This is a genomic window from Enterococcus sp. DIV1368b (assembly GCF_050529595.1).
Taxonomy (GTDB): Bacteria; Bacillota; Bacilli; order Lactobacillales; family Enterococcaceae; genus Enterococcus_B; species Enterococcus_B mundtii.
In genome coordinates, this window is record NZ_CP172883.1 from 1,334,215 (window position 1) to 2,256,960 (window position 922,746).

800 protein-coding genes, 4 tRNA genes, 2 other RNA genes, 7 pseudogenes, 5 riboswitches and 1 other annotated feature (1 of these 819 only partly in view) are annotated in these 922,746 nt (G+C 38.6%); of the genes and pseudogenes, 211 read left to right on the forward strand and 602 right to left on the reverse strand.

The window, feature by feature from the left end; all coding sequences use genetic code 11:
• The 28 genes from tkt to IGJ19_RS06480 all read left to right on the forward strand — a co-directional run.
• A protein-coding gene (gene tkt, locus IGJ19_RS06345; protein WP_142433487.1) for a transketolase crosses the window boundary here: on the forward strand, positions 1 to 735 show its final stretch. It extends 1,260 nt beyond the left edge of the window; the window shows 735 of its 1,995 coding nt (coding positions 1,261-1,995); its start codon lies off the left edge, out of view; it ends in the stop codon at positions 733 to 735.
• Positions 736 to 992: 257 nt separating this feature from the next.
• A complete protein-coding gene (locus tag IGJ19_RS06350) occupies positions 993 to 1,862 on the forward strand; it encodes a glucosaminidase domain-containing protein (protein ID WP_430604498.1) in 870 nt (289 codons plus the stop codon).
• 132 nt (positions 1,863 to 1,994) lie between these two features.
• Positions 1,995 to 2,921, forward strand: coding sequence for a cysteine synthase A (gene cysK, locus IGJ19_RS06355; protein WP_071867954.1), 927 nt, complete (start codon positions 1,995 to 1,997; stop codon positions 2,919 to 2,921).
• 182 nt (positions 2,922 to 3,103) lie between these two features.
• A complete protein-coding gene (locus IGJ19_RS06360) occupies positions 3,104 to 3,529 on the forward strand; it encodes a Fur family transcriptional regulator (protein WP_019724202.1) in 426 nt (141 codons plus the stop codon).
• 374 nt (positions 3,530 to 3,903) lie between these two features.
• Positions 3,904 to 5,256 carry an NADH oxidase gene (locus tag IGJ19_RS06365; RefSeq protein ID WP_010735565.1) on the forward strand — a complete coding sequence of 451 codons (1,353 nt, stop codon included), beginning with the start codon at positions 3,904 to 3,906 and terminating at the stop codon, positions 5,254 to 5,256.
• 259 nt (positions 5,257 to 5,515) lie between these two features.
• A complete protein-coding gene (locus IGJ19_RS06370; protein WP_071867953.1) occupies positions 5,516 to 5,806 on the forward strand; it encodes a DUF5960 family protein in 291 nt (96 codons plus the stop codon).
• 233 nt (positions 5,807 to 6,039) lie between these two features.
• The gene (locus IGJ19_RS06375) at positions 6,040 to 6,744 is read left to right on the forward strand and encodes a DnaD domain-containing protein (protein WP_010735563.1); all 705 of its coding nucleotides are present in this window, start codon (positions 6,040 to 6,042) and stop codon (positions 6,742 to 6,744) included.
• A gap of 1 nt (position 6,745) precedes the next feature.
• Positions 6,746 to 7,411, forward strand: a complete 666-nt coding sequence (gene nth, locus IGJ19_RS06380) for an endonuclease III (RefSeq protein WP_071867952.1) — start codon at positions 6,746 to 6,748, stop codon at positions 7,409 to 7,411.
• A 470-nt stretch (positions 7,412 to 7,881) separates the two neighbouring features.
• Positions 7,882 to 8,457, forward strand: a complete 576-nt coding sequence (locus IGJ19_RS06385) for a hypothetical protein (RefSeq protein ID WP_161641842.1) — start codon at positions 7,882 to 7,884, stop codon at positions 8,455 to 8,457.
• Between the two features lie 540 nt (positions 8,458 to 8,997).
• On the forward strand, positions 8,998 to 10,494 hold the full coding sequence (locus tag IGJ19_RS06390) for a helix-turn-helix domain-containing protein (RefSeq protein WP_142433486.1): 1,497 nt from the start codon (positions 8,998 to 9,000) through the stop codon (positions 10,492 to 10,494).
• A 261-nt stretch (positions 10,495 to 10,755) separates the two neighbouring features.
• Positions 10,756 to 12,108 carry a lytic polysaccharide monooxygenase gene (locus tag IGJ19_RS06395; RefSeq protein ID WP_074801870.1) on the forward strand — a complete coding sequence of 451 codons (1,353 nt, stop codon included), beginning with the start codon at positions 10,756 to 10,758 and terminating at the stop codon, positions 12,106 to 12,108.
• Between the two features lie 325 nt (positions 12,109 to 12,433).
• Positions 12,434 to 13,894 carry an HTH domain-containing protein gene (locus IGJ19_RS06400; RefSeq protein WP_081367473.1) on the forward strand — a complete coding sequence of 487 codons (1,461 nt, stop codon included), beginning with the start codon at positions 12,434 to 12,436 and terminating at the stop codon, positions 13,892 to 13,894.
• A 35-nt stretch (positions 13,895 to 13,929) separates the two neighbouring features.
• Positions 13,930 to 15,669, forward strand: coding sequence for a VirD4-like conjugal transfer protein, CD1115 family (locus tag IGJ19_RS06405; RefSeq protein WP_071867948.1), 1,740 nt, complete (start codon positions 13,930 to 13,932; stop codon positions 15,667 to 15,669).
• 2 nt (positions 15,670 to 15,671) lie between these two features.
• Positions 15,672 to 15,908: a hypothetical protein gene (locus IGJ19_RS06410; RefSeq protein ID WP_010735554.1), complete on the forward strand. Its 237-nt coding sequence runs from the start codon at positions 15,672 to 15,674 to the stop codon at positions 15,906 to 15,908.
• A 29-nt stretch (positions 15,909 to 15,937) separates the two neighbouring features.
• Positions 15,938 to 16,762: a hypothetical protein gene (locus IGJ19_RS06415; RefSeq protein ID WP_071867947.1), complete on the forward strand. Its 825-nt coding sequence runs from the start codon at positions 15,938 to 15,940 to the stop codon at positions 16,760 to 16,762.
• Between the two features lie 15 nt (positions 16,763 to 16,777).
• On the forward strand, positions 16,778 to 17,128 hold the full coding sequence (locus IGJ19_RS06420; RefSeq protein ID WP_071867946.1) for a PrgI family protein: 351 nt from the start codon (positions 16,778 to 16,780) through the stop codon (positions 17,126 to 17,128).
• Complete coding sequence (locus IGJ19_RS06425) at positions 17,070 to 19,379, forward strand: VirB4-like conjugal transfer ATPase, CD1110 family (protein ID WP_071867945.1); 2,310 nt, start codon at positions 17,070 to 17,072, stop codon at positions 19,377 to 19,379. The genes IGJ19_RS06420 and IGJ19_RS06425 overlap by 59 nt, the downstream gene beginning before the upstream one ends.
• The gene (locus IGJ19_RS06430) at positions 19,372 to 22,614 is read left to right on the forward strand and encodes a lysozyme family protein (protein ID WP_430604499.1); all 3,243 of its coding nucleotides are present in this window, start codon (positions 19,372 to 19,374) and stop codon (positions 22,612 to 22,614) included. Before IGJ19_RS06425 ends, IGJ19_RS06430 begins: the two co-directional genes overlap by 8 nt.
• A 19-nt stretch (positions 22,615 to 22,633) precedes the next feature.
• Positions 22,634 to 23,563, forward strand: a complete 930-nt coding sequence (locus IGJ19_RS06435; protein ID WP_086334625.1) for a hypothetical protein — start codon at positions 22,634 to 22,636, stop codon at positions 23,561 to 23,563.
• A gap of 38 nt (positions 23,564 to 23,601) precedes the next feature.
• Positions 23,602 to 28,062, forward strand: coding sequence for a hypothetical protein (locus IGJ19_RS06440; protein WP_430604500.1), 4,461 nt, complete (start codon positions 23,602 to 23,604; stop codon positions 28,060 to 28,062).
• A gap of 20 nt (positions 28,063 to 28,082) precedes the next feature.
• A complete protein-coding gene (locus IGJ19_RS06445) occupies positions 28,083 to 30,659 on the forward strand; it encodes a MucBP domain-containing protein (protein ID WP_430604501.1) in 2,577 nt (858 codons plus the stop codon).
• Positions 30,660 to 30,690: 31 nt separating this feature from the next.
• Entirely contained in the window at positions 30,691 to 31,251 is a 561-nt protein-coding gene (locus tag IGJ19_RS06450) for a hypothetical protein (protein WP_071867232.1), read from the forward strand.
• A 46-nt stretch (positions 31,252 to 31,297) separates the two neighbouring features.
• Positions 31,298 to 31,477: a hypothetical protein gene (locus tag IGJ19_RS06455; protein WP_071867233.1), complete on the forward strand. Its 180-nt coding sequence runs from the start codon at positions 31,298 to 31,300 to the stop codon at positions 31,475 to 31,477.
• A gap of 67 nt (positions 31,478 to 31,544) precedes the next feature.
• Positions 31,545 to 32,735, forward strand: coding sequence for a hypothetical protein (locus tag IGJ19_RS06460; protein WP_195513190.1), 1,191 nt, complete (start codon positions 31,545 to 31,547; stop codon positions 32,733 to 32,735).
• Positions 32,736 to 32,889: 154 nt separating this feature from the next.
• Positions 32,890 to 35,844, forward strand: coding sequence for an InlB B-repeat-containing protein (locus tag IGJ19_RS06465; protein ID WP_195513191.1), 2,955 nt, complete (start codon positions 32,890 to 32,892; stop codon positions 35,842 to 35,844).
• 54 nt (positions 35,845 to 35,898) lie between these two features.
• Positions 35,899 to 36,423 carry a hypothetical protein gene (locus IGJ19_RS06470; RefSeq protein ID WP_086334630.1) on the forward strand — a complete coding sequence of 175 codons (525 nt, stop codon included), beginning with the start codon at positions 35,899 to 35,901 and terminating at the stop codon, positions 36,421 to 36,423.
• A gap of 24 nt (positions 36,424 to 36,447) precedes the next feature.
• Positions 36,448 to 37,011, forward strand: a complete 564-nt coding sequence (locus IGJ19_RS06475) for a hypothetical protein (protein ID WP_071867237.1) — start codon at positions 36,448 to 36,450, stop codon at positions 37,009 to 37,011.
• 5 nt (positions 37,012 to 37,016) lie between these two features.
• On the forward strand, positions 37,017 to 37,388 hold the full coding sequence (locus tag IGJ19_RS06480; RefSeq protein WP_086334632.1) for an LPXTG cell wall anchor domain-containing protein: 372 nt from the start codon (positions 37,017 to 37,019) through the stop codon (positions 37,386 to 37,388).
• Positions 37,389 to 37,475: 87 nt separating this feature from the next.
• On the opposite strand, the gene IGJ19_RS06485 is transcribed toward IGJ19_RS06480, so the two are convergent.
• The gene (locus tag IGJ19_RS06485) at positions 37,476 to 39,866 is read right to left on the reverse strand and encodes a PBP1A family penicillin-binding protein (protein WP_071867239.1); all 2,391 of its coding nucleotides are present in this window, start codon (positions 39,864 to 39,866) and stop codon (positions 37,476 to 37,478) included.
• On the reverse strand, positions 39,856 to 40,497 hold the full coding sequence (gene recU, locus IGJ19_RS06490; protein ID WP_071867240.1) for a Holliday junction resolvase RecU: 642 nt from the start codon (positions 40,495 to 40,497) through the stop codon (positions 39,856 to 39,858). The genes IGJ19_RS06485 and recU overlap by 11 nt, the downstream gene beginning before the upstream one ends.
• 64 nt (positions 40,498 to 40,561) lie before the next feature.
• Here recU and IGJ19_RS06495 point away from each other — a divergent pair, with 64 nt between their 5' ends.
• The 7 genes from IGJ19_RS06495 to IGJ19_RS06525 all read left to right on the forward strand — a co-directional run bounded on the left by IGJ19_RS06495 (position 40,562) and on the right by IGJ19_RS06525 (position 46,278).
• The gene (locus tag IGJ19_RS06495; RefSeq protein ID WP_010735546.1) at positions 40,562 to 41,101 is read left to right on the forward strand and encodes a DUF1273 domain-containing protein; all 540 of its coding nucleotides are present in this window, start codon (positions 40,562 to 40,564) and stop codon (positions 41,099 to 41,101) included.
• A gap of 89 nt (positions 41,102 to 41,190) precedes the next feature.
• Entirely contained in the window at positions 41,191 to 41,604 is a 414-nt protein-coding gene (gene gpsB, locus IGJ19_RS06500; protein WP_071867241.1) for a cell division regulator GpsB, read from the forward strand.
• Between the two features lie 18 nt (positions 41,605 to 41,622).
• Positions 41,623 to 41,993: RNase P RNA component class B (rnpB, locus tag IGJ19_RS06505), an RNA gene on the forward strand.
• 298 nt (positions 41,994 to 42,291) lie between these two features.
• Positions 42,292 to 43,461 (forward strand): THUMP domain-containing class I SAM-dependent RNA methyltransferase, encoded by a 1,170-nt coding sequence (locus tag IGJ19_RS06510; protein ID WP_115357591.1) that lies wholly within the window; start codon positions 42,292 to 42,294, stop codon positions 43,459 to 43,461.
• A gap of 81 nt (positions 43,462 to 43,542) precedes the next feature.
• Positions 43,543 to 44,007 carry an ASCH domain-containing protein gene (locus IGJ19_RS06515; RefSeq protein WP_071867242.1) on the forward strand — a complete coding sequence of 155 codons (465 nt, stop codon included), beginning with the start codon at positions 43,543 to 43,545 and terminating at the stop codon, positions 44,005 to 44,007.
• A gap of 63 nt (positions 44,008 to 44,070) precedes the next feature.
• Entirely contained in the window at positions 44,071 to 45,573 is a 1,503-nt protein-coding gene (locus tag IGJ19_RS06520; RefSeq protein ID WP_115357593.1) for a carboxypeptidase M32, read from the forward strand.
• 30 nt (positions 45,574 to 45,603) lie between these two features.
• A complete protein-coding gene (locus IGJ19_RS06525) occupies positions 45,604 to 46,278 on the forward strand; it encodes an HD domain-containing protein (protein WP_430604502.1) in 675 nt (224 codons plus the stop codon).
• Between the two features lie 181 nt (positions 46,279 to 46,459).
• On the opposite strand, the gene IGJ19_RS06530 is transcribed toward IGJ19_RS06525, so the two are convergent.
• A complete protein-coding gene (locus IGJ19_RS06530; RefSeq protein WP_019723502.1) occupies positions 46,460 to 46,786 on the reverse strand; it encodes a hypothetical protein in 327 nt (108 codons plus the stop codon).
• Between the two features lie 127 nt (positions 46,787 to 46,913).
• On the opposite strand from IGJ19_RS06530, the gene IGJ19_RS06535 reads away from it, so the two are divergent.
• Both IGJ19_RS06535 and IGJ19_RS06540 read left to right on the forward strand, forming a co-directional pair.
• The gene (locus IGJ19_RS06535; RefSeq protein ID WP_430604503.1) at positions 46,914 to 48,059 is read left to right on the forward strand and encodes a VanZ family protein; all 1,146 of its coding nucleotides are present in this window, start codon (positions 46,914 to 46,916) and stop codon (positions 48,057 to 48,059) included.
• Between the two features lie 75 nt (positions 48,060 to 48,134).
• Positions 48,135 to 49,484: a DEAD/DEAH box helicase gene (locus tag IGJ19_RS06540; protein ID WP_071867247.1), complete on the forward strand. Its 1,350-nt coding sequence runs from the start codon at positions 48,135 to 48,137 to the stop codon at positions 49,482 to 49,484.
• Positions 49,485 to 49,593: 109 nt separating this feature from the next.
• On the opposite strand, the gene IGJ19_RS06545 is transcribed toward IGJ19_RS06540, so the two are convergent.
• Positions 49,594 to 50,022, reverse strand: a complete 429-nt coding sequence (locus IGJ19_RS06545) for a GNAT family N-acetyltransferase (RefSeq protein ID WP_071867248.1) — start codon at positions 50,020 to 50,022, stop codon at positions 49,594 to 49,596.
• 360 nt (positions 50,023 to 50,382) lie between these two features.
• Between IGJ19_RS06545 and alaS the strand changes: the two genes are divergently transcribed.
• The 4 genes from alaS to IGJ19_RS06565 all read left to right on the forward strand — a co-directional run bounded on the left by alaS (position 50,383) and on the right by IGJ19_RS06565 (position 63,104).
• A complete protein-coding gene (alaS, locus tag IGJ19_RS06550) occupies positions 50,383 to 53,025 on the forward strand; it encodes an alanine--tRNA ligase (RefSeq protein WP_071867249.1) in 2,643 nt (880 codons plus the stop codon).
• Positions 53,026 to 53,192: 167 nt separating this feature from the next.
• On the forward strand, positions 53,193 to 53,789 hold the full coding sequence (locus IGJ19_RS06555; RefSeq protein WP_071867250.1) for an ECF transporter S component: 597 nt from the start codon (positions 53,193 to 53,195) through the stop codon (positions 53,787 to 53,789).
• Positions 53,790 to 53,827: 38 nt separating this feature from the next.
• A complete protein-coding gene (locus IGJ19_RS06560) occupies positions 53,828 to 54,967 on the forward strand; it encodes a cation diffusion facilitator family transporter (protein WP_071867251.1) in 1,140 nt (379 codons plus the stop codon).
• 643 nt (positions 54,968 to 55,610) lie between these two features.
• The gene (locus IGJ19_RS06565) at positions 55,611 to 63,104 is read left to right on the forward strand and encodes a QWxxN domain (protein ID WP_430604504.1); all 7,494 of its coding nucleotides are present in this window, start codon (positions 55,611 to 55,613) and stop codon (positions 63,102 to 63,104) included.
• Between the two features lie 216 nt (positions 63,105 to 63,320).
• Here the strand turns inward: IGJ19_RS06565 and IGJ19_RS06570 are convergent, their stop codons facing one another.
• Complete coding sequence (locus IGJ19_RS06570; RefSeq protein ID WP_161641817.1) at positions 63,321 to 63,716, reverse strand: ribonuclease HI family protein; 396 nt, start codon at positions 63,714 to 63,716, stop codon at positions 63,321 to 63,323.
• 75 nt (positions 63,717 to 63,791) lie between these two features.
• Between IGJ19_RS06570 and IGJ19_RS06575 the strand changes: the two genes are divergently transcribed.
• Complete coding sequence (locus tag IGJ19_RS06575) at positions 63,792 to 64,229, forward strand: EbsA family protein (protein ID WP_086334637.1); 438 nt, start codon at positions 63,792 to 63,794, stop codon at positions 64,227 to 64,229.
• A 193-nt stretch (positions 64,230 to 64,422) separates the two neighbouring features.
• Here IGJ19_RS06575 and IGJ19_RS06580 read toward each other — a convergent pair whose 3' ends face one another.
• Positions 64,423 to 64,629, reverse strand: a complete 207-nt coding sequence (locus IGJ19_RS06580; protein WP_071867280.1) for a cold-shock protein — start codon at positions 64,627 to 64,629, stop codon at positions 64,423 to 64,425.
• Between the two features lie 180 nt (positions 64,630 to 64,809).
• Here IGJ19_RS06580 and IGJ19_RS06585 point away from each other — a divergent pair, with 180 nt between their 5' ends.
• The 23 genes from IGJ19_RS06585 (at position 64,810) to IGJ19_RS06695 (ending at position 100,211) form a co-directional block, all read left to right on the forward strand.
• Positions 64,810 to 66,480 (forward strand): formate--tetrahydrofolate ligase, encoded by a 1,671-nt coding sequence (locus IGJ19_RS06585; RefSeq protein WP_086334638.1) that lies wholly within the window; start codon positions 64,810 to 64,812, stop codon positions 66,478 to 66,480.
• A gap of 250 nt (positions 66,481 to 66,730) precedes the next feature.
• On the forward strand, positions 66,731 to 73,951 hold the full coding sequence (locus IGJ19_RS06590; RefSeq protein WP_430604505.1) for a QWxxN domain: 7,221 nt from the start codon (positions 66,731 to 66,733) through the stop codon (positions 73,949 to 73,951).
• 262 nt (positions 73,952 to 74,213) lie between these two features.
• Complete coding sequence (locus IGJ19_RS06595; protein ID WP_430604506.1) at positions 74,214 to 81,329, forward strand: QWxxN domain; 7,116 nt, start codon at positions 74,214 to 74,216, stop codon at positions 81,327 to 81,329.
• A 295-nt stretch (positions 81,330 to 81,624) separates the two neighbouring features.
• On the forward strand, positions 81,625 to 81,819 hold the full coding sequence (locus tag IGJ19_RS06600) for a helix-turn-helix transcriptional regulator (protein WP_196768995.1): 195 nt from the start codon (positions 81,625 to 81,627) through the stop codon (positions 81,817 to 81,819).
• Positions 81,806 to 82,297: a DUF6773 family protein gene (locus IGJ19_RS06605; protein ID WP_430604507.1), complete on the forward strand. Its 492-nt coding sequence runs from the start codon at positions 81,806 to 81,808 to the stop codon at positions 82,295 to 82,297. The genes IGJ19_RS06600 and IGJ19_RS06605 overlap by 14 nt, the downstream gene beginning before the upstream one ends.
• 96 nt (positions 82,298 to 82,393) lie before the next feature.
• On the forward strand, positions 82,394 to 82,777 hold the full coding sequence (locus tag IGJ19_RS06610; protein WP_195273441.1) for a hypothetical protein: 384 nt from the start codon (positions 82,394 to 82,396) through the stop codon (positions 82,775 to 82,777).
• Positions 82,764 to 83,462, forward strand: a complete 699-nt coding sequence (locus IGJ19_RS06615) for a CBS domain-containing protein (RefSeq protein ID WP_071867261.1) — start codon at positions 82,764 to 82,766, stop codon at positions 83,460 to 83,462. Before IGJ19_RS06610 ends, IGJ19_RS06615 begins: the two co-directional genes overlap by 14 nt.
• Before the next feature lie 4 nt (positions 83,463 to 83,466).
• Complete coding sequence (gene lspA, locus IGJ19_RS06620) at positions 83,467 to 83,931, forward strand: signal peptidase II (protein ID WP_062805267.1); 465 nt, start codon at positions 83,467 to 83,469, stop codon at positions 83,929 to 83,931.
• Positions 83,928 to 84,839, forward strand: a complete 912-nt coding sequence (locus tag IGJ19_RS06625; protein ID WP_071867263.1) for an RluA family pseudouridine synthase — start codon at positions 83,928 to 83,930, stop codon at positions 84,837 to 84,839. The genes lspA and IGJ19_RS06625 overlap by 4 nt, the downstream gene beginning before the upstream one ends.
• Before the next feature lie 240 nt (positions 84,840 to 85,079).
• Positions 85,080 to 85,619, forward strand: a complete 540-nt coding sequence (gene pyrR, locus IGJ19_RS06630) for a bifunctional pyr operon transcriptional regulator/uracil phosphoribosyltransferase PyrR (RefSeq protein ID WP_430604508.1) — start codon at positions 85,080 to 85,082, stop codon at positions 85,617 to 85,619.
• 14 nt (positions 85,620 to 85,633) lie between these two features.
• Positions 85,634 to 86,917 (forward strand): solute carrier family 23 protein, encoded by a 1,284-nt coding sequence (locus IGJ19_RS06635; protein ID WP_010735517.1) that lies wholly within the window; start codon positions 85,634 to 85,636, stop codon positions 86,915 to 86,917.
• Positions 86,918 to 86,929: 12 nt separating this feature from the next.
• Complete coding sequence (locus IGJ19_RS06640; RefSeq protein WP_023519624.1) at positions 86,930 to 87,856, forward strand: aspartate carbamoyltransferase catalytic subunit; 927 nt, start codon at positions 86,930 to 86,932, stop codon at positions 87,854 to 87,856.
• Between the two features lie 20 nt (positions 87,857 to 87,876).
• Positions 87,877 to 89,157 carry a dihydroorotase gene (locus IGJ19_RS06645; RefSeq protein ID WP_272018018.1) on the forward strand — a complete coding sequence of 427 codons (1,281 nt, stop codon included), beginning with the start codon at positions 87,877 to 87,879 and terminating at the stop codon, positions 89,155 to 89,157.
• Between the two features lie 4 nt (positions 89,158 to 89,161).
• On the forward strand, positions 89,162 to 90,241 hold the full coding sequence (locus IGJ19_RS06650) for a carbamoyl phosphate synthase small subunit (protein WP_071867265.1): 1,080 nt from the start codon (positions 89,162 to 89,164) through the stop codon (positions 90,239 to 90,241).
• Positions 90,241 to 93,426, forward strand: coding sequence for a carbamoyl-phosphate synthase large subunit (gene carB, locus IGJ19_RS06655; RefSeq protein WP_430604509.1), 3,186 nt, complete (start codon positions 90,241 to 90,243; stop codon positions 93,424 to 93,426). The genes IGJ19_RS06650 and carB overlap by 1 nt, the downstream gene beginning before the upstream one ends.
• Before the next feature lie 86 nt (positions 93,427 to 93,512).
• Positions 93,513 to 94,289 carry a dihydroorotate dehydrogenase electron transfer subunit gene (locus IGJ19_RS06660; RefSeq protein WP_430604510.1) on the forward strand — a complete coding sequence of 259 codons (777 nt, stop codon included), beginning with the start codon at positions 93,513 to 93,515 and terminating at the stop codon, positions 94,287 to 94,289.
• Complete coding sequence (locus IGJ19_RS06665) at positions 94,286 to 95,215, forward strand: dihydroorotate dehydrogenase (RefSeq protein WP_065095779.1); 930 nt, start codon at positions 94,286 to 94,288, stop codon at positions 95,213 to 95,215. The genes IGJ19_RS06660 and IGJ19_RS06665 overlap by 4 nt, the downstream gene beginning before the upstream one ends.
• The gene (gene pyrF / locus IGJ19_RS06670) at positions 95,212 to 95,922 is read left to right on the forward strand and encodes an orotidine-5'-phosphate decarboxylase (RefSeq protein ID WP_071867267.1); all 711 of its coding nucleotides are present in this window, start codon (positions 95,212 to 95,214) and stop codon (positions 95,920 to 95,922) included. Before IGJ19_RS06665 ends, pyrF begins: the two co-directional genes overlap by 4 nt.
• 3 nt (positions 95,923 to 95,925) lie before the next feature.
• Entirely contained in the window at positions 95,926 to 96,558 is a 633-nt protein-coding gene (gene pyrE / locus IGJ19_RS06675) for an orotate phosphoribosyltransferase (protein ID WP_010735509.1), read from the forward strand.
• 197 nt (positions 96,559 to 96,755) lie between these two features.
• Complete coding sequence (locus IGJ19_RS06680; RefSeq protein WP_019722833.1) at positions 96,756 to 97,397, forward strand: YfbR-like 5'-deoxynucleotidase; 642 nt, start codon at positions 96,756 to 96,758, stop codon at positions 97,395 to 97,397.
• Between the two features lie 41 nt (positions 97,398 to 97,438).
• The gene (locus IGJ19_RS06685) at positions 97,439 to 98,140 is read left to right on the forward strand and encodes a carbonic anhydrase family protein (protein WP_071867268.1); all 702 of its coding nucleotides are present in this window, start codon (positions 97,439 to 97,441) and stop codon (positions 98,138 to 98,140) included.
• On the forward strand, positions 98,137 to 99,039 hold the full coding sequence (locus tag IGJ19_RS06690) for a LysR family transcriptional regulator (RefSeq protein ID WP_071867269.1): 903 nt from the start codon (positions 98,137 to 98,139) through the stop codon (positions 99,037 to 99,039). The genes IGJ19_RS06685 and IGJ19_RS06690 overlap by 4 nt, the downstream gene beginning before the upstream one ends.
• A gap of 236 nt (positions 99,040 to 99,275) precedes the next feature.
• Positions 99,276 to 100,211 carry an ETX/MTX2 family pore-forming toxin gene (locus tag IGJ19_RS06695; RefSeq protein ID WP_430604511.1) on the forward strand — a complete coding sequence of 312 codons (936 nt, stop codon included), beginning with the start codon at positions 99,276 to 99,278 and terminating at the stop codon, positions 100,209 to 100,211.
• Between the two features lie 80 nt (positions 100,212 to 100,291).
• On the opposite strand, the gene efbA is transcribed toward IGJ19_RS06695, so the two are convergent.
• Entirely contained in the window at positions 100,292 to 101,992 is a 1,701-nt protein-coding gene (efbA, locus tag IGJ19_RS06700; RefSeq protein WP_071867271.1) for a fibronectin-binding protein EfbA, read from the reverse strand.
• Positions 101,993 to 102,184: 192 nt separating this feature from the next.
• Between efbA and IGJ19_RS06705 the strand changes: the two genes are divergently transcribed.
• The 8 genes and pseudogenes from IGJ19_RS06705 (at position 102,185) to IGJ19_RS06740 (ending at position 108,909) form a co-directional block, all read left to right on the forward strand.
• Positions 102,185 to 102,811, forward strand: coding sequence for a hypothetical protein (locus IGJ19_RS06705; protein WP_430604512.1), 627 nt, complete (start codon positions 102,185 to 102,187; stop codon positions 102,809 to 102,811).
• A gap of 423 nt (positions 102,812 to 103,234) precedes the next feature.
• Positions 103,235 to 104,260, forward strand: a complete 1,026-nt coding sequence (gene trpX / locus IGJ19_RS06710; RefSeq protein WP_071867273.1) for a tryptophan ABC transporter substrate-binding protein — start codon at positions 103,235 to 103,237, stop codon at positions 104,258 to 104,260.
• Positions 104,257 to 105,138 (forward strand): ABC transporter permease, encoded by an 882-nt coding sequence (locus tag IGJ19_RS06715; RefSeq protein WP_019722826.1) that lies wholly within the window; start codon positions 104,257 to 104,259, stop codon positions 105,136 to 105,138. The genes trpX and IGJ19_RS06715 overlap by 4 nt, the downstream gene beginning before the upstream one ends.
• A 2-nt stretch (positions 105,139 to 105,140) precedes the next feature.
• Complete coding sequence (locus tag IGJ19_RS06720) at positions 105,141 to 105,911, forward strand: ABC transporter ATP-binding protein (RefSeq protein WP_065095787.1); 771 nt, start codon at positions 105,141 to 105,143, stop codon at positions 105,909 to 105,911.
• A gap of 181 nt (positions 105,912 to 106,092) precedes the next feature.
• Positions 106,093 to 106,953 carry a shikimate dehydrogenase gene (locus tag IGJ19_RS06725; protein WP_086334650.1) on the forward strand — a complete coding sequence of 287 codons (861 nt, stop codon included), beginning with the start codon at positions 106,093 to 106,095 and terminating at the stop codon, positions 106,951 to 106,953.
• Between the two features lie 114 nt (positions 106,954 to 107,067).
• Positions 107,068 to 108,216 (forward strand): LCP family protein, encoded by a 1,149-nt coding sequence (locus tag IGJ19_RS06730; protein ID WP_260697481.1) that lies wholly within the window; start codon positions 107,068 to 107,070, stop codon positions 108,214 to 108,216.
• Between the two features lie 161 nt (positions 108,217 to 108,377).
• Entirely contained in the window at positions 108,378 to 108,641 is a 264-nt protein-coding gene (locus IGJ19_RS06735; RefSeq protein ID WP_071867277.1) for a type II toxin-antitoxin system Phd/YefM family antitoxin, read from the forward strand.
• Positions 108,641 to 108,909 (forward strand): annotated as a pseudogene (locus tag IGJ19_RS06740) (Txe/YoeB family addiction module toxin). Before IGJ19_RS06735 ends, IGJ19_RS06740 begins: the two are co-directional and overlap by 1 nt.
• A 332-nt stretch (positions 108,910 to 109,241) precedes the next feature.
• On the opposite strand, the gene IGJ19_RS06745 reads toward IGJ19_RS06740, so the two are convergent.
• Positions 109,242 to 109,622 carry a hypothetical protein gene (locus IGJ19_RS06745; RefSeq protein ID WP_233433770.1) on the reverse strand — a complete coding sequence of 127 codons (381 nt, stop codon included), beginning with the start codon at positions 109,620 to 109,622 and terminating at the stop codon, positions 109,242 to 109,244.
• 411 nt (positions 109,623 to 110,033) lie between these two features.
• Between IGJ19_RS06745 and IGJ19_RS06750 the strand changes: the two genes are divergently transcribed.
• The 7 genes from IGJ19_RS06750 (at position 110,034) to IGJ19_RS06780 (ending at position 114,775) form a co-directional block, all read left to right on the forward strand.
• The gene (locus tag IGJ19_RS06750; RefSeq protein WP_071867278.1) at positions 110,034 to 110,657 is read left to right on the forward strand and encodes a hypothetical protein; all 624 of its coding nucleotides are present in this window, start codon (positions 110,034 to 110,036) and stop codon (positions 110,655 to 110,657) included.
• A 66-nt stretch (positions 110,658 to 110,723) separates the two neighbouring features.
• Positions 110,724 to 111,305 carry a hypothetical protein gene (locus IGJ19_RS06755; RefSeq protein WP_430604513.1) on the forward strand — a complete coding sequence of 194 codons (582 nt, stop codon included), beginning with the start codon at positions 110,724 to 110,726 and terminating at the stop codon, positions 111,303 to 111,305.
• 142 nt (positions 111,306 to 111,447) lie between these two features.
• Complete coding sequence (locus IGJ19_RS06760; RefSeq protein WP_430604514.1) at positions 111,448 to 112,068, forward strand: hypothetical protein; 621 nt, start codon at positions 111,448 to 111,450, stop codon at positions 112,066 to 112,068.
• Between the two features lie 342 nt (positions 112,069 to 112,410).
• On the forward strand, positions 112,411 to 112,968 hold the full coding sequence (locus IGJ19_RS06765) for a hypothetical protein (RefSeq protein WP_430604515.1): 558 nt from the start codon (positions 112,411 to 112,413) through the stop codon (positions 112,966 to 112,968).
• A 20-nt stretch (positions 112,969 to 112,988) separates the two neighbouring features.
• Positions 112,989 to 113,567, forward strand: coding sequence for a hypothetical protein (locus IGJ19_RS06770; protein ID WP_430604516.1), 579 nt, complete (start codon positions 112,989 to 112,991; stop codon positions 113,565 to 113,567).
• Positions 113,568 to 113,621: 54 nt separating this feature from the next.
• The gene (locus IGJ19_RS06775; RefSeq protein ID WP_430604517.1) at positions 113,622 to 114,176 is read left to right on the forward strand and encodes a hypothetical protein; all 555 of its coding nucleotides are present in this window, start codon (positions 113,622 to 113,624) and stop codon (positions 114,174 to 114,176) included.
• A gap of 194 nt (positions 114,177 to 114,370) precedes the next feature.
• Positions 114,371 to 114,775 carry a hypothetical protein gene (locus IGJ19_RS06780; RefSeq protein ID WP_430604518.1) on the forward strand — a complete coding sequence of 135 codons (405 nt, stop codon included), beginning with the start codon at positions 114,371 to 114,373 and terminating at the stop codon, positions 114,773 to 114,775.
• Between the two features lie 110 nt (positions 114,776 to 114,885).
• Here IGJ19_RS06780 and IGJ19_RS06785 read toward each other — a convergent pair whose 3' ends face one another.
• Positions 114,886 to 115,503 carry a hypothetical protein gene (locus tag IGJ19_RS06785; RefSeq protein ID WP_430604519.1) on the reverse strand — a complete coding sequence of 206 codons (618 nt, stop codon included), beginning with the start codon at positions 115,501 to 115,503 and terminating at the stop codon, positions 114,886 to 114,888.
• Positions 115,504 to 115,520: 17 nt separating this feature from the next.
• Positions 115,521 to 115,886, reverse strand: coding sequence for a hypothetical protein (locus IGJ19_RS06790; RefSeq protein WP_430604520.1), 366 nt, complete (start codon positions 115,884 to 115,886; stop codon positions 115,521 to 115,523).
• An 826-nt stretch (positions 115,887 to 116,712) separates the two neighbouring features.
• Between IGJ19_RS06790 and IGJ19_RS06795 the strand changes: the two genes are divergently transcribed.
• Both IGJ19_RS06795 and IGJ19_RS06800 read left to right on the forward strand, forming a co-directional pair.
• A complete protein-coding gene (locus IGJ19_RS06795; RefSeq protein WP_142433047.1) occupies positions 116,713 to 117,327 on the forward strand; it encodes a hypothetical protein in 615 nt (204 codons plus the stop codon).
• Positions 117,328 to 117,415: 88 nt separating this feature from the next.
• The gene (locus tag IGJ19_RS06800; protein ID WP_142433046.1) at positions 117,416 to 118,039 is read left to right on the forward strand and encodes a hypothetical protein; all 624 of its coding nucleotides are present in this window, start codon (positions 117,416 to 117,418) and stop codon (positions 118,037 to 118,039) included.
• A gap of 110 nt (positions 118,040 to 118,149) precedes the next feature.
• On the opposite strand, the gene IGJ19_RS06805 is transcribed toward IGJ19_RS06800, so the two are convergent.
• Complete coding sequence (locus tag IGJ19_RS06805) at positions 118,150 to 120,060, reverse strand: RNase A-like domain-containing protein (RefSeq protein ID WP_375148163.1); 1,911 nt, start codon at positions 120,058 to 120,060, stop codon at positions 118,150 to 118,152.
• Between the two features lie 418 nt (positions 120,061 to 120,478).
• On the opposite strand from IGJ19_RS06805, the gene IGJ19_RS06810 reads away from it, so the two are divergent.
• Complete coding sequence (locus tag IGJ19_RS06810) at positions 120,479 to 122,650, forward strand: type IA DNA topoisomerase (RefSeq protein WP_142433045.1); 2,172 nt, start codon at positions 120,479 to 120,481, stop codon at positions 122,648 to 122,650.
• Between the two features lie 76 nt (positions 122,651 to 122,726).
• On the forward strand, positions 122,727 to 123,041 hold the full coding sequence (locus tag IGJ19_RS06815) for a hypothetical protein (RefSeq protein ID WP_010735484.1): 315 nt from the start codon (positions 122,727 to 122,729) through the stop codon (positions 123,039 to 123,041).
• A gap of 37 nt (positions 123,042 to 123,078) precedes the next feature.
• On the opposite strand, the gene IGJ19_RS06820 is transcribed toward IGJ19_RS06815, so the two are convergent.
• Complete coding sequence (locus IGJ19_RS06820; RefSeq protein ID WP_430604521.1) at positions 123,079 to 123,567, reverse strand: GNAT family N-acetyltransferase; 489 nt, start codon at positions 123,565 to 123,567, stop codon at positions 123,079 to 123,081.
• A 261-nt stretch (positions 123,568 to 123,828) separates the two neighbouring features.
• Between IGJ19_RS06820 and IGJ19_RS06825 the strand changes: the two genes are divergently transcribed.
• Together IGJ19_RS06825 and IGJ19_RS06830 are read left to right on the forward strand one after the other, a co-directional pair.
• The gene (locus IGJ19_RS06825; protein WP_430604522.1) at positions 123,829 to 126,369 is read left to right on the forward strand and encodes a cation-translocating P-type ATPase; all 2,541 of its coding nucleotides are present in this window, start codon (positions 123,829 to 123,831) and stop codon (positions 126,367 to 126,369) included.
• A 753-nt stretch (positions 126,370 to 127,122) separates the two neighbouring features.
• Positions 127,123 to 127,296 (forward strand): hypothetical protein, encoded by a 174-nt coding sequence (locus tag IGJ19_RS06830; RefSeq protein ID WP_010735481.1) that lies wholly within the window; start codon positions 127,123 to 127,125, stop codon positions 127,294 to 127,296.
• Positions 127,297 to 127,371: 75 nt separating this feature from the next.
• On the opposite strand, the gene IGJ19_RS06835 is transcribed toward IGJ19_RS06830, so the two are convergent.
• From IGJ19_RS06835 to IGJ19_RS06890, 12 genes are all read right to left on the reverse strand, one after another.
• Positions 127,372 to 127,611, reverse strand: a complete 240-nt coding sequence (locus tag IGJ19_RS06835) for a hypothetical protein (RefSeq protein ID WP_237558895.1) — start codon at positions 127,609 to 127,611, stop codon at positions 127,372 to 127,374.
• Positions 127,612 to 127,726: 115 nt separating this feature from the next.
• Positions 127,727 to 128,671 (reverse strand): L-lactate dehydrogenase, encoded by a 945-nt coding sequence (locus IGJ19_RS06840; RefSeq protein ID WP_019724600.1) that lies wholly within the window; start codon positions 128,669 to 128,671, stop codon positions 127,727 to 127,729.
• A 114-nt stretch (positions 128,672 to 128,785) separates the two neighbouring features.
• A complete protein-coding gene (locus tag IGJ19_RS06845) occupies positions 128,786 to 129,310 on the reverse strand; it encodes a hypothetical protein (RefSeq protein WP_071867034.1) in 525 nt (174 codons plus the stop codon).
• The gene (locus tag IGJ19_RS06850) at positions 129,307 to 129,651 is read right to left on the reverse strand and encodes a hypothetical protein (protein WP_065095801.1); all 345 of its coding nucleotides are present in this window, start codon (positions 129,649 to 129,651) and stop codon (positions 129,307 to 129,309) included. The genes IGJ19_RS06845 and IGJ19_RS06850 overlap by 4 nt, the downstream gene beginning before the upstream one ends.
• Positions 129,652 to 129,683: 32 nt before the next feature.
• A complete protein-coding gene (locus IGJ19_RS06855) occupies positions 129,684 to 129,875 on the reverse strand; it encodes a hypothetical protein (RefSeq protein ID WP_074798987.1) in 192 nt (63 codons plus the stop codon).
• A gap of 158 nt (positions 129,876 to 130,033) precedes the next feature.
• Positions 130,034 to 130,327 (reverse strand): rRNA processing protein, encoded by a 294-nt coding sequence (locus tag IGJ19_RS06860; RefSeq protein WP_071867036.1) that lies wholly within the window; start codon positions 130,325 to 130,327, stop codon positions 130,034 to 130,036.
• Positions 130,328 to 130,411: 84 nt separating this feature from the next.
• Positions 130,412 to 132,460 carry a beta-galactosidase gene (locus IGJ19_RS06865; RefSeq protein WP_430604523.1) on the reverse strand — a complete coding sequence of 683 codons (2,049 nt, stop codon included), beginning with the start codon at positions 132,458 to 132,460 and terminating at the stop codon, positions 130,412 to 130,414.
• A 1-nt stretch (position 132,461) separates the two neighbouring features.
• On the reverse strand, positions 132,462 to 134,702 hold the full coding sequence (locus tag IGJ19_RS06870; RefSeq protein ID WP_430604524.1) for an alpha-galactosidase: 2,241 nt from the start codon (positions 134,700 to 134,702) through the stop codon (positions 132,462 to 132,464).
• 92 nt (positions 134,703 to 134,794) lie between these two features.
• Positions 134,795 to 135,232, reverse strand: a complete 438-nt coding sequence (locus IGJ19_RS06875; protein ID WP_430604525.1) for a DUF3284 domain-containing protein — start codon at positions 135,230 to 135,232, stop codon at positions 134,795 to 134,797.
• A 12-nt stretch (positions 135,233 to 135,244) separates the two neighbouring features.
• On the reverse strand, positions 135,245 to 136,579 hold the full coding sequence (locus IGJ19_RS06880) for a PTS sugar transporter subunit IIC (protein ID WP_142433036.1): 1,335 nt from the start codon (positions 136,577 to 136,579) through the stop codon (positions 135,245 to 135,247).
• A gap of 147 nt (positions 136,580 to 136,726) precedes the next feature.
• Positions 136,727 to 137,770: a LacI family DNA-binding transcriptional regulator gene (locus IGJ19_RS06885; RefSeq protein ID WP_430604526.1), complete on the reverse strand. Its 1,044-nt coding sequence runs from the start codon at positions 137,768 to 137,770 to the stop codon at positions 136,727 to 136,729.
• Between the two features lie 216 nt (positions 137,771 to 137,986).
• On the reverse strand, positions 137,987 to 139,024 hold the full coding sequence (locus IGJ19_RS06890) for a Gfo/Idh/MocA family oxidoreductase (protein WP_430604527.1): 1,038 nt from the start codon (positions 139,022 to 139,024) through the stop codon (positions 137,987 to 137,989).
• 212 nt (positions 139,025 to 139,236) lie between these two features.
• Between IGJ19_RS06890 and IGJ19_RS06895 the strand changes: the two genes are divergently transcribed.
• On the forward strand, positions 139,237 to 140,109 hold the full coding sequence (locus IGJ19_RS06895; RefSeq protein WP_430604528.1) for a MurR/RpiR family transcriptional regulator: 873 nt from the start codon (positions 139,237 to 139,239) through the stop codon (positions 140,107 to 140,109).
• A gap of 97 nt (positions 140,110 to 140,206) precedes the next feature.
• Here the strand turns inward: IGJ19_RS06895 and IGJ19_RS06900 are convergent, their stop codons facing one another.
• The 7 genes from IGJ19_RS06900 to IGJ19_RS06930 all read right to left on the reverse strand — a co-directional run bounded on the left by IGJ19_RS06900 (position 140,207) and on the right by IGJ19_RS06930 (position 146,969).
• Positions 140,207 to 140,785: a histidine phosphatase family protein gene (locus IGJ19_RS06900; RefSeq protein ID WP_430604529.1), complete on the reverse strand. Its 579-nt coding sequence runs from the start codon at positions 140,783 to 140,785 to the stop codon at positions 140,207 to 140,209.
• A gap of 262 nt (positions 140,786 to 141,047) precedes the next feature.
• Positions 141,048 to 141,659, reverse strand: a complete 612-nt coding sequence (locus IGJ19_RS06905) for a TetR family transcriptional regulator (protein WP_074798995.1) — start codon at positions 141,657 to 141,659, stop codon at positions 141,048 to 141,050.
• An 18-nt stretch (positions 141,660 to 141,677) separates the two neighbouring features.
• Positions 141,678 to 142,358, reverse strand: coding sequence for an ABC transporter ATP-binding protein (locus IGJ19_RS06910; protein ID WP_430604530.1), 681 nt, complete (start codon positions 142,356 to 142,358; stop codon positions 141,678 to 141,680).
• Between the two features lie 7 nt (positions 142,359 to 142,365).
• Complete coding sequence (locus IGJ19_RS06915) at positions 142,366 to 143,439, reverse strand: ABC transporter permease (RefSeq protein WP_071867047.1); 1,074 nt, start codon at positions 143,437 to 143,439, stop codon at positions 142,366 to 142,368.
• Positions 143,440 to 143,721: 282 nt separating this feature from the next.
• Entirely contained in the window at positions 143,722 to 145,566 is a 1,845-nt protein-coding gene (locus IGJ19_RS06920) for a carbohydrate-binding domain-containing protein (RefSeq protein ID WP_430604531.1), read from the reverse strand.
• Positions 145,567 to 145,579: 13 nt separating this feature from the next.
• On the reverse strand, positions 145,580 to 146,254 hold the full coding sequence (locus IGJ19_RS06925; RefSeq protein WP_430604532.1) for a DUF4956 domain-containing protein: 675 nt from the start codon (positions 146,252 to 146,254) through the stop codon (positions 145,580 to 145,582).
• Positions 146,244 to 146,969, reverse strand: coding sequence for a polyphosphate polymerase domain-containing protein (locus tag IGJ19_RS06930; RefSeq protein WP_430604533.1), 726 nt, complete (start codon positions 146,967 to 146,969; stop codon positions 146,244 to 146,246). Before IGJ19_RS06930 ends, IGJ19_RS06925 begins: the two co-directional genes overlap by 11 nt.
• Positions 146,970 to 147,110: 141 nt before the next feature.
• Here IGJ19_RS06930 and IGJ19_RS06935 point away from each other — a divergent pair, with 141 nt between their 5' ends.
• The 3 genes from IGJ19_RS06935 (at position 147,111) to IGJ19_RS06945 (ending at position 150,348) form a co-directional block, all read left to right on the forward strand.
• Complete coding sequence (locus IGJ19_RS06935; RefSeq protein ID WP_074798999.1) at positions 147,111 to 147,785, forward strand: response regulator transcription factor; 675 nt, start codon at positions 147,111 to 147,113, stop codon at positions 147,783 to 147,785.
• 4 nt (positions 147,786 to 147,789) lie between these two features.
• Positions 147,790 to 149,100 carry a sensor histidine kinase gene (locus IGJ19_RS06940; RefSeq protein WP_260697495.1) on the forward strand — a complete coding sequence of 437 codons (1,311 nt, stop codon included), beginning with the start codon at positions 147,790 to 147,792 and terminating at the stop codon, positions 149,098 to 149,100.
• Between the two features lie 249 nt (positions 149,101 to 149,349).
• The gene (locus tag IGJ19_RS06945; RefSeq protein WP_071867053.1) at positions 149,350 to 150,348 is read left to right on the forward strand and encodes a tyrosine-type recombinase/integrase; all 999 of its coding nucleotides are present in this window, start codon (positions 149,350 to 149,352) and stop codon (positions 150,346 to 150,348) included.
• Between the two features lie 252 nt (positions 150,349 to 150,600).
• Here the strand turns inward: IGJ19_RS06945 and IGJ19_RS06950 are convergent, their stop codons facing one another.
• Complete coding sequence (locus IGJ19_RS06950) at positions 150,601 to 159,876, reverse strand: QWxxN domain (RefSeq protein WP_430604534.1); 9,276 nt, start codon at positions 159,874 to 159,876, stop codon at positions 150,601 to 150,603.
• A gap of 327 nt (positions 159,877 to 160,203) precedes the next feature.
• Between IGJ19_RS06950 and IGJ19_RS06955 the strand changes: the two are divergent.
• Positions 160,204 to 160,430: pseudogene (locus IGJ19_RS06955) on the forward strand (hypothetical protein); the annotation flags it as partial.
• Between the two features lie 365 nt (positions 160,431 to 160,795).
• On the opposite strand, the gene IGJ19_RS06960 reads toward IGJ19_RS06955, so the two are convergent.
• Positions 160,796 to 170,014, reverse strand: a complete 9,219-nt coding sequence (locus IGJ19_RS06960; protein WP_430604535.1) for a QWxxN domain — start codon at positions 170,012 to 170,014, stop codon at positions 160,796 to 160,798.
• 502 nt (positions 170,015 to 170,516) lie between these two features.
• Here IGJ19_RS06960 and IGJ19_RS06965 point away from each other — a divergent pair.
• From IGJ19_RS06965 to IGJ19_RS06980, 4 genes are all read left to right on the forward strand, one after another.
• Positions 170,517 to 172,046, forward strand: a complete 1,530-nt coding sequence (locus tag IGJ19_RS06965) for an acyl-CoA synthetase (protein ID WP_260697500.1) — start codon at positions 170,517 to 170,519, stop codon at positions 172,044 to 172,046.
• 175 nt (positions 172,047 to 172,221) lie between these two features.
• Positions 172,222 to 173,028, forward strand: a complete 807-nt coding sequence (locus IGJ19_RS06970; RefSeq protein ID WP_071867057.1) for a bifunctional hydroxymethylpyrimidine kinase/phosphomethylpyrimidine kinase — start codon at positions 172,222 to 172,224, stop codon at positions 173,026 to 173,028.
• Entirely contained in the window at positions 173,018 to 173,515 is a 498-nt protein-coding gene (locus IGJ19_RS06975; RefSeq protein WP_430604536.1) for an ECF transporter S component, read from the forward strand. Before IGJ19_RS06970 ends, IGJ19_RS06975 begins: the two co-directional genes overlap by 11 nt.
• Positions 173,516 to 173,531: 16 nt before the next feature.
• Positions 173,532 to 174,080, forward strand: coding sequence for a TIGR01440 family protein (locus IGJ19_RS06980; protein WP_430604537.1), 549 nt, complete (start codon positions 173,532 to 173,534; stop codon positions 174,078 to 174,080).
• Between the two features lie 65 nt (positions 174,081 to 174,145).
• Here IGJ19_RS06980 and IGJ19_RS06985 read toward each other — a convergent pair whose 3' ends face one another.
• The 12 genes from IGJ19_RS06985 to IGJ19_RS07040 form a co-directional block, all read right to left on the reverse strand.
• Positions 174,146 to 175,786, reverse strand: a complete 1,641-nt coding sequence (locus tag IGJ19_RS06985; RefSeq protein ID WP_430604538.1) for a glycoside hydrolase family 13 protein — start codon at positions 175,784 to 175,786, stop codon at positions 174,146 to 174,148.
• A 179-nt stretch (positions 175,787 to 175,965) separates the two neighbouring features.
• The gene (locus tag IGJ19_RS06990) at positions 175,966 to 178,206 is read right to left on the reverse strand and encodes an AAA family ATPase (protein ID WP_430604539.1); all 2,241 of its coding nucleotides are present in this window, start codon (positions 178,204 to 178,206) and stop codon (positions 175,966 to 175,968) included.
• A 22-nt stretch (positions 178,207 to 178,228) separates the two neighbouring features.
• Positions 178,229 to 178,708 (reverse strand): DUF6530 family protein, encoded by a 480-nt coding sequence (locus IGJ19_RS06995; protein ID WP_074799009.1) that lies wholly within the window; start codon positions 178,706 to 178,708, stop codon positions 178,229 to 178,231.
• A gap of 157 nt (positions 178,709 to 178,865) precedes the next feature.
• Positions 178,866 to 179,714, reverse strand: coding sequence for a DegV family protein (locus IGJ19_RS07000; protein ID WP_019723210.1), 849 nt, complete (start codon positions 179,712 to 179,714; stop codon positions 178,866 to 178,868).
• A gap of 265 nt (positions 179,715 to 179,979) precedes the next feature.
• Positions 179,980 to 181,572, reverse strand: coding sequence for a polysaccharide biosynthesis protein (locus IGJ19_RS07005; RefSeq protein WP_071867062.1), 1,593 nt, complete (start codon positions 181,570 to 181,572; stop codon positions 179,980 to 179,982).
• 128 nt (positions 181,573 to 181,700) lie between these two features.
• Positions 181,701 to 182,018 carry an AzlD domain-containing protein gene (locus IGJ19_RS07010; RefSeq protein WP_019723212.1) on the reverse strand — a complete coding sequence of 106 codons (318 nt, stop codon included), beginning with the start codon at positions 182,016 to 182,018 and terminating at the stop codon, positions 181,701 to 181,703.
• Positions 182,011 to 182,790, reverse strand: a complete 780-nt coding sequence (locus tag IGJ19_RS07015) for an AzlC family ABC transporter permease (RefSeq protein WP_074799011.1) — start codon at positions 182,788 to 182,790, stop codon at positions 182,011 to 182,013. The genes IGJ19_RS07010 and IGJ19_RS07015 overlap by 8 nt, the downstream gene beginning before the upstream one ends.
• A 266-nt stretch (positions 182,791 to 183,056) precedes the next feature.
• Complete coding sequence (locus IGJ19_RS07020; RefSeq protein ID WP_071867065.1) at positions 183,057 to 184,031, reverse strand: cation diffusion facilitator family transporter; 975 nt, start codon at positions 184,029 to 184,031, stop codon at positions 183,057 to 183,059.
• Between the two features lie 30 nt (positions 184,032 to 184,061).
• The gene (locus tag IGJ19_RS07025; protein WP_071867066.1) at positions 184,062 to 184,454 is read right to left on the reverse strand and encodes a DUF4430 domain-containing protein; all 393 of its coding nucleotides are present in this window, start codon (positions 184,452 to 184,454) and stop codon (positions 184,062 to 184,064) included.
• A gap of 116 nt (positions 184,455 to 184,570) precedes the next feature.
• Positions 184,571 to 185,647 (reverse strand): hypothetical protein, encoded by a 1,077-nt coding sequence (locus IGJ19_RS07030; RefSeq protein ID WP_071867067.1) that lies wholly within the window; start codon positions 185,645 to 185,647, stop codon positions 184,571 to 184,573.
• Positions 185,647 to 186,525, reverse strand: coding sequence for a viral A-type inclusion protein (locus IGJ19_RS07035; protein WP_074799012.1), 879 nt, complete (start codon positions 186,523 to 186,525; stop codon positions 185,647 to 185,649). The genes IGJ19_RS07030 and IGJ19_RS07035 overlap by 1 nt, the downstream gene beginning before the upstream one ends.
• A 191-nt stretch (positions 186,526 to 186,716) precedes the next feature.
• On the reverse strand, positions 186,717 to 186,908 hold the full coding sequence (locus tag IGJ19_RS07040; RefSeq protein WP_010735437.1) for a hypothetical protein: 192 nt from the start codon (positions 186,906 to 186,908) through the stop codon (positions 186,717 to 186,719).
• A gap of 159 nt (positions 186,909 to 187,067) precedes the next feature.
• On the opposite strand from IGJ19_RS07040, the gene IGJ19_RS07045 reads away from it, so the two are divergent.
• From IGJ19_RS07045 to IGJ19_RS07055, 3 genes are all read left to right on the forward strand, one after another.
• Positions 187,068 to 188,570, forward strand: coding sequence for a DUF1846 domain-containing protein (locus tag IGJ19_RS07045; protein WP_074799013.1), 1,503 nt, complete (start codon positions 187,068 to 187,070; stop codon positions 188,568 to 188,570).
• Positions 188,571 to 188,982: 412 nt separating this feature from the next.
• Positions 188,983 to 190,164: a NupC/NupG family nucleoside CNT transporter gene (locus IGJ19_RS07050; RefSeq protein ID WP_065095829.1), complete on the forward strand. Its 1,182-nt coding sequence runs from the start codon at positions 188,983 to 188,985 to the stop codon at positions 190,162 to 190,164.
• A 169-nt stretch (positions 190,165 to 190,333) separates the two neighbouring features.
• A complete protein-coding gene (locus tag IGJ19_RS07055; RefSeq protein ID WP_071867071.1) occupies positions 190,334 to 190,894 on the forward strand; it encodes a guanylate kinase in 561 nt (186 codons plus the stop codon).
• Between the two features lie 30 nt (positions 190,895 to 190,924).
• Here the strand turns inward: IGJ19_RS07055 and IGJ19_RS07060 are convergent, their stop codons facing one another.
• The 18 genes from IGJ19_RS07060 to menB form a co-directional block, all read right to left on the reverse strand.
• Positions 190,925 to 191,431: a GNAT family N-acetyltransferase gene (locus IGJ19_RS07060; protein ID WP_071867072.1), complete on the reverse strand. Its 507-nt coding sequence runs from the start codon at positions 191,429 to 191,431 to the stop codon at positions 190,925 to 190,927.
• A 13-nt stretch (positions 191,432 to 191,444) separates the two neighbouring features.
• Positions 191,445 to 192,407, reverse strand: coding sequence for a sce7725 family protein (locus tag IGJ19_RS07065; protein WP_272018175.1), 963 nt, complete (start codon positions 192,405 to 192,407; stop codon positions 191,445 to 191,447).
• A gap of 9 nt (positions 192,408 to 192,416) precedes the next feature.
• Positions 192,417 to 193,106 (reverse strand): hypothetical protein, encoded by a 690-nt coding sequence (locus tag IGJ19_RS07070; RefSeq protein ID WP_074799015.1) that lies wholly within the window; start codon positions 193,104 to 193,106, stop codon positions 192,417 to 192,419.
• 265 nt (positions 193,107 to 193,371) lie between these two features.
• The gene (locus tag IGJ19_RS07075; protein WP_430604540.1) at positions 193,372 to 194,829 is read right to left on the reverse strand and encodes an amidase; all 1,458 of its coding nucleotides are present in this window, start codon (positions 194,827 to 194,829) and stop codon (positions 193,372 to 193,374) included.
• A 146-nt stretch (positions 194,830 to 194,975) separates the two neighbouring features.
• Positions 194,976 to 195,917 carry a dihydroorotate oxidase gene (locus tag IGJ19_RS07080; RefSeq protein WP_071867076.1) on the reverse strand — a complete coding sequence of 314 codons (942 nt, stop codon included), beginning with the start codon at positions 195,915 to 195,917 and terminating at the stop codon, positions 194,976 to 194,978.
• 83 nt (positions 195,918 to 196,000) lie between these two features.
• Positions 196,001 to 196,651 (reverse strand): PepSY domain-containing protein, encoded by a 651-nt coding sequence (locus IGJ19_RS07085; protein WP_074799018.1) that lies wholly within the window; start codon positions 196,649 to 196,651, stop codon positions 196,001 to 196,003.
• A gap of 180 nt (positions 196,652 to 196,831) precedes the next feature.
• On the reverse strand, positions 196,832 to 197,998 hold the full coding sequence (locus tag IGJ19_RS07090; protein ID WP_071867078.1) for an SAM-dependent methyltransferase: 1,167 nt from the start codon (positions 197,996 to 197,998) through the stop codon (positions 196,832 to 196,834).
• Positions 197,999 to 198,174: 176 nt separating this feature from the next.
• A complete protein-coding gene (locus IGJ19_RS07095; protein ID WP_115357641.1) occupies positions 198,175 to 198,996 on the reverse strand; it encodes a maltodextrose utilization protein MalA in 822 nt (273 codons plus the stop codon).
• Between the two features lie 12 nt (positions 198,997 to 199,008).
• A complete protein-coding gene (locus tag IGJ19_RS07100) occupies positions 199,009 to 199,860 on the reverse strand; it encodes a sugar ABC transporter permease (RefSeq protein ID WP_086334685.1) in 852 nt (283 codons plus the stop codon).
• A gap of 2 nt (positions 199,861 to 199,862) precedes the next feature.
• Complete coding sequence (locus tag IGJ19_RS07105; protein ID WP_010735424.1) at positions 199,863 to 201,161, reverse strand: carbohydrate ABC transporter permease; 1,299 nt, start codon at positions 201,159 to 201,161, stop codon at positions 199,863 to 199,865.
• A gap of 144 nt (positions 201,162 to 201,305) precedes the next feature.
• On the reverse strand, positions 201,306 to 202,565 hold the full coding sequence (locus tag IGJ19_RS07110; RefSeq protein ID WP_115357642.1) for an extracellular solute-binding protein: 1,260 nt from the start codon (positions 202,563 to 202,565) through the stop codon (positions 201,306 to 201,308).
• Positions 202,566 to 202,663: 98 nt separating this feature from the next.
• Positions 202,664 to 204,430, reverse strand: coding sequence for a glycoside hydrolase family 13 protein (locus tag IGJ19_RS07115; RefSeq protein ID WP_142433015.1), 1,767 nt, complete (start codon positions 204,428 to 204,430; stop codon positions 202,664 to 202,666).
• 160 nt (positions 204,431 to 204,590) lie between these two features.
• Positions 204,591 to 205,703, reverse strand: coding sequence for an o-succinylbenzoate synthase (gene menC, locus IGJ19_RS07120; protein ID WP_430604562.1), 1,113 nt, complete (start codon positions 205,701 to 205,703; stop codon positions 204,591 to 204,593).
• Positions 205,694 to 206,530 carry a 2-succinyl-6-hydroxy-2,4-cyclohexadiene-1-carboxylate synthase gene (gene menH, locus IGJ19_RS07125; protein ID WP_430604541.1) on the reverse strand — a complete coding sequence of 279 codons (837 nt, stop codon included), beginning with the start codon at positions 206,528 to 206,530 and terminating at the stop codon, positions 205,694 to 205,696. Before menH ends, menC begins: the two co-directional genes overlap by 10 nt.
• Positions 206,530 to 208,242, reverse strand: a complete 1,713-nt coding sequence (gene menD / locus IGJ19_RS07130; RefSeq protein WP_430604542.1) for a 2-succinyl-5-enolpyruvyl-6-hydroxy-3-cyclohexene-1-carboxylic-acid synthase — start codon at positions 208,240 to 208,242, stop codon at positions 206,530 to 206,532. The genes menH and menD overlap by 1 nt, the downstream gene beginning before the upstream one ends.
• Entirely contained in the window at positions 208,239 to 209,597 is a 1,359-nt protein-coding gene (locus IGJ19_RS07135) for an isochorismate synthase (RefSeq protein ID WP_430604543.1), read from the reverse strand. The genes menD and IGJ19_RS07135 overlap by 4 nt, the downstream gene beginning before the upstream one ends.
• Entirely contained in the window at positions 209,578 to 211,062 is a 1,485-nt protein-coding gene (gene menE / locus IGJ19_RS07140) for an o-succinylbenzoate--CoA ligase (RefSeq protein ID WP_430604544.1), read from the reverse strand. Before menE ends, IGJ19_RS07135 begins: the two co-directional genes overlap by 20 nt.
• Complete coding sequence (gene menB / locus IGJ19_RS07145) at positions 211,037 to 211,852, reverse strand: 1,4-dihydroxy-2-naphthoyl-CoA synthase (RefSeq protein WP_019723922.1); 816 nt, start codon at positions 211,850 to 211,852, stop codon at positions 211,037 to 211,039. Before menB ends, menE begins: the two co-directional genes overlap by 26 nt.
• 121 nt (positions 211,853 to 211,973) lie before the next feature.
• Here menB and IGJ19_RS07150 point away from each other — a divergent pair, with 121 nt between their 5' ends.
• The 5 genes from IGJ19_RS07150 (at position 211,974) to bsh (ending at position 215,574) form a co-directional block, all read left to right on the forward strand.
• The gene (locus IGJ19_RS07150; RefSeq protein WP_430604545.1) at positions 211,974 to 212,333 is read left to right on the forward strand and encodes a PaaI family thioesterase; all 360 of its coding nucleotides are present in this window, start codon (positions 211,974 to 211,976) and stop codon (positions 212,331 to 212,333) included.
• Between the two features lie 232 nt (positions 212,334 to 212,565).
• Positions 212,566 to 213,414 (forward strand): YitT family protein, encoded by an 849-nt coding sequence (locus tag IGJ19_RS07155; RefSeq protein ID WP_023519705.1) that lies wholly within the window; start codon positions 212,566 to 212,568, stop codon positions 213,412 to 213,414.
• Positions 213,415 to 213,576: 162 nt separating this feature from the next.
• Complete coding sequence (locus IGJ19_RS07160; protein ID WP_010735406.1) at positions 213,577 to 213,987, forward strand: organic hydroperoxide resistance protein; 411 nt, start codon at positions 213,577 to 213,579, stop codon at positions 213,985 to 213,987.
• Between the two features lie 55 nt (positions 213,988 to 214,042).
• The gene (locus tag IGJ19_RS07165) at positions 214,043 to 214,483 is read left to right on the forward strand and encodes a MarR family winged helix-turn-helix transcriptional regulator (protein WP_071867090.1); all 441 of its coding nucleotides are present in this window, start codon (positions 214,043 to 214,045) and stop codon (positions 214,481 to 214,483) included.
• A 116-nt stretch (positions 214,484 to 214,599) separates the two neighbouring features.
• Positions 214,600 to 215,574 carry a choloylglycine hydrolase gene (bsh, locus tag IGJ19_RS07170; RefSeq protein ID WP_071867091.1) on the forward strand — a complete coding sequence of 325 codons (975 nt, stop codon included), beginning with the start codon at positions 214,600 to 214,602 and terminating at the stop codon, positions 215,572 to 215,574.
• Positions 215,575 to 215,646: 72 nt separating this feature from the next.
• On the opposite strand, the gene IGJ19_RS07175 is transcribed toward bsh, so the two are convergent.
• Complete coding sequence (locus tag IGJ19_RS07175) at positions 215,647 to 217,053, reverse strand: LPXTG cell wall anchor domain-containing protein (RefSeq protein ID WP_430604546.1); 1,407 nt, start codon at positions 217,051 to 217,053, stop codon at positions 215,647 to 215,649.
• A 129-nt stretch (positions 217,054 to 217,182) separates the two neighbouring features.
• Here IGJ19_RS07175 and IGJ19_RS07180 point away from each other — a divergent pair, with 129 nt between their 5' ends.
• From IGJ19_RS07180 to IGJ19_RS07195, 4 genes are all read left to right on the forward strand, one after another.
• On the forward strand, positions 217,183 to 218,715 hold the full coding sequence (locus IGJ19_RS07180; RefSeq protein WP_086334699.1) for a helix-turn-helix domain-containing protein: 1,533 nt from the start codon (positions 217,183 to 217,185) through the stop codon (positions 218,713 to 218,715).
• Between the two features lie 136 nt (positions 218,716 to 218,851).
• Entirely contained in the window at positions 218,852 to 219,202 is a 351-nt protein-coding gene (locus IGJ19_RS07185; RefSeq protein ID WP_071867413.1) for a DUF2200 domain-containing protein, read from the forward strand.
• Between the two features lie 69 nt (positions 219,203 to 219,271).
• Positions 219,272 to 219,799: a DUF308 domain-containing protein gene (locus tag IGJ19_RS07190; RefSeq protein WP_074799062.1), complete on the forward strand. Its 528-nt coding sequence runs from the start codon at positions 219,272 to 219,274 to the stop codon at positions 219,797 to 219,799.
• Positions 219,800 to 219,974: 175 nt separating this feature from the next.
• Positions 219,975 to 221,126 carry a cation:proton antiporter gene (locus tag IGJ19_RS07195; RefSeq protein WP_010735399.1) on the forward strand — a complete coding sequence of 384 codons (1,152 nt, stop codon included), beginning with the start codon at positions 219,975 to 219,977 and terminating at the stop codon, positions 221,124 to 221,126.
• 68 nt (positions 221,127 to 221,194) lie between these two features.
• On the opposite strand, the gene IGJ19_RS07200 is transcribed toward IGJ19_RS07195, so the two are convergent.
• The 5 genes from IGJ19_RS07200 to IGJ19_RS07220 all read right to left on the reverse strand — a co-directional run bounded on the left by IGJ19_RS07200 (position 221,195) and on the right by IGJ19_RS07220 (position 227,564).
• Positions 221,195 to 221,479: a hypothetical protein gene (locus tag IGJ19_RS07200; RefSeq protein WP_086334700.1), complete on the reverse strand. Its 285-nt coding sequence runs from the start codon at positions 221,477 to 221,479 to the stop codon at positions 221,195 to 221,197.
• A 102-nt stretch (positions 221,480 to 221,581) separates the two neighbouring features.
• Positions 221,582 to 223,615 (reverse strand): penicillin-binding transpeptidase domain-containing protein, encoded by a 2,034-nt coding sequence (locus IGJ19_RS07205; protein ID WP_430604547.1) that lies wholly within the window; start codon positions 223,613 to 223,615, stop codon positions 221,582 to 221,584.
• Positions 223,616 to 223,926: 311 nt separating this feature from the next.
• Entirely contained in the window at positions 223,927 to 224,808 is an 882-nt protein-coding gene (locus tag IGJ19_RS07210) for an LCP family protein (RefSeq protein ID WP_071867417.1), read from the reverse strand.
• 319 nt (positions 224,809 to 225,127) lie between these two features.
• A riboswitch (M-box (ykoK) riboswitch) is annotated at positions 225,128 to 225,294 on the reverse strand.
• A gap of 162 nt (positions 225,295 to 225,456) precedes the next feature.
• A complete protein-coding gene (locus IGJ19_RS07215) occupies positions 225,457 to 226,071 on the reverse strand; it encodes a flavin reductase family protein (protein ID WP_272018293.1) in 615 nt (204 codons plus the stop codon).
• A gap of 149 nt (positions 226,072 to 226,220) precedes the next feature.
• Positions 226,221 to 227,564: a lytic polysaccharide monooxygenase gene (locus tag IGJ19_RS07220; RefSeq protein WP_071867419.1), complete on the reverse strand. Its 1,344-nt coding sequence runs from the start codon at positions 227,562 to 227,564 to the stop codon at positions 226,221 to 226,223.
• A 438-nt stretch (positions 227,565 to 228,002) separates the two neighbouring features.
• Here IGJ19_RS07220 and IGJ19_RS07225 point away from each other — a divergent pair, with 438 nt between their 5' ends.
• The gene (locus IGJ19_RS07225) at positions 228,003 to 228,770 is read left to right on the forward strand and encodes an ankyrin repeat domain-containing protein (protein ID WP_430604548.1); all 768 of its coding nucleotides are present in this window, start codon (positions 228,003 to 228,005) and stop codon (positions 228,768 to 228,770) included.
• Between the two features lie 76 nt (positions 228,771 to 228,846).
• On the opposite strand, the gene IGJ19_RS07230 is transcribed toward IGJ19_RS07225, so the two are convergent.
• From IGJ19_RS07230 to IGJ19_RS07295, 14 genes are all read right to left on the reverse strand, one after another.
• On the reverse strand, positions 228,847 to 230,400 hold the full coding sequence (locus tag IGJ19_RS07230) for a bifunctional metallophosphatase/5'-nucleotidase (protein ID WP_430604549.1): 1,554 nt from the start codon (positions 230,398 to 230,400) through the stop codon (positions 228,847 to 228,849).
• 22 nt (positions 230,401 to 230,422) lie between these two features.
• Positions 230,423 to 231,706 carry an extracellular solute-binding protein gene (locus IGJ19_RS07235; protein ID WP_086334703.1) on the reverse strand — a complete coding sequence of 428 codons (1,284 nt, stop codon included), beginning with the start codon at positions 231,704 to 231,706 and terminating at the stop codon, positions 230,423 to 230,425.
• 17 nt (positions 231,707 to 231,723) lie between these two features.
• A complete protein-coding gene (locus IGJ19_RS07240) occupies positions 231,724 to 233,004 on the reverse strand; it encodes an MBL fold metallo-hydrolase (RefSeq protein WP_430604550.1) in 1,281 nt (426 codons plus the stop codon).
• Positions 232,988 to 233,806 (reverse strand): carbohydrate ABC transporter permease, encoded by an 819-nt coding sequence (locus IGJ19_RS07245; protein WP_430604551.1) that lies wholly within the window; start codon positions 233,804 to 233,806, stop codon positions 232,988 to 232,990. Before IGJ19_RS07245 ends, IGJ19_RS07240 begins: the two co-directional genes overlap by 17 nt.
• On the reverse strand, positions 233,803 to 234,690 hold the full coding sequence (locus IGJ19_RS07250) for a carbohydrate ABC transporter permease (protein WP_430604552.1): 888 nt from the start codon (positions 234,688 to 234,690) through the stop codon (positions 233,803 to 233,805). Before IGJ19_RS07250 ends, IGJ19_RS07245 begins: the two co-directional genes overlap by 4 nt.
• A complete protein-coding gene (locus IGJ19_RS07255; protein WP_074799084.1) occupies positions 234,690 to 235,760 on the reverse strand; it encodes an ABC transporter ATP-binding protein in 1,071 nt (356 codons plus the stop codon). Before IGJ19_RS07255 ends, IGJ19_RS07250 begins: the two co-directional genes overlap by 1 nt.
• A 553-nt stretch (positions 235,761 to 236,313) precedes the next feature.
• Entirely contained in the window at positions 236,314 to 236,556 is a 243-nt protein-coding gene (locus IGJ19_RS07260; protein ID WP_010735387.1) for a GlsB/YeaQ/YmgE family stress response membrane protein, read from the reverse strand.
• A gap of 34 nt (positions 236,557 to 236,590) precedes the next feature.
• A complete protein-coding gene (locus IGJ19_RS07265) occupies positions 236,591 to 237,145 on the reverse strand; it encodes an Asp23/Gls24 family envelope stress response protein (protein ID WP_019724584.1) in 555 nt (184 codons plus the stop codon).
• A 12-nt stretch (positions 237,146 to 237,157) separates the two neighbouring features.
• Complete coding sequence (locus tag IGJ19_RS07270; RefSeq protein ID WP_065096371.1) at positions 237,158 to 237,346, reverse strand: DUF2273 domain-containing protein; 189 nt, start codon at positions 237,344 to 237,346, stop codon at positions 237,158 to 237,160.
• Positions 237,347 to 237,358: 12 nt separating this feature from the next.
• Positions 237,359 to 237,925, reverse strand: coding sequence for an alkaline shock response membrane anchor protein AmaP (amaP, locus tag IGJ19_RS07275; RefSeq protein ID WP_071867427.1), 567 nt, complete (start codon positions 237,923 to 237,925; stop codon positions 237,359 to 237,361).
• Positions 237,926 to 238,614: 689 nt separating this feature from the next.
• On the reverse strand, positions 238,615 to 238,779 hold the full coding sequence (locus tag IGJ19_RS07280) for a cyclic lactone autoinducer peptide (RefSeq protein ID WP_010735382.1): 165 nt from the start codon (positions 238,777 to 238,779) through the stop codon (positions 238,615 to 238,617).
• A gap of 2 nt (positions 238,780 to 238,781) precedes the next feature.
• A complete protein-coding gene (locus tag IGJ19_RS07285; protein WP_071867428.1) occupies positions 238,782 to 239,348 on the reverse strand; it encodes an accessory gene regulator B family protein in 567 nt (188 codons plus the stop codon).
• 102 nt (positions 239,349 to 239,450) lie between these two features.
• Positions 239,451 to 240,203, reverse strand: a complete 753-nt coding sequence (locus IGJ19_RS07290) for a LytR/AlgR family response regulator transcription factor (RefSeq protein ID WP_071867429.1) — start codon at positions 240,201 to 240,203, stop codon at positions 239,451 to 239,453.
• A 2-nt stretch (positions 240,204 to 240,205) separates the two neighbouring features.
• The gene (locus IGJ19_RS07295; RefSeq protein WP_071867430.1) at positions 240,206 to 241,489 is read right to left on the reverse strand and encodes a GHKL domain-containing protein; all 1,284 of its coding nucleotides are present in this window, start codon (positions 241,487 to 241,489) and stop codon (positions 240,206 to 240,208) included.
• A 585-nt stretch (positions 241,490 to 242,074) separates the two neighbouring features.
• Here IGJ19_RS07295 and IGJ19_RS07300 point away from each other — a divergent pair.
• A complete protein-coding gene (locus tag IGJ19_RS07300) occupies positions 242,075 to 242,548 on the forward strand; it encodes a DUF2975 domain-containing protein (RefSeq protein WP_195513249.1) in 474 nt (157 codons plus the stop codon).
• An 8-nt stretch (positions 242,549 to 242,556) separates the two neighbouring features.
• Positions 242,557 to 242,772 (forward strand): helix-turn-helix domain-containing protein, encoded by a 216-nt coding sequence (locus tag IGJ19_RS07305; RefSeq protein WP_019723937.1) that lies wholly within the window; start codon positions 242,557 to 242,559, stop codon positions 242,770 to 242,772.
• A 73-nt stretch (positions 242,773 to 242,845) separates the two neighbouring features.
• Here IGJ19_RS07305 and IGJ19_RS07310 read toward each other — a convergent pair whose 3' ends face one another.
• The 11 genes from IGJ19_RS07310 to IGJ19_RS07360 form a co-directional block, all read right to left on the reverse strand.
• Entirely contained in the window at positions 242,846 to 244,282 is a 1,437-nt protein-coding gene (locus tag IGJ19_RS07310; protein ID WP_071867432.1) for a helix-turn-helix domain-containing protein, read from the reverse strand.
• 146 nt (positions 244,283 to 244,428) lie between these two features.
• Positions 244,429 to 249,615, reverse strand: a complete 5,187-nt coding sequence (locus tag IGJ19_RS07315; RefSeq protein ID WP_430604553.1) for a putative mucin/carbohydrate-binding domain-containing protein — start codon at positions 249,613 to 249,615, stop codon at positions 244,429 to 244,431.
• 481 nt (positions 249,616 to 250,096) lie between these two features.
• Positions 250,097 to 250,339, reverse strand: a complete 243-nt coding sequence (locus IGJ19_RS07320) for a GlsB/YeaQ/YmgE family stress response membrane protein (RefSeq protein WP_071867434.1) — start codon at positions 250,337 to 250,339, stop codon at positions 250,097 to 250,099.
• A 90-nt stretch (positions 250,340 to 250,429) separates the two neighbouring features.
• Complete coding sequence (locus IGJ19_RS07325; protein WP_071867435.1) at positions 250,430 to 251,200, reverse strand: Asp23/Gls24 family envelope stress response protein; 771 nt, start codon at positions 251,198 to 251,200, stop codon at positions 250,430 to 250,432.
• A gap of 11 nt (positions 251,201 to 251,211) precedes the next feature.
• Positions 251,212 to 251,400, reverse strand: coding sequence for a DUF2273 domain-containing protein (locus IGJ19_RS07330; protein ID WP_010735369.1), 189 nt, complete (start codon positions 251,398 to 251,400; stop codon positions 251,212 to 251,214).
• Positions 251,401 to 251,412: 12 nt separating this feature from the next.
• On the reverse strand, positions 251,413 to 251,976 hold the full coding sequence (gene amaP, locus IGJ19_RS07335; RefSeq protein WP_071867436.1) for an alkaline shock response membrane anchor protein AmaP: 564 nt from the start codon (positions 251,974 to 251,976) through the stop codon (positions 251,413 to 251,415).
• Between the two features lie 30 nt (positions 251,977 to 252,006).
• Positions 252,007 to 252,900 carry an SDR family oxidoreductase gene (locus tag IGJ19_RS07340; protein ID WP_023519734.1) on the reverse strand — a complete coding sequence of 298 codons (894 nt, stop codon included), beginning with the start codon at positions 252,898 to 252,900 and terminating at the stop codon, positions 252,007 to 252,009.
• Positions 252,901 to 252,964: 64 nt separating this feature from the next.
• Positions 252,965 to 253,906 carry a magnesium transporter CorA family protein gene (locus IGJ19_RS07345; protein WP_071867437.1) on the reverse strand — a complete coding sequence of 314 codons (942 nt, stop codon included), beginning with the start codon at positions 253,904 to 253,906 and terminating at the stop codon, positions 252,965 to 252,967.
• A 26-nt stretch (positions 253,907 to 253,932) separates the two neighbouring features.
• Positions 253,933 to 254,283: an iron-sulfur cluster biosynthesis family protein gene (locus tag IGJ19_RS07350; RefSeq protein ID WP_071867438.1), complete on the reverse strand. Its 351-nt coding sequence runs from the start codon at positions 254,281 to 254,283 to the stop codon at positions 253,933 to 253,935.
• A gap of 44 nt (positions 254,284 to 254,327) precedes the next feature.
• Positions 254,328 to 255,230: a glycosyltransferase family 8 protein gene (locus IGJ19_RS07355; protein WP_071867439.1), complete on the reverse strand. Its 903-nt coding sequence runs from the start codon at positions 255,228 to 255,230 to the stop codon at positions 254,328 to 254,330.
• Positions 255,223 to 256,080 carry a glycosyltransferase family 8 protein gene (locus IGJ19_RS07360; RefSeq protein ID WP_071867440.1) on the reverse strand — a complete coding sequence of 286 codons (858 nt, stop codon included), beginning with the start codon at positions 256,078 to 256,080 and terminating at the stop codon, positions 255,223 to 255,225. The genes IGJ19_RS07355 and IGJ19_RS07360 overlap by 8 nt, the downstream gene beginning before the upstream one ends.
• Positions 256,081 to 256,405: 325 nt before the next feature.
• On the opposite strand from IGJ19_RS07360, the gene IGJ19_RS07365 reads away from it, so the two are divergent.
• From IGJ19_RS07365 to IGJ19_RS07390, 6 genes and pseudogenes are all read left to right on the forward strand, one after another.
• Positions 256,406 to 257,218, forward strand: coding sequence for a Cof-type HAD-IIB family hydrolase (locus tag IGJ19_RS07365; protein ID WP_071867441.1), 813 nt, complete (start codon positions 256,406 to 256,408; stop codon positions 257,216 to 257,218).
• Between the two features lie 13 nt (positions 257,219 to 257,231).
• A complete protein-coding gene (locus IGJ19_RS07370; protein ID WP_071867442.1) occupies positions 257,232 to 257,723 on the forward strand; it encodes an isochorismatase family cysteine hydrolase in 492 nt (163 codons plus the stop codon).
• Between the two features lie 138 nt (positions 257,724 to 257,861).
• A pseudogene (locus IGJ19_RS07375) lies at positions 257,862 to 259,434 on the forward strand (IS1182 family transposase).
• Between the two features lie 88 nt (positions 259,435 to 259,522).
• On the forward strand, positions 259,523 to 259,783 hold the full coding sequence (locus IGJ19_RS07380; RefSeq protein ID WP_071867443.1) for a hypothetical protein: 261 nt from the start codon (positions 259,523 to 259,525) through the stop codon (positions 259,781 to 259,783).
• A 37-nt stretch (positions 259,784 to 259,820) separates the two neighbouring features.
• Positions 259,821 to 260,054, forward strand: a complete 234-nt coding sequence (locus IGJ19_RS07385) for a helix-turn-helix domain-containing protein (protein ID WP_071867444.1) — start codon at positions 259,821 to 259,823, stop codon at positions 260,052 to 260,054.
• 38 nt (positions 260,055 to 260,092) lie between these two features.
• Positions 260,093 to 260,455 (forward strand): TIGR02328 family protein, encoded by a 363-nt coding sequence (locus IGJ19_RS07390; RefSeq protein ID WP_071867445.1) that lies wholly within the window; start codon positions 260,093 to 260,095, stop codon positions 260,453 to 260,455.
• A gap of 122 nt (positions 260,456 to 260,577) precedes the next feature.
• Here IGJ19_RS07390 and IGJ19_RS07395 read toward each other — a convergent pair whose 3' ends face one another.
• Both IGJ19_RS07395 and IGJ19_RS07400 read right to left on the reverse strand, forming a co-directional pair.
• Complete coding sequence (locus IGJ19_RS07395) at positions 260,578 to 260,778, reverse strand: cold-shock protein (protein WP_010735357.1); 201 nt, start codon at positions 260,776 to 260,778, stop codon at positions 260,578 to 260,580.
• Positions 260,779 to 260,962: 184 nt separating this feature from the next.
• Positions 260,963 to 261,439 (reverse strand): flavodoxin family protein, encoded by a 477-nt coding sequence (locus IGJ19_RS07400; RefSeq protein WP_074799090.1) that lies wholly within the window; start codon positions 261,437 to 261,439, stop codon positions 260,963 to 260,965.
• 419 nt (positions 261,440 to 261,858) lie between these two features.
• Between IGJ19_RS07400 and IGJ19_RS07405 the strand changes: the two genes are divergently transcribed.
• Both IGJ19_RS07405 and IGJ19_RS07410 read left to right on the forward strand, forming a co-directional pair.
• A complete protein-coding gene (locus tag IGJ19_RS07405; protein WP_430603528.1) occupies positions 261,859 to 262,617 on the forward strand; it encodes a hypothetical protein in 759 nt (252 codons plus the stop codon).
• A gap of 269 nt (positions 262,618 to 262,886) precedes the next feature.
• Complete coding sequence (locus tag IGJ19_RS07410; protein WP_010735353.1) at positions 262,887 to 263,036, forward strand: hypothetical protein; 150 nt, start codon at positions 262,887 to 262,889, stop codon at positions 263,034 to 263,036.
• Positions 263,037 to 263,777: 741 nt separating this feature from the next.
• On the opposite strand, the gene IGJ19_RS07415 is transcribed toward IGJ19_RS07410, so the two are convergent.
• Entirely contained in the window at positions 263,778 to 266,621 is a 2,844-nt protein-coding gene (locus IGJ19_RS07415; RefSeq protein WP_430603529.1) for an endo-beta-N-acetylglucosaminidase, read from the reverse strand.
• Between the two features lie 301 nt (positions 266,622 to 266,922).
• Complete coding sequence (locus IGJ19_RS07420; RefSeq protein ID WP_074799093.1) at positions 266,923 to 267,729, reverse strand: MerR family transcriptional regulator; 807 nt, start codon at positions 267,727 to 267,729, stop codon at positions 266,923 to 266,925.
• A 419-nt stretch (positions 267,730 to 268,148) separates the two neighbouring features.
• On the opposite strand from IGJ19_RS07420, the gene IGJ19_RS07425 reads away from it, so the two are divergent.
• A complete protein-coding gene (locus tag IGJ19_RS07425; RefSeq protein ID WP_071867449.1) occupies positions 268,149 to 269,165 on the forward strand; it encodes a hypothetical protein in 1,017 nt (338 codons plus the stop codon).
• 347 nt (positions 269,166 to 269,512) lie between these two features.
• Here the strand turns inward: IGJ19_RS07425 and IGJ19_RS07430 are convergent, their stop codons facing one another.
• Genes IGJ19_RS07430 through IGJ19_RS07515 form a run of 18 tightly spaced genes read right to left on the reverse strand, consistent with a single transcriptional unit; the run spans position 269,513 to position 284,231 of the window.
• Positions 269,513 to 270,703: an acetate/propionate family kinase gene (locus IGJ19_RS07430; RefSeq protein WP_430603532.1), complete on the reverse strand. Its 1,191-nt coding sequence runs from the start codon at positions 270,701 to 270,703 to the stop codon at positions 269,513 to 269,515.
• A gap of 24 nt (positions 270,704 to 270,727) precedes the next feature.
• The gene (locus IGJ19_RS07435) at positions 270,728 to 271,447 is read right to left on the reverse strand and encodes an MIP/aquaporin family protein (RefSeq protein WP_430603534.1); all 720 of its coding nucleotides are present in this window, start codon (positions 271,445 to 271,447) and stop codon (positions 270,728 to 270,730) included.
• Positions 271,448 to 271,461: 14 nt separating this feature from the next.
• Entirely contained in the window at positions 271,462 to 272,577 is a 1,116-nt protein-coding gene (locus IGJ19_RS07440) for a 1-propanol dehydrogenase PduQ (RefSeq protein WP_260697531.1), read from the reverse strand.
• Between the two features lie 12 nt (positions 272,578 to 272,589).
• Positions 272,590 to 273,990 carry an aldehyde dehydrogenase family protein gene (locus IGJ19_RS07445; RefSeq protein ID WP_430603536.1) on the reverse strand — a complete coding sequence of 467 codons (1,401 nt, stop codon included), beginning with the start codon at positions 273,988 to 273,990 and terminating at the stop codon, positions 272,590 to 272,592.
• Positions 273,990 to 274,976, reverse strand: coding sequence for a cob(I)yrinic acid a,c-diamide adenosyltransferase (locus IGJ19_RS07450; protein WP_430603538.1), 987 nt, complete (start codon positions 274,974 to 274,976; stop codon positions 273,990 to 273,992). The genes IGJ19_RS07445 and IGJ19_RS07450 overlap by 1 nt, the downstream gene beginning before the upstream one ends.
• Before the next feature lie 13 nt (positions 274,977 to 274,989).
• Positions 274,990 to 275,253 (reverse strand): EutN/CcmL family microcompartment protein, encoded by a 264-nt coding sequence (locus IGJ19_RS07455; protein WP_071867455.1) that lies wholly within the window; start codon positions 275,251 to 275,253, stop codon positions 274,990 to 274,992.
• Positions 275,247 to 275,732, reverse strand: coding sequence for a PduM family microcompartment protein (pduM, locus tag IGJ19_RS07460; protein ID WP_071867456.1), 486 nt, complete (start codon positions 275,730 to 275,732; stop codon positions 275,247 to 275,249). The genes IGJ19_RS07455 and pduM overlap by 7 nt, the downstream gene beginning before the upstream one ends.
• 9 nt (positions 275,733 to 275,741) lie before the next feature.
• Positions 275,742 to 276,581 carry an ethanolamine utilization protein EutJ gene (eutJ, locus tag IGJ19_RS07465; protein ID WP_115357683.1) on the reverse strand — a complete coding sequence of 280 codons (840 nt, stop codon included), beginning with the start codon at positions 276,579 to 276,581 and terminating at the stop codon, positions 275,742 to 275,744.
• A 16-nt stretch (positions 276,582 to 276,597) separates the two neighbouring features.
• Positions 276,598 to 277,224: a phosphate propanoyltransferase gene (gene pduL, locus IGJ19_RS07470; protein ID WP_074799108.1), complete on the reverse strand. Its 627-nt coding sequence runs from the start codon at positions 277,222 to 277,224 to the stop codon at positions 276,598 to 276,600.
• Positions 277,217 to 277,498 carry a BMC domain-containing protein gene (locus tag IGJ19_RS07475; protein WP_074799110.1) on the reverse strand — a complete coding sequence of 94 codons (282 nt, stop codon included), beginning with the start codon at positions 277,496 to 277,498 and terminating at the stop codon, positions 277,217 to 277,219. The genes pduL and IGJ19_RS07475 overlap by 8 nt, the downstream gene beginning before the upstream one ends.
• A gap of 13 nt (positions 277,499 to 277,511) precedes the next feature.
• Positions 277,512 to 278,030, reverse strand: a complete 519-nt coding sequence (locus IGJ19_RS07480) for a BMC domain-containing protein (RefSeq protein ID WP_115357685.1) — start codon at positions 278,028 to 278,030, stop codon at positions 277,512 to 277,514.
• Positions 278,027 to 278,386: a glycerol dehydratase reactivase beta/small subunit family protein gene (locus IGJ19_RS07485; protein ID WP_071867461.1), complete on the reverse strand. Its 360-nt coding sequence runs from the start codon at positions 278,384 to 278,386 to the stop codon at positions 278,027 to 278,029. The genes IGJ19_RS07480 and IGJ19_RS07485 overlap by 4 nt, the downstream gene beginning before the upstream one ends.
• Entirely contained in the window at positions 278,379 to 280,208 is a 1,830-nt protein-coding gene (locus IGJ19_RS07490; protein ID WP_430603542.1) for a diol dehydratase reactivase subunit alpha, read from the reverse strand. Before IGJ19_RS07490 ends, IGJ19_RS07485 begins: the two co-directional genes overlap by 8 nt.
• Before the next feature lie 29 nt (positions 280,209 to 280,237).
• Positions 280,238 to 280,744, reverse strand: coding sequence for a diol dehydratase small subunit (locus IGJ19_RS07495; RefSeq protein ID WP_071867463.1), 507 nt, complete (start codon positions 280,742 to 280,744; stop codon positions 280,238 to 280,240).
• 13 nt (positions 280,745 to 280,757) lie between these two features.
• Positions 280,758 to 281,435, reverse strand: a complete 678-nt coding sequence (locus tag IGJ19_RS07500) for a propanediol/glycerol family dehydratase medium subunit (protein ID WP_195513261.1) — start codon at positions 281,433 to 281,435, stop codon at positions 280,758 to 280,760.
• Between the two features lie 12 nt (positions 281,436 to 281,447).
• Positions 281,448 to 283,109, reverse strand: a complete 1,662-nt coding sequence (locus tag IGJ19_RS07505) for a propanediol/glycerol family dehydratase large subunit (protein WP_071867465.1) — start codon at positions 283,107 to 283,109, stop codon at positions 281,448 to 281,450.
• 20 nt (positions 283,110 to 283,129) lie between these two features.
• Positions 283,130 to 283,939: a propanediol utilization microcompartment protein PduB gene (pduB, locus tag IGJ19_RS07510; protein WP_430603545.1), complete on the reverse strand. Its 810-nt coding sequence runs from the start codon at positions 283,937 to 283,939 to the stop codon at positions 283,130 to 283,132.
• Positions 283,940 to 283,949: 10 nt separating this feature from the next.
• Positions 283,950 to 284,231, reverse strand: a complete 282-nt coding sequence (locus IGJ19_RS07515) for a BMC domain-containing protein (RefSeq protein WP_260697540.1) — start codon at positions 284,229 to 284,231, stop codon at positions 283,950 to 283,952.
• A gap of 280 nt (positions 284,232 to 284,511) precedes the next feature.
• On the opposite strand from IGJ19_RS07515, the gene IGJ19_RS07520 reads away from it, so the two are divergent.
• Positions 284,512 to 285,420, forward strand: coding sequence for a PocR ligand-binding domain-containing protein (locus IGJ19_RS07520; RefSeq protein WP_430603547.1), 909 nt, complete (start codon positions 284,512 to 284,514; stop codon positions 285,418 to 285,420).
• A 129-nt stretch (positions 285,421 to 285,549) separates the two neighbouring features.
• A riboswitch (cobalamin riboswitch) is annotated at positions 285,550 to 285,717 on the reverse strand.
• A gap of 70 nt (positions 285,718 to 285,787) precedes the next feature.
• On the opposite strand, the gene IGJ19_RS07525 is transcribed toward IGJ19_RS07520, so the two are convergent.
• The 13 genes from IGJ19_RS07525 to lepA all read right to left on the reverse strand — a co-directional run bounded on the left by IGJ19_RS07525 (position 285,788) and on the right by lepA (position 296,118).
• A complete protein-coding gene (locus tag IGJ19_RS07525) occupies positions 285,788 to 286,222 on the reverse strand; it encodes a EutP/PduV family microcompartment system protein (protein WP_430603549.1) in 435 nt (144 codons plus the stop codon).
• Positions 286,223 to 286,265: 43 nt separating this feature from the next.
• On the reverse strand, positions 286,266 to 286,619 hold the full coding sequence (locus IGJ19_RS07530; RefSeq protein ID WP_071867470.1) for a BMC domain-containing protein: 354 nt from the start codon (positions 286,617 to 286,619) through the stop codon (positions 286,266 to 286,268).
• A 264-nt stretch (positions 286,620 to 286,883) separates the two neighbouring features.
• Positions 286,884 to 287,318, reverse strand: coding sequence for a type II toxin-antitoxin system HicB family antitoxin (locus tag IGJ19_RS07535; protein WP_086334731.1), 435 nt, complete (start codon positions 287,316 to 287,318; stop codon positions 286,884 to 286,886).
• Positions 287,319 to 287,352: 34 nt separating this feature from the next.
• Positions 287,353 to 287,538, reverse strand: coding sequence for a type II toxin-antitoxin system HicA family toxin (locus IGJ19_RS07540; protein ID WP_086334732.1), 186 nt, complete (start codon positions 287,536 to 287,538; stop codon positions 287,353 to 287,355).
• Between the two features lie 262 nt (positions 287,539 to 287,800).
• A complete protein-coding gene (locus tag IGJ19_RS07545; RefSeq protein WP_430603552.1) occupies positions 287,801 to 288,208 on the reverse strand; it encodes a NusG domain II-containing protein in 408 nt (135 codons plus the stop codon).
• Between the two features lie 36 nt (positions 288,209 to 288,244).
• Positions 288,245 to 288,622 carry a hypothetical protein gene (locus IGJ19_RS07550; protein ID WP_430603554.1) on the reverse strand — a complete coding sequence of 126 codons (378 nt, stop codon included), beginning with the start codon at positions 288,620 to 288,622 and terminating at the stop codon, positions 288,245 to 288,247.
• 31 nt (positions 288,623 to 288,653) lie between these two features.
• Entirely contained in the window at positions 288,654 to 288,821 is a 168-nt protein-coding gene (gene rpmF / locus IGJ19_RS07555; protein ID WP_074799136.1) for a 50S ribosomal protein L32, read from the reverse strand.
• A 17-nt stretch (positions 288,822 to 288,838) separates the two neighbouring features.
• On the reverse strand, positions 288,839 to 289,108 hold the full coding sequence (rpsN, locus tag IGJ19_RS07560; protein WP_074799138.1) for a 30S ribosomal protein S14: 270 nt from the start codon (positions 289,106 to 289,108) through the stop codon (positions 288,839 to 288,841).
• A 251-nt stretch (positions 289,109 to 289,359) separates the two neighbouring features.
• Entirely contained in the window at positions 289,360 to 289,719 is a 360-nt protein-coding gene (locus IGJ19_RS07565) for a YxeA family protein (RefSeq protein ID WP_115357691.1), read from the reverse strand.
• 246 nt (positions 289,720 to 289,965) lie between these two features.
• Positions 289,966 to 291,354, reverse strand: a complete 1,389-nt coding sequence (locus tag IGJ19_RS07570; RefSeq protein WP_430603558.1) for a C39 family peptidase — start codon at positions 291,352 to 291,354, stop codon at positions 289,966 to 289,968.
• A gap of 226 nt (positions 291,355 to 291,580) precedes the next feature.
• Complete coding sequence (locus tag IGJ19_RS07575; RefSeq protein WP_074799141.1) at positions 291,581 to 292,288, reverse strand: ABC transporter ATP-binding protein; 708 nt, start codon at positions 292,286 to 292,288, stop codon at positions 291,581 to 291,583.
• Between the two features lie 229 nt (positions 292,289 to 292,517).
• Positions 292,518 to 293,894: a hypothetical protein gene (locus IGJ19_RS07580; protein ID WP_430603560.1), complete on the reverse strand. Its 1,377-nt coding sequence runs from the start codon at positions 293,892 to 293,894 to the stop codon at positions 292,518 to 292,520.
• A gap of 388 nt (positions 293,895 to 294,282) precedes the next feature.
• Positions 294,283 to 296,118 carry a translation elongation factor 4 gene (gene lepA, locus IGJ19_RS07585; RefSeq protein WP_065095933.1) on the reverse strand — a complete coding sequence of 612 codons (1,836 nt, stop codon included), beginning with the start codon at positions 296,116 to 296,118 and terminating at the stop codon, positions 294,283 to 294,285.
• Between the two features lie 148 nt (positions 296,119 to 296,266).
• On the opposite strand from lepA, the gene IGJ19_RS07590 reads away from it, so the two are divergent.
• Genes IGJ19_RS07590 through IGJ19_RS07600 form a run of 3 tightly spaced genes read left to right on the forward strand, consistent with a single transcriptional unit; the run spans position 296,267 to position 298,660 of the window.
• Positions 296,267 to 297,484: a GNAT family N-acetyltransferase gene (locus tag IGJ19_RS07590; RefSeq protein WP_430603562.1), complete on the forward strand. Its 1,218-nt coding sequence runs from the start codon at positions 296,267 to 296,269 to the stop codon at positions 297,482 to 297,484.
• Between the two features lie 20 nt (positions 297,485 to 297,504).
• The gene (locus IGJ19_RS07595; protein ID WP_071867692.1) at positions 297,505 to 297,999 is read left to right on the forward strand and encodes a nucleoside 2-deoxyribosyltransferase; all 495 of its coding nucleotides are present in this window, start codon (positions 297,505 to 297,507) and stop codon (positions 297,997 to 297,999) included.
• Complete coding sequence (locus tag IGJ19_RS07600; protein ID WP_430603564.1) at positions 297,992 to 298,660, forward strand: hypothetical protein; 669 nt, start codon at positions 297,992 to 297,994, stop codon at positions 298,658 to 298,660. Before IGJ19_RS07595 ends, IGJ19_RS07600 begins: the two co-directional genes overlap by 8 nt.
• A gap of 81 nt (positions 298,661 to 298,741) precedes the next feature.
• On the opposite strand, the gene IGJ19_RS07605 is transcribed toward IGJ19_RS07600, so the two are convergent.
• The 53 genes and pseudogenes from IGJ19_RS07605 to IGJ19_RS07865 all read right to left on the reverse strand — a co-directional run bounded on the left by IGJ19_RS07605 (position 298,742) and on the right by IGJ19_RS07865 (position 360,230).
• Complete coding sequence (locus IGJ19_RS07605; RefSeq protein ID WP_430603566.1) at positions 298,742 to 299,596, reverse strand: GRP family sugar transporter; 855 nt, start codon at positions 299,594 to 299,596, stop codon at positions 298,742 to 298,744.
• A gap of 126 nt (positions 299,597 to 299,722) precedes the next feature.
• Complete coding sequence (locus tag IGJ19_RS07610; protein WP_430603568.1) at positions 299,723 to 302,305, reverse strand: alpha-mannosidase; 2,583 nt, start codon at positions 302,303 to 302,305, stop codon at positions 299,723 to 299,725.
• Positions 302,306 to 302,307: 2 nt separating this feature from the next.
• Positions 302,308 to 303,417 carry a PTS fructose transporter subunit IIC gene (locus IGJ19_RS07615; protein WP_019723575.1) on the reverse strand — a complete coding sequence of 370 codons (1,110 nt, stop codon included), beginning with the start codon at positions 303,415 to 303,417 and terminating at the stop codon, positions 302,308 to 302,310.
• Between the two features lie 27 nt (positions 303,418 to 303,444).
• On the reverse strand, positions 303,445 to 303,759 hold the full coding sequence (locus tag IGJ19_RS07620) for a PTS fructose transporter subunit IIB (protein ID WP_071867688.1): 315 nt from the start codon (positions 303,757 to 303,759) through the stop codon (positions 303,445 to 303,447).
• Between the two features lie 23 nt (positions 303,760 to 303,782).
• On the reverse strand, positions 303,783 to 304,232 hold the full coding sequence (locus IGJ19_RS07625; RefSeq protein WP_071867687.1) for a PTS sugar transporter subunit IIA: 450 nt from the start codon (positions 304,230 to 304,232) through the stop codon (positions 303,783 to 303,785).
• Position 304,233: 1 nt separating this feature from the next.
• Entirely contained in the window at positions 304,234 to 306,141 is a 1,908-nt protein-coding gene (locus IGJ19_RS07630) for a BglG family transcription antiterminator (RefSeq protein WP_430603571.1), read from the reverse strand.
• A gap of 284 nt (positions 306,142 to 306,425) precedes the next feature.
• Positions 306,426 to 309,035, reverse strand: a complete 2,610-nt coding sequence (gene clpB, locus IGJ19_RS07635; RefSeq protein ID WP_108146291.1) for an ATP-dependent chaperone ClpB — start codon at positions 309,033 to 309,035, stop codon at positions 306,426 to 306,428.
• A 380-nt stretch (positions 309,036 to 309,415) separates the two neighbouring features.
• On the reverse strand, positions 309,416 to 309,910 hold the full coding sequence (locus IGJ19_RS07640) for a GrdB-related putative oxidoreductase (protein WP_108146292.1): 495 nt from the start codon (positions 309,908 to 309,910) through the stop codon (positions 309,416 to 309,418).
• 17 nt (positions 309,911 to 309,927) lie between these two features.
• Positions 309,928 to 311,280 carry a PTS cellobiose transporter subunit IIC gene (gene celB / locus IGJ19_RS07645; protein ID WP_430603574.1) on the reverse strand — a complete coding sequence of 451 codons (1,353 nt, stop codon included), beginning with the start codon at positions 311,278 to 311,280 and terminating at the stop codon, positions 309,928 to 309,930.
• A 75-nt stretch (positions 311,281 to 311,355) separates the two neighbouring features.
• Positions 311,356 to 311,691 (reverse strand): PTS sugar transporter subunit IIB, encoded by a 336-nt coding sequence (locus tag IGJ19_RS07650; protein WP_071867682.1) that lies wholly within the window; start codon positions 311,689 to 311,691, stop codon positions 311,356 to 311,358.
• A 47-nt stretch (positions 311,692 to 311,738) separates the two neighbouring features.
• Positions 311,739 to 312,686 carry a N(4)-(beta-N-acetylglucosaminyl)-L-asparaginase gene (locus IGJ19_RS07655; protein WP_071867681.1) on the reverse strand — a complete coding sequence of 316 codons (948 nt, stop codon included), beginning with the start codon at positions 312,684 to 312,686 and terminating at the stop codon, positions 311,739 to 311,741.
• Between the two features lie 168 nt (positions 312,687 to 312,854).
• A complete protein-coding gene (locus IGJ19_RS07660) occupies positions 312,855 to 314,156 on the reverse strand; it encodes a Sapep family Mn(2+)-dependent dipeptidase (RefSeq protein WP_430603576.1) in 1,302 nt (433 codons plus the stop codon).
• A gap of 10 nt (positions 314,157 to 314,166) precedes the next feature.
• Positions 314,167 to 314,895, reverse strand: coding sequence for a GntR family transcriptional regulator, LSA1692 subfamily (locus IGJ19_RS07665; protein WP_065095944.1), 729 nt, complete (start codon positions 314,893 to 314,895; stop codon positions 314,167 to 314,169).
• A gap of 445 nt (positions 314,896 to 315,340) precedes the next feature.
• Positions 315,341 to 316,393 carry a lysylphosphatidylglycerol synthase transmembrane domain-containing protein gene (locus tag IGJ19_RS07670; RefSeq protein ID WP_430603579.1) on the reverse strand — a complete coding sequence of 351 codons (1,053 nt, stop codon included), beginning with the start codon at positions 316,391 to 316,393 and terminating at the stop codon, positions 315,341 to 315,343.
• A gap of 10 nt (positions 316,394 to 316,403) precedes the next feature.
• A complete protein-coding gene (locus tag IGJ19_RS07675; protein ID WP_010735321.1) occupies positions 316,404 to 316,676 on the reverse strand; it encodes a DUF1294 domain-containing protein in 273 nt (90 codons plus the stop codon).
• A gap of 13 nt (positions 316,677 to 316,689) precedes the next feature.
• Entirely contained in the window at positions 316,690 to 317,592 is a 903-nt protein-coding gene (locus IGJ19_RS07680; protein WP_115357704.1) for a diacylglycerol/lipid kinase family protein, read from the reverse strand.
• A gap of 200 nt (positions 317,593 to 317,792) precedes the next feature.
• On the reverse strand, positions 317,793 to 319,025 hold the full coding sequence (gene pepT, locus IGJ19_RS07685) for a peptidase T (RefSeq protein ID WP_430603581.1): 1,233 nt from the start codon (positions 319,023 to 319,025) through the stop codon (positions 317,793 to 317,795).
• A gap of 15 nt (positions 319,026 to 319,040) precedes the next feature.
• Entirely contained in the window at positions 319,041 to 320,165 is a 1,125-nt protein-coding gene (locus tag IGJ19_RS07690) for a Nif3-like dinuclear metal center hexameric protein (RefSeq protein ID WP_430603583.1), read from the reverse strand.
• Between the two features lies 1 nt (position 320,166).
• Entirely contained in the window at positions 320,167 to 320,859 is a 693-nt protein-coding gene (locus IGJ19_RS07695; protein WP_071867675.1) for a tRNA (adenine(22)-N(1))-methyltransferase, read from the reverse strand.
• Positions 320,860 to 321,080: 221 nt separating this feature from the next.
• A complete protein-coding gene (locus tag IGJ19_RS07700) occupies positions 321,081 to 321,512 on the reverse strand; it encodes a hypothetical protein (RefSeq protein WP_430603586.1) in 432 nt (143 codons plus the stop codon).
• Positions 321,513 to 321,695: 183 nt separating this feature from the next.
• Positions 321,696 to 322,622 (reverse strand): primosomal protein DnaI, encoded by a 927-nt coding sequence (gene dnaI / locus IGJ19_RS07705; RefSeq protein ID WP_071867673.1) that lies wholly within the window; start codon positions 322,620 to 322,622, stop codon positions 321,696 to 321,698.
• Positions 322,622 to 324,004 carry a replication initiation and membrane attachment family protein gene (locus IGJ19_RS07710; RefSeq protein WP_071867672.1) on the reverse strand — a complete coding sequence of 461 codons (1,383 nt, stop codon included), beginning with the start codon at positions 324,002 to 324,004 and terminating at the stop codon, positions 322,622 to 322,624. The genes dnaI and IGJ19_RS07710 overlap by 1 nt, the downstream gene beginning before the upstream one ends.
• 22 nt (positions 324,005 to 324,026) lie before the next feature.
• A complete protein-coding gene (gene nrdR, locus IGJ19_RS07715) occupies positions 324,027 to 324,512 on the reverse strand; it encodes a transcriptional regulator NrdR (RefSeq protein WP_071867671.1) in 486 nt (161 codons plus the stop codon).
• Between the two features lie 458 nt (positions 324,513 to 324,970).
• Complete coding sequence (locus IGJ19_RS07720; protein ID WP_430603588.1) at positions 324,971 to 325,303, reverse strand: CsbD family protein; 333 nt, start codon at positions 325,301 to 325,303, stop codon at positions 324,971 to 324,973.
• A gap of 57 nt (positions 325,304 to 325,360) precedes the next feature.
• Positions 325,361 to 325,981 carry a dephospho-CoA kinase gene (gene coaE, locus IGJ19_RS07725; RefSeq protein WP_071867669.1) on the reverse strand — a complete coding sequence of 207 codons (621 nt, stop codon included), beginning with the start codon at positions 325,979 to 325,981 and terminating at the stop codon, positions 325,361 to 325,363.
• Positions 325,954 to 326,790, reverse strand: a complete 837-nt coding sequence (gene mutM / locus IGJ19_RS07730) for a DNA-formamidopyrimidine glycosylase (RefSeq protein ID WP_071867668.1) — start codon at positions 326,788 to 326,790, stop codon at positions 325,954 to 325,956. The genes coaE and mutM overlap by 28 nt, the downstream gene beginning before the upstream one ends.
• Positions 326,791 to 327,190: 400 nt before the next feature.
• Complete coding sequence (gene polA / locus IGJ19_RS07735; protein ID WP_071867667.1) at positions 327,191 to 329,836, reverse strand: DNA polymerase I; 2,646 nt, start codon at positions 329,834 to 329,836, stop codon at positions 327,191 to 327,193.
• A 308-nt stretch (positions 329,837 to 330,144) separates the two neighbouring features.
• Positions 330,145 to 330,825, reverse strand: a complete 681-nt coding sequence (locus IGJ19_RS07740) for a Bax inhibitor-1/YccA family protein (RefSeq protein ID WP_034688779.1) — start codon at positions 330,823 to 330,825, stop codon at positions 330,145 to 330,147.
• Between the two features lies 1 nt (position 330,826).
• Positions 330,827 to 331,300 carry a MaoC/PaaZ C-terminal domain-containing protein gene (locus IGJ19_RS07745; RefSeq protein ID WP_430603591.1) on the reverse strand — a complete coding sequence of 158 codons (474 nt, stop codon included), beginning with the start codon at positions 331,298 to 331,300 and terminating at the stop codon, positions 330,827 to 330,829.
• 336 nt (positions 331,301 to 331,636) lie between these two features.
• Complete coding sequence (gene murC, locus IGJ19_RS07750) at positions 331,637 to 332,971, reverse strand: UDP-N-acetylmuramate--L-alanine ligase (RefSeq protein WP_010735306.1); 1,335 nt, start codon at positions 332,969 to 332,971, stop codon at positions 331,637 to 331,639.
• 137 nt (positions 332,972 to 333,108) lie between these two features.
• The gene (locus IGJ19_RS07755) at positions 333,109 to 333,867 is read right to left on the reverse strand and encodes a YdcF family protein (protein WP_086334750.1); all 759 of its coding nucleotides are present in this window, start codon (positions 333,865 to 333,867) and stop codon (positions 333,109 to 333,111) included.
• A gap of 21 nt (positions 333,868 to 333,888) precedes the next feature.
• Complete coding sequence (locus IGJ19_RS07760) at positions 333,889 to 334,356, reverse strand: SprT family protein (RefSeq protein ID WP_071867665.1); 468 nt, start codon at positions 334,354 to 334,356, stop codon at positions 333,889 to 333,891.
• Positions 334,353 to 336,533 (reverse strand): Tex family protein, encoded by a 2,181-nt coding sequence (locus IGJ19_RS07765; RefSeq protein ID WP_071867664.1) that lies wholly within the window; start codon positions 336,531 to 336,533, stop codon positions 334,353 to 334,355. The genes IGJ19_RS07760 and IGJ19_RS07765 overlap by 4 nt, the downstream gene beginning before the upstream one ends.
• Positions 336,534 to 336,832: 299 nt before the next feature.
• Positions 336,833 to 337,570 carry a metallophosphoesterase family protein gene (locus IGJ19_RS07770; protein WP_071867663.1) on the reverse strand — a complete coding sequence of 246 codons (738 nt, stop codon included), beginning with the start codon at positions 337,568 to 337,570 and terminating at the stop codon, positions 336,833 to 336,835.
• Positions 337,571 to 337,761: 191 nt separating this feature from the next.
• A complete protein-coding gene (locus IGJ19_RS07775) occupies positions 337,762 to 338,700 on the reverse strand; it encodes a rhodanese-related sulfurtransferase (RefSeq protein ID WP_071867662.1) in 939 nt (312 codons plus the stop codon).
• 194 nt (positions 338,701 to 338,894) lie between these two features.
• On the reverse strand, positions 338,895 to 339,266 hold the full coding sequence (locus tag IGJ19_RS07780) for a VOC family protein (RefSeq protein ID WP_019724568.1): 372 nt from the start codon (positions 339,264 to 339,266) through the stop codon (positions 338,895 to 338,897).
• Between the two features lie 182 nt (positions 339,267 to 339,448).
• Positions 339,449 to 339,838, reverse strand: coding sequence for a hypothetical protein (locus IGJ19_RS07785; protein ID WP_071867661.1), 390 nt, complete (start codon positions 339,836 to 339,838; stop codon positions 339,449 to 339,451).
• Positions 339,839 to 339,945: 107 nt separating this feature from the next.
• Entirely contained in the window at positions 339,946 to 340,344 is a 399-nt protein-coding gene (locus tag IGJ19_RS07790; protein ID WP_233433774.1) for a hypothetical protein, read from the reverse strand.
• A 15-nt stretch (positions 340,345 to 340,359) separates the two neighbouring features.
• Positions 340,360 to 341,760 carry a transposase gene (locus tag IGJ19_RS07795; RefSeq protein WP_430603596.1) on the reverse strand — a complete coding sequence of 467 codons (1,401 nt, stop codon included), beginning with the start codon at positions 341,758 to 341,760 and terminating at the stop codon, positions 340,360 to 340,362.
• Positions 341,757 to 342,104: a DUF3958 family protein gene (locus IGJ19_RS07800; protein ID WP_086334752.1), complete on the reverse strand. Its 348-nt coding sequence runs from the start codon at positions 342,102 to 342,104 to the stop codon at positions 341,757 to 341,759. The genes IGJ19_RS07795 and IGJ19_RS07800 overlap by 4 nt, the downstream gene beginning before the upstream one ends.
• The gene (locus IGJ19_RS07805) at positions 342,104 to 342,385 is read right to left on the reverse strand and encodes a TIGR04197 family type VII secretion effector (protein WP_074799267.1); all 282 of its coding nucleotides are present in this window, start codon (positions 342,383 to 342,385) and stop codon (positions 342,104 to 342,106) included. The genes IGJ19_RS07800 and IGJ19_RS07805 overlap by 1 nt, the downstream gene beginning before the upstream one ends.
• 214 nt (positions 342,386 to 342,599) lie before the next feature.
• Positions 342,600 to 343,991 carry an L-cystine transporter gene (locus tag IGJ19_RS07810; protein ID WP_019724480.1) on the reverse strand — a complete coding sequence of 464 codons (1,392 nt, stop codon included), beginning with the start codon at positions 343,989 to 343,991 and terminating at the stop codon, positions 342,600 to 342,602.
• A gap of 209 nt (positions 343,992 to 344,200) precedes the next feature.
• Positions 344,201 to 344,605, reverse strand: coding sequence for a DUF1149 family protein (locus IGJ19_RS07815; protein ID WP_019724590.1), 405 nt, complete (start codon positions 344,603 to 344,605; stop codon positions 344,201 to 344,203).
• Positions 344,606 to 344,657: 52 nt separating this feature from the next.
• Positions 344,658 to 345,278: an HAD-IA family hydrolase gene (locus IGJ19_RS07820; RefSeq protein ID WP_430604563.1), complete on the reverse strand. Its 621-nt coding sequence runs from the start codon at positions 345,276 to 345,278 to the stop codon at positions 344,658 to 344,660.
• A 54-nt stretch (positions 345,279 to 345,332) separates the two neighbouring features.
• Entirely contained in the window at positions 345,333 to 345,755 is a 423-nt protein-coding gene (locus IGJ19_RS07825) for a hypothetical protein (RefSeq protein ID WP_260653646.1), read from the reverse strand.
• Between the two features lie 66 nt (positions 345,756 to 345,821).
• Positions 345,822 to 346,493: a hypothetical protein gene (locus IGJ19_RS07830; protein ID WP_071866306.1), complete on the reverse strand. Its 672-nt coding sequence runs from the start codon at positions 346,491 to 346,493 to the stop codon at positions 345,822 to 345,824.
• Between the two features lie 209 nt (positions 346,494 to 346,702).
• The gene (locus IGJ19_RS07835; RefSeq protein ID WP_430603601.1) at positions 346,703 to 354,181 is read right to left on the reverse strand and encodes a QWxxN domain; all 7,479 of its coding nucleotides are present in this window, start codon (positions 354,179 to 354,181) and stop codon (positions 346,703 to 346,705) included.
• Positions 354,182 to 354,654: 473 nt separating this feature from the next.
• Positions 354,655 to 355,029, reverse strand: a complete 375-nt coding sequence (locus tag IGJ19_RS07840; RefSeq protein ID WP_019723997.1) for a P-II family nitrogen regulator — start codon at positions 355,027 to 355,029, stop codon at positions 354,655 to 354,657.
• Complete coding sequence (locus IGJ19_RS07845; protein ID WP_074799273.1) at positions 355,026 to 355,799, reverse strand: DUF1538 domain-containing protein; 774 nt, start codon at positions 355,797 to 355,799, stop codon at positions 355,026 to 355,028. The genes IGJ19_RS07840 and IGJ19_RS07845 overlap by 4 nt, the downstream gene beginning before the upstream one ends.
• Positions 355,796 to 356,479 carry a DUF1538 domain-containing protein gene (locus IGJ19_RS07850; RefSeq protein WP_142433393.1) on the reverse strand — a complete coding sequence of 228 codons (684 nt, stop codon included), beginning with the start codon at positions 356,477 to 356,479 and terminating at the stop codon, positions 355,796 to 355,798. The genes IGJ19_RS07845 and IGJ19_RS07850 overlap by 4 nt, the downstream gene beginning before the upstream one ends.
• Before the next feature lie 357 nt (positions 356,480 to 356,836).
• A pseudogene (locus IGJ19_RS07855) lies at positions 356,837 to 357,643 on the reverse strand (carbohydrate ABC transporter permease); the annotation flags it as partial.
• A gap of 68 nt (positions 357,644 to 357,711) precedes the next feature.
• Positions 357,712 to 358,581 carry a carbohydrate ABC transporter permease gene (locus tag IGJ19_RS07860; RefSeq protein ID WP_071866301.1) on the reverse strand — a complete coding sequence of 290 codons (870 nt, stop codon included), beginning with the start codon at positions 358,579 to 358,581 and terminating at the stop codon, positions 357,712 to 357,714.
• Positions 358,582 to 358,940: 359 nt separating this feature from the next.
• Entirely contained in the window at positions 358,941 to 360,230 is a 1,290-nt protein-coding gene (locus IGJ19_RS07865) for an ABC transporter substrate-binding protein (RefSeq protein WP_074799275.1), read from the reverse strand.
• Positions 360,231 to 360,453: 223 nt separating this feature from the next.
• On the opposite strand from IGJ19_RS07865, the gene IGJ19_RS07870 reads away from it, so the two are divergent.
• Positions 360,454 to 361,953, forward strand: coding sequence for a response regulator transcription factor (locus IGJ19_RS07870; protein ID WP_074799277.1), 1,500 nt, complete (start codon positions 360,454 to 360,456; stop codon positions 361,951 to 361,953).
• A complete protein-coding gene (locus IGJ19_RS07875) occupies positions 361,950 to 363,677 on the forward strand; it encodes a cache domain-containing sensor histidine kinase (RefSeq protein ID WP_086334759.1) in 1,728 nt (575 codons plus the stop codon). Before IGJ19_RS07870 ends, IGJ19_RS07875 begins: the two co-directional genes overlap by 4 nt.
• Before the next feature lie 146 nt (positions 363,678 to 363,823).
• Here the strand turns inward: IGJ19_RS07875 and IGJ19_RS07880 are convergent, their stop codons facing one another.
• From IGJ19_RS07880 to IGJ19_RS07890, 3 genes are read right to left on the reverse strand one after another with little or no spacing between them, the layout of a single operon-like run.
• Complete coding sequence (locus IGJ19_RS07880) at positions 363,824 to 364,777, reverse strand: beta-galactosidase small subunit (protein WP_115357726.1); 954 nt, start codon at positions 364,775 to 364,777, stop codon at positions 363,824 to 363,826.
• A complete protein-coding gene (locus tag IGJ19_RS07885) occupies positions 364,758 to 366,635 on the reverse strand; it encodes a glycoside hydrolase family 2 TIM barrel-domain containing protein (protein WP_142433390.1) in 1,878 nt (625 codons plus the stop codon). Before IGJ19_RS07885 ends, IGJ19_RS07880 begins: the two co-directional genes overlap by 20 nt.
• On the reverse strand, positions 366,619 to 368,853 hold the full coding sequence (locus tag IGJ19_RS07890; protein ID WP_142433389.1) for an alpha-galactosidase: 2,235 nt from the start codon (positions 368,851 to 368,853) through the stop codon (positions 366,619 to 366,621). The genes IGJ19_RS07885 and IGJ19_RS07890 overlap by 17 nt, the downstream gene beginning before the upstream one ends.
• A gap of 113 nt (positions 368,854 to 368,966) precedes the next feature.
• Here IGJ19_RS07890 and IGJ19_RS07895 point away from each other — a divergent pair, with 113 nt between their 5' ends.
• A complete protein-coding gene (locus IGJ19_RS07895) occupies positions 368,967 to 369,995 on the forward strand; it encodes a LacI family DNA-binding transcriptional regulator (protein ID WP_142433388.1) in 1,029 nt (342 codons plus the stop codon).
• 598 nt (positions 369,996 to 370,593) lie between these two features.
• On the opposite strand, the gene IGJ19_RS07900 is transcribed toward IGJ19_RS07895, so the two are convergent.
• Together IGJ19_RS07900 and IGJ19_RS07905 are read right to left on the reverse strand one after the other, a co-directional pair.
• The gene (locus tag IGJ19_RS07900) at positions 370,594 to 371,724 is read right to left on the reverse strand and encodes a 5-methyltetrahydropteroyltriglutamate--homocysteine S-methyltransferase (protein ID WP_074799287.1); all 1,131 of its coding nucleotides are present in this window, start codon (positions 371,722 to 371,724) and stop codon (positions 370,594 to 370,596) included.
• 360 nt (positions 371,725 to 372,084) lie between these two features.
• Positions 372,085 to 372,849: a MerR family transcriptional regulator gene (locus tag IGJ19_RS07905; RefSeq protein WP_074799289.1), complete on the reverse strand. Its 765-nt coding sequence runs from the start codon at positions 372,847 to 372,849 to the stop codon at positions 372,085 to 372,087.
• A 97-nt stretch (positions 372,850 to 372,946) separates the two neighbouring features.
• Here IGJ19_RS07905 and IGJ19_RS07910 point away from each other — a divergent pair, with 97 nt between their 5' ends.
• Positions 372,947 to 374,695 (forward strand): ABC transporter ATP-binding protein, encoded by a 1,749-nt coding sequence (locus IGJ19_RS07910; protein WP_430603606.1) that lies wholly within the window; start codon positions 372,947 to 372,949, stop codon positions 374,693 to 374,695.
• The gene (locus tag IGJ19_RS07915) at positions 374,682 to 376,469 is read left to right on the forward strand and encodes an ABC transporter ATP-binding protein (protein ID WP_185953870.1); all 1,788 of its coding nucleotides are present in this window, start codon (positions 374,682 to 374,684) and stop codon (positions 376,467 to 376,469) included. Before IGJ19_RS07910 ends, IGJ19_RS07915 begins: the two co-directional genes overlap by 14 nt.
• Before the next feature lie 66 nt (positions 376,470 to 376,535).
• Here the strand turns inward: IGJ19_RS07915 and IGJ19_RS07920 are convergent, their stop codons facing one another.
• Positions 376,536 to 379,553, reverse strand: coding sequence for a bacterial Ig-like domain-containing protein (locus tag IGJ19_RS07920; RefSeq protein WP_430603609.1), 3,018 nt, complete (start codon positions 379,551 to 379,553; stop codon positions 376,536 to 376,538).
• Positions 379,554 to 379,742: 189 nt separating this feature from the next.
• Here IGJ19_RS07920 and IGJ19_RS07925 point away from each other — a divergent pair, with 189 nt between their 5' ends.
• Positions 379,743 to 381,227 carry a helix-turn-helix domain-containing protein gene (locus IGJ19_RS07925; RefSeq protein ID WP_430603611.1) on the forward strand — a complete coding sequence of 495 codons (1,485 nt, stop codon included), beginning with the start codon at positions 379,743 to 379,745 and terminating at the stop codon, positions 381,225 to 381,227.
• Positions 381,228 to 381,555: 328 nt separating this feature from the next.
• Here the strand turns inward: IGJ19_RS07925 and IGJ19_RS07930 are convergent, their stop codons facing one another.
• The 11 genes from IGJ19_RS07930 to IGJ19_RS07980 all read right to left on the reverse strand — a co-directional run bounded on the left by IGJ19_RS07930 (position 381,556) and on the right by IGJ19_RS07980 (position 391,232).
• A complete protein-coding gene (locus IGJ19_RS07930; RefSeq protein WP_430603613.1) occupies positions 381,556 to 381,846 on the reverse strand; it encodes a DUF3114 domain-containing protein in 291 nt (96 codons plus the stop codon).
• A gap of 204 nt (positions 381,847 to 382,050) precedes the next feature.
• Positions 382,051 to 382,410, reverse strand: coding sequence for a hypothetical protein (locus tag IGJ19_RS07935; protein ID WP_071866286.1), 360 nt, complete (start codon positions 382,408 to 382,410; stop codon positions 382,051 to 382,053).
• Positions 382,411 to 382,427: 17 nt separating this feature from the next.
• Complete coding sequence (locus IGJ19_RS07940; RefSeq protein WP_161643083.1) at positions 382,428 to 382,871, reverse strand: hypothetical protein; 444 nt, start codon at positions 382,869 to 382,871, stop codon at positions 382,428 to 382,430.
• 1,205 nt (positions 382,872 to 384,076) lie between these two features.
• A complete protein-coding gene (locus IGJ19_RS07945; RefSeq protein WP_010735268.1) occupies positions 384,077 to 384,205 on the reverse strand; it encodes a hypothetical protein in 129 nt (42 codons plus the stop codon).
• A 551-nt stretch (positions 384,206 to 384,756) separates the two neighbouring features.
• Entirely contained in the window at positions 384,757 to 385,974 is a 1,218-nt protein-coding gene (locus IGJ19_RS07950; protein ID WP_071866284.1) for a PTS sugar transporter subunit IIC, read from the reverse strand.
• Complete coding sequence (locus IGJ19_RS07955) at positions 385,967 to 386,728, reverse strand: HAD-IIB family hydrolase (RefSeq protein ID WP_115357738.1); 762 nt, start codon at positions 386,726 to 386,728, stop codon at positions 385,967 to 385,969. The genes IGJ19_RS07950 and IGJ19_RS07955 overlap by 8 nt, the downstream gene beginning before the upstream one ends.
• The gene (locus IGJ19_RS07960) at positions 386,700 to 387,848 is read right to left on the reverse strand and encodes a glycosyltransferase (RefSeq protein WP_115357739.1); all 1,149 of its coding nucleotides are present in this window, start codon (positions 387,846 to 387,848) and stop codon (positions 386,700 to 386,702) included. The genes IGJ19_RS07955 and IGJ19_RS07960 overlap by 29 nt, the downstream gene beginning before the upstream one ends.
• Positions 387,849 to 387,860: 12 nt before the next feature.
• Positions 387,861 to 389,135, reverse strand: coding sequence for a glycosyltransferase family 2 protein (locus IGJ19_RS07965; protein WP_430603617.1), 1,275 nt, complete (start codon positions 389,133 to 389,135; stop codon positions 387,861 to 387,863).
• The gene (locus tag IGJ19_RS07970) at positions 389,110 to 389,415 is read right to left on the reverse strand and encodes a nucleoside triphosphate pyrophosphohydrolase (protein WP_081355902.1); all 306 of its coding nucleotides are present in this window, start codon (positions 389,413 to 389,415) and stop codon (positions 389,110 to 389,112) included. Before IGJ19_RS07970 ends, IGJ19_RS07965 begins: the two co-directional genes overlap by 26 nt.
• Positions 389,408 to 390,031: a hypothetical protein gene (locus tag IGJ19_RS07975; RefSeq protein ID WP_430603619.1), complete on the reverse strand. Its 624-nt coding sequence runs from the start codon at positions 390,029 to 390,031 to the stop codon at positions 389,408 to 389,410. The genes IGJ19_RS07970 and IGJ19_RS07975 overlap by 8 nt, the downstream gene beginning before the upstream one ends.
• The gene (locus IGJ19_RS07980) at positions 390,021 to 391,232 is read right to left on the reverse strand and encodes an aminotransferase class V-fold PLP-dependent enzyme (RefSeq protein WP_142433382.1); all 1,212 of its coding nucleotides are present in this window, start codon (positions 391,230 to 391,232) and stop codon (positions 390,021 to 390,023) included. Before IGJ19_RS07980 ends, IGJ19_RS07975 begins: the two co-directional genes overlap by 11 nt.
• A 225-nt stretch (positions 391,233 to 391,457) precedes the next feature.
• Here IGJ19_RS07980 and IGJ19_RS07985 point away from each other — a divergent pair, with 225 nt between their 5' ends.
• Positions 391,458 to 392,339 (forward strand): Rgg/GadR/MutR family transcriptional regulator, encoded by an 882-nt coding sequence (locus IGJ19_RS07985; RefSeq protein ID WP_071866277.1) that lies wholly within the window; start codon positions 391,458 to 391,460, stop codon positions 392,337 to 392,339.
• Between the two features lie 562 nt (positions 392,340 to 392,901).
• Here IGJ19_RS07985 and rlmD read toward each other — a convergent pair.
• The 18 genes from rlmD to IGJ19_RS08075 all read right to left on the reverse strand — a co-directional run bounded on the left by rlmD (position 392,902) and on the right by IGJ19_RS08075 (position 418,687).
• The gene (rlmD, locus tag IGJ19_RS07990) at positions 392,902 to 394,266 is read right to left on the reverse strand and encodes a 23S rRNA (uracil(1939)-C(5))-methyltransferase RlmD (protein WP_086334765.1); all 1,365 of its coding nucleotides are present in this window, start codon (positions 394,264 to 394,266) and stop codon (positions 392,902 to 392,904) included.
• 164 nt (positions 394,267 to 394,430) lie between these two features.
• Positions 394,431 to 395,477 carry a diacylglycerol kinase gene (locus IGJ19_RS07995; RefSeq protein WP_023519798.1) on the reverse strand — a complete coding sequence of 349 codons (1,047 nt, stop codon included), beginning with the start codon at positions 395,475 to 395,477 and terminating at the stop codon, positions 394,431 to 394,433.
• 9 nt (positions 395,478 to 395,486) lie between these two features.
• On the reverse strand, positions 395,487 to 396,917 hold the full coding sequence (gene gatB / locus IGJ19_RS08000) for an Asp-tRNA(Asn)/Glu-tRNA(Gln) amidotransferase subunit GatB (protein ID WP_071866275.1): 1,431 nt from the start codon (positions 396,915 to 396,917) through the stop codon (positions 395,487 to 395,489).
• A complete protein-coding gene (gatA, locus tag IGJ19_RS08005; RefSeq protein ID WP_071866274.1) occupies positions 396,914 to 398,386 on the reverse strand; it encodes an Asp-tRNA(Asn)/Glu-tRNA(Gln) amidotransferase subunit GatA in 1,473 nt (490 codons plus the stop codon). The genes gatB and gatA overlap by 4 nt, the downstream gene beginning before the upstream one ends.
• Positions 398,386 to 398,691 carry an Asp-tRNA(Asn)/Glu-tRNA(Gln) amidotransferase subunit GatC gene (gatC, locus tag IGJ19_RS08010; protein WP_010735262.1) on the reverse strand — a complete coding sequence of 102 codons (306 nt, stop codon included), beginning with the start codon at positions 398,689 to 398,691 and terminating at the stop codon, positions 398,386 to 398,388. The genes gatA and gatC overlap by 1 nt, the downstream gene beginning before the upstream one ends.
• Positions 398,692 to 398,784: 93 nt before the next feature.
• On the reverse strand, positions 398,785 to 400,827 hold the full coding sequence (gene ligA, locus IGJ19_RS08015) for an NAD-dependent DNA ligase LigA (RefSeq protein ID WP_071866273.1): 2,043 nt from the start codon (positions 400,825 to 400,827) through the stop codon (positions 398,785 to 398,787).
• Between the two features lie 20 nt (positions 400,828 to 400,847).
• Positions 400,848 to 403,091: a DNA helicase PcrA gene (gene pcrA, locus IGJ19_RS08020; RefSeq protein ID WP_430603624.1), complete on the reverse strand. Its 2,244-nt coding sequence runs from the start codon at positions 403,089 to 403,091 to the stop codon at positions 400,848 to 400,850.
• Between the two features lie 434 nt (positions 403,092 to 403,525).
• A complete protein-coding gene (locus IGJ19_RS08025; RefSeq protein WP_430603626.1) occupies positions 403,526 to 405,688 on the reverse strand; it encodes a hypothetical protein in 2,163 nt (720 codons plus the stop codon).
• A gap of 205 nt (positions 405,689 to 405,893) precedes the next feature.
• Complete coding sequence (locus tag IGJ19_RS08030) at positions 405,894 to 406,265, reverse strand: hypothetical protein (RefSeq protein WP_071866270.1); 372 nt, start codon at positions 406,263 to 406,265, stop codon at positions 405,894 to 405,896.
• 105 nt (positions 406,266 to 406,370) lie between these two features.
• Positions 406,371 to 408,575 (reverse strand): hypothetical protein, encoded by a 2,205-nt coding sequence (locus tag IGJ19_RS08035; RefSeq protein ID WP_430603627.1) that lies wholly within the window; start codon positions 408,573 to 408,575, stop codon positions 406,371 to 406,373.
• A 1,106-nt stretch (positions 408,576 to 409,681) separates the two neighbouring features.
• Complete coding sequence (locus tag IGJ19_RS08040) at positions 409,682 to 409,924, reverse strand: LPXTG cell wall anchor domain-containing protein (protein ID WP_071866268.1); 243 nt, start codon at positions 409,922 to 409,924, stop codon at positions 409,682 to 409,684.
• Between the two features lie 21 nt (positions 409,925 to 409,945).
• The gene (locus IGJ19_RS08045) at positions 409,946 to 410,548 is read right to left on the reverse strand and encodes a hypothetical protein (protein WP_071866267.1); all 603 of its coding nucleotides are present in this window, start codon (positions 410,546 to 410,548) and stop codon (positions 409,946 to 409,948) included.
• Positions 410,549 to 410,576: 28 nt separating this feature from the next.
• On the reverse strand, positions 410,577 to 411,101 hold the full coding sequence (locus IGJ19_RS08050; RefSeq protein ID WP_081355904.1) for a hypothetical protein: 525 nt from the start codon (positions 411,099 to 411,101) through the stop codon (positions 410,577 to 410,579).
• A complete protein-coding gene (locus tag IGJ19_RS08055; RefSeq protein ID WP_430603630.1) occupies positions 411,101 to 413,308 on the reverse strand; it encodes a hypothetical protein in 2,208 nt (735 codons plus the stop codon). Before IGJ19_RS08055 ends, IGJ19_RS08050 begins: the two co-directional genes overlap by 1 nt.
• 190 nt (positions 413,309 to 413,498) lie before the next feature.
• Positions 413,499 to 415,427 (reverse strand): PTS fructose transporter subunit IIABC, encoded by a 1,929-nt coding sequence (locus IGJ19_RS08060; protein WP_430603632.1) that lies wholly within the window; start codon positions 415,425 to 415,427, stop codon positions 413,499 to 413,501.
• An 18-nt stretch (positions 415,428 to 415,445) separates the two neighbouring features.
• Complete coding sequence (gene pfkB, locus IGJ19_RS08065; protein ID WP_074799320.1) at positions 415,446 to 416,360, reverse strand: 1-phosphofructokinase; 915 nt, start codon at positions 416,358 to 416,360, stop codon at positions 415,446 to 415,448.
• Positions 416,357 to 417,109: a DeoR/GlpR family DNA-binding transcription regulator gene (locus IGJ19_RS08070; protein WP_272017931.1), complete on the reverse strand. Its 753-nt coding sequence runs from the start codon at positions 417,107 to 417,109 to the stop codon at positions 416,357 to 416,359. The genes pfkB and IGJ19_RS08070 overlap by 4 nt, the downstream gene beginning before the upstream one ends.
• Positions 417,110 to 417,361: 252 nt before the next feature.
• A complete protein-coding gene (locus IGJ19_RS08075; protein ID WP_430603635.1) occupies positions 417,362 to 418,687 on the reverse strand; it encodes a hypothetical protein in 1,326 nt (441 codons plus the stop codon).
• Positions 418,688 to 418,813: 126 nt separating this feature from the next.
• Between IGJ19_RS08075 and IGJ19_RS08080 the strand changes: the two genes are divergently transcribed.
• Positions 418,814 to 418,963 (forward strand): SPJ_0845 family protein, encoded by a 150-nt coding sequence (locus tag IGJ19_RS08080; protein WP_181055308.1) that lies wholly within the window; start codon positions 418,814 to 418,816, stop codon positions 418,961 to 418,963.
• A 69-nt stretch (positions 418,964 to 419,032) separates the two neighbouring features.
• Here IGJ19_RS08080 and yihA read toward each other — a convergent pair whose 3' ends face one another.
• The 7 genes from yihA to IGJ19_RS08115 form a co-directional block, all read right to left on the reverse strand.
• Complete coding sequence (gene yihA / locus IGJ19_RS08085; RefSeq protein ID WP_029594239.1) at positions 419,033 to 419,620, reverse strand: ribosome biogenesis GTP-binding protein YihA/YsxC; 588 nt, start codon at positions 419,618 to 419,620, stop codon at positions 419,033 to 419,035.
• A 115-nt stretch (positions 419,621 to 419,735) separates the two neighbouring features.
• Positions 419,736 to 420,983 carry an ATP-dependent Clp protease ATP-binding subunit ClpX gene (clpX, locus tag IGJ19_RS08090; protein ID WP_071866262.1) on the reverse strand — a complete coding sequence of 416 codons (1,248 nt, stop codon included), beginning with the start codon at positions 420,981 to 420,983 and terminating at the stop codon, positions 419,736 to 419,738.
• A 187-nt stretch (positions 420,984 to 421,170) separates the two neighbouring features.
• Complete coding sequence (gene tig / locus IGJ19_RS08095) at positions 421,171 to 422,457, reverse strand: trigger factor (RefSeq protein ID WP_071866261.1); 1,287 nt, start codon at positions 422,455 to 422,457, stop codon at positions 421,171 to 421,173.
• 151 nt (positions 422,458 to 422,608) lie between these two features.
• Positions 422,609 to 423,544 (reverse strand): hypothetical protein, encoded by a 936-nt coding sequence (locus tag IGJ19_RS08100; protein WP_086334772.1) that lies wholly within the window; start codon positions 423,542 to 423,544, stop codon positions 422,609 to 422,611.
• 89 nt (positions 423,545 to 423,633) lie between these two features.
• On the reverse strand, positions 423,634 to 424,311 hold the full coding sequence (locus IGJ19_RS08105) for an RDD family protein (RefSeq protein WP_081367407.1): 678 nt from the start codon (positions 424,309 to 424,311) through the stop codon (positions 423,634 to 423,636).
• Between the two features lie 188 nt (positions 424,312 to 424,499).
• The gene (sppA, locus tag IGJ19_RS08110; RefSeq protein WP_071866259.1) at positions 424,500 to 425,525 is read right to left on the reverse strand and encodes a signal peptide peptidase SppA; all 1,026 of its coding nucleotides are present in this window, start codon (positions 425,523 to 425,525) and stop codon (positions 424,500 to 424,502) included.
• An 11-nt stretch (positions 425,526 to 425,536) separates the two neighbouring features.
• Positions 425,537 to 425,827 (reverse strand): hypothetical protein, encoded by a 291-nt coding sequence (locus IGJ19_RS08115; protein ID WP_071866258.1) that lies wholly within the window; start codon positions 425,825 to 425,827, stop codon positions 425,537 to 425,539.
• A 391-nt stretch (positions 425,828 to 426,218) separates the two neighbouring features.
• Here IGJ19_RS08115 and glmS point away from each other — a divergent pair, with 391 nt between their 5' ends.
• A complete protein-coding gene (gene glmS / locus IGJ19_RS08120; protein ID WP_071866257.1) occupies positions 426,219 to 428,027 on the forward strand; it encodes a glutamine--fructose-6-phosphate transaminase (isomerizing) in 1,809 nt (602 codons plus the stop codon).
• A 243-nt stretch (positions 428,028 to 428,270) separates the two neighbouring features.
• On the opposite strand, the gene glmM is transcribed toward glmS, so the two are convergent.
• The 4 genes from glmM to nifJ form a co-directional block, all read right to left on the reverse strand.
• Positions 428,271 to 429,626, reverse strand: a complete 1,356-nt coding sequence (gene glmM, locus IGJ19_RS08125) for a phosphoglucosamine mutase (RefSeq protein ID WP_430603638.1) — start codon at positions 429,624 to 429,626, stop codon at positions 428,271 to 428,273.
• A gap of 23 nt (positions 429,627 to 429,649) precedes the next feature.
• Entirely contained in the window at positions 429,650 to 430,816 is a 1,167-nt protein-coding gene (locus tag IGJ19_RS08130; protein ID WP_074799326.1) for a CdaR family protein, read from the reverse strand.
• Entirely contained in the window at positions 430,813 to 431,697 is an 885-nt protein-coding gene (gene cdaA, locus IGJ19_RS08135; protein ID WP_010735241.1) for a diadenylate cyclase CdaA, read from the reverse strand. The genes IGJ19_RS08130 and cdaA overlap by 4 nt, the downstream gene beginning before the upstream one ends.
• Before the next feature lie 170 nt (positions 431,698 to 431,867).
• The gene (gene nifJ / locus IGJ19_RS08140) at positions 431,868 to 435,545 is read right to left on the reverse strand and encodes a pyruvate:ferredoxin (flavodoxin) oxidoreductase (RefSeq protein ID WP_071866254.1); all 3,678 of its coding nucleotides are present in this window, start codon (positions 435,543 to 435,545) and stop codon (positions 431,868 to 431,870) included.
• A 286-nt stretch (positions 435,546 to 435,831) separates the two neighbouring features.
• Between nifJ and IGJ19_RS08145 the strand changes: the two genes are divergently transcribed.
• The 4 genes from IGJ19_RS08145 (at position 435,832) to IGJ19_RS08160 (ending at position 439,285) form a co-directional block, all read left to right on the forward strand.
• The gene (locus tag IGJ19_RS08145; RefSeq protein WP_071866253.1) at positions 435,832 to 436,347 is read left to right on the forward strand and encodes a DsbA family protein; all 516 of its coding nucleotides are present in this window, start codon (positions 435,832 to 435,834) and stop codon (positions 436,345 to 436,347) included.
• 153 nt (positions 436,348 to 436,500) lie between these two features.
• A protein-coding gene (locus IGJ19_RS08150; RefSeq protein ID WP_185953894.1) for an IS3 family transposase occupies positions 436,501 to 437,660 on the forward strand; the annotation gives its coding sequence in 2 pieces (ribosomal slippage) (positions 436,501 to 436,747 and positions 436,747 to 437,660; 1,161 coding nt in all).
• 57 nt (positions 437,661 to 437,717) lie between these two features.
• Entirely contained in the window at positions 437,718 to 438,413 is a 696-nt protein-coding gene (locus IGJ19_RS08155; RefSeq protein ID WP_115357196.1) for a helix-turn-helix domain-containing protein, read from the forward strand.
• On the forward strand, positions 438,413 to 439,285 hold the full coding sequence (locus IGJ19_RS08160) for an IS3 family transposase (RefSeq protein ID WP_115357195.1): 873 nt from the start codon (positions 438,413 to 438,415) through the stop codon (positions 439,283 to 439,285). Before IGJ19_RS08155 ends, IGJ19_RS08160 begins: the two co-directional genes overlap by 1 nt.
• 423 nt (positions 439,286 to 439,708) lie before the next feature.
• On the opposite strand, the gene whiA is transcribed toward IGJ19_RS08160, so the two are convergent.
• From whiA to uvrB, 7 genes are all read right to left on the reverse strand, one after another.
• Complete coding sequence (gene whiA / locus IGJ19_RS08165; RefSeq protein WP_010735234.1) at positions 439,709 to 440,644, reverse strand: DNA-binding protein WhiA; 936 nt, start codon at positions 440,642 to 440,644, stop codon at positions 439,709 to 439,711.
• Between the two features lie 36 nt (positions 440,645 to 440,680).
• On the reverse strand, positions 440,681 to 441,676 hold the full coding sequence (locus IGJ19_RS08170; protein WP_065096810.1) for a gluconeogenesis factor YvcK family protein: 996 nt from the start codon (positions 441,674 to 441,676) through the stop codon (positions 440,681 to 440,683).
• Complete coding sequence (gene rapZ / locus IGJ19_RS08175; protein WP_010735232.1) at positions 441,673 to 442,557, reverse strand: RNase adapter RapZ; 885 nt, start codon at positions 442,555 to 442,557, stop codon at positions 441,673 to 441,675. Before rapZ ends, IGJ19_RS08170 begins: the two co-directional genes overlap by 4 nt.
• Positions 442,558 to 442,932: 375 nt before the next feature.
• Positions 442,933 to 443,637: an amino acid racemase gene (locus tag IGJ19_RS08180; protein ID WP_074801527.1), complete on the reverse strand. Its 705-nt coding sequence runs from the start codon at positions 443,635 to 443,637 to the stop codon at positions 442,933 to 442,935.
• A gap of 3 nt (positions 443,638 to 443,640) precedes the next feature.
• Complete coding sequence (locus IGJ19_RS08185) at positions 443,641 to 444,906, reverse strand: D-aspartate ligase (RefSeq protein ID WP_430603642.1); 1,266 nt, start codon at positions 444,904 to 444,906, stop codon at positions 443,641 to 443,643.
• A 262-nt stretch (positions 444,907 to 445,168) separates the two neighbouring features.
• On the reverse strand, positions 445,169 to 447,988 hold the full coding sequence (uvrA, locus tag IGJ19_RS08190; RefSeq protein WP_430603644.1) for an excinuclease ABC subunit UvrA: 2,820 nt from the start codon (positions 447,986 to 447,988) through the stop codon (positions 445,169 to 445,171).
• A 9-nt stretch (positions 447,989 to 447,997) separates the two neighbouring features.
• Positions 447,998 to 449,992, reverse strand: a complete 1,995-nt coding sequence (gene uvrB / locus IGJ19_RS08195) for an excinuclease ABC subunit UvrB (protein WP_071866251.1) — start codon at positions 449,990 to 449,992, stop codon at positions 447,998 to 448,000.
• A gap of 294 nt (positions 449,993 to 450,286) precedes the next feature.
• Here uvrB and IGJ19_RS08200 point away from each other — a divergent pair, with 294 nt between their 5' ends.
• Both IGJ19_RS08200 and IGJ19_RS08205 read left to right on the forward strand, forming a co-directional pair.
• A complete protein-coding gene (locus IGJ19_RS08200; protein ID WP_074801522.1) occupies positions 450,287 to 451,780 on the forward strand; it encodes an amino acid ABC transporter substrate-binding protein/permease in 1,494 nt (497 codons plus the stop codon).
• A gap of 1 nt (position 451,781) precedes the next feature.
• Positions 451,782 to 452,519: an amino acid ABC transporter ATP-binding protein gene (locus IGJ19_RS08205; RefSeq protein ID WP_071866250.1), complete on the forward strand. Its 738-nt coding sequence runs from the start codon at positions 451,782 to 451,784 to the stop codon at positions 452,517 to 452,519.
• Positions 452,520 to 452,579: 60 nt separating this feature from the next.
• Here IGJ19_RS08205 and IGJ19_RS08210 read toward each other — a convergent pair whose 3' ends face one another.
• The 5 genes and pseudogenes from IGJ19_RS08210 to lacG form a co-directional block, all read right to left on the reverse strand.
• On the reverse strand, positions 452,580 to 454,211 hold the full coding sequence (locus tag IGJ19_RS08210) for a glycoside hydrolase family 53 protein (protein WP_086334784.1): 1,632 nt from the start codon (positions 454,209 to 454,211) through the stop codon (positions 452,580 to 452,582).
• A gap of 20 nt (positions 454,212 to 454,231) precedes the next feature.
• Positions 454,232 to 454,630, reverse strand: coding sequence for a lactose/cellobiose PTS transporter subunit IIB (locus IGJ19_RS08215; protein ID WP_374955056.1), 399 nt, complete (start codon positions 454,628 to 454,630; stop codon positions 454,232 to 454,234).
• Positions 454,630 to 455,914, reverse strand: a pseudogene (locus IGJ19_RS08220) (PTS transporter subunit EIIC); the annotation flags it as partial. The gene IGJ19_RS08215 and the pseudogene IGJ19_RS08220, both read right to left, overlap by 1 nt.
• A gap of 18 nt (positions 455,915 to 455,932) precedes the next feature.
• Positions 455,933 to 456,244 carry a PTS lactose/cellobiose transporter subunit IIA gene (locus tag IGJ19_RS08225; protein ID WP_010735223.1) on the reverse strand — a complete coding sequence of 104 codons (312 nt, stop codon included), beginning with the start codon at positions 456,242 to 456,244 and terminating at the stop codon, positions 455,933 to 455,935.
• A gap of 16 nt (positions 456,245 to 456,260) precedes the next feature.
• Entirely contained in the window at positions 456,261 to 457,661 is a 1,401-nt protein-coding gene (gene lacG / locus IGJ19_RS08230; RefSeq protein ID WP_071866247.1) for a 6-phospho-beta-galactosidase, read from the reverse strand.
• 226 nt (positions 457,662 to 457,887) lie between these two features.
• Here lacG and IGJ19_RS08235 point away from each other — a divergent pair, with 226 nt between their 5' ends.
• A complete protein-coding gene (locus tag IGJ19_RS08235) occupies positions 457,888 to 458,664 on the forward strand; it encodes a DeoR/GlpR family DNA-binding transcription regulator (protein WP_071866246.1) in 777 nt (258 codons plus the stop codon).
• A 10-nt stretch (positions 458,665 to 458,674) separates the two neighbouring features.
• Positions 458,675 to 459,373, forward strand: a complete 699-nt coding sequence (locus IGJ19_RS08240) for an HAD family hydrolase (protein ID WP_430603648.1) — start codon at positions 458,675 to 458,677, stop codon at positions 459,371 to 459,373.
• A 27-nt stretch (positions 459,374 to 459,400) separates the two neighbouring features.
• Here the strand turns inward: IGJ19_RS08240 and dnaJ are convergent, their stop codons facing one another.
• The 8 genes from dnaJ to IGJ19_RS08280 all read right to left on the reverse strand — a co-directional run bounded on the left by dnaJ (position 459,401) and on the right by IGJ19_RS08280 (position 474,658).
• Positions 459,401 to 460,567: a molecular chaperone DnaJ gene (dnaJ, locus tag IGJ19_RS08245; protein WP_010735219.1), complete on the reverse strand. Its 1,167-nt coding sequence runs from the start codon at positions 460,565 to 460,567 to the stop codon at positions 459,401 to 459,403.
• Positions 460,568 to 460,922: 355 nt separating this feature from the next.
• On the reverse strand, positions 460,923 to 462,752 hold the full coding sequence (dnaK, locus tag IGJ19_RS08250) for a molecular chaperone DnaK (RefSeq protein ID WP_010735218.1): 1,830 nt from the start codon (positions 462,750 to 462,752) through the stop codon (positions 460,923 to 460,925).
• A gap of 54 nt (positions 462,753 to 462,806) precedes the next feature.
• Positions 462,807 to 463,355: a nucleotide exchange factor GrpE gene (gene grpE, locus IGJ19_RS08255; protein WP_010735217.1), complete on the reverse strand. Its 549-nt coding sequence runs from the start codon at positions 463,353 to 463,355 to the stop codon at positions 462,807 to 462,809.
• Between the two features lie 79 nt (positions 463,356 to 463,434).
• On the reverse strand, positions 463,435 to 464,478 hold the full coding sequence (hrcA, locus tag IGJ19_RS08260) for a heat-inducible transcriptional repressor HrcA (RefSeq protein WP_071866244.1): 1,044 nt from the start codon (positions 464,476 to 464,478) through the stop codon (positions 463,435 to 463,437).
• Positions 464,479 to 464,711: 233 nt separating this feature from the next.
• Positions 464,712 to 465,893 (reverse strand): radical SAM family heme chaperone HemW, encoded by a 1,182-nt coding sequence (hemW, locus tag IGJ19_RS08265; protein WP_142433620.1) that lies wholly within the window; start codon positions 465,891 to 465,893, stop codon positions 464,712 to 464,714.
• A 90-nt stretch (positions 465,894 to 465,983) separates the two neighbouring features.
• Positions 465,984 to 466,127, reverse strand: coding sequence for a hypothetical protein (locus IGJ19_RS08270; protein WP_260653864.1), 144 nt, complete (start codon positions 466,125 to 466,127; stop codon positions 465,984 to 465,986).
• Positions 466,128 to 466,363: 236 nt separating this feature from the next.
• Entirely contained in the window at positions 466,364 to 466,525 is a 162-nt protein-coding gene (locus IGJ19_RS08275; protein ID WP_169823214.1) for a hypothetical protein, read from the reverse strand.
• 207 nt (positions 466,526 to 466,732) lie between these two features.
• Complete coding sequence (locus IGJ19_RS08280; protein ID WP_430603651.1) at positions 466,733 to 474,658, reverse strand: QWxxN domain; 7,926 nt, start codon at positions 474,656 to 474,658, stop codon at positions 466,733 to 466,735.
• Positions 474,659 to 475,180: 522 nt separating this feature from the next.
• On the opposite strand from IGJ19_RS08280, the gene IGJ19_RS08285 reads away from it, so the two are divergent.
• Complete coding sequence (locus tag IGJ19_RS08285; RefSeq protein WP_185953878.1) at positions 475,181 to 475,330, forward strand: hypothetical protein; 150 nt, start codon at positions 475,181 to 475,183, stop codon at positions 475,328 to 475,330.
• Positions 475,331 to 475,752: 422 nt separating this feature from the next.
• On the opposite strand, the gene IGJ19_RS08290 is transcribed toward IGJ19_RS08285, so the two are convergent.
• From IGJ19_RS08290 to IGJ19_RS08330, 9 genes are all read right to left on the reverse strand, one after another.
• The gene (locus IGJ19_RS08290; protein ID WP_185953879.1) at positions 475,753 to 475,914 is read right to left on the reverse strand and encodes a hypothetical protein; all 162 of its coding nucleotides are present in this window, start codon (positions 475,912 to 475,914) and stop codon (positions 475,753 to 475,755) included.
• Between the two features lie 58 nt (positions 475,915 to 475,972).
• Entirely contained in the window at positions 475,973 to 476,521 is a 549-nt protein-coding gene (locus tag IGJ19_RS08295; protein WP_430604564.1) for a zeta toxin family protein, read from the reverse strand.
• Positions 476,522 to 476,690: 169 nt separating this feature from the next.
• Positions 476,691 to 476,945 (reverse strand): hypothetical protein, encoded by a 255-nt coding sequence (locus tag IGJ19_RS08300; RefSeq protein WP_430603653.1) that lies wholly within the window; start codon positions 476,943 to 476,945, stop codon positions 476,691 to 476,693.
• Between the two features lie 1,277 nt (positions 476,946 to 478,222).
• Positions 478,223 to 478,726, reverse strand: a complete 504-nt coding sequence (locus IGJ19_RS08305) for an AAA family ATPase (protein ID WP_430603655.1) — start codon at positions 478,724 to 478,726, stop codon at positions 478,223 to 478,225.
• 1,621 nt (positions 478,727 to 480,347) lie between these two features.
• Positions 480,348 to 482,084 carry a glycoside hydrolase family 55 protein gene (locus tag IGJ19_RS08310; protein WP_260697590.1) on the reverse strand — a complete coding sequence of 579 codons (1,737 nt, stop codon included), beginning with the start codon at positions 482,082 to 482,084 and terminating at the stop codon, positions 480,348 to 480,350.
• A 281-nt stretch (positions 482,085 to 482,365) separates the two neighbouring features.
• The gene (locus IGJ19_RS08315) at positions 482,366 to 483,379 is read right to left on the reverse strand and encodes an RnfABCDGE type electron transport complex subunit D (protein ID WP_260697591.1); all 1,014 of its coding nucleotides are present in this window, start codon (positions 483,377 to 483,379) and stop codon (positions 482,366 to 482,368) included.
• Positions 483,376 to 484,665: an electron transport complex subunit RsxC gene (gene rsxC, locus IGJ19_RS08320; RefSeq protein WP_142433627.1), complete on the reverse strand. Its 1,290-nt coding sequence runs from the start codon at positions 484,663 to 484,665 to the stop codon at positions 483,376 to 483,378. Before rsxC ends, IGJ19_RS08315 begins: the two co-directional genes overlap by 4 nt.
• A 529-nt stretch (positions 484,666 to 485,194) precedes the next feature.
• Positions 485,195 to 486,085 carry a 6-phosphofructokinase gene (locus tag IGJ19_RS08325; protein WP_195514372.1) on the reverse strand — a complete coding sequence of 297 codons (891 nt, stop codon included), beginning with the start codon at positions 486,083 to 486,085 and terminating at the stop codon, positions 485,195 to 485,197.
• A 596-nt stretch (positions 486,086 to 486,681) separates the two neighbouring features.
• The gene (locus IGJ19_RS08330; protein WP_071866235.1) at positions 486,682 to 486,939 is read right to left on the reverse strand and encodes a hypothetical protein; all 258 of its coding nucleotides are present in this window, start codon (positions 486,937 to 486,939) and stop codon (positions 486,682 to 486,684) included.
• Between the two features lie 1,105 nt (positions 486,940 to 488,044).
• On the opposite strand from IGJ19_RS08330, the gene IGJ19_RS08335 reads away from it, so the two are divergent.
• Positions 488,045 to 488,503: a helix-turn-helix domain-containing protein gene (locus tag IGJ19_RS08335; RefSeq protein ID WP_071866234.1), complete on the forward strand. Its 459-nt coding sequence runs from the start codon at positions 488,045 to 488,047 to the stop codon at positions 488,501 to 488,503.
• A 50-nt stretch (positions 488,504 to 488,553) separates the two neighbouring features.
• Here the strand turns inward: IGJ19_RS08335 and IGJ19_RS08340 are convergent, their stop codons facing one another.
• The 20 genes and pseudogenes from IGJ19_RS08340 to rpsB form a co-directional block, all read right to left on the reverse strand.
• Positions 488,554 to 489,405, reverse strand: coding sequence for a GRP family sugar transporter (locus tag IGJ19_RS08340; RefSeq protein WP_071866233.1), 852 nt, complete (start codon positions 489,403 to 489,405; stop codon positions 488,554 to 488,556).
• A gap of 10 nt (positions 489,406 to 489,415) precedes the next feature.
• Positions 489,416 to 490,201: a glucose-1-dehydrogenase gene (locus tag IGJ19_RS08345; RefSeq protein ID WP_430603659.1), complete on the reverse strand. Its 786-nt coding sequence runs from the start codon at positions 490,199 to 490,201 to the stop codon at positions 489,416 to 489,418.
• Positions 490,202 to 490,392: 191 nt separating this feature from the next.
• Entirely contained in the window at positions 490,393 to 491,337 is a 945-nt protein-coding gene (gene ribF, locus IGJ19_RS08350) for a riboflavin biosynthesis protein RibF (protein WP_065097010.1), read from the reverse strand.
• 7 nt (positions 491,338 to 491,344) lie between these two features.
• Positions 491,345 to 492,268, reverse strand: coding sequence for a tRNA pseudouridine(55) synthase TruB (gene truB, locus IGJ19_RS08355; RefSeq protein WP_430603661.1), 924 nt, complete (start codon positions 492,266 to 492,268; stop codon positions 491,345 to 491,347).
• Between the two features lie 503 nt (positions 492,269 to 492,771).
• A complete protein-coding gene (rbfA, locus tag IGJ19_RS08360) occupies positions 492,772 to 493,119 on the reverse strand; it encodes a 30S ribosome-binding factor RbfA (protein ID WP_010735198.1) in 348 nt (115 codons plus the stop codon).
• Between the two features lie 24 nt (positions 493,120 to 493,143).
• Positions 493,144 to 495,534: a translation initiation factor IF-2 gene (infB, locus tag IGJ19_RS08365; RefSeq protein WP_416379332.1), complete on the reverse strand. Its 2,391-nt coding sequence runs from the start codon at positions 495,532 to 495,534 to the stop codon at positions 493,144 to 493,146.
• A gap of 9 nt (positions 495,535 to 495,543) precedes the next feature.
• Positions 495,544 to 495,636 (reverse strand): annotated as a pseudogene (locus tag IGJ19_RS08370) (translation initiation factor IF-2 N-terminal domain-containing protein); the annotation flags it as partial.
• Positions 495,637 to 495,648: 12 nt separating this feature from the next.
• Complete coding sequence (locus tag IGJ19_RS08375; protein WP_010735196.1) at positions 495,649 to 495,960, reverse strand: YlxQ-related RNA-binding protein; 312 nt, start codon at positions 495,958 to 495,960, stop codon at positions 495,649 to 495,651.
• Complete coding sequence (gene rnpM / locus IGJ19_RS08380; RefSeq protein WP_010735195.1) at positions 495,957 to 496,250, reverse strand: RNase P modulator RnpM; 294 nt, start codon at positions 496,248 to 496,250, stop codon at positions 495,957 to 495,959. The genes IGJ19_RS08375 and rnpM overlap by 4 nt, the downstream gene beginning before the upstream one ends.
• A gap of 23 nt (positions 496,251 to 496,273) precedes the next feature.
• The gene (gene nusA, locus IGJ19_RS08385) at positions 496,274 to 497,461 is read right to left on the reverse strand and encodes a transcription termination factor NusA (protein WP_019723218.1); all 1,188 of its coding nucleotides are present in this window, start codon (positions 497,459 to 497,461) and stop codon (positions 496,274 to 496,276) included.
• Positions 497,462 to 497,482: 21 nt separating this feature from the next.
• Complete coding sequence (rimP, locus tag IGJ19_RS08390; protein WP_010735193.1) at positions 497,483 to 497,956, reverse strand: ribosome maturation factor RimP; 474 nt, start codon at positions 497,954 to 497,956, stop codon at positions 497,483 to 497,485.
• Between the two features lie 205 nt (positions 497,957 to 498,161).
• A complete protein-coding gene (locus IGJ19_RS08395; protein WP_065096790.1) occupies positions 498,162 to 502,514 on the reverse strand; it encodes a PolC-type DNA polymerase III in 4,353 nt (1,450 codons plus the stop codon).
• Between the two features lie 521 nt (positions 502,515 to 503,035).
• Positions 503,036 to 504,745, reverse strand: coding sequence for a proline--tRNA ligase (locus IGJ19_RS08400; RefSeq protein ID WP_010735191.1), 1,710 nt, complete (start codon positions 504,743 to 504,745; stop codon positions 503,036 to 503,038).
• A gap of 58 nt (positions 504,746 to 504,803) precedes the next feature.
• Complete coding sequence (gene rseP, locus IGJ19_RS08405) at positions 504,804 to 506,072, reverse strand: RIP metalloprotease RseP (protein ID WP_260697594.1); 1,269 nt, start codon at positions 506,070 to 506,072, stop codon at positions 504,804 to 504,806.
• A 199-nt stretch (positions 506,073 to 506,271) separates the two neighbouring features.
• On the reverse strand, positions 506,272 to 507,072 hold the full coding sequence (locus IGJ19_RS08410; protein WP_023519848.1) for a phosphatidate cytidylyltransferase: 801 nt from the start codon (positions 507,070 to 507,072) through the stop codon (positions 506,272 to 506,274).
• On the reverse strand, positions 507,069 to 507,875 hold the full coding sequence (locus IGJ19_RS08415) for an isoprenyl transferase (RefSeq protein ID WP_115357776.1): 807 nt from the start codon (positions 507,873 to 507,875) through the stop codon (positions 507,069 to 507,071). The genes IGJ19_RS08410 and IGJ19_RS08415 overlap by 4 nt, the downstream gene beginning before the upstream one ends.
• A 180-nt stretch (positions 507,876 to 508,055) precedes the next feature.
• On the reverse strand, positions 508,056 to 508,613 hold the full coding sequence (gene frr / locus IGJ19_RS08420; protein ID WP_065095887.1) for a ribosome recycling factor: 558 nt from the start codon (positions 508,611 to 508,613) through the stop codon (positions 508,056 to 508,058).
• 3 nt (positions 508,614 to 508,616) lie between these two features.
• Positions 508,617 to 509,339 (reverse strand): UMP kinase, encoded by a 723-nt coding sequence (gene pyrH / locus IGJ19_RS08425; RefSeq protein ID WP_010735186.1) that lies wholly within the window; start codon positions 509,337 to 509,339, stop codon positions 508,617 to 508,619.
• 234 nt (positions 509,340 to 509,573) lie between these two features.
• Positions 509,574 to 510,455 (reverse strand): translation elongation factor Ts, encoded by an 882-nt coding sequence (gene tsf / locus IGJ19_RS08430; protein WP_010735185.1) that lies wholly within the window; start codon positions 510,453 to 510,455, stop codon positions 509,574 to 509,576.
• A gap of 102 nt (positions 510,456 to 510,557) precedes the next feature.
• Complete coding sequence (gene rpsB, locus IGJ19_RS08435) at positions 510,558 to 511,340, reverse strand: 30S ribosomal protein S2 (RefSeq protein WP_010735184.1); 783 nt, start codon at positions 511,338 to 511,340, stop codon at positions 510,558 to 510,560.
• A 374-nt stretch (positions 511,341 to 511,714) separates the two neighbouring features.
• Between rpsB and IGJ19_RS08440 the strand changes: the two genes are divergently transcribed.
• The 6 genes from IGJ19_RS08440 (at position 511,715) to IGJ19_RS08465 (ending at position 517,802) form a co-directional block, all read left to right on the forward strand.
• A complete protein-coding gene (locus IGJ19_RS08440; protein WP_010735183.1) occupies positions 511,715 to 512,194 on the forward strand; it encodes an arginine repressor in 480 nt (159 codons plus the stop codon).
• Between the two features lie 403 nt (positions 512,195 to 512,597).
• Positions 512,598 to 513,578: a hypothetical protein gene (locus tag IGJ19_RS08445; protein ID WP_430603669.1), complete on the forward strand. Its 981-nt coding sequence runs from the start codon at positions 512,598 to 512,600 to the stop codon at positions 513,576 to 513,578.
• Between the two features lie 45 nt (positions 513,579 to 513,623).
• Positions 513,624 to 514,622 carry a hypothetical protein gene (locus IGJ19_RS08450; protein ID WP_430603672.1) on the forward strand — a complete coding sequence of 333 codons (999 nt, stop codon included), beginning with the start codon at positions 513,624 to 513,626 and terminating at the stop codon, positions 514,620 to 514,622.
• Between the two features lie 130 nt (positions 514,623 to 514,752).
• Positions 514,753 to 515,736 (forward strand): hypothetical protein, encoded by a 984-nt coding sequence (locus IGJ19_RS08455; protein WP_430603673.1) that lies wholly within the window; start codon positions 514,753 to 514,755, stop codon positions 515,734 to 515,736.
• 53 nt (positions 515,737 to 515,789) lie between these two features.
• Positions 515,790 to 516,773: a hypothetical protein gene (locus IGJ19_RS08460; RefSeq protein WP_430603675.1), complete on the forward strand. Its 984-nt coding sequence runs from the start codon at positions 515,790 to 515,792 to the stop codon at positions 516,771 to 516,773.
• A 45-nt stretch (positions 516,774 to 516,818) separates the two neighbouring features.
• Positions 516,819 to 517,802 carry a hypothetical protein gene (locus tag IGJ19_RS08465; protein ID WP_430603678.1) on the forward strand — a complete coding sequence of 328 codons (984 nt, stop codon included), beginning with the start codon at positions 516,819 to 516,821 and terminating at the stop codon, positions 517,800 to 517,802.
• Between the two features lie 35 nt (positions 517,803 to 517,837).
• Here IGJ19_RS08465 and IGJ19_RS08470 read toward each other — a convergent pair whose 3' ends face one another.
• From IGJ19_RS08470 to IGJ19_RS08480, 3 genes are all read right to left on the reverse strand, one after another.
• Positions 517,838 to 519,274, reverse strand: a complete 1,437-nt coding sequence (locus IGJ19_RS08470; protein WP_430603680.1) for an IS1182 family transposase — start codon at positions 519,272 to 519,274, stop codon at positions 517,838 to 517,840.
• Positions 519,275 to 519,506: 232 nt separating this feature from the next.
• The gene (gene tnpA / locus IGJ19_RS08475) at positions 519,507 to 519,962 is read right to left on the reverse strand and encodes an IS200/IS605 family transposase (RefSeq protein WP_100917284.1); all 456 of its coding nucleotides are present in this window, start codon (positions 519,960 to 519,962) and stop codon (positions 519,507 to 519,509) included.
• Between the two features lie 202 nt (positions 519,963 to 520,164).
• Positions 520,165 to 520,533: an EndoU domain-containing protein gene (locus tag IGJ19_RS08480; RefSeq protein WP_254905418.1), complete on the reverse strand. Its 369-nt coding sequence runs from the start codon at positions 520,531 to 520,533 to the stop codon at positions 520,165 to 520,167.
• Between the two features lie 245 nt (positions 520,534 to 520,778).
• Between IGJ19_RS08480 and IGJ19_RS08485 the strand changes: the two genes are divergently transcribed.
• On the forward strand, positions 520,779 to 521,762 hold the full coding sequence (locus IGJ19_RS08485; RefSeq protein ID WP_074801798.1) for a hypothetical protein: 984 nt from the start codon (positions 520,779 to 520,781) through the stop codon (positions 521,760 to 521,762).
• A 19-nt stretch (positions 521,763 to 521,781) separates the two neighbouring features.
• On the opposite strand, the gene IGJ19_RS08490 is transcribed toward IGJ19_RS08485, so the two are convergent.
• From IGJ19_RS08490 to arcA, 5 genes are all read right to left on the reverse strand, one after another.
• Positions 521,782 to 523,815: an EndoU domain-containing protein gene (locus IGJ19_RS08490; RefSeq protein ID WP_430603683.1), complete on the reverse strand. Its 2,034-nt coding sequence runs from the start codon at positions 523,813 to 523,815 to the stop codon at positions 521,782 to 521,784.
• A 355-nt stretch (positions 523,816 to 524,170) separates the two neighbouring features.
• Positions 524,171 to 525,862, reverse strand: a complete 1,692-nt coding sequence (argS, locus tag IGJ19_RS08495) for an arginine--tRNA ligase (RefSeq protein WP_195514519.1) — start codon at positions 525,860 to 525,862, stop codon at positions 524,171 to 524,173.
• A 536-nt stretch (positions 525,863 to 526,398) separates the two neighbouring features.
• On the reverse strand, positions 526,399 to 527,352 hold the full coding sequence (gene arcC / locus IGJ19_RS08500; RefSeq protein WP_010735176.1) for a carbamate kinase: 954 nt from the start codon (positions 527,350 to 527,352) through the stop codon (positions 526,399 to 526,401).
• Between the two features lie 113 nt (positions 527,353 to 527,465).
• The gene (gene argF / locus IGJ19_RS08505; RefSeq protein ID WP_430603685.1) at positions 527,466 to 528,485 is read right to left on the reverse strand and encodes an ornithine carbamoyltransferase; all 1,020 of its coding nucleotides are present in this window, start codon (positions 528,483 to 528,485) and stop codon (positions 527,466 to 527,468) included.
• A gap of 105 nt (positions 528,486 to 528,590) precedes the next feature.
• Entirely contained in the window at positions 528,591 to 529,820 is a 1,230-nt protein-coding gene (gene arcA, locus IGJ19_RS08510; protein WP_062805084.1) for an arginine deiminase, read from the reverse strand.
• Positions 529,821 to 530,279: 459 nt separating this feature from the next.
• Between arcA and IGJ19_RS08515 the strand changes: the two genes are divergently transcribed.
• Positions 530,280 to 530,981: a Crp/Fnr family transcriptional regulator gene (locus tag IGJ19_RS08515; RefSeq protein WP_430603687.1), complete on the forward strand. Its 702-nt coding sequence runs from the start codon at positions 530,280 to 530,282 to the stop codon at positions 530,979 to 530,981.
• Between the two features lie 114 nt (positions 530,982 to 531,095).
• Here the strand turns inward: IGJ19_RS08515 and IGJ19_RS08520 are convergent, their stop codons facing one another.
• The 22 genes from IGJ19_RS08520 to galE all read right to left on the reverse strand — a co-directional run bounded on the left by IGJ19_RS08520 (position 531,096) and on the right by galE (position 552,008).
• A complete protein-coding gene (locus tag IGJ19_RS08520; RefSeq protein ID WP_161642521.1) occupies positions 531,096 to 532,520 on the reverse strand; it encodes a lipopolysaccharide biosynthesis protein in 1,425 nt (474 codons plus the stop codon).
• The gene (locus IGJ19_RS08525) at positions 532,492 to 533,472 is read right to left on the reverse strand and encodes a polysaccharide pyruvyl transferase family protein (RefSeq protein WP_074800728.1); all 981 of its coding nucleotides are present in this window, start codon (positions 533,470 to 533,472) and stop codon (positions 532,492 to 532,494) included. The genes IGJ19_RS08520 and IGJ19_RS08525 overlap by 29 nt, the downstream gene beginning before the upstream one ends.
• Positions 533,450 to 534,589, reverse strand: coding sequence for a glycosyltransferase (locus tag IGJ19_RS08530; RefSeq protein WP_074800731.1), 1,140 nt, complete (start codon positions 534,587 to 534,589; stop codon positions 533,450 to 533,452). The genes IGJ19_RS08525 and IGJ19_RS08530 overlap by 23 nt, the downstream gene beginning before the upstream one ends.
• Positions 534,590 to 534,618: 29 nt before the next feature.
• On the reverse strand, positions 534,619 to 535,677 hold the full coding sequence (locus tag IGJ19_RS08535; protein ID WP_074800734.1) for an EpsG family protein: 1,059 nt from the start codon (positions 535,675 to 535,677) through the stop codon (positions 534,619 to 534,621).
• A 21-nt stretch (positions 535,678 to 535,698) separates the two neighbouring features.
• The gene (locus tag IGJ19_RS08540) at positions 535,699 to 536,802 is read right to left on the reverse strand and encodes a polysaccharide pyruvyl transferase family protein (RefSeq protein WP_074800737.1); all 1,104 of its coding nucleotides are present in this window, start codon (positions 536,800 to 536,802) and stop codon (positions 535,699 to 535,701) included.
• A complete protein-coding gene (locus tag IGJ19_RS08545) occupies positions 536,795 to 537,634 on the reverse strand; it encodes a glycosyltransferase (RefSeq protein ID WP_074800740.1) in 840 nt (279 codons plus the stop codon). Before IGJ19_RS08545 ends, IGJ19_RS08540 begins: the two co-directional genes overlap by 8 nt.
• Position 537,635: 1 nt before the next feature.
• The gene (locus IGJ19_RS08550) at positions 537,636 to 538,475 is read right to left on the reverse strand and encodes an NAD-dependent epimerase/dehydratase family protein (protein WP_074800742.1); all 840 of its coding nucleotides are present in this window, start codon (positions 538,473 to 538,475) and stop codon (positions 537,636 to 537,638) included.
• The gene (locus IGJ19_RS08555; RefSeq protein WP_074800745.1) at positions 538,472 to 539,086 is read right to left on the reverse strand and encodes a sugar transferase; all 615 of its coding nucleotides are present in this window, start codon (positions 539,084 to 539,086) and stop codon (positions 538,472 to 538,474) included. Before IGJ19_RS08555 ends, IGJ19_RS08550 begins: the two co-directional genes overlap by 4 nt.
• A 12-nt stretch (positions 539,087 to 539,098) precedes the next feature.
• Entirely contained in the window at positions 539,099 to 540,916 is a 1,818-nt protein-coding gene (locus IGJ19_RS08560; RefSeq protein ID WP_074800749.1) for a polysaccharide biosynthesis protein, read from the reverse strand.
• A 21-nt stretch (positions 540,917 to 540,937) separates the two neighbouring features.
• Positions 540,938 to 541,678, reverse strand: coding sequence for a tyrosine-protein phosphatase (locus IGJ19_RS08565; RefSeq protein WP_074800752.1), 741 nt, complete (start codon positions 541,676 to 541,678; stop codon positions 540,938 to 540,940).
• A gap of 17 nt (positions 541,679 to 541,695) precedes the next feature.
• Entirely contained in the window at positions 541,696 to 542,373 is a 678-nt protein-coding gene (locus IGJ19_RS08570; protein WP_062805073.1) for a CpsD/CapB family tyrosine-protein kinase, read from the reverse strand.
• 12 nt (positions 542,374 to 542,385) lie between these two features.
• Positions 542,386 to 543,162 (reverse strand): YveK family protein, encoded by a 777-nt coding sequence (locus IGJ19_RS08575; RefSeq protein WP_010735161.1) that lies wholly within the window; start codon positions 543,160 to 543,162, stop codon positions 542,386 to 542,388.
• Between the two features lie 20 nt (positions 543,163 to 543,182).
• Positions 543,183 to 544,037, reverse strand: coding sequence for a hypothetical protein (locus IGJ19_RS08580; RefSeq protein WP_010735160.1), 855 nt, complete (start codon positions 544,035 to 544,037; stop codon positions 543,183 to 543,185).
• A gap of 9 nt (positions 544,038 to 544,046) precedes the next feature.
• Entirely contained in the window at positions 544,047 to 544,694 is a 648-nt protein-coding gene (locus IGJ19_RS08585; protein WP_023519871.1) for a class D sortase, read from the reverse strand.
• Positions 544,695 to 544,725: 31 nt separating this feature from the next.
• Complete coding sequence (locus IGJ19_RS08590) at positions 544,726 to 545,307, reverse strand: hypothetical protein (protein WP_430603694.1); 582 nt, start codon at positions 545,305 to 545,307, stop codon at positions 544,726 to 544,728.
• 291 nt (positions 545,308 to 545,598) lie between these two features.
• Positions 545,599 to 546,642 (reverse strand): tRNA (adenosine(37)-N6)-threonylcarbamoyltransferase complex transferase subunit TsaD, encoded by a 1,044-nt coding sequence (tsaD, locus tag IGJ19_RS08595; RefSeq protein ID WP_430603696.1) that lies wholly within the window; start codon positions 546,640 to 546,642, stop codon positions 545,599 to 545,601.
• Entirely contained in the window at positions 546,639 to 547,109 is a 471-nt protein-coding gene (gene rimI / locus IGJ19_RS08600) for a ribosomal protein S18-alanine N-acetyltransferase (RefSeq protein ID WP_430603697.1), read from the reverse strand. The genes tsaD and rimI (IGJ19_RS08600) overlap by 4 nt, the downstream gene beginning before the upstream one ends.
• Before the next feature lie 6 nt (positions 547,110 to 547,115).
• A complete protein-coding gene (gene rimI, locus IGJ19_RS08605; RefSeq protein ID WP_074800770.1) occupies positions 547,116 to 547,658 on the reverse strand; it encodes a ribosomal protein S18-alanine N-acetyltransferase in 543 nt (180 codons plus the stop codon).
• Positions 547,642 to 548,364 (reverse strand): tRNA (adenosine(37)-N6)-threonylcarbamoyltransferase complex dimerization subunit type 1 TsaB, encoded by a 723-nt coding sequence (gene tsaB, locus IGJ19_RS08610; RefSeq protein ID WP_142433767.1) that lies wholly within the window; start codon positions 548,362 to 548,364, stop codon positions 547,642 to 547,644. The genes rimI (IGJ19_RS08605) and tsaB overlap by 17 nt, the downstream gene beginning before the upstream one ends.
• Before the next feature lie 134 nt (positions 548,365 to 548,498).
• Positions 548,499 to 549,494 carry a LacI family DNA-binding transcriptional regulator gene (locus IGJ19_RS08615; protein WP_086334824.1) on the reverse strand — a complete coding sequence of 332 codons (996 nt, stop codon included), beginning with the start codon at positions 549,492 to 549,494 and terminating at the stop codon, positions 548,499 to 548,501.
• A gap of 29 nt (positions 549,495 to 549,523) precedes the next feature.
• Positions 549,524 to 551,008: a UDP-glucose--hexose-1-phosphate uridylyltransferase gene (gene galT, locus IGJ19_RS08620; RefSeq protein ID WP_430603700.1), complete on the reverse strand. Its 1,485-nt coding sequence runs from the start codon at positions 551,006 to 551,008 to the stop codon at positions 549,524 to 549,526.
• A 10-nt stretch (positions 551,009 to 551,018) separates the two neighbouring features.
• The gene (gene galE / locus IGJ19_RS08625) at positions 551,019 to 552,008 is read right to left on the reverse strand and encodes a UDP-glucose 4-epimerase GalE (protein ID WP_065096439.1); all 990 of its coding nucleotides are present in this window, start codon (positions 552,006 to 552,008) and stop codon (positions 551,019 to 551,021) included.
• 245 nt (positions 552,009 to 552,253) lie between these two features.
• Here galE and IGJ19_RS08630 point away from each other — a divergent pair, with 245 nt between their 5' ends.
• The gene (locus IGJ19_RS08630) at positions 552,254 to 552,421 is read left to right on the forward strand and encodes a DUF3042 family protein (RefSeq protein WP_010735150.1); all 168 of its coding nucleotides are present in this window, start codon (positions 552,254 to 552,256) and stop codon (positions 552,419 to 552,421) included.
• 372 nt (positions 552,422 to 552,793) lie between these two features.
• Here IGJ19_RS08630 and IGJ19_RS08635 read toward each other — a convergent pair whose 3' ends face one another.
• The 14 genes from IGJ19_RS08635 to IGJ19_RS08700 all read right to left on the reverse strand — a co-directional run bounded on the left by IGJ19_RS08635 (position 552,794) and on the right by IGJ19_RS08700 (position 563,686).
• A complete protein-coding gene (locus tag IGJ19_RS08635; protein ID WP_086334826.1) occupies positions 552,794 to 554,596 on the reverse strand; it encodes an FAD/NAD(P)-binding protein in 1,803 nt (600 codons plus the stop codon).
• Positions 554,597 to 554,772: 176 nt separating this feature from the next.
• Entirely contained in the window at positions 554,773 to 554,967 is a 195-nt protein-coding gene (locus tag IGJ19_RS08640; protein ID WP_130029277.1) for a hypothetical protein, read from the reverse strand.
• Positions 554,930 to 555,325: a rhodanese-like domain-containing protein gene (locus tag IGJ19_RS08645; protein WP_010735146.1), complete on the reverse strand. Its 396-nt coding sequence runs from the start codon at positions 555,323 to 555,325 to the stop codon at positions 554,930 to 554,932. Before IGJ19_RS08645 ends, IGJ19_RS08640 begins: the two co-directional genes overlap by 38 nt.
• A 14-nt stretch (positions 555,326 to 555,339) precedes the next feature.
• Positions 555,340 to 556,305, reverse strand: coding sequence for an ROK family glucokinase (locus IGJ19_RS08650; RefSeq protein WP_019723942.1), 966 nt, complete (start codon positions 556,303 to 556,305; stop codon positions 555,340 to 555,342).
• 2 nt (positions 556,306 to 556,307) lie between these two features.
• Positions 556,308 to 556,517 (reverse strand): YqgQ family protein, encoded by a 210-nt coding sequence (locus tag IGJ19_RS08655; protein ID WP_065096497.1) that lies wholly within the window; start codon positions 556,515 to 556,517, stop codon positions 556,308 to 556,310.
• A 19-nt stretch (positions 556,518 to 556,536) separates the two neighbouring features.
• Positions 556,537 to 557,241, reverse strand: coding sequence for a rhomboid family intramembrane serine protease (locus IGJ19_RS08660; RefSeq protein ID WP_065096498.1), 705 nt, complete (start codon positions 557,239 to 557,241; stop codon positions 556,537 to 556,539).
• A gap of 18 nt (positions 557,242 to 557,259) precedes the next feature.
• Complete coding sequence (locus tag IGJ19_RS08665) at positions 557,260 to 557,811, reverse strand: 5-formyltetrahydrofolate cyclo-ligase (RefSeq protein WP_065096499.1); 552 nt, start codon at positions 557,809 to 557,811, stop codon at positions 557,260 to 557,262.
• A 360-nt stretch (positions 557,812 to 558,171) separates the two neighbouring features.
• Entirely contained in the window at positions 558,172 to 558,528 is a 357-nt protein-coding gene (locus IGJ19_RS08670) for a hypothetical protein (protein ID WP_065096500.1), read from the reverse strand.
• Between the two features lie 5 nt (positions 558,529 to 558,533).
• A complete protein-coding gene (locus IGJ19_RS08675; protein WP_161642531.1) occupies positions 558,534 to 560,063 on the reverse strand; it encodes a transposase in 1,530 nt (509 codons plus the stop codon).
• Positions 560,060 to 560,407 (reverse strand): DUF3958 family protein, encoded by a 348-nt coding sequence (locus IGJ19_RS08680; protein WP_086334752.1) that lies wholly within the window; start codon positions 560,405 to 560,407, stop codon positions 560,060 to 560,062. The genes IGJ19_RS08675 and IGJ19_RS08680 overlap by 4 nt, the downstream gene beginning before the upstream one ends.
• On the reverse strand, positions 560,407 to 560,688 hold the full coding sequence (locus IGJ19_RS08685; RefSeq protein ID WP_086334828.1) for a TIGR04197 family type VII secretion effector: 282 nt from the start codon (positions 560,686 to 560,688) through the stop codon (positions 560,407 to 560,409). Before IGJ19_RS08685 ends, IGJ19_RS08680 begins: the two co-directional genes overlap by 1 nt.
• 207 nt (positions 560,689 to 560,895) lie before the next feature.
• The gene (locus tag IGJ19_RS08690; protein ID WP_074800798.1) at positions 560,896 to 561,900 is read right to left on the reverse strand and encodes a FecCD family ABC transporter permease; all 1,005 of its coding nucleotides are present in this window, start codon (positions 561,898 to 561,900) and stop codon (positions 560,896 to 560,898) included.
• On the reverse strand, positions 561,897 to 562,886 hold the full coding sequence (locus IGJ19_RS08695; RefSeq protein WP_074800801.1) for a FecCD family ABC transporter permease: 990 nt from the start codon (positions 562,884 to 562,886) through the stop codon (positions 561,897 to 561,899). The genes IGJ19_RS08690 and IGJ19_RS08695 overlap by 4 nt, the downstream gene beginning before the upstream one ends.
• Complete coding sequence (locus tag IGJ19_RS08700; RefSeq protein WP_260697611.1) at positions 562,886 to 563,686, reverse strand: ABC transporter ATP-binding protein; 801 nt, start codon at positions 563,684 to 563,686, stop codon at positions 562,886 to 562,888. Before IGJ19_RS08700 ends, IGJ19_RS08695 begins: the two co-directional genes overlap by 1 nt.
• Positions 563,687 to 563,851: 165 nt before the next feature.
• Here IGJ19_RS08700 and IGJ19_RS08705 point away from each other — a divergent pair, with 165 nt between their 5' ends.
• Entirely contained in the window at positions 563,852 to 564,808 is a 957-nt protein-coding gene (locus IGJ19_RS08705) for an iron-hydroxamate ABC transporter substrate-binding protein (protein ID WP_142433470.1), read from the forward strand.
• Positions 564,809 to 564,961: 153 nt separating this feature from the next.
• Here IGJ19_RS08705 and IGJ19_RS08710 read toward each other — a convergent pair whose 3' ends face one another.
• From IGJ19_RS08710 to rpmG (IGJ19_RS08740), 7 genes are all read right to left on the reverse strand, one after another.
• Positions 564,962 to 565,645, reverse strand: coding sequence for a response regulator transcription factor (locus IGJ19_RS08710; RefSeq protein WP_074800804.1), 684 nt, complete (start codon positions 565,643 to 565,645; stop codon positions 564,962 to 564,964).
• The gene (locus IGJ19_RS08715; RefSeq protein ID WP_430603705.1) at positions 565,623 to 568,247 is read right to left on the reverse strand and encodes a DUF4118 domain-containing protein; all 2,625 of its coding nucleotides are present in this window, start codon (positions 568,245 to 568,247) and stop codon (positions 565,623 to 565,625) included. Before IGJ19_RS08715 ends, IGJ19_RS08710 begins: the two co-directional genes overlap by 23 nt.
• Before the next feature lie 27 nt (positions 568,248 to 568,274).
• Positions 568,275 to 568,796, reverse strand: a complete 522-nt coding sequence (locus IGJ19_RS08720) for a potassium-transporting ATPase subunit C (protein WP_430603707.1) — start codon at positions 568,794 to 568,796, stop codon at positions 568,275 to 568,277.
• A gap of 36 nt (positions 568,797 to 568,832) precedes the next feature.
• A complete protein-coding gene (gene kdpB, locus IGJ19_RS08725) occupies positions 568,833 to 570,863 on the reverse strand; it encodes a potassium-transporting ATPase subunit KdpB (RefSeq protein ID WP_086334832.1) in 2,031 nt (676 codons plus the stop codon).
• Positions 570,864 to 570,878: 15 nt separating this feature from the next.
• Positions 570,879 to 572,555 carry a potassium-transporting ATPase subunit KdpA gene (gene kdpA, locus IGJ19_RS08730; protein ID WP_086334833.1) on the reverse strand — a complete coding sequence of 559 codons (1,677 nt, stop codon included), beginning with the start codon at positions 572,553 to 572,555 and terminating at the stop codon, positions 570,879 to 570,881.
• A 315-nt stretch (positions 572,556 to 572,870) separates the two neighbouring features.
• Entirely contained in the window at positions 572,871 to 573,362 is a 492-nt protein-coding gene (locus IGJ19_RS08735; RefSeq protein WP_086334834.1) for a dihydrofolate reductase, read from the reverse strand.
• Between the two features lie 82 nt (positions 573,363 to 573,444).
• On the reverse strand, positions 573,445 to 573,609 hold the full coding sequence (gene rpmG / locus IGJ19_RS08740) for a 50S ribosomal protein L33 (RefSeq protein WP_373865805.1): 165 nt from the start codon (positions 573,607 to 573,609) through the stop codon (positions 573,445 to 573,447).
• A gap of 217 nt (positions 573,610 to 573,826) precedes the next feature.
• Here rpmG (IGJ19_RS08740) and IGJ19_RS08745 point away from each other — a divergent pair, with 217 nt between their 5' ends.
• Entirely contained in the window at positions 573,827 to 574,273 is a 447-nt protein-coding gene (locus tag IGJ19_RS08745) for a DUF2188 domain-containing protein (protein ID WP_010735127.1), read from the forward strand.
• Between the two features lie 130 nt (positions 574,274 to 574,403).
• Here the strand turns inward: IGJ19_RS08745 and asnB are convergent, their stop codons facing one another.
• Entirely contained in the window at positions 574,404 to 576,299 is a 1,896-nt protein-coding gene (gene asnB, locus IGJ19_RS08750; RefSeq protein WP_071868009.1) for an asparagine synthase (glutamine-hydrolyzing), read from the reverse strand.
• A gap of 653 nt (positions 576,300 to 576,952) precedes the next feature.
• Here asnB and IGJ19_RS08755 point away from each other — a divergent pair.
• Positions 576,953 to 577,516 (forward strand): hypothetical protein, encoded by a 564-nt coding sequence (locus IGJ19_RS08755; protein WP_086334835.1) that lies wholly within the window; start codon positions 576,953 to 576,955, stop codon positions 577,514 to 577,516.
• Positions 577,517 to 578,330: 814 nt separating this feature from the next.
• Here IGJ19_RS08755 and IGJ19_RS08760 read toward each other — a convergent pair.
• Positions 578,331 to 578,418, reverse strand: a tRNA-Ser gene (locus IGJ19_RS08760).
• A 319-nt stretch (positions 578,419 to 578,737) separates the two neighbouring features.
• Positions 578,738 to 579,304 (reverse strand): TetR/AcrR family transcriptional regulator, encoded by a 567-nt coding sequence (locus IGJ19_RS08765; RefSeq protein ID WP_023519894.1) that lies wholly within the window; start codon positions 579,302 to 579,304, stop codon positions 578,738 to 578,740.
• A gap of 253 nt (positions 579,305 to 579,557) precedes the next feature.
• On the opposite strand from IGJ19_RS08765, the gene IGJ19_RS08770 reads away from it, so the two are divergent.
• The 4 genes from IGJ19_RS08770 to IGJ19_RS08785 all read left to right on the forward strand — a co-directional run bounded on the left by IGJ19_RS08770 (position 579,558) and on the right by IGJ19_RS08785 (position 583,898).
• Positions 579,558 to 580,892, forward strand: a complete 1,335-nt coding sequence (locus IGJ19_RS08770) for a DUF1576 domain-containing protein (RefSeq protein ID WP_086334836.1) — start codon at positions 579,558 to 579,560, stop codon at positions 580,890 to 580,892.
• On the forward strand, positions 580,861 to 581,196 hold the full coding sequence (locus tag IGJ19_RS08775) for a hypothetical protein (protein ID WP_176285314.1): 336 nt from the start codon (positions 580,861 to 580,863) through the stop codon (positions 581,194 to 581,196). The genes IGJ19_RS08770 and IGJ19_RS08775 overlap by 32 nt, the downstream gene beginning before the upstream one ends.
• Before the next feature lie 204 nt (positions 581,197 to 581,400).
• Positions 581,401 to 581,997 (forward strand): TVP38/TMEM64 family protein, encoded by a 597-nt coding sequence (locus IGJ19_RS08780; protein ID WP_010735121.1) that lies wholly within the window; start codon positions 581,401 to 581,403, stop codon positions 581,995 to 581,997.
• Positions 581,998 to 582,098: 101 nt separating this feature from the next.
• On the forward strand, positions 582,099 to 583,898 hold the full coding sequence (locus IGJ19_RS08785) for a glycerophosphoryl diester phosphodiesterase membrane domain-containing protein (RefSeq protein ID WP_177187683.1): 1,800 nt from the start codon (positions 582,099 to 582,101) through the stop codon (positions 583,896 to 583,898).
• 58 nt (positions 583,899 to 583,956) lie between these two features.
• Here the strand turns inward: IGJ19_RS08785 and IGJ19_RS08790 are convergent, their stop codons facing one another.
• Positions 583,957 to 584,151, reverse strand: coding sequence for a hypothetical protein (locus tag IGJ19_RS08790; RefSeq protein ID WP_034687708.1), 195 nt, complete (start codon positions 584,149 to 584,151; stop codon positions 583,957 to 583,959).
• Positions 584,152 to 584,496: 345 nt separating this feature from the next.
• On the opposite strand from IGJ19_RS08790, the gene IGJ19_RS08795 reads away from it, so the two are divergent.
• Entirely contained in the window at positions 584,497 to 584,646 is a 150-nt protein-coding gene (locus IGJ19_RS08795; RefSeq protein ID WP_010735118.1) for a hypothetical protein, read from the forward strand.
• Positions 584,647 to 584,789: 143 nt separating this feature from the next.
• Here the strand turns inward: IGJ19_RS08795 and IGJ19_RS08800 are convergent, their stop codons facing one another.
• Positions 584,790 to 585,179 (reverse strand): phage holin family protein, encoded by a 390-nt coding sequence (locus IGJ19_RS08800; RefSeq protein ID WP_430603713.1) that lies wholly within the window; start codon positions 585,177 to 585,179, stop codon positions 584,790 to 584,792.
• A 318-nt stretch (positions 585,180 to 585,497) separates the two neighbouring features.
• Here IGJ19_RS08800 and IGJ19_RS08805 point away from each other — a divergent pair, with 318 nt between their 5' ends.
• The 3 genes from IGJ19_RS08805 to IGJ19_RS08815 all read left to right on the forward strand — a co-directional run bounded on the left by IGJ19_RS08805 (position 585,498) and on the right by IGJ19_RS08815 (position 586,991).
• Complete coding sequence (locus tag IGJ19_RS08805; RefSeq protein WP_071866811.1) at positions 585,498 to 585,860, forward strand: helix-turn-helix domain-containing protein; 363 nt, start codon at positions 585,498 to 585,500, stop codon at positions 585,858 to 585,860.
• Positions 585,861 to 585,866: 6 nt separating this feature from the next.
• Positions 585,867 to 586,295 (forward strand): ImmA/IrrE family metallo-endopeptidase, encoded by a 429-nt coding sequence (locus IGJ19_RS08810; RefSeq protein ID WP_019722947.1) that lies wholly within the window; start codon positions 585,867 to 585,869, stop codon positions 586,293 to 586,295.
• Positions 586,296 to 586,550: 255 nt separating this feature from the next.
• Positions 586,551 to 586,991 carry a nucleoside deaminase gene (locus IGJ19_RS08815; protein ID WP_430603716.1) on the forward strand — a complete coding sequence of 147 codons (441 nt, stop codon included), beginning with the start codon at positions 586,551 to 586,553 and terminating at the stop codon, positions 586,989 to 586,991.
• Between the two features lie 293 nt (positions 586,992 to 587,284).
• On the opposite strand, the gene IGJ19_RS08820 is transcribed toward IGJ19_RS08815, so the two are convergent.
• The 4 genes from IGJ19_RS08820 to IGJ19_RS08835 all read right to left on the reverse strand — a co-directional run bounded on the left by IGJ19_RS08820 (position 587,285) and on the right by IGJ19_RS08835 (position 589,302).
• Entirely contained in the window at positions 587,285 to 587,482 is a 198-nt protein-coding gene (locus IGJ19_RS08820) for a cold-shock protein (protein ID WP_019722950.1), read from the reverse strand.
• Positions 587,483 to 587,695: 213 nt separating this feature from the next.
• Positions 587,696 to 588,088 (reverse strand): hypothetical protein, encoded by a 393-nt coding sequence (locus tag IGJ19_RS08825; RefSeq protein ID WP_071868102.1) that lies wholly within the window; start codon positions 588,086 to 588,088, stop codon positions 587,696 to 587,698.
• 205 nt (positions 588,089 to 588,293) lie between these two features.
• Complete coding sequence (locus tag IGJ19_RS08830; protein WP_065096898.1) at positions 588,294 to 588,752, reverse strand: GNAT family N-acetyltransferase; 459 nt, start codon at positions 588,750 to 588,752, stop codon at positions 588,294 to 588,296.
• A 352-nt stretch (positions 588,753 to 589,104) separates the two neighbouring features.
• The gene (locus IGJ19_RS08835; RefSeq protein WP_019722950.1) at positions 589,105 to 589,302 is read right to left on the reverse strand and encodes a cold-shock protein; all 198 of its coding nucleotides are present in this window, start codon (positions 589,300 to 589,302) and stop codon (positions 589,105 to 589,107) included.
• A 428-nt stretch (positions 589,303 to 589,730) separates the two neighbouring features.
• Between IGJ19_RS08835 and IGJ19_RS08840 the strand changes: the two genes are divergently transcribed.
• Complete coding sequence (locus tag IGJ19_RS08840) at positions 589,731 to 590,225, forward strand: hypothetical protein (RefSeq protein WP_430603718.1); 495 nt, start codon at positions 589,731 to 589,733, stop codon at positions 590,223 to 590,225.
• 358 nt (positions 590,226 to 590,583) lie between these two features.
• Here the strand turns inward: IGJ19_RS08840 and IGJ19_RS08845 are convergent, their stop codons facing one another.
• Both IGJ19_RS08845 and gdhA read right to left on the reverse strand, forming a co-directional pair.
• Entirely contained in the window at positions 590,584 to 591,930 is a 1,347-nt protein-coding gene (locus IGJ19_RS08845; protein WP_074800827.1) for a glucose-6-phosphate isomerase, read from the reverse strand.
• 111 nt (positions 591,931 to 592,041) lie between these two features.
• The gene (gene gdhA / locus IGJ19_RS08850) at positions 592,042 to 593,391 is read right to left on the reverse strand and encodes an NADP-specific glutamate dehydrogenase (RefSeq protein WP_430603720.1); all 1,350 of its coding nucleotides are present in this window, start codon (positions 593,389 to 593,391) and stop codon (positions 592,042 to 592,044) included.
• 112 nt (positions 593,392 to 593,503) lie between these two features.
• On the opposite strand from gdhA, the gene IGJ19_RS08855 reads away from it, so the two are divergent.
• The gene (locus IGJ19_RS08855) at positions 593,504 to 594,763 is read left to right on the forward strand and encodes an NAD(P)/FAD-dependent oxidoreductase (protein ID WP_071866814.1); all 1,260 of its coding nucleotides are present in this window, start codon (positions 593,504 to 593,506) and stop codon (positions 594,761 to 594,763) included.
• Positions 594,764 to 594,875: 112 nt separating this feature from the next.
• On the opposite strand, the gene ybaK is transcribed toward IGJ19_RS08855, so the two are convergent.
• The 3 genes from ybaK to IGJ19_RS08870 are packed head-to-tail and all read right to left on the reverse strand — an operon-like array spanning position 594,876 to position 597,323.
• Positions 594,876 to 595,361 carry a Cys-tRNA(Pro) deacylase gene (gene ybaK / locus IGJ19_RS08860; RefSeq protein ID WP_010735105.1) on the reverse strand — a complete coding sequence of 162 codons (486 nt, stop codon included), beginning with the start codon at positions 595,359 to 595,361 and terminating at the stop codon, positions 594,876 to 594,878.
• A 20-nt stretch (positions 595,362 to 595,381) separates the two neighbouring features.
• Positions 595,382 to 596,137 carry a type I 3-dehydroquinate dehydratase gene (aroD, locus tag IGJ19_RS08865; RefSeq protein WP_071866815.1) on the reverse strand — a complete coding sequence of 252 codons (756 nt, stop codon included), beginning with the start codon at positions 596,135 to 596,137 and terminating at the stop codon, positions 595,382 to 595,384.
• Between the two features lie 16 nt (positions 596,138 to 596,153).
• The gene (locus IGJ19_RS08870) at positions 596,154 to 597,323 is read right to left on the reverse strand and encodes a class I SAM-dependent rRNA methyltransferase (protein ID WP_430603722.1); all 1,170 of its coding nucleotides are present in this window, start codon (positions 597,321 to 597,323) and stop codon (positions 596,154 to 596,156) included.
• A 385-nt stretch (positions 597,324 to 597,708) separates the two neighbouring features.
• Here IGJ19_RS08870 and IGJ19_RS08875 point away from each other — a divergent pair, with 385 nt between their 5' ends.
• The 3 genes from IGJ19_RS08875 to IGJ19_RS08885 all read left to right on the forward strand — a co-directional run bounded on the left by IGJ19_RS08875 (position 597,709) and on the right by IGJ19_RS08885 (position 601,618).
• Positions 597,709 to 599,907 (forward strand): LTA synthase family protein, encoded by a 2,199-nt coding sequence (locus IGJ19_RS08875; RefSeq protein ID WP_373865792.1) that lies wholly within the window; start codon positions 597,709 to 597,711, stop codon positions 599,905 to 599,907.
• A gap of 483 nt (positions 599,908 to 600,390) precedes the next feature.
• Positions 600,391 to 601,119 carry a hypothetical protein gene (locus IGJ19_RS08880; RefSeq protein ID WP_019722957.1) on the forward strand — a complete coding sequence of 243 codons (729 nt, stop codon included), beginning with the start codon at positions 600,391 to 600,393 and terminating at the stop codon, positions 601,117 to 601,119.
• Positions 601,106 to 601,618, forward strand: coding sequence for a hypothetical protein (locus IGJ19_RS08885; RefSeq protein WP_074800839.1), 513 nt, complete (start codon positions 601,106 to 601,108; stop codon positions 601,616 to 601,618). The genes IGJ19_RS08880 and IGJ19_RS08885 overlap by 14 nt, the downstream gene beginning before the upstream one ends.
• A gap of 78 nt (positions 601,619 to 601,696) precedes the next feature.
• Here IGJ19_RS08885 and IGJ19_RS08890 read toward each other — a convergent pair whose 3' ends face one another.
• Genes IGJ19_RS08890 through IGJ19_RS08900 form a run of 3 tightly spaced genes read right to left on the reverse strand, consistent with a single transcriptional unit; the run spans position 601,697 to position 604,186 of the window.
• Positions 601,697 to 603,139 (reverse strand): sensor histidine kinase, encoded by a 1,443-nt coding sequence (locus IGJ19_RS08890; protein WP_019722958.1) that lies wholly within the window; start codon positions 603,137 to 603,139, stop codon positions 601,697 to 601,699.
• The gene (locus tag IGJ19_RS08895) at positions 603,139 to 603,855 is read right to left on the reverse strand and encodes a response regulator transcription factor (protein WP_010735098.1); all 717 of its coding nucleotides are present in this window, start codon (positions 603,853 to 603,855) and stop codon (positions 603,139 to 603,141) included. The genes IGJ19_RS08890 and IGJ19_RS08895 overlap by 1 nt, the downstream gene beginning before the upstream one ends.
• The gene (locus IGJ19_RS08900) at positions 603,836 to 604,186 is read right to left on the reverse strand and encodes an SdpI family protein (RefSeq protein ID WP_034687740.1); all 351 of its coding nucleotides are present in this window, start codon (positions 604,184 to 604,186) and stop codon (positions 603,836 to 603,838) included. Before IGJ19_RS08900 ends, IGJ19_RS08895 begins: the two co-directional genes overlap by 20 nt.
• Before the next feature lie 142 nt (positions 604,187 to 604,328).
• On the opposite strand from IGJ19_RS08900, the gene IGJ19_RS08905 reads away from it, so the two are divergent.
• On the forward strand, positions 604,329 to 605,102 hold the full coding sequence (locus IGJ19_RS08905) for a Cof-type HAD-IIB family hydrolase (RefSeq protein ID WP_430603726.1): 774 nt from the start codon (positions 604,329 to 604,331) through the stop codon (positions 605,100 to 605,102).
• 293 nt (positions 605,103 to 605,395) lie between these two features.
• Here the strand turns inward: IGJ19_RS08905 and IGJ19_RS08910 are convergent, their stop codons facing one another.
• The 10 genes from IGJ19_RS08910 to IGJ19_RS08955 form a co-directional block, all read right to left on the reverse strand.
• Positions 605,396 to 606,790, reverse strand: a complete 1,395-nt coding sequence (locus IGJ19_RS08910; protein WP_430603728.1) for an oxaloacetate decarboxylase subunit alpha — start codon at positions 606,788 to 606,790, stop codon at positions 605,396 to 605,398.
• On the reverse strand, positions 606,791 to 607,330 hold the full coding sequence (gene citX / locus IGJ19_RS08915) for a citrate lyase holo-[acyl-carrier protein] synthase (protein ID WP_430603730.1): 540 nt from the start codon (positions 607,328 to 607,330) through the stop codon (positions 606,791 to 606,793). It lies immediately after the preceding gene.
• Positions 607,323 to 608,855: a citrate lyase subunit alpha gene (citF, locus tag IGJ19_RS08920; RefSeq protein ID WP_071866822.1), complete on the reverse strand. Its 1,533-nt coding sequence runs from the start codon at positions 608,853 to 608,855 to the stop codon at positions 607,323 to 607,325. Before citF ends, citX begins: the two co-directional genes overlap by 8 nt.
• 2 nt (positions 608,856 to 608,857) lie before the next feature.
• A complete protein-coding gene (gene citE / locus IGJ19_RS08925) occupies positions 608,858 to 609,745 on the reverse strand; it encodes a citrate (pro-3S)-lyase subunit beta (RefSeq protein ID WP_071866823.1) in 888 nt (295 codons plus the stop codon).
• The gene (citD, locus tag IGJ19_RS08930) at positions 609,733 to 610,041 is read right to left on the reverse strand and encodes a citrate lyase acyl carrier protein (protein ID WP_071866824.1); all 309 of its coding nucleotides are present in this window, start codon (positions 610,039 to 610,041) and stop codon (positions 609,733 to 609,735) included. Before citD ends, citE begins: the two co-directional genes overlap by 13 nt.
• Positions 610,038 to 611,048, reverse strand: a complete 1,011-nt coding sequence (citC, locus tag IGJ19_RS08935; RefSeq protein ID WP_086334845.1) for a [citrate (pro-3S)-lyase] ligase — start codon at positions 611,046 to 611,048, stop codon at positions 610,038 to 610,040. The genes citD and citC overlap by 4 nt, the downstream gene beginning before the upstream one ends.
• Positions 611,049 to 611,064: 16 nt before the next feature.
• Entirely contained in the window at positions 611,065 to 611,190 is a 126-nt protein-coding gene (locus tag IGJ19_RS08940; protein WP_086334846.1) for an OadG-related small transporter subunit, read from the reverse strand.
• Positions 611,191 to 611,206: 16 nt separating this feature from the next.
• Positions 611,207 to 612,322 carry a sodium ion-translocating decarboxylase subunit beta gene (locus IGJ19_RS08945; RefSeq protein WP_034691433.1) on the reverse strand — a complete coding sequence of 372 codons (1,116 nt, stop codon included), beginning with the start codon at positions 612,320 to 612,322 and terminating at the stop codon, positions 611,207 to 611,209.
• Positions 612,323 to 612,395: 73 nt separating this feature from the next.
• Positions 612,396 to 612,791, reverse strand: a complete 396-nt coding sequence (locus tag IGJ19_RS08950) for an acetyl-CoA carboxylase biotin carboxyl carrier protein subunit (RefSeq protein ID WP_071866826.1) — start codon at positions 612,789 to 612,791, stop codon at positions 612,396 to 612,398.
• Positions 612,792 to 612,810: 19 nt separating this feature from the next.
• Positions 612,811 to 613,131, reverse strand: coding sequence for a hypothetical protein (locus IGJ19_RS08955; protein WP_071866827.1), 321 nt, complete (start codon positions 613,129 to 613,131; stop codon positions 612,811 to 612,813).
• A gap of 400 nt (positions 613,132 to 613,531) precedes the next feature.
• On the opposite strand from IGJ19_RS08955, the gene IGJ19_RS08960 reads away from it, so the two are divergent.
• The 3 genes from IGJ19_RS08960 (at position 613,532) to citG (ending at position 616,662) form a co-directional block, all read left to right on the forward strand.
• Positions 613,532 to 614,878 carry a CitMHS family transporter gene (locus IGJ19_RS08960; protein ID WP_071866828.1) on the forward strand — a complete coding sequence of 449 codons (1,347 nt, stop codon included), beginning with the start codon at positions 613,532 to 613,534 and terminating at the stop codon, positions 614,876 to 614,878.
• A gap of 199 nt (positions 614,879 to 615,077) precedes the next feature.
• A complete protein-coding gene (locus tag IGJ19_RS08965; protein ID WP_430603735.1) occupies positions 615,078 to 615,773 on the forward strand; it encodes a GntR family transcriptional regulator in 696 nt (231 codons plus the stop codon).
• Positions 615,766 to 616,662: a triphosphoribosyl-dephospho-CoA synthase CitG gene (gene citG / locus IGJ19_RS08970; protein WP_430603738.1), complete on the forward strand. Its 897-nt coding sequence runs from the start codon at positions 615,766 to 615,768 to the stop codon at positions 616,660 to 616,662. The genes IGJ19_RS08965 and citG overlap by 8 nt, the downstream gene beginning before the upstream one ends.
• Here citG and IGJ19_RS08975 read toward each other — a convergent pair.
• The 26 genes from IGJ19_RS08975 to IGJ19_RS09100 form a co-directional block, all read right to left on the reverse strand.
• Positions 616,617 to 617,345: a response regulator transcription factor gene (locus tag IGJ19_RS08975; RefSeq protein WP_071866830.1), complete on the reverse strand. Its 729-nt coding sequence runs from the start codon at positions 617,343 to 617,345 to the stop codon at positions 616,617 to 616,619. The two genes, citG and IGJ19_RS08975, sit on opposite strands and share 46 nt — an antisense overlap.
• Before the next feature lie 580 nt (positions 617,346 to 617,925).
• Positions 617,926 to 618,939: an Abi family protein gene (locus tag IGJ19_RS08980; RefSeq protein ID WP_430603740.1), complete on the reverse strand. Its 1,014-nt coding sequence runs from the start codon at positions 618,937 to 618,939 to the stop codon at positions 617,926 to 617,928.
• A 471-nt stretch (positions 618,940 to 619,410) separates the two neighbouring features.
• Positions 619,411 to 619,778, reverse strand: a transfer-messenger RNA (tmRNA) gene (gene ssrA / locus IGJ19_RS08985).
• Positions 619,779 to 620,005: 227 nt separating this feature from the next.
• On the reverse strand, positions 620,006 to 620,293 hold the full coding sequence (locus tag IGJ19_RS08990) for a putative quinol monooxygenase (protein WP_023519920.1): 288 nt from the start codon (positions 620,291 to 620,293) through the stop codon (positions 620,006 to 620,008).
• Between the two features lie 21 nt (positions 620,294 to 620,314).
• Positions 620,315 to 620,953: a nitroreductase family protein gene (locus IGJ19_RS08995; protein ID WP_010735080.1), complete on the reverse strand. Its 639-nt coding sequence runs from the start codon at positions 620,951 to 620,953 to the stop codon at positions 620,315 to 620,317.
• A 31-nt stretch (positions 620,954 to 620,984) separates the two neighbouring features.
• Complete coding sequence (locus tag IGJ19_RS09000) at positions 620,985 to 621,389, reverse strand: MarR family winged helix-turn-helix transcriptional regulator (protein ID WP_019724433.1); 405 nt, start codon at positions 621,387 to 621,389, stop codon at positions 620,985 to 620,987.
• A 285-nt stretch (positions 621,390 to 621,674) separates the two neighbouring features.
• On the reverse strand, positions 621,675 to 621,938 hold the full coding sequence (locus IGJ19_RS09005; RefSeq protein WP_066025247.1) for a hypothetical protein: 264 nt from the start codon (positions 621,936 to 621,938) through the stop codon (positions 621,675 to 621,677).
• Positions 621,939 to 622,079: 141 nt separating this feature from the next.
• The gene (locus IGJ19_RS09010; RefSeq protein ID WP_065095991.1) at positions 622,080 to 622,568 is read right to left on the reverse strand and encodes a GAF domain-containing protein; all 489 of its coding nucleotides are present in this window, start codon (positions 622,566 to 622,568) and stop codon (positions 622,080 to 622,082) included.
• 84 nt (positions 622,569 to 622,652) lie between these two features.
• Entirely contained in the window at positions 622,653 to 623,360 is a 708-nt protein-coding gene (gene budA / locus IGJ19_RS09015; RefSeq protein ID WP_430603745.1) for an acetolactate decarboxylase, read from the reverse strand.
• A 12-nt stretch (positions 623,361 to 623,372) separates the two neighbouring features.
• Positions 623,373 to 625,079 carry an acetolactate synthase AlsS gene (alsS, locus tag IGJ19_RS09020; protein WP_074800874.1) on the reverse strand — a complete coding sequence of 569 codons (1,707 nt, stop codon included), beginning with the start codon at positions 625,077 to 625,079 and terminating at the stop codon, positions 623,373 to 623,375.
• Between the two features lie 187 nt (positions 625,080 to 625,266).
• A complete protein-coding gene (locus IGJ19_RS09025; protein WP_071866873.1) occupies positions 625,267 to 625,809 on the reverse strand; it encodes a GNAT family N-acetyltransferase in 543 nt (180 codons plus the stop codon).
• Between the two features lie 52 nt (positions 625,810 to 625,861).
• Positions 625,862 to 625,978 carry a putative metal homeostasis protein gene (locus IGJ19_RS09030; RefSeq protein ID WP_086334907.1) on the reverse strand — a complete coding sequence of 39 codons (117 nt, stop codon included), beginning with the start codon at positions 625,976 to 625,978 and terminating at the stop codon, positions 625,862 to 625,864.
• 34 nt (positions 625,979 to 626,012) lie between these two features.
• Complete coding sequence (gene rpmG, locus IGJ19_RS09035) at positions 626,013 to 626,162, reverse strand: 50S ribosomal protein L33 (protein WP_071866836.1); 150 nt, start codon at positions 626,160 to 626,162, stop codon at positions 626,013 to 626,015.
• A 267-nt stretch (positions 626,163 to 626,429) separates the two neighbouring features.
• On the reverse strand, positions 626,430 to 627,443 hold the full coding sequence (locus IGJ19_RS09040) for a family 20 glycosylhydrolase (protein ID WP_430603748.1): 1,014 nt from the start codon (positions 627,441 to 627,443) through the stop codon (positions 626,430 to 626,432).
• 133 nt (positions 627,444 to 627,576) lie between these two features.
• Positions 627,577 to 628,974: a M24 family metallopeptidase gene (locus IGJ19_RS09045; protein ID WP_430603750.1), complete on the reverse strand. Its 1,398-nt coding sequence runs from the start codon at positions 628,972 to 628,974 to the stop codon at positions 627,577 to 627,579.
• Complete coding sequence (locus tag IGJ19_RS09050) at positions 628,971 to 629,738, reverse strand: DeoR/GlpR family DNA-binding transcription regulator (RefSeq protein ID WP_065095996.1); 768 nt, start codon at positions 629,736 to 629,738, stop codon at positions 628,971 to 628,973. Before IGJ19_RS09050 ends, IGJ19_RS09045 begins: the two co-directional genes overlap by 4 nt.
• A gap of 247 nt (positions 629,739 to 629,985) precedes the next feature.
• Positions 629,986 to 630,780, reverse strand: a complete 795-nt coding sequence (gene phnX / locus IGJ19_RS09055; RefSeq protein ID WP_430603752.1) for a phosphonoacetaldehyde hydrolase — start codon at positions 630,778 to 630,780, stop codon at positions 629,986 to 629,988.
• Positions 630,773 to 631,924 (reverse strand): 2-aminoethylphosphonate--pyruvate transaminase, encoded by a 1,152-nt coding sequence (gene phnW, locus IGJ19_RS09060; protein WP_430603754.1) that lies wholly within the window; start codon positions 631,922 to 631,924, stop codon positions 630,773 to 630,775. Before phnW ends, phnX begins: the two co-directional genes overlap by 8 nt.
• Before the next feature lie 10 nt (positions 631,925 to 631,934).
• Entirely contained in the window at positions 631,935 to 632,933 is a 999-nt protein-coding gene (locus IGJ19_RS09065; RefSeq protein ID WP_071866840.1) for an extracellular solute-binding protein, read from the reverse strand.
• A complete protein-coding gene (locus tag IGJ19_RS09070) occupies positions 632,860 to 634,545 on the reverse strand; it encodes an ABC transporter permease (protein WP_430603756.1) in 1,686 nt (561 codons plus the stop codon). Before IGJ19_RS09070 ends, IGJ19_RS09065 begins: the two co-directional genes overlap by 74 nt.
• Positions 634,542 to 635,324 (reverse strand): ABC transporter ATP-binding protein, encoded by a 783-nt coding sequence (locus IGJ19_RS09075; RefSeq protein ID WP_430603758.1) that lies wholly within the window; start codon positions 635,322 to 635,324, stop codon positions 634,542 to 634,544. Before IGJ19_RS09075 ends, IGJ19_RS09070 begins: the two co-directional genes overlap by 4 nt.
• Before the next feature lie 310 nt (positions 635,325 to 635,634).
• Positions 635,635 to 637,398 (reverse strand): 1-deoxy-D-xylulose-5-phosphate synthase, encoded by a 1,764-nt coding sequence (locus tag IGJ19_RS09080; RefSeq protein ID WP_142433407.1) that lies wholly within the window; start codon positions 637,396 to 637,398, stop codon positions 635,635 to 635,637.
• A gap of 164 nt (positions 637,399 to 637,562) precedes the next feature.
• Entirely contained in the window at positions 637,563 to 637,940 is a 378-nt protein-coding gene (locus IGJ19_RS09085) for a hypothetical protein (protein WP_115357917.1), read from the reverse strand.
• Between the two features lie 21 nt (positions 637,941 to 637,961).
• The gene (locus IGJ19_RS09090) at positions 637,962 to 638,618 is read right to left on the reverse strand and encodes a hypothetical protein (RefSeq protein ID WP_071866845.1); all 657 of its coding nucleotides are present in this window, start codon (positions 638,616 to 638,618) and stop codon (positions 637,962 to 637,964) included.
• A 59-nt stretch (positions 638,619 to 638,677) separates the two neighbouring features.
• Positions 638,678 to 639,217 carry a hypothetical protein gene (locus tag IGJ19_RS09095; protein WP_071866846.1) on the reverse strand — a complete coding sequence of 180 codons (540 nt, stop codon included), beginning with the start codon at positions 639,215 to 639,217 and terminating at the stop codon, positions 638,678 to 638,680.
• A 20-nt stretch (positions 639,218 to 639,237) separates the two neighbouring features.
• Positions 639,238 to 646,980: an InlB B-repeat-containing protein gene (locus IGJ19_RS09100; RefSeq protein WP_430603761.1), complete on the reverse strand. Its 7,743-nt coding sequence runs from the start codon at positions 646,978 to 646,980 to the stop codon at positions 639,238 to 639,240.
• 777 nt (positions 646,981 to 647,757) lie between these two features.
• Between IGJ19_RS09100 and IGJ19_RS09105 the strand changes: the two genes are divergently transcribed.
• Positions 647,758 to 649,260 (forward strand): helix-turn-helix domain-containing protein, encoded by a 1,503-nt coding sequence (locus IGJ19_RS09105; RefSeq protein ID WP_195513538.1) that lies wholly within the window; start codon positions 647,758 to 647,760, stop codon positions 649,258 to 649,260.
• An 82-nt stretch (positions 649,261 to 649,342) separates the two neighbouring features.
• Here the strand turns inward: IGJ19_RS09105 and IGJ19_RS09110 are convergent, their stop codons facing one another.
• Together IGJ19_RS09110 and IGJ19_RS09115 are read right to left on the reverse strand one after the other, a co-directional pair.
• Positions 649,343 to 650,335 carry a zinc-dependent alcohol dehydrogenase family protein gene (locus tag IGJ19_RS09110; RefSeq protein WP_272018401.1) on the reverse strand — a complete coding sequence of 331 codons (993 nt, stop codon included), beginning with the start codon at positions 650,333 to 650,335 and terminating at the stop codon, positions 649,343 to 649,345.
• Between the two features lie 284 nt (positions 650,336 to 650,619).
• Entirely contained in the window at positions 650,620 to 653,043 is a 2,424-nt protein-coding gene (locus IGJ19_RS09115; RefSeq protein WP_430603764.1) for a hypothetical protein, read from the reverse strand.
• A 420-nt stretch (positions 653,044 to 653,463) separates the two neighbouring features.
• Between IGJ19_RS09115 and IGJ19_RS09120 the strand changes: the two genes are divergently transcribed.
• Positions 653,464 to 654,345, forward strand: a complete 882-nt coding sequence (locus tag IGJ19_RS09120) for a hypothetical protein (RefSeq protein ID WP_430603765.1) — start codon at positions 653,464 to 653,466, stop codon at positions 654,343 to 654,345.
• Positions 654,346 to 654,909: 564 nt separating this feature from the next.
• Here IGJ19_RS09120 and IGJ19_RS09125 read toward each other — a convergent pair.
• The 14 genes from IGJ19_RS09125 to chvE all read right to left on the reverse strand — a co-directional run bounded on the left by IGJ19_RS09125 (position 654,910) and on the right by chvE (position 673,361).
• Positions 654,910 to 655,917: a DUF916 and DUF3324 domain-containing protein gene (locus IGJ19_RS09125; protein ID WP_430603767.1), complete on the reverse strand. Its 1,008-nt coding sequence runs from the start codon at positions 655,915 to 655,917 to the stop codon at positions 654,910 to 654,912.
• Between the two features lie 127 nt (positions 655,918 to 656,044).
• Positions 656,045 to 656,620, reverse strand: coding sequence for a hypothetical protein (locus IGJ19_RS09130; protein WP_071866853.1), 576 nt, complete (start codon positions 656,618 to 656,620; stop codon positions 656,045 to 656,047).
• A gap of 23 nt (positions 656,621 to 656,643) precedes the next feature.
• Positions 656,644 to 657,204: a WxL domain-containing protein gene (locus IGJ19_RS09135; protein ID WP_086334920.1), complete on the reverse strand. Its 561-nt coding sequence runs from the start codon at positions 657,202 to 657,204 to the stop codon at positions 656,644 to 656,646.
• Positions 657,201 to 657,506 carry an LPXTG cell wall anchor domain-containing protein gene (locus IGJ19_RS09140; RefSeq protein WP_086334921.1) on the reverse strand — a complete coding sequence of 102 codons (306 nt, stop codon included), beginning with the start codon at positions 657,504 to 657,506 and terminating at the stop codon, positions 657,201 to 657,203. Before IGJ19_RS09140 ends, IGJ19_RS09135 begins: the two co-directional genes overlap by 4 nt.
• Positions 657,507 to 657,518: 12 nt before the next feature.
• Positions 657,519 to 660,407, reverse strand: coding sequence for a lectin-like domain-containing protein (locus IGJ19_RS09145; RefSeq protein ID WP_430603770.1), 2,889 nt, complete (start codon positions 660,405 to 660,407; stop codon positions 657,519 to 657,521).
• Positions 660,408 to 660,994: 587 nt separating this feature from the next.
• Entirely contained in the window at positions 660,995 to 663,361 is a 2,367-nt protein-coding gene (locus tag IGJ19_RS09150) for a phosphoketolase family protein (protein ID WP_161641951.1), read from the reverse strand.
• 257 nt (positions 663,362 to 663,618) lie between these two features.
• Positions 663,619 to 665,043: an L-arabinose isomerase gene (gene araA / locus IGJ19_RS09155; protein ID WP_066025225.1), complete on the reverse strand. Its 1,425-nt coding sequence runs from the start codon at positions 665,041 to 665,043 to the stop codon at positions 663,619 to 663,621.
• Between the two features lie 21 nt (positions 665,044 to 665,064).
• Positions 665,065 to 665,763: an L-ribulose-5-phosphate 4-epimerase gene (locus tag IGJ19_RS09160; RefSeq protein ID WP_071866859.1), complete on the reverse strand. Its 699-nt coding sequence runs from the start codon at positions 665,761 to 665,763 to the stop codon at positions 665,065 to 665,067.
• Positions 665,757 to 667,382: a xylulokinase gene (locus IGJ19_RS09165; protein WP_420026304.1), complete on the reverse strand. Its 1,626-nt coding sequence runs from the start codon at positions 667,380 to 667,382 to the stop codon at positions 665,757 to 665,759. The genes IGJ19_RS09160 and IGJ19_RS09165 overlap by 7 nt, the downstream gene beginning before the upstream one ends.
• Before the next feature lie 261 nt (positions 667,383 to 667,643).
• Entirely contained in the window at positions 667,644 to 668,732 is a 1,089-nt protein-coding gene (locus IGJ19_RS09170; RefSeq protein WP_074799500.1) for a GntR family transcriptional regulator, read from the reverse strand.
• Between the two features lie 172 nt (positions 668,733 to 668,904).
• The gene (locus tag IGJ19_RS09175; RefSeq protein WP_071866862.1) at positions 668,905 to 669,228 is read right to left on the reverse strand and encodes a PTS sugar transporter subunit IIB; all 324 of its coding nucleotides are present in this window, start codon (positions 669,226 to 669,228) and stop codon (positions 668,905 to 668,907) included.
• A 12-nt stretch (positions 669,229 to 669,240) separates the two neighbouring features.
• Positions 669,241 to 670,443, reverse strand: coding sequence for a multiple monosaccharide ABC transporter permease (gene mmsB / locus IGJ19_RS09180; protein WP_023519955.1), 1,203 nt, complete (start codon positions 670,441 to 670,443; stop codon positions 669,241 to 669,243).
• Positions 670,443 to 671,975 carry a multiple monosaccharide ABC transporter ATP-binding protein gene (gene mmsA / locus IGJ19_RS09185; RefSeq protein WP_071866863.1) on the reverse strand — a complete coding sequence of 511 codons (1,533 nt, stop codon included), beginning with the start codon at positions 671,973 to 671,975 and terminating at the stop codon, positions 670,443 to 670,445. Before mmsA ends, mmsB begins: the two co-directional genes overlap by 1 nt.
• Positions 671,976 to 672,269: 294 nt before the next feature.
• Positions 672,270 to 673,361 (reverse strand): multiple monosaccharide ABC transporter substrate-binding protein, encoded by a 1,092-nt coding sequence (chvE, locus tag IGJ19_RS09190; RefSeq protein ID WP_161641947.1) that lies wholly within the window; start codon positions 673,359 to 673,361, stop codon positions 672,270 to 672,272.
• 226 nt (positions 673,362 to 673,587) lie between these two features.
• On the opposite strand from chvE, the gene IGJ19_RS09195 reads away from it, so the two are divergent.
• From IGJ19_RS09195 to IGJ19_RS09210, 4 genes are all read left to right on the forward strand, one after another.
• A complete protein-coding gene (locus IGJ19_RS09195; protein ID WP_115357946.1) occupies positions 673,588 to 674,553 on the forward strand; it encodes an ABC transporter substrate-binding protein in 966 nt (321 codons plus the stop codon).
• A gap of 8 nt (positions 674,554 to 674,561) precedes the next feature.
• A complete protein-coding gene (locus IGJ19_RS09200) occupies positions 674,562 to 676,010 on the forward strand; it encodes a sensor histidine kinase (RefSeq protein WP_071866866.1) in 1,449 nt (482 codons plus the stop codon).
• Positions 676,003 to 677,589: a response regulator gene (locus IGJ19_RS09205; protein ID WP_071866867.1), complete on the forward strand. Its 1,587-nt coding sequence runs from the start codon at positions 676,003 to 676,005 to the stop codon at positions 677,587 to 677,589. Before IGJ19_RS09200 ends, IGJ19_RS09205 begins: the two co-directional genes overlap by 8 nt.
• Before the next feature lie 112 nt (positions 677,590 to 677,701).
• A complete protein-coding gene (locus IGJ19_RS09210) occupies positions 677,702 to 678,358 on the forward strand; it encodes a YitT family protein (RefSeq protein WP_071866868.1) in 657 nt (218 codons plus the stop codon).
• Between the two features lie 338 nt (positions 678,359 to 678,696).
• Here IGJ19_RS09210 and IGJ19_RS09215 read toward each other — a convergent pair whose 3' ends face one another.
• From IGJ19_RS09215 to IGJ19_RS09265, 11 genes are all read right to left on the reverse strand, one after another.
• On the reverse strand, positions 678,697 to 683,325 hold the full coding sequence (locus tag IGJ19_RS09215; protein ID WP_430603776.1) for an LPXTG cell wall anchor domain-containing protein: 4,629 nt from the start codon (positions 683,323 to 683,325) through the stop codon (positions 678,697 to 678,699).
• A complete protein-coding gene (locus tag IGJ19_RS09220; protein ID WP_071867520.1) occupies positions 683,291 to 684,742 on the reverse strand; it encodes an FAD-dependent oxidoreductase in 1,452 nt (483 codons plus the stop codon). Before IGJ19_RS09220 ends, IGJ19_RS09215 begins: the two co-directional genes overlap by 35 nt.
• Before the next feature lie 469 nt (positions 684,743 to 685,211).
• Positions 685,212 to 685,901, reverse strand: a complete 690-nt coding sequence (locus IGJ19_RS09225; protein WP_074799504.1) for a fructose-6-phosphate aldolase — start codon at positions 685,899 to 685,901, stop codon at positions 685,212 to 685,214.
• Positions 685,902 to 685,938: 37 nt separating this feature from the next.
• Entirely contained in the window at positions 685,939 to 686,295 is a 357-nt protein-coding gene (locus tag IGJ19_RS09230) for a PTS glucitol/sorbitol transporter subunit IIA (protein ID WP_074799505.1), read from the reverse strand.
• A 16-nt stretch (positions 686,296 to 686,311) separates the two neighbouring features.
• Positions 686,312 to 687,319 carry a PTS glucitol/sorbitol transporter subunit IIB gene (gene srlE, locus IGJ19_RS09235; protein WP_071867517.1) on the reverse strand — a complete coding sequence of 336 codons (1,008 nt, stop codon included), beginning with the start codon at positions 687,317 to 687,319 and terminating at the stop codon, positions 686,312 to 686,314.
• A gap of 15 nt (positions 687,320 to 687,334) precedes the next feature.
• The gene (gene srlA / locus IGJ19_RS09240) at positions 687,335 to 687,889 is read right to left on the reverse strand and encodes a PTS glucitol/sorbitol transporter subunit IIC (RefSeq protein WP_071867516.1); all 555 of its coding nucleotides are present in this window, start codon (positions 687,887 to 687,889) and stop codon (positions 687,335 to 687,337) included.
• Positions 687,889 to 688,371 carry a transcriptional regulator GutM gene (locus IGJ19_RS09245; protein ID WP_074799506.1) on the reverse strand — a complete coding sequence of 161 codons (483 nt, stop codon included), beginning with the start codon at positions 688,369 to 688,371 and terminating at the stop codon, positions 687,889 to 687,891. The genes srlA and IGJ19_RS09245 overlap by 1 nt, the downstream gene beginning before the upstream one ends.
• Positions 688,368 to 690,230, reverse strand: a complete 1,863-nt coding sequence (locus tag IGJ19_RS09250; RefSeq protein ID WP_430603779.1) for a BglG family transcription antiterminator — start codon at positions 690,228 to 690,230, stop codon at positions 688,368 to 688,370. Before IGJ19_RS09250 ends, IGJ19_RS09245 begins: the two co-directional genes overlap by 4 nt.
• Positions 690,231 to 690,246: 16 nt before the next feature.
• Positions 690,247 to 691,047: an SDR family oxidoreductase gene (locus tag IGJ19_RS09255; protein ID WP_430603781.1), complete on the reverse strand. Its 801-nt coding sequence runs from the start codon at positions 691,045 to 691,047 to the stop codon at positions 690,247 to 690,249.
• Positions 691,048 to 691,230: 183 nt separating this feature from the next.
• Positions 691,231 to 692,703 carry an InlB B-repeat-containing protein gene (locus IGJ19_RS09260; RefSeq protein WP_430603783.1) on the reverse strand — a complete coding sequence of 491 codons (1,473 nt, stop codon included), beginning with the start codon at positions 692,701 to 692,703 and terminating at the stop codon, positions 691,231 to 691,233.
• 699 nt (positions 692,704 to 693,402) lie between these two features.
• On the reverse strand, positions 693,403 to 693,660 hold the full coding sequence (locus IGJ19_RS09265) for a TfoX/Sxy family protein (RefSeq protein WP_074799509.1): 258 nt from the start codon (positions 693,658 to 693,660) through the stop codon (positions 693,403 to 693,405).
• Positions 693,661 to 693,886: 226 nt separating this feature from the next.
• A riboswitch (TPP riboswitch) is annotated at positions 693,887 to 693,984 on the forward strand.
• Positions 693,985 to 694,060: 76 nt separating this feature from the next.
• Here IGJ19_RS09265 and thiD point away from each other — a divergent pair.
• From thiD to thiE, 3 genes are read left to right on the forward strand one after another with little or no spacing between them, the layout of a single operon-like run.
• Positions 694,061 to 694,873, forward strand: a complete 813-nt coding sequence (thiD, locus tag IGJ19_RS09270) for a bifunctional hydroxymethylpyrimidine kinase/phosphomethylpyrimidine kinase (protein ID WP_260697655.1) — start codon at positions 694,061 to 694,063, stop codon at positions 694,871 to 694,873.
• Positions 694,870 to 695,682, forward strand: coding sequence for a hydroxyethylthiazole kinase (gene thiM / locus IGJ19_RS09275; RefSeq protein ID WP_142433356.1), 813 nt, complete (start codon positions 694,870 to 694,872; stop codon positions 695,680 to 695,682). Before thiD ends, thiM begins: the two co-directional genes overlap by 4 nt.
• Positions 695,672 to 696,310 (forward strand): thiamine phosphate synthase, encoded by a 639-nt coding sequence (gene thiE, locus IGJ19_RS09280; RefSeq protein ID WP_142433372.1) that lies wholly within the window; start codon positions 695,672 to 695,674, stop codon positions 696,308 to 696,310. The genes thiM and thiE overlap by 11 nt, the downstream gene beginning before the upstream one ends.
• Before the next feature lie 66 nt (positions 696,311 to 696,376).
• On the opposite strand, the gene IGJ19_RS09285 is transcribed toward thiE, so the two are convergent.
• Together IGJ19_RS09285 and IGJ19_RS09290 are read right to left on the reverse strand one after the other, a co-directional pair.
• On the reverse strand, positions 696,377 to 697,189 hold the full coding sequence (locus tag IGJ19_RS09285) for a pyruvate, water dikinase regulatory protein (RefSeq protein WP_074799513.1): 813 nt from the start codon (positions 697,187 to 697,189) through the stop codon (positions 696,377 to 696,379).
• A gap of 13 nt (positions 697,190 to 697,202) precedes the next feature.
• Positions 697,203 to 697,832 (reverse strand): CBS domain-containing protein, encoded by a 630-nt coding sequence (locus IGJ19_RS09290; protein ID WP_074799514.1) that lies wholly within the window; start codon positions 697,830 to 697,832, stop codon positions 697,203 to 697,205.
• Positions 697,833 to 698,001: 169 nt separating this feature from the next.
• Between IGJ19_RS09290 and ppdK the strand changes: the two genes are divergently transcribed.
• Positions 698,002 to 700,620 carry a pyruvate, phosphate dikinase gene (ppdK, locus tag IGJ19_RS09295; RefSeq protein ID WP_430603787.1) on the forward strand — a complete coding sequence of 873 codons (2,619 nt, stop codon included), beginning with the start codon at positions 698,002 to 698,004 and terminating at the stop codon, positions 700,618 to 700,620.
• A gap of 313 nt (positions 700,621 to 700,933) precedes the next feature.
• On the opposite strand, the gene IGJ19_RS09300 is transcribed toward ppdK, so the two are convergent.
• The 7 genes from IGJ19_RS09300 to IGJ19_RS09330 form a co-directional block, all read right to left on the reverse strand.
• Positions 700,934 to 702,097, reverse strand: coding sequence for an ABC transporter permease subunit (locus IGJ19_RS09300; RefSeq protein WP_430603789.1), 1,164 nt, complete (start codon positions 702,095 to 702,097; stop codon positions 700,934 to 700,936).
• The gene (locus tag IGJ19_RS09305; protein ID WP_071867504.1) at positions 702,084 to 702,968 is read right to left on the reverse strand and encodes an ABC transporter ATP-binding protein; all 885 of its coding nucleotides are present in this window, start codon (positions 702,966 to 702,968) and stop codon (positions 702,084 to 702,086) included. The genes IGJ19_RS09300 and IGJ19_RS09305 overlap by 14 nt, the downstream gene beginning before the upstream one ends.
• A complete protein-coding gene (locus tag IGJ19_RS09310; protein ID WP_108173432.1) occupies positions 702,965 to 703,690 on the reverse strand; it encodes a hypothetical protein in 726 nt (241 codons plus the stop codon). The genes IGJ19_RS09305 and IGJ19_RS09310 overlap by 4 nt, the downstream gene beginning before the upstream one ends.
• Positions 703,683 to 704,237: an RNA polymerase sigma factor gene (locus IGJ19_RS09315; protein WP_430603791.1), complete on the reverse strand. Its 555-nt coding sequence runs from the start codon at positions 704,235 to 704,237 to the stop codon at positions 703,683 to 703,685. The genes IGJ19_RS09310 and IGJ19_RS09315 overlap by 8 nt, the downstream gene beginning before the upstream one ends.
• Positions 704,238 to 704,281: 44 nt before the next feature.
• Complete coding sequence (locus IGJ19_RS09320; RefSeq protein WP_071867501.1) at positions 704,282 to 705,292, reverse strand: acyltransferase family protein; 1,011 nt, start codon at positions 705,290 to 705,292, stop codon at positions 704,282 to 704,284.
• Between the two features lie 457 nt (positions 705,293 to 705,749).
• Entirely contained in the window at positions 705,750 to 706,928 is a 1,179-nt protein-coding gene (locus IGJ19_RS09325) for a site-specific integrase (protein ID WP_010723143.1), read from the reverse strand.
• A 103-nt stretch (positions 706,929 to 707,031) separates the two neighbouring features.
• Positions 707,032 to 707,346 carry a helix-turn-helix domain-containing protein gene (locus IGJ19_RS09330; protein ID WP_025481207.1) on the reverse strand — a complete coding sequence of 105 codons (315 nt, stop codon included), beginning with the start codon at positions 707,344 to 707,346 and terminating at the stop codon, positions 707,032 to 707,034.
• Positions 707,347 to 707,453: 107 nt separating this feature from the next.
• On the opposite strand from IGJ19_RS09330, the gene IGJ19_RS09335 reads away from it, so the two are divergent.
• Complete coding sequence (locus IGJ19_RS09335) at positions 707,454 to 707,669, forward strand: hypothetical protein (RefSeq protein WP_010723145.1); 216 nt, start codon at positions 707,454 to 707,456, stop codon at positions 707,667 to 707,669.
• 300 nt (positions 707,670 to 707,969) lie between these two features.
• On the opposite strand, the gene IGJ19_RS09340 is transcribed toward IGJ19_RS09335, so the two are convergent.
• The 6 genes from IGJ19_RS09340 to IGJ19_RS09365 all read right to left on the reverse strand — a co-directional run bounded on the left by IGJ19_RS09340 (position 707,970) and on the right by IGJ19_RS09365 (position 713,386).
• The gene (locus IGJ19_RS09340) at positions 707,970 to 708,212 is read right to left on the reverse strand and encodes a helix-turn-helix domain-containing protein (RefSeq protein ID WP_010723146.1); all 243 of its coding nucleotides are present in this window, start codon (positions 708,210 to 708,212) and stop codon (positions 707,970 to 707,972) included.
• On the reverse strand, positions 708,199 to 708,627 hold the full coding sequence (locus tag IGJ19_RS09345; RefSeq protein WP_010723147.1) for an RNA polymerase sigma factor: 429 nt from the start codon (positions 708,625 to 708,627) through the stop codon (positions 708,199 to 708,201). Before IGJ19_RS09345 ends, IGJ19_RS09340 begins: the two co-directional genes overlap by 14 nt.
• 556 nt (positions 708,628 to 709,183) lie before the next feature.
• Complete coding sequence (locus IGJ19_RS09350) at positions 709,184 to 710,482, reverse strand: MFS transporter (protein ID WP_010723148.1); 1,299 nt, start codon at positions 710,480 to 710,482, stop codon at positions 709,184 to 709,186.
• An 821-nt stretch (positions 710,483 to 711,303) separates the two neighbouring features.
• Positions 711,304 to 712,170, reverse strand: coding sequence for an aldo/keto reductase (locus IGJ19_RS09355; RefSeq protein WP_010723149.1), 867 nt, complete (start codon positions 712,168 to 712,170; stop codon positions 711,304 to 711,306).
• A 91-nt stretch (positions 712,171 to 712,261) separates the two neighbouring features.
• Complete coding sequence (locus IGJ19_RS09360) at positions 712,262 to 712,669, reverse strand: cupin domain-containing protein (protein WP_010723150.1); 408 nt, start codon at positions 712,667 to 712,669, stop codon at positions 712,262 to 712,264.
• A 291-nt stretch (positions 712,670 to 712,960) separates the two neighbouring features.
• Entirely contained in the window at positions 712,961 to 713,386 is a 426-nt protein-coding gene (locus tag IGJ19_RS09365) for a MerR family transcriptional regulator (protein ID WP_002335890.1), read from the reverse strand.
• A 457-nt stretch (positions 713,387 to 713,843) separates the two neighbouring features.
• Between IGJ19_RS09365 and IGJ19_RS09370 the strand changes: the two genes are divergently transcribed.
• Positions 713,844 to 714,887, forward strand: coding sequence for a zinc-dependent alcohol dehydrogenase family protein (locus IGJ19_RS09370; RefSeq protein ID WP_010723151.1), 1,044 nt, complete (start codon positions 713,844 to 713,846; stop codon positions 714,885 to 714,887).
• Positions 714,888 to 715,048: 161 nt separating this feature from the next.
• Here the strand turns inward: IGJ19_RS09370 and IGJ19_RS09375 are convergent, their stop codons facing one another.
• The 38 genes from IGJ19_RS09375 to rpsP all read right to left on the reverse strand — a co-directional run bounded on the left by IGJ19_RS09375 (position 715,049) and on the right by rpsP (position 751,001).
• Positions 715,049 to 715,462: a flavodoxin gene (locus IGJ19_RS09375; protein WP_010723152.1), complete on the reverse strand. Its 414-nt coding sequence runs from the start codon at positions 715,460 to 715,462 to the stop codon at positions 715,049 to 715,051.
• A gap of 35 nt (positions 715,463 to 715,497) precedes the next feature.
• A complete protein-coding gene (locus tag IGJ19_RS09380; RefSeq protein ID WP_010723153.1) occupies positions 715,498 to 716,151 on the reverse strand; it encodes an NAD(P)H-binding protein in 654 nt (217 codons plus the stop codon).
• A gap of 272 nt (positions 716,152 to 716,423) precedes the next feature.
• Complete coding sequence (locus IGJ19_RS09385; RefSeq protein WP_430603796.1) at positions 716,424 to 717,863, reverse strand: glycoside hydrolase family 1 protein; 1,440 nt, start codon at positions 717,861 to 717,863, stop codon at positions 716,424 to 716,426.
• 10 nt (positions 717,864 to 717,873) lie between these two features.
• Positions 717,874 to 719,790, reverse strand: coding sequence for a beta-glucoside-specific PTS transporter subunit IIABC (locus tag IGJ19_RS09390; protein WP_430603798.1), 1,917 nt, complete (start codon positions 719,788 to 719,790; stop codon positions 717,874 to 717,876).
• A gap of 144 nt (positions 719,791 to 719,934) precedes the next feature.
• The gene (licT, locus tag IGJ19_RS09395) at positions 719,935 to 720,771 is read right to left on the reverse strand and encodes a BglG family transcription antiterminator LicT (RefSeq protein ID WP_142433351.1); all 837 of its coding nucleotides are present in this window, start codon (positions 720,769 to 720,771) and stop codon (positions 719,935 to 719,937) included.
• Between the two features lie 375 nt (positions 720,772 to 721,146).
• Entirely contained in the window at positions 721,147 to 721,731 is a 585-nt protein-coding gene (locus IGJ19_RS09400) for a TMEM175 family protein (RefSeq protein WP_142433350.1), read from the reverse strand.
• Between the two features lie 131 nt (positions 721,732 to 721,862).
• Positions 721,863 to 722,837, reverse strand: a complete 975-nt coding sequence (locus tag IGJ19_RS09405) for an alpha/beta hydrolase-fold protein (protein ID WP_185953867.1) — start codon at positions 722,835 to 722,837, stop codon at positions 721,863 to 721,865.
• 23 nt (positions 722,838 to 722,860) lie between these two features.
• Positions 722,861 to 723,541: a flavodoxin gene (locus IGJ19_RS09410; protein WP_430603802.1), complete on the reverse strand. Its 681-nt coding sequence runs from the start codon at positions 723,539 to 723,541 to the stop codon at positions 722,861 to 722,863.
• Positions 723,542 to 723,595: 54 nt separating this feature from the next.
• Positions 723,596 to 723,916: a carboxymuconolactone decarboxylase family protein gene (locus IGJ19_RS09415; RefSeq protein ID WP_141442099.1), complete on the reverse strand. Its 321-nt coding sequence runs from the start codon at positions 723,914 to 723,916 to the stop codon at positions 723,596 to 723,598.
• 20 nt (positions 723,917 to 723,936) lie between these two features.
• Complete coding sequence (locus tag IGJ19_RS09420; protein WP_430603806.1) at positions 723,937 to 724,515, reverse strand: histidine phosphatase family protein; 579 nt, start codon at positions 724,513 to 724,515, stop codon at positions 723,937 to 723,939.
• A gap of 11 nt (positions 724,516 to 724,526) precedes the next feature.
• On the reverse strand, positions 724,527 to 725,243 hold the full coding sequence (locus IGJ19_RS09425; RefSeq protein WP_430603808.1) for a flavodoxin: 717 nt from the start codon (positions 725,241 to 725,243) through the stop codon (positions 724,527 to 724,529).
• 9 nt (positions 725,244 to 725,252) lie between these two features.
• Positions 725,253 to 726,008, reverse strand: coding sequence for a flavodoxin (locus tag IGJ19_RS09430; protein ID WP_430603810.1), 756 nt, complete (start codon positions 726,006 to 726,008; stop codon positions 725,253 to 725,255).
• Positions 726,009 to 726,188: 180 nt separating this feature from the next.
• Entirely contained in the window at positions 726,189 to 727,169 is a 981-nt protein-coding gene (locus tag IGJ19_RS09435; protein ID WP_430603812.1) for an aldo/keto reductase, read from the reverse strand.
• 170 nt (positions 727,170 to 727,339) lie between these two features.
• A complete protein-coding gene (locus tag IGJ19_RS09440) occupies positions 727,340 to 728,404 on the reverse strand; it encodes an alpha/beta hydrolase (RefSeq protein WP_010723166.1) in 1,065 nt (354 codons plus the stop codon).
• 16 nt (positions 728,405 to 728,420) lie between these two features.
• A complete protein-coding gene (locus IGJ19_RS09445) occupies positions 728,421 to 729,341 on the reverse strand; it encodes an alpha/beta hydrolase (protein WP_229220283.1) in 921 nt (306 codons plus the stop codon).
• A gap of 656 nt (positions 729,342 to 729,997) precedes the next feature.
• Complete coding sequence (locus IGJ19_RS09450) at positions 729,998 to 730,909, reverse strand: conjugal transfer protein (protein WP_142433347.1); 912 nt, start codon at positions 730,907 to 730,909, stop codon at positions 729,998 to 730,000.
• Positions 730,910 to 730,927: 18 nt separating this feature from the next.
• Positions 730,928 to 731,932 (reverse strand): bifunctional lysozyme/C40 family peptidase, encoded by a 1,005-nt coding sequence (locus IGJ19_RS09455; protein WP_325065915.1) that lies wholly within the window; start codon positions 731,930 to 731,932, stop codon positions 730,928 to 730,930.
• On the reverse strand, positions 731,929 to 734,049 hold the full coding sequence (locus IGJ19_RS09460; protein WP_142433345.1) for a CD3337/EF1877 family mobilome membrane protein: 2,121 nt from the start codon (positions 734,047 to 734,049) through the stop codon (positions 731,929 to 731,931). Before IGJ19_RS09460 ends, IGJ19_RS09455 begins: the two co-directional genes overlap by 4 nt.
• Before the next feature lie 4 nt (positions 734,050 to 734,053).
• Positions 734,054 to 736,501, reverse strand: a complete 2,448-nt coding sequence (locus tag IGJ19_RS09465) for an ATP-binding protein (protein WP_142433344.1) — start codon at positions 736,499 to 736,501, stop codon at positions 734,054 to 734,056.
• The gene (locus tag IGJ19_RS09470) at positions 736,488 to 736,877 is read right to left on the reverse strand and encodes a conjugal transfer protein (RefSeq protein WP_010723172.1); all 390 of its coding nucleotides are present in this window, start codon (positions 736,875 to 736,877) and stop codon (positions 736,488 to 736,490) included. Before IGJ19_RS09470 ends, IGJ19_RS09465 begins: the two co-directional genes overlap by 14 nt.
• A gap of 59 nt (positions 736,878 to 736,936) precedes the next feature.
• Complete coding sequence (locus IGJ19_RS09475) at positions 736,937 to 737,440, reverse strand: antirestriction protein ArdA (RefSeq protein ID WP_142433343.1); 504 nt, start codon at positions 737,438 to 737,440, stop codon at positions 736,937 to 736,939.
• A 12-nt stretch (positions 737,441 to 737,452) separates the two neighbouring features.
• On the reverse strand, positions 737,453 to 737,674 hold the full coding sequence (locus IGJ19_RS09480; RefSeq protein WP_002298822.1) for a hypothetical protein: 222 nt from the start codon (positions 737,672 to 737,674) through the stop codon (positions 737,453 to 737,455).
• A gap of 4 nt (positions 737,675 to 737,678) precedes the next feature.
• A complete protein-coding gene (locus IGJ19_RS09485; RefSeq protein ID WP_142433342.1) occupies positions 737,679 to 737,816 on the reverse strand; it encodes a DUF3789 domain-containing protein in 138 nt (45 codons plus the stop codon).
• Positions 737,813 to 738,997, reverse strand: coding sequence for a MobT family relaxase (mobT, locus tag IGJ19_RS09490; RefSeq protein ID WP_142433341.1), 1,185 nt, complete (start codon positions 738,995 to 738,997; stop codon positions 737,813 to 737,815). The genes IGJ19_RS09485 and mobT overlap by 4 nt, the downstream gene beginning before the upstream one ends.
• Before the next feature lie 255 nt (positions 738,998 to 739,252).
• Positions 739,253 to 739,543: a hypothetical protein gene (locus IGJ19_RS09495; RefSeq protein WP_010723177.1), complete on the reverse strand. Its 291-nt coding sequence runs from the start codon at positions 739,541 to 739,543 to the stop codon at positions 739,253 to 739,255.
• Complete coding sequence (locus IGJ19_RS09500; RefSeq protein ID WP_325065910.1) at positions 739,533 to 740,675, reverse strand: DNA cytosine methyltransferase; 1,143 nt, start codon at positions 740,673 to 740,675, stop codon at positions 739,533 to 739,535. Before IGJ19_RS09500 ends, IGJ19_RS09495 begins: the two co-directional genes overlap by 11 nt.
• Before the next feature lie 44 nt (positions 740,676 to 740,719).
• Complete coding sequence (locus IGJ19_RS09505) at positions 740,720 to 742,087, reverse strand: FtsK/SpoIIIE domain-containing protein (RefSeq protein ID WP_010723179.1); 1,368 nt, start codon at positions 742,085 to 742,087, stop codon at positions 740,720 to 740,722.
• 69 nt (positions 742,088 to 742,156) lie between these two features.
• Positions 742,157 to 742,510 (reverse strand): damage-inducible protein J, encoded by a 354-nt coding sequence (locus tag IGJ19_RS09510; protein ID WP_142433338.1) that lies wholly within the window; start codon positions 742,508 to 742,510, stop codon positions 742,157 to 742,159.
• Positions 742,511 to 742,885 (reverse strand): YdcP family protein, encoded by a 375-nt coding sequence (locus IGJ19_RS09515; RefSeq protein WP_010723182.1) that lies wholly within the window; start codon positions 742,883 to 742,885, stop codon positions 742,511 to 742,513. It lies immediately after the preceding gene.
• A gap of 12 nt (positions 742,886 to 742,897) precedes the next feature.
• A complete protein-coding gene (locus IGJ19_RS09520) occupies positions 742,898 to 743,212 on the reverse strand; it encodes a YdcP family protein (protein WP_010723183.1) in 315 nt (104 codons plus the stop codon).
• Positions 743,213 to 743,324: 112 nt separating this feature from the next.
• Entirely contained in the window at positions 743,325 to 746,552 is a 3,228-nt protein-coding gene (gene fss3 / locus IGJ19_RS09525) for a fibrinogen-binding MSCRAMM adhesin Fss3 (RefSeq protein ID WP_430603817.1), read from the reverse strand.
• An 84-nt stretch (positions 746,553 to 746,636) separates the two neighbouring features.
• On the reverse strand, positions 746,637 to 747,293 hold the full coding sequence (locus IGJ19_RS09530; RefSeq protein ID WP_010723185.1) for a hypothetical protein: 657 nt from the start codon (positions 747,291 to 747,293) through the stop codon (positions 746,637 to 746,639).
• A gap of 369 nt (positions 747,294 to 747,662) precedes the next feature.
• On the reverse strand, positions 747,663 to 748,010 hold the full coding sequence (gene rplS, locus IGJ19_RS09535) for a 50S ribosomal protein L19 (RefSeq protein WP_002286913.1): 348 nt from the start codon (positions 748,008 to 748,010) through the stop codon (positions 747,663 to 747,665).
• A 145-nt stretch (positions 748,011 to 748,155) separates the two neighbouring features.
• On the reverse strand, positions 748,156 to 748,893 hold the full coding sequence (gene trmD, locus IGJ19_RS09540; protein WP_169823226.1) for a tRNA (guanosine(37)-N1)-methyltransferase TrmD: 738 nt from the start codon (positions 748,891 to 748,893) through the stop codon (positions 748,156 to 748,158).
• Positions 748,883 to 749,407 carry a ribosome maturation factor RimM gene (gene rimM / locus IGJ19_RS09545; RefSeq protein ID WP_010735009.1) on the reverse strand — a complete coding sequence of 175 codons (525 nt, stop codon included), beginning with the start codon at positions 749,405 to 749,407 and terminating at the stop codon, positions 748,883 to 748,885. Before rimM ends, trmD begins: the two co-directional genes overlap by 11 nt.
• A gap of 125 nt (positions 749,408 to 749,532) precedes the next feature.
• Positions 749,533 to 750,360, reverse strand: coding sequence for a hypothetical protein (locus IGJ19_RS09550; protein ID WP_142433336.1), 828 nt, complete (start codon positions 750,358 to 750,360; stop codon positions 749,533 to 749,535).
• A gap of 105 nt (positions 750,361 to 750,465) precedes the next feature.
• The gene (locus IGJ19_RS09555; RefSeq protein ID WP_019722767.1) at positions 750,466 to 750,714 is read right to left on the reverse strand and encodes a KH domain-containing protein; all 249 of its coding nucleotides are present in this window, start codon (positions 750,712 to 750,714) and stop codon (positions 750,466 to 750,468) included.
• 11 nt (positions 750,715 to 750,725) lie between these two features.
• Positions 750,726 to 751,001 carry a 30S ribosomal protein S16 gene (gene rpsP / locus IGJ19_RS09560; protein WP_010735006.1) on the reverse strand — a complete coding sequence of 92 codons (276 nt, stop codon included), beginning with the start codon at positions 750,999 to 751,001 and terminating at the stop codon, positions 750,726 to 750,728.
• A 317-nt stretch (positions 751,002 to 751,318) separates the two neighbouring features.
• Here rpsP and IGJ19_RS09565 point away from each other — a divergent pair, with 317 nt between their 5' ends.
• On the forward strand, positions 751,319 to 751,873 hold the full coding sequence (locus IGJ19_RS09565; protein ID WP_066025729.1) for an NADPH-dependent FMN reductase: 555 nt from the start codon (positions 751,319 to 751,321) through the stop codon (positions 751,871 to 751,873).
• A 65-nt stretch (positions 751,874 to 751,938) separates the two neighbouring features.
• Here the strand turns inward: IGJ19_RS09565 and IGJ19_RS09570 are convergent, their stop codons facing one another.
• From IGJ19_RS09570 to IGJ19_RS09590, 5 genes are all read right to left on the reverse strand, one after another.
• Entirely contained in the window at positions 751,939 to 752,472 is a 534-nt protein-coding gene (locus IGJ19_RS09570) for a dihydrofolate reductase family protein (RefSeq protein ID WP_071867497.1), read from the reverse strand.
• Between the two features lie 14 nt (positions 752,473 to 752,486).
• Complete coding sequence (locus IGJ19_RS09575) at positions 752,487 to 753,050, reverse strand: DNA-3-methyladenine glycosylase I (RefSeq protein WP_260697657.1); 564 nt, start codon at positions 753,048 to 753,050, stop codon at positions 752,487 to 752,489.
• 96 nt (positions 753,051 to 753,146) lie between these two features.
• A complete protein-coding gene (gene ffh, locus IGJ19_RS09580) occupies positions 753,147 to 754,565 on the reverse strand; it encodes a signal recognition particle protein (RefSeq protein ID WP_010735002.1) in 1,419 nt (472 codons plus the stop codon).
• A 20-nt stretch (positions 754,566 to 754,585) separates the two neighbouring features.
• Positions 754,586 to 754,924, reverse strand: coding sequence for a putative DNA-binding protein (locus IGJ19_RS09585; protein ID WP_010735001.1), 339 nt, complete (start codon positions 754,922 to 754,924; stop codon positions 754,586 to 754,588).
• Positions 754,914 to 755,387, reverse strand: a complete 474-nt coding sequence (locus tag IGJ19_RS09590; RefSeq protein WP_071867494.1) for a DUF523 domain-containing protein — start codon at positions 755,385 to 755,387, stop codon at positions 754,914 to 754,916. The genes IGJ19_RS09585 and IGJ19_RS09590 overlap by 11 nt, the downstream gene beginning before the upstream one ends.
• A 127-nt stretch (positions 755,388 to 755,514) precedes the next feature.
• On the opposite strand from IGJ19_RS09590, the gene IGJ19_RS09595 reads away from it, so the two are divergent.
• Positions 755,515 to 756,219, forward strand: a complete 705-nt coding sequence (locus tag IGJ19_RS09595; RefSeq protein ID WP_010734999.1) for a response regulator transcription factor — start codon at positions 755,515 to 755,517, stop codon at positions 756,217 to 756,219.
• Complete coding sequence (locus IGJ19_RS09600) at positions 756,216 to 757,958, forward strand: ATP-binding protein (RefSeq protein ID WP_430603823.1); 1,743 nt, start codon at positions 756,216 to 756,218, stop codon at positions 757,956 to 757,958. Before IGJ19_RS09595 ends, IGJ19_RS09600 begins: the two co-directional genes overlap by 4 nt.
• 100 nt (positions 757,959 to 758,058) lie before the next feature.
• On the opposite strand, the gene IGJ19_RS09605 is transcribed toward IGJ19_RS09600, so the two are convergent.
• The 3 genes from IGJ19_RS09605 to IGJ19_RS09615 form a co-directional block, all read right to left on the reverse strand.
• On the reverse strand, positions 758,059 to 760,512 hold the full coding sequence (locus tag IGJ19_RS09605) for a cation-translocating P-type ATPase (protein ID WP_430603825.1): 2,454 nt from the start codon (positions 760,510 to 760,512) through the stop codon (positions 758,059 to 758,061).
• A gap of 225 nt (positions 760,513 to 760,737) precedes the next feature.
• On the reverse strand, positions 760,738 to 761,622 hold the full coding sequence (locus tag IGJ19_RS09610) for a phosphate ABC transporter substrate-binding protein PstS family protein (protein WP_086334935.1): 885 nt from the start codon (positions 761,620 to 761,622) through the stop codon (positions 760,738 to 760,740).
• A gap of 141 nt (positions 761,623 to 761,763) precedes the next feature.
• Positions 761,764 to 762,234 carry a hypothetical protein gene (locus IGJ19_RS09615; protein WP_010734995.1) on the reverse strand — a complete coding sequence of 157 codons (471 nt, stop codon included), beginning with the start codon at positions 762,232 to 762,234 and terminating at the stop codon, positions 761,764 to 761,766.
• A 199-nt stretch (positions 762,235 to 762,433) separates the two neighbouring features.
• Between IGJ19_RS09615 and IGJ19_RS09620 the strand changes: the two genes are divergently transcribed.
• The gene (locus IGJ19_RS09620; RefSeq protein WP_233433729.1) at positions 762,434 to 762,802 is read left to right on the forward strand and encodes a hypothetical protein; all 369 of its coding nucleotides are present in this window, start codon (positions 762,434 to 762,436) and stop codon (positions 762,800 to 762,802) included.
• Between the two features lie 128 nt (positions 762,803 to 762,930).
• Here IGJ19_RS09620 and IGJ19_RS09625 read toward each other — a convergent pair whose 3' ends face one another.
• From IGJ19_RS09625 to IGJ19_RS09665, 9 genes are all read right to left on the reverse strand, one after another.
• Complete coding sequence (locus tag IGJ19_RS09625; protein ID WP_074799523.1) at positions 762,931 to 763,512, reverse strand: prevent-host-death protein; 582 nt, start codon at positions 763,510 to 763,512, stop codon at positions 762,931 to 762,933.
• 42 nt (positions 763,513 to 763,554) lie between these two features.
• Complete coding sequence (locus IGJ19_RS09630) at positions 763,555 to 764,877, reverse strand: hypothetical protein (protein WP_071867488.1); 1,323 nt, start codon at positions 764,875 to 764,877, stop codon at positions 763,555 to 763,557.
• A 391-nt stretch (positions 764,878 to 765,268) separates the two neighbouring features.
• Positions 765,269 to 767,428, reverse strand: coding sequence for a copper/silver-translocating P-type ATPase CopB (copB, locus tag IGJ19_RS09635; protein WP_430603827.1), 2,160 nt, complete (start codon positions 767,426 to 767,428; stop codon positions 765,269 to 765,271).
• 31 nt (positions 767,429 to 767,459) lie between these two features.
• Positions 767,460 to 769,643 (reverse strand): heavy metal translocating P-type ATPase, encoded by a 2,184-nt coding sequence (locus IGJ19_RS09640; protein ID WP_430603829.1) that lies wholly within the window; start codon positions 769,641 to 769,643, stop codon positions 767,460 to 767,462.
• The gene (copZ, locus tag IGJ19_RS09645; protein ID WP_071867486.1) at positions 769,644 to 769,853 is read right to left on the reverse strand and encodes a copper chaperone CopZ; all 210 of its coding nucleotides are present in this window, start codon (positions 769,851 to 769,853) and stop codon (positions 769,644 to 769,646) included.
• Positions 769,854 to 769,866: 13 nt separating this feature from the next.
• A complete protein-coding gene (locus IGJ19_RS09650; RefSeq protein ID WP_071867485.1) occupies positions 769,867 to 770,307 on the reverse strand; it encodes a CopY/TcrY family copper transport repressor in 441 nt (146 codons plus the stop codon).
• A gap of 75 nt (positions 770,308 to 770,382) precedes the next feature.
• Positions 770,383 to 770,916: a topology modulation protein gene (locus tag IGJ19_RS09655; RefSeq protein ID WP_430603831.1), complete on the reverse strand. Its 534-nt coding sequence runs from the start codon at positions 770,914 to 770,916 to the stop codon at positions 770,383 to 770,385.
• 102 nt (positions 770,917 to 771,018) lie between these two features.
• Positions 771,019 to 772,482 carry an APC family permease gene (locus tag IGJ19_RS09660; protein WP_430603833.1) on the reverse strand — a complete coding sequence of 488 codons (1,464 nt, stop codon included), beginning with the start codon at positions 772,480 to 772,482 and terminating at the stop codon, positions 771,019 to 771,021.
• Positions 772,483 to 772,780: 298 nt separating this feature from the next.
• Entirely contained in the window at positions 772,781 to 774,862 is a 2,082-nt protein-coding gene (locus IGJ19_RS09665) for a heavy metal translocating P-type ATPase (protein ID WP_430603835.1), read from the reverse strand.
• A 238-nt stretch (positions 774,863 to 775,100) separates the two neighbouring features.
• Between IGJ19_RS09665 and IGJ19_RS09670 the strand changes: the two genes are divergently transcribed.
• Positions 775,101 to 776,393, forward strand: a complete 1,293-nt coding sequence (locus IGJ19_RS09670; RefSeq protein ID WP_115358020.1) for a hypothetical protein — start codon at positions 775,101 to 775,103, stop codon at positions 776,391 to 776,393.
• 71 nt (positions 776,394 to 776,464) lie between these two features.
• Here IGJ19_RS09670 and IGJ19_RS09675 read toward each other — a convergent pair whose 3' ends face one another.
• The 9 genes from IGJ19_RS09675 to IGJ19_RS09715 all read right to left on the reverse strand — a co-directional run bounded on the left by IGJ19_RS09675 (position 776,465) and on the right by IGJ19_RS09715 (position 785,865).
• The gene (locus IGJ19_RS09675) at positions 776,465 to 776,824 is read right to left on the reverse strand and encodes a YccF domain-containing protein (protein WP_071867480.1); all 360 of its coding nucleotides are present in this window, start codon (positions 776,822 to 776,824) and stop codon (positions 776,465 to 776,467) included.
• Positions 776,825 to 776,857: 33 nt separating this feature from the next.
• Positions 776,858 to 777,202 carry a hypothetical protein gene (locus IGJ19_RS09680; protein WP_430603838.1) on the reverse strand — a complete coding sequence of 115 codons (345 nt, stop codon included), beginning with the start codon at positions 777,200 to 777,202 and terminating at the stop codon, positions 776,858 to 776,860.
• The gene (locus IGJ19_RS09685) at positions 777,199 to 777,834 is read right to left on the reverse strand and encodes an SGNH/GDSL hydrolase family protein (RefSeq protein WP_115358021.1); all 636 of its coding nucleotides are present in this window, start codon (positions 777,832 to 777,834) and stop codon (positions 777,199 to 777,201) included. Before IGJ19_RS09685 ends, IGJ19_RS09680 begins: the two co-directional genes overlap by 4 nt.
• A 159-nt stretch (positions 777,835 to 777,993) precedes the next feature.
• Positions 777,994 to 779,292 carry an asparagine--tRNA ligase gene (gene asnS / locus IGJ19_RS09690; RefSeq protein ID WP_010734979.1) on the reverse strand — a complete coding sequence of 433 codons (1,299 nt, stop codon included), beginning with the start codon at positions 779,290 to 779,292 and terminating at the stop codon, positions 777,994 to 777,996.
• Between the two features lie 30 nt (positions 779,293 to 779,322).
• Positions 779,323 to 780,516 (reverse strand): pyridoxal phosphate-dependent aminotransferase, encoded by a 1,194-nt coding sequence (locus IGJ19_RS09695; protein ID WP_430603840.1) that lies wholly within the window; start codon positions 780,514 to 780,516, stop codon positions 779,323 to 779,325.
• A 26-nt stretch (positions 780,517 to 780,542) separates the two neighbouring features.
• Complete coding sequence (locus IGJ19_RS09700) at positions 780,543 to 781,046, reverse strand: DUF5590 domain-containing protein (protein WP_071867476.1); 504 nt, start codon at positions 781,044 to 781,046, stop codon at positions 780,543 to 780,545.
• Between the two features lie 68 nt (positions 781,047 to 781,114).
• The gene (locus IGJ19_RS09705) at positions 781,115 to 783,904 is read right to left on the reverse strand and encodes a helicase C-terminal domain-containing protein (RefSeq protein WP_430604565.1); all 2,790 of its coding nucleotides are present in this window, start codon (positions 783,902 to 783,904) and stop codon (positions 781,115 to 781,117) included.
• A gap of 279 nt (positions 783,905 to 784,183) precedes the next feature.
• Positions 784,184 to 784,384 carry a cold-shock protein gene (locus IGJ19_RS09710; RefSeq protein ID WP_005875554.1) on the reverse strand — a complete coding sequence of 67 codons (201 nt, stop codon included), beginning with the start codon at positions 784,382 to 784,384 and terminating at the stop codon, positions 784,184 to 784,186.
• A gap of 374 nt (positions 784,385 to 784,758) precedes the next feature.
• Complete coding sequence (locus IGJ19_RS09715) at positions 784,759 to 785,865, reverse strand: hypothetical protein (RefSeq protein WP_071867474.1); 1,107 nt, start codon at positions 785,863 to 785,865, stop codon at positions 784,759 to 784,761.
• 476 nt (positions 785,866 to 786,341) lie between these two features.
• Here IGJ19_RS09715 and IGJ19_RS09720 point away from each other — a divergent pair, with 476 nt between their 5' ends.
• Together IGJ19_RS09720 and IGJ19_RS09725 are read left to right on the forward strand one after the other, a co-directional pair.
• Positions 786,342 to 787,649 (forward strand): serine hydrolase, encoded by a 1,308-nt coding sequence (locus tag IGJ19_RS09720; RefSeq protein ID WP_430603843.1) that lies wholly within the window; start codon positions 786,342 to 786,344, stop codon positions 787,647 to 787,649.
• 336 nt (positions 787,650 to 787,985) lie between these two features.
• Complete coding sequence (locus IGJ19_RS09725; protein ID WP_071867472.1) at positions 787,986 to 789,188, forward strand: YdcF family protein; 1,203 nt, start codon at positions 787,986 to 787,988, stop codon at positions 789,186 to 789,188.
• A 51-nt stretch (positions 789,189 to 789,239) separates the two neighbouring features.
• On the opposite strand, the gene IGJ19_RS09730 is transcribed toward IGJ19_RS09725, so the two are convergent.
• The 4 genes from IGJ19_RS09730 to IGJ19_RS09745 all read right to left on the reverse strand — a co-directional run bounded on the left by IGJ19_RS09730 (position 789,240) and on the right by IGJ19_RS09745 (position 792,982).
• Complete coding sequence (locus IGJ19_RS09730) at positions 789,240 to 790,496, reverse strand: voltage-gated chloride channel family protein (RefSeq protein WP_086334943.1); 1,257 nt, start codon at positions 790,494 to 790,496, stop codon at positions 789,240 to 789,242.
• A gap of 51 nt (positions 790,497 to 790,547) precedes the next feature.
• Positions 790,548 to 790,615, reverse strand: a riboswitch (Fluoride riboswitch).
• A gap of 40 nt (positions 790,616 to 790,655) precedes the next feature.
• Positions 790,656 to 791,312 (reverse strand): FusB/FusC family EF-G-binding protein, encoded by a 657-nt coding sequence (locus tag IGJ19_RS09735; RefSeq protein WP_195513498.1) that lies wholly within the window; start codon positions 791,310 to 791,312, stop codon positions 790,656 to 790,658.
• 281 nt (positions 791,313 to 791,593) lie between these two features.
• On the reverse strand, positions 791,594 to 792,097 hold the full coding sequence (locus IGJ19_RS09740) for an HD domain-containing protein (protein ID WP_071866780.1): 504 nt from the start codon (positions 792,095 to 792,097) through the stop codon (positions 791,594 to 791,596).
• Between the two features lie 123 nt (positions 792,098 to 792,220).
• Positions 792,221 to 792,982 (reverse strand): TrmH family RNA methyltransferase, encoded by a 762-nt coding sequence (locus tag IGJ19_RS09745; protein ID WP_071866779.1) that lies wholly within the window; start codon positions 792,980 to 792,982, stop codon positions 792,221 to 792,223.
• Between the two features lie 108 nt (positions 792,983 to 793,090).
• Between IGJ19_RS09745 and IGJ19_RS09750 the strand changes: the two genes are divergently transcribed.
• Positions 793,091 to 793,366 carry an acylphosphatase gene (locus IGJ19_RS09750; protein ID WP_034687338.1) on the forward strand — a complete coding sequence of 92 codons (276 nt, stop codon included), beginning with the start codon at positions 793,091 to 793,093 and terminating at the stop codon, positions 793,364 to 793,366.
• A 218-nt stretch (positions 793,367 to 793,584) separates the two neighbouring features.
• A complete protein-coding gene (gene yidC, locus IGJ19_RS09755) occupies positions 793,585 to 794,523 on the forward strand; it encodes a membrane protein insertase YidC (RefSeq protein WP_019723692.1) in 939 nt (312 codons plus the stop codon).
• Between the two features lie 60 nt (positions 794,524 to 794,583).
• Here yidC and glyS read toward each other — a convergent pair whose 3' ends face one another.
• From glyS to IGJ19_RS09810, 11 genes are all read right to left on the reverse strand, one after another.
• A complete protein-coding gene (gene glyS / locus IGJ19_RS09760) occupies positions 794,584 to 796,653 on the reverse strand; it encodes a glycine--tRNA ligase subunit beta (RefSeq protein ID WP_071866778.1) in 2,070 nt (689 codons plus the stop codon).
• Between the two features lies 1 nt (position 796,654).
• Positions 796,655 to 797,572 (reverse strand): glycine--tRNA ligase subunit alpha, encoded by a 918-nt coding sequence (gene glyQ, locus IGJ19_RS09765; protein ID WP_010734964.1) that lies wholly within the window; start codon positions 797,570 to 797,572, stop codon positions 796,655 to 796,657.
• A gap of 375 nt (positions 797,573 to 797,947) precedes the next feature.
• The gene (recO, locus tag IGJ19_RS09770; protein WP_430603847.1) at positions 797,948 to 798,751 is read right to left on the reverse strand and encodes a DNA repair protein RecO; all 804 of its coding nucleotides are present in this window, start codon (positions 798,749 to 798,751) and stop codon (positions 797,948 to 797,950) included.
• Between the two features lie 402 nt (positions 798,752 to 799,153).
• Positions 799,154 to 800,053 (reverse strand): GTPase Era, encoded by a 900-nt coding sequence (gene era, locus IGJ19_RS09775; RefSeq protein ID WP_430603849.1) that lies wholly within the window; start codon positions 800,051 to 800,053, stop codon positions 799,154 to 799,156.
• Between the two features lie 13 nt (positions 800,054 to 800,066).
• On the reverse strand, positions 800,067 to 800,474 hold the full coding sequence (locus IGJ19_RS09780) for a diacylglycerol kinase family protein (protein WP_029594236.1): 408 nt from the start codon (positions 800,472 to 800,474) through the stop codon (positions 800,067 to 800,069).
• Positions 800,458 to 800,934, reverse strand: a complete 477-nt coding sequence (ybeY, locus tag IGJ19_RS09785; protein ID WP_010734960.1) for an rRNA maturation RNase YbeY — start codon at positions 800,932 to 800,934, stop codon at positions 800,458 to 800,460. Before ybeY ends, IGJ19_RS09780 begins: the two co-directional genes overlap by 17 nt.
• A gap of 20 nt (positions 800,935 to 800,954) precedes the next feature.
• A complete protein-coding gene (locus IGJ19_RS09790; protein ID WP_430603851.1) occupies positions 800,955 to 803,144 on the reverse strand; it encodes an HD family phosphohydrolase in 2,190 nt (729 codons plus the stop codon).
• A 21-nt stretch (positions 803,145 to 803,165) separates the two neighbouring features.
• Entirely contained in the window at positions 803,166 to 804,137 is a 972-nt protein-coding gene (locus tag IGJ19_RS09795) for a PhoH family protein (RefSeq protein WP_010734958.1), read from the reverse strand.
• 333 nt (positions 804,138 to 804,470) lie between these two features.
• Complete coding sequence (locus IGJ19_RS09800; RefSeq protein ID WP_010734957.1) at positions 804,471 to 804,917, reverse strand: GatB/YqeY domain-containing protein; 447 nt, start codon at positions 804,915 to 804,917, stop codon at positions 804,471 to 804,473.
• Positions 804,918 to 804,943: 26 nt separating this feature from the next.
• On the reverse strand, positions 804,944 to 805,120 hold the full coding sequence (gene rpsU / locus IGJ19_RS09805; RefSeq protein ID WP_002356740.1) for a 30S ribosomal protein S21: 177 nt from the start codon (positions 805,118 to 805,120) through the stop codon (positions 804,944 to 804,946).
• A 164-nt stretch (positions 805,121 to 805,284) separates the two neighbouring features.
• On the reverse strand, positions 805,285 to 805,713 hold the full coding sequence (locus IGJ19_RS09810; protein ID WP_010734956.1) for a Fur family transcriptional regulator: 429 nt from the start codon (positions 805,711 to 805,713) through the stop codon (positions 805,285 to 805,287).
• 91 nt (positions 805,714 to 805,804) lie between these two features.
• On the opposite strand from IGJ19_RS09810, the gene IGJ19_RS09815 reads away from it, so the two are divergent.
• A complete protein-coding gene (locus IGJ19_RS09815) occupies positions 805,805 to 806,662 on the forward strand; it encodes a pyruvate, water dikinase regulatory protein (RefSeq protein ID WP_010734955.1) in 858 nt (285 codons plus the stop codon).
• A gap of 83 nt (positions 806,663 to 806,745) precedes the next feature.
• On the opposite strand, the gene IGJ19_RS09820 is transcribed toward IGJ19_RS09815, so the two are convergent.
• The 5 genes from IGJ19_RS09820 to IGJ19_RS09840 form a co-directional block, all read right to left on the reverse strand.
• Complete coding sequence (locus IGJ19_RS09820) at positions 806,746 to 807,045, reverse strand: ArsR/SmtB family transcription factor (RefSeq protein WP_065095735.1); 300 nt, start codon at positions 807,043 to 807,045, stop codon at positions 806,746 to 806,748.
• A gap of 65 nt (positions 807,046 to 807,110) precedes the next feature.
• Positions 807,111 to 808,838 (reverse strand): phospho-sugar mutase, encoded by a 1,728-nt coding sequence (locus IGJ19_RS09825; protein ID WP_430603855.1) that lies wholly within the window; start codon positions 808,836 to 808,838, stop codon positions 807,111 to 807,113.
• 415 nt (positions 808,839 to 809,253) lie between these two features.
• Positions 809,254 to 810,183 (reverse strand): thioredoxin-disulfide reductase, encoded by a 930-nt coding sequence (gene trxB, locus IGJ19_RS09830; protein ID WP_430603857.1) that lies wholly within the window; start codon positions 810,181 to 810,183, stop codon positions 809,254 to 809,256.
• Between the two features lie 143 nt (positions 810,184 to 810,326).
• Positions 810,327 to 811,760 carry a 6-phospho-beta-glucosidase gene (locus IGJ19_RS09835; protein WP_019724140.1) on the reverse strand — a complete coding sequence of 478 codons (1,434 nt, stop codon included), beginning with the start codon at positions 811,758 to 811,760 and terminating at the stop codon, positions 810,327 to 810,329.
• Between the two features lie 5 nt (positions 811,761 to 811,765).
• Positions 811,766 to 813,166, reverse strand: a complete 1,401-nt coding sequence (locus IGJ19_RS09840; RefSeq protein WP_074799540.1) for a 6-phospho-beta-glucosidase — start codon at positions 813,164 to 813,166, stop codon at positions 811,766 to 811,768.
• Between the two features lie 305 nt (positions 813,167 to 813,471).
• Here IGJ19_RS09840 and IGJ19_RS09845 point away from each other — a divergent pair, with 305 nt between their 5' ends.
• Positions 813,472 to 814,377 (forward strand): MurR/RpiR family transcriptional regulator, encoded by a 906-nt coding sequence (locus IGJ19_RS09845; protein WP_430603859.1) that lies wholly within the window; start codon positions 813,472 to 813,474, stop codon positions 814,375 to 814,377.
• A gap of 246 nt (positions 814,378 to 814,623) precedes the next feature.
• Here IGJ19_RS09845 and IGJ19_RS09850 read toward each other — a convergent pair whose 3' ends face one another.
• The 5 genes from IGJ19_RS09850 to IGJ19_RS09870 all read right to left on the reverse strand — a co-directional run bounded on the left by IGJ19_RS09850 (position 814,624) and on the right by IGJ19_RS09870 (position 821,873).
• Entirely contained in the window at positions 814,624 to 816,510 is a 1,887-nt protein-coding gene (locus tag IGJ19_RS09850; RefSeq protein ID WP_074799542.1) for a beta-glucoside-specific PTS transporter subunit IIABC, read from the reverse strand.
• Between the two features lie 90 nt (positions 816,511 to 816,600).
• The gene (licT, locus tag IGJ19_RS09855; RefSeq protein WP_019723114.1) at positions 816,601 to 817,458 is read right to left on the reverse strand and encodes a BglG family transcription antiterminator LicT; all 858 of its coding nucleotides are present in this window, start codon (positions 817,456 to 817,458) and stop codon (positions 816,601 to 816,603) included.
• Between the two features lie 446 nt (positions 817,459 to 817,904).
• On the reverse strand, positions 817,905 to 819,683 hold the full coding sequence (locus IGJ19_RS09860; protein ID WP_071866771.1) for an ABC transporter ATP-binding protein: 1,779 nt from the start codon (positions 819,681 to 819,683) through the stop codon (positions 817,905 to 817,907).
• Complete coding sequence (locus IGJ19_RS09865; RefSeq protein ID WP_086334950.1) at positions 819,683 to 821,434, reverse strand: ABC transporter ATP-binding protein; 1,752 nt, start codon at positions 821,432 to 821,434, stop codon at positions 819,683 to 819,685. Before IGJ19_RS09865 ends, IGJ19_RS09860 begins: the two co-directional genes overlap by 1 nt.
• Before the next feature lie 214 nt (positions 821,435 to 821,648).
• Positions 821,649 to 821,873 (reverse strand): YneF family protein, encoded by a 225-nt coding sequence (locus IGJ19_RS09870; RefSeq protein ID WP_010734944.1) that lies wholly within the window; start codon positions 821,871 to 821,873, stop codon positions 821,649 to 821,651.
• A gap of 244 nt (positions 821,874 to 822,117) precedes the next feature.
• Between IGJ19_RS09870 and IGJ19_RS09875 the strand changes: the two genes are divergently transcribed.
• Positions 822,118 to 823,680, forward strand: coding sequence for an Nramp family divalent metal transporter (locus IGJ19_RS09875; RefSeq protein ID WP_023520012.1), 1,563 nt, complete (start codon positions 822,118 to 822,120; stop codon positions 823,678 to 823,680).
• Between the two features lie 106 nt (positions 823,681 to 823,786).
• Here IGJ19_RS09875 and IGJ19_RS09880 read toward each other — a convergent pair whose 3' ends face one another.
• Complete coding sequence (locus IGJ19_RS09880) at positions 823,787 to 824,686, reverse strand: deoxyribonuclease IV (protein WP_019723118.1); 900 nt, start codon at positions 824,684 to 824,686, stop codon at positions 823,787 to 823,789.
• 261 nt (positions 824,687 to 824,947) lie between these two features.
• Here IGJ19_RS09880 and IGJ19_RS09885 point away from each other — a divergent pair, with 261 nt between their 5' ends.
• Positions 824,948 to 827,293 (forward strand): transglycosylase domain-containing protein, encoded by a 2,346-nt coding sequence (locus tag IGJ19_RS09885; RefSeq protein ID WP_074799543.1) that lies wholly within the window; start codon positions 824,948 to 824,950, stop codon positions 827,291 to 827,293.
• A 223-nt stretch (positions 827,294 to 827,516) separates the two neighbouring features.
• Here IGJ19_RS09885 and ccpA read toward each other — a convergent pair whose 3' ends face one another.
• Entirely contained in the window at positions 827,517 to 828,518 is a 1,002-nt protein-coding gene (ccpA, locus tag IGJ19_RS09890; protein WP_023520019.1) for a catabolite control protein A, read from the reverse strand.
• 213 nt (positions 828,519 to 828,731) lie between these two features.
• On the opposite strand from ccpA, the gene IGJ19_RS09895 reads away from it, so the two are divergent.
• Positions 828,732 to 829,835 (forward strand): aminopeptidase P family protein, encoded by a 1,104-nt coding sequence (locus IGJ19_RS09895; RefSeq protein WP_104776165.1) that lies wholly within the window; start codon positions 828,732 to 828,734, stop codon positions 829,833 to 829,835.
• A 355-nt stretch (positions 829,836 to 830,190) separates the two neighbouring features.
• Here IGJ19_RS09895 and IGJ19_RS09900 read toward each other — a convergent pair whose 3' ends face one another.
• The 27 genes from IGJ19_RS09900 to IGJ19_RS10030 form a co-directional block, all read right to left on the reverse strand.
• Entirely contained in the window at positions 830,191 to 830,619 is a 429-nt protein-coding gene (locus IGJ19_RS09900) for a GNAT family N-acetyltransferase (protein ID WP_260697667.1), read from the reverse strand.
• Between the two features lie 94 nt (positions 830,620 to 830,713).
• Positions 830,714 to 831,277 carry a YtxH domain-containing protein gene (locus IGJ19_RS09905; RefSeq protein WP_019724317.1) on the reverse strand — a complete coding sequence of 188 codons (564 nt, stop codon included), beginning with the start codon at positions 831,275 to 831,277 and terminating at the stop codon, positions 830,714 to 830,716.
• Between the two features lie 2 nt (positions 831,278 to 831,279).
• Complete coding sequence (locus tag IGJ19_RS09910) at positions 831,280 to 831,723, reverse strand: DUF948 domain-containing protein (RefSeq protein ID WP_010734932.1); 444 nt, start codon at positions 831,721 to 831,723, stop codon at positions 831,280 to 831,282.
• Between the two features lie 124 nt (positions 831,724 to 831,847).
• A complete protein-coding gene (gene galU, locus IGJ19_RS09915; RefSeq protein WP_010734931.1) occupies positions 831,848 to 832,780 on the reverse strand; it encodes a UTP--glucose-1-phosphate uridylyltransferase GalU in 933 nt (310 codons plus the stop codon).
• Positions 832,781 to 832,802: 22 nt separating this feature from the next.
• Positions 832,803 to 833,816 carry an NAD(P)H-dependent glycerol-3-phosphate dehydrogenase gene (locus tag IGJ19_RS09920; protein ID WP_071866767.1) on the reverse strand — a complete coding sequence of 338 codons (1,014 nt, stop codon included), beginning with the start codon at positions 833,814 to 833,816 and terminating at the stop codon, positions 832,803 to 832,805.
• Positions 833,817 to 833,859: 43 nt separating this feature from the next.
• The gene (gene lgt / locus IGJ19_RS09925) at positions 833,860 to 834,690 is read right to left on the reverse strand and encodes a prolipoprotein diacylglyceryl transferase (protein ID WP_086334954.1); all 831 of its coding nucleotides are present in this window, start codon (positions 834,688 to 834,690) and stop codon (positions 833,860 to 833,862) included.
• A gap of 14 nt (positions 834,691 to 834,704) precedes the next feature.
• Positions 834,705 to 835,643 (reverse strand): HPr(Ser) kinase/phosphatase, encoded by a 939-nt coding sequence (hprK, locus tag IGJ19_RS09930; protein ID WP_010734928.1) that lies wholly within the window; start codon positions 835,641 to 835,643, stop codon positions 834,705 to 834,707.
• Positions 835,644 to 835,872: 229 nt separating this feature from the next.
• Positions 835,873 to 836,229 (reverse strand): phage holin family protein, encoded by a 357-nt coding sequence (locus tag IGJ19_RS09935; protein WP_010734927.1) that lies wholly within the window; start codon positions 836,227 to 836,229, stop codon positions 835,873 to 835,875.
• Positions 836,229 to 836,534 carry a PspC domain-containing protein gene (locus IGJ19_RS09940; RefSeq protein ID WP_010734926.1) on the reverse strand — a complete coding sequence of 102 codons (306 nt, stop codon included), beginning with the start codon at positions 836,532 to 836,534 and terminating at the stop codon, positions 836,229 to 836,231. Before IGJ19_RS09940 ends, IGJ19_RS09935 begins: the two co-directional genes overlap by 1 nt.
• Before the next feature lie 153 nt (positions 836,535 to 836,687).
• Complete coding sequence (gene liaX / locus IGJ19_RS09945; protein ID WP_430603868.1) at positions 836,688 to 838,259, reverse strand: daptomycin-sensing surface protein LiaX; 1,572 nt, start codon at positions 838,257 to 838,259, stop codon at positions 836,688 to 836,690.
• Positions 838,260 to 838,370: 111 nt separating this feature from the next.
• Positions 838,371 to 839,129: a YibE/F family protein gene (locus IGJ19_RS09950; RefSeq protein WP_074799550.1), complete on the reverse strand. Its 759-nt coding sequence runs from the start codon at positions 839,127 to 839,129 to the stop codon at positions 838,371 to 838,373.
• A complete protein-coding gene (locus tag IGJ19_RS09955; protein WP_430603870.1) occupies positions 839,129 to 840,175 on the reverse strand; it encodes a YibE/F family protein in 1,047 nt (348 codons plus the stop codon). The genes IGJ19_RS09950 and IGJ19_RS09955 overlap by 1 nt, the downstream gene beginning before the upstream one ends.
• 344 nt (positions 840,176 to 840,519) lie before the next feature.
• On the reverse strand, positions 840,520 to 841,206 hold the full coding sequence (gene phoU, locus IGJ19_RS09960) for a phosphate signaling complex protein PhoU (RefSeq protein WP_074799552.1): 687 nt from the start codon (positions 841,204 to 841,206) through the stop codon (positions 840,520 to 840,522).
• A 12-nt stretch (positions 841,207 to 841,218) separates the two neighbouring features.
• Positions 841,219 to 841,977 (reverse strand): phosphate ABC transporter ATP-binding protein PstB, encoded by a 759-nt coding sequence (gene pstB / locus IGJ19_RS09965; RefSeq protein ID WP_010734920.1) that lies wholly within the window; start codon positions 841,975 to 841,977, stop codon positions 841,219 to 841,221.
• Positions 841,978 to 841,992: 15 nt separating this feature from the next.
• The gene (gene pstB, locus IGJ19_RS09970) at positions 841,993 to 842,799 is read right to left on the reverse strand and encodes a phosphate ABC transporter ATP-binding protein PstB (protein WP_074799553.1); all 807 of its coding nucleotides are present in this window, start codon (positions 842,797 to 842,799) and stop codon (positions 841,993 to 841,995) included.
• Positions 842,800 to 842,813: 14 nt separating this feature from the next.
• Positions 842,814 to 843,698: a phosphate ABC transporter permease PstA gene (gene pstA, locus IGJ19_RS09975; protein WP_071866761.1), complete on the reverse strand. Its 885-nt coding sequence runs from the start codon at positions 843,696 to 843,698 to the stop codon at positions 842,814 to 842,816.
• Complete coding sequence (gene pstC / locus IGJ19_RS09980; RefSeq protein WP_034687410.1) at positions 843,698 to 844,618, reverse strand: phosphate ABC transporter permease subunit PstC; 921 nt, start codon at positions 844,616 to 844,618, stop codon at positions 843,698 to 843,700. Before pstC ends, pstA begins: the two co-directional genes overlap by 1 nt.
• Positions 844,619 to 844,733: 115 nt before the next feature.
• A complete protein-coding gene (locus tag IGJ19_RS09985; protein ID WP_071866760.1) occupies positions 844,734 to 845,588 on the reverse strand; it encodes a phosphate ABC transporter substrate-binding protein PstS in 855 nt (284 codons plus the stop codon).
• 347 nt (positions 845,589 to 845,935) lie between these two features.
• On the reverse strand, positions 845,936 to 847,384 hold the full coding sequence (cls, locus tag IGJ19_RS09990) for a cardiolipin synthase (protein WP_071866759.1): 1,449 nt from the start codon (positions 847,382 to 847,384) through the stop codon (positions 845,936 to 845,938).
• A 224-nt stretch (positions 847,385 to 847,608) separates the two neighbouring features.
• Positions 847,609 to 848,493 carry a permease-like cell division protein FtsX gene (gene ftsX / locus IGJ19_RS09995; protein WP_307725285.1) on the reverse strand — a complete coding sequence of 295 codons (885 nt, stop codon included), beginning with the start codon at positions 848,491 to 848,493 and terminating at the stop codon, positions 847,609 to 847,611.
• The gene (gene ftsE / locus IGJ19_RS10000; protein WP_071866757.1) at positions 848,486 to 849,172 is read right to left on the reverse strand and encodes a cell division ATP-binding protein FtsE; all 687 of its coding nucleotides are present in this window, start codon (positions 849,170 to 849,172) and stop codon (positions 848,486 to 848,488) included. The genes ftsX and ftsE overlap by 8 nt, the downstream gene beginning before the upstream one ends.
• A 110-nt stretch (positions 849,173 to 849,282) precedes the next feature.
• A protein-coding gene (prfB, locus tag IGJ19_RS10005) for a peptide chain release factor 2 (RefSeq protein WP_181880069.1) occupies positions 849,283 to 850,381 on the reverse strand; the annotation gives its coding sequence in 2 pieces (ribosomal slippage) (positions 849,283 to 850,308 and positions 850,310 to 850,381; 1,098 coding nt in all).
• Between the two features lie 382 nt (positions 850,382 to 850,763).
• Positions 850,764 to 853,298, reverse strand: coding sequence for a preprotein translocase subunit SecA (gene secA / locus IGJ19_RS10010; RefSeq protein WP_086334961.1), 2,535 nt, complete (start codon positions 853,296 to 853,298; stop codon positions 850,764 to 850,766).
• A 216-nt stretch (positions 853,299 to 853,514) separates the two neighbouring features.
• Positions 853,515 to 854,066 carry a ribosome hibernation-promoting factor, HPF/YfiA family gene (gene hpf / locus IGJ19_RS10015; protein ID WP_010734910.1) on the reverse strand — a complete coding sequence of 184 codons (552 nt, stop codon included), beginning with the start codon at positions 854,064 to 854,066 and terminating at the stop codon, positions 853,515 to 853,517.
• A gap of 136 nt (positions 854,067 to 854,202) precedes the next feature.
• Positions 854,203 to 854,745 carry a ComF family protein gene (locus IGJ19_RS10020; RefSeq protein WP_240145263.1) on the reverse strand — a complete coding sequence of 181 codons (543 nt, stop codon included), beginning with the start codon at positions 854,743 to 854,745 and terminating at the stop codon, positions 854,203 to 854,205.
• Positions 854,746 to 854,884: 139 nt separating this feature from the next.
• Complete coding sequence (locus tag IGJ19_RS10025; RefSeq protein WP_142433284.1) at positions 854,885 to 856,210, reverse strand: DEAD/DEAH box helicase; 1,326 nt, start codon at positions 856,208 to 856,210, stop codon at positions 854,885 to 854,887.
• Positions 856,211 to 856,473: 263 nt separating this feature from the next.
• Positions 856,474 to 856,764, reverse strand: coding sequence for a DUF7662 domain-containing protein (locus tag IGJ19_RS10030; protein WP_010734907.1), 291 nt, complete (start codon positions 856,762 to 856,764; stop codon positions 856,474 to 856,476).
• Positions 856,765 to 856,895: 131 nt separating this feature from the next.
• On the opposite strand from IGJ19_RS10030, the gene IGJ19_RS10035 reads away from it, so the two are divergent.
• Positions 856,896 to 857,540, forward strand: coding sequence for a YigZ family protein (locus tag IGJ19_RS10035; protein WP_071866783.1), 645 nt, complete (start codon positions 856,896 to 856,898; stop codon positions 857,538 to 857,540).
• A gap of 83 nt (positions 857,541 to 857,623) precedes the next feature.
• Here IGJ19_RS10035 and IGJ19_RS10040 read toward each other — a convergent pair whose 3' ends face one another.
• The gene (locus IGJ19_RS10040; protein ID WP_010734905.1) at positions 857,624 to 858,331 is read right to left on the reverse strand and encodes a GntR family transcriptional regulator; all 708 of its coding nucleotides are present in this window, start codon (positions 858,329 to 858,331) and stop codon (positions 857,624 to 857,626) included.
• A gap of 238 nt (positions 858,332 to 858,569) precedes the next feature.
• Positions 858,570 to 862,799: an acyl-CoA dehydratase activase-related protein gene (locus tag IGJ19_RS10045; protein WP_430603877.1), complete on the reverse strand. Its 4,230-nt coding sequence runs from the start codon at positions 862,797 to 862,799 to the stop codon at positions 858,570 to 858,572.
• 173 nt (positions 862,800 to 862,972) lie between these two features.
• Here IGJ19_RS10045 and IGJ19_RS10050 point away from each other — a divergent pair, with 173 nt between their 5' ends.
• A complete protein-coding gene (locus IGJ19_RS10050) occupies positions 862,973 to 863,581 on the forward strand; it encodes a TetR/AcrR family transcriptional regulator (RefSeq protein WP_081355916.1) in 609 nt (202 codons plus the stop codon).
• 52 nt (positions 863,582 to 863,633) lie between these two features.
• Here the strand turns inward: IGJ19_RS10050 and IGJ19_RS10055 are convergent, their stop codons facing one another.
• From IGJ19_RS10055 to IGJ19_RS10175, 25 genes are all read right to left on the reverse strand, one after another.
• Positions 863,634 to 863,804: a hypothetical protein gene (locus IGJ19_RS10055; protein WP_010734900.1), complete on the reverse strand. Its 171-nt coding sequence runs from the start codon at positions 863,802 to 863,804 to the stop codon at positions 863,634 to 863,636.
• A 117-nt stretch (positions 863,805 to 863,921) separates the two neighbouring features.
• Positions 863,922 to 863,993 (reverse strand) — tRNA-Gln (locus tag IGJ19_RS10060).
• A 6-nt stretch (positions 863,994 to 863,999) separates the two neighbouring features.
• A tRNA-Tyr gene (locus IGJ19_RS10065) sits at positions 864,000 to 864,080 on the reverse strand.
• An 87-nt stretch (positions 864,081 to 864,167) separates the two neighbouring features.
• The gene (locus IGJ19_RS10070; RefSeq protein WP_071866749.1) at positions 864,168 to 864,401 is read right to left on the reverse strand and encodes a DUF2969 domain-containing protein; all 234 of its coding nucleotides are present in this window, start codon (positions 864,399 to 864,401) and stop codon (positions 864,168 to 864,170) included.
• 74 nt (positions 864,402 to 864,475) lie between these two features.
• Positions 864,476 to 865,360, reverse strand: coding sequence for an ROK family protein (locus tag IGJ19_RS10075; RefSeq protein ID WP_430603880.1), 885 nt, complete (start codon positions 865,358 to 865,360; stop codon positions 864,476 to 864,478).
• 65 nt (positions 865,361 to 865,425) lie between these two features.
• Entirely contained in the window at positions 865,426 to 865,875 is a 450-nt protein-coding gene (locus IGJ19_RS10080; RefSeq protein WP_071866747.1) for a GNAT family N-acetyltransferase, read from the reverse strand.
• 32 nt (positions 865,876 to 865,907) lie between these two features.
• Positions 865,908 to 866,183 carry a membrane protein insertion efficiency factor YidD gene (yidD, locus tag IGJ19_RS10085; RefSeq protein ID WP_071866746.1) on the reverse strand — a complete coding sequence of 92 codons (276 nt, stop codon included), beginning with the start codon at positions 866,181 to 866,183 and terminating at the stop codon, positions 865,908 to 865,910.
• Positions 866,184 to 866,396: 213 nt separating this feature from the next.
• Positions 866,397 to 866,573, reverse strand: coding sequence for a DNA-directed RNA polymerase subunit beta (locus IGJ19_RS10090; protein WP_010734895.1), 177 nt, complete (start codon positions 866,571 to 866,573; stop codon positions 866,397 to 866,399).
• Between the two features lie 14 nt (positions 866,574 to 866,587).
• Entirely contained in the window at positions 866,588 to 867,889 is a 1,302-nt protein-coding gene (murA, locus tag IGJ19_RS10095) for a UDP-N-acetylglucosamine 1-carboxyvinyltransferase (RefSeq protein ID WP_010734894.1), read from the reverse strand.
• A 95-nt stretch (positions 867,890 to 867,984) separates the two neighbouring features.
• On the reverse strand, positions 867,985 to 868,215 hold the full coding sequence (locus IGJ19_RS10100) for a DUF1146 family protein (protein WP_029594144.1): 231 nt from the start codon (positions 868,213 to 868,215) through the stop codon (positions 867,985 to 867,987).
• Positions 868,216 to 868,751: 536 nt separating this feature from the next.
• Positions 868,752 to 869,174: a F0F1 ATP synthase subunit epsilon gene (locus IGJ19_RS10105; RefSeq protein WP_010734892.1), complete on the reverse strand. Its 423-nt coding sequence runs from the start codon at positions 869,172 to 869,174 to the stop codon at positions 868,752 to 868,754.
• Between the two features lie 13 nt (positions 869,175 to 869,187).
• The gene (atpD, locus tag IGJ19_RS10110) at positions 869,188 to 870,594 is read right to left on the reverse strand and encodes a F0F1 ATP synthase subunit beta (protein WP_010734891.1); all 1,407 of its coding nucleotides are present in this window, start codon (positions 870,592 to 870,594) and stop codon (positions 869,188 to 869,190) included.
• 22 nt (positions 870,595 to 870,616) lie between these two features.
• A complete protein-coding gene (locus tag IGJ19_RS10115; protein WP_010734890.1) occupies positions 870,617 to 871,519 on the reverse strand; it encodes a F0F1 ATP synthase subunit gamma in 903 nt (300 codons plus the stop codon).
• Between the two features lie 13 nt (positions 871,520 to 871,532).
• A complete protein-coding gene (gene atpA, locus IGJ19_RS10120; RefSeq protein WP_010734889.1) occupies positions 871,533 to 873,089 on the reverse strand; it encodes a F0F1 ATP synthase subunit alpha in 1,557 nt (518 codons plus the stop codon).
• Positions 873,090 to 873,111: 22 nt separating this feature from the next.
• Complete coding sequence (gene atpH, locus IGJ19_RS10125; RefSeq protein ID WP_086334967.1) at positions 873,112 to 873,654, reverse strand: ATP synthase F1 subunit delta; 543 nt, start codon at positions 873,652 to 873,654, stop codon at positions 873,112 to 873,114.
• Positions 873,641 to 874,165, reverse strand: coding sequence for a F0F1 ATP synthase subunit B (gene atpF, locus IGJ19_RS10130; RefSeq protein WP_010734887.1), 525 nt, complete (start codon positions 874,163 to 874,165; stop codon positions 873,641 to 873,643). The genes atpH and atpF overlap by 14 nt, the downstream gene beginning before the upstream one ends.
• A gap of 91 nt (positions 874,166 to 874,256) precedes the next feature.
• The gene (gene atpE, locus IGJ19_RS10135) at positions 874,257 to 874,472 is read right to left on the reverse strand and encodes an ATP synthase F0 subunit C (RefSeq protein WP_010734886.1); all 216 of its coding nucleotides are present in this window, start codon (positions 874,470 to 874,472) and stop codon (positions 874,257 to 874,259) included.
• A 49-nt stretch (positions 874,473 to 874,521) separates the two neighbouring features.
• Positions 874,522 to 875,241, reverse strand: a complete 720-nt coding sequence (gene atpB, locus IGJ19_RS10140) for a F0F1 ATP synthase subunit A (protein WP_010734885.1) — start codon at positions 875,239 to 875,241, stop codon at positions 874,522 to 874,524.
• Positions 875,242 to 875,542: 301 nt separating this feature from the next.
• Positions 875,543 to 876,007, reverse strand: coding sequence for an SsrA-binding protein SmpB (gene smpB / locus IGJ19_RS10145; RefSeq protein ID WP_071866745.1), 465 nt, complete (start codon positions 876,005 to 876,007; stop codon positions 875,543 to 875,545).
• Positions 876,008 to 876,040: 33 nt separating this feature from the next.
• The gene (gene rnr, locus IGJ19_RS10150) at positions 876,041 to 878,404 is read right to left on the reverse strand and encodes a ribonuclease R (RefSeq protein ID WP_071866744.1); all 2,364 of its coding nucleotides are present in this window, start codon (positions 878,402 to 878,404) and stop codon (positions 876,041 to 876,043) included.
• Positions 878,405 to 878,406: 2 nt separating this feature from the next.
• Positions 878,407 to 879,153 (reverse strand): alpha/beta hydrolase, encoded by a 747-nt coding sequence (locus IGJ19_RS10155; RefSeq protein ID WP_430603886.1) that lies wholly within the window; start codon positions 879,151 to 879,153, stop codon positions 878,407 to 878,409.
• Between the two features lie 228 nt (positions 879,154 to 879,381).
• On the reverse strand, positions 879,382 to 879,837 hold the full coding sequence (tnpA, locus tag IGJ19_RS10160; protein ID WP_100917284.1) for an IS200/IS605 family transposase: 456 nt from the start codon (positions 879,835 to 879,837) through the stop codon (positions 879,382 to 879,384).
• Between the two features lie 284 nt (positions 879,838 to 880,121).
• A complete protein-coding gene (gene secG / locus IGJ19_RS10165; protein ID WP_010734881.1) occupies positions 880,122 to 880,358 on the reverse strand; it encodes a preprotein translocase subunit SecG in 237 nt (78 codons plus the stop codon).
• Positions 880,359 to 880,558: 200 nt separating this feature from the next.
• Positions 880,559 to 880,834, reverse strand: a complete 276-nt coding sequence (locus IGJ19_RS10170; protein WP_019724263.1) for a GNAT family N-acetyltransferase — start codon at positions 880,832 to 880,834, stop codon at positions 880,559 to 880,561.
• Positions 880,835 to 880,924: 90 nt separating this feature from the next.
• Positions 880,925 to 881,890 (reverse strand): alpha/beta hydrolase, encoded by a 966-nt coding sequence (locus IGJ19_RS10175; RefSeq protein WP_430604566.1) that lies wholly within the window; start codon positions 881,888 to 881,890, stop codon positions 880,925 to 880,927.
• A gap of 291 nt (positions 881,891 to 882,181) precedes the next feature.
• Positions 882,182 to 882,226: riboswitch (PreQ1 riboswitch) on the forward strand.
• A gap of 23 nt (positions 882,227 to 882,249) precedes the next feature.
• Here IGJ19_RS10175 and IGJ19_RS10180 point away from each other — a divergent pair.
• Both IGJ19_RS10180 and IGJ19_RS10185 read left to right on the forward strand, forming a co-directional pair.
• Positions 882,250 to 883,224 (forward strand): nucleoside hydrolase, encoded by a 975-nt coding sequence (locus IGJ19_RS10180; RefSeq protein ID WP_430603888.1) that lies wholly within the window; start codon positions 882,250 to 882,252, stop codon positions 883,222 to 883,224.
• A 6-nt stretch (positions 883,225 to 883,230) separates the two neighbouring features.
• A complete protein-coding gene (locus IGJ19_RS10185; RefSeq protein WP_074799566.1) occupies positions 883,231 to 883,809 on the forward strand; it encodes an ECF transporter S component in 579 nt (192 codons plus the stop codon).
• Positions 883,810 to 883,973: 164 nt separating this feature from the next.
• Here the strand turns inward: IGJ19_RS10185 and IGJ19_RS10190 are convergent, their stop codons facing one another.
• From IGJ19_RS10190 to IGJ19_RS10235, 10 genes are all read right to left on the reverse strand, one after another.
• On the reverse strand, positions 883,974 to 884,594 hold the full coding sequence (locus IGJ19_RS10190; RefSeq protein WP_010734876.1) for a sugar O-acetyltransferase: 621 nt from the start codon (positions 884,592 to 884,594) through the stop codon (positions 883,974 to 883,976).
• 100 nt (positions 884,595 to 884,694) lie between these two features.
• Positions 884,695 to 885,021, reverse strand: coding sequence for a hypothetical protein (locus IGJ19_RS10195; RefSeq protein WP_430603890.1), 327 nt, complete (start codon positions 885,019 to 885,021; stop codon positions 884,695 to 884,697).
• Positions 885,022 to 885,024: 3 nt separating this feature from the next.
• Entirely contained in the window at positions 885,025 to 885,318 is a 294-nt protein-coding gene (locus tag IGJ19_RS10200) for a hypothetical protein (RefSeq protein WP_430603892.1), read from the reverse strand.
• Positions 885,319 to 885,331: 13 nt separating this feature from the next.
• On the reverse strand, positions 885,332 to 886,906 hold the full coding sequence (locus IGJ19_RS10205) for a cutinase family protein (RefSeq protein ID WP_430603894.1): 1,575 nt from the start codon (positions 886,904 to 886,906) through the stop codon (positions 885,332 to 885,334).
• Positions 886,899 to 887,297 (reverse strand): hypothetical protein, encoded by a 399-nt coding sequence (locus IGJ19_RS10210; RefSeq protein ID WP_430603895.1) that lies wholly within the window; start codon positions 887,295 to 887,297, stop codon positions 886,899 to 886,901. Before IGJ19_RS10210 ends, IGJ19_RS10205 begins: the two co-directional genes overlap by 8 nt.
• 401 nt (positions 887,298 to 887,698) lie before the next feature.
• The gene (locus IGJ19_RS10215; protein WP_071866735.1) at positions 887,699 to 888,091 is read right to left on the reverse strand and encodes a hypothetical protein; all 393 of its coding nucleotides are present in this window, start codon (positions 888,089 to 888,091) and stop codon (positions 887,699 to 887,701) included.
• Between the two features lie 139 nt (positions 888,092 to 888,230).
• Positions 888,231 to 888,605, reverse strand: coding sequence for a hypothetical protein (locus IGJ19_RS10220; RefSeq protein WP_019723974.1), 375 nt, complete (start codon positions 888,603 to 888,605; stop codon positions 888,231 to 888,233).
• Between the two features lie 250 nt (positions 888,606 to 888,855).
• Positions 888,856 to 889,260: a hypothetical protein gene (locus IGJ19_RS10225; RefSeq protein ID WP_071866734.1), complete on the reverse strand. Its 405-nt coding sequence runs from the start codon at positions 889,258 to 889,260 to the stop codon at positions 888,856 to 888,858.
• Positions 889,261 to 889,398: 138 nt separating this feature from the next.
• Entirely contained in the window at positions 889,399 to 889,782 is a 384-nt protein-coding gene (locus IGJ19_RS10230) for a hypothetical protein (protein ID WP_071866733.1), read from the reverse strand.
• Positions 889,779 to 890,144 (reverse strand): hypothetical protein, encoded by a 366-nt coding sequence (locus IGJ19_RS10235; protein WP_373865793.1) that lies wholly within the window; start codon positions 890,142 to 890,144, stop codon positions 889,779 to 889,781. The genes IGJ19_RS10230 and IGJ19_RS10235 overlap by 4 nt, the downstream gene beginning before the upstream one ends.
• 322 nt (positions 890,145 to 890,466) lie before the next feature.
• Between IGJ19_RS10235 and IGJ19_RS10240 the strand changes: the two genes are divergently transcribed.
• The gene (locus tag IGJ19_RS10240; protein WP_169823217.1) at positions 890,467 to 890,643 is read left to right on the forward strand and encodes a hypothetical protein; all 177 of its coding nucleotides are present in this window, start codon (positions 890,467 to 890,469) and stop codon (positions 890,641 to 890,643) included.
• A gap of 209 nt (positions 890,644 to 890,852) precedes the next feature.
• The gene (locus tag IGJ19_RS10245) at positions 890,853 to 891,260 is read left to right on the forward strand and encodes a hypothetical protein (protein ID WP_071866731.1); all 408 of its coding nucleotides are present in this window, start codon (positions 890,853 to 890,855) and stop codon (positions 891,258 to 891,260) included.
• Between the two features lie 46 nt (positions 891,261 to 891,306).
• Here IGJ19_RS10245 and IGJ19_RS10250 read toward each other — a convergent pair whose 3' ends face one another.
• From IGJ19_RS10250 to rpoN, 9 genes are all read right to left on the reverse strand, one after another.
• Positions 891,307 to 892,374: a WxL protein peptidoglycan domain-containing protein gene (locus tag IGJ19_RS10250; RefSeq protein WP_430603898.1), complete on the reverse strand. Its 1,068-nt coding sequence runs from the start codon at positions 892,372 to 892,374 to the stop codon at positions 891,307 to 891,309.
• A 206-nt stretch (positions 892,375 to 892,580) separates the two neighbouring features.
• Positions 892,581 to 894,044, reverse strand: a complete 1,464-nt coding sequence (locus tag IGJ19_RS10255; protein WP_086334980.1) for a helix-turn-helix domain-containing protein — start codon at positions 894,042 to 894,044, stop codon at positions 892,581 to 892,583.
• A gap of 542 nt (positions 894,045 to 894,586) precedes the next feature.
• Complete coding sequence (locus tag IGJ19_RS10260) at positions 894,587 to 895,081, reverse strand: hypothetical protein (protein WP_074799575.1); 495 nt, start codon at positions 895,079 to 895,081, stop codon at positions 894,587 to 894,589.
• An 802-nt stretch (positions 895,082 to 895,883) separates the two neighbouring features.
• The gene (eno, locus tag IGJ19_RS10265) at positions 895,884 to 897,182 is read right to left on the reverse strand and encodes a phosphopyruvate hydratase (RefSeq protein ID WP_010734865.1); all 1,299 of its coding nucleotides are present in this window, start codon (positions 897,180 to 897,182) and stop codon (positions 895,884 to 895,886) included.
• A 116-nt stretch (positions 897,183 to 897,298) separates the two neighbouring features.
• The gene (tpiA, locus tag IGJ19_RS10270) at positions 897,299 to 898,054 is read right to left on the reverse strand and encodes a triose-phosphate isomerase (protein ID WP_019723102.1); all 756 of its coding nucleotides are present in this window, start codon (positions 898,052 to 898,054) and stop codon (positions 897,299 to 897,301) included.
• 94 nt (positions 898,055 to 898,148) lie between these two features.
• The gene (locus tag IGJ19_RS10275) at positions 898,149 to 899,339 is read right to left on the reverse strand and encodes a phosphoglycerate kinase (protein WP_086334982.1); all 1,191 of its coding nucleotides are present in this window, start codon (positions 899,337 to 899,339) and stop codon (positions 898,149 to 898,151) included.
• Between the two features lie 105 nt (positions 899,340 to 899,444).
• Positions 899,445 to 900,446, reverse strand: coding sequence for a type I glyceraldehyde-3-phosphate dehydrogenase (gene gap / locus IGJ19_RS10280; RefSeq protein WP_010734862.1), 1,002 nt, complete (start codon positions 900,444 to 900,446; stop codon positions 899,445 to 899,447).
• Between the two features lie 40 nt (positions 900,447 to 900,486).
• Complete coding sequence (locus tag IGJ19_RS10285; RefSeq protein ID WP_171844984.1) at positions 900,487 to 901,578, reverse strand: sugar-binding transcriptional regulator; 1,092 nt, start codon at positions 901,576 to 901,578, stop codon at positions 900,487 to 900,489.
• Positions 901,579 to 901,730: 152 nt separating this feature from the next.
• Entirely contained in the window at positions 901,731 to 903,059 is a 1,329-nt protein-coding gene (gene rpoN / locus IGJ19_RS10290; RefSeq protein ID WP_142433277.1) for an RNA polymerase factor sigma-54, read from the reverse strand.
• A 59-nt stretch (positions 903,060 to 903,118) separates the two neighbouring features.
• Between rpoN and IGJ19_RS10295 the strand changes: the two genes are divergently transcribed.
• A tRNA-Arg gene (locus tag IGJ19_RS10295) sits at positions 903,119 to 903,190 on the forward strand.
• Positions 903,191 to 903,298: 108 nt separating this feature from the next.
• Here the strand turns inward: IGJ19_RS10295 and IGJ19_RS10300 are convergent.
• The 4 genes from IGJ19_RS10300 to IGJ19_RS10315 form a co-directional block, all read right to left on the reverse strand.
• Entirely contained in the window at positions 903,299 to 903,928 is a 630-nt protein-coding gene (locus IGJ19_RS10300) for a hypothetical protein (protein ID WP_071866727.1), read from the reverse strand.
• Positions 903,929 to 904,232: 304 nt separating this feature from the next.
• On the reverse strand, positions 904,233 to 904,631 hold the full coding sequence (locus IGJ19_RS10305) for a hypothetical protein (protein WP_081367424.1): 399 nt from the start codon (positions 904,629 to 904,631) through the stop codon (positions 904,233 to 904,235).
• A 283-nt stretch (positions 904,632 to 904,914) separates the two neighbouring features.
• Complete coding sequence (gene rpoE, locus IGJ19_RS10310; RefSeq protein ID WP_430603902.1) at positions 904,915 to 905,529, reverse strand: DNA-directed RNA polymerase subunit delta; 615 nt, start codon at positions 905,527 to 905,529, stop codon at positions 904,915 to 904,917.
• A gap of 75 nt (positions 905,530 to 905,604) precedes the next feature.
• Entirely contained in the window at positions 905,605 to 906,036 is a 432-nt protein-coding gene (locus tag IGJ19_RS10315; RefSeq protein WP_071866725.1) for a DUF1934 domain-containing protein, read from the reverse strand.
• Positions 906,037 to 906,243: 207 nt separating this feature from the next.
• Here IGJ19_RS10315 and IGJ19_RS10320 point away from each other — a divergent pair, with 207 nt between their 5' ends.
• From IGJ19_RS10320 to yidA, 6 genes and pseudogenes are all read left to right on the forward strand, one after another.
• Positions 906,244 to 907,056 carry a lipoate--protein ligase family protein gene (locus IGJ19_RS10320; RefSeq protein WP_430603906.1) on the forward strand — a complete coding sequence of 271 codons (813 nt, stop codon included), beginning with the start codon at positions 906,244 to 906,246 and terminating at the stop codon, positions 907,054 to 907,056.
• A gap of 364 nt (positions 907,057 to 907,420) precedes the next feature.
• A pseudogene (locus tag IGJ19_RS10325) lies at positions 907,421 to 907,583 on the forward strand (IS607 family transposase); the annotation flags it as partial.
• Positions 907,519 to 907,872: a helix-turn-helix domain-containing protein gene (locus IGJ19_RS10330; RefSeq protein ID WP_430604567.1), complete on the forward strand. Its 354-nt coding sequence runs from the start codon at positions 907,519 to 907,521 to the stop codon at positions 907,870 to 907,872. The pseudogene IGJ19_RS10325 and the gene IGJ19_RS10330, both read left to right, overlap by 65 nt.
• A gap of 61 nt (positions 907,873 to 907,933) precedes the next feature.
• Positions 907,934 to 908,716 carry an RNA-guided endonuclease InsQ/TnpB family protein gene (locus tag IGJ19_RS10335; protein WP_430603908.1) on the forward strand — a complete coding sequence of 261 codons (783 nt, stop codon included), beginning with the start codon at positions 907,934 to 907,936 and terminating at the stop codon, positions 908,714 to 908,716.
• A gap of 184 nt (positions 908,717 to 908,900) precedes the next feature.
• Positions 908,901 to 910,271 (forward strand): HD domain-containing protein, encoded by a 1,371-nt coding sequence (locus IGJ19_RS10340; RefSeq protein WP_115358062.1) that lies wholly within the window; start codon positions 908,901 to 908,903, stop codon positions 910,269 to 910,271.
• A gap of 14 nt (positions 910,272 to 910,285) precedes the next feature.
• On the forward strand, positions 910,286 to 911,095 hold the full coding sequence (yidA, locus tag IGJ19_RS10345; protein ID WP_071867335.1) for a sugar-phosphatase: 810 nt from the start codon (positions 910,286 to 910,288) through the stop codon (positions 911,093 to 911,095).
• A 73-nt stretch (positions 911,096 to 911,168) separates the two neighbouring features.
• Here the strand turns inward: yidA and IGJ19_RS10350 are convergent, their stop codons facing one another.
• On the reverse strand, positions 911,169 to 911,612 hold the full coding sequence (locus IGJ19_RS10350; RefSeq protein WP_071867334.1) for an NUDIX hydrolase: 444 nt from the start codon (positions 911,610 to 911,612) through the stop codon (positions 911,169 to 911,171).
• Between the two features lie 133 nt (positions 911,613 to 911,745).
• On the opposite strand from IGJ19_RS10350, the gene gloA reads away from it, so the two are divergent.
• Positions 911,746 to 912,120, forward strand: coding sequence for a lactoylglutathione lyase (gene gloA / locus IGJ19_RS10355; protein WP_071867333.1), 375 nt, complete (start codon positions 911,746 to 911,748; stop codon positions 912,118 to 912,120).
• Between the two features lie 83 nt (positions 912,121 to 912,203).
• Here the strand turns inward: gloA and IGJ19_RS10360 are convergent, their stop codons facing one another.
• The 10 genes from IGJ19_RS10360 to IGJ19_RS10405 form a co-directional block, all read right to left on the reverse strand.
• Entirely contained in the window at positions 912,204 to 913,550 is a 1,347-nt protein-coding gene (locus IGJ19_RS10360; protein WP_019723165.1) for a TrkH family potassium uptake protein, read from the reverse strand.
• A 374-nt stretch (positions 913,551 to 913,924) separates the two neighbouring features.
• A complete protein-coding gene (locus IGJ19_RS10365) occupies positions 913,925 to 914,560 on the reverse strand; it encodes a V-type ATP synthase subunit D (RefSeq protein ID WP_010734849.1) in 636 nt (211 codons plus the stop codon).
• Positions 914,561 to 914,567: 7 nt separating this feature from the next.
• On the reverse strand, positions 914,568 to 915,944 hold the full coding sequence (locus tag IGJ19_RS10370) for a V-type ATP synthase subunit B (protein ID WP_010734848.1): 1,377 nt from the start codon (positions 915,942 to 915,944) through the stop codon (positions 914,568 to 914,570).
• Entirely contained in the window at positions 915,937 to 917,718 is a 1,782-nt protein-coding gene (locus tag IGJ19_RS10375; protein WP_086334988.1) for a V-type ATP synthase subunit A, read from the reverse strand. The genes IGJ19_RS10370 and IGJ19_RS10375 overlap by 8 nt, the downstream gene beginning before the upstream one ends.
• Positions 917,719 to 917,738: 20 nt before the next feature.
• A complete protein-coding gene (locus IGJ19_RS10380) occupies positions 917,739 to 918,050 on the reverse strand; it encodes a V-type ATP synthase subunit F (protein ID WP_019723168.1) in 312 nt (103 codons plus the stop codon).
• Positions 918,040 to 919,026 (reverse strand): V-type ATPase subunit, encoded by a 987-nt coding sequence (locus IGJ19_RS10385; protein ID WP_086334989.1) that lies wholly within the window; start codon positions 919,024 to 919,026, stop codon positions 918,040 to 918,042. The genes IGJ19_RS10380 and IGJ19_RS10385 overlap by 11 nt, the downstream gene beginning before the upstream one ends.
• A gap of 14 nt (positions 919,027 to 919,040) precedes the next feature.
• Positions 919,041 to 919,625, reverse strand: a complete 585-nt coding sequence (locus IGJ19_RS10390; RefSeq protein WP_086334990.1) for a V-type ATP synthase subunit E — start codon at positions 919,623 to 919,625, stop codon at positions 919,041 to 919,043.
• Between the two features lie 16 nt (positions 919,626 to 919,641).
• On the reverse strand, positions 919,642 to 920,112 hold the full coding sequence (locus tag IGJ19_RS10395) for a V-type ATP synthase subunit K (RefSeq protein WP_010734843.1): 471 nt from the start codon (positions 920,110 to 920,112) through the stop codon (positions 919,642 to 919,644).
• Between the two features lie 23 nt (positions 920,113 to 920,135).
• Positions 920,136 to 922,130: a V-type ATP synthase subunit I gene (locus IGJ19_RS10400; protein WP_430603912.1), complete on the reverse strand. Its 1,995-nt coding sequence runs from the start codon at positions 922,128 to 922,130 to the stop codon at positions 920,136 to 920,138.
• Complete coding sequence (locus tag IGJ19_RS10405) at positions 922,117 to 922,440, reverse strand: hypothetical protein (protein ID WP_071867326.1); 324 nt, start codon at positions 922,438 to 922,440, stop codon at positions 922,117 to 922,119. The genes IGJ19_RS10400 and IGJ19_RS10405 overlap by 14 nt, the downstream gene beginning before the upstream one ends.
• Before the next feature lie 109 nt (positions 922,441 to 922,549).
• Positions 922,550 to 922,597, reverse strand: a sequence feature (sodium ion sensor (DUF1646 type); this cis-regulatory element may regulate processes involved in with the transportation of sodium ions).
• Positions 922,598 to 922,746: the final 149 nt, after the last annotated feature.

The window sequence follows — 922,746 nt, forward strand, 5'->3', positions numbered from 1 at the left end:
ATCCAATTGCATGGCGGTACCCGGATCTATGGGGGAACATTCTTTGTCTTTGTGGATTACTTGCGACCAGCTGTGCGTTTAGCAGCGATCCAAAACACGCCAGTCATTTATGTCTTGACCCATGACTCTGTGGCAGTTGGTGAAGATGGCCCGACGCATGAGCCAGTGGAACAATTGGCTTCGGTTAGAAGTATGCCAGGTGTCCATGTCTTACGTCCGGCGGACGGGAACGAAACTCGTGCGGCATGGAAAGTAGCGATGGAATCTACAGATACACCAACGATCTTAGTCTTGAGTCGTCAAAATCTACCAGTTCTTCCAACAACGAAAGAAGTGGCGGATGATATGGTTAAAAAAGGTGCCTATGTCTTGTCTCCAGCTAAAGGGGAACAACCAGAAGGAATCTTGATCGCGACAGGTTCAGAAGTGGATCTAGCTGTTAAAGCGCAAAAAGTATTGGCGGAACAAGGAAAAGATGTTTCAGTGGTTTCTATGCCAAGTTTTGATTTATTTGAACAACAATCCGCGGAATATCAAGAAAGCGTCTTGCCAAAAGCAGTGACGAAGCGTGTTGCGATTGAAGCAGCTTCACCATTCGGTTGGGAACGTTATGTGGGTATCGAAGGTCAAACGATCACAATTGATCACTTTGGCGCATCTGCTCCTGGAAACAAAATACTTGAAGAATTTGGTTTTACAGTAGATAATGTAGTCAACGTCTTCAATCAATTATAGACAAATACTGAAAGCAGTTCGATTGGAGTGCTTGGAGATTTTTTCCAAGCCTCCAATTTTCTATTTTTTTAGGTACAAATTAGTAAAAAGGGATAATTGTCGTTACTTTTGTGTTACTTTTTGATTACGTGAAGATTACAAAAAGTAAATGATTGAAGATTCGTTTGAGTTTCAATAAAATAAAACGTATAATTTAAATGATTAAGTTTCGTTTAAGAGGAAGTTTTATTTACTGTTTCATTTGAGGAGGAATTTGAATGCAAGAGCTGAGAACCCGTAGCGCTCGACACCATAGGCCCAAAAGGAAAATGACCATCAAAAAAAAAGCCATTGCACCTTTAGTGGGGACAAGCCTATTAGTTGGGCCAATGTTGGTCACAGCAACACCACAAACTGTACGTGCGGATGAGTTAGATGTCGCATCTTCTGCCGATCCGCAAGCATTTATCAATCAAATCGGATGGGCTGCTTCTGAAGTTGCAGCAAGCAATGATTTATATGCGTCTGTCATGATTGCACAAGCATTACTTGAAAGTGCGTATGGTACATCTGGATTATCAAGTGCACCATATTACAACTTATTTGGAGTCAAAGGTAGCGCAGGTCAATCTGTGGTATATATGAATACGCAAGAATATTTGAATGGTCAATGGGTAACGATGAACGAACCTTTCCGTCGCTATTCATCTTATTGGGAGTCATTCCAAGATCATGCGAATGTTTTACGTTCTACTAGTTTTTCGACAGGCGATTATCATTATTCAGGTGTATGGAAAAGTAATACTACCAGCTACTATGATGCAACAGCTTATTTAACTGGACGTTATGCAACAGATCCTAATTACGCATACAAATTAAATGAATTGATCAGCACATATAATCTGACTCGCTTTGATACACCATCAACTGGTTCAACAACAACTAGTACGACAAGTACCACAACGACTAGTACGACAACCTCTACAACGACTACGACAAGTAGTAACCAAACTTATACTGTCGTCTCTGGCGATACACTTTGGGATATTGCTCAAAAATTCGGTATGTCCGTCGATGATCTGATGGCAAAAAATGGCATGACGATGTCAAATTATTCATTATTGGTTGGACAAGAAATCAATGTCTAACTTTATATCAACTTAAAAAAGAGGCATATCAAAAGATGTGTCTCTTTTTTTTACTTCTCCAGTAAGAATCACTCGCAGAAGTACCTTTTTTGTATTATGATTAATAGAGAAGCAAATGAAGGGGGAAAAAACATGACACAGATTTATCAATCGATCACAGAATTGATCGGTAAAACACCTATCGTTCGATTAAATAAAATGGTTCCAGAAGGAGCTGCGGATGTTTTTGTTAAGTTGGAATTCTTCAATCCAGGTGGAAGCGTGAAAGACCGTATTGCCTTGAATATGATTGAAAAAGCAGAACATGATGGGCTATTGAAACCGGGTGATACAATCATTGAACCTACTTCAGGAAACACTGGTATTGGTTTAGCGATGGTCGGTGTAGCAAAAGGATATCATGTGAAACTTGTCATGCCTGAAACGATGAGTATCGAGCGTCGCTTATTGATGAAGGGTTACGGAGCAGAACTAATTTTGACTCCAGGGACAGAAGGCATCAGTGGTTCAATCAAAGAAGCAAAACGTCTAGCGGAAGAAAATGGCTATTTCTTACCTCTGCAATTTGAAAACCCTGCTAATCCATTAGTTCATGAAAAAACGACTGGGCCAGAAATCCAAGCGGCGTTTGGTGTGAATGGGTTGGATGCGTTTGTCGCAGGAATCGGTACTGGTGGAACAATCACCGGTGCGGGACACGAATTAAAACGGATCAATCCAGCGCTTAAGATCGTTGGAGTTGAACCAGCCGAATCTGCCGTTTTAGAAGGCAAAGAACCTGGGCCACACAAAATCCAAGGTATCGGAACAGGTTTTGTCCCGGATACGTTAGATACGAATGTCTATGATCAAGTCTTATCAGTATCTAGTGAGCAAGCAATGATCACAGCTCGCCGTATGGGGCAAGAAGAAGGAATCTTAGTTGGTGTTTCAGGAGGAGCCGCAGTTGAAGCTGCGCTTAATGTAGCTAAAGAACTAGGGGCTGGAAAAAAAGTTCTTGCGATTATTCCTGATAATGGAGAACGTTATTTGTCTACTCCTTTGTATCAGGATATGTAAGTCTACGTGAAAATCTGAATAAAAAGTGTGAAATAATGGTGAAACATCCGTTATTTTACACTTTTTTTGTATAAAATAGGCAAAATTATAAAATTCTTTTCTTTTTCTTTCCATAATATGTAGATTTAAAAAAATAAAAATAGTATGATAATAAAAGAACAATAAGGTGGGGTTTTGTTTATATGGAAAATAAAAAAGTAGAAGCGGCGATCGAGCAGCTGAAAAAAGAAAATATTCGGATTACGCCGCAAAGATACGCAGTTTTAGAGTATCTGATTGAGCATCGTTCACATCCAACGGCAGATGAAATCTACAAGGCGCTTGAGCATCGCTTTCCTAATATGAGTGTTGCTACAGTTTACAATAATTTACGATTGTTCACATCGATCGGGTTTGTTCAAGAAATGAAATATGGTGATGCATCAAGCCGATTTGATTTTAGTTCACAAAGACATTATCATGTGATTTGCCAAAATTGCGAGACGATCGTCGATTTTCATTATCCTGGGCTAGAAGATATTGAAATGGCGGCGGGGCGCTTAACTGATTTTGAAATCCATGATCATCGTTTAGAATTATATGGGCTATGTCCGAATTGCAAAAAATAAATCGTGCGAACATCTGAAACATCGATAAGGTCAAATGACTTTGTTGATGTTTTTTTTGTCTTTCATTTGTGACGTGTAGAAAAACATGGAATACCTACTCCTGTGAAACTAAGAGGAAAACACACTAACAATTTTAAGAAAGGTGAAAATATTTATGCAATTTTTTATGCGATTTCGTATTCATTCACAAGCGTAGAGGTGTTAGTTTAAAAATTCACAAAAAGAACGTTTATTTATCAGTGTTTCAAATCGAAAATGCGCAAAATATGATAAGTAAGACCTTGTGAATTCACAAGCATAAAACTGTTGGATACGTTTTAATTTTGCTATAGTAAAAATTGTCAAAGGACAAATCGTTTATCGGAGGGACACACATGAAAGTAGTAGTAATCGGCTGTACCCATGCAGGAACAGCAGCAGTAAAAAGCATCTTAAAAAACAACCCAGAAGCAGATGTTACAGTTTATGAACGTAACGACAATGTTTCATTTTTATCTTGTGGGATCGCATTGTATGTTGGAGGCGTCGTGAAAGACCCAGCAGGCTTGTTCTATTCAAACCCTGAAGAGTTAGCTTCGTTAGGTGCGAAAGTGAAAATGGAACATGATGTCACTGATGTTGACACAGAAAACAAACAAGTCACAGCGAAAGATTTAAAAACTGGCGAAACTGAAACAGTTTCTTATGACAAATTAGTAATGACTACTGGTTCATGGCCAATCATCCCGCCAATCAAAGGGATCGAATCTGAAAATATTCTTTTATGTAAAAACTATAACCAAGCAAACGAAATCATTGCTAAAGCAGAAGAAGCGAAGAAAGTAGTGATCGTTGGTGGTGGTTATATTGGGATCGAATTAGTCGAAGCGTTTGTCGAGTCTGGCAAAGAAGTGACATTGATCGATGGTTTAGATCGTATCTTGAACAAATATCTTGATAAACCATTTACGGATGTGTTAGAAAAAGAATTGGTTGATCGTGGAGTTACTTTAGCTTTAGGTGAAAACGTTTCTGAGTTCATTCCAGATGAGAATGGTAAAGTAAAACAAGTAACTACAGCTAGCCAAACATTTGATGCGGATATGGTTATTTTGTGTGTTGGTTTCAGACCAAATACAAAATTAGTAGAAGGTAAAGTAGAAACATTGCCAAATGGCGCAATCAAAGTAAATGAGTACATGCAAACAAGCAATCCAGATATTTTTGCAGCGGGCGATTCAGCAGTTGTCAATTATAACCCAAGTGGTACGCAAAACTACATTCCTTTAGCAACAAATGCGGTCCGTCAAGGATTGTTAGTAGGAAACAATTTAACAGAGCAAAAAATGGCTTACCGTGGAACACAAGGAACTTCTGGTTTGTACTTATTCGGTTGGACAATCGGTTCAACAGGTGTGACAACAGAAAGTGCCCCAATGAATAACTTGGATGTCCAAGCAACACTATTCGAAGATAACTATCGTCCAGAATTCATGCCAACGACTGAAAAAGTCATGATGGAACTAGTATATGAAAAAGGAACAAATCGTATCGTAGGTGCACAATTCATGTCTAAATACGACATCACTCAATCTGCTAATACGATGTCATTAGCGGTTCAAAATAAAATGACTGTAGAAGACTTAGCTCTTTCTGACTTCTTCTTCCAACCTCATTTTGACCGTCCTTGGAACTACTTGAATCTTCTTGCACAAGCAGCTCTAGGAGAAATCGAGACAGCTCAATAATTTGTCAAAGTGTCATAGAAGAACCATCTGGAAGCAATATTGTTTCCAGACGGTTCTTTTTTTGGAACTCAACCGGCTATTTAAAGGTCAAAATTGTTTATTGACACTTTTTGTTTTATTTCTCACGAGACAGGAATGGTTTGTTGCAGACTTCACCAGTTGCAATTAGTTGTTTTCCTTTGTTTTTTTTGTCAAAATAATAGATGTAATTAATTTCCAACAAAGCAGATGTAGTGAGTTGGACTAGAGGAGGATCATTATGGAAAAAGAATATTTTGTACAGCAGGATAATTTTATTGAAGATTACAAAAAGGTGACAGGCAGTGAAACGATCGATATTGATTCTTTAGCAGAAGAAGTGATCAATCAATTAAACGAAACCCAAGCAGAAGAATTCGTTTTATCTGGTGATGAAACAAAAGATGGTGAGGATCATCAATTCCCATTTAGTCGACGGATCTATACCGATGAAAATGATGGAACATTGAATACAGAGTATACGTATGAAGGACAACCATACGAGCTACGAACGGATGACGAGGTACAATAATAAACGTTCTATCGATCGTGCGCGTCATTCTCTAAGCTGCTTGTAAAGATATGAGACCTTTTTATAGAGGAGAGCATATCCTAGTACAAGCAGCATTTTCTTCTGATGTACATATATTCCGAAAAGTGAAAAGCAATATAAAAATCACTAAAACATTTTAAAAAAATTCAAATAATCCTTTCTTGCTTCAAATCTTGTTTTTACGTATACTAATTTTAAAGAGAGGGATAATAATGTTGAATTTAGAAAACTATTTAAAAGCTGGTCAAACGATCGTTTCCAATCTTTTGCTTAAAAATTATCATCGTATCGGCCTACAAGCAGATGAATTTTTATTTATATTACAGTTGCATATGGCACAATCAGAAGGTGATTCATTCCCGGATCTGATGAATATTTCCCAGAATATGGGTGTCAAGCAAGAAAAAGTTTTTCAAATTTTGAATCGATTGGTCAGTGGTCATTTCATAGCGATCGAAACGACACTTATTGATGGACGTAAAGCGGATCGCTATGATTTGACACCAACGTATGTGCATTTAGAAAGATTATTAGAAAAAGACTCTCTAAAGCAAGAAGAAGAAGTCCAAGAAAAAACGACACGTTCAGTCTATCAATTATTTGAACAAGAGTTTGGACGTCCCTTATCCTCTATTGAATTCCAACGGATCGGACAGTGGTTGGAAGAGGATCATTATCATCCTGAGATTTTGAAACTAGCTTTACGGGAGGCTGTATTGAACCAAGCGTATAGTTTCAATTATATCGACCGTATCTTATTATCTTGGGAACGGAAAAATTTAAAAACCAAACAGCAAGTAGAAGAAGATCAAAAACGCAGAAAGCAGCAACTGCTTCAAAAAGAAATCGATCAGCCAGCCCAACAAGAAGAGCTGCCAAAAGTATCATTAAAGAATTGGCTGGAAGAATGGGAGTAATATGTTAGGTAAACAACGTACAATGGAAGCTTTTGAGAAAATGTATGAGATGTTTCCAGAAGCGCATGGAGAATTACAACATAAAAATCCTTATGAATTATTGATTGCAGTCATTTTAAGCGCACAAGCGACAGATGTTTCGGTCAACAAGGCAACACCTGCTCTATTTGAAGCTTTTCCAACTCCTGAGGCGTTAGCTAAAGCCCCACTAGAAGAGATTATTCCTAAGATAAAAACAATTGGATTGTATCGAAATAAAGCCAAAAACATCAAAGCATGTGCGCAACAGCTGCTTGATCAGTTTGGAGGACAGGTTCCTCAAACAAGAGAAGAGCTTGTTTCACTACCTGGTGTAGGTAGAAAAACAGCGAATGTCGTGCTTGGAGATGCGTTTGGAGTACCAGCTATAGCAGTCGATACTCACGTAGAACGTGTGACAAAACGATTGAGGATCTGCAAATTGGATGCTTCAGTACAAGAGGTTGAACAAACATTGATGAAAAAGGTACCAGAAGATCTATGGGTAAAAACGCATCATACATTGATTTTCTTTGGACGGTATCACTGTACTGCTAGAAGTCCCCGCTGTGAAGTATGTCCTTTACTGGATATGTGCCAGGATGGCAAAATGCGAATGAAAAATCCTGCAAACAAACACTTAAAATAAGAAAGAAGAGGTCATGACAGAAGTGTTTAGCCTCGATCAATAAGGCACCATCCACGAAAATTGTTCGTCCAATTTTTGTGGATGGTGCCTTATTTCTGAATTAGTTACTTTTATTCTTGCCATTTATTCGATTTTTGAATATGTGAGCGGAGGAAAATCCCACTTTTTTTGTAAAAAACAAATATTGAGAAAAACAAATGAGAGTAAAAGAATAAATAATTGTTTATAACATTACAAGCAAATTTGCTGAATGATACAAACGAGAATTATTTCGACGAAATAAATAATAAAACATTATTAGGATGATAAAATAAATCAGTTATTTTATTATGATGTTTTTATAAAATAAGTATATTAGAATCAGGAAATTATAACACGTTTAATTTATTTATTTTATTTTAAGTATGTTATATTTTTAGTTTTAAATAAAAGAGTTTTCTGTTAGAATTTAATTATAGAGGAGGAATTATATGATTAAAAAAACATTACTTTTATCAACTTTAGTTTTAACAATGGCTGGATGCGCTACATCTGCCCAAGGAGAAGATACAACTAGTACAACAAATGAGTCACAGAAGGAAACACCGGTCATTACCCTTTCGGATGTAGAAGAAGCACAACAAGAATGGGCAGAGAATATTATTGCGATTGGTGAAGCTAGCTTGGAAAGTGACGAAAAAGCCGAAGAAAAAGCGCTTGAGACACTGGAAACCCTGTATGCTTACGATGATGGTCAAGTACTCTTCAAACCAACGAAAGCTGCGGAAGTGCCATTTCGTGGTACAAAAGATGAAGCACTATCTTATTTTGTTGGTGGGGACATCGCAGAAGATGGTGGATTTGCCTTAGAGCCTTGGACAGATATCCGCTTTGATAATCATGATACGATCTTGAACGGTGATACAGCGATTTCTTCAGGTGTCTATTATTTTACTTCTGGGGAAACCAACGAAGAAGTCAAAGTTGAATACACATTTGGTTATATCATGGATGAGGATGGCGACTTAAAAATTCAGTTACATCACTCAAGTGTGCCATTCGGATAAGAGAAAGATGTATGGCTAAATCAACGAAATAACTGACTATCCTGCTTGATCTTTTAACACTTCCACCATGTATGATTGATACATAATGTAGGATAGTCAAACGAATCATCGCAATAAATCATAGGCACCAACTGAAATGATTTTAAGCAATATTTGTCAAGCAACTGGAGGATCAAACGAGGCAACTCGTTGGTTCTTCAGTTTTTTTGCTAGGTATCGCATGCAAATAAATCAATAAATTTCTCTTAAATTTATTGGAATAAAATAAATTCAAGAATATAATTATTGGAATTTTATGCAGAAATATTCTAATATTAAATTGTACTTGTTTTTTTATAATAGTTATTTTAGGTTATCGCTTAAAAGCGAACGAAGGTTTACACCGTTCTCATGTCAAATAATTACTATAAATCAACAAGTATCTTTTATTTTCTGAATAGTAAGAATATTTTTGCTATTTAAAAATGACAAGGAAAGATTGAGGTGATGTTATACTATTTGAATTTTACATTTCAACTATAGATTGAGGAGAAAATAAATATGCTGCCAGATAAATTAATATTATTATTCATTACAAAAACACAATTTTTACAAATGAAGGTATTAAAAGAAATGAAACATGGAGCAGTCTCAATAAAAAAGCTGGAAGATGAAATGGATCTAACAAAAAGACAAGCAAGAAAGATACTTCAAAATTTGATGAGAGAATATGAAGAAATCGGATTCTCAAAAAAAACGCACACCTCTTTGATTCTAGATAAAGATGAATTGCGTTGTATGCCACAACTAACCGATACGGAATATCTCGAATTGATCAATATTTTTCAAGAAAGATATTTTGCAGAATCAAATTTATATCAGACATTGTTATATGTGTTGGAAAAAAGGAAATTCAGTGTTTCAGATATTGCAAAATATCTAATCTATAGTGAGTCACATGTATACAAACTTTTAGGAAAGTTGAAAGAATTGTTTCAATTATTAAAAATCGATATTCGATTGATGAAGATCAATGAAACATTGATTGAATTAACAGGTAGTGAATCTACTATACGTATGTTGCATTATCTGGGGATTGCTGTCATTTCAAAAGGAAACTATTGGCTGTTCAAAACGATTACTCAAGAAGAAGTGATCGATTTCCGGTTGTCAATCAACTTTGATCATTACGAAAATTTATCTCCGCTTGGGAAAAAGCGTATCAACTATTTATTAGCGGTCTGTTTGATATCATTGAAAAACGGGTACCAAATCCATGATCTACCCTCAGAACTCGTAGAGCTAGGAGAAACAGTCTATAAGGAGGAGATGGATGCGTGTTTAGAAAAGCTGACTGTCAAAAAGATGATAGATGGAACAAATTCACGAAATGAATGTATCCATTTCGCCTTTCTATCCAACTATTTTGCACAAGATTTAAATAAGAAAGAAGAAAAAGAAGAACTGGGGAGAAAGCTAGGGGAGCTAAAGAAGAATTCGATCGTCACTAAATGTAAAAAATTACTTATGTGCATGATTGATTACTTTCATATACCAGAAACGATTTTTTATCAATTACTCTATTATTTAACAAACAAATTAGTCACTATCCATCATTTGGAATTATATAAATTTATGCCTATATACCATGATGCACTACCAACAAATCGTTATGGGTCCTATATAGAGCGTTGCATCGATAAAAACTTAAAATCTTACCAAAATGAGCCTTCTTACAATCACATCAAAAATAGTTTTGTGCAAGTCATCTTAGGAAGCTTGGCCTCCAACAGTCTTAAATCTGAACATAAAGTTTATGTGGAATTTTTTAACCTTCCAGAATCTAAAAATATAGTCGAAAATGTTATTACACATTACTACAATAATAAACGAATAAAAATCGTAGAATCGTATCATCATGCTGATATCGTTATTTCGGATACCCATGGATACGAAGATAAAGATTTATTTTATTTTAAGCATATCTCAGATAAGGATTCATGGACGAGGTTGGGATCGTATTTTAATAAAGTCATCGTAAATACGTACAAATTTTGACAACCGATTGACTAAATAACATAATCAGATACAATGAATCGAAGTTATTTGCCAAATCTGTTTATCATCTCTTGGTTTAAATGAACAATAACTGAATAATAGTTTTGTTTTTCACAAGATATAAATATTTATATATAAGTGTTTATTTGTATATAATACACTATATTGTGATTAATTGAACAATATAAGGTCGCTATTTTTAAATAAGTTATTATGTTATAAAAATAATGTAACAAAAAAATATTGGAAGGAAGGTATGATATGAAAAAAAGATTATTGGGTAGTGTGGTATTGGTTTTAAGTCTAGGAGGAATAATTTTTGGTGCTACAAAAGATGTTTCTGCACATGGGTATGTAAGGGAGCCAATTAGTCGAGGATACCAAGGGTCATTAGATGCTCGCACCAACTGGACTGCAGCATTTCAGAAGTATGGGGCAGTGATCAATGAGCCACAATCTTTAGAAGCATTGAAAGGCTTCCCAGCAGCAGGACCAGCGGATGGACGAATTGCTTCTGCAAATGGCGCATTAGGTTTTCAGTTAGATCAACAAACAGCAACTTTATGGACAAAGCAAGATATCAGTACTGGTCCTAATAATTTCACTTGGCATTTTACGGCAAATCACCGGACTGCGAAATATCATTACTACATCACGAAAAATGGTTGGGATCAAAACAAACCACTTGCGAGAGAAGATCTAGAACTATTATCGGAAATCGATGGTGGCGGACAATCTTCTGCGAATATTAGCGCAACGCACACAGTCAATATTCCAGAAGACCGAATGGGGTATCACGTTATTTTAGCAATTTGGGATATTAGTGATACTGCGAATGCCTTTTACAATGTGATTGATGCGAATATCAAGAGTAATGGAGCAATACCAGTCGTACCAAATAAACCAACAAATGTCAGAGCAGTGAATACGACAAAACAGTCAGTCTCACTTTCTTGGGATGCACAAGCTGCTGCTGAAAAATACAATGTGTATCGTGATGGTCAACTGATTACTACAACTTCTGCGAACAACTATCAAGATAATCAATTAACAGCAAATACCACGTACAAGTACGAAATCGAAGCAGTATCGTTTACCGGACAAGTATCTGAAAAAAGTGATGCGCTTCAGGTAACAACGTTAGCAGATAACGAAGTAGAAGTGCCAACAAGACCAGGTAACTTACATTCAATGGGAGAAACAGTGAACTCAATCTCATTGATGTGGAATCCTTCTAGCCACTCTGCAGGAATCAAAACATATGAAATCTATAGAGATGGCCAATTAGTTGGTCAAACTGCAAATACAACTTATCTAGATACTGGATTGAATGCTGGGACTCAGTATACGTATACAATCAGAGCAGTGAGTAATGATTCTATTCGATCAGAGGACAGCAACCGTTTAGTGATTTCAACAAAAACAAATGAAATTGCGCCACCAAGTGAACATCGTCAATTTGAATTAGGAAGTTTAACTAATCCTGTGTTGTACACAAAAGATGAAATCATCTTCCATGAGGGGAAACTGTATACAACATTAGTGACTCATTTTAATTATGGTGATCCATCTTGGGCGCCAGATAGTGCAGCTAGTTTATTTAGAATTAAATAACTTTTAAAAGTCTTTTAGCCTTTTGGATTATTTTAGGATTCTAATAGAATAACTTTTTTGTAGAAAGCTTAAAAACATCAGAGGGCCATTTATTGTAGATAAATAAAAACAGTGGTATATCGTTATTAATTACGCCTTAGAGAGGCTATACAATTTGTATAGCCTCTTTTTTCTTGTTATCTCTCAAATCTAAGATCTATAAAAAAACTTTAAAAAAACTTCGTCTTCTAAAGAAATTTTTTTCTCTAAGTCGGGAAATACAATACCTCGAAATAAAAAAACATATTGTTTATAGTGAAGTTGTTATGTGAAAGGGGGAAGGTAAGTGGAAGAGATTCTTGAACGATTAATATCGAATGATTACAAAAAACGTGTCGTATTTATCTTGAATACTTTAGAGAGAAGAAAAAATGTGACCGTTCAATATCTTGCAAAAAGTCTCAAAGTAACTAGAAGAACGATTACCAATGATTTAAAAACGATTCAAGATGAATTTTCCGACACAATTGAAATATTGACTTCCTATAAAGGGGTCAGCATGTTTGTATTGAACCATTTTAAGTTATTCGAGAAAAAAAAATCTTATTACATGAATGAAGACTTAGTAAAAGTGACAACAAGTATCCTTACAGGTGAACTGAAGCAGGTGATCGATTGGAGCTGGGAATTACACTACTGTGAGAAAACAGTGATCCAAAAAATGCGAAAGCTAAAGAAAATCTGCCATCAATATGGTTTGAATTTAAAACTTTCACCGGTTGAATTTATAGGGAAAGAAATCAGAATCAGAAAACTGTTTATTGATCTTTACATTAAATCAGCATATCTAGAAATCGAAGATTATTGCCCCTATAAAAATGAAATGGAAGAAATAACCAAAATCGTTTTGGCGTTATGTTCGGATGTTTCCCAATCAATCACAAAGAAAATACTTGCTTTAACTTTTATCCGGTTTGGAAAAGACAAATTATATATCCAGTCGCGATTGTTAGATTGGTTTAGAAACAATCCCTTAACGAATCAATTATTCGTTGAATTTATTCAATTAGATTGTTTCAAGACCTACTCTAAAGAAGTCATTTTTGAAGAATGTTGTTTTATAGCTTGTATGATCCATTTACATGAATGTTATTACACAGAGATTGAAAAACACAATAAAGGATTTGCAGAATACTTTGGTTTTTCTGAGACAGTCAAACATTTGGTTTTAGATCTCAAGAGTGTTCTGGGGAATCGGATCCAAGTTGATAATGAGCAACTGTATTCAATTGTCAATTGCTTTTTATTTCAAGAGAAAATCAAACAGGAACTTGAAATTGATTTTTCATATAACGATGAAGAATCGGCGATACTGATTGATTCAATCAACCGGCGACTATATAAAGAAATGAATACAGTCATCAAAAGAAATAAAGCGATCCAAAAGAATTTCCTGCAAAAAAGGTGTGCTTCATCATTTACTTCTGACTTATTACTTTTCTTATATACGAACAAGGCATGTGAAGTTTTAAGTACAGTTGTTGTTGCATTGAAACGAGGATTTTTAACGGATTTTGCTTTAAATGAAATTATTGAAAGATATCTACACACCAGAGCAAGCATCATGTACCAGGAACAATTGGAAACCATTGAAAATCCACTTGACGTAGATATATTAGTGACAAATATACTACCATTTCCGTATCAAGTTGGTGATAAAACCAAAATGTTTTATCTACCAGAAAAAGCAGATATTGACCGAACGATGGACATCGTTTCAGACTTGCTCGTTACGGATTTTAGATAATAACAAAGATCACTTATGTCGTTTAGGAGGGCAAGTTGAAAAACTCAAAGACTTGGTATTATAAATTACTTTTACTATTTTTATTTCTTGTATTCGCGTATACGGCAAATCGGACCATCCTGATTTACGAGAATTTCCGACAACAGACAGAAGATATCGCACAAGTCTTGGTTCGCACAATCGATCAATTTGGACTAGAAGTCAGTCGCTTTGAGTTTGACTTTAGTTATAGTTTAGCAAGTATCATTGGTACATTGACAATCGTGGGGGGGCTTGCTCTTGGTATCTTGTATCACTCAGGTATGCCGAAACATACAGAGTTTGAATATGGAAGTGCCAGATGGGGCAACAAAAAAGACATCAAGCCGATGATGGATAAAAAAAAAGACAACAATATCATTCTCACAAAAAGTGAATCGCTGTCTATGTCTGGTCGTATGAAGATCACTAAATCTAATAACTTTAATCGGAATAAGAATGTGATCGTAGTAGGAGGAGCCGGGTCAGGTAAAACAAGATTCTATGTGAAACCTAATTTGATGCAACTGCATTCCTCTTATGTCGTCAGTGATTCTAAAGGACTCTTGTTAAGTGAAACAGCAACGATGTTTAAAGAAGCAGGTTATGAAATCAAGGTTTTTGACTTGATCACGCGGGAAAATACAGATTATTATAATCCTTTTACTTACATCCGGACCGAAGACGATATTTTAAAAGTCGTCAACAACTTGATCAAGAATACTTCAGATCCTGAAAAAAAGGGTGGCGATGATTTTTGGGAAAAAGCTGAAACGGCCTTATTGATGGCCACATTCAGTTATCTTTTGCAAGAAGTTGATGAGGAAGATCAAACATTGACGAATGTCGTTGAAATGGTCCGCTTAGCAAACTGTCCAGAGGATGTGCCAGATTATGTTTCCCCACTGGATGTGATTTTCAATGAACTTGAAGAAAAAGATCCTGCAAACTTTGCAGTCGCGCAATATAAAATTTTCAAATTAGCAGGGGATCGCACCGCAAAAAGTATTTTAGTCAGCTTGGGAGTACGATTATCGCCTTTTGATATTCCGAATATCAAAAAAATCGTGAGTAAAGATACTTTAGCATTAGACACTGTTGGGGACAAGAAAACGATCATCTATATTTTGTTATCAGATACAGATACAAGTTTCAATTTCTTAGCAAGTATGTTGTACCAACAATTATTCGATAGTTTAGTGTACAAAGCAGACAATGTCTACAAAGGTCGTCTACCACATCATGTGCGATGTGTCTTAGATGAATTTGCCAATATTGGACAGATTCCAGACTTTGAAAAAGTGATTTCAGTGATTCGAAGTCGCGAGATATCGGTCAATGTGATCTTACAAAACATCAGTCAGCTTAAAAATTTATATAAAGATACTTGGGAAACAATCATCGGGACCAGTGACGTTTTTCTGTATTTAGGTGGAATGGAGTTAAGTACGCATGAGTATATCTCCAAATTACTAGGGAAGAAAACGATCCAGCACAAGAACATCAGTATCACCAAAGGTAGTAATGGGAACTACAGTGAGAACTATCAAAAAATGGGTCGAAATTTATTGGATGTAGATGAAGTGGCGAACCTAAGTGGAACAAAAGCGATTTTGAAGATTCGTGGAATAGTTCCGTTTATATCAGAAAAATATGATATTACCAAACATAAAAATTATAAAAAACTCGGAGATGTGACTCCAGAGAATTGGTACGAACGAAATCAATCACCGAAAAACGAAGAGGAGAATGGATAGAAATGAACAATAATCAACAATTATTACAGGATGTATTTAATTTGATTTCAAGATTTACGATGGTTGGCGGAGGATTATGGATCATTTGGGGAACCGTGATCTTAGCTGGTGCGTTAAAAGATAAAAATGGCCCGCAACTACAACAAGGGATCTGGCAAGTCGTCGGCGGTGCATTGATTTTAGTTGCCGCAGTTTGGTTCGTGACCGCATTTGATGTCGGCTCACTTTTAAGTAGGTAGAAAATTTTTTATAGAAAGAAGGTTAATCAGTGCGCTCAGCGATAATGATGCTATTTGATCGAATGATGGAATATTTGAATGGGGACAATATTGCAGAAACCTTAAGCCGTGGTTTGCAAGATTATATGGCAGATGCCTATCGAGTAGCAGGAATCATCCAACAAACGATCATAGCTCCAGTTGCATTTTCAATACTAGCGATATTCATCTTATTTGAATTTCAAAAAATTTCTTTAAAAGTAGAGAATGCAGGTGGTGCTCCAACTTTGGGATTTGAAATGATCATGAAAGCATTTGTAAAATTTATTATTTGTTATATTGTCATCTTAAGAATCCAAGTGATTCTCGATGCCATTGTCGCATTAGGGGCAATGTTAGCAGGGCAAATAATGGCCCTAAATAGAGATGATTTTTTAAGTTCTTATCGCAATGTAGTCAATTCAGCAGTAAGCAATCTTTCGTGGTGGGAAGTAATGGTCGTATTAATGATTTTTGTTGTTCTATTTTTAGTTTCTTTAGTGGTAGGAGTTTTTATCAATGTCATCGTCTATATAAGATTTTTTGAATTATATATATTCAGTGCGATTGCTCCTATTTCGATGGCGGCATTACCCCATCAAGAGTTTTCATCGATGGCAAAAGGATTTTTCAAGAATTTTGCAGCTTCCTCCTTACATGCTGTAATGATCGCATTAGTATTGACCATTTATCCTTTGATTTTTGTGAATTTCTTAAATAGTCATAGGAGTGGCATGTGGTCGCTGATTTTTGGTTTGACGATTTACATGATTGCTTTGATGTTTGCAATAAATAAGACAAAAGGATGGGCGAAAATGATTGTATCCGCCTCATAGAAAGGAATAAAAGCAATGGCAATTGAAGTCAAAGTCCATAAAGATGTACGTGAATATAAAGAACGGATCGTAGCAGGTATGAGCGTACGACAATTAGGCTTTCTGTCTGTGGCGGTGTTGACTAACATCGTGATCAGTTTTGTGTTTGTGCGCTTTTTTGGTTACTCCATGGACGTGATCAGTTGGCTGATGATTCTCGTTTCAATGCCAATCGTCGCTTTTGGGTGGCTAAAAAAAGAGGGACTGCCTTTTGAACGCTATTTGAAATACTATTTTATTTACCATTTTGATCAAGGAGTAGTTGTTTATGAAGAATCTGATACGTCCCAATTTCATGAAGGTGAACTTCAGGCAAAACAAGAATAAAAAAAATATGCAAGAAGAAAAAAAATCTTTTTTACTTTATGAAGAAATCTATGATAACGGTATTTGTTTAATTACTGAGAATGAATACTCAATAACGATCCATATTGACGATATCAGTTATCAACTTTGTTCCGAAGAACAACGTATGCAGATATTCATTAAATATTGTGAGTTCCTAAATTCTTTGGAAGCTTCCATTGATTACAAAGTCACGTTAGTAAAAAAGAAAAAAACAGTCGAAGAATTGACTCATGTGCTGTTTAAAGAAAAAAATGAACAATATGATGATAAGTACCGCCAAGAAATGAATGACTATCTAACAGCGAAAATCAACGAAAAGAAGAATGCGTTTGAAAAGAAAATTTTTATTACGTTTACTCAAAAACATGAGAATCAGGAATTTGCGGAAAGAGAGTTATTCTTGATTGCCGATCAATTGGATCTATTCGCTCGAAAAATTGGTTCGACCATCCATATTTTAAAAGGGGAAGAACGTAAAGAATTGATCGGTCAAATCATAAATAATGAGAATCATACATTACTACCGAAACAAGTCGATCTCAAATTAGATAAGCGCCTGATCAAGATCGATGACAAACTAAATCAGACCCTCTATTTGAATGGTTACCCTGCCGAACTATCTGATGAATGCTTAACAGGTCTTATGGAGATCGATGAAGAAATCACTCTTACGGTTAGTTGCAGGCCGATACCGATGGCAAGCAGTTTCGACTTAGTAAAGACTAAAATGGCTTACATGGATCAGCAAAAAGTGGATGAACAGCGAAAAGCCTTAAATAGTGGGTACGATTATGACATGCTACCCTATGACCTGACTTATTCCCTGGATGAAGCAAAAGAGCTTTTAGATTCATTACAAAGTAAAAGCCAGAAACTATTTGAAGTAACTGTGTTGATCAATTTCTCCGCAGAGAATCAGGATAACTTAAATAAAATCGCGAGTAAAATCAAGTCGGTAGGGCGAAGATTTGGTTGCACGATCATTGAACTAGCGTATTTACAAAAATTTGCTTTAAATACAATATTACCAATAGGAAAGAATCATGTTCCTTTAAATCGCTTATTGGCAACTTCTGCGGTTTCGGCGTTGATGCCATTTTCGATTTCTGAAATGCTTCATGAGAATGGCAATTATTATGGGATCAATTCTGTGACAAAAAATCTGACGATTCTTGATCGGAAAAAACTAATGGCGCCCAATGGGTTTGTCTTGGGCACACCAGGATCAGGTAAGAGTTTCTCTGTCAAACGGGAAATCGTCAATGTTTTACTGAGAAACGCCAAAGACGAAGTGATCGTCATTGATCCTGAATCAGAATATCAGCATATTTGCTCGCAATTTGATGGTCAAATGGTTCGATTGGCTGGTAATTCAAACACCTGCATCAATCCGATGGATATCAATAGTAACTATGGCGATGATGCAGACCCGATCGCTTTAAAAACACAGTTTTTGATTTCACTTTGTGAGTTGATCACGGGGGGGATTTTAGGGCTATCTTCCCAACAAAAGACGATCATCGACCGAGTATGCCGAAAAATTTACCAAGAACAGACACAGTTGCCGACATTAAAAGATTTTTATACGGCGCTAAATGCACAGCCAGAAGAAGAGGCAAAGCAATTGGCGATTGAATTGGAGCTTTATACAGAAGGTAGTCTAGCGCTATTTTCCAAACAAACGAACGTGGATTTAAATAAACGTTTGGTCATTTTCGACATCAAAGATTTAGGGAAACAACTCAAACCATTCGGAATGTTGGTCGTTTTAGATCAAATTTGGAATCGAATCACATTAAATCGAGAATCAGGAATCCGTACATGGTTATATATAGATGAATTACAGTTGCTCTTTACAAATGAATATTCAGAAAATTATTTCTTTGAATTGTGGAGTAGAGCAAGAAAATGGGGGGCTATACCGACAGGGATCACCCAAAATGTCGAGACGCTATTATTGTCGGATCTAGCCAGAAGAATGCTTTCTAATAGCGATTTCGTTGTCATGTTCAATCAAGCAAAATCTGATCGCTCAGAGTTGACTCGTTTATTCGATATATCGGAAGAGCAGGAAAAGTATGTTTTAAATGGGAGTGAAGGTACTGGTTTGATGGTGTTTGGGGACACGATCATTCCATTTGAAGACCGACTGCCTAAAGAGACGAAACTCTATCAAATCATGACAACTAAACCTGGTGAAGAGGTAAAAACAAAGCAAGATTATGAATGAAACATACGAGGGGAATAAACAAGAAAACAACAAGCAGCAAGATCTGTTATCGATCAAATTGAAACGTGTCAGTACGAAAGAGCAAAAAAAGAAAGCACTGAAAAAACGACTCCGATTCAAAAAACGTCAACAAAAATTAGCGAGAAAAAAAAGAGATAGCTTACAGCTGAAAAATAGAAATATCGTTGATTTCAAACAACATATGGTGAATAGCCAGTCAAGAAAAGAGCCATTAAGTAAAGGCGCAACAAGCAAAAAACCATATGCTAGTCATTTTAAAAAGCGTCATCTTATAACAAATAAAAAAAAGTTAAACAAGATCAATAGTAACAAACAACATAGTACCACAAGAGAAAAGGCCTATTTCATAAAGAATAAACATCGCTCTCCTAAAGAAATCAATCATGCGCTTTTAGGAATAAAAAAAAGACAAACTTCACCCAATCATAGTGGGACGAATCAGCGAAGTCAGCTCTCTACTGAAAAAATCAATAAACAAAAATTAGGATCAAAAAAATTCTATCATAAGAAACAAGAAAAACTAGGTAAAAATGTTCTCAATCTATCTGGCATAAAGAATACACTTACTACGAATAAGCAGACCAGAGCAAAGAAGCTTGAAGAGAAACTATTCGGCATCAAAGACAAACTTGAACGTAAACATCAAGTGTTAAGTAACTCCAACAAAGTTAAACGATTAAAAAAGCAAACAAAAATGCCATCGAAAAAAAAATTCAAACCCAAACTGAAAAAAAATCTGGCACAAACGGCCATAGACACAGTTGGCAGGAACAAAGATGGCGAATTGAATATTCTTGGAGTTCTTTTAGTCTTATTTATTATTCTCAAACTGATCCTCATGTTGTTGTCCGTCAAAGTAATGATGATCTTGGCGGTCGTCATCGTCGTTATCGTCGTGATTATCGCCATCTTTAATTTTATCGCTAGTATATTTACTATAAAAACGGAAGATATGGCATTAGCAGAGGCGTATGAGCATGTCACACTTTTGGATGCCAGAAAGAACAAAGAAGTGCAACAAGTTTTTGAAGATTTTTCAGAAAATTCTGAAATTGAAGAAGTTTATTTTGTTGTAAATGGTGTTGCAAGACCAGATAACAATTTTATCTATAGCTCTGATGCAGATACGTATCTCTATTACCTGAATGCAAAATATGAAGATTATAACATCAGTAAACGTATCTCAGCGAGTAGCAATATCTTTGGTGCAACAAGAGTTCGTGGAGAAGTAGAAGGAATCCATGGGTATACCTTTAGTTACACAACGAAAATCGAAACAAGAGAAGTACCAATTATTTATCCTGATGAGACTGATCCAGAAGAGGATGGATCGGAAGACTCTGAAGACGATGATGAATCAGAAGAAGCTGATGGTTCGGAAGACGACGAGGACTCAGAAGAAGAAGCGGATGATTCAGAAGAAGATGAGGACTCGGAAGAAGAAGCAGATGATTCAGAAGATGATGAGGATCCAGAAGAAGATGAGGACTCAGAAGAAGAAGCGGATGATTCAGAAGAAGATGAGGACTCAGAAGAAGCGGATGATTCGGAAGAAGATGAGGACTCAGAAGAAGAAGCGGATGATTCAGAAGAAGATGAGGACTCAGAAGCAGAACCGAATGATTCCGAAGAAAATCAAACGAATGACACTCTAAATGGGGACCAACCCGCTACCCCTCGTAATGAAGAAGATCGTCCAACGCATCGTACGATAAAAGTGGCGTTGATCAATATTGAGATCAAAACAATCAGTCAGTTTATTGATGAAAATTCAGATACGCTGACAGAGGAAGAACTAGATAAGTTTGGACCGATCCAAGAATTGGACCGATTTGAGAATAAAGTATTTTTGCAAAGTCCTTTTGGCATGAACCAAGACGCCATCGTTGTTCAAAAATATGGCTATCGAGGATCAAATGACAGAAATAGACATGATCATATCGAGCTGTTGGCTGAGCCTGGCACGCCTGTCTATGGCATCGATAATTCTGGATCAGGAAGAGTACATGCTGCTGGCAACGATTATGTCACTATCAATACTTCTTTGAGCAAAAGAGTTGTGTTGTCTCCATTAAAAAATGTCCGAGTGAGAAATGGTGAGTGGATAGATGCCGATACAATCGTAGGAGAAACCACAGGGAATTTAAAGGTTGAAGTCATTGAACGTCGAACATTCTGGCCAAACAGACATATTTATCCATCTGCTTATATTTTTGATCTGGAATTTCAATATCCTTCTGAGATAGAAGGATTTACACATCATTCTTCAAGAACGATCTCAGGAAGTCTTAAAAATCCTGGACAAATGATTTTACAATGGGAACATCTTGTTCGAGAAGCTTGTGAAAAGTATGGGATTCCAGAGTATGTCAACATGATTTTGGCAATCATCCAAGTAGAATCCGGTGGTGATGCAGAAAGATTCCCTGATATTATGCAGGCTAGTGAGTCACAAGGTTTGTCTCCTAATACGATTGATGATCCAGAACTATCAATTGATCGAGGCACCCACTATTTTGCCCAATTATTAAGCAAAGCGAGAGACTTACATCTTGATGATCGTGCGGCTCTTCAAGCCTATAACTACGGAGAAGACTTTTTAAACTGGTTAGCAACTACCAATAACCAATATAGCTTCTTTCAGGCAGAGTTATATGCAAGGGAAAAAAGCAACAGACAGACTGTTACTTATACCCATCCAGTAGCGTTAGCATATGGATTTTCATGGCGATATGCTTACGGAAATATGTTCTATGTTCCTATAGTAACTAACTATCTATGGCTCGAAAACTCAGATTTCCTTGAGGCTGCAATCAATGAGATTGGCACGATCCAAGGAGAGAAGTACTGGCGATGGTATGGATTTGAAGGAAGAGTAGAGTGGTGTGCGATCTTTGTGAGTTGGGTAGCAGATCAAGTAGGGTATCTCAACCAAGAAAAAATAATCAAGTCTGCTAACTGTTTACAAATGATCAACTGGTTAACTGAAAAAGGGAACTATAAGAAAGCTTCAGAGAACTATCATCCACAACCAGGTGATTTGATTTTCTTTGATTGGAATGGAGGTGGTACTGGAAAAGATCACGTTGGGATCGTAGAGTTTACAGATGGTAATATCATCCAGACCGTCGAAGGTAATACTGCTGATAAAGTAGCTAGAAGGACCTATTTTATCAATGATCCAAGCATTTCAGGTTACGGTATTCTTCAATAAAGAGAGAAAGAGATAAACAATGAAACAAATAAAAAATATAGTTGAGTCAAAAGAAGGAAAAAGAATCGTGTTTATAGCTATCGGCATTTTCATCACCATGTTCAGTTTTATTTTTTACTCGCTATTTTTTCATAGCGGTAAGAATGAAAACTCGGAAGGTACCGCTAGTAGTAAGCCTTTGTCTGCAAGCGAGCAAAGAAAAGAGGACCTAAATTTAGTAGAAAGAAATGAAGCCTTAGTTTATAGAGGTATTTGGTATTCTGATCGAGCGGATGGCATGGTTTTGGAATTAAAAAATGACGGAACTTATCAAAGTACCAGTTGGCTCACAACGGGTCAGTATCGCTTAGTAGATACAAAGCTTGTTCTGACGGACAAAGAGAAAGAGGAAGTTTCTTTTGAGCTGATGACAAGGTTAGGCGAAACGATTTTCTTTTATGAAGACAATGAAGGGAACACGACCTATTTCTATCCTAGTGTTGCATTGATGGAAAGGGCCAAAGAAATTATTGATTCCAGTGGGGAAGAAATCGATGAGATAATCAGTCAAAAATGGAATGACGTGTTACTTCAAGGTAGTTGGACGGGAACGACGATGAATAGTCAAGTGTTGATTGATTTTACAGAAGACACATTTGTCCAAAGAAAAGTGGAAGACGGAAACGAAATAAGTCGAATTTTTTACTATCGCGTCATTTCTGAAGATATTTCTGAGACGCTATGTGTACTTGAACTATCAGTCACAGATGAAAATTCAGCAGTGATGACATTTGAGGTCACCTTAGAAGAGACACAATTTGGTTATCGCATGCATTCCCTCCCAGGGATGTTTTTATGGGTAAATGATTACGAAAAACCACATCAAGCTGTGCGATTAACTCAAACAGGTATTTTTAGAGAAGAAAATTCATCTTTAGAACAATTACTTGAACATCGCTTGAATGGTTAATCGACTCTAAAAAATTCTTCATTGAATGGAGGAGACCGATGTTTTATAAAAAATTTGAAAACTATCTTAAAGAATATATAAACAAAGATATTTCAGTAAAATCAGTAAAACCTTATGAAGAAAAAGTATTCAATGAGTTTCAAGCAAAAGCAATATTAGATAGCAACCCTGAAACTTTGAGAGAAGAATTCCACTTCGTTCTAGACTTGATTTCTTCAAGAAAAGAAGTGAAGGAAGAAAAGACCAATGATTTAAAACAATCATTTGAAAGAATGCTCCAAGACATTGATCCATCAGAATACAATGCCTTGAGATTCTCGATTTATAAATCGCGGATGATCGTCTTAAAACAAGATATACGTGAGCAAGAAACAAGGACAAAAGATGCGGCACCCACTTTTACGTCAAACACACAGTTACAAGCATCTGACGAATTAGTAAGTCCTAAATTAGTGGCTGAACAAGAAAGAAGATTTGCAGAACAAGCCTCACTCAATAAGAGAGACAACGTAAAGCAAGAAGTTTTATCTAATGAGCAGATTAAAGAGAATGTCTCGATGCACGTAAATTCTGTCCACACGACGAATCAATATACAAAAGAAGAACACCATGAAAGGCTTAAAGTGAGTGATTTAAAAGAACAATTTGAAAAAGAACGTTCTTTTAATAAAGAACCGCATTCAGCTGGAGTACCATCAGGAACAGTCAACAGATTGCGACAATACTATGAAGGTCTGAATCATTCATCAAATGATCATTCACCAGTAGAAAGTCGAAAGTCATCTAGATGGAGAACCCCGCAAACGAACGATTCGCTGAACGTTCAAAATAGGCAAAATCAACCGACAGATCGACGGAGCCAAAGAGATGAAGGAACATCGTCCTATCAAAAGGCTCCTCCATTAAAAGGTACTAGCGAATTTGTGCGTAGAGGAAATGAAAGCACAGTCTATACGAATGAATCATCACCCACAAATAAAGCAGAGCCGGATCAAACCGGCATGACGAACGAAGAATTTCAAAGACGGCGAGATCGATTTGGCAATCTGCCTGGACCAAGTAACGAACCACCAGTCATCGAAAGAACAACTCAAAGAGAACCTGCTAACTACCAGACAGCTACTTATCAAAATCCACCTAGGCAGCAACGAAGTAGTGAGCTAGTGCAAGAAAGTCAAGCTAGTAGGATAGATAACAATGAGTCATTAAGGACAAACAATGCAGAATTGAGTCAAACTGGTAGGGCCGACGAAGAAAATCAAAGCTATCGAGACCGATTTGGCAATCTGCCTGGACCAAGTAACGAACCACCAGTCATCGAAAGAACAACTCAAAGAGAACCGGATAACTACCAGACAGCTGCTTATCAAAATCCACCTAGGCAGCAACGAAGTAGTGAGCTAGTGCAAGAAGCTCAAGCTAGTAGGGTAGATAACAATGACTCGTTAAGGACAAACAATGCAGAATGGAATCAAACTGGTAGGGCGAACGAAGAATTTCAAAGATATCGAGACCGATTTGGTAATCTGCCTGGACCAAGTAACGAACCACCAGTCATCGAGAGAACAACCCAAAGCGAACCGGATAATTATCAGACAGCTACTTATCAAAATCCACCTAGGCAGCAACGAAGTAGTGAGCTAGTGCAAGAAAGTCAAGCTAGTAGGATAGATAACAATGACTCATTAAGGACAAACAATGCAGAATTGAGTCAAACTGGTAGGGCTGACGAAGAATTTCAAAATCTTCGTGCTCGATTTGAAAACCTGACTGGTACAAGCAGTGAACCATCACTTTCAAAGAAAAAGAGTCGTGGAGAGAGTGAACATCAAGGAACTTCTTATCATAGAGCTATCACCAGGCATGACAGTAGTGAAAGCGTACGTAAAGTAAACGAAAGCGCAGTTGATACGAATGATTCATCATCTGCAAATAAAATAAAATCGAATCAAACCGGCTTGACGAATGAAGAATTCCAAAACCGTCGCGCTCGATTTGAAAATCCTAGTGTAAAAAGTGATAACCGCCTTGCAACAGAAGCAACGGGTCAAGTGAGGGCAGCGAGAGACCAGTTTGAAAAAGCGAGCAATCTTCCTGACGACCGACCAGCTCCAGAATCCACGGGACGAGTGAGAGCAACGAGGGACCAGTTTGAAAAAGCAAATGCCCATCCAAATGAGCGACCAGTTCCAGAATCCACGGGACGAGTGAGAGCAACGAGGGACCAGTTTGAAAAAGCGAATGCCCATCCAAATGAGCGACCAGTTCCCGAATCAACGGGTCGAGTGAGAGCAGCGAGAGATCAGTTTGAAAAAGCGAGTGACCTTCCTGACGACCGACCAGCTCCAGAATCCACGGGACGAGTGAGAGCAGCGAGGGACCAGTTTGAAAAAGCGAATGCCCATCCAAATGAGCGACCAGTTCCCGAATCAACGGGTCGAGTGAGGGCAGCGAGAGACCAGTTTGAAAAAGCGAGTAATCTTCCTAATGACCGACCAGCTCCAGAATCCACGGGACGAGTGAGAGCAGCGAGGGACCAGTTTGAAAAAGCGAGTAATCTTCCCAATGACCGACCAGTTTCCGAATCAACGGGTCGAGTTGAAGAGATGCGAAGACAGTACGAGTCCAGAAATGGGAGAGAAACTGAAGCTAGTGTCTCTAACGAAACATTCCAACAACAAAATGGCTTGGCTAATGAAAGATTTCGTCAACGCCGAGACCAATTTGAAAATCCTGTTGTAACAAGTAGTGATGGATCAAAATCAGAAGAAACTGCTATAGCCGATCAGCTAGATCGTAGAAAAGAAACAAGCAACCAACCTACTGCTAACTCTGCTGATCAAACAGGTATCGCTGCTGGTAATACGAAAAAAATCCGTGAATTGTTAGCTGATAAACTCAAATTTAATCCAGTAGAGAAAGTACCACCTGAAACAAATACCCAAACAGCTACTCAAATAGATAGTTCCCATCCACCAGTAGAGGAATCTGTCTCTGACACTCAAAACAGCCAAATGAGAAATCAGATGCGTGAAGGTGGTGAACTGAGATCAACGAAACTGGATGGAACGAGTACAGCAACTGGAGGAATGGATAAAAAGCAGTCGCAAAGCACAGTTGATTCTTTAGATAAACTTGGAATAGACGTGAGTAGTGATACTTTTGGTTTAAATGAGAATGCTTCAGATAAAACGGATAAATCTACTGAGACCGATTCTATGAACGACGATGTAGAATTGCCAGGATCAGTACCGCTTACAGAAAAAAAGAAAATCCATACAAAAAAAAGCCGAGCGATTCAAATCGGAAGACTTTTGTTGAACTTACTACCATTAGCATCTTGGCCGTTGTTCAGTATGTGGGTAACTGGCATTTTAGGTATCGTTCCAGCCTACCTTGCTATGTATGGACTACCACTAACTCTGTTTATTTACGGGACTATTTTGGCTGCCGTTTATGGGCCAAAACTCATCAACTATATTCGTAAACTTCATTCTAGAATACAAAACTATCGCCAGGCAGAACGAAGTCGACAGAGAAACTTAGAGGATCGAGTGATTGATCCAAAAGAAAAATCGATTCAAAGAGAAACTGCTGCTCATGAGAAAGAAACAGCAAAAACAAAACAACAGAATCACTCATCAGAAAAAGACAGTCCTGAAAATGCAGAAAAAGACAAATCTGTAAAGGGTTATCTTAAAAGAAATTGGAAATCTCTCGCCATCATCTTTGGTGTTGGGATGGTTGTAGCAGGAATTGGTATCGCACTGACACCAGTAGTTGCACCATATATATTTGCGATAGCCACTTCAACTCCTTTATTTATGTACAAAGTAACTTCAGTTATTGCAATGGCACTTGCGGTTTCCTTTGGTGTGACCGCCTTGAGTAAAGGACTGCATGCACTACAAAGAAAGTTTTATAAAAAAGAAGATCAAACATTAGAAACGACAACACAAAAAGAAACAATCGAAAAAAATTCTTTAGAGGTAGATAAGAATTTTGATAAAGCCTATGAAAAAGTGGATAAGGATGATCGTGCATCTGCCCATGATAATTCGTCAATAAAAAGTGCTGGATCAAAAGAAGATGGCATAAAACTCGCTAGTAATGAAACGAAGTCAATGGAAAAAAGTCCATATGCATGGGTCTATGGTCAAGAGACAGAAAACAAAACCCCAAATGAATCGAATCGTTCAAGTCGGTCGAATTCGTTTAATACCCATGAAACACTTCATGTGAAAGCGGATATTCATGAGCCACCGTCACAGTCATCACGTGAAAACCGTGCGACGAATCAATTAGGTGAAGCCGCAAGACATCGGTTGGATAATACAAAATCTGAAAGAAATCCACAGATTACTGAACAGAATAAGGGAATCAATCGTCAGCCGGCCGTCAAAGAGGCATTTGATTCAATCAAACAAAAAGCAATTTCGAAGAGTAATAATGTCAGTGGCAAGCCCCTACTGAAAGGTCAAATATCTTTTGAAAAATAAAGAATACGGAGAGAGATTCAATGAATAAAATCAAACTAATGAGCATATTTAGCGTCATCTTGTTGCTCTTGCATTTTCCAGTGAGTGTTTATGCTACTTTTAATGATTATATGCTCAATGAGATCCATCAAGGAAAGAGCTTACGTGCATGGTTGTATGACGAAGGAGAAAACGCAATCTCTCAACAAATCAATGCTACACCACAAGTAGATGGTTCTTTGGGGGTTGATGTGGGGGATAGTGTGAGTTTTTCGGTTAATATTCCTACCTACGCCCTGGTGGCAGACCGAGGTGGTTGGATTCCAGCACTGACGGGAGGTAAGAGTGGAAATACGCCTGTCCCCAATTACTTTTATACTCAGATGCGTTATGGAAAGTCACCAAATCTGCCAGGTAATTTTAGCATAGGTGAGGTGACCGCGACAAATCTTCCTTCGGGAGTGACCATTAGCAGGGTAGTTGGCCCGACTACGGGAAATCTTACAAGAGTTGATGTGACAGTTACTAGGTCACAGGTGAGTGCGGAAAATGGCCATACTAACTCAATCAATCTTAACTTGAGTTCGCTTTATTTAGATACATGGGCAATTGATCCAACAACTGCTGATTTTTTTGGAAACAACCCGATTAATGTAGGGGGTATTACACTTACTAATCTTAATTTGGGCACATTGTCACTGCGAACAAAAAATTCAATCAGAGTGAGATATATCGATGAGGCAGGGAATGAACTCCGAGATCCACTGGTAGAACAAATGGAGGTTGGTCAAAACTATGCGTATACACCTCCAGCCATTCCGGGATATACCTACAACAGATTATCATCTGGAAGCGCAAGTGCTTCTGGTCAGATGGCAGCTGGTCCGGAAAGACTTGTTGAATTTGTCTATACAAAGAATCCAACGGTGGGCGGAGCGATCACGGTGAACCACGAATTTATCGGTGCTTCAAGTATGAATAGCAGTGAACGATTCACAAACGTGGGGAATGTGGGCGATCGATTTGAATTGACACCTAGAACAGAAGCTGGCTGGCAAGTAAAAGGTGAATTGCCAGAAGTGATAGTGACAGAACAAGCACAAACGGTGACGATTCAATACGAGCGAAAACCTGGAGGTGCCATCACCGTCAATCATGAATTCATTGGCGATTCTTCTATGAATACGAACGAAGTGATTACAGATGTCGGGAATGTCGGTGATCGTTTTGAAATGACGCCACGAACAGAAGCGGGTTGGCAAGTAAAAGGTGAGTTGCCAGAAGTGATAGTGACAGAACAAGCACAAACGGTGACGATCCAATACGAGCGAAAACCTGGAGGTGCCATCACCGTCAATCATGAATTCATTGGCGATTCTTCTATGAATACGAACGAAGTGATTACAGATGTCGGGAATGTCGGTGATCGTTTTGAATTGATGCCACGAAAAGAAGCGGGTTGGCAAGTAAAAGGTGAGTTGCCAGAAGTGATAGTGACAGAACAAGCACAAACGGTGACGATCCAATACGAGCGAAAACCTGGAGGTGACATCACCGTCAATCATGAATTCATTGGCGATTCTTCTATGAATACGAACGAAGTGATTACAGATGTCGGGAATGTTGGTGATCGTTTTGAATTGACGCCACGAAAAGAAGCGGGTTGGCAAGTAAAAGGTGAGTTGCCAGAAGTGATAGTGACAGAACAAGCACAAACGGTGACGATCCAATACGAGCGAAAACCTGGAGGTGCCATCACCGTCAATCATGAATTCATTGGCGATTCTTCTATGAATACGAACGAAGTGATTACAGATGTCGGGAATGTCGGTGATCGTTTTGAATTGACGCCACGAACAGAAGCGGGTTGGCAAGTAAAGGGTGAGTTGCCAGAAGTGATAGTGACAGAACAAGCACAAACGGTGACGATTCAATACGAGCGAAAACCTGGAGGTGCCATCACCGTCAATCATGAATTCATTGGCGATTCTTCTATGAATACGAACGAAGTGATTACAGATGTCGGGAATGTCGGTGATCGTTTTGAATTGATGCCACGAACAGAAGCGGGTTGGCAAGTAAAAGGTGAGTTGCCAGAAGTGATAGTGACAGAACAAGCACAAACGTTAACGATCCAATACGAGCGTAAAGTTGGCGGTCAAGTAGTCGTCAACCACATTTTTGAGGAAGCACCTGAAAAAAATCGAATGGACATTCTACTTGGACGTTGGGGAGAAGCTTTTAAGGCGGAGCCAATGCAAATAGCTGGTTGGGAAGTAAAAGAAACCATCGGCCAACCTACAGGTGTATTTACAGATGAGGAGCAAGAGATAAATTTCATCTATGTTAGGAATGAGGAGCAGCCGATACCAGAGGAAGACAAACCTAATGATAATAAGGATAAGCACCCTGAGACCAAACCGGTGGACCAAACAACTGACAAAAAAACTTCAACTAAAAAGAATGATGGGGTCGCAATCAGAAGAAAAGAAGAGAAGCGTTCGCTACCAAGATTGAATAGTCAAGCAGGTATTTCCTTAACTGTAGTAGGGACGTCAATGGTTGCATTTGTCTTTTGGAAACAACTAAAAAAGCGAACTAAATGTAAAAATAAATGATACCAAACGTTTGATTTAAAGGAGGAGTTCGATGATCACCAATGAACAGCCAGATCCAGAGGTAAAAATGCTACAAAAAACATCGTTGAAAACACCTAAATTTGGTTTTATGGGACTGAAATATTTAGGAAGATTTGTCGTCAAAGTGACGAAGATGATCAAAAATAGAATCACAAAAAAGAAAGAAAAAGAGCAATCACCTTTAGAAGCATCTGCTAATACGACGAAGGCAACTAAAAAACAACCTGTCAAGTTGGAAGCTGCGAAAGAAAAAGCGCCTGTTGTAAAAAATATCGCAACAAAAACCAATCGGAACCTTTTTCAGTTTTTATACAAATTAGGAGCGAACTTCATGAAGTTTGATCTATTAAAGAGTATAAAGACCCTCGGTATTGGTGCTACCTCTTCACAACGAAGAATTAAATCAGCCGAAGTCAAAACAGTGAAAGCGGCAAAACAACAATCTGTTGCTAAAATCAAAAAATTGAGCTTTTCCACAGTAAAAAAAGAGGCAATCAGTAAAAGTAATAAAATCAATCAATTATCAAAAAATAATCAGTTAACTAGAAGACCGTCATTGCAAAGATCATAAAGAATTCTCATGATCAATTGGAGGCATCCTGATTGGAGGAGAAAGAATGGAATATGAGCGTATGAGTGATGAACAACGAAGAAACGGTCGCGAAACTAAGCGAATCCAAACAACGAAAAGGATAGAAGAAAACAAGAGAGAGCAAGAACGCGTTTATTTGGAGAGTGTTCGATCGTCAGAGGGATTCAAACGTTCGTTACAAAAGAAAAATAAAAATAAGAAATAAGTCATTTTGTTCATAAATAATATCGCGAAGACAGATAAAGGATTTCTTTAAGAAAGTGGGAATGATAATGGATGAACAACTCATAAAATTAAACCAAAGAATTGCACGCATAAAAGATATCAATGATCCTGAATACGATCGCTTAGTAGCAGAGAGAAATAAGGTGCGACAACAAATCGCTGCGCGGAATGAAAGACAGCCGACTGCTTCATCCAGTACCTCGAGAGTAACTGAAGTAAAAACTGATTCTAAAAAGATTCACCAATTAACGGAAAAAATTTCAGAGAAACAAGCGCAAATAAACCGTATCAAAGATATGAGTGATCCCCGCTATGAAAAATTAGAAGCGGAGAAAACACAGTTGATCAGAGAAAGAGAAAGTGAACGTCTCAAATCAGCTAAGAGTCATGAACTTACAGATAAAACAGGCATAGCTGGGCAAGCAAATGGGGTCTCAACGATCGACAAAGAAGATTTAAAAAATGCTCAAAAAATGATCCACCACGATCTGGACCAACAATTTAAAAAACTATCTAATTTTTTTGAGGAGTATAAATTTAAGTATGATTCATCAAAGGATGAAAAAAACATCAAGGAATTAGGTGAGAATATCGACATGCATAAAAAAAGATATGACCTGAAGATGAAAAATAGTTTTAATGACGGGGGGTTCTATGGCAGGTTTAAGAAAAATGAAAAACAAAGTGAACTAGCACTCGGAATTTTTATCGAAAAATGGAAAGAAGACCAAGGCTACCATCGAGATACTCATTCCGCTATTGAAAAAATCCATGAATTAAAAGATACAATTGTAAAAAATCATAATTTAGAGAAATACAGTATGAAAGTCAACACGAAACAAAATGAATTAGCCGAATTACAAAGTAAAAAACAGCGAATCAATTTTTTTAGTAAGTATATTTTTAATCGCGAAAAATATCGTCAATTAAAAAATCAGATCCATGAATTAAAAAACGAATTGAATATTATAAGAGAAGCTCGATCACTAGCTATGAAAGGCGATTTCACAAAAGCAGAGGCTTTATTCAATGTGAGTGAACGCACAGGGACTTCTCATGAAGTGAAGCAGCGAAGACTTACTCAAAAAACGTTATCGCCTTCCTTGGCTACAAGTATTCCTGGTCCTAGTAAACTGCAAAACAAAATGGAAGCAAGCATAAGCAAATCAGCAGAAATCATGCAACAAAAGAATACGGACAAATTACGTAGTTCTTCACATAAGGAATTACGAGCATAAAAACGGGTCTCCTATTGATATCAATTTTATCAATAGGAGATATCACTGATCAGTGTGTAAAATAATGACAGATGTTTTTTATTCGGAACCATTCATTAAAAGAAAAAGATCGATATGTTTATTTATTCCAACAGTTAATCATTAAGGAGCACCAATGAAAAGTAGAATTAATCATAATAAAACTATCATTTTATTGACCGTATTCGTTGTTCTATTGTCTCATCTACCTTTTCATTTTGTTTATGGATCAGAAACCAGTGAACCCGCTAATGAAATCCAGAATGAGGCAAGGGTAGACTTAGCTAGAGATGTAACGATTACATTTGAAACAAGTCCGTCAGAAGGTGGAAATCCTTACCGTACAAGTAGTAATCAGATGCCACCACTTGGAACGGTGTATACCATACATGCGAATCCGAATCCAGGATTTCGTTTTGTTCAATGGGAATTAGTATCCAGTGATGGCGTTTCTATACAAAACCCAAATGCAGAGGTAACAAATCTCAATACAGGTGGCGGACCTACAGGACCGATAAGTGCGACAGCAAGGATTCGAGCGGTTTATGAGCGAGTGTACAACTTAACCTTTCAATCTTCTCCAAATGCTGGAGGAAATCCAAGAGCGGATCAAACAATACTGGCACAAGGTGAAACGACCACGATCCATGCCAACGTTTCGAATGGATATCGCTTTGTTCAATGGGAGCCTGTTTCTGGAAACGCGACTATTGCAAACCGAACGAGTCAAAGTACATCCATTACGATGGGGGCAGGAGATTCGTCCATTCGAGCAGTCTACGAACAAATCACCCATAGTGTGAGTGTGCAGGCAAATCCAACGATTGGTGGCAATCCTACGGTTTCAGCTTCATCCGCTGCCCAAGGAGCAACCATCAATTTGAATGCAAATCCAGCTACCGGTTATCGTTTTGTCAATTGGCAGTTTCGAACCCAAAATGGTGCAACCATAACGAATAGTAATCTGGCGAATACCAGTTTACGAATGGGTACGGGACCTGTGAGCGTTCAAGCTAATTTTGAACGCTTGGAACAAGGCAGTGTCGTCGTAAGGTATGTGGACGAAGAGGGTAATGAGTTAGCGCAAAGTGATATTTTAACGGGATTTAGCGGAGAAGCATATCGTACAGAAGCAAAAGAAATCGAAGGGTGGGAATTGCTTGTTACACCGGAAAATGCAACAGGGGTTTTCACGAATATTGAGCAGATAGTCACCTATATCTATCGGAAGAATCAGGAGTTATGGGGAACTGTCCCTTGGGAATACGACGAGGCAACGAAAACGATCCATTTGTATGGTGGAATCGCTGGATCGGTCCCAGAAGCGCCATGGAAAGTTCACTCAGAAGTTGAAACTATTCGTGTCATCAATGAAGTATTTTTACCAGAAAATAGCGCATCTTTATTTTACGAGTTAAATCAGTTGAAAAGTATTGAAGATGCAGGAAAGTTCAATACATCCGGAGTTACGAATATGAGCAGAATGTTTGCAAGTACAACAGCACTAAAAGAGCTCAATATTAGTCAATGGGATGTGTCTAATGTAACTAGCATGAGTCACACATTTGCATGGATGAGCAATTTAAGAAAGTTAGATGTCAGTCAATGGAATGTGTCTAATGTGACGAATATGAGCCACGCATTTGCTTGGACATATAGCTTGTCGGACCTTGATGTCAGTCAATGGAATGTTGAGAATGTGACCAGTATGACGAATTTATTTATGTCTTCCTCTTCACTAACTGAATTAGATTTGAGTAATTGGGACACAAGAAATAAAGATATTAGGGGCATGTTCCATCTTGCATCAAGACTTTCATCCCTTAAATTAGGAGAAGAATCAGTTATCGGAAATACCAGCTTACGAACTATCGTTCCGACAGCGGAATATACAGGGCGATGGGTGCTTGAAGAAAGTTTGGATAGTTCAGTTCGAACAATCGCGTTTGAGAATTCAAACGAATTTATGGCAAATTATGACGGAAATCATCCAGGAACTTATGTATGGGAACGTTCTCGTCCGGAAGAATTAGTGGCAGCATTAGAGCCATTAAGTGACCAATCAACAGCAATCACTGGCTGGATGACAGAAGTAACGGATAGTCGAACAATCACTTACCAAAATACAGCGGGACAAACAGTCAGTGTAACTAAAGAATCACCGAGGATCAAGTGGGGAGATTACCAAGATGCAGATCAACGGATTCGACAGTTTGAGATACCCTTAGCAGAAAATGAGCGTTTAGCAACAGACACACAGGTAAAGCTCGCTATTGCTAAACCATCCGTCGAAACAACTGGTGATTTGACGATTGACGAAAAGGTAATCAAAGGGATCGACTACACTGCAAATCACTTCACATTAAAACGTAAGAAGTTAGAGGGCTTAACCAGTGAAGCAGAACTCCATGAATTGATTCTGAAGGAAAGTCAGGCAACAGCACACGATGTTTTGACACAGGACGATCGCAGTCAGGAAATTAAAATCGTAGCTACGGATTTAACCAAGGATGAAGTGGACGATGGCACGTATTTTGCTACATTTCAAGTAGGGAACAAAGCCTATCAGTTTACAATAGGCATTGATGTTAGCTCGAAGATCCATCATCTAAAAGTTTCCATACCGACGAAAATGGTGTTCGAATCCCTCTACCAAGGCGAGGAAACTAATCGTGAATTTGTTAGTCCAGATTACGAGATCCGTAATCATTCAGATCTTTCTGTTGATACGTATGTGAATCAGTTCATTGTTGAAGATGATGCAGGGGTCACCTTGTTAAGAGAGGATGAAAATCCTTTAGATCACGCGCCATTGCAAGAAGGACAACCGAAAAACTTCTCTGATATCAAACAACCATTATTGGAATTACAGTTGATGTCTAATGAAACCAAAATTTCTTTATATGAACGAAGAAGTGAACAACGCCTGGCACAAGTTGCACCATATTCAAGTGTCCCTTTCCATTTGACCGGTCGATTTTATGGGCCATATCCTAAGTGGATCTCGGAAAGTGACAATGAACAAGGGGGCTATTATCAAGATTCATTCGTTCCCACCTATCGTATGATTTTACGATTTGTTCCCAGATAGCGGGCATAGATGTACGAGATAAAAGAATGATAATGACTAGGAGACGTTCAACCAATGAGTAAAACAAAACGAAGGAATCAACAAAAGAAACGACGGAAGAACGGTGTCTTATTATTGTTTGTTTCTTTAATGGTGATGGCTGTTGCTAGTTGGTATTGGTTTGGTCACAAAGAACCCACTCCAGTTATCAGCGCGGATTTGTTACCTGAAATCAGTGATGCGAGTGATCAACGGATTTCTGAGCGTGCGCAAGAACTAGCAGATGCAAATTATTTCACCTTGCAGATCAACCCAGAAGCAGTTTTCGAAAATGGCAGAAGTCGTGGATCGATCGAAATCGTCAATCCTGGCACGAATGTTTATCCGATTGCGGTCGATATTACGATCAATGATACGAAAGAAGTGATTTATTCTTCTGGCGCGATTTATCCCAATCAATTGATTGAAGCGGTGTATTTGAAGCGACCTTTAGAAAAAGGAGAATATCCAGCAACAGCGACAGTCAATATCTATGATCCAGAAACCAAAGAAAAACAAGGCGTAACCGAAGCAGAAATCAGCATATTGATAAAAAATTAATCCAATTTAAGTGAGGCTACCTAAATGAAAAAAGCAACAAAATTAGTGTTAAGTATTCTAACAATTACAGGAGTATGTATTAGTGGAATTACCGCTTTTGCTAGTCCAGTCCAAACCATCGATGGGCGAGAAGGTGCAACTTCTGGAGATATCACTATAAAGGGGATCATCGGTGAATTTGATAATACAAAGCCTGGTCCAAATCCAGAAAATCTCGATCAATGGATCAATGTGACCCTACCGACGACAGCTATTTTCCGGACAACAGAAGAATCTGAGCATAAAAAGATTACTTCTCCGGCTTATCACGTGACGAACCATTCTGCGCTAAGTGTGCGGGCTTCCGTCTCAAATGTGACAGAAGTCAAAGAAATGAGCGAAGTGGATCGACTAACGATCAACACGATCGAATTATTCAACAAAGGAGTTTCGACAGTTACAGCTACGCCTTTATTCACCTTATCTGGTAATGAGGGGAATCATACAGTCGGTAACTTCCAATTTAGTGGGGATGCGACACCGAGAAATGCTTCCGTAGAAAGTAATCCGAGCTTTAAACTAGTATTGAATTTTGCAGTAGAGGAATAAAGCGAATGGAAAATCTACTATCAGATAGTACGATGAGGAAGTCTAGAAGTAAAAAATGGCAAGTTTTATCGGTACTACAAATACTTTTTATTATCAGCTTATCCTGTTCAACCATAGTCAAGGCAGAAGAGGTGCACTCCACTCACAATATCAGAGTATCTGGTACGATTGGATCAACTGTTGAAGAAACAAAAGAAGCAAATAAGCACCAGACACTAGTCGCTGATCTTTCTGCGATCACAAAACAAAATCTACCCGAAACAGGAACAGTAGTAAATCAACGAATTGTTTTCTTAGGTTATCTGTTGATTGGTATTTCTGGGGGAGTAGTTTTGTTTTCTAGAAAACGAAACTATCCTATTGAATACTTAAAATGATCGATCTAGTAGGGAAATGAGCGTTGAAAAATGACAGAAAACGAGTAAACAAAAAAGCCATCCGCAGAGGATGGCTTTTTTCTATGGTCAATCACTACTGTTTCTAGACGAAGATCGAGTAGAAGGTGCAGTTCGTGTCCCGCTGTCACCACCAGCAGCATTTGTATCTTCGGAACTTGGCGGCGTAGCAGAGGATTCAGGTGGTGCTTCCTCGCTAGAAGATGCTGGTGGTTCTGTAGAAGGCTCACTACTTGGTTCAGTTGGTTCACTACTTGGTGGCGTCGACTGTTCAGAGCTACTAGGTTCAGTCGTTGAGCTTGTAGAAGTCTCAGGAACAGTTTCGCTCGTTGAAGAATCTGGAACAGGAGTTACAGGGACGACCGCAGATGAAGAAGGAATCGTCGTTGACGGCACCGTAGCGTTTGAATTGCCAGATGATGATGCATTTCTAAAGAATAATTCACCACCAGAACGGTACAGTCCGTTAGGCATCGTCCAATCCGTATTTGTCACATTTGCGGAGACAAATTTCATCAATTCGCGATAAACATCTGAAGCTACATCTGTTCCAGTGGAAGTGATCGGAGTCATTTTATCATTGTATCCCGTCCACACAGAAATGGCATAATTCGGTGTGTAACCAGCAAATAAAATATCTGGATAAACGCCCGTTGAGGTACCTAACTTAGCATATTCCTCGTCCGTATAATTAGATGTTCCTGTTTTACCTGCTTGGATCAACCCTGGGATTGCGGCATTCGTACCGGTTCCGCGAGTAATCGTATCTTTCAAGATGTCAGTAACCATATACGCTGTTTCTTCAGACATCGCTCTTGTTCCTTCTGGTTCAAACGTTTCTTCAGTGCCATCTTGGAAAACGATCCGATTAACGTATTGTGGTTTATAGTAAGTGCCACCGTTTGCTAAGGCAGCGTATGCTGCGGCCATTTTTTCAGAAGAAGCACCGTATTTCGTCCCATCTTGTTGTTCAGTATTACTTGAAATCGCATTTGACTGATGGATCGTGCTATATTCGATCCCTAAGCTACTCAAGAATTCAGCGACTTTATCTGCGCCAACTTCATTGAAGAGCTTGACTGCCGGGACGTTTCTTGAAAGGTATAACGCTTGGCGCAAGGTGACCATTCCCATGTAACGGTTGTCCCAGTTCGAAACAGGAATAGAAGTTCCTTCATAATTGTAAGGTGCATCGGCGATCAATTTGCCAGTAGAATAGTTCAATTCTTCAAATGCTGGCGCGTAGTCAGTGATCGGTTTCATGGTTGAACCAAAGTCACGAGAGGTATTAACAGCTAAATTATTACCTAAAGCGACATCATCCGGAATATTTCTTCCACCGATCTGCGCGGTGACTTGTCCAGTATTGACATCGATCAACGTTGTGGCAACTTGCATTTGATCATCTGGATATGCAACGTATTGATCTGTATTCACCACATCATATAAGTGTTTTTGGGCATTCAAGTCTAAGTTCGTATAAATATCTAAACCATCGGTATAGACATTCTTGTCTGTTTTAGCATGGACTTCATTGATGACCTCTTTGACATAATTGTCGACGATCCGTGTATTAGTGTCTTCTTGGGTTAATTCTTGCAACCCATCCGTAATCGGTGTATTGATCGCTGTATCGTACTCTGTTTGAGAGATTTTTTCGTTTTGGAGCATCGTGTACAAGACAGTGTCACGACGTTTTTTTGCTTGCTCTGGAAACTGGTAAGGATCATAAGCTGACGGTGCTTGAGGCATTCCTGCTAAAAGCGCGGTTTGCGGTAAATTCAATTCGCTTAATGTTTTTCCAAAGTAAGATTGAGCCGCTGTTTCCATGCCATAAAGACCGTTAGACATATAGACTTTGTTGACATAGTAGGTCAATATCTCTTGTTTTGATTTCGTTTGTTCCAGTCTGACAGCCATCCAGGCTTCTTGGGCTTTACGTCTGATTGTTTGGTCTTCGGTACTAGTTGAGAAGAAAGAGAGCTTGATCAGCTGCTGAGTCAACGTACTACCACCTTGTAAGCCGCCAGATGTAAAGTTGGATAATGCGGCACCGATGATCCGAACAGGGTCGACACCGATATGTTTGTAGAATCTTCGGTCTTCGACTGAAACGATCGCATCTTCAAGTGTCTTTGGCAGTTCATTGGCAGAAATTTTTTCTCTTTTTTCTGCTCCTAGATCCTCAAATAACTCGCCATCTTTCGTATAAAGTTTTGACGAAACTGTTGCATCCAGTTTTTCGTCTGTCAGAGCGGGAGCATCTTTGGCATAAAACCAAAAAAGCCCGACCCCTGCGAGAAAAGCGACACAGATCAAGGAAAGACCAATTAAAAGAATACGTGTGATCAATCCTTTTCGATCTTTTCCAGTGCCTTTTTTCGTTGATTGTTTTCCTCTTTTCTTTGGAGAAGAAGAGGAGGTGCTTCTTTTAGAAGATCTCGTTTGATTAGTTGGCATTCTTTGGTTCTCCTTCATTAGATTCTAAGTACTGGTCGATTGCTTGCAAGTATGGAACACGAGGGGCAAAGCCACTTGGAATCTCGATTCCTAATTCTTCAATCAATGAAAGCGGCAAGGATTTCCTTCCTTGTGTCTGTTGTTCGTGCCAATAGTGGACTAAATGTGTACTATCTAAATAAAAACAACGCTGTAAGGCAGAAAACCATAAAAGGACAAAACAGATTCCTCCTTGTTTTTGACAAGCTTCCATATGTGAGATTTGATGGGGATGAAAATTTTTAAATGGAAATGAAGTTTTGTTTTTTGTCTCTTTTGCTTCAAAATCCAAATAGAAACCTCGATAGACACCGTTATAATCAGTTGTGGAAGCTTGTGTAAAATAAGCTTCTTTAATGACAGCGGCACTACGTCGAGGGTAGTCAACTTTTACGATTTGAACCGGTGTTGGCTTTTTATGGATAACGGCCATTTGATGTGCCAGATAATACTCGTTGCTTTCATTGATGGCTTCTTCAAATCGCATCCCGCGATTGCCAAACTCCGTATTTGGGTTCCTTTTTACTTGTTTTTTTTCTTTGGACGAGGCATCCTTGATATAAGGACGGCCATTTGGATAGCGTAAAACCATGATCGAATCACTCTCCTAGGCCACATTATAGCAAAAAAGCACAGAGAAAGAAAAGGAAACTGGAATGGATACAATAAAAGTAATGTATATCTCTGGTTATCGCAGTTTTGAATTAGGTATATTCAAAGATAATGACCCTAAAATGACAGTTATTAAAAAAGTTTTAAAAAATGAATTGACCCAATTGGTGGAAGAAGGATTGGAATGGGTGATCATCAGCGGTAACTTGGGCGTCGAATTATGGGCAGGTGAAGTCGTCGCTGAAATGAAGACGGATTATCCAGAATTGAAGCTTGGGATCATTTATCCGTTTGCAGAGTTTGGCAATGGTTGGAATGAGAACAATCAGGAAAAGAAAAGGCTGGTAGAACAGCTTTCTGACTATCGTGAGTCGGTGAGTCACCAACCCTATCAATCACCAAGTCAACTAAGAAATCATACCCAATTTATTCTACAACATACAGACGGAACACTATTGATTTATGATCCAGAATATCCTGGAAAAACAGACTATTTTTTTAAGGATGCACAAAAATATCAAGGGAGTCATCCTTATGAGATTCGAACCGTCAGCATGGATGATTTGCAAAATTTTAGTGAATAAAATAATATAGTGTTTGATTTATCAAGTCTTTTCCGATACAATAAAAAAGTAGAAACGTTAATACGTAAATGAGAACTAGAGGTGTAAATATGGCGAATTTGATTTATAGTCCTAAAGACATTTTACAACAAGAATTCAAAACAAAAATGCGCGGATATGATCCGATCGAAGTGGACGAATTCTTAGACAATATTATCAAAGATTATGAGAATTACAGCAAACAACTCCTTGCTTTACAAGAAGAAAACGATAAATTAAGTGCAAAAGTCGCTCAATTGTCGAAAAACCAAGGAGCAGCTCCAAGTCGTGCACAACAAACAGAAACTCCTAAAAGTGCGGCAGTAACGAATTTTGATATTTTAAAACGTCTATCAAATCTTGAACGTGAAGTATTTGGTAAAAAATTAGATGCACAAGCAGGAAATGTACCACCAGTAACACCTAATCCAAACAACTATACATCAACAAATGAACATGACAACGAAGCAACACGTCAGTTTTAAGCAATGAATCGATTTGTGGTTTTCGGGTAATCGCGGTCTGGCTTTGACCAGACTGAGGAAAGTCCATGCTCGCACAGGCTGTGATGCCTGTAGTGTTCGTGCTTAGCGAAAAAATAAGCTAAGGTACTCTTTTAGAGTAACGGCAGGAAAACAAGCTAAGGTTTCGGCTATGCTTCAGTATCCTTGAAAGTGCCACAGTGACGAAGCGAATGAGGAAACTTGTTCGGTGGAACGCGGTAAACCCCTCGAGCGAGCAACCCAAACAACGGTAGGGGCGCTTTTTGTCGGGGAATCAGAACGAGACAAAAGGGCAGTTGATCTGCAGATAGATGGTTACCGCTTTGTTTTTTCTCCCTGGAAAAACAAAGTACAGAACATGGCTTATAGAAAACCACATCTTCAGGGAATAAATCGATAGGCGAATAACAGCCTAAAAAGTCAGTACTAAGAATAGCTTTTTTTCTACGTCAGGCCTTTTCACATTGAAAAGATCGGATGTAGGGAATTTAGAAGAGGGTGTGACGGAAGCGCACAGCTCCAAGAAATAAGCAGCAACATACGAAAATAACTTATCGTATTTTTGGGTGTTATTGCTTATTTTCTAAGGGCTGCTTCTGCCACACCATTTGTTTGATTATAGAGGACGAAGGTCATCATGCCTCTTTTTTGATTGATAAGGAGAATACAATGGATAAAAATAGAGAATTCAATTTAATAGCGACAGCGGCAAGCGGGCTAGAAGCATTAGTAGGAAAAGAACTTAGAGATCTTGGCATTGAGTGCCAAGTCGAAAATGGTCGTGCGCGTTTCAAAGGAACGATGGAAACGATTGCTACAACAAATCTGTGGTTACGTACAGCAGATCGTATCAAGATCATCGTGGGTGAATTTGATGCCCGTACGTTTGATGAATTATTCGAGCAAGTCAAAGCGTTACCATGGGAAGACTACCTTCCGTTAGACGCCTCTTTCCCTGTTGCAGGAAAATCGATCAAATCGACGCTTTATAGTACACCAGACTGTCAAGCCATCACTAAGAAAGCAATTGTTGAAAGACTACGTACGTATTATCATCGTCCGTCTACTGTGCCGTTGACAGAAACCGGCGCACATTTCCAACTAGAAGTTGCTTTACTGAAAGATCATGTGTTAGTGACCCTTGATACGACTGGTCCAAGTTTATTCAAACGCGGTTATCGTTTAGAAAAAGGTGGTGCCCCATTAAAAGAAAATATGGCAGCAGCTTTAGTGATGTTGACGAACTGGCGAAAAGATCGTCCGTTTTATGATCCAGTTTGTGGTTCAGGAACACTGTGTATCGAAGCTGCACTGATCGGTCATAATATCGCCCCTGGTTTCAATCGTGAATTTGTGTGTGAGACGTGGGATTGGTTCGATCCGGCTATCATGGAAAAAGTTCGTGCAGCAGCAGAAGAACAGGCAGATTATGATATCGAATTAGATATCACTGGGTCTGATATCAATGGTCAATTGATCGGTATCGCCAGAGCCAATGCGGAAGAGATCGGTTTAGGCGATTCCATCACCTTCCAACAACGGGCAGTGAAGGACTTCAAAACGGAAAAAGAATACGGCGTGATCGTTGCTAATCCCCCTTATGGTGAACGCTTAGGCGAAGAAGAATCCGTTCGTCGTCTCTACAAAGAAATGGGTGAGGTTTTCCGGCCATTGAAAACGTGGAGTAAGTACATCTTGACAAGTGATTTGGCATTTGAAGAATTTTACGGACAAAAAGCAACAAAAAAACGTAAATTATACAATGGTGCATTGCGCACAGATCTGTTCCAATATTGGGGAACTCGTCCACCAAGAAAAGAACGGACTGAAAACGAATAACTAGGATATAAGTATGGACACCTAAAAAACATGGTTGGGACTTTAAGACCTTTGACCCTATGATTTTTGGAGGAATTGAAAATGAATGAACAAGCAAAAAAGTATTGGAAAGAATTTTGGCAAGGTGAACTCCCTCCAACAAATGTTACTGCAGAGCAGTGGGGTTGGGAAGGAACACCGATGGCAGATGAGTTGGCAGACTTGATTTTAAAGGGGATCAAAACGGCGTCATGTTCATCATACGATGAATGCCTGTATTACGATGAAGACCCTTTGTCTAAAATTGGAAGTTATACCATTGTTTTAAATAGTAAAGACGAACCTGTAGGCATCATAAAATATACAGATATGACGATAATGCCGATGAATGAAGTAACAGAAGAAATTGCCCGTGCTGAGGGTGAGGGTGATTTGAGCTATGATTACTGGTATAAAGTTCATAAAAAATTTTTTAGGGAATTAATGCCCCAAATTGGAAAAGAATTTTATGAAGAGATGCCCCTTGCTGTTGAACGGTTTGAATTAATCAACGCAAAGGAAATGTAGTAAATGTAAGTGAGCGATAACTATTGGATAAATGATAACTAGGATAAGTTGGAGGATTTTTGGATGAATGAAAAGGAATTTTTGAAAGAAGTCAAAGAAATCGATTTAATGAGTCAAGCGTTAACAGTATTGGACTGGGATATCCAAACAGGTATGCCAGAAAAATCAAGTGAAGAACGCAGTGAAGTCAACAGTTATTTATATGGGCTATATTTCTCAAAAAAAGTCGGACCGAAAATCGCAGAAGCAATCGAATACTTCTCTGCGCACCCTGACGAGTTGTCTGAAGTCGGAAAAACGGTTTTTGAGAAAGTCAAAGAAGACTATGAATTAGAGCATAAAGTACCGGAAGAATTGATGATTGCATTAACTTCTGCGACTTCTAAAGCCCACACAAAATGGCAAGAATCGCGTGAATCAAACCAATTTGCTGATTTTGAATCCGCGTTATCTGAGAACATCAAGATCACAAAACAGTTGATCCCATATTGGCGTAAAGAGGAGAAAACAGACTATGATGTGCTGTTGAATCAATATGAGCCAGGAATGACTGTAGAGATCTTAGACCAAGTATTTGACCAAGTCAAAGAAGGTATTATGTCCATCCGTCAAGCCTTAGTCGAAAAAGGAACAGCACCCGAAACGGATTTTCTTTCACGTAAAATGACGAAGGAACAACAAAAACGCTTTGTAGTCGGTGTGATCAAACAGTTAGGCTATGATTTTTCTAGAGGTCGCTTAGATGACACGATCCATCCATTTATGATCGGGATCAACCGTAATGATGTCCGCATCACGACACGTTGGAATGAAGAGGACTTCAAAATGGCAACGTTTGGAGTAATCCATGAAGCCGGACACGGGATGTATGAACAAAATATTGATGAAAAATATACGTATACACCAGTAGGCGAAGGCACATCAATGGGCATCCATGAGTCGCAATCACTTTTCAATGAAATCATTGTCGGCAGCAACCGCAGTTTCTGGGAAAAGCAGTACCCATTCTTCCAAGAGTGTGCTGAAGGAACCTTTGATGATATTTCTTTTGATGATTTCTATCGTTCATTACAGTATACAAAAGCAAGCTTGATTCGGATCGAAGCAGACAGTTTGACGTATCCATTACACATCATTATACGTTATGAGATCGAAAAAATGATGTTCAATGAAGGGTTAGAAGTTGAGAAATTACCAGAAGTATGGAACCAAAAATATGAAGAGTATTTAGGTATCCGTCCAACAAACGATTTAGAAGGGATCTTGCAAGATGTCCATTGGTCAGGTGCAAGTTTTGGTTACTTCCCATCTTATGCGTTAGGATTCATGTATGCTGCACAATTATTACATGCAATGAAAAAAGATATCGCTGTTGATGAGATTTTAGCTTCTGATGATTACTCACCGATCAAAGAGTGGATGACAGAAAAAATCCATCAGTACGGCGCATCAAGAAAACCAAATCAATTGATCCAAGATGCGACAGGAGAAGCATTGAATCCGCAGTACTTGATCGATTTTATGCGAAAACTTTACTTTAGCGTTTATGGTGTTGAAGAAGTCTAAAAAATTCTCTAATAGAAGGTGAAAGCGGCAGTGGATAAATTAAGTGAAATTGCTAACTACAGCATGGCACAATTGTCTTTGGATCGTTCAGGACATGGTGTGGACCATACGAATCGAGTAGTCGAACTTTCTCGACAAGTCCTTGAGACACTACCGCAAGCCGATTCTTTTATCACGCTGGCAGCGGCATATCTACACGATACGATCGATGATAAAGTGGTCGAAGATGAAGAGCAAGCGAAAGAAAGACTCAGAGTCTTTTTGGCAAACATCGGAGTGGCAGAATCAGAGATTCATCAAATCTTTCATATCATCGAAAATATGTCTTTTTCAAAAAGTTTGTCTGATAACGTCGAATTGTCCTTAGAAGGCAAGATCGTACAGGATGCAGATCGTTTAGAGGCGTTAGGTGCGATGGGTATCTTACGTACAGCATATTATGGAGGACATAAGGGGCATCCGATTTTTGACCCAGTTATCCAGCCAATCAATTATACGAACAAACAAGAGTATCGTAAAGGTTCGACAGTCATCAATCATTTTTATGAAAAATTGTTGTTACTGCCAGATCAAATGAATACGGAATTTGCGAAGCAAGAAGCAAAACGACGTGAAGCGTTCATGCGTGAATTTCTAGAGGAGTTCTACAAAGAATGGTTTGTGGGCGATGATTCACTTGATGCACAAACTTGGCGTAACCGATAATTAAATCAAAAGACATGTCTTGACCATTCGTCCTCTTGCGTCATCTAAAATCAAATAGACGGCGGGAACAGAAGGAAGTTCTTCGTAAAATAAGGCGTCATCCACAAAAAGTTGAAAAACAATTTTCGTGGATGACGCCTTATTTTTTGAGGTTAAACACTTCTGGCTTGACCTCGTCTTTCTATTTGTTTTTTTTTCGAATTTGCTTGATCCTCAACAAAGCTCGGAAGATATTCAACAAAAATAATAAAGTAGCAATTCCAATCGGCACCCAGATCAAATAGACAGAATAGCCAAGTTCTGCAGAAAGTTCTGCACTTGAAGTATGTGAAAGCTCAGAGACTGCTTGTTGCCATGTCTGTAAGTTGAAAACAAGCATAAAGCCTGCGATGATCAATAGAATAAAGCCTAAGTAATGGATCGATGTCCGCTTACGAATCAATGCAAAGACTAAATACAGAATAAGTAAAAATGCTGGAACACCAAATACAAAATAAATATTAAGCAAAATGAATCGCCTCCTCATAATAATCATACTTCAATTGATAGGAATTTAAAAATAATTTAGTCATTACTTGCATTCTTTTCACCAATATTGCTAAGATAACTGTATTCAAAGGAGGTCTTTTTGTTTTATGGCAAGTTATATCGAGCCGATTCGTTTTGCGTTGATTGTCTTTCCTTTTCTCGCATTGGCGATTTCTGCTATCTTTTTTATTTATGAATACCGAAAGTATGGAACGTTTCTCCTAACTAGAGCGGTCATTTTATATTCATTTGTCTTTTATCTATTATGTGCTTACTTTTTAGTGATTTTACCTTTACCTACTAAGGAAGCTGTTGCGCAAATGACAGGTCCAAAAATGGAATTACACCTATTTGCGTCTTGGGAGAACTTCAGATCGAATACAGTCCTCGTCTTGTCCGATCCGAGTACCTATTTACCTGCGATGCGACAAAGTGTTTTTTTAGAGCCATTATTCAATGTCTTTTTACTCTTACCGTTTGGCATCTATTTAAGGTATTATTTCCGACTGTCCTTTGTCAAAACGGTCTTTGCAAGTTTCTGCCTCTCTCTATTTTTTGAGTTGACACAATTAACAGGTCTTTACTTTATCTATCCACGTCCGTATCGATTATTCGATGTCAATGATTTACTAACGAATACATTTGGCGGAATGCTTGGCTATCTTGTGACGCCAATCTTTACGTTTATGTTGCCAACAAGAGCGAGAATGGATGAAGTATCGTATGAAAAAGGCAAGACAGTCTCTTTGACACGCCGTCTGGTTGCCTATTTGATCGATTGGTTTTTCTTATCTATTTGTTCGTCGATCATCGGATTGGTAGCCGGATTATCGTTTGGAAGTAGCGAGTTCACTTCCTACAGTTGGTGGTTGTTCGTGCAAGTCTTTCTCTATTTCATGATCCTTCCTTTCTTAACGAATGGCAGAACACTTGGAAAAAAAATCGTCCGGATCAAGCTAGTTGAAGATGGCAGAGAACGAATCAGATTTCGTGCGTTGTTCATTCGCTATGCGTATCTCTATTTCTTGTTTTATGGGCTAGGCTGGTTGAGTCAATTAGTTGGTCCAGTCATCAATCAAGCGACTGGTGTCACACAGATGAGTGCAGTGTTCATTTTCTTATGTACCTTGGTCGCACAGTTCATTTTCGGTCTGAATCTATTCTTATCTTTTATCCGCAAAAAGAGAGTTTTATTCTATGAGAAAGCGAGTCATACTTACACGATCAGTACGATCAAAGATAGAAAAGCCTGACCTTTTCAAGCAAAATAAGCAAATTTATGGTATAATTCCAAAGTCGTGAAAAATACAAAGAGAAGAGGTGTCGAAATGAGTCATTTTAAACAATTCAATTTTCATCCGTTTATCAACGAAGCGTTAGCAGAAAAAGGGTTCCAACAACCAACAGAAGTGCAAGAACGATTGATTCCTTTGATTTTAAAAGGGAAAAATATCATCGGACAATCACAAACTGGTTCAGGAAAAACGCATACGTTTCTTTTGCCTCTATTTCAAAAAATCAATGCCAATAAAGAAGAAGTCCAAGTGGTGATCACAGCACCAAGTCGTGAACTGGCGACACAGATCTATGAAGCTGCTGTTCAAATCGCTAAGTTTTCCGATCCAGAGATTCGCGTATCGAATTTTGTCGGCGGAACAGACAAACAACGTCAATTAAATCGCTTGAATCACCAACAACCGCAAATCGTTGTCGGTACACCAGGGCGTATCCTTGACATGATGAATGAGCAAGCTTTAAAGATCCATACAGCCTTTGCTTTCATCGTGGATGAAGCAGATATGACCTTAGATATGGGATTCCTGAATGAAGTTGATCAAATCGCTAGCCGCTTGCCAGAAAAATTACAATTTTTAGTTTTCTCAGCAACGATTCCAGAAAAATTACGCCCATTCTTGCGTAAATATATGGAAAATCCAATCATCGAAGAAATCAAGCCAAAAGCAGTGATCTCAGAAGATATCGAGAATTGGTTAGTTTCAACAAAAGGAAAAGATAAGAATCAAACGATCTATCAATTACTGACGATCGGGCATCCTTATTTAGCAATCGTCTTTGCAAACACGAAACAACATGTAGATGAAATCGCTGATTACTTGAAAAACCAAGGACTGAAAATAGCGAAGATCCATGGAGATATCACTCCTCGTGAACGTAAGCGTGTGATGCGCCAAGTGCAAAACTTAGAGTATCAATATGTAGTTGCGACAGACTTAGCTGCTCGTGGTATTGATATCGAAGGTGTTTCTCATGTCATCAATGCGGAGGTTCCAGAAGATCTAGATTTCTTTATCCACCGTGTCGGTCGTACTGGTAGAAATGGCTTAAAAGGAACAGCGATCACTTTATATGCACCAAGTGATGAGCCATTGATCGAAGGCATCGAAAAAATCGGGGTTGTCTTTGAGCCAATGGAAATCAAAAATGGTGAAATCGTTAAAACCTATGACCGTAACCGTCGGACGAAACGAGAAAAATCAAAAGATAGTCTTGACCCAACACTGATTGGTTTAGTCAAAAAGAAAAAGAAAAAGATCAAACCTGGTTACAAGAAAAAAATCGACTGGGCAATTGCGGAGAAAAATAAAAAAGACCGTAAGATCGAAAAACGTCAACAAACGCGTACAGCCAGAAAAAATAAAAAGAATTCCAACAAATAAAAGCAGTCATGAGCGAATCACGCTGCCCTTGACTATCAGCCCCAAAAACCTAAATAGTAAATCTATTTTTGGTTTTGGGGCTGATTTTTTTATGAATAAACAGTTCATATTAGGAGAACTGTTTTCGCATCTGTTGACAAAGGATACCGTCTTCGATCAGTGGGTCTGAGAAACTCTGATAGCCTTGCTTTTCGTAGAAAGGAACGGCGGGGAGCTCTGCAATCAAATAGATTTCTTTGAATGCTTCATTTATTGCTCGTTTTTCTGCCAATTGAAGCATTTCTCTGCCAATCCCACGTTTGCGCCAGTCTTTTGCGACACAAAAACGATCAAATTGGATTTGCTCATCGCTTTGTTTTTGGTAACGCAAGGTAGCAATTGGCTGTTCGTTATGGATCATGACAAGGTTCGGGTAATAGGCATCCTTACCGTCAAATTCTAAATGAGCAGGTATTTCTTGCTCTAACACGAATACGTCATAACGTAAAACGTAACTGCTGGCTTTTATCCATTCTTCGGTTCCAAAATACGTTTCCATTATTTTGCCTCCTTTTGGATTCTTTCTTGATTATAGCAAGGAAAACGTAGACCGCAAACAATGAAAAATCAAAAAGTAGGATTGACAGCATCGCTAAGAATACGTATACTGATAAAGTACAAAAAGGACATAGTTTGTTTTAGACTGACTCACAGAAAATTCTTTCTCGGCTGAAAAAAGAATAGTCACTGTTCAAACTGCTCCCTTTTTCAATTTGATAGAAATATCAACGCGACTCAGCGTTAACGAGTTTAAGAGGTAATGAGTAAACATCATTGCAATCAAGGTGGTACCGCGAGTTTTCGTCCTTGGCTGTAATGGTGTTTTTTGTCGTTTATTATGTAGAAAGAAGGTAAAACAATGAAAAAATTAAGCAGTGCAGAAGTACGTCAAATGTTTTTAGACTTTTTCCAAGAAAAAGGACATACGATCGAACCTAGTGCTTCACTAGTACCGGTCAATGATCCAACCTTATTATGGATCAACTCAGGAGTGGCGACACTAAAGAAATATTTTGATGGATCTGTTGTACCAGACAATCCAAGAATCACGAATGCGCAAAAATCGATTCGGACGAATGATATCGAAAATGTTGGGAAAACAGCTCGTCATCATACGATGTTTGAAATGTTAGGGAACTTCTCGATCGGCGATTATTTCAAAGAAGAGGCAATCCACTGGGCATGGGAATTTTTAACAAGTCCAAAATGGATGGCGTTTGATCCTGAGAAATTATATGTCACTGTTTATCCAAAAGATACAGAAGCAAAACGTATCTGGCACGAAGAAGTTGGGTTATCTCTTGACCATATCGTGGATGTAGAAGATAACTTTTGGGATATCGGTGCTGGACCATGTGGACCAGATACAGAGATTTTTTATGATCGTGGCGAAGCCTATAATGACTTGGAAGAAGATGATCCTGAAAACTATCCTGGTGGCGAAAATGAACGTTATCTTGAAATCTGGAACTTAGTATTCTCAGAGTTCAACCACAAACCAGATAATACGTTTGAACCTCTTCCACATAAAAACATTGATACGGGCATGGGCTTAGAACGAATGGTTTCCATCGTTCAAGATGCACCAACCAACTTTGAAACAGATTTATTTATGCCGATCATCCATGCAGTTGAGCAATTGAGCAACAAAGTAAAATACGGTGAGGATGCCTTAACTGATATTTCATATAAAGTAATCGCAGACCATATCCGAGCATTATCTTTTGCGATCGGTGACGGGGCATTGCCTTCAAATGAAGGACGCGGCTATGTGTTGCGCCGTTTGTTGCGTCGAGCAGTCATGCACGGGAAAAAATTAGGGATCGAGCAAGCTTTCTTATACCGTTTAGTGCCTGTTGTTGGCGAAATCATGGAGAGCTATTACCCTGAAGTGTTGGAGCAAAAAGAATTTATCGAAAAAGTCGTTCGTACGGAAGAAGAACGTTTCAATGAAACGATCAACGAAGGTCTTGAGATCTTGAATCAAGTGATCAAAGAGGTAAAACAAGCAAACGGAACAACGCTTGCTGGAAAAGATATCTTTAAACTTTACGATACGTATGGATTCCCAGTTGAATTGACAGAAGAAGTGGCGGAAGATGAAGGATTGAATGTCGATCACGCAGGCTTTGAAACAGAAATGCAGGCGCAACGTGAGCGCGCGCGTGCGGCTCGTAATACAGAAACATCGATGGGTGTTCAATCTGCTTTATTGACAGATATCAAAGTAGACAGCAAATTCATCGGTTATGACCATATTGAATCTGACAGTGAATTACTAGTGATCGTCCAAGACGAAACAATCGTCAGTGAACTATCGGATGGGGAAGCTCAATTGATCTTTGATCAAACACCATTTTATGCTGAAATGGGTGGACAAGTAGCCGATCAAGGTTGGATCATTGATGCAGCTGGTGAAACAGTAGCTAATGTGACCGATGTTCGTAAAGCACCAAATGGACAATTCTTGCATAAAGTAGAAGTCCTTTCTGAAATCAAAGAAGGAAACACCTATCATTTATTGATCGATGAACCAAGACGTAACCGAATCGTCAAAAACCATACGGCTACTCACTTATTGCACAAAGCATTAAAAGAAGTATTAGGCGATCATGCCAACCAAGCAGGTTCATTGGTTGCACCAGGCCATTTACGTTTTGACTTCACACATTTTGGGCAGATCACAAGTGAAGAATTGGCGAAAATGGAACAAATCGTGAACGAAAAAATCTGGGAAGCGATTCCTGTCGAAACCATCGAAACAGATATCGACACAGCGAAAAACATGGGCGCAATGGCATTGTTTGGCGAAAAATATGGCAATGAAGTCCGCGTGGTCAATATCGGCGGTTGGTCGATCGAATTATGTGGTGGTACGCATGTCGGTAATACCGAAAACATCGGAATCTTTAAAATCGTTTCTGAATCAGGGATCGGTGCAGGGGTTCGTCGGATCGAAGCGGTGACAAGTAAAGAAGCTTATGAATTGTTGGAAAGCGAAGAACAACAACTAAAAGAAGTTGCGGCAATCGTGAAATCACCACAATTGAAAGAAGTCGTAGCTAAAGCAGAACAATTGCAACAACAAGTAAGAGAACTACAAAAAGAAAATGAACAATTGGCAAGTAAGTTAGCCAACCAACAAGCAGGGGATATTTTCAAAAATCCAGAGACGATCAATGGCAAAACGATCATCACTGCGCAAGTTAAAGTAAAAGATATGAATCAATTGCGTCAATTAGCTGATCAATGGAAACAAAAAGCAGTTTCAGATATTCTTGTCTTGGCAAACGAACAAGAAGGTAAAGTCAGCTTGTTAGCAGCAATGACACCTGAAGCAAATGAAGCAGGCTTAAAAGCCGGCGATTTGATCAAAGCAATCGCACCGAAAGTCGGCGGTGGTGGCGGTGGTCGTCCAGATATGGCGCAAGCAGGTGGAAAAAACCCAGCGGGTATCTCAGACGCATTGACAGAAGCAAAAACATGGTTAGAAAATAAATAGAAGCAAGCGTAGGTTTTTACTACAAATAAATGGCAAGCGAGTTTGGGCTGATTTCCCAAACTCGTTGCTTTATTTTCATTGGCTCAACGGTTATTGCTATGTACACATTTATTGACAAATCAACAAAACGCTATAGGATTAGAGTAAAGCAAACAGGGGGAGATTCAATGAATAGCAAAAACAAAACATTTCGGTTAGTACTTCGTGCCATTTTGTTAGCCATCATTATCGTTCAATCAATGATTCCATGGTTAGGCTTTATTCCATTAGGTTTTATTAGCTTGACGATCATCCATATCACAGTGATCGTAGCGGCCGTAGTATTAGGACCGAAAGATGGCATGTTGATCGGCTTGTTCTGGGGAATTGCGACGATCATCCGTGCCTACGCGATGCCAACTACACCCTTCGATACATTGGTTTTCACCAATCCAATCATCTCAGTTGTACCCAGAGTTTTAGTGGGACTCGTTGCTGGCTTTGTATTCCATTGGTTGTATAAGCGTTCATCGACGATCGTCGTACCGGCTGTTGTAGCTGGAATACTAGGCTCTTTAGTCAATACGGTCCTTGTTTTAGGATTGATGGGCTTATTTTATACGAATGCCACAGCTCAAGCTTATGGTGTCGATGCTTCGGTCTTGTTCAAGACACTTGCTGGAATTGCAGCAATCAATGGGATTCCAGAAGCTATCGGCGCAGGGATCATCACACCATTACTCGCCAAAGCATTATTTGCAGCAACACCTTTAAAACCTGAATGATATAAGATCAGCAATCACAGATAAAAGGAGTCACAAATTTGGCAAAGAAACAAGAAACACTGACAGCAAAAGAACGAACAAAAAAAGCATTGATGGCAGGAGTATGGGGTCTGTTAACTAATGTGATCCTATTCGTTGCGAAATTGATGATCGGACTACTCTCTGGAAGTGTGTCGATCATGGCGGATGCCATCAACAGTTTGTCGGATACCGCTTCTTCTGTTTTGACTTTGATTGGCTTCAAAATCGCGGCAAAACCAGCAGATCCGGAACATCCTTATGGACACGAACGTTTTGAATATATTAGTGGACTATTCGTGTCTCTCATCATCACGTACGTCGGATTCCAGTTCTTACACTCCTCAATTGAAAAAATCATCGATCCGGAAAATATTGCCCTATCACCGATCATCTTTTTAGTTTTAGTCTTTTCGATTGCTTTAAAAGTTATTCAGGGGCGTATGTACAAGAGAACTGCAAAAATGATCGATTCGGAAACCTTACATGCAACTGCCAAAGACAGTTATAATGATGTATATACGACATTTGCTGTTTTACTCTCAGCTTCTGTCGAATGGTTGACAGGTTGGCGCGTGGATGGCTATATTGGCTTCTTGTTAGCACTTTACATCTTGTACAGCGGCGTAATGATGTTAAGAGAATTCGTGTATGAATTATTAGGTAGCCGTCCCACTGTCGAACAGATCCAGGCGATGGAGGAGCAGCTGAATGGCTATACGAAAATCCTCGGTTATCATGACTTGTTAGTGCATAATTACGGACCAAATCAGCGCTTTGCTTCTGTTCATGTGGAAGTGGATGATCGGCTAGATTTAAATGAAGCGCACAAGATCATGGACATCATCGAAAAAGACTTCAAAAAATCTTTGGGTGTAGAATTAGTCTGTCATCTAGATCCGGTACCAGTTGATAATGAGAATTATCAAGAGATTCTCAATGAGTTGAAAAAAATCATCAATGAGACAGCAGAAGGCTTGAAAATCCATGATTTTCGCATGATCCATAAAGGCCAGATCCTACAATTTGATGTCGTTGTTCCTGAAGGTACACGTTTGTCAGATGAGGAATTAGAGCGCATGATGCGTATCCAAATAGAAAAGAGAGTTGGTGAGTATCATTTGGATATCACCTTTGACCATAACTATTTGCTTTTTTAACACTTTGCTTAAAAAAAGATATGGGCTGTTCTGTCATTCATGTGGACATCTGGCGCCATAAGATTTTAATAAAAGAGTTTGACTTAAATAAAATAAGCAAAAAGCCTGAAAATATTTTTGTATTTTTGGGTTTTTTGCTTATTTTTGCAAGAAGGAATCTGGAATATCGTCACTTTATAGTTGGGAAAGGATAAAGGAGGATTAGACTAGATTTTCAGGTTATTTTTTTCTTGAACGAGGGGTTCCTTTTTGATTACATAAAATGAACATAGCTGGTGGCATCGTAGACGTGCAATAGAAAGTATCTTTTAACAGATGTGTATTTTTAAAATTTATATTTCTTTACCAAATAATTTTGAATTCTATGAATAAAAACCAGATTTTTTTTTCTGGATCAAGAAATAATAGTAGTTGTTGTATAAATACTATCAAGTAATATAAAAATAAATATTTTGTTCCATCAATGATTTTTGAATTTTCAGTATTGACAATAGGAATAATAATGGATGTAGGTTGTGTATTTTAAGAAATAATGAGTTTCAATGATTCTTATCATTCACAAGGTAAAAATTCTTGTTGCAACGTTCAGCTGTTGCTGAAGTCTTGGAAGTCTGTCAATCGAATGAATTGAGGAGTGAATAAGATGCCAATAGAAGATCATCGTAAACCAATAGGAACATTCAATAATAAAAGATATAAAAATTTCAACACAAAAGCCGAACAACGAATGGTCAACTATATTTCTAATCATTCTGGGAAACAACCAACAAGAGAGGGTCTTAAGACGGCGGTTGGAATGCTCTACGCATTCAGTCTGTTTCAAAATTTCAAATTAGAAGAAGAGATGCCGAACAAGCAAAGGGCTGTTCAAGAAGAGCGTGCTATGTTTGAGATGGATACTTTTGTCGTAACAGATGATTGGATCAATCATAAAGACGAAGTAGTCCACTCGTTAACCTCAAGTTCAACGTTCGATGGCGGAAAGACTTCCGATGTATTGAATAAAAACAGTACATATGATGGATTTGAACCCAAGATAAATACGTCAACTCCTTTGGCCGAAGCAGCACAGTTATGGAGTTTAGAGGTTCATAAATTCGTACATGGTCTAGTTGAACTAGAAAATTGCACGACGACAAAAAAAGAAATAATCGGTCGGAAATGGGGATTATGGGAACAACCTCGAAAAGTACAAACTCACTTTAAAACCATATGTAAAGTAGCAACTGCTAAATCTCAAAAGATAAATGAAAAGGACAAAGAGCATTCACCCCTCCTTCAACAATTCTATTTCAAAAAAATCCCCCCAACAAATGCCAGAGACTACTTTGAATTAAAAGATATCGCGGATAAACTTAAAAATGTGTTTGAAGGATTCGCTGATGAATCTCACAACGATAATATTACTAAAAAAAATGGGACAGACAACACAAACGATAACTATTTTCACGGTGTGACTGAAGATTATTGGTTCTATGTAGCTGATAGTTTTCGCTCATTTGTTCGCAACACTCTATCGAATCCTAGTGCTGAGGAATCAGAAGGGGAACCTTCTCGTCCATTTGATGAATGGATAAAAGGCAAATCTGAGGGGATACCAAGAGGACACGAAGAGATTGGTAAAGAGCGAAGAAATAATCATCTGATCGAACATTCTTTTTTTACGCATCCCTTACCTGTCAAGCTGCCATTATCAAATGAAGAAGCCGAACAATTAACAACGACTATCTGGCAATTAACGAGTAGATTTGCCGAAAGCGTTAGCACATTTTTTGATCAGAAAACAAACTTATTTGGTGTCGGTGCCACGTCACTTCCTTCTAATCGCATGACACCTGAACCTCTTTCGGAACAGATTCCCAAAATAGGCTTTACTTCTTATGAAGATATCCCTGAGAAAACGGTGGATAAAATCAATCGTATTATCGATACATACTTGAAGAGACAACCTTTTCCAGATGTTGACTTGGAGCCTATGATGCCTTTTTGGTACGATCACGATGTGTATCAACAGCGTGCTAAAACAGATGAGGTCAATGAAGCGGTCAAAGATTTTATGGGGGATCTTTCTATTCAAGACTTGTTTATTCTAATCGATAACTGGGAACAAGATAGATTTGCCTTTCACCTTGTCTTAGAGAAAAGAATCTCTCTTGCGCATCTTATTCTAAAAAAATATGGGGTACCAGATCGTGCATTAACTTATAGAGAAGCCATAGAAATTGTACTTCAGTGGCGAACAAACAATATTTTTAAAGGATTTACATTTATTGAAGTGAGTAGTGTGATGGTTCATTTGACGGCTCCTAAAGTAAAGATGAGCAATCTCACGACAACGGCACCACCAGTCTCTGATTTAGATCAAGTAAACAATATCAAAGAAATCCTGAAAAATAATCAGATACCTGAAGGAGTAGTATTTCAAAATTTACCGATCTTTTATTATGAATATGATCTTTTTTTAAATCGAAACAAAACGATTAAGGTAAAAGAACTTCTTCATGAGTTCTTCGAAAAAAATAAAATTGCGAGCAAGGAAGAAGCTACAGCTAAAGAAATAATAGATGGTCTCAACGATTTTGTGGAGTCGGGTGGAACTTCTGATTTTTTGGAACAAGAATCAAGAGAACAATTCATCACTTATTATATTATGAAAGCCTATGGGGTAAAAAATATTCGGTTAGGAGATCCCTATTTGCTAACTAAAAAAACAGCTGTGCAACAACAATTGCAAACGAATTTACTATTAGAAGGGTGTACCTACAAAGAAAATACAGAACAAACAGTTCATTATCAATTGTCTGCACCAGAACTCCCCTATACTGAACAGCTTCAAGAACAAAAAAACATTAGTGGGATCATTTATAATGACTTCATAAATGATCAGGCAGCGACTATATCGAATGTTGAACCCATCAAGCCATATTGTTATGATTATCAGATTTTCAATCAACGTGAAAAAACACTAATGGTAAACAGAGAAGTCAGGATTTTTCTTATTGCAAAACAGTTATCACTTGGGTATGTGTCAAACAGTGAATTAGTGAGGAAAATGCAAAGTTGGGTGCTTAGCGCAGGAAACTACGAGGAAACTGTCCAAAGACAAAAAGAGGTAGCAGAACTACTCCTAAAGCATTATGGGATTGATTGGCGATTATTGACTGTCCAGGATGCACGTGTTTGTATTCTTCAATGGGAAGACAATAATGCTCAGTTAAATTACCTTATCAATGAGAGTCAAGAGAGTGAGCTTAGTAATAAAAAAGAGAAGATCAATACATTTCTTAAAGAAAATAACCTACAAAAAAAAGCAGATGATTCCCAAAGTGTTCAGGCAACAAAGCATGTTGAAGATATACATAACCAAAAAGAGGAGACCAAGCGAAGAGTTGCTGATTTTCTCAAAGGACAAGGTAGGAGTTGGAACATGTCTGATTCCAGTGCGTTTGCACAAACAATTACTCATTGGGTGTTGTTAGAGGGGGCGACGATCGAGGTGATTGATCCAGTCAAAATCAAACAATTGGCACAAGTGATTTTGAACGAAAAAAATGATGGAGTCATCTCAGGCGCACATGCCGAGTTAACCTATACAAAATGGTTATTTGAAACATTTGACTTCGACGATCCGTCACTTGAATTGTCAACGCCAACTGATGAAGATGTAATACCTGTCCACATTGATTTAACTGAAAATGAACAAACCGCGGGGGAACCACTAAATCTCAGTGTAGGCAAGGAACAATGGCAGAATAAAAATATACGTGTCCAGTTGAATCAGTTTTTTATTCAACAAGGGGTTGTTCCTTATGATCAATCATCGGAACGAATACTTATATCTATGGGAAAGTGGTTGACACAAGATGGTGTTGGCATGGTATTTATGCCAGATAAATTTCAGGCCATCGCCAAAATCATTCTAAAAGAACTGAAGATGTATGGCGGATCATCAGAAGATAAAATTTCTGCAAAAATTGCTGAAGCTACTGTCATGAGATGGGCGATTGAAAATATATTAAGTGGCTCGGTCGAAGAATACATGATAAGAAAAATTCTCGACTCACCCGATCCATCAAGCTTTACGATTGGACAAGTCAGAAAATTTTTAGAGGTCGATTCGTTAAGAAAAGAGGGTGTTATCAATATCCATAGCCTTGTCGGAAGAGATAGCAGAGAAGAACAAATGTTAAGAAAAGATCAGGTGGTTTTTGAAAAACTATGGATAAAATTTATCGAAAAAATATTACCTAATTATTTTCTTGAGTCTAGCAAATTAGCCGATGATCTATCGATATCTGATTTTGGCTCATTGATGCAACTAGCAGGAGCAAAACTGTTGGCAGATGCTGGTTATTTGTCAGAATTCAGCAATAAAGATGAGATTACACTTGGTAAATTTTTTTGCGATTCTCTTAAAATACAATCCATAAAGCAAATTGAAGGGTTACAATACCTCCTAACCCCAGCTTTACTAGCTACTGCTCAATTAGATCCTGAAGGATTAAGAGAGGCTTTAGAGAATGGTAATCATAAAGTTTATGCCTTACAAAAGTTTATCACTTTCTGGCAAGAAATGACGGAGACAATCGTTGAGAATGAAAAAATACTCTATCATGAGGTGGGGGAATATGAGGACGCAGTTACCAACTGGCGCCGAAAAAAAGCACTGGCAGAAAGTGTGAATAAAGAATGCAACAAACGTTCAGGAAAAAACAGATTATTATTAGACCAAGCATATTTATTAGGCTTACCACCTTGTCCCGATATTTACCAACCACCAGATCTAGAGGAATGGTACACACAGCTAACGAAAGACGTAGCCGACGCTTTTTTCAAAGTAAATCAGCGATTTATCGGCACCGCTTTAAATGGTTTAGATCAGTCAGAGAAAAATTTTCTATTTTCAAACGAAACACAGATTTATAGTGCAACGGCTGAACTTAGGCATCAGCAACATTACTATGCACCACCAGCTATTGGAGGAATTCCAGTAGTCAATTTCGGTGAGCGTGAGAAATGGTTGGATACTAACTTGAATCTAGAAAAAACAGATCTTTTTGCAGCGATCCGTGGAGGGGAAGAACGTTTGTATGCTGTGAAGAGATTGGAACAATATGGGGGATATATTTTTTATCGAGTAGATAAAGATCCGCTATTATATCTTAAATATGGATTGTTTGATCAAAAAGACCTTTGGCGCAATGGTTATAAGCAAAACAGAGAAAAAATCCGAATTGGTAAGAAAGACTTCACATTTTCTACAAAAATCATTCGGGAGCATGAACTAGGACAAGGCTTGGATCAAGCAAGACTGAGTATCGCCATCAGTCAAATACAGCGAGATCATTTCTATCGCCAGCTATATGAGTTTGGAAATGACAAGTCCGTACCTGAACAAATTGGGGATGTGGTCAAACATATTATCCCTTTTTATGATTGTATCGTCGGAATCATTGATGAAAATGTCTCTGATGCGGTCATTTCGTGTACAATTGATGTGGTTTTCTTGATCCCTGTCGTTGGTCAAGTGATGGGACTAAGTACAAATTTTGCCTTGGGGATGGCAAAAGCCGCTGCAGAAAGTGGAGTCAGACACGCTATCCGTAATGGGATGCGATTTACACCAACTCGTTTAGAACTAAAAGCGATTCTTAAAAGTACAGCACACTATGCAGATCCTGGATTTGAGTTAGTCACTGATGGAGCAAAGTTGATACTTAAAGGATTTTCTGAATTGAGAAGTCAATGGTTCATTCCTGCTCATTTGAAACCTTTATTAACGAAGCTAGAAACTTTAACAAAAAAAATACCTCCGTTGCCTGATGATCATATACGGGCACAGCTGCCTGGAAAAGGCCCCTACAGCATCGTGAGACGTGTGAAAGACTCGTTGTACATGCAGGTGATGAATCTAAAAGATGGTGATATTTTTGGGGGATATTTCACATTACATGGCAGTCAGCTCAGATCTTTTGAAGGGGACTTGTTTTATAATGAGGAGGAGATTCAGCGTATAAACAGGCTCGCACATCAAGTGGATACTTCACAAATATTTGTAGTAGAAAAAAATTTGAACCCCAAAGGATATGGTGAAGGGAAGGTATATAAGGTAGAGAATAATGGAGAAGTCATTGGTTCCTTTGTTCAAATGAATCAACGAATAGTTCCTGTTCAAATCCATTCGATTGAAGGACATGGGGTAAGATATGACGTATATGAAGGAGATACTTTATTCCCTATCCGATTTAACGGTATTGGCTGGTATTTCGAAACTGAGACTTCGCCAAGATTGGCAAAAGATGTAAGTGACTATGTTGCTAGTCAACCGGAACAATTTGAAAGTATCAGTAGTCCCGTCTCACTTACACCACCTGATGAGTTTGGCTTGATGCGTACCTCTTCAGGAAGGACGCATATCAAGGTGAATAACTGCTATGTTCCATTGATTTTAATCGATCAAGAAAATCAACGATATCATCTTGTTAAGAAAAAGGTAACTAGACCGTTGATCATCTTGAGATTTGATGAGATACACAATCATTTCCGTGTGGAGACCCCATTAGAAAGATTGATCGCTGATCCACACCATGCCATCTTAGCAGGTGGGAAGAAAAGTGTTCCCAAGAAACCAAAGAACAAGGCAGATAAGGGGAAAAAAGAAAAACAACCAATTCCGCAAGTTGGAGAAGCGGGAACATCACATGAGGCAGACCGTTTAGCAGAGATAGCTAAAATTTTGGAATACCCACCATATTACAAATTACCTGAGTCACTTGGTGTAGCGGTAACATTTGATGAGTTCAGAAAAGCCACGATACTTTCTGATCATCCAAAGAAGTTCAGGTATGAGGATGACCGAGTGAAGCTTCCAACATTGACTTCTTTTGTGTCAGAGTATACGAATCCAACTGCCAGTACTGATGGGATGGCAAAATCAGGGATGAAGCATGAAATCGCAAGAATACTAGCGAACAAGCCCGAGATCCCTTACCGAATATTTCCTGGCTTTACCTCTGATAAAGTACCAGAGTATATTGATGCATTTCAACAAGAAGTCGCTTCGGGAGTTGATGAGGCAGTGACCTATCTCAAAACATTCAAGAAAAAAGCAGAGGAGTGGTTAACACTTGAAACACTTGCAGAAAGAAAGCCAGGTCAATATTTGAATCACATGTTCAAGCTAGAAACCAGCGGAAATAAAGAACAAATAATGAAAGAAGTCATCAAAAGATTATTGATTATAGCGGATAAATGCGAACAATTCCTCAACTTATCAAAAGATCTAGGCTATAAAAATATCTGGATCGTCTCTTCCGATTTAGTCTACGATAAAAAGACGAAAAACTATTATACATCCAAAGTGAAACCTCCGACTACTGTGGCGTTTGTTGTAAATGCTGACCCAGAATGCCGAATACTGATCATGGCGGATAAATTTCATGTCAAGCCGTCAGCTAAGCCAACGATTCAAACTACACCTACTTTATCCGGAACGGTTATCCACGAAACCACGCATATTGTATCAAGCACAGTTGATTATGCTAAATTTGAAGATCCTCCGATAGGATTTCAAAGTAGTGGTGAAGATATCAGAAAACGCTATGACCTTGAATATGCGAAAATAACGTATTCTGAGGATTTTGATTTGTTTGTTAGACATTTGGCGCAAGAATTCGATTTGCCTAAATTAGCTCGTAGTGAGGTGGCAAAGCAACTTTTAAATGATCCAATGTTAGCAGCAAATTTTTTGATTTTAGATGCGGAAGTGGTGATGACGATTATAAGAGATCTTGCATTAGACAATGATTTCTTCAATCGTCTGCGTGTGGAAAGAGGGTTGAGGGATGGACCTTTAATCGATCCTAAAATATTCATGTTTTTTGCGCTGATGCATACGGGGAATTTTTTCATCTTAGAAAAAGAATATGAAATAGAAAAAAACCAAACAAAAGCAGGGAATTCAAGCGAGGATCATAATCACCCAACGCTTCCAACTACTACGAATGTTCGTGAAAAAAGAAGCTTTGCTACTATCGTCCAACAAGCATCAACAAATAGCAAGGAAGTAAATAGGACGTTAACTTTTTCATTTCCGAATGTAAATAAAAAAGAATTGAATGTGAAAAGTCTTAACTAAAAAGGATACATTCAGAGATCGATAAAAAAGAGGAAAGTCAAACCTAAGAAGAGATCAGAACTGAAGTGTCTAGCCTAGAGAAATAAGACGTCATCCACAAAAATTTGAAGAACAATTTTCGTGGATGGCGCCTTATTTCCGAAGAGGTTACTTCTGTTCCCGTCGTTTATTCGGGTTTAGAATACGCGAGAGGAGTCATGTTCCACGCACAATATTTTATAATGATTTTTGTAAAGCTTGTCTAGCTAGATTATCTGCGCCTTTATTTTTACTTTCAGGTATCCACTGAAGAATCAACATTGAAAAATCTTTTAATAGACTTTGTATTTTTTCTAAATAGGGTAAAAAATCTTTGTTGTTCGTATGATTTTTATCGATGGTTGATACAAGCACTTTACTATCGGAATAGCAGAGAATGATTTCTTCGGTCATCTGTCTATTCTTTAGAATTTCTAAAGTTTTTAAAAAGACTTCAAACTCGGCTTGATGGTTTGAACCAAAGGATAAAGGGATAGACAACTGTTCTTGCTGATGATCAGCGACTAGTAATATTCCTCCACCGCTAGGTCCAGGGTTGCCTTTTGTTGATGCATCAATGTATACTTTTAACATAAGGAAAAACACGCCCTTCAAAAATTGTCGGTTCGACTTATTATACCATTACAGATAAAGACACGAGGTTGAAGAATGAAAAAAAATATTCGCTGGCAGCCCGAAACGGCACAGTCGATCATTTATTGGTCATCAACATTTATTATTTTATTTTTGAGTTTGATCTTATCGTTAGAAAATACAAGACCTTATTGGAAAAGTAATATTTTAATGGGGGTATTCTTTATTTTCCTTTTGCTAGGGTTACGACGCTCACTAGTTTTAAAAAAAGAGGCAATAAAAATAAAATATGCTGCTTTTTGGAGAGATCGTGAAATACCAATTGATCAAATCAAGGACGTCCATGTACAAAAACGCAAATTATCTTTAACAATTGAAAAAAATAAAGAGCCATTTGTGATTTTTGTAAAAAGAAAGGCGCAAGTAGAATTACTGGACCACTTGAAATATCCTATGAAAAAAACGGTAACGATGCCATCAATACTTAAGAATACGAAAGATCTAGTTGAATAAGATAAAGATTCTGTACGAGTTTAGAGGCACCAGTAAGAATCGAAACAAGAATACTAGGTAGTAGCAGAGAATAGTAACAGAGAGTAGTAACCTGACTAATCTAGTAGTCAGGCAGAAATAATGAAAAGGAATAAAAAATAAAAAAGCTATTCCAATCAATTGGAATAGCTTTTTTTATTTGCTTTGGCTGTGTTTATTCATTGATCTTTTTGACATGGGCCGCCTGAACGCCTCGATTCCCTTCAATAACGGTAAATTCTACCACTTGGTTTTCTTCAAGTGTTTTGAATCCTTCTTCTTCGATTGCAGTAAAATGTACGAAGATCTCTTCTGTTTCATCATAACTAATAAAGCCATATCCTTTTTTGTTATCGAACCATTTCACCATTCCTGTGGTCAAAACACTCACGACCTTTCTATGTCTGATCATAGCCTATATTATAAAGAGAATTAATAGGTACGTCAAATAAATCAAAAATCAGTTTTTTTTGTTTTTTTTTACAATGAAAACAGGTATAATAAGTATAACTTAACAAAAAATAAATATTCGTATAGATAGTTCGTGAAAAGGGGCGTTTTGATGAAAAGTGATTTAGAGATTTCACAAGAAACACAGCTAAAACCGATAATTAGAGTTGCGGATAGCATCGGAATCAATGAAGATGATCTAGAATTATATGGGAAATACAAAGCAAAAATAAATTTTACCACAATGAAGAATTTTTCGAAAAAAGAGGATGGTCGCCTCGTTCTGGTAACTTCTATCAATCCAACACCAGCTGGTGAAGGAAAATCAACAGTTACAGTCGGATTAGGTGATGCCTTGAATCAATTAGACAAAAAAGCTGTGATTGCATTACGTGAGCCATCCTTAGGTCCAGTTATGGGAATCAAGGGTGGTGCTACTGGAGGAGGCTACGCGCAAGTATTACCAATGGAAGATATCAATTTGCATTTTACTGGAGATATGCATGCAATCACCTCTGCAAATAATGCACTGTCTGCCTTATTAGATAACCACATCCACCAAGGAAATGAGCTAGGGATCGATCCGCGACGTGTCATTTGGAAGCGTGTCGTGGATTTGAATGATCGCGCATTGCGAAATGTGATCGTTGGATTGGGTGGACCGATTCAGGGGGTTCCAAGAGAAGACGGATTTGATATCACTGTAGCGAGTGAAATCATGGCGATATTGTGTTTAGCTGCTGATTTAGATGATTTAAAAGCTCGATTAGCACGAATCGTTATTGGATATACTTACGATCGTCGTCCTGTAACAGCTGGTGATTTAAAAGCAGAGGGTTCCCTTGCTTTGTTGTTAAAAGATGCGATTAAACCGAATCTCGTGCAAACGATCTATGGTACACCCGCATTTATCCATGGTGGACCGTTTGCAAACATTGCTCATGGTTGTAATAGTGTATTGGCAACTAAAACTGCATTGAAAATTGCTGATTATGTTGTTACTGAAGCTGGTTTTGGTGCAGATTTAGGCGGAGAAAAATTCCTAGATATCAAAGTTCCTAATTTGCAGAAAGCGCCAGATACGATTGTGATCGTAGCGACTGTTCGTGCGTTGAAAATGCACGGGGGACTGGATAAGGCAGAACTACAAACTGAAAATCTTGAGGCTTTACACAAAGGATTTGCTAACTTGAAGCGGCATATTCGTAATATGAGAAGTTACAAGATCCCAGTGATCGTTGCAATCAATGAATTTGTGACTGATACAGAGGCTGAATTAGAGTTACTGAAGGAATTGTGCGAAAAAGAAGGAGTTATAGCAAAACGGGCAAGTGTTTGGGAAAATGGTGCCGAAGGGGGAGTTGAATTAGCAAAAGCAGTTGTAGAATTGATCGATACAAAAGACGCGAATTACGTTCCATTGTATCAATCTAGTGATTCAATCAAATCAAAAGTAAATGCAGTCGTTCAAAAAATCTACGGTGGTAAAGAAGTTTCTTTTAGCAAAAAAGCAGAGAATCAAATCCTTGAGTTTGAGAAAAATGGTTGGTCTGACCTACCGATTTGCATGGCGAAAACCCAGTACTCTTTTTCTGACGATCCAACATTACTAGGTGCACCGGAAGATTTTACGATCACGATCCGTGAATTTGTACCCAAATTGGGTGCAGGATTTTTAGTAGCTTTGACAGGTGATGTGATGACAATGCCAGGATTGCCAAAGAAACCAGCCGCATTGAATATGAATGTGACGAATCAGGGAGAGGTAGTCGGTTTATTCTAATCGAAAAATTTTGAAGTAGTCCTAACTAAACTTTTCAATACGAAGGTGTAAAAGCTAAAAAATAGCTGATCTATTTTTAGCTTTTACGCTTTTTTTATACTTATTGATGTATATTTAAATGACAAAAAAGTTCAAGTTTTTATTATTAAAAAAAAACTAGTCACGAGGCTGAACAGACTACCATGTATAATTGTGGCATAAAATCTACCTTTAGGTTTGTATCTCATCAACAAAATAAGGAGAGAGAGCTATGCCAATCGATAATCAAAGTAATCGAAAACGAAATGGTCAATTCAACAATGAAAAGAATAATAAAGAAGATAAGCAGGCTTTTGAAGATGCAGTAAAAGCAATTTCTTCTGGTGTCGGTCATGCCCCTACACCAGAGATTCTTCATTCACCATTGTTATTGTCATTATACGTCTCGAGCATTTTAGGAAATGTGGTCGTGCGAGGTGAGGGACCTAATCAACGACAACCAATACATAATAGTGGCGCTGTTTTTGAAGCAGATACTATTGTCGAAGTGAAGCAACATGCGAATCAAACAGAAGTGCTACATGCGCTTACTTCGCATTCGACAGTGAACAGTACGTTGATCACCCCAGCTTTGACAGAGAATACAACTGCAATTGCTTCTTTGCCTTCACGAGCTTTTCATGATAATACTGCTTATAATTTAACAGATTTTGCTCATCACTGGAGTTTGAACGTACATAAAATAGCACATGGCATTGCAGAAACATATGGTTGCACAACAAATAAGACTATCACAGACCTCACAAAATCATGGGAAGAGGCAACTAATTCTAATCACACACAAATCAAGCATACAAAAGTCCACTTTAAAACCGTTTGTCAGAGTGCGATTGCTGAATCTCATAAGATGAATCAACAACAAATAGATAAACCCACCAATCTACATCATTTTTCCTTCAAGAAAGGTGTAAGTGATCGTTCAGAACAACAATTTTTATTTGAAGATGCGGCGGAAAAATTGAAAAAAATTTTTCAACAATCATTTAACAAAACAACCAATCAGACAAAGCAACAGACAACAGAAAATGTGAAAAATGATGTTCCTGAGTCAGCTAGTTTCTTTGAGGGTTTAACAGAGGCATTCATTACATTTTTTCATGATTTTGATCAACCAATCTATACAGAAAAACTTGAAAGTTTAAAAGGAGATTCGCTGATCACTCGCTTTTTATCCATGATGGCTCAAAGTATTTCCTATCAAGAAAAAATTCCTGATACAGCTAAACCTTCAAATGGTATGAATGTTCCTCATTCTTTTCGAGCGTATGCCTTTTCAAGTGAAGTTCCAACTTTGAATAAGGAAGAGGAAGGATTTGCGACACAATTTTGGATGTTGTTTAGCAAAATGGATGAAACACTAACCAATTTTATAAAAAAGTGGGATCTATTCGTTGTTCGAGGAGCTGAGGGAAGGCCGATCAATGATCCGCGCTTCAATACTAGAGAGGAAAGTGAAGTCGAGACAGTTAAAGATAATCAGCGGGGACAGGGAACAATGAAGAATCCTGGATCTACTAAGATTGAAATCGTGAAAGGAATCATAGAGGATATTGAGCATGATCGAGTCCCAACTAGTCGATACAAAGAGCCTTTACCCAACTTTTTTTACGATAAATATTTATTTCGGAGTAAGAGCGAGACAAAGAATGTAGTAAGAAAGTTGAAAGTCTTTTTGATCAAACAAAAAGCTGTGACTAAAAATGCTAATGATGTGGAAGTGATCAAAGCGCTTGAAAATTGGGTTAGAATCCGTCGTATTAATGATATTTCACAAGACGCTTCCAAAGTCCAATTTGCCGCCTCTCTCATTCGAAAAAACTATGGTTTGAAGAATGTCAGAATAGGTGATGCTTTGACGACAACACAACTACAAGCAATCTTTATGCAATTGAAAGTCAATGTGTACTTGGCAAACTATACCTACCAAGAAAAATCGAAACCAATCCAACTGTCACCAGTGGAAAAAACGATTGAGGCTTATTATCGAACAGAAATAAATGTGTGCAATCAAATTTTTTCGGACTTCATCAATGATGCTCCTGCTACTGTACCAAAAAAACAGACGATTACTGCAGTTATCTACAATCGCGATCTCTTTAACAATCGAGAGAAAACAGAATCAGTGAATAAAGAATTGATTGATTTTGCACAAAAGCAAGGCTTCATTTTAAAGAATCCTACTGCAAGTGAATTGGTCCGATGGACGCGGATGTGGCTATTGAGATTAGGAAAATATGAAGAGATCGTGAGTCGAGAAGAACTAGTAGCGAAAGAGTTATTGAGAGCATATGGATCAAATATGACACTTGCGGGAACAAACGAGTCACGAGCGGTCATACTCCAATGGGAAAATAATAATGCGCAAGCGGGTTATCGGTATAAAAAAAATCGTATAAATGCGATTGCGCCGGATGCTCGCAAGGATAAGTCAGATCAGACCGAGGAACAACAAGTTCAATCTTTCCTTAAAGAAAATCATATCATACCTATGAATGCAACCACTCATGTCAACGAAGAAAATAAACAACAAAAATTCCCTGATGAACCATCAGAAGTCATCGACAAACGAATCTGTCATTTTTTAAAAACAAAGGGTATTGTCTGTGATATATCAAATCCTCAGTTGTTAGCTGACAAGGTATCAAATTGGCTAATGCTTGAGGGTGCTGTTCAAAAAGTGATCGATCCTGTTAAACTAAAGGAACTCGCTCAAACGATACTTAATCAAGAAGATAATGGTCTTATTTCAAATAAGGAAGCAGAATTGACATTTTCAAATTGGTTAGAGAAAAAAATGGCAAAGAAAGAATCTCCTAGTTTGCCTGAAAATCAACCCAAAACTGTTAAACCGGTGTCAATAAATGAAGATAACAAATGGAGAAGTCAGCAAGTGATTGATAAAGTGGGACAATATTTACGTCAAAATAATTTGATCACAGGGATGGCAACAAAAGAGGAAGTTCTGAGTGGAATTGGGAAATTGTTTGCACAAAATAATAATAATGGGGAGATAAACCCTGAAAAGGTACAAGCTATAGCAACAGTCATATTGAAAGAGTTGAACTTATATGGTGGAGCAGAGGATGAGTTGATTTCTGACAATGATGCACAAAAAACAGTCATGAAATGGGTCATGGAAAATGTGCTAGGTAGCTCAGTTGAAGAATATGCGACAAAAAAAATCCTTGATCATCCTAATCCTGCTACCTTTACGATTGGTGAGCTTAGAGATTCATTTAAACTGAATGAATTGATTAAGGACAAACGGATCATGCTTAATAAAAAAAGCGATCCTAAAAAGTATAAAGAATTAGAAGCTAATATAAGATCTTTGTGGATTGGTTGTCTGAACTATCTACTCCCTAATTACTTTCTCACATCAAGTGCGTTGTCAGATAATCTGCTGATTTCCGACTATGGTTCATTGTTACAGATTGCAGGCTCAAGAATACTAGTAGCTTCAGGTATTCTTAATAAATTTGAAAAAGAGGAAATTCGTACGTTGGGTGCACTTTTCTTTGAGTCAGTAAGTGAAAAAGGAGTACAGGATATCGAAGAATTAGATCATCTGTTGATACCGGCATTATTCACGACGGCTCAGTTAGATGCGCCGCGATTAAGAATAGCAATGGAGGCGGGTGACTATCGGGAAGTCGCTATTAGTACATTCATAAGCTACTATCAAAGAGGCTACTTTACGGTTATGGTTCACGAAGAAGAATTTAACCGCTTTTACCGAAACTATAAAACAGCTGTCATCAACTTTAGGCGAAAACAAGCATTAGTGGATGAAGTCCTCAAAGAGTGTGAAAGACTTGGGATAAGAGTGCCTCCCTCTGCAGGAGAAGTATATTTAGCTGGAGGTAATCCTTGTCCAGGACCATGGATTCCGCGTAGTATCGAACCTTGGTATAGAGAGTTAACAAGTGATGTGGCAGAGTCGTATCATCTATTGAACCGAAAATTGATTGGGCTATCTGTCGATTCATTCAATCAGACAGAGTTAGATTTTATGTTTTCTCCTGAAACTCGTGTCTATGAAGGGACGGCTGAGTTTAGAGATGAGGCTGCTCTTGCTTCGAACCCGATTGGATCGATTCCGTCTTTGATGATTGCTAGCAGAAAAGAAAATAGGGATGATTTGATCCTCCCCCTTAAACAGACTGATCTGTTAGTGGCTATTCGGGACAATGAAGTACGCACATATGCATTGAAGCGGTTAGAAAAAGAGGGGGGGTATCGTGTTTATCGTGTTGACCAAGATCCTCTTTTGTTTTTAGAGCATGATTTAATGGACCTAAAATCACTTTGGTGGAAGAAATATAAAAAAGAAGGGGATAAGATTCGGATCGGCGATTATTCTTATTCTTTTATGACACAGATCCACATGGATAAACAATTATCTCATGGGGATGATAGAGAATCGTTATTCAATAATATCAGCACGAAACATAAAGATTTACTGTATCAACAACTATATGACTCAGGAAATGACCAAACGTTAGCTAGTAAAGTGTGGGATACTGTTAGTCATTTCATTCCTTTTTACGATTGCGTAATTGGCATTGTCAATAAGGATGCTGCAAGTGCAGTGCCAAATTGTATCATTGATGCGCTTCTTGTCATTCCTGTATTAGGACAAGTCACTACTATCAATATCCGTTTTGCATTGGGAGCAGCAAGAGTTATTGCAAACAATGGGGTAACGGGATTAATAAAATATAGCGCAAAAGTGCTTCCAAAACTTTCCGATCTGAGAAGTCTTTTGGCAAGTGTCGTGCGGTATATCGACCCAGGTATAGAAGCAGCAATTAATGGCGGACGATTTGTGATCAAGAACTTATTGAAACTTAAAGACCAACCAATTCTTGCGAGAAATATTCATTTTGGACCTGTATTGATAAAACTAGAAAAATTTGAAAAAGAGATACCAGAACCAGTTATATCAAAAATGGGTATCAACGCCCGTTTACCTAGAAATGGTCCGCAAGTTCTTGTGAAAAAAATGAAGAACAGTTTATATGTCAAAGTTTCAGATTTTAAAAAGGGTGAAGTTTATGGGAAATATTTTACTTTAAGAGGAGAACAATTGAGAGAATTTGAAGGTCCAGCAATTTTTTCTCAAAAACAAAAGGAAATCATCAACTCTTTAAAAATAAATATCCAGCCTGATGAGATGTTTATCGAAAAGCAAAATTTTTATCCTAAGGGTTATGGTGAAGGAACGGTCATGGACATATTGAAAAACGGCGAAAGAAAAATGACTGTGATTGAAATGGACGATCAACTTGTTCCTGTTAGAATCCAAACAATCAAAAAATACGGTGTGCGTTATGACGTGTTAGATGGCGATAAGGTATTGCCAGTGAACTTTAATGGTATTGAATGGTATTTCGAACCAGATACATCCCCAATAATTTCGAGACCAGTAAAAATCGAAGTGACGAATCGTATCAATCAGTTTGAGGCCATATGGGATCCAAGCACCCTTTCGGCACCAGATGAAAATGGGCTGATGTGGAGTGCAGAAGGTCGATCCTATATTAAAATCCAGGAACGCTATATTCCTTTAGCGTTATTAGATAAGGAAAACAACCGATATCATTTAGTGAAAAAAGATATACTTGAGCCAATGACTGTCTTGCGTTTGGATCCTGGAATCGATCAGTTCCGTTTTGAAACTCAATTGGAGAAAAGGGTAGTTGAACATCTGGACGATCTATTACTGGCTGGTGGCTTTGATCAAGGCGCAAGCACTTCCAAAGGTGGAAATGTCCCTGTCAGAGGCCAGCTATCCACTTTAACGCTTCACAATCCTAAATATCCACCATATATGGGGCTGCCTAAAATACCTGAAAAGTGGCCGGAATGGAAGACGCATATGAACGCAATTGAGATAGCTGGTCCCAGTACTGTATCTATAGTGGAAGATAGCCGAGTGGTACTTCCACCACTAACTAAGTTCATACCAGAACCACAAAAACAGATAAGGACAAATGAAGCGCTGACCCTAAAAAAAATCGCGATGGGAATCCAAAGTTGTTTACCCGATGAGTTGAAAAAAAATTTTCGCGTGTATGCTGGTTTAGATGCCGCTAAGATGCCTGAACATCTAAAAGCATTTCGGGACGTAGTTGCAAAAGAATATAATGAAGCACTGACTATCTTAGATCAAGTTATCGAAGAATGTACATATATGCTTAAACTAGAAAAAATAAGTTCCACAAAGAGAGGAATCTATTTATCTAATATGTTTAATGTATATGGCAAACCCGAAGAACAGGCGGTATTAAAAGAAGGAGTCAAAAGGCTTAAGTCAATCGCAGAAAAAAGCAAAGCGTTTCTTAAACAGTCAGCAGATTGGGGATTTAAGAATATTTGGATTGCTTCGACCGATTTACAAAAAGATGCGACTACCAAGGCATTCTATTCATTAAGCAAACAACGTATTTCGCCGTATGGATTTGTGATTAGAAATGATGCTGAAAATCGAATCGTGCTTATCGCTGATTCTTTCAATAAGGACCCTAAGATTTGGCCAGAAGCTGAAATAGCACCACCTGTTTCAGAAACGTTGCTCCATGAAACGACTCATCTTGTTTCAATGACTAATGATATCGTCACGTACGGACCGTCTTACCGTGGATTATTAAAACGTGGGAAAGATGCACAAATAGACTTCATTTCAAAGTATCATACTAATTTCGGAACGGCTAGTTTTATCCAGTTTGTTCAACTGATCGCTGATTATTTAGGATTAGATGGTTTATCAAGGATGGCTGTTTTTCAAAATTTTGGCAAAGATTCTATGTTGTTTGCTAATTATATGCTGACTGATGCGGAAATGGTGGGGACTCTACTAAGAGATGTTGCCTATGGGTATAAGTATGATCAACCGCTATTGCGACCGAAACGCTCTGTGGATGAACCAAGTCAAGAACCCATTCAGGAGCTTGGAAGTGGGAATATACTTATAAGTCTGTCCTTGATGTCAATCGGTGAATTTGGAACTGCAGAAAAAAATATTGGATTGGAAGTGACGAAAGAACCTTCTTTAGGAAGTACTCTTAGTGGAGTAGCTACCACAACAGAATTTTCTGCCATAGTAGGTTCGAAACAGGCAAGTTCTGCTTCAGCGATAGACGCAAAAATGCCCAATAGTCAATCGCAAAATAGAGAGAGTCCTTCACAACGATCAAGAGTGAAACGAAGTGATTTGAATTTATCGGAAGGGGAGATCAATCAGGGAACATTTCAACCGATACCTGCCCAACAAACAAACTCAGCTCACCCGGTGAGTACCAATCCTGCGGTTTATGATAATTTCTTCGCAAGAATAAATAGAGGAATCAGAAGAAGCCAGACGCTAAATAGAACTTCAACAATTAGACAGAATAAAAGGAAACAGTTTGGAATAAATTTACAAAATTAAGATACTACAATCACGATGTATGAATGCTATTGAAGAGTAAAACGTGCGTTGATAATTTCGATGTGGACGATGGTTATTTAATGATTATTGGCATATATTTAGGTAGAAGTAGTATATTTTTATTCCTAAAATCCGTTCAAATAAATTTAGTTTTACTCAGTCAAGTATTGATTTAATGATGCAAATTTTTGGTTTAGTTGTGCATACAATCTATCTCTTATTGAAATGTGTGCAAAGTTCTAATAAATAAAGGAGTTAGAGGATGCCTATCGAACAACATCGAGAAAGAATCGGTCAATTCACCAACAAGTCTCAGAGATATATAACTGACAATGAGCAACGAAGAAACTTGAATTTACTTGCTCAAAGTTTTGGGCATTATCCTGTCGGTAGAGGCGTTTGGTCGTCGACAGGGATACTTTACTTATTAAGTATTGGTCAAAATCTTCGAATATCGGACACAAATTTACCTAATCGACAGCGTGCAGTGCAAGAAACTACTGCAGCGTTTGAAGTGGATACTTTTGTAGGAGCACGACAACAAGGCGCGGAGATCACTTTAGATTCTTTATTGTCAAGTTCTACCGCGAATCCCCAGCGATTTATTCCAATTATGGTGAATAATGCACCTATCCCTACGAGCTCGTTCATTGACGCGGCCCTGCCTTCGAATCCGCTCATCTATTTAGTCGAAAAGGCCCATCAATGGAGCATTGGGATGCACAAAATGGCGCATCGAATGGCGCAAGTAGAAAATTGTACGACTACGAGTGAGATTTTTCATCAAAACCCTCTTGGCTTGTGGAATAGTGCCAATCATACACAAGCTCATTTTAAAACGATTTGTCAGACAGCCATTACAAAATCACAAACAACAAATGAAGAACGGAAAGATATGCCTGCGAACATTCAAAAGTTTTCTTTTAAGAAGCAAGCAATAGAGAAGGAGACACGCACGTTCACTGCCGAAGAAGCAGCTGAAAAAATGAAAACGGTATTCGAATCAACTGTGGAAGAATTCTATCAAACAAATAATGGAAGAACGACAGAAAAGATGAAAAAGCAGAGTATTCCTATTCAAGAGACGCTAGTCATTGATGCTTTTTGGGGAGAACTAACCGAGCTCTTTACGACCTTTTTCGGCAAAGCAGAGAATGCTACTTATACAGAGAAACCACTAGATGATGCTAATGGCTACTCGGCGATGGCTTATTTTGTTGAATGGATGAGCCAAACATTCTCGGTCAATTATTCGACCTATGATACAGTTGATAGCCAAATAAATCAGAATGCGCATATTCCTCTAGCGTCAGTTTTATCTGATCAAACGCAAACTCAAGCTTCAATGAAAGAACCGGCCGTAAAGGAAGTTGAGGCGGGAATCATGGCTCCTTTAAGGGAACTCACCAACAAATTGACAGAAAAACTTGATTACTTTGTAAAAAAATATGATTTTTTAGTCACAAGAGGCGCTGAAGCAGCGCCTACCATTGGTCGAGCAACGTCCGACCAATCTACAACTCTTCATTCTGTGGGAATAAGTCTAGAGGATCAACCATTGTTTCCTTCTAAGGACTCTGAATATGAACAAGTCATTCAAATCACTGAAGCTATTTCTAAAAATAAAAAACCTCCAGGCGCTTTGTCCCCATTACCGAATTTTCATTATGACGTGTTGCTTTCTCAAAGAAGGAATCAAACAGCCCAAGTAAATACTCATTTAAAAGAATTTTTTGTTGATCAGAGTTTACTTGGATCACAGGCAACTGATCTAGAGTTGATTGAAGTTGTTCAAAGATGGGCCGGAATGAATTGGAAAAATGAAGATTCGCTGTACTCCGCTAGAGCACAGTATCTTGCTTATCGAATACTTGAAGGATATGGGATAGAAGATGTACGATTAGGTGACTTCTTATCGGACATAAGATTACAGTCGATCTATAAGCAATGGAAAACGAATACTTTGTTGATTGATTATCTTTTTTTAGAAATCAATCAACAAACGAAGCAGTATCACTTATCACCTGTAGAGACAGCTACAGTGAATCAATTCCAAAATCAAAAAAAAATAAACAATCAAATCTATGCGGATTTTATACATCAGCGGCCACGAAGTGTTTCTAAGGATACAAAAATTCCAGCGATCTATTATCATAAAAATACTTTCAACCTGCGAACAAAAACAGTCGAAGTAAACGATATCGTTCAAAAATTTCTTTATAAGCAACGAATTTATTTGAACAAGCCAACGCCTGCAGGATTAGTTTCTGGGATGCAAAAATGGATTTTAAATGGGAAACTGTACGATGAAATCCTGCAAAGAGAACGAACAGCAGCCACCTTACTTTTGCAAGCCTATGGCATGACAGAGAAAAATTTAATGGTCAATCAGGCAAGAGCGATTTTGCTGCAATGGGAAGACAACAATGCGCAGACCGGTTATACATATAAGAAAATTAAGAAAAAAATTCTGGGCATTGATATCAATAACATCAAAAAGGATCAGGAAAAAGAACGTAAAGAACAAGTGAAACAAAAAACCGAATTGTTTCTTCGTGAAAATAATATAGATACATCCATAAATAATCTGCAACAACCAGAAAAATCACCGGATATGCATTCAACAAATGAGGACGATATGGTACGTCAAAGAGTTGCGATATTTTTATCTGAACAGGGTGTTGTGTGTCATGCATCAAATCAAAATGTACTTGCTGAGACAGTATCACATTGGATTTTACTTGAGGGAGCTACTCAAGACATTATCGATATGGTAAAAGTCAAGCAAATCGCCCAAGTGATCCTCAATGAAAAGGTAGATGGGGTTATTTCAAATGAACATGCTGAAATCACTTTTACGAAATGGTTGTGGGATCTGATTAAAGCGAATGACTCATTATTGACTGTAGTGCCACGATCAGTGAGCAATGAATCGGTAGTTGAAAATAGTACAGTCTCATCTTCTACAGACTTGAACGGGATTACTCTGACGGAATCAACGAATAAAGAAGACAAGGAATCGAAAGAAACAGTAAATAAAGAACAGTGGCGTAGTCCAAAAGTAATGAAACAAGTCGAAGATTTTTTCCGTAACAAAGGACTACTCATTGGCATGGCAAAAAAAGAGGATGTATTGAGTGCGATGGGAAGATGGTTCATCGAAGCTGAGAAGGAAACGATTATCATGCCTGAGAAAGTTCAGGCAGTTGCTTCAGTTATCTTAAAAGAACTGAAATTGTATGGTGGTAGTCCAGATGAAATGATCTCTGATTCCAGTGCCGAAAGAACGGTGATGAAGTGGACGTTTGAGAATGTCTTAGGTAGTTCGATTGAAGCCTACATCGCAAAGCAAATCGTTGAAGCCACTGATCCATCAGCCTTTACGATTGGTCAACTAAGAAGCTTGTTTATGTTTGAAGAATTAAAAAAAGCAGGATTGATCAACCTCTCTCAGACACAAGTAGCTTTACAACATGGCATTCGAGCTGAGGATGCAGAGATGTATCTAAAGAAACTTTGGATTTCTTTATCCAATCGAGCATTGCCCCATTACTTACTGAAATCAAGCAATCTTCCAGACAAGTTATTGATTTCTGATTATCATTCGTTGACTCAACTAACAGGTGCGAGCTTAATGGCCGATTTAGGTTTTTCGAAACAGTTCAATCAGACTGAAACACGATTGCTAGGTGAATTTTTCTTAGAAACACTTAGTTTTGAGGGAATCCATCACTTCGAAGAGTTGTCCTTCCTTTTGACACCAGCCTTGCTTACTGTGGCGCAACTAGAACCTGATAAAATGCAAGAAGCGCTAGTGAAGGGAGACTATATCGAAGTAGCACTTACTACATTTATTGGTTATTCGCACAAAGGGTATCTCCAAATGATGAAAACGCAAGCGATTGCTGATGATCTTGTCTTGACGTACCGACAAGCTGTGGTCAACTGGCGACGAAAAGTAGTGTTAGTAGATGAAGTATTAGCAGAGTGCAATCGACTTGGAATAAAGCTTGATTTGGCAGCGAGTCAAGTGTATCTAGCTGGCGGAAACCCGTGTCCCGGTCCATGGATACCACCAGATCTTGAAAGATGGTATACTCGACTGACCAAAGATGTCTCAGACTCTTTTCACTTGCTCAATGAGTTCCTTATCCAACTGTCCATTCAATCGATCGGGGAACAAGAGTTGGATTTTTTATTTTCTCCAGATAGCCGAATTTATCCAGCTTCGGCTCAATTTAAAAGTGAAGTCCGGCAATATCAGTTTCCAATAAATCTACGTTCAGTTCCTCCGCTTTTATTTTATAAACAGGAGGAATTATTGAACTCGACGCTCCATTTGAATCAAACGGATTTGATTGTCGTCATCAAGGGAAATGAAGAGCGCTGGTATGCATTGAAACAAGTAGAAAAAGGGGGATACAATTTTTATCGTGTTGACAAAGATCCATTTCTATTCCTTACCTATGGTCTGATGGATCAAAATGATCTCTGGGATGGGCAATTTCGAAAAAATGGAGATAAGATCCGGATTGGAAAGGAAGATTATTCATTTACCACGAAAGTGTATACTGATAAGGAATTTTCTCTTGGGGATGCGAAACAAACATTAGCCAATCAAATCAGTTTGAAACATAGAGATGCGCTTTATCAACAATTATATGATTCAGGAAATGAACAAACGACCGCTACAAAAGTCTGGAACGTCTTAAAACACGTGATTCCTTTTTATGATTGTGTTGTCGGCATTTCCGAGCAAAATGTCGAAGAAGCGGTACCTAATTGTCTGATTGATGCTGTCTCATTGATTCCTATTCTAGGTCAAGTAACTACTTTCAACATGAGGTTTGCCCTAGGAGTTGCAAAATCCGTCGTTAAAAGTGGGCTGAGTGTGACGCTAAAAACGAGCACGCGCTTTCTTCCGACTCTAACCGAGCTTAGAGGGCTGTTAGTAAATGCTATACGCTATTTAGATCCAGGAGTAGAGTTGCTCTCAGGTGGTGGACGTTTCATTTTGAAACGTTTAGTGGATTTTAGCAATGAACAATTTATAGGGAAAGAATTGAAAGCAGCGTTGACAAAATTAGATGATTTAGGAAGTAAACAGACCGATTGGACAAAAAGTTATGTGACTGCACGCTTGGCCAAGGATGGCCCAGAAGTTCGAGTGAAGCGCATGCCAAATAACTTATATTTAAGGGTAAGTGATCTTAGAAATGGGGATGTTTCTGGGAAGTACTTTACTTTAAGAGGTGATCAGTTGAGAGAATTCGAAGGACCTGCTACCTTTACACCAAGACAAAAGGTAGTGATCCAACGACTTTCAAGAACATTGGATGTTGATCAAGTATTCGTAGAAGAACCTAATTTAAATCCTAAAGCTTATGGAGAAGGGAACGTCTTTACATTCAAAAAAAGAGATGGTCAACGAGTTTCTGTGCTTCAAATGGATGGGCATATGATTCCTGTCGAAATAACTGTGCTCAAAAAGCATGGCGTACGCTACGATGTTTCTGATGGAGAACAGCTGTTACCCGTCAATTTCAATGGGATTGAATGGTATTTTGAACCTCCTACATCGCCAATTGTTATGAAATCTGTAGAAATAGACGTAACGAACCGAATCAATCAATTTGAAGCATTATGGGATCCAAGTATTCTTTCGCCCCCAGATGAACGAGGTTTGATGTGGAACATGGATGGCAGGTCCTACATCAAGATCAATGACCGGTATCTCCCGTTGATCTTATTGGATAAGGAAGTAGATCGGTATCATTTAGTAAAAAAAGATTTCCTTGAAACGATGACTGTTTTAAGGTTTGATCCAATCAATCACTCTTTTAGATTTGAATCTGAGCTAGAAAAACAAACGATTGATATTCAAAATCAAATAAGAAGGACCGGAGCAGCTGATAAGTCGCTACCTGGTACTTCAAGCGATGTTGCTGGTTCGTCACAAGAGGGAACTGCTCCCTCCCAGCTGTTACCAAACACGCCAGGAAGATGGAAAGAATGGAATGAAATTAGACAAGCAGTGGTAGTGGGCACTGATCCGCTGCCAAGGGTGACTGATAAAAATGTAGAATGTAAAAAATTAACTGCTTTTATCCCAGAACCACAGATCGAGGTTATTTTGGATGAAAAAAGTACGCAAATAGCAATTTCTAAAGGAATTGAAATGATGTATCATTCACAACCTGTAGATTACCAAGTTTTTTCAGGTTTGGATATTAGCAAGGTGCCAGATTATCTTAAACCCTACTTTAAAGAAATGTCAGATGGATTTTTTGAAGCAATCAATTATTTCAAAACTACAAAAGAAAGATGTATCGAGTTGTTGAAGCTAAATAACATTGCGGAAACACCGGAAGGTAAGTATGCAGCAGAGATGTTTGACATGTATCTGATTGAAAACCGTGAACCTTATTTAAAAGAAATTTTTAAAAGATTGTTAACTGTAGCGGAAAAAGGCGAGCGCTTTCTACGACAATCAGCAGATTGGGGATTTAAAAATATTTGGATCGTTTCTACTGAATTAGCAAAAAGTGAAACAACGCAGGCATTCTATTCAAAGGTCGAGGCAATTCCGAAAGCATATGCGTTCATATTGAGTCATGATCCGGAATGTCGAATCATATTTATTGCTGATACCAATCATATTGATCCAGATTATATGCCAAAAATGCAGATATCTGTAGATCCAAAAGAAACCCTTATCCATGAAACAACTCATATCGTGGCTATGGCATATGATGTTATTCCAAGTTATCCGTATATGGTGTCGGGGTATTCAAAATCTGGAGTAGATGTTCGCAACCAATATTTTAAAAAATATACAGGTTTTTTCAAAACAAACCAGTTCACTCGCTATGTTGATCAGTTAGCAGATTATCAGCAGTCCCCGACATTATCAGAGGAGGCGGTTATTCTTGCAGAAAAATCTGATGCGATGATGAGTATGAATATTCAAATCCTTGATGCAGAAACTCTAATGATAATGATCAGAGATGTTGCATTAGGAAATCCTTTCAATAAGCGTCCAGTCAATCAACGACCAAAACTTTTGAAACGAGACCTCAGTAATAATCAAAACAAACCAAAAATCAATGGGGAAATGCTTGTCACTCTTGCATTGATGAATTCTGGACAGTTTCATACAGCAGAAAGAAATTCGGAGTTGACAATTACACAAAAACAGTCGGTGAAGACAACTACAAGTCCCTTACCAATTAGCAAGACGAATCAGAACAAGCCCCTACAGAAAAAAACGCGAATAAATAAACTGGTTGGATTTAGCACAAAAATCAGTGGATTTGTGAATGGTGGGCAAGTAAACACCCCTGCAAAAAAAAAGAGCGACTTAAATCTTCAAAAGTAATGGAAACTAGTCAAAGTTAAACACTTTTTGTTGAGCCTCAAAAAACAAGGCTCCATCCACGAAAATTGTTCCTCAAATTTTTATGGATGGCGCCTTGTTTTCCGAAGCGGTGACTTCTGTTCCTGTCGTTTATTCAGAGTTCGGGCGAGAGGGCTAACCAACCAGTCTTTTTGCTATTCCTATTTTACGTTTACGCTTATTTTAGCAATATATATTTTACATTTAGTAATGTATAGTTTACAATATGAGTAAGAGATAAGAATGGAGGTTAGTCATCAAGTTGAAGAACATCCGAATGAAACTCGCACGTTTAGCAAATGATTTAAGCCAAGAAGAATTAGCACAACGTGTTGGGGTGACAAGGCAAACGATTGGATTGATTGAAGCAGGGAAATATAATCCGACACTTAAATTGTGTCAAGCCATCTGCCATGAATTAAATCAAACACTAGATGATCTATTTTGGGAGGATAAAGATGAAAAAGAATAAGCCTAAAGACGAACGTATTGTACAGATCAATAATCAAATACAAAGCGAAGCTTTTTTATTATTATTGGTATTATTAACGACTTCTATCTTTGTAAAGAGCTATCTTTTGGAGCAACCTGTTTCTGAATTGTTGACTGAGTTATTATTGTTAGGAATAGCGTTCATCTATCTATTGATTCGAGGTTCGCTGATTGGTCATGAGCTCATTGATCCATCCAAACATGCAAAGAAATTGCGTGTGTCAGCAGTCATTGTTGGGAGTGTGTTCGTTTCTGCAGTTACTGGGGTGAGAAATTATAGCTTATATCATGAGTTATACACTGGTTATTTCGATCCTCATTTTTTAGCGATTTTAGGGATTACATTTATATCTTCGGCTTTATTTATGTCTGCCTTAGTGTTTTTGGTTTCTTCTGTCAATCGATTTGGGCAGAAAAGACTGGAAAGTAAATTAGAGGATGAAAATGAGGAAAAATGACTGCTGAAAAAGATGATATAAGGATCGATCCATTAGGGATAACAGAGATTCCGCTTGTGTTTTGATAGAGACTAACGCATAATAGGAGGAGCGAAAATGGAAGTGAATGTTACTAGAGATACGGGATTTTACGGAATGGGTAGTCCAATCACATTACGGGTGGATGATCGGAAAATCAGTTTGGGGCAAAACCAATCTGTTACTCTAGATGTAGACGCCCCGTTTCAGATGCAAGTCACCTTTTTTTGGCTCAAAAGTCCAGTCTATACGATAGCAGAACCAACTAAAAACTATCGGATCACGATGAATTTATTGCTATTACAGTTATATCCCGTACTTTTCTTGTTTACAGGGATCAGTGCTGTTGCTATTCAAAGTATCCTTTATAGTTTACTGATCGTCGTCGTAATGATTGGTTTCTTTCTATTTATAAAAAATAAAGCATATGTCATCAAGGAGGCTAGTGATGAAGAATTCTGATCTTTTTTTGAGTAGCTTTAATCGGATCGAAAAATGGATGCAAGAAGAGATGGGAAATCCACGAAATATGGGGTTTACTGAACTCGTTCGTCGTTTAGCACAAAAGCAACACCAAAGTATCAAAAAATATGAGGATGACTTACTACAGTTGGCTCAATTACGTAATGCGATCGTGCATGATCGGATCGCCGTCGATTTTATTATCGCTGAGCCTAATGAATGGGCGACGAAGCGTATCCAAAGAATCGAGCAAGAACTGATTCGCCCAGAAACAGTGTTACCGCGTTTCGCAAAGCATGTGACTGGGTTTGAATGGGACATCCCATTACCTAGTTTATTGGAGACTGTTGCTAAAAAGCGTTATTCTCAGTTCCCGCTTTATCATAAAGGAACATTCAAAGGATTAGTGACGTTGCGTATGTTAGGTTTTTGGTTGGCCAAAGAAAGTCACCATGGTGTGATCGATCTTCAAGGAAAAATAGCTGCCGATCTGATCACACAAGATGGCAAGTACACCAATTATCATTTTGTTTCAGCTCAGACAACGATTGCTGAAGTAGAAAAAATGTTTGGTGAGCAGGGTACGCTTGAAGCTGTGTTGATCACCAAAAACGGCGACCCTAACGGAAATTTATTAGGGATCATCAGACCAAGAGATATTTATCATGAAGTAGAAAAGGAATGATTGTTTGTTAGCGATATATTGGATTATAAGTGCGTTGATCATCGGATTAGATCAATGGGTAAAATGGTTGATCGTCGATAACTTTGCTTTAGGAGAAACGAAATCAGTGATTCCAGGGATCTTGTCCTTGAATCATATCCGTAATTTCGGAGCAGCTTGGAGTTTACTAGAAGGAAAAATGTGGTTTTTTACTGTCGTGACGATCATCGCAGTTGTAGTGATCTTGACGTTGATGATCAAAAATCGCAGCAACGGAAATCGTTGGTTCATGATCGGTCTGACATTGATTCTAGCAGGAGCAATCGGTAACTTTATCGATCGTGTTCGTTTAGGTTATGTGATCGATATGTTCCAAACTGATTTCATGAATTTCCCGATTTTTAATGTGGCAGACATTTCTCTAGTAATCGGTGTGATCTGCGTATTGATTTATATTATTTTAGATGAAAAGGAACAACGAAAAAAATGACACAATTAAAAGCAACTATCAAAGAAGAAAAAGGCCGGATCGATAAAGTTCTGACAGCATTATTTGCGGATCATAGTCGTTCACAAGTCCAACAATGGTTAAAAGATGGTGCCGTTTCCGTAAATGGTGAACCAGTAAAAGCGAATTACAAAGTAAAATCGGCGGATGCGATCATCGTGGAAGTACCAGAGCCTGAAGAACTTGAGATCGTAGCAGAAGACTTACCAATAGAAATCGTCTATGAAGATGACGACGTAGCTGTGGTCAATAAACCACAAGGCATGGTCGTTCATCCTTCTGCTGGTCATGCCCAAGGAACACTAGTCAATGCGTTGATGTACCATATGAAAAATCTTTCATCGATCAATGGCGTGATCCGTCCAGGGATCGTCCATCGAATCGATAAAGACACGTCTGGATTATTGATGATCGCCAAAAATGATCAAGCCCATGAAGCGTTGGCACAGCAATTGAAAGATAAAACTTCCCTAAGAAAATACATTGCTTTAGTCCATGGCGTCATTCCACATGAAAAAGGGACGATCAATGCACCTATCGGCCGCTCAAAAGTCGATCGAAAAATACAAGCCATCCGTGAAGATGGAAAACCAGCTGTGACGCATTTTACTGTACTAGAACGTTTTGAGAATTTTACTTTAGTAGAATTACAATTAGAGACAGGGCGCACGCACCAGATCCGTGTGCATATGAAGTATATCGGTTATCCTTTAGCAGGTGATCCCGTATATGGACCAAAGAAAACTCTCAAAGGCAATGGCCAATTTTTACATGCGAAATTATTAGGTTTCACTCATCCTCAAACAAATGAACGAATGACCTTTGAGGCACCATTGCCAGAAGTTTTTGAAAAAACTTTAGAGAAGTTGAGAAAAGATATTGCTTTTTAAAGTACTTAACGGTATAGTATTAAACAATAAAAGAAAAACTTAATAGAAGTCCTTTAAGTTTAGTCCCGTGAGGCTAAGAAGGGTGTGAGTAAGAATTCCTGTGGTGCGCCATAGCGAGACTTGCTCAATGACGTCGCATACACAAAGCGACCAGTGTAGTAGTATACACTCAGTCTAAACATTCCTCCTGTCCTCTTAGGGCAGGAGTTTTTTTGTGTAAAAAATAGAGGGGGAAAAATGATGCAAGCCAAAGAAGTAGTGGATCAAGTAACGATGAAACGAGCGCTAACACGTATCACTTACGAAATCATCGAAAGAAATCAAAGTATCGAAGAGATCGTTTTAATCGGAATCAAAACGAGAGGAATCTATATCGCTGCTCGAATTGCCGAACGTCTGAAACAACTCGAAAATATTGAAGTACCTGTAGGAGAACTTGATATCACATTGTATCGTGACGATAAAAAAGAAATCGCTCAAGAACCAGAATTGCATTCTTCAGATATTCCAGTCAGTTTAGAAGGAAAAGAAGTTATCTTGATCGATGATGTGTTATACACAGGACGGACGATCCGCGCTGCAATGGATGCGGTCATGGACTTTGGTCGTCCAAGAAAAATCTCACTAGCGGTTCTAGTTGATCGCGGACACCGAGAATTACCGATCCGCGCAGATTACGTAGGAAAAAATATCCCTACAGCAAAAAAAGAAGAAATCTTAGTAGAGATGCAAGAATTAGATGGACAAGATCGCATCATGATCTTAAACGAGGAAAAGTAGAGGAGTAAGGCAAGATGGCAGAAGAAAAAAAGTTCCACAACGATAGTGTGGTATTAGACATCCATGATCGACCAACCATTGGACACTGGGTGGGATTAAGTTTACAGCATTTATTCACGATGTTCGGTGCAACTGTCTTAGTACCGATCTTAGTCGGAATCGACCCAGGGATTGCCTTGGTCAGTTCAGGATTAGGAACAATCGTTTACTTGATTACAACGAAAGGGAAGATCCCAGCTTATCTAGGCAGTAGTTTCGCGTTCATCGCAGCCATGCAGATGTTGATGAAAACCGACGGCTTCCCGGCGATCGCCCAAGGTGCGATGACGACAGCACTCGTCTATCTGATCGTTGCGTTGATCATCAAGAAAATCGGTTCCGCCTGGTTAGATAAAATCTTGCCACCGATCGTGGTTGGCCCAGTCATCATGGTCATCGGTTTAGGTTTAGCTGCCAATGCAGCAAACAACGCGATGTTCAATCAAGACCATTATGATTTCAAATATCTATCAGTTGCGTTGATCACTTTAGGATTGACGATTTTCTTCAATATGTTTCTACGCGGATTCCTAGGATTGTTACCGATCTTGCTTGGCATCATCTCTGGCTACATCGTCGCTTTACTTTTCGGGATCGTTGACACACAACCAATCATTGACGCACCATGGTTCGCACTACCTAACTTCGAGATTCCATTTGTCCAATATCAACCGAAGTTATATATAGGAGCAATCACCACAATGGCACCGATCGCCTTTGTCACAATGACCGAACACATCGGCCATTTGATGGTCTTGAACAAATTGACGAAACGTAATTTCTTTGAAGATCCAGGCTTACACCGTACATTGACAGGAGATGGATTGGCTCAGTTAGTGGCAGCTTTCGTTGGTGGACCTCCAGTGACAAGTTATGGTGAAAACATCGGAGTCTTGGCAATCACTCGTGTACACAGCGTGTTCGTGATCGGAGGCGCAGCGGTCTTCGCAGTGATCCTTGGCTTTATTGGCAAACTAAGTGCTTTGATATTAAGTATTCCTGGCCCAGTCATTTCAGGTATCAGTTTCATCCTATTCGGAGTGATTGCGGCAAGCGGGATGAAAATCTTAGTCGAAAACAAAATCGATTTTGATAAAAAGAAAAATCTATTGATTGCTTCAGTCATCTTAGTCGTAGGTATCGGGGGATTAGTCCTTGAAGTAGGAACATTCACTTTATCTGCCATGGCACTAGCAACTGTTTTAGGAATCATTTTGAATCTTATCTTACCAGAAACTTCACGCAGCGAAGAAAATTAAGGAGGACATCGCATGATCATCAAATCAGAACGCATCAGTTTAAAACACTTATTAACGGTAGAGGCATTGACAGACCAAGAAGTAATGGGGTTGATCCGACGAGGACAAGAGTTCAAGCAAGGCGCAACTTGGTCACCACAAAAATCCCAATATTTTGCAACAAACTTGTTCTTTGAAAACAGTACACGAACTCATAAAAGTTTTGATGTAGCAGAAAAGAAACTTGGTCTTGAAGTGATCGAATTTGAAGCAAGTACAAGTTCAGTTACAAAAGGTGAAACATTATACGATACCGTTCTAACGATGTCTGCACTTGGGGTGGATGTAGCTGTTATCCGTCATGGAGATGAAAACTACTATGACGAATTGATCCAAAGTAAAACGATCCAATGCTCGATCATCAATGGCGGTGACGGTAGTGGGCAACATCCAACGCAGTGCTTACTTGATTTGATGACGATCTATGAAGAATTTGGCTATTTCGAAGGCTTGAAAGTGGCGATCGTCGGAGATATCACACATTCTCGTGTCGCAAAATCGAATATGCAGATGTTGAAACGTCTTGGCGCGCAGGTTTTCTTCTCAGGTCCAAGAGAATGGTATGACGATGAATTTGAAGTTTACGGTCATTACTTACCACTAGATGACTTGCTGGATCAAGTCGATGTCATGATGATGTTGCGGGTGCAACATGAACGCCATGATGGAAAAGAAAGCTTTTCAAAAGAAGGCTATCACCAAGAGTACGGCTTGACGGTCGAACGCGCTAAAAAAATGCAAAAACATGCAATCATCATGCACCCAGCACCAGTCAATCGAGATGTCGAGTTGGCGGATTCACTGGTTGAAGGGTTACAGTCACGGATCATTCAACAAATGAGCAATGGCGTGTTTGTCAGAATGGCAATCTTAGAAGCTGTATTAAGTGGAAAAGCATAAACATAAGAGGAGGAAGAAACATGAAAACACTCATTAAAAACGGTCAAATCATTACAAAAAGAAATGAAACAACACCAGCAGAAATTTGGATCGAAGAAGGAAAGATCAAAGCAATCGGTACAGGCTTTCCTGAGGCTGAATTTGATGAAGTGTTTGATGCACAAGGGCAGTTGATCACACCTGGATTAGTGGATGTCCATGTCCATTTGAGAGAGCCGGGCTTTACTTACAAGGAAACGATCGAAGCTGGCACGAAAGCAGCTGCTCGAGGGGGATTCACCACTGTTTGTGCAATGCCAAATCTTGACCCAGTACCTGATACAGCAGAAAAATTAAAACAAGTCTATGACATCATCAAACGTGATGCGGTCGTCAAAGTATTACAGTATGCACCGATCACTGAGAATCTTCGAAGTGAAGAACTGGTCGATCAAGAAGCATTGATCAATGAAGGCGCATTTGCTTTTACCAATGACGGTGTCGGCGTGCAAACAGCAGGCACGATGTACTTAGCGATGAAAGAAGCCGCAAAAAACAATAAAGCACTCGTTGCTCACACAGAAGATGAATCATTATTATTTGGCGGTGTGATGCACGCAGGGGAAAAAGCAGAAGAGCTAGGGTTGCCAGGTATTTTGAGTGTGACTGAGTCTTCTCAAATTGCTCGTGATCTCCTATTAGCGGAAGCAACAGGCGTTCACTATCATGTCTGCCATGTTTCAACAAAAGAAAGTGTGCGAGTGATCCGCGATGCGAAAAAGGCCGGGATCCACGTGACTGCAGAGGTTTCACCACATCATCTGATCTTGATCGATGAAGATATCCCAGAAGATTTTGGTTTTTGGAAAATGAATCCACCATTGAGAGGCAAAGCCGATCGCGAGGCATTGATCGAAGGCTTGCTTGATGGCACGATCGATTGTATTGCCACCGACCATGCCCCTCACGGATTAGAAGAAAAAAGTCAAAGTTTCTTGCAATCACCTTTCGGTATCGTTGGAAGTGAAACTGCCTTCCAACTCGTGTATACACATTTTGTTGAAACCGGAAAATTCACACTAGAGCAAGTGATTGACTGGATGGCAGTCAAACCAGCAGCTATCTTTGGTTTGGAAGCTGGTACATTGACGATCGGCGCGCCAGCAGACGTGGCAGTTTACGATATTGCGCATGCTGCAGTAATCGATAAAAAAGATTTCTTATCAAAAGGCGAGAACACACCTTTTGTCGGTTGGGAAATCAAAGGGGAAACATTGATGACATTTGTCAACGGAAAACTTGTTTGGCATAAGGGGGAATAATTGGATGGAACGGTTGCTGATTTTAGAAGATGGCACAGTATTTAAAGGGAAATCATTTGGCGCGACAGCCAATGTGTTTGGAGAAATCGTCTTTACGACAAGTATGACAGGATATCAAGAAACGATCACAGACCAAAGTTTTAATGGACAGATCATTACATTTACGTACCCGATGGTAGGGAATTATGGCGTCAACCGTGATGATTATGAATCGATTGCACCAACGTGTAAAGGTGTAGTGGTCAAAGAGCATGCACGTGTTGCGTCAAATTGGCGTAACCAAATGACATTAGACGAGTTCTTGAAACAAAAGGGAATCCCTGGTATCTCTGGCATCGATACACGGGCGTTGACACGAAAGATCCGTGAAGTTGGGACGATGAAAGCCAGTATCGTGGATGCAGGCGACACATTTGAACATGCGTTTGACCAACTAAAAGCAACCGTTTTGGCAACGAACCAAGTCCAACAAGTTTCAACCAATAAACCTTATCCTAGCCCAGGAACAGGAAGAAATGTGGCAGTCATTGATTTTGGATTGAAACATAGCATCTTACGTGAATTGAGTAAGCGTGACTGTAATTTAACCGTCTTACCGTACAATACGGATGCGGAAACGATCCTTTCCTTATCGCCAGACGGCGTGATGTTGACGAATGGACCAGGGGATCCGAAAGATGTACCGGAAGCGATCGAGATGATCAAACAAATCCAAGGTAAGATCCCGATTTTCGGCATCTGCTTGGGGCATCAACTTTTTGCACTAGCAAATGGTGCAGATACGTACAAGATGAAATTTGGTCACCGTGGACTGAATCATCCTGTTCGTGAAGTTGCAACAGGAAGAATCGATTTTACGTCACAAAACCATGGCTATGCGGTAGATGAACAAACGATCGATCCGGAACAATTACTTGTCACTCATGTGGAAGTCAATGATGGCACAGTCGAAGGTGTCCGTCACCGTCGCTATCCTGCCTTCAGTGTGCAATTCCATCCGGATGCAGCACCTGGCCCACATGATGCACTACATTTATTTGATGAATTTATGGAAATGATGGACGCTGGAAAGGAGCAATTCTAATGCCAAAACGCACAGATATCAATAAAATCATGGTGATCGGTTCTGGTCCGATCATCATTGGTCAAGCCGCTGAGTTTGACTATGCAGGCACACAGGCTTGTCTTGCTTTAAAAGAAGAAGGCTACGAAGTCGTCTTAGTCAACTCCAATCCAGCAACGATCATGACCGATAAAGAAATCGCCGATCAAGTCTACCTAGAACCAATCACATTAGAATTTGTCTCACGAATTTTGCGAAAAGAACGTCCTGATGCGATCTTACCGACATTAGGTGGGCAAACAGGTCTGAATATGGCGATGGAATTAGCTGAATCAGGAATCTTGGACGAATTAGGCATCGAATTATTAGGGACAAAATTAAGTGCGATCGACCAAGCAGAAGATCGTGACTTGTTCAAAAAGTTGATGGAAGAATTAAATCAACCGATCCCAGAATCAGAAATCGTGACAACGGTGGAAGAAGCAGTTGCCTTTGCCAATAAAATCGGTTACCCGATCATCGTTCGACCAGCCTTCACATTAGGGGGTACTGGTGGTGGTATGTGTGAGAATGAAGCCGAACTACGCCAAATCGCGGAAAATGGCTTGAGCTTGTCGCCTGTCACACAATGTTTGATTGAACGTAGTATTGCAGGCTTCAAAGAAATCGAATATGAAGTGATGCGCGACTCTGCCGATAATGCCATCGTCGTCTGCAACATGGAAAATTTCGATCCAGTCGGTATCCATACAGGGGATTCGATCGTCTTTGCACCAAGCCAAACATTAGCAGACCATGAATATCAAATGTTAAGAGATGCATCACTATCGATTATCCGTGCATTGAAAATCGAAGGTGGCTGTAACGTTCAATTAGCATTAGACCCTCATAGTTTCAACTACTATGTCATCGAAGTGAACCCTCGTGTTTCACGCTCCTCTGCTTTAGCAAGTAAAGCGACCGGTTATCCGATCGCAAAATTAGCAGCTAAAATCGCGTTAGGCTTGACCTTGGATGAAATGAAAAATCCAGTAACAGGAACGACTTATGCTGAATTTGAACCCGCATTGGACTATGTAGTAGCAAAAATCCCACGTTGGCCCTTCGACAAATTCGAAAACGGTGAACGTGTCTTAGGCACGCAAATGAAAGCAACCGGCGAAGTGATGGCGATCGGTCGTAACATCGAAGAATCTTTATTAAAAGCCGTTCGTTCATTAGAAATCGGGGCGCACCACCTTGAATTGCCAGAACTGAAGACAGTCAGTGAAGAACGTTTGATGGAGAAAATCGTCCGGGCACAAGATGATCGTTTATTCTACTTAGCCGAAGCAATCCGTCGTGGCTATCCGATCCAAGAATTGGCAGACTTGACGAAAATCGATTTATTCTTCTTGGATAAATTGTTGCACATCGTTGAATTAGAAGACGAGCTTTCGGAACAACCGAATCAGTTGGATCTACTTCTTACTGTGAAACAAAATGGCTTCACGGATCGAAAAATTGCGGAATTGTGGAAAACGACGACGGAAGCGATTCGCCAATTACGTACAGAAAAGAACATTCAGCCTGTTTACAAAATGGTCGATACGTGTGCTGCCGAATTTGAATCCCACACACCTTACTTCTATAGTACGTATGAAATCGAAAATGAAAGCCATCGTTCAGAAAAACCGTCTGTTCTAGTACTTGGTTCTGGACCGATCCGTATCGGACAAGGGGTCGAATTTGACTATGCGACAGTTCATTCAGTGAATGCCATTCAACAAGCAGGCTATGAAGCAATCATCATGAATAGTAATCCTGAAACCGTTTCGACAGATTTCTCGATTTCTGATAAACTTTACTTTGAGCCTTTGACTTTTGAAGATGTGATGAATGTCATCGAGTTGGAACAACCAATCGGTGTCATCGTCCAATTTGGAGGACAAACAGCGATCAATCTAGCTGAACCATTAGCAAAGGCAGGTGTAAAAATCCTAGGAACAACGATCGAAGACCTTGATCGTGCGGAGAACCGTGATCTATTCGAACAAGCGTTACAAGAATTAGGGGTGCCTCAGCCGCTAGGAGATACTGCGACAAGTAAAGAAGAAGCTGTGGCAGTCGCAAACAAAATCGGTTATCCAGTGCTCGTTCGTCCAAGCTACGTCTTGGGAGGTCGGGCAATGGAGATCGTCGAGAATCAACGTGACTTAGAAGATTATATGGAACATGCGGTGAAAGCTTCACCAGAACATCCAGTCTTAGTCGACCGTTACTTGATCGGTAGTGAGTGCGAAGTCGATGCGATCTGTGATGGTGAAACCGTCTTGATCCCAGGAATCATGGAACACATTGAACGTGCAGGTGTCCATTCAGGCGATTCGATGGCGGTTTATCCACCACAAGCGCTGTCAGAGGAAATCAAGCAAACAATCGAAGATTACACGATCCGTTTAGCACGAGGGTTGAATTGTATCGGGATGATGAACATCCAATTCGTGATCCACGACAACCAAGTATATGTTATCGAAGTGAACCCACGTGCGAGTCGAACGGTTCCTTTCTTGAGCAAAGTGACGAATATCCCGATGGCACAGATCGCGACAAAAGCCATCTTAGGAGAAAAATTGAAAGACTTAGGCTATGAAGATGGCTTGTACCCTGAAACTGCCAACGTCCATGTCAAAGCGCCAGTCTTCTCATTTACGAAGTTGCATAAAGTGGACACTTATTTAGGACCAGAGATGAAATCGACAGGTGAAGTCATGGGTTCGGATCAAAACTTAGACAAAGCGCTGTATAAAGCGTTCGAAGCATCTGGTTTACGCTTGCCTGATTATGGGGCTGTCTTGTTTACGATCGCCGATGAAACGAAAGAAGAAGCCTTAGGTCTAGCAAAACGCTTTGCAGAAATCGGCTATAGCTTATTGGCAACGAAAAATACTGCAGCGTTCTTTGAACAACACGGACTTGTGGTGACCCCAGTGGCTAAAATCTCTGAAGAAACAAAAGAGAAAAATGTCGTTGACCTGATTCGTGCTGGCAAAGCACAAGTGGTCGTCAATACCATTGATAAAGATCGTGGGAATGCGTCAAAAGATGGTTTTATCATTCGACGTGAAGCAGTAGAGCATGGCACGCCATTGTTTACCTCCCTTGATACCGCGGATGCGATCGTCCGCGTGATGGAATCCCGAGCATTTTCAACACAAGCAATCTAATCATGGAGGGCAATTGCCCTCCTATTTAAAAAATGAAAAAAGCAAAGCAGTCTAGCGAAAAAGTCCCAAAACATAGGAGTGTAGAGATGAAACAAGAAGTAATGAAAATCGTTCACCAACGGCAACTAGCACCACGAATCTATGAAATGACACTGACTGGGGAATTAGTCCAAGAAATAACACGCCCTGGACAATTCCTTCATATTCGCGTACCCCGAGCAGATTTGTTGTTGCGCCGACCAATCAGTATCAACCAGATCGATCAATCACAAAAAACTTGTCGTATCATCTACCGTGTAGAAGGAGACGGAACAAAGCATTTCGCAGAATTGACTGCTGGTGATTCTTTAGACGTCTTAGGACCTTTAGGGAATGGCTTCGATCTTTCAGGATTAACGAAAGAAGATGAGGTCTTCATTGTCGGTGGAGGGATTGGTGTTCCTCCTTTATACGAACTATCGAAACAGCTGAAGGAACGAGGCGTCAAAGCGATTCACTTTCTAGGCTTTGCTTCACAAGAAGTAATGTATTATGAAGAAGAATTTCTAAAACTAGGTGATACAAGGATCGCAACCGATGACGGCACTTATGGACTGCATGGGAATGTCGGTAATCTATTGCTTGCGGCAAAAGATAAGCCTGCTGCTGTTTTTGCATGCGGTTCAAATGGATTACTAAAGACAGTGGAACAGCTTTTCGCCGGTCATCCTAACGTCCAACTGTCATTAGAGTCTCGCATGGCCTGTGGTGTCGGTGCATGTTACGCATGTGTCTGTCATGTCCCAGACGATGAAACAGGAACGAAAAGCTTGAAAGTCTGTGATGAAGGACCGATTTTCCAAGCAGGAGAGGTGATTTTATGAGTAACCCTTTAGCAGTTAAACTTCCAGGCCTAAACTTGAAGAATCCGATCATGCCAGCAAGTGGTTGCTTTGGATTTGGCAAAGAATATGGCAAATACTACGATTTGAACCAACTTGGCGCGATTATGGTAAAGGCGACGACACCTAAAGCGCGCTTTGGTAATCCCACGCCGCGAGTAGCAGAAACACCTTCTGGTATGCTCAACGCGATCGGGTTGCAAAATCCTGGAATGGAAGTGGTCATGGAAAAATCGCTACCTGAATTAGCCACCTATAAAGATTTGCCGATCATAGCAAATGTCGCTGGCGCGTGTGAAGAAGACTATGTTGAAGTCTGTGGCAAGATCGGTGATGCACCGAATGTCCATGCCATCGAACTTAATATCTCGTGTCCAAATGTCAAACACGGCGGAATTGCTTTTGGTACTGACCCAGATGTGGCGTTCCAACTGACACAAGCGGTGAAAAAAGTGGCGAATGTCCCTGTCTATGTCAAATTATCTCCTAATGTTACGGATATCGTTCCAGTGGCACAGGCTATTGAAGCTGGCGGCGCCGATGGGTTTACGATGATCAATACCTTGCTGGGGATGCGTATCGATCTGAAAACTAGAAAACCGATTCTTGCCAATCAAACAGGCGGTCTCTCAGGGCCAGCGATCAAACCGGTGGCTATTCGTTTGATCCATCAAGTGGCAGGTGTCTCTAACTTGCCGATCATTGGGATGGGCGGTGTGCAAACCGTTGATGATGTACTGGAGATGTATATGGCAGGTGCAAGTGCAGTTGCTGTTGGGACAGCCAACTTTACCGACCCTTATATCTGTCCAAAACTGATTGCAGACCTACCAGCGAGAATGAGCGAGTTAGGCATTGAGTCTTTAGAGCAATTGATCAAAGAAGTGAAAGAAGGTAGAAATCAATGAATCAACGACCAATTATTGCTTTAGATTTTTCATCTTGGCAAGAAGTAGAAACCTTTATGCAACGTTTCCCAGAAGACGAAAAGTTATTCGTTAAAATCGGTATGGAGCTCTTTTATCAAGAAGGACCAATCATCGTTCGTTGGTTAAAAGACGCGGGACATGATGTTTTCTTAGATTTGAAATTACATGATATCCCGAATACCGTGGAAAAAGCGATGCGTGGCTTAGCAAAATTAGGCGTAGACATCACTTGTGTCCATGCTGCCGGCGGTATCCGTATGATGGAAGCGGCGATGCGTGGTTTGACAGATGGCACACCCGAAGGTAAGAAACGACCTTTACTTTTAGCAATCACGCAACTGACTTCAACGAGCGAAGAAGAGATGCACCATGATCAACTGATCGAAGTGCCCTTAGAAGAAAGTGTGATCCACTACGCAGCTTGTGCAAAAGAAGCAGGTTTAGATGGGGTCGTATCTTCAGCACTTGAAGTAGCATCGATCAAAGCAAAAACAGGTGACACATTTACGTGTCTAACCCCTGGCATCCGACCAGAAGGAACAGTTGCTGGTGACCAAACCAGAATCGTGACACCAGCCCGCGCAAAAGAAATCGGCTCAACCTTTATCGTTGTCGGACGACCGATCACACAAGCAGAAGATCCTTATCAAGCCTATCAAACAATCAAAGCAGAATGGAGTCGTTGATCTATGAATATCGAACAAACTATTGCGAAAGACCTTTTAGAAATCGAAGCTGTTTTCTTAAGCCCCAATCAACCATTTACTTGGGCAAGTGGCATCAAAAGCCCCATCTATTGTGACAATCGCATCACGATGAGTTACCCAAAAGTCAGAAAAGAAATCGCTCAAGGATTAGCTGAAAAAATCAAGCAAGAATTTCCAGAAGTCGAAGTGATTGCTGGAACAGCAACTGCAGGAATCCCTCATGCAGCTTGGGTAGCTGAGATCTTAGACTTACCAATGGTCTATATTCGCAGCAAAGCGAAAGCTCATGGCAAAGGGAACCAAATCGAAGGACGGATCTTCGAAGGACAAAAAATGGTGGTCATTGAAGATTTGATCTCAACAGGTGGAAGTGTGCTAGAAGCCGCTGAAGCAGCAAAACGAGAAGGGGCGGATGTTTTAGGTGTTGCAGCTATCTTTACCTACGAGTTGCCAAAAGGAAAAGCTAACTTTGAAGCAGCGGGTCTGCCATTGGTTACTTTGACGAATTATTCTGTGCTGATCGAATTTGCTTTAGAAAACAAAACCATTGACGAAACAGAATTAGCTTTACTAAAAGAATGGAAAAAAGATCCTGAGAATTGGGTAACGGATTAAGTTGAAAAAAGGGCGGGAAAACATTTGTTGTTTCAGCCCTTTTTCTATTTGTGAACTAGCCAAATCCTGACGGTACATAGTAAAAACTAATCTTTTATAAATGAAAACCTCTAAAGATAATAAGCTGAAAATTTGCGAATTCAAGTTATTTAATGATAAGATTATCGGAAAAGTCATCTCAAGGAGGAGGAATCTTTATGGGATTGAATGAATTTATTTTAGGGCTAAATAACTTAGAAAGAATCACACGGGCGCCAGGTTTCTTTAAACATACTGAACATACTGTTGCTGCTCATTCCTATCGTGTGGCTTCAATTGCGCAAGTCTTAGGTGATATTGAAGAACTCCATGGGCAACCAATCGATTGGAAACTCTTGTATGAAAAAGCTTTGAACCATGATTACACGGAACGTTTTATCGGCGACATCAAAACTCCAGTAAAATATGCAAGTAAAGAATTGCGAGGGATGCTACAGACCGTCGAAGAAAAAATGACGGATGAGTTCATCAATCAAGAAATTCCCGAAGCATTACAAGACGTCTATCGTCGCCGCTTGTTCGAAGGAAAAGACGATACGGTCGAAGGCGAATTGCTAGCTGTATCAGATAAAATCGATTTGTTGTATGAATCATTTGATGAGATCAGTAAAAATAATCCGGAAAAAGTCTATAAAGAGATGTTTATTGAGGCGGTTACAACGATCAAAGGCTTTGACCATCGACCGTCCGTCCAATATTTTTTCAAGGAGATCTTTCCGGAGTTGCTCAATCAAGAATTCTATGGAAAAGAGGATTTCTTAGCAGCTGTTTCAAATATTGTCAAAAAAGAAAAAGAATAGTCGAAGTGCCTTGTAGGTAACTGATTCAGGAGGAATTTTAGTTGAAGAAGAATATGGATGTTGAGTGGGGTTATTCTGGTGAAAGAGGACCGGAACATTGGGCAGAGTTGTGCGATTGGTTTGCAAAAGGAGCCGAATTTGAGTTGCAATCGCCCATTCCTCTAGTTACATGTGAAAAAAGCAGTGACACGAAAGAAACACTGTCTTTTCACTATCAGAAGCAACGCTTCACGGATAAGGAGTTCAAGAACACGATCCATCTTGTGCCATACGATCAAATTAGTTACGTTCTTTTCAATGAAGAGACATACTATTTGACCGACATCCATTTTCATATGCCGTCAGAACACGTCATCAATGGGAAACAAGAAGATATCGAGTTTCACTTTGTCCATACGAACGAACGACAAGAAAACTTAGTGGTTGGTGCGATGTACCATCTATCAAATGATAAGGGTTGGTTATATGATCGCCAAAATGGCGACAAATGGGACCTTGATGCACATGAACATTGGACCGATGCCTCTGTCTTTTTCCCTGAGCAGAAAAGTCATTATCATTACGTTGGTTCATTGACCACTCCCCCAACGAGTGGACCGATCCAATGGTTCGTCATGGATCAAGTCGGTCAATTGAATCGTGATTTTCTGATCCCATTCAAAGGACAATATGCGCAGCCAAATAATCGTCCATTACAACCAGTAAAGGAACGAAAAATTTATTATTACAAGGGGACGAAATGAACATCCAACAATTGAAATATGTCACTGCGGTAGCGAATAATGGAAGTTTTCGAGAAGCAGCAAAAAAATTGTTTGTTTCTCAACCAAGCCTTTCTGCAGCGATCAAAGAATTGGAAAACGAATTAAGTATCACTTTATTTACCCGCACGAATCGAGGTGCCTATCTAACAGAAGAAGGTCAAGCCTTTTTAAAACGGGCGGAACGGATTTTAGTACAATTAGATTCTTTGGAAAACTATTACCAGAAAAGTGAAAAGCGAGAAAGCTTTTCGATTGCTTCACAACACTATGATTTTTTAGGGCCATTGACTGCGCAACTGATCGAGACCTTTAAAGCAGAAGTGAAGCAGTTTCGGATCATGGAAACGACGACAGCAAACGTGATCGAAGAAGTCCAACAGCAGCAAAGCGAGTTAGGTATCCTTTATATGAATGACCATAATCGCACAGGAATCAAGCGTTACTTAGAACAAGGGGAATTGATCGCGCAGTCTTTAGGAACATTTAAGACCCATATCTTTCTTAGACAGCGCCATCCACTTGCCCAGCAAGAAGAAATAAAGGTAGAAGAGCTAGCAGCATTTCCGCAAGTTCGGTTTACACAAGATGGCAATAATTTCCCTTACTTTTATGAAGATCTAATTGAGATCCCTGAACAAGAATCGGTGATCTATACGAGTGATCGTGGCACATTGATGAACATTGTGTTAGAAACAGATGCCTACGCTTCAGGCTCTGGCATCGTGATCGGGGAGATCAAAGAATATTTACGCTTGATTCCATTAGCTGATAGTCCGATGAATGAGTTATATGTCATTTATTCTGGAAAGCAGCCATTAAGTGATATCGCCAAGAAGTTTATCACAAGTATCCAACAGGTGATGAAACAGATGAAGTGAACGTTTAAAATCGAATCAATCCTTTCATTGGAAAAGAAGATGAAGCAAAAGATAAGTCGTGAAATCAGCGAATGTTGATTTCAGGCTTATTTTTTGTTCGTTCAAGTCTGACTGTATTGTTGCAGTAAAGTACATAATGTTACATAGTTAAAAAAATGATTCATACTGTCATTAATAAATCGATTGGGAACGATTTCACTATTGGTTTATCAATAATGATAAAGGGGATCAACAAAATGAAAAAAGTAATAAAATTAATGTTAGGGGTAGTTGGAGCGACGAGTGTAGGACTATTTAAAGGGGAGTCTGTTGCTTGTGCGGATGATTCGCTTCCACAAATCGGAGAAGGGTATTTGAAATCGGTCAATCAAAGCACGATCGATCGCATGAGTACGATGGCCTATGCTTTGTCTTACCAAATGTATCAATGGGGAGATATTGGTGTGAATGAAAGACTCACTGGCAATGAATACAATCCAAAAAATGTGTCCAGTCAATCCTATTCAGTAGGAGTCAATAGTGATATGGGAACGAAACAAACGTCAAAAACTGTGAATACAAGTGTTTTTCATAATCAAACAAATCAAGATCAAACGTTTACCACACCTTCTTATACCGAAACTTATATAGATTCGCTTACGACATCAACCACACATTCTGCAGGTATTTCTACATCAGCGAGTACTGAAATCAGTGTACCAATGTTTGGTTCGGCAAGTATGGGTCTTGAATTAAGTTACAATTTTAGTACAACCACTTCACATACACGGGAGACACAAAAAGGCTGGACTGTTCCTGGTCAAGCCATCAATGTTCGACCGGGACATACAGTCGAAGTCAATTGGGTATTTTATACGGGTGAAGCAACAGGAACGGTTGATTTACAAGAACGCATCCGAGCAGATATTCCGTATAAAAAAGATTCTGCTGGGCGTATCCATACATACGGACTTGGAACGGTAGTTGGCGACCGCCAAGTGCTGTCAGATAGTTATTGGGATCGCTACATCACAGAAAGTCGTAATAACTGGAAGAAAGTCGATGCAAATGTGGCAGGACATAAAATTGGTGCTGGTACCTATCGTGTCGATTATGGTTCAGGATTTGTCTTAGAAGCCTTCGATCGAACGACTGGCACAAAAGAAATCATTGCGACAGGCTATCGAAATTAATATGTCATTCGTATTTTGAACCACAAAAAAACCGATCGTCAGAAGTCATGACTTCTTGACGTCGGTTTTTTTCAGCAAAATCAATCTTTTGTCATTGCTTGGATTTTTTCTTCTTCTGGCGTTACAATAATCGTTTTTTGGTTTTCGTAAATCACATATCCAGGTTTTGCGCCATTCGGTTTGCGGATATGTTTGACTTGCACTAGATCCACAGGCACCTGTGCAGAGTGGCGATATTTGGAATAATACGCAGCTAGTTCCGCAGCTTCCGTAATGGTTTCATCAGAAGGTTGATCACTCTTGATGATCACATGAGACCCTGGAATGTTTTGCGCGTGCAACCAGTGATCCGTTTTTCTTGCAGTTTTCATGGTTAATTGATCATTTTGCAGATTGTTTTTACCAACTAAGATCTCGGTGCCGTCAGAAGAGAAGTAGCGATCAGGTTGAGAAGGTTTTGCTTTCTTTTGTTTTTTGTTTGTTTTCTTTTTCAAGTAGCCCTCTGCTAATAGCTCTTCTTTGATCACTTCGATATCCATCGGTCCAGCAATCTCCAATTGCGAAAGGACAGATTCAAGGTACTGGATCTCGCTTTTCGCTTCTTCGATTTGTTTCCCGATCAATTTGACCGCATTTTTAAGTTTTTGGTAGCGATGAAAGTACTTTTGCGCATTCTGATTAGGTGTTAAGGCGGGATCAAGAGCAATCCGGATTGGTTGATTCTCTTCATAATAATTCGCTAAGGTCACTTCAGTCGCACCACGAGGAACTTGAGTCATAAAAGTCGTCAATAGTTCGCCATCACGACGAAACTCTTCCGCATTTTCTGAATCAAGCAAGGTCTGCTCGCGCTTTTTCAATTTATTGCGATTACGTTTCAGTTCATTTTCGATTTTACGGATCAGTTCGCCGCCTTGTTGCTTCGCTCGATCTTTTTCCGCTTTTTCTTGGTAAAACGCATCTAATAACGCGCTTAAAGTTGCGTATTCTTGCACTGAATCGGCTTGTTTCGCCAATTCTTGATAAGCAATCGGCGTAAAGTATTCTTTTGTGCCCACTTCATAGTGTGTGGGTGTAGGTTGATCGATTGCAGTAAAGAATTCTTCCCAGACAGCCATTTTTTCATTCGGTCGCTGATTGATCCGTTCGACTAATTCTAACGCAGTGTCGTGGCCTAATCCTTGAAAGGCTTGTTGTAGTGCTTTGGCATTTGGCTCGATTTTTGATAGACGTTCAAATACTTGTTCTTTTGTTGCTTCAAAAGGATCAAGTACCGCTTGTTCAGGTGGTGCGACATATTCGACACCAGGGAGTAACGAACGATACGTGTTTTGTGAGCTGCCGATATGTTTGATGGCGTCTAAAATCTTTTGTGTTTGTTGGTTCACTAAAACGATGGTACTGTGTCGTCCCATCAATTCAACGATCAAAACAATATTTTGTAAGTCACCTAGTTCATCCCGTTTTGAAAAATGGAAGTGGATGACTCGGTCATTTTTGATTTGCTTGATATTTTCTAAAATCGCACCATCTAAATGTTTGCGCAACATCATCACGAAGTTCGGCGGATTTTCTGGATTTTGATAATCGATCTCTGTGATCTGGACACGGGCATAGCTTGGATGAGCAGATAACAACAATCGGTGGTTCTTTCCACGAGAACGAATCACCAAAATGATTTCATTTTCATACGGTTGGTGGATCTTTGAGACCCGACCAGATAATAGTGTTTCGCGCAATTCATGGATCATTGCATGGGTAAATACACCATCAAAGGACATGATTCATTCCTCATTTCTATTCATAAGTACACTTATTATAACGAAAAAAGAAAGGAAAGACCAATGGACCGGATGATTTCTTCTGTAAAAGAGAGAATAACGAAAGAATTTACATGAAAAACTAGTGTTTTATTTCGTTCTTTCGCTTGATTTTAGGTATAATTAGAGAAAGGACAGGTGGGGGAAAAGAAGATGCAGCGATTGATGGTAGAAATAAAGGAAAAAATCATAATGAGCTACACGAATTTATCAGAGGATTTTGAACAACATCCTCAAAAATACTTCAGACGGATCGGTCTTCTTCTGAGCTGTTCATTTTTGTTGACGGCTGCAATGTTTTTTTTGCCAAGTAAAATTAAAGAAGCACAGGTGGATTCATTGATTTATTCCTCGATCCATTCCGAAAAGTTACAGCCTTTGCCATTTTCTTCCGCGCATCAAGAGATTACTGATAGTCGAGCCATCTCAGTCATGTTTAGTCTGCCAAAGGGTGAGCTTTACAAACAAGTGATGGATATATTTGAAGATCCGCAACAAAGTAGTGAGTTGAATCGAACGATTTTCTTCTATCCACTCGTTTATGATACCCAAGAATTAGAACAACGGTATGGGATTGAAAAAGAAAAAATCACTATTATTTTCTTTGATGGCGGAAAAGAGAGAAATCGCTTAGTCCTTTCTGACCAAAATAAAGAAGAACTTGAGAAAACCTTGGTTCCTGCATTGAATCGATTACCATTGATCAACATCAAACAACTTGAAAAAGAATTAGCAAACGGCGAACAAGCGGAAGCAACAACAGTGAGTACCTTGGAGTAAGTGTAGCGGAATACTTAGTGATAAATAACAAAAAGTCAAAAAAATAAAAAATTAGTTGACGGATAAATAAAATTCGATTAGACTTAGGATAACACTTAAAGGAAAGGATGGTCCAAGATGAACTTATCAATTCAATTTTTATCAGAACATAAAAATAATTGGCGTAACTGGCGTAGATAAGTTGTATCAAGGGCGAACTTTTTCGTAGATACAACTTTTTAGAGTACAACAATGTACGATTCTAAAGTTTGTATCTATGCTGGACAAGAATTTGACGACCGCATAGATGGCTCTATGCGGTTTTTTGTTGGTAAAAGACAATGACCGTACCAGCGGTGATTGTCTTTTTTTGTTCATTCGCTCGAAGTTACACACGTAGCCGATTTATTTTAAAAAAATACATAACAAAAAGGGGAAATAAAAATGAAAAATAAACGATTGATCGCAGTAATCGCACTGATACTTATCTATTTGACCGGTACATTTATCTACGAAACGATCAAGGATCAGCCACCTGTTGAAGGAAATCGAACAGATGATAAGAAAGTTGTTGGGGTCTTACAGTTCGTTAGTCACCCTGCGTTAGATGAAATCTATCGGGGGATTAAAGATGGATTAAAAGAGTCAGGTTTGGAAGAAGGACGAAACCTAGAAATCAATTTCCAAAATGGTCAAGCCGACCAAAGTAAGTTAGCTACTATGAGTCAACAATTGGTTCAAAATAATCCAGACGTTCTCGTAGGTATTGCGACACCAGCAGCACAAGCCATCGCAAACACTACAAAGGATATCCCACTTGTCTTGGGCGCAGTAACTGATCCTGTAGGGGCAGGACTAGTACAAAGTTTAGAAGCACCAGGAGGCAACATCACAGGAGTGTCGGATCAACCGCCTGTGGAAGCGCAGATCCAATTAGCGACAGAACTATTACCAAAAGCAAAAACGGTCGGGATTCTTTATGCATCATCAGAAGACAATTCACGTTATCAAGTCAGTCAAGCAGAAGAAGCGGCAAAAGCCAAAGGACTAACACCAGTGAAGTATGCCGTCCCTTCAACGAATGAAATTGCGCAAACCGTCCAAGTCATGAGCCAATCAGTTGATTTTATCTATGTTCCTTTAGATAACACGATTGCTAACGCGATGCAAACGGTCATCAAAGAAGCAAATAAAGCAGATATCCCAGTAATTCCTTCTGTCGATACGATGGTCGAACAAGGTGGGTTAGCGACAATTGGAATCAATCAATACGAATTAGGTGTACAAACAGGTAAAATGGCAGCCGCTTTAGCAAATGGGAAAGAACCAGCCACAACCCCTGTCTATGTCTTTGATAAAGGCGATATCATCGTCAATGAAAAGCAAGCAGAACTATTAGGAATCACGATTCCTGAATCTATCAAACAAGATGCAAAAGTATTGACAGAGATCAAGGAGGAAGAACAATGATCGTATCCGCAATATCACAAGGTATGTTATGGGCCATATTAGGTTTAGGGATTTTTATGACTTACCGCATTTTAGATTTCCCTGATATGACAACAGAAGGTTCATTCCCTCTTGGTGGGGCTGTCTGTGTAACAGCAATCACGCATGGCGTTAGTCCATTATTGGCAACGATTCTAGGTGTTTTGGCCGGAATGGCGGCTGGCCTTGTCACAGGCTTACTTTATACAAAAGGAAAGATTCCAGTCATCTTAGCCGGTATCTTAGTAATGTCAGGTTTAAACTCAGTCATCTTGTTCGTGATGCGCACACCCAACCTTTCATTGTTGAATCATCCAGTCTTACAAGATGTGTTCCACGCACTACATTTACCGAATTATTTTGACACTGTCTTATTAGGATTATTATCGCTGGGCTTATTGATCAGCGTGTTGATTTTCTTCTTCAATACAGACTTAGGGCAAGGCTATATTGCCACTGGAGATAATGAGACAATGGCACGTTCATTAGGAATCAAAACCGACCGTATGAAAATCTTAGGTTTGACTTTATCTAACGGAGTGATTGCTTTATCAGGCGCATTGATCGCTCAAAACGATGGCTATGCGGATGTCAACAAAGGAATCGGCGTGATCGTGATCGGACTAGCTTCGATCATCATCGGGGAAGTCATTTTCCAGGAGTTGACACTGATCGAGCGTTTATTAGCAATCGTTGTCGGAAGCATCATCTATCAATTATTGATTTTAGCTGTTATCAAATTAGGTTTTGATACAACTTATCTGAAATTATTCTCAGCGATCATCTTAGCGGCTTGCCTGATGATCCCACAAGTAAAACAAGCATTGAAATTAAAAACTGGCTTTGAAAAGGAGGTCTAACGATGACAGCTATCTTAACGATCAAAAATGGTAGAAAAGTAGTCAACAATGGGATGCACGAAGAAAAAGTATTATTGGATGATATCCAATTGACCATCAATGAAGGAGATTTTATCACTGTTCTTGGCGGTAATGGGGCGGGCAAAAGTACTTTGTTCAATACGATTGCCGGAACATTGCAATTAAGTCAAGGCGGGGTTTATTTTAAAGACCAGCCAATCACTAAGTTGTCAGAAGAAGCACGAGCTTTATTTCTATCACGAGTATTCCAAGACCCGAAAATGGGGACTGCACCACGGATGACCGTTGCAGAAAATCTATTGTTAGCTCAAAAACGTGGCGAGAAACGGACGCTTCGTTTACGTCAATTGAAAACCCAAAAAGAAGCGTTCTATAAAATATGCCAAGAAGTAGGGAATGGATTAGAGCAACATTTGGATACACCTGCTGGCGAATTGTCAGGGGGGCAACGACAAGCCTTAAGTTTATTGATGGCAACGATCAAAGCGCCAGAATTACTTTTATTAGATGAGCATACCGCAGCACTAGATCCTAAGACAGCCAAGCTGCTGATGGAATTGACCAACCAACGCATCACAGAGCAAAAGTTAACATGCTTGATGATCACGCACCGTATGGAAGATGCTTTGAAATATGGGAATCGCTTGATCGTCTTACAAAAAGGCCGTATCGTCAAAGACTTAGCGAAAGAAGAAAAACAAGCATTATCCATGAACGATCTCTTACACTTCTTCGAGGAAGTCATCGATTAGTCATTCGAGAACGCTATCTCCGTTTGACAAGTTTGTTTCCTTCAATTTATACTTGTGATAGCAGGTATAATAACAATCAAAATCAACACGATTCATATCAGAAAAATGATTGATGCCGCTTGTTCCTTCGTAGGTTCTACGAATGGACGCGGCATTTTTAGCGTATTATAGGAGGCGTTCCATGATTTCAGGAAAAACAAGATTAGCAGGGATTTTTGCATCTCCCGTTACCCATAGTTTATCTCCATTGATGCATAATACAGCCTTTCAAGCGCGTTCGATCGATGCTGTTTACTTGGCATTCACAGTCGATCAGACGAATCTTATGCAGGCGGTTGAAAGCATTCGTACATTCAATATGTTAGGAGTCAATCTTTCCATGCCTAACAAAACAGCAGTTATTCCTTATTTAGATGAATTAAGTCAAGAAGCGCAGTTGATAGGCGCTGTTAATACCATCGTTCATCGAGACAACCGCTTGATCGGCTATAATACGGATGGCATGGGCTTCCTGCGTTCAGTACACGAAGCGGGTGTCTCAATCAAAAACAAAAAAATAATCATGCTAGGTGCAGGTGGCGCAGCGAAAGCAATCGTTGTTCAAGCGGCATTAGATCAAGCAAAAGCAATCGTCATCTATAAACGGAAGAATGCTACTTTTGCGAGTGTCGTTGCGGATTTTGAGAGAGTAGCGGAACAAACCAATTGTCCTATCATCGTCAAAGATTATGCAGATACTGAACAGTTGAAAAAAGATCTAGAAGATGCGGACCTTTTGATCAATGGTACCGATATGGGCATGGGCACAAAAAAAGAGTTGATGCCAATTGATCCTCAATTTCTCCATAAGAAAATCGCAGTTTTTGATTTGATTTATTCCCCTAAAGAAACACGCTTTCTAAAAGAAGCCAAAGCAGTCGGCTGTCTCACACGAAATGGGCTAGGGATGCTGATGTACCAAGGAGCAATTGCCTTTGAGCTTTGGACAGGCGAGACCATGCCGATTGAGGAAATCCAACCTTTACTCGTTTCAAAGGAATGAAACGCGTGATATCAAAGGATTCGTTAGCTTTTAGTTAAATTTACAACGATCTTACTGTTTTTCATTGAGAAGTATCGTATGATTTTACTGAGTTGAACAAAGGGAGGAAATCAAATGAGTCGGATGGATCGCTATCAGAACATCCATAAAAAAGCAAAACCAATCAAAGAAAAGTCATCGCCGCTATCTTGGCGACGCGCAAGTAAGAAACAAGCGGAGCCTGAAGAGGAAGCAATCCCTTCTTACGAACAAACTTATGAAGAACGTCCAAGTGATTCTCGATACTCAACGCCTTACGAAGAACACGTTCATTCAGAACAACAACCCCATAAAAAAGGACTCTTTAAAAAGAAACAGCCCAAAGGTCCACGTAAGAAGCGGTCTTGGTGGAAAATCATAGTAGGGATCTTATTATTTTTATTTGTCTTTTCACTGATTTCATTTTTCGTCGGCAAGTTCGTGGCTGAAAATGATCAGTCACTGGAACCAGCGACTTCAGAAACATTCAACGGCACCCAATCAACAAGTGGCGCACACAACATTTTGATTTTAGGCAGTGATACAAGGGGTGAAGATGCGGGACGAGCAGATACGATCATGGTTCTACAATTAGATGGGCCAGCTCGTAAACCCAAATTGATCTCATTCATGCGGGATAGCTTCGTGACGATCCCTGGGGTCGGAGACAATAAAATCAATGCAGCTTATGCTTATGGTGGCGCTGAATTAGTTCGACAGACCTTGTTAGAGAACTTTGGCTTGAACTGTCAATACTATATGAAAGTCGATTTCAAATCATTTGAAAAAGTGATCGATGCCATGTTCATGAACGGCGTGTCGCTCGATGCTGAAAAAGACTTGAATCTAGACGGTGTTGATATCGCTAAAGGCAAACAACGTATGGACGGTCATGTGCTGTTGCAATATGCACGTTTCCGTATGGATGAAGAAGGCGACTTCGGTCGTGTCCGCAGACAGCAACAAGTAATGGATGCGATTTTTGGACAACTAAAAAATCCATTGAACTTGATCCGCGCGCCATATGCTGCCGGAAAAGCAATCGGTTATACATCCACCGATGTACCGATGACTTTTTTAGTCAGAAACAGTTTTTCTATCTTACGTGGTGCTGGCGGAATCGACCGTTTAAGCGTCCCAGCTGATAATACTTGGAGCTATGGTCAAAGTGATTATGCGGGTAGTATCCTCGTATTAGATAAACAAATGAACCGTGAAAAGATTGAACAATTTTTGAGTAAATGATCGTTGATGTTTTTTTAAAAGGCTTTTCTAGAAGTATTTAGTTCTAGAAGAGTCTTTTTGTGATGTGAATTTATTTTGCTTGCTATAAGAATAGTTTTATAATTGATTTACTTAATTGAGTACGTCAAAATATAGGTAATAAATGCAAAAAGGAGAAAAAAATGTCTAATACTACTTTAAATCCGAGTACTGCACGAAAAAAATTTTATCAATTGTTAAAAGAAGTGAATGAAAATCATACAGAAATCGAGATTATTAGTGAGCGTAATGAGAATAACGCGGTCTTGATTGGTTTAGAAGATTGGCGAGCAATCAAAGAAACGCTATTTTTGGAACAAATTGGTACACTTGACATCGTAAAGAAAAGAGAACAAGACGATACGAGATTTATAAATGTAGACGATATTGATTGGGATGACCTTTGATGGGGAGTTATAAGGTAGTGGTTAAAAACTCAGCTGAAACAGATTTTAAAAAAGCTAAAGAGCTCTAATTTAAAAAAATCAATTTCTTGCTATTATCGAAACGTTAAAAACTGATCCTTATTGCCCTAAACAAGCATTTGAAAAGCTAAAGCCAACTCATGAAGGAAGGTATTCAAGAAGATTGAATCGCCAACATGGAGTGGTGTATAAAATAAATGAGAAAGAAAAAATTGTTGAGATATACTCTGCATGGACTCACTATGAATAATCGATCAAACTATACAATAATATGCCACTGAAAGTCATCATATGACATTCAGTGGCATATATAAATAAATGAAGAAAAAGCATTTTTTCAAATTCGGGTTCATCACTAAGGATTCAAAAATACACTGATTACTGTAAATCGTTTTTTTTTTCATCGTAAATACTCCATAAATAGGCACCGTAACAATCACGCGCACGATTAAAGCGATTGGAGAAGGATGCATCCCACTCGTAGATTTTTAAATGCTCTCTTTCAGGAAAGAATCGTTGATTAAGCACTAAAAATTGTTCTTTACTCACATTAGTTGTTTGAGTTTCATGGAAAAAGGTTTTTTAAAAGATTCCTCTATTTTTAAATAGACTATCGGGTTTGACTTCTTCTGCTTTCATCATTTCTTTATTGACGTAATTTGGGTTTGTTTTCCAACCTAAGTAATTAGGGTCTCGCTTGATATAGATAAGTGGGTTAGCTTTTATTGAACAGAAATACTCGTTGAATTGTTCTATACTTGCAGGGTTCCCAGTTTTTCCTCTGAGGTCTGATGCCCAGCGGTTACATTGCACGATTCGATTTAGAAATTCTAGATATTCTAGTACGGCTTGTTGGTGACTATGAATTCCTTGATCATTATTTTCAATAAAGAAGGCATAATTAACATAAATTGGAATATTTTCTCCACTCCTATCCCGGCATGCTAGTGTTTCTTTTTCCAATAGCTCCAGTTTATCCTCCTCGCAAAAATCCACTTATTATTCAGATTGAATTTTTTTACAATTTTACATTTTTTATGAGCTTATTTTTTTACTTTTATTTCTTAAAAAATAAATCTTTGTTTCGCAGATATGACTTGATAAAAAAACAAGATAAATCAATCGAGGAAACTTGTCGATTTCTTTATCATGCGATAATATAAACTTATTAAGATGGTTATTCTACTCAAATATATATAAAATAACTATTTAAAAACAATTTTTGGGTTTTCTGTTTAATTTTTTAGAGGTTCGGAGGATGATTATGAAATTTAAGTATACGTTTGGTGATCCAAAGATAAATAGGTCTTTTTGTAAAGTATAGGAATTATACTTATTGAGTACATACAACATTATTTAGAGGAGAAAAAAGCCATGGAATTATTGGTAAAAGAAACATTAGCATTAGAAGAAAAAAGGGATATACTTTTTCCGTATTACGTTGGTTATACGTTCTTTAAGGAAAATAATTACCAAGGAAAGAGCACCCATAAAGAGGCAATCATAGCCTACCTAAATTATTTAAGTCGTTTAGCAAAAACAAATCTTTGGTCATCAAAAAAACGCAAAGAAACTGGAAAAACTGTTACCCGTGAAATGTATGTAGCGAAATTTCGTGAACTAAATTCTGATTCAATTACTTACACAGAAATTGATCCTACTACGTTAAACTTAGATGGCTACCCCATTGAAGTCAACGAAGAGATGATGGAAGGTACAGAACTGACTGCGGAAGAATTGTTTATGGATGGTGGGGTATATGAGGAAGCTTTTTTTAATGAATTTCATGGTACAAAGTTATCTAAGAAAGAATTTAATCTGGTAAATGAACGTTTCTTTCCTTTAAAAGATAAATTGATCATCTATTCATGGAATTCAGAGTTTACAAATTATTTCAATTATGCGCGTGTGGGCTGGGGCGCCTATCTTTGGAGTGTTTATGATCCTAGAACCCAAATCTTTACGATCATCGAAATTTATTTAGCGGAACAGGGGTAAAATGATAACAAACCTATATTTAGGTTAAACAATTGAATCATTAATCATGTGAATGAGGAGGACAGAATGAAGTTATTAAAAGAAGATACGTATCAATTTAAACAAAAACTTTATTTAAGAAAATTTCCAATCAATGGACTTTTACTCGATTATGTATTTTTTGAAGAAACAGGTTATCGTGGATATTCCAGTCATCGTAAAGCCGCCCTTGAATTTATCAAAGTAATGAATGAAAAAAGAAATATTCCAGGTCTTCTATATACAGATTTGCATTATTTTGATCACTTACCCATACGATGTAGCCCAATTAAGTTGAGTTATGCCGTAAATCCAGAGTTAATGTATGGAAAACAGATGAAGAAAGATGTTTTCTTTTCTGTTGAAAAAACAGCTTCTGGAAGCTATTTAAATTGGTATGCACAAACATTCCTTTTCCCACCATATTCATATAGTGGGGACGATGAAGATTTTATTACCTTGAATAAATTATTATTCCCTAAGAAAAGTGCGTTGATCATTTATGCTTGGAATAACAATTGGTCGAATTACTTTTCTCCTGGGAGAGAATGGATGGATGCCTTTCTTTGGACGATTTACGATACTGCATCGAATAAACTGACTGTCATAGGATCTTCTATGACAGATTGAGTTTAATTAAGATTTTTAAATTTTTATCCTACTTAGTAGGCAAATCCAGTCACAACCATTGTTGATTAACATGTTCAAGAAAAACAATAACTATGACGAAATAGGTATCATGTAATACATAAAACTTCGAGGAGTCAAAGACATGGAATTATTGGTAAAAGAAACATTAGCATTAGGGGAAAAAAGGGATATACTTTTTCCGTATTACGTTGGTTATACGTTCTTTAAGGAAAGTGATTACCAAGGAAAGGTCACCCATAAAGAGGCGATTTTGGCTTACTTAAATTATACAAGTCGCTTAATAAGAACAAATCTTTGGTCATCAAAAAAACGCAAAGAAACTGGAAAATCTGTTACCCGTGAAATGTATGTAGCGAAATTTCGTGAACTAAATTCTGATTCAATTAGTTACACAGCAATTGATCCTACTACGTTAAACTTAGATGGCTACCCCATCGAAGTCAACGAAGAGATGATGGAAGGCACTGAACTTACTGAGGAAGCTTTTTTTATGGAAGGCGGGGTATATGAGGAAGCTTTTTTTAATGAATTTCATGGTACAAAGTTATCTAAGACAGACTTTAATCTGGTAAATGAACGTTTCTTTCCTTTAAAAGACAAATTAATCATCTATTCATGGAATACAGAGTTTACCAATTACTTCAACTATCCTAGAGCATGCATCGGTGCTTATTTATGGAGTATTTACGATACGAACACAAAGAGATTTACAGTCATTGATATTTGTTTAGGATATGAATAAATTTTAGAACTTAAAAATTATTTCAATTATGCGCGTGTGGGCTGGGGCACCTATCTTTAAAGTGTTTATGATCCTAGAATCCAAATCTTTACGATCATCGACATTTATTTAGCAGAACAGGGGTAAGAGGATAACAAACCTATAAGTAGGTTAAACAATTGAATCATTTAGTAAAAGTAAATAATTGGGTAATAAAAACATAGGGAAACCGAAAACTGATTATTATGAAATGTATGCAGAGAAATTTCATTCATCGGATTTTGACTCAATTTTCAGTGCTTGGTGCTTTATTGACTACATAATAGAAAAGAAATCATCACATAAAAGAAAGGAAAGATCAATTTGAAATTATTAGATGAAGAGACGTATCGATTCCCTTTGACTATGATGGAGAATAATATCCCAATGAAAAATATCCCGATTCTTTTTCTATTCTTTCATGAGAAAGATTACGAGGAAGATAGCAGTCATCAACAAGTAGCAATTCAGCTTGTTAAGTTTGCGAACCAGAAAAAAAGATATCCTATGATTACTTGGAATAAGCAGGAACATTTAGATAACCGAATACAAGAATATACAATAAATCCTACGCGCATGACCGCTCGACGTTTAAGTCACGAGGTTTTTTTCTCAATTTATCGGGAACCTAAAAGACCGTTTATTTCAAATTATGCTTATGCATTCTTCCAGATGTCTTCAAACTATCTCGGAAAAGTAGACCATTTTATTCAAATGAACGATATTCTTTTTCCAGATAAGGAACAACTGATTATTTATGAGTGGAATAATACTTGGTCAGATTATTTTCATTATGGCAGACAGCATAGAGGGGCTTTTATATGGACGATCTATGATCCTAAAAGAAATAAGTTTACGGTGATCAATGCAAGCATTTTATGAGATTAGGAGAAAAATATAATATGGAGTTTTTACTACAGGAAACAGAAGTATTGAGCCAAAAATTAGAGGAGAAAGCATTATTTATAAGACGTTTAAATTTAGACTTTGTCTACTTTAAAGAGAAGAATTATCGAAATGTGGAGAGTCATAAACAAGCAGCGATTGAATTTATAAAGGTGATGAACAAAAAAAGTCTAGGGTACTCATGTGTTCATTCAACAGAATTACATTGTTTTGATGATTTACCTATTTTTATTAAGTCATTGGCTTATCCCTATGCAGTGAACCCAGAGTTGATGTATGCGAAATCAGTATTGCCCCCTGCCTTTTTCTCTACTAAATGTGAGAATGGTAAATATGAATCTTCCTATGCTTATTCCATACTCTCACAGATATATAAACCTCAGCGAGAAGAGATTTTTTTAAAAGCCAATGAGTATCTATTTCCTATGCAAGAGAACCTAATAATCTACCAATGGAACAATGATTGGTCAAATTATTTTTCAATAGGTAGAGAGGAATATGGTGCGTATTTATGGACGATCTATGAGAGGGAAACTGAAAAATTTACGGTGATAGGTGCTTCGATGAGGTACTGAATACTACGTGAAAAATACTATCGAGTACATACAACATTTCTAGAGGAGGGAAAGATGAAATTTTTGGAAAAGGAAACAGATCGATTTGTACTGACTATGGTTGAAAAAAATATCTGGATGAAAGAGCTCGTACTCACTTACGGCTTCTTCCATGAAGAAAATTACAAAGGAGAAGAAAGTCACCAAGAAGCAGCACTTGCCTTTGTGACAGCAATCAATCAAAAGAGAGGACATACAAAAATTGAGTATACGGATAGAGTAAATTTCCCTGTCAATCTGAGAAAAACTTATTCCATCAATCAACTACTGATGCAAGGGTTTATAATCGAAGGAAATGTTTTCTTTTCTACAGCCTATGATTCGGACAAGAAATATACTTCCGATTATGCCACTGCTTTCTTTAAATTATCTTCATCTTATAAAGGAGAGGAGAAAGATTTTATTCAATTGAACAATCATATCTTTGGAAATAGAGCCAAACTGATTATTTATCAATGGAACAATACTTGGTCAGATTATTTTTCTTACATAAAGAAGATGAGTGGAGCTGCTTACTTATGGACAGTTTACGATGAAGAAAGTAAGAAGTTCACAGTTTTAGGAACTTGAGAAAGAAGGAGGTCAATCATGAGATTATTGAGAAAAGAAACATTTGAGTTTAAACAAAATGCCCACAAGAGAAACATTCCAGTGCAGGGGCTTTTGATAGATTATGTTTTTTTGAAGAGACTGAGTATAAAGGACGCTCTAGTCATCGAAAAGTAGCACTTGAATTTATTAAAGTGATGAATGGAAAAAGGAATGTGCCGGGAATTTACTATACTGAATTACTTTATTTTGATTGTTTACCTAGATATGGCAATCAACTCCAGTATAGATATGCAGTGAATCCAGCCTTAATGTATGGAAAACTCTCAACGATCGAGGAGTTAATATCAATAGACAACAAAAGTGCAGGTGGTTATCAATCTATGTATACCTTTCTTTTTCTTCATCCTCCGTATAGTTATGGTGGTAAAAAAAACCACTTTATACAACTTAATGATTGGTTATTTCCTGATAAAAAAATGCTAACGGTGTATGAATGGAACAGCGAATGGTCAAATTACTTTTCTTTTGGAAGAGAATTATATGATGGATTTTTATGGACGATTTATGACAAAGCGCAACATAAATTTACTGTGATCGGAATTTCAATAGCTGATTGAATGACACAATGGATCAAGTATAATAATATGCCACAGGAAGTCACGTGATGACTTTCAGTGGCATATGTAAATAAATGAAGGAAAAGCATTTTTCTAATTCGGGCTCATCGCTAAGGATTTAAAAAAACACTGATTACTGTAATTCGCTTTCTTTTTTTATCGTAAATACTCCACAAATAGGCACCGTAACAATCACGCGCACGATTAAAGCGATTGGAGAAGGATGCATCCCACTCGTAGATTTTTAAATGCTCTCTTTCAGGAAAGAATCGTTGATTAAGCACTAAAAATTGTTCTTTACTCACTGTAGTTGTTTGAGTTTCATGGAAAAAGGCTTTTTCATAGATTCCTCTATTTTTAAATAGGATTTCAGGATTAATTTTTTCTGCTTTCATCATTTCTTTATTGACGTAAATCGGGTTTGTTTTCCAACCTAAGTAATCAGGATCTCTTTTGATATAGATGAGCGGATTAGCTTTTATTGAACAGAAATACTCGTTGAATTGTTCTATACTAGCAGGGTTCCCAGTTTTTCCTCTGAGGACTGATGCCCAGTGGTTACATTGGGCGATTCGATGTAAAAACTCTAGATATCCTAGTATAGCTTGCTGGTGACTGTGAATTCCTTGATAATAAGGTTCATTAAAGAAGCTATAATTAACATAATTTGGTATATTTTCACCATTCCTATCCCGGCATGCTAGTGTTTCTTTTTCTAATAGTTCCATCTATTTGTCTCCTTTTACTAAGGTTCCAAAAGTATACTGATAACTGTAAAACGGTGCTTTTTCTCATCATAAATACTCCATAAATATGCACCGAAACAATCACGTGCACGATTATAATGATTGGAAAAGGATGTATCCCACTCGTACACTTTTAATTGGGCTCTTTCAGGAAAGAATTGTTGATTGAGAGCTAAAAATTGCTCTTTAGTCACTTTGATTGTTTGAGTTTCATGGAAAAAAGTTTTTTCATAGATTCCTCTATTTTTAAATAGAATATCGGGATTGACTTCTTCTGCCTTCATCATTTTTTTATTGACATAAATTGGGATAGTTGCTCTTGCTCGAGTCCATAAAGTTATCGTATCTTTTTCTAGTAGTTCCATCTATTTAACTCCTCAAAGAAACTAGCTTAGAATTCATATTCAACTCATTAACTATTATCTTCTTTCTTAATTGGTTTTTTATACTTTTATTTCTAAAAAAATAAATTATTGTTTCATAAGAATGATCATAATAAATCGAAACATCTTGTTGTTTGAATTAACATGACATAATATAAATTTATAATTATATTTCTATATTTTCCTTAATTTTAAATAACGATTAAAAAATACTGACATAGAATTGCTGCTAATTTTTAAAGAGGTTTGGAGGTATAGAATGAAACTATCCTAAAGAGAAAATTTTGGCTACATTAGAAAGACAATGTATATGATGTACGTTTTCAATAGCAATTATTAAGTGCAATTACAAATTTGGATAAACATTAAACATTACCATGGCCTTTCTTTAGTCAGGACTGGTAATAAAAAACTTTCAGAATAAAAGCAAACAACACTTTTGAAGGATAGTTATTGATATAGATTTACTATTGACGTATCTAAATGAGTACGTAAAAACGATCATACTGAAATAGGAAGTAATAGTTCTTCTAATAGATGTAATTAAATCATGGGTATTTTGGGAGATGGATGTGCAAACAAGAACAGGTATAGTTATCACTATTAAAATATAGAAAACGATGATCAGAAGACAAAGTGATTCAATACATAATAATATTTATAAAAAAGTAAAGATGAACAATATAGAAATACCGGTATTTACTGATATTTTTTACGAATAGACAATCGAAAAATAAGCTACATACAACTGTCATTTTAATTTATAGAATATATTAATTATGGGTAACTATGACTGGGAGGTAAGAGATTGAAATTATTGGAAAAAGAAAGCTTGCAGCTACAATGGAGGGAGGATATCGTCCCTTATTATGTAGATTATGCATTTATTGAAGAGAAAAGTTACAAAGGAAAAAAAAGCCATCAGGAGGCGGTTCTAGAGTTTTTAAATTTTACCAATCGCATTTGGAAATGCGATATTTGGGCAATAAAACATCGTAATAATACACATGAAGTTATCACTGTTAACATGTTGGAACAGCAATTCTTTTCTAGCTTAGATGAGACAATCATTTATTCAGATCAAAGTTCGCTTATAAATAATGGATATCCAACGCTTGTGAATAAAGAAATGATGGAATCAACTGAAATAAGTCCAAAACAATTCTTTATGGACGGAGGAGTTTACGAACAGGCTTTTTTTGATAATTCTCAAGAAACAGAATTATCAAAACTAGACTGTGAAGCACTAAATCAACTTTTCTTTCCATTGCAAGATAAGTTGATCATCTATTCCTGGAATACAGATTTTACCAACTACTATAATTTTGCCCGTGAAGGACATGGTGCATATTTGTGGAGCATCTATGATAGCGAAAGAAATAAATTTACAGTGATAAGTATAGCTCTGGTAATTCAGGGTTAGGGAAGGACAATTTTTGGTTACATCTATTGTTTAAGCATGTGAAAAATAGCTATTAAGTACATACACTATTTTTATAGGAGGCAAAGACATGGAATTATTGGTAAAAGAAACATTAGAATTAAGAAAAAAAAGGGATATACTTTTTCCGTATTACGTTGGTTATACGTTCTTTAAGGAAAATAATTACCAAGGAAAGAGCACCCATAAAGAGGCAATCATAGCCTACCTAAATTATTTAAGTCGTTTAGCAAAAACAAATCTTTGGTCATCAAAAAAACGCAAAGAAACTGGAAAATCTGTTACCCGTGAAATGTATGTAGCGAAATTTCGTGAACTGAATTCTGATTCAATTACATACACAGAAATTGATCCTACTACGTTAAATTTAGATGGCTACCCCATTGAAGTCAACGAAGAGATGATGGAAGGCACTGAACTTACTGCGGAAGATTTTTTTATGGAAGGCGGGGTATATGAGGAAGCTTTTTTTAATGAATTTCATGGTACAAAGTTATCTAAGAAAGACTTTAATCTGGTAAATCAACGGTTCTTTCCTTCAAAAGACAAATTAATCATCTATTCATGGAATACAGAGTTTACAAATTATTTCAATTATGCGCGTGTGGGCTGGGGCGCCTATCTTTGGAGTGTTTATGATTATAGAACCCAAATCTTTACGATCATCAGTATTTATTTAGCAGAACCGGCGTAATATAAGGTATCATGAGATAATATAGGTTCATATTTACAGATTATTGAATTAAAAATTTTAAATAATTGGCGTTAATCTACAGAAAATGACTATGCAGATTAGTATTTTTTTTAAATAGAACCCGCTAATAGCGGGTTCATTTCTATCATTTTTTTTAGATCTGGATAGGCAGTGAGAATATAATACTTTCTTTTTTTTCGTATCACATTACGAGTACGCTGGATTACTACGCAAGAGTAGGTAATATTGCTAACAGGTAAATAATCATTTTTTCCTTCAACTATTCTCCAAAGTCCCCAGCCATTCGGGACTATTCCAGAAATATAGGCATGAGACTGATAGATAACACGATTATTTGATGTTTTTAAACGACATTCTCCTAAAGGAAGCTTGATTTTTCCGTCTAAGTAATTTTGATTCGCAGTAAAAATAGCGATATTAATATATACCAACGCTTGAATGGGATCATTAAAAGTCGATGTATAGTTTAAATCATGCGATATATCTAAACGTCCTTTTAATTCTCCATGATTTTTCCCTATATGACTAGCAATCGTATGCCCCTTCCCTCCATCTGCAAAATGTTCATCGTAATATAAATCAACAGGAGTGTACCACTCAATTTCTTCATCTTCAACATCAACATCTGCTAATTCCTTAATCTTTTGATAAATTTTCTCTAAACTTTCAGAGAGCCAACTAGCTCCCATTGCGCCTAGGATTAAAATTTCTTTTGTCTTATCATCTATAATATTTCCAGTCTCTTCATCCAACACCCCACGTTTTCCATCAATAGTGATCGAATCATCATTTGGTAGTGCCTCATCACTATAAGAAAACTCAATCGCTCCAACTAAATGCGCTGGAACGGCTTCTTGCGTTTGTGCATAGATAAAGTTCCCAGCGTGATCCAATACAACTGCGGCACCATATAATGTAGCGATCATTCCTGAGGGGTCAAAGTCTAATCCATTGTTGTTTGGAGCTAAGGCTTCGCTTAAACTTTGGCTGATTTGGCTGGTTCGTTCATCATATGCGACAGCCATTTCTTGGGCAGTTTCAATAGCTAAGGTTTTAGAAGGTTCATTGACGACCCCGAATTCAAATGGTGTGGTTGCTTGGACGTAGTCGAGCAATTGTTCTTTTGTTGTGATCTCTGTTAAGAGCGTAGAGATGCTCGTATCAAGCTTGACTTGATAGTTAAAAGGTTCTGGGAAATCATAGCCGTAGTAAGAAGAACCGGTGATGTTCAAGATGGCATCATCTGCACCACGAACGGATTCGCCATACTGGATGCTTTCTAAAACGAAAAACTCATTCTGGGAGAGAGAATCGGCTAGTGACGTGTTACGTCCGACCACCGCTGCTTGCTCTCGTAGTGTCCAAGGGATGGTGTAGTTGATGTAGCGACGATAGAGTTCAACACGGTCACTGACGCTGAAAGTAAAGATTCCGTGGTCGCTCTCGCCAGTCAAGTACTCACGCATCAACGCATTGCTTGTTACATCTTGTGCGTAGCGGTTTTGTAAGGCTGCGGAGAAATTGTAGGTATTTGTTGTCGAATCGATTCCAGACATTGCAAAAGCGTTCAGTTCATTTTGAGTGGAGGCACTGCTACCGATCGATTCAAATAGGCCGCTGTTTGTTTTCGCTAAATCAGCTGTGGCGACGCCTAAAGAGGCACCGAGTTGATAAAAACCGACACCTAGCCCAATTCCTAGTAATGCAGGGGCAAGGACGGCAGATGCTGCGGTCGAGAGTAAACCGGCGCTAAGTGTACTACCTGATAAACCAGATGCATAAGCAGACATGCTGATTCCATTAAAAACGTTTAAGGCAACTGCTGCATTTTGTGGTTCTGTGGACGAAGGAATCGCTGAGGTGGTATCGATCGGAACGATGGTTTCGTCAGGTTGGGTGATTTCGCCAGCGATCGCTTCTTGGGCGTGGACATCAAGTGGCAAAGTGGCAAAAGGTGCGAGCAACAGACCAACAAGTAATAGGCGATAAAATTTTTTCATTTTTTACTCCTTTTTATCAAATGGCTTGAGTGACTACCAACAGTTCAACTACCAAAAACCTCCTTATTTGTGTCGTAGGTTGCTTAATTATATTTTCCAAAATATAACAACAAACTTCAAGTTTATTTAAAATTATAATTATAAAAAAACTCATTTTTTTATATAGTTATTTTCTCTGCAAATACTAATTATATGTTAAGCCTTGCTGTTCTTTTATCAATGTTTATACCCTTATTTAAAAATAACATCATGATAATAATAAAAAGATAAATGTTCTTCTTTAGGTGATTATAGTTATTTTTTTGTAACGCTTTTTTCCATTCAACAAAAACATCTTCAATTTTTTCGCTATTCTTTTTGAAAGCCATTTGGTAAACTGTTAAAGAATTCTTATTTTATCAAGAAGAGGAGGGAAAACATGAAAACAGTGATACTTGCTGAAAAGCCTTCTCAAGCAAAAGCGTATGCGGAAACGTTCAAAAAAAGGAAAAAGCAGGAAGGTTATTTTGAAGTCAGTGATCCACTATTCACAGGTGAAGTAACGATCACTTATGGATTTGGTCATTTAGTGGAAATGGTTCCTCCTGGAGAATATGAAGAACGCTGGGCTAAGTGGTCATTGCCCAACTTGCCGATATTTCCTGACCAATTCAAATATACGGTGCCTCCAGAGAAACGGAGCCAATTCGCCATTGTCAAACGACAATTGCAAGCGGCGGATACGATCATTATCGCAACAGATAGTGACCGTGAAGGTGAAGCGATTGCTTGGTCGATCATCCAGCAAGCGAAAGCCTTTACGAAGCAAAAGCAGTACTTACGTTTATGGATCAATTCATTGGAAAAAGAAGCAATCTACCAAGGGTTCAAACAACTGAAACCGGCGGAGCAATTTTATCCAAAATACAAAGAAGCACAAGCACGTCAACATGCGGATTGGCTGATCGGGATGAATGGCAGTCCACTGTATAGTTTGCTGCTGCAACAAAAAGGAATCTCAGGGAGCTTCTCCTTAGGGCGTGTGCAAACACCAACGCTTTATATGATCTACCAGTTACAAGAAGAAATCAGGAAGTTTAAAAAAGAGCCTTATTTCGAAGGAGAAGCGCAGATCAAAAGTCAACATGGGCAGTTTGTCGGTAAAATCGAGCCGAAACAAACCTTTAAGACTGCGGACGAATTAGTTGCTGCGATAGAGGCAAAAGGTGCACATTTAGGAAAACAACAAGGAACGATCTTACAAGTAACGAAAAAAGAAAAACAACAAAGTAGTCCTCGTTTATTTTCTTTGTCAAGTTTGCAATCGAAAATGAATCAACTGATGAAAGTCAGTGCGAAAGCCACACTTGATGCAGTTCAAGGTTTGTACGAAAGTAAGTTTTTGAGTTATCCTCGAACAGATTCTTTTTACATTACAGAAAGCGAACACCAGTATCTTGTCCAAAATCTTGATCGCTATAAAGCGTTTTTAGGGATCACAGAGGTAGCGACACCAGAAACATTTCCTAAAAAACGATATGTGGATGCAAAAAAAGTCCAAGAGCATCATGCGATCATTCCAACCAAAACGATACCGACGAAGGAACGTTTTGCGAAGCTTTCCCGACTAGAGCAAGCGATCTATTTGCAGGTGATGCGTACGACTTTAGCAATGTTTGCAGAAAATTATCGCTATGAAGAAACCGTGATCCTTACAGGAGTGGAACGATTGCGTTTAAAAAGTGTTGGGAAACGTCCAATTGCAGAAGGCTGGCAACAAATCTTGACCGTAAAAAGCAAGAAAAAATCAGATGGTCAGCTTTTGCCTAAAGTTAGTGAACAAGAGGTAGTGACTGTTGATCTGAGAAGCCTTGAGAAAGAGACGCAACCGCCTAAGCCCTACAATGAGGGAACACTGATCACTGCGATGAAAACCGCAGGAAAGACCTTAGACGATGAAGAAGCGCAAGAGATTCTGAAAGAAGTGGAAGGGATCGGGACGGAAGCTACCCGCGCGAGCATTATTGAAAACTTGAAACAACGGCACTATATCGAAGTCAATAAAAATGATATTCAAGTGACTGCCAAAGGTATCACTTTGTGTAAAGCAGTAGCAGGAGAATCTTTACTGACAAGTGCTGAGATGACGGCGCGGTGGGAAAGTTATTTGAAAAAAATCGGTGAACGACAAGGAACGCCGGAAGTCTTTTTAGAAAATATCAAAAAATTTATTCTGCATTTATTAGAAGTCGTCCCAGAACAAGTAAAAACAGTCGATTTGTCTGAAGAGCAAAGCGACTTGATGCAAATCGAAGCAATGGAGAAGAAGAATGACCAAGTCGGGCGTTGTCCGAAATGTAAAAAAGGCATTGTGATGTTGTATCCAAAAATCGCGACATGTACGAACAAGGAATGTGATTTTAAATTATGGCCTACGATTGCTAAGAAGAAATTGACCAAAACAAATCTTAGAGAGTTACTCTCAAAAGGAAAGACTAGTAAAGTGGTCAAAGGATTCACTGGTAAAAAAGGAAAGTTTGATGCTGTCCTAATTTTGAAAGAAGATTTAACGATCGGCTTTTCATTTCCTTGGATGGAAAAACAAGAGTAGGTATATATATTCCGAAAAGTCAAAATACCTAAACCAAAAAATACTAAAGTAATCATTATTAGAGGAGTACTTGTACGTGAAAAAAATCAATTCGCTTTTGAATTATGCAATGGGGTTGTTAACGTTGGTTGCGCTATATCAAGCGGTCATCGCATATCCAGAATACGGAACCAAATTATTAGCTATTACAAAACATCCGACTGGCTACTCACCGACGGTCATTTTGACAACTTTGACCGCAGCAGCTAAGAGCGGCACTTACTTGTTGCATACAACGAGTAGTCTACTGAAAAGAAAGAAACAACGGAAACAGTTGCTTTTCGTATTAGCTGCGGCGGGTGTTGTTTATTTCTTACCAGTGATTACTCAATTTATTCAACAGTTCATATAAATAGATAAAAAAAGACGACGATAAGAGAAAAATTTCCTTATTCGCCGTCTTTTTTTAACTCTTTAATATACCAAGCGTCCATCGTCGAGTGTTCAGAACCTGCTAGTGGATCAGCTATCAAGTGAAAGCCGAACTTTTCATACAGTTTACAAGCAGGCTTTAATAAATGCATCGTTTCTAAATAGCATTGACGGTAATGTTGAGTGGCATAAGACAATGCTGTTTCCATCAATTGGTTGGCAATTCCTAAACCTTTTGCTTCTGGGGCTAAGTACAATTTTTGTAATTCACATATCTGCTTTTGCGCGTCAAAAGGGGCAATACCGATTCCGCCAACTACTTTATTTTCTAATTCCACCACCCAATAAGCAGCACAGGGGAGAGCATGGTAGTAGTCTGTTAAATGGTCTAATTGTGGGTCGAAATAGGCAGTTCCTTCAATCGCTAAATCGAGTGATTCTAGGGAAGTTTGAATAATTTCTTTGATGATTGGATCATCTTGTGGTTTGATTTCTCGGATCAGCATCGGATAAGGCTCCTTTTCTATCGTGTTTATTTATCGTAATACAAATGAACGGAAGGGTCAATTTACTTTGTACTCAGAGGGACATTCTTTTATCAACTTCTCCCTTGACCCATTGCTTGAACTGTGAAATAATAACTTCATAAAAAATTTATGACTTAAGAGCGTTCGCCGGAACGATCTTGTAGGAGTCAGACAAACGAACCGTAGGCTTTAATGGTTCGTTTGCCTGGCTCCTTTTTGTTTTGGGAGGGAATAGGCAGAATGAAAATAGAAAACTTACAGACAGATAGACAAAAAGGATTAACGGAACAAGAAGCAAACGATCGATTAGAATACTACGGTGTAAACTCGATTGACACTCAGTCAACTAAATCTTTTATTGTTTATTTCAAAGAAGCAATGAAAGATATCACGATTTTGATTTTACTTGTTGCCACAGGACTATCTACGTTTATTGCTTATCAAACACATCCGGACGATTTTACAGAACCAATTGTCATCTTTTCAATTGTCCTATTAAATCTTTATTTATCGATACGGCAACAAAAAAGTGCGGAAAAATCAATGGATCAACTGAAAAAAATGAGTACGCCAACTAGCTGTGTCTTGAGAGAAAGTTCCGTTAAAGAAATCAACAGCTCTGAGATCGTTCCTGGTGATATCGTACAACTTAAATTGGGTGATCGTGTCCCTGCCGATGCGAAAGTAATTACAAGTACTAATTTCTTTGTTGACGAATCATTTTTGACTGGAGAAAGTGAACCGAGTGAAAAAGACGCTTCTTATCAACCTACTGATAATGAAGGATTGAGTGATCGTAAAGATCTAGTATTTTCTGGTGCATTAGTCGTGACAGGTAAAGCGACAGTCTTAGTTGAAAAAACTGGCAATGCTACAGAAATCGGAAAAATCTCTCATTTGATCACGAATGAAGGAACGCTTGTCGCACCACTGCAAATCAAAATGCAAAGACTGGGTAAAGTGCTAGGGCTAGTCGCAATCACTGCTGGTTTCTTGGCAATTGTAATTGGTTTAGTAAAAGGTTTGAGCCTAGAATCAAGTATCATGAATGCAATTTCAATGGCAGTTGCAGCAATACCAGAAGTATTACCTGTTGTCGTAACCATTTCTCTAGCTGTAGGTATGGGGAATATGGCAGTTAAGAAAACCATTGTTCGGACACCATCAACGGTTGAAACAGTAGGTGGCGTTTCTGTGATTTGCTCAGATAAAACCGGTACGATCACTGAAAACAAAATGTCTGTGAAAAAAATCGCTCCATTAATAGAAATACCTACTCTTTTAGACTTCACTAAAGACAAGGAAAAAAATCTACTTTTGCTGTTTTATCTTGCGAGTGCGTTTTCTGAGAACGAAGGAGGGAGCAACCCCACGGAGTTAGCGATTCAAAAAGCTGTAAATAATCGCTTTTCAGAGAAGGAATTACAGGAATCTCTTTCTGATTTGAAAAAAATCAAAGAATTGCCCTTTGATTCAAAAAGAAAACGTATGACTGTGGTCTATCGTATTGGAAAAGAATATCTATCAGTCACAAAAGGAGCATTCGATCGACTACACTTGGTGAATCTAAGCGAAGATTATCAAGCAGAACATGATCAACTTGCTGATCAAGCGTACCGTGTATTAGGGGTAGCTTACAAGGTATTCCAACAATCAATCGAAGAACTACCAGAGGAAGAATTAGAGGAGGAGCTGATATTTGCCGGCTTTATCGGCATCATCGATCCAGCGAGAAAAGAAGCAGCAAAAGCGGTGGAAGTAGCCAAAAAAGCAGGAATTAAAACCGTTATGATCACTGGCGATCATTTATTAACAGCTTCACGTATTGCTAAAGAAGTAGGGATAATGGGAGAAGGAGACCGGGCAATGACAGGGGCAGAACTGAAAAGAATGAGTGATAAACAGTTAGCCGAAACGATCGATAGGTATCGAGTGTTTGCTCGAACGTCACCTGAGGACAAGATACGAATCGTTAAAGCTTTTCAACAAAATGACGAAATCGTCGCCATGACGGGGGACGGAGTGAACGACGCTCCGGCATTAAAAGCAGCGGACGTCGGCATTGCTATGGGGAGTGGAACGGAAGTGGCGAAGGAAGCTTCTGACATGGTTTTAGTAGATGATCATTTTGCAACGATCGTCCAAGCGATAGAAGAGGGGCGAAGAGTGTATCAAAATATCCGTAAATCTCTATATGCCATGTTAGGTTGTAATATTTCAGCTTTAACGATCGTATTGATTTCTCTGATCTTAGGTTGGGGCGCGCCAGTCACAGCAATCCAATTGTTGATCATCAAAGTAGTCGCAGATGGCATCCCTGGTTTTAGTTTAAGTGTCGAACCTGCAGAGGAAAAAAATATGGAAAAACAACCGATCCATAAATACGACAGTATTTTTTCACAAGGATTGACCTTTAAGATCCTTGAAATCTCTGTTGTGTTTACCGTCGTAACATTATTGGCTATAGTTATTGGTCGTACACAATCAGTAGCGATTGCTGAAACAATGACATTTATTGTCCTAGGGTTATCCACGATCAGCCATATGTATAATTGTCGCAGTGAAGTATCTATTTTACGATTAAAATTTTTTGGCAATCCATTGTTAGTCTTAACTACAGCAATTGGTGCATTGATTATTGTCTTATTAGTGACAATCCCTCTGACACAACATATATTTGGATTTGTTACGATTGGACTTTCCAACTGGCTATGGGTTCTTGGTTTATCTTTTATTCCAGTAGCCTATATCGAAGTGAAAAAATGGACACATCTGTTTTAAAGAATTAACTGAATGATTTTCTCTTAGTTAAGTTTAATTTTGTTCGTCTGTAGTTTATTTTTCCCGAAGCTACGGACGAACTTTTCTTAAAATGACTTAAAAAAGCGCAAATGATAAAAATAAATACAGATAACAAAAAAACTAGAGAATTATGGGAATTTATGACTAGTATAAGAGGTTAGAACGAGGAATTATAAAGGTAATCATTTTTCATTTATTCTAGTTTACATAATATATATTATACAAAGTAGATTCAAATGAAGTATGAACCATTATCAACCTGAATTAATCTGATTTTTACCATTAAAACCAATTTTGACTCTTCTGCAAAATTTTAAAATTATTTTGCACTTGATTTGTTTTCTCTAGCTAGTTATTCATTATCCATTTACTAGAAACCAATGATTTTAAATCTATATTCCTACAATCTACAAAATATCAGATTGACTTCTGTCATCAGATTTAAGTTGGTTTCAAGAATTTTTTATGACTTCTTTAATTTATGTATTTATCATCAACTAATTTATATCAGTCGTTCTAATAGTATGTTTTGCTAATTCCATATGTTTATTCATGAATCGTATCTTAACGATCAATTTAACGATCAATTTAACGATCTTTTTCTATTATTATTACTTTAAATAACTTAGCTATTTAAGTTCCTTATTTTCCTCGAAAATCACTTTTTTGGTTCTCTTAGGCCAAGTTTAATGTGATATGTTATCTATAGAATAATAACTGAGGTGATAAAAAATGAAAATTGTTAAACTAGAGAAAGAAAAAATCAAACAGTACATATTAAATGAAGCCAATGAACAAGATATGATTGAAATGATCGAGCTGATGCGTGCAAAGAAAGCGATTTTAGACTTAGAAAAAATCGCAATGGAGAAGAAAAAAATCGTTGATAAATTCAACAAATTGTAAGAGTCTAAGCTCTATAGACTCTTTTTTCTCTATCTACGACTGCCCTCTTCTCCATTCAAATGTTCCTATAATTCACTAAAAACGGATCACAGAAATATGATAAAAAATAATCCCGATAAATACGCCAAATAGAATATGTAAAACAACCGCAAGAACTAACGGAACGACCTTGGCTCCTTTTTTATCCCAGCTGTACGTTGCTTTCTTATTCTTCCATAGTAAAGATACAAGCAATAAACTGAGAATCATAAACCATAATAATAGTGCAATACCAACCAAAGGCATTATTTTTTCATTAACAATAGCTATACCCATAAATTCTCCTTTCTTTTCTATATACTCTTCTATCATCAAAAAAAACGGGAATAATCGGAAATGATAGTTTGCTATTTCCCGATTTTCCCGTTTTTTGTTTATTTCATTGCTGATGTTAGCGTACAGTATCAAGTACGGCTTTTAATTCACTGACTGATTGATGGAACATTGCTTTTTCTTGAGGTGTGATCGATAGGTCAATGATTTCTCTTACCCCATTTTCATCAACGATCGATGGCACACCAGTAAAGATATCTTCTTCACCATACTCGCCATTTAAGTAAGCTGAAACTGGTAGTACAGCTTGTTCATTATTTAGGATGGCTTTGACGATTCGAGTCGTACTCATACCGATACCGTAATAAGTTGCTTTTTTACGGTCAATGATTTCATAAGCTGCATTTTTTACTTTGTCAGCAAGTACTGTTAAATCATTTTCTTCTAAACGATGATCTTTCTCAACGTATTCCATGATTGGTTTACCACCGACTGTAGTATGTGACCAAGCAGCTACTTCTGAATCCCCATGCTCACCTAAGATATAACCGTGTACACTACGTGGATCAACTGCAAGTTTCAAAGCAATTTCTTTTCTGAAACGAGTTGTATCTAAAGTTGTTCCAGTTCCTACCACTCTTGAAGCTGGTAAGCCGGATTCTTGCCATGTTAAGTAAGTTAAAATATCGACTGGGTTTGAAGCAACAACGAAGATACCATCAAAACCTGAAGCCATGACTTCTTTAACGATTTGACGAGTGATCGCTGCATTTGTTTTCACTAGATCTAAGCGAGTTTGACCAGGTTTTTGGTTCACGCCAGCAGTTAAGATCACTAGATTTGCATCTTTACATTCTTCATACGTGCCAGACCACACGGAAACGTTCTTTTCGCCCCATGCCATTCCATCTAGTAAGTCTAAAGCTTCTCCTTCTGCTTTTTCTTGGTTGACATCGATTAAGACAAGTTCATTGGCAACACCTTGATTGATCATCGCATAAGCAATACTTGTACCGACAAATCCTGTACCTACGATTACAACTTTACGACTTGTTTTTTTCATGTCTAACACACCTTTCATCCGTTCTTTGTTATTTTCATGAAAATTATAAATCGATTACTACCATTTTTCAATAATATAGAAATTATATATACTATAATAATTTTTTATAGAAAATCAATAACGTCCATGATCGGATTGGGTTCTTCTCACTCTTGGTATTTCTTTACGAGAAGTGGACAAGTCATTAATTGATGGATTCTTTGTTTTTGCGGAAGCGCTCATTTGCGGTGAAAGGTTTGTAACTTTTGATTGTAAAGGCATAGGTTCAGGTTTTGCTGTTTGATAAGCTTGGTGTTCCTTAGGTAAGGAACTGGTACTGAATTGTCGTGAGATATGACTAAGATTAGGAACTCCTTCCAAACGAATAGGAGAAATTTTTAGTTGTAGATCTTCGACATAAATTCTTGAAGAAGGTTTTTTATAGAGTGGATCACCAAGTTTAGGGAACCAGTTTTTTCTTCTTTCACTGCGCTTGAGTTTGTTAGCTAACCGTTCCATTTCATTTTCACCAGTATACTTGGGATAGTTTGTAGCATGATAAGTCGAATAGATGGCTTCGTTGATTCGTTGGAATAGCATTTCCCGATATGTATTTGTATTGAATAATCGATGCAACTGATACAAAATAAAATCCCTCAATCTTCTTGCTCCTCATTCTGATGCCATGGCTCAAAGACATCTCTTTGTCTACTCGCTCTGGCCTTTTCTTTTTCTATATTGCTCTTAACTCTTTCTTCTTGGACTTTGTAAGAAGCCGCAACTTCTTTTTTGAAGTGTCTGCGGTCTTTACGAGTCACCCTTTTTATATATTTGAATATTTGCCAAATAATCACGACAAGTAAGTAAACCGTGAAAAAGCCAGAAAAGCCAAACTGAATAATAAATGACATAAGAAAGGCAGCAAGCTTACCTGCTTGACTAGCTGATGGAAAATTTTCCTGTTGTTGCGCAATAAATGTTAAAACCCAGTACATTCCCATTTTTTTCCCCCTACTCTTCTTTGCTCCAGTACTTACTTAGTCTTTTTATACCGACTTTTGGCAAGTGCTTGTTTAGATGGTTTCCCCATTTTTGGTTGTGCGACCATTTTTACAGAAATAAAAACACATAAAACAATAACAAAACTTGTGATACCAATGATCATAGATGTGTTATTGACAAAATATTTTGTGATTAATTGAATCATGTCTGTTTGACCAATCACTATTTTTCACCTCCTTTAGACATACAATAAGCAATCATAGTTTATAATGAAAGGATGATTTTAAAAAAACTTTTTTTTGCTTATTTTGAAAAAATAGAAAAGAACTTGCATCTGTAAGCCTTCAACATGGCTCACGCGGATACAAGTTCTTTTTTTACTTATTCTTTGTGTTTCGTTTTAAAAGCGTCAAATTTTTCTTTCGCTTCTTCTACCACTTCTTCTAGTTCATCCTTCAAATGATGTTTTTTTGTTGGATGCTCGGACTCTTCTTCCACTGCGTTTGAACCAGACATCGCGACTTCTTTTTCTTCACCGGAGTTGGTTCCAGCTAACGCCTCTTCTTTATCTGTTGTTTCACCTGAATTAGTTCCAGCTAACGCAACTTCATCATCTGTTTTAGGCGCCATGGAACCTCTTAAACGTTTTTCTTTTTCTCCATCATAATTTGTCATGTTTCTCGTCCTCCTTGTTGCTCTGTCTCTATCCTACAACAAGAATAAAATAACTGTCAAAACATAAAGGCGGGAACATTCGTATTAATTTTCTTTCCTTAGAATTTTCACTTCGTAAGGTGCAAACGTTTGGATACCAGTAAGCGTTTGATTTGTTTCGATAGCCAAGTAAGGATCAAGCAACTCAAGCTGTTGCCTCTCCTCAGAAAAATTCATTAGAAAGTAATAGCAGTGTGTCCCATCGGTTCGCGATTGAATCGAAATTTTTGGATTTGAACTCTTAACGATTCCTTGCTGCAACTGTAATTTTTCGATGATTGGCTGGTAAAACACTTCTAGAAAATCGAGATCGGTACGAGCTGCTAAGTAATAAGCAGTTCCCTCGCCTAATTGATTTTCAACTAGAGCTGGCGTTTCAGCATAAAAATCTTGTTTGTAAGTAGCTCTCACCTTCCCTGTCGTTTCGTTGACGATGCCACAGTAGTCTTTTGTTTGATATGTTTGTTCCTTGTAAAGGATTTGATTGTGTTCTCCTGGATAAAGCGTATCAAGCTCTTTTGGCAAGACACCAAAAAGTGTTTGCAAAACTTGTGGCCATTCTCCAAGATGTAACCGATCATGTTCATTGACCATTCCGGTAAAATAGCTACCAATCAAGGTGCCACCTTTTGTCACATATTCTGAGAGTTTGACCATCGTTTCTTCACGCATCAAATAGAGCATTGGTGCAACGACTAAGGCATAATTAGAGAAGTCTTGATTTGGCGTCAAAATATCAACAGCTATATCTCTTTCCCAAAAGAATCGGTAATGTTCTTGTAGTGTTTGGATATAACGACGAGTTGGACGACCAAAACCACCGCCTCTTTTTAATGCCCAATTGCTTTCCCAGTCAAATAAAATAGCGACTTTTGCCTCTGTTTGTGTACCTTTGATCGAAGACAAAGTGTCTAATCGTTTTCCGTAAGCCGCTACTTCTTGGAAGACTCGATTGTTTTCTGAATTGTCATGTTCAACTACTGCCCCGTGGAATTTTTCGGAATTTCCTAGTGATTGCCGCCATTGAAAATAGAGTGTGCTATCTGACCCATGTGCCAGTTGTTGCATCCCACTTAGCAGGTGCATTCCTGGCTTCTTCGCCTTGTTGAATGCGTGCCAATTCACGTAACTAGGCGTCGATTCCATCACGAGAAACGGTTGTTTCTTCAATGAACGATATTGATCGTGGACGTAAGCTGATTTCATGGCGGTCACATGTAAAGGTTCGTACGGGTTATGCCAGTCGGGGTAGCTATCCCAACTGACGATATCAACAACTTCTGCAAATCGAGAATAATCAAGTCCTTCCAGGGGAATAAAGTCATGCTGGTCATGGCCTTCTGCCATAAAATTAGTCGTTACTGGAATAGCTGGTGTGATTTCTCTAATCGGTTCGATTTCATGTAAAAAGAAATCGATCGTTCGATCTGTCACAAATCGTTTCCAGTCTAGATCCATGCCATGCACTTTATGTTCTCCAAGAGGTGAAGGTGGCACAACTTGTGACCAACTGGAATAATCATTACTCCAAAATGTCATCCACCAAGCGTCATTCACTGCTTCTAAGGTTTGATATTTCGTTTTGACCCACTCACGCCATTTGGCTGCACAAAGTGGACAGTAGCATTCTCCGGAGTATTCATTACTGATATGCCACAGCAATAATGCCGGATGGTCACCATATCGTTCAGCTAAACGGCGATTGATTTGCTGGACTTTTTCCCGATAAACAGTTGATGTGTAACAATGGTTATGGCGAAAGCCATGATGATGCTTTTGTCCTTGTGCATTCGTTCGATTCACTTCTGGATATTTTTCACTCAACCATTGAGGGCGTCCACCACTTGGTGTGGCTAAAATCACACGTCCTTGACGTTTGTGCATCTCTTCAAATACTTTATCTAACCACTCAAAGTGATAAACCCCTTCTTCTGGTTCTAATGTACTCCATGAAAAGATCCCTACAGTTACGGTATTGACATGTGCTTTATCCATCAACTCAAAATCTTTTTTCAAGATTTCAGGGTGATTCAACCATTGTTCCGGATTATAATCCCCACCATGGAGTAAACGTGTGTCATTATAAGTCTTCACTTCATTTCCTCCTTTCTACAAGATGATAGATGAATGATTGACAGTCTCCTGCAAGTTGGTAAGTGGTATGATTCACTCCATTGAACAAACGTGGTTTTTTCAGACCGACATTCATCAGGAAATGACCGCTAATCGTTTCTTTTTGATTGATTTGATAATAACTATCCTTATTCAGGCATTCTGGAAGTGGTAAATATGCCTTTGCGGCTGGATTGGCACGTGCCGATTTTTGATAATAACCAATGATTGCCTCTGACCGATCGTGACTAAAAACACCCCAGCAAATTTCATTATCAGCAGGATGATTTGGCAAAATCTGGAGAAATTCCCCATGAGTCAGCAAATGACGATGGGCTTTGTAAAAAGTGATCCGGTCACTGATCTGTTGTATTTCATCTTCTGTCAAAGCCAATAGGTCTAATTCGTAGCCTAAAGGGCCAAACATCGCCACATCTTGGCGGAATGCTAAGGAAGTGTCACGTAACACTTGGTGGTTCGGAGAAGCAGAGACATGATTACTAAAGCTAGAAAGGGGATATCCTGCTAATGTTCCGCTAAGAATACTTAATCGTTCCAACCCATCACTAGTATCACTAGGCCAGATTTGCGGACTATAAAATAATATACCTAAATCATATCTCCCTCCCCCGCCAGCACAACCTTCAATCAAAAGATCAGGATAGCTGGTCAATAATTTACCGTAAAGCGTGTAGACGCCTTGGACATAGCGATGGAAAAACTCCTGTTGATGCATCCCTTGTTTTTCTAAATAAGCGGAATAGGCTTCAGTGATATTGCGGTTCATATCCCACTTGATATAAGTTAAATTTGTTTCTTCAATGATCTTTGCCATTTGCTCATAGATCCCTTCAACAATCGCCGGATTCGCAAAATCAAGCACATATTGCCCACGTCCCACCGAGATACGTGAATAGGGATGTCTCACTACCCAATCAGGATGTTTTTCCAATAAATGACTATCAGGAGAGATCATTTCAGGTTCGAACCACATGCCGAATTGAAGGCCCATATTTTTGAGCTTTGTTGCAAAGGCAGCCAATCCGTGTGGGAATTTTTGCTTATCAGGCGTCCAGTCACCTAACGAGGACCGATCGTTGTTTCGTTTGCCAAACCAGCCATCGTCTAAGACAAAACATTCCATTCCTAATTTTTTTCCAATGGTCGCAAGCGACAAGAGTTTTTCTTCGGTAAAATCAAAATACGTTGCTTCCCAGTTATTGAACACGATTGGTCTTGGCGTGTTTTTCCATTGACGATCAATCAAATAGTTTTCGATAAAATGCGTAAATTGTGTTGCAAGACCATTCGTACCTGCAGCGCTATACATCAAGACTGCTTCGGGTGTCGTAAAGCTTCCCTTAGGCGCTAATGTCCAAGTAAATTGTGTCGGATGGATACCGATCATCACTCGCGTTTTATCCCATTCATCCACTTCTGCTTGAGCGAGAAAATTGCCGGAATAAACGAGATTCATCCCATAGACCTCTCCTTGATCAAGCGTTGAATTTTGATGTTCCAGCCGGATAAAGGGATTATGCTGATGGCTACTTGCACCTTTTAGTGACCCAATCGCTACGACTCCTTGTTCAAGCGGCCGCTTCTTTTCATGTCGTTCTTTTAACCAAGCACCTGAAAAATGAGTGAAATCATACGCTTTGGTAGAAAGATTCAAGACGCCTGAAAGCATGCGATGGATCTGTAAATCTGCCTCAGATTGATTGATCAGCGTCTGACTTTGAACGATGGCGGTGGAATCGCAAAATAATGTGTAATGAAGTATCAGCTCCAACTGACGTTCCTGATCCACTAATCGCAAAGAGAGTGTTTCCGTTTCTTCCTCTTTCCCATAAGCAGCCGGACACTTTAAGTTTCGTTTCTTGCCTTTTTTAGTCGTTGCTTCGACAAAGCGAAAATCGGTGTAGTAAGGCGTTTGGTTACTTGAAAGTTCGATCGCTCCTTCTTTGAAATCAGAAGAACCATACACAGGATATGCTTGTGGATGATCGGTCAAGGTAAAGTTAGGGTCATCTTCAAAAAACTTGACTGTTCCAGCAGATTTATTTTGATCTGTGACCAAGTAGTCGATTTCTTCGACAGATAAACCATGTAAAGATTTTCCGTAATAGATTTGCTCGATCTGTCCATTTTGCATGATATGGAGAATAAAGCTAACTTGCGAATTATTCATGTGAAATATGCGATTGTTTAATTGTTCAATCATGGAAGGCAACACCTCTTAATTTTTAGTTAGTAAAACAAACAAGGAATGAAGAGAACGACGTTTTGTTCCTCCATTCCTTGTTTGTGGAGAAATCAGAGCTTTTGTATCAAATAATTGACTCTTTTAGCTAACTGCCGATTGTAAAAGAATTTATAAAATGGCAAGACAAAAAGCAAACTCAGCTGCGTTTTGGCATCAATCAGTTCATTTCTTTCAGAATAATGCAACGTGAACTCCTGCTCATCTTGACGTTTCAGTTGGTAGGTTTGAATGATTTTTCCACCGGAGTAATCAGTAGTCATTTCAAGTAGTTCATCTTTGACTAAACGTTGGATCGTCATCGTGCTTTCGACAGTCGCTTGCCCGAGTTTTGTTCGAAGCGCAGTCGTGACGGCTGCTCCTTCTGTCAGCTCGGTAATCGAAGAGTCCTTGCTGTGAAAATAGCTTAATTGTTCTTCCAGTAGTATTTGGTAAAAATGTGCGGGGTGTGTCGGTATTTTCTTTCGGTAGTTCAATGTATCGATCCGCATGGGGTTCACTCCCTACTGTTCTTCTATGGTGATTTTTCCATCCATCAGTTGGTTTTCTTTTTCTTGTTTCACTTGTTGGCGTTCTTCCTTCAAATATTCACGGTCCATTGCAACTAAGAAAGGCACCCAGATCAGTGTCATCACAACTACAGTCACGATTTGTAAAAGTGCGCCGGTGATCGAACCAGTTCCTAACCAACCTGACAGTAAAATCGGCGTCGTCCAGACTACCGTTGCCCCGATTGGACGAGGAACTAAGCCAAAGTAAATCGCAAAGTATGAAATCGTGGTAGAAGCTAGTGGCGCTAAAATCCAAGGAATGAATGCCACTGGGTTCAACACGACGGGCAGGCCAAAAGTCATTGGTTCTGATACATTAAAAATCGCTGGCGCAATGATCGTTTTCATCGTCTTCTTCATACGGATTGAGCGAGCGATAAAGAATGCCATTGTGATCGAAATACCAAGTTGCATTCCTTGATTGACGAAAACGCCCATAAAGGTCGTGTTGATGATATGTGGCAACTGTTCTGCGCCATTTTTATATGCTTCAAAGTTTTCAATTGCTAAAGCACCCATGATTGGATCAATCACTGCATTGACGACTAACGTGCCGTGGATACCGAACCACCAGAAAAGTTGCGTAAAGAAAACAGCGATCAATACAGCGGGTAAAGTTCCACCAAGTCCCATCAAAGGTTGTTGCAACATCTGATAAACGAAATCGACCGCATTGCCCCATGTGGTAAAAGTAAATAAATAGCGGATGATGTTGAATAAAAACAAAGGAGCAGCTCCAGGAATGATGGCCACGAAAGATTCAGCAATCATCGGCGGTACAGATTCTGGCATCTTGATCGTAAACCCTGAGCGACTGATCCGACTATAGATTTCTGTAGCGACGATCGCTGTCAAGATACCCACGAACATCCCTTCAGCACCTAGTTTCGATAAAGGAATAAACGTTCCCATTGTTTCATCGCTCCCAAACGGTAACAGCATGATGAAACAAGAAAGTGAAATGGCACCAGCAAAGATTTGTGGTTGTTTGTAGTGCCCTGCCAATTGATAACCGATCCCAAATACAATAAAAAGTGCTGAAATACTCATTGTCGCATTGCCTACCGGACCAAAAAACTCATTTAAAAAGGTATTGAATGTTTCCGGTAGAAAAGTAGCGAAGCCAAACGTTGTTGGCAAATTTTGGATAATGATCATGATGGAAGCAAACATTGTTGCAGGAAAAGCCATCATAAAACCATCTCGGAGACTGAGTAGATATTTGTTATTTGCGATCAGCGTTGCAGCGGGCACCATTTTTTCAGCTAATTTATCGACAAATTTCATGTGTGATAACTCCTTTTATTTAATATGTGCAAACGTTTACTTGGTGAGTATAATTGTTTACTTAATGTTTACACAAGTAAGAAAACAAAAAAAGTTCGAGAAAGAGAGATTCTCGAACTTTTTCAAGGGATAAATGGGTAAAATGAGTTAATCTAAAAGCGCGCTGTCCTGTCCGATGGAATCGCGTAACACAAGTTCACTGCGACAGATCACACGAATCGGCATCGTTCGTTCTTTTAACATGCGTTCCTTCGCTAAGCGTACAGCTAAACGCCCCATTTCTTCTGGGTTTGCCTTGATACTAGCTAAGCTTGGGGTCATGAATTGAGCCATTTCGATATCATCAAAACTCACGACAGCAATATCATCAGGGATTTTTTTATTTGCTTCACTGATTGCTTTATAAACACCTACTGCCATCGGATCACTGGCGACGATAACTGCTGTGGGCGGTGAGGATTGCGCCAATAACTCTTTGCCTAACCGAAGGCCATCTTCAGGTTTCCATTTTCCCTGATAGGTGTTGGCATAGTGTTGCAGGCCATTTAATTTCATCCATTTCAGGTAAGATTCCGCCCGGATCTCCTCTTTGTTTTTATGAACTTCACCGTTTTCAGCTACTTGACTGCTGTAGCCACCGATAAATGCGATGTTTCGATGGCCTTTCTTGTAGAGGACCTCTAAAACTTCAACGGTTTTTTGTTGGAAATCGGTTTGGATACAGTCAAATTCTTCAGAGTTAGAGTAATTATCGACCAAGATCAAGTTGGGATTGATCGTAGCGATTTTTTTCGTTGCTTCAATCGTCATTTCACTGATCATGATCACTGCCCCATATTTTGCTAACTCTTTCCACTCTTTATGGGCATCTCTCATATGAAAAGCACGTATTGTACGAAAGCGCCACTTTGCCGCTTCTTTTTCGATGCCACCACGGATTTTGCGAAAATAGGGATCATCTAATTCTGCCTCTTCTTGATGTCGAACGATCAAGGCGATCGTCATTTCATCTCCTAGACTTCGACTGCCACGTTTATTTTTGTCGACTGAATAGTTTAATTGATTGGCAATTTCAATCACACGTATCCTTGTTTGTTCGTTGATGCTAAATGTGGGGTCTTCATTCAGGATACGGGAAACACTCGCTGCTGAAACCCCAGCGATTTTGGCAATATCACGTATAGATGCCATTTACTCACCTCTTGTTTACTGTTTACTAAATAGTAACAGATGATTAAACAAAAGGCGAATGAAAAATTTAGCATTCATTCTCTGAGGATTTGTTGTTGTTCTGTGTGAATCAGTGGGTAGAATAAACGAAAAAACCGTAAATCATCCTTTGGATTTACGGCTCGATTCTTTCATTACTTGGAAAAAGTGTCTCCCCTTCTGAATGTAACAACATGTTTAATCTTCGAAGGCACTTTTTGCTTCTTCGATCTGTTGGATACCTGTTTCTAATATTTTCATTTGTAATAACGTTTCTTCATCTTTTACGATTTTTTCTGCGCCATTGATCAACGTTTCGTAGATTCCTTCGTACACGCGGCGATAATCTCCGACTTCAGAAACAACTTTCTCTTCATGATAACTTCCTTCTTCATCAATGTAGGTCAATACACCATAGTGTTCCGGTTGATCAATCCCAAAGTCAGCATTTTCAGGCATATAGAACATTTTCAAGTGTTCTTCTTGTCGGTCTTTTGTTTGTTTGACAAACATCCCTTTTTTGCCATAGACAACAAAACTAGGACGTTCTTTGATACGGAAGTAACTTGATTTGATCGAAACTTTCATTCGACCGTAGTAAAAGTCTAAGTCAAAGTAATCATTCATTCGGCCGGTACCTAGTAATTGACGGACATCGTAATGGATATCATCTGGTTCACCAAAATAAGAAAGGACCTGATCCACTGTATGACAAGCATGGCCATATAAGTAGCTATTGGCAACTGAAAATTCCTTTGTACCCTCTGGGATTTCTGGGCGGAAGTAGTCATAGTGCATTTCCACTTCTAAAATATCACTAAGTTTGCCACTTTCGATCACTTTTTGAACGGTCAAAAAGTCCGAATCAAAGCGGCGATTTTGATAACATTGGATAAATAGTCCTTTTTCCGCTGCTAAGTCGAATAATTCTTTTGCTTCTTTTGAAGTTTCTGCAAAAGGTTTTTCGACTAATACGTTCTTGCCATTTTCCAAAGCAAGTTTTGCGTATTCTGCATGAAATTGGCTAGGTGTCGTGATGACCACTAATTGGATCTCAGGATCATTCCACAGATCAGACAACTGATCGGTATAGTCGATTTCATCAAAAGTCTCCCAAATAGGTGCTGATGGAGAGTAGATTTTTTTGACGTTGATCTTATCTGGTAGTCTTCTTGAGAACGGTAAATGATAGCGATTGGTGCTTTTGCCATTGCCTAAATATGCGATTGTTAACATGTCGTTTCCTCCTACTTTCGAATGATTTCTTTTCTTGAGTATAGCGCACAATAGATAAAAGAAAGCCGATTCTAGTTTTTTTGGTAGAAATGTTCAAAGAAATTGAAAGAATGACGATATTTTTGAAAAAGATGTTCAATCTTAGACTAATCTAAAAAGAAGTGGTTATTTTTCTAGTTATTCAGTAAGATAGATTTGGAGGTGTGTGATGGATGCTTATCGAAGAAAAATTAACCCAACAAGAAACATTTACTACAAATGAAAAACGGATCGCCGATTATCTACGCATGAACTTGGAAGCAGCAGTTTATATGACGATTGAAGAGCTGGCAAAGGAGACCTATACCTCCCATTCCGCAATTATCCGCTTCTGTAAAAAAATCGGCTATAGCGGATTTAAAGAATTTCGCTTTGAATTAGGGCGAGAAGTCCACCAACTGGTTGCTCAGTTCAATCAAGTCATTGATCCTAATTTTCCTTTTACCGTTGATGATGATGCGAAGATGATTGCCAAAAAAATGGCGGATCTATCCATTCAAGCCATCAAAAAAGCGCAATTCCAAATGGAAGATCAATCGTTAGAAACCATCGCGACTGTTTTAAACAAAGCAGAGCGCATTTTCTTATTTGCAAAAGGTGATTCGCAAACAACCGCTCGGAAATTCCAAAACAAATTAGTCAAACTAAATAAGTTCTTGATCTTAGCCGAAGAATATAGCGATTCGTCCTGGAATGCAGCTAATTTGACGGAAAATGACTGCGCAATTTTTATTAGCTATAGTGGACGCATCCATCATTACGAACGTATTCTTACCTATCTGGCACATATTGGTGCACCTAGTTTATTGATCACAGGAAATGAACAGACTGAAATGGCAAAGAAAGCAGCCATGCGGTTGGTCGTGTCCCAAGAAGAGTATGATTTTGCGAAAGTTGCTACATTCTCTTCTCAAATTGCCTTCGACTATGTCTTGAATACCTTGTACTCCTTGATGTATAAGCAAAACTACCAAGAAAATTTATTGAATTTGAAAGAAAAACAAGAACTGATCCAAAAAGGCTTGTTAAAGGAATACAAGAAGTAAGCGTTGTAGGAACAAAGAAATAGCCCAAAGACTGAATCCTTCGTTTAGTCTTTGGGCTATTAGTATGGGCGTATAGCGCTTCATTTATCAAAATAACTTAAAATTCATGATTGATTGCTTGGATAAATGTAAATTGACGATCGCTATACTCGAATTCTAAAATACAACAATTTGAAAATTTTATCTTGGCTACTTGCTCATAAGGTAACCATTTTTGAATAAATAAATACATGGCACCACCATGGCTAACTGCTAACACGCTTTGGTGCTCTTTTTCCATGATGTCGATCAAGGTCGTGTTCATTCTTTGTTGGAGTTCTTTTGAAGACTCCCCGCCATAAGGAACAAATGAATCACCATAAGAAGTTTCGCCAACTGGTCGTTTAGGATTCAACGCTTCACTTTCTCCTTCAAATCGGCCAAAGTTCCATTCTTTTAATCCTTTACTTCGCTGATATTCTTTTTGTCCGATAATGATTTCTAGCGTATCGGAAGCTCGTTCTTGTGTGGATGAATAATACGCATCAAAGGTGATTTGATTGGTTTCAAAATAGTCTCTTGCCACCTCTGCTTGTCTGATCCCAGCTTCTGTCAAGGGAGAGTCACAAGCCCCTTGGATTTTCCCTAATTGATTGAACAAGGTTTGACCATGGCGCATGAGATAAAGTTTTTTCATTTAAAGACCTCCTGTCGATTTGAATATGTATCTTCATTATTTAGTATAGTCTCTGGAGTAAACTCCAAGTCAATAGAAAACCTATTTTTTTTCGATGTGGTTGGTATACAAGTTGTCTTGACTTGAAATGAACAATGCTCCAGATGTTTACCATCAAGCTTTAATAATGGTTATTCAGCGACTGTATAAAAAAGAAGCGCCTACTCCCAACATCGGAAAATTCTGGGGAAGTAGTCGCTTCTTTTTTATTTGTAGATTTTATCTAGCTATCAGTCTTGCTTTTTATTCCTATCTCTAGCCATTTGACTTTATAGCGGAAATCCTCCACCAGTTCTTCCGCTGTCCATTGGTTGATCATATAATCTGTCAAAGAATTCATGACAAGAGCCATCACGAAATATAAAAAGCTAATGGCTTCTTCCGTTGTAGCCATGACAATCTGGTTGATTTTCAACAAATCAAGCCATTGTTCAACCATTGATGTGTCACCTTGCTCATTTGAACGCTTCGCTGAACCAAGATCGTTTGCTCGTGTGAGTAATTTGATGGATCGCCAGTAAGAACTCTCTTTACTTAGCTCTCCACACCAAGCGAGATATTCTTCGATTCCTAAGAAAAAATGGTCTCGATTTCGATTGATTGAAGCAATGATATCTCCATGGACTTGGTTGGAGTAGTTTCGGACAGTGAACGTATACGCATCTTCTAAATCCTGAAAATATTTATAGAATGCCCCACGAGACATGCCCATTGCTTCAACGATTTCTGAAACTTTGACTTGGCTGATGTGCTGATCATAAAATTTATCTAATAAAATCTCTAAGATCCATTGCTGTTTTTCTTTGGAAATATTGAAAAATGTTTCTTTTGGCATAAGCACTCTCCTTACTGCTTAAGCTTTAGCTTGTTCTGTTAGGTAACCATCTTCCATACGATAGACACGGTCGCTCCATTGGATCATCCGAGAATCATGCGTGACCATGACGGTCGCTTTTTGCTTCTCATGGGCTTCCTTGACTAACAATTTGACAACTTCATAGGCATGATCGGTATCTAAGCTTGCTGTGGGTTCATCCGCTAAAATCAAGCTTGGATCATTGAATAAAGCCCTCGCAATCGCTACTCGTTGTCTTTCTCCACCGGATAAATCTTTTGGATAACTGTCTTTTAATTCATAGATATCCAATGACTTCAGCAATTCGTCGATTCGCTCATCCCTTGCTTTTTTCTTAGCGACACGATCGACTAAGTAAAACTGTTCTTTGACCTTTAGGAAAGGGATCAAATTTGAACTTTGTAAAATGAAGCCAATTTCTTTAAAGCGTAAGTCTGCTCGTTTTTTTTCATTTAATTCAGAAAACGAATGACCGTTAATGTGGATTTCACCTGAACTAGGTGTTTGGAGTCCACCAGAGATAGTTAAAAATGTACTTTTCCCTGAACCTGAAGGGCCGATGATGCTGACAAATTCTCCTTGTTTCACTGAAAAATTGATTTCTTTTAGTGCAGTCACTTCTGTTCGGCCGTTGCCGAATTTTTTGACGATATTTTTCATTGTCAAGATTTCTTTCATTTTTCTATTACCCTCCTATCGCAATAACTGGATCAACTTTAGCGACTGTCCGAATGGAGAATAGCCCACCGATCATTGCTACGAGTATCAATACCCCACTATATAAAAGCCACTGAGGCCACATGATCGCGAAAGGCATGGCAGCCGGTAAGATCAAACTAGTCAAGAACGCAAGCCCTACTGCGAATGCTACCCCAACCACTCCTACGATGAATGCTTGTGCTAGTAAGGAACGCGCGATAAATGAATTTCTGATCCCTTGTGCTTTCATCACACCGAAAATCGCTGTTTTTTGTAAGGTGATCACATACATAAAGATGCCTACAACTGCTGCAACAACGACGAACAAGAAATAAATCATCGCATTCAATGTCATGTTTTGTGCAGAATAACCTGGTAGACTTTGAATAAAGTCTTCAATCGATAATTTTTGTAATGTTTTTGATGCCCCATCTGATTGAATAGTGGCAGCTTGTTTCGTGACGATGGCATTGATCGGCTTCTTCTCATCAGAAGCAAAAGGCTGATCGCCAAATTTCAACTGTGTCCATGTATCAAGATCTGTATAAACGACCGGACCAACCGTGTAATAAGTTTCAGGGAAGATCCCAACGATCGTTAGTTCTTCATCATAGCTACCGATTTTGATTTTTTCACCAATCGAAAAACCTAGATCTGCCATATTTTTGGAAATAATGATTTCATTTTTTTGTTCGAACATCTCACCGTCTAATAAATCAGGCAATAAAAACGCATCTCTTGTCGTACCGAATACAGTGATATTTTCCTTTTCTTCTGCTTTGACTGCTCCGCTGAATAAGCCAATAGGCGCTTTGTCTTTTGCGTCTACTTGATCTAGATCTTCTCTCGTCAATTGAGAGGCAGCAAAGACTTTATTGGCATCTTCTGACAACACGATTTCTTGTGCTTGCCAGTCAACAATTGCTTTTTTGAACTCTTCGGAGAGTCCACTTGCTAAACCAGTTAACATAAACACGACATAAGCGATCAAGAACATGATCCCAATAATCAGCCCATAACGTAGTTTGGCATAGCGCATTTCCTTTATCGCTAAAAACATTTTTTTGATTCCTCCGTTTCGATTTCTTTATGAGTGACAAAGTGTCACTGGAGAAAAGTATAGCGCTTGTGTATACAATAAGTCAATTGCTGCGTTTGATGAATTCATTCATAATAATCGTATTTTTAAGAAAAAAGAACACTAGATAGCCATTTTCTAAGTACCACAAGCGTTTGCTAACTTTTACGAAAGTAGGAATGAACAAAATAATGATCCCCACAATAGCGTTTGTTCGCCCGCTATTGTGGGGATCATTATCCTTCGTTATCTTCTATGATGGAACTAAAAACCTCCTGGCCCCATTTGACCAAAGGAAACTGCTTCCCCAGATTGAGAAATCGTCATTGAAGTATCTGTGAAGCTGAACGTGCCTAAATCTTCTGCGTCACTGATTGATAGTTGTTCACTAAAACCATTAGTCAGTTCAGCCTGAGTCGTGCCACCGGTAGCAATCGTATAGTTTTCCCCTACTGTAAGCTGTGGTGATGAGATAACGATTGTTTGATAATTTTTAGCAGGTTGATACGCAATCACTGCTTCACTTTCGGTTGTTTGAAGGCTCATAAGTGTACCTGCTTGTTGGACAGTGTCATAGCTGATCGCTACTGTTGCTTGAGTAGAACTATCACTAACTGTTTGCGCCATCCCATTTGAACCAGCAGCGACAAATGTCCCACCTGTTAGAGTAAATGTCCCACCATAATCCAATGCACCATTACCACCATTTACGGGGCCGTCGATCAGCATTGTACCACCGGACATTTGAATGTTTCCATTGCTGTCTAAACCGTCTCCTTCTGAATTAACGTAGATTGTGCCACCGTTGATCGTGACTTCTTTGCTCTCATCTGCCTCATCCGGTGGGCCACCAAAGCTGTCAGCGCCAAACTGTCCAGTAGTTGTTTCTGTGTCACTGCCACCACCGGCATTGATCCCATCATCAGTGGCAGTGACTGTTATTTCTCCGTCATTGAAGGTGATAACTGCGGATTCAATTCCTTCATAGGATTGCTGGATGTCAATTGTGCCACCGTTAAAGGTCAACTCATTGTCTGTATGGATACCGTCATCTCCAGAGTTTAATGTAAGTGTGCCGCCTGTTATTTCAGCACTATTATTGGTATGGATACTGTCATCGGCACTATTGATGCTATACGTTCCGCTACTGATCAGTACGTTATTCCCAGCTTTTATCCCTTTGTAACTTTCATTTGTATCTAAGTTCGTGCTATCGGCTCCGTCTGCCGTCTGGATCGTGATATCTGCTCCTTGGCTACGGATGGATGTTTCTGCTTGGATGCCGTCTCTTCCACTGGTTATATTGAAAGTCCCACCGTCTATTGCCACCGCACCTTTTGTTTCATCCTCTGTCCCATTTGCTTGGATACCATCCCCTTCTTCAGTAGTGATCTGATAGCTCCCGCCTTTGATGGATACCGCATCCTTTCCTTTCAATCCGTTGTTCTTCGCATTGATCGTATAGGTTCCGGATATCAAAACTAAGTCATCTTTGCTACGAATCCCGTTGCTATAATTGCCATCGACAGTCAATGCGCCAGTGCCATTGATCGTCAAATCTTCTTTGCTGTACAATGTGGCATCTGGCTCAGTTTCGTTTTCAGCTAGAGTATATGTCTCTCCATCAGCTAAGTGATTATCGGTGTTGTCTGCCAAAGTCACTATCGCCTTTTCTGTTTGTTGGATATCCACTGCGGGTCCGTTAGAATTGGTGATCGATACACCGTTGAAGATTAGATGGACTTTTTCTTCTTTCGGCACGTTCACGATCAATTGCCCCTCAGTCAATGTTCCGCTGATGACATATGTCCCTCCTTGTGTGATCGTTACTTGTGAAGCCGCTACTTCGACACCTTCTCCTGTCACTTCTGTCTCCTCCCCTAATTGGATGTCGACAGCGGAACTTTCCTCATAGCTAGTTGTTAAGTCTTCTGTCTCATAATTACCGAACGTCGTTTCTGATTCCGTAGATGTCGTATCTGTCGAGAGATTTGTCACTGTACTTGTATCTGTTTCCTCTGTGCTAGTCTTACCCGAAGAAGCGGAGTTTGCTGAGGAACAGGCTGTTAATAAGAGGCTGGTAGCGATCAATGAATACATTTTTTTCATGCGAGTTCCTCCTTTATAATTCTTCACGATTCGTGCCTACTTTACCAAGCACGACTGGTAAATTACCATTGCGAACACGTATTTGATCAATGATTTCTTTTTCCTGCTGTTGATTTTTCAAGAGAAGAATATAGCGTAACTCGTACAAGCTTCCCATTGTTGTTGTTCGAACAGAGCTGAGATGATGCGTATACGTATACTCTTCAAAAATATCGGTAAATAATTCAGGGTAGTCCAAATCTTCTGGAATCGTTACCTTCAATTCTCGCTCGGCTACATTATTCTGATTGCCAAAAGGTGAAAGATAAAGCAGTAGTAAAAAGAGCGCGACGATGACTGAGAATAGCACCACGTATGCAACATAGCCCATCCCTGTAGCAATCCCGATACCCATCGACCAAAAAATACTAGTGATCTCTCTTGAACCGCCCGCAACCGAACGAAAGCGAATCAAACTGAAAGCGCCGACGACCGCCAAGCCTGTTCCAAGATTGCCGTTGACCAACATGATGACTGATTGAACCAGTATCGGTAAGACTGCAACAGTCACAATAAAGCTTTTCGTATAGACGTTACGTTGCATATGGATAGTTGCAACTAATAACCCTAAAACTAATGAAGTGGCAATACAAATCAATAATTCTTTAGGTTGAATGGTTGTCCCTGATTCGATCAAGCTAGATAGCATAGTTATTTCCCTCCTTTGTACGAACGAATAAATGTCGCTGATACGTTTCTGCGTATTTTGAAAAACTCCCTTTTCTTAGCTGATAATCGTTCAATAGCTCCACAAACCACAAGGGATACGCCCTTAGCGCTTTCACTTCCATCAATACGCCAATATCAGGAGCAACCAAAGTTTCTTCCCCTGTGATTGATAGATCCAAATTGGTACTGCGAAAACGGATATTCTGGTCAAACGTCACACGAAAATCTGGATCTGACGTGCCAAATAGCGACATTCGTTCATAGATGATCATTGTCTTAGGCGACAAATCTGGATTTCTTTTGAACAACCAGTTCACTTCCTGTGGGATTTGTTCGTCTTCATTTTTAGGGAAATGTTTTTGATCAAGCCATTGCAGATACTCAGCATAAGTGAGTGGCATTCTTCTTTTATAGACGATGCCGTTGACCTTCTTTTTGATTTCTAGAAAGACCATCGATGTCTCCTTTGGAATACCATAGCTTCTTACTCTGAATTTTTCTTTGTATTTTGGTTTCGTCATAGAATTGGTAATGAAACGATCGTCTGGTGTATCAAAGTACAACGATAAAATGGTATGCAGCCCGTATTCGTCGATCTGCATCTGTTTTTTCAAGTCTTTTAAAAAAGAATGGAACTGTGTCATTGGGATCAGATATTTTGTTTCTTTGCGTTGGAATACATTTTTTAATTTCATTTTCTTCCTCCTGTCTTATCAAGTGATGTCACCTAGCATACAAAGGTTAGCTTAAATGGAACTTAATCCGAAATTTAAGTTTTGTTTATGCTAATCATGGTAAAATCAAACTATATGGTGAAAACAATAGAGGTGGAATGTATGATTAAGTTATTAGTGGTCGAAGATGATCACGTATTGTCGGATAATATCAAAGAGATCATTTCTGAAATTGGTGAAGTAACTCAAGTCTATGATGGCAGCGAAGGCTTATATGAATTGGAATCTGGTGTTTATGATCTAGCGGTTCTTGATTTGATGATCCCAGAAATGAATGGGTATGAAGTATTAGCGCATCTTCGAAAAAAGAACATCTTGACCCCTGTCCTGATCTTGACAGCTAAAGATGGCTTAGAAGATAAAATTGAAGGATTCGAGCGTGGTGCGGATGACTATTTGACCAAACCATTTTATCGTGAAGAATTACTGATGCGGATCAAAGCATTGTTGAAACGTTCATTAGGTCTTTTCAGTGATCACACGTTGGAATACCAAGGAATCGTCTGTGACCTGCAACAAAATACCGTCGAATACAAGAAACAACTACTTCAGATCCAAGGGAAAGAATTTGAGTTGCTTGTTTATTTCTTGCAAAATAAAGGGATCATTTTGACGAAAGAACAGATTTTCGACCGTATCTGGGGATTTGATTCTGATACTACGATCACTGTCGTAGAAGTCTATATGAGTAATCTTAGAAAGCATCTTCGCGAGACCGGTTTGGATAAAGAAATCAAAACGTTACGTAATGTCGGTTATATTCTACAAGGAGAGTGATGCGATGACAGACAGTATTTTCAACAAACAACGTACGAAACTTTTCGCAGCCAATGTGACAGCTTTTGCTTTGATATTTCTCTTGCTTGGGGGGATCATTCTACAATTATTGAATCAATCTGCCTATCGAGAAACGGATCTAATGTTGAAGAATATCTCGATAAACTCACATATGGTGCAACTAGAGATCGAACGCTACCAACAAGGAGATCCTTTTTTCAACTCTCAGATCCCCCCACGACAAGCGGATTCGTTACCTGAAGGAGATCGTTTCAATACTCAGGTTATTTTATGGTCTGCATCGGGGGAAGTATTGAATAAAGAAACCATTGGTGGGCGTTTTAACCAAATCGAAGAAATCAAATTGGATACTACCCATTTAGATACGATCCAAAATATTGATCTGGCACAAGCTGATCAAGGAACGTCCCTTTATTTTCGTTCAATTACCAAAAAAGCAACAAACCAAGGAGAAGTTGCCTATGTCCAAGTTTTGCAAAATACCAATCAAATCAACTCCTCTCTCGGGACATTCCAAACGATTTTGATCCTTTGTATGATCGTCTTTTGGTTAGGCTCCATTGGCGTCAGCTACTATTTGTCTAAATTAAACATGCGTCCAATCTTAGCATCATGGCGTCGACAAAGAGAATTTGTGGAAAATGCTTCCCATGAATTGCGAACACCATTAACAATCATCCAAAATAGTTTGGAACACCTATTCACTAAACCAAATCATACGATCATCGAAGAATCTGAAAGTATTGCGCAAGCATTGTCTGAAACGAGACGTCTGACTGGTTTAACTTCTGACTTGTTGACCTTAGCTAGAAGCGATTCGAGTCAAGATACGCTTGCAAAACAAGCGTTACAAACAAAAGGTTTTATCGCTGAGCTGACTAAACCGTTCCAAGAGATGGCAACGATCGATCAAAAAGAATTTCTAATAGATAACCATGCTGATATGAGCGTTTTAGTCGATCCGAAAAAACTCCATCAAGTATTAGTTATTTTGCTTGATAACGCACTCAAATACACGAGTAAACACGACCAAATCATTGTGACCTCAATTAGTACGAATAAAGAATGGGTGATCCATGTCAAAAATACTGGTCCTTCGATCAGTGATGAAGACAAAAAACGCATTTTTGATCGGTTTTACCGTGAAGACCAAGCAAGATCGAAAGAAACTGGCGGCTATGGGCTAGGATTAGCGATTGCGAAACAATTGATCGAGCAACATAAGGGGCAATTGACTGTGTCTGATCACCTTCCTATGGGTGTTGATTTTAAGATTCAGTTGCCTATCAAATAAATTTTTGTGATATATGACTAAGACACTTTGAAAAATAGCTGCTGCTACATCGAAGTGTCTTTTTTGTTGATTTAGTTTTTAGTATTAAGTGAATGATTGTAGTAAAATGAGGCTAGGATAACCAGCAACAGTTGTCCTTCATTGCTCACCCTAAAAGGCTAATACATTTTGGGAAGCAGACGTAATCTTTGCAGTAAAAACACTAGTTACTGTTACCTTGACCTTGGATAAGAAATGGAGGTTTTTTGCATGGATGTCAAAACAAGAAAACAGATACAAGAAAAGTTGAAACAACGGATGCTCCAGTTACCACCGATCTTCAATGATTTTTTGCAGGCAAACGCAAAAAAATTATCATTAGCTAGTCGCTACGAATATGCAAAAGATTTCCATTTATTTACAGATTACTTACGAAAAACCCATAAGCAGGAAATCAATGATCAGTTGATTATCCAATTGGAAAAACAAGTCTATCTTAATTTTTTGAGTGAAGTTTATCTTCACACGCGAGCTTTCCATACAGCTGCTGCCCAAGAAACGCAACAGCAATTCAAAAATGGTTACTACGGGATCTCCCGTAAGCAATATGCTTTGAATCATTTTCTACGCTTTTTGTATGAAAAAGGCCTTGTTGAAAAAGAGATTTCCTTGTTAGGGGATAGTTTACCAGAAACTACCTCTTCCGCTCCTCGTTATATCGACGCTTCTTTATTAAGTAATTTCGATTCACTTTTCATTCCGGAAAAAGGATTTAATTCCCCACGTGAAGCACTTTTTGAACAAAAAAATCGTGCAAGAAATCTGGCAATCGTAGCTGTTCTTCTCTATTGTGGGTTGAAAATCCATGAAGTCGTTGAATTAAAGTGGAAAAACATTGATTTTAAGAAACAGATTTTAGTCGTTGATCGCAAAGCGAATCGTTTGGAGCGAGTACCTATTCCAAATGAAGCACTCCCGGTACTAGCGAATTATGCCAACCAACATAAAAATGGCGCATCTGGTGAATCCTATGTTTTCCGCTCTTCACACGATGAACAAATCTCACCGCGCACGATTCGCCAAATCCTTGATCGAATCACGGTGTACAAAAATGTATCACCGGAATTGTGTCGGAAAACGTTCCGCTACTATACTGAATTATACTTAGGCGACAAAGATGCAGTGAATTATCTCTGTGGCAATCGCTACGTACGTCCTCACTCATTTGAAGAAATCTACGAGAAGATGCGTGACTTCTCCTATCGCTAAATCGTTCAACGATCTATGGAATGAAAACATCGCATAGAAAGTTAGTTTGTTTCTTCACTTTCTATGCGAACTATTTCTTGTCGATGATTTTTATTAACGGGTAGTTAACCTCACTTCAAGTTTTTTTAAAACGATCAATTTGATGTTTTATTTTTTTGAAATGAGGAAAGTATGTCGTAACTGTTCATCCTACTGAGATCTTAAACAGTTGCACTTGACTGATTAAGAAGCGGTTCAATCATAGTGACTAACTTATCTTTGTGATACATTCAAATCACTTCGTTTCATTTTTTTATCGTTGTTCCCTCCTTGTCCAAAGAGATTAAAAGGACTTTGCTTTCGGACTGTTCTTTGTTTTTTCTTCATCTTTTGTTTCCTGATCAATCCAAACGGATCCAAGACATTCCGTTTATTTTCCGTGTTTCCAGTCAAGCCGAATACATTAACGATTTCACTATTCTCTTTTCCTTCGTCTATGATGGTTTCGATTCCTCTTTTTTCTCTATGACCAGTGTCTCTTTCCGGAGTGGCAGTGACAGTTTTATTATTTAGGAGCGTATGGACATTGTCCAATGGAATTTCTATCTCATTCGCCTTATAGTCCCATATTTTTGATAAGGCAATCGCCATCATAAGATATCCATTCCCTAGATCCATGCTTTTTGTTTCTCTTTTTTGTACTTTAGCCCGCGCAAAAGGTAGTCCTTTAACAAGACTGATGATAAGGTTCATTACAGTTTCTGCATCAGTCAATTTAATATTTGCACTTAAAAAAGGATCTGTACCTATGGACACCAAGACACTTTCTGGTGATAGTTCTGGTAAACCAAAACACATCGCTGCCTGCTTGACGAATTCTTGAAATGATGGGGATAGTAAAAGCTTATTTTGATTTTTATTAAATGAATCTCGTATCTCTTCCAGACTGTTCATGAATACTCCTCGAGGGGGTAAGGTGTAACATATCCAATCTTCTGTTCCGGCCATAGTGTGTGTGATTTCATGAATAAAGGTTTCCTTTATACCCGGACGTACTTGTCGATTCAAATCTATTTTTGAATCCATATGGAAAGTATCAGCAAAAATAAGGATGCGACAATTCGGATCATTGCTTAAAACAAATGCATCTGCAAGTGGGCGTGTTGTATATTGAGAAAAATAACTATTGGTGCTTTTTTGAAAAACCAAATCAGTAGAAACTATCCAAATATTTTCAAATTCAAAAGCAGCAGATTGTTCAACGAACTGAAGACCTTTTTTAGCGATATATAATAACCTTTTAACTGCTGCTCGCATGACCTCTTCCTTATTTTCAACGTTCTGTAGTTCAAATAACGGGATAAAAAGTTTGGCTGCATCTGTAGTCTCTATTTTGTCATGACTTAGCCAGAAATCCGCTAATTTTATATAATTTTCGAAGATAGATGCCGTTTCCTGAACTTCCTCTATGAATTTTTTTGCAAACGGTCTGAGAGAAGGCGGAAGCTTACTCTGTTCAAGACCAGAAAAAACTTTGTAGGGAAGCTCGGGCGTTTTAGGTAAATATAGTTGGATGACCTCTGCTAGATCACTTAACAAATTTTTTTCTGCGTCTATTCTGACTCGGTTTCTAGGTAGTGGAATAAACCCTTCTAAAGGAGGAAGTTTTACGCTATGATCCACAAATCTGAGTGCATCAATATTAATGTAAGGGATAGCATCTCGAATCATATTCCACTCTTTTTCTCTTCCAGGATTTTTCGGAAAAACAGAGTAGTCTGGTTCTTTGTTTGTACCTGTAGTTTGTGAACTCGATGCGCCAGCTGACGTCCCTGCTTGCGAACTACTTGGTAACTCTTGCGAAGGGATGTCTTTTGCTCCAGATCTTCGGATCGTTTTTTCCAGCTCAAACAGTCGTTTTTCTTCGGAGGTTTCCAAGCGGAAATAATTATTTTCTAAATCAAAGCGTAAAATCCTCAGCAGATCACTCCCGTTTTTCTTCAATAAACCGTAGCGATTTATTTCTGGATTGAGTAATACGGTTGTAACATACTGATCATTGATTTTGAGATAGGATTTTCCTTGAGCGTTCCACATCAAACCATTTTCATCTGGTGGTGAAAGCGTACTTGGATCTTTTATCGTTTCTGTTTGTCCCAACTGTTTTGTGATTGTTTCGATTACTTCTTTTGTAACCATCGGTGATGTTAGTGGCTCGAATCCCCACTCGATTCCATTATATTTTACCGGAAATATTTTGTCTCCGTTACATACGTCATAACGGATTCCTTGACCTTCGATAATTGTCGCTCTGACTGGGACTATATGACCGTTTAACTTGATATAATACTCTGTTGGTAGATCTGTTTTTTTGATTGCTAAGATTGGACCATCTCCGTACCCTCTTGGGTTTAAATTCTTTTCCTCAGAAAAAGATTTATATACAGCAACTGTACTTGTTAAGTGTTTGATTAATTCCTTTTGTTCTGAAGTGAAGGAAATAGGCCCTTCAAAGCGTTTTAACTGATCGCCGTGCAACGTATAATATTGGCCAAAGACATCACCAGTTTCAATATCGGTCACCTGTAAAAACAAATTACCTTTTGTACGCTTGACAAAGATATGTGGTCCATCTTTTGCTAGCTTAGCAAGTAATATCTCTTCTTCTATAAATTTCGCTTTAGATGCACTATCAAATCGTTCTAATTTGCTTAATAGTATTTTCATTTCTGTCGTAACCAGTGAACTGTATTTAAAACTGATCAACCGTTTGATGATCAAATGTCCTCCTCCGACTAACAACTCAAATCCTGGATCGACAGATCGCGCAACGCTTTTCATCAATGCTTTTATGTCAGATATACTAGGAAGAAAATAAGTAGTATTTTTGATTACTAATTTTATTCCCCCTTTCGCTAGCGCTCTAGATGCACCTAGCGCAAATTTCCAATTGAGTGCTGTGACTTGACCAAAAATAGGAATCATCATAACCGCATCAATCGTACAGGATGTCACCGCTTCATTAACATCTTGATCAATGATACTCACAACACAATCATAAAATGGGATAAAATGTTTGACTATATTCCAGACTTTTTCAGTGACTGTTTTATCATTGCCAAATTCATACATGATATTATAGAGAAAATCACTGTGTTGACGTGCAAGTTGATCAATAAAGGGTTTTGTATCGTATCCCTGACATAGCTTTTTATCTTTTTTGATGTCAATGGTAAAGGTAAATAATTTCTTGCCTATTTTAATCCGATCGCCTTCCTTTGTATAGCCTTGTTTCAAAAGATGTTTGTTATTAAACAAACCATACTCAAGGAATAGTAAGGGGTCTCTATCGACGCGATGGATAATATACCCACCTTCATCTGCCAGTTTTTTTAACGCGTATATTCGTTCTTCCTTTCCGTTATTTGCCACAAATAGATCCGTCTGTTCAAGTTCAAGTATGGTGTCTAACCATGGATCATGTTTGAAAAAGATCATAGGCATTGAACCAGGGGCAGAAGGAGCATAGTAATGTACCTTGTTGTATAATTTGGCAGATGCTAAAAAAACAGTAGTATTCGGAGAAAAGATAAAATGCTGATCTTCCGTATTTAGTGAATATAATGAAAGTTCAATTATTTTTTGATCCAAGTCAAAATAACTATCAGAAATAGCTCTTGTCAAGCTTTTATAGGCGACCTCAATATTGACGGGCGTAAATAGGTGAGGACATGGATTTCCACCACCTAGATAGATTTCGCTCATTCCAATAGAAAAGGTAGCACCAAGTCGCTCACACTCTTGAACGACATCATTTGTTATCGCTTGTTTTCTGCGCCAATGGATGGTTGCTTGTTGATAGGGTATAAATCTTTTTTCTATTTCTTTTTGAATATCAAGACGTATTTTATCTCGTTTGTTCCAATAACCAATAAAGGTTTGCAGCGCATATTCTTTATAGCTTCCTTCTTTCCCTGCTTTGCGTAGTCCTTCTGGATCGAGCTGCGCCGTCGTGATCAATGCGGGGATCAATAGATGATTTAGTTCATCAATTGTTGTGATTCCTTGGGTACTGATCGTTTCACAGAACAGAGCGCCCAACTTGCGAATTTCAGTTTGATCAAATTTCGTACGATAGCCTACGTTTTCAAGTAATTTCGATCCGATCAGCTGTATCACCGATCCAAAATCCGATATCAGTAAATCGTCGGAAATTTCACTCGTCTCAAGGAAATAATTTGGTAGGGTCTTTTGAACAAATAGAATCCAGATTTTTTTTAAAATGCTTAGGGAGTCCTCTGATATTTTCGCATCTGTTTTTGACAAATTGAGCACACCTGCTTTTGCTAATTCATCCACCTCAAATAAGTTTCGTAGTTGCCCAATAGTAAATATCGATGGATCTTGTGCGTCGAGAATATTTTTTGTGACATAAGCTTCGACTGAGTTTTCTAATATCGTTTCAAATATCCATTTGGTCACCGTTAATTCTGCATTTTTTTCACTGATTTTTTCGTCTGCTTCCCCACCATATCGATTCATTTCTTTCAGAATGATTTTTGCTATAGGTTGCGTTTTATCATTCATGAGGACGAACCCTGCGCTATCTTGAGAAAACCATTTGCCGAAAGCGACCAACAATTCTTCTTTACTTGGGTTTCTAGGCAGCAGTTGTTTCTGTTGAAAGAATATTTCGATTTGATTTCTAATATTTTTATCTCGCCAGCGACCATCTTCAGAGATGACGAATGATGGATCGCTTGGAGGAGGTTCCGGTATTCCCTCTATCGGTGGAGCAGCTGTTTCTAGTGTATCCATCGCCCATTTAAGAAATGCTTGATGCGCCTCTTCATCTGAGAGTTCTCGAACTTTAAAGATTCCGACAAAAAGAACTAATAAGTTTCTGACTTTGTTCATATCCACTTTTTCTGTGGATGATCCCTCTTGGAGCGTCCAGTGGGTGGCCACTTTTACTAAGTTATTTTTATCATCGGGACTGCAAGGATGGCCATAGCCAGTTAAAAAATCAGCTACTTTTTGTAATGTTTGTTCAGCCTGTATTGCAGAACTTCCGAATTTATCAATCTCTACATCACTGATTTGTCTCCCACTTTTATTGATGCCATTCTCAGAAATAAATGCTTTGACTTTTTCCTTCATTTCTTGCTTTTTGCTATCCTCATCATTTCCATAGGCAAAATTCAATTGTTTCATATCAAAAGTGAACCCATACTGCGTATTATTATTTGTCCATTGGAGTATCACTGCATAAGCTTTTTCAAGAGTCAAATCTTCCTCATTAATATTGTATGCAGTAAGAATGATGTTGGCTACTTTATACACCCTTCCAACCATAAAATGATATCTTTGCTCAGAGAGTATCCAGTCTTCCACTGCTTTGGTTAAAAAGCGGGATTCTACACGCCTCAATGTGACATTTTTTGTAAGCATGTATTTCCTAACTACCTCATTAACAGACAATGTTTTCCCTCTATTAACAGAGAATGTTCTCTCCATTTTATTAAAAATATTGAGATAATACACATATGGAATGAGTGGTTTTTCATTAGAAATATTGGGCGTCACGCCCTTACTATATAGCCTAAAGATGTGGTCGCTTTCCTGCTTCTGTTGGAATTTACTTAAAACGTATGGTGATTCATCTGGAGATATTTTATAATAGGTTGTTTTTTCATTTATCGTTCGGTAGGTCGCTCCTTCTACTAAAGTATTCAGTTTCCATTGCATATAAATTGCCTGCAATTTTCTTGTTGATAACCGTTCACCTAATCTTATCAGTGGTACATCGTATTCTTTCAAGATCATGTATGCAAAAAAATGCATTTTTTCTGAATCAACACTATTTTCAGTTTGCCAGTTTTTACCTATCCATTTTTCGACTTGCTCAATTAGAATCTCGGGGGTGTCTAGCTTTTCCACGATTCTTTGCTGGATAAGGTAATTTCTTACTTTCTGATTTACATTAGCGGTCCTATTTCGATTTCGATAAATAGAACCAACAAAATAAAAATTTGGCAGATCATGTATTTCGGCTTCTAAAGGTTGCTTGTTATTGATGACTTCTTGCACCACTTTTTTGATTTTTATCAAATCATTTTCCTGATCTGAAGGAATCACTTTCTCCGTCTGATTTGTCGTTGCTGTTTCAGTATACTCAGGAGATTCAAAAAAAGGGATTGTTTTTATGTCTTGAAATTTGGCATCTTGGTAGACATTATTCGCTCGCCATTGTAGGAAAATTGCATTTACTTCTGCATCAGATAATCTTGTCACTGGGCGACTAAGTGTATGAAGTATGACATGGGCAATCTTTCTCCTTCTAATCAGTGATAGAGTCGGACTTTCTTCACTTTCTAATTTAGCCAATTCAATAAAGATATAGCGTATGAGTGATCCTCTCAGTTTGCTAAAACGATTTTCTTCAAGGGATAAAAACTCTTTTACGGATTCATTAATTGTTTCTGTATGATATCGATCTCTAAAAATCTCATATTGAAACCAGAAGGGTGTTAACACGGCATCCATTTTCAAGTTCGTGTACAAGTGCTTTATATCAAGATAGGATATGAGCCGTAATTTTAACTCATGTTCAACGTCCATATTTAGCTCTTCATATGACAATAATGGCGCTTGTAAGCTTTTATCACTTTCATACAAATCGGTACCTGGGATATGTTCGCCTGACCGTTTCTGAATCAAATGATCGGGTTCTTTTTTGAATGTGTAGCCACTAAACGCGTTGTTATAGCGCCACTGTAAAAAAATAGCGATACTTCGTTCCTCTGATAAATTATGTGCAGGTAGTCCATGTTCTTTTAGAATCGTTTTAGCAATTTGTAATCTCCGATCGATAATCGCCGCATTTGAGCCTCCGTTATTGGCAAAATTTTGCAAAACAAGTGAAAAATCATTTGACGCTAGTCTTGATGATCCTTTTAATTCTTCATACTGATCGACAAGTTCCTCGATGATTTGATCATTGACTTTCGCCGTCTCTGCTCTTCGATCAAATAATTCTCGATCAAACCATATCGGGGGCAAAGTCACACCTGATTCCTCAGGTAGAGTCTGATTTTTCAAATAAGCCATGACTATTTTATTTACGACAGCGTGTTCTTCTTGCGAAAGGTCTTTAGAGGAGTTCAAAGATACTTGCGAGCTGATGTCATAAGGCAATAGTTTTTTTTGTGTTGGAGAAGATGATTTTAAGTGTTGTATGTCTGTTAGGCTCAGTTCATTGAACTGGATGTCGCTAAACACATCGTTGTAAATCCACTGAAAGAAAATGGCTATGGCTCGCTTGTCTGAAATGGTGTCATCATTTATGTCGTAGCATTGAAGTATAACTTTAGCGACCTGGCGTCTTTTTTCCAGGATGGCAACACTTGATATGTCTTTATCCACCCACTTTAGTAGAGCGAGGAAAAAGTCTTTGGTAGACAAATCATCGATCAAACAGAAACCAAGGTATTCACACACACGCTCTTTGATCCGATTGGTTGCGACTTCACTTTTCATGCGCTGTTGAAAGACATCTAAGTCGAGCCAAAATGCGTCAATCGATTCGGTTTTTGGTATAGGCAAAGGTTGCCCTTTTGTATACATATCCACTCTTTGGTTAATAAAGGATCGAGTCGTCTGTGTGATTTCTTTCACTGAATTCAGTGGTATTTTACTCGCATCGTATGGGGGCACATCCGCTGAGGCGGAAGGCGTATCGATTCGTTGTGTCACTTGTTCCAATGTGTCTGGAAGTTGAAATTTATAGTTCATGAAGGCATGATTGTTACGTGCTTGTAGAAATATTTTTATTGCTTGGACATCTGTAATTGGCTCATCTTTTACGCCATAAGCCTCTAAAATGACCTGCGCAATTTGTCGTCTTCTTTCTAATACTAGCTCCTGATCACTTGGATTCTTTGAAGTCCCCCAATTATAAAGACCTTGAAACAGTTCTTTTGTGGAGACGCTATTAGAGAAGCAAACGTCATCAGACAAATCGCAAAGTGATTTTCTAATCGTTTCCATTGCCATGCCTACTTTATGTCTCTTTTGAAATAACACTAAATGAAACCAAAAGGGCGTTAATGTTTTCGTAGTGACTGATGGTGAAGGTTCAATATTCACATAGGATTTCAGTACCTTACTGACTGTTTTTTGGATTTCAAGAGAAGGTTCGTCTTCCAGATAATTCATTGAAACACTCATACTGGAGGCATAAGGTAAGATAGGAACATTCAGATTATTTTGAGGTGTCGGTAGCGCTTCCGCTCCGGGGAATATCTGAAAGTTGCTCTTTTCAAAGAATTGATCGATCCGTTCATTGAATTTTTTTGCTAAGTCTATCAGCGGGGCTGCGAGATATTCTTCCTCTTCTTCCAATATCGGTGTTTCAGTTGCTTGGCTACTCTTGGGTGTCTGAATTTGGTTGCTTTTAGATGTCTGAGGAAGGTAAGGCACCTCACGGATCTTTCTCTCCTCTTTTGATATCTGCTCAGTTGCGAGATGTTCCGCTGAGAATGTCCTTGCCAAGACTGTGAAAAATTTTGATAAGATACTCTCAGTCGGCACGTCATTTGAACTTGCTGTGTGACTACTATTCTGATATTCGTAAAAAAAAGCAGTAAAGGTATCTGTCAAATTGTCCCAAAAAGATGTTGGCAGAGTCGAATGAGTTTGATTATTTTCACTGTGATTACTTGGTGATCCTGCTAGATTCTTATAATATGAATCTATAACCAGACGAGCGATATTTTTGGCTTTTTTTTGAATTTCCCCTAAAGCGACTCTATTTTTTGCCTCTTTATTTTTAAAGGAAAAATGGTGGATTTCTTGTACATCATCTTTTGGTTCTTGTCTTAGTTTTAAGGATTTTGACACCGCCTCTTGGCAGATCGTATTAAAATGATAAAGTGTGTGATTTTCCTTTTCCCACATTCCTCCCTCAAGTACTGATTGAGTTGTAACTGTCGTATTGCATTGATCGATTTTTTCCAAATTATGAATAGTTTTGTGTATCTGCAGTGTCCAATGATGGGTGAATTCAGCTAAAGAAATCGGTTCTTGTAAGGTTGCGTTTTTTATTGAATTAGAAAAGTATTCCGTCGCATGGATCGGTTGTGCTGGTTCAACGAGGGCCGGATTTACACTTGAACGAAAAGAAAGAGAATGGATCGTCGGCTGGTATGTCTTGGTCTGATTCGTTGCGGTCTGATTTACTGGGGGGTGATCCAGCATAATATGATTCTCGTCAGTTTTTACTGGACCAATATCCACATAGGTGTCAGCTTCAAAGGCAGGTCTATTTGTTCGGAGGGCTCTTAGAGGGGTCCCTCTCACAGCCAGAGAATCAGTGATGACTAATAGCTGAAGAAAGAGCATTGGGGACCACCTGATCCGTTCATTTATCTTGGTATTCGCTTGGTTAGAGATAAAATTCGCGGCTTCTTGTCTATCTTTTGGATTCGATCCTTTGTTCAGCTTATTATAATGCATTCCGACAGGTTTACGATATTCTTCGATTGGCATGTTTCCACTCCTTTTTAATTCTATTTATCATTGATATTGGTATACCTACTATTTAAATTAATCATATATAGAAACTAACTCGTACCAAGTCCTATTTTTTATATAAGAATAAATAATGTTGAATGAACATCTTATTCAACGATCATTTTATATCCGATCCATTAGAAGCACATCATTTAGTCATACAGTTTTTCGTTTTTTTTTACTTGAAAAGTATAGTGGTACAGAACCCATCCTGTGTATCGGCTACCTGTTCCAAATGACGGGATTTCCGATACTAACAAATTATTCTATCCAACATAAAAAGGCGGACTTGGAGACTCCTTTTTTCTCTCTTCTCACGATGAACAAATCTCCCCCAACACGATTCGCCAGATTCTTGAGTGAATCACGTATACAACAATATTTCACCGAAATTGCATCGGACAACCTTCCACTACTAAACTAAATTATACTTAGGAGATAAAGATGCAGTGAATTATCTCTGCAGCAATCGTTACATTCATTCCCACTCATTCCCACTCATTTGCTGCTGTCGGTGCAAAGAAGTGTGATTTCTCCGACACTGAAATAAACAAATAATCAAATTAATCGCCTAGCAAGTTGCTTGTGTTATCTGGTTCTATCAACTTGCTAGGTTGATTTTTTATCGACATAAATGGATCTTAGGTCTTCTTTCTTATTATTTTCAGCCTGTGAGGTAGGTACGTTAGCGACATGGGGGGTGTCCCAGATTCTTGCCTACTTACTACTCGGAGCTGTGTATTTCCGTTATAACCTATTTAAAATGGCATTTTTTGGTTTAGACAATCAAGAAAATCTACCTGTTCTTGCTTCCATCATTCTTTTACAACTAGGGTTACTGACCATCTTCTGAGAAAATCATGGTTATTGCCGGATTAACACATTTATTGGAACTTCATCGTTGAGATAGATTCAAATCGCTGCGCTTCATTGATTTATTCTTGCCAGACTTGGACGGATCATAAGGATATTGTTCCTTTTGATTCTTTTTGTACAATCTGAATGGGTTGTAGAAATTTTTTTCCATTTTTTGTTTTGTGATCGCTCCCTGTGTATTGGTAATAGTGCTAGCTGTTTTCCCATAAGTGATTATGGTGTTGATCCCTCTTTTTTCTCTAGGATGTTCTTCACTCACTGGAGCAGAAGTTGTAGTCTTATTATTTTCAATCGTCTGGGTTTGTTCCAGCTGGATTTCTTTCTTATGTGCGGTATAATTCAGGATACTTGATAAGGCAATAGCAAGCATAAGATAACCAGACCCTAGTTGACTATTCGCTATGTCTCTTTTGTTTAGTTTTGCTTTTTCGAACGGTAATCCCTCAGCAAGACTTATAAGTAGGATTGTCACTGTTTCTGCATCAGTCATTTTGATATTTGCTTGTAGAAAAGGATCTGTTTTTAGTGCCTCTCTGACGCTTTCGGGTGATAGACCTGGTAAGTTGAGCTGTTTGGAAATTTGATCAACGAAGTCGTTAAATGGCTTTGATACTATTAGATTAGCCGCATCCTCCTTATATTCATCTAATACTTGTTTGAGACTAAGCATATCCTCACCTATGTCTGGTAAATCAAAGGCTAGCCAATCATCTGTGAGAGATACAAGGTGTGTTATTTCATGGATAAGGGTTTGCTTTACCATAGATTCTGTATCCTTGCCTTCCGCTAGAGCTGGATTTACATGAAAAGAATCTGCTAGAATAATAATTCGAGCCTCTGGATCGTAGCGCAAAACAAAGGCATTTGCTTGTGGCGGGGTGCTATACCGAGAGAGGTATTTTTTTGTTTTTTTTTGGTAAACTAAATTAGTCGATACTGTCAAAATATTATTAAAGCCAAAAGCAGACGATTGTTGAATAAATTGGTTCCCTTTTTCACACACTGATTTGAGTCTGTTGAGCGTTGCTCTCATGATTGCTTCCCTGTTTGCAACACCCTGCAATTCAAAGAATGGAATTAAGAGTTTGGCAGCCTCTGTATCCGCGATATTATCATGACTTAACCACTCGTCCGCTTTTTCTATAAACGTTTGAAAAACTGCTGAAGATTTTTCTACTTCTTCATTAAATTTATTGATAAATGGTTGGAGAAAATTTGGAAATGTAGTTGGATCAAGCCCTGTAAATACGCGATAAAGAAGCGCAGGTTTTTTTGGTAAAAGTAAGTTGATTCCGCCAGTGAGTTCATTTACTAGGCGCTCTTCTTGGTTTGTTAAGACTCGGTTGGGTAGTTCTGGGATAAAAGCAGTCAAAGGTTCAAGTTTGATGCTAAGATCGATCGTTCTAGCGATACTGTCTGCATATGGGACAGTATCTCGTAGTGCATTCCATTCTTTTTCCATTCCAGCTTTTGGTGGAAGAGTGTTATATTCAATATACTGAGGCGTTTTTTTGGGTGGTCCTTCAGCTTGTGAACTTGAAGAAGCGTCTTTTGACGTGCTAGGAATGACTTTTTCTTCGTATTTCTTCCTCTTTCCAGCCGTTAGTATCGCGTTTTTTAGGTCAATCATTTTTTTTTCTTCTGGTGTTTCAAAGCGAAATTGATTCATCTCAGGTTCAAAACGTAAAACTGTCATTGGGGCATTCGCATTTTTCTTTACTATAGAATAGCGACTTTCTTCTGCATCAAGTAATTGAATTGGGACATACTGATCCTTGATCTTGATGTAGGCGTTCTTTTGAGCATTCCACATCAATCCGTTTTCATCAGGTGGTGAAAGCGTGGTTGGGTCTTTCAATGTTTCAGACTGATCCAGCTGTTTTTCCAGCGACTCGATGAGTTCTTTTGTCACCGTTTGGGATGAGGGTGGCTCAAACCCCCATTCGATCCCATTATACATTACAGGAAATACTTTATTTCCTTCACACACGTCATAGCGAGTACCTTGACCATCAATCGTCGTCACTCGGACTGGAACGGTCTGTGCATTGATCTTGATATAATACTCAATTGGTTGATCTACTTTTGTGATCGTTAAAATGGTACCCTCACCATACCCTTTTGGATTTAAATTTTTTTCCTCTCCAAACGATTTATAAACAACTACTGAGCTTGTTAACCGTTTAACCAATTCAATTTGTTCAGGGGTTGAAGGAATAGGCCCTTCAAATACTTTCAATTGATCACCATTCAATGTATAGTAGCGACCAAAGACATCACCTGTTTCTATATTTGTCACCTGCAGATACAAGTGACCTTTTTTACGTTTAACAAAGATGTACGGACCATCTTTTGTCAATTTAGCTAAAACCATGTCTTTTTCCATTGATTTAGCCATCTTTGCCCCTTGATATTTTTCTAGTTTTTTTAGTAACAATTTCATTTCTTCTGTAATTAAATGTGTATATTGCAAATTGATCAATCGCTTGATAGCTATTTTTCCGCCGCCCATTAATAACTCAAATCCCGGATCTACGTAACGAGCACTGCTTTTCAATAAGAACTTTACATCAGTTATGGTAGGAAGAAAATGAGGAGCATTTTTTATGACTGATTTCATACCACCCGTTGCCATTGCTTTTGCTGTCCCTAAAGCAAATTTTGAAGTCACAGAGGTCACTTGGCCAAGGAAAGGGATCAAGAAAATAGCATCAATGGCACAAGACGTGGCTGCTTCACCTACATTTTGATCAATAATGCCGACGACACAATCATAAAACGGAATAAAGTGTTTAACGATATTCCATACTTTCTCCTTGATGGTTTTATCGTTTCCAAAATCATACAAAAGCTTGTATAGTATATCTTTGTGTAGATGAGCAAAATAATCGATTAACGGTTGATTATCGATTCCTTGACTGAGCTTCTTCTCTTTATTGATCTCAACAGTAAAGGTAAAAAGTTTATCTCCAATGCGAATCTTATCCCCTTCTGCTTGATAACCCTGGCCCCAAACTTTTTTGTTGTTGAATAAACCAAAGTTAAGGTAGAGTAATGGTTTTTTATCCACACGATAGATAATGTAGCCACCTTCATCTGGTAGCTTTTTCAACGCATATAATCGTTCTTCTGTCCCATTTATCGCCACAAATAAATCGGTTTGATCGAGAGAAAGAGTGGTGTCTAACCATGTTTCACGTCGAGCAAAAAAGACGGGAGGCATCACTCCAGGACCAGAGGGAGCGTAATAGTGCACTTTATTTTTTAATTGAGCAGTTGCGCCGTAAATTTGAGTAGTAGGAGAAAATATAAAATCGTATTCTACTAGATTCATCGTATTAAATGAAAATTCAATGATCTTTTGATCAAAGCTGAAATAAGTTTCTGACACCTGTTTTGTCAAGCTTGTATAAGCAACTTCAATATTTACAGGAGTGTATAGACTTGGGCATGGGCTACCTCCGCCTAGGTAGGTTTCCCCTATGCCAAAGGTTGACTGTGCACCAAGCCGTACGCATTCCTGGACGACCTCTTCTGTGATCACTTGTTTTCGTCGCCAGTTGATCATCGCTGCTTGAAAAATCAAAAATCGCTTTTGGACTTCTTCTTGAAGTTGTAAACTCAGTTCATGCCGCTTTTGCCAATACCCTAGAAAGACTTTTAACGCATAGCCTTTATAATCTCCGGTCTTACCTGCTTCTCGTAATCCTTCTGGATCGAATTGCGCTGTAGCAATCAACGCTGCTATTAAGACATGATTCAATTCGTCCAGAGTTGAAATGCCTTGTACACTAATCGTCTCGCAGAACGCGGCACCTAATTTACGAATCTCAGTTTGATTGAACTGGCTGATGTAGCCTTCATTATCAAGTAATTTCGATCCGACCAGCTGAACCAATGAGCCAAATTCAGAAATCAGTAACTCGTCTGCTAACTGACTCGTCTCAAGAAAATAATTCGGTAATGTTTTTTGAACCAAAAGAATCCACATTTTTTTTAAAAGTATCAAAGATTCTTCTGTTGCATTAGCCGTGCGTAGTTGACCAAATGAGATAGTGCCTGTTTTAAGCATCTCGTCGATCTCAAACAATTTCCTTAGCTGACCGATGGTAAAGACGGATGGATTTGACGAAGCAAGGATATTCTTAGCGACATAGGCTTCGATTGAACAGCCTAATATATTTTCAAAAATCCATTTTGTTACCGTTAATTCTGCATTTTTGTGACTGATTACTTCGCTTGTTTCACCACCATATCGGTTCATGGCTCTTAGAATGACTTTTGCAATCTCTTGGGTTTTGTCAGGCATTAGTGTGATTCCCGCCCCATCTTGTGAAAACCATTTGGCAAAAGCAATCAATATATCCTCTTTTGCTGCTTTATCAGGAAGTAACTTTTTGTCTTGAAAGAAACTTTCGATTTGCTTTCTGATGCTTAGATCACGCCATTCACGGTCTTCTCTAGTACCAAAGGATTGATCGATAGGAGCAGGCGCGGGAGTGATTACTGGTACAGAAGTTATCGTTGGTGGAGCAGCCATTTCTAAGGTTTCCACGGCCCATTTGACGAATGCTTGTTGCAGCTCATTGTTTGAAAGTCTTTGTGCTTGTCTTGCGCCTAGAATCATTACGACTAATTTTTTGATTTTACCGAAATCAAGTATTTCTTCTGCCGTTCCCTCTTTAAGTGTCCAATAAGATGCCACTCTTACTAAGTTATCTGTATCGTCAGTATCACAAGGATATCCCTCAGAAGTTAAAAAATCAGCTATTTTTTTAAATGTTGCTTCCACTTGTATCGCAGATCTTCCGAATGTATCAATTTCTGCTTGCCCGATTATTTCCGTACTTTGTTCGATGTTGTTTTCAGAAATAAATGCTTTCGCTTTTTCAAGTATTTCTTGATTTTTGCTAGCTTCTTCTGTTCCATAGGCAAAACATATTTTCTGCATATCAAAAGTGAAATCAAACTGCGCATTATTGTTAACCCACTGAAGGATTACCGCATACGCCTTGTTAAGGGTTAAATCCTCTTCATTAACGTTGTATTCTTGCAGAATGATTTTTGCCGCTTTTTTTACACGTTCAACCATGTGATAATAGTTTGGTTCGGAAAGTATCCAGTCTTCCAATGCTTTTGTCAAACCTTCGGTTTCTTGAGGTATGGTCGGGACTTTTTGTGTAAGAAGATAGTTTCTAACCCCTGGATTGACGGAATACGTTTCTTCCTGTTTATCGAAAATATTTTTATAATAGACATATGGAATGATTGGTTTTTCAGTAGAAAGTTCGGAATTATACCCCCTACTAAAGGCTCTATAGATTTGATCACTGTCCTGTTTATGTTGAAAGTTACTGATAACATATGGAGATTCTGGAGGAGATAATTTGTAATAAATCGTTTGTTCATCCGTGTCTTTATATGTGCCACCTTCAAGTAATGTATTCATTTTCCATTGCATATAAATTGCCTGCATTTTTCTTGTTGAAAGGACCTCTCCAAATCTCATAAACTCCACACGATATTCTTCCAAGATCATGTACGTGAGAAATTGCATCTTTCCCGCATCGACACTATTTTCAACTTCCCATTCTTCCCCTACCCATTTGTCCACTTCGTTAATCAATTTCTCAGACGTATCGAGTTCGCCAACAATATTTTGCTGGCGTAGGTATTTCCTAATTTTTTCTTTGACTACATGCGTTCTATAGATATTTTGATAAATTGAAAAAACAAAATAGCAATTCGGGATATTCTGTCTATCTGCCTCCGAGGGTTGCCTATTATTGCTAATTTCTTGCACGATTCTCTTGATTTGTATCAAATCCTTCTCTTGAGATGAAAGAGAAGGATTCACCGTTTGATCCGTAGTTGCTATCTCATCAACTTGTGGGGATTCAAGTAAAGGAATCGTTTTTATATTTTTAAAGTTGGCAGCAATAAACACGTTGTTCGTTCGCCATTGTAAGAAAATCGCATTTACTTCTGCATCCGTCAATTTTGTCGCTGGACGTCTGAGTGTATCAAGTATGACATGTGCGATTTTTCTCCTTCGAATCAATGACTGATCAGGACTTTCTTCACTTTCCAGTGAGGCCAGCTCAATGAAGGTATAGCGTATGACTGAGTCGTTTAATTGACGGAAATCCCCCTCTTCATGAGCCAGATAATCTTTCACAGCCCCATTGATTGTTTCAGTTTGGCTTCGCTCTTCAAAAATGATCGAATGATACCAGAATGGCATTAGTATGACATGTGGTATCAATGTATTGTACAAGTATCTCGTGTCAAGATAGGAGATAGTCCATAATTTTAATTTGTGTTCTACATCTATGTGCAGTTCCTCATATGAAAATAATGGCGCTTGTAAACTTTGAGCAGTTTCATACAATGAAGTTCCTGGGTAAGGATTATCTGATCTTCCCCCTGTACGTTTTTGGATGAAGTGTTTCTCGCTTTCTTCTTTGAAATTGTAGCCCCTAAAAGCATTGTTATAGCGCCATTGCATAAAAATAGCGATTGCGCGTTCTTCCGATAAGTTATGGGCAGGTAACCCATGCTTATCAAGAATCGTTTTGGCAATTTGAAGTCTCCGCGCAATGATCACCGCATCTGATCGTCCTCTACTAGCAAAATTCTGCAAAACTAGCGAAAAATCATTTGGTGCTAGTTCCGATAATTGGTTTAATTCAACATACTGGCTACTAAGTTCTCTAATAATGAGGCCGTTGACTTTTTCAGTTTCTTCCCTTTTATCAAATAACTCTGAATCAAACCATATCGGAGGTAAAGGCACAGAGGAATTGTCTGGTAAAGGCTGATTCTTCAAATGAGCCATGACTATTTTATTGACGACTGATTGTTCTTCTTCTGAAAGCTCTCTCGTTGATTTTAACGATACTTGCGCGCTGATGTCATAAGGTAAAAGTTTCTTATGCTCTAAATGAACTGATTGGATAGGATGTAGGTCTATTAGATGCTGTTCGGTAAATGGAACATGTTTTAGGGCGTCGTTATGAAGCCATTGGATGAAAATCGCAATCGCACGTTCGTCGGAAATCACCTCATCCTTCAAACCGTAACTTTGAAGGATGAGGTGAGCGATTTGAAGTCTCTTCTCCAGTATGCTAGTACTTGACATCCCTTTACTTCCCCATTTTTGTAAGGTAAGGAAAAAATCTTTGGTCGACAGATCATCAATCAAACATAATCCGAGATATGCACAAACATTCTCTTTCATTCTATTTGTAGCGATTTCAGTTTTGGTACGCTGCTGATAGACATCTAAGTCAAACCACATGGCGTTTATTGGTTCTTTTGGTGGAATAGGTAAAGGCTGATCTTTCATATAGGCATCCATTGTTTGGTCAAAGAAGGCTCGAGTTAGTGCTGATATTGCTACGGCTGAGTTCAGTGGCGTTTGACTAGCATCATAAGGGCGGACATCAGGTAAGGAGGATGAACTAATTGTTTGTTGATTGGCTGGATCCAATGATTTAGGTTCATGAAATGTATAGTACTTAAAGGCATGATTATTTCGCGCTTGTAGAAAGATTTTGACTGCTTCGATATCAGTAATCCCATCTACTTTTACGTCATAAGCTTCTAAAATGAGTTTGGCTATCTTTTGTCTTCTTTCCAGGACTTGTTCGTAATCACTTGGGTCCTTTGAAGTTCCCCATTCCTGAAGCCCACGAAACAATTCTTTTGTGGAAATACTATTCGAGAAACAAACGGCATCGGACAACTCGCAAAGCGATTTTCTGAGGGTATTCATTACTGCATCCACTTTATATCGCTTCTGAAAGAGCACTAGATGAAACCAAAAGGGTGTCAATTGTTTACCAGTTATTGAAAGTGAAGGTTCAATATTCACGTAACGCTTTAGTACCTCATTGACTGTTGCTTTTAGTTCCACAGAAGGTTCTTCTTCCATATAATTCATTAAAACACTCGTACTAGAGGCATAAGGTAAAAAGTGATCAGTCGGATTTTTTTTAGGTATTGGTAACGCTTCTGCTCCAGGAAATATCTGAAAGTTGCTCTTTTCAAAGAATTGATCGATTCGTTCGTTGAATTTTTTTGCTAATTCTAATAATGGCGCTGCGAGATATTCTTCTTCTTCTTCCAAAATCGGTGCCTCAGTTGCTTGGTCGTTCTTGGGTGCCTGATCTTGGTGGCGCATAGATGACTGAGGTTGTTCACTCATGAGTAGAGGAAAATATGTTGCCCCAGCGTCCCTTCTACTTTCTTTTTGAGCATGTTCAGTTGCAAGGTTTTCCGCTGAGAATGTCCGTGCTAATACTGTAAAAAACGTTGATAATACGCTCTCAACTGGTGGTTCACCTGAACCAGTCGTGTGACTACTATTCTGGTATTCATGAAAAAAAGAAGTAAAGGTATCCGTTAAGTTGTCCCAAAAAGAGGTTGGCAGGAACGGTCTTGTATGATTGTTTTCGCTGTGACTACTTGAAGATTCTGCGTCATGATCATAGTAAGATGATAGGACCATCCGAGCAATATTTTTTGACTCACGTTGGATTCTACCTAAGTCTACTTTATTCTTTGAATCTTTATTTTTAAAAGAAAAATGGTGGATTTCTTGCTGATCGTCTTTTGCTTGCTCTCTTAATTTTAGTGATTTTGATTTCGCCTCTTCACAGATCGTATTAAAATGATAGAGCGTATGGTTTTTCTTCTCCCATAACCCATAGTCGAGTACGGACATGGGCGTGACAGTGGTATTACACTTATCGATTTCTTCCAGATTATGAATGGTTTTATGTACATGCAGTGTCCAATGGTGTGTAAATGCAGCTAAAGAAACTGGTTCTTGTAAGGTCGTTTTTCTTACTGGATCAGAAAGGTATTTAGAAGCATTGATCGGTTGTGCTGGTTGAACGAGGGTCGTATTGACACTCGAACGAAAAAAGAGTGAATGGATCGTGGTTTGATTCACATTTGTTTCTAATGGACCAATCTCAACTGTGGTATCGGCTTCAAAAGCAGGCCTACTTGTACGAAGTGCTCTTGGGGGGACCCCTCTCATAGCAAAAGAATCAGCAATGACTAATAGTTGAAGGAAAAGTAATGGAGACCATCTAATTTGTTCTGTTAGCTGAGTATTTGCAGTGCTAGAGATGAAATTGACTGATTCTTGCCTTGCATTTTGATCAGAATTTTTATTGCGTTTATTCTCAAATGTACCGACTGCTTTACGATGTTCTTCGATTGGCATTTTTTTCGCTCCTTTTCAATACAGCTGATTAATTAAAATGGTATATCTATTATTTTAGATTATCTTGTAGGAAAAATAACTGATTTTAAGTACTATTTTTTTGAAAAAAATAAAAAAATGTCGAAAAAACCCTTTGTTATAAGCTTTTTTATTTATATGTAATAGAAAATTGTTATGTATAAACAAAGCTTCCATTTAATTATCTGAGTGATAAAATATGAAAGGTATAGAAGTCTATGGTATATTTTTGTTCATAAAAATTCATTAGTAGGAGTTTCCCCTCTTAGTAGTTTAAAAAATTGAAAAAGCGATGGGGCAAGTATTTTCTCAAAAGATCCCCTCTTTAAGTCATATCAAGTGGATGTGTAGTTTTTTCCCGGTCTTTCTCTCGATTCGATAGATAACTTTACATCCAGGTTTTTCTGTTATTTAGTTTGAGGATATGCTATCATAAATTAGACTTTGTACATTTATTAACAAATTTATTTATGGAGCGTGAAAGATGGAAACAATCGACTATACCCCACTTAATCTTTATACGAATTTTCAAGAAGCTGCTGAACGCACACCTGATGTCCCAATGATTTTTGATCAGGCATTAGTGGCTTATCCGGAGCTTGGTTTTAAAAGCACTTACAAGCAATGTCATGAATTAGTAGTAACGCGTGCCTATCAACTCGCTAGTTTAGGTGTGACACTTGGTGATAAAATCATGATTTACAAAAGCTCTGCTTTTGATACCTACTTGATGGCCGTTGCTGCGTCTTATCTAGGTGCAGTTCCTGTCATGCCTTCCTATCATTTGCCAACAAGTACCTTAGAAGTATTTGTTGATCGTTTGGAAGATCCTTTTATCTTATTCGACGAAGTGACAAGTGAACGTGTTGCAGGAATCACTAATGGTACAAAGAGCAAACAATTAGCTGTAGCTGATTTGCTCAAACAACCCGCAACTCCTGTGGAACAAAAGAAATTAGATAATGATGAAATCTCTTATATGACTCACACTTCTGGCACGACCGGCATCCCTAAATTGATTTGCCACTCTGCACATTCAATGGGTTGGCGGACAAAGTGGCAAAAAACGGTATTTACTAAGATCGCCGAGAAGAAATTAGTCGCTTTTCATATTTCGCCGGTTCATTCACGATTCAACATCGGCATCTCTTCTCTTATGGCGATGGGCTTTCCGATGATGCCAATCGCAGATCCTCAAGGTGAACATGTAGTGAAACTGTTAGTAGAAAATTCACCAATTGCTTTAGAGACACATCCAAATAACTTTGTTCAGTGGAGTTTCACTGCAAGAGAGCATCCAGAAGCTTTTTCAGGTATTCGCTACTATCACTCTACATTTGATGCCATCAACAATCAAACAATGGAAGTATTCCTTCAAACGTCAGCAACAAAAGAAGCAATCTTTTTGCAAGTCTACGGACAAAGTGAATGTGGACCGATGATTTTGAAAGCTCATACGTTGGAGAGCTTAAAAACAAGTGATGCACGTGATATGGGGGTCGGTCTAGGTGACTTGACCAAAGCAAGAATCGCTGATGAAGAAGGTAATGAATTACCTGCGAACACAGATGGTCATATCCACTTGTTATCAAAAGGTCGCGCATTGACTTATTATAAAGAAGATGCTCGTTTCCAAGAAAATGTGTATGGTGTTTGGTGGGATAGTGGCGACTATGGTTGTATCGACGAAAATGGCCATCTGCATTTGAAAGATCGTCAAGTTGACTTGATCGATACGATCAACAGTACTTTAGCGATCGAAGATTATTTGTTGGATTCATTGGAATTTTTAGCTGAAGTCGTCATCGTTCGCGATAAAGACAATTCACCACAACCAATCATTGCTTTAGCGCCGAATCAAGAGATGGATTGGGATCGTTGGTGGAACCAAGTCCATGAATTGCCACGTTTGAATACACCGATCATTCGTGCTTACGAAGATATTCCAAGAACAGCAACCATGAAAGTCCAACGGTTACAAATTGAAAAGGAATTTAAAGAAGCCAATAAATAATTACTGATCCAGTGGTTCAGGCAAGTACTTTTCCTCTAGTGAGGAAAGTGCTTGTTTTTTTTGTATATAGTTTTCTTTTCCCTCTCCGACTTAAAGTGGCTGACCTGATAATCTGCCAATTGGCTGTTTTTCTTTTTAATGGAACAAGGTATACTCTTTTTGTGGAGGGATGAAAGTGAAGAAAATAGTAACGATTGGCGGCTCTGATCCGTTTGCTGGTGGCGGCATACAGTCCGATCTAAAAACATTTGAAAACCATCATATTTTTGGGATGAGTGCATTGACCTGTATCGGAATGCTTGACTCAGATGGTTCATTTATATTAGAGACGATCCCGCCTGAATGGTTAGCCAAGCAGTTAGATTCGATTCAACGTATGACAGATTTAGATGGGATAAAAATTGGCTTATTGCATTCATTGGAAGCCATTGACGTTGTGAAGGATTTCCTTACATATTTTGAGGATATTCCCATTGTGATCGATCCTGTGTTTGCCTTTAAGGAAACATCAAATACCTTGAATCAAGCCTATATGCAAAAAATGATACAGGAGTTATTTCCTTTTGCGGATATATTGACCCCAAATTTGAAAGAAGCCTCCCTGCTCTATGGTCAACCAGTTCAGACATTTCTCCAAATGATCGATTGTGCAAAATATATTCATTCACTTGGTGCTAAGAACGTAGTGATCAAAGGTGGCACTAGGATTATTGGTAATGAAGCACTGGATGTTTTATTCAATGGAAAGGAAACAATTTCCTTTAGGCGAGAAAAGTTAGAAGAACAGACTGTCAACGGTGCAGGATGTACGTTTGCTTCCGCGATTGCTGCAAATCTGGCCTTAGATTATCCTTTGGCAGATGCGGTTGCCCGGAGTAAGGCTTTTGTTTATGACTGTATCTTGAATGGTGTCATGATGAATGACCAAACAGGAAGTGTTTGGTCAAAAGGAAAAGGAGTGGAAATAACGAATGAATACTAAAAAAATTGCGATTTATGCCATGCTGACGGCTTTAACTGTGGGGATCTCTTTGGTCATCTTGATCCCCATACCTGGAACCAACGGATTTGTCACCTTATGTGAAGTCGGCATTTATACCGCAGCTGCCCTTTTTGGTCCGATGGGTGGATTGATCGTTGGTGCAGGAAGTGGCTTGTTTATTGATTTATTATCCGGCTATCCCCAATGGGCGATCTTCTCTTTATTGATCCACGGCTTACAAGGACTGGTTGCTGGCTCTTTTGCAGGTAAAGGTTCTGTACGTTGGGGCATTGGGCTATCACTTGGTACGATCATCATGGTGGCAGGCTACTTCTTTGCTAGTTGGTTGCTTTATGACTGGCCCGTCGGTGTCACATCTTTACCAAGTAATTTGGTCCAAAATATCGTCGGTATCGTGGTGGCGATTCCACTTATAAAGGCATTGATGCGTTTACCTCTGCAACAATCAACGGTAAAAAACAAATAAAAGGAATGAATTGAAAATGGAAGTATCAAAAGACAGTTTCAAACAACAATTATCTGAAATAGTTTCTGACGTCCTCGATGAAGCCAATCTTAAAGCTGGCGATCTATTCGTTCTAGGATGCAGTACCAGTGAAATTGTAGGTGGACATATTGGTAAAAACTCAAATGCAGAAATCGGACAATGGGTCATCGAAATATTGAAAGAACAATTAGACCCTCTTGACATTTCGTTAGCAGTCCAAGGCTGTGAACACCTTAATCGAGCATTAGTCGTCGAACGTCCAGTAGCGGAAAAGAAACAATTTGAGATCGTCTCTGTCATTCCGGCACTCCATGCAGGAGGTGCCTGCTCAGTTGCAGCATTTGAACAATTCAGCGATCCTGTCGAAGTGGAACATGTCGTTGCTCAAGCAGGAATCGACATCGGTGATACTGCGATCGGGATGCACATCAAGCACGTTCAAGTGCCTGTACGTCCTCGTTCTAACACATTAGGTCATGCGCATGTCACTGCTTTACGGTCTCGTCCTAAATACATTGGCGGACCTCGCGCGCAATACGAATAAGAAAAAACTACGAACAAATAAGAGGGTGTTCCCTTTCTTATGTTCGTAGTTTTTTTTCATGTCAGCTAAATTTTTCGATAAAGACGCGCTTCATAGGGGGCGAAAGTACCACTTGATTGAAATTCTTGACCAGATTGATTTTCCAATAATACTTCCCAAGTTGTTTCAATTTCCGTTGGTAATGTATAAGTCGCTGCTTCATCAGTCAAGTTGACGATGATCAGATAACGTTCTTCTTCTAGGACTCGTTCGTAGACAAAGAGCTGTTCATTTTCAGGTAGATATTCGTTGAAACTACCATAAACCAACCCTTTGTTTTCTCGACGTAGGGCAATCATTTTTTTGTAAAAAGATAAAATCGATTCGGGGTCATTGGTTTGATCAGCAACGTTGATCATTTGATGATTCGGATTGACGAGCAACCAAGGGGCAACCTCAGAAAAACCAGCATACAAATGATCATTCCATTGCATCGGTGTCCGACTATTATCTCTTGTCGTATTGGCAACGATATCCAATGCTTCTTCTTCAGAACATCCTTCATCAAGCAATTGTTGATAAAGTCTTCTCGAATCTACTGCATCAATCTCATCAATAGAAGAAAATGGCAGATTCGTCATACCGATTTCTTGTCCTTGATAAATAAACGGTGTACCTTGCAAAAAGAAATACATCATGGCAATTGCTTTTGCAGAAACTTGCCAATATGCAGGAGACGTATCTCCAAAGACAGACACACATCTTGGTACATCATGGTTTTCCATATAAAGAGCGTTCCAACCTTTGCCATCCAGTGCTCGTTGCCAAGCGCTCAATGATTGTTTCAAACTCAATACATCTAGATCCCCGTCTTTTTCATGTTTCCAGATCGAAATATGGTCAAACTCAAAAATCATATCAAAATAGCCGTTTTCGCCTACCCACTCAGGACCTTCGCTTGCGGATACACCACTCGCTTCTCCTACCGTCATAATATCATATTCATCAAAGACATTTTTTAATTCTGTCAAATGATCTTCGATGCCGGAGACATTTTGAAAAGGAGAAAATGGGTTCTCAGTTGCCTTGACAGAGTATTCATCTTTTTTCACATGAGAAATGGCATCTAAGCGGAATCCGTCGATCCCTTTATCTAACCACCAGCGAATCATCGTGAAGAGTTCATTTTTTAGCTTGTCGCTTTCCCAGTTCAAATCAGGCTGCTCTTTCGCAAAAATGTGTAAATAGTATTGACCAGTTTGCTCATCGTATTGCCATGCTGAACCACCAAAGATCGACTGCCATTCATTCGGGGCTTGATCAGGTGTACCATCGACCCAAATGTAGTAATCACGGTAAGGGTTATCGACCGACTGACGAGATTCAATAAACCATTCATGCTGATCGGAACTATGATTGATGACTAGATCCATGATGATCTTTATCCCCATCTGATGGGCTTCAGCTAATAAAGCATCAAACTCATCCATTGTACCAAACTTCTTGAGAATTGCTTGATAATCGCTGATATCATAGCCGTTATCGACAAATGGGGACTGATAAATAGGATTGATCCAAATAAAGTCGATCCCTAACTCTTTCAAATAGCTAAGTTTTTGGCGAATCCCGTTGATATCACCAATACCGTCGTTGTTGCTATCTTTGAAGCTCGCTGGATAGATTTGATAACCAACTGCTTCTTTCCACCACTTTTCTGTCTGCTTCATGCTTATCCCCCTTTTTTCTTTATTATAGCTCAATTTCAAGCGGTTACATATCTGTTAACGTTAACTTTTTTATGCTAACATCAGGCGGATTAGTGCTTATCATAAATGAAAAAACTCAAAAAAGCGAATGACAAAGACCATGAGTCACTCATCATCTTTGAGATTCGCTTACTATTCATTTATAAATAACGAGAAATCAATTGGATCAATTGTTTGGGAAATGTCGATAAATCGGTAATATCGACAAAGCGACTTGCCCCATAGATTTCTTTGATTTCTTCCTTATCTTGTCCAATTGCCGCAGAAATAAAAACGATACCTTGGCGTTCATATTCAGTCAACACTTCTTGGATATCTTTTTTTGCTTTAGCGCCTGTATAATCAGGTAAAGCTTTAGGTTGGCCATCACTGATGTTGACGATCAGTTTGGTTGTCGCAGGTTGTTCTGTCAGCTTTCCAGCAATCAGACGCAAGACTGCGCCATCACGATTATTTTGTCTTGGCTTCATAGTCACTAATTTCTGTTCCAACCACTCAAATGAATCCGAAAATTCTTTGTACGAAAAGACAGATGTTTTTTCTCTTGTCGAAACATCTGCTGTATCTCCATAGATCAACAAAGGAATACGTACTTTTTTAGCAAATGCGGCGATGGCAAATGCGGCTTTTTTTGCAGCTGTCATGCGGTCTTCACGAACCATCGAACCAGATTCATCGATTCGTAGAGCCACTGCCAAAGAAGGTTGTTCATGAGGGGGATTTTTTTTATCAAATTGCCGTAAATCACCATAAGCTACTCGACTAGCATTAAAACGTTGTCCCTCGTACTTTCCTTTTTGGTAAGTTTCACTTTGTTCATTTTCCAAAAGATCAAGGATTTGCCGACTCAATGAATCCACGATCGGATCGATTTCTTGTCGGATAGTCGCTACTTCAGGATTTATGACAGCAAACTTAGGGCGATGAACGATCATTCCTTCTTTTTCATGGATCGTACCTTTCATCAGCTGCCGCGCTTCTTTATTAAGTTCACGCTTGAGCTGTTTGTCCAAGGTTTCCATATCTGAAGCTGACATCTCTTGGGATTCGTCATCTGATTGCTGTTGCTGTTGACTACGCCCTTCGACTTCTTGGCTGCGCTCTTCCGATAAAGGCAACGTGTCAGTCGGAGTTTCTTCTTTCGCCGTTGCTTCTTTTGTCTGTTCTTCTTCTTGCAACACTTCCTCTTTTTCTGAGGGTTGTTCAGCAAGCGATGTTGTTTCTTCTGCCAACTGATCGATTTGACGTTCTATCGCTTCTTCTGCACCTATGGTCCGTCCTTTGATTCGTGGGGATTCGTCTGATAAGTCCCCCCATTTCTTTTGACGAAGTAAGTCTCTCAGTTCATCTAAAAGCCCACTATCAGTTAGTGCAGTCGTCAAAATGTGTAATTCATCTGGATCAGTCGTCAGTTTATATAAGACTTTGGGATAGAGCGATACGAAAATGTCTTGATTTTGTTTCATTGTATTGACCCAATAAAAGTAAGAACGCATACCTGCCACACCTTTGATGGCATTTGCTTTGGCAGTTTCATCTAACAAACGAATCACTTCTGCCATTTTCAATAAAAGTGTCGGCTCGTTAATTTGTGTCTTGCTAATAGCACGTTCCACCATGACTGAAAGCTCTGGCAGATCCATTTTCTCAGCATGTTGCATACGATCTCGAAGCGATTCATTCAATGGTCGGTTCCCTTGATAGTTACGATTTGTTGTAATGATAATGATACAGTCTGGGTGTCGTTTGATCACACCAGTAGGTAAGTTCAACAAACCGTTCGTTTCTAAGGCAGAGTTCAAGGCAACAAGAACCGAAGCATCACGTATCACCGTTGGTTCTTGGATTTCTAAAAGATAACCCTTTTCGATCGCACGAACGATTTCTGACGGATAGTATTTGTAGTGGATCGTACTTTCTTGGTTGTTTTCGATTCGTTGCACGAGATCGGCTAATTTCTGTTTGGCTGTTTGTTGATCGACGGAGTAATATTGTTCGATCAACGTCAATACCGCAGCTAATGTATCCGTTTGATAAATAGCGGTCAATAACTCTTGATCCTCTTCTTGGTCTGAATCAATGACAGGTAGTAACGCACCAAAGACATCTGATTTATCCATATCAGCAAAGCATGTTACTTTCGTATAAGGTAACTGCAGATCAAAGGATAATGCTTTGGCTAATTGCGTTTTCCCAGAACCTGCATCTCCTTCCAATAGCACATTGCTGATTTTCATTTCCGGATCTAGCCAGTTTGCTTTGATTTCAGTTGCAATACGCAGCTCTTCAGCACTTGTTTGATGACTTGTCGGTTTTTTCCAGATCATTTGTTTTTCGATCGGCGTAAACGTTCGCTGGTCGGTGAGTGAAAAGTTTTCCATGATTAAACACTTCCTTATAACATTAATACCCTAGATCATTTAATAGACGTTTCAAGATACGAAAACGTTCACCAAGTAATTCGCCATCTTTTTGTAAAGCATCGTAGTATAACATGATATCTTCATCGATTTTAGGATTTTTTGTGTCCACTTCCACCGTCATCCGGTTTCCTTGCAAACCGATGATATCAACGACAGGATTTTCAGGGTCGTAAAATTTTTCATGGCGGTAGGCATCCTGGAAGTAAACACTTCCTTGCGCCACTAAGATCGCTAAGTCAAGAATACGAGTGATCGGTAATTCTTCTGATTGACGTGACCACTTTTCTCCTGTATGACGCCACACTTTTCCTGAGATATCGACTTTGCCTCGATCATTCCACTGAGCTAATCCTAAAGATAGTCCTTTTGCATCTGTATGCAAGGCATTTCTGCCATCAACTTTATCATAATCTTCGACGACGATCACTGGTTTATGTTTCAAATTTGTTGGTATTTCCATCCTTCTCTACTCCTTTTTAGTAATTTAGTGATTTAGTAAATTACTAGATAATTAAAGATAGTATAAGATAATAAAGTGAGAAATGCAAAAAGAACAGTCCAAGCAAATCATTGCTCAAACTGTTCTTTTTTTTTATATTTTTTGCTTTCTGGCATTTTTATTGTGCAGAGATCGCAATACCGATTGCTTTTTCACCCAAGTGACTACCGATCACTGGTCCAAAGTGGCCGATCTCGATTTCTGCTTGTGGGTATTGTTTTTGAAGTTTTGCTTTTTCTTCTTCAGCAACTTCTAAATTGTTTGCATGGATCACATACAATTTTACTGGTGGCTTGATTTCTTCATTTCGTTTGCCAATGATTTGTTCTGCACGGGCAAAAGCTTTTTTGCTTGAACGGATCTTCTCGAATAAAATGATCTTCCCTTCCGAAAAAGTCAGGATCGGTTTGATTTTCAATAGCCCTCCGATCAGCGCAGCACCATTAGTCAAGCGACCTCCACGGACTAAGTTGTTCAAGTCGTCAACGATCAAATAGGCGTATGTATTGTCTCTGATTCGATCGATGTGAGCTAAAATGGCTTCAAGTGAATAACCTTTATCATTCAAGTCTAAAGCAGATTCAACCATATGCCCCATTGGCATACTGGTGATTTTTGAATCATAAGGAACAATCGTCATCTCTTTGACGTCGTCTTTCATCGCAAATAATGTATTGACGAATCCAGAGATCCCACTTGATAAGTGTATGCTTAAGATCGTATCATAGCCTTTGGCTTTCAGTTCTTCATATAGTGCCAAAACTTCACCTACAGCAGGTTGGGAAGTTGTTGGAAAATCTTTACTGTTTTTCAATAGTCCGTAATATTCGTCTGCTTCGATGTCAATGCCTTCGTTATAAATTTTTCCATCCAAGATTACAGGGATAGGAATCACATATAAATCAGGATGGTTCTTGATACGTGTTGGCAGGAAAGCTGTACTGTCAGTTACGATTGCTAATTTCATTTATTTAAGTTCCTCGTTTCAAAGAATTTTACCAGTCCTTAATACTATATCATAAGTAAGAAAAGATTTGAACCTTTGTCCGGATTATAGAAAAAGCAACCCATGTTTTTTATTAAAATCTAAGGTTTTTATCACTTTCATCCTTTATAAAAACGAATAAAAGCCAGGACTTGAAAGAATTTTTCTAAAGTCCTGACTTATTATTTGAAATTAGCTTGCACTCTTAGTTACCTATAGAATCAGTGGTGTTTGCCACTGCATCCCTTTATCGTCTGAAATTCTTGACCATTTGCATGGCGTTTCTGCCAAATTGGGCAAAGGCAAACGTCAAGCCGCCGACACCACCGATCACCACACAATAAATGACTGCATGCGTTTTTGATGTCATGGATAAGGAAAGACTCAACACGAAGAAAAGAATGCAGCATAGAAGCAACATGGCCATTGTCGAACGAAACGTCTTCAAGAAGAAATGACTGATCTTTGCGAATGGCGAGATGCGGTATTCTTTTGATAAATAAAGATACCCACGAACAAACACAAAAGCAAAAGCCACTGTATTAGATAAACTCATTCCGTATCCGCCAAATAAAGCTAACCCAATCGCTTGGAATACGACTTTTAAAATAATAGCTTCTGTTGTCAGTTTGATCGCAACCAAATGATGATTCAATGATTGGAGCATCGTCGATAAAATCGTAAACAACGAGAAGAACAAGGAAGCTAAAAGTGCCATCTGGAAGTAGCCGACACTCTCTGGATCATAGCCAAAAAACAAGGTGTATAACGGTCCTGCTAATAAGGACATCCCTGCTAGCGAAGGCAAAAGGATCAATAAAGCAATCGAGAAGCTGTCCCCGACTGTTTTTTCAATCTGTAGTCGGTCTTTTTTTCCTAATGTACTTAGGATCGGCAGACTACTGATTGCGACCGTTCCGACCATTGAAATCAAGATCAGTGTCAATTTGTTCGGATTGACTGATGCACGACTAAACAAAAATTCGAGTTGTTGGTCGGCAATTTCCGGTCTGAATAAATGTAAGAATGGTTTCATCGTCACCTGATCGATCATTTGCACGATCGTGATCACCGAACCAACATAGATGAATGGTAAGGTTTCTCGAATGATCGAAACAGACGCAGAACGATTGTCTTTTTGGAAATAGCGACTTGAGATCCAGAAATCTTTTAAACGGAAATAATCGTTTTGCCGTCCGACAACAAACATATGACCAATAGCCGCAAGTCCACCGAAGAAAGAAGCAACAGTACTGATCAATACCGCTTGCACAATCGTGCCATCTGTCAACACACGCAAATAATACGTACCAGCTAAGATCACGATTACACGGATCACCTGTTCAATGATCAAGGAAGTACCGTAAGGGCGAAGATGATTTTTCCCTTGGAAGTAACCGCGCATCGCACTTAATACTGGGATCGCTACTAAGGAAGGACAGAGACTACGAATCGCCAAAATACCGTTATCGACATTCGAGATCGGACTGATTTTCGCCAAAGCGGGAGCAAACAAATACATCAATACGGCAGATATGATCCCGATAACGAACATGATATTGATCGTACTGCGAAAAATGACCCGACAAGCTTGTTCATCTCCATTTTTTGTCGCCACCGCGACTTTTTTTGCTATCGCATTTGGAAACCCAACAGTACCTAACATCAGGAAAAGGCCATATGGTAAATAGCCCACATTATAAAGGGTAGTTGCTAACATGCCATCTTGATTGTTTCCCATCATACTTAACCAAGGAATCAAATAAACGACACCTAAAACTTTACAGAGTAGATTGGCAAAGGTAAGCCAAAATGTCCCTTGCATCAATTTCTTATTCATATGTCAACCTCAACTATCTCTATTAGAATAAACATCTTCCCTATTATAACAAAAAAAACATGGAGGACAACTCGTTGAGGAAAACAAAAAAATAAGCTTCCCAATTTTTTGGAGAAGCTTAAGAAATTCTATAACATTGATAATAAAAACACAGACGCAAGTCCTGTAATGACAGACAACGCCATTGAGCGAGTCTTATAAGCAACACCTGCTACAAATAGCATTGCAACGATTTTGATGTTCCACGCAATATCTAAATGTTCATGCGTGATAAAAACATCTTTGAAGGCTAACGCTGCAAACAAAGCAACTGGTACATATTTCATCCATTCGCTAAACCATTTAGGCACTTTTCGATGTGTAAAATAAAGCATAGGAAAAACTCGTGGAATGTAGGCAACGACAAATAAGCTGATCACCAATAACAACAAGTACCACTCAGTCATGATGTTGCACCTCCTGTTCTGGGAAATGGAACAATGGCTCATTCAAAGGTTGGGTCTCTTTGCTGGATTTCTTTTCTTTTTCCTTCTTGAAGGCTCTTTCTAATACAAAACCCGCCGAAGAAGCAATCAGCGTTGCAACGATCAAACCGAAAGTGTTTTGGAAAAGTACCATGAATAAGACACTGAGTATCCCAGAAAAGATCCCTGTGAAGATGAGTAAAGCATTTTTCATTTGCATGATGAACATAAAAATAAACATAGCAGTTAAGGCAAAATGCACCAAATCCGTATCCACTCGGATCACTGATCCAAAAATATTTCCGACCATGTTACTGATCGCCCAAGCCCCCATTGAAAACCAATTGACATATAAAGCTTTTCGCTTGTCCCAAGTGGGATCAGTGGAATACTTCAAATAATTTACTGCATAATTTTCGTCATTCAATGATTGAGAGAACACAGCTAAAAAGAATCGCTTTTCTTTCTTCATAAAGCCTGAAAGACTCGACCCTAGCAAAATATACCGTAGTTCTAAGAAAAAAACCATCAAAAGTGTAGTTGAAAATGGCGCTTGTGTGGCTAACATAGAGGCAACTAAGAATTGTGCGCCACCAGAAAATACTAAGATAGATAATAGACCAGCTAAGAGTGGATCAAAGCCAACTTGCTGCAGTAAGACTCCACAAGCTAACCCAACTGGGATATAACTAAGGCAAAGTGGCAACGAAGCATGTAGCGAATCCTGCCAAGGCGCCCGTTTCTGTTTATTCATTAACGATATCTCCTTCAATTTACAACAAATAAATAGCGGACTAATTGTAACATAAATAAATAAAAATGTAGCCGTTTTATCGTTAAACAACATGATATTTTTCTCATTTTCAAAGCACAACTATTAAAAAAAATAAAAATCATCGAAAAATATAAGAGGAAATTCATTTTCCTCCTACTTTTCCGATGATTTTATTCTATATATAAACGAGTTTTTTTTTGCTATCAAACTTTTTTATAAGTAAAAAAATAACACTAGTTTCTAAATTATTTCTCGACGTTCTCTATCGTCGTTTCTTGTGTTTTCTTTATTTGCGAATAATTTGGATCATATTTATCTGTTTCAATGTAAATATAGATTTTTTTATCCTTTAATTGTTCACGGATCGTCCGCTCAATATCATTGATGATCATGTGTACTTGGTATTCTTTGTTTTCATCTAGATCGATTTTTGCCGCAACTAAAATCTCTGTCGGACTTAAGTGCACAGTTTTGATATCAATAACGCGATTCACTTCATTTCGCTCAAAAGCAAATTTGATCTTTTTCAAATCTGTTGTAGTCACGCTCTCGCCAATAATCAAACTATAAAATTCTTTTGCCAGAAAGATAGCAGCACCCATCAATAAAAAGCCGATCAATAGTCCACTGATGGCATCAAAAGCCGCGATCCCTGTCACCATGGTCAACCCAGTGCCGACTAAGGCAAGAACGAGACCAATTACAGCACAGAGATCTTCGGTGAAGATCACGAGGATCTCACTGTGGCGACTTTCACGTAAAAAGCGCATGGTTGAAAGGTTCTCAGTATTCAATTCGTGGATTTCCTTCATTGCGATTCGTAATGAACTACCTTCTATAGCGAGACCAAATAATAGAATCAGGATGACGATCCAAGGATTACCAACTTCGTGGGCGGGATGGGTAAGTTTTTCAAAAGCTTCCATTACACCTAGCGCGCCCCCGCCAAAAAACAACATCATGGCAACAATCGTACTGAAAAAATACTTTGCTCGTCCTTCGCCAAATTGGTGTAATTCACTTTGACCACGATTCGCACGTTTGTCACCGACTAGTAGTAATACTTGATTGCTACAGTCAACGATACTATGAATACTTTCATTCAACATAGCGGCACTGCCACTGATGGCATAACCGACAAATTTACTAAACGCAACTAAGAGATTAGCACCTAACGCTGCCAAAACAGAAAACATTCCGCTCTTCTTCAAATTCTCCATTGCTTTTTCTTCCCTTCATTCTTAACAACATCAAAGAGTATCTAAATTAAAGATGACGGTTTGATTATTTTTTAAAATCGTTTCTTTTGCGCCCATTTTTGTATTTTTACCATCCACACTGAACATCCAATATTTTTTTTCTTCAGTATTTTGGCTCTGACCATTGATCGAGGTAATAAATCCTTTGTCTTCTTCCACACTAAAGTTTTGTTCCAGCACATCCAGTAGGTTTTCTCCTGTATGGAAAGTCACTTTTTTTACTAAGGTATCGACCCCATCTTCTTGCAAGGTGATAGTTGCTGTTTCATTCGACACCATGGATGACGGTTTTGGGTCCGCTTTTTTTGTCTCTTGATCTGTACAACCGGTAAAGAAAAGCAACATCGAACAGACAATGAGCAAACTGGTTCCTATTCTTTTCATTTTACTCCTCCTAAGTATAAAAAAGCCAAGGAGAAACCCGATTCCTTGGCTCTTTTTTCATCGATCATCTGAGTCGGTCATTCTGAAACATATATCGCACGATTGCTCTTTTTCCATCAATCTTTGCGAACCATCAAAGGTACTAAAAATTCATAATTGATAAAGAAATCGATCACTGAACGATGATAGTCACCAGAAGAAATCGCTAGATCTGTCCGTGTTGTGTCTTTAAGAGAAATTTGGAGCGACTGTCCTTTATCAAGCAACACCTTATAAGTCGTGTCGTCTAATTTCTCCATATCATACTGTGGATTTTTCATTGTGACAATAAAAATATCATCTAACACTTCTTGCGTGGCTGGAAACTTACTTGCAATATCTAATCTTAGTGGCTTCGTGTTGTCTAACAAGGTTTGATCGACCGTAAAGCCTAATTTACGTGCATAAGCAAATAATTGATTCAATTTGTGATTGAAAATCGTGATCTGACTAGCCGAAAACACTCGTTCAACAGACCAATGACGAATCAATGCTAACACTCGGTCATCATCGATCTCGATCGTCATTTGTTCTGGGGATACTCGCATCAAATTAATGGATTCTACTTGGTATCGTTGGTCGATCGTCGGTAACACAAATGAGAACATCAATTCTTTTTGTGGGGTCAAACTATAATTGATTGAAAAATATCTTGTTTCCCATACATCATATGCTTGTTTGGATAATTCCAAGCCGATATCATTCAATGGTTTTAATATCTCGTAAGCGAAGTATTCGATCAAACTTGTCTTAGCAATGGCAGAAATCGGTGTATCTTCTAACACATAGCGATGATATGCGACCAATAACTCATTGAAATCCGCTTCGATCAAATATTTGCGTAATCGTAAATCAGCTAACTCTTCTTCTGCGGCTGCAATCAAGTCAACTATGTCTTCGTGATCATGTTGTTTACCAGAAAGATATGCTTGATTTTCATTGACCGCTTGCTCGATCGTTGAACGCGCATTATCTGTTTGATTCGTCGAGTTTGGGACGACTTTTTCTTTTTCATGGATTTTGGCTTCTTCGCGAATTTCTTCTACTTCATTCGCCATCTCTTTGTCGGTGCTTGATGCTTCTTCTACTGGCTCGGTCGTTCCATGATTTTCAGCTGTTACTTCTTGTAGGTCTAAATCTTCTTGTTTTGTCATCACTCGTCCCCTCCCTCTTCTACTATTTCAGGGTTTTCACTGCCAAGGTACGACATCAAGAAACGATGGATCGACTGTCTGAAACCTTCCATGTCACCAAAATACTTTTTGATTTGACGTTGTTCTTTTTCAACGATCGCAGCGCGTAACTGGTCCGCTTTTTCTTCATGTAATAAGGTTTGCTTTTGTTTTTGGATTTTTTCTGGTTCTTCGATATAAGGCAACCAACCTAATTTTTCATTTTCGAGTGCTTGTTTCTTTTGTTCTAACGCTTGGATTTCTTCGTCTATTTTTTTACGATTTAAGAATCCTTTCGTATCATCTAACTCAGTGATTTGTCGATCGATCTCTTTGATGGCCTCTTCTAAACGCTCGATCTCTGTTTTTGCAGTGATCACTTTTGCCTCTAACTCATTGATTTTTTTATCAAAATCATGGGTTTGTTGCGTCGCGTAGTTTTCCCATTCTTCATCGATTTGCGGCAATACAAAGATTTCAGGTAAGCTAGCATCGATCCCAATCGTTGCTCGCTCATGAAAATAGGTGCCGATCTGGTAATAACTCATCGTCGGAGAGATGGTCTCTGTGTGTTTCATGAAGGGAAATTCTTGCAAGAAACGGTCATGGATCTTACGCATCAACAGCTGATCGATCTCATGGTTTTCATTTGAGCTTTTTTTAAGCTCATCGTTCAAGCGTCCATTATATAACTGATAGATCGCGGGAATATTCTCCTCGCGGACAGCTTGTTCAAAAGCTTGCAGATCTTCTAATAATTGTGAAAGATTCATACTTGCTTTTTCTTTGATATCGTAAAACGAAGATGCTTCCTCTTGTTCGTTTTCATCATAATGTTCGTTCGTCTGTGGGTCTATCATCTTACTGGCCTCCTCTTGCTTTTGAACGCATCAATTTTCCATCAATTATTCTATGTAATCCAATAGTATCATTTTCTAAGAAAAAAGTGTTACTAAGTATGCGCTGACTTAGAACAAAAATTACTTTTACTCGTATTAATTGAAAGTTAGAAAACATAAAAGAGCGGGTCAGCGATTCCCCGCTCTTAGCTTTATTTTTTGGGTAAATCTCTTGTTGTAAAATGGATGCGTTGATTTTCATCTCGTGTAAGTAATGTTTCTTCATTTAAGTAAGAGAACTTTAATTCATTTAGTTCACTATCTTCTAGCATATGCTCATATCCTGTAAAAATTGAGCGTATATACTGTTTGTACGCGTTTTTCTTTTTTTGTCTTTTTTTCATAGGACACCTTCCTTATCAAACCTATCATACCAATGAATGCCTTCTGAGACAAGCATGTTTCTTTTGTTTTTTCTTTGAAATTTCTTTATATACTTAATTGATAGTTGACGAAACCTTCAAAAAATGAAAAAATGCGAGAGTAGCTAAGGAGGGAAACAAGTGAAAAAAATTGGTTTTGACTCAGAAAAGTATATCGAAGAGCAATCTGCGTATATTCTTGAACGCGTTCATCATTATGATAAGTTGTATCTAGAATTTGGTGGAAAATTAGTCGATGATAAGCATGCCAAACGTGTCTTACCAGGATTTGAAGAAGATGCTAAAATCAAATTATTGCAAAAGTTGCGTGACCAAGCGGAGATTTTGATTTGTGTGTATGCTGGTGACATCGAGCGGAATAAGATTCGTGGTGATTATGGGATCACATATGATATGGATATCTTGCGCTTGATCGATGAATTGCGAGGATATGGATTATCGATCAATAGTGTAGTGATCACCCGGTATAACGGACAGCCAGCAACTAAAGTATTTATCAATAAATTGGAGCGTCGGAATATCAAAGTCTATAAACACGCTGAAATCGAGGATTATCCGATCAATGTTGAAAAAATCGTTTCAGAGGAGGGTTTCGGCAAGAACGAATACATCGAAACAACGAAACCAATCGTTGTCGTGACAGCTCCTGGTCCAGGTAGTGGGAAATTAGCTACTTGCTTGAACCAACTGTATCACGAAAGCCAAAAAGGCAATGCAGCAGGTTACTCTAAATTTGAGACTTTCCCTGTTTGGAATGTTCCATTGAAACATCCCTTGAACATTGCCTATGAAGCAGCAACAGTCGATTTGAAAGATGTCAATATGATCGATTCTTTTCATTTTGATGCCTATAATAAGGTGGCAGTCAACTACAATCGTGATGTAGAGACTTTCCCAGTCATTAAACGGATCATCGAAAAAATCACTGGTAAGGAATCGGTCTACCAGTCTCCTACTGATATGGGCGTCAACCGCGTAGGCTTCGGTATCACGGATGATGAAGTCGTACAGGAAGCCTCGAAACAAGAGATCATCAGACGCTATTTCCAAACGGCTTGTGACTTTAAAAAAGGTTTGACAGATGAAGATGCCGTCAATCGTATCAAATTGATCATGGAGGAAGTCGGTTTACGTCCCGAAGACCGTAAAGTCGTGACCCCTGCTCATGAGTATGCAAAAACTAGTCAAGCGACTAGTACTGAACCGATGGCAGTGATTGCGATCGAACTTCCTGACCAAGTGATCCTTACCGGTCGGACAAGTCAATTAATGGATGCTTCGGCTGCTGTTGTCTTGAATGCGATCAAATATCTCGCCCACATCTCTGATGACATTCCGTTGTTATCGCCTCTCGTCTTGGAAACGATCCAAGGACTTAAAAGCAAGGCATTGCACTCTTCGATCGATACACTTAATCTCAATGAAGTGTTGATTGCTTTATCAATCAGTGCAGTAACTAATCCAATCGCACAAGTTGCTTATGAAAAATTAGCAGAACTTGAAGGTGCGCAAGCACATTCAACTGTGATGATCAATAAGAATGATGAACAAAACCTGAAACAATTAGGTATCGACATCACTAGTGCGCCTGTTTACCCTTCAGAAAACTTGTATTATCAATAAATAATTCTTCGAAGATGGCTAAGATAGAAAAATAGAAGTTACCTCGAAAAATAAGGTGGTATCCATGAAAATTGCTCAAATTTTTGTGGGTACTCTTTTTTTAGAAGCTGCTTCCATTTCTGACTTTTACAGGTTTCAAAGGAAAATAATAAAGTAAAGGTGTTATTTATCTAACAGGTTCAGGTCATAGTTAGCTAATAAATATAAGTAGATATATATGCCACCACCGTTAAAGTAAATCAATAATTTAGGATTTCCTGATCCACTCCTCCCCATTAAAAGACACCTGTCTTTCCCCTCTCTTCCATGTATACGCTTTAGTCTAAAAATCTCATGAAATTTCTCTCAAAAGATTCGTATTCTTTAAAAATAACATGTAGAATTAAACGGAATTTGGTAAGGAGTGATTTTTTTGAGTCAGTTTATTGGAATAATAGGTTTACTTTTAATTTTTGGGTTAGCGGTTTTGATCAGTAGCGATCGAAAAGCCATCAAACGCAAGCCATTGATCATCATGCTCGTGTTGCAATTTGCGTTTGGATTTGTTTTATTACGTACGACTTTTGGTACAGCGGTTGTTGCGATGCTAGCCAAGCTATTTGATCACTTATTGGCATTTGCCGGTGAAGGTGTCAATTTCGTCTTTGGAGGTGTAGCAAACGTTGGAAGTGCCCCATTCTTCTTGAATGTGTTGATGCCAATCGTCTTTATCTCTGCAATTATTGGGATTTTGCGTTACATCAAGATTCTTCCTTTATTTATGAAAGCAGTCGGTTTAGGATTGAGTAAAATCAACGGAATGGGTAAATTAGAATCTTATAATGGTGTTGCTTCAGCAATTTTAGGCCAATCAGAAGTTTTTATTTCCATCAAAAAGGAACTACCTTTCTTGACAGAAAAGCGTCTGTTCTCGATGAGTGTTTCTGCAATGTCAACTGTTTCGATGTCCATCGTGGGTTCCTATATGGCATTGATTGATTCAAAATACGTGATCACTGCTTTAGTGTTGAATCTTTTTGGTGGGTATATTCTTGCTTCGATCGTCAATCCTTATGAGTTAGACGAAAAAGAAGATGAATTAGTGATTGAAGAAGACAAAGAACAAACATTTTTCCAAATGTTAGGCGAATATATTTTAGATGGTTTCCATGTAGCGATCACGGTGGCTGCAATGTTGATCGGTTTTGTTGCTTTGATTGCTATGATCAATGCCTTGTTCAACGGGATTTTTGGGATTACCTTCCAACAGATTTTAGGGTATATTTTTGCGCCATTTGCATTTATCAGTGGGATTCCTTGGAAAGAAGCGGTTGATGCCGGTAGTATCATGGCAACAAAACTTGTGACAAATGAGTTTGTAGCAATGACTGAATTATCGACTGGGACTTTTGAATTTACAGAACGTACCACCGCTATCTTATCAGTCTTCTTAGTATCATTTGCGAACTTCTCTTCAATTGGGATCATTTCAGGGGCAATGAAAGGGTTGAATGAAGAAAAAGGTAATCTTGTAGCAAAACATGGATTGAAAATTTTGTTCACCGCTTCATTAGTCAGCTTTTTAAGCGCAATTGTTACTGGAATACTGGTATAAAGCTATCTTTTATTTTAACATTTAAGTATACTGAACTTGGCTGGTTTGAACAGATGACCTGTTTAAATTGGTTAAGTTTTTTTATTTTAAATGACAGATTTCCACTTTTCGGTATATATTAGTTATGTACATGTCTTTGATCATGTAACTATAGAAAGGAATATTTCCTATGAATAAATGTTATGTATTTATTGGGCCTTCTGGTTCCGGAAAGACGACACTAGCTCATGCAATTTTTTCTCCACAACAAAAGATCATTACGTATACGACCCGCCCCCCACGAAAAAATGAAAAAAATCACCTTGATTACCATTTTGTTTCTCAAGAGACCTTTGAAGAAATGATCGCCCATCAGGAATTTGCCGAATGGGATCGGTACGCCGATCACTATTATGGCTCAAGTAAACAAGAGATCTCAACGAAGCTTGCACAGGGTGACTGCTTCACGGTCCTTACAGCCCCAGGTTTTTGGCACTTGTATGAACAATTTGGTCGTTGTATCGTACCTGTCTTCATCACAGTAGCAAAAGAAAAGTTGTATGAACGATTTGTACTTCGCGGAGACTCACCAGATAAAATCAGGCAAAGGCTCGCTCTCTTTGAAAAAGATCAAAAAGAACTTGAAAAATTAACACTTATTCCTACCTTGATCTCATTTGAAAATAATCAGACGTTAGAAATCGAAACAAAAAATTTAAAGCAAGCCATCCATGCAGCGGATCATCGCTGAACAGTTGGCTTGCTTTTGGTTTTGAGCAATTCACAATAATTTTTGATAGGCTTTTCTTTCTCCGTGTGTGAATGGAAATTCAATCATGCCACAATAATGAAAACCTGCCGAGTAAATCGTTTTTTCCATTGGATGATTGGTGGGGAAAGTATCGATCCGAACGTCCTTGATTCCTTGACATGCGGCAACGGTCAATAAATGTTCTAATAATTGTTTGCCAAGTCTTTTTCCTCTTACATTTTGATCAAGAGCAACTCGATGGATGGAAAGATACGGCTCTCTCCCCTCCCAATTTCCTGCAATTGCTGTATAGACCGGATCAATGCCTGCAACAAGCGCCGCAGTGCCAACGATGTCTTCTTCGTCAATCAAGACGAAGCTTTCCTGCCTTTCAATGTCTTCGATGATTCGTTCTTTTGATGGTTTTTGCTCTCCCTGCCATTGAGGCAATCCTTGCTCAGCAAGGTATGCTGCAGCTTGATCAATGATTTGTAGCACTCTCGGCACATCATCTAATGTAGTTTTTCTAAGGTACATATCTCTGCTCCTTTTATTGATCTGTGATCAACTTGTATAGCTTGTCTATTCTTGAACCACTGCGTAACCAGTCTGTCGGATGATCTAAAAGCTGACTAACTAATTCAAGATGATGTAACAATGTCCATTTCTTCAAAACTCCCAGACCCGGGAATTTTTGTTGGCGATACAAGCTGACAAGCTCAAGTAATCCTTCCGTGATATAAATTTGTTGATGGTTCCTCATCAACCAACCGTACATTTTATTGGCTGCTTCCATAAATTTCAATGCTTGATCTTTTGCGGAATCATTGGTATCTGAAATGAAGTGTTTGATTCGCATATTCCCATAAGCATCGACGTATGTAATATGCAAGGCCAACGCTCGACTGGGAAATCCTTTATCGAAGTAACGACTGCCTTCGATCGTAAAATCGGAAAACCCATGATAGCCATCCATTTGAAAGAAAAGATGATCATCGCTAAAAAAATCATCATTTTTTTCTGCATAATTTTCCACATGCCGTCTCGTTTGAAATTGATCACGGACAATGATTTTATTCTTAGGCAATTGCATGCGTAAGCGACTAGAATCAGGAATGAAAAATGTCGCATTAGTTTTGATCAAAGCTTGCCAAATTGCATTTTCTCTAGGTTGATGTTGTCCATCAAAAATAATGAATGGCGGTGGTGATTCAACCATTCTTTCATAATTGCTCGGCGCAATGATCTCTGCCTCTGCTAACGAGCTATCTTCACTGGTCACCCATGTGTGGATCGGTTGATCGAACAGTTTGAACTGACCCACTTGCGGATTCTTTATAATAATCAGCGGATGATTCTTTTTTTGAAACAACTCGACAACATTTTTGAGCGTCGCCGAATCACGTACTGGCTCGATGATTGGCTGAATCTTAGTGGATAAAAGTCCACGATTCAAGCTTTCTTTTAATGCAAGTAAATCAAATTGTTTGCCACGTAAATAAGGATAATACATATACTGTTTTCACTCCAATGGTTCAGTTGGCAGACGACGAATATGACGTTGCTGGCGCAACCAGTCCTGTTCTTTTCGCAAGGCACGATTTTCTTCTTGCAGATCATGGATTGCTTGACTTTCGATTTCTTCGATAAAGCGTTCATAGTAGCGTTCTTTTGAGAAAGGATCTTGCGTTTCTGAGCGTTTTTTTAATTCTTTATACAGCTGGTCTGAAGGGAAATATTTTACTCCCCGTTCCATTTGTTTGGCTTTTCTGACTTCTCTAAACAAAGAAGCCATAAAACGATTTGTCAATGCCTCTTCTGCTACACCTAACTCACGGCGCATTGCTTTTTTTGCAATAATAAAAGTTCCAGGAACAGGCATTTCCTCTTCTAGTGCATACGAACGATAAACTAATACACCAATCTCTGGTGGGATCTCACTTTTGACTTCTTCATATAAATTTTTTGGTAAAACAAAATAATTATAGTGACCGACAAAGGACAATTTAGCAGTTGAGCGAAAATCAGCTTTTGTGACTTTCAATTCATAACAGCGCCATTCTCTTGTTCCGTCAAATTTCATCAGACAACTTAAAGTATCCACGATTCCATGATCCTCAGGCATTGTCACTTCCTCGACCACGATCCCTCCCTGTTCGATACAATAATGATACAACGATGATTCCAGCTCGATCGTTAAAGGAGTTTTCATACACTTCACCTCCGAACATACTTTCGCTTTTTATTCTACCTGAAAAGCCAAGATAATCCAACTACCATTTTATTTTTTTGTATGCTACTTGTCTAACAATAAAAAAAGCAACATAGAAAAGACGAAAAATGCAGCTCAAACATCACATTTTTCGTCTTTTCAATTGCACTCGTGTTTTATTGATCGATCGACTTAACGGTAAATTCTTCTACCTGTTTGCTATTCCGTATTAAAAATCGCACGATTCATTTGTTCTGTTGCTCTCTTACGCTTGCTCGATTCCTGGCGGAAGATAAAACAAACCATGTTTTTCAAATAATTCACCAATCTGAAACAGTAAGTCTTCTCTTCCTCTGGCAGCCATAAACTGAATCCCTAGTGGCAATCCTTCTTCACTAACATGTGTAGGTAGACTGATTGCAGGTTGCCCAGTTAAGTTCGCTAGTTGTGTATAAGGAGTGATCGTCAAGCTCTCTTCAAACATCGCTGACACGACTGCCAACCCTTCATCTGCAGATAAATGGGGTATATCAGCCATCTGCTGGCGAATCGAGTCACTTTGTAAGTCAGCTGCGATTTTAGGCGCAGTATCCGCAGTGGTCGGTGAAAGAAACAAATCAAAGGACTCAAATAAGCTTTCCATCGTGACAGCCGCATGATCCCATACGTGCAATGAATGCACATAGTCTGCTGCAGAAAGTTTTTTACCATATTGCCATAATGTCCATGAGATTGGCTCCAGCTCGTTGCTTTCTATCCCTCGCTGCAACCCATTTTCGATCGACTCGATCATTGCTGCCGTTTCAGCACCATTCATTTGATAATACGAGTTGATCAATGTACGTCCATCTAAAGGATATGGAATCTCAACGATTTCATGTCCTGATTGTTCTAGAAAATGCAGTGCATTTTGAATAGCAATTTGAGCATCTACACTTACTTTCGAGCCGATTGGTGAATCAACACAGACAGCGATTTTCAAACGTTCCTTTACTGGATGCTGTTGCCAAAATGCTGGTGTCACTTGATAAGGTGCCCCACTATTGATTCCTTGTAAAGCGTGGAACAACGCTTTCGTATCTCTCATGGAAACCGTTAATCCGAAGTCGATGGACGCTCCTTGCCAGCCTCGCCAAGCATTTGGACCGACTGGCATTGTTCCTCTTGATGGCTTCAAGCCGATCAAGCCAGAAAATGAGGCTGGAATACGGATCGAACCCCCCCCGTCACTGGCACCTGCCATCGGAACGATTCCTGCCGCAACTGCCGCTGCAGCTCCGCCACTTGATCCTCCTGGAGAGTATGCCAAGTTCCATGGGTTTCGTGCTGGGCCATATAATTGTGGATCGGTAATATTCTTAAAGCCAAATTCAGGCGCATTCGTTTGTCCAAATGGAATGAAACCAGCTTTTTCAACTGCTTGGACATAATTCGAATTTTTAGACGCTCGGTGTTGTTCAAAAATCCGTGAACCAGAAGTTGCCAACCAGCCTTTTTTTTCTTGTCCTAGCATTTTTAAAGGAAATGGGATTCCTGCTAGTAGCGAATCACTCTCCAATTGTGGTTGTTTTCCATTTGATTGGAAATCAAGTGATTCAAGTGTGACAAATGCGTTGATTTCTGGATTGAGCTTTTCGATTTTTCGCTTTGTTTCTGTAAAAAGTTCTTCCGAGCTGAATTGCTTTGTTTTTAAACCATTCGCAAGATATGTTGCATCTTTCATGCTCTCCCTCCTCAGTTACGGTTATTTTCTCATATGACAGAAAAAGCAACAATGTTTACGCCTAGTCTCTTATTCTAAATAGAAAAACACTTAAAGCAGCTGAATGCTTCAAGTGTTCTACTCTAGTTATAAGAATGAAAGAGGTATTACGACATCGAGCGTAATTTCCCTCTAAATTCGTCGATTGAATGGTAGCCTTTTTCCGCCATGATCGTCTCCAATTCTTTACTGATACGATCAAAAATAGCTACTCCCTCTTTGTGAAGTTCCGTGCCGATCTGTAACATACTTGCGCCACATAATAAATGTTCAAAAGCATCTTGTCCATTGCGGATACCGCCAGTACCGATGATTTTGATCTCTGGTTTCAAGCGGGTATAAAATGCCCGGACATTCGCTAACGCAGTAGGTTTGATATATTCGCCTCCAAGTCCACCAAAACCGTCTTTTGGTTTGATGACGACTGTTTCACTCTCAGTATCGATATAAAGGCCATTTCCTACACTGTTGATCGAGTTCACATAGGCGATCGGGTACTGATTCAAGATTTCCGCCATTTGATCAAAGTGGGCGAAATCAAAATAAGGAGGAAGTTTGATTCCCAACGGTTTTGAGAACACTTGAAAGACTTCTTTCAATAAAGCTGCTGTTGCCTCGAAATCGTAAGCTAGCTGCGGTTTTCCTGGAACGTTCGGGCATGAAAGATTCAGCTCAGTGATCCCTTGGTAATCACTTTCTTCGATCAACTTCAACATTTCCAGATTTTCCTCTGCACTCATACCAGCAATCGAGAAAAACAATGGTTGTTCTTGTCCATGCTCTTTCTCGTAGGCCAATGCATAATCCAGATAATAGGAAAAACCTAAGTTTGGTAAGCCCATCGAATTGATACTTCCCAGTGGCACATCATAATAACGAGGTTCAGGGTTTCCTGCTCGCTCATTGATGGTACAGCTTTTTGTAATGAACGCCCCCGCATTCGAATGTGCAAGTTCATCTAATTCCGCTGTAGTCATGCAATGGACACCAGAAGCGTTCATCAAGGGATTTTCAAAAGAATGATTTAAGAAAGTAGTCGTTAAGCTCAAGTTATTCTCTCCTTTTAATAAAGCGTTTTTTCTAGTGTATCATTTAAGCGAACAAAATCAACAAAAATTTATCGAATGTTCGATCAATCATCGATTTCTGAAGACAATACTTCTCCTGTTTGACTATTGATTTTTACATTTGTCGTTTGGTTGCCATTTTTCACTTTGACATCCCAATAAGTAGTTCCTAATTCTTTATCAAGGTCCCAATCTGTAGCAGTTCCAGCGCCAACTTTTTCAACCGCGATTTTCCCAGCTTCTTCGATCGAGATCAGATTGCTGACATCTAAGCCGTCTTCTGATTTTTTCTGGCCGTTTTGTTCGTCACGATCTAATTGCTCTGGATTCTCTGCCTCAAGTTTTTCGTCCATCGCATTGATTTTCACTGAATATTCGTTTTGATCATCGACACCTTCAATTTTGTAGAAGTAGCTTCCCCAATCACTATCGAGTTCTAAGCTAGTGATTGCTGCATCTGGGTATTTGTTTTGGAATAATTCAATCGCGCGATCCGCAGAAACTTGAATATTAGGGTTTGCTGTTTGTGAAGAGGATGAATCACTAGAAGCAGCAGAACCAGCAGTTGTGCTAGATTCTTCTGTCTTATTCGTAGAAGTTACTGTCGTTTCTGACGACTGGTTGGTCGTACTTGAAGGGGTATTTGTTTGGTTTGGCTGGCACCCCGCCAAAAGTAGTAAAGAAAATAAGCCTGTAAAAATAACTTTTGATTTCATAACAATTCTCCTTTTTATTAGGTATCTATTCTCAGTATAACGAAAAGAGTGAATACTGTCAGCCGATACCATGAAAAATCAGTCTATAGTCTGATTTTACAACTAAAAAAGAACCTGTTTTTACGTAAAAAAGTAAAAACAGGTTCTTTTCATTTAAATAAAAAAACAAAACTCAATAAATTATTTCCGATGCATTGGGATCGAATTGTTCCCTGGATGGACTAACAAGTACTGGATCACATCGATATTGCTCGATTCAAAGGATGCGGCACAGGCTTGTAAATAAAGATCCCACATACGATAGAACCGATCACCCATCTCCTGAGTCACCTGTTCTTGCACCGCATGGAAACGTTGCGTCCAATGTTGTAATGTCCATTGGTAATCACGACGTAAACTTTCTAGGTCGATCACTTGTAGATCGTTTTCCGTGATATCCTTAATCAGTTCCGTCACACCTGGTACATAACCGCCAGGGAAAATATATTTATTGATCCACGCATTCGTTGCGCCACCTTGTTGTCGGCTGATTCCATGAATCAAAGCAGTTCCTTTAGGTTTCAACAAATCTTTGACTACTTTGAAATATTCAGGTAGATTCTCTGACCCTACGTGTTCGAACATCCCCACACTGGTGATATGATCGAAAGTCTCCCCTTTCAACTCGCGGTAATCCATTAGAAACACACGACATTGGTCTTCTAGATGCTCTTCTTTGATTTTATTGGTGATGAAGTTGTATTGTTCTTCACTGAGAGTAATACCAGTCGCTTTGACATGATATTCTTTTGCAGCAGTAAATAGTAACGTTCCCCAGCCACAACCAATATCCAAGAGGGATTCCCCTTCTTTGATAAATAGCTTATCTAAAATATGATGGACTTTATTGATCTGTGCTTGCTCCAGACTATCTTCTGGGGTTTTGAAATAAGCACAAGAGTACGTCAATGTTGAATCAAGCCATAAGCGATAAAAATCATTTCCTAGGTCATAATGAGCATGGATATCCGCTTTATTTTGTTGCTTTGTGTGTTTCTCTTTTTTTGGTAACCACTTCAGATAATCTTTGCTACGCAAGAAACTATCGGTATGACTGTAAGCATCATTGATCAATGATTGGATGTTTCCTTCGATTTCAATGCGATGATCCATATAAGCTTCCCCTAAAGAAAGAGAAGCATTTCTCGTCAACTCTTTGATTGGGATCTCTTCATTGAACGTGATCTTGATTTGCGGAGGGTTATCGGTATCCCCATACTGCTTCGTCGTTCCATCCCAATATGTGACTTCTACTGGAAGTGAAAAAGAGTGCGAAAATAGTTGATGATAAATTGTTTTTTCTAACATAATGATCCTCCTAAAACAAAAATTACACTATTACGTTATACCTATTTCGCCAAAGAATCAACAGATTACAGGTAATAAATAAAAGCTTTTTGAAAATTTCAGAAACACAAAAATAAAGAATGCAAGGACGGAGACATTTCTGCTTCCCCTCTTACATTCTTCATTTTTTGATTCGATCAGACTTGGATCGCTTTTGAATCTTTGAAGCCAGTTTTAGCAAAAATCCATAGTAACAATAAAACGGCTATGGTCGACTGGATTCCCATCATCAAGACAAAATCAAAATGGATGAAACCGACAAAACCAGCAATTATCGAACTCACACCTAGAACATTCAACATCAAATTTGCGCTCTCTTTAAAGTTTTTTATAGAAGAAAATTTGCTTTTTCTTGTTAGCCATAAAAAGAAGGCAGCGCCGAACAAAATCAAGCCAGTCATGATAAACAATAAAATACCTAACGTCAAACTGTAAGATAGAATGATCATCGGTCGATTACTCGCATAAAATTCATTCTCTAAAAACTGTTCAAACTCTTTAGGACTTGTCATTCTCATAAAATCAAATGAGGAGGGATACGACATATTGTATTCTCGTGTTTGTCCATCCTCTTCTTGACGGATCGTCCAGCTGGTCTCTTCAAAATTGATTGCGGCTCCTCTTTCTGCCATTTCTTCTGTCGTCAGTGCTGTTCCGATGATGACATCGTTTGTTACACTGATGATCTCAGAGTCAGCTGTTAAGCGACCGTTGGTAAGTTGTAGTTCACGTAAGCGTGCCACCCCTTCCTGATCGATCAACGTATTCACCGATAAGAATTGTTCCATCGGGATCGCCGAGACTTGATTCGTATAAAATAAAGTAATGGGCATGACCATAAAAGAAATCAGAAACAGAAAGATCACGATAAATTTTGGCCAAGTGAGTTGTTTTCTACCTAGAAACAAGTGTTTTGGACTTCTTAAGCTTGAAAAGTAATTGAGTGGGAATTTATCCATAGCAAACGACTCCTAACCTTTGGTACCGCCTGATGTCAGTCCGGTCACAAAGTTTTTTTGTAAAAAGAAGAACAATAAACATATTGGTACAGCAATCAAGATCGCTCCCGCCGCAAAGAGAGAAACGCGTTGGTTAGTTACATCAGAAATAAAGGTCTGTAATCCAACTGCGACTGTTTGATTCTCAGGCGTACGAAGTAGGAAACGAGCCAACATGAAGTCACCAAATGGCCCCATAAATGCCCAAAGTGCTTGGACTGCGATCATTGGTTTGACTAACGGCAAGACAATCTGTAAGAAAATTCTAAAGTGTCCTGCGCCATCCAATTTAGCTGATTCATCTAAATCGATTGGGACTGTATCGAAGTACCCTTTCATCAGCCAAGTGTTCATTGGGATTCCGCCACCGATATAAATCATTGTCAGGAACCAATAACGATCCAATGCACCTAATAGAAAGGCCATCACATAAAAAGCGGTCAATGCTGCCATCGTTGGTACCATTTGGATCACTAGAAAGAACATCAAACTTGATTTTCTTCCGATGAAACGATAACGACTATACGTATAACCGGCAAGTGTCACAACAGTTACTTGAATGACCATCGTTAAAACAGAAATGATCAACGTATTTTTATACCACGTGCCATACAAGGTTTCATTGAATAAGCGAGAAAAATTATTTAAGGTCCAATCACCGGTGAAATCCAAACTAAAAGCAGCAATATTGCCTGGTTTGAAAGCAGTACTAGCTGTGATCAATAACGGATAGATGATAATGATCGACAATAGGATCAAAAACACATAAGTAAAGAAATGCGAAAGTCTCCGTTGGAACTTAGCACTTGTACTAAAATTTTTCATGATTAGTCCTCCATTTTGAACGCATTAGTTTTCTTGAATACCAACAGAGAAACGGCAATGACGATCATCGAAATGATCAGCGTGATCGCAGAAGCCATCGAATACTGTGGCGAGGTCCCAGTGGTCAATTTATAGATCCACGAAATCAAGATATCCGTTGATCCTGCACCACCACCGACACTTCCCGGTCCCCCATTATTGAAGAGGTAGATCATGGAGAAGTTATTGAAGTTCCCTGTATACTGTGTGATGAACGTTGGTGCTGCTACAAGAAAGATTGCTGGAAGCGTGATACTTGAGAAGCGCTGCCAAGCATTCGCACCATCGATTTTCGCTGCTTCGTAAAGATCTTCAGAAATCGATTGTAGGATACCTGTGACCATCACATAGATGTAAGGAAAACCTAACCAACCTTGTATCAAGATGATCGCGACTTTTGTCCAGTTCGGATCAGTTTTCCAAGGAACGGAGGCAATATCTACAAAAGGGATATTATTCAAGAATGGAATGACTTGCGTGTTGATTGCTCCCACACTATCGTTAAAGATGTTCGAAAAACTCATGATCGTGATAAATGCTGGGACTGCCCATGGTAAAAGGAAAATAATTCCAAAAACACGTTTAAATTTGATAAATTTCTGATGCGCAATTACTGCTGTAAATACACCTAACGTGATTTGTAAGGTAGTTGCACAAAGCGTCCAGATGACGGTCCAAGAGAATACGGCAACAAACGTGTTTCGATAAGAACTTAAAAAGAAAATACTGAAGAAGTTTTCTGCTCCCACCCAATCGATCAAACTTGCTGGTGGGATGTGTTGGAAATCATAGTTTGTAAATGCTGTAAATAATGTCACTAAAACCGGAAAGATGATCGTGAAAATCATCAATAGATACGCTGGAAGCGTCAAGAGATAAGGAAAGCCTTCATCACCCACATTATGTATGACTTCCTTCATTGTTCGATTGATCTTTTTCCCTTCTTTTCTCATGACTGCGACACGTTTTGCATCTACTAGATTGATGAAATAAAAAAATAAAAACAAGGCAGTCACAATCAATTGCAAAGTTCCTTGGATCAACATAAATAATGAGTGATCTTCCATTGGTACACTACCTAAAGTAACTAAACCAATTAAGGATTGAAAACCACCTAAAACCATTTGGATGATAAATCCGATAAATAGTGCTAAAAATACTACCCCTTTAAATACTTGACCATTTGCAAATTGACCCAATCCTGGAATGATCGAACGTAACATCGTGCCTTTGACATTGACCGCTGTATCTTCTTGTTGCATGGTGTTGTTCCCCCCTCTTGATACTAAAAACAGGTGCTATATGTTGAAGCGCCTTTTCTATAAAATCATCTCACGTTCATCAAAGGTAAAACATGGAGCTGAGAAGCAATTTCCTTCACAGCTCCAACCTTTTTGATGATCTAATTAATATTTTTGCTCAATTGCTTCGCTGATCGTCTTCACCGCGTCGTCAGCCGATTCTTTTGGTGTTTTTCTGCCTGAACCAGCATCAAACATCAAGTTTTCTGCGCCTGTCCAAACTTCTGCCATCTCTGGAATATTTGGCATTGCTTGTGCTGTTTCATATTGTTCAATAACTGCAGTCGTCAATTCATCATTTGTGCCTTTTGCTGTTTCACGAGCCGCTTGATTGGCTGGTACTTCGTTGACCATTTCAAAGAATTTTTCTTGGTTTTCTGTATTGGTTACATAATCTAACCATTTTTGAGCCACTTCTTTATTCTTAGAGTAGTTACTTACGACCCAACCTTTTCCTCCACCAAATGGTTGATAAGATTCACCATTATTCAATGTTGGGATTTTTGATACGCCATAATTGATGTCGTTTTCTTGATAAGTTTGTGCTTGCCATGGACCATCAATGATCGCTGCTGTCTTGTTTGACATGAACTGTTGGTTGACAAAGTCGCCAGCACTCTTGATATCTTGCATTCCTTTAGGCCAAACATTTTGGAACCAATCTGTGGCATAGCTAATACCTTCTACTGCTCCTGCATTGTTTAAACCAATTTCAGATGGGTCTGTTCCATCTTCACCAAATACATACCCACCGTAACCAGAAATCAAGCCATATGAATAATAAAAATCAGTCCATTTTGCTAAAAATCCTGTATTCGTTCCTTCTTCAGATTCAAAATTGAAACGTTCATCTTTTGCTAACGCTTCCAAATCTTTGAAAGTTGTCGGTGCAGTGTCAACTAGATCTTTGTTATAGTATAAAACTAGTGTCTCGATAACTGCCGGTGCTCCATAGATTTTATCCTCGTACGTTACTTGAGCTTTATCCGTATCATTGTAATCTGCTTCGTTCCCCAATTTCACTTCTGCCAAATGTCCTTGTTGCCCTAATGCTCCGATCCGGTCATAAGCTGCCATCATGACATCTGGTGCTTTTCCTGCAGGACCATCTAACGCAAGCGATTCTAATTGTTCGAACATGTCTTTTTCGACTAACTTGATTTTTACGTCGTTATCTTCTTCAAATTTTGTTTTGATCTCATTGACATAATCTTTGTAGCCAGAATCGACAGAAATCGTCAATGTTTTTCCATCTTCTTCATTTGCTGCAGTTGAAGAACCGCCATTACCACAGGCAGCAAGTCCCCCGATAAACCCTAAAGATAATGCACCTAACCCGAATTTTTTTAGCAACTGTTTACTCATTTTTTTTCCTCCGATTCTATTCTATTCCTCTTACAATTTGATTATATGTTTACAAAAGCTTGATTTGCAAACGCTTTCTCTATGTTACCGATAACAACTTAACAAAGGATCAAAAATCCATTCGTTTGGACTTCAGCTTTGCCGTCTTTTAAGATGTCACAATTTTGGCTGAATAAAACATCATTTTCTAAATCGACCAAGTACGGTTCTGTTCCTTGATTGAAATAAGCATGAATGGTTTGCTGATCGAAATGACGAGTCAAATGAATTTGTTCGTTTTTATCGTCGACCGATCGCCAAGTCAGATCCCCTTCAATCAACACTTGTTGCACTTGTTTACGCACACAGATCAATTCTTTGACGAACCCCTTCAATTCAAGATCTTGCTGGTCCTTTTCCCAGACCATACATTTTCGACAGTCAGGATCATCATGACCTGTCATGCCGATTTCTGTTCCGTAGTAGATGCAAGGCGCCCCTTTTTGTAAGAACATGAAAGCTAACACTGATTTCATCAGTTCCTTGTCCTCTTTACACAAAGTCAATATTCTTGCTGTATCATGAGAATCCAATAGATTGAATGTTCCTTCATTGACTTGATCACGATATAGCATTTGCTGATGATTCATGCCACTGACCATTTGAGTGGGTGTGATTTTTTTATGGACGAAATAGTCTTTGATCGAATCCATAAAGGCGTAGTTCATCACCGCATGGAATTCATCGCCCTGTAACCAAGCTTGAGAAGAATGCCAGATTTCACCTAAAATATAAATATCAGGTTTGATCGTAGTGACCGCTTCTCTGAATTTCTTCCAAAAATGATGATCCACTTCATTTGCTACATCTAACCGCCATCCATCGATATCAAATTCCTTGACCCAATACGTGGCAATATCTAATAAATAATCTTGTACTTCTTGATTTGCTGTATTGAGCTTAGGCATAAATGGCGTAAATGCAAACGTATCATATGCCAGATTTTCGGCTGTTTCAGGAACATCTGTCATTTGATAGGCATCCACTGGAAATGAATGGATGTGGAACCAGTCTTTGTAGCGGGATTTCTCGCCATTTTCGATCACATCTTGCCATTGTGGTGCATGACTACCCATATGATTGAACACGGCATCCAGCATGATTCGGATTCCTTTATCATGCGCTTTTGTGATTAACTCTTTCAATAACTCTTTATCACCAAATTGTGGATCGACCGCATAATAATCGATCGTGTCATATTTGTGATTCGAGGTTGCTTCAAAAACAGGACAGAAATAAATCCCTGTGATCCCTAAATCAGCTAGGTAATCGAGATGATCGATCACCCCTTGAAGATCTCCGCCAAAGAAATCTTCTCGATCCGGGTCTTTACTTCCCCAAGGCAACGTCCCTTTAGGATCATTTGTTGGATCACCATTCGCAAAGCGTTCAGGAAATATTTGATACCAAATCGTTTGTTTTGCCCATTCAGGTACTTTGAAGCGATCAATTTGTTGAAAATATGGCATACGGAAATAATAGTTTGCATTCGCCAATGTTTCTTCTTGATAAGGGAATATTCCTTGGTCTCCGTAAAAACAATCCATCCCATCAATTCCCACGATGTGAAACCCGTATTGCAATCGTCTAGTATCACTCGTCAACTCGATTTCCCAGTAATCATGAAGAAGTGTACTTAACCCTTTTTTCATTGGTTGTTCTTTTAAATACCAATTTTCTGAGAAAATCGTATATGGATCTCCGCTGATCACAGAAACGTGTTTGACATCATCTTTACTTGTACGTAAGCGAATCCGCATTGTTGTCTCACTGTATAAATAAGCAAATTCACTTTCGGGTCGATGATAAATTGCTGCAGTATTCATTTCAGTCCTCCCTTGTCTTTCAGTTAACAAAAACAACTATAAAAGATAAATAACCGAAAGACAACGCTTACATTCCTGTTATCGGTAACAAGATTTTTATCAAAAAAAAAGATGAATGACACACTGTTTACAAAACACGCGTGATTCATCTTCTTAAATACTATTTAATACTATATGTTTTTTTATCGTACGCATACTTCAACAACTGCTTTTCTTGCCATGTGACACCAATCCCTGATTGACCAGGAATCATCAAAAGTCCATTTGTGATTCTAGCTTTTGGTTCGACGATATCATCATGGAAATAGCGATCAAAAGCAGACAAGTCTCCTGGAAAAGTAAAGCAATCTTGACTTGCAAAATGCAGATTCATCGCTCGACCGACTCCGGATTCAAACATGCCACCTAACCAAACGAGCAAGTCATTTTCCTGACAAAAATCAACGATCCTTAAAGCCTCAGTGATCCCTCCCACTCTGGGAATCTTTAAATTGATTGCCCGACAACTTCCCAATGCATGAGCTGTTTTTACGTCTTCCAGTGTTCGTATATTCTCATCAAGACAAACAGCTGTTTTGATTTCCTTTTGAAGTATGGCATGGTCAACATAGTCACGAGGGTGAAAAGGTTGTTCGATCATCGCAAGCTTCAAGGCGTCCATTTTCTTGAATAACGGCAGATCGTTGATCGTATAAGCAGAATTTGCATCTGCCATCAATTGGATCTCTGGATATTGCTCACGCAACGCTTGCAGTGGCACTAAGTCATTGCCAGGAGTGATTTTCAACTTGATTCGTTGGTACCCTTGATCAACATAAGTTTTTGCAGTCGCAAGTAAATCTATCGGGTTGTCATGGACACCAATACTGACACCTACGGGAATCGCTGATCGTTCGGCAGAAAACAACTTTTGTAATGGGCGTCCTATTCGACGAGCATAAAGATCCCAAACAGCTGTTTCAACTGCTGATTTTGCCATAAAATTCCCTTGCGTATGCTTGAAAGCTGACCAAATTTCTGAGGGATGCGAGAAGTCAAGTTCGAATAAACAAGGAATCAGCTCTTTTTGTAATACCGATCGACTCATATCAATCGTTTCTTCAATGTAATCTGCTCGTTCAAAAGCGACCAGCTCGCCTATGCCTTGATTCCCTAACTCGTCTTCCACGATCAACAAATCAAAAGCTTTTGTTTCCAATCGACCATAGCTCGTTCTAAAAGGTGTCACTAAGGGTAGTCGCAAACAGTACTGTTGGATGTTGACTATTTTGATGGTGTCCACTCCCTTTCCATTTCATTGATCCAAGTAGTAACAGTTGTTTCAAATAGCCTAGGTTGCTCGATGTGACAACAGTGCCCGCAATCCGCAAGGACCTGGCAACAAAAAATCTCTTTAACATCTGTCATTTGTTTACCGATCTTTTGAAACTTCTCATCCTTTTGACCAACAAGATACAATAGTGGGCATTCGATACTCGCTAAATCTGGCCAATAATTTTTTTGCGCGCCAGTTCCCATATAGTAAAGACTTAATGCTAAACCTAGCTTATTTTGAGCAAGTCGCTCGTTTCTTACTCTGCTTTTTTGTTCCAAGGGTAACGCCTGTTGTGAAGCAAATAGTGGTAACTTCTCCCAATCATCAACAAAATCAATCAGAGGCTCTCTCATTAAACGTAAAGAAAGTTTTCGATCAGCTTTTTTACGACTGTTTCGTTGCTGTTCATCCGCAATCCCGGCAGTTCCACCTTCTAAAATGAGCCCTTTGATTCCTTGTGGTTGTTCGATTGCCCAAGCAAGTGCCACTCGTGCACCCATCGAGTAGCCTAATACATAAAAAGAGGAAATTTCTAATAATGAGACAAAACTCGCCAAATCAGCTACTAATGACGTAAGTTGGTAACGATAAGGATGAAGGTAAACCGCTGTTTTTCCATGACCGATCAAATCAATGGCTAAGTAATTAAACTGAGGATTCTCAAACATGAATGTTTGTGTACTACCGGTAAAGCCATGCAAACAAACAACCGTTGGTTGCTTTGGATCAGTATGCTGTAACCAACGGTAATGGTAAGTAGCACCTCGAATAGTCTTAACTGGCATCAGCCTATTTCCTCCTGATAACGACGCTTCATCTGTTCCCATAACTGGACAGGTTCTAGTTGTTGCCCTCTGATTTCAATCAATGTCCAATCCCTTTGATTCCGGCTTTTTTCAATCGCTTGCTCAAACTCTTTACTTGAAGTTGGTTGTATATAATGACCATTATATAAATCTGCTACTTTCTCTAATTCTAAATCAAGTGGTGTACCAAACAATGGTTCAAAATCAGTTTCTGGGAGCTGGTTCTGAGGAAGAAAAGAAAAGATTCCCCCACCATTGTTGTTCAATACGACTAAAGTAACAGGTAAATGATAACGTCGAATTAGCGCCAACGCGTTCATGTCATGAAACAGCGCAAGATCGCCGATCAAGACAAACATCCGCTTGTTCCTTACCAAAGCGATTCCTGCTGCTGTAGAAATCAACCCGTCGATCCCGTTGACCCCTCGATTTCCGTAGATTGGAAATGATTCTCCAGTAGGCGAAGAAAAACGATCAACAAAGCGGATCGCGTTACTATTTGCCAAAAATAAAGCTTCCTCTGATTTTATCGCTTGCAATAACTGGCAACTAGCATTGCTTTCGCTCCATTCATCGATAGACAATTCTTTAGTGATGACTTCTCTCGCTTTTTTATAAGCTCTTTTCCATTGCGCCAACCATTCGTCAGAGGTTGGCGAATTAGGTAGTGCATCCAAAGTTTCCGATACTAGTTTACAGAAATCAAGTACACCGATTTTGATAAAACTTGTTCCTAAATGCAATGGATCACGCCATTCTTCCTCATCGATCAAGACATAGTCAGAAATAGCTTCGTGATGTTTTTTTAAATAAAGCATCACATTTTTAGCTACAGGAAGATTACCAAATTGCCAAATGACTTCAGGAGTTTCAGGAACCGGTCCAGAAAAAATCAAATCTGCATGCGGAAGATATCCATCGCTCATTTGTTGACAAGCACCTAGATTTGCCAAGGGATCACCAATGATTGGCCATTGTAAAGATGTTGCTAAAGTAAGTAACGCTTTTGCCTCATCAGGTGTCAATTCTTTACCGACGATCATCATCCCTTTTTTTGATAACCAAGGAACAAGCTCTGGCATTTGCTTCGACACAATTTGAGTAACCAGTTTTTTGGGATGAAAAGATCCATCAAGAGAAAAAGTTAAATCAGGCAATAAAGGCTCTCTAAAAGGCAAGTTGATCTGAATTGGCCCTGCCGGTACACGCATTGCTTCATAGGCACAATTGGCGCCATGCCAGTAGCTATACCGTATCATTTCCGGAGTGGATTCAGGAAGTGCTAATTCGATAAACTTTTTGATATGCGAACCAAATAACTTTTGTTGGTCCATCGTTTGTGGCGACCCAACGCCACGTGCTTCTGGTGGACGGTCTGCTGTAAGCACTAGCAAAGGAATGTTTGTTGCTTTTGCTTCACAAACTGCTGGAAAGAAGTTCGCTGCGGCAGTTCCCGACGTACAAAGAACTCCAACTGGTTGCTTTAATGCTTTCGCCATACCTAATGCACAAAATGCCGCAGATCGCTCGTCTACAATCACCGTTGTTTTGATTTCCGGATCTCTATGAAGTAACAAGGCAAGTGGGGTCGATCGTGAACCAGGACTGATGACGACATTTTTAAGCCCGCCTTCTTTCATTCCCTTGATGAAAGCCAATAAATACGCAGTCATTTCTTGTTGTTTAGTCATCCCTTCACTCCTCTAAGCATTGGTTGGAATTTTAGCAATGTTTCTTGGCGCTCTGCCTCGGGGTCAGAATCCGCAACAATGCCACAACCTGCATATAATATTCCTTCGGTTTCAGTCAAGATGCCTGATCGGATGCCTACAGCAAACTCACCGACATCCTCGATCGGGTCCAACCACCCGATTGGTGCCCCGTATAACCCTCTACCGAAAGGTTCATGATCTTTGATCCATTGCAACGCCAGTTCTTTCGGTTCACCACCTAAAGCAGGAGAAGGATGGATCAATTTTACTGCATCGATCAATGAGACTCCCTGCTTACGTTCTCCAGAGAAAGTCATCGCTAAATGCTGAATATCGCGGTTTTTCAATAAACGGCGGGAAGAGACAGCGACATCGCCAGCGACAATATTCGCTAATTGATTCTCTAATCGTTGAGCAACAATTCCGTGTTCTTGCGTATTTTTAAAGTCTTTTAAAAGTTCTTTGCCTATTTCATCATCTTCCTGCACAGTCGATCCTCTAGGTGCAGACCCAGCAATCCCTGCAGTCATAAATTGGCTTTTCGTTCCTTGGACCAATCGTTCTGGTGTAGCACCAATGAAAGCATGTTGATCGGAGGCTAAAAGAAATAGATAAGTTTGTGGTTGTTGTTCAGCTAAACGCTGAAGAATTTGAGTTGTCGACTGGAATGATCCGTGTATTGCCATTTGTCTCGCTAAGACGACCTTTTTAAGCGAAGTTGCTTCGAGTACGATTTCTTTCCTCGCATCCTCTACATTGCATAGAAAAGCTGGAACTGCCAGCTCTTCTGACGACACAAAGATATTTGCAGATTGTTCTTGTTCTTTGCCTTTTAACAATTCACTCACAAGACTATCTAAATACGAAAAACCTTTTAAAAGACTTCTGATTGTTGTAGCTTCTTTTCTGATTGTCAGAATAACTTGAGTCTTTGAACCTACTCGTTTGAAAAGAATACTTGGTAAAATGAAAAAGCCAGATTCAAGCTTACTCCAAATTTTTTCTTTTAGGTTGTTTGGATCAAATGGAAAACCTCCAAAAAGCAAAGGTCCATCTTTCTGTCTCGATACGTTTAAAAAACTTTTAGAAAACTCGAGAGAAAATTCTTTGATAGCGCTGGGCATGTCATCATATTCCCTATCAAATAAATTTTCTCCTATTCCTAATAGCTCACAATCCTCATCAGGAGGACACCAATAAAAGCGATCTCCTTTAGATGGGACAAGAGGTAAGAGTTTTTTTACCGTTTGTTCACCAAGCTCGTAGCTATAAGTAAAATAAAGATGATTTCCCAAAAGCTGATCATCGATTGAGCTATCTAATTTGATATTCAATGTAATTCACTCTTTCTTCTGTCATTAAAAGACGTTTGATTGGTTTTCCAGTCGCAGTTTTTGGAATTTCAGAGACACAGTAGATTTTAGTTGGATGCTTGTAACGTGCTAATGGCGCTAGTAGCTCAGTGATTTCTCTATCAGTAAGGGGTTCATCTAATCGCACATAAGCAACAGGTGTTTGCCCCCATGTTACATCCCAAGCCCCTACGACAGCGACCTCTGCAATTTTATTACAAGCTATAAGTACACGCTCGATTTCAACTGGGAAAATATTCTCTCCCCCCGAAATAATACGTTCACTCATGCGACTGACAATATAAAGATAATCCTCTTCATCAAGATACCCCCAATCGCCAGTGTGGAACCAGCCATCCTCTGTCCAAGAATGCGGGTTGACGCGATTCAAGTAATGGTTGATGATCGATGGTCCCTTGACTAAAATCTCTCCCATTTGGTCTGACTTCGTATCTTTTTGGATACGGATCGATACCCCAGACAAAGCTTTACCAGAAGAACCGTTTTTGGCTTCGAATGACTCCGGAGAAAGGGCGACGATCTGTGAACAAGTTTCTGTCATGCCATAAGAAAGCATCACAGGCACCTGTTTTTCCATACATGCTTGCATGACTCGTCCTTCTCCCGGCCCTCCCCCTAATAATACTTTTTTGAATGAGGGAGCATAACCACTTTCTGGGATCAATGGTTCAAGGTCTTTCAACATTTTGCTGACCAAAGAAATATAGTTGCCACTTCCATTTGCTAAAAGTTGATGGACTTGTTGAGGAGAGAATCCCTGCAACAGAATCACTTGGATGCCTAAAGCAAGTGAGCGTAATAAAATAGATAAGCCACTAATGTGATAGAGTGGCACACAGCAGATCCAGCTATCTGAACGATCTACTTCTAAACTTAGCGCAGTCGCTTGGCTACTCGCATAGTGATTGGCGAATGTTTGCGGTACGCCTTTCGGTTTACCTGTCGTTCCAGAAGTATACATGATTGATGCGATTGCCTCTTCTTGATACCCCTCATCAAACCAATCCTGCGGCTGTACCGCGCGTAATTCCGCAGGATCGGGAAATGAATACCAAGTGATTTGATCGTTGACCGCCAATTTTTTGGCAGAAATAAGAATAGATGTCCCTGCATCTACCATTTGTTCACTGATCTCTTTCGTCGTCAAGCGTGTGTTGACAAACTGGATCTCTTTTCCTAATTCCCATAATGCTAAGATCGATAAATAGCCATCTAGATCATTTTCACAATACAAGGCAACTCGTTTACTCGCTTTGGGTAATAGTCGATGATAATACTCTGCAAAACTCTGAACGTGCGATGCCAACTCGCGAAAAGACAAACATTGGTCGTTCCACTGACAGGCTGGTGCATCTGGATGAAGCATTGTTTGTTTTTGCAACCAGCTATTAGGTTGAAGTTTAAGGGAACTTAGGAAATTGGTCAAAATCAGGTTCTCTTTTTTCTTTAAATGCGTCGCGCCCTTCTTGTGCTTCATCCATCGTGTAATATAGAAGCGTCGCATCTCCGGCCAATTGTTGGATACCTGCTAAGCCATCCGTATCTGCGTTCATTGCCGCTTTGATCATTCGTAGAGCTAGCGGGCTTTTCTTCAACATCTCTTCTGCCCATTCAACCGTCACGTCTTCTACTTGTTCGATCGGTACGACCGTATTGATCCAATTCATTGCCAATGCTTCTTCGGCACTATATTGCTTTGTCATGAACCAAACTTCTTTCGCTTTTTTATGTCCAACGACCCTAGCCAAATAACCCGAGCCATATCCACCATCGAAACTACCAACGTTAGGCCCTGTTTGACCAAATTTCGCATTTTCCGCTGCGATTGTGATATCACACACAAGTTGTAAGACATTGCCCCCACCGATCGACCAACCTTTGACCATCGCGATCACTGGTTTAGGAATCACTCGGATCAACCGTTGCAAATCCAGTACATTCAGACGCGGAATTTGGTCTTCACCAACATACCCACCATTTCCTCGAACTTTCTGATCACCACCTGAACAGAATGCTTTGTCACCAGCTCCTGTCAAAATGATAACACCGATATCTTGACGATCACGACTGATTGTAAAAGCTTCAATCATCTCAAAGACTGTTTTTGGTGTAAAAGCATTATGGACCTCTGGGCGATTGATTGTTATCTTAGCAATCTTCCCATATTGTTCAAATAGGATCTCATCGTATTCCTTGATTGTTTTCCATTCTCTCATTTCTATCTCCTCCTAAAATTCATTAGATTTATTATACACAAGAAAAAAGAAAACGTTTGAGTATCTTAAAATAAATTTAGAATTTCTGTTATACTAAAAAAAACAAGATTGGAGCATACCTATGGATCTATTACAATATCTTGGAATCGGAATATTATCCGTCAGTTCAAAAGAAGTCCAATTGACTTTAGCAATTGAAGAAAAGCATCATCAACCTTATGGCTATTTGCATGGAGGAATCAATGCTGTATTGATCGAAACGGCTTGTAGCATTGGGGCTAACGAATATTTACAAGCCCCCAACTTTGCTGTAGGTATCGATCTGCAAGTCCAACATTTAAATAAAGCCTCTACAGGTACCTTGAAAGTGGTCGCACATCCTGAGAAAGTCGGGAAAACTATTCACTTTTGGCAGGCAACGGTTTATTTAGATAATGATTTGAAAATCGCCACTGGCCAATGCACTTTGCTGGTCAATTAACTCTTATAAGGAAGATAAAAAAAAGATTGAGCCAGCTCTAAAAATCTCATTCTTTGTTCCATTTCATATTTTTTTATATAATGGTATTCACCATTTCGACCTATTATATCTTTTAACTATTCTTTATAAATTTAGGTTTATCTAACTTTCTTTTTCAACTTTGTTAACTTTTATACAAAATTAATGTATAATGAGAATAGTTGGAAATAAATGTATAGTAGGAAGTGGATAAATGAAACACGGTAGAAATATAATTTGGACATACATTAAAATAGTATTTGCTTTAACTATTTTAGCTATCAGTATCAACATGTTTTTAGGTCCGCATCATATTGCAGCTGGTGGTGTAAGTGGACTTGGTATTTTACTTGAGTCAGCTTTAGGTTTGAACCGAGCAACAGTTATACTAGTTTTGAATATCATCATGTTGATCTTGGCCTTGATTTTTTTAGGCAAGAAACCTTTCTTTAAAGTATTATTTGGTAGTTTAGTCTTCCCAGCGATCATTGAGATCGTCCCAGAGTATATGATCACGCCTGATCGTCTCTTATCAGTCATTTTCGGTAGTGCGATCTTTGCTTTGGGTGTAGCTATCTTATACAAAAATAATTCATCTAGTGGCGGTACCACGATTCCTCCCCTTATCTTCAAAAAATACTTCAATTTAAGTACTTCCATTGGACTTTTGATGACCGATGCTGTCGTTGTTTCCTTAACCTTATTTGTTTTTGGATTTGATGAATTTCTCTATGCGATTCTGTCGATCGTAATTACATCCATCGTGATGAATTACATTGAAACAGGAACAAATCGTCAAAAATCGATCATGGTTCTAAGCGAGAATCATCTTTTAGAAATCCATACACGTTTAAGTCAGGAGATTGGACGTGGGTTCACGATCCTAGAAGCTAGAGGCGGTTATAGTAATCTATCAAAAGAAGTGTTGTTGATGGTTGTAACTGACCAAGAATTTTCTAAAGTCAAACCGATAATTGAAGAAATCGATCCGAATGCTTTTGTCATCGTCAATAGTGTAGCAGAAGTCATGGGTAGCGGATTTACGTACCATCCAATCGAATGATGTCACAATTAAAATGAACGGCCTATTCCTATAAAAAAGTCTACTCTTGGTTTATGAATAAAAAACAAGAGTAGACTTTTTTTCAAAGCAAGTTAGTTGCTCTACCTAATTAAATTGTGTACAATCTAATTGTATCAAATATAAAAAGAGGAGTGATTTTTAATGAAAAAAATGTATTCAACAAAAATGATCAATACTGGCGGACGTTCTGGGGAAGTACACAGTCCAGATCACTCATTCGAGCTTAACATTGCAGCTCCAGGTAAACGTGTAGAAGATGCAACAAATCCGGAACAATTGTTTGCCGCTGGCTTTAGTGCATGTTTCAATAGCGCATTAGACTTGATCAAAACACAAAAAAATATTGACGGTGCATCAACAATCAGCGCTCAAGTGTCTCTATATGCAGAAAGTGAAATGAGTTTTGTGTTAGGCGTTGAGATCGAAGGTTCAGTTGAAGGTTTATCAATCGAAGAAACACAAGAATTACTAGAAGCTGCACATAAAGTTTGTCCTTATTCAAAAGCAACAGCTGGCAATATTGAAGTTACTTTGACAGCCGTAGAGAACTAGATTTTTTTAGAAAAAACAAGTATGCTATAAAGTAGCACATTAGGAGGTGGTCTATTTGGAGGAGTTATTACTAAAAAATCAATTATGCTTTCCTTTATATGCCACCTCTAAAGAAATTACTCGTTACTATACGCCCTTGTTGAAGCCACTGGATCTTACTTATACGCAGTATCTTGTTTTACTTGTTTTATGGGAGAGAAAACAAATCACCATGAAGGAATTAGGAAAGATCTTGTGTTTGGATTCAGGAACTTTGACTCCCGTAATAAAGAAATTAACTAGTAAGCAGTATATCACTCGTAAAAGAGATGATTCAGATGAACGAGTATCTATCCTATCTCTAACTGAACAAGGACTTTTGTTGCAAGAACAAGCAAAAGACATTCCAGAAAAGATCCTTGATTTTTTACCTTTAGATGAAGAAGAATTATCTATGCTACTTTACTTGACTAAAAAAATGCTTAAAAATTTTAATAAAGAACAACACGCTCGGTAATCACATTACCGAGTTTTTTTCGCTTGATTGACCAGTTTATAAGAAAAGAGAATCATTTTATTAGTAATTTTTCCTTTATCGTCTTAATATAGAATTAAACAAAGGAGGTTATTATAATGTGTACATCTATTACTTACACAACAAACGATCATTATTTTGGACGGAATTTGGATTTAGAGATTTCTTATAATGAACAGGTGACGATCACTCCAAGAAATTTTCCTTTTGTTTATCGGAAAGCACCAAAACAAGAGTCTCACTATGCGATCATCGGTATGGCAGCAGTTGTAGATAACTACCCCCTCTATTATGATGCAACAAATGAAAAAGGTTTGAGTATGGCTGGTTTGAATTTCCCTGGAAATGCCCATTTTTTTGACGAAGATGCCGAAAAGACCAATATCACACCATTTGAATTTATTCCTTGGATATTGAGTCAATGTAAAAACGTGGAAGAAGCTCGTACGTTATTAGCGGATATCAATTTAGTCAACATCAATTTCAGTGAAGAACTACCGTTATCTCCTCTTCATTGGATATTAGCAGATCAAAAAACATCGATTGTTATTGAATCAGTTGCCGAAGGATTAAAAATTTATGATAATCCAATCGGTGTACTAACAAATAATCCAACCTTTGACTATCAATTATTTAATTTGAACAACTATCGGTCAGTCTCACCGACTACCCTTAAAAATCATTTCTCCGATGAACTTGATTTATCGGTCTATTCTCGCGGTATGGGCGGATTAGGTTTACCTGGAGATTTATCATCTGCTTCTCGTTTTGTCAAAGTTGCATTTACAAAATTAAATTCTGTCAAAGCAACGACTGAACAGGAAAGCGTTAGTCAATTCTTCCATATCCTAAAATCGGTCGAACAACAAAAAGGACTATGTGACGTTGGGAATGGTCAATTTGAGTATACGATCTATTCTTCTTGTTGCAATGTGGATAAAGGAATCTATTACTACACGACTTACACAAATAGCCAAATTAATGCAGTCGATATGACGAAAGAAGATTTAGATAGTACAGAATTACTTACCTATCCATTGATTGAAGAAGAACAAGTCCACTATGTTAACTGATTATTAATCATTTTCTACGCAAAAATGCCTTGAAACATTCCGTTTCAAGGCGTTTTTTACCTATTACAATCATTAGTTGATTTTTCTAAAAGTAACCATACTCATTCCTGTGATCAGCAGACCAAACATCCATGTAAAGAAGCGATTGTGCTCGCCCGTTTTAGGTAATTGCTTCGTTGCTTCCTCTGTTGCTGTTGAAGAATTTTTATCATTAGCTGCTTGATTTGAAGAGTGAGCTATTTTTGTCATTGGTAGAATTTCTTTCGCATTTTCAGACGATTTTTTATTTACCAGTACATCTGTCGTACCAACAGATGGAATTGATTGTTTTCGAATTTGAGACAATGGTTTTACTTGCTCAGGTATTGTGATCGTTGGATTGCTGCCTTCAGGGTGGATTTGTGGTTTAATCACTTCTTCACCACCATGTCCACCATTTCCATCTTCCTCGTTATCTCCTTCATAGTTTCCATTGTTCCCCTCTGGTTTATCCGGTTTTGCATCTGGATTCTCATCTGGATTATCCGGTGTCACATCGGGATTTCCATCCGGATTATCTGGCGTCACATCGGGATTTTCATCCGGATTATCTGGCGTCACAACTGGGTTCTCGTCCGGATTATCTGGTGTCACATCAGGATTTCCATCCGGATTATCTGGCGTCACATCGGGATTTTCATCCGGATTATCCGGTGTCTCATCTGGATTTTCATCTGGATTATCCGGTGTCACATTGGGATTTTCATCCGGATTATCTGGCGTCACATCTGGGTTCTCGTCCGGATTGTCCGGTGTCACATCTGGATTTTCATCTGGATTATCCGGTGTCTCGTCTGGGTTTTCATCTGGATTATCCGGTTTAGGATTAGGATCTGGATTAGGATCTGGATTAGGATCTGGATTAGGATCTGGATTAGGATCTGGATTAGGATTTGGATTAGGATCTGGATTAGGATCTGGATTAGGATCTGGCTCAGTCACGCCCCCTGTTCCTCCAGCTTTTTGTTCAACGGTTTGACGTTGACTATATGGTGTCAAATGATGACTGTCCTCAGGTTGACCATCTGCTACTTTTACGGTAAACAAAGCAGGTCTATTGATTGGTTGTGTCAGTGTAATATTAAACGTAAAAGTTGCTAGTTTGTTGTGGAATACAAGTGAAGCTGGATCGTGTTCGATCTTCAAGGCTGGATCAACGTTTTCAAATCGGACAACAGACTGTAAAATCGGTTGGATATCCCCTGAATAAGTCACCAGTGCCTTCACCGTGATCGTCTCTCCTAGTTTAAGTCTCATAATACCAGAGTTTGCTGAAACATGTTCTTCTAAAAATTTGATTTGATTCACATTTGCCCAGACGGAATGAGAAGCTAGTTGAGCAACATCATTGCTAGGTTGTTCATCTGTCTGTGCAGCTTCGACTGGTACAGAAACACTACTCAGTAAAACTGAAGCAAAGAGAAGACTTAAATATTTCATGAGAATTCCTCCTATTTAATATCATTATCATGTTAAACATAAGATAATATAGATTGATACGGAAGATTTACTGTTTTTTTGTTGAAAATAAAGAAATTTTCAGTAAAATTTTCAACCGGAGGAATTTCAATGCAAACACAAGAAGCAATCAAAAAGTTTTTATTAAAGAAGAAAAATGTAACAAAGCTTGAGATTTTTCTTTTTTTAACAGAGCATCAGTTCTTTATCACCACGCACTATCTAGCGGACCATTTTAAGATGTCTGATTCAAATTTTCTTTTATATCTTCATGAAATCGAACAGGACTTCCATGCTTTGGGCATAAATAATCTTGAAGTAGTGAAAAACAAAAAGTTTGTCAAAATTTCTTTGAACGATGCTGACGTTGCGAAGTGTTATTATGAATTATTTGGTAAATATTGTTTTGAATCAACTAATTTTCAAATCATCGCTGCCTTACTTCGACAAAAAGTCAACTCAATGGTCACGATCAGCCAAATGACAAATTACAGTCCTTCATATCTCTATTCTAAAATGAAAGCAATCAACCAATTTTTAGCTTTATATGGAATCTCCTTCAAGTTTTCAAGTAAAGGAAAAAAAATAATCACTGGTAGTGAAGTTCAAATCCAATATTGTTTTCTAGATGTTTATTGGACTATTTTTGCTAATACGTCCCTTCCCTATCACAAGGAAGAGCCAAAAAAAATCGATTACACACTCCATGTCTTCTTCAAGAAAGAGTTATTGGATGGGATGAATGGTGGCGTCTTGGATAAGTTGTATCTTCTCTTAAAACTTTGCCAGGACAATTTTCCTATGACTTCTTTAGAAAATGTTCAAAAAGAATTAAGTCAGTTTAAGTATATTGATCTTTTGATTGAACCTGATGTGGATATTTTAAATCCTGATTTACCGATTTGTCGGGAACAAAGAATCATACTCAATTTATTAGCACGCCTAACGATTTCTCAATTGGATAGTGAAGAGCAAAGTTTGACGCACTATCAAAGACTGTTAGCGATCGATTTTCCTTATTTGATTTATTCCAAGAAATTAGTTGAAGCATTCAGTCAGCGTTTCGCTTTAGAGCTACCTGAAAAACAAAAAAAGTTATATGCACTGTCCTTTACGATCAATAAACTTCACAATACCTTTTTGGATAGCGAACAGCCAAATACGCCTTTACCGACTTTCTTACTTTATAAAGATCAGAAAAACTATGAACACTTAAAAACAGTCGTAGCTGAATTTTATGAGAATTTCCGGCAAGAAAATTGGCATTACTTACCAGATTTTCTAGAAAAAGAAAATATTTCATGGGTAATCGAAGAATTACTCCATTTCTACGACCGTTTCAAAAAGCAACCACCGATCATCATCGGTGTGAATCATACGAAAGACTTTTATATCAGTAAAGATTTAATTGTTAAAATCGAACAAATTTTTTCAAAAGAGGCAATCGTCATCCAACGTTACTATATGGAACAATGCGATATCGTCATTAGTGATTGCCCGCTAAACCAGCTACCTGAGAGTATCAAAAAGATTTATTTGTTAAACGGCATCGTTCGTCCAGATGATTGGAAAAAGATGATTGCTCAGTTAGCTACCTTTATTTTTGAGATCAAACAAGAACGTGACTACGCTGATTTTGATTGATCTTCACAGATACAATTAGTATCATGTAGCATTCTTACTATCTATCCCCTTGTTCACTGAACTTTCATGAGACTTGACACTATAGCTATTCTTTTTGAACAGTTCATTATATAATAATGAAAAAAGGAGCTTCTTTATGACTGAACATCGAATTTTTACTATGCCTTTTTCTTCTGTCTATCCTCTTTATCTAAAAAAAGCAGAACGAAAAAATCGTACAAAAGAGGAAGTTAACCAAATCATTTATTGGTTGACCGGCTATGAACAAACTAAATTAGAAGAACAGATCAAACTGGAAAAGGACTTCAAAACTTTCTTTGCTGAGGCACCGAGATTGAATCCTGACCGAAAATTGATCACTGGCGTCATTTGTGGTGTTAGAGTAGAAAATATTGAAGAGCCATTGATGCAAGAAATTCGTTATTTGGATAAGTTGATCGATGAGTTAGCCAAAGGAAAGAAAATGGAAAAAATCCTTAGAAAATAATGGGATTACTAGTTATTAGTTGGTTTATACATCAATAACCGTTAAAATAAAAAAAAGGAGGTTATAATAATGTATGAACTTATTCGAAGTAATTTTCAAAGACATGCTATTTTACGAGCAGCTATTTATATCATTGCTGGTATCGCCATAGTCATCAACCCAACTGCCGTATTTAATTTTGTCGGCTATCTTATCACAGCTTATTTTGTTTTATTAGGACTGATCAATTTATTTGAAGCCTATAAAAACAAGCAAAAAACAGGTGTTTGGGGATTTGGACTTTTCAGTGCAATTGCTTTTCTGATTTTCGGACTGATCGTGTTCTTATTTGCTTCAGCAATCGTTTCGATCTTGCCAATTCTTTTAGGCTTGATGATTTTAGCAAATGGCGCATTTCAATTGTTCATCAGTTTGAATACAAAATCAAAAGGATGGTCATTATACAGCGTGATTTTGCTGATTGGCGGATTGATTTTACTATTTAATCCATTCCAAAGCTTAATGGTGCTTTTCCAAATCTTTGGCGGTATCTTGATCTTTATGGGGATTTCTGAAATCATCAACTACTTTAAAGTAAGAAATATGTATGTTAATTGATTAGTTATTTAAATTCGAGGTTGGGCTTAATTGCCTGGCCTTTTTTGTTGTACGTTTTCATAAATCCACACAATGGACGATACTACATAAATAACGTTATTTATGTTATCCTGTTTAGGAGGTCATTTGACACGAATAAAATAAATTCTTTTTTGAGAAAGGAAGGATGAAAAGAATGGAATTTATAGGTATTCTCTGTTTGATCTTGCTAGCGACAACCATTGGCTCTCACCTTTCAAGGAGGTTTGGTGTACCTGCGGTGATCGGTCAACTACTCGTTGGCGTCTTGCTTGGTGGTGCCGGCCTGGGATGGGTGCATCCTAATATTCTCGTCCACGATTTTTCAGAAATTGGTGTCATTTTATTGATGTTTTTAGCTGGACTGGAAAGCGATCTTTCTCTTTTGAAAAAATACTTTCGTCCAGGAATGTTCGTTGCTTTATTAGGGATCATACTCCCCGTATTATTTGGTTGGTTGACAGGTGAAATTTTCCAAGTGACTAGGAATGAAGCTATCTTCTTTGGAATCATCCTCGCAGCAACTTCTGTAAGTATCTCTGTTGAGGTATTGAAAGAACTTCATGTAGTCAATACAAAAGAAGGTTCGACTATCTTAGGCGCTTCAGTAGTTGATGACATTCTTGTCGTGTTGGTGCTAAGTTTCAGCTTATCATTTTTGACGGGAGAATCTGGCAGCAGCCTCCCTTTACCGCTTCTTTTATTGGAGCAAGTGATTTACTTTATTTTTATATTTTTATTAGTCAAATGGATTGCCCCATTTTTGATGTCACTAGCTGGAAAAATCTATGCTAACTCTGCGATTATCATTGTTTCCTTGGTTTTATGTCTAGGTATGTCCTACATTGCTGATTTGATTGGACTAAGTTCAGTCATTGGTGCATTTTTTGCAGGGATCGCGGTAAGTCAAACATCGGTCAAAGAAGAAGTGTATCATAATGTCGAGGCATTAGGTTATGCCGTATTTATCCCAGTCTTTTTTGTCAGTGTTGGACTAGAAGTCGATTTCTCTAACTTTGGAGAACAATTGATTTTTATCTTGATCCTAACAACTGTTGCAGTCTTGACTAAACTTGGTGGTGGTTATCTAGGTGCAAAAGTAGCCGGCTTTTCAACGAATAGTGCCTTTATGGTAGGAGCTGGTATGATCTCACGTGGTGAAATGGCGTTGATCATCTTGCAAATTGGACAACAAAGCCAATTGATTGAAGCAAAATATTATTCTCCACTTGTGATCGTGATCTTATTAAGTACCTTGATCTCTCCATTGATTCTTAAATACTTTACTAGAAAAGTGTATCATGGGTGATTCGTTCTCAGATAAATAGAGCCTTTCTATTAGATTTCTCGAATCTAATAGAAAGGCTCTATTTTTGATCAAATAATATGCTCTTTGCTCTCGTTCCATAACTCTTCTGGCGAGTAATAATCATTTTCATTCAGAACAAGAGTGCCATCTGGTTGAATTTCAATAGTCGATCCTACCCAGGTTGTTTGTGAAGCCAATAAACTATTCTTTCTTTTGCCATTTTTCATCGAAAAAGCTTCTGCATGTTCTTTTGCTAAATGTGATTTTAAATATCTCGTTTCCCCATTATCAAATTTAATCTTCAACATGCTTGCAGCCATTTCCGCTTTTACTGCTTTTGGAACATCAGTCATCTTATCTCCTCCTCTTGTTATTTACACTCGTTTCTATAGACTAGTGTATCACTGCAAGAGAGAAAAAACTAATTATTTTGTATCCGATTTCAAACTCTGTATTTATTGGTAAGTTTGATTCAAATACTGCAATAAAGCAGGCGCTCGATTAGTAGCAGAATCGCCTTCTTCTCTGTTTTCTAACATGCTGATCACTAAGTAGCCATTTGTTTCAGGATTGATTGCATACAGGAAACTGTTTTCTTGTCCTTTTTCATCCTGCTTTTCTTTGATTTCAGCTGTTCCTGTTTTTGCGGCAAGCGGAATGCCTAGAGCAGCTAAAGAGTGTGCAGTTCCATTAGGGTCTTGGACGACATCGATTAGATCTGGCAAAATCGTTTGAACACTCGATTCACTAATCACATTTTTCTTATCTTTTGTTTCCTGATCCATGACTAATCGTGGATAAACTAAACTGCCATTATTTGCAAAAACACTATACATCGCAGCTTGTTGGATCGGGTTGATCAACAATTGTCCCTGACCATAGCCAGTATCTGCCAACAGAATCTCCGAATTGAATGAGTCTTCATTTGAGATTTGCGCAGGATCCATTTGGATCGGTAAATCTAGCTCTTCACCGAAAATGAATTGATTCAGTCCTTTTCTAAAGGCTTCTTCCCCCATTTTCAATGTTTCTTGTGCCATATAGATATTATCAGAATAAACTAAAGCATTTTTCAAGTTCACTTGTGGTACATCACTGACACGTGTCACTTGGTAAGAACCCCAAGAGCTATCTTTTTGCCACTTCAATCCATTGATCGTTAATATTTCATCTGGATTCAATGTCCCATTATCTAAGCCGATGGCTGCGGTGATCATTTTAAATGTTGAACCCGGCGCATAACCTGTCGCAAAACGACTGATAAATGGACGATTGGGGTCTTCTTCATATGCTTTGTAATCATCTTGGGAAATACCGTTCGTCATCTTATTTGGGTCGTAACTAGGTGAACTGACAAGGGCCAACAAATCTCCAGTTTTAGGGGCTGTCGCCAAAGTAGAACCTGGTTTTCCATCTAAGCTATCGAATGCCGTTTTTTGCGCATTAGCATCGATCGTCAACTGGATATCCTGTCCATTTTTTACTTCATGTTGGAGCAAGACCGCTTTTTCATTTCCTTCTTCATCTGTGACACTTAATTTCCCGCCGTTCGTACCTCTTAATTCTTTGTCGTAAGCCATTTCTAAGCCTGAACGCCCGATTTTTCCTGTGCTACTCAACTCAGGATTTTTCTCAATGTCTTCTGCGGTGATATCTCCTACGTAGCCAATCAATTGGGCAGCGGCTTCCCCTAGTGGATAATAACGACCGTCAACTTCTTGGATCGTTGCTCCACTTGGAAGTTCTGGTGTTTCTCCTTCAATGATTTTTAAAGGAACAAAGTAATCCGGTTGGACCCAACCTTGAGAAATCGCCTGTTCAATACTAGCTTCAGTCAAATCGAAGGCTTCAGCGATTGCTTTGATATTTGTTGTTTTTTCCTCACCCTCACCTAATTTTGCAGGTACGACACCTAATTGTTTTAATTTTCCGGTCGTGGCTAAGGGCTGTTTATTGCGGTCCAAGATTTCACCGCGAGCCGCTATGTCTGTGCTTAAGCTGACTTTATCTTGCCCTTCCATTTGCGGAAAAATCAAATTTGGTTGCCAATTGATTTTGGTTTGATCTCCTTCTTGCGACAAAGTTCCTTCGTATGCTAAGTCTTTCAATTCACCTAGCGTTGTATTCATTTTAGCTTTATACGTAAATTCATACGTATCATTCTCTTTTTTCGTCACGGATAAGTTTGAGAGTTTGATCCCTCTGATTTCTGCTGCACCATAAATATTTTGATATTTCTCTAAAATATCTTGTTCAGTAAGATCACTACCGTTTTCTACTTGAAGTGATTTTACCGCTTCTTCATAATTTTCCTGATTCAGGGAGTCAATAAATCCTTCAATCGTTTGTTTTCCAGCTTTTACTGCTTGTTGTTCCTGAACGTGTTGATAATAAAAGAAGCCACCACCAGCTGCTGCAAGCAAGACGACGATTCCCGCTCCAGTATAGATGCCAGTCGATTTTTTCTTTTGTCTGTCACTCCTCTTCATGTTTTGAATACCTCTCTTTATTAAAAGTACGAATCAAAGATATTCTAACACATGGAAGGGGAAATAGAATAGCAGCCCAAATGATTCTTAATCAGTACTGTTCTTATATTAACTTTATTTTAATCAAAAATAGTGAGTGTGACATTTGCCCTCTCGCATTTGCAAAAATCGAATAAACGGTGGGGACAGATGTAACTTCATAGGAAATAAGGCACCATCCATAAAAATTTGAGGAACAATTTTCGTGGATGGTGCCTTATTTATTGAGGCTAAACACTTATGCCTCGATCTCTATCAATATAGTCATTTAGTTATTTATCTAAAAACTCGTGTATCGCTTGTTGATTTTTAGTTAAGTCGATTTCCAAGACACTACCAGCTGGTGTATTATCATTGAAGTCCCAACTTTTATCAACGGGCACGGATAGTGTATCGATTTTCTTCTCGTCATTTAGGAAATCTAACCCACAATCTAACAGAACACTTTCCGGTAGATTTGTTTGGATACTACCTAAAAGTTTACCAATCGCCTTAGGTAATTTGATGATCGATGTGACATCTTTCAATTGACTGGCTACCGCTTCAACAACTTGTTGTTGTCTACGGATACGTCCAAAATCACCTTCTTCATCTTCACGAAAACGAGCATATTGTAGCAAGGTATTTCCGTCCATCGTTTGCTTTCCTTTTTTGATAGCTACCCCATCTAAATCTAAATCTTTTTCTGCATCGATCGTTACGCCATCTGGAAATAATTCATCGATACAATCAATAAAATCTTGAAACGTAATACTTGCATAATAAGGGGTCTCCAACTTGAAATTTTCTTGTAAGGTTTGGTTCAATAAGTCGATACCACCATAAGAATAGGCAGCGTTGATCTTATTCATTCCATAACCAGGAATAGAGACGTAAGAATCTCTCATGATAGAAATCAATTTGGCTTGTTTGGTCTTTTGATCATATTGGGCGACCATCAAAGAATCTGAACGGCCATTTTCTTCTTTTGATCGTGCATCAGAACCGATCAATGCCACATTGATGATCGATGGGACATCTTGTGCATTGACTTTCTCAACTGTTGCAGATTGTTTCACTGATGAGAACCCTTGAATAAATTCAAAAGAAAAAAAGCCAATGACCATTGCAAGTACTAACAAGATACTTAATACGATTTTTTGAAATGGTTTCATTCAGTTGACCCTTCCTTTCAAACTCTTCTACTTGAAACGAGTAGCTTTGTCTATTATGATGAGTCAAGTAAAGAGTTTATTCTCTTTCATGTCTTTAGGTCGATTGAGCTGCAACTCGTCGACCTTTTTTGTTTGTCTATCTGGTTTATTTCGTGCAGCATTCTTTGTAGTGATATGAATACCTCTGTTGATAAAATCAAATAGCTTGTTCCAGCGCATCCCCTTTCTTCTCCAGACACAAGTTAGGCAAGGCGAGCAAAAAAGGGAAAGAAAGCATAAGAAAAGGTCAGAAACCTTTTCGAACAAGATTTCTGACCTAGCATCATCTCATCGTCCGAGTTTTAGCACTATACAACGTAAAGAACGTATTCTTAGCTATTGGAAAAAGCCTTAATCCGACAATTCCTGTTTGACCCATTGGCGTCTTTCGACGTTTCTGGGCAATAGCCTATGTTTGTATAGGAGCCTCACCTAACAAGGTTAGTACTTATTTGATTTTCACAAAATTTATCATATTCCTCTTCGCATCGATAATCAATAAAATAAAGAATAAAATAACTAAATTAAACTTTATTTAATAAATATGAGGATATCATTTGATCCATAAATCATTTTTACGTTAGAAAAAACTGCGTTATCGACGTACATTTATTCCGGACGTAACAAGCGAATGATCTCACCTAACTTGCCGTAGTCGTTTCCTGCTAAGCGGCTGATTGGTTGTAACTGTTTCGGATCAATATAGCCTGTTTGTTCATCATAAACAGCTTCACTTATTTGATAAGTAGAAATTTGCAGTAAAAATAAATCAGCGGTCGTTTCTTGTTTTTTTTTGATCGGCACGTGTTGGTATAGTGTCGTTTCAAAGGCAATACTTGCTTCATTGATCCTTGGGACGCTGATAGTATCTGATTCGGAAGTAGTGAAAGAAGTCAACGTCAATTCACTTTCTTCGCTCGATAAGCTAGCAGCTGTCTGATTAGCATCTACCAGAATTCTTTCGTCTAGAACATGGATCACTGCTTCTTTTGTATCGATAAGATGTTTTGCCGTATCTTTCCACTCCCCATTTTTTCTTTGGATAGCTAAAGAAAGAATCGGTGGATTTGAACTAACAATATTGAAGTAACTAAATGGTGCTACATTGGTCACTCCTTGTGAAGATCTTGTTGCAACCACTGCCACCGGACGGGGGATAACTGAACCGATCAATAGTTTATAATTTTCTCTTTCTGTTAAGTCTGAAGGTACTCGTTTGAACATTTCTTTTCCTACTTTCTGGTTGAATGACCATTTCTGATGATAATCATGGTATCGAACAATCTAAAGCATTGTCAACTAAACGTTCTTACTACTATCTTTTTTGATACAAAAACACCCAGTGCAGTTAGATGCACTGAGTGTGAGTTTGATTATTTCAAGCGGAATAATGTCGGCGCTTGATTTGGAGACCATGTTACATCACCAAAGTTAAAATGTGTTACAAGGGTTGTGTATACTCGTCCTTGGAAGCTTACTTCTTCGTTTGCAGTATAAAGTTCCGGTGAAGACATAGAACCTAATCTCCATTCACGGACACCTTCGATTGTTTCATCTTGTTTCGTTGTCACTAATAGAGTGTTACTTGCGTCTGAAACTTCGTCTGTAGTACTGATTGCACGTACCACGTATGAATAGGTTGTACCAGATGCTAAGTTCTCATCTGTGTAACTCGTAGATGGTGTTGAAGCCACTAACTGACCATTACGATAAATATCATATTGTTTGATTCCTTGTGTATGTGTTGAAGCTCCCCACATCAATGATACGCTTGAAGTCGTTTCACCCATTGAATGTAAGTTTTTAGGAGCAGTTGGTTTTTCTTCCGCAGTTGTCGCTCTAGTTGTTACTGAAATCGTTGTTTTGTCAGATGTCAATCCAGTTTGGCTAACTGCTTCGATCTCATAGTTGTAGGTTGTTTCTTCATTTAGTCCTGCATCTTTAAATTCTGGATCATTTGTATTGCCAACTAATTCACCGTCACGGTAAACGTTATATGATACAGTATTTGCTTGTCCATTCCATGCTAATTCTACAGAAGAAGCAGTCACATTTTCAGCACGTACATTTTGAGGAGCTTGAGGTTTCACAGGAATAGCTGAATCACCTTTTACATCCACGTCAATCACGTTATAGAATGCATTAGCTGTGTCCGCTACATCCCAAACAGCTAAAATCACATGGTAACCTAAACGATCACTTGGGACGTTGATTGCGTGTGGTGTCGTTGATGCTGGTGTTCCATTATGGTTGATTGTACCGATCAATTCAAAATCAGAACGTTCCAATTTATCATTTGGGTTCCAGTCAGCTTTCGTCATATAATAATGCCATTTTGTCGTCGCATGTCCGACAGTATAGCGCCATGTAAATAAATTCGCACCTTGGTTGATTCCTTGTTTTGTCCATAAAGTTGAGGTTTGTTGATCAAGATTGAAATCACCAAGCGAACCACCTGCTGATGCAATTTGTCCATCGGCTGGTCCAGCTTGTGGGTATCCTTTTAATGCTTCTAAAGATTGAGGTTCGTTGATAACAGCCCCATATTTTTGAAAAGCAGCAGTCCAGTTTGAATTTCTGTCTAAATGTCCTTGATACCCACGACTGATAGGAGACTGTACATATCCATGTGCAGATGCTTCATTCCCACCAATTGCTAAGCTTGCTCCAAATAAAATACTTGAGCATAAAATGGTTCCTAAAATTTGTTTTTTCATGTTTCCCTCCATAATTAACGATTAATATAGATAACTCCAGATTTTTCAAAAAAATTCTATTATGTATTTGCTTTTGTTATCTTAAATTAAGAATAACAGACAAATATGATTAAATCTAACCGGTTATTACCGCAAGCAAGGTAATAATAAATTACAAAAAAATTGTTAAAAACCGTACAAAATGTTGTATAAACAAGATTTTATGGACGTATTTTAGTAATAGATATTCCAAAAAAATATTACTTGTTTCTATTATTAATTTTTTTATTATAAATTAGCAAAGTTTGAATGATTCAATTTTCGTTATTTCTTATTTGTGAAAAAAACTATAACTCTAGCTATAATAACATCTATCCCCTTCCTCTTTTGCTGGTGTAAGTTCATTCATTTGCGGTATCAATTGCTTCATCATATGATTATACAAAGGGGGGTGTATGTATGAGCACTTGGCTGATCTTACCCTTTGCAGTTTTATTGTTTTCATTAACGGGTTGTGAAGAGCCACAGCCGATGACCGTTCCTGATCAAACGAAAAGGACCACTTCTACTATCGAGCAAACAACCACTGAACAAACCGATCATTTAATTGAAGAAACGGAGGAATCGCTTATGAGTTACCCATCTGGCAGTTTATTAGCCGCAGTTGAAGACAACGATCGAAAGAAAGTTGAGGATATTCTAAAAACAGAGTATTCAATCGATGAACAAAATGACAAAGGTGAGACACCTTTACTGATTGCCACCCATCATGATTTTGTTGAAATCGCCAAACTTCTGATCGATCATGGTGCGTCGATCGACATCCAGGATACGATCCAAGACAGCCCTTACCTTTACGCTGGCGCACAAGGAAAAACAGAGATTCTATCTTATATGTTGGAACATCGTGAACCAAATCAAGCAATTGTCAATCGTTTTGGCGGTAATTCCTTGATTCCAGCAGCTGAAAAAGGCCATTTAGATAATGTGAAACTTCTATTAACCGACGCACGTGTGGACATCGACCATCAAAATAATTATGGTTATACCGCGTTGATTGAAGCAGTTGCTTTACGAGATGGGTCTGAAATCTATCAACAAATCGTTAAAGAACTGTTGAATCATGGCGCAAACAAAACATTACGTGACAATCAAGGAAAAACTGCGGAAGATTATGCTAGAGAACTTGGATATACTAAGATATTGGCACAACTGACTCAATCATAAAATAAATATAAGCACTGAAAAATCTCCCTCAAATGCGATGTGCACACATTCGAGGGAGATTTTCATACTAATATTTTTATTTGCCGATCACGTTGAAATTATGATTCACCTTTGCATCAATCACTTTTTTTCGTTTGAGATAGTCGGCAATCAATTCGGTCATATCGATTGGATATTCTTTTACGATCTTCTCCGCTGAAAACATCTTATAATTCCCACCACCAACTGCCCGATATTGATTGATCACCACTTCTAGTGGTTTATCTAAGGGAATTGGCTCTCCTGCTTTTTCAAAGCGTGTCACACGATGACCTATTGGTTGATTTAAATCAATCGTGTAATTTATACCTTCATACATATCATAGTTATAATATTGAGGCTTGGGCTGGATATACTTTGGGTCAAACGTAATTCCTTCATCGGTTGCCATTAAGTAACCAGCTGTTTGTTCGAGCGCTGCTTTCAGTTCTTGTCCAGTCACACGTACAACAGCCAGAGTATTCGGGTAAATATAATTCGTAAGAATATGACGCATGCTGACAGATTGTGGGAATCCCGTCACTTCATTATTGAATAAGGCTGTACCTGAAATCTCTGCTCCAGTTGCATCCATCTGTATTCGATTGATCAGTTCAATATACGGATGCTCATTGACTCTTGCTGCCATAGGATCAACAATCCGTAGATTGCCCAGCACTTCTCCCACTGGTTGGTCTAGCCACATATCTAATGCTTTAGAAACCGGTTCAATTTGTTTAAGGATTGTAGGATCTGGAGAACCTTCTTTCGTTGGATAAAGTTTACACGAGTGATCCAAGACGACAAACTTGTTGTCTTGTTTTTTGACAGTTAGTTGGATTGCTCCTACAAAAGCCCCACGATACCCTGGCTGGATCACAGGTACCCCATTGACGATTTCAGCAAGCTCACGATGTTGATGCCCTGTGACTAACGCATCGATCCCAGGCACTTCTTGTAACAACCGACTGGCTTCATTTTCACCGGTCAATGCTTCAGTCGGCTCGTTTGTTGTTAAATCTTTTTCAAAACCGCCATGGTATGCGACGACGACTAAGTCTGCTAACTCACGTAATAAAGGCACGTATTTTTTGGCGGTTTCAACAGCCGACATAAAATGAAGATCCTTGATTGTTTCAGGGTTTTCCCAGTTGGGGATATACTGAGTCACGAGTCCCAAAACAGCCACTTTGATCCCTTGTTTCTCAATGATCTGATACGGAGGTAAAACTGATTCCTGTTGATTCTTCCTCAACATATTGGCCACGACTATTGGGAAATCATAGGATTGGATTGCTTCATTCAAATAGGACCAGCCATAATTGAATTCATGATTGCCTAACACACCAACATCATAGTTCATGCCGTTTAGAAGCTTCGTTAACGTCGAGACAGAATACTCCGATTGTTTTGCAACAAAATAACTAAGTGGCGACCCTTGGATAAAGTCACCGTTCTCAATCATGAATACCGGACCGCTTACTGCCTGTCTTAATTCCTTCAGTTTTCCGGCTACTTTCGCCACGCCAAATGGTTGTTCTAAGTCACTGGCATAATTCGTCGGCAGAATGTAACCGTGCATGTCACTTGTTGCAAGGATTGTCACTTCCATTATCTCATCCTCTCAGTCGTTTTTATTGATTCCAAGCGTCTTCTAACTGGGGTACTGAATCTGAGATCAATTGATCTGTATCTTGATTCGTATTAGCTAATATATTTTCCATGATCGTACGCATTTCATTGAACGCATTGTCACTATTCTCCACAACTGGAATCGAGAACAATTCTTTAGTTGCACCCTCTAACTGTCGTGGTACTTTTGTTTCAGATGAATTTTTGTAGTCATCACTTTCTAATACTGATTCGATCGTTGGCATATAGCCAGTCATGGTTGCCCAATACAACTGGTTTTCTGGCTCTGATAAGAATTTCATATATAAAAATGCTGCTGTCCGTTCTTCTGGTGTGGCACTACTGAACATATAAAGATCCGTTCCTTGTTGTAAATTGATTTTTTCAGGACGTGGAGCAACATCATACGTAAATACACCTTCCGTATCTTTCTTTACATAGCCTTCCCCTGCAATCGAACCAATAAACATCGCTACCTTTTGATTGGCAAACGGACCAGATAAATAGTTGTCCGATCCTGCGATCCGGAAGTACCCATCTTTGACACCCTCCGCGTAGTAGTTGATCAATTCTTTGGATTCGTCACTAGTCAAATCTGTCTCTTTGTCAAATTCGACTCCTTTGTTTTCCATACCGATCGTATAATAGTTGTTCAAAGAATCGAATCCGGCTCCTACCACTTCGCCATTCGTTGCTTCATAAATCGTTTTTGATGCTTCTTTTAGTTCATCTAATGTCGTGGGCACAGGGACATCATATTTTTCTAACATATCTTTATTATAAAAGAGCATTTCAGTCGATTTATTAAAAGGAATACCATACTGGACATCATCGATCTTGGCGCCATCCATCAAAGAGGTGCGAATCTCTTCTTGGTCTTGCCATCCAATCGTGTCATTATCGATCAAAGGTTGTAGATCGACGAGCATCTCATCTTGAGCCGCGTTATATAACCAACCAGGATATGCCTGAGTGATTGTTGGAAGATCTCCTGCTGATGGAAGAGTAGCATTGATCTTTGCTTGTAGATCAGAATATTGGGCTTGATTTTGTAATTCGACTTTGATAGTTGGGTTTGCTTTGACAAAATCATCGGTCATTTTTTGTAACGCTGTTTCTTGCGCACCATTCATTGCGTGCCAAAAAGTGATCGTCGTCTCTTCTGTTAGCTCAGTGACGATTTCTTCACTAGATGAAGAGGCATTCGAGCCAGTGTTCCCGCAAGCGCCTAAAGTCATTACAGCTGCTGATGCTACCAAAAACTTACTAATAGTTGTCCATTTCATTTTTCATTTTCCTCCGATTATAGTTGAATGGTTTCGCCTCTTTTTACTAATACTCTGCTTCCATATGGATTGTGCATACTCTCAGGTTTTAAAGTATGGATGGGAACCAACATAGCTGGTTTTATCCGATCGATGATTTCAGCTAGATCCGCTGGTTTTGCATGACCTGATAATGATAACTGCTTAAACTCCACTTGTTGCTTTTCAAATGCTCCTCTAAAAATCGCGTACTGGGGATCAAACTCGCCTAATGGTTGGGCATCACTGTGTATATACAGACCTCCTTTTTGTAATGAATCAACCTCACCAACAAATTGCCAGAAATAATCCGTCGAATCTGCTAATAAAGTTTCGTAAGAATACTCAAGTCGGGGGTCTAATGTACCGATCCGCTCTTTCTTCTCAGCGTAGTAATAAGGGACTTCTCGTTTTGCGACTTTTTGTAAGAGTAAAGCCATTTCTGCTTCGACAACTACTCGTCGTGGGGAAGCATCAATCAAAGCTTCCCAGCGTTTGATATTGGCTGGATAAAAATTGAAAGTCAATTGACGATTCTCGTTTTCTTGGATCATCTTCACTAGTTGCTCCGTCAACGCTCGTTCACTGTCTGGTGATGCCTCATTTTTCTTCTCTTTTTCCGGGAAACTAATGCTGACTCCTTCAAGCATCAATACATCGACCTTCTGTGCCACTTCACAGAAGTTCTCTGTCAAATGTCGATCAAATCCATGAAGTCGAAGGTCACCAGAATAAGCAATCAAAGCAGTTGGTGTCTCGATAAGAAAGGCTGCCGCACCATACGCATCATGATCTACAGGAAACAAACGAATCATCAATTCGCCGATGTGAAGATCCTGACAAGGCGCAATCGTTTTGATCGTTCGTGTATTTCCTTCTATATAAGGTGAAGACAGCAAGAATGTTCCGTTACGATTTAAGCTTTCCAATAAAACTTTGGTTGGTTCTAATGTATACAATGGGATTTCTGGATCAAGATAATTGATCATTTTTGTGTGATCCAAGTGAACATGCGATAAAAATACGGCGGTATTTACAAACTTAGAATCCCTCTTGCGTGTGGTCAATCGCGGATCATAAATATCAATTGCTGGAATAAATCCCACATCTAGTAAAGTCGATAGCTCTTCATTTGGTAAGTTGATTTCAGGGTGATATTCTGTTCCAAAGTCAAAAAAGATTCTATCGTCGCCGTAAGCAACTTCAATGACTGTCCCACCAATCGTCAAGAGCCCACTGTGAAAGGTAATGCTGGTTTTTTGATTAGCCTTTGATCCCATTTTTTGCCACTCCTCGGATGATTTCTTTTCTAAAAATAAAGTAAATAAGCACGATTGGTAATATGGTTAAAGTAGCTGCTGCTAATTGTAAGTGAACGTCACTGCCACTTTCGCTCGTAAATGCAGATAAGCCATTGTTCAATAATCGAAATTTTTTGTCATTTGTGACCAATAACGGCCATAGAAAGGAGTTCCAACTCGAAATGAAAGTCAAAATCCCTACTGTGACCAGTGCTGGCTTGGACATCGGAATAAGGATCTTTTTGATATATTCCATATCAGAAGCTCCATCGATCTTAGCTGCTTGATAAAAGGAACGCGAAATACTTTTCAAGTAATTAGTCAAATAATAAATATAAAAAATACTCGTCAAAAACGGCAAGATCAAAGCTGTATAAGAGTTCAATAAGCCTAAACGTGCGATTGTATTATAATTCGTAAATATGATCGACTCGTATGGAATCATCAACAAAGAAATCAATCCTACCATCACTACTTTCTTGTAACGAAATTCCAAAGTTGCTAAGGCAAATGCTGCAAACAGTGAAGTGAGAACGGTTGCCAATGTGGTCACTAACGATACAAATAAAGTGTTGATGAAGTATTGGATAAATGGCGCTTTTTCGAATACTGTCAAATAATTCACCCATTGAAAGGAATCAGGTATAACAGTTGGTGGAATACTTGTCGCTTCCCGATATGTCATCAATCCACCAAGTATCATATAGATAAATGGAAACACCGTAATGATTCCTAGGAGTGTCAAAAATAAGAGTGAGAGCAATGTAACGATTTTTTTCATCCTTTTCTCCCCACCTTCTTCAAAATCAACTGTTGGAAAAAAGTAATACTTAGAATAAGCAAGAATAAAACAAGTGTTGCTGCCATAGCTAGACCTGGTCTACCTGCAACATGGAACTTATCATAAATGTAAAATACTGCGGTCATCGCACTTTTAGCAATCCCAGCTTGACCACCAAATAGTGCGTAAACTTGCGTATAGATTTTAAACGCACCAATCAAATTGACTGTTAAGAGGAACGTGAGTGTAGGAAGTAATTGTGGCAAAGTGATCTTCACAAAAATCTCCCATTCATTTGCGCCAAACATCTTCGCGATTTTGTAATGCTCTTTCTCGATGTTACGGAATCCCGCTAATAATATGATAATATTGAAAGCTAAACTCGTCCAAATGCCAAAGAGGATCAAAGTCGGCATACTCATTGATACACTATCTAACCAATTCACTCGTGGGAGCCCAAAAAATTCAAGTAAGTAATTGATGAGCCCGTATGATCCGTTGAAAAAATAGCGAAAAACAATACCGATCGCAATTGTACTCGTGATATAAGGCATAAAAAAAATCGCTTCAAAAAATGACTTGTACTTTACTTTTTCAAAAATCACCCACGCAATCGCCAGTGAAAGAATCAAAGCAATTGGTACGACGGTAAAACTGTAGAACGCAGTATTTTTCAACGCGCGGAAAAATACTGGATCACTAAGCAAACGTTGATAATTCTCAACTCCTGCAAATCGAGGATTGATCAATGTCCCTTTTTGAAAGCTCATAAAAAAAGCCCGAAAAAGCGGATAAATATTGAATACAAAAATTGCAAGTAATGCTGGAAGTAAAAAATACCAAGCTTTTAATTGATTTTCAGAATTATAATTTTTCTTTCCCATCAATAGATCCTCTCTCCATCAAAGCTAAATAGGAACACTTTGTGATAAGCTAAGTCAAACGTAACCGTAGTTCCTTCAGTGATCTCATTTTCCACCCCTACGATTGACTTTACTCGCTCTCCTGCGAGTTCAAAGTGTAAAATTCGTTCACGACCAATCAACTCAACACTTTGAATCTTCCCTTTTAAAGGACCACTATCGCTTGGTAAAATATCTTCAGGACGCATGCCTAAGTAATATTTCCCATTTGTGATCGATTTTTTGAAACGTTTTTCGATAAAATGAGTGAGTGGTAAATCAAATGACGCATGTTTGATCCCATCATCGACAACTTCAATTGGTAAAAAATTAATGATTGGATTACCGATGAACTTTGCAACGAATAAATTTTCTGGCTCTAAATAGAGATTTTGAGGATCATCTTCTTGCTGTATCTTGCCATCTTCTAACAAGATGATTTTGTCACTGATCGATAAAGCTTCTTCTTGGTCATGGGTGACAAAAATCGTTGTGATCCCCACTTCTTTCACTAACCTGCGAATCTCTTCACGGATCTTCAAGCGTAATCGAGCATCCAGATTACTTAAAGGTTCATCCAATAATAGGACTTCTGGTTCTTGTACTAACGCTCTCGTGATAGCTACTCGTTGTTGTTGCCCACCAGATAAAGTTCCAGGTTTCTTATTCTGTAACTCTTTGATATTGGTTAATTCCATATATTTTTCAGCAATCGCTTTAGCATCACCTTTTTTCTTTTTATTATCCCCAACTAATAATGGAAACATGATGTTCTCTAAAACAGTCATATGTGGATACAATGCGTAATTTTGAAATACGAATCCGATATTTCGATCTTTGGGCTCCGTTTTTATGACTGACTCCCCCTTAAAACGAATATCACCATCTGTCGGTTGTAACAGTCCTGCGATGAGGTTCAACATTGTCGATTTACCACAACCACTAGGACCTAAAAGACAAACAAGTTCCCCTTTTTCTATCGTAAAATCCACTTGCTTCAATGCTTCAAAGCCATTATCAAAAGTTTTTTGTAATCCGATCACCTCAATCATAAGTGACCCTCCACTCTTCCATATATTTTTATGACAGCTGTTTTCTTTCTATATCTTCATCTTAACGTTCGAATATTTAGATTACATATATTATATGTAAATATCTTGAAAATATTCTCAACTCCTTGTTTTTATGGTTGTTTTTTGGTAAAAATTGAAATCAATGTTATAAAATGATACTTATGAAAACTATTCATATAATATTTCAATAAAAGGATAACAAAGAAAAAATGCTTTATCTATAGCAACATTTAACGTTAAGACAAGAAATAACAGTTGTCTAACAGTTAAACCTCAAAGATTGCTATGGATAAAACATTTTGTTATTTTTTTAATATCAAAAAAATATAGTTTACATATTATTTTTATGGGCAACACAGCGATTCAAATTAATCAATCGATTGAAACACACAAACAATGGATGTTCGAAAATATGTACAAATAAACCGACCACAAAGAGTAAGTACAAAAACTACTCTTTGTGGTCGGTTAGAATGTTTAGTCGATCTATTACTTAATCTCAAATCATTCAATCTGAGTAAGCGCCCTTTGCTTAAAGTTTACGTGCAAAGAATGAAACGATCAATACTAAAATGATTGCTCCGATAAGTGATGGTACGATTGCCATTCCACCGATCACTGGACCCCAAGTACCTAAAAGTGCTTGACCAATAGCTGATCCAACTAGACCTGCGATTACATTCGCAATGATGCCCATTGAAGAACCTTTATTTGTGATTGCTCCTGCAATTGCTCCGATAATACCACCAACGATTAATGACCAAATAAATCCCATAATTGTTTCCTCCTAAAATTCTAAAAAATTAAGTTTATTGTACGCGTGGTTCATTGTTTTCTTTTACTTTTTGCGCACCTTTGCCAACAGCTGATTTTGCTTTGTCAGTTTGTTTTGAAGCAAATTGACCAGTTGATTTTGCTGCATCAGTTACTTTATCTTGAACTGTTTCTTGATCTTTTTCGTATTCTGCTTGTGTTTTGATGTCAACAACATTTACATTGACTTCGATCACATCAAGATGAGTCATTTCATTCACTTCTGTACTGATCAATTCTTTGATTTGATCATAAATGTTTTCGATATCTTTGCCATATTCAACAACTACATCTAAATCAACAGCCACTTGTTTTTTACCAACTTCTGCATTGATTCCAGCAGTCACGTTGTCTGTATTGACTAATTTTTCAGCAATGTTTGAGAAAAATCCACCATCAAGAGTCAACAAACCGTCAACATCTTTCAATGCGTAACCAATGATTTTTTGAATGACTTTGTCTTCATAAGTCAATTCACCTTTTGCTGCAGTGTCAGCAACTGGATTTGTACCTGTAGTAGTGTTCACGTTTTTGAAATCTTTGTTTTCCATATTAAATTCCTCCTATGATTTGAAATATTCATCTAATAATCTTGTTTCTTTTAAATAAAAACCAATACCCACACCAATAGCGGTCATGATCAATATTAAAAGAGTTTTGAAAAATCCAACTGTTAACCATAAAACGGCTAATAGTAAGCCAAGACCCCCAAAGATAATAGGGAGCTTATATAGTGAAAAGAATTCTTTCATTTGTGTGCCCTCCTATTCTACTCGTGAGTGCTGGTTGTCTTCATGTTCTTTTTCATCTTGATAACTACTATAATTGACAGCTACTTTGATCTCTTGTTCTGAACCAAGGACATTGGCAACTTGCTCTCTCACTTCTTGCATCAACATTTCTGTTTTACCAATAAGAGAAGAAGTACGTTTTAGATCGCCTTTTACATGAATATTGATTTTCTGTTTTGTTGATCGTACTTTGACTTTTGGTGATTGAATGAATTCTTCTTCGTGTAGATACGAACGAGTCAGTCCTTCAATGGCTTTTTTATCCAACGTCAATTTTCCATCTTTGTGCTTTAATACGAAGGTTCCTTTCGATTTTGGATAGAAAAGAACAAATAATAAGATGAGAACGACAACAATTGCAAATACGACTGCAGCCCAGAAAATATATTGTTGCATATAATAATTTGTTATCGTAAAAAAGCGAAAACGTTCCAATTGTTCAGGTAAGACATATGGTGCATTAACTAGAGCGATGATCAAAAGTACTGAAAGTAAAATTATGCTTACAATTACACCGATGATCTTTACCCCCTTATTCATTTTCCACCTCCTAAGTATCTTATTTTTTATTTTCAACACATGACCAACAAGTATATCGCTTGAGGAACCTATAGGAATACCTACTTTAAGTAAGCGCTACCAAAAAGTGCAGGCTCAAAATAACTTTGGTACTCTCCCCTGTATAGAAATCTTAAATAACAGTAACAATTATTATATAACTTCTATTGTTTCTTGCTGGCTATACTACAAGAATAGTATTCAAGATTAAAAATTGCAAAGATAATGCTCATTTATATTACAAAATAAAAAATAAAAATGACAAAATACAGCGAGAACCGATAATTTCCCGCTTTCAAACCAAATGTTTTAATCTTTTATTATAAAGGATGATACCCTTTTCAAAAATCATTGAAATATTTTATAATAAGTTGAAGAAAAATGTTAGAATAATAGTAATTTGATTTAGTTAAGCTATTATTCTTAGAAAGAGGTGTCACATGTTAAAAAAATCCATATACGCATTTATAATAACGATTATTTATTTGATTGTTTCCAATGCTGGCAATCTATTTTTTGGGGTGTCAAAAGAATTTAGCTGGACAACTACGTTGTGGGAATCATTATTTTTCTTTTTATTCGTTCTCTTACTACAAAATTATCGAAAGAAATGAATTGACATTTACAAAAAAAAAAGCAATTTAGATTTTTTCTAAATTGCTTTTTTATTTTTATTTATTCATTTCATTTTTTAATGCTTCTGGCATTTTTGGTTCGTAGATAACGAATGTGCAATCCGCACCGATCGTTCCCATTGCATAAGTTGCGATAGCAATCGCCATTGTTGAGATAACCTGCATCATTTGTAATTTCTTTGTTTTTAGACTTGTTAACATATTTACTCTACCCCTTTATTTTTAATAAACATCAACAATGTAGCAATTGCTAGACCTAACAAGAGATATGTACGAATACTGTCACTAGGTAAAAGCACGCCGATCGTTGTGATGAACAGAATGATAAAGACCGTTTTTCTTAATCGGAAAGGTCCTTTTGTTTGATTGATCGTTCGCTCTTTTACGAGTATTCCTAAGCCAACGAATAGAATTCCGAGAACAAACAAAGGACGAGTCAATTCAAAACCAATCGAAGCGGTGATCCAAGGCAAAACAACCAAGAACAGCACACTAAGTATTGTACAAACTGCACTATTACTTGCATGAAATCCTTTCGTTGTCAAACGAACTGAGATGAATACAAGGTGTGTGATGAACACTGCTCCCACAATGTGTAAGAGAAACGCAATCCCATACATCACGATCATCTTGAACAGATCAACAAATAGGATCGATAACCCATATTCCATCTTTGCTTGTTCAATCGGTGAAAGGCCTAATTGTGAAGCGAAATGTCCACTTATTTTCTTTGATAATTTTTCCTCTATTGAAATGTACTCTTCAGTCATCTTTCACGCTCCTTCGCAGTTTATTATACCTATTTTACTAATCTATAGATTATTTTATCAAAAGTGTTTCTAATTTTGTCAAAAGTGCAAAAATCGATGCATTTATGCTTTGGGTGAAAACTCATTTTCAAAGCGAGTGACTAATTTTTTTAAATACCTGGTAGAGACTAAACATTCTTCCCCATTCGTCATGATCACTTTTCGCTCTTTCTTATTGATTTCTGCTATGTTTGCCAAATTGACGACAAACGATTGGTGACAACGACACAAAGAATCACTTAATTTTTCGATTTCTTTGATTTTCCCCGCATACTCAATCATGCGATTGTCCAAGTGTACGATCAGTTTATGTGGTGTTGGACTTGAACTAAAAAAGAGAATTTCATCAACATATAATTTTACATCGACGGCACCGCTTTTTAGCCAGATCTGTTCTCTAGTAGACAACGCAGTATTCATATATCGTTCAATCGCAATATCAATACAACTGATGATTTTTTGTTGCAATTGTTCTTCATTATCTTTGATTATATAATCCAACGCCTCTACCTTATAAAGAAAAGTAAGATAGACAAAATCGGTGTACGTCGTAACAAAAATGATTTTGGCTGTTGGATCATACAGTCGGATCTGCTTCCCTAGTTCTACGCCATTGATATCTGAATTTAAATCGATATCTAAAAAATAGATACCCTCTGTTTTGTTAGTTGATACATAAGATAAAATATCATACGGGTTATCTGCAGCTAGTTGGAACTCAACATCATAATCCATCATCATTACGTAATTTTTAATAATGTTGGTGATGCGGTTACGATGGATCTCTTCATCATCACAAATAAAAATTTTTAACATACTTACCCCTCTACCTCACATATAGTTATGATTTGTATAAACTTATCATCTTGGATCTTTGTATCTAAAAACACATTTGCATTCAACTGGACTAGCTCATCCAGATTTGTCAAACCTATCCCAGAATTACCGGGTTTTGTTGTAAAACTTGCTTTCTTTAAATCATGTAATTTAGGCAAATCACTTGGACAGTTATTGATCAACATAAAGGTACAGTCTTTATGGTCTGCCACGATTGCTAGTTCGATCTCTGGATGTTCAAGTTCTTCTGAGGCTTCAATTGCATTATCCAAAATGATCCCCAGCATCCTTACGAGTACCATCGTAGACACTTCCACATGATTGACCACCTCAGGCACAGAAATGCTCACATGTATCCCTTTCTGGTGTGCCATATATAACTTGCTCATGATCACACTTTTGATTTCTCGGATTTTTATATTCGAAATCGAAGACATCCTGAAAATTTCTTGATCAAAAATCGAACCTGTCGCCTTGATACTATTTCTAAAATAATCCTTTAGTCCTGCTAGATCTTCAGTTTCGATATACTCTTCTAATGAAATAAGAATGTTTTTGTAATCGTGTTTAAATTTTAGAATCTCTAGATAATTTTTTTCAGCTTGTTCACTGTATTCGATCAAGTAACTCATTTGGCGTTTTTGTTCTCTATTTTCATATTCCGTTCTTTTTATGAAAATAAAAGAAAAACAAATGATTGCTGACAACAGCCCATACAATATCATGAATAGCTCATGTGCATCGATCAAATAAATGCGCAAATTAGGAAATCTTTCTATGACCACTAGACTAAAATAGACACAAATCGTCGCTGTCGCAATGACTCCGCTGATTTTCATCGTCAAGAGATCTTTGTAGCACTTTTCTAATAACCGTGTTTTGAAAATATATGCAAAGAAGAAAAAAAGAAGGGTTCCTAAAATCACAGTTAATCTTATATTTAGAACCAAGTGAAGAATCGTATAACTGAAATTGATGATATAATCGGAAAAAATATACAAACAGAATGTGACAGAAGGGATAAATAGCGCAATATAAATATTTCGCCGGAAGTAATAAGTTACGGCACATAAACTAGCCCATAAAACTGCAGTTGCAAAAACATTGATCACAAAATAAAGTGCCATATAGCAAATGATTCCAATGATCGACAAAATGACGTAATACCGATTTTTTAAATGCGTATCCAAATAGCTAGTCACCCAAAAGATGCAAGCCGTTTGAACGATGACAATCAACAAGCTTTCCAGCGTGTCTAAATTCACAAAATGTCCCCCTAATTTAAGTAAGTCCTCACGTACACAACAAACCAAAAACAACAAAGAATTGCTTCATTAAACTATTTTTTTAAAACAAAGCCTAAGTTCTTCATTTTATGTATCTTTCGATAACAAAAACGTTTTAATCCTTTTCAACAAAAAAGATTGTAGCACATTTCACTAGTCTTTTGGATTACATGTTGATTAATAAACTGCGTAGAACTTTTCATTTTTTCGGTACAGCCAATGTTTTTTTCTGAAAGTTATAGTCTATTTACATCTATAGCATGTTGTGCTATAATAGAGTTATTACGGATCATATGTTATACGACATCTTAATTTGTTTTTATGAAATTTAATCCCACTGGCGTAACTAAAGGGTTACAAGGATGTATTAGTGGTTAGGGAATACATTGTTTAAATGAGAAAGAGTTAATATAGAGTAATCGCCTCTTTAGAGGTTTTAAGTAACACAAATGCTTCGTTAGATTGCCTTTTCTTCGGGAAAGGCAATCGTTCAGCTATTTGTTTATCGAAAAACGATAAATAATAATTGAATATCAATATATATTTATTTAAGGAGTTAAACAAATGAAAATACATTCATTATTTTTAAAAACAACTACTATCGGAGTATGTGTCGTTTTCGGTCTATTTGGTCTATTATTTGGTACTCAGTTATTAACCAATGAATCAAACACCCTCTTAGATTGGCAAACCATTCTTATGATTTTAGTCATTTTCACTACTCTGCTATCAGGTATCATCATTGGTGGCATCATTTTTAAATTATTAACAATCGTATCTAAAGACCAGACATTTTCAAAGCATTCCCATCGTTTAGTTAGCTATATCCGGAAAGTAATGATTTTCTTATCACTCAGTGCTTTTGGTATTTTACCAAAATTCTACCAAATGGCAGATGCGGATGACGCTCCTGGATTGATGCTATTAGGCCTTGCACTGGTTTTCTTACCTTTTGCAGGGTTAGTATTAATGAATGTCTTGATCAAAATATTGGAAGAAGCAATTCGTTTGAAGAAAAATGACGAATTGACAGTGTGAGGTGCGAGATGGCGATCATTGTTAATTTAGACGTGATGTTAGCAAAACGGAAAATGTCAGTAACTGAACTAAGTGAGAAAGTTGGCATAACCATGGCTAATCTTTCAATATTGAAAACTGGAAAAGCAAAGGCGATTCGCTTCACTACGTTAGATAAAATCTGTGAAGTTTTAAATTGTCAACCAGGTGACCTTCTTGTCTTTGAAAAAGATAAAGAAATCTAACTATTTCAGCTATTATAAAAATGCAAGCCCCATAATCTCAAGATTTGGAGGACTTGCATTTTTTTATTCGTTATCAAGCAAGCAATTCTTGATAAAAGTTTATCAGATTATGTATCTCCCTTGTTTTAGGGAAAACGGAGATACCGAATATAGGGATATTATATGTTTTATCAATCGTAATATTTGAAATAATACAATCAAAATTCTCATAATTAATTAGATCCTGAGATAATACTTTATTGTTTTTCACGACAAATTCATATTGATTGCCCAACTGGTGTTCTAGCTTGCTGAGCAAATAGTCGTCATATTTAAGGGTAGAATTGGTTATGACTAATGCACGAACATGTTTATTATCTTCGAATTTTTTTATTAGATCTGGCCAGTACAATAATATTTCTGTAAATACAGTTGTCGCAAATTCTTCGAAATCATTTAGTAGAATATTATGCGTATGGACGTAATGTTTTAACTTATTCCATAATCGAAGTTGGATTTTATTCATTTCTGAGTGAGTGTTTTTTAAAAAAAGTGAGTGCTTTTGGTAATTTATGGAAAATGGCACCGTATTTTGTTGTAATAAAATAGTGATCTTGTGGAAGATCTTTGTTTTGTCTTCGCATACAATTCCATATTTCTCTTCCACCTCTTTGATGAAGCTATCTAATGCAAGTATAATGGGATTTTTTTGATTCAAAGTATCTATATCGAATAATTGGAAAATAAACGGTTGATCGAATATAAACCGTGCCAAGTGCTCATTAATCAATTCGTTCTTCTTAGGTAGGTGCAATTGCTTAGTTGTTAATATTTCGTACTTGAATTTCTTTGTTTTTTTACTGTTTGAAACTAGCGCACTATCATTTTGGAGCAATAGTATACGGCTCGCAATCCAAAAATGAAATATTTTTTTCTCTTGTGGCTCCAAACTAATCAGCGTTTGTTGCAAGTTATTTTCTTCAACAAACTCCTGTGCTAGTTGAGTAACAATCAACCGAAAAGTCGCAGGGAAAGCATCCTCAAAATAATGATATTTTTCCATTAAGAACTGTACAGTCATTTCAGTAATGATTTGGTCGTTACCAACAAGCTTAATCAATGCTTGTACTTTCAGATCAAAACTTTGTAACATCGGATTGATTTTATCGACAATTCGTCGCAAGGTACTTTCAGAAATAAATAAATAGTCTGCTAATTCTAGATAATTCTTAAACTTATGTAATAATATAGCTTCTAAGTAACGATATTCGATCGACTCTTGCTTGATCACTTGATAAATATAATCTTCTGTTACATGAGGTAGAATTGTTGCTTTAACCCCTTCTTCTCGTGTCATTTGAATGGTAATATCACTGGCATAAGAGTTAAGATCAAGTAAGTCATTCCTCAAAGTTTTTGCTGAACAACCAAGTAAATTTTCTAAGTCGTTAAAACGATAGGTATTGCCTTCAAATAAGTACTCTAGTAATTTCAATTGTCTTTTTAATTTTTTTGACAAAATTTTCAACATTTCTATTCACCTCACTAACAAATAAAAAACACTCAAATTTGGGTCTCCCCTCCTTTGAGTGTTTCCCTTATTTAATTTTAGTGGTCTTTTTTCTTCTCTAAAAACTATTTTTTCTCCAATGGATAAAAAGTGGATAAAAAGTTGTTTTATTCATTTGACTCTTCTTCCACCTCGTCAGTAGATCGTTTTTTCCAAAAGAAGATGCCGCCAACCAATGTCAGTAATATGGTACCCAATACAGAGAGAAGCGTGTTTCTAGTGGCATTTGTTTGTGGTAAGTTGCCTGTTGCTTCTTGATCACTTCCGTCATTAGGTCCACTTTCTCCGTTCTCGCCGGTATCACTTCCAGTCCCCTCTTCACCAGCAGCACCTGGAGTATCTTCTGCACCTTGTTCAACCACTGAGTATCTTCCTTCAGCACTTGTTGTAAAACCACCATGTGCTTCATTGACTTGGATGTCTAAACCAACGACATTGTTACTTCCAAGTGCAGATGTATCGATTTGTGAATCTTCTTGTAACTGAACCGTATAAGAATTGGCTGGAATTTCGCGACCATTTACTCTTACTGTTTCAACCATAGATTTCGGATCGACTCTTTCTGTGCCAATCGCAATAGAAGCTACTCGTGTTCGAACATCTAACTCCCCTGTTGGCTCAAAGCCATATTCTGTCACATTATAAACAGCAAACTGTCCTCCATAAGTGAAGTTTCTTTCTTGTTCTTCATGCATCAAGATATTGTTGTTCGCATCTTGGTGGAAGACCTTGACAACATCTCCTTCAACTACTGGAAAGGCACTTCCACTATTGAACCGTGAAATAGCTTGTTGGATCGTTTGTGTTCCACGAACTTCATATTGATATTTCGACCGTCCATCTTGGCCGATGATTTCGATTCCATAATACACATTATTGTCGTCCACTTGCGTTACTCGATTATTTAAAATCGTACGATCCGAACCTTGAATGGATTGAATCTCGATTTGGCGACCACTTTTCACTAAACCAAATGAACCTACTGTCTCATTTTGACGATTCTTTAAATGGATCGTGCTACCCCATTTGACTTCATAAGGCACTTCAATATCTGTTGCGGTTACACCATCTGCTGTGGATACACGAACGGTCACTGATTTTTGACCAGCTGTTTGTGTATCGAACGCATCAATTTGTTCCACATTATATAACGAACTAGATAATTGGTGTCCGTTAAAGCGGACTTCATTGATCAGCTTTGTTGCATCCAATTCACTTGCATCTTCACCTAAAACCAAGCTTTGATTTTGTTTTTCTGCATGGATCATAGTGATTGGTTCAAACTCACCGTTTTGGATTCGGTAATGGGCATAATTAGATCCCGCCGTAAAGTTTCTGACCAAGTTATCACGCATCAACAAGTTACGATTTTCTGTTTCCGCATGATAAACTTTGAAAATATCCCCTTCATTTACTTCTAACGGTTGCCCATTATTAAAGCCTTGGATTGCTTGTCTGATCGTCATATGTCCTGTCACTTCATAGCTGTATTTGATATTATCAGGAAACAGGCGACTTTCTGGCTGCTCTGGATCAGCTAAAATTTCGATTCGATAATACGTATCACGACCAAAAACATTATTCACCGCATTGTTTAAAATCGTTCCTTCCTCGCCTTGAGTGGCGTGGATTTTTGATAGCCCATCTTGCTCGACGATACTGAATGCCCCAACTGTTGCATTTTCTAAGCCCTTCAATAAGAACGTACTACCCCACTTCACTTCATAAGGAATCTCCAGCTCCACGGAGGCTAGACCGTCCTTCATAGCCATTCTCAAACGAACTTCTCGTTTACCAATGGTTGAAGTATCGAAATCAGATAAGCGCTCGATCGTATAGGTATCTTCTGCCACAGGTTCTCCATTGATCGTCACGCTATCTAATAATTCTTCCAATTCAAAGTTGGTTGTATCTTGCGCTAAAACAAGTTCCTTATTTGCTGTATGAGCATCCATTACTGCCATTGGTTCAAATCCGTATGCGGTTACCTCATAGTAGGCATAAGAAGAATTGTGAGTAAAGTCTTTTTCTTCCTCATTAACGAATAACACTGAACTTCCTTCTGAACGTTGCGGATGATAAATTTTGATGATATCTCCAAATTGAACGGTTACCGCGCGATTGGTTCCAAAATTATCCATCACTTGTTGTAGCGTTGCTCGTCCTGGCATATCTTGAGAATAAATTGTACGATCGCCACGAATGATCTCCATTGAGTAATACAAGGAAGAGTTTGGACTCAACTGCTCATTTAACGGTGAATCAATCCCCGGGAACATCGTTAACTGACGCACCGAATTATTACTTCCTGGTCTTAAAGAGAAAGCTCCTGCCGCACCGCCATTGGCTGAACGCATCACAATCGTATTCCCCCACTTGACTTCATAAGGGACAGTGATTTCTTTTGAAACTAATCCATCTCTTGTTTCAAATTGGATGCGTAAATCTTTCTTACCAGCAGTGGATGTATCAAATTCTTCTAATTGAGTCACTGTATATAGACTCGGTGCTAATTCGACCCCATTGACTGTGATATGATCGATCAGATTTGCTCCATTGATGCCTGCTGTACTATCGCCTAAAGTAAATTCTTGTGGTGAAGATTCTGCAGCCACGGTAATAATTGGTTCTAACCCATTATCTGTCACTTCGTAATAAGCATAATTTGAACCAATCGTGTAATCACGAACTAATTCGTCTTGCATGAGCAAGTTTCGCCCTTGCGAAGCACCTTGAGGATCTGCATGGTAAACTTTGATCACATTGCCTTTTTCCACTGATAAAGGCTGTCCATTATTGAAGCCATTGATCGCATCTCGGATCGAGGAGTTACCTGCTACTTCATATGTAAAATTCGAGCTAGTTCCTCCCATGATCTCGATCGAATAATACGTATCGCGACCAAAGTGATTGTTGACTGGATTGGCAAGGTTCGTACCACTTACGCCTTGAGATGCATGGAGTGCCAATTGTCCGTCTTCTTTAAGCAAACTAAACGCACCAACCGTTGCTTCATTCAATCCTCTTAACACAAAAGTATGGCCCCAATTCACACCGTATTCTACTTCCATTTCATTCGAGGCAAGACCATCATTCATATTTAGTCTTAGACGCATATTACGTGTGCCGATCGTACTCGTGTCAAAATCAATCAGTGATTCTACTGTATATTGGCTATTATCAATTCTTCGACCATTGATCGTCACATTATCGATCAATGAGCTAGGATCAATGTTGGAGGTGTTTTCACCTAAAGCAAAGTTTTTTTGTGAAGCTTGCGCTTCCATGACCGGAGCAGGTCTAAAACCAGAAGAGGTGACTTCGTAGTATGCATATTCTGTGTCATAGGTAAAATCATGCTCTTCTTCATTCATCATCAAAACTGAGCTGTTGGCTGTTCGTTCCGGATGATGGATACGAATTACATCGCCCAATTGGACATTGAAAATATTGTCTGTGTTACCAAATTGATCCATGATTTGTTGTAGAGTCGTACGATTCGACATCTCTTGATTGTAGATTACATTGTTATTACGCATAATTTGGATCGAATAGTATGTAGAAAAAGGAGAAGTTAATCGTCCTACAGAAGCGTCCATGTCTGTTGCTAAGCCATTAGTAATTCTTAGGGGAATATTATTAGAATCTGAATTACTTAATAATAATGAAAATGCCCCAGCTGATTGACCGTTGATCGATCTCATCAAAATTGTGTTATCCCAACGCACGTTAACAGTAGTTTCAATTGTTCCTGTGGTTCTCACGTTTACGTCTGGTCGTTGTCCTTCAACAGTTAATCTTAATTGATGTTCACCAACTGTTTGATAATCTGGCTCAAATGATTCTGAAGCAACCAATCTAAGAGAATCGATATCTAGTGGTGTTCCTCTAAAAGATGCAGATTTGATTAAATCTCTGAATGCATTACTATTCAATAAAGATCTTGTATTACCTAGCTGTTGAGCTCTGATTGGATGTAACTCAATCATTATTCCTTGGTCTGGTATTACTTCAGCATTCACAGAAGCGGTTGCTTCTCTGCCATCTTGTGTACGAACTCGCGCTTGCCATACGAAGGAACCTGGGGTCGCTGTACTCGTCGGAGTAATCCATGACAATTGATAGGAACCTTGATAATTGACGTCAAAAAGTTCATCCAAAGCTGGTACTGGATCATTTTGATAAACTTGTATTTGATCTTCTTTTGTAGTAATCAATGGTAGGACTTCCATATCAAAAGTCACGATTACTGGAGGTCTGCCAGTTTGATCCCTGACTTCTATGCGTACTTGTTGCTTACCTATTCTGTTCGTATCTGGTTCCGTTAACCATCGGTAACTGACATCTCCACGAGAATTCACTACGTTTACATAGCTTTCAGGATCGGGAACTGTCTCCCCATGGCTAAGTGTATGTGTACCTGGCTTGACATTCGCACGTAGATCACCAATATTCGTAGTTGAAAAATCAAATTTAAACTCCGTCGCAATTCTTACCGTACTCCAAGCTTCATTCCAGGGTTCAATATACCAATAATAAGAATACGGAAATCTCTCTACATCAAATATTTCTTCTTGAGGTGGAGCTACTCTTAGACGAGTGAATACAACATTTATTTCTCCAATATTCAAATTTTGAGCTGTAGAACTTTCTGTAGGGGTGATTTCCATTCGCCAATTTCCACTACGTGAAATGGCGTTGATCCTGAAAACTCTTCTTGGTGCAGAATCCCCATTCGCCCTTAATGGGCTCAGATTATTGATTGTTACTCCTGGTGTACTCACACTAGAGGAATAATAAAAAATAGGTGTCACGTTTCTAAATATCATTGTGTCATTAACACTTAAATTATCATTGTCTGTATTGAATTGTTCATTGATCCCTTTTTGCATCTCATTAACTAAAAACTCACCTAAACGAATTGAATTGGTACTAGGAGCAACTAGGATACTATCTGGAACGTCTATCGCATATCTAGGATTTAATAATCGTTCCAAAATTCGTTCTTGTTCTTCTTTTGATTCTTTCTCTGATACCGTGCGAGAATTTGTTTCTTCTTTATTTGATGTACTATCTGTTGTTCTACTGGCGTTTTTATTTACCTTTTTATTATCTTCAGTGTTTTCTATCGCCTTGTCAGAGTCATCATTTTTTTGCCTATTACTAACTTGTCTATTTTGACTCATTCCTAAATTATTGAATGCAGTCACTGCCTGAACAACTGTGCCATTAAGATTACCTAAAGTCAATCCTAGGATCAAAGCACTGTTCAACAGTTTTTTTCTTGTTCTCAAATCATTACCTCCCTATTCTCAAACAACAAGAGAAAAAACATTTCGTCTGTTTCATTCTCTGTTGGTAGTCATTTATTTTACCTTCAAAGGATGTTCGTAGTATCTCAAATGACTCTTTTATTAAAAACGTTATGTATTTTCCGTTTCTTAATCGTCTTTTTACTATTCACTCCTTTTTCAAATCATTTAGAAAAGCATCGAAAAGCTTTACTTATTCAAGCTTATCGGTCATCCTCATCTTGTGTAACGCCATTTTTTCCCTTTCGATTGGGAGTAATTGAAAGGAGGTTTTTTGTGAGAAAATAATCTTTTGCTTATCTACTTGCTAAAACGCCGAAATGACAACAAAAAAGAAGGATCTTTACTTCGTTGAACAAGTCAACTTGTAAAGATCCTTCAATCAAATAACTGTTAATTGAATGTTACCGATTATTTCAAAGTAGAAGAATTTTTGCATTCATCGCAAATTTCTTCTTTATTCTTATAATTTACGTGCAAAGAATGACACGATCAATACTAAGACGATCGCACCGATCAATGAAGGAACGATTGCCATACCACCAATTACTGGTCCCCATGATCCTAGCACTGCTTGCCCGATTGCTGAACCAACAAGTCCTGCAATGACGTTTGCAATGATCCCCATTGAAGAACCCTTATTTGTGATTGCTCCTGCAATTGCTCCGATAACTCCACCTACGATTAATGACCAAATAAAACCCATCTGTATTTCCTCCTATAGTGTCTAGCCGATTTTTTCAATGCGACATCTTATTTATTTTAATTAAAAGTTTTTTTGACTCACCAAGATACTTTATTGTACTCTTGGTTCGTTATTTTCTTTTACTTTTTCCGTTCCTTTGTTTGCTGCATGTTTTGCTTTGTCTGTTTGTTCTGACGCAAATTCTCCAGTTGCTTTTGCAGCATCTGTCACTTTATCTTGAACAGTGACTTGGTCTTGTTCAAATTCTTCTTTTGATTTGATATCTGTGACATTGACATTCACTTCGATGACATCTAAATGTGTCATATTCGCTACTTCTTCACTGATGATCTCTTTCATTTGTTTAAAGATATCTTCAATGTCCTTGCCATATTCAACGACAATCGACATATCAACAGCCACTTGTTTTTTTCCAACTTCTGTTTCGATTCCTGCTGTTTCATTGTCCGTATTGACTAATTTACCAGCAACATTTGAGAAAAAGCCTCCATCTACTGTTAATAGTCCGTCGATACGTTCTAATGCGATCGCAATAATTTTTTGAATGACTTTGTCATCATAAGTTACTTCACCATTCATTGATTCTTCACTGCCCTTCACTTCGTTTGTCTGTTTACTTGCCTCATGAGTTGGAGTATGCACACCTGGATTTTTTGCTTCATGATGTGGATGATCATGGTGTTCTTTTTGATCATGCGCTACTTTTTCTTCTACATGTGGCACCACTGGATCTGGATGTGCAGATACCGGTGCTGTTTTATTTTTTTCATCCTTGATCCCTTGCGCTTGATTTGGCGTTGTTGGATCTGGATGTGCTGATTTCGGTGTATTTCCGTTTGTATTTGTATGATTGTTTTCCATGGTAAAGCCTCCTAAGATTTAAAGTAATGTTCTAAAATTCCGGTTCTTTTTAAATACATGCCGATGGCTACGCCAAGTGCAACCATAATCACGATCAGCAATGTTTTAAAAAATCCGACAGCTACTAGCAAAATAGCTAATATCAATCCAAGCGCGCCACAAATAATTGGGAGCTTGTATGTCGAAAAGATCTCGTTCATTTTCTCTCCCCCTTACTGTACTCGTGAGTGTTCAACTCTTTTTGATTGTGGTGAATCAAAACCGGTATAATTGATCAGGACATTCACTGGTTCATCTGTGCCGATGATTTGTTTTACATCGCGCTCAATGTCTGTCATTAGTGCTCCTGTTTTACCGATTAATGATGACGTACGTTTCAACTCGCCTTTTACTTTTACGTCAATTTTATTTTTTGTTGCTTTGATCGTTACTTTTGGGGAAGAAACAAAGTCTTCTTTCGTCAATCGTGAACGAACCATTCCTTCGATTGCTTTTTTATCTAATGTTAACTCTCCATCACCTTTTTTTAATAAGAATGACCGGTAAGTTTTTGGGTAGAATAATAAGACTAGAATCAATATCAACGTCAACACAGCAAACGCTGCGGTTACCCAAAAGACATATTGTTGTACGTAAAAGTTAGTTAATGATAAAAAGCGAAATTCTTCTAACTTAAACGGCAATGGATACACTGAGCTTAGCAACATTGCAAATATTAAAACAGACAGCAGAAGGATCAGTAAGATCGCTCCTATCGTTTTGGCTCCTTTGTTCATTTTCTCGCCCTCCTAGCTTCTAGTCACTGATTATAGATTGATAGCTTCTCCACCAGTGATACCGTAAATCTGTGCTGTGACATAGCTTGCTTTGTTGGATGCAAGAAAGACATAAACAGGTGCTAACTCAGCTGGTTGACCTGCACGTTCCAACAATGCTTGTTGACCAAACTCAGGTAGATCTTCTTTTGGTTGACCTGCATCTAGTTGTAATGGTGTCCAAATTGGTCCTGGTGCTACGCCGTTGACACGAATTCCTTTTGGCGCTAATTGTTTTGCTAAACCAATGGTGAAGTTTGCAATCGAAGCTTTAGTTGCTGCATAATCTAACAAGTGTTCACTTGGATTGAATGCTTGGACAGAAGTCGTTGTAAGGATTGCTCCTCCTGCTGGAATATGTGGAATTGCTTCTTTCACAAGTGCAAACATTGCGATGATATTTACAGCGAAAGTATCTTTTACTTGTTCTAATGGGATTTCTGCAATTGAAGGAGACGAAATTTGTTGCGCCGCATTCAGAACAAGTGTGTCTAATCCACCAAATGCATCCACTGTTTTTTGGATGATTTCTTTTGGTGCAGCTTCATCTCGCAAATCATAAGGTAATAGTAATGCTTTACGTCCAGCTTCCTCGATATAATGGGCTACTTGTTGCGCGTCTTCTTCCTCACCTGGGAAAAATTGAATGGCTACATCTGCGCCTTCTCGTGCAAAGGCAATGGCAGCGGCACGTCCAATACCAGAGTCTGCACCTGTGATCAAGACACGTCGATTTGCTAATTGCTCCGTACCTTTATAACTTTCTTCACCGCAATCAGGCACTGGTTTCATATCCTTTTGCAAAGCCGGAGTTTCTTGATCCTGTTTTGGAAATTCTTCTGTGTGGTATAGTTTTCTTGGGTCGATTAAATTTGGTTCTGTCATGTTGATCCTCCTAATTTTTAGTCATAACTGACGTTATAAATTTGGGCATAAAAGCCCATATTAATTATTTTGTGTAATCTTTTCTAAATAAATGATACCCTAGCGCAGCCGCCGCAAGGATTGATCCTCCTAATACTAAGAGAAAACCAGTTGCTGAATCTTCTCCTGGTAATCCACCGGTATTCATTCCCCAAATACCAGCGATCATCGCAGGTACAGAGATGATCAATGCGGTAGAATCCAGATATTTCATCAGATGATTCAAATTGTTGTCCATCATTCCATTGAACAGATCGCCGATACTTTCTAACAGATCGCGATAAATCAGAATCATCTTCTCTGTTTGGCGTTGCCTTAAACGAACGTCATAAAGAAGCTGTTCGTCATTGACACGTTCTTTGAATTCAGGTGTTTCCCACAATAGTTCCATTGTCTCTTTTTGATCCCGCAACGTATGATCGATGTAAACAATGTCTCTTTCTAAATCAGCTTGCTTGTACAGCTCTTCATTTTCTGTCGTTTTTCGAGCTTCTTGATCTAACGCATCAATACGCGTTTTCATTTCACGAAGTTCTTTGACAAAATGGGTATAGATATCTAATGCCGCATAAACAATCACTTTTTCGAAAGAATCGATTTTATTACCATGATGTTCAATCAGCCGATCGATAAAATTGGTTTTTTCGTCCCGACAAGTAATCAATAAGTCATTTGATATGACGAACGACAATGGCGTCAGGCGACGTTCGATTTTTTCTTTTTCACTTGAAAGGTTGAGCAGTACTAAGGAAATCGGGTTGTTCAAACTTGTTCCTGATAGATGTTCAAGCCGTGAGACCTCTTCTGGATAAGTCATACCGACAAAAATATCTTCAGGAAGCTGGTAGGTTCGAGTAACCTGTTCGATTTCCTCAGTATCGCTCGTATCAATAACAAGCCAATTAAAATGTTCTTCATCTGCGGCTATTACTTTCTTGTTTTCATCAATCAAGTAATATTCCAGCATGGTGAATCGTCCTTTCCAGTATGCACTCAACTAAAGAAACAATTAGTTAGTTTGATATTATGATCTAGTACAGCAATCTCATTTTCTAATGAGAAACTGTTCAATACATGATCATAATCCATCGTCAAATATTTGCCTAAATAGCATTGTTCACTCTGTGATGTATAGATTTCTAGCGAAGGATGATTGATTTTTGTGACATATAGTCCAAATTCAGTAACAAAAGGGATAATTTGGAAAAAGCTACCTTTCGCACAAGCTCCTTTGTCTCTAAGAAAAGGATCTTTACTATTGATCAATGCAAGTGCTAATTTTGATTGTTCGCCTGCTTTTTCCTTCAAGATGTCCATCGCATTTCTTGTCAGCGTGATTTCCATATCGATCATCTCCTCTATATAATAGTAAGTTTTTCTATTATCGATCAATGACTCAATTCTGTATTTCGTTTAACACGAGCGTACATTGGATATTTAGGGAATGATTTAACACAACGAAAAGCGGTCATATTTGCATACTTTTCATAGTATTTTTTACTAGCACCTTTAAAATCTTCACTCCATGGTTTGATGTGTCCAGAGTAATGGATGATATAAGGCTTACGACGTGCTTCTTCGTACTCTTTTTCTCCTTCAGCTGTTGGATGTTGTTTTGCTTTCGCCATGATGTAACCTTGTGCATTCCATTTTGGATGCAAAGCAATCCAACGATCGTGTAAGATAGCATTCAATGCATCTTGGTCATGGAATCGAAGTTTTTCTGGATTTTCTTCAATGAAGTTAAGAACTTTTTTCGTGATATTTTGTTCTAACCATTTTTCAACATTGATCAGCATCAAGCCTGAGTTAAAGTAACGCATTGAGTCTGCTTCGATCTCCATTTTTTCAAGACGTTGGTGGAAACCAGCATCTTCAACTGCTGCCATGACTGCGCCGTTAAACTCTAAATCCCATAGTTTGCTGACATCGTTCAACGCGATCATGTCACAATCCATATAAAGGACACGTTCCACATTTTTCCCTCTAAACAACTCAGGGATTGCAATACGATAGTATGCTGTTTCAGGAATACGATCACTTGTTACTAAGTTTTTGAAGAATTTTTTATTGATTTTCAAAAATTCTACATCTGTATTCATTCGTGAATTCTTCACTGAATAACGTAAAAGATTTTTACTTTCTAATTCAATATCATCATCAACCACATAGAATCGTACAAACACTTTTGGGTCACTATTTTCTAAAATCGACACGAACAGTGCTGCTAGATGAGGCACAAATTTTGTATTACAACTAGAGACAACTGCTACTTCTTTTCTTCTATTCATTTACCTCGCCTACTTTCATTAATACGCTATGCGCTAGATTTTTTAGATAGATTTGTGTATAAGGATGATCCTCCAATGTATTCCAAGGTTTATCATGCCCTGTGAAATGAACGATTGAAGGAGCTTCATTCCCACTCTTATATAACTCTTCATATTTTTTATCTGGAGCTGGGTGGCGTTCAAAAATCAACGAACATTGCATGTTCCATTTTGGATGAAGTTGTTCCCAATCTCCATATAAGACACCATTCAATGCGTCTTGGTCATGATAGATAATCTGATCACCATTTTCTTTTAGGAATTGGATCGTTTTATCTGTAATGTCTTTTTCAATCCATTGATCAATATCGATCACCATAACACCTGAGTTAAAATAATATTCTTCTGAATCGATCCCTAGGCGCTTCAACGCTTTCGTTTGTCCTGGATCAATTACTGCCCCAATTGTTTTACCGTTCAATGATTCATCATATAATGCAACGATATCATCTAATACTAAAACATCTGCATCTAGATACAACACTTTTTTATAATTGTATTTTGCTAAGATCTTAGGTAGAGAAATTCGTAAATACGCAGTTGTTGTAATGTGGTCACTGACTAAGAAATCTTCATATACATCTTTCTCCACTGTCAAGAATTGGATGCTTGCATGTTCTGAGTGTTGTGCAACTGTCTGACGCAATCCTTCTTTACTATATTCTGATAGGCCATCATCAATCACATAAAAATATATATGTCTCATCTTATTCGCATTTTCCAGTGCCGTTGCAATCATTACGCTTAGATAAGGAGCATAATTTTCATCTGAAGCAGTCACAACCGGTACAGTCCCATACTTAATCTCCATCAAAATCACTCCTTTTTTTAATCTTTTTCTAACCTGTTCTACATCTACAATATGCCTACTTTTTCCTGAAAGCAAAAGATATGCTTTGTTTTTTATGAATATTACCCTAAATTTGACCTTTTTTATGAAAATGAAAACGAAAACATTAAGATTGTTATGCTTTTTTATACAGCGGTCTTAACCATTTACTTACTAATATTCTTTTCATCCTTTATGAAAAATCTTTTTTGAAAAAATTCAAAGAGTTAAAGCATTTTATTTTTATTTTAGAAGTTTCTCATTTAAGCTATTGGTGAAAGAAAAAAGACTAAGGGAGCGTAAAAAGATGAAATTAGCAGCAATCGATCTAGACGGGACCTTGCTTGATTCCCAAGGAGTTGTCCCACAAGAAAATATTCGAGCATTAAAAGCATTCTCCTCTAATGGAGGAATCGTAACGATCGCTACAGGAAGAAATAGTATATCTGCAAAGGATGTCTTTGCACAATTAGGAGTTAGTGGCTATTTGATTTCTTCTAACGGTGCATTAATTTCGGAAATGAAAGACGGCAAGATCGATCATGTATTAAGACGCTCAAAAATTGAAGTACCTATACTAAAAAAGGCCTTTTATTTAGCAAAAGAAGCAAAAATATCGATCATCGCAAGCCGAGAAACACAAGATGACCAAATCACTTTTAACGAAAATGCCTTAGTAAAAGACGACCCTTATTATCAACACTTTAACTTGCAAAATCATTCTTTCGATGAGATCACAGCACAGTTGGACGATCCTTCATTGAGCTATTTGAAACTGGCACTGACGGATAAAAATGAGGAAAAACTAAAAAAAATCCAAGTAGAGTTGGAGAAAGAAGGAATTGATTCTGTCTTTTCAGACCCACATTTCCTGGAAATCACTCCTAGAAATATTACAAAGGCACACTCTCTCTTATTCCTAACTGAGTACTTAGGTTTATCTTCAGAAGACGTCATGGCGTTTGGTGATCAAGAAAATGATTTGGCAATGCTTGAGTTCAGTGGATTAAGCGTGGCTATGGGCAATGCGCAAGAACATGTGAAGGATTTAGCAGATGAAGTGACAGAAACTAATGACGAAGCCGGTGTCGCAAACTTTTTGAATGATCACTTTTTATAAGGAGAGATGATAGATGTTAGTGGTTATCGATATGCAAAATCATATTTTAGATCCAACTAGTGAATTTTATTTAGAAGATGGTGAAGCATTAGTTGAACGTGTAAACACACGCTTAAACCAAGCACGTGCAGCGAATGAATACGTACTATTCACTCGAGATATCCCTATCGAACGGAAAGATGAGGCAGAGAGTGAAGATCTTAAAATCATTCCCGCTCTCTCCCCTCTATCAGATGAGCGTGAAATCAAAAAATACTACTTCACTCTGCCTCCAGAAATATTAACAGAGATCAAACATTCACTTTTTGAACGTAAAGAAGAACAAAAAACAATTGAAGTAGTTGGGATCGAAACTAATTTGTGTGTCTTATCCAACACGATTGCTTTACAAAGCGCCTTTCCAGAAGCTGACTTTATCATTGATTCGTCACTAGTCAGCAGTCGTAATCATGAGCCACAAGCACTTAAACTTCTAAAAGACTTTAATGTTTATGTTAAAGAGTAAATGGTCGAAACCAATCGAAAAGCATAAAAAAGGTGGAATGAAGGTTCCACCTTTCAGATTGTAGACAAAGTACTTATTTATAGTGCTTTGTCTTTTTTTATACGTTAAAATAAAACTATGAATTGGAGGTGTAACCCGATGCTCTCAAAACAAGATATGAGTAAGCGTGCACAGATGGGCTTTTTTGCTCTTGAAGACTTAGTTCCCCAAGACCATTTATTACGACAAATGGATCAGTTTATTGATTTTTCTTTTATTTACGATTTGGTAAAAGATAAATATGATGAAACCCAAGGACGGCCAAGCTTAGATCCCGTTCTTCTAATTAAATTACCGATGATTCAATATTTTTTTGGTATTAAAAGCATGAGACAAACCATCAAAGAAATTGAAGTGAACAACGCTTATCGATGGTTTTTGGGGTTAGGTTTAGAAGATGCAGTTCCTCATTTTTCTACATTTGGTAAAAACTATACGAGACGGTTCAAAGGAACCACTACATTTGAACAAATCTTTTATGAGATTTTAGCACAATGTATGATGGAAGGAATCGTTGATACCTCTGAAGTTTTTATTGATGGGACGCATATTAAAGCACATGCGAATCGAAACAAGAAAGAATCCGTCGAAGTGATGGATCAAGCCTTCTTTTATACGGAAAAATTGACAAAAGAAATTGAAAAAGATCGAGAAAAACGCCTAAAAAAGCCCTTAAAAGAAACAAACGCAGAAACTAAAATAGCTATGAAAAAAACAAGTACGACTGATCCCGAAAGTGGTTGGTTTCATAAAGGTGAGCATAAAGAAGTTTTTGCTTATAGCGCACAAGTAGCATGTGATAAAAACGGCTGGATACTAGGCTATACGACCCACCCAGGAAACTTACATGATAGTCGTACGTTTATTACTTTATTTAGAAAGCTCAAAGGAGCTTTTACTCTAGATAAATTGATTATGGATGCTGGGTATAAAACGCCAGCAATCGCTCAATTACTTCTCGAAGAGAAGCTGACGCCTGTTTTCCCTTATAAGCGACCCATGACGAAAGCGGGTTATTTCAAGAAGAACGACTATGCCTACGATGAATATTATGATTGTTATATCTGTCCTAATGATAAGATCCTCACTTATTCGACAACGAATCGAAAAGGATATTTAGAATACAAAAGTAATCCAGAAGAATGTAAAAATTGTCCTGTTCTATCTACTTGTACAAATTCAAAAAATCATACAAAAGTAATCACCAGACATATTTGGGCGAAAGCAATCGAACGATGTGAGGAAATACGTCACCAAAGAAATTTTAAAGACCTATACAGAAAAAGAAAAGAAACAATTGAACGAATTTTTGGTACAGCAAAAGAATTTCACGGATTACGTTATACGAATCAAATAGGAATTGAAAAAATGCACATGAAAATTGGGCTTACTTTTGCCTGCCTAAATATGAAAAAATTAGTAAAAATCAAAAAGGGCAGAGCAAGAAAGGAGTGTTTTTCTTTAGAAAAACAAAGCTATTTCTCTTTAATTATTGAAAACATACATATAAAAAAGACAAACCTCATTTTTACATAAGGTTTGTCTACAATCTGAAAGGTGGAATGAAGGTTCCACCTTTTTTTATTTTTTTCAAATGATACGTCTACAGAAAAATCATGTTTTTTATCGAAATATTTGTTCAGAATCGTATAACATGCTATCTTTTATTTAGTGAATATAAATCTAGTATATTCTCAAATAGAATAACTCAAAACACAATTTATGCACGAATAAAATATAGCTATGGGAGTTTATTTATTATGCTGGAATTGAGCCGACTTGCTTTTATTTTTCCTGTTTTTATCTTTGTACCGATCGTTTTTTCATTTATCAAATGGACAAAAGAACGAAAAAAAATCGCTTTGGCTAGTTTTCCTGCGATCTATTTTATGTACAAAGTATTAAATTATCAGTTTTTCGAACCCTTCCAGATCTTCACGTTTAATTTAGTTGGGTTCATTTTCTCCATACTCTTTGTCATTGGGTATTTATTTTATCTAAACAGAAAAAATAAACGTTAACTCTCATAGATAATTATTTAGAGAAAGGTGAGGTAAAATGACCATTGAAGAAGCGATTTTACTGGATACACTGCATTGCCGTTTAAACTTCCTCAAAGATAAAAAGCATTTAACTACACCACAGGTTGCTGAAAAAGTGAACTTACCGATTGAGACATATAAAAGCTATGAAGATGGAAAAAATATACCTAGTATTATCGAATTAATCTTTATCGCAGATTTTTACGACACGACCATCGATTATTTGATTGGTCGAACGGAAGCATCCTAAACACTCAATTCACTGTTTTAGAAAGAAGGAAATCTTATATGCGCTTATGGCATCAAAGCCTCTTGCAATCACTTCCACGCCAACAATTATTAGGACAACATCGCGAATGTTGTGCTCTGAGAGGCAATGGTTGGGGACGAAAACATGCAACTGTCGATTACGTTTTTACACATTCGCCTTATAAATTATTTCAATATCATTTGTTAGTAATGGAAGAAATGAAGAAACAGAATTATAAACCTGGTGAAGAATGGTTTGATCCCTTGTATCGTGGGAAGATCTGCGAACCTTATCCTACCCTTTCCCCTATCGAATGGACCTCACCCCTTTATCCAGAACATGATCAGATCTACTTAGCCGAATGCGTGGCAAACTTAGAACAGAAAGGGATCATCTTATAAACAAGTAATAACTCATGGCTCTATCAAACCTCTCGATTACTGAATCGAGAGGCTTTTATTGAAATTAGACACAAAAAAACTGCTCTTTCATAAGAAAGAGCAGTAAGATATCAATCGTTTGATTATGCTTTAACGATGTTGATTGCTTGAGGGCCACGTTGTCCATCTTCAACATCAAAAGTCACAGCTTGACCTTCGTCTAATGTTTTGAAACCGTCACCTTGGATAGCTGAAAAATGAGCGAATACGTCATTTCCATCTTCACCAGTGATAAATCCAAAACCTTTGTCTGCGTTAAACCATTTTACTGTACCGTTATTCATGTATATTTCCTCCTGATACGTATCAACGTACGTTTATAGTGCAATAAATATTTGATAGGCAAAAGGAGTCTTATAATGTTTAACTTATAGCTCAAATTACGTTTCAAAATAGATTACTTTTATACTATAGCATGCCCTTTCATAAAACACAACTATAAACCCTCGGTACTTTCAATTTCTCTATTTATCTCATTTGTTTGATTCGTTCATTAGATGAAGTAATGTCTTTCTTTTGATAAATCATCCCTAACTCCTGCATCAAAAAACGCTCACTCACATTTGACAACATTTGTCTAATTCCGCTGATAGCTTCTTCTGCAGCAGATCCTTGAACAAACCAGAAAACAGATTTTTGATACAAAGGAGCCTCTGGTGTGTCTAACCCATACTCAAATAGATCCGTCCAGCGATCAATAAATGTTTTTAACAGACCGGTCACATCCCACCAGTAGATAGGTGTACCAATCACCAAGACGTCAGCTTGTTTGATTACTCCCATGACTTTGTCAAATTCATCCTCTTCGGTCATCTGCCCTAACTGATTGATCGAATAATCAACTAAATGCAGGACCGTATAGTCGATATCTTTTAAGATTTTTTCTCCCCATTTAACGGTCATCCCCTCTTTGTTCGGGCTTGCATTAATAAACAAAATGCGCATATTATCTCCTCCTCTACCCAGTTTTTCATCCTCACTCTTTTTTTCATATGAACTCTTGGTTAATTTTTATATTCAAACGATTATGATATCAAAACGATACTTTTCTTCATCAAATATAACATTTTTTACATTAAAAAAACAAATATTAAAAAAATCATCATCCATTAAAACTCTCTGTTATTATGTTCATCTTAATGATAAAATAAAGTTTGTTTGTTATTATTTCTTTATATAATTATAACGTTGCGCTTTCTTGTACTACTATTCTTTTTTGATTTATCTACACTCTCTAACTGGCTTTCGTCGGTTCGATTCCGACATAGAGAATACGGTCAAGCGCCGTAAATAAAACCAATCGCTTTTATTAGGGGGAGCTTTGTATGAAAGCGATCTATTTTTTGTAGAAACAGGAGGAAAAAATGAATTTATTGTTGTTATTGTTAGGATTAATCAGTTTGATACTTGGTCTCCATCTATTTAGCCGATCAAGTAAAAGAAATGGAAAAACTTGGCAGCGCCATCTCATTTTATTTAGTGCTTTATTCGGTTTACTACTAATCAGTAGCGCTTGCGGATCTGGTACCAATCAAGCGTCAAAAGTAGATACTGCTACTTCGGAAACCACTTCAACATCCAGTGAAGATAAAGCCCAACGAGAAGCGGCTGAAAAAAAAGAATTAGAAGAGAAAAAGAAAGAAGAAAAATTAGCAGCTGAGAAAAAAGCACAAGAAGAACAAGCGAAACTTGAAGCAGAAAAGAAAGCACAAGAAGAACAAGCACGACTAGCAGCGGAAAAGAAAGCGCAAGAAGAACAAGCAAAACTTGAAGCAGAAAAGAAAGCACAAGAAGAACAAGCTCGTCTTGAAGCAGAAAAGAAAGCACAGGAAGAACAAGCTCGTCTTGAAGCAGAACAGGCAGCACAAGCACAGGCAGCGGAACAAGCGCGTATCGCTGAAGAAGCTCGTGTAGCCGCTGAACAAGCAGAAGCCCAACGCGTGGCACAAGAACAAGCAGCCGCAGCTCAAGCGCAACAAGCACAAGCGAATGAAGCACAAGTCTTAGTTACCAGAACTGGAGCAAAGTACCATACGCATAAGTGTGGTAACGGTGACTACTATCCTGCGACAATGAGTGAAGCATTGGCACGCGGATTGACCCCTTGCGAAAAATGTTACTAAAATAATTTATGCAGTATACGAGATCGCTATCGATCTCGTATACTGCTTTTTTCTTATCAACTTTATAATTTAGTGTACATCTTCTTATCCTTTCTTTTCACTTAAATAATCCAATTTTTTTGTGTCAATGATCTCCTTTAAATAATAATCATTATTATTTAATAAAAATACAGTTGATTCAATTCAACTATCTGTGCTATAATAGTTATGGAATTTCGTTATCAACGTATCGTTGCCTTTCAACAGAACAATAAGAAAGGAGAATGACTATGACATTCTATAACAAAGAATTACAATATCGTGTCACTCTTAATACCGATTTAAATCTTTTCGTCGTGTTCGACAAAGAAGATAGCAATCGTGTAGCGACTGGTGTAACGATCGAACAAGCAGTGCAAGAACTTAAAAAATCCGCATAGGAGTGAAAACCTCGAATGGACGATTGCAACTCTAGTTCACAATAAGACACCTACTTGAAAGATCAAAGTAGGTGTCTTAAATTTTATATGCGTGACGAAACTCTTCTCTTATTTTACATATGATGATCGGATGATCCTAGCTTATTCTTAAGAATATTCTTTTTTAAATTATTCGATCCTATTTTCAGCAACTGGAATAATGACCCTATTGGCACTAATCTTCAACTAATCCTTACAATCTTTTTTGCTTTATGCTAAAATTTCTTTTTCAAGATAAAAAAATATTTTTGTCTTTAGAAGCCGTTTACAAGGAGGTTTAGAAATGAAAACAGCGACAGTTCACTCTTCACGTGATAGAAAAAATGGCTGTCTCCATGTTTTCAATTTGATATGGAAAAGAATCTAACCGTATGGACTTTACTATTATGTTTGATCATTGGATTAGCTTTATTACTTTTTAATGTGATTAGTTGGACAACATACTTTGTTGTAGTATTGATTATTGCTGGATTGACGTTCTATGAAAAAAAACGACGTTCCAACCTTAATAAATAAAACTCGTTTGATTATGTAAAGGCAACGAAAACTGCATTAGAAATATAGTTAAAAATAAGCGCCACCTCTCGAAAATCATTTTTATGGTTTCGAAAAGGGTGACGCTTATTTTATAATGAAGTGGATCTCAATTATATTAAATGATAGAACTGATGGGATGACAAATACGCTTTTTATACCACCAAGCTATTGTAATAATTCTGGCAATCCAAATACTTCAAATCCATAGATTCTTGCTGCAGTGTCTGATCCTTGTGTTGGTTTGTCAATACGTAATCGGACATATCGTGCAGATTGTACCGCAAAAGTCTCGACCGAGCTACTCGCCGTATTATTGGTAGTTTTGGCGACTTCTTTATATATCTCTCCATCTTCACTTAGTTCGATCACATATGCTTTTGTATTCATATCAGGACTTTCTCCACCTGCTTGCGCATGGTCTATACGAACTTCACTAATGGTTTGAACATGCCCTAAATCAAGTGTCAATTCGTGTGGCGGCGTACCCGTTGCACACCACTTAGTCGTCAAGTCGCCATCTATTGCAAAATGAGGTGCTTCCGCTTCATTGGTGTAAGAAGAAGCGGTCGCTTTCGCGTCTCGTGATAACAGCGGCAACTCAGTTGGTACTTTATCAGAAATTGTGATCAAACCGACTTTTTCGACAGGTGTCTCCCCTGCTTGATTGCTTGCCGTTAATTTGACTTTATAAACACCTTCTTTGTGGTAAGTGACAACTGGCGAATTTTCATGACTTGTCGTAATATCCCCACCTTCAAATTCCCAAGTAACTGTTTCGGTATTTAAAGATGATGTGTTTGTAAAAGTAATCGCTGACCCTGGAGCGGCTAACGTTCTTGAAGCAGTAAAATCAGCTCTCGGCACTTTATTATCCGGCCAATCAAAAGAAACGACCTCTGAAGGTTCACCTTGATTACCCAGCACATCAACAGGCACGACAATCAATTTTGTTTGCGTGGTGTCTAAGGTTCGCTCAAGGGCATTGATATAATGATTCGCAGCTGGTGTTGCTCCTAAGAAAGATTTTGAGTTATCAGGATTCAACCGGTAGATCTCATAATAGCTTGCTTGACTCTTCGTCTCATCCCAAGCAAGTCGTATGCCAGCGTATCGCCCTTCTTCTTCATCAAATGCAACATCTTCAAGCGTCAGTCCCGAAACTTTTGTGGTTGGAAGTTCCTTTCCCTCTGTCAGTGCTAATTGACCCAAGTGTAGCGCGTAATCGGACTGAGTCTCTGAAGAAGCAAGCTGATAAGAGAGTGTGTTGATTTTTTCTCCTGCCAACTGACTGACATCATAGCTGACAGTCGTCCAATCCCGACCGATTGGTTCACTTGCCGAGATGATTTCTTTTCGTCCGTCAGCCATTTCTAAAACTAAGTCAAGTTGGCTCATGCTCGTTGCTTTTGCCGTTGTTGTGATAGAAGTTTTATCGGAAATGATTCCATCCATTCGATACAGTTTGATTGTGCTTGTTGCCTCGTTCACCATACTCCCTTTAAGAAGCAAAGAATTTCCGCCACGAAACGCCTCATCATAATCCATCTCAACTGCTAATTGATTTTCTCCTTGATGTTCAAAGATCCAACGATACGTTGGCATCACGTCTTGCATACTGCGATTATTCCACTGTAGATTAGATACTTTTTTTCCATTAATGAAGTAACTATACCCATTTCCCACACTAAAATTCGTTACAAAAGGTATGCTGGTAATAGCGCTCTGCTCTACTGCATACGTAGAGATCCCAGGCCATTCTTTTTCTATCGGTGCCTTCCCTTTCGTTGGATCACCTTGTTCATTGACCCAAAAACGCATTTCACGACGTTGAAAATCAGCAGGATCACTTGCTGATGTGTAGGTCCAACTCGGGACATACAGTCCTAATGAAGTATAAGGAGTGCCAGTTTCATCTGTGAATAGCCGCCAGTTCACTGGGGTATCATACCCATTTTGCTGGACATCGATTCCCGCATATAATTGATAAGGATCGATCCCTAATTCATTGGCTTTCTTCTTTGAAGCTTTCAATAATTCTTGACTCGCTAAACGATCGGTATTCCACCAAAAATTCAAAAACATGCTATCAGCTACAGGATTCATTTCCGCATCGACTAAAAACGCTTGGTTTTTATCTGTCAACGCATTTTGCCAATCCATCTTCCCTTCCGAAGTCATCGAATCGTACCACATGATTTCTAAAGCTGCTGCTTTTTGCTTGAATTGTTTGATGAATTCTTGCATCAAATCCGCATGTTCTTTACTCAATCCTCCTGCTGTATTTGCCCCTTCTACCTTTTTTTGATTGTTTGCATCATCAAAACTTGTGACTAGTGTGTCCGTTTCCTGATTGATAAACCAGCCATCAAACCCATATCGAGTAGCTACTTCGATCAATTGATCAACTAAAGGAAAGGTACCGTCCTCATCTTTTTGCAAGAATGTATCCAACCATTCGATTTTACCGCCATGAGCGGACTGCGGAAAGAAAACTGTCCCTAATACTGGCACACCATTTTTATGGGCCGCATCAATGACATCAGGACTTGGCGGTACAATGATCCCTTCACCAGACGAACCACCCCAATACACAAGTTGGTCGATATATTGCCAATTGGAAAATACATTGGCATCAAAAGTATTGATACCTCTAGGCGCATTCCCACTTGTACTGCTATTCATGATCGACAAAGCGACCACTTTCATTTCTGGTGTTTGCGTGTCATTTGAAGTTGTCAGTGCCTTTTTATCGATCCGTTTTGCTAAAGGCACTTTACTGACGTTATAAGGTGCATCCAGATCTTTAGAAAATTCCCATTCTAACAATTCTTTAGGAAACCAGTAAGACGATTCCGGCTGATTATCCATTCCTCGTTGATAAGTTGCTGCTTCTGTTTCTTTGTAATCAAACGTTTTAGTCTCTGCGTGATACGTTGTCCCACTACCAATTGCACTTGATATTACTACTGCACAAAAGAGTCCGACTGCTATTTTTTTCTTATTCTTCATCTCCGCTCCCCCTAAATTTAATTGATACACAAAAATGATAACGCTTTCTTAAACATGGGTATATGAACAAAGCATAGAACTTTCACAACAAATTATAGGTAACATGAATAAAAAACTGATTTTGATCGTCGATCGAAATCAGTTTTTGTATTGTTGATTCGCTATTATGCCGTTTTACGATAGATTTTATTTGAAACCCTCACGAAACCAATCAACTATAATAAAACTTGTATTGTAGGTCAGCATGATTAGTTACTTCAACATTTGACTTTTCGTCGTTTGTTCAGTGATGACGGATTTTTCAATCATTCATTCCATCACTGAAAACGCGAATCTCATAAACGATTTCTTCTAATGTTCCAGTGGAAGCTTCTGCTTCAATCGCAAGAACTGCCGCTTTTTTTTCAAAGATTTCTGGAAACAACTCTGGAAGGCGCTCACCGTAACTTTTAGGACTAAATCGGCATACGTATTCTCCACTAGGTAAAATCTTGATATTGTTACCGACATTTTTTGTAGGCTTGATCTCTATATACATATACTGCTGCACGTCTTTATCAATAAATTCATAGAGAATGCCAAAATCATATAAAGGCTCATACCCCGCTTCCATTGAGCGATCAAACAAATGGGCTGCTTCTGTATAAAGAGTCTTTTTGTTATCAGTCGGTTGGTAAGGAAAAACATATAAGTACTTTTCTGACAATTGACGAATATGTTGCTTTTTAGAATGTCTGTATTTTTTTAATAATTTGATTTCCTCTTTGACCTCTTGCATCCCTTTTAAGTTTTGTTGAAGTAACTCGATTTTTTGCTTCATCAATTCTTCACTATATGATAAAAAAGATAGATAATCGATGGAATTATTTGGATCACTAAAGCGATGCAGTTCTTTTAATGGTAAACCAATCTCTACACATGCTTGAATCAGCTCGACCGCGCTCACTTGGGCTAAGGAATAATAGCGATAGCCAGAATCTGGATTGATGTATACCGGCAACAACACTCCGACTTGTTCATAATATCTTAACGATTTAATATTGACACCGGTTATTTTCGCCATTTCCCCGATACTCAACAATTCACTTCTTTTGTCCTTTTCTCTCATTGCAATTCTCCTACATACTAAATATTGCTCCAGTATCAAGTGCTTAGATATTGATTATACCATAGGTAATCTTTTAACTTTACATTTCATTGTTATTTTTTAATGTAAACTTATTTAACAAGCTTCTATTTTTCAAATATATTTAACATCAAAAAATCCTAAACAACAATAATTTCACACTACTTTACATATTCTCCATTTTTTTAAAGTATAAAAAACCAACGTAATATTATCACGTCTTGTATTATTCATTAGATAAAGATATAATATTAGTGTGTTTTCGATGAAGCGACAAAAAATTAGATACAAAAGCTCGTTCATCACAAATTGAATACGTTTTCTAACCGCACCTTGTGTTAACCATTTTTGGTAACTACTACATTTACATAGTAGTGAAAATAATTTTTTGGGGGAAAAAAATGAAAAAAATCGTTAGTCGTTCCGTGTTATTGTTCGTTCTACTATTTCTAGCTGCCTGTGGAAAGCAAGTCAGTGTTGATGACCTGAAAGCCAATGATTGGCTGATTGAAGAATTGGAGGAAGTAGACATGATTGCCTCTTTCTCAAATCATGTGGTATCGTTTCGCATTGATCCTTCTTCTTACCAATCGACCGCTACCAATGAATGGGAAGCCTTGGGTGAAGAATTTGCGAAAAGCATGCTTGAAGAATTTCAACATAAGTTTGAATACACATTAGAAGGAAATATCATGACCTGGGAAAACGACGGGGAAACAGGCAAGTATACAGTAACAAAAGAAGATAAAAATATTATTCTCACACCTACCAAAGATAACGAGGAAGATAAAAAAATTGTTCTGAAGCCATATGATAAAAGTAAAACAGCAACATCTTCTACTTCTTCAGACAGCTCCACAACTGATAAAGACGCAACAGATGATTCATCTCTCGTAGATATCACTGATAACTCAACTGAACTAAGCGGCTCGGATGACGCGTCAGGTGATTCTGCTTTTGGCAAACGCTCAAACCCTGTGCCCCTCGACAACCCGATCACGTTCGACACTGTTTATTATGATGACGAATATGAAGAAATCGATACAAATATTTCCTTAACCATCAGTAACGTTGTCCGTGGTGAAGAAGCGTATAATTATATGATCAGCATGGATGAGTACAATGAACCAGCACCAGAAGGAAAAGAATGGGTAGTTTTTGATGCAGAGCTAACTGTCAATAAAGGGAGCCAAGATGAGCCATATCGCGCTTTTTCTAGATTCGTACCAGTTAGTTCAACTGGAGAAGAAGTCAACCAAGAAAGTTATAGCTACTTAGGCAACGAAGAATTTGGGAACAAAGATTTATACGAAGGTGGTACGGACAAAGGCAAAGTCGCATTGCTCGTTCCGATTGGTGACGATACGCTTATTGAATTTAATGATTTTACAAATAGGATTTTTTTCAAATTACAGTAGCCTTTGAAAAGCAGCAAGAAAACGTACTAGCGAGCATTAAAAATCATCGCCAGCTGACAGTAGCAGACTAGTCAAGATATGCTTATAAGGGCTACACTCCTAGAAATAACTATAGCCCGATCCGACTAGTTTTTACTTGACATCAGAGAAAAAGGACCCATCTAAATCAATACGTAGAATGGGTCCTTTTGTCTCACTATTGGTTGTCATCTGCTGAAAACTTTTAATGGTCTTTTCCACTGCTTGTAAAACAAATGTATCAGCTTTAAAACGCATTCTAAAAGCTTTTTAAAGTCTTTTAGAATGCGTTTTACATCGTGTATTCATAAGGAGGTTGATCGACTATTTTATTTCGAAATCAATTGATTCGTCTCACGGACAATCATACGTTCTTCATTCGTCGGTACAATCATGACAGCCACTCGACCATTTTCTTGACTGACAATTGCTTGTCTTGTATTGTTTCTTTCTTCGTCAACAGTTATGCCAAACAATGACAATCCTTCACAAGATAGTTGACGAATGATTGGCGAGTTCTCTCCGATGCCAGCCGTGAAAATCAACACATCAAGTCCGCCTAGTTCAGCAGCGTAAGCACCGATCATCTGTTTTACGCGACCACAAAACATGTTCATTGCTAAAACCGCTTTTGGATCGCCCTGCTCAAAAGCTTCTTCGATGTCACGAGCATCACTACTGATGCCAGAAACTCCTTTGAATCCTGAGTCTTGGTTCATCATCTGCTCGATTTCTGCGAAGCTCATCTGTTTTTCTCTGCCTAGATAGGTCACGATGGAAGGATCGATATCGCCACAGCGAGTACCCATCATAATACCTGCTAAAGGAGTGAATCCCATACTAGTGATAACAGACCGGCCATTCTTGATCCCGCAAATACTCCCCCCATTCCCTAAATGACAGGAAATGATTTTTAAATCCTCAAGCTTTTTACCTAAAGACTTGGCAGCTTCCGTCGCCACAAATTGATGACTTGTCCCATGAAATCCGAAACGGCGAATTCCCGCTTCCTCATATAATTTATAAGGAATTGGATAAAGATAGTTTTCTTCTGGCATTGTTTGGTGGAATGACGTATCGAAAACAGCCACTTGCGGACAAGCTGGCAAATTATTTTTGAACGCTTCGATCCCCATGATGTTGATTGGGTTGTGCAACGGTGCTAAATGAGAAAGCGATTTGATTTTTTTCAATGATTCATCCTCAACGATACAGGACCCTTTGAAGAATTCTCCACCATGAGCGACACGATGGCCGACACCAGTGATTTCTGACAAATCAGCAACGATTTTTTCTTCCAATAAAAAATCTAGTAAATACTTGACTGCATCTTCATGTGTTTCACCTTTAACTGAGCGACTGCTTTTACCACCGTCTAAAGAATACGTCAAATCCATGGAGCTTGCTAACCCGATTCGTTCGAACAATCCCTTGGCGATCATTTTTTCTTCAGGAAACTCATAGACTTGAAACTTTAACGAAGAACTTCCTGAATTGATTGCAATAATTAATTCTTTCAATGCTTTACCCCTCAATCTAATCTTTTACAGAACGTTTACTAAAAGCACAGCAATCGTTGCACCAACGATCGGACCTACTAATGGTACCCATGCGTACTTCCAGTTATAGTCAGTATTTTTATTTGGTAACGGCATCAATGTATACATCAAACGCGGACCAAGGTCACGCGCTGGATTGATCGCGTAGCCTGTTGTCGAACCAAATGAAAATGAAATCCCTACTAGCAAGAACAATGCAACAACTGGTTGGAATCCTCCTGGGAAGTCTCCCGCTGGAAGTAACAATAAGGTGAAGATAAATGCAAATGTTGCAATGATCTCACTGATGACATTCGCAATAGATGCGTCGATTGCTGGACCTGTAGCAAAGATGCCTACGGAGTTTCCTTCATCTGGTCCGGTTTCTTTAAAGTGAGCCATAAATGAGATTGCAGCGATCAATGCACCTAAAAAAGCACCTGCAAATTGCGCTAAAACAAATGGTACAACCATATTCCATTCAAAAAGTCCGCCAATCGCAAAAGCAATCGAAACCGCAGGATTCAAATGACCTGGCGATCCAAAGTAACCCGCAGAATAAATCCCTAACATTACGGCAACACCCCAGCCAAACGCAACTAATACCCAATTGGCACCAACTGCTTTGGCCAAAGTCTTCTTCAAGTTGATGCTACAACCAACACCACAACCGAAAAGTGTTAAGACTAACGTTCCAATAAATTCACCTAATACTGTATTATCCATTTTTGTACCCCTTTTCAAACGATTTTATGATAGATTTCTTTTAGTTTTGTACGATCAAACGAGATTGGATTCGATTGGAAAGTAAAATCGTTCATCGCATTGTCAGCTACTTGTTCCGCTGCTCTGATCGCTGTTGATTCTTCGATGTTCCATTCGGCCAATGTTGCTGGCACCACAGAATCTTTACTCAATCGCTTGATGGCATCTACTAATTTGATCACAGCCACTTCGTCTGAAAGACCGTTCGTACATAATTTAAGTTTTCTTGACACATCAGCGTATAAAGACTTTGCCGTCCAATCTTTGGCATTCGCTAAAACGACATGTGGTAACAACATCGCATTTGCTAAACCATGAGGAACTTTGAAAAGCGCGCCGACTTGATGTGCTAAAGCATGGCAAACACCTAAACCAGCATTGTCAAAAGCCACTCCAGCAAGTGTTGCTGCTTCGTGCATTTGGATGCGTGCATCTTCATTTTGGCCATTTTTAACACACTCAACTAAATTCGAAAAGACAAGCGTGATTGCTTTTTCTGCAAGCGCAGAAGAATAATTTGTTCGACCTTTTGCGACCAATGCTTCTAAGGCATGAGTCAAGACATCCAAACCACTGTATGCCGTGATCGAAGGTGGGCTTGTCATCACAAAATCAATGGACAAGATTGCTTCGTCAGGAATCAACTCTTCAGCAAATATCGGATATTTGATTTTGTTTGCCGTATCGGTGATCACAGCTGCACTGGTCACTTCAGATCCAGTGCCACTCGTTGTTGGGATCGCAACAAAATAATTGATTGATTGCTTTGCTACCTTCTGATAGAAATAGATGATCCCTTTTGCCGTGTCTAACGCTGAACCACCACCAATTGCGATCACAACAGTTGGTTCAGTTTGCAAAGCCATTTGCATGCCTGTTACCACTTTTTCAATCGGCGGATCTGGCACGATCTCCGTAAAAGTGATCACGCGATTTTTTTGTTCTAGATATGCAATCATTTCACGTACTTTTTGATTGCTTTTCAAAAAAGGATCAAAAACGAACAAGACAGTTTCGTCTGAAAAACGTTCGAACCTTTTAACGATGTCCGTTGTTACAGCTACTTTTGTTTTCATTGACCATTGATTCAAAACTGTTTCCTCCTAACGAATCGAAAATCCGTCCGTTAATACACAACGACGTTTTCTAGCAAAATTTCTAGCAGTCGTCGTACACTCGCCGGTTGGTGTTGCAATCGTGAATGTGGTTGGACCTTCGCCACCAAATCCTAATCCTGCAAATGAAGAGCCATTTTTTACAAAAATCGAGGTTTGGAATTTTTTCGCTGCAAGGTTCAATCGTTGAATATTTTGGGAGTGCATCGTTGCTGTATGGTGGCATTTATTTTCGATTCCTAATGCTGTCGGTAATGCTTCATCAAAATCTTTTACAGTCACGATCGGTAAGATCGGCATCAACATTTCTTTGACAACAAATGGATGATCTTTCTCTGTTTTCATGATGATCACTCGAATGTCCGCTGATACATGGACACCTACGGCGGCTAAGATCTCGCTCGCGTTTTTACCGACAAACTGTCGGTTTGGCGCACCATTTTCCGCAATCATCTGATCGATCAATCGTTGAATGATTTGTTCATCACCTACATAATAAGCCCCTTGTTTTTCCATTTGTAAAATCAAGTAGTCAACGACTTGTTCGACAGCAACGACACTTTTCTCTGCCGTACATAAAATATTATTATCAAAAGATGCACCCAAGACAATATCTGCCGCTGCCTTATCAAGATCGGCGGTTTCATCAACAAGTGAAGGTGGATTGCCTTCTCCAGCAGCAATCGTTTTCTTACCACTCTTCATTGCTTGTCTCACCACACCAGGACCGCCTGTGATCACTAATAGTGAAATGTCTGGATGGGACATCATCTCTTGAGCAGCTTCAATCGAAGGTTTTTCGATCGTTACAACCAAGTTATGGATGCCACAGCTTTGATAAATCAATTCATTCAATTTTGAAACGACCCAGCCAGAAATGCGCTTCGCGCCTGGATGAACACTGAAATAAATAGCATTGCCTGCTGCAATCATTCCGATTGCGTTACAGATCAACGTTTCTGCCGGATTAGTACTTGGTGTCACCGCACCGATCACGCCATACGGAGATAACTCATAAAGGGTCATTCCGTTGTCACCAGTGACCGCTTCAGTAATAAGATCTTCGACACCTGGTGTTTTGTTGATCGCAAGAGTCAATTTTTGGATCTTATCTTCATATCTTCCCATTTTCGTTTCTTCCACTGTTTCACGAGCAATTGTTTCGATATGAGGTGTCATTCCAGTACGAATCGCAGCAATGATTGCTCTTCGTTGTTCCAATGACAAGTCATCTAAACGATCTTGTGCTACTTTTGCTGCGGCAACTGCTGCATCAACCCTTGGAAAAATCCCGACGGAAGAAGTTGCAACTGTTGCGGTAGAAGGTTCTTCTAAAAGGATTCCTTGAATCACTTTCATGATTTGTTCTTTTAATTGTTCTTCGCCCATCATGCTCGCTCCTTAAACTTTTCAATTCCTTTTGTTGCAATTGCCCTATCTTGATCTGGACTACCACCGCTCACACCAATACCACCAACAATGTTTCCTTGCCCATCTTTGAGAAGGAATCCACCACCAAAGGTCACAAGCTTTCCATCACTTAATGTTTCTAATTGGAAAAGCGGCTGGTTTGGTTGTACCAACTCCGTTAGTTCGTGGGTGTCAGCTTTCATTGAGACCGCTGTATAAGCCTTTTTGATTGCCATGCTTTCACTCACAATCAGTGCATCGTCCATTCGATAGAATTGTTTCAAAGCCCCGTTTTTATCAACGATTGCAATAGAAACCGGTACGCTCAAACAATTCGCATGATCGATACACGCGTGAACGATCTCTTCAAAATCAAGTTTGATCTTTGGTTGTTGCACCCGTTCTTGATAACGACGGATGATTTGATTAAGCAGCACTTCTTGTTCCTGTTCATGATCTGCTTCACGGGCAAAAGAGTACAGACAATCAGATAAACGGTTGGCAAACTTGCTGAGTTCTGAACGGACTTCTTCGTTTTCCATAAAGCGATCAAGAACACGTTCCCCACGACGGCAAACCGTCCGAGCAACATGCAACTGCGCCCCTGCTAGACTTTTTCCAGGCAAAATAAATTCATGGATTTCTGGTAGTTTTGCTGTTTTTTCATCGATCCAGATTTCCAATTGATGAATATCTTCCGCAGAGATCAAGTCGCTTTTATGCGCTAATTTATCCTTTTTCGTTGCTGTCGCTAATTCTGCGTTCATCTGAAAAAGTTTATTTTGCACCCAGTCAAGCGCTTGTTGGCTTTCTGGATTTTTCAACATTTTTTGTGCCAAGCTGATTTGCGCACAGCACTCGTCAAACGTTCCATAGACTTCTACTCGTAAACTTGCTTTTTTTACTCGTGTTCCGTCAAAAAGGCTCGTCATTCCTTGATCACCAGTTTTTGTATAGATCGGCATTCTTTTCACTTCCTTACATATCAAACGTATCGATGATGCCAACAATCGCACAATCCACCGCTTCTGATGGCTCCGAGAATAAATGTCTCGCTGAACTACCGCTATTTAACAGAACATAATCACCAATTCCAGCACCTACCGTATCAGCTGCCACTTGTTGAAAACGTACTGCCTCTTTTTGAGCATTTATCGGTTGCACGATCATTAATTTTTTGCCTACAAGAGAGGAATCTTTTTGAGTAGAAACAACGCTACCAATAATTTTTCCCATTAACATTGCGATCCGCTCCTTTTACAGATAGTCATCTGTTTTTCCTGAATTTTTTCTTGCGCCAATAATGTAAAGTTTTGATTCGTTGAAAGTATCAACGCTGCTTGATTCGGTAAAACAGCCACTTGTTTGTAAGTGATATACCGATTTGAAAAGGCATAACATGGTTTTTCAGCAACTGTAAAAACTTCGACGTTATAATGGAAGATTTCTACAGGTATCAAAGTCAGATCCGAAAAAGAGCATTGAAATCTAAGCTCACAACCGTAGTCCAAGCTACGAAATAGCCATCGTACGAATGGGTCGTTCTCATTTTTTGTTGCAAATTTCGTTAAAAAGAAGCAGTCGCAATTTTTGACATAGATATATTTATTCGACAAAAAAGGGCTGATCGAATCCGTTTGAACGGAATCAGTTGATACGAACAATGTACTTTTTTCTCTTTTTATTAGCCAACCCACTACTTTTTGAACAATATCTTCCATACGAAACTCCTATTCCACAATGACTTTTGAGGCCATCGCTATGCCGATCGGTGTAACGAATTGCGGATGAACAGGTTTCAATACTTTCTTACCAATGACGCTACTCATTTCTTCTTCAAACTGTGAAAAATAGGCAGCCCCGCCGACAACAAAAATCGGCTCGATTGGATGTTCATCTAGCATTTTTTTGGCGATGGTCGCCATTTTTTGGATCACTGGACGACAAATCGTAAAATTTTCTGCTTCATTTTTGGGATTTCTCTTTATTTTTTCTGCGTCATCTATATCTACGCTATGATAACCGGCGATCACTAGAGTCATATGTGTACCACCAGTTGGTTCATCATCAACGAAGGCAACTTCTCCATTTTTAAGGACACTGATCCCCGTCGTACCGCCCCCGATATCAATGACCGCCCCATCTGTAATATCAAGTGTCAAGGCAGCCGCTGATGGTTCATCCACTAACTGGTCGATTTCCATGCCGGCACTTTCAATGACGTTTGCCACGACTTTTTTGTTGTTGCCGATCGTTCCTGGGGGGATAGCCCCGGAAGCTGCTTTAAGTGCAAACCCTAAAGCGGCTTCCGCTTCTTCCCTTAATACTTCAACGATCTTTACTGCTTTTTGATAATCAACGACCAAGCCATCACGTATCACTTTGGCTTCTTTGAACGAACCGAACAATGGTTGATTGTCAGCATCTAAGACAACTAAGACGATCGAAGCTGTGCCCAGATCAACACCAACCTTATAGCCATCGGCCGCTTTGTGACCAGTTGGCACAAAAGAATGGACGATTTGATTGAAAGATTCTAGTAACTCATTGCCTTTCTCAATTCCTTGCATCTTTTGCTCCTTCTGATCAACGAATGATCCTTGCTCTAGTTTCGGTAGTGACATTGGCCGCATTGGCTTCATCTGTATCGATGTGCATTTCCATGATAAATTTTTCGTGCGGGCGTAGCGCAACCTCATGATAGACAGTTCCTCGTTCGCCAGATAAAATTTCGACTGAAACGCTCTCATCCTTATGCAGATCCAAACGTTTCATATCTTCATGATTCAAATGGATGTGACGTTGTGCGATGATTGTAGCTGGGATCGTAATTGAAGCAGCTTCGGTCATCAAAGTGATTTCTACTGCTTCATCAAGATCACCAGAAAGTTTGATTGGTGGATTGATCCCTAATAGACGTGCATCTGTTTTTGATACTTCTACTTGTGAGCGATTGCGGAACGGACCCAGAATCCGCACTCTTTCGATCTTTCCTTTTGGACCGATCAACGTCACCGTTTGTTTTGCCGCAAATTCACCTGGTTGCTTTAAATCACGCAATTTTTCGATGGATTGTCCTGGGAAAAGTTGTTCAAAGTGAGCAGGTGTCAAATGGATATGACGATTAGAGATACCAATCGGAAAGGTTTGATCAAGATCTGCGATCACCTTCCGAACGATTTCTTTCAACTCAGCTTTTGAAAAATCAAGCATTGTTTTGACCTGCTAATAGTTTGTTCACATCATGATGAGGGCGAGGAATCACGTGTACAGAAACCACTTCACCTACACGCTCAGCTGCGGCAGAACCTGCATCTGTCGCTGCTTTGACCGCACCAACATCTCCACGAACCATGATCGTTACTAAACCAGAACCGATTTTCTCCGTTCCGATCAATTGTACGTTTGCGGCTTTCACCATTGCATCAGCTGCCTCGACAGCCCCTACTAAACCTTTTGTTTCGATCATTCCTAATGCGTCATTCATTTATGTGTTCCTCCTAGTTTTTCTTATTTTTTTTGGTTGCAGTTTTATTTCCTTTTTTTGAAGAATCTTTTGACTTTTTTTCTTTGCTTGCCACTTCATCAGTGCTAAGTGAAGTAGGTTCTTTCTTATCTTCCTTGATAACAGGTACATTTTCACTCTTCACTGGTGTGGTTTTGTCTAATGAGGATTCTTGCTTCGTTGCTGTTTCCTCGATATCAATGACACGTTGCTCTGCTTGTAGGGAATCATGTTGCGCTTCTTTTGAAGAAAAGACATCAAGGATATTGTCTCCTGGTCTTGGTATAACTAGAGAAGAGACGTAAGCATCCAGACCAATGGCAGCTGACTTCGCTGCATCGATCGCTGCTTTGACCGCCCCGACATCCCCTTGGATCATCACGGTCATCCAGCCAAAACCTTTTGTTTTTTCTATACTCAAAAGTTCAATATTTGCGGATTTCACCATGATATCAGAAAGGTTGATGGCACTGGCTAATCCTGTTGATTCGATCATTCCGATTGCTTGATTCATTGTTTCACCTCCAATAATTCCAAGGATTTTAATGGAATACCTTTGACGATTCGAGCAGCATTACTTCCTAGATTTCTCAAGATCGCAGAAGGGACAATTGAAACATGCTCCAACACTTGATAAGGTTTCTCTTTTTTCAAGCTTTTATGATGTATGCAAAGAGTGTCCCTGCTCCCACCAATACCTACTTGTAAAGGAGAAGCTAAAGCCGCTTCATACGCTGCTTGTGCTGCATCCTCAAACACTTTTGCTTCTAGCTTATACGGAATGCTTTCTTCTTCTATCCCATAGAGTAAGGAAGTCAAGATTTCTTCGTCTATTCCATCTACGTAGATGATGATCGACGGTCTATCCATGTTCATTCCTCCTCAAATGTGAAAGGATCAACCCAGTGGCAACCGCATTTCTAGGACCTTCACACGCACGGACATTTCCTTGTCCAGCAACTAACCCATAGTGAGATAACGCATCTGTCACGATTTGGGGAATCTCAAAATCAAGTGCTGATCCTCCAACGATCACAACAAAAGGAATATCACGGATGTTGCCAGTTGGACTTACTCGTTTCAATGCTCGAATCGTGTTTGTTACAAATACTCGTTTTTTCGCTGTCTGTCTAACTAATTTGATTTTTTCGATTGAAAGATCAAGTGGAATTGGAATGAGACCCTCTGGTTTGACAACGACAACTTTCACAAATAAATGAGGATCTAACGGTTCCTCAAAGAATTGCACACTACCGTCTTCATGTCGGATATAAAAGATGTTCTCTACTTTTGCCAAAGGATACTTTTTGATATCTTCTGCCAAGTAAATATCGTCGATCCCTAACTCCGACTTGATCAATAATGTCACCATATCTCCTGCACCAGCCAAATGTGTAGCAGAAATCGCTTGTTCCCCAATGATCGACGCATCAGTCGAACCAGCACCTAAGTCCAAAATAGCTAAAGGTGTGCTTGTACCAGGTGTCGTCAAGGCGCCCAAAATAGCCGCTTCTGCTTCTGCCCCGCCAATTTCAACAGGTGTTTTCAAATCTTCTTCAATGGATTGTGCGATTTTCGACATTTGCAAATGATCCGATTTGACCATCGAAGCAATACCTACTGCTTGCTCCATCGAGAACTCACCGGCAACACCACCTTTGACCTCTATCGGAACAAAAGTATCGACTGCCAGTAAGTCTTGGATGAAAATTTCTGCGAGGGGGCGTTCCGTTAAATTCGCCATCGTTAGTCGAACTTTTTCGAGCATCCCACCGACATTGGTTCCTGACTCACCAGTCACATTGTCGATTTCTGCAAACGAACTCACCGCAGTCATGATATCTTCTGCACCAGCAGAGATTTCAACGATCTTGCGACGATTGCCACCTGTAATCTCAATACTTCCTGCCGGGATCACTCGTGCTTGTACATCCCCTTGAGGTGTCTTGATCACAACGGCAGAACGATTACCAATCAACGCACGAGCCATAGGAACGATACTTTTCGTTGCTTCTGAATCCAGTTCAAAAACTGTCGCAATACCATATGGATTTGATAATTGAGCAACCCCTTGACCGGCAGGCGCTACTTCGACCGCAGCTAACATGCCTAGTGGAATTTTTTCAATATAAGCCACTTCGTCTATGATCGGGATCTTATGAGTCAAACGATTATTGACTAAAACCCCATCATCACTTTGAAGAATCGCACCTGTGACCCGAATATTCGTTTCAACGATTTGGTTGATCCATTTCGCCGCCTGATCAAATTCGATTTCTTTTTCAACGACGACGACATAGTCATCATCGCTGAATGTTTTTTGGACTAATTCTGATAATTTGATCGTTTTTCCTACGCCTAAGCCATGACCGCCAGGCGTTTTTGGGTTGTGACCGATCATCGTCGATTCGGTGATGATCGTTTCAGTGATCATCTCCATCGCCACGTCACCAATGACAGGCGTTGCCTCGTTGATGCGGATCAAATCGATATCGGAGATCGTAAGATCATTTTTAGCGCAAGCTTCATTGATTGCTTTATAGATCCCAAAGAGATTTTTCTTTGTTCCTTTGATCCCCGTTGTTTCAGTAATAGCCGATTGTAGAAAATGAACCTGATCATTCGTATCGATCTCTGCAAGTGCGATCTCCGTTGAGGAATTTCCAATATCAATACCTATAATACGTTTCATGCACATTCCTCCCGATAACTGGCGATCCTTTAATTATCCCCTTTAAGCTTCTTACGTGTTTCATAATGTTCACTTGCTTCACGGAAATAAGCAGCAGAGATTTTCGCATGGTATTTCGTTTCTAATTCGTCGGCAATATCTAACAATTCTTGTTTACTTGAGCGATACGGGCGTAACGCATTGTACATTGCTAAGACACGCTCATCAGGAACCGCCGTCAATTCTGCGGCACGATCGAAGTTAGAAGAAATCGTCTTGCGTCCTGCACTATGAGCAATTTCACCTTGCGCTTTTAAGATCGATGGTGTGATCTTCAAGTCTTCTGGCGTTAAAGAACCGTTCAATACATTAGCTAATGTGATATCTTCTAACGTTTTGCCTGTTTTTGTTTTCACCCAGTCTGGATGTTTGACAGCAATTGGGTAGTCAGCAGTCGTCGCTTGGGCGCCATTCGCAACTTCAGTTGTCCCAGTCGGTTTATTATTCATATCTTGTAAGATATTTCTTACCAAGCTTTCTAATGTCTGTTCGTTCATCTGTTTCACCTCGTTATAATGTTACAGCAATTTCTTCTGCTGGTTTCCCAATGACAACATGCTTTGTTTCTTTGATGTGAAGTAAAGCAGATTGTGCTTGGTATTTCGGACGTGCCATTTGGTCATTCATCATCGGCACTGGATTTGGTGATTCGCCTTTTGCATATTTCGCAGCGTTCTTACCGATTGCACGATACGTTTCCAGCGTGATCAGTGGCGCTTGCGGGAATAATTCAAGATTTGACAATGGTTGTAGATCTTTTTGGTGAATGATCGCCGTTCCTTTTGATTGGATCGACACGCAAATTCCTGAACCTGAAAGCTTATCTCCCTCAACTGCGACAAATGCCACATCAGATGAACGGAAAACTTTAATTACACGGGCTTTCAACCCTTCTTCTTCGATTCCTGCAATCACTTGTTTCAAGATATCTTTATGGCTCACACCAATGATATTCGTTGTTTGAGATGTTGCGAATGCAGGTCCAACTGCAATAACCACTTCGTCTTGTGCATTGCCAGGTTGTGCGACACCGATTGAACGGAACCAAGATTCAGAATTGTTGTCTGTCGCTACAGCCGTCGACGGTGTACTTTTGAACGCAACTGTTTGTTCACTTTTCGTTGTATCCATTTCAGTCAAGACTTCTTGAATGATCGATCTTAGTAAATTTTCGTTGATTTCTGCCATTTCATACTCCTCCTATATATCCTGCGGGTTGATTGCGTTAGGAATTGCTTTCACTTTTTCCCACTCTGAGCCATCTAAACGGTGTCCAGTTCCTGGTCCAGCATAGTCATTTTTATCATTGACAGCAGAAATGACATTCCAATCTTTATCAAAGATAGAAGAAGTTTGTAAAAAGTCTCCGGCAACGCGTTGTTTCAATAGATTCAATACACTGACAGCCACATCTTCAAAGCCTGTTTTAGATAATGCTTTGACTAGATCTAAACCAGTTGCTCCACTAGCCAACAACTCTTCTGCACCTTTGATATCTTGAACCATATCACGAGCAGGCATGTCATCAGAACCACGAGCATAAGTCGCCGCTTCTACTTCTTCGTCTGTGATCGTTGGCAACCCTAACTCTGCAAATAGTGCTTGCATCGCTTTCGCTGCTTTATTACGAACTTTGATCACTTCTGCTTCTTTGACTGGTCGTAAACCACCATCAACACGAAGGTCACGTTGTAAAATGTTGTAATCGTCGAAATCATCTGCATCAAAGTTTGAACCCGCAAACATATTGTCGTAATTCGGAGTTGCAGAGTAGCCAGAAGAGATATAGTCAGTCCCTGGTAAGAATTGCATCAATAAACGAGCTGTTCGACGGATATCTGAGTGAGAGAATGTTTGGTCATTTCCAGAGGCCACTTCAAGGTCAAGCAACATAGCGATCAAGTTTTCCGCTAAGACCGCACGAATCCCTGATGGCACCGCACCTGGAATACCGATACAACTGATCGAACCATTTTGTAACCCTTGAACCCCCGCTGCTTTTGTCAGATAAATACATCTAGTTTCCAAGTACAACATCGATTTGCCTTCTGCATAACCCATTTGTACTTCTGAACCAGTCCCTGAGGTGAAACGCATCTTCAAGCCGCGAGACGCATAACATGAAGCAAGGAATCCTTTCGACCAAGGCGTATCATCGCCATCGGTAAATACTTTCTCTGTTCCATAAACTGAGATCGTTTCAGCATAAGCTGTGAATCCTCTCATACCAAGGTCAAGTTCAGTTGCTTCTTCCAATGAACACTGTGTCAACACCCCTGGACGTCCAACTTGTGAACCAATCATAATCGAGATGGCATTAAATGGTGCATAACGTGCAACCGCAACTGTTGTTTCTTGCTCATCAAAGCCACGTAAAGCGCCTTCAGCGGCATCCGCAGCAATCTGCACTGGGTTGTCGCGTAAGTTTGTTACGTGAGATTGGGTGGTAGGACGACGGCGAGCACGCATTTTTTGCACAGCCATCATCATTTCAACCACGTTCATGTAGCCAACCACTTCATTGATTTTTGCCGGTGTAGCAGAAGTCGTCAATTGGATGATTTCTTCACGACAAATGTTCGGATCAACGATTTTATTCGCTAATTCTTTCGATGACATTTGCATGACTTCTTCCGCACGAGTGATGTCGATGCCATACTGTGCGATATAAGCATCGATCAAATCAAAGTCTTCTTTTGCTTTCCCATCTAATTCAACGACCTCACCCGCAACGATCTTGATGCTTGGTTTTGGATCATTAGGACTTTGCATGGCAATCAGACCTTCGTCTATCCACTCATCAACAAATCCATCCTGGTTCACTGGTCTTTTTGATAATTCTTCAAATCGTTTCGATTTCATCTATTTACTCACTCTCCAATTTAAATATATGATGGCTGATCATTTGTTGGCTCACTACCTAATGTCGCTAATAGTTTGATACCGATTTCGCGAGCAGAAATAACAGCCTGACGGACAGCCCCTGAATCACCACTAAATGTCATCGTGACTTCATTTGAGAAATTCTGTCCATTTTGTGGAGTCGCATAGCTGACCACTTCAATATTCGCCGCCTTCATGGCTGTATCTGCCATCACTACACCGATTGCAGCTGGTGCACCAACGATCAAACCAAATGATTTGCCGATTGGAGTTCCAAATACTTTGTTACACGCATAACTTGCTCTGGCAGTGTATTGACATTCAATGTGGCCTGCTTCATTCGCATACACATCTCCGAACGTGCGAGTATCCACTTCTTTTAACGTCACTTCTACCGCTCGTTTAACATCCGAAACATCATCCCCACCAAAAATGATAAGCGAACCATGTCCAGCGCCACCTTTAGTATCTCTTGGCATTTCGATCGAGATGACTTCTGTGTTTGTTGCTTTGACTGCTTCATCTGCCGCTAAAATATGCGGTCCAGCACCGGTACGAGCACCTACGATACCAATCGATCGATATTTTTTCTCTAATTTCATCGTATCCAATAAGGCTGAATCAACATTTGCGATCACTAAACCAATAGTATCCCCAAATGCTGATGCACCGACAAATTCTGTTAATCCACAATATTTTTCAATCATTTTGCTTGTTCCTCCCGATGTAGTTTCCTTTGTTTCATTCGATTCGATTTTATTCAAAACTTTTTTCAAGATTTCTTCTACTGCTGCATCGCTTTCAACCATTTAAATCACCTCAGTCAGTTAAATTTGGGAGTACTCTCTCAACCTCAGAGTGAGGGCGTGGAATCACATAATTTGAAACAACTTCTCCCACAGAACTAGCTGCTGTCACGCCAGCGTCAACTGCGGCTTTTACTGCACCTACATCTCCTCTGACCATTACAGTGACTAAACCTGAACCGATTTTTTCAGTACCGATCAGCGTTACATTTGCCGCCTTCACCATCGCATCTGCTGCTTCGATCGATCCAATCAAACCGCGAGTTTCAATCATGCCTAAAGCTTCTTGACTCATTGTCATACCTCCTAATTTTAGTAGCGCTTACAAAAACTATCATAATAAAAAAAGATGGGAAATAATTGCCCCATCTTTTTTGTACCTATTGAGATAATAATAATAATTTGCTGTGAATAAAAAAAGAAAACACGACAAATAGGCTTAAATTTAAATAATTCAAGCCAAATAATCTATCAAATTCTTGTCATTTGATAGTCAAAATTGTGGTATTTGTGATGTTTTATACAATAACCATTGTTTTTCTGTTAAAATAAGTGCCATGAAAGGGGGCTGTTGCATGATTCAAGGTCATCCAAAAGGAATTCATTCAGATAGACTAACAAAGATATTGGAAGAATTTGCATTAGCAGTCGATTATGGCGCTGTTTTAGTTGATATTCACGGCAAAGAAACGTCAAATCTATTTAATTTTTCTCCTTTTTGCCAAAATATGCGAGCAAATCCACAATTCAAACATCTCTGTCAAAAGTGTGATGCTTACGGTGGTTTAGAAGCATCAAAGACTGGAAAACCACACATTTATCAATGCCATGCTGGATTGACGGATATTTCATTGCCTTTGATCCATGATCGACAACTGCACGGTTTTGCACTTTTTGGGCAAGTAAAAGTTTCAGATATTGAAGATCATCAAATCGACCGCATTCATCCATCCATCACGAATTGGAAAGAGCATGCGGAGTTGAGGCATGCACGTAATAAGGTACGCGTAGTGAACAGAAAACAGGTCACGGCTGCCGCCTCACTTTTCGAAACGATTGCTCAACATTATGAGAAAGAAGAAAACTATCCTAGAGATCGAATCAAATTCAATATCAAAACAGCTGAACATAAACCGATTAAGTCTAAAAACAAACGAATCGACTCCGACCATGGAGAAATCAATAAAGCAATCGAATATATCAATAAAAATCTCTCTCGTAATATTACCTTAGATGAAGTGGCAAATCATGTCTATTTGAGTCATTATTATTTCAGTAGACTCTTCAAAAAAGAATTAGGCATCAGTTTTGTCAACTACCTTAATAAACAGAGAATCGAACAAGCAAAAGAATTATTACGCCAAACCAATTTAAGCGTTCAAAAAATTGCTTATCGCATCGGTTATACCCAACCGAGCTATTTCTGTAAGTTATTCAAAAAAGAGACCGGAACAACTCCTGCTTCCTTTCGAAGAACGAGCTGATCCACTGAAAGACAGTTGTCCGACTGTCTTTTTGTTTAATAAAAAAATGAAGTGTCTTCGAAAAAACACTTCACTAAACAAACCGTTCATTAGGAATCGGTTCGGCTCGCAAAGTAATTTTCCCAATAAAATCACTTTCACATCATGTAAGGTATCCTGACTTTGCTTCATCCTACTACCTCGCCTTCCCGTAAGTGGCTAAATTGAGGGGTCGTCTGCATATACAGTAAAAAGGGTCTGTCAAGGATTCGCACCTTGTTCCCTTCACATCATGTGCTCATATTTTATTATTTTCAATTATACATTAATTCACAATCGCGGTCAATAGATAACGGAAACGATTTATTTTAAAAAATGTTTTTGGCTTTTATCCATTCGTAGACAAGTGTTTCTCTAACTCATCTAAACCAAAACTTGTTATCGTAGAAACTTCAAATATCTTAGAAGCACCGGCTAACTCCAATAATTCACGGGCTTTTGCTAGCGTCTGCTGATCTGCTAAATCGACTTTGGAAATCACACCAATCACTTCTTTGTTGAATCTCGATGAAAAATAAGGTGGAAAATAGTTTTGTGCACTTGTAATATCTTGAACGAATGCCACTACCTCCGCCTCGATTGAAGCACTGACCAACGCATTATAATAAAACTGATTTTCCATGAACTCACCCGGTGTATCAATTGACTCATCCAGATAATACACTTGTTGAGTCTTGTGATAAGAAATGTCTTTCTTTTGTAGCCACTGTGACAATGTAGTCTTACCGCTACCTGTTTGTCCGATAAAAATCACTCGACGCATCTCTTCACCTATCGTCTCTCATAAATAAATAACTACCAACCATTTAGGTTTTTGTAATATTAGGCGTATCAAACCCCAAAACCGTACTCATTGTTTGGATGACTTGTTGCAAAGCATATTCAACTGAAGATACCTCACCAGTAAAAACGACTGATCCACTAAAGCGATCCATGAAACCAATCGCCACATCTCCAGATTTTTTTGCGATATCTGCACCAATAATCGACGCCTCACTCGGTGTGATCGTCAAAATACCGATAGCATTACTTGCTTCACTTAATCCAAGTTTTGTAAAAACTTCACGATCTGCATTTGGGATAATATGCGCAAGTGTGACCTGTTTTCCAGGGACGTACTCTTGGATCGTTCGTTCGATTTGTCTTTCATTTGCTACCATTTGCCACCTCCTACAATCTGATAATAACTATATTCTAGCATAGATGAATAAAAGGATTTTGCTTTGAATCCAGTGGAGTAACAAATATTTGCGGCTTGGTATAATTTATTATGCGATCAAAAAACTGCTATTCTCAACTTTATCAGAGCTGACAATAGTAGTTTTCTTTTACTTAATAGATGTGATAATCAGACTTTTCTTCTTGTTCAATGGTTATCACTAGTCGATGAGGCAAACAGATACTAGTCTGTCCAGGTTCTTTTCTTATCTATTATTTTTCCCTGAATGAAGAATATCATCCGCTTTATCTGCAATGGATTCTGTTAAAAGGACTGAAAAATTTATCCCCGCACGTTTGCCTAATGTATCGGCCCATCGTGGAATCGTTAAAGTCTTTTTGACAAGTTCTGTATCCTTTAAATATTTAGCAACATCTACACGAATCAATGTCGTAAAGGAATCTTTTTCAGCAAAGACTTCTTTGATCGGCGTCGGCTCTGGTATTTGCTCTTCGTGCTCAATATAGTCCGCTAGAACCATACCTAATACCTCTTGTGCCATAGCAATTCCATAAGAGATATCATCTTCATTGATTCCTGTATAAGCACCCTGAATATCAGGAAATTCAATGAAGTAACCGCCACCTTCTTCAGGTTTAAAAATAGCAGGATATGTTTTTGCTAAAGGTTCGCTTAACATTTCAGTCAATCCCTTCTTGTAATCAAATGCGAGATTATTTCGATCCCGCATCCTTCAAAATTTTTTGCTCAAGTCCTCGGCCTAGATCTTGATTGGCATGAACAGGGACAGTAATTCTAACGCCATCTTTATAAAGGTGATGATGAGAGCCTTCCTGCCTTCGCTCAATCCAGCCATTCTTCTTCAATAACCGAAGCATTTCTTTTCCTGTAAGCGGCATTCTGCACGATACCTCCTTACAAAAACAACTATAGCACGTGCCAGCACGTATGTAAAGGTGAGGCTATATTTTTAACGAGCGATTTTTCTTGGTTGATAAATTCTAAATTTTGAAATCATTTAAATAGCTCATGCCATCTTCTTTAATTTTTAAATACATATTTTTTAATGTATGATCATATCCGATTGTACCCTGTTACTCTGGAGAAAAAAAACTACCACCATCAACTTTCTACAAGCTGACAATAGCAGTTTTCTTTTACTTAATAGATGTGATAATCAGACTTTCCTTCTTGTTCAATGGTTATCACTAGTCGATGAGGCAAACAGATACTAGTCTGTCCAGGTTCCGAGATCCAACCTGTTCTTACAGCGATTTGATCGGGGCTATTATCTTCTTTGACTCTGATCTTACCTTCTTGGATTTCGACAATATTGTATTGGGTATCAGATGGATGGTAAGTCACCATCTTGCTACTGATTTCATCTAAATCAAAACGTTCGACTTCTTTTCCGTCGATTTTGACTATCGCATACTTCACGCTATTTTCAGTTTCTGCATTATCAAATGACAAAGCAAAAACAATTGTCGGAGCGAAAGAAGCAACTACCAGAACAAAAATAATGATGATATCCCAAGGTTTTATACCTGATTTACGAAAGTTGTGCATATAGATTGTCCTTTTGGCTTTTCTTATTCTATCCTTTTACCGATCTTCTAAATAGATGTTGATTTGTTGTTTGTCATCATAATCCAGTTGATCCGTTTCAAGCATTTCCATTAATTCTATTTTCAAGTCTACAGGAATCTCCCAGAAGCCGTCAATAGATTTGAACAAATCGGCATCATACTTTTGAAAAATAGGATAAATGTCCAAAAATTCTTCAAAGGATAAGTTTTGTTTTTCGTAATAGTCTTTGACAAAGCCTTGCTCTATCGCATGTTCTGTAGGAAGACCAGTTTCTGTAATCAGTTTCTTATCGACCATCGCACGATAGAATTCTCCTTTGTCTACAGGTTCGTTTTCCGTTTCCGAATAATATTTGATTCCTTGTTCGACCAATGGCGGATAAATAATTTCCATTTCTTGCAGCCTCCTTGCATCGTCCAATCGATTATTCTGTCACTTTCCGTCCTTTATAATAACCTTTTAAGGAGACGTGATGACTTCGACGATAATCACCAGTCACCTCGTCAAAAGAAATCTCTGGTTTCGTCAAACGTTGGTGTGTTCGTCGCAAACGTTTTTTAGCTTTCGATGTTTTTCTTGCTGGTACTGCCATGACTTTTTCCTCCTATTTTACCAACTTGCTTTTTTAACTCCTGGGATCATTCCTTGATGCGCCAGTTCTCTAAATGTGATTCGAGACATACCAAATTTTCTCATGTAGCCACGAGGACGTCCGTCTGTCTGATCTCTCAGTTTCAAACGATTAGGATTAGACTCTTTTGGTAGCTTAGCTAGTCCTTCATAATCTTTTGCTGCTTTTAACTCTTGACGTTGTTCACTATATTTATTGATCAAAGCTACTTGCTTATTCATTTTTGCAATTTTTGATTTTTTTGCCACTAATAATCTGCTCCTTTATTCCACTTTATATTTATTAAATCGTAATAATTACGTTTTGGGTAGAACTACAATACCACTTCTTTATTTGTTTGTCAAAAAAGAAATACGAATAAAGTCAATTTATTAACGACTTCAGACTGAGCTCATCTTTCGAGTACATTGAAAAAGCTCCAATGATATTTATCCTTAACATCACTGTGAGCTTTTTCTACTATTAATAAATGGACACTAAGAATTCAACATCCTAGCCATTACGAATTGATTTTTTCCAACGCCTTCGTAGGCACTTCGTTTTCTGGTACTTCACTCCATCCTTTTCCTTGCATTCCTTTTGCATAGATTTTTAAGTATTTACCTTGTTTTAACTCGTGATCCACTAATTTTTTTACTGTTTGTTGATTGCCATCTTCATCGTATCCTTCAAACGTGTAGAGATAATCCTTCCCTTTTTTATCCCCACTACTTGTTTTGACATAGTATTCCTTCACTTCTTTATCAGATAAAAAATTTTCCGTTAATGCTTGAAAGCCTTCTGTCTTTGATTCAATAAAAAATGCACCAATTCCTAAAATAAGCACAATTGCTAATAATCCTTTTACTAGTTTTCCCATTATCATTCCCACTTCCCTATTCTTTTTCACTTCCTGTCTAAATCATACTAAATAGGCATGTGGGTTGGAATCTATTCTACTAGTGATTTGCTTACATTAACGTAACAAATTTTTTTTGCAATTGCTTTTGATCTAGCTAGAATTATGCAATAAAAAAACCGTAAAACCCAAGAAGATAATTCATTCTCGGATTTTACAGGCTATTGAAAAGTATTACTACAACAATTGGTTTTATTATGCTTTAGTCTATCTTACAACTACCGCGTATTTACGTGCATTATAAATATTCTCAAATGTTGTCCGATTCATCCAATAAGAACCACTGATCGGATCTGATACATGGACTTGATTACTTCCTTTATTATATCCATCAAGAGTGACCGCATGATTATTATTCGCTGCGACACCAAAATTCCAATTCCCCCAACGGATTGGTTGGAAATTGATCGTCACCCAAGCAACAACCGGATGGCCATTTTTGACTTCGTTTAGCAACGTATTCATCGAGCTACCTGAAATATTTTGGGCATTTCCGTACTTCTTGCCCCACGTCGTCAAAGGTGCAGGATAAATTGCAGAATAAGTCCATGAATTTTCGACGAATGGGCTGCCAACAAAACCGCTGTTTGGATTACCATTCGGTGATTTAGGGATCGTATTCAAGAATTGAGTCAAACTCCAATTGGTGATCTTCCCTTTATATTGAAGTGCTTGCAATAAAGAAGCCCCTTCACATCCACTTGGCGCACCTAACGCATATTGGTTGTAATTTTTCACACCCAATAGTTTATAGTCCTCTTGATTTTGTTGACCACTACCAACTGCGTACCAACCAACACCTTCATAGACCCAGCCTTGTTTCGTGATTACTTTTTTCTCATTTTCATCTAACGTGTAATGGTGCCAGTTCACTCGTTTACTATATAAACGACTGACAGGAATGGCATTCGCTCCTTTATAGGAATACCAACCGATTCCTTCATACTTCCAGCCTTGTTTCGTGATACTATCTCTTTCTTTTGCGTTCAACGTATAAAAATGTTCCCCATTATAGCGATTGTACAAACGATAGACAGGATCACCACTTGTCGGTGCCTGCCAACCAACACCTTCGTAATTCCAACCAATCCTTCTTAAATTATCTCGTTCACCAGTATCTCTCGTGTAAAAATGCTCACCACTATGTGGATTGAATAAACGATACATTGGAATCGTTTGCACAGCCGCTCGGAATAATCTTGGGGAGCCTTCGACCAATTCCTCTTTTGGCGCTTGTGTGATATCCGCTTCGTTTTTACCAGCTTTTTCTGGCGCTTCCAAAGCGACTTCTACTCCATCGACGATTGCAGTTTGTGGTTGCTCTGGTTGAACTTCTGTTTCTTCACTCGCTTGTACTGATGGTGTTTGTTGTGACTCTTGCGTTGGTACCTCTGTTTCTGTCGTTTCTGTCTGCTGACTGACTTCATTTGTTTCTGTATTTTTTATCTGTGGAGCTGCTGACGTTTGAGTCGATTCAGTCGAGGTAGCCATTGTAGACGAATCCTCTGCAAAAACTTGACTCACACCAAACGAACTCGCTAAAATCGCAAGTATCGTGAACCCACAAATCCCCTTAGTAATAAATCCCCTTTTCATCTTTTTCCTCCTCATAAATGAATAAAAAATAGCAATAAATTTAACATAAAATATTCTCTGAAAATATTATAACGACAGTAATATATACTATTGTTTAAATTATACATGAATCTATTTTTTTGTCCGAATGATTTGTTTAATTTATTTGAGAACCAAAGAAAGCATACGCTAATTTCATTGAGTAAAACTAGATGGAGCTAAGGTAGAAATGAATGAATCTTATCTTTTAGAATATGAGGTTTTCCAATGCTGGCGAACATATATTATTATGAATGCGCCCATCCTTTAAAACAATTGCTCTGGAAGATTGACTGGCAAGCTCTAGGTCATGAGTCACCATAACGATTGTCTTTCCTTTGCTTACTAATTCTTTCAGTACTTCCATAATAAGGACACGTGAGTGAGTATCTAATGCGCTAGTAGGTTCATCTAAAAATAATATTTCTGGATCTGCTAATATTGTGCGACCAATTGCCACTTTTTGTTGTTCACCACCCGAAAGAGCATCAATGGGTTGGTGTAAATCCGCTTTTAATTCCAATCGTTCTGCCAGAGAATAAACATTTTCCCTTTTTATTTTGTGACCATTCAATGTTCCTGGGAGTACCATATTATCGTAGGCTGACAATGAAGGTATGAGTTGGAAATCTTGAAAAATAAAGCCGATTTTTTTACGGCGAAACTTTGCTAATTTCGCTGCACTCCATCCATATGGTGATTCGCCATCGATCATCACCTCTCCCTCTGTAGGAGGTAATAAGCTAGAGATACAATGAAGCAACGTTGTTTTCCCTGAACCAGAAGGTCCTACGATTGATACAAACTCTTGTTGTTTTACATCAAAAGAAATATCAGTAAGCACTTGTAAAAGATTTCCTTTCGCAAGCTCTATTTCTTTTTTTAATTCAGTTATTGAAATCACTATCTCTCTCATCGGTCTTAACCTCCAAAAATTTAATAATACTAATAGTACTATCCTTACCACAAAATCATTCTAGTTTATAAATCGAATTCTCATATAGAACTGTAGGGCGCAAACTACTCACTGATAGTAGAAGGATCTCCCCTTTCAGCTATTCCCCTACTTCTTTCAATCTGAATTTATTACTCTCTTATGATTGGTTCAACTAAAACAGATGGATTCTTTTAGTATACTAATAAATCTACTCCACATACTTCTTTGATGTATGACGCTCAAACCAATAAATGGAAATAAAACACAAACCGAAGACAACAAAATTTCCTAACGATAATAGAATATTAATCGACCAATTCGCCTTAAAAATATTGCCCCCACCCAGATAGGTCACTCTTAATAATGGAATCGCAAACATTATTATTCCAATGAAAGTAACTATTATTGAGATGAGTGAAACTATACTGATTTCAATGATTCTCATTTTAAAAATCCAATTTGGTGTACATCCAGTATAAAAGTATTCTTTAGATTCAACTTTTGTTTTAATTCTAAAAAGAAAAATTGACACAAATACATTGGCCAAGCTGATGAGTATTGGAGCACCAAATACAAAAATAAGGTTGATGACCAAATCTGAAATATAAGAGTTATCATTTGTACCATCAATCAGTAGTTTAGTGTTGAGAAACAAAGCTATAAAATTCCCAACTAGCAAAGTAATGATGCTGACAGGACGAATTAATTTTATTAATTCTTCTATATTGTATTGCATATTGTAAAATGCAGTGCGGACCATTGGATTCTTTGTCATTTTGGGTAATCCAACAATTATATGTACGATCCCTCGAAATATGGGACGAATCAAAAAATTCATAGTCATAAGTATAGAAAGCCACAGAAGGAGCAATAAATTCATTGAGTTACTCATACTTTGAGTATATTCTTTTATTAAAGTTGGATCAGGAATATTTTTGAAATATAAATATACTGTCGCACCTACGCTTATGAGTAACGCAATTATTCCCAAAAATCTACCACTGTTCTTCGTTTTATTAGATGCTCTATGAGAGGAAAGGCTTCCCTTTCTTTTCTTATAGTTTTTAAGACAATAGCGCATACATGTATATAGAATAATTGCTAGTTGAATCATTATCACAGCAAAAATGATATTCCATGAGAACTGAAGAGGGATATGTACAAGAGATTCTTTAGCAGCACTCGAAGGTAATGTGGATAAAAAAAGCTGTGAAGATTTTAAGGAGAAGCAGCCTCCAAAAAAGGCTCCAATCATACCGATTAATGACATTTGACCAGTCATTACCAAACTAATTTGAGCTGGAGAAGCCCCTAAAAGAAGCAATATGTCATTTGTTTCATCAAAAAAATCTATACACTGTTTCATTGCATTGGTAGTCAATAAAAACAACACTACTATCCCTATAACGATTGGTAACTGCATAAAAACACCATAATCAACCGAACTGTTAAGATCAGCCCTACTTAACGCATTTAATATCACGAAAGCAGTGCTAAATATTAAACCAGAAACAATAAAAATAGGTAGTATTGATAGCCAAATATTCCAATGCTGTAAAAATTGCTTAATAATTAACTTAAACATTTACCAGCAGCCTCCTTATTTAGTATTTCTAAATTTAAGGTAGCATAAGAAAATTGTAGAAACAATTAGACTTTAGCCTTATTATGTCTAAAGATTAAGTAATCAATCTAAAAAATACGCATCAAGAACCTACTATGTTTTAGCTATTCTATATAGAATGCTTGGATAGCTAACAATTATCTTAAGATATTAAAGCGAAACCTTTAAAGTGATAGAAGTCATTGCATTTTCAAATGAAGGATCTTGTTTCAACATGGAAAAACATTGTTTTCCAGAAAAAAAGACAGAAAGAAATTCTCCACTTCTTTCTGTCATAATTATTCTAATATTCCTCTTCACCAACATCATTTGACAAAGAGCTAAGTTTTTTTTGCAATAGCCTATTAGGCTATTTCTTCGGCTCATCCTCATCCATTTTCAGAACAGCCATGAAGGCTTCTTGAGGGACTTCGACGTTACCAATTTGTTTCATTCGTTTCTTACCTTCTTTTTGTTTTTCAAGAAGTTTACGTTTACGGGAAACGTCACCACCGTAACATTTAGCCAGCACATTTTTACGTAAGGCTTTGATGTCTGAACGGGCAACGATTTTTTGACCGATCGCTGCTTGGATCGGAACCTCGAATTGTTGACGAGGGATCAGTTTTTTCAGTTTTTCAACGATGGCTTTTCCGCGTTCATAGGCAAAATCACGGTGAACGATGAAGCTTAATGCGTCGACTTTTTCAGCATTCAGCAAGATATCCATTTTCACTAGCTTGCTCTTTTGATAACCTGACATTTCGTAGTCAAGTGAAGCGTAGCCTTTCGTGCTTGATTTTAGTTTGTCAAAGAAATCAAAGACGATCTCTGACAAAGGCAAGTTATAAACGACATTGACACGATAATCATCTAAATAATCCATTGTAATAAAATCGCCACGTTTACGTTGCGAAAGTTCCATGACTGCACCAACGTACTCATTAGGTACCATGATCTGTGCTTTCACAAAAGGTTCTTCGACATCTTGGATCGTGACTGGTTCAGGAAAATCAGCAGGATTATCAACAACGACCATCGAACCGTCTGTCTTGTTGACATGATAGATTACAGAAGGCGCTGTCGTGATCAATTCAAGATTGAACTCACGCTCTAAACGTTCTTGGACGACATCCATGTGAAGCAATCCTAAGAAGCCACAACGGAAACCAAAGCCGAGTGCTTGTGATGTTTCTGGTTCAAACTGCAAAGCAGCATCATTTAGTTGAAGTTTTTCCAATGCTTCACGTAGATCATTGTAACGTGATGTGTCGATCGGGTATAAACCACAATAGACCATTGGGTTCATTTTACGATAACCTGGTAATGCTTCTGTAGCTGGATTATCCGCAAGTGTCACTGTATCCCCGACACTTGTATCTTGGACTGTTTTGATGCTTGCAGTGATATAACCGACATCACCGACCATCAAAAAGTCACGCGCAATGGTTTTTGGTGAGAATACACCAACTTCGGTCACATCAAAGGTCTTGCCATTACTCATCAATTTGATTTTATCTCCTGCTTTGACAACACCATCTGTGATACGCACATTTAAAATAACTCCGCGGTAGCTGTCATAGATCGAATCAAAAATCAATGCTTTCAAAGGAGCTTCGATATCGCCAGAAGGTGCTGGGACATATTCCACTACTTGTTCTAGTATTTCTTCGATACCGATCCCAGACTTCGCACTTGCTAACACCGCTTCACTGGCATCGATGCCGATCACTTCTTCGATTTCATTACGCACACGCTCTGGATCTGCGGCTGGTAGATCGATCTTATTGATGACTGGTAAAATCTCTAGGTCATTATCTAATGCCAAATAAACATTGGCTAATGTCTGTGCTTCAATCCCTTGAGCGGCATCCACGACTAAGACTGCTCCTTCACAGGCAGCTAAACTTCGGGATACTTCATAGGTAAAATCGACGTGCCCTGGGGTATCGATCAAATGGAAGATATATGTCTCTCCATTTTTAGCTGTATAGTTCAATTCTACGGCATTTAGTTTGATCGTGATCCCACGTTCACGTTCTAGATCCATGGAGTCTAATAACTGATCTTGCATTTCGCGAGACGTCACAGTGTTCGTCTTTTCCAAAATCCGATCGGCCAAAGTTGATTTCCCATGGTCGATATGAGCAATGATCGAAAAATTTCGAATTTGCTCTTGGCGTTGTTTCATTTTCTTTATATCCATAGCGTCTCCTCTTTTCATATAATCAGCACTTTTCATTATACCAACGAAAAGGAGGAATTTAAAGACTTTTTCCTTCTAAGGACTTTAGAAGTTTTTTTTAGAAACTTTTGTTATACTGTGAACAAGTAACTAAATTGGAGTTGAAAAAATGGACCAAACAGATTTTAGAGAAAATTTTGAGTTGAAGCCTGTCACGGAGGAACATGTTGACCAGTTCAATGAGTTACTTTCCTATGTTTTTCAAGTCACTGACTCTGATATTGAAGAAAGTGGATTCGAAAACAAACGGGAATTTGTACGTTCCAAGCGACCGATTCTAGAATTATCCAATGTATTCGGCTGGTTTCATAAAGAAAAATTGATATCTCAAATCGCGATCTATCCTTGCGAGGTCAATATCCACGGTACACGGTACCAAATGGGTGGTGTGACTGGCGTTGGAACCTATCCCGAATATGCCAACCATGGATTGATGCAAGACTTGATCATCGTCGCATTAGACAACATGCGCAAAAACAAACAGTGGATCTCATATCTTTATCCTTACAATATCCCTTATTACAGGCGTAAAGGTTGGGAAATCATGTCAGATAAGTTATCCTTTAAAATACGTGATACGCAACTACCTAAACAAGTACCTGTTTCTGGTATCGTGGAACGACTGCCTGTCGATCACGAAGATGTTTTCCGTGTCTATCAACAGTTTGCGGGAAAGAATCATGGTGCACTGTTTCGTAGTGCCTTTCACTGGGAAGAATACTGGCGTTTCGAAAATGAAGAAGAACGGACTGCGGCGATTTATTACAATAGCGACAATGAACCAACAGGTGTACTTTTTTATTGGGTCGCTGAAGAAGTCTTCCATGTCAAAGAGATGTTTTATTTGAACCAAGAGGCGCGTAATGGGTTGTGGAACTTCATCTCTGCACATTTCTCAATGGTTTACTGGGTACATGGCGATATCTACAAAAATGAACCCCTCGCTTTCTTATTAGAAGATAGTCAAATCAAAGAACAGATCGAACCTTATTTTATGGCAAGAATCGTTGACGTTAAAGAATTTATCCAGCGCTTCCCTTTTTCTGGTACAGCAGAGGATTTCCATTTCATCGTGGAAGATTCCGTGGCACCTTGGAACAATGGCGTATTTGGCTTGACGTGGCGAGATGATCGTTTGTCGATTGTTAACGAACCCCTTGGAAAAATGGTTCGCTTAGATATCCAAACCTTGACATGCCTAATGATGAATTATCGTCGTGCTTCTTACCTTGCTCGAATCGAGCGCATAACCACGGATGAGGACATGATCAAGACATTAGAGCGGATCATCCCAAACATGGAAGCTTATTTTAGTGACTATTTCTAATACAAAGGATGTTGAAACGAATGAATATTTATTTTGCAGCACCACTATTTGCAAAAGGAGATTTGCTTTATAACGAATCTCTTGTAAAAAAAATCAGAGAGATTTCTTCTGATTTATCGATCTATCTTCCACAAGAAAACGAAGCAATCAATGATAAGACTGCCTATGCAGACAGCAAAATGATCGCCTTGGCTGATACAGAAAAAGTACTAGAAAGTGACTTGATGATCGCTCTTTTAGACGGATTGACCATCGATGCCGGAGTTGCTTCTGAAATCGGTGTCGCCTATGCAAAAGGCATTCCGATCATTGGTTTATATACAGATAGCCGCCAACAAGGAGCGACTCATCCAAAAAAAGTCGCTGCCTTGCAACAGGCCGGTGAAAATCAGTTTCATTATTTAAATCTTTATACGGTCGGCTTGATCAAGTTGAACGGAACGATCGTGTCGTCTGAAGAAGCATTGTTCGAAGCATTGAAATCATATTTAGCTGGGGGAAATATTAGTGAGTAAGACAGTAAAAAAAGTTCAGATTGCCTTAACGATTTTCGGTCTATTTGTTGTGGGTTATAACATTTTCGAATTTGTAACAAACAAATATTCGACCACACAAGGAATCACCTTTATCGTCGAATCTTTGGCAGGTATCTTATTGATTTATTTGCCACAGATCATTCGCCGATTGTTCAAGATCCATGTTCCTGATGCGATTGTTTTATTTTATTGGTTTTTCTTGTTCATCTCTGTCTTTTTAGGAACAGGTATGCACTTGATCAGTATTATTTCATTTTGGGATAAAATCTTACACGCCGTTAGCCCGATGGTTCTGACTGCCTTAGGTTACGGTTTGATTGGCTTCTTGCTGAAAGACGCGCCAATCGAGAAAACAAGTCCTTGGCTATTTCTTTTATTTGGATTTGCTTTTGCCGGATTATGCGGTGTTTTCTGGGAGTTCTGGGAATTTCTATGCGATCAATTCTTAGGGATGAACCTGCAACGATTTGCTGCTTCTGATGGTACACTCTTCGTCGGACGCGAAGCATTGATGGATACAATGGGAGATTTACTAACAAATACAGTCGGCGCCTTTATCATGGGTGTTTATGCGTGGGTCCAAGTGAAAAAAGACCCAGCACATTTTGAGAGTTACCGACTACAAAAATTAGATCACTGATCAATCGTAGCAAGTATGATAGATAAATAAAAAAATTGGCAAGGGATTTTGTTTGATCCTTTGTCAATTTTTTTCAATTCTTTATTTTAAAAGACTCATTCCAACCACGCCCACTACATACACCAATGTACCCAAATAGATTGAGTGTTTTTCTAATGATGTCTTCTTCTCTCTCAAAAGAATGATGCTTCCGTAAGTTGCGACAAGTAAACTCATTTGCGAAAAGGCATAAGTAATACCCACACCTAAAGACGCAGACACAGCAAATAACGTCGTGTTAGCGATCACCCAGGAACTACCAGTGAGGATATTTCGAGCGATAGCATTGACTTTCACTTGTCTGATCTTCTTCATTGAGATGACCATCCCTCCAACAAACATGCCGATGGATTGAGGTAGAAAAACTTGTGGTCCATGAATATCAAAATAACTAGTGATTGTTACATATAGCATCAAAAACGCAGATGAAATGCACAAAAAGACAATGACTTGTTTGGCAATCTTGCCATTATTATTACTTGTTTTCGTTACCAACAATATGCCAACTAAGATGACAGATAAAGCTATGATCGACATAATAGCTACAAAGATACTCGTCCATTCTAACAAAAAAATGCCTGAGACTAGCGTAACAAAGGCTAATTGTGTCCCAACAGATATGGGCATGGCTTTTGATACTTCGGCCTTTTCTAATGCGCGGAACTGAAAGTATTGCCCCACCGCCCAAAATGCTCCGGACAAAAAACAAATAATAAATGAAACCGTTTGGTACGTCACTTGTTGAGACAAACTAAATATCAAACCAAATAGTAAGGCAGCAATGGTGGTGCCGATCAACTGTTCTTCTGACTTCCCTCCCATGATCTTAGATAATATCGGCATCATGCCCCACCCTAATGCTGGGATCAAAGCTAAAAATAAAAGGTGTATCGCCATAATTTCCCCTCTTTCAATTTCACAACTAAAGAAAGACACAAGTAGTCAACTTGCTGTTCCTAAAACCCGTTAAACGGTGTTCCAGAAGCAACGCCTTGAGAACCAACTTGTGCCTCAATGTATTTTTTATTTTGTTAATAAATAAGTGGCTAAACCATAGCCGTTGATCATTTTTGTCTCTGTCACTTCTTCTTCCAAGGCATTGATACGTGTGTACTTAAATCCTGCAAAAAGCTTCTTTGGCTCAAGGTAACGTTTTTCTGAAGTGCCATTGACTAATCGAATCACTACACCTTCTGAATAATAAGCGTTATGGATCGCACTGACAGCTAATCCTTCTGCTAAATCTAACGAAATTTGCGTATACGTACGTTCACTCAAAGAAAGTGGTTGGATTCTACTTTGGATCTTATTGTCGATTCGATAAACGAAATAATTCAAATCTTGCAATTGATACGAAATCGACGGTTGTTCTTTTTCTGCTTTCCATGTCACTAACGTGTTTTCTGAAATATCAGTTGGTGCCATGCGCATAGAAAAGTCAAAATCGATCCGTTGATTTTCCATTTGAGCAAGCGGTGTGTCCATCATGATATGCCCTTTTTTCGTCGTATCTCCTGAAGCTCGTCCTGGACGATACATCAAATCTGGTTTCCCTAACGAATCCGTTGTGGCTAATACGGTGACATATAAGGAGTCATTGATATATTCGTATTCCTTACTTTGTTCGGTATAAAACACTAATGCCTCTTCGGAACTATACGCGATCACTTGTTTTTCAAAAGGTTCGATATTTACTGGCATTTCAGAATATTTTTGTTCCCAATCGTTCATCGACTGGTTTGTTTTTTCCAAGTAACCAAATTGGATCGCAGAAACGACCTTTTCAATCGATTGATTCAACTTTGTTTTGATGCGGATACGGTGATTTAACACAGAATTTCTAAAAGAAAGACTGCCTTGGACCTCTCCCTGTTCCGTTAACTTCAATGTCAGCTGGTAAGCGAAGATTTTCGTTGTTTGACCGGCGATACGTTCTGCCAATGTATAAGGAAGCGCCAGTTTCCCTTCCAAGATCAAGGTTTCTTCGTCGCCTTTACATGAATCAAACGGCAAAGAGAATGGGTGATCATTAGGTATCGGAGAATAATCGTAAGTGTCTCCGGCATTACTATCATCCACGATCGTCAAGAAGTCTTTGATCGTATGATGACCATCTGAAAAGGCAAGTTGTCCCTCTTCAAAAGTCAAAGAATAGTTACCTTTTGAGATCATCATGCGTGGGGTCATGTCAGGTAGACCAGCCGTAGTCTGTTTGACGAAATCGAAGACTTGATAGCCTAACCCAGCAAATGAACAATCAACAGCTACTAGTAAAATATAGTATCCTGGCTCTTCGATAAAACGATTGCCGGCTGGGGTTTCTTCCATGATATTTTGACGACTAGGTACATAATCCATCGAGATGACAACAGAATCATGGCCCAATACTTCGATTTGATTGACTTTTGAGATGAGTTTTACCACTTTTTTTCCTTTGAAAGGTGTAACTGAAGTATTCAAAATCAAGAATTGTTGATCCGTCAGCTGTAGTCCTTCAGAAATTCTTTTCAATACTAAGTTTTCGATACTATCACAGATTTCTGATACTTCTTTCAAACGATGAGCGATGTCTTGCGAGACACTATCTGACACACAGCCGGCTAGACTGTCATGTGCTTGGCACTCAAATAATTTTTTCCATGCCTTCATGACTAACCGATTGCTCAAAACGATGCCTAGCTCCTTCGCAATCACGACCATTGGTTCGATTTCTAATGTCAGTTTATTTTCTAATCTGAAAATCTCACGTTTCAAATCCATCCGGACAGAACCAATCGTTTTGTGTACGCGAGCAAAAACAGGTGCACGAAATTCTCCTTGGTACTCTTCCAGATCTTTTTGACGAACCAAGTCCATGAACGCTTGATACGTGCTTGTTTGATAGTTATATTTACCGATTTGATTGATTTTATTGATTTTCTCTTCTAAAGATGAGATGATGCCTAATTGATCGTTTCCTGTTGGAATCAAGATGTCTGTTTCATCTGCGTAGCTCTTGATAAAATCGATGCCTTTATCTAATCGGCCTTCCACATAACTCTTCGTTGGTTCTAGTTGTTGTTGCGCACCATAACCTTGAGGAAAGTTCACCGCATACAATTCATTCTCTCCACTTAGACTTTTCCATTTGAAATATGGCGATTGGACATGTTCACCTAAGTCGATCCCACGCCAAAAAATAATATTGTCAAACCCCGCCTCGTTTAAAATCGTCGGCATTTGTGCATTGAATCCAAATGTATCTGGAAGATAACCAATAGGTAGATACTTCCCATATTTTTTACTTTCAAAAACTCCTACCATTGCATTTCTTAAAATAGATTCCCCTGAGGCAAAAAACGCATCCGTTTGTGTGAACCAAGGGCCAATAAATAATTGACCCTTCGCAACTAATTCTTTGATCTCTGGTAATTTTTCTGGATATAGTTCCAAGTAATCATCTAAGATCGAAAGCTGTCCATCTAATACAAAAGTAGCATTAGGCTGTCTTTTCAGCTCTTCCAAAACATCTGTAAATAACTGATCACTTAAAACGATGCAATCCATTGAAGTAAAGTACCATTCTCTATCCCAATGTGTATGATTTACAATGTGTATATTTGTCATAGTTACGCTTCCCATTGCTCTTCCCAAGCAGCTTCATCAAATTCTTCTACTGCTGATTCTACTTCTTGTCCAGCATCTTTTGAACGTAACACGCTAGTTAGGATCGCGATGAATAACGCACCTGTAGCGATCGAAAGTACATAGATCGGCCATTTTTCCACTGTGAACCAGCCATAAAATCCTGAGATTGGCGCTGTGTTCACTGCCCCTAAACCAACTGCCATCGCAGAACCTAAGGCAGAACCAATCATATTGATTGGGATAACTTTTAATGGATTTTCAACGGCAAATGGGATCGCTCCTTCAGAAATACCGACAAGTCCCATGATCACAGCTGATTTTCCAGCTTCTTTTAATTCATTGTTGTATTTATTTTTCGCAAAGATCGTGGCTAATCCTAACCCGATTGGTGGAATGATGATGGCCACTTGTGCTGCAGTATTTGGTGCATAAACATTACTAGTCAATAGTGCCATTGCTGTTGTCACCGCCGCTTTATTGACTGGTCCACCTAAGTCAAAACCAACCATTGCGCCAACGACTGCTGCCATAACGATGGCATTTCCACCACTTAAACCGTTCAACCATGATTCTAACCCAACGTTCAATGCTGCAAATGGCGTACCGATCACATAATTGACTAATAGAACGGTGATCAATGTACCTAAAACTGGTACTAGAAATACTGGTACAACGGATGCCATTGATTTTGGCAATTTGATTTTGTTTTTGATCAACAAGCAAGCATAACCAGCGATCAAACCAGAAACGATTGCGCCTAAAAAGCCTGCATTGATATCTTTCACTAACATCCCGCCAACTAAACCAGGAGCAATCCCTAGTTTATCTGAGATCGAATAGGCAATAAATGCGGAAATCACTGGGAACATCAAACCAAGTGCTGTGCCACCGAAACCATCTAAACTATGCAATAAACGAATGATCGCATTCCCACTCTCGCCATGAGAACCGTCCCAAATATCCACAATTCCGTAAAATGAACCACCCACACGAGAAATGGCCATGATTACTGCTCCGGCGATCACTAACGGTATCATATAAGATATTCCTGTTAAAACATGATTTTTGATTTCACTTGCTATTTTTTTCATTTACTTTCTCCCCCACTGATTAATTGATTAGTCGATCATTCCTAAAGCTTCTTCGATGACTTTTTCGGCATTCTTGATTGGTGCGGCAACTGGCACTTTTAAGATCGTTTTGCCTTTGAAACGCTCTTCATTTCTCACTTTTGTATCTACTGCAAAAATAACGACTTCGCCAATCTTGCAATCTTTTTCAGTCAACTCATTTTCGATACCTGTTGCTCCTTGTGTTTCAACTTTGATCAAATCTCCACGTTTTGCTGCTGCTTTCTTTAGTGCTTGAGCTGCCATATACGTATGAGCGACCCCTGTAGCACAAGCTGTAACTGCGATAATTTTTCTTTTCATCTCTTTTTCCTCTTTTCATTTGTTTATTCGCTTAATAGTTTCGCGATTTGTTGTTTATCTGTCTCAGTTTTTAACTGTGCCGTAATGTCATCATCCATTAATTTCATCGCAATTTCAGATAAGATTCTTAGATGGGTATCCCCTTTTTGTGACTCTGGGATCGCCAATAAAATGACCACAAAAACTGGTTCTTCATCTAATGATTGCCAATCGATTGGTTGTTTCAATCGTGCAAAAACAATTGCTGGCTCACTGACTGCTTCACTTTTCCCATGAGGAATGGCAATATTGTTCCCAATGCCTGTCGTCGAATGTTCTTCTCTTTCTAATACAGACTGGATATAAGCTTCTTTATTGTTGACTAAGCCGTTATTCGTTAAAACTTCCCCTAATTGACGAATCGTTTCTTCTTTGGTTGTACTCTCCATATCTAAAAAAATATGATTAGAAGGTAGTAAAGTTGCAATGCTCATATTAAAATTCCTCTTTCAAATAGTTTTTGATCTCATTTTTTGTTCCTTTTAGCAAATGTTTTTTTTCACCAGATTCGATGATCTCTAGCATGACATCATAGACTTCTTCCAGCTCTTGTGCTGTTTCATCTTTGATACAGATGAAAAATAAATATTTGACTTTCGTTTCTCCCCACATCAATTCATTAGCTAAGCGTAAAAAGACGATCGCTGATTTTTTGACGTATTTAGGGGCCCCGTGTGGTGTCGCAAATTTTCCAAAAGAGGTAAAAGATAGCTGTTCTCTTTCTAAAGAAGAAGAGATGATTTTTTCTTCTGCGTATCCTTTTTCAATCAATTGTTGTCCAACGAATTGAATCACTTCCTGATAGTCTGAGAATGAATGATCCAAAAAGATCAATTCCTCTTTGATCAAGTCCGCAAAGTGATTCGTTGACTTGATGGTATTATTTTGACCATCCTTTAAAAAAAGCTCAATTTTTTGACGTTCTGATTTGTTGAGAACCGGTGAAACATTGATCGTTGGTATCGTCTCTAGGTTCAAGTTGACAGTCGATATCACCAGATCTTCATCGATCGATGTCTGCATCAACTCTTGGATTGAAAGTATCCTAGAAATTTCGATCTTCTCATAATTTCTACGAAGTCGGGCAGCTAAGAGTTGTGATGTGCCTTTGCCACTGCTACAAACAAGTAAGACACTGACTTTCTTCTGATATTTTTCTTCTTTTTGCTCTTTCATTGCTTGGATATGGACAGCAAGAAAAGCGACTTCATCTTCTGGGACGTTGATCACAAAATCTTTGCTCAAGGCATTAGCTAATTGGATCGCTTCTGTAAAAGCCACAGGAAAGTTTTTCTTCACATCTTGTAAAAAAGGATTATGGATCAACAGTCCTTTTTTGATACGCAAGACTGCTTCTTTGATGTGTGTAACTAATCCTAAAATGATACTTTCATTGTAAAGGGTTACATTTTCGTGAATCAATTGTCGAATGCGTTCATCTGTTACTTCTTGCATATGCTTCGTTTGTTCAAGCAACGTATCACCTTCTAAGTGTAAGAGAATATAACGGACTTCAGAAGAAGGTAATGTCAATGAGAAAGTTTTTTCTAGTTTTAGAATGAATAAATCAAATGGTTTATTTTCTCTGACTTTTCCAAATACTCCTTCACTTTCTAAATAGTTATCCTCTCTTACGCGATCAATCATGATCAACAGATGGAGCAATAATGAATGATAGGTCGTATCATTCAACCTTATTTGTGCATCTTTTAGATATTCCTGCAACATTGTATCAACTAATGTGATGTTCTTCATGTCGATGAAATCATTGACAAAAGGAGGAATACCTTGGATCGAGTGTAGATATAGCTGGTCCTTTTTGGTGATTTTCCAATTACTACCCCAAAAATAGTAAATCAGATCAAAGGCTAAGCGTCTTTTTTCTTGCTCTGATAAGTTTAAAAATGAACCTTTACCAGGCAGTCGATCGATGCTAACGTTGAAATGGCGGAAAATCTCATGGACTTGGATCATATCACCTTCTAATGTCGATTTGCTTATAAATAGTGTATCTTGTAGTTCTTGGCGAGTGAAATAGGTCTTTTTTTTCAAGAGTTCAAAACAGAGGAATTGAATACGTTCTTTTTTAGAAGCTGGAACTGTTACCATGTTCGTTGTATCGATCTGATTTAATATTTCGTTTGGATCACCGTTGATCGAGACACCGACTCGTGGTTTTCTAATTAGTTCGATGGTTGTTCCGCTAAATAGCTCATCGATCAGTTTTAGTGATTGTGAAACTGTTTTATTCGATAAATTCATGTGTTTTGCTATTTTTGTGACCGTCGTATGTTCGTTCATCAAAATATATTGAATGATTGCTTTTTCCCGTTCCTTGATCATCACACTATCACCTCATCTACATTTTCTATCTTAGCTTGTCTGCCGTTTTATGAAAACACTTACTTTTACCGTTTTGAATACAGTAAATCATAGGTTTAGTCGCTAACTTGACTACGCCATTCATTTTTTAGTTTCTGTTTCTTCAATGAACCAAGTAATTGTTTATTAAAGTATAGACGAAAAAAAATACCTGTCAAAGTGCAGACTATCAGTAATAGTCCACTACTTTGACAGGTAATGATTTCCGCTTCTGTCATGTATAAGGGTGGTACAAGCGCTTCTTATTATTCGTCTTCGGGTAAGTTTTCAGTTGCGAATGCTAAGTGGTGATCAAACAATGTGATTGTTACTTTTGATTTTGGCATGATCTTGCCAGCTACGATTTCTTTAGCCAAAGGCGTTTCAACTTCTTTTGTAATGAATCGTTTTAATGGGCGTGCCCCATATGCAGGCTCATACGCATTTTCTGCAATCCATGTTTTTGCTTCGTCACTGATTTCCAAGATGATTTCTTGATTTTCTAAACGATGTGCCAAATGAGAAACCATCTTGTCAACGATCCCTTTGACATTGTTTAGGCTTAATGGTGTAAATAGAATCGTGTCATCAATACGATTCAAAAATTCTGGTTTGAAATGACCACGAAGGATCGTTCTCACTTGTTCTTCGACTTCTTCTGGAATTGTACCTTCCGCGGTGACACCTTCTAACAATAATTGAGAACCGATATTGCTTGTCATGATCATCACCGTATTTTTAAAGTCAACGACTCGACCTTTTGAATCCGTCAAACGTCCATCGTCCAATACTTGTAATAAAATATTGAAGACATCTGGATGTGCCTTTTCAATTTCATCGAGCAAAACGATCGTATACGGGTTTCGTCGCACAGCCTCTGTTAGCTGTCCACCTTCTTCGTAGCCAATGTAACCTGGAGGGGCACCAACTAAACGAGAAACCGCATGTTTTTCCATATATTCACTCATGTCGATCCGCACCATATGCTCTTCAGAATCAAACAAGTTTTCTGCTAAAGCTTTTGCCAGTTCTGTTTTACCGACACCAGTTGGTCCTAAGAATAAGAATGAACCTAATGGTCGGTTTGGATCTTGTAATCCTGCACGAGAACGAATGACCGCATCACTCACTGCGTCTACCGCTTCATCTTGCCCAATGACACGTTTATGAAGTGTTTCATTCAACTTGATTAGTTTTTCTCGTTCACCTTCCACGAGTTTCGTTACTGGAATCCCTGTTAAACGACCTACAACTTGAGCAATCTCATTTTCAGTGACAGATTCTTGTACCATCTTGATGTCACTGTCTTTTGTTTTTGCTTCTAGTTCTGCTAATTCTTTCTCTAATTGTGGAATCGTACCATGACGTAAAACAGCGGCACGCTCAAGATCATAATTGTTTTCTGCGTCTTCTAATTCATGTTTTGCCTTATCGATTTCTGCACGTTTAGAAGATACGGTATTTACTTCTTCTTTTTCAGTTTCCCACTGCATCTTCATCGCATTGGCTTCTTCTCGAAGATCGGCTAGTTCTTCTTGTAAGTTCTTCAAACGTTTTTTACTTGCATCATCAGATTCTTTCTTCAAGGCTGCTTCTTCGATTTCCAACTGCATCAAACGACGAGTCACTTGATCTAATTCCGTTGGCATGGAATTCATTTCTACTCGGATCGTCGCACTTGCTTCATCGATCAAATCAATGGCTTTATCAGGTAAAAAGCGATCTGTGATATAGCGATCGGATAATGTAGCTGCCGCAACCAGAGCATTATCGTGAATATTGACGCTATGGTGAATCTCAAAACGTTCTTTCAACCCCCGCAGAATACTGATCGTATCTTCAACAGTTGGTTCCTTCACTAATACTTTTTGGAAACGTCGCTCTAACGCCTTGTCTTTTTCCATGTATTGGCGGTATTCATCTAAAGTAGTCGCACCGATCAAATGAAGCTCCCCACGAGCTAACATCGGTTTAAGCAAGTTACCGGCATCCATACTACCTTCCGTTTTTCCTGCACCGACGATGTTGTGGATCTCATCGATGAACAAGATGATCCGCCCATCGCTTTTCTTCACTTCTTTCAAGACTGCTTTTAAGCGTTCTTCAAACTCTCCACGGAATTTTGCTCCGGCAATCAAGGCACCCATATCTAAAGAAAAAATGGTTTTATCTTTTAAGTTTTCTGGTACATCTTTACGGACGATTCGTTGCGCTAATCCTTCAACGATCGCTGTTTTACCCACACCAGGTTCCCCGATCAACACAGGGTTGTTTTTAGTTTTACGTGACAAGATCCGAATCACATCACGAATTTCTTCATCTCGGCCAATGATCGGGTCCATTTTGCCACTACGGACTTGTTGGACGAGATCGACACCATATTTTTCTAACGCTTTATATTGTTCTTCTTGATTTTTAGAGGTCACACGCTCTCCTCCCCTCATGTCTTCGATATTTTTACGCAATTCTTTTTCATTCAGTCCCTGTTTGGTCAAATAAACCGTCAGTGGATAATTTTTTAATTTCATTAAAGCTAATAGCACGATCTCAGTGGATAAGAATTCATCGCCAAAACTTTCTCTCAATTGATCCGCTTCGTTCAATAAATGAAAAAGATTTTGACTAAGATTTTGTCCATATTGGACATTGCTGCCTGAGACTGTTGGATACTCATCTAACACTCGATCAATCTCTTGTTCAAAGGCATCTGCATCAATGCCTGCATCTGTATATAGATTACGGCCAAAATGATTTGGCTGTAAAAAGATCTTCCATAAATGAACGATGTCTATTTCTTGATGTTTTCTTGTCATCGCTACTTGTTGTGCTTCTGCAATCGCTTCTTGGAGCGTAGTTGTCATTTTTTCACTATTCATATATTTCCCTCCTGTAGTAGAAGTTGTTTGGTCAAAGTCAACTATATCTTTCTCTAGCGTCTATATCATCCGTCTAAAGTCTCGTTTTCTTTAACCTTTACATGATTATTATACTCATTTGGTCAGCTTTGGTCAAAGATTATACTCACAATTATCATAAAAATTTGAGACAAAAGTGACAGTAAATGTTGTCTGTCACTCTATACCAAATAAACGGCAAAAAAAAGAAACCTCTATAAAATAAGGGCAACAACCACAAGCATTTATAGAACAATTTCGTGGTTGTTTCCCTTCATTCTAGAGGCTGGTTCTATTCCGACCTAGAGGTATTTATTTCTGATGATTGCTTAGCACAAACTAGTTGATTCATCAAAATCAAGTCATGAGGATTGATTTTGATGAGCGAGCGCTGAAATAAAGTAGCTGATATTTTTATATGAATCATTTAAACCAATTCCGCCTTTTTTTGGCATTTTTATTACATTGATCTTTTTAGCATAGCGTGCAAAGGCAGGGTTTTCTTCAGACATCGCAGCTACACTTGGGATTCCTTGTTCACTGAAAACCAAAGCTAATTGGGCCGCCATCATGCCAAAATTAGCATAATGCATCGCGGGACCACAAAGAACAGCATCTGCACCGATTTTTTTGGCAAAACCTATAAATTTTTTGTTTACCTCTTCTTGGTGATCGAGATAATACTGATCACCACAATACAATGTAGCAATGATTTCTGTATCGTGTTCTTGAAAAAGTGGATTTAAGGTACGCCCTGGTCCAAGAGCTGATTTTTTGCCCCCAGGAGGTAGCTGGGCATTTTCATCACTGCCCAAGCCTGCAGTCAAATGATTGAGAATCAAGACTATTTTTTTCATTCCTATGGCCTCTTTTCCTATAAATCATCAAAATCGAATTCATCAAAATCGATTTCTTCTTCTTCCTGTACCGCCTCTGCTTCTTCTTTTAAATACTGATTATCTAGCACTTTAATAAAAGGATAATAAATAGCCATTCCTAATAGGATCAGTAATGCTTGCAAAACAGATGCCTGCCAACCACTAACTAAAAAACCAGAAATGATCGGTGGCGTTGTCCATGGTAGTTGAATACCATTCGTATAATTAACTAATCCTAACTCCATACAAAAATAGGAAATGATAATATTGATCGTGGGTACAAGTGCAAATGGAATAAGTAAGACTGGATTTAAGACAATCGGTAATCCAAAAATAATCGGTTCATTGATTCCAAAAATCCCTGGTACTAGTGACAATTGCGACAGTTTTTTTACTCGTTGGCTTTTGCATACTAGTATCATGACTAAAATCAATGAAAGCGTAGATCCTCCACCACCAAAAGTAGCAAACATATCTTGAAATTGACCTGTGATGATATTTGGTATATCTGCGCCATTTTTGAAGGCATCTAAATTTTCAACGGATAGTGCTCGTAAAATCGGATTGAATACTGCCCCAACTACACTCGAACCGTTGATACCGAAAAACCAAAAAAAGTGCAAGAATAAGTAGGCTATGATCATCGCGCCTAGAGTATTTCCTAAGCTAAGTAAAGGAGTTTGTAGGAACTTAAATAGTATTTCTTGTAAATTACCATATGAGGTTAGATTTGCTAACCAATTGACAATCATAAAAAGAGTAACAATCACAAAACTTGGGATCAACGCTTCAAAGGATTGTACGACGGTTGGTGGCACACCTTCAGGCATTTTGATCGTCCAACCTTTACGTAATAAAGCGACAAACAATCGGGTAGCAACCAAAGCCACGACCATCCCTAAGAACAGGCCGCTAGAACCCATCCAACGTAATGGCAAGCTTCCTACTTCATAGACTTCAGTGGAGCCTTCTGGTGTAAATAGGGTTGTAAAAGGGGTCACGATAAAAAAAGCGACCAATGAAATAATTGCCGCTTGCATGGCATCTACTTTAAATTGTTTTGCCAGACTATATCCAATACCCCCAACCGCTAAAATCGTCATAATATCAAAACTTGCCGTGGCAGGCATATTCAACATCGTTGCCCAGTTATCTCCAAGAATATGGCTCATCGTTTCATTCCAATTTGGAATTGGAAAATTAGTCAAAACTAAAAAGAGCGATCCTACGATCAGTAAGGGTGTTGATAGCAAAAAACCATCACGAATCGCAATCAAATACTTATTTTCACCGATTGTTTTCGCCATTGGTGTTAACACACGTTCTAACCAATCCAAAAATTTTTGCATGTTTCTTCCTCCCATCCAGCTGCTTTATTTTTGTTTGAGGACACAATTTTTCGATTGAAATCCCATTTTATTAAGCTACTTTGGCGCTTTTGATTTTTTGATCAAGCCCAAGACATCTTTCAACGCTTTTTCCCCGTCCATCATGCCATATGTTTCTGGAGCAATCGTGCCAACAGGTATCCCCATTGGGTCAAACGTTTCTTTCATTTTACTCGCTAAATGACGGACTTGAGGCCCTAATAAAATAGCCACAGGTTTTTCTTGTGCGACTTTTTCTTCCGCATGGATCGCAGGAAAAGCGGCAATTTCTAATGGCATTTTGTGTTTTTTGACGACCTCCATCATTTTATTGACCATAATACTTGTTGACATTCCTGCTTCACAAAACAAATAAATTTTTTTAGTTGTCATATTTATTCCTCCATTTTATTCTTGTTAACCGTTTATCCGATTCGCTGTTAAATTGGTGCTTTGATACGTGCTTCATAGGCATCAAGCCATGCTTGTGTGATTGGTGTGATCACTGTCGTCTGATCTGGACCAGGATTGGCCATAAAAATTGCTGGTTCTTGAGCCATCGTTGCGACACTAAATGTAAATTCAACGTTCGTAGCTACCCCCCATTCGCCATATTTATCTAATGCTACTAACGAGAACGCCCCCGCTTTGCCATAACGTTTGCGCAATCGCTCATCAAATCCATAAACGGCTCGATCACAAGCCGCTTGTGGCGTAAATCCATTCCCCATCAATCGAACGATTTCATAAGAGAGGCAGCCCTTCATAAGATCCTCCCCTAAGCCTGTAGCTGTCGCACCGCCAATCGTACTATCCACATAAAATCCCGAACCAGATAATGGCGAATCTCCTACACGTCCATGTTTTTTCATAAACAAACCGGAACTGGATGTTCCTACTGCCATCTGTTGTTGCGTATCGAGCGCGACAACCCCGACCGTATCATGGCCATCGTAAGGATCTAAATTCAACGTAGCGATTTCTTTTACTCGTTGTTCCCAGATTTTTTTTGCACGTGCTGTTAACATATTTTTTCGTTCAAAACCAGATAGCATTGCATATTCTGTTGCTCCCTGTCCTACTCGAAAACTATTGAATTTTTCATCACTTAATTGCCGAGCAACAGAAATCGGATTGGCTACATCAGTAATCCCTGCAACTGCACCAATCTTAAATGTTTCTCCATCCATAAAAGCAGCATCCATTTCTACGATTCCTTTTTCATTTGGTAACCCACCATAACCAACGGATTTATAAAATGGATAATCTTCTACCACTTTGATCGCCGTTTCCACAGCATCTTTACATGAAAACTGTGCTTCTAATTGTTGTTTAGCCGCCAAGACACCTTCATGTGCCATGCGCCAAGTTGCAATCATTCCCCACATTTCTTTCCCTCCATCACCTAACATTTGTAGCGCTTTCAAGTATATTCTATATGGTATATACTATTATGTCTATACTAAAAAACGAGTTTCTTTTTAAAACTCATCGTTTTATTAGAAACTCGTTTTACGTGAAATTTATTTTTCAATTGTTCGTTCTATCTGAATGTTTTATTCTGTTAATGCTTGGAGGCTGCGCATGTAGATTTCTAAATTTGTTCTTAAATCGGCGGAATCCATGTATTCGTTCGCCGTATGCGCAATCCCTTTTTGCCCTGGAAATGAAGGACCAAATGCTAAGATATTCGGCATTTTACGCGCATACGTGGCGCCTGTTGTTGTCACTGGTTTAGGATCATTACCGGTGACTTGATGATAGATCATTGACAGTGTATCGATTTTTTTTTGCTCTTCTGTCCGACAAAATCCAGGAATACTACGAACCACTTCTAAATCAACACCTAGAGGCAATTGGTTTTTCAAACGTGACACGACTTGTTTTTCTGATACGGTCACCGGGTAACGTAAGGCAATTTCTAATAGCAAGCCTTCTGGAGACTTTTGTAGCACAACAGGTGTCAAAATCAACTTGCCTGAATCTTCGTCTTCAAACGCTAAATCGATCCCTTCTCCAAAATGTTTTTGATGAAAGCTTTGACAAATCCAGCGAAAATACCCCTGTGCAATTGGCGTGATCATTCGTTCTTCAGCTAGTTTTGACACCAAGATCGTGATAGCATTTTCTCCTAACTCAGGCGCGTTACTTGGTGCTCGTTTACCACTGGCACTTATTTCTTTTTTGGCAATTCTCACGTGCAGTTGGTCTGGAACATGATCACGGAACTGGTCCCCTTCGAATCGACTGATTTGTTGATGTTCCTCTTCGGGTAAAGTAAAGTGGAGTACCACATTTACGATCCCACGTTCGCCATAGACCACAGGATATTTACAATCGGGCGTGAACCCGAATAACGGAGGGCTTTCCTCGGCTAAGTAATGAGAAATATCTGACATGCCACTTTCTTCATCCGTTCCAAAGATGATTCGAAGATTCTTTTTTGGCTGGTGTCCTAGGTCTTTTAATAGTTTCATGCCATACAGACAACACATGATAGGCCCTTTGTTGTCTAATATTCCTCGACCATAAAAACGACCCTTTTTCTCACTGAGATCAAACGGCGGAAACTCCCATCCTTGACCAGCAGGAACCACGTCAAGATGTCCCAGGACCCCGATATAATCATTTCCATCATTCCCCCACTGGGCATAGCCGATCGCATCATCGATTACTTTTGTTTGGAACCCATATCCGGCACTTTTGTCCATGACCAAAGAAAGAACCGAGCGTGCTTCTTTACCAAAGGGAGCTCCTGGTCCAGGTACTGACTTAACACTAGGAACTTGCATGACTTGTTTGAGTAAATCCAGAAAATCTAGCCAATTCTCTTCGATTGCTGTGTTGATTTGATCCATTTTTCACCTCTTATTTTTGACGTATCAATGTATTTTTAAACGTATATTGATCTGCACGATAAAAAGACGTGTCGAACAATATAGGTTTAGCAGAAGGGGAATAAGTCATCGAATGGACGAGAAGCATTGGATCATCTTCTGATACATGCAATAACTTGGCAATATCTGGGGGACTTATGACTGCTTCGACTTCTTGATGCGCGTAGCCAATCTCAATGTTTTCTTCAATTATTTCATATAATGAAGATGCCAGCTGAGCTTGAGGAAGTTCACCACTTTCATTTTGCAAATAACGTTTTAGTATATAGAGGTTTTCTACTGTCATTGGTTCATCATCAAAGTAACGTAAACGAGACAGATAAACCATGGCTTCATTTCCATAGTCAGCGAACATCTGGCGAATCTTCAGCGGTACTTCTTTTACGATCTCAACTTGCAATACTTCTGTCCGGGTCTTTTTTCCTTGAGCCTTGGCAGTTTCAGTAAAACTTTGTAAGCCACCGGAACCGCTTTGGATCTTCGGTTGCTTCATGACATAAGTTCCTTTTCCTCTTTCTTTCACTAAAATATTTTGACTGATCAAAAGATCAATTGCTTTGCGTACTGTCAGTCGACTGCATTGAAATTCTTCCGCTAAATCATAATCTGAAGGCAACTTTTGACTGGTCACGTAAGTTCCATCATTGACTCGTTGTGCAATTTTTTCAGCTATATCTTGGAAAACCGCTTGTTTTTTCACTTTATTACCTACTTTCTAACTACATATCATTCATCAAACAGTCGATTCATTCTGACATCAAAAGTCAAACGTCTAAAAGTTGAACGGTCCAAAATGAAAGAGCAACTTCTATCGTTTTTTATCCTGCTTGTAGGATGAGTAAAATCAAGAAAATCTTTCTTGTCGAAAGCTAAGTTTTCGATTGATTTTATATATAGTATATACCATTAAGTATAGACTTTCAGCAACTAATCGTGGGATTTTAATTTTACCCTACCGGTGTTGATTGTTTCTTCCATACATTTCGAGGGACTGTTTTGTTTGAGAGATAGCAACGTCTAGCCTATTCTGCCTGAAAGCAATTGTTGAACAGATATTTTTTAACAAACAAAAAAGAATCAATCTAAGCATTTTCAGCTCAGACTGATTCTCCATTTAAATTTTACTTGAAAGTTGTTCAAATTATTTAAATTTTCCCCTTTGTACGCTTTTTTTCTGCCTTTACTTCATGGATCTCTTGACGTAAGATATTCCGTCTTTCTGCAATCACATAGAAAAAACCATAAATGAATGGCAAGATGAACGAGCCAAATCGGTAAAGTAATAAGGAAGAAACAGCATCCACCGTTCCAACTACAGGTCGAAAGAGCAATAGATAGACAAATTCAAACGAGCCAATGCCTGCGGGAGTTGGTAAAACTCCTGATAAAACCACTGCAAAGCTAATAAATGAAAATGTCAAAAGAAAATCAAGATGTGGATGGTTTTCTACTAAAAACAGATAAGGCATCACATACCAACAGAGTAGTTTTAGCAGGTTCCAACAATAGATCCTGATCAATGCGGTGCGGTCTTGGATGATCGTTTGTACCGTTTCTCTCAGTGAATAGATCTGGCTGTTGCACGTATCGACCCAGTGACGTAAACGTTCAGTTTTGAATAAACGATTGGACACTTTGACGAAAAAAACTTGAAGATTCAAACTGACGGAGACGGTCACAAGAAATAAAATGATCAAAGCCGTCAAAATGATCCCAGCAATGATAAACCAAATCATATTGGGTGCCTTTTCGTAGAACAAAGAAAATTGAACGATCAAGCCAATGACTGCATAAGTGATCACCGCTAATTTATACATAATCATATGCAAGGCAGTGACTCCTGCTCCTTGAGAAAACTTCATCCCTTTTTTATTGTAAAAATAAATTTCTGAGATCAGTGTACCCGTTCCAAATGAGACGATCCGATAAAAGGCAATATAACAAGACGTCCAGAACCCATCACTTGTACTGAAAGATTTGGAAAACGGCTTGGCGATCTCTTTGATTGAGCGCCCTTCTACGATTTGATAAAGTGTCCCGAAAAAAAACATCGCCAGAAGCACTTGGATACTTGTCGAAAGCAACTCTTTGAAAATATCCGCAAAGGATTGGTTGATCAAATAATAAATAATAGCGAGAATAATAGTCAATAATAATAAATTAATGATGATTTTGATTTTTGTTCCTTTAGTAGACATGTACGACTCCTTAATGGAAAAAATAGATCAAGACGAGATCAATCATGATTCCTAACATGAAAACGATCGTGAACTTCTTTTTTTTAGTTTTGTGACGGAATATGCGTTGTGCGAACAAACCGCCCAAACCACCGCCTAACAAGCTAACAAACAACAAATTACTTTCTGGTACACGCCAAGCGCCTTTTTTTGCCTGACGTTTATCATAACCCATCAAGCCAAATAGATAAACATTCACAATGAATAAGTAAAACCATAAGGGATTATGCATCAATACTTCCATCAACTTCCTCCAATTATTGCTCTTCTTTTGGTACGTAGATCGTTATACCTTCTGGGATGACTTTTAATTCGATCGGTAAGTCATCTGTAGTGTCACCATCCGTCCGAGTTGTCACTTTCTTTTCTCGTGCCTGGATATTGACTTGACTAGCTGTCAGATATTTGATGCCAGGAACAGAATAGATCTTACCTTTGATCATACGTGGGAGATAAAATGCAAACCGGAAAAAATCTAATGAAGGAACGATGGTGATGTGGAACTTGCCATCATCTGGCGCAGCGGAATCATCGAAACCAGTAAAACCGCCTACTGAGTTGGACATCGTGATCGTCAACAACTGTGCTTTTCCCTTCCAATGCTCTTCTTCCGTTTTGATATCTAAATGATATTTTTTCTTTTTTAGCAATAATTTCACGAAACGTTTGATAAAGATCCATGAACCGTATTTTTGCTTCTCTTTTTGGCTGATCCAGACCGCTGTGTCGGCTAATATGCCAATAGTCAAAGTAGAAATGACTACTTTATCATTCACTTTCCCATAATCGATTTTGCGGATCGATTCCTCTAACATCATCGCTGCGGCTTCTTCTTTCTCAAAAGGAATGCCTAACACTTTCGCTAAGTTATTGATTGTTCCACCAGGTAATAAGCCAACACGATAATGGTCTAATTCATCTTGGAATGCTTGGATGATATGGTGGATCGTGCCATCACCACCAATGATGACTAGTGTATCTACCTCATGTTCTTTTGCTTTTTCTCTCAATGTTTCATCTTTGATCGACGGTCCAGTTTCCGTTAGATAAACCTCTAGTTCTGGTCGATGTTTTGCGACATACTCTTTGAACCATTCTGCTAATTGTTCCCCTTCATCCTTTCCTGAACTTTTGTTATAAAATACCAGTAACTTCTTCATAAACCATATTCCTCCTACTTTCCTGCAAAAAACAAAGGGAGTGGATGCGAAATAAACGCTCACCCTCCCCCATGAACAGTGATTCGAGCACTGACTAAAATAGCCTCGAATCAATCATATGTCAATGCAGTGTAGCAATCAACCAATAATGTGAGATTATTGGTTGAAATTTAATCTTTTTTATCAATGAATCGGATCAATTACACCTGCGTATTCAACTCTGCGATTTTAACAATGACATCTGTCGCTTTTTCCATGACTTGTAGGGACACAAATTCAAAACGTCCGTGCATGTTTTCGCCACCTGCAAATAGATTTGGTGTTGGTATCCCCAGATAAGAGATTTTTGAGCCATCTGTCCCACCACGTACCGGTTCGATCACTGGCTTGATGTCTAGTTCGATCATTGCTTTTTCAGCTAGATCAACGATACTCATATCCTTTTCGATGATTTCACGCATATTGTAGTATTGATCATACATTTCTACTTGAATACGCTCTTGGTCAAACCGTTGATTCATTTTTTCTTGAATGCTTGTGATCATTACTTTTCTTGCTTCAAATGACTCACGTTTATGGTCACGGATAATATAGCTCATTTTCGCCTCTTCTGGACTACCATTCAAAGCCATCAAATGGAAGAATCCTTCATAACCATCTGTTTTTTCAGGAACTTCATCAGCTGGTAATTCATTGTGGAAGTCGATCGCTACTTGTAAAGCATTGATCATTGTATTCTTCGCTGTACCAGGATGGACATTTTTCCCTTGGATCGTGATGTTTGCTTGCGCTGCACTAAACGTTTCGTATTGTAGCTCTCCTAAAGGTCCACCATCGATCGTGTAAGCAAAATCCACGTTGAACTGTTCTACGTCAAATTTGTCCGCACCAACTCCGATTTCTTCATCTGGACCAAAAGCGACTTTGATCTCCCCATGAGGAATTGAAGGATTTTTCAACAAAATCTCCATAGCTGTCATGATTTCTGCAATACCCGCTTTGTCATCTGCGCCTAATAATGTCGTACCATCAGTTGTGATCAATGTATGGCCATCATAATTTTTTAAATTAGGGAAATCTTTGACATTCAAGGTAAAGCGCCCTTCTTTATCTAAAACAATCGTTGATTCTCCATCATAATTTTCAATGATCTGAGGATTTACGCCTACTGCATTGAAATCAGCTGTATCCATGTGAGCAATAAAACCAATCGAACGTACGTCATGATCGATATTACTAGGTAGTGTAGCAATCACAAAACCGTTTTCTGTATTATATGTTACATCAGACAAGCCTAGATCTTCTAATTCTTTTTTCAAAACTTGCGCAAACTCTACTTGCGTTTGCGTAGATGGCGTAGTACGACTTGTTGGATCGGATTGTGTTTCCGTTTTGACATATCTTAAAAATCGGGGTAATAAGTTCTCGTACATAAATGACTCTCCTTTTTATTTAAATTCAAATGGATTGGTCGATGTTTCTGAAACAAAAAAGTCAACCGTCCAATTCTCTTCGTTTTTCCACTTTTCAAATTTCTCTACAAATTTTTCCTTACACAATGATTCGATATAATGGCCAGGATCAATTGCAGCTAATCCCGCACTTTGCATATCTTGCGCTGTATGGAAATAAATATCGCCAGTAATATAGACATCCGCTCCTTGAGCCAAGGCTGCGGGATAAAACTTCTCACCACTCCCACCACAAATAGCAACTCGTTTGATCATTTTTTGTGGGCTTGTCGTTGGGCGAACCACACGTAAACCTTCCAATTGAAAAACTTCTTTTACATGGGCTGCGAAATCATCCAAGCTCTTTTCTTTTCCTAGTTCCCCAATGCGACCTAATCCCCAGGTTTTAACTGGTGCATCGATCGAGAACAAATCAAATGCCGGTTCTTCGTAAGGATGTGCTGCAAACATCGCTTGTAAGACTTTCTCTTCTATATTTTCTGGGAAGATCACTTCGACTTTGGCTTCTTGAACTTGTTCCCCACGGCCGACTTCACCAATTGTTGGATTCGCTCCAGCTTTTGGACGGAATCGACCTTGGCCAATCGAGGTAAAACTTGTACTATCATACTCTCCTTGTTCTCCGGCACCCGCTTTTGCCAAGGCAGCTCTTAAACGCGGAGCATCCTCCACTGGAAGATAACTGATCAATTTTTTGTAGCCACGTTCATGCGTTTGAACAAGATGACCTGTGACCTCAATTCCTAATTGCTCACAAAACCAATCGTTCAACCCATCTTCAATGATATCCATGTTTGTGTGGGCTGCATAGACTGCAATATCATGTTTCAACAAATCAGCGTACATTTTTTCTTGTGGAGAATCAGTGATCAAGCGTTTGACTGGTCTAAAAATCGGGGGATGTTTTGCAATCAAAAGATCGATCTTTTTCTCAATGGCTTCTGCCACCACTTCTGGTCGGACATCTAAAGTCATCATCACACGTTGGATCGGTTTGTCCAAAGTGCCGATATGCAACCCAACTGGATCGCCTTCTTCCGCTAACCATTGCGGGCAATAGCTTTCAAATTTTTTGATGAAATCTTGTGCTTTAATGGACATGTCATAAAACCTCCTTGATCCATTCCACCTCTTGTTGGATTGTCTCATATCTGTTTTGTTCACTCGCATTTTTTAATTGCTCTAAGATCACTTCACGTTGTTTGAGCTCCCGTTGCCATTTTGCCGAAAAAGTAGCGTTTTTATCTTCGAGTAAGAATGGCCCGAACATCAGCTCTTTTTCAGAATAGTCAATGGGCTGTTCTTTCTTTTCAGCTACGATGATCTCATAGATCTTTTTGTTTTCTTCGATGATTTCTTCTGCAATGATCTGATAGTTATTTTCTTTCAGCCACGTTCGTAACGTTTTTTCGCCAATATTGGGCTGTAGAATCAAACGTTCTTCTCCCGATAAGCGCTGGTTTTGCCGACCAGCTTCTAAGATGTCACGAATCAAAGAGCCTCCCATGCCAGCAATCGTGATCGCGCTGATTTGATCATGCTTTTCGATGGCATCTAATCCATTGGCCAAGCGTACCTCAATTCGCTCAGACAGTCCATTTTTCATCACCTGTCGTTTTGCCGATTCAAAAGGTCCTTTAACGACTTCTCCGGCTACAGCAAAGTCGATTTTTCCTTTGAGCATCAATGCGACGGGTAAGTACGCATGATCTGAACCGATATCTGCTAAACGAGCAGCTTCTGGTACAAAACGTCCGACAGTTTCAAGACGTTTCGATAACTCTGTGTGATTCATTTTTCCACTCCTTAACTACTGAATGTTTGGATAGCATCCAATTTGTCATGACTTTGGACAAACACTTACTTATTAAAGTTATCCTACTTATTTACGCTTTTGGGATAACTATTGTTCTTGTCCCTATCATAACATTAGTTTATGTTCACTAGAAAAAAGAACTGGGAAAATATCCCAGTCTTTTTTTAACAAGTAATCAAAAGATTTCAATTGATTCTTTTTTATTGGACAGTGATCTCAATGATCGAATTTCCAGGAACTTGTGGAGGGATCGACATCGTCATGACCGCCATTTCTACCAATTTAAATTCGATCTTTTTTCCTTCTTTTAAGGAATCGACACCACCAGTGATTTGATCCACTGAAGCATTCAAGATCACTCCATCATTGCTGAAGGACGTACCGATATTTGCTGGATCTTCTATTTCTTCTACATCTTTGACGGTGATTTGGTACACATCACCTTCCGCTTCGCCGAAGCTTTCGATCGTACCTGTAAACACACTTTGTTTTTGTTCGGTAGAACTATCTTTTTCCACTGTCGATTCTGCATTGATCGAATCGATTGAACCTGTACTTCCTTCTTCGTTGCCGCAGCCTGCCAATGCAAACACGAGACCGGCAGCAACTAGACCAGTTAAAATAGCTTTCATCATACATCCTCCGTGTAATTTCTTGCGTTACTGCTTTGATGATTCCATCCGGTTATTTCTTCAAGTCCATGGATTCGTTTCATCTTAACTTTGTTCATTTTATGAATTTTTATTGAAAAGGTGAAAAACAGTGACAGTTGAGTAGATACTCCAACCTGTTTCTGTAAAAATCAATTGCTGGCATTAGCCATTTCGACGATTTCGGCCTGTCATTTCGATTTCTTTTGTCAAATAGCGGATTCGTTCCATGATCCGTTTGGCTTTCAACGGTTCCTCATCGCCTCGTTGTGTCACCGTCAAATGTTGTTCTAATTCGTTCATCGTGAAGTTTGAAGAAAAGAATGTTGGCAATTGTTCTTGCATCCGATACTGTAGGATGACACCAAATACTTCGTCACGGATCCAACTACTCATCGCATCCGCTCCAATATCATCGATCATCAAGATCGGCGATTTCTTCACCGCATCTAACTTCTCAGCCACTTGATCTTTGCCGATGGCTTGCTTCATTTCAACAGCAAATGTTGGGAAATGAACCAACGTTGTGGTGAATCCTTTGATTGCCAGTTCTTTCGCTGTTGCACCTAAAAGATAGGTTTTCCCGATACCAAAACTTCCGACCAAGTACAACCCTTTGTGGAAGTTTTTAGGATCAGCTGAATATTGTTCAACGAAGTCTAATGCTTCTAAGCTTGCATAGCCACGTCCATCTGTTCGTTCGAAATTTTCAAAGGAAGCAGATTGGATGTCTTTGGGCATATCCATTGCTTTCACACGACTCTTGATCTCTTCTTGTTTTTGACGAGCTAAGAGTGCTTCTGTCGGCACATAGGTGACATCGACATAGTGGAAATTCAATGTCAATTTTGGTTCATATCCGGGAGCGATCATCGTTGGATCGTTCGTTTGATATTTTCTTTTTTCTTGGACATACTCATAGAGTTTGGCATAGCTTTTTTCGATATCCGCTTGCGTCAATCGGTCTTGATGGGCTGATAGAAAGGCTTGAACATCCGCATCATTCAAAACTTCAGCAATCATCTCGGAATACTTTTCTTGGTAGTTGCGTTTACTGATGATTTTCTTCAGTTCTTTTCCTACATCTTCCATTAGCTCTCACCTTCCTTTTTAGCCAGATACTCTTTGAAGCGACGATCGATCTCGGCTTTTTTCTCTGTACTGATTTGCGTTTCGTCTTTTGGTTGATTGACCCAATCAGGCAATTTTTCTCGCCTTACGTTTCGTCGATAATTTGACGTGTTGTTTTGTTTTGTCGCTTTTGGTTGCTTTGCTTTCGTACTCAATGTATGGAGATGCTCAATCGCATCTTCTGGCGTACTGATTTTTTTTTGCGCCCACTCATTGGCGATCGTATTCACGAAGCTCGCATTCAAGCTCGCATGGTTTTTTATGACTAACACATAGTTGATCAAAATGTTGATGACACTGCTAGACAGACCGGATTGGGTGACCAAATCTTGCAACAACCAATTTTCCTGTTTGGAAACATACCCGCCTTTTTCTTTTTTTATCGCTTCGAGATAACGCATCGGTGGGGTTTGTCGTGCGACTTGGATCAATTGTTGTGCAGCACTAGGCAACGCCTGATTGACAGGGACACCTGTTTCAGCAGGCTGATCGGTATCCAGAGTGTTACTTGATTGTCGCAACGCATTCTGCTGTTGCTGCCGTAGCAAGACGATCCGTTGAAGTTCTTTTAAAGATACTTCTTCTGTCGTAAAATCAAACGACTGTAGAATCAACTCTCCTAAAGTCAGTTCATCAAAGCCATAGAGTTGTTGGTATGTTTTCACTTGTTGAAGGACTGGTTCTGTCAACTGATTGATGTGTTGTTTCTTCAACCAATCGGTCAGAAACGTCCAGTCAAACGAGTCTGAATCTGCTATCAATGATTTGGGTTCAACAGGTGTGAATTTTTGCTGGATCGATTCCACTTGTTCTTGGTTTGCTGCATAGACTGTTTCATTGAACCGATAGACTTCCAAAAACTTCTTAGTAATTTTTTGATAGCCTTCATGCGAAAGATTTTTTGGCTTAAATAACTCTGTCAATTGGTTGAATCGACGTTCACCAACTTTTTCTAGAAGTAAAAAAGAAAGTAACGTATCATTGAAAAACGCAGGAACGTCCATCGGTTCTAACAACTCATAAAGAAAACAATTGCCCAAATTTTCATCTTTTTTGAAATAGACTTCTAAAAGACCGATTCCTTCTAGTTTTTTTCGCGCCTCATAAAATTGTGGTAATCCACAACTTAGACTACTCAATAAATCGGCGTGTAATCCTTCAGGACCTACGCCAGTTTCTAACGAGATCTCCGAGTACAACGTCAAGTAAAGACTCAACGCTTCTCCCCCGATCAATGGTTGGTAAAGGGATAACAAGGCTGACTTTCCTTCTTCTTTTAAAGGACTGCTCTTTCTTCCTTGGTAAATATTTTTCGGTTGTAATTCTTTCCACGCATTTTCCAAGGAATGCTCCCTCCTTTATTAATTACGCATCATTTTCACTATTACCCGAATCTTTGGCTTTATCAACAATGTCTTGTAATTCTTTCAAAAAGACAGACATATCTTTGAATTGACGATAAACACTCGCAAAACGAATATAGGCGATTTCATCTAAGTTCACTAAATCTTCCATGACGTATTCGCCGATCAGATTAGTTGAAACCTCATTTTCGCCAAGACTTCTTACACGATTTTCAACATGATTGACGATCTGTTCCATTTGTTCCATCGCTACTGGACGTTTTTCGGCAGAACGGATCAATCCACGTAAAATCTTGTCACGATTGAATTCTTCCCGTTCACCATTTTTCTTGATAACTAATAAAGGTGCCGCTTCAATTCGTTCAAAGGTCGTAAAACGGAAGGAACATTTTTCGCACTCCCGGCGTCTTCTTATCGCTCGACCATCGTCAGCTTGACGACTATCGATCACTCTTGAGTTGTTATGTTGACATCTAGGACATCTCATCGTAATTTTCACCTCTCTTGGTGTAGTTTAATCGCTTATTTGAATGTACCAAATGAAGTTGTTCCATCAGTTAACTCTTCCACCTACTATGAATCATTGGTGTTAAAAAGGCTGATTTTCACACTAAGCTTAAAAATTATAAAATATGAAAAGGACTTTTTCAATTTATATCTTATTGCTCAGGTCAAAATAATTTTTACAACTTCACTGCTTAATTGTGTTAGATTTTTTCCCACTGATTTTTTATTGAACTAATTCAAGTGGATCGTAATAAACGTTTTCTTATTACTAACTTTAGTATAACATGAAACAATTAAGCAATGCGACTGTCCCAGTTAAAAAATCGCTTGAACTGAAAGATTTGTTGTGTTTTCATCTCAACGAACGAAAACAGACTGGCGTTAAGCACCAGCCTGTTTCTTTTTGATTTTCTGTTTTACTAAATGATTGGGTAATCTCTATAGTTTATCTTCGATTCCCGTATAATGTTTCATTCGTTCTTCTTCGATTTTTTGTTCTGTTGAACGATGATCGAATTGGGGGACTTGTTTTTCTTCAGGACTTGTCTCTGGATCTTTGCGTTCTGTTGTTAAGTCTTGGCGTTTGGCTTCTTTTTCGACATGTTGGTCTTCTAACTCAGCAATTCTCGCCCGGTATTCATCTTCACGGATTTTACCTTCTTCTGCTTGGATCTGGCCCTTTTCCTGTAAGTCTTCTTTGTGGAGAATCTCACCAATCTTTTCTTTCGCAGAACCTACTACTTTGTCTTTTTGGTTTTTGAATGTACCCATCGTATCATCTCCCCCTCTTTCTTTATATAAATAGCATAGCAAAATGTTGCGATTTACTCAAAGAAAGCGATTAAGTAACAACCATTTTTTGATTTCAGCGGATAAATCTTCCTTGGTTTGACGATTATCGAACACGATATCCGCACGTCGTTTTTTTTCCTCGATCGACAATTGACTTTTCACCCGTTGTTCTGCGTCTTTTTTTGATAATTGATTGCGTACCATCAAACGTTCGATCTGCTGGGATTCTGGAATATAGACCACTGCGACGGCATCCATTTGTGTATCATACTGTCCCTCAAATAATAATGGAATATCGACGACGATCAGCGGATATTTTACTTTCTTCTCTATGATTTCTTCAGTGATTTTCCCACGGATAAATGGATCTAATACTTGATTCAATTGCTCACGTGCGGTGACAGAGCCGAAAATCAATTGTCCAAGTTTTGCCCGGTCTAAGCGACCATCCTGTTGGAGGATCTCCTTGCCGAACGCTTGAACCAACGCTTGAAGTCCTGGCGTATCCGGTTCAACGACCGCTCTTGCCACTTGATCGGCATCAATTACTGGAAAGCCATATTGTTGGAAAATAGCAGCGGCAGTACTCTTGCCTGTCGCAATTCCTCCTGTCAAACCTAAAACAAATCCTACTTGGGTATTCTTAATTTCTGACATGTTGGACAATAGTGCGTCCCCCTTTGCGCAACTTTCGTTTTCACGATTGGTGTTTGACAACGAACACATGCTTCTCCTGTCTGTCCATAGACATGTAAAGCCACTTGGAAACTCCCTGACTCACCTAACGCATTGAGATAACTTCGGATCGTTGTCCCCCCTGCTTCAACTGCTCGTGACAACACATCAATGATTGCTTGACGGAGTAATTTGATTTCTTTTGGGCGTAAAGAATCAGCTGGTTGCTCTGGATGGATCTTCGCTTCCCATAATGCTTCATCTACGTAGATATTTCCTAGTCCTGTGACCAACTTTTGATCAAGTAACAAAGGTTTGATAGCTTTGTGTGACTTTTGTAGTCCTAAGGTAAAGTCTTTCAACAAGAACAAATCTGGTAAAGGTTCTGGACCTAATTTCAAGATCCCTTTATAGGTATTGCTCGCCCCTTTTTCAACAATCGTCATCCGACCGAATTTTCGTACATCGTGGTATCGTAATTGGCTGCCATCTTCAAAAGAGAAAATCACATGTGTGTGCTTATCGATTGGTTCTTCTTTTTCAAAATATTGATATTTTCCCTCCATCCGTAAATGGGAAATCATTTCATAATGACTCAAGTGAAAAATCAAAAATTTCCCTCTGCGACCGATCGATTCGATGGTTTCACCAATTAACGTTGCTTCAAAAATTGGTACCTCCGGTTGTTCAATGATTCTCGGCCACAGCACTTGAACGTTTTTGATTTTTTTGTTTTTCACTAATTTTTCTAATCCTTTTCGGACAGTTTCAACTTCTGGTAATTCGGGCATGCTTTTTCTCACCTACATTTTTCACTTATTTGATTTAAATTGAACTTATTTGGGACAGAAATAAAATCTTTTTTGTTCCTGAGCTTAAAACCGAATAAACGGTGTTCCAGAAGCTGACCTTCAACATTACGCAATAAAATTGTAAAATATAAAAAACTATTTTTTGATTTTCTATCTTACGGCTCAGGTCAAAATGCGTTTATCACAACCTTGATAAACGGTACTCCAGAAACAACTCCTTCAGGAATAAGCTAAGAAACCCAAAAATTTAAAAAACAATTTTCGGGTTTCTCGCCTTATTCTCGGAGCTGGATATTTCAGTCACAATCTACTCCCGCATCGAACGAACCCGATCCAAGTGCTTCCCTCAAAGTTTGTCTGTCAGTATAAAAGTAAAGAATTATTTTGCTTCATACCATGTTTTGCCCCAACTGCTATCTGTGATCAATGGGACATGTAAAGCAACCGCCTGTTCCATTACTTCGCTGACTAATTTATCTAACCTCTCTAATTCACTTTCTGGCACTTCAAAGACTAATTCATCGTGCACTTGAAGCAACATCGTCGCTTGCAAGTCCGATTCTTTCAAGCGTTTGTCTAATTCGATCATGGCGATTTTCAGGATATCCGCCGCACTTCCTTGGATTGGTGTATTGATCGCTGTTCGTTCAGCAAATGAACGAATGTTGTAGTTTCTTGAGTTGATGTCGGGTAAATAACGACGACGATGGTATAACGTTTCGACAAAACCTTGATCTTTCGCTTCACGAACGATACGCTCCATGTATTCTTTGACACCTGGATATTTTTCAAAGTACGTATCGATATATTGTTGAGCCGCTTTACGAGTAATGCCTAAGTTTTGTGATAACCCATAATCAGAAATTCCATAAACGATTCCGAAATTGACTGCTTTCGCTTGACGACGCATATTTGGTGTCACGTCTTCGGCTTTTTCAATGCCGAACACACGCATTGCTGTACTTGAATGGATATCTTGTCCTTCTAAAAAGGCAGCTTTTAAATGCTCGTCATCTGAGATATGCGCCAATACACGTAATTCGATCTGAGAATAGTCAGAAGAATAGATCAACCAATCTTCATTTCTAGGAACGAATGCTTGACGGATCTTGCGACCTTCATCTAAACGGATCGGAATATTTTGTAAGTTGGGATCAACTGAACTCAAACGGCCTGTCTGCGTCAATGTTTGAACATAGCGAGTATGGACTTTCCCGTCCGATTGGATCACTTTCAGTAAACCTTCGACATAGGTCGATTGGATTTTAGCGATTTGGCGATAAATCAAAATATCATCAACGATCGGTGCTTGCTCACGCAATTGTTCTAAGACATCAACCGCAGTCGAATACCCTGTCTTGGTTTTTTTGATCACTGGAAGACCCATCTTTTCAAAAAGGATGACACCTAATTGTTTGGGTGAGTTTAGATTGAATTCTTCTCCAGCCTCTTCATAGATTTTTCGTTCGATCTCTCTCAATCGATCCGAAAATTCGATTTTCATTTCTTGAAGACGAGTCGCATCCACTTTGATCCCACTGATTTCCATTTCAGCCAAGATGATCGACAAAGGTAATTCCATTTTTCGGAAAAGATCTTCTTGATTTTTTTCTGCTAATTCTTGACTTAGTTTAGGTGTCAAGCCATTGATTGCTGAAACTTTACGTGCTAGGTGGGCAAAGAAAACTTCTTCATCTTCTGGTAGACCTTTCTTCGCGCCTTTTCCATAGATTGCTTCATCCGATTGAATATCGTGGTACCCATAATGTGACGCTATCCCTTCGATGTCCTCACTTTTCTCGTTCGTATCCAATAAATATGCACCTAGTAAGACATCAAAGTCGATCCCTTGTAATTTCGTTGCATAGCGGTTCAATGCCACATACGTACGCTTAGCATCATATACATTTTTCAGGCGAGTCTTGTCCCCGATCCATGAAAGAAAGGCTTCATTTTCAAAAATCGCTAAGTCATTTGTCACATAGATTTTCTCTGGTGTTCCCCAAGCCACACCAACGATGTCTTCTGTATGATAGTTGTCGCCCATCATCTCGACATATAAAGCCATATTTGTCTGGAACATGCTTTCATCATATTCATGGACCACTTCAAACAAAATATCTTTCATTTCTACTTGTTCTTCGACCACATCTAATTTAGCAAGGAATTGTTTGAAATCCATTTCCTTGAAGAAAGGCACCAGTTTATCTAAGTCTTTCCCTTGATAGGCAAGGGAGTCAATATCAACTTCTACCGGCGCATCGGTATCGATCGTTGCTAATTTTTTAGACAAGAAAGCTTGCTCTTTGTCATTGATCAGATTTTCTTTCATCTTACTTTGTTTCATTTCGTCGATATGTTCATAGATCCCTTCAACAGAGCCATATTGATTCAATAATTTGATCGCTGTTTTTTCACCGATCTTTGTTACGCCAGGGATATTATCTGAAGCATCCCCTGCTAATCCCTTCATATCGATGATTTGTTTCGGTGTAAGTCCATCATATTTTTCCGCCACATGTTCTGGCGTATAACTTTCAATATCACTTACACCTTTCACAGTGATATCGACTTTGATTTCTTTTGATGCCAATTGTGTTAAATCTCGGTCACCGGACAAGACAACTACATCGAATGTTTCTTTATCCACTTTTTCTGCTAAAGTACCAATGATATCGTCTGCCTCATAGTTCGGCAACTCGTAATACTTCACCCCTAGACCGGTTAGAAGCTCACGGATATAAGGCATTTGTTCTTTGAATTCTCCCGGTGTCTTTGAACGGCCACCTTTGTATTCTGCGTACATTTCTGTTCGGAATGTTGTTTTCCCCGCATCAAAAGCAACCAAAACATGGGTTGGTTGTTCTTTTTGCATGACATTTTCAAACATATTATGAAACGCATAGATTGCGTTTGTATGCAACCCATTACGATTTTTAAAACGTTCCAACGAATTGTGCAACGCAAAGAATGCACGAAAGGCCACACTATTTCCGTCAACGAGCAATAATTTATTTTTAGTCATCCGCTTAACTCCTTACTATAAAGTTCTTTCTCATTCTAACAAAGAATGCCAAAGAATGCGAAAAGAAAAAACGGACAGGCAAAAGGTTGTTAGAAAAGCGGTACGTACTAAGGTAGAAGACATCAGTGTTACTTTTTGAATACCGTTTATCCTAGATGGCAAACAAAGTAATTTAGGATAAAAATAAAATAATAGTGCTTACTGGTATCGATGACCAAAAAAAGAACCCACTAGAATTTGACGATCAAATTCTGTGGATTCTTTCTTTTCATATGAGAGATATTTTTATCTTGCTCTTCGTTTATTGCTTAGTTATTACGTCCAAAGATTCGTAAGAATGCCAAGAACAAGTTGATGAAATCTAGATATAGTTGAAGTGCCAAGAATACGGCAATCCCACTATTTGCTTGTCCATTTGATTGGACATATACATTTGCGATCTTTTGGTTATCATAAGCAGTGATACCTGCAAAAATCACGACAAGTAGTAATGAGATGAACAATTCAACTGCACTACTTCTTAAAATAAAAACATTCAAGACCATCGCAATGATCACACCGATCAATGCTGCCATACCGGCACGACCCACACCTGTTAGATCTTTTTTAGTGAACATCCCGATTGCTGACATCCCAATGAACATCCCAGTTGCTGAAATAAAAGCAGTCGTGATCGTTCCGATATCATAGAAGGCTAATGTAACAGCTAAAACTATACCGTTCAACAAGGAATATGCGATAAATCCACCGATTGCTAAGCTTGGATTTTTTTGTGCTTTTGCTCCTAAAACTAAAACCAAAATGATTTGGACGATCCATAATCCCATAAAACCTAATGGAAAATTATTGATGAAACTTGCTACTTGATAAGGAAAGACTTGGATCGCTAAATAGGAAGTGATCGCACTCAGCGCTAGACCGATTCCTAAAAATCCGTAGACTTTCGCATAAAAGCGGTTGATACTATTTGATATGATTTGATTGTTCATCTTATTCACCTTCACTTTCAAGAGTTAATTCTTGTTCTAATTCTGGTGGTTGTACCATGATTACCGCATCTAATACACGATTGTCTTGTGTATTCGTGGCCTCCACTGAAATAGTCACAACATTTTTCATCTTATCCACTCGAATGACTTCAAACTGAAAAGTCAATGTTTCATAATGAAAAACCGGCTCGACAAAATTAGCTGAAAAATTCACCACATGAGAACCTGGACCAGGCAAGTGTTTGGACACTGCACTTGTTATGATTCCCATTAGCATCACAGTTGGAACAATGGGTTGATGGTATTCCGTTTTCTGTGCAAAATCATGTTGGATATATAAAGGATTGGCATCGTTTGTTAACCCTAAATATAATAATAACTGATTATCTTCAATTGATTCTGTTAAAGATAACGAGTCACCTTCCTCGATTTCATTGATTGTTTTTCCTAATTTACGCGGTTTACTTATGTTCAAGTTTAAACCCTCCAGTTTATTTATTCATTCGTACCAATTGTACCAAATTATACAAAAAACGCAAGTTACAGAACATGCTTTGGTCTTTCACTTATGTAAGCAATCACTTCGATGATCGTACATTATTTATTGAAGACTATAGCATAGTTGAATAAAAACCGTTCGTATTTTGTCTGGATACTTTAGGATTTCTTAATTCGATCGAATACGTACGGTCACTATAAGCAGGCGAAACATTACTGAAAACGAACTACCCATCACCCACAAATAAACGACAAAAGGGGCTGTCACCTGACAATCCCTTTTGACGCTAACTTCTTTTATTCACTTAGATGATTACAGAACGTTTTTCGTTGTACTGCTCAATAATTTTTCATAGGCTTGTTCAAATTTTTGAACATCACCAGCACCCATGAAAATAATCACTGCTTCGTGGTAGTCTAATAACGGCGAAACGTTATCTTCTTTGATTACTTGACCACCTTTTTTGATTTTTGCTCCTAAGTCTTCGATTTTAACGTCCCCTTGTTCTTCACGGGCAGAACCAAAAATATCACATAGATACACACGGTCAGCTAAATCTAAGGCTTCGGCAAATTCATCCATCAAGGCAATCGTACGAGTAAATGTATGTGGTTGGAAGACTGCAATGATTTCTTTGTCTGGATATTTCTGACGTGCGCCATCAATAGTTGCTTTGATTTCTGCTGGATGGTGAGCATAGTCATCAACGACTGTCATATCAGCTACGATTTTCTCGCTAAAACGACGTTTCACTCCAGGGAATGTCAACATTTCGTCAGCAACTTCTTTCACATCTAACTTTTCAAAGTAGGCAACTGCGATAACACCAAGTGCATTCAAAATATTATGTTTTCCAAATGCTGGAACTGTAAAGTGTCCAACAAACTCTTCGCCATGGAACACATCAAAAGCTGAACCAGTTGTCGTACGTTCAATATTACGTGCTTGGATATCGTCATCTTCATTCATACCGTAATAATAGATTGGCACATCCGCTTCTAACTTTCTTAGATAGTCGTCATCTCCGTAAGCAAAGATCGCTTTTTTGACTTGTTTTGCCATCGTTTGGAAAGCTGAGAAAACATCATCGATACTTGTATAATAATCAGGATGATCAAAATCGATATTCGTCATGATCACATAATCAGGAGAGTAAGCTAAAAAGTGGCGACGATATTCACATGCTTCAAAAGCAAAGAATTCTGCCTCTGGATCACCATGACCAGTGCCGTCACCAATCAAGTAACTTGTCGGACGAATCCCTGTCAATACATGTGATAATAGACCTGTCGTACTTGTTTTCCCATGGGAACCAGTGACAGCGATACTCGTATAATTTTGGATAAAATCTGCAATAAAATCATGGTAACGGATTACTTCTAATCCAAGCTCTTTTGCACGTTGGATCTCTTCGTGTGAATCTGGAAAAGCATTGCCGGCGATCACGATCATTCCTGGTTTGACGTTTTCTGCATCAAACGGCAAGATAGAGATATTGGCTTTTTCTAAATCTCTTTGAGTAAAGAAATATTTTTCGATATCTGATCCTTGGACGTTTAATCCTTTTTCATGTAATACAAGTGCCAAAGAGCTCATTCCTGAGCCTTTAATACCAACAAAGTGGTACAAATTTTCTTGATTTTTCATTTGAATCCTCTTCTCTTAACTATCATCCATTATTTTATTCATACATTCAACACGAAACCCATTATCTTATAAACAATAAAAAATTTCAACCAAATTTATTCGGATGATTTTTAGTTCCTTAAATATTAGTGCCCTGATTACCTTTTTAGCGAAACTTTTTCATTCATTGCTAAGAGACGTAAATAAGCAGACCACACCTCATCTGGGATGTCGACATGACCGATAAATCCCGTTCCATTAGGTCCGTAACCTTGGGCATCATCTTTCAAACGAACCATTTCTCCAAATACTAAGGCTTGGAAATAATCAGAAGGCCACAAGTCATTTAGTCTTTGATCAGAGAAGTTGAATCCCTTGGTACTTTCTGTCACTTGTGGAAGTATCGGTACATAATTATAAAAATGAACAGACTCATTGCCCCAATCCTTCTCAAAAGTCGCCTTTGTTCGTCGTTGCAAGGTCGGATCATTCATTAAAAGAACACGTTCAGGTAATGGGCCCTGTGCTTTTAATAACTTGTAAGAAAATGAAGCATTCTCGCCACAATTGGTTGACTTCGTTTCTAACAATAGTGCCTGTTCAGGTAACCTATATTTTTCAAGCAAATAGCGGGCACAAATCTCACTTTCACTTAAACCTTGTTCAAATAAGAATCCTTGTTTTTCAAAATTTTTATAGAGATACTTCGTCGCATGTCCGATCCCACCAACTAAAACGATTTGCTCAACCTGCTGATTCAAGTACGCCTTTGCTGCTTCATCTACTAGGACGGGCAGACAATTCCCCGCTAAAATCAGTGTAGGTGCTTTTAGTTCCGAACACTCCTGTGGGCCAGGGTCGGCTAAAAAATCCAATAAGCAATTCCAGTCTGCATTTCTTGATCGTTCACCTGTCATTCTATTTCTCTCCTCATACAATTATTCAACATCCAAGTACGTGGTTTCTTTCCATACCAATCGTCCTCTACAACGCCCACACAAATAGCGATCTGTATTGATTTTCCTTTTACGATAAATCCATTCAGCACACTTTTGGCATTGATATCCTTCGATTTTTTGCCTTCTATTTGAAGGAATGGCAGGTGCATAACGTAACCCACCCGTCTTTAACAATAAATGTTTGAAATCTGAGTCACGATGACGATAGCCTTTTCCAGTCAAGTGAAGATGATAATGACACAGCTCATGTTTGATGATCCCGATGATCGTAGCTTGATCGGCTACTGCAAACATCGTCGGATTAAAATCCAAATGGTGGTCATTCAAATGATACCTACCACCTGTTGTTTTCAAACGCTTATTGAACATTGCTTGGTGCATGAACGGACGCTGGAAGCTTGTTAAAGAAATCTCTTCGACTAACTGTTGTAATTCTTCTTGTGTCACGCTTGATCCTCGTAAGGCGAAAGCATCGTCAGACTGATGCGCCCTTTGTTCGTATCCACTTGTTCGATCCAAACAGTGACGACATCCCCAACGGAAACAACGTCAGTTGGATGTTTGACGAATTTATTGCTTAATTTAGAGATATGGACTAAACCATCTTGTTTCACCCCAATATCGACGAATGCCCCAAAATCGATCACGTTTCGGACTGTTCCTTTTAATTCCATGCCAGGTTTCAAGTCTTCCATACTCAATACATCTGAACGCAAAAGTGGCGCAGGCATTTCATCTCGCATGTCTCGTCCTGGTTGGGTCAACCCTTCAAGAATATCTTTCAATGTTTCTTCACCTACTGGCACTTGTTGCACCAAACGTTGCGGAGAAAGTTGACTTAATTTTTCGATTGCTTCTTTTGTTCCTAAGTCTTTTTCAGATAATTGATTTGCCTGTAAGATCTCTTTTGCTACTGCATAACTCTCTGGATGGATCGCAGTATTATCAAGTACATGTTTCCCACCAGGCACACGCAGGAAACCGATCGCTTGTTCATACGCTTTTGGCCCTAAACGTGGGACCTTCTTCAATTGCGTTCGAGAAGCAAATGCACCATTTTCTTCTCGATACGTCACGATGTTTTGAGCAGTCGTCTTATTTAGACCAGAAATATGTTGCAACAACTGAGGACTCGCTGTATTGACATCGACTCCTACTTGGTTCACTGCCGTTTCAACAACAAAATCCAACTGTTCTGCTAATCTTTTTTGTGAAACATCATGTTGATATTGTCCAACGCCAACAGCCTTCGGATCGATTTTCACTAGTTCAGCCAACGGGTCTTGTAGTCTTCGTGCAATCGACACTGCACTCCGTTCTTCGACTTGTAACTCAGGAAATTCTTTACGGGCAATATCACTTGCAGAATAGACAGAAGCTCCGGCTTCATTGACGATGGCATAAAACGCTTGATGTTTGGCTAACTTCAACTGTTCTGCCACAAATAACTCCGATTCACGGCTCGCCGTTCCATTACCGATCGCAACCATATCCACATGGTACTGATCAATCAATTTCACAAATGCAGGGCCTGCTTCGGCTCTTTTTGCTTGATTTGCCGGTTTATGCGGGTAAATCACTTCGATCGCTAAAACCTTACCTGTCGCATCCACCACTGCTAATTTACAACCGGTACGATAAGCTGGGTCAAAGCCTAAGACAACTTTCCCTTTTAAAGGTGGTTGTAATAACAAGTTACGCAGATTCTCACCAAATATAGCGATGGCTTGTTCATCCGCTTTTTCGGTCAATTCATTACGGACCTCCCGCTCAATCGCAGGTTGGATGAATCGTTTGTAACTATCGTGAATCGCCAAACGTACATAACTAGCAGAAGGCGAAGCTGTATCAGGAATCAGTTGTCTTTCCAAGTAAGTTAAAAGTGCAGCTTCATCAACCGTTAAATTGACTTTCAATACTTCTTCTTTTTCTCCACGATTGGTCGCTAAGATGCGATGAGAAACGATTTTATGAATCGGTTCAGAAAAATCATAATACATTTCGTATACGCCTTTTTCATCATTCTCTTTGTTCTTGACCGTACTTTCATACAGGCCCTTGTTGTACGTATAGGAACGGACCCATGTTCTGAATTTTGCATTGTCACTTACCTGCTCCGCAATGATCTCATGGGCACCTAGTAAGGCTTCTTCAGGAGACGGAACTTCTTCAGTGACGTATTTAGCTGCTTCAGTCAAAACATCCTCAGATGTAAAGGTCAATAACCAAGTGGCTAAAGGTTCTAACCCTTTTTCTTTCGCAATCGTTGCTTTCGTTCTTCGTTTTTGTTTGTACGGACGATATAAATCCTCTACTTGTTGCATTTTTACAGATTGTGTAATACTTTGTTGTAATTCTGGAGTTAATTTTCCTTGTTCATCAATCAAACGCAAGACTTCGGTTTTACGCTTTTCTAAATTTTCTAAATAAGCATAGCGCTCTTCAATTTCACGGATTTGTACTTCGTCCAAGCTTCCGGTCATTTCTTTACGGTAACGAGCAATAAAAGGCACCGTATTTCCTTCTGCTAATAGATTTAAAACAGTCGTCAACTGTTTTGCTTGATAATCTGCCAATTCTTTCTTTACAAGATCTAGAATCGTTGGATTTACTTTGTCTGTCATTAAATAGCCTCTTTTCTAAGTCGAAATCGATTCTTGCTACGGTTTACTCATTAAAAAGCAAGAATCAAAAAATCATACTGATTTATTTTAGCATAGATTCTGGTATTTCTAAATGTAACTAAACAGTGTCTAGAACAAAAATAAAATTCATTTTTGTTTTTAATTTTAAAACGAATTATCGGTGTTCCAAAATCTGACCTTCAGGACTAAGCGAAAAAGCCCAAAAATTTGAAAAACAAATTTCGGGTTTCTCGGCTTATAAATCACAACTGGACACTTTTATCAAAAACTTTTTTTGATCAATCACGTGGTTGCCATGGTCCTTGATTGTTTTGATACTCGATATCTTGGATGATTCCAATTGGATCAAAAACGACACCATGCATTGATCCGCCAAAGACAGCCCCACCGTCGATCCCGATTTTCTGATCTTGTATCCATAAATCAGTTGTCTGCATATCTCCATGGAGTAGTGGCGTGATCGTATGACCAAATACGATCGTCTTACCCGTCCGATTCTTATGCTCATGAAAAGGCTCTCTGATCCATAAAAAATCTCTAGGGCTAGTATCACGCCAATCTTTTTTAGTTAGATCAACACCCGCATGGACAAAAAGATAGTTTTCCCATTCATAATATAAAGGCAAATTACATAAAAAATCGACCAATTCACGATATCTTGAACGAATCATCATGGCAATCTCAGTTGGTGAATATTCTTCTGCTGCACCTGGATGCAAAAGACTTTCCATTGTTTCTCTTCCACCGTTTCGTAAATAAGACGGATACCAGTCTTCTGGTTCTTGGAGAAACTGTAAGAAGTACTCTTCATGATTGCCTCGCAAGTAGATCGCACCAGTTTCTTTCACTAACTTCATTCCTAGTAATAAGCAATCTTTTGTTTTTGGTCCACGATCATTCAAATCACCAATCAAGACTAATTGATGAAGATGTAGATCATAATGTGTTAATAGCTTTTGAAAAAGATCATAACTTCCATGGACATCCCCGATTGCATAGACAAATGGTTTATTCATGATACCACCACCTTTTCATTTGATTATATCGTAATTCCACTATCATAGGTAGCAACAATTTCCGAATAGTTAAAGGAAAAATCTCCTGATTTCAGATTAAAATGAGAGCCACGAAAATTTGAAGAACAACTTTCATGACTCTCATTTTATTTTATAAACACTAGCTACGTCTGCTTTTATTGTTAGAAAAATTATACAAATGCTGCTAAATGTGCATCGATTTCTTCTGTTGTTAGATTTCTTTCTTTGACATAGCGATTATGCGGATGTTTGGCACATGCTACTGAACATGATCCTAAATGTTTTTCTTCGTTTTCCACTGATGCTAACATTTGACGATTACACTCTGGATTTGCACAGTTGATATAACGTTCGCAAGGAGTACCATCAAACCAGTCTTTCCCTACGATCTGCTTATCTACATGATTGATGTCGACAGCGATACGCTCATCAAAAACATACATTTTGCCATCCCATAGTTCCCCTTGGACTTCTGGATCTTTGCCATATGTCGCAATACCACCATGCAATTGACCGACGTCTTTAAATCCTTCTCTCACTAACCACCCTGAGAATTTCTCACAGCGGATGCCACCTGTACAGTAAGTAACGACCCGTTTTTCCATAAACTCTTCTTTATGGTCACGAATCCATTGTGGTAGTTCTCTAAAGCTACGGATATCAGGGCGAACCGCTCCTCTAAAATGCCCAAGATCATATTCATAGTCATTTCGTGCATCGATCACAACCGTATCTTCATCAAGAATCGCTTCTTTAAACTCTTTAGGCGATAAATAAGCGCCCGTCATTTCTTTTGGATCAATGTCATCTTCTAGTTTTAGTGAAACTAGTTCAGGACGCGCACGAACAAACATTTTTTTGAATGCATGACCCTCGCTAGGATCAATTTTGAAAAATGTGTCAGCAAAACGTTCATCTGCCAACATCGCTTCCATGTATGCCTCAGTTTCTGCGATCGTTCCAGAAACCGTGCCGTTGATTCCTTCTTCTGCGACAAGGATACGACCTTTCAAATTCAAAGATTTACAAAAAGCAAGATGCTCCTTCGCAAAAAGTTCAGGATCAGTGATCGTTGTATATTTATAATATAATAGTACTTGGTAATCCATTTAGTTACTTCCTTCCTACAATTCATTCCATAATAGTATAAAGAAGTCTAACTGAAATGACGATTTTTCTGCTTGTGCATTTTTGCGCAAGTATAGTTTACATAATATAAATATTGTAATTTTATGTATTCATAGACACAAAAAAACCGACTAAAATTTCAGTCGGAGTTCTTGCTTCATTCTTACTAAGTAAGTTATTTTCCTGTCACAGCAAAGTAATTCCCATCAGGATCTGCAAAGTTGAATACATATTCTTCACCTAAATGGACTAAATCACCTAATGTCACTTCTAATTGTTGCATCTTTTTGTATAAACCAAAAATGTCCGCACTATAAAACATCAAAGAAGGTGCCCCACTAGCTGTGCCTGGTGAATGCTGTTCGATAAATTCACGATCATATAAAACAAACGCAGTACCCGCATCTTTTGATTGGGCAATCTCAATAATCAATGTACCATCCATTTCTTGACGATCCAACACAACAAAACCGATCTGCTGCCAGAAATCTGCATTTTTTTCAACATCATCTACGTATAACATGATTTTCATTTCATTTGTAAACATCTATTCATTCCTCCACTTTTTTCGTCCTAGCTAGTTTAGCATAGCTGGTACTGAAAATCTATGTTGGAGAGGTACGGATGAGAAAAGTGATTTATGTCCTTCATTTTATAAGTAAACTTATCTTTTACTAGTCAAGTCTATGCTATATGATAGTAATCAGTCAAAAATGTTTTAATATAGCATTATTCGAAAGCTGCATGAATAATAGTCTTCACTTGGATAAGATCTTTTCGAGTATATTTGTAACTTAACTTTTTTTGTTTACTAAAGGACTCACTTGCAGAAATTTTATTGATATAGTACACATCCCCTTTTTCGTTTGCAACTTCTGATAAAACTGTTCTGCCGATTGAAACATCATTAATATATTGAAATTTTTCACCACTATCATCTTGTCCACCAAAAAGAAAAATTTTACAATCATATACTTCATTTATTTGCATAAAATCAAAATTTTTAAAACTAGTAACAGCAGAATCATCAAAACATAAATCAATTGTAGCTGTATCTAAATTTTCCAACTCTAAATTCCGTGTAGCTACTGATGCTTCTATGGAAAGTAGTTTATACATGCGCATGCTCCTAGTTTAAATAGTTACGTGGATTGCTCTTGTTGGTAAATCGGTTGATTCGTTACTTCTCGATTCTCTAACTTTCGTCAGAAACCAAAACATTTATTTCAACTTGATTTTTCTTGCCAAAAGAATCGATTTTCTTCCATGTTTAATTTTTCCACCTGAATCTCTTTACAAACGATATTCATTGTCATCATCGATAGATCAAGAGAACATTCTACAAAGTTCTCATTCCCTTCATATTTTTTCAAGGAAATATCTTGTCCTTCATATCCAAGTTGCCCCCCTCGCATTTCTTTTACATTATCGATTGTTCGCCAATTTGAATCGGTCTCATAACTGACTTTATAACAAGATAAAAAACAGATTTTCCAACAACTTTCTTCATTATTTTCTATAAAAATGTATACCTCATCACCATAATACTGAGTTTGAATATCCAATATTGACATATCCCAGTATTCAGTATTATCAATTTTATTTTGTAATAATTCAATATTCATCATTTACCTCCAAAATTAATTATCAGACCAAGGAATATGCGCATCAGAACTTTTTTTGTCTACAATATTTCCTTTCATATCCAATGAATTTTTATTTTCATCAAAAATATGCATATGTTTATATTTGGTAATTTTATCTGGTGGGTCAATCCGAATTCTAAAATTACCTTGTACGTCTTTGATATGAACTCGACCATTGTGTTCAAATATTTGCCAACCTTTCGGTATACTATTCTTTAATTCATTTAATGACATCTGACTAATCTCTTTAGGACTTAGGTTATCCAGCCTAGCATCTACTACCTCTCCAATTTTACCATTTTCCACCTGCTTCACACCAGTAGTCGTCAATACTTTGTAAGACGCATAAGTAAAGCCTAAGACCATCAAGGCTTGACCCAGTTCAGATTCATTGATCCATGTGTAGCCGTCTTTGACGTATTGTGAGGTAGAGACGAGACTGCCTAAGAGTGGGTCTAGTTTTTCACCAGTTTCGTAATTGACGCCTTGACGCCATGCTGCATTGACTTTCTCTTGGTAGGTATCGTACGTCATGAATTGGATCAGTTCAGGTTCTAAGTAGTGACCTACTTTCGTGACATATTGATACAGCTCGGGGTTCACGATGCCATAGCCTGATTGCTTGTCTCCGATTTTCCAAAAGACACGTGGGTTTCCCTCGCTATCGTGAATAATGAGGGCATAGACGTTGTACTTTTCTAGTTCTTTGTTTTTAGTTGGATCGATGCCTTTTTTCTCGTTTTCTGCTTGTTGCCATTTGTCTTGGATCGTAGTTGTCCAGGACAAATCTTTCGGCATAGAGAATGTCTTCGTTTGACTATTCCAAGCAGTTTTCGTTTGAGCAAGGCCTTGATTGACTGCTTGTTCGAGACTTTTGATTTCTGTAAAAAATTGCGCGGAGCTTTGGTTGTAAGCTAAGAGTTTTTGGAGTTTTTCTTCCAGCTTGTGTTTCAAGTCATGATACATCGTGAGTAACAACGTATTCTGATTGAGTTGAAAGCTTTGATGTTCTTCTGGCATATAAGGTGAAAGAAGCAGTTGCCGTATCCCTTCAGCTTGGGTGATATATTGATTCATTTGACGAATTTGCGCTTCTAATTCGGATTGTTTCAAGCTGATAGAATCAACTTGATTTATGTATTCCTGTGGAAATCGTTTCGCTGCTTTTTCGACCGCTTCGGAGAGTAAAATTCCTCCTTGGACGAGTGGGTAAAGTATTTGAGAAAAATAGGCTTTCGCAGCGTCGTAGGTTTTCCCTTGGAGATTGGGCGTTTGTAAAGTGAATTGAGTGATGGCTTGTTGGAGATTTTGGTAATCAGTGACTTGTTTTTGGCAGAAGTGACTGGCGCTCGTGGCTTGGGCTAAGGAATCGGACAGATACATATCGATACTCATGTGTTTTGATCCTCCAACAAAATTTTTCTTTTCTCAAAGCTAATCTCATCAAGCTTTTGCGTGATTTTTTGTTGTTGGATCATTTCGTAATGTTGGCATTCATCAAAGCCATTCATCAATCGCCTACTTTGATGTGAAAACTCCGAGGTGAATGTTTCGATGGACGTAAAGGTATTCGATTTCTGGTAAGACAATTGTAATCGAAATAAGAAGTTTCCGATTTCTTTAAAGTGATTCTGGTAATCTGAACGGCAGGCATCAAGTTGTTTCATTTTCTTTTCCTGTTCTTCTCTTTTTGCTTGCAGCAACGTTTCCTCGGTATCAAGATTTGTCCATTGATTCATTAGCGTCTCTCCTTAAAAAGATCTCGACTTAACTGAGTGTCTAGTGTAGAAAATCCTTGAGCAGCAGTTTGCAATTGATTGGCAGCGCCTGAGATGGCTGAGGCAATTTGATTGGCTGAGTTTTTGGCGGACGTTATGCTACTTTGAATGTCTTGATTGCCAATTAGCGTGGTGCGTGTGTCATTTTGAAGCGATGATGCTTGGTTTAAAGGGGTGGTTGCACTGGTGATTCTTGAAGTGGACTGTTGGGCTTGTTGAGAACTACTGCTGAATGTGACCATTGATCTCCTCCTCGATTTATATAGGCTGTATAGAATGCTTACATATTCATTATAACAATACATAACCTTCCGTTGGATGAGAATTGTATTAGATAGGTCTTGTTACCTTATTGTTTTATACATTTTTATATTGAAAATTCCACACTTTCACTTTTCGGAATATATTTACAGAGTAAAAAAGCGAGAGCATTTGGCTCTCACTTTTCTTTTTTTATTAAGCATTCACGTCAACGACTTTTGCTTCATCTTTGATCACATCTCGATCAAGATCATTGATACGTGCACTTGTAACAATACCTGCTACCATACTACCACTTACGTTGACAGCTGTACGAGCCATGTCGATCAATGGTTCGACGGAGATAACTAAACCAACGATTGCTACTGGTAAGTTCATTGAACCTAATACGATCAATGAGGCAAAGGTTGCCCCACCACCGACACCAGCTACTCCGAATGAGCTGATTGTTACGATGGCTACTAGTAGCAAGATGAATTGAATGCTAAAGACATCCATTCCAGCTGCTGGTGCAACGATTGTCGCTAGCATGGCTGGGTAAACACCCGCACAGCCATTTTGACCGATCGATAAACCAAAGCTAGCAGCAAAGTTTGCTGTGGCTTCATCCACACCAAGTGCTTTTGTTTGTGTTTCAATATTCAATGGCAAAGCACCCGCACTTGAACGTGAAGTAAATGCAAAACTTAGTACTGGAAATGTTTTTTTCAAGTAGTCGATCGGGCTGACTTTCACACCGATCAAAATCAAGAAATGAACGATCATCACTGCAAACAATGCAAGATAAGACGCTAACACAAATTTACCTAAGTTCAAAATGGCATCAAAATCACTTGTTGCCATCACGTTCGTCATCAATGCGAACACGCCATAAGGTGTCAAACGCAAGACTAACGTCACGATACGCATCACGATACGATACAAGCTATCGATCATATCAGCAAAGAATGATGCTTCTTTTGGTGCTTTTCGTTTGATTCCTAAGTAAGCAACCCCAACAAATGCCGCAAAGATCACGACAGCAATCGTACTTGTTGCACGAGTTCCGGCAAGGTCTGCAAAAATATTTTTAGGAATAAATGACAAGATTTGTTGTGGGATACTTAGTCCTTCCACTGTTTCTTGTCGTGTCGCTAACTCAGAAATACGAGCAGTTTCGGCTGCTCCTTGCGTAAATTCAGCACCTTGAAGACCAAATGCGATCGTCACACCGATCCCAATCAATGCGGAAATAGCCGTTGTTGCTAATAAAGTGGTCAGCACCGTTGCACTGATTTTACCTAATTTTTCTGATACTTTCATTTTTGTAAAAGCCGCAACGATTGAAACAAAGACTAAAGGCATGATCAACATTTGTAAGAAACTAACGTAGCCGTTCCCAACGATACTGATCCAATCCATGGATTGCGTAATAACCTCGTTTTCTACTCCAAAAATCAGTTGCAACGCGCCCCCGAATACGATACCGGCAGCTAGCGCAGTGTAAACCCGCGTTGAAAATTTTGCATGGCGCTTTTGCATACGATAAAACACATATAATAATGCCGCAAAAACTAGAACCACTAAAACTGTGATGAGTGTTGTCATTTTCATCCTCCTCTTAATTTGTAATGACAAGTCCATCTAAGGAAGTAAAGGTTCCCGAGAAGAACTCTTCAGCTCTTCTCCTGAAAATATTTTTTTCAGTGACTTATTCATTCTAGACTATTTTCCGAAATTTTTCCTTACTTTTGCTTACAATTAGTAATAGAAAAAAACACCAGTGATAGCTAATAACTATCACTAGTGTTTTTTTCTTAATTTTCTTCTTTGGCTTTTTCTTCTTTTTCTGATTGGAAGTTCAATTTCACACCTGGTGCATCCAAGGCGATCTCTGTTACTTCATAGGCCAGACGTTTGACCATCTCAAAAAGTGGTGCCACTAATTCATCGACCTCTTCTTGCGTCACATCGTTTTGATCTTGGACTTTACGATTCAAGATGTGGTTGATTTGACTAACGCTTCCAGATAACACATATGTATCAAATACTAAACGAAATTCTAAACGGGCACCAACGATGCTATGTTCTTTCGGATAGTTTTCAATTGTCTCTTTTAGTGGTGAAAAACCTACTTTTAAGTCGGTTTGTACCTCTTGATCAGGCTTTAAAAAATCATAATGAAAAGCTTCTACTACTTCTTTTTGTCTTCTAATTTCCATTTTATCACTCCTCTGTTTAAATTATAGCATAACTAAAGTTGAAAGGGGATACTTATTCTGCATTCTTTTCGATTGCTAAAATATCCGCTAGATTCGCCACAATATGATCGGCAGGAATCTCACCTAAGAAATGATCAATATCATATAGGCAAGTGTGGATCTTTGCATTGATCCCTGCTTCAATATCTAATCTTCGATCCCCTACCATCATCGTTTTTTCTGGGTCTAAGTGATACTGATCGATCAAGTGATTGATGGCATCAGGTGCTGGTTTTCTGGCAAAGCCTTGGTCGATACCAATCACTTCTTCGATCAAATCTGCTAGCTCAAAGACTTTTAAAAGTTTCCAAGTAGAAGCCGTTACACGATGTGTTAAAATATAATGTTTTGCTCCATTCTGTTTTAAACGACGTAAAACCATTTCAGTCTCTTTGAACGGTACTGAGAGTTCTTGATATTGTTCTTCATATTGATGAAACAATTGATTGAAGGAGGCTTCTTCTAATTGATAACTCTCTCGTAGTTTTCTCACCGATTCTTGCTTCATCACACGATAGATTTCCTTTTTTGGTCGTTCGATACCAAAATCTTGTAATGCTTGAGATACTCCTTCAACCATCGCCGGATACGTATCGAACAATGTCCCATCAAAATCCCAAATGTAATTTTTAATCATTCTTTTACTCCTTTTTACTCATTTCACTAGACATTTGACTAGTATTTTCTCTTATACCTTTCTTGTAAATTGCGTGCCGCACTTTTTACAAGTCACTCGAATCTCACCCTTGCCTTTCGGCGCTCTTTGCTTGAGTTGACAAGTTGGACATGAAAAAATCGTGTAGATAGCGCTAGCTTGTTGTTCAGGTTGACGTTTCAGTTTATTTTTTATTTTTGTAAACCAGCTTTTGATCGCCACTGTTTTTTGTAAATACGCTTGATTTTCGTTTGAACGAACATAGATTTTCTTTGAACTAAATCGAGCGATGGTCAAAGCGATAAAAAAGAAGAAGAGTAGATAGCCTAAACTGAAAGGCAACCAATATCTAACGACAAAGAAAAATAATCCTAAAACTAACAATAAACGATTCAATGGATCAAGACGCGCATATCTCCCTTTCATGACTTGTTGATATTTTTGTTGAGCTTTCATTATACGTTGTATCCAAATAGGTCCCATTTTTTTCTCCATTTCTCTTTTATTCAAAAAGAAAAAGCCTTAGTTGGCCTTTTCCATCGTCATTTGTTGTAACACATGACGGTTCCGCATAAAATCGATCACGATCAGTTTTTTTTCATCTTCACGTTTTACCACTCGAAAGGTATCTTGTAAAGGTAATGTCAACTTCTTAGATTGGATTTCCTTCAAGCGAACAAAACGACGGATCAACGAGAGCAATTGTGGAAACTGGATCGATGTGTGTAATAATTCTGGATATTTTTTTAATAACTGCGTTGTTTTAAACAAATTTCTTTTTCGGCTGATTTGTTTTAAAAAACTTTTTAATATCTTTTGCTGCCGCTGAAAGATTGAAAGAGAGCCTTCTTCATCGATCTGGTAACGCATCTGACGTTGTAGATCTTTCACCGATAGATGTACTTCAGTGGTACCTGACTCTACGTTGATTCCTTGAGGGAAAAGTTCTGAGATTGCTTTGTCCCACTCATTTAATGATACTTCAAGATAGTCATTCAATGGCAGTTGAAGTTCTTGAACAAAAAATTGCTTGGCAGCTTGAATGCCACCTTGTTCGTAAATTTCACCAATCGTCAACCCTTCTAAATGAAACTCCGGCGAAAAATGCAAGACTGTTTTTTGTTCATCGATTTGCGTATAGATGAATGTCGACCGTTTGAGAATCGTATCTTTTAAAACAACTAAAAAATTCATTCTTCTCCCCCTTTTTTCTATTACAAAATAGCATATTTTCAACTGTTTGTGTGCAAATATGCAGGAGATTTCATAAAATCTTATTCTTTGAATTTTATGCGCATATAAAAAACTTTTTTATGGCTATATTAGTTTTTTTATTCATGTATTTGATGTTATGGGCGATTCATCAACCGTAACCTAGTCTGAATCTAAAGGTGACAATCAACTTATAGATTCAATTCGGCGCGCTTTCTGATTTCTTGCTTGTGCATAAGCCTTGTATTCGTATCATTACTATTTGTTTTACCTATATTTTTAATGGTTGAAAAACTTCTATTTCCCGAAGGGGCCTGTGTATGCTGTGAGACGTTGATTTCTGTCGTTATTTCCGCGTTTTCTAAGGTAGTTTCTAATTGATGCTCGGTTACTAAATTCTCCACATTAACTACTTCAATCACAGCAAGAGCAAACAATAGGTCGCCGTTTCCTAGTTGGTCAGCTAGACTTCTTTTTACGGGTGCTCGCTCAAAAAAGTTCCGTCCTAATCCAATATCACGAATACAAGTCATCAGCATCTCAGCATCGGTTATTTGAAGGTTTGCTTTTAACATCTTGTCAGTCAGTACAGCATTGAAGACAGCTTGTTTTGTGACAGTCGGCAAATTTAACATCTCACTTACATTCTCCACAAAAGAATCAAACCCTTCGCCATGAATTAGCTTCAGAAAATTTACTTCGTATCTCTTTCGAAGATCTTCTCCACTACTCCTGAAACCTATCGGACTACTTGGACAACTTATCAAATCGTCCGATGACGCGACAATATGGGTCACTTCGTGCATAAGAGTATCCTTGGAACTTGGCTGTGCTTGAATTCCTGGTCTAGTAGCTGGATTTACATGAAAACCATCAAGCATTAAAATAATTCGACATTCAGGGTCAAACCGCATAACAAACGCATGTGCACCCATGTGTCCTTTAATTTGTGAGTAGTAATTTTTTGTCACCTCATCACGCAATAAATCAGTAGAAACAAGCCAAATATTTTTAAAATTAAAATCCTCCGTTTGTTGAAGAAGCTGCGTACTTTTTTTTGCAACTGATAACAAGCGCTTCATAATTTCTTTTAAAATTTGTTCTTGATTTTCCGCATCACTTAGTCTAAACATTTCGATTAAGTAAGCTCCCGCAGTCGTAGGTGCAAGAGCCTCTTCTTTTGATAGTTCCTTCTCCTTATCTATAAATTTCTGGAAATTTTCGTGCGCATTTTTAAACTCTACAGTAAATTGTTTTAGAAATGGTTTGAGTGATTCTGGCGCCTTAGTGATGTCGATACCAGAAAATACACGATAATTCGGATTTGAACCTTCGGGGAAAAACCCTTTAATTCCTAAAGTAATTTGCTCTCTTAATTTTGCTTCATCACTGATTACATAAGGCGGGAATTCTGGGACAAACTCCGATAAAACTGGTACTATCACTTTTGGATCCTCCACTATATCTGTACCTTCAGGAACTTGTATTGCTTGGCGAAGTTTATTCCACTCCTTCGCATAAGGTAGTGTATCTGGAAGTTGGAAATATGGTGGATACCGATTATCAACGAATACTTGTGATGAAGATGACGCTAGATGATCAAAAAGTGAATCGGCGCCTTTTGAAGTGCTAGGAATTTGGTCATCTGAGACATCGTCTTTCCCACCTGCGGGTTGTGCATAAGATTGAAATTTGAGGGCACGTTTTTCTAGTTCCGTTTCAAATCGGAACTGATCATTTGCTAAATCTAAGCGTAAGACTGTCATCGGTTCAAGAATATCGTTTTTAACTAAATGATAGCGCTGTTTCTCTTTATGGAATAAAACTAATGGTACATAACGTTCATTAATCTTGATATAGGTTCTACCTGTCTCTGAACTCATCAAGCCCAAATCATCTGGTGGTGAAAGCGTACTTGGCTCTTTCAATGATTGAAATTTATCGATATTTTTACTTACTTTTTGTAATACTTCTTCGGAGAGCGTTCGCGAAGTGGCTGGTTCGAAATACCATTCAATGCCGTTGTAGTTCACCGGAAAAACCCGTTCTCCTTCACAGATATCATAACGCACGCCTTGCTCCTTGATGACCGTTACTCTTATAGGCGTAATTTTATTTTTCATTACAATGTAGCGGCTACTTTGCTCTCCTTCTTTTTTTCCTGTTAAAATCATTCCGTCACCATAAAACTTGACGTTTAGATTCTTTTCCTCGACAAACTGTTGATCGATATTCACTTTACTGGATAGACGATTGATCAAATCAAGTTGGTCAGAGGTAAAGGAGGCTTGTCCTTCAAACACTCTTAATTGTCCTCCTCGCAACGTATAGAATTCTCCAAAAACATCTCTAGTTTTCAAATTGGTTACTCGCATGTATAGTTGGGCTTTCACCCGTTTGACGAAAACCTTGGGACCATTTTTTTTCAGCTGAGCGGAAATAAGCTCTTTCGATAATGGTTCTGACGGTTTTTTTATTTTATTTAGCTTTACCAGTAGTGGTTTGATATCTTTTCGAATAAATGCGCGTGTTTTCATATTGATCAGCTTCTGGAGGACTAACTGACTACTCCCTTTTACCAGCTCAACTCCCGGATCAATATAACGGATCGCACCTATTACTAGAGACTCTATCTCGGCGATATTGGGAAGGGCCCGCACACTATTTTTAACAATTCCTTCTGCACCACCCACTATTGCTGCTTTTGCCACGGATAAACCGAATTTCAGATTAAGGGAAGTGACCTGTCCCAAAACAGGTAGTAAAAGCACCACGTCGATTGTGCAAGAAATAGCTGCTCCTTTCGTATCTCGATTATTGATCCCAACAATGCAATCATAAAATGGAATAAAATGCTTGACACCATCCCAGGCAGCACTAGCAACTGTTTTATCATTTCCTGAATCATATAATTGGCGATACAACTGGTCCCGATGTTTCTGAGCAATCCTGTCAATAACTGTTCTCAAATCCCCTTTAGAAGTGAGTGCATTCATTCGATCAACTTGACTAGAAAAAGTGTAGTCCTTGTTGCCGATTCGAATCTTTTCCCCGACTTTCGAATATCCTCCTCCCCAGACATTTTTTTTATCAAATAAGCCATATTTAAGATAGAGCATAGGATCCTTATCTACACGATAGATGGCATACCCTCCCTCTTTATCTAGGTTTTTCAAGGCATACACCCGTTCTTCTTTTTCGCTGACAGCTACCAAAATATTCGTCTTTTCTAAATTAAGAGTTGTATCCAGCCAAGTTTCTCGATTCCCAAAAAATACTGGAGGAATTGATCCTGGTGCGGAAGGCGCATAATAGCGCACTTCATTTTTCAATTGAGTAAATGCTTCATAAATATGTGTCTTTGGAGAAATAATAAAATTGAAATCTTCTATATTGAGTGAATGAAATGCATACTCCATCAACTTCTTATTTAATGCACGGTGCTTGTCTGCTACTTCTTTCGTTAATTCGGTGTACCATTTTTCTATATCTCTTGGGATCCATGGCCCGGGGCATGGGTTTCCACCATCAAGATACACTTGATCTCCAAATAAACTCACTCTTATCCCGAGTCGTTCACACTCTGCTAACACTTCATTCACTAAGCCTTTTTTACGACGCCAGTTTATAAAAGCCTCTTCATACTCTTGATACAGATGCTCAACATCTTCTTGATTTTCCATATAATTGAAATAGCCTTTTTGGTAATAACTCATAAAACTACTTAATGCAAATTCTTTATGAATCCCTAACTCCATCGCCTTATTTAACCGCTCTGGCTCTAGTTGTGCTGTAGCTAGTAAGGCTGGCACAAAAAAATAATTCAATTCATTTAAATTATCTATACCTTGATGAGTGGCAATATCAAACAAAAACATTCCTAAAGTATTCGTTTCATTTTTATTGAAATTCGAATGATAGCCTGTATCTTCTAAAAATTTTGAACCAATCAATTGCATCAAAGATTCATAGTCAGAAATCAACAGCTCATCAGCTAACTGACTTGTTTCTAGGAAATAATTTGGGAGCATGTTTTTTGTCAATAGGATCCATAGTTTCGTTATAGTCTCTTGTTCTTCCTTCTTAGGTCGTTGCTTGATCAGACCAGCTTCAATTAGCTCGTGTACCTCAAATAACTTTCTAAGACGGCCGATAGTAAACGTTGCCGGATCAGGAGCGGAAATAATATTTTGGACGATGTAGGTTTCCACCGATTTTTCCAGAACTGTTTCAAATACCCACTTCATGACTGTTGATTCAGCGTCCTTATTTGAAATCTTCTCGTCTGACTTCCCTCCATAAAGATCCAACTCATTAAGGATTACTTTCGCAACTGCCTGAACTTTCTCTGGCATTAGCACCGTCCCAACACCTTCTTGCGTAAACCATTTTCCGACTGCAAGTAAAATATCTTCTTTCGTGGGTCGTTCAGATAGCAATCCTTTTTGTCGAAAAAAAAGTTCAATTTGGTTCTTGATATTCTCAGATTGCCATTTTGAAACTATCGCTTTACTCATAGTCTGAGATTGTTTTTGCTCTAAAGTATTTTCTTTAGGTTTCACTTCCAAAGATGGAGTATCCATTTCTATTGTATCTTTCATCCACTGGACAAATATTTGTTGGGCTTCTTCGTTAGAGATCACCCTCTCTTTTTCATCCCCTAGAATTACCCGAACTAATTCTTTCAATTTCCCCCAATCGATCGTATCAATCTCTAACCCTTCTACTAATGCCCATTTAGCGGCACTTTCCACCAAGATATTTTTATTACTTAGATCGTTAGCAAAACCTCTTTCTGATAAAAAATTGGTCATATTTTTGCATATAAGCTCATATTGTTCAATAGTAGAATTGGGTAAAGAAAAAGCCAATGGTTCACTAATCGTTGGTTTTGAGGAATCAATCTCATTCTCACGTAAAAAAGTGATGATTTTCTTATCTAATTCTTCCCTTTTATTTCCTTTGTTCCACTCATAGGCATAATTTCTTTTGTCTTTTTCAATTGTATACCCATAATACGCATTATTATTCCCCCATTGAAGATAGATGGCAACAGCTTTATCGATCGATAAATCTTTTTCCTCGAGTTTATACGTTTTTACAATGATTTTTGCTATTTTTTTTACTCGTTTAATTATTGTTTTATAGGTCTCTCCAGCAATAATCCAATGATCTACCGCTTTTGATACATCCGCCAGGGACGCTCCCTGAGTTGGGATTCCCTTTTCATCTAATATCTTTTTCAAATCATAAACTGCTTTTACTATGTTATCCCTTACTTCAAAAAGTGGTGGATAATAGACAAAGGGAATCAATGGATGTTCATGAGATATCAAGTCATAGCGCTCATTGATGAAATCATCATAGATTTGATTACTTTCACTTTTTTGTTCTTGATTACGGGCTAATAAAGAATCTTCCCATGGAGATAACTTATAATAAATCGTTTGCTGATCTATTTTCTTATACTCATTTTTCTCAAGTAAGGTATTGGCTTTCCACTGCATGAAAATTCCGAATAACTGATTGGCTGATAGGGAATCTCCTAATCTGCTTTGTCCCACTCCATAAGCTTTCAAAATAACATAAGCAAGATACTGTATTTTTCTTGATTTATATGACTTCTTTGAGCCCCAATCTTCTTGGCTATACTTTTCGATTGCCTTTACCAGTTCCAATCCACTGTCAGAAGAGGGAGTAATACCACTTTTTTCAAGGAGTTTCTTTAGTTGTTGATTCACCTTACTAGTTTTTTCCCTATGCTCAAAAAGATCATATTGGTAATAAAAAATCGGTAATAACTCTCCGTCGTTTACAAGAAGGTTACGATTATTCATGAGATCTGTCACAAGTTCATCAATTCGCTCTAAGTCTGTTTTCTTAGAGGAAATTGTGGCAGGTGTAGTCTCACTCACAGGCTTGTTTTTTTCTTCATTACTCAGAACATTTGAAGGTGTCCATATAATCTTTTTTATTATTTTAAATTGAACATTTTTAAATATATTATTATTTCGCCATTGAAGGAAAATAGCATTTGCTCGCTCATCAGTCAGTCCGTGTGTTGAGAGGCCACAAGTATCAAAAATGATATGTGCCATCTGTGTTCTTCTAGCAATCACTTTTTCAACTACTTCGCTATTTTCCAATTTTTGTAGATTTGTGAATACATAACGCATTGAGGTATCGTCTTCCAACCACCAGCCAGAACCCTCCTCTCGTAGATATTTTTTGACCACTGTATTGATTTTTTCCGTTTCATTCCGTTCTTGAAAAAGAGCGTAATTAAACCAAAATGGTAGTTGTTTTTCACCCAACTCGTACTCAGGCAAGTTAACTTGAATGTATCTTTTAGTAGCTAAAAAAACAATATTAGAGGTTTCCATTTGCAAAGTCTCATAGGATTTCAACGAAGATTCCAATCGATGATCAGACCGTGGATTCAATGGGCTAATATCAAACCATGGAGCTGCTTCAACTCCCTTTACTTTCAGAACATCCCATTTATCAATATAATCATCCAAAGTATCTGATAGTTTATTTGTTAAACTCCAAAGCTGTGAGAAGATCCCTTCCTCTCTAACCTGTGTGATCGAACTTTTTTTTGAAAAAAACAGTCCTTGAAAAGATTCCGGTAATAAATCAACGAGTGATGCAGATACTGACTCTGCATTCTTGGCTTGATCATCTGATAGAATTTGTTGCTCATCGTTCCTGTAAAATACTCGATTCATCATCCCCAGAAAAAGATCGAGCACTGAAATACCGTTTAAATCTTTCATTTGTTCCGTGAAGGTTGCATTTTCAGGAACGCTAAAAAAAATAGTGAATTGATCGGTCATATCTTTCCAAAAAGCTGCTATCAACGAATCCTCATTGATCGAAACTATCTTGCTGGTACTGCCTGAAGGAATGATGTCAGTTGATCTAAACTGATAGTTAACATTGGCTTCAAATACATTTTTTAATTTCTCAGCCGAATTTTTTGCTATAAAATAGGAGGAATCGGTTTCTTCTGTACGTTGCTCAAAGTGATTTTGGGAGAGAGTTAGGGTTTGCTGTTCATTTGATTGCTGTGCTCTCAGAACAGCTGCTTGGCGGATTTTGCTAAACTGGTTTTGAGTATGATTGAAAGACTTCTGGGAGCCAGGTTGCTTTTGATTAGAAAGTTCTCTATTCATCGTATAATTGGCGCGTTTTGAGAATAGCTGGGCAAGCTGCTGCATGTTGAGATTCCATTGATGTGCTTTAGCCGTTAGATAAATCATTGGATTAGTTGAGGATAGTTGCTCAATGAGGGGATTGACTGTTTCATGAAAGTCTGGATAGCTGAAACGTTTGAGGTCTACACTTGAACTTGATGAGGGGCTATCCATCGTGAATTTCTTTTCTTTTTGGCGAACCTTTAAATGAGTATCTTCTTTAAAAGCAGCTGACTGTTTCTTTCCCACTTGCTGACGTGTCAGTGGGACTTCCCCTACTATTTGAAAGTTACCTAAGATATTGCAAATATAAAGGTAACCTGTTAAACTTCTTAGACCTTTTGGCGTAAGCGTATTTCCCATTTGATTTGTACTATAATTCGGCCACATTTGATCATTTAACTGTTTAAAATCCTCGTGACGTGTATTGTACAATTTACCAATCTCTTCGGAATAACTGTCTTTAGTCACTATCTTCACTCCTTAAATTTATTTTTATTTTTTCTACATTACACAAAAAATAACACACACACTTTAGAGCCATTACTTAAACTGTTACAATTGTTTTAGTACCCGAGCGATTTCTCTTGATCAACTTAACTACTTTAGTAGCACATACATCCACCGATCCTATATTTAATCGGTCTCAAGGCTAATTATAAGTAAATACAAGAAGTCTACCTCACCTTTTTCCAATTAAAAATCGAAAAAAAGTTTATCTAATCAGAAGTTTCTTTATTTATAATTTTAAGTTATAACCTAAAAAATGCTCATCCAGCAACATAGACAAGCATTTTTGGTAAAAGAAAAAGCCGTAAAAAACTTAAAATAGCACAAGGTCTATTTTGTTTTTTTCGACTTATTGTCAAAACAAGATGATCAAATTTTGGTATATTTCAAGGTAAGTGCTATTCCGAATTTAGCCACTTGCATTTGGATGAGTTTCAATTATCTTCTAATAAATCTTTCATTTCAACAACTTCGCGATATTGATGGATTTTCGTAATACCAATTACTTTATCGATATCAATACTAAAACAAATACCATTACCCGGAACATCGATCTTGATGCCTTTTCCTATCGCATCCATCACTTCGTTTGTCAAACTATCTGGTACTAATGTCAGAACGATATCCTTTTCCGGTGAGATATCCAATCCTAAGAATTTTCCTGTGTCATGGACGCCAGAACCACGTCCATGTAAAATCGTCCCCCCTGATGCGCCAGCCTTCTTTGAGTAATCGATCACATCTTCCCCAATGCCACCATCCACGATCGTGACGATCATCTCGAGATTTAGTGCGACTAAATCATTCATTGTTGTTCCTCCATTTGTTGTAATTTTTCTTTGTTTTTCTGATCTTTTTTGTCTTTTTGTTTATAAATGAACCCTAAGACTAATGTTGATAGTATCGGTGTCAATGCGATCATTGCCACCACGCCAAATCCATCAATAATTGGATCTCGACCGTCGATCTGTGTGGCGATTGCCACACTCATAGACAAAATAAAGGTAGAACACATCGGTCCTGTGGCGACACCGCCGTTATCAAAAGCCATCGATAGAAAAATCTTGTCGACTTTTGCACCTAAGACAAAAGCTAAGCCATATCCAGGAACCAAGAAATAATAAAGAGAAAAACCAGCTAATAAGCGCCACATGGATAGACCGACTGCTAGACCGATCCCAATCGAGATCACTGCTAACATTACTTTTGCATGAATCCGACCTTCACTTAGTTCTTCGACTTGTTTGACCATCACATGGATAGCTGGCTCTGCAAAACCTACTAAAAATCCCATAACAAACCCTAAAGGAATCAGGATCTGATTATTCGCTAAAGAAGCAATTGCACTTCCCAGGTGTTGCCCTACTGGTACATAAGCAACATTTACACCATGTAAAAATAAAACTAATCCGATAGTTGTGATCAAAAAACCTTTCATGATATCAAAAAAACGTTTTCTCCTCAATTTGAATGAAAGAAAGTTCATTAGTACAAATAGGCCCACGATCGGTGCCACTGCAAGGATGACTTCATATCCAACTTGTCCAATACCTGCAAAAAAAGTGACCAAAAAATTCATTGGAAGATCACCCCCAGGATCATGACAGCCAAGATAGGACCAAGTGAGGCAATACCAACCATTCCAAAGCTATCGTTTTCATTTTTCCCTTGGCGGATCATACTTGTCATTCCACCAGCCAAGGCTAGAATAAACGGAACAGTCACTGGGCCAGTTGTGACTCCACCTGCATCAAAAGCAATCGGCATAAATTCACTACTTGTAAAGAAGGAAGCGATAAGTACCGCAAGATAACCGATCACCATCAATCGATAATACGACAGTTTAAATACGACTCGTAGTAGTGCAAAAGCTAAAAATACGCCGGTTCCCACACTGACTATACCGATCAATAAGACTCGACCAATCTCTCCATCCGAAATATCAAATACTTGTTGACCCAATACTTGCACCGACGGTTCGGCAATCGTGATCACGATCCCAATCAGAAAACCCAAACTAATGATGATTGGTAGACTTTTCTTTTTGATCATATATTTACCGACCAAATCACCAACTTCCATCATCGAATAATCAGCACCAAATAAAAAGAGACTCATACCAACCATCATCATGATTGCTCCTAAGATGAATCTTCCCATGGTTTCAACATCTAATGGTGCAAATACAAAGGTCAGGATAACGATCAATACCGTCATAGGCATGATTGCAATGATTACTTCTTTAAAATTTTTCCTCATGTATCCTCCTCCTTTACTTCTAGTTTACCTGATTAAAAGTAAGTTTACGAGGAAAAACCGTAAGCGATACCATTTTTATGTAAAAACTGTAAAAAAAACAGCAATAAACTAGCTAAAGCATCAAAAAAAATCAACAAACATTATTTTTTGTTTTTTTAAAAAAAGTCTCAACTACTTGCTATAAGCGATAAAAGCCAAAAATAGATAAACTATTTCTGACTTTTATCGCTTATTTTTAAGAAGTTTATTTTATAACGAAAGTTATCCATAAATCGAAAGTCTAAAGGGGTCCTTTTTTCTCATTTTTGATTATTCAGATGATAGTTTCTGAACATGAGATTTCAGGCTTATTTCTGTCTATTTGACAGAACCAATCATCCCTTGAACAAATTGTTTTTGTAAAACGAAAAACACAAGTGCAGTTGGTAAGGTCGCAATTACCAGTCCACTCATGATCATGCCATAGTCTGGTGTATAGGATGCCCCCATGGCTGATAATACTAATGGAACTGTTCGTTTATCTGGAGATTGTAACGCCACTAAAGGCCAGAGGTAATTGTTCCAACTACTCATAAACGTGATGATCGCCGCAGCGGCATACGTATTTTTAGCTGTTGGTAAATAGACACGAAAGAAAATACTTAATTCTTTAAGACCGTCTAAACGTGCCGCCTCTACAAGGTCCTTAGGAAAGGACTTCGCGTTTTGACGAAAAAAGAAAATCAAAAAGGCGGTACTTACTGAAGGTAAGATGACAACTAGAAAACTATTGATTCCTAATATCGTACCATTCAATTGAGAAAACATCCGATACAGCGGGATCATCAATGCCGCAAAAGGGACCATCATCGATAATAACAAAATATTAAAGACGACTTCTTTTCTTTTACTCTTATAGATCTCAAAACCATAACCTGCCATGGAGGAGATCAATAAAGCAAAAATCGTTGTAACGACAGCGATCATTGCAGAATTAAGTAAAGAGCGTGAAAAATTCAAGTCATTCGAAAAGAGATTTTGGAAATTGATCACTAAATTCTCACCAATCATCAGTTTACCTGAACTAATATCCACTGCGGTATTCGTCATCCCTAAAATCATCCAAACAAACGGGAAAATTGAAATAAAGGAAACGATGACTAAAGAGGTATATTTAAAAATGCTCAAGAGTAACTGTCCGATACTCACTTGCTTTTTCGTAATTGATTGGGGTTCACTACTTGTCATTTCTCTCATTTGCTCTCACTCCCTATTTTAGTTTGAATCACTGATAACAAGACGATAAATAGTACGATAACGAAAGAAACAGCTGCAGCATAACCAAAATTCGGGGTGAATTTATAACTCAAATTATAGATATATTGTGACAATGTCGTCGTTGCATTAGCTGGCCCACCACCAGTGATATTTTGTACCTCATCAAATAATTGCAAGGTACCGATCGTTGAAGTGATCGATGTAAACAAAATGATTGGTTTCAAGTTAGGTATCGTGATTTTAATGAACTGTTGCCACCTTGATGCGCCATCAATATCAGCAGCTTCATATATTTCTGGATCGATGTTTTGCATACCAGATAAAAAGAAAATCATATTATACCCTGTCCAACGCCATGTGATGGAAATAATGATCAAAACTTTTGCCCAGAATGGATGAGTCAACCAACCGATCGGGTTATCGATCAAGCCAATTCCAACTAAAAGGTTATTGACTAAACCTGATTGGGAAAATAAACTTTTCATGATCAAAGAATAGCTGACCATTGAGGTAATACATGGCAAGAAAATCGCTGTTCTGAACAATCCTTTGAACTTCAATTTTTTATCATTCAATAGATTTGAAATAAACAATGCCAAAAACAACATGACAGGAACCTGTACTAATAAGTATAAAAAGGTATTGAAAAATGCTTTACGAAAAGTCGAATCTCCTAACATTCGTTGATAATTTCCTAATCCGTTGAACGTCATATTTACAGGAGGTCCACTTTGAAAAGAGGTGATCAGTGCTAACACCATTGGTATAAAAACCAAAATCGAGATCATGATCACTGGCAAAACTAAAAACGCATGACCATTTCTGAATAGATCCTTTTGCTTCATATTATTCCCCACTTTCATTACACATATGTTGAAGAAATACATGCCTCACAGAAAGTCAGACAAAATAGATTGTTATTTTCTTCTAAGCTTTGAACCACTGCCCGTGATTGGTTCCATCAGACAGAGAATAGAAAACGAGCGGAACTTCTTATTTTTTCGAATACCATTGCTAAAGTTATACAGGATAGCTAACGGTGTGAATGTCCATGTCCCCCATACGCGTTTCAATTAATTGCTTATTCCATAAGCGATACCTTCAAACGAACGAACAATACACTCGTTGATCCGTTTGAAGAGATCGCCACTCATTTCTTTGTTGTTCCATTCATAATCGGTTTACTGTTGACGCTGGATATGACTTAATTGGCTAACTGCGCTTCGACTTGTTTTTGCGTATCTGCCAAAACTTTGTCCGCTGATTCACCATTGATGATTCGGCTCAAGGATTCCGCCACAACAGATTCAATGGCATAAGTTTCATGACCATAGTTCACTTCAGGGATTTCTGCTGTCCATTTTGAAAAGTCATCAAATACTTTTTGATTACTATAGAATTCAGATGGCTGTTGATAAGCTTCTTGATCATTCGCACTCAACATGGTCGATACTAAACCAATTTCTTCAGCTAATTTGCCCATCAATTCTTCATTTGTTGCGAATGTCTTTTCCAAGAAATCTTTCGCATTTTCTTCACCAGCTACGCCCTTGATCACATACCAGCCGGCACCACCCAAGTTGGAAGCTTGTGCTTTTTGCATGTTAGCAGGTAGAGCTGGAATCGGTGCGATCTTCCACTTGCCTGATTGATCTTCTGCCCCTTGGATGGTTGAAGAATACCAAGCGCCAGTTGGTGTAGAAGCAACAGCTCCTGATTGGACCGCCGTAACCCCAGCATTCCAGTCAGATGTTTGTTCGACTAGATCTTCTTTAAGTAAGGTAGCAAAGAGTTCTAATCCATATTTTAATGATTCATTATTTTCGATCGTCACTGTTTCTCCATCTTCCGAGGTATACCACTCTCCAGCTTGTTGCATGATCATGCGCACACGACCTAAATCGGAAGGATTGACTTCAGAGATTTTTTTCCCTGTTTTTTCTTTGACATCTCGTGCAACTTGTAAATAATCATCCCACGTCAAGTTCTTCATATCTTCTTCCGAATAACCAGCTTCTTCTAAGATATCCGTACGATAGAAATTAGCTGTCACACCTGAGTCAAAAGGTACGCCGTAAATTTTATCGTCAACTTTGTTTACTGCAAATTTGTAGGCGGCAAAGTTACTTTCATCCACAATATCCGTCAAATCAGCAAACGCATCTGGGTAAGAAGTAAGGTATCCTTGGATACGGTAATCTTCGATCAACACAACATTTGGTAACCCATCTGTATTTCCGCTGGCTAATGCCGTATTCAGTTTTTGTACGATATCATCTTGAGACATCGTCACTACTTCCACGTCAACATCCTCATTTTCGTAAAACTCTTTGGCTTCATTGACGGCTTTGATATTAAAGGCCTCATCCCATGCCCAGACCGTTACTTTATCTTCGTTTCCGGAAGCATCGCTGGAAGAATTGCCACAACCGGCAAAAAGTGTAACTGCTGCTGTTAGGACGAAAGCGCTAGCTAAGATTTTTTTTAGTTTCATTTTTTTACCCACCCTTTTTAGTGTTTGTTTTTCTTACATGCTTATCATAGCAGACTTGCAAGCGTTTTCTTCGTTAATGATCGTTCTCAAGAAAAATATCCTAAAATAAGAAAAAAGTACAATTTTGTCATCTTTTGATTTAGTAAATGAAATTTTAGACTTGCATTTGTAAACGTTTCCCAGTATTTTTAACTTACGTAACAAAGGAATAGGGGGAAAAACATTGAAAAATATCGTATTGATCGATGATGAACAGACCATTCTCTCTGGTCTAAGTACCCTGATCGATTGGCCAGCGCACGACTTCCATCTCAAAGGGGCCTTTTCAAAACCATTAGAAGCGCTCGAATTCATTAAGCATCAGTCTCTTGATATCATCGTAACGGATTTGATGATGCCAGATCTAAATGGTATCGAACTTTCTCGATTGATCAAGAAGGAACAACCTGAAGCAAAAATCTTGGTTCTATCTAGCTATGATGACTTTCAATTGGTCAAAGATTCATTCAAAGAAGGCGTCTCAGATTATTTACTTAAACCAAAATTGAACCCTAGTGAATTTTTAGCTTCTCTAAAGAGTCTGGTGGAACAATCTACAGAAGTAAAGAAACCACGTTTGACAGAACTCGAAAAAACGAGTCAATTACTGAGCAATTATTTGTCCGGAACTTCTCTTGATTTAGGTATGTCACGCAAACAATTCCCATATGACCACTTTTATCTAGTATATTGTGAAGAAAAGCAATCGGAAAAACAGCGTCGGAGTGAACAAATGATTGCAGAAGCACCACGATACACAAATCAGCTCGCCTCTGTCTTTCCTTTTTCTACGACAGCAAATGATATTGGTTATTTTATCAATGTCGCTTCGAAGAAGGCATTCGATCGGTTGATTGAACGATTTCAGCAAGAGCACCAGGCAGATTCTTGTCTCTATGTTCTATCTGATGCACTTGATTTTGAAAACTTTTATTCTGAATTCCTTACATTAAAGCAAAAAAGTAGCGGACAGCACTTTTATCTGACAGATCACTGCGTTATTTGTGAAGAGCTATTATCTCCCCTACTCTCTTCTTATGAGCAACAAACAAAAAGTTATTTGACCAAGATCATGAACAAAGATTTTGTATCTGCCATCGAAGAATTGGACAATTACATGAGTAAGGTACTTGATCAACGATTGCAACCAAGCTATCTGAAACACGAGATCATCAATCGACTCTATGCCTTGATCAACGCGATCGCGGACGAACATGAAAAAAGAAAAGAGATCATGACACTAAAAATCACGATTCCAGCACAGATCACGCAAGCAGAACGGTGGGATGATCTGGTCTTGATCGTCAATAATACGACGAAGTTATTGCGTGAAGTCACCACAACCTTCAGAAAAGACAACTCAGATGTGTTGACGTTGATCTATGAGTATGTGCAAGAGAATTATCATCAAGACATCAGTCTACAAACGCTATCCGAAAAATATCATTTTTCTTATAGTTATTTATCGACGATTTTTACAGAAAAGTATGGGATCAATTTTACGAAGTACTTAAAAAAAGTCCGTATCAACCATGCAAAACTATTGTTGAAAGAATCGAATCTTTCGTTAAGTGATATTGGTCAGCAAACTGGATTTACTGAACTTGGTTATTTTTCTCGAGTATTCAAAGAAGAAACTGGGTTGACCCCTTCACAATATCGTAAAGGAATACTGACCGTATGATTAAAAAGCTAAGAGAACACGAGCTTTTGACCAAACTTTTGATCATTCTTTTTATTGCTTTGTTCACTCAAGCAGCGACGATTTCTTTGTTCATTTATCAACGCTCAAGAGACGCCTACATTCAACAATTCGATCAATCCAATCGAATGACCTTACAAAAGATCCAACATGATTTTGAAACATTGAATGACAATATAGAGAACACGTTGACATTATTGGCTGAAAGCTCTGCTGTAGAGGGGTATTTCAAAGAAGGGCAACAAACGACTTTGGAGAAAATCAATCAACTACGTACGGTGCAAAAAATGAATGATTCATTGGCACCGATCTTTCCAAACATCAAAGATGATATTTTTCTTTTTGGGGAAAATGGTCGGATGTTCATTAGTAATGATATGGTGAGTGATCTCACTGCTGATGACTTTTTTCAATTAGAGTTGATCCAGAAAGTCAATGAAAATCCAACAGCGACACAAATGGTCTTTACCCAGTTTGGACTGACGAAACGCGACAAACAATCACCAAGTGTCTTGTTTATCAAAAAGCTTAGATCCACTTTGAACCAAACTTATGGTTATGCTGTCGTTGCCATCACTTCTGATGAGTTGGCAAAAATATTCAGCCAATCAGTCGACCCGCTAATCACGCAAATCGACTTTGTGACAGATGAGAAAAAAATCTTTGCTTCGAATGTTGAAAATCGAATTGGAACGACGTTTGATTCATTTGATGAGTTGGTCGAACACGAGACGTTGACCAAAGCCAATCAGCGGATCACTCGGTTACCACTTTACCGACAAAACTCGGCTTTGGTCAGTGAGGTCAATGTCCACTCGATCGCCGATCAAATGAATGTCATCATTCCGATCATCCTTTATAATATTGGAACACTGATTTTAGGTGGTATCGTAGTAGCGATCTATTTGAATCGCAATACTCGCTCAATCTATCAATTAGTAGATTCATTGAACCAAATCAAAGAACCGGTAGCAGCTACTGTTCCGATCCAGGGAACCTATGAGATCCGGACACTCGCTACTACAATCAATCAGCTGCTAACAACGATCAGTGACAATCATACGCAATCTTTACAAAATGAAAAGAAAAAAAGGACCTTAGAGATACAAGCGATGCAAGCACAGATCCAGCCTCATTTTATATATAATACGTTAACTAGCCTCAAATTTTTAGTGTGGCAACAAGAAAATGAAAAAGCAGTCGCAGGCATTGACAGTTTTATCGATCTCTTGCGCAGTACAATCGGCAATAAAAATGAAATTATCCCTGTGGAAGAAGAATTGAACAGTGTGAGAAGTTATATTGCGATCTTGACACTGCGCTACGGTGATGCAATCTCAACCAAAATCATGGTACCTGAGGAACTTTATTCTTTGTACATGCCCAATATGATCATCCAGCCAATCATCGAAAATGCTTATTTACATGCGTTCCAAACGAAGAAAAGTGGCTTCATCACTTTGTATGGGATGATCAGAGAGGATAAATTGTCGTTTGAAGTTATGGATACAGGTGATGGCTTTGATACGGAACAGCCAACGAAAAACAGAGACTATTTTTCAGGTATCGGTAGCAAAAATGTTCATGAACGAATCCAATTACTTTATGGTGAAGATTATGGCTTACACATTGATTCGGTAGTCGGTGTGGGTACATCGGTAACGATCACGTTACCGATCATAAAAAAGGAGAGTAAAACTGAATGAACGTGTAGACAGAAACAATTCCTTCAGCAATTCTGGCGAACCACTTCTTTCTTGACCTTCAAGTATCAGCCACAACTCATAGGACCCTCTAAAAATCCGCAGAATGGATTTTTAGAGGGTCCTATTTTTGATTTTACGAATTTACATCATTTAATGATAAAACTGAACGCGTGGTCTTCTTCACCACTAATATGATAGGCTTCTTCGACATCCGCTCCCCAAGAATCGATACCTCCGACTCCTCGGACTTTCGCCAACATCGTGACAACCGTTCGCCGTTCCGGTGGCAGTTCCTCTATGTGTGTCGCCTGTTCTAATTCTTCTGCTTTGAACGGTAATGCCGCAAAAGCAAATGGCGAATCCTTTTGTTCAAATCGTAAGGAAAATTCTTCCTGACTTTTATCTGCATTATTCAAGGTTGTCTTGCGCGTGATCTCTAACCACTTGGTATCCATATGGACGCCGCAATCTTGTGGCACTAAATAAGGTGGGATCGGTAGGCCCTCTACATGATAGACCCCAGGTACGCCACCAGCTTTACGATCCGGATAAGTTTCACCTGACAGCCCTTCGTAATCGAAATGAGTGGCTTTCGTTGGCATGATCATGCGAAATCCTATTACTGGCAGTTCGGGTAATCCTTCTTTGCCATGATAGTGCATGTTCACGTGTAGATCCCCTTGTTCATTGACACGATACGTCATATCGACGGTCGTTTGTGGAGTTGTGTTGACAGTCAATGTGAAAGTGATTTCGACTGTATTCGCATACTCTTGGTTGCTATAACAATTATTGACTGGTGCGATCGGCAGTTCGATGGCTTGGTCGTTTATTGCAACATGGATTGCTTCCACCTTTAGATACAACCCTGCACCAAGCCACATACTTGAGCGATACCCAAAGCCATTTCCTCGATCATTATCTGTCAATGCTCGCCAAAAAGTTGGTTGCGTTTCACGATAAAGCCATTCTTTCCCATTCTTTTTGAGTGATTCCAAACCACCTCTGGTGTAAGAGAAAATATAATGTTTTTCTTTTGTTTTGATCCCTAAGGTGCAGTCGCCATAAATGATTCTCAGTTTAGGAGCTGTATTTGCCATAATAGTATCTTACCTCCTGTAATGCTGGTTTTTCTTGTCCATTTGCAAAAACGATGCCATTTCCCGAAAACTCATAATCACTTGGACGATCATCAAAATCGCCGCCGTAACGCATGACTTTTCGATTTGTCACTGGATCAAGTACCTCAAGTGCCTGATCTTTAAAATCCCAAATATATCCGCCTTGATACATCTCATATTTGTCTAACAGTGCCATATAAGAACCTAATCCACCTAAAGAATTCCCCATATCGTGCATGTATTCGCACAAGATATATGGTTTATCTGCTTGATTCTCTAGATATTCAGCGACTGCCGTAGGTGTTGCGTACATACTACTTTTCATGTCCGAAACAGAAGCTTCAAATTTGGGATCAACATAATTCCCTTCATAATGCACCAAGCGGTCTGGATCAACCGTCTTGAAGTATTCATTCATCAAGCGAATATTCTCCCCTACATAAGACTCGTTGCCTAAGGACCAGAACAAGATACTGGTGTGGTTTTTGAAGGTTTCAAAATTGGTTTTTGCTCGATCTAGCACCACTTCTCGCCATTGCGGAATTCCTCTTGGTACATTATAGGATGGCTCAAAAGCACCCATTTTTTGCCATGACCCATGTGATTCTAAATTGGTTTCTGCCATCACGTGGATACCTGCTTGATCGCAGAGGAAATACCAAGGAATCTGGTTGGGATAATGTGAGGTCCGCACACCATTGATATTAGCATTTTTAATCACTGCCAAATCCTTTTCCATGTCAGCTAATGTGATTGCACGTCCTGTTTTTTCACTCCACTCATGACGATTGACGCCATTGATGATCAAACGTTTTCCATTCAGATACATCACTTTATCTTTTAACTCGATCTTGCGAAAGCCGAATGGATACTCGACATATTCAGTCACTCCGTCACGGTCCCTGGTTTCAATTTCAAAGCTATACAGATTCGGGGCAAAATGATCCCATAATACTACTTCACCTAAATCAATACTGAGCTGCATCGTTTCAACTATCGTATGCTTTTCTTCATAGATCATTTGCTTGTCTAAATCAAGGACCCTTACCTGTAAGACACTTTCAGCTGTGAGATTTTCAAAAGACAACGACACATCCAATTTACCTTTTTGATACGTGTCATCTAATTGGGGACGTAACCACAAGTCTTCTAAATGATTCTTGCCACGAGCAACTAAAACGACATCCCGAAAAATCCCGAAGAAACGGAAAAAATCCTGATCTTCTAAAAAGGCAGCTGTGCTACGTTTGTGGACTTCGACTGCCAAACGATTCTCTTCTTCTAGATAAGGAGTCAAATCAAATTCTGACGGTGTAAATGAATCTTCTGCATAACCAACGAAATGACCATTCAACCACACATACATGGCTTGTTCGACACCTTCAAAACGAATCGTGACATCTTTTCCCTTCAGTCCCTCTGCTAATTGGAAAGTCGTAACATAGGACCCTACTGGATTTTCTTCCGCTTGAGAGAACATCCCTGCCATTTCCTTTTCTGAAGCAGTTGTATAAGCGGGACGACGAAACTCATGACCTTCCCAAGGATACATCGTGTTGATGTAATGGATCTTATCAAAATCACTTAGTTCAATGTGGCCAGGCACATGGATCGTGTCGAATGAACGATCGTCAAAATCTTGTTCAAAAAACTCTTTTGGGCGATTTTCTGCATTTTCAGAAAAACAAAAGCGCCATTCACCATTTAGTGACTGTATTCGGGAACTTTGACTTCTCATTTCTTCTTTTGAACCATAGACTGTATGATCGCTATGTGCCTTTCGCTGATTCACACGAAAAACTTGGGGATCATCTAACCAATCAATTGATGCTTGCATTTTCTTCTTCCTTTCCTGTAGCTATTTTTTCAAAGTGAAAGACTTCTGTCTGAAAATCTCCGTGAAAATCAGGGAGATAAAGCCCCATCGTCATTAACTCCGAGCCTGAATAAATCAATGAACTTTTACGCTCACGATACATCCCTTCCTCTAAACCAACCAAGCGGATCTCATGAAAAGGTGGTTGCCCAGAAGTTAATCGTCGTGCCATAAAGACAACGATCTCCTTTTTATTTGGAGAAACAAATTGCCACGCCGCAACGTTTTGTTCAAAGGGATTTTCTAAACGGTCAAATTTTCCTTGTTGGATGGTTTGACGAATTTCTTTATACGTGCTGATCTGTTCTTTGATGATTCTCTTTTCTTGTTCGTCTAATGCGGTCAAATCTAGTTCATAACCAAATACCCCGCTCATCGCTACGTCCCCGCGTGTCTTTAAATCTGTCACACGTCCACTTTGATGGTTAGGTGATGCGGAGACATGAGCGCCCATCGAGGAGATCGGGTAGCCAAGACTCGTTCCGTATTGGATGTCGATTCGTTCCATCGCATCAGTATTGTCACTTGTCCAGGATTGTGGCATATAATAAAGGATTCCTGCGTCAAAACGGCCACCACCACCTGAACATCCTTCCCATAAGATATCTGGGTAGGCTGTGGTCAACTCTTCTAAAAGATTATATAAGCCTAAAACATACCGGTGATAGACCTCTCCTTGATTCTCCACGTAAGCAGAGTAAACATCTGATAAGGAGCGATTCATATCCCATTTGATATAATCGATCGGTACCTCATCCAAAATTTTTCGTAATTGCTGACTGATCGAATCTCGCACTTCTTTTCGTGTAAAATCCAAAACAAATTGTGACCGAGATGCCGCAGGCGTTCGTGCTGGTTCTTGCATCAAATAATCAGGCGTCTGACGATACAATTCAGAATCGATCGAAATCATTTCAGGCTCTACCCATAACCCAAATTTGAGGCCCTTTTCATGGGCGTACTCTGCAATGCCTTTCAAACCATTCGCCAATTTCCCTTCATATTCAAACCAGTCTCCTAAAGAAGAAGTATCTGCATCTCTTTTCCCAAACCAGCCGTCGTCTAAGACGAACATTTCCATACCTAACGCTGCTGCTTCATCGATCAGTGCTTCGATTTTTTTGCTAGTAAAGTCAAAATAAGTCGCTTCCCAATTATTGACCAAGATTGGACGTGGTTCGTACTGATGCTTCCCACGTGCCACGCGTTCTCGCAGCAGTTCATGATGTATGTGGCTCATGCCATTTAATCCTTCGTCTGAATAAGAAAGGATCATTTCTGGCGTTTGAAACGCTTCGTTGGTTGAAAGTTGCCATTGGAACTGATACGCATTGATGCCACCAACGATTCTTAGTTGATCGATTTGATCTTTTTCGATCTCAAACGCATGATTTCCAGAATAGATAAACTGTAGACCGATGGCTTCTCCAAGATTTTCTGTCGTATGTGTATGTGTCAAAGCGATAAAATTGTTCATTTGGTGACTACTGCTTCCTCGTCGACTTTCAAATGATTTCACCCCCTCAGTGATCCGTTGTCGCGAAATCAAACGCTCTCTAGCGTGGGCTCCAGGTAAAGCGATCACTTCAGTAAATCTGCCAGAATTTGTCAAATCTAATTGAAAAGAAGCAGCTTTATCTAACCAGATCGTTTGCTCTGTTTGATTACGATACTTAGCGGAGCGGATAATGACCCCTCGTTTTTCGTAAATCGTATAAAAAAGATCCACATAGATCGGTAAATCTCGGTCTTTCAATGTGATACACAACGTTTGTGCTTCCTGTTCCTCCAATATATAGGTTTGTGGTAATCCTGAAAGCTTTGGTTTACCTTGGATGATCTGATACGTTTCATATCTTAAATCAAGTAAGCTAGAGCCATTCTCACGTGTGATGATCGTGGCTGGTATGCGATAATCCATACTTCCGTGTCCCGAAAATTCTTGTGGCAACGTATCTTTTGAAAATGCTCGCTCCTCATGCAAAGGGACATTTCCTGAAAAACCGCGATCTCTTCTTGGGTATTTTTTGTTATCGGTATAGTTACTCACTTTTTTACCGAAATGAATATGGCTCAACACACCAGATTCTTCAATTTTCATCACATAAGAAATCAATGGATTCGACAAATGAAAAACATTTGTTTCCGAATCGAATGCAATCAATGATTGTCTTTTCATTTCTTCACCTCACAAATTTTTAGAAACCGTTTACTTTTTAACTAACTCCTGTATACTGTTTACTAAACATATTTGTCAATAACTTTTTTTATATTTCTTAAAGGGGTGATTTTATGGTAGGTATTCGTGATGTCGCTCGAAAAGCGAATGTCTCTCCTGCAACTGTTTCGCGCGTATTGAATCAAGATAAGACGATCCATGTCGCACCAGAAACAAAGAAACGGATTTTTGAAGTTGCAGAAAAATTGAACTATGATATCAATAAACGAAAATATATCAAAAAACGAATGCCCTCGATCGGTGTGATCTCGACGATCAGTAAGGCAAGTGAAGCACAAGATGTCTATTACAAAGAATTACGTATGGGATTAGAAGAAGAAGCAAACCGCCTGCATATTGGCATGAATCGAATTTACAATCTCTCTGACAATCCCAAGGAATGGAAAGACCTAGATCAACTAGGCGCGATCATCGTAGTTGGAACAGTGACGAAGCAGTCGATCACTGATCTATTATCACAAAATCAGCATTTGATCGTTGTTGATAATCCTGATATCCAACAAGAAGTCGATATGGTTTATGGAGATTTAGAGCGAATGACCAAAGCTGTTTTAGAGTTATTTCTAGAGAATGGGCATCATCGAATCGCCTATATCGGTGGCTACCAAGTCGATATGGATGAACGAGGAGGCAAGACGATCAATCCAGATGAAAAACGCGTCCGTGCCTATTTGCATTTCATGTCCGATCACCAGTTACAAGATTACAGTACGCACTACCTGGGAAATTGGACTGAAGAAGACGGTGAACGATTAGCTGAAGACCTGATCCAAAGCTCTGATCCACTTCCAACCGCACTCCTTGTAGGAAGCGATCCAATGGCAATCGGCGTCTATCACACCATGAAAAAGCACCATTTGGCCATCGGTAAAGACATCATGATCGCCAGTTTCGATAACATTGAAGCAGCCAGTAAACTAATTCCTGGCTTGACCACCGTCCAAATCAATGCCAAATCCATCGGTAAAGCCGCCGTTCGCTTAGCCGTCGAAAGAATCGACCAAATCCGCGACGAACCCATTATTTTGACCTACCCCACCCGATTAGTGATAAGAGAAAGTTTTGTGCCAAAGAGGTTGTGAGAAAGCCGTTCAGCTCCAAGCAGTAAGACGGAAATTGGGAAAATAGCTTCTCATATTTTTTCAATTTTCGACTTAATGTCGTAGGAGTTGGCTTTCGAACACCGTTTATCGGAGGTTGTGAAATGAGCGCTCTGACCTGAGCAGTAAGATAGAAAATCGGAAAATAGCTCCTCATATTTTTCGATTTTTTAGCTTAGTGTTGAAGGTCAGCTCATTGAACACCGTTTATCAGAGGTTGTGAAAGGCGCGTTCAGCACTGAGGCATAAGATTGAAAAAATAGAAAATGGCTCTTTCATTTTCTATTTTTTTGGCTTATGTCCGAAGTGTTGCGCCTTGAACACCGTTTATCAGAGGTCATGAGAAAGCCGTTCAGCTCCGAGCAGTAAGGCGGAAATTGGGAAAATAGCTTCTCATATTTTTTCAAGTTCCGCCTTACTGTCGTAGGAGTTGGCTTTCGAACACCGTTTATCGGAGGTTGTGAAATGAGCGCTCTGACCTGAGCAGTAAGCTGTCAGGCCGTATAAACAAGAAAAACCGTTAAGAACAACTGAGTTATTCTTAACGGTTTTCCTGAATACTTGGTTCGTCGGCTATTCCTTAATTCCAAACCTCTTCTGCGATACTCTTGATCAATGCGATTTTTTCCCATTGTGCTTCTTCCGTCAAAATATTCCCTTCCTCGGTAGAGGCGAACCCGCATTGTGGGCTTAAACACAATCGATCTAAAGGGACGTAACGAGTGGCTTCATAAATTCGTTCGATGATTTTTTGACGATCCTCAAGTTCACCGGATTTTGAGGTTATCAATCCTAATACTACAAGTTTTTCTTCACCAACTTTCGCAAGTGGTTCAAAACCGCCTGAACGATCGTTGTCATATTCTAAATAATAGGCATGAACATTTTCTTCCGTAAATAGTGGTTCAGCTACAGCTTCATATCCGCCAGCTGCTGCCCAGGTGGAGTGGTAATTCCCTCGACAGACATGGGTATTCAAAATCAAATCTTGTGGTTGATTTCCAAGAACCGCATTATTGATTTGTAAATAGGTCTGCGCCAACTCTTTGCGAATCTCGCTTTCCTCTTTATCACTCTCTGCTAAAAATCCTTCTGGTAAAGGTGCTACTAATACGCCCCACGTACAGTCATCCAATTGGATCGTTCTGGCACCTGCTTCATATAAATCCGCAATCACTTGCCGATAAGCAGTAACGATATCTTGAAAAAGTTCTTCATTTTCCGGATAGATGTCACGGACATATGGCAAGATATCTGGACGTAATAACTCGACTAACAATTGTGCTGGGGCTGGAATGGTTTGCTTTACTTCGATTCCTTCACTTGTATGGGCCCGGGTAAATCGAAAATGGTCGACAAAAGGGTGTTTTTCTCCCTTGATTTTTCCCGTTACAGTCACTGTCCCTGGACGTGTCTCTTCTCCGTGAAATTGATACCCTCGCTCAGGGACAAAAAACTCAATACCTTGTAAACCAAAGAAAAAGTCCAAATGCCACCAACTCCGACGAAACTCACCATCTGTCACCGCATGTAAGCCAGCAGCTTCTTGTTTTTTGATCAGATCGATAATAGCTTCATCTTCGATCTCTTTCAAATCAGTAACAGAAATAAGCGATTCGTTATACGCTTTTCGTGCCTTTTTTAACTTCTCTGGGCGCAAAAAGCTCCCAACGATGTCATAACGAAATGGGGATGTGGTACGATTAGTCATAAAAAAAATTCCTCCTTAGATTACGTAGTAGCTGAAGACCTGATGAAAACAAAAAACACTCATCCCTTTTGCCAATTCTTGACAAAAGGGACGAATGCGTCGTGTTACCACCCTTATTTACATTATCCTCACAAATAATGCCTCAACGATACCATCAGATATCCGGCGAGTTAACGGTCGCAGTCCGGTTCTACTCACTTACTAGTAAAACAAGCTCCAAGTTCATCTTCACTAAGGTTTTAGGTCTCCTTTTTCACCCTCCGGAGTCTCTTTTTACCGTTGACCGTTAGTTACTCTTCTCTTCTACGCTTTGATATTGTCAATTACTATCCCATGTTTACTTCCGAATGTCAACTAATCCTACTTCCCCTCACTCACTTCGATCCATGCTCGGTAATATTCAAAGGAAATCTTGTCCTTTGTCGTATGAGTCAACAAGTATTGACCAATCGTTTGCCCTAATCGGTAGCCTTGCTTTTGCAACCTGTCTTTTACTTCAAATAGATTATTATTTTTTGTGTTATTCACTTGGACTTTTAATAGAAATCGCACGTACTTTTTCGCAGGATCATTCTGCCAGATTGTCTGTGAGCCTGGGAGTTTTTTCGTGTGCTCGTCCGTACAGAACCCATAAATACTGTTCTGATTATTTTCTGGAAAATAAATCACGAAACTTGAATAATTCTTTAGATATTCCTTTGAATATAAGATGTCATCAGATGCTGCCACGACGATTTTTTGAAAGGGAATTTCTTCTTCAGGAAATTTATCTGGTTCACTATCGATCATTTCTTTCAACTGGTTTTTTCTTGATAATACTTCTTTATGCTTTTGTTCTAAGATTTTTTTCTCATGATCCAAGCGCTGTTCCGTTTCAGCTAAAATGTCGTACATCTCATTTAATGATTTACTATATAGATTTTTCATTTGCTTCATGGGAATATCTAGTTTTCGATAAAAATTGATGTCATATACTTGAAAAATGGCATCGATATCAAATAATCGATACCCATTTTCCTCTTCTCTTGCTGCATGGATCAATCCTTCTGCATCCCAATACCGAATGGTTGATCTAGGGATATTCAATAACTCCGATACTTCCCCAATCGAATACAATCGTTTCATACCTTTCACCTCAATGATAGTTTATGCTTTTTCTTCTTGACCTTCAAGTAACTTTAAGGTGTAGAATGCGTATTTGTCGGGAAAAGGAGGAAACACAATGACATTATTAAAAAAATCTATAAAAAACAATAAAGGAATTGCATTACTTACTCTTTTATTTATCTGTTTACAACTTCTAGGAACCCTCGGTGTGCCAAAGTTAGTAGCTGATCTCATAGATACAGGGATTGCAAGTGGCGAAGTGAAACAAATCCAACAAATCGGAATTCAAATGTTGATCGTTGCCTTATTAGGATCTTTTGCCGCAGTTGCCTCAAGCTACTATTCTGCTTTGTTAGCCGCTCGATTTGGCTATCAGACACGAGCAAGCTTTTTTCAAAAATTCCAACAATTATCAATGAAAGATGTTGATCGATTTAACACCGGTTCTCTTTTGACTAGAATGACCAATGACGTAGATAACGTCCAACAAATGATCGTCATGTTCTGCCAGATGATCATCCCAGCACCGATCATTTCGCTATTTACGATTCTGATGATGTTGGAGCATTCCGTCAAGTTAACAGTGATCACTTTAGGCTCGATCTTCGTCTATGCTCTAGTCACGTATTATTTGATGAAAAAAGGAACGCCTTTATCTTTGAGTATCCAACCGAAGATGGACCGTGTCACGACAACGCTACGTGAATTCTTTACAGGTGTCAATATGATCCGTGCCTTTAATAATCAAGACTACGAAGAAAAAAGAACAAATAAGACCTTTGAAAATTACGCGCAACAAATGATTCGTGTCAATCGGATCTTTGCTTGGGTCACACCCATTGCCTTTTTATTGATGGGCATCGTTTATGCCTCTATTTTGTGGTTTGGTGGCGGTTTGGTGGCTAATGGTAGCTTACAAATCGGCACAGTGACTGCCATTGTAGAATATTCGATGTTGACACTTGCCTATTTGATGATTGCCGCAATGGTTCTTGTTATCGTGCCAAAATCAATTTCTTGTCTTAAACGGATTGAGGAAGTATTACACGCTGAAATCGAAATTAAAGATCCCGACCAACCAGAAACTTTATCCTTCGATTCAGTTGATGATACTTTCTTATCCTTTGAGAATGTCACGTTTCGTTATAACGAAACCGCTGATCCTGTGTTGGAAAACATTGATTTTTCCGTCCCAAAAGGTAAAACCACAGCGATTGTTGGTGGAACAGGTTCAGGAAAAAGTACCATTGCAAAATTATTGCTACGTTTAAATGATGTTTCAAGTGGCCAAATCACTTTCGCAGGCACTCCAATCAAAGAAATGAACCAAGAAACACTGCGAAGCTATATTAGTTATGTTCCCCAAAAAGCTTTTTTATTTAGTGGAACGATTCGAAGTAATCTACTGATGGGTAAGGAACATGCGACAGATGAAGAATTAACCAAAGCAGTTCGCGTCGCACAATTGAATGAAGTCTTAGAAAATCTACCCGATCGATTGGACAGCTTTGTTGCTCAAGGGGGAGATAATTATTCTGGCGGACAAAAACAAAGGATATGTATCGCTAGGGCGTTAGTCAAACCTGCTGAAATCTATGTCTTTGACGATAGTTTCTCTGCATTGGACTATCGGACAGATGCCAAATTACGCCGTGCGTTGCATCGAGAAATGGCAGATAAAACATTGATCATCGTGGCACAACGTTTAAGTACCATCGTGAACGCTGATAATATTATTGTTTTGGATGAGGGACGGATCGTCGGACAAGGCACGCATGAAGCGTTATTGAAAACCAATTACTCGTATCAGGAATTTGCGAAATCACAAGGTTTGTTGAAGGAGGTAGTCGATGGAAATGACTAAAACAACGATAAAAAAACAAAGTTTGAAACGCTTCTGGAAAATGATCCAACCCGAACATAAAATCTTCTATGGTTCATTACTTTGTAGCTTGATCGGCAATACATTAGTCGTTGCAATGCCTCTGATCATGGGTATCGGGATCGACCAACTACTCGCACGTATCCAAGCTGTTGGCTTGCCCCAAATGACTGCGGCTGATGTGAAAGAAACATTGCTTTTACCCGTTATACTGCTGATACTCTTTTCTTTACTGAGTAGCGTCACTTCTTTTATCCAAGAACGAGCAATGGCTTCATTGAGTGAACGAGTAACATTGCGTGTCCGAAAAGAAGTCACGAAAAAATTCAAAGCTCTACCGATGGCTTTTTATGACCGCCATCAAGTCGGCGACATCATTAGTCGTACAACTACTGGTTTAAATCAACTATCACAAGTTTTACTAACAGGTATCAATCAATTTTTCACCTCTCTTGTAACGATTCTTTTAGCTGGTATCATGTTGTTTTACATCGATATAAAATTGACTTTACTTGTTCTTGTTTTGATTACGATCAGCACAGTTGTCACAACAAAATTTGCAAACAAAAATAAAAAAATTTCTGACAATAATCAAGAAGAACTGGGAGATTTGAACAATAAAGCGGAAGAATATTTGACTGGTAATTTGGTGATCAAAGCTTTCAACCAACAAGCATTAGCGATTGAAGAAGTCGATAAAGTAAATGAAAAACAATCGCAAGCTTTCAAAAAAGCGCAATTCATGAATTTTGCGATCTATCCAGCGATTCGTTTGATCAATCAATTAGCGTTTATCGCTAGTGGGATCATTGGCGCAATATCTGTTTTATCTGGTGGTATTACGATTGGTTTCTTGCAAGCCTATTTGCAGTACATCAACCAAATCTCGGAACCAATCTCTACCGCTTCTTATGTCATCAACTCGGTGCAATCAGCAATGGCTTCCATCGAACGAATCTTTGAAATCATGGATGAGCCAGAAGAAGCCATTGATCAGGTAGTAGAAAATCCAATCATCACACCACAAGGAGCTATTGAATTTAAACATGTGCGCTTTGGTTATACACCAGAAAAACCGTTGATGAAAGATGTTAACTTCTCGGTCAAGCCACAACAAACTGTTGCCATCGTTGGGCCAACTGGCGCCGGAAAAACCACACTTGTCAATCTTTTGATGCGTTTTTATGAGATCAATGACGGTCAGATTTTATTCGACGGTCATGACATCACCGATTTGCCGCGCCATGAATTGCGGAATCTATTTGGCATGGTACTACAAAATACTTGGTTATTCGAAGGTACTGTTGCAGAAAATATTGCTTACGGCAAAAAAGAGGCAACCAGAGATGAAGTCATTCAAGCAGCAAAAATTGCTCAATGTGATCATTTTATCCGCACATTGCCACAAGGTTATGACACCATTATCTCGAGCGAAAATGGGTCGATTTCTCAAGGGCAACAACAGCTCTTAACGATTGCACGAGTCATTTTAGCTAATCCTGCAGTCGTCATTTTAGATGAAGCAACGTCGAGTGTCGACACACGTACGGAAGCGTTGATCCAAGAAGCAATGAATGCTTTGACTAAGAACCGGACAAGTTTCGTGATTGCCCACCGCCTTTCTACGATTGAACATGCGGATATGATCGTAGTGATGCAAAACGGAGATATCATTGAAACAGGAACACATACAGAACTATTACAACAACCAACTCTTTACGCGAGCTTATACAACAGCCAATTTCAAAATAGTTGAGCCACAAAAAAGCCAACTTAGTCTAGGATCACTCCGAAACTAAGTTGGCTTTTTGATTTTAAAGAATCAATCTTTACGATTTTTCTTTTTCTTGTAGATATAGGTTCCGATTGCTCCTCCAACAAGAGCAAAACCAAGAACGGTTGCACTAGATCGGATCTCACCCGTTTTTGGTAAATTTTTTGCTGCATTTCCTTGGACTTGTTTTTTTGAGGTTGCAGAGGTGTTGGCTGTTTTCTTTTGCTGAGTATTCCCTCCGCCTGTGTTGGCATTTCCTCCCGTAGTCCCTCGTTTACTCACTGTCACTTGACTTGTTTCTGAAACGGAACCATTCGTATAAGTGATCGTGTAGGTTCCTTCTTTGTTGGTATCAACATCACCTGACACCATATTCTGGTCAAATGCAAGAGTGAACCCTTCGCGATTTGTTGCCGATACGAAGCCATCGCTTGGGTTCCACGTATCACCGATATATAATTGGAGATCCTTTGTCACAATCGTTTCTCCGTTTTCTTTTACGACTACCATGACTTCTTCTGTTGCTCGACCGTTAGTATAAGTCAACGGATAATCGCCAGCTTTAGTTGTATCTACCGTACCACTGACCATGCTTTCATCAAAAACGATCATTTCCCCATCTTTGTTTGTAGCAGATACAAATTGATCACTTGGCGCCCACTTATCACCGACATAAATGCTGCCATTTTTTGCTTGGATCGTTTCTCTATTTTCAACCACGGTCACTGTGATTTTTTGAGAGGCTTCTCCATTCGTATAAGTAATGATGAAGTTTCCTGTTCGTCCGGTGTCAACGGTGCCTGACACCATACTTTCATCAAATGGCAAAGTGTCACCTGCTCTATTGGTCGCTGAGATAAAATTATCGCTTGGATGCCAAACATCCCCTGTATGAATCCTTGAATCGGTCGCCTTGATCGCTTCTTGACTAGCAATGACGGTCACTGTGATTTCACGACTGAGTCTCCCAAAAGTATAGGTGATCTTGTACTCACCTACTTGCGTCGTATCGACTGAGCCGCTGACCATATTTTCATCAAAGGCAACAGATTCTCCCGTTTTATCAGTAGCGGAAACAAAATTATCACTTGGTGTCCAAGCATCCCCTACAATGATCGTCGAATCTGTGACTTTAAGGGTTTCTTGACTTTCTTCGACAGTCACATTGATCTGTTGACTTGCAGATCCATTGGTATAAGTCACTGGATAGACTCCTGCTGTCGTCGTATCCACTGTACCAGTGACCATACTTTCATCAAAAGGAATTGATTCTCCATTTGGATCGGTCGCTAAAACAAAATTGTCGATTGGTTCCCAACTATCACCAACATAAATCGTTGAATCAATTGCGCGGATCGACTCACTAGCGGTTGGTTGCCACACATAAGTATCCGCCATACTATTTTCATAAGTTGACATCAGTGAAGAGGAGCTTAATACATATTCACCGAGTGGGACATCGTCTGTGCCAGATCCCACGTTTTGCCAATACCCCGTATGCTCTTCTGTAGCGAGCAACTCTGGAATATTGGTATCATTTAAAGAATAAAACTGGACACCTAAAGAGATTTTCGATAAGGAGGTTGTACCAGCAAACATCTCTTGCTGCAATTGCACCTTGCCAGTTTTAAAATGTGATAGATCCAATTCAGTGATCTTTTGGCAGTTTCTAAACATTCCTCGCATAAATCGAAGATTCTCCGTATCAAAACCACTGACATCGATTGCTTCTAAATTGAGACATTCTGCAAACATAAAACTCATTGTTGTCACGTTAGTTGTTGAAAAGTTCGTAACATCTAACGCTGTCAGACCGGAACAACCGAAAAACATATAGTACATAGAAGTCACGTTTGTCGTATCAAAGCGGCTAACATCAAGTTCTGTCAAACCGGAACAGCCATGGAACATATAATGCATGTACATAACGTTGCTCGTATCAAAATGTGTCACATCTAACGCTTGTAATCCCGAACAGCCATGGAACATGAAGGACATTTCTGTTGCTTGACTCGTTACAAAACTAGAAAGATCCAGTTGAGCCAATCCGGAACAACCGCGGAACATATGACTGAAATTTGTCACGTTGGCTGTTTGAAAACCAGTTACATCCAGTGTCGTCAAGGCAGAGCAATCATAAAACATGTAGCTCATGTTCGACACGTTCGTCGTGTTAAAACTGGACAAATCTAATGAAGTCAATCCACTCATCCCATAAAATATATGACTCATTTCAGTGACGTTCGCAGTATTGAAGTTGGTTAGATCGAGCGTACTGACAGAAGACAACCCATTGAACATGTGGTTCATCGAACGAACATTTTGGGTATCAAAAGTTGTAAGATCCAATGAGGTCAGTTGCTGGCACCAAGCAAAGAAATAATCCATATTCGTTACTTGACTTGTATCTAGATTGGTTAAATTCTCGATCGTCGTTAGCTGATTCAGATCAAAAAACAATCCTAGTGATTCAGCATTCGCTACCACTGGTCCAGTAAGAACCACTTTTTTGATGAGTGAACGGTGAGGAAACCACGGCGCACGAGCCGCCAAAGTTGTTTCTCCTAATGTTCCTGCATCTATGTACAAAACACCTTCTTGGTCGATCCGCCAAGGACTGCTACCGAACACACCAGATGCCAATTGCTCTTCTGTCACCTCTATCTCAAAACATTCCGTCTTGGCATTTGGATCTGGAATAACTGGGGCACTAGAAACATCCGTCACTTCTTGTTCCACAGTGGTGGGAACTGTCGAATCGACAGTCGATTGCTCTACCTCAGCATTTACATCTGGCGTTGTTTCTGTGGTGGGTTGTGTCGGCACTTCAGATGGAACAGTCGCTGAGGATTCTGGTGTTTCGCTTATTTGCTGCTCATCCATCGCTTCGTTTTCTGCTGTTTCCATCACGCTGTTCTCTGTTGGTTCTTCGATGGTCGAACTGACTAGCTCTTCTGTCATTTGTCCACTGTCTAAGTGATCAGCAAACGTCATGATACTCTGTTGGGATGCGTTCATGAGTAATAACATTGAAGCTGTCACTTTTACTATTTTTCTGTGGTCCATTGTTTATTCAACTCCTCAAATTATAGAAAGATAAAAAAACATCCAACTAAATTTTACCGTAATCCGTGAAAGAAAATTTTTTATTTTTTTTTTTCGAAAAAAATATTTAAAAATAGATTTGTATTTGCAAAATAAGCGAGATAAAATAAAACAATCGAATCAGCGTTCACCAAACGAAAGGAGCAATTAATGGAACCTTTTTTCAAACTACATGAAAATAAACAATTACATCGTCAAATCAAGATTCTTACTAATTTGAGAAAACGAAATGACATCACTTCGATCACTGAATTAGTTCAAGAAATAGGCTGCACACCACCCACTCTACGTTCAGATATTCAGGCATTACGTACCAAATTACCACCATCGATTCAATTGCAATCAATCAAAATGATTGGCTACCGTTTAAAAATACCCAATGGGGAAACACTGGATACATATCTTTTGTCTCTTGTTAGAGAAACGATTACTTATAAGATCATTGACCGTAGCCTTCGGGGAAATCAGCAATCCTTCGAAGCCATGCGCTTGGAATATCATTTATCTAGTTCAGCTTTACGCAAAATCATTCAACACATGAACCATGAACTAAAAAACTACCGAATCCAACTCTCTCCCAAAAATGGTGATCTTATTGGAAAAGAAAACGAGATTCGTTTTTTCTTTTTTTACTTTTATACGAGTTTTCGACGAACGATCATTACAGATCATACTTATTTATCCTCTCAAGAGACATACAAAGTCATGTTCGCTGAACTAGAGCAAGTATTTCAGTCTCATTTACATATTAGTAATTTTCGTGCTACGCTATGGTTGTCCATCTTAAAAGAAAGATGGTTGCGTCGTAAACAAGGTGAAATCCCCTCAGAAACATTGAGTATGATCCAGTCTAGAAAAAGCTTCAAAAGGTTCTCAAAAAAAATCACTCCTTTTCTGAGAGAGATTCTTGGTATCCAACAGCTGTCTATAAATGAACTAGTTTGGGCTTATTTGATTGCTTTACACTGTATTTCCTATAGCTCATCTAACTATCAAGAGACAATATCGCATAAAGCGACCCATTATCAAGAAGAAGCACCAGCCAAAAAATGGATCAAGCAATTTCTACTCGACGAAGTGCTTATTGACGGTACAACAAAGGAAGGTATTGAGCAAATGAGTGCTTATTTAGCTAATCTTCGCTTACTTAATAAAATCACTGATGGTTTTGAGAATCACCCGCTGTCGATTGATCATTTAGTCGATCCATACTTTGAAGCACTCTATCACTCCTGGCAAGACCGATTGCAGCAACTAAAATGGCAAGAGATCATACCAATGACCTGCATAAAAGAAGTTGCACTATCTTTGAGTATGATCCAATCCTCCTATCAGCAAATCCAAAGAAGGAAAAAGCAAATGATCGTCTTTACTTTTCATGGAGATGCTGGCTATGATAATTTTTTAATGGCTATGATCCAAAAATGGCTACCTGAAACGTATCACCCTCTTTTTCTTTTCGATCAACCGATTACACAAACAAAGATCGACGAGTTAGGAGCTTGTCTCATCATCAGTAACTATGATCTTGCGGAGAAAATGGCCTGTGAAGTGATTCAAATTGCCCAAATCCCGACACATGAGGAGTGGACAGACTTAAAACTACATTTGATTGAACGTGCTTCAAGTCATTGATAGTTTCAAGGGGCTATTCGATTTTTGCTGTATACTTAGGGAGAAACGTCTAAAATTTCTCCCTAGGTCTAAGACTTGTGACTATTCACAAATGGAGCTGTTAGACCATAAATTCCAACCAAGGAAGGAAAAGAATCGAACAAAAACGTAGTGCGACATTCTTTCAAAATAGTTTAAGACAGCGAAACACTTGAAATAAATCATCCCTGTGGTTCCGTATAAGATAAACGCTTAAAATGGTAACCACAAGCACTAAAACAAAGACATCGATCTGTTTATCTGTTCTCGTCTGCATAGAAGGTTCTCTCCTTTCATCTGACTTTTTTGTTCATTGTTCTTTTTCTTTGTCTATGATAAAAAAGAACAAAAAATGCAACGCCAAAAAGAGTAACAATCCAAGACTCATTGGCGAAACATTTGGGTGCCGATTGAAGTATTTTGTGATACTCACGCTGATCCAAGCTTTTTTTGCTTGTTGACGAACCTGATGATCAAGTTTTTTTGAGGGCGAACTATCTAAAAGTTTATGTAATCGATCATTTTTGCTGGCATAATTAAACGATTCTCCATCAAGTAATTCTGTTCTCAAATTAAATGGCATCAGGAATAGTGATTTCATAATATCCGCCCCTATTTTTCATCTGTCGATTTCATCCTTTGAACATACCATGAGTCAAGAATGAATGAGTTGTTTCAATGAACATTCTTGACTCATGTTTGTTATCTATCTATACTTAATAATTAGCAATGCGACAACTCTCGTATTTTTCCGCCAGATCAATTACTTAGTTGTTGCATTGTTTTTTTGATATTCTGTTCTTTTTCATCGTTTCACTAAATAAACAATACCACTACTGTATACTAAAAAACCACCAACTAATAGTAAGAAGATCCCAGCATAATTTGTTACGATATTGACTTGATTAATGATGATCACAGATTGAGCAATACCTAAACCAATGAGCGTGATAAAATGTGGTGTCGCTGATTTTTTTTGTTGTTTTATTTTGTGCCAAGCATAAATCACCATAAATAGTACAATGAAATTCATACCATTCAAGAGAATCGATATCGTACTATTCGTTTGTCCATCACTGATGACTTGAAATAATCTTCCCACGAGTAAAACTACACTAAATAGCATTGCAGAGATTCCTGCTAATTTTTGAATTGAATTTCCCATTTTTTTCACCGTTCCTTTTAATCTGAATTTTTTTTATGTCCGAATCGTATCGCTTGAATGGATTCGATTGGTAACTCTTTGATCCGGCCACTTCCTACAAATCTCTGTTCTTTCGTCAAATAGACATAAACTTTACGACTATTGCTGATCGTATCATGCAACCATCTATCTCCATCTACATTGATGATCACATCACTTTCTGTCATTTGTCTCATGAAAGTACAATCCTTGATTTTCTTGATATCTTGTAACTTCAATTTGAGTTCAAGATCTCTCATTCCCTTACCTTGAATGACTTCATCCCTCCAATACTTTAAAGAAGGCAGGTCTGCGGCATCAATGATCCCTGAAAAATCAGCGCTTTTATCAGTTAAAACAGGCAAATTTTGCTCATTTACCTCGTGGTAACCAACAAACAGAACCATCAATGCACTACTGATCAATAGACATATTTTTCTCAATTTTTCTTGCCCCTTTACTAAAGGTTTAATTGGATCTACCGATAAAGGTCTCCATCACTCCATACGCATCACCACCTTTCATTTTTTAATCATTCAGCAAGTTCCTTTTCACTTCTGGAGGTACATCTTTTGGATCTACGATCACCACGTTACTTGCCTCCGCTTTTACGTATACTCCAGGATGCAAACTATGTTTTTCTCAAACAACGGTAAATTCAATCTCCGTTCAGCGCCTTGCTCATCAAACATTCTGATATTAGGAAGGATTTCTAATATTGCTAAGCCCTCTTTTTCATAAGAATCGAAACCGTTGGACTTTTCAATTTTTTATCGTTGCTTTTTCCCTTCTCGCAAAACAGGCACATGATCTTGCTTTAAAACACTAAGTCTTTCAATCGTCCTTTTTACTTTGATTTCTTGGTAAATCCCCATAGATGTATTGACTAAAATCGAGACCTTAAAAAAACTATTTCTAAAAGATCCGATCGATACAACTGTAATGAACCACATGACATTAAAAAAATTAAATAAAGTCATACAATTTTTTAAAATAATTTCTTTTGTCGTTTCCAGCAGATTGTGTATCTAGTTCATTCGATTTATTTTTTAAGAGCCTTTCTTCAACTTGGCTTTTTATTCAGCCTGATTTCTCATTTAATTATTCAGGAATTATTGAGAAATATTCTTCCATTTTTTTTCCTCCTAATTCATTATCATCAAATAATTTATTGAAAAAAGAGAGACCCAATCGTAAAACAAAAAAGGATTCCGTTATATTTACTCGTAGCTATCTTCCTAAATACCTTAACATTAAATAACCAATTTCTAAATACACTTTTTTCTCCAAAATGAATTTTTTATAAAAAATCATAAAAATATGCATAAAAACATTATTAAAAAAGCTATTTAATGTATTTTTCATTTAATCGTTATTATATTCTAAAAACCAAAACGATATAAAATAACAATAACTATCGTTTTCCAACGTTCTCTTTAATGTGATTTTATAAAAATAAAAATAGCTTATGTATTTTTATCAAACAGGTTTTTTTCTGATTTTTTTCCCAATAATTCTTTATATTTGTTTGGAGGTTTATTTTACTAGAGACCTATTTCTTCGTTTTTAGACAAAAAAACACCAGTGATTACTCACTAGTGTTAGTTTATAACAACAAATAATTCAGCTGATATATACCAGTCGTTCATTATTTATTATAGATTTTAGGTCCTTTTCTCATGTTACTACGATCATTCTTTGGCGTAGCCATCTTTTCAACTCGACCGCCACCTTGTTTCTTTTTGATTATTTCAAGCATTTTCTCTTTTGAATTCATCTGTTTCCCTCTTTTACTCTATTCACTTTTTCGCTACTGTGATAAACACTTCGCTATTGTACCACATTTTTACTTAAAAAATTCATACTTATTGATTTCTTTATGCTTTTCATCATAAAAACGTACGATGTTTGTATGTTCATCACAGGTTAAGATCACATAGCTTTTCTCATTATAAAAACCTAATACAAAAAGCAGATGAAGATCACTAACTTGCTGCTGTGTTGACGTTGATTGGTGCAATGGTTACATGATGGTGAATCGCCGTAACAAATAGAGAAGCCAATGCTTTGGCCGATCGTTGCAGTGTGCGATACGCTTAAACTGCTTGGACAAACACAAGTAAAGCACCAATGGCAGAATTTCCAGGGATCAACGGTAAAATCACTCTGCGCAAACGATAAAAATACAACCACCAAAAATCACTGCACTTTCATCTAGAGTAGCGCCGATGTTCAGTAAGACTATGATTAAACATGAAATAAAGAGAATTGGAAATTTTAAAACAGGCTTAGTTTAGAACGAATGAGAGTACAGCAAATCTGTCGTGCCTACCCAATCAAAGTTCCTTTATTTTTAGTCCTTACGAACGGTGCATATATCATGATGTTCAATGCAATCAAAGCCATTTGCAGAAAGGCTCCAGAAACTCCAGAGGCTAAGAATCCAGAAATAATAGGTGGTGTCGTCCATGGAATTTGGATGCCATTTGTTTTCGCTACAATTCCTACACTCATAGAAAAATAAGCTATGACTGTGTTGACTACTGGACAAAGAATAAATGGGAAAAATACTCTAAAGTTTAGTAAAATCGGAAGGCCATAAATTATTGGCTCGTTTATGTTAAATAAACCTGGGATAAATGATACTTTTGCTATACTTTTTTTTTCACTGTTCTTTGAGAAGAATAGTATTGCTAGAATTAATGCAAAGGTACTTCCGCTTCCTCCAAAATTAATAAATAAAGATTGGAACGTTCCAGTAATAATATTTTTAGGAACTTCTCCTTTGGTTATACTCAAAAGATTTTCCATATTTAATGAAAAATAAATCGGATTCATTATTGAATTGAATAGATAACTCCCATTAAACCCAAAAAACCATAACAATGTAATTCCTAGATTAATTATGATAACTGCTGGAAGAGTACTACCTAAATTCGTGATCGGTACTTGGATTAATCCATTGATCATACTAGATGGATTGTCTATTTTTAAAGTTACTAAGACTAATTTTATAAAAAATAATACTACCGTGGTCGTAAGGAAAGGTAACAAATATTCAAAGCTTTCTGCTACTTCTCTTGGAACAGAAGAATGTAGATTTATCTTTTTTTTCTTTTTAAAACTTACAGTTAATATACCGCATGTCATAAGAGCACAAAGCATCGAAAAGAATATACCTTGTGATCCAAGTGAATCGATCAATTGATCTGGGGATTCAAGCGGCAAAAAAATAAAATAAGCGAATATTGTTGATGTGATGTACAGTATATAATCTTTCTTTTTTATTTTACAATAATTATAGGCAATCGATATTAAAATAAACAAACCTATCAGATTATTAAAAGCATTGGGAATTGAAGGAAGGGCAGTCATCCATAATACATTGAAATTTTTTTCCATAAATTTAGTAAAAGTTGGGATAGGAAAATTCACTATCAGAATAAAAAATGAACTGATAATCGTAATTGGCATCAATGAAATAAAACTATTTCGCAATATTTTTAAAAGTAAATTATTTTCAATCGTACTATATACTTTATTCATTTTGTTCTTCCTTTTTTAAGGAGATTTCTGTGAGTGAACTAATAATATTATTTGCTACAGTAAATAACTCACTATTTCCATTAACCATGCAATATGATTTTTCAGTAAGCATAAGCATCTCTTTATCATTTAATTCATCTCCAACAATGATTGAGTTGCTGACATCAGCTTCGACTAAATTTCCTAAACAAATAACGGAACTAGCCTTTCCACTCCCAAGTGGTGAAATATCAATGTATTTTTTATTTTTATTCACCTGAAAGCCTGTCCTCTCTATAGCTTTTGTGAAAATATCTATTTCACTGCTTAATTCTTTATAACCATTGACTTCTAAAGTAACAGAGTTTGTTATTAAAGGGGTATTGGATGTTCTTTTCAAAAAATTATTACTATGGATTCCTTCTAAAAAAATATTCTGTTGAAGATGACTAAATGTAATATTGATAATGGTCTCTTTTTTTACTAACATTTTTTGAATTATCGGTAATATCATACTAGTTTTCATAATTAAACTTAAAAGTATGGAACCGTGTTTATCCATTACTAAAGCACCATTATTAAGTATACAATATTCATATTCAAAGTTATATTCTTGTATAAAACGATGGAACATTGCGTAATTTCTTCCTGTAGCCAAAACAATTGGATGCCTTTTAGATACAGAACTTAAAAAGAACAATTCCTCTTCTGTTACTTTTTTCTCTCTATAGATTGTTCCATCGATGTCACTTATAAAAAAAATAGAATCCATCATTCCCTAACTCCTTTTCACAAATTGTAATATACGTTCTCACTCCCCAATAATTGGGAATTGTTTCATAATAATGGGACTTGTAAAAGTCCATTTCTAATATCCCTTGAGTCGTAGCGATACCAAAATATGGATTGATCTCAAGCACACGCTTAAAAAATGAGAGTGCTTGAAAATAGTTCTCGGAAAAAAAGTAGGTTAGCCCTATATTTATATATATGTGTATACACAGAGGTGAAATTTCAAATGCTTTCTCGAAAAATTCCCTAGCAGTTTCATAATTCCCACAACAGAGTTCTGTTATTCCTAATGAATTTAGAGCCCTAGTATTCTTAGGATTAATGATTAGTACTTTTTGAAATTGTTTTTTTGATCGTTGAATGTCATTTTCACTTCTAAAAATATATCCTAAAAAGAGTTGAGCAATTTCACTATCTGGATTAGCTTCTGCTGCTTCTTGTGCATTCTTCTTTGCTAATTTTAGTTTTCCTGCATTTCTTTGTATGATTGCCAAATAAGATTTCGCTAGTGTCTCTTTTGGGTTATTCAAAATTTGCTCGTTCATTATTTGAATATACTTTTCATTTTTCATTTGTCGTTCTTTGAAGGGTCTTAGGTGGCCTAAATGATTGAGTGTAATAGGAATATCGGCAACACTAAACCCTTTACATTTAATTGATGGTTCTATTTTTTCAGTGGCTTTTTTATAATATTTAAATCCACAATGATTCCGAAACAATTTTACCATTGAGTCAGAGTACCACCCACCTGTTCCAAAAAAGTTATACCTTAAAAATCTATAGCCACCAGTATTGCTATCATCACTATTACTTTTTATAAAATGTCTAATTTTGTACCAATCCGATTCCAATAGTAACTCATCTGCATCCAAGAATAATATCCAATCTTCTTCTACCTTCTCTAGCAAATAATTTCTCATAGCTGAAAAATCATTATTAAAAGGCTTACTATAAATATTAGTTGTATATTTTTGCGCAATTTGAATTGATTGATCAGTTGATCCCGTATCAAGTACATAAATAGCATCAGCAAAGCAGTTTCGAAAAAAATCATCTAAATATTCTTCTTCGTTTTTCATCATTAAACATAATGCTAAGCCCATCCAAAGGCCTCCTCAAATTTCAATATTTATTATTTCGTTATTTTGAAATTCAGTCATTTCTAATTTAAATTCTTCCAATGGATAAAACAAAGGATCTTTAACAAGATACACTTCAGTTCCAATTCTATATGCTTCCATAAAAATTCTTTTTTTCAAAGTTGGAAATATAGAAATTCCTGCGTCAAAAAGAAATACGCAATCAAAATAGTTATCCTTGTAATTTGTAGAAACACCAAAATATTTAGTCGTCTTGATTGTCGAAAGGTGTTTATTCACAACTTGCTCAAACCTATCGGACCATACTAGTATTTCTTGGGGCAATAACTGTTTTAATATGCCAAGTGAGTCAGTCCCTATGAATAAATTATTGCTTTTCATTTTTGACTTGATAGCACTCAAGTCATGGTGAGCATAAACTGGTGACATCGAACAAATAACAGTTACTTCTAATTTATTGAGAACGTTATTCAAATTTATCCCAGTAATGTATTTATATAATTCACTTTCTATTGCTGGATTCTTCATAAAAAGTTTGCACCTATTATTAAAATACTCCTTAGAAATGTTTTTTGACTTACTTGGATGCGGAAAATGAATAACCGGAGATTTTTCAGAAATTATAAAAGTGTTATTATTTAGAAATAATCGATAAGACAAATCCGTATCTTCTGCTCCCCAACCATTAAACGATTCATCAAATCCTTTCACTTTCATAAATTCGGAGTTATTACATGTGAAAGCACCACTCCATCCATATACCCATGGAGCTCTCAACGTTGAGAGATCATCTTTATACAGTTGAAAAACATCTTTTCTATAATCACTCCAGACGTCCTCATATGTTTTTAAAAACTGCCCAACATTCATCGGAGATATTTTTTCAAAAATAGATCGATTAGGTAGAGTATCTTCTACATTAAACCCATAAATATAATGTAAAAGCACAGTTTTATTTGTAACTTTTTTCAATTTAAGAATAATTTCTTCAAAAAAATCTTGCTTAAATATCATATCTACGTCTAGAAAAGTTATAAATTCTCCTTTTGCAAAATCAGCCCCATAATTTCTTAATTGAGAAATATTTCCTTGTGCATGTTCATAAATTGATACATTTGGAATAGAACTAGTTGAAATTGAGTCATTTGTTACAATAATCCATTCAAATTGGTAAAGATCAGGGCGAATAAGCTTCTCGATATATTCCAATAATCTATTCAATTCTTTCGGTTTGTTCATTGCTACAGTTACAAAGGAATGGATATTACTGTTTCCAATATATTCCTTCATTAAACCCACCTCGTTCTTCGTACTTTTTAGTTTTAGCGTGCAATACATGTTCTTTCTTTAATAAGTCAAAACTATAAAATGCGTCGATTACTTCTAGAATATCTGCCATCTCTTCATTTTTTTCATACACACTTTTAGCCTCAATAAATTCTTGTACTTCCTCTAATAGCTTTTTTTTAAGTTCACTTTCTACTTCAATAGACGTTAAATCAATGAATTTAGCATTTGGATTAGTTTCAAGTATTTTTTCTCTTAATTTGGTTCTAATTAGTTTATTCATTATTTTCACCTATAATTAACTTTTTCTTCGCTGAGTAAAATTTATTCCACTCAGGAAATTCTTGCCAGTTTGCTAATTCTGGTCTTCCAATTTTTATTGCAGTTATAAACCTTAAATACTGTCTTTGTAAAGGTTGCGTAATTGGTACAAGAAACTTCCTTGAAGTTACATCTTCATAATATAAATAATGTCCATATTCCATATACGCCTTGAAAAATTCACGATCATTTTCTAACTCGATAGGAAATAATCCATCCGCTTTAAAACTTTCTAGTAAGTCAATCGCAACAGGTACCGCATGCAAGTGTCTATGGTAGCATAATTGCTCTCCAGGTTGTACATTACAATAACCTACACGTCCATGTTCATAAAAAATACACGCCCCATAATACTTAGTTAATAAATTTCGTACTTTTTGTTTTAATTGAAGATATTCTTTTTTTAAAATATCTGGTAGAGCACCAATACAATGATAATGATCATTAGGCATAATTAGTGAATAACCTTCAACGATTTGACCAATAGCTAACCAGACTGTAAAATTTTCAGTTTTGATATAAATTTTATCTTTTTCCTGAGAACAAAATGTACAAAAATCAATCGTTTTATTTTTCATTGAAATACTTCCTTTCTGGAATGGGCAATTCATAAACCCTTGGAAGCTTAATATTTTGATATTCTCCCACCTTGTTACAAATCCCTCCCAAGATATCTATTAGTTTGTCTGCCTCTTCCTTTGTATTTGATTCAGATAAACTAATCCTCACACAACCATATACATTGTCATGGATATGATGGTGTAAAAAGGGTGCGCATAGTAAACCTGAGCGTGTCTTAATATTTTCTTTTTGAAGTAAGCTAGAAACTCGTGCAGCAATCATTCCTTTAATATTAAAAGAAACGATACCTAATACATTGGCATTGCTATAAATATCAATATTATGCATATCAGTTAATTTATTTATTAAATAATCCGTCAGAGTATATATGTATTCTTTTTTATTTTTTAAAGTCTCTATAGACATTTCTGATAAACTACAATACAAAGAAAAAATTCCTGGATAGTTCAATGTTCCTGATTCAAAATAATATGGGAGAGTCCTTGGCTGACTAAGAAGTTCTGATAAAACACCGGTGCCACCAACTTTCAAAGGAGAAATACTAGTATGCTTGGGGTTAATATAAAACCCACCAATACCAGATAACGCTTTCAAAGCTTTATGACCAGTAAAAACGATAAAATCTGCTTCAAGGTTATTTTTATCAATTTCTATATGCCCTATGGTCTGAGACATGTCAATCAAAATAGGAATATCTCCTTTTTGTTTGACACGTTTACAAATCTCGGCGATTGGTTGTACTTGACCAGTTACATTTGAACCATGGTTCACTATAACAAGATCTGTTTTTTCATCGATAAAATCAATTAGTTCATCTACATTGATTAAACCATAGCGATCACATTCAACCCAATCAACTGTTATATTTCTAATCTTTTGTAAATAGGTTAACGGACGTATTACTGAATTATGTTCTGTGACAGTAGAAACTATATTTGCGTTTTTATTTACGAATCCAAAAATAATGGTATTCAGAGCTTCTGTTGCATTACTTGTAAATATAATATGGGTTGGATACTTTACTCCTATAAGCTCTGTTAGTTTTCTCCTAGTTTCAAAGATATAATCACTTTCTTCAGTTGATTCTGAACGATTGTAACTACCGTCAGTATTTTTTATAAAATCTGAAATACTTTCCAATACTTTTTTACTTTTAGGAAATGATGTAGATGCGTTGTCAAAGTAAATAGAATCCATAGAATCGCCTCCAATATTTTAATTCGTCATCATTTTTTTTTGAAACTTAAAAATATAAATTTTGTTTTTCTCTCTTTGTTTTAACTATTGTTCTTTTTTATTTATATCAACCCCCGCTCTTCTATGTATTATTCGATACTATATCTATCGCTAGAAATATTATATCTAGAATATGATATAATGTTTCCAGAATGTACAGATTTCCGTCAAGAGAGGTGGTTACCAATGAAACATCATGAAATAATAAAAAGATTACGCAAAGAAAGAAATATAAGTCAGAGAACTCTAAGCGAAGGGATTTGTAGCCGAACAACTCTTTCTTCTTTCGAAAATACTGGAACTAATATTTCTTTGAATTTGTTCCAATCGTACTTGGACAGATTAAATATTTCTGTTGAAGATTACTTTTTACTACATTTTAATGAAGAATGGCCAAATCAAACAGTAGCTTCAAATAAGGAAAAAGCGAATAAAGTATTAGAAAAAGCCTATTATACGTATAACTGGACTGACTTAGAAGAAAAAATAAACCATACATATCAGCTATACATGAAAAGTAATGATTTCTATTATTATTACTTATTCATCCAATACAAATTATTATTATATCGAAAAATCAGGGCTGAAAAATTTATTATCACAGAGAATGAAGTTATGGTTATAAAGAACTATTTAAATGATGTAGAAGTATGGGGAGCATTCGAATTAAATTTATTCTCCAACTGTCTCTCCCTTTTTAATGATGCTTATATTTTTTCAAAAGTAAAAATTCTTCGAAAAAAATATCGGAATGTGCGAGGGAGTTTTAAATTTTACAAATTATATAGCTTCTTTATAATCAACGTTATCATGTTGAAATTTGAAAGAGACGAGCTTGAAAATATGAACTTCTATTTAGCCGAACTCAAAAGTTTCAACACGATCAATTATGTAAGAGAACGTATTTTATATAATATTTTTACTGAGATCTTAAAATGTAAGTATGATCCTACTGTCAAAAATTTCAACACGATTGATTCATTTATCGATATGTTTAGACTATTGGATTTTAATGATTATGCTCAAGAAATGGAGACTTTCGCAAAAAAAATGCTTGGATTAAGGTAATTTTATAGGGATTTACTTGTAATCTATCCATCTTCCAAAAATGTTGCTAGTGATTATGGCTCCAACCATTAACAAGAGTGATGTCAGAAAAAAACATCAACAAAATGCTGATACTTTTAATCTATAAAACCACTAAAGATTGTAAATTTTATACACAAAGTTTTTTAAGAAGTCTAATTTGGATAGTATCAATCGTCTATTTTACAAAATTTTTGACCTATCGAGTACATTCAGGATTAGACCCCAAAACATTTAAAAATCTTTTGATAGTTTTCAAAATCAACAATCTATTGGTATAAAGACTTTCTAGTCGCTCTCCTCCATCCTTAATGTGATGGTCTAGTTTATAGTCCTTTGTGAATGTGAAAATTTTATGTACGTTGCTAATTTCAGGTGACAACTAAGTTTTCTTTTTATATTTTGAGTACGATACCATTTTTAGAAGAGCTCTCCTTGATAACTAATATTATCACTCACCTAAAAAAGACGTTTCTTTTGACAGAAACGTCTTCTAAAATGAGTTTATAGGATATAATGCCTTGCGCTCATCTATTTAAATCAATTAACCTTTACGTAATAATCCGACACATTCCACATGATGTGTTTGTGGGAATAAATCAACTGGTTGGACTTTTTCCAATTTATAACCATCTTCTGCAAACAACTTCACATCTCTGGCAAACGTTGCAGGATTGCATGAGATATAAACGATTCGTTCAGGAGCCATCTCGATCGCTGAATCAATAAAGCGTGCATCCAAGCCTTTTCTTGGAGGATCGACAACTAAAACAGTTGGTTTGATCCCTTTTTCTTGCCATTTTTTCATGACTGTTTCGGCTTTTCCAACTTCATAATGCGCATTTTCGATTTTATTTGTCAATGCGTTAAACTGTGCATCTTCAATTGCTGCTGGTACGATTTCCATTCCATAAACGCTTGCTACTTGGTCTGCGATAGATAAACCAATCGTTCCAATTCCTGAATAGGCATCAATCACGACATCGTCATTTTTCAATTCAGCAAATTCAATCGCTTTTTGATACAGTACTTCGGTTTGTACTGTATTGACCTGATAAAAGGATTTAGAAGAAATACGATAGGTCTTACCAAGTAATTGATCTTCAATATAAGATTGTCCGAAAAGAACTTTTTCTTTTTCTCCTAAAATGACATTCGTTTTTTCTTCGTTGATATTTTGGATCACTGACACCACTTCCGGTAAAGCTTCATGGATGGCTTCAGCGATTTCTTTCGCTTTGAAGAATTTTTCTTTTCGAGTGACTAGAACGACCATCATTTGATGGGTGTAATGACCTCTACGAACAATGATATGACGAATTTGTCCTTCATTTTTTTCTTCATTGTAGCCACGTACTTGGAAACGTTGCAAGATGTCTCTTACCTTAATGATGGCTTGATCGATTTGTGGGTCTTGGATGAAGAAATCTTCTATTTCCACTAAGTCATGACTGTTTTTCTTGTAAAAACCAGTCACTAATTCGCCTTCGACGCGACGAACAGGAATCTGTGCTTTATTGCGATATCCTGTAGGTTCTTCCATCCCGATCGTTGGTTGTACTGTGACTTCAGGCATTTTAGCGATTTTAGCTAAAACGTGTTCGACTTGTTTTTGTTTGAATACTAATTGTTGATCATAACTTAAATGGGCTAAAGGAGCGATTCCTGTACGCAACAGAACATTACTAGTGATTTCTTGACGGTCTGGTGACGTCGTCAACCAGTTTTCGACCTTACCGTAGCCAAATTTATTGCCTGCTTTTACGACAAGGATCTCCACTTGTTCACCTGGCAAAGCATTTTCAATAAATAATGGATAGCCATCAATTTTCGCAACACCTAACCCCTCGTAACTTAAATCGATGATATCAACAGTATACCGTTCATTTTTCTTAATTGTTTGTGTCATTTCATTACTCCTATTCTTTTGAATGGTTTCTAATTTTGTCCGTTCAACAAAGGAAAGAGCTGGGATATCCATTCATTCCCAGCCCTTTTTTTCTTCAGTCTATTGGAAAAAGCAAGTAATCCTATGATCATTGCTTTTTCCTTCTAATAGTCGTCCAATCCTGCTCAGTTCTGATCCTTATCAGCAATTTTGCCATCGCCATCGATGTCTTCATCCGTCAAACGTTCTACTTCTTTGACGAATTCTTTGCTAACTTCTTCTAGTTCTTCTTCCTCAAAACCAGTGATTGCCTCATCTGGAATTTGATCTGTGTTTGCATAAAACTCGATATGTTGATGAAGATTTTGGAAATGCATCGGAGCATTACCTCCATATTCGCCATCTAAATTGATCATGACAGGACGATTCGCATTATCTTCGGTTTCAACATAAAGGGAACTTGTTTTTGTATAAATGACCCTTGGATCATCTACATGCTTTCCTCCATTGAGCATGAGTGCCGCAATGTGTAGGATCTCAAAAATATTCGCCGTTTTGACAATGATCAAAGAAAATTTTCCATCATCTAGCTTTGCATCAGGCGCAATTTGTTCAAATCCACCAACGGAATTCGTCAACCCTAAAAAGAACATCGAAGCATTGCCATTATATTCTCCTTCGTCATACTTCAAGTGCATCTTGATCGGTTTGACACGTGGTAACATTTCTGCTCCTTTTGCCAAATATGCAAGATAGCCAAAAATACTTTTCAATTCGGAAGGAACTTCGTAGGTCAATTCTGTCAAGTAGCCACCAGCTGCAATATTGATGAAATAGCTATTATCGGATTGACCGATATCCATTTTGACTGTTTGATTCTTTTTGATGACTTCTGCTGCTGCCTTGATATTATCTCGAGGAATCTTCAAGGCGCGAGCATAGTCATTGGTCGTTCCCGCTGGAATGATCGCCATTTTAGGTCTAACTTCCAGTGAGGCGATACCATTGACGACTTCATTGATCGTCCCATCGCCACCAGCAGCAACGACAAGATCAAAACCTAACTCAGCGACTCGTCGTGCTTCATTTTTTGCCGAGTCCTCTTCCGGAGTCGTGGCATAAGCACTTGCTTCATAGCCCGACTCCTCCAAAGCTTGGAGGATGTCGGCAAGATTACGTTTTAACAATTCTTTACCTGAGACCGGATTATAGATCACACGCGCTTTTTTCATAGCATCCCTCTATCGTTTCGCTAATTCTTCATTTAGCAATTTGTTGACCACACCTGGGTTTGCTTGTCCTTTAGTAGCTTTCATGATTTGTCCAACTAAGAAACCGACTGCACGGTCTTTTCCGTTTTTGAAATCATCAACAGATTGTTGATTGTTATCTAAAATTTCATTGATGATCGGTAATAACTTCGCTGGGTCAGATAATTGGACCCAACCGTTTGCTTCGACAACACTTTGTGCATCTCCGCCATTCATGATCAACTCACGAAAGACTTTTTTCGCAATTTTAGAACTGATCGTACCATCTGCGATCAAAAGAATCATACCTGCTAAGTTTTCAGGTGTTAATTTCGTTTCAGCTAATTCTAACTTTTCACTGTTTAAGTAAGCTGATACTTCACCCATCAACCAGTTGGATGCTTGTTTGGCATCTGCCCCATTTTCCAATGTTGCTTCAAAGAAATCAGACATTTCTTTTGATAGTGTCAATACTTTTGCATCATACTCTGGTAGACCCAGTTCACGAATATAACGTTCACGACGAGAGGCAGGCATTTCTGGTAAGCTTGCTTTCACTCGTTGGATCCATTCGTCATCGATCACGAATCTTGGGATATCAGGTTCTGGGAAGTAACGATAGTCACTTGACCCTTCTTTGACACGCATCAAGATCGTCTTATTCGTCGTTTCATCAAAGCGACGAGTTTCTTGTTGGATCTCTCCACCAGATAACAATACTTTTGCTTGGCGTTTTTCTTCAAATGCTAAACCTTTTTTGACAAAAGAAAGGGAGTTCAAGTTTTTCAATTCTGCTTTTGTCCCAAATTCTTCTTGTCCATAGGGGCGTAAAGAAATGTTCGCATCACAACGCATTGAACCTTCTTCTAATTTCACGTCACTGACTTCAGTAAATTGGATTACAGAACGCAAAGCTTCTAAATAAGCATAGGCTTCTTCTGGAGAACGCATGTCTGCTTCTGAAACGATCTCGATCAATGGTGTTCCTTGTCTGTTTAGATCGACATAAGAGTAACCACCGATGCCGTGCATGTTTTTCCCTGCATCTTCTTCTAAATGCACACGTTCAATGCGGATTTTTTTCTTTTTACCTTCTACTTCGATCTCAATCCAGCCATCATGACCGATTGGTTGATCGAATTGTGAGATTTGGTAAGCTTTGGGATTGTCAGGATAGAAATAGTTTTTGCGGTCAAAATGAGTATCTTTCGAAATTTCGCAATTCAATGCTAACGCTGCACGCATCCCAAATTCCAGCGCGGCTTTATTCATTACTGGTAAAACTCCAGGGTATCCCCAGTCGATCACATTGGTGTTGCTGTTTGGTTCAGCACCAAAATGCGCAGGAGCTGGAGAGAAGATTTTTGAGTTGGTTTTTAATTCCACATGGACTTCAAGTCCAATGACTGTTTCAAAATTCATTCGGCTTTCCCTCCTAAAATAGCTGGTTGTTGACGATGGAACTCAGTCGCTTGCTCAAACGCATAAGCTGCTTGATACATGGTTTTCTCTTCGAAATAATTACCGATGATCTGTAAACCAACTGGTAATCCTTCCGATAAGCCTGCAGGTACTGACATGCCTGGTAGTCCTGCCAAGTTCACTGGGATCGTCAAGATATCACTCATATACATCGTGATCGGGTCGTTGATATTTTCACCAAGACCGAACGCAACTGTTGGTGAAGAAGGGCCGATGATCAAATCATAATCCGCGAAAACTTTTTCAAAGTCACGCTTGATCAATGTACGGACTTGTCCTGCTTTTTTGAAATGCGCGTCATAGTAACCTGCACTCAATGAGAACGTTCCTAACATGATCCGGCGTTTTACTTCTTCTCCGAAACCTTCAGAACGTGAATTGACATAAACGTCATCCAAGTTCTTGACATCTTCTGAACGATATCCATAACGAATACCGTCAAAACGTTGCAAGTTCGAACTTGCTTCAGATGAAGCAATGATATAGTAGACAGCCACGCCATATTTTGAATGAGGTAAGCTAACTTCTTCAACTGTTGCACCTAATGAACGGAATGTTTCAGCTGCTTTAAGAATTGCTTCTTTCACGCCTTCATCGACACCTTCACCTAAATATTCTTTAGGTAAAGCAATCTTCATTCCTTTAATATCACCAGACAAGCCATCTGCAAAGTTAGGCACAGATACACCAGATGAAGTACCGTCTTTTTCGTCGTAGCCACTGATTGCGGTCAATGCTAATGCGTTATCTTTGACTGTCCGGGTCATTGGACCGATTTGGTCTAAAGATGAAGCAAATGCAATCAAACCGAAACGTGACACACGACCATAAGTTGGTTTCATTCCTACGATCCCATTGAAAGCGGCTGGTTGGCGGATACTTCCACCAGTGTCACTACCTAGAGAAACTGGCACTTGTCCTGCGGCAACTGCGGCGGCTGAACCACCAGATGATCCGCCAGGTACTTTTGTTTGATCCCAAGCGTTCTTTGTTTTTTTGAAGTAAGAAGTTTCGGTACTTCCGCCCATTGCAAATTCATCCATGTTCAATTTACCAACAGGGATCATGTCTGCTTCGTATACTTTTTCCATGACTGTCGCATCGTAGATCGGTTCAAAATTATAAAGGATCTTTGAAGCTGCTGTCGTCAAAAGATCTTTTGTCACGATGTTGTCTTTGATACCGATCGGGATACCAGAAAGGACATTATGCTCATCGATGCCTTTTTCATCTAAGGCTTTGGCTTGGGCTAAAGCTTTCTCTTCATTCAATGTAATGAATGCATCAATCGCAGGTTCTGTATCCTTGATACGATCAAATGTAGCTCTCACTAAGTCTTGTGCAGTGATTTCTTTTGACACTAATAAGTCGTGTAGTTCTTCTAATGAACGATTGTATAATTCTGTCATTATGCGCCAGCCTCCCCATTATCGATGATTGCTGGTACTTTGATGAACCCATCTTCTTTTTCTGGTACATTTTTTAATAATTCATCTCTGCTCCAACCTAGTTGTGCACGGTCTTGTCGCATGACGTTGACAGTTTCAACGACGTTTGATGTAAATGGTACGCCTTCTGTGTCTACTTCTTCCAGCATTTCTACCATATCAATGATTTTTCCTAATTGGTCAGTAAAACCTGCGCGCTCTTCATCGGCAAATTTCAATTTGGCTAACTTCGCTACATGTTTTACTTGTTCTTCACTAATCGCCATAGTACCCCTTCTTTCCTAAATGAAAACTTTGCTTCTTATTTTAACATAAGAAATTCGCATTCTGAAATTCTTTCTTGAAATTTATCTGAAAAATTATTCTGCTCCCTCGACAGGATGACTCTCTGCTAACGCGTCAGCCATTTGATCTTCCGTCCAAACCTCGACCCCTAACTCTTGGGCTTTCGTTAATTTACTACCCGCATCTTCGCCAGCGACAACGATATCTGTTTTTTTCGACACGCTACCAGTGACTTTTCCGCCAAGATTCTCAATCGTTTCTTTGGCTTCTTCCCTTGTGAATCGAGTTAGTTTACCCGTCAATACGATCGTCTTGTTTTTGAACGGCGATTCTACTTCTTTCAGCTGTGTCGAACGAATCCCTTTGTATTCAAGGTTGACACCTGCTTGTTTTAACTCTTCCATCAACTCGTGGACTTCTTCGTTGTCAAAATAAGTCACTACACTATCTGCAATAATATCCCCAATCGTATCTAATTGGATGATTGATTCAAAATCGCTGCGACTCAACGTTTCTAAATCGCCAAAATGCTCTGCTAAGATTTTCGCTGCTTTTGCGCCAACGTGACGGATACCTAAACCAAAGATCAAGCGTTCTACCGAGTTATCTTTGCTATTGTCGATCGCTGTTAAAATATTATTCGCTGATTTTTCTTTGATTTTGTCTAAGGTCAATAATTCTTCTTCTGTTAGTTTATAGAGATCGGCAACATCAGCGACTAGTTTCTTATCGTACATCTGTTCCAAGACTCTTGGGCCTAAGCCATCGATGTTCATCGCATTTCGGGAAACGAAATGGTTCAGTCCTTCTTTCATTTGTGCGGGACACTTCGGATTGATGCAACGCAAGGCAACTTCTTCATCTAAATGAACCAACTCACTGTGACAGACAGGGCAATGTTCGGGCATTTTATAAGGCTCGCTGTCTTTTGGACGTTTATCTAAAATAACTTGTGCGACTTCTGGAATGATATCCCCTGCCTTATAGATTTGGACAGTATCGTTCAAGCGGATATCTTTCATTTGGATATAATCCCCGTTATGCAGACTGGCGCGACTGACCGTCGTTCCAGCAACACGAACTGGTGTCATGATCGCTGTCGGTGTCACTACACCCGTTCTGCCGACCGTCCATTCGATTTCTTCGATGACCGTTTCTACTTCTTCAGGTGGAAATTTATAGGCTGTTGCCCAACGTGGGGCTTTAACCGTAAAACCTAATTGGTCTTGGATTGAAAAGTCATTGACTTTAATAACGATCCCGTCGATCTCATAAGGTAAGTCTTTTCGTTTTTCATGGTATTCCTCAATGAACGCCCAAACTTCTTCGATTGAGTGACAAAGCCGTTTTTCATGGTTCGTATGGAAACCGATCTTGTCTAATTCTTCTAACGCTTCGTATTGCGTAGTGGCTTGCATTGGTCCAAAATCGGCTACGGTATATAAGAACGTATCAAGATTTCTTTTTGCTGTGATCTTGGAATCTAACTGGCGCAAGGAACCCGCTGCAGCATTGCGGGGATTGGCAAAGACTGGTTTACCTTCTTCTTCATTTTTTTGGTTCAATTTTACAAATGAACGTTTTGGCATAAAGCATTCGCCACGCACTTCAATACTCATTGGTTCTTTTAATTTGATTGGAACAGAGCGTACAGTTTTCAGATTTTCCGTGATATTTTCGCCGACAGAACCATCCCCACGAGTTGCTCCCCGAACAAACTCGCCATTCTCATAACGCAAGGATACCGATAAACCATCGATTTTCAATTCACAGCAATAATCGACTGGATGGCCGATTGCTTTTTGGACGCGTTGATCAAATGCTAATAGTTCTTCTTTATTGAAGACATCGTTCAAACTATATAATGGAATGTCATGTGTGACTTTTTCAAATGCTGAAAGAATCTTTCCACCTACTCGTTGTGTCGGTGAATCTGCGGTGATCAGGTCTGGATATTGTTCTTCGATCGCCACTAATTCGGCATAGGTTTTGTCGTAGATATAATCTTCTACTGTTGGCTGGTCCAACACATAATACTCACGAGACCAACGATCTAACTGCACTCTGAGTTCTTCTGCTTTTTTTGTTGCTTCATCGATCGTCATTTCGTGTTCCATCTTTTTCTCCCCCTATTGAACTAAACTTTTTCGATTGGTGCAAAAGCGGCTAATACACGCTTGACTCCTTGACTTGGAAAAGCAATATCAAGTTCAAGATCTTTTGCGTCACCACTTACTCTAACCACTGTTCCTGGTCCCCATTTTTTATGTTTGACTTTATCTCCTGGTTTCCAACCACCTGTTTCACCACCTGTAGCGACTTTTGCTGAAACACCTGCTTTTGTTGGTTCTTGGTACTTAGGTGTCGCGTTATTCGTACGAAAAGGTGACGGTTGAGACGCATTCGGTGTTGGACGCATGCCATGGATGTCTAATAATTCTTGATCAATTTCTTCTAAGAAACGTGATGGGCGATTGTACTGCGTGCGTCCATACAACGTTCGCGAAAAGGCATTTGTTAAAAACAATGCTTCTTCGGCTCTGGTGATCCCCACATAAGCCAATCGACGTTCTTCTTCCAATTCACTTTCTTCCATCAAGGCACGTGAAAGCGGAAAAACCCCTTCCTCTAAACCAATCAAGAATACCACTGGAAATTCTAATCCTTTAGCCGCATGTAATGTCATCAATGTTACTTGTTTCGTTTCTTCTTCTAAATTATCCAGATCTGAAACAAGCGCTAAATCATTCAAGAATACGGTCAATTTGTCTTCTGGTGATTCTGCATTATCTAATCCTTCTTTTTCAAATTGTTTATCAAATTCTTGTGTCACGGTCAAAAACTCTTCCAAGTTTTCGATACGTGCTTGTGATTCTAAGGTATTTTGGATTTTTAGATCATCTAAATAGCCGCTACGCTCTAACACTTCTTTGGTTAACTCTGTGACGGTCAAATAAGGGATCATTTCAGTCAATTGGTGCATCATCTCGCCAAAAGAGCCTAATTGTGTTCCGGCTTTTCCACCGATGTTCGCTAATTCAACATTTCTTGCAGCCTCTAGCAATGGCCATTCGTGCATCGTGGCAAAGCTACGGAGTTTTTCCACCGATCCTGGTCCAATGCCACGTTTTGGTGAGTTGACGATCCGCTCAAAACTCAGTGAATCTTGAGGATTAGCCATCACATTAAGATACGCCAAAACATCTTTGATTTCTTTTCGATCATAGAATTTATGACCTCCAACCATTTTGTACGGAATATTGGCTTTCAGTAAGGTTTCTTCCATGACACGCGATTGGGCATTTGTTCGGTAAAGAATAGCAAAATCTCCATAATTCCGACGATTCATCTGGATCTCTTCTTGCATTCTTTCTACAATAAAACGTGTTTCGTCACGTTCATTGTCTGCTCGATAGTAGGTGATTTTATTCCCATCTTGATTTTCAGTCCATAGATTTTTGGGTTTGCGATTGCTGTTGTTTTCAATGACTTGATTCGCTGCATTCAAGATTGTTTTTGTTGAGCGATAATTTTGTTCTAACAAGATCACCGCAGCATCTGGATAATCTTTTTCAAAGTCCAAGATGTTTTGCATATCTGCTCCACGCCAACCGTAAATACTTTGATCTGCATCTCCTACTACGCAAAGATTTCTGAAACGTCCGGCTAATAGATTGACCAACGTATATTGTGCATGGTTCGTATCTTGATATTCATCTACATGGATGTAATGGAATTTGTTTTGGTAATACGTCAATGAATCTGGATGCTCATCAAATAAACGGATCGTATTCATGATCAGATCATCAAAATCCATACATTGGTTGTATTGGAGTTCCTTCTGGTATGCTGCATAGCATTTCGCAGCAATTTCTTCATAGTAACTGCCTTGCATTTTGGCAAAAGCCTCTGGTGACAATAAGCTATTTTTTGCTTGCGAGATCGAACCTAAAAGGCTTCTTGGATCGTACTTTTTAGGGTCGATATTCAGTTCCTTCAAAATTCGTTTCATCAACGATAATTGTTCGGAAGAATCAATAATCGTAAAGTTTCGGTTATACCCGATATAATCCACATCACGTCTTAAAATACGGACACACATGGAGTGAAAGGTAGATACCCAAACATCTTCGCCGCCTGTTTCTAAAATAGCATTGACCCGTTCTTTCATTTCTTTCGCCGCTTTATTGGTAAAGGTGATCGCCAAGATATTCCACGGATTCACTTCTTTTTCTTCAATCAAATAAGCGATTCGATGCGTCAAAACGCGGGTTTTCCCACTACCGGCGCCAGCCATCAATAAAAGCGGGCCATCCGTATGTAGAACCGCTTCTTTTTGACGAGGGTTCATTCCCTTTAATAAGTTTTCTTTGGATGACATTCACAACATCCTTTCTATTATCAATCCTTCTAATTATAGCATTATCATGCGGTTCAATAAAGGGAATCTTCTTGTGAAAGCTTGTTTATATCTTGTGAAGAACCTAGAATAAAAAAGAAATATTCTACTTTAATATACGTCTAACCATCGGTTTTACAAAATTTTGAAGAATTTCAAAAGGCGTCCATTTTGACCATTCATAAATGAATAAAGAACCCTTGTATCATGTCAGAAAAAGGTCAAAAAAGCAGTCTGGTCTATTGTTCTACTTTGTCATCCTAAAAAAGCCAGAAAATCTAAAATATGCCCATTTTTAGATTTTCTGGCTTTCGTTTGAAGATCCCTCTCCTAAAACATCCCTTATTTAGTTTTCAAATTAATAACAAGCTGCGTTCACCGCTTCTTCCGTACATGGCAACATCTATTTACTAAGTTCAACTTTGAGCGCTTAGTTTGTAGATGAACCGGTATCTCACATCATGTTTATCCGTCATGGGACCAGAATATTCTCCTTTAAGGTATAGTTTTAAGGGATTCTCAAGAAAAGGCAATACTTCAATTGAATCTGATTGATTTTCACCAAGAATCAATGGCCCAGAATGTTGCCCATTTGTCGCTGCTAAATGAAGACGTAAATGTTTATGGGCGTCTTGCACTACATTATTCACTAAAGTCACTGGCGTTTCTTCAATTGAATGGTCAATTACTTCAGTCACTGAAAAACCGATTGGAAAATTACTATGGCTGATGATTGGTTGGGCGGCGGCCAGTTCATCAAATTCTCCTGCTTCACGGACAGTAAAGAATTTCTCCAAAGGTACTTCCACACTCAGCACACTCTTAGGCACATCAACTACGAATTCCTTCCACAAACTTTGACTTAAGTATTTCTGAAGTTCTGGATCTTCTTGCATGATTCCTGTTACTTTCACATAGACATAGTAGGTGCCAGCGCGTAATTTTTCTTGTTTCCAAGTTCTTTCAGTCTCTGAAGTTTCAATTGCTACTACACCACTAGTTGCAGGGGTAGTACTAGTAATCTGCGATTGAGCCGCCTCTGTGTTGATGGACATCCCTGACCAAAGCGGTTCTTTACTCAGTATAAATTGATGATTCGTCAACGGGCGGTTGCTTGGTGTCACCGTCTCAATTGTCGTGGTCAGTTCACTCACATCTAAATCAACCTCTGGACTAGTCTCAACTGTTGGAATATCGAATTTTTTTTGGTAAATCACTTCATTCGTTATACCAAGCGTATACAAATCAACAAGTTGTTCTGTCGCAATATCTTTCGAAATCGGTTGATTATACCGATCCTGCGCATTGAATTGATAGCCACCGATTTCTCCAGATTGCCCATCTAAACGGTTGATTTGAATTTTTTCTATTCCACTACTAATTGAACTAGTTACTGACGTACTTCTTTTTTTGAACCTGATCAATTCAGGCTCATTCACATTAAACAAGACTTTAGAACTAGGCGTTAGAAGGGGATTAAACGTGGAGTAAGTGCTGAAAGTCAACTGTGCATCTTTAGCAACATTTATCTCCGACACCGTGGTTGAAGACTGCTTGGCAAACCCAAATTCCATTAACCCCTCACTTTCATAACTTAGCTTACTGCCTTCTCCTATAAATAGATCATATCCCACAGGGGTAATGCCTAACTGAGGAATATTGGCATTAATGATTACTTCCGAACGATCTTCTAGTTGAATTTGTAATCTTTGATCAGCCGAACTTTGACCGGTTGCTAATTGAGTACTAAATATCGCTGAATTAACGAGTCTATCATCAGAAATCAGATACGTTTTAGAATTTTCTGCAAATGTCACATGCCACATGTCGATCATCGAACTATAGATTGGAAGAAAAGAACCATCAATAGTGATTATATTTTCTCCGTAAAAAGTAATTGTAGATTCTTGGTTGTTAGTAAAAAATCGACGACCACCATAATTTGTATAAATCGTAATATTTTCTACACTTAAATGAAACGGAATGGACACATTAGCAGAAGTCAATATTCCAGATGTAGGAAGCAAACTTATCTCTGACCCTCCAGGAATTAGATAGCCCTTTTTACCAAAATTAAGATTTTTGATGGTTACATTTACGTTTGGGACTTGCACTCGAAAGAGATAAGATCCTTGGTTGGCATTGGAAGAATGCATGTAAAACCCTTGCCCGTCAATGATGATATCTTTATGAATATCATGGACACCTGAAGCGTAAAAAAGAATATTAGCAGTGTATTTAATATGATAAGGTCCGCTACCGGCATCGGTATTTATCGCATTTAACGCAGCAATCAAATCGTCTCGGGAAGCTACTGTATAAGGATCGGTTTCTGTCCCACTTCCACCATATGCTCTAGCCACTTGATTAGATTCTGATAGAGTCCCTTCTCCATTATCATTTACTGAATTGCGATCACTTCCCAAAAGATCAGGGTCCCTCTGTCCGCTTTGTACAATACTTGATTCAGTTTTTCCATCTACTAAATCAGTTTCAGCGTAAACTAATTGATTCAAAAATAATAGTTGAGTGAACAACAAAAATGTCCAATAGATAAGCCACCTTTTATGTTGTTTCATATTTACCTCCATGTATGAGATTTTTTTATTGATTCATAGAGAGTTCAACGCTTACTATAAGCCAGTTCACCCTTTTTTATCTGAAAACTCCTGATACTCTTCACTAGTTATTCACTTCATTATTCAGTTTAATGATGACCAGCCTGTAAGCGATGACATAAATAACTAAAAAATCAGTTCAGTTTCAATCGCTGTCTCCACTAAATCATTTGTTCATTTTACGATCAATAATTCGATAGCTGATCACAGCAAACACAAGGAAAATACCTACCCACGTCACAACTAAAGGTTCCGATTGTTCATTGGTTTTTGGAAAATAATCAATCGTTTGCGTTTCGACTTTGATCGGTATTTGGGTACTCCCTTGGATATCTGTTCGAATTGCTGTGTTTGTATCGTTTATTTGTTCAAGTTGCTCATCTGTCCTCGTTGAATCCGTCGTTGATGTGCGCTCCTCAGAAGAACTACTCTCCTCTGTTGATGGCTGACTTTCTCCAGGGGGTGGTTTACTTTCTTCAGTCGGCGGTCGACTATCCACGATACCTAATTCGCCTTTTAACTCTATATTTGTCTCCATAATATTCCTTACCTCTCTCTATTCAAAGATAACCAGCTTTAAATGTTCCCCTTATATCTATAAAAATCAAACGTTTCGACTGATCATCTGCTCATTTTTGCTTGATTATTTCGCGGTCAACTGATAAACAAATGAATAGCTGACCTCATGTTTTTGCTGGAGTGACCCAGCATATTCTCCCTTGAGATACAAATGCAACGGATTATCTAAAAATGGGAGTATTTCAATGGGAGACGCTTGATTCAGTCCCACAACTAGAGAACCAGAATCTTGGTTATTCGTCGTCCCTAAGTGCAAACGTAGCTGTTTGTTTGCGCCAGATAGAATTTCATTCACCAATGTCACAGGTGAAGCTGTGGCATGTTCCACGACTTCGGTTACCGTTAAATTGATCGGAAAATTACTGTGGCTGATAATCGGTTGAGAGGATGCAATCGTATCAAATTGCCCTTCTTCACGAATTTTAAAAATTTTTTCTAAAGGAACTTCGACATTTAATGGACTTTTTGGCACCTCGATAACGACTTCATACCAAAAGCTTTCACTTGGTAAATGTGCTAGTTCAGGATTTTCATGTAGTTGACCAGTTACTTTCACGTAGACATAATAGGTGCCAGCATAAAGTTTTTGCTCTTGCCATAAGCTTTCAGTAGGTGAAGATCGAACAGCAACCATTCCATTCGTTGTAAGGGTAGCATTGTTGATTTGAGTTTGTGCTGTTTGATTATTGACTGAACTACCTGTCCACAACCGTTGCTTACTTAATTTGAAATCGTGCTTTGTTAGCGGTCGCTCAGGCGGAATCGTTGTATTGATGGTAGTGGTTAAATTACTTATATCTATACCCACCTCTGGTTCTACTTGAATCTCGTCAATCACAAAATTCGGCTGATAGATAATATCATAAGTGCCTGAACCACCACTATAGACAGTAGTTAAATCCCTCGATACTGTGGTATTTGGAAATACACTTAAATTGCCAAGTTGAGTATTGGCGACCCTATAGCTAACTTGGTAATGACCACCAAATTCACTTGCTGTATCAAGTCGATTAACTGCAAATATCCCTCTTCCAGTTAATGTTTGTCTTGCTGCTGCTCTAAAAAGGATATACTTCGGTTTATCAGCCATAAATGTATAAGAATTGCCGATCATCGTTTGACTCTCATGTACGACAGTAGCGTTTGGTCCAACTAGTATCATTGTACCAACAGCACTAGAATATTGAGTGTGATAAATCATATAGGATGAAATAGCTGTCGGGTGCGTCGTATAAACAAATAGTCTCGCCTCGGTTCTTATATCCATCCTAATAGAATTTATTGCAGATATTGCTTTAGGAGTAGGTGTTACTATGGATAATTCGGCATTTCTGTCAATGACAAATGGTTCGTTTAAACTAGAATTACTCAGGTAAAAACAGTAATCTATCATAGAACTTGAAGGTTGCATCGCATAAATTGCAGTTGTGGAATTTTCCGCAAAGAATACTTGCTGGTTGATGACAAATCTTCCCGCATTTCTAAATGAATTATGCCCTTTAAATGTCACTCTTGCTGCGTAAATCACATCAAAATAGACTGTTCCATAGTAATTGATATTTTCAATAATTACAGATACATCATAAATAGAAGATGGACTGACACTTTCTCTATAGATCAAACGAGAGGGGTTTTTGTTGTAAAGTATACCGTTACCATCCATCAGTGTATCACTGCCAATATTCATGTTCCTGAGTGTAACACTTAATCCTGCCACAGCCACATTGAATAATCTTTCAGCTCTAGAAGGGCTGACATTATCATGCAATACATAATAGCCTTTCCCATCAATTACTACGTCTTTGTAAATATTAAAAACAATGGTGGCTCCTTCATAAATAATATTGCCCGTTAACTCAATATAATAGGTCCCAGTACCAGGATCATTTTGAATCATAGCCAAAGCGCTGATCATTTCGGCCTGAGAACCTACCAAATAAGGATCAATCTCAGTTCCGTTTCCTGCATGGGCAGTAATTGGCTGATCAGAGCTATCATTTAAAAATGTTTCTGGTATAACATTCTCATCGTTTTTATCGGAAAAGTTTTTTTGAGCGTCTGTAGGGCCTTCGTTTGTTTCTTCATACGACCAGCTATCATCTTCTGTTGGTATATTTAATGAATCATCCGAGCTTATACTTTCCGAATTGTTTACTGTTAATGGTTTGTCGCTTTCAAATGTCTCCGTTAGAGCAAAATGATGACTCATCGTTGAGCTAGTAAAACAAATAATAGAAACAACAATAAGTAAACGTGATATTTTTTTCATAACGACCTCCTTTTCCTACTGTTTGTCTCAGATCATCGCGAAGTCAATTGATACTAAAATTCTCAGCTGACTCCATGTCTTCGATGACTAAATTCTGAATAATGCACTCTTAAATAGAGTTTCAATGGCTTCTCTAAAAGGAAATCCCTTGAAGAATCACTGTAACAATTAATAGATGACGCACATTTTATTCATTTGATGAACATATAATATTTTTTCAATCATTTTTGTGGACAATTCTGTCACAACTCTTCATCCATCTAAAGCCGATTCCCTTTGTAGCAACTCACCTATTCCCCTTTTTTTGACAATTTCCTCCCGCTGATAATCTTGATTTTATTTATTTGAGTTATTTTGATCATAATAGTCATATGAAAACCTTCATATTGATTCAAGCAAGCCTTGCCCTTTATAGACAATTAGATCACGAACAATAATCTAGTAAATTTTTACTTGTTTTTCGTGCTTATCTATATTGATTAAAATTAGATTATAAAAAGATTGCAAAATAATGATACTACACTCCTTTATTTATAGTCAAAACATGTTCTATGGCAAAACGCTGAAAACGATTGTTATATAAACAACAAAAAATTAATTTCCCTCTATAAAAATGTTAAGAGAGGTATTATTTTAGCTAAACAGCCGAACCATTCACACTTGATCACTATTTATGGATGGTCAAAATAATACAAAAAATAACAAATAATTTTTTAGTCTCATAGATGAGACTCATTTTTTCCAAGGTTATTTATGTAATAAGTGCCGCATGAAATCTATCTATCGAGTCAACCGATTTTTGTCATTGGGAGAATTCAAATCAGTACGATATGTTACTAGTACGATATCTTTTATTCAAATTAAAATAAAACGTTACGAATGAATGGCTGTTTTCGATATATGGAATCGCTCTATTCACAACAGGTTTTCAATAGTGTTTACATTTCAATTGAAGCAAGCATGTGACCGCCCTAAGGTCTTTTCTATGACGAAAAAAGAACAGAAAAGAGATGTTAATCTTCTTTCTGCTCTTTTTACTTAAAACCTTCTCAATACCTAATGATTTGGATTTTTAAGGATTTGTTTTGTAAGTTTTATTTCTTGAATCAAGTATTGTCCAATTGATGTCTCAGAAACAATCCCCCTACGATCATAAAAATCAACACGAATCCTAAAAGTGAAAGATATATACCTGTTTGATCATTTGTCTGTGGCATTGGTTGAACCACCTTCACTTCTGTACGGGCCACCTGATTTCTTTCGGTTGTAGGCGATTCTTCGGGTACTGGTGCAAGTGTCGGTGTTTCTACACCTAGCCTCCCATTCAATTCAATCGTCGTAGTACTCATAGTATCTCCTCTAACTTAGGATTAAAAGTTCACGGCGTCTAATTGAAGTGTCAGTGTAAATGATGGATTTGCTTCTGAAATATTAGCTGATGTGACAGCACCACTATAGCTAAAAGTAGTAGAGGTCGGGTTTGATGTATCACCAGTAGCTGTCAATCTCCCCTCACGATTTGCTAAAGTGAATATCACTCCGGATGATTCAGGTGTGAAATCTTGCAGTTGACCGTTGGCGATCAATCTTCTTGACGCTGATAAAGGTGATGGCGAAACAATATCTAAGGCAGAGATAGCGGAATAATCGCCAGAATTGCTTGCAAAATTTTTAACAGACACTGCTACTGGTCGACCAGAATTATTGGCGATATTGTAGGTTGGTGAATTTATGCTGGTTGTGCCTGCAAGATTATAAAAAATTGTCGCAGTGTCCAGTGTGACATTGATCCAATTTGTATCACCTTCTTCGATTTCTTCTTCAGGATCTGTATTGTCCAACCCCAAAGAACCGTTAATTTGAATATCTGCCGTTGGTTCTCCAATAACATCCGATGCTAAAATCGTCGTTGGTGCAAACGCTCCCGCAGTTGTTCCTAAAACGAATACACTTGCTAATAATTTCTTTTTCATCCTAATATTCCCCTATCTAATGTATTTTTTATTCGATGACTAGTGTTACTCCAGCTGCTACTTGTCCTTTTTTCTGATTCGTATCTGGATCGTATAAGCTAAACATTGCTACAGATGGATGTTCTCCTTTCTCCAGTGACTGTTCAAGTGTTACCTCTTTTATTTCATACCCTGGCTGGATTGCGCCAGATGTATAAACAAGTTCATCATTACTCTGTTTTCGTATTTCCACATTGATGGGATGGCCATTTTCAAGTGGGTTCTTGATCATCAATTCACCTTGCAGCGTTCGGTGATTAAACGTCGCCTCTGGTGAAATCATTAGATTGAATTTACTTCTATCAACTGCTGTTTGCGATAATTCTAACAACTCTTCTTCTGAGATTCGTTGCGCATCTTTTCCATCTGGAAGGAATTCCCCGCTGACAAGTGTCACTGGTTCAGGTGTTTTTTGAAAGTAATATCGATAAATCAGCCAACCACTAATCAGTAATAATAGACTTACCAATATAATAATCAGAGTTTTCTTTCGTTTATTCATCCCTATTTCCATTAATCCACGTCTCCTTTTGCTGTCAAAGTATAAGTCAATCTAAAATCTGTTTCATGTTTCTTGAAAATCGATCCAGCGAATTCACCTTTTAAGAAAAGTTCTAATGGATCTTTTAAGAACGGTTCTAATGTGATCGCTTCCGGTCGATTTTCACCTACAATCAACGGCCCAAATGCTTGACCATCATTTGTACTCAACTTCAATAACAAATGATCCCCCTCCACTTCTGGTATCTGAACAACCAATGAAATTGTCGGATCAATCGAGTGATCAGCAATATGTGTCACTGTAAAATCAATGGTAAAATTACTATGGGTAATGATTGGTTGGCTATGTTCCTCTTGATGAAAAGTTCCAGCTTCACGAACTTCAAATATCTTTTTCAGAGGCACTTCTACATGTATCGGACTGCGGACAATCATCACTTCTTTTTCCTCCCATAAACTCTCAATCGATAAGGGCTCCATCTCTTGCCCTGCAACCGCTCCGTCAGCCATCTGTTGAAAAATCACTTGGACATACACATAATACGTACCTGCCCGTAATTGTTCATTCTGCCAAGACAAGCTTTTTGTATTTTCGACTGCCATCACTCCTGGTGTATCCGGGTTTGCTTGTGTAATCGCATCTTGGGCAGCAGGTGAGGTCACCGAATCTCCACTCCAAAGACGTTCAGTGCTAAGCTTATAGCGGACCTCTTTAATAATCTGACTTGTTGGATGAATCGTAGTCAATAGTTCACTTTTGCCGATCTGTACATTTGGAATGCTGTCCCACGTAAAATGAACACCTCTTTGATAAATCGCTTGTCGCAACCCTATGAGACTAAACTGATTGTCTGCCAAGATTTGTGTCGCCCTTCCTGGTATTTGCTTTTTCCCTAAGCCTTGGTCATGATCAAGATAATTAATCTGGTAATCTCCAGTAACACCTGGAACACCATCTAAGCGATTGAGCGTCATATCTCGGGCGAATAATCGATTGGTTGTACCGACATTTTCAAAATGGATAAACTCCGGTTCATCGACATTGAAAGTTACTGAATTACCTGAATTGATCGGGCCGTTGCTTAAGAATGTTGTTTGAGCGTCTCTACTGATATTGATCGTTGTAGCATGTGAATCGGAAAAATTAAGTGCCCGATTCGCTGTTTGTCGATAGAAGAATTTTGCGTTGTCAGCGATTGTAAAAATCAATGGTGCACCATGTGTCAAGTTTTGCTTTGATGAAAGAATTGACACTTCTGCCTCTTCTTCGATCACGACTTCTATTCGCCTATTACCTCCATTCGAACCTCCAGTACCAAATCCATGAATAAATCCTGAATCGATTTCCGTTTGATGATCAATCGTTGTTTTTGTACCTGAACCAAAAACAAGATTATAACCTTCCATAAATTCCTGGCTATTTGTTCCTGCTCGACTAGTAAAATGGTTCTCTCCTTTAAATATAAACGTCGACTCTTGATTCCAAGACAAAAGTGGTTGCGCACCTGTTCTTGCATAATAATCAACATCTTCAAAAACTGCCGTAAAGTTTATTCCTGATACATTTCCAGATCCAATAATTCCATAGTAGGTATTGTTGTCATAGATTCTTCCAGCGGCATCTGTCATGCTATTGCTTCCAAAATTCATATTTCTAAGTGTCACATGTACCCCAGATCTTTGGATTCGATATCCCGTATTAATCGCTGTACTACTAGAACTATTAGAGTAAAGCATGTGAAATCCCTGCCCGTCGACCACTAAATTTCTTCTTATCTCAAAGACATCTGAATCTTGGTACAAGATATGATTCGTCAGAACAATATGATAAACGCCATTTGAAGGACTTGAATTGATTGCTCTTAGCACATCACGTAATTCAGTAGCTGTTCCAGCAGTATAGGGATTTCCTTCAGTCCCAAGCCCATTCAAGGATTCAATTTGTTCAAATCCATGATTATTCACATCATCAGTCATCACATAGTCAAACGTTTCCCACTCGGTTCCATTTTCTAAATCTGATAGAATTTCTTCCTTTTGAATAGATAGCCCTTGTTCTTTTTCGTTATTTTTTGAATGTTCAAAATGATGGATATCTTCTCCTGCTTCATGAGAATCATTGACTTCAAATTGTATATCTCCAGCGTAATAATGAACGATTGGTAATAGACTTAAATAAAAAAAAACTAGTAATATAGATATTTTATTCATTATAATCATAATTACCTCCACATATTTTTTAAAAAAGAAAAAATTAGATAGATTAGATTTTGATTGCAAAACGATGATACTATGAAAAGAAGTAATAAGTCAACTTATTTGGTATAGTGTTTTTTTTAAAAAAAAGAATCTTACTAAAGAATTATACTTTAGTAAGATTCGACTATTTCTATTAAACAACTATACTATATCAAGCTTCAACAGCGGCAGGTGCTTTTCTTAGCCAACCATAGATAATACCGGAGACCACTGCACCAATTAAAATAAATACAAGATACATAATCGGATGACTTAGTAAGAAGACAACGAAGATCCCGCCATGTGGTGCTAGCAATTTGATACCAAAAGCTCCCACTAAACCACCTGTCAATGCAGAACCAATAATGAAACTTGGAATTGCTCTGATTGGATCAGCTGCGGCGAATGGAATCGATCCTTCGGTTACGAAAGAGAGCCCCATAACAATGTTTGTCAAGCCAGCATCTTGGTCTGTTTTACTGAATTTATTTTTGAATAAACGTGTTGCAACGAAGATAGCTAATGGTGGAACCATTCCTCCCGCCATAACGGAAGCCATCACAACACTACCACCCGTTGCGACAGTGGTTGCTAATGTTGCTGTACCGAACACATATGCTGCTTTATTGATTGGTCCACCTAGATCGGCAGCCATCATCCCAGCAAGTAATGCACCTAATAATGCAGCATTCGAACCGCTAAGTCCAGATAAGAAACTATTCAAACCATCATTGAGTGCTTTCATCGGTACATTGACCATCAACATCAAGAAACCGGTAATCAACAATCCGAATACAGGATAGAATAGAATCGTTTTGATTCCTTCCAGTGACTTAGGTAAGTTTTTGAATAATTTACGTAAGAAGACGATCACGTAACCTGCCAAGAAACCACCAATCAAGGCACCCAAGAACCCAGCACCGCCAGCATTTGCTAATGCTCCCGCTGCAAAACCAACGATCAATCCAGGACGGTCACCAATACTTGAAGCAATGAACCCTGCTAAAACTGGTAACATAAAGCCAAATGCGGCTTGTCCAATTTGATTGAACCAACTTGCTGCTTGGTTGTAATTCCCAAGGTTGGCTAATTGATCTTGTGGTACACCCATGAACTGGTCGACCATAAATGATAATGCAATGGCGATCCCACCACCGATAACGAATGGTAACATGTGAGAAACACCATTCATCAAATCTTTATAGATTCGTTGGCCGATCGTTCCATCTGCATTTCCTTCGTCAGAAGAATTTTCTTTTCCATCACCATGGAAAACTGGTGCTGAACCACTGACAGCTAAGTTGATCAATTCTTCCGTTTTTCGAATACCGTCACTTACTGGACGATTGACTAATTCTTTTCCGTCAAAACGATTCATTTCGACTTTTTTATCAGCCGCAACGATAACGCCATCTGCACGGGCAATATCTTCAGCAGTTAAACGGTTTTTGATTCCTTCTGAACCGTTTGTTTCAACTTTGATCTCAACACCCATCTCTTTGGCTTTTTTCTTCAACGCATCTTCAGCCATGTAAGTATGGGCGATCCCTGTTGGACATGCAGTAACTGCAACAACAAATTTTTTATTAGAAGAAGTCGCTGTTTGTGCTGCTTCTTCTTGTTCCGCTACCGCTTCTGCTTCTTTTTGTTGTTCCGCTGTTTGGAATAATTCTTGGACCTCTTCCGATGTTCCTGCTTCTTTTAATTTTCCAACAAAATCTGGATCGATCAACAAACGTGATAAAGCAGCTAATGCTTGCAAATGTGTGTCGTTTGCTCCTTCTGGTGCGGCGATCATAAAGAATAAGAAAGTTGGTTGACCATCTAGTGCTTCATAATCCACGCCTTTATTACTTTTCGCAAACAAAACTGTTGCTTCTTTGACAGCCGCATTCTTCGCATGTGGCATTGCAATGCCATCGCCCAACCCAGTGGATGTTTGAGCTTCACGAGCTAAGATCCCTTGTTTATAAGTTTCGATATCTGAGATACGACCTGCATCATACATTTTTTGGACCATTTCATCGATGGCGCCTTTTTTATCAGTTGCCTGTAGATCCATGATCATCGCATCTTTGATCATTAAGTCTTTGATTTCCATGATTTATCCCCCACGATATTAATCAATTTTTGTTATTTCTACTTCTGGTAATAATTCATCAATGAATGAACGAACCGCTAAATCATCCGAAAAAGCAGTTGCACTTCCACATGCCACGCCCCACTTGAAGGCTTCTACCGCATCTCTATGTTTGCTATATGAACCGATAAAACCAGCAATCATCGAGTCTCCGGCACCCACTGAATTTTTCAATGGTCGAACTAATACATTTGAACGGTAGGTTCCTTCTTTTGTAAACAATAAAGCACCGTCCCCAGCCATTGAGATCAACACATTTTTTACTCCTTCTGCTAGTAATTTCTTGCCATAAGGAATGATATCTTCAACGGAATGGAATGTCACATCATACAATTCAGCTAGTTCGTGATTGTTTGGTTTGATCAATAACGGTTCTTTTTTTAATGCTTCTTTCAAATCATCGCCGGTGGTGTCGATCACAAACTCAGCACCTTTTTCACGGATGATCTCAATCAATTCTTGATAGAATCCCGCACGTAAACTCGCAGGTGCGCTTCCTGACAATACCACGATATCGTCTGCTCCAACTGTTGCTAATTCTGCTTTCAAACGTTCAATGGCTTGATCTGAGATTGTTGGTCCTTGTCCATTGATCTCTGTTTCAGAATCAGACTTAAGTTTGATGTTGATCCGTGTATCTTCTTCCACTTGTGTAAAAGCTGTCGCGATTTGTTCTTCTTTCAACCAGTCAGAAATAAAATTCCCAGTGAAACCACCAAGAAATCCTAAAGCGGTCGAATCAGAATCGATTCGCTTCAATAGACGAGAAACATTGATCCCTTTTCCTCCAGGGACTTTGAAATCTTCGGTCATTCGATTTAAATCACCGAGTTTTAATCCATCTACTCGTACGATAAAATCGATGGATGGATTAAGCGTTACTGTATAAATCATTGATTTGCCTCCTTAATTGTCGTCCGTTCACTGTAGTCGTCAAGAAATTCTAGTGGACAACGCTCGGTTATGATCGTGGCATCTTGCAGTGGTGCAACAGAAACAAAGGTTTGCTTATTGAACTTCGTATGGTCAAGTAAAACATAACTATCTTGGGCATTTGTAATTGCTAAGCGTTTGACCGCTGCTTCTTCTGGATCTGGGGTAGTGAATCCACGTTCAAGATGAACGCCATTCATTCCCATAAATGCTTTATTAAAATGGTAATCCCGTAATTGGCCAAGTGTATTAGCTCCTAATACTGCATTCGTTGAGAGTTTCACTTGCCCCCCTAGGACGATCGTTGAAACTTGTAGATCAACTAGCGCAGCAGCATGTTTTACTGAGTTAGTTACAACAGTGATCCGTTTATCTTTTAAAAAGGGGATCATCTCTAACGTAGTTGATCCTGCATCAAGATAAATGACTTCTTCATCATTCACCAGTTCTGCTGCTAATCGTGCAATCACTTGTTTCTCATGAACGTTTTTGAGCGTTTTCTCGCTCATGTTTTGTTCAAAACCTAAAAGATCCTCTTTTTTTGCTCCTCCATGGATACGTTGCAATAACCCTTCATCTTCTAACTCTTGAAGATCCCGTCTAATCGTTGATTCAGAAGCATCTAACAAGACTACTAACTCTTGGGATTTGACAATTTTATGTTGTTCCAATAGTTGTAGGATTTTCTGTTTACGTTCTTCTGTAAGCATTTCCACGATCACCTCACGATAGATTCTAGCATATTTTGATTTAACATTCAACAAGATTCATTCAAAAACATTCAAAAACGATAAAATCCTGAATCTACAAATAACTTCAACTACAATAAGAAGGCATCCACAAAATCATGCTTCACTTTTTGTGGATGCCTTCTGACATTTTAGGTTTTAAACTAGCTTACGTTTTCAATTTTCTGATCGTCTCAGCACGATCCAGCTTTTCTTGCAAACGATTGAAATGAGCTAATTTTTCTGCATCAATAGATTCCCAGACAATTCAGCTTGATCTAATAAGACGACCCGGAGACGTTTTTTTCCTTGTACTGCGTCAAAGCTTAAACGTCCTCTTCTCTTGCGGATTCGTTTGAATTGGATCTCTGATAATCGATTGCGGATCTCTTCGATGGGAAAATCAGCTAAAAACTTAGTCGGCAAGTAAATACGTAATGAGGTCAAATAGTCTTGGTACATTTCATCGGGGGCTTCGACATTCAAGTATTCATTGATATAATAACTATAAGCATCGATCCCCTTGTCTAACATGAATGTTGGATCGATTACTTTATAACAGATCAACTGGCTATGGCTTTCATCGACCCATGGAAAAAATGCTTGACGATTAAGGACACCTCTCGCTCTTTTTTCTTTGTAATCGTAAGTAGCAAAATCATAGCTTCTTGTTACGAAAAATGTAGCTTTCTTCTTTTCTGTTGGTTGCATCAAGTGATTTTGATATTGGACAGCTTGTAAGGAATCCTGCGTATAGGCATACTCGACAAATGGCTCTTTCAGTAAACCAACGCCATTATCCCACGACAAATGATCAAAGCCTAATTGATCTCGATAGTATTGTTGAAATTTTAAATTTGCTTCACATTGCCAACGAAATGGGTCGCGATACAACTGGATACCAATTACTTGATTCTCATATTGGGTGACTTTCTCTACCTGTTGCATTTCCAAAAAAATCTCTTTAGGAATCAATCGATAGTAATATTGACTATAATACATTTCCCAACAAGAAGTAAAACAACGCCCTTCCACGATTAGATCATAACCGGAAAACTGGTTACAATCTACCTCGATCTGTCCATTTCGCCCTTTGATTTTAGGTAACTTCTCGATGTTCTCGGCAGATTCAAAGGATAAACGCTTTTCGATTTCTTTCGTATTATGATACAAATATTCTTCGACACTTCTAATGTAAGCAAAAATACCATTTTTTTGCATTTTAATTTGAAGATAGTTTCGAATCACCGATTCATTTTTTTGAAATGTCTGCCATAAAAACTGATAATCAATTTGGAGATGATGATAGCCAAATTCAAAACGGCAAGTAATACCATTCGCATAAATTTCCAACCAACCGATTTCTTCATCAGAGATTTCTTCTAAGGCTTTTTTTACTGCAATAAAGGTATATGGTTCTTTCGTATGACGAGAGGATTGGTAAAAATCAGGGGTAAGCAAGATACGAGTAAGCATGGACCAATCATAGGCTTCTTCTTTTTCGTTCGTACGATCTCTGGTCAAGACGAGACGGAGCATCATTTTTTCTTTCGTCACCACATTTCTCACCTCTCTCAAATCTATTTATAATCAAATTATAACGAATAATAAAAAAAAACTAAAACTTTTCGTCTTATGCCACCGATTGAGGAGGAGCATGTTAAAATAAAGAAAGAGGTGATAAACATGGGATTGAAATTTGAGCGTACAGACAATTTAGACAAACTATTTGAATCTTTTGGCGTTGATCCGGAAAAAACAGCTGCTTCGAAAGAAGAGATCGACCGTTTTTTAAAACCAAAGAGTGACCCAAAAAAAGACAAAAAAAAGAAATAAACAAAAAAGACTTGATACCTTAGCTTTTTGAAAGTTCGCCTTTCAACCTAAGTATCAAGTCTTATTTGTTTACTCGCTGATCGCGTCTTCGATGGCTTTCCACGCTTCTTCTTTTCCTTGTTTGGTTACAGAAGAAAATAAAATGAATGTGTCATTGCGATCAAAATTCAACGCTTTTTTAATTTCACTTTCGTGTTTGTTCCATTTTCCACGAGGGATCTTATCCGCTTTTGTCGCAACAACGATCACTGGGATATCATAGTATTTCAAGAATTCATACATTTGGATATCTTCTTGTGATGGTTTATGGCGAACATCCACCAGTGACACGACTGCTTTTAATTGTTCTCTAGATGTCAAATAAGTTTCGATCATCTGTCCCCACTTCGCACGCTCTGTTTTAGAAACTTTCGCGTAACCATAGCCTGGAACATCGACAAAATGCAGCGCATTTTCGATCAGATAAAAATTCAGGGTTTGTGTTTTCCCTGGTTTACCTGATGTACGAGCGAGATTCTTTCGATCGATCAGCGTATTGATAAAGGAAGATTTCCCGACATTTGAGCGACCTGCTAAGGCAATCTCTGGTAGATCTGTTTCTGGATATTGTTTCGGTGCAACAGCACTGATCACAATATCCGCATGATGGACTTTCATATGCTCTCTCTCCTTCAAAGCGGCAAAGTGGCTCACTCCCCCTCCACTTTCTTCGACAGAATGAAAAGGAGTAGTCGAAAAAGCTTCTAAAACTTTCACGACTGCTCCTTTCATTTTATCCCGCTTTTTTTTCTGAGTCTTTGTAAATAACTGTTGGTTTGCCGGTAAGTTCGGCAGCTTCTTTTGTAATGATCACTTTTTCGATCGTTTCATCAGAAGGAATATCAAACATGACATCCATCATGATTTCTTCGATGATCGAACGTAAGCCACGTGCACCAGTATTGCGCTCAATTGCTTTTTTCGCAATGGCTTTTAGTGCTTCTGGTTCAAATTCTAAAGCAGTGTCATCTAGTGAAAGTAATTTTTGGTATTGTTTCACTAACGCATTTTTCGGTTCCGTCAAGATACGAACTAAATCGTCGGTTGTTAGTTTTTCTAACGCAGCCATTACAGGTAAGCGTCCGATAAACTCTGGGATCAAGCCGAACTTCAATAGATCTTCAGGAATGATATGTTGCATGACACTTTCATTTTCTGAAAGTTTTTGGTTTTGTGTACCGAAACCAATCGTTTTCTCGCCCATACGATTTTTTACGATTGTTTCGATGCCATCAAACGCACCACCGACAATGAACAACACATTCGTCGTATCGATTTGGATGAATTCTTGATGAGGATGTTTGCGTCCACCTTGTGGCGGCACACTGGCAACTGTCCCTTCCAAGATTTTCAGTAAGGCTTGTTGTACGCCTTCCCCTGATACATCTCGTGTGATCGATACATTTTCGCTTTTACGTGCAATTTTGTCGATCTCATCGATGTAGATGATTCCTTTTTCCGCACGTTCAACATTGTAATCAGCAGATTGCAAAAGTTTCAATAAGATATTTTCTACATCTTCACCTACATAACCCGCTTCTGTCAAACTTGTTGCATCAGCAATGGCAAATGGTACATTCAATGTTTTTGCTAATGTTTGCGCCAAGAATGTTTTACCTGAACCAGTTGGACCGATCAGGCAGATATTGCTTTTTTGCAATTCGACATCATCGTTGTCTTGTGCTTCTTGATTGACACGCTTATAGTGATTGTAAACAGCTACAGCCAATGAACGTTTTGCACGTTCTTGTCCAATCACATAATTATCCAATACTTCAAGAATCTCAGAAGGTTTCGGTACTTCAGTAAACTCTCGTACTGCTTCTTCGTAAAATTCTTCATCAATGATTTCTTTACATAGGTCGATACATTCGTTACAGATGTAGACCCCCGGACCTGCTACGATTTTCTTTACTTCTTCCTGTGTTTTACCACAAAAAGAACAGCGTACAGTCTCATTACCACTTGGATTATCATACATGGTCTTCACCCCTTAACTTGCGTTGATTCGCAAGAAACTATCAAAGACTTTACAGTCTTTCCCTATCATACCATAATTTAAAAAAAAGCAAAAGTATCAAAGAAGTTTAAAACAAAACGAAAGAGTCTAGGCTTCATCTAAGCGCCTGGACTCTTTCATATAGATGCAGATCAACAATTCTATTCGCTTATTCTGCTTCTTTTGCTGTACTTGTAATCAATTCGATCGCTTTTTTCATGATCACATCATGTTTTAGCATATCTTCTGTCAATACACGTTTGATTTGATCAATCGGCATGTTGTAAGTTTCTGCTAATTCTTGGATCTCTGCAGTGATTTCTTCTTCTGTTGCATCTAAGTTTTCAGCAGCTGCTACAGCTTCGATCACAAGGTTTGTTTTTGTACGCATTTCTGCTTCTTCTTCAAACTGTTTGTGCAAGTCTTCTTCTGTTGAACCAGTTAATTGGTAGTACATTTCTGGTGAGATTCCTTGACGTTGCATGTTGTTCAAGAATTCGTCCATTGAACGGTGAACTTCATCATGGACCATCACATGTGGAAGATCAACGATTTCCGCATTTTCGACTGCCAATTTGATTGCTGCTTCATCTTTTGCATCTTCTGCAGCTTTTTCTTTTGTTTCAGTCAATTCTTTCATGTATTTTTCTTTTAATTCTGCTAATGTAGATACTTCATCGTCTACATCTTTTGCAAATTCGTCATCTAATTCAGGTACTTCTTTTGTTTTCACTTCGTGGATCGTTACTTTGAAGACTGCTTCTTTACCCGCAAGATCTTCTGCTTGATAATCTTCTGGGAATGTCACAGTAACATCTAAGTTTTCGCCTGATTTGTGGCCAACCAATTGTTCTTCAAAACCAGGAATGAATGAACCTGATCCTAATTCTAGTGAATGGTTTTCGCCTTTTCCGCCTTCAAATGCTTCATCGTTGATGAAACCTTCAAAATCGATAACGACAGTGTCGCCATTTTCAGCTGCAGCATCTTCTTTGATGACTAATTCAGCTTGCGCTTCTTGTTCACGTTTAATACGTTCTTCAACGTCGGCTTCTGTTACTTCACGGTCTTGTTTTTCAACCACTAAGTCTTTGTAATCACCTAATTTTACTTCAGGTTTTACAGTTACTTCTGCTGTGATCGTCCAGTCTTGGCCTTTTTCCATACTTGCTACATCGATCTTAGGTTGAGAAACCGGATCGATTGCTGCTTCTTTAACAGCTGCTTCATATGCTTCAGGTAAGACAGCGTTCAATGCATCTTCGTACAATGCTTCTTCTCCGTACATACGGTTGAATACTTGACGAGATACTTTTCCTTTACGGAATCCAGGAACGTTCAAGTTTCCTTTTACTTTATTAAAGGCAGTTGTCAATCCTTTTTGGATTTGATCTTGCCCGATCGTAAATGTTAAAACACCATCATTTGTGCCTTTTTTTTCGAATGTTGCAGTCATTTATTTCCCTCCGAGTTTAGAAATTCATTTGATACATCAAAAACGTTTCATGCATACCTTTAAATAGTACACTAACCCTTCCAAATTGTAAACATATTGAACGAGGAGAATCCACGTTTTTCATGACTTTTTTATCTTTCCCTCTGTTTTTTTACGTATTGAATAATAATAGTTCTGTCATTATTTTATTTCTTTTTTCAGTGAATTCGAGTTGTTCAGATGCCAAAAGATCCTCACACGGCTGATTCGTATAGGTTGCTACTGTTTGTTTGAACCATTTGTCAAGATTTCCAATGTAGCTATCATAGATCGGATAAACGATCGCCGATTGCATCGTGAACTCTTCTTTCAAATTCTCACTCATCAAGGCGTCTTCTCGCTCATACGCTTCCGCCATTTGTTTGATTCGTCGATAGGAAGTTTGCTCTTCTGGACGCACCATTTTCTTTGGTATCACTTCGATCAACTCTTCCTCGATCGTCAAGTATGCAACTGGCGCTGCTTCTTTGACTTGAACGAGCGACTCAAGCAACTTGGCCCTTACAAGAACATGGACCGTTTTTAAAACGATCAACTTTTTAGCGGTCTGGATAAATTCGTGGTAAGGCAGTTGCTCGATTTCTTGGATATACCTCAACTGAGTAGTTGGTTTTTCAAAAGGTAATTTTTCTACCAGTTGATAGATTTCACGAATCTTCTGTCTTTGCATCTGTCCGACTAATTCTTCTGATTGTTGGATTTTTAGCAAAACTGCTTGCTCAAAATCATCGGGAAAATCAGCACTTGCAATCAATTTTCGTGCATATAAAAAATCTTTTGCTGTAATCAGTAGATCAAAGTAAAAAGTAGCTAATTCTTCATTCATCAAATACTGTTTTTCATGCAAAAGTGCTTGATGAAGTGCTTCTTCCCACATATCCAATTCTGATAGTGCCAACACGTACAACGTATTTGCCTCAAATGTTGCTTCAAGGTCATATGCACGTTCAAACAGCTCTTTTGCTTGACTATACTGATGATCTGTTAATGCCTGTTGGCCAATACGCATCAAATTGTCGTATTTATCAGGAAAATCGATCGGTCTCACTTAGGTTCTTCCCTTCACTCTTTTATCATTTGTCTGACACGACTTATTGAACAATAACCAATATTCAGCCATTTTCTCTACCTAAAGAATCAAGCATTCATCTCTTGATTAAATGCTTTGATCATATTGATCGTTACTACACTCGTATTTGAGAAATAATCCCCGATGTGTTGTTTTTTCTTACTAAAGATGACCGGGAGATAGCCGATAAAAAGTAACGGAAATCTCAAAATGAAGCGACAAGCGCCCTCACGAACTAATACTGTACTCCATGAAAGTTCCTCTTCATCAAAACTGATCACTCGAATACCAAAAATCATTTTCCCAATCGTCTGTCCGTGATTCCATTTCGTCAATAAAATAAAATAAGCTAAATAGGCGATCAATGACAAACTACCATAGATACTCAAATAAGAATCAGAAACTTGAAGCCATCTTAGGTTCACTGCAATGCCTAAAGTTAAGCGAGTAATTGACCCAATACAAATCAGATCAACCAAAAACGCAGCAAAACGAACCCAAAAACCGGCAAAGAAATAATAAGGAAAGCGATTGATACTTGGTTCATCGGTTTTCTGTTCTGTATATTTTTTCCATTTTTTTTGATTTTCTTTGATCTCAGTTTCTGACAGTGGTTTTTCTTTAAAGGAACTTAGCACCTTTTGAGAAAATCCCGGATCTGGTCCCACAGCCGGTTGGTCATTTTTTGCTTGTGTTGCATACTCAAGTTCTTCCGACGAGCTACTTGTGTTTTTGTCAACTGTAATTTCGTCTTTAGGAGCAACTGAAGCGTCTACCGTATCTTGCTTTCTACTAGTCGGATCTACTAATTTATTTTCTTCTACCTTAAAAACTTGTTCAGATGATACCTCCGTACGTTCAGTTACTTTCGGTTCCTCATTGGTCTTTGATCGTTCTTCGGGTGTTGACGCATTCGTTGATTTCTCGTTCATGCTTACTCACCTCCATATAGATACATGGCTCTTGGAGATTCTGCTGTTCCTAGACTTTCAAGTAATGACAAGATCTGACTTGTTTCAGACGCTTGCAACCCTTGTAATTCTGCTAATTTTGCACCAAACCAAGTATTGCCAAATCCAGTTGAACTAGTTGAGTATTCAACCAACTCAGCATCTTGTAGATCAAGATCTTCTCTCATCGCAGCTAAAGCATCTGTTGGATAGCCGATTTCGTCCACCAAACCTGCTTCTTTCGCTTGGACACCGTCGTAAATACGACCATCTGCGACTTTTTTCACTTCATCTTCTGATTTGTTTCTTCCTTCACTAACTACTTTGACAAAACGATTATAGGCGTTATCAATATAAGCTTGCAACACTGCGTGATCTTGCTCAGTTTCAGGTCGAGTAGCCGATCCCATATCTTTTAATGCGCCACTTTTTACTGTAGTATCTTCAACACCGATTTTTTCAAGTAAACCCGAATAGTTGAGTCCGGACATGATCACACCGATTGAACCTGTCACTGTTTCTTCCGTTGCAAAGATTTTATCTGCTTGTGCAGAAATATAGTAACCACCACTAGCAGCCATATTTTTCATGCTGACATACATCGGTAGATCACGTTCTGTTCGGACCTCGTTGAGTAAATTGGCAATTTCTGCACTTTCATAAACTCCGCCACCCGGAGAATTGACTTCCAATAAAATCCCGCTGACGCTTTCATCGGCTTCGATCGCTTCAATTTGTTTCAAGAAATCTTCATGATTATAACTCTCAGTAGCGAATAGACCGGAAGAGCCTCCACTAGCTATGGCGCCATCCACAGTCAATTTTGCGATTCTTCCCATACCACTGCCTTCTTCAAGTACCACCGGTGACATTTCATCGTCTCCATATAACCAACTATTGATGTTACCCATTTGTACTTCTTCTTGCGGTTGCGTCAAACTTGAAGATACCAACGAAACAACCAATAAGCCGGCAGCAATCAGTACTGCTATCCAACGTTTCTTATTCATTTTACACTCTCCTAATATAGATTTCTAATCACGATCACCGCTTCAGAACCAGGTGTCGCATTCATCTTTTCTGCTTTTTCTTCAAGGGTGTAACCAGTAAACTGTTCGTGGGTCAATTCATCTTCAACGACAAACTGTTGCGCATGTTCGATTTCGAACGCATCAGGGGCGATTTCTTGGATACTGTCCCATCCGGTATCCAAAAAGATTTTAGTGTCATCCGTCACGTGTTCTGTTTTTTCAAATGCTGCAATTTGTTTTTTTAACATCCCCAACGTCATGATTTCTATCTTCTCTTCCATCTTTCATCCTCCTTCTATCTATGATTATTGTACCGAACTACAAGAAAAGATGATAGTCGAATTTGATAATTTTCTTTCGTCCAGGCCAATTAGATATATACCAATTTAATTTTTTATCTTTTTTATTGACAAACCTCACACATTAACGTTATGATTTTAGATGTTTCCAAAGAAAATAATAACAGGAGGATAATTAGACCAATACGGAATAGCGCCAGGTCTGTTTTAACAGATGACGAGGAAAGGGTTGATCGAAGGATTCGGCGGATGGCCCTAGGGACTGCACCCTAAAAAGAAACATAAAAACTATCTGTGAAGGTAGAACAAAAGGTTTCTTACGCAGTTGGAAACGCTAATATCAAGTTTATAACAGAAAGTAGGATGTTTTTTTATGTGCGGAATTGTTGGAATGATTGGATTAGAGAACGTGACACCAGGCTTGATCAATGGGTTAGAAAAATTAGAATATCGCGGATATGATTCGGCGGGTATCTTTGTCTCAAATGGAAAACAGGACCATTTAGTCAAAGCACGCGGTAGAATCCAAAACCTTAAAGATAAATTATCTCCAGAAACGACTGGTACAGCAGGTATCGGTCATACAAGATGGGCAACTCATGGGGAACCCGCAGAGAAAAATGCACACCCCCACCACTCACAAAGCGGACGTTTTGTTTTAGTCCACAATGGGGTGATTGAAAATTTTGAAGAATTGAAACAACAATACGTAGCCACTGATGACTTCATTGGCGAAACAGATACGGAAATCGTTGTTCATTTGATTGAAAAATTCGTGGAAGAAGCGCAAGATACACAAGAAGGATTTAGAAAAGCGCTAGAAGTCATCGAAGGTTCTTACGCTTTTGCCTTGATGGATCGCACAGCTCCTGAAACAATTTTCGTTGCCAAAAACAAAAGCCCTTTATTGATCGGTAAAGGCCAAGGATTCAATGTGATCGCAAGTGATGCGATGGCGATGCTTGCTTACACTAAAGAATTTATTGAAATCGAAGATCAAGAAATGGTGACCGTTCAAGCAAAAGATATCACGATCCAAACAATGACTGGTACGATCATAGAACGTGATTCTTATGAAGCACAAGTAGATGCTTCTGACATTGAAAAAGGAACATACCCTTACTATATGTTGAAAGAAATCGACGAGCAGCCGATCATCATGCGTAAAATCGCGCAAACCTATGTGAATGAGGACAATGAAATTCCTTTAGATCACAAATTGATGGACGAACTGTTAGCAAGTGACCGTATTTACATCGTCGCATGTGGCACAAGTTATCATGCAGGATTAGCGAGCAAGCATTCCTTCGAACAAATGACTGACATTCCAGTAGAAGTCCATTTGGCCAGTGAGTTTGGTTATACCATGCCTTTATTATCGAAAAAACCATTCTTCATCTTTTTGAGTCAAAGTGGCGAAACCGCTGATAGTCGTCAGGTGTTAGTCAAGATCAATCAATTAGGTCATCCTTCATTGACGATCACGAACGTTGCTGGTTCTACGTTATCAAGAGAAGCTGGCTTCACTCTGTTGCTACATGCAGGTCCGGAGATCGCTGTTGCTTCAACTAAAGCATACACTGCTCAAATCGCTGTACTAGCTTTACTTGCAAAAGCAGTCGGTGATCAAAAAGGCAATAAACGTTCATTGACATTTGATGTAGCGCACGAATTGAGTATGGTAGCGAATGCGATGGAAACAGTGATTACCCAAAAAGATGAACTCCAAGAACTAGCTGCGGAATTCCTGAATGACACGCGCAACGCCTTTTATATCGGTCGTAGCAACGATCACGATGTCGCTTTAGAAGCTGCTTTGAAACTAAAAGAAATCAGCTATATCCAAGCAGAAGGTTTTGCAGCCGGTGAATTGAAACATGGTACCATTGCACTGATTGAAGAAGGCACACCAGTGATTGGGATTATTAGTGAGGAAATCACAGGGGCTCATACACGTGGGAACTTAAAAGAAGTTGAAAGTCGTGGGGCAAAAACCTTAGTGATCGCCGCACATGGATTAGAAAAAGAAACGGATCAATTAGTGATTCCTGCTGTCCATCCATACCTTTCTCCTCTTGCCATGGTCATCCCGACGCAATTGCTTGCTTATTACGCGACCCTATTGCGTGGTTTCGATGTAGACAAACCAAGAAACTTAGCAAAATCAGTCACGGTTGAATAATCAATCAAGTGACCCTTTAAATAGTCAATGCTCTTTGAGATCCCTGTACGAAATGATTTGTCATTTCGTACAGGGATTTTTTATTTGATCTAGTAAAGCAGTTGATCGCTCGTTTTGTATCATGCGACAGCCATCGTCTTTTAAATGACCTTATGTGTAATGACCCATTATTTCAGAAACGAACACAAAAAGAGAGTCAATCTCTATAATCCAAAGATTGACTCTCTTTTATATGTCATTCTATTAATTGATTCCAATCTCAGCTTTGACAACCGCTGCGATTTTGTCAACATAATAGTTTACTTTTTCATCAGATGGTGCTTCTGCCATCACGCGTAGTAATGGTTCTGTTCCGGAAGGGCGAACTAAGATACGTCCTTCACCGGCCATTTCAGCTTCTGCTTCTTCAATGACTTGCTTGATTGCAGGAACTTCCATTGCACCGTTTTTGTTGCTTACTCGGATATTGACTAATTTTTGCGGATAGATCGTTACCTCTGCTGCTAATTCTGATAATTTTTTACCAGTTTGTTTCATGATATTCAACAATTGGATACCAGAAAGCATACCATCTCCCGTTGTATTGAAATCTAGGAAGATCATATGACCAGACTGTTCGCCACCGAAGTTGTAGTCATTTTTACGCATTTCTTCGACCACATAGCGGTCGCCCACTTGTGTCACAACATCTTTCAAACCGATTTCTTCGACCGCTTTATGGAAACCGAGATTACTCATGACCGTTGTAACGATCGTGTCTTTTTTCAGACGATTTTTAGCTGACAAATATTTCGCACAGATAAACATGATCTTATCGCCATCTACGATATTTCCTAATTCATCCACCGCAATGATACGGTCGCCGTCGCCGTCAAAGGCAAGACCGACGTCTGCCCCTTTTTCTACTACCATTTCAGCTAGACGCTCAGGATGCGTTGATCCGACACCGTCATTGATGTTCAAGCCATTCGGATTTGTTCCCATCGTGTAGAAATCAGTTTCTAAATCAGCAAACAAGCGATTGACAGATGTTGCTGTTGCACCATTTGCCGCATCTACACAGACCGTTAAGCCTGAAAGATCGCCGTTGATCGTCTGTACTAAGAATTGTGAATATTTCAGCAACCCTTCTGGAAACTCTTCGACTGTACCTAATCCTTCAGCAGAAGGTCGTGGTAATTCATCGACTTCCGCATCTAACAATGCTTCGATTTCTAATTCTTGGTCATCATCTAATTTAAATCCATCTGCACCAAAAAACTTGATGCCGTTATCTTGAGCTGGATTGTGTGAAGCAGAAATCATGACACCTGCGCTTGCTTTTTGCAAACGTGTCAAGTAAGCCACTCCTGGTGTAGAGATCACACCTAATTGAAAAACTTCGATCCCGACAGATAACAGACCAGAAACTAACGCTTCTTCGAGCATTTGACCTGAAATTCTTGTGTCACGTCCAACCAATACACGTGGACGTTTTCCATCTTTCTCATGTTGGCTCAGTACATAACCGCCGCAACGTCCTAATTTAAAGGCCAATTCCGGTGTTAGTTCTTTATTCGCTTCTCCACGGACACCGTCCGTTCCAAAATATTTACCCATAACTGTAAATTTGCTCCTTTAACTTAATTTTCCGATGAATCCTCTTGACTATTCGGTTGACTACTTGATTGTGTTGTCTCACTTGATGATTCATTCGACCCTTCACTTGATGTTGACTGCGTCTCTTCGGACTGACGTGTCGTCGATGACGAAGAGTTCGCAGGTGTCGACTCTGCACCAGAAGTTGTACTTCCTCCCGAATTTCCCGAATTAGAACGGCTAGTGTTTTCCGTACTTGTTTTCAGGATCGGTGTGATCTCAACATCGATTGAAGTTGGTGTGATACTAAGTCCACTCTCTACCGGAATATCAATATTTCTTGTCGTCCGGTGGACGATCCCAGAAATATCGATAGGTATCGTGATGCTATTTCCTAGTTGAGCCAGTTGACTCTCTGAACCAGTGACTTCTGCTTCAATGTCAGAGAAACTGAAATCGTAACTCTCCACGTTATCTGCGGGAGTCCCTTGCGCTGTTCCATAAAGACGGATCGTTTTCGTAGGCTTTGTGACCGTTGCTTTTGCAGTGACTTGCACTGGATCTGAGACAATACTTAAAGGTTCTCCTGCACTATTCAATGCTTGTACAGTGACTCTCGTGTCGACCCCATCGTCCGTGATCATCGCAGGTTCGATCCTCGCTACGACCTGTTGGATCTCTTCCAGTGTCTGATCACCAGTCGTGACCGTCACTTTTTTTGGTGATAGTTCAAGGTCATTCAATTCGAATCCAGCTGGAGTTGATTCTGTAGTGAGTAATGGCGTGACCTCAAATTCTTTCGTCACTTTTTTCTCGATAGTCACTGTGATCGTATCTGGCTCTAGTTTTGCTTTGACCGCACTGCTCAGATTTCTGATTTTCAATGGTACTTCATGTGTTCCCTCACCTAAACCAGTGAGATCCGCTGTCACTCGAAACATTCTTGTATCTTCAATTGCTTCGGCATTCAACTGAACACGATTGGCACTGGACAACTTCGCTGTGACTGTACTCTCATATCCATGGATATAATATTGATCCGTGTCGTATAAAAGTTGTACTGACACATCAGAAACGTTTTGCGTATAGGCTTCATTTCCTGACAGCGTGTCTTGGACAGTTTGTCCGTTTGCATTAAAATACAGCACAATACTGAATAATAACGCAACAAACGCATATAAGATACTTTTACGCCTCTCTTTTGAGATCATTTGTGATCCCCTCCCTTAGTCATCACGTCTAAGAAGGTTTGGAGCGTATTTTTATTTTTGTTTTTTTCTTCGACGATCAAATTTTTACGCAAGATCGTCAAATATTCTTCTTGAGATAAGCCAGGCATCAATTGGTTATCCAACGTAATGCTGACATCTCCTGTTTCTTCTGAGACAACGATCGTAATCGCATCGCTCGCCTCACTGACTCCGACAGCCGCTCGGTGACGGGTTCCGAATTCTTTCGGAATCAACATACTTTCAGATAAAGGCAAGTAGGCACTGGCTACTGCAATTTTTCCATCTTTTACGATCACTGCACCATCATGCAGCGGTGTATTCGGAATAAAAATATTGATCAGTAATTCGCCAGTGATATCGGCATCTAAAGCAATCCCTGTTTCGATATATTCATCCAAACCAGTGTGGCGTTCGATCGTGATCAAGGCACCGATTTTACGTTTGGACATATATTGGATCGCTTTGTCGAAAGAAAGGATCATCTGTTCATCTTCTTGCTTCTCACTCTTCGATTGTTTGAAAAGTGAGCTACGACCGAGGTGTTCTAATCCACGCCGTATCTCTGGTTGAAAAATGACGATAGCCGCAATCACACCATACGTGATCACTTGATTCATCAACCAAGATAAGGTATGTAGACCAATGATCTCGGCTAAGATCCGAATAACAACAAAAATCCCTACCCCTTTTAGCAATTGGATTGCTTTTGTTCCTCGCAATAGTTGAATGAGTTTATAAACTAAATACCAAACAACCAATACATCGAGTATGTTCACCAAAAAATTCTGAGAAAACAAGTCACCGGAAAACATTTGTCGCCAATAGTCTAAATTAAAAAGTTCTCCGATTTGAAATGACATAGACAGCCTCTCTTCTCTTTTGAGATTTCCTCTTTAGTATATCATATGTTTCATCAGAAGAGACTTATCTGCTTGGAATTTCCTAACAAAAACCAATTTTTTTCAAGAAATTTACATTTTCAATTTATTCTCCAATAAGTTATTCTATTTCCTTGGATCGTTTCGTTTTGTCATTCTTTGGTTTTTCTTCGTTCCGCTCTAGCGGCACGTCTGGCAGCACGTCTAGCTTCTGCTTCCGGATCAACCGTTCGTTCTTTTTTGACTCTCGGTGTTTCGGTCTCTGGACTTTCAGTACCTTCTGTCGGTTCGATCTTCGCTTTGATTTTTTCTAATTGACCAGTCATCGCCGCATAGTTGTAAAACCGTTTTTTCGCATCTTGGATCGTTTTGTCGAATAATTGCTCCGCAGCCTGTGGATGGATCGTTTCTAGTGATGAAAAACGGACTTGCTTGCGCATGAAGTCAGCCATCATGGTAAAATCAGGCTTTTTATAGTCTAGCGTCATCGGCGTTTTATTCTTTTCGATCAATTCAGGATTATAGCGATACAACGACCAATAACCTGAAGCCACTGCTTCTTTTGCTTCTTTGATCGATTCTTTCATTCCACCTAGTAACCCATGAGCAATACATGGCGTATACGCAATGATCAACGATGGTCCAGGGAATTTTTCCGCCTCTTCAAATGCTTTGATCGTTTGCATTTGATTTGCACCGGAAGCAATTTGTGCTACATACACATTGCCATACGTCATTGCCATCATGCCTAAGTCTTTCTTCGACGCATATTTCCCATTTGCTGAGAATTTAGCGATTGCTGAAGCAGGTGTAGCTTTCGAGACTTGTCCACCTGTATTGGAATAGACTTCATTATCCATTACTAAGATGTTTACATCTGCGCCACTTGCCAAGACGTGATCGATTCCGCCAAAACCGATATCGTACGCCCAGCCATCCCCACCGATCATCCATTGACTGTTTTTGACAAATAGATCTTTTTCTTGATAGATCGCTTGTAATTCAGGAACAAGTTCAAGCTCATTTTCGATTGCCGCACGTAATTTAGCTGCCCGCTGTTGGGTTCCTTCGCTTTCAAACATATGCGCCAACCAATCTTCCATCAACTCACGTAGTTCTAAGGAGACTTTAGGCATCACTTTTTTCATTGTTTCTGCTAAAGCTTCTCTTCTTGTTTGTGCGGCTAAAAGCATCCCATAACCAAATTCAGCATTGTCTTCTAATAATGAATTTGACCACGCAGGTCCTTGCCCACAATCATTTGTGGTAAATGGTGAAGCCGGTACTGCTCCGCCCCAAATGGATGAACAGCCTGTGGCATTGGCAATCATCATCCGATCACCGAACATCTGTGTCAATAACTTCACGTAAGGCGTTTCCCCACAACCGGAACATGCTCCAGAAAATTCTAATAAAGGTTGATTGAACTGTGTTGATAACACTGTATTTTTGCCTTTGATCGGATTTTCTTTTTGTCGCAAGGTCATTGCAAATGCCCAGTTGATTGCTTGTTTCTTTTGTTCTTCATAGGGCTTCATCACGAGTGCTTTGCCTTTTGCTGGACAAGCTTCAACACATAGCCCACACCCGGTACAGTCTTCGACAGACACTTGGATACGATACTTCAAGCCATCTGGTCCACGCATTTCTCGAACAATGAACCCTTCCGGTGCTTCTTCCAGTTCCTCCTCATCGGCTAAGAAAGGTCGAATCGCTGCATGAGGACAAACGAAAGAACATTCATTACACATCGTACAGCGCTCACTGATCCATTCGGGCACTTCAAGTGCGACCCCGCGTTTTTCGTAAGCAGCGGTTCCTAAAGGCATATCCCCTCGTGTCATTCCGTTTTCTGCTAAGGTCCTCACTGAGAGCTGATTTCCTTCTTGAGCGTTGATTGGTTCAAGGATGTCTCTAATATAGCGATTTGAGGTGTTCATTTCTTTTTTTGGAAGCGCCAATGTTGCCCACTCAGCCGGCACTTCGACTTTATGCAACAATTCCACCGTGCGATCGATTGCCTTGATGTTTTTTTCAACGATCGCCATTGATTTATGACCATAACTCTTCATGGCTTCCTCTTTTAAAATCGGCAGGACTTCTTCAAATGGTATGATATTCGCCAACTTGAAAAATGCTGTTTCCATCGCCGTATTGATCCGCCGACCTAGACCAACTTCTTGCGCCAAGCGCATCGCATTGATCGTATAAAATTGGATCTCATTTTCAGCTAAATACCGTTTTAAATGGGTCGGTAGATGCGTAGCTAGTTGTTCGTCTGACCAAAGCGTATTCAACAAGAAAGTCCCTTTTGGTTTCAACCCTTTTACTAGATCATAGCTGTGGAGATAAGCAGGGGTATGACAAGCGACAAAATCGGCATGCTCGACTAAATAGGTCGACCTGATTGGCGTATCCCCAAAACGCAAATGAGAAACAGTCAGACCACCTGATTTTTTTGAATCATAGTAAAAATAGCCTTGTGCGTATTTGTTTGTATGGTCACCAATGATTTTGATCGCTGATTTATTTGCTCCAACAGTCCCATCAGATCCGAATCCCCAGAATTTCGCTTGATACGTATTCGCTTCGGTCAAATCAAGCGATGGGCCAACTTCCAAAGAACAGTAAGTTAAATCATCAATGATCCCGATCGTGAAGCGTTTCTTCATATCCGTTTTTTCTTTTTTCAATTCATCATATACCGCTACAATCTGATCAGGAGTGACATCTTTTGAACCAATGCCATAACGTCCGCCAATCACTTTCAGATGACGTTCTGCATCATATAACGCACTTTGAACGTCTAGTAATAAAGGTTCTCCCCCTGCTCCCGGCTCTTTACTGCGATCTAGAACAGCAATTGCTTTTACGGAATTCGGTAGTTTTTCGATCAATGTTTCGATTGGAAACGGGCGATATAAATGGATATTCAAGAAGCCGACTTTCCGACCGTTTTGGTTCAAGTAATCAACTGTTTGTTGGATCGTTTGCGCAACTGAGCCCATTGAAATAATGACTTCCTCTGCGTTGGCTGCTCCATAATAAGTGACTAGATCATAAGAAGTTCCTCGGAGTTCATTGATTTTATCCATATACTTTTTCACGATTTGAGGCAAACGATCATAGTAGCGGTTGATCGTTTCTCGTTGTTGGAAATGGATATCAGGGTTTTGATTCGTTCCACTAGTCGTCGGCCGATTAGGATTCATCCCACGTTCACGAAAGGCCTGCAATTTTTCTTGAGGAATCAAAGGAGCTAATTCATCATATTCCAACACTTCGATTTTTTGGATTTCATGACTCGTTCGAAAACCATCAAAAAAGTTGACGAAAGGGATTTCTCCTTCTAAGGAAGCTAGATGTGCAACTGGCGCTAAATCCATGACTTCTTGGACGCTGCTTTCCGCAAGCATCGCAAATCCTGTTTGGCGAGCGGCCATCACATCACCATGATCACCAAAAATATTCAACGCATTCGTCGTCACCGCTCGACTAGCTACGTGAAAAACACTAGGTAATAGTTCACCGGCTATCTTATACATATTTGGGATCATCAATAATAATCCTTGTGAAGCAGTGTACGTTGTTGTCAATGCTCCGGTTTTTAGTGACCCATGTACGACACCTGCAGCACCAGCTTCTGATTGCATCTCTACGACTTTCACTGGTTGTCCGAAAATATTTTTTTTGCCTGAAGCTGCCCATTGATCAACCAGTTCAGCCATTGTTGAACTAGGCGTAATTGGATAGATCGCTGCTAATTCTGTAAAGGCATATGAAATATATGCAGCAGCAGTATTCCCATCCATCGTCTTCATTTTTCGCATGTTTCATCACCTTTGCTCAATTTATCTAAATAATCTTTATTATTATACCGTAAACGAACAAAGAAAACCTCTTAATTTTGAAAGAAAAATCACATGCTAAAGATATGACAAAAATGCTTCGACCAGAATCGACAGCTAGAAAAAAAATAGCTTTTCCTCTCATACAACTTTTATCTTCATAATCTAGGAAATGAGAGATTGACTAATTACCCATACTTATTTTTTGAACAAATTATTGTCTTTTTTTTGGTAAAGTTATTACAATAGAATAAAGAGGTGTTAAAAAATGGATATTTCAATTATCGATGCAACAAAAACAAACAAAACTACTGGAATCATGTACGGAAACGAAGATGCACCAAAACAAATGATCGAATTTGTCAATCTTGCTTGTCCTTATTGTCGACAATGGTTTATCGAATCTTATGACATTTTAGAAGAGGCGGTTCAATCTGGAAGACTCTTACGAATCATCAAATTGTTCGACAAAGAAAAACCTAGTTTAAAAAAAGGAAATGTGATGCATCATCATATCACTACGACGGATGGAAAAGTCGCATTAAAACAAATCAAAGCGATTTTCGATGCGCAAGATGAATGGAAACAACTTGATTTAGACGGCATTGCTGAATATGCTACTGAAACACTTGGTTTAACTGAACAAGAAGACCAAGCAATCACTCAAGCAATCATCGATGAAGCAAACGCTGCTCACATCCAATTCGTCCCTACTGTAATTATCGATGAACATATCTTTGATGAATCGATCACACCAGAAGAATTGAGTGAATTGGTTAAATAACTCATCATTTGATCATTCTTTGATGTTCAAAATCAAAAATAGACCGAAAAGCGATTGATATGCTCCCTATAAAGTAGACAAGGAAAAAAACAAAATTCTGGACTTGGTATAATAAACTAGACAATAAATTAAGAGAAAGAGAGGATCTAGATTATGCCAAGACGTTCATTTGATAAAGCATTTAAAATCGCCGCTGTAAAACTGGTAACTGAAGAAGGATTTTCTGTTAAAGAAGTTAGCCTACAGCTAGAAGTTCACGCTAATAGCTTGTATCGATGGGTTCAAGAAGTTGAAAAATATGGAGAAAGTGCGTTCCCTGGAAAAGGGAGCGCACTTTTTGATGCCCATTACGAAATAAAGAAACTCGAACAAGAAAATCGTTACCTAAGAGAGGAATTAGACTTATTAAAAAAGTTCCAGGTCTTCTTGAAGCCAAACAAGAAGTAAGATTTCAGTACTTAAAAGAACACAAAAATGAGTTGAATATCCGGAGAGCTTGCCAGACATTGAACGTTTCAAAAGCTGGTTTTTATGAGTTCCTTAAAAGAAAACCATCCAAAAGAAAAAAAGAGAATGAACTCTTGAAAGAAGAAATCGCTACTATTTTTCAGGAACATCATGGAAGATATGGAGCGATTCGAATAACAAAAGTATTAAATAAAAAAGGAATTCTTGTTAATCGAAAACGTGTAGGAAAGCTTCTCCATCAACTTGGTCTTTATGCTAAAGGCAGTACCTATAAATACAAGTATTATAATCGAAAATCGCCCTCTCTTTCACGACCCAATCTTATTAATCAAACGTTTAAGGCAACAGAAAAAAATAAAATTTGGTTAGGAGACATTACCTACATCCCTCTGAAAGAAGGAACACTTTATTTATCTGTATTTATTGATGTCTGTACGAGAAAGATTGTTGGATGGTCTATGTCACCTAGAATGAAAGATCAATTAGTTGTGGATTCTTTTCTTCAAGCATTTGGAAAAGAGCAGCCTGGACCAGGATTGATTATTCACACGGACCAAGGCTCACAATACACAGGTACGAAATTCCAATCGGTGTTAAGAAAAAAAGAAGCACGCGCTAGTATGAGTCGAAAAGGAAACCCCTATGACAATGCCTTAATGGAATCTTTTTATAAAACGTTAAAAAGAGAGCTGATCAATGATGCTCAATTCAGTGATATCGATCAGGCTCAAATGGAGATATTTAAATATATTGAAACTTACTATAACACAAAACGCATACACTCTGCCCTTGGCTACCAATCTCCTAGAGACTTTGAAAAAAAATCCGCTTATTCTCTTAACTAAGTGTCTAGTTTTTCTTGACAAATCCATTCCAAATCTACTTTATAAGGAGTTTTTTGTATGTCTAAGAGAAGTCCATATTCTCCAAAAGAAAAATATCAGATCATTTCAGAGGTGATGGGTGGTCGTTGTAGCGTAAACAGTATCACGAAGAAATATTCTCTTTCCAATGGGACGATAGAAAGTTGGATTCATAAATATAACGAAGAGGGGCTCGAGGGGTTAAAAGAGGCGAAAACCTGGAAGCGGTATGATCGTGAACAAAAACAGAAAGCCATTCTAGCTGTCCTCAATAAAGAGATGTCTCTTCGTCAGGCAACGCTATTATTTCAAATATCTTCACACTCCGTTTTAAGAAAATGGATTTCAAGTTATACTAAGGGGGAAACACTAAAATTTACAAGTAAAGGCAGTGTACCCAAAACCATGACAAAAGGACGTAAAACCACTTATCAAGAGCGTATCGAGATCGCTCAATACACCATCGCTAATGAGCTGAATTACGCTCAGTCGATTGAAAAATACGATATTTCCTATCAACAAGTGTATTCTTGGGTAAAAAAATACCAACAATATGGAGAAGAAGCGTTAAAAGACAATCGTGGTCGAAACAGATCAAGCGAGTTCTTAACCGAAGAAGAACGGCTGAAATTACGAGTAAAAGAGTTAGAAGCTCGAAACAAGCATTTAGAAATGGAGAATGATTTCGTAAAAAAGTTACAGGAAGTTCGGCGGCGAAACCATCCCTCACGTTAGTGAGGAACGTTGAACTCTACCAAACGATTTCTTCTCTTCATGAAGAGAAGAACTATTCAATCACTCAGCTCTGTCAGTTAGCAGGGATTGCCCGCTCTTCCTACTATAAATGGGTGAAATGGCAACCTTCCAAAAAGGAAATGGCCAACCGAAAGTTGGCGAAAGAGATTAAGAAGAAATATGACAGCAAAAAAGGAGCAATTGGTTATCGGCAAATTCGAATGCAGATTAACAGAAAACTAAAGAAACAGTATTCTCGAAATCGTTATTATCGATTAATGAAAGCCATTGGTATCAAAGCAGTCATCAAAAAAAAGCGTCCCACTTATATAAAATCGATGGAAGCACATGTTGCAGAAAATGTATTAAACCGTAAATTTGTCGCTAAAAAGCCCAATCAGAAATGGTGTACAGACGTGACTGAATTGCGCTATGGAAATGGTAGAAAAGCCTATTTAAGTGCAATCATCGATCTCTATGATCATTCGATTGTCTCTTGGGAGCTAGGTCATTCAAACAATAATTTACTTGTCATGAATACGATAAAAAAAGCAATGGATAAGAACTCTGGAGTAAGACCATTACTTCATAGTGATCGTGGGTTTCAATACACGTCTTATGACTATAAGAAACTTGAAACAACATATAAGTTCACCAAAAGTATGTCCCGAGTGGGGCGTTGTCTAGATAATCAACCGATTGAACATTTTTGGGGAACCTTTAAAGAAGAAAAATTTTATCAAGAAAGCTACCAGAATTTTGAGGACTTAAAGAAATCTGTAGGTGAATATATGCGGTATTATAATAACTACCGCTATTCGGAAGCCTTGAATGAGCTTTCGCCGAATGAGTTTAGAAAGCAAGCTGCATGAAAACAGGAATCGAGTGACTCGATCCCTGTTTTCATACCATTTTTGTTTTTTTACTGTCTACTTGACAGGGGGCACTTCACGATTGGCTTTTTCGGTCTATTTTTTCGTTGGAAGAAAGAAGTATTTTCGATTGAACGAAACTGATGCGTTTTTTCTTGCAGGACTCGTTTGATGTTAGGATGATTTGTTAAATATGTGTGGAAAGTGATTTGACAAATATTGGGCAGTATTTTCTTGTAACTCCCTCTGCCTTCTCTCCATTTAGCCTAAGTTATGCTCATGTTTGAAGAAAAGAAAAAAAGTGGTCTGATATTTGTTCCCCGTTTCGATGAAATGTGAAGACATCGAAACCGATACAAATCATTCAAACCACATAGACTGCTTCTTGTCGATCATCCGTATTAAAATAAACCCCATTATTCTTTAGGATGCTTGTTCCTTTAATTTTTCAGCAAATTCGTTGATTTTTCGAATCCGATGATTGATCCCTGATTTCGAGATTGCTCCGGATGGGATCATTTCTCCTAGTTCTTTTAAACTGACTTCAGGATGTTGCAAGCGTAATTCAGCAATCTCTTGTAACTTTTCCGGAAGTGCTTGTAAACCCACTCGTGCTTCGATCAATTCAATATTTTCAATCTGTTTTGATGCTGCATCAATGGTTTTGTTCAGGTTAGCCGTCTCACAATTGACTAACCGGTTCACTGAATTTCTCATATCACGCACGATCCGCACATCTTCAAAGCGCAACATCGAATTTGTTGCCCCAATCAGAGTCAAGAAATCAGCAATTTTTTCGGCCCCTTTTAAATAAGAGATATAGCCATTACGTCTTTCTAGTGTACGCGCGTGTAAACCATAGTAATTCAACATATTACAAATATCTTGGTTATGTTGTTCGTAGATCGAATAAATCTCTAAGTGATAACGACTTGTTTCCGGGTTATTGACTGAACCCGACGCCATAAATGCGCCACGTAAATACGAACGCATCTTTTGCGCATTTCCCATGATCTCATCGGAAACATGCCCATTGAACATCATACCATCCATGATATCCAGATCCATCAATACATTTTTCGTTCCTTGTTTCAAGCGAACGATGTAGACATTATTCTTCTTTAATTTCATTTTCTTACGTACGAGCAGTTCGCTTCGTACTTGATAATGATCTTTTAAAAGTGAGTAGATCCGTCGAGCAATTGCGGCGTTTTCTGTCTGTACGTTCAAGATGAATTGCTGGTTGACGATTCCAAGTGAGCCATTCATTCGTAATAATGCGGCTAATTCCGCTTTTGCATGTTCTCGATGGACTTCCAAACCAGTCAATTCCTTCTTGACTTCAGCTGCAAATGACACGTTATCCACCTCCTTTTCACAAAATTTTCCCTTTAATTACTTTGAGCCAAAGACGATGCGGAATAGTTCTTCGACTACCTTTTCACCATCATGGAAGACCCCACCATTTTTCAACTCTAAAAAGTCAGTCGAGATGACCCGACAATTTTCTTCTCTTAAGCCATTAAAATCATGTGCTACTTGGACAAGGTATTCATCGTAGATTTCCGGGTCCATGTAATCTTTTGGTACTTTTTCTGTATTGACTAAGACAGTATCAATAAAGGGTTGGTCTAAATGTTGATGCAACACACGAATATGATCTGCATCTGAGAAATGTTCTGTTTCCCCTTTTTGTGTCATGATATTACAGATGTATACGACCTCTGCTTTCGTTTGAAGCATGGCTTCACCAACTTCTGGTATGACTAAGTTAGGAAGAATACTCGTGAACAAGCTTCCCGGCCCTAAGACAACCATATCTGCTTCCATGATCGCAGAAACAACTTTGCGGCCTGCTTTGGCTTCACTTTCGTCTTCTGTATTACGTACGAATACCCGATCGATCGTTTTGCGGTCAACAGCGATTTTAGATTCTCCGATCGCTGTCGTTCCATCTTTGAATACCGCATGTAAGGTCAACGGCGTTTCAGAAGAGGGATAGATGTGTCCATCCACGTGCATCATTCGAGACAATAGTTGTACTGCTTCATAAGTACTCCCTCTCATTTCAGCAACTGCCGCAATGATCAAGTTACCAATGGTATGATTGGCTAAAAATTGGTCTTCTTTTTTGAAACGGTACTGAAAGATATCTTCGTAAAATTGAGGCATATCAGATAGCGAAACTAACACATTTCTTAAATCGCCTGGAGGAGCCATCGCGATCGACTGGCGGATCTCACCGCTACTACCGCCATCATCTGCGACGGTTACGATTGCCGTGATATCGGCTCCTTGATTACGTAGACTTTTCAAAATAACAGGTAAGCCTGTACCGCCTCCGACTACAACGATTTTGGGTTTTCGAATTCGGTAAGTTTTCATTTTCATGAGCGGTTCACCGTCTCTTTGCGCTTATCTTTGTCACGATGAGTTACATTGACTTTATATGTTTCACTAAGCGCTTGAGATAACCTTTCTGTTAAAGCAACTGAACGGTGTTGTCCACCCGTACAGCCAATCGCTACAGTCAAACTGCTTTTTCCTTCTTTGATGTATCCTGGCATGACTGTTTTTAATAAATCAAGGAATTTCAAATAAAATAATTCTGTTTCGTCAAAGGACATGACGTAATCATAGACTGGTTTATCTTTCCCAGTCAATGGTCTTAAATCAGCGATATAATGAGGGTTCGGTAAAAAACGAACATCCATCACAATATCTGAATCGATCGGTAACCCGTATTTGAAACCAAACGAAACAAACTCAATGCGAAATCCTTGATCATCTTTTGTTTTAAATGTTTGATTGATTTTCTCACGTAGTTGTCGTGGGGTTAAAGTCGTCGTATCAATAATGACAGAAGCTTGTGCTTTGATGTCATTTAAAATCGCCCGTTCTTTACGGATGCCTTCCGTTACTAGTCCATCCATAGCCATCGGATGTGTTCTTCGGGTTTCTTTGTAACGAGCAACCAACTCTTCGTCAGAGGCATCTAAAAATAAGACAGAGGTATCAATAAAATTTGTATTTTCGATCTCGATCAACATACTTTGGATCTCTTCAAAGAAAGAGCGTGAACGTAGATCCACACCAAGTGCCATTTTTGTGACTTTCCCTGATTCCTTGATCAGTTCCCAGAATTTTGGGATCAGTGTTGGGGGCATATTATCGATACAAAAGTACCCCATATCTTCAAAACTTTGAATGGCAACAGTTTTACCTGCCCCGCTCATTCCTGTAATGATTACTAGTTCTAAATTATCAGCCATCCGTATGGCCTCCTCTCTCGTTCTCCTATAAAATTATATCATCCCGGGCGTATCATTGCTAGTTCGAATTCGATTTCTTTGGTTTTTATTCAAAGGCTGTAAAGCAAAATCAAACGACTTCAAAATAAGCGCGAAAAGTGAGGGGCACATTAGTCCTCTCGCAGATTCTAACACTGAATAAACGATGGAAACAAAAGTAACCTCTTCGGAAATAAGGCGCCATCCACAAAAATTTGAAAAACAATTTTCGTGGATGGCGTCTTATTTCTCGAGGGGAAACATTTCTGTCTCTAACTCTTTTCGCGCTAATTTATAGGAGCTGAACCCCTGTGGATCAAACTCAGCCCACAACTATTATTACACTAAAAACGTATCTTACTTTCGAGCAGATAGTGCCATCTCGATTGTTCGATCAGCTAGTATCGACTGCGCATCGATCACAGGATAAGGATTATCGGAAGCAACTTCTTGCATCAAAGACAATTCTGTACAGCCTAAGATGATCTTTTCACACGCCAAGCGTTGAACAACTTCTTCTAGAATCTCAAAATAAAGTTCTTTGTTCAACCGATCCGCTTCTTTGATTTCATGATAAATCAAGTAGTTCACTTTTTCTTGTAGTTCTTGGTCAGGAATCACCACGTCAAAACCTAATGCTTTGATCTCTTTTTCGTAAACACCGGCAAGAATACTTCCTTGAGTTGCTAAAACAGCTACTTTACCCGTTGTTTTTTGACGGAGAAGCTCTTTTGCCGCTTCTCGTGGCATATGCAAAATCGGAATCGTCGTCTCTGCTTGTAAGTCATCAAAAAAGTAATGAGCTGTATTACAAGTCAAAACAATGAAATTCGGTTGTAGTAAATTTTGTTTTTTGACGTCCTCTACTAAATAAGGGACAGGATTTTCTTTCGTTTGATCCAAAATGTAGGCCGTTCGATCAGGAACTGTCGCATGATTGAATAATACATAGTTCAAGTAATCCTGATCTTTGGCAGCTTTGACACGATGATTGATCAAGCGGACAAAGCTTTCCGTTGCCATCGTTCCCATCCCACCTAAGATACTGAAAAAATTCTCCATGAACTAGCCTTCTTTCGAATGAAAGTATTTTTTAAATCTTGGAATATAGTTTCGGAACATATAAGTCATCAATACCCAGCGTTTAAGTGAGTGATCTTTCTCATAAAACACAGTCGTTCCATAGCGTTTTTCTTTGATCAACTGCAAGGCACGTTGTTTTTGTTCGTTCTCTTTGGCATAAGTCAAAAAGACTTTTTTAGGCACGCCCAGCCATAGCTTCGCTTGGTCTGATTGGTTCGTTCCGTAGGTCGTTTCCACGAACGGCACACCAAAGACACGGTCTTCTGTTACAAAACGTGCTAAATTCAGGCCATTGAGCGTAACAAAGAAACTACTTCTTCCTTGACGAAGATTGATCTCAAATAATTTATATTCGCCATCTCGTGGGTCATACTTCATGTCAAAGTTTGCAAAGCCAGTGTACTCGATTTTTTCTAGAAATGCTTTGATCGTTTGGTAGATCTTCTCGTTATAGTCAGGCATGATCACGACATAGTTTCCGATAGACGCTGGTGTTGGGTCTTCAAGTAATGGATGTCCTAGACACATCATTCGTACTTGATGCTGGTCATCAACGTAGGCATTCAAGACCCGCATATTGCTGTCATCCCCAGGAATAAAGTCTTGTGCGATCATTTCGCTCGTATAGCCCGCTTCATAGATCCGACCTAGCATCAAATCAAATTCCTCGCGATTATCAATAATAAACGCTTTTTTTCGTCCCTCAAATTGGACAGATAAATATTCCACACTATTTGCCGGTTTTAGTGCTACAGGAAAATTGAAAGGTAACTCTTGTTCTAAGCGGCCATTGTTCAACATTTCTTTTCGAATGATCAATGTTTTGGGATAAGGTAACTGATATTCTTCACATATCTCATAAAAACTCACTTTATTCACTAATCGCTCGAAAAGTGAATAATCGATATAAGGACATATAAAAGTTTCAGACAGCTCCTCTTTATGCTGAGAAATCAACTCAGCATATCCGTCGCCACAAGCTATCAGTAAATATTTTTTATTTTTATCCGTATATTTTTCTTTTGCTAAACGTCTCATCGTCTCTATAAAGACCGGATCTTGATCAAATCCTGGAATCACTTCAACGTTTACGATTTTGCTATAGCGGGTAGGCGCTAATTGATTCGACGCATAGGATTGACAAACTGTGCCATATGCCTCGTGAAATGAACGGGCCATACCATAAACGTTCATATCGCTACCTAATAAAATAGGGATAAATTCATTTTTTTCATTACTGTTCATCATTATCTCTCACTAACTTAATAATCTCTTGTTTTTTCTTTTACAATTACACAAGGAATATCATACCATAAAGAAAAAAGCAATCAAAGGAATCTCCTCCGATTGCTCAATTCTTTTTTGAACGGATTGAACTTATAGGAAGTTTTTATCTATACCAATAAGTGTAGAAAGAACTACCATATAAAATATTCTAGAATACTCATGAAAAGAAAACAATACATATTGTATTCTTTTAATATTTTTTTAACTATCATCATCACTTTTATTATTTTTCCATGATTTTTTTCAAATAATGTCCTGTATAGCTTTCTTTGACTTTCACTAATTCCTCTGGTGTACCAGTCGCTAGGATCGTACCGCCACCTTCGCCACCTTCAGGTCCTAGATCGATCAAATGATCCGCTGTTTTGATGACGTCTAAATTGTGTTCAATGACTAACACAGTATTTCCTGCATCAACCAATCGTTGCAAAACATGCAATAATCGAGCAATGTCATCAGCGTGAAGCCCTGTAGTCGGCTCATCTAAAATATAAAAATTCTTCCCATTAGAAATCTTGTGCAGTTCACTCGCAAGTTTCATTCGTTGTGCTTCTCCGCCGGACAATGTCGTCGCTGGTTGTCCCATTGTGACGTAGCCTAAGCCAACATCAACGATCGTTTGTAGTTTGCGATGGATCTTAGGGATCGGTTGGAAAAACTCAACGGCATCTTCAACCGTCATCTCTAAGATATCCGCAATACTTTTTCCTTTGTAATGAACTTCTAGTGTTTCTGAGTTATAACGTTTCCCATGACAGACTTCGCATGGGACATACACATCTGGTAAGAAATGCATTTCGATCTTGATGATCCCATCACCGCGACAAGCTTCACAGCGACCACCTTTCACGTTGAAACTGAAACGGCCTTTTTTGTAACCACGCATCTTCGCTTCATTGGTTTGAGCAAACAGATCACGGATATCATCAAAGACACTCGTATAAGTCGCCGGATTACTTCTTGGTGTCCGACCGATCGGGCTTTGATCGATATCAATGATTTTTTCGATTCCTTCATAACCAGTTATCGTTTTAAACTTTCCTGGTTTGGCTGAGTTCCGATTGATTTTTTGTGCTAATGCCTTCTTCAAGATACTGTTCACAAGCGTACTTTTTCCTGAACCAGAGACGCCAGTGACCGCCACGAATTCACCCAAAGGAAACTCAACGGACACATTTTTCAAGTTGTTTTCTGTCGCACCTGTGATCTTGATCGCTTTACCTGTACCTTTTCGTCTTGTTTCAGGAACAGGGATCGATTTTTTGCCAGACAGATATTGTCCGGTCAATGAATGTTTATCCTTAGCAACTTGAGCGGGTGTCCCAGCAGAAACGATCTCGCCACCTTGATGTCCTGCACCAGGACCAACATCGATCAAATAATCGGCTGCACGCATCGTATCTTCATCATGTTCCACAACCACTAAGGTATTGCCAAGATCTCGCATTTTCTTCAATGAACCGATCAAGCGATCATTGTCCCGTTGATGTAAGCCAATGGAAGGCTCATCTAAGATATAAAGAACTCCCGATAGATTTGAACCGATTTGTGTGGCTAAACGAATCCGTTGCGCTTCGCCACCTGATAAAGTGCCCGAAGCACGACTAAGTGTCAAATAATCAAGTCCGACATTTTCTAAGAATGACAAACGGTCATTGACTTCTTTTAGAATCGGACGAGCGATGACTTTTTCTTGCTCTGATAAAGTTAGATTTTCAAAAAATTCAACGGCATGTTGGATCGACAACTCATTCGTCTGACCAATATTCGTCCCATTGATCTGTACGGATAAAGCTTGTGGATTCAATCGATAACCGTCACAAGTCTTACACGTCAATTCTGTCATGTAAAGACGCATTTGTTCTCTCGTAAAATCGCTGTTCGTATCATGGTAACGGCGTTTGATATTGGTCATCACGCCTTCAAATGACGTTTCAACATCTCTCACTCCACCGAAATCATTTTCGTAGTGAAAATGGAAGGGCTCTGAGGTACCATTCAACACGATTTCTTGATGTTCAATAGGTAAGTCTTCAAATGGTGTATCCATATCGATCCCATAACTTTCGCAAGCTTGTGCCAGCATTTGTGGATAATATTGCGAACTGATGGGATTCCAAGGGATGATTGCTCCTTCGTTCAATGTTTTTGTTTTATCTGGGATCACTAGATCGATATCGACTTCTAATTTGACTCCCAAACCATCACAATCCGGACATGCGCCAAATGGTGCATTGAAAGAAAACAAGCGCGGTTCTAATTCTCCTACTGTAAACCCACAGTACGGACACGCATAATGTTCGCTAAAGAGCATCTCTTCTTCGCCAATCACATCGATCAATACATAGCCATCCGCTAAACGAAGCGCTGCTTCGATCGAATCGAATAAACGAGAGCGGACGCCTTCTTTCACCACGATTCGGTCAATCACGATCGCAATATCGTGTTTTTTATTTTTCTCTAATTCAGGTACTTCACTAACGTCATAGGTTTCTCCGTCTACACGGACACGAACATACCCTTCTTTTTGGACACGTTCAAATACTTTTTTGTGTTGTCCTTTTTTCTTTACCACGATCGGTGCTAAAATTTGGATCTTCGTCCGATCAGGCAGTTCTAGCACTTTGTCCACCATTTGTTCGACGGATTGACTAGTGATCTCAATATGGTCATTTGGACAGATCGGATGACCGACCCTAGCAAATAACAAACGTAAATAATCGTTGATCTCTGTCACTGTCCCTACGGTAGAACGAGGGTTTTTACTGGTTGTTTTTTGATCGATCGAGATTGCTGGGCTAAGTCCATCAATACTATCAACATCCGGTTTATCCATTTGTCCCAAAAATTGACGGGCATACGCAGATAAACTTTCAACATATCGGCGTTGTCCCTCTGCGTATAATGTGTCAAAAGCAAGTGAACTTTTCCCTGAACCGGATAATCCGGTGACGACCACGAATTTATCACGTGGGATCGTCACATCGATATTCTTTAAATTGTGCGCTCTTGCGCCATGAATAATAATTTTATCGTTAGCCATGTTTACCCCCTACTCAGATGCTTTTAATTCAAGAATCATATCACGTACATTGGCTGCAGTCTCGAAATCCAATGCTTTCGCTGCATCTTTCATTTCTTTTTCTAGTTTCATCAATAATGTTGCTTTTTCTTCTCTTGTCATCTCTTCATAAGAAACTTGCACCGTTTCTTTTGCATCATCTTCTGATTCTTTCGTAATCGAGATCAAGTCTCGGATTTCTTTGATGATCGTTTTCGGAACGATGCCATGGTCCTCATTGTATTGTTGCTGGATACTACGACGTCTTGACGTTTCATCCATGGCTAAACGCATGGAATCAGTGACTCTGTCCGCATACATGATGACTTTACCTTCTGAGTTACGTGCCGCACGTCCGATGGTTTGGACTAATGAACGTTCACTTCGTAAGAACCCTTCTTTATCGGCATCTAAAATAGCGACTAACGATACCTCAGGCACATCTAATCCTTCACGTAGTAAGTTGATACCAACTAATACGTCAAACTCGCCTAAACGAAGATCACGAATGATCTCTGTCCGTTCTAATGTTTTGATATCGCTATGCAAGTATTTTACTTTGATCCCTAACTCTTTGAAGTAATCGGTCAAGTCTTCTGACATCTTTTTCGTCAACGTGGTCACAAATACCCGTTGGTCTTTTTCAACTCGCTCATTGATCTCACCTACCAAATCGTCGATCTGACCCATGATTGGTCGTACCTCGATGACTGGATCTAATAATCCTGTTGGTCGAATGATTTGTTGGACCACTGTATCTGTTTGTTCGTACTCATAAGGTCCAGGAGTAGCAGAAACATAGACGATCTGGTTGACATGTTTCTCAAATTCTTCTAGACGTAAGGGACGGTTATCTAGTGCAGATGGCAAGCGGAAGCCATAATCGACTAGCATTTGTTTTCTCGCACGGTCTCCGTTATACATTCCACGGATCTGTGGCATCGTCACATGAGATTCATCAATGACCATCAGCGCATCCTCAGGGAAGAAATCTAATAACGTATACGGCGGTTCGCCTTCTTTACGACCATCCATATGACGTGAATAGTTTTCGATCCCAGAAGTATAGCCCATCTCTAACATCATCTCGATGTCATAGTTCGTCCGTTGTTCTAAGCGTTGCGCCTCTAATAATTTGTTCTCATTACGCAACACAGTCAAGCGTTGTTCCAGTTCTGCTTTGATATTGGCGACCGCATGTTCCATATGATCGTCATCAGTGACAAAGTGAGTAGCGGGGAAAATAGCGACGTGTTCTGTTTCGCCTAATACTTCACCTGTCAACGCATTCACTTCACGGATTCTTTCGACTTCATCGCCAAAAAATTCAACGCGTAATGCTCGCTCATCACGTGAAGCTGGAAAGATCTCCACGACATCACCACGCACTCGAAAACGACCGCGCTGAAAATCAATATCGTTTCGCTCAAATTGGATGCTGACTAGATCTCGGATCAATTGATTACGGTCCATCTCCGCACCTTGTCTGATCGACACGACTTGTTTTTGATATTCAAATGGTGAACCTAACCCAAAAATACAAGAAACCGAAGCAATCACGATCACGTCATTTCGTTCTAACAATGAACTTGTGGCGGAATGACGCAATTTATCGATTTCATCGTTGACACTTGAATCTTTTTCAATGTACGTATCACTCGAAGGTACATAGGCTTCTGGTTGATAATAATCATAGTAAGAAACAAAATATTCGACCGCATTGTTCGGAAAGAACTCTTTAAATTCCCCATATAATTGGCCAGCAAGTGTCTTATTATGTGCAATGATCAAAGTTGGTTTATTTACTTTTTCGATCAAATTAGATATCGTATAGGTTTTCCCTGTTCCGGTCGCACCTAATAAAATCTGCGCTTTTTTACCCTCATTTACACCTTCGACCAACTGCTTGATCGCTTCTGGTTGATCGCCGGCTGGTTGGTATTTTGACACCAACTCAAAATGACGGGAGGTATCTCTTTCAATCATTGTTCGTCCTCCTTTTCGTTCATTCCTTCTCTCATTTCATCAAAAAAAGAAAAGGAAAGCAAAGGCATTCCTTGTTCCTCTATTATATCACGGCGAACATACTTTCGCCAATTGAAAGTTTTGGATCTTACCTGTAATCTCCTTCTTTTATCGCATGTCATGTTTTCTTACATAGCATGTAATAAATCGCTACTTTTTTAAATTATTTTTTCTTGGAATCTTGTGTTAGGAATATCTTTTCGCCTATAATAGTTAAATATTGGAAATTATCGAAATTTATATAGGAGGTTATTTATGAAAAAAAGAAACATGTTACAGACATTCCTTTTCATAATGACAGGACTTGTTACATTCGCTCTGCATACGCCTGTGCAAGCTGACGAGACGCAATCGACTACAGCAACTAGCGAGACGATGCAAAAAATAGAACCTAAAAAAGACGTTTATGTGATTGCAAGTGATTCGGCCTTCGCTCCATTCGAGTACCAAAATGCGGATGGCGAATATGTGGGGATCGATGTCAGCTTAATGGAAGCTATCTCAGAAATGCATGGGTTCAATATCCGCATGGACTTCCGCGGTTTCTCTGCTGCGTTACAGGCATTGGAATCCGGACAAGCAGATGGAATGATCGCGGGGATGACGATTACAGATGAACGTAAAAAAACGTTTGATTTTTCAGACCCTTATTTCCAAAGTGGTATCCAAATCGCAGTCAAAAAAGGCAATACTTCGATCAAGTCTTATGAAGACTTAGATGGAAAAACAGTCGGTGCGAAAGTTGGTACCGAAAGTGCAGATTTCTTGGTCGCTAACCAAGAGAAATACGGCTACGAAATCAAATATTTCGATGCCGCAGATCAGCTATATGATAGTTTGAGAGTCGGAGCAATTGACGCAATGATGGATGACTATCCAGTAATCGGTTATGCGATCAAAAATGGTCAGGAATTAGAAACGCCAATCGAACGAGAAACTGGCGGCTCTTATGGTTTCGCAGTGAAAAAAGGAGAAAATCCTGAATTATTAGAAATGTTCAACGAAGGCTTAAAAGAATTAAAACGAACAGGTCAATATGACGAGATCATCAATCAATACATCTCTACAGACGAAAGTGCAGCAGCACCAGCTGTTGATGAATCGACATTGACTGGCTTGATCCAAAACAATTACAAAGCGCTATTGAAAGGCTTATGGCAAACGATCCTATTAACCTTGATTTCATTTGCACTAGCTTTAGTTGTCGGCGTAATCTTCGGTCTTTTCAGTGTTGCACCGATCCGCGCCTTACGAACAGTTGCAAGCATCTATGTAGATATCATTCGCGGAATTCCGATGATGGTACTTGCTTTCTTCATCTTTTTCGGTCTACCAAGTATCGTGGGCTTTACGATTCCTGACTTTATTGCAGGGATCATCACATTGACCTTGAACGCGAGTGCCTATATCGCCGAAATCGTACGTGGCGGGATCAATGCTGTTCCTACAGGACAAATGGAAGCTTCACGAAGTTTAGGTCTGTCTTATAACCGTACGATGCAAAAAATCATTTTACCACAAGCATTTAAAATCATGATTCCATCGTTCGTCAACCAATTCGTGATCTCATTGAAAGATACGACGATCATTTCAGCGATCGGTGTGGTCGAGTTGTTACAAACTGGACGGATCATCGTTGCTCGTACCACTCAAAGTACGTATGTCTACTTGATCATCGCAGTAATGTACTTGATCTTGATCACTGCATTGACGAAATTAGCGAAAGTTTTAGAAAAGAAGGTGAAATAAGATGACAGAAAAAATCTTAGTCGAACATCTTGTAAAAAAATATGGAGACAACACTGTCTTGAACGACATCAACGTGTCGATCAATGAAGGCGATGTTGTTTGTGTGATCGGACCTTCTGGTTCAGGTAAAAGTACTTTTTTACGTTGTTTGAACCGTTTAGAAGATCCAACATCCGGTGATATCATCATTGATGGTGCTCATTTGATGGATAAAAACACAGATATCAACTTAGTAAGGCAACATATAGGCATGGTATTCCAGCATTTCAATCTTTTCCCACATCTTTCTGTGTTGGAAAACATCGTTTTAGCACCGATGGATCTAAAAAAACTCTCTCGTGAAGAAGCAGAGAAAAAAGCAATCAAATTGTTAGAAACAGTTGGCTTAGAAGACAAAAAAGATATGTACCCAGATAACTTATCTGGTGGACAAAAACAACGGGTTGCTATTGCTCGTGCATTAGCAATGAATCCCGATATCATGCTCTTTGATGAACCTACTTCAGCCTTGGACCCAGAAATGGTCGGCGATGTATTGAATGTCATGAAAAAATTAGCGAAACAAGGAATGACTATGGTCATCGTGACACATGAAATGGGCTTTGCTAAAGAAGTCGCGAACCGTGTCATGTTTATAGATGGCGGCAACTTCCTTGAAGATGGCACACCACAACAAATCTTTGAAGATCCGCAAAATGAGCGAACGAAAGATTTCTTGGATAAAGTATTAGATATCTGATCGACTAAAGAAAGCCCCTAAGAACGTCTGGAAAAACCAAGCGTTCTTAGGGGCTCTTTACTATTGATTTTTAACGAATGTTACATGATCCACCGATACCCATCCTTGCGCTTTTGCATCAACATAAATGCCAATCTCACTCGTGCCGGAAGTAACCGGTATATCTTTGATCGTTACTTTTGTCCACTCGCCACTTTTAGTGATCGAAGCCTTCAGCTCTTTCTCACCATGATTTTTGACATACATCTGACTAGCGGTCAAATCGCCACCTGCCATGGTATAAGCAGTTAATGTGTACGTTCCCTTGCTTAATCCATCAACAGTTTGATAGATCGACATTTGATACGCTTGATCATCCCAAAAGGTTGCTTTATACGCTCCGGAAAACCCACCAGTTTCAGTTTTCAATGTATCGATTGCTGCACCATTGCCTCGCCACACAGACCAATTTGAAGGTGTGTTCGTGAAACCGTCATTTTCAAAACTAGGATTTTTCAGAAGATTTTGCTGTCTCCCTGCTTCTTGAAACGCTTTTAAGCTAGGAAGTGCTTGCCCATTGAAATCAAACATTGCCTGGTTATCCCACTCATTTCCTGTTTGGGATTGTACGCCTAAATAGTTCATTCCAGCAGCTGTTGCCCAAGAGACATTACCGTTATACCATAAAGGTTCCCAATAGAAAAAGCCATTCCCTTTCTCATTTGGCACGGTTTGGATACGAGTCACCAAATCATTTAAATATTCTCGTTGCCCTGCTGGTGTTGCCGCATATCCTCCTGCAATCTCTTGTTCTGGACCAAAAGCATTGGGCATACTATCCGCATTGGCAGTTGTGTGTCCATATGCAGTCTCTACCACATTGACTTCTTTATCATATCTGGCACTGATTGTGTTCATTGTCGTTTGCAAGGCATTCATCGAGCCATGCCAATAAGGATAATAGGAAAGGCCGATCAAATCGTAATCTACCCCACGTTTTGTAATCTCATCAAACCACCAAGTAAAGACATCCGTATCTCCACCATCAGCTAAATGCAGCATGATTGGGGTGTCGACTGGTTGCGTTTCTTTTACTCCCCGAATCCCAGACTTCAAGAAAGTGGCTAATCGATCAAACTCGCCACCACCTTCCCCCCATGATTTTCCATAAGGCCAAAGCATGCCGCTGTTCAATTCATTGCCTATCTGGACCATATCAGGATATACACCATTGTTTTTCATTTCTGTCAATACACTTTTCGTATAACCGTATAAGGCTGCATCAAGTTGCTCAAAGCTATAGTTTTCCCATGCTTTCGGAAGGTTTTGTTTGCCAGGGTCCACCCAGAAATCACTATAATGAAAATCAAGTAACACTTTCAATCCTAGGTTTTTCGCACGTTTCGCCAAAGCAATCGTCGTGTTCAAATCATTCGTGCCTGCACCATATGAATTCCCTTGATCATCATAAGGATCTTGCCATAATCGCAAACGAACATAGTTGACGCCATTGTTCTTTAGAATCTGTAATGCATCTTTTTTCACACCATTTTCGTAATATCCTGCACCAGATTTTTCCATATCCGCTAATATCGAGATATCTGCTCCACGTATCAATTCCTTTGCCTCCACTTGCTTTGAACCTAATGCCACACTGACTAACGAAACAAATAATCCGACAACCAACACTCGCCAACCTTTTACTTTGTTCATTTAACGATCTCTCCTTTGATTTAAAATTGATCTAAAACAAACCGAACAGCTTTCTCAGGATCTCTTGTCAAACCAATGTATTCTGCACCTTTTGTGGCAACCAATTTAATCCCTAAACGATCTGTGTCTTCCTTGATGTCCTCATAGTAAGATTGGACTTGCGGCGCCAAGACGATCATATCAAAGTCTTCCATCATCTCGTAATGAGAACCATAAGCACCTGCTAAAGCACTGATTGGTGCATCAAATTCTTTTGCTCCTTCTTTCAAAGCATTTGCAAGCATAGCACTTGTACCTGCGCCTGCGCATAAAACTAATACATTGATTTCTTTACCTGAATCAGCCAAAGAACTCGCTTCTGTTGCTAATACTTCATTCGCCGGAATCGTCACGGTCACTTTTGTTTCGTTTTCTTGCATGGCTACTTGTTCTGCTTGTCGCGCTTCTTGCTCGACTAGCGTCGCATCATACGCCTTACAGAATGGGAAATAGATGGCAAAGTCGACGAGAATCAAAACTGCGGCTAATACAAACGCCAAAACCCCCATGCCAGTTCCTAAGACTAAACCAATCGGAGCTGGCGTTGCCCAAGGTAAGACATACATGAAACTATTCATTCCAAACACATCAACAAAAAACTTGAACAAGCAAACGTTTACAATCGGCGTCAATAAAAATGGAACAAAGAAATACGGATTCAAAATCATCGGTGCCGCAAACAACAACGGCTCATTTACTGCAAAGCTGACTGGAATAACTGAAGCTTTACCAACCGCTTTTAACTGTTTGGATTTTGCAAATAGCAAAAAGATAAACGGAACGACTAAAGTCGCACCTGTTCCACCCATCGTTCCGACAAAATTCCCTAAACCAACAGTCAATACATGTGAAGCTTGTTCCCCAGAATTGAACAGTTGTAAATTGGTTTCGACATTCGCATAAATGATCGCTGCAATCGCTGGTTCAACAATCGATGGACCATGGACACCAACAAACCAGAAAAATGCCATAGCACCCCAGATCACGGCTATCCCCAAATAGCCATCTGCTGCTGTAAATAGTGGTTGCAATAAAGTGATGATGGCTTCTGCAAAAGAGATGCTAAAAAGACTACGTGCAGCTAAGTCGACCAACACGGCGGCAAAGACAGAAAATGAAAATGGAAAAATATCGCGGAACGTTTGAGAAATTGTTCCTGGTACTTCTTTTGGCATCTTGATCGTAATATCTTTTCGTACACAAAACTTATAAATGTTTACAGTAATAAATGCAGCGATGAACGAAGCAAGCAACCCTTTCGTTCCCATATATTCTGTTGAAAAACCACCTTCGATCGGTGAAACACTCAACAATAAGAAACTAACTAAAGAAGCAAGCATTACCGATGTAGTATTGATGATTTTATTTTTCGGCATTCTCCGATTCATCGATTCAGCTAAACAGCGTGCAGTAGTTGTAGAAACTAATATGCCTACGACCCCCATCGAATAATTGTAGATTTTCCACAACCAGGTCGATACTCCTTCTGGCCATTGAAAACCAAAAATCTCAGGAACTGCCGCAATCAAAATAAAGATACTTGAAAATAAAATTGCTGGCATAGCCGTCAAGAATCCATCTCTGACCGCACCTAAGTAAATGTTACGTGAGATTTTTTCAAAGATCGGTTTGCCTTTTTCAATTTGCTTGATGATCCCATTCATGCTTTTCACTCCTAGTGATTATTTGTTTTTATATAACTCAATGAAATCTTGGATCAAATCTCTTAGCAATAAAGTAGTCATCAAGTGATCTTGTCCATGGATAAAAATAAATCCCATATCCATATCTTTTCCTGAAGCCTCTTCTGCTAAGATCTTTGTTTGCGAATTATGGGCTAATGTCAAATTCTCATCTGCATCCTTCAAGGCTTCTTCCACACGATCAAATTTTCCTTGACGGACTTCTCTTAATAATGTGAGTAACGTACTACGTGCATCCCCTGAATAAGCCACGATCTCAAAACCTAACATTTGCAATTCTTCTTTATTCATCTTCCATTCCTCCAACTTAAATGATTGTTTTTGTTTCACTGACGAATTTGTACCAATAGGCGGACTCTTTAGGGTAACGTTTTTGTGTTTCGAAATCGACATAGAAGAGTCCGTATCGTTTGTTGTAACCATTTGACCAAGAGAACAAATCCATTAACGACCATAGGAAATAGCCTTTCACGTTTACTCCAGCAGATATAGCTTGGCTCAATGATTCTAAATAGACTTTCAAATATTCGATCCGCGGTTGGTCCATGATCACACCATCATCGAACTGATCTTTGAATCCCATCCCATTTTCAGTGATGTAGATTTTATTGTAGTGAGGATAATCTTCCTTGATACGTAACAATAGATCATATAACCCTTCTGGATAGATCAACCAGTCCCAATCCGTTCGAGGGATTCCTTCTTTATAGATCCGTTCTCCAATTCCTTTTACTTTATAAACAGAAGTTCCTTTGTCCCCTGTTCCATTATGATGGATCGCATTCTCTCCATGATACGCTTTGACAAAGTGACATTGATAATGGTTGATACCCAAGTAATCATTACGGTGCGAGGCACGCTTCATCTCCGCCAAATCCTCTTCCGGAAAATCATAACTTGCGCCGTTTGCTTCACAAATCTCAGCAAGCGCTGACAATGTTTCATCAGAGTAATATCCTAAGTAAGTGGCATCTAAGAGGAAACGGATCGACAACGCATCATCTAAGAACGCTGCATGTTGATCTTCCAAAGCGTCCGATGCAGGATATTTCGTTTCTAAAGAATGAACCACACCAATTTCACCGGCATATCCCTCGTCTTTGAACAAGTTCACCACCCTTGCGTGCGCATACATCATGTTATGCAAGCAAGCAATGATTTTGGTAAAATCATAGGTGATTCCTGGTGGGAAAATCCCTAATAAATATTGATTCGTTGCCACTGGATAAATCTCGTTGAATGTACTCCAGTAACGTACTTCTTTAAATTCATCAAAGCAAAATTTTGCATACGCAACAAACGCTTCTATATTGTCTCTATTTAAAAAATCACCCTGATCAAATAAAACTTTTGGAGTATCAAAATGATGGAGCGTCACAAAAGGAAGTACACCATGTTTCTCACAAGCTGCAAAGACCTTATGGTAAAATGCCACACCCTCTTCATTCACTTTCCCAGTTCCATCAGGAAAAATACGACTCCACGCAATGGATAAACGTAACCCATTCACACCAAACTTCTCACATAATTCAATATCTTTTTCATATTGATGATAGAAATCACTTGCCGGATCAGGACTGAATCTTCCTTGTTTCTCTAAAAACTCGTCCCAAGCAACTTCACCTTTTCCGCCTTCTTTTGTTGCGCCTTCTACTTGGTATGCCGCTGTTGCTCCGCCAAAAATAAAATCTTCTGGTAATTTCAGCATCTCTTCCCCTACCTTCTTGTCTACTAATTTATATAACAACACGAATTGTAATCGCATTCAAAACATTTGTCAACAAAAACAAACAAATTCAATCAATAAATTGCATTTATTTGAAATAAAAGTGGGAATTGTTTGTTTAGGTTGATTATTTTTGTTTGCATATGTTTGTTTTTGTTGACCTACATTCTATTCTATGGTAGATTATTTGTGAATTGGGAGTGATTAGATGTTAAAAAGAGAGCGCTTACTAACAATTAGTGAGATGGTGAATAAAAAAGGAATTTTAACGGTCAGTGAGATCATCGAACAATTGAATGTCTCTGATATGACCGTTCGTCGAGATTTGGATGAGCTAGAAAAGTCAGGAAAATTATTGCGTATCCATGGCGGGGCCCAAAGTCTCACCTATACCCTCGACCAAGAATTATCACATACAGAAAAATCAGTCATGCAAATCAAAGAAAAGCAACAGATTGCGGCAACAGCTGCACAGTTGATCAATGAAGGTGATACAGTCTTTTTGGGTCCAGGAACGACGATCGAGTTATTAGCTTCTCACTTGATCCACAGAAAACTGCGGATCATTACGAATAATTATGCCGTTTTTGAAGTGTTAGCCCAAGCAGAAGTTCCCGAAATTTTGTTGATCGGTGGCGACTTTCGAAAAAACACTGGTGCATTTGTCGGCCCCATCACCAACGATAACCTCAGAAAACTGAAGTTCACCAAATCATTTATCAGCGCTAACGGTGTGCATAATGAAGCAATCTCAACCTATAGTACCGAAGAAGGTGAAGCCCAACAAATTGCCTTGAACCATTCGAAAAATAAATACTTATTAGTGGATCACCAAAAATTTAATCGCGATGACTTTTATATCTTTTATCAATTACATGATTTTGATTTACTGATTACTGATCCACACATCAAACCACATGTGAAAGATCATTATTCGCAATATGTCCAAATAAAATTAGCGGAATCGCTAGAAAATGAACTTTAGGAGTGAACGTATGAAAGGAATTATTTTTGATTTTAACGGGACGATGTTCCAAGACTCCCATTTACATGAAGCGGCTTGGGTCCAAATGATCCATCATTATTCTAAAAAAGAGCTTTCTGATGAAGACATTGTTAAAAATATCCATGGACGTACCAATAGTGAGATATTGAATTATTTTATCTCCCCTACTTTATCGAAAGAAGAAGTCGAGAAACTATCAAACGAGAAAGAGGCATATTATCGCACTCTTTGCTTAGAAAAACCGGATGATTTAGTGCTGACGCAGGGATTGATCGGTACTTTGGACATATTAAAAGAGGAAAATATCCCGATCACGATCGCTACAGCTACAGTCAAAGATAACGTTGAATTTTATTTTGAGATTTTTGATTTAGTAAGATGGTTTGAATTTGATCAAGTCGTTTACGATGATAATACTTTCCCAGGTAAACCACAACCTGATATCTTTATCAAAGCCGCACAAAAATTAGCTCTTGAACCAAAAGATTGCTTGGTCATTGAAGATGCTTATTCTGGACTTTTAGCAGCCAAGCGTGCAAATATCGGTACGATCATCGCCATTGATCCATTTGGGAAAAATCGCCAGTTATTCTCCAATCAAGAACTAAGAAAAGATGGTGTGATAGAGAATTTTGATGATTTCTATCTCAATTTCTTCTCCACTGCAACTTCATCAAAAAAAAGATAGACGTATGATCGTCTATCTTTTTTGTATTTATTTACGTTTTTTTCCGCCAAACGCATCTTTTACTTTATCAAAAAAACCATCTTCTTGTTGCTCTTGAACATGCATGCCGCCTGCTTTAGCAAATGCGCGTAAAGCTTCACGCTGTTCTTCATTGAGGTTTTTTGGTGTAATCAATTTCACACGCACATGTTGGTCCCCTGTAGACCCACCACGTAAACGTGGCGCTCCTTTACCACGTAATCGGAAGTTCGTTCCCGTTTGCGTACCAGCAGGGATTTTTAATTTGACATCCCCATGAACGGTTGGCACCTGTACTTCATCACCCAGCGCTGCTTGCACGAAGCTTAATGGTAACTCATAATAGATCTCTGAACCATCGCGATCAAAGATATCACTTTCTTCTACTCGGAAGACCACATATAGATCTCCGAATGGACCACCATTCTCGCCTGCTTCACCTTGTCCTGCTAAGCGCATTTGTTGTCCTTCTTCCACACCGGCTGGTACATTCACTTTGACCGTATGTGCTTTCTTCTCATGACCAGAGCCATGACAAGTCGGACATGGTTCTTTGATTTCTTTCCCAGTGCCTCGACACACATCACAAGTTTGACGGCTCATCACACGACCAAGTGGTGTTTGACGTTCCACATTGATTGTTCCAGAACCATGACATTTATGACAAGTCGTCGGTTGTGTTCCTGGTTTTGCACCATTTCCGCTACACGTGTGACAAATTTCTTCACGATTGTATTTGATTTCTTTTTCTACCCCAAAGATTGCTTCTTCGAAGGATAAATTGACTGTATATTGTAGATCTGATCCTTGACGAGGGGCATTTGGATCAACAGATCTTCCACCACCGCCGAAAAACGAATCAAAAATATCTTCAAATCCACCAAAGCCAGCTCCACCACCGGAGAAGCCGCCAAAGCCACCAAAGCCGCCGCCACCAGCGCCATAATTAGGATCAGTTCCGGCATGTCCGTATTGATCGTAAGCTGCACGTTTTTGTGGATCACTTAAAATCTCATAAGCCTCGGAAACTTCTTTGAATTTTTCATCAGCATCAGGCTCTTTATTGATATCTGGATGGTATTTCTTTGATAACTTTCGATAAGCTTTTTTTATTTCGTCTTCTGAAGCTCCCTTTGACAGCCCCAAGACTTCGTAATAATCACGTTTTGTTGCCATAGGCTTTCCTCCTATTGGTTCTCTTCATTTCCACGTCGTTTGTTATCATATCACACTTTGATCGAAACAAAAACCGGAAATTTCGAAGTATCGACTAAAGAAGAAAAAATCGATCATTAGTTTCTGTGGCACGAAGAAAAGATAACATTTCTCTTCTTGATCCAAAGAAAAAACACAATTGATGACTTGTTCCTTTACACTAGTGATGCTTCTAAACTGCATAAAATAAAGTGATACAAGATTATTCCCTCGGAAATAAGCCGAAGAATCGCGAAAATATGAGAAGCTATTTTCGAATTCTTCGGCTTATTCTAAAGCGGGACTTGATCTCTTTAAGTGAAACTAAATGAACTGATTATTTTTTGTCGTCATCGACTTCTTCAAAATCAGCATCTACGACATCATCCGCTCCGCCTTGGGCAGCTTCAGGATTTTCTTGAGCTTGTTGTTGTGCCGCTTGTTCATATAATTTAACTGTCAAGTTTTGCACGATTTCGTTCAACGCATCACGTTTTGTTTTCATTTCTTCGATGTTGTTTGCTTCTACTGCAGCTTTCAACTCGTCACGAGCTGCCTCAGCTTTTTTCACTTCTTCTTCGTCAACTTTACCTTCTAATTCTTTCAAGGTTTTATCAACTGAGAATAGCAACGCATCGACATCATTACGTAGATCAACTTCTTCTTTACGTGCTTTATCTGCTTCTGCATTAGATTCAGCATCTTTCACCATACGTTCGATTTCTTCGTCTGTTAGACCTGAAGAAGATTTGATCGTGATTTTTTGTTCTTTTTGTGTACCTAGATCTTTGGCAGATACATTTACGATACCATTTTTATCAATATCGAATGTTACTTCGATTTGAGGGATACCGCGTGGTGCAGCTGGAATGTCTGTCAATTGGAAGCGACCTAATGTTTTATTGTCCGCAGCCATTGGACGTTCCCCTTGTAATACATGGATATCTACAGCAGGTTGGTTATCCGCAGCTGTTGAGAATACTTGTGATTTACTTGTTGGGATTGTTGTATTACGATCGATCAATTTTGTAAATACGCCACCCATCGTTTCGATACCCAATGATAATGGAGTTACGTCTAGTAAAACAACGTCTTTTACATCACCAGTGATCACGCCACCTTGGATTGCTGCACCCATCGCTACAACTTCATCTGGGTTTACTGATTTGTTTGGTTCTTTTCCTGTTTCTTTTCTTACAGCTTCAACAACCGCAGGAATACGAGTTGAACCACCGACTAAAATCACTTCATCGATTTCTGATTGTGACAAACCAGCATCTTTCAATGCTTGACGTACAGGAACTTTCGTACGTTCCACTAAGTCAGCTGTCAATTCATCAAATTTTGCACGAGTCAATGTCATTTCTAAGTGCAATGGACCAGCATCACCAGCTGTGATAAATGGCAAGCTGATTTGAGTGCTTGAAACACCTGAAAGGTCTTTTTTCGCTTTTTCAGCAGCGTCCTTCAAACGTTGTAAAGCCATTTTATCTTGACCTAAGTCAATGCCATTTTCTTTTTTGAATTCAGCAACCATATGATCAATGATTTTGTTATCAAAGTCATCTCCACCTAAATGGTTGTCTCCAGCAGTAGATAATACGTCGAATACGCCATCGCCTAATTCAAGGATCGATACGTCGAATGTACCACCACCAAGGTCAAATACTAAGATTTTTTCATCGCGATCTGTTTTGTCTAAACCATAAGCTAGTGCTGCCGCAGTCGGTTCATTGACGATACGCTCTACTTCTAAACCTGCAATCTTACCAGCATCTTTAGTTGCTTGACGTTGTGCGTCATTGAAGTATGCAGGAACAGTGATAACTGCTTTTTCTACTTTTTCGCCTAAATAATCTTCTGCGAATCCTTTGATGTATTGTAAGATCATTGCAGAGATTTCTTGTGGTGTATATGATTTACCTTCAACATCCACTTTATAACCAGCTTCACCAATATGGCGTTTGATGGAAGAAATTGTATTAGGGTTTGTTACTGCTTGACGTTTTGCGACTTCCCCTACTTGGATCTCACCATTTTTAAATGACACAACAGAAGGTGTTGTACGGTTTCCTTCTGGGTTTGCAATGATTTTTGCTTCATTTCCTTCTAATACAGCTACTGCTGAGTTTGTAGTACCTAAGTCAATTCCGATAATTTTACTCATAATCAACGTCTCCTTATCTTATTACTAAGTTGTTGTTTCTATTCCATCATGACTTTATTGCGCAACGATAACCATTGTCGGTCTCAATACGCGGTCATGTAATTTATAGCCTTCTTGTAACACTTCAACGATCGTATCAGCAGGTAATTCATCTGTTGCTGGTACCGTCTGAACTGCTTGATGCAATGTCGGATCAAAAGGTTCACCTTTTGCAGGGATTTTTTCGATTCCCTCTTCCTTCAATGCATGTTTCAAACTTTCAAGAACCATCTCGACACCTTTTTTCAAACTTGCACCTTGCTCATCAGATACTTCTGTTGCTAAAGCACGTTCTAAGTTGTCGATAGAAGGTAATAATTTTTTGGCTAAATCTTGTGAACGATATTTTTGCAATTGCTCTCGTTCGTTTTTACCACGATTTGCCATATTAGCGATTTCTGCTCTCGCACGCAAAAACTTGTCTTCCATTTCATCAAATTCAGCTTGGAGATTTGCAAGTTCGTTTGCTTCTTCTTCCACTTCTGAAACTTCCACTTCTTCCGTTTCTGGATCTAGCTGCGTATCATTCAATTCCTGATCTAATTCTTCATGGTTTTCTTTCATGATGCAGTCTTCCTTTCATTATTCAGTCAGATGCTTGATCGCTCAAATCGAAAAAACGATCAGTCACTTTTGTGATTGTTCAAAAATCCGAGCGATCAAGTGTGCGATAATAATCAGCGAGTTTGTGCGCCAATTCTTTTCGATAGACATCGACAAGGCCTAACATTTTGGAATATGGCATACTAGTTGGTCCTAGCAATGCGATGGTTCCACGTCCATGGCCGACGATTTCATAACTCGCTTGGATCATACTCATATTTTGCAATAGGTCATTGCCTATTTCCGAACCGATTTTGATATGTATCTTGCTATCCATCGGTACGATCATCTGTGTCAGTTCATAGGAATCTGTCATAAATGAAAACATTGACTTGAACTGATCCACATCTTGCAACGGTTCATAATCCAATAAGTTCATTTGGCCACTCACATAAACTTTATCCTCAAACGCATGACTCAAAACCGTATCAAAGAGACTAGACATCCCTTCCGTTGTTTGAAAATATTTATGCAAGATCATCGGGATCTCCGTGCGTAATTTGTTGTATACCGTCACTAACGGATCTCCTACCAAACGGTCATTGACAATACGAACCATTTTTTCTAAGTCCTGACTACCTAAGTTTTCAGGAAGAGTAAAAACCTGACTTTCAACGTTCCCATTATCAGTCACCACGATCGCAATGACCTGACGACTATTCAATGGCACGATGCGAAAACCGGTCAAACGGCGATCTTTAATCTCGGGTCCTAACGAAAAAGTAGTGTAACTAGTCAACTCAGATAAAATCTCAGCTGATTGTTTGATGATTTCGTTGATTTCATGGAATTCCTTGTTTAAAGACTGTCGAATTTGGTGCAAATCATCATTTGCTACACGAGCAGGTCGTAACAGATGATCCACATAATAACGATAACCTAGCGCAGACGGTATACGTCCAGAAGAAGAATGTGTCTTTAAAAGTAGACCTTCATCCTCTAAAGCTTTCATATCATTACGGATCGTCGCTGGACTTGCCTCGACTCCTTCCGCCATTAACGTTTTGGAACCAACGGGCACCCCACTACTCGTATAGTTTTGGATGATCAGACGTAAAATATCACTTTGTCGCTGTGTTAACATCTTTCTCACCTCTCATTAGCACTCTTAGCTTCTAAGTGCTAACCCACTTATAAATATAGCAAGAAGACTAAAAAGTGTCAAGGAAAAGAACCCACTTTTTTAGCACTCTTACATCGAGAGTGCTAATCAATTGTCAACTTGCTTAAAATAGCGTCATATCAGGCATTTGATCATAAAAAACTTGATTAAAATCGTTTTTTTATTTCGTTGTTATAAAAAATTTAAACAATCATTCAGTCGTTTATCAAGTCCTTATCCAATAAAAAACGTTCGAAGACATTATTACCCAAAAAAGTTCCTTTTTGTGTCAAATATACTCGGTCTTCTTCATTCACTAACAACTCTTCTGCTACTAACTCATCCAGGACAGATTGATACAACGATTCAATCGATCGACCATAACGGTGTAAAAAGTGTTGCTTCTCAATGCCCACCTTTTTTCTTAAACCAAGAAACATCTCTTCCTCGATTTGATTCTTACGAGATAACTCTTCACGCTCTAATACCGGTAGCTCACCTTCACGTAACGGACGCAAATAATGTTGGATCGGACCTTTATTTCGATATCGCGTATGATCCAAATAGCCACTTGCCCCTGCGCCAAAACCAAAATAGTGATCATTATTCCAATACATCAAATTGTGTTGCGATTCATGACCAGCTAAACCAAAGTTACTGATCTCATATTGATGACGTTGGTGTTTTTCCATCGCCGCAATCGTTTCTTCAAACATCCGTGTCTCCGTCTCTTGATCTGGCAACTGCAACCGACCTTGTCGAACCCAATTCATAAACATCGTTTTATTCTCTAAAATCAATGAATAAAGAGAATAATGAGGCAAGTCTAAGGCTAATGCCCGCTCTAACGTATCTAGATAGCCTTCTAATGTCTGTCCAGGTAATGCATAGATTAAATCAATGCTGACATTTGAGAAATTTTCCGCCTCTAAAAATCGCATCGTTTCATAGACATCTTCCGCCGTATGTTTTCGACCAATTTTCTTTAATAAGCGATTATCAAAGGTCTGGACCCCCATCGATAAACGATTGACCCCATAATTCTTCATTACTTGTAGCTTTTCCCTGGTCAAATCACCAGGATTCGCTTCCACCGTAAACTCTTTTCCTTCATTAAAAGGTAAGATCTCTCTGGCACCAGACAATAGTCGATCGAGCTGCTTAGCCGATAAAGAAGTCGGCGTTCCACCACCAACATACAGTGTCTCCAATTCATTCACCGGACGACGCTCCATCATGATCGCCATTTCCTTTAGTAGCATTTCGACATACTCATCCACTGGTTGTCCTTCCAGAAACACTTTATTGAAGTCACAGTAATAACAGATATGTTCACAAAATGGAATATGGATATAAGCAGAAACCTTATGTTCTGCGGATTTGTTTGTTTCTTTCATTAGTTTTTCTTTCTCCTTACGTCAAAAAGTCGTACCGCTTTTCGACCACTCTTATAAAAGCATACTATACGTATTTAACAAACAAATCCACTAAAAAATCCAAGAATCGATTTCTTGGATCAGTTTTTCTTTAGTTGTATTGGAGACTTGATTGTAAATTTCCAGTGTGGTTTTCATGTTGGCATGCCCTACACGTTCCATGATTGCCTTGAGCTGCATGAAAACAGGAATCAAGTGACTCGATTCCTGTTTTCATACTATTTTTGTTTTTTTTACTGTCCACTTGACAAGGGGCACTTCAAAGGATCAACCTTTGGATCCCCCCCTAATTTTACTTCTCATACTATATTCATTTCCTCTCTGGCTAATATCTCCTTAACGAATGGACTATCTATTTAAACAGCAACGATGATTATATTTCCCATAAATTTTCAGTCTAGTTTAATAATATGCATAAATCGTTATTCGTATTATTTAGCTAATCCTACTAATTTACGTTGCCTTCTATATTCCTCATTCGCGCTATACATCATTACTGTATTAAGTTCTTTAGCAGTAGCATTTTCTGATAAGTAAGATATACTTTTGTTGTATTTATTTACAATTTTCCATACTTGTCCTTTTTCATCCATCTTCCTTCCCATCTATCTATTACTAACAGTTATCCAATTTTTGATATAAGAAGCATTATTGCTTCAAGTACCTGTACTTAATTTTTCAATGTCATTTTCTAGTAATCTATAGGTGGTAACTTTTTATCTCTAAAAAAGCAAAAAACTTTGCATATCCCACTTTATTTATACTCAGCCCCTTTGACACAAGCAAAGCTTCTATATCGCTTATATGTTCAACTCACTTCTAAGTTGTTGTTTGAACTGCTTACCAGTATACGTGCTATTTATAATCTTACTGATTATCTTCCCCCTATTTACAAGGGTCGCAAAACTTTTTTTGTCACTATTTTGTGAGGTGGGTGTTAAAACATTTTCTGTTGTTGTTTCTTTTGGCCTATCTTTTGGTATTTCTTTTAATGTAACCTTTTTTTCAAGATTTTCATAATTCCATAGATGCATCATTACTTGGAACATAAACATAAATCCGTTTCCTAATTTTGAATGATCGGCACTTCTTTTAAAACGTGGTCGTATGTCAAACTCATTTCCTTGTGCAATATCTCGAATAATGATCATTGCCATTTCTGCATCCATTAATTGAAAATTACTTCGTAACATAGAATCTACTTTTAGTGCTTCAACAACAGTATTTTTAGATAGATTCGGTTTGTTTTGTTCCAGAGCTAGTCTTTTAACAAACCTCTCAAATGTCTCCGACAGTACAAAGCTAGGATAATAACGTAGAAACTCATCTCTCAAGTCTTTTCCGCTTCTTCTTGTCCCTATTGTAGGTAAAGTATAGGCTATAATGTCATCTGTCGAAGATGCAAGATGTGTGGCTTCATGCATAATCGTTTCCTCTGGAGCTGTTTTTAACTGCTCTTCTGGAGAAATAGCTGGCTTTAAGTGAAAAGCATCTGCCATAATAATGATTCGACATTCGCCATCTTGTTTAAATACAAATGCATACGCATTTAAATATTCATTATATTGTGAATAATAGTTTTGTGTGATTTCATCTTGAACAAGGTCAGATGAGACAATCCACATGTTTTCAAATCCCCAATCCGCTGATTGTCGAAGAAATAACTCCCCCTTTTCTGCGATCGACAGGACTCTTTTGATGATTTCTCTTAAAACCTGTTCTTGGTTCGTTGCTTCTACTAAGTCAAACATTTGAATCAAATATTTCCCTACTTTTGTTTCAGCAATTGTAGATTGTTTTAATAATTTCGAACAAATTTCTTTGGCTTTGCTGAAATTTTCTACTGCTTTATAAAACTCTTGGGATAATTCTTCGATAAATGGTTTGAGAAAGTCAGGAACCTTTGTGGCATCAAAGCCCACAAATACTCGATAGTCAGCTCGAAAGTTTGTGGTACCTCCCTCCTCTACTTGACTAGTCAACTCGTTTTCTTTTACGAATTCAATTTCCCCTTCATTTGGATTACCGGGTTGTTCAGGTACCAGGTCAGGCGCTACTTCTTCAATATTTTGAGCAATAGAATCCTCTACCCATCCTTTCATAATCTCTAAATCTTCGTCTGTAAATAGAGGCTCTGGCGGTTGATTGAGCGTCACGTCTTCATTAGGAAATGATGTTTCTACCCATTCCTCTAATTCTGTTAAGTCACTAGTTGCCACAATAGGGACATTCGAAGGTCCCGCATCTAATAGATCATCAATTGCTTTTGATATTGCTTCACCTAGACCCTCTTCTTCAGGAATTACCTGATGTTGAGAAACTTTCTTAGTCAACAAATCGTTAATTGTACGAGACAATGCGCTTTCTACCAAAGCTTGATCGTTTATATAATAATTTTGTGGCTCCGAAATAAAGCTAGTTAACGGTGTAAGTGCCACATCGTTATCTTCATATCTTGGAAATTGGTAATCATTTGGAGTGACTACTGCTTGTCTGAATTTGTTCCAATCACTTATTTTCCCTGCCCCTGTAGGGATTGTATTATATGGTGGGAATATTCTATTTTTAGAGGTCTCTTCCTGTGATGTGCTCGCGATACCTGCCTTTGAGGTACTAGCCTTCTCATGTTTCCCACCAGTTTTTGACACGGCACTCATATGATCAACAGAGACTCTTTCTAAATGAGTCTCAAAACGAAAATGTTGAATGCTAGAATCAAATCGTAATACAGTGAGCGGTTCTAGAATATTCTTTTTTACTAAATGGTATCGATTCTCTTCCATGTCCAACAAAATCAATGGAATGTACCGATGTGTGATTTTTATATACGTTCTTCCTGCTGCATCGCTCATCAACCCATACGCATCTGGAGCGGAAAGACCAGTTGGATCTAGTAACACTTCAAATCGGTTGATTTGACTCTCAACAACGGTTGTTACTTCTTTAGAGAGAAGGGGTGACGTCCCTGGCTCAAAATACCATTCCACCCCATTGAAATTGACTGGAAATATCTCATTTCCATCAATAACATCGTAACGTACCCCATGGCCTTTCACTGGCTCAATTCTGATAGGTATAATTTGGTCATTCATTTTTATACCATACGAGATGGATTTATCTTTATTTTGTATGGTATAAACTATCCCCTCCCCATATCCCTTTGGGTAAATATTCGCTTCTTCAACAAACGGAACGTCTTTATCTACTTTCTTTGTTAAGCGATCAATCAATGCTTTTTGTTCTGGCGTAAAAGATGCTGCCCCTTCAAATTCTCTTAGTTGATTGCCTCTCAAAGTAAAGTATTTACCAGAGACATCTCCATTTTTTAAATCTGTCACCTTCATATATAATTTATTTTTTACCCATTTCACTTGAACTTCTGGCCCATTTCTTGGTAAATGTGTACGGATGTATATGTCAGACCAATCTGTTGTTTCTTTTTGTAACTTTTCTAGTTTTAACAAGATTTCTTTGATACTATGGTTTAAAAAATTTTGATTTTTTAATGTCACTAATCCTTTTATGACTAATTGACTCCCACCTACAACTAACTCAAAACCGGGATCAATATAGCGTGCCACACCTGCTATGAGAGCTCTCAGTTCTGCTGGATTAGGGATTACGTTCGCACTGCTCATTATTGCATTTCTTAATCCACTTCGTGCAATTGCTCTGGCTACGCCCACAACAAACTTCGTATTCAAAGCAGTAACCGTTCCAAACAAAGGAATCAGCAGAACAACATCAATTAGACAAGAAGACACGGCCTCACCCACTTGTCCATTTATACTACTTACCACACAATCGTAAAACGGAATAATATGCTTCACCATATCCCATATTTTTTCAGTTGTTGACTTGTCATTTCCTGACTCATACAGTTGTCGGTAGAATGCATCACGGTGCTTACTGCTGATATTCTCGATGAATGTCTCTACATCAGTTCCACGAGATAATTCTTTATCGCGATGGACTTTAACAGTAAATGTATAGTGTTTTTTATTTATCAAGACCCCATCACGGTCTTTTTGAAAACCTTGATTCCAAATGTACTTCTGATCAAACAAACCATATTTAAGATATAATAATGGATCAGTATCGACACGATATAACATATACCCACTGTCTTCATCCAATGCTTTTAATGCGTATAAACGTTCTTCATTGTTGCAAATGGCAACGAACAGATTGGTATTTTCTAACTTAAGGATTGTATCGAGCCAATCCACGCGTTTTGTAAAGGAAACTGGTGGCATACCCGGCGCACCTGCACCTCCTCCGACATAAGGAGCTTCATTTTTCAACTGCGCCGAAGCTTCGTAAATTTTGGTATCAGCCGAAAATATAAAGCTAAGCTCCTCAGGAATTACTATTTTTAGTGCCAGTTCAATCAACTTCTTATTGAACGAGTGATAGGCATTCGAAACAGCTTTAGTTAGGTGTGTGTATTTCTCATTAATATTTGGCAAGTCCAAAAGTTTAGGACATGGATTTTTCCCCTTAAGATATATCTGATCAAACCCTCTGACATCTATTACTCCCTTTTGTCTACATTCTTCGGCTACTTCTTTTGCCAATGCTTGCTTACGACGCCACTCCCTGAATGCTTTTTCATACATTTGATAAGAAACATGTATCATTTTATGTAGCTCTAAAATTTTGAAATAACCTTTCTGTCGATAACCTATGAAAGTGCTTAAGGCAAACTCTTTATGGTTTCCTTTTTCTAATGCTTCACTTAATCCCTTCGGATCGAGTTGAGCAATGGCTAATAGTGCTGGCGTGATTAGATATTGCAACTGATTAAGTGAATCGACGCCTTGTTTACTGACTGTCTCACAAAAAAACTCGCCAAACGCTCGAATTTCCGTTTGGTTGAACTGTTTCAGATATCCTGCATCTTTTAATAACATCGAACCTGTTAACTGCATTAATGTATCATAATCAGAAATCGGTAAATCATCAGATAGATTACTTGCCTCTAAAAGATAATTTGGTAATACGCGATCGACTAGATGGATCCATAAACTCTTTAAATTCGCTTGATCCTCCTCTTGCTTTCGTGAATCAGCAAGTGTATGTGCTCGAGGTAGAGGATCGATCAAACCCGATTTTTTCAACTCCTCTAGCTCAAACAGCTTTCTGAGCTGTCCAATCGTATAGGATGATGGATCTGAAGATGCAAGTATACTTTTAGCTATGTATGCTTCGATTGAACTTTCTAATAAATTTTCAACAGCCCATTTGGAAACCGTAGCTTCTGCAAGATTATCGGAGATTTTTTCCTCTAATTCTCCACCATATAGATTTAACTCTTTAAGAATGATCATCGCGATTGCTTGTAAGTTTTCATGTATGATCACTCGTTTGTCACCACTTCGTATCAACCATTTTCCCATTACAACGAATAGATCTTCTTTCGTTGCTTCATTTGCTAATAGGCCTTTATTGTAAAAAAAACGTTTCACCTGTTCCATTACTCGTCCCTCACACCACTGATCCCCGTCACTAGTTGTTTTTAAACTAATGATATTTCCTAAGATATCTTGTTTATCTTTAGGTATATCTGCAGGGGGTACAGATGAATTCGAACTAGTTGATTGTTCAAATATACTAGATGTTCTATTTTCATTTAAAGAAGTGACATCTTCAATCGTTTGAGAAAGCCAAACAATGAAAGTGATTTTTGCCTCCATGTCTGAGATTACTCCATCTTGTTCTTCACCAATAATCAATTGAGCGATTTCTTTCACTTTCACCATATCAATTGTTTCTTGAGTAGTATCTTCAAGTAATGTCCATTCTGACACCTTTTCAACTAACAAACGAAGATTAGAGATATCGCAAGGAATCCCTTTTGTAGTTAAAAAAGTGGCAATTCTTTGATTGATTTGTTCTTTTTGAGTAGAATCGATTCCATTTTCAAAATGGTTCTGTAATTCGTTGGTTACCTGTTTGGCTGGATCAATATGATTTTCATTCAGAAATGCTTCAATTTTTACCTTTGTCTCTTTCTCTCCTTCTATCTCTTCAGTGATCCCTCCAACAAAACGACGTTCACTTTCTCTGAATTCCTTATAGAAATATCCTTTCTGTGCGTTATTGTTTTCCCATTGGAGAAAAATCTTTCTTGCCTCATCAATGGTAATAAAAGTTTCTTTAATACCATAATTTTTAAGGAGGAGATTGGCTGCCTCTTTTTCTCTTTTGATAATCAAATCATATGTATCAGCTGATAAAGTCCACTCGCGCAATTTTCTGACTAATTCACTCGTAGATGAATTAATAAAATGGGCATTTTGCTCATGGAGAAACGTCCTGACCGCTTCGTTCACTTTAGAAGTTTGGGTGCGATTTTCAAAAAGAGCAAAGTGGTAACAGACAAGAATGATTGGTTGTGTATTAGGTATAGAAAGCGGTCGATCATTAATAAAGTCGGCATAAATTTGATCACTATGTTTTCTTTTCTCTAGGAAATGACTCATCACGGATGTTTCCGGCTGAGCTAGTTGATAAATGTGCGTTTGATTCGTTTGATTTTTGTATGTATTACCCTCTAAAATCGTATTTGTTTTCCATTGCATAAAAATTGCCTGTAATTGAGTCGCAGAAAGAATATCTCCCAACCTTACATTTTCTACGCCATACGCTTTGAGTAAAAAAAAAGCTAAGGTTGCTAACTTTTCTGATATAACTGATACTTCATTTTTTTCACTTATTCCTACCCTATCTTGAAGTCTCTTTATCAGTTCCGTGTCAGTGACAGAATCACTCAATAATCCTTGTTTGATGTACCAATCTTTTAGATGTTTATTTACCGTTTTTGTAGCGTTTCTTCTTAAAAAAAGAAGTTCGTTATAATAAAAAATCGGCAATGGTTGATCCTGATCGATTGCGGGAAAACGATTTGCCGCAATCGCTTCAGTCACTTTAGATAATAATGTTAATTCAGTCGCATTCATTGTAGCTTTATCTTGATTCATCTGGGTATCCATTATGATTGTTTGGTTCTTCACCAAAGCAAAATTTTTATTTATTGAAAATGTAACGTTTTTAAAAATATTATTATTTCGCCATTGGAGAAATACTTCAATGGCTCTACTATCCGTCAGATGTTCTTCGGAAAGATCATAAGCTTTCAAAATGATTCGAGCAATTTGTTTTCTTTTATCCAAAATATCTTGATTCGTGTTCCCTCTATTTCCCCAGTATTGGATTGCAAGAAACAACTCTCTGAGCGATGATTCATTCGACAAACACAATTCCTTATCATGCTGGCACACACGCTCAATAATCACTTTATTAACCGTCTCCGTCTTATCACGCTTGCTAAAAACCGCTAAATCAAACCATACTGGCCTCAGTGATTCAACTATTTTTTCTGAAGAAAGTTCATTTTTCATATAAGACGAAATCGTAGACTCGATTTTTTTTAGTGTATGATCCGAAAAGTCTTCATATGATTTCAGTGGAATGTTCACACTTCTATCCAATGGGAATATTTTTTTTCTACCATCGGATAATTTGACAGGAATCGTTGCCGCTTCTGCAACTCTTACTTTTAATGGATCCAATATTTCAAGGAATCGGTCAACGCTTTCCGTTGCTTTCTCCATTAATGTCCATACCATATTAAATTGTTCTTTTACTATTGAGCTGTTATCTAGATGTTTAGTGAGTTGAAATAAGTTGGGGAAGAAATGTTGTATTGGATGTCTAATATTCTTTCTAACTTGGGTAGTTTCCGAATTTTTTGTTTCATAGTAGGGAGGAAAAGTTTGCTTGAAAAAGGGGAAAAAAGAGTCAATTACAAGGTATCCATTTGCATTTTCTTGTTTTTCTGTAAATATACTATTTAAAAATCCACTAAAATAAATGGGAAATAAATCAATCTTCTCTATCGGAAATTCTTCTACATTTGATACTGCTCCTTCAGTTGCATTTGCTGAAAAATATTTATTTGTCAAAGAATATAAATCTTCCATGTGGAATTGAAAAACAGTTTTTAATGTTTCAGTCATATCCTTTCCAATAGAAAATGGCAAGTCGTTTTCTGTGCTAGTTTTTTTAAAGTGAAACTTTTTAATGTCTATTGGGCGGTATGTTTGTTGACCTAGCCTTTCTTGTGAATCGATGATGGCTCTCTGACAGATTGTTTTAAAGTGAGATTGTGTATGATTGGGAACTTGCCACAGTCCCCAATGTAGTCGATAGTTAAACTCACTATTGGTTGTACAATTTTCAAGTTTCGAAATCCCGTGAACTACCTGATGAATATTGACACTCCATTGATGAGCTTTTTCAGCTAAGTACATCATCGGAGGATTATTAGAATTCCCTTCAATGATTGGTCCGACTATCGTATTGTTACCTGTTTCTGCCTGAAAATGCAACCGGTTAGAAGTAGAAGTTGAAACAAAAGATTGAACTGTGAGAAATTCTTCTTGATTACGCACTTCTATGAAGGTGTCTACTTCAAAAGCGGAAGAATCTCCTTTACCTGTTTGTTGAAGATTGGGTGATACTTTATCGGATAATCGAAAATTCCCTAATACACTTAATAGATAAAGGAATCCTAGCGGACTGTGAAATCCCTTGGGGCTGAGCGTCTGTCCCATACTATTGGCTAAAGCGTTCAACCATCTTTGTTCTGCTTTTTGATTATATTTCTTTTGACATTGATAATAAAATTCACCATTTTTTTTCCTATAAACTTCTATTATCATTTTTTTCACTCCTTCATCTGTTTTAATAAAAAAAATTATGTAATAATCATATTTTTAATCATAGAGAGTGTTAAGCCTGGATACCGAAATAAAGGAAAAGCATATCGTCAATAGCAATTAAAAAAACTAAAAAAATTTTATTTTTATATACGTTAATTGTACAAAAAATATGACTATCCAATGTGACTTTATTTGAATGATTGATGAAAAAAATGGTCTAGTCATAGTGACGATAGATATACTCACTAAAGAAATATGGATAGAAGCAGAAAACTTATATCCTATAGATTTGTTTGCCTCTCCTTTTATTTTTCTTTAGTTGTTGTCGAAACTTAGTTACAAATTTCCATTGTAATTTTTCATATAGAAACGTTCGACACGCATCAGGTCAACCATGATGACATAGCTAATTTAACAAAGGATATGATTTATCTTTTCTGTTGTTACTAAATATAAAACTATCATAACAATGAAGTGCGACCCCAAAGTTAGACCCAAAAATCTAACTTAGGGGGTATTTTAGTGACTAGATACGATTACGCATTTAAAAAACAGATAGTTGAAGCTTACCAAGGAAGTGAAGGTGTTTATAAAACATTGACGGATCGGTATAGTATTCCAGACTCCTATCCAGTTAAAACGGATAAAGACAGTTTAGACGCTCGAATTTAATGCTTTTCACAAGAAAAAAACGAAACAAAGTTACTCTTCTCAATTCAAACAAGATGTCACATACTATTAGTTGAATAGTGATAAATCTTATCTTGACATTACCCTGAAATACGGCTTGTCCTCCAACGCTCCAGATTTTTCATTGGCATCAATCATCCCTCAAATAAGGCATTTAAAGTCTTTCACCGAAACCGAAAGGAAAATTTTCATGGAAAGCCAATCATCAAAAAATTATATCTTAGCACAATCCATTGGTTAGTGGATCGAGTATTAGAATCATCTGCGCATCAAAACGAAACTCGGCTGCAGTCCTGTTCAATATCGCGAACGAATGGCAACATAAAAATACCGACAAGATTTCTCCAGTCGGTACTAGGTCTCACTATTGGATCTCTCTTCATAAAGAGTATAGTTTACAAAAATTATTTATCTAACCCAATTAATTTACGTTGTTTCCGATTGGATTCATTTGCTACATACTGAAGAACTGTCATAAATTCTTTTCTAGTTGCTTTTTTATTGAGATTACCATAGCTACGGTTATATTTTTTCATAATTGCTTCTGCTTTTTCTTTATCAGTCATATAACTTTTCCTCCAATTCTTCTGCTGTAAATAATTCTGGCAAAATAAGATCTATATCTCAAATATCTGGAACTATTGTAGCAATTCCATTATTATAGTCTTTTAAAATCACATGTACAGAAATAGATTCCTCATACTGTTTTATTACTTCACGCACATTATCCCGAGACCTAAAATACGCATTAATAAAGCGGTCTTTAGGAACAAATCGTCCCTCTACTTTTTCTCGAATTTTTGTATAGTCCCAAACAATGAGAGGATCTTGGAAGATAAAATAAATTGTCACATCATAATCTCGAGAAAGACATCTTTCAATATTCTGTTTTGCTCGGCCAATTGCAAATGTTCCATCTAAAAGAAAAGAATAGCCATTTTTCAAAATCATGTCTAAAGAATAATCAACTAACCAAGATGATCCACTTTGAAAATCAGAAGAATTACTGCCGGTATAGCCTGGAAACTTTGCTCGAAAAATGTCTGCATCAATTCTACAAATATCTTCTGATAATTCTAATAGGCTAATCGCTACCTCGGTTTTTCCAGCACCAGGTGTGCCAGCCATAAATATAGCTTCCTTTTGATCAGTAGTTTTACTTTTACCTTGAATTACTTCATTTAAAGATTTTGTTAACTTGAATCACAGACTTTCAGTTCCTAATATTTGATGTTTTTATTCACTTGTATAGATACTCATGAATCAATTTCGCAGTTATTTCTTAATATGTATAGATTGCACCTCTTTATCTAATACAAACCATCTATTTTAATAACTAATTTTATAGACTATTTTTATCTTTTAGATTACGAGTAATGTCGATCATCAGCATAATAAACATAAAAGGACCAGTTACACTCAACAATAATGCACCTAAGAATATAGCTAGTAATGGCATAGCGCCTATACCATTTTCACTTGCATCTAAATGAGGAAAAATTTTGAAAATAACTAAAAATACAAACGGTATAAATACTAATATAAACATACTTATTAAAAACAACACTAAACTTATGTTCCTAATTTTCTTAAACATAGTACACCACATTTCCAATTTTTTGTTATTATTATGTAGTAAAATTTAGCTTCGTACAAATTTTAACCAGAGTAATAAGAAAATTTATTATTAGTTAAAACGTAATAATATTAAGTTAAGTGCCAGAATAAAAAATCCTATGTATATATGAAACTTGCACTTTGTTAAATAAGCTTCTGTCTTCGTATAATCTGACCTTGATAAACTTTTCCCAAGGTTTTGTCGTACTAATTTTTTTATTCTCAATAAAAAACCAATACCTATACTAAAAAATATAATACTTAAGAAACATAAGCTTATACGGGCCACTAAATATATCACTCTGATTCACCTAAATTCTTTTCAATATCTATAGTCAAAAGTTTATGCAAAAAAATTATATTTTTCTAACAGTATATCTAAATTTTCTACAGTTTTTCCAGCAGCTAATGTTCCTATTAGTTCTAGTGTATATTGTATGCTAAAGCTTTACCACGTACTGACGTTATGACATCTTGAACAATAATTATATTTTCTATGACCCGAGCTATGTTTCACTTATTGTTCCTATTATTTCCGCTGCTTACTACCTGCTATACTTGTTCTTTTTTTAGTTAGGTAATTTCTCCTCTAATTCCTCTAAGTTTCTAATCATCATATATACCTTTGCAAGCATTGTTAATCAATTTTTTTAAGGGTATCAAAATGTCTTTTTACCGATAAGTTAAATAATATAAAAAAACACTCCTTTATTTTTCTAGTTTTGTCATCTATACTTATTTAACTCCTCAACTTATTAAGAAGTTTTAGACCGATCGTCCTTTTTTTCTTGGTATCTAAGATGTAGAGTATATACCAATAACATTGTTATACCAAACGGAGCAGTAATATACATCCCCCATAACGATAACCCTATACATAATAATACAATATTGCCATCAATAAAATTAGGAAACAAATGACTCAATACACTTAAAATAAAGGGCATCACAATCAACATAAACGTATTAACACCTAATAGAAGTTGACTTATAGAATATATTTTTTTCATTTGTCCACTCTTTTCTTTAGTCTACAAGTTCAAACCTGTATTTTGTTTTCAACTACTTCCATCAGTTTTCTATAAAAATTATATTTTTGATTTAATGGCTTTCTTATAGATATATACGTAAAAACTCTGGATTCTATCCTATCAACTAAATTCAAATATTTTTCTTTTTATTCCGTCTCGCTCAAGTTATTTGCCTTCCAGAATTATAAAGCAAGGATTAATACCAGTTATTCTACATAACTACCTACTACAATTGTTCGAGGTCTTTTAGGATCATTTTGAGAATCTGTTCTTCTGACATGTCATCAGTTATTGTTTTTTCATTCTCTAATCTCAAATAATCTTTTTCCAACCACCATTTCTTCATGACTTTTTCACCCCATTGGGCACTTTTCTCTCTTGTTTTATGTCGATTGACTGTTTCACCAAAAGAAATATCAAAGTAATAAATATGCGCGTTCTGTTGAAAATTCGAAACTAGATCAACAAACATCTCTTTATAAATATGAGTGCCTAGTATTCCTTCTATAACAATAACTTTAAATTTCCCTTGACCAAATAATGCGATGGATTGGATCAAGTCAGCTGTGGGATTTTCTATGCGGTCTTTTACGTTGAGTATGTGTAATCTAACTTCATCTTGCGATATCAACATTACTTCTCCTCGAGGAAATGATTGGCGTATCTTCGATGCAATCGTCGATTTTCCACTTGCGGAATTTCCACGCAGAATAATTAATTTGCTGTTCATTTACTTTATTCTACCTCCTTTTATTCAGGGTTTATAAATTTTCTGTTGCACTCGTTTGCTCTCTATGTAAATTATCAGCACCTGTCAGTAAAATTACTTCTCTTCGATTTTTTATGGTTTTACTTCTCATATCTCTACACCCTCCTAGCTTAATAATAATCACCTCACAGATTCTTAGCCATGTTTAACTTTGCCAAAACTATACTGATTGATACTGTAAACTTCTGGATAACTTATATATTCAGTTTACTTTGGATCGAATCCATTTTGATTAATTATTAATTAGCGTATCATTGATAGTCCCACTGATTCTCTCCTCTCTTTTGACAGCTGTCAAAACCTTTATTTGTGTATTTTGCGCAATCGTCAATAAAACTTTCTCTGTCTTAATATTTTTTATGCCTTATTTATTATAACCATTCGCTAAAATGAGGAACTGTCTATGTATATGCTCTTTAATGCTACCTTCATTAGTTTCGATTTGCATAAATTAATGATTGTACTAATGAAAGCGTAACAGCATCATGTTTATTGAAATCACAAAAAATCCTATATAGACACAAAACTTACATTTCATTAAATAGATTTTGCTTTTAAGAGCGTCTGACCTTGATAAACTTTTCCCAAGGTTTTGTCGTACTAATTTTTTTATTCTCCATAAAAAGCTAATACCCATACTAAAACACATCATACTAAAAAAATATAAGCTTATCCGAACCATTAAATATATCACTATTTTACACCTAAGACCTTCTATGTATGTAATGTTAAAAAAAGATAACTATTGTTTTTCTGACCATTCTAGCTATACCTTCTGTAATAATTCTCTTGACCCTGGTTCATACTTGTACCAATAAAATTTTAATTACAAAAAAATTATTAATCTTTAGAACTTTTTTTCATAATATGCAAAAAATCATGAATTACCTTTAAACCACACGTTTAATATAACCTAATAACATCGTTATTATTTAAACTAATCATAAAAACTTATTTTGAACGCATAAACGTTAAATTTATCTCAATCAAGTATGATAAAATCAGCAAAACAAAAAAGCCATACACATATTGCCTGTACGACTTCCGTATCCAATCCATTTTTATCCTAACCAACTAATCCTCTCTGTCATTTATTCGCTTCATCTGCTACATATTTCATCCCAGCATAAAATTCTTTTGCTATGACAATCTCTACTAAATCAACAATACTTTTAATTTACATTTTTTGTATCTTTTCCTTTTCCCTTCATAATTGTATTTTTATTTAACTGATTGATAAACTACTTAAGCAAAATAAAACTCAGTTGAACATCCTCCGTCTTTATACTATGTCTATAAAAAGAAGGAATGTTCAACCAACCTTGTTTTTTGGCGCGAAAAAATAGAAGAGATATAAGTAATTTCATGCATCTGTTCTTTTGTCGAAATCACCTATTTAGCAAAGCTCATTAACACCGCCTTTTCAATCGAAAATTAATCGATAAAAACTTGGTATTTCTGATAAAATGACTACTTGTAAATCTTTATCGGGCGGAAATATTTCTAACTCTTTCGACTTTGGCTAGAAAATGATATGCCAAGAAGTTTCAACTGGTTTGAGGGTCCGCTTGAACTTTTTATATTATTGAAACAGGACTGTCACATTTGCAACCACACGCACTGTTCGTCCATTTGGATATGAAAGCATTAGCTCTAGCTTATGTTGACCAACTTTTGATAGAACTTCAGGATTCAAAATAGTGATTTCAGGACGATCAGTTTCTTCTATATGGGTCTGCTCAACAAAATCAAATGGATCATAAGGTTCTCCTAAAACAATCTCAACCCTCCGGCCAACAGGAAATGCATCTTGTATTGGTATTTGCGTTTCTTTATATTGATCATACAATGTAGAATCGATCAAACTTCTCCAATCCTTTGGCATTTTATCATACTCAGCTGAGGTCCAATACTCAACATTTAATTGTCGATCAGATGTATCATCACGTGTATTGCCAGAAACATACGTTGACTCTCCTTTAAAACCTTCAGAAGCTTGATTCATGATCAGTAGCTCTCTTCGGCGGTTGGCTGGAATATTGTGATAATTGATAAATTGATTATCAATAAATACTCCATTATATACGTTGTCCTTTCCAGTATGCCGATTATACTCTACCCCAATCGCATATTTATCCTGCCACTCTTTAAAATCAAACACGTTATTTGCTACTAGCCAATTCGATAACTCCGCTACTTGACCTTGATCAAAACTATCTCCTAATCCAAATTCTGGTGTTTCATACATAATAATACCGGTATTACGTAGATAATTATTCATGATTGTGATGTTACGTCCTGATTTGAATTTAAATCCACCATAAGGTCCATTGTGCAATCCACGAACGTGATTGCCTACAACCTGTACATTCTGTGATCCTCTTAGATAGATGGCATGATCACCTACCACACCATATCGATCCTCGTTCTCGTACATCTGCTGGAAGAAATTATCTTTTATCAAAACATTCTTCGAATTACTATATGAATTGACACCACAAGAAAGATAGTTTTGTTCGTTATGTTCAAGAGATATTTGCTCAGACTCCAACGCAGATTGTAGACGATTGATGGTTTTGATAATCTCAGGATTGCTAAAGCTCTTGATTGCCTCTAACTCATTGATCCGTAATCCAAATAGATTATCTGTAATCTTTACGTTTTCCATATACTCATATCTTCCAACCGTCGAAAAACCACCAATATAGATTGCCCGATTTTCTGTATCTGGCGTGGCATGTTCATGATCTCTCATAAATATATTATTTTGCATAGTTGCCCCATTGGATGTCTGTAGGTTGATCGGATACAAAGAGACAGGATGATAAAACACATTATCATTGATGGTAATGTTATTTGCTAAACGTGTAAAAATTCCTACTCCATCGAAAAACAATGAATGAATCTCAATATTGTGGCTTGTCTGGTAATTTTCATCTGACAAATAAACGTTTTGTCCTGTTTCATTTTTCAATATCGTTGGATTCTCTTCTTCTCCTTTGATCTTGAGACCGCTTCTTAACACCACATTTTTATTGATGATATACGTATCAGCTGGAATATATAACTGTTTTGTTAAAGAATTGGTGTGATCAATAATCGTTTGTAATTGATCTGACTGATCTTCTAAACTCTCACGTCGCAACGCGTGCTCCCCAAAAATCGTCGCATCTGTTGCATCTAACCATTCGGTGTGCTGCGCCGGAAAAGTTTTTTGGTCCTCTAACTCATTCGTTGCTTCTGCGTTTATATTTGCTGGTATGCTTATTAAAAATAGAACCAGAAAACATAACATCATTTTTAGCTGTCGTTTGTTCATTTGTCTCTCCATTCTTTTTAGCTGTGATTGGCTATCGTTCTAAACAGGAAGTATTCTTTTATTTTTGGTGTTAGGTACCTTTTGTTTTAAGACACTATAAAATAACGAACGATATCCATTTGTAGATTAGCAGATAAATAAATAGTTTGGCACTCAATAATTTCATTCACAGGTGAAATTATTGAGTTCTTTCGCAAAAAAAATAGTTGAGCAACAGTTTTACCTAAAAAGACCCGACTAAATTTCTCTAGTCGGGTAACAGTCCTATTCGTTATAAATTATCACTTGAAACTTGATAATCCTTTTCTATTTTCTTTATCAATCATCGGGGTTATCTTAAACTCTTTTTCACCATACACTCGATGCATCGTCCACTGATCGATAAATGGTACTGTTAGATTCATGACAACAATCGCTACGCCGATCCCCCCTGGTAAATCTAAGACAATTCTTAAAACGGCACATAGTAAACCACAGCCGATAGCGAAATAATACTTCCCTTTATCGGTTGCAGGTGAAGTCGTATAGTCTGTTACCATGAAAACAGCTGCCATGATCAATGCTCCACTAAGCAAATGAGCTGTAGCAAAGCTGAAATTAAACCCACTATAAATCAAAATCGCTAGATAGAAAGAGGTTAGGGTTAATAAAGGAACGAATGGATGGATGATTTTTCGCACGATCAAATAGCCCCCAGCAATCAATAAAAGCAGTTTACTTGTTTCCCCCATTGGACCGCCTAGATCAATCCCTAAGAAAAGTTTCCACCATTCAGGTGTGGTCGCGCTGATTTCTCGAGAAAAATGACCAAGTGCCACAAGTGGCGTCACAGTTGTGATTACATCTGGTCCTGGTGCGATCCAATTAGTGATCCAAGGAGATAAAAAGAGCTTTAGAAGGACTCGTGCTGCTACTGCGGGATTGATCCAGTTCCTTCCTAACCCGCCTCCTAGATGCTTTACAAGGACGATAGCAATAAAGTCCCCGACAAGCACTGTCCATAATGGTGCACTAGTAGGTAATGTCAAAGCTAACAGCCAACCTGTGATCACAGCAGTCAAATCATTGACCGTGATCGGTTGTTTACTTGCTTTTTGGATAACCCCTTCAAGTAATACACAGGTGAGGATACTGGTAATGATCATCACTAACGAACGCCAACCAAAAAAGTAAGTAGCACCAATCGTTGGAAATATAAGGGCAATCAACACTTGTTTCATTTTCCATTGGCTTGTCCAATCATTACGGATATGCGGACCATTGATCGTTCCGTTTCCTAGATATTTCGTACTCATCCTTTTGCCTCCATGATCTGATTTTTTACTGCTCTGATATCTTTTAATAAATCGATTTTTGAAGGACAGATAAATGAACAAGCACCACATTCTAAACAATTCAACGCGCCTAACTGTTCGGCTGTCTGAAGATCCTGATGACGGTACGCTTGACTGATCAAGATCGGATGTAGACCGATTGGGCACGCATTCACACACTCGCTACATTTGATACATTTTTGTTCCTTTGGGATCATTGCCTCTGCTGCAGACAATGCCAAAATCAAATTAGTCGTTTTTGTGACTGGTTCATCTAATGATTGGATCAGTTTCCCCATCATCGGACCACCATTCAATACCTTAAGAGGTGACGACACAAATCCACCACACGCATCAATCAATTCCTCTACTGGTGTGCCAATTCGTACTCGTAGATTTTTTCCTTCTTTGATCGGTGTACCTGAAACTGTTACTACCCGTTCGAAGGATGCGACCTGCTTCAACGTAGCACTAAAAATACTATGTATCGTCGCTACATTCAAGGTGATCACTCCGACATCAAAAGGGAGCTTGCCTTTAGGTATTTCTTGAGATAATACATGCTTGATCACTAATTTTTCCGCACCTTGAGGATATAGGTCCCCTAGAATATGTAACTGGATTCTTGGATCAATCAGATGTTTATGTAAATGTTCAATCACTTGTACAGATGATTTTTCGATCGCAATCCTTGCTTTTGGGATTTGATAAGTATCCAGAATCATTTGTATACTCTTGATCATTTGTTCGGTATCTTCAATCAATAATCTTCTATCACTAGTAATGGATGGTTCACATTCTGCTGCGTTAATGATCAAGGTATGGATCTTTTGTTCTTCTTGAGGTAGTAGCTTTATGTCAGTTGGAAAACCAGCACCTCCCATCCCTATGATTCCTGCATTCGCAACGATGCTATGTAAATCTTTATTTTTTGTATGTAATAATTCTATACGATCAGAAAAGTCATTTTCTATAATGACCACTTTAGTCAACTGATGATTGACCATGCGCTCCTCGATTTTTTTTACGACTCCTGCCACTGAACTATGTACATTGGCAGATATTCGTCCATCTTTTTCTCCGATGAGTGTCCCAATTGCCACTTTATCTCCTACTTCAACAACAACTTTAGCAGGTTTTCCAAGATGCATAGACATTGGTAAAATAATTTTCTTTGGTGGCGTTAGTTTCTCGATGGCTTGTTGTGCTGTATGTTTGTTTTTATCAAGATAGACGCCATTCAACCTTTTTTTTACTATTAATTTCATTTTCATTCCCCTAACGATAGATAAAAAAGTAATAAATCAAACCGATTGCTACTAATACTAATTGCAAACCTAATCCGATCCATTCATATTTTTTTCGATAACTAATTTTTTTCATTTCTCCCCCTACGATAACAATGATTTTTTTATATAAAACAGTTGTTTTATTATTTGTAAAACTTGATCAAAATAGCACATATCCGCCCATAATCCATTAAATAAAATGATTTTACAGTAAAACCGTTTGCTATTTCCGTTTATATTCAAGTAAATAAAATAACTATTCGACAAAAATATAATAACACGATGTAAAGTAATATAAAAGATTAATTTATAAAAATTTTCATCTTATCTTTTTTACTAAATGACAATAACAAAAAAATTCTAACTCATGGGTTGCTTTGAGTTAGAATTTTTTATTGATTTGCTTGCGAGAAATAATTTGAAGGACTACCTTTTACCAAGTCCTGATTGCCAAAAATTATTTTGTGGAACGTAACTATCTATCCTGTAACAATATGCTTACAAATCGTTACTCCACCGCTTGCTTTTCCACATTTTGATGATAGGGACTCTGTTCAAACAACACCTTCCCATGTGAAAAATATAATTCAGCGTCTAAACATTGCCTGTCGTTAAGTAAATCAGTTATGACATTCGCTAATTTGATTACCGCAATTCGATCAAATGCGGTGATCATCGACTGTCCAATTGCTAAATTATCTAAAACAATACTTCTATAGTCGGATAAAGTCGGACAAAACGTTTCAACAAAAGATTCGATTGAACTCACTGAACGGTTCAATAAAAAATGCATAGGATGGCTATTCATATGTTTCAAAAGATATTTTTTATTATTCGTTAAATCAAGTTGATTAGCAATACAAACATCGATTTCATTTGTCAAAGATAGTTCTCTTGTGACTTTACCTGTGATGGTATCGTCAATTTGGATGAACGTTACTTTTTGATGAGAATGTCCAGTATCGACGATCCGATCAATCACTTTTGTTACGCCGTTGATAAATGTATCTGAACCTACTGTATAGTCACCACTTGGGTAATCAAGATAGTTAGATACTGGTACAGTGATTACTGAAAGCCCATGGCTACGTAGCTCATTTGCAAATACAACACTCGAAGTCCCACCTAATAATACGAAGGAGTCGTAATTTTCCTCTTTTATCAATTGAATAAATGGATAGTTAACATGGTTAGTTTCTGAACATAAATAGGAGCAATCAAATAAATGCCAATTATTTACATTTTGATCCAGCTTTGTTTGGATATATTGTTCTTCAGAAAAATTGATTGCGAATAATTCGATTTCTTGTTCAGGTATGGAAAGCACAAGCTGTTCCACCAACCGCTCTCCCCCTTTTACATAGCCTTCTATTGATAAAATGCCAACTTTTTTCGTCATATTCGTTTTCCCCTCACTGTATTCTTTCATTGAATTTCCATACTAAGTCAGTTCCAACAGCTATCTTCCTCAGACAGTAGTAATTTCTCATGCCGATCAAATAAATAGCAGCTCGATGTAATCGGTATCATTCAATCGTAAAATTTTTTGGAAAAGTCACTTAATTTTGCGATTTTCATATGATAGACATAGTTTCCTTCCGCTATTTTCTATTTAAGTAAAATATACCATATTTATTCCAATATAGCATAGAGGTTTTTTTATTGGTAGAGAAAAGTATAGGAATACTAAAATAGTATCAATTGCGACAGAACAAATTCTGATATTTTTGTCTCACGGCAACAGCTAGAAAGCGAGGAAGACAAAGACATATCTTCTCTTGATGATCATTGAATCTGGCTTTAAATCTATTTTCAATCAAAAAATAGACCACAAGTTTGACTTGTAGTCTATTTATATCGTTCGATAACTCAAAATAAAACAGCTTTAAACTTATTATACCTCCAGCTGTAACAGGTATATTTTATTGGTAGCAAACAATTAGAGCTGTTTCATGTTGAATGATCCAACATAGAGTGAGATAATGTGCTTTTCATTTAACAAACGATCGATCGTTTTGACAGATCAGTTAAAAAATTTTCAATAAATAAATCTGTTCCTTCTTTTGTCAGTTCATTCGCTTGACTAAACTTTTCTTTTACATTTATTTTGATTTCTTTGAGGGTCTGTTCCTTTGTCAGAAGATCGAAGATATATGTCGCTACTTCATTCTCCAATAGAAAGATGCCCTCATCTGATGACAAATAGATTGTGTTTCCTAATTTTTCATAAGCGATTGTTTTGTTTAACTTCATTTCTTTTCTTCCCTTCCTTTAACTCCATAACCAATAGTTCCACTATTGATCGTCTTCTTTTAACAGTCATTCTTCGAAATTGATGGTGTTCTGAATATTACTTCACATGGACTAACTTTTCAAAAGCATTAACCCTATTACTTGTTCTCATTCCTTATTCCAAAGATAAGAACCCCTTTATTCTTGGCGGGTGATTGATTCTTGCTTTTACTTTACATCGTAAAGTAATCAAATGCGAATAAGTAGTAGTTATCATCTCAAAACGTTATGTACACACATAATATTTCCTATATAAATAAGGGCTATCCGTCTTATCTGATCTTATTCATCGTTAACTTACAATTGATTATTGTGAGGCAAATCATTAACGAAATCATTTGCCTCACAATAAGGGGATTTTTAGGAAACTAAAGTTAGTCTATACAAAAAAGGGGAGTTTTTTAGTGTACTAACTTCGTTTCTACCATAAAAAAGAACGGTGTAAGCTTTGGTCCATTTGTTAAGCTACTAGAACAATTACATGACTTCACTTTAGTATACGGTCATCTAATATGCTTAGAAACTCTTCTCAGATCCTTTGAGCTAACTATCACTGTCCTCCTCTCTAGCATCTAGGAAAAAATTTCACTTTTTTTCCTAACATTAGTATAACGCGATTAATGTAAAAGTCAATATTTTTATTAGGAAAAGTTAGGAATAAGTTTTTTTATTAAACAGCTTATTCATACTATTTTCATGGATTGCAGGATTTTAGACACTGAATTAAGGAGTAACTAGCTACCCTATTATTGAAACACTCACAAATTTTAGGAAATGTTTTAGAAAAGGTTTAGGCGGATTGTTTACAGACTTGATATTTACCTTATCGATTTTTTTGCAAAAGTTTAAAAACATAACAATAATCTTCAAAAATTATGGTTTTAATGCTTTATATTGAGTATAATAATTTGAAAGATATCCTTATTTTTTCTCTATTTATTTATTATTTCACGCTATATTTATATAATTGATAGGCAAATCATAATAGCAAGAATCATTTATCTAACTCGTAAATGGTACTAGTTATTTGTTTCTATCATTCAAGAAAACGGAGGAAGGAAAACTGATGAAGAATTATTATTCAGTCAATGAACTTGCAGAGATTCTAGGAGTAACCACTCGTTCTGTACGAAATTATCTACGCGAGGGAAAACTACAGGGGATAAAGGTTGGAGGAAAATGGAAATTTTCAGAAGAAAATCTGTCAGAGTTTCTACAGTTCTCCCTTAAAAATAAACCAAGTTTCGTAGGAACTGACCAACCAATAAATAGTGCAGTAGTCCTAAAATTCTACCTTCAGTACGAAACGTTGGAGTCATTGCACCAATTTAGAGATTGTATGATCAAGTATCATCAAGATGTTTATTCAAATAAAGAAGATCGTTACTTTTTTTATAATGTCTTAGATGACACCTACGCGGAATTTATTATTAGCGGGAATTTTAACTATGTTCAAAGTTTTGGTACTTGGTTCAATGAAGCTGTTTTAAAACGAACGGATATCTCATTGACCGCACCAAAATAAAGCAGTGTAAGACATTTTTGTTAGTTGATGTCTTACATTGCTTTATTTTTTTAAATCAGCACAGTGATCATACTACCCCCGACAATCAAGGCTAACCCGATCAACGTGTATCTTAATTCTTTTTTGCTCTTCTTTTCGTGCAAAATAACCATACCACCTAAAGTTGAGATCACTACGTTCAGTTGCGTGATGATATAGGCAGTAGCTACTCCATTGGCATTAGCTGAAAATATATAAGCAAATGCTGCTAAACTAAAAATGACTCCGACGATCGTTGCTTTCCAACTTTTTCCATCTCCGTACGCTTTTGGTTGCTTCAAGACGACGTAAATAGCTGCTGCTAAGAAAACACCTAACATTTGTGGAAAGAAGATAGCTACACCGTCTGCATTGACTAATTTAGGTAATGCACTGTACACCCAATAACCAATACTCGTAGAAGCAAGAATCGAAATTCCTTTAGTTATCCCACCTTGTTTACTTCCCCCATCAGTTACTGCTGTTAGTGCAGAACCAATCACTAGCAAGACGATCGCTACTCCACCAATCACTTTTCCTGTTGTTCCTGCCCATTCGCCAAAAGCAAAAACACCGATTAGTGACGTTCCAACAAGCTGCATCGCAGTGGAAATAGGCATTGTTTTTGATACGCCGATCAAATTGAACGTGGTGTATTGTCCGATTTGGCCAATGACCCAAAACGCCCCCGATAAAAGACTGATCAAAAATGTAGTAATCGAAATACCACCGGGTGACATGAACAATTGAACAACTAGACCAACGAGTAATGCGCCAATACCCGTACCTAATATTTCATTAGTGGGACGCCCACCGATTTTTTTCAAAACCAGTGGTTGAATCCCCCAGCCAATCGCTGGTATTAATGCAATTAAGATTCCCATCAATCAATACCTATCCTTTCCCACCTTGAAATGAAGGATAAAGCGTCATACCACCGTCTACAAACAACGTAATACCTGTAACGTAGCTTGATTCATCTGAAGCCAACCAAGCAGCTGCAGCGGCAACTTCACTTGGTTTTCCGATCCGTTCCATCGGGATCATACTTTCTGTTGTCGCTTTTTGTTCTGGATCATCAAACTTTTCGGCATTGATCGGTGTTTTGATCGCTCCTGGTCCGATACTATTGATACGTATTCCTTCAGGCGCATACTCCATCGCAACACTTTGAGTGAATAGTTTTACCCCACCTTTTGAAGCGGCATAATGTGAGAAAGTCGGCCATGGGATTTGTTCATGGACAGAGGAAAGATTGATAATACTTCCTTTTACTTTGTGTTTTTTGAAATAATTGATCGCGGCTTTTGTTCCTAAGAACACGCCAGTAAGGTTGACTTGCATCACAGTTTCCCATTCTTCCAAGCTTAATTCGTGTGTAGGTTTTTGGTTCTCAGTGCCAGCATTGTTGACCCAAACATCCAACTGACCATAGGCTTTTATCGCTTGATCAATCAAAGTCTGCACGCCTTCTTCTGTCCCCACATCCGCTTTGACAGCTATTGCTTGGCCCCCAGCTTCTTCAATCGCTTTAACTGCTTCTTCGGCTCCATCAGCATCCGAATGGTAATTTACGACTACTTTCATCTTCTCTTCTCCAAAACGCTGAGAAATGGCTGTACCGATCCCTTTGGACCCACCAGTCACTACAGCTACTTTCTGTTCTAATTCTTTATACATAGGAGACACCCTTTCTTTTATCACATTAATAACAGATATTTTAAAACATTCGTTATTAGCTATAAAGACAGTGTACACTACGCAGTGTAGGTGAAAGCAAATCATACGCACTAAAAAATTCTTTCCAAAAAAAGAAAGCCCTTCAGTTATCCTGATTGGGCTTCTTCCTTATTCTCGAATACTACATTTGCTTATTCAACATGTTCAAAAAAATCAGCAGTTACTTGTTCGTCTGCTTTTAATTGCTCAATTAGAGCTTCTGCTCCATCAAACTTCACTTGATCTCGGATAAACTCGTGCCAACGAATGTAGACATGTTCACCATAGATATCTTGATCAAAATCTAGAATATACAGTTCGACTGTCAATTCACGTCCATCGCCAAATGTATCATTATGCCCGATTGATCCCATCGCTGGGTACCACGTCTCACCGATTTTGATTTCACAAACATAGACACCCACTTTTGGTAAATGAACGGTGCTTTTAACTTTGACATTGGCTGTCGGGAATCCTAATAAGCGACCACGTGCGTCCCCGTGGATGACCACACCGTCGATTTCATAAATATATCCTAGCAAATGGGCCACACTCGCGACATCCCCAGCATCCAAGTCTTGACGAATCCGTGAAGAACTGATTTTTTCCCCTTCTTGTTGCTCTTTTGGTACAGTGACTACTTCAAAACGACCTTTTGCATAACCAGGGAGATGAGGGACATCCGCAATTTCTTTTGGACCATACGTATAGTCAAAGCCAGAAACGGCATACTTAGCATTTAGTCCTACAATATATTGATCAACGAAATCTTGAGGGGCTAAGTGGGCAAATGCAGAAGTAAATTCAATTTCGTAAAGATAATCGATACCAAGTTCTGCCATTTTTTCTTCTTTTTGTTCTAACGTAGTCAAGTATTTGACGTTACTTGGATTGATTTTTTTAAAGACGATTGACGGATGTTGATTAAATGTCATCAATGCCAATTTCAGACCCTCTCTTTGAGCAATTTCTCGCCCCGTTTCAATCACTTTCTGATGTCCTAAATGAACTCCGTCAAAGAAACCTAAGATCAATACGACGTCTTCTTTCGGAATTTGAGAAACTTGATAAGGGTGTCTGATTTTGATGATTTCCATTTTTACATTAAACCTCATTTCTTAAAACTTTACTTGGTTTTAACTTATTTTTTTCTTTTGGATTTGGTTGGTAGATACTCACTACTTTTCCTTGATAAAAAAGAGCAATTTCTTCTGATGGCATCTCTGATAAACCAAATACTTGGTAATCTAAACGCATACCATTCTTGACTTTCTGCCAAACTGTTTCGTCGATATCGACCTGTTTGAACTTTGCTACACCCGTTTCAATGGGTAATAAATACTCTTCGATCGTACCATTCTCCATATATGATGCTACTTCAGCTAAAGTAATTGCTTGGGATTCATTCATGCCGGCACTCGCTGTTCTCGTCAAATCTGACATATGTGCAGGATAGCCCAACTTACTCCCCGTATCTACAGCCAATGTCCGGACATAGGTACCTTTCCCACATTCGACTTCAAACCGCCACGAAACGGTCCCTGCTTCTTTTGACCAGTGGATTTCACTCGTTCGTTCAAAACGATAGATCTGCGCCTTGCGAACAGGTCGTTCCACTGTTTCATTATTTCGAGCATATTCATATAAACGTCGACCATTGACTTTCACAGCCGAGTACATCGGAGGAATCTGTGTGATCTCACCGACAAAAGCAGCCATTGCTTCATCTATTTGGTCCTCTGTCAACACTTCGGTTACAGCCCGTTGTTCGACGATTTCTCCTGATTTGTCTTCAGTCGTCGTACTGTAGCCAAGGGTGATTTCTCCTTTGTAGGTCTTCCCCGAATCCGTCAGATATTCAATGACTTTAGTGGCTTTACCAATACAAATTGGAAGAACACCATCTACATCAGGATCTAATGTCCCACCATGTCCGATTTTCTTTGTATGTAAAATTTTTCGTAATTTGAATACACAATCGTGGCTAGTCATGCCGCGTTCTTTCCATAAAGGTAATAAGCCTTCCATCTTTTGTTCTCCATTCTTTTAAGTATTAACTGAATTATTATAACACATCGGATCAAAAACTGACGGGATTGATCCTTAAATGTACGATTATTTTGTTTTAGAAACATAAACGTAACAAAAGTTCACACTGTTGTAAATAGAAAGATGGTATTCTTTTTGTAAAGGAGGGAGCACCTATGGAAAATCTTTTCTTTGCACCTTTTGATTGGTTATACGGATGGTTATCTGGTAGATGATCGGATGATTCTTTGATCAGTCAATTCTTATATTTTGCTTTTATGATGAAACATGTTTTCCCCAAAAGCGGACAATTCAGCGATGATCATCTGCTACGAATACAACGAAAAAATTCGGAAATGGCTTCTTCTATTTTTGGATTCTTTCGTTGTATTTCGTTTGGCTCTCTAGTGTCGAATGAAAATAGACAAAAAAAACAGGGAGGATACAGTTATTGTATCCTCCCTGTTCGACCATTGATACGAACGAGTTAACTCGCTAGAACATTAGTCTTTGTTTAAATTACGCAATAATTCATCGATATGATTACCATATACAACTGATTCGTCTAGCTCAAACGTCAATTCAGGTGTTTTATAAATACTCATGTTATGTCCTAATTCACGACGAATCAGTCCACTTGCTTTATTCAACCCTTCTTGCGCTTTTTTCTTATCTGAAGCTAAGTCTGATAAAAGGCTATAATAAATCGTTGCTTGTTGCAGATCACCCGTGACATGCACATCTGTGATCGTTACATTTTCCACACGTGGATCACGTACCTTTTTGCGTAAGATATCATTCACTTCTTTTAAAATTTCTTGACCGACTCTGCGGTCACGATAGTTAGCCATAATGAGCGGCCTCCTTTTTTTAAATTAGTCGACTTTGATTTCTTCCATGATAAAGCCTTCGATAACATCGTCTACTTTAAGATCATTGAATTTCTCAACCATTGCTCCACATTCAAAGCCCATTTTCACTTCTTTGACATCGTCTTTGAAGCGTTTCAAGCTTGCTAATTGTCCTTCGAAAATGACGATGCCATCACGAATGACACGCACACCGCTATCACGACGAATGTAACCATCAGTGACAAAGGCACCAGCGATCGTTCCAACTTTTGATACTTTGAAGGTTTCACGGACAGTCATTTGACCAGTGATTTTCTCTTCAAACTCAGGATCTAACATCCCTTTCATCGCAGTTTCGATTTCTTCGATGGCTTTGTAGATGATACGGTGAAGACGGATATCCACTTCTTCTGTATCTGCTTGGATTTTCGCTTGTGGTGTCGGACGAACATTGAAACCAATGATGATCGCATTACTTGCCGCAGCAAGCGTCACATCACTTTCATTGATTGCTCCAACAGCTGAATGGACGATCTTGACACGTACGCCTTCAACGTCGATCTTCTTCAATGAAGCAGCTAGTGCTTCTGCTGAACCTTGTACGTCAGCCTTGATGATGACATTGACTTCTTTTAATTCGCCTTCTTTTAAGCTTTCAAACAAGTTGTCTAATGTCACACGACTAGTTGCTGCACGTTGTTCTAACATCGCACGTTTGCCACGTTCTTCACCCGCCGCACGAGCTGTCTTCTCGTCTTCAAAGACAACAAAACGATCGCCTGCTTGAGGTACATCATTCAATCCTGTGATTTCAACTGGTGTTGCTGGTCCAGCTGTTTTTTCACGGCGTCCTAAGTCGTTGACCATTACACGGACACGACCGTATGTGTTTCCGACAACGATTGGGTCTCCAACATTCAATGAACCTTGTTGAACAAGTAATGTTGTCACAGGACCTTTTCCTTTGTCTAATCGTGCTTCAATCACTGTACCGATCGCACGTTGTGTTGGATCAGCTTTCAAGTCTTCCACTTCAGCGACTAAAAGAATCATTTCTAATAGTTCTTCGATGTTTTGGCCGAATTTTGCTGAGATTTCTACAAAAATCGTTTCGCCACCCCATGCTTCAGGAATCAATTCATATTCACTTAATTCTTGCATCACATGTTGTGGGTTTGCACCTGGTTTATCGATTTTGTTGACTGCAACGATGATTGGTACACCAGCTGCTTTCGCATGGTTGATCGCTTCTACAGTCTGTGGCATTACGCCATCATCGGCGGCAACAACTAAAATCGTGATATCAGTGATACTTGCACCACGCGCACGCATACTTGTAAAGGCCGCATGTCCTGGTGTATCCAAGAATGTGATTGGTTTGCCATCAATATCGATTTGATACGCACCGATATGCTGTGTGATACCACCGGCTTCTCCGCTTGTTACACGTGAATGACGTAAAGTATCTAGTAAAGTTGTTTTCCCATGGTCAACGTGACCCATGATCGTTACAACTGGCGGACGTGAAACTAATTTTTCTGGATTCACTTCATCCGCTTCAAAGAATTTGTCGATATCCGCGATATCTACTTGGATTTTTTCTTGTGGTTCCATACCGTAGTCTGTTGCTAACAATTCGATCGTATCTTTATCTAATGCTTGGTTTTGATTGACCATCACGCCTAGCATAAATAATTTTTTAATGATCTCTGCTGGTTCGCGGTGGATTTTTTTCGCGATATCTGCAACATTCATACCTTCTGTATACTCTAATACTTCAGGTAACTCACGGAATTTACGTGGTGGGACTGCTGGCTTGTTTGACGTTTGTTGTTTGCCTTTTTTCCCTTTTTTGTTGAAACGATTGCGGTTGTTATTGTTGAATTTGCCGCGATTGTTATTATTGTTTCTATTTTGGCCGCCTTGGTTTGCTCCTTGACGGTTTTGGTTACTGCCCTGAGTGTTTCCTTGGGCAGTTCCCTGACGGTTTTGGTTGCTACCTTGGCTGTTTCCTTGGGTAGTTCCCTGACGGTTTTGGTTGCTTCCTTGGTTGTTACCTTGGGTAGTTCCCTGACGGTTTTGGTTGCTGCCTTGGTTGTTACCTTGGCGATTTTGATTATTGTTTTGAGTAGTTCCTTGACGGTTTTGATTGTTTCCACCTGTCTGATTACTCTTATTCTGATTTGTTGATTGGTTTTTTCCTTGATTCACTTGACCGCTCCCTTGACCGCGATCTTGATAGTTGCGGTTACTTTTATTTTTTTGTTGGTTCGATGGTTCGTTTGTTTTCTTTTGGTTACTTGGCTGTTGTCCGGCTGGTTTTTGGTTTGCTTTTTGTACTGGTTGCTTTTTCTGCTGTGGTTGGTTGAACGCTTGTTGCAGTTTCTTTTCATCTTGTGTGCTGACCGCACCCATGTGATTTTTCACATCGATTCCAAGTTTCTGCGCTTTATCAACGACCTCTTTACTAGACTTGTTCCATTCTTTCGCTAGTTCATAAATTCGTTTATTGCCCATGCAATCACCTTCCTAACCTTCAATTAGCTCCTTGACCTTTTTTGCAAAGCCGGTGTCCGTGATTCCTATCACTTTCCGAGGTTTACCGATCATCTGCGTGATTTCTTCCTCAGAAAACAGCTCAAAGCAAGGAACTTCGTAGTACGAACTCTTATCTTTGATTTTTTTTCTGGTATTCTCACTGGCATCACTTGCGACGAAAACGATCTTGGCTTTTTGGCGACGGATGTCTCCGATCGTCAATTCTTCACCTGTGATCATTTTCCCTGCACGCATCGCTAGACCAATAAGATTCATGGCTTTTTGCCGATTCATTCCATTCATTCGCCAAATAGCTCTTTTCGGGCTTTTTGGTGAGTGACGTAATCTAATAGTTCTTGATAAAATTCATCTGTTAGCTTAGCTTCAAGTACACGATCCAAGAGATGTTTATCCCAAGCTTGTTGTACTTCCTCCGGCTCAAGTGAGACATACGCTCCTCGTCCAGGCATTTTTCCAGTAGGATCGATCGATACCACACCTTCTTTTGAACGTGTGACACGAATCATCTCTTTTTTTGGTTTCATTTCACCTGAAACCACAGATTTGCGTAAAGGGATCTTCCTTTGTTTCATCTCTTTGCCTCCTTCACTAGCAGTTAAATTTCTTCTTGTTCAGTTACTTCGGTTGTTTCGTCTTCAAATGCGATTGTTTGATATTCATCATCTGTCAAATCTGATTGGATGATTGCTTCATCGTGTAATTCTTCAGAGATCGCTGCTTCTGCCTGAGCTTTTTTCTCATAGAATTCAGTCATGTCTGACTCTGATTTGATGTCGATTTTGTGGTTCGTCAATTTGGCTGCTAGACGCGCATTTTGTCCGCGTTTACCGATTGCCAATGACAATTGATAATCCGGCACAACGACCGTACAAGCTTTTGGATTTTGTTCGTCAAAAATGACATCCACGACTTGTGAAGGATTCAATGCGTTCGCAATGAACACCGCAGGATCTTCATCCCACTCGACGATATCCATGTTTTCGCCCTTCAATTCATTCACGATTGCTTGGACACGTTGGCCTTTAGGACCGACACATGTGCCGACAGCATCGATATTCGGATCAGTTGAGCGAACAGCCACTTTTGAACGATCGCCTGCTTCTCTAGCAACGCTGACGATTTCAACAAGTCCATCATAAACTTCTGGTACTTCTTGTTCGAACAAGCGACGCAAAAGATCAGGATGACTACGGCTAACAAAGACTTGAGGGCCTTTTGATGTATTCTCAACACGTGATACATATACTTTGATACGATCATGTGGTTGATAAAATTCATTTGGCATTTGGTCTTGTTTTGATAGGACTGCTTCGATTTTACCTAAATTGACATAGATATAACGTTTGTCTTGACGTTCAACGATCCCTTGCATAATGTCTTTTTCATACGCACTGAATTCGTTATAGATGATTGTGCGTTCTGCTTCACGTACACGTTGCAAGATGACTTGCTTAGCTGTTTGGGCAGCGATACGACCGAAATCTTTTGGTGTGACTTCAAAACGGATCTTGTCACCGATCTCGTAAGCAGGATTGATCAACAAGGCGTCTTTCAAAGATACTTCTAATTGTGAGTCCATCACTTCTTCGGTGACTTCTTTCACTGCATAGACATGGATCTTGCCTTTTTTTTGTTCAAATTCTACTTCTACGTTTTGTGCTTGCCCATAATGGCGTTTGTATGCAGAAACTAACGCAGCTTCTAAAGCGTCGATCACGATTTCTTTTGAGATTCCTTTTTCAGCCTCTAAAGCATCTAACGCGTTCAACATTTCTTTACTCATTCTTCTGTTTCCTCTCCGTGATTAAAATTGGATTGCTAAGCGAGCTTTGGCAATATTCTTACGGTCAAAAACAATTTCTTTTTCCCGTGTCTTTATGCGTATCTTCAATGTAAGCTGTTCAGCATCAAATGATTGGAGAAAACCTTCGTATTGTTTTTCTCCGTCAACTGGTTGATATAAAGACACATGGATATACTCTCCTCGTGCTTTTTCATAATCTGCCTCTTTTTTCAAAGGGCGTTCTGCGCCTGGAGATGATACCTCTAGGAAATATGCTTGTGGTATCGGGTCTGGCTCTGTCGTATCAAGTTTCTCACTTAATTTTTCACTGACAAATGCGCATTCTTCAATGTCGATTCCGCCTTCTTTATCTATAAACACCCGTAAAAACCAGCTTTTTCCTTCTTTGACAAATTCTACTTCTACTAGCTCAAACTTTTGTTCATCTAAGATCGGTGTCACCATTTCTGTGACTGTTTCAACGACGCTACTCAAAGATTTCGCCTCCTTAAAATTAGATCCGTAATTCCATTAAAAAGAGTGAGCGAAAATTCCGCTCACTCACAGTTAGTATCATTACCTTAAATAACTATAACATAAATCACTCTAAATGACAAGCCATATCATTAGAACCAACTGGCAACCAGCTTTACTAATCTTTGCTTTCATTTTGATTCATTTTCATTTCTCACGTTGACTTTTATAACATATCAAATAACGATAATTGATTTTCATCAGGTAAATCTTTCAAGACACCATTTTCTGTCATATACTCGATCAATGTCTTCGAGACTTTCCCACGAGTTGCCAAGTCTTCTTTGGATAAGAAAGGACCATCTTTTCTCGCTTCGACGATTTGTTTCGCTACGTTGGCCCCTAAACTTGGTACCGCGCGGAATGGCGCAATCAGCGTGTCTCCTTCGATCACAAAGTTTACTGCATCGGATTTGTATAAATCGATCATTCCGAATTTCAAGCCACGTTCTAGCATCTCATTGGCTAACTCTAAAACTGTCAACTGATTCTTTTCTTTTACAGAAGCATCTAAGCCTTTATCCGTGATTTCCTTCATCGCTTCTTTCACTGCTTCTTTTCCTTTGCACATAGCGACAAGATTAAAGTCATCTGCACGAACAGAAAAATAGGCACAGTAATACAATATCGGAAAATAAACTTTGAAATAAGCAACCCGTAGCGCCATCAAGACATAAGCAGCCGCATGGGCTTTTGGGAACATGTATTTGATTTTCGAACAAGAATCGATGTACCAGTCAGGAACGTTATTTTCTTTCATTGCGGTCAAATACGTTTCACGTAATTCGTCAGGGATCTTATTCCATAATCCTTTACGCACCGTCTCCATGATTTTGAACGCCATCCCACTATCTAAGCCAGCATGGATCAAATAAACCATGATATCATCACGACAGCCGATTACTTCAGCCAGCGTCGCATCCCCACGTTTGATCAATTCCTCTGCGTTCCCTAACCAAACATCCGTACCATGAGAAAGACCAGAGATCTGCAATAATTCCGCAAAAGTCGTTGGGTGTGTTTCCTCTAGCATCCCACGAACGAAACGTGTCCCAAATTCCGGTATCCCTAATGTACCTGTTTTAGAATAAATCTGTTCTTGTGTGACACCCAAGACTTCGGGTCCAGAAAAGATCCGCATCACTTCCGGATCATCGGTTGGGATCGTTTGTGGATCAATCCCAGATAAATCTTGCAACATCCGGATCACCGTTGGATCATCGTGTCCCAGGATATCAAGTTTCAAGACATTGTCATGGATCGAGTGGAAATCAAAGTGGGTCGTTTTCCATTCTGAATTCTGATCGTCTGCCGGATATTGGATCGGCGTGAAGTCATATACATCCATATAATCGGGGATAACAATGATCCCCCCTGGATGCTGTCCAGTCGTTCGTTTGACCCCAGTAGCACCTTTGGCTAAGCGGTCCACTTCGGCACTTCGGTAATGCAAATTGTGATCACGTTCAAACCCTTTAACGAATCCATACGCCGTCTTATCCGCAACAGTACCGATCGTTCCCGCACGATAGACATATTCTTCACCAAACAATACTTTCGTATAATGATGGGCTTCTGCTTGATAATCCCCTGAGAAGTTCAAATCGATATCGGGTACTTTATCGCCATGGAAACCTAAGAATGTTTCAAACGGAATATCATGCCCATCTTTATTTAAACGAGTGCCGCATTTTGGACATTTTTTCTCAGGCATATCAAATCCTGAACCGTAAGTTCCATCTTCATAAAATTCCGAATACTGACAATCTGGGCAATAGTAATGGGGTGCCAATGGATTGACCTCTGTGATCCCGGTCATGGTTGCGACGAAACTAGAACCAACCGAGCCACGAGAACCAACTAAATAGCCATCTTCATTACTTTTATGCACTAACTTTTGTGAAATCAAATAAATCACTGAGAAGCCATTACCATTGATCGAATCCAGTTCTTTTTTCAGACGCTTTTCTACGATATCCGGTAATGGATCACCATACATTTGTTTTGCCTTCGTATAACTTAGATCTGTGATTTCATCTTCCGAACCAGGGATTTTAGGCGTATATAATTCATCTTTAACTGGCACGACTTCTTCACAGATATCTGCAATCTTATTGGTATTTTCAACTACGATTTCTTTTGCTAAATCTGTCCCTAAGAAGGTGAAAGCAGTCAGCATCTCATCCGTTGTTCTGAAATGCACTTCAGGCAGACTGTGACGATTCAATGGATTGGCTCCTCCCATCGAATTGACCAAGATTTTACGATAGATCGCATCTTCTTCATTCAGATAGTGGACATTTCCTGTCGCTACAACGATCTTATCTAATGATTTGCCGATTTCTACTAAGTTACGAATGATTTCTTCTAAATCATGTTCATTTTTGACAAGCTCTTGCTCCAGGAGTGGTGCATAGACAGCTTTAGGCATAACTTCGATATAGTCATAAAATTTCGCCCGATTACGTGCTTCTTCTACCCCTTTTTGCATCATAGCTTCAAAAATCTCACCTTTGTCACAGGCAGAGCCAACTAACAGATCTTGTCGGAATTTTTTCAGTTGTGATCGGGGGATTCGTGGCACACGTTCAAAATAATCGACGTTTGACATCGAGATCAATTTGAACAGGTCTTTTAATCCAGCTTGGTTTTTCGCCAGTAATGTGACATGGAAAGGTCGCGCCCGTTTGTAAGAATCACCCTCACCTACATGGGCATTCAACTGATCGTGGTAATACATTTCGTGATTTTCCATCGCTTCTTTGATAAATATCCAAGCCAGATGCCCGGTTGCTTCCGCGTCATAAATCGCGCGGTGATGTTGTTCCAAGCTAACACCGAATTTTTTTGATAGTACACCTAAACCAAACCGTTTGAATTGTGGATATAAATAACGAGCTAATTCTAAGGTATCTATAACTGGATTGGCGGCTTCAGGGATATTGTATTTGGCATAACTTGTATTCAAAAATCCCATATCGAATGCCGCATTATGGGCAACTAGGATCGCATCTTTTGAGAATTCTAAGAATAAGCGTAAAACTTCTTCCTCAGATTTTGAACCGCGGACCATTTCATCTGTGATCCCTGTCAAATCAATGGTTGTTCGTGATAAGGGATGTCCAGGATCGATAAATTCATCAAAACTTTCAATGACATTTCCTTTATACATCTTAACAGCAGCTAACTCGATGATCGTATCATAAACAGCAGACAAACCTGTTGTCTCCACGTCAAACACGACATAAGTGGATTCACTCAATGAATCATGGGCGTCATTATACGCAATCGGCACTCCATCATCGACCACATTCGCTTCGACACCATACAAGATCTTCACACCAGCTTTTTTCCCTGCACTATGTGCCTCTGGAAATGCTTGTGCACCGCCATGGTCAGTGATTGCAATTGCTTTATGTCCCCACTTACCTGCTTGTGCCACAAGATCTGCAATATTGTTCGTCGCATCCATGGTACTCATATTACTATGAAGATGTAATTCGACACGCTTTTCCCCTTCAGGAGAATAATCTTTACGTGGTGCATGTTTAACTTCTAAGATGTCTTGAGCATTCATCACTAGGTCACGAACAAACGTGTCTTCTTGGACACTCCCACGAACTTTCAGCCAACTACCCGTACTGATTGCTTCAAAGATTTGTTCATCTTTTTCATTATTTGAAAACTTTTTGACGATAAATGAAGAAGTGTAATCTGTGATCTTCAATGTCAAAATCTTACGTTTTGAACGAAGCTCGCGTACTTCTTTGTCGAACACGTAACCTTCGATCGTTACCCGGCGTTCCTCTTCCAAGATATTGATCATCGGTGTGATAGGCTCATCATTCGGGATATTTCTACCTAGTTGGATCGGCCCGTCAAGCGCTGGTAATTGCTCTTTGCGCTCTTTTTTCTTTTGTTCATGAACAATCAAGCTTTCAGCCGCTTGTTTCATAAACGCCTCAGCCTGTTCTTGTCGTCTTTCTTCAAAAAGCTTTAGGACTCTTTCTGCTTGTTGCTCATCAACTTCTGGTTCGATCCGAAACTTAGGAAAGCCGTAACTAACAAATAACTGTTCTACTAATGGCAGATATTGTTGTTTAAGATAGCCGATCGCTCCCTCACCATCAACAGGCAAAATCACCTTATGATCTTTGATCGTTGGCACTTGCGTCTTTAATACCTTTTGTACTAAAGGCGTATCGCATTGCTGACTTTCCAGTGCTTGCGACCAATAATCCTGTAAGAGTTGTTCATCGAATGTTTGATCCGCTGCTTGAACTGTGATTTTCACCTCAGCAATTTCTTTGAATGCAAGTATGACATGTTGCACCAACGAGCGATAAAGCATCACAGGCAAAATAGCTGGAAAACGTAACGTAAACTCCCACAAACGAGATTTACGATGGACCACCACCTGTTCCATTTCACCAGCAGAAATAAGCGGATGCGCTTTTTCTGTTTCTTCTAATTGGATCTGCTCCAATAATTTTTCAAATAACTCTCGTTTTTCTGACAAAAATATACGCCCTTTCTGTCAAGACCAGAAATCATTCCATTTCCGACCCTTACTTTTCAATACTATCTAGTATAACCCTTTTTAGGGAAATTTTCATTAAGGTTGTGAAAGAAGCGGTCAGCACTGAGTAATAAGACAAGAAAATCGAAAATGGCTTTTTCATTTTTGATTTTTTTGGCTTATTATTGAAGTGTTGCTTCTTGAACACCGTTTATCAAGGTTGTGAGAAAGCCGGTTAGCTCCGAGTATTAAGGCAGAAATTGAGAAAATAGCTTCTCATATTTTTTGATTTTCCAGCTTAATGTTGAAGGTTAGCTTTTCGAACACCGTTTATCAGGTTGTGAAAGAAGCGGTCAGCACTGAGTAATAAGACAGAAAAATCGAAAATGGCTTTTTCATTTTTGATTTTTTGCCTTATTATTGAAGTGTTGCTTCTTGAACAACCTCTATCCCAATCACCAAAGGAAATGAAAAAGTCGCTTCCGTCTTTTAAAAGACTGATACGACTTTTCCACTCTTATTTATTCGCCTTGATTCAATAAAATCGGTAATGTATTTACAAGTTCTTCTTTCCGAACTTCGACCATTTCACCTGTTTTTTTGATTTTCACTTCGACGATGCCATCTACTGCTTTTTTACCGACGGTGATACGGATTGGACATCCGATCAAATCAGAATCAGCAAACTTAACACCTGCACGCTCATTGCGATCATCAACAAGTACTTGATAACCGGCTTCGTTCATTGCTTTTTCCACTTCATTCGTCAAGTTCGTTTGGAACTCATCTTTTAAGTTCATTTGTACGACATGCAAATCAAATGGTGCAATGCCTTTTGGCCAGTGAATACCGTTTTCGTCTGCATTTTGTTCAACGATTGCTGAAAGTAGACGGCTCACACCGATACCATAACAACCCATGATCACGTGTTTTTCACGACCATTTTCATCAAGAACAGTAGCACCCATTGATTCACTGTAACGTGTCCCTAGTTTGAAGATATGACCGATCTCGATTCCTCGAGTGAAGGCTAATACGCCATTATTATCTGGCGAAGGATCGCCTTCTTGGACAAAGCGTAAGTCTTCATATGCTAGAACATTGAAATCACGTTCTGGATTGACATTGATATAATGGTAGCCAGTTTCATTCGCTCCCGCAATCGCGTTTGCCAGATCTTGAACATGACGATCCGCATAGACTTTGACCTCTTCAGCTACACCGATTGGTCCAACTGATCCAAAATCAGCGCCTAAATAGTTTTTCGCTTCTTCTTCTGTTGCTTCTTCTAAGAAATCTGCACCTAAGAAGTTTTTCAATTTCACATCATTGACTTCATGATCGCCGCGAACTAAAACTAAAACAGGTTGCTCATCTGCTGTGAAAAGTACAGATTTGATGATTTTTTGTGGTTGAACGTCAAAGAAAGCTGCAACCTCTTCGATGGTTTTCACATCTGGTGTTTCTTTCTTTTCCATTTCCAATTGTGTTTCATGGGATTTTTTTGGCACATAGTAGCTCGTCGCCATCTCTAAATTTGCTGCATAGTCACTTTCTGTTGAATAACAAATCGTGTCTTCACCAATTTCTGAGATTGCCATAAATTCTTTTGAGTCTTTTCCGCCCATCGCGCCACCGTCACCGATGATTGCACGGAACTCTAGACCACAACGCTTAAAGATCTCTGTATAAGCTTTTTCGTAATCTTTGTATGTTTCATCCAAACTCTCTTGAGAAGCATGGAAAGAATACGCATCTTTCATGATAAATTCGCGTCCACGTAATAGTCCAAAACGAGGACGTTTTTCATCACGGTATTTTGCTTGGATCTGATAAAGATTCAAAGGTAATTTTTTGTATGAATTGACTTCATCACGGATCAATTCTGTAAATGTTTCTTCATGTGTTGGTCCTAAGATCATCTGACGATCGTTGCGATCATTCAAGCGATACAAGTTGGGACCGTATGTTTCATAACGACCAGATTCTTGCCATAACTCAGCAGGTAAAATCGCTGGCATCAACATTTCTACTGCGCCGATTTTTTCAAATTCTTCGCGCATGATCGTTTTTAATTTTTCTAATACACGATTTGCAAGTGGTAAATAAGAATAGATTCCAGCCGAAACCTGACGAATGTAACCGGCACGTAGTAAGATTTGATGACTTAATACTTCCGCATCATTTGGAACTTCTCTTAATGTTGGAATCAACATTTTTGATTGTCTCATTATATAAACTCCTTTATTCCTCAAATAATCTAACGCATGTCATTATACCCTACTTTTTCTAGAAAAAGAATCGTTGAATGTCATTCCATGTTACTAATACCATCAATAGCATCAGGAAGCCAAAACCAACGAGCGTCAAAACGCCTTCTTTTTCCTGACTAAGTGGTTTACCACGGACACCTTCAAAAATATTCAAGACTAGTTTTCCACCATCTAATGCTGGAATCGGTAATAAATTGACGATCCCTAAATTCATGGATAAGATCGCCATCAAACCAATGACTGTCATGATCCCTTGATTCGCTGCCTCAGAAGACAATTGGAACATCATCACCGGTCCACCTAATTTGTCCAAGCTAAAGCCGGTAAATAATGAACCTAATGCTTTGAATATTTCCAAAGAGCTACTAAATGCACGTTGTGTTCCACCGATGATCTTATCGAAGAAGCCAGTTTTCATTGGCGCTTGTATCCCAAGTTGACCAATTTTTTCACCATTCGACTCAATTGCTTTCGGTGTCACTTCAACAGAAGAAACCTGTCCATTTCGTTCAACTTCAAAATCAAGTGGTTTATCTGGATTTTCAGTAATGATCGCTGTCAGATCATTCCATGTTCGGATTGATTTTCCCTCTACCGAAAGAATTTCATCATTTTCTTTCAGTCCAGCTGCAGCCGCAGCTCCGTCTGGCGTAACAACACCGATTTGGTTGGTATTTGTGACAGTCACCCCGCCTTGCATGAACGCTAATACGATGAATAATAGAATTGCTAGAATAAAATTATTCATTGGACCCGCAAAGTTCGTTAACATTCGTTGCCATAATTTGGCTGATTGGAACTGCACATCTCTCGGTGCGATCCTCAATTCAGTCCCATCCGCCTCGATGATCGAAGCATCGTGATCCACTGCATACGTTACTTCTTGCGTTTCATCACCATTCACATAACCTGTGATCGTGAGTGCTTCATCAAGATCATAACGGATCAATTCCATGGGGATCTCATTGGTCAATTGGATCTTTTTGCTTAAATTGATTTTCTTTACGACATGATCTGAATCCATCAAGAGCGATAACGGCATTCCTGGGGCCATTTCCGTTTCGTCGTCCCCATTCCCAGCCATTCTCACATAGCCACCGATCGGTAACAAACGCAATGTATAAGTCGTGCCGTCTTTTGCTTGATGACCGTAGATTTTAGGTCCCATGCCAATCGCAAACTCGCGAACTAGGATTCCTGATCGTTTCGCAAAGAAGAAGTGGCCAAATTCATGTACGATCACTAAGATGCCAAAAACGATAATGAACGTGATAATTGTTCTCATCCTATTCTCCTTTACATTAATCATTATTTTTTATTCAGTTAAAATAAAACTACTTAATTTTACCATATTATCGACACTTCACCAAGCACCTATTAAAATGTAAAAAATAAAAATCCTGTAAAGAATCTCCTTACCGATCGTGTCTGATTGACGGACGAAAAACTTTTGGTTTCGGAAGCTTCTTTTACAGAATTTTTATTTAAATCAATCCAAATAAGTACATGACAGGAAAGACGAACAATAGACTATCGAATCGATCTAAGATCCCACCATGTCCAGGTAAAATGTTCCCTGAATCTTTGACTTCATAGTGGCGTTTAATTGCCGACTCGACTAGATCCCCAAATTGGCCTACGATCGATAGAATGATCGTTAGGAGTAACATGACGAATAAGCCATGTCCAAACAATTCTTGTGGTGGATAAAGTAAGAAATATAGTAAGGCAACAACTAACGCACTACCTATTCCCCCTAATGCACCTTCAATTGTTTTGTTGGGTGAGATATCTGGCCATAGCTTACGCTTACCAAAACGTCTACCAACTAGATATGCGCCAATATCGGTTGCCCAAACGATGAATAAGCCAAAAAGCAATACGTTGATTCCTTCTGTACGCGCACTAACAAAGTTTTGAAAACCAAAACCGACATATAAACTGGTAACAACTGGAAAACCAGCTTCATCGATCGTATACATATTTTTTGAGAAGACAGCGGCACCCAATAGGATCATCACAGTCAAATAAAACAACATAAATTCATTTGTTTGTTCAGGTAAAAAGAAAAACCAGCGCTCTTTCGGCAGGACAAGAAAAACTGCACCGATGGCAGAAAGAACTCCTTCAAAACTTAATAGTGTCAATCCTTTCATACGAAAAAGTTCATAGACACCAACTACTGCTAATAAAGCCGCTACTAGCTCAAGCCCAATTCCTCCGATCCAAATGATCGGAATAAATAATGCCAATGCTACGACCGCAGTGATCACACGTTGCTTCATGATTGTTCTCCTTTATCTACACTTTTTACGCCACCAAAACGACGGTCTCGATGTTGATAAGAAGCAATTGCTTCTTCTAAATGGGCGCCGTCAAAATCTGGCCATAAGGCTTTTGAAAAATATAATTCACTATAAGCAATCTGCCACAATAAGAAATTACTGATCCGTTCTTCGCCACTTGTCCGGATGACTAATCCTGGATCGCGAAGTTCGGGAGGTAAGAAACCGGTCATCAGATGATCCGCGATCATGTCCTCGTCGATGTCTTCCGTAGAAAGATCGTTTTCTTTTACTTGTTCACTGATTGATTTGACTGCAGAGATGATTTCTGCCCGACTACCATAATTCAGTGCGAAGTTTAAGATCATTCCCGTATTTTCTTTGGTTTGTTCAATAGCACGGCGTACTGCATCTTGCGTATGTTCCGGCAAGAGTTCTTCATAGCCCATCACTTGTACCTTGACATTTTCAGCAATCAACTCAGGGACGAACGTATCAAAAAAGTCTACAGGTAATTGCATCAAAAAATTGACTTCCTCTTTTGGACGTTTCCAATTTTCGGTTGAAAACGCATAGAGCGTTAACACCTTTACCCCAAGTCGAGAAGCTTTTTTTGTGACTTTCTTAACGGTTTCCATGCCTTCTTTGTGGCCAGCCACTCGTGGTAGACGACGGTTTTGTGCCCAACGACCATTCCCATCCATGATGATGGCGATATGTTTCGGGATATCTCTCTGCGCATCAAAATGGTACTCACTTTTTTCTTGAATATATTTGTTTTTTTGCGGAAAAAAACGTAACATTCTTTTTCCTCCCATACTAAAAAATTACAACTATCTTTACCATTATAGCAATATCTATCGTTATTTCCTATGGTATAGCCCTTTTTTTACGCAAATTCAAAGGATTTTTTAGTTTTTCTTAGTCAAAAAGTAAAAAACAGGAGACAGCACTTCTCACTGTCCACCTGTTTTTATTGATTCTTATACTTCAAGCAATTCTTTTTCTTTGTCTGCAGCAATATTATCCACTTCTTTGATACTGTTATCTGTCAAAGTTTGCACTTCTTTTTCTAAGTCACGCAAATCATCTTCTGTGATATCGCCATTTTTTTGTTGTTTTTTGTACTCATCGATTGCATCACGACGAATGTTACGGACAGCGATTTTCGCATTTTCAGCTTCTTTTTTCACGTCTTTCGCTAATTCTTTCCGACGTTCTTCTGTTAACTGAGGAATGACTAAACGGATCACATTTCCGTCATTTGTTGGGCTGATACCGATGTCGCTTGCCATGATCGATTTTTCGATGTCTTGAAGCACACTTTTATCGAATGGTGTGATCATCAATACTCTTGCTTCTGGGATCTGAATCGATGCTAATTGGTTCAATGGTGTTGGTGCGCCATAATAATTAACAGTGATACGATCTAATAAGCTCGCATTCGCACGGCCGGCACGGATCTGTCCAAGTTCACGTTGTAGATTTTGTGCTGCTTTTTGCATCTTGTCTTTTGCTTCTGTCATAATTGCATCTGCCATTGTTTATTTCCCCCTTACGGTTGTTCCGATATTTTCACCTAAGATTGCTCGGCGAATGTTTCCATGTTCATTAAGATTGAACACAAGTAACGGGATATCATTGTCCATACTCAATGAACTAGCAGTTGAATCCATTACTTGTAATCCTTTTGCAATGACTTCCATGTGTGTCAATTCATCGAATTTCACTGCTGTTGAATCGATTTTTGGATCGGCAGAATAAACACCGTCAACATTGTTCTTAGCCATTAAAATAACATCAGCGCCAATTTCAGCTGCACGTAATGCCGCAGTTGTATCTGTAGAAAAATAAGGGTTTCCAGTACCACCGGCAAAAATAACGATGCGCCCTTTCTCTAAATGACGCTCTGCTTTACGACGGATGTATGGTTCTGCGATTTGTCGCATTTCAATTGAGGTTTGGACGCGTGTAGGAACACCAACATTTTCTAATGTATCTTGTAATGCTAAAGCATTCATCACAGTTGCTAACATGCCCATGTAATCCGCTTGTGCACGTTCCATCCCCATTTGTGCGCCAATTTGACCGCGCCAGATATTTCCACCGCCGACAACAATTGCCATCTCTACGCCTAACTCGTGGACTTCTTTGATCTCTTGGATGATTTCTTTGATAACTGGTGGTTTGATTCCAAACCCTTCATCTCCAGCTAAAGCTTCTCCACTTAATTTTAAGACGACACGCTGATATTTTGGTGTGACCATGTTCATTCCTCCAATATTTTCTATTGACATTCTACCATATCCAGATAGTTTAGGCACGAAAATACCTATGCTCTTGATATCTCTTGCCCTAAAAAAAAGAGCTGTGACGAATGTCGCTGCTCCTCATTTCATTCAAATAAGCGATGGAACCGATGTGGTCACAAAGAAAATGCAGAATAATCTCTATTTTCTTTGGACCAAACATCGTACCATTAATCAAGTCCGTAAACCGGATTATTTTTTCACTTGGTTCATTACTTCTTCTACAAAGTTATCTTCGCGTTTTTCGATACCTTCGCCGACTTCAAAGCGGACAAATGATTTCACAGTTGCGCCTTTAGAAGCAACAAATTTTTCAACAGTCATATCAGGATCTTTAACGAATGGTTGGTCAACCAATGCGATTTCAGCTTTAAATTTGTTTAAGCGTCCTTCAACCATTTTTTCAACGATGTTCGCTGGTTTGCCTTCGTTCAATGCTTGTTCAGTCAAGACTGTACGTTCGTGATCTAATTCAGCTTCAGGGATTTGTGTTTCGTTTACATAACGAGGGTTGATCGCTGCTACGTGCATCGCTACGTCTCTAGCTACCGCTTCGTCAGTTGTACCTTCTAAAACAGCTAATACAGCAATACGTCCACCCATGTGTAGGTAACCGCCAAATGCAGCGTTGTCATCTTTTTCGATTACTTCAAAACGACGGAAGCTGATTTTTTCACCGATAACTTGTGTTGCTTCGATCAAGTCAGATTCAACTGTTCCTTTTGATGTTTTGATTTTCATTGCTGCGTCCATGTCAGCTGGTTTGTTTTCAGCGACTAGTTCAGCGATTTCTTTTACTAAGTCTTGGAACATTTCGTTTTTAGAAACGAAGTCTGTTTCTGAGTTAACTTCAACGATTGCTGCAGTATTACCTTTCACTGCAACTGAAGCAAGACCTTCAGCGGCGATACGATCGTTTTTCTTCGCAGCTTTAGCCATTCCTTTTTCACGTAAAAGATCTACCGCTTTTTCGATGTCACCTTCAACTTCAACCAATGCTTTTTTTGCATCCATCATACCTACGCCAGTCATGTCGCGTAGTTCTTTTACCATTTTAGCTGTAACGTCTGCCATTTTTACTTCCTCCTAGTTGTATGCTTTTTCTTTAAAAAAAGCTGTTTCAAAGGAGAGTGAGGCTTGTCGCCTAGCCTTTGAAACAGCTCCATCATTTAAAAATTATTCTGCTGAAGAGTTGTCGCCTTCAACAACATCAACGATTTCTTCGATTGAAGTCGCTGTGTTTTCTGCTGAAAAATCTTCTTCAACTACTTGATCTTCCCCTTGATTTCCTTCGATGAAAGCATCAGCCATTTTTGAAGTAATCAATTTAACGGCACGGATTGCGTCGTCGTTTGATGGGATAACTACGTCGATCTCATCTGGATCACAGTTTGTATCAACCATTGCTACGATTGGGATATTCAATTTGTGTGCTTCTTGAACGGCAATGCGTTCTTTACGTGGGTCAACGATGTACATTACATCTGGGATTCTTGGCATATCAGCGATACCACCTAAGAATTTTTCAAGACGTTCACGTTGTTTGTTCAAACCAGCAACTTCTTTTTTAGGTAGAACTGCAAAAGTTCCATCTTCTTCCATTGCATTGATTTGTTTCAAACGAGCGATACGTTTTTGGATCGTATCCCAGTTTGTCAATGTTCCACCTAACCAACGGTGGTTTACAAAGTATTGTCCAGCACGAGTAGCTTCATCTTTGATTGCTTCTTGTGCTTGTTTTTTCGTACCTACGAATAAAGCAACGCCGCCTTCTTCTGCTACGCTCTTCATATAATCGTAAGCTGCATCTACTAATTTAACTGTTTTTTGCAAGTCAATAATGTAGATTCCGTTTCTTTCTGTGAAGATGTATTTCTTCATTTTTGGGTTCCAGCGACGAGTTTGGTGACCAAAGTGTACGCCGGCTTCTAGTAATTGTTTCATTGAAATTACTGCCATGTTTGTTTCCTCCGATTTGGTTTTTATTTTCCCTCTTCTTGTCTTCCAACTCGCTAGCCAACTTTTTCAAGCACCGACCAACGATCCAACAAGAATGTGGATTTATTGAGTAGTGACGTAAGATACACCAAAGTGATCTTTTTCTGCTCAACATTCAATAGTTTAACTGAATTGGGCATAAATTTCAAGAAAAAAAAACAACTTACTTATTTTTTTGTGTCTTCTTTTTCTCCCTCTCATTTTTTTACTTTATTTCTTTGTTTTTTAATAAGCAATTCGTGAAAAAATAAACAGGTAAATGTAAAATAAAGATGGGCAATTCAACGTTTTTTTGTTATGATACTTGTGAAAAGTTTCGTTAAAGGAGAACTAAAATGCGAAAAACTGAGCGACACTTGTTGATTAAACAAATCATTGAAGATTATACGATCCGTACACAAGATGAAATGTTAGCTAAACTGACTGAAATGGGTGTATCTGCGACTCAAGCGACGATTTCAAGAGATATACGTGACTTAAAAATCGTCAAGGCGCCTGATGAAAATGGTGTTTCCCATTTTGTCCTGTTCAAAGAAAAGGAGACAGCTGAATCAAAGAGCGAAGATGAAAAACGTTTGATCCAGATGATTGAAGATATCGTGTTAAAAGTGGAACGAGTTCATTTTTTGACTATCGTCCATACCTTACCAGATAATGCCCCGTTGTTTGCTGCTGTATTAGATGAAATCAAACCGCCACATATCGTCAGTACCATCGCTGGTTTCGATACAACGATCATTATTTCAAAAGATGATGAAGATGCGCAGTTAGTTGAAAACTTCTTGCATCATCCCACTACAGCAACAATTTTTTAAATGCCATAACAGATAGTAATTGTATATATTTTTTTGATGTTGGTGAAATTTGCCAGCATCTTTTTTTATTTAAATCAATACTGGAGAAGAACCATGAACCTCTCTCAAGTTGACTTAACCTTTCGTTGCTATGAAAGCCCACTATACCTCGCACTCAATGCCTCATAGAAACAATAATAGTATTGTTTTCCACTAGTAGAATAAATTCAAATATCATGGAGAAACACAACAAGCGCTAAAAATCATATAAAGCTTAGTTAACTTTAAGTTAGGTAGGTATTGCTTATTTCATTATGAATTCTCACTTTCTTCTGATTATCGAAAAAACAGTCCCCCACACTCCTTATTTACATGTCATACTTTAATTTAAAAAAATTTTATAGCATAGAAAGGAAAAACGATTATGACCTTCTTCCCCTTTGTCGATCCCAATCGTCGACCGCAAGCCAAGATCAAAAAAATGACAGAAAAACTCACAAAAAAATTTCAAGCAATCGATCCAGACTTGACCTTGATACATAATGATAACTTTATTGATTACGGTCCAGAGGTCTTTCCAAAGTTATCGAAAATTTATTGGGACCCTCGTGTACCGAATCATCCGATGGAACATTTTGTGTATTCGGAGTATCGTTTAAAAGGTAAGTTCTATACTGCTTATTGGGTTACCCCTTATGGTGTGATTATTGATAAATCACGATTAACAGATAGTCATGAAAAAAATTTGCAAAAAAAAGTAAGTAGCATTAATGATGCAATTCTTGAAGTCATTCGAGATTATCAAGTTCATAATCTTCTTTATTGGAAAGATTTGTTTTCACAAAAACAATTCGCACAACATGCTTTGGCCCTATATAAACAAAATCAACAAATAATCGGAGACACAAATATATGGAACTCCCCATTTGATTTCAGTGATCCAAAGTACCGACCTTTAGCAGCTGTTAAAAAAAATACTGAATTTCTAGAGACACACCTGAGACAGTTAGATTTTCACTTAACTCTTACTCACGATGATTCATTTATTGATTTTGGACCAGAAATTGGTCATTTATTAGCTGATGCGCCTTATGACTCTGAACAAGATGAGCCTGATGATCCAATTGCTACCATATCTAATTATGAATATAATATTTATTTTAACCAGATACCTATTTACAGTCTCTCTCCTTATAGTATAGGAACGTGTTTTCATGGCGACTTCTTTAATGGTGGAATTACTAATGTTAAGTATCTGGGGCTAAATAAGGTGTTAGATGATGCGATTGAAGTGATTATGAGAAAATATATGCTTTACAACAAATACTACTGGCGTGAAACCTATATGCCAGAACAATTTCAGCACAAAATACGTGAAGATAAAGAATGGTGGACTTTATTTTAACAGTTTATTCAAAAAATAAAATCTTGAACAGAAAGGATAGTAACTATGACCTTCTTTCCCTTTGTCGATCCCAACCGTCGTCCACAAGCAGAGATCAAAAAAATGACAGAAGAACTGACCCAAAAATTTCAAGCAATCGATCCAGATTTGACTTTGATACATAATGATAACTTTATTGATTACGGTCCAGAGGTATTTCCACAACTTTCTACTATCTACTGGGACCCTCGTGTACCGAATCATCCGATGGAACATTTTGTGTATTCAGAGTATCTGCTTAGATATGGCGGCTATCCTCTTTACTGGTTTACGCCTTACGATGAACAAATTTACGAATATTATAGAAAACCGAGCGGGGCTTCAGATTCTTCTAGACAAGCAGTAAAAGTGATTGACCAAGCTATCTTAAAAGTCATTCATGATTATCAAGTGCATAACTTGTTCTATTGGAATGACTTATTTTCAGAAAAACAATTGGAACAGAAAAGGTTAGAACCTTATAATCGACCATCACAATTCATTGGACCTGGCGAACTAATTAGTTCACCAATTAGTTTCACTGACCCCAAGCACCGACCTTTAGCTGCTGTAGAAAAGAATACCGAATTTCTGGAAACTCAGTTAGATCAATTAGATTCTCGATTAACCGTGATTCGTGATGACTCATACATTGATTTTGATCCAGAAGTTGGGTTCTTTTTCGCTGAATTCCCTTATGATCCTGAAGAAGATGAACCTAATGATCCTAGACGTTATTTGTCTAATGAAGAGTATACAATTAGTTACGGCGGTATTTCTTTATTTGGTTGTTCCCCTTATCAATTAAGCTATGGAATACATGGGGATTTTTATAACGAATGGATGTTTAACACGGATTACCTTAGTTTAAGCGAACAATTGAATAATTCAATTTTAGCTATCATCTATCAATATCAACAGAACAATTTATATTATTGGCGTAATGTGTATACACCTGAAATGTTTCAAAAAGAAATCAATAAATATAAAGACAGAGAGACATGGAGACTGGATAGGTCTGTCTAACTTAGACGTTTGTTAAAGCTTCACTCAAATTCTCTTTTTACTCCGACTTTCCCGAAATAATAATTCTCTCTTCTACTTTTCCAACGTGTTATGATTCAAATAAAAATTTTGAACAGAAAGGATAGTAACTATGACCTTCTTCCCCTTTGTCGATCCCAACCGTCGACCACAAGCAGAGATCAAAAAAATGACAGAAGAACTGACCCAAAAATTTCAAGCAATCGATCCAGATTTGACTTTGATACATAATGATAACTTTATTGATTACGGTCCAGAGGTATTTCCACAACTTTCGTCGATTTACTGGGATCCTCGCGTGGCAAAACATCCGATGGAACATTTTGTGTATTCGGAGTATCTACTTAGATATAGAGGCTATCCTCTTTACTGGTTTAATCCGTATGGTGAACAAATTTACGAATATTATAGAAAACCGAGCGGGGCTTCAGATTCTTCTAGACAAGCAGTAAAAGTGATTGACCAAGCTATCTTAAAAGTCATTCATGATTATCAAGTGCATAACCTATTCTATTGGAATGACTTATTTCCAGAAAAACAATTGGAACAGGAAGGGTTAAAACCTTATAATCGACCATCACAATTCATTGGACCAGGAGAACTCGTTAGTTCGCCGTTTAGTTTCACTGACCCCAAGCATCGACCTTTAGCTGCTGTAGAAAAGAATATCGAATTTTTAGAAACTCAATTAGATCACTTAGATTCTCAATTAACGGTGATTCATGATGATTCTTATATTGATTTTGGTCCGGATATCGGCCATTTTCTTGCGGAATGTCCTTACGATCCAGAGGAAGACGAGCCAGATGATCCTATTCGTTACTTATCTCATTATGATTACCACATTTATTTTAATGAGACACCCATTTACGGACTTTCTCCTTATAGTATAGGAACTAGTTTTCATGGCGACTTCTTCAATGGGGGGATTGCCAACGTTACGTACCTTGGACTTAGTAAGGAGCTAGATGATGCGATCGAAGTGATTATGAGGAAATATATGCTTTATAACAAATATTACTGGCGCAACAATTATTCCTATGAAGATTTCCAAGAAATAGTGCGTAACTATAAAAAGACCTGGAAGTTGAATTAATTCAACATCTTATGATTGAACTAAAAAAATCTTGAACAGAAAGGATAGTAACTATGACCTTCTTCCCCTTTGACGATCCCAACCGTCGACCACAAGCAGAGATCAAAAAAATGACAGAAGAACTGACCCAAAAATTTCAAGCAATCGATCCAGATTTTACTTTGATACATAATGATAACTTTATTGATTATGGTCCGGAGGTCTTTCCAAAGCTATCAAAAATTTATTGGGACCCTCGTGTGCCAGATCACCCAATGGAACATTTTGTGTATTCGGAGTATCTACTTAGATATGGCGGCTATCCTCTTTACTGGTTTACGCCTTATGATGAAAAAATTTACGAATATTATAGAAGCCCTGGAGGGAATGCAGGCTCGCGAAGAAAAACTTTAAAAATGATTGAACAGACTATCCTAAGAATCATTCATGACTATCAAGTTCATAACCTTCTCTATTGGAAAGATATATTTACTGAAAAACAATTGGAACAGGAGAAGTTAAAACCCTACAAGAGAGTATCGCAATCTATTGGACCTGGCGAAATAATTAGTTCACCAATTAGTTTCACTGACCCCAAGCACCGACCTTTGGCTGCTGTAGGAAAGAATACGGAATTTCTAGAAACTCAGTTAGATCAATTGGATTCTCGATTAACCGTGATTCGTGATGACTCATATATTGATTTTGGTCCAGATATCGGTCATTTTCTTGCGGAGTGCCCTTACGATCCAGAGGAAGACGAGCCAGATGATCCTAGACGTGATTTATCTCGTTACGAGTACGACATTTATTTTAATAAAACATTACTTTTCTCTCTCTCTCCTTATTGTAGTGGGACTGGATTTCATGGCGATTACTTTAATGGGGGAATACCGAATGTTACCTACCTTGGACTAAGCAAGAAGCTAGTTGATGCGATCAATGTGATTATGAGAAAATATATGCTTTACAACAAATACCACTGGCGGGAAACCTATACCCCAGAACAATTTCAAAGTAAAATACGTGAAGATAAAGAATGGTGGACTTTATTTTAACAGTTTATTCAAAAAATAAAATCTTGAACAGAAAGGATAGTAACTATGACCTTCTTCCCCTTTGTCGATTCCAACCGTCGACCACAAGCAGAGATCAGAAAAATAACAGAAGAACTGACTCAAAAATTTCATGCAATCGATCCAGAATTGACCTTGATTCACAATGATAACTTTATTGATTATGGTCCAGAGGTCTTTCCACAACTTTCGTCGATTTACTGGGATCCTCGCGTGGCAAAACATCCGATGGAACATTTTGTGTATTCGGAGTATCTACTTAGATATAGAGGCTATCCTCTTTACTGGTTTACGCCTTACGATGAACAAATTTACGAATATTATAGAAAACCGAGTGGGGCTTCAGATTCTTCTAGACAAGCAGTAAAAGTGATTGACCAAGCTATCTTAAAAGTCATTCATGAATATCAAGTACTTAACCTGTTCTATTGGAATGACTTATTTCCAGAAAAACAATTGGAACAGGAAAGGTTAAAACCTTATAATCGTCCATCACAATTCATCGGACCAGGAGAACTCGTTAGTTCACCAATTAGTTTTACTGACCCCAAGCATCGACCTTTGGTTGCTGTAGAAAAGAATACCGAATACTTAGAAACACAGCTCAACAAACTAGATTTGCGCTTATCTCTTATTCATGATGATTCATACATTGACTTTGGCCCAAAGATTGGTCGTTTTTTAGCTGAATATTCTTATGATCCAGAAGAAGATGAACCTAATGATCCTATATGCGACTTATCTGATTCAGAGTATCAAATCTATTATGGTGATACTCTTTTGTACAGTTTTACTCCCTATAGCTTTGGAACTGGTTACCAAGGAAATATTCTTAATGGTGGCATACCTAGTTTCGTTCATCTTGGACTAAGTAATGAACTTGATGCTACTGTAATAAAACATGTTCACAAATATCAATTGAATAATTTATATTATTGGCGTGATTATTATACTACTGGAGAGTTCCAAAAAGAAATTAAAAAAAATAAAAAGATGTGGTGCTTAGAATAACTAAGCACCACCATCTTTCAGATTGTAGACAAACCTTATGTAAAAATGGGGTTTGTCTTTTTTATATGTATGTTTTCAATAATTAAAGAGAAATAGCTTTGTTTTTCTAAAGAAAAACACTCCTTTCTTGCTCTGCCTTTTTTGATTTTTACTAATTTTTTCATATTTAGGCAGGCAAAAGTAAGCCCAATTTTCATGTGCATTTTTTCAATTCCTATTTGATTCGTATAACGTAATCCGTGAAATTCTTTTGCTGTACCAAAAATTCGTTCAATTGTTTCTTTTCTTTTTCTGTATAGGTCTTTAAAATTTCTTTGGTGACGTATTTCCTCACATCGTTCGATTGCTTTCGCCCAAATATGTCTGGTGATTACTTTTGTATGATTTTTTGAATTTGTACAAGTAGATAGAACAGGACAATTTTTACATTCTTCTGGATTACTTTTGTATTCTAAATATCCTTTTCGATTCGTTGTCGAATAAGTGAGGATCTTATCATTAGGACAGATATAACAATCATAATATTCATCGTAGGCATAGTCGTTCTTCTTGAAATAACCCGCTTTCGTCATGGGTCGCTTATAAGGGAAAACAGGCGTCAGCTTCTCTTCGAGAAGTAATTGAGCGATTGCTGGCGTTTTATACCCAGCATCCATAATCAATTTATCTAGAGTAAAAGCTCCTTTGAGCTTTTTAAATAAAGTAATAAACGTACGACTATCATGTAAGTTTCCTGGGTGGGTCGTATAGCCTAGTATCCAGCCGTTTTTATCACATGCTACTTGTGCGCTATAAGCAAAAACTTCTTTATGCTCACCTTTATGAAACCAACCACTTTCGGGATCAGTCGTACTTGTTTTTTTCATAGCTATTTTAGTTTCTGCGTTGGTTTCTTTTAAGGGCTTTTTTAGGCGTTTTTCTCGATCTTTTTCAATTTCTTTTGTCAATTTTTCCGTATAAAAGAAGGCTTGATCCATCACTTCGACGGATTCTTTCTTGTTTCGATTCGCATGTGCTTTAATATGCGTCCCATCAATAAAAACTTCAGAGGTATCAACGATTCCTTCCATCATACATTGTGCTAAAATCTCATAAAAGATTTGTTCAAATGTAGTGGTTCCTTTGAACCGTCTCGTATAGTTTTTACCAAATGTAGAAAAATGAGGAACTGCATCTTCTAAACCTAACCCCAAAAACCATCGATAAGCGTTGTTCACTTCAATTTCTTTGATGGTTTGTCTCATGCTTTTAATACCAAAAAAATATTGAATCATCGGTAATTTAATTAGAAGAACGGGATCTAAGCTTGGCCGTCCTTGGGTTTCATCATATTTATCTTTTACCAAATCGTAAATAAAAGAAAAATCAATAAACTGATCCATTTGTCGTAATAAATGGTCTTGGGGAACTAAGTCTTCAAGAGCAAAAAAGCCCATCTGTGCACGCTTACTCATATCTTGTTTTGAGAGCATCGGGTTACACCTCCAATTCATAGTTTTATTTTAACGTATAAAAAAAGACAAAGCACTATAAATAAGTACTTTGTCTACAATCATAACCACCCTTCAAAAGGGTGGTTTGCTCTAGGGCTATAAGCCCTTAACACCGGCCAGCGCCTAAAGACGCTGGCTTTCTCATTTCATGTTCAAGCCATATTGCCTTTGTCACTTTTGCCTACCTTTAAAAAGGTGTTTGTTCTACTCTTTAACCCTTAAAAGGGTCTTCATATTCTCGAACGCTCAATTTATCTAGCGCTATATCATGTTTCTCCTGTTCTTGAATGTATTTCCTTATGGTCGCTTCATTCAATCCCACAGTGCTTACATAATATCCTTCTGCCCAAAAATGTCGATTGCCAAATTTATATTTTAAATTTGCATGCTTATCAAAAATCATCAATGCACTCTTTCCTTTAAGATAACCCATAAAACTTGACACACTTATTTTTGGCGGGATACTCAATAACAGATGGACGTGATCTGGCATCATATGTCCCTCCAAGATTTCTACTCCCTTGTACTTGCATAGTCGTTTGATAATTTCTTGAATACTTGCTCGATATTGATTATAGATGATTTTTCTTCTATACTTTGGTGTGAATACAATGTGGTATTTGCACAACCACTTTGTATGGGCTAAACTATTTGCTTTATTAGCCATTTCTTTTCCCTTCCTTTCGTTATCAATATGACCTGAACAATCATATTTTAACGATAGGAAGGGCTTTTTGGTAGAACCTTTTATTCCCCACCCGCATAGCAGGTGGTTTTCTGTTTCACTCGCTTTGCGAGCTCAACTTGGTCTAAAGACAACAAAATCTGAAAGATGTGGTGCTTAGAATAACTAAGCACCACCATCTTTATTATTTTATAATCGGATATGCTGTCGCAACCGTAATTTTTCCATTTGCTTTAACATTCGCATGTCCTTCTATCGTAAAACCTTCTGTACTTTCACCACTAAAAGGATGTCTCCCCGGTATATTAGGAACCTGTTTTTTTACAATTTGTTCTACTTCACTCGTAATTTTTTCTGCATCCCAGCTGTCTGGAAAAACAATATATTTTGTATTCTTATATTTCCCATCATACTTAACATTCGCCTCAAAAGGTCGTCCTTCCACCAATGTCCCAGTTGGTTCATAAACCACTCCACTGTCTGGATTATAAAAATCAGGGTGCCGTGAATGAGCACCTGTGATTTCAGGATCGCCAGTTCTTCCCGGTCTCACCTCTCCTGCCACATGACGCAAGGCTTTACGGATATAGTATTAGTGATTGGCAATTTTTCTACTAAGGACTACTTGGGATGTTCGATAGTCGATCTAACGCTTAGATAGGTGCCCCACCTAGATGTTTATTATCGCTTTACTCCTGTTCTCTTTACTTCGACTTTTTCGAAAAAAAATTCTTTATACTGTCTTTCAACATGTTATGATTCAAATGAAAAAACTTGATATAGAAAGGAATAATACCTATGACCTTCTTCCCCTTTGTCGATCCCAACCGTCGACCACAAGCCAAGATTCGAAAAACGACAGAAGAACTGACTCAAAAATTTCATGCAATCGATCCAGACTTGACCTTGATTCACAATGATAACTTTATTGATTATGGTCCAGAGGTCTTTCCACAACTTTCGTCGATTTACTGGGATCCTCGCGTGGCAAATCATCCGATGGAACATTTTGTGTACTCGGAGTACCAACTTAGATATAAAAACTACCCTCTTTACTGGTTTACTCCTTATGGTGAATGGCTTTACGAAACTTATCAAAAACCTGGAGGAACTCCAGATCCAGAAAGAAAAACTTTAAAAATGATTGATCAGACTATACTAAGAATCATTCATGACTATCAAGTTCATAACCTTCTCTATTGGAAAGATATATTTACAGAAAAACAATTTGAACAGGAAAAGTTAGAACCTTATAAACGATTATCACAATTCGTTGGACCAGTAAAAATCATTAGTTCGCCAATTAGTTTCACTGACCCCAAACATCGATCTTTAGCTGCTGTAGAAAAGAATACCGAATTTTTAGAAACTCAATTAGATCACTTAGATTCTCAATTAACGGTGATTCATGATGATTCTTATATTGATTTTGGTCCGGATATTGGCCATTTTCTTGCGGAATGTCCTTATGATCCTGAAGAAGACGAGCCAGATGATCCTAGACGTTACTTATCTCACTATGATTACAACATTTATTTTAATGAGACAGCCATTTACGGACTTTCTCCTTATAGTATAGGAACTAGTTTTCATGGCGACTTCTTTAATGGGGGGATTGCTAATGTTACGTACCTTGGACTTAGTAAGGAACTAGATGATGCGATTGAAGTGATTATGAGGAAATATATGCTCTATAATAAATATTACTGGCGCAACAATTATTCCTATGAAGATTTCCAAAAAATAGTGCGTAACTATAAAAAGACATGGAAGTTGAATTAATTCAACTTCCATGTCTTTTTTATTTCACCGGATAGGCTGTTGCAACAGTTATTTTACCATTCATTTTGACATTAACCTTCCCAGCAATTCCAAATCCAGCTGTACTCTTACCACTAAATGGATGATTTCCGGGAGTGGTAAAATTATGTTTTTTTACAATCTGTTCTACCTCACTCGTAATTTTTTGAGCATCCCAATTATCTGGGAATACTGTAGATTCTTTGACCTTCAATGTACCTGGATAAGTTATTTCGGCGTTATAAGGTTGCCCTTCTACTACAGTCTCTGTCGGCTTATATACAACTCCACTTTCTGGACTATAAAAATCAGGATGGCGCGAATGAGCACCTGTGATTTCAGGATTGCCAGTTCTTCCCGGTCTCACCTCTCCTGCCACATGACGCAACGACTTGCGGTTATAAAATTCAGTGGTTGGTAATTTTTCCACCAAGGCTTCATTTGGACAACCTTTGGTGATCAGGGCTTTCTCGGCTTCTAGCACGCGAGCGGCTTCAGCTTCTTCGACTTCGATCGCTGTTACGAAGACTTCTTCGGATTCAACTGCTCGTAAGACAGAAAACATTTCAGACAACGGTAAGCACATAATGATAAGTAAGATGTCTGTTTTTTCGAGCTGGATTTGGGACTGTTTGATGACCCAGTCGGTATTTTCGTAATTTGGTAAATTCTTCAATACATTGCCACCGACTTCAGAAATCGCTGCAATGGTGGTTTCATCTAGACTTCTTGGTAAGGCATTCGTGCGTTCTTCATCAAACAAGCCATCGGCTAACGCATAGTAGTTGCAATAGATACCGAAAAAGCTTTGCACTTTGCGGATCGTATAGATGACTTCTTGGTTAAAGCCGATGTCGATTTGATCTAAGGGAACAATTTCTTGCGTTCCCCGATACACAAATTCACCTTCCCGATTAATGACAACTTCCTTGTCATTGGCTTTCGCTACGATCCGGAATAGATTGGTCTGAAACGTATCAGGCAATTGATCAATCAGCGCATCCCGCTCATCGATCATCTGACGGGTGATTTCTTTTCCGACTTCATTGACGGAATCGACATCTGTTAGGTCTACTGCCCCGAATTGGACCGAAGAATATTCTTTGACCAGTTCCAAGGCTTGTTCAGGTGTGGCGATTTCTGCTAAAAATGTATCAAAGTCCGTCTCCATGGGAATCGTGATGCCACGAACATCATATTGTGTATATAATTGTTGACGATGGTCATAGGCGGTATAGCTCATGGTCACATTGACATAGGGTGTTCCTGGACCATTATATGGAGAAAAATTGATTTGTTTTAGGGCGCCGATCCGCGGAGGTAATTTTTCATTTCCCGGTAAGTATTCATTCAGTGAAGTATCTGGATAAACTAACAGACTTTGATTGTTTGTGCTTTTCGGCACGAACAATCTGCTCACACCGTCTGTGCCAGTTCGCATCTCATATCCAGATAAGTCGGGGGTCGTTTCTATGTATTCGAGAAACTGGTTTTGGACTGAAATCCAACTAGCCAACTCGATTTTAGTGGTTGGATAAATCTCAATCGGATCTTCGGGCGCATCAATGGCGTCACCAAGTAAACTGATCGATTGTCTTAAGATATTGGTGGAGGTCACCCGATACAACTGACTGACAGCCATCTCTTTGGACGATTCTTTTAAGTAGGGTCGGGTAAATTCAGCAAAGGCGGTAGCTTGGATGATCGGTGCAATTTTTGAACGAGCAAACCGTGCACTGAGGGGTAACGTACTTGGCCCTTCCATCATGTCTAAATAATCCGCTAGAACCAAATTATCAAATACGTTATGTTCGGCAGTCAAAGTATCCGTAAATCCTCGGAGTTTTGCCCATTCGTTCCATGTTTTTTCATCTTTCGCTTGCGAAGTGCCGCTTAAATCAATCTCAACAGCCGGACGCGAGATCGCTTCTCTGAAGGATCGATCACTCGCAAAGGCTAAGAGTGTCGGTTGGAAAACCGACGACAACAACATCACAACCATCAACAACGAGAACCATTTCTTTTTCACTTTCATTTTTCCACTCCTTTTCTTTTTTATTTACACCGAGAGTATACCGCAAGAAAAGAAAGCGCTTAACAAAAAGTGAAGATTCTCATGAAACGACTTTTTCTAAAATAAGAAAAGGAAATTCAATTATTTATTCATAAAAATTTTTGTATGTACAATTCAACATAAAACAACTATGAAAATGTATGCCGTACCAAAAATACATCAAAAAAGCCGGGATTTTTTCAAATCCCGACTTGGCTCGTTTCTAAAAGAGAACCTTCTAGATAAAAATCAATTCAATTGTAAATATGCAATGGATTATTGACTGATAAATAACTTTTAGATTTCTCTTCAGAAAATCATTGAGCAATGAAACTTTTTACATTTTATCTGGTGCATGTAATCCTAATAGACGTAAGTCTTCTTTTAGTAAAACAGTTACCGCATAAACTAACGCTAAGCGCGCATCTTTTTGGTCATCGTCCGCTAAGATTTTTGTATGTGCATAGTATTTATTGAATGCTTGTGCCAGTTTGATCGCATGTTTTGCAATGATCGATGGCTCATATTTTTCACCCGCTTGAAGTACTGTTTCAGGGTATTTCTGTACAAGCTTCACGACTTCCCAACTATTTTCATCATTCAACGCATAAGCTTGATCTTCAGAAGGAACAAAACCTGCTTTGTCTAATAAACTCATCGCACGAGCATGAGTATATTGGACATAAGGACCAGTTTCCCCTTCAAAACGAACCACTTCTTCTAAATTGAAGTCAAAGGTATTCAAACGATCATTTTTTAAATCGTGGAAAATAACAGCACCAACACCGACTTGTTTTGCGATGACATCTTTGTTTTCCAAATCAGGATTCTTTTCACTGATTTGTTGTTTCGCTGAGTCGATTGCTTCATTCAATACTTCTTCTAGTAAAACGATCTTTCCTTTACGTGTAGATAGTTTTTTACCACCTTGTGTGATCAAACCAAACGGGATATGGTGCATATCATCTGACCAGTCAAAGCCTAGTTCTTTCAAGACAGCTTTCAATTGTTTAAAGTGATAACTTTGTTCATTACCAACTACGTATAGTGATTGACTGAAATCATACGTACGTTTACGGTATAGTGCAGCTGCCAAATCACGCGTAATATAAAGTGTCGCACCATCTGATTTTTTGATCAAGGCAGGATTTAGATCATAAGCAGATAAGTCAACGATTTCTGCACCTTTGTCTTCTTGTAAGAGATGTTTTTCTTCTAGTAATTCGACAATCTCATCCATCTTGTCATTGTAGAAAGCTTCCCCGTTCAATGAATCAAAACGAACTTCTAACAAGTCATAGATCTTGTTGAATTCTTTCATTGATTCGTCACGGAACCATTGCCATAACTCCATCGCTTCTTCGTCGCCTTCTTCTAGACGCTTGAACCAAGAACGAGCTTCATCATTCAATTCAGGTTGTGTTTCAGCTTCTTCGTGGAATTGGACATATAGACGCAATAATTCATTGATTGGTTCAGCTTTTACAGATTCAGCAGATCCCCATTTTTTGTAGGCAACGATCAGTTTTCCAAATTGTGTTCCCCAGTCTCCTAAATGGTTGATACGTACTGGTTGGTAGCCTAATTTTTCCATAATAAAGCCAATTGAGTTTCCGATTACTGTCGAACGTAAGTGACCCATTGAAATTGGTTTTGCAATGTTTGGTGAAGACATATCGATAGGCAGGCTTCCTTGGTTACCGATCGTGCTATCACCATAGTGTTCTTTTTCTTTTACTACTGTAGCTAACACTTGCTTACTAATGATCTCTTTGTTCATAAAGAAGTTCAAGTATGGTCCGACGACTTCGATTTTTTCAAAATTTGTTGCATCGATTTTCTCAGCAAGATCCGCTGCGATCTGTTGTGGTGCTTTGCGGAAGATTTTTGCTAAAGAGAACGTGGGAAATGCGACATCTCCATGGTCCGCTGATTTTGGATTTTCAAGTAATTGTGCGACTTGCTCCAATGTCAAGTCATCTTGTACTACTTCATATAGTGCTTTTGCAACAACATCTTTGTTATTCATTTATTTTCCTCCTACATATTGTTTGCTGTAAAACAAAAAAATCTCTAGCAAATCCATATTTCCTATGAATTTACTAGAGACGAGAATTCCCGCGGTACCACTCCAATTGTCCTAAAAAAGGACCTGCTCGATCTGATATCGGTAGACGACCGTCTGTCAAAGACAGAGTTCTCCAAGTGCGCTTCATTGGGATTTGTCCGTCCGGCTTCCACTCTACCCAGACTCGCTTTGAACGAAATGACACCAATTACTCTCTTGTTCAGCAAACGTTGCTCTTATTTAACTTGATTGAATTATAGCAGATATCCAATCGACTGGCTAGAGTTTTCTTCATAAATAAACGGTGTTCGAAAAGCTGACCTTCAACAACAAGCTAAAAAATCAAAAAATATGAGATACTATTTTCTGATTTTCTATCTTATTGCTCAGGTCAAAGTGCTTTTCTCACAACCTAAAATGTCCAGGAGGTCTAAAGGAGATTAAAAACCAACTGGACATTTTATACACATGGTCATGGTAAAACGATAAAAAGTTTCTTACGCTTCATCAGCAACAATGATCGTTCCTTCTTCTGAAGCTAATAGATTCTCAATATTTTCTAAGGAAGTAATAATTGCTTTCCCAGTAGGACGAGCCTCAACAAAGGCAATCGCTGCTTCCACTTTTGGCAACATGCTTCCTGGAGCAAATTGGTTTTCAGCAATGTATTGTTTCATTTCTGAGACACCAACTGTTTCTAGTTTCTTTTGATCAGGTTTTTGATAATTCACATAGACATTATCGACACCCGTCAACACGATCAGTAGATCTGCTCCGATGATCTCTGCTAATTTTTCAGAAGCAAAATCTTTGTCGATCACGGCTTCTTTTCCTTCAAGACCTGTTGCAGTTTCCACTACTGGAATACCGCCACCACCTACAGAAATGGTGATCACGCCTTGTTCCACTAATGTTTGGATGACACGAGCTTCTTTGATTGAGATTGGTTTTGGAGAAGCAACGACCTTACGCCAACCACGTCCTGCATCTTCTTTGAATGTTACGGAAGAGTCTGCTTTCATCTGATCGTTCGCTTCTTCTTCTGTATAGAAAGGTCCAACTGGTTTGCTTGGATTTTTGAACGATGGATCATTTTCATCAACGATGACTTGTGTCACTAAAGAAACGACATCTTTATCGATTCCTTTTTCCTTCAACACTTCGCCCATCGCATTTTGCAACCAATAGCCAATTGAACCTTCCGTCATCGCCACGCATGTATCTAATGGCATTGCCGGTGTTTTTTCTGAATCAGCCGCTTGTTGTTGGATCAACAAATTTCCAACTTGAGGACCATTACCATGTGAGATGATCAATTCATCTCCTTGTTCAATAAATTTCACTAAGTATTTTGCTGTTTCCATCAATGCGTCTTGTTGTGCTTTTGCACTTGCATCTGTTGATAAAATCGCGTTTCCGCCTAATGCAACGACCACTTTTCTATTTGCCATGTTTATCTCCCTTTCTTTCAGAACATTCTGAATTTTGCCGATGACAAAACAAGCCAGCGTTCCTCTCGAACGATCCTCACGCTGACTCGTTTTGATTATTTACTTGTTAGTGTTTATACACGAGGAATGAATAAGTTTCCTAATGTTGCTGCCATGATTGCTTTGATTGAGTGCATACGGTTTTCTGCTTGCTCAAATTGACGTGCATATTTACTGCGGAATACTTCGTCTGTTACTTCCATTTCAGTGATGCCGAAGCGTTCTTTCATTTGTTCACCGTAAACTGTCTTCGTATCATGGAATGCTGGTAAGCAGTGTAAGAAGATCAAACGATCTGTATTATTTGTTTTTTCGATCATATCCATATTGATTTGGTAAGGTTTCAATAATTTGATACGTTCTTCAAATTTATCTTCTTCACCCATTGATACCCAAACGTCTGAGTAAAGAACGTCTGCTCCGTCTACCCCTTTAGCAACATCGTCAGTGATCATTAATTGTGCACCTGATTTCGCTGCAAACTCTTCAGCCATTTTCACGATTTCTTCTTCAGGTTGTAATTCTTTTGGTGCAACAATACGCATGTTTGTTCCTAAGATCGCACCTGTTACTAACAATGAATTCGCCATGTTGTTACGTCCATCGCCACAATAAGCAACTGTGATGCCTTCCACTTTACCGAAGTTTTCTTGGATCGTTAAGAAGTCAGCGATCATTTGAGTTGGGTGCCATTCATCAGTTAAACCATTCCATACAGGTATGCCTGAGAATTCAGCTAATTCTTCCACCATTTTTTGGCTGAAACCACGGAACTCGATTCCGTCAAACATACTACCTAATACTTTGGCAGTATCTTCTGTAGATTCTTTTTTACCTAATTGGATGTCATTCGCACCTAAATATTCAGGATGCGCACCAAGATCGATTGCTGCAGTTGTAAATGCTGCACGAGTACGTGTTGATGTTTTTTCAAATAGTAATGCAATATTTTTTCCTTCTAAGTAATGATGTGGGATGCCACGTTTTTTCAAATCTTTCAAGTGTTGAGAAAAGTCGATCAAATATTGTAACTCTTCCTTTGTAAAATCTTTTTCTGCTAATAAACTTCTTCCTTGAAATACTGATTCTTTCATATGAACATTCTCCTTTAAAATTGTATTCTATTTGATAGTACATAAAGTACTTGGTATTAAGAGGAAATCTGATGGCAGCTGACAGGGACTGCCATCAGGAATAAACTATTTTAAATCTTCACGAACTAACGGTTGGCTCATGCAACGAGGGCCACCACGACCGCGTGACAATTCACTTGAAGTGATTTCCAATACTTTGATGCCGTAGCTTCTTAATAATTCGTTTGATACATAGTTACGATTGTAAGTAACTACAACCCCTGGAGCGATCGCTAAGGTGTTTGAGCCATCATTCCATTGTTCACGAGGTGCAACGATCGCATCGCCATTACCTGTTGGGATCAATACAAGATCATCTAAACCTAGAACTGATTTCAATGACTCTTGTAAATCATCTGAATGAGAAATTTTGATATCATCGCCAGCTTGTTCAATTGTAAAGACGTCCATTTTTCCTTCTTTACTTTGGATCGCTGGGTGGATCGTGAATTTATCATGGTCAACCATTGTAAATACTGTATCTAAATGCATCATGGCACGATTATTAGGAATCTTGATTGCCAAGACTTTTTCAAATCCGGCGTTTTTCGCAAATAAGTGACGTGCTAAACGCTCGATCGCTTTTGCATTTGTTCTTTGTGAGATACCCACAGCGACAACTGTATCACTAAGGATCAATTCATCCCCACCTTCGATATGATCTGGATTTTCGCGATCCAACCATACGTCAACACCTTTATTTGCAAAACGTGGATGGTGGTTCAAAATGTATTCTGTGAACATTGACTCACGACGACGCGCTTCAAATGCCATTTTATTGATTGTCATCCCATTTCCCATTGATGCGGAAGGGTCTCTTGTAAAGTATAGGTTTGGCATTGGGTCCATGTAGAATGGATAGTCGTCATCAGATGATAAATCGTATAAACTACGTGATTTCACATCGATATCTTTTGTACGGACACCCGCCATGATCTTATCTACCATATCTTGAGTTTCCATTGATAGAAGGAACTCATGAAGACCATCTCTAACAGCATTAGATGCAATAAAAGATTCATCTAACATTTTATTTAAAAATTCCTCTTTGACATTACCTGCATCGATTGCTTCAGCCGCTAATTTCTCTAAATATAATGTTTCAGCGCCTTCACTTTGGAGCACTTGTGCAAATTCATCATGCTCAGCTTGTGCAATCGGTAGATACGGAATGTCGTCGAACAACAAACGATCCATAATATCAGGTGTTAGATTTTCCACTTCTTGACCAGGTCGTTTTAATAATACTGTCTTTAACTTTCCTATCTCAGAGAAAACGTGAATCGGTTTATCCATGTTGTGTTGCCTCCTTCGTTTTGATTACATACTTAGAATAAACTGCTTTTGTAATCACTTTCATGCTTTTCTCGCATTTTAAATGAGAAGAATCTCTCATTATTAAAGCTTAATTAAATAATTACACATTTTTGCATCTTTTATTAATAATTTCTCTTTTTTTTATACTGAAAACTCTATCAAAAAAATTTTTATTCATCAAAAAAATTTTTCTGTATATTTTTAAATCCCATTTAAATTAAGGTTGTTAGCGTTTACTTTATGTATATTATTTGTTTTTTATACACTTTTATGATCACTCATCAAATTATATTCATCTGTTTTGTATAAATCCTACATAATAACAAACGCAATTGATTTTTTACAAAATATAGCTTTTCTCGGAATGTATTATGGCTTTACAAAAGAAATAAAAGAAGTCACAATAGAATTAAAGAATAATAGGAAGCAGGGATGTTCATGCGTGTAAATAAAATCGATTATCATTTTTCTAAACTCAGATATCAACCTGATTTTGAACACTTTACTGATGAGGAATTTGAAGAAATCAAAGAGCAGACTGTCCTACGTTCATATAAGAAAGGACAAGTGCTTTTTGATGAAGGAGATGAGCGGCAACGTTTCTATGTCTTAACAGAAGGATTGATCCGTTTAGAGCGTTATGACGAAAGTGCTACTTATTACTACTATGATTATGTTTCAGCAAATAATCTCTTTCCAATGTCTGGTATTTTTGAAGAAGAACCTTATACGTATACAGCACAAGCCATGACAGATATCGAGACTTTTTATTTTCCTGTAGCTTGTTATGAAAAAATCGTCAAAAACAACCCCAATCAATTGATTTACATGATCCAGAAGTTAGGAAAAGTCGTTCAGATGCACGAACTACGCATTCAAATCGGCTTGACCTCCAGTGCTTTTGACCGAGTGAAACAAAACCTATTTGTTTTAAAAGAAGAATTAGGAATCCCTACAGAAGACGGTCATATATCGATACCCTATCCGATCACGTTGAAAGAACTAGCAGTCAATAGCGGTACCACTCGTGAAACCGCCGGACAGGTGATCAAACAGCTGAAAGACTCCGGCTTGGTGAATTATGACAAGAAGCGGTTCACGTTTTGTAAGGAGGCAGTGACGCCGGGGTGGCGGGAGTGAAATTATAAACAAATAACACTCTCTTTTAAAACATAATATATATTCTATTAAATTAAAAGCATTTTATAATGCCCCCTAAGTGAGACTTTAGTCTCACTTAGGGGGCATTATAAATTATCTGTGGAATATTGTATATGAAAATCTCTTCCAAATTATAGTAATAGTTATTAGAAAAGATACAGCAAGTGAATATATGAAAAAATACTTGTTAAAAATTATATATCCTATAGCTTGTATATAAATCAGGAAGAACAGACTGAGGAATTGTTTAAAATCAATTTTTATCTTAATAATTTTTTTTGTATCAATATACCTCATTACATTAACTACAATATAGCTAAGATTGGAAGCCACAATAGCTCCTAATATCCCTATCGTAGGAATAAGTAGTATAGATGAAATTATACTTACTAATGCTCCTGATAGTGTGGAGATCATTATCATTTTATTATTCATTGCAGCAGTGTATATTGAACCGAAATACACTGAAAGGCAGTTTAATACCGCTGATACTAGTAATAGTGGAACGTAATACCAATATAAAAAAAACTCTCCTTTTAAAACTATTCTAGAAATCATAGGAATAAATGTAATTAGATAACTACATGCCAGAATTATCAAAGTATAGTATATAGAAAAAACCTTTGAAAAAAATTTACTTGATTCTTTCTGTTTAATTTCTTTTGAGGCAGAAAATTGCCATGCTTGCTGAAATATTGAAGATAGCATATTTATAATTGATGGAAGCTTACTTATTGCAGTAAAAATCCCTGCTATCGCTACGCCTTCAAAAAACATCAAAATATATCTAGTTGAAATATTAGCAAACCACCAAGAAACTGAGTTGGGAATCATTGGAAGACTATAAGTAAGCATGCGCTTTACTAGCTGCGAATCTTTTGACGATATATTTATGAACTTGTATAATTTTAACCTAAAAAATAAATAACTTGCCGAAAATAAATTTCCAATAGCAATCGAAAAGATATATCCTTGAACTCCTTGTTTTAATATGCCGACGAGTAATATGCTAACTAGACCAAGGGCTAAAGCATTTAAAATACCACTAATTGCAAATTCTTTAGAATAGCCTATACCTCGAGAAAACTGTGCAAAAATTTGTCTTAGACTGTATGGAATTAACATGGATAAAAAAAGTAATGGATAATTACTACTAGCTATCAAACTAATTGCTATACACACCACTATAGTAGCAACTAATGATTTTAGTAATAGTCTAAGGCTATTACTAAAAACTGCTTCTTTTGTAGAATGAATGTTATCAATACTAAATCTAAAAACTGCTTCATATAAACATAAAGTAATAAAAGGCATTATTAAATCCACACTGTTATTCAGCAACTCAGCAGTTCCATACTGTGTAGGAGTCAAAAAACTAGTATATAAAGGCATTAATAAAAAGAGAATAAGTTTTGATAAAATATTCCCAATTCCAAAAATCAATGTATTCATACCTAATGTTTTAAACTTAGCATCCAACTTAAGTAAGTTAGTTAAATTGTTTTTTCCATTTTTCAATTTTTTCTACCTCAACTGTTATATTCGTGTCCCACTTACTATTTATTAGGCCCTGCAAGCTTAAAGAAGTTTCATCTCGCTCAATGCATGGGATATGATTATTTTTTTTGATTTCTCTTGCTCTATTGTCGATGGCAAGTATTATAGATCTTCTACCGTGTTGCAGAGAAAAAATTCCTCCATGTAATCTGGTTCCAATATAATCACATTCATGCGTCTTTAAAAATTGGTCAAAGGCATTCAGATTGGGAGGTAATATGTTTACATTTTCTGCCTCATTAAGCTCATTTAAATAAGTTAAGTCACCTAAACTTTGAGGCCAAAAATAAACATTGCTATAGTTTTCTTTTATTATTTTAACCATCTCTTTATCTTCATTGTAATTTCTAAAAGACCTGTAGTGTGTGAGAGTAAAAATAGCACAATTATTTTTAGTAGTGGGGATACTCCTACAAACCTCTGGAGTAAGTTCCCAAAGTGTTGGACATCCAGTTACAATTGCTTTTAACCCAATTTCTTCCAACATTCTTTTAGTAGCCTGATCTCGTACACTATGAATATAATCATGTGAGAGTACTTTTTTATAAAGGAATTTTGTATATAACGTTGTTTTTTTAGAGTTATTACCGCTACCTACTCCGAATAAAATACTATTTTTTTGAATAGAAGTATTTAAAATATTTATATTCCAATTCGGCATAGGCCGTAACATATTTTTATATAGCAAGTTAGTTCCACAAATAAATTTCAAATCTGCAGCGCCAAAATTTTCTTTAAAGCTCTTATTATATAAAATTTGAAAATGGTTTAATACATTAGTCCTAGTAGGTAATTTTAATATATAATCTTCACTAAAAATCTTCTCTGATTCCCTCGCAATTGCTTCATTAATTATTTCGTCTCCAATATTTAAAGTACCTATTGAAGTATCAAAAAACAATATTTTTTTCACTATCTTCACTCCTATTAATTATGCCCTTATAATATTCTATAAGTTTTGGTGCTTCTACATTAATGTCATAGCCCATTTCTTCTGTTTGACTCAAATTTCTGTCTATATTAATATTTACAATATTTATAATTTGTTTAGCCCACTCAAGAGAAGAATTGTTCAAAGAAATATAATAACTCTTTTCTGATTGAAACTCTTTTGATATTTCATCACTAAATATACATGGGAGTCCAGAGGATAACGCTTCAACACCAATAACAGGTAATCCTTCATATAAAGAAGGCATCAAAAAAATATCAATTCCTGATAATATAAAATCAATGTCATTCCTACTACCGGTGAATATAACTTCATTATTAAGTCCTAACTTCTCAGATTTAGCTTTAAGGTTTTCTAATTCTTGACCCTCGCCAACAATTAGTAGCTTACTATTAGGTAATTCTTTATGAATTTCATTAAATATATCGATTAAGAATTTTTGATTTTTTTGCTTTGATAATCTTCCAATACTAGCAAATACTACTTCATCTTTAAGTTTAAACTCACTCCTAATTTTTTTCCTTTTTTCTAAAGAAAATTCAAATTTTTTAATATCTATAGCATTCTTTAATATATTCACTTTATGCATTTCCATAAATCTCTTTCCAAATAAAAAATATCCTGCTTCGCTTGAACAAGCAATAAAATCAGTACAAAGTTTTTTTAGATTAACACATAACAGTCTATTTCTAATTGAATTAATTTTTTTATCAGAAAATTTTGTAGCATGGCTATGCGCAATTATATTTTTAATTCCTGATCTTTTTGCATATTTAGCAACTAGGAAAGCAATATTAACTGTATGAATATGTGCAATATCATAATTATTCGAATATTGTTCAAAAAATTTTTTTACAGCTGTTTTTAGTACAAACAGATTTTTCATTTCTAAAGCAGGTAATACATAAACATTTGATCCTAATTTTTTGACAAAGGCATCAAATTCACCATCTTTTTCATTTGAAAAGAGAAGGTAATCAAATATTATTTTTTCATTAAAGTGACTTTGATAATTTTTAACTACGGCCCCTATGCCACCTGTCGGCCTTCTCCCTATAACGTTTAATACTCTCACCATATTATTTTCATTTCTCTCCTGTATATTTTCTATTGTGAATTCCAAAAGAACTCATATGGATATACTCTGTTCCAGTCCGGTCTGTAAATTATTATCACCAAATAATATATAAAGAAACAAATCAGTATTATATATATCAAAAATAATTTAATATTTTTAGTTTGTTTCGTAAAACTCAGTGCATTAGGAATAAGTATAATTGAATAAACTGTAAAAAAATCACTAACTCTATCTAACAAACTAAATCTCAAAGATATAACTGTAATTGAAATTCCAAACATTAACATATGAAACATTAAGTTATTGACTTTGTTTTTTTCAAACTTACATATATATACAAATAAAAGTATTACCAAGTTTACCAATATATTTAGAATGGTAGCTACCCTAGTATTTCCATCCATATAGCTTGAATTCAAATAATATGAATACGTTGGAAAGAACCGCAAAACGAAAGAAAATATAGTATTAAAACTAAATAATCCTACTAATGTTATTAAAGATAAAAAAGCTATATACCTTTTTTCATTTTTAATTTTCTTAAGAATAGCTACTACCAAGAACACAATAGCTGTATTATGGAATAAAGAAGCTAAAAATACTAATATAATGAAATAGAGTATATTTTTTTCTTTAATTAAAATATAAAAGCCTAAAAACAAGATAACCATTGCTAAACTTTGTCGTAATATATTCATAGACAAATCAAAATATCTCAACGTAAAAAATAGATAGACACTTAGCCAAACTATTTTTGAAAATTTATTGATAAGCATAGCGTAACCTAGACAAACTATGAAAGCCGATATAACAAATAAAGACTGACTATTTTCAAAAAAAATTTGTATAAATTTGTTAAAATATAAGTATCCAGTTTCGAACCGCCAAGTAAAATTTTCGACAGGCATAAATTTAAGATTTTCAAACAATAACTTATAGTCACTAGTATCATTACCTATGTTGACAGATCTTAGAGCTGATAGTGCAAAAAAAAGTGAGAAAGTGCAGAATAAAAAAATTTTTTTCTGCTTCTTAAAAATTGCAGCTAATAATAGTATATATAATGTCAAGATAAAAAATAACCCCATATGATCTCCTTATTATCTAAACTAATATTCTTTAATATATTTTCTAATTGTTTCTTTAATTAAATCATATTTATTTTCAACTTCAATAAAATTAAACTCTTGAGAATTGTAGATTTTTTCCATTTTCTCAAATGATTTCCAAAAACTAGTTTTATCTTCTATTAAGCTAACAGCATTACTAGTTTTTATCCACTCGTATTGTCCTGTCACTTTATGATTATATGTTTGAAAAATTAAACACGGGGTATTCGTAATATATGAAAAGATCATTCCGTGTAGTCTATCTGTAATAACCATATGTGAAGCAGAAAAATCATTTAATTTTTGAACTAATACATCTTCACGATTGCTAGAGTTGACATCAAAATCTACAACTGTATCTGTAATTTCTACTTGATATCCTTTTGCAGTTAATTGTTCTGACAGCCATGAAGCGCTCATCCTGTTTTCTGCTTTTTCTCTGTCATTTCTCAAACATAATAAAATATTCTTCTTTCCTCTGGATATATCATTTTTATTCATACCTTTCATTGTAAAAACAATATCAGGAACTAAATAAATGTTTTTCACATTTTTTTCTTTTAATAGTTTAAATGACTCTACATCTCTCAAAAAAACATGGATATTATCTCTACTTCTAAAAATATCTATTGTGTTATTAAATTCTTTATCTCCAAGCTTAGTCTGCGGGAAATAAACTGTCTGTGGAAATAAAATCACTGGGTGGGCTTTGAATGAATTTAAAATTTTCCTCCGTAATAATTCTTCGCGAAAATACTCTATACCTATGTTCCCTCCACCTTTTATTGTTATAATATCATCCTTAGAAATCTTATTTTTTAAAAACTCTATCGCATTCAAAGTTTCATCTACACTGTATTCAACAACTTCATATTCCGGGAAATTATTTTGTAAAAATTCTTTGTGAGATAGTGTTAAAGCATGATCTCCTAGATTAGGATAATCCGTGCCAAGTAATACGAATAACTTAGGTTTATCAGTGGTAAATTTATTTTGAATTGAATTTACTTTTTTTGTATTTAAGTGAAGTTTAATTAGTTTCAACTTTAAATTAAGAGGTAACATTTTTTTAATTTTCTCTATTATTTTATACCTTTTACTCATTAATCACTTTTCTCCTTAAGAATTTATCTGAAACATATTTCATCACTGGCTTTGGGGCTATCATAAAAAAAACTTGGCTAGCTATTACGTAACTCAAATCAAACACATTACAATACTTTTTCTTGTAATAAGTATTTATAGTTTTTATATAATTAATACAATTTATTTTGTCTTTTCTTCGAAGATAGTTATCTCTATTAGACCTAAAGTACAATCCGATTTCTTCTAAATTTTCAGCATAGTACCCCCTACTAAGTGCATTTAAAAACAACTCTAAATCTTCTTTTCTTCGGACATCTTTGTATCCACCTAATTGGACTATTCGAGATTTTCTATACATTACAGTGGGATGATTAAATGGACTTCTCCGTTTTGAAAATTTAACTATATCGTCATATCTACTAGGAACTTGTCTAATACTGATTATATCATCCGGATTAGAATAAAACTCTGCAATTTGCATTCCTAAAATATCCAATTTCTCATTGGAATTAAACTTTTTCAGTTGTTTTTCACACCGATCCTTTAGACTAATATCATCACTATCCATACGTGCTACTAGCTCATTCTTACAATTCATTAGACCCTCATTCAAAGCCAACCCTAACCCCATGTTTTTTTGCAAAGCAACTATCTTTATATTATTATATTTTCTAGAATATTCTTCTAAAACAGTGTCTAACTCGGGAGTTAACTTTCCATCCTTTACGATAACAAAGTCATCTGTTGAAACGGACTGATTCAAAATACTTTCAATACTTTTTTTTAAATAATAAGGATCTTCCTTGCTATATACTGACATTAAAACTGAATATGTCTTGTTTTTTTTCATTTCATAGCTCCTGTTCTTCGACTGCAATAACTAAACTTCCAAATGCTTTATTTATCAATCTTCCAACTTTTCCTGGAACATATCCTAACAAACGAATAAACCAATTCATCCAAGAAAACAAATAAATCTTTCGACCATTTTCTTCTGCAATATCTCTGACCATAGAACTCGTTCTAACATATGAATCATTTTGTGGGAAAAATATCCCTTTGTCTTGATTATCTACTCTTTCTTTGACGAAAGAACATAACTTGTCAATATGCAACATGGAACGTTCGTTTTTAACGTCTGGAAATATAGGTAATCTATTTGCTATTTTAACTAACTGTCGATAATTCCCCTTACTATTGGGGCCATATATCATTGGCGGCCTAAGAATCACAATTTTAAAATGATTTTCGTTTAATGGTAACAACCCTTGTTCTGCTTGCAATTTGCTATCGCCGTAAAAGTTTGAAGGGTTTGGCTTAGTTTCAGCAGTAATCACACGTTTCTTATTTATATTTGTCTCTTCCCCATAAATAATAATGGAACTCATATAAATAAACTGACCAGATTTATCAGATAAATCCTTCTTATATTTCTTTGCAACATTAATTGCTAAATCTCTATTCACTTCATAATAAAGATTTTTTGTCTCTTCTGAAACTTTTGAGACATCTGCATGGGCAATCCCAGCTACATGGAATACTGTGTCATAAATGGAAAAGTCAAATTGTTTCCATTCATCTCCCCTCACACTTAGCGAATCTATCTGATAGTTATCGCTATATTGTTTCATCCAACTTTCAAAAGATGTTCCGATATAACTGTTTGCACCAGTAATAAGAATTTTTTTCATTTATTATTCTCCTTTTTTAGTGAACCTGTTCCACCCTCTAAAACACCTTCACTCTTAAAAACTGAGATTATTGTTCCAAAAAAACATTTTAAATCCATCCAAGGAGTAACGTTAGCTGTATAGTATCCGTCTAAATTAGCTTTATGTTCGATAGCTAATTCATCACGTCCACTGATTTGTGCTAACCCGGTCAAACCTGGTCTAATATCATTTGCATCATATTTTTCTCGTTCCTCAATTAAATCATATTGATTCCATAATGCCGGACGAGGACCAATGATTGACATATCTCCTTTTAGAATATTAAATAGTTGAGGTAATTCATCCAAACTCGTTTTCCTTAGAAATCGTCCTACACGTGTGATATAGGCTTCAGGGTTAGATAGCAAATGTGTTGGCATTTCTTTCGGTGTCTCGATTTTCATCGTACGGAACTTAAAAATATAAAAATATGATCTATTTTTGCCGAGTCTTTTCTGTTTAAATATGATTGGTCCTCTAGAATCTAATTTAATTGCTATACATAAAATTAGATATAATGGAGACAAAATGATAATCCCCACGAAAGATAAAAGTATATCAATGACTCTTTTCAACCCATTTTTATACATAAATAACTCCCCCTATTTACTCGAAGCCCTTGCAAATGCTACGACTTCTTTTGCTAGCTTTTTGTCATCGTCGGATAAACCTGTTACAAATTCCATGACTTCTTGGATCGGGTAACCTTTGATATTCCCGACAAAAATCTTCTCATACACCTGTTCATCATTTCGTTCTTTGTCCAATAACAGTTCTTCATACAATTTTTCGCCAGGTCGAATGCCTGTTTCGACGATTTCGATTTCTTCTTCAGTGTACCCACTCAAGCGGATCATATTTCGTGCAAGATCTAAGATTTTAACTGGTTCACTCATATCTAAGACAAAGATTTCGCCACCTTTGGCTAATGCACTCGATTGGATGACTAAACGGCTTGCTTCTGGGATCGTCATAAAGTAACGGGTCATCCGAAAGTCGGTGATCGTGATTGGTCCGCCTTTTGCGATCTGTTCTCGAAAAACAGGGATCACGCTTCCACGGGAGCCTAACACATTACCAAATCTTACGGCCGAAAACTTGGTACAGTTTTCTCCATTCAAGCCTGTCACGATCATTTCTGCGATTCGTTTGGTGGCTCCCATTACATTTGGTGGGTTATTTGCTTTATCTGTGGAAACCATTACAAAGTTTTTGACATTCGCTTCTTTGGCAGCCTCAGCTACATTTTTTGTTCCTTTGATATTGTTTTTTACTGCTTCTCTTGGGTTATATTCCATCAATGGCACATGTTTATGTGCTGCTGCATGATAGACGATATCTGGCTGATGTTCTTTCATGATATGGAAGATCTTTTCACGGTCTTGGATATCAGCAATAATTGGAATGATTTCTGTTTTATTATAAGAGGGATCTCCTGATAGTTCGCGATGAATCAAATAAATCGAGTTTTCACCATGTCCTAATAAGAGTAATTTTTTTGGCGAAAAAGCAAGTACTTGACGACAAATTTCTGAACCAATAGAGCCTCCAGCTCCGGTAACAAGTATGACTTTTTCTGAGATGTGTGATTTTAGTTTGTCTAAATCTAATTTGACTTCTTCTCGTCCTAACAAGTCGACTACGTCGATTTCTTTCAAGCGAGAAACATTGATTTTCCCTGATGCGATTTCTTCAATCGAGGGCATGGTATTCATCTTGACTTCTTTTGATTCGATAAGATGGAAAATTTCACGAATTCTTTTTCGTGGCAAGGAAGGTATCGCGATCGTTACCATGTCAATCGACAATTCATCGATCAATCTTGGTAAGTCTTTGGTATTCCCTACGACTTTTATCCCAGACAAATATGTTTTATATTTGTTCGGATCATCATCCACAAAGCCAATCACTTCCAAATCGTTGATTGCTTTTGAACTAAGAATACTATTGCATAGGATACGTCCGCCTTCGCCAGCTCCGATAATTAGTGTTCTGTGTTTGTTTAGTGGCGATTCTTGACGCTGTGCTTTATGTTCGATATATATACGCCAGAATAAACGACTGCTGATGATGAGAAACATAGATAAGATGTAAGTTAATAATTGTAATCTAAGGCTGATTTTTTGCATAAACAAATATTGGATGATAAATGATGAAATAACGGTACAAGTGATCGCTGAAAAAATAGCTGCCATCTCATTTAAATTCGTATATCGATTGATTCGCGTGAATGTTTTGAACAGCATGCCATATCCAATGTAAAAAATTAGTGATACGCCTAGATTCACGGCTAAATAATCTTGATCGATACCAACAAATGGTGTCATAAAATAATAGCTTGATAATATAGAGATGCCTAATAATAAACTATCAACCAAAACTAAAATAATTACTTTTCTTCTTCTAGTAAGTTCAAACAAACCCTGCGCCCCCTAAAACTTTTATACAATAGGTCGAAAATCTTTTGCATGCACTTGCTCCCCATTGATGATGTCTCTTGTTACTTGATCCATTTCTTCGATGACTGTAGATCCAAATTTTTTCTCTACGATACTATATGCTTTTTCCATATAAAAATCCCGATCTTTTCGACTATGGGCATCTGAGGCGATCATCTGGACAAGCCGATGTTGGACCAGTTCTTCACTTAACTTCTTGATCTGTTTGCCATAAACACCTGCAATGCTTGGTGCAGTCAACTGCGCCAAACAACCCATATTCAAGTAGGGTAATAATAGATTAGGACTTTCTTGGAAACCGCGGTTCCGCTCAGGATGGACAATGATTGGTACGATCCCCATCTGACGTAATTCATAAAACAAATTTTCTGTGTATTCGGGAATGCTGTTTGTTGGTAGCTCAGCTAGCAAATAGCGATCGGTGACATCTGCAAAAAGAATCTTGTCACTTTTAATTTCATCTATCAAATTACTTTTTATTCGAACTTCTTGTCCTTCAAATAAAGTTAGGGAGATGGACTGTCGATCGAGTTCTTTTTGCAAGTCTTCGACAGCTAGTAATACATCTGCTTTTTCATTGGTGAAACGTTGATTGTGATGAGGGGTGCATAAAATGTGGGTGATTCCTTGTCGAACAGCTTCTTCTGCCATGGCGATCGATTCTTTGACCGTTTTTGGTCCGTCATCTAAACCAGGTAAAATATGACAATGTAAATCAATCATTTTTGCTCACTTCCTCATCAATAGTAATAATAATTAAAATCTGCATTCTTCTTCGCACCGTTGTAAACAACACCTAAAATCGTTGCTTGTGCAATGGATAGCAGTTCTTTCGCTTTGATTAATTCTTGTTTCATTGTTTTGCGTTCTCGGACGACTAAAAGTGTCCCATCTGTTTTTGCGGCTAAGATCTGAGCATCAGTGACTGTTGCAATGGGAGGTAAATCAAAAATGATCAAATCAAATACTGCTTTTAGTTGTTCGATCACTTCTTCCATTCGTTTCGAATCAAGTAGTTCTGATGGATTCGGTGGTTTCGGTCCACTTGTCATGACCCAAAGATTTTCGACGGAACTGGTATGATAATATGATTCCGGTCTTCCTTCACGATCGCCTAAGAAATTACTTAATCCATTGACATTTGGCAATTGAAAAGTCAATGCTACACTTGGTTTTCTCAAATCAGCATCCACCAGCAAAACTCGTTTGCCACTATTTGCGAATACGACAGCTAAGTTAGCAGCTGTTGTTGATTTTCCTTCACCTGGTCCAGATGAAGTCACGACCATCGTCTTCAATTCACGATCGACAGAAGCAAATTGGATATTTGAACGGATCGTCCGATATTGTTCGGAAACCATGGCATTTTTATCGGTAATGCTGAGGAGTGAAACAGGTAAAATAGTGTTTTTCTTCATAAATACTTCTCCTTATACACGTTTTCGTGAACGACGGCTTTCTCTTTGTTCAGTTGTTTCAATTGTTTCGACTTCTGCGGGTTGAAACATACGGCCGTTTTCAAGTTCTTTCTTCGTCATTTCATTGACATCTCCAAGAATCGGCAATCCTAATTCTTCTGTGACAAAACGTTCATCTTTGACTGTTTTATCTAACAACTCTAGAAGAAAGGCTAATCCGACTCCAATCATCAAGCCAAGCAACCCACCGATAACTACGTTCAACATGTTATTTGGTGAAACAGGTGTAGGATTGCTTTGTGCTGCAGAAGTGATCGTCACTTTATTGACATTCAATACGTCCGTGGCTTTTGATTGGAATACTTGTGCTGTAACGTTGGCGATATCCGTCGCATGATCTGGATTATCGACAGTTGCAACGATTTGGAACATTTGTGAGTTTTGTGATTGGTTGACACTGATCACCGATTTCAACTCACCCTTTGTAAGACTTTGTCCATAATTTTGTTCAAGTTCTCTTTGAACATCATTGATGACAACATCGCCTAAAATCATATCTTTGTAAGTATTGATCAACAATACGTTAGCGTTGACATCTTGTAGATTCGTATTCGTATTTTCTGCTTTTGACTGAACGATCATCTCAGCTGATGAACTGTATTTAGGTGTGATCAAAAAGAACGTGACTCCAGCAGCTAATGCAAATCCGGCAAGCGTGGTCGCAAGAATCAGCAACCAACGCTTTCTTAAAATCTCAAATAATTCTCCTAGACTAATCGTTTCTTCCATGTTTTCTCCACTTTCTATCGTTAATATCTTTTCTTAACTTTTCGTCTTCTTAATAGTTCGCTCAACATCCAGATGATGAAACTACAAATAATGAGCACGATTCCCCATTGGATAAATGTTACAATAAAGTTGCTTAGATACGTAGTTAAAAAATGATAGAGCGACTTTGAATTGATGCCGATACGCTCGACCATTTTTGAAAGGTACACAAAAAGAGGTAACGCTAAAAGCATTAGACCAGCGCCACCCACTGCATAACTTAAATAGCGTAACGCACGATGGAAAAAACGTGTGTCGATTGCAATGATCGCAATCACTAATAATGCAGAAACTGTCATTGTAAAGAAGATCAATAAGGTCAGCGTTCTTTTATACCCCATCACTTGCTTCCCATAGGTCAAAAGATAAGGGATCTCAATATATTCACTATAGGTTTCGATGGCAGATTTTTTTAGATTATCAATTGATTGTTGTGTTTCTGCATTGATTTCATAATTGTTTTCTTTCGCATAGTCTTCGACTTTTTTCTGGATGATTTTGTCTACATCCTCTGTCCGTTCAATCAAAAAAGGAATGTCTGTATAAATGGTGCGAATATAGTGTTCAACATTCGATTGTACATAAGCTTGAGGAACAGTGTCTGCCAATACATCTGCAGGAATATTGCTTCCTCGACCTAGATCGCTGATTCTTTGATTGATCTCAGAGGTGATCGTTTCTGAATAATTGGCTTCTTCCATGGCTTTTTCCATAAACTGTTGGTTGAACAACGTTAGTCTCAATACAACTAACGTCATGCCGGCAAACAAACTCAAAGAACAAATAAAAGTAAGTAGCCAACGAGACCCTTTTTGCATGAATTTTTGCGTACTCATGATTTCCTCCTATTTATTAGGATTGATCAACGGACCTTCAACTAACTCACAGATAACAAAAAGTCGTTCATCCGTCATGCCTAAACTATCAACAGGATAGCATGTATAAAGAAGCAGTATTGGTTTATCTTTTTGACTGATCAATTCATTGATTTCCGGATCATCTTTATGACGAATCACCATTTCTTTTACTTGATAGCGGTAATTCGCATAGGTCGTCTTAGCTGTCACGATATCATTTGTTTGAATACCGCTTAGCTTACCAAACCCATCAACATTGTGCCCACCAACTAGTGACGTTCCAGTCTCACCTATGTAGACAGAACCCATATATTGTCCGGCACCTTTTCTTAATATCTCATCGGTATCTCCAAAATACAAAGGCACATTCAGATCTAAAGAATCCACCATGATGTCACCATAGCGTTCGCCACCTCTGGGGTAAGCGATACTGCTAGATGCCAGTTCATTGTTCTCATCTTTAGCGACATCTTCTTCTTTTACAGCTTCAAAGCTTTGTTCTTGCGTTTCGAATGTTGGGACATCTGAAAGTAAAAACAAATTTAAAGAAGAAGTGGCAAAATGAATGACAGGTCTTCCTATGACGTACATTAGAGAATAACCAGCTGCCAAAAAAAAGACAGGGACAAAAAGCATTGCCCCTAGTCTCTTAAGCAGCTTGCGCTTTTTACGCAATCTTTGTCTTTCTTCCTACTACAACCGCACCTGCTGCGACTAATAGTAATGAAGCAATTGCCATTGCACTAGCGGTATAGTTACCACCTGTTTGTTTAATTGGAGGACTAGTACTAAAAGCTGGTGATGTTGTTCCATCAGCGTTTTTCACACCGATTTGGATGTTGCTACCATTCCAACTTAGTACAACTAATCCCAACGCGTCAGCAACTCTCGTTACCTCTTGTTGGATTTGCATGATGACATCCCGTGGTAAAGCACGGATCAAATCATCAAGCGTGTTGACTCCTGTCATATCTATTGTTACTGAACCTAACAGATTACGCACATTTTGAATACCTGTAACGGCAGTTTCTACTTGTGCATCCGTTAAATCATTTTGTTTCAAATGGTTTTCGGCTTGTGTAATGTAAGTATCAGGGACAGTGAATTCTTTTCCTTGAATACTTACTGGTGCTTTCAACAAGTCTAGGATCTGTTGCTCATTCGCAGAAATCGCGCCAGCGGCATCTACAGGGACAGTGAACAATAATGCAGTGAAAAATACAACTAAATATCCGACAAACTTTTTCATCCATTCGACCTCCTTTGCATTGAATTGTGAAGGCTTTCAGCCTTCGGTAAAACATTATAGAAAATAACATTATCCTTTTTATTTTCTACAATTCTTATACTATCACATAGAATTAACTGACACAATTTATATAACCTGAGTTAACTTAAGTTTTTTAACCTATCAGCCTTGTCAATGCTAAGTATATAGAAAAGGAGAAGCCTCTAATTCCATAACTACACTTATAATAACCTAGATTATATCCATATAATCTTTATTGTATTCAAATTTCTAAGATGAATGTCAGGTAAATTACCTGACATTTTCTATTGGTTCACCTAACACTAAACCTGGTTCTGCATTCAGCCGATAATCAGCAAGATGCCCTTTTCGCCATTCGACGGATGCAGCGGCACCGATCATTGCCGCATTGTCCCCACAAAGGCGTAATGGTGGTACGATCAGTTCTAATTCAGGTAATTTTGAGGCTAAACTTGCTTTCAAGCTTTCTCTTAGTCCTTGATTGGCAGCAACGCCACCTGCAAGGATCAATTGCTTCACCGGATAACTTTTGCAAGCACGTATCGTTTTTGTTACCAAGACTTCCACAACACTGGCTTGGAAACTCGCAGCAAGGTCTGCTCGATCCAATTCTTCCCCTCGTTGCTCCGCGTTGTGGACTAAATTGATAAATGCACTTTTTAAGCCACTGAAACTAAAATCATAGTTATCTTCACGAAGCATTGCCCGAGGAAAGTGATAGGCATCTTTACCTTGATGGGCTAATTCATCGATTTCTTTTCCACTTGGATAGCTCAATCCTAAAACACGTCCTACTTTATCGTAGGCTTCTCCAGCGGCATCGTCTCTTGTTTCACCGATGATTTCATACGCGCCATCTTCTTCCATATAAACTAACTCCGTGTGTCCTCCGCTGACCAACAACGCCATTAATGGAAATTCATACGCTTTTTCGAAGCGGGCGGAGTAAATATGTCCTGCCATATGATTCACTGGGATCAATGGTAGATGATTTGCCCAAGCAAAAGCCTTTGCTGCTGAAATACCGATGAGTAATGCCCCTACAAGACCAGGTCCTTCTGTGACAGCAACCGCGGTAAGTTGTTCAGCAGTCACGCCTGCTTCCACCAACGCTTCTTCGAGACATAAAGTAATTTGCTCTACATGATGGCGACTGGCCACTTCAGGTACGATCCCGCCAAAGCGTTTATGGCTGTTGATTTGAGAGGCAACGATATTCGATAAGATTTCTTGACCATCTTTCACGACCGCTACGCTTGTTTCATCACAGCTTGACTCGATTGCTAAAATCAATTCTGTTTGTTTTTCGTTCATGGTTTCATCACCTCTGTTTTTAGCTTTGTACACATGATGACCGCATCTTCGACCGGATCATGATAGTAGGCTTTTCGTTTACCTACTTGGCGGAATTTTTCTGATTCGTAAAGGTGTTGGGCAGCAATATTTGACTGTCGTACTTCTAAAAAAACACTATGCGCTTGGTTAGCTTTTTCTCGTTGCAGCATCTCTTGTAATAATTGTCTTGCTACACCTTTGTGTTGTTCAGCAGTCAGAACTGCAAGATTCGTCACTTCTACTTCATCAAGTACTTTGGCATATCCAATAAAGCCAATGATTTCATCTGCCTGATTAAGGACTAAATAATTGGTTTGCGGTTGTTGGATATCAGACAAAAATTGCTCTTTTGTCCAAGGTGATCCATTTAAAAAAGCATCGTCACTGACTTGCCAAAGCGCTTGGGCTAATTTTGTATCATTGAAAGCTGTTTTTTCTTCAATCACTTTATTTCACTCTTCTTTTAATAGTTTTACCATATCTAAGGCATCTTCATTCGTTTCTGTATAATACCCTTTTTTTACTTTTCTTGATTGGAAACCTAGTTTTCTGTATAAGCGTTGGGCATTCTGATTACTGATCCGTACTTCTAATGACATGGTCTCGCATTGATTCATCCGTGCGAATGTCTCGATCTCGTTGATTAAATAGGTGCCGACACGCTGCCGTTGGTAACTGGGACTGACCGCAATGTTCGTGAGATGGCAATCGAGTCCTAATACTCTAGATCCAACAAAGCCGAATAATTCTTCTCGATCGAATATCCCTAAATATAAAGTCATAAATGGGGAAGTCAGCTCTGAGATAAATGCACTTTTTGTCCAAGGTAACTCCCCTAAATAAACTTCCCGTTCGATACTTAACAATGCCTTGACATCATCAACTGTCAGTTCCCGTATTTGAAATTGCTTTTCGCCTACAGTGATCGTTTTCTCTGGATAATCTGCTTTTTCTTGAAGCATGGTCCGTAGATAGGCTTTAAATTTTTTCAACATAGCTTTCTTCTCCTGGCGTATGTGTCTCCAACCATTTTTCTTCTGCTTCCACTCGTTTTAAGTAACGTGGTAAAAAGGCTTGGATATCGTTGACCGGATTACTTGAAGCCCCTAATTGCGCGACGACAACTCCACTAGGAATATCCCAAAGTGGCAAGGAGTTACGCTTAGCATCAGGCATTGATTCAGCGATTTCTGAGTTGAATTTGTGGCAATCGCTACCGACAAAAGTGATCGATCCATCCATTTGTTTTAATTTTTCGGTTAATTCTACGAAAGCAATATGGGTGTCTTCTAGAACGTTTTCTAATGTTCCATGATGCCAGCGATAGGCACCAGCATAAACATTTTTTCTTCTCGCATCAAACATCGGTACAATGATTCCTTCGATTCCTACGCAATTTGCTGCAAGTACAGCAAGACTGGAAACACCCACCAATTCTTTATTTAAAGTATAGGCTAATGTCTTGGCAGTTGTGACACCGATTCTCAATCCTGTGTAAGAGCCTGGACCACTTGACACAGCAATTCGATCGATTTGTTCTGGTGTGAGTTGGCAATCTGAGATCAATTGATCCAATGCTGGCATCAACGTCAGACTATGATTTTTCTTCCTATTGATTTGGATTTGACCTAACACTGTTTCGTCTTCCAATACGCCAACAGCTAAGGTTTGATTTGCTGTATCGATCCCTAATGTAATCATTTGACCGTTCCCTTCTACTACTCTAATGTCGTTTATCATTGTAGCATACTTCGAGGTAAAAAAGGGGAGGAAAAATCAAGTTTGGCTCTCGCCGCTGTTGAAATTTCCACCCCTTTACTTAGGTTGATAATCGTCTATTTGATCGTAGCTTGTTTTGTTGATTCTCGTAAAATTAGTTCTGTCGCGATCGTGATTTTTCTTGAAACCGGTGCAGTACTATGGATTAACTGGCTCAATGTCTCAACTGCCAACTCCCCCATCCATTCGGTGTACACTTTGACTGTAGAGAGAGGTGGTGAGACATACTTTGCTACACTGATATCGTTGAAGCCTATCACTGAGATATCTTGCGGGATAGTCAATCCTGCTTCTTTGATTGCCTTCAATGCACCAATTGCTAACGCATCATTCGCAGCAAACAACGCATCAGGTAATTCCTTTTCTTGCAATAAAAAATCATGAACAGCTTGATATCCTGCCTCCACTGAAAAATCCGCTTCAATGATTTTTCCTGAGAGGTTCTTTTCTTCACTGATCAGTTTTTGAAAAATTGCCGTTCTAGGATCAGTCACCGGTGTTCGGTGTTGCTTCGTGTACTCTTTTCCGGCTATCATCACGAGTTGTTTGACTTCTTCTTGTAAGAAATGATCCATCACTAAGCGAAGACTCGACTCAAAATCAACGACTAAAGAATCGATGCCAAATCTTGTGCCATCTGAATCGACAAGTAAAAGGTTTTCTTGCGTACGTTTCAATTCTTTCAATTGCTCTTCGTCAAACTTTCCTAAAGCAATCGTTCCATCTGCAGATTGCTCACTAATGGCATCCCAGGTTTCCTTGATCAGGCGAATATTCGCTTCCTCCGCTTTTTTTTCGATTCCTAAGCGTATAGAAAGATAATAAAGATCTTCTAATTCTTCTTGTGTATCATACCATTGGATCAATTTGATCGTTTGTTTTTCAGAGGCTAGATTCTTATGATGTTTTTTATAATTCAAGTGTTCAGCTGCTTCAAAAATTTTTTGTTTCGTTTCCATGCCTACTGACAATTTCTCATCATAATTCAGCACTCTTGAGACAGTGGCAGGAGAAACTCCCGCCAACTGAGCAATATCTTTGATTGTGGCCATTCGTTTCCCCTCCTGTAACTGACCGATGCTTATAATGTTTCAGTAAAGCGCAAGAACGCAGCTCTTCCTTGTTCGTCCCGTTTGAAGACGCCGGCATCTTCTAAAACTCTGGCGAAGACTTGCCCAACAGCATTTTGGATAACAACTGTCGCAGTCTCTTCAGTCAAATCAGGATTTGCTTGTTTTAGCTGTTCTGCCCATTCACGATGATAGTCCGCGAGTTGATTTTCTTCACCCAGTAGATATTGCTTCACTTCTTCCAATTCTGGTTTTAAGCGTGGTGGCAAGACGGCCAACCCCATAACTTCGATCAAGCCAATATTTTCTTTTTTGATATGTTGGATATCACGATGAGGATGGAAAATCCCTTCAGGATGTTCTTCGGACACATTGTTGTCGCGCAATACTAAGTCGATTTCAAAGTAATCCTCTCTGCGACGAACAATCGGCGTGATCGTGTGATGTGGCGTACCATCTGCTGAATAGGCGATGACTGATACTGATTCATCTGAATAGTTCTGCCATTTGTTTAAGACCGCATCCGCTGCTTCTACTAATAAATCTTTATCGGGCGACTGTAAACGGATCACAGACATCGGCCATTTGACGATCCCTGCAATTACCTGTGGATACTCGCCTAGCTTGATCAATTTCTCCATCGGCGCTTTCGCCATCGGAAATTCATGACGCCCTGCTTGATAATGGTCATGTGAAAGGATCGATCCACCAACGATCGGCAAATCAGCATTTGAACCTACGAAATAGTGTGGTAAGACTTCAGTGATCTTCAACAACCGAGCAAACGTTTCTTTTGTGATGCGCATTGGTCGATGTTCTTCTGATAAAATGATCGAATGTTCATTGTAGTAGGCATAAGGCGAATACTGAAATCCCCAACTTTCTCCGTCTAAGTTCATTCGGATGATTCGATGATTGGTTCGTGCTGGGTAATTCAATCTTCCTTTGTACCCTTCATTTTCCATACATAACATACACGATGGGTAATCGACATGCACCGCTTTTCTTTCTGCAGCGATTTGTTTTGGATCTTTTTCAGGTTTAGATAGATTGATCGTGATTTCCAAGTCTCCGTATTCAGACGGATAAGTATACACGATATTTTTTGCGATGGCTCGTGTTTTGATATAGTCATTGTTGCGGCTCAACTGATAAAAATAATCCGTCGCTTCTTCTGGACTTTTTGAATAATGTTGAGCAAAAAAAGCATTGACAACAGAAGGTGGTGGCGTCAAGAAATCCATCAATTGTGCCTCAAATATTTCTCGGTCAGCTGTTACATCCGTCACCAAGCCATTTTCTTTTGCTTGTTCAACTAAACGATTCAATAGATCGACCGATTCTTCTTGCACTGGACGTACTTCAAAAGAGTCGCCGGCTTCTTCGCCAATAAGACCTAAAATACGATTTTGTAAGTAGATACGGTCCATTTCCATCCAACCACCAGACGCGATTGCTAGTGTGACAAAATCTGCAATTGTTTGACTAATCGTCATTTTCTTCCACCTACTTTTCATACCCGTTAGGATGGCTTTCATGCCATGCCCAAGCAGTTTTGATGATTTCTTTCACATCTGTATATTCAGGTGCCCAGCCAAGGATTGCTCTCGCTTTTTCACTTGAAGCTACTAAACGACTTGGATCACCCGCTCTTCGTGGTGCGATTTTCGCAGGGATATCGCGGCCTGTGACTTCTCGTGCTGCTTCTAGCATCTCTGTGACTGAATAACCTTTATTACTTCCCAAGTTGAAGAAGTTACTTTCATTTCCAGCTTTTAAATATTCTAAAGCTAAAATATGTGCAGCAATCAGATCTTCTACTTGTACATAATCTCTGATGCATGTTCCGTCTGGGGTATCATAATCATCGCCATAGATCGCTAATGACTCTCGTTGGCCTAAAGCCACTTGTAAAATGATCGGTACTAAATGAGTTTCAGGTGTATGATCTTCGCCGATCGACGCATCATTCTTAGCTCCTGCTACATTAAAATAGCGTAAAGCCACATAACGCATGCCATATGCTTCGTCACACCACTTCATCATTTTTTCCATCATCAACTTGCTTTCGCCATAAGGATTTTTCGGATTCGTTGGTGACTCCTCTGTGATCGGCGATTCTTTTGGCTCACCGTAAGTCGCAGCTGTTGAAGAAAAGACGATCCGTTTCACATCAAACTCGTGCATTACTTCTAATAATACTTGCATGCCATAAACATTATTATTGAAGTAGACTAAGGGTTTTTCAACTGATTCACCGACTAACGAGCTCGCTGCAAAGTGCAAGACGCCCTCAATCGTTTCTTTTTGGAAAACTCCGCGTAGAAATTCTTTGTCACGAATATCTCCTTCATAAAACCGTGCATCAGTATGAACTGCTTGACGATGGCCTGTCAAAAGATTATCCACGACTGCTACATCATAGCCCTTTTCAATTAATTGATCGACGGCATGGGAACCAATATAGCCTGCTCCGCCTAATACTAAAATTGTCATGTTAAGACTCCTTTATCCATATAATTATATTCGTTATTTATTTTAACAAAAGTGATGACCAGAAAACAGGTACTTTTTTGACAAAACCTTCTTTCATTTTATTTAGTAAATTTATAATAAAACATTTAGTAAATTTTTTCAAGAATTTATTGTAAAGGGTTTCAAATAAAAAAACGAAAGACTAGCGTTTTTCCTTGTTTTGCTTCATAATAGAAGTGTCAAATAGATAAATGAGGTGAATCATTATGAAAAAATTTGTATCAGGTATCTTAGTAGGTAGCTTGGCTACTGTAGCAGCTGTGGCTGGTTTAGTAACTTCTGTGAAGAAAACAGTCATCGACCCAATCGACGAAAAAGAAGCAATGATTGAAGAAAATCGTAAAAAAGCAATGAGAAAACGTGTATCACGATAAGAACGAGTGATTGAAGCATTCAGCTTCAAAAACGAAAAACCCAAAAATTGTTCTTCAATTTTTTGGGTTTTTTTATTTCTAACAAGTTTTTTCTAAAACTCACATTTTTAAGTTACGATAGAAATGGAAGCTGACGAATAGCACAGTCAGGTTTCTTCTATCTCCCTCGTGCTATCCAAAAAGAACGTTCCTACAAGAGGTCGGGACAGAAGTGTTTAGCCTAGAGAAATAAGGCGCCATCCACGAAAATTGTTCTTCAAATTTTTGTGGATGGCGCCTTATTTCTGAAGAGGTTACTTCTGTTCCCGCCGTTTATTCGGTTTTAGGTGGTGGGAGAGAACTAATGTCCCACTCTCCTGAAAGAACGTTCTTTTATGATTCTTCAGCTAAAATCAGTTGTGCGATACGATCGATTTGTCTAAGGTTCCAAAAATCGACATGGGGTCTCGGAACGGAGGCCGTTAACCATTCTACCCCTTCTGTTGGGATGCCGATACAATACAAATTGTTTTGTACTTCCCCATGTGCATCGATCACACGTGAACTTTCTCGTTCGATCGCTACCGCACCAGAAACGAAATCGCCACTTGGATCATGCAACTGGAATGGCTGAAGGACCTGGGCATCACGTAGACTGATCAAGGCTGGATTTCTCGTTGTTCGTAAGTCATTTTTTGGTAATCGTGCCTCAATAAGGTAGTCACTTGTAAGCCCTTCTCGTTCGAGGTAAAATCCTTTGTCCTTTCCTACTACAGTAAAAGAAGGTTCCACCAAATGGAATATCCCTGCATCGATCAATGCTGCTAATTCCTGGGTTCTTCGTAAAGGCGGACCAATAGTAAAAAAAGCATCAAACGTATTGAACCATTGCCACAATACTTCTTTATATTCTTTTGCAGAAAAAACTTCCCATAGCATTGCTTGATGCACCATGTTTCGCCAATCTTTCAATGCATCCAACGTCGCAATCAATGGACCGTCCACATTCCCTTTTTGCGCTTCATTGATTTGATCTTCGATATATCTCCGACTCATTTGTGGATAGGGTAACGTGTGGTCGGTCAAGTGATCAAGTAGGTTCCAAGACCACAAATGGTTTGCTAATGCAGGATATTTTTGCAGCCATTCCTTTTCTGTAGCTCCAAGAAAGACTTCTTGAAATTCGCTGAGAGCAATCGACAACCCATGTTCCTCAATCACTTTTTTATAATAGAACAATTCGAGATCTTTTTTTAAGTCCGCAAAGAAATCTTGTCCAGTCAGTTTTTGGGTCCGATAGTACGTATTTAATCGTTCTTGCGTCAGAATAACTGGCTGTGCCACCTCGCCAACTTTTTTCTGGTTGCGTCCATGGGGATAGTAAGGTAACCCTCGCCGAGAGCCACAATAGACGATAGGCTCTTCTCCCGACGGACGATAAACCAATCGACCTTCCAATTCTTCAAAGCGACCGCCTCGTTGTTGTGTCAACAAACCGATATAATCGAAAAAACAGAGTCCTAACCCCCGAACAAACACCGGTTCTTGGGCAGGGATCATCGATAAATCAACATCGGCTGGATTAGCTGGTCCTTGGTAAAATAAGTGATGCTCAGCCGCATACTCACTTAATTGTCTTTCTTCTGACGTTCGTTCATGTTCCCAATGACCCGTTGCTAGGATCAGATGGTCCACCACATAGGCTTCGTCTTTAGTTTGTAGAATGAATTGTTTCTCTTTCTTGGTGGCTTCGATGACTAATTCTTGTATATAATTGAAACGATCAGAAAATCGTTCTTGTAGACGCGCGTAAAACCATTGGAGATAGACGCCAAAAAAGCGACGACTTGTTGGTTGGTTTTCTAATAAATTAGCTGCTTCACACAAAAACGCTTCTTTTTCTTTGATAGTTGTCTTACTAAGATAAGAAGGAGCAAATTCTTTCGCCCATTGATAAAGATTCACTCCGTTAGCGACCACGCCGCCACTACTTAATGTCTCATCCGTAAACATCGTCACTTGTGACGCCAATGAATTCATCAGTACTTCTTTTGGCTGATCGACTCGCCAAACCTTGCCACCGATTCCACTTGGATCAAAAAGGAGGATCTCAATATCTTCTTCTTGTTGATTATAGAGTAAACGCTCTAACATGCTAAGTCCACGAGGACCTGCCCCGATGATCCCAATTCTCATCTATCCACCTACCTATATGTATTTGCTTGGTTATCACGCATCTTTTCTCTTGATTTCACTCAATACGCGCTACAATGATTTACTTGGCTAACTCACTAAGGAGCAACAGTTCTTCATGTTTTTCATTCTGTGAACAACTGATTTCCAAATCACATCCGTAAATCAAAAAACCGAATTTAGGAAAATACTTGGTGCTGACTACCTTTGTTATATCCTCTCATTCCATCATAGCATAATTTTTCTGCAATAAGAAAAAACAACAAGAAAAAAGAGCGAATAACCGCTCTTATTCTTGTTGCTACTAAAGTAACATAAGAAGTACAAGACTCCTCGTTAGATTTTTTTACTTTTGATTTTACCTGACCAACCATCATAGCCACCTTTTAAGATATAGATATCTTGGTAGCCTGCTTTACGCAGTTGGTTAGCTGTACGAATACTCAAACTTTTCTTTTGATCATAAATATAAACCGGTTGGTCTTTACGAATCGAACCAAGTGAATTTTTTAGCACTGTATAAGGAATATTTCTAGCGCCTAAAATATGACCCGCGTCAAAGACATCTTTTTCACGAACATCGATGACTTGTGCACGACGCATTCCTTCACGAAATTCTTCTTCTTCAAGCATTGTTGCAGAACGTTTAGCCATTACTCGTAAGTAAACTTCCCAAAATACGATAGCTAAGATGATCAGTAATAAAATGATGTTAATAATCCATAAAACCATGTCGTGCCTCCACTTTATTCAGCATATTTCAAGGCTAATGAGGCAGCACCGATGACGCCTGCTTCATTTCCTAATTCAGCTAATTTGATTTTTGTTGATTCTCTCACTTGTGGGAAGGTAAATTCTTTGAAGTATTTCTCCACACGACTGCGTAAAAATTCTCCCGCAGCTGATACACCTCCACCGATGACAATACTTGATGGATTCAACGTGTTTCCTAAATTCCCGCAAGCTAGTCCTAGATATAGACAGACACGATCGACCACCATCAAACCAAATGGATCATCTGCTTCTGCTAATTCAAAAACATCTTTACTTGTTACTTCTTCACCATTATCAAGCATCGCTTTCAAGCGTGAATCACCGGCATATTCTTCTGCCAAATGACGGGCCACTCGAACGACACCTGTCGCACTTGAGACAGTTTCTAAACAACCACGTTTGCCACAAGTACATTCGAATCCATTTGGATCGATCGTAATGTGTCCTACTTCTCCAGCGGCTCCAGTCACACCATGAAGTAAATGACCATCCGCCACGATACCGCCACCAACACCTGTACCTAGAGTGATGAATACGACATCAGGATCATTTTCGCCTGCACCTTTCCAACGTTCGCCTAGTGCTGCGACATTGGCGTCATTATCGATGGCAAATTTGATGCCCGTTCCTTCTTCAATCATTTTTTTGACAAATTGAAGCTCGCGCCAGTTTAAATTGTACGCACCAATCACTGTACCAGCTTCGCTGTCGACTGTCCCTGGTGTCCCCATACCGATACCGATAAAGTCTTCAGCTTTCATACCGTATAAGTTCAGACGATGATTGATAGATTCAATGATTTCAGGAATAATGTGTTTGCCATCATCCAAAATATTGGTATCGATACTCCATTTCTGTTGAATTTCTCCGTCAGGTGTCAAGATCGCAAATTTTGCTGTTGTTCCACCTAAATCAATCCCAATAATTTTTTTGTCCATGATCAAATTCCTTTCTTTCTGCTCTCTTCGATTCGGTGTTCTCTTTTTAAGATGTGCCACGCAGTCATATATGTTTCGTGATCGATCAAATGATTATCATAAAGCTTACGTAATTCGATCGTCATCAATTCAATATCATAAATCCGTGCGCCCACATAAATATAGATACCAAACCTCTTGAATAGCTGTTGTACGTCGTATAAGCTTTCCATTTAAAGCACTTCCTTCACATTATACAAGTATTCCATAATTTTTTAAACCCACTAAAACACATATTATAAAAAGAAAGAGAAAAACGATCGACGATATAATACGATGATGGATCGAGTAATCATTGGATCGATTTGGTAATCCTAATAGATTCCCTATCAGGAAACCTCCGATCAAGCCACCCACATGTCCCCAGATATCCACTGAGGTATCTGATATACCGAATATAAAAGAAAAAACAATGAATATCATGTAACGGCGTACCAGCTGTTTTACCACATAATCATTTTTGTAATGAATACCTAGAACAAATAATGCACCAAATAAACCAAAAAGCGATGTACTTGCCCCACCAGATAACACATTCATTTCATTGAAGGCAAAACTGGTCACATTTCCCATGATACCACTAAGTAAATAAATCAAGAAAAAGCGCCAATGACCGTATACCGTTTCGATTTGTGAACCCATAAAATACAAGACGACAGAGTTCAGTACAAAATGCATCATCCCAAAATGAATAAATATTGGTGTGATCAAACGCCACCATTCATGTAGGTAGGCAATATGCTGGCCAGACATGCCTAGTTCAAAAGCCACGCTATTACCAGGTAATACCTCCATTGCGAAAAAGACGATTGTTTGGATCACTAAAAAAATCTGTGTTAAAAATGGCCCATCGAGCCAAGATTTTAATTTGAATTGTTGCTGCCGATTTACTTTCATATATACCCCCTTGTTTTTTTAGTCGTTCAATAAATGTTGGATTTTCTTATCAAAGTCTTCTGGTTCCCAATCATTATGAATCATCTCTTTGAACGTCAAGCTGCACGTTTGATGCGGATACTCTTTCAGATAGCGATCATAGTACCCTCCACCAAAACCGATTCTGTACCCATCTGGATGAAAGATGATTCCTGGGACGATCAATAAATCGATCATCGTTGCCTCATAAAGATGCGTTGAAACAGGTTCTAACACACCAAAACTTGAACGTTCCAATACTGTGTTCTCAGAGAACTCATAAAATGCCATTTGACGTTTCGGCAATGTCTTAGGGATCACAACGATTTTCCCTGAAGCTCTCGCTTGTTCGATCAACGGTCGTGTATCTATTTCAAATTCATTTGAAAGAGTTATACCGATGACTTGCGCCTGTTTCCAATACTCGGTTGCAAACAATTGCTTATAGATTTTTTGTTCTTTTTCTTTTTTATAGCCACTTGCAGCAATTTTTTTAAGTTCATTAATGCCAAATTGACGGAGCTGTTCTTTTTTCTGCTTTTCGTGTCCCAAATAATCACCTGCCTACCTTCTGTTAAAATGGTAGCGGAAAACGGAGAAAATAGCAATTTAACTTTTTAGATTTTTGGATTTGTTCTGTCTAATTTTAGTTAGGACATCGATCTATCCCCATTTGATGTTAACAATCGTCAATCATTCATTCGTTAGATAACACTGAAAATCATTATAGTTTATGTGGAATCGATGAATAAAGTTTACTCTTTCTTGATGTATACGGCAGAAGAAAAATCATTCACAGACTAGATGAACACTAGTGATGCGAATGATTTTTTTGTTTATATTTGTTTTTCAATTTTCAACTTAATAATTCATGAATAGAGAATTTTTACCATCTATAATTTCTATCTTTTATTATTCGTAGTTGATATAGATTTTACTTAAGTAATTGTGTTCTAAAAATAAAACAATTGCTTGAACTACTTCTTCCAAGCTATCTTTCATTGAGGTTTGATTGATTTTGTTGATATCAAAACATTTTAATTGTTCAATAATAAGGGATTTATCTTTGATTAACCACGGTGAATCATCATACCATCCCTCATGATGAAAGTATTCTTTCAAAATCCCCTTTTTTTCTAAATTACAATCTAATAAGTGATCTAAAATTGTATCAAAATACCCGTTCCAAATTATAAGTTTATTGCCATCAGCTACAAAAGAAAGCTCTGCTTCTCCTTCAAAACCTTCATAAAACTTATTGTCAATCATACCATTCACTCCTTCCAATGACCTTTTTCCAAAATTATAATTTGTTCTGTAGTAGCATTTCCTTTTTTTCTTGCATTTATAGCATCATACCATTTATACGCTTCTACCCATTCATTATCACCAATTTTGAAAAAATTTTGGGGCTTGTTCCCTCCATTTCCAGGTAGTATTCTTTGGATAACCCATGTATTGCCCTGTTCTACAGGTGCTCCTGGAGTTCTTGTATGCCACCTCACTTCATACTTAAATTCACCATCATTCCACTTATAAGTAATCTGTTCATAACCAGCATTCATTGTCTTGGCATTAATTTTTACGTTATCAGGAATATCTATAGGTGCTGTTTTCTTATATTGATTTGCAATTTTAAGTTTCTCTGCTTCAGTTAGCGTGGATAGCTTTGGTATATTTCCACCACCCACCTCCTCAATCTTACCATTCTCCACCTGTTTCACACCAGTAGTCGTCAATACTTTGTATGAGGCGTAAGTAAAGCCTAATACCATCAAGGCTTGACCGAGTTCGGATTCATTGATCCATGTGTAGCCGTCTTTGACGTATTGCGAGGTAGAGACAATACTGCCTAAGAGTGGGTCTAGTTTTTCGCCGGTTTCGTAATTGACACCTTGACGCCATGCTGCATTGACTTTCTCTTGGTAGGTATCGTACGTCATGAATTGGATCAGTTCAGGGTCTAAGTAGTGACCTACTTTCGTGACATATTGATACAGCTCGGGATTCACGATGCCGTAGCCTGATTGCTTGTCTTCGATTTTCCAAAAGACACGTGGGTTGCCCTCGTTATCGTGAATAATGAGAGCATAGACGTTGTACTTTTCTAGTTCTTTGTTTTTAGTTGGATCGATGCCTTTTTTCTCGTTGTCTGCTTGTTGCCATTTGTCTTGGATCGTAGTTGTCCAGGACAAATCTTTTGGCATAGAGAATGTTTTCGTTTGGCTATTCCAAGCAGTTTTCGTTTGAGCAAGTCCTTGATTGACTGCTTGTTCGAGACTTTTGATTTCTGTAAAAAATTGCGCGGAGCTTTGGTTGTAAGCTAAGAGTTTTTGGAGTTTTTCTTCCAGTTTGTGTTTCAAATCATGATACATCGTGAGTAACAACGTATTCTGACTGAGTTGAAAGCTTTGATGTTCTTCTGGCATATGAGGTGAAAGAAGCAATTGTCTTATTCCCTCGGCTTGAGTGATATACTGATTCATTTGGCGAATCTGTGCTTCTAATTCGGATTGTTTCAAGCTGATGGAATCAACTTGATTTATGTATTCCTGTGGAAATCGTTTTGCTGCTTTTTCGACCGCTTCGGAGAGTAAGATTCCTCCTTGGACGAGTGGGTAAAGTACTTGGGAAAAATAGGCTTTCGCAGCGTCGTAGGTTTTCCCTTGGAGATTGGGCGTTTGTAAAGTGAATTGAGTGATGGCTTGTTGGAGATTTTGGTAATCAGTGACTTGTTTTTGGCAGAAGTGACTGGCGCTCGTGGCTTGGGCTAAGGAATCCGAAAGATACATATCGATACTCATGTGTTTTGATCCTCCAACAAAATTTTTCTTTTCTCAAAGCTAATCTCATCAAGCTTTTGCGTGATTTTTTGTTGTTGGATCATTTCGTAATGTTGGCATTCATCAAAGCCATTCATCAATCGCCTACTTTGATGTGAAAACTCCGAGGTGAATGTTTCGATGGACGTAAAGGTATTCGATTTCTGGTAAGACAATTGTAATCGAAATAAGAAGTTTCCGATTTCTTTAAAGTGATTCTGGTAATCTGAACGGCAGGCATCAAGTTGTTTCATTTTCTTTTCCTGTTCTTCTCTTTTTGCTTGCAGCAACGTTTCCTCGGTATCAAGATTTGTCCATTGATTCATTAGCGTCTCTCCTTAAAAAGATCTCGACTTAACTGAGTGTCTAGTGTAGAAAATCCTTGAGCAGCAGTTTGCAATTGATTAGCAGCGCCTGAGATGGCTGAGGCAATTTGATTGGCTGAGTTTTTAGCGGACGTTATGCTACTTTGAATGTCTTGATTGCCAATTAGCGTGGTGCGTGTGTCATTTTGAAGCGATGATGCTTGGTTTAAAGGGCTGGTTGCACTGGTGATTCTTGAAGTGGACTGTTGGGCTTGTTGAGAATTACTGCTGAATGTGGCCATAACTTCCTCCTTTACCATAATGTTTAGATAGAATGCTTACATATTCATTATAACAATACATAACCTCTCGGTGGGTGAGAATTGTATTAGATAGGTCTTGTTACTTTATTTCCTATCTAATTGTTGAAGGTATTTCTCAATCTACAAAAAAACACTGAAGGCAAAATCTCCTTCAGTGTTTCCCAATCCCAACATTCTGCTCTTCTCTTATACAGATAGTTGTTTCTTCTGAATGTAAAATAATAAATAAAGAAAATACGGCGCACCCAAGACAGCAATCAGGATTCCTGTTGGTACTTCTCCATCGGGTAAAATGACGCGCGCAAGAATATCAGCAATGTTGACAAATAATCCTCCGAACAAACCACTGAATAGGAGTGCCCATTGATTTTCTTTACGTACAATGATTTTGGCAGCATGCGGTGCGAGTAACCCCACAAAGGACAAGCTACCTGCGACAGCCACACTGCCACAGGCTAAACCAACAGCAAGCAGTAATAAAACTGACTGACTTCGTGACACATTCAGTCCTAAGCTTTGCGCACGTTCTGGTCCAAAGGATAAAAGACCAATCCTGCGACTATAGAAAAACGCTAAAGGGATCAGAATAAGTACCCATGGCAAAAAGGCAGTGACATAAGGCCAACTGGCGCCCCATATCGAACCTGCTAACCAAGCGTTTACAAAGCCATAATTTTCTTTTGATATCTTTATCGTACTTAATAACATTGCCGCAGAAAAGCCGGCATTTACAGCGATACCTGAAAGGAGCAAGCGATTCATCGCCACTTGTCCCGAACGCTGATATGCCACAAAATAGACTAGACATGCAGCAAGCGTGCCGCCTAGAAAGGCAACAAAAAGCAACAAGAAAGGTGACGCATGGCTAGTAAAAAAGCCTAAATATAGCATCACGAAAAAGCCTGCACCGGAATTGATGCCTAAAATACTTGAATCGGCTAATGGGTTTCTAGTTACTCCTTGCAAAAGATAGCCAGCGATTCCTAGACAGGAACCTGCGAATAAACTGATCAATAGGCGTGGCAAGCGAAATTCTGTCAGAACCAATTGTTGGACCTGTGTTCCTCTACCAAGTGCGACATCGATCAATTGGTCAATATAAAGAAACGGTGTACCGATCATTAAACTGATTCCCGCAGTCACAAGCCATAAAAATAGTAACAGGCCAATCCCCCAATATATTTTTTTCACACGCGTTCCCTCCTAACTTGTACTAATAAGAAAGGGACACCGATCAAAGAGATGACTAAGCCAAATGGTGTTTCAAAAGGTGGATTGATCATTCGTGCCACAAAGTCTGCTAACATGACTAAGATTCCCCCAGCGATAAATGAAGCTGGCAAGACATACCGATAATCCGTACCGACAAAGCCACGAACAACAGGTGGAACCATCAAACCAATAAAAGAGACGGGCCCAACTAAAGAAACAGCTAACGCTGCTAAGATCGAAACAAAGATGAAAACCAAGACTCGTGTGCGCTGTGGATGTCCTCCTAAGGCGATCGCATGGGATTCACTCAAATGGATCAGGGAAATCGACTTTCCTAATAGAAAAGAGCCAATAACCGCCACTAAATAGATAGGAGAAAGAACGAGCAACTGTTGCCAAGTAATATTAGCCGCACCGCCAACAAACCAAAAAGTCAAATCTTGTTGTAGATTAAATAACTGGGTCAGTGCTTGGCTGATTGCCGTAAAAAAAGAACTGATCGCCACACCGGCTAAAATCATCTGCATGGTGCTGAGTCCGATTTTTGAAAAACTAAAGAAACCTAGAACCGTCATCGTCACGATCAACGACCCGAGCAATGATAGTAGAAAAATTGAAAACGGCGAAGCTTTAGGTAAAAAAGCAAAGCTAAATGCCATGGCTAACGACGCACCTGCATTGATTCCTAACAATCCTGAATCTGCCAAGTTGTTTCGCGTTACCCCTTGCATCAAAGCGCCACTGAGGGCGAAACAGCTGCCCACGACAAATGCTCCGATGACCCGAGGCAGACGGATATTACGAATGATCTGCTGGGCTTGATCAGTTGGATCGAACTGGAACAACGCCTGCCAGACTTCATTGCCTTTAACTGTAGAAGCACCATTATACAAAGCAAAAAAGAAGACAATGATTGCCAATAACAGAAGCAGCCATAGGGTATTTATTTTTTTCCCTTTCCTCATCATTTTCCCTCCGGTTTCTTGATGAGATCATATGTTAAAAAGACAGGTTTATTTGTTTCAGGTAATTGAACGATTTGTGCTTCGATCTCAAAAATCTCTCTCATCCATTCTTTCGTGATGACTTGTTCTGGGGTCCCATTGACGATTAATCGCCCTTCTTTCATTGCGACTAAATAATCGGAAAAGCGGGAGGCATGATTGATGTCATGGATCGACATCAAAATCGTTGTTTTTTTCATTCGGTTGATTTCTTTCAGCAGATCTAAGATCTCCAGTTGATGCGCAGGATCTAAAAAAGTTGTTGGTTCATCAAGGATCAAGATATCTGCTTCTTGAGCTAACGCCATCGCAATCCAGACTCGTTGGGCTTGACCTCCGGATAAACTCGCTAAGTCTCGATCTTTTAACGAGATTAGATCCGTCGCTGTCAGCGCCCACTCAATGGCTTGCAGATCTTGATCATCCATGCCACTGAATAGTTTTTGATAAGGGTATCTACCGTAAGAAACGACTTCTTCAACTGTCATTCCTAATGGGTATTCACTCGTTTGGGCTAGTAAGGCAAGTTTCCGAGCTAGTTCTTTCGAATGATAGGTCGTCAAGTCACGATCGTTGACTAATATTTTGCCGTTTTTTACAGGAAGTATGCGGGTAAAGCTTTTTAATAATGTAGACTTACCACTGCCGTTTGGGCCAATCAAACTGGTGATTTTCCCTTCTGGTATAGCGACAGACAAATTTTCAATTATCGTTTTGTTGGGGTAACCGATAGTAATTTCAACTGCATTTAATCTAGACATATACTTCCCCCTCTCATTGAAAATCATTCTCAATTATGACGGTACTTCACAAATTCGTCAAGCACAAATTTCGTCGTTTACGTTAGTAAAAAGAGTTGACAGCGCCCTTTTCTTGGGGAATAATAGCAATTGAGAAACATTCTCAATTACGATCGGAGGAAAGACATGAGACTTAAAAATAAACTATTCACAATCTCTAGCGCATTACTTTTGGTGGGATTACTTAGTGCTTGCTCGCCAGGCTCATCCACAACCGAAGAAACAACTGCATCATCGACTACTGCTGATAATGGTACGCATACCTTGACAGATACATTAGGACATTCAGTTGAAATACCTAACCAACCAAAGCGGATCATCGGCAGTTATTTAGAGGATTATCTTGTTGCGTTAGGTGAATCCCCGGTTGCTCAATGGACAGTCGGCAGTGGTTCGATCCAAGATTATTTACAAGATGATCTGAAAGATATCCCAACTATCTCCTATGATCTACCCTATGAAAACGTGTTAAGTTTTGAACCTGATTTATTATTGATTTCTTCTTCAGCCACTGTTGAAGGCGGGAAATACGAGCAATATAGTAAAATTGCCCCAACCTATGTTGTTAAAAATGGTACCGATGTTACATGGGAAGAACAGTTGCGAGACATTGGCAAAGTATTGAATAAAGAGGACAAAGCAGAGGAAATCATTCAAGATTATCAAGATTACGCGAAAGAAACACGCGAAGAATTGAGTGATCAGATTGATGGAAAAACAGCAGCCGTCTTATGGGTCACGAACAACTCTGCCTTTATGGTCAGCCAGAATCGTTCAAGCGGTCGCATCGTTTATGAAGATCTACAATTCGGTGTGCCATCTTTAGTAGAAGAAGTATCAAAAGAGGCAACCTCTGATTGGTCAGCTGTTTCGTCAGAAAAATTAGCTGAATTAGACGCAGACTATATCATCTTAGTCAATAGTGATGAACAAGCAGCGATGTTCAACGAACCCACTTGGCAAAATCTGAAAGCAGTTAAAGCGGATCAAGTACTCGAATTTGGTCCAACTTCTAGCTGGTTATATAATGGACCAATCGCTAGTCGTCAAATGATCGATGATATCAAAGGCGAGCTAAAGTAAAAGCGTGAAAACCACAATTTGGCTTGAGCTGTAAATAAAAGAAGTGTTCAGTGTGCTAGCTGGTAAACAGCACATCAAAAAACGACAATCACCAAGAGGTAAAATTCTTCGGTGATTGTTGTTTTTTTCGATGTTCAATTTGTTTGTCGCTTACTAAGAATTTCGGTAATCACGTAACCGATAGCCAACTCCGATCTCAGTGATTAAATATTCTGGACGAATGGTATTTTTCTCGATTTTTTTCCGAATGTTTGACATATTCACTCGCAACACTTGGGAATCTGTTCCGTAAGGCCCCCAAACTTCTGATGTTAATACGCGATAAGTGACGACCTTCCCAAGGTGTTGGAATAATACGAGCAAAATGCGATATTCATTCTTAGTGAGATGGATCGGTTCTCCTGCTTTGGTTAACAGCTGGCTTTCTGTGTCCAAAGACAATTCCCCATTGGTGATGACTGAAGGTAATTCCTCTTGTTTACGATGACGAAAAGCGGTTCTGATCCTAGCAAGTAATTCATTCATCCCAAAAGGCTTAGTGACGTAATCATCAGCACCGAGATCAAGGGCTTTGACTTTTTCATGCTCGTTGTTTCGCGCAGAGATCACGATCAACGGTGTAGCCAGTCGTTTACGAATGATTTTCAATAATTCGATGCCATCAATATCTGGCAAACCTAAATCGAGCAAAATCAAGTCAAAGGAATCTTCTTGGAACACATGCAAAGCTTCCATGCCAGTTGTGGCAATCGTAACGTGATAATGTTCTTTTGCCAACACGACTTCCATAAAATCAGTGATCGTTGGGTCATCTTCAATCAATAGTACTTTCCTCATGTAACGTCACCTCCTCACTCTTGTTCAAATAGATGCGAACCACTGTTTTCCCTTCTGATACAGCCATCTCTAATTTCCCATTATGGGCATGGATGATGGTTTTGACAATACTTAATCCAATGCCAAGACCATTTTTTGAATCGATTGGTACTTCTTCTTCATTGGATAGATTCATCTGGATTTTTTCATATTGCTTCAATGAGATTTCACCCTCATTTTTTACTTCACAAATGACCTGTTCTCCCTCTTGGAACACGCTGACTTCTACTTGACCTTGTGTTGATCCATGACGAAACGCATTTTCCACCAGATTGAACATCGCTTGCTCAATCAAGATAGGGTCAACTTCGACAAATAAAACCGCTGTCGGTAAATGGACCAATAATTCCTTGTCAGGATAAACTTTTGTGACATGTTCATAGACTGCTTCAATGATTTCCTCAATCGGTTCTGTTGTTTTTTTCACTTGCATTGTGTCCATATTGATCCGTGTGATCGACAACAGATTCTCCACCATGCGAATCAACCATTGGGATTCTGTCTGGATATCGGTCAGCAATTTTTGGCGCGTCGCTTGTTTCAGCTCTTCATCTGTTTGCAAAAGTGTTTCTGCAATCCCAGAAATCGCAGTCAATGGCGTACGCAAATCATGGGATATCGCACGTAATAAATTACTGCGAACTTTTTCACGTTCATTTTCTAACTCGATTTGTTCTTTTTCATTCTTAAGCTCTGTTTGCTCTAAGATAACAGCAAGCTGGGTCAACACTAACCGTAAGTAGTTCAATTGACTATCCTCGATCGGAAGCCCGCGACTGCGACGAATCCCTAAAACAGCTAACGTCTTCCCATTTGCGACAATCGGTAAATAAAAACCTTTTGCGCCACTTAATGTATCAGTTCCATAACCTGAATCTTTTTGATTTTTAGCCGTCCAATAAGCCACTGCCGCTTCTTCTGGATGATCGAGTAAAAATGGGGCATCTTTTGGTGTGTATTGACTTTGCTTGATGGCATGTTTATCAAAGAAAATCACTTCCCGATCCAATAGTCTGCCTAAATAAGTGGCAGATAATTCAACGATTTGTTGCTGGTCTTCTGCTAAAACAAATTGCTTGTTCAGTTCATACAGAATTTCCATCTGTTGTTCTTTTTCTCTGGCATGGACAGCCTGTTTTTTCAGACGAACCATCAAATTACTGATCATCAGTGCAACGATCAGCATGATGACTAAAGTAATCGGATAGCCTTGTTTATATACGGTCAAGGAATACAGTGGCTCGACAAAAAACCAGTTGAAAGCCAAGACACTTAAAATAGAAGATAATGCGCTCCAAAAATAGCCAGAGGTCAAACGGGCAACAAGTAAGATAAAGAAAATGTACACCAACATCAAGTTTTGTTCTCCGAAGTGGAGATATTGCATCACCTCAGTCAAGAGCGTTGCTACGAACACACAGATCAATGAAATCGCAACATCTTTTCCTCCCCCTTCCACTAGTTTCTTGGAGTGGGAAAGGATGGTTGAACGTTTTTCTTTATAAGGAATCAAGTGAAGTTCAGTTTCTGGCAATCGTTTGAGCAATCGAACATCCAGCTCTTCTGAAAACAATCGCTCCGTCCACGGTTTCGCCAAATTTTTACCGATGATCAAATCGGTTGCACCGACCAGTTTAGCATATTCGACGATTGTTTCAAATGAATGATCCTCCTCGATCACCACGACTTCTGCACCAAGTTTCTCCGCTAAGTCATTCGTCCCCTGTAAACGATCATCGGAACGAATGTATAGCACGATCCATTCTGCCCCCAAGCCTTGAGCTAACCGAGCAGTCCACCGAATACTTTTCTCAGCCATTTTAGGGAAAGCATCTTGAACGATCGTGATTAGTTTGCTTTGGACACCATTTGTTTTACCGATCACACGATTGATATGATCCGAAGCCCGTTGGATCGCTAGACCTCGTAACTGTTCCAATTTTTTAGGAATAAAGAAGTGCTGCAAGGCGCGTTTTGCATTTTCATCGGCATAGATTTTCCCTTGCGCTAAACGATCGATCAATTCATCTGGTTCCACATCAATGACCTTCAATGTCGCCTGTTGGAAAAACGTATCCGGAACCGTTTCTTTTACTTCGATCCCAGTCACTTCTTCAACGATATCATTCAAGCTTTCAATATGTTGGACGTTGATCGTCGTATGGACATTGATCCCCGCATTCAATAATTCTTCGATATCTTGATATCGCTTGCGATTTCTTGATCCTGGCGCATTACTATGGGCTAATTCATCGATCAAAACGATTTCTGGCTGACGTTTGATAATGGCATCAATATCAGGTTCACTCAAAGTCAGCCCCTTATACGGCACTTCTTTTAAAGGGATCTGTGGTAACCCTTTTAATAATTGATTCGTATCCGGGCGATCATGAGGTTCGATGTAGCCAACCACAATGTCTTTACCTAGTACGCTAAGCTCTTGTGCTTCCGCCAGCATCGCATAAGTCTTGCCGACTCCTGCTGCGAAACCAAAATACACCCGTAGACGTCCTCGGCTTTTTTCACGCTGGTGTAACATTTCTGAAACATCCTGTCTTTCCATCTTTGTTTCTCCTAACCCCTCTGCCACCTACATGTTATCAAGTAACAGATTCAATTCAAGCACGTTGACAAACATTCGATCTGAAAACCAATCCTTCTGTGCTTTTTCCTGTATTATAGCACGAATTTTGGCAACGTCTTGTCCCCGCTCTTTAGCGATACGAGAGACTTGACTTTCTGCGGCTGCCAAACTGATATGCGGATCAACACCGCTTGCAGAGTTTGTGACTAGATCGATTGGGATCTCCATAGTTTGATCGCTTTGTTGTGCCAATTCTGTTTTATCTTCTACTAATTTCTTTTGCTCCGATGAGGTTGGTGAAAGTTGGGTCACGTCTTGCCCTCTTCCATTAAAATAAGCTGCCTGTTGAAAGGATTGTCCAATCAACGAAGAGCCGACCACCTTCCCTGAAACAACTCTCTGACTACCATTGGCTTGCTGGGCAAAGAAAAGTTGACCGATACCAGTAACAGCGACGGTGTATAGCCCACCAAGGAGTAGGATGCTGAGGAATAAAAAACTTAGCTGTGCTCTAAGGATATTTTTCATAGGTGAATTCCTTCTTTCTGCAAAATGTCTTTCTTTTTATATCAAGAAAAAGCTCAAAGCGAGATCGATCAGTTTGATGAATATGAATGGGGCAATTAAACCGCCTAATCCATAGACCAATAGATTGTGTCGTAAAATTTGACTGGCAGGTTTTTCTGTATACTTGACTCCTTTTAACGCTAAAGGAATCAATGCGACAATAATCACTGCATTATAGATAACAGCCGATAAAATCGCTGTAAGAGGACTACCTAGTGCCATGATATTCAACTGGGCCAATTCGGGATAGATCCCATAAAACAAGACTGGGATCACAGCAAAATATTTTGCGACGTCATTTGCAATACTAAACGTGGTCAAAGCACCTCTAGTCATCAATAATTGTTTACCGATACGTACGACCTTCAATAGCTTCGTTGGACTAGAATCTAAATCAATCATATTGCCCGCTTCTTTTGCTGCTTGTGTCCCTGTATTCATCGCGACTGCCACATCTGCTTGTGCTAATGCCGGCGCGTCGTTCGTTCCATCACCTGTCATTGCTACAAGATGTCCTTTTTCTTGATAGTCACGAATAAGATCCATTTTATTTTCAGGTGTTGCTTCTGCGAGAAAGTCGTCGACCCCCGCCTCAGCCGCAATCGCTGCTGCTGTCAAAGGATTATCTCCTGTGATCATGATAGTTTTGATCCCCATTTTACGCATATCTGCGAAGTTTTCCTGTACGCCGTTTTTTACAATATCTTTGAGATAAATGACTCCCATCACTTGATCATTTTTTACAACCACCAAAGGAGTTCCGCCAGCTTGGGCAACTTTTGCGACGATTTGATCACATTCTTCTGGATACTGTCCACCACGTGCCTGCACATATTTCTTGATCGTATCTGCGGCACCTTTACGAATCTGATCGCCACGATAATCCATGCCGCTCATGCGGGTTTGCGCACTAAAATCAATGAATTTCACTTCAGATTTTTCAAAAATGCGTTCTCGCAAAGCAAATTTTTCTTTAGCTAAAATGACAATACTGCGGCCTTCTGCCGTCTCATCTGCCAAAGATGAGAGCTGTGCTGCATCAGCTAATTGTTGTTCTGTGACGCCATTGACCGGTAAAAACTCACTTGCCCGACGATTTCCTAAAGTAATCGTTCCTGTTTTATCTAACAGTAATACATCAACATCTCCCGCTGCTTCGATGGCACGACCACTCATTGCGATCACGTTCTCTTTCGTTAACCGACTCATTCCAGCAATCCCGATCGATGAAATCAATGCACCGATCGTCGTTGGCGCTAAACATACGAATAAAGCAATGACAACGATCGTCGCAATCGGCGCCCCTTTACCTGACAGCTGACTACTGAATTCGGTAAAAGGAACTAAACTAACAGAGACCGCTAAAAAGATGATCGTTAACGTGATCAAAAAGATTTGTAACCCGATCTCATTCGGGGTTTTCTTTCGTTGTGTCCCTTCCACCATCGAAATCATTTGATCTAAAAAGGAGTGTCCATTTTCGGATGTCACACGGATCACCAAGTAATCAGAAACCACCGTCGTCCCACCAGTAACGGCACTTCGATCGCCCCCTGATTCACGGATCACTGGTGCTGATTCCCCTGTAATGGCACTTTCATCCACTGAAGCAGCTCCTTCGATTACATCACCATCCGCTGGAATTTGTTGACCCGATACTACATAAATCAGATCCCCCTTTTTGAGATCAGAAGATTTGATCTCAATAAATTCTTGGTTTTCAATGTCTTCTAAGCGATTGATCTTATAAGTGATCACTTCTTTTTTTGCTTGCTTCAAGCTATTTGCCTGCGCTTTTCCGCGACCTTCTGCCACTGCTTCGGCAAAATTTGCAAACAACAAGGTGATCCATAACAAACAGGTGATCGTTATAGTAAACCATAAAGGCACCGTTGTTTGTTCAAAACAAAGGATCGTCGCTAAGATCGCTCCGATGTAGACCATGAACATCACTGGGTTTTTGATTTGTTGTCTTGGGTCTAATTTGACAAAGGCTTCTTTGATTGCCCATACATAAATAGTTTTCATTTGATTTTGCTCCTTCTAACTTAAGGTAAAATGATCAGCGATCGGACCTAACGCCAACGCTGGTAAAAAGCTCAATGCTCCGACAACAAGGATAACGATCATCAACATGGAGATGAATGTGCCATTCGTTGTTGAAAGTGTTCCATCATTGATCGCGATCGTTTTCTTCCTTCCCATGTTTTCAGCCAAGAACAAAATAGCAACGATTGGAATGTAGCGAGAACACAACATCAAGACACTTCCTAAAAGATTTAGAAACGGTGTATCTGCCGTCAACCCACCAAATGCACTCCCATTATTATTTGCTAGAGAAGTCACATTATAAAGCAACTCACTAAATCCATGAGGCCCTTTATTGGTCAACCAAGTTAAAACATCAGGATGCAGTGAAACTGCCATCGTACCAAACAACGTCAATAATACAGGCGTCAAAATCACTAAACTAGCCATCTTGATGTCGAAAGCCTCGATTTTCTTGCCTAAATATTCTGGCGTACGTCCAACAAGTAGACCGGCAATAAAAACCGTCAACAGCAGAAATGCCAACATGCCATACAAGCCACTACCCACACCACCAAAGATGATCTCCCCTAATTGCATCAAGAAAAGCGGGATACCACCACCGAGAGGCGTAAAACTGTCCAACATTGCATTGACTGATCCATTCGATGCCGCTGTTGTGCTAACAGCCCATAAACTTGACCAACCTACACCAAAGCGTACTTCTTTTCCTTCCATATTCAGCGAACCCAGTACATCCGTAAAAGCGGGCCCATGATATTCACTAATTGCTACACCTACAAAAGCTGCAAAAAGAAAAACAAACGAAACGATCAAAATCGTTCGACCTTGTTTCCATTCTTTGACCCAATAACCAAACGCAAAAATCAACGCTGTAGGTATCAACAAGATGGCGAGATTCTCGATGAAATTAGAAAAGATCGTCGGATTCTCAAATGGATGAGCGGAATTTGCACCGAAAAATCCACCACCATTGGTTCCTAATTGCTTGATAGCTACTTGACTGGCCACAGGTCCTAGATACAACCATAAAGATTCTCCTGATAGACCAGTGTAAGACAGCCCATGACTAAACGTTTGAACCACGCCTTGGGAAATCAGAAGTACAGCAGTAATTAATGAAAGTGGTAAAAAAATGTAAAGTAAACTACGTACTAGATCTTGCCAAAAATTACCCAATTGGCTCGATTTCCTTTGGATGATGCCGCGGATCAATGCACAAAGAACTGCTAAACCTACAGCTGCTGACAAGAAATTTTGAACAGTCAAACCAAGCATTTGCGTCGTATTCGAAAGTGTCAATTCTCCCGTGTAAGCTTGCCAGTTGGTATTTGTCACAAAACTAACAGCTGTATTCACGGCTAAATCAAATGACAGATTTTCCACGCCATTATTGCCAGGAAGCCAACCTTGGACCATCAATAATCCCGTTAAAAATAGCAAAGAACAGATCCCAACACCCAACACATGCGCTAAATAGCGCTTCGCCGTCATTTTCTTTTGACTCTCAGGACCAATCAATTGATAAAAAAAGCGTTCGATTGGTTGGATGAAACGTACATATTTTGGTGTTTCCCCTGTCATGATCAACTTGATGTACCACCCAAGAGGTGCGGCTAAAACAAGTAGAATAAAAAAGAAAAACAATCCTTGAAATACTGCACTCATCATTGCTCTTCCCCCTTAAATAAAAACCAGAATAGATAAGCTAACAAAATCATACTGATACAACCTAAAAATAAGATCATTTTCTTCCTCTCCTTTGTTTTCATCATAGACAAAGGACTATAAAGATAGTGTTAATATTCAAGAAATTTCTTTATATGTTCTTTATACAACACAAAAAAACAGCTAAATATTAAGGAGCAACCCTCACTTGACTTAGCTGTTTCTCTACAAAAAAGACAAAAAAAAGATGCTCCCATGATCTTGAACATCTCCCTTTATTTCTTTCACTCATTCATTTTATACATCAATGATCAGAACTTACTTTCTTACCCATTTTTGGAAGCGATGCGCATAATGGTTTTCTTGATCCGTGATACCGATATGTTCTTCTGCTAGTTCAAAATCGCTAAAGTCGATCTCTCCAATATACGTATCTCCATCAAACTCACCATCGATCAGTGTTCGCCAAATAATCCCAGTCTGGGGCAATAATTCTTGAAAGATCCGACTTCCACCAGAAACATAAATATCTTCTGAAACAGTCTCCGCAAAAGCCAATAATTCATCGATTGAATGCATGACCTCTGCATTTTCTTTGACCTCAAAATCTTCTTGGGTAGTCAACACGATGATGTGGCGATAAGGAAGAGATAGGTCGCCCATGCCTTCGTATGTTTTACGCCCCATCACTAATAAACGATCCACCGTATGTTCTCTGAAAAAACGCATATCATTTGGCAAACGCCAAGGCAATAACCCATCTTTACCGATCAATCCATTCTTGTCTTGGGCCCACATGGAAATAAACATTTTGACTCGCTCCTTTCATCTACTACTTGATTATACTAAAAATAAAAAAGCTTGGGTACAGACCCAAACTTTTTTAGACATATTATTTTGTTTCGCGGTGCAAAGTAACTTTACGTTCGCGTGGGCAATATTTTTGCTTTTCCAAACGATCAGGATTGTTACGTTTGTTTTTGTTAGTTAGGTAGTTACGTTCTTTACAAGAAGTACACTCTAAAGTAATGTTTACGCGCATGATTTTCCCTCCCATTTATACTAGAATCCTCTAAGATGACTCTCAGACTTGATTATCTTACCATGATTTTTATCAGATTGCTAGCCTTTTTGACGATTTTGTTAAGTAGTTCTACTTGACGAGCAAAAAACAAGCTCAGGAAAAATTGAAACAGATGATTTTTCTTTTTACCAAGTTGAGATTACACTTGTTATAGTAGTAAAATCAATTATTCTTTTAGGAGGAGTTAACTATGCCTTGGAATATGAAAGATTTCCCACCAGCCATGAAGAACTTGGAAGAGTTGACCAAAAAGAAAGCAATCGATATCGGCAATGCGCTTTTAGATGAAGGTTACCCTGATGATCGAGCAATCCCGATCGCAATCAGTCAAGCCAAAGAATGGGTGGAAAGTGCAGATGAGAAAGAGAAGAAAGCTTTCTCAAAAGAGAAAAATCCACAAAAAAATGACAAGCATGATAGCAATCCGCGAGCAGCTAAATTATTAGACGCCACAGTCGAAGTCAAATTCGAAGAAGATCATTGGATCGTTCGCTCTAAAGGCGCTGAAAAAGCAAGCAATCACTTCGATCATAAAGAAGATGCCATTGAAAAAGGAAAAGAAGTAGCTCGTAATAAAGAAACATCCTTAATGATCTATAAAAAAGATGGCACATTCGAGCGAGAAGTCCATTACTGATTGTATATTATCGTCTCTTTGAATAAAAAATCAACTCATTCCGATTTACGGCAAAAAAAAAACGAAGAGTCTACCCATTATGGATCGGCACTCTTCGTTTTTGCGTTCAATAGAAACATCGTTGGATCGTCTAAACTGTTACATATTGGATCGGTTCAGCTTGAGGAATCGTTTCATCCACAAAATAAACTTTGTACCACGTCAAGAAACTGAAAATCGTCCAAATCTTACGTTGTTCTTCACTTCTACCTTCATGATGGTCATCAAGTAATTGGATGATTTTCGCTTGATCAAAGAACTCTTTCGCAAAATCAGCTTCAAATAATTCTTTTACTTGGTGATAGCCATGTTCTTCTTTCAGCCAAGCTTTGATCGGTACAGGGAAACCAAGTTTTACACGATTTGACCATTCTTCAGGCAGATGCTTGTTCGCAGCTTGTCTAAAGACATCTTTCGTATTGTTTTGATTCAATAAATACTTACTTGGGATTTGTTGCGCTAATTTCATTACTTCGATATCAAGAAGTGGTACCCGCACTTCCAGTGAACTTGCCATTGAAAGTTTATCGGCTTTTAACAAAATATCTTTTGGCATCCATTGGTGTAAGTCAACATATTGCATCTTGTTGATCTCGTCTTGGATTCCTTCAGTTTTCGCATAATGTTCTGCCATGATTTCTTTGACTGTTGGGGCTTGTTGAAATTCTGGCGTCAACAAGTTGGCCGCTTCGTTTTCTTCAAAGATCCGTGCATGTCCGATAAAATATTCTTTGGCAGGCGCTAATGATTCATATAAATGGATCCTACCATGGAAATTACGCATCTTCCCGATTTTTCTACCTAAGTTATAGCGAGTGCCTTTCGGTAATTTTTTCAATCCTTGAGCAATCACTCGGATAAATTTTGAATTTGTGTGGAAGCCATATGATTGATAGCCAGCAAATAATTCATCTGCCCCTTCGCCAGATTGAACGACTCGTACACTTTGTGCCGCAAGATTCGCTAAGAAATACAACGGTACACAAGATGGATTAGAATCTGGTTCATCTAAATGGTATTGGATCAAAGGGAAAGCCTTAAAGGACATGTCTCCATCAATGACAGCTGCGGTGTTATCCAAGTCAAGCATTTCTGTTAATTTACGTGCCTCGATTGCTTCATTATAAGTTTTATCATCAAAGCCTATTGAGAATGAATGGTCTGGTTTCAAAACAGAAGTCACATAACTTGAATCGACCCCACTTGATAAGAACGAGCCAACTTCCACATCACTGATCGTGTGTGCTTCGATCGATGCTTTCACTGTGTCATCAATTTGATCGATCCATTCTTGACGGCTTTGTGTGCCTTTTTCTTCAAAGTTCGCATCCCAATACTGTTGGATATCCATGTGGCCATCTTTGTAAGTGAAATAATGACCTTCTGGTAAACGATAGACGCCTTTAAAGAATGTTTCCCCATTTAAAGGAGAATATTGGAACGTCATATATGGTTTCAATGCTTCCCGATTCAATTCTTTATTGAAATCTGGATGTGGTAGAAAACTCTTGATTTCAGAACCAAACATCAAAGTTCCGTTCATTTCAGCATAGTAATACGGTTTGATCCCAAAATGGTCTCTTGCACCGAATAATTCTTTTTTCTCATTATCCCAAATCGCAAAAGCAAACATCCCACGTACTTTTTGCAATAACTCAGTTCCCCATTCTTCATAGCCATGTAATAAAACTTCTGTATCTGCATGGGTTTTGAAAATATGACCTGCATCGATCAATTCTTTTCTAAGTGGTTGATAGTTGTAGATTTCTCCATTAAAAATAATGATTTTTGTTTGGTCTTCATTGTAAATGGGCTGTGTGCCCCCTTCTAAGTCAATAATACTTAGACGTCTAAAACCCAAAGCTACATCACGATCAATGTATTCACCTGAACTATTCGGTCCGCGGTGAATGATGCGATCCATCATGTCATTGATGATTGCTTTTTTATTATCTTTGTTATTAACAAATCCTACGATTCCGCACATTTATTTCACATCCTACTAAAATTACTATTCCATTATTATGTCCACATGAATCTTATCACAGGAAGGCATTCAGAATGAATGATTTTCACTCTTACAATTTCGTCACATGAAAACAAATAAAATGAAAAATCTCTATCTTTAAAAAAAAGTAGACTCAACAATTAATTTAACATGTTTTATCCTAGGAAGCTACTGGATTCTCCTATAGTTTACAAATATTTCATGTTATTCATAAATAGGGAGATTTTTGTAGACATATATCTTCAAAATAACAAGCGATTTCATTTTTTATTTCAGTCTAAAATCTTCTTTGTTTGCGCTTTGATAGGAGACCTTTTATCCATCACTGTCTTTTACGTCGGCATGTAAGAAAATCATCATGCGAGAAAAAAAGTAAGATATTCTGTTTGGTAGAAGTGAGAATTACTCAGCACAATATATAAAAAAACTTTTTATTCACCTCTTATTTCATTTGAAAATAACTGAGTATCTCTTTGTACTACCTGCTTCACTTTGCAGAATAGGTAAATTTCAAGAAATAAAAATCAATATACAATAACTATAACCTGCTATCAAATCACTTGACGAAAAAACGAATTTCGGAGATGCTCAATTTGAGAACATATTTTATTTTAAAGTTAGGAAGGATCAACATGAAAATCGGAAAAGTACTATTAGGGATATTGTTAGGGGTAACAACTATTATTGGAGCATTTATATTAGGTATCATGCTATTCCCGTTATTTGCACCAGAAATCCAAAACACCACAGTTCAAGAAGCCACGAATACTTCACAGACAAAAAGTACCGAACGTTCATTAACTACAACAGAAACAACAAGCTCAAATGATCAACAGCTGGTAAATCAAACACCTGCAGAACAAGGACAAACACAAGATCCAATTTTGGAAAAAGCATTAAATACACCTGCTACACCATTGACCGCCTTTAGCTCAGATCCTTATGATTGGGATCTAAATCAAGCGAATATCACAAACGGCACCGCTCAGTCAATCGGCTGGATTCAAGCAGAAGACCCAACTGGACGAATAGAGGTAGAATATCACTGCTTCGCTTGCGACACGAATTGGAGTGGCAGAAATTACGCCTATGAATGGAATGGCCAAACGACGACGACTAAAATAACTCCTTTCACGATCGTTGGAACACCTTGCGAACATCAAAAATCCTTAAAAAATCATGGCTATATTAGTTGATTTCAGATAAATAGAAAATCGATATCAAAAAAGAGAACAGATTACTTGAATACAAGAAAACAAGCGCACAACCCAAAAAAGACTACACCACCATTTGGATTTCTGCGCTTATCTTCTTGTAAATAAATTTTTATTGTTTGCCCAAGAAACGAAGGTCACCGATTTTCATATTGCAATCCAAAAAGTCACTGGGACCCCGATAACATAAAAATCAAAATGAGCAATCACTACTTTTATAAAAATTTTTCTTCTATCCTGCTTATTTCATGAATTTTTTAAAACAACCTCTTCCATCATAGTGAAAAAATAATCCTCATGCTCACTCAACCATCCAGTATAATCAAATTATCAACGAGCAAAACGTTGAAATAAATCAGGATGGTAGATAGAGATGGCAATTTATTATTTTAACAAAAACACAGATGATCGAGGAAATCACGAAGTCCACGTGATCTCATGTACGCATTGTCCAGAAGATGCACTTTTTATTGGCGTATTTTCTACATGTGAAGAAGCCCTACATCAAGCAAGCACAACCCACACATCCAAAAGTTTCGATGGTTGTTCTCACTGCTGCAAAGACTGTCATAACGATTGATTGCAAGAAATAACTAGGCTGTCCCTTGTTGTCTCTTTATTTTTACAGAGAACTTTATTTATACATAAAATCGATCATGTTTGAAAATTCAAAAATCATATGAAAGGAGTATGTAAAAGTATAAAAGGAGTACCAAAAGGGGAGTCAAAAAATATTTTAGGGTAAAAATACAACAAAAAAGACACGACCTAAATCGTGTCTAACTGTTGGTATATAAGGAAGGTACAGGATTTGAACCTGCGCGCCGGTGTTAGCCGGTTCGCCGGATTTCGAGTCCGGTGCATTACCACTCTGCCAACCTTCCATGCCTACTATTTTTAATCTTTTTTCTAAAAATGTCAAGAGGTATTATGCACTCTTGTTAATCTTGTTTGTTTTGTAAACTGGTCATTTAAATACCATAACTGTTATGTTTAAATCCAAGAACACTGTTCAAGTTATTCGCTAAGAATAAAGTAGCTTATGCAATATTCATCCTCTCGCACCATCTACAACTGAATAAACGGCGGTAACCTCTTCGAAAAAATAAGGCGCCATCCACATAAATTTGAAGAACAAATTTCGTGGATGGCGCTTTATTTCTCGAGGCTAAACACTTTTGTCACAACCTCATGATGTGGCAATTAGCGTATTTTTTCTGGATTTTCAATTGCAAGTACGGAATCGACCGTCGTTTTGATGATCGAGATGATTTGCTCTTCTGTAGGATGCATGATACTAGAAGACATCAATGAAGCGATACCAGTGATAGTTACCCAAGTACCAGTATGCAGTGCATCGATATATTCTTCCGATAAATCTTTATAACGTGCGTCCTCTTTTAATAACTTGCGGAAATAATTATAAGAAAAATCATGCATCTTTTGACCATTTCCATGCTCATCGATATATAAAGCCATATAAAGGCTATGGTTTTTCTTAGCGAAATAAATATAATTCAATCCTAAATCGATGATTTTATCTCCTGTACGCTCTACAGGAAACACTTCTTCTTCTAACTGTTGGAAGATAACATCTAATAGCGTATTTTTTAAATCTTCCATATTTTTGAACTCTAAGTAAATCGGTTGGGTAGATATCCCCATCTTCTTCGCGATATTTCGTGCAGTGAAACCTTTAAATCCTTCTTTAGCAACAACTTCATATGCAGCTTTCAGAATTTGATCCTTCGTATAGACTTTTCTTCTCATAATAAACTCCCCCACTTCATGCTACAGTCTCTGTTCTTTTATTTTAACCGATATTGATCAATTTTTGCAAATAATATACCTAAATTGTTATATTTTAAAGCATATATGTGTTTTTTATTGGTTTTCTCAATTTTCTAAATATTTTTTTACGTAATTTGTTTCCCCTTACAATTTTTGATTTTGTGTTGAATTTAAGTTGACCTAAAGTTTTCTTTCAAGTTATAGTTAAATAAAAAGGAAAAGAAGGTGTGTAATGAAGAATAAAAGTGACGTTATTTATATTCATCCTAAAAAAAGAATCATTTCTCAAAGGAAAAACTATTTTTACCTTATTTTTTCAGGATTGTTTTTTTTGATTATTGGCTTGCTCAGTGATTCTTTGACAAATAATCTTGTTGGACTAACGGTCATCATGACCTCTCCAAGTAATCTCTTGACTGATTATATTGCTTTAGGCGGATTTGGAAGCGCATTTATGAATGTAGGCTTACTTACACTCTCTTCTGTGTTACTCGCCTATCGCCATAAAGTCATGTTGAATGGTGCGATGTTTGCTTCCATATTGACTGTCGCGGGTTTTTCATTCTTTGGGAAAAATCTATACAATTCCATCTCCATTATCCTCGGTGTTTATTTATATGCCTATTTTATGCACAAACCATTTTCTCAATATGTAATGATTGGCTTATTTGGTAGTGCACTCTCTCCAGTTGTCAGCTATATTACGTTCGGGATGGGTTTACCAATCCTTCAAGGTGCTTTCTTGGGTAATTTAGCCGGTTTGATCGTTGGTTTTTTATTGCCGATCCTAGCTGTTCAGACTCTGACCTTTCATCGTGGTTTTACACTTTATAATATTGGTTTTACTTCAGGGTTGATTGCTATGTTGGTAACAGGTATTCTTCGGCAATTTAGTTATTCGATCGAAGTACACTCGATTCTTTCGACTGATTACCACCACGAATTGACTTGGATCATCTTTTTATTCTTTTTATCAACCGCTGTTTGTGGCTTCTTCTTTAACGCATTCAAATTGAAAGGATTACGTGAAATCTTTGAGTCTTCTGGAAAACTAACAACAGATTTCATCGGCACATCAGGTATCGGCGCCACCTTGATCAATATGGGCTTGGTTGGCTTGTTATTGATGTCTTACGTCTTGCTGATCGGTGGTGTGCTAAATGGGCCTGTGGTGGGAGGAATCATCTCAGTGGCTGGTTTCAGCTCATTCGGAAGTCATGTTAAAAATTGTTTTCCGATTTTGATTGGTATCTACATTGCCTCAATATTAGGAACGATGCATGATATGACCGATACGACCATGCTCGTAGCTGCGATTTTCGGTACAGGGCTTGCCCCAATCAGTGGATTTTATGGCGGCGTTTATGGAGTGATTGCAGGCTTTTTACATATTACTCTTGTCCATAATCTCAGTACCTTGCATGGAGGATTGAATCTATATAATAGTGGGTTTTCAACGGGATTTATTGCTGGTATACTAGTGCCTATCCTAGAAAATTTTACGTTTACCGGGAAGGGAAAGAACGCACATGGAAATGGAAAAAGAACTATCAAAGAGGATCATTGATGAATTTCTCACGTATCTTTACGAACACGAGATCAAGGAGATTCGTATTGGCTTAGAGTATACAGATGAAGGACTATATATCGAATTCCAAGGAACAACAAAAAATCCGCCAAAAGATTTGAATACATTGGCCTCACTGTTGAATACACCTAGAGATCCTAGTATGGAGATCTATTACCACGAGTTGCTAGGCACCCCTTCTCATGGCCAAGAATCCTATCGATTACTTGGGAATCTGATCGATGATGTAGAAATCATGTATGATTCGCCAATTTTAAACATCAAGATTTTTCGCCGAATTTAAATGTGAAATAGCCATGAACCTTTTATAGATCATAAAATTAAGTAAATAAGACTCTAGATGGATGTTTTATTTTGTTTCATCCTCTATACTTGGTTTGAACTTACAAAATTGTTTGTTGTTTCTCACTTGAAATAGTGGCGCGCAGTTACGCTTTTCAGGTAAAATACAATTATCAGATGAAAACCTCGAAGGAGTTGACTAGGGATGAACGTTGCAGTATCACGTAAATTAATGAATATTATATCGATCATCGGTATTGGTTTTTCAATTGCACTTACGATTTATTTTATTAATCTAGGCGTCTTTAAAGATTTGAACGCATTAAGAGGTCTTGTAGGTGATTCAATTATTTTAGGACCGATAATCTTTATCTTGATCCAAATACTGCAAGTCGTTATACCGATCATTCCTGGGGGGATCAGCACCGCAGCAGGTGTCCTGATTTTTGGTCCTTACGCTGGCTTTATCTATAATTACGTTGGTATTTGTATCGGTTCGATCATTATTTTCCTATTAGGTAGAAAATATGGAAAACCATTTATCCTGTCGATGATTAGTGATAAAACATATGACAAATATATTGGTTGGTTAGAAAACCAAAGTCGTTTTGAAAAGCTTTTTGCGCTAGCGATCTTCTTACCAGTAGCACCAGACGATGCCTTGTGTTTAATGGCTGGCTTGACAAATATCTCAGTCAAAAAATACACGTTGATTATTTTGATTGCTAAACCCTTATCGATCTTTTTGTACAGCATGGCATTGATTTATGGTGGTAACTTCCTGACTGGCTTGTTAGGATAATTTCTTAATAGATACACTGTGAGTACTGCAATGAAAGATTCCTGCAGTACTCCTTTTTTATGTTTTTTGCGCTATAATGTTAGGAGTAGGTGATAATAATGATCGTTTATTTAAAACGAAGTTTAGGAAATGCTTGGGACTTCCTTAAAGGAACACAAGCTTATTTTCGTGATGTAGTTCTGATGCATGGGTTTATTTTGTTTATTTGTTTGCCTTTGCTCGGTAGTATGACACGCTTGATTTTACAACGTGGGTCGATCGATTATCTTTCAACGGATAATATCCCCACACTGATTTCGCAACATCCAGGAGTTTTCTTCTCCTTGATTGCTGTCTTATTGTTGATTTTGCTCTTAGTCTATTTTGAGTTTACTTTTTTGCTAATGAGTGTTTATTTCATCAAAAAACAAGAACCAATTTCATTGAAGCAATTATTGCAGTTGACCATCCGACAAATAAAAAAAGTTCGTCCGATGATTTTTTTATTTTTCTTAGCTTACTTTTTTTTGATTTTACCAATCAGCGGATTAAGTTTTAATTCAGACTTACTTTCTAAAATAAAAATTCCTGCATTTATTATGGATTTTATTTTCACTAACCGCTGGATCATCGTAAGTTCTTTTCTACTTGTCTATGTCTTCCTCGGCTATATCGGGATTCGTTTAATCTTTGCATTACCTGAAATGATTTTAAGAGATCGCCCTTTTCGTGAAGCGATCCGTGAGAGTTGGCGTTTGACCAAAGCACGTTTTTTTGCGATTTCAGGTCAATTTTTAGTGATCAGTGGTACGATTTTATTGATTTCAACAATCAGTTACTTGGCAATCTTGTCAGGTCAGATCTTTGTTGAGGAATATTTCTCCGATTACTCATTGATTAGTGCTGTTTTTGCCATGACACTCTTACAAGGCGTTCTTTTGTTCAATATTGTGATGTCTACCGTCGGAATTTTTTACGTCATTGTAGACTTTATGGATGATGAAGGTTTCTTACCAGATATTCCCAGCTGGTTCTCTTCACAAGAAGTGCCCAAAAAACACACAGCTTTAAAAAATACTGCGTTTACTTTATTTGCTGTTTTCTTTGGTGTTGGTGTTTGTATTTACAATATGAATTACCTGACATCTGCTTCTGAAACAAAACCTTTAACGATTTCCCATCGTGGCGTTAGCTTAGGGAACAGCGCACAAAATACGATTGCTGCACTAGAAAAGACGAGCAAAGATTATCATCCAGATTATGTAGAAATGGACATCCAAGAAACAAAAGATGGTCAATTCGTGGTCATGCATGATTTCAATTTAAGAAATTTGACTGGAGTCAATAAAGCACCGCAAGACCTAACTTTAGCAGAACTGGAAAAATTGACTGTGACTGAAAATGGTGCCAAAGAACCATTGGTTTCATTCGATACGTATTTAAAACGAGCAAATGAATTGAACCAGAAATTATTGATCGAAATCAAAACGACTCGAAAAGATTCGGATAATTTAGTCAAAAACTTTGTTAAAAAATATGAAGAAACTATTTTAATACATGGACATATTTTACAAAGTTTGACTTATCAAACAGTCTCAGATCTAAAAGCTGAAAACCCAAATTTTTATGTTGGCTACATTTTGCCTTTTAATCTAGTTGGTCCTCCAGTAACACCTGCGGATTTCTTAACCATGGAGTACAGTACGATCAATCGTAACTTTATTGATTCTGCCCATCAGGATGGTAAGAAAGTCTATGTATGGACACCTAATGATTCAGACGACATGAGCCGAATGATGTTTTATGGTGTAGATGGTATTATTACAGATGATATGCAAGCATTGAATGATACGGTCAGAGAGTCAGAAGGAGAAATTACTTACTCAGACAAGTTATTAAACTTTGTTCTAGGTGTTGGTTAATATAAAAACGTGTCGCTCACTATCCCATCGGATAAGTAAGCGACACGTTTTATTTAGTTTATCTTTGCTTTGATTCCTTAATAGCTCGAACGACTGCTAAAACAGCAGGTATAGCAGATATAACTGCTAGAAAAATGCTTAATTTACCAGAATTTTTTCTTTTTTGCATAGCGATTCGCCCCCTTTCTTTTATTATAATGAAGTTTGCAAAATATCTCAAAGCAAGTGTTTGCTCAACGCTTTCAATTTTCACTATTTTGATTCCTGTTTTGCTATTATTTCAGTCATTTCAACCCAAAATATGACAATTTTGTTTGAACATTATCCCCCACTGTTCGTGAGTCCAAACCAAAAAAGAGATACACTGGGCTTAAAGAGGTGAATAATGATGGTCTATATTCAAACTGGTATATTTATTTTATTAATGATTGGATTATTGATGGGAATCTCAGAGAATTAATTTCAAGTAAACTAGCAACAGCTATCTTATAGCACATTGATTGCCCAAATTTTAGAATGGTGCTAAACTTAAGGTGTATTCGGAAGTTTTATGAAAAATTTCATGAATACACAAATACCAATGAAAGGAGAAATATCTATGACATTTACAAAAACAAGCATCAGCTATCGTGTAGCATTTGATAGTTCAACGAATCGCTTCATGGCAATCGATGCAATGAACGAACAACACATCGCTTATGGGATCACCATTGAGCAAGCAGTAAAAGCGTTACACGAATCTAACTAAGGAGTGTTCCCTTTTCATGTCAGCTGATAATTCTATAGAGAATTAAAAGACGTTTTTGGCTAAATGAGCCATAGAAACGTCTTTTTTGTTTGCTCCAAATAATAAGAATATCCTTGCAGTACTTTTTAAGAAAATCCTCTCGATCATTTTTTGTACTTCCCCTGCTCCTCTGAGAAATCACGCCATTTTTTCAAACGTACTTTAACAAAATCAGGTACAGGTATTCCTAGTTTCCTTAGATTTTCAATAACAGACAAGCCATAGATGGCAGAATACGAGAACACCAAAGCAATACCAATTGCTTCAAATCCTGTAATCTTTAGATAGGGATAAGCAATCATAACAATAAGGAAAATCAGTAAATATTTGATCACATCTTTCATCACAGAACGTTTAAATCGTTTCTTTTTCCCTGTTTTCAGACAGATACCGCTAATAAAATCAAGACATAGAATCAATACAAAAATCTGAAGGTACACATTATTTACAAGATTTCTAAACTCATTCAATACCACAGTATTCTCTACAATCATTTTGCTCACCCTCCACTTTATGAAATACCTAACCTTTGTTTATCCTTACCCATCGCAACCTGCTACTACATTGTTAATTACAATTCAATGTTCATCATCTTTGACACCAAATAACTTTTAAGCTATTATAAAGTCATTAGAAATAAAAAGAATACGCTTTATCTTAATCGTGAACGATTGAAAAAACTTTTTAAGTGACTGTATTCTTCACTTTTCGAACAATTGAATCAATCTATAAGCAAACTATAATAGCTTAAAAGCTAATTGTCAACTACAATAACTTTTATGCTATCCAAATATCAAGAAAGGTGGTTCCTTATGACACTCGTTGCGCGAATCAAACAATTAGCAGAAGAAAAAAACGTAACCTTTGCTGAAGTCGAACGTGCCGTAGGAATCTCTAATGGCCAGATCAGAAGATGGGATCGTGTTTCACCAAAGTCGGAAAATTTAAAAAAAGTTGCAGATTATTTTGGGGTAACAACTGATTTCTTATTGGGCAGCAACCAAGCGCCGAAATGGGCAAATAAAGATGATTTATTTGAGTTAGACAAAATGCTCAATTCAAATGTCAACATGGCGTATGGTGGAGAAACTTTGACAGAACAGGAAAAGCAACGTGTAAAAGATGTATTGACGGGACTTTTCTGGGAATTTCGAAAACGCGGCAAAGAGAAGTGAGCATATATGGAGATGGATATTATCAAACTAGTAAGCGAACTGAAGCGTACCTATGATACCGCCAATCCTTTTGTGATTGCTGAAAAATTAGGAATAGAAATCAGATATGTTTCTTTTCTCGATAATCCAAAAGGACAGTTTCAAGAACTATTAGGCTCCCCTATTATTTTATTGAACAACTCACTGAAAGAATCAGAAGAACGTTTTTACATTTGTGCCCATGAACTTGGACATGCTTTGTTCCATCGGGAAATATCTAGTTACTATGTGTCCTCTAGAAATTCAAGAAGCAAATCTGAAAGCGAAGCCAACTGCTTTGCTTCGAATTTGATCGTTTCCTTGTACAAAGAAGATACGGAAACTTACCCAAGAGAAGTGGAAGAGCTGACAAGACTTTATGGCCTTCCAGAGAGTTGTTATCGGTTTTTGATTTAATACAGAATAAGCTACAGGTCTTTTTTTCTAAAAGTCTTGTAGTTTTATATTTTTTTCTATAAAAGTCAAAATAATAAATTTTAGAAAAAGTAAAATTCGATATAATATGACTAGCTTCGTAGGGACAAATCATTTTTATTAAAAACAGTAAGCGATTTGCTTACTGTTTTTTTTCTTCATCACCGATTCTGCTTTTTTCTTTCATCAACAAAAAATATGCTACAATATCTTTATAAAATTTCAGGAGAATGTACTATGAATTTTCATCCTCAAAAAAGTATCATGCATAAATTGATTCAGTTACAAAAGCAAGATCATTCCATCGTTGCTGCTGTTGTAGACAACAAAAATATGATTGTATCCATCGGAAAAACTACTGTCTTAGATGATCATGATCCCACTTCTCATGCTGAAGTAAACGCCGTCAGAAGTGCCTGTGAGCAATTAAAAACACATATATTACCTGAGGGATATTGGTTATATAGCACTTTTGAACCATGTCCTTTGTGTAGCTCGGTGATTATTTGGGCGGGTATAGATGGAGTTGTCTATTCGAATAATCCAACTTACCGAGGTAAAGAAGAAAACTGGTCTTTCATTTCTTGCGAAGAGGTTCTTAAAAAAGGCTCTTACATTCACGATGTTTCATTGATCAAAGACTTTATGATTGATGATATTAAAGATTATTTTACTTAACTATTGTAGTTTAATAAATAGTTAAGTAAAATTTCGTCTCGGATTTATTCGTTTTGAATCTAAAAAAATAATAAAATCTTATGACAATTTTTTATTATACTTTTCCTATTAAATTCTTTTCTATCACCTGCACCAACTGTCTAAATCAATCATTTTCCTTATAGTTAGCCCCTTTTAGCCAGATGGACTATCTATTTGCCAAGATCAAGTACTTCATATAGTTTTCCTCTTCTGACTTTTTTAATAACAAAAAAACCATCTCACAAGGAGATGGTTCAAATTCGTCTATTGAATTATTTATTGATATTTACTGCTTGTGGTCCACGTTGACCATCTTCAATATCAAAAGTAACTGCTTGACCTTCATCTAAAGTCTTAAAGCCTTCACCTTGGATAGCTGAAAAATGTGCAAACACATCTTGTCCATCTTCACCAGTGATAAATCCAAAACCTTTGTCTGAGTTAAACCATTTTACTGTACCGTTATTCATATATATTTCCTCCTATTACGTAGTTCATACGTGTTTTGTTGCAATTAACATTACTTGGTAAAAGGAGTTTTTATAGTGTGAATATATCGCTCAGATTACGTTTCAAATTAGATTACTTATTTAATATACCATGTATTACCTAAGAATACAAACATTTACGCTTATTCTTTTGATTCATCATTCTAGTAGCATAAATTTGTACCATTCACATTTTTATTTTGTCAATGTGTACTCAATACCATGGATCGTAATATTTTTGATAGTATCAGGCCATCCTTTGCTCTGCCATTTCTCTTCATTTGCCTGTTTTTCGATTTGATCAGCACCTTGGTTATAAAACTTCAGTTGGTTTTTATTATACCAAGGATCTTTATGTGGATTTGGACTTAATTGGTAGCGATATTTCCCTGGGTTGATTTCATATCCTCTGTTCGTACCACCAAATGACGCTTCTCTCCATTTATACTGTTTTCCTTCTATTCTCATGGTACACCCTAGAAGGTAAGTGCCACTTTGTTCCTTTGCTGCCACATCTTTACTATTCCAAAACATACTCCCACTTAATAACACAGTTATACCTAAAACAATCACTAAAATTCTCTTCATGAAAAAATTCTCCTATCAGTATTTTTGAATTCGCTTAATCTTACAAATAATATGTGAAAAACATATTGAATTTCCCATGATTTTTACTAAGAATGAGCTTACGAAAACGACAAATCAATGTTCAATAAATACGAACAAAGATGTCTGCATACTTGTTTTACTTATTCAAATAACTGATTAATCGCTTAGTATGAACCGACCCTATTCATTCGGATCTTTCATTCATCAAATTTTTTTCTAATATCCGCATCAATCGTCCAAACCGATCATTTTCCTTAGCTACTTCCTGATAACCCCATTTTTCATATAACCCTTCATGTTGAGTTGTTATATATACACTGCCGAAACCAATTTCCTTTAGTTTATTTTCACCTGTTGCAACTAATTTTTGGCTGATATGCTTCCCTCGATATTCTGGCGCGACAAAAACAGTGGCAATGTTAGGCGTGTAGTCCTTCGTATCAATAATGTCTTTTTTTACAAGAGTACAGAATCCTACAACAGGATTTCCATCTTTTGCAATAATCACGGATTCCCAATCTGTAAATTCTTGTTTTTCCATTTTTTCTGCTATATACTTTGCTGCTTTCCATTCAAATTGACGAATAGAATGAGCTACTGAAAGCCAATCAGAATGTTCTTGGGTTATAATGACGTATTCCATATACTTTTCCTCTTTTCTAATTACTTTAAGAGCATTTGATTCTCTGGTTTTACGCATATTAAAAATAGCTGTATGTTTCAAAAACTTAATAAAGTGACAGAATAGTTATTCCTTTTTGTTCGATCTATTCTCTAATGGCCAGAAGAATCATCTATTATTCTTTGAATTTTATGAATGATACAAAATTCATGTATTCCTTATCAACTACTTATGGTGATTCTTGCTATCTCTACCTACTGATCATTAAATAATAGTTTACTTAATTTTTCAAATGTTTCCAAAATTTTCGTATCTATTCCTAATAACAAAAAAAACCATCTCACAAGGAGATGGTTCAAATTCGTCTATTGAATTATTTATTGATATTTACTGCTTGTGGTCCACGTTGACCATCTTCGATATCAAAAGTAACTGCTTGACCTTCATCTAAAGTCTTAAAGCCTTCACCTTGGATAGCTGAAAAATGTGCAAACACATCTTGTCCATCTTCACCAGTGATAAATCCAAAACCTTTGTCTGAGTTAAACCATTTTACTGTACCGTTATTCATATATATTTCCTCCTATTACGTATATCATACGTGTTTTGTTGCAATTAATATTACTTGGTAAAAGGAGTTTTTATAGTGTGAATATATCGCTCAGATTACGTTTCAAATTAGATTACTTATATAATATAGCATGTATTACCTAAGAACACAAATATTAACACTTGCTAACTGTAATTAGTGCTTATAATACCTGTCTCAAGTCTAAAAATTAAATGTAAGTTATTATTACTATGCTTATATCTTATTATGAATATTTTTTCCTATGAATAATCCCCTTAGTAAATCAAACTTTTTTTATACCGATAACTATAACAACCCAATTCAAGATTATTAAGTTCATAACGCTAATTTGGATGTTGAATCTTTTTACAATATGCATATATGAAGTGTACGATAAATAAATAAATAATCTATATGGAGAAAATACAATGAAAAAAATTATTTTTATTGGTATGCTAAATAGTCTTTTTTTACTTGCTGCTTGTGAGACAACTACTTCAAAAAGTACACAGTCAGATACACAATCTAAAAGTTCAATGAGCAGCACTGAAATAACTACAGCTTATAAAGAGATTTCGTCGGAAGAAAATTTATCTACTTTTCAAAGTTCACAAATTCAAGAGGCTACAAATTCTACTCCAACATCTGAGATAACAACGGAATCAACGGATGCTTCTTTGCCCCTTGTAGGTAATGCAATAACCTCTCAGGAACAAGCAATGGAAGTACTTATCAGAAATTCTTCTGAATTACAAAATGAAGATATTGTGGTTACTTTCTATAAAATGGTTGAATCAGATTATTTATTCAATGCACAAAGTAAATCAATTCTTAAACAAGGGGGCTCAGGAACTGTAGGTTTTTATCGAGTTTCTAAACAAGGAATGATCACAATAACTGATGCATTTGGAAACGCAGTTTAATAATTTAACAAAAAAATCAAGGAGACTTCTTTTGTCAATAAATCTTGATAAAACTACACTACCTCCATAAATACATTTCTTCACTCCATAAATACTAGGTCATAAAGAAGTATCTACCCACCCAGATGTATGCTCACGTCTCTCCTCTTGTCAAAGAACGTGCTGTAAGTAAATTGGATGTTTTTTAAAAAAATCAAGATAAAAAAAGCAACTGGTCAAGTGGTCCAATTTACATCAAAAAAAGACAGCCAATAATCGGCTGTCTTTTCTACGTGTAGTACCATTTGTAGTACCACTAATAAAATGGGGCTACATGTTTTTTAGTTTTAGTTACTAAGAATCTTCTCTAAACCCTATCTTATAGGCGTTCGTTCAATTCTTTCGCAAGGTCTTCAAACCCTGGTTTGCCTAGTAGAGCAAACATGTTTTTCTTGTAAGCTTCTACTCCTGGTTGGTCGAATGGGTTGATACCATTCAAGTAACCTGAAATGCCGACAGCAATTTCAAAGAAGTACATTGTGTAACCTAATGTGTAAGCATCCATTGTAGGGATTTTAACTAATAGGTTTGGTACATCACCGTCTGTATGAGCTAATAATGTACCTTCAAAAGCTTTTGTATTTACAAAGTCGATTTCTTTTCCTTGTAAATAACCAAGTCCGTCCAAGTCTTCTGCTTGTTCTGGAATCGTAATCGATTTACGTGGTTTTTCAACTTTTACGATTGTTTCGAAGATATTGCGACGTCCTTCTTGGATGTATTGTCCAAGTGAGTGCAAGTCTGTTGAGAAGTTTGCACTTGAAGGGTAGATTCCTTTTTGATCTTTACCTTCTGATTCGCCGAATAATTGTTTCCACCACTCAGAGAAGTATTGCATTCCTGGTTCGTAGTTGATCAATAATTCAGTAACTTTGCCTTTACGGTAAAGAATATTACGCATTGCTGCATATTGGTAAGCTTCGTTTTCTTCAAGTTTGTCGCTTGAATAAGCTTTGCTTGCATCGGCAGCACCTTGCATCAAGGCATCGATATCTGCTCCGCTTGCGGCGATCGGTAATAAACCAACTGCTGTCAATACAGAGAAACGTCCACCGACGTCATCAGGAATCACAAATGTTTCCCATCCTTCTGCGTCTGCTTCTACTTTAACAGCCCCTTTTGCTTTGTCTGTTGTAGCGTAGATACGTTTGTTTGCTTCTTCTTGACCATATTTTTTAACAAGTAATTCTTTGAATACACGGAATGCAATGGCTGGCTCAGTCGTTGTTCCTGATTTTGAAATGACATTTACTGAGAAGTCACGGTCGCCGATCACTTCGATCAAGTCAGCAAGATAAGTTGAGCTGATTGAGTTTCCAGCGAAGAAAATTTGTGGTGTTTGGCGTTTGTCGCTTCCCAACAAGTTGTAGAAGGTATGTTGTAAGAAATCGATTGCTGCACGAGCGCCTAAATAAGAACCACCGATACCGATGACCACAAGGACTTCAGAATCAGATTGGATTTTCTTAGCAGCAGCTTTGATACGATCAAATTCTTCTTTGTCGTAGTTCGTAGGTAGGTCGATCCATCCTCGGAAATCGCTGCCTGCGCCAGTTCCTTCTCGTAATAATTTGTCTGCAGCAGTAACTTGACTCTGCATATAGCCTAACTCATGTTCATTGACAAATGGTGCAACTTTTGAATAGTCAAAATGAATGTGTGCCATTTTTGTTCCTCCTTAAAAGTTTCAATCTACAGATATACTTTACGTTTTTTTTTATTATTTTTCAAGCAAATATGCGAGAAGCTTCTAATATTTGCAAGAAACTTCCATTTTTTAGACTAAACCTTGCATAGCCATTACTTTTGCGACTTTTTCAAAACCTGCCACATTGGCACCAAGCAAAAGATTTTTTTCGTTGCCAAATTCTTTGGCAGTTTGACGACACGTTTGATAGATCGTCGCCATGATCTCGTCGAGTTGTGCATCGACTTGGCTGCTTTCCCACACCAAGCGTTGTGAATTTTGGCTCATTTCTAGCGCAGATACAGCTACACCACCAGCATTGGCAGCTTTTCCTGGACAATACCAGATGTCTGCTTTTTCATAGACTGAAACAGCATCTAATGTGGATGGCATGTTCGCACCTTCTGCGACGATCTTCACGCCATTTTCTACAAGGATCTCTGCCAATTGTCCGTCGATTTCATTTTGTGTTGCACAAGGTAAAGCAATGTCAGCCGCTTGTTTCAATGTCCAAACCGATTCATTTGCGTGGTATTCAGCCGATGAGCGTTCTTTGGCGTATTCTGTTAAACGGGCTCTTTTGACTTCTTTTAATTCTTTTAATAGATCAAGATCGATACCATCTGGGTCATAGATATAGCCACCTGAATCAGAACAAGTTACGACTTTCCCACCTAGTTCATGGACTTTTTCGATTGCATAGATTGCCACATTCCCACTACCTGAGACCATCACTGTTTTGCCAGCAAATGAATCTTGTTCTTCGTTCAATAGATGTTTCACATAATAAACTAAGCCATAACCTGTTGCTTCTGTGCGGATCTTACTTCCCCAGAAATCTAAAGGTTTACCTGTCAAAACACCTGCATCATATTGTTTCAATCGTTTATAGGCACCATACATATAGCCGATCTCACGAGCACCTACACCGATGTCGCCTGCCGGTACATCAATTGAAGGTCCGATATGTTTTGCCAGTTCCAACATGAAACTTTGACAAAAGCGCATGATTTCATTATCCGATTTTCCTTTTGGATCAAAATCACTTCCGCCTTTACCGCCACCGATTGGTAGGCCTGTCAGGCTGTTCTTGAAAATTTGTTCAAATGCTAAGAATTTTAAAATACTCAAATTGACACTTGGATGAAAACGTAAGCCACCTTTATATGGTCCGATGGCTGAATTGTATTGGATTCGGTACCCACGATTCACTTGCCAGTTTCCTTGATCATCTTGCCAAGGAACACGGAATTGGATCACTCGTTCTGGTTCAACTAAAATCCCTAGAATATTTTTTTCAATGTATTCTGGATTTTTTTCTAAAAATTGGATGACCGTAGGCATAAATTCATCGACCGCTTGCAGAAACTCGATTTGGCCGTCATCTTTTTGGTGAAGTTTTTCTTGTATCGCTTGTACGTATTCTTTTGCATTTGACATAGGTTCACGCTCCTTTATTCATCTGACTTTATTTTAGCTTATTTCAATCATAGGTCAAAACATTTTCTGCGAATCGTCTTCAAATATGCTACACTCTCTGTGAGGTGAGAAAATGGAAAAAACTTATGACGTGATTGTTGTTGGCGCAGGAACAAGTGGCATGATGGCTGCAATCAGTGCAGCCGAGTATGGTGCCAATGTCTTGTTAATCGAAAAAAATAAAAAAGCAGGAAAAAAATTATTGATGACTGGTGGCGGTCGATGTAATGTCACAAATAATCGCCCTGTTGATGATTTGATTGCGCATATCCCAGGAAATGGTAAATTTTTATATAGTACGTTTTCTCAATACAACAATTTTGACATCATGGAATTCTTTGAATCACAAGGAGTTCACTTAAAAGAAGAAGATCACGGACGGATGTTTCCAGTGACAAATAAATCAAAAACGATCATTGAAGCGCTGGTTCATCGTCTGAATGAATTGAACGTCACGATGTTTTTTGGCGAACGTGTAGAAAAATTGATCCATAAGGACAACCAAATCTATGGTGTGCGTACTGAATTTGATGAATTTAAAGCAAAATGCGTCATTTTGACGACTGGTGGACGCACGTATCCTTCTACAGGTGCAACAGGTGATGGGTATAAATTGGTCAAAAAAGTAGGCCACACGATCACACCACTTTATGCAACAGAGTCTCCTTTGATTTCTGAGGAGTCATTTATTGCGGATAAAGTGTTGCAAGGTCTTTCTTTACAAGATATTACGTTACGTGTCTTGAACCAAAAAGGAAAAGTGATCACGGAGCACACGATGGATCTTTTATTTACCCATTTTGGGATCTCTGGACCAGCAGCTTTAAGGTGTTCCAGTTTCATCAACACTGAGCTACAAAAAACGCAGGCACCTGTAACTGTTTCTTTAGATTGCTTCCCGACGAAGTCAGTCGAAGAACTGATACGAGAGTTAGTGGAACTAAGTAAAGAATCGAAAAAGAATTTGATCAATGCGTGGCGTGGTTTTCTACCTGAACGTCTACTCCAATTTTATCTTGAACGGCTAGAAATGACCGAACTAACTGGTAGCCAAACATCTGAAAAACAAATCCAAGAATTTGCTGAATTATGTAAAAACTTTGAGCTATTGATCCATAAGACATTTCCCATCGAGAAATCTTTTGTTACTGGTGGTGGCGTTTCATTAAAAGAAGTCAATCCAAAAACCATGGAAAGCAAAGTATTGAACGGACTGTTTTTTGGCGGTGAATTACTTGATGTAAATGGGTATACAGGTGGCTTTAATATCACGGCAGCTTTTGCTACGGGACGTGTTTCAGGAATGCACGCAGCGATGCAAAGTCAATGGTAAGAGAAAAAAAGCAAAACATTGCTTGAATGAAACATCCATGAAAGGCAACGCGTGTCGTTCGCCTTTCATGGATCGATCTTTCAGCATTTGTTTTGCTTTTTGTTTGTGGTTTTTAAATTTTGATATCGACAAATGTTGCATTGGTCAACTCAGCGATTGCTTCTGGAGCAAGTTCCATTTGAAGTCCGCGTTTTCCAGCAGAGATAATGATCTGGTCATATTCTTTTGCCTGTTCTTCAATAAATGTTGGGAATAATTTTTTCATACCAATTGGCGAACAGCCACCTCGAATATATCCGGTCGTTTTTTCCAAGTCCTTGAGATGGAGCATTTCTACTTTTTTATTGCCGGAGACTTTTGCTAGTTTTTTTAAATCAAGTTCAGTGCTTCCTGGGATAACGGCAACGATCGGACCTGTGTTATTCCCCACTGCTACTAATGTTTTAAAAATTCGTGATTCACTTCCTGGCAACTGAGCAGCAACGGATGAGGCACTGATATGTGCTTCATCCCAAGCATATTCATGTTCTGTATAAGCAATCTTTTTTTGTTCTACCATACGGATAGCATTAGTTTTTACTGGTTTCTTCTTTGCCAAAATCTTCACCTTCGTCTAGCTTAATTTTCATTGAGTAAACTAATGATTTGTTTTAATTCTTTAACTGGTAATTGTCCAGGTGCAGAAGCTCGTGTCGCATCTAACGCACCGAAAGTGATGGCTGAACCTGTCACGTTGCCTGCTAGTCGAGAGACCATGCCAAGCTCACCCATTGACATAGTGACTAGAGGCATTGACACAAACGCATGAGCGCGACGAGTCAATTCCATCATCCGCAAAACATCACGTTCATTATTTGGCATCACAGCAATTTTGCCAATACTTGCACCAAAATGTTCCATCATATTCAAACGATACAGCAAGACCGGATCTGCTGGTGTTTCTTTAAAATCGTGACTACTGATGACCAGTGGGATCTGGCGGCGGTGGATATCATGGAGCAGATCCTTTTCCATACTTTCGATTTTGAACAACTCAATATCTAGCATTTCCACTAATTCTGTGTCGATCAAAAATTTATACAGATCGTGGTAGTCTTTGATTGAAATATCTTGCGTTCCACCTTCTTCTAAGGTTCGAAAAGTCAAAAGCAATGGTAGTCTTTCTAACATTTCATAGATCAGTACTAACGTTTCCTTTAGTTGTTCTTTGTTGAAGACATCATGATAACAATCAAGACGCCATTCAGCTAAATCAGCACCGGCTTCCCTCGCTAGGATTGCTTCTCTCAGAAGTTCTTCGCGAGTTGTACCTGTCAAGGGCGCACAGACTTTTGGACGTCCAGTACCAAATCTTACTCCTTTTACTTGAAACATTGACTTCACGCCCTCTCTATTTTTTTATTTCATAAACAAATACCTTTAAATAATTTCCTTCTGGGAAAGAATCAATGGTTTGAAAATCATCAGGCAAACGATAAACACCGCTGATTTGGTACTCATACTCAGCAGAGATTAGTTCATCTTCGATCATTGCTTGAAATTGATCAATCGACACATTGGCTGCATTTGTTGAGGCAATCAGGATTCCTTCATCGGCTAAGATCGACAAGCTATCTTTCACCATTTCACCATAATTTTTGGCTACACGAAAGACTTTTTTCTTGTTCCGAGCAAAACTTGGAGGGTCCAAAACGATTACATCATAAGAGAAACCTTTACGTTGTGCATATTTAAAGTATTCAAAAACATCCATGACGATGATTTTATGGGCATCAGGTGTCAACCCGTTGACCTCAAATTGTTCACGGGTTTTTTTCAAACTTCGTTTTGCTAGATCGACACTTGTCGTTTCTGTTGCCCCACCCATAGCAGCAGCTACAGAAAAAGCACCGGTATAGCTAAACATATTCAGTACTGATTTCCCTAAAGCTAAGCCATCGATCAATGCTCCTCTGACTTCTTTTTGGTCAAGGAAAATTCCTGTCATTAGACCTTCATTCAAATAAGTGGCATAAGTCACTCCATTTTCTTGGACAAGTAGTGGTTCTTTGGCCTCTTCTCCAGTCACATGCTGGCTCTCCGGTAATCGTGTTGTTTCAAAGCGAATTTTTTCGTAGATTCCGACAATTTCAGGATAAGCAGCTTGAAAAGCTTTTAATAAAACTTCACGAGCCATATATAAGGTTTCATTGTACCAAGAAAAGACAGCAAAGTTATCGTAGTAGTCAATGATCAAACCACCGATCCCATCTCCTTCTCCATTGAACAAACGAAAAGCTGTTGTCTGCTCATCATTAAAATAGCTTGTCCTTTTTTCTTTAGCTGTCAGAAATTTTAGTTCAAAAAATGATTGATCAAATGGTTCATCTTTTTGGCTGAGTACCCAACCAATCCCTTTGTTTTGTTTTCCTAAATAGCCTTTTCCTAAAAATTTTCCTTGCTGATCAATTAATTCTACCCATTCTGTCGTTTTTTTCATTTGGACTAGATCTTCTTCTTGGATCAATGGATAGCCTTTTAAAAATTTCTTGACTGCTCTTTTTTTTATTGTTAGTTTCATTGGCTCACCTGCTTTTTCATTCTCCCTTTTAGTATAACAAAAAACACGCTTCTTGTCTTAGAGATTCCTTGTCTTGTAGGTAGTTTTCCTTAGAAAAAAGCTAAAATAAAAACTCCTTATCTCCCACTAAAACTAAATACACAGTGTTCCGAAAGTAGCTCCTTCAGAAAACATTTTGAAAAAACGACAATTTGAAGAAGGATTTCCGATTTTTCATCATGATTTTTCAGTGCTGAGCACTTCTGTCTCCCTCTTCATGTGTAGATTTTTGTACAAAACTTAGCGATCTTAAAGAAAATCTTAATCTATCAAGCTTGATTTGTACTTTCAATTGACACTATTTTGGTCTACTAGTAAAATGGTTAGGAGTATGTGAGTCGTGAGTATGTTTCATGTCACTCTTTTTTTATGTAAGAGTGCAGAAAGGAAGATTAATTTGAAAATAAAAACACCCGCTTTTTTAAATAAAAGGCTCGGATTTTTTTCTTTACTAGCAGTTTTGTTATGGGTCAAAACGATTGCTACTTATCTATTTGATTTCCATTTAGGGATTGAAAGTGGCATCCAATATTTTATCTTGTTCATCAACCCAATCGCAACGACTATCCTTCTTTTAGGGATTGCCCTATATGTTAGACGAACGAAAGCAGCGTATATCACGATGCTAGTCATCTATTTCTTGTTGACCTTGCTCTTATTTTCTAACATCATCTATTATCGTGAGTTCACTGATTTTATTACGATCAACGCGATCCTAGGCGCCGGAAAAGTCGCAAGTGGTTTAGGCGAAAGTGCCTTACGTTTATTCCGTCCTTATGATGTCCTTTATTGGATCGATATCATTTTGATCGTCGGACTTTTAGCAACGAAAAAAATCAAAATGGACACACGTCCTGTACGCGCTCGAATGGCGTTTGCTTTTACTACTTTAGCAGTGATGATCTTTTCAGGAAATCTCTTTTTAGCTGAAGCAGATCGTCCAGAGTTATTGACACGTACCTTCTCTCGTGATTATTTAGTTAAATATCTTGGACTGAACGCGTTCATGGTGTACGACGGTATCCAAACCTACCAAACAAACCAAGTACGAGCTGAAGCAAGTCCAAATGATATGAAAGAAGTAGCGACTTACGTCAAAGAACATTATGCTCAACCAAACCAAGATCTCTACGGATTAGCTGAAGGTAAGAATGTCATCTACATCCATTTAGAAAGCCTACAACAATTTGTGATCGATTATAAACTGAAAGACGAAAATGGCGTAGAACATGAAGTAACGCCTTTCTTGAATAGTTTGTTCCACAGTAATGAAACATTTAGTTTTGACAACTTCTTCCATCAAGTAAAAGCTGGTAAAACAAGTGATGCAGAAACATTGATGGAAAATTCATTATTCGGGTTGAACCAAGGGTCCCTATTTACTCAACTTGGTGGTAAAAATACTTTCCAAGCGGCACCAAATATTTTAAAACAAACAAAAGGGTACACCAGTGCAGCATTCCATGGTAATGCTGGTACATTCTGGAACCGTAACGAAACTTATAAGAGTTTTGGGTATGATTACTTCTTTGATGCTTCATACTATGACGTGAATGACGATAACTCATTCCAATACGGTTTACATGACAAACCTTTCTTTGAACAATCCGTCCAATATTTAGAACGGATGCAACAACCTTTCTATTCAAAATTCATTGCTGTATCGAATCACTTCCCTTATTCAAAATTCACGAATGAGGAAGCTGGATTCCCGGTAGCAAATACGAACGATGAAACAATCAATGGTTATTTTGCGACAGCTAACTATTTAGACACAGCAGTAGAAGAATTCTTCAACTATTTAAAAGCAAGTGGCTTGTATGAAAACTCAGTCATCGTCTTATACGGTGACCACTATGGGATCTCTAATACAAGAAACAGATCTTTAGCTGAATTAGTTGGTAAAACAAGTTCGACCTGGACAAATTTTGACAATGCAGCGATGCAACGCGTGCCATATATGATCCATATCCCTGGACAAACAAAAGGCGGAATCAATCATACGTATGGTGGCCAAGTCGATGCTTTACCAACATTGCTTCATTTGTTAGGTGTTGATTCAAAAAATTATATCCAATTAGGACAAGATCTCTTCTCACCTGATAATAACCAGTTAGTTGCTTTCCGTGATGGTGACTTTGTTTCACCTAAGTACACCTATTATGGTGGAGCTGTCTACGATACCCAAACAGGTGAAGTCCTATCCGATATGACTGAAGAACAACAAGCAGAAGTTACTGCCTTACGTGAAGCAGTCAGCAAGCAACTCGCTGTTTCAGACCAGATCAATAATGGCGATCTACTTCGTTTCTATACAGAAAGTGGTTTAGAACCACTTGATACTTCTAAGTTTGATTACAAAAATGGCTTGCAACATCTAAATGATGCCGAGCGTTCACTTGGTGACAAATCAACAAGCGTCTTCAGTGAGAACAACAATCAAACGACACAAAATCTTTACGAAACAAAAACCTTCCAAGATATCCATGGTATTCCTACCGAGGAACCTACGGATAGTGAAGATTCAGTGGAAAACAACGAATGAACAACGTGACAACAAGTAGCTAATGTCATCACTCAACAAACAGCACTCGAGGAAATCCTTTCTTCGAGTGTTTTTTTGATTTAAAAACTAGATATAAATAGATTTGCTTATTCCTACTCAGTGATTTTTTTCTTACCAGCATCTTACCAGCAATATTGAAGGAGCAAAGAGATGCTACTAACCATATTCGATACACCTCTGTCTTCTCATACATACTCTAAGTCTGAAACGATTAAAATTCCAGATAAATCATTTCATTCTTGCGACTCATTGCTCGTTCATTGATCTTGACATGGATATGAGTTTTAGCACTGGATCTCATAGTACGACCAAAGGAATAGCAGCACTAAAGAAGTTTTTTTACGCCTTCATGTTCCCTTCGCTTGTCCTACTTGATCAGCCTTCCTTTATTTCGGTTTTTCACTAAATGATTTTCATACTTTATTCATATTCATTTTTTATACTATTCTTGAGGTGAAAAGTATGAATATGATCCGTTATTCTACCGCACGATTACTTTATTACAAAAAACAAACATTTCTATATACTTTGTTTTCAAGCTTTTCTGCTTTTCTATTATTGATCAGCTTTAACTTATATAATCTACAAACCACTTTACACAAACAAATCCAAGATCGGGTGTTGATATTTGACGCTTCTGATGTCAAAGAGAACTTACCTTCATCAGAAACGCTTCAACAAGCCTATCTGGTTGTGATCAGTTGCATACTGGCACTGTTTGCCTTGTGTTTCTTTTTTTTCTTTTTACTCTCACTCTATCGTCATCGCATGGAAATCATCAATTGGCGATTAGCGGGTCTTTCCAAACCAAAAATGTTCTTCTTTGTTTTTTGGCAATCCTTGATTCCATTAGTCCTGAGTTGTCTTGGCGTTCTTTTGATCGTTTTTGCTTTCCAAAATGGCTATCAAGCTTTACTCCAAAAAATCAATTTGGCTCTATTAGATTTCTTCGAACTACCGAATTTACCAAGTGTCTTTTCATCTGGAAATGGTTTATCGATCTCGATTGACCAAAATAGTTTTTTTATGATCGACTTTTTTAGCGATAACTTTTTAGTAGATACCTTAAAAGGGATCGGACAGACGATCATTTGTTTAGTTAGTATTAGCACATTACTTAGTACCTGTCTTTTCATGATTTCAAATCGACTTTTAAAAAGAAAGAAGCTGATCATTGATGAACCAACATGATTCACTGATATCATTTAGCGGTTTTACCGTTCTGATCGGTTCGAAAGCCGAACAACAGGTGATTTTCACAGAGATCAAAGCACAACTCCTTGCTTCAGAACGAACAGATCTGATGATCGTTCAAAAAAATTGGCCGTTCTTTCCTTACCTTAATTTAAAAGAACAAGTATTTTTGGACATCCCCGAAAAACAAAAAAAAGCCAAACAGGAACAAGCGCAAGCTAAGCTAATGATTGATTCCTCGTTGCTCAAAAAATCAGTAAGTGAATTGAGTACGTTTGAAAGAATCAAATTACAACTGATGCATGCGATCCTTGCAGATAAAAATAAACTGATCATTGAAGACCCTATTGATGATTTGTCCATTATCGAAATTCAAGATCTTTTGACAAATCTTTGCGATTTAGTCAACGATCATTCTTTTTCGATCTTATTGTTGACTCACGATCTTTCGATTGCCGAAAGTCCATATGTCACTGATTGTAAAGAAGCGAGTTGACTTGTGCTTGTTGCTCTCCATCAAAAAAACCGTTAAAACAAGAGAAACGTCTTGTTTTAACGGTTTTTGATTTAGTTATCATTCGATTTCAACATCTGGTAATTTTACAGTAAATGTTGTTCCTTTTCCTAATTCGCTTGTTACGTCGAGTTTTCCTTTGTGTAATCGCACTAATTGTTGAACGATTGGTAACCCTAAGCCGGATTCGCCATATTTTGTATTTTTTCTAGATGGATCAACTTTGTAATAGCGATCCCATATACTTTTCATTTGTTGTTCTGACATACCAATACCGGTATCGGTCACTTTGATGATCGTTTCAAGATACCCTTTTTCTAATGTGACTGTGATCGTTCCATTTTCAGTGAATTGGATCGCATTTTGAATAATGTTGACCATGATCTGTACAAACCGATCATAATCAGCGTATACGTCTAATTGTTCAGGTGCTTCTAAAATCAATTGATTACCCGCAGCTTCTGCTTTTGCTTCCAATTGGGCGACAATATTTTTTAACGTTTCTGTCCCATCAAATTTTTTGATGACCATGCTGATTTGATTCGTTCTGATTTTTTCATAATCTAAATTCTCATTGACTAGACGAATCAAACGTTCGGTTTCATTTTTCATCAGTTTGATGGCATTTTCTCGTTGGTTTTCTGGGATGGCATTATATTCTAAGCCTTCTAACAAGCCATTGATGGTTGTTAAAGGGGTCCGCATTTCATGGGAAGCATCTGCCATGAATTGTCTGCGCCGATTCTCTTGTTCCTCGATTTCTGCTCGTGATTCTTTCAGTGAGTTGGTCATCTTATTGAAATCGTCTGCTAATTCGTCAAACTCATCTTTGTCATTTACAGGTAATTGCACATCGAAGTTGCCATTCGTGACTTCTTTTGTAGCATTTCTCAAACGATTGATCCGTTTGACTTGGAAAGCCGCAAAGGCATAGCTTGCGATGATCGCAATGATACTTGAGAAGATGAAGCCTTTGAAGAGATTCAAGGTGACTGATCGCACGCTATTGTCGATGTTTCTGGCTGGTTGGCTGACAACTAATCCCCCATAAAACTCATGATTCAAGTTGAAAGGAACCAATGCATAGGAAGTGGCTTGATTCTCTCCTGAGATATTTTTATTTGAAGTAAACTTGACTTGGCGACCGCTTCTCAAACTTTCCCATTGATCGGCTGTAATCGTAAAATTCAAGTAAACCCCAGCCGTTGGATAGATCACTCGCTCATATTTATCAATAAAGATAAAATTGACATTTTGTTCGGTTAATACTTGTTCAGTCAGTTCCAACGCATTTTGGAATGCTTGATCCTGATTGAATTGAGGAAACGTATCCGCAAAGGTTTGGGTCGTTTTCTCCACCGACTCGGCATAACCAAAAAGTTGTTGGTAATTATTTTCTTCGATCGTCTGCTTGGTCAATTGCGTAAAAGAAATACCGACGATCAAGATAATCATGGCGATCATCCCACAAAAAGCCAGTAATTGTTGGTATAAATAGCGCATCAGGCAACACCTGAATCATCAAATTTATAGCCTACTCCCCAAACGGTCTGGATCACTTGTGGTCCTACTTTCTCGATTTTTTGACGCAGTTTTTTGATATGGGCGTCGACGGTTCGTTCATCACCAAAATATTGATAATCCCAAACTAGTTCCAATAACTGTTCTCTTGAAAATACTTGTCTTGGTTTTTTTGCTAATGTAAATAAAAGATCAAATTCTTTTGGTGTCAATCCATCGATCGGTTGGTTATTCAAGTAGGCTTCACGCGTTTTCGTATTCATCTTGAAGTGATCGGTTTGGATGTCAAAATTTTGATCAGATAATGGATTTTCTTCTTTTGTTTCTACCAATTCGCTACGACGGTGTAATGCCTTCATACGTGCAATCAACGTCAAGGGACTAAAAGGTTTAGTGACATAGTCATCAGCTCCCATTTCCAAACCGATCACTTGATCACTTTCAGAATCTCGGGCGGTCAACATGATGATTGGTACCGTACTAGAAACTTTTCGGATTTCTCGCCCAACCATCATGCCATCCATTGTCGGAAGATTAAGATCCAACGTGACCATATCCCAATGTTGCGGATTCTCTAAAAACGCATCTAATCCTTCTTTACCGTCATATTTGAAGGTTGCTTCCCATCCTTCATTCAAAAAAAACATCTGCATCATTTCAGATACGGATTGATTATCTTCAATCATTAAAATGTTCATGCTCGTCTCCTCCATTTATCAAATCGTAAGTTTGTAATTTTTTTTCTGTTAATATAAAAATCGGCATGATCGGAAACACTAAGAGTAACATTTCAATAATAAAAAAATTGGTATGTCCTGTGATTTTTAATCCGTAGCCGATCAAGGTCATCAATAATCCAAAAATCAAGAAATATTTTCCGCTTGTTCGTTGGGCAATCCGCCAATGTTCGTCGGATCTTGTAGCACGTTCTGAATGATAACCATAGAAAGGTAAATTACCTTTAGAAGGCAAAATTAAAAATAAGAGCCCTATCAAGGTCAAAAAAAGACCAACTGTTAAAAAAATCATGATTTCACTCTCCAATCTCTGTCTATAGTATACTCTAAAATGGTTGCTGAACCAATAAGTTCAGTAATTCTTCACGAAACGTTTGTCTTTTGTTCATTCTTTGATAAGATAAAGATATTCAAATGAAAAAGGAGTTTTATTTGTGACAAACTATCAAGCAATCACATTTTTCGATCTCGATGGAACTTTATTAGATGGACATTCTAAAATAACTCCCGAGATCGCCGCAGCAATCCAAGCATTAAAAGACAATGATATCCTACCTGTTATCGCCACTGGACGGACAGAAATGGAAATCAAACAAATCATGCATGATGCAGGTATTACTTCCGCTGTAACAATGAACGGTTCTTGTATTAGCGTAGAGGGAGAAGAAATTTATTCTGTACGCTTTTCTAAAGAAGAATGTCAAAAAATGCGTGACCATATCGAAGAGCAAGGTCATGCCCTTTGTTTTTATAATAGAGACAATATTTGGAGTACTCATCACACAGAGACCATGAGAAAAGCTTATGGCTTTATCCATTCAGATGTGCCACCAATCGATCCTTCCGCTTTTCAGGATCATCCGATCAATATGTTGCTGATTCTTTCCGAATCAGGTGATGAATATTATCATGAACGTTTCCCAGACATGACTTTTTACCGCAATAGTCCCTATTCGATCGATACGGTCAGAAAAGGTATTTCAAAAGGTGCAGGGGTCAACCGCTTAAAAGAAACATTAAAATTAGAGAATGTCCCAACTTATGGTTTTGGTGACGGGCCGAACGATTTTGCCTTACTTGAAGCTTGTGATCACAAAATCGCGATGGGCAATGCTTATGATGAGTTAAAAGAACTTGCAACCTTCATTACGAAGAAAAATACCGAAGGCGGGATCGTTCACGCATTGAAACATTTTGAATTGATTTGATTGTGAAACTGCTTAAACATGACAAAACGAAATAGCCGTCACTTTAACAGAGGACGACTATTTCTACTATACCGAATGAAATTTTTGGCGCCGTTTTTAGCGGCGCTTTCCAAAGGGACTGTTCACGCAGTTCCTTTTTTATTGTTAATCTCGCCCAAGACTGAGGATTCAGACATCGCCCCTAAGTCCATGAGTAGGGAATTTTATCTAGTCAACTTCTCTAAAATGACAAATATCCATCTTTATTTTACTATCTCTCAACCGCGGCTAAAAACCGAATCCTTGTTTTGACATCAGTTCATGTCTATCATCACTTCAACCGTTTGCAGTGGTACGTCATAAAATCGGTCTTCGCGACGTCCTAAGAAATCTTTGGCTTGCTGTGGGAATAACGCATAGCTTAAAAGATCTTCTGGTGATTTTGCATACTCACTGATTTCTTTTTTGAGTAGCGGCAATTGAGGTGCTAGTAAATCTGCGGGTCGCTCTTGGATCACTTGTTCATCGCCTATGATTTTTTGTTGGATGGCTTCAGCGATTGGTGCTGGAGAACGGCCATACAGTCCACGGACGTATTCTTTGATTTCAGTTGGGACGAGCTTATATCGCTCACCAGAGAGTACATTCATCAGCGCTTGCGTTCCTACCATTTGGGATAACGGAGTAACGAGTGGCGGAAAGCCAAGATCTGCTCGAACTTTTGGCACTTCTGCTAATACTTCTTCATATCTATCTTGTAATCCTTGTTCCGTCAACTGACTTAATAAATTAGATAACATACCGCCAGGCACTTGATAAATCAATGTCTTAGGTTCAATGTCCTTGACTTTAGGATTCAACATCTCTTCATCTCGAAAACGATCTCTGATCGGATTGAAATATTCTGCTATTTCTGTCACTTTTTTCATATCTAGCCCTGTATCATAGCCCATTTCTTCAAGCACCAAAGCCATTGATTCAGTTGCTGGTTGACTCGTTCCACCCGCAAAAGAAGAGATAGCCGTATCGATGATGTCCGCCCCTGCTTCAACCGCTTTTAAATAGGTCATTTCAGCGATCCCACTTGTTGCATGAGTATGGACTTCTAATGGTAATGGAACAGCATCTTTGATTCGACTGATCAATTCGTAACCAGTTTGCGGGGTCAATACGCCCGCCATATCTTTGATACATAACGAATCTGCTCCAGTATCCGCCATTTCTTTTGCTAACCTCACAAAATAATCGATCGTATGGATCTCACTCGTCGTATAAGAAATAGCTGTTTGGCAATGGCCACCAGCTTCTTTAGCTGTCACAATAGCAGTCTGTAAATTTCGGACATCATTCAATGCGTCAAACACACGAATACTATCAATGCCGTTCTTGATCGATTTCTCGACAAATTCTTTGACTACGTCATCTGCATAATTTTTATAACCAAGGAGGTTTTGTCCTCGAAGTAACATTTGTAGCTTTGTTTGTTTGACTTGTGAACGAATCATACGCAAACGCTCCCATGGATCTTCATTTAAGAAACGTAAGCACGCATCAAAGGTAGCGCCACCCCACATCTCTAATGAATGGTAGCCTGTTTCATCCATCGTTTTCAAGATTGGCAACATGTCTGCTGTAGTCATTCTTGTAGCAATCAAGCTTTGTTGCCCATCACGCAAAACGGTTTCCATCATTTGGATTTTTTTTGCCATTTATTTCCTTCCTTTCTCAACGAGTTGCTGGATATATGTGCGTATTATTTGAAGGGAATGTTTCTGTTCGCGACTACAAACTTTGGCTACTTCTTTACACACGTAACATGTCCGTTGGTTATATCCCAGCATCTCTCGACTCAACTGCTGCATCTTTCCTTCTTCCCAAAAAAGTACATCAAGATCGACTAATCGACCATAGGGGCAAGTTTCTTCGAGTTCGATCATGCGCTTTTTTAGTCGTTCTTTTCTTAAAGGAAGAAGCAAAAAATACTCGTAACCTGTTTTTTTCTTACGATACAACTGGACCAATGGAGTGACCTCTGAAACACATTCTTCTATAGCTTCGACCACTACGTGAAAGACTTGTGCGATTTCTTCTGACGTTTTGACAGGACCTGGTATATTCATAGTTGTTGAAAGCAATACATGTTGCGGATTTGCTTCCAATAATTTCCTCTGTCTGTTGTCACGTGCCTCTCTTGCGATAAGGATTTCTTCATGCGTCACAGTCGGTCCATCGAATAATTTGCTACACATTTTTGACCACATCGATCAATGTGCCATCGCGATATTCAACTAAGGCAACGATTTTTTCGCCATACTGAATGGCTGAAGGCTCGCCAACGATGGCATATGCTTTTTGTTTAAGTTCGTCAATCGTATATTGAGGAATATCTACACCCTTGAAATACTCGATCAGATCTTGACGTTGAGGATTGATGGCGATACCTACTTCCGTAACTAAGACATCAATGCTTGTTCCGGGAGTCACAACCGTATTGACATGATCAACAACAGTGGGTATCCGTCCACGAACGAGTGGCGTGATCACCAGGCTCATTTTACAACCCATACTTGTATCTGGATGTCCGCCAACAGCTCCACGAATCACTCCATCTGAACCAGTCATGACATTGACATTGTAATCCGTATCGATTTCTAACGCAGACAAAATGGCTGTATCTAACTGATTCACCATAGCACCTTTACTTGCTGGTGAAGCATACATACTTGCATCTATTTCATAATGTTGGTTGTTTTCGCCTAAAGAAATCGCAGATAAATGATCGAAATCCTGGACATCGATAATCTTTTCTACTAAACCTTCCTCCAGTAATTCCACCATCGCATTTGTAATTCCACCTAATACAAAACTAGCTGTCATTTGGTCTTTCAACATTGCTTCCCGCAAAAAGCGAGTAACAGCCAGTGCCGCACCACCTGTACCAGTTTGAAATGAGAATCCTTGTTGATAATAGGGCGAATGAGTGATGACTTTTGCTGCATACTCTGCGATCAAAAGTTCTTTAGGATTTTTAGTAAAGCGTGTCGCACCTTTTGCAATGCCTTCGGGATCACCTATCGCTTCCACTTCTACAACATAATCGACATCCGTCTGTGCAATACTGATTGGGATATTAGGAAAAGAAACTAATGTATCTGTGAGGATGACCACTTGATCCGCATATTTTGCATCGACCATGGCATAACCTAGTGATCCGCAAATGGCTTTTCCAGTGGTTCCATTGGCATTTCCATATTCATCCGAACTTGTCGCCCCTAAAAAAGCGACATCAATATGCAGATCACCGGATGCAATCGCTCGCGCTCGTCCACCATGGGAACGAATGATTACTGGTTTTTCCATGATTCCTTGCGAAATCGCTGCGCCTACTTTATCCCGCAAACCACTCGTGGTAATTCCTGTCACAACACCATTTTTTATGTGATCAATCAAAGGTTCATGGACGTTTGCGATTGAACTTGGTGCGATCGTGATATCTTTGATTCCTAACGAGGCAATCTCTTCCATGACCTTATTAAGTACAAAGTCTCCTTCACGGAAATGATGATGAAAAGAAATCGTCATTCCGTCTTTCAGACCAGTTTTTTCAATGGCTTCTTTGAGACTTCCCACTATTTTTTTCTCATTTGGACGGACAGGATGGATATTTCTACTGGCTTCTTTGAATGGTTCAATATGGACCAACTCACCTTCGTACAGACGGTGAGCAACTGTTGCTGATTGTGGAATCTCTTTACCAACTTTATTTACATCCATTTCTAGATCTCCTCCTCTCGGATCAACTTCGCCGCTTTGGCAAGAGCAATCACTCTTTCTGCTCGCTCGACGATTGGTTTATCCACCATCTTGCCATTCACAGAAATCACGCCTGAACCTTTTGCTTCTGCTTCTTGGATGCCCCAGATCACTTCTTTCGCTGCTTGGATCTCTTTTTCTGTTGGTTCATAAAGAGCATGGACTAATGGAATCTGACGTGGGTTGATCACTGATTTCCCATCAAAGCCTAGTTGTTTGATCAGACGGACTTCTGCTTGAAATCCCTTAACATTTTCAACATCTGAATAGACAGTATCGATTGCTGCAATACCAGCAGCTCGGGCGGAATGAAGGATCATATTTCGAGCAAAAGACAATTCTTGTCCATCGGGATATCGTTGGGTTTTCATATTGGTCACATAATCTTCGGCACCTAACGCGATGCCAACTAACCGTTTGGAAGCTTTAGCGATTTCTCTTGCATTCAATACCCCTTCTGCAGATTCGATCGCTGCCATCATTTTTGTGGTTCCCACTGGGATTTGATAGGTTTCTTCCACTAAAGTGATGACCTGATCGACCTCGATGATGTCTTGTGCGGTTTCTGTTTTTGGCAAGCGAATGACATCGATCCCTGCTAATACCATTGCTTCTATGTCTTGGTCACCCCCAGCCGTCAATGCGTTGATTCGAACGACCGTTTCTACTTTGCTGTAGTCAAATGTTTTTAATGCCAAATGAACAAGCAAACGTGCCGAATCTTTTTCTTTTAAAGATACGGCATCTTCCAAATCAAACATGAGTGAATCTGCACCGTATAATGGTGCATCTCTCAGCATCGCTGCATTTGCACCAGGGACAAACATCATCGTTCTCCTTAAACGTTCCATGAATTGATCTCCTTCCAATCATAGCGATCTTGCTTTCCAGCTCGATGGACTGCTGTAATTGTCCTTGCCTGGATCGTGCAATCAAGCGCACCTTTATCGACAGCTGTTACTTTGGCTGCTTCAATGCCCAACTGTTGTAGGGTGTCCATAATGACTTTTCTGATTTGGTGACCAAATTGTTTTTCGACATTGCTTGTCAAGGAAAGTTCAATCCCTTTTTCTATCTTTGGATCGATCGTGATCATGATATCACTGGATTCAATTGTTCCAGCCACTGCACTTTGATAAATTTTCACTTCCTGTCACCTCTATTACGTTTATGATTTTTGATATAGTGATAAGTCGAAGCAGGCAAATACGCTTGTAATGTCTGCACGTCATCTTCTTGTAAGGCTTTTCGGACTTTTGTTGCACTGATTGCTTCGTTTTTGATACATTTTCGCGGTAGGACAATCAAAGAAAGCGATTCTCCAAATACCTTTTTCAACGTTTCATTATAGATTTCAGTTACCTTAGAGTACGGTTCTTCACCGACAAATCGACTTTCAATTGCAAGTATCGGTGCAATTTTTTCTTTAAAAAGGTGCGCATCCAAAGTACCTTGCGCTTTTGCCGCTTCTTCTGTAGCATGTTCCTTTAAAAAATAGGCAGGAAATGTGGCGGAAGAAATCAGATAATCTTCTGTCGGCAAAATCGTGACATTTTTTACATGCGCGACCCCTTGCTTGACCATCTCTAAACGATCGGAAAAGGAAAATTCTGAACGATCTTCTGAAAGGATAAAAAGATAGACTTGGTCTGCTTGTTTGGCTGCACATTCTACCAAGTACTGATGCCCTTTTGTAAAAGGATTGGCATTCATCACAATGCCACAGCCTGTGCCTTTTTTCTTTTTTGCCTTCAACAAGGCAAGATATTCTTGAAAGTCAGGTGTACCTTGTTCCATAAACAATATGGTTTCAGTGGCAATGATCTCTTTAAATCCCATGGCATGAAAAATCGGGTGATTACTAGGACTTGTGTAGACAAAGAAATGCCTTTTGTTTTCTTCAGATAAATGATCAATTAATTGCTGAATGATCTTCGTCAATAAATTTTCTGATTGGAAATCTTTCGCAACAGCTAAATATTTTAAAATATTTCGCTCATAAGAACCGGTTGCAATCAGCCGCTCTTCTTGATAGATCCCAACGGTATAGTCAACTTTTTCATTCAGTGTGAGACCGGATTTTTCGATCAACTCCATCCATTGTCGATAGACTTGAGCATCCTTTTCCACCCATAATCTTTTGATTGTATACATGTACCAGACCTTCTTTTTATTTTCTTACTGGAAACAAGCGACTGAGTAGCATTGATGCGAGATAAATGATCAAGATAACAACGAACACGCCACCCCATCCTAAAACTAGTAGTTCAAGAGATTTGATTAAATCTGCTGACATCGTTTATTCTCCTTTCTTATACTAATAAGGCGAGCAATAAGCCACCGGCAATCACTGAAGCAATCTGACCAGATACATTGGCTCCAGCTGCGTGCATCAAAATAAAGTTCTGTGGGTCTTCTTCTGTTGCCATTTTCTGAATGACGCGACTAGACATTGGAAAAGCAGAGATTCCTGCTGCTCCGATCATTGGATTGATTTTCTCTTTTCGGAATAAATTTAATAATTTAGCAAATAATACTCCACCGATCGAGTCCATAATGAACGCAACCAATCCTAGACCGATAACCATCAACGTATCGATCTGTAAAAATTCTTCATACTGCATTTTGACCGAAATGGCGATCCCTAATAATATGCTGATGAGATTGACTAACTCATTCTGAGCAGTGATCGACAAACGATCTAATACGCCACATTCTCGTAACAAGTTCCCAAACATCAAGAAGCCAACAAGTGGCAAAGAAACAGGCGCAATCAAACCAGCGACGACTGAAATAACTAACGGAAAAAGAATTTTTGCTGTTTGCGACACTTCCCCTGCACGATAATTCATTCGAATACGTCGCTCTTTTTTAGTCGTCACAGCTTTGATCGCAACTGGCTGAATGATTGGCACGAGCGCCATATACGAATAGGCAGCCACCATGATGGCACCCATATATTTCGAATTCAACGTGTTCGCGACAAAAATGGAAGTTGGTCCATCCGCTGCTCCGATGATGCCAATAGAAGCTGCATCATTCAAGTCAAAACCTAATAGGATCGCTACGATGATCGTAAAGAAAATCCCAAATTGTGCGGCGGCTCCAAAGAGTAATAAAAATGGATTTTGTAACAAGGGGCCGAAATCGATCATTGCACCAATACCAATGAATAATAAGAGCGGAAATAGCTCCGTCGTAATCCCCATATCAAACAAAATTTGGAATGCGCCGGCCTCACCCCCGGCACTCAGCACCCCTGAATTAGGGAAATTGACTAAGATCGTCCCTAACCCCATCGGTACGAGTAACGTTGGTTCATATTCTTTTTTTATCCCAAGGTACATGAGGACTCCGCCAATCACCATCATCACGATGCGTCCCGGCTCTTGCCCCATGCCAATAACTCCTTCAATAAGTGTTTCCACACATGTCACTTCCTTTTTACTTAATATTGAATATTAAGAATCGCCAAAACGACTCTGTTTTCAAAGCGAACATTTAACTGATCGTGATGAGCGGATCACCAGGATTCACCATTTCTCCTTGACTGATATGGATACCAGTCACTTGACCAGCTCTTCCAGCAACGATTTCATTTTCCATTTTCATCGCTTCTAAAATCATCAAAGGCTGATTGATTTCCACTGCCTCCCCAACTGTAACTAACAGACGAGAAATCGTGCCTGGCATCGGCGAAGTCATCGCATCCGCTCCCGCTTCGACTGAGGATTTCGTTTCTGGTACAGTTGTTGAAACATCTGCTGGTGCGACCACTTCAACTGGTGTAGATCGTTCTGGTGTTGGGACTGGATTCGTTTGCGGACTTCCACCGATTTCTTCCATTTCCACTAAATATTCTTTTCCATCAATTGATATTTTGAATTTCCGTAACATTTTTTCTCCTCCAAAGCATTTATTTTTTGGCTATTTTTCGTATAATAAACTGACTATTTGGATTGGTTCCCGCTGCTACACCTGTAGCAATTAGTGAAACCAAAATTGCTTCCGGATTTCTCTGTTTGATTTTTTTGATGATGAATCGACTCTCCGGATCATATTCTGCTGCTAAACTTGCAGCTACCACACTGACAAGCTGAACATCAGCTGGCGCAGCATCAATATATGCAGGAACCGATTTCAATTTATCCTTCTTCTCTTTGTTCCCTTCTACTACTGAGGGGGTGGGCTCCACTGCTGGTTGTTGCTTATTTGTTCGTTTGGTAAACAGCCACATCTTTCTTGCTCCTTTCTTCTTTTCTGTCCTTATTTTTATTATAGGATGATTCAACCAATTATGTTTTCCAAACTGATAGAAGATTGTTTTTTTGTTGTTTCTTTTTCTTGAATCAAGGGAGAAAAAACAATACAAACATTGATATAAAAGCTTTTTCCAATGAATTAATGTTCTGTTAAGGTACTATTAAGCCTTCGATAAGATTAGGTAGACCAAATTGTTTTTTTTATGTTCTTTTTTCTCCCTTCATCTATCTTCCCATTAAAATATTGCTTATCCTAAAGTCGTCAAGGAGGCGTCAATTTTAGAAAAACACAACTCTTTCTGTCCTTAGAATGGTTTTCTACCCACCTAATTTTGATACCGCTTACAAACAATACAATCAGAAAAGGAGAAGCGTATGTTATTAACCGTTTTATCTTATGCAATGATCATTATCTTCATGTATGTCATCATGAAAAAGAAAATGTCTCCGTTTACTTCCCTTGTGGTTATTCCACTTTTATTTACCTTAGTTGCAATGATTTCTGGTGCTTCAAAGAAAGGAAATATTGGCGATTTTGTATTAGAAGGCATCAAAACAACTTCAAATACAGGAATCATGCTATTATTTGCCATTTTATATTTTTCAATCATGTTAGACGCTGGTCTATTTGATCCAATCACTAAAAAAATGATTTATTTTGCCAAAGGCGATCCAATGAAGGTTTTAATGGCAACTGCGATCGTTGCCGCAACCGTTTCGCTGAATGGCGATGGGACAACGACTACGTTGATTTGCTGTTCTGCTTTTATTCCTATCTATAAAAAATTAAACATGAAAATGATGAACTTAGGGGTATTGATCATTCTTCAAAATACCATCATGAACCTATTACCTTGGGGTGGACCGACCGCTCGAGCGATGGCAGTATTGGAAGTCGATGCGGATATCTTGTCTTACTTAGCTCCTGGAATGATCTTGTCTTTGCTTTATGTCATCTTTTTCGTTGCACGCCGGATGGGAAAACAAGAACGTGACCGTTTAGGTATTACCCAATTATCAAATGAGGAAATTGAAGAAATCACTAAAATCACTGATCCTGAAACGGCAAAAATACGCTGTCCTAAAAATTTTGTATTCAACGGTGTACTAACGATCGTGTTGATTGCTTGGTTAGTTGCTAGCTCGTTTATCTCTTCGATTGCCTTACCACCTCTTTTATTATTTTTAGTAGGAACATGTATTGCCTTAATGGTCAACTACCCTAATCTAAAAGATCAATCCGCACGTATTGGTGCAAATGGCGGCGATGCGGTGCAAGTCGTGATTTTAGTTTTTGCAGCGGGAGTTTTCATGGGGCTTTTCCAAGGTTCCGGTATGGCTGAAGCACTCGCGAATAGCTTTACTTATCTTATTCCAAAACAACTAGCAGGATTCTGGGGCTTAGTTATCGCCTTGATTTCAGCGCCAGGTACTTTCTTTATTTCAAATGACGGTTTTTATTTCGGTGTATTACCCGTTTTAGCAGAAGCCGGTCATGCCTATGGCTTTACAAATATGCAAATGGCTCTCGCCTCTTTGATGGGTCAAGCCTTCCATTTGCTAAGTCCGTTAGTGGCTTTTATCTATCTCTTGTTACGTTTGACAGGATTGGATATGGGAAAATGGCAAAGAGAAGCTGGAAAATATGCCTTAGGTATTTTTACCATTTTTGTTGTCACAATTATTCTTTTTGGACATATGCCATTTTATATCCCACAATAAAAACCAATCGTGCCAGCAAGAGTGACTAACTCAACGAACGGCTCCTTCATTATTGGAATACTAATTTTCACATTCTGCCAAAGTGAAGGAGCCATTTTGATTACTATTGATATATTTTTTGGTTCGTTCTCTTGAGGGTTGGAAAGCATGATAAACTTAGAACAGGAACTTAATGTCTAAGTAGAAATGGGGAGAAAAAATGAAGCAAGTAGTTGAAGCATTAAGAAAAAATTTGGATCTAACTCAAAATAAAACATTGAATGCACTTATTTATGAAGCGTTTCGTAAAACGATCATTCTTGGCGATGTTCCTGCAAATACACGGATCAATGAGAAAGTCTTAGCGGAAGAATTGAATATCAGCCGTACACCCATACGTTTAGCAATGAAGCAATTAGTCAATGAAAAATTAGTTGAACACGTGCCTAAGATTGGTATCGTCGTCAAAGGTATTCGCATAAAAGATGCTTACGAAATCTATGATATCCGTAAATCTTTAGATACCCTTGCCACGATCAAAGCAATGAATCAGATGACAAAAGACGACTTCATTGAACTAAAAGAACTGTTGTTACGCGGTGAAAGCTACAATCAAGCAGATCAAACAGAAAAAGTCTTGCAAAATTTTTCAGACTTCAATATGTTTATTTACGAGAAAAGCCAAATGCTCCGTTTAAAATCCATTGTCTTAGAGTTACAAGCTTACCTCGTTTATTTTCGCGATATCGCCATTCGTTCATCCAGACGTAGAGATAAAGCCCTTGAAGAACATTGGCTGATCTATCGCGGGATGCAAACAAAAAACGCAGAACAAATCACCTTGATCACCCACGAGCATTTAGATCGTTCATTACAATTTATTTTAGCTGAAATGGAGCGTAGAAAAATTGACTGATCATACACTGATAGGTACGATCGCAGAAACTGCAACGTACGCATTGCGTTATGAAGTAGCATTGAGTCCAAAACCAGGACTAGTCGATCCTATTTCAAATGGCGCGCATAATGATATGGATTTTCAAACATTTCAAATAAGTATAGAAACGTTAACACCGTTTTTCCAAAAATATATCGAAGCAGGTTTTACTCATAAAGGGAACACGAAATCATTATTTGAAAAGCTAAGAAGCATCGGGTATCAGGCAGAACAAGCAATGCTTGCCGCAACGAATGATATCAATACACATAAAGGAGCGAATTTTTCGTTTGCGGTCATTTTAGGCGCGATCGGTTGGCACATGCAACAACGTTTTATCCAAAGACTTCCATTAAACGTCACACAGACGGAGCAAATTTTAAATCTTACAGGAGAACTGACCCATGATTTGATCAGAGAGGATTTTCACGGCTTAACACGGAAAACACAGCGGACACATGGGGAAGAGCTTTTTTTGATGCACGGTATTTCAGGTGTTCGTGGCGAAGCTGCTCAGTGTTATCCTAGCCTTACTTCCATTCTTCTCCCTTACTTACGTTCAGCAAACTATCATGCGCCAGATGAAGTCTTTCTCCGTGCCTTGGTTTTGTTGATGAGTGAAATCGAAGACGGGAATCTACTTCACCGCGGCGGTATTCAGGAGTGGCAGAAAGTACAACAAGAAACAAAAAAAATCCATCAAGCAAATCTTCCATGGAGGCAGCTACTTGATGAATTAACAATCTATGATCAACGATTGACCAAACGCAATCTAAGCCCTGGTGGTGCAGCAGATTTACTTTCATTAGGTATTTTTTTCGCTCAATTAGAAGGATTACTTTCTTTACCAGAGGGTAAGAAAATATAGCCAAGTCCTCTAACCGTTCTGAGGTACTGGACATTTTTTGGATCATCTTCGATTTTGTTTCGTAAGTGATTGATAAAAACCATAATGGTATTGGCATCCAGCTCACTGTCATTCCAAACACTTTGATAAATTTGTTCCTTTGAAAAAACCTGTTCGGGATTTTCTATAAAGAATTGCATCAGCTTGATTTTTTTTGAAGACAACTCAATAGATCTGCCTTTTTTATATAAACGATAAAGCGCTTTGTCAAAGCAAAAATCACCTATACTGATTTTATTTTTTTTGCACTGGGTCGTTTGTTCTTTAAGCACCTTATGTCTGTCCAAAATAGCGAGAACTTGCGCCTTTAGCAGTGTCGGATTGAATGGTTTAGTGATGTAATAATCTGCTCCCATCTCCAAGCCAGTGATAATTTCAATCTCATTTTGTTGTTCGGTAAAAAAAACGATGGGAGAAAGACTGTCTTGCTCTCGGATGAGTTGCACAATATGGTAGCCATCTGTTTGATGGGCTAAACGAATATCTAAGAGATATAGATCAAAAGTCACTCTAGACATGATATCCAGTGTTTTTTCGACGGAATCACTTTGATAGATCAATACACCAGCTGGTTGTAAGGCCTTCCAAATCATTCTTCTAAATGTTAGATCTTCATCGATCGCCAATATCTTCTCATTTCTCATTTTCTTTCCTCCTGCCTAGAGCATCCATAGGTTAAAAAATACACTATGACCTGCATTTTACTTATTCAATTAAAAAAGTAATTGATCATAATATCACAATTTATCCTTCAGCTCTATTATACGCAAAGAAACGATGATTTCCCGTCTCAAAAAAAGAAAATACAATAAAAAAACATTTTTTATTTTCTCCATATAGACGTCGCTTCATATAATAATTTGTTTTTACTATTTTTTATGATGGTTAAACCTAGTGGAAATTTTTATAGAATTTATTTGACAGCTTTATAGTATGACTAACTATAAATATCTATTATTAAGAAAAGTACAATTTGTCCTCAGAAAAAACTTTGAAAGAAAAATCCTTTTAAAAAAAAGATACTTATAATTATGGATAGAGTATGCAATGGAATATTTTGCTCATTTTTTTAATATGTTTTAATTATGTACACAAAATAATTCTAATATAGATTTGAATGTTACTGCTGAAGTCAGTTTAATCGAGAGTTTTAAAAAACATAGCATATTAGTAAGAAAGAACGGAAAAAATGTCCTGAAATACTCATACAAAAACTTTTAAAAATTAAATTATATCTCTTAATAGTTCTGAAAAATCGTAATCAAGCCTAACCTTACTAGTTACTCTCGTATATAGATTGGGATTAGCTAATTTAAAATTACAAAATAGCGCCTCAAGTTCTCTTATGAAGTTGTTCCTAATTGTATGTCTCTTTGATAACATAATGGTTATAGTAACGAATAAAGAAGAGATATCATTTTTTAATATCCCCTTTGTATATAAGCTTCTAATTTCTTTTCTTTCAAGTGCGTATAACTCTAAAAGATGGATTTTGATATTGTGTCTAGAGCGATGATTAATGATTCTATTACTGTGTGCAGCACGATTCCTATATTCTTTTATGATTGTAGTTAGATTTACAAAGAATTCCAGATTTTCTTCTATATCAGTTATGTGGTAAAACGGGTACTGGCTGAAATCATACATCCTAGTTTTAACAGTTTGCTCTTTTATTTGTCTATCAGATAGCTTATACCAATACATAAGAGTATCCATAGATAAACAACCCGCCAATACCCATGGTGGTACATAGCCATACATATTGGAATAATGCTTTATCTGTAAATCTCTTTCCCTATCAATAGTTCGATTTAATTTTTCTAATAAAATCTCAATTTCGTATTTTTGTTCTTTTTTTACAAAACTACCTTTTCTATATTTTTTTCGATCAAGATAATCATGGTTTTTATGTCCATAATGTTTGCCAATATGGTATGAAAATATAGCTTTAATAGAATCTTCAATTCTCAATAAGTATTTAAAAATCAATGCTGAAAGTTCTTTATCAAAATCATATGTATCTCTTAAATCTACAAATAGTACGTATTGATAATCATCTTCCCCATTTTTATCTATAATACTGAAAAAATCTTTATATCCGTTAACTAGTGAATAATATGAATTATTTTGCAATGTATATATTGCATCTTTTCTTTCTTCATCATTTCTAAACCTAAGTTTTCGAGACTCAAGTTTTTTTATTTGTTCTTCCAAAGACAAAAAAATTTTTTCTCCCATATTATTATCCCTTCAAAATGATAGAAAAATAGCCCCAATCCATAAAAAATATGGAATGGGACTATTTTCCTAGGCATCGCGCCCTTCGTTAAATATAATATATCATAGCAATTTGATCAAATCAATAGATAGATTTTTTCATACTAATTTTTTAGCACAAGAATTTTTTCTATTTAGTTGGAATAGTCAATACTTAATACTTAAAATAAAAATCCTGATGTTCTTCATTATCGAAACCAGCAAAACATATAAGAACGTCCAATCTCGCTTAGGTCATTGGGATATCCAAACGACTATGAATATCTATACTCATGTTTCTCCAGAAAAGCGTGATGAGACGGCAGTTAACTTTGCCAACTATCTAGCAATGAGCTGACCGGAGTCAAAACCGGAGTCAAAACAAAAAAATGTAGCAAGAACACTGTACAATCGCTGGTACAACAGTGTTTTTGCTACTTATATGATTTCTCCGAATGGAGACGGCGGGAGTCGAACCCGCGTCCAAACACATCGCCACTTAAAAATCTACGTTCATAGTCAACTCATTTAGAGGTTCGCTTTACAGCTTGCCGAGTGACAGGCATTCTGTATCGCTAGTCTGATGTTCTCTTTTTCAACTTACAGACGGAAAGTTGAAACGTATCCCACTAAAGTTAGGACCCTTACTCGAGCACATGGGCGATGCCGAGAGGATCTACGCTAACTGTTTTTAGGCAGCTAAAGCGTAAGAGTTGTTTTCGTTTTTAGCAGTTATATTTAACTGTAACGTTTTAGCGTAGACGTAACCTACGAAACGCAATTCAAGCTCGAACTGTGCCTGTCGAATCCGTAACGTCCCCTTAATAAAATGGGTTACGGTATTTTCAAGATACTTACATAATATACCACATATGTAGTTTTTTTTCAATATGGTTGATTGCTTTTCAAGTAGATGCTTCACTTCTTGAGGGAAGCAAGAAAGGTCTAAGGGATAAATAGACATTAGACTTTTCTTGCTCCCTCTTAAAGTGAACGTTCATTCTACTTTAGCTGCTTCGATCGCAAAAGAACGTTTCAGCGAATTGTTTTAAGCAAGTGTTTTCGCGACATTCAATTCTGTTTCTTTTTCTGCATATTCAGGCATGTTTTTGAACAATTGTTGCAACAATGGACTTTGGTTATGTCCTTCGATTGCTTGTTCATCCCGCCAATTTTCAACCATCACAAAGACATTTACTTGTTCCGTTGACTCATACAATTGATAACTCAAGCAGCCGTCTTCTTTTCTAGTCGCTTCGATCAATTGTGTCGCTTCTTCTAAAAATTCAGCGCGCTTTGCTTCTTTGATAGTGAATTTTGCATTGATGATGATCATTCGTCCGTCTCCTTTTTCTTTCTATTTGAAAGAAGTGATTTTTTCTGAAGCTAAACGAACAGATTCGTAGCCTTGATCGACTGCTTTACCAACTGACAAGATCATTACAGGGACATAGCGTTCTTTGTCCAAATCGAAAGCTTCTGCTAATTGGTCTGCTTCAAATCCGCCGATTGGATTTGTATCATACCCATGGCTACGTGCAGTTAACATAAATTGCATAGCTGCTAAGCTTGAATCGATTTTCACTACGTCATTCATTTGTTCACGTGTGAAATTTTTGTAATAAGGAATGATCGCTGCTAGTTGTTCGTCACGAACTTCTGCTGGCATTTTGCCTTCTTCCACAGCTTGATCATAGATTTCTTCTCCGTATTCATAGCAATTCATATCACCAAAAATCAAGACCATGGCAGATGACGTATCATTTTGTTTTGTGTTGAAACGGATCAATGGTTTCAATTTCGCTTTTGCTTCTTCGCTTTCAACTACTACAAAGCGCCAAGGTTGTAGATTCACAGAAGATGGTGCTGTTGTTGCTTCTTGGATCATTTCCAACATTTCTTCATGAGGGATTTTCACATTTTCGTCGTACACACGGATTGATTTTCTGCCAAAGACGATATCAGAAAAATCATTGTTTGCTAGAGTTTTATTCATTACTTAACCGCTTCTTTCTTCGTTTTGATTTTTAGTATAATTTATCTAGTAATTTAGTCAGTTGATCGATTTCTTCATCTGATAGCGAAACACACAGGGAGTCATCTGATTCTTGATGATTTTTTTCACACTCGGTCAATTCATTCACTGCTTTATCGGACAAAGAAACGAATACTTCACGATTATTGTTCTCATTTCTTTTTCTGATCACATATCCTTTTTGTTCTAATATCTTTAGATGACGTGAAATAGCTGCCAAATCGATTTTTAAATCGCTCTGTAACTTATTTTGCAAACATTCCCCGTTTTCTTGTAAGAACATCAAGATCTCGTACCTCGTTAAACTAAATCCAGTTTCTTTTTCAAATAAAGCTGTTCCTTCTTGACTGATGATTTTTATCTGATAAAGCAATTGACTTAACTTTCTCAGCTCCATAATGTTGCCTCCTACTATCATTGACTAATCAATTATTGACTTGTCAATAATATAAATCATTTACTTCCTTTTGTAAAGTAAAAAGAAAAAGAAGCAAGTTAAAAGTTATTTTCCCTTTTAACTTGCCTCTTCTTCAACTGTCTGTATTCAAGTATTCTATTTCTTAACGATTATGTATGAATGTTCAATTGCTTCTATTATGTATGCAAATTAAAGGAAGTCTGATAATTAACAATAGCTTATTCAAATCAGACTTCCTGCTAGGCGATAGGCGTATTCATCACTTTAAGATACCATTGCTTGTGTGTACAGCTTGGTTGGTGACTGAAAGACCTGTTCAACGGGACTCAACTCAAAGATATCTGTATATTTTGCGACAACTTTCCCACATTTCTCTAGAATATCTAAGTGATCTGTACGATCATATTCCTCTACACTCATAATCACACAGTTTTCTAATTTTCCGATTACTTCTCCAACTACTTTATTTTTGATGCCGATTGGATGACATACATATTTTTGTCCTAAAACGATTGTTTCGCTTGTCATAACTCATTCTCCTCTTGGTTCTTTAATATTTTATAAAATGATAATAACATTAAAATTAGATTATGAAAACAAAAATATTCAATAAACTAAAAAAAAGTTGAAAAAAAGTGATCAAACACCTTTTTTCAACTCTTTTTCACTTTATTTCATAACATTTACAGGAAAATCACCTAACAATAACTCAACATATTGTTCCAAAAATTCTTGATCTAAAGCATCGTAGCCCTCGGTCACACCACAATCGATATCAAGTACTCCGATCAATTGACCTTCTTTGATCATAGGTACTACGATTTCAGATTGTGCGGCTGAATCACATGAAATATAATTTTCATGGGTTTTCACGTTCGCAACGATCAATGTTTTTTGTTTTTCTGCTGCTTCGCCACAAACACCTTTTCCCATTTTGATACGGGTACATGACACTCTACCTTGGAAAGGGCCTAAAATCAATTCTTGTCCATCATATAAATAATAGCCGGCAAAGACTGTTTGAGGTAATGTTTCATTCAATAATGCAGAGGAATTAGCTAAATTAGCCAACCAGTTGTCTTCTGCTTCTAAAAGTCCTTTTTGTTGGAGTAGCAAAATTTCATAAGCATCTCTTTTTTCTTTTTCTGTCCATAACATCCAAACTCACTCCTTCTATGCCCAAAATTATAGCCTAATTCAAGGAGCAATGCCATGATTTGTTTTTCATTCTTAATGACTAGATCATTCTGCTTGCTCGATTTCAGCAGCTAGATCTGCATAGTCGATTTCATTTTGGATAAAAGTCGGATCATTTGTCGGAAAATGTTGCATCAAAGATTCCATTTGACTGATTTCTACTGTTCCTTGCGACACATCAAAATCAAGGATATGCCCTCCAAATGTTTTCTCATCGTCAATAAAATGCAAATGGAAGCCTGCAGCAGCCACCCCTTGAAATAATTCCGGTGTATAAAACCCAACAATGGTCCCTTGAATATCTGATTGATGGAACTCTGGCTGGGATTCTGAGATCTTCGCTAAGCGTCGGTATGGTTTCTCTTGTTTCGGCATGATCCGGATATGCATATCTTTAAATAAACCGCTGATCTTGACAGCTAAAAAGAGATTTTTCCCTGCTTCGTCCTTCAGGATTTGTTCTTTTATCGCTTCGCTAGATAGCTGTTTGACTGCAAATGAACGATCCGCTGAAAATGCAGTGATTGCCGCATAAGGAGTGGACTCTTCTCCGGACAAATGGATCAATGCGCCATCTGATCTACCTTGATAGGCTTCACCGTCTAAAAATATCACTTCGCCGTCTAACCCATGCAATGTTCCAAGGCCTAGTGTACCGTACTTTAAGACCTCCGCAATGGAAGTAGTACCGTCCATCAGTCCCGCCATTAGCGCACCTAATGTACCATGTTGATATAATACTTTCTCTGTCATCTGAACATCCCCTTAGTAAAATTGGTCTGGTAAGATCGTTTCACCTAATTTTTCATTATCTCGATAGTCAATCGGGATATCGATGATGACTGGCCCTTCTGTAGCAAATCCTTCTTCTAAGGCAGATGCTAATTCTTCTGCATTGCTTACTCGCAGACCTTTAGCTCCAAAAGCTTCGGCATATTGAACAAAATCAACTGGACCAAAATCAACCCCTGATGCTCGATCATATTTCATGATTTCTTGAAACTCGACCATATTATAACGACCATCATTCCAAATCAAATGAATGATCTTCAATTTTTTACGCACAGCTGTTTCTAAGTCTTGGGCAGAAAATAAGAAGCCACCGTCTCCTGACACAGAGATTACTTGCGTATTTGGACGAACCAGTGCAGCAGAGATTGCCCAAGGAAGTGCGACTCCTAATGTTTGCATGCCATTACTGAATAGCAAATGACGGGCTTCATAACTTCTAAAGTGGCGGGCCATCCAAATGTAATGACTACCTACATCAACCGTCACAGTCATATCGTCCGTTACTTTCGATTGCAGTGTATTGATTACTTCTAAAGGATGTAAGATCCCGTCTTCACTACTGGTTTCACAGATATCTCGTGCCTTCAATTTTTCTTGCAACGTATTTAAATATTCTTGCGCATCTGCCGATACTTGTGTTTCTTCTAATGACTCTGTCAGTAAATCTAATGTTGCAGAAATGTCCCCGATTAGTTCACGTTCTGGTTGCATGTAACTGTCGATTTCAGCTGGTGTTTCATCAATGACGATGATTCTAGCATCTTTTTCAGCATTCCAGTTTCTCGCTTCATATTCGATTGGATCATAACCAATCGCAATTACTAAATCACTCCGTTTTAACAGCATATCTCCAGGTTGATTGCGGAATAGACCTACTCGACCAAAAAAGTGGTCTTCTAATTGACGAGAAATCACACCGGCTGCTTGGAAAGTTTCTACCACAGGCAATCCTGTTTTTTCAACAAGTTGACGAATGGCTGCTGTTTCATCTTTACTTGATCCACGCATTCCAACTAACAATACGGGTAACTTCGCTTCACGAATCCGTTCAACCAAGTAGTCGATATCTCCTGAAGAAGCTGAGCCTAATTTAGGATCTTGTAATGGTTTGATAACATCACTTTTGACGGGTGCATCCACCACATCTTGAGGGATACTGATAAAACTAGCGCCTTTTTTCGAACTCTTTGCCATTCGGTAGGCATTAGCGATAATTTCTGAAATTGTTTCAGGATCTTGGATTTCTGCACTATATTTTGTGATTGGTTCAAACAACGCGGCATTGTTCATGCTTTGATGTGTTAATTTTAATAAATCACTTCGTTTTACTTGCCCTGCGATTGCCAACACAGGATCACCTTCTGCTGTCGCTGTGACTAGTCCGGTTGCTAGATTACTCGCACCTGGCCCACTTGTCGCAATCACCACACCTGGTTCTCCAGTAATACGACCAATTGCTTGCGCCATAAAGGCGGCATTTTGCTCATGACGCGTCACGATCAACTCTGGACCATGATCTTCTAATTCATTGAATACTCCATCGATTTTCGCTCCTGGAATACCGAATACGTAATCAACTTGATGATTGATTAAACTTTCTACTACAGTTGTTGAACCTTGTTTTTCTTTAATCACTTCTTCTGATACAGTTTCTAAACCTTGTTTTTCCTTAACCAACATGAGACATCTTCCTTTTCAACGCTATTTACATGGTCATTACATAATAAATAGAAATAATATTAATACAGATATTTACACCTGTTTCATTTATTAGTCTAGCACTTAATGAGTCATTTGTGTAGTAAGAAGCAAAAAAAAAGACATACATTTTTGTCACATGGACAAAATGTATGCTTTTTTATTGATTTTAATATTTTTTTCCTAGAATGATCAGGTCATTTTCTTGATCGCCCATGTTGGCAATTTTTGGCAAATGTCCCCAAATGGCATATCCATTTTTGAGAAATAACTTTTTACTCGCCTGATTTACATCAAAAACAAATGCCAGCACTGTCTGGATTTTTAAACGATGCAGTTGAGTTTCCACAAAGGCAAGTGCGGCCTTGCCTAAATGATGACCACGTGTCACCGGGTCTAGATAAATACTGATTTCAGCTGTTTGTTGATACGCAGGCCGACCATAAAAATCACTAAGACTGATCCAACCGACGATATGATCGTCGTGATACATCACCCAAAGCGGTCTGGTGTCAGGATGATGCGCTTCAAACCAAGGGATTCTCGAGTCAACCGTTATCGGTTCTAGGTCCGCCGTTGCTTGCTTCGATGCGATAGACTGATTATAAATGTCAACAATTCGCGGTAGATCCTTGATCGTTGCATAGGTATACTTGATATCGATTGGTTTCGCCCCCTTTATTTTTGAATAGTATAACACGTTTTTTATCATCGTTATACAGTAAAAAAAAGGAGTTGTATTGAAACCAATCATATTACTACTATTAGTATTTATTCTTCATTCTTTTTGATTGTTGGATGATTTTGAGCGCACGTTTTCGTGTTTTGATATTCGGGCTTTTCAATCTTCTGTATGCACTTGAAAGATCTTGCTTCTCCATTTTATCCCACCTTTTCTCGAATATTCATTCCATACTATTTCACTTCTGTAAAAAGCATTTTCTTTCTTAACTTAGGTGAATATTTTTTCAGCGCTAATCGTTCAGGGGTATTTCTTTTGTTTTTACTCGTCAAATAGATCCGTTCACCGGTTTCCTTGCATTCTAATGTAATGTTTTGTCGCATCTTTTTTTCCTTCTTTCACTTATTTTTATGATTCAATCGCGGACTTATTTCGGCTTTTACTCAAATTTTCTATCCATTGCAAACAGTAATGATTACGATTTACAAAAATAATATACGCTACTCATTTACTTGTGTCAATAAAAAAACGAATGAAAATCCGCTCAAATGAATGCGCACTCATTTCACTTCATAAAAAAATAACAAAAAAACTGCTGTTTAATGAGGCAACTGCTTACTCCATTGACCGACAGTTTTTTGTCTTTACTATTAATTAGTACTTGTTTCTAGCAATTCAAATAAATCTGTTAATACAAACTCTGCTTGTGGCTCATCTGCCCAAATACCGACCATACTCCCCTTCACCGGTAATTCAGTACCGCTAACTACAGTGGATGTTGAGATTGTCGCTTGTGCGGTTTTTGCTGTATCAAAGGAGTAATGTCCTTGTTCACTTGTTTTTCGACCGATGACCCAATACCAGTGATCGTTCGTATTCACTAGTTGATGCCCTTGATCAAGTAAAAATTCGGCAGAACTGACGTGATAGTTGTCCCATCCCGCTGTCCAATAGGCAATCATTAAGTCTTGATCGAATCGACCAAATTGTTCTTTTTCCTCATAGTAGATGCCGTCGTTAAATACGATCGGAATCATCCCATAGGTTTTAACCAGTTGAGCCAATTGATTGGTATAGGTGACAAAATCTCGATACTTGCCAGACTGCTGGAGTCCTCGCCACCCGCCATCAGTTAAATCATTGGCAAATTCATCGCAACCTATATTGAAGGAACTAGCTATCGTTGAGAAGTAGCTCACATATTTTTCAAGCAGTGCTTTCGTGAAAGCGACCGCTTCTTGATTGTCCAGATCAAGTGTGCGAATGGACGTTTGATAGCAGGGATGTTGAATACCTAATTGTTGCATTCCTGTTAAAATCGCATCCATATGTCCAGGCGTATTGATCAGCGGGATCACTTCCATGTTTTCTGCCTTAGCCACACTAGCTAACTCTGTCATTTCTGTTTCCGTCAAATAAGTACCATTAGGATCATCATAATACTGTTTTGTTCCTGCAATCAATGCTTCTTTGACTGATTGACTGGCATAAGTTATTCCTTTGACAATCAGCGTCATGTCATCCAGTAAAAAGCGTAAACCATTATTTCCCAATGCAAAAGAAATTGCCGTATATTGACATTGACTTGTTTTTTTTATGATCCGGATCAATTGTTCTTTCGAAAAATATTTACGTCCATTATCAATCAATAAAACCTTTTCCATCTTTACCTCCACAAAAGAAATCGTTTACATATTATACAATAAAGGAGGCCCAACGAAAATACTCTTTTTTATTTAAATAAAAAAATCCCCCTCCCAACCAGATTACTCGATTGTCAAGAAGGAGAGGGTTTGCTTAGTCAACTGGAGCTACACAGAATGCCTTTTCTTTGGCTAAAAAGAACGGACGGAGATAACCGACAGTGTTTGATAAAGGCAGCAATTCTTCACTTAAATGAATCTTCAAGACATCTGCTAAATATTGCTTACGTCCAACGATCCGCTCCCACATGTCTGGATATTGCTCCTTCAATTCATTTCTCAATCCTTCATCTGCAAGTGCCACACATTCTTCTGCACTTACTCCAGTATATCCTGATACAGAAGGAATAATATCTAATTGGAAGATCATACCACTCTTGATGATTTCTTGCGAACCAGAATAAATGGGTGAGGCTAACCATTCTTCATCCGCCGTCAAGTGTCCTAGATTCAAATGCCAGTGATAGGTCGCTTGTGGCAAGACTGTTTCAATCAACTGATACAGATCTGCCCCCTTCATTCCGATATGGATGGCTTCTAACCAACTAACGATAGCTGCATAATAAGGTTTTGCTACTCGATCAAGATAATCGGCTTGTTCTGCTGGCAGTTGAGCTTCTTCTTCGATCACAAATCCTGTACGACTGGATAAGCCACCTTTGAAGCCTGTCGTCAATGACAGCGGATCACCTAATTGGATCTTTTTGGCTGTCGGATAAAGATTCGCAAATTCAAAACGGCGTCCAGTTGCAGCAATCGTGATCACTGTATTCGCTTGTCCTTGTCCGTGCAATAACTCTCCGATCTCGGATTCTTTCACACCAGGTTCAATGGCATCTAATGAACGTAGCATGCAAGACGAAGCAAGATTTGCCCCATATTCGTAGTGTGCGATTTCATTTGCATTGTTCGTGACACGCGCCCCTTCCTCACCAATCAATAGATGAGTGCCATTGACGATAGCCGTTTCCGCAGTGGTTGCTTGTTTTAGCGCATCTACGATAAAAAATGGTACATCGAACAATTGGCTATTGTCTTGTGTCGTAGACGTAAACAACTTCCAACCGACTAAACCGATTTTCTTTCTATCTGCTACCTCTAATGATGCAAAAATAGTTGACAGATTTTGTTCATGGTCCATTGGTTGATTCGGTAAAGAAAATGCTGGATAATGGATCAAATCAGCAGTGATCCGCGCATGTGCATTCATTTTTAGATTCTCATTCCCAAGGATCATCGTGAATTTGCCTGTTTGATCTAACACCAATAATCCTTCTTCAAATCGCGGGATAAAGCCTGTAAAATATTCAAAATTACCACCATGCTCTTTATCTGCGTATATCACCAATAGTTCGATCGCTTCGGCTTTCATGCGTTCGATCGTTTTGTTGATTCGTTCGGTGATCGTGTCCTCTGTCAAAAAAACAGGGGGAACATCTGGAAAAATCGCTGGTTTTGGTATAGTTGTTAACTGGATGTTTTCTTTTTTCATTCATTCTTCCTCGCTTCTATGAGTTCTACGTGGTTCTCAGTCAGTGCTTTGGCTAATGCTTTAGGAGGCTTTTGATCCGTGATCAAATAGTCAATCGCTGATAAGTCGCAAACTTTATAAAAACCAGTTTTATCTAGTTTTGTATGATCCGCTAGCGCGATCACCCTGCGTCCTTGTTGGATCATCTGGCGTTTCACTAAGCCTTCTTCCTCCGTATGGATGAACAGACCTTCGTTTGACAATGCAAATACGCCAAGTAGCGTATAGTCTGCTTGATAATTTTTCAACTGCTCCACTGTTTCCGTTCCAAATAAAAACAACTGTTCTTTGTGTAATCTACCGGGCAATAATGAAATAGCTGTTTTCGGATAATTAGCTAATAATAAAGCGTGAGATAAAGAATTGGTGACCGCATGGATTTTTTTGTCCGGTAGTTCTCTGATCACTGCTTCCACCGTGGTCGAAGAATCAAAGATGATCGAGGAAGGATCTGCCATTATTTCAAGCGCCTGCTCAGCCATTTGTTTTTTCACATCATTTAGGATCGTTGACCGTTGTTCATAATCAAAGATCGTTGCTTCTTTTTGAATTGCTAAAGCACCGCCATGGGTCCGTTTGATTTGGCGCTGTTTTTCTAACTGGATCAAGTCGCGGCGAATCGTATCTTTCGACACATCTAAGCGATCTGCTAAATCTTCGATCGAAGCACTTTTTTCTTGATCAATCATTGTTTTGATACGCTGGATGCGTTCTTCCTTCAACATGATGCTCACTCCTTTTATCTAAGATACGCTATTTTGCATTTTTTTGCAACATTCTGCTGTTTTTTTCATAAAAAAGTGGGCCATTCACCCTCTCGCACCACTTAAAACTGAATGAACGGCAAAAACAGAAGGAACTTCTTCGAAAAAAAGGTGTCATCCACAAAAATTTGAAGAACAATTCTTGTGGATGACACCTTATTGCTCGAGGTTAAACACTTCTGTGCAGACCTCTTGATGGTGGGACGAATCAATTCATAACAGCTTGCTTCTCTTCAATCATTTCTATGAGTCTTGGCAAATCAGAAAACCGATCGATCACATGATCTGCACCAGCTTCTAAAAATTCTTGACGCACCCGTTCAAAAAGTTTTTCTTTTTCAGCAGCTGACAATTGCTGATACGAGTCAAAGGAATAACCAGCTTGTGAACTTCCTTCAATTACGCCCACAGAAAGGACTCCTGCATTCTTCCCTTCGAGTATATCAGAGATCGTATCTCCTAGTTTTAACACTTCTTGTCTATTTTCCTGTTTAAAATAGTTCAAGTTCGTTAATAACATCTCTGGGGAGGGACGCCCTTTGCCGTCTACTTCATCTGGCGTGACGATGTGATCTGGTTGATACCCTTGTTCTTTCGCCTTCGCAACAACGATTGCCATCATTTCACTCGTATAACCTGTCGTACTACCGATTTTGATTCCACGCTTACGTAAATTCGCGACTGTGTCAAGTACACCTGGTTTCACTTCTGCATGATTTGCCAATTGTTGGAATAATACTTCTTCAAATGTTTCATAGATTGCCTCGATATCAGTAGTTTCAGGCTGACGTCCGTGAGTTTCTAACCAACTTTCAGCAATACGAGGCATTTCTAGCATCATTTGGATATGCTCGATTTTTTTCATTCCCATCGGCTCTCTGATTTCTCGTTCAGTCACAGTGATCCCTTGATGTTCAAAGGCTTCGCGAAACGCCGCCACCGGTGCCATACAACCAAAATCGACTGCTGTTCCTGCCCAATCTAAGATGACAACATTAATCATACTTTTGTTCCTCCATATATTGCTGGATCAACCCAGCTACTTTTTCAATATCTTCCAGATAGATCTCACCAATATTCCCAATCCGGAAGCAATCAGTATCACTGATTTTTCCAGGATAGATTGCGTAGCCATGTGCTTTTAAATAGTCATAAAATGCTTGGAATTCGAATTGGATGCTCTCGGGATATTTGAATGACGTGATGAAAGGTCCTTGATTCTCACTAACATAGGCTTCAAACCCAATTTCCGCCATTCGTTCACGCAAACGCTCATTGTTCATCTGATACCTGTCATAGCGAGCATCGATACCACCTTCATCCGCCAACTCTTCTAGCGCTTGCCAAAACGCTAATACAGTATGTGTTGGCGAAGTGAAACGCCACTTCCCATCAATGTCCATCACACGAAATTGATCATAAAGATCCATACTCAACGTGCGTGCTTGTCCGGCACTTTTTTTTAGTAGCTCTTTTTGACAAATCACAAAGCCAAATCCAGGCACTCCTTGGATACATTTATTTGCACTCGAAACAAGAAAATCGATTCCTAACTCTCCAACAGGGATCGGAATGCCACCAAAGCTTGACATTGCATCAACGATAAAACACAATTTGTGTTTCTTTGTCACTGCTGAAATCTCTTCTAAAGGATTCAAAATACCAGAAGTCGTTTCACTGTGGATCATTGCAAGTGCAGTAATATCAGGATGTAACACTAATAGTTCCTCGATTTTTTCAGCTTGTGGTATTTCATTTTCAGCCACTTGATAAATCACATGATCAATGCCGTGGTATTCAGCCATTTGAACCATCCGTTGGCCATAAGCACCATTTGTACAGATCAGTAAGCGGTCTGCCGAGCCAACAACTGAACTTAACACAGATTCAACCGCAAAGCTGCCACTTCCTTGCATCAAAACAGCTGTATAAGCCTCATTGGAGACACCAGCAAGATCAAGCAATCGTTGACGAATCGCCTGGGTGATGACTTTAAAATCATCATCCCATGTACAATGATCGACAAGCATTGCTTCTTTCACTGTACGACTCGTGGTCAGAGGACCTGGTGTCAATAATTTATAATTGATTTTACTGTGATTGATTTCTTTTTCATACTGTTCAATCACCTTTGTTTTTCCACTCATTTTCTTTCTCCTATTCAACTAGACTGGCATGTTTTTTTAGTAGATCTGGGGTTAATGCTTCCGGAAAGACTTTTTGATTTTTTGCGGTTTCAACCCCCGATAGATCATCTGTTTCATAAAGTTTACTTGGGTAGAATTGTAATAAATCTGCCCGACCTTCTTTAAGGATCACATTCAGCATTTTTTCGGCTAAAGGATTCGTCGCTTCTCCTTTATCGATCACCGCGAGTGATTCTGTTAAAGCGTATGTTCCTTCACTTGGTTCTACAAAATCGATTGGCAATCCTTCATTTTTATCTTTGATTGCTTGATGACGTAACCCAAAACCCAACGCCACTTCACCGACGCGGACTTTTTTCAACGGACCCGAACCAGACGCTTCTATATGGTCGCCTGCATTGTCATAAATATCGGCTAAAATCGCTTGCGCTTTTGTCTCTCCATATTGATCAATCAATCCTTGGAACAATAACCAAGCTGTTGAGGAATGGTTGATATCAGAAATCGCTAGTTGCCCTTCGTAGATTGGATCAGCTAAATCAGCTAAACTCGTCGGTACAGGTAACTCCGCTTCTTTCAGTGCTTGAGTATTGTAGAAAATGACACCTTCTTGTGTCGTCATCGGTGCTTGGTAGTTTGGCAGATCATCCATCGGTTGGACTTCTAACGCCAATTCTTTGAATATCGGTTCATTTTCTTGGACACCATCCAAATAGAACGTACTCATTGTCACTAGATCCGCTTCAATATCTGTGCCTTCTGCCCAAAGTTTTCCGCTCAATTCCGAAGTGCCGAAGGATTGTAGCAAGTATTGGTTTTCAAATCCATTCGAATCAAGGACATCTTTGATGATTTGAACCGGCTCTTCATCTGCGTTGGTGTAGATGATGACTTTTTCATTGTTGTCATTGGCATTCTCACTTGCATTTGACGTACTACACGCCCCTAAAATTCCTAAAGCGCTGACGAATGACAGATAAATGAACCCTTTTTGAACTAATTTTTTCATTTGCTTCAAATCTCCTCATGATAGATTGTGCAAGTATTCTTGCAGTTAAATTGATCAACAATAATAGGATGGATAGGATAAAGATTTCTGTGAATCTGCCGAAATGCTGTAATTCTTTGATTTTGGTCGTGATCACCATCGTTCGGGCACTTGTCAGAAACACCACTGCACTGATCGTAACCATCGAATTTGTAAAATAGTAACAAGCCATCTCAACGATCGTCCGCTTTGAATTTGGAAGAATGATTCGAATCACTATATCAAGCCAACTATCCCCCATCATCTTCGCTGTATTTTCCCAGTTGGGATTCATTTTTAATAAGGCACTTTTCGCTAACTGATAAGGAGTTGCAAAATAATGCACCATGTTGGCAATCACCAAAATACTGATCGTACTTTGAAGAGTCGTTCCGCTAAACACCAGCAAATAGGCAATCCCTAAAACCATACCTGGAATCGAGTTCGTGACAGAAGCGAGACTATCGATCGTTTTTGTGATCACGCTTTGTTTTGTGGATCTAGCGGTGAAAATTGCTGCCAAATAAGCAATTACTGTTCCAAACAGCGCCGTCCATAGGGCAACGAAAATCCCTGTATTCAACGTTCTTCTTAAATCAGACGTTTGTAGGAACGCTTCGATATGGCGTGTGGTAAAAGTCATATCAAAGGGCCACCCTTCGACAAAAGGAAGAAGGAACATCACGAGGAAGACTCCGACAATAAACAGGCCACCAACTGTCAGTCCTACACCAAAGAAAAAATCTCTGACAGGGTTGCTTTTTACTGACGTATTTGTCCCGGGGGTTGCATGATCATTTTTTTGGATCTTACGCAAAAACAGAACACTAATGATCGAAGGAACTAACATGATCAGTGCAATGACGGCTCCGCGATTAAAGTCTGGAATCGACCCCATAAAATACTCATACAATAAAGTCGTGATAAAGGGTTCTCGACCACCTACCGCTACAGGTATACCAAAATCAGTAAACCCCATGAAAAAGGCTTGGACGAAAGCAACACCAAATGTTTTGCCCAACGGTTGCAGGATCGTGATTTTCAATCCTCTAAAAAATCCGTCTCCCATCAATCTGGATACCGTCAAATAGCGTTTATCCAAATAATTCATGGCGTCATTCATCAACAAGAAAGTCACTGGGATCGTATAGATCAGTAACCCTAAGATCACACCTGATTTTCCATAGATCGAAAACAACTCTTGACCGAACAAACGCGTCCATAATCCTTGACGACCAAAAGAATAGATCAACACAAAGCCGTATGTGATGGTCGGTAATAACATTGGCAATATAAAGCATTTCTCAATCATCCACTTGAATCCTTTAGGTAGATTCGTAAAGTGCATCCCGTAAGCAAACCAAAAGCCAAAGAAGGTCGCAAAAATCGCTGTGATCCCAGCAATGAGCAAACTATTACTTAACGCATTTAGCCAATCGAAGTCCCTTGCTAGTTCTCGGAACAGCTCAAAGGAAAAGCTGCCTTCAACAGTCAACGCTTCTTTCAAAACATTCGCTAATGGATAAAACAATACGAGGACAAAACCAAATAAGATAATCGTTGGTAATAGCGTTTCTATTTTCATCCTTCTCATGAGAAGCGAACCACTTTTTCATGAACTACGCCGGTTGCTTGAGTAAAGATCCGTTCAATATTGCGTCGTTTGATTTTTAGCTGATCGACAATAAATGCCTGTACAAAGGGTTCCATCGTATTTGTCACGATATCTTTCGGTGTACTGTATTGTGCGATCCGACCATCTTTCAAAACCATGATTTTATCAGAAAGGGTCAATGCCTCTTCTGGATCATGTGTGACGATGATCGTCGTTAAGTTCAGTTTTTTTGCAATCAATTGGATACGTTCTTTGATCGATTCTTTGATGACACCGTCCAATGCACTTAATGGCTCATCAAGTAACAATACTTGGGGTTTCATCACCAGAGTCCGACCTAATGCCACCCGTTGTTTTTGCCCGCCAGATAATTGGTGAATGCGTTTATCCAAATGATCATTCAAATCCAATAGATCGATCAACTCTTGTAATTCTTCTTTAGAAGTGATATTTTTTTGTTTTCGCAACCCGTAGACCAAATTTTCATAAGCACTTAGGTTAGGGAATAAAGCATAGTCTTGAAAGACAATATTAAATGGTCGTTTTTCCATGACCTGTTTTGTGATATCTTCGCCATCATAAAGTAGTTGACCGTTTGTTGGTTGCTCCAATCCAAGGATAATATTCAATAAAGTTGTTTTTCCTGAACCCGAAGCACCGAGTATTGAAACGATCTCACCTTTATCGATCGATACATTGATTTCTTTTAAAACTTTATGATGATTAAACGTCTTACTAATACCATCTAGCTTTAACATGCTTTCACTCCTTTGTTCTTTCTATACTGCTAATTGTAGAAAATCACTTTTTACTTCTGATTAACTTTAAGTAAATTCTTTGTAGGAATATATATTTTTTGTGTAAATTTTCTAATGATTTTCAGATAAATATTTCTATAAAAAAACAGTGGCTTGCCTCAATGCGATATCCTCAGCATTGAAAGCAACCCACTGTTTCAGTAATTACTTGTTCAATTATTTTATTTATAAACTTGATGTAAATTTGATTCAAGCGTAAGCTCGCCTAGTTCTAACTCTCTCTCCGAAAATCAGCACTTCTTCGACTTGACTAACGTTGATCGGCGAGCGTTTCTTCAATATTTTTCACGATATTCTCTACTGTCAAACCATTTTCCGCTAATAGTTCCGTTGTTTCATAGCGATCATGAAAGGCTTTATCTAAGCCGTAAGTTTGCACACGGATCGCTGCATCTCCTAAATAGCCAGCGACCATTTGACCGTAGCCGCCTTCCAAGATACCATCTTCAAGTGTGACAACTACATCGTGCGTTTCTTTAAGTTCATCCAGCAATTCAGTATCTAAACCAGAGATGAACGCTGGATTAATCACCGTAGCCGTTAGTTGGAGAGCTTTCTTCAATTCAACAGCCACTTCTTCTGCCAAACCATAAAAATTACCTACACCCATGATTGCTACTTTTTCGCCTTTTTGGATGACTTTGTTCTTATATAATTGACTGTAATCTGTTCGATCTACTTCACCAGAAGAAGTGATTGGGCCGACTGGTACGCGGATTGCCACTAATCGATCCGTTTGATCAATCGACCATTCAAGCATCGCTAAGTATTCTTCTTTAGTTGTCGGTGCTAAGTATACTAGATTTGGGATATGACTCAAAAATGGAATATCAAAGATCCCTAAATGACTTTCATCATTCATTCCATTTACAGAAGCAAGTGTCACGAGGATCGTACCCGATAAGCGATTCAATGCTAAGTCATGAGAGATTTGATCGTAACTTCTTTGTAAAAACGGTGAATGGACTGCCCATATAGGTTTTACCCCGCCTTTGGCTAATCCAGCAGTCATCGTCGCCGCATGTTCTTCGGCAATCCCTACGTCAACAAATTGTGCGCCGACTTGTTGACGCTGTTCCGGTGAAAATAAAATCATCGGTGTGCCTGCGTTTACTGCCACAACTGTCGGATCTTCCTCCATTTTGTGCAATAAGAAGTCTGTTGTTAGGCTGCTGTAGGTTTCTGCCCCTTTCGATCGCAGATACTCGCCTGTTTCGAGACTAAACGGCCCTCCCGCATGGAACTTTTCGCGATTTTCTTCTGCAAAGGAGAACCCTTTTCCTTTAACGGTATGGATATGCAACACAACCGGCTCTTTTTGATCTTTTACTTCTTCGAATAACTCGATCAAAGCAGCTAAATCATTGCCTGCATCAAGATAACGATAATCAAGTCCTAAGGCTTTAAAGAAATTGTTCGTGGCCTGACCATTCGTTTCCCTTAGCTCTTTGAGATTTTTGTAAAGTCCCCCATGATTTTCTGCGATCGACTGGTCATTATCATTGACGATAATGATCGTATTCGTACCTAGTTCAGAAATATTGTTCAAACCTTCATAGGCTAAACCACCTGATAAAGACCCATCGCCAATCACTGCAATGACATTATTTGTTTCGTTTTTCAAATCTCTCGCCTTAGCTAGACCATTTGCTAAAGACAATGAAGTCGATGTATGCCCGATCGTGAAGAGATCATGTTCGCTTTCTAATGGGTTCGTGTAACCCGAGACTTCCTGATAATGCGCTTGGTCTAAAAACGCTTGTGCTCTTCCTGTCAACATTTTATGCACATAGGTTTGGTGTGAGACATCAAAAACAAATTGATCCTTTGGTGAATCGAACACATAATGTAGCGCCACCGTCATTTCAACAACACCTAGGTTGGGGCCATTATGCCCACCGTATTGGCTGATTTTTTCTAATAACGCGGCACGTGCTTCCTCTACCACTTGTTGAAGCTTTTCTTGCGTCATTTGTTTCAGATCTTGAGGACCTTTTATTTGTTTTAATAACATAGATTTCCCTCCTTTATTTCTGCTTAATCATACACCTTGAACCGAACTCTAAGTCAAGTGATTTTTTTAACAAATAATTCTAATTAGCGAAAATGTTGATCATACTGTTTTAAAGCTATTTTTTTATAAAAAAAACCGTAGATCCTTCAATCTACGGTTTTTATTTATTCCTTCGATGAATAGTTCACAATGATTTCACTCATTTTTTTTGGATTTCGTCGCTTGTCACGAATAATTTGATAACTAACAAGAACGATCAAAATCAAAATCACGCCTGTCAAAACGTACAATACTTGTATTTGTTCTCCCAATGGTGGTAAAACGTTTTTTTTAGGCGGTGCGCTTGGAGTCACTGATTCTTTCGGATCACCGGTATCCGGCTTCGTAGGGCTTGTTTCTTGTGTCCCATTTGAGTCAAACTTTAGTTCTCCAGTGACTTCAATGTTATTAGAACTAGCTTCTATGTGCGTTTGTGGCAATCCAATGATCAATAGACCTAAAACCATGAACAAACAAAGAATTGTTTGTTTTTTTTGTTTCATCCAATCACCTCACGATTTGAACTATGGATACGGATCTCCAGCTTCATCTAGCGCTTCAATATTCAGTGTCAACGTACTTGCAATTGAGATTGATCCTTTATCCGTTGGAAAATCAAGAACATCAGTATCAACATCTCCTTCAAAAGTAAACGTCGCTGTACTAGCTCCTGTTAAATCACCAGGACGTGCATTCGGTGAAGCTAAAGTCATAAAGTCTTCTGATATGGTTGTATTTACCGAACCATTTTCAATCAAAAGATTGCTGGCTCCTAAACTACCAACCAATGTTAACCGATCGATTGCTGAGATATCTCCAGAAGAAACTGTGTAATTTCCTAGACTGATTTTTACTGGACGACCGGAATGATTGGTGATCTTATGCTCTCCACCTAGAATTGTCTTATAGTCTTCTGGCTCAGTGAAGAAGACCGCTTTTAAAGGTAACGTCACATTCAACCATTTATCTGGATTGCCTGGTTCCGGTGCCTCCGGATCTGTGTTGTCAAATCCTAAAGTTCCATCGATTGCCACATCTGCCGTCTTATCGATCGATCCACCTAATGAATTATCAATCGTCTGGTCATCCCCATTGATGATCACATCAGCTTGAACACTGGCCCCTGCTGCTAAAATCGTGCCGAACATCAAACCTGTTGCTAGAATATTTTTTACTTTCATTTTGTTTTCTCCTTTATTTATGTCTTTATATCCTAAAGCATGATTGCTTTATTCCGTTTTTATTGATTGACATTGATGGTCACGTCAACCGTCGTTTTACCCATAAGCTTTTTATTTTCTAAATCATAAAACTCTAATTCTACTACTCCTGGATGCGTGCCTGTCGTTAACTCTTTTGCCAATGTCAATTCAGTTACTTCATATCCAGGCTCCAATAAGCCTGTTTCATATAATGTTTCTTTAGAATCCTTCATGGACAATATTGCTTGTTGCCCATAACGATTGGTCGGCAAGTTTTGGATCCAGATATTGCCCGTTTTTCCATCCGCATTGACACTGACTTCTGGATACACATTGATAGTTACATTACTATCATCTACCGCTTGATTGGCATATTTTTTCAATTGGTCGCCTGTCATTTTTTCCGCATGTTTGATCTCCGGAAAATCGTCCGACAAAATCTGCGTTGGTTGGTTATTGACATACCAATACCAACCAATCGCAACGATCGTAAGCAATAATAAAAGAAGCGCCAGTAATCTTTTTTTCTTTTGTTGTTCATTTTTTTCAGTTATTTTCTGTGTTTCCTGTGTGATCATGTTCACCTTCTTGTGTGTGTTCAATTTATCTTCGCAGCAAAGTGTAAACTCAACTTGCCTGTTACTTTATTATTTTGTGTGGGATCACCAAAATATTTCCCTGTAAAACCAAGTGACATTTGGGAATCTGATGGCACTGATTCGGTCCATTGTGCACCAGCAAAAGTACTTGCTTGTCCAACTAACGGCTTGTCAGATGGCGTCGCACCGATTCGTTGCAAATATAAAAACATTGATTCGCTCGTCGCTTCTTGTTCCGATGAATCTAAAAAGACAATATTCGAAGTACTTGCTAACTCCACATCGTTTTTGGTATGGAAGGAAACTGTCAATTCTGTCGTTGTCGAATGATTGATCACCTGATAATCATCACTAGTCACTTGATCGTCTAAGACGTCAAAAGCCATTCGGACTGGTAACGTTACATGGATCGCTGGATCACTTTCCACCACAAAAGGAACGGTATATTCCCATGTGGCTTTTTCACCATTAACCAATGACTCGCTGACAACGATCTTGCCAGTCGTCGTTCCTTCTTTGGACGTATCGGGATATTGAGTGAAACCTTCAATTTTCAAGGTAGGATATTGACTGATATCTAAATATCGTCCAATTTGACGATCCATATCTTCACGAGACATTCCTAACACTGTTTTTTGTTCACTTGGATTTAAACGATCGATGTTTATTCGTTCAAATCCATTCGCAGTGATTTGATAACGGCTTCGATTATCCGATATCCTTGGTTGCACCACATTATCTTTGATATTGTCCAGTCTGCCATTGGCTTCCGCATGGAAAATTTCTACGATATCGCCTTTCGCCACTGATAGTCTTCGATTTGTTCCGAAACCATTCAAGGTATCCAACCTTTGATTACCATTAACAGAAAAATCGAAATCTGGCGTTTGTGCATTCATTGGACCATTAGAAACAGTTACTTGGTTATAGTGCCTGATTTGATAGTACATATCATTTCCAAAATAGGAATGAACCGAAGTTCCAGCTAATGCACTATTATAGGTCGCAACAATTTGCGTTTGATCACTGTTCAAGCTTAAAGTTGCTGCTCGTAGGTCTGTTCCTTGAAAACTAATTCCTCTTACATTTAACGAATGACCAAACTGATAAGTGACTGGTACATCGATCGTAGCCAATACTGTGCCATTTTTTGAAACCTCTACACGTGCAGATTGACCATTCAGTGAATCTGGGAAACTTACAAAACGCGCGTCATAATCATCTGTTTCAGTTTGATCTTTGAAGACTTTGACAAAGTCTTTTGCCTGATAATCCGTTTCTCCATATCCATAGTTCAAGACTTGGCTATTCGGCTGGATATCTGTGTAATTTCCGATACCAGTAAAGCCAATGATGCCTTGTTCATTGATGACCCCGATTGAAAAACGCTCGGCATTATTCCGATTGATCTGGAATGTACCTGTTGTGACCTCTCCTGCCAAGTCCGCTTGATATGGATTGAATAAGCGAACAGGGTGTCCTGTAAGATCTAAAGTTACTGTTACTTGGTTTGTTGAAACAGCTGTATCTACTTCTGGTTGGATCGAGTTGAAGAACTCGGAAGTTTGTGCCCCATTCGTCTGCCACTTCAAGTATGGGTATGTTCGATTGGCACTGCTCCCCAAAGCAAAACCTGTGAACCACTTTTCACCAAACCCAAGCTCCGTTATGGTTGCATCGATCAATCCTGTAGTGCTACGCGCTTCACCCACACCACTTGTCGTCGTTTTTCTTGTAGTGCTTGCATCAAAATAAACATTGTTTGCTGTAATTCCTGTGGTAGTATTCGAAATCGGTTCTCCAGCAGTAAATCCTGCGACGAATAAATTCGTGAGCTGTGCGGTTGCAGTTGCACTTATCGCTCCGATCACTCCTTGTCCATTTGATGAACCAACACCATAATTATCGGTCATCACTAACTGACCACTGTCTTCAATCCTACCAATAAATCCACCAGAACCATTAGCAACATTTCCAAGAATATAGCCACTGTGATAACTCTCATTAATCGTCACATTTCCTGCTAAACGACCAATAAATCCACCAGCATAACTATTTCCGCTTCGAAGATCACTCGAATTGATACTTCGTTCAATGTGTACTTGACCATTTCCTGTAACATAGCCAATCAACCCTCCACGATAGCTAGATATTGAAGAATTGACCGTTGAGCGAGTCTCGCTATGCGTATCAATGATCGTTACTGTACCAGATACTTCACCGATCAATCCTCCTAGATTCAAGGAGTAATTATTACCACCAGTAAAATTCACTTTTGAACTAGAATGACTCATGGTAAGCACTCCTGTCGTGCGACCAACGAGACCACCTAGTAAACCGTTTGAAGTATTCGAGTGAAGATTACTTGAGACTTGACCATTCGTAATCGTTAGTTGTCCACTGTTGTTTCCAACGAAAGCCCCGCTCCCATTCGACTGGTTTGAAAGAATACTACTGCTACTGTCCATTCTGATATTCTCAAGTTCAACAATACTTCCTGCGCTGATTACGGCAATCACTCCTGCAGTATAGTTGGTAAATGACTGACCTCTAGTATTCGTCACTCGTAAATTTTCAAATGTTAGATTCTCGATTCGTAAAGGATCGTTTCCGACTGAGCGAATAAATGCTAAGTCTATTTCTCCACTAGTCAACGTCAAATTCTTGATGACTGCATGATTACCGATCAATTTCGCTCCATATACTTGTCTACCAGAAAAAGTACCTGCATTTGCCATATCGATTGCTATTCCATCTTCTGGTTCAATCGAATAGTTTTCATCATCTTTATCAAAAGGCGCTTGACTATTCAGAAAGCGACTTAGATCTTCTGCCGTTCGTATGACCGTTTGTACATAATTTGCCGTCACTGTTGCATCTTCTGTCCCCATCGTGAAAGTAGCCGTTCGATTTTCCTGATCAAATCTTGTCACCGTACTCCCTGTGCCAGTCACGCTAAATCCAACAAAGCGATACCCTGCATTTGCTTCAGCCGCCTGAATCGTTGTGGTTTCCCCTTCGATAAAATTCGTTCGGTCAGCGTTTGGATCAGCTGCACTTCCTGCCAAGGGATCACGGACCAGTGTCAAACTCATTCGCCGTGCGGTAAATCCAACCACTCCTTGTTGATTGATGACACCAATCGATACTCTTGCAACAGATCCACGATTGAAAGTGAAGGTTCCTGCTGTCGCTTCACCAGCTAAGCCAGAGCTGTATGGATTAAATAGTTTTAAAGGCTCGTTTTGTAGATCTAACGTGACCGCCACTTGATTGCCCGTCACTTGACGATCGACCATTGGATCGATGCTATCAAAAAACATCGATGGTTGCGTATTTTGCGTCTGCCAACTGAGATACGGATAGGTTTTATTCGTTCGTTGAGCGACTGAAAAATCGGTCCGCCAACGATTCCCAAAACCTAACATAGCGGTTGTTGATTCGATCAACTCTAGCGTAGTTTTCGCTTCCCCTACACCTGTCGTTGTTGCTTTATTCGTGGTACTGGAATCATAATAAACATTGGTCGCAGTAATACCTGTCGTATCTGAGGTAATTGGCTGTACCCCTGTAAAACCTGCAACAAATAGTTGGCTGAGTGTCACTCGATCCGTTAATTGATTGATCCCGATCACACCATTGCCATTGGAGGAGCCAATGCTATAACTATCCACGACACTGAGTGCGCCATTGCCTTCGGTCATACCTATGAACCCAGCAGTTCCTAGACTTGTACTTCCTTGGACATGTCCATTGTGATAGCTTTCCTCGATTTTAGCAGTTCCTGACATCCTTCCGATAAATCCGCCCACATTACTGTTATTTCCTCGCATATCACCGGCATTGATACTTCGTTGGATCGTGACATCCCCTGAGAAGGTCACTCGACCAATCATTCCACCTCGATATGTTCCGCTCAATGAATTGATTGCTGTTTGGCTTTCACTTACAGAATCAGTGATTATTACCTCACTACTGGTTTCGCCCACTAGTCCACCGATATTTAATGTATATGAACCACCACCAGTAAAAGTAACTCGAGAAAGACTACTCTCAATGGTCAATGGACCGTCATTTTTACCAACAAGTCCACCCATTAGTCCATTAGCTGTGTTGGAGTGTAACGTTCCTGAAACCTCACTGTTTTTGACCACTACTGAACCCATATTATTCCCAATCAACCCTGCACTTCCATTCGGTTGATTCGCTAAGATTCGGCTACTCTCATCGATCGTGATATTTTCAAGCTCCACTGACTTACCGCTTGCTACTTGACCGATGATTCCAGCTGAATTAGATGATGATCGTGTATTATTCAGCGAGATACCAGCTAAGGTCAGATTCTCGATTCGTGAAAGATTACTGCCATTGATTGTTTGGATCAATCCAAGGGAGGCATTTTGAGATACTAATGAAAGATTTTTGATGATCGTGCCATTTCCGATCAGATGACCAGAAAATTGACTACGTCCTGAAAAATCACCTTCTCCTGACATGTCGATCGTTTGATTTGTTTCTGGTTCGATCGTGTAAGTCTGGTCGTTTGCATCATAAGGAGACTCACTTCGTAAAAACTTTCCGAGATCATCGGCATTACGGATAATCGTTGAGGCGTATTCTGCTGTGATGACCGTGTTTTCAGTTCCAATCGTTACTGTCGCTGTTCGTGCGTTCAAATCGATGTTGGAAACTGAACTCCCCGCACCAGTTACACTGAATCCAACAAAACGATACCCTTGGTTAGGTGCAGCTGCTTTGATCTGTGTCGTTTCGCCTTCAAGAAAATCATTTTTTTCAATCTCCGGATCATGATCGCTACCAGCGATTGGATTACGAGCGCTCGTCGCCGTCATTCGCCGTGCGGTAAATCCAACGACGCCTTGCTGATTGATGACACCAATCGACACTCTTGCAATAGATCCACGATTGAAAGTGAAGGTTCCTGTTGTCGCTTCACCAGCTAAGCCAGAACTATATGGATTGAATAGTTTCAATGGCTCATTTTGTAGATCTAATGTTACCGACACTTGATTACCCGTTACTTGACGATCGACCATTGGATCGATGCTGTCAAAAAACATTACCGGTTGCGCGCCTTGGGTCTGCCAACTCAGGTAAGGGTAGGTTTTATTCGTTCGTTGAGCGACTGAAAAATCGGTCCGCCAACGATTCCCAAAACCTAACATAGCGGTTGTTGATTCGATCAACTCTAGCGTAGTTTTCGCTTCCCCTACACCTGTCGTTGTTGCTTTATTCGTGGTACTGGAATCATAATAAACATTGGTCGCAGTGATACCTGTCGTATCTGAGGTAATTGGTTGCCCTCCCGTGAAACCAGCGATAAAGAGTTGATTCAACGTAACATTACTTGCTAGTTGATTGACTCCGATCACTCCATTACCGTTGGAAGAACCAATACTATAACTATCCATGATGCCAAGGGCTCCACCGCCTTCAGTCAAGCCGATGAATGCTGCGGTTCCTAGACTTGTACTTCCTTGGACATGCCCATTATGGTAACTTTCTTCGATTCGAGCAGTTCCTGACATTCTTCCGATAAATCCACCGACAATACTGTTATTTCCCCGCATATCACTAGCATTGATGCTTCGTTGGATCATCACATTCCCTGAGAATGTGACTCGACCAATCATACCACCACGATATGTCCCACTCGCTGAATTGATTGCGGTGTGACTTTCACTTCTAGAATCAGTGATTGTGACCTCACTACTGGTTTCACCAACTAACCCTCCTATATTTAAGGTGTAAGAGCCTCCTCCAGTAAAAGTAACACGAGAGACACTATTTTCAATCGTTAGTTGTCCTTGGTTTTGCCCAACTAATCCGCCCATCAATCCATTAGCAGTGTTGGAATGTAAGGTTCCTGAAACCTCACTGTTTTTGATCGTTACTGAACCTTGGTTGTTTCCAATCAACCCTGCATTTCCAGCGGGTTGATTGGCAGCAATTTGGCTACTTTCATCGATCGTAATATTTTCAAGCTCGACTGTTTTCCCGCTTGCTACTTGACCGATGATTCCAGCTGAATTAGACGATGATCGTGTATTATTCAGCGAAATGCCAGCTAAGGTCAGATTCTCGATTCGTGAAAGATTACTGCCATTGATTGTTTGGATCAATCCAAGGGAGGCATTTTGAGATACTAATGAAAGATTTCTAATAATCGTACCATTCCCGATCAAGTTACCAGAAAATTGACTACGACCTGAAAAGTTCCCTTGTCCAGACATATCGATTGTCTGATTGGTTTCTGGTTCGATCGTGTATGTTTGTTCATTTGAATCATAAGGAAACTCGCTACGTAAAAACTTTCCGAGATCCTCTGCATTGCGAATGACTGTCGAGGCATACTCCGCTGTGACTGTCGCATTTTCAGTCCCCATTGTGAAGGTTGCGGTGCGATTTGCTAAATTAACATTCGTAATCGTCCCGTTTCCTGTCACATTAAAGCCAACCAAACGATAGCCAGGAGACGGTGCTCCTGCTGTGACCGTCGTTGTTGCACCAACCACCAGACTAGTCGTCGGCGCAGTCGGATTACTTGCACTTCCAGCCTGTGGCGAACGTGCCAAAGTTAAGGTTCGATTACTCAGTTCGTAACGTGCAGTAACTGTCGCATTTTGAGAACCCATGGTAAACGTGCCTGTTCGATTAGATGTATTTACATTCGTGATTGAACTTCCCGTACCACTCACATCAAATCCTGCAAACTGATAACCAGTCGCTGGGGCTGCAGCGGTGACCGTCGTTGTTGCACCTTGTGCCAGTGTGGTCACAGGCGCCGATGGATTTGCACTCGCTCCTTGCGATGGATTTCTAGCAAATGCCAAAGTATGAGCGGGTAATTCTGTAAAACTGCCACGGATCGCTTGGTTTACCGTTGCTACAAAGTTCGGATAATATGAATGATTCCATATAGTTGCAAAATAAAAATAGGTATTGAATATCCAATCCAAATCTACCGTAAATGAATTTGCTCTTTGACTAGTAAAAGAAGCATCACGGATACGCTCAACTCGTATAGTAAATTCTTGAAAATCCGCTAAAGTCCCTTCATTCAGATTGGATGGCGATAAAACTGGACCTTTTATTTGGTAAGGTGTTGTTTCTTGAATAGTAAAGTGAAAATCTCCTTGTCCATGTTGAATCGTATTCACTCCAAATTGATACTGATTTCTTGTTGGCATTCCATAAAAATCGACTCCTGCATACAACAAACTATTTCCGTCGCGATATAAAAACTGCCTAGGCAACATAATTCGCCCTACAATACTATTTCCTGTTCGGTTACCTAACTGATTACTCCCCGACCATACAATGGACGCTCGGCTGTCATTTAAAAAATAATTCCTAAAAGTTGTTGGAAACTGTGTACGGTTTCCACTGGCATTTCCTTGTAAAAATCTAGAGATCCAAAAATTATCTAGCGTATTCAATAGCTGCGCATTTCTTGGTTCCCTATCTAATAAAGGTCCATCTTCCACCACTTCTTCTGGCGTCGCTTCTACCGGTTCGCTCTCGTCCTCAGTCGCCTCCTCACTTTCTACCAATGTTTCTTCTATTGTTTCCTGTGTTTCACCAATATCTTCTACCTGTTCTTCTACACTTGACTCGTTGATCGTCTCAGCAATAACGCTGATACTATTTCCTAATGACGAAAAAAGCAGCAAGATAATTACAATCATATGTAAAATTTGTTTCTTATAAAAATGAGTCATTTCCTCCTCCTACTCTACACGTATTACTTGACGTGACGTAATCTGCTGATTTTTTGGCAGAAAGTTATACTCAATGTATTGAATGTACTGACTTATGGTGCTTCGTTTTCTACTTAATATCTTCTATTGTACGATTGATACCCTACACAACTGTTCTTCGTAATAGAACATGCCTACTTTTTTTGATATCCGCTAGTTGTATGTTTGACTAATTAATTGTATGCACCCCTTTCTTATCCAGATGAAACTATGATATTAAATAACAATGTAATAAAACTATTATTTTTTCATCTTTTGATTATAATAACACTAATCTACTTTTTGTTTATTTTTATTTTTTTCTCAAACAAAAAAAATAAAGCACTACCTTATTTCTATAAGTTCCGTAATTCTAGCAATAGTCATTGGTTACAATACACGCACCCATAGCCAAAAACTTTTTTTTTATTATTTAGAAAAAAATATCACACTATGCACCTAGGAAATTTCTGCATAATTTTTATTGGAAAAACAAAATCTCCTCACTTTTAAAAAATAACAAAATTATTTAAAAAACAATTATTCGATAAAAAACACTGTAATTCCAACTATTCCTCCTTGATTTAAAACACATTATTTTTAAATTATCATGAATTTTCCATTTAAAACGTTTGTTTTTTTTGTATACTTATACTATGCACATCTTCCCCTTAACCTATCTAACTATGTGTTTTAACATTAAAGAGAGACTCTATTTCTTACATATCTATAGAAAAATAAAGATTGGAAGCCAGAATAATGGAAAATTTACCCATCACCTTACAACTTGATAATCAGTTTAAACGACAATATCAAATTTTAAATTTAGTACATAAAAATAAAACCAACCAGTTAACAATCAATGATCTTGCTCTTGACTTAGAGAAGTCAAAGCCTACACTCAAAAAAGACATTGAAGAAATCAATCAAGCGTTGAATGAGCAGTGTGTTTCACTAAAGATTGATCATAAAGGACTATTATCATTCCAATACAAAAAAGTAATGACGATCGATTCGATGATCACCTTATTAGCAAAAAGGACCATCACTTACCAAATCATGGATCTATTACTTCATAATGTGACCTACTCAACCGATGAATTAGCCGATGCCTTGATGGTCTCTAGAAGTACAATTTTTAAAACGATTCGTCATATGAATAATATCTTGAAGGAGTTCAGCGTGACAATCACTACTGGACCATTGACTTTGTCAGGTAGAGAGGAAGATATTCGTTTTTGCTTTTTTGCCTTTTACTCAAGTTTTGGCGATAGTACGATCATTGATTCAGATAGTGAGATCGATGCACAGTATTTAGTTGACGAAGGTCATAAAAGAGATCACGCCTTTTTACATTTTAGCCATTTCCGTGCCGCTTTATGGCTGTCGATTGCAAAAGCGCGGTGGAAGTGTAAAAAACTTTGCAACTTGAATCGAAGTATCAAAGTGTTGATCAAAAGTAGTAAAGGCTTCTCTTCACTTGAGCCATTATTACAGGATTACTATCTTTCACGCTCAAATGAAACACTCTCATTAAATGAAACGATGTGGTTATATTTAGTCTCACTTCATTGTATTTCCTACACACGTCAAAGTAATTTAGATGATGGACGCTCCTATGCATTTTATCGAGAAGAAAACCCTACTGTCATCGAAGCGATCCAACGTTTTCTAGCGACTGTTTTCCCAGAACACATGATCAAAAACGGGACACTAGAAAAAATGGAAGCCTACTTAGTCAATGCGCGTTTACTTTCTAAAATGAGCCATACTTACGAATTACATTCACCAACTATGGTTACTCAAATGAAAGCACGTTATTCTGAGATCTACCAAGTATGGCTTGAAAAATTGACGCTTCTAAAAAATAATCCATTGTTTGGTTTTGTTCATATCGATTATCTCGCAGCTGCGTTGACAACGTTTCATGCTTCGCTTTTGATGAGACAGTCGTATCGTCCTTTACGTATTTTGTTTACGATCCAAGGACCGCCATCTTTAGATGATTATATCCTGAATGAAATTGAGACACTCTTTATGCAACGTTCAACGATCGAATTTCAAATTGAACATGCTGTCACAAAAGAATCGATCGAAACCTACCAAGCTGATCTAGTAGTTTGTAATTATGATCTTCATTTGATCGATGAACAGACTTGCCAAATTCATCGCATCTCCAATGTTCCGACGATTGCGGACTGGCGTCTTTTAATGGAGACGATCACTTATTTGTCTTTGCCTGCTTATTTAGAAAATAAATAGAACAAAAACGCTACTTGTCCTTTATTCGCGAAATAAAAAAAGAGTAACCTGCTTTTGATCACAGGTTACTCTTTTTGTTCGGTCATCTATCTGATACACTATCAAAATTTAAAAATATTTTCTTTTTTTTCTTTTCTGCCTCCTCTAAAGCCTGACGATAGTCAGAGATTGGATATACAGGAGCTGTGGTTAGTAGATTCAATTGTCCCTCCTCAACCAAACGGAATAATTGTTGAAATACTTTCTGCCATTCTTCATTTGAAACCGAGTCAGCCCAGTGCCTTAGATGATAGACTTTGGCTTGGATCGGCAACGTATGGAGAAATGACCAATCAACTTGTTGACCAGATAACAACCCGATCGCAATGAACTTCCCATAAGGTTGGACCGCTCGTGCAAGGATCTCACCACTTTTCCCTCCAACTTGATCAACGGCTGCGCGGACCCCTTTGGCATTTGTATGTGCCAAAATTTGAGTCAACGTTGTTTCTTCATCCCAAACAACGACCAAATCTGCTCCTAGTTCGGTTAACTCTTCTTTATATTTTTCGTGTCGAACAATTACAATAACTTTAAATGATAAAATTTTACTTAATTGGATAAAAATTCTGCTAATGGAAGAATTTCCTGCATTAAGCAAAACATGATCTCCTTTATTCAGGTCCAATTCTTTTGTACAGATCAACCAAGCAGTTACAGGATTGATGTACATTTGAGCAGCTGTCAATCGATCGATCGAAGACGGGACAAAAATGAGGTCTTTCTTTGATACTAAGTGATAGGTTTGCCAAGTTCCTGCTACTCGTAGTGGTAAGACGTATTGTCCTATCATTTTCTCATCCTGAGGATCAGTGACTTGGATTACTTCCCCGACACCTTCATATCCAGCGATTTGTGGCAAGCTAATACGGTGCGCATAAGCTCCATGGATTGGTATCAAATCAGAAGGATTGATTGGCGCCATCAGCATTTTGACCAAGACTTCTCCTTGTCTTAAAGTGAGTGGCTGCTCTTCTAGTTGCACAACCTCTTGCGGTAAACCAAACTCTCGGTAAATCAGACAGTGATTTTTCATTTTTTTCTCCTTTGGTGATCGTTGGGTTCTTTTAACCAGTGTATCATTTCCCTGAAATAAAAAGAAGACTGTGTGCCATCTTAGAAACGAATAAACGGTGGGAACAGAAGTACTATCTTCGACAAAAAGACGACGGCCACAAAAATTTAAAGAAGCAATTTTTATGGCTGTCGCTTTATTTTTTGAGACTAAAAATTTCTATTCCCACCTCTTGTGCTATGATCAATGAACTAAGTAGCCTTGGGATAATAGCACATTACAGATCACTTCCTAGCAACTACGTATCAGTTGACGGCTACGACTGTTACTTTGACTGTTTTTTCCCCAAACCCATACTGATTCGCCATCAGTACCACTTCGTATTCGCCAGGAATAGGCAACACGTTGTTCTCTTTGATGACTGCACCTTTCACGACTTTGCCATCACTATAGACGGTTCGTGCATTTGTTGCTTTGATGATAGAGGCATCATCTATTTCATCCACCGTAATAACGGCATCTTCTGCCATAAACACATAGCCTTCTGTCAAATTTTCAGAACGAACGATCACTTTGACTGTTTTCTCAATATCCCCTTTATCAATACCAATCGTTACTTCATAGTAGCCAACTTCATCTTTGACTGTCGATGCTTTGATCACTGGTAACGCTTCTACTGGTTGACCAGATAAATCCGTTACAGTGGCCCCGACCGCCACTAAAATTGATTGGTCATCGGTCTGACCGACAGTTACAGCAGCATCCGCTGCGCTTAAAATATACTCTTGTTGTGGTAGTTGTTCCCCAACTACTTTGATTTTCACTGTTTTTTCTACACGGTCATCTTGTTCGATACCGATTGTCGCTTCATACTCTCCTGGAGTATCTTTCACTGTACTAGCCTTGATAATCGGTGTACCTTGTTTTCCTAGCGTTTGGTTGAACACATACGCGTTCGTTGCTATAAGAAGGGAATAATCATCGGTCTGACCGACCATCACTTCTGCATCGTCTGCTAACAATATATAATCAAAAGTAGGATTTTCAGAATCATTTTCTTCAATCGTTACAGTGACTGTTTTTTCAACCGAAGGGTTTTGCTTAATCCCTAGAGTGACTTGGTAAACACCAACTTCCGCTTTGATTGTTGAATCTTTAACGATAACAGTGATCGCTCTTCCCTGACTATCATAGGCATAGGCGTTCGTTGCTTCGATGATTGAACGATCATCTGTACGTTCGATCGTAGTAAACCCATCATTGGCGTAAAGTTCATAGGACAATTCAGGTTCAGTTGTATCCTCACCAATGACTGTCACTTGGATTTTCTGCTCGATTGAAAGGTCTTTATCAACTGTAATCGTTGCTTCATAGATACCTGCTTTGTTTTCAACGGTTGACGATTTGATCATTGGATAGGCTTCATAGGATAAACCACCATCTTTGTCAACGACTTCTGCACCACTTGCCCAGAGGATCGCTTCCTCATCCGTTTGGTCAACTTCCAAAGTGACATTTGTTTCCCACACATTCAAGCGATACTTTGGTTGGTTCTCTAGCTGTTGAACAGTCACCTTCACCTTTTTTTCAACAGCAGCATCTTGTTCAATCCCAAATATGACCTCGTAGGTTCCAGGAGCATCTTGCACCGTTGATTCTTTGATGATTACTCTTGCCACTTTTCCTGTTGTTACATCAAAAGCATAAGCTCCGCTTGCATCTATCAACGATTGTTCATCTGTATGACCAACATAAACTGTTGCATCCTCAGCGAGAAATTGATATTCGTGAACACCTGTCACTCCATCATTTTCTTGCATCACAGTGACAGTGATCATTTTTTCAAGACTTAGATCTTTATCTACAGCAATCAGTGCCTTGTAAGTTCCTGGGATGTCTTGCACAGTCGATGACTTGATCACGGCTTTTGCATCCACTGCTTCACCACGCTGATTCGTGATCTCGACATTAGCAGCTGCGATGATTGAAGCATCATCCGTTTGTCCTACCATGACTGTAGCATCTTGCGCACTGAATGTGTAACTTTCTTTATCTGTGATAGTAACTTTGATCGTACGCTCCACCCGAGGATCTTCTTTGATCCCTAATGTCATTTCATACTCACCTAATTGATTTTCAACGGTTGAGCTTTTTACGATCACATCAAATAACTCGCCCTTTTCATTACGTGCATAGGCACCAGCAACTTTTAGAATGTAATCAGTATCAGTTTGTCCTACTAGTACGGTCACGTCTTCTGCTAAAATCGTATATTTTGTTTCTTGCTTATCATTTAAAACTGTAACATTTACTGTCTTTTCCACACTGGCATCTTCTTTTAAGCCAATGGTCATCTGATATTCCCCTGGCTTTTCTTCAACAGTTGTTCCTTTGATATAAGGTGTGAAGCCCCTTAGCGGCTCCCCTTCTTCATCAACGACTTTCACATCTGCAGCCACTAAGAGTGAGGCAGAGTCAATTCTTTCGGGCAAGACAGTGGCATCATAAGCGACTAACTCATACTTTTGTTCTAAACTATTGATTTGTTCTTGGACGGAGGTGATTGATCCTAGTAAAGACTGATTTAGTTGACTCGTCTGTATAGAATCATTCTCCTTGCTCTTTTCTACTGATTGATTTGCAGCTGACACATGGGAAACTGGCACCATCATTGTTGACACAGTGAGACCGAGCAACATCAATTGACACATTGTTTTCCTTTTTTTCATAATGTAGATCATCCTCCTAAGAAAATTTAGCTCACCAATTATCTATGAATAGATTCTTCACCCATTCATAGCCCCCTTTTATTGGCGGTTTTTTGTAAAGAAATAACAATCCACATCCTTTACACCAAGAATAATAACACCATTTATCATCATTATCGTGCTTATTATTTCCTATTATAGAAATAAATTAACACCAATAAATTAGAATTATTCGCCATTGATTATTGCTATAAAAGAACACTGAATTATTAGAATTCTCCCAGTATCATATTTTTTTAAAGAAATAAAAAAAAGAATATTAAAATGTTCCAACTATGATTCTATGGATTCTCCATTACTGATCAACCATTTGATGATATACTTGATTGATGAAACCCTTATCAAATAGTCACAATAAGCAATGGAAGGAGTGATGCTTTTATGGATACAGCTTATCGATTAAAAATGAAAATACAACAAAATGAGCCGATTGAAGATCCGATGCTCTATCTTGAGCAATCACTGATCGTCAAAAAATATGAGCAACAAGAGAATCTATCCACTCTAGGGAAAATTTTTGCTTTAATCGGTTTAGCAGAAATCCCTTATGCAAATCAATTACCAGTTACCCAGTCATTGATCCAATATGTAGAAGAAATGGTTGCGACACCAGACGGTTTTTCTTATACCGGAAAAGCAGAAGATATCGTTCCTTGTTACAACGCGATGTTACTGGAGACCTATGTTCGTCTCGGTTTAGGACAGACACTCCCTGCCCAGCGAGCACTCACGTGGATCAAAAACTATCAGCTCTTTGAACGTAATCAAACAACCTCGTGGACAGGACGTGGTATTTGCCAACATGGTGGTTGCTTAAGAAAAACTCCTTGTTACATTGGCATCGGAAAAAGTGTTCGTGCATTGATCACTTATCAAAAAATGGTGGATCAATCTGATCCACAAGTAAAACAAATGATTACTGATGGTGTGATATATATGGAAAAACATCAATGGTTCAAACGTTTGTCGAATGGACAGCCCATTTCTGCACATATTACAGAAAATATGTTTCCACAAGGCTATGTTTTATCCCTGACCGATCTTATCTACGTTGCTTCTCATACTAATGACCTTGATCAAGAGGCTTTACAACCTTTGATTGACTTATTACAAATGAAGCAGACTAAAACAAAAGGTTGGAAAAATGAATATATCTATCGCTATAATGGGTACCAACCATTCAGTATGCGCCGTCATGACTGTCTTTGGATCACTGAAATGGTTTTACAGTTTATTCATACAAATTCGTTAAAATCATTTTAAAAAAATGGTCGATATATAACAAAGGAACCTAATTTTATTTTTATAGATGTTATTAAAAAAACAAAGGTTTAACATGATCAACTAATCACAAACTAATATAAATCATGGTTTCCTATATAATAACTCCTTATTCTTATTTTGAAATCAAAAAAAATATTTTGTTATGATACTATTAATAGTTTTAAAAATAACACAGAAATGGTATTATTTATTTACGAAGATAATAGAGGAGTGAATGATGTTGGTTCAGTTAAGCAAGTTTTTATTTTGGTTTCCTTTATGTATTGCCGTGCTAGCATTTTTTTATTTCTTTAAATTAACTAAGCGCACTTTCTTGGTGTTCCTAGCTGCATGTCCAGTGATTTATTTTATCACTAAAATCATGGCGTACTACTTTTACGATTCTCTGAGGGTGTTTGTATATTACGAAATCGGCCTTCTAATATCTGTGATTTTTTTCATCAGTGTGCTTTATTATTTCTATAAAAAACGCTAACTGACAGAAAGAGATTGTGATCCCTATGCTAAGACTCGTGTTAACATAAGGATCACAACCCCTTTTGGTTACTCTTCTTTTTTCTTCTTACGTATGAATAGAAAATAAATGATCAATAGAATGATAACCCCAAGTAAGACACCCACAACTACATAGACCCACGTTGGGATCGACTGTTGATTTACTTCAGAGATTGCTACCTTATTCACTTCTTTCGCATCACTCTCACTGATGGTAAATTTGCGATCGAATACCCACTCGTTGTCTTTTGCATCTGAGATTGTCAAATGCAAGGAATAATCTCCCGCTTCCAGTCGCTCATTGTCCCAATCGATCGCAAATCGATACGTCGACAAGGGCGCCATTTGCATCTCTTTATCATAGGATACATCTTTTATGACTTCCCCTGTGGCATCTTTCACCTCAGCTACATATTTCAAATGACCGATCGCATCCATCGTTGGATTCTTCAAGGTTGCTACCACACTTGTTTTCCCAAATGAAATGGCTGGTTCGACGCCTGCCAATTCCACCTTTCTTTGCACTTCATTCGTGTTATTCGTTAATTTCAATCCTAAGACATAGCCATAATTATTAACGATTTGTCCCTCTTGTTCCGCTTGACCTACTTTCATGACATGGATGGCTGCCAAGATTTGTCCATCAAATTCTTTTTCTGGCATTGTAAGGTCAACGCTAACTTCTTGCGACTTTCCACCAGCTAAAGTGATGCTTTCTGGAACTTTCGCAATGTTGTCGATTTGAAATTCGTCCGGTATATCTGGTTCATCTATTGGTTGCGTATAATCAATAAACCCTTGATCATTCGTATAGGCTTGGTTGACTGCAACCTGATAAGTTGACTCTCCATTCGATGTATTTTCTATCAGGAACTTGATCGTTTGTTTTTGACCAGGTTCTAGTTGTAAATCAAAATAAGTTAATTTTTTATTGGCTTGATTTTCTGGAATAATTGCTTTGATATGAAAGCCCACTTCACTCTCAGTCTCTGCCTCGGTGACTAAGGGGAAGCAAAAAGTAAACATGAAACAAATGGCTAAAATTATTTTCCGCATCACTACACCTCATTTATCGATTCATTTGGTTTTTCCTATAGATCTGATCATGAACAAAAACCTATAGAAAGAATTGAAGCAATCGCTGAATGCGATTGCTCCAATCTTCTCAATTCGGGCACAGCCATTAAGAAGCATTTGCCGTATTGTACAATTGATAATTGATCGTACCGTTCAAGACATTATTTACTTGTAAGACATTGCTCGGATCAGTAAAACCAATCGCGATCGATGTTACCGGAGTGGTGATTTGACCGGTATTATTTCCGGCATCTGGTGTAGTAGCTGATTGAGCGACAATTCCAGTTGCACCTGTACCAACTAATTGTGCGCCATTGATTTGGAATGAATTCACAGTAAATGTGGCTGGCGCAGCTGCTCGCGTCAATTGATTATTCGCAACAGTTGCTCTCACTGACCAAGCTTGAGCGATGCTATCATTTGAAACAACGATATTTCCTGGTGTACCGATTGTTCCAGTGCTAAGTGAATACGTACCATTTTCGATTTCTGTTTCAAACGCATAAGTCGCTGGAACGGCATCGAGTCTTAAATCTCCTGAAGTAGCATCGGTAATCGTCACAGTCGTCGGTGTACTTCCAGTTTGTCCTGGTACCTCTGCTGCGAATGCTGCTACCCCACCTATATTTACTAAAATCAACCCTGCGAATACTGCACTCAATGTTTTTGTTTTGTGATTCATTTTTATTCCTCCTTGATTTTCAATTAATCTACATCGGCAACCACATTTACGAGGTTGACCGTCTGTATCGCTTTATAGGTACCACTTGGACTATTAGCAGGAACACTCAACTTAATACTTTCTTTCGGGAAGATCAATCGAAAGTTTTGTTTTGTTCCTTGACTGACTTTGACGAGTTCTTGCGTTTCGCCATAACTGATATTTTCTATATCATTGACTTGATAGACGGTTGTTTGTTCTGTCGTCAACTGTCCATCTTTCATAGAAAGTTTTGCTGCATATTCCTGCTGATTTTTAAAAGCAGATAAGGAATAATCGAGTTTCCACCCGTTCGTTCCAGAACGATTGTCAACCACTTCGATCACAAGATCTTGCTTTGCTGGTACTTCAATGTCCGTCTCAGGGACTGGGTAGCGATCAAAAGTCGGTGGTATCACTTTCTTTAAATAAATAGCAGGTTCGATGATTTGGACATTCACTGCTGATTTTTTCTCTTCATCCACAGAAGATGCTCGGATCTTAGAAGGGAAAGCAAACATCATTAGCAAGATAAATAGTAGCAACCATTTGATTTTAGGCTTCATCGCTTCTGCCTCCTTAATCGATACATCAGTCCGACAAATCCAATCAACAATGTACCGAGAAATGCAGACGTTCCATACAACAAACTACCCGTTTGCGGAAGCATCCCCTCCGCTTGCGGTTTGGTCGTTCCACTTTCACCCTTATCTATGGGACTAACTTCATCTTTTTCATATAATTCAAACTGGATTTCTTGCTGATCGGAAGCAATCACTTCGTCGGCAAACGTAGGAGCGACTCGCACAAAGCCAGTGAACAAAACAACACTAAGCAGGAACAAAAGATTCATAGTTATTCGCTTCATCTCATCGCCTCCTTATTCGATCGTAGCCGTGTTATATAGCTTCCAATTGGCTGTTGCTCGTCCACTATAGTCACCTACAGGCAACAGTTTTGAGCTATTTAACAACACACCCGCATTTTCACTCATATTCAGCGTATAAAGATAACCTGTCGGTGTCACACTCGCAGAATCAAACACTTTGATTGGTGAATTACCCAAATTTTGAACAGCACTCGTAGGACTTGTTTTCCAGACGAAAGAAAAAGGTGCGTTCGTTCCACTCGTGATCGAAAGACCAACCGACCAATTTCTTGTTGTCCGTGGATCTCTCGAATCCCATACCTTTAATTCTAAGCTATTGCCCGCATCACGATCCAAGATCCCTTTACTTTGACGAACCTTTCGATTCGTCCATTTGAATGTACTTGGTGCCTGCTCAAGTCTTAATTCTCCAGTGTAGGTGACCGTCAGATTTAATGACGCTGCCGGTTCTTCGGGTTTCGTCAATTTCCCAGAAGAGTACACTTCGATGACAAATTTATTTTCACCATAATCAAAATATTTTGTAGGGATCGCTAATTGTGTATTTGCATTAAAACTTGTTGCCCCTGTTGTCGTGACATCAGAAAATGGGACATCGGTCAGATAAGTCGTTCCCTTTCTCACTTTGAAACTCAATCGATCTCCAACATCTAAATCTTTCCAATAGAATGTCTTTTTGTATCCAGGATCGCGATTCGCAGAGATATCTAGCGTCTCACTAAAATTGGGCACCGTATTGACACTTTCCCATGACAGAGTAGTAAATTGATCCGTTTTTCGAACCCAATAATACACGGTATCGCCATAGTAGGTGACGTTTGTTGTATCATTTGGCGTCGTTCCCACTGGATTTGCCAAGACTGAACTTCCGTAACTAGTTAGTGCATCGACTGACAATGTTCTTGTTGGTGCTGAATAACTCAGTGTCGCTGAATCTCCTGGATTGAGATTGATTGCGTTATTGGCTATCGTCGTGACCACTGTGATCACGCCAGTCGTCGCGTTATTTGTCACGACTGTTGATAAATTTGCTGGGGCAACCGTTGACGTCACCCCTGCGGCAGTCGTTTTCGTGATCGTCGGTGTGACTGTCGCATTTGTTGCCAAATTGATTGCTTTCGCATCAAGCACCGTCGTCCACCTCGTAGTATTCAAGGCTGCTTCACCTGTATTTACCTTGATCGTTGATTGGATCTTAGCAGGCTGCTCACTCATCAAATATTTACTTTTACTTGTATCTATACTTGGAACAGTCACCGATGTATTGGCGTTGTCCAATACATTACTCGTCACTGTCGCGCCTATCGGTATCGGTGGCTGAGTAAAAGCAAAACGAACTTGTCCTGATACGCTACCGTTGGCCGCTGTAAATCCCCAGTAGGCTCGATTGTTGTTGGTCGCTAATTGCAATTCCGAGTTCAAATCCCCCCAAGGTATCGTTGTGTCAGTAGTTTTTGCCCCATTGACAGGATTCCTAAATGAATAGGTAAAGTTCCGTGTGGCGCTATTAAAGCTATAATTGAACTCGTACCATGTTCCATCTTGGACATTGGTACTGACAGCTCCATTAAGTGGGATCAAGCTGTTGTGTTTGATCCGTCCGGGATTAGCGAGGGTCAAAGTGAACCAATCATTTGCTCCTAAATCACCATTCACTGCATTGATTGGTTGATACGTTCGGCTTAGGTTACCCGGAAAAGTATACGCCATATGTGGCGTACTTCCAGCAGGAATCTGAGCGTCATAGCGTGCTCTACCAGTTACTGCTTCATTGGCAAATAGATCAAATTCAACCGCAAATGAATTACGAATAGCTGTCGTTTCTGGTGTTCTCTGAGCCAATAACTCATAGTAGCCGCCAGTCGCTCCGTAGACTCCCAAGTTTTGACCGTCGACACCTACCGCCCGTGAGTTCGTAATGGCAGTTGTTTTTCTTGCATCGTTATGCATGACAAACGCCACGCCATCTGCTTGTTGTGTGCCGAAATTGACATAGACACGTTGTGAAAATGATTTCGTGAAATCTAAGCGATATGCGTCATTTGACCAAATCGACGTCCAGTTATTACTACCTGAAAGAGAAATTTGTGAAAATGGTTTTCCTCCATTGTCATTTGTATTCGTGACATTTGACACCACAGCCCCACCATTTGGTGCGGCAAATGCGCCACTGATAGGGATAGCTCCCGGCGGTACATATTGAGATCCTGTCCCTGTTGCAAAAGCTTGGGCTGCTCGTGCCATGGGTGGTTGGTAGTCAGAAGAGGACGTGTCCTGTTCTTCCGCTACTTTTGATTCACCGGATGATTGCTGTGTCTCATCCTTCTCTGGACTCTCTCCAGACTCTCTATTTTCTTCCACAGTACTGCTACTGCTATTCATTTTGTCGGTCAGTTCACTTTCTGAAACAGTTGATTGAGCATTCGCTTGTTGCGGAGTCATCTGAACTAACTGTCCTTCTGGTGGCGTAAGCTCCCTCACCACCCCATCATTCCTCTGATAGTGAATAAACAGTCGAATGGGTTGCGTTGGTTTGGTAAAGGATAAGGACGTGACTTGCTCTTCTGTTAGCCACTGGTTCTCAGACACTGAGTCTTCATTTAAGAAAAGAGGGACTTTCGCTTCCTTCGAGTCCAGTATAGTCATCATGAATTGCAAAGACTCTGGTAAGCTTTTATCTATGTGGAATTTGACATCTTTATCTGTTTCTTCAAGATAAAAGGCAAGGTGCTCATTTTGGGCAAATGGCTTTGTTTGTTGGCTTTGATCTTCATCGGCATAAGAAATAGAGCAAGCGCCTCCAACTAAAAAAGCGATAAAAATAAACGATAACATACAAAAAAACCACGAGTTCGTTTTTTTGTTATTTAGCATCTCCATAGGTTTTCCCCCTTTATCTATCTTCCGTTTGAATGAAGAAGACTTGTGAAACAGTCATGTCTATACTTGGACTGTTTGTAAACAGCATTTGAATGACAATTATTTCTACTTAAATACAAAAGAAGCTGAAAATCTTCAAACGCCATTATGTATAGATAAAGGAAAAGCCTAACTTCAAAGTAAAACTATGTAAACTTTTTGACGATCGCTTTCATTAAACAAAGAATAACACACTTTATTTTTTAAATGAATTTTTATGCTTATAACGTTATGTAATTAGGTAGCGCTTACTTAATAAGATAAAAACCTATAAAAAATTTTATTTATGCTAATAATTATAGTTTTTTCATCATCTATGATGAAGCCAACTTGACACAATTTTTCATGGATGTATAGGAAAAATGCATTGTAATAAAGAAACGAGCGCACAATGATCTATTTCTCTCAACTTGTTTATTTATGCAACTTTGAATCTATGCTTATTGGCGTGTCTCGATCCTCTGATTCTTTTGTAACCAAAAAAAAGATAACACTAGAAACCAAAAGATCAGTTTGACTAATGTTATCTTTATATCATTTAACTATTCTCACCGAGTCAACTCTGACCATTTCCAGTTTTCCACTACTGGCAGATCATGACCTTCTTTCCGAATATACTCTCGATGTTCTTTCAACTGTTGGGTCATTTCTTCAGAAAAAGTCGAAGCTTCTTCACCATAGACAGTCACCGCTGCATGTTGCGCTAAGTGGAAGCGATCCAGTTCACTAAAGACGCGCATATCAAACGGCGTGGTGATATCACCATTTTCTCGATAGCCATGGACCATCAATTGGTGATTGTGTCGTAAGAAGAAAATATCCCGGATCATGCCTTCATAGCCATGGAAAGCAAACAGAATTGGTTTGTCTTTCGTAAAGAACGTGTCAAACACTTCATCACTTAGCCCTCTCGGATCAACAGATGGGTGTCTTAACTTCAAGATATCAACCACATTGATAAAGCGGATTTTTAGTTGTGGAAATGCTTGATTCAATAGTGAGACTGCGGCAAGTGCTTCAAGGTTTGGTTCTGTGCCTGCTGCTGCGATCACTAGATCTGGCTCTTCATTCGCAGAAACCGTACTAGCCCAATCGATGATTTTCAACCCCTCATTAGCTAGTTCTTCTGCTTCTGTTGCAGAATAAAATTGCGGACGTGGATGTTTACTTGAAATAATCAAGTTGATGACTTGCTCTTCTTGCAGTGCACGATCCATCACAGCCATCAGACTATTCGCATCTGCAGGCAAGTACTCGCGAATAAACTCTGCTTTTTTCTCTGCTAAATGGGTCAACACCCCAGGGTCTTGGTGGGTATAACCATTATGATCTTGTTGAAAAACAGTGGATGTTGCAATCAAGTTCAATGAAGGATAGTTTTTCCGCCAAGGCTGATCACTGGCTTTACGCATCCACTTGAAGTGTTGCGTCAACATCGAGTCAACGACACGTAAAAAGGATTCGTAACTAGCAAAGAATCCGTGGCGACCTGTCAAAACATAGCCTTCTAAAAATCCTTCTGCTTGATGTTCCGACAATTGACCATCAATAACTCTTCCCACAGAAGACTGCCACTCATCTGAAGCATCTTTAGGTTCCAACCATTGTCGATCAGTCACTTCAAATACTTTATTCAAGCGATTGGATTTTGTTTCATCCGGACCAAAGATCCGAAAATTGGTTGGATTCTTCGTGATTACATCTCTCGCTTGTTCCCCAAAGACCATCATATCTTGTGCAACGACAGCTCCTGGTGTTGTAGTATCTACGGCATAGTTTTTCCAATCAGGCATGATTAACGGTTGAGGATCGATTCCGCCATTTGTGATTGGGTTTGTCGACATCCGGCGATTGCCTTTCGGAGAGAGATCTTTGATTTCTTGGTTGATTCTTCCTTGTTCATCAAATAACTCTTCCGGGCGATAAGACTGTAACCAATCAATCAAATGATCGACGTGTTCCATATGCTCAGAATCGACTGGAATCGGTACCTGATGCGCACGAAATGTTCCTTCAATTTGTTCATTTTCCCACGTCTTTGGTCCTGTCCAACCTTTTGGCGTCCGAAAAATAATGACGGGCCACCTTGGCATCGTGGCTGATTCCGCAGGTGCTTGTCTTGCTTCTTTTTGGATTTCTTTGATTTCCTCGATCACTGTATCTAGCGTTGATGCTAGGATGTGATGAACAACTTCGGGATCTGTCCCTTCAACAAAATAAGGTTTCCAGCCCATTCCTTCGAAATACTTTCGAAGATCCTCATCACTCTTGCGGGCAAGGATGGTCGGATTTGAAATTTTCCCGCCATTCAAATTCAAAATCGGTAACACCGCACCGTCATTGACCGGATTGATAAAGACATTTGAAAACCAACCGCCAGCTAATGGTCCTGTTTCTGCTTCGCCATCGCCTATGACTGTCGCCGCTATCACATCGGGATGATCAAGGATTGCACCTGTCGCATGAGCAAGGGAATAACCAAGTTCTCCACCTTCATGGATCGATCCTGGTGTTTCTGGCGCGGCATGAGACGCAATCCCGCCAGGATAAGAAAATACCCGACATAGATGAGCCAATCCGGCTTCATCTTCTGTAAATTCTGGGTAGATTTCACTGTAACTACCATCAATATAAGAATTAGATACCATCACTTGTCCACCATGACCGGGACCCTCTATGTAAAACATATCCAAATCGTATTTATTGATGACACGATTTAAATGTGCATACACAAAATTTTGCCCAGCAATTGTTCCCCAATGCCCAATAGGATGTGTCTTTACATCTTCCTTAGTTAATGGACGGCGTAATAATGGATTATCTTTTAAATACATTTGAGCAATAGAAATATAATTTGCAGCCCGCCACCAAGCATCTAATTGTTCAAATTCTATTTGTTTGTCTACGTTTGTCATATCGAACACCCCTTCAATCATTGCTAGTCCTACGAAAGAACAAAAAATGAGTCTGGCCTTTACCAGAGTGTCCAGACTCATCTTCGTCGCTTCTTTCGACTGCTCGCCTATGCTATCGACCTCGATCAGTTGATAACATTACGGTATTTATTTAACTTTAACTTGAATCTCTAATAAATGACATCATAACGCTCTACTTCTTTGAAAAGAGGCATCAGACGTAAGTTTTTCTAAAGTCTCTTACTTAGTCGTTTCATTTATTTGATGACGATATCTTCTAAATCAACTAAACGTGCCCATGTTTGGATCTGCTCGGTAGTAAGATGTAATGACACAACAGTATGGTGTCCGCCACCTGTGCGGATCCAAGCACCTACTCCCTCATGGAAGTTTGGTTTGACTTTCCAAAGTACGCGTGCCACTGGTAAATGTGGTGCTTCTTCAGTTGGTTCGAAGGCTTCCACTTCATTGATCAACAATTTGTAATGCGTCCCAAAATCTGCCATGGAAACCACGACACCATCGCCTGCTTTACCATCAAACACCAAACGAGCCGGATCTTCTCGATCACCCATCGATAATGGCGAAACAACGATTTTTGGTCGATTGACAGCCAATGTTGGATCTACTTCCATCATGTGAGACTGTAAAATTGCTTCTTTTCCTGGCGTCAATTCATACGTGTAATCTTCCATGAAACCTGTGTCTTTGTTTTGTGCCATGATTTTTAACATCCGATCCAAAGCAGCTGTTTTCCAATCCCCCTCACCGGCAAATCCGTAGCCTTCTGCCATTAACCGTTGGACTGCTAAGCCAGGTAATTGTTGCATACCGTAAAGATCTTCAAAGTTTGTTGTGAAAGCATTATAATTGCCCGCTTCCAAGAAACGTCTGATCCCGATTTCTTGTTTTGCTTGTACTTTGACATGTGCCTCCCAAGTGTCATGGTCATAATCGGCATAATCAAAATCATAAAGTTGTTTATATTCTTCAAATAATGACGCTACCTCTTCATCAGTGACTTCATCGATCACTTTGACTAAATCGCCGATCCCATAATAGTCGACCACCCAGCCAAACTGGATCTGTGCTTCTACTTTGTCTCCTTCGGTCACTGCCACATTACGCATATTATCGCCAAAACGAGCAACCTTGATCGAGAAGCTTTCATTATAAGCCACAGCCACATGCATCCAGTCTGAGATTTGACGTTGCACATCTTCGGATTGCCAATGACCAACCACGATTTCATTTTTCTTATTGAGTCGTGCATTGATAAAACCATATTCCCGATCCCCATGAGCTGCTTGGTTCAAGTTCATAAAGTCCATGTCGATCGTTTCCCATGGGATGCTCTCGTTAAATTGAGTAGCTAAATGCAACAAAGGCTTTTGTAATAATTGTGTGCCACGAATCCACATTTTTGCTGGCGAGAAAGTATGCATCCAAGTGATCACACCTGCTACTTGCTCCTGGTAATTCGCTTCTTTCATGATCGAGGTGATCGTATCAGCAGTTACTGCTAGTTCTTTTAGTACGATCGGATAAGGCAACGTTTGGTGATCATTTAGTGCCGTAACGATTGTCTCTGCATTCTTTTTGACCTGTGCTAACGCTTCCTCCCCATATAGATGTTGTGAACCTACGACAAACCAAAATTCTTTTTTACTGATTGCTAACATGATTGTAACTCCTCTATTTTTTTATTTTTTTTGGCCATAATACGCATCTTTACCATGCTTGCGTAAATAATGTTTATCCAATATTCGTTGGGGCAATGGTTCGGAAAAACTATTCAATTGGCGAGTAAATAAGTTCATTTTCGCCACTTCATCCAGTACAACGGCATTCATCACCGCTTGGGAAGCATCTTTCCCCCAAGTAAATGGTCCATGGCCATGTAACAACACTCCTGGAATTGCCATGATATCAATATTTCTATTTTGGAATGTCTCAATGATCACATTGCCGGTCTCGTGTTCATAACCAGCATCGATTTCTTCTTGTGATAAAAATCTTGCACAAGGAACGCTACCATAAAAAGTATCTGCATGAGTCGTACCCATGGCGGGTAAATCGAGACCCGCTTGCGCCCAAATCGTTGCCCACGTCGAATGAGTGTGACAAATCCCACCAATTTCAGGGAAATGTTTGTAGAGAACCGCATGTGTCGGTGTATCGGAAGATGGATTTAGTTCACCTTCGATGACTTGATTATTCAAATCAACAACGACCATATCTTCTGCTTTCATTTCCTCATAGCTCACACCACTAGGCTTGATGACAAAATATCCTGTTTCTCGATCAAACGCACTGACATTCCCCCATGTGTATTTGATCAAGCCTTGTTTTGGTAAAGCTAAATTCGCTTGATAAACCGCTTCTTTCAAACCTTCTAACATTCTCTCACTCCTTCTTCCATTGATACGATCGCGGATGCTTCGATAGGCAACCCTTTTTCATACATCTCAATAAACCGTTCGTAACCACCTAAGTCTTCCTCCGTTGGTTCGATCGTCAGACCTTCACTGGTTGAAAATACATCTTTTGCTAAAAATTCTTCCAAAGTCATTGCTTCTGCCGCTTGGAGATAAGCAGCTAATAAGGCGATCCCCCAAGCGCCTCCTTCTCCGGCTGTTTCCATGACTGTGACAGGTGCTTCCATTGCTGAAGCTAGAATCGTTTGAGCAACTTTCGGCGTTTTAAAGATCCCACCATGTGCCACTAAACGATCGATCGTGACTTGTTCAGATTTAAGAATCTCCATCCCTAGACGCATCGCCCCAAAAGCACTTGACAGGTGCATCCGCATAAAATTCGCTAAATCAAACTTACTATCCGGCTGTCTCACGAACAGTGGTCTGCCTTGTTCCATTTTTGTGATGTTTTCGCCTGAGTGGTACCCATAGCTGAGTAATCCTCCACAGTCCCCATCTCCTTGTAGCGCTTTCAAAAATAAGGTTTCATAAATCTGCTGTGTATCGATCGTCACGCCAAGACTCTCACTGAACTCTTTGAAAATCTTGACCCATGCGTTGATTTCCGATGAGCAATTGTTTGTATGAACCATCGCTACAGGGCTTCCGTCAGGCGTTGTTACTTGATCGATCTCTGGATGGATGTTTACTAACTCTTTGTCTAGTACGATCATTGCAAACGCCGATGTCCCTGCTGAAACATTCCCTGTACGTAACCCCACACTATTCGTTGCGACCATGCCTGTGCCAGCATCCCCTTCTGGTGGACAAACAGGAATCCCTGCAGATAAGTTACCGGATAGATCTAAGAGCTTGGCTCCCTTTTCAGTCAGCGTCCCTGCAACCTCACCAGCCAAACGAATTTCTGGAAGAAGCGTTTCTAACGGTTGCGAAAAGCCTTCCGCTTGTGCCAATTGATCAAAAATAGCAATCTTTTGTGCATCATATCCCTTCGTTTGACGATCGATGGGAAACATTCCTGAAGCATCTCCAACTCCTAATACTTTTTGTCCGGTCAATTGCCAATGGATGTACCCAGCTAATGTTGTAAAGTAACTAAGATCTTTTAAATGTGTTTCTTTATTTAAAATCGCTTGATATAGATGGGCAATGCTCCAACGCTGTGGGATCGTATAATGAAAGGCTTTGCTCAGTTTTGCTTCTGCCTCTGCGGTAATGGCATTGCGCCACGTGCGAAAAGGAACAAGCAATTCATCGTCTTGATCGAATGCCAGATAGCCGTGCATCATTGCGCTAAAGCCGATCGCTCCTATCGTAGTCAGTGTCGTCTCATACTCCGCAGAAACTACATCGACTAACTGCTGATAACTCGATTGTAACCCCTTCCAAATCTCATCAAGTGAATAGGTCCAAATACCGTTTTCTAACTGGTTTTCCCAATCGTAACTTCCAGCTGCAATCGGCTCATAGTGTTGATCGATCAGCACTGCTTTGATTCTCGTTGAACCTAGCTCAATACCTAGTGCTGTTTGCCCTGTGCGAATCGCTTCTATTCGTTTCAGCCTAGTTTCTTTCGCTTCGATGTCAAACGCCTCCTTAGTTTCTCTTTATGATAGTTACAGTATAAAACTTTTTGTACGTACATGTCAACGATATTATAGTTATTTGTTCGTACATAAACCTTTTTCTTTTTCCTGATAAATTCACATTTGCCATATAAAAAAGGCAAAGAGAGTAAATTCCCCCTCTTTACCTTTTTAAGAGCAAATAATCTTGCTAGACATTGACTAATGTTCATTAAATAAATTTTTATCGTATCTGGTACACTTATCGTTTCCCCTCAGCTACTCGCCCTTCTTTGCTGCACTTACTGAATCTCTGATCACCAAACTAGGTTCATAGACGATGTTTTCTCCTTGATCACCCGTTTGGATCGTGTGAATGATCCATTCTGCCGCATCTTTTCCCATCCGCTCTTTTGGATGAGTTAAAGTGGTCAGTTTCACTGCGCCCATCTGACTCAACGAGGAATCATCATTTCCGATGATCGACAATTGCTGCGGTACTTGATAACCCTTTGCGATCACCTCATCAAGCAACTGGCTAGCAACTTGATCGTTGTAGCAGATGATGCCGGTGCTTGCCGATTCCTTTAGCTGTAAGAGGACTTTTTCACCTAGTTTCCCACGAGAATCAGTCGTGTAGGTAATGATATCTTCCGGCGAAAATTGGATACCGTAGGCTTCGCACGCTTGAATAAATCCTTTCATCCGATATTTTCCTTGTAAATCATCGATTTTCGTGATGAACAGTAATCGCTGATGTCCTTGCTGGATCAAATACTCTGTCCCTTTAAAGCCAACTTTTACATCATCAACACAAATCGAGGCGACCGCTAATTCTTCATAGACAGCATTGATCATGACCATCGGGATTCCTTGTTCTCTCAATCGGACATAGAGCGCAAGGTTCGGATTGTATTCATTACTTTTTGTTGGCTCTACGATCAAGCCATCTACACCAAACTGCAGCATTTTTTCTAAACAGTTTTTTTCTTGTTGATGATCATTATTCGTACTAGCTAATAAGAGTGAATATCCTTGTTCACTCAACGCTTTTTCAATTCCTCGGATGATCGAGGGAAATATATAATCCGATAAATACGTCGTGATCACGCCAATCGTCTTTTGATTTTTTCTACTTTCTGATGTTTTCTTATACGCGTCATCGACATATGTTCCAGAACCTTTTTCTTTACGTAGATACCCTTCATTGACTAACAATCCAATCGCTTGTCTTACCGTATGACGGCTGACTTGATAGTCTTTTTGTAATTGGAGTTCAGGTGGTATCGGTTCATTTAGTTTAAAAATTTGGTCAATGATCTTATCCTTTATCTCGTCTGCGATCATTTGATATTTTGTTTTATCCATGGTTACTTTGCCAATCCTTTCCAAAACAAGTTGTCCGAACAATTATTTGATATCATTGTAGCACAACTTGTTTTGGAAAGGATTATTAACACAAAAAAATATCTGTGAGATTCTTTTTATTAGCGCTTTGTAAGGAACAACTGCTCTTTTTCAACTTTTACTTCAAGTGATTTCAAAAGAATTGTAAGATATCTGCTAAGACAGATTCACCATCAAATGTTTCGTAATCTTCTTTACGAATCAATTTGTAAGGAACAGCTTTTACCGTCAGAAAATCTTTTAACCGTTCCACTTCATACTCTGATTGTGGACCGATCATCAGTCCGTCAATATGTTGGTTTTGGATCGCTTGCTCTGCCACGATTGCTGGTGCAGAATATACATGTAGAGGCACCCCTTTTTCATTTGCTGCATTTTGGATATTTTTTACTAGCAGACCAGAAGTGATCCCAGCGGTGCAAATCAATAATATCCGTTTTTCCTCTGTCGATTCCATCCGTTCACCACCTCAAGAAATTTTGCGTTTTTTATTGTAAATATCCAATACGACAGCTAGCAATAAAATCAATCCCTTGATTGCCTGTTGCCAGTCTACTCCGACTCCCATGATCGACATCCCATTGTTCAGCACACCCATGACTAAGCCACCGACGATTGCTCCAGTGATCGTTCCAATCCCTCCAGAAGTCGAAGCTCCTCCAAAGTACACAGAAGCCATCGCATCTAATTCAAGCGAAGTCCCTGCCTGAGGGGTAGCAGCATTTAAACGAGCGGCTAAGATCAATCCTGCTAAAGCAGCCATGACGCCCATATTCACAAATACCCAAAAGGTGATTTTCTTCGTCTTGATCCCAGATAATTGAGCGGCCTTCAAATTGCCACCTGTGGCATAAATTTGTCGTCCAGCGACTGTCCGATTGGTCAAAAATCCATATATCCCAACAATCACACCTAAAATGATCAATATTACTGGAAATCCTTGGTATGAAGCAAAGATATAACTTAATCCTAAGACAAGAACGATCGTCAATGCTGCTTTGATCAAGAATGCGTTCATTGATGGTACTTCAAATAAATTTTCTTTTCTTCGCGCTCTCGCACGCCATTGAGCAAATACTAAACTAACAGCTAACACGACACCTAAAATCAACGTCAATAAGTGCATTCCAGGAACACCAAAGATATCTGGTAAATAACCCGTCGAGATTTTTTGGAAACCTCCAGGGAAAGGCGCTAAAGATTGCCCTCCTAATACAACTTGTGTCAAGCCACGAAACATCAGCAGACCAGCAAGTGTTACGATAAACGCCGGGATTCCTACATAAGCGACCCAAAATCCTTGCCAAGCACCGATCACCCCACCAACTAATAAACATAAAGGGACTGCGAGCCAAGGACTGATGTTGTTATTGACCATCAACATACCCGCCATCGCCCCTACAAATGCCATGACTGAACCTACCGATAAATCCACGTAGCCTAAAAGTACGACCAACAACATTCCTGCAGCCAAAATCAAAATATGGCTGTTTTGCAACACGATATTCGTTATATTCAGCGGTCTTAAAAAGATCCCGCCGGTCATTAGTTGAAAAGCGATCAACAAAGCGACCAAAATAATGACCATACTATATTTACTAAAGATATCCAATATCTTTTCTTTTACATTCCAAGCTTTTTTTTCCTGACTTTTTTTTGTGACATTTTCCATCAGCCCACTGCCTCCTCTTCTTTTGTCATCAGGTTCATCAATAACTCCTGATTTGCCTCTTCTCTAGGCACTTCTCCCGTCATTTTCCCTTCATTCATGGTATAGATCCGATCACACATACCGATGATCTCAGGTAGTTCAGAAGAAATGATACAGACACATTTTCCTAAGGCAGCCATTTCTTCAATAATCGTGTAGATTTCATACTTTGCCCCGACATCGATACCACGAGTCGGTTCGTCCAGAAATAAAATTTCCGGTTCTGTCATCAACCACTTAGCTAAAACGACTTTTTGTTGATTCCCTCCACTTAAACTACCAACGTTTTGGAACACATTGGTGGCTTTGGTCCTCATTTTTTTCCGAAAGTTCTCTGCTTCGATCACTTCTTTTTCTTGATCTAAAATGCCACTTCGACTAATTTTTTTGAGACTAGCAATCGTCGTATTTTCTCTGATGTCCATTAAAAGATTCAAGCCAACAGACTTACGATCTTCGGACACATACGCCAACCCATGATCAATTGCTTGAGAAACATCTTTGATCACTAATTCTTTTCCGTCTTTAAAAATCTTACCGCTGATATTGCTTCCATATGATCGACCAAAAATACTCATGGCAAATTCAGTTCGTCCTGCCCCCATCAATCCGGCGATACCAACAATTTCTCCTCGTCGAATCGAAAAATCGATATGATCATTGATGATTCGGTCGGTGGTCAATGGATGATGGACCGTCCAATCCTTGACTTCAAAATAAACCTCACCGATATCAGGATGACGATCAGGATAACGATTCGTTAAATCACGACCAACCATCCCCTTAATGATCCGTTCTTCACTGATTGCTGTATTTTCTAACGTTTCAATTGTTTGGCCATCTCGTAAGATTGTGATCCTGTCCGCCACCGCAACGATTTCATTCAATTTATGCGAAATGATGATCGAAGTGATCCCTTGATTGCGAAACTCCTTGATCAATGCTAAAAGATTGGCACTTTCTTCTTCATTCAGTGCTGCTGTTGGTTCATCTAATATGAGTAATCGAACATTTTTAGAAAAAGCCTTCGCAATTTCTACCAACTGTTGATGCCCGACACCGATTTGTGAGACTAAGGTGTTCGGATCGATTTTCAAGCCCACTGTTTTTAGTAGATTTTCTGTTTTTCGTTCCGTCAAGTTCCAGTCGATCACGCCATGTTTTGTTTGTTCGTTCCCTAAAAAAATGTTTTCTTTGATCGATAGATAAGGACTCAAGGCTAATTCTTGGTGGATGATCACGATCCCTTTCGCTTCACTATCTCTAAGATTTTTGAATTGGCATACCTCACCGTCATACATGATTTCGCCTGAATAACTGCCATAAGGATACAAACCGCTCAACACATTCATCAACGTGGATTTTCCTGCACCATTCTCGCCACAAAGGGCGTGGATCTCTCCACGTTTGATGCGGAGATTGACATTGTTCAACGCACGAACACCAGAGAATTCTTTGATGATTTCTTTCATTTCTAAAATATAATCTGCCATTTTTTCACTTCCTAATCGAGGGTGTGATAGAAGTACTCAACTCCGAAAAATAAGCGCGAAACCTGAAAATTGTTCTTCAAATTTTGAGATCTCACGCTTATTTTTGAAGGAGCTACTACTGAAACACTATTTATTGAGGTTATGCCAGAAGCGTTTTGACCTAAGCAATAAGAGAGAAAATTGAAAAATAGTTGGTTATATTTCTCCGATTTTTTGCTTAATGTTGAAGGTCAGCTTCTAAACACCGTTTATTCGGTTCTAAGGGTACAAGAGGACAAATGTTCCAAAGCCCTCTTATTGGCCTAAATCACTTTCGCTGTAATACTCAGTATCGATCAGCTCTTGTTTGTAATTTTCTTTATCTACAGAAACTGGGTTAGCTAGATAAGTCGGGATGACTTTCACACCATTATCGTAGGTTTCCTCATCATTGACCGGCACTTCTTTATCATTGTTGATTGCTTCGATCATCTCTACCGTATTATCAGCTAGCACCCGTGTATCTTTAAAGATCGTTTGTGTTTGCTCTCCTGCAATGATGGATTTCACTCCAGCAATCGTTGCATCCTGTCCTGTGATAACTGGAAGTGGTTTGTCGGATGAGCCATAGCCCACTCCTTTTAAGGAGGAAATGATCCCTAAACTGATTGGATCGTAAGGAGAAAGAACTGCATCTAATTGTTCATCTGTATAGTTAGCACTTAATAAGTTATCCATACGTGCTTGTGCAGTTGAGCCATCCCAACGAAGCGTCGCGATTTGATTGAATTTCGTTTGACCTGATGAGACGTTCAATTGTTTGCTGTCGATATATGGTTGAAGAATCGACATCACACCATTGTAATTGATCAATGCGTTGTTATCGTCAGGTGAACCGCCAAATAATTCGATCGTAAATGGGCCAGCGCCATCTTTTAAACCTAATTTATCTTCGATATAAGAAGCTTGTAAAACACCTACACCAAAATTATCAAATGTTGCATAATAATCGACATATTCAGAGTTCATCAATAAACGATCATACGCAATGACTTTGATATCCGCCTGATGTGCTTTTTCTAAGACATCTGTCAATGCTGAACCGTCAATCGAAGCAATGACCAACGTATCTACTCCTTTTGTGATCATATTTTCGATTTGTGCCACTTGGTTTTCTACTTTGTCTTCTCCATATTGCAAATCCGTTTTGTATCCTTTTTCTTCTAGTTGCTTGACCATATTGTCGCCATCTGCGATCCAACGCTCTGCAGATTTTGTTGGCATCGAAATACCTACGAACCCTTTTTCATCTCCGGCTGCACTGCCATTGCTACAACCGGCGAATACTGTCACTGATATTAATAAAAAAACAATTGCTACCAACCAATTTTTCCCAACTCGTTTCATGTGTGTCCCTCCAAATACTTATTTGATGAATTCATCATAATCGAAATATAAAACGCTTTCATTGATTATTTTTCTGTGTTTCTATAAATTTCCTCGTGAATTTATGTAAACTTTTGATTTTTCTTCATTTTCTTTTGACGATTCTTGATTTTCTTACGAAATTGACAAACATGCTAATATGAAAATTGAAAACGCTATATGATATAGATAAAAGGGGAGATTCATTATGAAGAACAAAAGTTTTTTTATCCTGGTAGCTTTTTGCCTGTTGTTGACTGGGTGTGCTTTCAACTCTACTGAGCCTACAAAAAAAGAGTTGACCATTGGTTTTTCTCAAGCTGGCACCGAAAGTAATTGGCGCAAAGTTCAAAATCAATCCATCAAAGAAGCGCTGGAAAAACAAAATTTCCAAGTCCTTCACCGAAATAGTTACTCTGATCCAAAACAACAGATACAAGATGTGATGACATTTATTGCCTATCAAGTCGATATGATCGTGTTATCTCCTATCGAAGAAACAGGCTGGGATTCTGTTTTGGAAGAAGCCAAAGAAGCGAATATCCCAGTCATCATCGTTGATCGTAACATCACAACGGAAAAACAAGATCTCTATTTGACCCATATTGGTTCAAGTTTCAAAGCACAAGGTAGTCGAGCAGGCCTTTATGTCACCAATCATTACCAGCAAAAAACGCAAGAATCGATCCAAGTATTTGAGATACGTGGTTCAGAAAACACATCTCCCACTCGCTTGCGATCAGACGGCTTTTTAGAAACCATCGGTCGCGACCCAAGAATCCATGTCAGGCAAGTGATCACCGGAGACTATATTCGCTTAAAAGCCAAAGAACAATTTTCAAAAGCCATTGATGAGGGAAAACTTGAGGGAATCGATGTCATTTATTCTCACAATGATGAAATGACACTAGGTGCCTTAGATGCGATCAAGGAAAAAAAACTTGAAAAGAATTTTGTGATTGTCAGCATTGATGCACAAAAAGAGATGATCGATCAATTAAAAAAAGGAAAGGTCAACTGTGTGGTGGAATGCAATCCTTTTATGGGTGAACTAGTTGCCAATACAGTCAAACGCTACTTCGAAAAGAAAGCGATTCCACAAGACATCTACGTTTCTGATACGGTGTTCTCAGACCAAAATGATTTTTCAACGATCCCACCGCGGGGGTATTAGGAGGAAAAATGAAAAAGAACGAAAGCATTAAAGTACTACTTCGACATACAAGCTGGCTCATGTTATCTTTAGCAATCACGCCTTTGATCATTAGCATTGCACTTTATACACATTATCTTTTTTCCTATGAAAAAAGTATCCATAATATCTCGATTGCTAATCAAATCGCCAGTAACGTAGAAGAAACAATCATCGAAGAAGCTCTTGGATTAACTTATGGACAGATCACACCCGAAGAATTTCAACAGAGCAACCAGATCAATCGCATCAAAGAAGAAATCAGTGCCATCAAAGTCAGTACTCAAAACTCACAAGAATTAGCAACACTCAATATCGTTTTGCGCTCCCTTGATAATGTTTCTGACTATTTAGACAAAATCATTGCAAATATCCATCAAAAAGAAACATTCGCAGAAAATCAAGCATTGATGTTACATGTCGAATCTGCGGTCAAACTTGCCCATGACATCTTACAAGATTTTGTCAAAATCGAAATCGATACGGCTTCCATAAAAAGTGAAGAAGTTCGCAGTTCCTTGGTGATTCTCTCCACCATCGAGGCTGTTATCATCGTGCTGATTTTCCTATTGACAAGAAAGTTCAACACGAAAATGATGTACCAAATTCAACAGCCTATGGATGAAATGATCAAGATGGCTGATGCTTTAGCAGAAGGACATTTAAATCATCGGATCAAAACTCCACAAAATAATGAGTTAAAAAAATTAAGTAATAGCATGAATGATATGGCTGATAACTTAGTGATTTTGTTAGAGGAAAATGCGTTGAAGCAATATAATCTTGCGCAAAGTGAAGTCAGGACACTACAAGCTCAGATCATTCCCCATTTTATTTATAATAGTTTAGATGCCATTTTGGTGTTGGCAGAAATGGGCGAAATTGAAAAAGTCAAAGAAATGACATATGCCTTATCTGACTTTTTCCGCATTTCATTAAGCCAAGGAAAAGACTGGATACCAGTCGAACAGGAAATTCGACATTGCGACAATTACCTGAAGATTTTGCAAATCCGCTATGGAGACCAATTATCTTATCAATTAACCATTGATCCAAAAGTCAATAATCATCCAATATTGAAAATGATTCTTCAACCATTGATTGAAAATGCAGTCTATCATGGAACTAAATTGGTTCGTCGGCCAGGGAAAATCAACGTAAAAGCGTATATAGACCAAGAAGAATTTATCCATTTTTGGATCATTGATAACGGAAAAGGGATTACTGAAACCAAGTTAGAGGAGATCAACCAAGAACTCGCAGATGGTTTAGATACTAATTTCCATAAAGGATATGGACTCTTTAATGTCAACAAACGCTTACTTTTGTACTATGGAACCGATGCAAGTATCTCGATTTCTAGCAGAATCGATCACGGAACAGTCGTCCATGTCGTTGTCCCTACAAAAAATATAGATAGGAATGAAGCAAATGTATAAAATTTTTATCGCAGAAGATGAACATTTGATTCGCGAATCATTGAAGAGGATGATCACTGAATTTTCAACCTTTCTACCCCTGGGTTCTATTAAAGATGCCAGCGATGGCGAACTTGCTTTATCAATGATTGCAGAACAAAAACCAGATATCTTGGTGACAGATATTCGTATGCCTTTTATGAATGGGATTGAACTAGCAAATGAAGTAAAAAAACTCTTGCCCGATATCCAAATCATTTTTATTAGCGGATATGATGAATTTACTTATGCAAAAGCTGCGATCCAACTTCAAGTAGCTGAATATTTGTTAAAACCGATCAAACCTAATGAACTACAAAAGAGTCTAGAACAAATCATCCAAAAATTAGATGCTGTTTCCTTATTGAAACAGTCTAAAGAAACAAATGGCTATTCCTTAGAAGTACAAAAAAACTTCTACTTGAATGCTTTATTTAATAATCAGTTACTACTTTCAGAAGCAATTGAAGAAGGTCGAAAACTGGAACGTGAAATCGCCGGAAATAAATATATGGTTCTTTTGATCGCTAATCATACAAATAAATTTTTTTCAGATTATGATGTTTTTCATGAAAAGATGGCCGAGCTATTCGATAACGATAAACAAATACTTTTTTCTTCCCTTTCTTCACGATTTATCAAACTATTGATTTTTGATCCAAATGAAGATCTATTACAAAAAAAAGCAAACCAAGTCGCATTGCTTTCTCATAAAACATTAGGTCATACGACAGATGATTTAGTTATCGCAATCGGTTATCCTGTCAAACGAATCAGCGAAATTCCACATAGTTATCAGACTGCTGTTCATTTGCTCAGTTACTTGAAGATCGATCCTAAAATAAAAATTCTTTCTTATTTAGATTATGAAAAAAAGCTTGGTAATTACGGACAATCTTTTGATCTAAAAGAATCCATTCGTTTACTAAGAAAAAGCGAAATTTCTTCGTTTGTTGAGAAGTTGGTTAAACAGACCAATCAACATGCCGATCCACTTCTCGTTAGGCATCTGATCATCAATGAGTTGAATGAATTAGTAACGATACGTCAAAAACAAACCAATCAAGTCGTTTCTTTTACCACTACAGAGGAAATCCCGAACATTCTGTCAGACACGCCTCTCTTCATCCAATACCTTGAACAAATGATTTACTTTTTAAAAGAAATGGTACTTGAGAATCACATGAATCAATATAAAGAAGTACTCGAACAATCCGTCACGTATATTGAGAACCACTATTTTGAACCAGAGCTTTCTCTTAAAGAAGTGGCTGATCATGTCCATTTGAGTAGCTCACATTTCAGTACGATTTTTTCTCAAGGGATAGGACAAACATTTATTGACTATCTTACTGAACAACGATTGAGCATGGCTAGGCGACTTTTGCGGGAAACCAATTCAAAACTATCTGTCATAGCCTCAGAAGTGGGATACAATGATCCAAATTATTTTAGTTCTATTTTTAAGCGAAAAGAAAAAATCTCACCTAAAGAGTATCGAAAAAAGAAACAAAATAGTGCACATTCTTTACAAGAAAATAATTATCTAGTCAACGAATAAGCAACAAACCCGCGAAATATTTTTTTCAGTTTAGTCTGAAAAAGTTGTTACTTTCTTACCTGGACTACTTGCTATAATTATAGAAATAGTGAAAAAAGAAAGGAATACGCGTGTGAAAGCAGAAATAAAAAAATTACCTGTGATTATTGTTGGAATCATTAGTATTACTGTGGGACTAAATATGTTTTTGCTTCCACATCAAATTGCTTCAGCAGGCGTAGGATCAATTGGTTTTCTTCTAGAAATGGTCTTGCTGATCGATCGGACATTGATTGTTTGGGCAATCAATCTAGCGATGCTTTGCTTAGCTTTTATCTTTCTGGAAAGAGCTGTTTTTTTTAAAACCCTGATAGGTAGTTTGATATTTCCGATTATTTTAGCACACACACCGACTTTGACAATCACCCAACATTTCCCAATCGCCTTAGTCGCTGGCAGTTTTCTATTTAGTCTTGGAATATTCATTCTTTACCAAATCGGTGCCTCAAACGGCGGAGTTACGGTTCCTCCATTGATTTTCAAAAAATATTTTGGGATCGAACATGCTTTAGGTGTTTTACTGACAAATACCGTGATCATAGTTCTAAACCTTGTGATTCTGGGGGTAAGACAAGCGGTTATCTCTGCCATCTCTATTTATCTCATTTCATTTTTCATGAAAAAACTATTACAATTTCAAACTCAATTTTTAGCTATTAAGCCGATTGATTTAGTGAATGAGAGTTCGCCTATTCTAGATGAACAAACTAATAAAAACCTAGCAGAATAAACATTGTGACTAATAGCTATAAGAAAATAACCCATGAAATCCAAAATAGGAAACTATTTCCGGAAGTTCATGGGTTATTTTATATGATTATTTTTATCTATTATTTAATCGGAATGCGTAAATCAAATTGACTACTTCAAAATAAAGCGAGTAGGACATTAGTCCTCTCGCATATTCTAAAACCGAATAAACGGCGGGAACAGAAGTAACTTCTTTGGAAATAAGGCACCATCTACGAAAATTGTTTTAGTGGATGGTGCCTTATCTTTCGAGGCTAAACACTTCTGTCCTGATCGCTTACTTATCGAGGTAAAAGTATTCTATTTTTACCTTATTTTCTACTTTTTATCCTTATTTTCCTCTTTATTTTCTTGTTCTTCATCTTCCTCTTTGATCACACGTTCGACACGATCTTCATCATTTTGTAATTCACGACGGTTGCGTTTGAACAGTCCGAAGAATCCTGCAAAAGCAACAAGTATCCCACCAACAAATTTTCCAAACATACCTGAAGTTGAACCAGTCTTAGGTAATTGCTTACCTGAAACATCTTCAGAGTCACTTAGCTCTTGTGTGTTACTCGTTTGGTCATTCGTTTGCTTATTACTAGATAATCCATCATTAGAGCCGTTATCACTTAGTACTTGGTTTCTTGCAACTTGATTATCTGTATCGGTCGTCTCAGTTGATGTGGTACTACTTAAATCAGTTTCGCCTCCATCACCGGTGCTTAGATTTACCTCTGGTGTTGTCGTACTTGGGTCAGTTTCTCCTCCACCAGCGCCTTGGTCGACTTCTGGCGTCGTCATTCCTGGATCGGTTTCGCCTCCCGTGCCTGGGTCTACTTCCGGCGTGCCAGTGGCCGGATCGGTTTCGCCTCCCGTGCCGGGATCAACTTCTGGCGTGCCGGTTCCAGGATCGGTTTCGCCTCCGGTACCTGGATCGACTTCTGGTGTACCTGTGTCGGGATCGGTTTCGCCTCCGGTACCTGGATCGACTTCTGGCGTCGTCATTCCTGGATCGGTTTCGCCTCCGGTACCTGGGTCTACCCCTGGTGTGCCTGTGCCCGGATCAGTTTCGCCTCCCGTGCCGGGGTCTACTTCCGGCGTCGTCGTTCCTGGATCGGTTTCGCCTCCTGTGCCGGGATCGGTAGTTTCTCCGCCTGTTCCTGGATCGACTTCTGGCGTACCTGTGCCCGGATCGGTTTCGCCTCCGGTTCCTGGGTCTACTTCTGGCGTACCTGTGCCCGGATCGGTTTCGCCTCCGGTTCCTGGGTCTACTTCTGGCGTCGTCGTTCCTGGATCTGTTTCGCCTTCACCCGTGCCTGGGTCTACTTCTGGCGTAGTCGTGCCGGGATCGGTAGTTTCTCCGCCTGTTCCTGGGTCGACTTCCGGTGTTGTTGTACCTGGATCAGTTTCGCCTCCCGTACCTGGATCGACTTCCGGCGTTGTCGTTCCTGGATCTGTTTCTCCGCCTGTGCCGGGGTCTACTTCTGGCGTCGTTGTGCCGGGATCTGTTTCGCCACCTGTACCTGGATCGACTTCTGGTGTGATCGTGCCGGGGTTAATAGGTATTAACGGATCAATCTCTGGCGTGACCGTGTTTAGACTTTTATCTGGTATTACGATATCTAAACCTGGAATACTTGCTCCTGGTTGACTTGGCAAAATTGGGTTGACAGTTGGAATACCTGCTTCTGGCTTATCTGGAGTCGCTGGTTCTACCTCTGGCGTACCTGTGCCTGGATCGGTTTCGCCTCCTGTACCTGGGTCTACCTCTGGTGTGCCTGTGCCCGGATCGGTTTCGCCTCCTGTTCCTGGGTCTACTTCTGGCGTCGTCGTACCTGGATCGGTTTCGCCTCCCGTACCTGAATCTACTTCTGGCGTACCTGTGCCCGGATCGGTTTCGCCTCCCGTGCCTGGGTCTACTTCCGGTGTTGTCGTTCCGGGATCGGTTTCTCCACCTGTACCTGGGTCTACCTCTGGTGTGCCTGTGCCCGGATCGGTTTCGCCGCCTCCCGTTCCTGGGTCTACTTCTGGCGTCGTCGTGTCGGGATCGGTTTCGCCTCCGGTACCTGGATCGACTTCCGGCGTCGTCGTTCCCGGATCGGTTTCTCCGCCCGTACCTGGATCTACTTCTGGTGTGCCTGTGCTCGGATCGGTTTCTCCTCCTGTGCCTGGGTCGACTTCTGGCGTCGTCGTGCCGGGATCGGTTTCTCCTCCTGTGCCTGGGTCTACTTCCGGCGTTGTCGTTCCTGGATCTGTTTCGCCGCCTCCCGTTCCTGGGTCTACTTCTGGCGTCGTCGTGCCGGGATCTGTTTCGCCTCCGGTACCTGGATCGACTTCCGGCGTACCTGTGCCTGGATCTGTTTCGCCTCCACCTGTTCCTGGATCTACTTCTGGCGTCGTCGTGCCGGGATCGGTTTCGCCTCCTGTGCCTGGGTCTACTTCCGGCGTTGTCGTTCCTGGATCGGTTTCGCCGCCTCCCGTTCCTGGATCTACTTCTGGCGTACCTGTGTCTGGATCGGTTTCTCCACCTGTGCCTGGGTCTACTTCCGGTGTTGTCGTTCCGGGATCGGTTTCTCCACCTGTACCTGGGTCTACCTCTGGTGTGCCTGTGCCAGGATCGGTTTCGCCTCCTGTACCTGGGTCTACCTCTGGCGTACCTGTGCCCGGATCGGTTTCTCCGCCTCCCGTTCCTGGGTCTACTTCTGGCGTCGTCGTGCCGGGATCGGTTTCTCCTCCGGTACCTGGGTCGACTTCTGGCGTCGTCGTGCCGGGATCGGTTTCTCCTCCCGTGCCTGGGTCTACTTCTGGTGTACCTGTGCCCGGATCGGTTTCTCCTCCGGTACCTGGATCGACTTCCGGCGTCGTCGTTCCCGGATCTGTTTCTCCGCCCGTACCTGGATCTACTTCTGGTGTGCCTGTGCCCGGATCGGTTTCTCCTCCTGTGCCTGGGTCGACTTCTGGCGTCGTCGTGCCGGGATCGGTAGTTTCTCCTCCTGTGCCTGGGTCTACTTCTGGCGTCGTCGTGCCGGGATCGGTTTCTCCTCCTGTGCCTGGGTCTACTTCCGGCGTTGTCGTTCCTGGATCGGTTTCGCCGCCTCCCGTTCCTGGGTCTACTTCTGGCGTCGTCGTGCCGGGATCGGTTTCGCCGCCTCCCGTTCCTGGGTCTACTTCTGGCGTGGTCGTGCCTGGATCGGTAGTTTCGCCTCCACCGGCGTCTGGGTCTACTTCCGGTGTTGTCGTACCTGGGGAAACTTGTGGATTCGTTGCATCCGGTGTTGTTGCATCTGGTGTGGCCATATCCGTCATTGAGGAAGAAATATAAGCAAATTCTCCACCAATTTGGTAGATATTAAAGTTCGTATCTTTCACAACGATTGTAAAATCACTGCCACTTCCATTTGCTCCGGTTAAATAGCCAGCATACTGAACTCCATTGACCATGATTGGTTGAGCAACAAACTGATTATAAGACACACCGTCTACTGTTATATTGACCGTACTTATAACTGAAGAAAAGTTTGTCTGAGAAACCTGTCCTGTTTTCACAGTTACTGCCGAATTCGCTGTAATCGTGTGACCACCATACCCACCACCAGAAAACGTCGCTGTCTGATTCCATCCTGCTAATCCAGCTGCGTCTTCGGCAAGATTACCATCGACTGCTCCACCAGGACTAATACCTGATTGAGAACCACTATACGTTGGCATCGACATTTCATCTGCGTATGCTGTAGTTGAATCAGTGGCTTTTTGCTCGTCTAAACTAACGGTCACATATTCATATTTCAATGACTCGATCACTTGATCTTTTGCTTGGATTTCATAGTAAGTTGTATTTTCATCCGCTAATTGATCAACGAAATTTACTTTTACATTGATATTGGATTCATCTGTATTTAACCAAGAATCTGTGTTCTCAAAACTCCTTACACCGTGCAAGGATAAAGACGTTTTCAAGCTGTCCACTGTACTACCGAACTGAACAGGGGAAACCAAGTAATGTCCGTTGATCTCTAAAGGCAATCCATGAGTCGATGAAGAAAACGTGAAGTAACCATCTGCTTGATTTTTACCATGATCGGTAGAAATAGACTCATCATGATAAACTGCATAATAGGTACTTCCTTCATAGGTAATTGAAAAATTCTTCTCCATAGCATCTTCAAAGTCGCTTTTGATTTCATCTGTTAATTTTGCTTGCCCATTTTCTGCTTTCACGTTCAAAGAAAAACCTGTATCGATTTTCATATTTCCTAATACTGCACCATCATCCGCGGTAAAGTTGGTGCTTTCAGGTTTCGTTTTAGATGAGAAACTTAAGGATTTTTCTCTCGTACTTGCAACTACTTTTGAATCTTTCCAGTTTGCAGAATCTTCATAAGCCTTTTCTTTGGATTCATATAAATGAGGAGAGACCGTTTTATAATTATCTTGTGAAGTTACCTTTACATTAGGATTTGCTTGGATCAATTGCCGATAGCTTGACATTTTCATTACTTGCGCATCACTTGTAGATAAAGTAGAAGTTTGGTAATAAACGTCCGCATCTTTGATTCCCAAAATTTGTTGGATATCATATGCCGTATGGGTATCACTGACTTTGATCCCTTCTCCTTCATACATAGAAGAAAGTTTTTCTTTACTTGGTAGTTGATCCATTAACTTAGCTACAAAGCCAGTATTTGTCTTCACACTGCTACTTTGACCTTTTTGTAAGGATTGATTTAATTCATCCACAGAAGTATGTTCAATATCTTGGATGGTCTCATCTTCAACAAGTCGCTTTTCGGACAAAGAGGAACTGTCTGCAGAGGCAGAAAGATTTGGAATCGTGACGCCACCGATAAATGCCCCAGCACCAACTGTCAACAGTGCGCCAGCTTCAATCATTCGCTTTTGTTTTTTTGACATCTCTTTATCTGGTTTATTTAATTTCATTTGATCTTTCTTCTTTGCCATCACGACCACTCTCTCTTTCTTTTTCCCTAACTAAAGAGGCTAATATTTTTGTAAAACCTAGTGGATTCTTGTAGCCATGTTCAAAAAAGAAATCCGTAAATTCAATTTCTGGCACGGTCACGTTTTTTTGGATTGCTAAACTGATGATATTGACATATTGAGAAATATCAACTGTTCCTAGGACCTGCAATCCTAAGATTTTTTTAGTTTTCTTTTCATAAACAAGATAAATACTTGAATAATGATTTTTTCTACCTTTCTCAATTGGTGAGTATTTGACGATTGATTCATGGACAAACTGACCACCACGTTCTAGATAACGATTCTGATAGTGTACCTCTTCTGCGTCATATCCGAATTTTTTTGCTTGATTGAGTGTGATTCCTGTATTCGCAATGGTAAATCCATCCATATTGAATTTATACGTTCCTGTGGTCATTGCTACTTCTTGCTTTTTCTCGTGGATATTGACAGCAGCGATCAGCCCTTGACGAAACGCATCGGAAGCATGAGGATTATAAATATTTTCTTTGGTCAAGTCCATATAAGTCGTAGAGCAATCCCCTACCGCTAAAATCGAATCATCGGTTGTATACATGTACTTATCAACGACGATTGCTCCACGGTCACCGGTTTCGACTTGTCCAGCTAATAAGAACGAATTTGGTCGGAAGCCAACAGAAACAAAGACGCCATCTGCACGGATAGTCAAATCAGAAGAAGTTTCAACTTCGATTTTAGGTCGGCTCCAGATTTTTTTATCAATTGTATGGTAACTTGTCACTCTAGTACCTAGTAATAGTTGAATACCTTCTTCTTCTAGTTGCTTCTCTACTTCGATTGCGGCATTCTCATCCAAATATTTGTCAAGGATTCTTGCATTTGACTGGATCAAAGTGACTTTCATTTTTCGTTGCGCTAAGATACGAGCAATCTCTACACCGACCAGTCCAGCGCCAATCACTACCGCATGATGGGCTTCTGATATAAATTTTTCAATTGCTTCAGCATCCTTACGCTCTTTCAAAAGAAAAAGTGTCTCATTTAGTTTTCCGCCAGTTGGAGGAAGGTTGGGATACGAGCCCGCAGCCATGATCAATCGGTCATAAGATATTTCGTGCTCATGTTGACTTAACACATTTCTAAAATTCAACGTCTTCTTTTTCGCATCGATGTTAGTTACTTCTTTTTGAATGCGTAAATCCACTCCTTGAGCAATAATTTCATGCGGTGTTGCATAATTTGCTTGGGAGTGGATATCTTGATGTCCCATCAAAAATAATGGGATTGTTTGGGAGACAAATGTTATTTCATCTTTTTTTTCAAATACGATTACTTCATCGTCTGGATATTCCTCACGAATACGAAGTGCTGCGGCAATCCCCGCATGGTTTCCTCCAACAATTATGATCCTCATCAACTGCCTCCTTCATTAATAAAAGCATGCTACAAAAAATACATACGGTTATTTTTAATCTACTATTTATATAAATTATATCACTTAGAAAGACTAGTTGTCAGTTATAAAGGTCTATTTACTAAGAGTCAACCAAAACAGTTATTTCCACTCCTATTTACCAAAATCGGTACAGAAAAGAATATAACCATTCTTGATTCAACAGATGAAATAAACCATTTATTTTTTAAGTAAACATCCAGTCATAAAGTAGATATAATTGTACATTGAATTTCATAAAAAAAATTTATTTTATACGATATACACTGTATGTACATGGACATTAGATGTTAGCTACCTATTGTTGCTTAAACTGCATAGCGGCTATTTGATAATGGTTGAAATAATAAATATGACGTTATTTAAAAAGAGTCATAGAACGGATAGATCAACCATTCTATGACTCTTTATTCTTTTTATTTAGAGGAACTTATTGCTCTGATTCTTCTAATGCTTTCACATCTTTGACCCCGAATGTCTCTTCCCAGTCTTTCTTAAAATCTGTCACTGCCTTATGAATGGAAGGCATACCGAATACTTGTGTAAAGATATCTGGTGACGCAGTAATACTATGCGCCCCTTGACGACAAGCATGATTGACTTGTGCAACATTTTTAAAACTAGCAGCTAAGATCTTGCTTTGAGATTGCGTTCGTTCGATTTCCATTGCTAGTGCTTTGATAATAGCAACAGCATCGATATTTAGATTTTCCATACGGTTATAATAAGGTGCCACATAATCGGCACCTGCAGCAATTGCTAAGTATCCTTGCATTTCAGAGTAGATAGCGGTAGCAGTGACATTTACTCCTTTGGCTTTCAGTTGTTTGATGGCAGCCAATCCTGGTTCGTTCACTGGTACTTTAATGAAAATATCCTTACCAAGGTGATCCATGATTACTTGGGCATCAGCTAAAATCTCCTCTGCTGTTTCTCCAACTACTTGAACATGTAAACTGGCTTTTCCAATTAACTGCTTGATTTCTTTAAAGTGAGCAAACAAATCGATCTTTCTTTCTTTTTTGATGATTGAGGGATTCGACGTTACTCCAGATAGCGGGAGGATCGATTGATAATAACGAATTTTCTCAATATTGATCGTATCTAACATAAATTCCATTTTATTCATCCTTTCAACAGATGTGTTGCTTTGTAATTTATTTAATACTGATTTTAGTCTTGATACCAATCTCTACGATTTCTTTCCCTTCAACATATAAAGTACCTGGTAATTCAGGTTTTACTGATCCGTCAAACTTGATTGTGATATGTCCAAGCTCTTTTAGATTATCATTGACCAAACTTCCAACAGACGTGATGCGATAGCTTGTCTCATTGACGAATAGCTGTTGTCCTACTTTGATCTCTCCGTGGATTGGCTGGAGTTCAATATTATAACAATAGGCTGATAGCATATCTGGTGCATCTTTTCCAAATAGAATCACGATCTTCTCTTCTTTGAATAGCGTAGCTTCTGCCCCAATCGAAGTTACTTTTGTTGAATAAACTGACATTTTTTTCCTCCTAGATTCAACTATACATTCCAAAGCTTGCTATCCATGCGACTAACACTCTGGGTACACCGTTTAAAAAGCGTGAATATAAAACGGAAGGTACGCCAACCTCTACTGTTTCAGCCTCTGCTTCTTCTAAGCCTAATCCGACAGGGATGAAATCACAAGCATTTTGAGTATTGATTGCAAATAACGCAGGTAAAGCGAGCTGTGGCGGAATATTGCCTTTACCGATTTCCACCCCGATCAGTGTCCCAATGACTTGGCTGATGACTGCCCCAGGTCCTAATAATGGAGAAAGAAACGGTAAGGAACAGATAAAACCGATGATCATCAATCCCCAAATATTTCCTGCTAAAGGTGCCATGATATTGGCAAAGAAATTACCGATACCAGATCCTTGTATGATCCCGATCAACAAGGAAACAAATGCCATGAACGGAATGACCGTATTGATCATCGTCTGTACACCTTCGCGTGCGGACTGATTAAAAGTTGCCACTACTTTTCCTGCACCCATACCGATTTTTGCAATAAAATTCTGCTGTTCAGCTTTTTGTTCAGTAATTTTTTTGCTTGTATCGTATTTATATTCACGTGTTGGCCCACTCTTATTTCCTATGTTGTCAGAATGACCGACCGTGCTTTCTTCAGTAGTCAGCGTGATTTGATTGACCCCTACTGCCGATACGTAAATGTCTTCTGTAATGTATTGTGCTAATGGTCCGCTTTTTCCTGTTGGTACGACATTGATCGTAGGTATTCCTTTTTTTGGATAGATCCCACAACGCAATGTCCCTCCGCAATCAACGATTGCTAAAGCGATTTCATTATCTGGGATAGAAGTTTTAAAGCCATTGACTGCTTCCATTCCTGTCAATTCAGCAATTTTATCGACGATTACTGGTTTTTCTCCCCCACCAGTAATATAAATGAATTTATGTTTTTCCTCTGTTGGTGTGATCACTAATGGTCCTCCGAACCCACCAGTTCCTCTTACAACTCGAATACTGTGATAGCTCATTTTTTCACTTCCTCCTTATTCTGTCGCTGTTTCTACTGTTTTACTCAGAGTGACTCCTTGTTGTTTACAAACATATGCGGTTGTAAAGTCTGTTACCCAGCCACCAATAAAATTCATAAGAATTCCGACAAACATATAACGCACAGCTAACTCCATTGAATTCAATCCTAAGGTTGTGATTCCTTGGGCGATTCCTAACCAAACAAATAATTCACCCGGATTGATGTGGGGAAAGACGCCATTGCTCGTATGACAAAATTGTGCTTGAGAAGCATAATAGCTTGGCTTGTAATATTCAGGCAAAAAGCGAGCCATTGTAAAAGACATCGGATTTCCCAACATAAAGGCAGATAAAAAAGGTAAGATCAAATATCTTGTGACGGGATTCTTCGTTGATAGTTTGGCAACTTTAGTTACTCGTTCTTCACCTAAGAAAGCAATCAGTGTATTCATTGCTACCATTAGGATCAACACTACAGGGACGATACCAGTCATCCAAGATACAAAAGTTTCCGCACCCGTTTCAAATAAACCGATGAAGCCTTCCGCAAATTTTGTGATATATTCCATTATTCAACACTCCTTTTTCTTGATAGGTATTGTTTTTTCCATAAACTGAATTGAATACCAAGCATCGTAAGTGGGGAAGGTAGCGATTCTTCTTGATAATTGCCTAATTCTACCCGCAAATAGATTTCTCTGGCATTTGCCATTGCTTGTTGCACCAATTTATTTTCTGTTCGCACCAAAGGATGATAGTTGTCGATGTAGTGGATATCTGTTCCAATATATTGTGGCAATAGACGAAATTTTGCTAGGACAGTTACGCCCTGCATCTTTCGCGCATCAATAATGATCCCTTTTTGATCGACAGCAAACATGACGATCGTTCCTGCTTTGATTTTTCCAGATCGACGACCGATAGCCACCTTCCCTTTTCTGCGCATTTCTAGATAGATTTGATTAAAGTGTTTGATTTGTTTCATTCCAAATATTACTTGCAGTCCGTAAGCAGCAAGTGCAAATGCGCCGAATATATATATGAAGTTCATGTTATGACCCCCTTTCGTATCATCCAATTTTGTAACCCAACTAAATCATCCAAACGACATAGTTCACTTCTAAATTCAGGATCGCCAATAACAGCAAAAAGCTGATCATACAGTTTTAGCAATTCTTTTTCTTTTTCCATCGTTAGATCTTGTGGAATGGCTAACAACAAGACGACTTGCACTTGTCCGTTGATCGTGGAGATCCCTTTCCTAAAGATCCCCACTGATAAAATAATTTCAGCCGATTTTTTATTGATGGCATGAGGAAAAGCAATTCCATATTCAAAAATCGTACTCCTTAACTTTTCTCTAATGAACAATTGTTCCTTAAATTCTTGATCGACTAAGCCTTTGCTCTCAAGAGATTCAAGCATATGATCAAGATTTTGTTTGTAGGGTTTCTTTTCATTTAAAATCTCAAAATCTAGTTTTAAGTGATGAACATTTGCAGCTCTCAACTTTTCTGCTTTACGCCACTCTTCTTGCAACCAAGTTTCGTTGAATAGATTGATCAATCGAATGATTGGCGTATGTTTCTTTACATTTTTCAGAGGAATGGTTGTAAAAACAGCAAAATATTGGTCTAAGTCTTCCTGCTGATACTCCTCCTCAGAAAAATGGACCATGCTTATTTGAGGACCCAAAACCCGTTCCAATTGACGGCGAATAATCAAAGCTGTTCCTTTTCCGGTATTACAGACAATTGCAATTTCTTTGTGTTCGTTGTTACTGGTTTGTTTCCTCAATGCAAGTTCAAAATAAAAGGCAATATAGCTGATTTCTACAGTCGGAACCACTCGTTGTAACTGTACCCCAATCTGCTGTAGACCAATTTTTGCCAGTTCATAGGCTAGAGGATATTGGGATTCGATTTCACCATAGAACAGATCTTGCAGCTCTATTCGAAAAATCAAACGATTGAGCATGTAAATGAAGTGCTCTTTTATTTCATGAACTAAGAAGGTTTCATCAAATTCTACTAGTAAATTTTTATGGATTCTCTCTATCATTTGTTGAAATAACTGTTCGATTTTTTGCTCATCAATAGTAGACTTATCCATGCCAGCGATGGCACTTATATTAAGTGGAAAACTAAGAAAAGCTTGTTCTGTTTGGCTTAGTGTGATGCTATATTCATATTCCAAATGATGGATCAATTCGACAAAAGCAGGATGACTCGTCATAAGGTCCATATACTCATTTGGCAAATCTACCAGTATATTTCCTTTAAGGAGTCGTTTCATTGTAATAGAAATCGTTTTTTTCAAAAGAAGACCCTGATTTTTAGGTAAATTAAATTTTTGAACTAAGTCTTCTACGAAATCTTGTGTGCGTTCTGATAATGGACGTTCTGCAAAATATTCTTGTACATAATGAAGGTGTAACAGTCGTAGATCCAGTTCTTCTCCACGCATACGCAGTCCACGATTCGGCGTTCCAATCACTTCGACATCAAAAGAGGAAATCAGTTTTTTCATCACTCGTAAATCTTTGACGACAGTACTTCGGCTGACCCCTAATGCTTCTGACAAATCATCGATCAGCAAAAAATCTTTTTGCTCGATCAGCTTCTTGAGAATAAAGAAAACTCTTTTACTGCAAGAATTAAAATCGCTCTTCCGCTTCAAACTGCCGTTCATTATCAAGTCAAATTTTTCAAAATTTTCAATTTCGATATGAAAAGCATTCTTATGTTGAACGATTTCTGCAATTCCAATCAATTCTTCGTTTAAAGATTCAATGCTGGTTTTCACCGTTTGCGTACTTGTATTCAGCTTTTGTTTCAACCCGCCGATTCTCATTTCTTTGTGGGTAACCAGTAATTGTAGAATTTGATACCATCTGTTCACTACCGTCATTTACTTCCCCCACTTTTTATCCTCTAGTTTTTCCTCCGGCCACATTTGTGGTTACTCCAGTGATATAACTCGAACGATCAGATAGATAGTAACTAACTAAGTCAGCGACTTCTTTTAATTTCCCGCTTCGACCTAATGGAATCGTGCTTGTTTTGGCATAACCTGCTCTAAGCTCTTCAATCGTGATGCCACGAGTATAGGCCAAGGCTTCTTCATAAGAAAGTGTGCGTAGTCCGGTTTCCTCCATGATTCCTGGAGCAATCCCTATTACCCGAACATTTGATTTTCCTAACTCTTTTGCCCAAGATCGAGTAAAGCTGTTGACAGCGGCTTTCGTTGCCGCATAAGCACTTTGTCCCTCTGAACCTTCAAGTCCTGATTCAGAAGACATATTGATGATAACTCCTTCTCCTTTAGCAACTAAAATTCTACTTACTGCTTGAGTCATCAAATACAAACCTTTTTGATTGATTGCGATGATTTTGTCAAAGACTTCCTCGGATAATTCATATTCCCCGTGCGCGTACTTTTTATCCACTAATAAGCGCGGAATGTTGATTCCTGCATTGTTGACCAACCCATCGATCGTACCAAAGTGATCCTTTACTTTTGCAACTCCAGCTTCTACCTCTTGTCGTAATGTTATATTGGTTTTTACAAACAATAATCGTCGATGTTTAAGTGTCGAATCTTTAATATCAAAATTTGCTACATTGACATGTTGTTCCAATAAACTTTCGACGATACTTTTCCCGATACCAGAAGATCCTCCGGTTACAATAATCGTTTTCCCCTCAATGTTCAGCCAATTTGTCATAAGCGATCACCCCTTTTTTTGTTTACGCTTTCAGTATAGCTACGTAAAGGAAAATAATTAAGCCAGACTTTTTTTGAGTTTCCAAAAAAAATCTGACTTAATGTCTTTTTATGAGTGATGCTTTTTTTATTTACTAGTTCTTTGCTCTATTCTATTTTTTTACGTGAGCATTATCTTTCAGTTTTATCGGCTACCTTCTGATTTTGAACGTTTCAACCAGTATATTGCTACTATGAAGACTATGATCATACCCAAGCCAACCAAGATATTCGAGTACATCGATTGTTCTGCTGTTTTCGGAAGCTGTCTGACTTTTCTTGAATGGTTGATGGGGGTTTTAGTATACGTGACTTGTTCCTTATTCATTACTTTTGTTATCGCTTTAGTTATTTCAGTCGTTTTTACTGTTTCACTCACTTTCTTTACCTCTGCTTGTTTGATTGGTGGTGACACAGGCTCAATGATTTTTGGCAATTTTTCCCATTGTGCGGTATAAGTCATATCACCTTCAACAAACTCGCTGACAGTTGGCGTCCAACCGATGAATTTATAGCCTTCTCTTGATGGCGTTCCACTAAACGCCGGAGTTGCTACCCCTTTAGTCAAATCTGAAAACACTTGATTATCGAAAACAGTTTGATTTTCTACACCGTCTGTATAGATCACTTGGTAATTGATGGTTTGTGGAATCACAGGTTCCCATATGGCTGTGTAAGTCACATCACCAGTCACTGTATCAGTTACTGCTTTATCCCATCCTTTAAATGTATACCCAGCTCTTGTAGGTTGCCCACTAAATGTGGGTGTCGCAGAACCGGCGACTAAATCTTTAAAGACTTGATCTGCAAAAATTTCTTCATCTGGTACACCGTCTGTATAATTGACCCGATAAGTTGGAACGGGTTCCCATATTGCTGTATAGATTACGTTGCTAGTTACTGTCTCACTGACGGTTGGACTCCAACCAGCGAATGTATAACCTTTTCTTGTTGGCTCTTCACCAAAAGTAGGTGTCGCAGCTCCTGGTTCGATACGTTTGAATGTTTGATCCTCGAATACAACTTCATTCTCCACGCCATCGACATAACTCACCGTATAGGATTCAATTGGTGTAAATGAGGCATTTACTCTAATTTCAGCTACTCGCGAAGCATTGGATGCATCTACAGGTAGTGAAACATGAATTTCAAGTGTATTTATATCACCGACTTCACCTTCGATGGAAAATGGAACTCCGATCATACGTACACTTGGATCTAGGTATGGATTCGTATGACTGAATAGCTCGCCGACCTGATATTTTCCTAATGAAGTCCCATTTAGAAAAACTTCCAGCTCCATCTCACTAGGATTTCTTCTTTCCGCATCAGTATTATCTAGCGTACTTAGATCAACCATGACCATTGCCACACCACTTTGTTGATTTTGAGATAATAGCTTCACTTGTGTTGAAAAAATCCCTGGAGAACTTCCAGGATTGATTTGTGCACCATTAAAGCGCCACGGGATCATTTCATCTTCCCCGACGTCATAATAATCAATGCCATTTGCAGAATAAGACACTTCTGAATTGACTCCTGAAGTTGCCGCAGAAACATTTGGGTTGAACCCTACAAATACAAGAAAAACAATAAAACACGATACTATCTTTTTCATAATGATCCTCCATTCTGGCATGAAGTCAATAACCATATTGTGTTGACACTTTAAATTGCTCAATGATGAACAATAAAAATCGCATATACCTCTATTTATTAAACCCCCTTTTTCCGAAAAAAATAATGATAATAAACTCGATCATAAATTTAAACTCCTGCCTCTCTATTTAGTTGTGATGTTCCATTCGCTTTTAATTTATTATTAATATTACAAAAAATATAAAAGCCTTAGATTATCCTTTGAAATTGTTATTTTTTAATTAATCAGCTGTTTTTAGCAGTTTATAAAGATGATAGATATCTTAATCTCAAGTAAATTATAACAAATTAAACATTAAAATTGTATGAATTTTTACATACCTAATCCTCAGAATGCCAATAAAACAGTAATTAAATATGTTCTATTTTTGGTTTAAGTTATCTTGTTTATTAAATTAAATTAATTCCATTGCTTCTTTCAAGCTATGTATATTTCTATTTGAAGTTATAAAAAAACTCAACAATGTTATTAAATTCACATATATATTTTTTTAATCACTTTATATTTTCAAACTTTATCGATTATGTTGAACAGAAAAGTAAAATAAAATGATTGCTCATCTGTCTATAACAATTAACTTTTTTTAAAAAAGGTACATCAAAATAAGCAATGAAATCCGGAACTAGCCACCATGTCCAGATTTCATTGCTTATTTTTTTAGCATAGGCTTCGATAGAATTGCTTTAACTTTTCTTTTTCCTCTTTTGATAAAGCTTGCACAGGCTTGCCTTTTCTCGCTCCTTCGATTCCATATAGCATATGGAGACAGGCGCCACTGTCCACCTTTTGACGAATTTCAAAAAATATCTGTTCCGCTCCCTTTTCTTTAAATTGTTCTTCCGTTGTCACACCAATCTTTCGTAAATTTTCTTCTAATACTTTCCCTATATTCGGTAGATTACTTAACTCTGTCATGAGATTCCCTCCAAAAGTCTGGCTTTGATATATTGCATAGTACACTTAGAATATTCTATCGTTTTTCTTTAGTATACCATTTTGAGAAACGCACTAGCAATTCAGATAAGAACGCTACTTCGAAAGAAAGTAAACTGTTTCTTTTAGGTACTCAGTGTAGGCTTGCTCTTGTAAAACTTGAATCTTCTGCTTTTTTCAGATATCATTGGTTCGTAACTATATATGATTTTGTTTGCAGGGGGACGTTATCGCGTTGAGAAGGTAAAACCTGACCCTTTGAACCTGTTGGTTGATACCAGCGTAGGGAGCAAATGTCCTTTTTGTTGATGCGAAATCGAAACAATCAAGGCATTCTTCTATACTGGAAGAATGTCTTTTTTCTATTTTAAGGAGGAATCTGATGAAAAAAGTACTAACTATTGCTGGTTCAGACTGTAGCGGGGGCGCCGGTATCCAAGCCGATTTAAAAACATTTGCCGCTCATGGTGTTTATGGAATGTCTGTGATCACCTCAGTAGTCGCTGAAAATACCGCTCGTGTGATCTCATACCAAAACATCGCACCAACAATTATCAATGAACAAATGACAGCTGTTTTCGAGGACATCTATCCTGATGCAGTCAAAATCGGTATGTTGTCTTGTGCAGATACGATGTTAGCTGTCGCAAGCAGTCTACAAGAATGGCAACCTAAAAATATTGTACTAGATCCTGTGATGTATGCAAAAAATGGCGATTCTTTGATGGAGCCAGAAGCAATCGACACATTGATCAAAAACGTCTTACCATTAGCTACTTTGATCACCCCAAATATTCCAGAAGCAGAAAAAATCGCAGATCGCTCGATTACTTCACTGAAAGAAATGGAACAAGCAGCAAAAGCCATTTATGAAAGATGTCACTCTGCAGTTTTGATCAAAGGAGGGCATCGCTCAGGTGAAGCCACTGATATATTGTATGATGGGGAAAATATTTACTCCTATACGTCTGAACGAATCGCCACAAAAAACACCCATGGCACTGGTTGTACCTTCTCTTCAGCGATTGCCTCACAACTCGCTTTGGGCGTACCATTAGACCAAGCAATTTCCAAGGCAAAAAAATATATCACTACTGCAATCGCACATTCACTAGAATTGGGCGAAGGTCATGGCCCAACCAACCATTTCTATTCACTCTATCGCAATGGTCTTAAGGAGGAACAAAGTCAATGAATACATTTTTAAAAACAGCTGTAGAAACGGTCCGTATGAAAAATCCTTTGGTCCACCATATCACGAACTATGTAACGGTCAATGATTGTGCGAATGTCACACTTGCGATTGGCGGTTCACCGATTATGGCTGATGAAGCGTTAGAGGTAGCAGAAATCACAGCAATGTCACAGGTATTGGTACTAAACATGGGTACTTTAAATGAACGTACCGTAGCTTCGATGCTTTTAGCTGGGCAAACAGCCAATGAAAAAGGTATCCCAATCATTTTTGATCCAGTCGGTGCAGGGGCTTCACAGTTTCGTAATCAAACAGCAAAAACGATCATGGAAAACTTGAAATGCGCAGTGATTCGTGGCAATATTTCAGAAATCCGCTTTTTAGCAGGGATCGCAAGCACAACGAAAGGTGTTGATGCCTCGGCAGATGATGCAAGCTCCATTGAAGAAGCCCAACAGATTGCTGATCAATTAGCAACCGCTCACAAATGTATCGTAGTGATCACCGGTGCGACAGATGTGATTTCTGATGGGCGGCGTAAAATATTAGTGCACAATGGTTGTTCTGAAATGAGTCGGATCACTGGCACTGGCTGTATGCTCACTTCATTGATTGCTAGCTTTTGTGGAGGGTTACTTGAAGATCTTTTTCACGCCACAACCACAGCTGTTCTTACCATGGGGATTGCTGGTGAGCTTGCGTTGGAAAAAACGGCTGGAACGGGAAGTTTTCGGATCGCATTGATTGATGAAATCAGCCGTATTGATCGGGAAACATTACTACTGCGAGGAAACTACTTTGAAAAATGACATCAACTATTCCTTATACCTGGTGACTGATCAGTCACTTTTGAAAAAATACACACTCCAAGAAGCAGTGCAACAAGCACTTGAAGGTGGTATCACTGTCTTACAGTTGAGAGAAAAAAAAGCCAATTCACGAGATTTTTATGAGGAAGCGATTGCGTTGAAACGATTAGCTAAACCATACAATGTTCCATTGATCATCAACGATCGAGTAGACATTGCGTTAGCTTGTGATGCAGACGGTGTTCATGTCGGTCAAACAGATCTACCTGTGGCTGTGGTGAGAAAAATGATTGGCCCAGAAAAAATCATCGGCGCTTCCGTCCAAACACTCGCACAAGCAATTTCCGCTGAACAAGCTGGGGCAGATTATTTAGGTGTCGGGACGATGTTTCCAACCGCGACTAAAACAGACGCCATCAATGTATCAAAAAGAGAACTCAAGAAGATCCTTCAACACGTTTCGATTCCTGTTGTTTTGATCGGTGGTCTCAACGAACAAACGATTGCAGAATTCAAAACTTGCCCCGTCCAAGGATTTGCTGTGGTTTCAGCGATCCTAGCAAAAGAAGAAATCAAAAAAGCGACTAAAAAACTTTCTGTACAAATCAATACGTTCATCAAAGAGTAATAAATTAAAAAAGCGGCCCATGTAAAGTCAAATGATCTTTACATAGGTCGCGTTTAATTTCATTCCTCACTTCAAGCTTTTCAAATGATGTTCAACGATAAAAGCAGTTTCTTCAATCGATTTATCCGACACATCAATGACAAAATTTCCATAGTGATCAAAAATCTCTTGCGAGTAAGCCAATTCTTTGTGGATCGTTTCTAAATTGTTGTAGCTTGACGATTGATGCAAACCTAAAGAATCTAAGCGATTGCTCCGGATTCTCACTAAATTCTCTGGATGACAAGTCAAACCAACGATTTTACTTTTGTCTACTTCTTCTAATACTTTGGGTAATGGTACTTCAGGGATCAATGGCAGATTGGACACTTTGTACCCCTTATTTGCCAGATACATACTTAAAGGTGTTTTTGACGTTCGGGAAACACCTAGAAGTACGACATCTGAATCTAAAAAACCTTTAGGATCTTTTCCATCATCATATTTTACAGCAAACTCGATGGCAGAAATCCGATTGAAGTATTCAGTATCCAACTTGTGGACAGCCCCTGGTTCTTCAATGGGCTGCATCCCAGTTTTTGCATGAATGATCTCGAAAAGAGGATGCATCAAGTCGATATAGAGTAAACCAGTTTTCCGACTAAAAGATTTTGCCACTTCCGATAGTTCATGATTCACGAGTGTACTGATCACAATTGCTTTATCACGTAAAGCATCTGCTAAAATCGGCAACAGCTCTTCCTTCTGATTCACAAAAGGAAATTTATAGTTATTATGGAACACCAAGTTAGGATATTGGACCATCACAGCGGATAATAACTTTTGCGACGTTTCACCTAGTGAATCTGAGATAGAATAAACAATGACTTCATTTTGCATGGATAAACTCCCCCTATCGATTTCGTTCAGCATTTCTCGCTTGCTGAGTGATAAAATTCAATACTTTTGATTTAGTGATCTTACCGATTACGTTTCGCTCATTTGCTTCATCAACCACTGGCAGAGAGTCAACTTCAAAATCTTGAAGGATCGTCGCTACTTCCAATAAATCCATTTTTTTCGTGCAAGTTCTGATATGCGGATTTCGTGTCATACAAAGAGCGACCGGCGTATGATCGATTTCAGTATTTAAGGAAGCTCTCAACAAATCTTTTCGAGATAATACACCCACCAATTGTTTTTCTCCGTCAATCACATAAATCGAGCCAACATCATACACGAATAATGTCGTGATCGCATCACGGATCGAAGTATTCAAATCAATCAGCAATGGTGGCACCATGATCTCATCCACTTTGACTGTGAATGTTTTAAAGAAAAAAAGCGTCTCTAGGTCAGAACCTGTATACGTATAACCAATTTTCGGCGTAGCTTCCAGTATCCCAGACATTGTCAAAAAGGATAAGTCCGACCGCAGTGTCGCTCTTGAAACATCTAAGAGTTCAGAAATTTTTTCTCCGCTGACAGGTTGTGTCTCTTTGACGATCTCGATGATCTTTTTTTGTCGTTCACTCAATTTCATTTGTGCTTTTTCTCTCCCTCCCTCATCTTCATTTCTTATTATACACATATATAAACCGATTTCAAAATAAATTTGTGTTTCATTATTCTTATTGACAGATATATATGAGTCATATTAAGATGTGTTTACAATATAAATGACTCACATTAAATCAATGGAGGCTTATCATATGGTAAAATGGATCTATGACTTTAACGAAGGCAGAAGCAAAGATAAAGCATTATTGGGTGGAAAAGGTGCAAATCTAGCGGAAATGACTCACTTAGGATTGCCTGTTCCTTCTGGCTTTACCCTGACTACAGAAAGTTGTATGCGCTATCTTAAAAATGCCGCTTTCTTTGATCAACAATTGATAACAGAGATTCAAACAGCTATCGAACGGCTAGAAGTAAAAACAAACAAGTCATTTACGAACGATGATGAGCTATTGCTAGTTTCTGTAAGGAGTGGTGCAGTCTTTTCTATGCCTGGTATGATGGATACGATCCTCAATCTAGGTCTAAATGATTTACGAGTACATGCTTTAGCTGAGCAAACTAGTTTAGCTTTTGCTTATGATTGCTACCGTCGTTTGTTGCAAATGTTTGGCGATGTCGTCTACGGAATCCCCAAAGAAAAATTCAATCTTCTACTCACAAATGCAGAAAAAGAAATCAATAAAACGGTTAATGATTTCAACGAACAACAACAGTTAGCATTGATCAAAAATTATAAAGAGCTATTTATCAAACATAATAAAGTTTTCCCTCAACATCCTATGGATCAGCTAAAAGAAGCAATCCAAGCGGTCTTCCACTCTTGGAACAATCCACGAGCAAACGTTTATCGAGAGTTACATGGTATCTCTCATCATTTAGGCACGGCTGTCAATGTCCAAGAAATGGTTTTTGGAAATAGCGGAAATGAAAGCGGTACAGGTGTCGTCTTTACCCGAAATCCCGCTACAGGTGACAATCAGCTTTTTGGTGAATTTTTGCTGGATGCACAAGGAGAAGACGTTGTTGCTGGCATTCGCACGCCCCAACCGATCCAAGAGCTAAGTGAGCGACTACCTAATGTCTACCAAGATTTCTTGCACTACGCACAAATGCTAGAACTTCATTACAAAGATATGCAAGATATCGAATTTACCGTTGAACAGGGAAAGCTATTTATTTTACAAACGAGAAATGGCAAACGAACAGCTAAAGCTGCTTTAAAGATTGCGACTGACTTAGTAGACGAGAACGTTCTTTCAAAAGAAGAGGCTTTGATGCGAGTGGAAGCAGAAATGATCGACCAGTTGATCCATCCGATTTTTAAACCCGAAGCTCTAGATCAAGCAACACCATTTGCTCAAGGCTTACCTGCAAGTCCCGGTGCTGCCACAGGTGAGATCGTCTTCACAGCCGAAAAAGCAAAAGAACGATATGAACAAGGAAATAAGGTCATCTTAGTTCGCCAAGAAACCTCTCCAGAAGATATCGAAGGAATGATCGTTAGTGAAGCCATCGTCACTAGTCGTGGCGGGATGACTTCTCATGCCGCTGTCGTCGCTCGTGGGATGGGTACTTGTTGCGTGACTGGTACGGAAACCTTGACGATCGACGAAGAAGCAAAAACTGTAACAACAAATGACATTCGGCTAAAAGAAGGCGAGATTCTCTCCGTCAATGGCAATACAGGCGAGATTTACTTAGGGGAACTTCCTACAGTTATCGCTGAAAACAATCAGGACCTTACTTTATTTTTATCTTGGGCGGATGAACTCGCCGACTTAGAAGTGCGTGCCAATGCTGAAACGTTAACTGATTTAACCACTGCTCTTGATTTTGGGGCTACAGGTATCGGATTAGCTAGGACCGAGCATATGTTTTTCGGAGAAGATCGTATTTTAGAAATGCGTCGCTTGATTTTAGCAGAAGATCACCGAGAAATGGAAACAGCTATGACAAAATTGCTGGCATTTCAAGAAAATGATTTTTATCAGATGTTCCAAACGATCCAAGATAAACCAATGGTCATTCGCCTACTTGACCCACCGATGCACGAGTTTCTTCCCCATGAGGTACCAGACATTGCGAATTTAGCAGACAAACTGGTCCGATCAGTCAATGAACTGACAGCAAAGATCGAGTATTTGAAAGAAACCAATCCGATGTTAGGTCACCGTGGGTGTCGCTTAGGGATCACTACACCTGAAATCTATCAGATGCAAGTCAAAGCAATCATTCAAAGTGCGATTCGGCTAGTACAAGAAGGGATACCAGTTGTTCCAGAAATCATGATCCCATTGATTGCTGAAAAAGAAGAATTGCTACACCTCAAAGCTCTATTGATCGAAACGATTGAAGCAACTTTCAACGCACAAAACATCGTACCATTTCCTTACGAGATCGGTACGATGATCGAGTTACCTCGTGCTTGTTTGATTGCCGATCAATTAGCAGAACAAGCTGATTTCTTCAGTTTCGGTACAAATGATCTCACTCAAATGACCTATGGATTTTCTCGAGATGATATTGGAAAATTCATCAATCGCTACCAAGAAAAAGCGATCATGACCCATGATCCATTTCAACATTTAGATCAACAAGGTGTTGGTCAATTGATCAAACTCGCTGTTTCTAATGCACGTCGAACCAAACCAACGATGACGATCGGCATTTGTGGTGAAGTCGGCGGAGATCCTCAATCGATTCCCTTCTTTCAAGCCATTGGAATCGACTATGTCTCCTGCTCTCCTTACCGGATTCCAGCTGCTCGATTAGCGGTGGCACAGGCTGCGATCCGTAGCCGTCCGTCTTAATTATTTATTTCTTTGTATCTAGTTTTAAAAAAAGTAACCACAGCCAACGTATCGAACGTTTTAGGCTGTGGTTACTTCTTTAGAGCGATATTATTTTACCGTGAGCTATTTTCTTTTTCTTCTGTTCTTCAGCTTCTCCTTTTCACGGATTCTCTTTTCTTGAAAGAGCAGTTCTTTCTGCAATTTCAAATAGTTCATATAGCGATTTTCTGATAGCTCTCCACTGTCGATCATATTGACTAAGATCCAACCAACATATCCTGCTCGGTCTTTATCTAAATTCTATTTTTAGCTACCTTTCTCTTTGTATCCTTTAAGAAAGACTGAGTTTTTTCATTCTCACATAAATACTTGTATCTAATACCACTTTTGTCACCAACAGAACGATAAGTATTAAAGCGACGTTGGCAACAAAAGAGTGAAAGAAGAACATATTATCTCGACTCATCCATAACAACACTTTATCAATTTCAAATGTATTGATTGGGAAGAGATACAGTATTTTATTCGGTATTCCCGACATAAAAATATGCGTCAGTGGTTGCGGAATGACAAAGAGTCCTAGTGAAATAGCTAGCGCACTAAATGGTGAACTACTCAAACTGGAAATCAGCATAGTTACGCCAGCGATGAACAGCACTCCTATTAACTGAAAAACAACACCGAACAAGTAAGCTTGAAGCATATTCCATCCCAATGGAAAATCAAAGACCTTCCAATCCAAGTTGGCTTGAACGCTCACATCCCACCCACTAAATCCATAATAAATATAAAATATTATCAAGATGATTAACTGAACGATCAGAAAGGAAGCTATAGCCATACCTGTTCCAACCAGAATTTTTGATTTTATCATTTTTGTTCTGCCGTACCTTGTAGACAACAACAAAGGAATAATATTTTTTGAAGTATCATTCGCAAAAAGAATCGAGCATATCAGAATGACAAACAGCGAAATTGGGATAAAAGCAATTGAAGTGACATTTAACAAATCCGTCCAAGTCTTAAAATTCCCTATTTTGATCGGAAATCCCATTTTTTTATAGCCCACGTTTTTCATAGATAAAAGATTCACATCGTCAATGGTATATTTTTTACCGTCCCTAATGGCATCTATCATTTCAACATAAACATCTTGCTCCTCGTGATTTGTGAATGTATCGACCACTGACCATTGAAAGTAATCAAATATTTGAATGTTTTTTCTTTTTTTGTCCTGATAAATCTTCAAATAGTCAGATGTAATTTTTTTAACCTTATGATCAGTCAACTCACCTTGGTACTCATTTGTAAAATCTAGATATCTTTCAATTGATTCCCTACCCGAAACATCAGTACTATTTTTAGCTCCCCTAAGTTGCGACTGAAAAAAGCCAATATAGACGATTGCAAAAAGACTCAATAACAAGACAAGCCCAGATCCAATAATCGATTTGTTTTTCAGTATCTTTTCACTTTCAAATTTAAAAATCTGCATTCGTTTGATCCTCAGTTCTAAAATAGTATAAATACAAATCTTCCAAGTTCGCCTTCACATGGAGAGCATTGTCATTCGGTTTGACCGTCGAAATGATTCTTAATATGACACGATCATCTACATACTTTTGATTGCTTACAGGATATTTTTGGTAATATGATTCAATCTCGTCAAGCGATGTTTTAACTTCCCACACACTGTTTTCGATATTATTCATTAATTCAGTTACTAATCCTCTATCTTGAACCACACCTTTATTTAAAACCAACACTTCATCCGAAATATATTCCACATCAGATACAATGTGAGTAGATAAAATAATAATTTTATTCTCTGATAGGGAGCTGATTAAGTTTCTGAACCTCACTCGCTCTTTTGGATCTAATCCTACTGTTGGTTCATCAAGTATCAAAATTTCAGGATCATTAATCAGTGCTTGAGCAATTCCTAAACGTTGTTTCATACCACCTGAATATTTCTTTATTTTTTTATTCTTTTGCTCTGATAGCCCAACTAATTCAAGCAATTCCAAACATCGTCTTGTTGCTAGTTTCCCTCTCAATCCTTTTAATGCTGAGATATAAAGCATAAACTTTATCCCTGTAAAATCTGGATAATAACTGAAATCTTGTGGTAAGAAACCTAGTACCGATCTAAATGCTTCACTATTTATTGTCACATCCTCATCGTTATATAAAATTTTCCCACTATCGGATTTGATCACTCCACAAATTAATCTAAAAAGAGTTGTCTTTCCTGAACCATTGGCTCCAAGCAAGCCATAAACTCCTGCTTTCAACGTTAGAGAAACATCATCTAAGGCTTTTAATTCATCGAATTTCTTAGTAATATTCTTTATTTCTAATTTCATATAAAATCACCTCCCATGTTATGTTGCTTTAACATTTGTCTTATCAATGCAAGAAGTCCAATTGAAGTAATCACATAAACAATCGTCCAATAAGAAAGTGGAAAACTATAAATGTTGAATATCCCTTCGATAATAATCGATACTGCGACTAGTACTCCCGAACTAGTCCAAAGCAATAGGTTCGACAAGTTATTTCGTATTAGAGTAAAAATTGAGAATAAAACAATACAGAAAACATTGAACGGAACGAGAAGATACAACGCAAAACTTAAGAAAGACACAGGAAATATCTGCTTACCTACCACCGCAAGAATCACTATCAAAAGCAAATCAAATACACCAAAAACAAGCATTTTCATCGCTGTATGTTGCCGTAAATCGTATTTAAACGTCTGCTCTAGCTCCCACATATTATTCGTGAAGCTCTTAAACAGCTCATCTGTGAAAAATATCACTGAAAAAAGAACCATTCCTGTTATCCCTCTCAGAACATGTTCATAGCTCATTTCACCCTTTGAAAACATAAGAAACAAGGAGAATCCTAGAAGTGCAAATTGAATACTCCACAATTTCCATCCCACAAACTTAATTGAGGATAAAAACAAACTTAAATAGGATTTTCTTGAAATTTGGTTTTTAAGCATTTGCTTGTTTCCCAATCTCACTATTCTTTTTTTGGCTTCTTGGGTAGAAATATCATTTTTCAAATAATCTCTATTCAAAATAATAGTCCTCCTTTTTAAGTATTTGTTTCATTTTGTCTAGTCCTTGTTGAATCCTTGATTGTGCTGTTGGCACACTCGTTTTAGTTAACTGTGCTATTTTTTTAACTTTCATATCATAGAAAAATTTAAGTATGATCGCTTCTCTTTGGTACTCTGGCAGTTGGTCTAACGCACGCTGAATGTTCCTGTTTTGATCATTTATGAAGTCAAAGCTTGAGTCTTGGTCTTCTAACTCTTTATTGTAAGATTCATCGAATACTACTTCGTCAAAATCATTTTTCTTGCTATAGCTATTACACGTATTCACAGCAATGGTGAAAAGATAATTGAAGAAACTTCCTGAAAATTTATAAGAATCAATGCTGCTTATCACTTTCAAAAACGTTTCTTGGGTTAAATCTTCAGCTAATCTACTTTTTTCAAAAAACCTTCTTCTGCAATAATTGAAAATTTTGTCGTAATATTTATCAATAAGTTTTTCCCAAGCGTCAACATCTCCTGACTTTATTTTCAGGATAGTTAGATAGTCGTTGATTTCTCTCACCTACCTCTCTTTCAATTCATCAAGGAGTCAAAATCCGCCTGGATCTACTTTATTTTGACAAGGCTTATTCTTGACATTGTTTTTCTTACCATGCTAAAACCCCAAACCATAATGAGTGGAATTAACACTCCCATCATTACACGAAATAAGCCATTAACGACAGTAATTTCGTTATGCCACAAATTAAAAATTTGAATAGGTATCATATGTAGCAAAAAAACACTTTGACTATAGGGTTTCAACTTTTCAAATCCGCTTATCTTGTTTTTCGTAATAACTAATAAGCCAAACAAACACACCGTAAATGGAATAGTGAAGTACATAAAATTCTTATCGATTCCTTGATTTTGAAATACGATCATTCCTTCAAAAACTCCAATAAGACTAGCTAAGAACAATCCATAGAAAAGTGACTTGGAGTATTTTTTTAATTTATACTTATTATCTGCTAGAACAAACCCTATGAGAACAAATATCGGACTAAAGAAAAAGCCATTCCTTGTAGTCGCAAACACACTGAAATATTTTTCCACGCCTGAAACGAGCAACGGATTAGAAAAAAATGCTGAATATGTTTCAATAGAGCCAATCGAAAAGAGCAAGAAGCAAATCAGCAGCATCCATCTATAACCTAGTTTTTGAAGCATGTATCTCACAATAACTATCGAGAAGACTAAAGCAGGAAAATACCACAAATGATAGAAGCTCCCACTGTAAAAGAAAGAGACAATAAGTGCTATTGGTAGTAATCCTAAATGAACTTGGACTGTCTGTTGTATCAACTGAATACCAAAAGGTATGTAAAGCATAAATGTCACTGCATAGAGATATACTATCTTTCTCAGCCACTTCAGCGAATGCCCTTCTCTTTTGCTGTTCAATCGAAAGAAGTACGCATTATTTACGAAGAAAAACGGGACAGCGATTCGGCAAATCATGCTTTTAACTATAAAATGCAATGTTGGATCACTAACAATCGTTCCAGAGTGGACAACGACAACACAAACCGTTGCAATAAATTGCGCAATATATAGGTTCTGATTTTTGTTCTTCATGGCTTCTCCTTATGATTTGGCTCTTACACTAACAATTAACTGTAAAAATAAAAAAAACATTTAAAGATTAGCAAAATCTAATAAATATATGTAAATATCAAATGAAAGTTTTTTAAATAGTATTTTCTCATTCGGATTATCGACATTTATCGTAAGCAACTGGCTTTTCTAACTAAATATAAAGAAAGCCTTCCAAACATCTTACAGTAATGAAGCATTGGAAGGGAAAAACATAAAATCAAGGTCATCAAAAATTGAAAAAAAAAGAACCCTTGAAAATTCAAGGGTTCTTCCTCTGTCTGATAATAACAAATTAACGACGGATTTCTTTGATACTTGTGAAAAGTCGTTAAAGTATTGATATAAAAAGATTTTTATTACCTCTGACTACATATTGACTACTTTGTTAAAAAATCGTTTTTCAAGAATCCTGTAATACCAGTGCTTTCACCGTTTTTTAACTCTCTAAAGAACTAAAAGCAATCAGAGGTTTTACCTTTTCATTTGACGTTAAGTGGCGATAAATTTTCGAAGTTGTTTGGTCAGTATGCCCTAAACGATTCTTCAAGACTTCCCAGCTACAGTGTTCCGCTACTAAGCTTGCCATTGTATGACGAGCTAAATGGGTATGAAATGGCTTATTAATTCCCGAGCGATTCACACACCGTTTGACGTGATCATTTACATACTCTCGACGATAAGGAACACCACGTTTACTAGAATTAAGATACACAAACAAATATGTTTCTTCTATAGTAAACCTGTAATGTTGCTTCATCTCATCCAAAGCCTTAATCAACTGTTGTAGCTTTTCCATAACTAGAGGAGTTACTAGAACTCGTCTAGCAGAGCTAACTGTCTTAGTAGTTTCAATTCGAAAATCCTTACTCTTACCTTTAACTGCTGTTTGCTTATAGAATAGAATTTCATTTCTTTTGAAATCTATATCTTCAGGCTGTAAAGCAAGAGCCTCGCTGACACGACAACCAGTGTAAAATAGAACATGAAATAGTACAGACATTGGTAACTCCTCATGAACAATGCCATAATTCAAAAAAGTTCTCAATTCATCGACAGTAAGAAACTTGTCCTCAATATTATTTACGGCTTCTTTTAAATCAGTTACCGTTAACTGATATTTTGGCATTCTCACAGTCTTCATTGGATTTTCACTTATCAAATTCTTTCTTTGACAATATTTAAAAATCATATTCAGAACTTGAATAAGTGATTGTAAACTATTTTTGGCATAGCCAACATTTGTTCCATTAACACCACATTCCTTTAAAGTAAAAAGCAATTCTTGAAGGCACTCTGGTGTCAAATCAGACAACTTTTTATCACCAATCCATCGAACAATAATTTTTAATTGTTCCTCTCGCTTATCATAGGTTGTTTCCTTTTGTTCATTTAGCGAACGATAATGTCGAAACCATTGCTCACCTACAACACTGAACTTGTCATTACTTGCAACAATTTTTTTCTTAAGCCTTTGTTGCTTCTCCATTTCAAGATAGGCGAGTTGTGCCTCACGTTTTGACTTAAAGCCACGTCGTGTTGTTCGATATGCTTGGAAGTACCACGTAATTCTACCTGTAGAACTGATTTGCTTCTTGAACCGATCTTTTGCTTCCATTTACAGATTCCTCCCTTGAGAGAAGAACCCCTTAAGCGGAAAAATATAAAATCTCTTATTCTCTATATACGAATTGTACCGCAAGTCTAGAAGAAATGAAATATTATAAGGATCGCAATATACGAAGCTGTTCACGATAGTCATCCGCATCACTCTTTCTCATCCAATCTAAAACATCATCACGAAAATAGTGTCCCCGAATTCCATACCAACAGGGAGGAAACTCACCAAGTTTTACTAAACGGTTCAGTGTGCTATCACTTATCTGAAATAGTCGCTTTAAATCAGCGTTTGTTAAAACCAGAGGTAAATGACTAACTGCAAGCAATTTTTCCGTGTAATCTTCCAGTTTTTTTTGTAAAATTGAATAGAACTCTATTTCCAGAGAATTAACATTTGTTTTAACTTCCAACTCCATCACCCTTCTCTATCAAATTCAAAACGACCACCACGGTACCCCTGTAAAATTGTAAAAAACCACTCCAGTACCCCATCAAAATGGACTAGAAAAGAGGAATTTTTAATATGAAAAAAGGAAATGCAGACATAAAAATAATTAAAGAAATTCTTGAAAAATCTACGGCTAATGCAATAGCATCCGGAACAGGAATCAACTTGAGTACAGTAAAAAAACTTAAAAGTGGAGAGAGAACTATAGAAAAATTAAATCTTGCCGATGCTATTAAAATCACAGAATTTGGCATGAAAAATATGCCAACCAAAATCGAAATATGGAAATAGTAGCTTCTCTAATCTATCAGCTGCTTTGCCAAAGCACATAGGAATTTCACCTCCCCCCAGTAATGGCGGGCCAATTTGGTTACGGAAGTATCATTATCGTAGCCCGCGATTCTCATATTTAAATTTGTCGCTCAAAGAATAACTTTGTCATGGCGTAACTAGAAAATCGTAATCTACTTGTACTGATAGATTTACTATTCACTTGTCAAAGAGCGTTAGGCTATTTTCAGCCTATGGAAATCCTTTATTTTAAACTGATAAAAAACTTCCATAGAATGAAAAGGAAAGGGAAAAAATACTTTAACGAGTTGTGTCAAATTCAAGTATCTTCTCAATCAATTTCGTTTCCAGTTGTCTACGCATATATTCATCTACGTACATAACCATTCCTTTTTCTTCTTCATAGACAGGTTTCATGGCTAATCGTGAAATATAATTTTGATATTTTGACAGAACGATGGACATGGCGATTGAATCACCAGAGACTGCGGCTTCAATAGTAGCTACTGGTATAACCGGTATATATCGTTTATTTTGCTTCATAAATTCCACCCAAATACTTTCCTAACTCTTCCAATGCCACTTGTCTTTGGTACCAAACACTGCCAAGACTTTTTCCAATAATAATGCCAATTTCCCGATCATTGAGACCGATGAAGAAGGACATCAAAATGATTTCTTGTCTTAGACTAGGTAATGCTACAATCGCATTTGCCAGCTCCTCATTAGAAATAAAGATTTTCATACCTAGGACAGTAAAACTTCCATTACTATTTAAATTTGGTTCCGAATAATAAAACTCTGTTCCTAAGCCTTCACGCTCTAATATTTCCATTGAGATTTGGCGTTGGCGAAATCTAGCGTACTTCTTTTGAATATTTAATGCCTCATTGCGGACTACTTTCTTACAAAAACTGTCAAACGCATGTCGAATGTGGGTTTCTTCTGAGTCGCCCATAGAATTCTCCTCCTCAAAAAATTCATTCAACTCGTTTTACTTCTATCCCTTTCCATTATTACTACAATCTGGGAGTGAGCATTTTTCGAAAAAAGACAAATTTTTTTAAAATAAAAAAGGCATACAGACAAAAACTGTCTATACACCTCGCAAGCGTTCTGAACGGATATAATGATTGAAGCTTAGCTTATTAGCCAGGTTGACCTTTAACAAGATAAAGAATTAATCTTCTTTACTACCTAGTAGCTTTACAATAGATTTTTCTGCCAAAGGTAACTTATTTGCCAATAGTTGAGCCTCCAACCACGACAAACGAGAGATGTTTCCATATACACCTTATGAATCAATCGTTATATATATTTATAGATAGATTTTTGTAGTGTACTGTAATAAATGTTTTCTACAATTACCATTAGAAAGCAGAAATTCTCATATCTATTCTCCACAGAACACCCAATACTTGCTCTGATTTAGAGAGTTATAAGTACTAAAATTTCGATTTTTAAGTAATTCTTAGTACTATTTTCCTGCTAAAAATAGTGAATTGAAGAAAATGCTATTTCTTATTATTGACAAAAACAGCTACTATTAACATCGAAATTACTGTGAATGCTATCATCATCCAGACTTGGATTTGAAAATTAGTTGTCGTTGCAACGATTAACGACAATCCAATGGGACCTCCAATTTGATGCATTGTATTTGTTACACCACTAGCAATACCGGCCAATTCATCAGGTGCTTCATAAACGCCTGCTGAGGTCACAGGGGCCAAGATTAATCCTTGACCTAACCCTAGAATGACCATTGGAACAAAGATGGTTTGCCAATAGCCATTGGCCGGATTTGAGATGGCAAGTAGAAATAACCCTATAGCTAATATTATTTCACCGGATAGCAACACCTTATTGTTCCCAAATTTTCCAGTTAGCTTCGGCAGTTGCATTGCAATGATAAAATTAATAATTGTCAAAGGTAAAAAGGCAAATCCTGATTCTAACGCTGAAAAACCATATTGGCTTTGCATCATCTGTGGCAAAAAGAACCAAAATGGTAACATTGTCATCATAAATAAGAGCCGTGTCACATATGCTCCAGAACGGATTTTGTTTTTAAAAAGCGCTAAAGGTAAGATTGGCGCAGGAGATTTTCCTTCCCATAAAATAAAGATTCCCAAAAAGACCACACCGAGAAAGACAAGACCAATTTTTCTTTCAGTAAAGCCATATATAATCCCAATCAAGCCAAATATTGAAAGTATACTACCTAAATAGTCGATTCTTTCTTTTCGACGGACAGAAGGTACCACATATTTCAACGTTAAAATAAAAAGCACAAGAGTAAATGGCACGTTAATCAAAAATCCTGCTCGCCAAGAAATCAGACTTGTCAGTCCCCCACCAACTAATAAACCGATACTTGAACCAATCCCGGCAGTTGCCCCATAATAAGCAATTGCTCGTTGTCTCATATTGTTTTGATAGGCATCCATGATTAATGCCAGTGTTGTCGGTGCGATAATGGAACTCCCAATTCCTTGAACTGCCCGCATTATAATCACCATCTTAGCTGTTTGCGATAGCCCAATCACTAATGAACTGATTCCAAAAATAAATAAACCGATTAAAAAAATACGCTTTCTCCCTAATAAATCAGAAAGACGTCCGCTTAATAATAAAAAGCCCCCAAAAGTCAGTGTATAAGCGCTTGATACCCAGGAAAGAGCTGCCGCAGATAAGCCTAAACTTTCCCCTATCTCGACAGAACTTGTAAAAATAATTGAATTATCCATTAATATTAAAAAATACGCTAATAAAGTAATTGGCAAAATGATACCAAATTTTTCTCTCTTCAAATGTTTTAACCTCTTTTCTTTCTACTGCCTTAATTGATTTATCTTGTCTAACCAGGTTTCGATTTTCTTGAATGCTTGGTCACTATTCTCATACATAACATCCTCCATCAGACCGTTTGTTTCCTCTCCTCTTTTTACAGTGTGCCAGCCGATATCATGGCTCCTTTGGATCCGGCACATATTTGACTAAAAGTTGAGCCTGAGCCATAATCACCATGGGTTTTAAAGTGAATCACACTTTCTCCTTTGAAATCATAATAATTGTGAAAAGAAACATCAGCTTACGACAATGCCATATTCCTGGTTAGTACCCCATTAAAAATCTGGTCGTACTTCTGTATATCAGTAATCAGCGCTTTTAATTTGGAAAGCTATGCCTTCATTGTTCTTATGCATCTTGTTCAACTTCCTGTCGTTATTTATTTGGCCTGGCCACTTTTGTTTCAATTTAAAAAGCTCACCGTCAAACTTTACTTGAAATAATTTGGCAACTACTTTTGCATTTCCAGTTCGTAAATCATAGACGGTTAATATTTTTAGAATTGTCCATCATGACTCTTTCTTGCTCTTTTTATATTAATTCCGGCACCATTATAAGATCAAAAATGATACGGCTTAGCGTTATGATTGAAAAGGCTAAAATGTGTTTTTATCGGGAAACACAATCATCTTTTTTAGGGACTATTCCCATAAAAATACTGCGACATCGACTACAAAATGCATGATGCCACAGTATTTTTGTCCTATTAAATCATTTCTAATCAATAAAATTAGACTTTGCTTGTTGTTTTAAATCAGGTTCCCACAAGCTAAAGTTTTCATTATTTCTCAGTGTCTAACATACGATCCATGAACCATTCTACTTGTTGCGGTGCATCGTGATCAAAAAAGGCTGATTCTTTCCTATCCAATGCTGCAATTTTCTCAAGATCTGCTTTTGAAAGCTCAAAATCAAAAATCGCAATATTTTCAGCCATTCGTTCTGGACGAACAGATTTTGCTAAAGCAACAATCCCTCGTTGCATCAACCAACGTAGCACAACTTGACCCACGGTTTTGCCATATTGCTGACCGATTTCTGCCAATACAGGATTGGTAAACAAGTCATGACGACCTTCGGCAAAAGGAGCCCAGGCTTCCACTTGAACGCCATATTTTTCATGCCATTCTTGATCTTCAACTCTTTGATTCCAAGGATTTACTTCGATTTGATTGATTTGAGGTTTTACCTCATTCAAACCAACAAACTCGATCATCTTAGCTGATTTGAAATTTGAAATCCCAATGGCACGTAATTTACCTGCTTTTTGAGCAGCAACCATTGATCGCCATGCACCATAAATATCTCCGTATGGTTGATGAATAAGATAAAGATCCAGATAATCCAACCCCATTACTTTAAGAGAATGTTCAATCGTTTCCGCAGCTTTTTCTTCTGGTGCTTGAAGAATAAATAATTTAGAAGTAACAAAAAGTTCTTCTCGAGTGACTAGGCCTTCATTGATGGCACGTTTGATTCCTTCACCTGTTTCTTTTTCATTTCCGTAAATCGAAGCAGTATCAATCAAACGATAGCCCACTTTAATTGCTTGATAAACAGCCTCAGCAGTTTCCTCCAAAGGAATTTGATAAACACCAAAGCCTAATTGAGGCATTTCTACGCCATTGTTCAAAGTAATTGTTTGCATCTTGTTTTCCTCCTTTAATTTCATTACTTGGTCTATCCTAAACCCTTGAGTTAAGTCCATAGCAAGCAAAACAACCTATTTTTTTTATTCATTACAAGGTATCGTATTGGTCATCTTTTACCGCTTCTAACCACTCTGCTGTGCCACTAGTAATAGCGATATGAGAGAACCAACTATCCTTGGTAGCCCCGTGCCAATGTTTAACGCCTTCATAGGTCACAACGACATCACCAGGCATAAGTTTTTTAGGGTCTTTACCAGCTTCTTGGTACCAACCTTCTCCGCCGGTCACTAAAAGAAGCTGATAGCCGCCTATATGTTTGTGCCAATTGTTTCGACAACCTGGCTCAAAAGTGACGTTTGCTACTCCGACAGTGAGCTGTGGTTCATTGACTAGTCCCGCCAGATAACTTTTGCCAATAAAATATTGGGCATAGTCTTTATTTTCATCTCCTAAGGGAAAAATTATTCCATCTTTTACTTCATTATTTAATGTCACGAGAATCTTCCTTTCTTTGATGAAACTTTTACTTCTCAAAATTTTCTTCGCTTATTCTTAAATGGGAAGCAATTATCCAAAACTACCACTAGTAATCCAAGCAGAAATCGTAATTAAGCTGCGTTGATAGGCTGAAAATTCACCTTCTCTCGATTAAACTTCACCGAATAAGACCTAATCATTTAACTCTGTAAATTCTTCAAGATTATCTCTACTTGCTGTTTGCTTTTTCCCATCCTTAAAGCCCTCTTAGATTTTACTAAAACTTGATTACGTACCCTTTCAATAAGCCTACTTGTGCTTGTTTCGTTCCCATAGTTTCTCTGCTTTTTCAGCGCTTAATTCGCCAGTTTTAAATTTGGCAATATGCTCGTCATAGGTCTCAATTTTATAAACGAGTAACTCTCTAATTTCCTGCATTTCCGCAATTTTTTGATCCAATTCCTCCAATTGATCAAACAAAATCTGTTTTTGAGATTCTTCAACATCTTGTTTTCCCCGTAATTGAGCTAAGTTGGCAAACTCAATTAGAGACTCCACCGATAAACCAGCATTCCGTAAGTTTTTGGCTAGATAAATCCAGTTTAGATCATTGGTGGAATACTCCCGATAACCACTTTTATTACGATGAACTGGGGGAATCACCCCAACCCGTTCATAGTAGCGTAACGTATCCACACTTAAATCAAACATCTCTGCGGCTTTTTTAATATTCATATCACGACCTCCTCAATCTCTTATACATATGATAAACCCTAGAGTGGACTCTAGAGCAAGCTTTTTGCTGGATAAATTTGGAGTAATGCGAGAAAGGAAAATTTTATCTAACTGGTTTTATATGATTCAGCGATGACTATTTATCTTCGAATCTATAGTTGAACACGACACATAAATTTTGAAATTACTTTGATAGAGCTCTTATTTAAAACGAAATTCTATGATTTCAGCGCAACCATGAACTATTACACCAATTACTTGCTTCGGAATTAGGAAACAAGTTTTTTTCTCATTGATTTATAGAAAAGTGAATGGAAGAAATTTAACTAACTCGTATTCTCTTAATTTTTTCTGATAAATTCTAGCTTCAGTCTTGCTCTTGAGTGAACTCTAAGGAGTACAATAAAAGATAAGATTTGCGTAATGCGGTTCTAACTACATTAAAGGGAGTGTTCTTATGAAAGTCGCAACATTTATTGAACCTAGGAAAATGACAGTAAAAGAAGTACCAAAACCCGTCATCGAAAAAGATACAGATGCCATTATCAAGATTGTCCGGGCTTGCGTGTGCGGATCTGACTTGTGGTGGTTTCGTGGCATTTCCAAAAGAGAGCCAAATAGCACTGCTGGTCATGAAGCCATCGGAATTGTCGAAGAAGTTGGCGCCGCAGTAACAGCGGTCAAGCCTGGCGATTTTGTTATCGCCCCTTTCACTCACGGCTGTGGAGAATGTGCTGCCTGTAAAGCCGGTTTTGATGGCAATTGTACGAATCGAGAAGGCGGTACCAATGGTGGTTATCAAGGGGAATACTTGCGCTTCATCAATGCACAGTGGGCGCTGATTAAAATCCCTGGCAAACCGGCCGATTATTCCGAGACCACACTAAATTCTTTTCTGGCACTAGCCGACGTGATGGCCACTGGCTTCCATGCCGCCAAAACCGCTGAAGTAACAGAAGGCTCCACCGTGGTCGTTATTGGCGATGGCGCTGTCGGTCTGTGTGGGATTATCGGTGCCAAATTACTAGGAGCAACCCGAATCATCGCCATGAGTAAATACGAAGAAAGGCAAAAGTTAGCCCGGGAGTTTGGAGCTACCGATATTATTGCCGAGCGAGGAGATGAAGCGATTGCTAAAGTAATGGAACTTACCAATAACGCTGGGGCAGATTCCGTGTTAGAATGTGTCGGTACGGAAATGTCTGTGGACACTGCTGCCAAAATTTGTCGTCCTGGAGCGGTGATTGGCCGAGTAGGTGTTCCACAAAAAAATGAAATGAATACCAGTGCCCTTTTTTGGAAAAACATCGGCTTAAGAGGTGGCATTGCTTCAGTTACTACCTATGATAAAGAAATCCTTCTGGACGCCGTTTTAAAAGGTGAGATTGAACCGGGGAAAGCCTTTAATAAGCAGTTTGATTTGGATGATATCCAAGCTGCTTATGAAGCCATGGACAATCGTGAAGCAATTAAGTCCTTAGTCATCGTCAGCAAGGACTAGCCTTCTCCTCCCCTAGCGCATAAACAAATAGAGCCATAATCGTATTTCTTGCTTACGATTATGGCTCTATTTTAGTGTTGACGAATGCCGCTCCTACCTCATCTTATGTGTACATTAATAAAAGCATAGGTTCAACGTCTAATTCTCGCTATGATTACTAGTTACTCTTCAACCAGGGTGCCACCGGCAGTTTCGATAAGTTTTTTCATTTCCGCCATGGTAGCAGAGGAAGGACTAGAGTAGCTTGTCACAAAAGGAGTTACTTGTTTGCCCGTGAAATCTGCTTGAGCAAAGAGGGTGTGGATGATCATCGGAGGCCGATCCCACCAATTTGGGTAACCCACATAAATGCGCTCGTATTGCGATAAATCCGGCAAATCACCGGAAATGGCTGGCCTGAGCTCTTGATCCTTTTCTTTTTCACCCCGAGCAACAATATCATCATAGTTTGTTGGATAAGGTTCTGCGGGTTGTAATTCATACAAATCCGCCGCCGTTTTCTGTTGCAGTTGCGTTGCTACTTGTCGCGTCTTCCCTGACAAAGAAAAATAAATAATTAATGACTTCATAGTCATAAGAAACCCTCTCTCTTTTCTAACTTTAAAAAGACCTAGTAAACTGGTCGATCTTCTCCTTGGGTATCTGGATCTGCGATACCCACACTGTCATTTGCCAAGAAGGTAGGATCCTCGATAATCCGCAAAACCACATCCGCTATGCTATTCCGGGACCCAGAAACACCTAAATAGGGTTCATCCTTATGGGTAATTTCATATTTGATCCCTCGATCGTTTAACCAAGGTAGGCGCAGTGTCGTATACGTTAAGCCGGAAGTCGCTATAATTTCATCAGAGCGTAAAGCTGATGGCAAGCCACTGCCAATAGTTTCTTGATTCCAACGACCGTATTCCCCAGGGACTTCATTGTAAATGCCTAAAACGTTCGTATAAATCAGGCGATCCACGCCGGCTGCTTTCATAGCATCCACTACATATTGAGTTTGATGATTGTCCGCTGTATGATCTACCACCCCAACAAAAACAATATCTTGACCGGCAATAGCTGCTTGGATATCCGCCGCGCTGTCGAGACTTCCTTCAATTAAAGTCACGCGCTCATTCTTTGCCAATTGACTCAAGCGGGACTTATTGCGCAAGAATAACGACAAGTGGACATCGGAAAACTGTGCTTCTGATAAAATCCGTTGTTCAACGATTTGTGAAATTTGTCCATTCGCCGCCATGATTAAAACATTTTTTGTCATTTCGAAACCTCCAAAATTTTCATTGCAGAACTCATTAGAAAACCAAAAGCCGATAGAGGAGATACCATCGCTTTAAGCTCTCTTGGGAGCACTGATTGATTACAAAACCTAGTCTAAACCTTGAAGTCGACTCCATAGCAAGTATTATGTTCGAATTTTTCCTATCAGTTAATAGAAAGCAAATAGAGTCAATAATCGTATTGCTTCTTACGACCATTGGCTCTATCTGATGCTAGCTACCTTATGATATTTTCACCAAAATCTATCAACAATTACAGCTTTGCACCATTTGTTGCGATAACTTGTTGGTACCACTTGAAAGATTTTTTCTTACTACGAGATAAATCTCCTGAGCCATCATCGTGCTTATTGACATAAATAAAGCCGTAGCGTTTGGCCATTTCACCAGTCGTGGCACTAACTAAATCAATACAGCCCCACGGTGTGTATGAAAACACCTCTACTCCATCAGCAATCGCTTCTTGCATTTGCTCGATATGTGCTTTAATGTAATCAATTCGGTAGTCATCTTCAATTGTCCCATCCGGCTTAACCTCATCTGCTGCACCTAAACCATTTTCAGCAATCATGATCGGCAACTGATACCGATCATACAACTCATTCAATGTGTAACGCAAACCGATTGGATCAATTTGCCAGCCCCAGTCACTCGCTTTTAAATATGGGTTCTTAAGTCCTCCAACCATATTACCGGAAGTCATCGTTTCTTCTGGATTAGCAGCGTGACAGTTGCTAACATAATAACTGATGGCAATAAAATCAACACAGCCATCTTTCAGCGTTTGGTCGTCTCCATCCTCTTTTTGAATCTGGATGTCATTTTCTTCAAAATAGCGCTGTGAAAATGCCGGATATTTCCCTCTTACTAAAACATCTCCACACAACCAGTCCATCAATTGCATTTTTTCTTGGGTGGCGCGCATATCTTCTGGTTTACAGGTCAAAGGATATAAATTGATATAAGCGAGCATCCCCCCAACCTTAAATTCTGGATAGTTATCATGGGCATATTTCACTGCCTGGGCACTGGCTACTAGCTGATGATGAAAGCCCTGGAATCGTTTTGATAAATCATCAACTTGATTTTTAAACGTTTCGGTTCCTTCATTTAATATTCCTAAAGAAAGATAGTTTCCCACTGGCGAAGCTGCTCCCAGATTCATTTCATTGAATGTAATCCAGTATTTCACCTTGTTTTGATACCGTTCAAAGATTGCCTTGCAATAGTTCATATAATAATCAATGCACTCTCTAGATGCCCAACCATTAATTTGTTTTGTTAATTCAAAGGGCATTTCATAATGAGAAATAGTCACAATTGGTTCAATGCCATATTTTAAAAATTCATCGAAAACACGGTCATAAAAATCCAGGCCAGCTTCATTTGGTTCTTTTTCAAAGCCGGTAGGGAAGATTCTTGTCCATGCAATGGACAAACGGAAACATTTGAAGCCCATTTCCGCGAACATAGCGATGTCTTCCTTATAACGATGGTAAAAATCAATGGAATCACGACTAGGATACATGGTACCTTCTTCAAATTCTCGAGTAATCCTTTTTGGTGAAGCAACTGATCCATTGGTACACATATCTGCGACGGAAACACCTTTTCCATCAACATTCCAGGCACCCTCACACTGATTGGCCGCTACTGCACCGCCCCATAAAAATCCTTCACTGATTGCTTTCATATTTTTCCTCCTACATTAGCGTTAATAATAAGTCTTCGTTTGCCAAATCCGAATTTTTGTTAGGAATAATATCCAAATAATCATCCGAATTTGTAATAACGATTGGTGTAGTTAAATCGTAACCGGCCTCTGCAATTTTTTCTAAGTCAAATTCCATCAGCAAATCACCTTTTTTCACTTTACTATTCAAGCTAACTTGTGGAGAAAAATATTTACCATGCAGTTCGACAGTATTCATTCCAATATGGATTAACAGTTCGACACCCTCTTCTGTGGTCAACCCAATCGCATGACCACTAGGCAAAAGTGCAGTAATTGTCCCGTTACTTGGTGCATAGACTTTTCCTTCTTCAGGAATTATAGCAATCCCTTTGCCCATTGCACCACTTGCAAATACTTGATCATCAATTGTATCTAAATCAACGACAGAACCTTTGATTGGTTTAAATACATTAATATGGTCAACCTGTAAACCTTTTGATGATGCATTCGGAACAGCTACCTCTTCTGTATCTTCGACTTCGACCGAATCTTTGTATAACACCATTGTTAAGACAAATGCAACAATCATGGCTACCCCGATTGCAATAGCCGCCCACATTACATTTGACAAATTGTTTGAATTTGGATCCATATAAGTTGCTAACGCGAAGAAACCTAGTCCTCCCATGGTAAATCTGCGGATTCCCAAAGCACCAATGATGGCACCCCCCACCGCTGCAGCCACACAAGAAATCAAGAAAGGTTTTTTCTTAGGAAGCGTAATCCCGTAAATTGCAGGTTCAGTTACCCCAAATATACCTGAGATAAAGGCTGGCAAAGCAATCTTCTTTAATTTTTGATCCTTCGTTTTCAAGTAAATTGCTAACACAACCGCACTTTGAGCAAAGGTCGTGGTTAACGCTGCGGGAATGATCATATCGTATCCCAATTCGCCTAAGTTCATTAATCCTAATGGCACTAAGCCCCAGTGCAAGCCCAAGATAACGAAAAATTGGAAAACAAAGCCTAAAGCAGCACCGGCTAATAGACCGTTGAAGCCAAATAAGGCTGAGAAAATTTGTCCGATAATGGAACAAAGAATAGTTGAAATTGGGCCTATCAGCAAATAAGTCAATGGAACGATAATCGCTAAAGTCAGCAATGGAACAAAGAAAGTTTTGATTAAATCAGGTATAACTTTAATAAAAATTTTCTCTAATTTTACTGCAAAGTAGCAAGCAATGATTACTGGAACAACACTTGATGGATATCCACTGGCTGGTAGTAGCACGGGTATCCCTAAGAACGTGGAGAAATAATCAGTTGCAAAAATTGTGTTAGCAAAAGCTTGTCCAATAGGATCACCGCCACTCAAAGAAACCAAGCTTGGGTACACCAAGGAACAACCTAAAGCGATTCCAATAAATCGATTGCCACCAAATTTTTCAGCCGCAGTCATCCCCAAAATAATCGGCAAGAAGTAAAAGAAGCCATCACCAATGGAATACAACAACGTATAGGTCCCATCTGTAGTCGACAATACCCCGGCAAATACAGCTATAGCTAATAGACCTTTCATAATCCCAACACCAGATAAAGTCCCTAAAATTGGGGCAAAAATTCCGGAAATCGTTGCAGTCAAAGCTTCCCCAATCGATTGTTTTTCCGGTGTCATTTCCTTATCAACCAGCTGAGCTAGTCCACCATTTTTAATAACCGCCCGATATACATCAGATACGTGGTTTCCGATGACAATCTGATATTGTCCGCCACTTTTAACTACGGTGACCACACCTTCACGACTGCTGACTGCCCTATCGTCAACAATACTTTCGTCTACTAGTTGAAGTCTTAACCGTGTCATACAATGGGTGATGCTTCGAATATTCTTTTCACCACCAACATCTTGAATTAATTGTTTTGCTAAATTAGTATAATCTCTCATTTCCTTTTCCTCCTAATTGTTATCTCTAGAAGGTTTAGCCAACTTAATGTTACCATCCAGCCTAATTTAGTCTTACCGTATAACCAACTGTCCTCCTTATCCTTATTGTCTATTTATATAAAGTATCTATCAAGATACTGATCACTAAGTGGTGATAATACGGTTAATATGAATCATTAAGTACAAGCGATTATCATCTGTCAAAGTATAGTTATACTTTTCCTGCAGAAACTTGCCGATTTTCAAAGTACCCCGATATGCATCATCATAATTTGTTTTCACCATTTCATATAAAGAAGAGTCGACTTCCTTTGACGCTTCCTTATTCAAAATAATCCGTTGAGCAAAAAACTTTAAATGAGTAATAAAACGATAATAGTGCACCGACTCGGTATTATATTCGATTGAAAAATGATATTTCACAATATTAGCAATTTCTTGAATCATTTGGGTGATTTGAACAGTCTGATCCAGATCCTCTTCCGTAGATTCGGAATTCACAATATGCAATGCGATAAATCCTGCTTCATCAATCGGTAAATCAATCGCCATTTTTTCTTTAATCATTGCTATGGCGCGCTCGCCAATTGAAAACTCCCGTTCATAAAAGCGCTTAATATCCCAAACAAGCACATTTTTCAGTGTGATACCCTTATGATAATTGTCAATTGCGCAAGCGATATGGTCACTTAACGAGATGACCAAACTCTCCTTTAGCTGTTTACCTAATGCTAAATTTGCCATTTCAACAATTTCAGTCGTTAACTCCATAACCTCCATTGGTATTTCTTTGAGCAATTGAAGCAAATGCTCATTAACCATTTCATCTTTTAAGACAAACACTTGATTGACAGAGGATTCATCAATACTGTCTCCAATACGTTTCTTAAAGGCGATCCCTTTACCGCAAACAATCTGCTCCTCTCCTTGATCATCTAAGATAATTGCGACATTATTATTTAAAATACGATGAATAACCACAATAACACCCCTTCCCCTTCAAGAAAAAAACCTGCATACAAAAACATCAGTACGCAACCATGGCGCACAGCAGTGTTTTTGTATACAGGTCTAGCTCGCAAATGTATGCGATTACCATCCTCATTTGTTTATAAACTATCATATAGCTTCAAAAAAGGCAAGAACTTTTTTAATAAACAAACAATTGAAACGGATTTTTCCCTTTATACCACCGTGGCGCTAATTTTTGAAATATTCTCATCTGGATATATTATTTACTTTACACCCTGAAGTACACTCCATGGCAAGTAAAAAAGAAAAAGTTCCTCTATTCAAGTCAGGATACGACTCAATTTAGAAGAACTTTTTATACTATTTCCTAAACTCCCTTACATCTCACCCAGCCTGTTTTCTCGTTCGCTCGATTCTCCAAAAGGAAAAACCAATGAGACCGATGGCAATGAAAATCGCATAACTCATTGCTGGAGGATAGATGGTCATTGACAGCAACAACCCCACAACTTTAATGGCAATATCGATGAACGTCACAAGATTTGAGTTCGTATACAACCAGCCAAAATGCACCTGTGGGTTCACCTTATCCAGGGATTTTGAGATGAACACATTACTAAAGGACACGCTGAGCACGATGATGCCATACATAACTTGGGCCGTTCGATTATTAAAGTTCGCGGAAACGATACTTGTCGTGTAAGGGAAAAACGACGAAAAGAACAACAGCACCAGGGTTCCTACTACTGTCCCATTGCTAATTTTCTCCACAGCATTCCAACTATTGTGGTGGGTCAGCCACATCAAGCCCAACCAAAAAAATGACAATGCGTAAGAGAAGAAATTTTCCCGTAACGCCCAAAGACCAGCGACAGATAATGGATCCGGTTTTTCCAACTCCAAAATTAAGATCGTCATAATAATTGCTAATACCGCATCCGTGAAAGCGGCGATTCGCTCTTTTCCCATTTGATTCTCCTCTTCCATTTTTTTATACTCAACACTTTATTATAGCCTTTGTTTCTAGAATGAAAAAGAATAATGCCAATCAGAAAAAAATGCCATTACCTAAACAGATAATGACACGAAATTGAACTACATTATTTCTTTTTCCAAAATGCTTGTAAGGTTGAAAACGACTGGCCAACAAAGGATTCTTCATCGTGACCGCCTAAAGCTTCAAAATACATGAGATTTTGCTCGTTAAAATCGGGTTCTTCTCGGAGCTCTTTGATGGATTGGGCCATTGAACTCTTGGTACCATCTCGTTCCCCCACAGAAGCGCGAATCAAGAAATCATCCTCGGTAAAGTTATTTTCTGTAACGGCAGCCGTCATTGCCTCGGCGGTACCATAATTCGGTCCTGCCATGGGCATAAAATAGCGAAAATAAGCCAAATTGTGTTGAAAAGCATACCAAGTCGTAATCCCACCCATGGAAAAGCCACCAAAGGCCTGATGATCCCGAGCTTTTTTAAGGTCATCGGCGTCACCAGACTTAGCATAAGTCCGGTAATTTTGAGCAACCAAAGGCATCAAGTCAAGAATTTCACTCTCTGCAAAGCGTTCATTTAATGGATCATCGTCATTCCAGCTATTTGTAATCATCTCGCGGTCTGGATAATAGGTGGGGGCCACCACAATCACCGGAGCTATCTTTTCATCCGCAATCAAATGATCCAGCATCCTTTGCCAACGAGGTGTTTCGTCATTTGAGGTGTCTTGCAAAAAGTCTTCCGGCCCCATACTCCAGCCATGGATTAAATACAAGACATTATACTTATCATGAGACTCCTGATAGCCAGCTGGTACATAGACCAAGGCCCGCTTCTCGTAGCTCTTGTTCTCAAAATCGGTCTCATAGGTAATGGCTTCCACGGTTCCCTGCTTACTCTTTTTTGCCATATTTTGATAGTCTTCAGGCATTGCTTCATCGATCCTACTTTCACGCTCAGTTTCTGTTTCTTGGGGCTCACTATTTTGAGGTTCATTGGGGCTGTCGAAAAACAAAAACAGCCCCCCAGCAATCACAAGGACAGCCACAATTCCCAGAAGGAGCAAAACGATTTTTTTCATAAGGCCGCCTTTCATAAACCTACCTACTCCCGCACTTCCTCTACCCAATCTAGCACTTCTTGTTGAGAGTCCGCGATATTATTTCTCGAAATACTCAAGGCATTGGATACCACAGTGGCATCTGGTAACTCTGCGTTTACCGTTTCCACCGTTCCTGCCAGACCACTGCCCCCATGGACGTTAAAGGGAATAACGGTTTTTCCGGCAAAATCATAGCTTTCCAAAAAGGTGTAAAAGGCCATGGGAAAGTCCCCATTCCAAATCGGATAGCCTAAGTAAATGGTTTCGTATTGATCAAAGTTATCAATCTCTGATGCCAATTCCGGCCGTTGGGACTCGTTTTTTTCATCGATTGCCTCGCCGATTAACGCACCAACATCATCAGGATAGACTTTGTTTGCTTGAATTTGGAAGCGATCGGCCTTTACGTCGTCTGCGATCCAATTCGCCGTTTGTTCTACTAGCCCGAGGTACTCCCCATTAACCTCCATCACACTGGCCCCAGTGGTAACATCCAACTCAGTGCCCACCGGATGGGAAAAGTAGGCAACGAGGGTTTTTCCATCCCCGTCAGGATTTTTCACTTCCGAAGTCGTCGTAATCGAAATGTCGCTACTCGCCTCATTGTCCCTAGCTACTTGTTCATCACTGCGACAACCAGCAAAGAGAAACAATAAAGGACTCATCACTAAAAATTTTTTCATATAAGCCTCCCATGCCCTTGATTTTTGTTTGCTTAAAATTGTTGACTAAAGTTCTCAGTCTTGATAAATCTCTTTTGCTAAATGAAAGGCACTCCATGCTTTGGGCCAACCACAATAAAAGGCCAAGTGGGTAATCATTTCCGTGATTTCTTCTTTAGTAATACCGTGTTCCTTGCCTAGCTTCAAGTGGGATTCTAATTGTTCAAAATTGCCCCCGGATAGAAGTGCCGCAATCGTAATCATGCTTCTTAGTTTGGGGGATAATTCTTCTTCTCTAGACCAGACTTCCCCAAAGAGCACATCGTCGTTTAGTTGGGCAAACTTTGGTGCGAATTCACCTAATCGATCTCTTCCTGCTGTTTGTTTCTTTGCCATTGTATTTTCCTCCTAGATTTTTAAATGTTCGAAAAATCGTGGTTAATAATCTCTAGTAATTGAAAGGTAGCTTCTTTAAATGAAAATTTGAGGATGCAACAATTCCCCAGTTTTTCCGCTTGGTCCACTTGACTAGTATGGGCCCAATTGCGCATGAATTGCCGACAAGCTGCACCATGAGATACCATCAGGATATTTTGGTGGGTTTCGCCACTTACGAGTTCAGCGATCGTATCCGCCACTCGCTTCCGAAAATCCAACTCCTTCTCCCCGCCAAATGGGAAAAAGAAATCCCCATAAGGTAGTTTGGGATTTAAAAATTCCGGCTCCCCTTCAAAAGCGCCAAAGTTCCACTCCTTCAATCCCTTGACTCGTTGATAAGGGATTGCCGTGACTTGCTCTAGGGTGTCACTGGCTCGTTCGGAAGTGGAGGCATAAGCAGCCTCAATTTTGATGTTTTGCTTTTTAAAATATTCCCCTGCAATTTGGGCTTGTTTAATCCCATTTGCAGTCAATGGCGAATCACACCAGCCTTGGACTTTCTTTTGCTGATTAAAGAGCGTTTCCCCGTGGCGCATTAGATACAATGTCTTTTCCATAGGCTTACCTCCTATTCACTGTAACTGCCGAAATTGGTCAACCACTGCTCTACATCTGCCCGAGAGTCGCTGACATTGTTTCGGGAAATGGTCAAACCATCCGTTACCACCGTGGCATCCGGCTCTAAGTCTTCAATGGTTGCGATGGTATCAGCCAAGCCACTGCCTCCATGGGTGGAGAAAGGAATCAAAGTCTTCCCGGAAAAATCTTCATTGTCAAAGAAGGAATACACTGGCATGGGCAAATCCGCCCACCAGATGGGATAGCCAATAAAAATCGTATCGTAGTCAGTCAAATCCTCCCTAGCCAAGGAAATCTCCGGCCGGGCGTCTTCTGCTTGTTCCTCGTCTGCCTGGTCGACTAGTTCATCGTGGTCACTGGGATAAGCCCTATTTGTTTCAATCTGCACTCGTTCCAGTCCGGTATCTTCGGCAATCCAAGAGGCAATTTGCTCCGTATTTCCTAATACCTCCCCATCTTCCACTACCCGACTGGCCCCGGCTACTGCATCTACGCCACTTGCTTCCGGTTCGGAAAAATAGATGATCAGACTCTTGCCGTAGTCATCAGCTAAAGAAAAATCTCCTTGGGTTACTCGGCTTTGACTAGTGCTTTGATTGGTGCTTTGATTGGTTCCCGTGGATATTGAACTTGAATCCCCCGGCTCTTGATCCGCTTGGCAGGCAGCTAAAACCAAAAGACTCCCCAATAAAATTGATTTTCTCATAATTCCCTCCTATGATTCGCTGTCTGCTACCCAAGCGATGACCTGATCTTGATTGGCTAACAAGTCCTCATCTTGAATTTCAAAACTTTCTGCAATGGTGGCCCCTGGTGCTAATTCCCCAATCCGCTCCAAGGTGTCCCCTTCCCCGTATCCCGCATTAGTTGAAAATGGGTAGATTGTCTTACCATTAAATTTCTCCCCATGGTCCATCAAAAAGGAAGTGATGGGATGGGATAAGGTCATGGACCAGGTCTGATAGCCCAAATAAATCCGGTCATACTGCCCAAAATCTGGAATCTCCGTACTGATTTTGGGATAATCTTGGTTTTCTCGCTCTTCGTTTGCTCGCTCCACGGCCTCTTCGTAATCGGCAGGATAAGGATTTTCCACGGCGAGTTCCAAGACATCTGCCTGGTTCTCGTTATGAATCATCCGGGCTAAGTTCTCTGTATTACCACTTCTGGAAAAGTAGATGATGATACTCTTGCTATCTGCGGTTAAGATCCGAGTAGCTTCCTCGTCGTCATTGGTATCTGCGCCATCCGAGGCAGCTCCTCGACCATATTGGGTATCATTCAGAGGCAAGTCTTCTCCGGTAGCGGCGGTCTCCTCATTTGTACTCGAATTGGTACTAGTGCTGTTACTAGTGGTGGCTTCCGTATTGATAGAAGCACTGCTTACTGAGGAATTCCTCCCCTCATCTTGTGTTTGACAGCCGGCCAATACGAGGGCCAGTCCGGCTACGAACATCATGCGTTTTTTCATTCCGTCACTTCTTTCTTTTGTCTTACTTCCCTTCAACTTTCAATTTTCGAAGGTCATTCATCTAGCAATTGAGAATCTTCAGTTAATTTTTCATAAACGCTTTGGCATTTTCGCCAAAGATAGTGGTAGTTCTTTTAAAGGCGCACCTTTAAAAGAAGACTACCTTTATCAAAGACTAGCTTACAAGCCTGCTCGTTTCGCCAATTCTGGCGTATAGCGATTTCCCACAATTTGAATCTCATCTGCCGCTTTGGTCAAGCCTGCCACTTCTTCAGCCGTTAAGCGGATTTCGGCAGCTTGGATGTTTTCTTTCACCCGAGCAAGTTTGGTCGTTCCGGGAATTGGCACAAGCCAAGGTTTTTGCGCCAATAGCCAAGCCAAGGCGATTTGGGCATTGGTGGCATCTTTTTGGGCGGCGAAATCTGTGATTAAATCCACCAATTTCTGGTTCGCTTCCATGGCTTCTTTTTGGAAGCGAGGCAAAACGTTCCGGCCGTCCCCTTCATCAAACTTGGTACTAGTATCGATGGTGCCGGTTAAGAAACCTTTGCCTAAAGGACTAAAAGGCACAAAGCCAATGTTCAACTCTTCCAGCGTTGGAATGAGTTCTTTTTCAGGCTCTCGAGTCCAAAGGGAATACTCACTTTCCACAGCGGTCAAAGGTTCGATGGCATGGGCTTTGCGAATCGTCTGAACGCCGGCTTCTGACAGTCCCCAATGCTTAATTTTCCCTGCCTTAATCAGCTTTTGCATTATCATCGCCACTTCTTCAATCGGTACCTTGGGATCCACTCGATGCAAATAGTACAAATCAATGGCTTCCAAGTTTAACCGTTTTAAGGAACCTTCCACCGATTTTTCTAATTCTTCCGGGCGTCCATCCACCACTTGTTTGCCGTCGATGATTTTAATTCCACCCTTGGTTGCGATGATCACTTGGCTCTTATAAGGGGCCAATGCTTCTCTGATAAGTTCTTCATTGTGATATGGTCCATAAACCTCAGCCGTATCAAAGAAATACTCTCCTAGTTCTACTGCCTCTTGTAAAAGGTGAATCATTTCCTTGCGATCCGGGATAGCCCCATAAGCAAAGCTCATCCCCATGGTACCCAATCCAATTTCTGATACTTGCAAATCTTTTCCTAGTGTCCGTTTTTTCATTTGATACACCTCCATTTATTACTATAGGGTATGGAGTGGACTCCATAGCAAGGCAGTTGTTTTATTTTTTTAACCGGCCCCTCAGATTCGCTATTTTATTAACTTTTGTAGTTAGAACAAAAAAGAGGCTACCGGCTCAGATTTGGTAACCCCTACAAGAATTATTTTCGTTACGTAAAGATTTCTTCAAGCCAGGCCGCATAATCCTCAACCCAGCCACCATTGCCACCAAAGCCATGGGGCCAGTCCTCCAACACGATGGTTCTAGTGTCGATTCCCACTTCATCCATCAGCTCGACTTGTGCTTCGAACTGTCGGTAAAAAGGATCCTCCGTGCCATAGCAGTAAAAGGTGGGTGGCAAATCAGCTGCCTGTAATTTCTCCACATCCAAGGAAGCGACACTTAACCTGCCGTAAAAGGCATAAATCATCCCACAGGCAGACGCCTCCGCCGAAATTTCGTCTAGCTCATCTGGTTGATACTCATCGTCTAAATAAGAACCGTTCACATCACCGTCCGCGCTAATAAATAATTCCCCCGCCTGAATCCCCCCGGCAGAATAGCCCATCACTGCAATATCTTTCGAATCAATCCCATAGATATCGGCATTTTTGCGAATAAATCGCACAGCTCGCCCAACATCCAGGGCACCTTCTTCCTGAGAATAGGGCCGCAGACGATAATCCACCACAAAACAAACATAGCCATGCTCACGCAGCTGGACCGCGGTGGGGAGCGTATCCGTGTAATCCCCTCTGAACTGGAAGGCCCCACCTGCTAAAAGCACCACCGCCCCTTTTGTTTCAACGCCTGCTGGTACCGGAAGTACGGTCACATAAGGTCTGAAGTCGTAAGGGTCATAGTAGCCTGTCCGATTCGAATCAACCACGGTCTGAGCAGGCGCATTGCCTTCTTCCCAAAGATAGAACACCTCGGTCACTTTTGGATTTGGCACAGCCGTCAGCACGGTTTGGTTGCCCTCAGGTAGCGGCGGTCGCTGGTTCATGGCACTAGTCGAAAAGCTAGCACTCACCTGGTATGCTTCGGGCAAATCATCATACTTTTGGGTAAAGCCGTCTGTTCCTGGCCGAATTTCGTAGGTTGATTCTTTGGACTTATTATTGGACTTATCTTCATTTCTTGTGGTCTTGCTTTCTTGACTATCCCGGGAAGAACACCCAACAATCCCGGTGGCAAGCAATACCAGTAGTAACGTCCCTACTATTTTTCTCATCTCACAGCCTCCTTGTCTACTTCATCTGTGACTCCCAAAACGCAATTGCATCATCAAACCAGCCCTCGGCCACCGTGCCGGTCCCTAGACCGAAGCCGTGGGATAGTCCATCGTACACATGGAATTCCGTGGCGATTCCTAGACTCTCCAGGCGTTGAAGTCTGCTTTCCATGGTTCGCCAAGACGCAATACCGTCATTTGTTCCCACATTTGCATAAGTGGGCGCATCGCCGGGAGAATAAGCACTGTAGCCCGTGTACTGCATCACCACAGTAGCTGCCTGGGGAATATCCTTGCGCCCAGTCAATTGAGACAAGGAATCTCCATTGCCCAGGGTGGCTGCCATGCGTGCTCCCGCCGAGCCACCCCACAAGGAATAATTTTCGCCACTCACCTTGAGTTCTTCGGCGTGGTCATACAGGTATTCAATGGCCTTAGCAAGGTCCGCATAGGCATCATCCGGTCGGTAGATTAAGGCAAAGCCGTTATAACCATAGTCGGTGATCGCTAGCGCATGGGGAAAGCTGTCATGCATCGCGCCCACATAGGAAAAACCGCCCCCGGCATTCATGATTGCAAAAGGTTTGCCCGCCTCTCCACCAAAGTAAAACAAGCCCGTATCCGCTTTGGCGGAGTCAGCAGCTATTTCCTCCTCCTCATAAATGGGATAGAAAATCCGCTGGCCGTCTGTCGCTCGACTTTTCAGGTGATTGATGATTGCCACCGTCTTCTCCGGCTGGATATTGTTGTACCAAACATACACCCGGCTAGTACTAACATCGGCCAAACTCATCTCCTCTGTTACATTTCTATCCACGGGAAATAGCAGATGACCAAAATCTTCAAAGGCGGGATCTGCCAGTACCTCTCCCACAGTAGATTCTAAGGTAAATTTTGTCATTGTTGCTTGTTCGCTTCCTTTTTCTTCCGTGACCATCCTCCTACTTTCGCCTGTCGAACTGTCCGTCTCATCCAAATTCCTGCTACAAGCCGTAGCGAAAACAAGCAGTAGACCCAGTAACACCCATGCTCTTTTCTTAAATCTGTTCATTGTAATCATCCATTCTATGGAGTATTTGAAAGATCGTGCTTCCTTTGTGTAATGGTTATGACAAAAGGTAAGTCAGCAGGCATGACAAATTTTTTCTCCGATTGATTCACGGAACGCATAATTGTCACTAAATAAATTCAATTTTTGATAACTTGCTAAATTTATTCTAATCCCTCGAGTTAACTCCAGAGCAAGGAGAAATACACGATTTTCTACAAAAATGAGGAAACAGCTCACTTAGCTACAAAATAACGAACCATTGCTATTCCTGTTTCACGATCTTATTACCAACTCTTCTCAACACAATCCGGCTGAACTTAACAGATCGACATCATCAATAAAAAAATACCGTTTCAAGTAGTGATACAGGCCACACGAAACGGTATTTTGGTTCTATGAAATTTGGTGTCGTTATTCTCAATAAATGAAAATTAACTGTGTCACACACATCACCCTTTATCATACGGTTTCCCATGAATAATCCATATTACCTGATGAGTTATTCCTATCAAAAATCATTCAACCTATTAACTCAAGTTATTCTAATCAGCGTTGATAATTATCCAATTTCCATCTTTTTGTAACTCCATTTTATATTGAAAGTAATTAGTTACTTTTGACAGATTATCAAGATATTTTACATCAACTTTTACTTGAACAATTTTGCCATTTTGTGTGAAAACTGTATTCACTAACTCCACCAATTTTAGATTTGTATTAATAGGTCGCATCACATCATTTTCTACATAATACTCAAGTTCTTTTTCGGAAGCAGTTGGATAAAGCTTGAAAAATGTCTCTAAAAAATCAGCGATTTCTTCCCTTGTTTTGACATCAATTTCTGAATCGCTTTCTACTTGTTTTTCTTCATGTTGTGCCTTTTCTGGTTTTGCAATCATGGTAGGAAGGTTCGTTACAATACGATTCCCTTTTTCATCTTCAAAGACTGTCACTCGATATGCAGAAGAAATTGATTGTGTCTTTTTTCCCTCTGTAATATGTTGCTCCACTAAAAATGAAACGACAAATTCTTCCGAGTGTTTTTCAACATCTAGAATTTTTACAGATTGAACTTCGGAACTCGTGGGAATATCTGCTCGAACCATATCTTGGATTAAAGCGAGACCGTTTTCTGTAAGGTACTGTTCGAGATTACTCATTCTCTTTTCAATTGCTTCTTTGTTATTTTTCCATGAAAAATATTCTTTCGCAAAATCCTCTGTAAAACTTTCAACGCCAGAAGTATTCACTACCTTCTCTTTTATAACCACTTTTTCATGAGTTGTATGTTGATCAATGGCGGTGAAATTTTTATAAACGCCAAAAGCAAGACTACAAGACAATAAAAGCCAAAGGGCAAGCACCATTTTTCGATGCTTACCCACGGATACAACTCGTTCTTTTTTCTTTTTTGGGCTCTTTTCCTTTTGATTCCGTTCAATTTTTATCTTCATTCTTTTTCCTCTTTTCTCTTATTTGTATCGGCCAGCTCCGATAAGGTGCTGCTGCCAATAGTTTTCTGTTAGATTCGTCCATCCCACTGGATCTCCTGCATGATACATACGATTCTCTCCTGCATAAATACCCACATGAGTCACATACGTACCGGCATCATAAGTTGAATGAAAGAAAATTAAATCACCTGGTTTGGCATCTTTTAAATCAATATGAGTCATGGCATCATATTGATCCTGAGCCACCCGAGGAAGTTTCAAACCAACTTTGGCGTAACACCATTGGGTCAAGCCACTACAATCAAAACCTGTTTCGGGACTTGAGCCACCAAATACATAGGCCGTTCCTTCATACTTAAACGCCTCGTCAAAAATCGCTTGGACGGTTTTATCATCAAACTGTGTCGTGTTCAGATATTGTTTCACCAACAAGCAATAAAACATATTGCCATAGTTATACCGCCACCCACCATTTTCCTTAATCGCGATTGGGTTGGGGTAATCGACTTTTTGACCACCTGATTTTTCCTTTGAAAAAGATTCAGCTAAAGCAAAACTATGCTTCTTCCCGTTTTTTGCGACATGATCCAGATACCCGCCACCATAGTTATAGGCCTGAATGATACTATCTTGGTCACACCCTAGTTCTTTGGAACGCTTAACCAAAGACGCAAAATAAAGACATCCTTGTTTGATGGATGCCTCGGTACTTAATGAATTCGGTGGTAAGCCGGCTGACTCCGAACTCTGCATGACATCTTCCATTGTGCCACCAGATTCCACTTGAATAATCGCCAAAAGAATCGGGACATACTCTGCTATATCCGATTCTTTGGCATACTTTTCTACCATTGCACGGTGTTTCAAAACTTCTTCTGAGACACTAGTTCCCCCAGGAGAAGCACCTGAACTGCCACTTCCTTCGCTGTCTTCACCAAACAACAAACCCACACACATCAAAATACCCATAAAAGAGATGGCCAGGAAAGTTAACGAAATAATACTCAATTTCTTTACGTTCATTTTTTCTCACCCGACCTTGGTTTTGGACGAGAGGTCATTCTTTTTTGTACTTTTTGATTGGTCCGCTTTGGCAGAGTGGACCTCTGTTTCACTTGTTGGAAAGAATTTTTCTTACTTGCTGATTGGATTTTCCCTTTTGAAATGATTTCTTGACTAGTTAGTTTTCGTTTGATTTCGGGATTCGAATTTACTCTCACAATCCGCTTTGGCGCTTCTTTTTTCGTCGTCCTATCTTTTTGAGGCTGAGTTACTTTGTCTATCGAAACATTCGTCCTTCTTTCTCTTTGGTGATTTGCTTTGCCCAAAACTTTTCGTTTTTCAGCCATTTTTTCATCTCTACGTTGTCGTTGTTTTTCTCGCAACTCCGCTCGATTTGCTTTTTCTTGGACCAGTCCGCGCTTGAATTCTTTTGGTGCTTTTTTCGTCTTTTCGATTCCTTTATGGAGATTGTATTTCAAATTCGTTGGTGTATTCCGTACCTGATCCTTTACTTGTTTAGTCTTATCTTTCACCAAAGCTTGGGTATCCAAAACTTTGCCGACTTTTCTCCCGGCCAAGTTCATTCGAGATTGTTTCTTATTATTTGAAATTGGATTTTCCTTATTCAAGTCAGATGGTAGCTCGTGATCGGTAGGTAATCGTGAATTCTTTCGTAGAGCAGAACCGGATGGCTTAAATTTGGATTTTGATTGTTCCTTTGCCAACTTATTTCCAACTGCTGCACCACCACCAAAAGCCAAAGTTCGTCCCACATTTCGACTGAGTTGCCGCAATTTACGGTTCATCAACATTTGCGGTTTTCGCATAACCCGTCTGCCCATTGACTGACTGTCATTACTCTGGAGGTTGAACATACTCATAATGTCACCCAATTTGAAATAGATACCGGCAAAGGTCACAATTTGTAGAAAAGCTACCATAAAGAAGGGATAGGTCGCCGAAATATTGTAAAACATCGTGGAGATACTAAAAGCAGTTGTAATCACCAAGGTCACTCCCGCTCGCATCATAATCGTATTGAATAAACGAATAATCGCCTTCTTTCCCAAACTCTCATAAGTCGGCAACATGGACAATAAAAAACTAATCGGCAAAAACATCGCAAAGATAATGAAGAGAATTTGGGAGAATAACATAATCCCGGTTAGGAGGAAAACAAAGAAGGAAATCCCAATATTGAACAACACCAAAAAGACCACGGTCCCTAAGCGGTTCATGGTCTTGGTAATACTTAAATTCGCATTGTCATTGTCTTCAATCTCGGCCTTGACCGCTTCTTCCCGATCTTTGCCTTTATTTTCATCTGGACTCACGGATAAGATTTTATCGACTCGGTCTTCGCCAATTTCTTCTATATTGGAATCATCAAATTGCAAGAGTAACCAAGGTTGTTGGACTTGAATGGAAAATAAGCTATCCCTAATCAAATCGACACTATCTTTCCCTTGGCTTTCAGAATTCGGTACAACGATCTCGGTCCCAAGGCTAAGAGCCGCTTCACTAACATCTGAGCTAAAGTCATTGATTTTTGTGATATAGGTAGGCGCATAAGCAATGAACGAACCCGAAAGTAGAAAGATCATCACAAAATTAATGACAGCCCGGACTGCTTTGGTAGTTTCTCGTTTTAATAATCCGGTATACGCCACATAAACTCCTAGAGCCAAAATCATTAATAATAAGAAACCGAAGTAGAAACCCGAGGTCTGGAGTCCATTTTCGGTAATGCCGGCTAAGGTTTGGATATTCTTCCCAATACTTTCAGCTGTATCCGAAATGAAATCCAATTTATAAGCTTCTTGAACTACATAGCCTGTGGCGTTCGATAAATACAGACTTACGGTCCAAATAAAATTAGTGATGGCATAAAGTCCATACATCACGCTCTTCCCTAGGCCATCCTCCCAATTCCAAGGCAGCCAGTCCCAAGAGCTATCCACAAAGAAATCTAGTTGATAATTGTTCAGAGAATATTTGGAATAAAGGTTTCCGGCTTTCACCGTATCATCAACTAATCCAGTTGCCTCGGCCACCGTTCCAATCAGACTGAGAAGAAGTAAAATGATGCAGAGACTGATTGCGAGAATTCCCATAATCCGAAAAAGTTTCTTTTTCATCTCCTCACTCCATTCTCTCTTGAACCGGTGGACGAGTATCAAAGGCATGGAATAGTTCTTCAAATACGGGGTGAACTTGGACCACGCCCACCCGACCATACAAATCTTGCATCAAGCATTGACCGTTTTCCAAATCTCGCAGGCGCTTTTGATTGCTTTCGTCCTCTTGATCCAATCCAAAAAATTCCAACGTTTTCTTGATTTCATGAATATCGGTACTGCGAAACGCAAATTTCAACCCGATATTATTCTTCAACCTCTCATCCAATAAGTCATCACTGTTTTGCGTGACAAAGTAAACCCCAGCATTCATAGCCCGCCCAGCACGAACGAGCTTATTCGATAATATTTTCCCTTGTGCCACTTGAAGAAAACTCCACGCCTCATCCAAATCCACAATCTTGAAAATTTCTCGATTACTATGGATAAAGTCTAAGGCAAAAGTCGAAATAACGATTAGCATAGAAACACTAAGTAATTCCATGGTTGTATATTCTTCAAAAGTGGTTTCTGCATCTGGTAAAACCAAGTCTGCCACTTGAATGATATTCAACTGCTTGTCTAAGCTAATGGATTGAGTAATTGAACCGTCTGAGAAAAGCAAATGGGCAAAATCATAATCGGTAAAAGAGTCGATATGATCCGCGATATTTTCCGCAACTGGTGAGCCCTCTTTACGCAGTTCGTTAATGACTTGTAATAAGCCTCGTTGATTACTTTGGGTAACGGTTCGAATGGCTTTGCGTAAAACAGGAAACTTCTCCCCATCCCGACTAGAAATCCCTGTTAGAAAGGTCAGAATATCAATTGCTAAACTTTCCGAGTCTTTCTTTTTCTTCATAATCACATAAGGATCAAGTAACCCTTGGTTTTCTGGTTTACTCGTTAAGTTGAGGATATTGATTTCATCCGCAATTTCTGGCAAGGTTTCTTTCCAGCCACCGCGTTCGCCTTTTGGATCAACAATCACAGCTTGCCCACCGAATAAAACAGTATAGTAGACCAAGAGATTGTTGCTAAAGGATTTTCCGCCACCGAGTGAACCGAGGAATGCCGCTGCTAGCGCATTGGTAACTGAGCCTTTTACCCCTTGTGAGGCCAAGGCCGGTTTCAGGTAAACATTACGCCCCGTATCCACGTTGTAGCCAAAGTAAATGCCTTCTAATTCTCCTAACATTTGGGTAGCTCCAAAACCAAGTCCAGCGAGAAAGTCAGACGTTACATACTGGATATAGTCGTTCATGTATCGCTTACTAGAAGGCAAAAATTCTTCATGTAGCCCCATCATATCGCCAAAGGGACGGACTAGTTTTACATTGGTATCATCATAAAAATCGAACACTTCATCACAACGGCGTTTTAATTCATCCACTGATTCCGCACTTACCCGAACCACATAGCTCAGTTTGTACATGGATTCTTTCGACTGATCCAAGGTGGTTTCCAATTCATCCACGGAATCCAACGCATCTAAAACATTGGAATTCGTTTCATTATCAGATTGGTAAGCGTGGTTGTCTAAATCTTTCAGTTCCTTCTTCTTATTGCGAACGGTGGCAAGTGCCTTTTTGTTCGTAACAATTTCCACATTCATACTCGTGTCGATTGGGAATGTAAATTGTTGTTGCTGGTAATAGAAAAGTTCTGAGGAAGGAAACTCCATCTCTCCGACAATCGTATTGATTGTTAGATAAGCTACATAGGACTCATGATTCTCGTGTTCCATCCGTAAATACCTTGGTTTTTCTTCAATCAAACAACGACCGGGACGCAACAAGTCATAACGTTTCACCAAAGTTTCTGATTTCAGCTTTTTCTTTGATAGCTGAAATTCATATTCTTCAAACGGTGTACCTTTTTCGCCATAAATATGTTCAATCAAATACGTCAAGTCACTCGGTGTGACTCGTCTGACTTTAAATCTTCTAGCCAATTTACTTTCCATTAGTTTTTCAAGCTTGGTATAACGGCGAATTTCTTCATTGGATAACGAAACAAAATCACCCATCAAATGATGATTCACTCCATAGACAAATTCTTGAAAGCCGGAGAAGAAAGATTTCTTGAGATTCTTTAGATTGACCTCTTCATCCGTCGCAATTAGTTTAAAGCCAATAAAAAAGCGATAATCAATCTGACTATCGCCAATCATGGATACTAATGCATCTGTTTGTAAATCAATCCGTTGTTTCGCTACTTCTTTTAATCGCCCGGTAATTTCCTTTTTCGATCGCTCTTGTGTGGCACGAATACTACTTTCTGTCGCAATTTGTAAGGCATGAATCTTACCTTCACGATTTTGAGCAATCAATTGTCGAAAGTTGTCATGCACTTGATACTTCTGTTCAGGTGACAAAAAGGAGTAATTGTAAGGCACTAACTCATAGTAGGCAAAACAATCACCTTCTTGGTTAAAAACAAGATTGTTTTCAATATACTTAATCGGGTACATAATTCACACTCCTTACAAGAGTAATGGGTTCGTCCCATCGTTTCTTCTGTTCTTTGACTTTCTTCCCTGCAAAAGTGACCTTAAACCGTAAGTGATAACTGATAAAGGATCGTAAAAATCCCAGTGGTTTCTTACCGTCAAACGTCTTTTGCGACATAAACCAGGTAACCGCCACCGGTATGCCTAAGTATTTTAAAAACGCCCCCTCTATCATAGATAGTGGAGGCACATGGGCAAATACAATGACAAGCAACAAGGATAATACAAACCAAGCCATCTGGTTAAAAGTCACAGGAAAAGGCAGCTGAAAGTCATTAATTGCATAAATGACTTTTTCAACTGTCCAAATACTGGTGTAACTTTTTATTTTTTTCATCAAATCATTCCTTAAAAAAGAAGGATAGTTTAAAAATCAACTACCCTTCAATAGTTTCGTTAATATGGATACTCAAAAACACCTCGACTCGTAACCAAATAATTGCCTCCGATCTCCAAGTCTCTACCACACGCATCAAAATCGATATACGTCTTCAAGTGTTCTGGTACTTCACCAAAATCACCAGTTTCTACAATCAAGTAATACGCTACATCGCTCATATCATCGCAATCCGGATAATAAACAATATCACCCACATGCTCTACCATTTCCTCGAAAGAATTGAAGAAAGCGTGTTGAATCTCAGAAGCAACTTCACCAACTGGCGTTCCTTCAAGCTCCTCCGCTAAGCCACACAACCGATTAATTTCTTCAATTGGTGTATACTCATCAATCTCAAAAGGCAGTTCATAATCATGAATCGCATATTCTTCATATTCGTCATTTAATCCAATCCGTTCTTTCACTTCATCAAAATCGACAGGTGGGGTAAACCACGCCCCCACCAACTCCCCTTCGTTATATTTCCCGAGATTCGCAATATAAACACGCATCTGTTCCATCGTGATTCCCCCTCAGGCACCGACAATTCGGTTAAACAAATTGAGTAAGACATCTTTCACACCAGAAGCATTAAAGACCAGCCCTACCGCAATCAAGGCAATCACCAAAAAACCAATCAATTTGGAAAATTCCCGCTTAAATCCTAAAAATAAACCAATGACCACAATTGCCAGTAAAACTAAGGATTGGGCATTGGTCAAAAACCATTGATATAAATTTTGTCCGAAATTCATCTCATCACTTTCCTTTCTTTTCCATTGCTCGGTCCGCTACTGAACTAGCATTCATCAAACACATCACGGTAACACCAAGCATACTGCCACCAAACACCAATAAAATATCTTTTACAATTCCCATCACAATTCCTCTTTTCATATAATCAAGTTTTCGACTGCCATACTTTGTTGCTCCAAAATCTTTTTATGCCGGTCTGATAAGCGTGCATTTTGTACCATATTCTGGATATGCGTTGTCTGATTCAAACGATCCAACTCCTTGGCCATCTTCCACGTAGGTGCAACTTGTCGGCCAAGCCAATTTAAGGTTCGTTCAATCGTGTACGGTTTCGGCTCAGAAGTTAATTGAATTTCCTTGCGATTCCGTCCAATAAAGCGACCCCATTGTTCATTCAAGGGCCAATTGGTTCGCCGTTTGCCTTCCACCTTATCCGCAAATCGCAAGTAACGATTGATAATGGAAAAGGTGGTACTTTCAATGCTACGACCTTTTAACAAATCTTGAATTGCATGATAAGCACGGTCATTTTTTAGTCGAATCTCAAAGCGATTTTTCGTTTCAGTTTGGTCTAATGGAATCCCTAACTTGATATATTGCTCATAATCTTTTTCATATAAACAAAAATAAACCTCGCTTTTGAGGCTGCCGATATATAAGGTATTGCCCATACCATCCTTTTCATCAGCTTTCAACAGTTCCCCGGAACGATAACTTTTAAAGGTACGAAACAAGGAGATACATTCTTCCTTCTGACATTTTTTCGTTAAATCAGGAATATTCAATAGCCCCACTCGATCATTGATTGCCAAGTCCAAACGTTTCATCACGCCACCGGCTTTTAGACAAGCTCCGAAAAAGTTGTACCAGCTACGCTTTTGAGCAAGTAAAAAAGTTTCAAATTGCCGACAACCTCGCCCCTTTAATTCCAAAAGAACGCCCTTATCTTCTTCATGTGACAACATCACCACAATATCGCCCATGACATATTGTTCCTGATAGGAGTAAAAGGCGTAATCCTCATGAAGCATATACTCAAATTTCAAATGGAGAATTTCTTGAATAATTTTCCGTACATCCGTTGTGGGGAAACGAATCCTTACATAGTCAAACAGTAACGTCAAAGGCAAATCGGGATTGAAACTTTCCAGTTGGTCAAAAATTTTCCTCATGGTCTTTGTAGAGGCGGTTACGCCACCGTTTTCTACCTGATTTAAATAGGGACGGCTAAGCCCACAAGCCGTAGCCAATTTATTTTGTGAAACACCATATTCATTGCGTCGTTCTTTTAATAACCGATAATCTAAATTCCGTTGTGTCAAGTTCTCACCTCCAAGTTCAAGGTGTTAACTTTTTCAAATGAGTTAACACCTATGCAAATCGCTTAATATCCTTGATACAACAAGCATTTTTAATGGTTGCTTGCTTATTTTTTGTGTTTTTGTACCCCCCTGTTAGATACGGGGGGTGAGACATCATGGCCAGCTGCCGCCGTCCATGAACAGGCACAGCACCACGGAGGATTTCTGCTTCGCAAATCCCCCGCGGTCAGCGCCTATCAGTGGTTTATTTACCTGTTACTCCGCGGTAATGCCCTCAATTTCTACTTCTGCTTTTATCTCGAACAAGTATTGACGGATATCCGGTTCTTTGGCAAGGTCCGCAATCCGTTCCAATTCACTGATGATTTGATTCAGCTCCATTCGAGCATCGGTTTCTTCGTCCATTACATATGAATCCCCAGGGACCTTCACCCCATTTTTTCGAATATCGAAATTGAGCCGGTACAGTTCTTCTTCCAATTCCGGATCTGACTGAATCTTGCCAATCACCCAATAAATTTCTCCAATCAACTCATCATAAATCATGCATTTCCACCTCCTTTAATTTTCTCGCAATATCAAAAATGACCGGAACTGTCACAGAGTTTCCGGCCTGTCTGTACAACTGACTATCTGAATTGACTTGAGCTGCTCGATCAAAGGTCCAATCGGGAAAGCCCTGAAGACGCCAGCACTCTCTTGGCGTAAGTTTCCGAATTTGATACTGATCCGTGACGACCGCCTGCTGGTCTCCTGTTAATAAGGTATGCACACTTTGTTTCCCAAGACGACCTCGACGACTAGTGGAATGAGGAAAAGCCAGGTTCACACTATCCCCTGGCTTTACTTCTTGGTATTCAGTTTCATTTTTCCGAATCATAATTTTCGTTCCACCTTGTTTTGTTGACAAAGTAGGGGCCGTTCCAGTTACTTCATAAACGCGATTGCCTTGTTCAAAATTTCCCGGCAACATCCCCGCCAGCGATATGCCTTCATTTGCTGGTAACGCAATTTTGATTCCTTCATCACCTGTTAACGTTGGGGCCACACCATCTGGCCCATAGACTTGTCCACCCATTCCATGGTTAGAAGGATTGATATTTAACAAGTTTCTGATGTTTTGATCAGATGTTGCAGACGATCCAATGATAGGAAATACTTGTTCGGTACATGCGTCTCGAGAATGTCCGATAAGGAAGACCCGCTCGCGACTTTGGGGAACGTAGGCCTTTGAGTTAAGCACCTGCCATTCCACATCATACCCCAATCCATCCAGCGTTCGGAGGATTGTCTCGAACGTAGCCCCTCCTTCGTGATTGAGTAATCCCCGGACGTTCTCAAGGAATAAAAACTTAGGTTGGAGAAGAGCGGCGAACCGAGCGATTTCAAAGAATAAAGTACCTCGAGTATCGGAAAATCCTTGCCGCTTTCCCGCAATTGAAAAAGCTTGGCACGGAAATCCGCCGCAAAGGATGTCCACTGGTCCGAGTGATTGAACAAACTCGTCTGATATACTTGTGATGTCATGCATTTCCACCTCCTTACTTGTATCATGGATTGCCTTATAACTCTTCCGAGCAAATTCATCAATTTCACAAAAACCGATACACTGGTGACCGGCTTGTTCCATACCTAAGCGAAAGCCACCAATCCCAGCGAATAAATCTAAAAATGTCATAAATCACCTCAATAAAAAAGCCTAGGATTATTGATATTCCTAGGCTACACACTATTATTTTCTCTTTCCGTATGAACGGTTAATACAACAATGTTGCTAATTTCCTTTAAGAAATCATACCCTTTTGGCACAAGTGGTGTATAAAACTCATTAATCACACTCCCTCCTGTATCTACATAGCCTCGACCTTTAATGCGTTTCATAAAAAAGTTTTTATCAACCTCACCAAACATCATGGAGTATCCTAGTTCACTCATACGTCCTAAAGCTACGCGAAAGTTGAATTGATCGCGACTCCCATCTCCTAAATATTTTGCATCCGGTCTTTGACAAGCCAAAATCAGAAAGAAACCAGACTGACGACCTAACATCACAATTTGCTTGAGCTTATTCAAAATCACCGTACTTTCTTTAGTCGTTAACATTTCCATATAAGCCACGTATTCATCAAAGATTAAAAAATTTGGCGGAAGTCCAAGATAGGCATAATTCTCTCCTGTTTTGTAGTTGGGCATTTCTTTCATTGCCTTGCTACGAGTCATCATGCGTTCGTAAAAATCTTCTACACAAGCAGAAATTTCTTCCTTTTGAGAATAAACATGAGACATCACCGTACCTAAATCGGCGAGATCCGCATTTTTGGGATCGAGGATAAACAATTCTGCATCTGACTTCAATAGTGCTTCGATAATGGTGAGTAAGAAATAGGTCTTCCCTCCACCTGTGCCACCAGCGATCAACATATGAGGTAAAGAATCATACGCCCATACTTGATTTTTCATCAATTGCAGAGCTCCGTTTTTTGCCACTACTTCATCTATCCCAATTCGATTGGCAATCATATCGTATAACAAGATATATTCCACATAGGAGTCTTTGAGTTCCTTTTCTACTAACTCACAATACAGTCCGCTTTCTAACTTCTTTTCTAGCTTCAATAGTTGATCTTGATATTTTCCTAGTGAAATTTGAACGCGTATAGAAAGTAAGCCATCTTTCATTCGATAATAGATTTTGGGGAAGTAACTGATATTCTCTTTGGTCCGACTACCATTCAAATCTTTGAAAAAGCCTTCACTTTGAGTTTGTTTCACTTCATACCAATGGTTTTCTAGAATCATCCGGGCTAGCTTTTGTCGATGCCATAAACTTCGCCAATGATCAGGAAAAAAATGAATATAAAGTAACATCATAGCTCCTGAAAGAGCGAGACTTCCAAGCAGACATACTAAATCTTTCATGGACCAAACAATTTCACTAGTGGAAAGTGAGAGCTTAGAAATCTCAAATTGTTTAAGCTCTTGAAAATAGAAGACACCCATCCAACCGATGAACAAAGCAATGATCCAGCCAAGAACAAAGTGATAAACCAAGTGCTGATCTCCTGCCCGTATGCGATGCCCTTTGTACATTTTGATGGTTTCCACCTCCAACCGAAAATTGCCCAATAGGATTTTATTGGGCAATTTCAAAAAGTTATGCTAGTCATTTACTGCTACGGAGAGTTGTTTTGTTTCAACCAATTGCGTTAAGAAACCTTCAATAGCATCCGGCATCTCCACACCGATTTCTTCCAAGACAGATTCTGCTTGACGACATAAACTTTCATTTACCTCGACAACCATAAAGAAGGACTCTTCCTCCCCTAACCAATCCAGTACATCAAAGTCTTCTTTGGCATCGTTACCTACTTCCAGTAATCCTTGATGCATAATCAAAAACATTTTTTCATCATGGGTTAATGCTTTCGTGAGTTGTTCCTCCGTTAGCTCACCTTTGCCAAATTGATTGAGACAATCTAAAATATGTTCAACATCAATTTCCATACGCTTCACCTATTTCTTTCCTTCATTTTGGTTCGTGGGATTTCCTTGATTTGATTGTCGTTTCAAGACTAAATCATCTGCCTTAATGAACCAATTGACAGTAGTCCCTTCTCGAAAAACATAATTGGCGACGGTATCCACGATTGGATTGACTAGCTCTACCTCTGCATCATAAGCAAACTCGCGTAAGGGCACATTTGCCGGGATACTAACTTGGATCATTCGACCTTGTGCGGAGGATTTCAAATTATAGGTTCGTTCTTTTACCTCATTACTAACCGTTCCATCCTCATTTTGTTTCCGTACTTCTCGACGTAATGCGGAAAAGCGCAACTTCCCAAACGTTAATCCCGAATCTACGACAATACCTTCTGTTAATCTCATCTTCTTTTCCTCCTATGCTTTCACTAAATCATCGACATACAACACGTAATCGGTAAAACCGCGGTTTTCAATCTCATAGCCTTTGGCAACCAAGTGGGGATTCACGGCTTTTAGCGGTTGGTCTTGGTCAAAATCCTTTTCACCAACTTCCGCAGCTACTACCACTTCAATATCATCAGCTCGTTGTTTACTGGAATACAAATGATAACTGCGGCCAACCACCGTTGTATTCCGCCCATATCCTTCTGTCAAAATTTCGCCTTCTCCGGCATAACTGATCTTTCCAAAGGTTTCGGCCATATCTGGCACGACAAATTTCAATTCCATCTTCTTTTCCTCTTTTCATTGTTAGTTTTGGATACAAAAATAGCACGACCACTTTTTTGGGAGGCGGTCGCGCACGTTGCTTCTTATAATTTACTTGTATCATCTCATCACCTTAGTTCCGCTGATTCCAGAAATAATAGCCCGCCGTCGCAAAGATCAAGGTAAAGCCAATGAACAATAACACATTAGAATTTTTCTCCCCGGTTTGAGGGAATTTCTTCACTGTAGGACTAGATTCTTGAGAGTCGCTTGGAACAGTTGGTGTTTCCGGTTGTTCCGGCGTACTTGGTGTGGTTGGCACTTCTTTTGGCGTCAAGGTTTGGGATTTTTCTTTCAAATCTTCATTGTGTTTCCCATTGATATTCCCATCTTTATCATAATTGATTTCCGCAAAAGTAAACTTGGTTCCTTCTGGATACTTTCCGGTGTCTACTTTTTCTGCAAGCACGGTTTTGGTAAAATCTTTATCATTCACTTCGTAACAAATTTTGCCAGATTTCCAAATCTCTTTGTTCGTACCATCTGGTAGTAGTGCATACAGAATTGTTTCGAAAGCTTCTTTTGAGCCATCCAGTACATCATGAGTAATGGATACATCATCAAACATATCCACCACATCACCATGAGTAAAGGTCTGAGAACCGTCTTCTAGGTGCGCTTTTGTTTGAATGGAAACATGGCGTTCCACTGTACAACTGACAGTTTGGGCTTGATTATTCAAACTAGCATCCTTCGCTACTGGCTCATTGCCTGCTTCAAAAGCTTCCTTGTTTTCATACACATAGTTAAACAAAACAATGGTTTTATCCAAAACTTGTTCGGCGGTTAATTTATGCAGAATTTCCCAAGTTCCTGTTTTTTCTTTGTTCGCCAAGGTGGCCGTCGTTTCGGCAATTACCACTGGTTTGGCTTTTTCATCTTTTTCTTGGGCAACTTTTGTGGCTTCCACATCAATGGCTTGTGCTACCACATACCAGTCTTCTTTGATTTCATGGAGATTGTAACTCAATTTATCAACTAGCTCGGTAGAATCCAGAGAAGTTAATTCTTTGTTTCCGTCCTTCCAAGTCGCAAGGGAAGTTAAACTATCTTCTTCCTCAGGCAAATCATAAAGCATCAAACGGTTCAAACTAACAGAAAATGCTTTGCTCGTCAGCTTCTCGTAAGGAGCGGTCACCGTTTTAATTGGTTGTTTTTGGCCCTGTTCGGTAATGGTAAAAACATATTCACTCTTCACAAAGTCTTCCTTGTTTTCCTTAAAAGTAGAACGGATTTCTAAAGGCGTAATCTTTTGAAATCCTTCTGGGGCTCCTACTTCTTCAAGTAAATAATCCCCATAAGGGAGATTTTCAAACTTGCCATAGCCATCAAAACATAGTTGCTCGTTGTAAGCAGTGGTCGCTTCATCTTCGGCACCTGTGATTTCATTGGTCCTTTCCAATGGCGACACTTTAAAGGTTAAGTCATTAAACCCAGTTTCGGCAGTGCCCGCAGCTGATCCGGCGAATTTGAAGAAATCAAAACCAAAGCGAATCACTTGTTCTTTTGCCGTAACATCTCGAGTAATTACGGCATTTTTTTCGTTATCATCCACCTTTTTGATGGATACAGGATACTTCGTTTCATCCAAAGTATATCCTTCAGGTGCTTTGGTTTCTTGCCAGTAATACTCATTGATGGCTAAATGTTTAACCGCAACTTGGTTCTTTTCGTCTAAAGTTAAAGTGACCGTTTCATCAGAAGCTTTCGTTCCCTTCGCTAATTCTGGTTTAAAAGCCTCACTCCATTTAACTGCTTGTCCATCTTTTGCAGTAAACAGAGTGTATTCAGCACCCTCAAAGACTGCCTTACCTTGTGTTTTATCCCCAGTATCTTTGTCTTCTTTTGTCAGAGTGGTTTCGCCAGTGATTTCTTGGTTTTGCCCTTTTACGTTACTGGTAACAAGGGCTACGGTTTGATTGGCATACTTCAATTCGACTTTTACAGGTTTGAATGTATTCACGAACCCATGACTAGCTTTAGTTTCGGTCACATAATAGGTTCCCAATTCCAACGCATTAGCAATCTCTTTTGGTGTTTCCGCATGACCGTTTTCATCCGTGGTCATTTCTTGAACGATTTCACCGGTTGGACTGTCTTTGCGAATGGCAAACGTATTGCCAGCTAAGGAATAATTGTCATTCCAAAGATCCCTCCCTGTTTCAACTCCGCTTTTATCCAGAATGATTTGCCCTTTTTCCCGTGTATTTTTTGAAGTCACGTAAATGGTTTCGCCTGCTTTAATGGTGGTAGTCATGGGGGTGGTATCAATCGTATAAGGCGCCGGTACTGATTTTTCGGTAATGGTTACTTTTGTACCATGAGGAATCTCATTTAATGTAGCAATTCCTTCTTTATCGGTGGTCACGTCTTTTGCAGGTAAGGCTCTTCCAAAATCTAAATGGAAAACTGTTCCCGGCACAACGTCACCTGATTCTTTATCGACTTTTTTGATCTTTAAAGACCCTTCAGTTTCTACATCAATTTTGATTGTGTAGGTGTTCGGCTTATCAATCGCCCCGGCCATTAAAGTTTGTTGTCCCGCTTTTTTATAAGCCACCGGTGTTCCAGTTCCAGCAGATTTCTTAAGCGTCAACACACCACTTTCTTTTGAATCGGCATTAGGCGTGATTACTAATTGATTGCCATTCACACGATAATCAATATTTGCAGTATTTTCGACAATCTCATCAAACTCGGATAAATTCAGGCTGTTCGTATCCGTTACAGTGGTCGATTGACCTAATACAGTTTTAGCCGTGCTATTATGGAAGCTCGGTTTCTTCTGATAATCGGCAATGACTTGATTGATTTTTGCCTCAATGGCTGTGATATTTACGGAACTCCCATCTGGATGTTTCATAGAGTGAAGGGTATACCCATTGACTTCTTGCCAGATCATCTTTTGAGCAACCATTTGTGTATCAATGTCTGTACCGGCTTTTTCCCATAACACTGAAACTAGTTTCGCTTTGTCAGACATATCAGGCAATGGATTTTTCTCATACCCAGGAGTGAACTCATTGTAAATTGGTACCCCTGGTTCAATACAGAAAATATCTTGTTTCTCCCCATTATAGATAGCATAGTGAGGAACCGTTACCTCAGATAATGTTCGACCATCACTGAACGTCCCTTCGACCGCATATAAGTGTGACAAATCGCAGTGCACAGTCACTGTTTGCGGATGAGTAATCTCATCGGCAAAGGCAATCGTAGGACCAATCGCTCCGCCAATTGTTTGACCTAATAGAGCCAAAGTCGCAAATAATCGCCAATTTTTAAATCTCAACTTTTTCATAAAATAAAATCTCCTTTCGTTTTTGGGTAATAAAAAAAGACGTTCAAATTTTTAGTTTTGAACGCCTTTTTAAGCTTGATACTATTAACTTTTCTTTCGAGATAAATTGTTTCTTTGTTTATAAATTTTTATTTTCCGATAATCAAATCCAATTTCTTCCATTAATTTCTCCCAAGATTTGTTTGTTCTTCTCAATATTGTGATCGCTGATGGAAGTTTATCTGACCTTGATAACTTACGGAATTTCGTCATTGATAAATCTTCTTCAAGTCCTAATCGAATAATTTCTTCTCTTAGCTCCATCAATAACTGAAAGTCAGTTAATAGATTTTTCTCTTCCTTTTTTCTAAACAGTGGACGTACATCACCAACTATTTTTTTCAACGTACTTAAAGAAGGGACATCTCTACCAACTGCTTTTGTTTCGTAATTTCGCTGCGAACGAATTTTTTCATCACTTATAAAGCTTTCTACTATTTCCATCAATTTATCTTCTGGCATCTTAGCCCATTTTCCATAATCATTTTTTTCAAGGCCAATACTCTCTAGCAAGTTATCCCATGACCCATATTTCTGATTGATGAACCAAATACTTGGTGATTCATTGGGATATTCTGCTAACTTTTTCTGATATTGTCTCGTAGATGTAATTCCGTGTTTTTCGATAAAATTATTAATTGTTAAAATCAATTTTAAGTCACTTTGATTCTTCCAAATAATCCGACCATCGATCTTATCCATTAAAAAATCTCCTAAAAAATATTTAGAGAATATCTATCACACTAACTTTTTATCACCAAAGTATATGTTTTGCCTTTTTTTGAAAACTGGTACCTTTTTATCCTAAGGGGTTAAAAATATGATAAATTCGGTAAATGTTTTGGTATTTTTCGTATTAAATTTGTCGTCAGACTGACTACTAAATTTTGCCCTATTTTGACGACACTGTTAGTCAAAATCGGACAATCTAGGACATTCTAGGGGAATATGAGTAAAAAATGGTCCAAAACAGCCAATTCAGGCTTAAAACTGTGATAGAGAAAAAAGAAAAAGCCCTTGATATACAAGGACTTTTCACAGATTTTAGAGATTTTAGGATTTTTTCCGTTATTATCTTCTAATTTCTTTGATACGAGCTGCTTTTCCGTGTAATGCACGTAGGTAGTACAATTTCGCACGACGTACTTTACCGTAACGGACAACTTCGATTTTTGCAACACGTGGTGTGTGCAATGGGAATGTACGCTCAACGCCTACACCGTTAGAAACTTTACGTACTGTATAAGTTTCGCTGATTCCAGCACCACGGCGTTTGATTACAACACCTTCAAATAACTGGATACGTTCACGAGTACCTTCGACAACTTTCGCATGAACACGTACAGTGTCACCAGGGCGGAAAGCTGGAATGTCAGAACGTAGTTGTTCTTTTGTTAATTCTTCGATTAATGGATTCATTGTTTTCTTCTCCTTATTCCAAACATTCTTATGAGTAATTTCTCACAGCGGAACATCGTAATAGTTAAGTGTTTTTACACTCACCATAGAATACTATCATATTCTATGGTGAGTGTAAAGAAAATTTTCATTTATTTGTTGCAACTCAAGCTTCTTCTTTTTTGATCTCCGCTAGCATTTTTTCCATTTGCGGTGTCATGTCTAATTTTTCTAACATGTCTGGACGTCGAAGATATGTCCGGCGTAAGGATTCTTTTAGTTGCCATTCTTCAATCAATTTATGGTTACCATTGGTCAATACTTCTGGTACTTTCATATCTTTGAATTCTGCTGGTCTCGTATATTGAGGATGTTCCAACAAGCCAGTAGAATGCGAGTCTGTTTGGGCAGATGTTTGATTACCTAAAACATCCGGCAATAGCCGAACGGTCGCATCGATCATGACCATGGCACCTAACTCTCCACCGGTCAGTACATAATCTCCCAATGAGACTTCATCAGTTACGAGCGAACGGATGCGCTCATCATAGCCTTCATAGTGGCCACAAATAAAGATCAGGTGCTCTTCTTCCGAAAATTCTTCTGCCATTTTTTGATTGAACGGTTGACCAGCTGGATCAAGTAAAATCACCCGTTTCTTAGTCTCTGGATGTTTTTCTTCGATGGCTTTGATATTGTCATAGATGGGTTGGACTTTCAATAACATCCCTGCTCCACCACCATAAGGATAGTCATCGACCGTTTGGTGTTTGTTGTCCGAATACTCACGGAAATTAGAAACATTGATTTCTAACAATTCTTTTGCTACTGCTTTACCAATGATCGATTCCCCCATCGGGCCTTCAAACATTCGCGGAAACAGAGTCAACACGTCAATCTTCATCATCGATCAATCCTTCTAATAATGTTACACGAACCAAGCCATTTTCAAGATCGACTTCTTGAACGACGGAATCGATATACGGGATCAGTGCATCTTTTTTCTTTGGTCGTTGGATGACCCAAACATCATTTGCGCCTGGAGATAAAATCTCTTTGATCTTTCCTAGTTCTTTTTCGTTTTCATCAATGACCTTTAAGCCAATGATTTCATGGTAGTAATATTCATTTTCTGTCAATTCAACTAAGTTTTCTTTTGATACACGTAAGATACCATCACGGTATTTTTCAACGTCATTGATGGAAGGATGATTCTCAAAGCTGAGTAAATCAAAGTTTTTATGTTTACGGTGACTTTTTACAGTCAATTCTACAGGAGCTTTTCCTTCTTGGAAGAGTGTCAAAACTTCACCTTTTTTGTAACGTTCTTCAGGGAAATCTGTGGTTGAGATGACACGGACTTCGCCTTTGATTCCTTGGGTATTGACAATCTTGCCAACATTTAGATATTCAGTCAACTTTTGTCCTCATTTCTTTCATGATTCTTGTCACTCTGCTTGGTCACGATTTGCTTTTGGACTCAGAGTGTTCTATCGTTTCCTGTCTATTTTAGCATGTGGTTCTTGGCAATTCTAGTCTTCTTTTATTGTTGTTCCATGGAAACAGCCATTTTTAATGCATTCATCGAATCTTGATTCGTGATCGTATAGACAGTGGTTGGTTGTTGCCAAATGATCCGAGTATTTTGATTGGTGCCATCGGTCATATTGATTTCGATCGTTCCGACTTTTTCCGGTGCAGGTAAGCGGGCAGACTCCAAGTAAGTCACGATCTGTTTCGCCAAAGGTACAGGATCTTGTCCGTCAATATTGCTGGCACGTATTCGTAACCGCCAATTTCCTTCTTGCCATTCAAGAATCGAAGAACCGGCAGCACCTTGTTGATAACCGACAATGTTATAGCCGAGATCGACTTGTCTTCCTCCAGTATCGACCGTAAATGGCTGAATCGTGTTCAGTGTTTCTTGGGAAGATGCAAAGTCATCTTGATAAAGGTAAGAAGCGATTGGTTCTGCTTGGTTCAATGAGGCGTCGTTTAGTGGTAGCGCTTGTTCTGATTGATAGTATAAGACAGAAAAGCCTTGTTTTGTCATCGTTGCTGCGATGTTCAAGTTAGATGACCCAACTGGGATCTCTTTTGGCATCGGTGTGTCTGGATACTCTTTTTGCAATTGCTCAAAGGCAGTTTGCGTCGAATTTTCTTGTGTGCTCGTGCTTGTTTCAGCTGATGATGCTGTTGAAGCTGTTGTCTCCTGACTACTTGTGGAAGATGCCCCTATCTCTTCCTTTGAAGTAGTTGTTTCTGTCGTACGAACTGTTTCATTTGTCGTTTCTTGACTCGTTTCACTTGGTGATTGACAAGCACCGAGTAAAGCGACAGCGAATAAGCTGATCAAACCTATTTTTTTCATTTGAAACACTCCTCTCTTACTATTAAGGATACGCTTTGTACCTGTTTTTGCCAAATATGATCTCTAAAGAACAAAAAAAAAACTGTTTCGCGAAAACGAAACAGTTTATTCTTTATTGTCGATGATATTCAAACGCACTTTTTTCGGTGCATTGATTCGTACTCCGTAAACGATCGTGCGGATTGCTTTCGCAACGCGCCCTTGTTTACCGATGATACGACCGATATCTTCGGGAGCCACAGTTAGATTGTATTCGTAAAAATCTTCTGACTCAACGACTTCTAGCTGGACTTGATCAGGATAAGTAACTAACGGACGAACGATTGTTAAGACTAATTCGCTTAAATCTTTCATATCCGGTCACCTTATTTCTTTGAGAATTTAGCTTCATGATGTTTTTTCATAACGCCTTCTTTTGAAAGGATGTTACGTACTGTATCTGAAGGTTGTGCACCTTTTGATAACCAGTCAAGTACTAAATCTTCTTTTAAAACTACTTCTGCAGGGTCTTTCAAAGGGTTGTAAGTACCTACAGTTTCGATGAAACGTCCATCACGAGGAGAACGAGAATCAGCTACGACGATACGGTAAAAAGGACTCTTTTTAGAACCCATACGTTTTAAACGGATTTTAACTGCCATTATATATTTCCACCTCCATTGTTTTATTCACAAGATGTAGTGTACCAGTTTTTTTTTACCCTGTAAAGCTTTTTTTCTTTACAGTCTGATTTTTTTCTATTTTTATTCTTTCTTTAAGTCGTTAGTGTCCTTTTCCATGGATTTCTTCTTACTTTTTTGAATCATCAAGGTTGAACATAGGAAGCTTGGAAATCCCCTATCCATAAGCATTTCTTTTGTTTTCGACTCTACATTAAAATAACCCAAGTGTTTTTATTTGCTCAGTTTACTTATTTTTTGTAAGATAAATATAGAAATATTAAAGGAGGAATTGTTTTATGACAAAAAAAATTGGTTTTTTCATCGGAAGTTTAAGAAAAGATTCATACAATAAGAAAGTTGCAGAAACTTTTGCGGACTTATTACCGGAAGGATACGAGAGCGTATTTGTAAAAATCGATGACCTTCCTTTTTATAACGAAGATATCGAAACACCTGAGCAAACACCTACAGAATGGACACGTTTCCGTGAAGAAGTCAAAGATCTAGACGGCGTGATCTTTGTTACTCCTGAGTACAACCGCTCAGTGCCAGCTGTATTGAAAAATGCCTTGGATGTTGGTTCTCGTCCTTATGGTCAAAGTGTCTGGGATAAAAAACCTGGTTTAGTGGTCACTGCTTCTCCTGGTGGAGTCGGTGGTTTTGGCGCAAATCATCACTTACGTCAATCATTAGTCTTTTTAAATGTCCCAACATTACAACAACCAGAAGCGTATATCGGAAATATCACTAACTTACTTGATGAAGATGGCAACATTATCCAAGGAACCGTTGATTTCTTCCAAACGATTTTAGATGCGTATCTAGATTTCGCTGGAAAATTGAACGCTTGATGTCTTGCTAATTTTACAAAAAACCACGAAACAGCATGTTGTTTCGTGGTTTTTTGTGTGACCTACTATTCTTTGTGCCCTTCTTTACGATAGTGTAGCTCAATAAACTCGCCAAAGCGTTTCGTGTCCACCAATTGATACCGCTGTACATAATCTCCTTCTTGAAAAAGACGAATCCCTTTCCCAAGTAATACAGGCGCAATTTGAATGTACCATTCATCGATCAGTTGCTGTTCAATGATTGGTTTGAGCAAACGACCGCCACCAACTACCCAGATCCTTTGTTCACTTGATTCCTTCAACTCCTTGATCAAGCTTACGGGATCTTCGTGAACGACCCTAGCATCCTCTAACTTCAATTCTTTGTCTGTTGAAAAGACATAATTGGTTTTTTCTGGATAGATCTTGGCTGTATCTAAATATTTTTTGGCTTCTTGATACGTTTTTCTGCCCATGATCGTTACATCGATGGTTTGATAAAACGCATCATAGGTTGTTTTTTCCCCAGTAGGCGTATCGAAGAGCCATTGCAAGTCATCATTAATTGTTGCTAGATAGCCATCCATACTGATTGCTCCGTAAAAAATGATCTTAGACATTTCATCTTTCTCCTTTAGCGAGTGACTTCTTGGTGGCGAAAACATGTGATCAGGTGATCGTTGATGATCCCTACCGCTTCTAAAAAGGCATAAATGGTCGTACTTCCAATAAATTTGAAACCGCGTTTTTTCAAGTCCTTTGAGATGCGATCAGAGAGTTCACTAGTAGTTGGCACTTCACTTTGGTCTTGGTAGTTTCCGATTACGACTTCGCCATTGACAAAGGACCAGAGGTAATCAGAAAAACTCAGTCCGGTTGCTCGCATGGCTAAAATAGCTTGTGCGTTAGCGATTGCCGCTTCAATTTTCCGGCGATTGCGGATGATTCCTTTATTGCTCATCAATTCTTCGATTTTTTCTTCAGTATAGCTAGCGACTTTTTCGAGTTCAAACTGGTCGTAAGCCTCATCGAAAGCTTGGCTCTTGTTCAAGATCGTTTGCCAGCTGAGACCTGCTTGATTGATATCAAGCATTAATTTACGGTACAGTCGTTGGTCATCATATTCAGGTACTCCCCAAATCGTATCATGGTACTCACGCATCATTTCAGTTGATTCACTCCATGGACAGCGTTGCATCGACTCACTCCTTTTGGGATTTTCAGACAATGTATCAAAAAACTCCGAAGACAAAATTAAATACGTCTTCGAAGCTTTTTTGCACTTGATTACTGTTTATTTCTTTTTCTTCTTTTTCTTTTTATTTTTCTTCATCATGCGATTCATCGCCATTTTTCCTAGCTTACCTTTGACACCGGTACCGAACATTTGGTCCATGCCAGGAATATTCATATCCCCTTTAGACATTTGTTGCATCATCTTACGGGATTCTTTGAATTGTTTGATCATACGATTGACTTCCACTACGCTGTTCCCTGAACCAGCAGCAATTCTGCGTCGGCGGCTTGGATTCAATAGGTCTGGGTTTTCACGTTCTGCAGGTGTCATCGAATAAACCATTGCTTTTTTACGCTCAACATCTTTCGGATCAACTTTGATATTTTCGATTCCTGGCATCTGATTCATTCCTGGGATCATTTTTAATAAGTCTTCGATTGGGCCCATACCCATGACTTGATCCAATTGTTCAATGAAATCATTGAAGTCAAATGAGTTCTCACGCATTTTTTGCGCAAGCTCTTCTGCTTTTTTCTCATCATAGTCTTGTTGCGCTTTTTCGATCAGCGTCAACATATCCCCCATACCAAGGATACGACTTGCCATACGATCTGGATGGAAGACTTCTAAGTCAGTCAGCTTTTCACCAGAACCGATGAACTTGATTGGTGCACCGGTCACTGAACGAATCGATAGCGCCGCTCCCCCACGTGTGTCTCCATCTAATTTTGTGATGACGACCCCGGTGATCCCTAATTGTTGATTGAAGCTATCCGCAACGTTGACGGCATCTTGACCAGTCATCGCATCGACAACGAGTAGGATTTCGTTAGGTTGTGTCAAGTCTTTGATTTGTTTTAATTCATCCATCAATGTTTCATCAATGTGTAAACGTCCGGCTGTATCGATCAATACGTAATCATTTTTCTTTTCTTTCGCGAGTTCCATCCCTTGACGAACGATTTCTACAGGACTAACATCTGTTCCCATATCAAAAACCGGAACATCCAATTGCTGTCCTAAAACTTTTAACTGGTCGATGGCAGCAGGACGGTACACGTCACCTGCAATCAATAAGGGACGAGCATTTTCATTTTTCTTTAAATAATTCGCTAATTTACCAGTAAACGTTGTTTTACCTGCCCCTTGCAAACCAGCCATCATGATGACAGTCGGGATTTTTGGAGATTTAGTCAATTCAACCGTTTCTGAACCTAAAGTGATCGTTAACTCTTCATCCACGATCTTTACGATTTGTTGTGCTGGAGAAAGACTATCAAGTACTTCTGCTCCAACTGCACGTTCGCGCACACGTTTCGTAAAATCTTTGACTACTTGTAAGTTGACATCGGCTTCTAATAGCGCAAGACGGATCTCGCGCATCATTTCCTTGACGTCAGCTTCAGAGACTTTTCCTTTTTTTCGTAACTTTGACATCGCCTGTTGTAGGCGTTCAGTTAAGCTTTCAAATGCCATATTTTATTCATTCCTTTTTGTTATTCTTCGATTTCTTGAATTTTTTTGATGTATCCTTGCAGCGTTTGATCTTCAGGATACTGTTCATTGATATAGTTCGTCAATTCTGTCAACAACTGTTCACGAACGACATAATCAGAAAAAAGGTGGAGTTTTTTTTCGTAATTCTCCAAGATCTTGCTCGTTCGTTTGATATTATCATAAACTGCTTGGCGACTGACCTCATATTCTTCAGCGATTTCTCCAAGTGAAAAATCATCTGCATAATATAATTCCATATAATTCATTTGTTTCTCAGTCAACAGTGTCGAATAAAATTCAAAAAGAGCATTCATCCGATTGGTTTTCTCAATTTCCATTCAACTCACCTCGTTGATCCATCCACTCTTCTTCTGAGCAGACACTGATTTTTTGTTGGAGAAAATAGGCGGTTGCTACGCCAATGCCTTCTTTCAGACTACCAGTGAAACTACCATCATAGATAGTTGATGAGCCGCAGGAAGGACTATTTGCTTTTAAGATCAACGTTGAGATCTGCTTTTCCTTGAGTACTTGATAAGCATTGATCGCACCATTTTTATAAGCTTCTGTAACATCTTTTCCAGAGATCGTCATGACCTTAGCCTGATGATCCCAGACATCAAACCCATCACCACCAACGATTTCTGCTGGTTCTCTTGGAATGGGCAAACCTCCTGCTACTTCTGGACAGATCACGATTGCTTGACCTTCTGTCACGAGTTTTTTTAAGGCAGGGATTGTTTGTTCCCGGCCATCATAGCGACATGAGACGCCACCTAAACAAGCACTGATACCGATCATCGGACATTTTCTCCTTTAGCTGAGCAAATTGCTTTTATATTATACCATTTATTTAGCTGGTTAAATAGTCCTTGCCCCCGATTCTGTGCTAAAATAAAGGAGATGAAATTTATCAAAAGGAGAATTTATGAAAAAAGTACTAGTTGTTGATGACGAACCCTCAATTGTAACATTACTGACATTCAATCTTGAAAAAGAAGGATATAAAGTAACCAGTGCTGCAGATGGTCAAGAAGGTCTTGATCTTGCATTGGAACATTCATATGATTTCATTATTTTAGATGTGATGCTTCCTTCGATCGATGGCATCGCGATCACACAAAAGCTCCGTCAAGAAAAAAATGATACACCTATATTGATCCTAACAGCTAAAGATGATCAAGTCGATCGAATCATCGGACTGGAGATCGGTGCGGATGATTATTTGACGAAACCTTTCAGCCCTCGGGAAGTCCTTGCACGGATGAAAGCCATCTTTCGTCGGATCGAGCCCCGTAAAACTCAATCTGATGAGGCAGAACCAGAATACTTATCGATTGGACAAATCAAAGCCGACTTGACGAATTATCAAGTGACGATCGAGGATCAACCGATCGAACTTACGCCGAAAGAATTTGAGTTGCTTGTTTATTTCATGAAACGCAAAGATCGAGTGATCGACCGAGATACACTGTTGGATCGTATCTGGAATTTTGATTTTTCTGGACAAAGTCGTATTGTTGATGTCCATGTCAGTCATTTACGTGAAAAAATCGAGCGTGATCCGAAACATCCTAAATATTTACTGACTGTTCGGGGCTTTGGTTATAAATTCCAGGAACCAAAACGATGAAAAAACAATGGAAAAAATTCTCCGAGCGCTTGTTTTTTCTCATCTTGTTGCTTGGCTTATTTTTTGGTGGATGGCAGATCATCTCCCATTATTTCCAACAACAGATCATTGAACAACAAGAAAGTTATTTGACTAAAAAAGCGCAGTTATTGGCTCGTCAACTAGATGTCGAGAATCCTACTTCTGCTAGTAATAAAGCAGTTCTGGATGAATTTGTCCATCAATCCAATGAACGAGTGACGTTGATCGATCAAACTGGCACGATCATTTATGACACAGAAGAATCTTCTTTGCATGAACAAAGAAAAACACGCCCGGAAATCAAAGCGATCTTAGAAGGAAGTACGCTTGGTACTTCTCTTCGTAAGAGTACGACATTGAATGAAGAATTACTTTATGTCGCCTTGCCCATCAAAGTCAATGGAAAATTGGTAGCGATCATTCGCATCGCTGAACCTACAAGTGGCTTTCTTCCTCGTACGGAAAGTTTTCGCCGTTGGGTATTCGGTTTCTTCTTGGTTTTCTTTCTTTTATTGACATTTATGATCTACTACCTGATTTACCAACGAAACCAACCACTCAAAACAGTGATTCCTGTTTTGAAAAAAATGGTCAAGAACCCGGAACAAACGGAGATCATCATGCAGACTTCTGATCAATGGGAAGAATTATACCAGACGATCAATGGCTTGAGTGAACAGATGACCAAAATGTATCGCGCTTATACGACGACGGAGGAACAATTATACAGCTTGTTGAATGAATTGATGATCGGTGTCTTTCTGATTGACTCCAATGCCACACTGCGCCTGCTTAATCCAAAAATGCAAGTCCATCTAGGTGTGAAAGATTATCAAGAAAATCAACATTACACAGAAGTGATCCGCGAACCAAAATTGATCCAATTGATCCATCAAGTTTCTCCGTCTGAACCGATCGTTCATCAAGAAGTCACGATTGCTGACGGTACGCAAACACTGGATATCAGCTTGCGTTATTTCAATAGTTCAGAGGATACTGGACAAATTTTAGGTGTTGCTTATGATCTGACAAAAGTCAGACATTTAGAAAAAATGCAAAAAGATTTTGTCGGCAATGTCTCACATGAATTAAAAACACCTGTCACTTCTTTGATTGGGTTTACTGAGACTTTACTGGACGGTGCAAAAGAGGACCCCGACACACTGACTGAATTTCTATTGATCATGCAAAAAGATGCGATTCGTTTAGATAAGCTGATCCGAGAAATTATTCAGTTATCAAAAGACGAAGAGAGTTTACATGAAACCCAAACGATCTATATGGAGCCTTATTTCCAACAGGTGATCCAAAGCTATCAACCAATGATCCGGAAAAAACAGTTGACGATCAAATTGATTGGAGAAAATACTGCCTTTACGACACATCCTGATTTGCTTTACCCGATCATCAAAAACTTGTTTGAAAACGCGATCCAATATTCAAAAGAAGAAAGTGAGATCATCCTTCGCTACGAAAGCCACGATCAGCTGATTTTCTCTGTACAAGATTTTGGTATTGGTATCGATCGCGAAGATCAAGAACGCATCTTTGAACGTTTTTATCGTGTAGATAAAGCGCGTAGTCGCCATTCAGGTGGTACAGGATTAGGATTGTCGATCGTGAAAGAATACGTGAATTTACTTCATGGTACGGTGGAGATCGAGAGTCACCCTGGTATCGGCTCTACCTTTATTGTGAAGATCCCTAAAATCAATTAATCGTGAACCTGATAGGTATAAATGAAATAAGCGTCAACCTCCAAGAACATTTCTGTTTTAGGAGGTTGACGCTATCTCTTTGTACCCAACAATTCTTCGCTCATTTCTTGAAAAATGGAAATACTTTTCTCCAACGTTTTTTCGTACGTGTCGTATCGATCTTATCTAAATGCAAATATTTTTCCACGAAAAAGGTCAACTGACGAAAGATGGATTCTGCTGCGAAAAAGAGCATGACCACCATTAAGATAGACACTGGAGAAATGGCTGATATTGAAAATAGTTTATGCAAGAAGACAACAGAAAAGACGATTCCACTTGCACAAAATAGTATGATCCGTGTTCGAAATTGGTTCAATGGTTGACAGATTTTATAAAGGACTAAAAAGCCAACAACAATCAACAACATGGTAGAAGCTGTCGACGTATCGGTTTTGTTCAGATTTAAAATCGAACCACCCACGACTAAAGCGCCTACCACCATCATATCAGTCAGCCCCCCCGGAATAGCTTTTTCCAAGACATTCTCAATGAATCGGCCTTTGATCCGGTTCTCATTTTCTTCCAAAGCTAATAAAAAGGAAGGCAACCCGATCGTGAATAAACTGATCAATGTGATTTGTGAAGGTTCTAATGGATAAGTGAATGCAAAAAGAACAGAAAACACAGACAGTAAAAATGAAAAGATATTTTTTACTAAGAAAAGACTGGCAGAACGTTCGATATTGTTTACGACACGCCGCCCTTCGCCAACAATCTCTGGCATTTTAGAAAAATCTGATTCCAACAAGACCACTTGCGCCGCTTGCATCGTCGCTTCATTCCCTGATGCCATCGCAATGCTACAATCGGCTTCTTTCATTGCCAAGATATCATTTACCCCATCCCCAGTCATCGCCACTGTATGCTTCTCTTTTAGTAAACGGACAAATTCCTTTTTTTGTTCTGGTTTGACACGGCCAAAGACGGTATATTTTTCCATGGCTTCTGGAAATTCTTCTTCCCTTAACGAGGAGACATCCACATATTGCTCCGCGTTTGAAATACCCGCTTGTGTGGCAACATGAGAAACTGTCGCTGGGTTATCACCAGAAATCACTTTGATAGCAACTTCTTGTTTCTTAAAGTAATTAAACGTTGCTTTCGCTTCTTGACGGATCGGATTAGCAATCAATAAATAACCTAACGGGATAACGGCTTCTTCCAAGTCTTCTTGTGACAGTACCCCTTGGTATTCACCGAAAACTAATACCCGATAGCCTTGTTCCGTATACGCGCTAAATTCAGAAGCATAACTCGTGAACGCTTCGCGTAAGACCATTTCTGGTGCTCCAAGGACATACGTTTTATCCGTAAATGTCACGCTGCTATATTTTCTCACAGAAGAAAAGGGTAAACTTGCTGTTGCCTCCCTGTCAGAATGCTTCGTGAAGTAATTTTTGATTGCTTGCATCGTTTCATTGTCAGCTTCGATTGCCTGTGCGTAGTCACCAAGTAATTCATCCAACTGATCTGCTGTTTGTTTTGCTAAAGAATTTTCAGGAATCAGCACACGTTGAACGTCCATTGCATTTTCAGTGATTGTTCCTGTTTTATCGACACATAATACATCCACTCGTGCTAACGTCTCGATGCTTTTCATGTCATGCAGCAACACTTGTTGTTTTGCTAAGCGCGTCGCACTCATTGCTAGTGCAATCGTTGTGAGTAGGTACAGCCCTTCAGGAATCATGCCGATCAACGCAGCTTCCATCGAAACAATACTCTCTCTTAATGTATTGCCATTGTAAAAGTAACTTTGAGAAAATAAAGTCAATCCAATAGGAATAATAATGATTCCCACCCATTTGATGATCTTATCTAACGAAGCAATCATCTCGGATTGTTCTCCAGTACCCATTTCTTTTGCTTGCATCGTTAATTTGGCAATATAAGATTCATTGCCAACTCGTGTCAACTGAACTTTTGCTTTACCCGTAACGATGAAGCTTCCTGACATTAATTCATCGCCGATTTCCTTACTTATCTCATCCGCTTCACCAGTCAATAGCGCTTCATTCACTTGTAGATTACCTTCTATGATCTTTCCATCTGCGGGGATCTGGTCTCCTGTTTTTAGAATGACGAGATCATCTAGAACTAACTCTTCGATAGTTATCTTCTGTTCTTGACCATTCCGTAATACTTTGACTGTTGCGGCATGTAACATGCTCAACTGATCCAAGATTTTCTTGGAATGGATCTCTTGATAGATCGCAATGCCAGTATTTGCCAATATGACAGGTAAAAAAGTCAAATTTTTATAGGAATTGACGACACATAATAAAATCGCTAGGACTAAAAAAATCAGATTGAAATAAGTAAAGACATTCTCCATCACGATTTGCTTGTTCGTTTTAAATGTAGGACTCGTTGCTTGATTGACAGCGCCAACACCTATTCGCTCTTGGACCTGTTTGTCTGTCAGCCCTTCATTTTTGTTAGGATCGATGCGTTCTAATTGTGCCAACATTTGCTGTATCTGTTTTTCTCGCTGCTTTTCTTTTCTTTTCATAACTAATCCCTCAACTTTTTTTCTACTCTTTAACCATACGTCATTTTGCCAAATAAATCCTCAGATATAACTGATATTCTTCTTTCAAAACTGTCATATGAAAAAAAACGAAAACGTAGAGTGAGCAATAAACTAAAAAAAGCTTAGATCCTCAACGAGGAACTAAGCTTAATAATCAATGGTAGTCGTTATGAATAAACATGTGATTGAAAGATGTATTCAATCTTATGATAAGTTCCCTTCTGCGTCACGTTCAACTTTCATCATGCTGATCGGTAGGTAGCCTAAATCTTGTACTGGTCCTTCTTGAACGGCATCAGTCATCATGAAGTCTAAGAACTTCTTCACTTCTGGTTCTGGTTCGCCATTTGTATACATATGCTCATAAGACCAAATTTCCCAGCTATTGTCTGAGACATTTTCAGGAGTTGGTTCTACACCGTTGATTTTCAACGCTTGAGTAGAATCATCTAAATAAGAGAAAGCTAAATAGCTGATCGCACCTGGTGTTTGTGAAACGATTTGACGAACTGTTCCTGATGAATCTTGTTCTTGAGATTGTATTGGTACAGCGCCATCTAAAGCCCAGTATTCAAAGGTTGCACGAGTGCCACTTCCGTTTGCACGGTTGATGACATTGATTTCTTGATCTGCTCCGCCTAGTTCACTCCAGTTAGTGATCTTACCAGTGAAGATCTCGATCAATTGTTCTTTTGTAATATCTTCAACGCCTGTATCTTTATTTACGATTGGTGCCATTCCAACAACTGCTACACGATGGTCTACCAATTTACTTGCATCGATCCCATCTCTTTGTTCTGCAAATACATCAGAGTTTCCGATTGTTACAGCACCTGACGCTACTTGACTAAGACCTGTTCCACTTCCGCCACCTTGAACAGAAATCTGATAGTTGGGGTTATCTTGTGTAAACATTTCTTGTGCAGCATCAACTAAAGGTTGCAAAGCGGTTGAACCGACCGCTACGATTTTTACTTGATCATCTGAACTAGCCGAGTTGCTTGCTGATCCATCCGTACTTCCTGAACCAGAACCACATCCAGCTAAGATAAAACCTAATACTCCTAAAGAAAATAAAACTTTTTTCATTTATATGCCCCTTTCTTAGTTACAAATTGATTGTATCAGGGTACTGTAAATCCTAGATATTGAATATGTAAAGTTATTGTTAAGTTGTGTAAATATATCGTAAAACAAAAAAACGTCCGAAAATGGACGTCCTACAAAAAACTATATCTTTTCTATAAGTAAGGATTGTTCACGGATCTCTGTATAATAGAATAGGCCAACTGCTAACGCAAAGGAAGCAATCGCTACATAAAAACAAGGTTTGATGGTCAAAAAATACATCGCAGAATAGCTTGTATCTTTTAGTCCACTTTCACTTAATCCATTCGGACCGATGATGATCCTCGGTAATATCGAGAAATAAGATGTAAAGACCAGCATAGAAGAAAACTGGATCAAATGCCAATTATACTTTTTTATAAATGTTTTTGAAACGATCAAATTCACACTGATCAAAAAATAAAAAAGGGTCAATGTCGGAAAATTTTTGGAAATAATAAAGCCACTTCCATTGATGATGCCAAGAATCTCAGCACCTTGTACTACTGCATTCACCCATGTAAAAGGCAAAAGAAAAATTGGGAAAAACCAAAGAAACAAATACAATTGTTCTAGTTTTATTCTCTTTTTCATACAAAACCTCCCAAAAGACACTCCATCTATCATACTATATTCTATTTCTCTAAAAAAACTGAGGGGAAAGACTAGTTTTTTAAGAATAAAGCAATGAGAGTTTATTCATTTTATTCAGAATATTTCAAAAAAGAATTGATTATTAATTGTTTGATTTTACAATAAAAACCAAAGGGAAATGATTTGGAGGAATGTACCTTTGCGATTATTTTACATAAAAAAAACAATCTACTTATTGATGTGTGTGCCTTATTTTTATCTCGCTCTACTTTTTGATTATTATTATCATTCAGTCATCCTATTTATATTATTGATATTTTGGGCTTTTTTTGTTGGTTTTACGTTGAGGCGAACCAATCGTTTAAAAACATTGTTTCTTGGCAATCTTTGTTCTGCGAGCACCTCTTATTTATTTTTTGCTAAATGTACAGAATGGCATTTTTTGTATCATCCTTTTTCACCTGAACAGATCATCTTACTGCTCGCTGGTATTTACTTATTTCCACAGTTATTAGGGATCATCTGGGGTAGCATATTCGCGCGTTATCGTAGACACACTCACTTTTAATGACAAACAAAGTAAAGCATCCACAACAGCTGTGAACTGTCCTCAGATGCTTTACTTTTATTTTTATGCTCTATTTTACCTAGTTGTAATGTTTGATAAATAAATTATCGTCAACACTTCGCAACTTATTATATTTCATGTAAATAGATTTTCTTGATGATCAGCTTATCGAATAGTTGCGATTGACTATCTTGTTCACCGATGATCTCTGCGATCACGATTTTACCATTTGGTTTTTTCCTTAATTGGTAATTGATTTTACCCGTTTCTGTTAATTCATTGAGCATATCAACAACCCCGCCAAAACCAGTTTTCTTCGTAATGAATCCTAATGCTACCATTCGTTCATCAAGATTTTTAGCAGAGATAGACACACCTGTAACTAAATATTGTTTTAAGGCGCTAACCAATTCATCTAACGATTCAGAAGTGGATACGATGGCCGTGCGATTTTTTGTGAATGGTTCGTTTGTCGCTGATCCATTTGTTTTTGTCTCTTCTGTTTCTGTCGCAATGAGTTGGCGAAGCGTGGCTAATTCTTGCAACAACGTTTCATATTGCTCTTGGGTCAACATCACACCAGCAACTTTTTCACGATTAAAAATATATACGCCTGTTTCAGCTTTTCTAGCTTGGTCAAACACATCCATCGGCGATCTTTTCACTTCTGTAATCGAAGATGTAGGTACTTCTAGTTTCTTTAATTCCAATGGATTTTCCTCCTTTGTTTTTCCAGTCCATTATAGCATATTCTAGCGCTCGATGATTCGTTTACTCGTAAAAGTTATCTTTGTGTTGATCCAATAATCGATGTCTGATAATAGTCTTTCGATTCCTAGTGAATCTTGATAAAAATATGTTTTCTGATCATTAGTGAGACTAGCAGAAAAAAAGTGATCTGTGATGACAAGTTGAGCATAACTAGGTGGCTTACTTCTGGTACATACATGGATCGATGTTCGTTTACGATGACGTAACGTTTTATCTAAGATGGCTGCAAGTCGTCTAGCTTCTTCGTGGTCATAGCGAAAAAAGAACACGATTTTCACTTCCGGTGCATACATCTCCAAATAGCCTCGTTCATTCAATAATTTCAGCAACATCTTTGCCCAATCGGTCGTTGGCTGAAACAAAGCTTGCTGTAAAGCGATACGAAACTGGTTTGATTTCTCAATGAAATTAGGGATCGTGTCTGCCAAAGCTTGGTAGGCAACGGCTTCTTCATGGATAAAGCGATCATGAAGACCAATTGAATATTTCAACCACTCTTGGAATAGTACTCTTGTTATTTTCTTTTTGTTGGAACTTTCAAAATCATTCGTCAACCAAAATAATGAATCTAATTTTTCAGTAACAATCGATAATTTTTGATAGACGGAGGTTTTTTCGATCTTTTCCCACCGCTTGTCTGTGATCAAATGGCTATTCAGTCGCAGGATAGCCCGATAATTCTTTTCTTTTGTCGGAAGCTTTTGTTCAGAGCGAAAGAGTAGTTCTGGAAAAATCTCATAGAAGAACAATTGATGATTTGTAAAAATCTCAATATCTGTATGTTTGGGACGATGATCTAGAAGTTGGATGAATAGTTCTGAAAATGTTTGATCATGGTCTTCCTTAAAAAAAGTTGGGAACTCTTTGAGAAAGCAAAAAAGTAAATATCTGATTTTTCGTTCAGAACCATAGATTTGCTGCTTTTTATAGGAAAAAGAAAGATGATAATCCCCTAACCATTTTTTCAATCGTTCTTGTGCGGAACGATCATATTCGAAGGAGTATTCCCTTTGTAAAATCAGATCCCGTAGTAAACAGAACGAATCCGATCGGATCAAAAATTCAAACAAAAGAAATGGTTCATTGTATGCTTGGTGGTAGACGAGTTGGACTTCTTTTTTATCATACGCTAGTTCTAAGGGATAATCCTCTGATTTCAATCGCTTCAAATAACGATCGATCGTTTTGACATCAACATCCATCCTTTTTGCTAAGTCGCTTTTCTTCCATGTTAGATCTTTCATTTGGTTGATCAGTAAAAAGATATTCTGTGCATTTTTTGTTAGTAATGTTTGCCAATTCATTGCTTAACCTCACTCTATCAATAGTTTTTCCAGAGTGGCTCATCAATACTCTGAAAATGTCTCTTATATAAAGTACGCAAAGAAATATTTTTTGTTTTTCTTATTTTACTAATTTACAAAATTAACCAGAAATTAATCCAAAGTCTCTCGTTTGTGTAAATCGTACCAATGACAAAAAAAGGAAGTAGGACCTTAGTTCCCTCCCTCCATTTAAAAACGAATAGACGGCGAGAACAGAAGTAACCTCAAGATATAAGACGCCAGCCACAAAAATTTGAAGAACAATTTTCGTGGCTGGCGCCTTATTTCTTGAGGTTGAACACTTCTGTCCCGACCTCCCATTGACATAGTCATATTCACTCTTTATTCAATAATTATTTACTAAAAATGATCATTCTTTGATCTTCAACGTCAACGCATTCAATGCTACAACTACGGTACTCAATGACATCAAGACAGCTCCGATCGCTGGGCTTAACAAAATTCCGATGGGTGCAAGAATCCCTGCTGCTAAAGGAATGGCAAGAATGTTGTAACCCGCTCCCCACCATAGATTTTGGATCATTTTCTTTCTCGTTTGTTTAGCTAGATCCAAGAAATGCAAGATATCTTTTGGGTCACTGTTGATCAAAACAACATCCGCTGAATCGATCGCAATATCGGTTCCTGCTCCAATCGCCATCCCGATCGTTGCACGTGCTAAACTTGGGGCGTCGTTGATTCCGTCACCGACCATGATGACTTTTTTTCCTTGTTCCTGATAACGTTTGACGATGTCTTCCTTGTCATTTGGTAAAAGCCCACCATAAAACTCTTCGATACCTAAGTATTGCGCGACCACTTCTGCGGCATGTTGATTATCACCAGTCAACATCACCGGAGTGATCTTTCTTTCTTTGAGACTTTGAATAAAGGTTTTTGCTTCTGCTTTGATGATGTCACCTAATGCCACTAATCCGACTAAACGATCATCGATCAATAGAAAACTAACTGTATTCCCTTGCTCTTCGTAAGGCGTTAGTCGTTCCTTTGCAATTTCAATTCCTAAACGTTTGATTTCTTTTTCGTTGACTACTTTTACATTCTTATCTGCTACTGTTCCAGTTAAGCCAACCCCTGAAAGATTTTTTTGATTTTCTGCTTGATAAGGAGAAATATTCTGTTCCTTCAAATAACGCATGATCCCAATGGCTAATGGATGATTGGCGTTCGCTTCTAAGGCACCTAAATATTTCAATAGTTCTTCTTGAGGATAATCATCGTCTAAGCTTTCGATACCAGTGACGGTGAATTTTCCTTCCGTCAACGTACCTGTTTTATCCAGCATGATGACATCTAACTCATTAGCTTGTTCTAAGGCGCGACGACTTTTAAGCAACAACCCATTTTTAGCAGCAATCGACGTTGAACGTGCCACCACTAGAGGAATCGCCAAACCTAACGCATGGGGACAAGCGATGATGAAGACAGTGACCATCCGTTCTAAAGCAGTTGGTAAATCGGTTAAAATCAGCCACACAACAAATGCCAATAGACCGGCGATCAATGCGACATAAAACAACCATTTTGCTACTTTGTCAGACAAAGATTCTAGTTTTGACTTTTCACCTTGTGCTTGACGGACCATATCCATGACTTTGGCTAAATAGCTATTTTCACCTGTTCCGGTCACTTCGATTTCAATGGTGCCGTCTCCATTGATCGAACCACCGATCACTAAATCAGATGTTTGTTTTTTGACCCCTTTTGATTCGCCAGTCACGGCAGATTCATCCACGATCGTTTCTCCTTTGAGAATCGTTCCATCCGTTGGCATCTTATCTCCTGCTCGAACAACTAAATGATCTCCCTCTTTGACTTCTTTTAAAGAAATCGTCTCTTCTGTCCCATCTGTTCGTAATCGTTTGACTGTTTCGGGTAATAATTCTGCTAGTTTCTGTAACGCATTACTTGCATTAGAAACGGCACTCATTTCGATCCAGTGCCCTAATAGCATGATGACGATCAATGTCGCCAACTCCCAGAAGAAATCCATTACATGAGTATGAGGGTTGATGAGATTCGCAATAAAAGAATAGACACTATAAACATAGGCTACAGTGATCCCCATAGCAATCAAGGTCATCATTGCTGGACTTTTTTGTTTCAATTCCATTTTAGCGCCACTTAAAAAGGGTTGTCCGCCATAAATGAACAAGAGGGTCGCCAGGATCAAGACGAGCCAATCAGAGCCAGGGAAAGTCACTTGAAAGGGAAATTCCATACCCATCATGGGTGAAAACAAGATGATCGGAATCGCTAGCAACAAGGACAACCAAAATTTTTGTTTGAAATTCCCCATGTGCATCGAATGATCCATCCCACCGCTCATATGGTCATGATGATCCATTGAACTGTGATCCATCGAACTATGATCCATTGAGTGATGCTCATGTGCCATGGTCTCGTGGTTCATTTTCGTATGGTCCATCTTTTGGTGTGTCATGTTCGTTTGTTCCTTCGTTTCATCATGATGATGCTCGTGCATCGTTCGTTTTTTTTGCTCGTTCATTTTCATTCTGTCCTTTCCTTTGTTGAACCGTTTATTTCTTCATTTTTTGGTTTAGACTTAATGAATTGAGTAACACACTGATTGAGCTAAAGGCCATCGCTCCTCCGGCAATGATTGGATTCAGTAAGCCAAACGCAGCAAACGGAATGCCAATCGTGTTATAAATAAATGCCCAAAATAAGTTTTGTTTGATTTTTTTCAAGGTCACACTTGAAAGCTCGATCGTTTGTCCAATCGACGAGAGTTGACTATTCATCAACGTTACATCTGCTGTTTCCATGGCAATATCAGTGCCACTACCCATCGCGATGCCGACATTTGCTAAAGCCAAGGCGGGAGCATCATTGATACCATCGCCGACCATTCCCACTTGTTTTCCTTCTTTTTGCAATTTTTCGACATAGCCTGCTTTTTCATCAGGTAATACTTCAGCAAAGATGTGTTCTGGCGAGATACCCACTTCTTTTCCAATCGTCGTTGCAACCGATTGATTGTCCCCTGTGACCATATAAACTGCCAATCCTTGGGCTTGTAATCGTTGGATTGCTGATCGCGCATGTTCTTTGATCTGGTCAGCCACAGCGATCATACCCAATACTTGTCTATCATCTGCAAGAAACATCACGGTTTTTCCTTGTCCTTCTAATTGTAACGCTTGTTCTTGATACGCTTCAAATGAAACGTTCATCTCGACTAGTCGTTTTCTCGTACCAATAAAATAAGATGTTCCGTTGATTTCTCCACTGATCCCAGCACCCGGATGTGCTTTTGCTTGAAGCACAGGCAAAGTCTTGATCGACTGTTCTTTTCCATAAGTCACAATGGCTTTGCCTAAAGGATGCTCTGAACCTTGCTCTAATGTGGTGGCGATCGTTAACACTTCTTCGTCACCGATAACGTCTGTGACCACTGGTTTCCCTTGTGTGATCGTACCAGTTTTATCTAAAAGAATCGTGTCTAGATGTGTCGCAGCTTCTAATGCCTCGCCGCCTTTGATCAAAATACCCTTTCGTGCGCCTAAGCCTGTACCAACCATGATAGCAGTTGGCGTCGCTAGTCCTAACGCACAAGGACAAGCGATGACTAACACTGAAACACTATGGATCACTGCCAGTTCCCAGTTGCCACTGATTAGTCCTGTGGCTATTAAGGTAACGAAGGCAATGACTAACACGATAGGTACAAAAATGCCAGAAATCTTATCAGCAATTTTTTGGATCGGGGCTTTGCTTCCTTGGGCATCTTCCACCATTTGGATGATTTGTGAGAGGACGGTTCCTTTTCCTACTTGGGTCACCGTCATTTCAAGAATCCCTGTGGAATTGATGGTGCCACCGAAGAGTAGATCCCCCGTTTTTTTCTCAACTGGCACACTTTCTCCAGTCAGCATTCCTTCATCGATCGCACTATCCCCTTTGATGACTTTCCCATCTGTTGGGATTTGTTCTCCCGGTCGGACGAGTAAAATATCCCCAATCGCTACTTCCTCGATTGGTATGGTCTTTTCTTCGCCATTTTTTATGACCTGTGCTGTTTTTTTCTGAAGAGACATCAACTGCTTGATGGCATCGCCGGTTTTACTTTTGGCTGTGTGTTCCAAATATTTTCCTAACAAAATCAGCGTGATGATCATATTGCTACTTTCAAAATATAAGTCCGATGAATGTGTACTGAAAAAACCATTGTATACACTAAGCGCAAATGCAGCGGTCGTACCGATTGCCACTAACACATCCATATTGGGTGCGTTTGTTTTGATGGCATGATACGCTCCTTCATAAAAGCGCCAACCAATATAAAACTGGACAGGAATTGCTAAAATCAGTTGGACCCATGGATCATGGAAAAAATGGACAAGCGTTCCATGAAAACCTAACATCATTGCAATCATCGCGATCATCATAGGAATCGTCAAGAGAGCACCTATGATGACATCTCGCTTCATTTTTGTTAAATAAGTTTGCTTTTCTTCTGCAATTTTTTGCTTATGGGCCTCATCATATAAAATCGCACCATAACCAATGGTTTCAACACTTTGGATCAGTTCTTCGATCGATACTTCCTGATAATTGATCGTCGCTTTTTCTGTTGCCAGATTAACAGTCGCAGATAATACACCGGGCTGTTCATTCAACTCTTTTTCGATTCGTGCAGCACAATTGGCACAAGTCATTCCAGTAATCACCAGTGTGTCTTTTTTAGCTGGATGCTCCATTTAAATCACCTCTGCTTGATAGCCTAAATCATTGATTGCTTGACATACGGTTGATGGTTGGATCACTGTTTCATCTAATGACACAGTTCCGATCTCTTTTTTTAAGTTGACATTGATTTTTTTTACACCCGGTAGCGCATTGACCGTTTCTTCCACTCTTGCAACGCAATGTTTACAGCTCATTCCTTTGATCGTTACTTTTGTTTTCATCGCTGGTTTCCTCCTAGTTGTTTTGATGGCAATGACATTGTCCTGGAATGCAATTGCACTGGATATTTGTTACTGGCTCTTTTTTCTTTAGTTCTGCCATGATTTGGTCAATATCTGATTGTGTTAAAGTTGCTTCTGAGACAAGATCTGCAATCGTCTCGCCGATTTTCTTCGCGCAAATATGTGAGAATAAATTCTCTGCGGCACTTTGCACAGTATCTGTTTCAGACACCGCTGGATGATAAATAAATTTTTTCCCTTCTTGTTCTGTCCAAATCGCTTCTTTTTTGACAAGTCGTCCTAATAACGTTTTGACTGTTGCTGCTTTCCAGCCCATTGATTCAGAAAGGATCTGTGTGATTTCCTGAGCTGTGGTGTCTCCTAATGTCCAGATGACACGCATGATCTCCCACTCTGAATCACTGATTTTGATTGGCTTTTTCACTTCTTCCATATGTATCACTCTCCTTTTCGTTTACAAACGTAAACTTAATTTCTAAATACAGATTACACTTGTAAACGAAACGTGTCAACTACTTTTACTTCGCCATTGCTCTAGAAATTTTTTTTGCTGTCGTGGACCATTCAAAATGACTAATTTCTCTTCTGCTCCTTGTTCATAGATTTTTTTGATCGCTAAGGGTTCCCTCTCGTTCTTGAAACGCCAAACAAAAAGTAAAAAGTCCAAATATTCTTTGTCGAATTTTTCTATAAATTCTTCTGGAACATCTGGACGGGTACTTTTATCTACTTTTCGTTTGAGCGAACGCTTGATCACACGATACATCGCTCGGTATCTCGGCAAGCGAAGCATTAGGATCAAGTCAGCTTGTTCAATTCGATCTTTTGCAATCGATAGATAATTTCCTTCGATGATCCAATCCTTGTTCTCCGCCATAAATTTTTCCTGTTCTTTTAACAACCATTGCTTGGCTGCTTTTCCATAGTCCGTTGCTAGCCACAATCGATCGAGAGCTAAAAGAGGGCTTCCTGTCGTTGCTTGTAAGCTTCTTGCAAGTGTGGACTTACCTGCACCCGACTGTCCAATAATCATTATTTTCATTTTGTCCTCCTTCGAATGGTCATCTTTTTATTTTACCTCTTATTCTTAATAACGTAAAAAAAGACCGAACCAATCGTTGGACTGATTCGGTCAAATCTTATTTTAAAGTTGAGAAACTGGTTCTTTCAATGGATTTTTCTTATTATCACGACGTGCGATCGCTGGTAAGATCATACCTAGTAAAATCAAAATGATCGGTGTGACGATATTTGAGATCAATTGGAACCACCAAGCTTTTGGATCAGCAGCGTATTCCACTTTTGGTACCATTCCCAAAATACATGCAAACGCAGTGAAAGCAAAACACCAAGCACCAAAGATGAATCCAACTTTAGGATTTTTCACGAACTTATATTCCGACGTGAATTTTTTGTATGCTTTGTTCAACATCATGTAGGCTAGGAATACCCATAAGTAACGCATTGGCATAACGACTGAATTTAAGTTCGTCAACCATTTAACTAATTCATTCATATCTTTGATACCAATAATCGGTAATAGGATGATGATACCGACTAAGATACCAGTTAACATGTAACCATTGACCAACGTTCCTTTACGGTTACGTTTACGTAACCAACTTGGCACAAATTCTGGATCTGCATCGGCTAACAAGATCTTCAATGGCGCATCAATAGAAAATGCCAAGGCAGAAATTTGACCAACCATATTCGTCAATGCATAGATGATCATCAATGCATTGCCAATACCATAATAGTTACCTAAGATTTGGAAGGCACTGTACGCACCGTTTGCCATTAAATCTTTAGGAATATTGTCACTTGCAAATAACATACCCATTGCTACAGAACCTAAAACAGCACAGATACCGACCATCGCTGCCAAAAAGATCATCCCTTTTGGAAATTCTTTTGCCGGGTTACGTGTAGAATTAACATAAGGAGAGATTTTCTCAGCGCCTCCTACAGCAAAGACTAACATTGAAACAGTCGTAAAGTAACTAAAGTCAAACTTAGGAATATACGTTTTGACTTGGTTCATATTTGCTGTCGCAAATTCCATCGTTGGATTGATGAATGGCGCAGTAACAGCAAGTAAAATGAATAATAATGACATGACGAACATCGCTGTACCTGCTAAACCACCGATAACTTTTAACGTTGATAAGCCTTTTGTTGATAGATACAAGAAAGCTAAGAAAATGATCAATGAGATCACTGCGACCATTTGGACAGACATCGTATTGACGATATCGCCATTTCCTTGAACTGCCCAGCCAGCTGCAATCAAAATCGCTTGTGGTTTTTGTGCTAAGTATGGAATGTGAACGCCCCAGTATGTCCAGGCAGCATAATAAGCTAAGCGTTTATTCGAAGTAGTATTTTCTACCCAAGAACTAACGCCCCCTTTACTATCTTTGAATGCTGATCCTAATTGACCGACGATCAGTGCATAGGGGATAAAATAAATAGCTAGGATCAATAACCATGAAGTGATTACTGAGATTCCTTGTTGCGCGTAGTTATTGACGACATTCCCCATACCCCAGACCATGTTGAATGCAATCAACGCTACTGTAAACCAGCGCAGTTGTTTTTCGTTCATCTGATTTCTCCTTTATAAATATTTAATAATTATTCATTGACTATCATATTCAATTTTCATAATGTTTACAACACTTCGTTATTTTATTTGTGGATTATTTTAGGTAAAACACATTGTTTTTACATTTATTTTTCATTTTATCCTCTAACACCTAATCTAAAGGCTCACAAACATGAATTATTTTCTAACTATTTTGGAATTTTCAGAACAATTAAAATCTTCCAGTTATTTTAATCACAGAAAAACCACAGTCCTCAAATAAATGATTTCTGTGGTTTAACGGTGCTTTTTTGACTGTTTATTTGACTTTTTTGACAGATAGCCCACGCATGGCGTTTAAAACTGCTATCAGGGTCACACCGACATCGGCAAAGACTGCATTCCCCATAGAAGCAAAGCCAATAGCTCCGAGAATCAATACAATCACTTTTACTCCAATAGCAAATGCAATATTTTGCTTGACGATTTTCAACGTTTTTCTTGAAATTTGAATCGCCTCCGCAAGTTTTGATGGCTCATCGTTCATGATGACGACATCGGCTGCTTCAATAGCTGCATCACTGCCTAAACCACCCATGGCGATTCCCACATCTGCTCGAGCTAATACCGGTGCATCATTGATCCCGTCTCCGACAAAGGCAGTTTTCTGAGTCGTTTCGCTCATCAAAGCTTCTAATTTTTCTACCTTATCTTCTGGAAGCAGTTCACTATAGACTGCATCGACCCTTACCTCTTTTGCGACTTGTTCCGCAATCGTTTTAGCATCACCTGTCAACATCACTGTCTTTTTGACGCCGACTTTTTTCAATGTCTCGATAGCAAATGTTGCATCTGCTTTGATCGTATCCGCGATAACTAAATAGCCCATGAGCTGACTGTCGATCGCTAAATAGATCATTGTTCCTATTTCATGATTCTCTGGTTGCTCGACTCCATAGCGAGCCAATAATTTTTGATTTCCGACAAGTACCTCTTGTCCCTTGACCTGTGCGTTGATTCCTTCACCAGCGATTTCTACAGGTTCTTCAATTTCATATAACGGGCCACTGTAGGTATCCATGACCGCCTTGGCGATTGGATGTGTCGATAGATTTTCTAGACTCGCCACATATTTCATAAACGCTTTCTCGTCAATGGTAGAAACAACTTTTTGTACGGCAAAATCACCCTTAGTCAGGGTACCTGTTTTGTCAAATACCACTGTTTCTGTACGAGCTAAAAGTTCTAGATAATTTCCACCTTTGACAAGTATCCCTCGTTTACTAGCCCCACCGATTCCTCCGAAAAAGCTAAGTGGAACAGAAATGACCAATGCACATGGACAAGAGATCACTAGAAATGTCAATGCTCGATAAATCCATTCAGAAAAATCTCCTTCAAAAAGTAAGGGTGGGACAGTTGCTAAAAGAACAGCTAAAGCAACAACGATCGGCGTATAGTAACGAGCAAACTTAGTGATGAATTTTTCAGCTGGTGCCTTTTTACTGCTTGCTGTCTCCACTAGTTCTAATAATTTGCTGATGGTCGAATTTTCATAGTTCTTTTTTACTTCGATGGTTAAAGGATGGGTCTTATTGATAAAACCACTTAATACATTTTCACCACTCATCACTTCTTTAGGCAATGATTCTCCTGTTAATGCAGATGTATCTACGAGGGATTGTCCCTTCAAAATCGTTCCGTCCAAAGGAATTCTTTCACCTGGTTTGACCATGACCGACTCACCGATCCGCACTTCTTCTGGTTGCTTATTTACCAAGCCGGTTTCAGTGATCACATGAGCAACTTCCGGTCGGATCGCCATCAACTCACGAATTGACCGACGAGACTGATCGACCGCAAAATGTTGGAAATACTCACCGATTTGATAAAACAACATGACAGCAACTGCTTCTGGATATTCACCGATCATCATCGCACCGATCGTTGCAATCGACATCAAAAAGTTTTCATCAAACACTTGTCCTTTACGAATATTGACGAACGCTTGCTTGATAACATCAAAGCCAATGAGAACAAAAATGGCCAAAAAAGTAATGAAACGAATTGGCTCAGCAGGCTTCCATAAAAACAATAAAAGCAAGCTAAGTGACGCTATGGCGATACGTAACAATGCTGTTTTATTTTCTTTTTCTGGTTCATGATTTTTACTTGTCTGCTTTTTCACTTCGATTATTTTGACATCTGGTTCTAATTGATGGATTTCTTCTGTTGCTTGCTTTTCAATCGTTTCAATGACAGCTTTATCTGCATCGATCATCATTTTTCCAGTCGCAAAATTGACCGATGCTTCTTTTACGCCAGGTATTGCTTGTACTTTTTTTTCGATTTTCATCGCACAATTTGCGCAATCTAAACCTTCTAATTGATAACTTTTCATTTTAAGTCCCTCCTTACTAAACATATGACTATCTCTTCATAAGTTATTATACATGAATGAGTATTCATATGTCAAATCATAGTAACAACGGATCATGATTTAAGTATCGTTCGGGAGAATCATTATTTCTTTAAGGTGTAAAAGAAGTTTCTTATGTAAAAGTGACGAATGATAAACTTTTTACAATAGAAAATAAAGGAGAATATCTTTGAAAGATCAAAAGATAAGGAGAAGAAATATGCTTGATTTTGACGGACAATACCATCAATTGGCACTTGCTCTAAGATTAGGAAATGCAGCAGCGTTTGAAGTTGTAGGTGCAGACGGGAAAAAGAATTACCAATTTTTATTTTCAAGATTTATCAAAATGATCGAAAATGATGTTGATCATGCCTTGATCAATGAAACGCAAAAAACTAAAGTGATCCAGTCTTTAAAAAGTACGATTACATACTACGAAATGAAAAAACCGGCAGAATTGCAACAGGAAATCGAAAATCTGAAAAAAAATGATCCAGCGAGTTTTATGATTATTCCTTCATACATTGTAAGTCCTTCTTATCATCATAATCATATTTATACTTTGATCATCTATAAGCAAGAACATGACTATCTTGTCGCTAAAATAGATAAATTTGCGGCAAATACCAACATGGGTAATCAGTTATCAACTATCCCAGCAGATCATTTGGAAACGTTAAGTAAAATACTTTTTGCTACAAAACTCGAACATCATAGCGAATCTAAAGTCAATATCATTGATGCAATCAACCAACTCTCAGAAACGCCACCAAAGAATCTTGATTTTGACATGAGAGGATATGCGCTAATTCCTGTTTGCCCCATCTTAGAACCACTTACTGCCTTTCGAAGTGTCCTTCATCATTGCCAAGAGGCTACATTCACGCCCCCCTTTGCTGAAGGCAAAGTAAAACCAAAATTTTGTACATCAATAGCATTTCGCAAACGTTTCTATCAGACTTTTCTAGGTGAAAACACAAAGCATAATGAAAAATTTTCCCAGCTATGGAAACATTATGAACAGCGAAAAAACATCACTGGTCTAAAAGAAACTATCTCAAGAGATGACTTTGTTGAAATTTCGAATGATTTCGTAAAGAAAGTCTACCAAGATCCTAGAACACCTAAAACATTTGTTAAAAATCAATCCGTCGAGGTCGCACCTTATTATTATCATGTTTTTTATGATGATTCCAGACGATTGAAACCATTGGATGCTCACATCAGCGCAATCATTGATGGAACGGATCAATCATCAAAAGAGGCCTATCGACGAAAAGTAAAAGTTAAGAGCCAGCGATTTGGGGCAACAGCCAAAACATTCAGAGAAAGGATTTTTTCTGATAGACAGACCTCTAAAAGTAACTCCACAGACGTGCTAAGTCCAACTTCTCCAACACATCCGTCCCTTACACAAGCGAATTTTAATCATCGCATAGTAGACGCAACCAACAAATCGAATTTTTTGAGTAAGCAAATACCTAAAAAACATACAGATATCACTCGCTAAGTGTAAAAAAAGTAACTCTTTCGACAGACTAACAACTGTGCAAGAGAGTTACTTTTATATTTAGTGACTATTTAAACGATTTCTGCCCCAAACGGCATCAGCGCTAGGCGGGCTAACTTGAAGGACTGCTTTGCAAAAGGAATACCAATGATCGTGATACAAAGTAAAATCCCACTGATGACATGCCCTAGAGCAATCGGTAGACCTGACACGATCAACCAAATGATATTGACGATCAAAGATACGCCATTGTTTGTATAAATGACTTCTTTTCCAAAGGGTGCAAACGATAAAGAAGCTAGTTTAAAGCATTGTAGCCCGACCGGAATACCAACAATTGTGATACACCATAACACACCTGCTATCGCCCAACTAAGTCCACCGAGTAAACCACCAAAAATAAACCAAATAATATTTCCAATACAACTCATTGTTTCTTTCTCCATTCTAACGAGAGCCTTACGTTAAAAACTATTGAAATCGACTCTCTTGATTTTACGTTTTTTTGCTTCTAATAACCACAGCTCCATAAACTGAGCGGCTACGGTTCTTTCATGATCGACTGCCACAAAAATCGTTTGAATCAGTTCACCAGTTTGCTGATCTGCGTCAGTCGTTTCGATTTGTCTCGCTTGTCCAAAAGCGAAAATCATTGGTTTTTCTGCGTCATCTTGTGCTGCTATAAACGATATATTCAATGGATCGTTTATATCTGGCAACGTTAGTTCCTCCAAGAATCGATTTTCTTGTTGCCTGATCAACGTATTGATCATCGGTAGATCTGCTTCGGTTGCTGGCCGAATGATCATTCAAACCACTCTTTTCTTTTTTTGACCGTTTCTATCCAAATATTGGCAATCGTTTCATGACCCAGTAGTGTCGGATGGACACCATCATCCCCTGTGTATTTCTCATAGCCATATGAGATGCCTAAAGAATTCAACGTTCCATCTAACGGGACAAAAACTGCTTGATATTCTTTTGCTAGTTGACGAATCAAGTGGATCTTTGGATCAAGATCACTACGCCAACTTCTCCGATCGTCAGGCTCTGGCAAAACAAATGGTTCCATCAAGACGATTTTTTTGATGCCACTTTCCACTAAACGATCAAGTAAATACCGATAATCTGCTTCAAAACGAGTAAAGGATTCTTTTGTCGCAAATGCTTCAGGCTCGCCTACATTGTGCCATGTATCATTGATGCCGATCAAAATTGAGACGATATCAGGTTTCAAATCGATGCAGTCTGTTTGCCAGCGCTTCTTGAGGTCTGCCAACTTATTTCCGCCGATTCCGCGATTGACGAATGTCCACGTGTTTTCTGGATCACTCGCAGCCAATTTTGCTGCTGTTAACAGTGCATAGCCATGACCGAGATCGTCAGTTTCTCTACCCGCATCTGTGATACTATCTCCAATGAATAAAAGTCGTTGTTCCATCTCATCCCCTACTTTCCATGCTACTTTTACGTTATTATCCCATACACGTCTAGCCAAGGAAAGAAGGAAATGGAACATTAGTGATTTTATAACTACTTCTTAAAAAAATGCGTTCCACGAAAATCCGATGAACGATTTTCGTGGAACGCGTCTTATTTCTTATGGGTAAATACGATTTAACAAACGTGGGAATGGAATTGCTTCACGTACATGATCGATCCCTGAGATCCAAGTCACTGTACGTTCTAAGCCTAAGCCGAAACCAGAATGTGGAACAGATCCGTATTTACGTAGATCTAGGTACCATGAGTATTCTTTTTCGTCTAAGCCATGATTCTTGATTTGTTCAAGTAAGAAATCATAGTCAGTCGCACGTTCACTTCCGCCGATGATCTCTCCATATCCTTCAGGTGCGATCATATCTGCACAAATCACGACATCTTCTCTTGTTGGATGTGGTTTCATATAGAATGGTTTGATCGCTTTTGGATAGTTCAAGATAAAGACTGGTTGTTCAAATGAGTTCGCAATGAACGTTTCGTGTGGTGAACCGAAATCATCGCCCCACTCGATATCGTCAAAGCCATTTTTCTTCAATAACTCAATAGCATCATCATACGTGATACGTGGGAAAGGTAATTTAGTATAAGTTTTCAATACTTCTTTATCACGTTCTAAGACGTCTAAAGCATACTCGCAGTTATCTAATACACTTTGAACTAAGAAAGCAACATATTGTTCTTGTACTTCTAAGCTTTCTTCTTGATGCGTGAACGCCATTTCAGGTTCGATCATCCAAAATTCGATCAAATGACGACGTGTTTTTGATTTTTCAGCACGGAAAGTTGGTCCAAATGAAAATACTTTACCAAATGCCATTGCAGCAGCTTCCATATACAATTGGCCACTTTGTGACAGATACGCTTTTTGGTCAAAGTAGTTTGTCTCAAATAGATCGGTTGTTCCTTCTGGCGCAGAACCAGTCAAGATCGGTGGATCGATTTTAACGAATTGGTTGTTGTTGAAAAATTCGTAGGTTGCACGGATGATTTCATTTCGAATCTGCATCACTGCGTGTTGGCGAGAAGAACGTAACCATAAATGGCGATGATCCATCAAGAAATCTGTTCCATGTTCCTTTGGTGTGATCGGATAATCATGGCTTTCACTTACTACTTCAATGTTCGTGATCCCGATCTCATAGCCAAATTTAGAACGGCTGTCTTCACGAATCTCACCTGTCACAAGGATCGATGTTTCTTGAGAAAGATTTTTTGCCATTTGGAAAACTTCCTCAGGCACTTCGCTTTTTACGACAACTCCTTGGAAGAATGCTGTCCCATCTCGTAATTGTAAAAAGGCGATTTTCCCACTTGAACGCTTATTAGCGACCCAAGCACCGATCGTTACTGTTTCGCCTACATGTTTTTTTGAATCGATGATTTGAATTTGTTCCACGTAAAATTCTCCTTTGTCCTATAATAATTTCTATTCGTTTTGACTTTTACTCTCAATAAAACGTTGGATTCGTCGGATTCCTTCTTCTAACGTTGCTAGATTCGCCGCATAACTCAAACGAACATTTTCCGGTGCGCCGAAACCTTCACCTGTAACTAGAGCAACCCCTGCTTCTTCTAGTAGATCTTCGACCCACGGCGTCACTTGTTCATAGCCACATATCGCTAACGTTTCTTTCACATTCGGAAACAAGTAAAATGCGCCTTGTGGTCTATTGACCGACACCCCGGGCAAATCAGCAACAAGCGGAAATACGATGTCTAGACGTTCTTCAAATGCTTTGCGCATCTCTTCAACGGTATCTTGTTCCCCTTGTAGTGCTTCCACAGCCGCATATTGACTGACTGCAGTTGGGTTACTAGTTGATTGTGACGCAATCGCAATCATCCCATCAATGATTTTTTGATTGCCGACCGCGTATCCGATACGCCAGCCTGTCATTGCATAGGTTTTTGATACACCGTTGATGATTATCGTCTGTTCACGTATTGCTTTTGAAATCGTTGCAATTGGAGTAAACTCATTGTCATTATAAACTAATCGGCCATAAATATCATCAGCAACTATTAAAATATCGTTTTTTACTGCCCATTCACCGATCTCTTGTAGTTCTTCTTTTGTATAGATCATCCCCGTCGGATTGGAAGGAGAATTGATAATGACTGCTTTTGTCTTGGAAGAACGTGCTTGTTCCAATTGTTCGAGGGTCACTTTGAAATCATTGACTTCTTGACCCGTGACAAAAACAGGGACACCTTCTGCTAACTTGACTTGTTCCCCATAGCTCACCCAATAAGGCACTGGAATGATGACTTCATCTTTTGGATCTAGGATCGTTTGGAATAAGGCATAAAGGGCAAATTTCGCCCCGTCTGTCACAATCGTCTGAGAAGCATCGTAAGTCAATCCATAATAGGTTTCCAGATACGAAACGATTGCCTGCCTTAATTCTGGAATACCCGCTGTCGGCGTATAATAACTTGCTTTTCCATTCTTGATGGCTGCGATCGCTGCTTCTTGGATATTTTCAGGTGTAGCAAAATCAGGCTCTCCTACGGTCAAACTGATAATGTCTTTCCCTTGTGCTTTCAATGCCTTTGCTTTTGCTGCAGTTGCTAGTGTTACGGAAGGCTCTAAGCGTTCCACTCTTTTTGACTGTTTCATCCAATCTACCCTTTCATCCGTCTTTTCTATATCCCGCTGATGACTTTGACTTCCTCTCCCGTTTCAAAAGAAATTAAATAATAATTCAACTGGTCATCTGGCGTTTTGGCAATGACTTCCCATACTGGTTCATCTTTGTACATCCCTAAGGAAGCTTTTTCCACTTGTTGATCGGGATGCTTCTGGCTGATTTCTTGGCGGGCAGCTTCTTCGGTCAATCCTGCTTTTTGTTCTAAAACTTTTACTCGCTCACCTGATTTAGGAATGATCACTGCAATATCTTGCCCTTTATCGTTTTGGCCTGTTAATGAAAAATAAGTGGCTTCTCGAGTAAACCAATAGAATTGGTCCACTTCCTCGAGATTTGCATATTGTTCAGCTAGCTTTGTCGCCTCTTGTTTCGCTTGCGTCATTGGGCGTGTCGCACGCAGATAAAAAATAGTGCTGATCACGATTACTGCTAATAAAGCGATGATCAAGCCTAATAACACGCGATTGATCGTATGTTCTTTGTTTGTCTGATTCTTCAAGGACTGTCGCTCCTTCTTTTTTCATTGATGTCCATTATAACAGATTTCGAGGTGAAAATAGTCCTCGATCATGGCTTAATTTCTTCGTTTTTGTTTAAGAAATCATGGATATCCTCACAAATTTGTTCAAAAGGCGCCTCTTGGACAGGTATTTTTTTAGGTAAAGCATGAATGATCCTCGCGCCATATTTTGCGGTCACCAATCGTCGATCTAAAATCAGCAAGACGCCTTTGTCCGTTTCCGAACGGATCAAACGACCTAAAGCTTGTCTGACCTTCAATGCTGCCTTTGGTAAGGATTCTTGATAAAAAGGATTGATGCCTTCTGATTCTAAATACGCATTTCTCGCTTTGACCATCGGACGTTGTGGATGATCGAATGGCAGTCGCGTAATGACGACTAATTGTAACGCATCTCCTGGCAGGTCGACGCCTTCCCAAAAACTATCTGCACCGAATAGTACGCTCATTTCAGAAAGAACAAAGCGTTTCAATAGTTTCTCACGACTGCCACCGATTCCTTGAGCTAAAATCTCTCTTCCTTGTTCAAGCATTGTCAAATGCATTCGTTGATATACCTTTTGTAAAACATCATGAGAGGTAAACAAAACCAGGATTGGTCTTTTTTCTTGTCTGATCAACTGGTATAACACATCCGTTAGATAATCGACATATGCTGTACCACTTAATTGATTGATCTCTGGTGCTTCTTTTGGTACGAAGATCCGTGCTTGTTTTTCGTAATCATAAGGAGAGGCAATGACTTTCAGCGGAGTTCCTTCAATTCCTAATCGTTTCGCTAAATATTGACGATCTGGACCTACTTTTAATGTCCCACCTATATATAAAATCCGTTCATAGCGCTGATACCAAACTGTGTTTGGGATCAGTGCGGCAGTGAAATCGTGGAGATGGAACATCGTCTGCTGAGGGGTGGCACCCGGAACGAACCAATGGACTAAACTTTCTTGCCAATTCTCCAACCATTCTTCCATAAAACTTGCTTGTTGATCTAAACGATCAAATAAAGCATACAAACTTGCAAGATCGACACGCATTTGCTTCGTCCAACTTTCTTGAAGCACCTCTAACCCTGAACGGATCCTGTACTGCAATTCCTTTATTTCTTGGTAAAAAAGATGAAGATGGTCAATGGCTGTACTTGCTTCAAAAGATAATTTATCCAAGTCCTCTTTCATGATCATGACTTCTTCCGGGTAAGTTTGTCTTTTTTGTTGAGGTACGATCTCAAGTAGCCCTTCAGCTAAACAAAGCTGTGCCTCACGAAGCGCAGACAACTCTTCTTTGTAGATATCAAGCCAGCGCTGGCCTTCATGATTGGCTGGAAGATAGCCTTTGAAGCGATCGAACAAACGGTCAGGTTCTTCGAATAATTGTACTTCCTTGTTAAAATAGCTCAAACTGAATCGTTGATCATTGACTTTTTCAGCAATCTCAGGCAAATGATGTGCTTCATCAATCAATAAATAAGGACTTTCAGGCAACAACGGTGTCTTTCTTTGTGTTTCTTGGACTAAAAAAGCATGGTTGACGATCAAGAAGTTACTTTGCTTGATTTGTCGATGCAAGAATCGAATAAAATCTTGTTCATAGAACGCTTGTTTTTTCGCTAAAAAGTCAAGCCCGCGATGCGAAACATCTGTAAAAAAGGCATGATTCAAATTCGTTAGATGCAACTCATCTAAATCTCCTGTTTTCGTCTGTGTCAGCCAGACAAGAACCGTCATTTGATAGAGTGCATACTGCTTTTGCTCTTTTGGCTCAAGTAGTGTGGCTTTAAACCGTTGCAAATCGAGATAATGGCGGTAGCTTTTGATAATCGTCGCTTGGATCGGTTGGTCGAATAATTGGTTTAACAAAGGAATATCTTTTTCCATGATCTGCTCTTGTAAAACAAGCGATACCGTACTGATAACTGCCGGCTTCTCCGGTGTGGCTAAGTAGCTAAGAGGCAATAGATAACCAATCGTCTTACCCATACCAGTCGCTGCTTCGATCATCAAATTTTTCGATTCATCTTTGGTAAAATGATCATAGACAACATTCATCAAACGATTTTGTTCTTTACGATATATCAACGTTTTTCCAAATATTTTTTCTTTCGCTTGTTTTTTTCTTGGATAATCTTTATGGCCATAGTAAACTTCTGAAAACAGTTCGACTTCTTTTTTTTGTAAGGCGATCCCCTCGATGATTTCCAGTTCATCGGATAAAGGGGGTGGTTGCTTTCTCAGTTCGTTGGTGATTTGTTCGATGAATAATCTGGTATCCATCCCTGTATGCTTGCTCAGTTTCACGATCTGTTCAAGCGTCACTAAAGGTAACTGACACATCCGTTCTTCAATCAGTAAGAGCAACTGTGCTGTCACTTCTGCATCACTGTCTGCCTGATGGGGGTTATCGTGGATAAAACCCAGACTTTCTGACAAATCAGCTAAACGAAAGCTCGGTTCGGTCGGCAAAAATATCTGTGCCAACTCGACCGTATCGATTCCCGGAATCTTTAATTTAGGTACGCCACAGCGAGTCAATTCATGATTCAAAAACTGATAATCAAAATAAATATTATGCGCCACGAAGATAGTATCCGCTAGAAGGTTGTAAATCGTTTGTGCTACATCTTCAAAATAGGGTGAACGATGGACACGTTGATTGGTGATCCCTGTCAAATGCTGGATCTGTTTTGAGATTTTTCGCCCAGGGTTGATATCCATCGAATAACGAGAGGTGATCCGCCCATCTTCGATCATGACACATCCAAATTGGATAATGCGATCTTCTTTTGGATTTGTCCCAGTCGTTTCAATATCAACGACTGCATAAGTTTTCGGTTTCAACATATCTTCCTCTTCTCTTCCCTCTAGTCTTCTTTTGAAATTATACTACAAATCACTTGAAAATTCTTAGGAAATCAACCTAAAGCATACGTCTGTTGTTATCTTTGCCACTAAGAGAAACAGTAAGTCCACTTCCAGCCTCCTTCTCTCGTTATCACTCATCCAACCATGCAAGGCGATGTCTAAGGTGTAGAGAATCAGAGCATATGAAAAGAAAACACAAAAAAGCCCAGACCGCTAGGAACTAGCAGACTGAGCTTTTATTTAGTAGTGGGTTAATTAAGCTTTAACAACGTTAGTTGCTTGAGGGCCACGTTGACCTTCTTCAACATCGAAGTTTACTGTTTGGCCTTCTTCTAAAGTTTTGAATCCATCACCTTGGATAGCTGAGAAATGAACGAATACATCGTTGCCGTTTTCTGCTGTAATGAAACCGAAACCTTTTTCTGAGTTAAACCATTTCACTGTACCTGTTTCCATAATAAAAATCCTCCTTGTGTATCAAACACATATTTTGCAATTACTTGAATGGTGAATATCTGGAAGATGTTTATTTGAAACAAACTACCAAGATTACCGAACAAAAACTACATAGTTATTGTAGCACATTAATTACAGTTTAGCTAGTAAATTTTGGACTTTTTTTATTTTTTTTTCATTCTTTTGCTTATTTCTCCAAAAAAAACGAACGTTTTTAATTTACACTTAAAAAAAATTCACTTTTCAACTTGCTGATCTTCCCATCTTTCTCCTGAGAAATAAGAAAAAGCCACGAAATCAAGTAAATGATTTGCATGGCTTTTCCTTTCTTATTAAATGGATGACCAATCGTTTCTAGGTACTGTTCCTAGAGACTAATAACGTAATATCGCGGTCAAACTCTTTTCGTCAGGCGCATCTTTTTGATCCAAGATAAAGACTTGTCCGCCATTAGTGATCACGTCGTCAGCCAGTTGATTCAACACTTGTCGACGGTCGTATTCTGTTTCTGGGTCTTCACCAAATCCGTCAGCCAGATTAGAGGTTGCGATAAATAAGTGAGAAATCTTCCCTTCTTTCGCTGCTGGCACGATGTCCACTAGTTGATCCAAGAATTTTTTATCTAACAATTGATTGTAGCTACTTGCTTCCTTCGCTGCCAGTTCATCCGAAAGTTTCTTCGCACCTGCTTCGATATCTTTTAAAGATAATTGGGCAGGTGAAGCTGAGATCGCTACATCTGAACGGTAATAAGGGTTTTTTGCCACTTTTTTGAACATTGTTTGATTCTCAGGCAAAGCGTACAAGTACACAGGCCATTTTTCAGGATTATCCAAGCTGTCTTTAAGAAATTCATCGACCGCTTGATAATAATTGATCCAGTCAATTTCAACTTCTTCGTCTTTCGGGTTCACCCCATGGAATGTTGAGCCTTCACTACCATTTGACGAGTAGTTGATACCTCCACCTGTCAACTCAGAGCCTAAAGCTGTCACCACATCTGTTGGTGCTCCTTCGGGTAGATCAACTTCTTTTACTTGTTTGTTGCTTACTTCGTAAAGCTTCATTGAATCACGATTCAATCCCAGTAAATAATACGAGTAGTTAAAATGTCCATTTTTGATGATCGCTAATAAATAAGGTAGATCACTTACATAATATTGATCATCTACTGCAATGCTCAAACGATGAACAATGGTACTTTCAGGAGACAAGATCACCGCGACACTCGCAGTGGCACTGCGCCAAAATGAAGCATCTTCTAGTAGTTGATCGATCTTTTTTTGAAAAATCGACCAATCATGCTCCGCATATTTCTTTTCAAAACGTTTTTTTGCTTCTTTTGCAAAGTTCTTGAATTTGATCTGATCTTTTTCCACATCTTGATGTGCAACGTGAGTGTTTAGCATAATAGTAATAAATGGTCCTTTGGCACCTTCTGAAGTCAGTTGTGACAGTAACTCTCTATCCTTTTTCGCCATAAACGTACCCCTCCTAAAAATCATTTCTTCAATACTACTAACTAAAGTCTACCACAACCATTTTTATCCATAAAACAAAATGACCCCTAGACAAAAAAACGTTTTCAATCTCATCTCTAACTATGGCTTGTTTTCTTCAACTATTCTTCAAAATTTCATCAATGATTCGTTACATTTCACAGCGAAATTATTCATACCTAACTGATAACATAAAGAAAAATAGAAATCGAGGTGTTTTTATGCAATTATTGATGATATTTAGTTTACTATGTATGACTGCTCTATTTGTATTCACTGCCTTTCGTCTAAATGAACCCGAGGCTCAACCTGTGCGAGTCAAAAAGAATCAATGCTAACTATCCTCTTGTGTTCGTTTGGTTTATCTAAAGTTTTTTTCAGAAAGATTGAAACTACGCACACTCTCTGATAAAATTTTAATTTGTAGCAAATCAAATTAGAAAACAAGGAGATTGGACATGGGCACTAAGAAAAAACATTTCGCTTTACTGTTGGCAACGCTTCTTTTGACGTTAGGATCATTCTTGCCAACTTTATCCGTACAGGCCGATGAAGCATTTTCTGTGAATTCCCAAGCAGCCTTTGCTGTGGATGCAACAAGCGGAAAAATTTTATACGACCAAGACGGAGAAAAAACAATGGGGATCGCGTCAATCTCAAAAATCATCGGGTTGTACATCGTACTTGACCAAGTCAAAGAAGGAAAATTATCTTGGGATGATGAAGTGGCAATCTCCGATTATGCTGAAACATTAAGCATCGCACCTAATTTATCGAATGTTCCCTTACATAAGGAGAATACCTATACTGTAAAAGAACTTTTTGACTCTGCCTTTATCCAATCAGCCAACGCATCAATGGTCGCTTTAGCTGAAAAGATCTCTGGTAGTGAAACAGCATTTCTGACTGTCATGAATGACCAGTTAAAAGAATGGGGCATTGAAAATGCAACGATCGTCAATGTTTCTGGGTTGAACAATGTTTACCTTGGCGCAAATCGTCCAGAAGGGACTGGCGAGGTAGATGAAAATCAAATGTCCGCAAAAGACGTAGCAATCATCGCACGTCACCTGTTACTCGATTTCCCTGAGGTACTAGAAGTGACGAGCACTGCAACAAAAATGTTTGGTGAAAACACACAATCCCCGGTGGAAATGGTCAATTGGAATTGGATGCTTCCAGGTTTTATCAACTTCAAAGAAGGCGTTGATGGACTAAAAACTGGAACAACTGATTTTGCTGGTGCTTGTTTTGTCGGTACCATCGAACGAGACGGCAAACGCATCATTACAGTCATATTGAATGCTGAAGGTCATGAGCAAAACCCAAGCGTTCGCTTCACCGAGACGGCTCGCTTGATGGATTATTGCTATGATAACTGGTCAGTCAAAGAAATCGGTAAAGCAAACGCAAGCATTCCTTCACTCAAATCGATCGATGTGAAAAACGGAAAAGAAACTTCTGTCAATGTCGTATTAAAAAGCCCAGTCAGTGTCTGGGTCAGAAATGATATGGATACGGGTCAATTGACGATCACACCTAAGATCAATGAAACAAAGGTAAAGGATAATGAACTTGAAGCACCGATCGTTAGAGGCACAAAGGTTGGCACAGCCACCATCACTTTAGCTGATGATCAATTGGGTTACTTAGAAGATGGTGCCTCTCCAAGCACAGACATCATCACTGCTAGTTCGGTGGAAAAAGCGAACATCTTTGTGATTGGCTGGCGCAATGTCACTAATTTTTTCAGTAATCTATTCTAAATAAAAATTCCAAATAGTTAGATCAACTACTTACCCAAACAGTCAAAGCTGGCTCTTCTTCACGAATCGACGAGACGCCATCAACCTTTACTGTTTGGGTATTTTTCTGTTTCTTACAGAAAATAAATGTATTTTCTATTTTTTCTTTTTTTATAACAGCATTTTTACAAATTTTTCGTTATACTGTAGATGGTAGATTGTTACTTGTAGGGTTGGTCTATGAGGGGCGAGTAACACTATCAGTTCGTGTTGAATAATCATCACTAGTCTGTTAATCAGCTGTTTCCTTTTTCATTCGCAGTGATGACTCCACGATTAGAAAAAGGAGTTGGTATTATGAATTTAACAAGAGATTTGATTTTTTCGATTCTCTATATCATTGGGATGGTTGGGATCATCACCTGGCGCAGGAAACAAAAAGATCCAGCGTTATTCTTTTATTGTGGTACTTGGACATTCGCATTGATGCTTACGTATTTCATTGTATTAGAGATCTTTTATGCGAGTTTTTATTTCTTGATCCCTCTCGCTTTTTTCAGTATCTTTGCTTTTTTTTACTTTACCGAAAAAAGGCGACTACTGAATGGTTTGATCTTCAATTTATTTTTGATTAGTTTCGGCGCTTATTTATTACTCTTGCTTTTTGAGACGCAGAATATCTTTATTGGTGGGATTTTTGCTTTGATTGCAGTACCTGCTCTATTGATTTTACTATTTGGTATATATATTTTGGTCGTCTTTCTCATTTGGAATGGCATCATCGTCTTAAAAAGAGAATCACGTTCACTGGCTAATCTTTTGACTTTACTACTAGGGATTGCATTAACACTATATATAGTTGCCACAGTATTTTTAATCAATTACTTGCCAGCGTGGATCAATGTTCTTCTTTCTGGTATAGCAGTCATCTTGATTTATCTGTTTATTGTCTTCTATAATTTTATGACTGTCTCTTTCTTATATCAGTTCAACCGACCACGTTATAACCAGAATTATATTATTGTATTAGGCGCAGGCCTGATCAACGGGGAACGTGTTTCTCCCCTGCTAGCTAAACGGATCGACAAAGCGATTGCCTTTTATTGGGCCCAAAGTCATGCTACGCTCAATCCACCGATTCTTTTGATGTCTGGTGGTCAAGGTGCAGACGAAAAGTTACCAGAAGCAATTGCCATGAAAAACTATGCCTTGGAAAAAGGGATTCCGGAGCGAGACATTTTAGTTGAAACAAATTCAACAACCACTTTAGAAAATATGCGTTTCTCTAAAGAATTGATGGATCGTGAATCTGGCGGTGGCGCTTATCGTGCGATTTTCAGTTCAAATAATTACCACATTTTCCGTGCAGGACTCTTTGCGAAGCAAGCACAGTTAAAAGCCAATGGTATTGGTGCAAAAACAGCCTTTTATTATTTGCCGAATGCTTTTCTTAGAGAATATATCGCGATCTTGATGTTGCACAAAAAACGGCATATGATCGTGTGTGGTACTATCTTTGGACTGACTGGATTGCTAGCTTTGATCACACTTATCGCCTAAAAAAAAGAAGTTGCGCTTCATGCAACTTCTTTTTTTCTTTCAATCAGTAAACTATTCTCTCTGGTCTTTTTTCATTGGTAAAAATAAAATCCCTTTTTTGATCATTACTTTTTGTGCGGAGTAGATTCCGTTATTTCCTGAACACATGAAACTGATCAAACAAATCATAAAAAAGAAACTAGCTGCTTCTCCTCCAAATAATTCGATCCCCATGACAAAACAAGCAATTGGTGTATTCGTCGCTCCAGAAAACACACCGATAAATCCTAATGCAGCTAGAAAAGGAATCGAAACATGCAGGATGGGCGCTAAAGTTGCCCCTAGAGTTGCGCCAATCTCAAACAAAGGGGTCACTTCCCCACCTTGATAGCCAGCGCCTAAAGAAAGGACAGTAAATCCTAACTTACCGATAAAATCATAGGCATGTGCTTTTCCGGCAAACGCATCTTGCAATAAAGGCAAGCTAAGTCCTAAGTAGCGTTGTGTTTGTAAAATCAGTGCAACAACTACGACAATTCCTCCACCAATAAAATTTCTAGTGATTGGATGTTTGAACCATTTCAGATACCACTTTTTCAAAAAGACGATCGAACGACTAAAGACCCAACCAATCACGCCAAATGCGATACCCGCCACCATCAATTTGCCAAATAGAGCAGGACTCCACCCTGGAATTTCCCCCATCTTATAATGGATATGTGTGACACCAATACTTTCCGTTACAAAATTAGCAAATAAAGCAGCAAAAAAACTGGGAAAGATCGCTTCTGTTCGCATCTTTCCGATCGCTAGTACTTCAAGTCCGAACAATGTGCCTGCTAAAGGTGTCCCAAACACTGAACTAAATCCCGCACTGATCCCACTAATGATCAGCACCTCTCGTTCGATAGGACTCAATTTTAATCCTCTTGCTAGATTTTCAGCTAAAGCGCCACCCATTTGGACTGCTGTTCCTTCTCGGCCGACAGAACCGCCAAAGAGATGCGTCGTGATCGTACCGAAAAGCGTTAAAGGAATCAATCGGAGCGGGATTTTTTCTTCCCCACCATTCCCTTGATCAATGACCAGATTATTCCCACGACTGGCATTTCCACCGTATCGTTGATAAAGAAATGCAAATAATGCCCCACTAACGGGTAATAGATACAATAACCAAGTATGTGCTTCTCGTAAATCCGTCACCACGGTTAAGCTATTTAGAAAAAAAGCGGAAAGTCCTCCCATTAGTACGCCTAAACAAGCAGTGATCACTAACCATTTCAACATATATGTTCCTACTTTGAATGGACTAAGTAAACGTTGATCCATTTTTCTATTCCTCCCCACAAAAAAAGCCTACTAAAAAAACGGATTCTCCGATTTTTAGTAGGCGTCATTAGTCATCTATCGATCGACATTTAAAGGCGAACACCATCACCTATTCATTTACAGAAAGTCTATCATACATTCTCAAGAAAAACAATGGCGCTATTTTTCTTTCTTCACGATGTCTGTAAATTCATAGAATGGTGCCAGCTTTACTAGTTGCTGATTGCACTGATCACTATCATGACAAATGTAATTTCCTTTTTTAGTATACGTGCCATCTGATCCTGATTTTGTCGTAGAAAGAAACATCGAAACACTCGAAGTCTTATGGCAAATCGCGCATACTCCTTTGATGATCGTCGGAGAAAGTGTGCCATGGACACCTTGTAGCCGCTCATCTGCATAATAAAGCAGATATTTCTTCTGTGTTCCTGGATCATTCCAGCCCACATAAGTATGCTCTTTAAGATCCAATGTTTGCCAATCTGGGTGTTTCAGCTTTTTCACTTTTCGGAATATTTTTTCCACTTGGATTTTTGATGGTTGCTTGAATGGCGCAACATGTTCTTTTAAACGTTCGAGCAATTCTGTCGCTTTTTCTTTTTTCAAGTTTGTGTCCATGATTTGCTTCACAAATGGTTCAAGTAAGGCGATTACATTAGGATCATTTTCTACTACCTCGTTGATTCGTTCTGTGGCTAATGCTTGAACAGTTGCGACAGTTTTTTTATCATTCACTGAATGATAGACATTTAACAGTTGCTCGATTTCTCGTTTGATAAAGAAATATTGATACGTTTTGATTGTTGTTTCCATGATTTTTTGAGTCCTTTCTTCTTTCAAAAGTAGCTACTTTGAAGAAAAAAGAGTCCTTCAACAAAGTAAGCTTAATAACTGAAGTCCTTGAACTCTGCTAAATAAGATACGTATGGCATCTTATCATCACCCCCTTTATGCTTTTTTTCATCTATGTACATTCACCTAATAAAGAGTTAACCTTATAAAACTTGTTTCGTCAACTACTTTCCCACAAAAAAACAGTCAAAGGTTTCCCATGATAGGGACCTTCGACTGTTTTCGTTCGGCTGGTCAAATAGTTAGATCGACTGTTCTTTTCCAAAATATCGTTGCCATTTTTGTTTCATTGTATCCGTTACTGGTTGCGCCGCTTCTTTCACTGCACAATACTTGTCGACAAATGTCACAATATAGCTTTCTTTGTATTTTGGTGGAGCGATCGTTGCCCCCCACATATGTTTCAAGATGATGTCACGCTCTAAATCAGAAAGTTCAGTAATCTTTTCTGCATTTTTCACAGCGATCCTAGGATGCACATACGCATGTGTGCCTTCATCAAATTTTGTTGTACGCCAGTCATAATAGAATAGGTCATGTAAAAGTCCTGCACGTGCAGTAGCTCTTGCATCTCCCCCCCATTTTTTTGCTAATTTGTAACTATGATAAGAAACACTGATCGAGTGTTCCAATCTTGTCGAATGTACATGTTGGATATAATCAGCTAATTTTTGTACTGCTTCTGTTTCTAATAGATCTTCGATATAAGACATGTATTCTTCGTCTTCACGCCATTTTTCTGTCATAATTTTCGATCTGCCACCTTTTTGAATTTCATTTATCGTTGAAATTGTACATAGTATATCATTCATGTTCGGAATATTCTAGTGAGGTTGTTTAAAAATCCAAAAAGCTTAATAGTTCCTTAATCAAGAAGAAAGATGATACAACAATATGCCCGTAGCTACACCGACATTCAATGATTCAGCATGACCATTCATTGGGATATAGATGTTTTTATCAGTTAGTGCTAATAACTCTGACCGCACACCTTGCCCTTCATTTCCCATAATGATCACATAATTTTTTGTTGGTACGACGGTTGGAAGAGAAACAGCTTCTTCATTGAGTTCTGTTCCGTATATCGCAAATCCTTTTTCTTTCAATTCAGGAATGAGCGCGTCTAACTCTTGTGAGATAACTGGTAAATGGTAATTGCTTCCCTGCATACTTCTTAAAACTTTGGTGCTATAAATATCAGCTGAACCTTTCCCTAAGATCACACCTGCTAAACCAAACGCATCTGCTGTTCGGATCATCGTTCCGACATTTCCAGGATCTTGAACATTGTCTAAAAGCAACCAGCCTCCTGTATCTATTGACACCTGGCTAACTTCTAGCGGCATCACTGCCACGATTCCTTGTGGTGTTGGTAGATCAGAGATCACCGCCATCACCTCATCCGTGACTAAAAAGCAATCCAATGTGTGTTGTTCGACCCATGTCCCCCATTCTGACCAGCCTCTTTCAGTCAGAAAGATCTCTTTAGGTATGACTTTGGCATTCACAGCTTCTTCGATCAAGTGAAACCCTTCAAGCAGGTACTCCTGTCCTTCTTCGCGGTGCTTCTTTTTATGTAATTTTTTTATTTCTTTGATTCTAGGATTTTTTGCTGATTGAATTTTTTTCACGTTTTCCACCTCACTTCATTATAGCATGGAATCAATCGTTGGGCTTGTTAGTTTTATAAAAAATCGTTATCATAAATTTATCAAATAGAGGAAAGAGTGGTGCTTCAAATGAAAAAAGTTAAAATGAATGTTCAAGGGCGTGTCCAAGGTGTAGGTTTTCGTTATATGACAAAAATAGTAGCTGATCAATTAGGCGTGACAGGAACAGTTAAAAACGAAGAAGATGGTTCGGTGACGATCGAAGCCGCTGGTGAGGAGGAAACCATCGATCAGTTCATCAAAGAAGTCAAGCAATCACCTAGTCCCAGTGGTCGTGTCCAATATGTCGACTTACAAGAACATCCGATGATGGAAGAACGAAAGAAATTTGATGTAATTGGCTAAATTTCTCTTCTTGAACGCACATATGAAGAAAGTCGTTGTTGCCGTCTACTGACAGATGATTTTTTCAATTGTCTGTTCTTTTACTGGTCTTCCCTGTCCCTCACATGATTGGCTAAACTTAGGGGAATTATTTGAATTTTCTATGAAGTTCATTGAATTATTCTTATATTTTTAGTATAGTTAAGCTTGTGTAAAAATTTTAAAAGAGGAAGTATTTTATGAATAAATGGAAAAATTGGTTACTAGGTTCTGGTCTTGTAACACTCTTACTTTTCTTATCTGGTTGTGTCAGAATGGACTCTGAAGGAAACCCTGATACATCTGGGATCGTCTATCGCGTATTAGTACATCCTATGGGACAAGCGATTACATATCTTGTGCAGAATTTCAACTGGTCATACGGTTGGGCTGTTATCTTGATGACTGTGATCGTGCGAATCATCATTTTACCTTTAGGAATCAGTCAATCGAAAAAGACAATGATCCAATCTGAAAAAATGCAAGCATTGAAACCTCAAGTCAGTGCCGCCCAAGAAAAACTAAAAGCGGCAACGACCCGTGAAGAACAAATGGCTGCGCAAGCGGAGATGCAACAAGTGTATCGCGAAAATGGGTTAAGTATGACTGGCGGAATCGGTTGTTTACCTTTATTGATCCAAATGCCGATCTTCTCAGCACTGTACTTCACTGCTCGCTATACAGAGGGTATCCGTGAATCGACTTTTTATGGGATCGATTTAGGGAATCCAAGTTTGGTCTTAGTTGCGATTGCCGGGATTGCTTACCTTATCCAAGGGTATATCTCAACGATCGGTATTCCTGAAGAACAGAAAAAAACGATGCGCACCATGTTGATCGTTTCACCTGCGATGATCGTCTTCATGTCGATCAGTGCTCCTGCGGGAGTGACCCTTTACTGGGTAGTCGGTGGTATCTTTAGTTGTCTACAAACATTCATCACCAATGTGATCATGAAGCCACGCTTAAAAGCACAGGTCGCAGAAGAATTGAAACAAAATCCACCGAAACAAGTCGTGACACCTCGCAAAGATGTGACACCTGAAGAAACGACGAAAACAACGAAAAAAATCAATACACAAGCAACCAAGAAAAATGCTAACGGTCGAAATGCCGGTAAACAGCAACGTAAAAAATAAAAGGTTTGGGATGTTCGCATCCCAAACCTTTTTTTGTTTCAAGCTTTCACTTGATCCGTCTTATTTTGTAATGATTTGATCCAGACTAGCAATACTTAATGCCATGTCAGCAATTTGTTGCAACTGTGCTAAACGGTTGTTACGGACAGCTTCATCTTCAACCATGACCATCGTTTGATCAAAATACTGATCGATAACTGGTCTTAAGCTGACTAATTGCTCATAGTTCTCTTTAAGTGTACGTTCCGCAAACTGAGCTTTCACTTTCTCAACTGCTTCGTACAATGCTTGCTCTGCTTCATTTTCAAATAAGCTTGGATCAATTTCATTCGTTGTTTCTTCGGCTTTTTTCGCTAGGTTCATCACACGCGTCAAAGCTTCCATCGATGGTTTGAAGTTTTCATCTTGCAAACGTTCTTTCAATAGACGTGCAGCTGCAAAAACGGTTGTCAAATTACTTTCCTTCGCATTCAAGACAGCATCGATCACATCGTGGCGAATGGCTTTTGTCATCAATCGTTGGCGTAAACGACCTTTGATAAAGTCGATCACATCACTTCCTTGAACGAAAGCTAACCCGAAACGCTCTTGATTTTCATTGATTGCCGCATTCACTTCTTGTTGTAATTGTGCCAATGGGAAAGCCCATTGTTTTGCTTCAATGATCCGAACGATCCCATATGCTTGTCGGCGTAATGCGTAAGGGTCGTTTGAACCACTTGGCACCATTCCTACAGTGAAGAAAGAGAAAATACTGTCTAATTTATCGGCAATAGCCAAGACTGCACCAATCGTTGTTTCTGGCAATTCACCTTCACTGGCGATCGGTAAATAATGTTCACGGATCGCTGTCGCAACTGCTGGATCTTCTCCATGCAACAACGCATATTTTTCACCCATGATTCCTTGAAGTTCTGGGAATTCTCCAACCATGTTCGTCACTAGGTCAAACTTATAGATTTCGCCGGCACGTTGTAATGCAGCTAGTTCTTCGCCTGATAAACCGACAGATTTACCGATAACAGATGCAATCACTTGCACACGTTGCATTTTTTCATATATGCTACCGATCTTTTCATGGAAAGTCACTGATTTCAACTTATTGACATAATGTTCGATGGGGAATTTTTTGTCTTCATTGTAAAAGAATTCCGCATCTTCTAAACGCGCAGTCAGTACTTTTTGGTTCCCACGAATAACGTTATCTAGCTTCACACGATCGCCATTTCGTACAGCGATGAAATGTGGTAAGAGTTGTCCTTCGGCATTTCGCACATCAAAATAACGTTGGTGTTCCTTCATGGAAGTCACGAGTACTTCTTCCGGTACAGACAGATATTTTTCTTCAAAATCACCAGCAAAAACAGTTGGATACTCGACTAGATTATTGACTTCTTCAAGTAGATCTTCATCAAAATCGATGTGCCAATCATTTTTTGTTGATAATTGAGTCGCTTGTTCCATGATCATTGCTCTTCTTTTTTGTGGCGAAGCAACTACAAATTGCTCAGATAGCTTTTCTTCATATTCCGCTGGATGAGCAAATGTCACATCTTCACCTAAGAAACGATGCCCACGAGAAGCACGTCCAGTTTTCACGTCTAAAAATTCAAACGGGATCACTTCTTCTCCAAATAGTGCCACGATCCAATGAATCGGGCGAATGTATTCAAAGTCAAAGGAAGACCAGTGCATTGTCACAGGGAATGTCATGCTTTTAATCACATCGATCAATCCTGTCAAGACTTCGATCGCCGGTTTGCCTTGAGTATATTTCGTCACATAAACATATTCCACACCTTTGATTTCTCGGAAGGTGATATCGTCTGTCGTCAATCCTTGCCCACGAACAAATCCCTGAGCTGCTTTAGACCAGTTGCCTTCAGCATCTAATGCGATTTTTTTCGCTGGACCTTTCACTTCTTCTTCACTGTCAGCCTGACGTTCCGGCACATTTGTTACTTTGATCGCCAAACGTCTCGGAGTAGAGAATGTCTCGATTGCATCGTAAGTCAATTGATTGTCCGTTAAAAACGCTGCTGTTTTTTCTTCTAATTGCTTCATGCTTGGTGTCACAACATGCGCTGGCATTTCTTCCAAGCCAATTTCTAATAATAAGTCCTTTGCCATCTTATTCACCTTCCTTAACAGTCGTTGGATTTTCTGATTGATTATTCAGCAATGGGAATCCAAGTTTTTCACGTTCTGCAACAAAGATTTTCGCCACAGATTTCGCCATGTTACGAATGCGAGCCAAGTAGCCAGCACGTTCAGTCACAGATACTGCACCACGAGCATCTAATAAATTGAAGGTGTGACTACATTTTAAAATATAATCATATGCTGGATGGACCAGATTTTCTTCAATACAACGTTTCGCTTCTTTTTCAAAGCGATCAAAATTACTTAATAATAATTCTTGATCACTCACTTCAAATGAATATTTTGAGTGTTCGTATTCAGGCTGTTTGAAGATCTCGCCATATTTGACACCTGCTGACCATTCAAGATCATACACACTTTCCACTTCTTGGATATAAGAAGCTAGGCGCTCCAATCCATAAGTGATTTCTGAAGTGACTGGTTTACATGGCAAACCGCCGACTTGTTGGAAGTACGTAAATTGCGTGATTTCCATGCCATCTAACCAGACTTCCCAACCAACACCGGCACACCCCATCGAAGGGTTTTCCCAGTTGTCCTCAACAAAGCGGATATCATGTTCCAACGGATCGATCCCTAACAAACGCAAGCTTTCCAGGTAAAGTTCTTGGATATTTTCTGGTGATGGCTTCATCACCACTTGGAATTGATGGTGTTGATATAACCGGTTAGGATTCTCACCATAACGACCATCAGCTGGTCGACGTGATGGCTCAACGTAAGCGGCATTCCAAGGTTCTGGACCAATTGCTCGCAAAAATGTGTAAGGACTCATTGTACCTGCCCCTTTTTCCGTATCGTATGCTTGCATCAGCATACAACCGTTCGATGACCAAAATTTTTGTAATGTCAAAATCATTTCTTGAACTGTTTGCTTCTTACTCATATAATTACCCCTTTCATCTTAACCAAGAATCAAAAATAGTAACAAAAAAAGTCCCTATGTTTGCGTAAACAAACATAGGGACGAATATCTTCGCGGTTCCACCCTACTTCCGAGCGACTCGGCAGCTTCGTTGATCGTACTCACAAGTGCCTCTTCAAAAACCGTTAGCATTCGGCTCACACTCTCCCGAACTCGCTTGTGCCACTTGATTTTCTACTGATCTTGATCATCGTACGTATGTGAATATTGAATATCCTTCATAAATGACATTCGTCTATTGAAAAAACAATAGTTACTATCTAGGCTTTATAATAGACGTTAACCCAGTACTTTGTCAAATATTTTTGAAAAAAATCCATTGTTTCAAACAATTTTTCATTCCTCTGCAGGGTTTTCCTTCGTTGCCTCATTGGTCGGTTTCATGATATGTTCCCAACTTTTCATTTGATCAATAAACTTTTTACTTTTTAAATGGATGCCCACGTATTCTTCATATAACAGATCAATCAATTGGCGAATCTTTTGTTTCGTTTCTTCTTTGAGGTCGATCCCACTGATGCGATCATACGAGATTGCTGAGAAGAGCCGTACGAAGTGAACTGCACGTGGGTCCGCGTGATACCGATGATGATCTAACTCCCAGTGATTTTCACATAAGACGCCACCATATTTGGATGAATAATCAAATTTTCCTTGCGTCTTTCCACACACTGCACAGTGGGTCCAGACTGGCGAGATCCCGAAACGTTGCAATAATTGGATCTCAAAAATATTCGTAATGATCTCTGGGTCATCTCCTTGATCCATGCGTTGCAATGCTTGGTGTGTGAATTGAAATAGATTCGGATCATATTGCCGATCCTCGATCGCCGCATCCACTAAGTTCAACAAATAAGTCCCGTAACCGCTGAGAAAAATATCTTCTTGTATCTTACGAAAGGAGTGGACATCTTTTACACTGTTAACAAAGGACAAACCGTCATTATGAAAATGACCAATATAAATTGCTTCCGTAAAAGGCAACAATGCGGGTGCAATCGGTTGATTTTGACGATGGATCCCCTTGACATAAAACATCATTTTTCCTGCCGATTCTGTAAATATCTTGACTAATTTATCTTTTTCCTTGTAGTTGCGACTAGAAAGGATGATTCCTTTTGATTCTGCAAGCTGACTCATCGTCACACCTCCTCTGACTTTAACGTAGATTGCTTTTTTTAAATTGAAAAGAAGGAAAAAGTCATGCGAGCATCCGTGAAGTCGAGACAAAAGTAACTATTACTTTTATTCCAGACTCTTAATTGCTTCCATGACTTAGTTGTCCTCTAACTTCTATAACTGGATAACCGGTGTTCGAAAGTAACTCTTCAATAATAAGCCCATAAAATCAAAAATGAAAAAACCATTTTCGATTTTCTTGTCTTATTACTCAGTGATGAACGCTTCTTTCACAACCTATGATAAACGGTGTTCGAAAGCCAGCTCCTTCAATAGTAAGGCGAAACGTGAAAAAATATGGAAAGCTATTTTCCCACGTTTCGCCTTACTATTCGGAGCTGACCGGCTTTCTCACAACCTTGTTTAATACTCGTCTTGACGATATCCAAAGTCTTGTAAATAGACTCGTTTATCTCGCCAATCTTTTTGGACTTTTACCCAAAGTTCTAGAAAGACTTTGTCTCCTAGCAGATTCTCAATATCTCTTCGTGCTTTTGTTCCAATGTCTTTCAGCATCTTACCGCCCTTACCGATAATGATTCCTTTTTGACTATCACGCTCTACGATGATCGTAGCTTGGATATGGATTTTATTATTCTCATTACGTTTCATCGTATCAATGACTACTGCGACTGAATGGGGTACTTCATCTCGTGTCAAAAACAAGACTTTTTCCCGAATCAATTCAGAAACGATAAAATATTCCGGATGGTCAGTGACTTGATCGTCTGGGAAATATTGTGGGCCTTCAGGCATTTCATCCACTAAGACCTCCATCAAACGTTCGACATTGTTTCCTTCTGTCGCAGAGATCGGAACAACTTGGGCAAACTCCATTTGTGAGGAATAATCTTCAATGATCCCTAACAACTCATCTGGATGGACTTTATCGATCTTATTGATCACTAAATATACCGGTGATTGGACATTTTTCAAGCGTTCGATGATGAAATCGTCGCCTCTTCCTCTTTTTTGATCGGCGCTGATCATGAACAATACCGCATCAACTTCACGTAAAGCACTATAAGCTGTTTCTACCATAAAATCGCCTAAACGATGTTTGGGTTTATGGATTCCTGGTGTATCAATAAAGATCAATTGTGCTTCAGGAGTCGTATATACTCCTTGGATCTTATTTCTTGTCGTTTGAGCTTTATCACTCATGATCGCGATTTTTTGACCAACGATCCGATTGAGCAACGTCGATTTACCAACATTTGGTCGTCCGACGATTGCTACAAATCCAGATTTATGTTCTGACATAATTACTCTCCTTTTAATTAAAAAACAGTTGATAGATTTTTGGACCAAATAAGATGATCCCAACGATCACAGCAAAGCAAGCAGTCAATAACACTGCCCCAGCTGCCATATCTTTGATTTTTTTTCCAATGGGATGAAAATGGAAGTCTGTGAACATATCCACTACATTCTCAAACACAGTGTTCATGATCTCGACGATCCATACGAGAAAGACTGAAAGGAGCAACCATAGCCACTCCATTCGATCCAATTGAAAGATGAAACCCATGATCAGAGCAATGATCCCAAGAGCCACATGTTTCTTCATATTTCGTTCTTCATCAAAAACGGTTTTGACTCCTTGTAAAGCAAACTCCACTGACATCAAAAAATGTTTGTTTTTATCTACTTTTTGTTCTTCTCTTTTATCTTTTAAGTCCATAAGCATCTAAAATCTCTTTCTGTAAGCCAAACATTTCCGCTTCATCTTCAGGTGTCATATGGTCGTAGCCGTTGATGTGTAAAAATCCATGGACGGCTAAGAAGCCTAGTTCGCGATCATAGGAGTGACCATATTCTTCAGCTTGTTCTTTTGCCCGATCGATTGAGATCATGATATCTCCCAATACACGAGGCATTGGCTCATCGTCCTCTTCAAAAATCACTGGGATCTCGTCTTCACCTTCATCTTCTAACGCAAAACTGATCACATCTGTTGGTGCGTCTTTGCCACGGTACGTACGATTGATTTCTTGGATAGACGGATTATCCATGAAGGTCACCGACATTTCCGTCTCATCTGATAAAGAAAGTTTTTTTGCTGCAAATTGAAGCAATTCTTCAATTTCTTTGATTTTCGTTTCAGATACAGTGTTTGTTTCATCGATAAATGTAATATCCATTAGTCATCGCTTCCTTTTTGCTATTCTTTTTCTTGTTTCATTTTTTCTGCTTCAGACTTCATCTTAGGGTATTTGATCCTAGAGTGGAAGGTACTGCTCAATCCACTAACAAGAGATTTTTCAACTTTGCGGATTTCTTTGAGTGTCAATCCACTATCATCAAGCTGTCCATCAGAAATCCGTTCTTCAATCAAATTATGCACAAAAGCTTCGATTTTTTCACTGGTTGGATGATCCATCGCTCGCACAGCGGCTTCGCAACTATCCGCAATATTGACGATCCCAGCTTCCCGTGTTTGCGGTCTAGGGCCAGGGTAACGGAATTGTTCTTCTGTTACTTCTGGATTACGTTCTTTTGCTTTGATATAGAAATAACGCATCAAAGTCGTCCCATGATGTTGCTTACAAATATCGATTACCATTTTTGGCATATCGTACTCTTCTAAAATCTTCGCACCGTCAGTCACATGCCCAAAAATAATTTGTTTACTATCTTCAGGAAGTAAAAAGTTATGGGGATTTTCCGCACCAGAAGGTAAGTTCTCCACGAAAAAACTGGCATGTTTGATTTTGCCGATGTCATGGTAATAGCAAGCCACACGTGTCAACAACGAACGTCCACCGATCTCAGCAACTGCATTCGCACTCAGATTCGCAACCATCATACTATGATGATACGTTCCCGGTGCTTCTTCTAGCAATTGCTTCAATAATGGATGGTTTGGATTACTCAATTCATTTAGAACGATCACACTGTCATCATTCACTAATAGCTCAATATAAGGGTGCAGACCAATCGTCAGTAAATACGACAGAAATGCGCCCATGAAGCCACATACAAGTGTCAACCAAGTGGTGCCATCACTAAAGCTCATGCCTTGATAAACCACTAAAACGACATCCATCAATAACGGAAAGACAACGACCCACATGATTGCTGGAAACCATTGTTCTGAAATACGTTGCCGTTTTAAAATTGCTGCTAAAAAGCCGGCAAATAGGTACGAGACCAAAATCACAGTCAAAAAATTCGTACCAATCGAATTGTAAAAAATGAATAGCGCTGAAACTGCTTGGAACAACGCAGCCATGATACCCGCTCTTCGATTCACGAAAAAGTTCAAGACTAGCGGTACAAACGCTGCTGGGTAAAGTAACGGAATGTAAGTCGCTTGTTCTGTTTGAAAGACTTGGAAAAATTTCATCAATAAAATACTGATGGACATTGCTGTTACGTAGAAAAGTATATACTCTGTTCGTTTGAAAAGATCTTTATACTGTAGTGAATTGTAGAACAACACACCAATTTGTAACAACACCGCTAAAATCATTGCTACCAGAGGGAAAATCGAAGTAGATTGACTCGTCAAACCTAACAATTCTAATTTTTTCATAGCCGCTGCATCGATTTGATTTCCTTCACGAACAATGATCTCCCCTTGGAAAATCATGACGGGTTGAATGGAGTCACGTGCCTCTTGCTTCAATTCTTCTGTTCGTTTCTCATTTAACACATCATTCACAACAATGCCCTGATCGACTAAATAGCGGATCATTTCTTGTTGTTGTGCCGAAACATTCAAATACTGGATCTTATCATTTGCTTCTTGTTTAAAATTATCTAAATCACTTTCTCGAACTTGCTTACTCATTTGTTCGTCGATCAATTTCAAGCTTTCATCACGAACCGTCGTAATTTCACTTTCTGACATATTCATGATCGTTGAGTAAAAACTATTTGGTAATTTTTGGTAGAACGCGACATCATCCGCATTTGAACTTTCGAATATTCGTTTCAATGCAGCTATCCGTTCTTCTACTGTTGGCTTTGGTACATTTTCATCTTCTTTTGCCTTACTGACTTTTTCTTCATATTGTTTGTCGATCGTGTCATTCGCACGACTGATCAAAACAAACAGTTGATTGATCCGACGATCTTGTTCCGAAGCTAGGTCACTTTGGTAGGTGTACTCAGGTGTTACAGCTTCAGCTGCTAATTTCCTTTTTTGTTCGGTTTCTTCCGTGTTCTCAATCGTTTTATTGGCACGGATACTTTCTTCCGCTACTTGTCCCTCTCTAAAATCATTGGGCTTTTGCTTCACGCTGCTAAACGTGATCCCACACATCAAAAGAAAGAAAAGCAATAAGAGAAAAGGTGCTGCAGCTTTCCCTAATTTCGCTTGAAGCTGCTGCAATATTTTGTTCAACATGTGGTAATCCTCCTAAAAAAGCTATTCTTGATGAAGATCCGCTTTTTCATAAGCTTTGATGATTTCTGCCACGACAGGGTGACGAACAACATCACTCGCTTCAAAATTCACAAAATCGATTTTTTTGATTTGTTTCAGTGTTCGTTCTGCATGGATCAATCCACTCATCGTGCCTTTTGGCAAATCGATTTGGCTCGTGTCCCCATTGACGATCATTTTTGACTGATAGCCAAGCCGAGTCAAAAACATTTTCATTTGGGCAACTGTGGTATTCTGCGCCTCATCCAAAATCACAAAGGCATCATCTAACGTTCTACCCCGCATATAGGCAAGTGGTGCAATCTCGATGATCCCTCGCTCCATCAAACGATTGGTATGATCTAACCCAAAAATTTGATACAGTGCATCATAAACTGGCCGTAAATATGGATCGACTTTTTCCTTCAAATCTCCAGGTAAGAATCCAAGATTTTCACCTGCTTCGACGGCTGGGCGAGTCAAGATGATTTTTTGGACTTCACCTTTTTTTAAGGCAGCAATCGCTAATACGACAGCCAAAAATGTTTTCCCAGTACCAGCTGGTCCTACACCAAAGACCACATCATGTTTGGCGACAGAATCGACGTATTTTTTTTGTCCGCTATTTTTGACACGGATCGGTTTGCCATTGCGATCTTTGACGATCTCTTGTTCATACATCTCAACAAAATAGTCCAATGTCCCTTTTTGAGCCATTTTCAAGGCAGTGACCACATCAGGCATACTGATATGGATCCCTCGTTTGATCAATTCTTGTAGCGTTCGGATCACGGAAGCAGCCAAAGAAATATCGGTTTCTTCCCCGATGATCTGGATCACTTCACCTCTTGTGTGGATCGTCGTTTCAGTTGTTTCTTCGATCAGTTTGATATGTTTATCATGTGACCCTAAAAGCATACTGATATCATCAGTTGCTGTTAATCTAATATCCAAAGAACTAGACGCTTCTGTCAAAAATAGACATCTCCTTTATTTCAAATCGTTCTTACCTATTCTACCATAATCATGAAAAACTATATAGCGAATAAAATGAGACGACTTGAGAAAAAAGTTTTAATTTGGATTACTGAGACAAAACGTTCTTCAACTAAAACAACCTAATCATTTAGTAACTAGCAGAGATACCTGACTTTGAACATCAGTTGCCCAATTTATGTTAATCTATGAATCTTTTGCCAAGTAACAACAAATGTTTTTAAATAAAAAAATATTGATCAAAAAACTATTCTTTCAATGAACACAAAAAAACTACGGACACTTTCGCGTCCGTAGTTTCGTTTGCTAAGATTAAGACTGCAATAGTTCTTTTACGATAGCATTTACTTGATTTCCATCAGCTTTTCCTTTGACTTTAGGCATGATGACTCCCATGACTTTACCAAATTCTTTTGCAGATGAAGCACCTGTTTGCGTGATCGCATCTTGAACAAGTTGTCGAATTTCTTCTTCAGAAAGTTGCTCTGGCATATACTTTTCGACTATCACAATTTCACTTTTCACTTTTTCAGCTAAATCGTCACGTCCAGCTTCCTCGAATTCATGCAAAGAATCACGGCGTTGTTTCATTTCGCGAGACAACACTGTTAGTTCTTCTTCTTCTGTCAAGTCGTGACCTTCTTTAATTTGCTCGTTTTGTATAGATGACTTGATCATACGAATCACCTGTAAAGATTCTTTATCTTTAGCTTTCATCGCTGTCTTCATGTCATCGTTCAATCTACTTAGTAGTGACACACTACCAACTCCAATTCATCAAAGAACTAGAATTTTTTGCGTTTTCTAGCTGCTTCAGATTTTTTCTTACGCTTTACACTTGGTTTTTCGTAGAATTCACGTTTACGAGATTCTTGTAAAGTACCCGCTTTTGACACGGAACGTTTGAAGCGACGAAGAGCATCGTCAAGTGATTCGTTTTTGCGAACGACTGTTTTTGACATATTAATTCCCTCCCTCCGAGCTTAAAAAGTAACCGTAATTGTTATTGAAATGTTAATCTCAAGAAACAAGACTGTTCTATAAACATTATAGCTAAAGCAGTTTTGACCGTCAAGAGAATCTTATGATTTTTTTAAATAATCACCTGTTATTTTATTGAAAATTATTATTGACAGCTCTCACAGCGTCCAAATATCTCAAAGCGATGCCCTTCAATGGTACACCCACTGAGTTGTTCTTCAAAATAATTCATTGGGCACATATGGATTTCTTTTGTCGTCCCACAAACGGTACATATGAAGTGGTGATGATGCCCAATCTCGCCTTGACAACAATGAAAACGGAATTTCATTTCTCCATTTAGATCCGTTTCTTCCAAAAGATCTAACTCTGAAAAGTCATGTAAATTACGATAGATCGTATCATAGCTGACTCCTTTAAATTCCTGACTCATATAGTCAAAGACTTCTTTTGCAGAGACGTAACGATTTCGTTTGATTAAATATGCGAGTAATGCTTCTCGCTTTTTCGTGTATTTGAACCCGTTATTTTTCAATGTTTCTAAAGATTGTTCAATCAATGTTTGTTTATTCATCATTATCCCCCAAATCAAAATGATTACGAAGTATGTACACTCGAGTATGGTATAATAAACCTAAAAAAAAAGCAAGCGAGGTTTTTTATTTATGACTGCCGAATCAAATGAAGTCGTCACCTTTTTTGTCATTTCCGACTCTGCAGGTGAAACAGCGACAAAATTAGCCCAAGCCACAATGGCGCAATATCCATCCATCGAATTTAGTTTATTTCGACGAACATTTGTGACTGATCCAGAGACGTTGCAACGCGCACTAAATGATGCATTGTCAGAACAAGCATTAGTTCTCCATACATTGATCAACCAAGAATTGGTGGATTTAACAAATGAATTTTGTCAAAAAAACAAATTATACAGCTTTGATGTATTGACCCCCCCAATTGCAGAAATCGAGCGCTTGACTGGTATCAAACCGACACGTCAACCAGGGGCACTTCACTTATTGAATGAAAATTATTTTAAACGGATCAAAGCGATGGAGTTTGCGGTGAAATATGACGACGGAAAAGATCCTCGAGGTTTTTTGGAAGCCGATGTTGTCTTACTTGGTGTTTCCAGAACTTCTAAAACGCCGTTAAGTTTGTTTTTAGCCAATAAAAATTTAAAAGTAGCGAATCTCCCACTGATACCTCAAGCTCATATCCCTAAACAGTTGTGGGAAATCGATCCGAAGAAGATTGTTGGATTAACAAATAACCCTGATATTTTAAATAACATTCGTAAAGAACGCATGCGTTCATATGGCCTGAATCCAGATACTGCGTACTCCGATATCGAAAAAATTCGTGCAGAATTGGAATTTGCCAATGAACTTTATGAAAAATTAGGGTGTGTCGTCATCAATGTTGCTTCTCTTTCTATTGAAGAAACAGCTTCATTGATCTTGAATGAGTTAGAGCTGGAAGACCATAGCTATTACGGCACAGAAACTTCGGAAGAAAAGTAGAAATCTCTTATCTTTTTAAATAATAAAAAAAGGGTTTGATCGGCGCATCAGCGTCTTTCAAATCCTTTTTTTAATGACTTTAGTTAGTTCTTTTGATGCTCTACATGTTTGATCGTTTGTTCTAAAATATCTAATACATGAAAGTCATCCAAACTGTAAAGGATCGTTTTTCCTTCACGTCGTGATTTCACCACATGGTTTTCACGTAACAAGCGTAATTGATGAGACACAGCCGATTGTTCCATTTGAACAGATTGACTGATCGACGTCACATTTTTTTCACCATCTTTTAAATAAAGTAAAATATTCAAACGTGTCGGATCACTTAATACCTTGAATAATTGACTCACTTTTTCTACTTTAATGTTTTGATTCCCCGACAAACGATTCACCTCCAAAAAAAGACTGACTACTAAAGTGTACCACTTTTTTCGTCAGTCTCAACTGTTTATTCTTCTGTCATTGATTTGATGCTAGCTTCAAGTGCAGCAATTTTTTCTTGTGCTGCTTCGTTTGAATCACCTTTGACACCAATATAAAATTTGATTTTTGGTTCCGTTCCAGAAGGACGAATCGCGATCCAACCGTCTTCTTCTAGTGTATATTTCAATACATCTGAAGGTGGAGTCGTTAGTTTTTCTACATTTCCTTGGGCATCTGTTTTTGTTAGTGCCTTGAAATCTTCTGTTTGTAAAACTTTTTCTCCAGCAAATTCAGTTGGTGCATCTTTTCTGAATTTCTCCATCAGTGCAGCAATTTTCGCTGAACCTTCTTGACCACTCATTGTGACTGAAATTGTTTTTTCTGCATAATAGCCATACGTTTCAAAAATCGATTGTAACCCATCATAAAGGGTCTTATCTTGTTTTTTATAAAATGCAGCAACTTCTGCTAATAATAATAGTGCTTGAATCGCGTCTTTATCGCGAACGAATGGTTTGACTAAATAACCGTAGCTTTCTTCAAAACCAAACATGAATGTATGCGCCTTTGTTTCTTCAAATTGTTGGATTTTTTCAGCAATAAATTTGAAGCCAGTCAAGACGTTCATCATTTCTACACCATAATGTCTAGCGATTGCTGTCGGTAGTTCACTTGAAACGATTGATTTCAAGACCGCCGCATTTTCTGGCAGTGTTCCTTTTTCTTGGTGAGCTTCCAGGATATATTGGACAAGCAAAGCGCCGATTTGATTTCCTGTCAATACTTTGTATGAACCGTCTGGCAAGCGTACAGCTGCACCTAGACGATCGGCATCTGGATCAGTAGCAATCAATAGATCTGCGCCTTCTTTTTCGCCTAAACGGATTGCGTATTCAAAAGCAGAGTGTTCTTCTGGATTTGGTGATTTGACTGTGGTGAAGTCTGGGTCAGCGACTGCTTGCTCAGGAACCAAGACAAATTGTTCAAATCCCGCTTGAGTCAACGCACGCTCACCTAACACTTTACCTGTTCCGTGTAACGGCGTGAAGACTAGCTTCAATTCTTTCCCTAATGTTTCTACTAATTCATGATTGATCGTCACTGCTTTGATTTCTTCCAAGTACGCTTGGTCGATTTCTTCGCCGATGATCGTGATCAAATCACTATTTTTTGCTTGTTCTTCTGCTAAAACTTCTACTTTTAGTGGATTGCTGATGTTTCGTACATATTTTGTCAATGCGTCTGCATCAGCAGGCGGCATTTGTCCACCATCTTCGCCATAGACTTTATAGCCATTATATGCCGCTGGATTATGAGAAGCTGTAACCATGATCCCAGCGAATGCGTTAAGATGACGAACCGCAAATGAAAGCTCTGGGGTTGGTCGTAAGCTTTCAAAGACAAAAGATGGAATACCATGTTGCGCTAAAGTTTTTGCCGCTTCCATCGCAAATTCTGGCGATTGATGACGTGAATCATAAGCAATCGCTACCCCACGTTTTTTTGTTTCTGCTCCTTGTTCATCCATAAATTGTGCAAGCCCTTCTGTTGCTTGACGTACAGTATAGATGTTCATTCGATTAATTCCAGGCCCTAAGATCCCGCGCATTCCTGCTGTACCAAATTCCAAAGGTGCGTAGAACGCATCTTCTAATTTTTCAGGATTTTCACTTAATTCTTTTAATTGTTTTTTTAAATTTTCTTCTAATGATTCTTCAGTTGCCCATTGCTCGTAAACTTGTTTCCAAGACATGAAGCTGACACCTCTTTCTAAAAATATGTTCCTTTCTAAGTATAGCATTCTCTTTTTAGATAGCAAAGCATAAGAAAAGGTTGTGAAAGAAGCGCTCTGACCTGAGCAGTAAGATGAGAAATCAGAAAATAGCTCTTCATATTTTTTGATTTATCAGCTTAATGTTGAAGGTCAGCTTCTTGAACACCGTTTATCTAGGCTGTGAAAGAAGCCCTCTGACCTGAGTGAAAAAGTCGTTCAGCACAAAAAAACCGTACCATCCCTAAAATAGTAGAAACTATTTTAGGATAGTACGGTTCATTGTACATAGTAGTTACTTCCACCGTCTATTCAATTATTGAAGATATCTAATCATCTAGCTCATCGATTTTGATTTTCTAGACGCTTTCGATCTTATTTTATCAATAAACGAGCATTATGCTTTTGGCGTTTCTTCTAAAGCTTCCAAGTATTTATATACTTGTTGTCCAGCAATCCCGCCATCGCCTACTGCTGTAGTGATTTGGCGTAGATCTTTTTCTCGTACATCGCCAATGGCAAATACACCAGGCATGTTCGTACGCATGTCTTGATCTGTTGGAATCCAGCCAGCATCATTTGTGATCCCAGATTTGCGGAAAGGTTCAGTCAACGGATCTAGTCCAACATAGATGAACACACCGTCAGCTGCTAATTCGATTGCTTCCCCTGTTTTTGCGTTGTGCCCTTTGACACCAGTAACGACCATATCATTTCCGATGATCTCATCAGTGATCGTATCCCAAACAAATGAGATTTTTTCGTTCGCAAATGCGCGATCTTGGATGATTTTTTGCGCTCTTAATTCATCACGACGATGAACGATAACGACTTCTGAAGCAAATTGTGTCAAATACACAGCTTCTTCTACCGCAGAATCGCCACCACCGATCACGACTAAGCGTTTGTTACGGAAAAATGCACCGTCACAAACCGCGCAGTAAGAAACACCACGTCCAGCATATTCTTCTTCGCCTGGTACCCCTAGTTTACGATGGATACAACCAGTTGCAATGATGACTGTTTTCGCTTCGTAACTTTTGTCTTCACAGATGACTTCTTTATAGTTGCCATGATCTTTGATATCTTGGACGATACCATAGACATTTTCAGTTCCAAATCGTGAAACACCTTCATACATTTTATACGCAAGGTCTGGACCCATGATCGAATCAAATCCAGGATAATTTTCTACTTCTGCGGTATTGTTCATTTGCCCGCCAGGTGCCCCTTGTTCGATCATCGCTACTGATAAGTTTGATCTTGAAGCATATAGAGCAGCGGTCATACCAGCAGGCCCTGCGCCAATTACGATTACATCATACATATGTAGATTCCTCCGTTTTAAAATCAAGTAAGCCTACTTTACAGCCAATCACACAAAAAGTCTATTGTTCTGCCTACGAGTTTCGAATAGATATATTATACTCGAAATCGATAGACAAAAACAATAGACATTCTTATTCTATCCTATTTGTTCGCTAGATTTTCACCATTCGAAGCAATCACTTGTTTATACCAATCAAATGATTTTTTCTTTGTCCGTTTCAATGTACCATTGCCTTCATTGTCACGATCAACATAGATAAAACCATAGCGTTTCTTCATTTCACCAGTTCCAGCAGAAACCAGATCGATACATCCCCAAGTCGTATAACCTAAAAGATCAACACCATCTAATTCGACTGCATCTTTCATCGCTTGGATGTGTGAAGCAAGATATGAAATGCGATAGTCATCTTCCACATAGCCATTCTCATCCGGAGTATCTACCGCGCCCAACCCATTTTCGACAATAAACAATGGTTTTTGATAACGATCATAAATATCATTCAAGGTTACCCGTAAACCTAATGGATCAATTTGCCAGCCCCATTCACTTGCTTCTAAATAAGGGTTTTTCGTTGATTCAAAGATATTTCCTGCGGTTTGTTCTAATAATTTTGGATCGGTTGTTGAAACACGAGAAGAATAATAAGAGAATGAAATAAAATCAACGGTATGTTGTTTCAATAATTCTAAGTCTCCTGGTTCCATTTTGATCTCGATGCCTTGACGTTCCATTTCTTTTAGCGCATATGCTGGGTATTCTCCTCTTGACTGCACATCGATAAAGAAGTAGTTTTCGCGGTCTGCTTGGCGTGAAGCCCAGACATCTTCTGGTTTACATGAATAAGGATAATAAGCCCCCGCAGCTAACATACAGCCGACTTTATTCTCAGGGTCGACTTCATGCGCGATTTTTGTGGCAATCGCACTCGCTAGTAACTCGTGATGAGCTGCTTGATATTTGACTTGCTCTACATTGTCGCCTTCTTCAAAATACAAGCCAGCACCCATGAACGGTGCATGTAAAATCATGTTGATTTCATTAAAGGTCAACCAGTATTTTACTAATCCTTTATAGCGGTTAAAGATCACGTGACAAAGATTTTCATAAAATCCGACTAATTCACGCGAACGCCATGCCCCGTATTCTTTGACTAAATGCATTGGGCAGTCAAAATGAGTAATCGTTACTAAGGGTTCGATCCCATACTTTTGACATTCTTTAAAGACATCTTCATAGAATTTCAACCCTTCTTCGTTTGGCTCTTTCTCATCACCTAATGGAAAAATACGGCTCCAGGCAATCGATAGACGGTAGGTTTTAAAGCCCATTTCTGCGAATAAGGCAATATCTTCTTTATAGTGATGGTACATATCGATGGCTTCTTTTGCTGGATAAAAATGTTCGTCATCAAACTCAAACATTTTTTGTTGACCGGTAATCACTGGAAAACGATCTGGACCAATCGGCACGACATCTACATTGGCTAAGCCGCGCCCTCCTTCATCGTATCCACCTTCACATTGATTGGCAGCTGTTGCGCCACCCCATAAAAAGTCTTTTCTAAATCCCATCGTTGTTATACTCCTTCCACTACACGTTTTTCTGACAATTCTCTTGCTAATTCATCTTGCACTTCGATGCCTTCTGCTGTTAAGCGATCGATGGCTTCTTTAAATTGTGGTAAATACTCTTGATGAGCAATAAATAATTCATCCATCATGCGTTTCGCTGTTTTACCAGAACGAACTAATGGATTGATCGTAAATGCTTGTAACGCTGTCCCATAATCACCTGTGACAGCTGCTTCGATCGTCAACAACTCCATATTTTTCATCACTTGTAACCAGCCACGTTCTGCTGTAGGTAATGAACCAAAAGCAACACTTCTTGCTCCTTGCGCGCCTACATACGCTGTTACTTCAACGACACAGTCTGCAGGTAGATCAGGCACTGCCCCATTGTTTTTCGTTGAGACAACGATTTGAGTTTCTTTATTGCCATAGATCGAAGCAATCGTTTCACACGCAGCATCCGAATAATAGGCACCGCCTCGTTGTTGTAATTGTTCTGGTTTATGATCGAGTTGCGGATCTTTGTATAGCTCAAACAATTCCGCTTCTGTTTGTTTGACTTGTTGTGCTCGCGTTCCGATCGTGCGGTATTCTTCCAACGCATGCTCCAACATTTCTTCTTCACGATAGTAATAGCGATGATAGCCACAAGGAATCATGTTCATTTGATCGAGTTGTTCTCTAAAGAATGGCACATCGAATATATTTTTTGGCAACCCATTATCTTCCGCATAAAGTTGTTCGATCAAATCTTCGGTACGATCATTTCCTTTTGCATCCGCTACTTTGTGCCAATGGAAATGGTTCAGCCCAGCAAATTTATAAATCAACTCTTCTTTCTTTTCACTGATCATGACTGGCTCTGTCATCATTGCCATTACGGGAACATTGCACAATCCAATCACTTTGTCCCATTTCCCATAACGAACGACTGCTTCAGTCACCATACCGCTTGGATTAGCAAAATTGATCAACCAAGCGTTCGGACAAAGGCGTTTCATATCTTCAACTACTGCTAAGATGACTGGGATCGTCCGAAACGCCTTGAACATCCCACCAGCACCATTGGTTTCTTGGCCTAGCATGCCGTAGTAGGCTGGAATACGTTCGTCTTTTACACGAGCATCCAATTGACCGACCCGAAATTGTGTAGTGACAAAGTCCGCATCTTTCAATGCTTCCTCACGATCCAAGGTCGCATAGATTTTCACGTCATATGGAGAAGCATCCCACATCCGTTGGGCCATTTCACTGACGATCGCTAGTTTTTCACGCCCAGCTTCGATATCGACTAACCAGATTTCACGAATCGGCAATTCATCGTAACGTTTGATAAAACCTTCCATTAATTCCGGTGTATAACTACTTCCGCCACCAATTGTCGCGATCTTGATTCCTTGATTCATACACTCACTCCTTCGTCTTTTTTACAACTCTATTATCATTTTTGTAAATAAAAGTCACAATACTTTTTGATTACTTTGAATAATCATTTACAAAATGATCGATATTCTTGTGATTTTTTGTAAATTTATTGCGCATAACAAAAAGAAAAATAATAAAAAAAAACAAATAAAGCCTAATCTTTTAATCAAAATTAGCGAGTAAAGGAATTACTTCTCTTTGATTTGTTCCATTGACACACTTAATAATACCGTTTACAATTATTTTACATACTTTTAACTAAAAACGTAAAAAAGAGGATCGAATTATGCTATTAAAGGAAAAGCTTAAACAAATCAACTTTTCACCTTCAGAAAGCGAAGTCATCCGTTTTCTCCAAGCCAATGAAACAACTCTGGCCGATCGAACGATTCAACAAATTGCAGCAACTTGCTATGTCCATCCTTCTACTTTGATTCGGATCGCCAAAAAAATGGGGTTTCATGGATGGGTGGATTTTAGAGATGCGTTCATCGCTGAAACAGAATATCTGCAAGGCAACTTTCAAGAAGTGGACGCCAATCTCCCTTTTTCCGAAAATGAAGGCATCATGACGATCGCTAATCGGATTGCGGCACTTGAACGTATGACGATCCAAGATACGTTATCCTTGTTGATGCACGACGATCTCCAACAAGCAAAACAACTTCTGCTGCGAGCCAATAAAATCGTATTATTTTCGAGTGACACCAACACCTTGATCGCTCAATCCTTCAAATTGAAAATGAATCGGATCAAACAAGAAGTGACCATTGTGCCAACTTCTGGTGAGTCTTATTACGATGCCTACAATTGTCAGCCTGAAAACTGTGCAATCTTGATCTCCTATACGGGAGAAAATCAGATGATGCTTCGGACTGCTGAAATTTTGAAAGAAAAAAATGTGCCGATTTTATCGTTGACGAGCATCGGTGAGTCCAGTTTGTCCACAGCGAGCGATGTGGTATTACGCCTGACAACACGTGAACGATTGTACTCAAAAATCAGTAGTTTCACGATCAATACGTCGATCTCCTATTTGTTGGATGTGTTATATAGTTGTGTCTTTGCTGAACATTATCGTGAGAACCTCAATTATTTGATCGAAGTCGGGCAAAAAGTCGATACACGGCAGATCAGTTCATCCATTATGAAAGAAGAACTATTTACCGATTCAATCGAAGATGGCGATTAGTCTACTTTTATAGCGGGAACGATCAGAAAGATTCGTTCAGAACAAAGTTGCTCCTTGAAATTTACTCTCTAATTTAATAGCTGAACTTCTAAGAAAATAAGCCGTAACATCCAAAATATGAGAGGAAACCCTCGGATGTTACGACTTTTTTTGGAATCAGGTACTTAGAAACATCCTCCTGTGGAAAAATGCTCTTTAACACCAAGCTAACTTTCTAAAACCTTGATTTTAAAGGATTTAAACTCATCAAGTCAACGCTGTGATCAACTCATCCCCATTCGTCACGATCTTCGATTGATTCTCGACGATATCCAGGTAATCTGCTGAATTGGTAATAATGACAGGGGTTTCTACGCTATAGCCTTCACTTTCGATTGCATTGATATCAAATCGCAATAAGACGTCTCCTTGTTTCACTTTATCCCCTTGTTTCACAAAAGATTCAAAATGTTTCCCTTGCAATTGTACAGTGTCTAAACCAACATGGATCAACAGTTCCAATCCACTTTCAGAAACTAAACCGATCGCATGTTTTGAAGGAAATAGCGTCATCACTGTCCCATCGAATGGTGCAACAACTTCCCCTTTTTCTGGATAGATCAAGATTCCTCTTCCTAACGCGCCTTTAGCAAATGCTTGGTCTTTTGCTTCGCTTAAAGATGCAATACCGCCTTGGATCGGTGTTTTGACGATTTCTTTGATTTTACTTTCTTTTTTCTCAGGTACTACTTCTTCCGTATCTTTCCATAACAAGAAAGTCAAAGTAAAACCAATCGTTGCTGCAATTGCAATACCGATAAAGGCATTGTACATGCCACTTGCATCGCTACCACTAATGAAGTTCACCACTCCGAAGATGCCCAGTCCACCCATTGTATAACCTGTCGTACCACTCATCATCAAATAGATACCAGAGAGCGAGCCACCAATCATTGAATAAATGAACGGGGTCTTTTTAGGTAAAGTGATTCCATAGATGGCTGGTTCTGTTACGCCAAAGATTCCTGAGATAAAGGCAGGCATACATAAGGCTTTCATTTTCTTGTCTTTAAACTTGAAGTACATCGCTAACACAACGGCAGTTTGTGCAAAACTTGCCCCAAAAACACCTACCAGCATTTGACTTGAGCCATTTTGTGCCAGCTGCATGATCGCCAAAGGAATGATACTCCAATGTAGACCGAAGATAACTAATACTTGCCAGAAGAAACCTAGGACCCCACCATATAATGCTGGTGAAAAATCCATCAATGCTTGGAAACCTGCACTCAACCACTCTGTTAACAAGCTGACGATTGGGCCAATCGCCAAAAAGCCGATCGGTAGAGCAATCAATAAGACCATAAAAGGAACAACAAATGTTTGGACAACTGTTGGAACGATCTTCTTCGCAAATTTTTGCACTTGTCCGGCAAAAGCAATGATAAAGATGACAGGAACAACACTTGATGTATAAGAAGCTCCTACCCAGGGAATACCCAAGAAACTTTCATACGCGGGCAATCCTAAAAGGCTAAGCGGCGCTGCAGCACCTTGATTGGCTGCTTCAAAGCCACTTTGTAATGCCGGTCCTTGTACGGTCGGATAGACAAGGGCTGCACCGATGACGATGCCGACCATTGGATTCAATTTGAATTTTTTAGCTGCTGTATACCCTAAAATAACTGGCATGAAATAAAAGATCGAATCACCGATCCCATTTAACATGATATAAGTTCCGGAAGTCTGCTCATAGAATCCTAAAAAGATAAATAATGCATTCAATCCTTTGACCATCCCGGCAGCTGCTAAAGCTCCTAAGAAAGGCTGGAAACAACCACTTAAAATATCGATCAAACGATTAAATATATTGCCTTTCGCAGGGGCTAATTCCGCATCTTCTGAGATCCCTGCTACACTTAATACATCTGCATATACGTCTGGTACATGATTACCAATGACTACTTGGTATTGCCCACCGCTTTTCATGACGGTCACGACACCATCCATATTCTTCAATGTCTCGTCATCTGCTTTACTTTCGTCTTTTAGCCGAAAACGCAAGCGAGTCACACAGTGCGTCAAACTACTGATATTTTCTTTTCCGCCAACATATTTCACGATTTCTTTTGCTAAATCTTGGTATTTTCCCATGTTCTTTTCCTCCAATTGTTTGATTGAAGGTTTAGCCAACTCAATGTCACTATCCTTTGGTACTCATTCGTTGAACCCACGGCCCTCCTTTTAGTGATTTTTTAAATGATTATTATCTGCCAAACGAGCCAGATGGATCGTTAAGTAGACAATTTCATCGTCTGACATATGATAATTAAATGTTTCCTGTAAGAATAAAGCGATTTTGTCCACGCAGCCAGAAGCCGTTTGGTATTTTCGCTGGATCATCTGGATCAGTTCTTCCTCGACCTCACCTTCTTGGGTAAGGGACGTGTTCATCACACGGCTGAGAAAAAAACGAAGATGCGTGACAAATCGGAAAAAATAAATCGATTCTTCATCAAAGGGTGTTTGATAATAATAGCGAACGATATTCAAAATATCCTGAATGGTTTTCGTAAACTGGTACATATTGTTCATACTATCTTGTTCTGATTGTGCATTGACTAAATGAAGGGCAATGAATCCAGCTTCATTTTCGGATAAATCAAATCCATATTTATGATGGACTCTTTCAATCGTTTTTTTACCTATTTGGTATTCTCTCGGAAATAATTGCTTGATATCATATAATAAAACATTAGGTAATCCAACGCCGGTTTTATAACGTTTAATCGCATTGTATAAATGATCGGTCAATGAAATATAAATGGATTCATTCAATGTCACATCTAACTTTTCTTTCGTATACTCGATGATCTCGTAGGAGAGTTCGAGGTATTCCATCGGGATATCCTCCGCTAATTTTTGAAAATGCCTCGACAGTCGATCATCTGTCAAATGAAATTCTTTATCCACACCCGCTTCTAAAATAGCATCACCAATCTTTTTTTTGAATGCTAATCCTTTTCCCATAACGATCATTTCTCGATTTAATTTGTCCCTTGTGACAACGACATTATTATTTAGAATTTTTTCAATCCGCATAATATCCCCTTTCTATGATTGTCACTCCTAAAAAAACAAAAAAACCCAAAAAGTCAGCCATGGAATCGATTCATGGTGACTGATTAGGTTTAGCTTGCGTGATGCAATCACTATCCAACAGTATGTTCTTTTCTTCATAGTAGCGAAACAATTTTAAAATGTCAACGCTTTCTTTTGTATTATTCCTATATTTCTAAAAAAAATTCTTTCACGTTAACATGGAAACTACCCCTCCCCCAGAACAGCCATTAACCGGATAGTAAGAATAGCCGATGGACTTTTTTGATTTGAATCACACTGCTGGCAATCAAGTCATAAAAAATAAGCCTTGATCCCCAAAAGTTGGCACGTTTTTGGGGATTCAAGACTTATGAGTTGAGGCTAACTATTTTTATCACGGTTTACGATACAAGTGTTTCAAAAACAGATACCTTTATTCTTCCCTGTTACTCACTTTGTAATTTGTACATATCTGCGTATAGCCCTTCTTCGGCTAATAGTGTTTCATGGTTGCCTCGCTCAACGATATGTCCTTTATCTAATACGAGGATCAACTCTGCATCGCGGATCGTCGACAGACGATGAGCAATAGCAATCGTTGTCCGACCTTGACGCATCTTCGCAAGTCCTTCTTGGATCAACACTTCTGTTTCTGTGTCGATATTCGCCGTTGCTTCATCCAGAACTAAGATTTTAGGATCCGTTACAATTGTTCGAGCAAACGTGATCAATTGGCGTTGCCCACTCGAATAGCTTGCCCCTCTTTCAATCACTTTTGAATGATACCCTTTCGGTAAGTCTTCGATGAACTGATTCGCTTGGACAAACTCAGCGGCTTCACGTATTTGTTCATCTGTGATCTCAGGATTCATCATTCGGATGTTTCCAGCGATATCCCCGTAAAATAAGAACGCATCCTGTAACACTAGGCCCATTTTATTGCGTAATTCAGCAATTGGATACTCACGAATGTCGTGATCATCAATCAAGATCTGTCCTTCATAAAACTCATAAAAACGCATCAACACATTGATGATCGAACTTTTTCCACTTCCTGTATGTCCGACTAATGCGACAGTTTCTCCTGGATTAGCAACAAATGAAATATTGTTCAATACATTGTTTTTTCCATCATAAGAGAAGCTGACATTGCGAAATTCGATTTTTCCAGCAGTGATCGTCCGATCCGCTGATTCCTTTTGCTGTGGTGCATATTCTTCCGTATCCATGATTTTCAAGATACGGCTACCTGCGACTGTTCCATCCGTAAAGACACTCAAGAAGTCCATCATTTGTGACATTGGATTAAAGAATCCTTGAACATAGGTGGTGAAAGCAAAAATCAAACCGACTTCAACTGGTGAATGTAACGCATCGAGTCCGAACAATGTCAAAGTCAAGGCAATTGCTAAAGCATATAAAAAACTGATGATTGGACTCAAAAGAATCGAATTTGTCTTGATCATGGCATAGCGAGTCGCTAGATACTCTTCATTGACTTCCTCAAATTCTTTTGCTAAACGCGATTCTTGACGAAATTGTTGGATGATCCGCATCCCAGAAATCGATTCATTTAGTTTTGTGTTCAATTGACTCAAGCGTTCACGCATATTTCGATAGATTCTTGAACTGAATTTTTGATAATACCAGATCACTACTCCTAAAATCGGTAAAAAGATCAGACACCATAGCGCGATTTTTTGATTGATTTGAAACATCGCAATAAATGAAGAAATCACGGCAAAAATTCCTGTTAAAACCATCAGAAAGACATACCAAAATTCAAACAGTGTTTCTGTGTCATTGGTCACACGAGAAACAGTTGATCCAGCTGGCGTTTGGTCAAAGTACCGCATTCCTAGTGTATGCAGTTTCTCAAACAACTTTACACGGATATGTTGGTAGGTCTTCAATGACGCCATCGAATATAGATACCATTGGAAAAACCAGATGATACTTTTGATGATGACTCCAAATAGATAAAGCCCTGCAAAGAAAAGGATGACTTGTGTCGTTGCTGACTGCTTCGCTAGATGCTCATCCATGAATGTTTGGATGATCCTTGGCAATAGCACATTGATGACTGATAATACTAAAGCAAATAAAATCGCAATGATGAATGTCGAGCGAAAGGGTTTAGCAAATTGCATCAACCGTTTAATGATCGAAGCTTGTTCTTTATAGGTCATGGATTTTGACCATTCCGACTGATATTGATCTTCCATTATTCGCTACCTCCTTCAATTTTTGCTTCTAATTGTTGTTTCTGCCACATTTGTTCGTACCAACCACCAAGAGCTAACAACTCTTGATGTGTGCCACGTTCAATGATCCGACCATGATCGATGACGATGATTTCATTGGCGTGCATGACACTACTTAAACGATGGGCAGCAATGATCGTGGTTTTGTTTTTCCGTTCTGCTTTAAGGTTCCGTAAGATTGCTTCTTCTGTCTTAGCATCAACAGCGGATAATGCGTCATCCAAAATCAATAATTCGGGACTTTGGATCAATGCACGAGCAATCGACAACCGTTGCTTCTGTCCACCAGAAAGGGAGACCCCACGTTCACCGACCATTGTCTGGTACCCTTCTGGCAGTCCTTTGATTTCTTTGTTGATATACGCCAATTCCGCTGCTTCTTCCACTTCTTCTGGTGATTTCTGTGGATTGGAGAAGCGAATATTATCTAGGATCGTCATCGAAAACAAGAAATGATCTTGTGGCACATAACCAATCGAGCGCAACAAGGCATCTAGTGAGTAGTCTCTGATCGTTCGTCCGCCAAATTGGATTTCTCCTTGATAATGGTCATACTCACGCATCAATAATTTGATGATCGTCGTCTTACCGGCACCTGTTTTACCAACGATACCTAACGTATCACCTTCATTGATCGCAAATTTGATGTGTTCTAACGCTGGCTGTTCATCGTCTGGATAGGTAAATTGTGTGATTGCCACATTCAACTCACCTTTTGCTGGTGTCATTTCTGCTCCTACTTTTTCGACGATATGTGTTTTCTCATGCAATAGTTCATTGACACGATCATACGAAGCATTCCCTCTCTCTAGTACATTGAACAGACGTCCAATCGCAAACATTGGCCAGACAAGCATGCCGATATAACTGATAAAGGAAACCATCTGTCCAATTGAGATCGTACCATCCAAGACATAACGTCCACCTAAAATAATGGTTGCCACATATGACAAGCCAATGATCAATGTGATGAATGGATCAAAAAGCGCATCTAAAAAGTTTACTCGCTTATTTTTCTCAATGGCATCATCGATCTTTTCTTGGAAATCTTCCAAGTCTTGTTTTTCTTGACCAAATGTTTTGATGACTTTGATACCTGTGATACTTTCTTGCGTTTTATCGTTGATACTTGAAAAGGCTTCTTGTGAATCACGAAACGCATCATGTAATTTTGAGCCTAAGATCCTTGAAGTAACTGCTAATAATGGCAATGGGATCAATGCAATCAATGTCAAGCGCCAATCAATGAATAGAACCATCGCAATGATCGTCGTGCCTCCAGTGATCACTGAATCTGCAAATGTTAAAATTCCTGCACCAGCTACATTTTGGATGGCGTTCAAATCATTCGTTGCATGAGCCATCAAATCACCCGTCCGGTATTTTTGATAGAACAAACTATCCATTCGCGTAAAATGAGCAAATAGACGCTGGCGTAATTCTTTTTCAAGCCTAGCTGCACTGCCCCAAATGTTCATTCGCCAAATATAGCGAAAAAGATATTGCAAAAAGGCCGCAATGATCAATACGCCTATCCACAATGCAATGATTTGCATCGAGATGTTTTGATCGGCGATTTCATCGATAATGATCCCGATGACTTTAGGTGGGATCAACTGCACTAATGCCACCGCGAACAAAGAAAATACGCCAATCAAATAGTGCTTTTTCTCTTGTTTAAAAAACCAACCCAATTTTCTGAAAATCGACATATATTTCCTCCTTCTAACTCCTAAAAATTTCATTTATTTCCGAGGTTGAATTGCATCCTCAGATATCGTTGATCACAATCGAAAAAATATGATCGTCATACCATTTATAAAAAATAATCGTTGATCGGCATGAATGCGCTTTTCTCAAATGAAGAAAAAGAAAAAAGCGAGCTGAAATCAATCAGCCCGCTTTTTGATGTTGTCGAATAAGAACCTACTTCTTCCCTTGGTTCTTCATCTGTTGCATCATCTGACGAATTTTCTTTTCAGATGGTTTTTGCCCCATAGACATCATCATTGATCTTAACATTTCCTCATTAACGGGAGGATTTTTTTCTAAGTAATCTTTCATATATTTACGCGCAAGAAAGAATCCACCGACTGCGCCGATTAACAATGCAATAACTGCAATAAGTACAACGATTCCGTTTGATACCATGTAAATCTCTCCTTTCCTTTTCCTAATTGCTCTCAATGATTCATTTTACTAAAACTTACAAAAAAAAGAAAGGCGTTTTCTTAAGAATATGTAAAAAAAGTCATTTTTATTTCATGATTATACAAATACACCCATTTAGAAAGTAAGCCACATTTAATTTTTAGGTTAGCCGAATTTTTTTCTTTTATTTTTTCGTCTCTGGGTGTAGAATGAATTCGAAAAGAAATAGAAGGGTGGTTTTCATTTGAATAATCACGAAAATAAACATAAATGGATTGAACACACTAATGGGTTATCCCTTTCAGAAGTAAACGGTACGGTCAAAGTACCAAAAGGAAAAAGTTTCTTTCGCACCTTACTAGCCTATTCCGGACCTGGTGCACTCGTAGCAGTCGGCTATATGGACCCAGGTAATTGGTCAACATCGATCACCGGTGGGCAAAATTTCCAGTACTTATTGATGTCAGTTATTCTGATGTCCAGCTTGATTGCTATGTTACTACAATATATGGCTGCCAAACTTGGGATCGTCAGCCAAATGGATCTGGCACAGGCGATTCGTGCTCGTACGAGTAAAACGTTAGGTGTCATTCTTTGGATCTTGACCGAATTAGCGATCATGGCCACAGACATCGCTGAAGTCATTGGTGCAGCGATCGCTCTATATTTATTATTTGATATTCCTTTGGCAATAGCTGTCTTTATTACTGTCTTGGATGTATTTGTTTTACTTCTTTTGACAAAGATCGGTTTTCGTAAAATCGAAGCATTAGTCGTCTGTTTGATTTTCGTTATCCTATTTGTCTTTGTCTACCAAGTGGCGCTTTCAAATCCTGACTGGAGTAGTCTATTCAAAGGCTTTATCCCTAATAGCCAAACATTTGCTGAAGAACCAAAAATCGGCGGAGAGACCCCATTGACTGGAGCTTTAGGGATCATTGGTGCAACTGTGATGCCCCATAATCTCTATTTGCACTCTGCTGTTTCTCAAACCCGCGAGATCGATCGAAAAGATCCAGAAGATATTGCAAGAGCGGTTCGTTTCTCGACATGGGATTCCAATATCCAATTAACGATGGCTTTCGTTGTCAATGCACTTCTTTTGATCATGGGGGTTGCCGTCTTTAAAACTGGTGCAGTTCAAGATCCCTCTTTCTTTGGTTTGTATGAAGCACTTTCCGATCCATCTGCGATGAGTAACGGCGTCTTGATCGCCGTAGCAAAATCAGGCATTTTATCAACCTTATTTGCAGTAGCACTGCTTGCTTCTGGTCAAAATTCAACGATTACCGGTACATTGACTGGACAAGTCATTATGGAAGGCTTTATCCATATGCGCATGCCGATCTGGTTACGCCGTTTAGTAACTCGACTATTGTCCGTCATTCCAGTACTACTTTGTGTCTTGTTCACTAGCTCCAAAGGTACGATCGAAGAACATACAGCGCTGAACAATCTAATGAATGAGTCCCAAGTATTCTTAGCTTTTGCCTTACCTTTTTCAATGATTCCTTTATTGATGATGACCAACAGTCAAGCAGAAATGGGCGCCCGTTTCAAAAATTCACTGATTGTCAAAATACTTGGTTGGTTTTCTGTCATCAGTTTGACGTATTTAAACTTGCGCGGACTCCCAGGACAAATCGAAGCTTTCTTTGGTGATCAAGCTTCCACTGCGTCAATCGCCCTTGCTGATCGGATCGCTTACATCATCATCGTTGCAGTTCTCGCCTTACTCGCTTGGACGATCGTTGATCTTTATAAGGGAAATAAACGCTATGAACAACGTTTACAAGAGTTGTCTTGATCAAAGGTTTTAAACTAAACAAAAAAAGCTTAGATGAACAAAAAATATTTTTACATATTTTTGTGATCTAGGCTTTTTTCTTTATCTAATAACCTTTACAGATTATTCAGGCTTCTACATCTACTAATAATTCTGGAAATACTTCTGGATCAAAGGTTTCAGCTTTGAACATCGCGATTTCTTTCCCATAAGGGGCATAAGCCAATTTTTTATCTTTTCCGACATATGGTGTTTCAAGAATCTTTGAAACATCTTTGAACATTGGTTCATGGACGATTTTATTCAATGCATCAAAACCGATCGTACCAAAGCCGATATTGGCGTGGCGGTCTTTATGTGAACCTTGTGGATTTTTGGAATCATTGATGTGTAGTACTTTTAAGCGATCTAAACCAATCACTTTATCAAACGTTTCAATCACGCCATAAAAATCATTCGCTACATCATAGCCGGCATCGTTCGTGTGGCACGTGTCAAAGGTGACTGATAGCTTTTCATTCAATGTCACCCCATCAATGATCTGTGCCAACTCTTCGAACGTTCTGCCGATCTCTGTACCTTTTCCTGCCATTGTCTCTAAGGCGATTTGTGCGGTCTGTTCTTTCGTCAAGACTTCATTTAGCCCTTCAATGATCCTTGCGATCCCTGCCTCTGCTCCAGCACCGACATGTGCGCCTGGATGCAATGTGATCTGAGTTGCTCCTAATGCTTCCGCTCGAACGATTTCTTCTCTTAAAAACTGCACAGCAAAAGGAAACATCTCTGGTTTCGTTGTATTTCCTAAATTAATGATATACGGTGCATGGACCACTATATTTTTCAGTCCATTTTCTTCCATATATTGTTTTCCAGCTTCAATATTCATTTCTTCAATTGGTTTTCTACGGGTATTTTGTGGTGCGCCCGTATAGATCATAAAGGTAGAAGCACCATAGCTGGCTGCTTCTTCTGCTGCACCTAGTAACATCTTTTTACCGCTCATACTGACATGTGAACCTAATAACATCGTACTCCTCCTATAAAGCCTTCTCGGCTAGTCACTCAGTGAATGGATTTGTTCACTCTCCTTTTATCTTAACTGAAACGGATTTGAAAGAAAAGTTTGAAATCTGTCCAATGATCCGAACAGATACAAAATAACTAGAGGAATTTTTAATGTTTTCTCCAAACCAAAGGTCAAAAAAGACACAAAAAAAGCCATGTCTGTTTTTTTGTTCTATTATTTGCTATAATTAGCGAAATAAAACCATTAGTTGAGGTGAAACCTTTGCCACGTAATAATACACGAAGAAAACAAGCACGACGAACAAAAGAAAAGTGGTTTGTTCCTAAGGTCATTTTTCGCGTTTTTCAATCATTAACCGTTTTTATCATGGTTCTTATCATTCTATTCGCTGCATTAGGTGTGGGAGTCGGTGCCGGCTATTTTGCGTATCTAGTTGAAGATACAAAGCTACCTTCCAAATCTGAGTTACAATCTGAGTTAGGCAATATAACCGAAACATCAAAACTTGTTTATGCCGATAATACAGAGATCTCGACGATCCAAACTGATTTGATGCGGACTACTGTACCTTCAGATCAAATGTCACCTTATTTAAAATCTGCGATCATCAGCACAGAAGATGAATATTTTGAAGAACATAAAGGCTATGTTCCTAAAGCGGTGATCCGAGCACTTTTCTCTGAAGCAACTGGGATCGGCTCATCTGGAGGATCAACGCTGACACAGCAGTTAGTCAAGCAACAGATTTTGACCGATGAAACAACCTTTAAGCGTAAAGCAAATGAGATTTTATTAGCTGCTCAAGTCGAGAAACATTTTACCAAAGACGAAATCATCTCCACTTATTTAAATGTTTCGCCTTTCGGAAGAAACAATAAAGGCCAAAATATTGCCGGTGTCCAAGAAGCTGCGCAAGGGATCTTCGGTGTCAATGCGAGCGATTTATCCTTACCACAAGCCGCATTTATCGCAGGTTTGCCACAAAGTCCGATCACCTATAGCCCTTATACCAATACAGGTGCATTGAAAGAAGACCTTACTGCCGGCTTAGAAAGAAAAGACATCGTGCTATTTAGCATGTATCGTGAACACCAAATCACAAAAGAACAATATGAAGAAGCAAAAGCCTATGACTTAACAAAAGATTTCTTAGGTCAACAAGTGGCAGAACAAACTGACCGTGACTTCTTATATTACACGGTCATGAATGCCGCGACCGATATCATTGCTAGACAATTGGGAGAAAAAGATAACGCAGATCTATCCGATACAGACGTCTACAATGCCTACTATCAACGTGCAGAACAAACGATCCAAAATCAAGGCTACACGATTCATTCAACGATCGATAAAGGCATCTATGATGCGATGCAAGCAGGTGTTGCCAATTATGGTTACTTACTTGATGACGGGAAAGGCACGCCTGTTGAGACCGGTAATGTTCTGATGGATAATAAAACCGGGCGAGTTTATGGATTTGTCGGTGGTCGTAATTATGCGCTGAACCAAAATAATCATGCCTTTGATACTCAAAGACAAGCCGGTTCATCGATCAAGCCGATGTTGGTTTATGGCCCAGCGATCGATATGGGCTTAGTTGGTTCAGAATCACGTGTTTCTGACTATGCAACCACTTGGCAAGAAGGCGCAAATGCCGGTGAAGACATCGTCAATGCGACGAATAAAGGCTCAAATACTTTCCAAACGATTCGTGAATCATTGGAATGGTCGAACAATATCCCTGCTTACCATTTATATCAAGATGTTTTGAACAATGGCGGATCAAAACAATACGCCTATGAGACATATCTAGCAAAAATGAACTATCCCGCGAATGCCAACTGGGGCGTTGAATCGGCACCACTGGGAACAGTCGATGTCACTACTCTTCAACAAACCAATGGCTTCCAGGCATTAGCAAATAATGGCGAATTCCAGCAAGCATATATCATTGATGCGATCACTGATAATGATGGAAATGTTATTTATCAACACGAAGTTAAACCAGTGCGTGTCTTTTCCGAAGCCGCAGCTTCGATCGTCAATGATATGTTGCGTAGCGTTATCAATGAAAAAATCACCACACCATTCAAAGATGATATCACTAGTCTCAATGGTAGCTTAGGCCAAGCAGACTGGATCGGTAAAACTGGTTCAACGAATGATTACCGAGATTCATGGTTGGTTGTCTCTACACCATCTGTCACGATCAGTAGTTGGGCAGGACACGATGATAATACCGGAATGGATGCCCAAGCAAGATTGCGTTCATCCAAATATTTAGCCAACTTGATCAATCAAGTGTATCAAGTAAACCCAACGATTTTTGGTACCGATCAGAAATTCACACTTGCTTCTGATGTGAAGAAAGAAGACGTTTCTGCCTTTACAGGACAATTACCTGGAAAAGTGACCGTTGACCGAAGATCGATCAATACACCTAGCAAAACTGTCGAGTCTCTTTGGGCAAAAAATGGTCCTGAGAAAAGCACCTTTAAATTTGGTGTAGGTGGAACAGATGAAAATTATAAAGATTACTGGAACACTGTCGGAACATTCGAACGTGAGAATCCCCAGAACAAAGAGGATGACAAAGACGACGATTAATAAAACAATCTGAGTCCACTATTCTTTTTCAAAAAAATGAGTCTGGTCTTGATAAATGATATCAAGATCAGGCTCATTTTTTATACGTTTTTACTTGTCTTTGGTGAAGCATTGACCCTGCTATTTCCACAAAAAAGTAGCTAAAACGACTATTCTTTGTCATTTCAGCTACTTTTAGTTATCGTTTTATTCGATCAATCGCTTGATGTTTCTCCCAATCGATTTATTTCGTTGAACCTTTTTCTTCAATTCCATATGGTAAGATGATTGTTTTTTCTTCTACTTCTTCTTTGTTCATCATTTTTGTCAATAGACGCATTGATACCGCACCTAAGTCATATAATGGTTGCGTAATACTTGTCAAGCGTGGGCGAGCAACTTCAGTCAATAAAGAGTTGTTGCTTGTGATGATCTCAAATTCTTCTGGTACTTTGACACCACGGTCAATCAAGCCATCTAAAATACCGATTGCTAGTTCATCATCCGTTACATAAACAGCAGTTGCTCCACTATTGTGGATACGTTCTACTAATGACAAGCCATCTCTAAAATTATAGCTTGATTCAAAGATCAAACCTTCACTATAAGTCAGTCCGTTTTCTTTCAACGCTTCTTTGTAGCCTTTCAAACGGTTTTGGCCATTGATCGGGTCAATCAATGCACCACTCACAAAGGCAATTTTTTTATTGCCGTTTTTAGCTAATTTAGTTACTGCATCTTTTGTCGCTGAAGTATAGTCGATATTGACACTTCCTACTTGTTCGTCTGGATCGATCGAACCAGCTAAAACAACTGGAGTTTTTGAACGTGAGAATTCGCCACGGATTTCATCTGTGATATGATGCCCCATGAAAATCACACCGTCAACTTGTTTGGCTAAAAGATTGTTCAGTACGTTGACTTCTTTTTGGTCATTTCCGTCTGAATTTGCCAAAATGATATTATATTTGTACATCGTTGCCACATCATCGATCCCACGTGCTAATGAAGCAAAGAACATATTGCTGACATCTGGGATGATGACCCCAACCGTCGTTGTTTTTTTACTTGCAAGACCACGAGCTACAGCATTTGGTCGATAATCTAAGCGGTCAATGACTTCCAATACTTTTTTTCTTGTAGCTGGTTTTACATTTGGATTCCCATTGACAACACGTGAAACAGTAGCCATCGAAACATTTGCCTCTCTCGCTACGTCATAAATAGTGATAGTTTGTTTTTCCATCGTTGTTCTCCTATTCTGTTTTTATATCTTTTCTGAAAATACGATTTACATTTCTAAAACAGGATATCAAAGATTGACAGAAATTGCAACCGTTTTACTAGCGTTTTCATGAAAAAAATCACCTTTTTCACTTTTAGTCAATTGGTCTTTTTTTACAAGAGTGGTACAATGAATTATCGAAACATGCCATAAATGCGAAAGAAGGATGTCCAAATGAATCTTGAAAAAATCAATGAATTACGCCAATGGATGGCTCAAAAAGAAATCGACCTTGCTTATATCAGTGATCCAGGTCATATCGCCTATTTTGCTGGTTATGAAAGTGAACCCCACGAACGTGTACTAGCTCTATTTCTTCCACTTGATCAAGATCCTTTCTTGTTTACACCAGCGCTAGAAGTAGAAGATGCACAAAATAGTCCTTGGGCCTATGATGTCCGAGGTTATCTTGATAGTGAAGATCCTTGGCTATTGATCGGGCAAGAGATCCGCACCCGTTATCCACAAATAAAAACGATCGGGATCGAAAAAAATGCGTTGACGGTTGATCGCTTTGACGCGTTATCGCAACAAATGACAAGCAGTGTCCGATTTGCTGACCTGACTCCAGTCATCCAACGTCTGCAATTAATCAAAACAACAAAAGAAAAAGAGCAATTGATTGCGGCAGGAAAATGGGCAGATGTAGCTTTTGAAATTGGTTTTCGCTCCATCAAAGAAGGCGTAACGGAACAAGCAATTATTGCTGAAATCGAATATCAACTAAAAAAACAAGGGGTATCTCAAATGTCTTTTGACACGCTAGTTTTAGCGGGGACAAATGCAGCAAGCCCTCATGGAACACCTGGAAGTACCACGATCCAACCAAATGAACTTGTCTTGTTCGATCTAGGTGTCGTATGGGATGGCTATTGTAGTGATGCGACACGAACAGTTGCCTTCCAAAAACCGACAGAATTTCAAGAGAAAATCTACCAAATCACGCTTGAAGCCCAATTAGCAGCTCAAGAAGCTGTTCGTCCAGGCGTCACAGCCGCTGAACTTGATCAAGTCGCACGTAACGTCATTGAAAGCTACGGCTACGGTGAATACTTCAATCATCGTCTAGGTCATGGTATTGGTACAACGGTTCATGAATATCCCTCACTAGTGGCAGGCAATGATCTAGTGATCGAAGAAGGCATGTGCTTCTCATTAGAACCAGGTATTTATATCCCTGATCAAGTAGGCGTAAGAATCGAAGATTGCGTCTATGTCACAAGTGACGGTTGTATCCCATTTACAACAACACCAAAAGAATTATTAGTGGTGGAGTAAGGTTGTGAAAGAAGCGTTCAGCACTGAGTAATAAGACCGAACCATCGAAAATGGCTTTTTCATTTTTGATGGTTTTGGCTTATTATTGAAGTGTTGCTTCTTGAACACCGTTCATCGAGGTTGTGAGAAAGCCGTTCTGCTCCGAGTATTAAGACAGAACTTGAGAAAATAGCTTCTCATATTTTTTCAAGTTTTGACTTAATATTGAAGGAGCTGGCTTTCGAACACCGTTTATCAAGGTTGTGAAAGAAGCGTTTTGACCTGTAAATAAGCGATCACCCCAAAGTAGAAACTATTTTCGGGTTATCGCTTATTTTTTTAGTTGCTTTTTCTGATATCCGTTAGTTGTTGATACCTATTCATTTGCTATTTGTTGCTTTAAATAGAATTTTGTTGTGCCAACAAAAGGCATATTTTCCACCGAAGCAAACACTTCAAAGCCATGCCTTTCGTAGAACTCTCGAGCTTGATAATCTTGCGTATTGACGGTCATATACAAACACTGGTTTTCCAAAGCTGTTTGTTGAACCGCTTCTATTAATCGCGATCCGATGCCTTCGTGACGGTACGATTGATCTACGGCGAGTAATGATAGATGCAAGTTATTTCCAAATAAAGATGCCACTGCGCCACCGATCCACTTATCATCCTTAGATGCACTGATTGAAATGGTTTGAGTTGTTAAATGTTCATTTGTAGAAAATGATTGCATATATTGTTCGTTCAGCAGACCAATGATTTTCTTTTCTGTTTCTTCGGAATCGCTTTTCTTGATCTCAATCATTTACAATATCCTCTCCACGTAAGATTAGAGAAAAAAGGACACGAATCAGGTTGTTTCCTGATCGTGCCTTTTCTTGCTCACTTTTTAGTGTTGCTTATTTAAATGTATCTTTTAGATCTTCTTTCGCAGTAGCTGCATCTTCTTTTGCCATCTCAGACAAGATTTTTGCATCTTCAGCTACTGGTTTAGCTTCGTCAATGCCTTCTTTTACAGTACTACCTGCTTGGTCTGCTGTATCTTTGATGTCGATCATGATGTCTTCTTTCGCAGCAGCTGCTGTGTCGCCTAAATCAGCAGCTGATTTTTTGAAACGATCAGATAAATCAGCTGATTGCTCTTTCAATGTCACTAAAATATCTTCTGATTCGTCTCCTGCGTCGGCTGTTGCGTCTGAGACTGTTTGTTTGACATTACCAGCTAAATCGCCTGCTTGTTGTGAAAGATCATGCGCTTTGTCTTTTGCGATACTTGTCAATTCAGTTGATTTTTCTTTTGCCATCTCTGTATAATCAGAAGCCATATCTAGAAAATCATCCGCTTGTGCTGCTAATTCATCACGTAATTCTTTACCTGATTTTGGTGCAAGTAGCAATGCTGCCACTGCTGCGGCTGTACCACCAATCACTGCACCTAGTAAAAATCCACCTTTTTTTGCCATGATTATTTTCCTCCTGTCGTATCTGTTGTTGGTTTTTTATGTTTAAAGAATTTCACTGCAGTCCCACCGACTTTGCTGGCAACAGTTGCTTTTGCTGTTGTTTTACCAATGCCACCAACTTTTGTAACGATGTGTTTGCTTGAAGAATTCAATTCTGATACACTCTCGCTCAAATCAGCGACAGCTGTAAATAAAGGATCGATCGTTGCTACTTTTCCGTTGATATCATTCAACAATTCGTTGCTTTTCACTAACAAGCCTTCGACTTGTCTCGATAAAAGATCAACATCTTTGGTAACGACTTCAATCGTTGTGTTTGCTTCTGTTACTGTTTGTTCTGCTTTTTCAATCGTTTTTGCTAATCGAATCAATACACGTACTAGAAAGACCACAAGTATTGCAAAAGCAATTGCTGCAATCAAGCCAGCAATTTCTCCAACTGTCATAATCAAGCCTCCTTCTCCTCTTCTTGCTATAAGGATAGCATTTTCATATTTTTTAAACAAATAAAAAATAGCAAAAAGCTTCAACTACCTACATTTTGATCAGCAGCTGAAGCATCTCGCTTGTTTACTTTTTGTTAGTTGGTTCAGAAGTTTCTGTTGATTGATTGAAAGATGAAGGCGTCTCTGCTGCTAAAGACTTGCCTAATGATAGAATGTATTCTCTTAATGGTCCACCCACTTCTGGATGTGTCAATCCATATTCGATGCTTGTTTTCATAAAACCAAATTTGTCGCCGACATCATAACGTTTTCCCGTAAATTTACGTGCGAATACGCGTTGTGTCTTATTCAATGTATCGATTGCATCGGTCAATTGGATCTCATTACCTGCACCTGGTTTTTGCTCTGCTAAGACATCAAAGATCTCGGGTGTCAATAAATAGCGTCCAATAATTGCTAAATCACTTGGTGCTTTACTTGGTTCAGGCTTTTCAACAAAATCTTTGACATTGAATAAGCCGTCTTCTAATTCTTCCCCTGGATTGATGATTCCATATTTAGATGTATCTTTGTGTGGTACTTGCATCACGGCGATCGTTGAAGCATGTGTACGCTCATAATCGTCGATCAGTTGTTGTGTCAATGGGATTTCATCTTCCATGATGTCATCGCCTAACATGACAACAAACGGTTCATTGCCGATAAATGCTCTTGCTTGTAAAACCGCGTGTCCTAACCCTTTAGGATGTGATTGACGAATAAAATGAAGGTTTACATCCGTTGTTTCTTCTACTAATTTCAGTAATTCAGTTTTTCCTTTTTCGCCTAAGTTCGTTTCTAATTCGATATTTGAGTCAAAGTGATCTTCAATTGGGCGTTTTGCTTTCCCTGTCACGATCAAAATGTCTTCAATCCCTGATTTTAACGCTTCTTCTACGATAAATTGAATCGTTGGTTTATCAACGATTGGCAACATTTCTTTTGCCATCGCTTTTGTTGCAGGTAAAAATCTTGTTCCTAAACCTGCTGCTGGAATCACTGCTTTTTTTACTTTCATTTTTTTCTCTCCCTTAAAAATGTTAGTGAAATTCATTCTCTTTTTTACCATCGCGCAACATGATCTCTGTCGCTGCTTCATTTATGTTCTTGTGCTCATATAGCACTTCATAAATCGTTTGAGTGATCGGCATCTCGATCCCCATGGTCTCAGCTAACTCTTTAGCGGCACGTGTCGTCTGGACACCTTCCACGACCATGCCCATATTATCCAAGACTTCGCTTAATTCATGGCCTTGTCCAAGCAGATTACCGGTACGCCAATTTCTCGAGTGGATACTTGTACAAGTGACAATCAAATCACCGACACCGCTCAGTCCGATGAAGGTCAACGGGTTTGCTCCCATAGCAACACCTAACCGGCTGATTTCTGCTAATCCTCTTGTCATGATAGCTGCCTTTGCATTGTCCCCAAACCCTAAGCCATGGATTGCACCTGCACCGATTGCAATAATGTTTTTTAAAGCGGCACCCATTTCAACCCCAATGACATCAGGATTCGTATAGATTCGGAAATAATGATTCAAAAATAGTGTTTGAACAAATTTAGCAGCATCTGCCTCCGTACTCGCAGCAGTGATCGTCGTAATATCGTGACGAGCCACTTCTTCTGCATGACTTGGACCCGATAAAACAGCGATTGCTTGTCTCTTTTCTGCTGGGATCTCTTCTGCTAGGACTTCTGAGATCCGCTTGTGTGTTCCTTGTTCTAAGCCTTTACTTGCATGGATGATCACTGGTTTTGTTTGTAAGACCTCAACGAGTTCTTGACATACAGAACGAATCGCCTTAGTCGGTACTACGAACAAAACAGCATCTACATCAGAAACAGCCTTCGCCATGTCCGAATATGCGATGATCATTTTGGGTAATTGGTGTTTTGGTAAATAACGCTCATTGGTATGCTTTTGGTTGATTTCATTAACCTGTGAAGCACGGTGACTCCAGAGTCGAACGTCATGACCATTTTCAGCAAGCACTTGTGCTAATGCTGTTCCCCACGAGCCAGCACCTAAAACCGCTACCCTATATTTCATTTTACCACTCCTGCAAATTTTTTCATTTTTTTCGACTTGGACTTTAGATAATGAATTGATTTTTGCCTAAAGATCGGTCGTAATCTGGTAAGTTGCCTTTTTTCCGACGCCAGATGAATAGAACGATTGCTCCAATGAATAGCACAGCAGATAAAAGCTGTGACACACGGATCGTATCTAAAAGGTAAAGACTATCCGTTCTCATTCCTTCGATGAAGAAACGACCAAAACTATACCATATCAAGTAAATCAGTGCGATTTCCCCTTTTTTCAAAAGATGCGTTTTTTTCCGTAGTGATAAGAGGATGATCACGCCAATAAGGCTCCACACCGATTCATAAAGGAAAGTTGGCTGTCGATAGATCCCATCGATATACATATTATCAATAATAAAATTCGGTAAATATAGACTTTCTAAGAAACTCCTTGTTGTATCTGGTCCAAATGCTTCATGGTTCATGAAATTTCCCCAGCGCCCAATTGCTTGTGCTAATAAAACACTAGGTGCAGCAATGTCCAAGAACGTCCAGACATCAATGAAGTGATATTTCGTGTAAAAATATAATGTGATACCTCCTGCAATCAGACCACCATAAATCGCTAGTCCGCCTGAACGGATATTGAATATTTGGATCGGATTTGCAATATACTGTGGTAAATCGAACAAGATGTAATACAAGCGTGCGCCAATGATCGATAGCGGTAATCCCCATAACATAAAGTCAGTGACGTCTTCTGCTTTCATTCCTACTCTTACTGCTTCTCGACTACTTAACCACATGGCGATGATAATGCCTGAAACAATGATCAATGCGTACCAGTAAATAGGAACGCCTAAAAGGTCAAAAGCGACCCGATTGATTTGTGCAATCATACTTTCACTCCTAGCTATTGTCCGTTTGAATTTTCTTCGATCAAACGGCTCAATCTTTCTTCAAATGTCTTCGTTGCATCGAATCCCATCGTTTTCGCACGGAAATTCATCGCAGCAACTTCAATGATGATCGCGACATTTCGTCCAGTTTTCACAGGTATTTTGATTTGCGGAATACCTACTTCCGCAATTTCAACAGAAGTATCTTCAGACCCTAAGCGATCGTATTTTTTCTCTTTTGCCCAAGCTTCTAAGTAGACAGCTAATTGGACTTGCATCGATCCTCTGACTGCACTGGCACCAAAAAGATTCATCACATCAATGATCCCGATTCCGCGAATCTCAATCAGATGTTCAAGGATTTTCGGTGGTTCACCAATAACGGTTAGCTCATCTTGTTGATATACATCCACTCGATCATCTGCAATCAATCGGTGGCCTCTTTTGATCAGTTCTAATGCTGTTTCACTTTTACCGATCCCACTATCTCCTTGGATCAAGACACCTAATCCATAGACATCGACTAAGACGCCGTGAACACTTGTCCTAGGTGCTAATCGTCCATCTAAATAACTCGATAATTCACCAAGTAAACGTGAGGTTGAGATCGGCGACCTCAAGACAGCCATGCCATGTTCATTCGCAGCTTGAATCATTTCTTCCGGTGCAGCTAAACCTCTAGAGATGATAAAGGCTGGCATGTCTTCACTGCATAAACGACGCATGATCATCAAACGCTCTTCTGGCATCATCCGCTCTGCGAAGCTGATTTCTTTGCTTCCAAATAATTGTAGTCGATCATGAGAATAATAATTAAAATAACCGGTCAATTCCAGTCCAGGTCTGGAGATATCACCAGTTACGATGACACGATTTAAACTTTGTTCGTCACCAGTGACGATTTCTAATGATAGTTTTTCTACTAATTGGCTAACTTTTACCATTTCTGCCATTCGTATACCTCATTTCTATTAAACTGTTCTCTTTTATTTTATCATTCTATCGATAAAAGTACTACCAATAAAAAAAACAAGGGATATCCTTTTCATTACACTCGTTTTTTATGGCAAGCACCGATCAAGAAATCGCTATCATTTCTTTAGAAATAAGAAGAGGAAGCGACAATTGCCACTTCCTCTTTCCACTTATTTGATTGTGCTTTATTGTCCTTTGCATTGTTTTCTAACGATTCCTGTTCATATTACGATTGCTAACGATGATATTTACGAATGACATGATCACTGCAATCATTATAGCTGATCCAAATGATGAAAAGCTAAAATTAGCTGCTCCGACAAAGAAGGAGGTCATTTGTAAAATCAATGCGTTGATCACAAAAGTGAATAATCCAAACGTCAACAAGGTAAAGGGGATCGATAAAAACATAATGAATGGCTTGACTAATAGATTCAGCACAGAAAGAACAAAACTCGCCACAACTGCGGTCCAAATACTATTCACAAATATCATATTTGGAAAAATAACTGCCAGAGAGATAAACGTCAGCGTACTAACAACAATACGTTGAAGATAAGACATTAAAAGTCACTCCATTCGTCATCGTTGATTTTCTCTGCCTCTTTTCGTTTATTCGTTTGTTCTCTGTAGTTGTTTTTTTGATAATAGTCGTTGTCATGTCCATAACGACGTTGATTATTCTTTCCTGAAGGCACAAGTAAAGCCAACAGAATGTATAAAATAATTGGGCTTCCGAATGCAACTAAACTCAAGAAGACGTAAATGACACGAACAACTGTTGGATCAATCCCAAGATATTCAGCAATCCCGGCTAAAGTACCAGTCAATACAATATTTTTATTTGATTTTGTCAACTTTTTTTTCATTTTCTTTCACCTCTGTTCTCCTATTTTAATGGAAGAAAGATACTAAAACAATCTTACTCCGGAAGATTTATTGAAATAATAAACCTATTATTTGTTTCTTATAAGTATGATTTTCGCTTCGCCTTCTTCTTTCTGAAGGACGAAGCGAAAAAATTATTTATCTGTATCTTTTAAATAGATACTACCTGTTGTAGTAGACAATTCGATTTTCGCCATTTCATTTTCAGAAACGCGACGGAATTCTAACATTTGATTCGTGCGCTCTTTCTTTTCACGGATCACTTCATAATCAGACAGGCGGCTATTGATACTACCTAAACTTGTTTTTGCATGACCGTCCATACCGATGGTTGTTGGCAATGCAACTTTTACGTTACCATTGACTGAGCTTGCTTCGATTTTCTTCAAACGATCTTCTTTCACTGTCAGACGAACATCCCCATTGACTAATGAAATCGCTAAGTTTTCTGGTGTTGCGCCAAAAGTAACTGTACCGTTGACTGTTTCAATGATTGAATCTAAAATATCTCCATTACGGACATCGATATTCCCGTTGACTCCACCAATCTCAAGCATCGTTGCAGCCATTTGGTCAACCAAGATATTGCCGTTTGTTGATTTCATGTAAATATCTTTTACATCTAAGTCTTCAACTACAATATTACCATTGAGTAATTTGATTGCTGTATGGTCATACGTGCGTTTTGGTAAGTAGAAGACTAAATCGGCACGTACACGTTTGTTCGGGATTTGGAAAGAAATATGTTCTTCATTGACTTCGATCTGGCTGCGTTCAGCAAATGCTTCATAAGGCTCTGCACCCATTTTTCCATAAAGCTTGATTTTCGCTTCGACTTTTACGTCTTCGCTATCCCAAGTTTTCAAGGTTACATTCCCATTTGCCGCTTTGATGTCGATAATACTTGCTTGTGGTGCGCTATAGTAAAATTCGTGTTCAAATTTAGTTGTAGCGATGCCAGGTACTCGCAAGCTGACATCTTTCCATTCCATATTGTCATTCACTGTGACAGAAACATTTTGGAAGGTTTTCTTTAAGAATTTACCTAGTTGACTTCCAGCTTCAGTCATTTTTTCGCCGACTTGGTTCAATGTGTCATTTGCTTGTTCTTTCCAATCTTCTGGCAAGTCAAATTTCTCAGCAAAGGTGTCTTTTTTCTCAGACCATTGGTTTTTGCGGATATCTTTTAATTCAGCTTCAAGCTTGATCCGTTCTTCAGATAAGAGATCTCCAGCTTCTTCAAGTTCTTTGACTTCTTGCTCCAATTGTTGACGTTGTGTCAATTCTTCTTCTGTTAGTTGATCCAACTCTTCTTTTGTATTCAATTGCATCAATGTTTCCTGTTTTTCATTGCGTGCAATTTTATTTTCAAAAAGTTTTGCGTTGACCTCATCTAAATGCGCAGAAGTTTTGTTCGCTTCAGTCGCCAATTCATCTAAGATTTTTTCTAGATTCTCTTTGTCTTCTTGTTCTTTTTGTCTCGGATCTGGTTCTACTGCTTCACGTTCAGCTTTGCCATTTTCAAGTTCATCGACCAAACGGCTTGCTTGATCTTTTTCTTTACGATCAGCATGTACACGATCTGCCTCTTTTGCGATTTGCTTTTCATCTTTTTCAGTTGCCATACTCTCCAATAGGTCTAAACCTTCTTCTGTTGAAAGGATGCCTTTTTTAACTAATTCTAAAATACGTTCTCTTTCTTTCATGGAAATTGCCTCCTTATAGCAAAAATTGTTTGCAAGCTTTTCCTTACATACACATTATGCAATGATTTGAAGAAAAAGTCATAGGACTTAAGTTGTAACTTTCTCTCATTCTTAGGATGATTTTTTCTGTCGAGTGAATAAAATTGAAGAAATGACTGATGTTATCGGTAAAACAAGGATCGCTGCACTTGTCGTGACCACTACAGTCACATACTCCAAAACGAAAGTTTTTTCGTTGATCAACTGGCCAAAAGACAACTCTAGATCAATAAACCATAATATCAGGGCTAAACAATTTCCCATAAAAGCAAAAACCAATGTCGTTACTGTTGTAGCTAAAATTTTTCTACCGATCCGTATACTCGATTTTACTAATTCACGATAGCTTTGTAATGGATCTGTGACGTATACTTCATAGGTCGCACTAGCGATAGATACACTTGCGTCTAACACGGCTCCACTCACACTGATCAATAAAATTGCTCGTGTCAATGCGAAAAAATCCAAGGGTACGTGCAAATCGAACCCTGTCAGCTCATCTAATTCAATCCTTGTAAACCCTTGGATCGCTAATTCAGAAAGAAACGGAGTCACCACTAAGAAAACCACTAAAAAAAGTAATACACTAAGAAAAGCTGCTTTCATTTTAAGATTGTAGCCATTAACAAAAAACAATGTGACACTAGTGATCAACAAAAAAATCACGATGGCACTTGGTAATATTGGCAAACGAAAATGATACAGGAGCAATAGAAGGAAAAACAATAGGACGTTAATGAACAGCCCTAAGATCGTATAAAACCCATTTTTCCCACCAACCAGTAAAATCAATAGCACTAAGAGAAGCGCTAAGAGCAAAAGTACATTCATCAAATCGCCCTCCGATACTTCAAATGGCCTAAATAGCAGAAAAGTGTAATGGGAATTGAAAGGACAATACCTAGACTTCCGCTGATCACACGTAGCAATTCCAACGAGAGGTGCAACTCAATTGCATCTCTCAAGGGCCAACCATTGTTAAAGTATACAAGTAACATCGGGATCGTCCCACTGACGTATACGAATAGTAAGATATTCGTCATGGAGCCAATTACATCTTGTCCCACCATTTGACCAGACTGCCACAATCGTTTCACCGTTATTTTTGGTTGTTTACTCACCAACTCATCTAAAGTAGTCGTGACTGTGACAACTGTATCCAACACACCACCAGTCATCCCTACTAATAAACTAGCTAAAAAAACGGAACGATACGGTCGAGTCAAGTAACTCATTTCCTCATACCGTAATCCTTGATCGTTCAAATAATCCATTGCGAACAAACAAATTAGAAAAGCTACACCTACACTCGTCATCGTTGCGACGATTTTTATCAGTCCACCTTGTTGCCAACCATCTAAGGCAAGAACGCAAATGATCGTTCCTAGAAAGACAAAAAGGATGCTCGTCATCACCAATGATATCCCTTGAGTCTGCGTGAAACCCTGAAGAAGTAAAATCAATAACAAGAGATTGAGTCCTACACTGATCAAAGTGAATACGCCTGCTTTTCCGCCTACGAATAAGAGTGAACAGATAAATAAACTGGTAAAAAGGAATAACCAGCCGTCATTTTTTTTGCTGAGTATCTGCCACTCATCTCCAATTTTACGTACGAGATAAAGTTGATTCGTCTTAGCTTTTGCATGTTCGATCTGATTTTCTTGGTGCGGAATAAACAGAGTCAGTTCTGTTCCTTTCGCTTGCGTATTCATCAATTCTCCTTTGATTACTTGTTGTTCATTTTCTAGCGATACTTGCTGTACTTGCATGATTGGGTCTTCGTACCATTCAGTGGCATGTTGGATTACCCATGCGGCCACAAAACAACTACAAAGAATCAAACATTTGATCAATAATCGATTTTTTTTCTGCATACGCCTTCCTTTCTGAGGTTGTGAAAGAAGCGATCAGCACTAAGGAATAAGGCAGAAAAATCGAAAAATGGCTTTTTCATTTTTGATTTTTTTGACTTATGTCCGAAGTGTTACTTCTTGAACACCGTTTATTCATTTTTAGAAGGAACAGGATGTCTAATGTACCTGATCCTTAAAATTGATGGAATGGATAACAACAAACAATTAATCATCGCAAATCTCGAATAATTGTCTTCTATATTAATAAAAAAGCCAACTTCCAAAAATATATCTCTCTTTTCGGAAGTTGGCGCTTATTTCTCAGAAATACTGATCAGCATTTGACAAAAATCAGCGAATGATTTTTATCTTTGATTAGTCTCTTCGTTATGATTTGTGTTCAACTCAGTGATTTTACCTGTAGCTAGATACACGATCCATTCACAGATATTTGTTACGTAATCACCGATCCGCTCTAAATAACTTGCTACGTTGACATAGTCTGTTCCACTGATGACAGTTTCGGGATTTGATTGCATATTTTTGATCGTTGCATTGTAGATCCGATTGAAGGATTCATTGACACGATGATCCATATTTGCAATCGTACGTGCGTCCTTTTCATCTGTTTTAACGTAAGCGACTAAGACATTATCTACCATTTTTTTGACATAATCAGACATATCAGAGATTTCTTTTTCGATTTCAGGAATTCTTGTTTCTCCCTTAAGACGAATCGTTGATTTAGCGATAGAAACTGCGTGGTCGGCCATACGCTCTAAATCTGAACTTGCTTTCATTACTGTGATGATCGTTCGTAGATCAGTTGTCACCGGTTGTTGCAAAGCAATCATTTCAAAACTTTTTTTCTCTAATCGTGTTTCCATATCATTGATCATAATGTCATTTTCAATTACTTCTTTTGCAAGAACTTTGTCGTGTTTTGTATAAGAGCGCACTGATTTATGCACCGCATTACTAACCATCATGCCCATTTCGTAAAATTGATTATGAAGGTTCAATAATTCTTCTTCAAATTGTGTTCGTAACATCCTCTTTCCTCCTTATCCAAATCGTCCTGAGATATAATCTTCCGTTTCTTTTTTATCTGGATTCATAAATATTTTTTTCGTATTGTTAAACTCGATCAAATTGCCATCTAAGAAGAAAGCTGTTTTGTCTGAGATACGGGATGCTTGTGACATATTGTGAGTCACGATGATCATCGTATAACGTTCTCTTAACTCTAATAACATACTTTCTATTTTACCAGTAGAGACTGGATCTAAGGCACTAGTAGGCTCATCTAATAAAATAATTTCTGGATTGACAGCTAGCACGCGGGCGATACACACTCGCTGTTGTTGTCCCCCTGATAAAGACAACGCACTTTTATGCAATTTATCTTTGACATCTTCCCAAACAGATGCTGCTTTCAAGCTTTCTTCTACTACTTGGTCTAACACTTTTTTGTCTTTTTCACCTTTGATTTTCAACCCATAAATGACATTTTCATAGATTGAAAATGGAAAAGGATTTGGTTGTTGGAACACCATACCGATTTCTTTACGCAGTCCAACGATATCTGTTTTAGGACTGTAAATATCATTGCCTTTGTATACGACACTACCAGTGATCGTTACACCAGGGATCAAATCATTCATACGATTCAATGAACGTAAATAAGTAGATTTCCCACAACCAGATGGTCCGATCATCGCAGTGATCTCGCCTTTATTGAAACTTAGATCAATGCCTTTCAAGGCTTCTTTTTCCCCATAATACAGATGAAGATCTTTTGATGAAATAATTTCTTTTGTCATAGCAAGTCCTCCGTCTTAACCAAAATGACCGGACACATAGTCTTCAGTTGCCTGAATCTTAGGTCTAGTAAATATCTTATTCGTCTTGTCATACTCGATCACATTTCCAAGATAGAAGAACGCAGTGTAATCACTGATTCGGGCAGCTTGTTGCATATTGTGAGTCACAATAATAATCGTATAATCTTCTTTTAAGTTGACTAACGTTTCTTCGACAGTCCCAGTTGAAATTGGGTCTAACGCACTCGCTGGTTCATCAAGCAATAAAATATCTGGTTTCATCGCGATTGCGCGAGCGATGCAAAGACGTTGCTGTTGTCCACCTGATAACGCCAAAGCACTTTTATTCAAACTATCTTTGACTTGATCCCATAATGCCGCTTGCTTCAAACTAGTTTCGACGATCTCGTCTAGTTTTTGTTTGTTTTTCTCACCATGCTGTTTCAAGGCAAACGTAATATTGTCATAGATCGATTTACTAAAAGGATTCGGACGTTGGAACACCATACCGATTCGTTTACGCATTTCATAAACATCGATTTGTGGTGCATTGACATCCACATCTTTATACATGATCTTTCCAGTGATCTTCGTGTTTGCGATCCCATCGTTCATTCGATTCAATGAACGTAGATAAGTGGATTTCCCACACCCTGATGGTCCGATCAATGCAGTGATTTTATTCTTTTCAAATTCAAGATTGACACCTTTAATGGCTTCGTTATCGCCATACCATACATGCAAATCATCTGTATGTAGCGCGATATCTTTTTCAGCGCCCATTTTGATGATGTTGGTTTCATTCATATTATATTCTTTCATTCTGCTTCTTCTCCTTAAGCTGAAGTCATTTTACGGTGCAGACGTTTCCCAATTGCTCGAGCACCAAAGTTGAATAGTAACACAGCGATGATCAATACTGCAGAAGCTCCTGCTGAAACGGAAACACCATCGGGCATCGTTCCTTCTGTATTGATTTTCCAAATGTGGACAGCTAGTGTTTCAGCTTGTCGGAAGATACCGATCGGGCTTGAAATGCTAAATGGATTCCAGTTAGTAAAATCTAAGGCTGGCGCACTTTGACCAGCGGTATAGATCAACGCTGCGGCCTCACCGAAAATACGACCAGAACTCAAGATGACCCCTGTCAAAATACCTGGTGTCGCTTCTGGAACGACGACACGAAGCACTGTTTCCCAGCGAGACAATCCTAGAGCTAAACCAGCTTCACGTTGGGTATAATGGACAGCTTGTAAAGATTCCTCGACCGTACGAGTCAATAAAGGCAAGTTGAATACTGTCAATGCCAACGCACCTGAAATGATCGAGAACCCATATTGGAATTGGATAACGAAAACCAAGAATCCAAATAAACCGACAACAACAGAAGGCAATGAGCTAAGAATCTCGATGGATGTGCGGATCACATCTGTCAACCAGTTCTTCCCTGCATATTCAGATAAATAGATCCCTGCACCGAGTGAAATCGGAAAACTGATGATCATCGTGATGATCAGTAAATAGATGGAGTTGAATAATTGGATACCGATCCCGCCACCTTCTTGATACGCTTTTGATGGTTCAGTCAAGAATGACCATGAGATATGCGGGATACCGCGAACTAAAATATAAAGAAGCAACGCAGCGAGGATCAGGACGATGATGCCTGAAATCACATATAAGACACCTGTTGCTATTTTATCAGAACGTTTTGCATTCATTATTTCAATTCTCCCTTCTTACCAATCAAGCGGATAACGATATTAAAGAATAATGACATCAAGAGTAGGATCAAGGCTAAAGACCATAACACGTTGTTTTCAACGGTACCCATGATCGTATTACCGATACCCATCGTCAAGATCGATGTCAGCGTTGCAGCTGGAGTGGTAAAGCTTGTTGGCATCAATGCCGCATTACCGATAACCATTTGGATCGCTAAGGCTTCACCAAAGGCACGAGCCATCCCAAAGACGATAGCTGTCAAGATCCCAGGAATTGCTGCACGTAAGACTACTTTATATGTGGTTTGCCATCTCGTTGCGCCCAACGCAAGGGAAGCTTCACGATAGTGTCTTGGTACGGCTTTTAACGCATCGACTGTCATCGTCGTAACCGTTGGTAAGATCATTACGAACAACACAAATGTTCCGGCTAAAATACCAAAACCAGTTCCGCCAAAAATGCCACGAATGAATGGAACGATGACGGATAGACCGATAAAACCATAAACAACTGAAGGAATACCTACAAGCAGTTCAATGACCGGTTGTAAAATCTTTGTTCCGTTTTTCGGAGAGATTTCTGTCATGAACACAGCTGCTCCGATGGCAAAAGGTGTTGCAATGATCGCAGATAAAAAAGTAACGATAAACGAACCCGCGATCATTGGTAGGGCTCCTACCATTGGTTTTCCATCAGGTCCGAGTGCGCTCGGATTCCAATTTGTTCCAAATAAGAAATCAAAAACATTGATTTTATCAACAAAAAAGGTCGCTAACCCTTTGCTGGCAACAAAATAAAATATTGCTAAAACAACCACTACAATCAATGCAATACATAAAAAGCTGATAAACTTTCCACGTTGTTCCATTTTCGAGCGCTTGGATTTAGTTACTAGTGCTTTTTTTACATCTTCCACAGATGATTCCTCCTTGGTCCTTTAACATACCTATACAGTCTACTAAGCGAATATCAATTTGATTTTAATAACATGTAAATTTTTTGCTAACTTTGTAAATTTTGTGTAAAGATGGTTAATTCACCACATTACCTTCCCAATCGCGTTCAACTTTCATACTCGACACTGGAATATAGCCTAAATCACCGACAATATTTTTTTGCACTTCATCTGATAAGATATAGGCTAAAAAGTCTTTCGTTAATTGACTTGTGTCTTTTCGCGTATACATATGCTCATATGCCCAAATCGTCCAATCATTCGTTGTGACATTCTCGTCTGTTGGCTCAACTCCGTCGATTTTCAGTGTATCCACATCTTTTGATACGTAAGAGAATGCGACATAGCTGATTGCTCCTGGCGTATCAGCAACGATTTGACGGACCATCCCACTAGAATCTTGCTCCTGGGAACGAATCGCTGTTTCACCGTCTAAGACCCATTTTTCAAAAGTAGCTCTCGTTCCACTACCTGCTGCACGGTTCAAGATCACGATTGGCTGATCTTTTCCACCTAGTTGTTTCCAGTTCGTCAGTTCACCAGTAAATACTTTTTTCAAATCTTCCATCGAAATGTTTTCGATGCCGACCTCTTTATTGACAATTGGTGTGATGCCCACTACTGCTACTCGATGGTCGATCAGTGCGGACGCATCGATCCCTGATTTCTCCTCTGCGAACAAATCGGAATTACCAATCTCAACAGCGCCTGATTGGACTTGCGATAAACCAGTACCACTTCCGCCACCTTGTACATTAACAAATTTGCCGGGATTTTCTGATTGATATGTCTCAGCAACCGTTTCAACTAAAGGTTGTAAAGCGGATGATCCCACCGCTGTGATCGATTCTCCTTGGTCGACCAGGTTTGAACACCCAGACATTGTTATAAATAGTGCTATCATTGGTATTATTAATCGTAATTTTTTCATTAGAAATCTCCTTCAATCCTAAAGTATTTCCATTTTAACATTTTCACTATTACTTGAAAATCAATTGATTTTATTAAATAACAAATAATTTAATTTAATTAAAAAAAATACTATCTCAATAAATTTTTCTATGCTATACTGGCATTGAAATGTGTCTCTGTATCAAGCAAGCATTAACTTATTTCTTGCTTTCCCCAAAAAACAAGAAATACCCCAAAAGTTAATTCCCGCTCTTGCGAGACGCTTTCTCCATTTCTTGTAATAAAACTACAGAAATGGCCCCGATAGAAAAGGACATGAAAGTCTGCTCTTATGAGTGTATTTCATGTCCTTTTTTGTTCAGTTTTTTACAAGAGTGGCGAAACAAGTCGAGCCAATCCTTCTTTTAGCTTGATCATCCAGCCCCGAGCCTCGTAACGTTCTTTTGTCAAACGATCAGAAACCTTTGAATCTTCAAAAAATGCCCCTCGCACTTGGGTAGCGATCCGTTCGTCATAGATCAGTGTATTGACCTCAAAATCTAACCGGAAAGAACGAACGTCGATATTTGCTGAACCTACAGAAACGATCCCGCTATCGATGATCATTGTTTTCGCATGGATGAATCCATTCTCATATGTTTCAATGACAGCACCATATTCGATCAATTCAGCGGCAAAAGAATACGTTGCCCAATAGACTAATGGATGATCTGGTTTATTTGGGATCTGCAAATGGACCTTTACACCGGATAACAATGCCAATTTCAACGCTTCATGGATTGATTCATCTGGAATATAATAAGGCGTTTGGATCAAAATCTCCCGCTTAGCCAATGAGATCATTTTAAGGTACGTCATTTTGATTTGTTCATGTTCTGAATCAGGTCCACTCGTCACGACCTGTAAGGCAATCTCACCAGTTGATGCAATACTTGGGAAAAAGCGCGCCGCATAGTTTACTTCTTTTGTATGTTGAGAATTCCAATCCATCAAGAAGCGATTTTGTAACGCATAGACTCCTTCACCATAGATACGCAAATGATTATCTCGCCAATAACCAAATTTTTGCACGAGACCCAAATACTCATTTCCCACATTGAATCCACCCGTATAACCAATTTTCCCATCGATTACTACGATCTTTCGATGATTTCGATAATTGATTCGCGGGTTCAGATAAGGAACAAAAAGAGGAAAAAAGAAAGCAACTTCTCCACCAGCTTCTTTTAACTCATGGAAAAATTTGGTTGAAACTTCCGTCGATCCCCATGCATCCAGTAAAACTCTTACTTGCACCCCTCTGCGGACAGCAGAAGTCAATGCTTGGCATACCTCGATCCCTAAGCTATCGCTACGATAAATATAATATTGTAGATGGATATGATCAGTTGCCTGTTCAATGTCCTCGATCAAACGATCAAATTTTTCTCTTCCATCGGTGAACAGCGTAACGTCATTGCTTGTGGTATACAGTGTGCTTTCTCCAACAGTTAACATATAAATCAACTGTTTGACATCCACTTGCCCAGTCGGAGGATGTGGATATAATCCCCGCATCAATGCCTGTCGATCCTCTTCGATTTCTAAGTTCTTACCGATCTTTCCTTGGATCTTCAAATCAAAAATCTTATCTTTTGAAATCCCACGTCCAAAGAAAATGTAAAGGAAAAACCCTAGGATCGGGATAAAAGTCAGTACAAGTAACCATGCCCAAGTTTGAGCAGTTTCTTTTCTTTCGGTAAAAACGATCACTAAAGATAATAATGTATTCGTAAGTAGTAAGATCGTCGAAAAATTGTCAAAAATAATATCCATTGCCTCACCTCTTATCCGGCTATCCTCCTTAGGATAGCGAAGTTGTTTTTTAAAGTAAAGAAAAACCACTGATTTGTCTATCAGAAAAACCGACTTTCTTAGAATACTATAGATAGACAGGATAGAGTAAGTATATTTTTCTATAAAATAGATTTTACGTATAAAAAAAATTTTATAAAAAAAACCAGCAGGATCGCTCCCACTGGTCTGCTTCATATCTTTGTTTAAAATTTCAAAAATCTTCTCATTGAAATAATCGAACCTAATGAACCAATAATGATACCAATACCGGCCATCAATGCGTCAATTTTCCAAACGATATCCTGTGGCTGTATCAATGAATAATTTGAGCGCAACAAGGTTGGATTGAGCAATCTGTATACTTCCTGATACCCAAAAGTGAGGATCAATACAGGAATAATGGCTCCGATCAAACCGATCCAACCACCTTCAAGGAAGAAAGGCCAACGGATATAGCCATTCTTGGCACCAACTAAACGCATGATCTGGATCTCTCTTTGCCGTGAAATGATCGTGATACGAATCGTATTTGAGATCAAGAACATCGCGACAAACAATAACAAGGCAGCTGCTGCTAATCCCCATGTACGCACTGCCGCAGCAATATTAAAGATTCGGTCAGACGAAGTACCACCATAATCCGAACGGAAAACATTTTTTAACTTCGCAGCTTCTTCAGAAACTTCTTTTGTATAAGAAGGTTGTGTCGTTGTTACAACATACACATCGTATAACGGATTACCGTCTCCTTCAAATAAACTCCAAGAATCACCCATTTGATCCTGGATTTTCTTTAATTCTTGGTCTTTACTTGAAAATTCAACTTTATTGACATGATCAAGCTCATTCAATTCCTTTTCGAGCGTTTCCATATCTTTCTCATTCGTTCCGATATCAACGAACACAGAAACATCCACGTTACCTTCGATGTCTTCAGCTAATTTAGTCGCATTCATGATGATTGCCATAAATACTCCAACTAATGTCAATGTGATCGTTACTGCACTGATTGATGCGACAGTCATCCAACCGTTACGTTTTAAACTTTTGATACTTTCTAATAAATGGCGGAAAAAGGTTCTAATCATCGTATCCATATTCCCCTTCCGCTTGGTCACGAATAATCCGGCCATTTTCAATGGCGATTACGCGGTGACGAATTGTATTAACGATCGTACTATTATGTGTAGCCATAACAACAGTCGTTCCTTGGGCATTGATTCGATCCAACAACTTCATGATTTCCCATGAGTTTTCCGGGTCTAAGTTTCCTGTCGGTTCATCTGCAATCAATACTTTTGGTGTATTCACAATTGCCCGGGCAATCGAAACACGTTGTTGTTCCCCACCTGACAATTCACTTGGGAAAACACGTACTTTATGTTTCAAGCCGACTAAATCTAAAACTTCCATGACACGTTTTTTTATGTCACGAGGTTTTCTGCCGATGACTTGCATCGCATACGCGACATTTTCATATACTGTTTTTCGAGGTAACAATTTATAGTCTTGGAAAACTACTCCGATTTCTCTACGTAAATAAGGTACTTCACGATCCTTGATATCTATCAGATCATGGCCAGCAACGTTCAGCGTGCCCTTCGTTGCTTTTTCTTCTCGGTACATCAACTTGATGAATGTAGATTTACCAGCACCAGATGGTCCTACTACATAGACAAACTCTCCTTGGTCAATGACGATCGAGAGATTTCGGATAGCTGTGGTACCATTTGAGTACTTCTTCATTACATCCTTCATTTCAATCATGGCGTTCTCTCCATATCTTTTCAGTCTTTAGTCATTATAGCATGGGAATGTTTCAGCTTGCTTTCGAAATCTTACAATTTTATTTCAATTTACTATTAATCGTGAGTAAGCTACATGTGCATTTTTAAATAGCCATCGATGAATGGGTCTAACTCGCCATCCATCACTGCTTGGACATTTCCTGTTTCTACATTGGTCCGATGATCTTTGACCATCGAATAAGGATGGAAAACATAAGAACGGATTTGTGAGCCCCAGCCAATTTCCATTTGTTCCCCACGTAGTGCTGCTGCTTCTTGTTCTTTCTTTTCAACTTCCAATTGATAAAGTTTCGCTTTCAGCATCCCCATCGCTTGTTCACGGTTTTTTAATTGTGAGCGTTGTGCCTGACTGGCAACGACCGTTCCTGTTGGCAAATGCGTGATCCGTACAGCAGATTCTGTTTTGTTGATATGCTGTCCACCCGCTCCACTTGCTCGGTAAGTGTCGATCTTCAAATCATCAGGATTGACCTCGATGTCGATCATGTCATCTAATTCTGGCATGACATCGACCGAACAAAATGACGTATGTCGGCGTTTCGCCGAATCAAATGGCGAGATCCGAACCAGACGGTGAACGCCTTTTTCTGATTTCAAATAACCATAAGCATTATGCCCTTTGATCAATAATGTCACACTTTTGATTCCAGCTTCATCACCAGCTTGGTAATCTAACATTTCCACTTGGTAGTTGTGTTGCTCTGACCAACGGGTGTACATTCGTAACAACATACTTCCCCAGTCTTGAGATTCTGTTCCCCCAGCACCTGGATGCAGCTCGACGATGGCGTTATTGCGGTCATAAGGTCCATCTAGTAACATGGCTAATTCGTAAGTCGTCATTTTTTCAGCTAACGCACTGATTCGCTCTTGTGCTTCTTCTTGCATTTGCGCATCTGGCTCTTCTTGTAACATTTCCACCATCAATTCTAGTTCTTCTAGCTCTTGTGCGAGTTCATTGAACTGATCATAGGTTTCTTTGTTTGCATTATTTTCATTGATCACTTTTTGTGCAGCTTCACTATCATCCCAAAAACCTGGTTCAGCCATTTTTGCTTCTGCTTCAGCAATATCTTCTTCCAGCTGATCTAAGTCAAAGAGACCCCCTAAAACTTGTGACTTTCTCTTGCATTTCGGTTAGGAGGTTTCGAATTTCAGAAATTTCCATTTCGATTTCCTTCTTTCTGTCTAATCTTCATTGTTTAGTCTACCAGAATCTTGAACGAACAGAAAGAATAAGATGCGACAAGCTTGCCACTTTCCCTTTTTCATTCCGTTCTTAATGGTAGTGTGTCCCAAAAGTAACCTCTTCGGAAATAAGGTGGAATCCACAAAAATTCAACGAACGATTTTTGCGGATTCCACCTTATTTCTTGAGGCTCAGTACTGCTTGACCTCAGGGAAGTCATAAAACAAAAAATAGTGCTTTAAGATTCCCTATCTATTTTAGTTTGTGAAAAGGAACGATCACTCTCATATGAGGGAAGTTCCTTTTCTGAATTGATCAAATCTTATTGTTCAGTATGAACGATTTCTTTCAATAGGAAAGATTACATTTCATTCTTGCCGTGACAATTTTTGAATTTTTTACCACTGCCACATGGACAAGGGTCATTACGACCAACTTTATTGACACTGACAGGCTGTGATTTCACATTCAATCGACTGTTTTCTTTCGCGCCGCCTTCTGTTGGTTGAACAGGCTGTCCTTGAGACACTTGTTCACGTTGGACGTTTTGACGGATCTCTGCTTTCATAAAGATACGTGTTACTTCGTATTCGATTGCACCAATCATGTCTTCAAACATTTTGTAGCCTTCTGTTTGATATTCGACAAGTGGATTGTTTTGTCCGTAGGCACGTAGTCCGATCGATTGACGTAATTGATCCATTGCATCGATGTGGTCTGTCCATTTTGAATCGACAACACGTAAGATCACGACTTTTTCAAACTCAAGCAATTGCTCAGGACCATTTAATTGTGAAGCTTTCGTATTAAAGATTTCTTGTGCTTTTTCATTTAAGAAATCTTTGATTTGTTGTGGTGTCTTGCCTTCTAGATCAGCCATTGAAATACTGTCTTCATGGACAAGTGTACTACCAGCAAAGTCGACGATTCCTTCAAGGTTCCAGTTTTCTTTCTCAAGTTGCGTGTGGGCATCCACTACTCGACTGATTGTTCGTTTGACCATATTCATCAATGGTTCAGATAGACTTGTTTCTTCCATGATCACGTCTTGACGTTGTTTATAGATGACTTCACGTTGTTCACGCATCACATCATCGTATTGAAGAACGTTTTTACGTGTGTCGTAGTTGTTTCCTTCTACACGTTTTTGCGCTGATTCAACTTGTTTCGACAACATCTTACTTTGGATCACTGCATCCTCTTCACCGATCTTCATGCGTTCCAAGAAAGCTTTGATTCGTTCCGAACCGAATCGTTTCATCAAGTCATCTTCAAGAGACAAGTAGAATTGTGACATCCCTGGATCTCCTTGACGACCTGCACGTCCACGTAACTGGTTATCGATACGTCTTGATTCGTGACGTTCTGTACCAATAACAGCTAAGCCACCCAACTCACGAACACCTAGACCTAACTTGATATCCGTACCACGACCAGCCATGTTCGTTGCAATCGTAACTGCCCCTTTTTGACCAGCATTCATGATGATCTCGGCTTCTTTAAAGTGGTTTTTGGCATTTAGTACTTCATGAGGTACGCGTTCTCGGTTCAATAAATCAGAAAGCAATTCAGACGTTTCAACAGCGACGGTACCTACAAGAACAGGTTGTCCTTTACGGTAACGATCTTTGATATCTTGAACGACTGCATTGAACTTGCTTGTCAATGTCGGATATAACAAATCTGGACGATCATCACGAATGACCGGACGATTTGTAGGGATTTGAATGACTTGGATGTTGTAGATTTCTCTAAACTCTTCTTCTTCTGTCTTCGCTGTCCCTGTCATACCAGATAATTTCTTGTACATACGGAAATAGTTTTGGAATGTGATCGATGCCATCGTTTTTGTTTCATCTTCGATTTCTACGCCTTCTTTGGCTTCAATCGCTTGGTGCAAGCCATCAGAATAACGGCGTCCATCCATGATACGACCAGTAAATTGGTCAACGATCATTACTTTTCCATCTTGGACCACATAGTCGATATCTAAAATCATGATATAGTTTGCGCGTAATGATTGATCGATATGATGCGTTAAAGCAGAATTTTCGATATCATATAAGTTATCTAAACCGAAAGTTTCTTCCGCTTTTTCAATTCCAGCTTCAGTCAAGCTGATCGTTTTTGATTGAACATCGATTTTATAATCTTCTTCTTCTTTCAATCGTTTGACAAAGTTATCAGCACGCGTATATAACGCAGTTGACTTTTCTGCTTGTCCAGAAATGATCAATGGCGTTCTTGCTTCATCGATCAAGATCGAATCGACTTCATCGACGATCGCATAGTTCAATGGACGTTGTACCATTTGATGACGATAAACAACCATGTTGTCTCTCAAATAGTCAAACCCTAGCTCGTTGTTTGTACTATACGTAATGTCACAATTGTAGGCTTCACGTTTTTCATCTGCTGATTTTGAATTGATATTCAAACCAACTGTCAAACCTAAGAAGTTGTATAACTCACCCATCTCATTGGAGTCACGAGTAGACAAGTATTCATTGACAGTAACTACGTGAACGCCTTCTCCTGTCAAAGCATTTAAATAAACAGGCATCGTAGCAGTCAAGGTTTTCCCTTCACCGGTACGCATCTCTGGAATATTTCCATCATGAAGGACGATCCCCCCCATTAACTGCACAGGGTAAGGGTACAACCCTAATACGCGTTTTGCTGCTTCACGAACGACTGCGAAAGCTTCTGGTAAAAGTTGATCTAATGTTTCCCCTTTTTTATATCTTTCCTTAAATTCGGTTGTCTTTGCTTGTAATTGTTCATCTGTTAATGCTGCCATATCATCAGCATGAGCTTCGATTTTCTTTACAATACTTTCTAAACGTTTTAGTTCTTTCTTATCATTTTCGATAATCGAACGAATAAAATTGGCCATGCGTTGTTTAATCTCCTTTTATATAATATCCAAACTATGTAGACTCTGTTTCTTATTTTATCATTAGTTGTGGATAAATGAAATAACTTAAGTCAATTAAAGTGATATCTTCATAATTATTTCATATTCTTTTTATCTATCCAATCCGAAAAAAAAGCTTGCAGTAGTCATTCGAGACCACTGCAAGTTTTTTTCATGTTATTATTTCGTTATTTATCAATCAGTTTCGATCAATCCATATTTGCCATCTTTACGACGGTAAACAATGCTTGTACCATTCGTTTCTGCATCTTCAAAGATGAAAAAGTTATGGCCTAACATATTCATTTGTAAAACAGCTTCTTCGCTGTCCATTGGTTTCAATGACAAGCGTTTTGTACGAACGATATCTAATTCAGACTCATTTTCTTCTTCGTCTTCATTATTGAACATAACCGCCGCATTTGCTGTATTCAAACCAGTTTCACGAGATTTACGATTGATTTTTGTTTTGAATTTGCGGATTTGACGTTCCAATTTATCAACAACCAAATCAATACTTGCATATAGATCAGGTGAAGTTTCTTCGGCACGTAATACGAGATAAGGTAATGGAATCGTAACTTCCACTTTTGCTGTTTTTTCAGTATAAACTTTTAAATTCACATGCGCCGTAGCATCGGGAGCATCGCTGAAATAACGTTCTAATTTTCCTACTTTTTTCTCTACGTAGTCACGAATCGCTTCAGTTACCTCGATATTTTCGCCGCGTACATTATATCTAAACATAAAAACTACCCCTTTCATCTACCACAATCAAGAAGGAGAAGGACCACTCTTTCCCTCTTCTTACTTCTATTATATCGAACTCGTAAGCATTTGCAAACTAAATCGCTGTCATTTTACTACTGTTTCTACAAAAAGCTTATCTAGCAAGTGAGAACGTCTGTACTTTATTGGGTGACTGCGCCAAAAGGCAGGACGCTGCATGGAACATCGTTTGGCCAGTCGTATAAACATCATCGATCAGCAAGATATTTTCCCCTTTGATTGTAGGTGTAGATGGCTGATAAACAAATGGTTGGGTCGTAATCAAACGTTGCACTCTTGTTTTCTTGGATTGTGGTATATGGTGTTTTTCTCTGATCAGCAATTCTTGAAAAGGAAGCCCAGCAGCTCTCAATAGTTCACTCACTTGGTTAAATCCTCTTTCGTTGATCCTTTCTGTAGACAATGGAATCGGACAAAAAACAAATGACTTGTATTGTTTTCGCAATTCTTGCAACTCTACGCTAAATGTATGTGCCAACAGGATATCCCCCATGAATTTATATTGTTTGAGCCAAGTACGGAACGCTTGATCGTAGCGGAAGAACGCACGATGACAAAAACGATAGTCAGGGTAACGTGCCTGCCAATTCAAGCAATCTCGGCAATAGTCATGTTGATCAATCGCCTGTTTATTCAATACTTTTTGGCAGCCTTCACACTGGTGGCGACTCTTCTGTCGTATTCGTTGAAATAAGAATTGACATTCCTGGCAACATCTCGCTACTTTTTTCAGTCCAAGCAATTCACCGATTGTTATATTTCTGCTAAATATTTTCTTACAATATACGCATTTCATCTCGTTGCTCTTTTCCTTTTTTATTCATTTGTTTGATTTCTTTACACGCTTTTACGATAGCACGCGTCTTTTCTTCATAGAAAAAATAGACCTGACTATTCGTGAATCCTCCCTTTCGATCGGCACGTCCAGCAATTTGGACCAGTGATGATTTGCTGAATACCGGATGGTCGGCGCCTAAAACAATGACTGAGATCCGTTCAAAAGTCACCCCACGCTCTAAGATCATCGTGGTCAAAAACACATCGTAGTGTTGCTCTCTCATATTTTGGACTTTGCTACTACGTGCTTCATCTTTTGAAGAGGCGGATGTCATACGACAAGGCAATTGTTTTTTTAATTGTTTCTCCAATTGCTCCATTAAAGAGATACTCGGGCAAAACAATAGCACATGGTTTTCTTTGACTAGCTCTTGGATCAAGCGACACAATCGTTGATTCTTTTTTGGGTGCAAACAGCGATTTGCCCACTGATCCCAAAAAAGCAGTTTCGGTTCTGGCAATAATCGCTGATGAAAGCGTAAAGCCAACTGATGAACACTCATAGCTGTTCGGCTTTTTTTCAATAACTGGTCATCGGGTGTCGCACTTAAATATATCAGTTGGCCATTTCTTTGTAGCGCGGTTGCCACTGCATAAGCTAACCCTTGATCCCCCACAAATGGAAAAGCATCCACTTCATCTACTACTAAAAGAGCAAATGCTCGGTAAAAACGATACAACTGATGCGTCGTACAAATCACTAAAGAACCATAGCGATCAGGTCCTTCTGATTTCCCATGAAGCAAGCGGATCGTTTCTTCTGGGAAGACCTGGCTAAGTCGTAGGTATAATTCCTGACAAACATCGATCCTTGGTGAGGCGATAGCAACTCTCCCACCTTTAGCTAAGGTAGCGTGGATACTGGCGTAAAGCATCTCTGTCTTGCCTGAGCCTGTAACTGCCCAAACCAAATGCTCACCCGATCGTTCACATAGATCATCTGAAATTTGCTGTTGTAGTGTTGTTAATTGACCTTCCCAATAGTGATTTACATGACGCTTCTTTCCATTTGGTTGTTCGAATAAGTAGAGCTGTTGCAGGGTATCGCAACGCCCCAAAAACAGACAGTGGGGACAGTAGTAGGTAGACGCATTGAGCCTTGCTGATTTCAAAGGGGTCGTTTGACTGCAACGATTGCAATAAAGCTGCTTCTTTTTTACTGTGACTGCATCGACCACTTCATAGTTCAATTTTTTATAAGAATGTTCATTCCCATATACTTCTCTAGTTAATAATCGTCTGCCAAAAAAATCTTCCGCGTGCATGTGTACTTCTCTCCCTTCGCAAAATAGATACGCAAAAAAAGAAATCCTTCATGCAGAATCAATCGGATTGATCCAATTAGAAAATCAGCTAATCAGCGGACGAACGAACGCGATGATTTCAATGGAAAACAAAAAAAGTATGAAACTGAATCCGCGGACCATTTCTTTAACAGAAACTTTCGGACTCAGATCATACTGATATATGTAGCTAGACCTAAAATTGGACTTGAATCGAGAGATTGGATCAACAGCTAGAAAAATAGTTATTCGTCAAACAACCAACTGGATTTGACTAATTGATTGAATACGATAAATTCTTTTTCTAAATTGATGACCACCACTTCATAGCCAGCATTGATCCAGCCATAGGCGCCTTTTTCAGGATGTTTATAGTCGTTCGCCCACCAATCAGTACTTTCTCGTGCAGAACGGGGCAAGGCACTACTTGGAAAAAGCAACTCATCGATTTGAGTAAATGTCAGCGTGATTTGAGAGCCACCATTTGTCTTTAAATAATGAGTGATGGCATCATACTTTTTGACTCGTTCTTTCATGTTACGCACCTCACTTTTCTTTATTATCCCATATTCCCTTCGTTAAGCAACTATTAACATAATTGTCATGCAGAAAAAAATTCTCTATACTTGAAAAGAGACGAGAACAAACAATGAAAGTAGTGAAACAGATGTTAGAACGTTATTACACGATCAAAGAAAATGGTCAAAGTGAGCTTGAAATAAAAAAATCACGTTTTATCTGCTCACTGAAACGAGTAGAAACAGAAGCAGAAGCAAAACAATTTATCCAAGAAACGAAAAAAGAACATTGGAAAGCCAATCATAATTGCAGTGCGTTCGTGATTGGTGAAAAAAATGAGATCCAACGAAGCAGTGATGATGGTGAACCAAGTGGAACTGCCGGTGTACCGATGTTAGAAGTCATCAAAAAAAATGAACTGATCAATGTGGCTGCTGTTGTGACTCGTTATTTCGGCGGGATCAAGTTAGGTGCAGGTGGCTTGATTCGTGCATATGCGCATTCGGTTTCCCACGCATTACAAGAAATCGGCATTGTTGAAGGGACATTACAACAAGAACTATCGATTCATATTGCCTATCCCCAACTAGGAAAAATAGAAAACTTCTTGGCACTTCAGCAGGTGAATGTGAAAGAAATCCGCTATACAGAAAAAGTCATCGTTGTTTGCATGATCAATGAAAAAGAGGTCACTGCGTTCCAAGAAGCTATCATTGAACTTTTGAGCGGTCAAGTGACATTTACTGAAGGAGCTGTTTCTTATTATGAACAACTCATTCAAACAAGAGACTAAGCCGGATCATATAGAAAAGACCAAAGAATAGGAGGCAGTTATGCCGATGACTATTCTCTGGTCTTTTTATTCAATATGAACGATCATCTTTCTAAATAAAACTCAAAACGGTCGCCGACATATTGGGTACGTACGTATTCAAATGGCGTGCCATCTTCAAAGTAAGAAATCTGTCTTAAACGTAAAACGGCATCTCCTCGCTTGACCTCTAAATATTCAGCAATTTTTTCTGAAGCTAAGACTGCTGAAATTGTTTGTTTCGCCGCACCGATCTTGTTCCCTCTTTTTTCTTCGAGTGTTCGATACAGTGACTCCGTAATTTCTGCTTTGCTGTATCCGTCGATGATTTTTTGCGGAATACTCGCAATCTCAAAACAAATAGGGATATCATCAGCAAAACGAATACGTTCCATTCGTAAGATGGTATCATCTTTTTTTAGTTGCAATTTCTCCATTTCACTCGAACTCGGTGACGTGAGAAAATAAGAAATCGTTCGACTGGATGGCACACGATTTTGTGATTCCATGATTTCGGTAAAACTGGTTGCACCAGACATTTTTTCTTGAACCTTTTCTCGTGCCACGTAGGTACCTGATCCAATTTTTCTTTCAAGGATTCCTTCGTCGGCTAGGTTTTGGATCGCTTGTCTTAAAGTCATTCGACTAACATTGAACTTGATGGCTAATTCTCTTTCTGAAGGAAGACGATCTCCGATTTTCCAGACGCCTTGCTCGATTTCACTTTTGATTTGATCGTGAATTTGTATATATACCGGTAATTGATTCGACATAACATCTACCCGTCCTTTCATTTCTATTTTATTATAACTGGTATATACCTAATTCTCAACAAAAAAGAGCCCACCATGCTGTTCATTCCATTGCCTCACCCTCCGACACAATAACCTTTAGAAAGAAATTTTTTTATCTTAGCTCCTGTTCAATGAGTACTTAAAGTAACAAGTATGCCTATTCTTACTCGTAAATGATAAAATCAAAAAGGCTTTCTTGCTAAACTCAACCGACAAATTATGGATTCAATGTTTTCATGGCCGTTGCCATCATCAAACGGATGCGATTCAATTGATTGACTACGGAAGCACCTGGATCATAATCGATTGCAGTAATGTTGGCTTTTGGGTAACGATGACGCAGCTCTTTGAATACCCCTTTTCCAACGACATGATTTGGTAGACAGCCAAATGGTTGCATGCACACGATATTAGGGACATCATTCTCTAACAATTCAATCATCTCACCGGTTAAAAACCAACCTTCACCGGTCTGATTGCCAATTGATAAAATCTGGCTTGCTTCATCTGCTAATTGATGAATTGGTGTTATTCCATCAAAACGTTGTGATTTCCTTAACGCTTTATCCATTGGCTTTACAACATATTCAATCAAGCGGATAAGAAATTGTGCGACCCATTTACTTTTTTTTGAATGACCTAAGTGTTCATATTTCCAGATTTGGTTGTATATCGAATAATTCATAAACCCCATGATATCAGGAACAACGACTTCAGCGCCTTCTTCTTCTAATAATCGGACGATATCATTATTGGCCGTAGGTGAATACTTGACTAGAATCTCTCCAACAATTCCTACTTTAGGTTTCCTTTGATTCGTTAGCGGAACCGTGTCAAAATCATGGATGATTTTCGCCATATTTCGGTTGAAGTTTGTCAAAGAACCATTTTTGACATTGCGTTCCACTCGTTCAAGCCATTGATGGTGCATTTCATCAATCGCGCCTTTTTCTATCTCATATGGTCGAGTACGGTAAATGACCCGTTCAAAAAGATCACCATATAAAAAAGCAACCGCTAAACGTTTCAATAATGGCAATGTGAACGTAAAACCAGGAGAAGATTCTACCCCTTGATTGCCGAAAGACACAGAAACTACGGGTATCTGTGGGAAGCCAGCTTCATCAAGCGCCTTTCGAAGCAGTGGGATATAATTAGTCGCTCGGCATCCACCTCCCGTTTGGGTCATCATCACACTGGTATGATTTAAGTCATATGTGCCACTTTCCAATGCCTCGACTATTTGCCCGATCGAGATGATTGCTGGATAACACGCGTCATTATTGACGTACTTTAACCCGACATCAATGGCACTTCCGCTGTTTCTTGGCAAACAAACGACTTGATATCCTGAGGCTTTTAAAGCAACATCAACTAAACCAGATTGATGGATAGGACTCAACATCGGCAATAACAAGGTATGTGTTTTCTTCATTTCTTTGGTAAAGGTGATTTTATCTGGTGTATGAAATTGTTTCGTTGGGCGAAATTGTTGTTTGGTTCGTGCATTGACTGCCGCTTTTAATGAGCGCAAGCGTATCCTGATAGCACCTAAATTTGCGCCTTCATCGATTTTTAGTACAGTGTATAACTTGCCATATTGCGCCATGATTTCTTCCACTTGATCAGTTGTCACCGCATCGATACCACACCCGAAAGAGTTTAATTGAACTAGTTCTAACTCCTTAGATTTTGCGACGACTCGGGCAGCAGCATATAATCTTGATTGATAGACCCATTGATTCACTACTCGTAATTGCCCCACATCTCCTAGATGAGCGATGCTATCTTCTGTCAAGACATGGAAGCCTTCTTGTGTGATCAATTCTGCAATTCCATGGTTGATTTCCGGATCTAGATGGTAAGGTCGACCTGCAAGGACGATGCCACGTTCATTATTCTGATGTAGCATCCTTAAGGTTTCTTCTCCTTTTTGTTGGATCTCTTTTTTAAAATCAGCTAATGCTTCATATCCTTGGTGTAAAGCTTCTTTTATTTGATCTTCTGAAAACCCATAGTCAGAAAATGTTTGGTGTAACGTCTTTGCCACTGATGCTTCGTTCGCTAGATTCAAAAACGGCTGACGGTAATCGATCCGTCCTTCCCGAATCGCATCAACATTGTTTTTAATGACATCTGGATAACTTTGAACGATGGGACAATTAAAATGATTGTCCGCTTGGTTATTCTCTTTCTGCTCAAAGATCACGCCAGGATAAAAAATGCAGGAAACACCAGCATCGATCAGTGATTGGATATGGCCATGCACCAGCTTCGCTGGATAACAGACGGTATCACTTGAAATCGTGTCGATCCCTTGTTCGTAGATTTCCTTACTCGATCGAGGGGATAAGACTACTCGAAAACCTAAAGAACGAAAGAAAGTCTGCCAAAGTGGAAAGTTTTCATACATATTCAATACTCTTGGAATACCGATTTCACCGTTGACAGCTTCTGTTTTTCGTAATGAGCGGTAACGGAATAATTGCCGAGATTTTTCAGCCACTAAATTGATTTTCTTATCGGCTTTTTTGATTTTGATCTGCGCACCACGTTCACAACGATTACCAGAAATCAGTTTCCGACCATCAGAAAATAAAGTGACCGTCAACAGGCAATTGTTCTCACACAACCCACAGTGCGTCAGTTCTTTTTCTGTCGTCAGCTGAGACAATTCTTCGAAGGAGAGTAGTTCACTTATTTCCCCTTTTTGATATTCTTCCAGAGCAATCAAAGAAGCACCATATGCACCCATCAATCCTGAGATAGAAGGACGAACAACTTCTCTTCCACTGATTTTTTCAAATGCTCGCAAGACTGCATCGTTGTAAAAGGTTCCACCTTGACACACGATCTTATTGCCTAGATCTTCTGGTTTTCTGATTTTGATTACTTTGTAGATCGCATTTTTGATCACAGAATAAGATAAACCAGCCGAGATGTCTCCAACAGAAGCACCTTCTTTTTGGACTTGCTTGACCTTTGAATTCATGAAGACCGTACATCTGGAACCTAAGTCCACAGGGTTCTTGGCTGAAATAGCAGCAACCGCAAAATCTTGGATTCCATAACCTAATGACTTAGCAAATGTTTCGATAAATGAACCACAACCTGAAGAACAGGCTTCGTTCAATTGAATCGAGGACAATGCACCGTCCTTGATCGTCATTGCCTTCATGTCTTGTCCGCCAATATCTAAAATAAAATCGACACCTGGTTGAAAAAAATTTGCTGCTTTATAATGCGCTATCGTTTCGACTTCGCCAATATCGATTTTCAACGCACTCTTGATCAACGCTTCACCATAGCCAGTCACTACCGCTTTACCGATAAAGCAGTCTTTGGGCATTTGCTGATACATATTTTTCAATACGTTGATGGTTGTTTCTAAAGGCTGTCCTTCATTGTTTCCATAAAATGAGAATAATAGCTCTCCTGATTGATTGATCAAGGTGACTTTCGTCGTCGTTGAACCAGCATCAATACCTAGAAAAGCCACCCCCTGATGGGTAGCTAGAGCGCATTCTTGCACCTTCGCTTTTTCGTGTCGGCTGCGAAAATCAGCTAACTCTTGATCGTTCTGAAAAAGTGGCGCTAAAGAACGAGAATGATGAAGCAACTCTTGTTCTTGGCTTTCCAATTTCTGGATTAATTCACCTAGTGTCTTTTCCTTTGAAGCTTTTGCGTGATAAGCTGCCCCTAATGCCACGAATAGTTGCGGATTTTGTGGAAAAACCACTTCTTCTGTCGATAAGCCAAGGGTTTCAATAAAGCGTTGGCGCAATTCGGACATAAAGTAAAGTGGGCCACCTAAAAAGGCGACCTTTCCTTTGATCTTTCTTCCTGCTGCTAAACCAGCGATCGTTTGATTGACGACGGCTTGAAAAATACTAGCAGCAATATCGGCTTTCGCCGCTCCTTCGTTGATCAGTGGTTGTACATCCGTTTTAGCGAATACACCACAGCGAGAGGCAATTGGATAAAGCTGTTGATACGCTTTGGCTAGTTCATTCAACCCATTTGCATCGGTTTTCAATAGTGCTGCCATCTGATCAATAAATGCGCCTGTCCCTCCCGCGCAGCTACCGTTCATTCGTTGTTCTAAAGAAGAACCAAAAAAGGTGATTTTGGCATCTTCTCCTCCTAATTCAATCGCTACATCTGTTTCGGGAATCCTTTCTTCGATCGTTTTTGTACATGCAATCACTTCTTGGATAAAAGGCAATTGTAGATGTTCCGCTAATCCCATCCCGCCAGAACCAGTGATTGCAAAAGCAATCGCCTGATCTTGTAAAGTTGTTTTGGCTTCTTCTAATATGTTGATGGTTGCTTTTCTGATATCTGCATAATGTCGTTCGTATTTAGCAAAAAGAGTTTCGCCATGGTTATCAAGAATCACTAATTTGACTGTCGTTGAACCTACATCGATACCTCCGTACATTTTCATCGTCTCGCCACCTTCTTAAAAAGACGCTTTGTTGAACATTGAACAAAGCGTCTGTTATACTACATATATCTATTCTAAAACGATTTAGAGCGATTGCAATAAGCAATAATTGTTAGTTTGTGAGATAAACAACAATCATGAGCGATTTGTCGACCAAAAGTAAGGAGATTTTTATGATGAAGAAAAACGATCTTCGAGTGAAACGTACCAACAAAATGATTATTGAAGCGTTCTTACGTTTACTAGAAACAAAAAGTATGGAGCGAATCACGATCCAAGAAATCGCCGATGAAGCAATGATCAATCGTGCGACTTTTTATGCACATTTCAAAGACAAACAAGATCTTTATGAGCATTTATTCCATATCGCTATCCAGACATTTACCTCGATCTTAGATTTGGAACCCTTGATGGAAGGTAATAAATTGAAGCTGAAACGGGTCAACCGTGCCTTAACTCAAATTTACCAATTGGTTGCTGAGAACAAAGCTATATTTATTACGACTTTGGACGGCACTTCGATCGAATTTTTCAGGAAAAAATTGAAAATTTTCTTATCTGAAAAATACGCAACTATTTTTGATCGTCTAAAAATCACAGAGAACGAACTAGAAGTACCTATCGATTTTATCACAGAATACATAACTGCCATTTTTACCGGTACTTTACATTGGTGGGTCACCAGCGATACCGAGATGACACCAAAGCAATTAGCTACTTTAGTCATCAAATTAGTGGGAAATGGTCACTTGACCGTCTTAGGGATCGAGATTGAAAAATAACAAAAGCTCTGAAGAACACAAGATTATGTGAACTTCAGAGCTTTTGTTATTCTTAACGATTTTTAGACAACCATTTTTTAGTATGATTCGTTGGACGTTTCGCTTTGATTTGGACAAATTTTTCTGATTTTTTCGGTACATGGATCTCTACATTGTACTTCTCCGATTTGATCATATCGTAAATTTTTTCTGCTGTTTCATCTACTTTTTGTTTCCACTTCATTTGTGCCGCCTCCTTTTTTTCTTCTTATATCTACTCTAGCCTATAATAGCAAAATCAGCAAGAAACAAGGTGTTTTACACAAAAAAAAGAGTGATCTTCAACTGATCACTCTAGGAACTGGGGTAGCTGGATTCGAACCAACGCATGAGGGAGTCAAAGTCCCTTGCCTTACCGCTTGGCTATACCCCAATGAAATGGAGGAGAGTGGATTCGAACCACTGAACCCTAAGGAACGGATTTACAGTCCGTCGCGTTTAGCCACTTCGCTACTCCTCCGAAAGGTTTGTATCAACCTGACTTAGTTATAATACCTAATTTTCCAAGTGATTGCAACCCTTTATTGAAAATTTTTTTGATATTTTTTTATTCGTGTAAATTCCAATGACGAATCACTGTTTCTATCGCATTTTCAAGACTTTTTTCTTTGCCAAAGTCTTCTTCTCCCAAGAAAATCTCAAATTCTTTTGGTCCATACGCTAAAATTTCACCGATCATTTTTTTACCAATAAATAACTGCGTTACATCATATGTGTTCCCTTTGATCGTTTTTTTGATCTCTTCGGTACGCACTTCAATATCTTTATTCTTTTTTGACATTATTTCCCACCTCCTCAATAGTTTATCACATTTAACGGCAGAAAACATTCACTGTGTGTCTTCTATTTGATAATTTATTTTCCTGCTTCTTGTTGCGCTAGGTAATTTGCGGCTGCCCCTATCAGGTTCGCATCATTGCGATACTCACACAAGGTGATCAATGGATCAAAATCATTCAACCCAAAATGACTCGTCAATTTTTTCATCCGTTGATTGATTTCTGTCAATAATCCCTCTTTTGCAGAAATTCCGCCACCCAATACGATCACTTCTGGATCAAATGAAAACTGAATACTAAATAACCCTTTTGTTAAATAATCATAAAAAGATTCAACTTCTTCTTGTGCAAGAGGATCGTCATTTTCTGCTAATTCAAAGACTTCTTTTCCACTAAAGGTATTTTTATCTAATCCTTTGCGTTCACAATACCGCCACGCCATTTGGACTGCCGTTCCTAATGTACTGAATGTATGCTCCCCATTAAGAAACATCAAGCCAAATTCTCCGCCATAAAGATGAGCGCCTTTATTCAATTCACCATTAGTGAACATCGCACCACCCACGCCTGTACCAATCACTACAAAAGCAACATTTTGATAGCCACGAGCAGCACCTTCATAAAACTCAGCCATTCCCGCGCAATTCGCATCATTTTCCATAGCGACTGGCAGACCAAACAATTCCTCTAATTCAGTATAAATATCAAATCCATGGATATAAGGAATCGCGCTGATGCCTTCAATCACTTGTCGTTGGCTATTCACAACACCTGGTGCACTAAAAGCAACCCCATTGATTGCTACTTCTTGTGATAATTGTTGGAATACTGATGATAATTGCGCTTTCATTTCTCTCCATGTAGCTGGTGTTGTGAACTGACCTTTATGTGTTAGTGTTTCTAGTTCCCAATAACCATATTTGACAGCTGAACCGCCAAAATCGAATGCTAAAATCCCCATAATTATTTATTCCTCCTCAATAGTTTTTCAACAATATTTTTATTATAAAACGCTTTCGTTCCATCCTATAATTCTTTGGCTAAGGTTACTTGATCTCTAAGAAGTATCCCCTCTTCATAGATTGGTTCTGCGTAATTATTGATAAAGTAATCCTTTTCTCTCGATACTTCTTTAAAGCCTTTTTTCTGATAAAGATGTAACGCTGGATTCGTAATACTTCCTGTACGGATCAATATTTTTGTTGGTTGTTTGCATTCTTTGCTCAACTCTTCAAGTGCATGATCAATCAGCTTGCCACCGATTCCTCTTCCTTGATGTGCAGCAGCAACAGAAACATTCATGATCTCACATTCCGTTTCTCTGATTACATAAACAAGCACACCGATCACTTCATCATGCTCTTTCCAGATAAACCCATCGCCATTGGTCACATAAGCGATCACTTTGTCTTTATCAGGATCGGCTTCTAATAATAACGCCCATGGTAAGTCACTTTTGTTCAATTGTTGAAACATCGCTTTCTCCTATCTGATAAAAATCAATGACTCTATTTTTTGTATTTTTTATAGTCTGGCATCGATTGATCTTCTTTATTACGCGTCAAACGAAAGTGACGAGGCACATAATCGATACCGCCTTTCACAAATGGATGGCAACGAAAGATGCGTGCTGTTCCCATTAGGGTTCCTTTGAGCGCACCATGTACTTGGATGGCTTGGATCATGTAATTGGAACAAGTTGGATAATACCGACAACTTGGTGGGAACGCAGGTGAAATAAATCGCTGGTATCCGCGAACTAAATAAATCAAAAATTTTTTCATGTTTTCATCTCCATATAAAAAAAGGATTGGTCATACATCCACTTACCATCCCCTATAACCGGATAAACGGTGTTCTAAAAGCAACTCCTACAGAAATAAGCGCCAAAACCCAAAAATATGAAAAGCTATTTTCGGATTTTGGCGCTTATTTCTCGGAGCTGTACGCTTTTGCCACAACCTCTTCTTCTCTTATCTGTTACCTAGTGTACACACTTAACTAAAGAAATCGAAGATATGCAACCATAAGCTCGGTTGAAAGACCTTGAATGGACTTCCACCGCCAATCAAACCATATCCGATCATTGTTCCAATGATGAATAATAGGAGTACAAGTAAAATGACAGCTAAAATTTTTACCAAACTTATCAAAATATAGCGTGGACTCGTCATCTCTCGTCACATCCTTAAGCGATTGTTTGTGGTGTTTTTTCGACTGGTGTTTCTTCTACATTTACACGTTCCACATCTGCACCTAATTGTTGCAATTTAATATGGAAATTATAATAGCCACGATCTAAATATTTTAGGTTACGAACGCGTGTGATTCCATTTGCTTTCAAACCAGCTAATACGAGCGCTGCTGCTGCTCTTAGATCTGTTGCATAGACTTCAGCACCTTGTAATTCGTGATTACCATCCATGATTGCAATGTTGCCATCGATTTTTACATGTGCATTCATTCTGCGCATTTCTTCAAGATGTTGGAAACGGTTCTCAAAGACTGTTTCAGTCACAACACTTGTACCTTCTGCAACCAACTGGATAGCAGTCATTTGTGCTTGCATATCCGTTGGGAAACCAGGATGTGGCATCGTTTTTACATCTGTTGGTAAAATATGTTTTGGTCCGATGACACGAACGCCACCGTCTTCTTCAGTGATCGTTGCACCCATTTCGATCAATTTAGAGATCAATGGACGATTATGCTCAGAAATCGCATCAGCGATCAATAGATTGCCTTCAGTCATCGCTGCAGCTACCATGAAAGTACCGGCTTCGATACGGTCTTGGACGATTGAATGGTTGACTGCATGCAAATGATCAACGCCTTCGATACGCATCGTTTCTGTACCAGCGCCATAAACATTCGCACCCATTTTATTTAAGATATTCGCTAAATCAACGATTTCAGGTTCACGTGCGACGTTTTCAATGATCGTTGTGCCTTTTGCTTTGACAGCAGCCATCATGATGTTTTGTGTCGCACCAACACTTGGAAAATCTAAATAGATCGTATTTCCGATCAGTTGATCGGCGATTGCTTCGATATAACCATTCTTTTGAATGATTTTTGCACCCAAGGCTTGAAAACCTTTTAGGTGTAAATCGATCGGACGTTTTCCAATCGCGCATCCACCGGGCATTGCAACTTTTGCATGACCATTTCTAGCCAATAATGGTCCCATCACAACGATTGACGCACGCATTTGGCTTACGTATTCATAAGGTGCTTCAATTTCTAATTCTCTCGATGCATCAAGTGTCACACGATTATTCTCTTCATCAAACGCTACATCTACGTTCAAATGACGGATCACTTGATTCATAGTGAACACGTCAGAAAGAATTGGCACATTATCTAAAACGGTTGTTCCTTCTTCAGCCAATAAACTTGCGGCTAAAATCGGCAATACCGCATTCTTTGCTCCTTCGATCTTTACTGTTCCTTTTAATTGATTGCCACCTTTTACGATGATCTCTTCCATGTTGTTCCCCCCAAAAAAATCCGTTGAGTATACATTCGCTCAAAATCTTTTTTATTATATCACTTCTTGTTTTAAAATAGTACCTTTTTTTAAAATTATAGGCTGACGAAAAGATTTCGACATAGCGCAATGATCTCTAAGAAAAAACTGCTCGCTGTATACCCTAAAAAAATTGAAAAAAGGACAATTGCCATTCTAATTTGTGTCGTATGCATTGAACGAAAAAAAGCGTCAACGCGTAAAGAACGCAAAGACCAAAAGGCTAAGTAAATAAATGCCAAATGACTAACGATCCGAATGATTGCATCAATACCATATACTTGCATCATTACGCCCTTTCTAACAAATGTTTTTGATAACTAACACACTGATGATACCATAAATTTTATAAAAGTAGAAATTATTGGTTGTAAAAATGATAAATCTCTGTAATTTTCTTGACAAACTCTGAAAAATGGATGAAAAATATCATTTCTTTCCACTAAAAAAATAATTTTTATTCTGACATCGAATGAATATTAATGAAGAGACGCTTCGTTAACGGAAAAAATCTCAAACGTTTTAACATAGTATACTAAATCTGTGACCGTATACGTTAAAGGGTACGCTTAGTTGAAGAATCTCATTTTAGCTTCACTTGGTTATTCTGACAGAGGTTGTGACAGAAGCGATCAGCACTGAATTGTTGCTTCTGGAACACCGTTTATTCGATGACCTACCGTATCATCACTGTTGACCGTTTATAAAAAAAAGAGAGCAGGAAACACACGTGGCTGCATTAGCACCCATAAGTGTTTGTCCTGATCTCTTCTTTTGGGAGTGGTTCTCCCTCCATAATTCAATTACTTGTTAATTATAGTAATCACTTATGTTTTGATACATTGATACGGTTCACTGCTCGGTGTAACGCAACAGTTGCCCGTTTCAGTTCATTCTTATCTTCTTTTTGTTTGGCTTCTTCGATTTGGCGTTCAGCACGTTGTTTTGCACGTTCTGCTCGAGTGACGTCGATATCTCGTTCACGTTCCGCACTATCTGCGACAATTGAAACTAAGTTATCGCGAACTTCCATGATGCCGCCGTTCACAGCGATCCAGTCAACGTGTGTATCTGAATCTGTCCGCTTCACACGAACTTCATCGATTGTTAAAGGCACGATGATGGGTGCATGCTGTGGTAAAATACCAAGTTCGCCAGCAGTAGTTCGTGCAACAACGATTGCCGCATGGTGATCATAAACTAAACCATCGGGAGTAACCACATTTACAGTTAAATATTGATCCATGGGGCACCCCTTTCTAGTAGCCTAGTTTTTTCGCTTTTTCGACAACGTCTTCGATTCGGCCGACACTGCGGAATGCTTCTTCAGGAAGGTCGTCGTATTTGCCTTCAAGAATCTCACGGAAGCCTTTGACAGTTTCTTCAACTGGTACGTAAGAACCTGGAAGACCTGTGAATTGTTCCGCTACATTGAAGTTTTGTGATAAGAAGAATTGGATTCGACGAGCGCGTGAAACCAATATTTTTTCTTGATCTGATAATTCATCCATCCCTAAAATAGCGATGATGTCTTGCAATTCACGGTAACGTTGTAGTACGTGTTGTACTTCAGTCGCTACTTTGTAGTGTTCTTCTCCTACGATTTCAGGAGATAACGCACTTGATGAAGAAGCAAGTGGGTCAACGGCTGGATAGATCCCTTGTTCGGTCAATTTACGTTCCAAGTTTGTCGTTGCATCTAAATGGGCAAATGTCGTTGCTGGCGCTGGGTCAGTATAGTCATCCGCTGGCACGTAGATTGCTTGGATCGAAGTGATCGAACCTTTTTTCGTTGAAGTGATCCGTTCTTGGAGTTGTCCCATTTCAGTCGCTAAGGTTGGTTGATAACCAACCGCTGATGGCATACGTCCTAGTAAGGCAGATACTTCTGAACCTGCTTGGGTGAAACGGAAAATATTATCAATAAATAAGAGCACGTCTTGTCCTTCGACATCACGGAAATATTCCGCAATCGTCAATCCAGTTAGTGCGACACGCATACGAGCACCTGGTGGCTCATTCATTTGTCCAAACACCATCGCTGTTTTTTCGATTACGCCTGAATCTTTCATTTCGTAATACAGATCGTTTCCTTCACGGGTACGTTCCCCTACACCGGTAAACACTGAGATTCCCCCATGTTCTTGGGCGATATTATGGATCAATTCTTGGATCAGTACGGTTTTACCAACACCGGCACCCCCAAACAATCCAACTTTCCCACCTTTTAAATAAGGTGCTAATAAGTCAATGACTTTGATCCCAGTTTCAAGAATCTCTGTACTTGTGCTTAATTCATCAAAATTTGGTGCTTTCTTGTGGATCTCGCTTCTTTGGGCATCCTCTGGAAATGGTGCTTCCAAATCGATTGTTTCACCTAACACGTTGAACACACGACCTAATGTTTCTGTTCCAACTGGTACAGAGATCGCTTTGCTTGTGTCGATGACTTCCATTCCACGTTGTAGTCCATCCGTCGATTCCATTGCGATCGTACGGATCACACCGTCACCTAATTCTAATGCTGCTTCAAGAACAACTTTTGATTTTTGCTCATCATTTTTATAAACAACTAATGCGTTGTTGATATCTGGTAAGGATTGGTCTAAAGAAAATTCCACGTCGACAACGGGACCGATTACTTGAACAATCTTGCCTGAACTCATCTTTTTTCCTCCAATCTCCTTGCTATTCTAGTGCCGATGCTCCGGCAACAATTTCGGTAATTTCTTGGGTGATCGCCCCTTGTCTTGCACGGTTATAAGAAACCGTCAGATCATCGATGATGTTCGCAGCATTATCTGTTGCGGTTTTCATTGCAGTCATTCCCGCGGCATGTTCTGCCGTTTTCGCATCGACGATCGCACCATAAATCAAACTTTCGGCATATTGCGGCAACAGTTGAGTCAAGATTTCTTCTTTTGAAGGTTCAAAAATATATTCTTGCTCAAAGCTTTTCGCTTCTCCCGGATCTAAATCTGAAATAGGTAACATTTTTTCTACACGAAATTGACTAGTCAATGAATTGATATGATGGTTATAACATACATACAATTCGTCAAATACTTCATTTTGATACATGGTCGTTGCCATGTTCACGATTTTACGAACTTCATCAAAGCTAGGTTGATCAGACAAATTGCGCAGTTCATACGCTAAGTTGATGTCACGAGCTTTAAAGAAATCCGCTCCGGTACCACCAATGGCGATCATGACATATTCATCTGGTGATTGATGGTCTTCTTCCAAGATGGACATGGTCTGTTTCAATATGGAACTATTGTAGCCACCGACTAACCCACCATCAGCTGTGATCACGATATAACCGGTTTTTTTAACTGGTCGACTGATCAGCATACTATTATAATTGACATCCCCTCTTGGATTAGCCGAAGCAATGTCAGTTAATTGTGTTGCTGTTAGATGCGTAACGATTTCTCTCACCTTATTGGCATAAATCTGGAACTTCTGTGAAGAAGCTTCAGATTTTGTCAATTTAGAGGCTGAGACCATTTGCATGGCACGAGTGATTTGGCTCGTTTTTTTCGTTGACGCGATTCGTGTCTTGATTTCATTTAATGAAGCGCCCATTCATCTCACCTCACTATGCATTTTGAATGGATTTCAATTTGTCTTCTGTTGAAGAATTATTTCCTTTTGTTGCCATAAAGATATCTTTGTACTCTTGAATTGCTTGGTTCAACGCTTCTTCTTCAGGAAGATCTTTCGTTGTACGGATCGTTTCAAAGAGATCTGCATGATTTGTCTCAAGATATTCAAATAACTCATGTTCAAAATCTAAGATGCTATCTACAGGGATACTGTCTAAGTAACCGTGTGTCAATGCATATAAGATGACTACTTGTTTTTCCACTGCAAGAGGTGCATGTAATTTTTGCTTCAAGATTTCTACTGTACGACGACCACGATTCAATTTCGCTTGTGTCGCCGCATCTAAATCAGAACCAAATTGGGTAAATGCTTCTAATTCACGGTAACTTGCTAAGTCTAGACGCAATGTTCCGGCAACTTTTTTCATTGCTTTGATCTGTGCTGAACCACCAACACGAGAAACTGATAACCCTGCATCTACGGCTGGACGAGTTCCCGCATAGAACAAATCACTTTCTAAGAAGATTTGTCCATCAGTGATCGAAATGACGTTTGTTGGAATATAAGCAGAGATATCCCCAGCTTGTGTTTCAACAAATGGTAAAGCAGTCATTGACCCTCCACCTAGATCATCACTTAATTTTGCTGCACGTTCTAACAAACGTGAGTGCAAGTAGAAAACATCCCCTGGATAGGCTTCGCGGCCTGGTGGGCGACGAAGTAATAAAGAAAGCTCACGATAGGCAACAGCTTGTTTAGATAGATCATCAAAAATGATCAATACATGTTTGCCGTTATACATGAATTCTTCACCCATAGCTGTTCCAGCATAAGGTGCGATGTATAGCAATGGTGCAGGTTGAGAGGCTCCCGCATTGACTACGATCGTATAATCCATTGCGCCATATTTTTTCAATGTTTCTACTTGTGTACGTACCGTTGAATCTTTTTGTCCAATGGCTACATAGATACAAATCATATCTTGACCTTTTTGGTTGATGATCGTATCGATTGCAATCGATGTTTTCCCTGTTTTACGGTCACCGATAACTAATTCACGTTGTCCACGTCCGATCGGTACTAACGCATCGATCGCTTTCAACCCTGTTTGCATTGGTTCGTTGACTGATTTACGTTGCATAACACCAGGTGCCATCGCTTCAACTGGACGTGTTTTGTCCGTCACGATTTCTCCTAGCCCGTCAATGGGTTGTCCTAATGGATTGACGACACGTCCGATCATTGCGTCCCCTACAGGTACTTCCATGATCTTTCCTGTGCGTTTTACTTTATCCCCTTCACGAATGGATTCAAAATCTCCTAAGATAATGATTCCGACATCATTTGATTCCAAGTTTTGTGCCATACCATATGAACCGTTCGAAAATTCAAGTAGTTCACCACTCATGGCATTTTCAAGTCCATGCGCACGTGCGATTCCGTCACCAACATAAGTGACTGTACCGATTTCTTCGACTGAAAGCACGTTTTCATAATGTTCAATTTGTTCTTTAATCAAGGCACTAATTTCTTCTGCTTTGATAGCCATTCGATTCACCTACCTCTTTGTACTATCTATTTAATTGATTACGCAATTTTTCCAACTGCGTCCGAATGCTTCCGTCGATCACTTGATGATCTGCTTCTACAATTGCCCCACCAATGATCCTAGAATCAACTTGTTGCTTCAATTCGACCGTTTGATAGTTCATTGTTTTAGCGACATTTTCTTCAAGTCTAGTCAATTGTTCCGCTGAAAGTGGGACTGCTGTAGTCACACTTCCTAGTAACAAACCATTATTTTCATTGTAACGATGTTCATATTCGTCGATCATCAAAGGTAGATCGTTCATCCGATTGTACATGAACACGACTTCTAAAAAGTTTTTTACGATTCCTTGATAACCACTGACTAATTTGTCCATGATCAATCGCTTTTCATGCGGTTCCAACCGAACATCACTAAGGATACTCCCTAATTCAGGAACATCCGCATAGATTTTACGTAGACTAAGAAGTTCTTGGTAAATTTCTTCTGTATTATTTGAATCGATCGCCAGTTCAAATAATGCTTTTCCGTAACGTCTACCTACTGTATATTTATCTAGTTTCATTTGACGAACCTAGACCTTCGATATATTGATTGATTAAAGATTCGTGCATTTCTGGAGATAATTCTTTATTCAAGATTTTTTCCGCGATTTGAAGAGAAAGTTCAGCTACATCGTCTTTCACTGAGTTCAATGCCGTATCACGTTCCATCGTGATATCCGATTGGGCTTTACTTTTTAGACGAGCAACTTCTTCTTGCGTCTCCTTCAAAATATTTTGGCGGCTTAATTCTCCACTTTCTTTCGCATGTTTGATGATATCCGCAGCATCAGAGCGAGAAGCCAACAATTGTTGCTCACGTTCTTGTTCTAATTTTGCTGATTTGATGCGAGATTGTTCTGCAGAATCTAAATCATTGGCGATCTTATCTTCACGTTTTTTCAAAATATCGCTGATCGGTCCCCACGCAAAGTGTTTTAATAGGACCATTAATATCAAAAATGAGCCGCTGACAACGATGATATTACCTAACATCGGATTGCCAACTTCTGCAATTGCCAATTGATTCAGCATAGGTTAGCCTTCCTTTCTCTGAGAATCCAGTTTTCTTAGATTGCGTATTTAAGATAGCTTTTTTGACTATCGCGCAACCTGAGCATTTTTATTACACACCAAAAACTAGGATCAAGGCGATAACAACACCTAGAATAGGAACGGCTTCGACTAAGGCTACCCCAATAAACATCGTTGTACGTAATTGACCTGACATTTCAGGTTGGCGTGCCATTGATTCGATTGTTTTAGAAATTACTTGACCATTACCGTAACCAGCTCCGATAGCTGCCCCTAAGATTGCGATTGCTGCTGCGATATAATTCATAATTTACTTCCTCCTAAAATAGTTTAAATAGTAATTAAATCTAGTTGTTTTACTCTTCTACTTCGATTTTGTGACTCATATATACCATTGATAAAGTGACAAAGACAAATGCTTGGATGCTTCCGATAAATAATGAGAACGCGATCCAAACCATCTCTAACGGAATTGCTAAAGGCAATGAGAACCAGCCTAAACTTGTCATCATTTTTGCGATTAAAGTTAGCAATACTTCTCCCGCATAAATATTCCCATAAAGACGTAAAGCAAGTGTTAACAAGTTTGTGAACTCTTCGATCACCTTCATTGGAAACATAAAACTATAAGGTTTTAGGAACGAGTTGACAAAGTAACCTTTGAAACCGAGCTTCTTCACCCCGAATAGATGAGTAAGTGTGATCATAATAAATGCCAATGTTAAAGTTACAAACGGGTCTGCTGTCGGACTTTTCCAAAGTGTCGTTTCGCTAGGTAAGACGATTTTTGTAACTAAACCGATATTGTTCGCAACAAAAACGAAGAGAAACAAGGTAAATGCCAATAAATGAAAATTATTCAATTCTTTTCTAGGCACATTATCTGTAACGATCCCTCGTGTAAAATCAATGACCCATTCAAGTGCATTTTGCTTTCCAGTTGGCTTCATCTTTAGATTTCTTGTAAAGAAGTAAACTAAAAAGAAAACGATCAAACAAGTTAACAACACCATCAAACAAACAGTCCCATCAAACCAAACCGGTCCAATGTGGAACGTTAGCGAGCGTTCATCCAATCCATTTCACCTCTTTTCCCCGAATTTCACATAAAATCAATTTCATGTGTGTATCTGGTTTTTCTTTATCGGTTTCTAACCAAACGGTATCATACCACCACGAAATAGAAATTTCAAAGGATTTTCATGAAAATTAGACACTTTTTTATTTCAGTCTAAAAATCAGCAAAAACATGGATGATATGATGCCTGGAAACTCAGAAAAAACCTGTGATAATCATGTTTCATCAGATTAAATGCTAACAAATTTTATCATTAAGTAAATCTAAAAGCACCGAATATGCGAAAAAGGATAATGAAATTATCTAGAGAAATTTTTTAATGTACGATCAATTTGTCGATCCACATCTTTTCGCTTCAGATCTTCTCGCTTATCATACGATTTTTTCCCTTTGGCCAATCCGATCAAGACTTTCGCATAGCCATTTCGGATATAGACTTTCAAAGGAACAATCGTGATTCCGGTATTTTTTGTTTCATTCAATAAACGCGCAATTTGCTTTTTATGCAATAACAACTTTCTAGTTCTTAGTGGATCATGATTAAAGATATTCCCTTGTTCATAAGGGCTGACATGGACATTATGCAAAAAAGCTTCGCCGTTTCTCACACGAACAAATCCATCTTTTAAGTTGATACGACTATTGCGAATAGATTTGATCTCTGTACCTTGTAAAACCATTCCTGCTTCCATTGTGTCGATGATCGAATAATCATGGCGAGCTTTTTTATTTTGCGCAATCAGTTTTCCCTCGCCTTTTGGCATTGGACATTCCCCCAATTCATTTCCATTTTTTATTTATTTTTTCTTTTTCTTCTTGGTGACGCCTTTGTAAAAAGGTTTTTTCCCTTTTTTCCCATTTTCTTTTTTTGGACCATATTTACTATCGGCTTTTTTCGGACGTTTTTTCTTGTCCGTTTGCCGTCCATTTGAATGTTTTGAAGAACCTCTATTTGCTTCTTTTCTTCTTCCTTTTGGCGCTTCCAGCGGTGCCAATTCCTCTGCGGAGACTAATTCGAAATCAACTGCTCGCTCAGTAGGATCAGCCTTGACTACTTTCACTCGTACTTTTTGTCCGATCTTGAATGTTAATCCTGTCCGCTCACCAACGAGCGCTAGATGGTTTTCAATGTAGTGGAAGTAATCTTGTTTCAATTCATTGATATGGATCAAACCTTCTACTGTATTTGGCAGTTCGATGAATAACCCAAATTTCACCACAGAGCTGATGATCCCATCAAATTCTTCTCCCACTTTATCCATCATAAACTCGGCTTTCTTCATTGAGTCCACTTCACGTTCTGTTTCAACTGCACGTCGCTCCATTTTCGAGCTATGATCGGCAATATCAGGCAGTGCATTTTCCCAATGCGTCTGATTGCTTTCACTTGGATCTTGACCATATGAACGAATTAAACGATGCACGATCAAGTCTGGATAACGACGGATCGGTGACGTGAAATGTGTATAGTACTCTGCTGCTAATCCGTAATGGCCAAAATTATCCTCAGAATAACGCGCTTGTTGCATACTTCTTAACAACATGGTATTGATCACTGCTGACTCCGGTTTTTCTTCAACATCTTCGATCACTTTTTGTAAGTCCTTAGGTGTGATCGTGCCCTTCGTTCCTTTGACTAAAATCCCTAAAGCAGATGCAAAATCAAAGAAGCGTTGCATTTTCTCTTCTTTTGGTTGCTCATGGATACGATAAATAAAAGGGAAATTCGCACGTGAATAATGTTCTGCCACCGTTTCATTGGCTGCCAACATAAAGGATTCGATCAAACGTTCTCCTACACCACGACTCCGCAAGAGGATATCTTGAGGGTGACCTTCTGGATCAACCATGATTTTGGCTTCACGATCTTCAAAAGAGATCGCACCACGACGAATACGCATCGTCTCTAAGATCTCATGCAACTCACCCATCGCTTGAAACATAGGAACCAATGAGTCATAGCGAGCCATAGTTTCTTCATCTTGCTCTTCTAAGATCTGATTGACTGCTGTGTAAGTCATTCGCTCTGTTGTTTGGATCACACTTGGAAAAATCTCATGAGAAATGATTTTCCCTGTTGGGTCGATCTCCATTTCACAACTCATTGTTAACCGAGGAACTTTAGGATTCAACGAACAAATCCCATTTGATAAACGTTGCGGGATCATCGGAATCACACGATCAGTCAAATACACACTTGTTCCCCGCTCATAGGCTTCACGATCTAATTGGCTACCTTCTGTCACATAGTATGAAACATCGGCAATGTGGACGCCTAAAAAGTAATTTCCATTATCTAACTTTCTAACTGTGACTGCATCATCTAAATCTTTGGCATCTTCGCCATCGATCGTCACGATCAACTGGTCACGTAGATCCCTGCGACCAATCAAATCTTTGTCGCTGATACTATCCGGTACAGCATCTGCTTCGCTTAATACATCATCCGGAAACTTGGTCGGTATCCCATTGGCTACGACAATCGATAAAATATCCATGCCAGGATCATTCTTATGACCAATGACTTGTTTGATGATTCCTTCTAAACTCGTTGCATAGCTTTTTTCTGGATAATGGGTCAATTCGATCAGCACGATACTTCCGTCTACTGGACGAACGCCTTCTGCTGCGGCGTACACTTTGAATTGATTCATTTTTTTATCTTTTGGAATGACTACTCCATAAAGATCCGTTTCTGCCATTTCATCTTCTGTATAGGCGATGAACTCTCCGGCAATTTGTGTGGTTGCGCGTTGACGAATCTCAACGACCTTTCCTTCGGCTCCACGATCCGAAAAGGCATCCGCCGTTTTGACGATATCGATTGCAACAGTATCCCCGTCCATCGCATAGCCAGTCGCTTCTTTGGGGATATACACATCATCTTCTTCAGGATCGATTGTGACAAACCCAAATCCTCGCTCATTTGCGCGGAACGTTCCTTCAATCAAAATGGGTTGAAGTGGCAGTTTGATTTTTCCTTTTTTGGTAAATACGATACTTTGTTCTCTTTCCATCTGTGCGATAGTTTGCACTAGTAATTTAAAATCTTCGCTTTTTTGAAAGCCAAGACCTTCAGCGATTTCTTCCATCGAAAAACTTTTCTTACGACTGCTTTCAATAAAGAAAATGATTTTTTCTTTTAATGTTTCTTTTGTCATTATTATTCCTCATTCCAAGGTAAGTTCTCTAGAAAATCCAATACATCCTTTTCAAACACTTTTCTTGCTATTCCTACTGTGATCACATGCTTACTTTCTGGATACCAGTGTAAGGAAATGTCAGTATGCGCAAGTTTTTTTGCTGTCTCGTAGACACCATAAGGATCAATCATTTCATCTTGACCCGCTTGAGCCATGAATACTGGTTTTTGGATATCTGATAACTTACTTTCTGTTATTGCTGCTTGTTCTTGAATATCTGTTAATTGTTGCTGTACTCGTGGCCGAAAGCTTTCGACTTGTTGTTCGATCCTCGACTCCGATTCACCGGCAATTTTCAAGACCTGGCGTACATAATTCTCAAAATTCTCCGGCACATGATTTTCTACTGGAGAAATTGGCGAACAAAAAAATCCGCCTCCTATCATCGGAAATTCTGATAATGCTCGGACTGCAAAAATCCCGCCCATCGATAATCCTAATACGGCGATGTCAGAAAATCCCTCATCGTAGAGAAACTGGATCGCTTGTTTCGTATCTTGCCACCACGTCTCAGCGTCCTGTTCTAAGATCTCATTTGGAGCAAGCGTGCCATGTCCTGTAAACATTGGGGCATAGACCGAATAGTTTGATTTCTCTAAAAAACGGGCTAACATCCGTACATCATTTGGACTACCTGAATACGCATGCAGTAAGAGGATTGCACGCTTTCCATGTTTTTCATAAATAGGTTGTGGTAGACTTTTCATTTTATTCACCTCATTAGCCTTATTTTACCATAGTTAGCAAATACCTTCTTATATAACGGTTCTTTTTCTATTCAAATCATAACCACCCTTCAAAAGGGTGGTTTGCTCTAGGGCTATAAGCCCTTAACACCGGCCAGCGCCTAAAGACGCTGGCTTTCTCATTTCATGTTCAAGCCATATTGCCTTTGTCACTTTTGCCTACCTTTAAAAAGGTGTTTGTTCTACTCTTTAACCCTTAAAAGGGTCTTCATATTCTCGAACGCTCAATTTATCTAGCGCTATATCATGTTTCTCCTGTTCTTGAATGTATTTCCTTATGGTCGCTTCATTCAATCCCACAGTGCTTACATAATATCCTTCTGCCCAAAAATGTCGATTGCCAAATTTATATTTTAAATTTGCATGCTTATCAAAAATCATCAATGCACTCTTTCCTTTAAGATAACCCATAAAACTTGACACACTTATTTTTGGCGGGATACTCAATAACAGATGGACGTGATCTGGCATCATATGTCCCTCCAAGATTTCTACTCCCTTGTACTTGCATAGTCGTTTGATAATTTCTTGAATACTTGCTCGATATTGATTATAGATGATTTTTCTTCTATACTTTGGTGTGAATACAATGTGGTATTTGCACAACCACTTTGTATGGGCTAAACTATTTGCTTTATTAGCCATTTCTTTTCCCTTCCTTTCGTTATCAATATGACCTGAACAATCATATTTTAACGATAGGAAGGGCTTTTTGGTAGAACCTTTTATTCCCCACCCGCATAGCAGGTGGTTTTCTGTTTCACTCGCTTTGCGAGCTCAACTTGGTCTAAAGACAACAAAACAAAAAAGGTCTGGGAGCATTTCGTTTCCCAGACCTTCTATTTTTTTGAACAATCGATGAACCATCCGTGTATCCTCAAAATCTAAATGAAGCAAATGATCACTTCTGATCATTGGTTTCGAACGATTTATTTAGAAGATAAAAATGCAAGTACGAATAACAGAATCATCCATACAGCGCCCATAACAGCTGTCGAGCGTTGCATTACTGCTTCAAATCCACGTGCTTTTTGCTTTCCGAATAATTGATCTGCGCCACCTGTAAATGCACTTGCTGCACTATTTTGTTTGCTTGGTTGCATCATGATCGCAATGACCATCATAATCGAGATGACAATGACGATCCCTAAAATAATATTATACATCAAACAGCCTCCTTTCTCAAAATATCGTCCTTCTAACTTTATCACATAACACGTCTTGTGACAACAGTGTTTCATAAGATGGCCGATGTTTTAAAGAACATTTCTTGGCTTTTTCACATCGATTTTTTTGCAGGTTCTGTGACAAACGATACCCCTGTATCCTCGTCTATAATCAATGCTTATTTGATAACCATTGGCGCTTATTTACGCCAAACATCATGATATTCAGCTTTTCTCTCAAACTCCGCTTTTGCGTAGGGACATAACGGAATCACTTTTCTGCCAGTACGTCTGGCTACTTCCACTCCTGTAGCAACCAATTTTTCTGCTAATTTCTGTCCACGAAATGCAGGATCAACAAATGTATGATCAATGATCATAATATCAGGACCAGCATCAGACCACGTCATTTCTCCTATTTCATTTTGTTCATCGTCCAATAACACTAAGCGATTCTTTTCTTCTTTGATTTCCATCATTTCACTCTCCCAACCCTAAAATAACGAACAGTTTCTTTATTCAATTTGATTTTACCAGTCCTATTTTTTTCAAACAATCATTTGTACTTATAGACCCACTCTTTGCTCAATGAATGAAAAAATCACTGTCCAGTAGGTCTCTGGATCTTTACTGACTGCTTCTAAATGTTCTGCTCCAGGCACTAGCAGTAAGGCTTTATCTCCTGCCGTTGCATTTTGGATCGTATAAGCTGCTTCCATCGGAACAAAATGATCATGTTCACCATGGATGATCAGAACGGGTAAATGATTGCTCCCTAACTGTCTCGTTGCTGATGCCTGTTTCAAAGAATAGCCTGCATATTTTTGTGCGTAACGATTCGCATGTCGCATAATGATTTTTTTGGGAAAAACTGTCAATTTGCTTAACATATAACGAAATTCTGAATAAACGGATACAAAGCCACTATCAAGGATCAAGCCTTTGACAGCACTCGGCAACTTCTCGCCACTAGCCATCATGATCGTAGAAGCCCCCATTGAGCCTCCATGTAAGATGATCTTAGCCTCTGGCTCTCGTTGCAAGATCTCATTGATCCAGAGTATCAGATCTAATCGATCCAACCACCCCATCCCAATGATCTCCCCTTCACTTTCCCCATGGGCACGCAAATCAGGGATCAAGACATTAAAGCCTTTTTCTGCATACTTTTTCCCGATATAAGACATGTCCTTTTTTCCTGTGCTGCGATAGTCATGGACACAGACTACCCATTTACCTTTGTTCGAATAAGTAGAGAATATCCTACCCTTCAATTTTAACCCCTCTTGACTTTTGGTCATAATGGGTTCTCCTTGTTGCCAAAAATCTTCTGCTAGATTTTCTAAACGTTGGCGTTGCTCTTCGACTGTCGTCAAAGAGGCAGGGTCCATGAGTTGATGACCTGTCTCTTCATACCAAGCATAACCACGTTGTAATCCAGTTTTGATCAACTTCTTTGCGTACAGATAAGCAATAAAATGATAACTACCGATCATTAATAACATAATTAATAAACTATAAAAAACAATCACTTGCATCCCACACTTTCTACTTGGTGATTGAAACAAAAATTCAAGTATGCTAAATGGTGCTCTATCTTTCTCCTACGTATTTCAACGTTCATTTCTATTGTACCACGTTCTATCAAAGAGACAGACAGTGAACCATTGATCTGCTGTAATTTTAAAGACCTTATTCCTTACAAACGATCTTTTTTTCCTACTTCTAACACTCATAAGAGATAATGAATTGTTTGCATAACATTTACATTCTTCATAAAAATAAGTATACTAATGCCGTGCATTGGAATCAAGGGTTGACCCCTTGGACTGGTTCGGAAACTTCCCAGGATAAAAAACTAAGTGTCTCTAAAGAAAGGAGATTGGAAATAATGCGAAAAGTTATTATTGATTGCGATCCCGGTATCGATGATACATTAGCGCTATTGTTTGCATTAAAATCACCAGAAATCGAAGTTGTCGCAATTACCACCGTTTGTGGAAACGTCCCCGTACATTTGGGAACTGAAAATGTGATCCGTTGTTTGGAACGTTGTGACCGTTTAGACATCCCTGTCTATCAAGGTTCTGCAACACCACTCAACACGCCATTTATCAGCGCTCAAGATACTCATGGCATGGACGGTCTAGGGGAAACGAACTTCCCATTAGTAACAGACAAACAAGCCGAAACGATCCACGCTGTTGATTTTTTAGCGAGTTATTTTGCTGAACAAAAAGATACTTCACTGATCGCGTTAGGGCCACTAACAAATATCGCTTCTGCTTTACAAAAGAATCCACAAATAGGCAAACACATGGATCGATTTGTTTCGATGGGTGGCACGTATAAAAGCCACGGCAATTGTTCACCTGTAGCAGAATACAATTACTGGTGTGACCCTGATGCCGCAGCTTATGTATTTGAACATCTTGGTCAAATGATTGAGATGGTTGGTTTAGACGTGACACGAGAAATCGTCTTTACACCAACGATCCTAGAATATTGTTGCCAACTCGCGCCCGAAGAAGGCAATTATTTAAAAGCAATCACACGCTTTTACTTTGACTTTCATTGGCAACAAGAACACGTCCTAGGTTGTGTCATCAATGACCCTTTGGCAGTTGCGTATTTCATCGATGAACAACTATGCCAAGGATTCACTAGCTATACTGCTGTTGAAACACAAGGCATCAGCCGCGGACAAACCTTGGTTGATCGTTATGATTTTTGGCAGAAAAAACCAAACAGTCTAATCATGACAGATGTCGACACCTCTCTTTTTTTCCGGAAGTTTTTAGCCGTTCTTTTACATGCACAAGAAGAATTGATAAAAAATGATCTGGAAAGATTAAAGATAGGATGAAAAAAGATGACACAAAAGAAAATCACGACAAGAATGATCACAATCATGGCACTAAGTATCGGAATCAACTTTCTCGGTGGAACGATTGCTTTATGGCTCCGTTTACCGATTTATCTTGATTCGATCGGTACGATTTTTGCAGGAGCTTTACTCGGACCAATTCCTGGGGTTTTGACAGGATTAAGTAGTAGCTTACTTAGTGGCGTGACGATGGATATGTTCTCTTTGTATTATTCCCCGATACAAATCATCACTGGGTTATTAGCGGGGTTGATTTTACCACAGAAATTACAGGCCCAAGGTTTGAAGAGTAGACTTTCATTATTGGCATGGACGTTTGTCCTTTCAGCTCCTGGAACCATACTGTCATCGATCATCACGATCCAATTATTTGGCGGTATCACTTCATCAGGTTCAAGTGCCATTGTCCAACTTCTTTACGGATTAGGACTAAACCAAGCAGCGAGTGTCACGATTGTTCAAGCAGCGACAGATTACTTAGATCGACTGCTATCGGTCCTTGTCGTTTCGCTCGTTGTGTTGAAATTACCAAACCAAGTAGTGGCAAAGACAAGAAATCGTTGATGAATATTTGTACTATAGCTAATCACTAAATGCAAAAACCCGAACGTCGAATCAGTTTCTCTCATCTCTATGAGAAGGAACTGATCCATCGTTCGGGTATTGTTTTTTATCCAAAAGTTTTTGTCTCTTGTTTGACTGAAAGAAACTTTCCTAAAGCCAGCATGCTATCGTTCCATCAACAAGGCACTATCCTGGACTTTAATATTTTTTTCTCGATCTTTATACGTAATCGGTCGGATCACTTTACACGGATTCCCTGCCGCGATCACATTTTCTGGTATATCTTTTGTTACGACACTTCCTGCCCCAATGATGCTATTTGCACCAATCGTCACCCCTTGAAGAACATGGACTCCCGCTCCTAACCAAACTTTATCGCCAATATGGATCGGCTTCGCATAAACGACATGATCAGCACGTTCAAATGGATCTTCTGCATGATTGGCTGCATACAAACCAACCCTCGGCCCTACATAAACATCATTTCCGATCGTCACCTCATGACAATCAAGAATGATCATATCATGGTTCAAATAAACATTATTTCCTATAGAAATGTTGAATCCAAACTCACATTGAAAATTCGACTCGATATAGACATTCTCACCCATTGAAGCGAATAGCGCCCGCAAAATGGGGTATTTATAATGATTTTCTGAATTCACGAGAAAATTGTATCTCCTGCATTGTCTCAACGCATGATTTCGTGCGTGTACTACTTTAGAGTCCATATCATCGTATGGTAATCCTGTATTAGTTATCTGTTTCACATCATCTTCGCTCATCTTTCTCCCCCTATTATCTTATTTGCTTACATGTATTATAACAGAGAGTCTATTTTCTATAAGGAAGAGAGATTTGTGAAAGATCGTGACGGTGTTTTTTCTAGTAATTGGTTTCGTGAATTCGCTCTATCTCTTTTCGATAGGATCTTGTTAATTCTTGCTCTTTTTCTTCTAATTGTCGTGCATAGTTTTGAGCCGTATGGATCAGTTTACGATCTATTGCCTCCATTTGATGAAAGAATTGTCGGTTATCCCAATGATCATTCTTCGTCAAATACATGATTTTTTGTACCAATTGACCTGTTTCTTTCCTAAAGTTTACTAACTGATGATCGATTTCTTCTTGTTGACGGTGTATCTGACGTTTGTTTTGATAGAATTGCTCCTCTAAATCTTGTAGTTTACGTTGTTTCTCTACTGTCCCCATTCTTTACCCCCTTTTCACAGGTGTGACCAATGTTGGTTGTTTCATTTGTTTGACATACTGTTCTGCTGCAACGGCACTTTCCCCTTCTAAAGCGCCTTTCAAAGTAGATGGTAAGACACTATTCGTTTGTTGATACATTCCTTCTGAGATCTCTTTTAGGGATTCGATCGAAGTTAACTTGGCCTGAGCGATACGACTTTCCTTTGCCAGAATCAGCGCTTGTATGGCTACTCGTTCCCGTTCCTTTTGTTCTTGTCCAAGTTTTTCTAGAAATTCTTGTAATTCTCTATCTTCCATGGATAAACTCCTTTCACTTGTTTTTGAACAAATTATTTCCTGCTTGTCTGTCATACTCTGTAAGATGATTTGCTACTACCGCCAGTTTATTACTAAACTCCTCCAGCTTCTCTTTATATTGTTTCACTTGATTCGTATTTAATGCGGCTTGTCCGCTGTCCCATACATTATTTTTTTCATATGGGGAAACCATCTCTTGTACTTCCCAATAAGTCAAATAGTTTTTGATTGCTCCCGCACCAGCCAATAGTTCTTTTGATATTGCCGTAATCTCATCTTCAGATTCTTTTTGTGCATTTTTAAAGATGATCTCGTACTCTTCGCCTATATTTTTCGCTTTTTGGATGATCGATTGAACTAACTCCGATTGTAAAGTGATTTTTTTAGAACCTGAAGCATTAGAAATTCTTTTATGTAATTCGTTGACCGTCTCGTTCCATTCACTAGCAACTTTTGCCTCTGCAATAATCTTGGCATATTCTTTTTCGAAATCTTTATATTCTCCAGATAGCAATAGTTTTATAACTTCGGTAAAAGATAACCCACCTTCTGGTTTTTCTTTTACTACACGAGTCAAATATTTATCGATCAAATGGGAAACCTTGATCCCCGCAGCAAAAATGTAGCCATGTTCCTTCAAATTAGCTTCCTGAAGTGTACCATCGGGATTTATTTGAAACTGTCCAAAGTCATGGCTAGAACCGTTTTGATCTTCCATATCAAACGTCGTGTTAAAAGATTTCGGTAGTAAGTAACGAACATTCCCGATTTCATCTACCCCAGACTTATTTCTATTCAACATGGAAACAATATCAAAAGCATTGACGTAATAGTCGATTTTCCCATGCTCTTCCAACTTCTGGATATTTTTTTGTGCCTGTTCCGACATTCTATTGATACTTTCACGTGCATCAGGGCCTTGAAACAAAACCACTTTGTCGATTTTCGCAATATCTTTTTCAGGAAGATTCGCCACAGCCTGAATCGACACCATCGTTCCCAGAGAATGACCTGTGACAGACATTGTAGCATGAGGTGCTTGTGTGGTCATTTCCGTTATCTTCTGGTGCATGGCTTGATTTGCTAATTTTGCTTGCGGAATATAAGCATTTTTTGTTGTAAATGCCTGGTTATTATGCCACCAGTCATTAAGATTCAAATTACTTGAAGAAATACCATCACTGCCTCTAGTAACAAAATAAGTATGCTTAGTCTCTATCGACAACTTAGGCGTATCCGTCACATAATAAGCATTGAATCCAGCTTTTTCATCCGTCAAGAGTCCTTGCTTATATGTGTTTTTCACATAACTTTGTACTTCATAGCCTCCGTTTACTTTCGGCACTCGGATGTTTCCTAACTCTTTGACTGTTTTTACAGTGTTATCGGGTTGGAGGTAGACAGTGCTTAAATCATTTCCATGAACATCTTTTGCATTTGGGAAATTGAATTTAACAGAATTATTATTGTCTAGTTTCTTTTTTTTACTAAAGCTAAGCTCTTCATAAGGAAAGTTAATCTCACGACCTGTATAAGATCTTTGTGCAAAATTAGCATATATATTATTTGTATTTTCTAAATCAGACATGATGTTCTCCCTCATAATTTATTTTTTGACCATAATGTAAAGTTGACATATCAGGTATATTGTTTTTATTTAATTTTATATCAAGCCTGAAATCCATATTTGGCTTATTATTTACGAATCCAAAAATTTGAATTTTTTTACCTGCACCACTAGGAAGAGCATTTCCGATAACCACTTGATTAACATTGTTCCAATCATAATCAATCGCTGTTACTTTTTTACCTTCAGATTGGTTAATATATTCTGTCATTTTACTTTCATGCTCTTTCAAAAAAGCAATTTGGTTCTCTTTTTCTGTTGGTTGGCTCATTCTATTCACTCCTATCGTTATCAAAAGCACTAATAATACACCTATACTTACTGAAATCAACCATTTTTTCTTCTTTCCCAATTGATTATCCCCTCATTCCTAGCTCTCCTAATTTATGTCTATGTTCTTTCTGACAAACTCTCGAAACTTTACCTAAACAGGTCCTTAAAACAAAACAACTTTATCGATTTTAGCAATATCATTTATTCGTGTACATTTATTGGTATGTACTTTATTCCTCTGTTTACTTTTGGACCACATATTTCCCTAACTCTTTGACTGTTTTTACGGTAGCATCTTACCGTTATTGGGTAGCTTTGCTTCCTCATTAGTTACATCCCTATATTAATCAATCTCTTTAATAGCATAATCAAATTCCATTTAGTTCATACTAGTTAAATATTTTTAAATTGAATTAGGCGAACTATTATAGCTGCTTCCGGCTAAATTGGTATAAATATTGTTGATATTCTCTACATTTCTCATAGAAGCATTCCCTTAATTCTAAAAGAATTAAAAGCAGTCATGCTTTCTATCACTGGCATTCTATTTGTTTTTTCAAGACTGAATTGTAAATAAAAACTGGAGTCAGGAATATGATTGAATTTTCCTTCAATTGTGATTGCTTCTCCTGCCCCAAAAGGAAGTCCATTTCCAATCGTAATAACTTCTACACTTTCCCAGATATATTGAACGCTTGTGATTTTATCATTTTGTGACTTTACATATACGGTCATTTCTTTTTCATGTTCTTTCAAAAAAGCGATTTGTTTTTCTTTTTCCGTCGGTTCCATTATTTTTTTCATCCCTAACATGCCTAAAGGTACTAAGATAATAGTCAAACTTATTACAATAATTTTCTTCTTTTTCCTCACATATTTTTTCTCCTTTATGCTTTTACCTTTGTGAATCAATAGTTACAAGCATACTTATATTTTTGATCTTAATTTCTCTTCTTAATGGTCGATTAAGTGTGCTGACTATACCAAATTAAATGTTCATTTGTATTTCACCTTACTCAAAGCTTTTTATTTTAGTAGGATTTGAAATATTATCGGGATAAATATATATTTCAAATCCATCAACCTTTTTATCTGTTTCATCAAAAAGATAGATAGTAACAGCGATTGACTTACGACTAAACGCCATGCCCTGTACAACTCGAACTGTTTCCCAATCATACTCAATATTTTTAATTTGATATTTTTTTAAAATTACGTAATCATTTCTTTCTTTCACATATTCCGTTATTTTTTTCTCGTGCTCTTTCAAAAAAGCGATTTGTCTTGCTTTTTCTGTTGGCTCATCTATTTTATTCACACCTATTGTTGTAAAAAGGGCTAATAGTATGCCAATACTTACTGGAATCAGCCATTTTTTCTTTACCAATTCATTATCCTCTCATCTCTTGGTCGTCCAAGTTTTTGAAATCTTTTTTGGTATGGATTTTCACGTAAATTTATACTTCATATCTTCCCATTACTTTTGATACTGGTATTGCTCCAAATTCTTTAACTCCTTTCACACATTAGCATCGGGTTAGAGGGAAACTGTGCTTACAGGTTTTTCATAAACAGGTTTTTCATAACCATCTTTTGCATTTACAAAATTAGCATGAATGGTATATGAATTATCTAAGTTAGCCATCATCTAGTTCCTCCATTGCTTCTTCAAAATCATTGGTCGCTATCTCTTCTATCTTAGTAGGTTTTTTTAAGTTATTTGGTAAAACTTGAATTGCTCCGCCATCTATTTCATTTTTATCAATACTATATAATTCAATATCAACTATGTACATTTTTGGGGTAAAAGCTCCGCTATCCTCTATCCTAAATGATTCCCAATCATATTTAATAATGGCTATCTTGATTTGTGAGTTTCTCTCTTTAATGTACTTGGTTAAGTCTTCTTCATGCTCTTTCAAAAAAGCAAGCTGTTTTTCTTTTTCTGTTGGCGCATTCATTTTATTCATACCTATTGTTGTAAAAAGTGTTAATAGTAAACTTACACTCACCAGAATCAACCATTTTTTCTTTCTTCCCAATAGATTATCCCCTCATTTTTTTATAAAGATTCATAAGCAAAACTATTTAGTTTTACTTTGTGCAACCTTCGAAATCAATTTACATAAACATTTAAATTGATTTCGAGATTTGTGATTTATTTACATCATTCAAAGTGTTTATTCTAGAATAACATTCGTAGTCCACATATCATTTATAGTAGAATACTCTTTATTTACATCAATGATCAGAGTATTTCCTTTATAAAAGTAGTTTTCTTCACTACTTTTTTTCTTATCTATAACATCAAATTTGATCGCTAACATTGGACTTGTGAGTGCCATACTTTGACTACATTCTACTGAATCCCAATCATATTTGATTTCGATTTCTGAATGACTTTCTTGTTTTATATACTTAGACATTATTTCTTCCTGTTCTTTTAAAAAAGCGATTTGTTTTTCTTTTTCCGTCGGTTCCATTATTTTTTTCATTCCTAACGTTCCTAAAAGAACTAGAGTAATAGTCAAACTAACTACAATAATTTTCTTCTTTTTCCTCACAAGGATTTCTCCCTTCTGTGGCTGCAACTATAGTAATCATAGTTAGCATTGATCGTATACATTTTTTCTATCTTCTTAGGTCTATTAATATTATCAGGATCTATAGCAAAACCAAATGAATTTATTTCCTTGTCCTTCTTATCAATAATTTGTATTCGAATAATAAAAACCTCACCGGCACCTTGCGGAAGTCCATTCCCTACTATCTCTTGCTCTAGTGAATTCCAATCAAACACAACTTTATCAACTTTTTCATTTTGCTGCTTTACAAATTCCGCCATTTCTTCCTCGTGTTCAATTAAAAAAGCTACTTGTTTCTCTCTTTCTGTTGGTTCGCTCATCTTCTTCACTTCTATCGTCATTAAAAGAACTAATACTACACCTATACTTACTAGAATCAGCCACTTTTTCTTTCCCAATTGATTATCCCTCATTCCTTACTCTTCAAATTCTCGGATACTTTTTGTGTATGTTCTGTCAGCACATCAATACTTTCTAGTATTTGCTACTTGTACTACTATTTACTCATCTGCTTCGTTCATTATTACTATACGTAATTTTTGCCTATTTAAATTAAAATTTACTGGATAAGACGCATATACGTCGTATACGGTTAGTTTTAGTCTTATACGATCATAAAAAAATGCTTACTTCGTCAAATCATTCTACTGGGGGAGGATAATTATGCTAAGAAAAACAAGACTAGTAGTTGGTTCTATTGTTCTATCAATTTTAGGTTTTAGTCCGATGCTATTATCGGTCGTTCAGAAAAACAACGCCAATGGAGATATCAAATTAAACCCAAAGTATTATGATCGGTCAGAAGAGCCTCTGTTTATTTGGGAAAATCAAAAAGAATAAAGCATTGTTTGTTTTGTGGACGATACCAGACATGTCTTGGTATTGTCTTTTTTGATATGGATGTGTCCTTTACTGTTTGATGTATTACATAATAAAGTAAATAGGCTATAATGAAGTTGACCACCTCTTTTTTAACAATAAAAAGCCTGTGTATACATATTAAAACTCACTATATTCATTACTCAAACATCATTCGGAGATGACCTATCATGAAAAACCAACTCGCTTTTAAATTTTTACCCAAGTTATGGACTTCTATTTTATATCTTGTGGTGATTGCTATTGGCTCATTCATGTATTTATCAAAGTATTGGAATGTTACGATTTTCACCTCTATCTATCCTGATTTTTATCTTCATATCTCAAACTTTTCAATTAGTTTGATTTTAGGTTTGATTCCATATTTTTGGTTATTGATGGGTGTAAAATTCAATTATGTAGTCATCTTTTCTTTACTCTTACTCGTAGTAAATGCGCTCTGTGAAACTGTCTTAGGATTCATAAACACACCTGATCTTATTGATATGTGTTTTGGCTTTGTTGGTACTGGAATTTCTTTCCTGACATTGTTAATCATTCATACATTCGGACTTTTACCTAATAAAGAAACCACATAATTTTTCAAAAATCATCTGGCTGAAATGAAAAACGAGAATCGAAGCCTTAGCTGTCGATTCTCGTTTTCTTATATTTAATATAAAGTATTACACTTGTGATGATCAACAGAGCAGAAAAAACAAGCAACAAACCGATCACCCAGATATTACTGCCTTGATTGACGATAATCTTGTTTGAACCACCTGTTTCCTCTATCAACCCTGCCAGCTCTTCTTTTGTATAATTAAATTTAGTTACTTTTTCTTTGCCATCAACAGTTAGGATAAACTGATATTCCCCAAACATCAATTCTGCATCACTAACTAACGGTAGATTTAGCTTTGTTTTAGTCATTGGAGTCAATGCAATTGAGCTTTCTTCAATTTCTCCTTCAGAAATGATATCCCCGTTTGGATTGATTACTTTGTATGAGCCGCTTTCCGCAAAAGTTACTGTAGGATTATTATTGGCTATATAGTAATCAAGCCTTATCGCATCCTGTGAGCTCACAAACTCAAACTCATCATAAGTTTGTTCTTTTTCAGCCTCTAGTTCATCCATCTTGAGATGAAATAGAATTACTTTCTCATAGACATGAACGATATCTACAGCATCTTCATGACTTTCTTCACTTAATGTTTGAGAGAAATTCACCCCACCTAAAACTTCTCCATCAAGTTCCTCAGTCACATTGATCAAAATTGCTATCGTTTCACTTTGTTTCGCTTCAACTTTGATTTTCCCGTCTTCTAGTTCGCCATCAGCATTAGTTATCTTCACGTATTTACTAAAGTCATACTTTTCATCTAAAAGATTTTCTGTATTTTCAACATAAGTGACACTTCCCATCGTTGATATAGCAACCGATGGATAGACAGTAACATCTAAGTCCTTGTCACCTATATTTGTAATCGTAGCAGTGAACTCATAGTTCTGATTAAGTTCTGGAGTAAACTGCAGATAGCTATCTCTGATCTCATATTCTTTGGGTTGCACATCCACTAGGATCGATGCAGTATCTTCCTCGGATGCCTCTACTGGTTGTATGTAAAAAAAACATCCCATCAATAAAACGAAAATAAGCGAACAGAAGTCAACTAACTTGTATTTTTTGGCTTGGCTATTTTTTGTCATTATTTCTCCTATTCATTTACCTATCAAGTACCTTGAATCTCTATATTTTGTTCTTGATCATTCTTATTCCTCTTTTTTACAACAGTATTTATCCTATCATCATACTTTGTATTTTGATTCATCAGAATGTTTCACTTTTCCCTGATCAAATTGAAAAGAATAAGTTTCCTTCGAGAATTTTTTATTATTTATATTTATTAAATTCATTACTCTAACTTTAAGATAATTCTTGCTTGGACAATTGCGTTTAAATTGTCCCAATGATCCTTATTGTGAATGTCTCTAAAAAAAGCAAAATCTTGGGACTCTTCGTGGTACACAATCCCATCAGACACCAAAATATCTGCATCAGTTAAGTCAGAAGTGAAATGAATGATTTTTTTATTAAATATCGTTAGTAATTTACTTTCGATAACTGGTACATATTCCGGATGATGCAACATCGAAATAGCAATTGTCACTCTTTCATTGTTTTGGATAGGCAAATAATACGAAAGGATATGTGCTAACTTGTTCGCAAATATTTGACTATCACCAACTTGAAAATTCCTGTTTTTGACTATTTCCAATAGTAGCTGCTTCACTTCATGGATTCTACTATTTGGACTATTTTGATTAGCCACTCCCTTTAAATTCTCGAAGTAAATATTTTTGTATGCCCAACTATTGATGACACTTTCATATAAAATCACATGTTCCACATCAGAATTTATCTTATATTTTTCTGATAATATTTCGACGACATTCATAGAAAAATCAACAATTTCATTATTTCTATGCTCTTTGAATTTTTTGCCTAAGACTATCTTGTCTTGTCTGCTTGTCGTTTCAGGGATGAGAAGTTGTCTACAAAAATAAAAGAATGCAACTTCTTTTTCTCTATCTTCTATGTTTCGCGTTGGTATCAACTTTGTTAGCGAGTCCTCTTCATACAGTTCTTTCATATCAGCGAATAGTTCTGTCGCTGTTTTGTCCAAATCTTGTATGATATACCCACGTGACACAGCATTTTCAAGTATCGAGAATAGAATGTCATGCTTTGCTTTCGTCGTTTTCAACCTCTCATACTGTCCACCTACTAGTTCAATATTCACTCTTGTTTGGCTATCAGCGAAAACATTATAGGCCATGATTTGTACTAAGTACTGATACGTTCTGATAGACATCTCATTACCTTCCAAAGAAATTGATTCAAAATTACTATTAATAGTTATTGGTATTTTTTGATAATGAAAGATATCTTTCAGTCGGCTGATCAATTTGTAGCTATAAGACTTACTAAACATCAACTTTTCGGAAATATCGACAACCCGAGTTTTTCGGTGTTTCAAGAGATAGATCAATAATTGGAAATAAGGTGATTCATTAAAAAACTTTTTTTTCAAATTAACAAATACTTGAAGCAACAGTTCCTGATTAAAGCCTTCGACTAAACCAATCGTCCCCTTTTCTAGTAAAAAGAAAGATGAAAATGTGAAATTCAATTGTTCGAAGTTTTCTTCGAGTTCAACCAGTAATATTTTCGTTTGATACATCGTTAGGTTCAATCGCTCACTTAATTTATTTAATGACAAATATTTTTCTGTCACTAGAACCGTAAACAGTTGCAACATCTCGTTTTGTTTTTTTGTTAAGTAACGGCTACTGAACGTATCCATTATATATTCCATTTCTTCTACCAACCTTCATTTTAGAGGATTCTATACTAAGAAGAATTCATTTAGTCAGAATGTTTTATTTTTTATTTTCAGTGAACTCTATCGATGTCTCCTAGTTCACTCGCATGGCTGTTGTATTAGTCTTGCCTGTACATTTTGACTTAATTACTAAGGTAGTGAAGCTTTGATCATGTATATTTGTCTTTCTACTAAATTATTATCTAAACACTTTCACTTATTTCTAATAAATTCCATTGAATAAAATTTTGTCTATTTGCGTTACTAGACTTATTAACCTGATGGACCAACTAGCTATAGCAGAAGCTTACAACTACACGAAAGAATAAAAGAAGGAACACTGACCAGGCAATCAACAAGAGTAGTTTTCATTGATTGGATCAGCATTTCTTCTTTGAATATTCTATAGGACAGATGGATAGATCTACGTATTCTATATTATGATCCATCATATTCTGTCAATCTTCGCACACTTAACTCTTTTTATCTGGCAAGCCTTTCACAACTGAAAATAACTATTTTTTAATCGGGAGGTATTATTCCCAAGGATTATTTACTTCTTGTGCTGTCAAGATGATTTTGGCGCTATCATCTCTATTTGATCTCCATACGTAATCATTTGCATCTAAAATGACATCGAAATCTTTTTCGATCTGTACGGAACTCATTCGCATTACCTGTTGTGCTTGAAGATGTGGGTTTGACGGTTGAATGTCTAGTCCATTTCCATATTGGTCAAGTTTTGCAAAAATATTCACAAAAACATCTTTAGATTTTGTATTATTTACTGTAGCTGTCGCTTTCAAGACCTTCGTTTGTTTACGCATATCTGAGTTTAAGTCAAAATCAGACAATTTAAAATCGACTTTGTTCGTTGTTCCTTCATTGAAAGTGATATCTAGTTTTCCATCTTCGACTTCAATAGGGATTTGTTTTTCACTGGTTACCTCGGATGCGTTTACTAAGCGTGGATTACTACCTACTAACAACAAAGTTGATAGCAGAACTGTTGTGGATACCTTTTTTTTCATTGTTGGATAGCCTCCGGAATTTAATATTTTTTTCACAAAATCAGTTTACATTAAATTCCCTCGTAGGGTTTATCCGAACATTGAACTCTTTTTTTAAAAACAGGATAATCTTTCACAATGTTCTTTGCTACATGATAGAAACTTGTCAGGAGAGATGAACTAGGATCACTCCTTACTTCTATAAAAGCTACCTATTTGTCCTTTGATCAGAGTCATTAGACCTTTTAGGCGTGCTATTTCGAACAAATCCGTGTTCGGTTATCAAAGAAATTTCCACGAGAACTTATTCTCTTACATTTAGCAAAAATCAACTTATTTATATTGGAACCGGACACTATGCAGTTTTTTTTATATGGCAACATATGATGATGACGTCAAAAGAGTTAGTGGCTAGGTTGAGGAAGTAAGAGAAGCAGATGATAAAGAAGAAATTCTTCAGAATCGTTCGTCGTTTAGATAATCAATAGACTATAACACACTATATAATAAAAAGAAAGCCCACATAGTTGTCGATCTTCAAGTTTCTAGGAGGTACATTCTTGTTCTTAATCGTCTCGTTTTCATCATCCATGATAAAGACGTGTTGAATAAAGAACAGCTTGGTTAAAGCTAATTCATCGATTCTGTGCTTAACAAAATATGGGGAAGGATGATCTTTATTTATAGTCTTGTGAATCTATGATTTGTTCCTATCATTCATTCGTTTAAATACTAAAAATATTTTTTTCTGACTAATCGTCTGCCTAAAAAAATACCCCTCTCATGTCATTGACATAAGAAGGGCATTTTTACATTCATTTAATTATTTGTTTTTTAAGTTGTAGAAAGATTTCAAACCTTTGTACTCTGCAACTTCACCAAGTTGGTCTTCGATACGTAATAATTGGTTGTATTTCGCAACACGGTCAGTACGTGATAGAGAACCTGTTTTGATTTGGCCAGCGTTTGTTGCAACTGCGATATCAGAGATTGTTGAATCTTCTGTTTCACCAGAACGGTGAGAAACTACTGCAGTGTAACCAGCTTCTTTAGCCATTTCGATTGCTTCGAAAGTTTCTGTCAAAGTACCGATTTGGTTAACTTTGATAAGGATTGAGTTAGCAATTCCTTTTTCGATACCTTCAGCAAGTTTTTCAGTGTTTGTTACGAACAAGTCGTCACCCACTAATTGAACTTTGTCGCCTAGAACTTCTGTCAATTTCTTGAATCCATCCCAGTCGTTTTCGTCTAATCCATCTTCAATAGAGATGATTGGGTATTTAGATACTAATTCTTCGTAGAATTTGATCATTTCATCAGTTGTTTTTTCGCCTTCGCCTGAATCAGCTAATACGTAAACACCTTTTTCTTTGTCGTAGAATTCTGAAGAAGCAGCGTCCATTGCAAGAACAACGTCTTTACCAGGAACATAGCCAGCTTTTTCGATTGCTTCGATGATTACTTCGAAACCTTCTTCGTTTGAACCAAGGTTAGGAGCGAATCCACCTTCGTCACCAACTGAAGTTGCTAATCCACGAGATTTCAAGATTGCAGCTAATGCATGGAATACTTCCGCACCCATACGTAGTGCTTCTTTGAATGTTGGCGCGCCAACAGGCATGATCATGAATTCTTGGAAGTCAATTGAGTTATCCGCATGTGATCCACCGTTGATGATGTTCATCATTGGAGTTGGTAATACTTTTGTGTTGAATCCGCCTAGGTAGTGGTATAAAGGTACTTCTAGGTAGTCAGCAGCTGCACGAGCAACAGCGATTGAAACACCAAGAATAGCGTTCGCACCTAATTTACCTTTGTTAGGAGTTCCGTCTAAAGCGATCATTGCTTTGTCGATAGCCATTTGGTCACGTACATCGTAGCCAATGATTGCTTCAGCAATGATGTTGTTTACGTTGTCAACAGCTTTGATTACACCTTTACCGCCATAACGAGATTTGTCTCCGTCACGTAATTCAACTGCTTCGTATTCACCAGTTGAAGCACCTGAAGGAACCATTCCACGGCCGAAAGCACCGCTTTCTGTGTATACTTCTACTTCGATTGTTGGGTTACCGCGTGAGTCTAGAATCTCGCGAGCGTAAACATCAGTAATAATTGACATGTTTTGTCTCTCCTTTGAGTTTGGTTTTTTCCTAAGGGATTTCCCTCATATACGATTTTAGTTAATTTTGTGTCTTTGTGCAAACATTTCTTGCATTTTTCACAAATTTTCAATAATTATTTTACAGCATCAAGTAATGCTAAGAATGAATCCGCTTCTAAGCTAGCTCCACCAACTAATGCGCCATCCACATTTTCTTTTGCCATATATTCAGCAATGTTCTCAGGTTTTACAGAACCACCGTATTGGATACGAACTGCTTCTGATACTTCTTTGCCGTAAAGTTTTTCAACTGTTTGACGTACCACGCCACAGATTTCGTCAGCGATTTCAGCATCTGCTGATTTACCTGTACCGATTGCCCAGATTGGTTCATAAGCAATAACTAGATTACTTACTTGGCCTTCTGTTAAGCCTTCAAGACCAGCAGTGATTTGTCCTTCGATCCACTCAGCAGTTTTGCCTGCTTCATATGTTTCTAATGACTCACCACAGCAAAGAATTGGGATCATACCGTTTGCGAAGATTGCTTTCGCTTTTTTGTTGATATCTTCGTCAGTTTCATGGAAGTATTCACGACGCTCAGAGTGACCGATGATCACATATTGTACACCTAGATCAGCTAAAGCTGCAGGTGATGTTTCACCAGTGAAAGCGCCTGAGTTTTCCCAGTAAGAATTTTGTGCAGCGATTTTCAATTCTGTACCTTCAGCTGAAGCCATTAATTCTTGTAAGAATAATGCAGGAGATCCAATCACTGAATCTACTTTATCATTTGAAGGGATCTTGTTTTTTACTGCTTCTGCAAAATCTTTTGCTTCAGATGCAGTTTTGTTCATTTTCCAGTTACCAGCGATAATTGGTTTACGCATGATATGCACTCCTATTCAGAATGTAAGAGGACTACAGATTTGAGCAATCTGTAGATGATCCTCTCACCATTTTATTTATTCGTTGATTTTATGCTTATTTGTCGTTGATTGCAGCTAGTCCAGGTAATTCTTTCCCTTCAAGCAACTCTAAGCTTGCACCGCCACCTGTTGAGATGTGAGTGAATTTGTCTGCAAAACCTAATTGTTCCGCAGCAGCAGCAGAGTCACCGCCACCGATGATCGTTGTTGCATCTTCAAGGTTAGCGATTGCTTCACAAACACCGATCGTACCTTTAGCGAAGTTACTCATTTCGAATACACCCATTGGTCCGTTCCATACAACTGTTTTCGCACCTTGCAATGTATCAGCAAATAATTTAACTGAAGCAGGGCCGATGTCTAATGCCATCAAGCCTTCAGGAATATCTCCTTCGATGACTTGTGTTTCTACATCATTTGAAAATTCAGGGGCACAAACATTGTCAATTGGTAAAACTAATTTGTCACCAGCTTTTTCGATCAATTCTTTTGCTAAAGCTACTTTATCTGCTTCAACTAAAGAGTTACCGATCTTGATGCCTTTTGCTTCGTAGAATGTATAAGTCATTCCGCCGCCGATCAAGATTTTGTCTGCTTTAGGAATCAAGTTTTCGATGACACCGATTTTATCTGAAACTTTCGCTCCACCTAAGATCGCGATCATCGGACGTTTAGGTTCTTCAACAGCTTCGCCGATGAACTTGATTTCTTTATCCATCAAGAATCCAGCAACTGTTGGGATACCTGTTGAAGCAATCCCTACGTTTGAAGCATGCGCACGGTGAGCTGTACCAAACGCATCATTGACAAATACATCACCTAAAGAAGCCCAGTATTTACCTAATTCAGTATCATTTTTGCTTTCTTTTTTGCCGTCGATGTCTTCAAAACGAGTGTTTTCAAAAACAACTACGTCTCCGTCTTTCATGTCAGCAATTGCTGTTTCTAATTCTGAGCCACGAGTTTCAGGAACGAAAGTTACTTCTTTACCTAGCAATTCGCCTAAACGTTTTGCAACTGGTGCCAAAGATTTTCCTTCTTTGTCTTCTTCTGTTTTCACACGTCCAAGGTGAGAGAAAAGAATCGCTTTTCCGCCTTGCTCCAACACATAATTGATTGTTGGTAACGCAGCTTTGATACGTGTATCATCAGTGATGACGCCGTCTTTCAAAGGAACGTTGAAGTCAACACGGACAAGGACTTTTTTATCTTTTAAATCAATATCTTTGACTGTTTTCTTAGCCATTTGATTTCCTCCTAAATAAACATCTTATCAAAAAAAGCGGAGAAGCGCGATTGCTTCCCCGCTTTTAAGTGTACATGGATATAGGTTACACTTGTACGATTTATCTTATAAGTTAGCGAAGTATTCTAAAGTACGTACTAATTGTGCAGTGTATGACATTTCGTTGTCGTACCAAGCAACAGTTTTAACTAATTGTTTGTCGCCAACAGTCATTACTTTTGTTTGAGTAGCATCAAATAATGAACCGTAAGTCATACCAACGATATCTGAAGAAACGATTTCGTCTGTGTTGTAACCGTAAGATTCGTTAGCTGCTTCTTCCATTGCAGCATTTACTTCATCAACTGTTACGTTTTTATCAAGAACTGTAACTAATTCTGTTAATGAACCAGTTGCGATTGGTACACGTTGAGCAGCTCCGTCTAATTTACCGTTCAATTCAGGGATTACTAAACCGATTGCTTTAGCAGCACCTGTTGAGTTAGGAACGATGTTTGCAGCAGCAGCGCGTGCACGGCGGAAGTCACCTTTAGGATGAGGTCCGTCAAGAGTCATTTGGTCACCTGTGTAAGCGTGGATAGTTGTCATTAATCCTTCAACAACACCAAATTTGTCGTTCAATGTTTTAGCCATAGGAGCTAAACAGTTAGTTGTACATGAAGCACCAGAGATAACTGTTTCTTTACCAGTTAATGTTTCATGGTTTGTGTTGTAAACGATTGTTGGTACATCGTCTCCACCAGGAGCTGAGATAACAACACGTTTAGCACCAGCTGTTAAATGTTTTTCAGCAGCTGATTTTGAAGTGAAGAAACCAGTACATTCTAGAACGATGTCTACGCCTAGTTCGCCCCAAGGTAATTCTTCAGGGTTACGGTTAGCTAATACTTTAACTTCTTTTCCGTTTACGTTGAATGAACCTTCGTGAACTTCAACTGTTCCGTTGAAACGTCCTTGAGTTGTATCGTATTTTAACAAGTGTGCCAACATTTTAGCATCTGTCAAATCGTTGATTGCTACTACTTCGATTCCATCTACATCTTGGATACGACGGAACGCTAGACGTCCAATACGTCCAAAACCATTAATACCTACTTTAACTGTCATTTAAGATTTCCTCCTTATGAAAATCAAAAAAATATTTATTTTAAAGGGATACCCCTTTTAAAATCTCATTAGCAGCGGCTTCATCTGTGATGAGCCACGTTTGTTTTGGTGCATTATTCATATACGCTCGAATTGCTTTGGCTTTGGCTTTCCCCCCTGCAACTGCAAGAATGATCGGGACCTTAGCTAAGTCTTTTAATTCGATGCCGATTCGTGGGACTTTATAAACGACTTCTCCTTTTTCATTGAAGAAATAGCCAAAAGATTCCGCAACGGCATTGGCTTGTTTCAACATCAGCAATTCTTCTTCATTCATCTTTCGTCGCGCTGCCATATGCAACGCCCGTCCAATACTATGAATAACACAATTCGCCTGACTTATCAAGTTTAAAACTTCTTGTATAGACGGCTCATTGAGTAATGAATTGTAAGTAGCCAAGCTTAATTGTTCCGGCACATATAATGCTCGGTGTTTTCCATTTGCCTTTGTAGCCATTCTAGCACTGACTGAGTTCGCTTGTACAGTAATCGCCTCGCCGATCCCACCTCGCGCAGGAACAAACAAGTTATGGCGCTTGCTATTTTCTAAGCTAGTCAGTTGCTCTGCAACGATCGCCATCGTCGTTCCTCCCATGACTGCGATGATATTATCGCCTTCCGGAAGTAGTAGATTCAGTGACTCGTCTAAGGCTTCGCCAAAAGCATCTGCTACTTTTGGTTGTTGTTCACTGTTTCCAGAAACAACGATACAGCGCTGGTTTCCAAAATACTCAGATAGTTTCATTTCAATCTGATGCATTCCTAAAAGTTGGTCCATAAAGCCTTCGAGGCTTTGATAGACTTCCTCTCCTTTTTTCGTCAGCGTCATACCACTTTTAGAGGCGTTGATCAGTTCAAGTTGTTTGAGCAGATCCGTTTCTGTTCGTAAGACACGTTCGGTCATACCCATGCTTTCCGATAAACTACGACGACCAATTGGCTGCATCCAGTAAATATTGCGCAAAATCTTATAGCGTTCTTGCAAAACATCCATGATGTCTGGCGCAACAGCTTCAATCAGTTTCAATTCATCTAACATAGCGATCTCCTTAGTTGGACATTTTTCGTCCAATGTAGACTCAAAACGACCCATGTGATCTAAAAAAATAAATCGGACTTTCCAACTTGCACGTTTTCTACTAGGAAAATCTCAACCTCACATGACATAGTCTAACAGTTTTGTCCGTATTTATCAACAAAAAAAGACTAGAAAAATGTTTAAGATTCTTCCAGTCTTCCATTCAATTATTTATCATACCGTTTTCTTTTCGATGAACTAGGGATTCCTAACAAGTCACGATATTTGGCAACTGTTCGTCGAGAAATCGAAATTTTGTCATTTTTCAGTAGTTCTACTAATTTTTGATCAGATAATGGTTTGCTTTTATCTTCCGCATCTACTAGTTCTTGGACTTTTTTCTTTGCGGTATCTGCTGATAGATCTTCAGTACTCTCTGCATTTGTAGGTTGGAGTCTCGTCGTAAAGAACTTTTTCAATTCGAAGACACCAAAATCGGTTTCAAGATACTTGCCATTGACTGCTCGACTGACCGTTGATTCGTGGACGTCGATTTCTTCTGCGACTTCTTTTAAGGTCAATGGGCGGATCGGTCGTGCGACATTTGTAAAGAATTCTTTTTGCCGAGAAACAATGATTTGCGCCACGCGCATGATCGTATCACCACGTTGCAAAATCGTTTTTTGCAGCCATTCAAATTCTTGTTTTCGTTCTTTCAAATAGGCTTGAGTCTCTTTATCTGCTTTTTTTTGCATCTGTTGAAAATAAGCTTCTTGAAAACGTACATTCGGCTGGTTGCCTCGATTTGAGATGACTTGGACTTCTTCACCTGTTACGACAACTTTGACATCGGGGATGATATACAAACCGCTACTATTGTCAAAGACTCGTCCAGGACTTGGGCTAAGGGTTTGGATATAATCAAAGATTCGTTGTACGTCGCTTAATGGAATCGCAAAATGTTGGGCGATCTCTTTCCATTTGCGTTCGACTAATTGATCAAACCATTCTTCCAAGACGATGTAAGCCAATTCGGGCGCATAGTCGTCTCTTTCAGTTTGTAACATCAAACATTCTTGTAAACTTCGCGCCCCTACACCTGCTGGCTCTAACTGCTGGATCAGTGTCAATGCGTCAAGCATTTGGATCGGCGTCGCATTCGTTTGTTGGATGGCGTCTTCTAAAGAAATAGTCAAAAAACCATTCAGGTCGATATATTCGATCAAATATAAAATCAATTTACGTAAGAAAGTATCTCGGTAATTCAAATGGACTTGTTCGATCAATGATTCAAAAAGTGAGCCTGTTGTATCAGGAATTTGATTCAAGTAGCTCGTCTCTTCTCCCTCATAACTGGCATTACGTTTTTGGTAATCGGGTTGCCAATCCGGTTCGATCACTTCTACTAAGGGGTTTTCCAACGCCTGATTTTCAACAAAAGCCAGTAGCTCTTCGCTGTTATACTGCAAGACTTGGATGGACTGTTGGAGCTGTTGTGTCATGGCAAGTTTTTGTGTTTGTTGTTGTTTTTGTGAAAAATTTTGTTCAAATTTCATTTTTTTGTCCATTCCCCTTGTAATTTATTTTTGATTTCGATACAATTGTTGCAGTGCTTGCGTCCTTAGTGTAGTGGATATCACGTAAGATTCCGGTTCTTGAGACGGGGGTTCGATTCCCTCAGGACGCGTCTATTGTTATCTTAGCATATTTGTGAAGATTTTGCTTTCAAATTTCTAAGAAAAAAAGCGGTTTTCCTATCTAGGAAAACTGCTTTTTTTGATTTTTTCATGGAATTTTAAAAAGTAAACCGATCTTCAATGTAACTATAGTAGAAATGATTCGTTAAAGGTCCATGATTATAGCGCTCTGTCACACCATCCCCTTGACGAAGCGTTAAACCGTTTCTTAAAGTGGCTGTTTTTTGATCATAAAAATCACCATTGATGAGATAAAATATTCGGTTAGGGTCCTCTAAATAAGCAAATACATCCCCTGTAAAATGTTTTTCCAATCCTTGATCAGCGGATTTCAACTGAACGGATAAAATCGACTTGATTGCTCGGAAATTTCCACTTTCACTCGTTTCACAGTATAGCAATAAAGTTGGTTGGTATACTCTATTGACTGTTATGTTTTGAGAAAAGATACGGTAGATTGCCCCATTATGTATTGCGCCTTGCACCATTTGCTCAGTATAGCCGAGCTGTTTTTTAGCTTCTTCTTCGGTTAGTTGATATTCTCTCGAAATGACACGAAGCAGTTGCTGAAAGTCCAACTTACTGGACATGGTGCGATATGTATTTTCTTCATTTTTCGTTGAAAGATTTAAAGAGGTTTGCTCTTTTGGTGATGAATGGACTAAGAGAAACACCCCAAATAAAATCACAAGAAAACCGATTACTTTTATTCGTATTGACTTTTTCATTGATTACTCCTATTTATTTGTTATTCTTCTGTCTATAATCATAATCGGAAATAGCCAATGAAGCAAAGAGTTTTTATAAAAAACAACCGTTTTTTATTTTCAAACTTGATTCTATAACCTGTTTCCTCAAGAAGTCACTACAGTAGTGTTTAGCCTCAAAAATTAAGGCGCCATCCACGAAAATTATTTTTCAAATTTTGGTGGATGGCGTCTTATTTTTCGAAGAGTTTACTTCTGTTTCCGCCGTTTATTCGATTTTAGGTGGTGTAAGAGGACTCAAGTCCCATTCTTTTTCATTTTTTTATCAATCATAAGGAACATAATCTTCGTAACTTTCTTCGTTATTCAATGCTTCATTTTCAATAAAATAGTTCATACCGCCCATCAATTCCGAACTCATTGGTCCGTTTAAAGATAAATCATGACGTTCAATCATTTCCCGGTATTCATCTGCACTGATCACCGCACCGGTTTTCAAGCTCTTGTATTGCTTCGGTGTTTCCTCCACTTCCTGATCCAACTTTGAAAAATCTGTTTCTTTGTATGACACGAAATAGCCATGAGAGAGTTTCCGTTCGACTACTTCATTGCATTCAGGACAGCGGATCGGCATTTCTTTTTCTCGATGCTTCACAATGTGACGTACTTCATTATAATAGAATTTGGTCTGACAATTGGGACATTTTAATTGATCATCTAACATATCGATCGTCTCCTTTTATATTTGATTGTCATGTCTCAGTTTCACTTTCATCATACTCTTTTTTAGAACAAATGAAAAAAGATTCGCTGACATCCCTAATGCTTTTCTCTGAAGCATTTCTATAAGCCACAAAAATATGCCTTCGTCCTTAAGGAGAAACACTTTTGGTTTTCTAGTTGACGTTCTGCCTTACTCTCTAGAACTTTTTTCTTTTGTTCGAAGACAAAAAAAACTGCAAGGCTACTTTTACAAGTAACTTGCAGTTCTATGTGATTTCTCTTACTTATTCTTCTGGGAAATCTTCGTCTTCAAATTCTTCGTCTTCTTCTTCGTCATCGTCTTCGATAATGCTTAGATCTTCTTCGATGTTTCCTGGGATTTCTTCTTCGTCGTCTCCAGTATCTGCACCAATTTCTTGTAAGTCTGAATTGTATGCAGCGATTTCTTCATCATCTTCATCTTCATCTTCAAAAAGATCATCATCGTCTTCGTCAGACAGATCAGTATCTTCTGGGTCATCATCGTTATAATCGATGGCATCTTCGTCATCATTGATAAAGGCATTGACTTTTTTGCGTTTACGACGACGTGGTGTATCCTCGTCTTCTTCGTCGATTCCATGGTTGACTTCTTCATCGATCGAATCGATGGCATACCATGAACGCAAGCCCCAACGATTGTCGCCTAATGAAATAAAGCTACCGTCGATATTTAAGTCAGTATAAAATTGTGCGAGTGAATCACGAATGTCACTATCTGATTTGCCAAGATATGTTTGAATCTCATTTGCTAAATCAGAAAAGTCCATCACATCACCACGCTGCTCTAAGATCGCGTGTGCGACTTCGATCATTGATAATTCGTTTTTGTTTGCACCTTCAAATACACTAATTTCCAATCAGGACACGTCCTTTCACAGTCTACTCCTTATCATACAAAATCACAGGTAAAAAATCAAACGTTTCTTTGCTATTTATGCAGTAAAATCTAAGACCATCTCATATTCGCCTATTTTTTCGACACCCATGAACAAATCGTAATCGATCATGACTTTGCCAGCCGTTGGACGATCTTTTAGACTGACATGTAGTTCTTTTGTGAATGTGTCGACTTGGATCATTCCATAAGGCGTGCGGTAATGGGTTTCTAGACGCTCCCGATAGGCAAATTTTAGACGCATACGCATTTCACCAGCACGGATCAATTGCACGTGACCATCTGGCATGATCTTGATTGTGACAGGAATTTCTTCTTGTCCTTCTTGGATCTCTTTATAGCGTATGTATAAGGTATCGCCAATTTTGACCATCTGTCCTTTCAGATCAAAATAAAAATCTTGTTGCTCTCCTTGTTGTTTCACTTTTGTACGTAATTGTATCGAAATCGGTAATCCAGATCGTTCCATTTGACATTCTCCTTTTCTCATAGCTACATTGTTCCCACTTTCCACTGATTTGTCAACCGACAGGTATAGAGAACAGATAACTTTTTTCATCTCTTCTTTCTTATTTTGGAGTATAATGAAGAAAGAAGGAGTGATACTCCTGTCTATTAGAATGAGTTGAGGTTGTGACAATCACTGCTCAAGCAGATTTAAATAGGAGTTGAGTACATGACGTCCATCATTTTGGATCAAGAAGTCTACCAAACAAATGATTTTTCTCCGTTTGCTTTAACGGATATTTTAACAGAGTATGCCAAAAAAAATCAACAAACTTTTCTACATTTTTGGCAATATGAACAGACGATCATCCTCGGTATGAAGGATACCCGAACCCCTTTTTTATCTGAAGGGATCAAAGTCATCCAAGATGCTGGATTTACACCGGTGATCCGCAATGCCGGTGGGCTAGGGATCGTTTCAGACCAAGGGATTTTGAATATCTCGTTGATCTTCCCACAAGAAGATGAGAACAAAATCTCGATCGATCAAGGATATGAAAAGATGCTCGCTCTGACACGTCAGGCTTTTCCTGTTTATGCAGACAAAATAGAAGCCTATGAAATCAAAGATTCTTATTGTCCTGGTACCTACGATCTCAGTATCAATGGCAAAAAATTTGCCGGAATCGCCCAACGTCGGATCAAAAATGGAATCTCTGTGATGATGTATCTGAGCGTGAACGGGGATCAAGAAAAACGAGGCGAACTGATGCGGCAGTTTTATCAACAAGCATTGAAAGAACAATTCGGTACAAACGGCTATCCTGCGGTGACACCCACAAGCATGGCGACACTAGAAAAGTTATTCGATACACCGTTGACCGTTGCTCAAGTAAAAGATTCATTTATCCAAGCGTTCACTACATCTTATCCAACAAGTATTTCTATGGGGTCTGACATTTGGCAAGAAGCGAATGTTTCTCCAAATGAATGGCACGGACAAATTGAACGTATGACTCAACGAAATGCACTAAAGGACTAACTAAACATCAGTGATTTTTACACACAAATATATATAAAAGTAGTTATACGTGCAATGGTTTCCATGAGATGAGAAATCCCGATGAACCTAAAGAATATAGCAAAAAGATTAGGTTTTTCTGTGCGAACGCTACAACGTTGGCTAACGATGGCACGTTCAAAGTATATCGGACACCAAAAATTCGAAGATAGTATAATTTAACTTACATCAAAGGCGATAAAACAAGTGGCAAAAAGAACATTGCTTACGCTCAATTGTCTAGTGTCGGACAAAAAGATGACTTGAACAATCAAGTGGAGTTTTTAAGAAATCATGCTCAAAGTTCACTCCAACGATTATTTTATGGAATAACCTAGATTTATAGCCACAACAGGAATTAGTTGAAGATTTAATTTCAATCATTCACGTTTTTAGTTTCCGTATTTATGGAACTACGTAAGTATAAAGATGAGATTGAAGGTGATGAAGTTGTTAGTGGCATACAAAACGGAAATTCTTCCAACAGAAGAACAAAAAGAAATCATTAATCGAACCATTGGTGTTGCTCGTTTTGTAAAGAACTTTTATATTTACCACAACCAAGAAGTCTATAAATCAGGTGGGAAATTTGTCTCAGGTATGGATTTTTCAAAGTGGTTAAATAACGACTACATTCCGAACCATCCAGACAAGCTGTGGATCAAAGCTGTTTATGCGAAGTCAACGAAACACGCGATTATGGAGACAGAAAAAGCCTTTAGAAAGTTTTTTCAAGGAAAAGCTAATTTTCCTAAATTTAAAAAAAGAATCACCAAGATGTATCGATGTATTTCGTGAAGAACGATAAAAAGACAATCATCCGTTGTGAGCGTCATCGGATAAAAGTTCCCTCTTTGAATTGGGTAAAACTGAAAGAAAAGGCTATATTCCTAAACACGATGACAAACATAGCATAAAGAGTGGCACGATCAGCCAACAAGCAAACCGGTACTACCTGTCCGTCATCGTGGAACAGGACTGTACCGCTCAAGTACTGAACGATACTCCTACCGAAGGCATGGGTATCGACTTAGGATTAAAAGATTTTGCGATTCTTTCCACGGGGAAAACCTATAAAAATATCAATAAATCAGGAAAAATTCGTAAAATCGAAAAACAAATAAAACGACAACAACGCAAGCTGTCGAGGAAATACGAAAGCGAAAAAAAGCGTGTCAACGAAAAACAATCAAAGAGAGGAGAAGCTACTCGCAAAAATATTGAAAAACAAGTCTTGAAAGTACAAAAACTTCATAAACGGTTGACAGATATCCGTAGGGACAGAGTGAATAAAATTGTGTCAGAGCTAGTAAAAACCAAACCAGCTTATATCACAATTGAAGATTTGAATGTCAATGGAATGATGAAAAACCGGCATCTTTCTAAAGCTGTGAGAGAGCAATCTTTCTATGCTTTTCGTAAAAAATTAGCAGATAAATGTAAAGTCTATCATATTGAGTTAAGACTAGTCGATCGATTCTATCCTAGCTCGAAACGATGTCATGATTGTGGGCATAAGAAAGTGGATTTAAAGCTATCTGAGCGTACCTATCGCTGTGAGAACTGTGGATATGTAGCAGATAGGGATTATAACGCGAGTATGAATTTGAAAGATGTGAAGGAATACAAAGTAATTGCATAAGCACGCAACTTTGTATATGTACCGATGGCTTAGTCGGGAATCAACGACTGTAGAGAACGAGACAAACCGTAGTAGTGTGTAAGTGACGAGGCGGCGTTCGATGAAACAGTAATTCTACCTACGTGAGTGGTAGAGAAATCTCGATATAGATATTTTTGTCTATATTTTGAGTAGCAGCTGGCTTATGACAACACCTTATAAATACAAACTGTTACCAATGGAAAAAGTCTTTAGAGATCCGGTGCATAACTACATTCACGTGCAACATCAAGTGATTTTAGACTTGATCAATTCGAAAGAAGTCCAGCGATTACGGCGGATCAAACAACTCGGTACTTCGTCATTTACTTTCCATGGCGCAGAACATAGCCGTTTCACTCATTCACTCGGTGTATACGAAATCTCCCGACGCATCTGTGATATTTTTTCAAGAAATTTCTCCATTGAAAAAATCGGCCCTTCTGGTTGGGATGATCGGGAACGTCTCGTGACTTTATGTGCCGCCTTACTCCATGATATTGGCCATGGGCCTTATTCACATACCTTTGAACATATTTTCCAAACCAATCATGAAGCAATCACTGTAGAGATCATTACTTCGCCAGAAACGGAAGTCTATCAGATTTTGAATCGCGTGGAAGAAGGTTTTCCTGAGAAAGTGGCTAGTGTGATCAAAAAAACGTATCCAAATCCACAAGTCGTCCAAATGATCTCTAGCCAAATCGATGCTGATCGCATGGATTACCTTTTACGTGATGCCTACTTTACAGGTACAGAATATGGTACGTTCGATTTGACAAGGATTTTACGTGTGATTCGTCCCTATCAAGGTGGAATCGCCTTTTCCATGAATGGGATGCACGCAGTAGAGGATTATATCGTCAGTCGCTATCAGATGTATGTCCAAGTCTACTTTCATCCAGTTTCTCGGGGAATGGAAGTCGTTTTGGAGCATCTGCTACATCGTGCCCATGAACTTTATCACCAAGATGATGATAGTTTTGCACGTCATTCACAGTTACTGTTGCCATTTTTAGATGGCACATTTAGTTTAGATGAGTACTTAAAGCTGGATGATGGCGTCTTGAATACGTGTTTCAGTCAATGGACGGATTCATCTGATCCAATCCTTAGTGACTTAGCCAAACGCTTCTTAAATCGTAAACCATTGAAATCAGCGATGTTTTCTGGTGATCGTCAGTCACCACTGATTGCTGAATTGACCTCTTTGGTCGAAAAAGTTGGCTACAATCCAAACTATTATACAGCCATCAATTCAAGCTACGACCTGCCTTATGATTTTTACCGTCCAGAAGAAGGCAGACATCGCACACAAATCGAAATCTTGCGAAATGACGGAACTTTGGTAGAATTATCAGAGGTCAGTCAATTAGTTGCTGCACTCGCAGGGCAAGAACAAGGAGATGAACGCTTCTTCTTTCCGAAAGAAATGGTCGATCCTACCTTGCGTAATCACTATGATCTTTTTGATGAAACCTACCAAGAATTTGCGCGTCATATCCATAATGGCGCATTGATTGAAGAAATAAACTAACTAAGGAGAATTTTATGTCTATCAAATTAGTCGCTATCGATATCGATGGCACCCTTTTAAACGAAAAAAGAGAAATCACACAAGAAGTAAAAGAAGCAATTGCAAGCGCTGTGAAAAAAAACGTGGCAATCGTACTATGTACAGGTCGTCCGCTTCCAGGAGTCAAAAACCAATTGAATGAATTGGGATTATACCAAGACAACGATTACGTGATCACTTATAACGGTGCGTTAGTCCAGCAAACAAAATCCGGCAAGATCATTGCTCGTCATGGCTTGACTTATGAAGATTTCTTGGAGATCGAAGTCATGGCAAGACGTGTGGGGAGTCATTTGCATTCGATCGATGATCAAACGATCTATACAACGAATCGTGATATCAGTCCCTATACTGTCCATGAAGCTTTTTTAGTCAACATGCCATTGAAATATCGGACAGCTGATGAAATGACACCTGATATGAGTATCGTGAAGATGATGATGATCGATGAACCAGCGATCCTAGATGCTGCAATCGCTCGTTTACCACAAACTTTCCGCGACAAATATACGACTGTCAAGAGTTCACCTTTCTACTTTGAAATCTTGAACAAAGAAGCAAGTAAAGGCGCTGCTGTTGCTAACTTAGCCCAACATCTTGGAATCAAACAAGAGGAGATCATGGCAATCGGTGATAACGAAAATGATTTGTCGATGATCGAATACGCTGGATTAGGCGTGGCGATGGGAAATGCCGTTCCGTTGATAAAAGAAGCGGCTAATGTGGTTACTGCAACCAACGATGAACACGGTGTGGCCGAAGCAATCAAAAAATTTGTTTTATAAAAAGCAATGAACAAAAAAACAGCTCATTTCGAAAACCGAAGTATCGGCTCTTTCTTATGAGCTGTTTTTTTGTTCAATTTTCTTTCATCGCTAGCCATTTTTCCACTGCCCAACGATGACTTCCTCGTTTTAATTTTTCTAAGGCAGTTTCAGGAGTGACCCACCAGATCGATTGGTCTTTTTCGGTGGGTTCCCCTACCTTTTGCCAACTCTTTGCTACATAAAAAAAGCCAGGATTGTGGAAGTAAGTTTTTCGATGATTTGAGTAAAAATATTCCGCTGCTTCCCCTAGATAACAAGCAATCTCTGCGCTGATCCCCATTTCCTCCAGTAATTCACGAGAAATCGCTTCTTCATTTGTTTCCTGTCCCTCTTTTTCACCACCTGGCAAAAAAAAGGCACCATTTGGCGCTTCGATCATTGCGATTTTCCCATGTGTTTCGACAATGATATACGCTGCGTAACGGTCTTGGTAATTTGCAGACTCGTCTTTTTCGCCAAACATTGGGTTTTCCATAGGTTTTGTCCCTTCATCTTTTTCTTTCTATTCTACATGAGAGTTTTCTCATAAACAAGCACAAACCCATAGCGTACTTGAAATTTTTGATATGATAATGTGGAAAAGGTAAAATAGAAAGGAAGATATACTTATGAAAATGGCTCACACTTGCGTCCGTGTTAAAGATCTTGAGGCTTCTTTAAAATTCTATCAAACAGCATTCGGCTTTGAAGAAAGTCGTCGTCGCGATTTTCCAGAAAACAAGTTCACGCTAGTTTACTTGACTTTACCAGGAGATGACTACGAATTAGAGTTGACTTACAACTATGATCATGAAGGCTATGATTTAGGAAACGGCTACGGTCATATCGCTATTTCAGTTGAAGACTTAGAAGCACTTCATGAAAAACATCAAGCAGCAGGCTTCAACGTGACTGACTTGAAAGGACTGCCAGGAACAGCTCCGTCTTATTACTTCGTTGTCGATCCTGATGGTTACAAAATCGAAGTCATTCGTACAAAATAAATAGAGCAATACTAAAAAACAGAGGATGTGAACACCGCGTGTCAACTTCCTCTGTTTTTTTCTGTTCTTAAAACCACTTACTGTTAACCGATCAATACGCTCTCTTCTGGATATTTGTACTTCGTCCCTACTTGATTTCCTTTTACAAGAATAGAGAAAAAGACGGTTAAAATCCCTACACGTCCGATATACATCAATGACATGATGATCAGTTTCCCGACTTCTGTCAGATCTGGCGTCAACCCCATTGTCAACCCAACTGTTCCAAAAGCTGAGAACACTTCAAAAGCAATATATTCGATGCCTGAAGTTTCTGGGATCGTCTCAGTCACAGACAAGACCATGATCGCTAACATACATAAAGACAATGTAACGAAAAACAATGTCAGTGCGCGAAGTACTGCTGCTGGGCGAATAGTTCGTCCGAAAGCTTCAGCTCTGGTTTTCCCGTTAAATGTCGCATGCATTTGAATCAATAGGATGCCCAAAGTAGTGGTCTTTAACCCACCTGCTGTTGAACCGGATGTTCCACCGATATACATCAAGATCATTGTCAACATCAAGCCGGCATGACTCATTTGTAAATAGTCGATGGAGTAGTAACCAGCTGTTCTTGGTGTGACACTCATGAAGAACGTATTTGCTAAACGTTCAAGATAAGTTCCTTCAACTAGATGGATCGCATTTTGTTCGGTAAAGAAAAAGACGATAAAACCGCCCACCAATAAGCCACCAGTGACAATCAATGCAATTTTTGAGTGGAGAGTGATTTTCTTTACTTTATGATAACTAAGTAGATCCCGCCAAACAATGAAACCTAACCCACCAGCAATGATCAGCGCAGAGACCACCATTAAGAGATAGATGTTTGGCTGATCATTTGCTAAGCTATCCCCTAACAAATCAAACCCAGCATTACAAAAACTTGATACGGCATGGAAGATGCTGTACCAAATCCCTTTTGTCCATCCGTAAGTCGGCACAAATGTAAAACTCAAGGCAAGTGCTCCCAGCCCTTGGATGACCATTGCGAATTTCAAGATATAGAGCATCAAACTCATAACACCTGACATGATTTCAAGATTCAATGCTTCTTTTAGTAAGATCCGCATACTAAAGCTGACTTTTTTCTTCGCTACTGCAAAGAAAATAATGGGGATCATCATAAAACCTAAACCACCGATCTCGATCAAAACCATGATCAGAAACTGACCGGCTTCATTCCAATGCGCCGCAGTGTTCAACGTAGTCAAACCAGTGACACAGACGGCTGAAGTTGCAGTAAATAATGCATCAATATAATTCGTCGGTTCGCCGCTTTTACTAAAGAAAGGCAAAGTAAGTAAACTGCCACCAACTAAGATCAAAAGAAAAAAGCCAACAGCAATCAATTGAACTGGTGACAGTTGTTTTGTTATCCTCTGTTTCATTCGAATCACTCCTCTAAGACCGTTAGCTACCTTCGCAACGAACAAATGAAGTAGCTATTGCTCTCACGGATGTAAAAGTAAGTCCGCCAAACGCTCGCTCTCTTTTCATCCCTTATCTTACCCTGTTTTTCTTCTTCCAGCAAAGAATTTGAGTCTTTTTCCTCCCTTATACCTGTTCGTTTGATACACATGCTTTCGAACAAACAATAGGCATGCTCAAATGAGTTCTACAAAAAGAAAAAACTCCTGATAATAAGCCATAAACGTCCGAAATTAGTTAAAGATATTTTTCGACATTTACGGCCTATCCTTCGGAGCTTAGAACTGTAGCTCGGATGAACGAACAACGTTACTAATTTGCACGGATGACTTAGCTAATCAGCGTTCCCCATATTTTTCACTTTGATCAAGCGAGTAACTTCCGCACGTTCATTTTCTTCTAACTTCATCTTGATATAATAGATCGTTTCTTCTAGTTGTGGGATCGTCATGTACTCTAACGCATTCACTCTACGCCGTGTTTTTTCGATCTCACCGGCCATCAGTTGACAGGTTTTCTCGATTTCTGTCAACTCAAGGAGCTTAGGAAGAAATGAGGTAAAACGATCGATCGAACGATCTAATTCTGCATTGGAATTCAAATAGCCATAATCCACCGGCGCTTCGCCTAGCTGTTCGTCATATTCAAAATTCATGATCGGTACTTTGACGCTCATGATGTTTTTTTCGATAACTGCTAACTCGACATTTTCAGCCGGTAGTACAAACAATTCATCAATGAAGGCTTCAGGTAATGAAGCTTTCGCAAGGACAAAATCGCTCATAGCTGCTGTCATTTCTTTTTCTACTACTTGGCGCAGTTCATTGTTCTTACGGATCAGTAGGATGAATTGACGCATCAATTCATCCTGCTTATCCTTCAACAATTTGTGTCCTCTTGTTGCAGTCGTCAATTGTTTTTTGAGTCGTGTCAATTCCATTCGTGTCGGATTAACATTTAATCGAACCATCAGACACTCACTCCCCTTCTGGCAGGTACTGGTCAAGCAGATCGTCTTTGATCCGTTTTAATTCTGTTCGTGGAAGCATGGCTAAAAGTTCCCATCCTAGATCCAGCGTTTCAGTGATCGAGCGGTTGGTATAAAAACCTTGATTGACATATTCTTTTTCAAAACGTTCCGCAAACTTAGCATAGATTTTGTCCACATCTGACAACGCCGATTCCCCTAAGACAACAGCTAATTCTTTGGCTTGCTTTCCTTGAGCATACGCCGCAAACAATTGGTTCATCGTTGCTGCATGATCTTTTCTAGTTTTCCCTTCACCTGTCCCTTTATCTTTCAAACGTGAAAGTGAAGGCAAGACATCGATCGGTGGTTGGATGCCGCTCTTATACAATTCCCTCGTCAAAATGATTTGTCCTTCTGTGATATAGCCGGTCAAATCAGGGATCGGATGTGTCTTATCATCTTCTGGCATGGTCAAGATCGGGATCTGTGTCACAGAACCCTTCAACCCACGGATTCGACCAGCACGTTCATATAAAGTCGCTAAATTCGTATAAAGATACCCTGGATAGCCGCGACGACCTGGTACTTCACGACGGGCAGCAGAGATTTCTCGTAATGCTTCGGCATAGTTGGTCATATCTGTCATGATGACTAACACGTGCATCCCTTTTTCATAGGCGAGATATTCAGCCGCAGTCAATGCCATACGAGGCGTTGCGATCCGTTCGATGGCTGGATCATTTGCTAAGTTCATGAACATCACCGAACGATCGATCGCCCCCGTCTGGCGGAAGTCTTCCATAAAGAATTCTGCTTCTTCAAAGGTGATTCCAATGGCAGCAAAAACAACTGCAAAATCATCAGAAGAGTCTAATACCGTCGCTTGTCTCGCAATTTGAGCAGCTAATTCTTTGTGTGGCAAACCAGAGCCGGAAAATACCGGCAATTTTTGTCCTCTGACTAGAGTGTTCAGGTGATCGATTGCTGAGATACCTGTTTGGATAAACTCATCAGGATAATCGCGAGCCACCGGGTTGATGACTTCTCCATTGATGTCCAAGTATTTTTCTGGTAGGATTTCTGGCCCATTGTCTTTTGGTCGACCTAACCCGTCAAATACACGACCGATCATATCCTCAGAAACACCTAACTCTAATGGGTGTCCTAAAAAGCGGACCGTTGAATCTCTAAGATTGATCCCACTAGTTCCTTCAAAGATTTGGACCATCGCTTTGTCTTCTTGTACTTCAAGTACTTGTCCACGACGAATCTCGCCATTTTGCATACGAACTTCGATCAATTCTTCATATTTCACCCCAGCGACTTTCTCGACCGCCATCAAAGGACCGACCACTTCACCAATTGTTCGATATTCTTTAATCATCGGTCATTCCTCCTTCTGAAACGATTGCTTGGATCGTTGGTTTGATATTCGCTTGGATTTCATCTAATTTCTCTAATTCTGTTTCTGGCACGAATTTACTACGACCGATTCGTTCTCTCAATCCCACAGTTCCTTTCATGATCTCACTGAGATAAGCACCTAATGAAATCGCCTGACGTGCTTCTTCACCAAAAGATAGGATCAATTTCAACATCTTGAATTGTTTTTCTCTAGAAGTAAATGTATCCACCTCATCAAACGCATTTTGTTGTAAGTAATCTTCACGAATGGATTTTGCCACTTCAAGCGTCAAGCGATCATTATCTGAAAGTGAATCGACACCAACAAGACGCACGATTTCATTCAATTGCTCTTCTTGTTGCAAGATACGCATTCCTTCTGCCACCATCTCTGCCCAATTCTCTTGTAGGATCTGATCCATATAACGTCCCACTTCTGACGAATAAAGAGAATAGCTTTGAATCCAGTTGATGGATGGGAAATGACGTTTTTGCGCCAAACTGGAGTCTAATCCCCAGAAAACTTTCACCACACGTAACGTATTTTGAGTCACTGGCTCAGAAACGTCTCCACCAGATGGTGAAACCGCACTGATCGCTGTAATACTTCCTTCACGTTCTTCATTACCTAAAGCAATCACACGTCCTGAACGTTCATAGTATTCTGCTAAACGAGAACCTAAATAAGCAGGATAGCCTTCATCGCCAGGCATTTCTTCTAAACGTCCACTCATTTCTCGCAAAGCCTCTGCCCAACGAGAGGTCGAATCTGCCATAATCGCCACATCATAGCCCATATCACGGAAATATTCCGCAATGGTGATCCCTGTATAGATCGATGCTTCCCGTGCGGCTACTGGCATATTCGATGTATTGGCAATCAATACGGTACGTTCCATCAATGATTCACCTGTATTAGGATCGATCAATTCCGGAAACTCATTCAGTACGTCCGTCATCTCATTACCACGTTCACCACAACCAACGTAAACGACCATATCGACATCCGCCCATTTAGCAATTTGATGCTGAACAACTGTTTTACCGGCACCAAAAGGGCCAGGTACAGCGGCAGCTCCGCCTTTTGTCACTGGGAAAAAGGTATCGATAACACGTTGCCCAGTGATCATTGGCGCGTCCGGATTCAATTTTGCTTTGATCGGACGACTACGTCTAACAGGCCATTTTTGTAACATCGTCAATTCTCGCAAACCATCTTCTGTTTCGATGATACAAACCACTTCATCGATCGTAAATGATCCGGCTTCGATTTTTTTGATTTTTCCTTTGACACCATGAGGTACCATGATTTTGTGTTGAATGATCTTTGTTTCATCCACCACGCCTAGAACATCTCCGGTACTGACTTCTTGCCCGACTTCAGCAGTTGCTTCAAACCACCATTTTTTCTCGTGATCTAATGCGGGTAATTGGACACCACGACTTAAAAAGTTGCTTTGCGTGATCTCCATGAACGTATCCAATGGCCGTTGGATCCCATCAAACATTTGTGAAATGATCCCAGGCGCTAACTCGACAGATAACGCTTCACCTGTTGAACGAACGGGTTCACCAGGGCCGATCCCCGAAGTTTCTTCATATACTTGTATTGATGCGACATCTCCGCGCATCTCAATGATTTCGCCGATAACTCCTAACTCTCCCACTAAGCACATATCTTGGATACTTGCATCTGACATATTTTTTGCCATCACGAGAGGGCCGGAGACTTTTATGATTTTTCCAATTTGCAAGGCACTATCTCCTTTACATTCTATAAGATATTTTGTCCAACTGCTTTTTCCACACTCTTTTGGATCTCTGCTACGCCGATCCCCATCGTTCCTTGATGGCTAGGGATTAGGACAATTGCTGGCGTCATCGATTCTTTGTAACGTTCTATCGTCTCAGGCGTCATTGCCGCCGATTGTTCTGTGACATAGATCACTCCATAGGCGCTTTTTGCCATTTGTTCGATTGCGCGTCTCACTTCTTGTGGCTCTGTCGCATAGTGCACATCAAACCCAAATAATTTAAATGGTAAAACAGAATCTTTGTCGCCAACGACACCGATTTTATGCGTCATAGACTTGTCTCACCCTTTCTCTGATCGTTTCATTATCAAAGTGATTTTTCTTACCGATCACTAATAACCGAAGATTTTTACTCTCAATTTCTTTTGCATTCATGAAAGCAAGTAAAGGCAACGGGCCAAAAGCCTGCGTTTGTGCGGCTTCATACAGCGAAGATAAGTAATCGTCTTTGATTTGTTCTAATCGAACAAAATCTAGTTCTCCTTCATGGATTGCAGGTTCGATCAATTGACGATAATCTGTTGTTTGCAGAAAGTTCAAATAGGTATCCAACTCGCTTTTGACGAAACTCAAAAACGTTTCTTTCGGGATACTGCCAGAACTTGAAAGTACTGCGGTCATAAATCCGCTGGATCGTTGTTGCAAGATACCGCGTGCCATCGTCGTGATATTAGTCAAATCAATAAACGCAATGATTTCTTCCAGTAATTCCGGATACCCAAGTTTCTCTCCAAGACGGCGTTGCTCTGTCAAGAAATAGCGATCATAGATAACATCGATTCCTTGTAACACAGAGGATTCTTCGCAATATTCATGGACTTCACGAATACTATCCATCAACTGCGAAGGCAATTCTGTAGAGGCTTGTGTATGGATTGCTTGCTTTAACGCTTCGCATGAATAAAACCCATCGTTCCGGTACAGGTGATCCAGATTTTTGCCCGTCATCTCAGCTTTTGTCAATACTTTTAAATTATGGAACGTATAGCGCATCGTATAGACCCAAACGACTTCGGGTTCTGGTGCTGATTCTTTCAACCAGGTAAACAGTTTGCCCGATTCAGCCAACAGATTTTCCTCAAAGTCCCGTTCAAAACCTTCGTAGATATAAGGATGATAAATCGTTGTTTTTAACATTTCGCCTAATGCGCCCAATGATTCCGTCTGGATCATGCGATCAAAGTCTTCTTTTGATAAAAGTTCTAATTCTCTTCCACGAATCAAGGGATTTAATTCATGATACTCCATTCACCGATCCCTCCTTACTCGAATAGTTGCTTCGCAATTTCAAAGCGCATTTGTTCTTGCACTTCTTGTACTAGATCACTATAGACAAAGTTGTATTGTACGCCTTGGTCATCAATCAAAAATCCTGCTTCTTTGGCAATCCTTCGATCACTGAGATGCAAGGTAAAAGGCAGCTGTTGATTCCACTTTGTCACTACTTCATTGGTTAAAATGGCAGCAGATTTTTCTCCGGCTAATAAAGTAACATCACCAGATAAGGATAAATTCTGCACCATATTGAACATGAAGGAAAGTTGATCTTCTGCTGGCCAACTTTCTAATTCTTGACGTGCTTCAGCAAACAAACGATGTAAAAATTCTTGTTTTTCATTGAGTGTTGCTTGACGCACTTCCACCTGTTGGCGATTTCTTAATTGACGGTAACTCTTTTCGATTTCTTCAAGTTCTTTAGATTTTTGCTTTTCATCGTCTGCTTCTAAACGCGCACGCTCGATTTTGAACTGCTGATCGATTTTTTCACGTTCTGCTTTTTCAAACGCCGCTCGTTCTGCTTCAGCTGTTTCATTCATTTGACGAATGATATTATCAATGGCGTTCATTGTTTTTCCTCCTTGTTTAAGCATTCAATACTAATAAGAAAGAAATAACGAAGCCTAAGATTGCGTAAGTTTCAACCATTGCGGCAAAGATAATTCCTTTAGTTGCGTGTTCTGGTTTTTTCGCTAAGATCTGGATACCTGCAGCAGATACTTTCCCCTGAGCAATCCCAGAAAACAATCCAGTAAAGGCAATCGGTAAAGATGCGCCTAAAAAATTCAGCCCTTGGACAACCGACATATCTGCATTTAAATTGATAAAGATCAAGAAGGCGATTACGAAGCCATAAAGTCCCTGTGTTCCGGGAAGTAATTGTAAAATCAACGCTTGTCCGAATTTTTCTGGTTGACTTGTTGTCAATGCAGCTGCGGCTTCACCGGTCATCCCCACGCCTTTCGCTGATCCAATCCCTGAAAAGATCGTGGCTGTTGCCATCGCTAATACCGCAAACACCATTCCACCATTTTGAGCAATTAAGTAATCCATCATTTTTTAAAATTCCTCCAATTATTTTACTTTTTTTTATGATTGATATTGACATATTTTTCCGCTGTTTTCAGTGGATCGAAGGCCCGTCCGCCTCCGGTATAAAACTTGCCGAAAAATTCGACATATTGCAATCTTGCGCCATGCACGTAGGCACTAAGCAAGGTCAAGAACATATTCAACGCATGTAAAGCGATGATCAATAAGATCCCGACACTAAAACGTGCGGCTGGCGGCATGAAAGCAACCAACATATTGAAGGCAGCCCCGATACTCCCGCCAGAGATCCCCAAAGCCATCAATCGTGTATAACTCACTAGATCACCGACATAACCAGTCAAACCATACAAATTATAGGCTCCTTTTGCAGCACCTTTGGCTTTAGATGAAGATTGGAAAATCGGAATGACCAAAATACATAGCGCTGATAAAATCGCTAATCCTGCACCTAGATAAACAAAAATCGGGTTCTTGACGATCATACTACCAAGCAATAAAAGGACGACTCCCACTAAAATCCCTTGCCAAGCAAATCCATCATTGATCGCATCCACGTAATCTTTGCGCTTGATATGCTCTTTTGCTGCAAGAAACAACCCGACTAAGATTTGGATAAGCCCAAAAATGACAGACAAGACTAAAATCGTATTGACATCATCTGTTGTAGACAACAATGGGAAGGGCAAGTGGATACCTAACACTTCGGTCGGTAACGCTTGGCCAAAGAAGGAACTGTAAATAAATCCCCAGATGATCGACGGAATCGCTAAGATTTCGAAAAACTTAGCAAATCGCTGTATCCCTCGAGGCAATACCAACAATTTTTGTGCAATGATTGCGCCTATAAGCATGAGTAAACCATAACCAATATCAGCCACCATCATCCCGAAAAAGACAAGATAAAATGGCGTCATCCATGGTGTCGGATCAATTTCATGATACTTAGGTAAACTATACATTTCCGTCAGCATTTCAAAAGGTGCCACTATTGGATGGTTCTTCAATTTCGTTGGTACTTCTTGATCGATCTCTTCTTCGGTGGGCGCTTCAAAGCTAAGAAAGACTTCATCAGCAGACAACGTATTTTCTACCTGCTGGATCAATTCTTGCTTTTCGTCCTCGCCGACCCAGCCTTGGACAACGATCAGGTAAGGCGCCATGACAAATCGATCCTTCACTGCTTCTCGTTCTGCCATTGCCAAGAGGATTTCTTCTGCCCATTCCAATTCTTGGATGTAACTGCTACAACGACCGATTTTGATCGCTAATTGTTTTTGTGCTTCGTAACAAGCTTGCAACTCTTGCTTGATTTCCTGTAGCTGTTCTTTTGGCGTTTGCTTATAAGGATATGCTTCTTTGACAAAACCATAACGAGTAGCAATCTCATCGACAATAGATGCTGAAGTTTTGAGCACCACGTAAGTCAAGTAAACGAAGTGGTCTGTTTCGCTAACTTCTTCCACGTAGACCTCTGGTACTTTTGCTAATGCTTCTCGAAATTCTATCGCATTAGCAACACTGATCGTTCCCATCTCAACTGTTGTTTGGTGACTACGAAAGCTTTGCGGTATAACATCCAGATTTGCCCAATGTGTCAACCAGTCTTCCTGCTCTGACAGTTGTTCTCGTTGTTCTGCCAATGTTTCCCATTGTTTCTTTAACCCTAATATTTCAGTTAAACGCTTCGTAAAATCTTCTTCCGAATAATTTGCTTCTAGTTCCTGCAAGGTCACTTCTCTTCGTTTGAGGTGTTGTTTCTTTTGTTGCTTGTCCCCATGATGATCAATGAATTGAACAGCTTCTCTTGTTTGCATGATCCGACTAGTAAGCGCATTGACGATCGGTTCTTTTTCGAAAATCGCTGCTTTAGGAAAATAAGTATCCACCCATTGATTATTTGTCGTTTCTTGAAAAAGATCGCGAATCTCTACATTTTGAATACCTTGGATTGCTTGTAATAAGGCATCCTGATTTTGTTTATCGGAAATGAGAGTCACTTTTTCCATCTTAGTGACGGCCATAGGTTTCTTTCACCCTTTCAATGATCGCGTCAACCGCTTGCTGACGTTGCTTCTCATATTGTTCTTGTACGATAGATTGCAATCGTCTAGCGTCTTCGTTCAATTTATTTTTTTCAGCAATCGCTTTTTGCTGTTCCGCTCGTTTTTTTTCTTCAAACAACTGTTCCAAATGTTGTTTTTGACTTGCACGAAGTTGATCCAATTCGACATCTTTTGCTTCTTTATAATCTTTTAACTCTTGCTGAAGCTTTTTCATCGCTTGTTCATTTTCTTTTTCAGCTTGTTTGATTTTTTCTAAGGCTTCTAGCACATTCCCCACTTCCTTTCTCTAAAAAAAAGAGGGACATCCTTTCTTTTTTCATTGAAAGTATGTCCCTCTAAAAATAACTTCAGATAATTTAGGCACTTTCAAAAAAATGTTCTTCTCACCCCTTGAAGAACTAGATCCTTGAAGCTTGCGCCCAACCATTTATATATTTCTTACTTACAAGTATAACAAATTCAGGTAAAATTTCAACTAACAGATCCCTTTTTCCTTTCAGAAAGTTCACAACTGACAGTAAATGAGCAACTTTAGATAAACATTCTACCTATTATATAATTACGTACGTTTTCC

Excerpts from the sequence above, each read along its gene's own strand:
- IGJ19_RS07970 (WP_081355902.1), bottom strand. The coding sequence starts at position 389,415 with ATGAATAAACTAATTAGAACCAAATTAAGAGAAAAAATACTTGAAACT.
- IGJ19_RS09660 (WP_430603833.1), bottom strand. The coding sequence starts at position 772,482 with ATGAACGAAAAACAACTGCGCTGGTTTACAGTAGCGTTGATTGCATTC.
- rbfA (WP_010735198.1), bottom strand. The coding sequence starts at position 493,119 with ATGGCTAACTATCGTGACCGCAGAGTCGGTCAAGAAATTTTAAAAGAA.
- IGJ19_RS08940 (WP_086334846.1), bottom strand. The coding sequence starts at position 611,190 with ATGTCAGCAGATTTAATCAAATCTCTTGAACTACTAGTTTTAGGATGG.
- IGJ19_RS07850 (WP_142433393.1), bottom strand. The coding sequence starts at position 356,479 with ATGAGGAAAAATTTTAAAGAAGTAATCATTGCAATCATGCCTATGACG.
- phnX (WP_430603752.1), bottom strand. The coding sequence starts at position 630,780 with ATGATTAATGTTGTCATCTTAGATTGGGCAGGAACAGCAGTCGATTTT.
- IGJ19_RS09245 (WP_074799506.1), bottom strand. The coding sequence starts at position 688,371 with ATGAACTTCATATATATATTCGGCGCATTTGCACTTGCTGCTTACGGA.
- IGJ19_RS06725 (WP_086334650.1), top strand. The coding sequence starts at position 106,093 with ATGATTTCAGGAAAAACAAGATTAGCAGGGATTTTTGCATCTCCCGTT.
- IGJ19_RS07790 (WP_233433774.1), bottom strand. The coding sequence starts at position 340,344 with ATGAATATTGAATTATTACAAAATAAAATTGATAATACTGAATACTGG.
- IGJ19_RS09440 (WP_010723166.1), bottom strand. The coding sequence starts at position 728,404 with ATGAGAAAAATAGTAGGGACGTTACTACTGGTATTGCTTGCCACCGGG.
- IGJ19_RS08965 (WP_430603735.1), top strand. The coding sequence starts at position 615,078 with ATGAAGCAAGTAGTTGAAGCATTAAGAAAAAATTTGGATCTAACTCAA.
- IGJ19_RS06905 (WP_074798995.1), bottom strand. The coding sequence starts at position 141,659 with ATGCCAAAAGAAACATTTTTCAATATTTCCAAAGAAAAACAGCAATGG.
- IGJ19_RS09605 (WP_430603825.1), bottom strand. The coding sequence starts at position 760,512 with ATGAAAAGAAAAGAAAAGCAGCGAGAAAAACAGATACAGCAAATGTTG.
- IGJ19_RS09685 (WP_115358021.1), bottom strand. The coding sequence starts at position 777,834 with ATGGAACAACGACTTTTATTCATTGGAGATAGTATCACAGATGCGGGT.
- IGJ19_RS06385 (WP_161641842.1), top strand. The coding sequence starts at position 7,882 with ATGATTAAAAAAACATTACTTTTATCAACTTTAGTTTTAACAATGGCT.
- IGJ19_RS06410 (WP_010735554.1), top strand. The coding sequence starts at position 15,672 with ATGAACAATAATCAACAATTATTACAGGATGTATTTAATTTGATTTCA.
- IGJ19_RS10385 (WP_086334989.1), bottom strand. The coding sequence starts at position 919,026 with ATGGAGTATCATGAATTAAATCCCTTGATTCGTGGAAGAGAATTAGAA.
- IGJ19_RS08715 (WP_430603705.1), bottom strand. The coding sequence starts at position 568,247 with ATGGAAAGACAGGATGTTTCAGAAATGTTACACCAGCGTGAAAAAAGC.
- IGJ19_RS10255 (WP_086334980.1), bottom strand. The coding sequence starts at position 894,044 with ATGGAATATATAATGGATACGTTCAGTAGCCGTTACTTAACAAAAAAA.
- IGJ19_RS07525 (WP_430603549.1), bottom strand. The coding sequence starts at position 286,222 with ATGCGTCGAGTGATTTTTATCGGACAAACAGGTAGCGGTAAGACTACA.
- IGJ19_RS08695 (WP_074800801.1), bottom strand. The coding sequence starts at position 562,886 with ATGAGGAAAGGGAAAAAAATAAATACCCTATGGCTGCTTCTGTTATTG.
- IGJ19_RS09290 (WP_074799514.1), bottom strand. The coding sequence starts at position 697,832 with ATGAAATTGAGTGAACGACAAAAAAAGATCATCGAGATCGTCAAAGAG.
- IGJ19_RS06985 (WP_430604538.1), bottom strand. The coding sequence starts at position 175,786 with ATGAAGCAGACAGAAAAGTGGTGGAAAGAAGCAGTTGGTTATCAAATC.
- IGJ19_RS07655 (WP_071867681.1), bottom strand. The coding sequence starts at position 312,686 with ATGTGGGGAATGATTGCAACTTGGCGCATGGCACATGAAGGTGTCTTG.
- IGJ19_RS08855 (WP_071866814.1), top strand. The coding sequence starts at position 593,504 with ATGGAAAAAACTTATGACGTGATTGTTGTTGGCGCAGGAACAAGTGGC.
- IGJ19_RS07950 (WP_071866284.1), bottom strand. The coding sequence starts at position 385,974 with ATGAATAAAGTATATAGTACGATTGAAAATAATTTACTTTTAAAAATA.
- IGJ19_RS09250 (WP_430603779.1), bottom strand. The coding sequence starts at position 690,230 with ATGACGGTAGTGAACAGATGGTATCAAATTCTACAATTACTGGTTACC.
- IGJ19_RS07065 (WP_272018175.1), bottom strand. The coding sequence starts at position 192,407 with ATGTATTATCCTTATTTACGTGGCAAACAATTTGATTTACTTGCATTA.
- copZ (WP_071867486.1), bottom strand. The coding sequence starts at position 769,853 with ATGAAAACAAAAGTAACGATCAAAGGAATGAGCTGTAAACATTGCGTT.
- IGJ19_RS07920 (WP_430603609.1), bottom strand. The coding sequence starts at position 379,553 with ATGGACCACAGAAAAATAGTAAAAGTGACAGCTTCAATGTTATTACTC.
- IGJ19_RS06760 (WP_430604514.1), top strand. The coding sequence starts at position 111,448 with ATGGAATTATTGGTAAAAGAAACATTAGCATTAGGGGAAAAAAGGGAT.
- IGJ19_RS08485 (WP_074801798.1), top strand. The coding sequence starts at position 520,779 with ATGACCTTCTTCCCCTTTGTCGATCCCAACCGTCGACCACAAGCCAAG.
- IGJ19_RS08400 (WP_010735191.1), bottom strand. The coding sequence starts at position 504,745 with ATGAGACAATCAAAAATGTTGATTCCAACATTAAGAGAAGTTCCAAAT.
- IGJ19_RS06775 (WP_430604517.1), top strand. The coding sequence starts at position 113,622 with ATGAAATTTTTGGAAAAGGAAACAGATCGATTTGTACTGACTATGGTT.
- tsaB (WP_142433767.1), bottom strand. The coding sequence starts at position 548,364 with ATGATTACATTAGGGATCGATACAGCAAATCAAACCTTAGCTGTTGGC.
- IGJ19_RS06810 (WP_142433045.1), top strand. The coding sequence starts at position 120,479 with ATGAAAACAGTGATACTTGCTGAAAAGCCTTCTCAAGCAAAAGCGTAT.
- IGJ19_RS06805 (WP_375148163.1), bottom strand. The coding sequence starts at position 120,060 with ATGAAAAAATTTTATCGCCTATTACTTGTTGGTCTGTTGCTCGCACCT.
- atpE (WP_010734886.1), bottom strand. The coding sequence starts at position 874,472 with ATGAATTATATCGCAGCAGCAATCGCAATCTTAGGGGCAGCTATCGGA.
- tnpA (WP_100917284.1), bottom strand. The coding sequence starts at position 519,962 with ATGGCTAATAAAGCAAATAGTTTAGCCCATACAAAGTGGTTGTGCAAA.
- IGJ19_RS07060 (WP_071867072.1), bottom strand. The coding sequence starts at position 191,431 with ATGTACCTTAGAAAAACTACATTAGATGATGTGCCGAGAGTGCTACAA.
- atpA (WP_010734889.1), bottom strand. The coding sequence starts at position 873,089 with ATGGCTATCAAAGCAGAAGAAATTAGTGCCTTGATTAAAGAACAAATT.
- IGJ19_RS06895 (WP_430604528.1), top strand. The coding sequence starts at position 139,237 with ATGCTTATCGAAGAAAAATTAACCCAACAAGAAACATTTACTACAAAT.
- IGJ19_RS09405 (WP_185953867.1), bottom strand. The coding sequence starts at position 722,837 with ATGAAAAAAATCGTTTTGCTCCTTCTGGGAATTGTGGCTGTCCTTGTG.
- IGJ19_RS09380 (WP_010723153.1), bottom strand. The coding sequence starts at position 716,151 with ATGACAAAAAATGTTTTAATCATGGCGGCGAATGGACAAATTTCACAA.
- IGJ19_RS07105 (WP_010735424.1), bottom strand. The coding sequence starts at position 201,161 with ATGCAACAAGAAGATACAGCGGTCAATGTCAAAGGCACGATGTTACGT.
- pyrF (WP_071867267.1), top strand. The coding sequence starts at position 95,212 with ATGAATCAACGACCAATTATTGCTTTAGATTTTTCATCTTGGCAAGAA.
- IGJ19_RS10365 (WP_010734849.1), bottom strand. The coding sequence starts at position 914,560 with ATGGTTCGATTAAATGTTAATCCGACACGAATGGAATTGACACGACTC.
- IGJ19_RS09095 (WP_071866846.1), bottom strand. The coding sequence starts at position 639,217 with ATGATCACACAGGAAACACAGAAAATAACTGAAAAAAATGAACAACAA.
- IGJ19_RS06715 (WP_019722826.1), top strand. The coding sequence starts at position 104,257 with ATGATCGTATCCGCAATATCACAAGGTATGTTATGGGCCATATTAGGT.
- IGJ19_RS09415 (WP_141442099.1), bottom strand. The coding sequence starts at position 723,916 with ATGGCAAAGAAACAAACAGCAGGAAGAGATCGATTAGGTGAATTCGCA.
- IGJ19_RS08895 (WP_010735098.1), bottom strand. The coding sequence starts at position 603,855 with ATGAACATTTTAATGATTGAAGATAATCAATCCGTATCTGAAATGATG.
- IGJ19_RS06565 (WP_430604504.1), top strand. The coding sequence starts at position 55,611 with ATGCCAATAGAAGATCATCGTAAACCAATAGGAACATTCAATAATAAA.
- IGJ19_RS08955 (WP_071866827.1), bottom strand. The coding sequence starts at position 613,131 with ATGTGGCTGTTTACCAAACGAACAAATAAGCAACAACCAGCAGTGGAG.
- IGJ19_RS09895 (WP_104776165.1), top strand. The coding sequence starts at position 828,732 with ATGAATCTTGAAAAAATCAATGAATTACGCCAATGGATGGCTCAAAAA.
- IGJ19_RS06850 (WP_065095801.1), bottom strand. The coding sequence starts at position 129,651 with ATGGGAATGTACTGGGTTTTAACATTTATTGCGCAACAACAGGAAAAT.
- IGJ19_RS08045 (WP_071866267.1), bottom strand. The coding sequence starts at position 410,548 with ATGAAAAAGAAATTATTAGCAAGTGTATTCGTTTTAGGAACAACTGCG.
- rnr (WP_071866744.1), bottom strand. The coding sequence starts at position 878,404 with ATGACAAAAGAAACATTAAAAGAAAAAATCATTTTCTTTATTGAAAGC.
- IGJ19_RS07415 (WP_430603529.1), bottom strand. The coding sequence starts at position 266,621 with ATGAAGAATAAGAAAAAAATAGCAGTCGGACTCTTTTGTGCAGTAGTA.
- IGJ19_RS08685 (WP_086334828.1), bottom strand. The coding sequence starts at position 560,688 with ATGGCCACATTCAGCAGTAATTCTCAACAAGCCCAACAGTCCACTTCA.
- IGJ19_RS07435 (WP_430603534.1), bottom strand. The coding sequence starts at position 271,447 with ATGGATAATACAGTATTAGGTGAATTTATTGGAACGTTAGTCTTAACA.
- IGJ19_RS09390 (WP_430603798.1), bottom strand. The coding sequence starts at position 719,790 with ATGAGAGATTATACTAATTTAGCAAAACAATTAATTCAAGATGTTGGT.
- IGJ19_RS07845 (WP_074799273.1), bottom strand. The coding sequence starts at position 355,799 with ATGAATTTTTTGGTCACTTTTTTTGCAGGTATTGGACAAGTTGGATAT.
- IGJ19_RS06495 (WP_010735546.1), top strand. The coding sequence starts at position 40,562 with ATGGATACAATAAAAGTAATGTATATCTCTGGTTATCGCAGTTTTGAA.
- IGJ19_RS07840 (WP_019723997.1), bottom strand. The coding sequence starts at position 355,029 with ATGAATGATTTAGTCGCACTAAATCTCGAGATGATCGTCACGATCGTG.
- IGJ19_RS07955 (WP_115357738.1), bottom strand. The coding sequence starts at position 386,728 with ATGATGGATTCTATTTTTTTTATAAGTGACATCGATGGAACAATCTAT.
- hprK (WP_010734928.1), bottom strand. The coding sequence starts at position 835,643 with ATGGCAGAAATGGTAAAAGTTAGCCAATTAGTAGAAAAACTATCATTA.
- IGJ19_RS06860 (WP_071867036.1), bottom strand. The coding sequence starts at position 130,327 with ATGACAAATTATGATGGAGAAAAAGAAAAACGTTTAAGAGGTTCCATG.
- IGJ19_RS07775 (WP_071867662.1), bottom strand. The coding sequence starts at position 338,700 with ATGGATTACCAAGTACTATTATATTATAAATATACAACGATCACTGAT.
- IGJ19_RS08290 (WP_185953879.1), bottom strand. The coding sequence starts at position 475,914 with ATGACTGATAAAGAAAAAGCAGAAGCAATTATGAAAAAATATAACCGT.
- IGJ19_RS09410 (WP_430603802.1), bottom strand. The coding sequence starts at position 723,541 with ATGAAAAAATTTTTAGTGATGAGTCCTTTATTGTTTCTCTTTGCTGGT.
- IGJ19_RS07215 (WP_272018293.1), bottom strand. The coding sequence starts at position 226,071 with ATGTTCAAACGAGTACCTTCAGACTTAACAGAAAGAGAAAATTATAAA.
- IGJ19_RS09325 (WP_010723143.1), bottom strand. The coding sequence starts at position 706,928 with ATGGAAGCAAAAGATCGGTTCAAGAAGCAAATCAGTTCTACAGGTAGA.
- IGJ19_RS07565 (WP_115357691.1), bottom strand. The coding sequence starts at position 289,719 with ATGGGAAAACTAGTAAAAGGATTATTAGCAATTGTGCTTATTTTAGGA.
- IGJ19_RS10390 (WP_086334990.1), bottom strand. The coding sequence starts at position 919,625 with ATGAACGCCATTGATAATATCATTCGTCAAATGAATGAAACAGCTGAA.
- IGJ19_RS07945 (WP_010735268.1), bottom strand. The coding sequence starts at position 384,205 with ATGAATTCAAAAGAGAAAATGCTTGAAATAATCAAAAAGAAACAAGGT.
- IGJ19_RS10395 (WP_010734843.1), bottom strand. The coding sequence starts at position 920,112 with ATGATGGATTACTTAATTGCTCAAAATGGTGGAATGGTGTTTGCGGTA.
- truB (WP_430603661.1), bottom strand. The coding sequence starts at position 492,268 with ATGGAAGGCTTATTACCTTTATGGAAAGAACGCGGCATGACTAGCCAC.
- alaS (WP_071867249.1), top strand. The coding sequence starts at position 50,383 with ATGAAAAAATTAAGCAGTGCAGAAGTACGTCAAATGTTTTTAGACTTT.
- menD (WP_430604542.1), bottom strand. The coding sequence starts at position 208,242 with ATGACTAAACAACAAGAAATGACTGCGTATTTATTGGCTTTCATCAAG.
- IGJ19_RS10025 (WP_142433284.1), bottom strand. The coding sequence starts at position 856,210 with ATGCACGCGGAAGATTTTTTTGGCAGACGATTATTAACTAGAGAAGTA.
- IGJ19_RS07070 (WP_074799015.1), bottom strand. The coding sequence starts at position 193,106 with ATGAAAACTCCTTTAACGATCGAGCTGGAATCATCGTTGTATCATTAT.
- IGJ19_RS09110 (WP_272018401.1), bottom strand. The coding sequence starts at position 650,335 with ATGAAAAATCACTGTCTGATTTACCGAGAGTTTGGTTTACCGCAAGAG.
- IGJ19_RS07615 (WP_019723575.1), bottom strand. The coding sequence starts at position 303,417 with ATGAAAAAAATAGCAAGTGAAATCAAAAATCATGTTTTAACAGGAATA.
- rpmF (WP_074799136.1), bottom strand. The coding sequence starts at position 288,821 with ATGGCAGTACCAGCAAGAAAAACATCGAAAGCTAAAAAACGTTTGCGA.
- IGJ19_RS09085 (WP_115357917.1), bottom strand. The coding sequence starts at position 637,940 with ATGAAACAAAAAAAACAAACAATTCTTTGTTTGTTCATGGTTTTAGGT.
- IGJ19_RS08705 (WP_142433470.1), top strand. The coding sequence starts at position 563,852 with ATGAGACTTAAAAATAAACTATTCACAATCTCTAGCGCATTACTTTTG.
- IGJ19_RS09485 (WP_142433342.1), bottom strand. The coding sequence starts at position 737,816 with ATGAAAAGAGGAATTGTGATGGGAATTGTAAAAGATATTTTATTGGTG.
- era (WP_430603849.1), bottom strand. The coding sequence starts at position 800,053 with ATGTCAGAACATAAATCTGGATTTGTAGCAATCGTCGGACGACCAAAT.
- IGJ19_RS08880 (WP_019722957.1), top strand. The coding sequence starts at position 600,391 with ATGAATATGATCCGTTATTCTACCGCACGATTACTTTATTACAAAAAA.
- IGJ19_RS09650 (WP_071867485.1), bottom strand. The coding sequence starts at position 770,307 with ATGGAAGAAGTGAAAAAGCCAATCAAAATCAGTGATTCAGAGTGGGAG.
- IGJ19_RS10090 (WP_010734895.1), bottom strand. The coding sequence starts at position 866,573 with ATGACGAGTCCACGCTATATTTTGATAAGTTTGGTAAAAATTTTAGCT.
- IGJ19_RS07005 (WP_071867062.1), bottom strand. The coding sequence starts at position 181,572 with ATGAATAAGAAATTGATGCAAGGGACATTTTGGCTTACCTTTGCCAAT.
- IGJ19_RS08060 (WP_430603632.1), bottom strand. The coding sequence starts at position 415,427 with ATGGAAATCAAAGACTTAATGATCAAAGATGCGATGATCATGGATCTA.
- IGJ19_RS07025 (WP_071867066.1), bottom strand. The coding sequence starts at position 184,454 with ATGAAAAGAATAGGAACCAGTTTGCTCATTGTCTGTTCGATGTTGCTT.
- IGJ19_RS08675 (WP_161642531.1), bottom strand. The coding sequence starts at position 560,063 with ATGAGTATCGATATGTATCTTTCGGATTCCTTAGCCCAAGCCACGAGC.
- IGJ19_RS07975 (WP_430603619.1), bottom strand. The coding sequence starts at position 390,031 with ATGAAAAATAAAACGATTGATTTTTGTACATTTTGTTCTCAGGAAAAA.
- IGJ19_RS09145 (WP_430603770.1), bottom strand. The coding sequence starts at position 660,407 with ATGGAGATGCTAAATAACAAAAAAACGAACTCGTGGTTTTTTTGTATG.
- IGJ19_RS07675 (WP_010735321.1), bottom strand. The coding sequence starts at position 316,676 with ATGGAAGTATTGATGCATAATCCCTTATGGTTTTACTTATTCATTGTG.
- nifJ (WP_071866254.1), bottom strand. The coding sequence starts at position 435,545 with ATGCGAAAAATGAAGACGATGGATGGGAATACTGCTGCTGCATATATT.
- IGJ19_RS07095 (WP_115357641.1), bottom strand. The coding sequence starts at position 198,996 with ATGGATAAATTCCCACTCAATTACTTTTCAAGCTTAAGAAGTCCAAAA.
- IGJ19_RS10380 (WP_019723168.1), bottom strand. The coding sequence starts at position 918,050 with ATGACGCATAAAATCGGTGTCGTTGGCGACAAAGATTCTGTTTTACCA.
- IGJ19_RS09025 (WP_071866873.1), bottom strand. The coding sequence starts at position 625,809 with ATGATAAAAAACGTGTTATACTATTCAAAAATAAAGGGGGCGAAACCA.
- IGJ19_RS10275 (WP_086334982.1), bottom strand. The coding sequence starts at position 899,339 with ATGGCTAAGAAAACAGTCAAAGATATTGATTTAAAAGATAAAAAAGTC.
- IGJ19_RS07420 (WP_074799093.1), bottom strand. The coding sequence starts at position 267,729 with ATGAGAGAAAAGGACAAAAGAAGTGAATTGTTGAGTATCGGGGAAATG.
- IGJ19_RS09005 (WP_066025247.1), bottom strand. The coding sequence starts at position 621,938 with ATGACAAGCGAAACAATCGTTTTAGGACAAAAATATGTATGTCATCCA.
- IGJ19_RS07355 (WP_071867439.1), bottom strand. The coding sequence starts at position 255,230 with ATGAATAGAAGAAAAGAAGTAGCAGTTGTCTCTAGTTGTAATACAAAA.
- IGJ19_RS09905 (WP_019724317.1), bottom strand. The coding sequence starts at position 831,277 with ATGGCAAAAAAAGGTGGATTTTTACTAGGTGCAGTGATTGGTGGTACA.
- pfkB (WP_074799320.1), bottom strand. The coding sequence starts at position 416,360 with ATGATTTATACAGTAACGCTTAATCCATCCATCGATTTTATCGTACGA.
- IGJ19_RS08205 (WP_071866250.1), top strand. The coding sequence starts at position 451,782 with ATGACAGAAAAAATCTTAGTCGAACATCTTGTAAAAAAATATGGAGAC.
- gdhA (WP_430603720.1), bottom strand. The coding sequence starts at position 593,391 with ATGTCAAATGCAAAAGAATACGTACAAGCGATACAAGAAAAACTTCAC.
- IGJ19_RS06835 (WP_237558895.1), bottom strand. The coding sequence starts at position 127,611 with ATGGGTATAGCTATTGTTAATGAAAAAATAATGCCTTTGGTTGGTATT.
- IGJ19_RS09090 (WP_071866845.1), bottom strand. The coding sequence starts at position 638,618 with ATGAAAGTAAAAAATATTCTAGCAACAGGTTTGATGTTCGGCACGATT.
- IGJ19_RS08825 (WP_071868102.1), bottom strand. The coding sequence starts at position 588,088 with ATGAAGAGAATTTTAGTGATTGTTTTAGGTATAACTGTGTTATTAAGT.
- IGJ19_RS07780 (WP_019724568.1), bottom strand. The coding sequence starts at position 339,266 with ATGTTTACAAATGAAATGAAAATCATGTTATACGTAGATGATGTTGAA.
- IGJ19_RS08490 (WP_430603683.1), bottom strand. The coding sequence starts at position 523,815 with ATGAAAGTGAAAAAGAAATGGTTCTCGTTGTTGATGGTTGTGATGTTG.
- IGJ19_RS06540 (WP_071867247.1), top strand. The coding sequence starts at position 48,135 with ATGAGTCATTTTAAACAATTCAATTTTCATCCGTTTATCAACGAAGCG.
- IGJ19_RS10080 (WP_071866747.1), bottom strand. The coding sequence starts at position 865,875 with ATGTTTCAACAATTGAACAAAAGTGACTTACCATGGGCGTTATTATTA.
- gloA (WP_071867333.1), top strand. The coding sequence starts at position 911,746 with ATGAAAATGGCTCACACTTGCGTCCGTGTTAAAGATCTTGAGGCTTCT.
- IGJ19_RS07825 (WP_260653646.1), bottom strand. The coding sequence starts at position 345,755 with ATGAAAGCTCAACAAAAATATCAACAAGTCATGAAAGGGAGATATGCG.
- IGJ19_RS08840 (WP_430603718.1), top strand. The coding sequence starts at position 589,731 with ATGAAAAAAATTATTTTTATTGGTATGCTAAATAGTCTTTTTTTACTT.
- IGJ19_RS06735 (WP_071867277.1), top strand. The coding sequence starts at position 108,378 with ATGTCTAATACTACTTTAAATCCGAGTACTGCACGAAAAAAATTTTAT.
- IGJ19_RS08910 (WP_430603728.1), bottom strand. The coding sequence starts at position 606,790 with ATGGCAAAAAAAATCCAAATGATGGAAACCGTTTTGCGTGATGGGCAA.
- IGJ19_RS09470 (WP_010723172.1), bottom strand. The coding sequence starts at position 736,877 with ATGAAAAAAATAAAAAGTTACACCAGTATTTGGACAGTTGAAAAAGTC.
- IGJ19_RS07205 (WP_430604547.1), bottom strand. The coding sequence starts at position 223,615 with ATGAAGAGGAGTGACAGACAAAAGAAAAAATCGACTGGCATCTATACT.
- IGJ19_RS07265 (WP_019724584.1), bottom strand. The coding sequence starts at position 237,145 with ATGGAAAACAAAGATTTCAAAAACGTGAACACTACTACAGGTACAAAT.
- IGJ19_RS08590 (WP_430603694.1), bottom strand. The coding sequence starts at position 545,307 with ATGAAAAAGTTTGTCGGATATTTAGTTGTATTTTTCACTGCATTATTG.
- IGJ19_RS09695 (WP_430603840.1), bottom strand. The coding sequence starts at position 780,516 with ATGAAACAGTCAAAAAGAGTGGAACGCTTAGAGCCTTCCGTAACACTA.
- IGJ19_RS08225 (WP_010735223.1), bottom strand. The coding sequence starts at position 456,244 with ATGAATAAAGAAGAATTGCAAATGTTAGGTTTTGAGATCGTGGCTTAT.
- IGJ19_RS07630 (WP_430603571.1), bottom strand. The coding sequence starts at position 306,141 with ATGATCAAGGAACGGGAAAAAGCAATCATTCAATATATTTTGATGAAC.
- IGJ19_RS07075 (WP_430604540.1), bottom strand. The coding sequence starts at position 194,829 with ATGAAAGATGCAACATATCTTGCGAATGGTTTAAAAACAAAGCAATTC.
- IGJ19_RS08700 (WP_260697611.1), bottom strand. The coding sequence starts at position 563,686 with ATGTCTAGATTAAATGCAGTTGAAATTACTATCGGTTACCCCAACAAA.
- cysK (WP_071867954.1), top strand. The coding sequence starts at position 1,995 with ATGACACAGATTTATCAATCGATCACAGAATTGATCGGTAAAACACCT.
- IGJ19_RS07805 (WP_074799267.1), bottom strand. The coding sequence starts at position 342,385 with ATGGTCACATTCAGCAGTAGTTCTCAACAAGCCCAACAGTCCACTTCA.
- IGJ19_RS08130 (WP_074799326.1), bottom strand. The coding sequence starts at position 430,816 with ATGATCTCAAAAGAGAGGCGTAAAAGTATCTTATATGCGTTTGTTGCG.
- IGJ19_RS09665 (WP_430603835.1), bottom strand. The coding sequence starts at position 774,862 with ATGAAAAGTTATCAATTAGAAGGTTTAGATTGCGCAAATTGTGCGATG.
- rnpM (WP_010735195.1), bottom strand. The coding sequence starts at position 496,250 with ATGAAACAAAGGAAGATCCCTTTACGCAAATCTGTGGTTTCAGGTGAA.
- IGJ19_RS09670 (WP_115358020.1), top strand. The coding sequence starts at position 775,101 with ATGCTTGATTTTGACGGACAATACCATCAATTGGCACTTGCTCTAAGA.
- tsf (WP_010735185.1), bottom strand. The coding sequence starts at position 510,455 with ATGGCAGACGTTACAGCTAAAATGGTAAAAGAACTACGCGACATGACT.
- IGJ19_RS10330 (WP_430604567.1), top strand. The coding sequence starts at position 907,519 with ATGAAGTTGTTAGTGGCATACAAAACGGAAATTCTTCCAACAGAAGAA.
- phnW (WP_430603754.1), bottom strand. The coding sequence starts at position 631,924 with ATGAGTGGAAAAACAAAGGTGATTGAACAGTATGAAAAAGAAATCAAT.
- pepT (WP_430603581.1), bottom strand. The coding sequence starts at position 319,025 with ATGTACGAGAACTTATTACCCCGATTTTTAAGATATGTCAAAACGGAA.
- IGJ19_RS08345 (WP_430603659.1), bottom strand. The coding sequence starts at position 490,201 with ATGTATAAAGAATTAGAACAGAAAGTAGCTGTAGTGACTGGTGGGTCC.
- ligA (WP_071866273.1), bottom strand. The coding sequence starts at position 400,827 with ATGGAACACGAAATGACGATCGATGAAGCAACAAAAAAAGCAGAAGAA.
- IGJ19_RS06445 (WP_430604501.1), top strand. The coding sequence starts at position 28,083 with ATGAATAAAATCAAACTAATGAGCATATTTAGCGTCATCTTGTTGCTC.
- IGJ19_RS08080 (WP_181055308.1), top strand. The coding sequence starts at position 418,814 with ATGGGATTGAAATTTGAGCGTACAGACAATTTAGACAAACTATTTGAA.
- IGJ19_RS07055 (WP_071867071.1), top strand. The coding sequence starts at position 190,334 with ATGAATAAATGTTATGTATTTATTGGGCCTTCTGGTTCCGGAAAGACG.
- IGJ19_RS09480 (WP_002298822.1), bottom strand. The coding sequence starts at position 737,674 with ATGAATTTCGGACAAAATTTATATCAATGGTTTTTGACCAATGCCCAA.
- IGJ19_RS09130 (WP_071866853.1), bottom strand. The coding sequence starts at position 656,620 with ATGAATCACAAAACAAAAACATTGAGTGCAGTATTCGCAGGGTTGATT.
- hemW (WP_142433620.1), bottom strand. The coding sequence starts at position 465,893 with ATGAAAGAAACAAACAAATCCGCAGAACATAAGGTTTCTGCTTATATC.
- IGJ19_RS10190 (WP_010734876.1), bottom strand. The coding sequence starts at position 884,594 with ATGAGCGAAGATGATGTGAAACAGATAACTAATACAGGATTACCATAC.
- IGJ19_RS06890 (WP_430604527.1), bottom strand. The coding sequence starts at position 139,024 with ATGTTAACAATCGCATATTTAGGCAATGGCAAAAGCACCAATCGCTAT.
- pduB (WP_430603545.1), bottom strand. The coding sequence starts at position 283,939 with ATGGTTGAAAGCGATGCAGCAGTAGAAGAAATCTTGAAAAAAGTTTTG.
- IGJ19_RS08555 (WP_074800745.1), bottom strand. The coding sequence starts at position 539,086 with ATGTATAAAAATGGGTTGAAAAGAGTCATTGATATACTTTTATCTTTC.
- IGJ19_RS07540 (WP_086334732.1), bottom strand. The coding sequence starts at position 287,538 with ATGCCGCTTACAGGAAAAGAAATGCTTCGGTTATTGAAGAAGAATGGC.
- IGJ19_RS06430 (WP_430604499.1), top strand. The coding sequence starts at position 19,372 with ATGAATGAAACATACGAGGGGAATAAACAAGAAAACAACAAGCAGCAA.
- thiM (WP_142433356.1), top strand. The coding sequence starts at position 694,870 with ATGAATACATTTTTAAAAACAGCTGTAGAAACGGTCCGTATGAAAAAT.
- IGJ19_RS07925 (WP_430603611.1), top strand. The coding sequence starts at position 379,743 with ATGGAACCTTTTTTCAAACTACATGAAAATAAACAATTACATCGTCAA.
- IGJ19_RS06435 (WP_086334625.1), top strand. The coding sequence starts at position 22,634 with ATGAAACAAATAAAAAATATAGTTGAGTCAAAAGAAGGAAAAAGAATC.
- IGJ19_RS09530 (WP_010723185.1), bottom strand. The coding sequence starts at position 747,293 with ATGGATAAGATCGATGGTCGGATTATTTGGAAGAATCAAAGTGACTTA.
- IGJ19_RS10075 (WP_430603880.1), bottom strand. The coding sequence starts at position 865,360 with ATGGGGATTTTAGCATTCGATTTTGGCGGTTCAGCTGTCAAATATGGT.
- IGJ19_RS08030 (WP_071866270.1), bottom strand. The coding sequence starts at position 406,265 with ATGGAGACAAATATAGAGTTAAAAGGCGAATTAGGTATCGTGGATAGT.
- pstB (WP_010734920.1), bottom strand. The coding sequence starts at position 841,977 with ATGACAAAAGAAATTATTTCATCAAAAGATCTTCATCTGTATTATGGG.
- IGJ19_RS07505 (WP_071867465.1), bottom strand. The coding sequence starts at position 283,109 with ATGAAATCGAAACGATTTGAAGAATTATCAAAAAGACCAGTGAACCAG.
- IGJ19_RS09840 (WP_074799540.1), bottom strand. The coding sequence starts at position 813,166 with ATGAATCAAGGAATCAAGATCGCGACAATTGGTGGCGGAAGTAGTTAT.
- IGJ19_RS10285 (WP_171844984.1), bottom strand. The coding sequence starts at position 901,578 with ATGGGTCGTTTTGAGTCTACATTGGACGAAAAATGTCCAACTAAGGAG.
- IGJ19_RS09330 (WP_025481207.1), bottom strand. The coding sequence starts at position 707,346 with ATGGAGTTGGAAGTTAAAACAAATGTTAATTCTCTGGAAATAGAGTTC.
- mmsB (WP_023519955.1), bottom strand. The coding sequence starts at position 670,443 with ATGGAAAATGTCACAAAAAAAAGTCAGGAAAAAAAAGCTTGGAATGTA.
- recU (WP_071867240.1), bottom strand. The coding sequence starts at position 40,497 with ATGGTTTTACGCTATCCAAATGGCCGTCCTTATATCAAGGATGCCTCG.
- glyS (WP_071866778.1), bottom strand. The coding sequence starts at position 796,653 with ATGGCAAAGGACTTATTATTAGAAATTGGCTTGGAAGAAATGCCAGCG.
- IGJ19_RS09335 (WP_010723145.1), top strand. The coding sequence starts at position 707,454 with ATGAAAAAAGGAAATGCAGACATAAAAATAATTAAAGAAATTCTTGAA.
- galT (WP_430603700.1), bottom strand. The coding sequence starts at position 551,008 with ATGACGATTAGTCAAACAATTGCAGATTTTGTCACACTAGCAATCGCG.
- IGJ19_RS08280 (WP_430603651.1), bottom strand. The coding sequence starts at position 474,658 with ATGATAATAGAAGTTTATAGGAAAAAAAATGGTGAATTTTATTATCAA.
- licT (WP_019723114.1), bottom strand. The coding sequence starts at position 817,458 with ATGCGGATTGAAAAAATTCTAAATAATAATGTCGTTGTCACAAGGGAC.
- IGJ19_RS06555 (WP_071867250.1), top strand. The coding sequence starts at position 53,193 with ATGAATAGCAAAAACAAAACATTTCGGTTAGTACTTCGTGCCATTTTG.
- IGJ19_RS09435 (WP_430603812.1), bottom strand. The coding sequence starts at position 727,169 with ATGAAAAAACGGACACTAGGAAAAGATTTGCAAGTATCAGAAATTGGA.
- IGJ19_RS08035 (WP_430603627.1), bottom strand. The coding sequence starts at position 408,575 with ATGAAAAAAATATCACGTTTACTTATTGTTGTTTCTATTATTTGTTTT.
- IGJ19_RS09825 (WP_430603855.1), bottom strand. The coding sequence starts at position 808,838 with ATGTCTTGGAAACAAGTTTACGAGCAATGGGCAACTGAAGAATCATTA.
- IGJ19_RS07210 (WP_071867417.1), bottom strand. The coding sequence starts at position 224,808 with ATGAAACCATTTCAAAAAATCGTATTAAGTATCTTGTTAGTACTTGCA.
- IGJ19_RS08050 (WP_081355904.1), bottom strand. The coding sequence starts at position 411,101 with ATGGAAATAGGGATGAATAAACGAAAGAAAACTCTGATTATTATATTG.
- IGJ19_RS06980 (WP_430604537.1), top strand. The coding sequence starts at position 173,532 with ATGGAAGTATCAAAAGACAGTTTCAAACAACAATTATCTGAAATAGTT.
- IGJ19_RS08410 (WP_023519848.1), bottom strand. The coding sequence starts at position 507,072 with ATGAAGCAACGTGTGATCACTGCGGTCGTAGCATTGGCATTATTTATT.
- IGJ19_RS07810 (WP_019724480.1), bottom strand. The coding sequence starts at position 343,991 with ATGACAACACTCATCACAGTTTTAGTGGTTCTAGTTTTTGCGGCATTA.
- carB (WP_430604509.1), top strand. The coding sequence starts at position 90,241 with ATGCCAAAACGCACAGATATCAATAAAATCATGGTGATCGGTTCTGGT.
- tpiA (WP_019723102.1), bottom strand. The coding sequence starts at position 898,054 with ATGCGTAAACCAATTATCGCTGGTAACTGGAAAATGAACAAAACTGCA.
- IGJ19_RS09200 (WP_071866866.1), top strand. The coding sequence starts at position 674,562 with ATGAAAAAGAACGAAAGCATTAAAGTACTACTTCGACATACAAGCTGG.
- IGJ19_RS07545 (WP_430603552.1), bottom strand. The coding sequence starts at position 288,208 with ATGCACAACTTTCGTAAATCAGGTATAAAACCTTGGGATATCATCATT.
- IGJ19_RS06545 (WP_071867248.1), bottom strand. The coding sequence starts at position 50,022 with ATGGAAACGTATTTTGGAACCGAAGAATGGATAAAAGCCAGCAGTTAC.
- IGJ19_RS06350 (WP_430604498.1), top strand. The coding sequence starts at position 993 with ATGCAAGAGCTGAGAACCCGTAGCGCTCGACACCATAGGCCCAAAAGG.
- IGJ19_RS06960 (WP_430604535.1), bottom strand. The coding sequence starts at position 170,014 with ATGCCAATCGAAGAACATCGTAAAGCAGTCGGTACATTTGAGAATAAA.
- IGJ19_RS07030 (WP_071867067.1), bottom strand. The coding sequence starts at position 185,647 with ATGACAAAACAAGAAGATTTAGACCTACAAGAAGTAACAGCTGAAAAT.
- IGJ19_RS08775 (WP_176285314.1), top strand. The coding sequence starts at position 580,861 with ATGGAAAAAGAACTATCAAAGAGGATCATTGATGAATTTCTCACGTAT.
- IGJ19_RS07795 (WP_430603596.1), bottom strand. The coding sequence starts at position 341,760 with ATGAGTATCGATATGTATCTGTCCGATTCCTTAGCCCAAGCCACGAGC.
- IGJ19_RS07010 (WP_019723212.1), bottom strand. The coding sequence starts at position 182,018 with ATGACTGAGTGGTACTTGTTGTTATTGGTGATCAGCTTATTTGTCGTT.
- IGJ19_RS09115 (WP_430603764.1), bottom strand. The coding sequence starts at position 653,043 with ATGAAAAAAAGGAAAACAATGTGTCAATTGATGTTGCTCGGTCTCACT.
- IGJ19_RS07305 (WP_019723937.1), top strand. The coding sequence starts at position 242,557 with ATGGCGATCATTGTTAATTTAGACGTGATGTTAGCAAAACGGAAAATG.
- IGJ19_RS09495 (WP_010723177.1), bottom strand. The coding sequence starts at position 739,543 with ATGATTTATGATGAGTTGATTGGAGAAATTTATTGGGTGATTGGCAAG.
- IGJ19_RS09220 (WP_071867520.1), bottom strand. The coding sequence starts at position 684,742 with ATGAGGATCATAATTGTTGGAGGAAACCATGCGGGGATTGCCGCAGCA.
- citX (WP_430603730.1), bottom strand. The coding sequence starts at position 607,330 with ATGTGTAGCAAATTATTCGATGGACCGACTGTGACGCATGAAGAAATC.
- IGJ19_RS07670 (WP_430603579.1), bottom strand. The coding sequence starts at position 316,393 with ATGTCTACTAAAGGAACAAAAATCAAAATCATCATTAATTTATTATTA.
- IGJ19_RS08070 (WP_272017931.1), bottom strand. The coding sequence starts at position 417,109 with ATGCTTACAGAAGAACGTAAACAGAAAATCCTACAACTATTGGAACAA.
- IGJ19_RS06390 (WP_142433486.1), top strand. The coding sequence starts at position 8,998 with ATGCTGCCAGATAAATTAATATTATTATTCATTACAAAAACACAATTT.
- IGJ19_RS10030 (WP_010734907.1), bottom strand. The coding sequence starts at position 856,764 with ATGAAAGAACGAGTCAAAAAGTATGATGCCATCACTCATTATTTAAAG.
- uvrB (WP_071866251.1), bottom strand. The coding sequence starts at position 449,992 with ATGATTGAAAGAGATACCTCCCGTCATTTTGAGTTGGTGTCAAAATAC.
- IGJ19_RS08025 (WP_430603626.1), bottom strand. The coding sequence starts at position 405,688 with ATGAAACAACATAAAAGGTGGCTTATCTATTGGACATTTTTGTTGTTC.
- IGJ19_RS07325 (WP_071867435.1), bottom strand. The coding sequence starts at position 251,200 with ATGGAAAACAATCATACAAATACAAACGGAAATACACCGAAATCAGCA.
- IGJ19_RS07110 (WP_115357642.1), bottom strand. The coding sequence starts at position 202,565 with ATGAGTAAACAGTTGCTAAAAAAATTCGGGTTAGGTGCATTATCTTTA.
- IGJ19_RS07280 (WP_010735382.1), bottom strand. The coding sequence starts at position 238,779 with ATGTTAACAAGTCTAAAAACAAAGAAATTACAAATGATGCAGGTTATC.
- IGJ19_RS08830 (WP_065096898.1), bottom strand. The coding sequence starts at position 588,752 with ATGGAATACGTCATTATAACCCAAGAACATTCTGATTGGCTTTCAGTA.
- rpsP (WP_010735006.1), bottom strand. The coding sequence starts at position 751,001 with ATGGCAGTTAAAATCCGTTTAAAACGTATGGGTTCTAAAAAGAGTCCT.
- IGJ19_RS06825 (WP_430604522.1), top strand. The coding sequence starts at position 123,829 with ATGAAAATAGAAAACTTACAGACAGATAGACAAAAAGGATTAACGGAA.
- IGJ19_RS08415 (WP_115357776.1), bottom strand. The coding sequence starts at position 507,875 with ATGTTACGTTTTTTTCCGCAAAAAAACAAATATATTCAAGAAAAAAGT.
- IGJ19_RS07150 (WP_430604545.1), top strand. The coding sequence starts at position 211,974 with ATGGATCTATTACAATATCTTGGAATCGGAATATTATCCGTCAGTTCA.
- IGJ19_RS08885 (WP_074800839.1), top strand. The coding sequence starts at position 601,106 with ATGAACCAACATGATTCACTGATATCATTTAGCGGTTTTACCGTTCTG.
- atpD (WP_010734891.1), bottom strand. The coding sequence starts at position 870,594 with ATGAGTTCAGGCAAGATTGTTCAAGTAATCGGTCCCGTTGTCGACGTG.
- IGJ19_RS07960 (WP_115357739.1), bottom strand. The coding sequence starts at position 387,848 with ATGGGCTTAGCATTATGTTTAATGATGAAAAACGAAGAAGAATATTTA.
- IGJ19_RS10195 (WP_430603890.1), bottom strand. The coding sequence starts at position 885,021 with ATGGGGACAGTAGAGAAACAACGTAAACTACAAGATTTAGAGGAGCAA.
- galU (WP_010734931.1), bottom strand. The coding sequence starts at position 832,780 with ATGAAAGTAAAAAAAGCAGTGATTCCAGCAGCAGGTTTAGGAACAAGA.
- IGJ19_RS08180 (WP_074801527.1), bottom strand. The coding sequence starts at position 443,637 with ATGGAGAATTTTTTCAGTATCTTAGGTGGGATGGGAACGATGGCAACG.
- nrdR (WP_071867671.1), bottom strand. The coding sequence starts at position 324,512 with ATGAGATGTCCTAGATGTCAACATAACAACTCAAGAGTGATCGATAGT.
- IGJ19_RS07380 (WP_071867443.1), top strand. The coding sequence starts at position 259,523 with ATGCTGGAATTGAGCCGACTTGCTTTTATTTTTCCTGTTTTTATCTTT.
- IGJ19_RS09730 (WP_086334943.1), bottom strand. The coding sequence starts at position 790,496 with ATGGATCAACGTTTACTTAGTCCATTCAAAGTAGGAACATATATGTTG.
- IGJ19_RS07785 (WP_071867661.1), bottom strand. The coding sequence starts at position 339,838 with ATGTATAAACTACTTTCCATAGAAGCATCAGTAGCTACACGGAATTTA.
- IGJ19_RS07285 (WP_071867428.1), bottom strand. The coding sequence starts at position 239,348 with ATGACTGAAGAGTACATTTCAATAGAGGAAAAATTATCAAAGAAAATA.
- IGJ19_RS07480 (WP_115357685.1), bottom strand. The coding sequence starts at position 278,030 with ATGAATCAAGCAATCGGAATGATCGAATCAACAGGATTAGCCAGTGCC.
- pyrR (WP_430604508.1), top strand. The coding sequence starts at position 85,080 with ATGCAAGCCAAAGAAGTAGTGGATCAAGTAACGATGAAACGAGCGCTA.
- coaE (WP_071867669.1), bottom strand. The coding sequence starts at position 325,981 with ATGTCAGAAATTAAGAATACCCAAGTAGGATTTGTTTTAGGTTTGACA.
- rpoN (WP_142433277.1), bottom strand. The coding sequence starts at position 903,059 with ATGAAATTTGAACAAAATTTTTCACAAAAACAACAACAAACACAAAAA.
- IGJ19_RS09630 (WP_071867488.1), bottom strand. The coding sequence starts at position 764,877 with ATGAATTGGCAAACATTACTAACAAAAAATGCACAGAATATCTTTTTA.
- IGJ19_RS08540 (WP_074800737.1), bottom strand. The coding sequence starts at position 536,802 with ATGAGTAAAAGGTATAAAATAATAGAGAAAATTAAAAAAATGTTACCT.
- IGJ19_RS07385 (WP_071867444.1), top strand. The coding sequence starts at position 259,821 with ATGACCATTGAAGAAGCGATTTTACTGGATACACTGCATTGCCGTTTA.
- IGJ19_RS08115 (WP_071866258.1), bottom strand. The coding sequence starts at position 425,827 with ATGGAAGAGAAGATAGAAATCATGACGTTGGGGATGTTAAAAAAACAA.
- gpsB (WP_071867241.1), top strand. The coding sequence starts at position 41,191 with ATGGCGAATTTGATTTATAGTCCTAAAGACATTTTACAACAAGAATTC.
- IGJ19_RS09140 (WP_086334921.1), bottom strand. The coding sequence starts at position 657,506 with ATGAAGCGAATAACTATGAATCTTTTGTTCCTGCTTAGTGTTGTTTTG.
- alsS (WP_074800874.1), bottom strand. The coding sequence starts at position 625,079 with ATGTTGGTTAAGGAAAAACAAGGTTTAGAAACTGTATCAGAAGAAGTG.
- IGJ19_RS09850 (WP_074799542.1), bottom strand. The coding sequence starts at position 816,510 with ATGGGAAAATACCAAGATTTAGCAAAAGAAATCGTGAAATATGTTGGC.
- araA (WP_066025225.1), bottom strand. The coding sequence starts at position 665,043 with ATGTTAGCAATCAGTAAAAAAGAATTTTGGTTTGTCGTAGGTTCACAA.
- IGJ19_RS07935 (WP_071866286.1), bottom strand. The coding sequence starts at position 382,410 with ATGGGAAATTCAATTCAAAAATTAGCAGGAATCTCTGCAATGCTATTT.
- trpX (WP_071867273.1), top strand. The coding sequence starts at position 103,235 with ATGAAAAATAAACGATTGATCGCAGTAATCGCACTGATACTTATCTAT.
- arcA (WP_062805084.1), bottom strand. The coding sequence starts at position 529,820 with ATGGATAAACCGATTCACGTTTTCTCTGAGATAGGAAAGTTAAAGACA.
- IGJ19_RS08770 (WP_086334836.1), top strand. The coding sequence starts at position 579,558 with ATGAAGAATAAAAGTGACGTTATTTATATTCATCCTAAAAAAAGAATC.
- IGJ19_RS07235 (WP_086334703.1), bottom strand. The coding sequence starts at position 231,706 with ATGAAATGGACAACTATTAGTAAGTTTTTGGTAGCATCAGCAGCTGTA.
- IGJ19_RS06650 (WP_071867265.1), top strand. The coding sequence starts at position 89,162 with ATGGAACGGTTGCTGATTTTAGAAGATGGCACAGTATTTAAAGGGAAA.
- IGJ19_RS10050 (WP_081355916.1), top strand. The coding sequence starts at position 862,973 with ATGATGAAGAAAAACGATCTTCGAGTGAAACGTACCAACAAAATGATT.
- IGJ19_RS06755 (WP_430604513.1), top strand. The coding sequence starts at position 110,724 with ATGAAGTTATTAAAAGAAGATACGTATCAATTTAAACAAAAACTTTAT.
- IGJ19_RS09285 (WP_074799513.1), bottom strand. The coding sequence starts at position 697,189 with ATGCAAAATGAAGTCATTGTTTATTCTATCTCAGATTCACTAGGTGAA.
- IGJ19_RS06605 (WP_430604507.1), top strand. The coding sequence starts at position 81,806 with ATGAAAAAGAATAAGCCTAAAGACGAACGTATTGTACAGATCAATAAT.
- IGJ19_RS08585 (WP_023519871.1), bottom strand. The coding sequence starts at position 544,694 with ATGCTTTTTGTCCCTGTCTTTTTTTTGGCAGCTGGTTATTCTCTAATG.
- IGJ19_RS08155 (WP_115357196.1), top strand. The coding sequence starts at position 437,718 with ATGTCTAAGAGAAGTCCATATTCTCCAAAAGAAAAATATCAGATCATT.
- IGJ19_RS06535 (WP_430604503.1), top strand. The coding sequence starts at position 46,914 with ATGGCAAGTTATATCGAGCCGATTCGTTTTGCGTTGATTGTCTTTCCT.
- IGJ19_RS09205 (WP_071866867.1), top strand. The coding sequence starts at position 676,003 with ATGTATAAAATTTTTATCGCAGAAGATGAACATTTGATTCGCGAATCA.
- pstA (WP_071866761.1), bottom strand. The coding sequence starts at position 843,698 with ATGAATGCAAAACGTTCTGATAAAATAGCAACAGGTGTCTTATATGTG.
- IGJ19_RS07320 (WP_071867434.1), bottom strand. The coding sequence starts at position 250,339 with ATGGGTTTTATTTGGTCATTAATCGTAGGTGGAGTTATCGGAGCAATT.
- IGJ19_RS06930 (WP_430604533.1), bottom strand. The coding sequence starts at position 146,969 with ATGAAATTAAAAAATGTATTCCAACGCAAAGAAACAAAATATCTGATC.
- IGJ19_RS09195 (WP_115357946.1), top strand. The coding sequence starts at position 673,588 with ATGAAGAACAAAAGTTTTTTTATCCTGGTAGCTTTTTGCCTGTTGTTG.
- IGJ19_RS08615 (WP_086334824.1), bottom strand. The coding sequence starts at position 549,494 with ATGGCCACAATCAAAGATATTGCTCAGTTGGCGGGAGTTTCTCCTGCC.
- IGJ19_RS06975 (WP_430604536.1), top strand. The coding sequence starts at position 173,018 with ATGAATACTAAAAAAATTGCGATTTATGCCATGCTGACGGCTTTAACT.
- IGJ19_RS08805 (WP_071866811.1), top strand. The coding sequence starts at position 585,498 with ATGACACTCGTTGCGCGAATCAAACAATTAGCAGAAGAAAAAAACGTA.
- IGJ19_RS10180 (WP_430603888.1), top strand. The coding sequence starts at position 882,250 with ATGCGAAAAGTTATTATTGATTGCGATCCCGGTATCGATGATACATTA.
- IGJ19_RS09075 (WP_430603758.1), bottom strand. The coding sequence starts at position 635,324 with ATGTTAAAGCTAGATGGTATTAGTAAGACGTTTAATCATCATAAAGTT.
- IGJ19_RS09030 (WP_086334907.1), bottom strand. The coding sequence starts at position 625,978 with ATGGAGAAGCAAGATCTTTCAAGTGCATACAGAAGATTGAAAAGCCCG.
- nusA (WP_019723218.1), bottom strand. The coding sequence starts at position 497,461 with ATGAGTAAAGAAATGTTGAACGCGTTAGATGCTTTAGAGGCTGAAAAA.
- IGJ19_RS08630 (WP_010735150.1), top strand. The coding sequence starts at position 552,254 with ATGAAAAAATTTGTATCAGGTATCTTAGTAGGTAGCTTGGCTACTGTA.
- IGJ19_RS09150 (WP_161641951.1), bottom strand. The coding sequence starts at position 663,361 with ATGACAAACGTAGACAAACAAATAGAATTTGAACAATTAGATGCTTGG.
- IGJ19_RS07625 (WP_071867687.1), bottom strand. The coding sequence starts at position 304,232 with ATGAGCATTGCAACTTTACTACCTTCTAATCATATTTTTTTAGATATG.
- IGJ19_RS09305 (WP_071867504.1), bottom strand. The coding sequence starts at position 702,968 with ATGAAATTAGAAATAAAGAATATTACTAAGAAATTCGATGAATTAAAA.
- citE (WP_071866823.1), bottom strand. The coding sequence starts at position 609,745 with ATGGAACGTTTAAGGAGAACGATGATGTTTGTCCCTGGTGCAAATGCA.
- IGJ19_RS10370 (WP_010734848.1), bottom strand. The coding sequence starts at position 915,944 with ATGATTAAAGAATATCGAACAATTGGTGAAGTGGTCGGTCCTTTGATG.
- IGJ19_RS06880 (WP_142433036.1), bottom strand. The coding sequence starts at position 136,579 with ATGAAATTTGTCGATAAATTAGCTGAAAAAATGGTGCCCGCTGCAACG.
- IGJ19_RS09100 (WP_430603761.1), bottom strand. The coding sequence starts at position 646,980 with ATGACTCATTTTTATAAGAAACAAATTTTACATATGATTGTAATTATC.
- IGJ19_RS07910 (WP_430603606.1), top strand. The coding sequence starts at position 372,947 with ATGACATTATTAAAAAAATCTATAAAAAACAATAAAGGAATTGCATTA.
- IGJ19_RS10240 (WP_169823217.1), top strand. The coding sequence starts at position 890,467 with ATGCTAAGAAAAACAAGACTAGTAGTTGGTTCTATTGTTCTATCAATT.
- IGJ19_RS09370 (WP_010723151.1), top strand. The coding sequence starts at position 713,844 with ATGAAAGTCGCAACATTTATTGAACCTAGGAAAATGACAGTAAAAGAA.
- IGJ19_RS09940 (WP_010734926.1), bottom strand. The coding sequence starts at position 836,534 with ATGAAAAAAAAGTTGACAAAATCAAATAAAAATATTGTATTGACTGGT.
- kdpA (WP_086334833.1), bottom strand. The coding sequence starts at position 572,555 with ATGATGAGTGCAGTATTTCAAGGATTGTTTTTCTTTTTTATTCTACTT.
- IGJ19_RS07255 (WP_074799084.1), bottom strand. The coding sequence starts at position 235,760 with ATGATTGAGGTGATCGGATTACAAAAAACTTTTGATAATGGCTTTGAA.
- IGJ19_RS09300 (WP_430603789.1), bottom strand. The coding sequence starts at position 702,097 with ATGCAGATTTTTAAATTTGAAAGTGAAAAGATACTGAAAAACAAATCG.
- IGJ19_RS10100 (WP_029594144.1), bottom strand. The coding sequence starts at position 868,215 with ATGCAAGTATATGGTATTGATGCAATCATTCGGATCGTTAGTCATTTG.
- IGJ19_RS06455 (WP_071867233.1), top strand. The coding sequence starts at position 31,298 with ATGGAATATGAGCGTATGAGTGATGAACAACGAAGAAACGGTCGCGAA.
- IGJ19_RS06940 (WP_260697495.1), top strand. The coding sequence starts at position 147,790 with ATGACAGACAGTATTTTCAACAAACAACGTACGAAACTTTTCGCAGCC.
- IGJ19_RS09590 (WP_071867494.1), bottom strand. The coding sequence starts at position 755,387 with ATGATCGGTATCAGTGCTTGTTTAGGTGGCGTCTCATGTCGCTATGAT.
- IGJ19_RS07965 (WP_430603617.1), bottom strand. The coding sequence starts at position 389,135 with ATGAAGGAATATATTGGAAACAGTAATATCCATTCCTTTGTAACTGTA.
- IGJ19_RS07610 (WP_430603568.1), bottom strand. The coding sequence starts at position 302,305 with ATGACAAATATACACATTGTAAATCATACACATTGGGATAGAGAATGG.
- IGJ19_RS06625 (WP_071867263.1), top strand. The coding sequence starts at position 83,928 with ATGACACAATTAAAAGCAACTATCAAAGAAGAAAAAGGCCGGATCGAT.
- IGJ19_RS06645 (WP_272018018.1), top strand. The coding sequence starts at position 87,877 with ATGAAAACACTCATTAAAAACGGTCAAATCATTACAAAAAGAAATGAA.
- IGJ19_RS07405 (WP_430603528.1), top strand. The coding sequence starts at position 261,859 with ATGAATTTATTGTTGTTATTGTTAGGATTAATCAGTTTGATACTTGGT.
- lepA (WP_065095933.1), bottom strand. The coding sequence starts at position 296,118 with ATGGATATAAAGAAAATGAAACAACGCCAAGAGCAAATTCGAAATTTT.
- IGJ19_RS07590 (WP_430603562.1), top strand. The coding sequence starts at position 296,267 with ATGGACCAAACAGATTTTAGAGAAAATTTTGAGTTGAAGCCTGTCACG.
- ffh (WP_010735002.1), bottom strand. The coding sequence starts at position 754,565 with ATGGCATTTGAAAGCTTAACTGAACGCCTACAACAGGCGATGTCAAAG.
- yidC (WP_019723692.1), top strand. The coding sequence starts at position 793,585 with ATGAATAAATGGAAAAATTGGTTACTAGGTTCTGGTCTTGTAACACTC.
- IGJ19_RS09070 (WP_430603756.1), bottom strand. The coding sequence starts at position 634,545 with ATGAGAAGGATGAAAATAGAAACGCTATTACCAACGATTATCTTATTT.
- IGJ19_RS10250 (WP_430603898.1), bottom strand. The coding sequence starts at position 892,374 with ATGACAAAAAATAGCCAAGCCAAAAAATACAAGTTAGTTGACTTCTGT.
- IGJ19_RS10360 (WP_019723165.1), bottom strand. The coding sequence starts at position 913,550 with ATGAAACAGAGGATAACAAAACAACTGTCACCAGTTCAATTGATTGCT.
- ybeY (WP_010734960.1), bottom strand. The coding sequence starts at position 800,934 with ATGGATATTACATTTATCGATGAAACAAACACTGTATCTGAAACGAAA.
- IGJ19_RS09920 (WP_071866767.1), bottom strand. The coding sequence starts at position 833,816 with ATGAAATATAGGGTAGCGGTTTTAGGTGCTGGCTCGTGGGGAACAGCA.
- IGJ19_RS07450 (WP_430603538.1), bottom strand. The coding sequence starts at position 274,976 with ATGCCGATCTATACAAAAACTGGTGATCAAGGAATGACGAGCCTTTTT.
- IGJ19_RS09040 (WP_430603748.1), bottom strand. The coding sequence starts at position 627,443 with ATGGAAAAGGTTTTATTGATTGATAATGGACGTAAATATTTTTCGAAA.
- IGJ19_RS09910 (WP_010734932.1), bottom strand. The coding sequence starts at position 831,723 with ATGACAGTTGGAGAAATTGCTGGCTTGATTGCAGCAATTGCTTTTGCA.
- IGJ19_RS08325 (WP_195514372.1), bottom strand. The coding sequence starts at position 486,085 with ATGACGAAAAAAGTTGGCATTTTATCAATAGAAGGCTATGTAAAAGGG.
- IGJ19_RS06800 (WP_142433046.1), top strand. The coding sequence starts at position 117,416 with ATGGAATTATTGGTAAAAGAAACATTAGAATTAAGAAAAAAAAGGGAT.
- IGJ19_RS08545 (WP_074800740.1), bottom strand. The coding sequence starts at position 537,634 with ATGAAAAAAAACAAGACATATTCAGTTTTAATGTCAGTATATAGCAAG.
- IGJ19_RS08550 (WP_074800742.1), bottom strand. The coding sequence starts at position 538,475 with ATGAAAAAAATTCTTATTACTGGTGCAAACAGTTATATCGGAACATCT.
- IGJ19_RS06515 (WP_071867242.1), top strand. The coding sequence starts at position 43,543 with ATGAATGAACAAGCAAAAAAGTATTGGAAAGAATTTTGGCAAGGTGAA.
- IGJ19_RS09355 (WP_010723149.1), bottom strand. The coding sequence starts at position 712,170 with ATGCAAACAATTACTTTGAACAATGGCGTAGAAATGCCTCAATTAGGC.
- IGJ19_RS07100 (WP_086334685.1), bottom strand. The coding sequence starts at position 199,860 with ATGAAAAATTTTAGTACAAGTGCTAAGTTCCAACGGAGACTTTCGCAT.
- IGJ19_RS07720 (WP_430603588.1), bottom strand. The coding sequence starts at position 325,303 with ATGGGTACATTCAAAAACCAAAAAGACAAAGTAGTAGGTTCTGCGAAA.
- IGJ19_RS06870 (WP_430604524.1), bottom strand. The coding sequence starts at position 134,702 with ATGATTGAACAATTAAACAATCGCATATTTCACATGAATAATTCGCAA.
- IGJ19_RS06665 (WP_065095779.1), top strand. The coding sequence starts at position 94,286 with ATGAGTAACCCTTTAGCAGTTAAACTTCCAGGCCTAAACTTGAAGAAT.
- gap (WP_010734862.1), bottom strand. The coding sequence starts at position 900,446 with ATGACAGTTAAAGTAGGTATTAATGGTTTTGGACGTATTGGACGTCTA.
- IGJ19_RS08330 (WP_071866235.1), bottom strand. The coding sequence starts at position 486,939 with ATGAAGTTAAACAAAACAATCGCTTATGAAAAATTAGGAAACACAATC.
- IGJ19_RS07240 (WP_430604550.1), bottom strand. The coding sequence starts at position 233,004 with ATGGGATCAAAGGCTAATCAAAAAACCAGCATTACCTTTCACAGTGGG.
- IGJ19_RS06475 (WP_071867237.1), top strand. The coding sequence starts at position 36,448 with ATGAAAAAAGCAACAAAATTAGTGTTAAGTATTCTAACAATTACAGGA.
- IGJ19_RS07200 (WP_086334700.1), bottom strand. The coding sequence starts at position 221,479 with ATGACTGATGTTCCAAAAGCAGTAAAAGCGGAAATGGCTGCAAGCATG.
- IGJ19_RS07905 (WP_074799289.1), bottom strand. The coding sequence starts at position 372,849 with ATGAAACGATTGTATTCGATTGGGGAAGTATCGGAGTTATTGAATATC.
- IGJ19_RS07860 (WP_071866301.1), bottom strand. The coding sequence starts at position 358,581 with ATGAAGCAAAAGGATCTATTCAGAAATGGTCATGCGTTTTTAGTTTTG.
- kdpB (WP_086334832.1), bottom strand. The coding sequence starts at position 570,863 with ATGAAAACTATTTATGTATGGGCAATCAAAGAAGCCTTTGTCAAATTA.
- mutM (WP_071867668.1), bottom strand. The coding sequence starts at position 326,790 with ATGCCCGAATTACCAGAAGTTGAAACTGTCCGAAAAGGATTAGAAAAA.
- IGJ19_RS09780 (WP_029594236.1), bottom strand. The coding sequence starts at position 800,474 with ATGGACTTAAAAGATAAAAGAGAAGAACAAAAAGTAGATAAAAACAAA.
- IGJ19_RS09675 (WP_071867480.1), bottom strand. The coding sequence starts at position 776,824 with ATGAGTTGTATTGGAAATATTATTTGGTTTATTTTTGGTGGTTTACTC.
- IGJ19_RS09225 (WP_074799504.1), bottom strand. The coding sequence starts at position 685,901 with ATGGAATTTATGTTAGATACGATCAATATTGAGAAAATTCGTTATTAT.
- IGJ19_RS06830 (WP_010735481.1), top strand. The coding sequence starts at position 127,123 with ATGAAAATTGTTAAACTAGAGAAAGAAAAAATCAAACAGTACATATTA.
- IGJ19_RS07340 (WP_023519734.1), bottom strand. The coding sequence starts at position 252,900 with ATGACAGAACCAAATTTAATCGACCCAAGAAAACTATACCACACAGAA.
- IGJ19_RS06770 (WP_430604516.1), top strand. The coding sequence starts at position 112,989 with ATGGAGTTTTTACTACAGGAAACAGAAGTATTGAGCCAAAAATTAGAG.
- IGJ19_RS06680 (WP_019722833.1), top strand. The coding sequence starts at position 96,756 with ATGGGATTGAATGAATTTATTTTAGGGCTAAATAACTTAGAAAGAATC.
- IGJ19_RS09445 (WP_229220283.1), bottom strand. The coding sequence starts at position 729,341 with ATGGTCACGGAAGAAAAAGGAAGCGAACAAGCAACAATGACAAAATTT.
- menH (WP_430604541.1), bottom strand. The coding sequence starts at position 206,530 with ATGCCAGTTAAGACTATTCGAGGTGCTACTTACCATTACCGTTGGTTA.
- IGJ19_RS07115 (WP_142433015.1), bottom strand. The coding sequence starts at position 204,430 with ATGAATACTGCAGCAATTTATCATCGACCCGAAAGTGAATTTGCTTAT.
- IGJ19_RS10035 (WP_071866783.1), top strand. The coding sequence starts at position 856,896 with ATGTTAGAACGTTATTACACGATCAAAGAAAATGGTCAAAGTGAGCTT.
- IGJ19_RS08535 (WP_074800734.1), bottom strand. The coding sequence starts at position 535,677 with ATGGGGTTATTTTTTATCTTGACATTATATATACTATTATTAGCTGCA.
- IGJ19_RS06995 (WP_074799009.1), bottom strand. The coding sequence starts at position 178,708 with ATGGAAATACCAACAAATTTGAAACATAAACCAGTGATCGTCGTCGAA.
- eutJ (WP_115357683.1), bottom strand. The coding sequence starts at position 276,581 with ATGCAAGGAATTGAGAAAGGCAATGAGTTACTAGAATCTTTCAATCAA.
- IGJ19_RS09880 (WP_019723118.1), bottom strand. The coding sequence starts at position 824,686 with ATGTTATTAGGTTCACATGTCAGTATGAGCGGTAAAAAGATGTTACTA.
- IGJ19_RS06465 (WP_195513191.1), top strand. The coding sequence starts at position 32,890 with ATGAAAAGTAGAATTAATCATAATAAAACTATCATTTTATTGACCGTA.
- IGJ19_RS07815 (WP_019724590.1), bottom strand. The coding sequence starts at position 344,605 with ATGGAAATTAGAAGACAAAAAGAAGTAGTAGAAGCTTTTCATTATGAT.
- IGJ19_RS08845 (WP_074800827.1), bottom strand. The coding sequence starts at position 591,930 with ATGGCACACATTCATTTTGACTATTCAAAAGTTGCACCATTTGTCAAT.
- IGJ19_RS08470 (WP_430603680.1), bottom strand. The coding sequence starts at position 519,274 with ATGCTCTCAAAACAAGATATGAGTAAGCGTGCACAGATGGGCTTTTTT.
- argF (WP_430603685.1), bottom strand. The coding sequence starts at position 528,485 with ATGAAAGAATCAGTATTTCAAGGAAGAAGTTTATTAGCAGAAAAAGAT.
- IGJ19_RS06575 (WP_086334637.1), top strand. The coding sequence starts at position 63,792 with ATGAAAAAAAATATTCGCTGGCAGCCCGAAACGGCACAGTCGATCATT.
- IGJ19_RS09375 (WP_010723152.1), bottom strand. The coding sequence starts at position 715,462 with ATGACTATGAAGTCATTAATTATTTATTTTTCTTTGTCAGGGAAGACG.
- IGJ19_RS06570 (WP_161641817.1), bottom strand. The coding sequence starts at position 63,716 with ATGTTAAAAGTATACATTGATGCATCAACAAAAGGCAACCCTGGACCT.
- IGJ19_RS08950 (WP_071866826.1), bottom strand. The coding sequence starts at position 612,791 with ATGTTACGGAAATTCAAAATATCAATTGATGGAAAAGAATATTTAGTG.
- IGJ19_RS07220 (WP_071867419.1), bottom strand. The coding sequence starts at position 227,564 with ATGAAAAAACAAATTTTAGGAACCATTTTATGCTCAAGTATTTTATTT.
- IGJ19_RS09460 (WP_142433345.1), bottom strand. The coding sequence starts at position 734,049 with ATGAAAAAGAAACTTTTTCGGATTATGGGAATTCTCGCAATCAGTCTC.
- IGJ19_RS07530 (WP_071867470.1), bottom strand. The coding sequence starts at position 286,619 with ATGGTAGCAAATGAAAGACAAATCGAACGAACGATCCAAGAGTACGTC.
- IGJ19_RS07390 (WP_071867445.1), top strand. The coding sequence starts at position 260,093 with ATGCGCTTATGGCATCAAAGCCTCTTGCAATCACTTCCACGCCAACAA.
- IGJ19_RS07800 (WP_086334752.1), bottom strand. The coding sequence starts at position 342,104 with ATGAATCAATGGACAAATCTTGATACCGAGGAAACGTTGCTGCAAGCA.
- galE (WP_065096439.1), bottom strand. The coding sequence starts at position 552,008 with ATGACAATTTTAGTATTAGGCGGAGCAGGCTATATTGGTTCCCATGCC.
- IGJ19_RS07360 (WP_071867440.1), bottom strand. The coding sequence starts at position 256,080 with ATGGAGATTAAGTATGGGACTGTACCGGTTGTGACTGCTTCAGATGAA.
- IGJ19_RS07330 (WP_010735369.1), bottom strand. The coding sequence starts at position 251,400 with ATGAACGAGATCTTTTCGACATACAAGCTCCCAATTATTTGTGGCGCG.
- IGJ19_RS09255 (WP_430603781.1), bottom strand. The coding sequence starts at position 691,047 with ATGACAAATTGGCTGAACATTGAGGGGAAAACGATTATTGTAACCGGA.
- glmM (WP_430603638.1), bottom strand. The coding sequence starts at position 429,626 with ATGGGTAAATATTTTGGAACGGACGGTGTCCGTGGAGAAGCGAATAAA.
- secA (WP_086334961.1), bottom strand. The coding sequence starts at position 853,298 with ATGGCCAATTTTATTCGTTCGATTATCGAAAATGATAAGAAAGAACTA.
- atpH (WP_086334967.1), bottom strand. The coding sequence starts at position 873,654 with ATGAAACTAGATAAATATACAGTAGGTAGACGTTACGGAAAAGCATTA.
- IGJ19_RS06395 (WP_074801870.1), top strand. The coding sequence starts at position 10,756 with ATGAAAAAAAGATTATTGGGTAGTGTGGTATTGGTTTTAAGTCTAGGA.
- IGJ19_RS07535 (WP_086334731.1), bottom strand. The coding sequence starts at position 287,318 with ATGTTAAGCGAACCTTTAGCAAAAACATATCCTGCTATTTTTAAACCT.
- IGJ19_RS09065 (WP_071866840.1), bottom strand. The coding sequence starts at position 632,933 with ATGAAAAAATTAGTTCAAAAAGGGTTCATTTATCTGTCATTCGTCAGC.
- IGJ19_RS10235 (WP_373865793.1), bottom strand. The coding sequence starts at position 890,144 with ATGACGATAGAAGTGAAGAAGATGAGCGAACCAACAGAAAGAGAGAAA.
- IGJ19_RS09870 (WP_010734944.1), bottom strand. The coding sequence starts at position 821,873 with ATGGTATCAAACGGAATCGTTGTACTTATTGCAGTTATTGCATTGTTA.
- rplS (WP_002286913.1), bottom strand. The coding sequence starts at position 748,010 with ATGAATCCATTAATCGAAGAATTAACAAAAGAACAACTACGTTCTGAC.
- IGJ19_RS08315 (WP_260697591.1), bottom strand. The coding sequence starts at position 483,379 with ATGAGTACGAAATATCTAGGAAACGGAACGATCAATGGTCCGCATATC.
- IGJ19_RS07085 (WP_074799018.1), bottom strand. The coding sequence starts at position 196,651 with ATGAAATCAAAAGTTATTTTTACAGGCTTATTTTCTTTACTACTTTTG.
- IGJ19_RS09010 (WP_065095991.1), bottom strand. The coding sequence starts at position 622,568 with ATGTTATGGACAGAAAAAGAAAAAAGAGATGCTTATGAAATTTTGCTA.
- IGJ19_RS06945 (WP_071867053.1), top strand. The coding sequence starts at position 149,350 with ATGGATGTCAAAACAAGAAAACAGATACAAGAAAAGTTGAAACAACGG.
- IGJ19_RS08275 (WP_169823214.1), bottom strand. The coding sequence starts at position 466,525 with ATGGATGAAAAAGGACAAGTATGGAAAATTGTAAATAAATACAACAAA.
- trmD (WP_169823226.1), bottom strand. The coding sequence starts at position 748,893 with ATGAAGATTGACGTGTTGACTCTGTTTCCGCGAATGTTTGAAGGCCCG.
- dnaJ (WP_010735219.1), bottom strand. The coding sequence starts at position 460,567 with ATGGCAACAAAACGTGATTATTACGAAGTCTTGGGGCTGTCAAAGGGA.
- ribF (WP_065097010.1), bottom strand. The coding sequence starts at position 491,337 with ATGGAAATCATCAAAATCAGACACCCTTATCAAGTTTCTCAAATTCCG.
- hpf (WP_010734910.1), bottom strand. The coding sequence starts at position 854,066 with ATGTTTAGATATAATGTACGCGGCGAAAATATCGAGGTAACTGAAGCG.
- IGJ19_RS07495 (WP_071867463.1), bottom strand. The coding sequence starts at position 280,744 with ATGAACGAACAGACATTAGAAAGCTTGGTAAGAAATATCTTACAAGAT.
- cdaA (WP_010735241.1), bottom strand. The coding sequence starts at position 431,697 with ATGTCATTTCAAATCGGAGAACTTTTTAATTTAGACTATTGGCGACAA.
- asnB (WP_071868009.1), bottom strand. The coding sequence starts at position 576,299 with ATGTGCGGAATCGTAGGATTTGTTAATAACAAAGATAATAAAAAAGCA.
- amaP (WP_071867436.1), bottom strand. The coding sequence starts at position 251,976 with ATGAACAAAGGAGCCAAAACGATAGGAGCGATCTTACTGATCCTTCTG.
- IGJ19_RS09815 (WP_010734955.1), top strand. The coding sequence starts at position 805,805 with ATGACTGCCGAATCAAATGAAGTCGTCACCTTTTTTGTCATTTCCGAC.
- IGJ19_RS07345 (WP_071867437.1), bottom strand. The coding sequence starts at position 253,906 with ATGCTGGAATATTACTTGATTGATGAAAACAAGAAAGTAATAGCCGCA.
- IGJ19_RS07175 (WP_430604546.1), bottom strand. The coding sequence starts at position 217,053 with ATGAAATATTTAAGTCTTCTCTTTGCTTCAGTTTTACTGAGTAGTGTT.
- IGJ19_RS08530 (WP_074800731.1), bottom strand. The coding sequence starts at position 534,589 with ATGGTGAGAGTATTAAACGTTATAGGGAGAAGGCCGACAGGTGGCATA.
- IGJ19_RS09750 (WP_034687338.1), top strand. The coding sequence starts at position 793,091 with ATGAAAAAAGTTAAAATGAATGTTCAAGGGCGTGTCCAAGGTGTAGGT.
- IGJ19_RS09955 (WP_430603870.1), bottom strand. The coding sequence starts at position 840,175 with ATGCAGAAAAAAAATCGATTATTGATCAAATGTTTGATTCTTTGTAGT.
- IGJ19_RS06950 (WP_430604534.1), bottom strand. The coding sequence starts at position 159,876 with ATGCCAATCGAAGAATATCGTAAACCTGTCGGAATGCATTATAATAAG.
- IGJ19_RS08875 (WP_373865792.1), top strand. The coding sequence starts at position 597,709 with ATGTTTCATGTCACTCTTTTTTTATGTAAGAGTGCAGAAAGGAAGATT.
- eno (WP_010734865.1), bottom strand. The coding sequence starts at position 897,182 with ATGTCAATTATTACTGATGTTTACGCTCGCGAGATTCTAGACTCACGC.
- IGJ19_RS08755 (WP_086334835.1), top strand. The coding sequence starts at position 576,953 with ATGAAAATCGGAAAAGTACTATTAGGGATATTGTTAGGGGTAACAACT.
- IGJ19_RS08640 (WP_130029277.1), bottom strand. The coding sequence starts at position 554,967 with ATGGTTGGTCAGGTAAAATCAAAAGTAAAAAAATCTAACGAGGAGTCT.
- thiD (WP_260697655.1), top strand. The coding sequence starts at position 694,061 with ATGAAAAAAGTACTAACTATTGCTGGTTCAGACTGTAGCGGGGGCGCC.
- IGJ19_RS07020 (WP_071867065.1), bottom strand. The coding sequence starts at position 184,031 with ATGGAGAATTTGAAGAAGAGCGGAATGTTTTCTGTTTTGGCAGCGTTA.
- menB (WP_019723922.1), bottom strand. The coding sequence starts at position 211,852 with ATGAGAGAATGGAAAACAATCAAGGAATACGATGAGATCCTATTTGAA.
- IGJ19_RS06485 (WP_071867239.1), bottom strand. The coding sequence starts at position 39,866 with ATGCCAACTAATCAAACGAGATCTTCTAAAAGAAGCACCTCCTCTTCT.
- yidA (WP_071867335.1), top strand. The coding sequence starts at position 910,286 with ATGTCTATCAAATTAGTCGCTATCGATATCGATGGCACCCTTTTAAAC.
- IGJ19_RS08445 (WP_430603669.1), top strand. The coding sequence starts at position 512,598 with ATGACCTTCTTCCCCTTTGTCGATCCCAATCGTCGACCGCAAGCCAAG.
- IGJ19_RS10315 (WP_071866725.1), bottom strand. The coding sequence starts at position 906,036 with ATGGAACGATCTGGATTACCGATTTCGATACAATTACGTACAAAAGTG.
- IGJ19_RS07425 (WP_071867449.1), top strand. The coding sequence starts at position 268,149 with ATGAAAAAAATCGTTAGTCGTTCCGTGTTATTGTTCGTTCTACTATTT.
- IGJ19_RS08975 (WP_071866830.1), bottom strand. The coding sequence starts at position 617,345 with ATGAGAAATGAGAAGATATTGGCGATCGATGAAGATCTAACATTTAGA.
- lgt (WP_086334954.1), bottom strand. The coding sequence starts at position 834,690 with ATGATTGCACAAATCAATCGGGTCGCTTTTGACCTTTTAGGCGTTCCT.
- IGJ19_RS09215 (WP_430603776.1), bottom strand. The coding sequence starts at position 683,325 with ATGGCAAAGAAGAAAGATCAAATGAAATTAAATAAACCAGATAAAGAG.
- IGJ19_RS06885 (WP_430604526.1), bottom strand. The coding sequence starts at position 137,770 with ATGGCATCTATACGTGATATTGCCAAAATCGCTGGGGTTTCAGCAGCG.
- IGJ19_RS08305 (WP_430603655.1), bottom strand. The coding sequence starts at position 478,726 with ATGAACAGCAAATTAATTATTCTGCGTGGAAATTCCGCAAGTGGAAAA.
- gatA (WP_071866274.1), bottom strand. The coding sequence starts at position 398,386 with ATGACAGAATTATACAATCGTTCATTAGAAGAACTACACGACTTATTA.
- IGJ19_RS08145 (WP_071866253.1), top strand. The coding sequence starts at position 435,832 with ATGGATATTTCAATTATCGATGCAACAAAAACAAACAAAACTACTGGA.
- IGJ19_RS09265 (WP_074799509.1), bottom strand. The coding sequence starts at position 693,660 with ATGACAGAGTTAAGTAATCTACCGAATATAGGGAAAGTATTAGAAGAA.
- IGJ19_RS07270 (WP_065096371.1), bottom strand. The coding sequence starts at position 237,346 with ATGAAAGAATTCTTTTCACTATATAAGCTCCCTATTATCTTTGGGGGT.
- IGJ19_RS09810 (WP_010734956.1), bottom strand. The coding sequence starts at position 805,713 with ATGAATAAACAAACATTGATTGAACAATCTTTAGAAACATTGAAAAAT.
- fss3 (WP_430603817.1), bottom strand. The coding sequence starts at position 746,552 with ATGAAAAAGTTGAGATTTAAAAATTGGCGATTATTTGCGACTTTGGCT.
- IGJ19_RS07015 (WP_074799011.1), bottom strand. The coding sequence starts at position 182,790 with ATGAATAAACAGAAACGGGCGCCTTGGCAGGATTCGCTACATGCTTCG.
- pduM (WP_071867456.1), bottom strand. The coding sequence starts at position 275,732 with ATGGAAGATATTGTTCAAAAAGTAGTGGGTTGGCTAATAAAAAGAGAA.
- IGJ19_RS08650 (WP_019723942.1), bottom strand. The coding sequence starts at position 556,305 with ATGGACAAAAAAATTATTGGGATTGATTTAGGTGGAACAACAGCAAAA.
- IGJ19_RS08335 (WP_071866234.1), top strand. The coding sequence starts at position 488,045 with ATGAAGAATTATTATTCAGTCAATGAACTTGCAGAGATTCTAGGAGTA.
- rimI (WP_074800770.1), bottom strand. The coding sequence starts at position 547,658 with ATGTTGAAAAAATTTAAAGCCTATCTACGGACCATGCTTCAAGAAAAA.
- IGJ19_RS08720 (WP_430603707.1), bottom strand. The coding sequence starts at position 568,796 with ATGAAAAATATCCTTAGAGCACAGCTAAGTTTTTTATTCCTCAGCATC.
- frr (WP_065095887.1), bottom strand. The coding sequence starts at position 508,613 with ATGGCAGATGCAATTATGACAGAAGCAAAAGACAAGATGCAAAAAGCA.
- IGJ19_RS08300 (WP_430603653.1), bottom strand. The coding sequence starts at position 476,945 with ATGTTTAAGAAAATTAGGAACATAAGTTTAGTGTTGTTTTTAATAAGT.
- IGJ19_RS07830 (WP_071866306.1), bottom strand. The coding sequence starts at position 346,493 with ATGAATTTTTTAGTTGTTTTAAAAGATACGATTCTCAAACGGTCGACA.
- IGJ19_RS07350 (WP_071867438.1), bottom strand. The coding sequence starts at position 254,283 with ATGGAAATCACGCTGACAAGAAATGCGATGGACATCTTGAAGGAAAAA.
- IGJ19_RS07890 (WP_142433389.1), bottom strand. The coding sequence starts at position 368,853 with ATGAAAAGACAATCATTGATTGCATTCGATTCGGAAACAAATGTTTTT.
- IGJ19_RS09735 (WP_195513498.1), bottom strand. The coding sequence starts at position 791,312 with ATGGAAACAACAATCAAAACGTATCAATATTTCTTTATCAAACGAGAA.
- rpmG (WP_373865805.1), bottom strand. The coding sequence starts at position 573,609 with ATGGGAGGGAAAATCATGCGCGTAAACATTACTTTAGAGTGTACTTCT.
- IGJ19_RS09260 (WP_430603783.1), bottom strand. The coding sequence starts at position 692,703 with ATGAAAAAGATAGTATCGTGTTTTATTGTTTTTCTTGTATTTGTAGGG.
- IGJ19_RS10105 (WP_010734892.1), bottom strand. The coding sequence starts at position 869,174 with ATGGATCAATATTTAACTGTAAATGTGGTTACTCCCGATGGTTTAGTT.
- IGJ19_RS09160 (WP_071866859.1), bottom strand. The coding sequence starts at position 665,763 with ATGTTAGAAGGTTTGAAAGAAGCGGTTTATCAAGCGAATTTAGCTTTA.
- IGJ19_RS10300 (WP_071866727.1), bottom strand. The coding sequence starts at position 903,928 with ATGAAAAAGTCAATACGAATAAAAGTAATCGGTTTTCTTGTGATTTTA.
- tnpA (WP_100917284.1), bottom strand. The coding sequence starts at position 879,837 with ATGGCTAATAAAGCAAATAGTTTAGCCCATACAAAGTGGTTGTGCAAA.
- IGJ19_RS07515 (WP_260697540.1), bottom strand. The coding sequence starts at position 284,231 with ATGAGTCAAGAAGCTTTAGGCATGATTGAAACTCGCGGTTTGATTGGA.
- IGJ19_RS06420 (WP_071867946.1), top strand. The coding sequence starts at position 16,778 with ATGGCAATTGAAGTCAAAGTCCATAAAGATGTACGTGAATATAAAGAA.
- IGJ19_RS08870 (WP_430603722.1), bottom strand. The coding sequence starts at position 597,323 with ATGAAACTAACAATAAAAAAAAGAGCAGTCAAGAAATTTTTAAAAGGC.
- infB (WP_416379332.1), bottom strand. The coding sequence starts at position 495,534 with ATGGGTGCGGTCAGCACACAAGATGAAAAGAAACTGCAACAAGCGTTC.
- IGJ19_RS07875 (WP_086334759.1), top strand. The coding sequence starts at position 361,950 with ATGATTAAAAAGCTAAGAGAACACGAGCTTTTGACCAAACTTTTGATC.
- IGJ19_RS07300 (WP_195513249.1), top strand. The coding sequence starts at position 242,075 with ATGAAAATACATTCATTATTTTTAAAAACAACTACTATCGGAGTATGT.
- IGJ19_RS07475 (WP_074799110.1), bottom strand. The coding sequence starts at position 277,498 with ATGAATGACGCATTAGGAATGATCGAAACAAAAGGTTTAGTAGGGGCT.
- rpsB (WP_010735184.1), bottom strand. The coding sequence starts at position 511,340 with ATGGCAGTAATTTCAATGAAACAATTACTAGAAGCCGGCGTACACTTT.
- IGJ19_RS10070 (WP_071866749.1), bottom strand. The coding sequence starts at position 864,401 with ATGTCAAAAAAGAATAAAGATATTGAAGTGCGTACCGAAGAGATCAAA.
- IGJ19_RS07485 (WP_071867461.1), bottom strand. The coding sequence starts at position 278,386 with ATGGATAGACCGTCGATCATCATCTACGTAGATGGAATAGACGAAGAA.
- IGJ19_RS07395 (WP_010735357.1), bottom strand. The coding sequence starts at position 260,778 with ATGAATAACGGTACAGTAAAATGGTTTAACGCAGACAAAGGTTTTGGA.
- IGJ19_RS10205 (WP_430603894.1), bottom strand. The coding sequence starts at position 886,906 with ATGTCTGATTTAGAAAATACAAATAATATATATGCTAATTTTGCACAA.
- IGJ19_RS09565 (WP_066025729.1), top strand. The coding sequence starts at position 751,319 with ATGACAAAAAAAATTGGTTTTTTCATCGGAAGTTTAAGAAAAGATTCA.
- IGJ19_RS09400 (WP_142433350.1), bottom strand. The coding sequence starts at position 721,731 with ATGGGAAAAGAGCGAATCGCCGCTTTCACGGATGCGGTATTAGCAATT.
- srlE (WP_071867517.1), bottom strand. The coding sequence starts at position 687,319 with ATGAGCTATCACAGTATTCGAGTTGTAAGAGGAACTGGTGGGTTCGGA.
- IGJ19_RS07695 (WP_071867675.1), bottom strand. The coding sequence starts at position 320,859 with ATGAATCACACAGAGTTATCGAAACGTCTTGAAACTGTCGGACGTTTT.
- bsh (WP_071867091.1), top strand. The coding sequence starts at position 214,600 with ATGTGTACATCTATTACTTACACAACAAACGATCATTATTTTGGACGG.
- uvrA (WP_430603644.1), bottom strand. The coding sequence starts at position 447,988 with ATGGCTAACGATAAAATTATTATTCATGGCGCAAGAGCGCACAATTTA.
- IGJ19_RS09595 (WP_010734999.1), top strand. The coding sequence starts at position 755,515 with ATGAAAAAAGTACTAGTTGTTGATGACGAACCCTCAATTGTAACATTA.
- IGJ19_RS07570 (WP_430603558.1), bottom strand. The coding sequence starts at position 291,354 with ATGAAAAGGGGATTTATTACTAAGGGGATTTGTGGGTTCACGATACTT.
- IGJ19_RS06585 (WP_086334638.1), top strand. The coding sequence starts at position 64,810 with ATGAAAAGTGATTTAGAGATTTCACAAGAAACACAGCTAAAACCGATA.
- IGJ19_RS07605 (WP_430603566.1), bottom strand. The coding sequence starts at position 299,596 with ATGGCGATACACCTTTTATTTTTAGCTTTGATCCCAGCATTAGGGTGG.
- IGJ19_RS06375 (WP_010735563.1), top strand. The coding sequence starts at position 6,040 with ATGTTGAATTTAGAAAACTATTTAAAAGCTGGTCAAACGATCGTTTCC.
- citC (WP_086334845.1), bottom strand. The coding sequence starts at position 611,048 with ATGTATACAATCAAAAGATTATGGGTGGAAAAGGATGCTCAAGTCTAT.
- tig (WP_071866261.1), bottom strand. The coding sequence starts at position 422,457 with ATGACTGCAACATTCGAAAAAAAAGGCACAAATGATGGTGTTTTAACA.
- IGJ19_RS09105 (WP_195513538.1), top strand. The coding sequence starts at position 647,758 with ATGGAAAATTTACCCATCACCTTACAACTTGATAATCAGTTTAAACGA.
- tsaD (WP_430603696.1), bottom strand. The coding sequence starts at position 546,642 with ATGAACGAAAAACAAACAGAATTGATTTTAGCAATCGAGTCAAGCTGT.
- IGJ19_RS08710 (WP_074800804.1), bottom strand. The coding sequence starts at position 565,645 with ATGAGGAAAGTACTATTGATTGAAGATGACCCAACGATCACTGATTTT.
- IGJ19_RS06615 (WP_071867261.1), top strand. The coding sequence starts at position 82,764 with ATGAAGAATTCTGATCTTTTTTTGAGTAGCTTTAATCGGATCGAAAAA.
- chvE (WP_161641947.1), bottom strand. The coding sequence starts at position 673,361 with ATGAAACGAGTTGGGAAAAATTGGTTGGTAGCAATTGTTTTTTTATTA.
- secG (WP_010734881.1), bottom strand. The coding sequence starts at position 880,358 with ATGTATAATATTATTTTAGGGATCGTCATTGTCATCTCGATTATGATG.
- IGJ19_RS10045 (WP_430603877.1), bottom strand. The coding sequence starts at position 862,799 with ATGAAAATGTACGGAGGTATCGATGTAGGTTCAACGACAGTCAAATTA.
- IGJ19_RS06370 (WP_071867953.1), top strand. The coding sequence starts at position 5,516 with ATGGAAAAAGAATATTTTGTACAGCAGGATAATTTTATTGAAGATTAC.
- celB (WP_430603574.1), bottom strand. The coding sequence starts at position 311,280 with ATGCAAAAATTTTTGGATTGGTTAGAACGTGTGTTAACACCAATGGCG.
- IGJ19_RS08670 (WP_065096500.1), bottom strand. The coding sequence starts at position 558,528 with ATGATTGACAATAAGTTTTATGAAGGTTTTGAAGGAGAAGCAGAGCTT.
- IGJ19_RS07880 (WP_115357726.1), bottom strand. The coding sequence starts at position 364,777 with ATGGCAAATACAGCTCCTAAACTGAGAATCATTTATGGCGACTGCACC.
- IGJ19_RS07230 (WP_430604549.1), bottom strand. The coding sequence starts at position 230,400 with ATGGAAGTGACAATCCTTGCAACAAGTGACATGCACGGTTACATTCTG.
- rlmD (WP_086334765.1), bottom strand. The coding sequence starts at position 394,266 with ATGACACAAACAATTAAGAAAAATGAACGGTATACTGTTGATATCATC.
- IGJ19_RS08240 (WP_430603648.1), top strand. The coding sequence starts at position 458,675 with ATGAAAGGAATTATTTTTGATTTTAACGGGACGATGTTCCAAGACTCC.
- IGJ19_RS07680 (WP_115357704.1), bottom strand. The coding sequence starts at position 317,592 with ATGAAGAAGTTACTGGTATTTTATAACAAAAGTTCAGGAAAGGATGAA.
- IGJ19_RS08810 (WP_019722947.1), top strand. The coding sequence starts at position 585,867 with ATGGAGATGGATATTATCAAACTAGTAAGCGAACTGAAGCGTACCTAT.
- IGJ19_RS08815 (WP_430603716.1), top strand. The coding sequence starts at position 586,551 with ATGAATTTTCATCCTCAAAAAAGTATCATGCATAAATTGATTCAGTTA.
- IGJ19_RS06840 (WP_019724600.1), bottom strand. The coding sequence starts at position 128,671 with ATGAAAAAAACAAGTCGTAAAGTTGTAATCGTAGGTACAGGATTTGTC.
- pyrE (WP_010735509.1), top strand. The coding sequence starts at position 95,926 with ATGAATATCGAACAAACTATTGCGAAAGACCTTTTAGAAATCGAAGCT.
- recO (WP_430603847.1), bottom strand. The coding sequence starts at position 798,751 with ATGAGTCAGCTTGCAGAATCAAAAGGAATCATCCTTTCTAGTCGCAAC.
- IGJ19_RS08455 (WP_430603673.1), top strand. The coding sequence starts at position 514,753 with ATGACCTTCTTCCCCTTTGTCGATCCCAACCGTCGACCACAAGCAGAG.
- murA (WP_010734894.1), bottom strand. The coding sequence starts at position 867,889 with ATGGAAGAGATCATCGTAAAAGGTGGCAATCAATTAAAAGGAACAGTA.
- IGJ19_RS09790 (WP_430603851.1), bottom strand. The coding sequence starts at position 803,144 with ATGTTGAACAAAATATTGCAGCAGCTTCAAGCGAAATTAGGGAAAGCT.
- IGJ19_RS07520 (WP_430603547.1), top strand. The coding sequence starts at position 284,512 with ATGATTCAAGGTCATCCAAAAGGAATTCATTCAGATAGACTAACAAAG.
- IGJ19_RS08660 (WP_065096498.1), bottom strand. The coding sequence starts at position 557,241 with ATGAAAGTAAATCGGCAGCAACAATTCAAATTAAAATCTTGGCTCGAT.
- amaP (WP_071867427.1), bottom strand. The coding sequence starts at position 237,925 with ATGAATAAGGGGGTAAAGATCATCGGTGTAATTGTAAGCATAATTTTA.
- pstB (WP_074799553.1), bottom strand. The coding sequence starts at position 842,799 with ATGAAAGAATATAATATGAATGAAACCAACATCATCAAAATGGGCGCT.
- IGJ19_RS08800 (WP_430603713.1), bottom strand. The coding sequence starts at position 585,179 with ATGATTGTAGAGAATACTGTGGTATTGAATGAGTTTAGAAATCTTGTA.
- IGJ19_RS09080 (WP_142433407.1), bottom strand. The coding sequence starts at position 637,398 with ATGTTATTAAAACAAATAAAAGGTCCTCAAGATCTGAAACAAATGACG.
- IGJ19_RS09365 (WP_002335890.1), bottom strand. The coding sequence starts at position 713,386 with ATGAATATTAAAAAAGCCGCAGAGATGTTTGATTTAAGTGTGGATACG.
- IGJ19_RS07490 (WP_430603542.1), bottom strand. The coding sequence starts at position 280,208 with ATGAAACGTATTATAGGTATTGATATTGGAAATTCCTCAACGGAGATC.
- IGJ19_RS08310 (WP_260697590.1), bottom strand. The coding sequence starts at position 482,084 with ATGAACAAACGACAGCTAAAAATGATGTTATGTTTTCTGGTTCTATTT.
- IGJ19_RS08575 (WP_010735161.1), bottom strand. The coding sequence starts at position 543,162 with ATGGAAGAAACGATTAGTCTAGGAGAATTATTTGAGATTTTAAGAAAG.
- atpF (WP_010734887.1), bottom strand. The coding sequence starts at position 874,165 with ATGCTGAATCAATTGGCAATTGCAGAAGTTGGCAATCCGATGTTAGGT.
- IGJ19_RS09230 (WP_074799505.1), bottom strand. The coding sequence starts at position 686,295 with ATGTCAGTTTATTCAACAAAAGTAACTTCGATTGGGGCAGAAGCTACG.
- IGJ19_RS09340 (WP_010723146.1), bottom strand. The coding sequence starts at position 708,212 with ATGAAGCAAAATAAACGATATATACCGGTTATACCAGTAGCTACTATT.
- IGJ19_RS09615 (WP_010734995.1), bottom strand. The coding sequence starts at position 762,234 with ATGAAAAAGAGAATAAAACTAGAACAATTGTATTTGTTTCTTTGGTTT.
- IGJ19_RS07180 (WP_086334699.1), top strand. The coding sequence starts at position 217,183 with ATGCAAACACAAGAAGCAATCAAAAAGTTTTTATTAAAGAAGAAAAAT.
- IGJ19_RS09425 (WP_430603808.1), bottom strand. The coding sequence starts at position 725,243 with ATGAGAAAATCAATTTTATTGGGGAGTCTTTTGGTTTTAGCTGCCTGC.
- IGJ19_RS08995 (WP_010735080.1), bottom strand. The coding sequence starts at position 620,953 with ATGAATAAAACTCTAGCAAACAATGATTTTTCTGATATCGTCTTTGGC.
- IGJ19_RS07550 (WP_430603554.1), bottom strand. The coding sequence starts at position 288,622 with ATGGAAATTATTTATCCGCCATTGGTCGAACAAGGAATCAAATATTAT.
- IGJ19_RS09655 (WP_430603831.1), bottom strand. The coding sequence starts at position 770,916 with ATGAAAATAATGATTATTGGACAGTCGGGTGCAGGTAAGTCCACACTT.
- IGJ19_RS06520 (WP_115357593.1), top strand. The coding sequence starts at position 44,071 with ATGAATGAAAAGGAATTTTTGAAAGAAGTCAAAGAAATCGATTTAATG.
- IGJ19_RS08765 (WP_023519894.1), bottom strand. The coding sequence starts at position 579,304 with ATGAGAAGAAAAGTCTATACGAAGGATCAAATTCTGAAAGCTGCATAT.
- IGJ19_RS08645 (WP_010735146.1), bottom strand. The coding sequence starts at position 555,325 with ATGGTTTTATGGATTATTAACATCATTTTATTACTGATCATCTTAGCT.
- IGJ19_RS07620 (WP_071867688.1), bottom strand. The coding sequence starts at position 303,759 with ATGAAAAGAAAAATTATCGCAGTTACAGCTTGTGCTACAGGGGTCGCT.
- IGJ19_RS07895 (WP_142433388.1), top strand. The coding sequence starts at position 368,967 with ATGGTAGGTATTCGTGATGTCGCTCGAAAAGCGAATGTCTCTCCTGCA.
- IGJ19_RS09170 (WP_074799500.1), bottom strand. The coding sequence starts at position 668,732 with ATGGATAAAACAAAATATCAAATGATCGCAGACGAGATAAAGGATAAG.
- IGJ19_RS06425 (WP_071867945.1), top strand. The coding sequence starts at position 17,070 with ATGAAGAATCTGATACGTCCCAATTTCATGAAGGTGAACTTCAGGCAA.
- IGJ19_RS09865 (WP_086334950.1), bottom strand. The coding sequence starts at position 821,434 with ATGTCGATTTTCAGAAAATTGGGTTGGTTTTTTAAACAAGAGAAAAAG.
- IGJ19_RS07915 (WP_185953870.1), top strand. The coding sequence starts at position 374,682 with ATGGAAATGACTAAAACAACGATAAAAAAACAAAGTTTGAAACGCTTC.
- IGJ19_RS06610 (WP_195273441.1), top strand. The coding sequence starts at position 82,394 with ATGGAAGTGAATGTTACTAGAGATACGGGATTTTACGGAATGGGTAGT.
- IGJ19_RS09985 (WP_071866760.1), bottom strand. The coding sequence starts at position 845,588 with ATGAAAAAATTACGATTAATAATACCAATGATAGCACTATTTATAACA.
- IGJ19_RS09585 (WP_010735001.1), bottom strand. The coding sequence starts at position 754,924 with ATGGAAATTGAGAAAACCAATCGGATGAATGCTCTTTTTGAATTTTAT.
- IGJ19_RS08580 (WP_010735160.1), bottom strand. The coding sequence starts at position 544,037 with ATGAGTACGCAAAAATTCATGCAAAAAGGGTCTCGTTGGCTACTTACT.
- IGJ19_RS10185 (WP_074799566.1), top strand. The coding sequence starts at position 883,231 with ATGACACAAAAGAAAATCACGACAAGAATGATCACAATCATGGCACTA.
- IGJ19_RS06820 (WP_430604521.1), bottom strand. The coding sequence starts at position 123,567 with ATGCTGATCCGAGAAATCAAACCACAAGATGATCCAATCATCAAAGAA.
- IGJ19_RS07985 (WP_071866277.1), top strand. The coding sequence starts at position 391,458 with ATGAAACATCATGAAATAATAAAAAGATTACGCAAAGAAAGAAATATA.
- IGJ19_RS08655 (WP_065096497.1), bottom strand. The coding sequence starts at position 556,517 with ATGGAAAGCTTATACGACGTACAACAGCTATTCAAGAGGTTTGGTATC.
- ftsX (WP_307725285.1), bottom strand. The coding sequence starts at position 848,493 with ATGATTAGAACCTTTTTCCGCCATTTATTAGAAAGTATCAAAAGTTTA.
- phoU (WP_074799552.1), bottom strand. The coding sequence starts at position 841,206 with ATGTTACGAACACAATTTGAAGAAGAATTATTGAACCTTCATAATCAA.
- copB (WP_430603827.1), bottom strand. The coding sequence starts at position 767,428 with ATGAACGAGCAAAAAAAACGAACGATGCACGAGCATCATCATGATGAA.
- IGJ19_RS10040 (WP_010734905.1), bottom strand. The coding sequence starts at position 858,331 with ATGTCGAATCAATTACCGGTATATATACAAATTCACGATCAAATCAAA.
- IGJ19_RS09320 (WP_071867501.1), bottom strand. The coding sequence starts at position 705,292 with ATGAAGAACAAAAATCAGAACCTATATATTGCGCAATTTATTGCAACG.
- IGJ19_RS09720 (WP_430603843.1), top strand. The coding sequence starts at position 786,342 with ATGGGCACTAAGAAAAAACATTTCGCTTTACTGTTGGCAACGCTTCTT.
- IGJ19_RS06640 (WP_023519624.1), top strand. The coding sequence starts at position 86,930 with ATGATCATCAAATCAGAACGCATCAGTTTAAAACACTTATTAACGGTA.
- gatB (WP_071866275.1), bottom strand. The coding sequence starts at position 396,917 with ATGAATTTTGAAACAGTCATTGGACTTGAAGTCCATGTGGAATTAAAA.
- rseP (WP_260697594.1), bottom strand. The coding sequence starts at position 506,072 with ATGAGAACAATTATCACGTTCATTATCGTTTTTGGCATCTTAGTGATC.
- IGJ19_RS07580 (WP_430603560.1), bottom strand. The coding sequence starts at position 293,894 with ATGTTTAAGTTAATTATTAAGCAATTTTTACAGCATTGGAATATTTGG.
- arcC (WP_010735176.1), bottom strand. The coding sequence starts at position 527,352 with ATGGCAAATAGAAAAGTGGTCGTTGCATTAGGCGGAAACGCGATTTTA.
- IGJ19_RS10170 (WP_019724263.1), bottom strand. The coding sequence starts at position 880,834 with ATGGAAATCAAAGAAGAAAAGAATCGCTTAGTGTTATTGGACGATGAA.
- IGJ19_RS09950 (WP_074799550.1), bottom strand. The coding sequence starts at position 839,129 with ATGAATGTACTTTTGCTCTTAGCGCTTCTCTTAGTGCTATTGATTTTA.
- IGJ19_RS06635 (WP_010735517.1), top strand. The coding sequence starts at position 85,634 with ATGGCAGAAGAAAAAAAGTTCCACAACGATAGTGTGGTATTAGACATC.
- IGJ19_RS08820 (WP_019722950.1), bottom strand. The coding sequence starts at position 587,482 with ATGAATAACGGTACAGTAAAATGGTTTAACTCAGACAAAGGTTTTGGA.
- argS (WP_195514519.1), bottom strand. The coding sequence starts at position 525,862 with ATGAATAACAAAGATGTTGTTGCAAAAGCACTATATGAAGTAGTACAA.
- pyrH (WP_010735186.1), bottom strand. The coding sequence starts at position 509,339 with ATGGTCACACCAAAATATCAGCGTGTCGTCTTAAAATTAAGTGGAGAA.
- IGJ19_RS07900 (WP_074799287.1), bottom strand. The coding sequence starts at position 371,724 with ATGACTAATCGTACCACATCCCCATTTCGTTATGACATCGTTGGGAGC.
- IGJ19_RS07000 (WP_019723210.1), bottom strand. The coding sequence starts at position 179,714 with ATGAAATTAGCAATCGTAACTGACAGTACAGCTTTCCTGCCAACACGT.
- IGJ19_RS10260 (WP_074799575.1), bottom strand. The coding sequence starts at position 895,081 with ATGAAAAAAAAGGTATCCACAACAGTTCTGCTATCAACTTTGTTGTTA.
- clpX (WP_071866262.1), bottom strand. The coding sequence starts at position 420,983 with ATGTATGATAATCCAAGTGGTAATGAGACTGTACGCTGTTCTTTTTGT.
- IGJ19_RS09420 (WP_430603806.1), bottom strand. The coding sequence starts at position 724,515 with ATGGAAAAGACATTGTATCTAATGCGCCACGGGGAAACGCTCTTTAAT.
- IGJ19_RS09570 (WP_071867497.1), bottom strand. The coding sequence starts at position 752,472 with ATGTCTAAGATCATTTTTTACGGAGCAATCAGTATGGATGGCTATCTA.
- IGJ19_RS08780 (WP_010735121.1), top strand. The coding sequence starts at position 581,401 with ATGAACGTTGCAGTATCACGTAAATTAATGAATATTATATCGATCATC.
- grpE (WP_010735217.1), bottom strand. The coding sequence starts at position 463,355 with ATGAAAGAAAACCATGAAGAATTAGATCAGGAATTGAATGATACGCAG.
- IGJ19_RS06990 (WP_430604539.1), bottom strand. The coding sequence starts at position 178,206 with ATGGAAAACTTTTCACTCACCGACCAGCGAACGTTTACGCCGATCGAA.
- IGJ19_RS10350 (WP_071867334.1), bottom strand. The coding sequence starts at position 911,612 with ATGGAAAACCCAATGTTTGGCGAAAAAGACGAGTCTGCAAATTACCAA.
- IGJ19_RS07740 (WP_034688779.1), bottom strand. The coding sequence starts at position 330,825 with ATGAACAATCAAATCATATCAAATAGTATCAACCGCTTTTATGCGAAA.
- IGJ19_RS08515 (WP_430603687.1), top strand. The coding sequence starts at position 530,280 with ATGCGTGTAAATAAAATCGATTATCATTTTTCTAAACTCAGATATCAA.
- ftsE (WP_071866757.1), bottom strand. The coding sequence starts at position 849,172 with ATGATTGAAATGAAGGATGTAATGAAGAAGTACTCAAATGGTACCACA.
- IGJ19_RS08745 (WP_010735127.1), top strand. The coding sequence starts at position 573,827 with ATGCCTTGGAATATGAAAGATTTCCCACCAGCCATGAAGAACTTGGAA.
- IGJ19_RS10200 (WP_430603892.1), bottom strand. The coding sequence starts at position 885,318 with ATGGAAGATAGAGAATTACAAGAATTTCTAGAAAAACTTGGACAAGAA.
- IGJ19_RS09000 (WP_019724433.1), bottom strand. The coding sequence starts at position 621,389 with ATGGAGCTGAGAAAGTTAAGTCAATTGCTTTATCAGATAAAAATCATC.
- IGJ19_RS06590 (WP_430604505.1), top strand. The coding sequence starts at position 66,731 with ATGCCAATCGATAATCAAAGTAATCGAAAACGAAATGGTCAATTCAAC.
- IGJ19_RS09550 (WP_142433336.1), bottom strand. The coding sequence starts at position 750,360 with ATGAAAAAAATAGGTTTGATCAGCTTATTCGCTGTCGCTTTACTCGGT.
- IGJ19_RS09475 (WP_142433343.1), bottom strand. The coding sequence starts at position 737,440 with ATGGAACAGATGCGTGTTTATATTGCGAATCTCGGGAAATATAACGAA.
- trxB (WP_430603857.1), bottom strand. The coding sequence starts at position 810,183 with ATGTATGATGTAATCGTAATTGGCGCAGGGCCTGCTGGTATGACCGCT.
- IGJ19_RS07225 (WP_430604548.1), top strand. The coding sequence starts at position 228,003 with ATGAGCACTTGGCTGATCTTACCCTTTGCAGTTTTATTGTTTTCATTA.
- IGJ19_RS09835 (WP_019724140.1), bottom strand. The coding sequence starts at position 811,760 with ATGGGATTTAGAAAAGACTTTTTATGGGGTGGCGCAACAGCTGCCAAT.
- IGJ19_RS09505 (WP_010723179.1), bottom strand. The coding sequence starts at position 742,087 with ATGTACAAAGGGCATCGCATACGGGCAGGAGATCAGCACTTGGTTTAT.
- IGJ19_RS10245 (WP_071866731.1), top strand. The coding sequence starts at position 890,853 with ATGAAAAACCAACTCGCTTTTAAATTTTTACCCAAGTTATGGACTTCT.
- IGJ19_RS10400 (WP_430603912.1), bottom strand. The coding sequence starts at position 922,130 with ATGGCCGTCACTAAGATGGAAAAAGTGACTCTCATTTCCGATAAACAA.
- IGJ19_RS08210 (WP_086334784.1), bottom strand. The coding sequence starts at position 454,211 with ATGAACAAAGTAAAAGGTTGGCGAGTGTTGGTTGTCGGATTATTTGTT.
- IGJ19_RS09600 (WP_430603823.1), top strand. The coding sequence starts at position 756,216 with ATGAAAAAACAATGGAAAAAATTCTCCGAGCGCTTGTTTTTTCTCATC.
- IGJ19_RS08900 (WP_034687740.1), bottom strand. The coding sequence starts at position 604,186 with ATGATTTTTTTAACAGTTGGTCTTTTTTTGACCTTGATAGGGCTCTTA.
- IGJ19_RS07190 (WP_074799062.1), top strand. The coding sequence starts at position 219,272 with ATGTATGAACTTATTCGAAGTAATTTTCAAAGACATGCTATTTTACGA.
- IGJ19_RS06965 (WP_260697500.1), top strand. The coding sequence starts at position 170,517 with ATGGAAACAATCGACTATACCCCACTTAATCTTTATACGAATTTTCAA.
- IGJ19_RS06470 (WP_086334630.1), top strand. The coding sequence starts at position 35,899 with ATGAGTAAAACAAAACGAAGGAATCAACAAAAGAAACGACGGAAGAAC.
- IGJ19_RS07755 (WP_086334750.1), bottom strand. The coding sequence starts at position 333,867 with ATGACAGGTGAACGATCAAGAAATGCAGACTGGAATTGCTTATTGGAT.
- IGJ19_RS07250 (WP_430604552.1), bottom strand. The coding sequence starts at position 234,690 with ATGGGAAAGAAAAATTATAATTCTGAAAATCAATTAAAAGCTTGGTAT.
- IGJ19_RS06925 (WP_430604532.1), bottom strand. The coding sequence starts at position 146,254 with ATGCTATCTAGCTTGATCGAATCAGGGACAACCATTCAACCTAAAGAA.
- IGJ19_RS09135 (WP_086334920.1), bottom strand. The coding sequence starts at position 657,204 with ATGAAGCCTAAAATCAAATGGTTGCTACTATTTATCTTGCTAATGATG.
- IGJ19_RS09710 (WP_005875554.1), bottom strand. The coding sequence starts at position 784,384 with ATGGAAACAGGTACAGTGAAATGGTTTAACTCAGAAAAAGGTTTCGGT.
- IGJ19_RS06440 (WP_430604500.1), top strand. The coding sequence starts at position 23,602 with ATGTTTTATAAAAAATTTGAAAACTATCTTAAAGAATATATAAACAAA.
- IGJ19_RS06600 (WP_196768995.1), top strand. The coding sequence starts at position 81,625 with ATGAAACTCGCACGTTTAGCAAATGATTTAAGCCAAGAAGAATTAGCA.
- IGJ19_RS06695 (WP_430604511.1), top strand. The coding sequence starts at position 99,276 with ATGAAAAAAGTAATAAAATTAATGTTAGGGGTAGTTGGAGCGACGAGT.
- IGJ19_RS10155 (WP_430603886.1), bottom strand. The coding sequence starts at position 879,153 with ATGAAAAGTCTACCACAACCTATTTATGAAAAACATGGAAAGCGTGCA.
- IGJ19_RS06450 (WP_071867232.1), top strand. The coding sequence starts at position 30,691 with ATGATCACCAATGAACAGCCAGATCCAGAGGTAAAAATGCTACAAAAA.
- IGJ19_RS06510 (WP_115357591.1), top strand. The coding sequence starts at position 42,292 with ATGGATAAAAATAGAGAATTCAATTTAATAGCGACAGCGGCAAGCGGG.
- rapZ (WP_010735232.1), bottom strand. The coding sequence starts at position 442,557 with ATGGCTGATAATTTAGAACTAGTAATCATTACAGGAATGAGCGGGGCA.
- IGJ19_RS09500 (WP_325065910.1), bottom strand. The coding sequence starts at position 740,675 with ATGACATTTTTAGATTTATTCGCTGGGATTGGTGGCTTTCGCTTAGGT.
- IGJ19_RS07885 (WP_142433390.1), bottom strand. The coding sequence starts at position 366,635 with ATGCAAGCATCAATTGATTGGTTAGATGATCCCCAAGTTTTTCGTGTG.
- ccpA (WP_023520019.1), bottom strand. The coding sequence starts at position 828,518 with ATGGAAAAACAAACTATCACTATTTATGACGTAGCGAGAGAGGCAAAT.
- IGJ19_RS09715 (WP_071867474.1), bottom strand. The coding sequence starts at position 785,865 with ATGGCGAAAAAGGATAGAGAGTTACTGTCACAACTGACTTCAGAAGGT.
- IGJ19_RS09845 (WP_430603859.1), top strand. The coding sequence starts at position 813,472 with ATGCTATTAAAGGAAAAGCTTAAACAAATCAACTTTTCACCTTCAGAA.
- IGJ19_RS09455 (WP_325065915.1), bottom strand. The coding sequence starts at position 731,932 with ATGAACGTAAAGAAATTGAGTATTATTTCGTTAACTTTCCTGGCCATC.
- IGJ19_RS08450 (WP_430603672.1), top strand. The coding sequence starts at position 513,624 with ATGACCTTCTTTCCCTTTGTCGATCCCAACCGTCGTCCACAAGCAGAG.
- IGJ19_RS08980 (WP_430603740.1), bottom strand. The coding sequence starts at position 618,939 with ATGGGAGAAAAAATTTTTTTGTCTTTGGAAGAACAAATAAAAAAACTT.
- IGJ19_RS07365 (WP_071867441.1), top strand. The coding sequence starts at position 256,406 with ATGAAATTAGCAGCAATCGATCTAGACGGGACCTTGCTTGATTCCCAA.
- IGJ19_RS09575 (WP_260697657.1), bottom strand. The coding sequence starts at position 753,050 with ATGCAACGCTGTCCATGGAGTGAATCAACTGAAATGATGCGTGAGTAC.
- IGJ19_RS06480 (WP_086334632.1), top strand. The coding sequence starts at position 37,017 with ATGGAAAATCTACTATCAGATAGTACGATGAGGAAGTCTAGAAGTAAA.
- IGJ19_RS10340 (WP_115358062.1), top strand. The coding sequence starts at position 908,901 with ATGACAACACCTTATAAATACAAACTGTTACCAATGGAAAAAGTCTTT.
- IGJ19_RS07185 (WP_071867413.1), top strand. The coding sequence starts at position 218,852 with ATGACTGAACATCGAATTTTTACTATGCCTTTTTCTTCTGTCTATCCT.
- IGJ19_RS07245 (WP_430604551.1), bottom strand. The coding sequence starts at position 233,806 with ATGAAAAAAATCGTTACATTGCTCTCACTCTTATTTTTGACACTCCTA.
- IGJ19_RS06660 (WP_430604510.1), top strand. The coding sequence starts at position 93,513 with ATGAAACAAGAAGTAATGAAAATCGTTCACCAACGGCAACTAGCACCA.
- rsxC (WP_142433627.1), bottom strand. The coding sequence starts at position 484,665 with ATGAAATTAATAGTAAAAAAAAGGTTGAATGGCGTCTATCTTGATAAA.
- IGJ19_RS07690 (WP_430603583.1), bottom strand. The coding sequence starts at position 320,165 with ATGTCCATTAAAGCACAAGATTTCATCAAAAAATTTGAAAGCTATTGC.
- IGJ19_RS07500 (WP_195513261.1), bottom strand. The coding sequence starts at position 281,435 with ATGGCAGAAATCAACGAAAATTTACTAAGATCGATCATTCAAGAAGTC.
- rpmG (WP_071866836.1), bottom strand. The coding sequence starts at position 626,162 with ATGCGACAAAACATTACATTAGAATGCAAGGAAACCGGTGAACGGATC.
- IGJ19_RS06875 (WP_430604525.1), bottom strand. The coding sequence starts at position 135,232 with ATGCGGATCGATACATTGAACTACCGAAAGAAAATACCGACACACCCC.
- IGJ19_RS08055 (WP_430603630.1), bottom strand. The coding sequence starts at position 413,308 with ATGATTATAATGAATAAAATATCTATATTACTAGTTTTTTTTTATTTA.
- clpB (WP_108146291.1), bottom strand. The coding sequence starts at position 309,035 with ATGAATAGTGAAAAAATGACAACTACGCTCCAAGAAGCGATTGCAGAA.
- IGJ19_RS07770 (WP_071867663.1), bottom strand. The coding sequence starts at position 337,570 with ATGAATAAACCATTTGTCTATGCAATCGGGGATGTCCATGGAAGTTAT.
- IGJ19_RS08565 (WP_074800752.1), bottom strand. The coding sequence starts at position 541,678 with ATGATTGATTTACATTGTCATATTTTACCTGGTTTAGATGACGGACCA.
- budA (WP_430603745.1), bottom strand. The coding sequence starts at position 623,360 with ATGACAGAGAAAGTATTATATCAACATGGTACATTAGGTGCGCTAATG.
- IGJ19_RS06915 (WP_071867047.1), bottom strand. The coding sequence starts at position 143,439 with ATGTTTTTAGCGATAAAGGAAATGCGCTATGCCAAACTACGTTATGGG.
- IGJ19_RS09640 (WP_430603829.1), bottom strand. The coding sequence starts at position 769,643 with ATGGAGCATCCAGCTAAAAAAGACACACTGGTGATTACTGGAATGACT.
- IGJ19_RS09345 (WP_010723147.1), bottom strand. The coding sequence starts at position 708,627 with ATGGGCGACTCAGAAGAAACCCACATTCGACATGCGTTTGACAGTTTT.
- IGJ19_RS09725 (WP_071867472.1), top strand. The coding sequence starts at position 787,986 with ATGAATTTAACAAGAGATTTGATTTTTTCGATTCTCTATATCATTGGG.
- IGJ19_RS06460 (WP_195513190.1), top strand. The coding sequence starts at position 31,545 with ATGGATGAACAACTCATAAAATTAAACCAAAGAATTGCACGCATAAAA.
- glyQ (WP_010734964.1), bottom strand. The coding sequence starts at position 797,572 with ATGAGTAAGAAGCAAACAGTTCAAGAAATGATTTTGACATTACAAAAA.
- hrcA (WP_071866244.1), bottom strand. The coding sequence starts at position 464,478 with ATGTTAACACAGCGACAAAGTGATATTTTACGTCTGATCATCCAAAAC.
- IGJ19_RS09935 (WP_010734927.1), bottom strand. The coding sequence starts at position 836,229 with ATGTCTTATCTTCAACGTATTGTTGTTAGTACGCTGACGTTTATCTCT.
- IGJ19_RS06595 (WP_430604506.1), top strand. The coding sequence starts at position 74,214 with ATGCCTATCGAACAACATCGAGAAAGAATCGGTCAATTCACCAACAAG.
- citF (WP_071866822.1), bottom strand. The coding sequence starts at position 608,855 with ATGGATGTAAATAAAGTTGGTAAAGAGATTCCACAATCAGCAACAGTT.
- IGJ19_RS07995 (WP_023519798.1), bottom strand. The coding sequence starts at position 395,477 with ATGAAAAAAGCGCGTGTGATCTATAATCCGGTCTCAGGTAAAGAATTG.
- IGJ19_RS08040 (WP_071866268.1), bottom strand. The coding sequence starts at position 409,924 with ATGAGTACTACGACGATTGAATTGAATGGGAGGCTAGGTGTAGAAACA.
- IGJ19_RS09900 (WP_260697667.1), bottom strand. The coding sequence starts at position 830,619 with ATGATTGAGATCAAGAAAAGCGATTCCGAAGAAACAGAAAAGAAAATC.
- murC (WP_010735306.1), bottom strand. The coding sequence starts at position 332,971 with ATGAAAAATCAAGAAAATTTGTACCACTTTGTTGGTATTAAAGGCTCA.
- IGJ19_RS08170 (WP_065096810.1), bottom strand. The coding sequence starts at position 441,676 with ATGAAAATGAAAACTTACCGAATTCGAAAACCCAAAATCGTTGTAGTC.
- IGJ19_RS09120 (WP_430603765.1), top strand. The coding sequence starts at position 653,464 with ATGGATACAGCTTATCGATTAAAAATGAAAATACAACAAAATGAGCCG.
- IGJ19_RS08465 (WP_430603678.1), top strand. The coding sequence starts at position 516,819 with ATGACCTTCTTCCCCTTTGTCGATTCCAACCGTCGACCACAAGCAGAG.
- IGJ19_RS07650 (WP_071867682.1), bottom strand. The coding sequence starts at position 311,691 with ATGACAACTAAAAAAATTTATTTGTTTTGTGAAGCAGGAATGTCAACA.
- IGJ19_RS08960 (WP_071866828.1), top strand. The coding sequence starts at position 613,532 with ATGTTATTAACCGTTTTATCTTATGCAATGATCATTATCTTCATGTAT.
- IGJ19_RS06920 (WP_430604531.1), bottom strand. The coding sequence starts at position 145,566 with ATGAAAAAAATGTATTCATTGATCGCTACCAGCCTCTTATTAACAGCC.
- IGJ19_RS09050 (WP_065095996.1), bottom strand. The coding sequence starts at position 629,738 with ATGTTGAAGGAAGAACGCATCCAGCGTATCAAAACAATGATTGATCAA.
- IGJ19_RS06365 (WP_010735565.1), top strand. The coding sequence starts at position 3,904 with ATGAAAGTAGTAGTAATCGGCTGTACCCATGCAGGAACAGCAGCAGTA.
- IGJ19_RS07370 (WP_071867442.1), top strand. The coding sequence starts at position 257,232 with ATGTTAGTGGTTATCGATATGCAAAATCATATTTTAGATCCAACTAGT.
- IGJ19_RS10305 (WP_081367424.1), bottom strand. The coding sequence starts at position 904,631 with ATGTTAGATGATCAATTAAAATGTCCCAATTGTCAGACCAAATTCTAT.
- nth (WP_071867952.1), top strand. The coding sequence starts at position 6,746 with ATGTTAGGTAAACAACGTACAATGGAAGCTTTTGAGAAAATGTATGAG.
- IGJ19_RS10055 (WP_010734900.1), bottom strand. The coding sequence starts at position 863,804 with ATGAAGTGGAAACAAAAAGTAGATGAAACAGCAGAAAAAATTTACGAT.
- IGJ19_RS07455 (WP_071867455.1), bottom strand. The coding sequence starts at position 275,253 with ATGTTAATGGGAAAAATTATTGGTAGCGTTGTTTCTACTCAAAAAGAT.
- IGJ19_RS07160 (WP_010735406.1), top strand. The coding sequence starts at position 213,577 with ATGAAAAAAATGTATTCAACAAAAATGATCAATACTGGCGGACGTTCT.
- mmsA (WP_071866863.1), bottom strand. The coding sequence starts at position 671,975 with ATGGCAGATTATATTTTAGAAATGAAAGAAATCATCAAAGAATTCTCT.
- IGJ19_RS08215 (WP_374955056.1), bottom strand. The coding sequence starts at position 454,630 with ATGCAAGAAAACGAAACAAAAGTGACCGTGACGATTCCGGCGAATGAA.
- IGJ19_RS08570 (WP_062805073.1), bottom strand. The coding sequence starts at position 542,373 with ATGAAGAAAAACACTATTTTACCTGTTTCACTCCTCAGCATTACCGAT.
- yihA (WP_029594239.1), bottom strand. The coding sequence starts at position 419,620 with ATGAAAGTCCATCATGCGGATATTGTGATCAGTGCTGTTGCACCGAAA.
- efbA (WP_071867271.1), bottom strand. The coding sequence starts at position 101,992 with ATGTCCTTTGATGGTGTATTTACCCATGCAATGATCCATGAATTGCGC.
- IGJ19_RS06910 (WP_430604530.1), bottom strand. The coding sequence starts at position 142,358 with ATGAAAGAAATCTTGACAATGAAAAATATCGTCAAAAAATTCGGCAAC.
- IGJ19_RS06790 (WP_430604520.1), bottom strand. The coding sequence starts at position 115,886 with ATGGAACTACTAGAAAAAGATACGATAACTTTATGGACTCGAGCAAGA.
- IGJ19_RS08735 (WP_086334834.1), bottom strand. The coding sequence starts at position 573,362 with ATGTTTATTTCCATGTGGGCCCAAGACAAGAATGGATTGATCGGTAAA.
- IGJ19_RS09045 (WP_430603750.1), bottom strand. The coding sequence starts at position 628,974 with ATGAAAAAAGAAAACATCCAGTTAACAACTATACCAAAACCAGCGATT.
- IGJ19_RS09450 (WP_142433347.1), bottom strand. The coding sequence starts at position 730,909 with ATGAAGATAAAAATTGAACGGAATCAAAAGGAAAAGAGCCCAAAAAAG.
- IGJ19_RS07595 (WP_071867692.1), top strand. The coding sequence starts at position 297,505 with ATGAATATTTATTTTGCAGCACCACTATTTGCAAAAGGAGATTTGCTT.
- IGJ19_RS08460 (WP_430603675.1), top strand. The coding sequence starts at position 515,790 with ATGACCTTCTTCCCCTTTGACGATCCCAACCGTCGACCACAAGCAGAG.
- IGJ19_RS06705 (WP_430604512.1), top strand. The coding sequence starts at position 102,185 with ATGCAGCGATTGATGGTAGAAATAAAGGAAAAAATCATAATGAGCTAC.
- IGJ19_RS07700 (WP_430603586.1), bottom strand. The coding sequence starts at position 321,512 with ATGAAAGCTATTTTAACTGGTCTAGTTGCTGCCGGTCTCGTGTTTGCA.
- IGJ19_RS06935 (WP_074798999.1), top strand. The coding sequence starts at position 147,111 with ATGATTAAGTTATTAGTGGTCGAAGATGATCACGTATTGTCGGATAAT.
- IGJ19_RS07155 (WP_023519705.1), top strand. The coding sequence starts at position 212,566 with ATGAAACACGGTAGAAATATAATTTGGACATACATTAAAATAGTATTT.
- IGJ19_RS10320 (WP_430603906.1), top strand. The coding sequence starts at position 906,244 with ATGACGTCCATCATTTTGGATCAAGAAGTCTACCAAACAAATGATTTT.
- dnaI (WP_071867673.1), bottom strand. The coding sequence starts at position 322,622 with ATGGAAGATGTAGGAAAAGAACTGAAGAAAATCATCAGTAAACGCAAC.
- IGJ19_RS07310 (WP_071867432.1), bottom strand. The coding sequence starts at position 244,282 with ATGTTGAAAATTTTGTCAAAAAAATTAAAAAGACAATTGAAATTACTA.
- IGJ19_RS09680 (WP_430603838.1), bottom strand. The coding sequence starts at position 777,202 with ATGATCATTCGGCCAGCAACCGAAGCAGATCTACCGATGATCAATACG.
- IGJ19_RS09520 (WP_010723183.1), bottom strand. The coding sequence starts at position 743,212 with ATGGAATTGAAATTTGTCGTGCCAGATATGGCCGAAACCTTTGGAAAG.
- srlA (WP_071867516.1), bottom strand. The coding sequence starts at position 687,889 with ATGGAATATATCACAAAATTTGCGGAAGGCTTCATCGGTTTATTTGAA.
- ppdK (WP_430603787.1), top strand. The coding sequence starts at position 698,002 with ATGGTAAAATGGATCTATGACTTTAACGAAGGCAGAAGCAAAGATAAA.
- IGJ19_RS06360 (WP_019724202.1), top strand. The coding sequence starts at position 3,104 with ATGGAAAATAAAAAAGTAGAAGCGGCGATCGAGCAGCTGAAAAAAGAA.
- lacG (WP_071866247.1), bottom strand. The coding sequence starts at position 457,661 with ATGCTGAAATTACCAGAAGATTTTATTTTTGGCGGAGCAACAGCGGCA.
- yidD (WP_071866746.1), bottom strand. The coding sequence starts at position 866,183 with ATGAAAAAATTTTTGATTTATTTAGTTCGCGGATACCAGCGATTTATT.
- IGJ19_RS07290 (WP_071867429.1), bottom strand. The coding sequence starts at position 240,203 with ATGTTAAAAATTTTTATTTGTGATGATGAAGAGATCCATCGTAACCGC.
- IGJ19_RS06690 (WP_071867269.1), top strand. The coding sequence starts at position 98,137 with ATGAACATCCAACAATTGAAATATGTCACTGCGGTAGCGAATAATGGA.
- IGJ19_RS10115 (WP_010734890.1), bottom strand. The coding sequence starts at position 871,519 with ATGGGCGCTTCATTAAATGAAATCAAGACACGAATCGCGTCAACGAAA.
- IGJ19_RS07195 (WP_010735399.1), top strand. The coding sequence starts at position 219,975 with ATGGAATTTATAGGTATTCTCTGTTTGATCTTGCTAGCGACAACCATT.
- polA (WP_071867667.1), bottom strand. The coding sequence starts at position 329,836 with ATGACTAAAAATAAATTATTGCTCGTTGACGGAAATAGTGTGGCCTTT.
- IGJ19_RS08635 (WP_086334826.1), bottom strand. The coding sequence starts at position 554,596 with ATGAGAATTGGGATCATCGGGGCAGGTCCTCGTGGACTTAGCATGTTA.
- IGJ19_RS08680 (WP_086334752.1), bottom strand. The coding sequence starts at position 560,407 with ATGAATCAATGGACAAATCTTGATACCGAGGAAACGTTGCTGCAAGCA.
- pduL (WP_074799108.1), bottom strand. The coding sequence starts at position 277,224 with ATGCTTGATTTTTCAAAAGCTGAGTTGAAAGAAATCGTTCGGAAGGTG.
- IGJ19_RS09740 (WP_071866780.1), bottom strand. The coding sequence starts at position 792,097 with ATGACAGAAAAATGGCGTGAAGACGAAGAATACATGTCTTATATCGAA.
- IGJ19_RS07400 (WP_074799090.1), bottom strand. The coding sequence starts at position 261,439 with ATGCGCATTTTGTTTATTAATGCAAGCCCGAACAAAGAGGGGATGACC.
- IGJ19_RS09555 (WP_019722767.1), bottom strand. The coding sequence starts at position 750,714 with ATGAAAGATTTAAGCGAATTAGTCTTAACAATCGTTCGTCCGTTAGTT.
- IGJ19_RS09610 (WP_086334935.1), bottom strand. The coding sequence starts at position 761,622 with ATGAAAAAAGTTTTATTTTCTTTAGGAGTATTAGGTTTTATCTTAGCT.
- IGJ19_RS08185 (WP_430603642.1), bottom strand. The coding sequence starts at position 444,906 with ATGATGAACAGTAATGAAAAAAATGAATTTATCCCTATTTTATTAGGT.
- IGJ19_RS08795 (WP_010735118.1), top strand. The coding sequence starts at position 584,497 with ATGACATTTACAAAAACAAGCATCAGCTATCGTGTAGCATTTGATAGT.
- IGJ19_RS08440 (WP_010735183.1), top strand. The coding sequence starts at position 511,715 with ATGCGAAAAACTGAGCGACACTTGTTGATTAAACAAATCATTGAAGAT.
- IGJ19_RS09175 (WP_071866862.1), bottom strand. The coding sequence starts at position 669,228 with ATGGAATCGACAGAGGAAAAACGGATATTATTGATTTGCACCGCTGGG.
- glmS (WP_071866257.1), top strand. The coding sequence starts at position 426,219 with ATGTGCGGAATTGTTGGAATGATTGGATTAGAGAACGTGACACCAGGC.
- cls (WP_071866759.1), bottom strand. The coding sequence starts at position 847,384 with ATGGATATTATTTTTGACAATTTTTCGACGATCTTACTACTTACGAAT.
- gatC (WP_010735262.1), bottom strand. The coding sequence starts at position 398,691 with ATGGCGATTAGTGAAGAACAAGTAAAACATGTAGCGAAGTTAGCCAAA.
- smpB (WP_071866745.1), bottom strand. The coding sequence starts at position 876,007 with ATGCCAAAAGGCGAGGGAAAACTGATTGCGCAAAATAAAAAAGCTCGC.
- dnaK (WP_010735218.1), bottom strand. The coding sequence starts at position 462,752 with ATGAGTAAAATTATCGGAATTGACTTAGGTACTACAAACTCAGCAGTA.
- IGJ19_RS07445 (WP_430603536.1), bottom strand. The coding sequence starts at position 273,990 with ATGGGCGAAGAACAATTAAAAGAACAAATCATGAAAGTGATTCAAGGA.
- liaX (WP_430603868.1), bottom strand. The coding sequence starts at position 838,259 with ATGAAAGAAAGAGAACGTATTTTAGAATTAGTTAAAAAAGGCATCCTT.
- IGJ19_RS09125 (WP_430603767.1), bottom strand. The coding sequence starts at position 655,917 with ATGCGGAAAATAATTTTAGCCATTTGTTTCATGTTTACTTTTTGCTTC.
- IGJ19_RS09430 (WP_430603810.1), bottom strand. The coding sequence starts at position 726,008 with ATGAAAAAACGCATGATGTTCGTAGCCGGACTGGCCCTCGTATTGGCC.
- aroD (WP_071866815.1), bottom strand. The coding sequence starts at position 596,137 with ATGTTTCAAGTAAAAGGAGTAAGATTTGGTACTGGACGTCCAAAAGTC.
- IGJ19_RS08890 (WP_019722958.1), bottom strand. The coding sequence starts at position 603,139 with ATGCGCTATTTATACCAACAATTACTGGCTTTTTGTGGGATGATCGCC.
- IGJ19_RS07865 (WP_074799275.1), bottom strand. The coding sequence starts at position 360,230 with ATGAAACTAAAAAAAATCTTAGCTAGCGCTTTCGTCCTAACAGCAGCA.
- IGJ19_RS09465 (WP_142433344.1), bottom strand. The coding sequence starts at position 736,501 with ATGTACCCGATTAAGTATATTGAAAACAATCTTGTTTTTAACCAAGAA.
- IGJ19_RS07040 (WP_010735437.1), bottom strand. The coding sequence starts at position 186,908 with ATGAAAAAAAGACAAAAAAAGAAAAACGCGTACAAACAGTATATACGC.
- IGJ19_RS08835 (WP_019722950.1), bottom strand. The coding sequence starts at position 589,302 with ATGAATAACGGTACAGTAAAATGGTTTAACTCAGACAAAGGTTTTGGA.
- IGJ19_RS08235 (WP_071866246.1), top strand. The coding sequence starts at position 457,888 with ATGTTAAAAAGAGAGCGCTTACTAACAATTAGTGAGATGGTGAATAAA.
- IGJ19_RS06730 (WP_260697481.1), top strand. The coding sequence starts at position 107,068 with ATGAGTCGGATGGATCGCTATCAGAACATCCATAAAAAAGCAAAACCA.
- IGJ19_RS07410 (WP_010735353.1), top strand. The coding sequence starts at position 262,887 with ATGACATTCTATAACAAAGAATTACAATATCGTGTCACTCTTAATACC.
- IGJ19_RS09860 (WP_071866771.1), bottom strand. The coding sequence starts at position 819,683 with ATGGAAGATCAATATCAGTCGGAATGGTCAAAATCCATGACCTATAAA.
- sppA (WP_071866259.1), bottom strand. The coding sequence starts at position 425,525 with ATGAATAAGAAACGTTGGATAGCAGTACTGATTGCTGCCGGCTTATTG.
- IGJ19_RS06750 (WP_071867278.1), top strand. The coding sequence starts at position 110,034 with ATGGAATTATTGGTAAAAGAAACATTAGCATTAGAAGAAAAAAGGGAT.
- rpsU (WP_002356740.1), bottom strand. The coding sequence starts at position 805,120 with ATGTCAAAAACAGTCGTTCGCAAAAACGAATCACTTGACGATGCTCTT.
- IGJ19_RS07575 (WP_074799141.1), bottom strand. The coding sequence starts at position 292,288 with ATGAGAGAGATAGTGATTTCAATAACTGAATTAAAAAAAGAAATAGAG.
- IGJ19_RS06900 (WP_430604529.1), bottom strand. The coding sequence starts at position 140,785 with ATGAAAAAACTTTATCTCATGCGCCATGGTCAAACCTTGTTCAATCAA.
- IGJ19_RS07660 (WP_430603576.1), bottom strand. The coding sequence starts at position 314,156 with ATGGATCAAATCAACACAGCAATCGAAGAGAATTGGCTAGATTTTCTG.
- IGJ19_RS09515 (WP_010723182.1), bottom strand. The coding sequence starts at position 742,885 with ATGAGATTAACAGAAGGTATTGTCGTAGATTCGGGATTAACGTTTGGG.
- IGJ19_RS07980 (WP_142433382.1), bottom strand. The coding sequence starts at position 391,232 with ATGGATTCTATTTACTTTGACAACGCATCTACATCATTTCCTAAAAGT.
- IGJ19_RS07765 (WP_071867664.1), bottom strand. The coding sequence starts at position 336,533 with ATGACAGACAAAGTAAATCCAACGATTCTAGATCTTGTAAAGAAAGAA.
- IGJ19_RS08200 (WP_074801522.1), top strand. The coding sequence starts at position 450,287 with ATGAAAAAAAGAAACATGTTACAGACATTCCTTTTCATAATGACAGGA.
- pcrA (WP_430603624.1), bottom strand. The coding sequence starts at position 403,091 with ATGTCATCCAAAGAAAACTTATTAAAGGGAATGAACCCTCGTCAAAAA.
- IGJ19_RS08990 (WP_023519920.1), bottom strand. The coding sequence starts at position 620,293 with ATGATCATCATCAATGCAAAATTCACTATCAAAGAAGCAAAGCGCGCT.
- IGJ19_RS07090 (WP_071867078.1), bottom strand. The coding sequence starts at position 197,998 with ATGTTAGAAAAAACAATTTATCATCAACTATTTTCGCACTCTTTTTCA.
- IGJ19_RS06720 (WP_065095787.1), top strand. The coding sequence starts at position 105,141 with ATGACAGCTATCTTAACGATCAAAAATGGTAGAAAAGTAGTCAACAAT.
- IGJ19_RS07035 (WP_074799012.1), bottom strand. The coding sequence starts at position 186,525 with ATGATAGACCCACAGACGAACGAACATTATGATGAAAACGAACAAGAG.
- IGJ19_RS09385 (WP_430603796.1), bottom strand. The coding sequence starts at position 717,863 with ATGAAAGCAATCAGTGAAGGATTTTTATGGGGCGGTGCAGTAGCGGCC.
- IGJ19_RS07260 (WP_010735387.1), bottom strand. The coding sequence starts at position 236,556 with ATGGGATTTATTTGGTCATTAATCGTTGGTGGTATTATCGGAGCAATT.
- IGJ19_RS07640 (WP_108146292.1), bottom strand. The coding sequence starts at position 309,910 with ATGAAAAAAATAGTCTTGATTCTCAATCATTTGACTGCAGGCTTGGGC.
- IGJ19_RS06785 (WP_430604519.1), bottom strand. The coding sequence starts at position 115,503 with ATGGAACTATTAGAAAAAGAAACACTAGCATGCCGGGATAGGAATGGT.
- IGJ19_RS07930 (WP_430603613.1), bottom strand. The coding sequence starts at position 381,846 with ATGAAATCACTATTCCTGATGCCATTTAATTTGAGAACAGAATTACTT.
- IGJ19_RS08375 (WP_010735196.1), bottom strand. The coding sequence starts at position 495,960 with ATGAATGGAATGAATCGGCAAAAAGCCATGAATCTTATTGGTCTAGCG.
- IGJ19_RS08340 (WP_071866233.1), bottom strand. The coding sequence starts at position 489,405 with ATGGGAATCTTAATTGCATTAATACCAGCGATTGGCTGGGGGATTCAA.